The following is a 922,746-nucleotide window of genomic DNA, read 5'->3' as shown; positions in this document are numbered from 1 at the left end:
CGGGGATAAGACAAGGAAGGATCATACGGAGAAGGCGGAGGTTCTTGACATCATTGGCGACGTGGAAGGAAAGACCGCAGTGCTCGTCGATGATTTTACCATCAGCTGCGGAACGTTGATTGATGCGGCACGGGTGCTGAAGAGCCGCGGAGCCGCTCGCATCGTTGCCTGTGTCACCCACTCATTATTGAGGGAAGACGCAGTGCTCCGCTTGGAGGACAGCCCCATTGAAAAACTGCTCGTAACGGATACGGTTGATAACCCCTTCATTTCCACGTCCTCCAAAATCGAAGTGGTATCTGTTGCCGAATATTTCGCCAATGCCGTAAAGATCATTCATGAACGAAAATCGCTAAGCGATATATTCTGAATCCAAGGATATGACAAAATGACGGAGGTAGATTATGAATAAAACTGTAACCATCCCGGATCCGACGGAGCACTACCGAAGAAATGTCGGACCCATTGAGCATACGGAAACCGATGAATGCGAAGTGGATATTGAGAATATTGGCTGGACACTGGGGAATGATTGCCCTTATAAATGCAAACATTGCTACTCCACTTCGGCTCGCATTAAAGGAATGGATTTGACAACGGAGATTGTGGACCGCGTTGTGGATCAAATCAAGCGGCTTGGTGCAAAAACGATTAATTTAGGGGGCAATGAGCCGTTGTTCACTAATGGCATATCTCCCCAAAAAACCTTGTTGCCATATATCATCGAACAGTTGTCAGCCTATAATGTCGATGTCGGGCTTACCACTTCGGGTATTAGCCTGACTTATCTGGAGAAGCACTTCAAATATGCCTTTCATCTGCTGAATGACATTGATATCAGCTTGGATTCTCCCTATGAGCATGAGCACAACGAAAACAGAGGCGGAAAAATCTACAACATGGCACTTGAAGCTCTTGAGGTGTGCAAGAAACACAATAAGCAGGTAACCATTGTGATGTGCGCAATGTCCTGGAATTTTACAGAAGACCGCATCGAAGCGCTTGTGGAATTGGCCCGGCATTATGGTGCCAACTTAAGAATCAATCCGATCAAGCCTGTGGAAGCGAAACATATGGAAGTTGCGTTGACGCCGGACATTTATTATAAAGGCTTCTCCAAATTGATGTCATTGTGCAAAAGCCTGGATTTAACGGAGCCTACATTGGCAGGGATCAGCCACTACGGCAAGTCGAAGCGCTGCCCTTGCGGCCGAAAGTCGTTCCGCATCCATTCCATTACTCCGGACGGGAAGATTCCGATATCCCCGTGCGTATATTTGCATGATTATAAGATCGGAAATCTGGTAGAAGATGATTTGCTGGAACTGGTAGAATCTCCGCAATTCAAGACTTTCCGCCGAAGAAACCGCAACCCCGAGCTGATCGAAGGCTGCCAAAGCTGCGACATCATCGCAAGCTGCGGAGGGGGGTGTGCTGCACGTTCCTATCTGCATCATCTGCATACGACAGGAGAGCACTCGCTTTTTGCCAGAGACCCATTATGTCCTAAGGCAGCGCAGGTTCCGGAATCATGGTTCGAACAGAATCCCGATCTCCCGGAAAATGTCCATTTGGTACATAAGGATTATTTGTGCACTTGGATCGGACAGCCATTATAAACCAGTATTTTATTCGGGTGAAGGGAAGCGTACCGATGCATCCCTTCACCCTGCTGAACAAAGGGGGAGAAGGAATATGGAAACGGGAACACTGCTCAATTACGGGACAGGCAGCATCAGATTGCTGATACCTGAGGAAGCGTTAAGCCGCCAATTAACGGAATACTGCTCATTAATGTATCCGCTTCATGAAGAAACCGGTGCTGCAGCGCATTGGACCTTCAAAATCGTCGGCAGCGAACTGCTCGAGAAGTGCATTCGGAACACGGATAGATCGGCGCTGCTCCAACTGGAGCATGATATGGCGGGATTTAAAGGGCAGAACCGGCAGGAGAGTTGGTTTTTGGAAGCAAAGCGGCAATGGGCGGTATATATCAACCATAAAGAACGGCAGGTACACGCCTGGGTCAGCCAGGATGATCCCTTTAATTTTGCAAGAAAATTAATCAGGCAGATCGTATCCTCCGAGCATCAAAAAGCCGGTGCCGCACTTATTCATGCTTCGGCGGTGGAGTATAACGGCGGGGCCTATGTATTTGCAGGAGACAAAGGTGCCGGAAAAACAACGGTCATGATGAATCTGATTGCGGCGGGAAGCGCTATGTACCTGGGAAATGATGCCGTCCTGCTAACACCCGAGGCAAGGGCCGTACCTGTATTGGCGGGACCGTTCGTCGGCCTGGGTACGCTTGGCGGTATTGATAAATACCGCTGTCTGATCCCCTCCAAATTCGCAGCGGCGCTGGAAGCCAGGGAATCTTCCGATTATGAAGCGTCTGTACAGAAAAAAATAAGTTTTGCTCTTGAGGAAGTGGAAAGGCTGTTGTCAACCACGATTTCTAAAGGTGCAAATATTAAAGCTATCGTCTTTCCGACACTCATTCGGAAGACGGAATCCATCGAGGTGGAGAAGATATCGGCCGACACGGGAGCACAGCTCTTGCAGGAACAACTCATGTACGATCCGAATGATCACCAGAACTGGCTGGAGATCAATCCAAAACCTGATGTTATCGCCTTGAAGCAGCACGTCAAGCGATATACCGATCATACGCCCATGTTCAGAATGAGGTTTGGAAGGGAAAGCAAAGACCTGATTAATGTATTCCAGCGGCTTGTCGCTGAGGCTGATATTTAACAATGGAGAAGGTGTCCCGGTATATGGAAGAGTACGCGGATAAAAGGATAAGAGAAGAATGCGGAATTTTCGGAGTCTATCAACATCCGGATGCATGCGGCTTAACCCGGTTGGGATTACTTTCGCTGCAGCACCGGGGTGAGGAGAGCTGCGGTATCTGTGTGCATAATGAAGGCGAATACATTATGCATAAGGGCGTCGGTTCAGTGGATGAGGTCCTGCCCCGGTTTCAGGCACCCGGAAACCTGGCAATCGGTCATGTCAGGTATTCCACAAGCGGAGGAATTATTGAGCGTAATGCCCAGCCTTTACTCTATCAGGACGACATTCACCGCATCGCTATTTGTACCAACGGACATATTTCCAATGCGGTATCACTGCGGATTGCATTGGAAGCTGACGGTGTTTCGTTCCATACCGCAAACGATGCCGAAGTTATTTTGCGGCTATTAGCGCTTGCCCTATCCAATCATCCATTATCGGTGGTCAAATCGGCCGTTTCAAAGCTTGAAGGAGCCTTCGCTTTACTTGTCATGTACGACGATGTGCTAATCGCCGTGCAGGATCCCTATGGCTACCGGCCGCTTATGCTTGGTGCCAAAGACGGTAGCTATATTCTGGCTTCGGAAACCTGTGCATTGGATACGATTGGAGCACATTTGCTGGAACAGCTAAAGCCCGGGCAGATTCTCCTGTTTGACGGTGGAGAAATGGTCCGGGACGAACTGGAATTCAAACTCCCGCGCAGATTATGTTCACTGGAATTTATTTACTTCAGCAGGCAGGACAGTTATCTTGACGGGGTGCGACTGCATATTTTAAGAATGGAATTGGGAAGAAGGCTGTCTCAAGTGGAGCGGGCAGAGGCGGATCTGGTTGTAGCAATTCCGGAATCCGGCATTCCTGCCGCTATGGGCTATGCGCAGCACGCGGGAATTCCCTATGCAGCTGCCATTTTACACAGCAGATACATGGGGCGGACATTCATTCAGCCAAGCGAAGCTGTAAGGGAAGCAAAAGCCTCTTTGAAATATAGGGTTATTTCGGAAATCGTTCAAAACCGAAGAGTGGTTGTAGTAGATGATTCATTGGTCAGGGGAACTACGTGCTCCCATGTGGTGGAACTGCTAAAAGCAGCGGGGGCCAGTGAAATTCATGTAAGAATCAGCTCGCCGCCGTTTCTAAACGGCTGCTCCTGCGGCATTGATATCAGAAGCCCGGAAGAACTGCCGCTGGCAAGGATGAGCACCGAGGACTTATGTTCATCGCTTGGCGCGGATTCGCTGTCATTTTTAGCTGTACAGCAGTTTGTACAGGTTATTGAAGACGGCAAGCACGGCGAGCCGGGGATTTGTACCCAGTGCTTCCGGGCAGCAAAGCCATTGCCTGAGCGATCCATTTCAAATTCTGTAGCGTTGGAGGCGACATGAAACGAAACATAGGTGTCCCGAAAGATAAGTGGAAGACTATATGCTGGGCGTTTAAGCTAGCCTGGAAAATCGATAATAAGGTGCTGCTGCTATGGATGTGCCTAAGTGCAGCGCTTTCTTTGCTTCCTGCGCTTGCTCTGCATTTCAACCGGGAGATCGTGACTTACATCTCGGGTTTTTTGGCCCACCGAACCGGCAGTTATGACGAAATCATCGCTCCGATTATTGCTTTGGGAATGATCATGACGTTCATTGGATTATCGGCTAGAGTCAATGCTGATCTAATTTATATGATGATGTATGATTCCTATTATGTTGGAATGCAGGAGGTGCTGATGGACAGCCTGCAAAAGGTACAAATTACGGATTTACTGAAGAGCGAAATCAATGATGAATACCGCTTTATCGTTGGGCGTGCAGGCTCACTGACGGATTTTATGAGCAGTGCATGCGCCATTTTGGGCAAGCTGGTTTCCCTGGCTTCCCTTGCCGTTGTCTCCTTTACGCTATCCAAAACCGTATTTGCCTTTACTCTCTTTTACATTACGCTAATGGTAGTATTTAATTTAACCTTCACCCAAAAGATGCGCGCCAATACCCAAAAGAGAAGAAGGGATGAACGCAGGTCGGCATATTTTGAGAAATTGCCCCAGAATACGGGGATAGCCAAGGAAATTAGAATCTATCAAAACATGGAGATGATTATCCGCCAGTGGAACAATGTCTTTAAGAATGTAAGAGGGTACAAGAAACAATTGTTTCTGGATACCGAAATACGTAATTTGGTGGGCGGCCTCGGTTTTTTTTGTTTTCTGATTGCCATTGTCATAACTTCGCTGCAGGGGGTGGCGAAAGGCCGTATAACACCGGGAGAATTTGTTGTCTTATATACGCTCTGCATAAATATATATACAGTACTCTCCGGGTTTGCCCGCAATTTGATCAGTTTTGACGACGGTTTGTTTGGTTTGCAGAAACAATACCGCTTTTTCCATCGCGTTCCATTTACGGAACAACCGCCGCAACTTCCCGAAAGTGCCGGGACCGGGGAGGAGACGCCCGTATTTGAAGTGAAACAGCTATATTTTGGATACAGACCCGATTTGCCTGTGATCAAAGACCTCTCGTTCTCCGTCCGCAAAGGCGAAATTGTTGCGCTTGTCGGCAAAAACGGTAGCGGAAAAACGACATTGTCGAAGCTGCTTCTGGGGATGTATACACCGGTTTCCGGGTCCATCAAGCTTTACGGAAAGCACTTCTCCGAATACTCTGCGGAAGAGATCCGCGGACAGATCGGCGTTTTTTTTCAGGATTTCTATTTGTTCCATACGACGTTCTCGGAAAATGTTGCTTATGGCGATCTGGAGCGTCGGGAAGACCAGGAGGCTATCCAAGAGGCTGTCCGCAAAGGCGGGGCGTGGAAAGTGCTGGCGAAGCTTCCAAACGGATTAAATACAATGCTCGGCAAAGCGGTGGATAAAAAAGGAGTAGAATTGTCCGGAGGAGAGAAACAACGGATTGCCGTGTCAAGAAGTCATATGAGCAACAAAAATGTGCTGATATTTGACGAGCCAGCTGCGGCATTGGACCCGATCGCCGAGATGGAACAATTCATGGATATCCGGCACAAATTGAGCGGACGTACCGCAATTCTGATCAGCCACCGCATTGGCTTTGCGCGGTTGGCGGATAAAATTATTATGATGGCAGATGGGGAAATCGTCGAGACGGGCACACATGAGGTATTAATGTCCCTAAAGGGACAGTACGCCGATTTTTTTGCCCAGCAGGCCCAGTGGTACGAATCTGTTAACTAGGCGGAGGTGTTATAATGCAGCAAGAGATCCAGGAACCGGGAGGCACCTTATTGCGGGCTACCCCGAAAATATTAATCAGAGCCCTTGAGGTCAGCTTCACCACGCAGAGCCGAGCTTCTATGTGCGTCAAATTGGCCGGTTTTTTTGTTGCGCTGTTTCCAGTGATGATTTCGGGCACTCTCAGTTCACTCACTGACCAGGTACAGGAGCTGTACGGCAACGGCAACGATAGGCTTGCCGGCGCAATGCGAACCTTCGGATGGCTCGCTTTGCTTTATATCACCCAGTTGGGTTTCCATGCACTGCAGGGGTATTTTGCCAATCTGGACACCTTGAACATTCAGGCTTACATCAAAGAATCCGTAATGCGCTGCACCTGCCGTGTCCAGTACAAATATATTGAGAACTACAACAATTTCAAGGAGAAGATTGTGTTTGCGGATACATATGCCGGATTTCGTGTGGCCCAAAGCATTCAGAGCATCATTGCATGGATACAACACTTGATTACGTTTGTCAGTATTATGTTTGTGCTCTATAATGTCCATCCGGCAATTGCAATTGTGCTGATAGCTACCTGCCTTCCCTCAACCCTCCTGGCGTACAGGCAAAAGGACGAGGACTATCTGTTCAAAACGAAATTCATGAAGGAAGGGGCATTTGTCATTCATTATTTTCATGATTGCTGTGCCCAACATACACTGAATGAGGTGCGTTATTTTGGATTGTTCGATTATTTAAAGCGGAAGTGGAAAAGGTCGGCCAACCACTACATAGGGATTAAAAATAATATGACTAAGGTTCATGTGCTTCATAATTCCATTGCCGATCTATTGCGCAACGGTGTCTATATCGCCGTTCTTTTGATCGTCGTGCATGAAATTTTTCAGAATCCGCTTGCAGGGCTGGGCACATTCATGCTCGTCCTGACGCTAGCTGGACAATTGCAGGATACGACTGCCCGGTTGCTTGTCGTTGCGGCTCAATTCGTTGGCGATGCCAAATTCATGAGGGATTTCTTTGAGCTTGAGGACCTGGAAGCCGATGCTTTGGACAAGGATGCCGTTCCGCTTGCCCACGCCGACATTTGCTTCCATAACGTCACTTTTACTTATCCCGGGGCTAATGCCCCGGCGATCCGGAATTTGAATCTCTCGATTCGGCAGGGCGAGAAGGTGGCCATCCTGGGCGAGAACGGGTCGGGGAAAACTACCTTTGTCAATTTGCTCTGCGGCTTATACGAGCCGGACAGCGGAGAAATTACCGTAAACGGCGAAAACATCGCGACTCAGCTTGCCAAGGTTAGAAGCAGCATTTCGGCGATTTTTCAAGATTTCGGCAGATATGAAACGACGCTCCGCGAAAATATTGTGGTATCGGATTACCGGAGAGCCCATGACGATGCTGCTCTAAATGAGCTTGCCTTGAAAGCCGGAGCAGAAGGCCTTATACACGCTAAACCAAACGGCTTTGATGAAGTAATCGGTACCTTTAATGATGAAGGCAGCAATCTGTCCGGGGGAGAGTGGCAAAAAATCGCTATCATGCGTGCGGCTTACCGCAACAACGTGAGGGTCATGATTCTGGACGAGCCGACCGCAGCGCTGGATCCTGAGGCCGAAGCGGACCTTTATCGCAATTTCACCCAGCTTACCGGAGACAAAACGACACTCTTGATCTCACACAGGCTGGGGATTGCGGGCATCGTTGACCGGATACTGGTATTTGATCAAGGCGAAATCGTTGAGGATGGCTCACACGCTGCCTTAATCAGGCAAGACGGAAGATACAGCCGGATGTACAAGGAGCAGACTAAGCTATATGTATAGCGGCCGCTTTGGCCTCGGATAAATAAACATTTCCCACCCAAAACGGTTTGCCCCCTGCCCCAACTAACTATAGAAAGAGATAGGTGGGGTGAGTGATGATGGTGCCTGGAGTAGAGATACAGAAGCTGGCGGCGGCATTCCCGCAGGAAAGAGGGCGCTTTTACGAGCTCTTGCTGGAGCACAGCGACCAGTTGTACAGCATTGACTACAGCTTATCGCGGACAGTTGGGGGTTATCCGTCAGCACGATATCTCAGGCGACGAACGGAAGCTACGGCGTACATCCGAAGACCGTTGCCCGTGTCCAGGAGACGGCCGACGCCTTGAGCTATCTCCCCAATCTGGACGCCCAGCAGCCGGTACCCGTAAGAGCAATCAAAATTTAACCGATCGAAGAAATTACGCGATGCACCTGATATTAATGGAGGTTCATGAGATTGTGGGATTAGAAATATTTTTTATGCGAATTTTAAATAACTACAATGAGCGGGAGTGGCAGCTTTATTTGCATTTACTACCCGCAGAGAAGCAGCAGTTGATCGCAAACTATGTCGACCCGGTGGATAGGCAGCGATCGCTGCTTGCCGATCTTCTTGCTAGACATGTGATCGCAGATCGTTTGAATGTACCCATTAGAAAGGTAAAATTTCAGACCACGAAATTCGGAAAACCCGAATTAATGAATGATTCGGGTGTATTTTTTAATATTACTCATTCTGGTTCATGGATAGGGGTAGCTTTAGATCATCAATCCGTCGGTATTGATATTGAGCAAGTTCTTCCGATTGATCTGGATATCGCCGAACGATTCTTCTCGAAATCTGAAGTTGCTGACTTGTTGTCTATGCCCCAATTTCATCAGCTTGATTATTTTTACCAACTATGGACGCTAAAAGAAAGTTATTTAAAAGAAGAGGGCAGCGGATTGTCTAGACCATTAAATACATTTGCTATACGTTTTCTTAAGGACTCTTTCCGTCTTCTTGAAGGTGAAGAATGGTCAAAACGCGTCTTTTTTCAGACCTATGCGTTAGAATCTGGATACAAGTGCTCAGTTTGCGCCCGTCATAACCGTTTTCCAGAAAAGACTTCATTTTTAAGTGAGCCTGCCTTTCTGCAGACTCTTTCCAGAACGGACAATTAGCTGCCGCCTCCAGGTACTTATAACTTACCAGATAAATTATTAAGGTAACATTGGGTTATATCGGATGCTATAGTTTCCTTGCTTTGAATACAAAAGTTACAGGAAGCATCTTTGCTTTTTTCGCAAAATCACTGTTATCGTCCCGCGATTGCATAATTTCATCATCAGATTGCTCAATCATTTGCTCAATGACAAATCCCGCTTTGGAGAGCGCATTCACATAGGTTGATAGTTTGCGGTCCGATAAGGTTAGCGTACCTTCATCAAGAGATACCGAATACCAAGATTCATCGAAATAACATTTTTTAAAAGCAAGCACATTATTTTCTGCAGCAACACATTTGTGAATAGGGTGAGACCAACTGAAAATAAATACGCCGTCTTTATTAAGGTAAGAAGCGACACGGCAAAAAGTACCCTCAAGATCGGTGGACCAGCCTATGGCATAAATCGAATAAACATAGTCAAAATAATCCACTGGCAAGCCGCATTCTTCTTCCATGGGAGAGCAGATCAATTTTGCCGATAGGCCGCAGGCCGCCAAATGTTGCTTTGCCTTTTCGATTTGTTTTTCTGAAATATCCACAGCCCATAGTTCAGATGCTTTGCGTTCCCCTAGATACTGCAAGGAATGACCGGTTCCGCAGCCGATCTCCAGCATCTTTTTTCCTGAAACATCGCCAAAAAGTTGGCATTTTTCTTCTGAGACAAATGCTCCATAGTAAGGAAGGGCGGTTGCTCCTAAGATGTCATTTCCTTTTGTGTCCCAAAAGAGACTGTTTGTTTTATGAATAGAATTCTTATCCATGTCGATCGTGACAGCGCTGCCAACCTCGCCGGCGCCTATAATGTTTGTTCTATGAACAGAGTTATTGTCCATATCGATGCCCTCCCAAATATAAAATAACGCGCTATTAACCCCCAAAAATATACCATTTTTCTATGAACAAATCCACCTAAAACCTTACCTTCTATTCATCGTCCATTTGATCTCGTAGACCTGAGCGTTCCATGCCCGGTGGTATCGAAGAGTTAATACCTGGGATACTCAACATCACCGATGCGGCAATAAAGCATGATTTTGACATTGGCAGTGTGTTAACTTTATTTGAAAACGATATAAGTAAAGCACTCGAATACTATAAGCAGAAGCGGACGAAAAAAGCATTTTTTTCGATGGCGATCGCATTGGGGTTAATTAGCGTGATTGTAGTACCCGTAGTACCAAGTACACCTGGCGTAATAACTGCAAATCATGGGGCGGAACATTAAGACGTTTGAATATCAGATTGAATTTTTGCTGAAATAATGTCAGCATTTAAGTTGAAAAAATCACCCTCTAGGGCCAAATAGAGGGTGATTTTTTTTTATATAAGAAGGTCAGTAAGCTTACATCGATTGGTCTCGTTCAACGAGATTCATCCAGCCTACCAAATCATGGACGGCGATACCGCCGAACGAGGTGTGCGCTTCGCCCAATTGCTCCAACTGGACGAGCTGCTCATTCAGGACTTGGCTGCCTTCTTCGTAAAAAGTGATGGAGTTTCCTTCGCTGGAGGGCTTGGTTTCCACACCGGTATAGATTTTCTTGTTCATGCTTTCGCCTTCGGAAAACTCGGTTTTGGCCGTATTGTAAATGGCCTGGGCGCTATCGCGGTAAGACATCAGGGTCACGGATTCGAAGCGCGAGATCATCCATGAGCTCAAAGTTTGCTCGCTGTCCGGTACTTTATAATTATCGAGCCAGAAGGGAAGAGCCGCCGACAGCGGAAGTTCCGAGTCAGCCGCCTGTCGGGCCAACGCATCGACATTGCCCTGCCACTCAGTCACCAGGGTGTCGTAGTCCGTTTTCCAAATCGGAAGCAAATACGGCTCAATGTCAACATGAATTCCTTTTAGCTTCTCTTCCGGCGCGGCATGCTGCTGGTAATCGTTAATCCATTTCATAAAAGCGTCCAATTTCGGGCGGCTTGCGGCGAGGGCCCAGTCCGGGGCTCCGTTTAGAGCATGAACCTCGATACCCATTTCCGAGGCCTGGCGAATGAAGCTGCGGTAGGAATCAAGATCCACTTTGGTACTGATTTGCAAATATATAATTCCGACACCTTGGGACTTGGCAAAGTTCAACAGCTCGGAGGACGATGATTGGATAAGAGCGGTGTGCCATAACCAAGTCGTTCTGGCTTTGGAGACGGGTTCATCTTCAGCGCTGGCGGACTTGGTGGCCGGATTGCCCAAAAGCGCCAATATCAGAACAAAAACAAGAAGCATTGCGGATTTGCGGGGGTAAGAGATAGTTTTCACGAAGATGTACACTCCTTCAAGATAATAAAAATGTGTGATTGCGGTTAGGATTAGCGGACGACATGATTAGGGATCACATGAAACTTTAGGCTTTACCTCCCGCGTAGTGATGTGCCCAAACTTTAGGTCGAAAATCCCTGTCAACAGGAATGATTTGAGACTTAAGGGTGGGGTATAATCATATTTTCGTCGGACTCGCCTGATTTCTTCATAGGTCTATCGGATTATTTTTTGCCATATTATTAGCAATATTAACAGTGGAATCCAGTTTAAGCTCTATAAATCGGGATATGTACGCCAATAGTCCGGTTTGGTAAAATAATTCAAGAAAGCGGCTTCAAAGCGCAGCGGCTCGGTCGTGTATGGGAATAAGTACCTAAAAAATATGTGGACATCCGTTTTAGAGCAACGGATGTCCACTTTTTTGTGAAGATGAATAGGGGGGAGGGAAGGGGAATTTTGCTCATTTGCCTTTAGGTTTGAATTTGGATTTGGGGATTTTGGAGCCACTCTTTTTTTAACAATGCATATTGATTAGTGTTTTCATATTTTGGTGTCCCATCCTCGCAGGCGTCTTTAGGCGAAGTTTGGCAACAGGGGGTTATACCCCAAGTGCAAACCACCCGTTGGACGGGTGGTCATAATTTCACCTGTCTTAGCAAACCTTTCAATCCTCTTCGCAGGCTTCAAGCCGAAACGGGTTGGCTTATTTGACTTTAATTGAATGATCGTTTATTATTCAACCATGAGATATAAGGACAAAAATAAAAATGAAGCTATTTTTCAAGCAACCATTCAGCTTTTGAACGAAATCGGTTTTTCTGAAATTTCCATGTCTAAAATCGCCAAACGGGCTAAGGTATCACCAGGAACGATCTATGTTTACTTTGAAAATAAGGAGGACATGCTGAGGAAGCTGTTTTTGAATGTCGAGCAAAAGATTAGTTCGAGTATGTTCGAAGGGCTTCATCATTCAATGCCGGTCAAGGAAAGATTTGAACTGATTATGAGCAACTATATTAAATTCATTCTTAACCATAAAGATGAATTCCTCTTTTATGAACAATTTTGCAATTCACCGCTTGTCGAGAATTTATATCTTGAAGATTCCAGTATGATGTTCCAGCCTTTTTATAAATTGATTGAGGAAGGCAAAGAACAGAAGTTGCTTAAAGATTACGATACCATGCTGCTGTTGGTTTTGATTTATGCTCCTGTTACCGAGCTGGCCAAGCAATATTACAGAAGAGAATTTGAATTTAATAATAAAAATGTGAAGGACTTGATTCAATCAAGCTGGGACGCTGTCAAAGCATAAAGAGTCCTTTTTTTTAAACACATAAATGAATGAACGTTCAGTTAATAGCGATTTTAATAAATAATTTGAGAGTTGGTACTTATGTTGTGGTGTTCGTGGATTATTGAAGGAAATCATTCAAAGATATTTTACAGCGGGGATAGCGGCTACGGTCCTCACTTTAAAGAGATTGGCAATCATTATCATTAATCGAGGCGGGACAATACGACAACAATGGCTGGTGGCCGCTGCTGAGAGAAACGTCGTCATCGCGGTACCTCGAATAGGCGAAAGTGTTGAGATAGGTTCTTCTAAAATGCCATCGGCTCCATGGTGGAGAGATATTACTTAAAGGGGGTGATCCATGTAAAAAGCTGCGTATCCAACGATGATCATTTTCTTATAGAAAATGAAGGATTTCCAGTTTTGAAAAAATGAATAACTTTTATTAGGAGGCATATATGAAATACTACTTCTTAGGAAAAAGCGGATTACGCGTCTCGGAGCTTGCTCTTGGCACCATGACTTTCGGTACGGATTGGGGATGGGGGGCAGGCACGGATGAAGCCCAGAACATGCTGGACATTTATCTCGACCGGGGTGGAAACTTTGTCGATACGGCCAGTGGGTACACGAACGGAAGCTCGGAAAAAATGTTGGGTGAAATTCTGGGCGAGCGTCGTAATCGCATCGTGCTTGCCACGAAATATACGATGAATACGCATAAAGGCGACCCGAATGCAGGCGGAAATCATAGAAAAAGCATGATCCGCTCGGTTGAAACTAGTTTGTCGCGAATGAAAACAGATTATATCGACCTGCTGTATCTGCACTCTTGGGACAACACGACGCCGGTAGAGGAAGTGCTGCGGGCTATGGATGATCTTGTACGAGCAGGCAAGGTGCTTTATGTAGGAATATCGGATACGCCGGCCTGGCAGATTTCGCGGATGCAGACGATCGCCGACCTGAGAGGGTGGTCTCCTCTGGTTGCCCTGCAAAATGAACACAGTCTGATTGAGCGAACGTCGGAAAGAGAGCTCACTCCGATGGCTCAGGAGATGGGGCTTGGGGTTGTTGCCTGGTCGCCTCTGGCCAACGGTCTTCTGACCGGAAAATATTCAAGAGAGGAGTTGCAGCAGTGCAGCAAGGAATCCGAAGGTTGGAGCTCGCGGGTAACCATGATGGCTAACCATGGTATGCTGAATGAGCGGGTATTTAATATTGTGGATGAAGTCAAAAAGGTAGCAGATGAAGTGCATGCTCCGGCGGCGCATGTTGCGCTGGCATGGCTGAGAGCCCAATCGTCCGTTACATCCATTTTGCTGGGGGCAAGCAAAGCCGGACAGCTTGAAAGCAATTTGAATATGCTTGATCTGCAGCTTGCGGAAGAACAACTGCAAAGGCTCGACGCGGTAAGCGTGATTGAGCTCGGGTTTCCTCATAAATACTTAAATGATCCCGCAAATCTATGGGGCGTTTTTGGGGGCGTAGCGGTCGGGCGCCGCTAAGATAAAGTCGCGTACTTTATTGTTCAATGAATCCTGACAACAAACAAGGAGCAAAATCGCCGTGGATCTTGCTCCTTGTTCTACAAGGCAGACAGAGGAATGAAGAAATCTCGTACCCTTAGGCTCTTCTCTTATTATTGTTATAATTTTATGATTCCTGCTTATTTATGGAAAACATCCGCGTATTCGGAGATACGTTCGAATCGTCCCTTGGCAAACGGGCATAAGGGTAATATCTTAATACCGTTTTCCCGCGCGTATTCCACCATAGCTTTGACCAGCTTATCGCCAAGCCCTTGTCCTCGGTAAGCATTTTCGACCAAAGTGTGATCAATAATGTAAAGCTCCGGACTTGAGATTACATACGTCATCAGCGCAGCAATGCCGCCGTTATCTCGAATAAGAAATCTGAGTTTGTTTAAAGCAAGATTCATTCTTCGAAAGATGTCGGAAATCTTTCCAAATGGCGAAGTGTTGATTCGTCGTCCAATTTTCTGGTGGTTTCATTCAGTTTTTCATGAATGCTGCCGATGGGAATCTTCAGACCCGGCACCTTGGCTCTCAATGTCCGAATTATAAAGAGGAATCGTTGGTAAGTCAACAGTGCTGATACCGAGTATAAATTACAGTTTATTTTCGTCCCATGATTAATCTGGATCTAGCAGGGCGATTCCGAGAAAGGCATTATTGCGCAGCGCGTGTTCGAAATTTATGAACAGGCCAGGGCTAAGGCGAGCAGCTTGGCCTTTTCGGATCAGGAAGTGCTCTCGCTGCTGGATAAGGCAGTGGTGGATGCGCAAAAAGCGGGTTACGACAAGACAACGAAATGGCAGGAGAATAAGCAGATGCTGGAAGCGTCGAAATAAACGTCACGGCCAAGAAAGTTATAGACCGATTATTTCAGAGTTCACTTAAGTCTCATCAACATTGCATAACTCAATTGATGGAGCTTAGAGAATCGAATGAAACGATTGAATTCCCTGAAATTTGTCCCTATGCATATGCTTATGTTTTTTGGAGAAAATCTCTTTTAAAGGAGGAGCATTTCTACGGCTTTAATTCTTTAAGAACAAGCTTGATTTCTGATGTAGCACCACTTCTAATCAGGGAGCTTCTGGAGTATTTCTCTGATCAGGTCGTCAATTATCAAATGAAAATCCGTAGAAGTATTGATATGGGGGGGCTTTCCTGGATTCTTGAAAAACTGGTCTTACAGTTCTGTGAGAATTTCTTTTGTGCTTGGATGGAGACCGCAGGGAAGAGAAGTAAAGAAATTAGTGTACCTTCTTGGAAGGAAATTGAGAATATGAGGGATCGTTCGTTTCCAGATGTCGCTTTCAAATACAACTTTGATGAGAGCAGCTCATCTAGCAGCATTGAATATTATCATTTGCAAAACAGAGAACCGTTGTTGACTAACAAATGCAATTGCCCGAATAATAATACAAGGGAATTAATCAATTTATATACATATGTACAAAATACGAGTTTTGTGAATAAGTAGTGTTATTAAAATATAGAACCGGCCCAACCCGGCTCTTTGATCTGATTTATCTGCTTTTTACTTATCCATATTATTCACGGCTTTTCGCATCTCTTCATCCGTTAAATGCGTATAAATCATCGTCGTTTGGATTGATGAATGGCCTAATTGATTTCTTAGTCTCGGTACGTCGTTGTTTTCTTGGTGATAGCGTGTCGCAAAAGAATGTCTTAACGCGTGTACCGTTAACGCCGGTTTGCCGAACGCTGCCGCATATTTTTCGATCAGCTTTTCAATGGCTCTTGGCGTCAGTCGGCGGTTTGTGCCTTTGCGGCCGATCGGAGCCGCCAAAAACAAGGAATTTTCCGACTTGTCCGGCGCATATCTTGCTTCCCGGATGCTTAGATAATTTTCCAGGTCCGCTAAAGCTTGTTCGCTAAAATACACGTATTGTTCTTTATTTCCTTTACGGATTACCCGGACCAATCCTTTGTTCATATCCAGATCGCCGTTGTCGATTCCCGCTACTTCCGATAAGCGCAGTCCGGAACCAAGAATCAAGGAAACGATCGCGGTGTCTCGCTCGCGGTTAAACTCATGGAAACGAAAAATCCGCTTGTTGTCTTTGTTTTGCGCGCCAAAATCATACGCCACAAACTGCCGGAACCGTTCGAAATCGTCGTCTCGCAAAATTTTCCCTTCAATCCGGTTGGCCATCGTTTCCTGGCTTTCTTTAACGGCGTTAAATTCTATTTTGGCCATAACATTACGCTGAATATACGGCTGTAAATCGTCGGTTTCCGCTTTGTTTTGCAAATAATCGAACAGCGATTTTAACGCGGACAGCTTGCGGTTGATCGTATATTTGTTGTTTCCCAAACGGTACTCCAGATGGGAAAGAAAATTTTCGATCTCGCGAACCGTCAATTTTTCCAAGCTAGGTAATTCAACGTCTTTGCGGCTTGCGGCTGCGAACTTTTCGGCAATCAGCCAGTCAAAAAAGATGATGAAATCATGACAGTAATTCAGCAGCGTCGTCGGCGACAATTTGCGTTTGCGGCTATCTATGTATTCGGTCACGTACCAAGGCAGTTCATTTAACTTTTCATCGATACGGTTCATATAATGCGCTTTTAACGTTTTATCCATATCGGCTCGGCACCTCCTAAACCAAGCATAATTCATTTATAATTATTCGTCAAATTATTATTTTACGTAATTATATGCGTCAGAGATCTGCCAGGCCATAGTATCTCCTTTAATTCGAAATAAGGATATAAACATTGTCGAAAAACAAACCCGACCAGTTTCCGGATAACAGTCGGGTTCAAATTTGGTTTCCTATTCCTTCCCGCCCATCATAAAATACAAAAACCAGACGGCATGATTTTGTTCATCGGAAACCGTACGTTTAAATAGTTCCTTGATATAAGGATCGTGCGCTTTATCTGCGATTTCCAGGTACTGGTCAACCGTTTTTTGCTCATCCAAAAAAGCGCCGATCACTCCCGACCGGTAATCGGCCGGGCACCGTTCCGTTTGCCGCGGAGTCGCTTGCGTGCCGGTTAACGAAGCATAGAGTTGCAAGAAGCTGTGGTAGTGCCGAATCTCGTCTTGACGGATTTCCATAATTCTCCTCTTTATCTCTTCATTCGGAGCCATGCCGGCCAATTGTTCGTAGCAGATGATCGCACTGTATTCACCGTTTATGGCGCGTACGATGTCAGGGATTAAATTTTGGTCCGCAGAGACGCGAAACGAATCGTAAAAGTCGAAATCATAGTGCAAACTAACCTTCCCCTCTCGTTCTATTCAACCCTAGGCTATGCAGCCTATAGGCGTTTGGTGCAAGGCCCGCATAAAGGGAAAGTCCGCGCTGTTTTTCCGCATCACTTGCTACCGTTCGAACATGAACATGCTCAGCTGAATAAAATTTAGATATATAAAGATGTAGGTGATGCGATATGCGAAATAAGGGCGGTTTGACAAGCTGGGAAGAATTTGAAAAGAACATGCTGGAGCAATTTCCGTTTTTGCCGAAAAACTTCACCCAGGTGAATCCCGCCAAAAATCTCTCCTGGGTAGGCGATTATGTCCAAAAGCAGCTTCAAAAGTCCATGCCGGCCGATTTTAAAATCCCTATCTTCAATGACAATACGGGGAATTATGAACTTCACGAAACACACCGAAGTTTAATTGTCCGGTTGCCTGTTTCGGACCATTTCGAATTAGACCATACAAAGATCTCGGTAAATCGCAACAAGCTGCGGATTGTTTTGCCGTCCGGGGAAAAACAGGAAATCCAGCTCAAAAAACAAGTGAACCCTAAACAAACCCGGGCAAAATACAAGGAAGGTATTTTGGAGATCCAGATGCCTAAGATGCCGGAGTCCCAAAACTTTCACGATGTCTTTGTCGAAAGCGAAAACGAGGAATAGAAGTTTGGGAAAAATAAGCCCCGTTGCACAGCGCAACGGGGCATTTTATCCGGTTCCCAAGTTAACTTCAAAGTTTCAGGCCTCATACCCGTCAAGCAGTGTTCCTCCATACGGTTCCAGCGCCCGGCCGCAAGCCTTGACGAGTTCGCCCGGATCGTCCCGAAGATACAGCGTTTCCAGCCCTTTCTCCAAATCCTCCGCCGTTTCAGGAGCGTACTTTTGCAAATACCGGAATAAGTGTTTCCCTTCCCCAAGCCATTGTTGGTTGGCGCGCAGCAGAAACTCGCTTAATAAAATGAGCAGCTTGCTGGCCACAAACCATTTTTCGCAGCGCGGAATTTGGCCCTGCAAATCCGTGATTTTTTCGGAAATCTGGTATCTGGCGAAATCCAGTTCTGCTTGCGACCAAGGCATCGGGCCATACTGCAGATCGTTTTGTGCTTCTTCGATAAATTCCAGGCCGCTTTCCCGCGAAACCAAAACAACGCCTCCGGCTATCAGTCTCTGCAACGTGGGGTTGGCGGTCTGCACCCCTAAATCGTAGTATTCCCTGTAATTTTCCGGAGTAAGTACCGTACACTCGATGATCCAATCCATGAAAGAGCTTACCCTATGAAAATAACCCGGGTCCTGTTTTTCGAAAACAATGATATCCAGATCCGAAGCTGCGTCATGCTGGTTTATGCTGGCGCTGCCGCCCAATACCGCTAACATGCAATCGGGATAATGCTGAGACACAAACGTCTGGGCCGCCTCCGCCGGCGAATTTCGCATAGAATCCCCCTCCTCCCCGTATCAATAAATTGTATGAGCGAACGAAGCAGCGTAATCCTTTTTAAGAAAGTCTTACATCACAAGAAAGGAAGCGTACCGATGTTTGCGACAAATTGTCAGGCGCATGCGCATGAGTTTTATGGATCGACATCCATCAATTTAGGCCATCGGCATAATGTCCGGTTTTTTACTTATCCTGTTAATGGAGGCCCAAGTGACTGCCACTTTCATCGTTTCCAAGGAATCACTTACACCCAGGATCAACATTTCCATCGATTTAACGGCTACACCGGACCGCCCGTTTATTTACCAGACGGATCACATTTTCATTGGGTTGACGATGTCGTGGATGACGAGCCGTTCGAATTTAGAGGCCAATATTATATCACCGTGACAGGCATCCCGCGGCATCGCCACAGTTTTCAGGGGCGAACCGGTCCCCCGCTGGGTTACGAACCCCCCAGTTGGTGAAAGTAATCGATATATTTATCCGTCGCTTGCAGCAGATCATCCTTTAAACGCCGCTCAACCTGTTCATGCTGTTCATGACCGTTTGCCCCCTCTTGCAATTGGGCCATATAAAAGGCAAGCCGGTCCTCGACTTGCCGGATCATATCGTCCATGATGTTTTGCAGTTGTTCGGCCGTGAGGGTCATATTGCGGTGATTAGCTTTCTCGGCCAGCAAGGAGGCGATGTCCTCTTTTATGTATCGTTGCACTTCGACTTTGATCGTTTGGACGGACGATTTGCTCGGATCGTCAGGGTCCTGGCCAAACGAAACGTCCTCCGTTTGTTTGCCGGCTACCGATAGATCTTCAATCGTTCCTTGATCATTAGGACTGATTCCGATAATGAGGGTGCCGTTGAGATTTTCTACTTTCAACTGCTCAAAATTGTAATCTATCTTTTCAACATGTTGTCTCGGCATGGATTGCAAAGCCTCAAACTGCTTCTTCAGCGCCGAAATATCGTTTTCCAATTGAAACAATTTATCGTACTGCCAGCGCAAGGCATGATTGATTTGATCCAGCCAATGATTGGGGGGATGTCCCGACAAATGCCCCTCCTCCTTTCTTTTTCTTTATCAATGTATGCCAATCCATCGCCCGTCTTGCAATAAATTAGCTACATGGGAGGGATCATCAGACCGGTTCAATTAATCTCTTGGGATAAGATGCCTGATATGCTTGGTGCGATTCTTCGCGTCAAGTATCGCGGTATTGCCGATTTGCAACCCGGAGGAAGTTGATATCCCCAAAATATAGAGATTGTTTACGTGGATGCAGGGGCTTTTGTTCTCTTGCGTAAAAGTGACTTCCTCATTGATTTCTTGGGAGGGAAACGGTTGAAAGAACACGGGCAGCTTCTCCAATTTCCCCTCATCCCCCCAAAAGACGGGAATTTGGCGTTGCAAGGCGAAAACTTGCGAATCCGGAAAGATTCCCCACACATCTCCCACATGTACAAAAGAAGAATAAATTACGAAGGTGACTTTCATCTGATTAACGCAGGATATCCGCATCATGTCTACCGCGCAAAAGGCACAAGCGGCCCGATAATAAGGGATTCCGGCGGAGTGTCAAATATGGAGGAGAGCCGAATAGAACCGGTGTCCCCAATCAAAACGACTGATGAACTGCCCACTGCCACGATCTTCATGTTGTCTACTAAAATTTTATCATTTGTAACATCCAAGCGAATTTTTTCGTTCATCTTTTTCACACCTTCCGCATTGGCATTCAGAATCGGTTATTACCGCCCGGTGGCAAAAGGGACCACCGGTCCCGGCAAGGCACCAGGAGCGGTTGGGGCTGCCTCCGGGGCAGGGCCCGTAAACCCTCCGGTATTGTACAGATTGGATAACGATTTTATGATCCCGGCTGTTCCGATTTGCAAAACTGAAGAATTTGAAATTCCGTTAATCCGAAGGCACTGAATCGTAATAGTCTGCTGAACATGTATCATTAGGCTAAGGTCCCTCCCTTGGTGACCGAACCATCGACGACAGCGGGGTCAATGGTTAGGGTCGTACTCAAGCCGTTGTTCGTAACGGGAAAATCCCCGGTATTAAACGATCCCGAGCCCGCAAATGTTTTCGTAGCCGTCTGCGGGGAGATAACTAGCGTATCGCCAAATTGCACCACTCCACCGGAACTGATGTTAATGATCTTTACGTTGCCAACGATTGCAGGCATTTGTTTTACCCCCTCTTCCTCCGATTCGTCCCGTACCTTATAGTCGGTCTGTTTCCGCTGGGTAAAAAACCATTTCCTCGGTCCCTTCATCATATGGACCAAAGCATCATTTCGTTACGGCTCATCATGCATCATAAATGGCATACAACGAAAAAACCGCCCCACAGTAAATGTGGAACGGTTTTGAGCTTTCATTGGACATGCCGGCCTATTCATTCAGCGCGGACATAATCATCAGCACCAAATCGCTGCGGGTGACTTGCGCGGTTTCTTTCAGTTCCAACCCGCTCAAAGCCTTCCCCGACGCCGCGGAAATTACGGCTGCAGCCTCTTTGACGATCAAGTTTTGTTCAGGCCGGAAAGCGGTGTCGGCGAAACCGTCCGTATACCCCGCTTGCTTAAGCGCGGAAACGGCAGGCAATGCCCACGGCTCGATGCTGTCTTCATCGGAAAATCCGGTTTCGGCTGCCGCGTCGCCCAGATTGAAGGCCCGGCTCACCATCACCGCAAATTCGGCGCGGGTCACGAGCCCATCCGGACGGAATGTGCCGTCGCCGTAACCGTTGATGATGCCCGCGGACTCTGCCCGGGCAATCTCCGACTTGTTGGGATCGTTAGCGATATCCGTAAACCGGGAAGCGAGATTCTCCGCCGCTTCCCCGCCGGCCTCGCCACTGCTTCCTGCTTCGGCCGGAAGCGCCGCTCCTTTCAAATCGGTGATGCGGCCTTCCGCCTTTAGGTTGACCGTACCCGCTTTGTCCAGGTATTCGCGGAACACTTCATAATCGACCAGATTCAGCTCGTAGAAACGGCCGTCGTCCTTGGCCTTCTTCATCGAGTTGTAGAAATCTCCGCCGCCGGCCATATAGGAGTTGGTGGCCACGATATAATAAGCCTTCGGATCGATGTCGGCGTACGTTCCGTCTTCATTTTGAATTTGTACTTTTACGATGCGTTGTCCGGATTGCGTTTTCTCCCCGGTCACATCATCGACGACTTCAGGCTGCTTGGCCGAATCATAGTAGAAGCGCATGCCCGAAACCTGCGGAAACCGCCCTTCACCGTTTTCGACGCCGCTTACGCCGTTCTCCAACGCCGCTATGATTTCATCGCCGGTCATCTTGAGCGCGGTCAGATTGTTGCCGAATGGCATCGTCGTCAGCAATTCGCCGAGCGTTATGTCGCCAGCATCGATCGAGGCGCGAATCCCGCCGCCATTCTGAATCGTCACATATCCTTTGACACCGGGTTCCTTGACGATGCTCATCACTTTCGACCGCATGCCGTCGGCCACCAGGTCGCCCAGGTTCGTCTCCTGCTTGCGTACGCTGTTGCGTTCACCATCAAGGGGAACGTCCGACTCGCCGACAACGGTTTTTTTCAGTTCTTCCAGCGGGGCGGCGTATTCGGCCAGCTTGGCTTCCGCTTCCGCATTGCCCTTAATGGCGTAATTGCCGGCATCATCCTTGGCATTAAGGTCAATCAAGCGGCCGTTCCATTCCTTCAGTACGCCCTTGTCGTCAAACGTCACATCCAGTTGGCCCAAATGCTCGTCATATTCGCCCGTTTGTACGATCAGCGTCGGCTCCGTATCGGCGTGGCGCACTTCGGGAACATCGAGCTGCGTATGGGAGTGGCCGCCGACGATGATGTCGATGCCATCAACCGCTTCCGCCAGTTCCTGATCTACCGTATAACCCAGATGCGATAATACGATAATTTTGTCGATGCCTTCCGCTTCCAGCGCATCCACCTGCTTTTGCGCGCTTTCCACTTCATCATTGAACTTAATGTTGGGCCCCGGCGAAGAGAGCACGGAGGATTCCGGCGTGGTGAGACCGATGATCCCCACCTTCTCGCCGCCGATTTCCTTGATCACGGCCGGATAAATCTTCCCTTCTTCCCCGGGTTTTCCGAGCCCGCTGTTCGCCATGGGGCTTAATGCCGGCTCTGTGCCGAAATTGAGGTTCGCGCTTACGAACGGGAACTTGGCCTGCTTCACAAACTCGGCCAAGGCCGCAGGACCTTTATCAAACTCATGGTTCCCGAACGTCATGGCATCGTATTTCATTGCGTTCATAAAATACAGGTCCGCAAGGCCGCTAAACTGATTAAAATAGAGCGTTCCCGAAAAGACGTCGCCCGCATCCAGCAGCAGGGTATTCCCCGTTCTTGCTGCCTGCACGGCCGTGACGCGGCGGCCGATATTGTCCAGATGGGCATGCGTGTCATTCGTATGTAACACCCTAAGCTGGAATTCCCCCGAACCGTTTGCGTTTTCGGCTGCACTGACTGTTCCCCAGGCCGTACCGGTCGTAAGTCCGGCCGCAATGACAGCGGCCGCAAAAAGCTTGCCGATTGACTTGTACCCCAACTGCATAAAGCCAACTCCTCCTCACCCCATATTAATTGCACTACATATTATAAATATAAGTTTAATAGATTTGTATGTAAACAATTTAAACCAATCATCCGAATACCTGCGGATGACCATAATCAGGAAAGATGTTATACTGAATGTAAGCCCCTTGCGGGCTTATTTTCTTTAAGGAGGACTGCTTGTATGAGAACCATTGACATGGTCACGCTTGGTTGGGAAAAACAAGTTGGGGGTGATATTTACTATGAGCCCTAGTTTTAAAGCCCTCGACGGAACCAGAACGCATTTGGTGAACCAGCTTGTATTTTTTGACGAACAATACCCGTTTTTTGCGGATACTTATCTATACGGAATGCCAAGCCGCGATCGAAAAATGATAGACGACCTCTTGCAAAAATATACCGCCCGATTGATATCCATGCTGGCGGCCGATGATACTGCGCTGCAGGATATGCTCTATCAGGTCGTTCTGATCGGAAGCGGCGTAAAGGTGGAGTTTGAGGAAGACGGTTCAACGGACCTGTTCACTGTGGTCTACCCTACGGAAAGCGACCCCGACAACAACCGGATCTCTTTTATCTCCCCGATCGGCAGGCAACTGCTTTGTGCGGAATGCAATTCTCCCCTTGTCTTGGAGGTTCCGGACGGAACGCAGCGGATTCATGTCCGTGAAATAAAATACGCTTATATAGGCGGATTTCAAGATGAATAACGATCACGATCACGCCTTTTAATCCATTCCCCCGCCTTCGCGCGGGGGATATTTCCAAAAGCGCTCAGCTCAACGCGTTCAGCATAAACTCATAGATGTCCCGGTCGCTTAATACATCGTCATCGGGAGTAACGATTTGTTGAACCTGCAAGCCGTACTTCAACGTGGCAAATAGCTGCGCAACCTTGTTGGCGTCGATGTGCTCGGGAATAACCCCATGCCGCTTGCCGACTTCAATCCAGCTTGCCGAATTGCGGATCGCGGTTTCGTGATAGCGCCGTAGAATGTCGTCCACGGCGGGTTTATCTCTTTGGCTGAGCAAGTATATGAAGATCAGGTTGGAAACACTGTCCGGACTGGCAGCATGCTGCATCCTGCCGGACACCAGGTTCAGCGGTCCCTGGATATCGGCGGGTTTGCCGGCGGCTTGAGCCACCGATTCAAAAAAAAGCTCATTCGTTTTCTCGAATCCGGATTCAAGGATTAAAGCGAACAATTCGTCTTTGCTTTTGACATAATGATAAATCGCTCCTTTGGTGAGCCCGCTCCGGACGGCAATATCCTGCAGCGTGGCGGCCCGGCAGCCTTTTTCCAAAATCATTTCTTCCGCCGTCTCCAGCAGCAGCTTGAGCGTAGGGTTCATCGTTTTATCATGCATGGTCAAATACCTCCAATTCATAAACGGTGTTTATTCCGACGGTTGAAGTCCAGGAGAGGCCTGCTTCTTCACCCGCTTTACGTAACGAACGGTCCACCAAATCGTCACACCCACGATGCCATAACTTGCAAACGGCGACACCGCAAGAAATGACGGAACGGATAAAATATACACCAACCCCACTTTGACAACGGCTTCCAGCACAAGAGCACCCCCCCACACGGCGGTAAGCAGCCGGAAAGTATGCCGGAACCTGGGCAAATTTCTCCACTTTTCTTCCATATTCGCATCCCGCCCCGTAAACCGCTCGGCAAAATAATAAATTAACGGGCGCTTAAGAAGCAAAGAGAGCAAAAATAGGAGCCCCATGATTCCCGTTACATACGATTCCCTCAGCAAAATAAACCTCTCGTCCCCGCCAAGCAGCACGGCAGCAACGCCTAAGATCAGGCCGATGAAAATAAAGGCGGAAAACATATCCGCTTTTCGCGTTTTAATCAGACTGTACAGCGAATCAACCAGCGGAACGACGGAGGCCGCCGATAGCGCCCATAAACTGCCGGTATGTTTAATGAGCAGGGTGTAAATCAGATAGGGCAATACAACATTTACGGCTAATGTGATGATGATTTCTTTTCGCGTATGGTTCATCTTGGTTGGAGTCCTTTCTTTAACATGAGTTTGACGGGAATATTCCATACCTTTGGTAGGTATCTCAAATTTTACATACCTTCGGTAGGTAGGTCAAGTGTTTTGTTATGAGTTGGAATAACATCGCTATGGCCAGGGCAACTTATGTATGATTGAAGCCTATTCCCCAAGTTTGTGATATTTTGCATTCCAGGAGGTCTTTAGTATGAACAGTCAACGCGCTAAAGAAATCGTCGCTTCGCCGACGATGGTAAACGTAACCTGCGATGGGATTCCGATTTATATTCAGCATGTGGACGAAAAAAACGAAACCGCCAGAATCTATCCTTTGGACGAGCCGGAAAATGAGAAGAACGTGGCTCTTTCCCAACTTCACGAGCATTAATAAGCAGGAGGCGATGCGCGATACATCCCTCCTGTTTTTTTTGGTTAACATAACTATATTTATGTATTCTTTATTGGTGGCAGTTCCCACAAACGCATGAATAACGGTCACCGCTTAAAGAAGCTAAAATAGCGGATTTTTATTCAGAACGGAATCATTTCCTTGTGATTCGAAAAAATAGGGACATACATTGCCTCTATTTCTCTCAAATTGACGAATATCGCTGGAATAACGGCTTTTTTTGCCCTTAGCTTTTCCAGAAGTTTCTCAGGCAACAAGATTTTTTGGCAAGGTTTTCTCCACGCAAAACAAAAGAGTTCATCCGATGTATCGGCGAACTCCTTTGTTGATCTTCGGCGGCATCCCGCCCTCCTGGGGCCCTTCGGTCCAATTGTCATCGCGCTGAAAGGCCCTCCCATCCTAAAATTAGACTGGGAGGGGCAGTTTTGATTGGAAAACCTAACTCAGAAAGCTTGAACGCTCTCCTTCTGATCCAGAATAACGGCGTTAACGCCATTCAGGAAAGCCTGGCCGCTTGCTTTGATAATATCGGTGTCCATCGCCCGGCCGACATACGTCTTGCCTTGAAAATCAAGCTGGATATTCACCCGGCCAACCGCTTCCTTCCCCCGCGAAATGCTGTTGATTTTATAATGCGTCAAATGAACGTCCAAACCGGTCAACGTTTTGATCGCCGTGTATAAAGCATCGATCGGACCGTCCCCGACTGCGCTGCCCTTAAGCTCTTCCCCATTTTGCATAAGTACCACGGCCGCGGTTGGGCACAGATCATTTGTCACGACCTGGAACGACCGCAATCCAAACAGCCGGCTCCCGTGCTCCGCTTGTTCCCGTTGATCGTTCAGCAAGTAGTACAGATCGTGATCGTAAACCTCTTTTTTCGCGTCGGCCAGGGCCAGGAATTTTTGGAACACGATCTCAAAGGCGTCGGCATCGGACGTATCGAAGCCCAGCTTCGCGATCGCATGTTTGACTGCGTGTCTGCCGGAACGCGCGGTCAGCACCAATTCCATGCTTTCCGCCCCAACGTCTTGGGGAGACATGATTTCATACACTTGTTTATCCTTGAGCAATCCGTCTTGATGGATGCCGGAGGAATGGGCAAACGCGTTTTCACCCGTGATCGCTTTGTTGGCCTGCACGTCGAGCCCCGTCAAATGCGTCAATAGTCTCGACGTCCGGAGCAGTTCGGTCGTATCGATGTTCGTGCTGCAGCGGTACAGCGATTCCCTGACCTTCAGCGCCATGACCGTTTCCTCCAGAGAGGTATTCCCCGCCCGTTCTCCCAAACCATTGATCGTGCATTCGATTTTTTCCGCGCCGTTTTTGACCGCGCTCAAGGTGTTGGCCGTGGCCAGCCCAAGGTCGTTGTGGCAATGCACGCTCAGTATGACCTTGTCGTTCAAGTTTTTCAAACGGTCGTGGATTTTCCGGATCAGTTCGCCATACTCCTCCGGCTCCGCATATCCCACCGTATCCGGAACGTTGACGATCGTAGCGCCGGCCCGTACGACCGCTTCGATCGTTTTCCACAAATACTCGAAGTCCGCCCGCGAGGCGTCCTCCGTCGAGTACTGCACCTGCGGCAGCAGCGTCTTGGCGTATTTGACCGCGTCGACGCCCATTTGCAGCACCGCCTCCTTGGAGCGGTTGAATTTTTTCTCCACATGCACGTTTGATGCGCCGAGCACGATATGGATCAGCGGGTCCTGCGCGATCCGGACGCTCTCATAAACGGCGTCAATATCGCTTTTCACCGCCCGGGCCAGCGCCGTGATGCCGACGCTGTCGCCCATGCTGCGGGCGATTTCCCGAACCGCCTGAAAATCCCCTTGCGACGAGGCCGGGAACCCGGCCTCGATAATATCTACACGGAGGCGCTTCAGCTGCTGGGCAAACTCCAATTTTTGCTGTACGTTCAACTTGGCCCCAGGGACCTGCTCACCGTCTCTTAAAGTCGTATCGAGCACGATAATTTTGCGGTTCATCTGAAATTCCTCCTTGATCATTCGGTTAATGGGTTATGCAATCTATGTGAAGCGGGGCTGATTAAACCCGGACTTTAATCAACAAAAAAAAAACCGTCTCTCCAATAGAGACGAGGTTTATCCCGCGGTACCACTCTAATTCATTTCACGCTCTGAAATGATCTCTTTCGATGGCCGACACCATCTATCCTTGTAACGGCGGAATCCCGGCTTACCCTACATATCAGGCAGCTGTTCATAGACGAGTTCAAAATGATGAGCGCTGCCGTTTCTCACCAACCAACGGCTCTCTGAAAGGTTCGATCATTTTTACTATTTCTAATCAACACATTTGCTCGTATGGAATTATAGGTAATTATATGCACCCCTGGGGCCATTGTCAACCGCCTTTTCTGGCCCGTTTGCGGAAATTGTGCATGCGCGGAGGGGCAGATGGCTTGTTAGTACATATACTGCATTAGATTTTAATTAACGCCAAGGAGATGGAACCCCTTGAAACGGAAAAAGAAAAAAGTCAAAGTCAAACAATTTATTCCCACTCAAATGAGTCAAAGTCCCCTCTCCCCCACCCTTTTTAATCCTGGGCCGCAATTGCCCGGTATTTTCGGGCCGTCGCAGCCGTCATCGGGCCCTCCCGCTTCGTCCGGCTTCGGCTCCTTATTTAAAGGTTTGGGCGGATTGGACGGCATTTTGGGCACCTTGGGCAAAGTTCAAAAGATGGTCGGGATGTTCCGGCAGTTTTACCCGCTCATTAAATTATTTTTCCCCAAAGCGGCGACGACAAGCGTAAGAAACAGCGGTACACCCCGCCGCCGGGCCGTAAAACAAAGAACAATCAACAAACGGAAGTGACTTCTGACCTGTCAGAAGTCACCCTTTTCTCTAAAAAACCCGTGTACGGAACACCTGCTGCTTTGATGTCCCGCACACGGGCGGTAAATCCTAAATCCCGTCATATGCGCTTTCCTGGTTTAAGTAGATTTAGATCCAGGCAGTCAAAACAATTACCAAAAGGATGAACAAAACGAGGATAACTCCGGTGCTCGTAAAACCGCCGCCTGCGAAACACGACATCAGTGAGGCCCTCCCTTCGTTTCAATCTACTTAAGCATATGACTTTAGCGGTAGGTTGGATTGGTTATAAGTCCCGGAGCCGAAAAATAGGGCTGTTTCACAAAGCGGCGTTTAAGCATTCATCTATGGGTTCCAAGCCTGCTCGGATTGCACCTGAACGTGCATATGCCGTTCGGCCTCATTCCAGGGTACGGAATGTCAGTACCTTGCCCAAATGCTCCGTGTCCACTTTGATTTTCACGTGGTATACCGGTTCAAGCAGTACGTTTTCGGCCTTTTCCAAGGCCTGTCTGATCGCCCGGAAGGACGCTTCCCGGAAGTCTCCCCCGCTGGTATGCTTGTTATGCGAACGGCCGGTAATCAGTGTGATCCGCACGTCCGTGAGCGGCGTACCGGTCAAGAGCCCGTGGTGCTCCCGCTCCAGCACATGCTGGCCGATCAGCTTCTGATAGCCCGCCGCCAGTTCGTCGGGATGTCATGCGTTCACGAACGCGACGCCGCTGTTTGGCCCCGTCGGCTCTAGCCGCAAATGCACCTCGGCCCTCCACACCTTCCACCGCGCTAACGATAATGACGGCGTAGTCCAATACTTGCAAAGCGCGTTCCTTTTCCGCGGAGAAATCGACGTGCCCGGGCGTGTCCAGCAAAAAATAAATGGAATTCCCGTAGGTCATTTCCGCCTGATCGGCAAACACGGTGATGCCGCGCGCCTTTTCGATCTCATGGCCGTCCAAAAAGGCGTTGCGGTGATCCACTCTTCCCCGGCTGCGGATTGCCCGCGTGCGATACAACAACGCTTCGGCAAAAGTCGTTTTGCCTGCGTCGACATGGGCCAGCAGGCCGATCGTTTTGTTCAACGTGCATCCACCTCTGCTTTCGGATCTGTCGCCGTCTATCGATCAGTTTTTAAAGCTGTGGATCGGCGCCGGAATGCGGCCGCCCCGCTCGATGAACGGCGCGCAGCCAAACGAGTTGACCGGCATGATCGGCGCATAGCCAAGCAAACCGCCGAATTCGACGATTTCGCCGACATCCTTGCCGATCACCGGAATGATGCGCACGGCGGTCGTCTTGTTGTTCACCATACCGATCGCCGCCTCGTCGGCGATAATGCCGGAGATCGTCGCTTTGCTCGTACTGCCGGGGATCGCGATCATATCCAGCCCGACGGAGCAGACGCACGTCATCGCCTCCAGTTTCTCCAGCGTCAGCGCGCCGCGCTGCACCGCTTCGATCATGCCGTGGTCTTCGCTGACCGGGATGAACGCCCCGCTGAGTCCGCCGACATAGGAGGAGGCCATTACCCCGCCCTTTTTCACGTTATCGTTCAATATCGCCAGCGCGGCCGTCGTGCCCGGCGCTCCCGCTTCTTCCAAGCCCATCGTCTGAAAAATTTCCGCGATGGAATCGCCGATTTCCGGCGTCGGCGCCAGCGACAGATCGATGATCCCGAAAGGCACGCCCAGCCGCTTGGACGCTTCCTGTGCGATCAATTGCCCGACTCGGGTCACTTTGAAGGCCGTCCGCTTGATCGTTTCGCACAACGTTTCGAAGTCTTTGCCCTTCACTTCCTCCAAAGCCCGCTTGACCACGCCCGGTCCGCTGACGCCGACGTTGATGACGCATTCTTGTTCGCCCACGCCGTGGAAAGCGCCGGCCATAAACGGGTTGTCCTCGACCGCGTTGCAGAACACGACCAGCTTGGCGCAGCCGATCGAGCCCCGGTCCGCCGTTCGTTCGGCGGTGCGCACGATGATGTCGCCCATCAGCTTGACGGCATCCATATTGATGCCGCTGCGCGAGGAGCCGACATTCACCGAGGAGCACACCCGCTCCGTCACGGCCAGCGCTTCCGGAATGCTTTCGATCAACAGGCGGTCGCCGGCCGTGAATCCTTTTTGCACAAGCGCGGAAAAACCGCCGATAAAATTGACGCCCACCTCTTTGGCCGCTTTGTCGAGCGTTTCGGCGACAGGCACATATGTATCGGTTTTGATACCGCCTGCGGCGATCGAGATCGGCGTCACGGAAATCCGTTTATTGACGATCGGGACGCCAAACTGTTTTTCCAGATCCTCGCCGGTTTTGACCAGGTTCTCCGCGAGGCGGGTAATTTTGTCGTAAATTTTCCGGTTGAATACGTCCATGCTTTCATGAGCGCAATCCATCAAACTGATGCCCATCGTAATCGTGCGCACGTCGAGATTCATTTCCCGGATCATCGAGTTCGTTTCCTGCACTTCCACGCGTGAAATCATGTTTTTCTCCCCTTCCCGTTCCTTAGATGCGGTGCATGATATTGAAAATATCCTCATGCTGCAGCTTGATTTCCACGCCGATGGATTTCCCCAACTGCTGCAGGTCTTCGACGAGAAGCTCAAACGATTTCGACGGCGCCGAAATGTCCACGATCATCATCATGTTGAAATACCCTTGAATGATGGTCTGCGATATATCCAGAATGTTGACGTTATGATCCGCCAAATATGTACATACCTTCGCAATAATGCCGACTTTGTCCTTGCCGACAACCGTAATGATTCCTTTCATACGGCGTTCCCTCCTTTAATTTATGAATCCGCCGCTTCTGCGCCGGGTCCAACCGCTTAACCGCTTCGCTTATTATGGCAAAAGATAGCGGAATCTTCAATAAAAAAATCCGCCAAAAAACTCCCCCTGAAGGGCTTTCGCGGATGGTTGCAAACATTTATACTTTGTACCGGTGTAAAGTGAATGAAGACCGGCTAACAGAGCAAGCCTCCTTTTCCATTCCCGGATCAGGAGGCTTGCTTAACATGTTTAATAGGCGGTCCAGCCGGCATCCGCGGTGATGACGGTGCCGTTCACAAAGCTGGAATCGTCGGAAGCGAGGAACAACGCCACTTTGGCGATTTCCTCGGCGCTGCCTAATCGCGGATTAATAGCCAAACCAAGCTGTTGTCTGGAAGCGCCAAACGGATTGATATTGGTCATCGAAGCCCCGATATTCGTTTCTACGCCACCTGGAGCGATCGCATTGCAGCGGATGCCTTTTTGAGCGTACATGAACCCGGTGTTTTTGGTAAATCCAATCACGGCATGTTTGGAAGCGGTGTACGCCGCGCCCGCACGAGCTCCGTATAACCCGCCGGCAGAAGCAACGTTGACGATCACGCCGCTTTCCTTTTCCAAGAAGATCGGCAGCACTTTCCGGGTTGCACGCATTACGCTGGTCGTATTGACGGCAAACACCCGCTCCCACTGCTCATCCGTGATGTCGCCGGCCGGCTCGAAATTATCCATGATCCCCGCATTGTTCACCAAAATATCAACCGTGCCGAAAGCTTTAACGGTCGCATCCACCAACTGCTGAATGTCTTCTTCCACGGCGACGTTTGTTTTCACCGCTTGAGCCGTCCCGCCTGCGGCTGTAATCCGTTCAACCGTGGCGTTCGCGCCCTCCAAATTCAAATCCGAGACCATGACCTTGGCGCCTTCTTTGGCAAACAACAGTGCGATTTCCCTGCCCATTCCCGATGCGGCTCCCGTTACGATGACTGCTTTATTCTCTAATTTCAAAGTGCGTTTCCTCCAATCGTACTATTAAAATTTTAAACGTTTTCAATCATTATTATAATACCCATCCCACAGGCATTTCCATCAGCAAAAAAGAGACTTGCTCCTTCGCGGAGCAAATCTCTTTTTCATTTCTATTATGGAGTTTTAAAAAGTTTGCCATGAAATTGCTCAAGCCTGGCCAGGTACTGCTTGTTCAGCAAAGCAAACAGGACGGCGTCAACAAATTGATTTTTCTCGAAGAAACATTCCTTCAAATAGCCCTCTTCATGAAAACCGATCTTCTCGAGCAGGTATCTGGAACGAATATTGTCCGGGTCGATAAAGGCTTCAATCCGATTTAAGCCCAAATCCTCAAAGCCAAAGCGTAAAATTTCCTGCAGCACCTCGCTCATCACGCCCTGTCGCCAATATTCCGGATCCAGCTCGTAGCCGATTTCCGCCTTATAGTGCTCTTGAGACCAGTTATGGAAGCCGCATGTACCGATGACCCGGTCCCCTTCCGATTTGACCGTAATCGCCCAGCGAAACCCGCGGCGCTCCAAATACCGGATGTTCCAGTTTTGGATCAGCTCTTCGGCCTGCCGGAGACTATCAAACCGATCCAAGTCGTAATATTTCGTAACCTCGTCATTGGAAAAATACTGGAACAAATCCCCGGCATCTTCCGCGGTCAATTTGCGCAAAATAAATCTTTCCGTCTCCAGCTGGGGGAACAGCTTCACGGCAACCGCTCCTTTCCTATAACATTGCATCGTATAATATTATAGGTGAGAAGCCTTGCCAATTGAAAGAGTCAAATCATTTAGCCTGGTCAATCACTAGTTTAATGCCGATGCCGAACGGATCGGTCAGTCTGATTTCCCGCCCTTGCTCGTCCCGTTCATAGGCCGCCTTGGCATTCGCCAACCGGCTTTCCACGGCCCCCAGGGCCGCAAGGTCCGGCAGCACCGCCGTGAAATAACGCAGCCCGACCGCGTCCTCCGGCGACGGGGGAGCTCCGACGCCGGCCCAGGTATTCAGGCCGATATGATGATGGTATCCGCCGGCGGACACAAACAGCGCCGCCCCGCCGTAATGGGCGGTAATTTCAAAGCCGAGAATTTGGCAGTAAAACCGCTCCGCCTCGCGCAAATCGCCGACGTGAAAATGAACATGGCCGATCCGCGTTGCCGGCGGAAGTCCCCTCCACTCGGCTCCTTCCGAAATGGCAAGCAAACCATCCACGTCCACCGGATCGGTCGACATGATATATTCGCCGCTTTCGTCACGCCGCCAGGTGTCGCGCGGCCGATCGGCGTAGATTTCAATACCGTTTTGGTCCGGATCGTTTAAATATAACGCTTCGCTCACCAGGTGATCCCCCTGTCCAACGGGAATTCGGTATTTGATCAGATTGCGCAGCGCCAAGCCAAGCGCGGTCCGATCCGGTACCAGGATCGCGAAATGGTACAGCCCGGAAACCGACCGTTCCGGCATAACCCGATACTGCCCGTTAGCTTCCAGGTACAACAGCGGTGTTTTCCCGTCGGCCGTGAGTTCGGCTACGTTTCCGTTTTGCTTCAGTACGCTCAGGCCGATCACTTCCCGATAAAAGGCCACCGACCGGTCCAGATCGCGAACTTTAAGATAGACGCTGCCGATCCGGGCAGCGGGATGAATGGATACGTGCTCAGACAAAATGTAAATTCCTCCTATACGCAAAGATTGGTGTGGATACGAAATGCTCTATTTCATGCAATATAGTGTAACCGGTTTGGTTACATGATAGTTATGTAATCAGTATAGTTACAGGTGAACCGTGTGTCAACGAATACTTGCCGGTTTCGGCTGCGCATATAAAAAAACGTCTACCGGCGTATTTTCAAAGAAGCCAGGCCGTTTAGCGGTAGTTTTTCTTGCATTGATAACGTTCGTGTCTTGGTGTTCCTGCCTTGATGTTCCTGCCTTCTGCCTGCCTTTGCACGATTATCCCTTTAGTTCAGGGAGGCAGGGATTGGGGCTATAGTAAGGGTTCCCAAAAAGAGGGAAGAAAAAAACAAAAAAGATGAGGAAAAAATGAGGCAGTTCAGGTGAGATTTTCGGGTTGATGAGGGAACGCATCTCCCCCTGGTGAAGTGGTTCCAGGCCCTGGAGTTGTTCCTGCTGGAGGGCGGCATCTCGGCGCTGCGGCTGCGGCCTGATAGAAGTGCTTGAACGTTTCAGTTCGTTGCTGCAAACGGATCCAGGCTGCAGCAAGATCACGGTCTTTTCATTTTTTTCGGTGTCCTGCCCCATCCCTCTCGTCAGGTCTGCTTCACTTCTCCTAAACCTCCTTCTCCCAAAGCTATCTATTGATCTAGAACAGGTCTGCTTCTCAAAAACATTTCTACCGATCCCAAAAGTATCCTTTCCCCAATATATCTCTTTCTCCTGAATTTATCTTCTTCGCTGCTTCCTGATCAAACGGGATAATCGTGCAAAGCGTCTGACAGCGGATGTTGATTCAGTTTGCACTTACACCACCGGCGTTTTTGCGGAAATATCCTCGACGATATCCTGCAACGTCACGGCTTCCAACGTTTTCTCCAGCGCTTTTTGCGCCATGGAGAAGATCGGTTCGATCGCAGACTGAATATTCCGTCCGACCGGGCAATCCGGGTTGGGGTGATCGTGCACCGCAAACAACCCGTCCTCCTCCACGACATGCACCGCGCGGTAAATATCGAGCAGCGTAATGTCGCACAGCTTGCGGGACAGCTTGGTGCCGGCCACGCCGGGGCGAACTTCCACCAGCCCGGCTTTATTCAACATGCTCATAATACGGCGAATAACGACCGGATTCGTATTCACGCTGCCGGAGATATACTCCGATGTACTAACCCCGTCCTTATTGATTTCAAGCAGGGACAAAATGTGAATGGCCACGGAAAATCTGGAGCTGATCGTCAAGCGTGTATCCCCCTTTCCAAGCATCAGTAACAATATTAGTTACAAATTGACCGGGGTGTCAATAATCATAGTCATTGATTGTTCAACAAAGCATGGATAACGGCATAGCTGATCAAACTGCGGTCCCGGTATACGCCGGACACTGCATCCGGATGTTCGCCGAGAATGCCTTTTTGCAGGATCGCCGCCCCAAAGCCCCTCTCGCGGGCGCCGTTAAACGTAAAGGTTACGCAATGTTCCGCGGCAAAACCGCAGACGACGACAAAGTCGGTTTCCTTATCCCGCAGCAGCTGCTCCAAATCGGTTTTCCAAAAGGCGTTGTTCCATTCCTTCGAAATGCGGAGATCCGAATCGGCAAGCCTAATTTCCGGAGTCACCTCAAATCCGGGCGAATGCTCGCCCATTTCCGTATCCTGCACCACCACGACCGGTCTGCCGGTGTCCCGGAACAAGTCGGCCACGGCGTTAATATACTCGCTAGCTACGGACAGCTCGCTTTGCAGCCGCGGACCGCTCAAAAGGCCCTTCTGCATGTCGATGATTAATAAAGCCGGTTTCATTGGCGTGCCTCCTCGTCAAACGCTCATTTTGGGGTCAATCATTCCTTTCATTATACACACTTCCGGGCCCAAGATTAAGCCTTGCCATAACATCCTTCTCGTCTCTGGCGAAAAATAACGGCCAACCTATTGACCCTCACATTAGTGTAAGGGTTTATAATGAATCCGGAAGGCAGGTGAGGTTAGGTTTTATGAAAATTGGAGAATTGTCGAAGGCGACCGGCGTCAGCATCCGTTCCCTTAGATATTACGAGGAGCAAGGGCTAATCACCTCAAAGCGGCTAAACAACGGATATCGCGATTATCACAGCTTGACCGCCGAGCAGGTAAAAACGATTCAGTTTTATTTGAGCCTCGGCCTGACCACGCAGGAAATCGCCGGTTTTCTGCAATGCGTAATGACAAGCAAAGAAGCGTTTTGCCGGGAGATTATGCCGGTGTACCGCAGCAAGCTGAAGGAGATTACCGAGCAAATTGAGCTGCTGCAAACGATCAAGTCAAATCTGGAAGAACGGATTCACTACATTTTAGAAGAAAATCCCGAGATGGAGATGATGGAATATGACGATCAGACGGATCGCCGATGCTAACGAATTCAACCGGGAAAGCGCGGCCGCGGAATTGGTGCTCGCCGACTTTGACGCTCCGTGGTGCCCTCCGTGCAAGGTGCTCTCGCCGATTCTGGAAGAGCTGCACGAGGAATTTCAAGGAGCCGTTCCCCTGCTCCAAGTAAACTGCGACGATCATCCGGAACTGGCATCGCAATACGGAATCATGTCGATGCCTACGGTTATCTTCTTCCGCGGCGGAGAGCCGGTGGAGAAACTGATCGGCTTAAGACCCAAGGACGCGTACCGGGAACTGATCCACAAATACCGTGGGTACGCGGGCCAGGCACAATAAACGACAAACCAACCGCAAAAAGCTGCCGCCCTGCTCCCTCGTTCAAAAAGGGGCAAGGCGGCAGCTTTTTATCCGTAGGCGGCCAGATCAGGGATTTGTTTGGCTTGCTCGATGAACGGACCTTCCAATAAGTTGTTAAACGCCAAATGCGTCGCCCGCAAACTGAGCAGCCGATCCCCCGGCTTCAGGCCGAATTGCTCCCACGTCCCGGGCGGCAGCGTAAAATAGCGGTTACAGTTCAAATGAACCCAACAGAATGTCCGTTCTTTAAACGTAATCGTCTCCCCCTCGGGAACAGCAAGTTGCCGAAGTTGGGGAATGCTGGCGAAGACGGCCGCCAGCGGCGAATTTGCGATCATTTCCTTGCATACCACGCTGAAGCCCCGGACCGTGTTGCGTCCCGTCATTAAAATGATCTGGGAATCCGGATGAATACCATACTCCTGCAGGGCTTGATCCGGCAGGTAAAACGATCCGTCGGCAAGTATTCTGCTCCACGCGTAAAAATACTTCCCGGACTTGGCAGTTACTGCCATACTCTCATCCCCCGAGCTAAATAATGATCGTTTGGTTACGCTAAAATCATCTCGCATGCAGGGCATCTGGAGATATGATATTCATCACGCTTCCGGCAGCTTGTCTACCTTTTGGGCGATGTACAGCCGGTAAGCTTTGATCACGATAATTTTAAGCGTCATATAAAGCGGTATGGCCAGGATCATGCCGAGGATGCCCATGAAATCGCCGGCGATCAACAACAGCACGATCGTGGTTAGCGGATGAATGTTGATCGTTTTCCCGTAAATATACGGAGAAATCATATTGCCTTCGATCTGTTGGGCGGCAACGACGATGATGATGACCCAAAGCACCATTGACGGCGAAACGGTAAACGCGACGATAACGCAAGGGATGGCGCCGAGCAGCGCGCCAAAATAAGGAATAAAGTTAAACAGGGCCATGACGATGGCCAGCAGCAGCGGGTACGGCAAACCGATCAGCCAAAAGCCGATGAAACCCATAACGGCCAGCAGCATGGCGCTGATCATCCGGCCGGCGATGAACCCCTTCAGCATATTGTCGACCTCATGGATCACCTGCTCGCCGTCGATCCGGTAACGGACCGGAAGCATCCGCACCAAAGAAGGCGTTACCCTATCGTCTTGTTTCAGCATGTAATACAGAAAAATCGGCACGGTCCCCACGATGATCACAAAATTGTTCAAAAAGCTAAACACATGCGATACGTATCCGCTGACCGTATTCAACGCGGAATTGAGGTATTCGGTCACCTTGTTCATCACTTCCGGACTGCCTTCGCTTGTAACAAACGAAAAATACCGGCTGCGGCGGATTTCGTTCATTTGCTCCTGCAAGCTGGCCATGAGTTTCGGAACGTTGTTCATGAACTCGAACAGCTGCTTTTGCAGCGGCGGCCAAACGACCATAAAAAAGATCGTAACCACTCCGGCAAAAAGAAGGTAGATCAACAGAATCGACAGCACCCGGTTCCATTTTTTCCGCTCCAGAAATTGCACGATTGGGCGCAGCAAATAGTAAAGGAACCCGGAAATCGTCAAGGGGACGATGAGAATCTGCACCAGGGTGACGAAAGGATTAAAAATGAAACTGACCTTGGACAGCAAATAAATGATCGTCAGCAGCATGATAATCCCCAGCGAAGTGCGATAAAAAGGATGCTGCATCATAGAAGTTGTCCCCTCCTCTCTTGTGGGAAGATCGTGCGTACACGGCCGATCTCATTCCTCCGCCAACGTATCCCAAGCGGCATCGAGAAGCGCATCGAACCATTCGTCATCCTCTTCGATTCTTGTGTCTACAGCCATGAACTGCTCTTCAATGCCGGGTTCGCTCGCATAATGCAGGCTGTAATCCCAATCTCCTCCGTCCTTGCTGTAAAAGGCGATTTCATATCCCGCTTTATGGGAGCTTACTTGAAAGACGGTTTTGCCGATGTAGGATCCGTCCTCCTGTCTCTTCATTTGGGCTTCCACAATCGTTAATTCTTCCATCATTTGTACTCCTTTACCCGGATTCGCATTTTTTGTCTTGTGTAATGCCTGTACAACCTTACTGCAATATCGTACCATGTTTTATGGCAAGATCAATATCGGTATTCGGTACAACAAGAGTAAAGGTGGATTCCATGTCTAAACGCAAAAAAAACATGCTGTCTCCCGCAAAAGTGCTGACCTTCGGATTTGCGCTCACGATCACGATCGGCGCTTTTCTCCTTTCGCTGGGACCGGCTTCGGCCGGAGGCAAAAAACTGGGGCTGACGGACGCCTTTTTTACGGCGACCTCGGCCACCTGTGTAACCGGACTGGCCGTTGTGGATACGGGAACGCAGTTTTCGCTGTTCGGTCAAATCGTGATCCTGCTGCTGGTCCAGATCGGAGGTTTAGGTTTTACGACCATCGGCACGCTGATCTCGCTCGCTTTTAATCGCCGCATTTCCTTGCGCGACCGTCTCGTTCTGCAGGAAACGCTGAACTACAATGCGATCGGAGGACTGCTGCAGTTAATCATTAAAATTTGCGTCTATACCTTCAGCATCGAGTTTGTCGGCGCGCTGCTCCTGGCCGCGAGATTTTTCCGGGACATGCCTTTGGGCCAGGCTCTCTACTTTGGCGTGTTTCACAGTGTGTCGATCTTTAACAACGCCGGGTTTGATCTGTTCGGAAAAATCCACGGCCCGTTCAGCGGGCTGGCGGAATACGCCGGCGATCCGTTTGTCAATATCGTCGTTATGGCGCTCATTGTTCTTGGCGGAATCGGTTTTATCGTCATTTCCGACTTGGTCAGCTACCGCCGTACGCGCCGGCTGACCCTGCATTCCAAGGTCGTGCTGACCATGACTCTGATCCTGACGGTGATCGGGGCGCTGACTATGCTCGCCATCGAATCCTCCAATCCGCATACGCTGCAGCCGATGAGCTGGACCAATCGGACCATGGCCGCCTTTTTTCATTCCGTCAGCGCGAGATCCGGGGGGCTCAGCACCGTCAGCGTGTCGGATATGGAGCAGTCCAGCCAATTTTTGCTTATTCTGCTGATGTTCATCGGCGCGGCGCCGGGTTCTACGGGCGGCGGAATCAAGGTGACGGTATTCGCCATTTTGCTGGGAGCCATTTACGCCATGATTCGCGGCAAGGAAGATATCGTCTTATTCCGCGAGCGTTTGTCCAAAGAATCGATCATCAAAGCGATCACCCAAACCTGGCTGGCCATGTTTCTCGTCGTTTTTGTGGCGATGGCGCTCTCCGCGCTGGAAGACCACGCCTTTTTGCCGCTGCTGTTCGAGGCGACGTCCGCATTTGCGACCGCCGGCTTAAGCCTGGACTTAACCCCCGAGCTCAAAAACATCAGCAAATGGATTCTTTGCGCCGTTATGTTCCTGGGACGGATCGGGCCGCTTACGCTCGCCTATGCATTCACGTCGAAATCGAAAAAAGAGCTGCTGCGTTACCCCGAAGGGAAAATAATTATCGGCTAAAGCGGCCTGGGACCCGGTTTATTACTAAAATCTTGAAGAATGATGTATGATAAAACAATAACCAAATTGTAAAAAACGGAGGCTAATCCATGTCAGATTTTCAAACAAAATTGGAAAAATACGCTGAGCTGGCCGTAAAGGTCGGCGTAAACATTCAACAAGGCCAAACTTTGATCATCAACTGTGCGATTGATTCCGCCGAGCTGGTGCGGCTGATCGTGAAGAAGGCCTATGAAACCGGGGCCCGGTTCGTCAAAGTCAACTGGAGCGACGACACGGTTACCCGCCTGAGATACGATATGGCGGCTGAGGAATCTTTCCTGGACGAACCGAAATGGTATGCGGGCGAGATGCTCGAGTACGTGGAAAACGGCGCTGCCGTCCTGCATGTCATGTCCTCGGACCCCGATTTGCTCAGCGGCGTGTCCACCGAGCGGTTAACCAATCACCAGAAAACTTACGGCAAGGCGATGAGCAAATATCGGGAAATGCAAATGTCCGATAAATTCAGCTGGTCGATCGTTGCCGTCCCTTCCAAGGCTTGGGCAGCCAAAGTGTTCCCGGATCTTCCCGCGGAGCAGCAGATCGACGCGCTTTGGGAAGCTATCTTCCGCACCGTCCGTCTGGACCGTCCGGATCCGATCGCGGCCTGGGAAGAGCATATCGCCAATCTGAAGAAGAAGTCCAATTATTTGAACGCCAAAAAATATAAGAAGCTTCATTACATAGCTCCCGGGACCGATCTGACGATCGAGCTGCCGGATGGCCATCTCTGGGTTGCCGCCGAAAGCATTAACGCCAAAGGGCATACGTTTTTGGCCAACCTGCCCACCGAGGAAGTGTTCACCGCTCCGCTTAAAACCGGCGTCAACGGAACCGTGTCCAGCACCAAGCCGTTAAGCTACCGCGGCACGATCGTGGACCGCTTCTCGCTGACGTTCGAAAACGGCCGGATCGTCGATTACAAGGCGGAAGTCGGCCAGGACGTATTGAAGCAACTGGTCGAACTGGACGAAGGCTCCCATTATCTGGGCGAGGTGGCTTTGGTGCCGCAAAGCTCCCCGATTTCTCAGTCCGGCATTCTGTTTTACAACACGCTGTTCGACGAAAATGCCTCCAATCATTTGGCGATCGGCAACGCGTATGCCTTCAACCTGGAGGGCGGAAAATCGATGTCCAAAGAAGAGCTGGAGCAGCGCGGCCTGAATTCCAGCTTGGCGCACGAAGACTTTATGGTCGGCTCGGCCGAGATGGACATTTTCGGGATTACGGAGGACGGCAAGGAAGAACCGATTTTCGCCAAAGGCAACTGGGCCTTTTGATTGATCACCGCCAATAAGTACAAAGCAGCCGCCACCTGGAATCGGATTCCGGATGACGGCTGCTTTTTTTTTTGCGAAACGCTACCCGTTGCTTTCGGCCGATACGGCGGCGGCCAGCGCGCTGCCCCGGCTTCGCTGAATGAACACGGCGAAGATGCTCAGCAGCGCGAGCAGCATCAGAAAGCCGGCCAGCAGCCAGGATGAGGCGTAAGCACCGCCCAGATCCATCGTTTTCCCCATGATCAACGGCAGAACGGCTCCCCCTACTCCCCCGGATGCGATCAGCAGGCTTGGCGTCGACTCCTCGGCTCCGACCAGCAGCTTGTTGGCAAATACGAGCGCGATCGAAAACAGCCCGGACATAAACAGACCAAACAGCAAAATGAGGATATATGTAACGACCTTCCCCCCGGTCAAAGAAAACAGCGCAATCAGCACAAAGCTGACGATGCAGCTCCAGAGCACATAACGGCTGTAGGAGATTTTTTCCGCAAGTGTGCCGGCGACCAGACGGCCGCAGGTCATCGCGATCCAAAACAGCGTGACGCTGAACGCTGCGGTTGGTTTATCAAGCCCCAGCTTCTCGATCAGCAGCGACGGCAGGAAGTTGACGAAGCTCATTTCGGTGCCGACGTAAAAAAAGAAAAACACGATAAATACGGCGAGCAACACTCCTCTAGCCCCCTGGTACTGCTTCAGCCAACCTCCCTTCTTATCCTGCCGCTTCCCTTTGGCATACAGCGCGCCGCGGAATTCGCCGAAGTTTCCCCTGCCCCAGGCAAACAGCATGATAAACGCCAAACCGGCCACGACCAGGAACGAAAACCGCCACACCTCCGCGCGGATGAAAAATCCCGCGGTCACCGGCATCAGCAGCGCGCCCAGCCCGAAAAACACCTCCAGCCGGCTCATGGCGACCGCGGTGCCTTCCGTCACCGCAACGAGAATGATCGTGCCGATCACAGCCTCGATCATCCCGAATCCAAACCCCGCCACGGCCCCGATGGCGTACATCCATTCCCAAGGCGGCAGCAGCGAATAGCAAACCTCCGCAGTGCAAAGCATCCCCGTGGCAATCAACAGTCCGTAAAGTTTGCCGAATTTGGCCAGCAGCAGCGGCGAAACCAGCACGCCGACCAAAAATCCGGCGAATTGAGCAAAAATAAGGCTGCCTCCCGCGCTGTAATCTTTGCCGTATTGTTCCAGCAGATTCGGCATCAAAGAGCCGACGACGACATGAGCCAGGCCGATCAGCAGGTATGACCAGCATCCCAGCCAGATTAATCTTTTCATGTTCTCTCCCTCCGTGCATTACGATGCTCTCCCCGCCCCTAACCTTACGGAGCAGGTTATATTTTTGACACACCCTATCTATTGTAATCGATTCCCTTAGGCAGCGTCATCCGTATCACGAACAAATGACAAGTTTGTTTTATTTATGGAAAATAGTACCTAATCATTGGTTGATAGAGTAAAATGAATAGAGCATCCGAATGACTAGAGCATCCGATAGAGTAACCATAGAATCGTTTTTAGCGGAGATGAGAGGGAACGCATGCCAAACCGGTTGCAGTGCCTGCTGTCCGCCAATTATTCGGAGTTGGACGAGGACGAGCAAAAACAAGTGTACGAAGCTTTTTATGAATGGGTATACGGCACCATCTATCTTATTGTCAAGGATCATCAGGCCACGGAGGACATCATCCAGGAGGCCTTCCTGAAGGTTATGCTGAAGAAGCCCGTCTTTAAGGCGGAAGCGAGCTTGCGGGCCTGGCTAAGGACAGTATCCCGCAATATGGCGATCACCTATCTGCGCAAGAACAAGAAGTATAGGCAAAATTTGGAGCAGACATCCGCCATCGGCGAGTTGGCTGCCGCCTCCTGGAAAGACGGCTCGGTCGAGGACTCGGTGGAAACGAAGCTGATGGAAGAAGCGATCATTACGTATTTGCGCCGCTTGAAGCCGGAGTACCGCATCATGGTCGAATACCGCTGGCGGCTGGGGTTAAGCTACAGGGAAATCGCCGATAAGCTGGGCGTTTGCGAAAATATCGTCCGGCAGCGGCTGTTCCGCACCCGGGAAGGCATCAAGAAAAAGCTATACAGCGAATGGGAAAGAAGCCGGCCTACGTAAACGAAACCAAAACGAGGCTGCCCCTTTAGGTCAAGTTCAGGACCTAAGGGGCAGCCTTCTGTATGTTATGCGCCGGCCTCTTCCAGCGGCTGAAGCTGCTGCCGGATTAATTTGACGCGTGAAATTCTCTTGTTGTCGGTTTCTTCCACCACATAAACAAATTCGCCGTATTCCACGGTTTGGCCAACCTGCGGCGGCAAAATCTCGATCCGGGAATAAAGCCACCCGCCGATCGTATCGTAATCGTCGGAGTCGAGTTCCAGACCAAACCGGTCATTGATCGATTCGATCAGCATGAGTCCGTCCACGGAATAGACGCCCGGTTCAACCTGCTCGATTCCGGGACGTTCCTCGTCGAACTCATCTTGAATTTCGCCGACGATTTCTTCGACGATATCTTCAAGCGTCACCATGCCGGAGGTTCCCCCGTATTCGTCGATCAAGATGGCGATCTGCGTTCTTCCCCGCTGCATCCGTTTCATCAAATCGCTGATCTGGATGGATTCCGGGACCGCCATGATCGGCCGGATCAGGTCGCGCAAATTCCGGGTATTCGAGCGGATCAAATCTTTAATATGGATAAATCCGATAATATGGTCCTTATCCTGATGACATACGGGATATCGGGTTCTTGTGCCTTCCAAGGCGATTTCCAGGTTTTCCTCCAGCGAATGCTGGGTATAAAGGCAAATCATTTCGGTCCGGGGAATCATAATTTCCCGCGCCGTTGTATCGGCGAATTCAAAAATGTTGTCTACAAGCGACATCTCCGTGCTGTCGATCAAGCCGCTTTCGCTGCTTTCCTTCATCATGACCCGGATTTCTTCCTCCGTATGCACGGAGTCCTGCCCCGAAACCGGCGAAATCTTAAACAGACGCAAGAGGCCGGACGACAGATGGTTCAGAATCCAAATGAACGGATACATGATACGGTAAAACAGCAGCATCGGCCAGGCAAACCATAATGTGATGGTTTCCGCCTTGCGGACGGCGATCGTTTTCGGGGAGAGCTCTCCCAGAACGATGTGCAAGACGGCGATGAGAATAAAAGCAACCGTTAACGAGATGAGATAAACCGGCCTTTCGCCCAGACCCGTCAGTTCAAACAGCGGGCTTAGCAGCCGGGCCACAACCGGCTCGCCCAGCCACCCCAGCCCCAGCGAGCTGAGCGTGATGCCCACCTGGCACGCCGATAAGTAACCGTCCAGATGATCCAAATGCCTTTTTACGATCGCGGCTCTCCTTCGCCCTTCCTCCACCATCGCGTCAATGCGGGAGCTTCGGACCTTGACGATCGCAAATTCGGCGGACACGAAAAATCCGTTCAGCAATACCAGCAGCACCATCAGTCCTACATGCAGAAGACTCGGTAAAGGGTCACTCAATACGTTTCCTATTCCCGCCTATCCAGCGGTGAATAGGTGCACCTCCTTCGCGGTATGGAATTGTACATCATTTTGTATTTTTCATCTATATGGAGCAGCGTCAACTTCCCAATGGATTCATCTCCCTTTCAGCATATTTCGGCATAAACCATGATTACTATTAATTATATTATTATACACTACACAGTCAAACGCTTCGGTATGACACCGCTACCGGCGCGCCGGCCGCAAAAATGAAAAGAACCCCCTTTCGCGAGGGGGCCCTAATCTCATCTTGTAGGCGGCGGGGCGCCGATGGTGCCGGGATATTGATAATACAAAGGTTCATCAAACGTGGCAAAGTCAAGGTTGACCATGAGCAGAATGATCCGCCGGCCGGTGGCCGGTTCGCTGATAATGATATGGTCGCGGCCGGCGGCTTCGAGAACGCCTTTAAATATTTTGGCATTCCATTCCCGGTTGTTTTCGTATGTCATATAAAAGGTGCCGACTTTCCCCAGATTCAGGCGTAAAATATTTTCAATGTAGGATTGCTCAAACGTCGGAATGGCCGAAGGCACTACCGTGCCTCCGGGCGTCATCGGACTGCCGCTCGGCACTTGCGGCGGGACGACTGCCCCGCCTCCCATCGGAGCCGCAAAACCCGCCCCCCCGGTTTGGGCCGGAGCGGTGTTGTAGCCGGCGGGATAGGCAGCCGGCCGGTAAGACTGGGTAAACATGTATCGATTCCTCCTCAATTTACTTGCTTAGGTTTCACTTTCTTAGCCGTGCCTAAGTACGCTTAATAAACGCCCGGGCAATTTTGCGCGCTGGGGGCAAAGAAACAATGCGATTTGAAACGCCCGGTATTTTGCTGATCGTACCAGGTCCCGGGGCAATTGCCGGCGGGCTTGAAGAACCACAGCGCATTGGTCGCCGGCCGTATCCGCTCTCCGCCTATCACCCTCCGGGCTAAACGGATATCCCGATCGCGGGCCCTTTGGTAGAAGTATCCTTTTTGCGTCGCTTCAAAGCCGCCCGGGGATTGAAACACCATTTGCTTCATTAGGCGTATATTCTGAAAATCAAGGCAATTGCCCAGTATCCGGTTAACGCCTACGTTCCCGACCATCAGCATCCCTTGCTCCCCCTCGCCTTCCGCTTCCGCGCGCATAAGGCGCGCCAGCAGCTTGACGTCTTCCGAGTTTGCTTTAATGACCGCCAATCCCGTCCCTCCTTCCTCCCTACTTGACGCTATATTGTATGTGCGAATGCCTATCCGGGTGTCTAATCTCCTAAAAACAGCCTTGTCAATAGTTGAAAGCGAATTCATCATGTGAATACGATTACAATATTGAACATTTTGTGGCTATTTCTATGGACGCGCTTACACGAATAGCATATACTGTTAAGTAAATAAATGTTTTTTATATGGTTTTGGTGATTTCTTTATAAAGCGTTTTGCTTCACAACACCTTTTAGGAGGTTCCCCACATGAGAATCGCGATTATTGGCGGCGGCTTGGCCGGGTTGACGGCGGCGGCATACTTATCGGGCAACGAGGAGACGGCAGGCACGGTGTTTGAACGGAGTCCGCAGCTTGGCGGCCGGGCATTTACTTATGAGAAATCGGGATTTACGCTGAATTACGGAGCGCATGCGGTATACGGAATCGACAGACACACGCTCCATCATATGGAAGAAGAGCTGGACCTTAAATTTCAAAGCAAGCAGGTCGATAAACGCAAAGTAATGTACGCCAAGCACGGGCAGTTGACCGCCGCCCCGCTCGATTTTGTCAACATCGTCAAGACGGAGGTTTTGACGCCGATGGAGAAGGTGCGATTCGTCAGCGAGGTCGCCGCGGTCATCGGCAACATCCACCAACTGAAGCATCATCGTACGTTGGGCGACTATCTGGATCATTCTCACGCCTCCGCCGATGTCAAAGAACTTTGGGCGCATCTGGTCTGCTCCAATTTCTTCATTACGCCGGAGGAAGCCAGGAAAGTGCCCGGCGAAGTCATCGCCGAGTACTATCATAACCTGTTCCTTTCCCAGCGGCCGGTAAGCTATATTCTCGGCAGTTGGGCGACGATCACAGGCCAGTTGGTCGACAAGATCCGCGGCAACGAAAACTGGGAAATCTCCGTGAAGGAGCCGGTCGAGTCGATCGTCATGGAAGACGGAAAGTTTGTGCTGCGCACCAAAACGCGGGAGCGTTTGGAATACGATCAGGTTGTTTTTGCGATGCCGGTACAGCAGGTCGTCAAACTGCTGGAAAACTCGCCATGGTCCGCTTCGCTTGAGCCGTACAAAGATTGCACCCCTACCGAGGTGCTGGTGTATGACGTAGGCTTCTCAAAAGTCGTAGCCCGTCCATTCCATTACATTAGCGACATGGATCACAAAATATTCATCAGCGACGTTTCCGCGACCGACTTCACGGTTGCGCCGGTGCACGGCCAGCTGCTTCAGGGCATCGCCTACTTGAATGACGACTTTGCGGATGAGGAACAAAAGAAACAGTATCTGGAGCAAAAAACCGCGCAGATGGAGGCCTTGTTCGATACGTATTACCCGGATTGGCGGGATTTTGTCGAAGTCAAACGCGTTTCCAAAAAAGCGATGGTTGCCAGCGTCAAAAACATCTGTACAAACAAGCTGCTTCCCAACCGCTTGGCCGGCGTCCCGTTTTACTTCTGCGGCGACGGCTGCACAGGCAAAGGCGAACTCGCCGAACGCGCATTTTCCAGCGCGCGGACGGTAGCCCAGGCGCTTTTGGCGGATAACGTGCGAATCAAAGCTTATACCCATTAATCCGGGATCTAAAAACAAAAACAGAAGCGAACGCGAGTACCTAAATTAAAGGCGCTCCGTTTGCTTCTGTTTTTATTTGACGTATTTCCGTTCAACCTGGCGACTTCCTTTCCTCGTCTGATTTAAAGGCTAAAGCGTACTGCGGTATTTCCGGAACTCCTCCACTTCCGTCCGCTGCGTTTTCCGCACCCGTTCAAAGCTTTGGTAACGGCGGCCTTGAAACGTCAGCTTCCCTTCGTCCCCTTCCGCGCATTGGCCGTATTCCAAGCCACTGACGGCAAATTCCAGCCGATCGCCGCTCTCGACCTCAAACGTAACATAATATTTCGTGTCCGAACGGTTGACCGCTGTCTCGGTATCATGGCGGTGGGAAACTTCTGTCCGCTTCCCGACGATCACCGAATTTACGCTAAGTACGGGCTGCCTGCTGCTGGCGAAAAAGCGCCATGCCCCTCCCGCCGATGAAATTACAACGATCGCCGTGAGCACAACGAGCAGGATCGGCAGCGCGGTTTCCATCATCTCGAACATTTCCACCCATGACTGCATGGTTCGCCCTCCTTCCATAGAGGCAATGGCCTGCTTCTTTTGTCCCTCCCCTTTCTTTCCTAAGTATATGCCGCTTAATTTGAAACTTGTTATTCACCTGCAGCGTAAATTATGACACCCTTGTCCCACAAAATCATAAAAAATCTCCGGCTCTTAAATCGAACCGGAGGTTTAGTCATACTTGCCTGCTGGCGAAAATGAATCAAGCATAATATTCAAACAGCAATTGGCGGGTTTCTTCGACGCCGTCGGCTTCGGGTTCGTTATCCAAAAGCCCCTTTTCCGCCCAGCAAGCCCGGCACACATCTTCGGTCGTGCATAAATGAGCATCTTCGCAGGTGTAGCAAAATTGGAGATAATTGCGGGTTACCGTGTCTTGCGTCGTCGTTTTCATCACTATTCACTCCTGCCATCAAATTTGGAGCACCGCTCCGGTTTGCTGCTGTTTCCCTTACAAGTTAAATATATCACAATGTCGGTTTTCAATATGTGATTATTTTCACAAACTATATAAAATAAAAAGCATGGCCGCGCCGCCATACTTTTTCCTATTGAATATTCGCGTTGCCCCAGGCGCGGACAGACTTACAGCACATGCCAGCTCGTCCCCCCGTCTCTGGTCTGCAGTAGCAGCGAACGTTTCTGATCTTCTTTGGCCACGAGCAGCCAGCCTACTCTGGAGGAAAAGAACTGCAGCTTCACCACTTCCGGATAATCGGCCATAATATCAACCAGTTTCGGGCTTCGCGGCAATGGCGTCCAATGATTTCCTTGATCTGAAGTATAGTAAACGGTCGAGCCCATAATCGTCCAGCCTTCGTTGCGCGTCAAAAAGGTAGGGGTCAATTCCTCATTAAACCCGGTCTGCCAAGATAAATTGAAAGGAACCATCGTCCAGGTGGCTCCGGCATCTTGGGTAAAGTAGCCGTTAAACTTGGTGGCTTCATCGCGAGTGCAGCCGACTGGGACCCAGGCTGAACTGCCGTCCTCGAAAAGAGAGACATTGCCGATGCTAAACCGCTCGCAAGTCTTGAACTTTGACGGGTCAAAAAAGCCTTTCTTTTTCGCCCACGTTTCGCCCCCGTTCCCGGTCGCGTAAAGGGCGGGTTGTCCTGCTTCAATCTCGCTGACGAGGCCTCTAAACCGATCAATGAACGCCATCGATACAGGGGTCCCCTTCCCCAGACCGGCGCTCGCCGGCCGCTCCAGCGTAAAGCTGTTCGGGTCCGGAACTCCCATAATCGGATCAAATGTAGCTCCCCCGTCGTCCGTCGCGTATAGCACTCTTTCAATACTTCCCGTTTCGCTCGTTTTGCTGGCCAATATCCAACCTGCGGACTCGTTCGAAAAATAAATCCCTTCGACCTGGTCCGCTCCCGGAAATGAAGAGACTTTCCAAGTGACGCCGCCGTCATCCGTTCTTAAGACGATCGCGTCATCCAGACCGGAGGCATTAAGCACAATCCAGCCATGCAGCGGATCGATAAAAAAAATGTCTTTGCCGAAACGCGGCGTGCTTGGAAACTGCACCGAAGCGGCCGGGGAAATATTCGTCCAGGTCTGCCCGTTGTCTCGAGTAAGATAAAGTCTCAGCTCGCTTTGAGTACGCCCCCAGGCCAATCCGGTAGTCGTGCTTAGCAACTGAAAATCGGTTAGTCGCGTTTGAATTTGATATTGGTTGTTCTTATCCTCCGAGGGCACGGCGGCTTCCGCTCTTAGACTCTCGGAGGAAGCGGGATTAATGACGGTGAGCGTCTGCCCTTTTTCTTCCGGCGGCTCCGGCTGCGCCTGATTCGCTTCCGGCGGCCGCTCGGACGTACAAGCCGTCAGCAGTAGACAAACGGATAGCGAAACCGCGATAACATTACGCCATAATTTCAAAAAGACAACCTCACTTTCAACCACATGCTGATAGCTATTATATCATAGCGTGATCGAAGCCTTCAGGGGCCGGATTACAGCCGCTTATCTTTGGCAAAATTTACGCTGACATGGTGATTGGGCTTGTAAACGGCAAAGGCGTACCCTTTTTTCTGCAAATATTCGATAACCTCCGGAAGGATTTCCACGGTTTGCGCCTTTTCGTGCATTAAAATCACTTCGGTATCCCGGTGCACCTGGCGCTTGACCTCCTTCAAAATACGCTTGGGGTTGTCCGAAGACCGCCAATCCTGGGAATCGACCGTCCAATCCCACATTTTAAAACCCGCGTCGGCGATATCGCCGCGGAATTGCTCGCCGATCTCCGGTTTGCTGCCGTACGGCGCCCGGATGAGCGTTGGCGAAACTCCGGTGATCTTAGCCATCAGCTTTTGTTCCTGCTTGAATTCATTGATGAAGTTATCCGAATTTCCGCTCTCATAAATTTTTTTCTTGTTGTGGCTCATACTGTGCAGTCCGACATAGTTGCCGGCTTCAACCGCATCCTTCACGGTTTGCTCATGGCCGGATAGCTGATTTCCGATCATAAAGAAGGTGCCGTGAATTTGATATCTGGCTAAAATATCCATGATTTCCTGTGTATGTTTGCTAGGGCCATCGTCGAAAGTCAAATAGATCACCTTCGGCTGCTTAACGGCGGACTGTTTTACAGGCTCAGAGTTCGCAGCTTTTGAGTCGGTTGGAGTGGCGGCAGGCGGAGTTGTTTCAGCCGGTGTCGACGGCTCCGGTTTTGTCGACGGCTGGACGACAGTGCCTTCATTTTTGCCGGCCAGATTAGCGGACACGACAGCCGTTGTGGAGTGTTTGACGATTGAGCTTGCCGTATGCTGCTTCAAATACGAGTATACGGCAAATCCCGACAAGGTTAATGATACGACGGAAAGCGCCACGGCGGTAACTGCAACCCCTTTTGCTTTCCGCTTGGACTTCGCGCGTGCGGTGCGGGTGGAATGCTTCTGTGTGCTTCTGTTGATGTACGACATATGAATAATTCCTCTCTCATTTCATTATTACTAGCATAATACAAAATGAGAAATTCGTCCTTACAGAATCGTTAATCCAAGGTTACAAAGTCATTACAGATTTTATGAATTAATGTCATTAGATAACATAATATTTATTACGTTATCTTTGTTCTAGAAATGCTTAGAAAACAGGTCAACTTCAATAATCCTGCAGAATCCTGCAGATTTTTCTTCAAATTTGAGATATTTCATGTACAATGAGGATGGATACATACGGTTTAGGGCGATGTGTCGCAATTTTTCGATTGTTGGAAGGAAGGTTAAGCAGCCTGGCTTCGGTGCAATCTATCCTAAACGGGAATCTACATTTTAAGGAGATGATTTGATGAAAACTCAACTGCGCTCCAGCCGGGTCGTGATTATCGGTACCGGTGCCGTGGGGGCGACGACAGCGTACACGCTGCTGTTAAGAGAACGGATTTCCGAGCTCGTCCTGATCGATGCGAATAAGGAAAAAGCGCTTGGCGAAGCGCTCGACATGAATCACGGCCTGCCGTTTACCGGCGGGGTCAAGCTATGGGCCGGCGACTACAGCGATTGCGCGGACGCCGATATTATCGTTATTGCCGCCGGAGCTTCCCAGCGTCCCGGCGAAACCCGGATCGACCTGCTTAAGCGCAATGCCGGCATTTTTGACAGCATTATTCAAAACATCGTGAAGTACAACAATCATGGCATTATTCTGGTAGCCACCAACCCGGTCGATATCCTCTCTTACGTAACCTTGAAGAAGAGCGGATTTCCGTCGAACCGTGTCATCGGCTCCGGTACGCTGCTCGACAGCGCCCGTTTCCGCTATTTGATCGGGCAGAACAAAAAGATCAACCCGCGCAGCATTCACGCGCATATCATCGGGGAGCACGGCGATTCCGAGGTGCCGCTGTGGAGCTTGGCGAACGTGGCCGGCATCGGCCTGGAGTTCAACGAACAGGAGCGCGAGGAGATTTTTAACAGCACCAAAAACGCCGCTTATGAAATCATTAACGCCAAAGGAGCCACCTCCTACGCGATCGCGTTGGCTTTGGACCGGATCATCGTGTCGATTTTGCAAAACGAAGGTTCCGTGCTGAACGTCTCCACCCTGCTGACCGATTACAACGGAGTTTCGGACGTTTATCTCGGCGTACCGAGCATCGTGGATCGCACCGGCGTACGCCAAGTGCTCGATTTGCAGCTTGGCGACGCGGAATTGACGCAGTTCCAAGCTTCGGCCAACAAGCTGAAATCGGAAATTGCCAAGCTGGAGCTGTAATTACGGCAACTCCGCACCAACAGTAAAAAACGCCCAGACGCTGAAATGAACAGCGGGCTGGGCTTTTATTTTGCGTAACATTTGTTTATTAAAATAACTTTCCCTCCTTCTGCTGCGTTTTATTAACTGAGACGGTAATCATGAAGGAGATGGTTCTATTGACACAATCCAAGTTTATTCTGAACACAATTCTTACTGCGGCCCTGCTCGCTTCGGGTACAGGGCTGTCTTGGACTTCCGGCGCTTCTTTAGGCGCTGTCCAGGCAGCCCCAACGACAGCCGCTTCCACCAAAAACAATGCGGCGGAAAGCGTCTCCGTCCCGCTGCTTTCGCCGAAATGGCAGGTCCAAGCGGATAAACGATTATTGGCGGTAGCACTGCCGAAGGAACTGCAATAATGGACGGACACTGATTATAAGCAAACAAAAGTCCCGCTAGAGGGCGGCGAGATAAACCGTAAGGTCTAATCGCTGCCCTCTAGCGGGACTCAGTACAGTTAATCTAGTGAATTATATTAATTCATGCCATTAATCTCAAGGTGCTAATACGGCGGTTAATGCGCCGATTCCACCTGGTCGACGTGCTGCACATGTTTGCGGTTTAATGCAATGAACACGACCGCCAGCATGACGAACCCGGCTCCGACGATGAACGGCACGTGCGGGTTGTACCATTCGGCGAGCTTCCCGGCCAAAAACGGAGCAACCGCGCCTCCCAAAAAGCGGAGAAAGCTGTACGCGGCGGACGCGGTGGACCGCTCGACCGGCGCGGCGTTCATGACCGCCGTCGTGATCAGCGTATTGTTGTTGCCGAGCAGCGCTCCGGCAAAAATAACGGCGGCGATGATCACCCAGGGTGAATTCGTCCAGATGCCCATCGCCAGCAGCACTAAAGAGAACAGGAACAGCATCGCGCACATCGATTTGAGGGTGCCGAATTTTTCCTGCAGTTTCGGCGCGGTGCCGACCGAAGTGATGGCCAGCAAAATCCCCCAAGCCAGGAAGACGTAACCCAGCCCGTGCTCATCGAGTCCCATGACGAACGGAGCGTAAGCCATCAGCGTAAAAAAGCCGAAGTTGTAAAAGCAAGCGGTCAGCCCCAATACGACCAGAGAGCGGTGTTTCATCGCCTTAAACGGGGCCAGGATCGAGGTGCGGGAGCGTGTGACCTCCCCTTTGTTCTCCTTGGGCATCAGCAAAATGAGTCCAATGAATGCGATGACCATCAGCGAGGCGACGCCGAGAAACGGGCCTCTCCAGGAAATGGCGCCAAGCCAGCCCCCGAGCAGCGGTCCGACCGAAATGCCCAGGCCAACCGCCGCTTCATACAGGATGACCGCTTTGCCCGTGCCGCTGCTTGACAGCGTAACGATGGCCGATAACGCGGTGGCCACGAACAAAGCGTTACCGAGGCCCCAGCCGCCGCGCAGCCCGATGATCGTCCACACGTCGCCGGCCATGCCCCCAAGCGCCGAAAAGACGGCGATGACGACGATGCCGGCCAGCAGCGTCCATTTGATGCCGATGCGGGACGAAATCGCCCCCGTAATCAGCATCGCCACCGCCATGACGGCGTTATAGCTTGTAAACAGCAGGGTAACCTGGCTGGGCGTAGCGTTCAGGCTGGCCGAAATCGCCGGAAGGATCGGATCGACGAGACCAAGACCCATAAAGGCGATGATCGAGGCAAAAAAAACAGCCCATACGGACTTAGGTTGTTTCAGCAAGCTTGGTTCCCCAAGCTCCAAATGGCTTGATGTACCGCTTAGCGGCGCGGTTTTGGCCGATGATGTAGATGATGACATATAATCTTCCTTTCGTCTTACATTAAAGATTTGAAGGAATGCCGGATGACATCCCCACGGCTGATGATGCCCACGAGCACCCCATTACGCTCGACGGGGAGCTTTTTGATTTGCTTTTTCCCCAATATCGCCGCAATGTTCTCAATTTCTTCATCCCATGAAACTTTAATGACTTTCTTTTTGCCGATTTCCATCACGTTGAGATCCAGCAATCTTCGCGCTCTTTCCTCGTAAGCTTCCTGATCCCCTTTGAAGACGGCCACATAATAGATCGAGTCAACGACGACGTCGCGATGTTTGCCGATGTAGCGCATGATGTCCCCGTCGCTGATATATGAAACGATTTCGTTTCGTTCGTTCACGACGGGCAGCCCGCTGATCCGATACTCGATGAACCTTTCGATCACCGAACGGACCGTATCGCTTTCCTTCACTTTGTAGACCTGCTTGATCATAATTTCATGCGCTTGCATGCCAATCCCCCTAATCCATATAATTGTATTATACAACTACTTGCTGTTTTGTCAAGATTACGGCCGGGCCGCCGCCTTCCTCCCAAGTCTTGCCCCGCCTGGTTTCATTTCAAATTCTCTAGTCGATATGTTACGATAAAATTATATTAAAAAGCTGTGAGGTATTCATGATATGGATCAAAATTCCCTGGAAACCATCGAGTTGGAAATCGCCATCTTATACCGCCGGATGACCTTCGTGACCGCGGCGAAAAAAAACGGCAACCTCGACCGCTCCGCCTATTTGCTGCTGCATCACATCCGCTCCTTCGGCTCCATCGGCGTCAAGGCGTTGGCCGACGAATTTCAGCTGGATATCTCCACCGTTAGCCGGCAGACCGCCGCCCTGGAGCAGAAAGGCTACGTCAAGCGCACGCCCGATCCCGAAGACCGCCGGGCCTATTTTTTGGAAATCACGGAGCTTGGGACCACGGAATATCTTGCTTACAAGCTGGGCCGGTTAAACCGGATCAGCGAACTGCTCAAAGATTGGTCCGACGAAGATACCCGGCACTTCGGGCGGTATTTGGAAAGATTCAATCAAGCCCTGCTCGATCATTCCAAATCGAATGAGAGCTAAAGAGTCCAATCGAACCACAGCAAACGCAAACACTATACATAATTATTGTTATGTTAACTAAATGGGAGGTAGTTATTGATGAACGATACCCATCATCCTGTCGAAATCATCGAACGCGCCTCTACTCCGCGCGGGGAAATCCAGCTGCAGCGGCGCGGCGAATTTTATGAAATCATCAGCAACGGCACGTTTCTGATGGCCACCTATAACGGAGAATCGGAACGCCTGCTGGTGCGCCGCGCCCTGGAGCAAGCGAAGGCTCCCGGCAAAGTGCTGATCGGCGGTTTGGGCGTCGGCTTTTCGCTGCAGGAAGCACTCTCGGACCCGCGGGTACGGGAGGTTACGGTCGTCGAAATCGAGGCGAAGGTAATCGAATGGAACCGCACCGTCCTGGCCCCCGTTTCCGATTATGCCTTACGCCATCCGAAAACCAGGCTGGTGCACGCCGATCTGATCGCCTGGATTCGGGAGACCGACGAAACGTTTGACCTGATTTGCCTCGATATCGATAACGGCCCGGACTGGAAAGTGTTCGACGGCAACTCGTCGCTGTACGATCACCGGGGACTGCAAGCTTTGGGCGCGCGGATCAACCCGGACGGCTGCATTACCTTTTGGAGCGCCACCCCCTCTCCGGAGTTCGCCGGGCGGCTGAACGCTTTTTTCGGGAATGTGGAAATTCGCGAAGTCCCGCAAAGCCACGGCGATCCGGATTATGTGTTTCTGGTGCGGGCTGGAGGTGCCGGCCAGTGAACGTTCAGAAAACGATCGACCGTAAAAAGCTGGACGAAAAAACGCCGTTTATGCCCTGGTTTGTACAGCAGTTTATCGATTATAAGCTGCCCGATCTGTCTCCTTCCACGCTGCTGGAATACGTTCGGGACTATGAGCAGTTTTTCGGCTGGCTGCGGGCCGAAGGGTTGACGAAGGCCGAAACCAACAAGGAAATTTCGCTGACCGATCTGGAGACGCTGCGCATGGAAGATGTGGTCGGCTACCGCTTGCACTTGACGACCCGGACCGATGGGACGAATTCGAAAATCACGGTATCGCGCAAGATGTCGTCCCTTCGCTCCCTGTTCCATTATTTAAGCCAGATTGCCGAGGATGAAAATTTTTACCCGCTGCTGAAACGCAACATTATGGCCAAGGTGGAGATCAAACGCATCCACAAGCCGAAGGATACGGCGGCCAAGCTGAAGGGGAAAATCCTCGAGGAGGACGAGCTGCTCGAATTTATCGGCTACATCGCCGAAGGCTACGGCCACGATATCGAAGGAAATAAGCAGGCGCTTTACGCTTACGAGCAAAATAAAGAACGCGACGCCTGCATCGCCAGCCTGATCCTGAATTCGGGGCTGCGGGTGTCCGAGGTCGTGAACCTGAACGTCGACGACCTGGACTTGAACAACAAGCTCGTCTATGTGTACCGCAAAGGGAACAATGACGAAACGTTCAAAACGCCGGTCTATTTCCGCGAGCAATCCAAAGACGATCTCGCCCATTATTTAACGCTGCGGCAAACGCGCTACCGCACGCCGAAACGGGAAAAAGCGCTATTCGTCGCCGTCCCCAACGGGCAAAAGGAAGGCAAGCGGATGACAAAGCGGGCCATCCAGGCGATGATCATCAAATACGCCAAGCGGTTCGGCAAACCTTACCTGACCGTACACAAGCTCCGCCACTCCTTTGCGACGGACTATTATTTGCAAAACGACATCTATAAAACGAAAGAGCAGCTCGGACACGCCTCGACGGAAACGACGGAGGTTTACGCCCATCTCACCGACAAAACGATGTCCGAAGCAATCGAGCGCCGGGTCAGCGGCGGATCGTAAAAAATCCGTCTGCCGGCCGCCGTACGTCAAAAAGGAATCCCCCGCATTTTATGCCGGGGGATTCCTTTTTGCTTAGACCAGGACATTTTGCTTCAGAAACGACAATATCCCGTCCACATCGTTCCGCTCAAAGCAGTGAAGTCCAGGCCGCTGCGGCTTGTCCGGATCGGGGAGAGCCTCTTCCCTGTACACCGCGGCGCAAACCCCGCCGAGCTCCGTCAGCAGATGCTCGTCCTCGGCGGAGCGGATGAGCACGATTTTCGGATAAGGCTCGCGCTTGAAGCCTTCAACAATAATAAGATCATACGCCTGAAAATGCCCGATCAAGTCCGCCAGCGGCGTTTCCCGCTCCTCCACGATCGCCGTGCGCCATGGCGAGACGATGGCGACGGCGGAAGCGCCGGCCTGGCGGTGGCGGTATGTATCGGTTCCTTCCCGGTCGACCTCGAAGCCGTGGACATCATGCTTGATGACGGCAACGCGAAGATTCAGGGCATGCAACATTGCCACAAGACGAGCGATTAACGTTGTTTTACCGCTGTTTTTATAACCGACGATTTGGATGATCGGCGCCATTTCGTTAACCTCCTTGTCCAAAGCGCTCAAAGAGAAGCGCCCGGAAGCTTCAGCACGGTGACCATTTCCCCGGCTTCTCTCGCTTCGCCGGAAGGAGGAATGACGATCAGCGCATCGCTGTCCTTAATCGTGATCATCACGCCCGATTCGTCAAGCTCGGCCGGATAAGCGTAAAGCTTGCCCTCGCGCGCTTCCAGCCTCCCCCGGACGAAACGGGTAAAGTTGTTGATTTTCTTGTATGGCCGGCCTAGCTCCGCCGTCATTTCCGGCAAAAAAGGCTGCAAAACGCCAAGCATCCGGCCGATCGCCGGGCGCACGAACAGCTCGAAGCCGACAAAGCAGGCGCCGGGATTACCGGATAACGCGAACAGCAGCTTCCCGTCCTTCACGGCGGCAGTCGTCACGCTGCCGGGACGCATCGTCACTTTGTTGAACAGCATTTCCACCTCGCCGCCGGACACAAGATCGGCCATAATGTCGAAATCGCCGACGGAAACGCCCCCGGTGGTGATTACCGCGTCGTAATCGGCAAACGCCGCCCGCACCCGCTGGCGGGCCAGCTCCAGATCGTCGGGAATCGCCTCCAGCATAAACGGCTCCGCACCCGCGTCCTTAATCTGACTGGCCAGCATGTACGCATTGCTGTTGCGAATTCTTCCGTCCTGCAGCGGTTCGCTTATAGCCAGCAGCTCCGAACCGGTGGAAAAAACCGCGATCCGCGGCTTTCTTACGACAGGCACCCGGTCGATCCCAAACGTTGCGAGCACGGAAATTTCTCCGGCCCCCACCTTGCGCCCGGGCTCCAAAATGACCTCTCCCGCGGCAAGCTCCAGCCCGACGGGAGTAATATTCTTGCCCGGCTCGATCTCCCGAATGAGCCGGATATACGTTTTGCCGTCCTGCCGGATCGTCTCGGTCATTTCAAACATGACCACAGCGTCGGCTTCGTCCGGCACCTTCGCCCCGGTCATAATCCGCGCCGCCGTTCCCGGCGCGAGCGGTACGGAAGGCAGAGAGCCGCAGGGGATCTCGTCCACCACCTCCAGCAGAGCCGGGCGGTTCGCGCCGCAGCCCTGCGTATCCCGGCTGAGGATGGCAAAGCCGTCCATCCCCGACCGGCGAAAATGCGGATACGGGTGGGGGGCTGTCACACGTTCGGCCAAAATCCGTCCTTGCGCGTCCGGCAGCGCTACGGTTTCTGCCGGCAGGCGCCGGGCATAAGGCAGAATCCGTCCCTGCGCGTCCGGAACCTGCAGCGCTTTGCGGCGAAATTTGTCTTGCTGCGAATCGGTAGTCATTTTTTAACCTCCTGCAAATAATCATCCAGTAAAGCGGAGGCTTTTTGCGAAACGGCCAAAATTTCCGCCTTGCTTAAATCATCGTAATGGATTCCCATGACCACGGTCACCGTCCGATTCAGCGCCGCGGCGGCGCGGCGGGCGAAATCCTCGCTTAGCGTGTGCTCTTTGTGGCCGGGAACGGCCGAGGTTTGTACGGCGACGCCCCCTTCCGCCGCGTAAGCGGTGGACGCCGCGCCGATATGAACCTCGCCGCCGCCGATCGTGAGCAGCAAATCGCGTCCCATCGGAATCGCCTCCAGCTTGATGTCGTCAAATGTCAACATGCCGCAGCCTCCTTTTCTCTATGTATAACCACATTTTAAAGGATTCCGCGGATTTCGTCCAAATTTCGGATGCCTTCCGAGCGCATAAACTCGGTCAGCCCGGCAACCAGTTGCTCGCCCGCGCGCGGCTGCACGAAATTGTAGGTCCCCACCTGCACAACGGCCGCTCCCGCCATAATAAACTCGATGATATCCCCGGCGCTGCCGATACCGCCCATGCCCATCACCGGAATCGTAATGGCCCGGCACACCTGGTGGACCATCCTTAATGCGATCGGCTTGATCGCCGGCCCCGACAATCCGGCGTACAGGTTGTCGAAGACGCTGCGCCGCCGGTAAATGTCGATTTTCATTGCCGAAAACGTATTGACCAGCGAAACGCCGTCGGCGCCCTCCTCCTGGCACATTACGGCCATCCCGGCGATGTCTTCGGCGTTCGGCGACAGCTTGACGATCAGCGGCAGCTTCGTGGCCGCGCGCACCTCGCGGACGACAGCGCGGGCAATCTCCGTTTTGATCCCGTAGGCCATCCCGCCCTCCTTGACGTTGGGGCACGAGATGTTTAACTCGATCATGTCGACCGCCTGACGTCCCTCCCGCTTGCGCCAGGCGGCGTCCTCATCGATCAAGCGCGCGCCCTCCGCGTATTCCTCGAGCGTGTTCCCGCCCAAATTTACGATACGCGCCAAATCGAGCGTTTCCCAATACGGACATTCATCGCGGAGAAAAGCAGCGACGCCGGGATTTTCCAAACCTACGCTGTTGAGCATTCCGGAAGGCGTTTCGGCCGCGCGCAGGCCGTCGTTTCCCGCTTTTGGACGAAGGGTCAAGCCTTTGCCGCTGATCCCTCCAAGCTTGTTGATATCGTACAGCGCACCGTACTCCCGCCCGAAACCAAACGTACCGGAGGCCATAACGACCGGATTCTTAAAGGAAACCCCGGCGATGGCACAGGACAAATCGATCCCGCTCATGCGAAAACCACCTCCTCCACCGAAAAAACGGGGCCGTCCGTACACGCTTTTTTCCGGCCGTCCCGGCATTTCACGCTGCACACCAAGCAAGCGCCGATGCCGCAGGCCATCCGGTTTTCCAAAGACACGTACACTTTGGCCCGGCTTCCCGCGCTTGCCTGCTTTTGCTGCACGGCTTTCAGCATCGGATGCGGCCCGCAGGCGATGATCGTGTCATAAGCGTCAAAATCGGCGCGGTCGAGTATCGAACCGCCCACATCAACGATAGTCCGGCCCGCGGATGCCTGGCGAAACTCTTCGACCATGTACGCCTCCCGGCTGAAGCCGAGATATACGTCAGCCTGCGGCGCCGTTTTGAGGGCGAAATAAAACGGGGCGATACCGATGCCGCCGCCGATGAATGCCGTTTTTCCCGTTAGCGGGGGAAAGCCGTTGCCGAAAGGCCCTTCCATCCGGAGCGGATCGCCAGGCTTCAGCTGAGAGATCAGTCTGGTTCCTTCCCCGGCAATCCGGCACAAAAATCCGATCCGGTCCTCCGTCAAATCGAAAATGCTGATCGGCCGCGACAGCAATGGATACCGTTCGCTCGCGCGGAGCATATAAAACTGGCCCATTTTCCCGGCAAATCTGCCTTCCGCCGTCAATAAAAACACGTCATCGGCAACCCGCCTGTTGCTTACCACGATAGCCATCAAATCCACCTCTTCCTTACGTCTGCTTCATCAAAGGATGCAATTTTTCGGGAAGAACGTCTGTGATGTTTTTCATAATTGTGTCTTTATAAATCCCGTTAAAGATGGGCATACCAAATCATAACAGTACCCGGACGAAGGAGGAAAAATGTTGACTACCCTGTTCAGAAACTTCCTGATTTCCGTTTTCATTCTCGCGGTAATCGGAGGCAACATGCCCGTCGTATCGGCTTCTTCCGAAACGTCCCGCGCTGCGGCTGCTGCGCTGCAGCCCGGCGACAAGGAAGCAAAAGCTCAAGCCGCCCGGGCGGACGCCAAACCGAAGCCGGCCGATTTAAACGAGCTTCGGCGCAAATATTCCGAAACGTTCAAATTTCGCGGACCTGAGGTCAAGCAAGTGGCGCTGACGTTTGACGACGGGCCGGATCCGAGATTTACACCGCAAATTTTAAACATTTTACAGAAGGAGGGCGTGAAGGCGACCTTTTTTATTGTCGGCAACCGGGCCAAAAAATTCCCTGCCCTGGTAAAACGGATACGCCGGGAAGGCCACCTGATCGGCAATCACTCCTTTGGCCACCCGAATTTCGGAAAACGGTCGCTCAAGCAATTTCAAACGGAAATTTTGCGTACGGAAAAAATCATTCAGCAAACCGCCGGGTACCGGCCCAAGCTGATCCGTCCTCCTTACGGCGAAATCCGGGAGCCGCAAATTCAATGGGCAAAGCAAAACGGCTACACCATCGTCAACTGGAACGTGGATTCGCTGGATTGGAAAGGGCTGAACAAATCCAAGGTCGAAAACAACGTGCTCGGCGCCATAGGGCCCGGTTCGATCGTTCTTTTTCATGCCGGCGGCGGCGTAGGGTCCAACTTAAACGGTACGATCCAGGCTTTGCCGGACATTATCCAAACGCTGCGGGACAAAGGCTACCAGTTTGTCGATTTGGCCGAATTGCTGCATACGGCGAAGTATAGATAAAAAAAAGAAAAGCGCGAGCATCAGACCCTATGGTCTAGCGCTTGCACTTTTTTTACTTGATCTACATATAAGCAAACGAATTTACTTCAACACGTACAGGGTGACTTCCTGAAACCCGAACGATTCGACGGATTTGACACTGCCGGGAATGAAGATGTCGATGCGGTTGCCTTTGATCGCTCCCCCCTGATCGCTGGCCGTGGCCACAAACGCCTGCTTCGGCAAGCCATCATGATTATATCCGGTGACCAGCACCTTCGTTCCCATCGGAATCACGTCCGGGTCGACGGCGATCGTGCCCAGCTTTAACGGGTTGCCGAAATAATCGACCGCGCCCCATTTTCCGTTTTCGTCGGCGGCCGCCGAGTATGCCGATGCTTTCATCTGAATCGTATGGGAATAATTAAACGTTTTGCCCCAGGCTTCGACGACTTTGTCCGATGGCAATACGGTCGGCCCCGACACCGCGTCGGCTTTCATCGTCTTTGCCGCGGGAGCCTGGTTCGATTCCGGCGCCGCTGCTTTCGCTTCGGGAGCCTCCGTTCCCGGAATCGTCAACTTCAGCCCCTCGTATATATTGCCGGGATCAATCCCCTGATTGGCGTTCATCAATTGCTCCATGCCGACTCCGTACTTCTTGGCCAACAGATAGAAGGTATCTCCTTCTTCCGCCGTATGTACCGCATCCGCGTGCACAGGTACCGTCTGTAGAACCGCCGCCAAACTTGCGGCTACCAACGTTGTTTTTGCAATCTTCGAGAATAAGAGATTTTTCATGCTGTTCTTCCTCCTTTTATACGCCTGCGGAGTTAGTTGTCGGATTCGGGAAAAAGGATTATCCCCGGCGCCCAATGCGAGCGCTTCACCCCAAGAAACCACGTTTCATTTAACGTTCGGTTATTCGCTGAATCATCCCCCGCACCTGCCGAAGCAGGTTTTGGCTATCTGAATATATCACAATTTTGTAACCAATTGGACAGGAAATAGTATCCAAACCGCGCAAACCCGCATTCTGCCGCTATATTTATTTATGGAATCATGTAAAAAAAGTAACAACTCATTCATGATGTAACGTACAAGCAAGCTTCTAGCCAAGCTTGAGAACATGGAAGGCTGATGGGGTGATCGGCGGATCAACATCCGCTGTCCGTACGGCTTTGCACGATTATCCCGTTTGATCAGGAAGCAGAGAAGAAGATGGCATTGTTCGGGAGAATCAGAATATGCTTGGGAAAAGCAGACATGTTCGAGATCATCAAATCTGTTCATAGATCATTGCCAGGTTCGGGAAAAGGAGGTTTAGGAGAAGTGAAGTGAAGCAGACCTGACGGGAGAATGGGGCAAGACAACGAAAAAAAAGAAAAGACCGTGATCTTGCTGCAGCCTGGATCCGTTTGCAGCAACGTCTGAAACGTTCAAGCACTTCTATAGGCCGCAGCCGCAAGGGGCTGATGCGGTTGACGCGCGATCAGCCGGCGGTAAGGGGTCGTGGGAATCGCCACACACATGCGCAGTAACTTCTGCCGCATCGTTTCTTCCGCTCCGGGCCGTCCTCCTTGCAGGCGCAGCCGGCGGCGTCCGGTGTATTCGTTCAGGTACGCCTGCAGATGCTTCAGCCCCAAGGCTCCATACGTACTCTTCAGCGATTCCCACGCCTCTCTCACTACTCTCCGCAAGGGAGCATACAGCCGAAAGGCCTGAGGGAACAGCTGTACCGCCGATGTATGGACATCCACATGCCCGCCAATAAACTCGGTTAGATCTTGACGGTTTGCCCTTTTTTCGCTTCCCCGCTTATGCGGCACCAGGCGGATTTTGACCTGCTCCGGCTCGCCCGATTCCGTGACCGTGCAGCCGGCTACGACCGCCGAGGCGTACGGATGCGAAACCTGACACCGGGACGGATTACGCCCATACTGATCGCTGTTCACCTTCACGTCTCCGGAGAGCAGCTCCCGGGCATCGAACTCCCCCACGGCATGACGTATTTTTTGCAGCATCGACCACGCGGTCTTGTAGGTGACCCGGATCACCTTGCTCAGCCGCAGCGCCGAGATGCCGTCCTCAAGCAGGAACAAATCCAGGGCCTTGAACCACTTGAGCAAGGGGAGATGCGTTCCTTCAAAAATCGTGCCGACCAAAGGCGATGTTTGATGCTTGCACTTTCCGCACTCAAATAAGGGGATATGCCGGGAAGTCAGACGGCTGCACCGGGTGTGAGCGCAGCGCGGGCAGTCAAAGCCGTTTGGCCACTTCATCGCGATCAGCGCCTCCATACAGTCCTGCTCGCTGTTATAACGGCTGCTGAATGGTTGAAGTTCCGTTCCCGCATTGGCTTCCATATCCGCTTACCTCCCGAATCAAGAATACACGAACATAGGTTCCATTTATTTCATTATACCAAACGTGCGTTCTCTTATCAAGTTGAAAATCTCACCTGAACCGCCTCATTTTTTCCTCATCTTTTTTGTTTTTTTCTTCTCTCTTTTTTTGGAACCCTTGCTCTAGCCCCACCCCCTGCTCCCTGAAAGAAAGGGATAATCGTGCAAAGGCAGGCAGCAGGCAGGAACATCAAGGTAAGAACACTAAGACACGAACGCTACAGACAGCCACCTCAGTCCGTCATCCTGGAATCAATAGAGCCAAAGTCATCATTTATTTCTTCAAGCACCGATCTCGATTTTTGAGCCAAAAAACTTCTGAAGTGGCCTTCAGCATTGATCTTTCGACTGGTCATGAGCTGGGGTAACGGCATTTCATATATAGACGCCTTGAATAGAGAAAACGAGGTCGAGTTTACGATCATTGAAAAGTCAAACAGATAAGAAAATTAAAAGTGAACTCCTCGAAAGCAGGTTCTGCTAAATTAAAAGGAGTTCACTTGAAATCAGAAGAAAAAGTATGGTGAAGTGAAATAAAAACCTTTGAGGGGACTAGCTTAAAGGCACTACAGCACTTTGCTTAAAAAATCCTTCGTGCGCTGGTGCTGCGGCGCGCCAAACACCTGCTGCGGCGTCCCCTGCTCGAGAATCACGCCCTGATCCATGAACAGGATGCGGTCGCCGACCTCGCGGGCAAAGCCCATTTCATGGGTGACGATGACCATCGTCATCCCCCGCTCCGCCAGGCTCTTCATCACGTCCAGCACCTCGCCGACCATTTCCGGGTCAAGCGCCGAAGTAGGCTCGTCAAACAGCATGACGTGCGGCTCCATCGCCAGCGCGCGGGCGATCGCGATCCGCTGCTTCTGTCCGCCGGACAGCTGGGCTGGATACGCGTCCCGCTTATCCTCCAGACCGACCGTCCGCAGCAGTTCAACGGCGATCTTCTCCGCTGTGCTTTTCTCCATTTTTTTCACGCGAACCGGAGCCAACGTAATGTTGTCGATCACCGTTTTGTGCGGGAACAGGTTGAAATGCTGAAACACCATGCCCATTTTCTCCCGGGTTTTGTTGATGTTGTGGCCCTTCCCGGTAATCGATTCGCCTTCAAACCGGATTTCGCCTTCCGTCGGAACCTCGAGCAGGTTCAGGCAGCGCAGAAACGTACTTTTCCCCGAGCCGCTGGGGCCGATGACGACGACGACTTCGCCTTTGGAAATCTCCAGGTCGATCCCCTTCAAAATGTGCAATTGGCCGAATTTTTTATGCAAACCTTTAACGGTGATCACTGGTCTTCAACTTCCTTTCGAACACGCCCAAAATACGGGACAGCGTAAATGTCAAAATAAAGTACATGATCGCGATGATTAGGTACGGCGTCATGCCGTCGTACGTAATGGTCACGACCGATTGCGCTTGGAAAATCAGCTCGGCCGTCCCGATGATCGACACGATGGACGACTCTTTGATGATCGTGATGAATTCGTTGCCGATCGCGGGAAGCACCGATTTGATCGCTTGGGGGATGATGATATGCCGCATCGCCATTCCCTTGGTCATCCCAAGCGAGCGTGCAGCCTCCCCTTGCCCGCGGTCCACGCCTTGGATGCCGGCGCGGAAAATTTCCGCCAAATAAGCCGAGCTGTTGATCGACAGCGTAATCGCCCCGGACTGGATCGGCGAAAAGTTGATGTCGAACATAAACGCAAACCCATAGTGAATGATCAGCAGCTGCACCATCATCGGCGTGCCGCGCAAGAATTCCACCCAGGCATGGCCGAGAAAACGCACGATCCCCCAAGGAGACATACGCAAGAGCGCGATGATCAGCCCCAGGAAAAAGCCGCAGACCACGCTGATCGCCGCCAGCAGCAGCGTATACTGCACACCGGCGAGAAAATAACTTCGGTATTCCATAAACATCGAAATCAAATTCATAAAGCCTTCATTCCTCCTCGTTTACCTCAAACCCTTACGCAAAAAAACAGAAAATAGCGAAATGGGCTTCGCTATTTTCTGCAGGTTGCAATCCGCCATTATTTCTCAGCCAGTTCACTCGCTTCGGTGACGAACTTATCGATGCTGCCGTCGGCAATCAAGCGGTCCAGCGTGGAATTCACCTGATCCAACAGCTCTTTGTTGCCTTTCTTCACGCCGATCACGTAACCCTCGTCTTCGTTTTCCGGTGTGGCGTCGGTAATGACAATCCCTTTGACGTTCTTGACGAACGACTTCGCTACAGGGCCTTCCAGTATCGCCGCATCGACGCGGTTGGTATTAAGCTGCATGACGATATCGCTGATTTTGGCCAGCGAAGTCAGTTTGGCGTTCGGAATTTTCTTAGCCATTTCTTCCTGGATAGATCCCTGCTGCACGCCGATCTTAGCGCCCTCCAGCGATTCCATGGTGGCGAATTTGTCTTTATCCGCCTCGCGGGTGACTACCGCCTGTTCGGCTTTATAGTAAATTTTCGACATATCGATTTGCTTAGCGCGCTCCGGCGTCGGACTTAAACCCGAGATAACCAAATCTACCCGGCCGCTCGCCAGCTCGTTAAGCAGGGAGTCGAACTTCAAGTCCTTAATCTCCAGCTTCGCGCCCATGTCTTTGGCGATTTCTTTGGCGATCTCCACGTCGAAACCGACGATTTCATCCTCGCCTTGCTCGTTTTTAATATGGAACTCGTACGGCGGGAAATCCGCGCTCATGCCAATCGTTAATGTTTTGTCCGTTTCGTTCGTGTCGGGTTCGGCCGCTTGCGCGCCGTTTTGCGTCGTTTGACCGGCCTTGTCGCCGGCCTGACCCGCGCCGTTATTTTTTTCCTGTCCGCAGGCCGCCAACACGAAAGTCAGCATCAAGACAGCTGTTAGTAATATGCCCCATTTTTTCATTCGTCTCTCTCCTGTCCTTTTCTTCACAAATTAATAACGTGATCATTACTGGGCTAATTATAAATCAGTTTGTATATATATGCAAAGGATTTTCGTGCCATTCATCAGATTTTCACACATATCCGGTTCTCCGCCCTACCAGCGCCTCTCCAATTATAATACTTTGGTCAATTATCGCGCTTTACTCTCGGCCATTTATGGTACGGTACATATTGAACCATGGTTTGATAAATACGGAATATTGGAGACAACAATAAACTTTTCTTTTGGCAAGCGGATTTTCATAATATCTTGATGAATCACGATGGTATTGGGCTGATTTGCCGTTTTCTCCTTGAGGATTTCGACAAATCGGGCATCATATTCTACCGCCAATACCTTTTTGGCTTGTTGATTCAGCACCGTCGTCAAAGCGCCCTTTCCGGCTCCCAGCTCTAAAACCGTGTCTTCACCTCCGACCTCTGCCCGATCCACAATTTCATAAAGCAACTTTTTATTGTGCATTAAATGCTGTCCGGAAAAATTGGGAGGCTCCCCGCGGCTTAACTTTCTCCCACTGTACTTATGCTTTCTTTTGGTCATATGATCTCCACCTTTCGCAATAAAAAAATCACAGGCAATCCGCCTGTGATCAGAGTAAAGGGAAGAAGACCCATCCTTATTCGAATTAGAGGGTTAGCTGAAGAAAGCTGTCGCCAAATAAAAATAAAAAAGAAAGGCAAAGTGAGCTGCCTTCTGCATAATTACATATTTCTATGCGCAAATGAAGATTATTAAAAAAGGACAGACTTATCCCGTTTACTCCGTATACACAAACGGAGCCTTTGAACGTATTAAATTAACGGTTCAAAGTTGGGAAACGAAGTCTTATCGATTGTGTCACTTTTTAATAATCCTCCTTAAAGTTTTTAAAAATACAATGCCGATTATATAAGGCCATTAAATAAAAGTCAAGTATACCGGCCCTTCTCGATCGGCTAACCTGTCACCCCCGGTTCATGCTCCGCGGAAAGTTTGGGAATAATGGGACCATGGAACCAATACTCGATGAGAAAAAGGAGGCGTCGATCCGTGCTGCTCGAAGCGCTTTATCACGTCCCCCGGGACAAGTGGGCCTACGCCTACGACCCGGCAACGATTCATCTTCGCGTCCGCACGAAACGGGATGATGTGGAGCGGGTTTTCGCCCTGACGGGCGACAAATACGACTGGAAAGGCACCTATCAGGAGCTGGCGATGGAAAAAGCGGCGCATGACCGGATGTTCGACTATTGGGAGGTGTCGGTCCGGCCAAGATTCAAGCGACTGTCGTACGCCTTTAAACTGGTAGCCGGAGCCGAAATAGTATACATGCAGGATTCGGGGATTCAAACGGAGGAACCGACCCCACCCGGCGAGTTGTTCGAATTCCCGTATATCCACGAGATCGAGGTGTTTAAAGTCCCGGAATGGGCCAAACAGGCGGTCTTTTATCAAATTATGCCGGAGCGGTTCGCCAACGGGGATCCGTCCAACGATCCGAAACCCGTCGAGGCCTGGGGCGGAAAGCCGACCCGGGAAAATTACTTCGGCGGCGATCTGCAGGGCGTCCTTGACCATCTCGACGATCTGGTCGACCTCGGCATCACGGCTATCTATTTCACGCCTCTGTTTGCCGCGCCCTCCAATCACAAATACGATACGATGGATTACAAAAAGGTCGACCCGCACTTCGGCGATAATGCGCTGCTGAAAAAGGTCGTCGAAAGCTGCCACGAACGGGGCATCCGCGTCGTGCTTGACGCCGTGTTCAACCATTGCGGCGAGCAGTTTCCGCCGTTTCAGGATGTGCTGAAGAACGGGGCCGCTTCTCCATACGCCGACTGGTTCCATGTCAACCAGTTCCCGGCCCGCGTGGAAAACGGAGTTCCTACGTACGATACGTTCGGTTTTTTTCCGAAAATGCCTAAATTCAACACCGCCAACCCCCAGCTGAAGGAATATTTGCTTGGCGTTGCCGAGTACTGGATCAAAGAGATCAAGCTGGACGGCTGGCGGCTCGATGTGGCCAACGAAATCGACCATCATTTTTGGCGCGAATTCCGCCAGATCGTCAAAAAGGCTAACCCGGACGCCTACCTGATCGGCGAGGTTTGGAGCGATTCGCTCAATTGGCTGCTTGGGGATCAATTCGATTCGGTCATGAATTATCCGTTTGCCGACAAGGTGCTGGAATTTTTTAACGGCGGGATGGACGGCTGCGCTTTTTCCGATGAAATGGGCGCCCTGATTATGCGTTATCCCCAGCAAACGAACGAAGTCGTGTTCAACATGCTGTGCAGCCACGACACCCCCCGCCTGCTGACCCGGGTCGGCGGCGACAAGCGCAAGCTGAAGCTTTGCGTCGTGTTTTTGTTTACGTACATCGGGACGCCGTGCGTGTTTTACGGCGATGAGATCGGCCTGACCGGCGAGGGGGACCCGGATTGCCGCAAATGCATGGAATGGGACCGCAGCAAGCAGGACCGGGAGCTGTACGACTTCTACAAATTGATGATCGCGCTCCGCAAAAAACATACCGCGCTGCGGCAGGGACGTTTCCGCTTTCTTCATGCCGAACACGGGGATCCGTGCATCATTTATGAACGCATGGACGAGCTCATGCATTTTACGGTCTGGATGAATAATACGCCCGAACCGCGAACTTTAACCCATCCGATGCAGACAAGCGATTGGCGCGACGGCCTTACCGAAGAGCCGGTCGCGCCCGCGGGCGGGGTCATGAACGTATCGCTCGACCCCTACGGCTTCCGCATTTTGTACCGGCGTTTAAAATGAACCGGAAGAAGCAAACTCAATCATTCGCCTTTATCATCCGGTAAATATCGGCATACCGGGCGGCCGAAGCGCTCCAGCTGTAATCCCCGGCGAACGCGTTCGCCGCGATTTGGCTCCAGCGCTTAGGATCGCGGTAAAAGCCGGCCGCTCTGCGCAGCGTGTACAGCATATCGTGCGCGTTGTAATTGCGGAACGTAAACCCGTTCCCTTCGCCGGTAAATTCGTTATAAGCCCGCACCGTATCGTTTAATCCGCCCGTTTCCCGCACGACGGGCACAGCCCCGTACCTAAGCGCGAGGAGCTGGCTGATGCCGCAGGGCTCGAACCGCGAAGGCATGAGAAACAGATCGCTGCCGGCGTACATGCGGCGCGCCAGCGCGTCGTTGAATTTGATCTGGGCGGACATTTTACCGGGATGTCTGTGAGCGGCTTCCCGGAACCAATCCTCATATCCATGATCGCCTGTGCCCAGAAGGGCGAATTGAACCTCGTCCCCTTCCAGCCATTCGTCCAAAACCCGGATGACGAGATCGAGTCCCTTCGGCTCCACAAGCCGGGTGATCATCGAAACCAGCGGGATATGCGGCGCTACATTTAGCCCGAGCTCCTGTTGAAGCACGGGCTTGTTGGCCTGCTTTTGCGAGAGGTTGTTGCGGTAGCGGGCAAACAGCTCAAGATCGGTTTCGGGATTGTAGACGCTCGTGTCAATCCCGTTCACGATGCCGGTGAGCCGGCTTCCCAGCGACCGCAGCAGACCGTCCATGCCGTAGCCGTAATGCTCCGTTTTAATCTCCTCCGCATAGGTCGGGCTGACCGTCGTCACATGATCGGCGAACACGAGCCCGGCCTTCATAAAGCTGACATTGCCGTAATATTCCACGGCGTCCGCATGCAGGTAAGACTGCGGCAGTCCAAGTAAATCGCCAAGCACTTCGGGCGGAAATATCCCCTGGTACAGCAAATTGTGAACGGTGTAAACGGTCCGGATGCCTTGATGGAACGGGCTGTCTTGATAATGCTCCCTAAGCAGCAGCGGCACCATCGCCGTGTGCCAGTCATGGCAGTGAATGACGTCGGGGACGAATCCGATCAGCGGCAAAATTTCCAGCACCGCCCGGTTCAAAAAGGCGAAGCGCTCGCCGTCGTCCCAATGGCCATAAACGCCTTCCCGGCCAAAGTAATATTCGTTGTCGATAAAATAAACCGGCACGCCTTCCCAATTCAGGGCTTCCACGCCCCCGTACTGGCGGCGCCAGCCTACGGGGACGGTTACCGCTCCGAGATGCTTCATGCGCTCCGTATACTCCCCGGGGATTTCCCGGTATTTCGGAAGCACGATCCGCACATCATGCCCGGCGGCGGTCAAAGCTTTCGGCAGCGCTCCGATGACGTCGGCCAGACCTCCCGTTTTTATAAAAGGGGCCGCTTCCGCGGCGGCAAAGCAGATGTTCAACGTCTTCCCCTCCTTTTCGGTTTGGGCGAAACTTTACGCTTCCACACCGTCATGCTCAGCGGGGGAAGCGAAAGAACCAGGCTATAAGGCTGTTCATGCCAAGATAATCGTTCGCCGGCCGCCACCGGCTTAAGCGGATAACCGGAACCGCCGAAACCGGCGTCATCGCTGTTGAACACGAGCTCGTACCGCCCCGGCAGCGGAACGCCGACGCGGTACACGGGCCGCTCCGCCGGCTGAAAATTGAGCAGCACAAGCAGCTGATCCTCTTTGCGTTTACCTTTGCGCATATAACCTATGACGCTTTGCCCGGCATCATGCGGGTTAATCCATTGATACCCGTCCGGTTCGTGATCGAGCTGCCACAACGCCGGCTCTCGCAAATAAAAGCGGTTAAGGGCGGCGCTGTACCCGCGAATCAGACGGTGGGCTTCGTAATCGAGCAGAAACCAGTCGAGCTCGGCCTGATCCCGCCATTCGATGAATTGGCCGAATTCGCCGCCCATAAATATCAGTTTTTTCCCTGGAAAAGTGAACTGATACCCAAGCAGCAGGCGAAGTCCGGCAAACTTTTGTTCATAGGCGCCCGGCATTTTGTCCAGCAGCGATTTTTTCCCATGCACAACCTCGTCATGCGACAAAGGCAGCGCGTAATTTTCGGAATAGGCGTACCACACCGGGAACGTCAGCAGATGATGGCGCCCGGGACGGTCCGCAAACGGCGTCTCTATGTAATCCAGCGTATCGTTCATCCAGCCCATATTCCATTTATAGTTGAAGCCAAGCCCCCCGTCATGGGCAGGAGCCGTAACCATCGGCCAGGCGCTGGACTCTTCGGCCATCATCAGCGCGTGCGGGAAATAACGGAACACGATCGTATTCAACTGCCGCAAAAATTCGATTGCCTCCAAATTTTCCACCCCCCCGTATTCGTTTCGCGGGGCATCGCTTTTTTCGAAATCAAGCCGCAGCATGCTGGTCACCGCGTCCACCCGCAGCCCGTCGAAATGGTACATCTCCAGCCAATACAAAGCGTTCGAAATCAAAAACGACCGCACCTCCGGTTTGCCGAAATCGAAGCTGAGCGTCCCCCATCCCGGTTTTTCGGCTTTGGCGGGTTCGCCGTATTCAAACAGAGGCGTTCCGTCGAACCGCCGCAGGCCATGCGCGTCCTTGGCAAAATGCCCCGGCACCCAGTCGAGCAAAACGCCGATGCCCGCCTGATGGCAGCGATCCACAAAGTACATCAAGTCCTGCGGTTTCCCGTAACGGCTGGTCGGGGCAAAATAACCGGTCGCCTGATACCCCCAAGATAGATCGTATGGATGCTCGGCGAGCGGCATAATCTCTATATGGGTGTATCCCATTTCCTTGACGTACGGAATCAGGAGGTCCGCCATCTCACGGTAGGTGTAAAACCGGCCCGCCTCCGCTTGCCGCCATGTTCCGAAATGGATCTCGTAAATGCTGATCGGCTTTTGGTACGGGGGCTTCCTGCTTGCCGTCCATGCTGCGTCCCCCCAGTCATATCCGTCCAGGCGGGCGATGACCGAAGCGGTTTGAGGCCGGACTTCCGCGTGAAACGCGTAGGGGTCCGCCTTCAGAAACGTTGTACCGTCCGCTGCTGTAATCGCCAATTTGTAAAATGTTCCATCATCGATTCCCGGAAAAAAACGAGTCCAAATTCCCGAATCGGGTATCTTATATAGTACATCGCGGTCTCCTCTCCATCCGTTCCAATCCGAAACGATGGAGACTTGGCATGCATTGGGAGCCCATACGGTAAAACGAACGCCGGGCCGTCCGTTCTCTTCGGTGAGGTGCGCGCCAAACGTACGGTAGCTTTGGTACAAGGTGCCCTCATGAAACAGATACACATCGGTTTTCGAAACGGCCTGAGCCCAGGACGGTTCGGACATATCATCACCACCATTCAGCATTTTGCGGACGAAACTCAAGCAAACTCCCGATAAAGAAAAATTATGAGTTTTTTCCAAAAATTCATGTAATATTTTCTTTCTATTTCCATAATTTATTTCAACTACATTATATCCTTTAATGTATGTACTACACGGTCAAAAACATACGGGAGGGAAACGAAATGAGGAAAAAGAACTGTATTGCGATGCTGCTCGCGGGAGGGGAAGGGCGAAGATTGTCCCCGTTAACCGCCAAGCAGGCAAAACCGGCCGTGCCGTTTGGCGGGCATTACCGGATTATCGATTTTCCTCTCAGCAATTGCGTCAATTCAGGCATCGATACGATCGGGGTTCTGACTCAATACGAAGCGGCGTCGCTGCACGAGCACATCGGGGAAGGCGAACCCTGGATGCTGCCGCGGCCGGATGGCGGCGGAATATCTCTGCTTCCGTCCTCCAATGCGGGAACCTCGGAATATGCGGGAACGGCGGACGCCATATATAAGAACATCGCGTTCGTCGACGGGTATGCCCCTGAACATGTCCTCATTCTTTCGGGGGACCATATTTACCATATGGACTACCGCCAAATGCTGAATTTTCACTTAAGCCATGGGGCCAAGGCCACCATCTCCGTTATGACGGTTCCTTGGGAAGAAGCGCATCGTTTTGGCATCATGTCCAAGGACGAAAAACAGCGGATCACCGAATTCGCCGAGAAGCCGAAGCAGCCGGCAAGCAACCTGGCCTCGATGGGCATTTATTTGTTTAACTGGGAGTATTTGAAGCGGCATCTTCTGGAGGATGCCGAAGACCCTGCTTCCAGCCATGACTTCGGGAAGGATCTGATTCCCAAAATGCTTGCCGGCTCGGATCCGCTGCATGCCTACGAGTTTCAGGGATACTGGCGGGATGTGGGGACGGTCCACAGCCTATGGGAAGCCCATATGGATTTGCTTGAGGAAAGCTCGGATTGGCAGCTTCATAAGACAAACTGGCCGATGTATACGCGGGAAATGCCGGCGGTCCCGGTTCCTCCCAAAAAACGGGTTAACCCGAACGGTTCATTAATCCACGATGGCTGCGCGCTGGAGGGTCATGCCGAACGTTCGGTCATTTTCGGAGGTACGGAAATCGGGCGAAACACCCGAATTAAGGACAGCGTCATTATGCCCGGCGTAAAAATCGGGCGAAACGCGGTGATCGAGCGGGCGATTATCGGCGAGGGCGCCGTCATCAAGGATGGCGCGGTCGTGAAGGGAACGGCGTCCGAAATCGCGGTGATCGGGCCGCGCGAAACGGTATTGGCAAAACCCGCCGTTCTTCCCCAGCCTTCCAGGCTGCTGCAAGAGGTTTACGAAAATACGGCCCGGCTGCGGGCGGAAGGCCTGCTGTCCTGACGGGCTTTTTATAGGCAATCGCATTAATGGAAAAAAGGGGCCATCCTCACCAAGAACACGAAAAGTGTGCTTGCGGGATGCCCCTTTTCAAGGATTAAGCTTGGTCGTAAATAGCCGGAGCCAACTGATACAAATTAAATTCGCGGCCATCATCCTTCCGCCCCGTACCCTGCAGGCGAAAGCCAAACTCTTGATAAAGCCGATTCAGCTTTACGTTTTGGTTCCAGCAATCGAGACGAAGTCCGGAGCGCCCCAAAACCTTAGACCGCTTGGCGGCAAAGCTTAGGATTTCACCGCCGAGCCCCTGGCCGCGGTAAGGCAAGCGGACCGTAAGCCGGTGCAAATAACTGTATCCGGGGATGTTCAGCGCCCCCCAATAATCGGGATCCGAATCCTGTAGCGTAAACATGGCTGCCGGCTCCCCTTCCCTGGTCAACAGATATATTTCCCGTTCATCATAGTAGGAACGAATCAAGTCCGGAGTAAACTGCCCGGGGTTCCACTGCTTGACGCCGCCGGTTTGCATCCAGTTCGCCGCCTCGACGAGCATTAGCCGTACCGTTTCCAAGTCGCCCGGCTTGGCGAGCGTGACTGAGAAGTCCCCGCCGCGCGTAATTACCGTTCCTACCCTGTCAATCATTTTGTTTCCCCCCCTTTCGGTCAAGCCTGATCATCGTTTTCGGCGGCGAGCGAACGGCCCGCTTCACCGTCTGCGGACGATTCTCCTTCCGGCCCGGCGGAAGCGGTAACGTCCGATGCTTCCGCGTCTTCGGCTACGGGAAGCGTCACCGCCACGGTTGTGCCGACGCCGAGCTCGCTGTGAATCTCCATCACCCCATGATGCAGCTCCACGATCTGCTGGCTGATGGCCAGGCCCAGCCCGGTTCCGCCTCCCTGGTGGTTGACCTGGAAGAAGCGGTCCTTCACTTTGTGCAAATACTCCTCGCTGATGCCGATCCCGGTATCGACCACTTCCACCATCGCCCGGCCGTCCTCTTTTACGCTGATCACCAGGTGAATCCAGCTCTGCTCATGGGAAAATTTAATCGCATTATCGACGATATTCAGGAATACTTGCTTAAGCCGATTGCCGTCCCCGCTAACGATGACGGTCCTGTCGGTACGTTCCTCCAGCTTCAGCTGGATTTGCTTCTGTTCCGCTTTGGCCCATACGTTAAGCATCGTTTCCTGAATCAGCTCTTTTAAATTGACGTGCCCGATGACCAGCTTCATTTCATTTTGCTGCAGCTTGGAGAAATCGAGAATTTCCTCGACCAGCCCGATTAACCGGTTGGTCTCCTTGGCGATGATCCCCATTCCGAGCTTCGTTTCTTCCGGATCGAAGCCCCCGGACGTGAGCGTTTCGCTCCACCCTTTAATGCCGGTCAGCGGCGTTCTGAGCTCGTGTGAGATCGAAGATATGAACTCGTCCTTGATCTGATTGCTGCGCACGATTTCTTCCGCCATATAATTGAGCGTCGCCGCCAGTTCGCCCAGCTCGTATTTGTAGTTGCCCCTGATCCTGGCGTCGAATTTGCCCCGGGCCATCTGCGCGGATACGTCGCGAATATTGTTAATGGGCTTAACGATCGAGTTGGCGAGCCCGATGCTGAACAGCGTCACAATCGCAAGCACGGCGGCAGCTACCCCGATGGATAAAAAGGTCAGGTTCAGCAGCTTGGAATTAACCCGCTCGAGCGATGTGACAAACCGGGCGATATACTGCGTTTGGCCTTGAATCTGCAGCGGGCGCGAGACCGCCATCACCGCTTCGCCGGTGCTCGGCTGCCGGCCGATCCATTTTCCTACGCTGCCGGCCAGCGCTTGCGGGACATCGCCCGTCTGGATCGCTTTGTCCGCCTGGAAGGCGTTGGTGCTCGCTTTGACTTCTCCGTTACGGTCCAAAATCATCAATTCGGTATTGTCCAGCTCAAAAGTGCGCAGCATCTCGGTAAAATAATCGGGATCGCGTTCGGAGTTCAGACGCACGAATTGTTGGAAAAAGTCCGAGGCCCATTTGGAATGGTTGGCCATATGGTTGTAAATCGTATCGTAATAATACGATCGGATGGCTACCGTGAAAATAATTTCGACCATAAACAGCGTCACGAATACAACGATAAAGTAATGCAGAACGATTTGCCGTCCGATCCCTTTCTTGATCATTGTCCCTCGCCTTTCCACTTATAACCGTGCCCCCACACGGTCTGCAGGAAAGCCGGTTCGGACGGATTGCTTTCGATTTTTTGCCGCAGCCTGCGGATATTTACGTCCACGATTTTCGGATCGCCCATGTATTCCTTGCCCCAGACGTGGTCAAGCAGAGAATCCCGGCTCAGCGGCATATTCTCCTTCTCGAGGAAATACTGAATGAGCGAAAATTCCGTAGGCGTCAGTTCGATCAACTGCCCGTTTTTCTTAAACTGCTTGGAAATCAAATCCAGCGTAAACGGCCCCGACGTAAACATGACTTTAGCGCTGCTCTCCCGGTATACGTTAACCCGGCGCAGCAGCGAATGGATCCGCGCGATCAGCTCGGTCGGGCTGAACGGTTTGCTGACGTGATCGTCGGCTCCGACGGACAAGGCGTATACTTTGTCCTGTTCCTGCACTTTGGCGGTCAGGAAAATAATCCCGATCCGTTCGTTGGTCTCGCGGATCCGGCGGCACACCTCAAACCCGTCGATGCCCGGAACCATCACGTCGAGCAGCGCGATGTCGATATCCGGCACGCTCTGCAGCTTGCTCAGCGCTTCGTGGCCTTCCGCCGCCTCCAGCACCTCGAACCCGTTCCGCTTCAAATTGATGACGATAAAGCTGCGGATGGATTCTTCATCCTCCAAAATCAATACCTTGCTCAATGGTAAGACCTCCCTCTCTATCCGAAAACGGCTTAACGCTTGATTTCCGTTTCGCCTTTATTCACCTTCAAATCCGTATGGCTAAGGAAGCCGATCACTCTGTCGGTATCCTGCGCCAGGAACTGCCAATCCGATTTGTTCTTCTCCCACTCGGAAAGCGTAAAGAAACGAATTTCCGCCACAACCTCGTTCGTGTCGGTTTTGACAAACCAAAGATGCTCGTTTTTATCCGATTTGGTATCGATCGTCACATTGCCGCGCCATTCCTTCGGAAAATTGAAATAAAAGCGGCCCGCCATATCCATATACTGCTGCATCACGGATTTCAGACCGTCTTTTTCATCCCATTGGTAATAGGTAAACAGCCAGGGGATTTCATCAAAAGAGATGTATTCCCAGCCCTTCGGCTTCTCGAGCATGCCGACTTCCAGCACGCCGTCGTTATTCACGTCTCCGCTCATAATCGGATAACCCTTCAGCGTCATATCCTGCGACGGAAGCAGATTCACGAACTGGCCGTCCTTCATGACGATGATGGTGGAGAAAGCCGAATGAGTCCCGACGGACGCGTCGAGAATGATCCCTTTGAGTTTTGGGGTAATATTCCCGCTGACCGCGTTGTAATAATCGATGACCGGATCGTTCAGCTCCAGTTGGCTGAGCTGCTGAAAGGATCCGTCCGCATACTGGTAAGCCGTCACCGTGGCGAACTGCTGGCGCTTCAAGCTCACCACCGTGATATCCGGTTGACCGTCCTGATTGAGATCGTCGACCATGAAATAGTCGTACGGCAAAGCCATCATTTTTTCAACGGCTCCCTCGTGGTAGGAATATACGGTTAATCCCTTTTGCAGTCCATCGCCTCCATTGGAGAAGCCGGCGATAATCTCCAGGTTCCCGTCTCCGGTCAAATCCAGCACGTCAAACGTCTCCAATTCCTGGCCTTCACCGTCAAAGCGGGCTTTCAGCGCCCAGGCATCCTTCTCGCGCTCCAGAATCATCCCGTGAATCCGCACGGCTTCATCCGGCGTTTGGTAGAACACCACCGCCTCCTTGACCCCGTCGTTGTTCAGGTCGGGAGTGCGGATCGAGCTGCTGTTGCGCACATCCCGGGGCGAGATGATTTCTCCCCCTTTCAGCTCCGATTTGATGACGCTGATCAGGGACGCCTTATCCGAGGACAGCTGCGGCGTTTGCATCAGCGATTTCGGGTCGCTGATAAAACTGCAGCCGCTTAACACCATTAGTAAAAAAAATCCAGCAATAGCGGTGCACCATCGTTTTGCCAACATCATATCACTCTTTTCATGCCAAATCGATCAGCCTTTTCTCTTCCGGCAGCAGCCTTCTTCCGGAAACGTCGATTTTAAGCTCTCCATCGCATATGCCCCAGATACGGGTGCAGAAGCGTTCCGCCAAGTCCAGCGGCAGCGCCGCCACGACGATTTTGCCCTGCTCCTTGCAAAGGGCCTTCAGCGTGTTCAATACGCGCTCGGCCGACTTCGGATCCAGCCCGACGGCCGGTTCGTCCGCCGCGATAAACCCGGCGCCGTGCACGAGCGCCCGGCATATGGCCACACGCTGGCGTTCGCCGCCGCTCAGCTTGCCGGCTTTCACGTGGGCTTTGTCCAGCAGGCCGAACTTCTCCAGCTCGTCCATCGCGCCCATATAATCGTCCGAACGCACCATACCGGTCAGGCGGCGAAGCAGCGGCGTTTGCCCGGCCTGTCCGATCAGGACGTTTTTAAGCGCCGTTTTTTCGGGAAACAGCGAAGGGTTTTGCTCCAGATAAGCGCATTTGGAGCGGTACTTTTGCGAGCCGCCGCCACCGCCGCTGATCACCTGGTCGCCGTCCCACGTATAATCCCCGCGGTTCCAACGCTCCCGCAGCGCCAAGCAGCGCAGCAAAATGCTTTTGCCGCTGCCGCTGGGCCCGACCACGCCGATCATTTCCCCGCCTTCAAACTGAACGGTAATGTCGCGGAGCACTTTTTTCTTATTTCCATCCACCGATTTGTGCAAGTGGTTCACTCTGATCATGGGTCCGATTCTCCTTTTTTACGATGCCAACCGCTTTTTTTCTCTACCTTTAAGTGTATTGGAAAAGCCGGCGAAAATCCATTACAGCATGTTCATATTTGCCGATTTTTTGACCGGCGCTGCTTTCCGGATTAAAATGGAAGGCAGGGAAAAAGAAAAAATCGCCAATAATCATTGACGATGTCCTGCCGTTTTGCTGATTTGTTCATGAATCCTTAAACATTATAGTAGACAATCCCCCGTCAAACAAGCCATAATGAATTTGTATGCAAAGATTTCTGGGAGGTATCTTGTCATGGCTTATGATGTGAAGGTAGATTACTCTCTGGTCTACGAACTGCTCAGCAGCTTTATGATATATACGACGCGGAAATGGGTGAACAATCTCGATGTCGGAGCGGAATGGATCGAGGAGATTCAGAACCGCTTCAATCCGGAGGTCCGGCAACGGTTCGCGGAAGCCGCCGGCTACCCCTTTTCCGATTACGACGTGTTGTACGTTTGGGTTCTGGAACGCGGAAAGGCGGATGACGTTCTTTCCTTTTTGAACGAAACGGCCGAAGCCGAAGCAAACGCGCTATGGCAGAAAACAAAATCCTATATTCCCGATGTGACTTGTGAGGAAATCGTTAGAATTCGCGACAATTACATCCCTTTGTTAAAAACGTGGCACCAGGTTTATTTCCGCGACGTAGAGCCGCAGCTGCTCCCTCTTCTGGAAGAAGACGCGGCGGAGAAAAACGCGCTCCTGAAAAAAATGGACACCGACGCGCTGATCGAATACGCTTCCGGTGGTCTCGTGCTGGAACCGCAAAGACCGGTCTCCCAAGTGGTTCTAACGCCGTCCACCCATTTCCGGCCGATCAATACATACGTCTTCTACCGCGATGTCCTGTTCATTCAATATCCGCTGGACATCCCGGAAGTCGACGAGGACGAGCCGCCGGTCGTGCTGAAGCGGTTGACCCGGGCGCTCGCCAAGCCGGAGCGGCTGCGGCTTCTCCGCTATGTGGCGGACGAACCGAAATCGATCTACGAAATGCTGCATGACTTAAACGAAAGCAAAGAGGATTTGATGCATGACCTCATGCGGCTTCGGGTGGCTGGGCTGCTGCGCATCCACTTGGTCGACCAGGATATCGAAAAATTCAGCATCCGCCCGGACGGCGCCGCCGAGTTGCAAATTTTCCTGGAGTCTTATATCCGTTTGTAATGCAGGCGCCAACAGAGAAAGTTTTACTTGGATAAAGGAGTGACCTGCTGTGAACACGCGGACCAAGCGGCAACACCTTATTTTTGATCTCGACGATACTTTGATTCATTGCAATAAATATTTCGAGCTGATCCTGGAGCAATTCGCCGAGCTACTCGTCGATTGGTTTAAAGGGAATCCGGTCACCGCCGCGGAAATCCGCGACAAACAGATCGAAATCGATGTGGCCGGCGTGCACCAAATCGGATTTTCCAGCTCCCATTTTCCGGAGTCGCTCGTCGAAACGTACCGCTATTTTTGCCGTATCTACGGCCGCAAGGCGCTGCCGGAAGAAGAACAGCGGCTGATGAAGCTGGGGCTCAGCGTCTACGAGCATCCGGTCGAGCCTTACCCCGGCATGGTCGAAACGCTGAATCTGCTGCGCAGCCAGGGGCATGAGCTTTTGTTGTACACCGGGGGCGAGACCGCCATCCAGCAGCGGAAAATCGAACAAATGAAGCTGGCCGAGTTCTTCGAGGACCGCATATACATCCGCCAGCACAAAAACGCGGAAGCGCTCGAGGAAATTTTACGTTCCCGTTTCTTCGACCGGAACAACACCTGGATGATCGGGAACAGTCTGCGCACCGATGTAATGCCGGCCTTATCCGCCGGAATCAACGCCGTTTACATCAAAATCCCAAATGAATGGCTGTATAACATCGTTGAGCTGCAGCATGAGAGCAATTCGGACATGCATACGGTGTCCTCGCTCGGGGAAGTGCCACGGATTATTTTTGATCACATCCATCAGATGAAACGGCAAAAACGGACCCTATAACAAGGTCCGTTTTGTTGTTCGGAAACGAGTCTCACCCGCCGGGTCCCCGATCACCCACCAAAATAAAGGTAATTTTGGGCCTTATTTGGGCGAATTGTGTTTTTTCGATAAAATAGAGGAACAAAATGTCCTTATTCCCCTTGGGAACCTTATAATCCCATGCTTTTTCCGCCTCCACCCCAAAGTAAAACCAAAAAAGCCCCTTATTTTTCCTATAGTCGCGAATTTTCCTAAATAATCCCCTTTTTTACCGTTATTTCTGGCAGAGCAAGGAATATCACTCTCCTGTGCCTTGTTGTCCCCTCAGGTGTCCGTCACCGCGTCGAAAGCCTGCTCCATTTGCTCAACCCCTGCCGAGACCGCAAACAGGATAAACGGCCCTTTCGTCTTTAGCACATGCTTTTCGAGCAGAAAATATTGTTCCGGACGATAGTTCTTAAATTTGGCGGTTTGCGCAGCAATTCTTTCCTCGATTTTCGCCATGACGCGTTCTGCTTCGCTTTCGTCCTTAAGCCGGACGATCAGCAATTCGTCCGCTTCCACGTTCGATGACGCCGTGTAGAGCACAAAATCCGCGACCTCTTCGCCGGAGATATGATACAGCTTTTGCAGCTTTTTCATATCCCTTTGCTCCATACTCTCCAAGTTAACCGATTGTTCGATTCGCTCGCCCACATCGGCCGCTGTCAGGTTCCCGGTTCCCTTTTCCCTTTCGGCGCACCCCGCCAAAATGCCGGTCATGACGATAAGCGCCAGCAGAGCGGAACCGAACACGAACGTTTTTGTTCTCTGCATATATCTATTCATTTTATCATCTCCGATAAGTTCTTGATGGACGGATCCGCAAAAAACGTATTGATATTATAAAGCACCAGCATGTCATGAATTTCCCGCTTCCGTATTAGCGCAAGCAAATCGCCGTCATAATACCGCAGGTCCACAACATAAATCTCGCTGAAATGCCCCGTCAAAAAAGGAATCAGACTGTTGGCATACGAGTCCTTCACGACCAGCAGCTTTTTTCCCGCCGGATGAGCCGGCGACGTGATTTTTACCAGCGCATGGTTGCCGTTCAAAAAGACTGCATATTTGTCCTTCTTGCTTAAGTTCTCCAACGCATACAGAGAATTCGTAGTCTGCTCTTCGTCGACATATTCAACTGTTTCGTTCTCTTTCTCCTTTGGCAGCCAAAGAGCGATTTGATCCGGCCGTAAATGCCTGAAGCCGCTCTGCGAATACAGCGATCCGTAGAAATCATCCGCGGCCTGCCAGATCTCGAAATCTTCCGCTTCTTGGGGGGGCATCCCCATTTGCCTGCATAACTCCCGGTATGCGTAATAAGCGCCCAAGGTCGTCCAGTGGTGGTCCGTCTTGTAGTAAAGATACTCATGGCGTTTGGCGTACAGCGCCGAATAGACGTCGACAAAGCGCGCGAAGCGGCCGAGCGCATTCCGCATTTTGTCCAAAAAGGCAAGCTCGCTGCCGGCCGGAGCGAATGCCGGAAGCTTGTCCTCGTTCAGTGTTACGGAGGTAGGTGCCAGCATTACGTAGGTTTGCAGGCCCGGCGCCGCGGAAATAAACGTACGGATCGCCTCCGCGTTCGCCTTCACCTCCCCTTCCGCCGGCGGAGAGAACCGCTGAATCAGGTAACCGTCTTTGCCCAGGTAAACCCCGCCATTTTCCTTTTGCCCCATCGCCCGGGCCGTATCGGATTTCGCGCCAACCCAGAAATCCCGGAAAGGAAACTGGTCGGACACGTATTTCTCGTAATTGGCCATAAACTTCCCTGAGGCCAAATGCTGAAGCGAGAGATTGGGCCTTGGCTCGAGCATCCGGTTTTCCGCTGCGGAGAATTCGCGGTCCGGCGTTAGAATCTCCAAGGCCGGCAAGGCGCATATAAATGCCAGCAGCAGAACAGCCATGGCTTGTTTATACCATTTCAGGTTTCGCCGCCTCCCTTCCTGACACTAAAAACGAAAATATAAAAACGGATTATAGGTTTCACTGACCAAATACGCCGTGGATAAAAACAACAGCAGCAGGTGCGTACCCAAAGCCGCGGCGCTGCCCCAATGGCCCCATCTTCTCCGGAAACGCAGCAGCAGCCGGCGGGGAAACGGCGTCGCGCATAACATGAGCAGGATCAGCCAGCCGGAATAGGCGGACAGATCGTAAAGCGCCTGCCGATCGGCAAGGCCATGCGCGCCGAACCCAAACATCGTTCCGAGGAAATGGGCAGCGGCCCCCAGGTTCTCGTATTCGAAAAACGCCCAGCCGATGATAACGGCCGCCAGCGTATAGGCATGCCCGGCAAAACGCGGGAGCCGGTACAGCCCTTTTAGCAAAAACAGCTTTTCGAACGTAACCAGGCAGCCGAAATAAAGACCCCAGACGATAAAATTCCAGCTCGCTCCATGCCACAATCCGGTTAAAAACCACACCGCAAGCAGGTTGCGCAGCTGTTTGGGCAGGCCTTGCCGGTTGCCGCCGAGCGGAATGTAGACATACTCCCGAAACCAGGAGCCCAGGGAAATATGCCATCTGCGCCAAAATTCCGTGATGCTCCGGGATATATACGGATAATTGAAGTTTTTCATAAATTCAAACCCGAACATTTTGCCGAGACCGCGGGCCATATCGGAATATCCGCTGAAATCGAAGTAAATTTGCAGGGCAAACGCCGCAATCCCGAGCCAGGCGGAAAGCACACTCAGCTCCCCCAGCGGAGCCGCTTTGACATTCGTCCACAGCAGGCCGATATTGTTGGCCAGCAGCACTTTTTTGGCGAGACCGCGGATAAACAACTCCGCTCCCGCGCCAAACCGGCCAAGCGTCATGCGGCGAGAAACGAGCTGCCGGGCGATGTCGCCGTATTTGACGATCGGACCGGCCACAAGCTGCGGGAACATCGCCACGTAAGCGCCAAAAGCGATCGGACTGCGCTGCGCAGGCACTTTGCCGCGATAGACGTCGATGACATAAGACATCGTTTGGAACGTATAGAAGGAGATGCCCACCGGCAGCGGAAGATCGGCCGCAGGCAAGCCTAAATGCAACAACCGGTTCAAGTTGTCGATGGCAAATCCGGCGTATTTGAAAAAGCACAACAGCCCTAAATTGCCTGCAATGGAGCCGATAAAGATCGTCCGAGCGAGCGCTTTGCGCTCCCGGTATTTCTCGATCAGCAAGCCATTGGCATAGTCGAACACGGTCGAAAAGATCATGATGAAAATATATAACGGCTCCCCCCAAGCGTAAAACACCAGGCTTGCCGCGAGCAGGACACCGTTTCGAAACCGTTGGGGCGACAAATAGTAGATAAGTATCGTAGCCGGCAAAAAATAAAACAGGAAGATCAGACTGCTAAATACCAACACTTATCCCCCCTGCCTCGCTGGATCGGCGGAGACGGAAGTACATGGCCGCCGTCACTCCACTCGACCCTTCAAAGCGTCGAGCATCAGCGTATAGAACCCCTGCCTAAAGTGAATGCCGTCCGTATCGTACAGTTCCGGATGATCCGCGAGGATCGGGGTCAAATCGACAAACGCGGCTTGCTCCTTGGCGGCCATCTCTTTCAGTTTCTCATTAAAATCGGAGATGTTTTTGTAGCGGGGCTCTTTCTCCCGCGCCTCATCCGTAACGGGAGTTACCGACAACACCGTAATGTCGGCCTGCGGAAGCTTATTTTTGATCGCTTCGATCAAGACGGTGTAATGCTTGACCGCGTATTCCTGCGGGTTATCCGTCGGCCAGAGGATGTCATCCGAACCCAGTTGGATAAAAATATGCTCGGGATTTCTCCGCATCAGTTCGTCGAGATCCTCCATCGCGAATTCCGCTGTTTTTCCCGCACCGGCCAGTACGTTCTCTTCATCCAGCACATCATGATACGACAAGCCTTCCGTGATGGAATCCCCCAGAAATACGCTGCTTTGAAACCGCGAAGCGAGCGTGGCTGGCGCTGCATCCGCGGAAATCTCCCCTTGCGCCTGTCCGGCTGAAGCCGGATTGCCGGAAGCCGGGTTTGGCTCTCCTTCTTGTTGTCCGCACGCCGCAAGCGATATTAAAGCAATCCAGGCCAACAAAATACAGAGCATCTTTCTCATTTTCGTTCACATTCCTCTCAGGTTGTTTTTCTTTCGCACCTTGATAGGATAGTTGAGAGAAATGCAGACCAGGTGCAGATTAAATCAATATAAGTTAAAAAAGCGCAGAACCGAAGCTCTACGCTTGTTTGCGCAAATAAAAGTAAAACAAAACCCCATCCGCCGTATTCACCACGCCAAAGGGCAGACCGTGCAGCTCCAATATTTTTTTGGCGATCGCCAGGCCCAGCCCAGTTCCGCCGGTCGAAGGATTTCGGGAAGGCTCCCCGCGGTAAAAGCGATCCCACACCTTTTCCAACTGCTCCTCCGGGATATGAACACCGCGGTTTTCCACGCTCACCTTTACGGAATTCGCCTCTTCGGCAGCCGTGACGAGGATGGATTCCCCTTCCGGCGTATAACGAATCGCGTTGGTCAGGAAATTGACCAAAACCTGCTCGATGCGGTGCCGGTTGGCCACGACTTCGGCCTGCGCCAATCGAGTCGACAGCCGTAGCCGCTTGTCCGCGAGCTCCGTGGCCAGTTTACCGCAAACCCGCTCGATCGCATGGCCGATTTCAAACGGTTCCTGCTGCATTTTGTACGTGCCCGACTCGTATTTCGCCAGCTCCAGCATATCCGCGATTAATAAGATCATGCCGTTTACTTCTTCTTCCATCGCCGCAAAATAATAGTCCCGCTTATGGCCGGCCACCCCATCCTTGAGTACGGCCAGACAGCTTTGGATGACGCTCAGCGGAGTTTTCAGCTCATGCGACACTCCGGCGATAAACTCCTTCCGCGTGTGCTCCAATTGCTTTTCCTTCTCAATGTCCCGCTCCAGCTGCAGAATATGGGAATTTAACCGCTCGGACAGCTCGTTGATGCTGGCGGACAGTTGTCCCACTTCATCCTCGCCGCTCACCGGCAGCTTCTCGGAGAAATCGAGGCGGGCGATTTTTTGCGTGGTCCGGTTGATGCGCAGCAAAGGCCGGGCAATCCGGGTGGAAAAGTACAGCGAGGCCAGCACCGCGAGCAGCAATGCGGCGATTACAATATAAACGTAATAATTTTGCATCACCGCTGCGGCTTCGCTGACGGGTTGAAGCGACGTCATCGCGAAGATGTAAGAGGACTTGCCTTCCCGATCCCGGATACGCTCCACGAACAACTTATAGTTCACATCGTTTTCCGCAAAATCCATCACCTCCCCGTTTCCGTCAACGGCGAAATCACCGTACAGCAGGTCCGCCTGAAAAGCTTTGACCCGCTCCAGAAACAAACGGTTCGTATAACGGGAGACGCCGGCTCCTTCCGGCAGCGCAAGTTTCGTGATCGTCCCCTGGACCAGCGCCGAAGGATATTTTTCATGATATTGCACCGGGCTCTCAAAGCGCGGGACAACCTCGTATTCCTTATTGGCCAGCAGCGTATTTTCCAGACGGTTTTCCTCTCTTAAGCCGGAAACGCCCCTGGCCATCCGCTGCGGAATCAGGCGCCCCTTCATCATAAGACCCTCGATCGCGATCGGCTGGCCTTCCTGGACCCAGGTACCGCCGAAAGCGTACAGCGGATTGTCGGGGCTAAAATCGTCCACATTCGCCACGGTGTAAAGCGGAATCGTCAGCGTTTGGCCGTCAAGGTCAGGGAAACCTTCAGCCTGTTCCAGCCGGACCTCTATCTCAAAATCGGCGGAGTACTGCAGATGCCCCATTTCGTCCAACGCCGCGATCCAGATGTTATTCTCCCGGTAAAATTTCTGCTCCAGTTTGGCCGCGGCGTTTGGTTTCCCGCCCGTTTTCATGTAGTCCTGCTTGAACGTTTGAACGGCGGCCTTGACGTCCGACACTTTTTGATGCATATAAAATTGTTTGAAAAACACGGTTTGCGCGGCGAAAATCATTGCAACGAGAAATAGGCAAAGCGCCGTCGTCAGCAAAAACAGCTTGAGGACGATCCCTTTTAACATGGCCGATCCTCAAATTTGTACCCGGCGCGTACCACGGTCACGATGCATTGGGCCTTGTCGCCCAATTTCGCCCGCAAATTGCGCATATGGCTGTTGATCGTTCGTTCATCGCCGGGAAAATCGTATCCCCATATTTTCGCCATCAATTGCTCCCGGGTCACGATCGTCCCTTTGTTTTTCATGAGGTACGCTAAAATTTCGAATTCCGTGTACGTTAGACTGCAGTCTGCCCCGTCAATCGTTACTGAGCGGGAAGGCAGGTGCAGCGCGATCCCGGCCCCACCCAAAGTGTCCTTTTCTTGCCCGGGGATATGGCGAGGTTCCAGAAAACGTTTGGCCCGGGCCAGTAAAACAGGCGGGCTGCACGGCTTGACGACGTAATCGTCCGCGCCCAGCTCGAAGCCGAGCAAGGTATCGTCCTCGTCCGAACGGGCCGTCAGCATGATGACCGGAACATCCGACACCTTGCGGACCCGCCGGCATACCGCCCAGCCGTCCAATTCAGGCAGCATGATGTCGAGAATGATCAATTGGACTTCATGCTGTCCGAACAATGCCAGCGCCTCTTTCCCGTCACCCGCCTCCAACACTTTGTATCCTTCATTAAGGAAGTAATCTTTGATAATTTCCCGTAAAAGAAGCTTATCTTCGACAATCAGAATTGTTTTTGACATGGTTCTACCTCTCGTTATGTATTGTGCTTTTGGATTTGCGGTATTCCTTGGGTGTTTTTCTATAATGTTTTTTAAAGGACTGAATGAAATGATTGACATGGTTGAAACCCACTCTACGGGCTATCTCTGAAATCGTACAGTCCGTATCAACCAATAATTCGGTGCTTTTTTTGATGCGATATTTAATTAAATAGTCATAAGGAGTCGTATGCAGTGTTTTCTTGAAACTTCGGTTGCACTCAGAGACACTCAGATGCGCGGCTTCGGCAATTTCCGGTAAAGTGATGCTGTCGGCGTAGTTCTGATGGATATAACTGATCATTAATTGAATTCTTTCTTGCTGTTGTTTGAAATATTTAGGCGATTCCTCGGAAGAAAGCGTAATATTGGATATCATCGTGAACCATAACTGCACGGTTTTCATGGAAACCTTATATTCCCACCCCCAGGATTTTTTTTGTTCAAACATTTTCTTTATATCCCAGAGCATCCCTATCATTTCAAGTTGCCATTTCACATCTGGCTTGATTACTAGAGACAAAAATAAAGAATTGGTAAAAGACAGAACATAATTGTTTTCCATAGTACTGTTCGCAAAAAATCCTAACAGTTTTTCGGGAAAATTGAAACTGACGTATTGACTATAAGGCGTGATGTTTGTGGTGATATGCAAAACTCCCTTGTTAATAAAAATAGCCTGTCCCGCGTCCAGTTCATAATCTATACCATTGACTTGCATGACGATTTTTCCTTCAGTAACCAAAGTGAATTGAAGTTCTTCATGCCAATGCAGTTCGTTAAATCCCCTGCCTTTTGGATAGCAATTTTGCGGATTAACGGTGTACATCTCGTACGGAAATGACGCATCAGGATAATAATTGGTTTCATGCAAAGCATTATTCATTATTCGGTTCAATCCTTTCGGATGAAGATATATCGATAAAAATCAACGATATAATTGCACAAAATGTTTGATCTTGATGATATTATTATATCCCATCAGATCAAATATTTAATTCTGGAGGTACTAGATCCCTATGAAATTAAATACACCGCGTTTACCGGCTCATCCTTATATCCTGCTATTCATCAGCATTTTAGCCGTGGCCATCTCTTCCATCATGATCAAGTCCTCAAATACGCCATCCTCTGTTGCGGGGATGTACAGGTTATATATAACGGTTTTGATGTTGATCCCTTTTGTGCCGTGGCAGACTATAGGGTCCTTGCCGTTAAATAAAAAAGATTGGAGCACCATGTTTTTATCCGGCATTTTTCTTGGATTGCATTTTTTATTTTGGATGGAATCATTGTCGTATACCTCAGTCGCCAGTTCTATGGTCATCCTAACGCTGCAGCCTTTGTTTGTCATGGTTGGATCTTTCTTTCTTTTTAAAGAACGGGTTAATCTGCTGATGATACTTTGCATGATCGCGGCGGTTTTCGGTTCAATTCTTATTGCTTGGGGAGATATAGGGGTTTCAAAGGAGGCGTTAATCGGAGATGGCTTGTCTTTTTTGGGAACGATTGCAATTTCTGCTTATATGCTTGCAGGACAAAAAGTGAGCCATAAAATATCGGCCAATTTATATAGTGTTATCGTATTTTTTCTGGGCGGGAGCGTTATGCTTGTATACAATTTAGTCCATCATTTCTCCCTGACAAATTACCGCTCGTTGGATTGGATCTATTTCTTATTGCTTGCTTTGATCCCAACCATTTTTGGACATTTTGTTTTTAATCTATTGTTAAAATATATTGGAGCGACCACCGTTTCCGTCGGGATTATCGGAGAACCTGTCCTCGCGATCATCCTGGCATATGTATTTTTGGGAGAAATCATCTCTTTTTCGCAATTCATTGGAGGACTGTTCACCATGGTGGGAATGGGCATGTATTTCTGGGTAAAATCCAGATCATACGGACGAAAACCAAAATCCAAAACACCTCGCTAAGGAGGCGTTTCGGATTTCTTCTTGTTGGCGTCTTTTTAATTTATTTGTCCGCAAGGTAGCCTAAACCGTATTTATAAAGAGGGCTGCTGGTTACGGGAAGCATAAATGTAACATCAGGCAAACTGCCGTCCGATTTTCTAGGTGCGGATAATTGGGTCGTATCCAGACTTACAAAATCTTCCTCAGCGATTTCAAGACCGCCATCTATAGTCCAAGAATTATTGGTTACATTTTTCGGCGGATTATTATCATTTTTTATGATGGTACCCATGTAAGCAATGTTATTGTGTAAAACTTCTCTGTAACCAGGAATGTTGTTGATATCGGTTGGACTAACACGCTCCAGCATATTGAAATTAGCTTCACCATTATTATAGGCCGTATTATTAATCCAGTCAGCTGATTTCCCTGGCATATGATTCGCATAGAAGCCATTAGCTCCGTTGTTAACAGCTAGAGAATATTTAACGGTATGAACCGGCAATGGATCCGGAATATCGGTGGTTCTATAAGCATATCCGCCGACTTTAAACCCGTTTTGGTCGCCTACACCATCCTGATTCCCCCTATTATTAAACGACCAGCAATGATCATAAACCACTGGCCCCTGTGAACTGATACTGTCAAAACCATCGTCGCTGTTATTCCATGCACGGGAGTTAATAAAGGAAACTGCCTCTGCATGAGCACCAAAACCATCGGTATTTTTCGCGGATACATCGGTGGGTCCAATGTTGTTATAAGCATCGGAATTAAGAACGGTTCCGGACCCGCGTCCAGTAAAGTAAAAACCAATCGCTTCATTATCATGAGCGGCCACATTCACGATGTCGGCTTGCCCCTTGATTCTAAATGCTTCGGATTGCTCTTGATCGCCTACTTTAACTCCAATCACTTCAAATCCTTTGAATGTGATCCCTGTTGCATCATCATCAACAAAAAAAGCAGCTACGCGCAAATTGGTCGGCACATTTTTGAAATCAAAAACAGGCCTTTCTCCAAGATAAGCCTCATAGGCAACCCCGCTCTTCGTAAAAGCATGTACATAATTATAAGTACTATCAGTTTCCGCAATTTTAAAATCATCATAAACTCCCCCGCGAATATAGACGGTATCCCCGGAGGAAGCAGCTGATTGTGCTTTCATCAAGCTTTTAAACGGCTTACTTTTAGTTCCTGGATTGCTATCACTGCCAGTTGTAGAAACGTAATAACTTGTTGTGCTAGCAGCTGCATAAGCAGAAAATGTCATAAACAGCGCTGTAAGCATACAGCCGGTCATAAGCAAACTAACTACTTTTTTCACAAAATATTCCTCCTCAAATCAATGGATTTTTTGATTGAATAAATTATTCAGTACATTCCCCCTTTCCTTTGAAACTGAACCCCGAAGTTCCATTTTATTTTATCGTTGTTATTTCAAAATCCTTGAATAGGTCATTTTTCCCAAAATACCCCATAACCGCTGTATCCCTAATTATTGCCAGGCATCACTATTCTTTGCTAATGGTCGGTGACCGTCGAATCTCCCGCCAATAACAAAGTCGGCATCAAGGGGACGCGCTTCAGTTCAACGGTCCGAACGCCCGGCCGCCGGATCATAAGCCGTGTTCGCATCGATTCCGATAAACCCTTCCTGCTCCGCTTGCGGAATCAGCGAAAATTTCAATTCCACATTCATGGTTCCTCTACCTCACCCATAAGATTTGGATTCACAAATCGTGTGTTTTTCCGTCATGATAGCTCATCGGGAGCGCTTTCAACTTTCACATCAATATTAACAAAACACAGCAGCCCTTTCTCCGCTTTTAATGCTTAAAAGAGGGGCAACCCCCGCAAATTTTTACTTCATCTCGGAAATGTTTATGTTGAGCAATTGTAGTCATGATGATAGAGAAATGCAGATTAAGTTAAAAAATAAGCCCCTCAGTTCTTTTAAACTGAAGGGCATTATTCGTCGCGTTTTTTCTCTTCATGTACCGGATGAGGCCGCCGTACTATCGGCCTGCTCCAGCGCGAGCTTTCCGGTATTGCGGTCGGCGAGAGCGATCCTCGCCTTTACCTCTCCGCCCGCTTGTTTGAACGTTAACAGCTGGGTCTGGCCTTTGGTCAGGAGCGCGTTTAGCATGGAAGCGGAAATTTTCTTTCCGGTAAACTCTTTCCAAATGACGAAGCCGCAACCTTGCTTGTAATGCGTGCAGCCGTAGCCTTTGCGGCCTTCGATGATCTGGCCGCCGCAGCCTTCGCGCGGGCAAGGGGCGAGCGGCTGCAGCCCCGGGCCAGCCGCTGGCTTGGCTGCGGAGCCTGGCGAAGCCGCCGCGCTGGCCGAGCCGGCCGCTCCTTTGGCGGAACGGCCCGTCGGGCCGGCTTTCGCGGTTTTTCCGCGCCCGCGCCCTGCGGTTTTGCCCTCGTCCTCCGTGCCGAACAAGGCGGCGTCCGCTTTTTGCTGCGTCCGCACCTTTTCGATGATCGACACCGTAAACCGCCGCACATTGTCCATGAACTTGTCCGGAGTCGCTTCCCCGCGGGAAATTTGGTACAGCCGTCTCTCCCATTGGCCGGTCATTTCCGGAGAAGTCAGCAGTTCAACACCGGCGCGGCGGATCAGCTCCACGGCCGTCCGTCCTTTTTGCGTGACGGTGATCTTTTTGCCTTGCATCGTGATGTAGCCGACTTTTTTGAGCCGCTCAATCGTCGCCGCCCGCGTGGCCGGTGTGCCGAGCCCGGCATCCTTCATCGCTTCGCGCAGCTCCTCGTTCTCAAGCTGCTTGCCCGCACTTTCCATCGCTTTTAGCAGCGTCCCCTCGGTATAATGCTTCGGCGGCTGGGTCGCTTTCTCTTTGGCCTGGGCCTCCGTACATTGGACCGGCTGATTCCGGTCGATTTGAAACGGCTCGCTGACCAGTTCCTCGGCTTCTTCCTCTTCGTCTTTTTTCTTGCCGCGTCCGCCCGGTTTAGAGGCCTCATCGCCGGGGAGGCACACTTTCCACCCCAGGGAAAGCAGCTCTTTTACATTCGTTTTGAACGTCTCTCCCTCCACCTCGGTCAACACGGTATGCTGCTTGTACTCGGCCGGCGGATAAAAATGCGCAAGGAACCGGCGGACGACGAGGTCGTATACGTTTTGCTCCTCTTTGCTTAAATTGCCCGGCCGTTTTAGCGTGGGCAATATCGCATGGTGATCTTCCACGCGCGCCGGATTGCACACGGATTTGTTGCCCACATGCACCAGCTTCGGATTGCCGCCTTCGGCCAGCGTTTGATACGGCGTCGATTTAAGCATATGAAAAACTTTGTGCATCCCGTCGATATTTTGTTCCGTCACATAGTTGGAGCTTGTCCGCGGATAAGAAATGACTTTATGCCGCTCGTACAGCCCCTGCGCCAGATCGAGCGTTTTTTTGGCGGAATAGCCGTATTTGGCGTTGGCTTCCCGCTGCAGCAGCGTCAGATCGTACAGCTTATACGGATATTCTTTCGTTTCTTTGACTTCGTATTCGGCGACGCGGCCCGTTTTTCCCCGCACCTTGTCCGCGATCTTCGCCGCTTTCTCCGCGTCGGTGAGGCGGTCTCCTTGCCATGTTCCCGTGTATTTACGGGCTTCCTGCTCAAATTCCGCTTTGATTTCGTAATACGTCAGCGAATCGAAATTTTCGATCTCTTTCTGCCGGTCATAGATGAGCGCCAGCACCGGAGTTTGTACCCGGCCGACGGACAGCAGCTCCCGATGCTTGGTTGTGAACGCTCGCGTAGCGTTCATGCCGATCAGCCAATCGGCCTCACTGCGCGCCCTGGCGGCGAGCGTCAAATTTTCAAACTCCGCGGCCTCATGCAGCTCCGCGAAGCCCTTGGCGATGCTCTCGCTGGTCAAATCGGAGATCCACAGCCGTTTAACCGGCTGGGACAAACGGAGCTGCTGCTGGATCAAAGCGAAAATATACTGCCCCTCGCGCGCGGCGTCGCACGCGTTGATGATTTGGCCGCAGCGTTTGGCCAGCTCGCCGATCGTCTTCAATTGATCTTTCGTTCTCGGGTTCGGCACGATTTTAAACCGTTCCGGCATGATCGGCAAATCGCCGAAATTCCATCGTTTATACTTGTCGTCATAGGCGTCTGGTTCGGCAAGTTCGAGCAGATGGCCGATCGCCCACGTGATGATGTACCGTTCCCCTTCCAGATAGGATCGATTGTTTTTCGCTTTCGGTTCGATGACGGCGGCGATCGTCCGCCCCATATCCGGTTTTTCGGCAATCACGAGCGTTTTCATGCTTGAACGTCCCTCTTTCTCTGTCTTTCCGTCTCTTTTTCTACAGGTGTCCCTACCTTGACTTTTGCCCATTCAACCATAAATCATAAGCGAAGCGTGCGGTGGGATGATTCCCTCCGGCATCGGGAGTTAACGGCATTTTATGACGTTATTTTACTGTTTTGGGAAGTCCGCAGGAAATAGAGGAATTTAATGTCCTTATTTCTTTGGCCGCATCTTTAAAAAGCCTTTATTTCCGATTAGCTTCAAAAATAACGCCATAAAATTCCCTTAAGCCGTTAAAAGGGCGATTTCTCCACTGATAGCGACACTTTTTACCGTTATTTCAGCGTGCACCACACAAGAAACGGGCAGCACCTAAAAAAGAGCCGCGCTTCGCGCAGCTCTTGTAAGCTTTTACTATTATATCACAACTTTTGAGGTTAATAGAACGATGTTTTAAACGAATGCTACACCAATACGGTCGAGCCCATCAGATATTTATCGACCTCGCGGGCGGCCGCCCGGCCTTCGTTGATCGCCCAGACGACCAGGCTTTGTCCGCGGCGCATGTCTCCGGCGGCAAACACCTTATCCACGCTCGTCTTGAATTGGCCGTATTTCGCCTTCACGTTTGTGCGGCGGTCTTTTTCCAGCCCCAGCTCATCTATAATCGTCGATTCCGGACCGTCGAAGCCGATGGCGATCAGCGCCAATTGCGCCGGGAATACCCGTTCCGTCCCCGGAATCGGCTCATAGATTTTGCGGCCGGTTTCGTCAACGGTACGGCGGATTTGCACCGTGTGCAGTTCCTTCAAGTTGCCGCTCTCATCGCCGACAAACCGCGTCGTCATGATCGAGAACTCGCGCGGGTCGCTGCCGAATATCGCCTTGGCTTCCTCCTGCGCATAATCAAGGGTATATACATTCGGAAACTGCGGCCAAGGGTTGTTGATCGGATCGCGTTCCAGCGGCGCTTTGGCGTGCGTGCCGAACTGGGTGATGCTGCGGCAGCCGTGGCGCAGCGCCGTGGCGACGCAGTCGGAACCCGTGTCCCCGCCGCCGATCACGATAACGTCCTTGTCTTTGGCGGACAAGTACTGTCCGTCCTGCAGGCCCGAATCCAGATAGCTCTTGATCGTGCCGTTCAGAAACGGCATCGCGTAATGCACACCGTTCAAATCGCTGCCTTCGATGTTGAATTCGCGCGGTTTCGTAGCGCCGCCGCACAGTACGACCGCGTCGTATTCGTCGACAAGCTGCTTCGCCTTGATGTCTTTGCCGATCTCCGTGTTGGTGACGAATTTCACGCCTTCCGCAGCCAGCAAATCAACGCGGCGCTGCACGACCGCCTTGTCGAGCTTCATCGTCGGAATGCCGTACATCAGCAGACCGCCGATGCGGTCCGAGCGTTCATATACGGTCACTTCATGGCCCGCTTTGTTGAGCTGAGCGGCGCAGGCCAGTCCGGCCGGGCCGGAACCGACGACGGCGACTCTGCGGCCTGTCCGCTTCTCCGGAGGTTCGGGAACGACCCAGCCTTCCTCAAAACCTTTGTCGATAATCGCCTGCTCGATCGTTTTGATCGTGACGGGCTGTCCGATCAGGCCGACGGTGCAGGAGCCTTCACAAGGCGCGGGGCAAATACGGCCCGTAAATTCCGGAAAATTGTTCGTTTTGTGCAAACGCTCCAGCGCTTCCTTCCACAAACCGCGATAAACGAGGTTATTCCATTCCGGGATCAAATTATGCACCGGGCAGCCCGAAGTGCCGCCGGCCATGTCGATGCCCGTATGGCAATATGGCGTACCGCAGTCCATGCAGCGGGCGCCTTGCGTCTGCAGCTCTTCCTCGGACATATGTTTATGGAATTCTTCCCAGTCCCGAACCCGTTCGGACGGGCTGCGATCCCCCGGAAGCTCGCGTTTGAACTCCATGAATCCTGTTGGTGTAGACATCTATACGTTCCCCCATCCGTGTTCTTGTCTAATGATGCTATGACTTAAAAAAGCCCGCTATTCACAGCCTGAAACTGATCAATGCGGACTTTTTAACTCTCCGTGTCAGTGTATCTTGATGTTAGCACCCGGGGGAAACGATATTAATGGATTAATCATATGATAATTTGCATTATTCTTCACATCACTTGCGGCGTTCGTAAGTCAAAAAACGGTAATCATAAGGATTCTTGTCATCACGAATCCCCTGCTGCTCATGCACTAAATCAAAATCCTCCCAATTCAGGGCCGGAAAAAACACATCCCCTTCGATGTCCTGGTCGATACGGGTCACAAGCAGCTTATCGGCGATGGGGAAAAAGAGGCGAAATACGCCTGCGCCGCCGATCACCATAAGCTCTTCGCCTCCCTTTTCGTAACGCAGCGCCTCTTCGAGGGTATGCACGACATCGGCTCCCTCGGCGCGGTAGGACGTATCCTGCGTCAGCACGACGCTATGGCGGCCCGGCAGCGGTTTGCTCCCCATCGATTCCCAAGTTTTCCGGCCCATGATCATCGTTTTGCCCATCGTCTGCGCTTTGAAAAATTTCAGGTCCGCCGGCAATCGCCAGGGCAGCTGATTGTTGCGGCCGATCACTCCATTTTGGGCCATCGCCCAGATCAGTGTTATACTCATACGTATTCTGCCTCCCTGCCTATATGGCCACCGGGGCTTTGATCGCCGGATGATGCTGGTAGCCGACAAATTCGAAATCATCGTAAACATAGTCGAAAATCGAGTCCGGCTTGCGTTTGATCACCAGCTTCGGCAGCGGGAACGGCTCACGCTCCAGTTGAGTTTTGACCTGCTCCAGATGGTTGCTGTAAATGTGCACGTCCCCGCCGGACCAGATGAACTCGCCTACTTCCAAACCGCATTGCTGGGCGATCATATGCGTCAGCAGCGAATAGCTGGCAATGTTGAAAGGCAGTCCGAGGAACGTGTCCACGGAGCGCATCGTCAGCATGCAGGACAGCTTTCCGTTCGCCACGTAAAACTGGAACACAAAATGGCACGGCGGAAGCTTCATCCGGTCGACCTCTGCCACATTCCAGGCACTCACCAAATGGCGCCGCGAATCCGGGTTTTTCTTGATCGCCTCGATCACAGCGGCAATTTGGTCGATCTTCCGCCCGTCCGGCGCTTCCCAGGAACGCCATTGCGAGCCGTACACCGGGCCAAGATCGCCGTTCTCGTCGGCCCACTCGTCCCAAATGCTGACGCCGTTCTCTTTCAAATATGCGATATTCGTGTCGCCCTTCAAAAACCACAGCAGCTCATGGACAACCGATTTCAAATGGATGCGTTTTGTCGTCACCAGCGGAAACCCTTCGCTTAAATCAAAGCGCAGCTGTCTGCCGAAAACGGAGAGAGTCCCTACCCCGGTCCGATCCTCCTTTGGCGTGCCGTTCTTCAATACATCCTCCAACAAGTCCAGATATTTTTTCATCTATAACACACCCCGTAACCATTGATTTGATCTTCCCTATTATAGCAGACTTCGCCGCTCAAGGAAGCAAATTCAGTATACAAGGGTGCGGTAGGTGTTAAAGCTGGATGGCTTCCCCTATCGCTGGCGGCCGCGTTCTCCTTGATCCGACAGTTCCAGCAAAAAGGGCTTCAAATCAATGATCCGCAAATGCTCCGGCCGCTTATCCGTTCCACAAATGATCAGCGGTACCAGCGAGGTCGCTTGATCCAGCCCGCCGTGGGCTCCGCCGACGGGATGCGTCGGCGAGCCGGCTTCCGTCAGCTCATACCCCGGTTTTGCGGTGACGACCAGAAAACGGCCTTCGTGAGAGTTTAGCGCGCCCTGCAGACGCTTTAGCGCATCGGGATATTTTCCATAGTTAAGCCGGGATTTCCCTGAGCCTAAGTCCCTCCGTTTCAGATCGAGGATATCCTCGTCGCCCTCCACTATCCAAGTCTGTCCGTAAGGATCTATCAGCTCCCCGCCCTGCCGGAATTCCAGCGTTTTTGCCGAACCGCCCTGATAAACGACCGTCCGGCCGTTCTCCTCCCAAGCTACCGTATCGATCCGCTTATCCGCTCTTAGGACATCGGCGATCTCCTTTAAATCCGCCTCCGGCCTTAAACTGTATACATAAGCCATCATGTCGTTAACGCCTAAAGCAATCTCCGTTGCCGGCGATACGGTTTCGCCTGCGGACAGCACTTCAAAACGGCTTAGCAGCTTGGGCAGATCTATCGCCGCAGCTTGATCTTTCGGCAGTACCTTATCCATCCCGTTGTCTCCGGCTATGATGATGACACACTTCTGAAGCGCTTGCTCCAAGCTTCCGAAGGCCTCCAGCATTGATCGGAGCTCGCGGTCCGTGTCCCTGATTCCGCTTAAGTCCGCCGGGCCGTGTTTATGCACCTTTCCATCGAGCTCCGGTAAATAAACGTACAAGAAATCAGGCAGTTGCTTCGTCCGGATCAAATATTTGACGGTTTCAACGGCGTAGCGATCGTTAAAGCCCATTAGGTCCGCCGGACCTACGGGTAAAGACAGCTTTCCCGCCAGCGGGTTCGACAATGCCCCAAACGTCATGAAATCCGGGCCATTAACCGTAATTTCCTCGGGGAAGGAGGTTAGCTCCGATACGGGAGCAGGCAGCTTCAGACGGTGCTCCGACAGCCCCCGGTAAATCAGGCCGTTCACCGATCCGGCGGTCATGCCCCGACGCTGTAAGTCTTCATAAATCGTGGGCAATTCGGGATTTAAATCCCGCCCGTTCATATTCATGAGCGCGTCGGTCAGTACCTGCCTCGTCCCCCGCCGCAGCACCTCAAACGGCCCGGAGCCGTAGCCGATCACTTTATCGCCGCCTTGCGGATACCAGGTTAATCCGGGCAAGTGATGCCCGTCGGGGTAGGTTCCGGTTAGCAAGGAGCTATCAATACTTACGGACATCGTTGGAAAAGAACTGACCATATCTCTGAAATACTGCCCGTGTTCAATGAAATAGCGAAAGGTCGGAAGCTCATTTTGCCGGATTCCGCGGTCAATCGCCTGCGCCATCAGGGAATCGACCATAAAAAAAATGATCTTTTTCGGAACGGCTTGCCGCTCTCCGGCGGTTTGGATGCGAAGCAAATCTTGCTCTTGCGGAGCCTCCAGCTTATGGCAGCTTATCGTTAACAAACAAACGCCAATGACGATCAACAAACGCTTCAGGTGTGCGTGCAGCAGCATGTTATGTACACCAGCCTTCCCTGTTTAGGGTTAGTATGTCACCTCGATCCGAATCGATTCCAAATCGGCCTCAATCTGGCTGATATAAGCGCCGTCTCGGCCAACAGCCATGTTTTAAGAACATTCGTTCGCAAGAAAAGGTTGACAATCTCCGTCTGGAAGGTTATAGTAAATACACCAAATCGAATTAGGTTTCGCGAGTGAAGCACCTCGCAAGACAGGCTTTTTCGGCCTTTCTTGGAGGTGCTTTTTTGCGTGCCTGGGGATGATTAAAATGTTAAGGAGCTGACGAAGTATGAAAATGCGGAAACAAATGCGTAGCCTGCTGCTTGTGATCATGATCCTGCCATTTATGTTTTTGGGGAGCGTGCAAGTTCGGGCGGCCGATTCCTGGGAAGCGGCCTGGTCCGGCATCGACGCCGTTTACGACGGACTCACCGCGGTGCAGGCCTTCGTTAAGCAGGAAAGCGCATTGATCACCGAGCTTCGCAAGAAAAATAACACAGAGTTGAAGACGGTGAACGCCAAAGTGAAAGCGATCGACAAGACGCTGATCAGCCGCTTGTCCGCCGAAGCCGAAACGGTCCAGCGCAAACACGCTTCGCTGCTCGAGCAGTATTCCAATCTCGGCAAGCAGATTACCGCTGCGGGCAAAGCCAAAAATACGAAAAGCGCCGATTTGCTTAAATTAAAACGCAACAAACTCAAGCCCTCGGTCACATCGGCCAAAGCGGAAATCAAAGCCAAAAAAGACGCGCTGACAGCCGCCAAAAAAGCGGCCAGCGCCAAAGCCAAAATCGTGAAGGAGGCGCTGGCCCCGGTGCAAACATTTAAGAAACAGATCACCGCGGAAAATAAAACGATGGCCGCGGCAAAAAAATCGGTTACGGCCGCAAACAAGCGTTATAGAGCAAGCGTTAAGCTTGGTGACGCAATCGGGGCCGTAAGCGGCCTGAAGGAGGCGTATGATCAGACGAACAAAATTCACGCCTCTCAACAAAAAGTATACGAATGGGAGAAGAAAATCTCGCAAACGATCAGCTCCGCGGCCGCCAAGCTGCCGAAGTAGGATGACAGGCTGATTCTGGAGAAGAGGCAGCGATGGAATTACACTTCCCCCGTCTGCCTCTATCCATACGTATCTGACGATTCCCCCAATTTTTAAGCGGACTTTATCTTTGGAAACGCAGCCGATTTAAGAAAGCTTGAACCCTCTCCTTTTAACACGGCCCTAGCCTCCACTTTAAAGAAGTCGTCTTCTTCCCGGGCCGATAATCGCTCGGGATACGGCTAGCCCAAGAGATCACTTTGCCCCCGAGATCGCTCCCCTTCAGCGCCATGAGCCACAAGAAGCATAGGTAAGATAAAACTTCGCGCTAACAACTTAACCATCCATCACTTTTCCAGAATTCACCTTCAAATAAATCTAATATTATTATATCGTAATATTGTGATATAATGATACATATAAAAACGCGAGGTGGTGCGCATTGATGGACAACAACTTCAAGGCCTACCAGGAGGCCGCCGACATACTCAAAGCTTTGGCCCACCCTGTTCGCCTATGCATCGTTAAGGGCTTGCTGGACAAAAAAGATTGCAACGTTACCTACATGCAGGAATGTTTAAAACTGCCCCAATCGACCGTTTCCCAGCATTTGCAGAAATTGCGCAGCCTGGGCATCGTCGAAGCCGAGCGCAGCGGATTGGAAGTAAAATACCGGATCGCCAACGATCATGTAAAAAAACTGATCCGCACCTTATTTGAGGAGGAACAATAAATGAGCAAAAAAGTGCTTATCATCGGCGGCGTCGCCGGCGGAGCTTCCGCAGCGGCAAGACTCCGCCGGCTGGATGAAGACGCGCATATCGTCATGTTCGAACGAGATCCGTACATTTCATTTGCGAACTGCGGACTCCCCTATTATATCGGGGATTCAATCAAAGACCGGTCAAAGCTGCTGGTACAAACTCCGGAGGCCATGCACCGACGGTTTAATATCGACGTCCGGACCGAAAGCGAAGTAATCGGCATCGATCCGTCCTGCAAAACCGTTCGTGTCCGCAGCAAGGATCGCGGTGAATACGAGGAAAGTTATGACGCGATGATTTTGTCGCCTGGCGCCAAACCGATTCGTCCGAATTTGCCTGGCATCGAAAGCAGCCGTATTCATACGCTGCGCAACATTCCCGACACCGACCGCATCAAGCGGCGGGTTGCCGACGAACAGGCTGCTTCGGCCATCGTCATCGGCGGTGGTTTTATAGGCGTGGAAATGGCCGAAAACCTGAAGGAAATCGGGCTTGACGTTACCTTGATCGAAGGCGGACCGCAGATTCTCGCGCCTTTTGATCCGGAAATGGCGGGTGTGCTGGCCAAAGAACTGGAAGATCGCGGCGTTACACTGCTGATGTCGCAAAGCGTAACTTCGTTTGAGGAAATGGGACAGCAAATCGTGGTCCGCACCTCAAGCGGTCTGTCGCTCGCCGGCGACATCGTCATTTTAGCTATCGGGGTTGCGCCGGATACGGCCTTCCTGAAAGAGTCCGGAATCGAATTGGGGCCGCGCGGCCATATTATCGTAAATGACAAGCTGGAAACGAACCTGGAAGGCGTCTATGCGGTGGGCGACGCCGTAGAAATTAGTGATTTCGTGAACGGCTCCAAAACCGCGATTCCGCTTGCCGGACCGGCTAACAAGCAAGGCCGGATCGCGGCCGACAACGTATGCGGTCTTGGTACGGTCTATAAAGGAACACAAGGCACATCGATTATCAAAGTGTTTGGCCTTACGGGAGCGTCCACCGGCAACAACGAAAAAACGCTGCAACGCCTGGGAATTCCCTATCATGTCATCTACGTCCATCCGAATTCCCATGCCTCGTATTATCCCGGAGCCGCGCCGATCACGATGAAGCTGCTGTTTCAAGCGGACGGGACTCTGCTTGGGGCCCAAGCAATCGGGTATGACGGCGTCGATAAGCGTATCGACGATATCGCCACCGTCATTCACTTCCACGGCACCGTAACGGATCTAACGGAACTTGAGCTAGCTTATGCCCCGCCCTACTCGTCGGCCAAAGACCCGGTGAACATGGCCGGCTATACGGCGGAAAACGTGCTCAGCGGGCGCACGAACGTTTTCGTGCCGAAAGACTTGGCCGCACGGGACGAGCAATCGACGCTGCTTGTGGACGTGCGTTCCGAAATCGAGCACGCGGGCGGCCACATTCCCGGGTCACTGCTAATCCCTGTCGATGAGCTGCGGGACCGACTCGGGGAACTCGATCCGGCCAAGGAAATCTGGGTGTACTGCCAGGTCGGTCTTCGCGGGTACACCGCATCGCGCATCCTCCAGCAGAAAGGATACCGTGTCCGCAACCTGACCGGCGGTTATAAGCTTTACCGGATGGCAAACTATGAGCCTGAAAAAGCTCAGCTTTCGGGTCGTCTAGACGCGGCGGAGGCGAAAGCGGAAGTTGCCGCGGCTGTGGCTGCGGCCAAAGAGAGCAATCCGCTTCAAACCGCAAATGAACCGGCTGTGGCGAACGAGCCGCTGCGCGCCGACGCGGAGTTGGACGCCTGCGGGCTTTGCTGCCCAGGTCCGCTCATTCAAGTGAAACAAACGATGGACCGGCTGCGAGAAGGCCAAGTTTTGCGCGTAACCGCCTCGGACCCTGGATTCTATGAGGATGTGCAGGCCTGGGCCAACATGTCCAAAAACCGGATGCTCCAGGTCAGCAAAAACGATAACGGCATCATCGAAGCATATATGCGCAAGGGCGGCGCGATGGCCGCCGAGGCGGCAAATGTAGAACAGCCGGCGGCATCGCCGGAGGGCACGACAATGGTCGTATTCAGCGGCGATTTGGACAAGGCGATCGCCTCCTTTATTATCGCCAATGGGGCTGCAGCCAGCGGAAAGAAGGTCACCTTGTTCTTCACTTTCTGGGGTCTTAACATACTCCGCAAGCCGGAAAAAGTACCCGTAAACAAAAGCTTTATCGGCCGCATGTTCGGTGCGATGATGCCGCGGGGCAGCCGGAAATTGGCATTGTCCCGCATGAACATGATGGGCATGGGCGCCAAAATGATTCGCGGTGTGATGCAAAAAGGGAACGTATCCTCACTTGAAGAGCTAATGGACACCGCGATCAGCCAAGGCGTGGAAATCGTCGCCTGCCAAATGTCCATGGACCTGATGGGCATCGCCAAGGAAGAGCTGATCGACGGCGTCAAAATCGGCGGAGTCGGATATTATTTAGGCAAAGCGGACCAATCGGGCATTAATTTGTTTATTTAATCAGGTATCATCGAATCATCGATGTCCTAAAATTTCATTGTCCGAAGGAGTGATTTCCTTGACCGGCCAGATTCGCCAAAATAACGTGGACCGTTTCAACGGCTTCGGAACGCTTTATGTTCAGAGCCGCCCGCAAGCCCCGGAAGAAGTAGCCAAAATTTTAACGATGTATCTGGGCCGAGCGCCTGAGTACGTTGCGGATGTCGGATGCGGAACCGGCCTCTCCACTATGATTTGGCTGAAGCATGCCGAGCGGCTCATCGGCATCGAGCCGAACGACGACATGCGCGGGGTCGCTTTAAGCCGTCTGCGGGAGACGGGTGCTCAGGAAAAGCTGACGTTCGTCCAGGGCCTCTCCGACCAACTCCCGCTCGCATCGGCTTCCGTCGATATCGTCACCTGTTCACAATCATTTCACTGGATGGAGCCTCAACCAACGCTGCGGGAATTCGCTCGCGTGCTGCGCCCTGGCGGCGTGTTCGCCGCCTATGATTGCGATTGGCCGCCGGCCATCGCCCCCGAACTTGAACAGGCGTACGAGCGGCTCATCGATTTTGCCGACCAGCGGGCCAGCGAACTGGCCGAAAGCGGCAAACAAGCGTACAAGTGGCCCAAAGACAAGCATTTACAGGAAATCCGGGAGAGCGGATGGTTTCATTTTTCCCGAGAGATCGTGTTCCACCATTGGGAAAGCTGCGATGCCGGCCGGTATGCGAATCTGGCCTTCAGCCAAGGCGGTCTGCAGACGGCGCTGAAATTAGGAGATGGCGAAGTTGCAGCCGCCGCGGAGCGGTTCCGCAACCAGGCCATTCAAGCATTCGGCGGCGAAACCCGGGAAATCCTGTTTAACTACCGGATGCGGCTTGGCGTTAAGTAATGACTAAAAGGCCGCCGGAGGAATTCGCTTCGGCGGCCTTTTTATGCCTAACCTCGGGTAATAGAGGTGCATAGCGCAAAATAGCGGAGATTTTTTCGTGTTGTTTAGGGACTAGGTTTGGAAAAAGCGACGAGAAGCCGCCCCAAAAAACAAGGTCAAAAAATGCATTTATTCCAGCGAAATCGGTTCATTTAAGAGAAATAGAAGCAATATATGTGGCTATTTTGTAGGCAGGTTGTCCTACCCGATCGGTCGGCTCCGGCAGACGCTGTCAAATTTCATAAAAAAAAGCAAGGCCAAAATTTCGGCCTTGCCCAAATATGCTTAGGAGAACACTTCCTCTTAGGAGGAGTGGAAAATCAATTGCAGTGCACCGCTGGATTAGCGAGCGATGACGTGGATCGGATGGCCTTCCACGAGTTCCGCGGTTTCCATCACGATTTCACCCAGCGTCGGGTGAGCGTGAATCGTCAGCGAGATGTCTTCCAGCGTTGCGCCCATTTCGATCGCGAGGCCCAGCTCGGCAATCAGGTTGGAAGCTTCGATACCGACGATTTGCGCGCCGAGAACGACGTTATTGTCGGCATTTGCGACGATTTTGATGAAGCCGTCAGGCTGGTTCAGCGAAGTTGCGCGGCCGTTGCCCGCAAACGGGAATTTGCCGGCTTTCACATTGATGCCTTTTTCCTTCGCTTCTTTTTCGGTGTAACCAACGCTCGAGCATTCCGGATCGGTGAAAACAACCGCAGGAATCGCCTTGTATTCGACAACGGAAGGCAGTCCGGAAATCGCTTCGGCCGCTACCTTGCCTTCGTAGGAAGCCTTATGAGCAAGCGCAGGACCCGCTACGATATCGCCGATCGCGAAGATTTTCGGGTTGCTGGTGCGCCCTTGATGGTCGACTTTGACCAGACCGCGATCGGTCAATTCCACGCCGGCCAAATCCAGGCCGAGATCTCCGTCCGTGTTAGGACGGCGGCCCACCGTTACCAGCAGGTAATCGGCGGTGATTTCTTTGCTTTCGCCGTTTACGGAGTATTTCACCGTTACGTTCTTATCGGTTTGCTCCGCGCTTTCGGCTTTCGCGTTCGTTACGATTTCGATGCCGGTTTTGGCCATGCTCTTGGCCACGAGGCGGGTCATGTCCTTGTCGAAGCCAGGCAGCACGCTGTCCATGCCTTCGATAATCGTCACTTTCGTGCCGAATTTGGAGAACATTTGACCGAGCTCAGCACCGATATAGCCGCCGCCGATGACGATCAGGCTGCCCGGAATTTCTTGCAGCTCAAGAGCTTCCGTGGAGGACAAAATGCGTCCGCCAAACGGGAACGGCTTCAGTTCAATCGGACGGGAGCCGGTCGCCAGAATGCAGTTTTTGAAACGGTAACGCGGGGATTCGTGTTCGTTGAAGCAGCGGGCTTCGCTGTCATTGATGAACATAACCTCGCCGCTGAACACTTCCACTTTGTTGCCTTTCAAGAGCCCCGTTACGCCTTGGGTCATTTTCTTGACGACGCCGTTTTTGAATTCTTGCGTTTTCTTAAAATCCACTTTGACGTTTTCCGCCGTAATCCCGAAAGCATCGGCATGCTGTGCGGATTCGTATTGATGCGCCGCCGAAATCAGCGCTTTGGACGGAATACAGCCGCGGTTCAAGCAGACACCGCCAAGCTCGGATTTGTCCACGATCAGCACTTTTTGCCCCAGTTGAGCAGCGCGAATCGCTGCCACGTAACCGCCGGGACCTGCTCCGACTACCAGTGTATCGATATCAATAGATGCGTCTCCTACTACCATGATGGTATTACACCTCCATAACAAGCAGCTCAGGGTTGGCGAGCAGCTGTTTAATATAGTTCATCGCGTTTTGAGCCGTAGCGCCGTCGATCAAACGGTGGTCGAAGCTGAGCGACAAGGCCATAACCGGAGCGACAACGATCTCGCCGTCTCTAACGGCCGGTTTTTGGCTGATCCGGCCTGTACCCAGAATGGCGACTTCCGGATAGTTGATAATCGGCGTAAAGAACATGCCGCCAGCGGAACCGATGTTCGAAATCGAAATCGTGCTTCCTTTCATCTCGTTTGCGGACAGCTTGCCTTCGCGGCCGCGCAGCGCCAAATCGGAAATCGCTTCGGCGATCATCCAGATGCTCTTGCGGTCGGCAGCTTTCACCACCGGCACGATCAAGCCGTTGTCGGTGTCGGTAGCGATACCGATGTCGTAGTGTTTCTTGTAAACAATCTCATTGTTTACGTCGTCGATGGACGCGTTGAGCGCCGGATATTTGCGGACCGCCGCCACGAGCGCTTTAACGATGAACGGCAGGTAAGTCACCTTGATGCCTTTCTTCTCGGCAACAGGTTTCATGCGGGTGCGGAAGGCCACCAGTTCCGTAACGTCCACTTCGTCCATGATCGTAACGTGCGGCGCGGTATACGCCGATTTAACCATCGCGTTGGAAATGGCTTTGCGGATGCCTTTGAACGGCACGCGTTCTTCTTCATCGGCCACTGCGATCGGCGTAGGTGCCGGAGCCGCTGGAGCCGCCGCTGCTGCACCGGTTGCCGCAGGCGCTGCCGAAGCTGCCGCAGGTGCACCGCCGTTCTTGAACGCATCAACGTCTTCACGCGTGATTTTGCCGGCTTTGCCCGTGCCTGGCACTTGCGTGATGTCAATGCCCAGCTCGCGGGCGTATTTGCGTACGCTTGGCGTAGCCAATACTTCGCGGTTCGGCGCTGCAGGAGCTGCCGCTGCCGCCGGAGCCGCCGCACTTGCAGCCGGTGCGGCTTCAGCCGGTGCCGGGGCCGCCGCTTCCGGTTCGTCATGCGCCGGTGCGTCCGCTTGCTCCGGAATGTCGCCTTCGGCGTCGATCACGGCGACGACTTGGCCTACGCGGAACACGGCGCCGTCGGTGCCGAACACTTCCTGAACCGTACCGTTAACCGGACACGGCACTTCCACGACCGCTTTGTCGTTTTGCACTTCCATAATGATATCTTCGTCGGTTACTTTGTCGCCCGGTTTGATGTGCATTTTAATAATTTCGCCCTCATGCAAACCTTCCCCAAGCTCAGGGAAACGATATTCAAATTTAGCCACCGTAAATGACCTCCTATTTCGTCGAATTAAAATTCAAGAACTTTGTTGACGCCGTCGATGACGCGAGCCGGAGACGGAAGCCATTGATCCTCGATTTGCGCGAATGGATATACGGTATCCGGCGGCGCAACGCGAAGCACTGGAGCTTCCAGGTGCAAAATCGCTTTTTCATTGATTTGCGCGATCACTTCCGCGGCGATGCCCGCGGATTTTTGCGCTTCCTGTACGACGATGGCGCGGTTCGTTTTCTTGACCGATGCGACGATCGTGTCGATGTCGAGCGGCACCAGCGTGCGCAGGTCGATAACTTCGGCTTTGATGCCTTTGGTTTTCTCCAGCTCTTCCGCCGCTTTGACAGCCGTGTGAACCATCAGCCCGTAAGCGATGATCGTGACGTCGGAGCCTTCGCGAACAATGTTCGCTTTGCCCAGTTCAACCGTGTAGTCCTCTTCAGGCACTTCGGCGCGGAAAGCATGGTACAAGTTCAAATGCTCCATGAAAAATACCGGATCGTTATCGCGGATGGCCGAGATCAGCAGGCCTTTCGCATCATAAGGATTGGACGGAATCACCAGCTTGATACCCGGAGTTTGCGCGATCAATCCTTCCAGGGCGTCAGTGTGCAGCTCCGCTGCTTTGACCCCGCCGCCGAACGGCGTGCGGAATACGACCGGCGCATGGTAACGTCCGCCGGAACGGTAACGCATCCGGGCCGCCTGCACCAAAATTTGGTCGAGCGCTTCAAAAATAAAGCCGACAAACTGAATTTCCGCTACCGGACGGAAACCTTGAATCCCGAGGCCAACCGCCATGCCGCCGATCGCCGACTCGGCCAGCGGCGTATCCATCACGCGCTCTTCCCCGAATTCTTTTTGCAGACCTTCCGTTACGCGGAACACGCCGCCCACATGACCTACGTCTTCGCCGAAAATCAGGACGTTCGGATCACGCTTCAGTTCCACGCGGAGCGCATCGCGAATTGCTTCTTTCATATTCATTTGTGCCATTCTATATATCCTCCTCTTTAGAACGATCTGACTAGATTAGACTCTAACCTTATTGAAAATCGGCTTTTTGCTCTTCCAGATGCTTCGGCGTTTTCTCGAACATGCTGTCGATCAAGCCAGGAATCGTCATTTTTTCCGTTTGTTCCGCTTTTTTGATCTGCTCGTTAACGGTCGCCTTGGCTTCATCTTTTACGCGAGCCGTATCTTCTTCGGACCACAGACCTTTTTTCTCCAAATATTTGGCGAGGCGGGCAATCGGGTCTTTTTCGCTCCATTCCCCTTCTTCTTCTTTCGTCCGGTACTTGGAGGTATCGTCGGAAAGGGAGTGCGGACGGAAACGGTAAGTTACCGCTTCAATCAAAGTTGCGCCTTCCCCGTTGCGCGCGCGTTCAGCCGCTTCGCGAACGGCGGCGATGACGGCGAACACGTCCATGCCGTCGACTTTCACGCCGCGGATCCCGGCCGCAACGGCTTTATGAGCAATGGACAAAGCAGCGGTTTGTTTCGAGAACGGCGTCGTAATCGCGTAACCGTTGTTTTGCACAAAGAAAATGACCGGCAGTTTAAAGGCGCCAGCATAGTTCAATGCTTCGTAGAAGTCCCCTTCGGAAGAACCGCCGTCACCCGTATAAGTAATGGCCACATGTTTTTGCTTCTTCAATTTGTAGCCCATCGCGATGCCCATGGCATGCAAAACTTGCGCGCCGATAATGATTTGAGGCATAAGTACGTTGACGCCTTCCGGAATTTGTCCGCCATGCTGATGGCCGCGGGAATACAGGAAAGCTTGATACAGCGGAAGACCGTGCCATACGAGCTGCGGCATATCGCGGTAGCCCGGGCAGACGAAGTCGTCTTTTTCCAAAGCGAATTCACTGCCGACCATCGTCGCCTCTTGCCCGGATACCGGAGCGTAGAAACCAAGGCGGCCTTGACGGCCCAAGTTAATGGCGCGTTCATCCCAAGTGCGGGTGAATACCATGCGGTACATCAGTTCTTTCAATTGATCGTCGGAGAGCTCCGGCAGCTTATCTTTGTTAACGATTTCACCGTCCGGCGACAGCACGGACAAAGCTTCGACTTCCTCCGTATATACTTCATAAGGAATCTTGCTCATTTTTTTCACCTCGACTGAAAATTTGATTATCTTGTTCCTCTGTTATAGAATTATTATACTCCTGTTTCATTCTCAAAGTCAAAGGAATTAAGGAGAATTGTGTCATATTTTTATTTTTGTTTATATAACAGTTTTTCGAAAATAATATAACACAACCCCATTTAACCCATCATGACAAGGAGCGTGTAACAAAGCATGACGGATTCGCGTTATTTGAAACGAACCATTATTAAGGAGGAAATCGACAGCAAATACTTGGGGGAAAAACGATATCTTCGTATTTACCTGCCTCCCGGGTACAACGAAATCTTGAGTTATCCTGTCGTATACTGTCAGGATGGCGAAGAGTTTTTCAATTTCGGACGTATTGCCACGCACGCCAACCAACTGATCCTCGACGAAGGGATCGATCCGTTTATCATCGTCGGCGTGGAAGTGGATACGAAAGTGCGCACCGAGGAATACGCCCCGTTCGGCAACCGTTTTGACGCTTATACCCGCTGTTTCACGGAAGAAATTATTCCCTTCATTGAACGGAATTATCCGGTTCGGCGCGAACGCGAAGAAAGAGTCCTGGCCGGCGATTCGCTGGGGGCGACCGTCTCCCTCCACTTGGCTATGAAAAATCCGGAACTGTTTTCCAAAATCATCAGCTTGTCCGGAGCCTACTATGGACCGTCCCTCAAACTGCTGGCCCAAGAAACGGACTTGTCCTACCTGTCCTTGTTCATGGTCGTCGGGCTGCAGGAGGATCATTACACGACCGACACGGGCACCTATAATTTCGTCGAACTGAATCGCCAGGCCAAAGCGCTGCTTGAGGAACGGGGAGCCAGGATCGTCTATACCGAAAAAGACGGTAAACATTTATGGGGCTTTTGGCAGCAGGAGCTTCCCGGAGCGCTCGTCCATTTCTTGAAATAGCGCTTTCAAAACAAGCGGACGCCAAAATCGGAACAACAGAGGCCGTCTTAATATAGTAGGAAACTATTTCGGACAGCCTCTGGTTGTTTTTTTATTTAATTGCGGTGAACCGACCCGGAAGCGGCCACATGCTCGCTTTTCGGCAGCTCGGCCGGAGTTTCGGGCCTTTTGAGCGACCGGCGCGGCAGCTTCCATTTGTAGTGGACGGATAACATGCGAAAAAATACGACGATCGCAAACAGCAAAATCAGTTCCATTGTGGATTTAAAAAATCCAAAGCCCACGGCAAGCCCGGCCAGCATCGCCCATACCGCGTAAATCTCATCGCGCAGCACCAGCGGTTTGCGTCCGGCGAGCAAATCGCGGATAATTCCGCCGCCGATCCCCGTCAGTACCGCCGCTACGAGCACCGCGCTCATCGGATGCTTCATTTCCGTGGCATACAGCGCCCCTTGAATGGCAAAGGCGGACAGGCCGATGGCGTCAAAAAACACCTCCGCCCTTTTCCAATGCCGGATCCACGGCAGCGGTAAAATAAAGGCTACCAGCACGGACAACACCGCCAGTAAAATCAAGTCGTGTTGCCCCCACAGCGTTGTAACCGGGATGCCGATGAGCACATTGCGCACGATTCCCCCGCCAAACGCAGTAACCAAGCCAAGCACCATAACGCCCAGGATGTCGTATTCCTCTTCCATCGCCACAAACGCTCCCGACATGGCAAATGCGATCGTTCCGATGATGCTGAAAATGTCAAATATGTGCATTTCTTTTGTACTCTTCTGCCCTCTCTTTCGCCCCTTGTGCCTGCATCATCATTTTAGGCCTCTGTGCCAAAATTGTGTAGTCCTCAAATTTGAATTATACTACATGAACAAGGGATTCAACCAGAAAGGAAGAAAAGAAATGGCTGGAAAGCGCGTGCTCATTTTTGCGGGCGGACGCATCGATCCTGATGTATTACAGGATATCCAAGCGGATGATGTGTTGATCGGCGCCGATCGGGGCGCTCTATTTTTGGTAGAGCATGGAATCCGGCCGCACCTGGCGGTCGGGGATTTCGATTCCGTCAGTCCCGAGGAACTGGACAATATTAAACAGAACTGTATGGAGCTCATCGCCTGCGATCCCGTCGACAAGGACTTGACCGATACCGAGCTGGCCTACAACCTGGCATTAAAGCAACAGCCCGCGGAAATCTTGATGACAGGCGTCATCGGGACCCGGCTCGACCATACGCTCGCCAACGTGCATATGATGGTGCGCGGCCTGCAGCAGCAAATCCGCACCGACATTTGGGACAAGCACAATTACATAACGTTAACCGATTCCGAGTGCCGGATAACGGACCGCGGCTATACTTACGTTTCCCTCCTCCCGCTTACACCCGAAGTGACGGGAATTACGCTTGAAGGATTTTTGTACCCGCTGGACAATGCCAGCTTGCGTATAGGCCAATCGCTAGGCGTCAGCAACCGTTTGACGGGACCTGAAGGAATCGTCCGGGTTTCAAGCGGTCTTTTGCTGATTATGCAAAGCAAAGATTAAATGAAAACAATTTTGTAACCTTTTTGATCGCTTGCATGAAGTCGAAAAAACCCTTGATCCTCAAGGGTTTTTTTCTTTGCAAATTGCAAAATCCTGCTTTTTTTCTTAAAAATCTGTAAACTTTAATGATATTTTAATAAATGCATCCAAACTATGAATATATCAGGTTTTTAGGAGACTCTGCCATATATTAGGAGGTAACATTTCTGTTATACTTCTCTACGAACCGGTTGAAAAACAATAACTTTGGAGGTATACAACATGAACATGCGCAGCATATTCCAAAAAGTTTTGACGGTCGGCATTGTGTCCACCATCGGTTTCAGCACTCTGCTTGCCAGTGGGGCTGAGCCTGTACAAGCCCAGTCGGCAACAGCTAATGCTGTTTCGAAAGGAACTCAAATCGTTAACTTCGGTAAACAATTTATGGGTACGCCTTATAAATTTGGCGCTTCTACTTCGACAACAAGAGTTTTTGATTGCTCGTCATTTATGAAGTACATTTTTAAAAAGTACGGCGTTAACCTGCCCCGGACTTCCGCTGCTCAATCGAAGGAAGGTTATGCGGTTTCCAAATCCAACCTGAAGGCCGGCGACCTGGTGTTCTTCTCCAGCGGCAGCCGCGCAAACGGCCATAACGTGACTCACGTCGCCGTTTACATGGGAGGCGGTAAAATTCTGCATACGTACGGTAAACCGGGCGTGACGATTTCCGACCTGAACTCCGGAAACTGGAAAAGAACTTACCTGAAAGCCCGCCGCGTCCTGTAAAGTTTTGATCGCATCGGTACAATTCACCCTTTATCCCGGCAGCCTCTCTGCCGGGATTTTTGTCTTTTCATTGCAGCATATATCCCGTTCCGCGCACCGTGTGCAGCAATTTTTGCGTTTGCCCGCGGTCGATTTTTTTGCGCAAATGACGGATATACACATCGACTACGTTCGTCCCGGCGGCGAAATCGTAACCCCATACCTGCTGCAAAATCATCTCCCGGCCGCATACCTTGCCTGCCCGTTTTAACAAAAACAGCAGCAAATCAAACTCTTTCGGCGTTAGCTTAATCGCCTCATCCCCACGATACACTCTGCGGCTCTTCAGCTCCATCCGCAAATCCTCGTAGCTCAACTCCGTAAGCGAGCCGTCCCCGATCCGTTTGAACAGCGCGATCAAATGCCCGGCCCGAGCATACAGCTCGGCGATCGGGACGTCGATACTTACGACGTCGTTTGCGCCGGCGGCAAATCCGGTCACGACTTCATCGGTGCTCCATTCGCGCAATAGAAGGATGAGCGGGTAGGCGGCAAACCGGCCAACCTGCTGTAAAATTTCCCCCGCGGATAGATCCGGCAAATCCGTTCCCAGCAGCACCAGGTCCGGAAACTCGTCTTCGAGATAACGGACCGTATCTTTTCCGTTACGATGCTGTGCGACTTCGTACCCTGCCTCTTCCAGCCCAAGTCTTAACCGTTCCCCCGCGGAAGGATCCGCCAAGGCCAACAGCACCTTCCTTTTCATTTTCGCCCCAACCACCTTGCGATGCAAATGCCAATCCTATGTAATAAGATGATCAATCTTCGCAAAAACCATTCCAAAGGCCTTTGGGGGTTGGGGCTTTTGCCGTTCTTCGGACTTTACCCCAAATAGCGGTCATAGATTCCTTTAGCTTCCACCGGATCTTTCGTGCCGTGAATCAGGGCCCGTCCGTCCTCAAACAAAACCAGACGCCGTTCTCCGATCGTGTAAGACAGCAGAAACGGATTCACTTCCACTTTGCCTTCATTTAACCGGCTAAGCGTTGCCGCCATATCAGGCAGGTTCAACCGGCGCTTTTGGGCCGGACGGATCTGAACCGTATCCCTGCCGCAGAGCACTTCCGTTTTTCGGTGGCTCGCCGCGGATAAGTACGGAAAGCCGGGGTGCGCACCGCAGGAAGGACAGTCTTCCCGTTTGGCGGAAGCCACCTTAATGGAAGCTTGTTCGTTGCGCCACAAATCAAAGGTCAACAGCGTTCCGCGCAGCGCTTCCGGATGCCCGGTCAACAGCTTTAACGCCTCCGTTGTCTGATGGGCCACAACCATTTGGACCGCCGAAGGGATGACGCCGACCGTATCACAGGTTTCGCCGCCCATGGGGATGCTCCCCAGCAAACAGTTCAAGCAGGGCGTCACTCCCGGCAAAACCGTAAACGTGATGCCGTAGCTGCCGACGCAGCCTCCGTAAATCCACGGGATCCGGTACTTTTGCGAAATATCGTTGATCACCATCCGGGTATCGAAATTGTCCGTGGCGTCCATAATCAGACGCACCCCGGGAATAAGCGCCTCCAGCTCTTCGGGGCCCACATCCGTCACCAACGCCTCGATCTCAACCGTACTGTTGATCGCCTTTAGCCGCTCGCTCGCCGCGACCGCTTTCGGCACTCTTCCGGCGGCATCCGCTTCCGAAAACAGCTGCTGCCGCTGCAAATTGCTCCATTCGACATAATCGCGGTCCGCGATAACGACATGCCCCACTCCAGACCTGGTGAGCGACTCGGCGATCCCGGTTCCGAGCGCTCCCGCGCCGATGATCAGCACCTTCGCTTTCCCCAGCATATTTTGGCCTTCGGCGCCGATCGGAGCAAAAAGCTTTTGCCGCGAATAGCGGTCGACTTTATCCCCCGGTACCGCGGTATCCTCTAACTTCATGAAGGTATCCTCCCCATAATCCGCCTGGATGTGTATATAGCTAATTTTATCATCTAGACCGCGGATTGTAACTTAGGGAATCCACCCACTTAGGGAGTTACAACCCCCGATCTGAAGCATTTCGCCTGAAAATATCCGCTTGCCGCCGCCGCCCGCTCTCCGGGGAACACCTCGCTAACCTCATAATCGGCACTGTTCGCTTCCGGACAGGTGTCCCGGAAATAATACTTAAGCCCGTTTCTCCTATTCACTCCGCCAAGTACGGCATCGCTTCTCACCAGGCGTCCGCCGCCCAACGCATAATTGTTGTAGTAGCGGTCGCCGATCGGTATGCCTTGCAAAAACACAAGCACCCCAACGTCGTCCAGCGTATTGCTCCATTCCTCCTGTGAAATGACCGGCAGCGTGAACGTATAATGAACGCCCTTCTTTAGGGCAAACTCATTATGTCTATGGATTACCTTTGCCAGATTCTCCTCGATACTGTGCACAATGGCCGTGCGCCGCACCTGGTCAAACCGTTCATCGTCTTGAAGAAGCGGAATCGTAAGCTCCGATTTCAGTTCGGTTTGCAGTCCGTCCTCCCACTCATCCAAACCGGAGTCGTAGGCCGTTATTTGCCGGTCCAGCGTAAAGGAGACATAATTGCCGAAGGCATCCGCGTATGCGTAAGGCTTCTTGAGGCTCCATCGGTGCGTCATCTCGGGACTGCCGTCCGCCGCGGCAGACTCCGCCGCCGCATAAATTGAGTATCCGTCATAATCTATAACGACGATGGCAGGTATGTATACCAGCAAAGCCTGCTGGGCCAGCGGGTCATCCGTCACTCCAAAATGAATGTACAAGCTTTGCAGCAGCACGGAAAGAGCGCGGTCTTTATCGGCGCGCATCCATTTTTGCGAACCGTACCCGCTTTCGTATCGTTGGAGCTCGTTGAGGTTCAGCGCGCTGCCGCCATCTTGGGCGGCCGTTCTCAGCGCCGTCGTATACCGCGTTTCGAGTATGTTCGCTTCGCGGATATTTTCGGCATGCAAGCTGCCGATCCAAAGGAACGGACTGACGATAAGCACAAACACGACCGCCCAATCAGTAATCTTCATTTAATACCATTCCTCCGTAGGACAACACATCTTTGTAACCCGCTGCCGTCCTGGTTCCATATAAAAATTCGGAAAGCACGTCATACGGCGAACGGGACCGGGCCTTTACGGTAACGCTGAAAAAATCTCCCGCCTGCAGCGTGTACTTCGCTTGCTCTTCGCCGGCTGCCGCCCGGTTCTCGCTAAACAGAACGCCTAGGATATCCTCGGTGTAATAGGCGTCGTAAACGACGCTAAACCGGTCTTGAAACGTGTTCGGGTCGGCCGGATCGCCGTATTCGGGGTGATATTTTTTGTGCCGGTGTTCAAGCTCAATATCGTAAAGATTTCCTTTGGCTTCCAGGCTGCGGGTAAATTGCTCGTACATCACCGGTGAGATATACCCTTTCGTACGAACCGCATCGGCAAACTCGGTCAAGGCGTGATAAGCCGACATATAGCGGATATCCGCTTCCCTTTGCGCCGTTTGAACGGCCGGAAACAAGTACAGCAGCAATACGGCGAGCAGCGCGGACGCGATTTTGGACAAAGCGTTGGTCATATTGAACGTCCCCTCATTTTTTCGTGAAAACCAGCTTCAACAACCGGCTGCCGGCATCGTATTCACGCTGGGTTTCGTATTGCCCTTGCAGGTCAATCAAAGCCAGCGCCTCCCTGCGCCTTTGTTCCATAACCTCAGCCGGTTCATCACCGGTCAAAACCGCAAACCGCCGGCCCTCCACCTCGACCGGTACGCCGAGCTCAACCCATAGCTGCAGGCCGAAGAGCAAGCTAAGTCCGGAGTATGCTTCCGCCCGGTCCGGCGCGGCAGCGGCAGCATAGGACGGAACAGCCAACGTCCCGGCAAGCGTACCGTCCGCTAAAGAAAACACATTCCGCTCCTGAACATGGGTTTGCGCCGCCAGCTGCTCCAGCGCCATATCCTGCCGCTCCGCAAAACTTAACGTGATAAAGGCCGCGGCCAGGCTAAACGATACGGAGAGAAGCAGCCAAAGCATGCTTTTCAGTTGAGTCATCATCTGTTTCGTCCGGCCCGGCTCAACGATTTACCGTCGTTTGCGTAAATATAAGGCCGCGTACGACATTGGAGTTATCCTTGACGACCTGAGCCTTAAATTTCCCGCTGGGGTTCACGTATTCATCCAGCTTTTCATTCCATGAATCGCTGATATCCGCACTGCTTTTGCCCGTAACCGTACCGTAATCCCTCGATGAAGACGCACCGATGTTCAAAATGTATCCGTACCATTCCCCAACGCTGTTCTTCCCGGTTTTTACCTGAATCCCGAACTGGTCGCGGTCCTGGAATTTCCGCAGCGCGTTCGTCACCTGCGAACCGCTGATCGTCGTATCGTCGTACACCGTAAAAGAAGCCTGGGACAACTCCGTCTGAATGTCGGAAAAATTGTTCTGCGCGGTTTTCGTCGCCTCCTGGGCGGAAACGAACAAAATGACCACAATCGTAATCAAAGCGATCGTCAAGAAAATACCGGCAGCCACCTTTAGAGCGGATGAAGCGTTATTCATAGGTACAGTCCTCCTTGGTTCATCATAATTTTTGGATTTGTTCAAAATACAAGCCCATTTGCTGAAAGCTCATCCAAATGAGCGGAAATACCAGGTACGCAAACACAAGCGAATACATGGGCGCAAACCCGATCATCCGGCCGAATCCGGCCTTTACATCAATCGACTTCTCGTAATCGAGCCGCCGCTGTTCAAAATGATAGGACATCTCGCTGTCCAAATCGTCAAACGCATCGGCTATCGTGATTTTTTCCGAAGCCAGCAGCAGCTTGTCCGCAAGCCGCCGGAATTCGTCCAGCACCACCTCCCGTTTCAGCTCCTCCAAAGCGGTTTCGGCCCCGTGGCCGTAATCCAGCAAGCATTTTTGCAGCGGTGTCCTGAAAATGACGGCATAGGAAGCCAGCCATTCCAAAATTTCCTCCACCGAAATTCGCTCCAGCTCCCGCAATATGGCGATCATCGTCTGGAATTGATAAACCTCGTGCCTCATGTCCATAAGGCGCATGCTGCGCTGAAACATCAGCGACCAGAGGGGAAAATAATATCCGGCCCCCCCGGCCAGAAGCGCAAGCAGCAGCTCCCACCATTTCAGGTACTCATCGTTCCAGCGCTGAAGCTTGCCCTGAATCCGCTGAGCGGCAGCGGATATGTCTTCGCGGGTTGGGGCCGTACGCCCGCTGCCCATCAGCGACGCAGCCGATTCGGCAACTTCATCAACCTTCGCATCGCCGGCCATGCCAAGCTGTTTCATCACCCGGGCATCCAGTTCGGCTTGAACGCGGGCCTCGGTCGTCTCTTCCTTCGTAAGCGAGCCAAAAAACACCGCTCCGGCCGGAGGCTCCAGCAAAATGTATTGCCGTGACAAATGATGAAGCATTAAAACGGCAACCAGCGTAACCAACAGACCGCTGACAAATAAAGCGACGCGCCTTATTTGAAACAGCTCCACAGGCAGCGTATGGTTCGTATCCTTCAGCAGCCGGGTAAGCCTGTGGTAAGCCTCCGTGGCAGGGCGCGGCACAAACCAGCGGCCCAGCGTTCCAAGTCCGCGCATCTTTAACAAACGAGCTTCCCAGGGAACTTTAGCCTGCCCGGCGCGGTATGCCGTCTCTTCCTCGCTTTTCAACTTTTGCAGCAGCAGGTAAGAAAGCAGGATGATCAGAAACAGGCCGATTTTGATCACCATCCCCGCTTTGCTTAAATAGAACTGGTCCATCAGCGGGAAATGGCTTCTCGCCCATAGCTCCACAGGTTTCGTAAAGAAAACCGGCGTCAGGGCAATCACATGCAGCCCTTTCAACAAATAATCCAGCCGGTTTTTACGGATCAGCTCCAGTTGAATTTCCCCGGTAAGGCTGGTTATCCCCCGCAAATACAGCGAGCCCTGCGCACGTTTGCGATCCCCGTATTCGAGCACCAGCCTGGAGATGCCGGCAAAAGCTTTCAGGAAGCGGCTTGGCGCCGTTTCGTAGTATTTCTCCAGCGCTTCGTCGGGACTAACGTCCGTCAGCGCTTCGCCGATCATATGCGCGTGAATTCCGATCTCCCTTCCGGTGTTTTCCCCCGCCTCCTCGATCGCGTCGGCGACCATGCCGTGCCGGTGGTAAGCATGGCGGACAGCGGCAAAGAAATCGAGCATCTGTTCGAGCAGCCTGGTCTCCTGCCTGTTTACGTACCCGTCGAGCAGCACGCCTTGAATCACCGCCCCGGCGATCAACAGCGACAACACGAAAATCCAGTTCGGATTTAATGCTGCCAAAACTCCAACGACGGCAACATACGCGCCTGCGGAGAAATAAGCGAATTTCATCGTTTCGCGCCGGAGTTCAAACTCGTCGAACCGGTGGACCGGAGCCAGCCGTTTGCGGATTTTCAAAGCATAATGCCTAAGCGGCGCAAGCTTCATCCAAAGCGCATAAGATCTCATCGCAAAGGCGGAAAAGGCCCGGTTCAAGCTGTCCCTCGCTCCCCGGCCAGCCCTTTCGGCTGCGCCCTCCTCAAACCCCAGCGCCTCCTCGCGCGAGCCGATTAAGCGGCCGGCCGCATACAACAGGCCGAAACCGATCAGCGATATTCCCATCACCGCGATAAGCGCCGATTTAAGCTCCAATTTTCTCCCCCCAATACGCCTTGGCAAACCGGCCGAACGAAGCCGCATCCTCCGGCGTCATCTCGCGGATCATCGCTTCCCGGCAGCGCTTTGAGATCGGCTGCACGGCGACGTAACAACCGTCCCGGTATTCAACGATCAACCGCTCGGAATAGCCGCGCCGGTACGGCATGGCCCCGTAAACCAAGCCACCTCCCGTTTCATCGTTCGCGCCCGGCTCGCCCGCTCCCTTTTCGTCCGGACGGCAGCACTCCGTGATCCGCTCGATATAACGCTTCCCGCTCATATCCCGGCGCAGATGCACATCGAAATCGATCGCCGAGGCGACCTGCAATTCCGCCACGCGTTCATCGCGGAACACGCCGGTTTTCAGCAAAGAATTCCGCAGCGATTCCATCAGATCGCGGAACGTTTTGGCGTGATGCGTAAACAAGGTGAACAGGCTGGCCACCTGCGCCATCTGCACCATCCACGCAGCAACCTCGTCCGTGGCCACCTCGCCCAAAATGTTCACGGTGCCGTCGGTTTTTTTCTGCAGATCAAGCCCGGCCTGGCCGCTGACATAATCCGTCTCCCGGAAGCTCAAAATGTTTCTGCCCGTATAGATCCTCCGCAAATTCAGCTCAAAAGACATCTCCTGGACGCGCAGCGTATAGGAGGCGTAAATATGCTTGACAAGCGCCATCAGCAGCGTCGTTTTGCCCGAGCCCTGCGAACCGGTAATCGCGGTAATGCGGCTTCCTTTCATAAGGAATTTCAGCAGCTCTATGGGCAGCGGCGCATTTTCTCCTTGGATAAGCTGCTCCAGCACGGCGTTTTTCACATCGAATTTGCGAACAAAAAACGCCCACGACTCCGCAAACGGCGGTCTGACCACCACGACCCGCGAACCGTCCTTCATCTCGTTGACTTTATAGCCGTTTGCTTCGGACAGCTGGCCGGGCAAATTAAATTTGTAAATGTTCTGGCACACCCGCTTCAGCTCGGCTTCGCTGCCGAATGACAGGAAGGAAAGACGCACGCTTTTGCCTTTGTAAAAAATCCATACGCTGTCCCAGGAACGGGAAACTTCTTCCCCATCCTCGTCGGTTCGGCGCAGCGCGTCCTTCTCCGCCCCCTGTCCGCCCTCTGCCGGGATCGCCGCCATATGCGCAGGGATGCCGCTGACGCCCCCGCTCACGCCGTCAATCCGCTGCCCCAGCAGTTCGTCTACGACGGAAAAGCCTTTGTACGCCTGATAAATGCGCTGCACGACGAGATCGAGCTTTTCCCGGAACGTCAACAAGCGGTATTCACGGTAAAAAATACGGTCCACATCCTCGGCGTTGATCTCATAAACAAACGTCCCTTCTTCCGCTTTGGGAGCTTTGGGCGCATCCAGGCCGTACTCTTCGATCAACCGGGATAACCCATCGGTTCCGAAGTTCAGCTTATAAAGATACAAAACGATGTCGAAGCGGTCCTGAACCGTCAGCTGGTCCCTGTCCCCAAACGGAATAATCCGGTCGATATTGTCTTCCCCGACCCCGTAGCCGTGGGCCAGTAAATCCTTGATAAAGGATTTCACGTACCGTTTGTCCTGCGCATCGCCATATGTACATCCCCGCAGCGCCTTGCGCAGCTCGGCCCGCGCTTTGACCCGGCGGTTCCAGGTCTCTTCGCCCATTCCCCAATCATTGGCGTGCGAACGGCTAAGCTCGTGCAAGCTGCGCTTCACGTATTCGATCAGCGCGGGAAACGAATAGCGGTCGTCGCCCGCCTTGCTTATTCCCGGTCCGCCTGCGGCGGCACGCGCCCTCACCCATAGGAAGAGCAGCGCCAGCAGCGCAATCAGGACGATAAGCAGCAGGTTAACGATTTTGTCGTTCAAACCTAAGCCCCCCTCTCGCGTGTCGTCTGCCCCGCCGCTTGCCCCGCAAGCTCCAGCAGATTCCGGCTCAAATCCCGGCAGCATGACAGCATGGCTTCCCGCGAGCCGCCCCGCTTCGGAAGCAGTCTGTACCGGCGAAAAAACGACAGGACGTCCCGATCGTTCCACGCGTCCGCAAACTCGGTGTCGTAAGGGATACCGTGGACCGGCAGGTCGCTGTGATAACGGCGTTTCAGATTGGCCAGATTCAAGGCGCAGCCCGGATCGTAAGGGGCCAGGACCACGCACAGTTTGCGCCGGCCCGCCAACGGTTGATTCGCGAGCGCGGCAAAAAAATCGTCCAACTGCGACCGCCGCTGCTGCAGTACCGCCACCACAATCTCCTCTTCGCTGCCGGCCGATGCTTCCGGCAGCTCCCGGATTCGCGGGGCGTGCCGCAGCACCAGGTCGTAGCTCTGTTCGGCGGCCATTGCCAATTCCAACAGCCCCTCCCCTTCGTCAAACCCGGACGTACCGCGCAGATCGCCGGCCCGAACCCCCGTCGCCAAATCAAGGCGGCCGCGAATGACGGGCAGCGTGTAATCGGAGTAATTCGCCTTCGTCAGCAGCCCGCTGGCCGACAGGCGAAGCAGAGCATCCGCCCCGTATTCGCTAAGCCGCGTGTCCATTGCGCCGGTGTTTCCCGGTCCGGATTCCGGAGTATGGCGGCTTCCCGCCCGCAATCCCTCCTCTACGCCGCTGCCATGACGCCCGTCATTAAACAGCAGTACGCGCAGCGGATAATGGAGGCCTACGGTGACGGCGCAGGCCGCGGCTACGTTTGCCGCATACCCATGCCCGGGATCCCAAAACATAACCCTGCTCATGCGCGTCTCCTTTCCGCGCGGCGCAGCGCTTTTTTCGCCGCCCCGGCTTCAAAGCCGGCCAGCCCGCTGAGGAGCCGGCGCAGCGCCCGTTTGTAAGATCGGGACAAGCGGCTCATGGCAAGCCGGCGCCCATGTTCATTTTCAAGCTGAACGGCCTGATTGAGCTCATTCCACGGAATGATGATTTCCTCCTCATGCCACTGGATTCCAATATCGTCCATAAAACCGAGAATATAGTCGGTGCTGAGATAGCTGTCCACCGTTCGGGTAAAAACCGGGCGTACACGCATTCCCCGCAGCTCCGGCCGCATATTCACGAGACCGCGCAGCCACCGGGCGGTCGATTCGACCTCATAACGATCAAAGGAAGTGACCAAAACCAGCTCATCGGCGGAAGCGAAAATATCCGGCGAAGCGGCGTGTAAAGCTTCCAAATCAACCAGCTCGTAATCGTAGTCCTTGACGCCCTTTCCATCGTTTCCATCCGCAGCATTATGGAGCAGCCGCATGTCCAGCGGTCCCGCCGCCACGTCAAACCCGCAAAACTCCGTCACCGGCAGGAGTTGCTGAACTTCTCCGATCGAGTAGCGGTATTTGCCGCCTTCCGTGGCATCGGCCAGCAGCACGCTCCGTCCCGCGGCCGTTAAAGCGCTGCTTAAATAAAGCAGCAGATCCCGTTTATCGCTTTTGCCAATAAATACCCAGCGCTTCATTTCTCCTTCCCCCTGACCTCTATTTCATTTGAAAGCTGTCCGCTTCAGCCGGCGTTTCATTCTGCAGCGCCTCCTGTGCATCCACCCGGCTGCTGGCGAATTCGGCGGCCTGACGCGGGGACATCGAGTATAGGTCGCTCTCCAGCCTTTCCCGCGCGGCGGCGTTTAAGGCGTTCTCCGCCTCCCGGACGATGTTCGGATCCTTTTTGATCAGCTGCATTACCGCGCCGTTTGCCGGATAAGTCGGCGTCGACTTGCCCTGCAAATAAGGCTCGACGTAGGTCAGCGCGTAAATGGACGCTTTATGCAGGTAAGCGTCGACGATGGCGCTGGAAAGGGATAAAATCTCCGCTTCGCCCAGCGTCACCGTCACCGTTCCGGTGGCCAGCGCTTCGATCTTTTTCTTGGACAGCAAAATATAGTCCTGGCCGGTCGGAAACTGAATGCGGATATCCACGACATCGCCCTCCTTCAAGGCGGCCGGAAGCAAAACGAAGCTCATTTCCCGCCAGCGCAAATCGTCCGTCGTCGGCGCTTCCTTGTACAGCAGCGTCTCCGTTAATAACGTAAACGGGCGCAGGGTGATCTTGGCGATCTTGCCGGCGATGTCCTCCCTTGACTTCAGGGCGTCGGCCGGGATGCTGTCGGCCGGCAGCTCGACCTCCTTCATATCGTCCGCTTTGATCGGATGCCCCGCCCGAATCTCGCTGACCGGCACCCATCCCCTGACTGTTGCGCGGTTCGCTTCTTTCCGTAATCTTTCGATTTCCGTTTCGTATTTCTGCTTTAACGCCAGCCTCGCCGATTGATTTTGCTTCCCCTGATGTACGGCATATCCCGCGAAAATCAAGCCCATCGCGGCGGCTCCCGCGAGCCCGGCGCAGATCAATTGCTTCGTTTTCCGTCTCAATCTTGACATCTGTTCATCTCCCTACCTACAATTTCTGCTTTGCAAGAAAGCCTCTGCCGCCTCGCTTCGGCCGCGGCAGCAGGCCGCCGCAGAGCGCACGAAGCGCCGCGGTTACGGCTTCGCCGGGCTCAAACGGATCCGGCTCCGGCGGAATGGCGTACACGCTGCGCGTCCGCAGCCTTTTGGCAAGCCGTTTTGCTGCGGATGCGGAGGCCAAAGGGACGCAGAATTTCCAGGTAGACGGCCATTTCCCGGCCAACCCCGCAGCTTCGGCGAACCGCTCTAGCTCTTCCGCCCGCCATTCTGCGGCCGAGCCGACGACGAGGGACAAATCGGCGCGTCTGAACTCCTCCAGCTGTTCCTTTTGCCGGCCGCTCCCCAAATCGCATACGAGATACTCATATCCGCCGGTCAGCAGCTCGAGCCATTCGGTACGCGAAGGCGCTCTGATGTATTGAACCCCGCCGATGCGAAACTGCCGCTCCGCGGAGGAGGCGGACTCGCCGAGCGCGGCCCGGGCAAGCCGCTGAAAAGCCGGCGATTTTGCCTCCATTTCGGCGATCGCGATCCTTTTGGCGCTGCGGGACAGCACATGGGCCAGCGCGATCGCCGTGTGGGTCGTTCCCGCTCCCGGCGACGCGCCGATGACGGCGATGACCGCCGTTCTCCCCCTGGCGGCAGGCTGGCCGCCGGAAACAGACCCCTCCCAAGCGGATAGGGAGGCGGCCGCTTTGTCCGCCGCTTGCGGCCGGAGCACTCCCCGCAGCGCTTCGCCGGCCGCTTCCGCCGAAGCATAACGCGCTTCCGGCCGCTGCTGAAGCAGCCGCTCCAGAACCGGAAGCAGCGCGCCGTGCCCCCGGCTGCGCAAACACTCTTCCGCCTCCTGCGTCCATGCGCTGTATTTGCAGCCTGTTCCCAAATACAGCAGCACCGCGCCAAGCGAATACAAGTCGGCGCGCCCGTCGCTCTGGCGTCCGCCGTATTGCTCCGGGGCCGCAAAACCTACCGTGCCGAGCTGAACCGTGTCTTCGGCTTTATCCGGCGAATACGTGCGGGCGATGCCGAAATCGATGAAGCGGACCTGGCCTTTGCCGTCCACCAGTAAATTGGACGGTTTCACGTCGCGATGGATGACGGGCGGACGATGCGTATGCAAATAATGCAGCCCCTCGGCGATTTGCAGGCCGAACCGGATCAACGTTTCCGTTGGCATACGTCCTTCCCGCGTCTTCACATAACGATCCAAATGCTCCCCCTCGATGTAATCCATCACGATGTACGAATAACCTGTACCGCCTTCCTGGATGAAATCGACGATGCGCGGCAGCCGCGGGTGGTTCAGCGAAATGAGCAGCTCGGCTTCCTGGGCGACCAGCACGCTGTGCCCCGCTGCCGCCTGGCTTTCCTTCACGGCCCAAACCTTCCCCGGCAGCTTCAAATCCGAAGCGAGGTACACCCGGCTCATCCCGCCTTGTCCGGCAACCCGCTCAATCGAATAGCGCCCGGCCAGCAAATCTCCGGGGGCCAACTGCGGCACAAAAGACAAGCTCAACCCCTCCTTTTCAGACGCAAAAAAGGGAAAGCCCCCATCCCACCGCTTCAGCCGTAAGGCCAAAGGCAGCGAAACAGGATACTTTCCCTTCGCGGTCATTGTATAATTTTGGAATTAGTATAGGACAGGTTTGCACCAATTGTAAAGCATTTTTTTTGCACGAAATTAATTTATGGCATTAATATTTAATCATATACAAAGTAATCTCGTCGCGGTTGTGAAACAGCTGCTTCGCCCGCTGCACTTGCAGCCTCGCATCCTGGAACATGCCAATGACCTCTTGAATCAATGCCATCGGTTTTTTGTGCATCAGCTTCACCGTGACGATCGCCGTTCCTCCGGGGACGAGCGCATACAGCAGGCTCGTTACCAGCTTGGCGGCAAGCTTTGGGCTCCAGCTCATATCGCACACCAGCAGGTCGAACTGGTGCTCCTTGAATTTTACGCTGTCGGCGTTGCGCTGCACAAAGGTCAGTTTCGGCGATGACAGCAAGGAAGGATGCAATTTGGCCGTATCGACCGCCGTTACGCTCAGCCCGCGTTCCAGCAGAAAGGAGGTCCATCCCCCCGGGGCCGCTCCGATATCAAGCGCTTCGCGAAACGAGGCAAACGGGATGCCGAACGTCGCTTCCGCTTCCAGCAGCTTGAATTTGGCCCGCGAAATTTGCCCTTCCTCTTTCCGGAAGCGGATGGCCCCGCCGTTCCAGTCGGACAGATTGTCCTCCGGGCGAGCCACGCCCGCATAAACCCGGTCGCGACTGGCAAACACAGAGATCACCCAGTCCGCGTCCCGGACGACGAATTCCGTACCGGCCAATTCCTGCAGTTCATTTTGCAGCGCATCTTTCATTTCCGCGGCCGTCCCGCTCCATAAGGCGTCCTCCGACTTGCGCGTTTGTACGGCAACGCGGGCGCCGGGCAGCCGGAAATCGCCCAGCAGAAACTTGCGCAGGGCCGGCAGCCAGCCGTGCCGATCGGCATCCGCTTGCTCGCCGGGACACCATTCCCAGTCGACCAAAAAAGCGTGGCGAAGAAATACCGGAGGTGCGGCGGCGAGCTGTCCCGTCACTTCCTCCACCGCCTTCTGCAGGGTGGCGGCAAACACTTCGCCGGGAATCAGCATCGTGCTTTTCACGCTGCCGAACGCCCGCCGCAGCTCCTCCTGAGCATACGGCGCGAAGCCGTGATTGGCCGTGCAAATCCATTTGGATTGGGGCGGCACCTTGCAATCCCGGGCGATCTCATCGAGCCGTTCGAACGAAATCGGTCCGTTATGCAGCAGCACATGCTCCGGTTTGTTCGGGTACAAAATTTCGTACATGCTCTTTCTTCCGGAATTGCTGGACGTGTGCAAATAAATTTCCCGCGGAAACAGTCCTTCCCGCACCATGGCCGCGGCCATGTCCGTACCGTTTTTCTCCCCCGGTCCCATATCGTAATCCAGCGATAAAATGTCTACCTCCGTTAATCGCAGCAATTCCAGACATTCGTCGACGGTGCGCGCTAGCGTAAACCCTTGTGGACATCGGCGAAAATCGTCCATATATACATGAATCAACTTAGTTCTTCCTTTCCGCGGTATTTCACTCAAAGTGGAGTTCAAAAAGTCAGGTTTATAGCACCGAGAAGGTTGGATGAAGCTAGGGACTGAGTAGCGCAGCGTAGATAGATCTACGTGAGCAACGGAAGGCCCGGCTGAATTCAAGATTCGATGTCGAATCCGCTTCACGACCTGCTTCGTGATCAAAAGATGACTTTTTGAACAACCTCTCTAGGGTTCCACCCACCGCCTCACTCGCTCCAAATCGTCTCTATAGGTCCCATCTTCTCCGGTTTCACTCTCAAAAATAAGCGGTGCGTTCCGGATGGCGTCGATCTTCAGCAACCAGCGAAAACCGGATTCGCCGATATAACCCTGGCCGACGCGGGCATGACGGTCCTTTCGCGATAATACCGGGTATTTCGAATCATTGAAATGAACGGCGCCCAGGCCGTCCCAAAACCCAAGCCGCTCGGCTTTCTCCGCAAAGTCCTCATCGCCTTCTCCCCGCCACATCCCCGCAGCAAAAGCATGGCAGGTGTCGAGGCAAAAGCCGATCCGCTCCGAATCCCGGCACAAACGGCGAATTTGCACCAGCTCATCGATCGTCATGCCCATATCCCCGTGATCGCCGGCCTGATTTTCAATGAGCAGCTTCGCCGCCCCCTCCCAGCCGTCGAGCACATCATTAATACATTGTATAATATTTTGGTATCCTTGTAAGGGGTTTCCTGACTTAAATGTGCCAAAATGAACAACAATTCCCAAAGAACCGCAGGCTTCCGCAATGGCCAAGTCGTTGCGCAGCGAATCCACGACTCTCCGGTACGCGGCGGTGTCATCCGAACTTACCGCCAAATTGCTCGGATACGGCGTATGCGCCACGGAAACAAGGCCATGCTCGCGGCAAAAGCTTCGGCAGCTCGCCGCATCCCGCGGGTCGAAGCTTTTTACCGTAAGGCTGCGGGGGTTTTTGGGAAAATACTGAAAGGCTCCGCCTCCAAGCCCCAGCGCCGCTTTGGCGGCCCCGAAATATCCCCCGCGAATGCTTAAATGTCCCCCGATTTTCAGCTCAGCGGTCATGTTGGCAGCCCGGACTGTAGAACACTTTTCGTCCGTTCATTTCCGCTTTCACGATGGAATCGCCGCAGCGCGGACAGGGCTCTCCCTCCCGGTCGTACACGCGGCAAATCCCGTTTGCCCCGCCGGTGAGCGTATCGTTCTTGAACAGCGGCAGTTCGATGTATCCGCCCGCTTCGATCGCTTCCAGGAGCACTTCTCTCGTCGCTTTATAGAGATGCGACAAGTCTTCTTCGCTCATGTTTTGCAGCTTGGCCATCGGCAGCAATCCGGCGGCAAATGCAATTTCATCCGCATAGCGGTTGCCGATGCCGGCGACGACGTCCTGGTTGACGAGCGTCGTTTTCAAGCTGCCGCGGCGTTTGCGCAAAATCGAGATGAACCGCGCTTCGTTCATTCTGCGGTCAAGCAGCTCCGGGCCCAAATGCGCCATGAGCTCCTCTGCTTCCTTGGCGCTGTGCAGATGCAGATGCCCAAGGCGCAGGCCGATGAAATAAAGCGCCTGGCCATCGGCAAACGCAATTTCGATTTGCGTGTTCCGGTCCGGCCGGTCCTCTTGCGAGCCCAAATAAAGCAGTCCGCCTAACATCAAATGCAGCAGCAGGCGTTTGCCGTTGTCCAAGTGAAACAGCAAATGCTTGCCCCGCCGCTCTATAAAAATGATTTGTCTGCCGGTGAGCTCCCCGGCAAACGCGGCAGCCTCCATATTAATCGACTTCTCCCGGTGAATCGTGATTTCCGTCATCGGAACATCCAAAATGTGCTGTGACAACTGAATTCGATAATTTTCCATTTCCGGCAGTTCCGGCATGGGTCATCTTCCCTTCGTTCATGTGGTTCATGATTTGGAACGTTTCATGGATTCATAAGTTCGTTCATTGGTTCATTCGTTGCTTCGTCTTCGCCGGACGTCAGCCGATCAGGCCGGCAACCTCATCCAAGTTTCGGCATACCGCATCCGGCCGGAAGCCGGAGGTTTTGATCGCGTCCGGCAACCTTTCTTCGGTCGTCACTCCCGTCAACGTCAAAATCGTCCCGCAGCCCGCGTTTACTCCAGCGGCAATATCGGTCAGCATGTTGTCTCCGATGACGGCCACTTCTTCATTCCGCAAGCCTAAGCGCTTGATGGCAAAATTCATCAGCGGCTCGGCCGGCTTGCCGATAACGACGGGTTTGACCCCCGTAGCCGCTTGAATTGCGGCGGACAGCGTCCCCGCTCCCGGCATCAAACCTCCCGTCGAGGGCAGCAGCAGATCGGGATTCGTCAGCACGTACCTGGCGCCCCCGCCGATCCAGCGGGCCGCTTTGGTCAACGTTTCGTATGTAAAATTGCGGTCGATTCCCTGGACGACCACATCCGGCTGTTCCTCGTCCAGCGGCAGCCCCGCATTCTGAAGCGCGGTCAGCAGCCCCGCTTCTCCGATCGCCGCCACCTTGACGCCGGCCGGCAGCTCGCCAGCGATATATTCCGCCGCCGCCACCGCCGAGGTGCAGACGTCTTCCGCTTTGGCGGGAATTCCCATTGCCCGCAAACGCCCGGCAACCTGCTCCGGAGTCCGGGACGAATTGTTCGTGACGAATAAAAAAGGGATCTTTTTGTCCAGCAACGCCGAAACGAGGCGATCCGCACCGGGAATCATCCGCGTCCCGTGGTATAACGTGCCGTCCAAGTCAATCAGAAACGCCTTCCATCTCTCAGGCAATATTTTCATCCTTCCCATTTGGACCTATCCATTTCATTGTACCTATTTCACCCAGGATCAGGCAAATTTCCGCCTTAGCTTTTTTGGGAATTTGTCAAAAAAACGTCTTGACGCGCTTGTTGGCGTCGAAGCCCCTCGAAGCTAAAGAAAACCGGGCCTTGGCGCAATGCCAAACTTTGCAGGCGGCTGTCATTTCCTGCGCTTTCCCGGAAAATATTTTTCAGCTCTCCCGATCGCATCGGCGCCGAACCGGATACAGCACATGCTCCCTGGCCAGCTCAGATCCGGCAAAAACCGCTTTGGCCTCATCCTCCAGCCGGCCGAGCTGTTCCTCGGATTTGTACCGTGAGCTGAAATGGGTAAGAAATAAATGCTGCGCTCCGGCATCGCGCGCGGTCTGCGCCGCTTGTCTAGCCGTGCTGTGGTGATATGCGTGCGCGGTGTCGGCCAATTCATGCAAAAAGGTGGATTCATGCACCAGCACGTCGGCGTTTTGGGCCAGTTTTTGGGCCTCGCTGCAAGGGCGGGTGTCGCCGAGAATCGTAACGATCCGTCCCGCTTTCGGCTTTCCGAGCACATCAACGGCATGCAGCGTTTCTCCGCTTGGCGTTACCACGCTTTCTCCTTTCTTCAGCTTGCCGTACAGCGGTCCGGGGCGAATGCCGAAGCGTTCCAGCACTGCGGCGTCCAGCTTGCCGGGAAGGTCCTTCTCGACAACGCGGTATCCGTAGCTGGCAATCCGGTGCTCCAGCAAAGCGGCTTCCACGCGAAAGGTATCATCCTCGAACAGCAGCCCTCCATCATGTTCTACGATTTCAAGCTTGTAATCGATTCGCGATTCGCTTAGCCCAAGCGTGGTTTCCACAAATTTTTTCAAACCCTTGGGTCCGAATATGGTCAGCGGCGAATCCCCGCCCTGGTAGGCGCGGCTGGAAATCAGTCCGGGAAGGCCAAAAAGATGGTCGCCGTGCAGGTGCGTGATGAAGATATATTCCAGCTTGCTCAGTTTCAGGGGCGAACGGAGAATCTGGTGCTGCGTCCCTTCGCCGCAATCGAACAGCCACAAGGAACGGCGTTCCTCAAGCAGGCGCAGCGCCAACGAGGTTACGTTGCGTTCCAGCGACGGCACCCCGGCATTGGTCCCCAAAAAATAAAGTTCCATGCACATCGTCCTTCCGGTTGTAATCAAGTCATCAATGAAAAACTGGCAAAATAGACTGCCAAAACCCTCCGTAAATCGGAGGGTTTGCCAGAAGCTTCTTTATTTAAGAGGTTATGAACGCGCATTTTATGCTTTGTCCACATTAAAATACTTGGCCTCTGGATGAGCGAACACCATCGCCGACACGGAGGCCTCCGGCTCCATCATGAAGCCTTCCGTCAACGCGATCCCGATGTCCTCCGGATGCAGCAGATCAAACAGCAGCTGCTGATCTTCAAGATCCGGACAAGCCGGGTAGCCGAACGAAACGCGAATCCCTTGGTAACGTGCCCCGTGGCGCTGCTTCATGGTCATATCCGCCGGATCCGGGAACCCCCAAATGTCCCGCATGATGTGGTGCACGCGCTCGGCCAGCGCTTCCGCCAGCTCCAGCGCAACCGCCTGCAGCACATGGGAGCGGAGATAGTCGCCCCGTTCTTTCCATGTCTCGGACAATTGGCGGACGCCCTGCCCGGCCGTAACGACGAGAAAACCGACGTAGTCCATCTCTCCGCTGTCCACCGATCTCAGGTAATCGGCAAGGCACAGATAAGGCTCCACCCGCTGGCGCGGGAAGCTGAACCGTTTGATCACTTTGCCGTGATCGGCCGGATCATAGATCAATATATCGTTACCCGACGATTGCGCCGGGAAGAAGCGGTACATCGCCTGCGTGCGGATAATACCGTCCGTTACCGCCTCCAGCAAAATTTGGTCCACGGTTTGTTTTAGCTCCACCGCTTTTTCGTTCCCCGCCGCGAGCAGTTGCTCGACGGAGCCGCGCAAACCTAAATGATGTCCCAAAAGCATTTGCCAATTCACATAAGGAGTAATATGGCCGATCGGATAATCGCGCAGCACATGCCGCTCCAAATCCGGCGGGATAAACACCGGCGCGTCGGTGCGGATTTGCGAACGGTGGACGCGGGTCAGCTCAGGCAACGGCTCGGCAACGGCCACCGCCGCCGCGTCGGCCTCTTTCTCCGCTTCCATCTCCAAGCGCAATTGCTCCCGGCTCGCCGGATCCATCAGCTTGTTGGCCAGGTCGAGACCGTCCATCGCATCTTTGGCGTAGACAACCATGCCGTTATACTCCGGCCGGATGCGCGTTTTCGTAAACTTGCGCGTCAGGGCGGCCCCGCCGACCAGAATCGGCACGTCGATGCCCGCGTTGCGCAAATCCTGCGCGGTAAGCACCATCTGCTGCGCCGATTTGACGAGCAGGCCGGACAAGCCGATCGCGTCGGCTTTCTCTTCCCGATATGCTTCAATAATGCGCTCTGGTGGTACTTTTATGCCCAAATTCACGATTTGGTAACCGTTGTTGGACAGAATGATCTCCACCAGGTTTTTGCCGATATCATGAACGTCGCCTTTTACGGTAGCCAGCAGGATTTTCCCCTTAACGCTCGATTCGTTTTTCTCCATAAACGGTTCGAGATAAGCAACCGAAGCCTTCATGACCTCCGCGCTCTGCAGCACCTCCGCGACGATCAGCTCGTTGTTGTTGAACAGCCGCCCGACTTCCTCCATCCCGGCCATCAGCGGACCGTTGATGATCTCCAGCGCGCTGTATCGTTTCAGCGCTTCGTCCAAATCGGGAATCAGTCCTTCTTTCGTGCCCTCCACCACGTAGGAAGCGAGCCGTTCTTCCAGCGTCAGCTGTACCGTCCGTTCCTTTTTCTCCACTTTTTTGTTGCGGAAAGCCGCCACGAACGCGGCCAGCGTCTCGTCATTGGTATGATAAATAAGTTCTTCCGCCAGCCGCCGCTCTTCCTCCGGAATCTTCGCGTACCGCTCCAGCTTTTCCGTGTTGACGATCGCATAATCGAGGCCGGCCTTGGTGCACTCGTACAAAAATACGGAGTTCAGCACCTCGCGGCCCGCTTCCGGCAGACCGAAAGACACGTTGCTGACCCCAAGCACCGTTTGGCAGCTAGGCAGCGCCTCCTTGATCAGCCGGATGCCTTCAATCGTTTCCTTGGCGGAGCCGATGTACTGCTCGTCCCCCGTTCCCACCGGAAACACGAGCGGGTCAAAAATTAAATCCTCGGCGTTTAATCCGTACTTGTTCACGAGCAAATCGTGGGAACGTTTGGCCACTTCCAATTTGTCTTCGCGGGTGATCGCCTGTCCGCGTTCGTCGATCGTCCCTACGACCACGGCCGCCCCGTATTTATGGATCAGCGGGACGACGCGTTCGAATTTCTCTTCCCCATCCTCAAGGTTAATGGAGTTAATAATCGATTTCCCCTGGCAGTATTTCAGCGCCAGGTCGATGACCTTCGGATCGGTCGTATCGATCATCAAAGGCACTTTCACCTTCTTGACGACCAGTTCAAGAAACTTCTTGATGTCCTCCGCTTCGTCGCGGTCCGGATCCTGAACGCACACGTCGATTACCTGGGCGCCGTTCTTCACCTGGGCCCGGGCGATTTCCGAAGCCTCTTCGTATTTGCCTTCCACGATGAGGCGTTTGAATTTTCGCGAACCCAGAACATTCGTTCGCTCTCCGACCAAATAAGGCCGGTTTGCCGATTCGACATAAACCGGCTCGATTCCGGACAACGCCGGAGGGTGGTCTCCGGCCAGCGTCCGCGGCCGGTATCCGCTCAGCTTTCGGGCCAGGGCGGCGATATGTGCCGGGGTTGTGCCGCAGCAGCCGCCCGCGACGTTCAGCCACCCCTCCTCGGCGAACGCGGCCATTTTCTGGGCCAGCGATTCCGGGGATTCGTGGTATTTGCCGTTTTCATCCGGCAGTCCAGCGTTCGGGTGGCAGCTTACCGCGGCTTTCGCAATGCCGGAAAGCGTGCGGATATGATCGCGCATAAATTCCGGGCCGGTGGCGCAGTTCAGTCCAACCGAAATCGGCTTCAAATGCTCGAGCGAAATAAAAAACGCTTCGATATTTTGCCCGGCCAAAGTCGTACCCATCGGCTCGATCGTTCCGGAAATCATCAGCGGCAGCTGTTTCCCCGTTTTTTGCAGCGCCCGCGTTATCCCGATGCTTCCGGCCTTCACGTTCAGCGTATCCTGGGACGTTTCCAGCATCAGCGCATCCACGCCGCCGTCGATCAGGGCGATGGCCTGCTCCTCGTAGCTTTCGGTTAATTCGTCGAAGGTGACCCCGCCGGTGACGGACAGCGTTTTGGTCGTCGGACCAAGCACGCCAACGACATATCTCGGATGGTCCGGCGTACTGTATTTCTTCGCGGCCTCTACGGCTAGCTTTGCCGCCGCCAAATTCAATTCCCTTGCTCTATGGGATATATCGTATTCGGCCAGAACAACAGAGGTTGCCCCAAACGTATTCGTTTCTACCAGGTCGGCTCCGGCCGCCAAATATTGCTCGTGAATGCCTTGAATCACATCCGGACGGGTGAGAACGAGCATCTCGTTGCAGCCATCCAGCTCTTCCCCGCCGAAATCGCTCGGAACAAGGTTCTCCTGCTGGATCATGGTGCCCATGGCGCCATCAAGTATCAATATTCGTTCTTTTATTCGGTCTTCCAGGCTCGGTTTGCTCATGATCATGTCCCTCCCGTAAAACGTTAAGACTTAGTTTAACAGAATAAAGCGTTGAAGAAAAGAGAGGACAGGCGTATGAAATGTTGCAAAAAACAAGCTGCCCTCATCTCAACGGATGCAGGCAGCTTGATCGTTGTTGCGCGCGGGGGCTTTTATGTAATGATCGATCGGCGTTACTGTACCGTAAACTGCTTGGACGGCATCGAATGTTGATCCCGTGCGGTCACATGGGAAATCACTTTATAGGTTCCCGGCTCCGCAAACTTGCGCTCGAGGACATAGGCGCCGTCTCCGGCGCTTTTTACCGTCACTTTGCTGTGCTCGGCGTTTTCGTCATCGGTGTTCCAAAATTCGAACGTAACCTCCTGCGCGTCATCGACGTTTTCCCCGCGATGCCCCACCTTGGCGGTAAACGTCACGGTCCCGCCGCTTTCAACGGTATCCGGCGTTACTTCAAGATCTACCCGGATCGGCTCCAGCGGTCCATTATCCACCGCCGCCGTTTCGCTCCGTCCGCAGCCGCCAAGCACCGTGATCAACAATACCATAACGGCGATCCGCCCGGCTTTTCCCTTCAATGGATTTCCCTCCTTTTCGCTTATTCCGTACATCCGTTTTGAGATTGGACGTTCGTACGGGAAGCTTATGCCAATCGCGCGATAATATCGTGCAGCTCGGACAAGTGCGAAATTTCGTAATCGGGCTTAATTTCGTCGCTAGGCTGTTTTCCGTCGCGATTGATCCATACGGCCGTCATGCCGACGCTGAGCGAGCCTTTGATATCGGTCGTCAGCTTATCGCCGACCATAATCCCTTCGCCGGCTTCGATCCCTAACCGTTCCAGCGCATGGCGGAAAATGGACGGATCGGGTTTGCCTTTGCCGAACTTGCCGGAAATGATGATCTCGTCAAAAAACGGCGCCAGCTCCGGCACGCCGTCGAGCTTCTCCTGCTGCAGGGCCGGGCAGCCGTTGGTCAGCAGCAGCAGCTTAACGGTTCCGTGAAGTTCCTTGAGCACTTGGAACGTTTCTTCGTAAACATGCGGACGGGCGCGGCGCTCTTTGGCAAACCGCTCCGCCAGTTCCTCGCCGAGCTGGTCGTTATCGACACCGACGGCCATTAACCCGCGCCGCCAGGACTCCTTGCGGTATACCGGGGCTAACTGCTCCAGCTGGCGGAACTCCGGCTGCTCTCCGGCCGAAAACGTAGCCCATAGGCCTTCAAACGGATTAATCCCGATCATCTTCGTAAACGGATACGTTTCGTAAGACTCGTACAGTCCGCGTGCTTCCCGCCGCACCGCTTCCTCCAGCTCTTCCGGCTCGATTCCCGGAACCCGCTGCGCCGCGAACTCACAGGCCGCGGCAAAAGCTTCCTTTACGCTGCGGTCATCCCACAGCAGTGTATCGTCCAAATCAAAACAAACCGCTTTAATCGTCATCGTTTCAACCTCGCTCCATGATCTCCCTATGGGGGCAAATGAACAACGCCTTCCTTATTCCTTGACCAGCTTCACGTGATGCGTGTTGGCATACAGTTCCAGCCGCGCGGCCATCGCCTCGGTGTCAAAGCGGTTGCGCGTCCGGTAGAATACCCATTTTGCATCCCGGATTTTCGGCTCAATTACGATTTTGTTCCGGCTTACGATGATTTTGCTGATATTTCCGGCATCCAGAGATTTGTCCCGGTTAAATTTCGAGGTGTAGAGCCAGCTTTTGTTGATGCGCAAATACGGCTTGCGGAGAAATATGGCGAGTGCCAGCACGGCGTAAAGGATGATCGTAATCCAATACATCATCGTATTCACCTCGGCCGAATTCCCGATGATGCCGACGCTGGCGTAGAGCAGAGCCAACAAGAACAGCACGATCGGCAAAATAAAGTTACGCCCTTTGAAGACGTCGCCTTCCCCGTTAGGTCCCAAGACGCTTCTCGCGTTTCTTCCGCCCTGCCTGCTCCCCAAATTCGGGCCCTTTCCTTTTTTCTGCATCCGGAGCTGATTCCGCTCCACTTTCCGGTCAAACGAAGCCATGCATGTTCCTCCCCTATTTATCTACAATCTCGATCGATTCGAGTTGCCGGCGAAAATTTCTGCGGACATTCTCCAGGTATGTTTCGCGAAGCTGGGCTCTTTCCAGCATCTCGTCCTGCGTCAAACCTTCCGTTTTATGCTTGCGGGCCAGTTCGTTAATCCGCTTTACCAAAGCATCGATGTCCATATCTTCCTCCTGGATTCATTTACTATGCGCTCCGATGATTCCGGTTTAGCCGCACTTTGGCGGAACAAGCATCATGCAGGGCATTAATTCTTACTTTGACATGAGAAAAAGAGCTTGTCAAGGCGGCGGAAATCACTCCGGAACGCCAATGGCAAGCCCCTTTAGTTTATAGAAATGGTTTAAAAGTCCGCTTTGACGACAGCCCCTTTAAACACGCACTAACATATATAAGAAAATAACGATTTCCGTATGTTGTACGTATCGTCATTCCAAAGGAATGAACAAAATATCCCCCGCCTTAATCTCGCTAGAGTTCAACCCGTTGACGCGAATCAACTTCTTGATGTAGACGCGCGTGTCCGATCCTTGCGGCTTATGTTCAGCCGCGATTTCCCACAATGTGTCCCCGGGCAGAACAACGACTTGCTCAAGCTCCCGCTCCGTACGGCCGGAATCGGAGGAGGCGGCAAATGCCGTTACCACGCCCGTACAAGTAAGGCTCAGCACCAGAAGAAAAACGGCAACCTTGGCGAGGCTGTGACGAAACACCGAAATATGTAGTCTTCTCTTTGCGGGACGAGTAAAAGAAGGTTGGTCATAGATGCTTCTATAGGTAGTGTATCTTGGCATAAATTCATCACTCCAAACAAGCGTTCTTATTTATGCCATTACTATAACACGAACATTTGTTTGATTCAACACTTTTTTTCGAACAATTGTTCCCTTTTTTTTCTTTAGTGCGAGTTTAAAAAGTCAGTTTTTCAGCACCGAGAAGGTCGGTTGAACCCGGGGACGTTAGGAGCTGAGCGTTCGTTTTGAGCACGTGAGCACCTGAAATGATGTTTCCTTAGGAAAAATGCTTCGGAAGCATATGCTAAAGCCCGGCTGAATTCAAGATTCGACGTCGAAACCGCTCATAATCCGCTTCGTGATCAAAAGATTATTTTTTGATTTCTTTTTAAAACTTACTTTTAGAACTAATGTTTGTGCGAACGGAAGTTCTGTGTTATAATTTTTCCAAACGTTACTAAATGGGGTTGATCCGATATGTCAAAGATATCCAGCCGGCAACAGGCCATTCTGGAATTTATCCGCAATGAAGTTCGCGCCAAGGGATACCCTCCCTCTGTCCGGGAGATTGGGGAAGCTGTAGGACTTGCCTCCAGCTCTACGGTTCACGGCCATTTGGACCGGTTGGAGAAGAAGGGGCTGATCCGCCGCGATCCGACCAAGCCGCGTGCCATCGAGCTGTTGAATCAGGAAGAATCCGAGAGTTTCAATAACTTCGCTCAAACCGTCGCACGCGTTCCCGTCGTGGGCAAAGTCACGGCCGGTGTTCCGATTACCGCCACGGAGAACATCGAAGATTACTTTCCGCTGCCGGATCATTACACAAGAGACGGAGAAATCTTCATGCTCTCCGTAGTTGGGGACAGCATGATCGAAGCCGGCATACATAATGGAGATTACGTGATTGTCCGCCAGCAGCAGACAGCGAACAACGGGGATATCGTGGTTGCGATGACCGAAGACGACGAGGCGACGGTCAAAACCTTTTACAAGGAGAAGGACCATATTCGTCTGCAGCCGGAAAATCCAACCATGGAGCCGCTGCGTCTGAAGCACGTGACCATCCTCGGTAAAGTGGTGGGCTTGTTCCGGGATCTGAACTGATTCATTTTACGGCAATGAAAAAAGGACGAAGCAGAACAATCTGCAGCGTCCTTTTTTCCACTTGAAATTTTCATCGGAAAAGGGATGATGCTCCCCTCCGTCCGCTAGTCCCAATCCAAATCCGGGAAATAAGGCATCGTTCCGTAGCCGGATTTTCCCCGTCTGCCTCGCATTCCCCATCCAAACCCGAATCCCGCCCGTTCGGAAACCCACCACTGTTTCAAACGATACCGGCGCCGCTGATATCTTTTGAGTGCGGTAACCATTTCATTCAACCTCCTTATATCTATAAGGTATCCAATCGCTGAATAAAAAACGGCAAAATTACAGTTTCCAAAATATTCTAGTCCAATAACGGACTCGCCAGGCCGGTTGATGGAAAAAGTATGAACTGCATAAGATTATTTTTTATCTTAACCCGTTGCGCTGAGCCTTCCAGTGTGATGGTACTTGGATCGAAGGAGGATCTCCGGTCCGGCGAACAACATAAGGACAAAAAACGCCGTTATTCCGGTGAAGTCCGTTAATTTGAGAGAAATAGAGACAATTTATGCCGCTATTTTCCCCCGCCCTCGAGAAAATGCCGCATTCCGGACCGTTCACAGGTCAATAAGAACAAAAAATGCCGCTAATGGGGATAAATATGCCTGGGTCCGGATGATAAGTACATAAAGTGCCGCTATTTTGAAGGTCGACGGGGTGCATCGTTCCACCCGACGGTTAGCCGTACCATCCAACAGGTTGGTTATTCTACTCGACAGGTTAGCTGTTTCCCCCGACAGGTTAGCCGTTCATCCGGCACAAAGTCGTTCCAGCAGCAGGCTGTCAAGCGTTGATATTCTAGGCTGAGCCCATTATTGCCCGCAAAAAAACAAAAATCCCCTGAGGCCAACGGCCCCAAGGGATTCCTCAATTAATACAGCGTCATGTACTGATCGCGTTCCCACGGATGTACTTGCGTGCGGAAAATATCCCATTCGATTTCCTTCAACTCGTAGAAATGGGTCAAGGCGTGATCGCCAAGCGCCTCGGAAATGATTTCGCTGCGGAGCAGCTCGCCAAGCGCTTCCTTCAGATCGGCCGGCAGGCTTGGAATGCCTTCTTCGACGCGCTCTTCCTCGGACATCACATAGATATTGCGATCGACCGGTTCCACCAGCGGAAGCTCCTTCTTGATGCCATCCAGGCCCGCTTTGAGCATCACGGCAAGCGCCAGGTAAGGATTGGCCGCCGGGTCAGGGTTCCGCACCTCGACCCGGGTGCTGAGGCCGCGGGAAGCCGGAATCCGGATCATCGGGCTGCGGTTGCTGGAAGACCAGGCCACATAACACGGCGCTTCATAACCCGGAACAAGGCGTTTGTATGAGTTGACCGTCGGGTTCGTGATCGCCGCGAACGCGCGGGCATGCTTCAGAATACCGGCCATGTAATGACGGGCTTCCTTGCTCAGGCCAAGCGGATCGCTTTCCTCATAAAACGCGTTCGTATCCCCTCTAAACAGCGATTGGTGGCAGTGCATCCCCGAGCCGTTGACGCCAAACAGCGGCTTCGGCATAAACGTGGCATGCAGGCCGTGCTGACGCGCGATCGTTTTGACGACCAGTTTGAACGTCTGAATCTGGTCGGCCGCTTTGACCGCATCCGCATATTTGAAGTCGATTTCGTGCTGGCCCGGAGCCACTTCATGGTGAGAAGCTTCGATCTCAAAGCCCATCTCTTCCAGCGTCAGCACGATTTCGCGGCGGCAGTTCTCGCCAAGGTCCGTCGGCGCCAGGTCGAAGTAGCCGCCTTGGTCATTGAGTTCCGTCGTCGGATTGCCTTTGTCATCGGTTTTGAACAGGAAAAATTCCGGTTCCGGACCAACGTTCATCGAGGTGTAGCCCATTTCCTCCGCTTCCTTCAGCACGCGCTTCAAAATGGCCCGCGGATCTCCGGCAAACGGCGTGCCGTCCGGCATATACACGTCGCAAATCAGGCGGGCAACGCGATCTTCAGTCACCCAAGGGAAAACCACCCAGGTATCCAGATCCGGGTAGAGGTACATGTCAGATTCTTCGATACGAACGTAACCTTCGATGGAAGAGCCGTCAAACATCATCTTGTTGTCGAGCGCTTTCTCCAACTGGCTGACCGGAATTTCCACGTTTTTGATCGTACCGAGCAAGTCGGTAAACTGCAGGCGGATAAAACGTACATTTTCCTCTTTGGCAATGCGCAAAATATCTTCTTTGGTGTAACTCATGAATTACCTCTCCCAACATTTAGATTATTTTTTGAAAAAGCGGGACAGCTCGCCTTGGATCAGGGAAACCTGATTCGGCTTGCTCCCGGTGACCAACTGCTGCTTCAGCATGCGGTAAAGCTGAGAATCGGTCATTTCTTTCCGCTTCTCTTCCGTGTCCTTCGTGATCACCGTCGCCTCCTGGGATTCACGCGTCATCGGATTCATCACCTGCTTGATGCCGGCGATATTAACGCCTTTATCAATGAGACCTTTAATCTCCAGCAGCCGCTCGACATCATTAAAAGAGAACATACGCTGGTTTCCCGAAGTGCGCGCAGGCACAATCAACTCGTGCTGTTCATAATATCTGATTTGTCTTGCCGTCAAATCCGTGAGCTTCATTACGATACCGATAGGAAATAAGGCCATATTTCTGCGAATTTCGTCACTCATCGCTCTCAACCTTCCAGTTATATAATCTCTTGACCTTATCATATGTGAGTTATCCTAACATGTCAATAGATATGTTAGGATAACTCACAACAAGTTGCGGTCTTTCATCGTCTGGAGGGCGGTAAGCAACCCGAATTTCACGTGAGAATAAGTTAATCCGCCCTGCATGTATGCGATATAAGGGGCGCGTATCGGCGCGTCGGCGGACAATTCCAGGCTTCCCCCTTGAATGAAGGTGCCGGCGGCCATAATCACGGGATGCTCGTAGCCCGGCATATCCCAAGGCTCCGGCACGACATGACCGTCCACCGCGGCCGCCTTTTGAATGCCTTGCACGAAAGCGATCAATTGCTCCGGACCGCTGAAGGAAATCGCCTGGATCAAATCCGTGCGCCGCTCGTTCCACCCCGGCCGGCTTTCGAAGCCGGCCCGCTCGAATACCGCCGCCGCCAGGACGCTGCCTTTGACCGCTTGTCCCACGATGGTCGGCGCCAGGAACAGCCCCTGGTATATGCCGCGGGTCGTCCCCAGCATCGCCCCGACTTCCCCGCCGATTCCCGGCGCCGTCAGACGATAGGATGCGAGCTTCACGAGGTCTTCGCGCCCGCAGATATATCCCCCGGTTTCCGCCAGGCCGCCGCCGGGATTTTTGATCAAAGAGCCGGCGATCAGATCGGCGCCGACCTCGGTTGGCTCCCGTTCTTCGGTAAATTCGCCGTAGCAGTTGTCGACGAACACGATCGCCTCCGGTTTGAGCGCTTTAACCTCGCGCACCATATCCCCGATTTGTTCGACGGTAAAGGAATCGCGCCAATCGTATCCCCGCGAACGCTGGATGCCGATCACCCTCGTCCTATCGGTAATTTTCCCTCTCACCGCCTTCCAATCGATTGTGCCGTCGGCAGTTAGCTCCGCCTCGTTATAGGCGATTCCGAAGTCCTGCAGCGAGCCGCTGCCGTCTCCCGGCTTACCTATCACTTTATGTAGTGTATCATAAGGACGGCCCGTGATATAGAGCAGTTCGTCCCCGGGACGTAAGACACCGAACAATGCCGTCGCGATCGTATGCGTTCCGGAAGCGAAATGAGGGCGGACGAGCGCCGCTTCCGCGCCGAATACGTCAGCGTACACGAGATCCAGCACCTCGCGTCCGCGGTCATTGTAGGCGTATCCGGTCGATCCGGAAAAATGGTAATCGCTCACCTGGTGCCGCTGAAACGCTTCGATGACTTTCCACGAGTTGTGATCGACGATTTCGTCGATCTCCCGAAACCTCCCTTCCGCCTTACGCTCGGCCGCTTTTAGCCAATTTACGATCTCATCCGAAAATACCGCCATCTTGTTGTTCTCTCTCCCTTATCTCGATTCGTTCGTTTCTTCATGGACGTCAGGCTTTTGAACCGCAAAAGGAGCGAGCTGATCCCCGTATTTCGCAAAATCCGCCTGGTTTACGTTCACATCGTAAATCATGTCCGCCTCATCCATTTGCTGATTCACCACATCGCCGATCCGGTACAAAACGGAGGCGAGATCGCCCCGCTCCGCCGGAATCCGAAACGATTTGGTTCCGCCGGACAACCTGCGCTGCACCGCTTCGCGGATCGCGGCCAGGTCCCGTTCATCGTAAGCGCTGATCTTTAAGAACCCTTCGCCGGAGGGCAGCATCTGCAAGCCATCGGGCCGGCAAAGATCGATTTTGTTGAACAGAACGATCTGAGGTTTCCCCCCCGCCCCCAGCTCGGTTAAAATCCGCCCCACGACCGCCATCTGCTCCTGACGCATCGGCGACGACGCGTCAACGACGTGAAGGATCAAGTCCGCCTCGTTCACTTCCTCCAGCGTCGCGCGGAAAGCGGCCACCAAATCATGCGGCAGGTTTTGAATGAATCCGACCGTATCGGTCAGCACCACCTCTTTGCCGCCGGGCAGCGGCAATAGGCGCGTCGTCGGATCAAGCGTGGCGAACAGCTGGTTCTCCACGTACACATCCGCGTTCGTAAGCTGCCTCAGCAGCGTGGATTTGCCGGCGTTCGTATAGCCTACCAGCGCCACCTGCACGACCCCGGTCTCCTTGCGGCGGGCCCGATGCAGACGGCGGTGCCGCGTCACCTCTTCCAGTTGACGCTTCAGCTCGCCGATGCGGCGCCGGATATGGCGGCGGTCCATCTCCAGCTTGCTTTCCCCCGGTCCCCGCGTGCCGATGCCGCCGCCAAGCCGGGACAGGTTTTTGCCGTGGCCGGACAGCCGCGGCAGCAGATAGGTCAGCTGAGCCAGCTCCACCTGAATGATCCCTTCCCGCGTTTTGGCCCGCTGGGCAAAAATATCAAGGATCAGCTGCGTGCGGTCGATAATTTTGGCGTCCAGCATCTCCTCCAGATTGCGCACTTGCGCCCCGGACAGCTCCTGGTCGAAGATCGCCGTATTCGCTCTCAGGCGGTCCATGAGCTCCCTCAGCTCCAGCACCTTGCCTTTACCGATAAGCCAGCGCGGATCCGGTTTGTCGCGGTTTTGCACCGCCGTCTCCGCTACCTCCACGCCCGCCGTCTCCGCCAGCCGGACCAATTCGTCCAAAGAATAGGACGGATCGATCCCGGTTTGCTTCGTCTCCGGGGTAATCAAGCTAACGAGAACGGCGATATCCTGAATTTTGTCGTTGGTCTCATGTAATGATTTGGCCATAAACCACTGCTCCTTATATCAACCGGTTATCCCTTTTTCTCCAGCTTCAGATCCTCCGTCCTGAGCGTCATCAGCTCCAGTTTGCCCGGGGAGCCGCCGCCGTATTGGTTCAGCAGCCGGACGGCCTGCTGGCGGATCGAACGTTCGATCACGTTGCGGACGTAGCGGGCGTTGCTGAACAGATGTTCGCTTTCGCATTTTTCCTTAAGCAAATGCTGCTTTAGTTTGAGTATCGCCTGGGGCATCAGGATATAATCCCTTTCTTTGGCCATTGCTTCGGCGATCTGTATCAACTGGTCGATCGTATAGTCCGGAAAATCCATCTGGATCGGAAACCGGGACGGCAGCCCCGGATTCGTTGACAGGAAAAAGTCCATTTCATCGGAATAGCCGGCCAGGATGAGAATGAACTGGTTCTTCTGGTCCTCCATCGCTTTGACCAGCGTATCGATCGCTTCCTTGCCGAAGTCTTTCTCCCCGCCCCGCGCCAGGCTGTAGGCTTCGTCGATGAACAAAATGCCGCCCAGCGCTTTTTTGACCAGATCGCGCGTTTTTTGCGCCGTATGGCCGATATATTCGCCGACCAGGTCGGCCCGCTCCACCTCGATCAAATGCCCTTTGCTCAGCACGCCCATCCGTTGAAACATCTTGGCCACGATGCGCGCCACCGTCGTTTTGCCGGTGCCCGGATTGCCCTTGAAAATCATATGATATACCTGCGGTCCCGACAGCAGGCCCGCTTCCGAACGCATGGAAGCGATCTGTAAAAACGCGAAAATTTCGTACATGAACTCCTTAATATGATCCAACCCGATCAGGTGATCCAATTCCTTTTGAATTTCCGCGAACAGCCCTTGCTGCGGCAAAGCTTTGGCGGCCGGGCCCGGTTCGCTTTCGGGAACGCTCTGCGAGACGACCGGCGGCTCGGCGCTGCGTAAAATGACGTTGATTTGCCGGGACGGTCTCTCATCCGAAGAGCCGCTTCTGGCTATAACACGCCCAGACACAGGGACATCACCTCTTTTATAAAGGTAATCAAAAATTCGTCTTTCCATCACGAAAAAACTCAAGTGGTCTATTCGGCGTCGAATTTTGAATTCAGCCGGGATTTCCGTTGCTCACGCAGGCTTACCTACGCTCCGCCGCTCAATCCCTACGCTTCATCCAACCTTCTCGGTGCTAGAAACCCGGATTTTTGATCTTAATTTAAAGGGGCAGGTTGAAAAAGGTAGCCTTTTTCGAAGCACACTTTTAAATGTATTCTCTCTCCCTGTCCGTTATTAGAAGTTTTGTCACCCTCGGCCCAAAGCGAGCGCCAGCTGATCCATTTTCCATTTCGTATAAGCCAAAATCTCCCGTACCGTATTGGGAATCGGTTTAAGCACCGCGGATTTCTTCAACGACAGCTTCGGGTTATGATAGCCAAACGCCTCGGCGATTTCCAGCGCCCGGTTCCCGTGATACGTATGCGTAATAATGAGAGCGGAATCGTACCCGCGCTCCTCCATGATCGCCTGGCTGAATTTCAGGTTTTCGAACGTGCTGGTCGCCTCGTTTTCAAGCAGGATTTTTTCCCGCGGGATGCCGCGGCGTTCCAGATAATTCGCCATGCCCTCTGCTTCGGTGTATTTGGAGTTGGCCGTATCCCTGCCGCCGGTCAGCAAAAACAGCTTAAACTTCCCCTCCTTATAATCCTGAATGCTCTGCTCCAACCGCTCCCGCAGCCCCGGGCTCGGTTCGTCCCCCCACAGAGAAGCTCCCAGCACGATGCCGACATCGGCCGGTTCGGAGCGGCTGGCGCTCACGGCCGAATTTCGCTCGATGCTGCCGATCTGGGCCAGCACATAAAGCACCCAGGCCAGTCCCAGCGCGCACAATACGAGGCCCCAGCGAATCAACTTTCCACGTATCCCCCGTTTTTTCCGTACCGGTTCGCCAAAGGTCAACGTTGTTCTTTTCTTGGCAAAAAGCATGTCTCAACCTCCATCGGGATGCGAATCCGCGTTCATAAACCCGCTGCGGTAATGCTCAAGCGACAACTGAAAAAGCGGAAAGCGCTGCTTGTTAATGGCATGAAGCAGTTCATGGGCCGTCTCTGCTGCCAGATCATAATCTTTTACCGTAATAAGGCCGCTTGTAAGCGCGTCGTCAAGTTCATCCTGATCGAGCAAAAACACTTCTCCGGTCTTTAACACGACGATATCCAAATACAAATCGTCAAACCAGGGCACGCCCTGATCCGTAATCCCCTGCGTTTTGCAAATATCGATATACCATTCCACGATTTCCCCTTGGTCATCGAACATCGCCGTGACGACGTAATGGGCGCCTTTCGGGTAGTACTGCAGCCAGGTAAACCCTTTGTCGGCAATGCGAAACGTGTGTCCTCCATAGGTTTTCCACAGCGGATCGCGAAGATCTTGAATCGTATACAACGTCACATGCCCCGTGAAGACATCGTTTTGTACAAACTTGGATTTGAACTGACGCTGGGTTATGCGGCGCCAGTTCGCGCGGTCTCCGAATTTTCGCTTCATAGATTATAGCCCTTTCACCAACAATGTACTATCACTTTACCATATTTGAAAAAGAGTCACAAAACAGCCGCAACAAACGGGAAAAGACCCCCGGACGCTAAACGCGCCGCTCTGGAGGTCTTTGCCTTGCGGGTGGTTGGCCCGCGGATTCGCGGGCCATATAGATCGATCGGCGCTTTCGGGAATTCGGCAGGTTAGCCTCCCGTCCCCTGAATCGCTTCATTCGCACCAGCCGGTGCGTTCAGCCCGTTCCCGGAATCGGTTTGGCCGTTATTTCCATCGGCGGGTGGCGCGGACGTATCCGCATTTCCTTCGCCTAAGCCGCCGTCAGGAGGAACCACGGTGCCGGGATTCGAGACGCCCCCGTCTCCGTTTCCGGGGTTGCCGTTGCCATTACCATTGCCATTACCATTGCCATTTCCTTGGCCATTCCCTAGGCCATTTCCGTTGCCCTGGCCGTTTCCGTTGCCGTTCCCCTGGCCGTCTCCCGTGCCATCCCCGTTTCCGGGCGGGAAACCTTGATTTCCGCTGCCGTCGTCAATTTGCCCATCCCCCGGCAATCCCTGGTTGCCATCACCGTCTGCGCCCGGATCGGGCAGATCGTCCATCGGATCTTCGCCCGCTTCGATCAACACCTGGGCATTGTTCGATGGATCGCTTTCCGCGTCGTTGACGGGGTCGTAAGCCGTAACACGGTAGATATAACCCGTTCCCGGGGTAATGCTGATGTCTTCCGTTTCCGTAGCGCTGGAGTCCATAATATGGGTGAAATCCGTTTCCGAAGCTTCACGGCGGTAAATCCGGTAAACCGCTCCGGCTTGTTCCACGCCTTTCCAGCTAAGCGCAACCGTACCGGTATCCGCGTTATAGACCGCGCTGAGTTCGGACGGCGCCGCCGTCTTCGGTTCCTCTTGCGCCGGCGGCTTCAGGTTGGCCGGTACCGGGAAATCCTTGACCGGCACGCCGGCCAGCGCCTCTTTCATCACCGCCGCGAACAGCGCTGCCGTCTGGCCGCTGCTTCCGTTCAGCAGATGGTCTTTATCCGCATTGTCATAACCCATCCAGATCGCGGCCGTCCACTCCGGCGTGTAGCCGACGAACCACACGTCGCGGTTTTTGCTGCTTCGCAGGCCCGGAATGCCGTGCTGCGTTGTCCCCGTTTTCCCGGCAACCGGACGGTCGATTTTCGCCCGCCGGCCCGTCCCTTCATTGACGACGTTTTCCATCATTTTCGTCATATAGTAGGCCGTGCGTTCGCTGATTACTCTTTTCGGCTTCGGCGGGTTGTATTTATATTTAACTACCCCGTTATGATCGACAATCTGTTTGATCGAATATGGAGGGTTGTATTCCCCGCCGTTGGCAAACACGCTGAACGCCCCCGCCATTTCCAGCGTGTTCGTCCCGTAGGTCAAACCGCCAAGCGCGATCGCCAGGTTGCGGTCGTTTTTGTCCATCGTGATTCCCATTTCCTGCGCGTATTTCACGCCTGTGCCGGCCCCGACCTCATTCAGCAGCCACACGGCCGGAATGTTCTCCGATTTCGTCAGCGCGGTCGTCAGGTTGATCGTGTTCGAATAGCCGTGCAGATTCGTCGGACAATAATCGCCGAAGCACTGCTTATTGTTCGGGATCTGCGAATCCGGCGTAAATTTGCCCGATTCGAGCGCCGGCGCATAGGACACGATCGGCTTAAACGCCGAACCCGGCTGCCTGCGGCTGTTCAGGCGGCTGTAGCCTTTGCGCTGGTAATCCCGGCCGCCAAGCAGGGCGACGAGGCTGCCGTTCTCATGGTTCATGATGACGATCGAACCCTGAACCTGTTTATCGTCCTTGCTTTTTTCGAAATAATCGTCGTTGGCGAACGCCTTCTCCACCGCTTTTTGCGCCTGGGCGTCCATCGTCGTGTAAATTTTGTAGCCGCCGCGGTTCAGCTCGTCTTCGGTGAGGCCAAACTTCTCCTCGGCTTCCTCGACCACATAGTCTTTAAAGGCGAGGTAGCTTTGGTTGCTGGCCGGCGGTTCGTAGTCGTAAACCACCTTTTTCGCCTCGTCCCGCTCCTCGGCGGTAATGTATCCTTCCTGATACATCAGGTCGAGAACGACGCCGCGGCGCTCTTGCGAAAGCTCCGGATTCCGCAGCGGGTTATATTTGGACGGCCCTTTGGGCATAGCCGCCAAGGTGGCTATTTGCCACAGCTTCAATTTGTTCAAATCCGGCTGGCCGAAATAGCGGATGGAAGCCGCTTTAATTCCGTACACCGTTCCGCCGAAATTAATCCGATTAAGATAAAGCGTTAAAATTTCGTCCTTCGTTTTGTGGCGTTCCAGCGCCATCGCAATCGACATCTCCGTCGCTTTGCGGAAAAACGTTTTGTCCGCGCTCAGGAAAATGTTTTTGGCGAGCTGCTGCGTAATCGTACTTCCGCCTTCCACCAGGGAACGGGCCACGACATCTTTCACCGCCGCTCTGCCGATCGACCAAAGATCGACGCCGTTATGCTCGAAAAACCGCCGGTCTTCCGTGGCGACAAACGCTTTTTTGAGCAGGTCCGGGATTTCGTCTGCGTCAACGGGCTCGCTTTTGTCGATCGAGAGCTCCCCCATCAACGCGCCGTTACGGTCGTATACCTTGGTTGTTTCGTAGACCGTCAGCTTGTCCCCGTTTTCCATGAGGATCTTTTCGCCGCTGACCGTAATGTACATATAACCCGCAATCGCGCAGAAAACCGCGAACGCGATCGTGAAAAACGAAGTCCACAGCAGTTTCTTTACGGTCAGTTTTTTCTTTTTGCGCGCCTTCGGCGCCTTTCCTTTTTTCCCCGATTTATTGCTTCGTTCCAGTCTTGGATTTTGGCTGGACATGGTTTCTCTGACCCCCTTTTACCTCTCCGTTAAAGGTTCGGCCTCCGCCCTCATACCCCGGCGCCAGCGCCGCAGCGAGGCGGTTGAACCCGCTCCCGGTGAATCCGGAGCGCCCAAAAATGCCCGGAACGAAAAGAACAACCTGGGTCAGGTTGCTCTCTCCTTTTCCTATACCTTTAACGTATTGAAATCAAAAAAGTTTCACTATCGCTTTAGCCCTCGTTCTGCGTTTCCTGCATCAGCGACACGTTGCGCTGCGGCTGGAACGTGGAAATCGCGTGCTTGTACACCATTTGCTGGCGCCCGTCGCTGTCGATGACGATCGTGAAGTTGTCAAAGGCTTTGATCGTTCCCCTGATCTGAAATCCGTTCGTCAGAAATACCGTCACCGGTATGCTTTCTTTGCGAAGCTGGTTCAGAAATGTATCCTGGATATTAATGGTCTTGTTCATAGCCGTACCCCCAATAGGAATCAATTAGTGTTTTGAATTATATTCAAGATCAGCGGGAAACTTTCCTGCTATTATAGCATGGGCCGCCGCCAAAATCCCGGAAAAATTTTCGCCGCTCCCCGCATCGATCCAGGCGATCTCCTTCATATGCCTGAACCAGGAGAGCTGCCTCTTGGCGAAACGCCGCGTATCCCTCTTTAGTTTCTCCACGGCTTCCGGCAGCGGAACGCCGTCCACCAGGTGTTCGGCGATTTCCTTGTAACCAAGCCCCTGCATGGACACGAGTTCCCGGGAATAACCCTGACGAAGCAGGCGGCGCACCTCATCCACAAGACCAAGCCGCAGCATTTCGTCAATTCTCCGTTCAATACGGTTATAAAGCATTTGCCGGTCCATTGTCAAACCGATGACGCACAAATCGTACGGGGACTCCTTAATTTGTTTGTCCAATTGCTCCGATAGAGTCGTTCCCGTCAGATGGTGGATTTCCATGGCGCGAATCACCCGCCGCACATCGTTCGGATGCAAACGGGCGGCGGATCTGGGATCGATGGCCGCCAGCTTGGCGTGCAGCGCCTCCGCGCCGTGTTCTTCGGCGTACGCCAGCTCCGCGGCGCGGAACGCCTCGTCGGCCCCGGCTTCCGTAAATTGGAATTCGTAGCAGACGGATTCGATATACAGCCCCGTCCCCCCGACGATAAAAGGCAAATGCCCGCGGCTTTCGATCTCCGGAATCAGCTTGCGGCACCACTCCTGAAATTGGGCGACGGAAAAAGGCTCGTCCGGCTCCAGCACGTCGATCAAATGATGGGGGACGCCCTCCATCTCCGCCGGAGCGATTTTGGCCGTGCCGATGTCCATGCCCCGGTACACCTGCATCGAATCGCCGGAAATCACTTCGCAGGAAAACGCTTTGGCGATTTCGACGCTAAGCTTCGTTTTGCCCACCGCCGTCGGACCGACGAGCACCAGCAGCCGCGGTTTCTTATTGATGGTCAAGCGCGATCACTCCGTAAGCTATTTTGGTATGGGCGCGGGCGCTCGTCTCGAAGCCAAGCCGGGCAAATTCGCCGCTCCCTTTTTGTTCCTTCATGACGACCGTTTTCCGGGCGACCCGGCACGCTTCCCGCACCGCCTCCGCGCTGAGGCTGCCCGCGTTGGCAAAGGTTCTCAGCGGCGAAATCGAGGAAGAATCCTCGAGCGGATGCCGGAACATCGGATCGAAATAAACGATGTCCGCGCTTTTGTCGGGCATGCCGCGCAAAACCTCCAAATGGTTCCCATGCACCGTTTCGATGCGCCGCAAAGCGGCGTCAAACTCCGGCAACCCGGAAACATAGTGCTTCAGCCCCTCCTGCAGCAGCGCCCAGAGCGGAAACGAATCCTCCAGCGCCAGCACCCGGCCCCCGGGGCCGGCGGCAACGGCGAAAACGCTCGCGTCGGAGCCGAGGCCGGCCGTGCCGTCGATGACGAAGTCGCCGGGGGCCGCGCGGGCCGCCTCCAGCATGGCGTCGCTTTCGCCTTTAAGCAGCCGCTTGGCGCGGACGAAACCCATGCTGGGGTGGAACGTCAGCGGCTCTTGCCCGGCCCGGTGCAAACGAACCCCCTGCTCCATAACGACCAGAATGTCGCCGTTTCCGTAACGCTCGGCCAGCTTGGCCAGCGAGGTCCGGCCGCGCGGGACGCGGGTTGCCCCGGTCAATGCCGCCAGGTTTTGAGCCCGCTCAAGCACAGCGGGAGTCTCGCGGTCTCCCGTAGTAATTAACATGATGAAATTCCTCCGTTCGCGCCGCTCACATGACCCGCTTGAACAGCTTTTCCAAATCGTACGCCGTAAACGAAACGATGATCGGTCTCCCGTGCGGGCAAGTGTAAGGCTGTTTGCAGGCCGCCAAGCGGCGGATCAGCGTGTTCGCTTCCTCCGGCGTCAGCTTCTGGTTTGCTTTGATCGAAGCTTTGCAGGACACCATCGTGGAAGAGGCCTCGCGCAGCTTGGCGAGGTCGATGGCCCGCTCGTGCAGCACCCATTCCGCCATTTCCTGGATGATCGCTTCCTCTTCCCCTTGGGGAAACCAATACGGGTGAGAGACGACGCGGAACGTGCCCCCGCCGAAATGCTCCAGGATGACGCCGGCCTGTTCGAACCAGTGCAGCCGCTCCTTCAGCTTGGCGCTGTCCGACGGCGTAAATTCCAGCGTAATCGGGATCAGCAGCTCCTGCGAGGCGTCCGCCGGATGGCCGAATTTTTCGTAATAATATTCGTAATTCACCCGCTCATGCGCGGCGTGCTGGTCGATCAAATACAAGCCCTCTTCGTTCTGGGCGATGAGGTATGTGCCGTGATGCTGTCCGATCAGGGACAGCTCCGGGAAGGCCGGAAGCTCCGGCGCCGCCGCGCCGTACAGCGCTTCCGGCATCTCCTGCAGCCGCTCGGGGCGCAGCGGCTGCTGCGATGCCGAGCCGCCGCTATACGCGGCGGCGGCGCTGTCCCGGCCAAGCCCCCCGCTTTGCGAGGGCTTGGCCGGGGTTTGCGCCAGCGCTGCTTCGGGCTGCGCGGCGCCGTACGCGTCGTCGCCGGCAGGGCCCCGCTCCCGCAGCGTCAGGCCTGCGGCCGCTGCGGGAGCGCCCGGGCCCGCGGTCCGGGCGGCCGAGCCGCCGCCCGGAAGCGGGCCGCCGCCCGGAAGCGGGCCGCCGGCGGCGCCTTCGGCGAACGCGCCGCCATCCGTGCCCGGGGCGCGCTCCGGCGCCGCCCCGGAAAAGCCGCGGTCCGCCATGCCGGACCGCGCGCCTATGTCCGCTCCGCCCCAGGCCTCCGGCCGGAGCGTCCCGTTCCCCGCCGCGCCCGGCTGCCCGGCGGCGGCTTCCCCCGCGCCGCCATCCGGCGCGGGGAAGTGAAACTGCTCCTGGATCACCGCTTTGCTGGATCCTCTGCCAATCTGCTGCCGCACGACCTGCGGAATCAGCACCAGACCGTTCAGCACGCTGCGGATGCTGCTCTCCACAAACCCGTTCAGCTCGGGCTCCTTGCTGAAACGGACCTCCAGCTTCGCCGGATGCACGTTCACGTCCACCAGCGACGGATGCATGTCCAGCATCAATACGACCAGCGGATAGCGGTTGATCGGCAGCAGCGTATGGTAGGCTCTTAGAATCGCCTGATGCAGGCCCTGGTTGCGGATGTAGCGGCCGTTCACGATCGTGGACATCCCGCCGCGGTTCGACCGGGCCAGATCGGGTCGGCCGATGTAGCCCGTGATCCGGTAATCCAAGTCCTCGGCTTCGATCGGCACCATCCCTTTCGATGTGTTTACGCCGTATATGGCGGCGATGACCTGCAGCAGGTCCCCGCCGCCCGGGCTCTGCAGCAGCGTGTTGCCGTTATGCCGCAGCGTAAAAGCGATGTTCGGGTGAGCCAGCGCCTGCCGGTACACACAGTCCGAGATGTGCCCCAGCTCCGTCTGGATCGTTTTCATATATTTCAGCCTTGCCGGAGTATTGTAAAATAATTCCCGCACCGTAATATCCGTGCCTTGCGGCGCGGCGGTCTCTTCGTTTTGCTTCAGCGTTCCGCCTTCGATCACGATCTGCCGGCCGAGCCCGGTGTCGTCGCTGGAGGAGACCAGCTTGACCTTGGCGACGGCGGCGATACTCGGCAGCGCCTCGCCGCGAAACCCAAGGCTGCGGATTTGAAACAGGTCGCGGCCTGATGCGATTTTGCTCGTCGCGTGGCGGTAAAACGCCGTCTCGCAGTCCTCCGGGGCGATGCCGGAGCCATTGTCCGTCACCCGGATGAGCTCAAGACCGCCTTCTTCCACCGTCACTTCAATGCTTGTCGCCCCCGCGTCGACGGCGTTTTCGACCAATTCCTTGACGACCGACGCCGGCCGTTCCACCACCTCGCCGGCGGCAATCTGGTTGGCGATATGCTCGTCCAATACTACGATTTTTGCCACTTGTTTTCCCTCCCGCCTTGCCGTTTCCGTTCATTTCTTGGCTACATGTCTTTAGCCTTCATCTTGAGCTCGTTCACGAGCTGCATCGCCTGCAGCGGCGTCATATTCATCAAATCGGCACTTTTAAGCATGTTAATGATCTGCCGGGCCCCGGGGTCCTCGGCGGCCGGCTTCGCTTTCTTCGGCGGCGTTTCGTCGCCAAAGATGGACAGCTGCACAACTTCTTCCGCACCCACAAGCTCGTCCTTCAAGGATGTCCGCGCTGCCGCCGCCTCTTGCGAGGCCGATGCATACTTGCCGGCGGACGTAGACGGGTCCATGGTCCCGGTGCTATAGGACAGCGTCGTTTCGCGATTCAGCGCGGCGCCGGCGAGCTGCGCATCCGCCGCCAGGCCAGGGCCGTCCGTACCCGCGGCTTCCCCGCTCGATCCTTGCCCAGCCGGAGACACCCCATCTCCCGCATTCGTTTTCGCTCCCGCTCCGCCGCCGGACACCGGCGCCTTTTGCTCCAGGTCCTGAAGCAGCCCGTATGCGCGTCCGATGATTTCCTCCGGCAGCCCGGCCAAACGGGCGCAGTAGATGCCGTAGCTCGTATCCGCGGCCCCCGGGATCAGCTTGCGCAGGAAGTGGACTTTGTCCCCGCTCTCCTGCACGGCCATGCTGTAATTGCGCAAGGACCCGAGGCTGTGCTCCAGATGGGCCAGCTCGTGGAAATGCGTGGACACCAGCGCCTTGCAGCCGATTTTGTTGTGCACGTATTCGATCACCGCTTGGGCGATGGCCATCCCCTCGCTGGTCGACGTTCCCCGGCCCAATTCGTCGATGATGATCAAGCTGCGCGGCGTTGCTTTTTCGGTCATGATCTGAATGTCGGCCATTTCAACCATAAACGTGCTCTGGCCGCCGATCAGATCGTCCGCCGCCCCGATCCGCGTGAAAATGCGGTCGACGAGCGGAATTTCCGCTTTGGCCGCGGGCACGAAGCTGCCGATCTGGGCCAGGATCGATATCAGCGCCACCTGGCGCATATACGTGCTTTTCCCGGCCATGTTCGGCCCGGTGATCAAGAGGATGCTCGCCTCCTCTTTGCGCAGGGCGGTGCCGTTGGCGATGAACGCCGTATCGTTCATGACCGATTCCACCACCGGGTGGCGGCCCTGCTCCACGATCAGGTCATATCCGTCGGTCAGCGCCGGCTTCACGAAGCGGTTCTCCGCCGCGACCACCGCCAGCGAGCGCAGCACGTCGATTTCGGCGATCCGTTCGGCCAACTGCTGCAGCCGGGGAATTTCCGCGGCGATTTTCTCCCGCAGCTCGCTGAACAGCGCATACTCCAAATCGACCATTTTTTCCTCGGCCTCGAGAATCAGCGCTTCTTTCTCCTTCAGCTCGGGGGTGACAAACCGCTCGGCGTTGGCCAGCGTCTGCTTCCGTTCGTAGCGGCCTTCCGGGAGCGCGGACAGGTTCGCCCGCGTAACTTCGATGTAATAGCCGAACACTTTGTTGTAGCCGATCTTCAGCGATTTGATGCCGGTCGCCTGCCGTTCGGCCGCCTCAAGCTCGGCGATCCAGCGCTTGCCGTTTACGCCGGCCTCCCGCAGCTCGTCCAGCCGCGCATGATAACCGGCTTTAATGATCCCGCCTTCCCGCACCGATACCGGCGGATCGTCGGCAATCGCCGCCTCGATCATATCGGCCAGATCCGCGCAATCGTCCATCGTTCCCGCCAGCCGCCGCAGCGTGGACGAATCCGCGCTTCCGCACAGCTCCTTGATCGCCGGCACCTGGCGCAGCGAAGTTTTCAGCGCGACCATATCCCGCCCGTTGGCGCTGCCAAACGCCACCTTGCCGACGAGCCGTTCCAAATCGTAAATATTGTGCAGCGAGCTGCGCAAATCCTCACGCAAAATAAAGCCGCCATGCAGATGCTCGACCGCTTCGAGCCGTTCCTCGATCCGCGCGCGCTGCAGCAAAGGCTTGTCGATCCAGCGGCGCAGCAGGCGCGAGCCCATCGATGTCTCCGTCCGGTCCAGCAGCCACAGCAGGGAGCCTTTTTTGGAACGTTCCCGCACCGTTTCGACCAGTTCGAGATTGCGGCGGGTAAACGGATCGAGAATCATAAACTGCTCGGGCTCGTACGCGTGAATCTTCGTCAACTGCCCCAGCGAACGCTTTTGCGTTTCGCTCAAGTAACCGACCAGCAGGGCGATGTTTTCCCGGCGTTCGGGCTCCAGGCGGATCCATTCGGCCTCGCCGAACTGCGTCCGGCCGGCATCCTCCTTGGGCTTGTTCCACGGAGTATACACGACCGGCTTGCTGAGCGGAGCCGCTTGCTCCTTAATCCAATCAAGCAGCTCGGAATCCCCGATGATTTCCGCCGGATCGTACAGCCCCAGCTCGTCCCGCAGCCACTCCTTGCTTGAAGGCGACGAGGTGGCGTACAGGGCTCCCGTGGACAGGTCGCAGGCGGACAAAGCCATCAGCCCCTGGCGTTCGGTTACGCAAACTATGTAATTGTTGACTTTATCGCCAACCGTTTTCCCTTCCATAATCGTGCCCGGGGTGATCACCCGCACGATCTCGCGCTTGACCACTCCCTTGGCCTGGGCGGGATCTTCGGTCTGCTCGCAAATCGCCACCTTGTATCCTTTTTCGATCAGCCGCTGAATATAGCTGTCCGCCGAATGGTAAGGAACGCCGCACATCGGTATTTTCTCGTCGGCCCCCCCATCCCGGCCGGTCAGCGTGATTTCCAGCTCTTTGGCCGCCAAAATCGCATCGTCAAAAAACATTTCGTAAAAGTCGCCGAGCCGGAAGAACAGAAACGCGTCCTGCGCCTCCGCCTTGACCCGCAAATATTGTTCGATCATCGGCGTGTAGGTAGCCATGATTCCCCTCCAGATTTGCCTCTATTTTCATGTCATTCGTAGAATTCTATTATAGCAGAGAAAGACGGGTAGGGGTTACGAACGAATTTGCAAATTCCATAACGGACGGATATCGGCGCTTTCGTCCCAGGTTCGCCCGGACAGGACCGCTTCCAGGAGAGGAGCGATATAGCTTTCGTAGCGGGGATAAGCGGCGGCGGCGCGGAGATCTTGGATCAGCGGGGGCAAAACGGAACGCAGTTCCTGTTGCCGGCCGGCGTAAAACGCGGTGAAAACGGCCGTTTTCTCCAGCGGCCTGCGATTGAGCTGTCCGGCGTTTTCGGCGATGAGGCGGGCCAGAGCGACGGTCCCTTTGGCCACCAGAGGGGAAATCAAAAAGCTGGGCAGCGTCCGGTACTCGAAGCCGCCGTAATCTTTGCGGCGGACGTCGCCGAGAAACCCGTAGCGCGGACGGCGGCGATGGCTGCGGCCATCCTCCAGCACCGCAAGCGGCAGCGCCAAATAGTTGTCAAAGGTCCGCAGCAGCTCGCTCGTCAGCGGAACGCCGCTGAAGTGGAGATGTCCGCCGAGCGGAAACCCTCTCTGCGGCATGGCTCCGGCCTGCCAGACAAGCTCCCGGTCATCGATCGCCTCGCCCGCCGCGCGAAAAGCGCGCATCAGGTGAACGATGGTTTCGCGCGGATCATGTCCCGGCTGCGGACGCAGCTCGGCGAGCGGAAACATGCGGCGCCCGCGGTAACGCAGCACGTCGCACCCGGCAGCGCCATGGCGGCTGAGGTAGCGCGAGGCCGGGATCACTTTGCCCGTGGCCGGATTCACCAGCAAAAATTCCGGGTCCATCCCGATCAGCGGTTCCTGCGCGGCTTCGCCGGCTTGCTCCAATTCTTCCATCGCTTCGCGGATCGCCCGGGCGAACAGGCCGGCTTGCCGCAGGTCCGGCACCTCCGGCGCCAGGGAGAGGGCTTCCACCGTAAAGCGGCCTTCTTCTCCGGCCGCGATCACGACCTCTCCCATATCCAGCCCCAGCGCGTATAAAGCCCGGACCGCCGTGGACTCCAGCCGTTTCCACAGCACGGAGCCCGGGGCCGGCCCGTTGGCGGGGAATTGCAGCGCATGCCCGCTCCGTCCAAGCGGCCGGGCCTCCAGGGCGCGCAGGTGAAACACGCTTACCGCGTACCGCCGGATAAACCGGCGCGGCGGCAGCTCCATGCCGGAGCCTGAAGATAGCGGCAGCAGCGCATCCGATACGCTGATCCCGGCTGCCCGCAAACGGCGGCTCGCGTCCTCCGGCGGCCGCTGCGGCGTTACAACGCAGGAACGGTTAAGGACGATCTCCTGTACCCCGCCGCCCCAGTAGGCCTCCTCCGGTCCGTAATGAATCCAGGCGCCGCGGCGCTCTGCGCGGCTTTTTCGTTTGCCGCGAAGCCTTTCCGTACGTTCCGTCCCGAAAGGGCGAATCACTCGATAACGGCCGCCGCTTCGCTCCAAAGCCTGCGTCAGACGCGTTTTGGCTTCTTCCGAAGCGACGCGGATTTTAAGCACGGTATATTTTTCCCTGTTCACGGTCCGCATCTCCCGTCTCATTCGGCTTTTCGAAAAAATTTCCACAAAAAGAGGGCGGCCGCCCTCTTCGACGACGCCCCTGCTGCATATGCTACATTGTAGCCCGAACACCTGGCGCTCAACATCCGAATGTATAAGGCTTGAATTACAGTTCGTCGTCGAGGAGATCGGGATCCAGATCTTCGTAGTCTCCCAGCTCGGAGCCGAAATCATAATCCTTGTCTTCAATGCCCCCCGGCACGACAAGGACGTTCAGCTTCGTTTCGGCGATCAGTTCCACCGCGAACTCGCGCTCCACGCGGATCAGAACGCGGCCGTCTCCCGTCACGTTGGCCTCGACGGTGCTCGGTTCCTGCGTGGCTTCCGCGGAAACTTCGACCGTCGAGGCGCGGTGTCTCGCATCGAGGTAGTTCAGCGGCACATTCTCGACGTAAGATACGGTTTCCTTGGCGACCTCGGTCTGTGAATTTTTATCGTAGGAATACCAGATGTTGATATCGTAAGTACCAATAACTTCAATTCCGTCTCCCGCCGCGACCGCCTCGTACTGGTGATTGATGATCCAGGCCCCCAGAATGCTGGACGGTTTGTGCGGTGGAGTCACGGTATGTGTTACGGTAGAGAACTTACGACCTTTGCCGCAGATCGCTTTCGTAATGACCTCTCTACTTTGATATTTCAATGACATGTTAGTACCTCCTCCATACATCATTCACTTAAGTGTATGCAGGACATAGGCGAATGTTGAATATGCAGAGATAAATAAAAAATATTATGGTTGCTTTTATTAGGCAGTATATGTAATTGCCGCTAGTTTTAAGGACGAAAAACGCCCGGAAAATCAGCGGCCCAACAGCGTTTTTTTCCGCCCGGCCGCTTTCAAGGGGAGCGGCGCCTTGCTTTTTTTCGAAACTTCGAGATATAAAGATAGCTCTCGGCACAGCTGCAATATCGCCGAACGGATTTCAAATTCCTCGCGGCTCGACGGCAGCTCCATCGTTTTGAACTGCTGCTCCAGCTCGGCCAGCATCCGCTCGGTAATACCGGTATATTCCTCTTGACTTACGTCAATGCTCAAGCGGTCAAACAGCAGAGCGGCAATCTCTCCTTGCGGCATCCGCTGGTACACTTGCGAGATTAGCTCCAGCATGCCTTCGATCCGGTCCAGCTGCTGTTTGCGCATATAAAAATACACCGTCCAGGCCTCGTTCGGAAAAATCATCTGATTTTCCACGGCGCGCCTGGCGGCGGACAAGCCTTCATCCACAAGTTTAGCCGCTTCCGTCAGCTCTTTGCCGTCCCATAGATGATACGGGTCGCGCAGCGAGGCGGCGATTTGCCGAAAAATGACGGAAAACCGTCCGTCCACCTGCCGCCGGATTTCCATGAGCTTCTCCTCCGGTTTCGGCATGTACAGGAAATTGACCAGCAGCGCCGAGCCGAGGCCGATGATCAACAGCTCCACCTGAGTCAGCATGACGTGCCAGGAAACCTCCTCCCCGCCAAACACCCGGAACACGACGACCGAGCTGGTCACGATGCCTTCTTTAAAGCGGGCTTTGGCAATTAGCGGGAAAGCGATCAAAATATAAATCGCCAGCACCCAAATATGGAATCCCAGCACGTAAAACAGGATAAAGGCCAGGCTCAGTCCCAAGATCGAGGCGAAAAAACGCGCCGAGATCGTCACGAGACTGCGCTTGCGGGTCACATCCACCCCGAGAATGGCCAGCAGGCCCGCGGACAGCGCCCCGTCCACCCCGGTAAATTCCGCGATCAAAATCGCGAGCAGCGTAGCAATAGCCGTTTTAACAATGCGCATGAAGACCACCCTTATGTATGGATTTGCCGCCTATTGTCGATTGTATGAAAATATCCTACTTGATTTCACGCCCGCTTACAATCCCGCCAAAACGAAAAAGGAGCGTTACCGCTCCCGAACCAGTTTCCGCTCGATATAAACGACCAGTTGATACATCGCCGTGGCGACGACCGCGATAATGACCAGGCTGGATAACACCAGCGTAAAGTTAAACACCTGAAACCCGTAGACGATCAAATAGCCGAGCCCGATTTTGGCGACGAGGAATTCGCCGACGATGACGCCGACCCAGGCCATGCCGACATTCACCTTCAACGTCGAGACGATGGTCGGAAACGACGCCGGCAAGATCGCCTTCATAAACACGTCGCGCCGACTTCCTCCGAATGTGCGAATGACCTTGACAAGGTTGGCGTCGACTTCATTGAAGCTGTTGAACACGACCAGCGTTGTCACGATCACGGTGATCGACAGCGTCGTCACGACGATGGCGGTGAAGCCGGCTCCGAACATGACGATAAAAATCGGCCCTAAGGCCACCTTCGGCATGCTGTTGAAGACGACCATGTACGGATCAAGCACTTTGGACAGAAAAGGCGACCACCAGATCAGCACGGCGAGCAGCGTCCCGAGCAGCGTGCCCAGCAAAAACCCGACCGCCGTCTCGCCGACCGTCATCGCCAGATGCGGCCACAGCTCGCCGCTCGCCGCATCTTTGAATATTTGCCTTGCCACCTTGGACGGATAGCTGAAGATCAGCACATCAATCCACTTCATCCGGCCGGCAAGCTCCCACCATCCGATCAACAGCAGCAACAGAAAGATTTGGACCGCCAGCACCATCCGCTTCATCTTCCGCTTTTGCTTCCGGTGCTGGTTCCATTTTTCTCTAAGCCAACGTTCCCGATCCGGCAAACGCGTTACATCCGCCTGCATCAATGGCCCCTCCTCCTTCATCCGATGTCTCGAGATCCCGCCAAATCTCCTGAAACAATTCGTTGAATCCCGCTTCCTCCCGGGCATAAAAAGGCAGGGCCCTGCGGATGTTGTCCGGAACGGTATACATGCTCCGGATTCTGCCGGGCTTTGGGGCCAGCACGATAACCCGGTCGCTGACGGCGATCGCCTCGGACAAATCATGCGTCACGAGCACGCCCGTTTTTTTCCGCTGCTTCAGCGTGCCGGCGACAAGATCCTCCAACTGCAGCTTCGTCTGGTAATCGAGCGCCGAAAACGGCTCGTCGAGCAGCAGCACCTCCGGATCGGTGGCCAGCGTCCGCACCAGCGCCACCCGCTGGCGCATGCCCCCCGACAATTGGCCGGGGTACAGGCCGGCCGTATCGCCAAGCCCCATCTCGGCCAGCAGGTTCCTTACCGTTTGCGTCGTTTCCCGGGTCAAGCGTCCGGTGAGCTCAAGGCCGATCACGGCGTTGCCGAGGATGGTCCGCCACGGGAACAAATAATCCTGCTGCAGCATGTAGCCTACTTTCGAGGTCGGTTTGGTTACCGGCTTGCCGTGCAGCAGCACTTCCCCCCGGGAAGGAGCCAGCAGCCCGGCCATCACGGAAAGCAGCGTGGTCTTTCCGCATCCGCTGGGACCGACCAGGCTGATGAATTCACCGGATTCCACGGTCAAATTCATCCCTTTCAGGGCTAGCACGGCTTCCCGATCCGTCACGTAAACCTGATCCAGATCTTTCAGTTCCAAAACAGGCAACAAAGCGCTCACGCTCCTTTTCCGTGTAAGAGGTTGTTCAAAAAGTCATCTTTTGATCACGAAGCGGGTCAGGAAGTGTTCTCGACGTCGAATCTTGAATTCAGCCGGGCCTTCCGGTGCTCACGTACCCAAAACGTACGCTCCGCTCCTGACGTCCCTAGCTTCATCCAACCTTCTCGGTGCTGAAAAGCCGACTTTTTGAACTCGCACTTTAAGGTTGTTCAAAAAGTCATCTTTTGAAGATATAAGTAGGAGTTGACTACTAAGTGTAACTCGGCATCGAATTAAACACGCATTATAAATGCCGGTTTACCGACCGGAGGTTGCGGCTGCGGATTGTACCGCTTTTTCGGCAAACCGGTTGTCGGCCAGCTTCTTAAGCTCTACCCGCTCGTTTAATTCCCCGGCGCTTTCCATCACATCAAGCAGATTGTTCCAGGCATCCTCGGCCAAGGCCGGCGTTTCGGCGTAAGTTCCCTGCTCCAAATAACGCTTGACGGAGCTGGCCAAAATATCCCGATCCGTGTCCTTGAAGAAAGGCGCGATCGTTTCGGCCGTTTCCTCCGGCGTGTGCTCCTGAACCCAGCGCTGGGCCTTATGAACCGCATTGGTGAATTTCTGCACCACTTCCGGATGATCTTGGATATAGCTTTGTTTGGTCATAAAGACCGTGTAGGGCAATTTGCCGCTTTCCGTACCGAAGGAGGCGACGACGTGGCCTTTTCCTTCCCGCTCGATAATGGAGGCTTGCGGCTCGAACAGCTGGACGAACTGGCCGGTGCCCGAGGCGAATGCGGCGGTGATGTTGGCGAAATCGATGTTTTGAATCAGCTCCAAGTCCTGGTGCGGATCGATTCCGCGCTTGCGCAGGGTGAACTCGCCGGCCATTTGCGGCATGCCGCCTTTCCGCTGGCCGAGAAAAACGCTCCCTTTCAATTTCTCCCAATCGAATTCGCCGACATCCTCTCTGGACACAAGGAAAGTTCCGTCCGTTTGCGTCAGTTGGGCAAAATTGATCACCGGATCGTCCGAACCCTGCTGATAGACGTAAATCGATGTTTCCGCCCCGACCAGCGCCACGTCCACGGCCCCGGACAACAGCGCGGTCATCGTTTTATCCCCGCCCGACGTCGTTTGCAGCTCCACATCGAGGCCCTCTTCCTTGAAGAAGCCTTTTTCAAAGGCAACGTATTGGGGGGCATAAAAAACGGAACGGGTCACTTCCCCGACCTTTACCTTCTGAGTTTGGCCGCCATTGCCGCAGCCTGCAAAAACTGCGCCCAGCAGCACCGCGGCGGCCAGCCATAACACCGTACGGCGCTTTATCATCCACGTTCACACTCCTTCCAACTTGCCGGATACTTAATAGTATGCTATTGCCCAGCAAAAGGTTAAGGAGTGAAGTGCCCTGGGGCTTGATTGGGAAAAACGAATGGATTGCCGGAAACCGGCCGCCATTTCGAATTCCCATTGGAAGTATTCAATAGATTCCGCCGACCATTCTATTGGATAATTCCAATCAGCAAAAAACCCCCAATCCCAAATGGATTGGAGGTTTCGCCACTACGGATTGGAGGCTTGTGCGGCCAGGCAACGGCCGTTTACAGCCCGTAGATGCTTTTGAATTTTTGTTCCAGGTAATCGGCCAAGTAATCCGGATTCAGATCTTCTCCGGTCACCGCCTTGATGATTTCCGCCGGCTTGCGGCTTTTCCCGTATTTGTAGATTTTGTCGGTCAGCCATTCCTTGATCGGCTGGAAGTTGCCGGCCTCCACTAAGGCGTCGAGCTCCGGCATTTCCTTGCGCAGCGTGCCTGCGATTTGGGCGGCGTACATGTTGCCGAGCGCATAGGAAGGGAAGTAGCCGAACAGCCCGCCCGACCAATGCACGTCCTGCAATACGCCAACCCCGTCGTCCGGCGGCGTCAAGCCGAGATAAGTCTGATACTTCTCGTTCCACACTTTAGGCAGTTCGCTGACCGGCAGCCCTTCGTTAAAGAGCATCTTCTCGATCTCATAGCGAATGATGATGTGCAGATTATAGGTCAGTTCATCCGCTTCGATCCGGATCAGCGAATTTTCCGCGCGGTTCACCGCCAGGTAAAACATCTCCGCGGTCACGTCTTTAAGCTGCTCGGGGAAATGCTGCTGCAACTCGCCGAAGTACCGGTTCCAGAACTCCCGGCTGCGGCCGATGACGTTCTCCCAGAACCGCGACTGCGATTCGTGAATGCCCATCGACGTTCCCTGCCCCAGCGGCGTTTCGGCGAGCTCATCGGCTACGTTTTGTTCATACAACGCGTGCCCGCCTTCGTGCAGCGAGCTAAAAATCGCGCTGGCCACGTCATTCTGTTTGTAATTCGTCGTAATCCGCACATCGCCGTGATTGATCGTCGTTTCGAACGGATGCACGGTTTCGTCGACCCGCCCGGCCTCGAAATCGTAGCCGATTTGCTCCAGCAGGAACAAGCTGAACTTCTCCTGCGGCCCTACGTCGTACCGCTGCTTCAGGAACGACGCCTCCGGCTTGTTCGCCGCGTTCGTCACCGCCGCGACAAGCGGCACGAGCCGGTCGCGCAGCTGTCCGAACACTTGATCCAGCTTCTCCACGGTCAAATCGGGTTCATACATATGTAAGAGCGTATCGTAACGGGTCGCTTTCGGTCCCCAATAATCGATGAATTCCTGGGTTTTCTCCACGATTTGCGTCAAATAAGGTTCAAAACCCGGAAAATCGGCGTTTTCCTTGAAATCCTCCCATAGCGTTTCGGCGTGCGCCGTCAGTTCGGTGTACGCTTGGAACTTTTCCGGCGGAATTTTAACGCTGCGCTCATACTCCTCCTGCACGTCAAGCACCATTCTCCGCTGGATATCGTCCAGTTCGTCCATAACCGCAGGCTGGCTTAAATAGGCGAGATACTCTCCCATTTCCGGCGAAGTTTCCATTTTGAACGCCTCCGTCGACAACAGCCCGATCGATTTCGCGCGGGTTTCCGCCCCTTTTCTCGGCGCGCCGGTGCGTAAATCCCAGTTCATCAGCGCGACCGCCTCATGATAGCTCTGAATTTTTTGCAGAAGTCCGCGAAAAAGTCCCCACTTTTCCGCCGTTTCTTGTTTCATCGCCATTCCCACCTTTACTCTAAAATAACTGCTACTCTTGATGATACTTTTAACAAACCGTATAATCAAATTTTAAGGCGGGTTGTATAATTTATTTTTGAGATAATTGACTTCCAGACGAAAAGGAGGCGCTATGGCGCGATGAAAGTAACTCTTAATACGGCGGCGGAAAAGCTTATCCGGACGTCCCTCGCCGATAAGCCGGGCATGCTGCGCATCGTGTATGATACGGAAAACTGCGGCTGCGGCATGAGCGGGGTTCCCGGTCTGCAGCTCGTCTCCAAGCCGGGCGATTACGATATCCCCTTAGAAAACGACGCCTATCCGTTCTGGATCGACCGGATGCAGGCCGTTTTTTTTGAAGAAGAGCTGACCTTAAGCGGCGAAGAAACGACCGGAACCTTCCGGCTTGACGGCAGGTCGCAATTTTACAAATCGAATATTCGCCTGGTAGACCGGCGGTAATCCCAAATTTTATCCTAGGAGGCAAAACCAATGACCCAACTTGATACTATCCTGGAGTTTAACCGTAAATTCGTCGCCGATAAAGAATACGAAAAATACATGACGGACAAATTCCCCGAGAAAAAAATGGCCATTGTCACCTGTATGGATACGCGGCTCGTGGAGCTGCTCCCGAAAGCGATGAACCTGCGCAACGGCGATGTCAAGCTGATCAAAAACGCGGGGGCGCTCATTTCCCATCCCTTCGGCAGCGTTATGCGCAGCTTGCTGGTTGCGATTTACGAGCTGCGCGCGCAAGAAGTATACATCGTGGGCCATACCGGATGCGGCATGGCTGCGCTGAATTCCGATCAAATGATCGGTTCGATGCGCGAACGCGGCATTTCCGAAGACGTGCTGAACACGCTGGAACATTCCGGCATCAAACTCAACGAGTGGCTGCGCGGCGTTGACAATGAGAAGCAAGGGGTCATTCAAACCGTGAACTTGGTCAAAAATCATCCGCTTCTCCCTGCCGGCGTTCCCGTTCACGGGATGCTGATCGACTCCACGACGGGAGAACTGGAAGTCGTCGTCAACGGTTACGAAGAGTAGTAGTATGCATTTAAGGATCGCATCGAAGTGTATGAAGCGGAAAGGGTGTTAACATAAATGAATTATCAGTTTGACGAACGCACGCAACGCAAAGGAACATGTTCCGAAAAATGGGATCTCGGCAAAAAGCTGTTTGGCGATCCCGACGTGCTTCCCCTGTGGGTGGCCGATATGGATTTCAAATGCCCGCCGGCGGTGATCGGCGCGGTCACCGAACGGGCCAAGCTCGGAATCTATGGCTATACGACCAGACCTCAGGAATATCTGGATGCGATTATCGGCTGGTTTGGCAGACGGCACGGATGGCAGCTGAACGCTTCCTGGATCGCCAATACTCCCGGGGTCGTTCCTGCGCTAAGCGTCGCCGTTCAGTCGCTGACGGAACCTGGGGATGCCGTTATTTTGCAGTCCCCGGTTTATAACCCCTTTTACGATGTGATCGTGAAGAACGGGCGCAAGGTGGCCGAAAATCCGCTGGTTTTGCAAGACGGCGCCTACCGGATGGATTACGGCCATCTGGAAAGCTTGATGCAGCAAGGCGCCAAGCTGATGCTGCTCTGCAACCCGCACAATCCCGGCGGGCGAGTCTGGACGAAAGCGGAATTGGAACGGTTGGGAGAGCTTTGCAGCCGGTACGGGGTGAAGGTCGTATCGGATGAAATCCATTGCGATCTCGTGTTCCCCGGCAACCGCCATTATCCGTTCGCCTCGTTGTCCCAGCAGCATGCGGACATGACCATCACCTGCCTGGCGCCGTCCAAGACGTTTAACATTCCCGGACTGGCCAGTTCGTTCACCGTCATTTCCAGCCCGCAGCTGCGGCAGAAATTCACTGACCGGATCGATGCCCTGGCCATCGGTTCGGTGAATTACTTCGGCCCTCCGGCCACGATCGCGGCCTATAATGAAAGCGAAGATTGGCTGGAAGCGGTGCTGGAATACATCGGGGCCAACCGGGATTTTGCGGTCGGTTTTTTGGCCGAGCGTCTGCCGATGCTGATCCCGGTCCGCTCGGAGGGAACCTACCTGCTCTGGATCGACTGCCGCGCTTTGGGACTTGACGGAGCCGCGTTGAAACGGTTGATGTACAAGGACGCCAAAGTTGCCTTTACCGAAGGCTCCATATACGGGCGGAACGGCGAAGGTTTCCTGCGCGTCAACCTCGCCTGCTCGCGCGAGCTGCTGGCCGAAGCGCTGGAACGTTTCGCCGCGGCGGTGGCGGCGGCAACGAAATAAACGTCAACGGAAGAACCTGGCCCAGCTGCCAGGTTCTTTATGCAATCCGCAGGTATTGCCTTGCGAAGGAGGACCGCTTTTATGCCGACGCATCTCCATACGCTTTTTCAACCCAAACAGGCCAACGGAAGAGATCCGGCTTACCGCTACCGCGAGCTGCCCCCTTCCCCGATGCTGGCTCTGTTCGTCTCCTGTTATTGGCAGATCCGTGAGTTTAAACGATATTACGGTTGTTCTCCGATGACGGCGGTGCGGGAATTCGGGGGGGCATGTCCGATTTTTACAATACGCTCCCCCATGCGGCCGACTAAAATAAAGCGGAGCAAACCCATCCATTTGGCACAAGGAGGTTCCATTGATATGAAACCGCGTATTACAGTTATTACGATCGGCGTGGACAACCTGGAGAAATCGGTAAAATTTTACCGCGACGGTCTGGGATTCCAGACCGAAGGCATTGTCGGACAAGAATTTGAGCATGGCGCCGTGGCGTTTTTCGATTTGGAGCCGGGGATCGGCTCGCCCTGTTCAGCCGCAAAAATTTGGCCCATGACGCGCAAATTCCCCAAACTGCGGCCAGTCCTTCCGAATTTACGCTGGGCCACAACGTAAGCAGCAAGGAAGAGGTGGACCGGGTCATGAAGGAAGCCGAACAGGCCGGCGCCACCATCACCCTGGCGGCGCACGACACGTTTTGGGGCGGGTATTCGGGTTATTTCCAAGACCCCGACGGCCATCTGTGGGAAGTTGTCTGGAATCCGGCTTGGGAGAATTAAGGAAACGGGAAGACACCTAATCAACTTTTTCATATCAGCATCGGCTTTGTTCATACCACCGGCGCTAACGGACCGAGATGGCCTTATCCCCGTAAAATTAGCCCAAAGGACTTATTTGGAAGCCCGATAACGACAGGTGAGCTCGTTAGAGCGGGAAATACCCGGGAAATGGACGAATAAGGTCATTCAGGTCCGTTGCTGGGATTACACCAAGCCGGGTTTGGTTAAGGGCAGCGGGGCGAGTTTATCATCTTTCATGGAAAGGAGGATGGCCAGACCGGATCAACTGCAAAAGTGCATTCTATTTTCCCTAAATTACTATTTTAGAGCGATTGAAATGCAAATGTGCATCTCATTTTGGGCTATATGATAAAAAAGTAACTTTTTACCGGAAATGAACTGCACTTTTGCATTTGAACCACCGGTTTAGAGGAGTTTCGACAAAAACCGGCTGCACTTTTGCATTTCATGGGGGGGTTCCCTTTCTTCCTTATATCGCAACGTAGCGGGAGTGGCATATAGTTCCTTTCACGCGAAAGCTTCAACTCGCTCAAGTTCCCGAATAGCGGTCCCAAGCCCCGCATTCCATCGCTGTTAACCTCATGCTCGACCTGGGCGAGTTCCCTAAAATTAGCCAAACTCCCTTTTTACCGTTCCTTCAGCAGTCTCTGCAAATACGCGGCCCCCTTACACCCCGGTCCACACATCCTTGGCGTACCGTCCTTCCGCGTTCAAGCCCTCCAACCACTCCTTCGCTTCTCGCGCTCCGGTTCCCTGAACCTTTTGATAGGACTGGAGCAGGCGCGCTTCCACATCCGGAGCCATGCGGCTGCCGTCCCCGCAAATATACAGATGTCCGCCGCTTGCCAGCAAGGTTATCACTGCTTCGGCATTTTGCTCGATCAGGTCCTGAACATACGTTTTGGGGACGCCCTCCTTCCGGGAAAACGCCGTATACAGCGAAACGATTCCGTCCCGCACATAGCCTTCCAGCTCATCCCGGTAAATAAAGTCGTCCTCGTTCCGGCAGCCGAAAAACAACATGGCGCGTCCAAGCTGTCCCCCCTCCCGCTTCAGCGCCGAGCGCGCCTGAAGGAAACCGCGGAACGGCGCCAGCCCGGTTCCCGGCCCGACCATAACGACCGGCGTCCCGGGATCGTCCGGCAGCCGGAACCCGGATGCCGGCGTACGGACGAACATGACGACGCGGTCCCCCGGGTTGGCTTCCGCCAAATAATTGGACGCTACTCCGCGGTATTCGCCCTGCCCGCTCCAGGCCGGCCCGCGAACGACGCCCACGGTGATGCTGGCCGTTTCCGGAGATATTTTGGGCGAACTGGAGATCGAGTAATATCTCGGCTTAAGCGGGGGCAGCAGTTCCATAAAGCGTTCGAACGGAATTTCGCACGCTGTGTATTTTTCCAGCAAATCGAGCATGGTGATATGGCGTTTGACGATCTGCGCCGTGTAATTTTCCCCTTCCAGCAGCTGCTCGAGTTCGCGTTTATGGGGCGGACATGCCGTGTAAGATACCAGTTCGCGAATTTGCGCCCGGGTCGCCGGCTCCTGAAGCTCCACGCAATGCGCCAGCAGATCGCGCAGGTTCACCGGCCGGTCCAAAGGAAGATGGGCCGCGCTGAAGCCGCTGGCCGTCATGATCACTTGATCCGCCCCGCCTAGACCGAACCGCTTTAAGAGCCGTTCGATTTGATTGCCGCTGTTTTCCGGCAGCACGCCCAGATGATCGCCTTCGCTGTAGCCGAGTCCTTCCGGCAGAGACAGCTCGATATGCCGGGTGCTGCGTTCGCTGCCTTCGGCCTGCAATTCCCGGTTAAGCGCTACCGCGGCGGAAACCGCATCGTAGGACTGCACCAGCGGCGATTCTGTCAATTCGTCTACGAATCGGATGCTTAACGTGCTGCGCTCCCTTTCGGCGTTCGGATTCAAAGCGATCCCGAAAAAGTCCATCGCCTCGCCCCACATCCGCGACTCCCACGTTTCGCGCTGCTGCTCGAAATCGCCGCTGGCGTCGGCTTCGCCGCGTACCGAGAAACGTTTGGCTCCCTTGAGCTCCATTTGCTCGTCGATAAATTTCGGCACCTGCTGGTACGTGCTTGCCCAGTTGCGGTCGCCGCAGCCGAACACCGTATAATTGACGCCGGCCAGGCTCCCCGGCTCCACTTCCTCCAGCCATTCCACAAATTGTTTGGCATTCGCCGGAGGTTTGCCGTTATACGAGGAGGTGACGATAATGACCGCCCCTTCTTTGGGCAGATTCCCGACCCGCTCGTTTAAAGGCTGGGCTTCGCTGCGGACTCCATGCAGGCGCGCCAGGTCGGCCAGCTCCCGGGCGATTCCTTCCGCCGTTCCCATATCCGAGCCGTAGAGAACGAGCAGCGGACGGTCGTTAATCCCGACCAGCGCCGCCGGCCGGGGCGTTTCCGCTTCCAGCTGCTGAAGCGGTCCTTTGCCGGCTTCCTGGACGGGAAGCACATTCCCGGCGAGGTTTTCTTTTTTCGGGCGGGGCGCGACCCGGATCGTAAAGCCTTCGGGCTTTAGCGTCAACGTCTGTTTGACTTTGAGCTGATAATTCGTATGATCGATGAGCTCGAACCGCTGCAGAATCATCCCGAGAACGAGCGCCGCTTCGTGAAGGGCAAACTGCCGGCCGATACAGGCCCGCTGTCCGTTCCCGAACGGTTTATAAGCATCGTGGGGAATTTTTTTCGGATCTTCGAACCGCTCCGGCCGGAATTGTTCGGCGTCCTCCCCCCAAGCCTCCTTGTCCCGATGCAGCTTCGGCAGGATAACCGCGACCGTCTCGCCCTTCTTGACCGCGTATTTGCCGCCGATGACGGTATCCTCCTTGGCGAACAAGCCGAATTGCGGGGCGGTCGGCCACAGCCGCAGCGATTCGTCCAAAATCATGCGGATATAGTTCAGCTTCCGTACCTGCTCGTAGCTGGGAACGAGGTCCGTTAATACCTGATCCACCTCTTCATAGGCTTTTTTCAGCACATCCGGATTTTTCAGCAAAAAATAGATGGTAAACGACAGCAAGCCGCTTGTCGTCTCATGCCCGGCGATGAGGAAGGTGATAATCTGAAAACGGATATTTTCGTCATCCAGCAGTTCCCCGGTTTCCGGATCGGCCGCGCTGAGCATCCGGGCGAGCAAATCGGTGCCCCCCTGCTCCCCGCTCGCCTTGCGTTCGGCGATGATGCGGTCGACCAGGGAAAACATCGATTGAATGTCGCGTTCGTATTGGCGTTTTTTCTTCACCATCAATTTGTTCTGAATCGGCAGCCGGCTCGAATAATGCATCGCTTCGTCGAGCGCGTTCACCATGCTGACGATAAACGGATTTGGCGTTTCCCGGTAGTAGCTGTTGAACCGGTAATCGAATCCGCATAAACCGATCGTATCCAGCGTAAGCCGGGTCATGTCCTCCGGCACATTGATGCTGTCGTCGGGGTTCAGCCGGGCCCATTTTTGCACGAGCTGCAGGGCGATGTCAACCATCCGCGCGTGGTAACCTTTCATCGCCGGCTGGCTAAAGGAAGGTATAAGAATATGATGCGCTTTGGCCCAATTCGGCTCCTTCGTCAGGCTGGTAAATAAACCGTCGCCGGCAAAATCGCGTACTTTCAGCAAATGGCCGATGCTTTTGTCAAAACGCGACTCGTCGCAAACCTCGGCAACAAGCTTATGTCCGGATACGGCGATAAATGAGCGGTTAGCCACCTCGAACCGGTAAATCGGTCCGAACTCATCGGCCAGTTTGGCAAAAGATAGAGTAGGCAAATCTTTATCGATCAAAGGCAGGTTGCCGAGCGCCCCGTAGGTTTTGGGCTGGGGGATCGGTTCTAGTTGCTGATCCATCGGGAACGAACACTCCTTTTTGCTTTGGGATTGCCGCAAACTATTCTTTTTGAACAACCTCTTTTAGGTTGATAAATTTCCCATTTTATTATTCAGCAAGAATTGTCCAATAGCGAATAGCGGTTGAACAAAGAGGCGCATTTCCGTCATTTTCCCCATGCCTTAGCGGCTTCCTCCACAATCGCCCTGACGCCCGGATCGATTTGCGCCAGCGGCACCCTTGAAACGCTGATCCGCAAAAACTTCTCCCTCGCCAGATAGTCCGCCAAATAAAACGCTTTGCCGGGCGACACCAGGATATTTCTGGCCGCCAGCCGCTCCGTCAAACGTTCCAAATTGACCTCCCGGGGCAAGCGCAGCTGCGCGAATATGCCCGAGTTGACGTCCGGAACCTCGGCCTGCCCGGCTTCGGCATGCCGCCGCACCGCTTCCGACAACGTTCGTATCCGTTCGGAATACCGCTCGAATAAGGTCTGCTTGTGGCGTTCGTACATGCCGTTTTTGATGTATACCTCCAGCGCGGCCTGGGACAATAGAGAGGTGTCGCCATAATTTTTATAAGCTCGAAACTGTTCCAAAAGCTCGCCCGGCAGCGCGGCAACGCCCAATCGCAGCCCGGGAAAAACGACCTTGGAAAAGCTTTTCAAATAAATGATGCGCGAGGCGCTGTCGTACGCATGAATCGGGTGATACCCCCGCTCATCTCCCAGGTCGGCCATATAGTCATCCTCAACAACGTACACGTCGTATTTTTCGGCCAATTTGGCGATCGCCTTTCTTTGTTCCGTACTTAACGTCGTCCCCAGCGGGTTGTGATTGCGGGACATGGTGTAGAAAAATTTGATCCCCCCGCTCTTGAACCGCTCCTCCAGTTCGCTTAAATCGACCCCTGCCGCAGTACGTGCGATACCCTGCACGGGGATTTTTTCCGCCGCGAGAAAACGCAGATAAATATCGTAGCTCGGCTGCTCGACCAGGACGGCCGACTTTCCGTGCGGAAAAGGCATTTTTGCCAAAATTTCCAGCGCCTGCTGGACGCCGGAGGTGACCACGATATGCTCCATGTTGGCGAACACCTGATTGCTTGCCAGATGGGAAACCAGCGTCTGCCGCAGCTTCTCCATCCCCAGCGGATCTCCGTAGGTGAAGAGCTGGGCCTTGTAAGTATCGATCGCTTTGTTGAGGCAGTGCTGGAAATCGAGATAGGGAAACAGGCCAATATCCGGCGACGCCGACGTAAAATCGATGGTGGTGCTATCGCCGCTTGTCCGCGCCGCGGCGGAATGCCCGACCACATAAAACCCGCTTTGCGCCACGGAGTAGATCGCATGCCGCTTTTCCAGCTCCGCGTAGGCCTTGATGATCGTGCTGGCGCTGCAATCGTATTCCTGAGCGGCCTTGCGCACCGACGGAAGCTTTTGTCCCGGGCGATATCGGCCTGCGGCTATTTTCCGTTCGATGTCGGACAGGATGGCCATGTACTTTTTCACGTTTCTGCTCCCCTTTTCCCGTTAATACTGCCGGACTAGCCGCAATGCAGCCGATCTGTATCGGTACAGTTTTGAAAAATTGCGATTTTTCTTATCGATGATTCATTATACCATTGCTTACAGGATGACTGTTCGCGAACAGAATCAAGCCTTGAAGCTCATAAAGGAGGTTGTCCGCTTATCGAATTCAAAAAACAAACTCTTGCTTATATGTCCGCCTTCGTCAACGCCGCGATCATCGGCTTCTCTTTTCTGTTTACGAAAATCGCCCTGGAAGACGCGGGTCCTGTCGATACGCTGGCTTTCCGCTTTGCCGTTTCGTTTGCGGCGATGTCGATTCCCGCAGCCCTGGGCCTGATCAAACTTCAATTTCGAGGCAAGCCGCTCTTCCGGGTGATTTTATTGGCTGCGTTCTATCCGTTGGGGTTTTTCCTGTTTCAAACGTTTGGGCTGCAGCACGCCACCTCCGCGGAGGGAGGCATTATGTATGCTTTTACGCCGGTGTTGACGATGGTTTTGGCCTACGTCTTTTTGAAGGAAACGACGTCCTTGGGACAGAAGCTGGGAATCCTTCTTTCCGTATTCGGCGTAGTGTTTATTTTTGTTATGGGCAACGGCCGTATTGATTTCGGGAATGTGGCAGGGCTTCTGCTGTTGTTCTTGTCCGGCCTGGCGTTTGCCGGATACAGCGTGCTGGCAAGGTCGCTGCTGAAGCTTTACAGTCCGTGGGAGATCAGCTATTTGACGCTCGGCATCGGCTGCTTGATTTTTCTGGCCGTTTCGGTGGCCGGGCACGCCTCCGCCGGGACGCTCGGGAACTGGCTGGCGCCGCTTGGGAGCGGCAGGTTTATTTTGTCGGTCATCTATCTCGGCGTGCTGTCTTCGCTCGTCACCGCGTTAAGCTCAAATTACGCCTTGTCCAAGCTGGAAGCCTCGCGGGTGAGCGTCTTTTCCAACTTGTCGACCGTGGTGTCGATTGCCGCCGGGGCGATGGTTCTTGGAGAGAAAGTGACGGTGTATCATGTGATCGGCTCGCTCCTGATCATCGCCGGTGTAACGGGCGCGAATCTCTTGGGAGCCAAAAGCAAGGGGGCAAAACAAGGGCGGAAACAGCAAGACCGAGAACACCAAGGCCGAAAATAACAAGTTCGAAAACAACAAGTCCGAAAATGGCGCGTGTCGCTCGGGTGGCGAAGCAACTTAACCAATCTGCACCCCCCGCTGGATTCTAACGGATACCAGGGCCGTTATTTCAGCGAAAACGGGAGCATTGGGGATGTAACGGATACCAGGGACCTTATTGGACGGTTCGACGCTCATTTCCGCCCATTTTCGGGCAAATAAGAGCGCTTCGGGCAAATAAGGGCTCTATACGGTCCGTTAGCCGGCCTAAGCTTGGGGCTCCGGCCTTGATTATAAAGAAAAATTTACAACTAAGGAGTGGATTTGATGACTTCCGCGGTACAAGCCGACTTTTTTACCGTGATGCGGGAACGCCATGCGGTTAAGCACTTTGATCCTACGCACAAGCTGAGTGAAAGCGAAATTAACTTTCTTTTGGAAATAGCGGGGAGCGCCCCCTCCGCCTGGAACCTTCAGCCCTGGAGATTTCTTGTGATCGCTGAACAGAGGCTTCAGGAGAAACTGCTCCCGGTAGCGTACGGTCAGCGCCAGGTGGTGGAGGCTTCCGCCGTGATCGCTGTCCTGGGGGACCTTGAGGCCCACCGGGACGCTGATATGATTTTGAGCCGCGACGTGGCTGCCGGGTTAATGCCGGAAGAAATCAAGGCAAACCTGATCGCTCAAATCGAAGGGGCTTATTTGAACAACCCGCAAGCTCCCCGGGATGAGGCGATACGAAACGCCTCTCTTGCCGCTATGCAGCTGATGCTTGCCGCCAAAGCGATCGGGTATGACACCTGCCCGATGGGCGGTTACGACGCCGGCGCATTGATCGAGGCGTTTGACATACCGTCACGTTATATTCCCGTGATGCTCGTTGCCGTTGGGAAAGCGGCCCGCCCCGCCCGGCCTTCCACCCGTTTGTCCGCCGAACAGACCGTCGTTTGGAACGGGTTTTGACCAGAAGAAGAAGCTCCTTACAGCCTAGGGGCTTCTTTTTTATGTCCGCCAAATAGAGGCTTGGCCAAATTGCTCGGAGGTTGCTTTTTCTCTAAACAGCCTCGCATAGCGGCAGGTACTGGTTCGGGATTGCTTTTGGCGATTGTCGCCGAAGGCGGCCCCAATCCCCCCTTGTTCTTCCTGTAGCCTATCTGATCTCTTCCTTGAAAATGGAGCTGACCATCCGAATCCCCGGTTTCTTTCTTGATCCACTGTTGAATGGAGTAGTTGCAAAATGTACACTTACATATCCGGAATGCTGCCTTAGCGCTTGATTATGTGTAAAACATGCAATTACTCCGCTATCTTTCGAAGAGGAGGGACAGAAACGAGGAAAGTATTGTATGAAATACAATTAATCGAAAGCTGGGGTAAATGGATGTAAAGTTAGTTGTATGATTTGCAATTCTGTCAGCGCCAAGCCGGTCAAGACACGCTTTTGCCTGCCTTCCGATCCGACCAGGCGAATAAACAGGTTAAGTTGATTCCACTGATTCTGTAAAAGATCCAATCTAAGATACACAGCAGGGCCTCAGCAAACTTTCAGTATGTTTTCATATGGGCTTAAGGTAGGGCAGTCATACTAAGCTTACAACTAGACTTATTCAACTAAGGAGGACATCCCCATGGCAAACAACAAATGGACAAAGTGGTGTGTCGGAGTATCGAGCGCGGCGTTATTCGTCGGACTGATCGGCCTGAACGCAAGCCACAGTGATGCAGCGAACCCATCCTCATCTTCATCCTCGTCTTCGTCTTCATCCACGGCATCCGAATCTGCACAAAACAGCGGCCAGTTCACCTATGATCATCAAGGAACCGAGCGGAGACCGCGGTTTGAAGACTTTAACGGTAATGACGGCAGCGCCTCCCCCGGGACCGGCTACGATGGCGGCGACTCCGGAGCCGGGCCGCAATCCGGTGAATTCGGGGGGATGAGATCCCACGCATCCTAAAGGAGGGAACGGCCATGCACAAATTTCGTGCGATGAACGCTCTCTTTTTCACGGCCGGTCTCCCTGAACTTTTCCGGCGCAGTGCCATGAACTGGTTTATTTATGTGGAAAACAAACTTAGCCGGTTTCGGCCCGACAGCGAGCTTTCGGCATTAAACCGGTGCGGCGGGCGGCCATTTGCGGCTTCTCCTCTGCTATTCGACGTCATATCCGAAGCGGATCTGCATTATCAAAAAACGGAAGGCTTATTTAACCCTTACCTTGGCGCGGCGCTTTGCGAGCTGGGGTATTCCCGTTCCTTTGAAACTTTGACGAAGCCGAGCAAAACCGCAACATCGTCCCACAACGCCGCAGGAATCGGCCCGCATCCGGCCGGTCTGAACCAGGAATTGCAGCGGATTACGCTGGAACCGGGAATCTCCGTCGACCTTGGCGGGTTCGCCAAAGGCTGGAGCGCACACCGGTTCGCTTTGAAGCTGCAGCAGCAGGCGATCTGCCCGGGAGCGATCGGCGCCGGCGGAGACATTGCGCTCTGGGGCACGCCCCGTGAAGGATGGCATATCGGAATCGCCAATCCGTGGCAAGAGGAGCGGGATTTGCTGAAATTGCATCTGCACGGGACGCTGGGGATCGCGACAAGCAGTCCGATGAAGCGGCGATGGACGGATACGGAAGGAAAAATCCTTCATCATATCCTCGACCCGCGGCGCGGTACCTCTGCCGACTCGGATCTGGCGCAAGTCACGGTGGTGGCGCCGAATTTGCCCGAAGCGGAGGTTTGCGCGAAATGCGTACTTATTTTGGGCGCGGAGTATGGAGCACAGTGGCTTCGTGACCATTATCCTTTGAGCGCCATGATCGGCGTCAAGCACGATCGGTCCATCGTCGTGGGCGGGACGCTGGACCAATACAACGCCACAAAAGGAGGTATCCCCTATGAGCGTATTTCTTGACGCTTTTAACGTGTGGTCAACGACGCGCGCCGCAGGCTTAACCAGCTATATTTTAATGTTTTTATCGGTAACGGCCGGATTGATGATGAGCCTCAAACTGGCAAAAGGCCGCACGAAGTCTCTCCTGTTGGCGCTGCATGAATCCAGCGGCTGGTTTGGCTTTTTGTTCGGGCTGATCCATGGCGGGGTACTGCTGTTCGACAAATACGTCGGCTACACGCTCGCCAGCCTGCTGGTGCCGTTTACCGCGACTACACATCCCATCGTTACCGGGCTGGGAACGATCGCTTTTTATATCGCCCTGTTACTAATTCTAACTTCCGATGGAATCAAAAGGATCGGCAAAAAAGCATGGCGGACCATTCATTTTCTGGCTTTTCCCGGTTTTTCCCTTGCCTTGGTGCATAGTCTGTTCATCGGGACGGACTCGCAGTACCTTTGGGCAAAGCTGATTTATCTCAGCACAGCGGCAATCGTCATCGGGCTTACTGCGGCCCGGCTTATTCTGACTTTTCGCAAAAGAGAGGAAAACATCCCCACCATGATTCCGCAGGCAGCCGAGCATCGTTAGGCCGCCGCATGAGTCCGTATTCGCGGCAGCATAACAAAAGCTCCTAGACGGCGCCTGCGCCGGCCAGGAGCTTTTGTTGCGATTATTGGCAGCCCGACATTCTGCTTGGATATATCCAAGCAAGTGCTTAAAATAAGGTTCAATTCCCGCCAATCAATTGGGCTTTTCCCAATGAGATATGGCGTATCCTCCACGAATATCTATTGGATTTTGGCAAGTTGCGCTTGTTCGCGCACCCATTTTTCGCAAATGGCTTCCGTGAGCAGGTAAGAAACGACCGCTTCCGCTCCGCAGTTGCGATTGGGGCCGCCCGCGTTTAATCCGTCGTAACAGCTGCCGTCCCGCTCGTTAACCATGGGAACTCCGAGATCGTTAGCGCCGTAAAACCAATCGCGGCATTTCAGGGCAACCGCTTCGTATTTCGGCATATCGGTCAGTTCATAAGCTTTAGCCGCGGCCAACGCCAGCTTCATCACATCGACCGGCTGTTGGTCCCACAGCGCCCGATAGTCCGGGCGGCACCAGCCACGGCTTCCCACCGGCCGAATCTGACCCGCTTCATTTTGCGACAAACCGATCAGGAAATCGAGGGAGTTTAGGGCGGTTTCAAGCAATTCCGGCCGCTGCAAGATCTCGTACGCCCACAGCATCCCCCAGGGCAGCAGTGCGTTGCTATAGGTGATTTCGGGCTCGTACCACGACCAGCCCGGTGCGGAATGCCGGCGATAAAGACCGGTAAGCCGATTGGCCAGCTCCTTGATTCGGACGGTCAAATCGATGTCGAAGCCGGAGCGCTGCAGCAGGCCGAACGCGGCCAAGGCATAAGCCCATCCCCGCGGGTAGCGCATCCGATCGGCCTGAGCGAGCGCTTTGCGCAGGATCGATTCGGCCGCGAAGGCAAAAGACGGAGACGGGTCTGCTGCCATCGCTTTGGCGCAAACCCAAAGAACGCGCCCCAGGCAATCGTCGGACGGTGTTTCCGGCTCTTGGCTGCGGTCGTAGGCGAAGTTGTTGTGGAAATGCCCGTCTTCTTTTTGCGCCCACAGCAAAAAAGCGGTATACGTTTCCGCAAGCCGATCGAGCCATTTTTGCTCCTCCGGGCCGCAACTGCTCGCCCATTCCAGGCAAACCCATAATGCCCGGGCCTGATCGTCGGTACTGTACCCTTCATTGCGCCGGGGCACCGAACCCAGGGCATGCTCCAAAATCCCCGTCTCGTCGGTCATTTTCGCCAGATGATCAAACCGAACGGATCGCCGCTCCATATCTCCCCACCTCGGTAAACAGCCGGTGATATTCACTTCCGACGTTCGGCCAATGCATCGTCTGCCCCAGCCGCTTCATTTTCCGGACCACGTCCTGCAGCATCACCTCGTTGGTCAGCAGCGCTACGATCCGCTCCCGCCACAACGCTTGGGCATCCGCCGCGATCAGCAGGTCCGGCTCACCCTCGAGCAGATCCTGAGCATAACAGTACGGCGTCGACAGCACCGGACGCCCCAAGCCGACCGCGTAGGCCAGCGTACCGCTGGTGATTTGCTCCAGTCCCGGATACGGCGTTACATAAACGTCGCAGGCGGTGATATGGCGGACCAGGTCGTTTTCCTCCATGTAGCGGTCGATCATGACCACGTTTTCCCCGATGCCGTTGTCCTCGATCATCGTCCTAAGCTCTTCGCGGTATTTCTCCCCTTCCCATTTCTTGACCTCCGGATGCGTCTGGCCCACGATGGCATACAGGACATGGGGCACCTGCTTGACGATTTCCGGCAGAACTTTAAGGATCAGTTCGATCCCTTTCCCCCGGCTTAGCAGCCCGAACGTCATCAGCACCTTCCGGTCAGACCAGTCCAACCGCTCCCGGAACGTTTGCCGCCGCTCCGTATCGGGTTCGGGCGTGCCGTGCGGAATAAAGACGATCTTGTCCTCAGGAATGCCGAACGAACGGTTTAAATAGGAGATCGCCTTACGGTTCATCACGACGATCCGGGCGCTTCGCTCGGCGATTTCCCGCTGGATGCCGGCGTAAGGCTCGCGGGGATGCTCAAACACCGTATGGAACGTGGTCACAAGCGGTTTGTTTAGGGCGCGGATGAACCGCAAAATATACCGGCCGGCCTCTCCGCCGAATATCCCAAACTCGTGCTGCAGCGAAACGACCTCAATATCCGAATTGTTGATTTTGTTCGCCATCTTCTCATAATCGTTTTCGCAGTTGCGCCGCAGCAGCCACAGCAGCGGGTCAGTCGGTCCGTCCGCTTCCCCGTCGTGCAGGACGACCACCGGGTCCTTCGCTTTCCACTCTTTGGCCGCGTTGACGGATTGGCGCAAATGATAGGTGAATGTGGCCAGGCCGCATTTTTTCGGAACGTAAGTGCTGACATAAGCAACCCGCGTCATGCTTGCATCACCCCCAATCGGTTCATAACGGCTTCGTGCAAAATATGTCTTGATCCGAGTTCCAGATTGTATCCGAAGATGCAGTTGTTTAAATATGCACCTTCGTTCACCCGGCAGCCGTCCCACAGGATCGTCTCCGCAAGCCGGACGTTCGGGCCGATCGAGCACTTGCCTCCAAGCACGACATGAGGTCCGATGACGGAACGGGCCCCGATGCTCACGCGGTCCCCGATCAATACCGGAGGAACGAGGAGGACGCCGGTGCCGATTTTGCAGCCTTTGCCGATCCAGATCCCGCTGTCCCGATCGTATCCCGGAATGCGGATCCGGCTTGTTCCTTTTAGGAGATCCCAATGGATTTTGCGGTATCTGTCTTTCGTGCCCATGTCCGCCCAATAGCCCTGGATGGTTGTTCCGAAAACCCCTATGTTCTCGCGGATGAGCTGCGGAAACGTTTCGCGTTCAATGGAGACTTCCCGACCGGACGGTATCGCTTGCAGCACGCTTTTTTCCATGATGTAAATGCCTGCATTGATCCGTCTTGAGGGCGCTTCGTCCAAGCGGGGCTTCTCCACAAAACGCAAGATGCGCCCCGTATCGTCCTGCTCGACGACCCCGTACGCGCTCGGATCTTCCACCTCCGTCAGGCCGATCGTCACAGAAGCCCCGCGGGAACGGTGGAAATCCAGCAGCGGTTTCAGTTCGATATCGTGGACGATATCCGCGTTCATGGCCACAAATTGTTCATCGAGCAACGCTTCGGCGTTTTTGATCGCTCCGGCCGTGCCCAGCAGCGTTTCTTCCACGGCGTACTGGATCGATACGCCCAGCCTGCGGCCGTCGCCGAAATACGTTTCGATTTTTTCGGGATGATGCTTCAGAGCGATAACGAAACGGTGAACGCCTTGTTCCTTCAGATGAAGAATGAGATGTTCCAGCCACGGGCGATTGAGGATCGGCGCCATCGGCTTCGGCATGTTCTCCGTCAAAGGTCTAAGTCTGGTTCCCAAACCACCGGCAAGCAACAGCACATTCATTTTCGAAATCTCCTCCTGTCCCCCAAAAATGGTTCGATAAACAAACTTACGCCAGTTTCGGAACTGACGCTAATGTCTCATTCCGTTCCCTCCTTTTGTTTACAATTATTAGCACTCTGTCTAGTCGAGTGCTGATAATATAGTATTTTATGGAAGGTTGCTTTTTCCCTTCAAGTTACTCCATGCTTAATAGTTCCGGTAAAATCCCTTAATCGGCCTGCCTAATCCCTAATTTTCTTTAGAAATCTCATGATTCCTCCGTTTTTTGAATCATCCAGATATTTGAAATTTTATATATTGTAAATTATTATAAATTTAGTATACATTTCTATTGATAGAATACGTATACTAAAAAAATATATAGTGGAGGTTGGTAACATGAAGACTGGACGAATCAGCAAGATCTTCTTGTCACTCTCGATGGCCTTCGCAACAATTCTGCTCTTTAATGCCGTTTCGGCGAATGCCGAATCCGGCGGCGGCATTGAGCCAAGCGCCTGCTCAACGTTCATCTCCGCCGTTTTCGATGAAGCCGTAGAGGTTGGCGGCGTTGGCCAGGCGAAGTTCTACTGCGGCGCTGTTAGCGACGGCATCCCCATTGATTTTTCCGCTGACGATATTTACGTTGCACCCGTTGATCCCACGGTTGACGTTTATGCCGATCCGGACAATAACACGGTGTACTACAAAGGCCTTTATAAGGGATGGATAGAGATCATAGTTAGCTGGCTGGACAAGCCGCAGGGCCCCCATTCCACGTTTTTATGGCTGGAAGTGAAATAATTTTAAAATAAATATCCGGCCCCGCCGGTTCAGCCGCTAACGCCGGCGGGGGTTCGGGAACGTAATCATGCACACCGTCTCCTGACCAAGCCGGCTGTTGATGTCGATTTCTCCGCCGTGTGCGAGAATGATCTGTCTGGCGATGGCCATTCCGAGCCCTGTGCCGGAACTGTCGGACGATGCGTTTGTCCCCCGGAAATACCGTTCGAACAAACGGGCCAATGTTTCCTGATTCATCCTGGCTCCATTGTCCTCAATGCCGATGCGCACCCGCCCGCCTGTCCCCCGCTCTTCATTGATCGTGATTTTTACGGTGGTACCGGGCGGGTTATGCTTGATGCTGTTGGCAATTACATTTTCCAGTGCGCGCTGCATGTACCCCGGATCCAGATCAAGCGGAATCTGCCCGCAGTTCGTTTCGAACGAAAACGTTTTGTCCGCGGACTCCGGCAAGCTTTGGAGCTGCTTCAAAATATCTCTTGTCATCCTTACGAGATCGTTTGGCTCGAGCCGCAGCGGAAGCGCATCGTTTTTCAACCGGAAGGTCAGGCCGAAATCTTCGATCAGCCGCTCCATATATTCCACGCGCTCCCCCATGATTCGGGAAAAGCCGCGCACCTGATCCGGCTCCCAGTCGTATTCGGAAGATGACAACAGGACGGTATAGCCTTTGATTACGGACAGGGGGGTTTTCAGATCGTGCGAGACGCCCGCCATCCATTCTTCCCGCGTTTTCTCCAACAGCTCCCGCTCTTCCTTGTTGCTGCGAAGGGCGGAGGTTAGCCGGGAAAGCGCCTGTTTGAACCTCTCATGGCTAAAGCCACGAGATTCTCGGGTAGTCCGTTCTGCTGAACAGAATTAGCACGTAATATGCCACCAAGCTATCCCCGCAGTTCCTGCGGTTACTGCCAGCCCGAGGAACCTTTCACCCGTCTGGAAAGAATCCGCTGTTCCCGAATGAGTTTTTGTTCCATCTTCCGCAGGAATTTCACCGTCCTGCTGCTGCTTGGTTTATGGAGGTTTACGAAACGCGACACCCTGTGAATACCGTTCCATATTTAGTGCGAAACCCGAACAAGGACTCCCGAGGGAGTCCTTGTTCGCTAGAATCACTTGCCGTACACCTTCCAGCTTTGGATACCGGTGGATGTCGTTGCTTTGGCGACGATGTTCAGCCGGATTTTATTTGTCGTCACCGGCGTGAACGTGGTCGTGTTGTACCGGTCGGGCTGTACGCCGTAACCCGACGCCCCGCTGACGTTCACCCAGGCCGAGCCGTTCCAGTATTGAATCGTGTAGGAAGCCGGCAAATCGATGCCCTGGTCGTCGTCGAACCAGTACACGTCGACCCGGTTGAGCGTATAATTTTGATTCCAATCGTATTGCACCCACTGCGTCGTGTTCGGGTTGTCCCAATTGCCGTAAACGGGATGGCCCCGGTCGGCCGAACTGGCCGGCGTATACCCGTCATTCAGCCCGGCCAGGCTCTCCCACGGTGAAACATACGAGGTTGAGGCCGTGGCCAGCGGAGCCACATCCACCGGACCCTCGGGATCGCCGCCCTTCTGCAGCTTGATATCGTAGGTCGCGGCCGCGCCGATATTCAAGCTGACGATCGTGGGCGTTCCGTTCGCCGCGGTCACGCTGCCGGCGGCGTTGTTGTTGATCAGCACATTGTAGGAGCCCGGCGCCAAACCGTTAAAGGTGACTTTCGTCGTATGGGCGGTTCCGGGCGTCGCGTTTTTCAGCGAGAAGTTGACGTAATCTTTGGCGGCAGCTACCGTAGCTGTCGTATACGTGTCCCGCTCCAGCGCCATGCCGAGTTTTTCCGTAATCAGGTTCAGCTTTTGGAATACGCCGTCCTTCGGGATGATGACATAATTGTTCCCGTTCTTCGTCACCTCGGCCCCATAGCCGTAAAGTCCGAACAGCGGATCGACCGCCACGTCGGCGCTCAAAATCTTGATCGCGCCCCAAAGGCCCAGATCGGCTTCCCCGGACATGCCGCGCCAGCCGTTGAACAGCGGCCCGCCTCCGACGCCAAGCGCCCCGTGGTTGCCTTTGGTCATTTGGTACGTCCAGGCAACCGCGCCGATATCGGCCGGGTCCGAACTGATCTGCCCGGAATTGATCGCGCTTAAGTTGCCGAGCTTCGAAGCGTAGGTCAAACGCTGTTCGACCTCCGGATTGGCCGAATGGTTGCGCACCCAGTCATCCATCGCATAACCTTGCAACGCGACGGTGTACTGGAAGTTCCACCACGGCTCCCCGGTAATCGTCACCGGTACGGAATAGAAGTACCACAGCGGCATAGCCCCGCGCGTCGCCCGCACCTTCGTGTTGATTTTGCCCATCATCGACAGATTGTTGTTCATTTTGGCCAAGGTGTACACCGACTCTTCCCCGGTGTTGTCGTAGTTGTACTCCGAGCCGTACGGGTAGGTCGTGTTTTTGAAATTGTTGTATTTGGTGTTCATTTTGCTGACGATGTCATTGGCCTGGGAAGTGTAGCCTTCCTCGCGCAGCGCTTTGATGATCTCGGGCGTCGTCATTTCTCCCATCAAGCCGGTGTTCCAGTTGTATGCGACCGGTCCGTCGTAAAGCGCTTTGAAGATGTTGTAAGCACGCAGCAAATACGTCGTGCGCGGGTGAATGTAGTCGATCATGTCCGGGTACATTTTGGCGAGCTTGTACATGCTGAAATACGTGTTGTAGACGTGCGGATAAGCGTAGCCCCGGTACGTCGGCGTCGTGTTCGGTTCCGGCATCAGGAAATCGTGAATCAGGTAATCCTCATGATGGCCGTTCATCAAGTTGGTCCAAATCGCCGTTTCCAAATACTTGTCCACGGCTTCGATTTCCTTGGCAACCGGTTTCTGCACGTTTTTCTCGGCCAGGAACTGCCCGTGCGTCAGCCCCCAATCGTCGCCCCAGCCCCAATAACCGTTAAACACATTGCGGCGGGAGTTGGACTGCATCATCCAGTCGTCGAACACTTTGTCGCGGATGTCGCCGGGCACGTTCCATTGCTGGTTGTTCACCATAAACGTGGCATGGCGCTGCAAAGCGTCGGCGACCGGTTCGATCGCGTAAAACTGCAGCACGGTTTTTTCGCCGTTGCCGTAGTTGACGGTAATATCGTTTTGCCCCAGCCGGCTTAAGGTTAACGAATACAATCGGTGGCCGCCCGGCGCGGTTCCAAGCGGAGTAATCGTCGTTTGCGAAGGATATTGGGCGACGACCGAATTAATCGGCTTCGTGGTCCGGAGGCTGAATTTCGCCGTCTGGTCGGTCGGCACGATCATCCCCGGCACGACGGTGAAGTCAATCATCCCTTCCGCGTACAGCCGGTCCTTCACTGCCTGTTCATTCGCCGCCTTGAAAAATTTGAACGCATACGTCTTGCTGGCACCCGGCGCCAGCACCAGGCTCGTGTTCGGCAGATACCCGCGGTTCGTGCTTTTGATTACGTTGGAATGAACGTAGAACACGGTCAGCCCTTCCGGCCACCCGCCCTCATCGGCCGCCCATTTGCTGCCCGGATGTTCTTCGATGCGCCAGTTGTCCATATACTCGAACCCGGCTCCGGTCGAAGCATCCGGAACCATCAGCAGCGTATTGCCGATGCCGCTGGGCCGCTGCACGGTAATGTAGGAATTATTGTTTGCTACGTTGGAATGGGTGACGACCCGCGACTCGTAGATCTGCTCCCCGCCTCCTGCGGACCAGTATTCATTGAAGGGAAGCGGCAGGCCGAAATCCCCGATTTCGAGCGTCTGATTGCTGGTATTGGTTACCGTGATCGACCAGCGCAAATGGTCGCTTTGAAGAGCGTAGGACTCGTCCACTTTGAAGTTGCGAATCCCTTCCGCATTGCTGGAGTTCTGATACGTTATGTTTACCGTGTTGCCGGATTGGCTTTGCGTCCGCCCGTCCGCCGAACGGTTGGTCCAGGCCTTCGTCCAGGCACCGCTTCCCAGCCGGTAGGTAAACATCAGCTCACCGACCCATTGATGGTCGGATGTGTTCTGCTGCGGAGCGTTGGTGGCGTTCATCACGTAATTGGTCGGGAAGCTGTCCCCGACGATTTGCAGGTTCGTGATTTCTCCATGGTTTCCGGTCGTAACTTGAAACTCACTGTTTGACAACGTATAGGCCGAGGCCGCCTTTGGTATGGCGACTGCCAGCGCGCTGGCGACAAACAAGCCGACAATCAACTTCAAGGGTTTCGTCAGCGTCCGTTCATGTCCCATCATTTCACCGCTCCTTTTCATTTCCATTCAGGAATTAGATTCAGCAGCCCTCTCCTCCGATCCAGGTTTGTTTTTTTTGTATCCTGCTTAGCTAAGGAACATCACCTCCTTTCCGGATAAAGCCATCGCCGCCACCGCCGCTATGTCCGCCTTGGCAACCGGACGGTAACCCGCGTGCCTTGGTCCCGGGCCGAACGGATCTTCACCCCGTACGCTTCCCCGTAAAGCAGCTTGATCCGGTTTAACACGTTGGCCATGCCAACACCGGGCGCTTCCGGATTCAGCGCGGAAGCAAGCGTTTCTTCGTCCATGCCTTGTCCGTTGTCCTCCACCGTAAACACCAGCGCGCCTTCCGCCTCATGACCGGTAATGCGCAGCAGTCCGCCGCTGGTCCGTAAAGCAAAACCGTGAATGATCGCGTTTTCGACGATCGGCTGCAAAAACATTTTCGGAACCTTGCAATCCGGCGGAATAAGGTCAAGCTCGTACCTAGCTTCAAACACCCCGCTATAACGCTGCTCCATGATATGCAGGTAGCTCTTGAGCCACGCGATATCATCGCCGAAAGCGACGAGCTCCCGTTTGTTTTTAACCGTATATTGGAGCATCGTCGATAAGCAGATGAGCATTTTGCTGATCTCCTCTTCATTTCGCTCGAGCGCCATCCAGTTAATAACGTTAAGCGTGTTGTACAAAAAATGGGGATTGAGCTGAAGATTAAGCGCCATGATTTCGGCTTCTTTTTCCCTGAGCCGGGTCTCGTAGTTTTCGTTGATCAGGTCGCTGATTTTTTCGTTCATCAAATTAAATTTATTGATCAGAATGCCGAATTCAAGGTCGTTCTGCTCCGGGATTTTGGTAGAAAACACGCCGCTCCCGGTCAGTTGAATCGCCACCAGCAGCTTCTTGATCGGGATCGTCAGCCAGCCCGAAATCATGTAGGCGACGGCGATGGAAACGGCGATCAGCACGGCCGCGATGTACAAGCTGTACGTATGGACCAAAGGCAGATCGCTCAACAGCCTGTCGTAAGGAACGACCAGAACGCTGATCCAGCCGGTTATTTCCGACGTATCGTAACAGATCAGCATCTTTTTCCCGTTGACTTTGGAAATCGCCGTCCCGGTCTTGAAGGCAATCGCTTTGTCCAGCCAACCCGCCGTTTCAATGTCCGTTAGCCTGGCGGTATCGGGATGAGCCACGATTTCTCCCTGCGGGGAAACGACGAACATGTAGGAGCCGTCGAGCGCCGTCTTGCCCGGCTGGGGCGAACGAAAAAAGCTTTCGTTGAAGTTAATGAGCAGGATCGGATTCTCGGTGCGCGTTCCCCAGCTCTTGACCACGCCGTCCTGGACGATTGAGCTTTTCAGCAATTGGGAGGCGGAGAAAACATAACGGTACCGCGGATCCAAGTCTCCGAGTTCCTCTTGGTCAAACTGCTTGGCAAAATCATACGTGGGAATCCAGATCAGTTTGCCGTCGGCCCGGAGCGTGTCCCGGTAGAGCTTGGATGCGTGCAGTTTGTCCGGTTTGACCGAGACGAAGGTCGGCCTGGAGGTCAGGATGGCCGTTCCGCCAAAGCTGTAATAGCCGGTGACAAGCTGAACGCTTTCGACGCTGGGCTCCGAGGCGTAATACATGTTCAGAATCTCCGATACTTTTCGGTCCATTTGCAGAAGTTCCAGCAGATCCGTCGGGGCCGATCTGTCGAACAGTTGGAATAAATCCGGATCGGCCAGCAGCGACAGCGACTGGTCCTTGATCCGGCTTAGCACCATGTCGGTATATTGGTTGTTTTTCTGTACAACCTCCTGCATGCTGTCGCTGGCGTGCTTCAGAATGATGTCGGAGCTGGTCTTGTAGTAGGCATAACTGATGAGAATTATGGGGAACGTGATGAGGAAAACGTAGTAAACGATTAGTTTGGTCCGCAACTTGAGCCGGGCGAACCGGCGGAGAACGCGTTTCATGGCACGGTTACCCCCGCTTTTGGCGCAGGATGCGGATCGTCTTGCGGTACTCCTCCGGCGTCATCCCGAACTCTTTTTTAAACACTCGGTTGAAATACTTTACGTCCTGGTAACCGACCGCTTCGGCGATTTTGTAGACGCGTAAAGTTTCATGTTCCAACATGGCTTTGGCTTTGGATAAGCGGACTTGGTTCAGGTATACCGTGAAATTGATTTTCAGCTTGTTTTTGAAATATTGGCTAAAATAACCAGCGCTGAGTCCAAACCTCTGCGCTGTGGATTCGAGCGAAATGTCGGACCGGTAGTGTTCGTCGATGTAGGCCAGGCAGCGCTGAACGAGCTGATGGCGGTGATTTTCCTTCCATTCCTTGATCGTGCGGACGGCGCGAACCACCACTTCAAGCACGCCGCCTTCCAATTGGGAATAGACGGCCGTATGCTCGGTCAAAACCTCGATCTCCCGCAAAAAATCGTCATGCAAGCTGCCTTCTCTGAGCAGGTCGTGATCTTCGATCAATTTGACGAGCAGCAGCTTGCATTTATCCCGCAAACGATGCGGCAGCGGGTAAGGAGGGGAGCGCCACTCGCGGAACATGCCGGCCAGCGCGGCTGTCACGGCCTGTTCGTCTCCGCTCCGCAGCGCCTCCTTCAGCGCGGTTTCCGCGGCGGAAGCCAGCGCCGGAATGCGTTCCCGGTCCAGCCTGCTGGCCCCGATCGCAAACACGGCTCGATCTTCCTCATAGAAATGCTCCTGCCTGGCGAACCGGGCTTCGCGGACGCTGATGTGGGCTTCCTCCAGGAGACGATCCCTGCGGCTGCCGATCCCGGCCGATAGATGCCCCGCCCCGAACCGCAGCTCCGGTTCCTCAAAGACCTGCCCGGCCGCCTGCGGATCAACGCCATCGCCGAGCACGCAGATCAGTTCCTCGTCGTCATGTTCATTGACGAAGCAGAAGCAGCCGCCGTACCTGCGAAGCAAGGTTTGTACCCGCGACGCCTCTTCCGGCCCAAAGGAAGAATTCCGTTTTACGCTGACGGCTGTGCCCGCACCGGCAAATGGCAGGATCACCTTAAGCTCCCCCAGCCGATCGCCGTTTAGGGTGCCGTAGATCCACGATTGCAGCAGCTTGCCGCTGTACGCCGGCTCCATGCGGTCAATCCTGGCCGCCAGCTCCTGCTCCCTTAAGCGGTCGCGCCGCTCCCGCTCGCTGATCTGCTCCGCCCGCGCAAACACCTCCTGCAGCTTGGCGGCATCAACCGGCTTCAGCAAATAGCCGAACGCTCCAAACGTAATCGCCTGCTGAGCATATTCGAAAAAATCGTACCCGCTCAGCACAACCACCTTCGTCCGGTTTGCCGGATCAAGCTTTTCCATAAATTCCAGCCCGGTCATTTGCGGCATCCGGATATCCGTAAAGATGAGATCAAACACTCTCCTTTCACACAGACGCAAAGCCTCCTCGCCGCTGCGCGCGGAACTGACGGCGTCGCCCGGCCTCAGCTTGCCCAGCAGTTTGGTGAACCCGATCACATGGCCCGGCTCGTCGTCGACCAACAGAAAATGCAGCATCTTCCTCCCTCCTTATGCCTCATTCCCATAGAATAATTTGGTATGAAAGGGACTGTTTCCTGCATCTTGCTCCAAAAAATCCTGCCAAGCCTTTCAGCCTTTTACACCGCTCATCGCGATTCCCTCCACAAAATATCGCTGACCGACGAGAAATACCGCGAGCGAAGGCAGCACGATAATGGCAGTCGCGGCCATCATCAGATGCCATTGCGCCGAATACGTACCCTGAAACAATGTGAGTCCCAGCATCAGCGTGTAATTTTTTTCCGAGGAAATGAACACCATCGGAGCCAGATAATCGTTCCAGTTGGCCAGAAAAGTCAGCATGCCGACGACGATGAGCGACTGCTTGCCGAGCGGCATAATCACGTTCCAGTAAATCCGGAAATGTCCGGCCCCGTCCATTTTGGCCGCTTCGTCCATTTCCCGCGGGATCGTCAGAAAAAACTGGCGCAGCAGAAAGATGTTGAACACCCCTCCGCCGAACCAGGCCGGCGCAATCAGGGGAACGAGCGTATCGGTCAAATGGAGGGTTTTCCAGCCGAGAAAATGCGGAATCATCACGACGAAAAAAGGCATCATCAACCCTGTAAGAATAAAGCCGAATATTTTGTCTCTGCCTGACCACGTAATCCGCGAAAAACTGTACGCGCACACCGAACTCGAAAGGACGACGCCGGCAATGGAAAGCGCCGTGACGACCGTACTGTTCCAGAAATAGCGGCCAAAAGAATTGCTCGAAAGCGCTTCGGCGAAGTTGTCGAACCTTAGAGAGTCCGGCACGATGTCCGGCGGAATGGCAAACAGGCCGTCCATGCCCACGAACGCCGTTCGCAGCATCCAGTAGAAAGGAAAAACGAACACGAGCCCGCCCGCCGTCAAAATGGCATAAAGGCTCAAGCGGACGGCGATTTTGCGAATTTTCATCTCCCGCTTTCCCGCCCTTCGTAATAAACCAGCGAATTGGAAAATTTGAACAGGACGAACGTGCACAGCAGAACAACGAGGAACAATAAGGTTGCTACAGCGCTGGCCGTGCCGAACTTCGTAAACTGAAACCCTTCCTTGAACAAGTAATAAACGATCAGGTAACTGGCGTTGTCCGGTCCGCCCTGCGTCATGACCGCGGGTTGCACGAAGGTCTGAAACGCATTGATGAACCCGATGACCGTGTTGAAAAAAATGATCGAAGAGCTCATCGGCAGCGTAATGTACCAAATTTTATGCATGGTGTTGCCGCCGTCCACCTCGACTGCCTCGTACAGCTGCGCCGGAATATTCTGCAACCCGGCCAGGAAGATCACCATCGTGTTCCCCGTCAACCACAGGCTGAAGAGGATCAAAGTCGGAATGACGGTGGTGTCCGAGGAGAGCCAGGAAAACTTGGGCAAATGGAATAAACCAAGCGCATAATTGACGATTCCGAAATCCGGCTGCAGCATCCACAGCCAGATGATCGACGACGCGGCCAGCGGGATCACGACCGGCAGGTAAAACAAACCGCGGAAAAACGCCCTTCCTTTGATTTTACCGTTAAGCAGCAGCGCCAGGAGAAAGGAAAACGCGATGCCCAGCGGAACGCTGACGAACACGTAATACAGCGTGCTGACCGCGGCGTCGTAAAAAAGCGGTTCCTTGCCGCTGAACAGCCGCGCGAAATTCTCCAAGCCCACGAACTTCGGGCTCCCGACCATGCTGTACTCGGTAAACCCGAGCAAAAATGTGAATATAAGCGGACCCAGCACAAATATCAGGTAGCCAAGCAGCACTGGAGAAGCAAACAGCAAGCCGTATTTCAGTTCCTTTCTCCTTCGCCTCCGGGCGCCTTGCATGGGATCGAACGCCGCTTGACGGAATGTTTCAGCGACAGACCTCATAAGTCTCTCCTCCTCCCGGCTTCCCGAAAGCGCGCGGGTCCGATACGGACCAAACGTCCCCGACGCGCGCCTCCCCTATGCCGCCGGTTTCTCTATTTGCCGTAACGGCCCTGGATTTCCGGCTGGACCTTGGAAGCGACCTCTTTCATGGCTTCTTCGGCCGATTGTTTGCCGAGCCACACGGGGTCCAGCGCGGAAAACGCCAAGGAGCTGACCTTGCCGAAGTTTTTCACGTAATATACCGGCGATGGCGTGCTGTTATTCAGCAGGTTGGTCAGGAAAGCATCCTTGAAGCCTGACGGGTGCGACGGATTGTTTTCCGCCCACTGGGCGACAAGCTCGGGATCGGTGTACCATTTCTTGAGCGTCGGCATCCACAGGCCGTCCCGATATAGGTTTAACGCGCCGGAAGGGTCGGCGAGGAATTTGGTGAGCAGCCACGTTGCTTCCGGATGTTTCGTCGATTTGAACATGGCGCTGACGCCGCTGATGCCCATGGCAACGCTGCGCTTCATCTTCGGAAGGACGCCGATATCGTAATTGACCTTGGCCGCCCCGAGATCGAGATTGATCCATTGCCCGTGCATACTCATCGCCACCAGCTTGGATTGCAAAGCGACCGCCTGCGACGGGATCGATTTGGCCTGCACCGGGTTGGGCGCGACATGGTGAACGTTGATCAGGTCGGCCAACCGCTGGATCGCTTCCACCGCTTCCGGCTGATCGAGAGCGAACTTCGTCCCGTCCTCCGAAACGAGGTCGCCTTCGTTGTTGACGATGTGCGCCATCACCGGACCGTACCAGCTCTCGAACGAAACGCCAAATTGCTTGATATTGTCCTTATCGAAGCCCGGATCCGCGGCGTTTTTACCGTTTTTGTCGATCGTCAGCTGCTTGGCGGCTTCCACGAACTGGTCCCACGTCCAGGCGTCCTCCGCTTTGGCTGGAGGCATTTCCACGCCGGCCTCCTCGAACAAGTCCTTATTGTAAAACAGCGCGAACGTTTCGCCCGCCGTGCTGATGCCCCAAGTGTAATTCGGATCGTCGCCGTTGAACCAGATATAGTCGAGGAAATCCTCTTTTTTCAGCTCCGTATCCTTGGCGAACATCTCGTTGAAGTTGATGAATTTCCCTTCCTTTTGCCAGGCCTCCCCCAGCTCCCCATGCACATAACCGGCATCCGGCGTTTCGCCCGCCGCAACCATCGCGGTAAGCTTGGTATCGTAATCGCTTTCAGGAATATGCACGGCGTTGACGGTAATCCAGGGATATTTCTCAGTGAACTTTTTCGTCGCCTCCTCCAGGGCTTTCTTCTCCTGCGGGCTTCCCCAGAACGTGTACTTCAGCGTTACGGGTTCCTTGTCTGTACCTCCGTTCGCCGGGCCGGCCGTTTCCGCCGCGGATTCGCTCCCGTTTGACGGATTCGCGGTATTGGGGGAAACGCCTTGATTGCCGTTAATGCTGCTGCTGTTAACGCTATTGCCGCCTCCGCAGCCCGCAAGCGCCACTGCCGCAACAAAGATCAGTACGCCAAGCAACATCGGCAGTTTTCGGATGTTTGCCATTTCTTCTATCCCTTCCTCCCTGCATCTTGTGCAATTCGTTCATCCTGCTCATCCTCTTCATCCTTTTCACCCTGAGTGGATACCTTAGGAGCAACTTGGTTTCATTATAATGTAAACGCTGCCATTGGAAAATTATAGATTTTTCAGATAAGTGGACATTTTTTAGTTATACGCTTCGCCGGAAGCGAAAAAAGAAAAAACGCCAGAGATATGAGCCCTGCGGTCCTTTGAGAATTCTTTACAACTAAACTTAAAAAACGGCGTATGACAAAGTAATCGGGCTAGAATCGGGTGTACATCAACACCAAAAGCACAAGCGGAAATATAAGAGCAAAAAACGGCGTTATTTCTGCGATATCCGTCAGCTTGGGAGAAATAGAGACAATTTATGTCGCTATTTTCCTACGCTGCGAGGAAAGGCTACCCGTTCTGGACCGTTTATAGAAAAATAAGTACAAAAATTGCCGCTAATGAGCTGACATAGACTATAAATCCGGATTATAAGTACGTAAATTGCCGTTATTTTGAAGGCCGAGATTGTTCGTTCCGTTTTTTTAGGTCGGGCAAAGCTTAAAGCTCATTTTTAGAAAAGATCTTAATCGACATAGCTATAGAAATACCTAAAATCATAACAACAAGAGTAATTAAAATCAGGTATTTCATGCCCTCCGGCAGGTTTGAAAAAATGGTGAGATCCATTCCCGAAACTATGTTATAAATCAGAGGTGTTCCAAATGAAGCCGCAAAAAGTATAATCATAAAAGCATATTTGGTTTTTTCCACTCCGAACTTAAATTGAAAAGGAGTATATATACCGTATATGACAACGTTTATTAATAAAGTCATCAAAATCGCAAAAGGAGTGATTGAGGGAATCGATGGCATCATCAAGGAGGTCAAACCATATACAACGCAACAACAAACAAAAACCAGCAGAAAGTGGATATACTTAGCCACAACAATATCGCTGCGCGAAAAAGGAGCGGCACACAGCAAAGCATTAACCTTTGGATATTTCAGCTCTATCATTGCGACATACTGCCCTAATATTAACTCAGCAAAAATGACCGTAAGCATAAAAGAGCCGACACCCAAGATTTCCGGACTGCGACTTGCAATAAACAGAGGTAGCCCGATAACCATTGCCATAATAATGAGAAAGAAATTTTTGGATAATAGAAAATCTTTCTTAACCAGCTGCAGAATCATCCTTTTAGCCCCCTTTCAATATAAGCCAACATAATGTTCTCAATAGTGGGCCGTTCAATCACAATATCAGACATCATTTGTTGAACATCCGGCAAATGCTTTGTGATGCCGGTAAAACTATAATTTGTAGCTTGAAGATTCAGAAACAGAGATCTATTTTTGCTGTTTAACGCATTAATATCGCCCTTTACGACATGATGGCCCTCAAGTAAGGTGTCTTTTTCTTGCTCAAAAATGATTTTCCCTTGATCGATCAAGATGAGCATATCAGCAACCTTATCTAAATCAGAGGTAATATGCGTTGAAAAAAAAACTCCTTTCCCCTCCTGTTTCATGTAATCCTTGATTATTGCTAAAAGTTGACTCCTTATCAAAGGATCAAGGCCGCTTGTTGGCTCATCCATTATAAGCAATTCAGCTTCATGGGAAAGGGCTAGAGCCAAAGCGTATTTCATACGCATACCTTTTGACAGCGTCGCAATCTTTTGCCGGGAATTCAAAGAGAAGCTCTCCATGTATTCCTTAAAGGTTTTATCATTCCATTTGGAATAAGCTGGAGCGATAACGCTTTTCATTTCAGCCATTGTCAAATCATCATAGAAACTGCCTCCATCCAACACAACGCCAATACGATTTTTTAGCTCCCTTTCATGTTTATCCAATTCTTTCCCAAATACTTTTACTGTTCCAGAGCGTCTTTGTACAAGTCCCAGAATGGTTTTAATTGTAGTAGTTTTCCCAGCTCCATTAATACCGATAAACCCGGTGATACACCCCTCCGGCAAAGAGAAACTCACATTTTCTAAAGAAAAATCCCGATATGACTTACAAAGTCCTGAAACCTCCAAAATGTTATTCATCGTCTAAATCTCCTCGTACAATATTTCCATCATTGCGTTTAGTTCTTCTTTGCTAATATTAAGCATTTTTGCCGTCTGTATCATATCCTGCATCTTTTGTTCAACAAGGCGACGCTTGGAATCTCGAAGGATTTCCAAATTTTGAGCAGAAACAAATGTACCAATTCCAACTTGACTTACAATAAAACCTTCTTTTTCCATTTCGTCATATACCCGTCTAATAGTTAGTACGCTAACCTTTAAGTCATTTGCAAAGCTGCGAATGGAGGGAAGCAGGTCACCTTCAACCAACTCGCCCTGAAAAATCGCATCTTTTATTTGGTCTTTAATTTGCTGATATAGCGGAACGTCTGATGTATTAGATATGAGGATTTTCATTTTATCAGCCATCTTTCCTTTAGTGTGTATTACCACAATACACATTAAACACTTAATGCACTATCCTGTCAATATAAGATCACTCATACCGAAAGTGGATATATAAAAGGTTAAGGCCGCAATCCCATTTGATTGCGGCCTCAACAGCAAAAGCACAACTCTTCTATTCCGTTCCCGCTTTCAAGGCTTCGCTCATCGATACGGCATGGACTTTTTTTCTGCAAAGCAGCTTCGACAGCTCATAGGAAAGCATGACAACGACGAATCCAACCCCGATGCAACGGTAAGATTGGGCACCAGGTTGTAAAACTGGAAAACGAAACCGATATCCCCGCGCCTGTAATCGGTCAGCTTGTCGGCATTCAACCGGCTAATCTCGGTCCCGCCGGCGATCACCCTGCCGCCTTGAAGTCAACTATAATGGCGAATACAAATTTTGCTCCAAAAAAAAGATGGTGCAGCCTCACAGCCACACCATTTCCCGTATATGAGCATTTCCTTATATAGTTCAACTATGCCGAGGATTCCTTTAACGATGGTTTGCCCGCTTCAAGCAATACTTGGTTTCGGCCCAAAAACACCGAGAGAATCAGCATCAGCAAACCGGTACCGATCAGCAGCCACTCGATTTGAATGACGTCGGCGATCGGGCCGAAAATCAGCATGCCGACCGGCATCATCGAAGTCGATATCATACCGATCACGCCAAATACGCGGCCCAAGAAGTTCTCATCCACTTTTTCCTGGATCAGCACGTTGGTCGGGGTGTTGAAAATCGGCATCGCCACGCCGAAAACGGCCATAAACAACAAATAGATCCAAAAGAACGGAACGACGCCGAGCAAAAACGTACAGGCGCCCATCAAAAGACTCGCGGCGGCCATCGTGTGAATTTTGTTGCGAAATCCGCCCCACGCGGCGATCAATCCTCCCCCGGCCATCATGCCGACGGAAAAGGCGATTTCAATCGCCGTGAGCCGCCATACCTCATCCCCGAAGGTACGCGTTACCTGGAGCGGCGTCAAAAAGGCGGCAGGGGCCATCATCACCATAAATATGGCAAAATACACAAAAAACGTCTTCAGAAAAGCATGGTTTTTAATGTAATTCAAACCTTGCTTCATATCGCTGAAATACCCTGTCGTTTGTGCGCCGGCGGCTTTTTGGTGAACCGGAATTCGGAAAAACAGCAGCAGCGTTAAAATAGCGATGGCGGCGGTCACAACGTCGATGAAAAAGATCATCTCGATGGACGCTACGGTTAACAGCGCGGCGCTTACGATCGGAGATACGAACATAATCACCGCCTGCAAGCTTCCGTTGGTCCCGTTGACCTTCGTCAGCTTATCGCTCGGCACGATCTGCGGCAAAATCGCGCTCACCGCCGGGGTTTGGACCCCGGTCCCCAACGCGCGCACCGCGGAGATCACAAACAGGAGCCAGGTTGCGTCATAGCCCAGCAAAAACAGCAGCGCGAGTACCAGCGTTACCGTCGCGATCATTCCGTCCGCCAGCATAATCAGCAGCTTCCGGTTGTAACGGTCGGCCCATACGCCGGCAACCGGAGATAAAATAAATGTCGGAATAAAGCCGCAGAGGATATAGAGCGTCATCATCATTCCGGACTTCGTATTCAGCGTAATATACCACATGATGGCATACTGCACCAAAGATGAACCAAATAGTGAGATCGTCTGGCTGCTCAAAAAGAGAATAATGTTTCTTTTCCAATGATTCATTGGCGGATTGTTGCTTGACCTGTCTACGCGGCTCACGGTCATCCCCTCTCTGTGCTTCGATATTTTTTATTTAACCATAAGTATATCATTGGATCTTGATAAATATTTCTTCCCAATTGCTCACCTTTGGCCCAGCAGAATCGCTTTATCGTCCATAAGAAAACACCTGACAAGACTTATATTGAAGGACTGGTTGACACATCCTCAAACCTCTGACTTCAAACCATACCTAAAACGTGAAAGCAGCAGCCAGGGAAACCCCTAACTGCCATATTTCGCTTAGCCCGGCGACAGGGTCACGGATAAATACAGGACAAGGCCCGATAATGCGACAATCACCAAAAAGGCGATTGCCTTCCCAAAGCTTTTCATCACCCTTTTCCCTTCCACTTTTCCTAAAATCTTATGGTTGAAGTATGCTTGCTGCATAGGAAATTTATACCTGCTTTGTCGGCCGTGCCTTTTTGGCACCGGCCTTTTGCGTTGTTCCCGAATAAACTGGAAGATCCAGGATACCCTAATCAGTATGAACATTATGGAGTGAATATCGTTGAAAAACACACGTTTATCCAAACGCCTAGCCCAAAAACTGGCAGGGATCGATCCGACTCCCGAAGTACCGCTATCCGACAAACTCGCCTCCAACGAAACGGCAATCGGACAGACCTTTGAGCATTGCGCCGATCTGGCCATGCGGAAATTTTATCTTTTTCATTCATTACCCTGCTTGGCAGCGTATCTCGAGGTGTTGGTCGATCATACGCTTTGGGACGAAGGGTTGTTAACGCCATTAATGAAGCTGGACCCTCAAGAATCCGAGTCCCCGGAGCAGTTGATCGAACGCTTGAAGCATCAACTGCCGTCGATTGTCCTGATGGAAACGGTGACAGATCTGAAAGATGCCGTCAGACGCATTGTCAATGGCGAGGTCATTTTATTTATCGAGTCTTCCAGACAGGCGTTATCCATTAAAATCAAGGACAAACTGCAGCGCCAACTGGAAGAGCCCAGCACCGAATCGGTAATTCGCGGCCCGCGGATCGGTTTTATCGAGAGAATCGAAGTCAACATGGCGCTGCTTCGCCATATTGTCCGCACGCCGCAGCTGAAGATGGAAAATATCGTCTTGGGAACGACGACGCAAACCGAGATGGCGATCGTCTATATCGACGGTTTGGTAGCTCCAAACGTTGTAGAGGAAGTTCGGCGGCGGCTAGCCAAAATCGATATGAACAGCGTACTGTCCTCCGGGTATATTGAAGAATTGATCAGCGATCACCCCCGGTCTCCGTTTCCGTTAATTCAGTCGACCCAGCGGCCCGATGCCGTCTCGGCCGCCCTGATCGAAGGAAAAGTGGCTTTGCTTGTGAACGGCTCGCCCTTTGCGCTGATCCTGCCCGTGACGTTCTGGTTCGCGTTCCAAACGGTTGAGGATTACTACATCAATTTCATGTTCGGTTCCATGCTGCGTATGCTGAGATATTTGTTTGCCTTCCTGGCACTTGCCCTGCCTTCCATCTTCGTAGCGGTCACAACTTATCATTCCGAAATGATCCCGTCGTCGTTGACGATGACCCTTGCGGCATCGCGGGAAGTTGTTCCGTTTCCGGCACTTATGGAGTCGCTTATGATGGAGGTCACGTTCGAGGCGCTGCGCGAGGGCGGGGTCCGCCTGCCTCGTCCCGTCGGGCAGACCATCAGCATCGTAGGCGCGCTGGTCATCGGACAAGCGGCCGTTCAGGCCGGCATTATATCGGCGCCCCTCGTTATTGTAGTGTCGTTGACGGGGATCGCCTCGTTTCTGATTCCCAATCCGACTTTAAACCAGGCGGTCAGCCTTTTGCGTTTTCCGCTGCTGCTTTGCGCCGGGACGTTTGGGCTTTACGGGGTCGGCGCCGGTCTGATCGCCATTCTGATTCATTTGACCAATTTGCGCTCCTTCGGCGTCCCCTATTTGGCCCCTGTCGCTCCGCTTCATACGGCCGGTTTGCTTGACGTATTCTCTAGAGCCCCTTGGCAGGTGCTCAATAAACGGCAACGTCCCGCCGGGCAGGAATTGGAGCTGAAGAAGAAATGAAGTTTCTCAGAATCGCCTGGACGTGGGCGGTTACAGCATTATGCCTCGGCATCCTTACGGGATGCTGGGACCGCAAGGAGATGGACGAGCTTGCTTTTGTCATGGCTTCCGGTCTCGATCTGGCGGAAAACGGGGAACTGGTTACTTCCTTGCAAATCGCCTTGCCGATTGGACTTCCGACTCCCGTGCAATCCAAAGGAAACAAGTCGTTTGTAGTTCTTTCGGAGGAGGGAAAGGACGGCATTGATACCCTGAACAAGGAGCAGCAGCAATTGTCGCGGACCATCAAGCTGGGGCTCAGGAGAGTCATCGTCATCGGCGAAAGTCTCGGCAGACACGGATTAAACCAGGTGTTGGATACGTTAATGCGCTCCCCGGAGAGCAGGTATAACAGCTATATCGTAACCGCTTATGGAACGACGGCCAAAGAGGTTCTGAGCACCTCTTACCTGCTCGAGGAAATTCCCGCCGTCGGTATAAACAACATTATGAGAAGCGATTTTACCCTGTCTGTCAAAGCCGATGAGTTTTTGGATGCGCTCGCCGCTCATGGAAAGTCTCCGGTAACGGCGGGCATTCAACTAACAAAGGACGCAACCGGAAATCCAACCTTCAAACTAGACAAGATTGCCGCCTACCGCGGTAACAAGCTGGTCGGATTTCTTTCCGGAGACGAGCAGAAAGCGTTTCGGCTGTTTCGGGAAAATACCCATGCGCTGAGCTGGACGGTACAGTTCGAGCCCCCGACTCCCGAATATAAAGGAACCGTGAATATGAACGTCTTGAAGGTGAAGCGGGACATTCACACTCGAGTGGCCGAGGAGAAGCCCGCCGTCATGCTTCACCTCACGGTAACGGGCATCATCAGCGCCAATGATACGGAGCTCGACATGACCAATCCGGAGATCCATGATCGCCTGGAACGGAAATATGAAGACGAACTGAAAAAAACAATGGAAAGCGCCGTCTCGATTTCACAGCAGGAATTCAAATCGGATATATTCGGGTTCGGCAGGAAGGTCCATATCGAACACCCTTATGCCTGGAAGAAATTGAAGGAGCAATGGGATACGTTGTACCCGACGATTCCGGTCGAAGTGAACATCGATGTCCAAATCGAACGGTTCGGAAGAACACAGGCTGCCGGACATCTGATCAAACGAGATTAACAATAGAATTGAGGATGGTTGGCATGAAGGTAACCGGCATGCAGGTTTTCTGGATGATTACTTTGATGGCTATGGGAATGACCTTAATCATGACGTTAACCCCAAGTGTAAACGCGGCCAGGCAGGATATATGGATGTCCATCATCGTTGCCGGCTGCATTGCGTTTGTGGTTACCTTGATAACCACACGAACGACACTGCTATATCCGGACCAGAATTTAATTCAATTGTCCCAGACCATCTTGGGAAAATGGCTGGGCAAAGCGGTTATTCTGATCTATTTCATTCAATGGTATACCATCCTCCCCATCGTTTTGCGGCAATTTAACGACGTCATCCATGTCATGATGCTTCCGCTGACGCCGAGTTGGGCGATTATGTTGATTATGATTGCCCTGATCGTCTATGCGACTTATTCGGGGGGGATTGAATCGATCACCCGCTGCAGCGAGATTCTCGGCCCATCGTCATCATCATGGTGTTTCTTACCTTGCTCGCCAGCATCAACAACGTGAACCTGAATTCCCTGCTTCCCGTGTACGCGGACAGCGGCATCGCGGCGATACTCAAAGGTTCGCTTGCCCCCGCCTCCTATCTTGGACACTCCGTAGAGTATCTTATGCTTGCCTGCTTTTTGACCACCCCGCGCAAAGGGGGGCGGTACGCCTTCGCAGCGGTGATTGTCGCCGTGTTTGTCGTCCTGATCGCCATGACGATAGCTACGACGACAATCGGGGTGACGCTAACTTCCAAAATGTGGTACCCTTTTTTTGAAATGTCCCGGAAAATATCGATATTCGGATTTATCGAAAACCTTGATCCGCTGCCGATTATCGTTTGGTTCGCCAGCGTATTCATCAAACTGGCGGTATATTTGTTCATAACCAGCTACGGGACGGCGCAATTTCTGAATATTGAAAATTGGCGTATCATGATCTGGTTCATCGCGCCGGTCATCCTTCTTTTCGCTTTGATTCCGCAAAACGTAGCCGAAGCGGTTATCCATTATTTGCTCAATTATTGGGTTCCCGTTGCGCTTCCCGTCAACATGGTGGGCCTTCCCCTATTGCTGTTGACCGTGGGGAAGATCAGACAAGGCTTGAGCCGGCCGAAAAAATAACTCCCGTCTAATCAGGGTGCGGGATCGTCTAATCCAAAAAATCCTTGATCTGTTTCATATGATGCTGATCATGGATGCTCCATTTCCCCTCACTGATTGGCGAAAACCAAACTTGATCGTTTAAACTGTCCAATGACCTGACAAAATTTAAAAATTCATCCAGTTCGGAAACCAACAGCTGTTTCATATTATTTCCTCCAACAAAATGATTTAAGAAAATCATATCATAAATAGGCAGCAACTTATGAAAAAGCAGTTGGATAAATTGTAACGTTTTTTCAGGAGAGCGCTTTATTTCTATCGAATCCGCGGCCCGCCCTCCTTATTAACTAACAACATCCAAATAAAAAAACGGGAGGCTGGGTTCAGGATGAGAAGCGAACAAGAAATGATGCAAATGATTTTGGACTACGCAAAAAATGATGACCGGGTCCGTGCGGTTGGGATGAACGGATCACGAACGAATCCGAACGCGCCGAAAGACAGATTTAAGGATTACGATATTGTGTTTTTGGTTACGGACATGAATTCTTTTATCGGGGATAATGATTGGGTGGACTGCTTCGGAAGCCGGATCATCATGCAAACGCCGGAAGACATGAAGCTGCTTCCGCCTGAATTGGATGGGAACTACTCTTATCTTATGCTGTTCTCGGATGGCAACCGGATCGATCTTACCCTTTGTCCTGTCGAGAAAAAAGCAAATTGGAATAACGGGGACAAACTATCCATAGTCCTGCTGGATAAGGATCGCGCTCTACCCCATCTCCCGGAACCAACCGATCAAGATTACTGGGTGAAGCGTCCGTCAGCCGCACTTTACGCAGATTGCTGCAACGAATTTTGGTGGGTTTCCACCTATGTGGCCAAAGGCTTGTGGAGACGAGAAATGACTTACGCAATGGACCACTTGAACATATGTGTGAGACCCATGCTGATCAAAATGCTGGAGTGGAAAGTTGGCCTGGACACCGGTTTCTCTCTTAGCACGGGAAAAAACGGCAAGTATTTGGAAAAATACCTGCCGAAGCAGAGCTGGCTGGCATTGATGTCCACTTATCCGCAGGGAACATACGATGCAGTCTGGCACGCCTTGTTCACCGCATTGGATTTATTTCGCGGCACGGCGAAAGAGGTTGCGGAACAGTTGAATTACGAGTATCCGCTTGATGATGACAGAAACGTCACCGCATACTTGAAGCGGGTGCAACAGATGGAGACGTGACTTAGCATAATGTAGCGCAATAAACAAACGCCAATCTAACCTTGATTCAAAAAAACAACCGCCGTCAGCAGCATAGCCGACAGCGGTTGTTGCATATATCGTCATTTACGCTTTCGGGCGACCACCGCCAACCGGCCGTTGTCGGTCGAGTACTCGCACGTCGACAGTACAATAAGCTTGTCGCTATAGCGGGCTGTCACGCCGGTGTCGTAAAGAGCGAGTTTTTTGATGTTCTGTACATACGAATCGAACTCGGCGGGCGTACTTACGTTGTCAATCTGATAGTACTTAAAAACGTCGTCCGATTTACGATAAACTTTTGACAGAATTACAGCAATAATCTCATACTCTTCCTTTTCGTAAAGCGTATTAAACTGGAACGTTGCATGCTCCTTATAAAAGCTTTCTTTCTTGTACTTCACCAAATCTTTAAACATCCAGCCGCTTTTCATGTGATGTCCATGAATCAGCAGAATGCCCGAACCGTTGATCCGGCTGTGAGCGTCCAAAAATGGGAGGCCGCCTTTGTTTTTCTTTTTATCGAAATCATGATTGAGATAGAACTGCGCATCTTGTGGATTCTGCATGACCGGGTACTCAATTCGGGTGCCGTCGATCTTCAGCCATCCGACGATGTCCGGGTTCCTCTCGTAAAGCTCGCGAAATTCGGGAAGCATGACCGGCTTGCCCGCCTTCATGATCAAAGAGGAGGGGAGTGCCTCCCCTCCGTCTTTGCCCGACTTTTCATCCCAAACTTTTGTCAACTCTACAATTTTCTGCCGTTCTGCGTAATCCTGCAGGAAAGTTCTCGCCATTTCGAAGAGAGAAAATACCAACAGAAGGAAGGAAACGGCGATAAGAATTTTTTTGGTTTTACTCATTTTCTTACCGCCTTTCCGGTTTACTGGATGTGCTTTTTCTTCTTGCTGCCGAGCAGACAAAGTCCGATCGTAATCAAGGACATCAGTGCCAAAGCCATATAGAAGATTGGCGGTACGCTGTTATCCCCGGTTTGCGGAACATCGTCCAGTTCGTTGTTGACGTTGTCGGTTGGAATGTCGACGCTGCCGACTTCGGGTTTGCCGTTGTCGCTCGGAATGTCGACGTTGCCGACTTCGGGTTTGCTGTTGTCGGCCGGAATGTCGACATTTCCGACTTCGGTGTTGCTATTGTCGGTCGGAATGTCGACGTTGCCGTCGTCGGTTGGGATGTTGACGTTGCCGGTTTCGGTGTTGCTGTTGTCAACAGGAGTGTTGACGTTGTCAGCTACATCAACGTCATTGTCGCTTCTACTATCGCCGTTGCCAGGCACAGGATTTTGCGGCTGGGGCTTGCCCGGTTCAGGCTCTGGCTCGGGTCCAGTTCCGCCGCCGCCACCGCCGCCACTACCGCCACCGCCGCCGGAACTAATCGGCTTCATCGGTACGTCGTGATGTATAACGTCAAAATCGACAGAAATCGTATCGCTCCTGTACGTCTCGTATCCGTCCTTCGTTACGATCAGATAGTAATCCGCTTCAGGAAACACCATGAACGCATAGAAGCCATTTGCATCGCTATCCTGCTCCGGGCTCGCGTTGTCGTGCGGCGGAAAATTCGGAAACGGAGGGAGCGTTACTTTCGTATCCGGAGTGCGCCCTTTTTCTACATTCCGTTGCGTATTCGCATAATACAATGTAACTTTGGCTCCCTCAATTTTCTTGCCGGTGATGGCATCTCCTGTCGTTTTATCATAAACCGTACCGTAAGGGTCGACCAATGCCTCGGAGATATTCAGCTCTCCGTCTGCCTTTACGTCCAGCTGTGTCACTTTGATGAGCAGTTCCTCGCCGGTCTCGGCTTGATAGCGAACTTCCATGGTGTACTTCTGCTCGCTTAGCCCTTCCACGGAGAAAGTTCCGTTCGAAGCCATCGGAAACGCCTTGGGCTTGCCGTTTTCCTCAATATACTTGTTGTTCTTGTCCTTTAAATAGATACGCATATTGCTGGTAAACGACTCGTTGAATAACTCAGTTGTTCCATTCAGTTGCTTGAATAAAACGATCCCTACCGCCGTAATGTCGGCCGGAACGGTCTCGTCCTTCACGCTGCCGTCCACATTTGCTTTTTGCGTGAACTCGACTGGAACGTCCTTTCCGCCTACCTGATACATCTTCGTATACGTGATCGTATAGTCGGTATCCGCCTCGGCAGGAACGAAGTATTCACCTTTCTCATCCGTCCGGATCTTCTGCGTTTCGTTGGTCTTCTTGTTAGTCACAATGATTTCCGCATTCGGAATGATTTCTCCTGTGTTGTTGTCACGCAACACACCTTCCAGATAAGGGCGGGTATTGACAAATTTTGCTTCTGCCACTGTTTTCTCCGGAATGGTGCCTGTGCGTTCGAGACTCTCAGGATCCGTCACATAGCCGTCCTTCGAATAATCATCCTGGGTCACCGAATACTTGAGATACGTCGGAAGTCCTTCTATAACAAGTGTCTGGCCATCGGTAAGCTCGAAGGTGTCCCCGCTCGTGATCGTGCCCTTGCTGCCGTCCGACTTCTCATAGGCGTAGGATTCGTTCGCTCCCTCGCCTGTGAAGATGACTGTGTACGTGAACGGCTTCTTCTTGTCGTCGTCCTTGCCATTAACCGTGTTGCTGACGATCAGGCCACCCTTCAAGACTCGCACGTTCGTGAACGGGGCATCTTCATCTTTGCCCTCCATGACTCCGGAATAATCCCGTTCCTCAGGAATGGTCACGTATTCATCGGCTGTGTAGTCCTTCTGGGTAACTGTGTATTTCAGATCCTTAGGCAGGCCCAAAATATCCAGTGTCTCTCCATCCTTGAGCTTGAAGGTATCGCGGGACTTGATCGTACCTGTGCCGCCGCCCGACTTCAAGTAAGAATAGCTTCCATCCTTGCCTGTATCCTCAAAAATGACGGTGTACTCGAACTCTTTCGTCTTGTCGCCGCCGTTGCCCATGACCGTATTGCTGATTGTCAGCTTGTTGACGGTCCGTTCATTGATGAAGTCCGCCTTGCGATCGGCGCCCGCCATGACGCCCTCATCAACCAATGTCTCAGGGGTGGTCGCGTAGCCGTCGTTCTTGTAGCCGTCCTGGGTGATCGTATACTTCAAGTTGTCGGGAAGCTCTTTAATTTTAAAGGTCTCACCATGCTTGAGCTCGAAGGTACCACCAGAAGTGATCGTGCCCGTCTTGACCGTCTTACCGTCTGAATGCTCATAGTTGTAGGTTTGACCCTTACCTGTACCGTCAAAGGTTACCGTGTACTTAAACGGCTTGTCCGCCTCTGCGCCGATCCCCGTGACGGTATTGCTAACGGTCAGATTGTGAACGTATCGCTTGTTCACGAAATCCGCCTTGTGGTCGTCTTTATCCGCAATTGTGCCGGAATATTCTCTCGTCTCCGGCTCAGTCGTGTAACCGTCAATGGTTGTATAATCGGCCTCGGTGACGGTATAGGCCAGACCCGCTGGCAGTGCCGGGAGCGTCACGGATTCCCCGTGCTTAAGGGTAATCTTGTCTCCGCTCTTGATCGTGCCAAACGTATTATCCGGCTTCTTATAGGTATACTCTCCATCTTTGCCTTCACCGGTGAAGGTCACGGTGTATTCAAATTCCTTAGTAGGATCGCTGCCGTTGCCTTCCACCTTATTGCTGATGGTCAGCTTTCCTTGCGCCGGCGTAGGCACGACCAGCGGATTGTCAGAGGTTACTGTCACGCCGTCTACCCAGATGGGCTTTCCTGGCGTATTTCCTACATATACTTGATAAATTCTTGTAGTTGGCAGCCATGTATTGGTATCAATATAGGTTTCCTTCAGCTCATAATACCCCGGATTTGGGAATAGCAGATTGAGCTTGCCATCATCCCCGGTTTTTCCTTTGGCGATTTGAGTTCCATCGTCTTTCTTATATAGCGTAAACTCTACGTTTTTTAGCGGATTGCCATTGGGATCTACCTTTTTCAGGGGCAGCAGGGCATTGGAGCTTGAGCTGCCAGCTACGTCTGAACTGTCCAGCGTGCTTTCGCTTCGGGCACTGACAGATTTCAGATTGTCATCGCCCTCCAGTTTTACCTCGTTGCCCATTTTGTCTCCGGCTTTCGCTTTAGATGGGTCAACCTCTGTTTGGTACACAAATTGGTAAAACTTATTAGGGTTGTTCATTTTGAATTTTAGAACTGTGGTGCCTCCTGCGCCTGGTGCAGCTTCTACCTGAACTTCAGCATTCGGGTCGCTTAAGTCCAGTGCTGCGCCCTCATGTTCTAGAGCACCGCTGGCCGTCAGTTTAGCAGGATAGACTGCCATACTAGGCGTTGTCAGCACAAGCTTTCCGTTTTCTTCATAACGCAGATTCATGCCTGCACCCAGGGTATCCTGAAGGTAAACGTCCTGCTTCATGTTAAATGGAGGCGTATAGTTCACTGTCCATTCGAGCACCCCTGGAACTGGCTTCGTTACCGATTTGCCCAGGGTTTGAATAGGTACAATAACTTTGCGCTGTTCGGTGAGGACCTTCTCCACTCCGCCCCATGTCATATGCAGGTCGGCTTTGTTATACAGAACCTGCTTGTCTGTGCCGTTGGTGGTGTATTCCTTCAAATATTTCTCCAGAGCCACATTGGAAGGTCTTGCCTTCACCAAAATGACATAAGGGCTTTCCAACTTGGAGAAAGTGAAGGTGCCTTCGTTGCCGCTATGGGAGAAACTCACCACATGAGCAGGGTCGTTCGGCCCGATGACTGACACAGCATTGTTGCGAACCCCATAGCCGGTACCGCCGCCATTGTCCGAATAACCCTTATAAAGCACATAGTCCTTTCCATCTTCAAAAGGAACGAATTCCCAGCCCTCTGGTAAGGTATCCACCAGCTTCACATTGGTGATGACCCGACTTCCGCCATCTTTCGCCATCTCGACCGTGTTGTAGCCTGGCATATTGACGCCAAGACGAAAGGTAACCGTCTTGGTTGTCCGGTCATAACCAGCCAAGGTGTATTCGTCGCCGCTTGATGAGCTGTCATAACCGATATAGCGGCTAACGTCGTTCGGGGTATACCATGTGTCAGCCGTCCCGTCCTTCTTAATCGGATAGGATGCCGTAAGCATATCCTTGTTCAGCATACGCACATGAAGATTTATCCAGTTTTCCGCCGCTTTTACGGTTTCGCCGTCAAAGAGCAAAGCACGATTCCAGCGTGTCTTCTCTGTGTTAATATCCTGCCTGAAGAGGATGTCCGGGTTGGTCTCAAGTGCACGGAAGCTGAAGGATGTAGCTTGATCGGTGGTATATCCGGTCACCTTGATCAAATCCGCCACCACTTTACCGTTCACGGTTAAAGGAATAGCCTTCATGGTCAAGCCGGTTGTACCCTTCAAAGTTCCATCATCATACTTCTTCCAAAGCTGCGCAGAATTAACATTTGCTTTGATTTTGGCAATTGTTTCCTTGCTCACCTCGCCGGTTTCATCCTTAGCGTTGTCCAAGACGTTCAAATCTCCACCATGCACCAGCACATCGTATACCGCCGCATTTGGCAGGGCATATTGTGGCGTTAGACTAACAGTCCACGTGATGCCGCCTAGGTTGAAATCCTCCATCGAGATTGAGCCTGTTTTTGTAAAAGTGTGCGCCCCGACGATGATTCTCGCCTCGTCGGTTACCGCGTTGGGTCTGGTACCGGTTTTCACATCATTGTTCTGTATGGCGTTTCCGTTTGCGTCCTGGGTCTCCAAATCCCAGTTGGCGCGTGGTACATTGGTGAAGTCGGACCCGCTTATAATTTTGGACCTAATCACCAGTTGGACGCGTCCATTGATATCCCCGAAGGAGTAAACACCGTTTGCATCCGGTTCAATCGATTTTGATTCAGATGCAAGACCGTCCTCCCATGTCTGATATGTCGCTGACTCCCACTTAAGGCCTGCGGGCAGCACATCTGTGATGGTAAAGTTTTTTAGTCCCTTCTTGCTGTACTTACTATTGACATCGGTGATCCATGTGATGATCTGATTCTCGTGGTCCAGCAAGCCTTCGGACTGAATCCAGTCTGGAGCAAAGGAAATCTCTTGACCTGCACTCACTAAAACAGTGTCATCGCTCTCTTTTAATCTCACTATGCCGTTCATGTCCCGATAGCTGCGACCAAGATTCCCCGGTGGATTCTTGTACTCGTAATAGTAAGCTTCCTTGGGAATCCACGTCTTAAACTCAACCTTTGGAGCTATACCGGTACCCGGCGGGAAGATATAGCTCAGCTTACCATCGGCGTCGATATCCGGCTCTACCGCTATGTCGTTGACCTTGAAGGAACCAGGCACATAGATACCACGGACATTGCCATTGCCAGTATTGTAAGATGCAGGGTCCGTAAAAAACTTCTTCCCGTCGAGCGGCAGCTTTATTGCTGTATCAAACTTATCGAAAGCAGAGACGGTTGACTGCCAGGTAACAGCACCCTCAACAAATTGTGCGGGTTGAATTCCGCGATAGCTCCACTGGTCCCACTTGACCATTCCCGGCGAAGTCAACGTGATACTATATGCCGGCGTAACATCCGGGTTCTTTAGCTCGTACGCTCCCCCGAAAATCGAGATAGGCTTTGTATCGCCGTAGTCCATGCCTTGCAAATCCGAATTAGCAGTTGTTTCAAAACTGAAGGTAACTGCTACTCCAACACCATTGAAAAACCAATCGTCGCCATTAAATACAATCTTGATGCTATCCGGGGTGAAATAGGCGGTGCCAAGTTGTTTCAGACCAACATCAGTTTTTGCCATCAAGGATTTAGTAGCTGTTGGCAAAACTACTTCCTTGAAGTGGGGATCCCTTTTCAGCTCGATCGAGTCGCCCTTCTGAATATACTTGGTAGTGTCATTCTCATCCGGCGTATTTGCATAATCACCCTTCACCGGCACCTTGAGACCTTCCGATTTGAGCGTGAATGGCTGTCTGCCCTGGATGGTGCCGCCTGGGGCAATGTCAGTTCCCTGCGTCACCTTCAGCGGAAAGGTTGAATTAGCTTCCATAAACACCGCCGTTTTGTCCGTCGGGGCTACCGCCATCACTAAGAAATTGTTCGGTACATCGTACACCGCCTCAGGTACTGACGGTTCGTCCGGCGAAGCGTACTCCGCCTCAGATACCGACGACGGTTCGGCCGCTGTCCCGAAACCATCTGACGCGTTCTCCGCATAAGCTGCAGCAGAGAACATCACTGACTGCAAGGCGATCACTATCGCCATGCAGAAAGATAATAAAGATGTTCTTACACGACCTCTTCGTTTCATGTCAAAGCTCTCCTTACGATATTTGCTTGCCCCAGCACCCCTTTCGCGTCGTCGAAACCTATGCCCTTTCAGATGACCGAATAAGGGCCGCGGGTGTGCGGGACGCTGATCAATGCTTAGTCGTCTCCCCTCCTTCGAGCATCTTTGCTATTACACACTGTATATGTGGAAGAATGTGCCAATCCCACACAGTGCGTATTTCCAACATATCACTGCAAACTCGACAAAATCTCGACAAAGAATAGACATAATTCGATGTTATTAAACGGCACGCGGAATGAAATATTCATCCATAGAACACAAAAAGAGCGCCTGTCCGCATGGGACAAGCGCGTTTGCGGGAAAGACCGGTCCATGTGTCATGATGGACCAGCCCTTTGCCTTAATGATCGGCGTTATGATTCACTTCTTTACATGCGGAACCGTTGCGAGTCCTGCTTGAGCTGGCTCCAGGTATAGCGAAGCAGCCATACATCCCAATCCGTGATCTTCGACGAGTTGCCCGCCCACATAATCGTCGGCACCGGGAACCCTCCCGGCGGACGGTCATTTTCTCCATAGAAGTCCGGCATGCCGAAACCGTGGCCGATCTCGTGCTCCGTAATCTGAATCTCGTTGTTGTTGAGCGTGCTCAAAATATAATCGTCCGACATACGCTGGCCCCAGTCGCCTCCGGCGCCGCCGCCAAAATTGGTCGTGCCCCACAAATACATGTCAAACCGTTTGTCCAATCCTCCGGGATATGCATAATTCGGGTCGGTAAAGTGATCGAACCGGGACAACGCGCTGGGAGCAACGGGTAGAGCCGCCGGAATGCGCGGGTCGGTTTTGCTAAGCTCATCCACAATCGTTTGCGTGTAAACGATTTCATTTGGTTGTTTGTTAAGAATTTGCGCGGGATTGGCAACAGCCCAGCCTACCACTTTAACCGGGATATCACCATACGGCCATCCGTCATACCCCTTAAGATGTTTTGTCCAGTTGTTCAACTGGCGTCCCAGCATTCTTTCGATATCCTGACGCTGCTGAAGCGTCAAATTTTTGGCCGACTGCCAACGCACCACATAATTGATCGTTCCCTTGCCGGCAAAGATTTGGTCAAAAATCAAATTTTTGCGGCCTACGGAATTTTCCTTCAACATGCGGTTCTTGTAGACCCATTCAATGGAAGGTCTCAATGACGCAGGCATGTCGGACAATGAGGCTTGGATAGACGCTTCGCTTTGCGTGATCGCCGAACTCTGCGGCGTCTCGGCCAAGGCCGTGGCGGTTCCGGTCAGGGAGACCGTCAACATTGCGGACAGAAGAGCTACCAACCATTTTCGCTGTGTGGACATCATCAAATCATCCTTTCTTTTTCAAAAGTGATAGATTTACCGACTTGAAATAGCTATCCCCCTTCACTTGATATTGATGGTTCTTATTCTATTATTTAACATATAATAGAATATAAAGGTAGGTGCTTTTATACCTTTTTATAAAAATATTTCTAGCTTCGTGTCTTGGTGTCCCTGCCTGCTGCTTGCCTTTGCACGATTATCCCCTTCTTTCAGGGAACAGGGGGTGGGGGCTAGAGCAGGGTTCCAAAAAAAGAGAGAAGAAAAAACAAAAAAGAGGGGAAAAAATGAGGCGGTTCAGGTGAGATTTTTGGCTTGATAAGGGGACGTACGTTTGGTTTAATGAAATAAACGGAACGGATGTTCGTAAAATATTGATTCGGGGAATGTATCTTCTTCTCTGCTAACTGATCAAAGGGGATAATCGTGCAAAGCGTCCGGACAACGGATGTTGATCTGCCGACCAACCCACCGGCCTTCCCTGTCCTCAAGGTTTCAAGCCCTTCAGGCATTGCCACGATCGGTTGGCGACTAGACTGTCAAGTACTGATTATCAGGTTGAGTCATATTTTTATATAAACATTTTCATCAGCTTATTGTATAACGTATGGATGATATAACCGCTCGGGCTGATCGCATATCTTTTTCTCGTATCGAGCCCGGCGATCTTTTCCCTGTCCTCGCGGGTCAGTTCGAAGTCAAAGATTTCGCTGTTCTAAAGTGATTCCGTTAAAGGCTTTGGCCAGCATAATGCCGCCTTTTGCCCCCTCTTTGGTCACCGTAAGCTTGGCATTGCTCAAGTTCCGAATCACTTTGACCGTGGTCGGCACGGGAATGTTCAATTGCTCGGAAATGACCTTGGGATAAAAAGTTTTTCAATTATTTTTCTCGCGCACTTCTTCAGCGATCCGGGCAATGATCTCCTGAATGCTTGACATGCCCAGATCGCCTTCGCCGCGTTTTCTGACGGCCACTGTACCGGAGGTTGCTTCGCTGTCACCGAGCACAAACATATAAGGAACCTTCTCCAGCTGGGCTTCGCGGATTTTGTACCCCAGCTTTTCATTACGTCCGTCGACCTGGGCGCGTATACCGGCACCCGCAAGCGCGTTCTTCACTTGCAGCGCATAACCGAGATAGTGATCCGATACCGGCAACAGCTTCACCTGAACGGGCGCCAGCCATACCGGAAACGCTCCGCTGTAATGCTCGGTTAAAATCCCGATAAAACGGTCAATGGAACCGTAAACCGCACGGTGAATGACGACAGGACGATATTTCCGGTTATCCTCGCCGATGTAGGATAACTCGAACTTTTCGGGCATTTGGAAATCGACTTGAATGGTCCCGCATTGCCAGCTCCGTTTCAGCGCGTCGAGGATGTGAAAATCGATTTTCGGCCCGTAAAAAGCCCCGTCGCCCTCATTAATCCGGTATTCGATAGACCTGCGGTCCAGCACGTTTCGAAGCGCGTCCTCCGCCTGATTCCAAAGCTCTTCGGAACCCAGTGATTTTTCCGGACGGGTGGAAAGCTCGATTTTGTACTCGAAACCGAAAACTTCATAAGCTTTGTCGATCAATTCGATAACGCGTCCGATCTCATCTTCAATCTGATCGGGCCGGACAAAGATGTGGGCATCATCCTGGCAAAAAGTCCGCACGCGCATCATCCCGTTCAAAGCGCCCGAAAACTCATGGCGATGGACCTGTCCGAGCTCGGAAATCCGAATCGGAAGCTCGCGGTAGGAATGCAAGTTGTTTTTGAAAATAAGCATATGGCCCGGACAATTCATCGGTTTCAGCGCAAATTTCGTTTCGTCCACCTCTGTAAAGTACATATTTTCATGGTAATGATCCCAGTGCCCGGATTGCTCCCATAAACGCTGATTCATCATCAGCGGAGTACGGACTTCTTCATAATCCTGCTTGATCTGAAGCTCGCGCGAGAAATTTTCCAGTTCTGTCCGAATGACCATCCCTTTGGGTAAATAAAACGGCATCCCCGGGGCTTCCTCGGAAAACATGAACAAACCCAGCTCTTTACCCAGCTTCCGGTGGTCCCGCTTTTTCGCTTCTTCCAGCAGCCGCAAATGTTCATCAAGCTGCCCTTTTTTCGGGAATGAGGTTCCGTAAATCCGTTGCAGCATCTTATTATTGACGTCCCCGCGCCAGTAAGCTCCGGCCACACTCATCAGTTTGAACGCTTTGATCCGGCCCGTGGAAGGAAGATGCGGTCCCCGGCAAAGATCGGCAAACTCGCCCTGACGATATACAGTGATGACGGCGTCCGCGGGCAAATCGCGAATCAGCTCCAGTTTGAGCGGTTCCCCAAGCGCATCGAACATGTTCATGGCATCCTGGCGGCTCACGACGTGCCTGATGATCGGCAGGTCCTCTTGAATAATCTGCTCCATTTCTTGTTCGATCGCGATCAAGTCTTCGCTGGAGAACGGCTGCTCCGTGTCGATATCATAATAAAATCCATCTTCGATCACCGGGCCGATTCCGAGTTTGACAGCCTCATTCCCATACACGCGCTTAATCGCTTGGGCCATTAAATGGGCAGTGCTGTGACGATACACCTCCAAGCCCTCTTTGCTGCCATACGTAACAATTTCAACTCGGCTGTCCTCGTCAATCGGCCGATGCAAATCGACCAGCTGACCATTGATTTTTCCGGCCACGGCCTCTTTTTTCAAGTTTGCGCTTATCGACTCCGCCACCTGCTCAATTGTCGCGCCGGGATTGTATTCCCGGATCGCGCCATCGGGTAACGTTACTTTAATACCCATGGGGACTCCTCCATTCTTAAACTGAAATTTTATTTTGAACGCAAAAAAAGCACCCGTCCGCAAGGGACGAGCGCGCTCGTGGTTCCACCCTAATTCGATCCGCTAGACGCTGGGCAGCAGCGAATCCTTGATTGGTTTCTGTAACGGGAACTCCCGGCGAAGTTTACTCTCGGGATAGACTAGACTCCTGATTTCCATATCGCAGCTGCAAGGTGGTAAATCCTTAGGTTCAGCGAAGAGGATTTCAGCCTGGTCCTCTCTCTCTGGGCGATTCCCGCTAAAGATTCATGTCCTTAATCATCGCTTTTGGTAGTTCCAATTATAGGTATGGGGGTGAGGCGTGTCAAGTCTTACTTTTAAGCCCCCAACTCATCTAACGCGTCTGCCGCTTTCTTTGGGGACGGTAAAGGAGACAACCGTTCCCTGCCCGGGAGAGCCTTGAATTTGCAGGCCTTTCCCGAACAATTGCTTCAAGCGGCGATCGGTGTTGGCCAGGCCGACGCCCGGTTTTCCAACGGGCTCCTCCCCCTGGTGAAGACTCCTCTGCAGCGCGCCTTGTTCTATGCCTACGCCGTCATCCTCAATGGATATTTCCACACGGTCCCCCAAGTCGAGCATCCGAATCCGGACCGTGCCTCCCTGAGTACGGCTAAGCACGCCGTGCCGGACAGCATTTTCCACCAATGGCTGAACGGAAAGCGGAGGAACTTGCAGCTCAAGACATTCGTCCGCCTCCCACTCCACCTGAACGCGGTCTCCAAACCGCTCTTGCTCAATGTACAGATAAGCTCGCACCAGCTCCAATTCTTTCCGCAGCGGAACCAACCGTTCCAGGTTGGCAAAGTCGAAGCTGGCCCGCAGGTAATCCCCAAATGCAAGCAGCAGGCTTCGCATGCGGTCAATGTCGACTTCGACAAGCGCGGCCAAAGAATTCAGCGTATTAAACAGAAAATGCGGCTGAATTTGCGCCTGCAGCCATGCCGCTTCCAAGCGCGATTGCTCGCGCGCGGCCCGGGCGACATCCGTAAGCGCCTTTACCCGCGCTCTCAGCTCGTGGGAGTCGACAGGCTTAACGAGGTAGTCGTTGGCCCCTGCGCGGAAGCCCGCTTCAATATCCTCCGTCCGATAGCGGGCCGTGAGCAGCAAAATCGGCAGCTCGGAATGGGAAAAAAGAGAACGGACGGTCCGGGCGACCTCGTAGCCGGACATTTCCGGCATCATCACGTCCGCGACGACCAAATCCCACGCTCCCGCATTCAGCAACGATAATGCCTCGGAGCCGCTTGTTGCCGTCACGATTTCGTATTGATCCGGGGCCAGCGCATTCGTCAGAACGCGCAGATTCACCGGATCGTCGTCGACGGCGAGAATGCGAGGCCGGTCTTCGCGCACGGGAGCGGCGACCGTTTCGACGAAGGTAAGAACCCCGGCGTCTTCGACCGGCCTGCTTGCGGCGGCCGCATTCGCCGCCGGTCCGGCCTCACCCGGTTCCGCCATGGGCAAAGTAAACCGGAACACAGAACCGGCGTTCGGCGCCGAACTGACCGTCAGCTCTCCGCCATGAAGCTCCACCAGGCGCTTGGTGATCGTAAGGCCCAGCCCAAATCCCGCCGCGTTCGTCTCCGCCTGCGCCGCGCCTTGTTCGTAAGGCTGGAAGATCCGGCTCACCGTCGCCCCGTCCATACCGATCCCGGTATCCGAAACGCCGATCACCACCCTGCCGCCGGCAGCCTCCGCTTCGACCGCAACTCGCCCCTCGTTCGTAAATTTAACCGCATTATGCAAAAGGTTGAACAAGATTTGCACCAGCCGGTTCTCATCCGCCAGTACCGGCGGCAGCGAATCCGGAATCCGGTTCTCGAGCCTGATCGGCTTTCCATCCGTCATGAACCGGACCATGTCCAGCACGCCGGCGGCCTCCGCTTGCAGCCGGAGAGGGACCCGATTCAGCCGGATGCGATTCTCCCGCAGCCGTGTCAGATCGATTAGGTCACTCAAGAGGAAGGACATGCGCTTGCCCACCGAAACGAGCAGTTTCAAGCGCTCCCGATTGATCTCCTCATCCACTCGTCCGCCGCTGTCAAGCACGGTCTGGGCCATATTCAAAATACCGTGAAGCGGATTCCGCAGCTCATGCGAGGTATGGACCAGGAACTCGTCCTTGAGCTTATCGGCCGCCTGCAACCGTTCCGCCAGTCTGGCCGTCTCGGCGGCATTGCGGAAATACTGCCTAAACCAGTACAATGCAAAAGCGGTAAACAAAGCCAGCATATCGAAAGGATAATAGCCGATATCGAGAAAAAACGAGTAACTCGCGATTCCCCAAACTACATTCCCCGCGATCGCCACCACCCCGAGCAGCATATAGATCGCGTCCGGAGCGCCTCTCCGTACCGCCAGGTAGAGGAAAATCGGGGCGGTTATGAACGAAACCAGCATCAGCGCCGTATGCAGCCCATCGGCATAGGTGTACAGCCTGGCCGGCAGCGCCAAAACGAGCCCCCCAAAGACAACGCATGCGGCCAAGTGCCAGCGGGAATGGCGAAGGATCGGGAACTCCGGCAGCAAGCCTCTTATATATTGCAGCAGCAGCGCGGCCGTGCCTAAATAGGATAGATAGTAAACCTTATGAGCAGATTCGTAATCGAGCCCAAACCAAGCGGACAAAATCCGGTCTTGGTCTACCGAGATGGCGGCCGCCCCGAAAATCGCCAGCAGGGAGAAAATCAGAAGCGGCTTCTGCCGGGCGCCGATGAAATAAAGGACGAAAGCGTATAGGGCATGCATGATCATCAGCAGGCACATGGCCGCTTGCGATCCGGCGGAGAACCAATAAGCACGGTTTATCGCCACGGCCGTTCCGAGCTTGATCGGCTCCGTCAGGCCGCCCATGACGCGGTCGTCGTAATTGGCCGTTTGCAGCACGATATCCAGAACGCCGCGATCGGCGGTGAAGGTGACGGAATAAGGCACATTGCCCGCCGTGTAGGATGAAGCGCTGTCCGCCGGATAGCCGGATCCGCCCAGCAACCGCCCGTTCACATACAATGCCGAGGATGAGGAAAGTCTCGGCACACGAATGGCCAATTTCGCCAAGCTTTCGGTCGGCATAAGAACACGCAGCCGATACGTCCCGTATCCGAAGGTCGACCTGCGCGGCGGAGTAAAATCCCGCTGCCAGCTTCCGGGGACCGTTGCCGTTTTGGCGACGCTTCCTTCCGAATCGAACGCACCGTCCGGACGGGGCGTCACCAGCTGCGACGGATAAAATTCCCATTGCCCGATGAGGGAAAGTATCGGTTTGGAAGAGGGGTCCCAATCGCGCAGATCCAAAACCCCTTCTTCGGCTTCGACGAGTGTCGAAGTCGTCTGTACGTTAATCCAAGCAAGGCGGACCAAGGTCAAGGCGAGTAAAAACAAGCCGACGATGGCCGCGATTTTTCTTCTTTTCATCATAAAGATAAAGATTCGACAAAATCGAAGAAATTCCTCCGTACTTTCTCACGAGTACAATCCGGCGATCTTCAGCACATGGCTGCGGAACTTATATATCCTTTTTAAGGACCTATTGGTCCATAATAGACAAATAATAAAGGCCTTACGTCAGCCTATCCCTAACGGACGCCGGGCATGTTCTCCCGATTCCGCAGCTGGCTTTTCCCCCGCCGGTTTATGGACGCTCCCTGCTGTACATATTCTGATCCCGCAAGCGAATCAGCACCTTGCCAAAGCGGCCGCCCTGCCGGATTTCCACCTTGTCCGCCGGATAAGTCCGTTCCAAATAACCCGCGACAATGTTCCGGGACCGGTCGTCCACAGGCAAATTGAACATTTTCAGCCAGTCCATCACTTCCTGGAGCGCAGCTTCTCTGGAGACCTCCGTCGTTTTCAGTTCCTTGGTTACGAGCGACTCATAAGAATAGCCTTTGAGATAGAGTAAATGAAGCAAATAGGCCATCTCCAAATGTTCGTTTTTCATGGGCTGATCCGTAACCAGCGGCCAAATCTCGTTCACCAGACTGTGTTCTCTGGAACCGGCGGTCATACTGATGTAGCAGAATTTTCGCGCGCAGCTCAGCACCTTCTCCACACTCTCCCAATCCACGATCACCGGACACATGGAGACGAATACGAAATCAAAGGCTTTCTCCCAACCTTTGGCCCCAATATCGATATTTTCGAACGGCTCGGCTACAACATCCACCTTCCCGTCCGTCATTCCCGTAATATTTTCGCACAGCAACTCCCTCAATGGCAGATTAGGCTCCACAGAGGTAACACGGGCCCCTCGCTCCGCAAACGGCACCGTAAATCCGCCCGAGGCTGCTCCAATATCCAGAATGGAGTTGTCTTTGAAGGTTACGCCCTGCCCTTCCAGCCAATTCATAATCCGCCTCGCTCTTTGTCTGCCTTCCTCGCTAAACGCTTGCTCGTTGAATGACTTTGCCTTATCGTCAAACGTGCGGACCGGATCGATTCCGGCGTTTTTCATCTTGTTCACCGCGGTATGCATATCTTCCTTCCACGCTTGCTCCCAAGCGGCTTCATTAAAAAAATCGTTCGTCATGTCCCATATCCCCTTCATCTATTAATGGATTTTAAAGACTTTTCATATCTATAATAAATCCAAAAAAAACAGTCGTTCCTTACAGAACAACCGTTATTTTTTTGGCAAGCTCGGACATTTTTTGGTTTCTTAAATAATCCTCCATCTGCTTTTCGGCCGAGACCATCACCTGCTGAATCAGACATTCCGGTCCATGGTTCAGTTCGCATTCGAACAAGGAGGCCGTGCCTTCAATGGCATGAATTATATCCAGGAACGAAATTTCTTCCCAGTTCCGCTTTAACCTGTACCCTCCGTGAGCACCTGAAGTGGATTCAATCATTCCCGCCTTGACCAGCTTGGTCAGTATTTTGGACAAATACGTCGGCGAAACGTCCTGCCGCTCCGCCAATTGCTGCACGCCGATCAACTTATCCGGAGTGGCTGCGGCAAGAAAAAGCATGGTATGAAGGGCATAGTTCGTCGCTTTGGAAAACTTCATCGCATTGTGTCACCTCAATCAAGGACTTTATTTATCCAAAATAACTTTTATATGGAGTGATGTCAAGGCTAATGATCATGATTGGACATGGACGAGCTCTAAGTTAATACGATGCCTGACGGCTCTCCGGTACTTGCGGCTGAACTGAAGCAAACGGGATGAAGAAGGTAAGAAAAAAACCAACCGCAGCCGCCGCAGTTAGCGCCCAAAACGCTGCATGAATCCCTTCTAGCATATTTACAGGAAAAACGGCCAGGCTGGCATCTGCAGTAAAAGTCATCATGGTGATCAGCAAGGCCCCGCCCATGGACATGCCCAAGAAACGGATCGCCGTCGTCATCGGCGAAGCATACGTACTAATGGAACCGGGAAGACTCGCGACGGCAAAAGCGGTGATCGGTGTCAACATAAAGCCCATCCCGGCCATAAGGAGGGCATAAATAACGACCAATAAACTATAGGACATATGTACCGTTAACGTGAGCGTTAGAAGCAAGGTAACGGCAACTATAAAGAGAAAACCGGCCCGAATCAACAGACGAAGGCCAAAACGGTCGTAAATTTTTCCCGATAGCCATCCGAACAAGCCCATAAGCAAAGCGCCCGGAAAAAGCAGGAGCCCCGACTCTCTCGGCATCAGCCCTCTGACATTCTGGGCATAAATCGGCAGCAGCAGTTCCGCCCCAGCCATGACGATATACAGAATTACGCCGATGATTGAAGGATAAGTAAATCGCGGATACCGAAACACGTTGAAATCAAGCAAAGGCACGGCCAGCTTAAATTGGCGCTTCACAAACAAAAACACCATGAAGAGCCCAACCGCAATAATGGACCATGAGAGACGGGCGCTTACTCCCTGTTCGCCAACGATGCTGAATCCGTACAACAAGCCGCCGAATCCCAAAGTAGAATAAAGGATCGACCTGCAGTCCAACTTCGCTTTTTCGATTTCTCCCACATTTTTCAAACAAAAATAGGCGACAACCAAGTTGGCGATCGTAATAGGCGCAACCCCATAAAACAAAACTCTCCAGGAATGATGTTGAACAACCAAACCGGATATCGTCGGGCCAAGCGCCGGAGCGAGTCCTACAATGAGACTGGCCAGTCCCATCGCAGCACCGATTTTTTCTTTTGGGAACACCAAGATCATCGTATTCATAAACAGCGGTACCAATAGGCCGGTGCCCACTCCCTGAATAGCGCGTCCAGCCAGGATAAAGGAAAAATCAGAGGAAAATCCGGCTAGCAGCGTCCCTGTTGTGAACGCTCCGACGGAGACGAAAAACAGGGTTCTTGTTGTATAACTTCGGATTAAAAAACCAGTCACAGGTATCGTAATACCTGTGACAAGTAAGTAGACGGTAATCAACCATTGCGCTCTATTGGCGCTGATCCCGAGGTCCTGCATCATTTGCGGCAGCGCCGTATTAAGCATCGTTTGCATCAGTTGTGCCATAAAATTCGCGACGATCAGCGAGGCAATGATCAATCCGGTTTTTCTGCCCTTCATAATGCAATCATCACCTTCTGTTTATTATGCAGTGAGCTGTTGTAAGACACCTTTGGGCAAGATGCCCACTTCTTTATTAATGAGCTTCCCGTCTTTGAAGATCAGGGTGGTCGGTATGCTCATGATCTGAAATTGCGAAGAAGTCACCGGATTTTCGTCCACATTCACTTTGACCACTTTAACTGAACCGCTTGCTTCCCTTGCAAACTCCTCCAAAATAGGTGCAAACATCTTGCACGGACCACACCAAGCAGCCCAAAAATTCACAACGGTTACCCCCTCCGTTTGCACCATTTCCTTAAAAGTTGAATCCGTAGCGTGCTTAATAGCCATCATGATCATCCTTTCGAATATATATATTATAGATATTTTATGTCTGTAATATTGCGAAAAAAAATTACTCCTGCTACCCATGCAACATTTTCGCAATCTATTACCGACTTTATATATCTACAATATATCTGATAGATCCTTTTGTCAACACAAAAATAGCTTCTTTATCCACGCCGTCCGCGAGCGGCGGCAAGAAGAGCGCCGGGAGCGCCGGCCTTTTCTTGCGCCGTACGTTTAATTGTGGAGTATGAACGAAGGTTTCCGTGTGCGAAGATAAAGCTATTATTGATTAATCACTTATTTTCCTGTAAAGCGCGAATCGTATCCGTGATTCCTTGCTCGAAGGGCGTTGAACGTATCGGTCCGATCAGACGTTTGTATTTATCCCCGCTCAAGACCACCGGTTCTACGGTCAAATAGAGCATTTCCACCACTTCCTTCATAACCGGCACACTCATTCCGAGCAGAGATAGGCCGATTTTTCCGAGAGGAATCACCGGCTTACTACTTCCGCTGGCCTTCCGGGCGATTCGCACGATGTCTTTGCCCGAGATTAAGCCCGCGCCCGGAATATGCCAATTCTGTCCGTAGGCATCGTCCCGGCCGGCGGCTTCCACGATCATGAACGCCGCGTCCGGCAAGTAAACGAACTCCCGGGGAACACGCATGGTGCCGATGAAAAACGCCATCTTGCCGGCAGCGATCGCTTTGAGCGTTGAGCCCAGATAAGACGCTTCATTCGCCGTGGGGCCGTAATAATCCGGCAAGCGGGCAATCAGCACTTTGGCTCTTTTCCACCGGCCGTCAAACAGCATTTTTTCGAAGGCAAGTCTGGTCTTACCCTTTTTCGTATGCGGCTGCTTCGGATGCTCTTCGGTTGCTCTGGCCATCCGGCTTCTCCCATAAGGATAGATACCATCGATGGCGACGACCTTCAGGCCCAACCGCTCGGCTGCCTCCATGACCGACTCGCCCAAAGGAATCAGCTTGTTTGCCATCTCGTGGTACGGCACGTTCGCAGCGTGGAACAGGACGTCGGCGTCTTCCGCAGCGGAAACGATGTCTTCCGGCCGGAACGCATCGCCAACGGCAATCGTCAAATGCTCCGGCTGTCCCAATTTAGTCTTCAGTTGCTCCAGCTTTTGCCGGGATCGCCCGAAAGCTACGGTCCGAATCCCCCGCTTGACCAATTCCTCCGTGATCGACGCCCCCGTGCCTCCCGTTGCTCCTACCACAATCGCTTTTTTCATCAGGATCACCTCATAATGAATTTTGTTATTGATCAATCACTAACTTTGAAATCAATATATCACTTTGTTATTGATTGGTCAATTACTATTTTGAGCGAAGTTCATCCGGACGATCTGGACGCGCTTTTGAGCCGGGTTGTTCAACGATTTATATTCCTCCGAGGAAAGTCAAACTCAATGGACAAGGGATGCGCAAAAAGCAAATTTAAAAAGGCTTAACCTAATAATTGGCGCTTGCCAGGGAAGGCCGGTGGGTTGGTTGGCAGATCAACATCCGCTGTCCGGGCGCTTTGCACGATTATCCCGTTTGATCCGGAAGCAGAGAGGAAGTTAATTTCAGGAGAAGAAAATAGGTTTGGGAGCAGCAGACATGGTCGAGATCGTTAGTTCGAGATCATTAGTTCGAGATCATTAGTTCCAGATCGTTAGACAGATTTGTGAGAAGGAGGTTTAGGAGAAGTGAAGCAGACCTAACGGGAGGAATGGGGCCAGACACCGAAAAAAATGAAAGGACCGTGATTAGCCCCCCCTCTACCCTCTGAACAAAAGGGATAATCGTGCAAAACAGCATGCAAGGATACCTAGACACAAACGCTATAATTTATTTATCAATTACTGATTATCGGTTTTGAGCCTTAAAAAAATAACCCTAACCTCAGAGCTTCCGCCCCAGGGTCAGGGTGATCGGCAGGCTGTTATTCCTGCGCTTTACTCTGCATGATGCTTTCCGCAATCGCTGCGAGGTCTTCTTTTGTCAGCGAGTTTTTCTTATAAATGGCAATCTCGTATTCCAGTTGGTTTTCCGTATCCTCACATTTTAGCTTGGTGGAGTATAGGGCGTCCGAATTGGTGGAGTATAAGGCTTCGATCCCGCCGATGTTGAGCTTTTCAAATTTTTCGCCTTTCCCCGGCACCCGTGTGACTTCCGTAATTAGCGGATACGTTTTTTGGGAACTGATCCGGATGATGTCCGAATCTTTGGAGAAGATGAGCGCCGCTTCTTCGGCTTCGCTCCATTTCAGCTTTTTGGCGTAATATTTCTTACCTTTGGCCTCTGCTTTAAGTTCCTTTAACATCTTTTGATACGGTTCGCTACGAAAAGAATAATATGGAGGTATGATTTCGCCGGTCTGAAAAGCATAACCTTCCGGGAGCCATTCCGGCTGCTTTAATTCCGGCGCTTTGTATTGGGCCAATAGCTTCGTAAATTCGTCGTAATCCGCACTGGTTATGGCGAGATAGCTGAAAGACAACGAATCGTCAGTCCCATCATACAGCACGAATAAATCGCCCGGTTTTTTATCTTTGGAATGGACGATGTCCATCGCCTCTTTTTTCTGAATCTCCAGCGTGTTCTTCTTGGAAGCCGCCTGTGTCTTCGGCGATTTCTGCGCCGCGGCGGCGGCGTCGGCGGTAAAGCCGCTTGCCGAGCTAAACACCAGCAGGACGCTTGCGGCGGCAATGATCGTTTTTTTCGTAAGGTTCATGGATAAGTCTCCTTTCGGCCAGTCAGGCACTTGATTTTGTTTACTTGTATAACACCTGAACCGCTTGAAAAGGGACACCTGGAAAAGATTATTTCACCATGCTCCCGGCGATGCGGGTAAATTCGGATTTGGACAGGGTGCTGCCCGGATTATCGTATATGGAATAATAAACCTCCGCCTGCTCATCAAGCCATTCCAATTTATGCTTGTAGTAAACTTCATCCGCCGCTGCTTCCGACGCCTCCATATAAACCATCTCCTGCCCGTCTGCCGTCAGTTTCTCGACGGACACGCCCTTGGGATGCAAGGATACTACCGAGGACGGATGTTTTTCCTGTACGTAGGCGGTGATATGGATCGTATCCTCTCCGTTGGAATAGCTGACATTTGCGCTGTCCGCTTTGCTCCAGGACAGCGGTTTGATGAACAATTTGGCGCCGCTGGAAGAGGATTTCGCCATGCGGATAAATTCCGGCTCCAGCTTTTTCAGCTGATCCCAACTGGATTCCCTTTCCGCCATACTAGGAAATATTTCCCCTGCTGTAAACACAAACCCTTTTGGCAAATATTTAGGTTCAGGAGGCAACGGGCCGGCGGTGACTTCAAGCTGCTTCTTCAATGCCGCATAACTGCCATACACTATCGGTTTATATTCGGTTTTGACCTTGTTAAGCTTATCATAAGCATTCAGCGTCTCGTCATGAACGTAGTAAGCCGCCAGTTCCCCAGGTTTGAGCTGTGACTGAACACGCTCTTGGTATGCAGACAGCAGCTTCGTATAGGTCTTGGCATGCGGAGTGTACTTGTCTTCTTTAATTTCCTTCGTTTCAACAATCACTTCACCTTTGGAGTTCAAAATTTGCACATACCGGGACGCCGCATAACCAGTTAAGGAAGTCAGCACAAGAACGAGGCAGGCGATCATCACAATGGCTCCTGTCCGGCGCCAAGCCGTTTTGTTGCCGCTTTTCCGTTCATGAATTTCCCGAACCCGGTCCATCACGCTCAGACGCACATCGAGGGTATCCGGCTCCTCTTTGGCGAGAAGTTCCTTTAGCGTTTCATCTTGAAGTATGGATCTGGCCTTTCGCATAGCCCGCTCCCCCCTTCCGCTCCATCAGCTTCTGCAGCTTCAGCTTCAATCGGCCGTATTTTTTCTTTACCGCTTCCGCGCTTTTCCCTGAGATTTCACCAATCTCGGCAAAAGATTTCTCCTCAAGCACGCGCAATATTAGCAAACTGCGTTCCTCCGCGCTTAAAGAAGTGATGGCGGACGAAAGCGGCTCCCCGAATAACCGGCTGGTGATCGTTTGCTCCGCGCTTTCGGCTACCGTATCCTGCAGGAACCAGCGCTGGAATTTACGCTGGACGCCGCGTTTGCGGAGCAAATTCAAACAATGGTAATGCGCGATCCTGTATAACCAGGATGAGAAGCTGTCGGTCGGCTCATACATGTCTATTTTTTCGAACGCTTTGACCAAAATGTCCTGCACCGCATCCTCCGCCTCTTGCCGGTTTCCCAGCATACGGCTGCAATACCGGTACATTGGAGTCTGGAATGCTTCAACGATATGTACATACTTATTGATTTCGCCCGCTTTGACTTCCATGGCGCATTTTTCCACAAACCCCATTAAGCTGCATTCCTCCTCTCCTACTGTATAACACTTAAGCGGCAGCAAAAGGGACACTTTATAAAAAAAAGAACAAGCCCCCCGGGGAGCTTCTTCCCTTAAGGGCTTGTTCCGTTCCTACGACCTTTACACGGCAATCGCTGCATCACACGCAAAATTCCCGAATAATCTGTGCCTTGATCTCTTCAATAGGAAACTGCTCCGGATAGGTGGAGATCATCAACATAATGCCTTGAAGCACAGAGGAAAAATACAATGACCGTTTTCTCGGCTCTTTGACCCCCAAGTTTTGGAACATCTCACATTGCAAGTTGAACTGTCTAGCGCTTTCCTCGATCAATCGTTTACTGTATTTTACCAATACTGCGTCGGATTCAGGTTGTGTCTGCAAATGAAGATAAAACCGGAATACCTCCGGTTTTTCCTTGACATTATCGAGCGCTCCTTCTGCAATATGTTTAAGCTGCTCGGAAGGTGTCTCCTTAGAAGCCGCAGCATCCATGACCTCAACCAATTCATGGATTCTGGCCTCCACCATGGTCGCAAGCAGTTCTTCTTTCCCTTTGTAATAATTATAAAGCAGACCTTTGGATACGCCCGCATGTTTGGCTACATCGTCAATGGACGTAGCATGATATCCCCGCTTCATGAACAACTCCATAGCGGTTATAAGAATTTTCTCTTTGGAAAACTGACGAATGCGCTCATTTTCCTCCGGTGTGCGCGGCATGACTCTCCCCTCCCAAAAAACGGATGATTTGGCGGCACAGTTCATCAGGATGGGTTAATGTAACCATATGATCCGCACCGGGGATCGTAATCCTGTGAAAATCGGGGATTTCCCCGTAATATTCAGCCACACGAAGGTTATCCGGCAGTTCTTCGTCGCCGATCACAAGCATTGTCCTTCCCCTCATGTCCCCCAACCTTTCAATAGCCGGCGGCTCTGGCCATACCGATTCAAAGCTGCCCCATTCCGTCATCTTCTGCAAATGATGCCGGAACATGTCAAGCATCAATTCCCAATGCGGGCTGGATTTAATGATGCGATATGACGGAGCATCGAATGAAAGCTCAATGACCTTATCAAGGTCCGGAAAGGCCGCATTGATCCGCATCATCCATTCCTGAAATTCCTGAGATAATTGAAAACCCGACAGTGAGGGACCGACAAGAACGAGTTCCGATACCCGGTCGGGATGTTCCAGCGCAAAATCTGCGGCGATCTGACCGCCCATCGAATGACCGACCAACGCTGCTTGCCTGATCTCCAGATGATCGAGCAGAGCCAGCAAGTCTGCAACATAGTTAGCCGGTTCTGCTGGCGATGGAGACTTCCCGGCGCCGCGACCGTCAAAAGCAACTACCTTATAATGCTTTGCCAAAAGAGGCGCGACATAAGTCCAATCCCGCAAATCCGCACCGCCACTGTGAAGGAGCACAACCGGCTTTCCACTCCCGCTGATCTCGTAATATAAATCCACTTGCAATCCCTCCATCTCCAAATGAGACTACCTTACAAAGTGATTTTATTATAGGGTGAACGTTCAGTCAATATAAAATCCAAATTCATTTTTTTCAAATTGCTATTTATGTCAAGCTTAAACCTTCCCCTTCACATTTGAACAATTTCCTAACTTTAGTACAATAGAAAAGTAGGCTGCTTTTTGGAAAGCTGTTAGGGATTGAGGATGCCTATTAAACTTTCATGAATGGGAGAGTGCGGCAAATGTATACAACTATCAAAGGGTTTCTTAACGATTGGGAGCAGGAAGCATCACTTACGCTGCAAGTATTGGACAAACTGACAGATGCTTCGTTGAATCAGGCGGTGTCTGACGCACAGCCGCGTACGCTCGGCGATATCGCCTGGCATGTCACTCAGAGCGTCAGCGTATTTTTTAACCAGATCGGGCTGCAGCAGGAGATTCCCACACCGGTAAGCGGTTCCGCGTCGGCCATCGCAGAGGCCTACCGCCGTGCAAGCGAATCGGCAATTGCGGAAATAAGCGCAAACTGGGCGGATAAGGACGACAAGCTGCAAGAGCCGATTAAGCTGTTTGGCTTCATGGACACCACCGTGGCCGGTGTATTGAAAACGCTCGTTCGCCATCAAATTCACCACCGCGCTCAAATCACGATATTGATGCGTCAGGCGGGACTGGCGGCACCGGGCGTATACGGACCGAATGAGGAAGAAACAGCGGCGATGAAGGCGGCAAGGACCCAGTCTTAACAAGGAATGATAAACCCTCGTTCCTAGAAATGGAGAACGAGGGTTTTAAAGTTGCGGTTCCTTACGCAATCAAGATAAATTCGCATCAACATAATCCGCCTATTCCGCTCCTCAACAGCGGCCAAAATGAATGCGCGGCAACCAAGGTAAAGCTGCTGCCATACATCTTCGCTTGCCGACGCTTCCTGCTCTACTTTTTCGGCAACCTCTCGCTGGACATCTTCAAGTACGACTCGAACCATTTCCTTCTTGCTGCGAAAATGATGACAAACCGCTCCCCGCGTCAAATTCGCTTCATAAACGATCGACTCATAATGCAGTTCTCCATTTATAAAGCATTCTCATCCCCCTTATTCTTATAGCTCTTCAGCATATTGACTGATGAAATCATTGCTCGGAGGAATGACGGTTATGATATCAATCAATATCCCATTAGGATTGGAAGTCATGAAATGCCGTTCCCAAAATCCTCACTCCGGATATCGAGCTCCGGGGGGAAGCTTGGCTTCGCGAATAAAACGTTCATATTCCGCATCAACAAGTTAAGGATCAGCCCTTTCACCTTTGTCCGATACGCTTCGGGAATTGTAGGGTGGCTGGCGTCGAGAATCGCCAACACGAACGGCAAGTTCGTGCCGGGCTTTTAAAGCTGATAAACCAGTCCGCCTTAAAAACCTTCTCAAATCCAAAATGCAATTCCCGAAGCTACATATTTTCGCAGCTTCTTCAAGCGAGGCCGTCATTCTAACGGTTGCCACAACCGCTATTTGTTCCAAAAACGTTGATTTCAAATTCTAACGGTTGCCATGGCGCTTATTTCACTTAAACCCGGCCAATTTTGCTTAGATTCAGGTAAATAACGGCGAACACAACCGTTAGAATTTAGAAAAGGGCTTTTTTCGTAAAATAGCAACTGCTGCAACCGTTAGAGTTCCGCGGGAGATCGTATCGGTACGAAAACTTGAATTTCAGAGGGAAGTCTGGAAAGTATTAGGGCTACAATTGTCTTATGCAAGGGTTAACTCTAAACGAATGCGCTCCCTCATACTACTTCATCGTAAGAACGACTTTACCATAACCGTGTCCGGACTCGATTTCCCGGTGGGCGTTCGCGGCTTCTTCGAGCGGAAACGCTTTACGGATGGGGATGCGAAGCTTCCCCTGAACATATAGGTCGACAAGCTCGGCCAGGCGTTCCTTGGATCGCTGACTGCGGATAACACGCACGCCAAGCCGTTCCCCCGACTCGAATGAAACGATCGTGCCGATGCGGTGCTTGTCGATCCCAATCGCCAAAGAGCTGCGCAGCGCATCTTCGCCGGCCGCGTCCAAGGCGGCATCCACCCCATTGGGGGCAAGAGCGCGGACGTTTTGCACGAGTTCGTTCCCATAAGCGACGGGGATCGCGCCAAGCGAACGGAGATAATCGTGGTTGCGCAAGCTGGCGGTGCCGATGACGTTGGCTCCCCAAGCTTTGGCCAACTGCACCGCGAAGGTGCCTACCCCGCCGGCCGCGGCGTGAATCAATACCGTGTCGCCCGGGCCGACGCCCAGCTCCTTAAGCGCCGTGTGAGCGGTTTGACCCGACGCCGGCAAGCCGCCCGCTTCTTCCCAGGGCATTTCGTTTGGTTTACGCACGATCTGATCGGCAGAAACGACCACGAACTCGGCATAACAGGCCAGCAGCGCCCAACCCAAAACTTCATCTCCGGCGAAAAAATCCGCAACGCCCTCCCCAACCTGATCGACGATGCCGGCAAACTCGTTGCCTAAAATTTGCGGGAAGCTGATCTGAAGTCCCGGCGGCGCCCATCCGCTGCCGCGAACCGAACAATCGAACGGCTGAACGCCGGCGGCTCTTACCCTTACCCGAACTTGACCTTTACCGGCTTTAGGGTTCTCCAGTTCCCTAACCTTCAGCACTTCCGGCGGCCCAAACGAAGCAATCGCCGCAGCTTTCATGCCCTCTCCCCCCCTCTTGCCGAACCGTTCTCAAGACCCGGTTCCATTTGATTAACTGACTGAGCATTTCGCCCGCCATTCCATCGTTCACCTCCCGTCCGGGACCCGGACGTATTGTCAGTGTCCGTATCTATGGCTATTGTAAAAGTTTTATTATATATTGAATAATATATATTTCCTTATCTTTTTATATAGTTGAATGTATGAATATGAGGTGTAGATTATGGAACTTTTGCAGCTGCAGTATTTCCGGACCGTCGCCCGTCTTGAGCATATGACGAAAGCCGCAGAGGAAATCCGCATAGCCCAGCCCGCACTGAGCCAAACGATCGCGCGGCTGGAGGCCGATTTGGGGGTTCCTTTGTTCGACCGTAATGGAAGGCATATTAAGCTAAACGGATATGGGGAGGCCTTTTTGAAAAAGATTGAACCTGCCCTTGCTCTGATCGAAGAGGGACGCGCGGAGGTTGCGGATTTGGCCGGTTTGGAATGCGGCCGCGTCTTTCTGTCGACCACGACGCACAAATGTTTTACCGACGTCATCGGCTCGTTTATCTTCCGGCATCCCAAAGCCAGACTACAGATCACCCAGGCCTCGACCCTGGATAAAATCAAGCAATTGCGAAGCGGGGACATCGATTTTTGCATCACCTTCCCTCCGCTGCAGGAAGAAGGCATTGAAGGGATTTCGTTCCTCACCGAAAACATCAACATCGCCGTGCCTTTGGCGCATCGTTTGGCCAATCGGTCAAGCATCGACTTAAGCGAGCTGGCGGACGATCCGTTTATTTGCATTCATGCGCAAAATCCTTTTCGGCAGATGACCGACGCTTTTTGCGAGCAGGCCGGCTTCGCTCCGAATGTGGTTTGCGAGGTCGATGAATTATCCGGAGTCATTCATTTTTTGCGCACCGGGATTGGCGTCGCCTTCTTGCCGGAAACCCTTTTTGAAGGTCAGGAAATGGGCTTTCGGCTGATCCGTATCGAAACCCCCGACTGCCGGCGCACGTATCAAATCGCCTGGCTGAAGGACCGCTACCTTTCCGTTGCCGCGCGCACGTTCCGGGATTATGTCGTCGATTACTTTCAGGAGCAGCCCAAACAATATAAGATTTAGCGGTTAGCGGCTGCATTCTAAATCAACTCTCGCCAGCCTCATTTTCCCCCTCCTCAGAAAGCAAAAAAGGACAGCCCTCTTTATGGAGAACTGTCCTTTCTCGCATTTGCGCCAAGTGATGCAATAACGTCGTTTAGTAGGTTAACTCTTCCAAATACCCCAGGATAATGGCTCCGATTAGAAGCATAATTATTCCAAAGGCTATGCCCCAACCAGAGGTTCCACCCTTTTGTTGAATTAGATTACGGCGAATTTCCGGATTTGCATGCAATAAAAGGATGTGATCAATCTCTTTTTTGGCTTTGCGGTAATACAATTTATTTCCGAATATTCCGTTTAAGATAAAGATTGTTGTAAACGCATACCTAAGCGAGAAGCCCAATAACAGTTCAAACAATCCCAACACGACGGTGATTCCTATGTATATCGCGCATTCGGCATACATTTTTCGATAACCGAACCATACAGGCGAAAAAAGAAAAGCCGGCCAATTCCATTTAGAATCTTTACGCCATTTTTCAATATATTTATCGCCGTGGGTATACAACCTTAACCATTCAAGTTCAGGCACATCATTAGGGTTTGATTGGTAATTTTTCCAAGTGGGGGCTTGAAGTTGATACATTAGCCCTTGATGCGTTTGTTGTTGATTTATGTGTTGTTGATTTATTTGTTGTTGATTTATTTGTTGTTGATTTGCCTTCTGCCGATAAGCTTGTTGCTCCAAAGGTTTCCCACAGTTTTCACAAAAGCGGGCTGTCGTACTTGTACGCTGTCCGCATGAAGAACAATACCTAGCTTCCAAATAAATTCTCCTTCCTCCGTCATTATGTCTCCCATTTACAAGTTCATATTCCTAACAAACTTTTTTAGAAATAGTCTATATGAACTATAGTCATATTCTACTACAAAATGGGAGAGTGTCACTATGAATCATAGCAGCAGTTGTAATGGAGCCGCCCCACTCGAGCGTACCTGCTGCCTACTGCAGCTTTCTTGGTCCATTGTTGAATGAAATTGTTGTAAAATGTACAATTACTAATCCGGGAATGCTGCCACAGCGCTTGTTTAAGTGTAAAACCTGCAATTACCCCGCTATCTTTTAAGATGAGGCAAAGAAACGAGGAAATAACTGTATGAAATGCAATTAATGATTGGGTAAATGGATATAAAGGTAGTTGTATGATTTGCAATTAATGGTCAGAGTAGGGCCAATTAAAGAACATTTGTGTCCGCCATCCGGCTAGCCAATTAAGCCAATTTGGGCTCTGTGAAAGTTGATTTTTTTCTCGCCTACCATGCGCGGACTCTTAGATCAGATTAATTTCCGGTGTCACGCTTACATGTTTTTTCCGCATTATTTCACATATTTCAACGATACAAGATGATTTATTCCGTTCTTTGGGGCTAGGCTTTTTCGGAATAATAGAGTCGATGATATAATGATTGCTGAACCAACCTAAGGAGCCTGTAAACAAATGGACACAACAAACCAATCATACTACCGAGCCATCCTGGCCGCTTATCCGCTGCCCTCCATCCTACGGATCGAAGAGCGCGACAGCGGCATGAACAACACCACCCGCTACGCCGTCCTTGAGGACGGACAGGTTCAGGTTCTGCGCGTTTATGAGAACCATCGTTCAGGCCTAAAGCTGGCGGCCGAACACGAGCTGCTGCTCCTGCTAGCGCGGCAAGCGCTGCCGTTTCAAATCCCTTGCCCGCTTCATACCAAACAAGGCGGGACCTGGACGACCGCGCCGGACGGAAAGCTGGCGGCCGTGTTCGCGTACTTGCCCGGCGCGAAACCGGCGGCCGGCCGCCACGACTTGTCTTACGCCTACGGGCGTGCCGTCGGCGAGCTCACGTTGGCCATGGAGGAGCTGCAGCCTGCAGCCGACCCCGCTTATCCGCCTTACGATGAGCTGCTCGGCCCGGACACGGTAAAAGCGGCACTAAGCGCCCGCCGCCTCTATAACACGGATCCTGCTCTCTCCGCGCTGGCCGGAGATGCCGGCTTCCTGCTGGACATCCTGGATTCGTTGTCCGGCCAGGCCGACTCGATCCGCCGCTTGGAGCGGCAATGGATTCATGGCGACTTCTCGCACTCCAACGTCCTCGTGGAAGGTGGGGAAATCCGCGCCGTACTTGACTTCGAGTTCGCCACCCGCGATCTCCGGGCGATGGAACTCGCCGTCTGCCTGGCTGAGCAACTCTCCGCTCCCGGCGGCCTCTCGAGAACCGTCGCGAAGGAAATGCTGGCCGGCTACCGCAGCGTGCGCACGCTTGCGGCGGAGGAGTTGGAACGGCTGCCCGAACTGCTCCAGCTCCGCAAGCTGGACGTCTTCCTGCACTTCCTGCACCGCTATCAGGCCGGACTCGATCCGGCTTCGGTCCTTCAGGACCAGACGCGAAAATCCGCGGCCGTATGCCGTTTTATCGGCTGGCATGCCGATTGGATCCGCAGCCTGTGACCGGAAATATGAAAAAAAGAAACCTTCGGACTTCACTTGCGATCCGCAGGTTTCTTTTTTGTTATTCTACTTTTTTTCCCGGATAACCAACAAAACACCAACTAAAATCAAAACTGAACCGGCCCAAAAGGCTCCGCCTATGCTTTCTCCCAACAAAAGCCATCCGAGCATGTTCCGACTAGCGGTTGAAAAAAGAAAAAACAACCCTCCGCTTGAAGCCTTCAGCATTTGTAAGCCGCGATTCCAGAGCACAAACGCACACGCGGTTGAAATAATCCCCAAGTATAACACCCCGCCCCAAATGCTGGCGGCTATTGCCAAATATATAGAACCCAACAAAGTGTTTTTCAATTTTTGCACCCTATAACAATCGACTCGAAGTACCCTGATCGTTTTCCCACTCGGGGTTAAGAATACCACATTCCAATTCGTGGAATATCCTCTCCTCCATCCTCTTGCTTAGCTGCAAATACTTGTCCGAAAGCGGATGATTATATCCGAGGTAATGGCTGATTCGGCCGGTTAGCGAATCATCCTGGTGCTCGGTGCTCCATTCAAACAACTGGGTGTATAGCTGCGGTAATTCCTCTTGAGCTCCATGAACAAACCGAAGCGGGCTTAGTGGACTGCCCAGCTTAAGCTCGAGCAAATCATGCAGTACGAGCAGTTTATGCTCTATAAGTTGCTGATCCTCTCCCCATTCATTTTTCTCATGTTCCAGCGGGGCGGATCTCTTAATATCCGAGATAAGTTCATGGAAGCACAGCTTCACCATCTGCATGGATACGTAAGCCCACCAATGACTCCCGGTCCCGATACCGTAAAGCTCCCACCCCGGGTTCCACAAGATCTGTTTAATGCACTCCCGCTGACTTTCCCCATACGCGGCAATGCCTATGAGGAGTCCGGCATTACAATCCGTTGAAGCCCGATCTCCCCAAGCAAGCAGCCTCGGAACGATGTCAGAACCGCTGAACTTAAAGCAAAGCGCCGGCAAAAATTCAGGGAATAACGGCTGCGAGTATACTTTCTCCAGTTCATTTCTTATCCGTTCCTCATGAAGCTGTCGCGTAGGAAGGTGCATCAGCCCAAGACATGCATCCTTGGATAGATACCAGTTGTCTATCCCGATGCAGTCTACCATATAGTCTGTGTATTTCTCATAGCCCATATAGCCCAACACGTGTAAAATATCGCTAGGCATATCCGGCTTAATTTTATTTTCAGACATATCATTTGTCCCGCTCAAACGCTCCCTTGTTTGCCCGGCTTGGCCGCTAGCGCATCCCAGACGCTCATCAGCTCTGTAATGGCTGCGTCAATAACCTCGTGAGGAACGCCGTCCCGGGCTTGCGTGGAAATTCCTCGTAAAAATGTTTCAAATAAAATAACCACCATGGAGGTATCCGTGAATTTGGGCAACTCCCCGTTGGCCACGGCCCGTTCTATACAATCGTTCAGCCAACCGCGGACCCGCTCCCTTTCCTTGGCCAGCATCTCTCTGATGTGTTTTTGCTCGGGGGAACAGTTTACGGCGGACAAAACCAGCAGACAACCCCGAGGATGGGAATTCTCCGTCTGCATTCGCGCCGATTGCCGCAATCCCAGCTCCATGGCCTCTTTCGCTGATATGCTCGTATCCCTGAAAATTTCCGAAACATGTCCATAAGTCGATATATATCGATCCACCGCTTCGCGGAATAGCGCTTCCTTGGACTCGAACGCCGCGTAAAAACTCGCCGCCGATATATTTCCCATCCCCGCCCGCAACTGAGCCAGTGAAGTGGATTCATAGCCATATTCCCAGAACATAAGCATGGCGGCAGCCACTGCCTCGTCACGATTAAATGCGCGTGGACGTCCCGTTCGTGGCATAAGATGACCCCCCTTATTATTTTTATACTAATCGATCCACAACTCCTTGACAAGGGAGCCTGCCCAAACTTAATATATGGAATGATCAATCCGTAATTTAATTCAGCTTAACGAAGAAACTAAATGCTTCAATACTTCTGACAAGGATGTGTTGATAGATGATCAACTTTAGAAACGAAACCTATCGCTGTACCTCGGAAATTGTACTCAGTTTAATCAGCGGGAAATGGAAAATCGCCATTTTGAACCACTTAGCCAAAGGCCCGGTACGGTATAATGAACTACGGCGGCTGCTCCCTGAAGCGACCCAGCGCATGCTTACGATGCAGCTCAAGATGCTGGAAAGCGATGGGCTCATTATCCGCAAGGTTTATCCGGTTTCACCGCCAAAAGTGGAATATGATTTGTCCGAGCTTGGCAAACAATTGGCTCCCATGCTTTTGATGTTATGCGATTTTGGCACCACCTATATCGAGAGCTTTCCCGATGAAGTATCGTACACCAATCATAAGCACGCTTAAGGAAAATACGCGGTTAAAGGGCACCCCTTAACCGCGTATTCCGTGATCACAAGCTTCCTTCGTGTATTGGCCGCCCAGCCCTTGCTCCGCTTTAGAAGCGCTGCGAGCAAGACTTACAGCACTAAAAATTGCGTTCCAAACCCCTTGCCGGAAACATATGCCGCTTCCAGTTCCTCCCGATCCCCTCTGTCCAATAAAACCACATTTTCGGGATACAGCTTCCCTAACAAAGCCCATAACACCAGTTCATTTCCGCCGGTTGGAATAAAATGAATGCCGTCGGTGTTCGTCACCAGACCGGAATGCGAGAGAATGTCTGCCGCAAGGTGCCGGCTGAGGGAGTTTCGCTTCGCGGCTGCGGTATCGGGATTGTCGCTCCCATGCGGACGATATAAAAACCGCTGTCCCCGAAAAAGCTGGCCGAGATCTACCGCAAACTCGCGGCCTTCCATTTTCAAGCTGAACCGCAGAGTTGTTCGATCGTCTCTCCTATTTGGCAACAACCGGGCGATGGCTGGTTCATCGTAATGCTCCCCGGAATAAGCAAGCCCTTCCTCCTTGTTTACCGGTGTCCCCTTTCCCGCCTCGTTGCGCGGCGCGGCATAATAATCTTCATATTCATAGTCGAAGGAGACCGCGGCCAACTCTTGTGTTTCATCCGCCCCATCTGCCGCTATGGTTTGTACCGGATGCCATTTCAGCAGATAGCGCGCCGCCGTCCCGGCCTGCTCTCCCAAACCCGCCGGCAAGACGGTTCCCAGACGATATTGGAAGCCGTAACCGGCTTTGGTTAACCCTGAACTGACCACACTTTGCGCATACTGGACCATCGATTTGTGCGTCAACTTTTTCCCCAGTAATTGCGTTAAAAAAATCTCCCGGGCCGGCTCCAGAAAACGCAGCCCTTTGAACTCCGCGTACTCCTTGACCTCGAACGGAACCTCCTCCCAATTGGCGAACGGAAGCAAGGCATCCCGCAGCAAAACGAATTGGTGCAGGTATTCATTATAAATCTGCATGACCCTTGGGCCGCCGAAGGGGCCCCAAACCTGAGCAATCGCCTCCGGGATCAAGGCATGACCGTAACAATGGCTTCTAAATTCCAGCTTTCCGAGCGTTTCCGGCCCATACTTGGCGAGCGTCTTTTTCCCGGCATTTATCTCCCGGGCCCAGCTTACCAATTGCTCGCCGATGCGCACCGCTTGAGCCGTAATCTCGGCGCCGGCTTTATCCTCAAGCGCCAATGGCCCCAGCGGCAAAGATGACACGCGTCCGGAAATCGCCAAATTGGCCTGAAGGCTGTCTAGCAGCACCGCGGGATCGCTGTTCACCGGTTCGCCAAGCTGTACCAGCATCGCCTCGAGCATTTTATCGAGCTCCATAACGATCTCTTTCGCCCGATATATTCCCGCGGGCAAATTCCAATCCAAAGCCGCGTTTACGCCCTGTCTGATGGAGTCGCCGGGAAATTTGCCAATGAGCGGCTCAATATCGATAACCTTCCCCCATACGATTCGCTTATCATTCAAAGTAAGTTGATATTCCTGCATACTTTCGCACCTCACCTATATGTTTTTAAACGACCGTCGCACTCGGGTGAATTTTGGATCGACCGTTCTATATGTAGGTTATCAGGTTGCCCTGTGCTTGAATAGTACGCACTTTTTTGTATGATCCGATCATTTTTGTAAGGTAGGATACATTTTGATACTGCTCCCGATAGGTTTGGCAGCTTATCTATCTTCGCAATTCAACTTGTTGTTAATGCAAAATCATTTAAACAACTCCAGATATTCTTTGGCCGCTTTGGACAAGTACCCGCTGCTGCGGTAAAAGACGAATGGCTCGGAGCAAAGCGGACTGTCGGTGATCTGCAAAACTTTGTAGTTGCCCGGCGGGCTTAAGTCCAAAACGGATTTAGGAAGCAATGCCGCCCCGAAACCGCCGGTAACCATACTGAGCAGCATCGCCGAATCATGGCATTCACATAAAATGCGCGGAACCTCCCCCAGATCGGCAAAACACTTCATAATCCGCCCGTACATCCCATCACTGCTGGCAGAGCGCAGCACAATCAACGGCAGATCGGCAATTCGTTGAAACCCAGCCGCTTCCCGCTCACGGTCTGCCAAGCTCCAATGCTTGGGAATCACCAGCACAAAGGGGTCCGGCGGCAAGCGAAACGAGCTCAGGCCCTTTACTGGAACCGGACTGCTGCTAATCGCGATTTCTATCTCCCTGTTCTCTATCAATTCTCCCAGGCGGACCGCGTCCCCTTCCCAGACTTTATACTGCATATCGGGGTATTTTGCGCGCATGCGCCTCATCTTGGACAGCATTAATGACGCACAGTACAGACTTGAACCGACAGAAATGAATCCGTGCGCCTCCTTGCTCATTTCCTGCATTTCCGTGACCAGCTCGGAGAAACTGGCGAGCAATTGCTTGGCGTTTTTATAGAACACTTCCCCTTCAGGAGTCAGGCTCACCTTCCGTTTATGCCGTTCAACCAACAATACGCCGAGCTCGTCCTCCATCCCCTTAAGCTGCTTGCTGAGCGGCGGCTGCGCCATATGCAGCCTTCTTGCCGCTGCCGTAATTTTGCCTTCCTCCGCGATCGCCACAAAGTATTTCAGCTGTCTGATATCCATATAAGGCCGCCTCCAATCCATATATAGCCAAAAAGTATGGACAACATAGCCAACAGATATTTTAACTATACTAACTCCCGCTCTACACTTTGTATGTAAGAAATTTAATAAACAACCAATCCATCTTAAGGAGGGAAACCGCTTTATGGCGTATCAAGATCTCAGGGAATTTCTAAGTGCACTTGAACAGGAAGGGCAGTTGCTGAACATTGAAGAAGAAGTTAAACCCGAACCCGACATTGGAGCGGCCGGACGCGCTGCGGCTAATTTAGGGGGAAGCTCGCCGGCGCTTTTGTTCAAAAACATTTACGGTTATCACAACGCACGCATTGCGATGAACATGATCGGCTCCTGGGAAAATCATGCGCTGATGCTCGGACTGCCGAAAAACACGCCGGTCAAAGAACAGTTTTTTGAATTCGCCCGCAGATTCGCCAAGTTTCCGGTTGCCGTAAGACGCGAGACTAAAGCGCCGTTCCAGGAAAACCAAATCACCGAAGATATCAATCTGTTTGAGCTATTTCCTTTGTTCCGGCTGAACCGGGGAGACGGCGGATTTTACATCGATAAAGCTGTCGTAGTCTCGCGGGACCAATACGATCCTGAACATTTCGGCAAGCAAAATGCCGGCGTTTACCGCCTTCAGGTAAAAAACAAGGATGCCTTGGGCATTCAGCCGGTAGCTCAGCACGACATTGCCGTTCACCTCCGTCAGGCGGAAGAAACAGGGCAAAATCTCAAAGTGGCGATCGCGCTGGGATGCGAACCGGTGATTACCACCGTGGCAGGCTCGCCGATTCTGTACGACCAGTCCGAATACGAAATGGCCGGAGCGATCCAGGAGGCGCCTTATCCGATTGTCCGTCTGGAGCATGGAAACCTGGATGTGCCTTGGGGAGCCGAGATTGTGCTGGAAGGGGAAATCGTCTCCCGCTACCGGGAGTTTGAAGGTCCGTTCGGCGAGTTCACCGGGCATTATTCCGGAGGCCGCGCGATGCCGGTCATTAAAATTTCAAAAGTTTACCACCGTACCAACCCGATTTTTGAACACCTGTATCTCGGCATGCCTTGGACGGAAATTGATTATATGATGGCGATCAACACCTGCGTTCCTTTATACCAGCAACTGAAAGACGCCTATCCCGAGGAAATCGTGGCGGTAAATGCGATGTATACACACGGGCTGCTGGCCGTGATCTCCACCAAAACCCGTTACGGCGGATTTGCCAAAGCCGTGGGCATGCGCGCGCTGACAACACCGCACGGACTGGGTTACTGCAAAGTCATCATCGTCGTCGATGAGGATGTCGATCCGTTTAATCTGCCGCAGGTCATGTGGGCCATCTCCACGAAAATGAACCCGAAATACGACGCCGTTGTCCTACCGAACTTGTCCGTTCTGCCGCTTGATCCGGGTTCCGACCCCGCCGGCATCACCGATAAACTGATTATCGATGCGACCACGCCGAAAGCGCCGGAAACGCGAGGCCATTATTCGCAGCCGCTTGATGCTCCGATCGATACTGACGTATGGGAGAAAAAACTGGCTGAACTGCTCAGACAGAAATAACCGTGCGACTCATTTCCATTCAACAAAGGAGTGTATATCTATGAAAACCTGTCCGCGCTGCAATTCAGAGAAAGCGTTCGTGCTCGCGAGTTCGCCGGTAAAAGGAGCCTGGGAACTCTATCATTGCCCGGTATGCCTGTTTATCTGGCGGTCTACAGAACCGGAGTCGATCACGGACCCGCAAAAATATAACCCGTCTTTTAAAGTCGATCCTACGGATATCCCCAAAGCCGCTCATGTTCCGGTGATTCCGCCGCTGAGAAGAAACTAGGACTAATATTTTAGATTAAATATCCCTATTGAAAAATATGGCAGATCATGAAATCATTTAATATAACCTATTTTTTATGGTTGCCTAAGGAGGGAATGATGATGACAAAAGTAAAATTCCGCTGGAAAACAAGTGTGCCGGCTCTCGCCTTAATGTTAAGTTTAATCGGGTTTGCCCTGCCTGCTTCCGCGGCCTGGGAAGATACGTACAGCGGTTACGCGACCTACACGGGCTCCGGTTATTCAGGCGGCGCCGCTTTGCTTGACCCGATTCCGGCGGATATGGAAATCACGGCTTTAAATCCGGCACAGTATAACTATGGAGGCATCAACGCCGCACTCGCCGGGGCTTACCTTGAAGTAGAGGGACCGCTCGGTAAGACTACGGTTTACGTCACCGACTTGTACCCTGAAGGAGCCAGCGGTGCTTTGGACTTATCTCCTAACGCATTTGCCAAAATCGGAAATAGGATCGACGGGAAAATTAATATCAAGTGGAAAGTGGTTGAAGCGCCGATTACCGGAAACGTCCAGTACCGGATTAAAGAAGGCAGCAGCCAGTGGTGGGCGGCCATTCAGGTCAGAAACCACAAATACCCGGTATTAAAAATGGAAGTGCTGCAAAACGGGACCTGGGTCAATCTCGAAAAGCAACCTTACAATCATTTTCTGGGAACCGGCCTGGGTACGAAAGACCTGACCATACGCATCACCGATATCAAAGGGCAAACTTTGACCGACACGATCCCCGCCCTGCCAGAAAACGGCACCGGTCAAGCTTACATCGTCCCGGGACATGTCCAATTTACGGGTACCTATTAACTGAACTTTCGCAGAGCCAAAATCGGCTTAACCTGGACAATACGGCTAACCCCAAGTCGATACGGTTTTCAGACCAGCGAGAGGTAGAAGGGCAAAGACATTGACGCGGCTAGCTTTCCGCTTCTTGTGTTTCTTGTCCCACCATAGACTCATGCGTCTACTTATGTGCCAATCCACCTGACCTCCTTTATGATTTTTATACTAATCGATCACAACTCCTTGACAAGGGAGCCTGCCTGGGACGCTTTATATTGTTACGGGAGCGGAATATCTAAAACCTATTTGGGATGATGTGGACTTTTCTGGAGACTAATCTCTGATTTTCGCCACACAAAGGCCTTACGGTCGTTTGTGTGGCTTTTTTGCGTCCAACAAAGAAGGAAAATCATGAAATTTTGGCACTATGCATTGATTATCTTTTTAGGCGGTTGCTGTTATGGGATATTGTCCACTTTTGTCAAATTGGCGTATGCGGCAGGTTTCACAGTGTCGGCAGTAACCGGTGGACAGTATTTCTTCGGAGTTATGCTGGCTTGGCTTGTCGTTTTATTTACCAAAAGGAGAAAACTGACGCGTATACAAATATTGAAGCTAATCTTATCCGGAGTTCCGTTCGGGTTAACGGGCTTATTTTATTATCAAGCCTTTCAAACATTAAACGCTTCTCTGGCCATCGTTTTTTTGTTCCAATTTGTTTGGATCGGTGCCCTCCTGGAGTGGGTGTTCCATAAGAAAAAGCCGACAAAGCGTAAGCTTATTTCCATTGGGCTGCTTCTGGTCGGTTCCGTTTTGGCGGCCAATCTCCTGTTTCAGGAACGCCTGGCGTTGTCGTGGCAGGGAAGCATTTGGGGAATGCTTCGTTTTATTGGACTTGGATGTTTTAATGGGGTTGATCCCCTATGGATTAGTTCTGGGAGTATTCGGGGTTGTCCTTCCTCCCCTTTTGTTTTCAATCGGCATGCCGCATGTTGGTTCAGGATTAGGAACCATTTTCTACTTGATGTTCCAGCCTGCTGCTTGCCTTTGCACGATTATTCCTTTCGTTCAGGGAACAGAGGAAGGAGGCTAGAGCAAGGGTTCCAAAAAAAGTGAGAAGAAAAAGAGAGGGGAAAATGAGGCGGTTCAGGTGAGATTTTCGGCTTGATAAGGGAACGGATCTTCAGCCATTTAGCAGCCGTTCCTTGATCTCTTGTCCGGTCTGTTCCCCCCTCCCCTAAACCTGATTTCTTCTCCTAAGCCCGTCGAAATTATCTCGAACCTACTGCTTCTCCACAAATATTTTTCTCCCGAGCTTGTCTTTCTCTCTGCTACCTGAGCAAACGGGATAATCGTGCAAAGTCTCCGGACGCGAGTGTTGATCTACCGCGCCCCCCCCATGCCTCAAGCTTTCAACGCCCTTCCGCGTTTCTTGTCACTCTTAATTCTTTAAATACCTTCAGCTCAGGGACTCAAGCTGATTTTGCTCTGCGAAAGTTGAGTTTATAAATTCAAGCGAGCCCATGGCATAACCTAGGACTCGCTTGACAAAAAAACTGCCGGTAAACCGATAAAACTGCGAAGGACCATCGCAACAAACTTCTCGGACGGTATCGCCAATATGTACAAATTGTAAATAATTAACTTGAGCAATATGTTGCTTAAAGAATAAGAAAACAGCCTAAAATAGTAATGATGATGAAAAAGGTCGCATAATGATAATTATCCGACGAAAGACATGGGTAAAAATGTAGAAAAAAATAAAATTTTGCGGAGTACTTAATCAAATTATAGGCCAAATAGCACGCTTTTGCATAGTGCGTCAGTTAATAAATTCCTTTAAGCAGTCCTGTACATAATCCGGAGCTGCTTTTTTCATTTGCTCTACAGTATGCAAATACCGCTGAGTCGTATTGATATGCGCATGCCCGAGCGTTTCCTGCACTTGCTGAAGCGAAGCTCCTCCCAGCAAAGCCAAGGTTGCGTTGGTATGCCGCAGCCAGTGGGGCGTAAGCTTTTTTGTAATGCCGCAGCTTTCCCCGGCTTTACGAATGATACGTTCAATTTGTCTCGTAGAAATAGGAAACAGCCTGAGCGTATCGGGTGGTTCCGCGCCACCGGCAAGACCCCTTGCATATTCCGCAAATATTTCCCATAAATGCTGGGGCACCTTTATTTCTCTTGTCCTCCCTCCTTTTGTATAGTGAAGCGTAAGCCAAACGCTGGTCTCCATAGGATCAGTATGGAAATTTCCCCAGTACACCGAATTCAGTTCAGACACCCGCAGACCAAGCAATACAAGCGAAAGCCCCATCAAATAATTTCTTTGGCTTTGCTGCTGCAAATGCTTAAGCAACAATCCTACTTCCTTTTTGGTTAAAAAGTTACGGTGGCTGGTCACCTGAATTACCGGCAAACGCACATTCGTTGTAGGATTCTTTTCAAAAAAACCTACATTGCTGTCGCTCCCCCACTTGTACAGCGATTTTAGCGGAGCAATGAAAGCGGCGATACTAGCCGGGGCCAGTGCGCGTTTGGAGGTTACTTTCTCGCGTTGCTGCAGGTATAGCTTGAAGGCCTCAATCTCTCTCCATGTTACCGAATCAAGCTTCTTGAACCCGATGAACTCCCGAAAACAATGGATTGCCCTCAAGTAGCTCCTCCTCGTATTGTCTGCCGTACAGCAGGCACTCACAAACATGTGCACGATTTTATCGTCGCTAAAGTTATTCGAGTTCGTGTGCAGCAAAGTCAACTGATTTGCAGCATTCTTGTTGCTATTGGTAGTCATTATCCATCCTCCCCAAATTTTGTCGGATAATTATCATTATACGACCTGCCATGGACTTTTGTTCACTAGCCCTTGGACCAGCGCAGGAGGAAAGACATTCACAGGTCTGCCGGAGGTTATGTTTTAAAGGAAAGGAGGGCTTTTCACCAAGGCCGAAGCCGGGGTCAAGGCCAACGCCGTAACTTGAATGGCTTCTATTTTTCAAATATGTCACAAGAAAAGGAGAGAACACCATGAACTCCTTGCAAAAATTTATGGACAATCAGGCTATGGTACAGCAAGATTCAACATCACTGATCCAGTTGATCAACTTTATGCGCGCAAAACGTCCTGAAGTCTATCGGCATAGCATACGGGTAGCTATGCTGGCAGAACGTATAGCCACGGAGATGAATCTGAGGGCATGCGAGAAAGAAAACTTGCTGCGTGGCTGCTTTCTTCACGATCTGGGGAAAATCATGCTGCCTTTGGATGTGCTGGAGCAGGCTGCGCCCCTTACCCCGCGCCAATGGAAAATTATCAAACTCCATCCGCAGGTGGGCGCCGACCTTTTACATAACATCTCCGAATTTGAAGAACCGGTCATCGAAGTGATTCTTTATCATCATGAGCGTTGGGATGGGCAAGGTTACCCCTATGGATTGAGAGAACAGGACATTCCATTATTGGCCCGCATCTGCTCTGTAGCCGATGCCTTTGACGCCATGATGAGCGCACGTCCATACCGTCAAAGTTTGCCATTGGCACAGGTCAAGCAGGAGCTATGGCGGAACAGAGCCATCCAGTTTGATCCTGAGATCACCCGCCTGACACTTGAACTGCTTGAGTCGGACACGTCTTATTTCGGATTTATTCAAGAAAGGTAGGGAAATCGCGCATGCATTCAACGGACAAAGAGCAGTACATCGAGTTTTGTGTAGATGGTGAAAACTACGCGATCTCCATCTCCGAGATTCACGAAATTATTAAAATGCAGGAAATTACGGATATCCCCAATACTTATTCATATGTTCAGGGTGTCATCAATTTACGCGGCCGAATTGTACCTGTCATCAGCCTAAGAAGCTTATTTATGCTGGAGCCGGACGAGTACACAAAAAATACGCGTATCGTGGTCGTCAACCACAAACAGGAAGCGGTCGGAATCATTGTGGACAAGGTTAGCAAAGTAACTACCTTCGGGGACATTCAACCTCCACCCGACAAGATTGCCGATGTAAGCGGCAGTTATTTTACAGGTATTGGGTTGGCGTCTGATGAAAGCCTGGTGGGAATTCTAAAGCTGGATGAAGTGCTTATCGGAAACAGCTAGGAGGCGAACCGGTGACGGATCTATCGGAATACCGAGCATTATTTTTAGAAGAGCTGGATGAACAGCTTCAATATATTGAAGAAGAAGTCTTGCGTCTTGAGCATGAGGGGGCTACCGACACGGCCGTTGATCGGCTGTTTCGGGCCGCGCACACTTTGAAAGGCTCCTCGGCAGCCATGGGTTATCACAAAATGAAGGAAGTGACCCATCAACTTGAGCATCTGCTCCATCAAGTGCGAAACGGTGAACGAACGGTCACCAAGCCATTGATCAACCTAATGTTCACGGGACTCGATGTCATGAAAGGGCTCCAAGCGGAAATTGTCCGAACCGATGCCGAAACTTCGGATATTTCGCCTCTTCTGCAGCAACTTCAGCAGTTCAGCATGAATGCTGCCTCGGAATCAGTTATTCCCGACCCCCCCAATGCATTTTCCGGAGGTACAAAGGAGGAACTGCCGGGGGACGCGGGACAGCCTCCTGCGCAGCGAGCCGTTTATCCGGAGACAAAAAGCAAATCGCAAACGATCCGAGTCAATATTGAACGGCTGGATCATCTGATGAATTTGGCGGGTGAACTGGTTATTGATCAGACGCGGATCCAACAGGTGAATACGTTATTTAGACAAAGATTTGGTTCTGATGACCTTGTGGAAGAGCTATTTCAGCTTTCCGATCACTTGAGCCTGCTCATCGGCGAACTGCAGGACGGTGTGATGAAAGCCCGGATGCTTCCGATTGAGCAGTTGTACAACCGTTTTCCGCGCATGATTAGAGATTTGGCCGAATCTTTGGGCAAGCAGGTAGACCTCATTTTGCAGGGTAAAGACACCGAACTGGATCGCACATTAATTGAAGAAATTGGCGATCCTTTGATCCACTTGCTGCGCAATGCCGTTGATCACGGCATTGAAGCGCCGGAGCAACGGCGGCTGAGCGGCAAAAGCGAACGCGGCACGGTCACCTTGTCCGCCGCACATCAGGACAACCATGTCGTGATTTCAATCCGGGACGACGGCGCTGGCATCGATGCGGACAAGCTTCGCGGGTCCGCGGTAAGCAAAGGGCTGCTATCGCAAACTGAAGCCCGGCGCTTAAGCGATGAGGAAGCTTTGCAGCTCATCTTCAAGCCCGGTTTTTCCACGGCTTCCGCGGTCAGCGATGTCTCCGGGCGCGGGGTCGGCATGGACATCGTCCGCAACAATATCGAACGAATGAGCGGCATGATCGATGTTGAGACCGTTAAAGGACAAGGTACCCTGTTCCGTATCCGCCTCCCTCTTACTTTAGCCATTGTTACCGGGCTGCTCGTGAATATCAGCGGGCGGGTATTTATTATTCCCATGAGCAGTGTGGCGGAAATTACCCGGATCGAAGCCAAAGAAATCACAAGATTGCGCGGAGAACCTGTAATTAAGATTCGCCAGCAAGTTATTCCTGTTGTCTGGTTGCACGATCATTTTCAGTATCCGCGTCCCCCGGTTCGGCGTTATTTGCCCATGGTCATTATCGGAAGAGGCGAAAAACGAGCCGCGCTGGCGGTGGACGAGCTGATGGGCAATCAGGAGATCGTCATCAAAAGTCTCGGCAGCTTTATCGGCAAAATCGGCGGCATTTCAGGAGCAACCATTTTAGGCAGCGGAAATGTGGCCCTTATTCTTGACGTGGAAAGCGTTGTTAAGCTATCCGGCCACGCACAGGCAAATTCATCAATTTAGGAGGCATCATAAAATGAAATTTTTCTATAATCTGAAAACGAGCGTAAAGCTGATTTCCGCATTTTTGCTAGTATCTCTGATTCTCGCTTTTGTTGGCTTTTATAGTCTCAATAATTTGAACAAAATGAATGGTTCCGTGAAGTCCATGTACGAATATGGCCTTGTTCCCTTACAATCCGTACAATCGGCGCAGATCAGCTACACCCGCATGCGGGTGCTGATTCGCAACGTCTATATGGCGGATGACAGAGCCGCGCAAGAGAGCAACATAGAACTCCTGGAAACCGAGAAAAAAGAACTGATGAGTCATATGAACGCTTTTCGCAATACGGTCCTGAGCGATAAATCCGCGGCTGCTTTGGAGCCGTTTGACGGACTATGGAATGAATATGCGCCTTTGGTTGATAAAGCTGTGCAACTAGGATTGAATGGACGCAGTGACGAGATGAAAACGCTGATCAACAACGATTTGACCACGGTCGGCAATAAAATCAGAGACTTGTTGAACACTTTGATCGATATCAATATGGCGGAGGCTGACGAGACCAAAGATGCGGGCGAAGCCTTGTACGTTTCCTCCCGGAATGTATCCATTGTTGTTATCGCAGCTTCCGTGGTGATATCTATTTTGCTCGGATACGTGATCTCGCAGATTATATCGAGACCTCTCGCCCGCGTCGCTCACCTCGTCCAAGAAGTAGCAGTCGGAAATCTGCAAAACACACTGGATATATCTACCAAGGACGAGATCGGACAGCTCGCCCAAGGGGTCAATAACATGGTGGCCAGCTTGCGGGAAACCGTCAGCAACATATTAAGCCACTCCCAAAGCCTCGCCGCAGCATCGCAGCAAATTTCGGCCAGCACCGAGGAGATTGCCAGCGGGAATGCAAGCCAGGCGAATGATGCCCAAACCATCAGCGAGCTGTTCAAAGAACTGTCCTCAGCGATTCATGCTGTGGCCCGCAATACCGAACAGGCCTCGGAATTGTCCAGCGAAACGGTGCGCATCGCCGAAGAAGGCAGCGGGGTCGTTCAGTCATCCAGCGAAAGCATGAAAGCGGTAAGCCTGCAGATGACAAGACTGGAAGATGACTCGCAAAAAGTCGGCGAAATTATCGGGGTCATTGAAGATATTGCGGATCAAACCAATCTGCTGGCGCTAAATGCAGCTATTGAGGCCGCGCGGGCCGGAGAACAAGGACGCGGGTTTGCGGTCGTCGCCGACGAAGTACGGAAATTAGCCGAACGGAGCGGCGAAGCCACGAAACAAATTACGGGCATCATTAAAGGAATGCAGGAAAATACACGCGCCAGTGTAAAATCCGTGCAGGAAAGTGCGGAATTGTCCGAACGCACCGGAGAATCTTTTGGGCACATCGTCAGCTACGTCAATGATGCCGGCCAAAAGGTGGCAGAGATCGCTGCCGCCAGCGAGCAGCAGGCTGCGCAAACCGCCACCGTGCTCTCCGCGGTTGAGAATATCTCGGCTACAACGCAGGAAGCGGCCGCAAGCAGTGAAGAAACGGCTGCCACCGCCCAATCGCTGGCCCAACTGGCCGAAGAACTGCAGCGTTCCGTTTCTGTGTTCAAGCTTTGAGATTAAGCCGCATCATTATTAATGGAGAAGCCTTTTCGAGAATCAGCATTCTTCGAAAAGGCTTCTTACTGAACTCAAAATCTGTTCTGGCCTTCATTCAAACAACCGCTTATGCTTATGAAAAAATCGATAAAAAAATTGTACGTTGTCCAGTTCAAACCATTCTGCCGTTTGCAAAAGCTTTGCATCCAAATTATAGATTTTAGCATGCAGCGTACCCAAAACAAATGGAGAGTGTGTGGCAATAATAAACTGACTGTCGAAATAACGTGCAAGCTCATTGATTTGCTCTGCCAGCTTGATTTGGTTGGCCGGAGAAAGCGACGTTTCCGGCTCATCCAATAAATACAATTGGCCGGGAAGCAAATATTGTTCAAAAAACTGCATGGAGGTCTCGCCATTGGAGTATTTTTCTTGAGAGAATTGAATATTTTCAAGCTTCTTTTTAAACGCATATGATTGTTCATATTGTGCCGCTTGAGCCTTACTCATCCCTTTGTTGATCTGCTCATATAATATCCCCTCACGCAGCACGGCGGATTGCTGAATCTTCTTTATTTCATACAAAATATCCTCTGACTTCATGTATCTGCTTCCATTAGGAAGTTGTTTAATTTCATGCTCTCGCTCATCATGCCCAAGCTGATAGCTGCTCAATTCGAGAAAACGCTGAGCATAAATACTATGACCATCGCTTGTCATTCTTTCAGAACCGGTGATTCCTAATTTGTTGGCGATCACATTCAGTAAGGTGGATTTGCCACTGCCGTTACTGCCATACAGCACAGTAATCCGATCAAACCAAAGAACCTCTCCAGCGAGATGTTTGAACACATAATCAGGATATATGTTGGGATTTCGGCTCGTATAAGAAGAAAGCTTGAAGCTTCTTAAATAAATCATCGGCGCACTCCTTCTGCCTGTCTTCTGATTATGATTCAATTTTACCAGAAAAAAGACGTGAATCTATTATTTCCCCCAACCGTAACCTCATAATGCGCAGCGCCATAGATCGCCGAACCTGTCATGTCAGCCAAAAAGCAGAAATCCTGTTATTGGATGAGATGTTTCATAAAAAGCTGTCCTTAGCGTCAGATAATCAACACGAGAGTAAATAAAATGTACGGTCAAGATTATTGAGATGTATAAGTCCGGATTTTCAAGGATCTCATAATAAAAAACGCCAATTAAACAATAAATGCTTAATTGGCGTTACTTTTTAATAGGGACCGATAATATGCCATTGTTTATTGCAATGAAGGTTAACCATCGCGCAAATGCTTATTGTTGTTTCAACCTATTGATCTCAAGTTCATTAAGGGAGGTTTTATGATATGTAAACTCGACATCTCGTTGTACTTCATCTAGTTTTCTGTTAAGCAACTCGAGCATGGACATAACATCCTCAGGACTTTCTGCCGCCAACTTATCAACTTTTTCTTCGATTCGTTCTACCTTGGCATCCACTACTTCAATTTTTTTCTGCAATGGAGCAAGCTTCTGATCTAAAAGTTCACCTATAGCTTTCAATAATTCCTCGTTCACTAATATCAACCTCCCTTTGTAATTATAGCATAAAGGAATATGACAATCCCTTATAAATCTTACTTATTCGATTGCGTTATTGAACGGCCGAGAACTTACGGGACATCGTCCGATACGTTGTCGGCGAGATCCCTTTTTTGGATGTAAATTGCTTGATGAAGTAGGTATCATACTCAAATCCGGTGGCACGTGCGATATCATTCAGGTTCATATCCGTATGCGTTAACAGATCACCCGCTACTTTCAAACGATGCGAAAGCAAGTAGCCGATCGCTGTAGTTCCGCATCTTTCCTGAAACAGCTTATTGAGCGTCACACGGTTCAAATGAGCGCAATTCGTCAAATCTTCCAAAGTAATTTTTCTGGGATAATTCGTGTGTATATATTCCAACACCAAATCAACAGGCGATTGTTCGCTATTGCGATTCAAATCCTCAAGCAACCCCATAATTTGAATAAAGTATTTTTTTATTCTGCACGCCCACCGTTCATCGCTTTGCGCCTGCACTTCCGTACCAAGTACAAAAAACCATTCAAATAAAAGCGGATATGCTTTTTCGGTTATACGAGGCACACCTCTATTAGGATGATCACTTTCAAAAAAGGAAAGACCTGTTTGTATTCTCGGAGCAGACGGAAAGTAACCCTGGGTTTCGGAAAGAGTTACGCTGTTCAGAAACTCGGGATGAAAACTAAAGGATTGTGCGGCAATGTTCTGCTTCTCAAGGACTTTCAGATCATCATCTTCAGCCAGGCAAAGAACGCCGGGAGCGGCGATAGAGATCGGGCGTTCGTTTAATATCCCGCTCATGCTTCCGGACGTAATGAAAATCAGAGTTAGACGTTCAGGATATGGAAGATTGCTAAAATCCTCCACGGCGGCAAATTCAATGTTCACGGTACGGTTTTTGTATCGATCCATTTGCGGCATAGCAGTCACCTATTATCAAATAGTATAGTTAGATGCTTCATTTATGCCAGTGTACCACACAATTTTGCGGGATATAATAACGATGTAACAACTAAGCCCATGCTTGGCGAAGCAAGTTTTGTGCGAAGTTGACTCAGGAAGTAAGGCTCACAAAACATTTAGGAGGGAAATCTTGATGGCTATCGAACGTTTTCATATTCAAGTCTCCGATGAAATCCTGGACGACCTAAAATACAGACTGCAGCACATCCGTTGGCCGGATGAACTTGAAAACCAGGGTTGGGAACGAGGCACGGAATTAAGTTACTTAAAATCGCTAGTTTCGTATTGGAGAGACCATTACGATTGGCGCGCCCAAGAATCCGAGCTGAACCGCTTTTCCCAGTTTCGCTGCAATATCGACGGGATCGACGTGCACTTCGTGCATGAGCGCGGGAAAGGACCTAACCCTTTGCCCCTGATTCTTACCCACGGATGGCCCGACAGTTACCTTCGTTACCGAAAAATTATCCCGCTGCTTACGGATCCGGCCAGCCACGGCGGCAACCCCGAAGACGCTTTTGATGTGATTGTGCCTTCGTTACCCGGATTCGGGTTCTCCAGCCGCCCTAAACATCCCGGCATCAACAATTTTCGTGTCGCCGAAATGTGGGTTAAGCTGATGACAGAAGAATTGGGCTACCCCAAATTTGCCGCCGCTGGCGGGGATATGGGCTCCGGCGTAACAAGATACCTGGCAGCAAACCATCCCGAACTGTTATTCGGCATCCACTTAACCGATATCGGGATTATAAGAGATCTCATGAATTCATCGGATCAGGCCAAGCTTTCGGAAGAAGAACTGCGATACAAGAAAAATGCGGCGGAATGGATTGCTCAGGAGGGAGGCTATATGTCTATTCAATCGACACGCCCGCAAACACTAGCTTATGGACTATCCGACTCGCCCGTAGGTTTGGCAAGTTGGATACTAGAGAAATTCCGGGCATGGAGCGATTGCAACGGCAACCTCAAGCAAAAATTCAGCGAGGATGAGCTCATCACGCATATTATGATTTATTGGGTGACGAACACCATAGGATCGACAGCACATATGTACTATGAAAATGCGCATTCTTTGCCGCCACTCGGCTACATCGGGGTTCCGACAGGCCTTGCCCTGTTCCGGGCAGATGTCTTGCTGCCGCCCAAAGCATGGGCAACGCGCCACCTGAATGTAACTCGCTGGACTTCGCTGCCCCGCGGCGGACATTTTACCGCGATGGAAGAACCGGAGCTTTTCGCCGATGATATTCGCGCATTCTGCAGGCCTTATAGGACGCCGCATCCCGAGGCTCAGGCCTAAAGACTAAAGAAGGAAGTCGAAGCTGTTTCAACACGAAAAGGCTAACCGCTTGGTTAACCTTTTTCGTGTTGAATGGTAATTGGATGCGGACTTGCATCTGGCCAATGAATTTCCTAGCTTATCCTTTATGGCTTACCCTAAAAATATCCTCTATAACATTCATGACTTTGCGAACTTCATGATTTTTCACGATCGGTTCCGCGCCTTCGCGAACGACCTCATAAAAGTTTTGATAAAACGGAACAAAATCCGCTTTGGGCTCCGGGAAGGCGATTCTTTCGGTGGCCTCTTCCGAAGGAGGCGCCATCGTTTTGGTGAGTCCCACACCCGCTTGGATCGGCGCCGGAGCCGGGACATCCTTGCGGCCGGTAGCGGCAATGATCTCGCCGGACAAATCCCAATCGTCAATTTTTGCGGTTCCTTCCAGGCCTTTTACGTACCAACGGGGGAGCTTGGTATAGTTGGTGGTGCCCACCTCAACCAAGGCCTTCACGCCATTTTCAAAGGTAATGCAGCTCATAAAACCATCATCGACTTCATCGCCTAAGATATAGCTCAAATCCGCCTGGACGCTCTTAATCGGACTGTCTACCAGCCATAGCAGTTGATCCAGCAAATGGACCCCCCAATCCAACAGCATGCCGCCCCCATGTTTCCGCAAATGACGCCAGTCTCCCGGAATGCCGTTGGCGCCTTGAACGCGAGATTCGATTTGGAATATATCCCCTATCGTCTTTTTTTGATACAGCTGCCGAATTATGAGAAAATCCGGGTCCCAACGGCGATTCTGGTGAACCATAAAGACGTTTCCGGTCGCTTCGGCAACCGCCAAAATCTCATCGAGTTCACGGGTGTTCATCGCCACCGGCTTTTCGCAAACCACATGCTTTCCCGCCCGCAAAGCTTTGATCGCTATTTCTTTATGAGAATCGTTGGGCGTTGCGATAAGTACGGCTTCGATGTTTCCGTCCTTCAACACTTCTTCCAGGCTTTCATAAATCCGCAGGCCCTTGCCTTGAGAGATTTGCTGTCTTTCTCCGGAAATATCATAGGTCCCCACGGCTTGAACTCGAGTACTTTCCGCAGGGATAAGATTGTGGGCATGGTAGGAACCCATACCGCCATAGCCTATTACGGCAAAATTTATGATTGACATCCTTCTTGCTCCTTTACGCCCACCACATCGCCGAGGGTTGTTCATGAATCATGATCGATTTTAAGTTGGTAATGGCACGGCTCAATCCTTCGTCAATAGACATTATCGGATCTTCATGCTCAATACTTAAGACATAATCATAGCCGTAAACGCGCAATGCGGAAATGATGTCCGACCATACCTTCAAGTCATGGCCGCAGCCTACGGAGCGGAAGGTCCATGCACGGGTCTTTACATTGCCGTAGGGCTGCATATCCGTTAATCCGTACATATTGATGTTGTCCTGATCCAAATAGGTGTCTTTGGCGTGGAAATGGTGGATCGCGCCGGCCTCGCCAAGAATTTTGACGGCCGCCACCGGATCGATCCCCTGCCACCATAAGTGGCTTGGATCCAGGTTGCAGCCGATGGCTTTGCCGGTCGCTTCCCGCAATTTCAACATGGTATAAGGCGTATGGGCCAAGAAGCCGCCATGAAGCTCAATCCCGATCTTCACGCCTGCCGCTTCCGCTTCCGAATTAATTCCCTTCCAGTAAGGGATTAACTTTTGTTCCCATTGATAAGTATAGCTGTCCTCATATTCGGTTGGCCAAGGCAATACAGGCCAGTTCACTTGGGTGTCCGAGGCGTTCCCGCCCGATACGCCGGAGAAACCATTCACAACCGGAACGTTCAGCAAGCTTGCCAATTTGATGGTTTTGCGCAGTAATTCATCCGCTTCCGCTGCCACTTCTTTTATCGGCGAAATCGGGTTGTTATGGCAACTGAGCGCGGAAATTTCCAAGCCCTTGTCCGCCAATTTAGCCAGGTATTCTTTTCTTGCCTCGCTGCTTGCCAGCAATTGATCAATATCCAAATGAGCGTTGCCCGGAGAGCCGCCGGTACCGATTTCAACCGTTTGCAATCCTTTTTTGGCCACTTCCTCAATCATCTCTTCAAAGCTGAGATGGTTAAACAATGGGGTAAATACACCTAGTTTCACTTTCGATCACTCCTTTTATTTTTCACGTGCTTAATAGTGCTGCCTAATAGCGCTTTGGCGGTTGCCTTCCCTCTTATAGATATACCGGCTCGCCGGTCTGCGAAGATTTATAGATCGCTTCTAAAATTTCAGTAACCACCAAGGCTTCCTCCGGTTTCACTACAGGTTCGGTATCATGGAGGATGGCACTTACCCAAGATTTCGCTTCAAGAATTTCCGGTTTCTCGCCCGCGCCATCGTAGAAGTCGACACCGCCCGTTTGTAGTTCAATTTTCTTCTCGTACAGTAAGCTGTGGTCTTCGCCATTGATGGTCAAACCGTTGTTCATATCGGCGCCCGCTTTGGTGCCGCACAGGGTGGTTTTGGCTTCTTTCACATCCAAGCTATTTAAGGCCCAGCTGGATTCCAGGAAGATCGTTGCGCCGTTTTCCATGACAACAAAACCGAAAGCGGAGTCTTCCACGGTGAATTTTTCCGGATCCCACGGTCCCCATGCGTTGGCGGCATTGGGGGTTTGGGATAAGGCATGGTAGGTTTTCCCAACCACGTATTTAGGCTTGTAATTGTTCATCATCCAGAGCGTCAGGTCTAAGGCGTGCGTGCCGATATCGATCAATGGACCTCCGCCTTGGGCTTCTTCATCCAGGAAAACGCCCCAAGTTGGCACCGCACGACGGCGAATCGCATGGGCTTTTCCGAAATAAATGTCTCCCAATCCGCCCTCTTTGCAAATTTCATGCAAATATCTCGAATCGGTGCGGAAGCGGTTTTGATAACCGATCGTTAATTTTTTGCCGGTGCGCTTGGAAGCTTCAATCATGCTTCTGGCTTCTTCGGAGGTTTTCGCCATCGGTTTCTCGCACATCACATGGCAACCCGCTTCCATGGCCGCAATGGATAATTCGGCATGCGAGGAGTTAGGGGTACAAACATGGACAACATCCAAATCGGCACCCGCTAACATTTTTTTGTAATCATCAAAAACCTGCGCATCTTTGGTTCCGAATTTTTCTTTTGCTGCTTCTGCGCGTTCCACGATGATGTCGCAGAATGCCACCATTTCTACTTCTTCTACATTTGAAAGCGCAGGCATATGCTTGCCATTTGCAATCCCGCCGCATCCGATAATTCCTACTTTTAATGTCATAACCATCCTCCTGAAAACGTTTCTATTTGTCGAGTTCATTATAGCCAAATCCGCAACTTCTTTCTTCCCGCTTTTCCCGCAAAAAACTCCCGAATATTGCGCCTTCATCGAGAACTAAAAAAGGGCATTAAACAAGAATTCCTCGTCTAAGCCCATTTTTTTCTTAATGGTTATTCAAATTCTTCCGGTATTGCAGCGGCGATTGTCCAACCGCCTCCTTAAAAACATGATGGAATGTTTTCACGCTGGCAAATCCGGCCTTTTCCGCAACTTCAACCATCGGTATCTTTTCGTTCGCTAAAATAAACTTGGCTTGATTAATACGATATTCCGTCAAGAACTGCATAAACGTTTGTCCGGTATTGGTTTTGAAGAAACGGGTAAAGTAGTAAGGGCTGAAGCCCACGAATTTGGCAACATCCTCCAGCGCAATGACTTCCCGGTATCGATCTTCCACATATTCGAATACTTGATTGAGCAGATCTAAAGTTTCTTTATGTTGAATGGCAGATCGTTTGGTCGGCGCTTTTCTTTCTTTGCGCCGCGGCAAATGCAAATAGAATTCCCCAATCAATTGATACAGATAACCTAGTGTCAAATAATTCATGCCGGCGGGTTTACTCTGTTCGATCCCATAAAGATGAACCAACAGCTCCGTGGCCTTCCGAGCCAGCGTCTTAGGCCAATTGCGGCTATGCCGTTCCCCGGATTCAAACAGACTTAACAAAGAGTCTTCGGAAGTCCGCAAAATTTTCTCGTCAAACAGCTTCAGGTTAAACTGGAAGACATAGCGTTCACTATCCGGGGAAGCCAGGAAATAATGCGCTTCTCCGCTTGGGAAAAAGAAGATTTCCCCTTCCTCCAGTTGAACGATATCTTCATCAATGCCGATGTTGACCTTGCCTTTTCGGGAATAGATGATTTCAATTTCTTTATGCCAATGTGGATAAACGATAGTCATGCCGTCGTTTAGGAACGCTCTGAACGGGATTGAATCCTCGAACTCCGGAAATTCCAGATAATAACTCATAACCAATTGACTCCCTATATGTCGGATAAGCTGCCGCCCCTTTTATCATAACGGGAAAATCGAATAAATGCAGCAGCGGAGTCTTTAACGGATTTTCACCAATTTCAAATTGTGCGAGATTCAAAGATATTATACCGTAATCTCAGGTGATAGCCATGTTGAAAACATTCTTGCTCTCCCTCATTTTATGGTATCGGTTTTAATGATTTTAGCGTGTTCGATCTCCAGAAAATCCATCCAAACTTGTTCATAATAAACAGGCTTCGCATCCATACTAAGAAAAAGATAAGGAGCTGTCAGAAAATGAGTATATTTACGGAAGTTGCCCCAGCAAATCAATTGCCGGAAGGAACCGAAATTCAAACCGTTGCCGACGCAATCATCCGGCAACTGCAATTGTGGGGCGTCAAGCGGATTTACGGGGTCATCGGGGACGCCATTTTTGGCTTGATGGATGCTCTCTCACGCCAGAATGATTTGGAATGGATTAGCGTAAAACATGAGTCTGTGGCCGCCATGATGGCGTCTGCCGAAGCCAAATTAACCGGTCGTATCGGAGTATGTGCCGCGCAAATGGGACCTGGACTGACCAATTTAATAACCGGACTTGGAGATGCCTACTTAGATGGCGTTCCCGTCTTGGCGATATCCGGTCAAGCACCTACCCGCAAGATCGGAACGGCGTACAAGCAGTATATCAATCAACAGGGCCTGGTTCAGGCGATCACCGGGTTCAGCCAGATTGTCATCCATCCCGATGCAGTCGTTGACACATTAACACAGGCCATGTTTACGGCAGTGGAACAGGGAACTCCCGTTCATCTTTCCATACCTTCCGATTTATGGACACTCCCCTGCGGGGTAAAACCGCGCGAACCGATGCAAATCGCAAATCAAATCGCTGGACAGAGTCAGATCCGGCAAGCGGCGAATCTTATGCTGAAAGCGAAACGCCCCGTGATCCTTGCCGGCAACCGGGCAAGGCTTGCCGGTGATGCGATCCGGAAATTGGCTGACCGCTGGGGATGCGCCATTGTCATGAGTTACGGAGCAAAGGGGATGATAGCGGATTCTCACCCGTACCTGCTCGGCGGTTTGGGCGAAGGCGGCAATCCTTTTGTGAGCGAGTTATGCAAACAAGCGGATGTCGTCCTTGCCGTCGGCACCTCCTGGTGGCCGGAACATCATGTCCCTGAACAGGCGCAAGTGATCCATATCGAAGAACGGATGTCCGCGATCGGAGAAGTTATTCCAGCACAATTTGGGATCGTCGGCAATATCGCCGAGATCATTCAAGCACTAACAGAAGGTATGGCAGACTACCGTTCAAACCCCGATTGGCTAGGGCTCATAAACCAATGTAAACAAGCCTGGAATGAACAAAATAACCTGGAACGTGCCATCTCCTCGTCACCGCTCCATCCCGCAGCGATTGTCAGCGTCATTGAACAAAACATTGACAAGGACGCCATTATTGCGCTGGATGAAGGAGATGTCACCTTATGGCTTCTGAGAAACTTCAGGGGAACAGCCCATCAGTTCGTGTTGTCGGAGCGTTGGAGAACCATGGGGTTTGGATTGCCGGGAGCCATGGCAGCGAAATGTTCAAACCCGAACCGGCAAGTCATTTGTATTACGGGGGATGGCGGATTAGGAATGGTACAGGCCGATTTGATTACAGCCGCACGTTACGGGCTGCCCATAACCGTGATCGTTTTCAATAATGGAACCCTGCAAATGGAACAGGACAAAATGATGATGAAACATCTCCGTCCGTTTGCAACGGATATCTCGAACCCGAATTTCGTCCAAATTGCCGAAGCGTCCGGATGGGCAGCCACACGAGTAGAAACAAACGAGGAGCTGCGCCTCGCTCTGGATGAAGCGAAATCAACCGCCAAACCTTTCCTGATTGATGTACCGACAGCAAACATAACGCACCCGGATTTTCAAATCCAAAATGTAGGAGCCATGCGGCCATGACCACGGAAACCGATAAACTTCCAACATCCGTAACCATGCCCAAACCGCCCTATCCGCTCCAGCATCAAGACAAGCAACCCGGTATGGAGTCTCTGATGAACCCGTATTAGACGTTTACCAAGACACATTTCGACTTGCCAGAAGCAGTTATTTGTCTTAATACATTTCCTGCCCCATGGATTTGGCGACTCTTCCCCGAACCTCGTATGCCAATTGTGAAGCCCGAACTGTCGCGTCCCAAACGGCCGGCTCCACAATAGATCGGCAGATGGTCAAAGCTTGTTGGGTCGGCGGAACCATTTGCCTCAAGGTTTGCTCGGCTTGGTCAATGGCAGCCGCGTAACGTGGGCCCGCCGCACGCCGTAGATTTGCAAGAGCTTCCGGAAACGTTTGCCACAATCGGATAATCGAGAGCATACATCCGACGGCCAAAGGAAAATGTGAATACCGGCCACGTCCGGCGGCCAAAAGTTCCGCTGCTCCCAATGCGGAATAAAGATGGTAACTTAATGGCGTGAGATAACGAGAGTGTACAATGTGCAGTTCAGGAAGTCCCCACGCTTCGGGAAGGTATCGAAACTCTGAACTCATGCCACATCCCAACGCAAGAGCTCTACTGACGATCTGGAGATGTTGAAGCACCGAACCCATGGCCTGTCGAAATGAAGGGGAAGCCAAGGGGATTTGTTGAAGTACAGGCTGCAATCTGCTCATCTCCGCATTGGCATCACTCAAATCGAGTTGCGGCATGGTCTCAAAAACGTAGTTATGAATTGAATAATCATTTTGTGAAAATGACATTTGAAAGCTCCTCTCAGGTAAAAGTACATTATTAGGGTATGAGCCTACAAGATTATCCGGCATCGGACATTCGCCCATTTCATGGGCAGTCATCGTCGTTTTTTTCAAATGATCCCGAAACCATTGGAGAATATGATCAAGCCGGACCACCCGGTGCCAAGGTTCTCCTTCGCGGGATAACTCGTGGGTTTCGGTCAAAAATCGAACCATGCGAACTTTACGTTGCAAAAACTTTAAAGCTGTGTAAAACTGTTCCCCTTGTTCGATGGGAACCCGGAAATCACGGTCGCTATGAATAAGCAGCAACGGGGTTTTAACCTTGTCAACAAAGCTGATCGGGGAACGCCTAAGATAACTCTTTGGAAGCTCCCAGGGTGGACCTCCGTATTCCTCAGCACGTAAAAATCCTCCGTCCGAAGTACCGAAGAAACTGTAAAGGTTGCTAATTCCCCGCATGGAAACCGCTGCCTTGAACCGGTTGGTTTGGGTCACAATCCAATTGGTCATGTACCCGCCATAACTTCCGCCTGCCACTCCTAAACGCCCTGGATCTAGGGTTCCCCGCGATAAGGCGGTGTCCACCGCTGCCATCAGATCGGCATAATCATGATTTCCCCAATCCCCCCGGATCGCATCAGCAAGTTCCTGACCGTATCCCATACTTCCTCGAGGATTTACAAAGATAACTGCAAATCCGTTCGATGCAAGCAATTGAAACTCAAAGAAGAAGACATACCCATACATGGCTGAAGGTCCGCCATGAATTTGTAAGATGCCCGGGTGCTTTTCCCCCGTAGAATAAGGCGGATGAAGAATCCAACCTTCTTCTTCCGGGCCGCCTGGCGAGCGGAAGGTAAACCGAGTCGGCCGCGCAAGCTTGACATGATCCAGCCAATTACGGTTCACTCTGGTAATTCGCCGCTGGTTAACGGACTCCTCAGTGATCTCACCCACCCAAATATCGTTAGGAAGCGTAAAGGCGGTCACGGCCATAGCTGCCCTGCGCGTGCCTAAACTGAAACTAAGGTTATAGATGACCAGTTCACCGTGTGTGAGTTGTTTCCCCTGCCCATCGGGAACGGAAAAACGCCAGAGGTGAACCGTCCCATTTGCACTGACATTCATGAAGATCGATTTCCCGTCTGGAGACCAGTGAGGCGTTACGCCCGGCTGCTCAATCCCGAGAAAATCTTTAATCGCATAATCGCCAACCGGATACTTGAACCCTACGGTAAGTTCCCTGGGCTCTCCCCCGTCCAACGGAACAATCCATATCCCCCGGTTGGTATAATATCCCGATTTTCGGTCATGACCTATATAGGCAATGAACCTCCCATCCGGCGACCACGACGGATAAATGGCGGGCCCTGCACTTCGAGTCAGACGGCGTGCCACCCCTCCACCGGATGGAATGACCCAAATATCGTTGACTAAATCCAATTCAGTCCTTGCCGAGATTCGGTTGCCGGCTACCGCTATAAAACGACCGTCAGGGGACCACGCCGGGGAAGAAAAATTATTGTTGCCAAAAGTCAGTTGTTGAAATACGCCTCTTTGGGTACCCTTGACTTGAACAGTGAACAGATGCCAGTTCTTATTTACAAGGAATCCTACGCTATCCAACTTGTACCGAAGCTGGTCTATGACCAATACATTTTGGGAAAATCGTGCTCTGGGATTAAGCGCTTGCTCCTCCTCTCTTTCCTTGTCGCCCGCGCTTAGACGAATGATACAGGCGATTGTTCGGCCATCGGGGCTCCATACCGGCACACCGGCAACGTTTCCTACATGGGAAAACAACCGCGGCTCTTCTCCGTTGTTGCGCATGATCCACAGTTGCCGCGATCCCGAACGGCCGGAAATGAAAGAGATAAATTGTCCATCGGGAGACCAACGTGGGGCATAGTCCAACTCTAATCCTGAAGTCAGGGGGCGGGGTTCATCGTTACCGGAGGTGCTTACGACCCAGATGCGACTCTTATACTTGTTCGTGTGGCGATCCATGATCGATTCAACGTAGGCAATTCTCGAACCGTCCGGCGAGATTTGCGGATCGTTCACGGCCCTCAGATTGAAAAGATCCTCTGAAGTCAATCGTCTTTCATATCTCATATAAATCCTCAATTCGAGACAGTTTTGCCTTCAGCATATGCCTAATTGAGAGTAAGGGTTCGGGAAGAGATATGCTCCGCCTGTTCAAAGACAAGTATACGGACTGGACTGGGTGTCAAGATCAAATGCAGATCATATGCAGCGAGGACGAAAAAGTAAAAAAGTGCAGAACCGAAGTTCTACACTGTCAATAATTTTGTGTAATCCAATTTATAGAGAATCTCCCACGAGGGGGAGATTGGCCCTCACGGCAGATGCTGTGAGGGCACAGTTTGTTAATTAGACGAGCTGCTCCGCTGGAGAAGCGATAGACGTCGTCGACTGCTCCGTCCGTGAATACATCTCGACAAGCGCCGGCGTAAGCCATATGCTGGCGAATCATACAAAAAAACCTCACCGGAATACCGGTGAGGGAAATGGATAAACTTACGCTTTGTAAACCAGATTGATGTGGTCGAGGTTCGTGCTGCTGTTGAAAATAAATTCGAGCTGATAAGCTCCGCGGATATAAACGATTTTCTTCTGCTCGATGCTGCCTGTTTTGAAAACGGTGGAGGAATGAGGCGCCCCCCATTGCTGTACGAGCATCTTCACCGTAATGCCGCCGATATTAGCCTCACGTTCCACATTTGTCCCGAAGTAGCGCATTTCCTGGATTTTGTTCCCCTTATAGGAGATGGCATATCCGGGGTGGCCCATCTCTGCGTGGTAGAAATCGAATGCATTCAAAGCTTTGGCAGGCATTTCAGGCTCGCCGATGGCTTTGATTACGTCCTCGCGAGTGCTTTTTCCTAACGTCAATCCCTCAAGACCGGGAAATTGACCTTGGAGTGCCGGTTTGTAGAATCTTTTCAGTGTCTGTAATGCCTGCTTATAGTAATCCGACGCTGCAGACGATGCGGACGCAGACGCTGCGGCTGCTTTTGCAGGCAAGAGTTCATTCGTAATTCCAGCGGCGCTTAGTGTTAAGGCTCCTACGGCCATAATTGCAACGGTTGCTTTTTTAATTCGTTTCATTCGATTCGTCTCCTTCATTTGCTGTCTTGTAGTAATTGACGCCCCCTCCTTGAATATTGTTACATTAAATTTATGGAAGCGAAGCAGAGATTGCCTGTCAGGCTCAGTTGTTAACGACCGAATGCAAAAAAGAACTGCGCGACAACAGCCGCACAGTTCTCTTCGTTTACCTACCGTTTGTCGCCGGATGGTGCTTAAAGTCCTCCATTCTGCTGGTGTGCTAGCGGACGCAGAATGAACGACTGCTTCCGCCCGTGTCGCTTGTTTATTCGGCTCAAATCGATTGCCGCCACGCCTACTTCCAATAATCTGTTCAAGTTCATCATGCTCGTATAACCATGACTCGAATTCGTTCAAGTCAATTTCTTTATTCAGTGTTCTAGCTCGCAGGGTTCGTTGATCGCCTGTTCCAGCCTTCTGGCTTCTTATTTCCTGGCGATCCCAGGGCCAATGGCCCGTAGCGTGAATAAGGGTGTTAGGTGATGTTGCCGCTTTTTCGAATACTCCCAGTCCACATGTCTCCTCTAAATCACTTTCCCAAACATAATATCCATTTATACATCTTTCCCAGACAAAACAATCTTTTAACGGGTGCTGATTTTCCAATGGAAAATCTTTATGCTCTTCGTTATTCTGAAAAATATTAGTGTAATATTCAATTTCAGGTTCTAGCGCAGCAACTACTTGCGAATCCATGAATTCAGGATCTGCTAACCATATCTTTAAGTAATACGGTTGCTTTAATTGTTCAAGTTTCTTTTGCCAGGCTAAATAGATTTCAATTAATTGATACAAAACTTGTTTTCTGAATTTATAGGTAGGATTCTTCCTTCCAATTTCATTTGGATTAATTTGGTGTAGATTATAAAAAGGTTTAATCCATATTTTCACGTATTCCTTACGATATTTAAGTAACGATTCAATATCTAATTGCTTCTGATATTCTGCCCATGAAGCGAGCTTCCTTACTTTTTTCTTCATGCCTCTTGTCTTCTTATGTATTGAAGTCAGCTTCATGATTTACCTCCTAAATCAAATCGACTTTTCGGCAAAACCGACGAAATTATTATTTAATCAAACCTCCATGCTAGACTAATTCATATGTTACTTGAAAGTAAAAGCTGTTGTTGACCGCAGGCAAAAATATTATCGATGTCCCGCGGCAACGTTTTTTGGCGCTACTTCACGAATACGTTTAAGATCCGAATCCGTAAGCTCAACCTGTAAGGAACCAATATTTTCCTCCAAATATTTCCTTCTTTTCGTTCCAGGAATAGGTACGATATCGTTCCCTTGCATCAATATCCATTTCAGCGCTAATTGAGGAGTGGTGCATCCCTTTTCAGTAGCAATCTCTTGAATCCGATCGACAAATTTAAGGTTTTTCTGTAAGTTTTGTCCTTGAAATCTGGGGAAATTCCGTCTAATATCATCGAACCCCAAATCCTCGTATCGTTGAATAGTACCGGTTAGGAATCCACGCCCAAGCGGACTATAGGCTACAAAGCCGATGCCAAGTTCTCTGCAGGTAGGAAGAACCTCGTCTTCAATGTCTCGGGACCACAAGGAATATTCCGTCTGCACTGCCGATATTGGATGAACCGCATGTGCTCTGCGTATCATGTCTGGTGAGGCTTCCGAAAGGCCGATATAACGAACCTTGCCTTCCTTCACCAGATCAGCCATCGCCCCTACAGACTCCTCAATGGGAGTATAGGGATCAATGCGATGCTGATAATACAGATCGATGTGGTCAACGCCTAGTCTGCGCAAGCTTGCTTCACAAGCAGCCTTAACATATTCCGCTCTTCCGTTAATTCCCCAGTGAGCCCGCCCTTTGTCGCGTACTACCCCGAACTTGGTAGCCAAAATGACCTCATGACGTCGATCTTTGATCGCTTTTCCTACAAGTATTTCATTTTCGCCGACACCGTACATATCCGAGGTATCCAAAAAGCCCACACCAAGTTCCAATGAACGATGAATCGTCCGTATGGATTCTTGTTCATCCCGGTCGCTGCCGTAAAAGTCGGACATGGTCATGCAGCCTAATCCCAGAGCGGATACTTCTAACCCGCTTGCTCCAAGCGCTCTTTTCTCCATAAAAAATCACTCCTCATGTTCAATGTTGAAATCACAATACGGTATATTTTGCAACCTTTCAATCGAACGATCGATCAATTTATTTCAAAAAAATATATCGATCGTTCGATCAATATTTTTCAAAAAAAATGGGCTGCTTATGCTTTAATAGCATTCCAGCTCATTTGAATCATTTTATCGATATTAGCAGAACTGAATTCGTACTCACCATTTATATACTCTTTCCCCATTTGGACAAATGGCAGACAGGAGTAGGTAACCAAAAGATTGGTCTCCGAATCCTTGAATAGTCCTTCTCTGATTCCCCTCTCGAATAGAGCATACATCGGCTTGAACACACCACCGTTTTGATCTTTACAGCTTTTGCGTATAAACGGAGAGTCAAGAAACTGTTCCATTAACAGAAAGTTAGCTTTATTATTCACAATATAATTGGAATAATTACGCAGGATCTTCTCAAAACCATCCTTGACTGACATATCCGCCGTTACACCTTTAAACATCATCTGATGCATTTGTTCCTTGAGGTTAAAATATAGTTTAATCAGCAAGTCTTCTTTACTTTCAAAATAAAAGTAAATGGATGATGAAGAGATGCTTGCCCTCTTCGCAATTTTGGACATGGATATATCGGATAGCCCTATTTCATTGAGAAGTGCAATGGTTGTCTGATAGATAAGGTCCATTTTGTTATCGGATTTATTTTTCATGAACTGATTATAATCGATCGTTCGATCAAAATCAAAATTTTTTCGAACAACATACACATGTCCGAAATAATCAAATTAGTAATAAGTTGACTGCTCATTGGACGATGCCGAAAAAATGCGCGACTTTTCCAATCATCTAACGTTCCTGTACTCCGCTCGATCAAGATCGGAGATCAAACCAGGGTGCTTCGGCTGCCATCCAAGTTGTTCTTGAGTCCACTTGCTGGAAACAGGGTTGTCGGCCGAAACGAAGGTCGATAGCCAGCTAAAATGTTTCACTGCCTTCTTTGCGGATATGGATTGGACGGGCATCTTTAAGTGACGGCCAATGGTGCTAGCGATGTCCCTGAGCGGGATTCCCTCTTCGCCTACGCCATGGTACCGCGCGCCTCCTGGCCCCCTCTCCATGGCGAGCCTAATCAAATGAGCGGCATCAAGTCTGTGCACAGCACCCCAGCGGTTGCTGCCCTCGCCGATATACGACGAGACACCTTTTTTCTGAGCGATAGAGATAATGATGGAGACAAACCCCTGCATAGTATGGTCGTGAACACACGGCGGAAGACGGACAACGGACGCACGAATGCCGTGAGATGTGAACGAGAGTGCGGTATTTTCTGAAGCGGATCGCCCCCATCCGGGAGCAGTAGGGTCCGGCATGTCGCTCTCTTTTCCAATGCGTCCGAGAGCAAGCGACGTTGTCGGAGATATGACTACTAAAGCTCGATCTTCCCCCGTCAGCGAAGACCCTAAAGCCTCAATGGCACGCCTCTCCGTTTCGACCGCAGCAGCTAAAAATCTTGACATAATACCACTTGGACTTCCCCCGAATAATATTCGCAAACGTGCAGAAAAACTTGCATGCGAGAACTTATGATAGAATGCCAGATGAATGGCGGCGTTTGCCCCCTTTGCTCCTTCGCGCAGACTCTCCACGTCTTCAATCGAACCGATATGGGCTTTGGCGCCGGCAGCGATCAAGCCTTTTGCGGATGACTCCGAACGGGCGAGACCGACAACCTCATGGCCCGCGCTGATAAGTTCCTTAACAACGGCAGAACCGATGAATCCTGTCGCTCCTGTTACAAATACGCGCATAAAATATTCCTCCTATTGCAATTTATGTTTTGTCAGTTCACTTGGAAATGCTCCACAAGGTTTCCCCCGGCGCCTTGCGAATCAACTTTGGATTTGACTAGTCCCGGGTGAAATGCAACGGACGTGACTCCTGAACCCTGAAGTCGTTTCGCAAGTTCAAAAGCAAGCAAAGAAAGTTCTGGCGTGAAGAGTCTGGGTTGCCGCATACATATCACTCGTGATGGGCGACTTTCTTTCAGCACATCCAGCAGTTGGTGTGTTAGCAAGAAGCGAATCGACCTCCTTTTATAAATCATTATGAACATCCAAATATGGACTGTCTATGCTTTACAATCCATAATATATGTTATATAGTCTACATTATGATGATTGATATCCTATCAGAAACTTTGATGAAAATGAAGCTCAAGGCGTACTTTTCAGGGGCGTTAGATGCCGGAGGACACTGGGCGGTTGAGTCGCCTTCTTTTGACGGCTTCAAGCTCATTGTTGTCCTTAAAGGAGAGTGCTGGATTTCTATCGAAGGACTTCCGGGCAAGTATCATTTAAAGCAGGGAGACTGCATCCTTCTTACCAGCGGAAAACCTTTTATTATCGCGAAAGATTTATCCATCCAAAGAAAAATTCAGTTCGACGAGCTCAAACGGTCAACTCAGAACGGAGTTATGACTTACAATGGCGGCGGTGATTTTTATTCGAATAGCGCTTATTTTCAATTCGAAGGCCATCTCCCGAAAATCATGTTTGGTAATTTGCCACCAGTAATTCACATACCAGAACACATGGAACAAGCTGCGATTTTGCGTTGGAGTCTCGAACGCTTTAGTAGCGAGGTTCAAGGTGATAAGGTAGGTCGAACCTTGATAATTAACCACCTTGCGCCCATCATGCTTGTACAAATCCTGCGTATTTATCTTGCATCGGCAAAAAATGAAAAAAACTGGCTCGTCGCACTCTCTGATCCAAAGTTGTCGAAAGCCATTGAAGCCATGCACTCAGACTACCAACGCCCCTGGTCGCTCGATGAACTTGCGCGTACCGCTGGCTTGTCTCGATCAGGGTTCGCTCTTAATTTCAAAAAACAAGTAGGCATTGCTCCAATGGAATATTTAACGAACTGGAGAATGCAGTACGCTTGCGAACTTCTCCAATCAGGCGATCATAACGTCGCTACAGTTGCAAGTGCCGTCGGGTATGAGTCTGAGAGCGCGTTTAGTCTTGCATTCAAAAGAATAATTAAATGTCGGCCAGGCTTTTACCAAAAGGCCCATAGAGGCTTGTCGGCGAACGCAGACTCCATAAATTAAGATTTTTCACAGGAATCAGGAAATCCTGCAAGTCGGAGCCAAAAAAAGCCCGCCTTCTCCAAAAGAGAAAACGGGCTGACTCCAGAAGTCCTTACGGTTACGGTGTTAAGTGATATTACGGGCATCTAAGTCTTAATAATCTTTGTATAATGTTTCCTGAAAATAAATTCACTACTTTCATCACTATCTTCTTCCGTTGTTCCCTCCTCTATCTGTAATCCATTATATAATGCGTTTTCAGAAAACCAGTTCACCAGATCGCTTAACTCATAACGTCCCTCATCATCTTGATTCTCATAAAAAGACGTCACTGTTAATGTAAATCCAGGGATTCCAATATCCCCATAAATGATGAATTCGAAATCTTTATTCTTATATACATTCTTTAAGTACTCCTCTACCTTACCTTCCAAAAAGATTAATGATTGCGTAACATCATCTAAACTTATAGTCCCTTTCTTTAACAAACGAGTAAAGCCGTGAATATATCTATAGTTAGTTTGCGCTTCTAAAGGTGTTAGAGCTCTGTCATTTGAGAAAAGAAAATCTGGATGCTCTATAATATGCAGAATTTCTTTATAAGCTTTTTGAGCATGTTTGCTTAAATAAGCAAGCATGTCGATCACGTCCTTTATATCCATTTATGATTTCTCAAAAATATACATATCCTCTTCTTCCCTGACCTTAGTAAACCCGCATTTCGTATAAAAATGGTGATTTCTCACACTCCATTTTGGAGTGTCTAACCACCATTTAGGGTTGTCTAAATAAATGGTTTCTATCTCTTTCATTACTTTCATTCCAATCCCCTGATTCTGATATTTCGGATCTATAAAAATCCTTCCTAAATTAAGAACTCCGTTAGTTCCCAAGAGAATTATTGCCCCTCCAATTATTTCTCCGTCTTTGAGAACTTTATAGTAGTCCCCGTATACCATCATATCCTCTTGCCAGATTGTGGAATCATATCCAGGAGGTCCGCCTATTTCACTATTATTAAATTGCTTAGATTCTTCATCGAAACTTGCCTTCTGAATTTCAGCCAGTTTTTCAGCATCGGCCTTTAATGCCTTTTCAATTATCATCATAGAACTACCTCCCAATATGAGAATTTGTGAACTTAGGTTTTTAGTATCTTGCACAGGTTTCGTCTAACGTTCTTGTATTCATGAAACGCCCCAGCCTTAGATAGCTCCTATCTTCCATCTTCGAATCTTCTTAAGGATATTCCTAGCCCTTTCTTCTGTATGCAATAACTATAGTATCCATCCTTATAAAGACATCTTCCCAAATCATATTTATCCAAATCAATTAGTCCTTTTAGTAACTCATTTTCCTGAGTATCCCATTCAAAGTCATTAAACTTAATTGGAAACTCACCATGTGGATTTTCGGTGTGAAAATATATTGCATCTGCAGAACCAAATCCTGAATCAAGAATGATCCATGTTTGAAATGGTTTATTTTTGTCCTTTGTAAGAATCTCGATCTTATCTAAAAAATGAAGGTACCATTTAATATGACTCCTTCTATTTTTAGCACTATAGTCAGTAATTCCTTTCCAATCTAAATGTATATGGTAAAAGTTATACCAAGAATCATCCTCAAGATAAAGAACTAAATCATCGAGTCTTCTTTGTATAAGCTTGTACCTTCTTCTTAATCCTCTATATTTCTTCAAAGCTTATCCTCACAGTTCTATGTTTTTAATATTGCGTTGGCGTTGATTTCAGAAAACGTTTGTGCATTCACGAACCCTCACAGGCTTAAGCTTTCGGCAGATCCAGTGCAGCGATTGATCCGCCGGGAAACTTAGCCTCGCATGGTTGTCTGTCTGAGTTCACCCCATTGTTTAATATCTTCGGACAGACCAAGGAACAACCAAGCCTGCACGCTGCGTGAATACAGTGTTACCTGAGGTCGCTACTTTATCGAAAAACTCGGCGACCAAGAAGGGCAGCTTGCTGGCCCGACGCGTTTATGCGGTGTTATACGACGGAACTTTGAAATATCCTCATACCTTCTTTGTATTATAAAATCGATAAATTGGTATTTATGTATTCTAAAATAATTTCTACCCTTTCCTCAATTGTCTGTTCTCCTTCAATCTTAATTATTGGGCATTTTAAATCTTCCATCCAATATTCATGAAGCGTTTTACTTCTTACTTCCATTCCAGCCGTATCATATAATGAAGCCCACTCTAAAAATGCTTTTGATTGCTCATACCTTCTCCCACCAGGTAATACTTCTTCACCATATCTATTTATTTCTCTCTCCATAAGCCGCTTTAGTCTAATTTCTTGAGGTACATATAGAAATACGACTAAATCGAAATTATGCTTTAATTTATCTCCCCAACCACAAATCGCCCCAGAAAGAATCCATTTTTTATATTTAGCAAGATCAGCTTCAAGTAACTTTAATCTTTCATTCCGCTCCCTCGGCTTTGTAAATTTCTCTATCCAAAAATAATCATCGCCGTCAAGTGCTATATGAGGAAGACTTGAAGACAATTCTCTTCCAAGCGTTGAAGCTCCTGAACCAGAAGCGCCAAATATATGTATTCGATTACTCAATATTCTTACCTCCGTTGGTTTTCATAGAATGTAAGAAACATTTCTGTATTGTAATCTCCGCATCAGGTGAATCTCTATTTGCGCTCGCCAAAGAATAACCCACTCACTCGCTTAGCGAACTCTTCGATACTGAAGGCGGCCGTATCGATCCGGTTATACCAGTTGGTTACAGTTTCCAGCATCCATAATGGAACCTTTACCCCGCTAATGAGCGGATAAACGTGCTGATACGCCCAGACCAGGTGCTCCCACCTGTTGTCGTTGCCCTCTTTGATATATTCCGAAACATCAAGGACCTTTCCCCTTCCCTCTTGCAAGAGGACGTTCTTAAGATGAATATCCCTTGGGTTCAGCCCTTGACTTCGGACGAACTGACGGGCTTCTTCCACGTCTTGGATGGCTTGCTCGGGAACCGGCACACCGTATAGAAGACAATCGTACAACGTCATACCTTGTTCTAAACTTAAAACCAAATAGTTAGGACCAACACCGTAACATCGAGGGAAATAACACGATCCTTTTAACCGATCATAAATCTTTGCCTCGACATCCTTTTTTTCTAAAGCCTGGGCGGCATACACTTTATACGCGTAATCAGGGGTGGACGGATCATAAAAAACGGCAGCATCCGTACCGATACCGATGCAGCGTAAATTTTCCGGAAACCGAATAACGGAAACTGGCTTATTGTTTTCATGGCCTACCACCTCAGCGAGCCTTAATGCTTCCTCCGCTCGTTTCCAATCCGAATTCATGGCCACCCACTCCTTTAGTTTTGGCCAACGGATCCATAGTTTAGATCTTGACAAGAGGTAACTATCCTCTCTGAAATCCGCCTTCCGAGTGAATGATTTGTCCCGTTACCCACTCAGCTTCTTCACTGGCAAGGAAAGAAACTAAACGCGCTGCATCTTGAGGCAATCCAACTCTTCCCATCGGCGATTTAGTCAAAATATATGCTTTGAGCTCATCATTCATCCACCCTGTATCCGTTGGACCAGGATTCACCGCGTTTACGGTAATCCCTTTAGATGCAACCTCCGCAGACAGTGTTAAAGTAAAGGCATCTATTGCCCCTTTTGTGGAGGCATATGCTATATTTCCTGCCATCGGACCAAGCGATTGTCCCGACGTTAGATTTATTATTCTACCTCCTCCAGAGCAGTCGAAACGACGGGCAAATTCTGCACTTAATAACATCGTTCCCTGTATATTAACCTGATAATGTTTAGTAAGAATCTCAACGGATAAATCTTCATAACTGACATCAACGGAATAGGTCGCATTATTGACTAAAATGGAAGGCTTCCCAAGTCTCTCTTCAACTGTATCCATCAAATTCACAGGTGAATTTGAGTCTGAAAGGTCAATTTCAAGCTTCTCGCAACGTACTCCGTATTTTTGTATCATTTCTTGTAAAATACTGGGTTCATGCGAGTTCATACCCCATGGCATATGACGCAAGCTTTGCGATAAACCACGTCCAAATATTCCTTTTGCTTATCGGGCGTTTTGGCAATATCATCTTGCAATCCCTTAACATAGCTTTTGATGGAGGTAAGCGGCGTCCGAAGATCGTGGGAGATCCCGGCAAGCATTTCATTTCTGTCCCGTTCATATTTCTCGTTCTTCTTCAAATTCGCTTTTAACTGATGTTGCATTTGATTAAAGGAGTCGCAGACCTTCTCCAATTCCTCGGCGCCTTGACAGGAAATATCCTGACTAAGGTCCCCCTCCTGAATGCGCTGCGCACCGTCACAAAGGTGGTTAAGCGGAACCATAATTTTCTCGATCATCTTATTGGCAAAATACAAGCTTACCAGTATGACCATAATGACGATGGCCGAAATGATGAGAATTGACATCATTGCAAATGCGACCGTATGGCCAGCTCCGTCTTCCCGATCGAAGAACCGCGCTACGACCAATGTAACCGGCGTCGTATCGGTCTCTATCCTATTCCACCAAAGATATAAGTCGTCATCCGGAACCCAAAGCGATTGATTGGCCGTATATAGATGGTCCTGGGAAAGGTATTTGGAAATATGCGAATATTCCTTATCGCTCATGTTCGTAAACAGCGTTTGTCCGCCCTGTTTGGCATAAACAAAATAGTTTTTGTCGGCGAATCGATTCATCAACTCGTTCTGAACCTCCGCCTGTTCCGAAATCCCGTTCATGTCGGCTCCATCCATAATGCTCATCATTTCGAGAAAGGTTTCATTCATCGGACTAATCTCTTTAGAATCCGTAGAGAAGAGTGCCTTCACAATGAAGACGAATATGGAGCCGATAATCAGCATGGCGACAAGCGGAATCACAACCATCAACAGATTGTAATTGAATAATCTCTTTTTTATCGTCACTCAATGATCTCCCTTATGTAAAATCGGCCAATAATCGATTATAGAATTGCTTGATAAATCAAGGATAAAATACAAATCTAAATTCCAAAAGTAAAAGATATAAACATTTCATAAACAATAGTCGTTCCTTAAAGGTTTTGACTGCCCACGATGAAGAAAGCGGCGAGGGCTTCGATCGTTCCTTTCACCCTAAGTTGATCGGCTCGTGCGACAAGTACGATTTCGGCATTAAATCAAAGTTATTCTTTTCAAGAACGACACTTTCAAAATCATGAAACGTTAGGCGTAAATCCATCTTTTATCCCTCTCTAAATATCTTCATAATTTTTTGCTGATTTCCGATAATGTTCTTGTATTCACAAAACGACCCAGCCTTAGATACTTATCTTAGGCTGGGCCGTTTGTTGTCTGAGCTTCTTCCATGATTATACATCCGTCAACCAAGGGGCGATAGTCCCGTAGCGTGAATACGGTGTTATATGATAGGGATGCCTTCTCTGAGTTACTTAACCGCTCGTCTTTATGTATACTCGTTCTAATGATAATCCAATCCAAAACATAAAACTTGGTATGAGAGTTCAAAAGCAACATGACTAAATAAAATATTCAATTTCAGATTGGCCTTAGAAATGGTTAATCCTGTTTCTATTTGAACCAGGCGTCCCATTATCTCCTATTTCTCAAAACATGATATAATTTGTAATAAGAACTTATTCATGTTTTCATAATTTCTTTGTTTAATCTTTTCCTAGCCCTATAGATATGGTATCATTTCCGAGTGCGGCGAACACTCGGCTATACAATTGGCTTGGATGGGTTATTCCCTTCTAAGTCTAGGCAGTAAAAACCCACCTCATTTCGCCGATGGGGGTCTTTTTATGATGCACGCTGAAGATAGCATACAATACGTTAAAGATGTCGCTATTGTTCGAGTCATTCGAGACCCTATGAGCCTTACCTATATTCATTCTGAAGTGACCTTAATGATCTCATTATCTTGTGTGGTACCATCGCTGCCTAAGGCTTGAATAGTAATGCGGTCGTGAAAAGTCCGGTTGCCAAAGTTCCATGTCAAAGACCAGCCGTCACTTCCATCTTTATCATAACCAATAAGCTCTCTTTCCTCCCATGTTTCCGTACCTGTCGGAGTAATCCAAAATAGAACGGTATCGATGTTTTTAGCCTTCACATTAATGGTCATCGTATTCACATCTTCGGGGACAATCCACCAACCGGCTTTCTTCGGTAAATCCGTGGATACTTCCAAAATCTCGGCCTTCTCGTCCATGATTTGAGATTCTTCTGACGCGGTTTGATGATTGTTACATGCGGATAACAATAAGGTAAATAAAAGACATATACCAGTGATGTTCATTCTCGTCATAATTTCCCTCCGGCTCGCTACAGATAATAAGTTAGTATTCTCCCACTTGAATACAATCATCACTTTTATCGGAGAAGCTGTATATTCACTAATGAAAATGAAGTCACTAACCATTAACGCCTATTTCAGTTTCACTGTGAAGCAGTGCTCCAGTGAATACCATCCTCTGACTTAAAAAAGACAGTCTGACTAGAGATTTCATCATAGCATTTAATAAGAGTATAATTTTCCTTTCTAGTCCATTCTTCCACCCTATACTGCAATTTAATTTCCGGGGTATAGTAGAAAATGCTTTGGACAATTTTTCTGCCTGTTGCATTACTTTCACCACTAGCAAGGAATAAATCTGATTCTATATGGTACCACCAGATTCTGTCTTCCCAAGGCCACTCGCCTTCTGGAGACAAAATTATCGTTAAATCGGGAATTGGGTATTGTACTTTCAAGGCATTTGTTACCACTACTTTAGAAGTTACTTGGAAACCACAATACAAGATAATAACAAAAACACCAATAATAGCCAGAAACCGAACTTTCTTAATCGCAAAACCAACAACTATCGCAACGAGTGCCGAAGCCCAAACTACAGGGGTCGTTTTACTAATGATACTATACTCTAAATCATCTTTTATAAGCGGATAAAACATTGCATTGCCATTATCTAAAAAATCGAGGACGAGATGTCCGACGACAATAGCTGCAAAAACAGCACCAAACAATCTGATGAATGGCTCACTCCGCCAGAATAACTTCAATACCCATGCAATTAAAAGCGAAATAAAAGGTGCAACAAATAGAGAATGTAGATACAAATCCTTTAACAGCACTTTAGTTACATCCGGTAGCAGAGCAGAAGCAACTCCGATGAAAAAATAAGGCCAAGCTTTTTGATTTTTACTGAAAAGCAGTGCAAGAACCGCTCCCGCAAAGGCGTGGTGCAAAATATCATTCCAGTTTATCATCACAATCTCCCTTAAAGTTATCAATTGTAAAAGCAGTTTTCAAAAGATATTACGATTTAGGTAAATAGCATGGATAGGAATATCAAACGATTTGACACATTTTAAATCAAAACCATGTTACGGTTGAAAGGAATTTGATAAGCCCAATATTGCGGAATAAAGATCAAAAAATGCACTGCCTGAGGGCAGTGCATTCAGATGATTAGCTAGCGCTGTAAACCGGGCCAAGGCCCCCCTCTTTCCAAACTTGGAAGCGAACTTGGTTAATTCACCTATAATGTATCCGAAAGTTCATAGATATCTTTAGAATCATTGGTTTGCAGGATAATCTTTTCATCGTCCAATAAAATGATTGTCGGGGAATGTTGAATATCAAAGATCTTTTTATAATTATACTTTTGCGTCTTGTCATTTACGCTGATAAAAGTCATGTTATTAATGTTCATCGATTTAAGGATTGCTTCGGAATTGATAACATTCAACATTTCAGCTACTAATTCTTGATAATCTGTATTCTCGCCGTCCCAAAATACGTAAATGTTATAAGATCCTTTTGGGGCAACCATATCTTGAATGACATCTGCTTTGCTTGTAGAGCATGCAGCAAGAGAACTGAGCAAAAGAAAAAAGAGAAGTATTAAAGATATAGTCTTTTTCATCGAAAGCACCTCAATTGAGTACTAGCGGTCCCTTTTAGGAATCCTAGTCATACCTTTATTCACTAACGACAGGAGCAGTAAAAGTAGGAATAACGACGTTATCATGTAGAACAACACCTTGACAGGAATATCGCCAAATTAATACATTGGCCCGATAGCAATCTTTGCACTAGTTGATACTTAACTGCGTTTCCCCACTCCAGAAATCGGTGTAATTCCTTCTAAGTAATGTTGATCCAAACTATCCCCAGACTCAGATTTCATGTCAACGGGCTCATGGATAATCTCAACTCGATCCAAGTGCGCCCTTCCACGAAAATACCGGCGAAACGCCTCCAACACTCGAATATGCTCATCCATCTCTGCAATTTGAAAAGATCCCGTACTGCCAGGCTTTCCGCCAGATGGGTTTTCAGCTAACGGGTTTAAAGGACGCGGAACGATGGCTGCGCGGCTTGTGCATAAAAAGGGCAGGAACAGCTCGTTCGGTTCCTCCAATTCAATGCGCACGGTAGTTGCGTTCAGCGCGCGGACAGATTTGATTTGTTTGTAAATAAAGCTGTATAACGTCCTGTGTTGGCGTTTGTATCAAACGTTCCAAGGAATAAACGCTGAGCGTATGCGGCCTCTAAAATATGAAATAAATCAGATATTTATTTCTCTTTATTTTCTTATTTTATCAACTAAAATTAGGAATTGAAACAAAGAGATGGGCAATTTGGAGGTGTTTATTTTGAGTAAAAAACTTGAAGCACTATTGAACAGGTATAAATGCGAGATGGCCGATATCTTTGGTGAAAACTTACTTGGTATTTATCTGACTGGTTCAATCGTTTTAGATGGATTCCATGAGGGCAAAAGTGATGTGGATTGTACTGTGTTATTGACATGCCCGCCAAACAAGGATCAGGTTGATAAAATTAAAAAAACGCACCGTGCTCTCTCGGCGCAATATAAAGGTATGCCCTTGGAAAGTCAATATATCACACTGGATAATATTCAAAAAAGTGAGGTCGACACCAACCCCTTCTACGGCTATCGTGATGGCAAATTGACTCTTGCGAAATTTGGCGCCAATCTCATTACTTGGTTTACGCTAAAAAAGTACGGAAAGACGATTATAGGAGTACCCGCTGCGGAAGTCAACGTCCTCATTACTATTGATGATGTCAAAAACTACGTAAGGGATAATGTGAACTCCTACTGGGTGAGAAAATTACACAGATTGCAAAAGCCCTTTTCCATTTCGCGAATATTTGCTCTATCGGACCAAGCAGTGGAATGGTGCACGTGCGGAATCAGCCGGATGTATTATACGTTACGTGAGAATGATATTGCTTCAAAAGACAAGGCAGCCGAATATGGCCTGGGCGCATCTCCCTCCATCCACTCATAAGATTTTGAAGGAGGCCCTATATATTCGAAACGGTAAAGAAGATCGACAATATCGCTCTCGTTATAATCGCAGGGAAGATATGATCGAATACATGAAATATCTAATAAAAGCCATTAATCAATTATCAACTTAATCAGCGTATTCAACCCCTCTGTTTGCCGTTGCCGAAGCTCTATGTCAAGTCAGGAGCCGATATGTAAGACGATTGAGATCGTAAAGCCGCGAACTCCCCCTATCCCATTTTTTAGTTATTCCAACGAAACAGTAAAAAGAAACCCGCCCAATGGCGGGGGACAGGATAGCCAAACAACGGCAAGTATTTACGGTAGTAATCGATATGATCGTCGGACAGCCGCCAGTCATACTGATTAAGGAACCGAGCAACTTTCTTTCCGTTTTCTTTTACAGGAAGCACTAAAAAAAGTGTTTGAATCAGTTAGTGTTTGGTTTGTTGGTAATAGTACGATCTTGTTGTTGGAGTTCTAAAGACAGCATCCCAGAAATACTACCCAATAAAAATTATTATTCCATCTCGATGAGTAAAAGCGATGGGCAATTCAGTCTCAATCAATTCGATTCTTTCAATAATTTTTATCCTCTTCTCCTCAGGTAAGTTCTCCTTCGCCCACTCTTTTATTTTTGATAATTCTTCTAAAACGAATGGAAAATCTTCTTTAACTAAATCGATCCCAACAGAAAATACTTTAGTCCATTTTAACCCTAATTCTTCAATTGCTGGCTCCCAACATTCTTGAAAAAAAGACTCAGTAGCTACAGGAATGAAAAACTTCTCTTCAAATTCATCTTTTGCCTCTAAAACCATAGCACTAATTGACATTACTTTTTCCCTCCAAACAATGCATCAAAAGTGTAATCAGGAAATTCTTTTCTTAATTGTTCCAAGCTATTCTCTACAGCTTGCCTTAATTCAGGAGTATCTCCATCTAATCTGAAAATGAATTTTCGAATGCCTTTAATTTGATCTAATGAAGGTATGTTTGAAGTCCCGTTTTTGGTAGCTCGTGTAGCTGTAGCTTTCGCAATATTATTAATTCTTTTTCTTGTTTTATCCAATATTTGTTTATCCGTAAATTGCTGAGGTGTTTGAGCAGGTAATCCAGTTTTAGGATTGATGACATTAAGTCCCTTCGCTGCTTTATCCTCATAGAAAATACCATTTTTCAAATCAATCTCGTCTAATTCGCCAATAGGTTTTCCAGTGTTATCAACAATTTCAACTTCTTTTTTGCGGAGCGGACTCCCGACTCGGAATAAGCCGAGCTTGTTCTACTGGTTAACTCCGATACTCTTTTTAGCGTAACTGTGACTTGATCTCCGATCCTTTGCTCCAACCGGCGTACTTCGTCTGCGAGCCCGTTAATGCGGGCCGGATCAACCTTCAGTTCCAAGACGTTCCCCTCCCTTCGCCAACATGCTTGGGAACGCAAAAAGTTGTTCAAGGGCGGAAAGCGGTTTGCGCCGAAACAAGAGGACCTGATCCCGCTCCGGCATCATCCCCAGCATCCAGGTTCCTTTTTCTGTAGGAGCACAGGTAAAGAGCGCTTCGGCCTCCTCTCCAGAAGCCAAGTGGCACCCCGCAATGACCCGGCAATCGGACTATGGCCCAAAGGCTTCCGCTAAGTCTTCCGAGGTCTGACGATCTATTCCAAGCTTTTGCCAAAGAACCGTTGCCGCTCCTTGTTCTCCCGCACTTGCAAGTGCCAGAGCGTAATTGATCTCCGTCGCAGGTAGACGGTAAGACGCCTCTTGCTCACAATCGCTAAGCAAAAACTGTTCTCGAAGCATGGCAATCGCTTCTTCCCGCCCGGTGCATAGCTGGACCTCGCAAGTCTCTTCTCCAGTTAAGCGCGTGAACATCCCCGCCCGGCAATGGATAAACTCCATGGAGACTGTCCCGTTTTTTTCCGCCAAGCAAGCAAACACCTGGTCCGGAAACGACAAAATTTCCGCAATCGCGGCATAATCACGCTTTATGTATAGTTGATCCTCATCTTCTTCCGTCAAAATATGTTTGCTCTTCAGCCGGCCGGACACCATCTCCCATCGTTGACGGGCCTCCTGCAAATCAAGGCCATCCAGCACATTTTCCAAACCGAACAAGGTAGTGGCACCGGAAAGCAAGCATAGGTAAAACCATTCATCTTGCGACAGCACATAGTTTGTCCTATTCATTCCGTACTCCTGGACATTTAGATATTTTATGGGAAAAACACTTCAATACATTCTATCAACCCCCCGCCGGCCTCACAATTCCTTAGTTGGCATAATATCCCACAAATGATCCGTTTCACCTATATAAATGAACAAAAAGTCCGGAGCAGCATGGGGCTGCCCCGGACACATTTATGAGGATAATTTACTAATCTAGGTTAAGAAGCATCATGGCCCCGATGTTTAACCGGGACACAGGCCAAAATCCGATCCACCCGAAAAGCCCGGGGTTCGCGGAAGCAAGGCATGTTGCTCGCCCTAGACGATGTAGGGTTCAAATCAATTCGAAATTAGAAATGGTTAATCCTGTTTCTCCTTGAACCAGGCGTCCCCATTATCTACTATTTCTCCAAACATGATATAATTTTTATAAATGAAATACTAAGAACGGGGTGAATTTTAAATGCAGTGGCAAGAAGTCCGCACGATCTTTCCCGATCAATATGTTCTGCTTGAAGTTCTCGATTCCCACACTGAAGATAACATACAATACGTTAAAGATGTGGCTATTGTTCGAGCCATTCAGGACCCTTCTGAGGCAACCAAAGAGCTCTTAAAATGCAAAGATAACAACATCGTTTACCATACGGGCCAAGAAGAAATCACTATCGAGCTGAGAAAACCTCCATTCTATAGAGGCCGATAAAATGAGGATCGAATATATCGATATCCTGCTGCAAACCTCTATGACGCTTCACTATAAAGGACGCTCTCTGACCGTCGATCATTTAGTCATTGATACCGGAGCAGCCCATTCTCTCGGAAATAAACATTACGCAAAAAGCAGCGTGTTCACTAAACAACTGATTCAAGTATACTGATAAATCCTTTCCCCATAGGGATGCTTCTTCAAACTCATCATAAAATACCTTAATGCCTCTAGCTTTTAATTCTTTTGCAATAATCTCCACGTAGCTTCGATCTTCTCCGGCATAGGATAAGGCAACGTCATATTTATGCTTTTGACTGTTGACTTTATCTGAAGTTTCTTGTTCGCTACGATAATGATTTACATTCATATTCCCTATCGATATTACATTTCCATGAAATTTGCCGCCATTAATTACAACCCCTTTGTTCGTGTTCATATGCCCTCCTATTCTTAGCTATTTTGAAATGCATTTTTCACCTGATTTATGAATTTGTTGGTTTGGCTTCCGACAGCAACTACATTTCCGTAGAACTCACCGCCATTTATTGTAACTCCTTTGTTTATAACCGTTTCTTTACGTTGTACAAACTCCGATATATCAACACCTACGCTCTCCAAGTACTCCACTATGCTATCTGTAAAACAACGTTCAATCTGCTTTTTATACATATCAATATCAGATTTTTGAAAGAAATTTTGCATTTTTTCATCTGCAGCCATTTCCCTAATACTTTCAATAGCGCCATAATCAAATTTTTGATTATCGATAGACTCACTCTCCGGTTCGGCTATTAAATTCGAAACCACCTTCTCCATATCCTTCCACTCACCCCAAAGAACATCATTTGTCAACAAATTGTGATAGGTTAAATCGAAATAAAAAAGCCGAAGCGCAAAATTATTTGCGCTCCGGTTCGAGTAGTTTTATTAAACCTATCCACTTATTTACATTGTGATTTTTTTATCCATTTTCTCTGCATCAATTTATCAATATATGTCCCTTCGCAAAATCCCATTTCAAAAATAAATTAATATCACTTATTGCGTTTAAGATCGTTCCCTTATGCTCTATATTTTCTCTAAGTTCTCTTAATATTATGGGTTTTACTAGTCTCTTATCTAATTGTCCTTTCTTCCTTGAAATATGCGCTAGACCCAAAATAGCATTTGCTCTCACCCTCACGTTATTATGTTGAGCAAGGTTTAGACATATTGTCTTGAGCCACTTTCCAGTTGTGGTGATAAAGTCCTACTGACAAAGGCAAGTAAATAAGCTCTTCAAGTTCATTTCGTTTAAGTTTATCTTTTATTTCTTCATCAGATAAGCTTCAATATGTATGTAAACCCGCTTCATTAATTTGCTCCCTTTTAGGTATTCTTTCGATACATTCATTGGCTTGGCATATAATAGCCATTTCATCACTTTCCCTGGTTTTTTCATTTGCCATAATACGTCTCTTCCTATCCGTCTATAGGAATATTGTACCATAGCAAAAAAGACTTCTGGAATATTCTCCGGAAGCCCCCACATAAAAACCAAGACATAAAAAATGATCGCAGGCTTTTAGACCATGCGATCATTTTGTGAGTTATGCAAAATTCGGTTTTTTTCGAGTGACTTTTCCACTTGTGACCTCAACGAGCTTTAACTGTTCACCATCGATAGACGGACCGGTATAAACCGCTGGAACACGCACCTCAACGGCATATGTTTTTCCAGCACTTTTGTACGTTTTAACAAGACGCTTACTAAGTCTGCCTGTGTTGTAGAATAGGCCGGAATTTCGTTTCACCCAACCTGTATTAGTGGTCAGTTCGCCAAGCCGACGTCCATCTTTGCTATTCTTCATAGCGAATCCCCTCCAACTAATAGTGCGATTGTGCTGAGCAATTCTTCATTCATTTTAACAACGACTTGTAAAACGTCTTTAGTAAGGATTTGATCTCCCCTAATGTGGATAGAAATGACATGATCCTCAGCTAAAGGATAGCACAGCACACTCACTTTTTCAACTTTCTTGACCTGAGCAAAAGACCATTCTGTACCGCTCTGCTGCACCTTCAAGACAATGGGCGGTTCCTCCTCATCCTGATGATAGGCTTGAAAAGGATAAAAAGCGCCGGCATCAATATTACCTGCTACATAAGCCATTCCATCCATTCCTTGTTTGGCATAAAGGGCAACATGGGTAACCATGGTGTTCGGAAGTACCACAAAAGAAAGCCGAACGGCTTCACTTAACGCATGATATCGTTCTTTTAAGGTGGAATCCTTAGTAAGCGGAATGAGCCTCCCATATTCCCAAAGCAATCGAGAAGTGCTATTACGTTGGATCAAAGTTTTAGCTGGATCTTCGTAAAATTGTTCAGCTTCAATGGCACTGGCAATTTTACTGCATGCAACAGACGTTGCAGCCTCGTATTCATCATCATGCCCATATTCATAAGTTAGAAGCGTCATTCCGCTAAGATCAGATAAGAGGTGGTATTGGTCAATTTTTACGCCTTTGAATAGATCCCCGTCGCTGATTTCAATGGCGTCCGGAATAATAAAGAAGACACGTTTTCTACGTAATTTTCCGTAAAAAAGACCGGCCTCAAAGAGAGTATTGTCTCTAGTAATGAAGACGTGCTTTCCGCGGATAAGGGCAACGTCATCCGGTGAAAAAACAAAGACCCCAAAATCGCACTGGTCCAATCTACGTTCCAATGCTTCCATGGTAAATTCATTTGCCGGAAAACTGCCGGCATACCAGGGCAATACCTGTGCAACCCTTTGCAAGTTTGCGTGAATCGACTGACAATATTTAATCGCTTCTCTTGATGAACCTATAAATAATTTGGGTTTAGGCGGCGGCTTCATCGTCACTAGACCTACTCCTTTTTTGGAATAAAAACCCTATTTCTATTATCCTATAACCCATGCAATATTACCACTTACCTATTCATAGTTTCGAAAGAATCCATGTTTACCTACTGGTTTTTTGGGAAACAGTAGAACTCTATTCACTTTAACGGGGTTCGTTTGAGATGGAATCAGAGTCCTCGACCAACCTGATTTTATAAAAGTTTTGAACCGGGCAGTTTTGTTTCTACCATAGGATCAAAAGCACCAAAAAAAGCGAGCCCTAGTAATCTGAGGACTCGCTTTTTTAGCTTAATTCCTTAGCTCTTTACGAATTTAAAAAGAAACCCGACGCCGTAACTCGCTTCCGGCCATAGTGCATGAAAATCCAACGTGTACCAGGTCGTTTCTTCTCCGAAATGGTTGCGGTAATTCCTTTCGGTGATTTCGGAACGCAGCCATCTGTAATCGTAAAGCAGTTCCACGGCCAAGTCTCCACGTTTTAGCAGAAGTCTTCCCGGCTCGGAGTTAACCGGCTTGATTAAGCTGACGAACCGTTCCGTCAAGCTTCCGGGTGCCTCTGCAAATCGGAAGTCATCCTGCAGCGACAGAGTGGGCAATTCACTTTTGCGCCATACCCAGGTTCGTCTGAAGCTGCGTAGTTCCTTGCACTCGTAAGCGCCGGACAGCTCCAAGGCCAGCCGGCATTCGTCCTTATCTGCCTCTTGCTCCAGCACGGCGGCCGTCTTGTTTCGTCCCGGACTCTGCAGGACGCCGTCGATAATCGGAACGGAATGACCCTGCGAGCCGTTGCAGTCGTAAGCATACCGGCCTTCGCCGAAATAGTCCCGTGTGTATTCGCCGCACCCGAGATCGGACAGAAAAAATTCACCGCCTCCTGCCAGCATGAACTGTCCGAGATCGTTGTGATTGTGCGGTTCGGCGTTATGGCCGCCCTTGGCGGCAAAACCAAACGTCCCAGCCCCGGAAGAAAAGCGCGATATAAGCCAGCTGGCGTCTTGCAGATAGAAGTCTCCCGCTTCCCAATCGGCCGGGCTAGCGGCGCGATCCCGCCAGATCAGGTTGCGCAGGGTCGGCGCCCATCGGCTGCAATGATCTGCGCGGTAATCGGCCCGCAGCGCGGCCGGCGGCGGCGCAACCTCCCCCGCGTATCGGCGGGCCAGATAACACGACAATCCAAGCTGGATGCTGGCCTGCGGCAGCGCATCGGAAAAATTGGCAACCGCGGCCCCGCCCAGGAAGCATTTCTGCTGAAATCCGGCAATCCGCCGCACCTTATCCCGGCGGAACCAATCCAGCTTGCCGCGGCTACGCTGGAGCAGCAGATCGGCGTAATAGGCGAAATACCCAAAGCCGTAATTCCAGTAGCCTAGCCCCTCCGGGCAAGCTCCGTCCTCGCCGAATCCCTTAAGGTAAAACGACATGCAGCGTTCGGTTTTCTCCAGAATCCGCGCCAAGCGCGCGCGATCCTCAGCTTCTCCCAGCAGCAACAACGCAGCTGAGCCGATGGAGCCGGCGCAAACGGCCGCCCAGTTATGCTCCGCCTCTTCCCATGCAAAAGGCCCTTTCTCCAAGAAAGGGCCAAACAGCCGTTCATCCACCAGTTCAGCGATGCGAATGCGCAGTAGCCCAGGCAGGCGATCGCCAAGTAGCAGCCGAATCTCCGCCAGCGCAAAACCTGTCTCCGCCGAGAACAAATCGATCGTTTCCGACACCGGACGCTCCGCATCTACGTGGGCGGGCAAGCACCAAGTGAACTCGCTGCAAACTGACCAAAGCGCGTCCAGCAACGCCGTCTTGTAAACTTCCGATTCCGGCTCGAGCAGCGACAACAAAGCAAAGGTGTTGAGCCGCCGTCTTTTCTCAAAATACACCCGTTCGTACTCAAGCCTTGATCCCCGCGCTTCAAACAAGGAAAACAACGAATAGGTCAGCTCCGCCGCCGGAGACGCAAGCAGTCGCTCTCCCTCCGCCTTGATCTCCGCGACATCCGGCGCGACGTCCGGACGGTGGCGCAGCGCCTCCCAGAAAGCCGCTCCGTCCCCGCCGGAATAATAGAATTCCAGCCTGGGAGCGGTCATGTCTTCCGCCAGCTTCAACATCTCCCCGTCATGTTGCATCATCTTCTGCCTCCTTCTTCCGTTGACTATAGCGCCGATGCCGCTCTAACGAAACTCAATCCTCACTTCATTCCCCAAGTGGGTCACAATGACGATTTCCTTATCGCCAATAGTAACGTTTAACGCCCCAGGGAAATTTTCCTCCCATACTCCCGCGAAAGATGGACCACCGTAAACGGCCGCCGCCAGCCAGTGGACTCCCGGCTGCAGCGAAGCCCGCAGCGTCGGAATGACCGTACGCGGAAACAGCACGTTGGTATTGGCGTTTGCCCGGATCAACTCTGCCGTCTGATAGCCAAGCATATTTCGCACGCAGCTCGCCCCAAGCGGACCAGTCTCCGCCGCCCACCCCTGAGCTGTCCGTTCCGCTAGTTGCGGTCCCGTTGCCGCTGCCCACTCCCGAGCTTCCCGTTCCGCCAGTTGCGGGCCCTTCGCCGCCGCCCACCCCTGAGCTGTCCGTTCCGCCAGCTGCGGCCCCATCGCCGCCGCCCGATCCGGAGCGATCCACTCCGCCAGCTCCGCTTCCACGCCAAGCGCAAATCCGCCTTCCGCAGCGTCGAGCGGCCGCCCGGCGTCGATCCGATGAATCCGGATATGCCAGGGAAGGCCGGCCACGACCCAGGTGCGCACCTCGACATCGGGCCAGGGCTTCCAAACGGCATACAGCACGTTATCCCGGATCGATGTTTCTTCATTGCGGCGTCTGACCCGGTACAGATTGTCCCCGCTCTCGCTGAGCGCCAGCATGGAATCGGCCGCGCTTTGGCCAAGTCCCCATTCGGCCCTGGGCACACTAAAGCCAAATTGGGTGGAATAGACAAACTTTTCGTATTTGGCCGAAGTATGGGTGTGTTCATTCGAAGAACGATGACCGCTGTTGAAGGCGGCGACATGGCCTGTCTCGCGATCTCGGCAGAGAACCAAATGAGGCTCGGGTTGTACCGAAATTCCCTCCACATTCGGCATCGCTTCCTCCGGTTCGGTCCAGAACGCGGAGTTGTCCGGAAGCGCGAGTACCAGGAAAGTCTTTAGCGCCCAGTAGGGTGATCCCGGCGCGTTGTAATTTTCCGCCATCACCAGATTAGGATAGGTATAACCCACGGTAAGGAGGCCGGCGGAATCAAAAATCGGCTGCTTGAACCACCAACGGAGATTCCGCAAAATCAGCCCCTTTACGACACCCGGCGTCAACCGATCCGTGTAAATACCCGCAAAGGCAAACGCGCTCCAGAAAGCAGCCTGCGCGAACCGATAGGTTAGACTGCGTCCATACGGCAGCGCGGAGCCGTCCGCAGAGAACCAATGCAGAAACTGGCCCGCGAAAAGAACGCTCCGTTCTTTGAACCTGGCGCATCTTTCCGGGTCTTCCCGTTCCATCACTTTGGCGGACACTAATCCGTAATAGTGCAGCGCAAACGGAACATAGTAATCGCTATGACCTCCTACACCATCGCTGTACCAGCCGCTCCCAAGATAAAATTCATCGATGCGCAGCAGATTCCGCTCCATTTGCACCGCATCATACGGCTCGCCGATTTGGCGAAACCCCAAATTCACCATGACCTGAAAGAAAAGCCAGTTGCAATCATGGCAAGGGTGGTGGTTGATCTGGTTCAGCCAGCGGTATAGATTACGCCGCTCTTGTTCGTTAAGCGGTTCCCAAATCCGCTCAGGGATCAGGCACAAGGCCAAACCGAGTACGGCCATTTCGACAAGACGTTGGTCATAATCGGCAACATCCCCCCAATATTCCTGATGAGTCGGCGTCGTCCCGTTGATAATTCCTTTCAGGCAGACTTCCCAAAAATCCGCAGCTTCAGCTCCGCCCGCCAAATGAGGAACCACCCCCCATAAAACCCTGGAAAAGCTCTCCATATCGGCAATATCCTCCGCATGACCGGCGCCGGCTCCCCTGATCTGCAGGCGCGCTCCTCCTTCACTGTAAAAGTCCCTCAGTGGGTCCGTCAGTTGCCGCAGCGCCTCCCGCAGATCTTCCTTCGTATTCAATGGATTTCTGCTTATCGGATGCATGAACGCCATTTCATCCGCTCCTTCCTTTACTCCCAGTAAAACGGGCCGTACCCTTTCAGCCGAGCCAACCCTTCGACAAAATAAAAATCCCCATAAATCAGTGGAACATCGATATTGGTACCTTGCGGGTAATTGCTGGTTCCATGCAGAAGCAAACCCTCCTCCTCCGGGTCGTCCCAAGCCCCGTACCGCTCATACAAAGACTTAAGCATTTGCTCGCCTCGTGTCCGGTAAAAATCCCCATCTTCCCCGCCCGTCATCTGAGCCAGCAGCAGAAGGCCGCTGGCCGCGCAGGCTCCAGCGGAGCTGTCACGCAAACTCCGCAATTCCTGCGGAGCACGGAAATCCCAGGCAGGCACCTGATCCTCAGGCAATCTGCTTAGAAAAAAAGTCGCCGTTCGCTGGGCGGCCGTTAAGTATTCCGCCTTTCCCGTATGATGATAAGCCAGCGTCAAGCCGTAAATCGCCCAGGCCGAGCCGCGCGACCACGCCGACTCAGGCCCATAGCCTTGGCCGCCCAGAGGTTCCAGCATTTCGCCGGTTTCCGGGTTGAATTGAATGATATGATATACCGATCCGTCGGGCCGGATAAAGTGCTGAAGCACCGTATTCATATGTTCCTCCGCGATCTGCGCGTACCGGGGATCGCCGCTGGTGCGGGAAGCCCAAAACAACAGCGGCATATTCATGCAGCAATCGATGATCGCCACGCCTTCATTACGCTCGCCTTCATGCCACGGGTTCCAGGCCCGGATATAGCGGCCTTTCAGATTAAACCGGCCGGCAAGGTAATTCGCCGCCTTCATCGCGCGTATGCGCGAGGTTTCGTTTCCGGTCAGCTTGTAGTTCGCCACGCTTGTGAGTGTCCACATAAAACCTAGGTCATGGTCAAGGCGTACAAATCCATCCAGGACGGCATCCATTGCCAACTCGCATTCCTCCGCGAGCGCTTTCAATTCCTCACGGCCGCTTGCTCCATACAGTTGCCACAACATGCCCGGCCAGAACCCCGCCGTCCACCACTCCGGAGAGGCCAACTCGTAAACGCCTCCCTTGCTCGCATGCGGGAATCGCGCGCCAATTCGCGCCGTGTTCCGCAACGTTTTGCGCAAAGATTTGTCCCAAGCCTCATCCACCCATATGCACTTTTTCCCCATTCTTGAAGCCTCCATGCTTTTCGCCTAAATCGCTACGGGTTTTCTGCCCCTTTAAGCTCATTCAGCTTGATACGCTGCCTGCTGCTGTTTATAAATGTCGTAGAAATCACTCCAAATTAATACGTTGTCTTTTTCTTTGCTCCACCACTCTTTATACCAGCGCTCAATTTCCGGCCCGCCGCCTTTTTCCCATTCCTTCTGTGCGTCCATGTCAGCCTGTTCGATCGTATAGTTACTGCCGCTAATAATCGCCCGGGTAAAAATATCGTCGATGGCCGTGGTCACATTGGTGAACTTGACCTGCAGTTCCTTAGGCAATTGCGGCATATGTTCGGAATGGGTCAAGCCTTCGCCCACGGGCAAATCCGTCATATAAGTCGCCATCGATTCCCGAAACAAGCGCAGCGCTTCTTTTTGATACGGAATTTCTTCATTAAACTGCGCTTCCGCATAACCGTATTTGCCTTCCTCCAACCGGCTGTACAGCATGGCAAAATCGGCCGCCCAGCTCACTTCGTTTTTGTATTTATCGGGATCGGTGATGACCGGCTTGCCATCCTCCTCCAACTTATAGTGGACGCCTTCGATTCCCAATCTGAAGGTTCGCCCGGTTTCAATCTTAGTCAGAAAATCAATATACTTGATGACCGCCTCGGGATCTTTGGCCCGGGCATTCACCACCGCCGTCATTTGCACCGGATTATTCCAGACCGGATTATACTGGCCTACGGAAGTTTTCGGCAACGGAATGACTTTCAACTTGGCTTCCGGGACATTTTTCATCAAAGTGTCCAGTTCCCGGGAAGCAAAGCTGCTATAATCCGCGGTCATAAACGCATACATGCCCACTTTGCCATTGAGGAAATCTTGTTTTGCCTTGGAGCCGTCCTTATCGGTCAAAAAATCCTTGTCTACAACGCCGGCTTCATATAATTTGCGTTTAAAAGCCGTCGCTTCCTTCATATGATTAGGCCCTACTGCGAGTTCCCCGTTTGCATCGAGATTAACCCAGTTGGCGTTAAACATATACCGGTACAAACCGGAGGAGTCGCCAAACTTCAGTCCGCTCAAACCATAGGTATCGGCCACGCCATTCCCGTCCGGATCCTGCTCCGCAAAAGCTTTGGCCACCGTAATCATTTCCTCCTCCGTTGCCGGCACTTCGAGTCCGAGCTTTTCCAGCCAATCTTCACGAATAAATAAACTGACTAACGGATATACCTCGTTCATGCGCCCAACTTCATACAGCTTGCCATCCGTTTTCGTGCCTGCTTGCTTTAACTGTGGATATTTCTCCATCAACGCCTTGTACTCGACACTCTGCTGTTCGATCAGATCATCCAGCGGAAGCAGCTGTTTCTGGTTAAACAACTGATTGCGAATCGAGGTGCCAAACTCAAAAATCAGGTCCGGCGCGCTTCCCGAAGCGAGCAGCACATTCAATTTGGACTGCGATTCCCAACGCGGGATAGCCACAAACTTTACATTCACCGGGCCATTTTCATTAATCCATTTGGTCCACATATTGTCTTCAATCGTCCCCATCCCGCCCGGGACCGCACCCCGATCGTAAATCGTAGATGAGATGCTGCCGCGTGCCTGGCCGTTCTCATTCGAAGCTGCATTCCCTGTCTTGCCGGCAGGCGAATCGCCGGAACACCCCGCCAGCAAACTGCCTCCCAAACTAACCATCACCGCCGTTTTAAGCCATTTTTTGAATAACTCCGCCATAGTAGAACCCCTCTTTCATTAGAATTGTAGTTCAAAAAGTCGACTTTTCAGCACCGAGAAGGTTGGATGAAGCTAGGGACGAAAGGAGCGGAGCGTACGTTTTGGGTACGTGAGCACCTGAAATGTTTCCGCAGGAAACATGCTTCGGAAGCATATGCTTAGGCCCGGCTGAATTCAAGATTCGACGTCGAGACCACTTCCTGACCTGCTTCGTGATCAAAAGATGACTTTTTGAACAACCTCTAGAATGGCTCAGCCTTTGATAGAACCGAGCATAACACCCTTCACAAAATATTTTTGCAGCAAAGGATAGACTGCCAGGATCGGGATAATCATGACGATCACCGCTGCCGAGCGGATTCCTTCCGGCGTGATATTGGCGACCATGGTCGGATCGGAGAAATCCTGCACCACGGAAGTGGATTTGATCATATTTTGCACAAGCACCGTCATATTGTATTTGGCCGTGTCATTGATATAGATCATCACACTCATAAACGCGTTCCAATATCCAACCCCGTAAAACAGCGACAGCGTAGCCAACATCGGTTTGGAAAGAGGCAGGACAATGCGCAGCAAGATCCCGAGTTCGCCGCAACCATCGATTTTCGCCGCTTCATCCACCTCTGACGGCAGTTGTTCAAAAGCGGAACGCATGAGCAGCATATTGTAAGTGCTTACCAAACCGGGCAACCACAATGCCCCATAGCTGTTTACGAGGCCTAAATTTTGCACAACGAGATAAGTAGGAATAAGCCCCCCGTTAAAAATCATCGTGAACACCATCGCCATCGTAAAAAAACGCCGGCTGTAAAACTGCCTTCTGGATAAAGGATACGCTGCCATAATGGTTACCGCCATGCTCAGTCCGGTGCCGATCAAAGTGATCTGCACGCTGTTCCAAAACGAGCGCACAATGGGCGTGCCGGTAAACAGACTTTTAAAAGAATAGAGACTGAACTCCACAGGCCATAGGATGACCTTACCGCTCGCCACCGCCCCAGCACTGCTCAGCGATAATGCTACAACGTTAAGCAGCGGCAAAATACAACTTAAGGCAATCAGCGTCAACAACAGGTAATTCAAGCAATAGAATAGTTTCTCGCCTTTGCCGGCTCGCATCGGCTCTCCTCCTTACCATAGTCCTTCATTGAATTTGCGGGCGATGAAGTTCGCGCTAAACACCAGAATAAACGCCACCAGCGATTCAAACAGTCCCATGGCGGTGGTCAGGCTGAACTGTGCGCCTTGTAAGCCGATCCGGTAAATATAAGTGCTGATGACGTCCGCAATTTCATTCACGTTGGAGTTTTGCAGCATATAAACCTGATCAAACCCGACTTCCATCACCCTGCCCATCGATAAAATCATCAGCAAGATGATCGTCGAGCGGATGCCGGGCAGCGTAATGTGCCAAATTTGCCGCAGTTTGCTCGCCCCATCCATGCCGGCCGCTTCATACAAGCTGGGATTGATGGTGGTTAAGGCCGCCAAATAGATAATGGCATTGAACCCCATATCCTTCCAGATGCCTGATCCCACAAAAATGGCGACCCAGGAAGCTTTTTCATACATAAAAGGATAGGGCTCGCCGCCGGTAAACGCGGTCACAAGCCGGTTGATCATCCCGTTTTCCAGCGCAAAAATCGTGGTCACCATCATGCCGATAATTACCCAGGACAAAAAATGCGGCATGTAAACAATCGTTTGGATCGTTTTCTTGAAAGACAGGATTCGCACTTCATTGAGCATGATCGCCAAAAGGATCGGAACCGGAAAACCAACCACAATGTTCAGTAAACTAAGCAGCAAAGTGTTGCGTATAATCTCCAATGTCCGCGAATCTTGAAACAGGATTTCGAAATAATGCAGACCTACCCAAGGGCTATTCATAATGCCATCGTAAAAATTGTAGTCCTTAAAGGCGATCACCAGCCCGCCAATGGGAGCGTAGCGAAAAATGAGGTAAAACAAGATGACCGGCAAAAACATCATCAATAACGGAATATTGGTTCTGAATCGCCTCCATCCCGGCCGGTTCTTCCAACGTTTCGGCTCCGGACTCCTTACTCCCGGTCCCGCGACTGCGGCCGCATCCGTACTTTCCATATTCGCGCCCCTTTCCTTCCCTTGCTCTCTTTTACTTGTCTGTACCCACATTGTACTTATTGTCCGTGACCAGAACATTTAAATTTCACCGATGATTTTTTGAAATTCTACACGAAATAACCCAACCTTAGATAGCTCTTATCTTAGGTTGGGCCATTTGTTGTCTGCGCTTCTTCCCTGATTATCAAAAACTCAAATTCAATATCGCAATTCGCCAATGATTTTTTCAATGGTAACTAAGCAAAATCCGTCTAAATGCATATCTGCCATAGGCAGGTCTTTTTCTGTACCAACCCCAACCGCTAACATATTGGCATAATGAGCCGCTTCTATTCCCGATACGGAGTCTTCAAACACAATACATTCTTCGTTTTTCAATCCCAATTCATTGGCTCCTTTGATAAATACTTCCGGATTCGGCTTGGCTGCCGATACTGTTTTTCCATCAACGATAACATCAAAGTAATCTTTCAAATTAGTCAGAGTCAAAATACGTTGAGCATTTTGACTCGCAGAACCCAAGGCTACCCGGTAGCCCTTATTCTTGGCATCAGTCAGAAATGGTTTTACGCCCGGCAATATTTCATCCTCTGTCATTTTGTTAATATAGTCCAAATATATTTGATTCTTTTTTTCGCAGTATTCTTCTTGTTCTGCCTCCGACATCGTTCTGCCGCCCAGCTCTAAAATAATTTGAAAAGAACGTGCTCTACTAACTCCCTTTAACCGTTCATTATCTTGAAGAGTGAATTCAATATTCAACTCATCCGCGATTTGCTTCCAGGCATAATAATGATATTTCGCCGTATCCACAATAACCCCATCCAAATCAAATAACAGACCTTTTATCATAATTACCTCGCATCCCAATATCCACAGTAGGGGTCAATTGGGTTAATTCCTTTAAATGGACTTTTGCCAATAATTTTTTCTACCAATACTTTAGGATTGAATTCATTTGCCGTGTAAGCATTAATATACGTTTTAATCATAGGCACATCTTGTAAATGATAGGGGTTAGCTATGGAAATAAAAACGGTAGGCACTTCATTTACAAACCAAGGAGCGTCCAGCCCCATAGGCGCTTTCCAATTAATGCGTACAGTGGTTTGGTTGCTAGCCGTTTTGATGTTGGCAAAATAGAAAACCACATCGTATTTCTCTCGGATTTCGCTGCTTGCTGCCGTTAGAAATAATTCTTTATGCTCCTGCTCGTCAAATTTCTCTACTTCAAATCCTGCCGCCTTCAGTTCTTCCATGAACATGCCGCTCACAGCAGGCTTACCGCTTGCACTTACCAAATCGCCCAGTACGATGACTAAAGCTCTTTTGTACTTTTGAACATCCAATGGAATAAGGCCTTGTTTGTTTTTGACCAAGGTAATGGATTGGTCGGACAACTCATAAGCCCATTTCTTATGCTCTTCGCATTTAAGAATACGGAGGCCTTCTTTAGGCGGCATTAGCTTATTGGTTTCCTTTTTCGTATGAAGCTTCAAGGATGCTTTAGTAGCCAAGATCCGGGCAACGGCCTCATCCAGTCTTTCCCTGGATATTATCCCGTTCTTAACGCCGCTTATGGCTGCTTCATAATCTTCTTCCAGATTTCGTGTAAATAGAATCATGTCACAACCCGAGGCGATGGCTTTAGGAATCAAATCCACTCTCCGTCCTTGGGCAGCGAATCCTACCATAGAAGTTGCATCCGTAACAATCATTCCATTAAAGTTCAGTTTATCTCTCAATATCCCTTGCAGTAATTCCGGCGATAATGATGCCGGCATGATATCTTCATCCTTAATTTCAGGTGAAATATACCGGGTTAGAGCAGGTTGAAGAATATGTCCGGCCATAACGGTTTTGGCGCCGCCCTCAATCATCCCTTTGTATACCATTCCGAAAGAATCGTTCCATTCTTCAACGGAGAGCGAATTCACTGAAGCAACAAGATGCTGGTCCCTGTCGTCAACTCCATCACCGGGAAAGTGTTTGATGGATACGGCGACACCATTCTCATGACAACCTCTCATATAAGCTTCCGCCATTGCCAGTACTCTGTTTTTGTCTGATCCAAAGGTTCTCACATTTGTAATCGGATTTGAATGATTCATATCAATGTCAATTACAGGGGCGAAAGACCAGTTACAGCCTACTGCGCTTCCCTCCCGCCCGGCAATCACGCCAAGCCGATATGCATTATCTACATTATTGCTTGCAGCTACCTGTATCTGTCTGCCATAGAATGTACCCTCGTTGCCGATACCGTCGCCCCCGGATTCCAAATTGGCGGCTAAAAGCATAGGAATGGCACTTGTATCCTGTATAAATTTATGAATCTCATATATCTTTTCACTTTCACTTGGACGATACATCATTCCACCCGGATTATATTTCCGGATAATCTCCTTAAGGACTCCAAAATCATCCGAATCACCATGCAGACAAAACAGTTGGCCGATTTTTTCTTCTTCGCTCATCTGTTGCATAGTACGTTCAACCCACTCGATATCCTGATCCGACAAGAAAAACGGATTCTCTTTATATTTAATCAATGTGATCTTCTCCCTATTTAATATTTATTAAGCGTAATAATGATGTCGCCTGTGCCAACCAGCGCCTGGTCAGTTACCGCAAATTGCTCATAATCATTATTGTTGGTGACAATGAAAGGAGTAAGCGTTGAATATCCGGCATTTATGATAGAATCAATCTCAAATTCACCTAACAGCTGGCCTTTTTTAATCGCATCGCCTTGTTTGACGTGAACTTTGAAATACTTTCCTTTTAACTTAACCGTATCTTTTCCAACATGGATTAATAATTCAAGGCCACTGTCCGTCGTAATTCCCATGGCATGGCCTGTAGGATATAGACTAGTTAATATACCATCCGCCGGAGCTACAATTTTCCCTTCGGTTGGTTCAATGGCGATTCCATTCCCCATATAACCTTGGGAGAAAGCTTCGTCTTTCACTTCAGAGAGCGGTACAATTCTTCCAGCGATCGGACTTCCTAACACGATCGGACTATCCGATGACGGCGTTTGAGTTGATCCCAGAGGACTGGCCAATTCGGCATTTGTAGGGTTGAGATCAACACCTGCCGTCGCTGTTGACGCTTCGGCTTTATCCTTGAAAAAGATCAGCATTAGAATAAAAGCCAAGACCATGGCAACCGCCATTGCAATCACTACCATCAGAATATCGTGTAATGCATTGCCATTGGGATTGACATAAGTCGGGAAAGCAAAGATGCCCTGTCCGCCCATATTGTAGAACTTTACTCCAAGGAACATCGCTAAACCGCCGCCAACCGCGGAGGTAATGCAGCTGATAATGAAGGGAGTCTTGAGCGGTAAAGTAACACCATAAATAGCCGGTTCCGTGATGCCGAATAGACTCGAGAAAAATGCCGAAAATGAAGTTGTTTTCAACCTCTTATTTTTGGTTCTAATCATAATGGCTAACAGAATAGCTACCTGAGTAAAGGAAGCAGTTGCTGTAGCTGCAAAGATCGTGTCATATTTCATTGTGGCCAAATTATTGATTACAATCGGTATAAGCCCTTGATGGATGCCGAACATTACAAAAACTTGCCAGAATCCGCCGACAAACGCCCCGAAGACAATTGGACTAAGCTGATATAGTGTCGAGACCAGCATGCCGATTAAACCCGAGATCCACGTCGCGACTGGTCCAATCACCATAAAGGTAATCGGGACGGCAATGACCAACGTTAACAGAGGAACACCAAATGATTTGATGACATTCGGAACAACCTTTTTAGAGAATCGCTCTACCTTTGAAGCAAACCAAACCGCCAAAATAACCGGAATAACTGTGGAGGTATAGTTATTTAAAATAACTGGAATCTTTAAGAATGTTAAATACACGTTTGACTCTAAAGCAGTGCCACTAAACAATACATTGATAGCATCACCGCTCATAAGAGAAATAAGCGTAGGGTAAATCATGCTGGTCCCGATCGCAAGGCCTATAAATTCATTAACTTTGAATTTTTTGGCGGCTGTGTAACCTATAAATACCGGGAAGAAGTAAAAGATACAATCTCCAATGGCAGACAATATAATATAGGTTCCATCTGTAGCGGATAAAACGCCGAATGTTGAAAGCAGTACCAATACACCCTTGATCATACCGCAGGCACACAGCAATCCAATGACAGGAACGAAGATTCCGGAGATTGTACCTACAAAAGCATTAAGTAGCCCTTTTTTCCCCTGTTTACCGGTTTCCTCATCATCTGCTTGCTTTTCAAAGCGGCCCTTCTCAACTAATGCCTGATACACTTGTCCCACATGATTTCCAATAATCACTTGATACTGTCCGCCACTACTGATAACGTTTACAATTCCGTCAGTATTTTTCAACATCTCTGTATTGGCTTTACTCTCGTCCTTGAGTTCAAATCTCAGTCTTGTCATGCAATGTTCAACTGAGGCTACATTGTCCTTCCCTCCGACATTTTGAATAATGATTCTTGCTAAGCCATCATACTTGCTAGCCATTTCCACTCCTCCTAAAACGATTACTTCCTGTGCACAAGTTAATGATAACGTATATTTTTTTGATAAGAATTCCTTTATTTGATTCAATTATAGGCAAAAATTGATTTCTCAAGCCAAAAGACAGACTGCTATCATGCAGACTGTCTTTTGGTTTACTTGGCACTATTCATTTTTCTGAATTTGGCAGGGGTCACTTCGAAATTTTTTTTGAAGTCTCTTATAAAGGATTTCGCATCAGGCGCACCAATCTCCAACGCGATATCTGTAATCGTCTTATCCGTATCCATTAAAAATCGCTTGCCTGCATTCAAACGCAATTTCACAATGTAAGTTTTGAAATTTACACCCATGTACTTTTTGAAGCTGCGCGAAAAATATTCAGGATTATAACCAAATAGGTTGGCAACATCATGTAATAGTAGATTATCCATATAGTGTTCATTTAGATAAGTTATTACTTCCTTGTACCTTTTCTCATACTTTTGAGACCTTGCATCTATAACCTCGCTCTTTTCCTTCCTGAAAAATTTCATCAGCAGATAGAGTAATTCATACATAACACTTCTAATTTGCAGATTGTACCATTCATCGTTTCCGTAATAGATCTCTTGCATCCGCAGCATCATTTCCATCAAGTCCTTGTAGGCCGGGTGATTCTTATCAAGTTCAAAATATATATTATCAATATCACGAAAAGTCTCTTTCAAAAATCTATACGAAATTAAAATCGAGCAACCACCCTGTTGCCTGCCTATAAAATCATAAAATTCATGCGGTTCTTCACTATTGATGATAACAATATCGCCAGTCTTCATTTTTAGGGTTGTGCCGTTCTTCCATAACACAAAATTGCCGTTATACATTAGAACAATTTCCAGACTTCTATGCCAGTGCTTCTCTATATGTACATTGGTATACCCTGCATCCCTTATGATATCCTGATGTGGTACTACCTTTACCGGATAGTTCTTTGACATTTTATTTACTTCATAATAACCTCTATCCATCTCAGCCATGACTCTCCTCTGACATTTGTTAGCCAAGTGTCTCCCACGAGACCAATATCCAATTTCCCCCTTCGTACCCTCAATAGTCATACAGCAATTACCGATAATATGTTCATTGGCTTGGCAAATAATAGCCATTTCATATCTTTCCCTAGGTTTTTCATTCTGCCCTAATACGTCTCTTCCTATCCCTCTATAGGAATATTGTACCATAGCAAAAAAGACTTCTGGAATATTCCCCAGAAGACGGTTTGAATAATTATTTTATCAATCCCAATTATTTAATTCTAAAATTCGGAGTCATCAGCTACAACCGGTATTAATGGCGACAAAAACGGGTCATGTTTTTCTTCAACGTTCCCCCTCGCAAGAACATATACTTTAAACTCATTAAAATGTTTTGGGTGCTCATCATTAAAAACATAGAGCATACCATATGAGCCGGGTGCAATAATCCCTATATTCTTCATTATTTCCACTGGACTAAATTTTGATGAAGGCTCATGATTCCATAATCCCGTCATCCAAAGATGATATTGTCCATTTATCGCCTTTATGTCTAACACATCTACATTCGGCTGCAAATCTTCAATATACTTTTTAACTTTTTCAAAAATATTTATTTCTCTTTCATTATTTGCCTCATCACCAGTACTTTCTAAAACGACCGCCCAACCATGGTATTGATACATACTTTCACCTCTCTAGTCCTTCATTAAAATGGCGAGATATCAATAATAATCTCAACGTCATATCTCTTCTCATATTCTCTTAATTGTCTAATAAGATGCGATCAATTCCTTCCACCGTAACTATCGTTGTAGATACTCAAATAGTTCCGATTTTTTTGATAAACCGGAAGAAAACGAAGATAACAAAAAGCAAGTCAATCATGGTGGTATCTGACCATAATTAACCTGCTAGATGTATCGGAATAGCGTTATTAGGGTATAAAATTAAAGCATGATGTGCGTACAACCAATGAAGAATCTTTATACGGGTATTATAAGGTTAGATGCGTTATTGGTTGAGTGGTGGGTTCATTGGGCACTGGGTAGCCCCCTCAGAGAAAAAAATTCAAAAGGCAGGAAAACAAAGGATTCATCTATTCACCCAATAAAAACCACAGCATCTCCTCGTTGAAAAGCAGTAGGAAGCTTAGTTTCAAGAAGTTCAATTCTTGATAGCATTTGTTCTTGCACATCGCCCTGTAAGTTTCTTCGTGCCCAATCTTTAAGTAAACTAAGTTCATGTATCAAACAAACTGCATCTTCTTTTGTGACATCAATTCCATACCTAATACCCACAATCCACTCCGTATTTATTGACTCAATTGCAGGTATCCAGTATGTTTCAAAGAAATTTTGTGTAGCTATTGGAATACTAAAATGTTGTTCAAATTCGTTTTGTGGTTCGAGAATTATTGCTGAAACAGCCACAATCAACTTCCTCCTTTTCCAAACTCAGCAGTAAAAGTATAGTCTGGGAATTCTTCTTTGAGTTTTTCAATAACTTTCTGTACAGCTTCTCTTAACTCTGGTGTATCTGCATTCATTCTAAAATTAAACCTTCTAACATCTTTTATTTCATCAAGTGTAGGTATCTCGACACTCCCGTTCTTTGTCGGTCTAGTATGATCGACCTTTTGAAGATTTAGTATTCTTTCCTTTGTTTTTGCATAAATTTGTTTGTTGGCCCATTTCTCAACGGTTTGGAACGGTTTACCTGTTTTGGGGTTAATAACCGATAAACCTTCAGCGCTTTTATCTTCATGAAAGATTTTATTTACTAAATCTATTTCATCAAACTCTCCTAATGGATTTCCCTGTTTATCAGCAATTTCAACCTCTTTAGAATATGGAACTCTTGGAGGAACATTACCCGTCCCCTCAGCCACCTTACTCGGAGCAGGCGTCTCCAACTTTCCTTGCGTTGCCGGCACCTCATCCACTTCCGAACGCTTCAGCCACTCGGTAAGTCTTTGTCCCGCTGTACTCTTGAGCGCGCCGGAAATGAGCTTAAACGCATAGGTGAAGGTCACGTCCCCGGCGCCGGCCATAGCGGTATCGAGGGCGATATTTTGGGCGCGGCCTGTGAGGTCTTGGTCGCCGTCATTCTTGAAGTCGGTTACCGCGTCAGACGCTTCGGTGGCCGTGCCGAAGATCGCTCCCGCCGTCATGGATCTGACCACCGTCGGCGATAGCTTGGAGAGGGCCGCCGGGGTTTTCACTGCCTTCACATATTTAAAGGGCAAAAAGAACCCGGCTACATTCCCGGCAGCTTCGCCAACTCCTTTGCCGTACGGATCGTCCAGCGGATTTACGTAACCTTCCGGTTCCGGTCCCATAATCCATTCGGCAAGCAGCTCCGGCAATCCTGCCGAGGCCGTGTTGATTGCGTTCACCACGGCATTCGATCCTCCGACCATTAGGTTCGCGAAAAAAGGATTGCCGATGCCGCTTTGTTTTTGCCGCATCTCGTTTTCTTCTTTTTTCTCAAGCTCTTTCAGCTCGTTATAGATCCTGTCTTGTTCTTCCTTGGTCAAATCTGCCCAATAGGTCTGCTTCAGCCGCTCCTGAACTTCCGGATCATCGCGGTTTAGTACGTCGTCCAGCGAATAGTTTCGCGGATCTACCGACGTGATATAGTATTGCGGCTCGCTCTTGGATTCCTCAACTGGTTCCACTTTCGGCATATTAAACAACGCCTGCCAGGTTGCCGGCCCAATAACGCCCTCCAGCCCGTCCTGATCCTTCTCGTAAACCTCCCGGAATCCTTCCAAAGCGCGTACAGTAGCTTCATCAAAATAGCCGTTCGCCTCGACCTCAAAACCCAGTTCTTGCAACCGCAGCTGCGCCATTTTCAACGGCTCGGAATAGGTCTGATCGTGCATTTGCACCGTCAGCAGCCCGCTCAACGTCCCGAACAAGGTCCGCCACACATTTTCATCCACGATTCCTTGCCGATCGCCAGTATTGTCCAGGCCGTATTTTTCTTTGTACCGATTAACTGCTGCCAGCGTGGCCGAGTCAAAATAACCGTTCGCTTCCAGCTCATATCCCAGCTCGTGCAATCTTTCCTGCAGTTTTAGCACTTCATCGCTCTTATGCTCCAGGTCCAGGGTCAGTTCTTTCGTAAGCGGCTCCACCGTGATAGGGAGATAAACCGCCGCCCGGGAGAATAAGGAAAACGCCGAAAACGGAGAAGGAAGGACGGTCGTTTTATTCTCTGAAATCGTTGGGAGCCCGGCAAATTTATTTAAGGTAACTGGAAGTTTTAACTGCTTCGCCTTCAAAGAGGACTCCTGCTCCTGGCGAGTATACTCGTCCGCCGCCCAACGCAGCGTTTTCTCTTTCGTGCGCAATTCGTCGCCGATCTCCCGGGACAGCTGCCTAATCCGCTCCATCCGCCGCTCCACTTCAGATATTGCGGAGCGGACTCCCGACTCGGAATAAGCCGAGCTTGTTCTACTGGTTAACTCCGATACTCTTTTCAGTGTAACTGTGACTTGATCCCCGAACTGTTGCTCCAACCGGCGTACTTCGTCTGCGAGCCCGTTAATGCGGGCCGGATCGACCTTAAGTTCCAAGATGTTCTCCTCCTTTCCCCAACATGCTTGGAAACGCAAAAAGTTGTTCAAGGGCGGAAAGCGGTTGGCGCCGAAACAAGAGGACCTGATCCCGCTCCGGCATCATCCCCATTATCCAGGTTCCTTTTTCTGTTCGCGCACAGGTAAAGAGCGCTTCGGCCTCCTCTCCAGAAGCCAAGTGGTATCTGGCAATGACCCGGAAATGGATAAACTCCATGGAGATTTCCCCGTTTTTTCCCACCAAACAAGCAAACACCTGGTCCGGGAACGTCAAAATTTCCGCAATCGCAGCAAAATCACGCTCTATGTATAGTTGATCCCCATCTTCCTCCATCAAAATATGTTTGCTCTTCAGCTGGCCGGACATAGCTTGTCCTATTCATTCCACACCCCTGACCCATATAGATATTTATGGAAAAAAGGCAGTTCACTACATTTTATCAGCCCGCCACCGTCCTCACAATTCCTTAGTTGGCATAATATCCCACAAATAATCCGTTTCACCTATATAAATGAACAAAAAGTCCGGAGCATCATGGGGCTGCCCCGGACATGTTTATGAGGATAATTTACTAATTTTATTGTGACCAGAACATTTAAATTTCACCGATGACCCCGGGAACTTATACAAAAACAACCGGCAGGTTTGCCGGTTGCTTGTGATATCACTTATTTTCTTCTATGTATTGCTTACGAAACGCCCGCGGCGATTGCCCGGTGATCTGTTTGAACACGACCGCAAAATAACTGGAATTATCGAACCCTACTTGTTCGGCAATTTCGGTCATCCTCAAGCGGGTACCCTTTAGTAATGCTTTCGCCTTTTCAATTCGCAGCTGGCTGACATAATGCGTAAAGCTGATGCCGGTTTCTTTTTTAAACAAATTGCTAAAATAATTGGGCGTCACGTGTACATAGGCGGCAACCGTCTGCAAAGAGCAGGTTTGTTGATAATTCCCCTCGAGATATTGCTTGGCTTTGATCACCACATTGTCCCGCTGCTCGTCCAGCCAGCGAACAAACAGATTTACAAATTCGCAGCATTTTTCTTTGGCCCAGGCCAATAGCTCCGCAGCGGTCTGAATTTCCAGAATGTGCCCGGGGTTCAGGGCCTCACCGGTGGCGGCCGCTTGTACATGTTTGAAATCGGACAGCAAAATACCCGAAAAAACGCTAACCAACGTGTAGACCTTCGTTTTGCAAGGCTGCAGCTCAAGCGCTGAGGCTTCCTCCAAATATTCCGCCAATCGCTGCTCCAATGCGGAAAAATCGCTGGTAACCAGCAGGGCCAGCAGTTCCTCCTTCAGATGACGGGAATCACCGGCAGGCCCGATGTCCGTTACCGCGCCATCATTTTGTCCGTGATTCACCTGTTCGTATAACCCCGCCAGATCGTCAAACTGGCAGATGGTTCCCAGCTCGCTCCAACTCGTCCGGATACCGATAAAACTTTGTAACGCCTGCTGTACATCGCTGCGGTACGCCTCTCCTTGAGGACCCGGTTCCAGCAAAAAAGCAAATGTTTCCTTGCGCAGCGGAAAATAAAGCCCTCGTGTCTGATGCCGCTGCAACAACTCCTCCAAAATATTCGTGGCGGCATAGTGGAGCAAGCCGATATCCTTGGCCGTGTAATTTTTCTCAGGCAAACCATAGGTGTGAACTTGCAACAGGCAAAAGGCAGCTGGCGACCACCTTTGCTCCCACTCCTCCCGCAAGGGCCGATCACAAGGCAAGCCAAATACCGCCGCGCGAAACAATTTCGTCTGCCGCTCTTGCTCTTTGACCCGTACCGCCAGACTCTGCAAACGAAACTGTTCGTACGCCTTGCGCAATACGCGGTAAGCTTCGTCTAGAGAAAACGGTTTCAACAAAAACTCCACCGCCCCATACCGTAAGGCCCGCTGAGCATACTCAAAATCACGATAACCGGTCAAAATAATTACCTTGACGTCCGGATGATTCCGGGATAACCACTCGGTCAAAGCCAGGCCGTCCATCAGCGGCATATTTATATCGGTTATGATCAAATTCGGCTCGTACAATTCCACTGCGTCCATCGCTTCTTCTCCGTCGGAGGCCTCGCCGACCACTTCCCAACCGAGCTGATTGCTGCTGATTAATTGTACCAGCCCTTCACGAAACCAGATTTCATCGTCTACGACCAGTAGCTTCCCCATCATTTGTCCTCACCCTCCTGCAACTGGTAAGGCAGTTTTAGCCGCACCAGCGTTCCCTCGCCGATCACCGACTCCAACTGGACCTCATAGGGAGTACCACACAACAGCTCAATGCGCCGGATGACACTTCCAATCCCGATCGATCTCCGTCCCTCGTTTAAAGAGTCCGGTTGTTGCAACACACGGGCGATGGTTTCCGGCGACATGCCGCTTCCGTTGTCACGAATCTCTAAAATGAGCAAAGCGGGTCCGTCCCCCTCATCGGCCGTTTGCGTAAACCCGTGAATGCGAAGATAACGATCCGTTTTTTTATTCCGGAAGGCGTGAATAAAGGCATTTTCCACAATCGGCTGGATCAGCAGCCGGATGACCTGGCAATGAAGCAGCTCCTCCGCAATCGTAATTTCCGTCGTAAGCGTTTCTGGATAACGGGCTTTTTGAATCTCCAGATAATGGCCGATTTGTTTGATTTCGTCGCGCAAAGTCGTCATCTGCTGGACTGGCTCCAGCGTATACTGCAGCATTTCCGACAAGCCTGTGACCAGCCTAGCAGACTTTTCATCGCCAAGCATATAAAACTTCCAGAAAAACATCCCCAGCGTATTATATAAGAAATGAGGATTCAACTGAGCCTGGATCGCTTTCAACTCGGCTTCTTTTTCACTAATTTGACGTTCATACACTTCATAGATAAGCTTCTCGATATGGGCTGTCATATTGTTAAAGCTGTCCCCGAGATACCCCAATTCATCCTGGGTCCGAATCTGCACACGGGTATCAAACTGGCCTTCCCGCACACGCTTCATGCCGCGCACCAGGTTTCCCAGCGGACGCAGCAACATCCGGCTAATCCCTGTAGTAATGATCGCCAAACAAATTAGACTGGCCAGCGCCGAAACCACCGCCACCTTGAGGATCACTTGGCTTTTACTTTGGATTTGCGCCAAAGACACTTTGCTAACCAGAGTAAAACCAACCTTTTCCGACTTCTGCCTGGTGTACATATAGGAAACCCCATTCTCCTTACGAACCGAATTACCGATGCCTGGCATCGTCGACAAATCCGGGAACTGTCCGTTAGATCCATTTAACGAATACAAAGGCTTCCCCTCTTGATCATACAAAAACACTTCCACTTGGGTCTCGGTTCGCAGATCTTTCAAATGCGCTTCAAACAAGGACGTATTGAACAAAATCAGCATCATGCCATAGGTGTCCAGATCCATGGATCGCATAAGCCGCCCCGCCAACACCCAATTGGAATTTTCCTGTTGCCGGTAGTCCTCCTGGCCAGGCTGGCTCCAAACATATTCCCCGCCCGTCCCCTCCAGCTTACGAATCATTTGCCCGAGATACTCGGGCTTAAGACTATTAAACGAGCCGGCAAAAGAGCCAAGATTAATGACATTTCCTTTCAAATCATAAATCCGAATACCAATCATCTCCGGCGCATCCAGCCGCACCTGATAGATTTGCTCATCCAGCATCTTCTCGATTTTCATCCGTTCATACGCATCCGACCGTTCATTTTGCGCCGAAATCGCCAGACTCACCGCTGGATTCAGGGTGATATAGTCAGTAATTCTGTACATATCATTCACCCTCGAATCCAACCGAGCCAACACCTGCTCCGTCGTCATATAATATTGCCGGCTAACCTCCTCATTAAAAAGCGACAGATGAATCCGGTACGTAATTAGCGCGGTCACGCAGGAAATCAATAGATTCGCCGCCGATAAAGAAATGATTAGTTTGGTGCTGAATTTGAATAGTTTCTTGTTGAACGGACGTCGGTTCTTACTTGACATATAAGTTCCTCCGGTAGAAAAAAACAGGTACGCTTCGCAATACCTCTATCTCGCTCATTTAGATAGCGATTTCAAAATATCAGGATTTCGGCTACTCAAAGTATACCATGAGTCAACGCAAATGGATGCGCCTCTCTATTTATTATAAATCACCGGAGTTTTGAATTCCCAACGTTTCCACAGCTTATCATCCGTCGCCAGTTCAGCCATAAAATAACTTACATTTATTCTGCTTGTTTTACCCGCATTGAATATTGGGCTTCTTACCGGAGATTCACAAACTTCATATGGACTCTCTTCCTCATGATTGACTAAGGTATCCGGCCGTACGGCAATCCATCCGACATTTTCATCGTCGTTACCAATTTGGGTAATCAAATAGTTTGCTGCCTTAACATTATCTCGATGAGGAGGAAGCAAAAGCTTTAGTAAGGATAAGATGATTTTTTCTCCCGGTGAATTTGTCTCTCCCGATAACGTGTTCGTGTAACCTGTTGTACTCATCAGGATGAGTTTCACCCTTTTGTCGGCCCTTTTCGGGACGGTCTCACAAATTCTTTTGATTGCATCAAATACCAAATAACGAGGTTTGCCGAACATCCCTTTGAGCGTAAGATTGTGACCAAGACAGGAGATAATGACATCACAATCACGTAGAAGCTGATTCATTTCAGCGTCATTTAATTCGTTGATATTCCCCTTTACGATTTCCACTAATGGATGTTCTTGTACGTCATTGGGAACAACTGCACTTTTTCGGATGAGAATCCGAATATGGATTTGTCTTTTGATAAATTGCCTAACGACATGTTTGCCGGTAGCGCCGCTTGCTCCAAGCACTAATACTCTCATATTCCATCTCCGTTTTCATTAGATATCATTTTAACTTGATTGAACCCTTTGAATATTAGAAATACAGCGAGAAACATCTCGCAAATAGCTATCGGCGCATTTAGGATAAAGTAGACCGGGCTCGCTAATTTGATGATGTTCAACATCAACAGTAATGTAGCCAGAAGAGTCAAGGTAGACCCGATCATCCCCCATATCGAGAACCACCTTGGGATAAGTCCAATTTTATATAGGCCATAATAGAGGATCAAGCCGCCAATACTCCAGGGCAATATCATCCCTATATGATTCAGAATATCTCTGCCTTGTCTGAGCAATTCAGCGATAACTTCAAAATACGATGAGTCAGCTTGGCCGGCAGCTGCCGAACTCTGACTCAAACCTAATAAAAGAAGCAGAGAGCCTATACCGGCAAAGAGAAAGCCGGAGCCAATGATCCTGAAACCGAAATATCCCACCGCCAGACTTTTATTGTATTTTTTAATGATTGGATATATCAATACGGTTATCGTGACATACACTACAGCCATTGCCACTTGAAAAAAGGTTGCAATCAAAACTTGCCTTTCGATCTCCGACAACTTTACAAGGTAATTGGAACGCTCTAATGCAGGAACAGAGCTAAATATTCCAAAAACAAAACTAAAGATGAGCAGCAGCCCAAGATAGACTGCCGTTTTTCTGTTGGTTTGCATGACTACTCCCCCCTTTTACCTGATGATCAGCCAGAGTGTTTTACGAATAGTATATTGGCTGCAAGGCATGACTGAGTAGATACTAAAGTATGGTTCGAACTAAAAAAGGCCCAAGCCTTGCCTTTAGGCATTGCTTAAGACCGGAGTAAGTTATATCAGTCCGAGCTTCCTGGCACGTGCGATCGCTTCGGTTCGCCGTTTAACCTGCAATTTGTCAAAAATATTGCGATTATACCCCTTCACTGTACTTAAGGCCAGGAAAAGCCGATCACCTATTTCTTGATTAGAGAGGCCTTGGGCGATCAGTTGCAGAACTTCCAGTTCACGCTCGCTTAAGGCATCGATTAAAGGTTCGAAGCGGATGGGGGGACTGTGAACAGCGAAATCATTGAGCTTCTGTTCATTATGCATGTTGGACAGTAAAAACCCGGTATAATCCGGCTGGATCCGACGGGCAGCCGCTTCCGTTAACAAATCAAGCATGGGCTTACCCTCGTCAACAAAAAGGCGAACGAAGCCCTCCTTTTCCGCCAGTGTCAAAGCATCATTTAAGCTTTCAAGCGCCCTTTCCATATTGCCTTGGACCTGAAACGCCAATGCTTGGAGTAAAAGAAGCTTAAGCTGTTCGTTCTTCCATTGCTTCGCTTTCGCTTGGTCATACAAAGTACCCAGTATGGCCAGGGCCGTTCTTCCGTTCCCTTGGATCATATGGATTCTTGACTGCAGAACAGGCCATTCACTAGTTTCCAGATGCTTTACGGCTTCCGGAAAGTTGCCGTGATGAAGAGAAATAAGAAGATCCAAGTGTTGAACTTCGCCCAAAAGGTGAGTAAAGGATCGTTCTTGCACTTCATGACGAGCTTTAGTTAACAAAGCTTCCGATGCTGAAATATCTTGTCTGGCGAGTTTCAATTTTGCCGCAAATAATTCACTATCGGATAGCCTATCCGTATTCTCGATCTGCTTGGCTAACAGGATACTCTGCCCTATATGCTGTTCGGCTGCCTCCAAATCGTTCCATTCATAGAAGATTCGAGCCATGCCTAAATATGCGTCACAAGCGGCCGGATGTGGCGGTTCGCCAGCTAATTCAATCACTTGTTTATAGGTTTGCACAGCCAGGTTCAACTGATTGTCGAGCTCCTGGATCTGGCCTGTACCTAAAGTTGCCATAAGCGTAATAATCAGGTGTCCCATCCGCTTGCTTATCGATAATGCTTCGGTATAAGCTCGTCTGGCGGCTGCGCGATCACCCTGCAGCTGGTAGGCAACGCCTAACGTCCAGGTTGTCGCTGCGCGCACAGGCAGATTATTCGGATGCAGATGATCTAGCGCGAGGAGGGATTGGGCAATAATAGTATCCGTCTCGTTCCGAATGACACCAAGCGTAGCCCGGATCGATGCCATATGCCCGATTAGATCATGATCTGCCTCATCGGGATCGATGTGTTTCATGGCCGCTTCGGCAGCGGATAGTTTTTGTTCGATTCCTTCCACTTGACCGATCATCAATAAGGCGGAGGCATAAATCACCCAGAGCGACGGCCGTTCGTTAAGCGTGGACTCGTCCTGGCGCTTTAACCAATTTAATACAGGCTGAGCGGCGCCGCGAAAATGTAGAGGCATTCCCCTTCCTTCGATTAAAGTTGCGGCCCGATCTACATCTTGAGCCGCCGCAGCGTGCTGAAAAGCTTCGATCTCAAGATCATTCTTTTCAAACCAATGGCTTGCCCTGGTATGTAGAACGGCGATCTCCTCGGCCCCGTCCTTGTTGGCATGATACAAACGCTGTCGCAACAAATCGGCAAAAAGATGATGGTAACGGTACCAATGACGCTCGCTATCCAACGGGATAATGAAGAGGTTGGAACGCTCAAGATACGCCAGGATTTCATCTCCTCCCATCCCATTCGGTAGAACGGCATCACAGAGGGAGCCGCAAAATCGATCAAGAATGGAGGTATGAAGCAAAAAGGTCTGAACCTTTTCGGACTGCTGCATTAGGACTTCCTCCATTAAATAGTCCAACACAAAACGGTGGCTGCCGGTAAAGGACGAGATGAATTGGGCCGTATTCGAACAGCCCTGCATAGAGATAGCGGCTAATTGCAACCCGACAACCCACCCTTCTGTGCGTGCCTCCAGAGAAAATACCTCATCAGATGATAAATTAAGCCCCATGATTTGGTTGAAAAATAACGCCGCTTCTTGCCGGGTGAAACACAGGTCGTTTCCACGCAGTTCGGTCAATTGGTTTCTTGCCCGCAATTTGGCGATCGGCAGCTGCGGCTCTTCGCGCGTCATGATGATCAAATGCATCTGTAAGGGTTGATGATCGATCAGAAAAGATAGGGCATCATGCACGGTTTGAGATTCAATGACGTGATAGTCATCAAGAACGAGAATAAATGGATCTGAACAGGATGATATTGCATTGACTAAAATAGTAAGGATGTATTCGATCGGCAACGGTTGCGGAGATTGTAACGCTTTCGATACACCTTGGTCGTTAACATCAACGATGTTCTTTATTGCAGCGATAAGATGAAGGAGAAATCGCACAGGATCATTGTCACCTTCATCCAGCGATAACCAAGCAGCCCGACGCCTGCAGTCAGCCAGCCACTCGCTGACCAACGTGGTTTTACCATAGCCTGCAGAAGCGGAGATTAGCATTAGTTTTCCTTGCTGCCCCTCAGACAAGCGTTGGAACAAATGTGAGCGTTGAACCACTTTCGTTCGCGCTGGAGGAATATGCAGCTTTGTGGTTAATATAGGTATGTTCATAAAATTTCTACACCACGCTTTTCATTTTTACGCACCATCGAAACAGCTTCTCAGCAGAAGCAGCTTGATGCCATTCGATACCATCTTCGCCTTCGCCTCTCTCACGTCCGGGCAATATCCAATTCAACCCCTTGCTTCTTCAGCGAATACGAAAGCCCACGGTAAGTGAAAGTATCGCTTATGTTAGAAAAGATGCGGATCGGAAAAATATACTGGCCTTACTGCAAGAGGTCGGCCTGGCTTCATATCAAGAACACTATCCCCACCAGCGATCCGGAGGAATGCGTCAACGCTGCTCCATTGCCCGCGCTTTTTATTATGGCGGAAATTTGCTGCTCATGGACGGGCCCTTCCATTCACTGGACTATCATCTGTGCTTTGAACTGGTGCAGAAACTGACCGCCTTGTGGGAACGCAATCGCTGTTCGATCGTGTTTGTCACCCATGACATTGATGAAGCCTTGCTGTTGGGAGACGAAATCGCCATTTTGTCCGGGAAGCCAGGAACTATTGTAACACGGATGGCCATTCATACGCCGCAAAGAAGCCGTTCTTCTTTGAAGCAAGTGGAACTGCAGAAGATCCGATCTGAAATTTTAGAGCATTTGCTTACGGTAAAAGTGAATTAGATGCTCTTAAGTGAGCGTTTCCGCTGTGGACATCCCCTCCCCTTCTACACACGCAATTTTTATCGAGTAACTGATCTACTTCAATAACAGTCCGGCAACCTCCATGTAGGCCGGACTGCTATTGAAGGTATACTGCTTTTTTATCGTTGTTCTTACTCGTCATAAAATTTCCTCCGGTTAGTAAAAAACAAGCGGTTCATGGGAAAAATCATTTAAATGCATCAACGAGGATGATTCGATCATGTCCAAAATTGCAACCATAGATGCACGAACTGGACCCGAAATCAAAGAACAGACCATTTCATACAAGCTTCACAGCTTGCTGGACAAGGCATTCCGCTCCAATATAAGGATCATTTTAATTATGGATGAATTAACCTCCGAGCAAAACGAAACTATCAATAATATCATCAACTCATTCAAGTTGGAAAACAAAAAAACATCGACTCCTTGAGCTTCGTAGTCAAACTGCAGCAAAAAATCGATTTGCTCAACAACATGGAAAAATTCGCTCTTTCGCTGCAAAAGTGACTGGAAGTAGCTGTAATCGTTTTTTCTGTTGGAATACGAAAATTGACTTTGCCGGTAGGAGTCCATGCCTCCCAGAAATGGGTGCGAGCCGTCCGGCAACGTGTCGATTCGGCAAACGTTCCAAAACCACATCATTCAGCTCTTCAGGCGAATACCGAAATTAGTAAACGGAATACCGATTACATACACGCGCAGCCCGTTCTCTCCGTATGACCCGATTCGTAACCCACCGGCGTTCCAGCTGCAGTCTACCTGTTGCACGCATCCTCCTCGTGTTAATGTATGTTTCGTCCATACTTTACCATCAGGTAAAGGGGAACATTATTGCGGCAACTTTGCCGATCTTTGTCCAAACATAGCTTGTATTCACATCATCTTCATCGGATAATGGAAAGAGCAATAGATTCTGTTTGAAATGAATCATTCTAGGTTTACTGAAGGAGTTAAAACGATGGAGAATAGCAACAAAAATATATTTGCACCTGATGATGAAGGGAATAAGAAACAAGGGATTGAACTTGGAAATTATACGCATATCCGTGCGTATCATGCCTGTCGTCCTATCGGCTTGGAAAGCTACTTTGTAGAGGGGATAAAACCCTTTTACGTAGAGGAAATGCGTCAAATTGCTGCTGCCACTTTTAGAATATCAGTAGACACAGTTATGGATTACGACTCTGCACTGCAACCTTCCGATTCCAAGCATGTCTATTTCAGCTTGTTCAAGAAAGAACTTCTAGGCGAAAGCGGACACTATTTATGTTGGGGGAGTGAATACCTTGCCGCAATTGCTGCACAATTAGATAAAGACATATATGGGAAATATCACGATATGCTATCCAATACCGGAATCCCCACTATTTTTGTTTGTGATATCCTAATAGACTTATTGCCCCAATGGCAAATAGACGATATATCTGAACACTATGATCCTCATGACAGTAACTCTGCATGCTGGATTTCAGAAAGATTAAAACCAGAACATATTGTTGCTCATGAACATCCTTCAAAAATTTATAACCCTATCCAAAGAAGCCAGTATATAAATAAACAAACCACATGTAAATGGTGCGTACCTCTGCTAAAGTAGCATCGGGCCAAAGTTGGCCCGATGTCTTGTGACTATACTTTATAGATAACCTCTTTCTCGACTAGTGAATAGACAAAATCTTGAATGTCTCTATAGATTATATTTTGAGGATTAAAGACTAAATTAAGAACATAATGCGCTCCTTTTCGCAACTCCCACTTATTTAGGTTATATATGGAGAACTTCATATCTTTTTCTCGATAGGAGAAGCTTCCAAGGCGATTCTCAGCAAAGCCAAACTCATCTGGATACACAGACATGACCGATGCTAGGTGTTCTTCGCGTGTAATATAAGCATACCCATTTCTTAAGCTGAATCTAAAATCAATCCAATTATCATTAATTAATTGAGCCAGTTGAACAAAAAGATCATATGATTTTTCAAAATTATAAGGCGAGATTGTGAAGCAGATTTTATCCAGTTGATCCTGCCTAATGGAGTCTTTTTCGTCCTGCTTCTTTCCAATTTTATAAACTATTTTTATGCCGTAAACCAGTATACTCTTTTGATTTTCAGAAAACTCATAAGAGTGTTTTACATTATGCTTAGTGAGGTAGACTGTTATATTCTCGAAAAACTCTTCTACGTTATATGTAATTTTCCCGCCATTTCCATCTCCATATTCTGCTAATAACTCATAATAAACACTATCAAAAACATCTCGCAAATCAAGAGTATTGAATGATTCATTTTGACAAGCAATCATACTCGTATAATCGTTATCAGAAAATTTCTCTTCAAAGCGATAGTCGAACTTCTTGTTTATCACAGAAATAAAATTATTTAATCCATCACCAGAAGTAATGTTGAATCCTTGAAGTAAACTTAAAGGTGCTTTTAATAAAGCTATATCAATTCCAATTCCTACAGGGATAACTTCTATGCCTTTTGAGTATGCAAAACCTGCTTCAAAATATATCCAATTAGTAGCGATTGAATTTGGCGTTACAAAAACAAACATTACAGAAGCTTGCTTTAGGCCATCTTCAATTTTGTGAACCCAGTTACTTCCGAATGGTATGCTTTGACCATCACTTGAAAGGAAAATCTCCAGTACGCCGCCAGTAATGGAATCCAGCTTAGTTTTTATGGCTAGTATCAAGTCCCTGTCTTTACTCGAGTGGCTAAAAAAGATCGTTGGTTTGTTCATATTTTCAAGTTCTCCTTAAATCGTATTCTAATCAAGTTTCACTTTAATTATAGCATTTAGGAATAAGACACTCATTACAAATACTCATTATACTTTCTAAGCTGTGGAAATTAAAAAGTAGTTGATGAATAAGAATTTTCGAATGTCGGAAATATTGTACGAGAAAGTTTTATGGTATACCGAACACCAGTAGCTTTCTATAGATTGTCTCCAACCTGATTGTGACAACGGAACCGGATCAAGGAGGTGAAACGTATGGCGAAGTATTCGGATGAAGAGATCAGAGATATACCCAAAATCACGGTTAAAATTGCTGCAGATTATTTGGGCATTTCCCCAAACATGCTGACACTTGGCATGTGTAACGACTTGTTGCCCTTCGGTTTTGCGGTCCGTAACGAAGACCATTACAGAGAAAGTTGGTCCTATGCCATCGTGCCGGAACGCCTCATTCCTTATAACCACAGCGAATTACATATAACGTTTGTGCATCCACGAACCCTCACATGCTTAAGCTTTCAGCCGATCCAGCGAAGTAATCGATCCGACGGGTCGAAGACATAGCCAGTGCAGGGTTGTCCACTGAATCACTTCCCAAGATGCCTTTTGCGGACCGAGAAGCCGCCAGACTCTGATGCGTGAAAATAATGTTATCGGATATTCATACCTTCTCCGAATTGCTTAGAAATTTTAGTTTGAATGGTTGTTATTATTCTTGTACCCATTAAATTCAACAAATGAATTTCTTCACTAAATTCAAACTCTGAAGTATTTATTGGTGTCCCTATATTGTTTCTAGACTTCTGCTCGTCAGTAAACATTTCAAATAAATCCTTACTTACAAGGCCTTGATTATGCACAATACAATTCCTCTTAGTGAATATCCTTCTAGCCATTCTGCTTTCTGAACTAAAATTAAATTCTACCTTATAGTTTTTTTCTAACGCTGTAATTTGCTTCTCCAGAGAGTAATAACCGTAATCTATAATTTCCCGAGTAATTAAATCTTCCTTGATCTCATCAATGCTATTAAATTTAAACACTTCTTGAAGCCTTACATTTTTCTGAGAGTTATTGATATACTCTGGAAAATTTCTTAGATAGTATTCAAGCAACTCAAAAAGAAAAGATTCAAATGCAGAACAAAGATTTATTGTTAGTAAATTGATTAACATTTTTGTCTTTTCGTTGTTTCTAGTTATCATATAAATACATTCATTTACTTCTACTTTAGTGTTTAAGTAACTGTCGTTTCCCTGACCAAAAATAAATTTATCATCTTCACTTCTATACTTCGACTTTAAAGCAGCACCATCACGATTATATTTCTCTATTAGATTGTTTGCTAATTCATTTTCTATAAGTGAAGACATATAAAAAGTTTAAGAATAATAAGCTTATCAAGAAATGAATCTTTAATTTCTACCAGTGTTTTCAATATTAATTCTCCTTCAACTAATGCACATTATCGGAAATTCAAATTGGCGGCAAAGATTGAATTAACTTACACTTTTCCTCATGAGCATTTTCAAAAAGGGCCCTGTACCAGGTATAATCCCACCTAAAATTATGATGTTGCTGAATTACACATTTGAGGAAATCGTTTTTTTTGATGGAACTTGAGGACTATGTACATTCCTTTTACGGAATTGGCTGCAGCCTATACAACTTTTTTTCCAAACAGGTTGATTGGTAACAGATTAGGAGCAATAAACCTTAGTAGAACAAGTTGGATTCTAGAGTCATAGATCCTCACGGGCAAATCAACGGGCTTCCAGTCTCGATATTCTTATTAGATTGAATGTCTTGATTGATCTAACTGGATTTGTACTGGAAATATAACGGTTTCCTCTGAATAAATTAGATAACCGGGAGATATGGATATAATATACATTTTTCCTCTCCCAGTTAAACTCGTAGTTTTATAGTACTTAACTATAATTCTTTTTACTCTCCTCCTGATACACAAGATTCATATTATACTAATTTATAAAGTCTCTAATCTGTATTCGTTCCCAACGATTCAACTTAGGGCTAATGTTCTTCATATATCGTAGTAATAACCCATCATCGACAAGTTCATTTTTTACTACTTCGATACCATCATAATTTAACATTAATGCTATAGTTACAGCCGTTTCTCTTGGTACTCCGATTTCAATCATCCTCTTAGTTTCTGCTCTATACGCCCCCATTTCCATATATGAAAGCAACCCATTTGTTTCATCTTGCATCTGAACAAGAGGCTTTAATAGCTTTGGAACAGAATACATTACTTCTTTATTAATGGTTGATATCATTTTATCAATATCTTCAGAATCCGGTTCCACCATCCAATTTAGAATCTGATTCAAAGGTTCCTCTTTACTCCATTTTTGCGCATTAAGGATAATTGAAAGAATGCGCTTATCGCCTTTTTCTCCATAAAGGCCTAAGTACTTGTCAAAATAATAATTTGCAAAATCACGCAATTTCTTTATGTTTTCTACTATATCTTTCACATACCCTTGGTCGAAAGGAAACTTCGGCATTCTTTTAAAATAACCATGATTGTTATATTGATATATTGAATTAAGTACTGCTGGGTCCCAATACCAATTTCGCGTGCATATATCTTTAGGAATCTCTAGAGTGTCCAAATGTTTTTTTATATCTCTATACTCATTTGTTGAAATGGAGATACCAGTCCTTCTCATTCTAGGCAAGGCTTCTAAGCCATATTTTAAAATCATTTGTCTAACATAAATTAATAAATCTGTGTCTAATGTCGCTGTAGTTGCCTCTACTCCAGTTACTAATTGCTCCAACATCTCAATACGATTATTTTCGAATCTATCTCCATAACCTACTTCAACAGGTTTAGAAGGATACTCATACAAGTTGATATCCGCATCCTCAAAAGTTGCTTCATCCAGGATAATTGCCCTACCAACAAAATCTTTCATTAATCGTCCAGCTCTACCCCTTAGATTAGCAAACTCGTAGCCTGTGAGTTTTGCATTGTCATTTGATTTCTTAGTGAATAGATTGGGGTTTCTTGCAACAATATTTTTAGCTGGTAAATTTACACCTTGCATTAATGTTGTTGTGCAAACTATCGTTTTGAATAAAAGTTGAGAAAATGCCTTCTCAATAACAACCCTTATATGGCTAGGCATTTTGCCATGATGATAGGCTACGCCTTTCTGAACGCATTCCGCCAGAGAGTAATTTTTATGGACACTATTCTCTATATATCTCACTAAATCAAGTAATTTTTCTTCAGATTGGTCCAAATGTTCAGATAATCCCAAAGCTATATTGGGAGCTTGTTGTGCCGTAGGTGAAAAAATAATTGTCCCTGATCCTTCCTCCTCCAATTTAGGAATAAGATCTCCGAGTAAAGTAATCATCTTTTCTGTATATTGTTGTTGCCCAAACAACTTAGGATCAATAACACCTATATTTTCTATTAAGATTCTATTCGGCGTTTCCTTAACTGTTGAGTACTGGTTGATATATAACTTATTTCTATTTTTTGAAAATGAATAAGTTATATTGACAACGGGAGGCAATTCATCACTTAATGACTGCGCCTCATCACCAAACATTGATTTAACAAACGAATCCAAATTTTCTATACGTGGCCCACTGACTATAATTTTCTTAGGAATAACATCGTTTACGAAGCTCATAATTGTATCGTACATAGTATGGGCTCTTTCATCATCCTCATTGGAGACCCTTTCTACATTTTGTACTTCGTCAACGATCAATAAATCTAAGTTTTCAAAAGCATTTTTACTTTGATTTAAAGCAGAGGCAGCCCTCTCTTGTGTTAAAACATATATGTTTTTATTAGAAGAATTAATATGTTTATCTGAGTAAGTCTGATGAATTTGTATATTCTTTACATTGTATTTTTTAAAAGTTTTCCTTAAATCAGATGAAACTTGGTTTATTAAACTTAATGTCGGCACAATATAAACAACTTTATTTGCACCTTGAATCATTAAATCTGCTATTTTGGCTACTAGTACAAAAGATTTCCCTGCTGATGTAGCTGCAGATACTCCAAGTCGATTATATCTATCTATTGCATCCCACATTTGCTTTTGAAAATTGGATAACAAGAGTTCATGTGCTTCCCCTATGCTAACCTCATTCTGAAGAAAGTAGGATGACACATATATTTCATCAATAAGACTTCCTAGTCCACTAAAGGAATCTGACTGTTCATCATAATCTAAATCAATCATTTTTGTTGTAGGCATCAAACCTAATCTTGATAGTATTCTTACTAAAAATGAAGGTAAAGCTTGCCATTCGGGATTTCTATGTTCCCAAATCAATCCACAAATTAGAAGGCATTTTTCCTTAATCTGATTTGTTGTTTGATCTCTCGAATACATTTCTGCAATATTTAGTAATCTAACCGCATCTTCTGTTGTAAGTTCATTCCGCTTTTTTTGCACAAGTCCTAATTTAATAGAAAATGCTTCCAGATCATGCATAAGTAACTTCTGTACAAGTATATCTTCTGCATTTAATCTTATACTCATTTATTTAACTCCTAACTCGCTTTGAAATAATTCGATTAGTTTGTCCAACTCTTGTACAGGGAAAATAATAAAATTCAATCGAGGCAAAATATTAGCAGGTATACTCTTAAACGTTTTCGAATTACTGATATTTTTCGTTTCCATCCTAATATCTTCTATAAATTCATTTAAAATATCGTTTCTATCAAGACCAGTAATCTCTTTTTTTATATCATATGTCACTATGCAAACCAGGTGAACTTCAATATTATCAAGTTTCCCCTCCAAGTATTCTTTGGCTATATTCTCTAGATCCTTTGGAATAAAATCCTCAAACACATACAGACTAAGCTCTTTTCTGTGGTTTTTATAATGTTTCTCAATTGCATCTGAGACTGCATCATTAATTGCCGACTTCAATCCTTTTTTATCTTTGGGGTTATAAGTCTTAGCTTCCCCTACAAACAGTAGATACTTTCCGTCTTGATAAGAAATATGAATAGCATCCGCCCCGTGTCTCTCTGTTTGTACATTTGTGGTTATGGGCATCTTACGTAATAAAGGCGCTGCTTTAAAGTAATGTTGAAGAAGATTAAAAACCAAAAGCTCAGAGAATTGGCCTTGCAAATACGATGTACGAAATTTTGTTTTTGCCCTCTTTACTAGTTTGCTTTGTGCTGCGGAATTATCCCTATCTTTTGAAAACTCACTTACAAGTTTTGATTGTTTATTTTTTGAATAAACAAATTGTGTGACCGTATGAACAAGTTCTTCAATAAACTCTTCTCGCATCTCAATTAAATCTGCATAATTGATACATGTACCGATATGATTTTTATTAGGTGTCAACGAGAAGTCTTCTCTAACCACATACATAGTATTTATAAATGCTTGAGTGTTAGCCAAGAGCTTATCAATATTGACCACTTTGACTGGCATCTCATCCCTCTTTTCATTTAGTTACATTGAATCAAATGAAATAAATTCATGAATACTTATAACTATTTATATATTCCAAAAAAACAGGTGTTATAGACCTATATGCGATATCGATTCGACACTATGTGGGAAAAATCCTCTAATTATTCTTTAATTTATTACTATTGGTGATTACTTCTTTTTATTCCAGTGCAAGAAGAGGTGGGAAGATGAGCTATTAGTTTAATCCAACAGCAACAGCATCAAACTAATTGAATTTGCTATATCTAACGGTTATATTCTTGTAAATGACGGCCGCCGCGTACTTTAGCGAAGAAAAATGGGGGGCTTTACTTTTTCCAGGATAGTAAAAAATACTACCATTTTTCGACCATAAACCTTCCCCTCCTCACTACGCTGTGTAGTGCATACTATTTCTTCGCTAAACTTCACAATGGGATATTAAAAAAGAAAGTCTCACTCATAAATTTGAGTGAGGCTTTCTTTTTTATGGAGCCAAGGGGTTATCGAATTTCTAGACGGCATGCATAAAAAATACGGAAAAGATCACCGCTTATATGTTTAGCTGCCATTAAGGTATATAATTCCCTTCAGAAAACTACAACAAACCATATGTCAGTCAAATACTGTTCCATATATATGCAAAATGAGCAACTTTCGCTTCTAATGATATTAATCTATCTAAACAAATTTTGAATAAAAATCTGAAGATCCAAAGGGCCGGTTTAGGTGGTGCAGGGTTGTCTAAATAGTTTCTGGCAAACTGAGGACTAACGCCCGTCGCGTGATTACAGTGTTAGGTGAAGTCAGTTCTACTTGGCTTAACTAATACATCTATTAAAACATTCCAGTCTACTTTATAGACTTCCTCTAAAAATCCAATATATAATTCACCTGATTGAGTTACATAGTACTCATTTAATTGCTGTTCAATAAAATTCATCTCTATTAAAGCGTTGAAAACAGCATCTCGTTCTTCAATAGTGTTTAATATTTTTTCGTAGTTCTGCCATACTATATCTGGAGTAATTGAACTAGAAAGGCTAATTATCTTAAGAATCAACTTAGTTCTACCAACAAGATAACGATCTGCATATTTGAATTGCCATTTTATTCTTTCATATTCAACTACATTTATTTTCTCTTGGAGATTTTTAATGTACGTAGATAATTCCTCTGCTATTTCTTCCTTTTCATTAATTACAGATTGAGCAATTGCTGCAACTTCATCAAAAGATCTTTGCCATTCAGAATCTCTATGCAACATAAATTTATTTACTGTATCAACTGGTATACTATTAATGTCTTGTTCTTGTTGTGTGTCTATTTTTAACTTGTCTGTCTGTATGCCTTTTATCTTATACAAAAAGACTCTCATTGGCTCCTCGAACAAATAAATAATTGATGAGAGAAAAACTATAAGAAGAACTTGCCATGATAAACCTATCTTAGTTACTTCAATCCAAGGTTGAGCTTTTGGAAGCCATGTCTGTACTAAACCAAGTAATAAAAGAACTACTATGTATAATATAGGAATAAGCCAAGTGATGTGTTTTCGCATGTCTTTTTTTTATTCTCCTTTTATATATACCTGATTTCACCTAACGTCTCTCGTATTCACGAACCCGAGAACTTTAAGCTCCAACAGGGTAGCCGCGACGCTGGTAGGTTCGCAGGATCCAAAGATCAACTCCCTCGAAATACCTCGTGAATACCGAACAGCCCAAAGGCTGCGATGCGTGAATATGATGTTAGGTGAAGTGGCCACTTCCATGAGTTGCTAAAAGCACTATAATAATTGAGAATTTGACAGTATGATTTCTTCTGCAATGAATCTTAATAGCGGTATTTCTTTTATTAAGAATTTATCGTGCTTAAATGGGGTGTATTTCAATTTTTCATTGTCTTTACTATGTACAATGGAATTTCTTGTCGCATATATTCTACTTGCAATCTTCTTAACGACCTCTTTTTCCTGGCTATCTTCAAAATCAACTTTCATCCCTCCTGAGAAAACGACTTCATTGTTTTTATAGAAATCCAATAAAGTATTATCATATTCATGTAACTTACTTTTAAGGGCATCGATATCTATAAATTTGCTTAAGGTAAGTTCAAGGGCTTCTTTTTCATTTATTGAAAACTCCTCTTTCCTACTTTGTATTTTTTTGGTTATTAATTTTATTACCTTCTTTATATCATTCTCACGTTTAATTGAGAAACTTGGATTTGATACTTCATTCTGAACCAAACGAACAAGTTCTTCGTTATAAATTTTCTCAAAAAAATGTTCCATTATATGATAATAGGATATAAATTTCAAATACGGACTTTCAGTAGATACAGCCATCTGATAATGATGAACCAAATCAGACATATACTTCCGTCTTGGCGGATCAATTACATCGTTATTTCTCCTGACTCTTTCTAATCTTTCAGTACTAACAAATTCTTCGAGGAGTTTTGTCTCTATTATTGAAATATCGAAGTTATATGCCATGTGAAATAGATAAGAATTGCTAAGTTGTTCAAACTCAAGCAAATTCCGATTATCCTCGGTACTTATTTTTAAGGTATAAATCATTCTGAAAACCATTCTAAGATAATCAAATAGATCTTCACAGCCTGAGGCTCTTTCTTGAAGAACGGGGTTAAACATCATGGACCTTCTTTTGAATTCCTTTATTAATCCATGCTCAAATAGAACATTCAATAAAAATAAAATGTATTTATCAGAAGCCTTACTTATTTCATAAACAATCTTATTTTGTTTATCTTCAATAGACAGATATTTGTCCATCATTCTAGGAGAAAATCGTTGGTTCTCGATACTTACAAGCGTTTCGAAATAAGTGTTGGAAAATAGTAAGGTATTTTCTTTTTGTTTGTGTTGTTCTAATTCATTTAGTAACATTTTTATATGCTCTTCATTAAATTGTAATTCTATGTGTCTATGTCTAAAAATACAGCTACCGTTTTCTTCAATGAACTCACTATTTACAAATAAAAAACTTAATATTTCCTTGAATTGTGTGACTTCCATAGAATATTCCTCCTAATAATTATATTATTTGACCATTTCGCCCAACATCATATTCACAAAGTTCGTGAACTCACAGAATACAAGTGAACATATGAACTTGTTTTCAATAGAAATAGTCCGTTTGAACTATAATTTTATTCTACTATAATATGTAATAAAATGACGAACAAATATATTTTACTCGAAAATAAAAAACTCCCGCTAAAATAAATAGCGAGAGTATTAGATAATTTTTATTTAATCAAATAACTGCAAGCACATAAAATCGCCTGATTTTATAGCAATCTCCTAAATCTCCCATAAATTTCACTTCCTCAAACCCTTCCCCTCCCCACAAAACACCTCTACCATCATCAAAGCCCCCATCCTAAACCCCTGGACAAAAGCGGTGCTTGTGAGCATGGAACTAGTATCACCGTTCAAGTCCAAGATTTCCTCAAGGGCTCTGAAGTCGTTCTCCGAAAATCTTTGTTTGACTTCCAACATCAAATCAGAAATTTCTCCATTGAGCGAACGATATTCGGGATCTGTGGGGACCGTTCGCGATTCAGGGTTAAGGTTTCCTTTGTAAAGTTCCTCCAAAATACTTTTCATTCCACTCTCCTCCTTTAAGAATTGTGAACAGTACCGTTAAAAACCTAAAAAGCAGCCAACACTTTCCGTATAAATCAATTTTATGCGAAAAATGCATAAAACTCAATATGCAGTTTTCGCATAATTTAAACTTTGCTTGGGTGATGAATGATGTACAAGAGAATACGCGATTTGCGTGAAGACCGGGATTTGACACAACAACAATTGGCAGATTATCTGAACATCTCTCAAGCAACTTATTCCCGATACGAAAGCGGGAACTTGGATGTGCCAAGCTCCGTGTTGATTAAGTTATCCGAATTTTACAACGTAAGCATTGACTACATTCTGGGTCAGACGAATATCTCCAAACGACCCAATGGAAAATAGCCCTCGGCGGCAAAAAGTGTAAGGATCGATGATTACAATAGAGGGATGATCCCCATGTCTCTATTAAAAAGAACCACCCTTTGGCTTTCTATCATAAACATCTTGATATGCCTAAGCGACTACTTAGGGAGCAGCCTGGCCAATATCCTATTGATAAGATTCATTCCGTAATCGACTCTATTAAGAATACTTTTCATTCCACTCTCCTCCTTTAAGAATTGTGAACAGTGTCATTAAAAACCTAAAAAACAGCCAACACTTTCCGTATAAATCAATTTTATGCGAAAAATGCATGAAACTCAATATGCAGTTTTCGCATAATTTAAACTTAGCTTGGGTGATGAACGATGTACAAGAGAATACGCGATTTGCGTGAAGACAGGGATATGACGCAACAACAATTGGCAGATTATCTGAACATCTCTCAAGCAACTTATTCCCGATACGAAAGCGGGAACTTGGATGTGCCAAGCTCTGTGTTGATTAAGTTATCCGAATTTTACAACGTAAGTATTGACTACATTCTTGGTCAGACAAATATCTCTAAGCGTCCCAATGGAAAATAGCCCTGGGGGGCAGAAGTGTTAGGATTGATGATTACAATAGAGCGGTAATCCCCATGTCCCTATTAAAACGACCAACCTTTTGGCTCTCTATCATAAGCATCCTAATATGCTTAAGCGACTACTTAGGAAGCGGCCTAGCCAATATCCTATTGATAAGATTCAATCCACTAATCGATTCCATTAAGTTCACCGAGCCTTTCACAAGTTGGATTGTCGGTGCCGGTAATACAAAATGGATGACGAATAGTGCTTTAATCCCCCTTCGTTTTCCGGCTTATTTAATACACTTTGGAAGCTTCTTATTCGTGGGGCTTGTTGTGGATTATCTGATTCACATATTGAGAAGAAAAGCAGTTGCCGAATAAGCGAAGCGCCTTTGATTATACGAAAAAAGACAAGCCCAAAATGTGTACAATGGGCTTGCCTTCGTATTCCCTCTCCTACTTCTCCACCAACGACCCCTGCAAATTCGCCGCATTAAATCCCGAATCTGCTTCGATCGTGGTATCCCCTGCTGCTTTAGCCTTCTCAAGCGCGGCATTGTAGCGGGCGTTCAAATCGCTCAACACTTTGTCCAGGTCCTGGCCGTCGAAGATGAATTTGTTGAAGACGTCGACTTTTTTGGTGCCTTCGACGCGGCCTTCGGTGGCGACCAGTGGGGTGGCGGGGTAGATGCCGTCCAGCGAGGTCGGCAGAAAGTTTTCGATCCCGGCGATGTCCGGGGCTTTGGCTTTGGCCGCCACGGACGGGATGACGGAAACGCCGTATCCGCCTTCCTGGTAAGCGACCTGCACGTCGTCGCTGTACATCCATTCGATAAATTTCCAGGCTTCTTCTTTATGCTCGGAATTTTTGCTCATGGCCAAGTAGCTGCCGGCGATGACTTGGTCGGCTCCGTTTTGCTGGCCGTCGAGCGTTGGCGGCATGGCTGCGGCCCAGCGGATTTCCGTCGGGAACTGCGTCTTGTACACGCTTGGCTCCACCGAATGATTGAAGTACATGCCGATCTTGCCTTGCGCGAACTGGGCGCGCAGCGGGTCGATATCGAGCGACTCGGAGCCGGGCAGCATGCTGCCGTCCGCTTTGATTTGATGCAAGGCCTGCAGCACTTCTTTATACACGGTAAAATCGAACTGTCCGGTTTGGAAGTTGAAGCCCTCGTTGCCCGTGTTCGTGCTCAGCGACATGATCGGATAAGCGATCCGCTCAAAGCCGCTGGCGCTCTTGAAGTTGCCGGCAAACCCGTAAGCGCCGGTATCCTTGCCCGCTTCCGTGATCTTTTTGGCGTCCTCGACCATTTCCGCAATCGTCGTCGGCGGCCCGGCGATCCCCGCTTTTTCAAAAAGATCAACGTTATAGATCAGTCTCCAGAATTGGCCGATATTCGGCAGCGTGTAGATTTTTCCGCCGACCCTATTTTTCTCTTCGATCAGGACGTTTTTGAAGTTCTCCTTCATTTCCGGCGAGATGTACTCATCAAACGATTCCAGGTAGCCGCGCTTCACCCAGGTCGGCACATTCCCCGTGTCCACCCGCAAAATGTCCGGCGCCTGGTTGCTGGCAAAAGCGATTTCCACCGACTGCACGTAGTTATCCGCCATCACCTTCATTTCAATGTCGACATCCGGATTTTGCTCCTCGTATTCTTTGATTTTTTGCTCGATAAAATCGGTATCGTGACGGTCGATCGTCCAATACGTGAGCTTCGTCTTGCTTCCTTCGGCCCCGGCGTTCGCGTCTGGATCCGCCTTCTCGCCCCCCGATGAACAGGCCGCCAAGGCTCCCGCCATCAGCAAGGCCAGTCCGGATACGAACCACTTTTTGCGTCTCATACAAATTTCCCCCTTTAAGATATGTAATCGCATTCATTTCTCAATAAAAATATAAATCAACGTCCGCCCATCTCGTGAAGGAAGAAACAACTATTCAAGGGAGAGAAAACCACTCTTTTAGAGGTTGTTCAAAAAGTCTTCTTCCCAAGACGAAGCAGTTCAAGGAGTGAATCCGGCGTCGAATCTTGAATTCAGCCGGGCCTTCCGTTGCTCACGTAGATCTATCTACGCTCCGCTACTCAGTCCCTAGCTTCATCCAACCTTCTCGGTCCTGGAAACCCGACTTTTTGAACTTGCACTTTTACTCCGCTGCGCACGCCGCATATTTCATCCGAAACTCCGTTGGCGTCATCCCGGTGTGCTTTTTGAACAATTCGGTAAAATACGGACGATCCTCATAGCCCAGCGATCCGGCGATATCCTGCACCTGCATCCCCTCCAGCACCAGTTCCTTCGCTTTCTCCATCCGGCAATGGGTAATATACTGGGCCAAGGTGACGCCCATTTCTTTTTTGAACAAGTTGGAAAAATAGCTCGGGCTCAAGTGCACCGCTTTGGCGCAGTCCGCCACGGACAGATTTTGCTGCAGATGGTTCTGAATGTAGGCGACGCCCCGCTCGACCAGCAGCCGTGATTCGCTCACCTGCCGCTTCCGCAGTTGGGCGCAGCCCTGCCGGCAAAAATCCCGGATCAAGCCGCACAGTGCTTCAAACGTGGCCGCTTTGTTCATCTCCGCCAGCTTGCTCTCCAGCTCCTGAATCTCCTCGGCCGAACCTTTTTCCGCAAACACCCGGTGCATCGAATGCGCTAGCTCCAGGCATAACGTTTGTAAAAGCGCTGGGTTCGGATGCTTGCTGGCCGCAATCCATTCCTCCCAGATGCTGTGGAGCTGCTCCTCCGCCTTGTCCACATTCGCCGAACGCAAGCAAAACAACAGCTCCTTCTCCTTGTCATAGGAATACTGCGGCCAGGCCGCGCCCCGGGCATCCCCTTCCCCGTACAGATACACGCTGTTGCCGCCGGACAAAAAGGTGTTAGCCAGCGCGGCCAGCGCTTGCGCGTACGCAGCGGACAACTGCGCCGTCTCCTGCACTTCGCCGCCCAAGCCGATCGACACGGTGTAATAGGTATGTTTGCCGACATTTTCGCGGCATTTCTCCGCCAGCTGCCCGGCATCCAGGGAGGCCGCCGGATTGGCGACGATGACGAATTGGTTGATATTTTCGCGGAACACAATGCCCCTGGTATAGGAAGAGACAGTCTCCTCCAAAATATTCTGCACAGCAAACCGGATCAGCTCCACCTCGTTCACCGGCAGATCCGCCGTCCGCTGCGAAAACCCGTCCATCTCCGCCACCATCACCCAGAAGCCGCTTGGCTCCATCGTGATCCCGTAAAAATCCCACTGCCGGCTCTGGCTCTGCTGCCGGGTGCCGTAACGGATGAGCAGACGCATAAACTCCTGGCGCAGATAGGGCAGACTTTCCCTTAACTTCCGCTCCATGCCCTGCATGTACTCGGTTTTGCTCCGCTCCCGCTCCAGCGCTTCCTTCGCTTTCAGCACCACATCCAGCACGCTCACGGGGGTAAAGGGCTTGACGATGAAATCGAACGCGCCCAATTTGACCGCTTCCTGGGCATAGGCAAAGTCGGTATACGCGGTAAAAAAGATCACTTTGACCTCCGGCAGCTCCGGCAAAATCGTCCGCATCATCTCCAGCCCGTCCATCAGCGGCATGCGGATATCCGTCAGCACGATGTCGGGGCGGACCCGGCGCAGGCACTCCAGCCCCTCTTGGCCGTTGGCGGCTGTAGCCGCGACCGTTAGGCCGTGCTCCTCCCAGGGAATCCGTGTGGACAGTCCGCGCACGACCGCCGGAATATCGTCAATAATACAGATTTTCATCGGTTCGTTTCGATTCATCGCTTATCCCGCTTTCCAATGGAATGGTAATGACGGCCATCGTTTCCTCGGGGCGGCTGGCAAAGCGCAGCCCGGCCTCCTTGCCGTAGTACAGATTCAATCGGTTGCAAATATTGGATAACGCATACCCTTTGCCGTCCGTAGGGTGCTGCAGTTTCTCGTTCATATGCTCGGCATCAAATCCAACCCCGTTGTCCGTAACCGTGATAATTAAGCTGCCGCCCCTCGCCTCCACCGCGATCCGGATCATCCCGGAGTCCCGCTTGTCCTGCAAACCGTGCAGGATGGAGTTTTCCACGAGCGGCTGAATGATGATTTTTAAAACGGGTAAGTTTAGCAGTTCGGGCGGCGCATGGATGGCGTATTGGAACAATTCCTCGTAACATTGCTGCTGCAGGTTCAAATATTGGCGGGCATGCTCCAGCTCCCGGCCCAAGGTCGTAATTTCCTGCCCCTGGTTGAGCCCCAACTTGAACAACGCGGATAACGAAAGCACCATCTCCTTCACATCCTCGTATTCGTCCATCTCGCACTTCCAGAAAATCGTATTTAACGTGTTATATAAAAAATGCGGATCGATTTGCGCCTGCAGCGCTTTAATTTCCGCCTTCCGCTTCTCTTTCTCCGTCTCCTTCACTTCGCTGATGAGCTGCCCGATGCGGTCAAGCATCTGATTGAACTTCCGTCCGGCTTCGCCGATTTCATCCTGGAACGGACTTACGAAGCGCGCCTGCAAATCCTCCTGCTCCACCCGTTTCATCGTTTTTTGCAATTTGAGCAGCGGGAAGAGCAGCAGCCTCGACAAGAAGCGGGCCAGCAGCAGCGCCATCAGGATGCAGCAGGCCATGATCGCCAGCACCAGCCACTTGATCTGGAGCACGGGGCCGAGCAGATCCGTTTTGGACAAATAGCTGACCAAAATCCAGTCCGTGGCAAACGCGGAGGAAGCGTAACTGACCAGCATCGTGCCTTCCGAACTTTTATATTCGAAGTTCCCGGCCTTATTTTCCCGTAGTTGATTGATGAATTCCGACGAACGTGTCCATTCCGGCCGTTCCTGGTCTCCGAGCACGCTGGCCCCGGCGGTGTTGATCAGCAAAAAATGCGCCGCACCCGGGTTCAGCCCTTCCCGGACCACCCGGCCCAGCATCTTCTCGTCCACGTTGACGATCAGGAACACATCGGGGACATAACTTTCTGTTAGCGGTTGCAAAACCAAAGTGACGACGCGGTGGTTGCCGGTAAACAGCTCGTCCTCATGGCTTTCGATCCACCGGGTATCGGGATGTTCTTTGATCCGCTGGTAAATGGCGGTGGAGGTAAATGGCACACCTGCTTTGCGGATTTTGCCGCTGGAATAGAAGTCGCCGCCGGGCGTGGTGATCAGGATCGAGTCGATCGAGTTTTCCGTCAGCTCGGCTTGCGTAAAAGGGCCTTGAAGCAGCGAAAAATTCGCGAAATACCGGCTGCGGTTGTCAGCCTGGATATCGCGAATTGTTTGTTTGTAAGTTTCGCTTAGGGTCATCGTGGACGAAGCCACGACGATCTGCTTCAGCTTCTGATCCAGCACGTTCACGGACTGATTGAGCACGCTGTGGTTCAGCTCCACCGAATTGCGCTCCATCGCGCGGGCTGCGATCAAGTAGGAACATAAGCCCGTCACCGCGATACAAAGCACCGTCAGCACGGCAAAAGAGATCCATATCCTTTTTTGCAGCGAAGTCCGGTAGATCCAGGATTTCAATGCCGTCACGCTCCCTCGTAATGTCTGCCCGCCATGATAAAAGTTGAACAACTAATGGTACCGGAATGGGGGCCCGCGCCCTGCAGGAATCTAACGGTTGCAGCAGCCGCTATTTTGCGAAAAAAGACCCTTTCTAGATTTTAACGGTTGTGAGCGTTGTTAATTGCCTTAATCTGAGCATAATAGCTGGGTTTTAGCGAAACAAGCGCCATTGCAACCGTTAGAATTTGAAATCGGCGTTGCTCACGCAAATAGCCGCTGTGGCAACCGTTAGAACGGAAACAGGTACATCTTGTTAACTTTAATGCAACACCAACAGTAGCGCCCACTTGCCTTTCTCCGACCCGGTCTCTAGTTCAACATCCATGGCCGCCGGCCCGCCCGGTCAGCCCTTCACCGAACCCGCCGTCATTTGCATAAACGATTTATTGGCGAACACGTACACCATCAGCATCGGCAGGATGGACAGGCAGGCGCCGGCCAGCATCAGCTGCGGCTGCGCGGCGTCGCCCACGCCGTATTTCAGACTGGCCAGCCCCACCGTCAAGGTTTGCAATTCGGGCTGGGTCATCGTAAACACTAAAGGCAAAATATATTCGTTCCACGCCCCGCGGAAACTCCAAAGTCCGGCCACGCCCAACGCCGGGGCCAGCAAAGGCAGAACGATCCGGTAATACGTGCTGTAAAAATTACAACCGTCAATGTAAGCGGCCTCGTCCAATTCCTTCGGAATGGCGCGCACAAACCCGATCAGCATAAAAAAGACCGTGGCATGGGCGCTGATCAGCAAGATGATCACGCCCCAAAGCGATTTTTGCAGGTGCAGCGCCACCATCAGATCGAATTGCGGCCGCAGCACTACCGCGCCGATGGAAATAAACAGTGTGCAGGATTGCAGCAGCACATAAAATTTTTTCCCGATAAAATCGATTCTCGCCACGGCATAGGCAGCCATGGTCCCGATCAGCAGCGTGCCAACCGTCGTAAAAAAGCTGGTAAACACGCTGTTCCAGGTAAACCGGGCGAAATTGGCGACCTCCCAGGCCTGCGCGTAATTGCTGAATTTCCATTCTTTTGGCAGCAAGGTGGAACCCGTGGTCAGTTCCAGATTCGACTTCAAAGATCCGAAGAAAGCAAGCAGAATCGGAAATAAAGTGAATACGGCGACGATCAAGAGAAATACCCATAATAATGTGCTTGATGTTGCCTTGCGCCATGGGATGGCTTTTTTTCTTGGTGCGGCCTTGGACGCCTCTATCATATTCATCGGCCAGACTCCTCTCTGTCAGTAGATTTCGTTCAGTTTTTTCGATAGACGGAAATATAGCAATGTGATCACCCCGACAATGACCGCCGTAGCAAAACCGACCGCACTGCCGTATCCGAACTGCTGGGCGCTGGTTCCCCCGCTCGATACCGGGAAAAACAATTTATACAGGTAGAGGTACATGACATTGGTCTTGCCGTACGGCCCGCCTTCCGTCAGCACCATGATGCTCTCGTACCCTTTCAGCGAAACGGTGATCGCCAGCATAATGATCATTTGCAGCACCGGTCCAAGCATCGGCACGGTAATGCTCCACATTTTGCGGATCGGTCCCGCCCCGTCCAGCGAAGCGGCTTCATACAGGTCTTCGGGGATATTTTGCAGCCCGGCCAGGAACAGCAGCATATAGTTGCCGATCGCTCCCCAGATCGCGATGATAATCGAGGTCAGCAAGGCGTATTTCGGGCCCAGCCAGTCGATGGGGGCCGAAATGATGCCGGAGGCCAGCAGCATCTGATTGATCGTCCCGTTGTAGGAGTTGAATACGACGTAGAATACGATCGCCATCACGGAAGCACTTACAATGGTGGGCAGAAAATATACCGCCCGCAAGAGCTGCCTGCCCGCGAACGCCCGGTTCAAAATCACCGCCAGCACAAAAGACAAAGGAATCGTCACCAGCAGTTTCCCGCCAGCATACACGAGCGTATTGACGACCGACTGCCAAAACTCCTTATCGCGCATCAACCTCGCGAAGTTATCCAGCCCGATAAACAAAGGTTCACCGTACCCCTGATAATCGTAAAACATGTACTTAAGCGCCCAAAAAATCGGGTACACCCCAAACACCAGCGTCAAAATCAAACTCGGCGCGACGAACGTCCAGGCATGGATTTGGCGTTTTGCGTTGTTCACTGTTTTTCCTCCTGTCATCAAGCGTTGCCTTTCTTAATCCTAAGATAAAAGCCCGCAAACGGAAGCGGTTAGGGAGAAACCCACTTTGTTAAGGGGGGAAAATCACTTTTCAGTCGATTTGTCCCCTGCCTTTCGCTTGATTCTCCATCCCGGCAGCGGCCTATATTCAATTAGAATTAAGACGAGAGATGATCATCATTGAATTAGCACTATCCCCATATCATTCAAAGTTCAACTTTCAGGAGGTTGACGAGGACGATGAAGCCTATCAACGGCGAGGGGGCAGCAGCCTCTTACGGCTTGTACGATGCGGATGAACTGAAGGCCGTGCGGAACCGCATCAGGGAGAATTCCGCACTGCAGCAGGAGTATCTGCGGCAAAAAGAGCTGTCAGAGCGTTATGCCGCCCAGGCCATGACCGCTCCGCTTGAGGAGCAAGCCAATTTTCGTACGTATCCGTTTGTGTTTAAAGTGCCTAAGGGAGTTCGGCATGCGCTTATATCCATTCATATCGCCGGAAAAGGGATCGCCCGCATCAGCGACATGAGACTCACACATTCCCAGCGCGGGCTGCCCGTGGAGCTGGGGAACGCGAACTTTGCGCAGGATTTAGCCCAATGGAATGCAGAGGTGGCGGAAGGTAATGAGCTTCGGCTGCTCCCCCTGCCCTTTGGCGCAGCGGCGTTACAGCCTTCCGGGGTCACGACGGCCAGCGGCGTGGACACTGCGGCAAAAGCACAGTGCGTTTGCATCAAGAATGCCGTTACGGATGCGGACACCGTGCTGTATTACGGCACGCCGATTCCCGTGCAGGCCGGCGAGCACTACAGCATTCAAATTACGCTGAGTTTGGAAGCTCCCTTAACGGTTGGCGTTTATACGGAAGTTCGTTTTCAGGGAGACGAAGGTCCGCTGGAGCGGGAAGGTCCTCTGGGGCACGAAGGTCCTCTGGTGCGCGAAACTTCCCTTTGTTCGCCTCCCTTCAACCGGGCCACGCCAAGCCCTTGGGCTTACTTCCTGGAAGCGGCCGGAGCAGACGCCAACCGGTTTATGGTAGAAGGCGATCTCGCCAGCGCCGAGCGCTGCAAGCAAAAATTGCTGTACATGCTGTGCGATATAATCCTTGGCATGGAGATTTTTAAAGCCACGGGTTGGCATGACGATGATATTTATGGAGCGGTCCATATCGGCAGAGGTTTGGCCGTGCTCGCGGTCATCTATCGTCAAATCGCCCCTTCCGGCGTGTTTGGCCCGGACGAGGAAGCGTTGTTGTTGGCGTTTTTCCGCTACATCGCCAATTTGATGATGGATACGGGGTATTACCGCTACGACCTTGCGGAATTCCCGGACGAAAAAGGCGGGATGAGAAGCAACTGGAACGCGGACCGGGCCACAGGCCTGGGAGTGTATGCCCTGTTGTTCCCGCAGGAGCCGAAGGCGTTGGAATATTTGGAGCACGCCTTGTCGGTGGTGGATTGGCAGCTCGAACACGTCGTGGACGATTGCGGGGCCTGGCCGGAAAATATCCGCTACCATGGCGCGGTGCTCCATCGTTATTTTCTATTTTTCGTCCTGCTGAAGCGGATCAAGGGAGCCGATTATTTTAAGCACGAGAAAATCAAAGGCATGTACCGCTTTTTGATCGGAACGGCCGTACCCGCGGATCGGATTCAAGCCGGGCTGGGCAGCCCCGCCGTCATGCTGACGCCCGCAGTGGGTGATGCCAATGTGCAGGAGCACTGGTTCCGGCTGTTGGGATATGCGGCTGCTTCTTTCGTGGAGAATGACCCCAAGTTGGCCCAAGAAATGATTTGGGCTTGGCGGCGCGGTGGTGCGCCCGTCCGGGATACCGGGGCTTTCCCCTACCCGCTTGCGGCCCTGCTGTTTCCACAGCCGGATTTGCCGGAAGAAGCTCCCGAGTTAGGTTCGATTCATTACCCCGGGATGGGCTATGTGATCTTCCGCAATCCGCAGGGCCCGAATCGATATGAACATTATGCGATTTACGAGGCTTCGCCGCTTACGTACCATGCCCATCACGATGAAGGGCATTTCTCGATCTGGAGCAACCAGGTGGCTTTGACGCTCGATTCGGGAACCGGCGGCTACTACAATGGCGACAGGCATTGGTACGTATCCAGCGCCGCCCACAATGTCGTGCAGTTTGCCGGCCCTGCGGGCGAGTGGGAGGAAGTTCCGCTGCGCAGCCAATGTGAGCAGGTCGTATTCTCCGCGGACCTGGATTATGTCCAAAGCAAGATCCCCGATCCGAACATTCGCGAATATCATCGGCATTTCGCTTTTATCAAGGCCGGATTGGAGGTTTACCTTGTCTGGGACCGCATTGACGGCGAGGCGGGACGCGTATGGAACCTGCACACGCTGAGCACCGATGCGGACATCGGGGAACAGCACATCGACGCGTATTGTCTGGGCGGAATGCGCTTAAGCGCCGTCATCGCCGAACCGAAGCGGCCTGTGATCGTAACGGATCAAGGCGCCGTTGCCGGCAACTACCCTCTACCGGTGCAGCAGCATTTTAAGGTGTACGGCCGTGCAAGCGATGATTATTTGGTGCTGCTGCATCCCCATGAAGAAGGGGAACCGAGCGCTCACATCGAAGCTATTGATTTAGGTAACCTGCCCCTGCAAGTGCGCTGCTACAAAATCACCAAACCCGACGGGGCATGGTTTATCGTTGTAGTGAATGGGTCGAATCGAACGCAAACTTTAAATCTAGCAGCCTTGGGATCATTGAGATTACTGGGCGGGCAGAATCAAGCGAATAGCGGAAACGGCGGCGAACTTAGCGGACAATCGCTACAAATCGAAGCCAACCGCCTTTGCGTCCTGCTGCCGCAATCCGCTTGATACGAAAAGGGAACATTTCACATGTCTGTCCCTTTTCTGCACACATTAGTTCAATTTTTATAAATACGGGAGGAATTAAATCTATGAGCAATATTGGAGTATGGGAAAATGCCGAACCGGGCGTGAAACGCTGCATTTTAAGAGCCGAGGACAGTCTGATGATGATGGAAGTGCATTTCGCCAAAGGGGCCGAAGGTTACGAGCACAGCCATCCCCACCAGCAAATGAGCTATTGCCTACGCGGAAGCTTTATCTTTCGCATCGATGGCCGGGAATACTGCATTGGGGCCGGAGATACGATAAATATCCCCGGAAACGCGAAACATGGCGTTACCGCGTTGGAGGAAGACTCCGCCCTGCTGGACGTCTTTACGCCGATTCGCGAGGATTTGGTGAAGAAATAGAATTTTATTGAACGAACTACGAAAATGCCCCATACAAAGTGACTTGTATGGGGCATTTATATACATCGCCTCGTGAACCAATTGTTACGACATACGTCACACCGGACCACCGTGCAGGACCCGCTCGCGGAAGAGCAAGTCTCTACATCAGTCGCCGGCAGGCAGGAGGATCAGTTTGCCGCGGGCGTGTCCGCTCTGGCTGATGTCGAGTGCTCTACGCCAGTCCTCGAGGGCGAAAGTCTGGGCGACCGGAACGGTGAACTTGCCGTCTGCGGCGTACTGGGCGAACTCGCCGAGAACATCATATCGGAAGGTCTGGTCTGCTCCGGTGCTGGCACGGACGCCGAGTTCGGCCGCTGCGGCGAAGTCGCTGATGGTTAGAACACGGCGGGGATCACCACCGGCAATCCGGATAAGATCGGGTATTATGCCGCTGACCGGTGCAGTGTCCAGGACCAGGTCCACCGGCTGTCCGGCGAGCTCGGTTACCCGCTCAACCATTCCGTCACCGTACGAAGTCACTGCCGCTCCCAGCGAACGGAGCCGGTCGGCGTAAGTGCTACCGGCGGTAGCGATCACGCTGGCGCCGCGCATGAGGGCGATCTGGACGGCAGCGAAGCCCATCATTGTGCCTGCTCCGTGCACCAGCAGGGTGTGGCCCGGCTTAACACCTAGTGCTTTAAGGTGGTTGTATGCAATGGTGACCGCCATCGGAAGCGCCGCAGCTTGCACGAACTCGAGTCCTGCAGGGATGCGGACCCAATGGTCCAGGATCGCCCGATCCGACGCGCCGGCGCTCGGGGCGCCGACAAAGTCGGTGGTGCCCAGGACGGCGTCACCGATAACGACATCGGTGACGTCCTCACCGACCGCCTCCACAATCCCGGACAGTTCCAGCCCGATACCGCGGGGCAGATTACCGGGAAATAGCCCTTTGCATATGGCCCAGTCAACCGGATTCAGCCCGCAAGCTCGCACCGTCACGCGAATGCTTCCCGGGCCTGGGCCAGGGACCGCGACCTGTTCCATGCGCAGGACTTCGGCCGGTTCGCCGTAGTCGTGGAAGCGAATCGTCCGCATAGTAGCAGGGCTGGATGCTTGATAGTTCACATCTTTGCTCGACGTATCTAAATTCTCCAATTCGATAACCTCCATTTTGGTTTGGGAAATAATGTTTTTACATCAATTCAAACGGTGTTTCTAGGGATTGATGCATGAAGGCCGTTCATAAATTCCGTTCAAAGGTAAAGGCCTAACTAACCGTATGTTGGCCTTATGATCGAAATCAGGAAACCTTCTTCACGGTAAATCTTCATCAAATACGGGGGGCCGGTGCGAGCGCATACTTCACTTGTGTCAGCTCCTCGGAAACCGTCCACAACCGCCGCGCGACCGCTTCGTCATGCGAGCGCGCACTCGATTCGACCTTCTTGGGGTAGCCGCGTAATTCGAGACTGCTTGGCCCAAAGTAATCTCCACCTCGGACGTCTGACGCAGTGGCCGCATAAAGGGTCGGCAAGACACCCATTTTCGAGGTCTGCGCGAAAAGCGGATTCAGGCGTCGCATCATGCTGGAATGCCGCAGCGCATTGGTCGCTGTCCAGCCTGGATGCACAGCTACTGCCAGCGTTGATTGGCCTGCCGCAACAAGCCGGCGCTGCAACTCGTAGGTGAACAGTAGATTCGCCAGCTTGCTCTGAGCATAGGCGCGCGCCGGCTTGTAATTCCGCTCCAAGTTCAGGTCGTCAAAGTGAATGATTCCCGACCGATGCGACAAACTGCTTACCGTCACAATGCGTGCCCCCGGTGTCGCTTCGAGCCGATCCAGCAGCAAACCGGTCAGCGCAAAGTGCCCCAGGTGATTGATTCCAAATTGCTGCTCGAAGCCCTGCGCTGTCTTCCCGTAAGGCGGCTTCGCCACGCCGCCGTTGTTGATCAGGAGATCAAGCCGCCGGTAGTCCTGGCGAAAGGCCGCCGCAAAAGCGCGGACGCTCGCCAGATCGCCCAGATCGAGCGCCATTCCTACGACCTTGCCCGACGGCTTAAGTGCTTTAATCTGGTCCGCGGCAAGGTTGGCTTTGGCGATACTGCGGCAGGCCATAATGACCGTCGCCCCTTTGTTGGCTAGCGCCCGTGCCGCTTCCCAACCAATCCCGCTGTTAGATCCGGTTACAATGGCCACTCGTCCGGTCTGATCTGGCATATGGTCTTCTGTCCATGGTGTTGTCATGTGGTTTCGTCCTTCCTCCCGAACTTAGATCTGAGAGCCGCCTCCGTCGACGGGGAACTCGGCTCCGGTTGTGTAAGTCGCGTCGAACGCAAGGAATGCGACTGCTTTGGCCACCTCGAGGGGGTCACCCAATCGCAGCATTGGGATCTGCTGTCTCATCTGTTCCTTGGTCTGTTCTGCAGCTTCCTTCGGCATCGACTTGTCCATAATGCCGGTGTCGATGGGGCCGGGGCTGACCGCGTTGACGCGAATCTTCCGCGGCAACAGCTCGCGGGCCAGACTGCGAGTCATGGAGCGCAGCGCTGCTTTACTGGACGCGTACGCACTGATCATGGGGATACCCACTACGTTCGCGATAGAGGTGGTGAGCACCACGCCACTGCCTGCGTTTAGCAACGGGGTCAGTTTCTGTACGGTGAAATACGGACCTTTGGCGTTGACTGTAAGTAACTCATCGTACACTTCCTCGGTCATCGACTCGAAGGGGACAAAGCGCGTGATGCCGGCGTTTACGAACAGGGCATCGATCGTTCCGAACTCGGCCTTTACCCGGTCGGCCAACTCGTCGATCTCCGTTAACGAAGCGGCGTCGCTTTGCACTGCGACCGCGTTGTTGCCAAGTTGTTCAAGAGCTGAGTCAAGCTTAGCCTGGGAACGGCCGGTGATCAGAACGCGTGCTCCTTCATCCGCCAGCAGCTTTGCTGTCGCGAGGCCGAGCCCGCTGTTGCCTCCCGTGATCACTACTTTCTTGCCTGCGTATTTACTTATTGGATTGTTTTCCATTTTCTTCTTCCTCCCTTGGTTTATCCGGTATATAATCTTGCTAAACTAACGGTCAATTGATGGATAAGAAGCCCGTAGGTAAATTGTACAAACAAGCACCATAATGGGTATTTACTGCTTTCACAGAACCCATTCTTTCTAGTTTTCTTGTATTACTTTTGACGGGCGATTGACCCGACAGTGTAGTAAAATCTGCACTGTCTGTGCTAATCTTAGCTTAGCGGTTTAGGCTGTACAACCAGTAAACAAGCGCATTTGTGGCTTATACAACACATGAACTTATTTGTTGTCTTTTAGCTTTCCTAAAACGCACGCTAACCAATTAACCTGAGGGAGAGGGAGAAGCGTAACATGCCCACTAATACAAACGATCCACGTGTGAAACGGACACGTCAACTGTTGATGCAAGCTTTTATGGAATTGCTTGAACAGAGGAAGAAGAATGTCTCTTCTATTACCGTACAAGATATTACGTCCTACGCGACCGTAAACCGCTCCACGTTCTATGCGCATTTTGAAGACAAATTCGCATTTCTGGAGAGCTGGATGAGAGATAAATTTCAAAAGAAGCTAAAGGATGAACTGCCTAATGCTGCTTTATCCGATATAGGGAGCCTGCGGACGCTTATTTTAATCGTTTTCGATTTTCTTTTCTGTACTCGTCCGTATATGACTTTTGCCGATCGTCAGTATGAAACGCTGTTTGAGATCGTGATGCAAAAGGAACTATATGACCTATTATTTACCTGGTTAAGCGAACAATCGGAACCATCCGTTTCACGAGAGACGGTGGAGACTACCGCCCTGATAGCAAGCTGGGGCATATTTGGATCGGCCGTCGAGTGGAGCAGACATCCGCAAGATAGACCGGCGGAAGACAGGGCGCGAGATGTTTTGGAGGTCGTTGCTGCTGGTTTAGCCCCCGTAATAGGGTAATACATTGATAGCCGGGAATACCCGATCAAAGCCGGAGATACGATCAATATCCCCGGAAACGCGAAACATGGCGTTACCGCACTGGAGGAAAACTCCGCCCTGCTTGACGTCTTTACGCCGATTCGCGAGGATTTGGTGAAGCCATAGGTTTCCATTTAAACGAAAAACGCCCGGGACCGATGATACTTGGCCCGGGCGATACTTCTTAGTTCTTATGCTAGGATAGACGTTCAAACTCTTCATTGGCTCGTTCAACTCCAGATCTGGATAGCCGCCTCGTCCGGTTACAACAGCGTTTACTTACCAATTTCATGCTTGCGTTCATAACTTTTTTTCAAAAGTGTTATTGAGCAATCGAGTCTTTGAAAAAATCCGTAAAATTCACTGGTGATCTGCCAATCAGGTTTTCCAAAGCGGGATTAGTTTGCGAGAAATCTCCCTGGCGGCTTGCCTGAAACATACCCGTAAGCATGTCGACCATCACTTCCGGCAGTCCTCGGGACATCAAGTGTTTCCGATATTCATCATCCGACACGACGATTCGCCGAATCGGCCGATCCAAGACCTTGGAAGCAATCGATGCGATGCTATCCATGTTAATCGCTTCGGAAGCCGTAAGGTTAGGAGTTATACCTTCATATCTCTGCTCTGTCAGGATGACCGCTGTGGCTTCAGCCAGGTTGGAATGAGTGGTCCAGGCAACAGGACCATCTTCCGGAGCAATCAATTGCCCTGTTTTCAAGGCATCACCCATCCACATGATCGCTGATGCGGCATAAAAGCCGTTTCGCAGCGACGTAAAAGCCATTCCTGAAGATTTTAGCATCTCTTCTGTAGCGGCATGAACGTTCATGGGAGAAAAATGTGACGTTGCAGATGAAAACATTTGGCTAGTGTACAGCAGTCGGCTAACACCAGCTTTCTTTGCCGCGTCGATTGCGGTTTGATGGTGACGAACAGCAACTTCTCCCAAGGAGTGGGACGAGACAATGAGAACCTGAGACGCTTCCTCAAAAGTGTGAAGAAGACTTTCGGAATCATCGAAACTTCCTTCCCGAACACGAACTCCGCGTTCTTTTAGATCCTGTGCCTTGTTCACATCACGGACACTTACACCAATATCCCCGGCAGGAACACGCTTGAGAAGTTCCTCTACGACCTTCCGGCCTAATTTTCCATTCGCCCCTGTAACAACAATCATTTCTACACTCATCCTTTCGGTCGCAGATCAGATAAAGAGTTTCTTGTCATACGACTTTGTTTGTGCAATCATAATCGTAAGTAAAGGATAAAAGGATTGAGCCCATGCGAACAACCTGCAAAAAGCTGTTTTTGTTGTGTTCCCAACATTTCTTCCATTTTGTCTGTTATTGAGTTCAAGAGAAGGAGGGGGTAAAATGTCGGTAAATCCCGAGGATCCTCGTGTTAAAAGAACCCGTCAATTATTCGTGCAGGCTTTTAACGATTTGGTTGGGAAAAAGAGAAACATCTATTCCATTTCTGTGCATGATATCACGAATCAAGCAACCGTAAATCGAACAACATTTTATGCGCATTTTCAGGATAAGTATGATTTTCTTGAATATTGGATGACGGAAAAATTCCAAATGACTATAAGGGATAAACTGCCGGAAGAAACAAGGTGCAATGCGGAAAATCTGCGAATCCTTATTCAAACCATATTCGATTTTCTTTTGCGGTTTCAACAAAATAGTACGCCGGGAGACAAGCCGTTTGAAGCGATGTTTGAAAATGCCATGCATCAGGATCTTCATCGGCTCCTGCTAAAACGGGTAAATGAAGTGGACACACAGGGCTTTTCGCAAGAAAAATTGGAAGCTATGGCGCTCGTTATCAGTTGGGGCATATTCGGATCGGCTTTACAGTGGAGCCGGAACCCTCAAGATCGCTCAGTGGAAACGATGTTTGACGAAGTCATTGAGGTTCTATGGGTCAATTTGGCCCCTTTTTGGGAGCAAACAACCAGCTAAAGACACGCCTAATTGATGAAACTACAAAAAATGACCCATACAAAGTGACTTGTATGGGTCATTTATATACATCGCCGCGTGAACCAATTGTTACGACATATACAACTAAAAGATATTCTTTAATACTATAGAGAATGCGACAAGTCCCTACTCTTAAACGGTAAAGGTTCGTTTTGCCTTGCAACTTTTTTATATCAAGTTCATGATGCCTGGGATTCTCAGCGAGTATGTTTAAGTGATTTAAGATCCTTATTCTTGTTGGTTTGTCAAGCTTGCGAAGGTACTTTGCTGATTCTGTACTTAACTCAATTTCGTAATTCATGATCAAGATCCTTGAGGCGAATTGTTTTCCCCTGTTTGAATTCCAGTTCTGCTTGTTCAATTGCCTTTAGGTCATCTTCTGTTAATTCTTCATCATCGTAGGGGATATGGGCATCAAGGGGATTACTTATGAGACGCTTTAAGAAATCAGCTACGAGCGGGATATCTTTATCTGGTAATTGTTGAATTAAATTAGCAAGATCTTTCTTGGATACAGCCATTTCAACAACCCCTTTCACTACGAATGTAACCAATGAAAATCAAGGCTATACATTGATGATAACATATTTTAAAGGGATAAATTAATTTTTTGCTCCTTGCATTCATAATATAGAATCCGATTTTTTGGTAGAAGAAATTTAATTTCGTAATTCATGTTCTATATTCTTTTCTATTTCATACCCCCTTCAGAAACTCTCCAGGATCTTAATGAATAAAGTTCCCTAACTATTATATCAAACCTCTTTAGTTATAATTTACTTCTGCCGAAAATTTATTACTCAACTTTCGCAGAGCAAAAATCAGCTTGAGTCCTTGAGCTAGAAGAGGTGTCTTTCATTGTTTTAGACCATCAGCCCGAGCTAAAACAACTGCCAAGTGAATTAAAGTATTCTTTTCTTGGGGTGCGCGGCAGATCAATACTCGCTGTCCGGAGACTTTGCACGATTATCCCATTTGAACAGATAGCAGAGAAATAGACAAGCTCGGGAGAAGAAAATATTTGGTGGAAAAGCAGATAGGTTCGAGATAATTTAGACATGCAGGCCTGCTCGCTGTTATAACGGCTGGTGAATGGTTGAAGTTCCGTTCCCGCATTGACCTCCATGTGCCGCTCGCCCCCCCCAAATCAAGAATTTACGAACGTGAGTTCTATTCACTTTGTTATATCAAACGTACGTTCCCTTATCAAGCCGAAAATCTCACCTGAACCGCCTCATTTTCCCCCTCTCTTTTTCTTCTCTCTTTTTTTGGAACCCATGCTCAAGCATCCCCCCCCTGATCCCAGCTCCCTGAACAAATGGGATAATCGTGCAAAGGCAAGCAACAGGCAGGAACACCAAGACACGAACCCTTTAGACTGCCCTCTTACCTGGCGTCGATTTGTGACGCTTGTTTGCCTATTTTTTGCTGTGAAAGTTGAGTTATTATTTATTACTTTACAAACTACTGAATGTCCAAAGAGCAATTCTAATGAACATATTCATTGCACCAACAAATTCTTTTGTGGTAATTGTCTGTTTAGGGGGATTATCAAATCAAAGGAATTGGGAGCGGAATGCAAATGGTATACCCACAAAGTGCCTCGGCTATTGAAAGATACGCTGTTCTAGTATCCGGAGCGGGCAAAACTTTGAATCAGAGAAGGATCATTAATAACGTATCTTTGGCTGTTCCCTGCAACAGTACATACTCAATCATTGGTCCAAACGGAGCGGGCAAAACTACGCTGCTTCGCCTGATGAACGGGTTGTTGACCTTGGATGAAGGTACAATCCGTTATGCTAATGATGAGCATCAAATTGCGGTGCTGCTGGAGAACGACTATCTATTCGAAACCAAAACCGGACGAGAGAACATTCGCGATTTGGGCATCTATTTTTCACTTGACCCAGCACAAATTTCTGCGTCGCTGCAACGTTACTCCGCCATACTGCAATTAGACTCAGCGCTCGACAATAAGGTTGCTGCCTACTCAAAGGGTATGAAAAGAAAGCTCTCCCTACTGATTACATTGCTTAGAAATACACCGATTCTGATGCTGGATGAGTTGACCTCCGGCGTTGATCCCGAATCCAGACGGGTGATGCGCAGCGTGTTGAGCCAACTGAAGGAAGAAGGCCGTACGATCATCCTTACCTCGCACGATCTGGCCGAGGTTCAAAAGATCAGCGACTGGATTACGATTTTGAACGGCGGTACCGTCGTGGAAACTATCAATAATCAGGAGTTCAATGGAGACCTGGAGAACAGATTTTTTGCTGTGCTGGAGGGGAACTAATAATGGGCATTCACCCGATCAATAAGCTCAATTTCAGAGATATCCTAAAAAGTCCATCCTACCTGGTCATGCTCAACATCATGTTGATTGTACCGTTAAATTCCATGCTGCAAATTCTGAAAACGAACACCGGCCTGATGGAGTTTATCGTTGTCTATGTTTTTTTGATGTTGAATGTCTCCATCTATTTCTTTTTGAATATGCTGACCATCAGTCTGATTGTGATTTCGGAAAAAAGCTCGGGGCGCTGTGAATATTACCTGGCCAACCAAGTGGATGTTCGCCGGCTTACCGGCATATACAGCCGCTCCACCTATAGTTTAAACATCGGCCCCATCCTTTTGCTTGACATCCTTATGGCAGGTTACGCTATTGCCCGCCACGAGACTGTGCTGCTTCATTTGTTCCAAGATGTGTCTTTTGTTTGGTTTGCGGCAACATACCTTCTCTTTACTTATCTCGCTACCAGTACATTGACCTTAATTTCCATGCTTTCTAAATCTCCGGAGCGGATCCGCACCTATCTTTCGGTCAGTTCGTTTTTGTTTATTTTTGCCGCTACGCTTCCTGCTGCTTTAATTAAGAAACTTGGTTTCATTCCCAATGGCGACACAATTGTATGGTTTACCGGCAGCACCCTGCTTGTTCTGGCGATGATTTGTGCATCCGTACGCATGTATCTGTCTAATAAGCTGAACAATGAAATCGTTATCTTGTCATATAAACAGTAGCTTTCAATTGAAAAAAGGCTCATGACGTTTCAGCAACGCCATGAACCTTTTTAGCATTCAATTATCCATTCCGGGTGTTGCCTACTTCACAAATTCCAGAAGTTTCACAACAAGCGTTACGGCTTCCGCCCGGGTGGCCACTTGCTGGGGAGCGAAGCGGTTGTTGCCGACTCCGTCGACAAGTCCGGCATCAACGGCGGCCGCCACATACGGCGCAGCCCAGGCCGGTATATCCTTCGCATCGCTAAAGGCAAGCTTGGCTTGCGAAGCGGGGCGGATCCCGCCGGCGCGGACAATCATCGCTGTCAGCTCCGCCCGGTTGAGCGGCTTATGCGGACCGAAAGAGCCGTCCTTGTAGCCGCTGATAATGCCTGCTGCCACGGCCTCAGCTACTGCATCCTTCGCCCATGAAGGAATTTTACTTACATCCGTAAATGAAAGCTGCGTGCCGTCCGCGTTCAAATCCAATGCGCGTCCCAGCATGGTGACGAATTCCGCACGTGTAACTTGTTGATTCGGCCGGAAGGTTCCGTCAGCGTAGCCGTTCACGAAGCCGGCCGCCACAGCCTGATCGATGGCCGTTTTGGCCCAATGCTCTTGAATATCCTTAAGCACCGGCAGATTCTCAATGCCCGATCCGGTACCCGGATTGCTTCCGGGCTGCGCTCCTGTATCTGCCCCACTATCCGGATTTGTCCCATTCCCTGAATTCGCATCTTTCTCCGCGCCTGCTCCTGATCCGCTTCCTGAACCAGAACTCGAACCTGGGTTATTCCCTTTTCCTGAACCGGAATTTCCCGAACCCGAATTTCCTGAACCCGAATTGCCCGAACCAGAATTCCCCGAACCAGGGTTCGGTGTAGCGGCCCCCTTCTTCTCAATCCCGAATTGATCAATAATAAACGGCTGCGCTCCATTCAGATTCTGATCAATTTCATACGTAACGGCTGTCAGCTTGCCGCCGTCAATCGTAATGCCGACGAAATTTTGCACCTGGCTGCGTTTCGGACGCCGATTATCTTTCGGATCCGGACCGTATTTGGCCGCATGATTTTCTTCCGCACGTTCGAACAAACTGTAATACGCATCCCCAAGATCCGGGCTCGGGTTTTTATAATAAACCTTCGGACCTGCGGTCGCCGGGATCAAATAGATCGTACCGTCCGGGTTTACCGAGTATTCCAGTTTCTCTCCATTCAGCATTTCCGTAACTTTGACGGGCTCTGTTGCTTTGCCGTCCGCTTTGATCGGTTTGGTACGCGCATAAATATGATCATGACCCTGCAAAACAAAATCGATATCCAGTTCCGCCATGATCGGAGCGATTTTGTTGCGCACGCCATTTGCACCCATAATATCGGAGTCCGTTGCATGGTTCGAAGTGGTGTACGGACCTTTGTGAATATTGACGATTACCCACTGAGCCCCGGCCTTTTTGGCTTGCTGAACATCTTGTTTGAGCCACTCCACTTGCTCTACCGAGAAATTATCATACGTATCCGAATCCTCATTGGAATTCAAAATAACGAAATGCGTTTTGCTGTAATCGTATGAATAATAAGCACCTGTCTCGGTTGCCGATTTTTCCGGAACCTGCAGATTAAAGTGCTCAATAAACGCGTAATTCTCATCCTCGTGATTGCCCGCGGAAGGCGCCAGCGTCGTATGGAGCAAGCTTTCCTGCGAGTGTCCAAGCAGCCAATTCCACTGCTCTTCCTTGACGCCTTTATCGACAATATCGCCATTGTGCACGACAAATTGCGCTTCCGGTACGGCTGCCAACGCTTTGGCCAGCGTCTGGGAGGAGAGCACCGCTTCCTCTTCGTCCTTCGCCTGCGTGTCGGCCAGATCGATAAACGTGAACGCGCCTTTCTCCGGTGCGGTCCGGAAAGTTCCCGTGTCGCTCCAAACGCCCAGCGCCGCATCGCCTACCCGGAAATAATAGGACGTACCCGGCTTGAGCCCTGCTGCTTCCGCTTTATGCACAAATTCTGCCGGCGAGTTCGTAGAAGACGCGGAGCGCCCTTGGAACGAGATCGCCTTCGTAAAATCAGCGGCGGCGGCGGACTTCTCCACAACCTGAAGATCGCTGCCGGTTACCCGCTGGGAAGTATACCAGGTGAAACCCTTGGATGTTGTGGCATCCCCGTGAAACGTAACCGTCACTTTGCTCACTTTTTCCGGAACAGGATTCGGCAGCGTCTCCTTCATAATCCCGAACTGATCCACGATGAACGGTTGGGCGTTGTTTTGATGCTGATCGATTTCATACGTTACGGCCGTCAGCTTGCCGCCATCGATCGTAATGCCGACGAAGTTCTGAACCTGGCCTCTGGCCAAGCTGGTGGTTTCCCCGTACTTGCGGGCATGGTTTTCTTCCGCGCGCTCGAACAGATTGAAATACGCCTCGCCCAGCGCCGGCTTCTGGTTCTTGAAATACACCTTGGCGCCTGCGGTAGCGGGAATCAGGTAGATCGTTCCATCCGGCTTGACCGCATATTCGATACTCTGACCATTCAGCGTCTCGGTAATTTTAGCAACATCTTCAGCGGTTCCGTCTTGTTTGATCGGCTTCGTCCGCGCATAGATGTGGTCATGGCCCTGCAGCACCAGATCAATGCCCAGCTCGTTCATCAGCGGAGCGATTTTGTTCCTTACCCCGTTTGCGCCGATGATGTCGCTGTCGGTGGCGTGATTTGAAGTCGTATACGGACCTTTATGGATATTGACGATGATCCATTCCGCTCCCGCCGCCTTCGCTTGCTCTACATCCTGCTTCATCCAGGCCACTTGCGCTTCGGAGAAGTCGGCGTACTCCGCCGAATTCTCATTGGAGTTGAGCACAAGGAAATGCGCATTGCTGTAATCGTATGAGTAATAGGCGCCGGTAATCGTCGCTGCGTTGTCCGGCTGTTTTACATTGAAATGCTCGTAAAAGGCATAATTATCGTCCTCATGGTTGCCTGCGGCCGGGACAATCGTTGTATTCAAAAGACTAGGCTGCGAATGGCCCAGCAGCCAGTTCCATTCCTGCTCCGCTGTGCCGTGCTCCACCACATCCCCGTTATGAACGACAAATTTGGCGTCAGGGATGGTGGCAAGCGCCTTGGACAAGGTGGCTGCGGACAGCATGGCCTCGCTTTCGTCTTTCGCCTGCGTGTCCGTCAAATCAATGAATGTAAAAGCTCCCTCCGCCGGCGCGGTCCGGAAGCTGCCCGTTTCGCTCCAGAGGTTCAAGCTGGCATCGCCGACTCTAAAATAGTAGGAGGTATCCGCCGCTAAACCTGTCGCCTCCGCTTTATGAACATGCTCTCCCGGAGAATTCGAAGAGACGGAAGTACGTCCGCTAAATGTTTGGGCCTGACTGAAATCCGGCGCTCCCCCGCGATTTTCCACAACCTGCACATCGCTCCGGGAGGAACCGAGCGGCGTATACCATGTAAATCCTTTCGCACTGGTAGCATCACCGTAGAAAGTTACGGTCACCTTGCTGATTTCAAGCGCCGGAGCTTGAACCAACGCTTTCAGCTCCATATCGAAATAAAGGTCCGAACTGCTGTCGCTTTGTTGATGAACCTCGACCGCAATTTCGTTGTCCCCGTCCTTCAAGTAGGACTTCAGCGGCGCGGTCAGATCCACATCTTCATACAACACGGGAAGATCTTGGCTTGAGGTCGCTTTGGTGGAATAAGTGATCTCGCCTTCCGGCATCCCGAAGCGGACCGCCTCATGCCCGTTCACATAAACAACGGCCCCGTCGTCTATGGCGAATGTGCCGAGCAGCTGTCCGTACCCGTCGATCTCATCCTTATTGACTTGCAGATGCGTACGGAAATACGTGGTGCGATGCTTGAGACTTTTATCCGGACCATAGTTAACCTCTGTATTGAGCGGTCCAAAGGTAGAGGTTTCAATACCGCTGCCGTTATCCTTGTATCCAAAAGGAGCAAACCCGGAATCCCAAGAGGAATCATCGTACGTGGCTCTCCAAACGGACATTAAATCTTGACCCTGATCAAAATATTTCCACTCGCTGTTTCGCTGCAGCAGAATTATCGGCTCGTCTGGCTCGCCTTGCGCAGCCGCTTTGGCCACGGGCGAGGCTCCTAATCCTGCCCATAAACCAAACATCAGCGCTGTACATAACAACATGGATAATAGCTTTTTAGACACGTAGTTGATCATCTCCCTCTATTTTTGTTGGATATGTACTCACACTCCAAACAGGTTTAACATAACAAAAGGAGATTAATCGCTTGTCATCCCGGCGTAAAACCTATGTAAAAATGATTGCACCGCTTATAGATTGTAAGAATTTTTTCTTTTTTTGCGCATAACGCCTCCTTGGCCAACAGGGAAATTGTTCCTCCCCTATTAAAGCCGCCTATGTTATATTTAAGAGAATAGTCCTATGATTTTGAAACCAAATACATAAAAGGAGACGTTATGAAAAAAATAGTTTACTTAACGCTTACGGGGTTCCTCGCTGCATTTATCGGTCTTTTCACTTTCACAGCCCCAACTTTCGCCGCCGCACCCGCTTCTTACACGCTTTATGTGGACGGCAAACTTTCATCGGCCAAATTCCCGACGGTTGTAGAAAAAAATGTCACCCTCGTTCCGTTGAAACCGGTGCTTACCGATCTAGGTTATACCACGACCGTCGATAGCAAGACGAAAGCCATTACGGCCGCGAATGCAGACGGCTCGTCTATCACCGTGAAGACGGGAAGCAAAAAAGCCAAAATCAACGGGTCTGATGCCACCCTGCCCGCCGTGGTCAAGACGATGAACGGAACTACGTATCTTCCTTTATCGGCTATCAAGCAGTTAACCGGAAAACCGATCGGACTGGACGCCTCAAAGGCCATAGCTTGGATCGGGGACAAACCGGCGAAAACCGTCGCGATTCCGCCATGGGGAGCAACCCCGAAACAAATGAAGACGATCTTCAGCCATAAGCAGCTGATCGAGGAAGGACAAGAGGGCGATATTTATGCCCTATGGTACCAGGAAGCGCCCGATTACACGGATGAAATATACGTGTTTTATAAAAATAAACTGGCCAAATGGATATATGACCTGCCAGTTCCCAACTATGACGAGGCCGGGTTAATCAGTTATTACGATGGCATGCTCGAAAGCTTAGTTGACAAATACGGGGAACCGGAAACCAATATCGCTGCTGCCGATAAGAACAATCAGCCAATACCTCTGGCTGACGGAGGTTACTTCATGAGCGAGTGGATCATCGGAGGCACAAAAATCACTCTTTTCTTGAAACCGGCAGACGCCGGATACGTCATGAACATACAATATGTGGATACATCCGTAGAATCAAAAGTAAAAGACGCCTTGGATGCAATTTAATCAAAAATATTAAAAAACACTGCTGACATCCATTTGTCAGCAGCGTTTTTTTATTTATGGCTATGTTAATTTATTTATTACCGAGTTGTTCCGCCAAACCGATTAGAAGTCCTTCATTTCCACGAATGTAGCAGAGCCGATACGAGTTCTCGTACTGAACCACTTCGCCAACGAGCTGAGCACCATACTTAGTGAGTCTGGATACCATTTCGTCAATGTCTTCAACGGTGAACATGACGCGTAGATAACCGAGGGCATTTACAGGAGCAGTTCGGTGATCCGATATAGTAGGTGGGGTGAGAAATCGCGAAAGTTCAAGTCGGCTGTGGCCATCTGGGGTAACCATCATAGCAATCTCTACACACTGTGAACCCAGCCCGGTTACGCGACCAGCCCATTCACCTTCGACAGTAGCTCGCCCTTCGAGCTTCAAGCCAATCTCCTCGAAGAAAGAGATTGCGTCATCAAGGGATTCTACAACGATGCCAACATTGTCCATTCTTAGTAATTTGTTTTTTGCCATAGTTTTTCTCCTTGATGTGTACAAATTTATTATCTGATCATCTTCATATTTATTCTATCAAAGATTACCAATTTTTTCCAAACGATTAACTGCTCAATGCGACGGATGCACCGCTCCGTGCGACACGATGACGCGGCGGATGAACAGCGCCAGCGCCAGCCCGATCAGCGTCACGATCATCGCGAATTGGAACACGCCGTGCGAGCCCAGCGTCATCGCTTTCGCCACCTCGGTGACTTCGGTCGGGGCCGCGGACGCGCCGAGATACCGCTCCATACCGTGCGTCAGGATGCTGATCGCAACCGCAGTGCCGACCGCGCCCGCCACCTGCTGCAGCGTGTTCATCACCGCGGTGCCGTGCGGGTACAGCTCCGGCGGCAGCTGGTTCAGGCCGTTCGTCTGCGCTGGCATGAATACCATCGAGATGCCGATCATCAGGCAAATATGCAGCGCGACAATGAAAAACACCGAAGTCACCGGAGTGACGCCGGAGAAAAACCAGAGCGCGGCCGCCACGACGGCCAGCCCGGGCAGGACAAGCCATTTCGGACCGTACTTGTCGAAGAGCTTGCCCATGCGCGGCGACAGGAAGCCGTTCAGCGCGCTGCCCGGCAGCAGCATCAGGCCGGCGCTAAACGGCGAAAGCTTCATGCCCTGCTGCAAATACATCGGCAAAACAATCATGCTGGACAAGATGATCATCATACAGGTGAGCACCAGCAGCAGCCCGACGATAAACATCGGGTACTTAAACACGCGTAAATTCATCATCGGCTCGCGCATGAACAGCTGGCGAAGTACGAACAGCGCGAGCGCAACGAGACCGATGGCGATTGAGGCGATAACGATCGGGCTAGTCCAGCCCGCGTCCCCTTCCCCCGCCTTGCTGAAGCCAAACACGACGCCGCCAAAACCAAACGTAGACAGGATGACGGATAGCAGGTCGATGCGCGGTTTCGTCACTTCGGTGACGTTTTCCAAGAATTTCAAACCGACGAGCAAGCCGAGCACCAGAAACGGCAGCGACAGCCAGAAAATAAAGTGCCACGTCAAATACTCGATCAAAAGCCCCGCCACGGTCGGCCCGGTCGCCGGCGCAAACATGATGACGAGGCCGACGAAGCCCATCGCCGCGCCGCGTTTTTCCGGCGGATAAACGACCAGAATCGTATTGAACATGAGCGGAATCAAGAGCCCCATGCCGATCGCCTGCAGGACGCGCGCGACCATCAGCATCTCGAAATTAAACGCGAGCGCCGCGATCAAGGTGCCGATGATCGAGCTCGTCACCGAGCCGACGAACAGCTGCCGCGTCGTGAACCATTGCAGCAGCAAACCGGACAGCGGCATGAGAATACCTAAAGTCAGCAGAAAGCCCGTCGTCAACCACTGCGCCGTCGCCGCCGAAATTTGGAACACTTCCATCAGATTGCTGATGGCGATGTTGAGCGCCGTCTCGCTGAACATGCCGATAAAACCGCAGATAAGCAGGGACGCCATGATGGCGCGGGTATTATACTGCTTCATAAATCCTCTCCTCTTCACTATCCGTAGATGTTATGTTTTTATGCACGAGGAGTTTTTGTGCCCCCGCTATCTGCTTATTATACATGAAATGCGCAGGTGACATTTCTTATGGATTGCTGAATTTGAACAGTCTTTCGCTAACGGTTGTCATCACCGCTATTTAGCCGAAAAGACGGGGTTTCATGTTTTAACGGTTGTAGACGCGCTTATTGAGGTGAAAAAGAGCTCATATCCGCAGAAAAAGGCAAAATAAGCTCTGCCACAACCGTTAAATTTAGTTTCCCCTGCATTTTGCCGGAATAACAGCGATGACAACCGTTAGAATGATGGGCACTCAGCGCTTTGCGGTCATCAATGCAGAACTAGACCGTTTCCTTCCGTATCGGCACGATCTTCCAGTAAGTGCCGCATCTCCACAGCCATTCCAGCGGACCGAACCGGAACCGCCGCATCCATAGATGGCTGAAGATAATCTGCACAACCACAATGACGAGACTAACCAGCGTAGATACGACATAGGTGGTCTCGGCCGTTTTAAGAAAGAGGAACTGAATGCCAACCAGAAATACGGTCTGTCCGATGTAATTGGTCAGCGCCATCCGCCCGTAAGCTTGGAGCGGCCAAAGCAGCCGTGCGCCCGCACGTGAACGGTGCAGAAGCAGGAGCGAACTTAAATAAAAAACGGATACGATCGGCCCCGTTGCCACGCCGATATGCGCCAATAGGAGTGCAGCCTGCAATATCGGCGGGGTTTCGCCCCCCTCTACCGAGTATAGAAACGACGGCATCGGCTCAGCAGGAGCAACCCGCCACATAACGCCAATGCCAATCACCGTTCCGCTCAGCGATACGGCCCAGATCGTGCGCAAGGAAGACAGCCCTTTATGGACGGCTTGGATCAAACCATATTGGCCGGCCGCCAGCCCGAGTACGATGAGAAAGGGGATCGTCAGGAGCTTCAACCCCGCTCCCGCAGTGAGCAGCAGGCCGATGACACCGATAGCCAGATTGACCCGGCGCGGAGCCCAATACAGAGGCAGCGCTAGCAAGCCGACGACGGCATAGTTGAACAGGGCTTCCCCGGATTGAAAGAACTGGTGAATCACTCCGATTACAAGCAGAATGATCAGCCGGCGGACGTACAGCCTTAGTCTGGGCTTACCGTTCCCGTTCTTTGCCGCGGACCGGGATAAGAACATATAGAATCCAAGTCCGAACAAAAACGTGAAGATGGTATAAAATCTGGCCTCGACAAAGAAGTAAAGCCCCTTCTGAATCCATAACTCGGCGGCGTTCTCCGGCGTACGGATGAGCCACAGCGACAATACATTGACTAAAGGGAGTCCCAATAGGGCAAACCCCCGAAACAGATCCAAAAACGGAATTCGTTCATGGCTTGCTGCTGGTTGATTCATTTTCATTTTTCCTTTCATAGATACGAATCTTAAACCATCGTTTTATTGACCGCTTTGATATAGCGGGCTCTGACGATCAGGAAATACACGATCTGGACGGCGAGAAAAGCCGCCGAGGCGGTTAGCACAGGGACATAAACAGGGCTCTGCGAATTCATCATCTCCATGACCGGCCCAAGCACCACCAGCGACTGAAGCGCCGCCACCGCGATCGGGATAAAAAACAAAACGCCAATCTGAATGGTCGCCGAGACGTTCATTTCCCGGCTGCTGAGCCCGATTTTGGACAGGGAGCGATACATCGCCGCGTCGGCGGTCAGCTCCGTGTGTAATTTGAAATAAAGAAAGCTCGCCGAAGAGACCGAGAAAATCATGGCGACAAAAACGCCGATAAAACTAAAAAGAGAGAAGGTTTGTTTATTGGTGTAATAATCTTCCGACCGCGATTGCAGAAAACCTTCATGATGTCCGCTTCGGCTCCACTCGGTCAGCTCAAGGCCCAGTTTCGTTTCCGGGTCCTCCTTGCTTGGAAGCTTGCCGGAATCGGGAACCATAAAGACGGTGTTATTTTGCACGTAACCTCCCCCGGCCCGATGTTCCTGCTCCAACCGCTCGAATACCCCGTCCTGGACGACCAGCAGCTTCCCCGTATAGGATAGGAAGGCGGCCGGATCCGTCCGGGAAACAATATGTAACGGGTGCACCGATTCCGCAATCCGTATATCCATCGTATTCCCTTGCGGAGGATAATCACGCTTAGTTTCCGGCGTTTGCACCAGCACCGCTTCGCTTTCGCCGAGCTGTTCCACCGGGGCGATATTCATGACCGATGCCAGGCGGTTAAACTGCGTTTGCGAGATCAGCATGGTCTCCTCTTCCCCCGCCGTGTAGCTGTTGTTTGCGATCAAATCCGCCTTCGCGGCGCGATATTCCATGCCTGCCGTTCGGAGGGCTTTTTCGATGTAGGCAAGATCTTCCTCGGCCTTCGTTTTATCCCCGTCGCTGTAAGCCGTGTATCTAAAATTGAACGGATTTCCCATAAAAGAATCCCTGATCGCCTGCTGGGAAGCCAGAACAAACCCGGTGCTCATGCAGGCCAATGCGACAACGACGGAAACCAGAAACAGCATGCGCGCGTTATCCTTCAATTTATAGCTCATTTCCGAGATCCACAGCAGATTCGTGCCCTTCCAGGCCGTCGCCCGGCTGCGCTGCAGTCTTCGGATGATCCAGACGGACAGCTGGGAGTAGAAAAAGTACGTTCCGGCGATGCCGCTTACGGCCGCGATCAAAAGTCCGGTCTCATCAAGCTTCTTCCCATGAAGAGCCCAATACCCGATCATGAGCAGGGCGATGCCGAACAGGGAAATAAACACGTTCGCTTTCGGTTCTTTTTTCGGCTTGCTGCTGCCCGTGAGCAAATCCAGAACTTGGCGTTTCCGAATAAACATCAGCATGAACAGAGAGATAAACAGAAATAACAGCACAAACGCGCCGGCGGTTAGCAGGATCGCTTTTACGGGCCAGTAAAAAGGCAGCTCCTCCATATCGATCACCCTGGTGCTGACGAGCAGAAACACTTTGGACAACATTAGTCCCGCCGCGATCCCCGTTACGATGGCCACAGCGCCGATCAGCATATTTTCCAGGAAAATCAGCAGGTTAATCTGCCGGGACTCCGCGCCCAGGATCGTCAGGATGCCGAACTCGCGGTTCCGCGACTTCAGAAACGCGCTGATGGAATACAGCACGAAAAAGAAGGCGAACACATAAACGATGACGGTAGCGATCGTCATGCCGGTCCGGGTCATGTTGCCCATGGAGGAGCCGGCGATGTTCGGGTGATTAATAAAGACGGCATAGGTGAAAAAAATCATGACCATAAACGCGCTGCTCAGCAAATAGGCAACATAAGCGCGGGCATTGCGGCGGACGTTGTTAAACGCGAATTGAGGAAAGTTCACGATTATCCCCTCCCCAGAACGACAGCATATCGATGATTCTTTGGAAAAAAGCCTGACGGTTCTCGCCGCAGTGAATTTCCGCCGCCAACTTGCCGTCTTTGATGAAGACGATCCGGTTGCAGTAGCTCGCGGCCACCGGATCATGCGTCACCAGCATCAGCGTCGTCCCGTCCTGCTCGTTAATCTCAGCCAGCGACTCCATCACCGCCCGCGAAGATTGGGAATCCAGCGCCCCGGTCGGCTCGTCCGCCAGCAGCAGCACCGGAGACCCGATAATGGCCCGGGCGATCGCCGTCCGCTGCCGCTGTCCTCCGGAGATTTCGTAAACGCGTTTGTTCAGAATCCCGCCGATGCCAAGCTTCGCAGCCGTCTGCGCCAGCCGCGCCTCCGCTTCTTTCAACGGACGTCTGTCCAGCGTCAGCGGCAGGACGATATTTTCCGCCACGGTGAGCGTATCGAGCAGATTGAAATCCTGAAACACGAAGCCAAGCTGTTTGCGCCGAAAGTGCGCCAACTCTCGTTTTTTCATATTGTACGGGTTGATTCCCCCGATTCTGACTTCGCCCGAGCTCGGCCGGTCGATGGTCGATACCATGTTCAGCAGCGTGGTTTTCCCGCTGCCCGACGGGCCCATGATGCCGACAAACTCCCCCCTGCGGATCGTCAGATGAATATCGGTCAGGGCATGCGTCGCCACTTTACCGCTGTAAACTTTGTTTAATGCTTTGACTTCAAGAATATCCAAACTTAAAGCAGCTCCTTTCTGTGCCGTGTGCAAATTATATCCTAACTTTACGCCAATTCCGCATTAGGCTGCCATCGGTTTAGGTGAACCGGACCTTACATTTGCCATAAGGTTGTGTTCGCCTTTTTGTTCGGTTCGCCGTCCAGCATAACGGAAGAAGACACACCCCCATTAGGATGTGCCTTCATTGGCGTGCGCTTTGCGCAGGGTCAAGCTAATCGTGGTGCCTTCGCCGGGCGCGGATTCCAGCTCCACCTCATGGCCCAGCTTGCCGGCGATTTCCCGCACGAGATACAGCCCCATGCCGGTCGATTCGCGGTACTGCCTGCCCCGCTCTCCCGTAAAATACGGATGGAACACCCGGCCTATATCCTCCGGGGCAATCCCAATCCCTTCGTCGCGTATGCGGAGCTTGATGTACTCACCGGCGTCTTCCGCGGTCAGATGCACCGCTTTGCCGGGACCGCCCGAATAATTCACCGCATTGGTTAAAATCTGGCCCAGCATGAAGCGAAACCACTTGGCATCTGTATACACGCGCACCTCGCTGCCGATCTCGAATTTGGGCGTGATGCCCTTGCGGATGAACAGCGTGCGGTTCTCGGCGACGGCTTCGCCGGCCGCCGCGCGCAGTCCGATGGCTTGGACGGCGAAATCCTGCTCAAAATGCTCCAGCCGTGCGGTATAGAGAACCATGTCCAGTCCTTTGCGGATCCGTTCCAGCTCCTCGCGGATGCTTTCGGCCGGCTCGTTCTCCACTTCGGAGAGCGTCAGCTGAATCACCGAGAGCGGCGTTTTCATCTGATGGACCCAGCGGTTCATAAAGGTGAGGTGCTGCTCGGTCCGGCTTTGCTGCCGGTGCAGCTGTTCACGGTACAACCGCTCGTAATGGGCGGTCCGCTCATGGAAGGCTTCCGGCAGCGGAGCCTCCCCCAGCGGCGGATTGAGAAACTCCCCGGACGGCTCCTCCGCGGAAAGCTCCTTGTACATCGCCCGGTGCGTAACATACCGGAACCCCAGGTAGACGGCCAACACCGATCCGCTAAGCAGAACGCCGTACAGGACGACCAGCACCGGCCGCCCTTCGCCCGTCAGCCAGTAAACGAACGGGACAAGCAGCATTTGCACGCTAAAAAACAGGATAAGCGGGAGCTGATCTTTCCAAAACAGCCTCATGCCGGAGGCTCCTTGTCCGCCGCGATCCGGTAGCCGGCGCCCCGGACCGTTTCGATGAGGTCTCCCGCTCCCAGTTCCCTAAGTTTCCGGCGCACCCTCGTAATATAGACGTTCAGCGTATTGTCGTCGATAAAATGCTGGTCCTCCCACATCATATCCAGCAGCCGCTCCCGGCTGACGACCCGGCCGCCTTTTTCCATCAGCATGGCCAGCAGGTCGGCTTCTTTTTGCGTAAAATCGGCCGTACTCCCTTGGTAAGTCGCGATATAGCGCTCCGGGTACAGTACGATCCCCGCGTATTCGAGCGTCCGTTCCTGCCCCCGGCCGGAGGCGTAAGCCCCCACGGCGCGGCGAAGCTGGCTGCGGATTTTGGCCATCACAATCTCCATGTCGAACGGTTTCGTTATGTAATCGTCCGCCCCGTTTTCCAGCGCCATGACCTGATCCATCTGACCGTCGCGCGCGGAGATGAAGATGATCGGGCAAAGCGACTTCGCCCGGATTTGCCGGCACCAATAGAAGCCGTCGAATTTCGGCAGATTCACATCCAGCAGTACCAAATCGGGCTGCGTTTCCAGGAACGTGTCCAGCACCCGGCTGAAATCCTCCACAACCCGCGCGTCAAAATCATATTTCATCATGGACGAGCGCAGCTTGTCCGCGATTTTCATATCGTCCTCCACAATGAGGATCGTATACACTTTTAATCCCTCTCCTTTCCCGCCGAGCAACTCTGTCTTATTCACTATACCGAACTTTTTTGCTGGCTTCTATATAAAATAAAGCCAAAAATGCCGACATGTTATAGGTGGAAAAATAGAATGCTGGAGTGAGACTACCATGAAACAGTTGCTGGGAGCAGGAGCCGCATTGCTGATCGCCGGCATGCTGCTGGGGGCGTGCGGCAGCCGTGGGGATATGTCCGGGAACAAACCCCATGTGGACAAAGTTGCCGCGAAGGAGACTGCAACCAATGCCGCCTCTTCCGATACTAAAGGGGCTGCCGATACTAAAGAACCAAGCGTTGCTCAAGAAAAATGCGAGTCTTTTTATCCGCATGGCGGCGGGGCGTCCGCTGCCGATATCGTGTTAGATGACGAGGGGCCGACGGTCATATTGGCGGCCGATGACGGGATGCGAACGGAATATGGACTATCCGGCGCGGCGATGAACGCCAACGTGGAAGCGTTCAAGAAGCTTAAGGCCTGCGGAGTGGACTTGAATACGCCGGACGCTCAAGGAGAGACGGCCTTGCTGCTGGCTGTCGGAAGCAAAGCGTATGCATCTGATAGTCAGGAAGCGGCCAAGTACGACGAGGTTGTGGATTACTTGCTGGAGCAGAAGGTGAACGTAAATGCCAAATCGAAAGCCGGCCAAACCGCCTATACGGTCGCTTATGTGAATCAAGATCAGCAAACCGTAGAAAAGCTGGAGCCCTATGCAACCAGTGAAGAACGCGCCACGGCAAAATTGTATACGGAACTTGGCAACCTGACCTTGAAAGAGGTGAAGCGGTTGGTAGAGCAGGATCACGCCGATGTGAACGCGGGATTCGGCCAGCATGAATTTCCGTCCTTCTTCGCCGCCGTGGAGCTTGGCCGGACGGATATCGCGGCCTATCTGATCGGGCACGGAGCCGATTTGTCCCTGCGGCCGGGCGATGAAGGCGGGATATCGATCCTCCATTATGCGGTGTCATTTGGAAACCTGCCGCTAACCAAACTGCTGCTGGAAGGAAATTACGGCTTTGATGTCAATGAGACGGGGGATACGGGAATTCCCTTGTTAGCGCGGGCTGTAATCCGGTCGGATTATGAGATGGTCAGCTATCTGATCGAGCAAGGGGCCGAAGTCAACGTGACGTATTCGGACTTTGGAGAAGAACTTACGATTCTGCAAAATGTCGACGAAGATGATCCAAACGGCCTCAAAATCAAGCAACTGCTGATCGAACATGGCGCCGAGTAAATAAATGACAGCCGCTCCGCAAATCTAAACCAGACTTGCGAAGCGGCTGTCTCGTATTTATCAAGACTGCAAAAATGACGGGTAACGCGCTCCCGCCGCGGCCCCTTTCGGCGAAATGCGTTCGATTTCCGCCAGTTCCTCCGCGCTGAGCGTTACCTCCAGGGCGCCGAGATTTTCCCGGACCCGATCCAGCCGCTTCGTGCCGGGAATCGGCACGATCTGCTCTCCCTGCGCAAGCAGCCAGGCAAGCGCCAGTTGAGATGCTGTGCAGCCTTTGCGGGCGGCAAACTTTTCGATGAGAGCCACGACCTCCAGGTTTTTATTGAAGTTTTCGCCCTGAAATCTCGGGTAATAACGGCGGTAATCATCTTCGGGCAAATCGTCGAAGGAGCGGATTTGTCCGGTCAGGAACCCACGGCCAAGTGGGCTGTACGGCACAAAACCGATGCCGAGTTCACGCAGTACGGGCAGTACCTCATCCTCCACTTCGCGGCTCCACAGCGAATATTCCGTCTCCACCGCGGTAAGCGGGTGCACCGCATGCGCGCGGCGAATTTGCTCGGCGGTCGCTTCCGATAGGCCGATATAGCGTATTTTGCCAGCCTGGACCAGCTCCGCCATAGCGCCCACCGTCTCTTCGATCGGCGTATTCGGATCGATGCGGTGCTGGTAATAGAGGTCGATATAATCGACGCCAAGTCCCAGCAGGCTCGCGTCTACCGATTTTTTTACATAAGCGGGGTGTCCGTGTGCTTTCAGATCCGGCGATACAATGCCAAATTTGGTCGCAATTACGGCCTTGTCCCGGCGTCCTTTCAAGGCGCGGCCGACCAGCCGCTCATTGCCGCTGAACTTTCCCTTCATAAATTCCTCGCCGTAAATATCCGCCGTATCGAACAGCGTAACGCCAAGATCCAGCGCGCCGTGTATGGTACGAACCGACTCTTCGTTGTCCGGCATCATCATCGTGCCCAGGCCAAGGGCCGACACTTCAAGCCCAAGGCTTCCGAGTTTCCTTTGTGTTATCATATTTCCCAGCTTAATCCCCTCTTTTCCGCAGCTTTAAAAATGGATCGTTAAAACATGATCTTATTCTAAAACGCGGTTCAAAGCGCAGCCACAGTACGCTTTTACTGGTAATGGCATTAACAGGCTGACACCGGGGTATAAATGCAAAGGTGCAGATCGGGATGATCCGTCGTAAACGCAAGCGAATTGATATCGTAAGCAAGAACTTGATTTTCGTCAGATCCACGATAAAAAACCCGGGTCACCCTCTTCACTTCCACACGATGCAGCTGCCAAAGGTCCGCAAATTCAGCGGATTCCCTGGAGAGCTCGGCCACGAACTGCGCAAACCACGGGTCATGCGCATATTTGTCATAGGAAGTGCGGAAAATGGCAACTGAATGCGCCGCCATCTCTTCCCAGTTGATCAGGCCTTTTCGCAGCTCCGGATCGGTGAACAGCAGGGTCATCATATTCCGCTGTCCCAGCGGCTGCGCCGAAAAGTCCGCTATACATTCATCGACCGCCCGGTTCCAGACCAGCAGCTCGGCCCGGTCATTGCTTATAAAACAAGGAAAAGCCATCGCATCTACAATTTCTCTCCACTGCGGCTTCACTTCCGTCGTAATCTTCGTCACCGCTTCGGGCTCATTGGCATTCCACAGCTCGAGCAAATGCATATGCTCATCCCGGCTCAGCTTAAGCGCTTTGCCGATGCTTTCGATCACATCCCGGGACACGGCAACTTCCCGTCCCTGTTCCAGCCACGCGTAATAAGTTGCGCTAACGCCCGCCAAAATCGCGACCTCTTCACGCCGCAAGCCCGGCGTCCGGCGCTGGCCGTGCGATCTTGGCAATCCCGCCTGCTCCGGCTGCAGCCGGGCCCGGCGTGATTTCAAATAATCGCCCAGCGTTTTGGCGCGGGTATTGTTCAAGTCCGTGCTTACGATATTCTCATTAATGCCGTTTTGGTCGGGCATGGGAAACACCTCTTTCTCTTGACTTGGTTCGTAAACCAAATTGTATCATGGCTTTGTGCACCGACAACAGCGTTAAGGAGAAGGATGCATCGATGAAAGCGCTATAAAAAATCCCATTTTCAAAAAATTCTCCTATATCTTTAAGCGGTCTGCCCCTAAATAATGAAGGAAAGCGCTGCAGAACGCTAAATTTGGATGTGCAAAGGAGAATGCAGATTATGCCGCAATCGTTTCAATCCATCAGCGAAGCTTTGGCGCAGCCCAAAAGCCGTTACTTTGGCGTCGTCTACGAGAACGGGCAGTTTGCCGCAAACGACGAACTGAGTTTCTTTGGGCGCAAGCTGCCCGACCCTGAACTGACTTTCGACATTTCCAATAACAAAACCCTCATTAACGTGAACATGAACGGTTCGATCAAATACGTTACCGTTTATAACGGCCAATATGCCAGCGATAATATTCCGGGTGTATGGATGTGCAAAGACTTCCGCAAAACGGGACCGTACGCTTTTGCGTTGAAGCTGGGTGAACAGCGGGTTGACCTGGGCCGGGACGATCTTCCTTACGCCACCTCGCTGCTTGATAATTTGTTCCCCGTTACCGAATACCGTCTTGGGGGCGTTAAGGCAACGCTGCTCGTCTACGCCCCCGTTTCCGCCGACGGTACGGCGCGGCTGCGGGGAGCGGTTTACGGCCTGCATGTGGAAAACCGCTCCGGGCAGGATGTGGATGGTGAAGTGACACTGCCGCGACCGGATACTGAAGAGGAGCGGTTATTCTCCGGGCCGGACTTCTGCATTTATCCCGTGGAATTGGATACTTGGAACGCAGCGAACGGTACAGTTCCCTTTCATCTTGCTCCAGGGCAAAGCCTCTGGGTACCGACAGTGATTTGCCCTCCCGGGGAAGAGACGCTCCGGCTTGTCGAGGAAAAAGGTACGCTCTATTGGCTTAACGAGACCTGGGCGTATTTCCGCGGCATGCTCGGGCGGCTGAACATGAGCGACGACCCGTTCGCGGCGGAATTCCATGAACGGGCGTTGCTGCAATGTTTTGGCTCGATCGCCATGGATCGCCAAGGTGCTGTTGCCGGAGCGAACTGGGGCACTTATCCGACGACGGAGTTCACCTGGAACAAGGATATGTACTATTCCTTCCTCCCCTTTCAAACGGCCGAACCGGAGCTGTTCAAGCAAGGCATGCTGTGGTTTCTGGAACACGGAGTCCGGCCGCCCGGCAACCGCTATCCCGGCGGTATATCCCATTCGCTTAGCAACTCTTTGTCTTCCGTAGTCATGGCCGGTCTATACTACCGGAGTACTGGAGACAAACGCTTTTTCCTGGACCATCCGGATATCGATTTAAGCATTCGCAGACTGTTGGAGGAGACGCTTCGGACCCGCAAGCAAGACGGTCCATGGCTGTTTCCCTCGGTCTGGCTGTCGGACGCCTATTCGCTCGGCGACTACCACACGGGCTCCAACGTCGTGGCCTGGGCCGCTTTCCGCTATTACGCCCGCATCGTCGGCGAGGTGTTCGGGGATACGGAAACCGCCGAACGTTACCGGACCATCGCCGCGCGGATCAAGGACGATTTGCAGCGGCTCAATACGGTGGAGGGCCCTTTCGGCCTCCAGTATACGGAAGGAACCAGCGCAGGAAGCGACGCCTTAAAAGACGATGCGAGCAGGTATGCGGGCGATTACGCGGATTTTGGCATGCAGTTCATCGGCCATTTGACGCAAGACGGCTCCATCGACTTGTTCCATCATGATGGAGAGGAATCGGATACGATTCTCATGCCGCTGTACGGATATGCCGCCTATGACGATCCGGCGTACCGGCATTATATGCAATTTTCGCTAAGCCCCCATAATCCGACCTATAATCCGGAATCCAGGGGCATTCAGTGGGGCGATCACGCCGCCTGCACGTTTCCCGGTTACATGAGCGGCCTGGGCATGATTTCCGACTTCGCCTCCATGTCCGGAACGGACGGCTATTTTACGCAAATCCGCAAGCTGACCGACGCAGACGGCTCGCTCTGGTGGTGGCCTTATCTTAACGGCGCGCGGTACGGAGATGTGGTCCGGCACCACAACTGCGGCAAATGCGGCTGGGCGTCGGGGGTATTTTCCGGCCTGTTCGTCTCGCAGATTCTGGGAATAGCCTATGATGCTCCCGCGCACCGCTTGTCTTTTCGCCCACTGCGCGCCGCCGGTTCCTTCGCCTGGGAAGGTGTCAGGCTCGGCAGCGGCGCGTTTAACCTCTCCTACCGCCAGGAGGGGAATGTTGCGGAAGCGATCGCGGCCAACTTCAGCGCCCAGGCGGTGACCATGCTAGTGGAGCTCCCCTGTGAACAAGCCGCGAGCGCCCAGGGGTTTGTAAACGGCAAGCCCGCTAGGGACCGCGTGGAAAACGGTTATCACAACGGCTGCGAGACCGTCATTTTTCAAGACACGCTGCAGCCCGGGGAACACAAGTCGTTTATCATAACGGCCTACGTTCCTTACGATACATTGGATAACCAAAGCTTGACTTAAACAGAAAACTGCGCCGGACGATCAGTTAAGCGGAACCGCTTAAGTGTGTCCACTTTCTAACGGTTGCCATCGCCGCTATTTCGGCAAAATAAAGGGGATTCGAAATGTAACGGTTGTCCTAGAGCTTATTTTGCCTTTTTACGGGGTTTTGCCCTTTTTTCATCGGAATAAGCACGCTCACAACCGTTAGAAATGGAATCCCCGATTTTTCGGCCAAATAAGCGCGACTACAACCGTTAGCGCAGACGCCGGCCGGAATAGATGAAAGTTAATCATCGAGCCCCCGCTCAAACAAGCACCGGCTTCTAAGTTGAACTCGAAGTATAATCTCACTCTGACACACCCGCGGCGGCGGCCGCATATCGTTAAAAGCAGCGGCAAGTCCGGGAATTTCCCGGCTTGCCGCTGCTTTTAACCTTTTAACTTAGAACGTCCGGTAGAACAACCTGGCGCTTTCCTTCTCCGGAATCGGCAAACGCTGCGCTACGGGCAGCATCTGCGGAAAAGCCTTGTGCGGCTCACGCTGATACCAGTAAGCGACCGACGAATAGTCGTTCGATTGGGAATTTCCGTGCCCGTGCTCGATGCTGAAGCGCAGCGACTTGCGGAAGATGACGGGATCGACGATATGAAAGCGGTATTGCGTCATTTTCCCGGAATAATCGTTAAACGAAATCGTGTTGCTCTCTTTCCAGGCATCGCCGTTTTCCCGGATTGGCGCGTACAGCGACAGGCCGTGATATGGAGCATAGTATTTTCCGGCGGGATAACCCCAGGCGGCGCAGAAATAATCCTCCGTCCCCGTCCCGTGCAGGCGGGGCGGCCACGGTTCGCCGTCGATGAAGAACATATCGTCCCCCTCCCCCGGCCAACTAAAGCCCGGCATCGGATTGAGGTGGTCGATGCTCAGGTTGCAGCCCACATAGTGGCCTTCGCCCACCGCATCCAGCAGCACGTAATTGTCGTCCCCGGTCAGATTTTTCAGCTCATAAACTTTCTGGTCGGCATAATTGGCCTTGTCCTGCTGATCGTGTTCCGCTTTCAGCGCGGCCAAGTCCACCAAGCCCTGCGTCGGATTCTCCCTGCGCCACGAGGCGTGGAAGTAGAAGCAGTCGTCCGGCACCTCTTTTTCCACGTAGTCTACGTAAAAGTACAAGATCATTTCGTCCTCGCACTCATTGACGATTTCGATCCGCGCCCCTTTGCGGAACGGCATTTCAAAAAAGCAGTTCATCGCGGCTTTGTCTTCAATCACGCCTTGAGTCGTAATCATATTGAGCGGCGCGGAAACATAGTGGCTGGCCACGCCGTGCCCGACCCCGAAAAAGTCACCGACCGGCGAGTCCACGCTTGGTTCCTGCTCGTCATCCCAAAACATGCGGATCAATACTTTGCGGAACGCGTATTTGTTTTTGGCCGCGATGGTCATCCAAATGTGCTGAATGATGCCCGAGCCGGCGATTTCCGCAATCGCCGCCGTTTGCCCGGCCCCAATCACAATGAAGTCCCTGTTGCCGCCCGTTTGATCCCAGCTCGATAATCTCCGGGATGTCCCTTCCTTGCGCAAGTATAACTGGTTCATTCCGCTTCCTCCCACTCATTTAAAATCAATTCAAGCCTTAATCCCCGTTAACGTAATCCCTTCGATGAAATAACGCTGCCCGATGAAAAATACGATTATCGCCGGCAGCAGCACCACGGTGGCCGCCGCCATCATCAAATGCCACTCCGCCGAATACATGCCTTTAAACTGCTGCAGACCGAGAGCCAGCGTATATTTGGTTTCGTCGTTCAAATAAACGAGCGGACCGAGAAAATCGTTCCACGCCGCCAAAAACGAAAACAAACCGACGACGATCAGCGCGGGTTTGGTCAGCGGCAGGATGATCGAGCGGAATATCCGCAAATGGCCGGCGCCGTCCACGTATGCCGCTTCGTCCAGATCCCGCGGGATGCTGAGATAGAACTGGCGCAGCAGGAATATGTTGAACGCGCCGCCGCCAAACCAAGCCGGAGCGATCAGCGGGATAAAGGAATTGGTTAAACCCACTTTGCTCCAGCCGATAAACGTCGGGATCAAGGTGACCGCGTACGGCAGCATCATGCTGGACAGCAGCAGGCTGAACACCAGGTTCCTGCCTTTCCAGGTCATCCGCGCGAAGCTGTAGGCGCTGATCGAGCTGGTTACGATGACGCCCAGCACCGAAAAGACGACGATGATGGCGGTGTTCACGAAATACCGGCCAAAAGGCAGGATGGTCAGCGCCTCACCGTAATTGGAAAATTGCACGGGGTTGGGAATCCACACCGGCGGCAGCTCGAAAATTTGCCCCATATTCATCAGCGAACTGCGGACGAGCCACACCAGCGGCAGCAGGCTAAAGATCCCCCCGGCCGCCAGCACCAGGTAGATCAGTCCTTTTTCAAACCAAGCCTTGGCTCTCATCGCGCGCCATCCCCCTCGTAATAAACCCATTTGTTCGAAGTCCTGAACACGACGTAGGTCAAAATCATAATGATGGCGAACAGCACCCAGGCGATTGCGCTGGCGCTCCCCATCCGCGAGAACTGAAACGCTTCCCGGTACAAATAAAACACATAGAACAAGCTGGCGTTATTGGGCCCGCCGTTGGTCATGACATAAGCCTGCGAGAACACTTGAAAGCCGTTGATGATGCCCATGATCAGGTTGAAAAAAATCGTCGGCGTCATCAGCGGAATCGTAATATGGCGCAGCTTATCGAGCCGCGTTCCGCCGTCCATCTCGATCGCTTCGTACAGCGATCTGGGAATATCCTGCAGACCCGCGAGAAAAATAATCATCGTCCCGCCCGTCGTCCACAGGTTCATTAAAGCCAGGGAAGGCATGACCGTTTTCTCGCCGAAAATCCATTGGCTTCCCGGCAGGCCCAGCGAGCGCAGCAGCTCGTTGGCGAGGCCAAGATCGGGATTAAGCAGCCACAGCCAAATAAACGAGATCGCGATGATCGGCACGATCGACGGCAAATAAAAGATCGTGCGGAAGACCGCTTTCCCTTTCACGTTCTGATTCAGAAGTATCGCCAGCAAGAAGGAGTAGATAATACCGGTTGGTACGCTAAGGATCACGAAATAAAAAGTAACGGCCAGCGACTTGTAAAAATATTGGTCTTCTCCGCTGAACATTCGTCTATAATTGTCAAGCCCCGTAAAGGTCGGCGAATTCGATCCGGTGTAGTCGGTAAAGCTCATGTACAGGCTGTAAATCATCGGACCCAGCGTGAAGATCAGCAGGCCCAGAATCGCCGGCATGGCAAACAGCCAGCCGTAAAGGTCTTTTCGATTTGTATGGCGCTTGTTCCGCAACCGATTCCCGCTCCGGGAAGAGATGGTTTCCACAAGCAAGTCCCCCTCCGTCGAAACGCCCTGGCGAAGGCCGCCGCCGCTGGCAACGTGCTTTGCGGCGACGGCGCTTCGGGGCAGCGCTTCGTTATTTCAAGTAGGTGCCCTGTACCAGCGGCTTCACTTTCGTCTCCACTTCTTTCATCGCCGCTGCGGCCGTTTTCTCGCCAAGCCACACTTGATCTAGCGCGGCGGATACCGCGGCGTCGATTTCCACGAAGTTTTTGACGTTGTTTTCCGGCGACGGCTCGGCATGTTCATAGGTGGAGCGCATCACGGCATCCTGGAAACCGGCCGGTCTTCCGGGCAGCTCCTCATTAGCCCACTCATCGATCAGCTGCGGATCCTCGTACCATTTATTGAGCTGCGGCATCCACAAACCTTGGTGCAAGTCGAGTACGTTTTGCGGATCGGTGAGGAATTTGGAGAACTCCCACGCCTCCTTAGGGTGCTGCGAACTTTTGAAGATGATCAGGGAACCGCCGAGGAAAAACGTTTTGTAGTCCTTGATGACCGGAAGAACGCCGACGCCCCAGTTGATGTTGGTTTTGCTCAAATCGAGGTGGTTCCAGCTGCCGTCGATGACCATCGCCACTTTTTTGGACTGCAGCGCGGTCGCCGGAGCGGGAATGCTGCTGGCCTGCACCGGCGATGGTGAGACGTGGTGCACGTTAATCAGATCGGCTATTCTCTGCAGCGCTTCGGTCGCCTCCGGTTTGGACAACCCGAATTCCTTGCCGTCCGCCGTCAGATAATCCCCGCCGTTGGAGAGAACCATCGGCATATAAGACGACCAGCCGAGGCTGAGTTTAACGCCGTATTGCTTGATGTTCTTCGGATCGAAGCCCGGATCGTCCGGATGTTTGCCGTTCCGGTCGAGCGTCAGCTTTTTGGCCGCGTCCACGAACTCGTCCCAGGTCCACGCTTCCTCCGCCTTGGTAGGCGGCAGTTCCACTCCCGCTTCCTTGAACATATCCGCGTTGTACATCAGGGAAGGGACGACGGACGCCTGATACGGCCCGGCGCTTTTATCCTTGTCCCAGTTCCACCAGGCATACTCCAGGTAATCCTCTTTTTTGATGCTCGGATCATCTTTCATTAAATCAAAGAAGTTGTAAATCAGACCCTCCTCGCCCATTTTCAGCTTCCAGGCGGCCGAATAGCTGATATCCGGCGCTTCGTTGCCGGCGACCATGGCGTTAAGCTTTTGCAGAAAATCCGTGCCCGGAATGTGGATCGGGTTGATGGTGATGTTCGGATGTTTCTGCTCAAAGGCTTTGATCGCCGATTCCACCGCTTTCTTTTCCTCCGGACTGCCCCAGAACGTGAACTTCAGCGTTACTTTTTCTCCGTTTTTCCCGCCGTCCGCCTTGGTGTTCTCGCCGCCTTGTTCTCCCTTGTTCGCTTGCGAACCGCTTCCCCCCGTGCCGCAAGCGGTTACAAATAACGCCAGAATGATTAGGAAAACAAACATCACATTTAATTTGCCGGATTTTGTTTTCATGTGCTGATCCCCCCGCTTAGAAATGTAAGCGCTGCAGTCGCTTGTTTTTATTGTAGAGTCGCCGCTCCCGGAAGCCTATGGGACGTTTTTTCGTTTCCTGGACGATTTTTCGATCAATCCGTTTTCCTTATGCTCTTCGGTACGGGATGACCAGCTTTACCCGCGTCCCCAGCTCGGGAACGGACTCGATGCCGATGCCGTAACGGCTGCCGTAGAGCAGCTTGACCCGCTTATCGACGTTTTTGATCCCGATGTTGGCGGAGTCTTCGGCCAGCACCTCCTCGAGACGTTCCGGCATAATCCCGCGGCCGTTGTCCTCCACGCAGAACTCGATATCGTCCCCCTGTCGGCGCCCGTAGATCGTAATCAGTCCGCCGCTCTCCATATCCCCGAACCCGTGGATGATCGCATTTTCCACCAGCGGTTGCAGAAACAGCTTCGGCACGCTGGCTTCCATCAGCTCCGGCGCGATGTCGAAGTCGACCCGGAAACGGTGTTCATAACGGTTGGACATGATGACGATATAATCCTTCAGCCAGCCGATATCCGCGGAAAGCGGCATCGAATCCTTGCGGTTGTCTGTCGTATAATGCAGCATCCGCGACAAGCTGACCAGCATTTTGCTGACCTGCTCTTTCTCCCCGTAAACGGCCATCCAGTTAATGATGTTCAGCGTATTGTACAAAAAGTGGGGGTTAAGCTGGACATTCAGCGCCATGATTTCCGTTTCGCGCTCCCTCAGTTTGACGACATAATTTTCTTCGATCAGTTGCTTCACCTTCTCGTTCATGCTGTTGAATTTCATCAGCACATGCCCCAGCTCGTCTTTCTCTTCCACCTTGATTTTGGCGTTGAAATCGCCGCCCCCGACCCGCTTGATCGCAAGCAGCAGCTTGCTGACCGGCGAGGAAATCCGCATGGAAATCAAATAGGCGAACAACAGCGAAAGCAGGAGCAGCGAAGCGCCCAACGTGATGATAAAAAAAGTGATCGTTTGTCCGATATCCTTCGTCAGCGCGCCGGGAGGAATCAGCACGACCGAGGTCCAGCCCGTAATCCCGGACACCGCGTAACAGGCGATCATCCGTTTTCCGTCCACCGTAACGTAGGAAGCTCCGCTGCCGCGGCTCCGCACTTCGGCCAGCCAGGGAATAGACAGCTTGTGTCCGACGAGCTCCGTTTTCGCATGGGAAATGATCGTGCCATCTGCGCTGGCCACCACAAATACCGCACCATCGATCGGAACGCTATCCCGGAAAATATCGGCATAGACGCCGTCCCGGAAATTCATCACGAGAATCGGCTTCTCCGTTCCTTCCCCAGCCCGCACGATCGCGTCATTACGAACGCAGGAAGGATTCATTTGCCGGACGGCAGAAAATAAATAGCGGTATTCGATGTCAGCGCCGGCCAAATCCGGCAATTGGTGCATCCGGCTATAGTCATAGGTCGGCACCCAGGCCAGACGCCCCTTTTGCTCGGCCGCCCGCCTGTACAGCTCGGACTCGTAAAAATGATCCGGCGGATACGTATTGCGCGCTTTGCTTCCATAAACAAAAGCCCGGGTCACAAGCTCCACCGAATACAGATCCCGGGATTGAGAAAAATAGCGACTCAAAATTTGCGTGACCCGTTTATTCGTCTGCAGCAGTTCGCTTTCGGCCGGGGCGGGGCCGTTAAAAATTTGAAACAAGTCGCATTCCACCATCAGGGAGAGGCTGTCGTCCTCGATGATTTTCAGCCGTTCGTCGATGATTTGATTGTTTTTTTGCACGATTTCCGTCACGTTATCCCGGGCCAGCTTAAGCATGATATTTTTGCTTGCATAAAAGGCTCCCGTTCCCAAGGTGGCCAGAGGCAGCGTGATCAATACAATATAGGATAAAATCAGCTTGTTTTTCAGTCTCATGGCGTCACCTACAGCAGGTCCTTCTTGCGGAATTCCTCCGGTGAAAGGCCGGTTTCCCGCTTGAAGATCCGGGTAAAATAACCTGCGTCCCTGAAGCCCACGCTTAGGGCAATCTCGGAAATTTTCCGGGTCCCGTCCTTCAGCATTTCCTTGGCTTTCTCCATTCGGAGCCGCAGCAAATATTCGGTAAACGTCAGGGACGTATGTGATTTAAAGAAGCTGCTGAAATAAGCGGGGCTGAAAAAAAACTGCCTGGCCACCGTTTCGAGCGCGAGATCCTCCATGTAATGCTCCGCAAGATAAGCCCGGCACAGCTCGATAATCCGCTCGTTTTTATGGTTTTTCCGGTCCGCGATCCCGTCGATGATCCGGCCCAGATATTCGCCCGCTTTCGCTTTGAGTTCATCCAGCGTGGAGCAGGACGGAATCCGAAATTCCATCTCGGACACGATATTGCCCGCTTCCTCCCTCCGCAATGCCGCCTCATTGGCCTTAACCAGGTTGACCAGCACATACAAAATGCTGCGCTTGAACTGAGCGGGAGCAGGATAGCCTCCTTCCAGAAGCCGCTGTACCAACAAGTCCAACGCCTCCCGCGCCTTGTCCCGATTCCCGCCCGCCACCGCGTCCGCGATGCCGAAATCGTCGGGAACCCATGGCAAAGACGGCTTTTGCGTATTGTAAGCGATTTCATTACTGACGACAAGTTTCCCGTTCCCGCAATAAAACGTAAAGTCCAGCGCATTCAAAGCTTGTGCGAAGGAACGGGGCGCTTCGCGGCGCAGATCATTTACCCCGTCGCCTACGCCGATGGATAGGGTAAGGCCGAATTCCATGCGAACCTGCTCGATAAATTGAGATAGCCGCTCAACGTCCTTTTTCATCAGCCATTCCAGGGAATGCGAAGGCGCAATGACGGAGACAAGCATAGGCTCGTCTCCCTCTAAGTAAAAGGAAATGGCCGGGCCGAGCGGCTCGGTGACCTGGCGCATCCAGCTCTTGAAGCTGGTTTTGACTTCGGCGAATTCCTCGCCTAGATACATCTGTTCGACCTCGGAATTGGAAAACTTGGAGATCCATACAAATCCGACCTGTCCCTGCGGGACCAACCGTTCAATTTCCCGCAGCTCGTCTTCATTCGCCGCCGCCCGCACCCAACGGCTAAGCAGATGCTGCTCGTACACAGGAATGGCCGAGCTCAACTGCTCCTTCATGCTCGCTCTATCTTGAAGGCGCATCCGCTCTTGCTCGATGGCGGTGTCCAGCTTGTCCAGCATCTCTGCCATATCTTTGACTTCCAGCGGTTTAAGCAGATAATCGAACGCGCCGAGCTTCAGGGCCTGTCTGGCATAATCGAAGTGTCCGTACACGCTCAGGATAACGATTTTCATCGGCTCGCTCCGCGCTTTTAAATGCTCGATCATCGTCAGACCGTCCATATTGGGCATGCGAATATCCGTAAAAATCATATCAATCCGGTTATCCAAAGCAACGCGCAAGGCCTCCTCCCCATCCTTGGCCATAAAGATACGGTAGTCCGGCCGCAGCGTCTTGATCATGTCGGCAATCCCGCGGCGATGCCGCGGCTCGTCGTCCGCTACCAGCACATGGAACATCGTATTCCTCCCCTTCCATAGTCAAGATAGAACCAACTGCTACGGCGAAAAAATCTAACGGTTGTGAGCGCCGCTATTTGGGCTAAAATGGGCAGCCTCGATGCCAAGCGCCAGCGCCCCGCACAATCCGGCATTGTCGCCCAGGGCCGGCGGTACGATATAGTTGTCAAGACCTTCAAAGATCGTCGGTGATGCGACATATCCGTTTAAGATTTGGGTAACCTCCTTGCGGATGAGCGGGAACAACTGCTTCTGATGCATGACCCCGCCGCCAAGAATCACTTTTTTCGGCGATAGCAGCAGAATAACCCCCGAAATGGCCTGCGCCAGATAATAAGCTTCCATCTCCCAAGCCTGATGATCCGCAGGCAGTTCGCTTCCTTTCACTCCCCAGCGTTTCTCCAGCGCGGGTCCGCTGGCCATGCCTTCCAGGCAATCGCTATGATAAGGACACAAACCACCGAAGCTATCCTCCGGGTGCCGCCGGATCAAAACATGTCCCCCTTCCGGATGGACCAGTCCGTGGATCAGCCTGCCTTCCGTGTACACCCCGACGCCGACGCCGGTCCCTACCGTATAATAAACGCAGCTATCCAATCCCTTAGCCGCTCCCCACATCACCTCACCGAAAACCGCGGCGTTCACGTCGGTATCGAAACCGATCGGTACCGGGTAATTGTCTTTCATGTACCCGACGATGTCGAAGCCTGACCATCCCGGTTTCGGCGTCGTGGTCACCCGTCCGAAAGTGGGACTGGAACGATCCAGGTCAATCGGACCGAAAGACCCGATTCCGATCGCCTCAACACCTTTGCCGCGAAAATACGAAACCGCTTGCTCCAGCGTTTTTTCCGGCGCCTCCGTCGGAAAATTGATCCGGTCCAGAATTTCCCCCTTTTCATTCCCGACCCCGCAGATGAATTTCGTGCCTCCCGCTTCAATAGCGCCAATTCGCATACTTAAACTCCTCCTCTTAAAACCGCAAGTGCTTTCACATTTATTTTACTATTTTGACAAACGTTTTACCATACTGATTTTTATATCGTAATAGAAATTAAAATAAATACTATTCATTTGGCAAATGTAAACGTTGACAACTATAAAACTTATGTTATTATGAGTTTGTAAAACGTTTTACCAAATGGAGATGACACGATGAAAAAAGTATTTTACAAACCGCAAGACGGATGGGTCGGCGATGTGATCCCGTTCTATGACCATGGAGAGTACAAACTCTACTATCTCCATGACCAAAGAGCCGGCGGCGATTATGGGAACCATACAACGTGGAACCTGATCACCACCAAAAACGGCCTGGATTTCAAAGATTACGGCGTGGCTCTGCCGAACGGCGGCGAAGCCGAGCCGGACCGCAACGCCTATACCGGTTCCGTAATCAAGGATCAAAACGGCATGTATCACCTTTTCTACACCGGGCATAATCCCAACCCTGAGTTTTGTGTGGACGGCAAGCCCTTGCAAGTTGTATTAAAGGCCACTGGCTCCGACGGCATCCACTGGACAAAAGACGAAAATTTCAAGCTTTATGGAGACGGCGTGATTTACGAGAAATTCGATTGGCGCGATCCGTTCGTGTTTTTCAACGAAGAACGGCAAGAGTACTGGATGCTGGTCACCTCGAGGCTGGTGAATTCCTCCGAAAAAAAAGGCGGGTGTATTGCCCTGCTCACTTCCGGCGATCTCGTGCACTGGCAATACCGGGAGCCGTTTTACAATCCGGACAAGTACATTACCATGGAATGTCCCGATTATTTTCAAATGGGAGACTGGCATTATCTGGTCTACTCGACATTCAGCGAAAAGTTCGTAACGCATTACAAAAAAAGCAAAACCATCGAAGGCGTATATACCTCCCCGATCCCGGACACCTTTGACGGCAGAGGATTTTACGCGGCGAAGACGGCCTCGGACGGCCGGCAAAGATACGCTTTCGGCTGGGTGCCTTCCAAGCGGGGGGCCAGCGATTACGGCGATTGGGAATGGGCCGGAACCCTGGTTGTGCACGAGGTTTATCAAAGCGATAACGGCGATTTGCTGGTGAGGATGCCGCAAGCGGTCTATGAGCATTTTAATAGTGAGACGAATCTCATCCCTGAAGCGGAGAAAAACTGCCGCCACGCCGAAAGCCAAAGCGGCTTCGAACTGGAATCTCCCGACGGGCTGGCTTACCGCGTTTTCAATGAACTGCCCTCCCAAGTCCTGATCGAAGCCGAGTTTACGGACTGGAAAGAAGCGAAAGACTTCGGCATCGCACTGCGCACCGACAAGTTGCTTGACACAGGTTATTTCATTAAATTCGATCCGTTCCATAACCGGATCGCCTTCGATATGTGGCCGAGAACCGAGCCCGGGTTCTTTCAATGGCAAATTGCCGGCGACAAGCCGCAAATGATCGAGCTGGAGCGTCCTTTCCGCTTCGCGGAGCACAACCGGATCAGCATCAAGCTGATTTTGGAGGACGATATTTTGTGCCTTTACGTCAACGACATGGTTGCGATGACCACACGGATTTATAACTTCAAAACCGGGCATCTCGGTTTTTTCGCGAATGAAGGCGCGGTTAAAGTTCAAAACGTTAGGCTCAAGACCAACATCAATGCTTGACAAAATAAATGATGACGGAGATAAGGGGGTGTTGTCTCTCCAAACCACTTTGCACGATTATCCCTCTGGTTCAGGAAGCCAAGTCACCCGATCAAACGGGATAATCGTGCAAAGCCCCCGGATAACGAGTCTCGCTTCAGGCCACGGTCTGTTGCCGGCTTGACTGTCAAGTACTGATGATTAAGGTTGAACCAAATTAAAAATGGAGGGGTATTGAAATGGCAAGTAACAGAAACAGGTTAAAGGTCTTCTCTCTTATCGTCATCTCCGCATTGCTTGCAACCGCTCTCGCCGGCTGCGGCGGCTCGGCGGGCAAAAACGCCGGGAGCGGCGCGCAGAATCAAGGAAATTCATCCGAGACGGCCTCAGGCAAAACGATCACCTGGCTGACGGCCCGGCCGGAAAACGGGGCGATCATTCAAACCGTTCGGGAGTTGGCGGACCGCTATGCGGAAGACCATCCCGGCTTCAAACTGGATATTCAGGTGACAGCGGACAGACCATCCTACTTGACCAAGCTAAGAACGCTCATCGCTTCCGGTGAAGTTCCGGAGTTTATCGATACGGACGCCGATCCGTACGCCCAGGAACTGGCGGATGCCGGCATGCTGGTCGACATGAAGCAGTTCCTGGAAGAGCAAGGCTTGTACGATCAGTTCTACGAACCGGCGCTGAAATACCAGGAGCTGCCCGACGGACGTCTGTACCTTCTGCCCTTGGAATACCATCTGGAAATGACTTGGTACAACAAGAAAATTTTCGCCGAAAATAACCTGGCCGTGCCAAAAACAATCGACGATATGCTCGCGGTCAGCAAGGCGCTTAAAGACAAAGGCATTACCCCGATCGCCGTGGACGGGGTTGATGTCTGGCCTGTACTGCGTTATGCGGCGATGATTCCGTTCCGCGCCACCGGAAACGAATTTGCCCGTAACTTGAGCCAAGGCAAAGCCAAAATGAGCGACGAAACCGGCATGCAGGCGGCGAATTTCGTCGCCAATATCGGCCAATACTTCCAGCAAGGGTTCGCCACCACGGATTACACGACCGCCAAAAATATGTTCCTCAGCGGAGAAGCGGCGATGTACCGGATGGGCACCTGGGAAATTCCGTCCTTCGTGGACGAAAATCTGCCGGATAACATGAAGGGAAATGTCGACTATTTCTATCTGCCGACCATCGCGGGCGCCAAAACGCCGGATAACGAGTTTTTCGGAAACAGCGGCATCGGCCTGGCCGCCACGGCCAGCAAGTTCGACGGAACCGCCAAGGATTTCCTAAGTTACGTCCTGAAAAATTACAGCGACGTTTACGTGGGTAAACAGCAGATGTCCCCGCTGAAATTTACGATTGAAGACGAGTCCAAGTTCTCCGAACTGTTCCTGCGCATCAAAAAGGATATGGACAACTACGGTGCGGAATTTGCCAAACCTTGGGATACGCTGCTGGACGCCAACACGAACTCCGTCATGAGCGATTTGATCATGAAATTGGCCATGGGAGCCATGACGCCGGAGGAGTTCGCCAAACAAGTCGACGACACCATCGCTCAAAACGCAAGCAACTAGACGCCTGCGTGCAGACAAACTGTTCCCGCCCGGTCCGCCCAAGGTCCGGGTGGGAACCTTTCATCCTAAGTTTATCAATCTAAACTAACGGGGAGATTCTACATGAATGTACTCAAGGACAAAAAGGCATGGCTCATATTTATCACGCCCGCCCTGCTGTTTTATTTGGGAACCGTCTTTGTCCCGATCATTCAGTCGCTGAACTACGGGTTTCAAGATTGGAACGGAATCAAGGACGCCAAATATATTGGGCTGGGCAATTATATCAAGATGTTCCATGACCCTTACTTCTGGAATTCCGTGCAAAACAACCTGTTGTACGTCGTCATCGTCGTGCTGATGCAGGTGTTCATCGGGCTGTTTTTCGCGCTGCTGCTCTCTTACGTCAAAAAAGGAGCCGGCATTTTCAGAACGTTGTATTATTTGCCGGCCGTTGTGGTCACCGTCGCCATCGCGCAGATGTTTCGCAACTTCTATTCCCTGCAGCCGCTGGGCCTGCTCAACATGTTCCTGGGATGGATCGGCCTCGGCCATCTGCAGAACGCTTGGTTATCCGATCCGCACACCGCGCTGATCGCCGTATCCATTCCCGAAGGCTGGCGCTTTACCGGGATGTACATGGTCATCTTTTACGCGGCGCTGATCGCGATTCCGAAAGAAGTCGAGGAAGCCGCCACCATCGATGGCGTGAACGGCTGGCAGTTGATCCGTTATATCAAATTACCGAGCATCAAGCATGTGCTGAGCCTGGCCCTCATCATGTGCACCACCGGGGCGCTGCGGGGGTTCGATATTCCTTATATCATCGGTGTCCCGGGTTCGACAACCGAGCTGGTCACAACTTATATGTACAAAAAAGCGTTCTCCACCATCCAATACGGTTACGGCAGCGCGATCGCCGTATTTATCGTCATCGAAAGCTTGCTTGCCGTGCTGATCATCCGGGCCATATTTAATTCCAGGAAAGGAGAAGCGTAACCCATGAAATCCAAAAAAACGGCTTTGTCCTTCCTGCTGTATTTTATTGTGATCGCAATCCTGATCGTGCAAATCTATCCGGTGGTCTGGCTGATGTTGTCCAGCTTCAAATCGAGCATCGAATTGACGACAAAGCCGTTTTCGCTGCCGACAGTATGGTCGTTTGCCAACTATGCCGACGTATTTCGGGAAAGCGACCTGCTGCTGTATATCAAAAACACCGCCATCGTCACCTTCAGCTGTCTGGTGTTGATTATCTTCCTGAGCGCAACGGCGGGCTTTGCCCTCGTTAAAATGAATTTCAAGCTGAATTCGAAGCTGCTGTTGTTCTTTACGATCGGGATCATGATTCCGATTCAGGTCACCTTGATCCCATTGTTTATTATGTACAAAGACTTTGGGCTGCTGAACTCGTATCTGGCGCTGATCCTGCCGCAAGTCGGGTTTGCCCTGCCGCTGTCGATTTTGATTTTCACCAGTTTTTACAGCTACGTGCCGAATGAATTGATCGAAGCCGCCGTCATCGACGGATGCAACATTTATCAAGTGTTTTATAAAATCATTTCACCGCTGACCATCAACACGACGGTTACGGTCGCCTCGATCAATTTCATTTTCATTTGGAATGATTTTATTTTTTCCAACACCTTTACGAACGACAAGCAATACAAAACGATCGCCGTCGGGCTTCAGGAATTCATCGGGGCGTTTGGCGCGACGGATTGGGGCCAGACGTTTGCGGCCATCAGCATCAGCATCATCCCGATCATCATCACATACTTGTTCTTGAACAAATACGTGATGGCCGGCGTGTCCGATGGCGCGGTTAAAGGATAAGAGGATAGTAGGATAAGGAGAGATCAAACCATGCAATCGATGAATCAACTTTTTGGCAGAATGAACGGAAAAAGCAGAGCGATCACGGCGGAAAACCCGCGCGGCCTGAAAGGCGAAGGCGGGCAAGCCGCCGGTCCCTTGGGCGTCGCCCGGAAAGGCAAAGCTTTCATCTCGTTAGCGCAAGGCGAAACCGCCACGCTCGTCGATGTTGAAGGCCCCGGCATCATCCAGCACATCTGGATGACCGTAACCGACCAGACCGCAGCCGGCTGGTTCGTGTTGCGCGACCTGGTGCTGCGAATGTATTGGGACGGTGAAGAATCCCCGTCCGTGGAAGTTCCGCTGGGCGATTTTTTCTGCAATGGCTTCGGGGCCAGAGCGGTCGTCAACTCCATGCCGATCGTGGTCAACCCGGTCGGCGGCATGAACAGTTACTTTGCGATGCCGTTCAGAAAATCCGCCAAAGTAACGGTAACGAATGAGCATCCCCAAGCGATCGAGGCGTTTTTCTACCAGTTTGATTATATGCTGGTCGATGAGCTTGCGGAGGATACGGAATATTTTCACGCCCAGTTTCGCCGGGAAAATCCAACCAAGCTCAAGCAGGATTATACAATTGTAGATGGAATTAAAGGAAGAGGGAAATATGTCGGCACCTATATGGCCTGGACCTCCCTGTCCCGATATTGGTACGGCGAAGGGGAAGTGAAATTTTACCTTGACGGCGACCGGGATTGGCCGACGATCTGCGGCACGGGGACCGAGGATTACTTCGGCGGCGCCTGGGGTTTCGTGAAGTACGACAACGGCAACCCGGTTGAGGAGCAGACGTACTCCACCCCATTCATGGGTTTCCCGTATTTTGCCGTAAAAGATACGACAAGAGCGCATATTTACGATGGAGCGGCTTGTCCGATGCGCGGCTTCTATCGTTGGCATATACTTGACCCTATTTTGTTTGAAGAGGATTTGCGGGTCACCGTTCAACAGATCGGGCATGACGGAAAAGCATTATTCGAACGAAGCGATGACGTAAGTTCCGTATGTTACTGGTACCAGACCGAGCCGCATCAAGCGTTTCCCGCCCTGCCCGGCGTATTGGAAAGACGTCCGCGCTAATCAGGGCGAAATCTTCGCAATTCATATAGAAGCAGAGGTTTAAAAATGGCAAAAAAAAGGGTTACTTTAGTTCAAGTCGCAAAAGACGCGGGCGTATCGCCCGCAACGGTCTCCCATTTTCTCAACGGCAACTTTCAGAAGATGGGTGCGGAGACAAAGGAAAAAATCAGTCTCTCGATCAATAAGTTAGGTTATCAAGTGAACCCGGTGGCCAAAAGCCTCATTACCGGCAGAATGCATACCATTGGGCTTGTTTTATCCGATAGCACCTATGACGGAGACGGTTACTTTGAGGACTTATACTTCCTCCATTTTGCCAAAGTCATCAAGCAGCAGTTAAAGGCCTTGGGATATAAAATTATTCTGCTCGACTTTGAAGAAATTTTCATGAATATCCAGATGGTCGACGGAATCATCGTCAAAGCAACCCTGGACACGGAGAAATTCATGCCCAAATTAATGGACCTCAACGTGCCGGTCATTACGGTAGGACGCCACAACTTATCCTACGGAGCGCATGTGCTGCGCGTCAACGACTATCAGAGCGGTCAAACCGGGGTAAACCATTTGTTATCCCGCGGCTATGACAAGCTGGTCATTTTGACTTATCCGCACGGCCATGTTCCCGGTTTCGACGACCGGCTGAACGGAGCCAGCGAAACCTTGCAGCAAAACGGCAAACTGCCGACCGTGATCACCGGTGATATGACGGAATCTTTCGGATACGAGACCGTGATGAACCTGGCCAAAAGCAACCAGCTGCCGCAAGCGTTGTTTTGTTTAAACGACATCTCCGCCATCGGGGCGTTAAAGGCCTGCAAAGATTTGGGCCTTTCCGTTCCGGAGGAGCTTGCCGTGCTGGGCGTCGACGATATGCCTACCGTCTCCGAGCTGCTGAGCCTATCGACGATCCGGCACCCCATCAACGAATTGGCCGAGGCCGCTTCCAAGCTGATGATCGAGTCCATTGAATCCGACGGCCAGCGCCTCGAGCCTGTGGAAGAAGTGTTCCCGACGGAATTGATGGTTCGGCGCACCAGTTGATATCGGAGCGTTTCTTAAGAGCAGTGCGGGAATAAATCAAGCAGAGGACAAAACATCCTCTGCTCGATTTTTTTCTGCCCGCCAGCGTTGCATTAATTTTTGCTTAAGCTTTTCCTTAAAAGCTGCCCGGATATCTAACGGTTGCAGCAGCGGCTGTTTGAGAAAAACGAAGTTTATCCACGATCTACCTGATATTCGAAATATATTCCCTGGCCGTTATGCCGTATACGCGTTTAAAATGCTTGTTCAAATGCGATAAATCCACAAACCCGCATGCGGCAACCGCGGCGTAGATATCCTTGTTTTTTTCGATCATCCGCTTGGCGTGCTCCAATTTGCTGTTCAAAAAGAACCGGTACGGAGAAATGCCCGTGTTCGCTTTAAACGCCCGGATAAACTGGAATTTGGTCATTCCCAGCTCCCCGCATAACTCATCGAGTTTCAGCACATGGTCCAGATTGGCGTAGATCATTTCCTTGGCCCGGGTTATGAGGCTGTCCCCTTTACCAAACATCGTACTCATTTCAATTTCGGAAAAATGATCCGCAAGCGCTGCAAGCAGCTCATAACATAGCGCTTCGTCCTGATTGCCGAAAATCGCCCGGACCAGGTGCAATATGCTTTGCTTCAGCCTGCGATTATATACGATCGGGGAAGAAAACTTGACGATCTCCTTCACCCCGGCCAGCTCCATAAATAATTTCGGATGGATGTATACCATGACATAATCGATGCCCGTCCTATCCTGGGACCTTCCATCATGCACCTGCTCCGGATGAAAAAGCATCACTCCGTCCCGATAGGACGACTGGAAACTTCCGTCCAAATTGTACTGCTGGACGCCGCGCAAAGTGACGCCCATCGCGTATTCTTCATGGCTGTGCTTCACATATTCGAACTCGGACATACTTGCGGACAGCGCGGTGATCCCCGCCGCTTGCTTATATACGAATGTGTCCATCCCCAAATCACCCCGTTTTATCTCCATATCCCCAATATCTCTATGGCGGAATAAACCAATAATACCGCTAAAGCAATGTTGGCAACCTTTTGATATTTTTGCAAAAAACGATGCAGCATTCTGCCAAACAACGCCCATGTGACAAAGGCCAAGAAAGCAATCACCGTGATGGCCAGCACAAAGGCAAATATACTCAGCGAAGACTGGTAATAGGGCATAACATAGCCGGGGATCACTGTCATCGTAAATAACCATATTTTAGGATTTGCAAATTGCATGACATATCCGGATCTGAACGTAGCTGCTTGTGTGACTGTATCTTCCGACAGATTCATTTTGTACACTTGATAAGCAAGATAAAGCATATACATGCACCCTATAATCTGCATCGCCAGCAAAATCTTCGGCACGATGGTCGCAATTAACCCGTTTAAAGCGGCGGAGGCGGACAGCAGCATGAAAAAGGCGACAGTCGCCCCCCACATGTATCGAAAAGACTCTTTAAGCCTATTATGATGGGCTATCGATAAGATAGCAATATTCGTCGGCCCCGGCGTAAATGTGGCAATCACGCAATACGTCAGAAAAGAAATCAAGCTCATCAAGATACCTCCATGCATTTAATACATGCATGTTACACTCTCCGCTTCATGCCGGTATAGTACGATATTGCAGGGTTAGTAACGCCTCCGCCATTTTATCTCCCCCGCCCGCTATGTCGTTCGCAAACAGGCCCTCGCCAAATTTTCGTCTGGCGGATCAAGCAACTATTCTATCGGAACGCGGTTTATGCAATAGTTAACGTTGACTCCTTTGTTGCAACCTCATGGCTAGTTCAAAAAAAGGAACAGGAGGTTTTCGTATTGAGTAAGCGGTTACGCCCTTTTTGGAATCTTGCTCTCGGATTTCTTGTCGGCCTCTCCCTGGTTTGGGCCGCGTGTCCGCCCCTTTCCACCGCGTCGGCCGCAGCCCCCAGGCAAGCGGAAAAACTTGGCCGGGGACTGGTGGCGGTGAAAGTCGGCGGCGGGGTGTTTGTAAGCTGGCGGCTGCTTGGAACCGAGGAGCTGTCGGTTTCGTTTAATCTGTACCGGAACGGAACCAAGGTGAATTCCAGCCCGATTACGAACAGCACGAACTATCTGGACACGGCAGGCACGACTTCCTCCTCGTATACGGTCCGGGCCATCGTCAACGGAACGGAGCAATCGGCCTCCCCTGCGGCCCGCGTGTGGGCGAACAATTATCTCGACGTGCCGATCCAGATTCCGCCCGGCGGCACGACCCCGGACGGCGTCAGCTACACGTACAGCGCCAATGACGCCAGCGTCGGGGACCTGGACGGGGACGGGGAATACGAAATCGTGCTGAAATGGGACCCGTCCAACTCCAAAGACAACTCGCAAAGCGGATACACGGGCAACGTCTACCTCGATGCGTACAAGCTAAACGGCACGCGCCTATGGCGGATCGACCTGGGCAAAAACATCCGCGCCGGCGCTCACTACACGCAGTTTCTCGTATATGATTTCAACGGGGACGGCAAAGCCGAAGTCGTCTGCAAAACCGCGGACGGCACCGTTGACGGGACAGGCGTGACGATCGGGAACGCCGGTGCGGATTACCGCAACTCGAGCGGATACATTTTGTCGGGACCCGAATATCTGACCGTATTTAACGGACAGACGGGCAAAGCTTTAAGCACCATCGACTATGTTCCGCCAAGAGGCAACGTATCCAGCTGGGGCGACAGCTACGGCAACCGCGTCGACCGTTTTCTCGCTAGCGTGGCCTATCTGGACGGCGTCCATCCGAGCATCATTATGGCACGCGGTTATTACACGCGCACGGTCGTGGTCGCCTATAACTGGAACGGCAGCACCTTAACCCGGAAGTGGACGTTTGACAGCAACAGCTCCACCAACCCGGGAACGGCCGGCCAGGGCAACCACAGCTTAAGCGTGGCCGACGTGGACGGCGACGGCAAGGATGAAATCGTTTACGGCGCCTTGACCATCGACGATAACGGGGCCAAGCTGTACAACACGGGGCTGGGGCATGGAGACGCGCTGCATGTGGGGGATTTGAATCCGAACCGCTCCGGCCTGGAGGTTTTTAAGGTAATGGAAAATACCAGCGCCCCCTACGGTGCCGCCGTGTGGGACGCCGCGACCGGGCAAGTTCTGTGGGGCGTTTATACCGGCAAGGATACCGGGCGGGGCATGGCCGCCGACATCGATCCGAATTATCCGGGAGAAGAAGTATGGGCCAGCGGCGGAGTTGGCTTGTACTCGATTACCGGCAGCAAAATCAGCAGCTCCACGCCTTCGATTAATTTCGGCATCTGGTGGGACGGCGATCTGTCCCGGGAACTGCTCGACGGAGTTAAAATCGACAAATGGAACTACTCCAATAACTCCATGTATAATCTGCTAACCGGATCCGGCGTTGCTTCCAACAACGGCACCAAGGCCACGCCAACCCTGCAGGCCGATCTGTTTGGCGACTGGCGCGAGGAAGTGATCTGGCGCAAATCCGACAACACCGCGCTGCGGATTTATACCACCACGGACATCACCAACTACAAAATTTACACCCTGATGCACGATCCGGTGTACCGGCTCAGCATCGCCTGGCAGAATGTCGCCTATAACCAGCCGCCGCACCCCGGATTTTTCCTCGGCAACGGCATGGGCCCGGTCACGAAACCGAATATTTATGTTGTACCATAAATAAGCTGAAAAGCCGGGGCGCCACGCGCTCTGGCTTACTTTAAGTTGATTTCCTTATGAAGGGGACAAAGAAACTGCCGCCGGCTCCCTTTCCGGTATAACCCGAACCGGAGCCATATCCGTTATGATTTTCTTCCCATTTTCCTTCCGAAAATCGAGAATAGACAACAAAACAAATTGATCTGGAAACAGCTCGCGTACTTCTTGCCATTGCATTGCAAATCCTCCTTGTTCTAGGATTTACTAAATAGAAATACGATTGCTCTTATTTTATCATCCTAGGGCTGAAAAGGATAAAATGAAACTCAGTTAAAACTGTCTTGCATTAACGTTTAGGTCGTATTTGTCCCCGGTTCTATTATAGATATAGGCTTTCCAATCTCCGCTTAAGCCGCCTGCGGCGAGCTCTTGTTAACTTACCGTTTGTTGTTTACCCGGCCCTAATTCATAATCGGACAGCAACTCGACTCCATTGCGGCTGATTTCCAAATAAACGGATGAAGTGGAGTTGTTTTTCACCCAAACCTCCATGTTTTTACCGTTTTCCGCTACGGTTGTAAACGTGCCGGTATACCCGCTGCCGCCCGATATATGAACACCATTGATCAGAATTACATCCGACGGGTCATTTGCAACCTGATCATCTCATCCGCTTCCGTAATAGCAGATGCTGACGCCACGAAAGTAAGAAACAACATAGCTGCTGTGAGAAATAATGCAGGGACTTTTACCTTTTTCATGCTCTCAATCTCCTAAAATTCCGAATAAATATATGTAATAAACAGCCTGCTCCTCATTAAACAAAATTTCCCTGAAATAAAACATGGCTCAATCCAGAAAATCGGCGGTATGCGGTTGGGTGGAGAAGGCCGCGTAACACTCACCTTTTGGTAAGTACCTGTACTAAAAGTGCATACTTACATATTTGCAGCCGGCGCATTATACTCAGGAAATAAATCAATTTTAAGGAGGCCAAAACCTTGAAAACTCTTGTTGTCGTCACCCACCCCAACATAGAATCATCCGTCATCAATAAGCGATGGGCGGAAGAACTTCGCAAATATCCGGAGAAATATACCGTGCACGAATTGTATAAGGTTTACCCTAACGGAAACATCGATCCGAAAAAAGAACAACAACTCATCGAATCGCATAGTAACCTTGTGCTGCAGTTCCCCATTTATTGGTTTAATTGCCCGCCTCTCCTTAAACAATGGCTTGACGATGTTTTTGCCTATGGATGGGCTTACGGTTCAAAAGGAGGCGACAAATTAAAGAATCGCAAAATTGCCTTGGCTGTGTCCGCCGGAATCAGAAAAGAAGATTACAGTAAAGACGGGAGATATCGTTACACCCTTGAACATTTGCTAGCTCCTTTTGAAACGACCTTCCTATACTGCGATGCGGACTATCGTTCGTTTTTTGCGTTTTATGGCCAAGAAAATGAACCCGGCGGAAATGAGCCCGGTGCAGAACCTGCGGCACTGGTAGACGAGTTGGAAAATAGCGCGCGCGACTACCTGCATTTTATCGACAGCCTATGAGCAAAGACCGCCGGGGAAGTTCGTACCGGCGGTCTTTGGCTGTGTAAATTTTTACCCCCATTGCGGATTCAGCGAAAAAGCGAAAAATAAGGACAAAAAATGGACCTCTGTCAAGAAAGTGGACACCCTCTAAGTGAAAAATACTAGGCAGTCTTTTTAAAACGTGCAGCAAATTGAACCGGTGACAAATAACCGATCGAACTATGGATTCGTTTGCGGTTGTAGAAGAATTCAATATACCGAAAGATGGACTCGTATGCTTGCTGCTTGGTCTTGAATCTTGTACGGTAGATGAGTTCTTTCTTCAAGATGCTGTGAAAAGATTCGATACATGCGTTGTCGTAACAGTTCCCTTTACGACTCATGCTGGCCTTCATGAAGAAAGCCTCTAGTTTATCCCGGTAGTCTTTGGATGCATACTGTGAGCCGCGGTCGGAGTGGTGAATCAACCCCCTGCCCGGCTTCTTTGCTTCGTACGCAGCTTCCAGTGCGTCTAGGACCAGATCTGTCGTCATCCGATCATGAAGACGCCAACCTACAATCTCGCGGGTACACAGGTCCATTACGCTGGCAAGGTACAGCCGGCCCTCTCGGCACGGAATATAGGTAATGTCCGCTACCCACACCTTGTTTGGCTTAGCCGTGGCAAATTTCTGCTCTAAGATGTTCGGAGCAATAGGTAAGTCATGGTTGGAGTCGGTTGTCTGCACTTTGTACTTCCGGGAGACGCAAGAACGCAGTCCTAACTCTTTCATGTAGATGCTGACCGTACGCTCTGAGATCTGAATGCCTTCCTCCCATAACTTACGGGTTATTTTCGGACTGCCGTAACACTCATCATTGTCCTGAAAATGGTAGGCAATCCGTTCCAACACCTTTGCCTTCCTCAACTCCCGCTCACTGGGCGCCGCCTTTCTCCACTTATAAAATCCGCTCCGGGACACTTGCATTACTTTGCACATCTTCTCCACTCGAAACTTGGAGCGATGGTCTTCGATGAATTGGAACCTCAGTTCCGTTCTTTGCTGAAGATGTGCAGAGCCTTTTTTAAGATCGCCAGCTCTTCCTGCAAGTCCTCTTTTTCCCGTTCCGACGCCTGCAAACGTTCTTCCAGCTGACGGAGTTTCTCTGTATTCACAATGGGTTCATTTTCAAATGAACGATACTTCGTCATCCAATTCTTCAACGTTCCCACGGGAATGTTCATTTCCTCGGCGATCTCCGGCAAGGTCTTCGTCTGCTCTTGAACATATTTTACTGCTTGCTTTTTAAATTCCTCATTGTATCGTTGACGCTCTCCCACGACGGACACCTCTTTCTTCGTTAAGTCCTATTTTCCACATCACTTAACGTCGTGTCCACTTTTTATTCTAGCTCTAAAAATGTCTCTATTTCGGCGATACTTCCCATATGGAGTGCAATAGAGGTAATTTATGTCCTTATTTCCCCCTGTCGCCAGAAAATGTCCGCGTTCTGGGACCATGTATAGGAAAATAAAGACCAAAAATGCCGCTAATGGGGGTGAACAGGCCTAGCTTAGGAAAATAAGTACATATTGTGCCGCTATTTTGAAGCCCGATGCTCGATTGCCGGTAACGCTTCAGCAGCCGGCAAGCCCTTCAAGCTGTTGTTCTCCCCCCACTCGCACATCAGATTTAACAGCGGGAGGAGAGAACGGCCGCGTTCCGTTAAAGAATATTCAACTTTTGGCGGCACTTGGGGAAATTCCTCGCGCTGGATCAGGCCGTCGGCCTCCATCTCTTTTAACATAACGCTCAGCGTTTTAAAGGAAATCGTCCCAATACCGCGCTTCAGTTCATTATGCCGCATCACCTTGTTTTCGGCCAGCCAGTACAAGATGATCATTTTATATTTACCGCCGATTACGGACAACGTGTATCCAATGCCGGTGTCTTTTAGCGCCACGCCGGATGGAACACAGGTTTCGCGCATCAATTACACTCTCCTTCAGGTAAAACTTCCGCCCTAGCTTCGCCTTTGATGTTAAGGCGGTGGATGTTTGTTCGTACGGCACGCGCCCCTAGCCTCGCCCGAGTGCCGGGAGCACGCGGGAGTGCACGGAGCACGCGGGAGCGCGGGGGGCACCCGGGAGTGCACGGAAACACCCGTGAGCGCGGGAGTACACGTGAGTGCGCCGGAGCGCCCCGCGCAAACGCCCGCTCACCGCCCCGTGCAACCGCCGCTCACCGTATTGCGCGCGCCAGCTCCGCGAAGATGACGCCAAGCGCGTAGGCGCCGGCATCCGGGTACCCGAGGCTGCGCTCCCCAACGGCGCCGGCCCGCCCCATGCGGGCGACGATCGTCTCCGTGCGCTTCGCCCCCTCCGCGGCCGCTTCCGCCGCCTTGGCCGCCGCGCTCTTCAGATCGTCGCCGGCCGCCGCGCTCCGCGCCCACGAGTCCGCGAACGGAACCAGCGCGTCGATCAGCGTCTTGTCGCCGACGACCGCACCGCGGCCGAAGGAGCGCTCGCCCGTGGCCTGGATGCCCTCCACGGCCGCCTGCATCATCGCCGCGAACTCCGCGGCCGAGAGCGCCGTGCGGTCGCCGGCGTATCTGCCGGCCGCGCGGAACGCCGAGCCCCAGATCGGGCCGGATGCGCCGCCGCAATGCTCCATAATGACCAGCGAGCAGGCCTCCAGGAAGGCGCCGATCGTGCCCGCGTGATGCTCGATAATCTCCGGCCACTCCCGCTTCAATTGCTTGAAGCCTTTGGCCACGCTCATGCCGAAATCGCCGTCGCCGGCATGCGCATCAAGCTCGCAGAACGCGACTTCATTTTCAATAATAATCTCGCTCATTTTATCCGTCAGATAAATGATATTGCGCAGCGTAAACGCGTCGTTCCCCACCTCTGCATCCGCCGGATCGGTCTCGCAGCGGAAAGACGGCTCGCGCTGTTCCGCCCCGTCCGTCTCCGCTTCGAGCGGCAGCGGTGCGAACGGACCGCGCACCTGCAGCGCCGGCGTATCGCATTCCGCTTCCAGATACCGCTTCAACTCCTCGTCCAGCCTCATAAGCGTGACCGAAGCGCCGGCCATATCGATGCTGGTCATATAGTTGCCCGCAAACAATTTAAAAATCGACTGGCCCCGGCCGCGGATCTCGCGCACGACCGCGTTCGCCAGCACATAAAGCTCCTGCAGCGGCGAAGCGCCAAATCCGTTCACGAGCACCGCCAGCTCCTCCTTGCCGGAACCGCCATCCAGGTTCATGTCGCGGTACAAGTCGTCAACCATCTTGCGCGCCAATTCGTCCGCCGAAGCGATTTTCTCGCGGCGAATGCCCGGCTCCCCGTGAATGCCGACGCCGTATTCGATCTCATCCTCCCCGAGCTCAAAAGTCGGCGTGCCCTTGGCCGGCACCGTACATGAGGTCAAGGCGAAGCCGATGGTGCGCGTGCGTTCGATCGCCTTTTGCGCGGCCGCCTTCACTTCGGCCAGCTCCAGGCCCGCTTCAGCGGCGGCGCCGGCGATTTTGTGCACGAGCACCGTCCCGGCCACGCCGCGGCGGCCGACCGTATACAGGCTGTCCTCCACCGCGATATCGTCGTCCACCTTCACATAATCGACCTGGATGCCGTCTTCAGCCGCGAGATGAGCCGCATTTTTGAAATTCATCATATCGCCGCTGTAATTTTTGATGATCAGCAGCACGCCCTTGCTCCCCGCGGAAGCTTTGATCGCCTGATAAACCTGAATCTGCGACGGGGAAGCAAACACATCGCCGCAAACCGCCACATCGAGCATCCCCCGCCCGACGAATCCGGCATGGGCCGGTTCATGGCCGCTGCCCCCGCCGCTGATCAAAGTGACTTTGTCCTGGTTCCGTTGTTTTTGCTTCACGATTTTGTACTTGCTGTCGAATTCCAGTTCGGGATGGGCAAGCGCGAGACCCCGCCCCATTTCCCGAACCAGCGTTTCCGGCTTGTTAATGATCTTCTTCACGTTTCAATCACCCTTTATGCTTGATTTTCTACCGCTACTAAAATGATCAATGAACGAATGAAATAATGGAAAAAGCTGTGGGCCTCGCTTCATTATACAATATAAGTTGACCTCTCAAAAGTTATCCTCAAACGACGCCTCCGCCACGGTAAACACGGCCCCGTCAAATTTGTAACGCAGCCGGATCGACACCGGGAATTCGGCCGGCGACACCTGGATCGGCACCGACGCGTACAGGGTGTTTCCTTCCACAGAATAGCGGACGATGTTGCCGAGTGCGGGCTGATCCAGCCAAAATCCGGCGTCCTCTTCCTGGTATTCGAACGTGCGCGTTTCGCCGGCCAGCGTAAACCGGTACGTTCGCTTCCCCTCTTCCGCCGTCATGTCCGCAGTTAGCTCGGTTTCGGCCACTAACACCGGATCCGCCGCGGATACATCCGTTAAATTGCGTCTGAGCAGCTTCAGCTCCGATTCGTGAACCCCGGTGCCGTATCCGGTCGTCATGATCACGGCCAGCACCTGTTCTCCGTCCCCTGCCGGCAGCATCGCCGCCTGCGGATAATAGGATTCATTGCTGACATTACTCCAATCGTCGAACGTTTTTTCCGCAGCCCCATACCGGACATGAATCGGCCGGATCATCCCCTTATCCCTGTGCAAAATTCCCGTTATCTTCAGACTGAGCTCCGCATCCTCCTTCAACACAACGTTTTTCCCCTCGCCGGGACCTGTTGCGGCGCCTTCACCGTCCCGCGTCCCGGTTTCATCCGTACTTACTTGCTCGATGCGCGAGATTTTTTGCGTATCGGCGCGGACGTAAACGTCAATCGTTTCTTGATAAACCGTGGGAATCGAATCCCGCAGCCCCAAACGGAGCGAGTACACGGTTTGCGCATCCGCGGCACTGATCGAATCGATGTACACTTCATACACCCAAGGACTGGACACGTCATAGCGTTCCAGCGCCTGTTTGACCTCCGGATTTTCCCAAATGTCCGGCGTCGGGCCGCCCCAAACGCCAAGCTGCCGCTGCAAAAGCGCTTTGGCCAGCGTCACGAGCGTGCGGTCGCTGCCCTGCTTGACCGCGTTTTCCGCGGAATTCCACCAGTCGAAATCCCCGCCTGCCCCAGGCTCAAAACCGGAGCGGAACGTCCCTCCTCCCTGAGTAACTGGACCCGGGCCATTGTCGGACGGGACGGCCGTAGGCTCCGCCCTGTTGCCGAACCAGATGCCGCCGCCCAGCACCAGGAGCAGCGCCGGAACGATCACCACGACCGCTTGAATCCAAGCTTTCCGGGAGCGTTTCTGTAACGCCGATGGCAGCCGCCGCTCGACCCGCTCCATCATGTCGGGCCCAAAACGCCGCTGTTTAAAAGGCGCTCTGGCCAACCTTTGATCCCATTCCGGCTTCCATTCATGCATGATCGTTCACTCCTTTCCATGCGGCGGCAAGCTTCTTTTTGGCCCGGTGAATCCTCGACTTTACCGTACCCGGCGAAAGGCCCGTAATTGCGGATATTTCATCCATGGACAACTGGTGGTGCACGCTTAGCACCAGCGGGTCGCGAAACTTGCCGGGCAGCTTCAAAACTTGCCGCCACAATTCGTCCGCCGCTTCCCGCTCCAAATATTGCGATTCGGCGGATGGCGAAGACGGAGCCGACGCTGTCCCGCCCAGCCCTTCGTCCGGCGAACGTTCGCCAAGCAGCACCGCTTTGCGCAAAAATGCCCGTCTTTGATAGGATAAAGCGGTATTGCGCGCGATTTTCAGCAACCAAGTTTTGACGGAAGCCTCCCCGCGAAAAGAGGCATAATGTTGATAAGCTTTAATAAATACATCCTGCGCGACATCGTCCGCCGTATGCGTATTCCTGGTGATGACGTAAGCGTAGTTCCAAACGTCTTCCCCGTACGATTCCATCAGCATCCGAAGGCCCGATACGCTCATCTCCGCAAGATGCTCTAGCTGCATCTCCCTCAAGCTGTTCTCCTCCCCTTTACCCATACAGACTCCTCTAGGGCGGTGGAAGTTCCCGAACTGGCACAAAAATTACGCTTTCCGCTTATACTCGGCCAATTGTTCCGGCAAAATCAAATTCCGTTCCAGGATCAGCAGCAATTGCTCCACCATTTCCTCCGGAGTGTAAGGCATTGACTGGACCATCCACCATTCCATCAGACCGGCAACCGCCACCGCCAGAAACTGGACGAGAATCTCCGGTTTGATCCCCGAGCCGATACCGCAGTTTTTGATGATCTCTTCAATTCCCCGCTCCATCATCGCCTGCATCCGGTTGCGGAATACGGGAACCCCTTTGCTCGTCATGAGCGTGGAATAGATGGAGGCGTTGTGCTGCAAAAATTGAAACGTTCGCAGCAATAAAGCTTTTGCCGACACCTCATTTAGCTCTCCGTCGGGCAGACAGGTTTCATACAATAGCTGCAAATACGTTTCGATGCATTGATCAAGCAGGGCATATTTATCCGTAAAATGGAGATAGACCGTCCCCCGGTTTACGTCGGCCCTGTCTGCGATTTCCTGAATCGTGATCTTTTCAAAGCTTTTTTCCCCCATCAGCATGACAAAAGCTTCCATAATGGCCTGCCTCGTTTTTGCGATTCGTCTGTCCATCACTCTCTTTGCTCCTCTTATTAGACATTTCCGATAGCATTTGTTGAATACTCAACAGAATCAAAAATATTACCGATTGCTGCGGTATTTCTACGGATGTTAAGGTAATTGTAATCAACAAATGTTATTTTTTCAACAAATGTTCATTCATTTTGAAGGTGAGGAGAGAAATATGAGAGTACTGGTTTACGGAGCCGGCGTTTTAGGAAGTTATTTGGCCCATGTTCTTGTGCGCGGGGGCAATCAGGTCACCGTACTGGCGAGAGGGAAACGGGCGGAGGAATTAGAGCGGGATGGCCTCATCATTCGCCATTACTTTCAGCGGAAAACGACGGTGGATCAGGTGCGCGTCATTCGGACGCTGGAAGCGGCCGATATTTACGACCTCATTTTTGTCGTCATGAAATATTCGGATTTTCCGGCGGTCCTGCCGATTTTGGCCGATAACCGGAGCAGCAACATCATCATCGTTGGCAATAACACGGACGCCCGAGACATGCAAAATTACCTGAAAGAGCATAGCAATACGTCCAAAAGTATCGCCTTCGGATTCCAAATTAGCGCCGGAACCAGAGAAAACGGCAAAACCGTCTGTATCCGCGGCGGCGGCGGGCAGATGGTGCTTGGCGGCTTGGACGGTCCGATCCCCTTTAAGGCCGACCTTGACCTGGCGTTTGCGAATGTGAAATACAAACTAATCTATCACGATAACATCGACGCTTGGCTGAAAAACCATATCGTCCCCATTCTGGCGCTCACTTACGCCGTAACCATCCATGAGCGCCGGATGAAGAAGATCGCCGGGGACGGCAAGCTGCTGCGGCAGATCGTCGCGGCCATGGACGAAGGCTTTCGCGTGCTGGAAGCCCAGGGTTATCCCCTGGTGCCGGCCGGGCAAGCTTCATTTATTCGTAAACACCCCACGCTGTTGCGCCTGCTTTTAAAAATTTATCACCTGCTGCCGGCCAGCCGGCTGGTCGATGGTTCGGCCTACGAAATTGCCGCTTTAAGCAGCGTATTCCGCGTGTGGAAGAACAGGTCCAACGTCTCTACTCCCAACTGGGATATCCTCGAAGAGCAATTTCTCGCGAAAGGTCCTTTTTAAATTTAGCTATTTTCCATTGATAATCGCCATAAAGTTAGCTAAAATAAATTCATAAATTAGCTAATCCGAGGTGAGCCTGATGCGCGTTTCTTCCACCGATATGCAGAACAATTTCGGGAAGTATTTAAAGTTTGCGGAGGCGGGTGAGGAAATCATCGTGACGAAGAACGGCAAGGATGTGGCCAAATTGACGGCGTTTGCCGGGGAGGATGACGACCCCTTCCTTAAGGAGGAAGCGGCCAGATACGAAAGCGGCGATTGGGTGACCTACGAAGAGTTCCTTGAGCTGACCGAGACGTCGGAACAGCTCTTTGAGCTCATCGACGGCATCGTGTACAATCTTGCCTCTCCTTCGTACAAGCACCAACACGCGGTAAATGAACTGCATGGTACGTTTTATCTTTGGTTTAAAGGAAAACCTTGTACACCGCTGACATCCCCTTTTGACATTACGCTGAAAAAGTCAAAAACGAATATTTGTGTCGTACAGCCGGATTTGGTCGTCATTTGCGGCAAAGATCAAATCAACGAACGCGGCAAATATATGGGCACGCCGGAACTGGCCGTCGAGGTGCTGTCTCCTTCCACGCGAAGCAAAGATTTGATCCGGAAGCTCGACTTATACCGGAAATGCGGCGTGAAGGAATACTGGATCGTCGATCCGATGAAGGAGCAAGTGACGGTGTTCACTCTGACTGACGGCGAAATCGCGGATGTAGCCTATTACTCGAAATCCGGCGACCCGTACGCGCTCTCGCAGCTTTACGAGGGCTTGCGCGTATCGATGCAGGATCTGTTCGCGTAATCCCCGGCTCATGTCAACAAAAAAAGCAGGCGCCCCTAGGCCCCTGCTTTTTTGTCCAAATAGGTTTCCGTCGTTTTCATGCCCTCTTTGCGTTTTTTGGCATATTCCGCCGTTGCGGTGAACAGTACATCGGAGGATGAATTAAGCGCCGTTTCGAAAGAGTCCTGCAATACGCCGATAATGAAGCCTACACCAACGACCTGCATCGCAATATCGTTCGAAATACCAAACAAGCTGCAGGCCAAAGGTACGAGAAGCAGCGATCCGCCGGCCACGCCGGAGGCGCCTGCGGCAGCTATTGCCGACAGTACGCTGAGGATCAGCGCCGTGCCAAAATCCACTTGAATGCCCAACGTGTGAACAGCCGCAAGCGTTAAAACGGAGATCGTCACCGCCGCCCCCGCCATATTAATCGTCGCTCCCAAGGGAATGGATACCGAATACGTGTCTTTATCCAGCCCTAATTTTTCGCATAAACGCATATTGACCGGAATGTTGGCCGCGGAACTTCTCGTGAAGAATGCCGTTATCCCGCTTTCCTTCAAGCAGCTGAACACAAGCGGGTACGGATTTCTGCGGATGTTCAGATACACGATCAGCGGATTCACCACAAGCGCCATAAACAACATGCATCCAATCAGTACGAGAAGCAGCTTCCCGTAATCAAGCAAGGACGAAATACCGTTTGCGGTGATAGTGTCAAACACAAGTCCCATGATCCCGAACGGCGCCAATTGAATGACCCATCTGACGATTTGCGATACGGCGTCCGAAAATTGGGTGAGCAGGTTTTTCGTTTGATCGCCGGCGCCTTTTAGCGCTACGCCAAGCAGGACCGCCCATGCCAAAATGCCGATATAGTTAGCGTTGATCAGGGCTTTTACCGGGTTGTCCACCACCTGGAACAGCAAATCCTTCAGCACTTCGACAATGCTGCCGGGTGGAGTCAGGTCCCCGCTGCCCGCAGCAAGCGACAAGCTTACCGGAAAAATGAAACTTACCACAACCGCAATCAATCCTGCCAAAAAAGTGCTTATTCCATAAAGGACGAGGATCGATTTCATGTTCGTTTGGCTGCCCTTCTTATGGTTCGCAATAGCGGCCATGACCAAGAGCAAAACCAATACGGGAGCTACCGCCTTTAAGGCGGATACGAATAAGGTGCCGAAAATAGCAATCCCCGTTGCCTTGGGAACGGACAGGGCCAATACAATCCCAACGATAATTCCCAGAAAAATTCGTTTTACGAGACTCATTTGATTCCATTTGAGCACTATTGTTTTCATTTTCTCCTCCGGATACCAATCTGACAAAATATAGCCGAGCACTACCGCGACGCTGTAGCGAGACATAGCGTTAGTTTATCACGTAAATTGGCGGTTGTGCGCGGGAAAAATTATCTATTTTGTTAATTTTACAAAATTTTCAATTCATGGCACCTACTGCGAAACCATTTGCCCTGACGTCATTCGTATGGGCATCCTATAAAGTGAAAGAAGGAGTAACCCGCCCGGGGAAACAATGAAAAGGCTGGCCCGTTTGAAAAACCCGAGCGGAACATAAAGGAAAAAAATGTCGCTATTTCGGCGACATCACCCATTTTGAGAGAAATAGAGGAAATTTATGTCGCTATTTTTTTAAAACGCAGGAGGGTGACCACTTTTTGCACCATTAGTTGGAATAAGGCCATAAAAATCCGTTATTGGTGATGAACTTGCTCGCTTACGGAAAATAAGACCATAAAATTCCGCTATTTTTATGAGGGGGTTCCTTAGCCAGCCCGATTACTTACCGCCTAAGGCCCCCTCTACCATGTAATTCGCCAAGTCGATATCGATATCCAATCCAAGAACCAGCTTGGCCAGTTGAAACCCGATATACGGACCCATCGTTAGTCCCGATGCTCCCAAGCCATTGGCCACGTAAATGCCTGACCAGCCGGGCAAAGCGCCGATCACGGGGAGAAAGCCCGGAGTGAACGGGCGAAAACCGACCCTCGCCTCCATAAAGCCGCCTTCCGCGAGCCCGGGAGCATGCTCCAGCCCTTTATTTAAAACCTCCTGCAGACCGCCCGCCGTAACGCGCGTGTCGAAGCCTTGCGGATCGTTCTCATGGGTGGCGCCGATCACAATCCGCTGGCCGTCGAAGGCCAATATATACTGATCGCCGGGCGGCATAACGACGGGCCAAGGCCCCGTGTCCGCATCCGGCAATGCCAAATGAACGATCTGCGCTTTCTGACAGGTCGCTTTAAAATCTACGCCTAGCGGCTTCAACAGCGGATTGGCCCATGCTCCTGCACAAACTAGAACCGCGTCGGATTCGATCGTTTGATCCTCAACTTGGACCCCGGTGGCGGTTGAACCGGCGAATCGGATCGCGGCGTCTCCGTTCAGCTGCGTGGCGCCAAATCCGATCGCGGCGCGCAGCAGCGCATCCCGCAGAGCGCGTCCGTCGACGCGGGCAGCCCCGCTAATATGCAGAGCGGCATAGTCGTCCGCCAGCGAAGGAAACAACCGCTTCACTTCACCGGGATTCAGCCGCGTGATCTCGCCGATTTCCGGGGCATCCTGCCGGCGTTTGACAGCCAGCTTTTCCAGTTGGACAAGCTTTTCAATCTCCTTATGTAAACGAAGCGCCCCCACCCGGGCATAACCGGTTTCGGTCTCCCCGCCCTGTTCCAGCTCTGCGATCAAAGAGGGGTAAAACCGCGCGCCCTCCTTGGCCAGCCGATACCAGGCTTGGTTGCGCCGCTGCGATATCCACGGGCAAATGATTCCGGCAGCGGCAGCGGTCGCTTGTCCCGGGTCTTTCCGGTCGACAATGATCACTTCCGCTCCCCTTTTAGCCAATTGATAGGCCGTTGAAGCGCCTAAAATTCCCGCGCCGATGACAATAAACTTTTGCATGGTTCAGCATCCTTTTTTGTCTTAATTCATGTTGTATTTTTCCTTACGCTGGCTGACCGCAAACAAGACAAACGATAAAATCTGCAAAAGTAACATAGGAATCGCCAGCCAGAGGAAAAAAAGCGATACGATCGGCGCCAAAAGCATCACAACGGCTTCCACGCTCCGAACGTAATTAAACGGAACCAGTCTTGAATGGCCTTCCATCAATAAAGAAATGATGGCGGCCACCAGCATCATACTAAATAGAAGTGAAACATAGGCGGCAGTCGCGGCCATTCGGCTTAACGCGGTGTCCTGCACCAGGAACGCAGCCAAGTAAAAAAATGCAACCACGCCCACGGCAAACATGAAAATAATCGGTTTCAGCGGGATGAACAGTTTGGAGACCGTCTCGACTACATCCGTAGGCATCGTTAATGGAGACAGTTTTTCCTTGACTCTGTCAAGACGATCGATCTCCTTTTGGACAATGGATAGCAGAGTGGTAAGGACAAAAGCATCTTCCTCCGTATAATAATCCCTTAGAACTTGGCGGGCCTCCCCTGTAAAACACGAGCTCGCTTCCCCTAACTTTATGTACAAATGCTGCTTGGCCTGCGAATCTTCCGGTTTGTTGATCGCCTGGGCGATCGCGGCTTCAACCCCGGCGTACAAGTCCATCCGCCTTTGAATCAGCGACAACTTAGCCCGATTGCTCTCTTCCATCATCCCCTTAAATTCTTTATAAAGCCACACAAGGGCCATAAATGCAACAACCATAGCCAATGCCCAAACGGGAGTATGCTGTAAATAATCTATTAATTTGTCCAACACGAACCAAACACCTCATAATCAGAGTTCTTCTGTCACATTAGCCATTATACTATAATCTGGAAACCTGTCGAACTGAACTTTTTTGGTCGCGGAAAAAATAAAATAGGGCAACTCAGAACTGAGTCGCCTTGGAACTATCATTTCGGCTATCTATTTATTTCAGCTTCTTTACCGTGACGGCGACCTTCTCAAGCTGCGCCTGGCTCAAGGCATGATCCGGCGAGCTCAGCGTGACGAAACGGATGAAGGCAAGAAGGTAACCTTGGCAGGCGGGGCTTCGGCATCATTACATCAAGCACCATCACATCCGGACGGAACGTATCGACGCGGTCCAGCGCCTCCTGTCCGTCCGCCGCCGTTTCCACCGTATATCCCTCTCTCCTGAGCGCATAAGCAACGGCGTCGGAAATGCTCGCTTCATCGTCAACGACTAACACCTCGGTCATGGGAATACTCCTTTATTCTCTTTAGACTTCCTTCTCCCCGCTTGTCTCATACAACTCCGGGGCGTAGAACCATTTTGAATTGCTCTTACATATGTATGTCCAAGCCGCTGGCTACGATGGAGAACTCGTTTAAACCTGTTTCCGGGGACTCCAACAGTAAACAGAGTTCGAATAGGCCGGTTTCCAGCAGATAAACTTCTTCGTACAGACACAAACTTCGAACCGGGTCAGCATCGCAACGGAGCGAATTCACCTCCAAAAAAGTGAGGCGCGTCTCCTTTTCCTTAAAGCATTCCTGGATTACGATCTCGACGCGGCGATCCGCAGATGAAGTCATCCTTATCAGCTTCGCATCATGAAATCTGATTTTTTCTTTCAAACCTCTAACCGGCATAGGCAGACTTGGCTTTATCGCCTCATAGTTGACTCTATAGTCCTTGCAGCGCCTTTCCCATTCTTCATCCCAGCTTCGTTTCCACTCATCGATCAAAGCGGCCAAATCCGGCGCGGGCAACCTCGTCTTCATGATGCTCCCATCTTCAACCGCAGCTTGCAACGGACCGGACAAATATTTGAGCATATATGGCTTGATCAGTAAGAACATTTGATAGGCCTCTTCCTCGAAATCCCTGCCGTTCTCCAAATACCAAGCCTTATCTTCTTCCAAATCCTGTTCCGTTTCCGGATAAAAGAAATAACCGCGCACCTGCATCTGCTCATACATTTCTTTGGTAAAGTATTTCAATGATAATCCTCCTTGCCAACTCCCTTTTCCCTAAAGGCAGGGGATTCTTGGGAGCAGCCAGCTAGCGCCAATTTGTATCCAAGTTACTCCATCTTATTATCACTGCTTTATATCCCTTCTTTATATTAACATTCTAAGAATGTTAATCCGAATTTTCCATCTAATTTCCTATCTTAGAGCAACATCTACTGGCAAAGGAAGGTTCCTATTAAGATCGTTCGGTGACAATAACCACGCCTTATAACACACCGTTCATTCCACCAAATATCCGGCCAAGAACATTAGAATATATCATGATAAAAGATAATATCAGGGCTATTGGAAGAATGACCAAAATGTTCATTTTCTTTTTCGGAATAGTAAACAACAAAACAACGATCATAATTAAATATATTCCCATAAGCAATGGTATTAAATAATAATGCTGGTGAATAGGCAAGTAAGCGTTGCGCAATTCAAACCCTTCCGACAGCAATATTGTGATTGGAAGCGCGGAAATAATATTAGCGAACAATCCGTTTCCACGCGCATACCACATCAAATAAGCACAAACAGGAGAGACCACCGCGCAAATCCCCCAAAAAACAATGGCTTTTTGCGGAAAAAAATGCAGCACCAGCGTTGTGTAAACATAATAAACCGTAAGCATCGCCCCAAAAAAGGCGAACACTCTTACAGCGGCTAATTTGGGCGAATCGCTGAAAACCGATAAAAGTGCTGCAACAAATACCCATATACCAAGACGTCCACCGAGATCGTCAAAGATCGGGTTGATATTCGGACTATCCACAAGTTTTGCTGCTAAGCCCAAAATAACCCCGATAATAATTGCGTATATTATTGATAAAATTTTTTGTTTTCTATTTGATTTGTTCGCAGCTCTAATCTGATTTAATTGGTTATAAATTTCTATAATACTCTCCGCCTTTCAAGCCCTGACAAGATCAAAATCTACCGTTCTTTATAATCCGGCAGGCGTCCATGATCATGCCATTAACCGTACATTTTATTTTCCGGAAATACCGGAAAATCCCCCCCCCCCAACTTTTCGCCCAAAGCACAAAGCTTCCTTGACCGCGTCCAAATATAAGAGCGTGTTTAGCAATTAAGCCCAGTCATCTCAAGTGGACCGGGCTGTGATATCATTTTTCGATAAATCATTTTAAGTTTATATTTACTTAGCAGTTTCCTGATACCAAAAAAGCGCATAGACGTTCAGAACAAGTTCAACATCCGGTGACGTATAAGAGGAACAACGGTAAAACAAACAGTGCGCACCAATAGAAAATCGGTACGCATTGTACAGAGTTATTCAACCCAGCGAATCACGTCATCTGCTTCTCTTCTTGTCTTAGGACGCGGAGCTTTGACACGGTATCCGAACGCAGCCATCACGCTGATTCCGTAGTGATCGTTTTCCAGCAGCCCTGCTTCGCGTAAAATGGCGTTCACGCTGTCTATATCGAAGCCTTCGATCGGACAAGAGTCAATGCCGATGAGAGCGGCGCTGGTCATCATGTTGCCGAGAGCAATATAGGTTTGCTTTGAAGCCCAATCAAACAGCGCGCGTTCCGACTCCATCAGCTTGAAATCCTCTTCCTGGAACGACCGGTAACGGCCCATCATGTTTTTGACATTATCCGCCGGAATTTGTTTGACCCCGGTCATTTGCCGCCAGAAGTAATCGGAATCGTATCTTACATCCTTGCGGGCTAAAATCAACACAAAATGGCTGGCGGTAAGCAGTTGGCCCTGTGCCCCCCAGCTCACGGCACGCAGCTTCTCGCGCAAATCCGGATTCTGGACAACGACAAACTTCCAGGGCTCGAGTCCAACCGAGCTTGGAGAGAGCCGGGCCGTTTCCAGAATGAAATTAAAATCTTCAGCGGAAATTTTCTTTGTCGGATCAAACTCTTTGGTGGCATGTCTAAATTCGAAGGCTGCCAATATATCTTCTTTTTTTACGCTATGGTTCACAGAATCCAACTCCTTTAATATAAATTGGCAATAGTTTATTTATCCTCCAATTACTGGTCGTTTGACAACAAAAATATATCACCTTCACATTTGGTAGTCAATTGATTCGTGCGGGCTTTTTCAGGATAAATATGACTTTCTTAAATATTGGATGACGGAAAAGTTCCAAATGGCTATACGGGATAGACTTGAACTTGCTGAACCCTTCGCGTGGAAGGACTATATGCCGCTCCCGCCACGTTACGTATAAGGAAGAGAGGGAAAGCCCACGAAATGCAAAAGTGCAGGCGGTTTTTGTCGAACCCCCTCAATATGGGCAGTTCAAATGCAAAAGTGCAGTTCATTTCCGGTCAAAAGTTACTTTTTTATCGTATAGCCCTAAATGAGATGTACTTTTGCACTTCAACCGCTCTAAAATGGTAATTTAGGGAAAATAGAATACACTTTTGCAGTTGACTCCATCAAGCCGTCCTTCTTCCCATTGTCTTCCCATAAAAAACGAACATCTGCCAAAGCTCGTACGGCGTTCAGCACAACTCCCGGAGCTGATTCATAAAGCCGCCGGCTGCACCGAAAGTTGAGTTATAAATCCTTGCGGACAAAACGGCGCAGCCCCATCCAAAAGAGCACGGCTGTATAAAGCACCGCGTATATTAAAAAGGCTGTCGAAGGAACTTCGCCGATACCGAACGGTCCAGTATCACCCACCGGGATAAGTCCGCTGATTTCCTCGAAGCTGAACAGCACCGCCTGCATTTTCCGCAGCAGCGCGTCGGCCGGCATAATCAGCTGCAGAACTCCGGCCACATTATTCAAGGTTTGCAATGGTTCAGGCTTCAGGTCGATGGATCCGGCGATTTTACCGATCATGCCGCCAAGCCAGCCTGCCCCGTAGAGCATCGTCATCACCACACCGTTTGCAACGGAGGACAGGTAGCCGGAACCGAACATGGACACGGTTACGAGCAAAGGAACAACCGAGGCAAAAAGCAGGAAAGCCTGAACCAGTACAACCGGGTCACGTGGAATTGCGGCATGGATATCGGTAATCCACAAAATCAAGCTATATAAAATCAAGGCATAAAGCACGCCCAGAGAAACGTAACCGAGCCAGCGGCCCGTATACCATTTCCACCTCGGAATCGGCCGCGGCAGCATCGCCTGCATCACCCCCTGCTCGGCCTCGCCGGCAATCGCGGAAAATGAACTGAAAATAGCCAAAAAAGCGAGCACAAAGCCGGCGAAGAAAAAACCGAGCAACAGAATGAACATCCCGGTCGTAAATTGCTGGATTAGTTCTTCGTTATTATTGGCGCTTATGGTTCCCCTGTCCCCGATGGCTCCAGCAATAAACCAAAATCCGATCAGAAACACGGCTGTCATCAAAAATGTCAGCAGCAGGACACGTTTGCGCAGCAGCTCCTTCCAGGTCATCGTCCAAATTATTCTCATTCCTGTTCCCCCCTGTGATTGAGCCCGGCAACAGCTTCCATGAACCACTCCTCCAGCCGTTCACGGACTCTGGCGACTTCATACAGCGTCATTCCTTGACCGATCAGCAGCGTATTAATCCAGCCCGCCTGCTCCTCGTTCTCCAGCTCCGCTTCAAGCCACACGGTATCACCCGCACTTCCTGCGCCGGTCAGGCCGGCTTCGCCTTTTTCATCGGCAGCTGCCCGAAAGCTGAAGCCTGTCGTTTCATGAAGCCAAGACAGCAAAAAAGGCGAAAATCCGCCGACTTTAAAACGCCAGCAGACTCGCTTCTGAAGTACTTCGGCCACCCGTCCATGACGGAGCACCTGCCCGTTATTCAAGAGCGCCATGCGGTCGCACAGCACTTCCACATCCTCCAGCAGATGGGAGTTCAGGAAAATCGTTTTCCCCTGCTGCTTCAGTTCTTCAAGGATCGCGCGGACATGCATTCTGCCGACGGGATCCATGGCCGACGACGGCTCGTCCAGGAAAACTACCGCCGGATCGTTCACGAGAGCGCAAGCCAGTCCAAGCCGCTGCTGCATGCCTTTGGAATAATGCTTAACCCGGTCCTTCCCCCGTTTGCCCACACCCACCCTGTGCAGTAGCTCAGGGATTCTCCGGTTCGCCTCCTGCTTGTCCAAGCCGCATAGCCGCGCGTGCAGCCGGACGACCTCTTCGCCGGTCAGCCATTCCTGATACCGGTACAGCTCGGGCAAATATCCGATTTGCCGCTTCGCCTCAATTGTACCGATGGGGGCGCCCATGATGCTCGCCTCGCCGGCCGTCGGATGGATCAGTCCGACCAGCATTTTTACGAACGTGCTTTTCCCGGCACCGTTAGGACCGAGGAAGCCGAAGGCTTCCCCTTTTCCTACAGTGATGGTGACATTCCGGCAGCCGCGTCCGTTGCTGTATTCCTTGGTCAACCCGTTAGCGTCGATGGCCGCCTCGGTCATGCCTCCACCAGCTCCTTCAATTTGTTCATGAAATCAGTTTCCGTTGCGTAGGCAGAGCCACCGTCAAAATGGAACAACTGTCCGTCTTTAATCCAGACGGCCGTACGGTCTGTCATGCTGCTGTACTCGCGTTCTTCAACAAGCACCTTGGTGCCGCCAATCGTGAGTTCATCGGTTTTGGCGCTTTTATCAACGATATACGGCATTGGAATCGATCCGGAAAGGATGCTGCTCTGCTGCAGCTGGTTTTTCAGACCGGCTGGCAAAATCGGAAGCTGCAGAACCGCCTCTAGAGCTTCTTCCACATCAACGGACGGGTCCACCGTAATTTCCGGCGCCTGCATCTGTGCCAGGGACGCCCAGTGCTCCTGATCCGTATTCAAATCGTAAGTTACACTTTCATGAAGGGTTAAGGTGATCGCTTTTCCGTCAATCGATTCCGGCAGCAGCTTCGTTGCACCCACTCGCTGCATGGCCCGATTCACTTCTTCAACATTCATCTTCATTGTGATTTCGTTTGAAGGGCTGATGTAGACTTTCTCTTCGCCGCCTGTCAGATCAGAGGGCAAAAGCTGATACCCCAGCCGGGAAGCCGCCTGCTCACGGGTAAATTCCCCTTGAACGGTTCCTCCCTTGGTTATAAACTGCCCGAATGTATTGTCCTTGCTGAGCGTTTCGCCCGGAACGAGCTGATTAAACAGGCTTTCAAGCGTATCGCCGTCAACCGTTGCGATCTCCTGCACGCGGAATTGGTTCAAAATCGCCGCGAGCGCGTTATTGCCCATAGGGGTGGCAAGAACGGCGCTGAAGATAACGGCTGCCGCTGCGGCCGCTATCCACTTGCGGTTGCGGCTTGCCCGGCGGCGGGAGGCTGTTGCCGGAGCCGGAGCTTCAGTAGTCGGCTGAGACGCCTCATTGGAAGCTGCGGCTGAAACCGCCGGCCCCGGAAGAGCATCGGCTAACTGCAGACCGTTCTGCTTGCTCTGCGTGGCCCATGTCTCCCATTTATCGTTTACCGGCTCCGTTGCCAGTTTCGTTTGCAGCCGTTCCCAGGCTTCGCGCGTTCTTTTATCCTCTCCAGAATTATGCGGATGGGTCGTCATATTTTTTCAATCCTTTCCGATGGTTAGTCCTGCCGGGCCATGGCCTTGGTGGCAGTCTGCTGCAGCTTGCGTGTCGCTCGTTGCAGCAGACTGCCGATCAGCGGCGGCCTGACATTAAGCTCCTGCGCGATCTCCGCGTAGCTGTAGCCCGAATAGCGGAGAAGCAGCGCCTGGCGGTCCCGCTCGGGAAGGCTGTCCAGCCAGGCCCTTACTTCATCCTGATCCATTTGGCGCATAAGCGCCTCTTCTCCGGATTCCGGAGCAGCCTCCCCCTCGTACATCATTTCCTGCTTGTTTTGCAGCTTTCTCTCTCTTGCTTTTTTCTCCAGGTAATCGTATCCGATTCTTGTCAGTACGCGGTGCAGCCATGCCCCCAAGGCTTCCGGGTTGTCCGGCGGGTTCCTGTACAGTCTGAGGAATACCTCCTGCGCCAAATCGTCGGCGGCGGCTTCATCACGCACGAGGGCGGTCAATTTTCGGTGTACGGTTGGATAATGCGCAAAAAATATGTTACGGAATGCCGAGGATTCCGGAATACTCATTTTGTGTTTGCCTCCTTTCAGCTGCAGCTATTAGAAAGACGAACCCTTTTTTAATTTTGTAGCAGGATCGGAAGAATTTTTTCGGATTAATCATTTTTTAGATTATATAGCAGAGCTTTGTCCACTTGTACCGGTAAAATTGCCTACCCAAATACATTACGGCCGCTGTCTCAAAAGTAGCTAATTTCATAGAAAAAGGGCAATCCCCGAGCCATTTTCTATGGCTCTTATGAGACTACCCTGTTACCAATAAGGTTTTCAATTATTGCTTACTGACTTTTCTTTACTTCGTTATTCTTCTCTATATAGGTCCAAGTATAATATGCAGCTCTAAATAAGAGAGGAACGAGTAATGCCAGGGGCCTGAATTGTTGAGGTAAATAAATTATAAGGAGTATTCCAGCTATTTACTATTTCCTTTATTTTACCGTACTTCTCATTTCAGGGAGCGTAATTTTCAATTTTTTGACGCCGGTGAGATAGGAGTAAGCTTCTATACAGATTTGAATTTGCTTAATCTGCATTATACAATTGATGAGGGTTTATCCTAAATCTCTGTTAGGGTTTACTTTGAAACCGAACCGGCCAGCCTGCGTAACAAACTGGTAAAGGTTCTTTAAGGAGGATGAACGGTATGATTATGACCACAACATCAACGATTGAAGGTTATCCTGTAAGACAGTATCTAGGTATCGTAACCGGCGAAGTAATTATGGGCGCCAACGTGTTCAGAGATTTTCTCGCCTCGATTACGGACGTTGTCGGAGGTCGCTCGGGCGCTTACGAAGGCAAGCTGCAGGAAGCGAGAGAGACCGCACTCGAAGAAATGAGACAACAGGCTTCGCGTTTGGGAGCAACGGGCATTATTGGGATAGACATCGATTATGAAGTTGTCCGCGAAGGAATGCTTATGGTTTCCGTTAGCGGAACAGCAGTGCTTGTGTAACGATGGGGTTTGAGCAGCCGGTCATGGTAAATGGCCGGCTTGTTTCCGTTCTAAATATTTCGCAAGATGTTCCTGATCCTGATTTCTCTCCCTTAATAGCTTGAAAAATGGTTGCTCATCCAGCGGCTCAAGCTTAACATAAGGACAAAAAATGCCGCTATTTCGGCCATACCCCCGTTTTGAGCAAAATAGTGGCAAATGATGTCGTTATTTACTCGAATCACAATAAATTCCGGCGTTCTGAACTATTTATGGGAAAATAAGGACAAAAAATGCCGCTAATGGTGATCAACATGCCAGGCTCCGGACAATAAGATCATAAAATGCCGCTATTTTTATAGCAGGGAGATCAGCCAGCGGATTGCCTCGAAAAAAACGAAAAGCAAACCGCACCATACGACCTGCAGTTTGCTTTTAAGCAGTTTATATTAGCGTTATTTCATCGCCGCAACGATCTCTTCACTCGTCCGCACCTTGCCGAGCCGCGGGAAAATGTACTTGCACACATATTCGTGCTCCTCCCGCGTCGATGCCGTCATGGCATCTTCGGCGAAAATCTGCTGGTAGCCGTGCTGGAACGCCTCTCTGGCCGTGGTGTCCACGCCGATCGAGGTGGAGATCCCGCACAGCACGATCGTTTCGATGCCCCGGCGGCGCAGCTGCAGATCCAGGTCCGTACCGTAAAACGCGCCCCACTGCCGTTTGGTCACAAGGTGCGCGTTTTTCACGCCGGCCAGTTCGGGTACGATCCGGTCCCAGCCTTCGGGATATTGCACGGAGTTCAAACCCATATCCGTCTGCGGCTTCAACGCATCTTTGCCGTCCGCGAACGACACCCTGACCAGCACGACGAAACCGCCCTTCTCCGCAATCGCCTGCGCCAGCTTGCCGGCGTTTTGAATCACCTGCCCGCTCGTATAAGGAGCGCTCTGACGCCCGGCATGGGCAATGCCCTCCTGCAGATCGATTACCACCAGCGCCGTTTTCTCAACATGAATTTCCGTCACTTTTGCATCTGCCATACTAATTTCCACACTCCTGTCTTTTGCTTATTTCGGGACACCCGTTATTTCGGGCCGGTTCATGGTCCGGTACACTTTAAAATATACCCAAACCGCGTTGATCAACAACAAAGCGCTCGTTGCGATGAATACGTATTCGGCGCCCAGCCAGGCCGCGATCTGGCCGCCCAACACCGAGCCGGCGAACACGCCCAGGTATCCGGCCGCCATGCTGAACCCGAACACCCGGCCCGTTAGGGCATCCGGTGTGATTTTTTTGATCAGCGTATTAACCGACGGGCTCAGCCCCGCCGCCGCGATCCCCAGCAAAAACCGCAGCCCCGTCAGCTGCCAGGGGTTCGTGACGAAAGCTTGCGGGATGAACAGGATGCCGGCCGCAATCAGCGCCGCCAGGATCACTTTGTGCGCCCCCACCCGGTCGGATAGCTTGCCGAGACGCGGCGCCGTCAAAACATTGGCCAGACCCGAAGCCGAAAAAGCGATCCCGGCCATCAGCGCCACATGGCTGGATGTTTGGGAAATCTGCTCAATGTACACCGTGATGATCGGCTCGACCGAATACAAAGCCACGCTTAAGATGAAAAAGGTGACGAACAAGGTCAGGGTCAAGCTTTTTTCGGGAATCCCGCTCCAAATTTCTTTCATTCCCGGAACCTTGCTCTCCGTCCGGACAAAATCCTCCTTGACAAACAACAACGTCGTCAAAAAGGCGATCAACATCAGCGCGCCGATGAGAAAAAAGTCGTTTTGCATCCCGAAGTTTTCACCGATAAATCCGCCGATCGTCGGCCCTAACAGCGAACCCGCGATATTGGCCGTAGACAGCGTTCCCAAGGCAAACCCGGCGTGCTCCTTATCCGTCTGGGTGGCGATCAGCGTCGTACAGGCGGTGCTGTAACCCGTGATCACCCCCTGCAGCAGGCGAAGTCCGATCAGCACGTACACATTTGGCGCAAATCCCATACAGCCGATCACGATCGCCATGCCCAGGCTGGCCCGCAGCAGCATCGGCTTGCGTCCGTATTTGTCGGCGGCCAGCCCCCAGATTGGCGAAAAAATCGCCGACACGATAAACGTAATCCCAAAAGCAAGCCCGGAGAATCGCGCGATTTCCCCGGCATCTCCGACGCCAAGCTGCTTGATGTACAGCGGCAAAACCGGCGCGAGCTGGCTCAAGCCAATCCCCGTCACGAACATGCCGAACCAGCACACAAGCAAATTTCTTTTCCAAATCGGCATAATGCAAAGCCTTCTTTCCGCTCGATAACCTGATGACCCGCACACGTGATCCCGTATACGTGAAATGAACAATATTGCAGGATTATTCTACCCAAAGAATTCGCCTTTTTCCATGCACAATCTTATAATCCATGGACGATTTTGCCATGATATTCCGAAGGGCTGATCCCCTCCATCCGCTTAAAAATCCGGCTGAAGTAGAATTCATCCGCAAACCCGAGCTCGCGGGCGACTTCCTTCACTTTTTTGTCCTCCTCGGCAAGCAGCTCCTTGGCTTTATCCACTTTGATTTTGTTGAAATACTCGATCACCGAATATCCCGTCGTGCTCTTGAACGCCCGCGAAAGGTAATATGTGGACAGATGAACCAGTTCGGCCAATTCCCCCAAAGTCACCCGCTGTCCGATATGCAGATGCATGTATTCGATCACTTTTTCAATTTTCAAGCTGACCGCGTGATTTTCGTTTTGCTTCTGCCGATGTTGGGAAATTTCGAACAGCAGCTGGAGAAGATAGGCTTTCGAGATCAGCTCATACCCCGGCCGCTTCGAATCCCAGCTATCCACCAGCTTTTTGAAGGTATCCGCGATTTGATAGCCGTTTTTGAGCATCTGCGCATCCTGCAGCGGCAGCGAATGGACTTCGTTCCCGACCGACCAGGCGCCGTCATCATAGCGGATGTTCGCATAGCTGAAATGCACGGTCAGGCAGCTTATCGGATCACGGGCGTCAACCTCGATCGTATGTAAAACATCGGGACGGATGTAGCACAGCGTGCCTTCCTGCAGCGTGTGACTTCTGTTGTCCACGATAAAACGGCCTTTTCCTCCGGTCACCAGAAGCAGTTCGTGGTGCTGGAGCGTCCGGGTGATCAGGCTCCGCAGTTTCCGCGGATCGTTTGGGGACCGGCTGTTGCAGTAATGGATATAGGGAAAGACGTTTTTCAGATTCATGGCTCCTCCTTGAATTGCCGCTTCGTAATAAAACTCCCGCTCCATGAGCGGTGCACGGAGGCGGGAGTGTCTTTCATGGTATTTGAACGTCTCCATATGTTGACGACGTGACGGTCCAGCCAGGGCGGTCCTCCAGCACGCTCAGATTCGGCAGAGGCGTCTTAGGCGCCGGCGAACCGAAGAGGGCCAGCTTTAACTCGGAGATCGACCACCAGCTGCCCCCCGGCGCCGTCAGGACGATTTTCACGTATCTGGCCTTCTGTTCTTTAAGCGAGACCGCCAGACTTTGCGAATTGCCCGTGCCGCTGGCGGCCGCCTCGTTCCAATTCTCGCCGTCGGCCGATACATATACTTCGTACCCGTGTGCATAGTCGCCCCAGTTCGTGCCGGAGTTCATAAACAGTGTATCAAAGACCTGCTCGGCGCCCAAATCGATTTGCAGCCAGTCGCCGGCCGCTTGGGCTTGTCCCGAAGACCACCGGGTCGACAGATCGCCGTCGATCATGCGGCCGGACGGTTCGGAACTGGAGGAGGCCGTAATCACCCAGTCTGTGCGGTCCAGGTATTGGACGCCCTTCGCGGGGTCCGGACCTTCTACAACCGTGTCCTCCAGCGGATTGACGGCGACGAGCGCTTTGGGGTATACCGTGGCGGAGCCCAATGCACCGTCTTCATTGAAAAAACGAACGGTTTTGGGCGTGTCCCCCGGATTCCAGATCTGCGCGGTGTAGACGCCGTCTTTTTCATAGACCGTTGCCGCCGGATCGTCCGCCCAAATGTCCATCGTTCTTGTGCCCGTCGTTACCATGCTGTGAATAAACCAGTAGGCGTTAAACGCTTCGTTTTGCTGCATATTGCTGGTATCCCACTTGGCCAGCGCCCCTTCCGGATCGCTAATCGATTGGAACGGCCAGATGATATGCTCCCAGGTGCGTTCCGGCGTGCCGCCGAGGTCCGCGATCAGACCGGCGTACAAATCCGCCGTTTTCTGCGGGTCGCGGCCGTAATAGGTCATCCATTCCGCCGGGGGAAGCCAGTGAATGCCGTAAATATGCTCCGGATCCCCGGAAAAATACGTCCCGTACAAATAAGCGCTGCCGTAGACATGCCCTACCGTCGCATGCTTATAGCCATCCGCCCAATTGTCGCGGTCATAGTTGAACCAGTACTGCTCGGCGGCTTTTTCCTCGGTCGTAAAGCCCCAGATCCCCGCATCGCGGTAAGCGTCGTTGCCGGTTACCAAGCCCCACATGTATTCGCCGACCCAGCTGAACAGCGCTTCCCCGGCCGCTTCCTGGTTGTTGCCGCTGCGGTTGTCGGCGTAGCCGCCGGCCCAGGAGTGACCTTCATAAGGATCGAAGTTGCAAAACCAAGGGAATAACTTGTCCGTTCTCGACGGGTTGGCGTAATCGCGGATCAAAAGCTCCGCCATGTCCCCGTAATCCCGCAAAAATTCCTCGTCATACGCGGCGAGAACAGCGGAGGCAAAAATATAATACCCGTACGTAAAATGATGGTCGGTTAATCCGGTATTCACGCCGAATCCGCTGCCGTACGGGAACACGGTCCCCCACGTGTCGTCATAGTGGAAATAGGTCGAATGCGCCTTCTCGTCCGGTGAATACGTGTACCAGTCGGTCAAAATCGTCCGCAGCAAGGCCAGATAATGATCTTTGCGTTCAGTATCGCCGAGCTGGTCGCTGATCAAGACCGCCAGGGCGAGCGGGTGCAGTTTTTTCCCCTGCCAATAAGGTTCATCGACCATCGCTCCGTTCGCCACATCCGCGTCCAGCTGATCGAGATAGGCGGTTAATTGCGCGCGGGAATACGACGGGTCATTAGGCTCCACAAACTGCGGAATGATGCCGTAAAACCGGTCCTGCGTCGTAAACGTATTGCCTGCGCTGACTTTCAGCAGACCGCGGATCGAAGGATACGTCAGATCGGTCAGCGGCGTGGCAGCGATCTTCCATTGATGCGGCAGCAGCGCCATCAGCGTCTCCGCAGAAAAGCCCGGCCGTTTCAGCTCGGTGATCGATTCGAAGCGAGTGGTTACGAGCAATTTTGCCTCATCATATTCGTATTCAACCCGCGTATCCGTGACGAAGGCGTACGCATGCCGGTAATAATCGCTCAGTTTCTCCGCAGACGGCAGCGCCGCCAAAGACAGATAGCTTTCGCCTTGTCCCAGCTTGATTTTGATCGTGTTTCCAAGCTTCATAAAGACCGTTCCCTCAGGAGCAAACACCCCGTAGTTGCGCACAAAGGTTTGCGGCACAGGCGCTCTGTCCTTATTGGTCACTTCGATGCCGATATGGTCGGCCGTCAGTATATCCCCGTCATTCAGCAGGATCGGCCGATTGTTGTCATCGTACAACCGGGTGATGACCGGCGATTGGAGGATCACGGCATCCGGGTTCTCGTAGGTGTTGTACAGGAACGGCGACCCCTTCACAAACGTCGTGGTCATCTTGGCCGTCTCGTCATCGCTCATCACGACGCTCGCGGAAAAATCCCCGTAGCCGGAAATTTTCGTGACCACGGCGGCCGGATTGATGTTGGCCAGAGACAGAATCAAATCCGGATCGCCGTCGGCGTCGATCGAGCCGCCGTCCGCCGAAGCATAACCGGCCCCAGGGTTCAAAATGTTCAGGCCCTGCTTGGTGTAGCGGTTTTTCAGCGGGAGCGTGATCAGGCTGTTGCCGCCGCCCAGGTTTTCGACCAGGATCGATTGCCACCAGTCGTTGGATGGAATCGGGGCCTTGACGTCCGCGGTGCGGTATTTCGGATTTTTCGGCGCCAGCATCGTCACATCGTTGATTTCGTAGCTGCCCGCTCCAACCTCCACCGAAGAGACCGCCGGGATGTCCGGAATGTCGTAGGTCGATTTCGGATCGCCTTCGCGGTAAGCGTACACGCCGAACTCGTACAGCGAGTATCCGTTCGTGGAGCCGCGTCCGAGCCCGGCCATTTTGACGTAACGGGCCTTCGCGTAGACCGGAATCGTCTCCGTTCCTCCCGAGCCGGTCAGCTGCCGGTACACGGTGGTCCAGCTTTGGGCGTCATCCGACACCTGGATGTCGTAAGCTCTGCCGTAGGCGGCTTCCCACTTGAACGACACGCTGCCGATTTCGCTGGATTGGCCCAGGTCCACATAAATCCATTCGTTATCGGCGTAGACGGACGACCAGCGGGTATCGCCGTTGCCGTCGGTGGCATTCTTGGCCAAGTAGTTCCGTTCTTCCATCTTGGCTTTGTCTTCGGGCGATCTGCTAGGCTCGTCGATCTCCAGCGAAGACGCCGTTACCGGCTTGCCTAGCGCCAGGTTGACGGCCTCCGGTTTAGGCGGCGGGTTGACGCCGCCGGTGCCGAATACGCTGAATTCCCAAATCGATACGCCGTAAGCCTTTTGGGCGCGGTCCGTGCTGTAGACGCGGACATATCGGCCCTGCTCGGCCAGTTTATCCACTTCGGTCAGCCCGCCTTCGCCTTTGGTCGTGGCATAGACCGGCTTCCAGTGAATTTCGTCATCCGATACCTGAAGTTCAAACGACGTGGCATATGCGTTTTCCCATTTTACGGAAATCTTCGAGATGGATGCACGCTTGCCCAAATCGACGTAAATCCATTGCGGGTCCTTTTGCCATACGCTCTCCCAACGGGTATTTTCGTTGCCGTCGACCGCCATATCCGGCGTATTGCCGCCCAGCGACGATGAACTATAGACCGGTCTGTTTAGAGAAAGCAAATCATCTTGCTCTTGCGCATAAGCAGCCGGCATGGAAAACATCGGAACGCTGCTGATCAGCAACATGACGGTCAACGCAAAATGTACCCAACTCCTGCGAGCCTTCCGCTTGCTCAGGAAAAATATCCTCATGTCCTCTCTCCTTCAATAATTGATCTATGGTGCAGATGCTGATGAAACCAATCAGATCTCCGCTACTCGTCCGTCTTTTGCGGCCTCCCCTCACATCTCCAAAATATTTGGTTGAACCCCATATTATGGAATTTGAATAAATATACAATTTTTTTATCGTCGCATGGTATAACGATATTAATAGAAATATGTAAAAGTTATTATAAAATAGGTAAAAAGAACTATAAAACCGCCGGGAAAATTCGCTCCAGCGGTCCTTTGGTTTATTTCCAAAAATAGTTTGTGGTTCAATTTTTGAAATTCCTTTCTCCTGCGCAAAATAGCACACCTTTTGGGCTTTAGTGCAACGGCTATGTCCCGTTTTTCCGGTCTGAATTTACTCCATACCTGTGAGCTTCTCGCTAACGCGCCAAAGCTTTTTCCAAGCCGTCTTGTCATAGGATTTTCGGGAAGATTTAACTATCCGGTTATGTTCGTCAAAATACCGCCCGGTTGTTCGATCCAGTGAAGGGCTTACCGCAACAAAAGCGTAGGTGTTTGCCATGTTCTCGGGATCCAGGGAGAAACGCCGCTTGATTTGATAGGCCCATCTCATCCACGCCGGCACATGCTGATGCCTGCCCTTATCAATTTTCACGCTTGGCACCCGAATGCAATTTACGCTTACTCCGCTGTCCTTTAGCCGCTCCGCGAGCTCGTAGGTGAACATCACTTGAGCCAATTTGGACTGATAATAGGCGCGAGTGATGGAAAAAGATTTTTCTCCATTCAAATTTTCGAAATCGATCGTCATATCGGGAAAGGCAAGCAACCCCTTCGAAGCAATAGTAATTATCCTGCTGGGCGCGCTTTTTTTCAATAAATCCAGCAGCAAGTGAGTCAGCAGGAACGGACCTAGATGGTTCGTGGAAAATATCTTCTCCACCCCATCCTCGGTCAATTGCGGCTTCTTCAAAGATTGGTCGAAGTTCGCGGCATTATGAATCAGCACATCCAATCTTTCATACCGCCTTGTTACCGTTTCCGCCAGTTGCCGAATGCTTTTCTGAGAAGACAAATCGGCTTGAATCAACTCTACGAAGGAGCTCCCGGATTCACGTTTGATTTCCTCAACGGCGTCAGCCCCTTTAATCGGATCGCGGCAAACGACGATGACCCTGGAACCAAGACTAGCTAACCGCTTTGCCGCGCGTTTGCCGATTCCCGCATTTGCCCCCGTGATGAGAGACACTTTTCCATTCATGTCCGGTAATCCTGCATCCATTGGATTCAATGCTTTCACCCATCCCTTAAATAAAATGAAACAATATCCTAAATTCGTTTCATAATTCACAACCTAATTTTATATAAATTTTGAAACGAAATCAATAATTTGTTATAATATTTCCTGAGGTGAGCTTGTGTGAACGGCTTTGAACGAAGAGCGAACTTTAAGAAACAACACATCATTCAGGTAACCCGGGAACAATTTAAATCCCAGCCCCCTTCAAAAATTTCCGTTCGGGACATAGCCAAAAAAGCCAAAGTATCTGTCGTCACTTTATATAACTATTTTCAAAGCAAAGAGGGGTTAGTTCAGGAAGGCGTTCGTACCATTTTATCGGAACAACTGGAGCAGATGGAACGAGTGATGAGATCCTCAGACCCCTTTCCTCAAAAACTGCAACAACTTATCATGGCTAAAAACGCCTTGATTACGCATTTCAGCCCTGAGTTCCTTCAGGAAATGCGAAAGGACAAGGGGCTAGCCGACCTGGTGAATAACGAGTTTCTGGAAAGAACTCGAAAACTTGTTGAAGACTTTATAGAGGAAGGTAAAAGAATCGGTGAACTTTCGGAGGATATGCCAAGCCGCTTTATATACAAGCTGCTGGAACTTTTTCGCAAAGATATCTCATCGGAAAACAGCATCCTTTTAGATCATGACGAATTATCCAGCCACAAATGGATATTGCACGCGCTTTTGTATGGGATAACCCGCAGGGTATAGGGGCGTTTGGGCATTTATTTTCGCTCGGAGTACCCATCTTTTATTTCAAACCGGCCGAGGCCGGAAAAACGCCGGAAAAACTGAACCTGCCCACCCCGGCCACCGTGACCTCCACGGGATAAAACCGCGCTTGCGTGCGGTTGGAAAAAAACCATTCCCGCTCATTCCGGACGACGATCAAAAGTCCCTGTTCATCCCCGACCGGAGTGAATTCTTCGGAAGCCTCCCGCCAGTTGGGCAGTCCGGCCGCATTCAGCTTACTTACCAGTGACAGGGTTTCCTCGGCCACGATACCGATCTCGCTAACGCTCATCACGTCACGAGCCGTAAACGCATGATCAATCGCGCTCGCCAAATTATGCCTGGCGATGAACTCCACAATGTTGCCGGCCGGGTCCTCAAAATAAACGGAATGGGCGTTCCAAGAGGTGAAGAACACCTCATTGTCGCCCTCTTCCTCAATTAAAGCCACTTTGGAAGCCGCCCACGATTTCACTTCGGTAAATTTATTCTCCGGCACATTCATAGCGAAATGGTAAAACGGCTGCTCTCCCGCAACAGCCGCTTTGAACGTCAACAAAGTCGCCCCGGCCCGGATCGTAAAGCTGTCTTCCTCCTGTTCCGCAAGCTCGAAACCGAACCGGTCGCCATAAAACGCTTGCGTCTTCCGGAGTTTTGACGGACTGACTTCAAAGACTACGCGCTCGAAAATCATGCTCCCATCTCCTTTCCCCGGTGCAACTTCAACCTATGCTTGGCCCGCCAGGCTTTATAAGCTTTCCAGAAACTCTCTGATTTGCCCCGGGGTTTTGGCGAATTTGCTGTGCAGATGGGCGAGCTTTTCCCCGTTTTTGTAGACGAGCAGGCTCGGGATGCCCCGAACTTGATTCGCTTCGGCAATCGGTTGGAACTCTTCCGCGTCCATGGCATAAAACTCTTTGTCCGGATGCTCCGCGATAATATCGCCGATAAAGCGGTCCAGGTTTTTGCAATCCGGGCACCATGTCGTATCGAATTTAATAACGGTAAATTGGTCTCTTTGAGTCAGTTGTTCAAATTGTTCGGCGGATTGTACTCTCTCCATGCGGATCCTCTCCTTTTAAGGCGAATAATGATTAAAATTTTATATATGTGTTGTCTCTATTATATACGATTCGGCCGGAATCACCTAGTTTTTGAGAGCCGGGTAACCGCGGACCGTGTTACAATGAGTCAAAAAGGAATGGAGATGCTCATCCGATGATCATCACGATTTTATTGTTTGTGGCCGCGGGTTTGGCGGAAATCGGCGGAGGGTATTTGGTCTGGTTATGGCTGCGTGAATCTAGGCCTCTATGGTACGGTATTGTCGGCGGGCTTATTTTGGTGGCGTACGGCATCATTCCTACGCTGCAGAACTTTCCCTCCTTCGGGCGGGTGTATGCGGCTTATGGAGGCGTGTTTATCGCATTGGCCGTGCTTTGGGGCTGGTGGGTAGACAAAAAAACGCCCGATCTCTACGATTGGGTCGGAGCCGTGATCTGCCTCGTCGGCGTGTCGGTGATGTTGTGGGCGCCGCGCCATTGATGGCATGGTTCCGTGATGCGTAATGCCATGATGCTATAAATAGCGTGATACCGTAATGCCTGATAGCAAATCCCCCGCGCTGGCCGCGTTATGCATGAAAAACGGTTTTTGCCGCACCCTAAATTTTAGAATACATACCTGCATCGGCATAAGGAAGGTACCTATGAATTTGTCATCTATCGCTTCGGCCATAGCGCCGATAAATTGCAAAGGGGAGTCTGGGAAGGCAAGCCGTTGATCTCGCCGGAGTTGGTCTCGCAGTCCGTCAAGCCGGCGATCGGCGTCGAGGCCCCCCGCCGCGGCTGTTATGCCTGGCATTGGTGGACGGATACCTGGCTGCCGGCCGCAGGCCCGAGGGAGGACAACATCACTTCCGCTTCAGATCCAGCGCGGGATGGCGGCCGCTTCACCGCTTCCTCCTCCCCCGCTTTCGATTATTTTTATGCTCGCGGCTACGGCGGAAATTTTATTTACGTCATCCCGAGTCTGGAAACGGTCGTGGTGCTGACCGACGACAAGCGCAAAAGAGACCGGCCGCCCGCCGACGTATTCCGGCAGTTGATTGCACCGTATTTGTTATAACTCAACTTTCGCACCAGGTAATTGGCAAATCAGCGTTGATGTAACCGGGCGAAGCGACTATCCGGATCCTGAGTTGATATGGGGGCTTACTGAGCTTACCGAAGTTGAGTTATAAATCCTCAATGGGTTCAACGAAATAAAGAAATGCGCGGGTGCGTAAAGAAGCGCGAAAAATCTAACGGTTGTGAGCGACGCTATTCGGCTAAAAACGAGGGGTTACAAGATGTAACGGTTGCCAGAGAGCCTATTTCCCTTTTTTTCGCAGGTAAAGGGGCTGTTTCGCCTAAATAAGCGCGCCTACAACCTTTAGAAAAGAAACCTTCGTTTTTTCGGCCGATTAAGCGCTATGACAACCGTTAGCAAGCGCGATTTCTCAAGCATGCTTCAGCTCTCCAACGCTTCCTGCGTGATCCGCTTGATATCGATCGGCGACATGCCCCCCTCGTTCACCATGTCGGTTAAAATTTCGCTTAAGAAATAATCGACGCATTTCAGCTTGATATTTTTGATTTTCATCAAAGCTTCGCGGTACATTTTGACGAACTCTTTTTCCGTATTCCCTCTTTGCATTTCGGCAAACGCCTCGTAGACTTGATCCAGCTTGTCGGCGACCTCCAGAATCAGTCCCTCGACCGAATCGTCCTTGCCTTCGCGCAATTGGTTGCGGAAAATATCCTTAAATTCCTCGGGGATATGTTCTTCAATAAAATGGTGGACCATGCCCTCCTCGACTTGCAGGATCAGATTGCGCAGCTCCTCCGAGGAATGTTTGACCGGCGTTTTAATATCGCCGATAAAAATCTCTCCGTAATCGTGGCTGCTCGTGATCTCGTAAAGCTTCTTCCAATCGATTTGCGCGCCATGGCGTTCTTCGATATCAGCCAGCGTTTTGGCGTACTGCACGACTTTCCAGGAGTGCTCGGCCACGCTGTGTTCCTCGAACTTGAATTTTCCCGGACAGCGATAAATTCGCTCCAATTCGTTCAGCGACCGAAAGTAAGTATGAATGCCCATTTTATCAGCCATCCTTCTCTTTAGATATATAACTCTTAGTATAGACAGAGAATGTTAACGAATAATCAAATCCGGCATGCTTCCCAAAAAAAGAGCTACGCTCCGGAGACAATAATATCCCCGGAACATAGCCCCGATATGAATGCATGACGTCGATCATGGCCGCTGCCATTTCAAATATGGATAGCCGCCCGCGTCGATCGCCCAGGTCGATGTGAAATTCCAGCCTGAGGACGCAAACGTGGATTGCTGCTGCATTTCCGCCGTTGTTTTCGGCATGCCTTTGCCGGTGTCGGTTTGCCCGGTGGCGTCCGAGTCGTAATAAGAGCCGGTTACCGTGCCGCCGTCGGCTGCGCCGATAAGACCGCCAAGCTGAACGGCGTTGCTATAGAAACTTCCGGCAGCATAGGAATTGAGGACTGCTCCTCTGTTTATGCCAAGGAGACCGCCTGCAGTAGAACTTGCTCCCGTTATGTTGGCAAGCGAATAAGAATCGGTGATCGTACCGGAATTAGTACTGACCAGCCCGCCTAAATTGGCGCCGTTGATGAACAGTTCCCCGCTGGAATACGATTCCGTAATGGAGGAAGCGGCGCCGGTTGCGCCAACAAGTCCACCCAAATAGTAAGTTGCGTTAAGATTCACGGCGGTGGCCGAAGACCTGTTAAGAGTCCCTGCTGCCATGTTCCCTATGAGACCACCGGCGAACCACAAATTTTCGGATGTTCCATCAATGGTTACATTTTCCGCATGAACTCCGCTTACAGTTCCGGTGTTCATATAACCGACCAACCCGCCAACGTACATATAACCTAAAACGTTCACGTCGCTCAGATTCAGATTCGTGATGGTTGCCCCGTCGATATAACCAAACAATCCTATCGAAGCACCACCAGGACGAAGAGAGGTTAAGCGGCGAATCGTAAATCCTTGGCCGTCCAGGGTCCCCGTGAAGCCGGCGTTACTGATACCGATCGGCGTCCATCCCAAGCCGCCGCTGTAGCCGCTAAGATCGATATCGCCGCCCAAAACGAAATGACCGTCCAAATGATATCTGACACTATCCAGTTGGGCCGCCGTGGTAATGACATACGGTGTATCTGCCGTTCCATCGCCCGCGGAAAAAGCTCGGACCGTAATGGGGGAACTTGCGGCCGAAGGCAGCGAACCCGCCGTGAATTGCAGCGTCACCGTAGAGTCGCCGCCCACCAATCCAAGATCGGTAAAAGAGGCCCTACCGTCTCTCGTTTGAACGGATGTCGTCCCCGTCAACGCGGCAGTCTCTCCGCTTACGCTAACTCCGACGCTCAAGCTGTCTTTGGCCGGATTGCCGTAGGCATCCATCACTTCAACAATGGGCTGAACCGCGAAGGTCTCCCCGCTGGCCACGGAACCGCTTGGCTGCGTGGCGATTTGAAGCTGCGCCGCGGCCGCTGGGGCAATCGTTATCGCGAATTCATCCGTCGGGACAACAACGCCTTCTACGGCAAACGCCAACCGCTGTAAATCTGCCTTATTCAAGGCAAAGGTGAAGGTCGCTTCGCCGTCCGTAAACAGAATGTCCGCTTCTCCCGAAGAACCTGTTAAGATCGTACCGGCCAGCGTGCCGTAACTGCCGTCCGGCGCTTGTTCGACCCCGCTGATCGTGATTTTTTTCGTGCCGGAGAAGCCGGTATCCAAGCTGCCGTCGGATTTTTCGACCCGCAGGGTGACGTTGATTTCCGTGCCGGCAACCGAATCGCCAGGTGTGGCGCTCAGCGCCGCCCGGTATGCCGGCGCGGCTGCCGGCGGAACCGAAACCTTGACCGGAATCCGAACCGACAAACCCTGGTAAAGCGCAAAAATCGAGGACTCTCCTTCGCCAAATGATGTGAAGACCCCGTTTTCAAAGGTTATGATCGTTGGGTCCCAGCTATATAGGGCCGCTTCGGTTACATCGGCCTCCGAGCCGTCACTTAGGAGCGCCTTCAGCGTCAAACGGGCCTGCTCGCCTAAGCCGTCAAATTCCAGTTTCTCGGGACTGTACACGAGCTTGGTCACCGTCGGCACGGGAGTTCGCGGAGCCGTGACCTTGACCGGAATCCGGACCGTTAGCCCTCCGTATTTTGCGCCGATCCAGGTTTCGCCTTCGCCTTGCGAATTTGCCTTCCCTTGAGCGACGGTCGCTACCGCTTCATCCTCGCTATACCAGTCAGCCGTTTCGGTTGCCTTGACCTCCGTGCCGTTGCTCAGCACCGCCGTCAACGCAACGCTGATCTCATGGCCTACACCGTCAAATTCCAGTTTCTCGGGACTATACACGAGTTTGGTCACCGTCGGTTCAGGATCGGGCGGATCGGGCGGGTTCGTCGGTGTCGTTGAACCGCCTCCGCTATGCGACCGTCTGCCGCTTCCCCCCTGCACTTCGTAGCCCAAAATCTTCTGCAGAACCTGACCCGGCCCCTCGAAAGTAACCGGGCTGCTCAATACCGCAACGATGATTTTTGTGCCTTGCGCCAAATAAACCACGTTGTTTATGGCTCCGCTCAGAACTTCAAGCCGGCCGATTTGTCCGGACAACAGCTCCAAGCGAATTCCGGATGCGGCTACCCGGACGGTTTCAGCTTCGCCGCGGAGCTGCACCAGCGATGACTTTGCCGCTTGCGACGCGACATTAATAAGCACAAAACCTTGCCCGCCGCCGCTCATTTCGTGTTCTTCGAGAATCGCTCCCGAAAACAGATCCGTCGTGTCTATGGTCGTATCGCCGGAGGCCACGATCCGGACTTTGCCGTCCTCTTTGTTTACGACCAGTTGATTTGCTGCCGTATCCCACAGATTCACGCTGTTGATTCCGCCGCCGATAACACGAAGTTGTCCCTCGACGGTGACGCCCCGCAAATGGATCACCCCCGAGCCAATGTCCTCCGCTATCGTCAGGTTGCCCTTAACGACGGTATTTTGCAGCGTAACCCCATCGGCCCGGATTGCCGCGTCGCCGGAAATTTCCGCCGTTCCCTCAGAAGGGCCATACACGCCGGGCCGATCCATGTCGCCGGATAAGCTTTCGCTTTTTTCGGCCTTTTGGATCGCCGCGAATATGCGGTCGAGCGTTACGGCCGCCTCAGCGCGGGTGAGCGCCGTTGCTCCGCGGAACGTGCCGTCGGGATAGCCGTTCATCCACCCGGCACCCACGACGGCGCCGACGGCATCTTTGCTCCATGCCGGAAGCGAGTCCGTAAACGAAGCCGCCTCATCCGCCGGCTCCAGCTGGCCCAGCCGGCCGAGCATCACGGCCGCTTCGGCTCTCGTCACCGCCGCATTCGGCCGGAGAGTTCCATCAGCGGAGCCGGTGATGTAACCTTGCCGGACCGCGGCGGCGGCAGCGGCGGCGTACCATGCCGCCGGCTTCACGTCGGCAAAAGCCAGCGTTCCCGCTTCGGCGGCCAACCCGAACCGCCCGTTCACCATCGCCATCCACTCCGCCCGCGTGACCGGCTGATCGGGTCTGATCTTCCCGTCCGCATAGCCGGAGATGAGCCCCTGCTCAAGCCAGCGGGACAAGACTTCTTCGGCCCAATGGCCCTGAAGATCCGCCGGAAGAGCCGAAGCGGCAAGCGCGCGCCAGGGAACGGACAGCGGACTTGCGGGGATCATCAGCAGCACGGCAAGCAGGAACAGCGCTGCTCTATGTTTTATACCAATATTCATCACTTCTCTCCTTTTAGATAACTAGTATCTATTAATAATAACTATCAATAAAGAGTATAAAAAAGGGAGGCGCCAATGGGAACTATTTCTTTAAAAATTGAAACATTTTTGAATCATTCGATCAACTACGCCGCTGCCCGGTTTTGGAGCAGTCGGCTGACTTTTTCCACAGCTTTACCATGGAGACTTTCGGCAGTACGGTCTTCACAAAGGCGAACAAGCCTATGCTTGGCGTAAGCTGGCGGAGCGTTACTATTTTTTAACCGGTGTTTTCCTGCTGCTGCAAGCACTTTTTGGATCTGTGTTGTATAGTATTAGTATTGGCCTATTTTTGATTGCTACAAGGAGTTCGCTAGAGTATCGGTGGATATTCAAGCAAACAAAGGAGGTTATCCATGAAAAAAAGAAACATGATACGCATCGCCATTGCGGCGTTTTGGCTTAGCGGAACGTTGGGGATTCTTGCCAAGTACAGGGGGGATGTGCGGGATATTTTATGGATCAACTTGACCGGCTTCTGCGCCGTGCTCCTCTTTTTGAGTTTCCTCTTTACATATATTTTGCGCAGAATGAGGCCGAAGAAAGAAGGCTTTCATAAGATCGAATATTTATTCCCGGCGTTTATCGCCCTGATGTCGCTCTATCCGTTGCTCATGCTGGGCAGCCTCACCGCGGACTTTATTCAAGGTCCCGTGATCAAGGAAGCGGTCATCGCGGACAAATGGGACCCGCGGCGGGGCAGCGATCAAGCGAAAACGACGGACGGTGAAACATTCGATTTCGCCAGTAAAGAGTTAAAACTGGAAATCGGGCGCAAATACCGGCTGAAAGTGCTGGACCGGGCAGGAATCATCATCAGCGCGGAAGAATTGCCGAAATGAAGATGGCCAAACAGACAGCTTTACATCTTCCCCCTACCCCTAACCGTGGTCTCCGGATCATAAGCACATAAAGTGCCGCTATTTTGAAGACAGGCGGTTGGCCGTATTCATTGAAGTGTCGCGCAACCCGGACAATGGATACCGCTCATTCAGCCCGGCGCAGATCCGCCGGATTCTTATCATCGGGATGCTGCGCACAGCGGTGTGGTCGCTGGACTTCATCAAGGAAGTGATCCGGGAGCTCGATCACAACAATCTGGAACAGGCGCGGCGGATGGCCAGAGATTCGCTGCAGTACCTGAATGGGGTTAACTGCATGCGCATGCGCGGCATCCGCTATTTGGACCGGCTGATCGAGCTGCAGGAAGACGAGGAACAAAAAGGAACTTAGGGGCGATCCGCAGAGTCATCAGACCGAAAAAGCCGATCGCCCCGCGGCCGGCGCTTATGGCATCACCGCGTTCAGGGCCAATACCCCCAGCAATCCGCAAACCGCCAGTATGGTCGTATAAACGGATCTTGATTTGATCGCATCCAGCAGCGACAGGTTAAAGTATTCCTTGTACATCCAGAAGCCCGGATCGTTGACATGGGAAAAAATCACGCTGCCCGAGGTCGTAGCCAGCACCATCAGCTCCGGACTGGCCCCGCTCATGCCCAGCAGCGGCAGCACGATGCCGGAAGCCGTCATCACGGTAACCGTGGCCGACCCCAGGGCCAGCCGCAGCACGGCGGCGATAATCCAGGCGAGAATCAGCGGCGAAATGTCAAGGCCGGTCATTATATTTTTGATATAATCGGCAACTCCGCTGTCCACTAGCACCTGCTTGAAGGCGCCCCCGCCGCCGATGACGAACATAATGGTGGCGATCGATTTTAGCGAGGCGCCGACGCTGCCCATGATCTCCTTCATTTTGCGGCCGCGGGCAATCCCGAACGTATAGATGGCGATCAGTACCGAAATCAACAGCGCAATCCCCGATTCCCCAAAGAATGCAATGATTTTAAAGGCGCCGGAATCCTGCGGCATCACCATTTCGGCAACGGCCAGCACCGCCATGAGCACAATCGGCACGAGCGCGGTGAACAGGCTGACGCCAAAGCTCGGCATTTCCTCCTCCTTAAACTCCTTAGTGTTGTACAGTCCCTCCGGAATCGCGGGATTCATGGCGCGGATCAATTTCGTTTTCGAGAATAATATCCCCGCAATGATCGCCGAAGGAATGGCGATGACCAGCCCAAGCAGCAGCGTCTTGCCCATACTGGCGCCAAACACGCTGGCCACGGCCGCCGGTCCCGGATGGGGCGGCAAAAAGCTGTGCGTTGTGGACAAAGCCACCGCCATCGGCAGGCCGATATACAACAGATTCACCTTCATCCGCGAAACAATCGTAAAGACAATCGGAATCAGCAGGATGAAGCCGATTTCAAAAAACAGGGTAACGCCAAGCACAAAAGCGGTAATCAGAATCGCCCACTGCAATCTTTTTTCGCCGAATTTGGCGGTCAGCGTCATGGCGATCCGCTGCGCGGCGCCGCAATCGGCCATCAGTTTGCCGAGCATTGCGCCGAAGCCGATGATCAGCGCCAAATGGCCAAGCTGCCCGCCGATCCCCTCTTCCACCGAATTCACCACATCCGAAAACGTCAGGCCGTTCAGCAACCCGACCACAATCGCGACAAGCACCAGCGAAATGAAGCCCTCGAGCTTAAAACCCACCATCAACACAAGCAATAGCGCCACCCCTAGCGCAACGATTAACAACGGCATCGTCTATTCCTCCAATCGTCCATTCTGTGGTTAAGTGAGTTAATCCGGGTTAAGCATGTAAGCACTTTCCGCTTTCCAAACACAAACATATCTCCTCCCTATGACATAATCGAAACTTTCCAGTAAGCGCTTTCAATCAAATGCCTGAGCAATGCGCAGATTTTAGCTTCCCCTGGTTGTAACTCTTCTTGGAAAATTGCCCTGATGCGCATACCTCTTGTCAAAATATCTTGATCATTGCTGCTCCAAGGTCATCCCGCTCTCCGGTATAGTTAAAATATAGCAGCATGTTCCTTGGTTCACATTGTTTGCCCATCCAAAATCGGCGGCGCATTTCAGCAGGAAAATTGTGCTGCGGAACAAGGGTTTGCGGGGCCGTTCAGGCCGGAAACAGCCGAGAGCGGACCTGAGGCTCCTTCATTACTCCTGCAGCCGTTCGAAAGTAAGCAGCAGCTTCATTTTGACGAGATCGTTGAATTTGCGGTAATCCAGCTGCAGCAGCTGGGATATTTTATCCAGCCGGTAAAACAAGGTGTTTCTATGCACGTGCAGTAAGCCCGCGGTTTGCTTCACATTCAGGTCGCAATCCAGGAATGTGCGCAGCGTCAGCTTGTACTCCTCATTGAGCGTTTGGGGGAACAACCCGTATTTTTGCAAAAATTCCGTCCTTGCTTCCGGCGGCACCATCTCAAGGTACGGAACGATTCCCCAATCGTCGATCAAGCTGGCGCTCTGCGGCTGCCGTCCGAATTTTCGGCTCAGGCGTATGCAGCGGCGGGCTTCGGCGTAAGATTGCTTGTACCCCGCAAGACCTCTGCGCGGGCGTCCGACACCGATACAGTAGCGGTAGCCCCGCCTGCGCAGGCAAGCTTCAATTTTGCCGACCAGGGGCTGGAGGAAATCGCTTACGGGAATGGCGATAAAAAAAGCGCCGTCCTCCACATAGGCGTACAGCGCCTGCATACTGACCATCGCCTTGAGATCGTTCAAAAACTGCTCCTTACGCTCACCTGTTTTCTGCAGCATCTCCCCGCTGATCGTCTCGTCCGGCCATTTCATCTCTTCGATCTCCACGACCATCACACTGCGTTCGGCGTTGACGTCGATCTGCAGCGTACGGGCCGTCATCCGCAGCTTCTTTTCGGAAAATTCATACGGGCTGATCAGCTCCATAATAAAGCTCTCAAGCACCATCTTACGGAAGTGCAGCTGCTTGTTCATATGAATTTGCTGCAGGAGCGCCTCCACGTTCATCTTGATGATCTTGCCGAATCGGTACACCTCGTCAGGATTGCCGGTGATCCCGACAACGCCGACAATATTCTCCTGAAATTCAATCGGCAGGTTGACTCCGGGCTTGGAGCCCGGCAGACTCTGGCATTCCGCTTCGCCGATCAGCACCTGCTTCCTCGAGCCGAGCACCTGCAGCGCGCCTTCATGCAAACTGCCGATCCGCTCCGTTTCCCCGCTGGCGACGATAACCCCCTGGTCGTCCATAATGTTGATATTAAACTCCATGACAGACATCAATTGGACCACAATAGGCAAGGCCAGCTCGGTCGTTATTTTCATCCGAATCCCCTCCAGGCGTAAAAATAGCACAGGCCAACTATTGTTGTTACAATAGCTGGCCCGGCTCCCTGCATGATTCATCATCACAGGCAGGTTCCATACCTAAGTGTTTGATTTGTTATTGAGTTTGGCTTGACCGAATAGCCCCAAGCCCTTCCAGAATCGCCCTGAGCTTGCCTTGATTCTCCACCGAGCAAGAAGTATTGGGCAAAATCGGCTTGCCTGCCTGGAGTCCGATCAAATTGACCGCATCCTTCGTCGCCACCGGGAAGCTTCCGAGGTTCCAGGCCATCCGCAGCGGAGCCAGCTTGTACTGAGCCTCCAGGGCCCCCTGGATGTCGCCCGCCATGAACTTGTCGTAAATTTCCACGACCAGCCGCGGCACCACATTGGCGGTTGACGCCACGCAGCCGGCGCCCCCGTAGACAAGCGTGCTTAAAATCATGATGTCCCTGCCCGCCAGCACCTTAAATCCCTTGGCTCTGGTGCGGCGGATGTATTCGGCGGTCAGCGTCTGATCGCCGCTGCTGTCCTTGACTCCGACGATATTCGGAACTTCGGCCAGCCGCTCCAGCAGGGCGGAGGTAATGTAGTTGCCGACTTTGTCCGGGTTGTTGTACAGCAGTACAGGCAAGGAGGTTGATTCCGCAATTTTCTTAAAATGGTCAAACAGTTCATCCTGTGTCGGCGAAATAAACATCGGGGGCAGGATCGAGATCGCCTGAGCGCCGAGCTCTTCGTATTTGCGGGCCTGCTTTATGCCTTCCCGCGTGGAGATCGCCGCGATTCCCGCATAGACGGGAACGCGCCCCGCGCTTTGCTGGACTGTAACCGCAACTACCCGCTGTTGATCCTCCGGGTCCAACCCGAAAAATTCGCCGTTGCTGCCCAGCGCCAAAATACCGTGTACGCCGCCTTCGATCACATGATCGACAATGCGGCGCAGCCCCTGTTCATCGAGCCGTTCTTCGTCGTCGACCGGCGTGACGATCGGGGGAATCACTCCGCGGATAAAACTCGTATCCATGTCATCGCTCACCTCACTAATCATCGTTTGACTTCGGTATGGGCCAGCTTCTCATAATGGCGAATCAGCGCCCCGTGATCGGCGGTCCCGAGGCCGTCGGCTTTGAGCGCGTGCATCATTTCCAGCACCGAGGCCGTCAGCGGCAGCGGCACCCCGATTTCATGGGAAGTTTCCAGCGCGTTCGTTAAATCCTTGATATGCAGGTCAATGCGGAAGCCCGGGTCAAACTTGCGGTCCATCACCAGCGGCGCTTTCGCCTCCAGCACCGTGCTTCCCGCCAGGCCGCCGCGGATCGCCTGAAATACCAGCTCGGGTTCCACGCCGGCTTTGCTTGCCAGCACAAACGCTTCGGACATGGCCGCAATATTGAGAGCAACGATCACCTGGTTGGCCAGTTTAGTGATATTGCCGGAGCCGGCGTTGCCCGTATGGACGACCGAGCCGGCCATCGCCTTGAGCAAGTCATAGTTTTGCTCGAACACTTTTTTGTCGCCGCCGACCATGACGGACAAGGTGCCGTCGATCGCCTTTGGCTGGCCGCCGCTGACCGGGGCGTCCAGGAAAGGAATGCCCCGCTCCGCCAGTGCCGCCGCCACTTCGCGGCTGACCAGCGGCGCGATAGAACTCATGTCGATGACCACGGCTCCGGCTTTGATCCCTTCGATGACGCCGTTTTCGCCAAGCACGACCTCTTTGACCTGCGGCGAATTCGGCAGCATGGTGATGACGGCATCCGCCTGCCCGGCCACTTCTTTGGGCGAAGCGGCAGCCTTCGCTCCGGCCGCTTGCAGCTCCTTCACCGCCTCTCGGTTGCGGTCCATCACCACCAGGCTGTAGCCCGCCTTGATCAGGTTGAGGCTCATCGGCTTGCCCATGATTCCCAGTCCGATAAATCCGATTGTCTTCATCTTTGTTTCTCCTCCCGTTTTATAGTCAGCCTTCCTAGCCAAGCTTCATAGTCAGCCTTCTTAATAGCCGTCCTTCTTATAGTCAGCCTTCCTATCAGCCAACTTTCCTATCAGTCAGCTCTTTTTACAATCATCGCACAAGACAAGGACGCTTGTTGTCGAATTTCCAGTCCGGTACAAGGTACTGCATCGCCGCGGAATCGTCCCGCGCGTTCAAGCCCATGCTGTTGTACAAGTTGTGGGCCTGCTCGATCCGCTCCATATCGATCTCCACGCCAAGCCCCGGCTTCTCCGGCAGCTCGATCATGCCGCCGGCGATTTGGAACGGTTCCTTGGTAAGACGTTCGGCGCCCTCCTGCCAAATCCAATGCGTGTCGATCGCCGTAATTTCACCCGGAGCCGCCGCGGCCACATGCGTGAACATCGCCAGTGAAATATCGAAATGATTATTGGAATGCGAGCCCCAGGTGAGCCCCCATTCGCGGCACATTTGCGCCACCCGCACCGAGCCCTGCATCGTCCAGAAATGCGGATCGGCCAGCGGGATGTCCACCGACTGCAGCGAGATCGTGTGCGCCATCTGCCGCCAATCCGTGGCGATCATGTTCGTGGCCGTCGGCAGGCCGGTTTGTCTGCGGAATTCGGCCATAATCTCGCGGCCGGAATATTCCCCTTCCGCGCCGCACGGGTCCTCGGCGTAGGCAAGCACATCGTGCAGGTCGCGGCACAGGCGCACGGCGTCCTTCAGCAGCCAGCCGCCGTTCGGATCAAGCGTAATGCGCGCATCCGGGAACCGCTCCGCCAGCGCGGTGACAGCCTCGATTTCCTCCTCGCCGCGCAGCACGCCGCCTTTGAGCTTAAAGTCTGCAAAGCCGTATTTGGCGTAAGCGGCTTCGGCCAGCGCCACAATCGCTTGCGGCGTCATCGCTTCTTCATGGCGCAGACGGTACCAGGCCACCTCGCTGTCCGGCTCGGAGGCGTAGGGCAGATCCGTTTTGGTGCGGTCTCCCACATAAAACAGATACCCGAGCACATTCACCCGCTTGCGCTGCTGGCCTTCGCCGAGCAACGAGGCGACCGGAACGCCCAGGTACTGGCCAAGCAGATCGAGCAGGGCGGCTTCCACGGCGGTAACGGCGTGAATGGCGACGCGCAGGTCAAAGGTTTGCTGCCCGCGCCCGGCGGCGTCCCGGTCCGCAAACGCCGTCCGCATCCGGGCCAGGATCTGGTTATAGGTGCCGATGGACTGCCCGATCACCAACGCGCGCGCATCCTCCAGCGTCCGGCGGATGTTCTCCCCGCCCGGCACCTCGCCGGCCCCGGTATGGCCGGAGCTGTCTTCCAGGATGACGATGTTGCGGGTAAAATAGGGGCCGTGCGCGCCGCTTAAATTCAGCAGCATGCTGTCCCGGCCGGCGACCGGAACCACCCGCATTCCAGTAATGACGGGCGTGCCATGCAGTACCGGATTTTCTTGTTTGGCTGTTTGATTCAACATCTCGATTCTCCTTTCAAGTGATTAGAGCTCCCCCGAAGCGCGCGCTGCCTCTCCCCGGATTCCGGAGCCGTAATGCTGCGGAATGAGCATAGCGCGCAAAACGGAGGAAACGGCGTGGCGGATATTGGCCGGCGCCTGGGCGATGGCCTGGGCAAGCGTCATCGGAGCCTGGGTGGCTCCTACCACCACGTCAATGCCACTGTCGTACATGCCGCGGACTTCCGCGTCAATTCCGCCCGAGACGCAAATCACCGGCTTGTTGTGCAGCTTGGCCAGTTTGGCCACGCCGGCGGGCGTTTTGCCGAACGCCGTCTGGGCATCGGTATGCCCTTCGCCCGTCAGGACGAGATCGGCATCGCGGACCTCCTCCGCAAATCGCGCGGCTTCCATCACAATGTCGATTCCCCGGGCCATGCCCGCGTCCAGGAAGGCGATCAGTCCCGCGCCGAGACCGCCCGCCGCCCCGGCTCCGGCGACGCCGGCGATATCGACGCCAAGCTGCTCGCGAATGATCCCGGCCAGATGCCGCAGGCCGGCGTCCAGCCTGGCGACCATCTCCGGCGTGGCGCCTTTTTGCGGGCCAAAGACGCACGCGGCTCCCTGCTCCCCGCAAAGCGGATTGGTCACATCGCTGGCGATCGTAATTTCGCAGCCGGCAACGCCGGGATGAAGCCCCGCCGTATCGATCGAGGCGATCCGCTGCAGTTCGCCGCCGCCGAAGCCGATTTCCGCGCCCGCCGCGTCCAGAAAGCGCACGCCCAGCGCCTGGGCCATGCCGACGCCGCCGTCATTGGTGGCGCTGCCCCCGATGCCGACGATCAGCTGCCGGCAGCCTGCGTCCAGCGCGGCCTTGATAAGCTGTCCGGTGCCGTAGGTCGTGGCCGTCAGCGGATTTCTCCGCTCCGCCGGAACCAGCGTCAGCCCCGATGCGGACGCCATTTCAATGACGGCGGCACGCCCCTCGTCGAAGATGCCGTACTCGGCGATCACAGGCTCGCCCTGCGGGCCGACCACCTCCAGTTTTCGGCATTCGCCGCCGACGGCGCTGAGGATCGCTTCCACCGTACCTTCGCCGCCATCGGCAATCGGAATTTTACGGATCACCGCTTCGGGCAGCACTTCCAGTACGCCCTGTTCCATACAGTCCGCTACCGCCTTGGAGCTGAGACTGCCTTTATACGAGTCGGGCGCAATCAAAATTTTCATTCCATCACTCCTACCGTCTCTCTTTGCCTGCAACCAAAATCCCCACAGCGAAAATAAAAGCCTAAGCTGATGACGCTTTCATTTTTGCCGTAAAAACACGGGACAGACGCTATGTAGCTTCGGATTGGCAGCATGGCTCGGTCCGCGCTTGCCTTACTTTGCCGGGAATCCCGGCGCTGCCCGGACCGCCTTGCTTTATCCGCATGACTTCACTATACACTCTTGTACTGTTTTTCACATTGGTCCGCACTCACAAAGTTTTTTCGCTTTTTCCCGGTAAAATTGGGCTTTGGCACAATGCCTCGCCGGCAAAAAATAGGCCGCCTATCCCGGATAGTCGGCCCTGTTCAGGTGAATAAAGACGGCTGTTCATGTAACGGGCGCAGGATTGAACAGGCTTATCGCGTTATGCAGCCCCCAGTGCTCGGCCCAAGTTTGCTTGCGCCCGCTGGCCACGTCCAAAATGAATCTGAAAATCTCCCAGCCGACGTCTTCGATCGTGGCCTCGCCGCCGGCGATCCGCCCCGCATTGATATCGATTAGGTCAGGCCATTGCTCGGCCAATGAGTCGCGGCTCGCCACTTTAATGACAGGCGCCATCGCCAACCCGTAAGGAGTACCCCGGCCGGTCGTAAACACTTGCACATTGATGCCGGAAGCTAGTTGAAGCGTCCCGCACACAAAATCGCTGGCCGGCGTCGCGGCAAAAATCAGCCCTTTTTGCGCCGCCTTTTCACCGGGGGCCAGAACCGCCGTGATCGGGCTGCTGCCGGATTTGACGATCGAACCCAGCGATTTTTCCACAATGTTCGCCAGGCCTCCTTTTTTGTTTCCGGGCGTCGGATTGGCGCTCCGGTCGGCCTGACCGCGCTGCAAGTAGGCGTCGTACCATTCCATCTCACGGATCAGCGCCCGACCGACCTCCTCGTTTACAGCCCGCGGCGTAAGCAGATGAACGGCGTCGCGAACCTCGGTGACTTCGGAGAACAGCACCGTCGCCCCGGCGCGCACCAGCAGATCGGCGGCATAACCGACGGCCGGATTCGCCGTGATGCCCGAGAAGGCGTCGCTTCCGCCGCATTGCAGGCCGACCGTCAAACCGGAAGCGGGACAAGTGACGCGCTTGCGGCGGTTTAATCTTTCCAGCCGTGCTTCCGCCATCTCCATAATCGCTCGAACCATAGGAATAAAGCCTTGATAATCCTGGAGCGAAACTATTTTGGAAGCGTTGTCTTTATCCGTTATGAGACGATCCGGCTGCAGCTTCTCACAGCCTAAGCCGACAACCATCAGCTCGCCGCCGAAATTCGGATGAGCCGCGATGTTCCGAAGGGTGCGGATCGGGATTTCCGCATCAGGGGCCTGGATCGCCACGCCGCAGCCATACGTATGATGGATCGCCACCACATCGTCTACCTGCGGATATTGGGGAAGCAGCTCTTCCTTAATCCGCTTTACCGCATAATCGAGCACCCCCGACACGCACTGTACGCTCGTCGTGATCCCGAGGATATTTTTGGTGCCGACGCTGCCGTCCGGATTGAGGTATCCCTCGAACGTAAAGCCTTCAAGCGGCGGCTGGGGCGGCGGCACTTTGGTGGCGAGCGGCAGCTCGCGGAGCAACGGCGGCGTCGGAAGTTCGATGAACGACTCGCTCACCCAACTGCCTCGCGGGATAGGGCGCACCGCGTAGCCGATAATTTCACCGTAACGAACGACGGCTTCTCCCTGGGCCACATCCGCCAAGGCAACCTTATGCCCCTGCGGGACACGCTCCGTTAACCTAAGGCCGCAAGGAAATACGGTGCCTTCGGGCAAACCTCCCGCATTCACAATGATCGCCACATTATCTTTTTCATGAACCTTAATGTACAAAGGAGCATCACTATGTAAATCATTCATCTGAACAGCCTCCTTACTCTTCCGCATGACTTCACTATACTCCCTTGTACTCTTTTTCACATTGGTGCCCAACCCAAAGTTTTGCGGTTTTGACCAACAAAAATTTGGACTTCCGCACAATAATTCGTAATCTGCAATTTGCAATCCGCGCCCGCTTAGCGTTCATCCTCCCGCGTTCTGCGTCCCGGCTGCATAGTTTATCGGTTTTCATGGGAAGAAGGACGGCCCAATGGGAGCAATTCGCATGCACATTTGCATTTCTTGGGATTGTCCTCTCTTCACCCGCATCTGAATTTTATATCTCAAAAAAAACCGCCAGAGCGGTTTCGTCCGTCCGGCGGTTTTCATTAAATAATATCCAGCGGGACCTTCCGGTCCGGCGGCGGAAAAGCTTCATCGAGCGCGGCGATTTCCTCCTGCCTGCGCCGGGGACTGTCGCCGATGCGCCATGTGCCCTGGCCGAGGGCGGCCATTTCCGTACCGTCGCCCAGCCTAACGTGTCCGATGGCTGTCTCCCGGATCAAGCCGGTTTGGTCCCGGCGGCTAATATTTTCGCCTGCGTTCATTTCCGTAACCTCCATTCGCGGGTTGGACCCATTCTATAACTTGCAATAAACTTACCACACGAACTCGTCTCCTGCATTGTGCGGCGGCCCAAAAATGGTCAAGTGCTCTTGCATCCCATATGGAAATAAGGCAGCATCCTCATTCTAACCCATTCAGCTTTTCAACGCGGTGGACTTGGACTGAAAAAATAAGAGCAAAAATTGGCGTTAATTCGGCAATGCCCGTTCATTTGAGAGAAATAGAGGTAATTTATCCCGTTATTTTTCCCTACCGCAAGAAAATGACTTGTTCCGGACCATTCATAGGAAAATAAGTACATAAAATGCCGCTAATGAGCTGAACATGCTAGGTCCCCAAATAATAAGTACATAAAGTGCCGCTATTTTGTAGGCCGAGCGGTTGGTCGTTCCAATAGCCGGCTGTAGAGCGCCGATCTCCAGGTTGAGCCTGCGGTTGGCGGTAGTATTTATTGCGATAAGAACGTCTATCCTTATCGGCCGCTTCTTTCGGCGTCAAGACATTTTAACAAGGACAAGCGCAGGAAAATGTCAGCTAACCTCTTCCTCCTCCCGGACCAGCGGAACAAACCTACCGTTCACCTGCTCGGCCAGCGAATGCGGATCCAGTTCCATCTGCAGCCCGATTTTGCCGGCGCTGACCAGCATGGTATCCAGGCTTTCGGCCGAGCTGTCCAGGAAGGTGGGATACAGCTTCTTCATCCCTACCGGCGAACAGCCTCCGCGCACGTAACCGGTCCGCTGCTGCAGGTCCTTTAGCGGCAGCATCTCCACCTTTTTGACCCCGGCGGCTTTGGCCGCCTTTTTTAAATCGAGCTCTGCGGCGACCGGGATGATGAACACAAAAATCGCCGTCCCTTGATGGGCGACCAGCGTTTTATAGACCTTCTCCGGCGGCTTGCCGATTTTGTCCGCGACTGCGGTCCCGTGAATCTGTCCATCTTCCGGGTCGTACGCGTAAACTTTGTATGGCGTTTTGGATTTATTGAGCAATCGCAAGCCGTTCGTTTTGACGTCTGCCATACTTTTGCCACTCCTTTTTCTCGTTTTCTGTCTTAACTATATATCCTACCACCCTTAGACGCCGATAAACAGGTAACGATCCAAAATATGCTAACTGCCATTTTTGTGTTTCGATAGCTTGTTTGCTAGTGGGATTTTCCCATCCAGGGTATACTCTAATAGCCATTTTTCCTTTTGTAGTGGCTGTTTTAAGGATATTTTGTTTTACAAGAACTTCTTTTGGAAAAACGAATTGTCCAAAATTATTATTACTAGTAAAAGTATTGATAACCGATAAATCAGTAGCCTTTTCATATGAAAAGGCTTGGTTTTTATGATCTCCATCTTTTTCCCAAAAAGCAACAAACTGCCCTATCTTGTTAGGTGTTATTTTTGCGACTCTAAATCTGACCGATTTTGAATTTAGTTGAAACATACTTCTACGATCAGACAGAAGTGGTGTTTCATTGTTATAGACCATCAGCCCGACCTAAATCAACTGCCAGATCAACACTTACTGTCCGGGCGCTTTGCACGATTATCCCGTTTGATCAGGTAGCAGAGAAACAGGCAAGCTCGGGAGAAGAAAATATTTGGTGTAGAAGCAGATAGGTTTGAGATAATTTAGACGGGCTTAGGAGAAGGGACCAGGTTTAGGGGAGGTGAAACAGACCGGGCAAGAGATCAAGACAGAAGATCAAGGACAAGACGCGAAGGAAACGAAAAGACCGTGATTTTGCTGTAGCCTAAACCCTCCCGTCTGCAGCAACGCCGACACAGTTCATACTAACCCGTACCCATTAAGTTGATCCGCATCAAACTCCCCTCATCTTTTCAAGCGCCACGATCAGGCCGCAGCCGTAAGGGGCTGGTTTGGTTGGCGTGCGATCAGCCGGCGGTAAGGGATCGCCGGTATCGCCACACAAATCTGCAGCAACTTCTGCCGCATCGTTTCTTCCGCTCCAGGCAGTCCTCTGGACAGGCGCAGCCGGCGGCGCCCGGTGTATTCGTTCAGGTACGCCTGCAGATGCTTCAGTCCCAAGGCTCCATACGTACTTTTCAGCGATTCCCACGCCTCTCTCACCACTTTCCGCAAGGGCGTATACAGCCGAAAGGCCTGAGGGAACGACTGCACCACCGATGTATGGACATCCACATGCCCGCCAATAAACGCGGTTAGATCGTGACGGTTTGCCCTTTCTTCGCTTCCCCGCTTATATGGCACCAGGCGGATTTTGACGTGCTCCGGCTCGCCCGACTCCGTGACCGTGCAGCCGGCTACGACCGCCGAGGCGTACGGATGCGAAAGCTGACATCGGGACGGGTTACGCCCATACTGATCGCTGTTCACCTTCACGTCTCCAGAGAGCAGCTCCCGGGCATGGAACTCCCCCACGGCATGGCGTATTCGGTGCAACATTGACCAGGCGGTCTTGTAGGCGACCCGGATCACCTGGCGCAGCCGCAGCGCCGAGATGCCGCCCTCAAGCAGGAATAAATCCAGGGCCTTGAACCACTTGAGCAGGGGGAGATGCGTTCCTTCAAAAATCGTGCCGACCAAAGGCGATGTTTGATGCTTGCACTTTCCGCACTCGAATAAGGGGATGTGCCGGGAAGTCAGGCGACTGCACCGGGTGTGAGCGCAGCGCAGGCAGACAAAGCCGCTTGGCCACTTCATCGCGATCAGCGCCTCCATGCAGTCCTGCTCGCTGTTAAAACGGCTGCTGAATGGCTGAAGTTCCGTTCCCGTATTGACCTCCATGTTTACTCGCCCCCGAATCAAGAATATACGAACATAAGTTCCATTTATTTCATTATACCAAACGTGCGTTCCCTTATCAAGCCGAAAATCTCACCTGAACCGCCTCATTTTTTCCTCATCTTTTTTGTGTTTTTTCTTCTCTTTTTTTGGAACCCTTGACTTGCTCTAGCCCCACTCTCTGCTCCCCGCTCCTGAATGATGGGGATAATCGTGCTAAGGCAGGCAACAGGCAGGGACACCACGACACGAACCCTTTAGACAGTCCCTTTAAACAGCCCCTTTAAGCAGCCCCTTTAAACAGCCCCTCACCTGGCGTCGACTTGTGACACTGCTCGAAACGGCTACGGTGCAAAAGGTAGATGCGCTGGCCTTGGTGGATCGTGACGCCTCTATATCGTTGACGCTTCCTCAACTGCCCGTCTTTGATTCAGCGTCAACTCCAGCAATGGGTTGCTGCTTTACCCAGCTACATCAAGGCTTGTCTGCCGATTTTTTGCTGCGAAAGTTGAGTTATTTAGTAGTCACACCTTCAAAACGTTTTTAACAGGGCCTAATAGAAAAACACACCCCCAATAAGGTGTGTTTTCTATATCGTTTAATTTGCCAGAATTAAAGCGCATCCTTCCCGAAGGAACCTTCAAACAGGGACTCCTTCAACGGACGGCGGTCGTTCGGCTGTTCGCGCTCTTGCAGGTTGTCCGGAAGCACTTCTTTTTCGCCTTGATAGCCGATGGCGATCACGGCTTGAATCGCATAATCGTCAGGCACATTCAGCACTTCGCGGGCTTTCTCTTGATCAAAACCGCCCATCGCATGGGTGATCAAACCTTTGTTATGGGCTTCTAAAGCAAGATACCCCCAAGCGGCGCCCGCATCAAAAGCATGCCACCCGTTGGCTCCGCGCTCGGTCGCCGTTTGGGACAGGATGACGGCCAGGACAGGGGCTTTTGTGCACCATACGAGGTTTCCAGGCAAAATAAAAGAATGGAATTTCTCGCGGTCCTCCGGCGTGCGGGCGATAACAAACCGCCATGGCTGCACGTTCGATGCCGAGGGAGCCCAACGCGCCGCCTCAAACAGGCTAAACAGGACATCCTCGGGGATTTCTTTTTCCAAAAAAGACCGCGGCGACCAACGATTGATAAATTGAGAGGATACTTCAAAACCAGGTTTGCGCAGATCTGCGGCGTTAGCCATTTTGAACACTCCTTAAGTTTAAACTAGTTTGTTTTTTAACCGTCCGATGCCTTCAATCGTCACTTCCAGCTCATCTCCGGACTTCAGCCAGGTCTGGCGGTCCGGCGGATCGCCGAGGATGACGCCTTCGGGCGTTCCGGTAAAAATACAATCGCCCGGCATTAACGTGATGTACCGGGATATGTAGCTGATTAACTCAGCGCAGCCGAATATCATATTTTCCGTATTGCCGGACTGCCTTAACTCTCCGTTCACTCTGCATTCGATGGATAAATGCGCCGGGTCCAATTCATCGCCGGTGACAAGATACGGTCCGACGGGCGCGAAGGAATCCAGCGTTTTGCCCAGCAGCCATTGGCTCGTTTTCATTTGCAGGTCGCGGGCGGAAATATCGTTTCCGGCGGTGTACCCGTAAACATAGGATAACGCATCCGCTTTGGAGACATTGCGCACCTCTTTACCTATAATGATGACAAGCTCGGCTTCATAGTCCACTTGCTGCGCCGTTGCCGGCAGGACGATGTCCTGCTTGTGACCGGCCAAGGCGTTGTTGAATTTACTGAACAGCACGGGCGAATCCGGAACCGCCATGTTGGACTCTTTGACATGGGACAGATAGTTCAGGCCCACGCACAATATTTTCTCCGGATTCAGCACGACGGGCGCAAACTCAATTTCATCCTCGTCGACGCTAAAATCGCTTTGTTTGTCCTTCCCGTTCACCGCTCTCAGAACTGCGGCTAATTGCTCTGTCCCTTCGCTTCCGGAACGGATAAGCAAATCCAGCGAATCGGGGAATGGCAAGCCTTCTTTAGCGGCAAAACCGCTTAAATTATAGACGGCATCTTCCGTTTTCCAGCCGATGCATAACCCGCCGCCGTTCCTGAAATGCAGCAATTTCATGTAACGTCCTCCGTATTTGTGCAGACGCGATTCAGGCCTCTCCGGCCTTGCTGCACGTTGTAGACAAGGCTATACTGATACATTAATATTAATCCAGACAGAAATATTTTTCCAGTATTCAAGGAAGAACGGAGATTAACTCATGGCTGATACATTAAAATCAATTTATAATGAAGCGTTTTTGCGGGAATTTGGCGAAAAAGTTCACGCGGCGTACGCTCCGTTCGATCCGGAGAAATTCGTGGCCAATACGATGGATGAGACGTGGGATGCTCTGGAACTGAAAGCCAGAATGCGGAGGATTTCGCTGACCCTGGGCAACCAGCTGCCGGCCCGTTTTGAGGAAGCCGTGTCCGTGCTGTTTGCCATCGACGAATCGTGCGTCGGCTTCCCCTACCTGTTTTTCCCGGATTTCGTGGAGGTATACGGCAGCGCGGAAGAGGATTGGCCTTTGGCCATGCGGGCGCTGGAGCGGTTCACGCCGAAATCGTCGGCCGAATTTGCCGTCCGCTCATTCCTGCTGCGCAATCCAGAGCGGATGATGGGGCAGATGGCGGCGTGGTCTCAGCATGAGGATGAGCATGTGCGCCGCCTCGCCAGCGAAGGCTGCCGGCCCCGCCTGCCCTGGGGCCAAGCGCTGCCGATGTTCAAGCGCGATCCCGATCCTCCCGATCCTGGAGACGCTTAAGGCGGACCCCAGCCTGTACGTGCGCAAAAGCGTGGCCAACAACCTGAACGACATCGCCAAGGACCACCCGGAGCTCGTGCTCGAACTTGCCCGGCGCTGGAAAGGCGCGGCGCACCCCTACACCGACTGGATCGTGCGCCATGGCTGCCGCACGCTGATCCGCAAAGGCGGCCCCGCAGCGCTGGAGCTGTTTGGTTACGCCGCGCCGTCGGCCGCCAAGCCGGTGGTCTCGTCGGCGTCGCTCACGGTGGAACCGGCCGCGCTCCGCATCGGCGACAGCTGCGAGCTCCGCTACGAGTTGACCGTGCGCGAAGGCGAGCCGGTGAAGGTACGCGTCGAATACGGCATCGACTTCGTCAAAGCCGGGGGCAAAACATCACGCAAGCTGTTCCTGCTGGCGGACAAAACCGTCCCCGGCGGCGGCGCCGTCAGCGGAGCCCGGCGCCACAGCTGGGCGGATCTTACGACCCGCCGCCACTATCCCGGCGCGCACCGGATCGCCCTGCTCGTCAACGGTGCCGAAGTCACTTATGCGGTGCTGCAACTGGAGGCCGCAGCAGCGAACGGTTAGCTGATCGGCTGCGTTCAGTCGGCTTCTTTCGCTTCAGGCGCGGCCGAAGCCCCGATCAGCGCGCCTCCAACCCTGTCCAGATGGGTGCTCATAATGTCGGCCGCCCCGCGCCGGTCCTGGTCCCGAATCGTCAGGAGCATTTGATAATGCTCCTGGAACAGGCGGTGCGCCGACTCTTTTTCGCTGAACAACCACAAGCTCCTGCTGTCCCGGATCGCTCGCATCATCATCACCGAAATGCTCTCCATCATTTGCTGCAGCAGCGGATTTTGCGTTGCTTTGGCGATCGCGAAATGGAAATTGGCGTCATGCACCCGGCTGATTTCCTCATTGCCGATCGCTTCTTCCATTTGGCTCACAATCCGGGCAAGCTCGCTTAGGTCCGCTTCACGCCGGTGCTCGGCAGCCAGCTCAATGCACCCGATTTCGAGGATTTTCCGTACCTGCAGCAACTGGATCAGTTCCTGACGATTCGCGGTTTGCCGGGCTTCCATCGTCTCGAGCGCCTGGGCTCTGACATAAGTCCCCCCGCCTTGCCTCGTTTCGATCAGCCCACGGGCTTTCAGATGGCTGATCGCTTCGCGGACGGTGGAGCGGCCGACGTGATAACGCTTTGCCAAGTTTTCGATCGTGTCCAGCTTTTCGCCGGGCTTCACAAGCCCATTTTCAATAATCCGCTGTAGTTCTTCAATCATAATATTGTAATTTTTTCGACCTAAATCCATATTTATTTCCCTCTCCAAAACTGACTTGTTCTCCGAAATGCTTGCTAAATAACAGTCTATACAATTATCGTAAATTATGGTAGATTTATTTTAATTTTTAAATTCATCTGATGACATGATTAATTTAAAGATGCCATAAATCGTGGCAAGAAATGCCGGAAGAGCGTTGAAAGCGTAAGGACAGGGAGGGCCGATGGGTTGGTCGGCGGATCAACATCCGCTGTCCAGACGCTTTGCACGATTATCCCGTTTGATCATGAAGCAGAGAAGAAGATAAATTCAGGAGAAGGAGATATATTTGGGGGAAGCAGACATGTTCGAGATTTTTAGACGGATTTATGAGTAAGGGGCAGATTTAGAAGAAGTGAAGCTGTCCTGACGGGAGGGACGGGGCAAGACACCGGGAAAAATGAAAAGATCGTGATCTTGCCGCTTGCCTGAATCCGTTTGCAGCACGTTCAAGCATTTCTATCAAGCTGCAGCCGCAAGGGGCTGGTTCGGTTGGCGCGCGATCAGTCGGCGGTAAGAGATCACCGGAATCGCCACACATGCGCAGCAACTTCTGCCGCATCGTTTCTTCCGCTCCGGGCAGGTACCCGGTATACTCGTTTAGGTACGCCCGCAGATGCTTCAGTCCCAAGGCTACATACGTACTCTTCAGCGATTCCCACGCCTCTCTCACCACTTTTTCCTTATCTCTTTTTTCTTTATCCCGTACATTAGCCCCCCTCCCCCTCCTGAACGAAAGGGATAAGCGTGCAAGGGAGCATGCAGAGACACCAAGACACGAACGCTATAGACAGCCACCTCAACCACTCACATCAGCCCTGCCCTATATCGCCGGACTGGGCCACATGATACTTGGCGCTGGGGTCATCTGGCTGCTTGTTTTGCTCGGAAAACGAATACAACGGGGTTAAGTGCTACCATAAAGCCAAGCCTAACGGACCACAGCGCCATTATTTCGCCGGAATCTGCATTTTTTGAAATGTAACGGACACCACAGACCTTATTCGCCATTAGGTGCACGTATCCGGCCATTTTCGGGCAAATAACTGTTCTCCTGTCCGTTAGAAATAAAAATGGTGTCTTTTCAGGCAAATAAGGTCGTTCAGGTCCGTTAGCCTTCGGCTTCAGCTTTATCCCGGCAATTCAAACCGAATCTCTACAGGATCGGCGGCAGCTGGAGCTTGCGGTATCCCTCCAGTTATCCCCAGCTCCAGCACCGCCGCAATCCGCTCCAGCGGTTTTACGCCAAAGCCCCGGCGCCGCTCCGGGTCGTAGATCCACTCGGGCCTGGTTCGGCGTACGCCCCAATTTTTCGCTTTGGCCAGCAGTTGAAAGTTCTGCACCAGACAGCACGCCGCGGCAAAATCCTCTTCCCGTTTGTGCGGGTCCGGCTCTTCTTTCACCACGACGAGCAGGCGGGCCGGCATTGTGCGCGGAACAACCGTTTGTGCATGGGCCTCATTCATACCGCCGGTCGCAAAAATAAACCGCCAAGGCTCTCTTAACCGGTCATTCGGCGCCCAAACGGCATCGTTCAGCAATTCCAGAACGTTTTGTTCGGAAATCGGGGGTTGCAGCCCCCTCTCATGAGGCGCGCCGCCAAGGAGGGCGGTCCACTTCTGCTCCGCCGGCGTTCTTTTCCGGGCCCTTGGAGCCTTATCGAAATAACCCATATGTAAAATGCCTGCGAATCTTTCCCCTTCCCGCAACCCTATTTCCTTAAAAAACAGTTCGCTTTGAAATAGCGGGTCCGTATCCCATAACATGCCCAAACCGCGCTCCCAGCCCAGCAATTGAAAGTTTTGCATGACGCCGCAGGCGGCCGCGAAATTTTCGTCGCTTTCCCGCTCATTGGCTCCGGATTCCGCCATTACGATCAGGTGCCCCGGGATATCCGCCACCCTCCTGCTCAGAATATCCAGCATTTTGGAAGGAATCAGCTTGCCGAACCTGCTCTCTTTCGCCTTGGCCAGCATGGTCTCCGCCAAATGCCGGCGCGACTCCGGCGTTCCGATGTAAATGCAGCGCCACCGCGGAGTGCCATGTGTTTCATACAAACCCGCTGCCTGGTTTAATAGGGACTCCACAAGTTCCCGGGATACCGGAGAGACATTGAAATTCCGGATCGTTCTGCGCTCCCGGATCGTTTTTGAAGAAATCATAGTCATACCCCTTTCTTTTTTTGTTTACTAATTAACAAAATAATCAAAATAAACTTAATAAACTGTCTAAAAACCTGGATTAATCCTAGATATAGTCAGGTAAAAAAATATTATTTCCCCATAAACTAAAATATCACAATTTTCTTGGTTCGGCAAAATAGAGAGCGGATGGCCTGCCGGACAGCCGGCGGTTATCCTTCCCTTTGCTTCGGAAGACGCGCATAATCCCGGCGATCCCCGCTAACACTACTAACGGTTTTTTTATCAAAATGAATGGTGAATAAAAACGATGAAAAATAAAACATTGTTCATCCGGGCGGCAATTTTAACGTGGCTGCTTGGATTTACGGGAGCTTGCCATGCCGGGCCCGCCGGGGCCGATCCCGCGCTTCCCATCATCAAGGAGGAGGGGATCTATTCGCTCGAGATATATCCCCGGGAGCATCGGTTAATCGTCAAAATCCAAGGCCACAAATATAAAACTTACCCCGTTGCTGTGGGCAATCCGTCTACCCCGACGCCTGTCGGCGAATACCTGGTGACGTATAAAGGCAAGAATTGGGGTCCGGCATTCGGCCCGAGGTGGCTCGGGCTTAACGTTCCTTGGGGATACTATGGAATCCATGGCACGAACCGCCCCGACTCCATCGGCCGCCACCTCAGCCACGGCTGTATCCGGATGCGCAATAGAGACGTGATCGAGCTTTACGATCTAGTCCCGGTCGGGACCAAGGTTACCATATACGGCCATCTTCTCGGAGATGTCTCGGAAAATCCGCGGGATTTGGCGGAAGGCGACGTAGGGGGAGACGTGCAGTTGATTCAATCCCGCTTGAAAAGCGCCGGCTATTTCCAAGGGGTATGCAACGGCCGGTTCCGCGCCGACACAACGGCGGCCTTGAAACGGTTCCAGCGGGATCATCGCTTGATACAAAACGGCGTTGTTTCCAGGAAGGTTTACGAAGCTTTGGGGCTGTGGGAATAAGGGGGACAACCGTGAAAAAAGGCCCCCGCTGGCATACCAGGGCGGCCTTTGCAATTATGTTTTGTTAAATAAAGACCTGCTCCAGCTCGATCTTCCGTTCTTTCGATAAATCGCGGAAACGCTCCTCATCGATCCGGACCAGCGGCTTGAAAATATCCGCCGGATTGTTCCATACGATCGTGACCGTTTCCCCGTTGCTCAGCCGGGCTTTCTTGCCGATGAAATTAGGAAGCAGATGGCGGGTCAACGCCTGCACCGCTTTTTCGTTCAGCTTGCCGAAACCAAGCTCGTAAGTTTTGCGCAGCACGGTCAGAAGATCTTGCCGCGAATGGCTTCCGTTGGGCTCCGTCATCCCGACGAACACGTCGGCCACGGCGACGATTTCCGCGTACGGATGAATTTCCGCTTTGCCAAGGCCTTGCGGATAACCCGAGCCGTCTTCCCGCTCATGATGCTGAAGCGCCACCAAAGCCGTCTTCTCTTCGCCCGTCGAATTCAGGATAATTTCATAGCCGTAGGACGTGTGGCGCTGCAATTCCTCCAGCTCTTCACCCTCCAGTTCGTGCTCGCGGTTGCGGAGCGACTGCCTGATCCGGCTTTTGCCGATATCGTGCAAATACCCCGCTTTGCTGATCTCGTGGCATTCTTCGGCGGAATAACCGAGCCAGGTTGCTATGTAATAGGATAATAGCCCCACCTGCAAAGAGTGGTTATAGATATTGACATCGTCTTCGGCAAAAGCGATAAGCAGCGAAACGACATCTTTATTGCGGTCAAGCACCTCGAGCATCGGCTCCAAGTGCTGATCGACAAGCGATTGGTTGAACTTGCCCGTCGTCAGCGCCTCCAGAAATATCGATTGGAAGCCTTTCAGCGTAAAATCGAAATTGTCCCTGATCCGCTCGGACTCGGACGCTTCGTTGTCTCGCAGCTCGATATCGACATAGTCGATGCTTTGGCGGATCAGAAGCGCGATTTCCTCGGTGCGAATGCTCGTTCCTTTGGGAAGAACATGCAGTCCGGCCCGGTTAAACACATCCGTTCTGAGCCGGTCTCCTTCCAGAAGCTCCATAACGTGGATTCTCAATTTTTCCCCTCCTTTCCCCGCTCATGAAACGCCGAGTATTTAAACTCAATTAACTTTAATATCGTTCGTGAATAACGTTTCATAAATAGTGCTTTAGGAGGGATTTATAAGACGATACCGCTACGGCCGTTCCTTTTTCCAGGGGGGATCCCCGTAGCGGTGAAACGCCCGGTTGACGACATAAACTCCCCAGGGAATCGCGGCCGAGAGAGCTGCGCAGACCCATACATGGACAGACGGCAAACGGTCCAGCACAAAATGTTGCATGTTCATTTCCCCTTCTCTATTTCGTCTCGATCGTCGAACCGAAAATCCGCACTTTGACCCGTGCTTCCAGCTCGATATCGGCCTGTGAAAAGTAATTTTCCCCCCGGTCCCAATCGTTTTGGATCTTTTTCCACGCCGCGGGATACTCCTGCTTTAAATAGGTCCCAAGACCGATGACATCAGACTTATATTCGAGCTGAACTTTTTCCAGCGTTCCCTTCATCATGGCGGTCAACCGCTCAGCCGCTTTCCCTTCGATCCCGGCAAGCTGGGCCGGGTTCATTAAATCAAGCCGTTCCTGCGTCTCCCCGACATTCCCTTCCATATTGACCTGAATTCTGAAGCGAATATGCTCCGGGTTGGAGACGTCCGCATAAATTCGGCGCCGGGAGCCCTTGATTTCATAAGCCACGTAATCATTGTCAAGCTTAAACTCCAGCACCCCGTCCTGCGCGGTTCCTCTCAACACGTTCAGCCCGGACGTTTCGTCGTCATTTAAATAGCCTTGGAGGCTTAAGGTTTCCCCGTTAAACACGGCGGCGCCGGAAACCGACACCTTGTCCCCGTTTTTTTGCATGCGCGGCAGCGCAAAGCTTTGTTTGGCGATGATGAACGCCTGCATTTCTCCAATGCTGGTCGGCGGATAGATTCTCGAGCTTTTCGTAGGGTTTTGCGCCACCGATTCGAAATACGCGATCGGGAGCCTTTCGTTTTTCGGCTTAATGTTCATCATAGCGCGAGCGTCGCCTTCGGCCACCATAATTTTGGTAGCCCTTCTCATTTCATGGTCGCGCAGAAACAGATCGAGCGCTTTGGAAAATTCCGCCTCCCTGGCCATCCTGTCGGAAATAATGATCATGCGGATGTGCTGCAGGTAAGGGCTGCGGCTTGTCCGGTACGACATGTCCCGGGCCGCTCTGAACATCGTATTGCCCGAGGATGACAGGTTAAAGTAGGCTTCGTTCCCGCTTTTTCCGCCGTCTTTCTCCCCGCCCCCATTCCCCTGAAGACCGCCGGGAATAACGAATTGAAACGTCAGGATGTACTTGTCGGCGTCGTCCTCGCCGGCAACGTCGATCCCCGCCCCGACGACGAACCCCCGCTCCTCGATCTCTACCCTGTCCCAACATCCGGTTGCAAAGAGAGCCAAGCAGAGCAAAAGACCCGTTAACGAGCCCCATCTACGCACTTTTCTTCCTCCTCCGCAGCAGGGAAAGCAGCAGCAGCAGCGTCGGCACAACCATGCCGAATCCGATCCCCGCATAGCTGATCCACTCGCCGAAAATCCTGATTTCCAGCAAATTTTGCGGCTGCATCCCGGCCAGGTAAATGACCGGGGTTAGCCACAATATCAGCGTAAAACGATTCGCTTTTTTGAAAACGGACTCCAGCGCCAGCAGCGAAACGTCAAACGCCATAGCCGCCGTACTGAACAAAGTCATCACCCACACCGAAAAGAAAATCGATTCGAAGCGCTCGAAAAAACCGCCGGGAACTTGGACCTCCTTGGCCAATTCCGCGGTAGGGTAAAGCACGCTGCCCGTCACGTCCACGCCAAACACGCCGATCGTGAACACGAAGACGAGCAGATACAGGAAAAAAGGCAGCAGCAGGCCAAGCGACGCGGCTTTGGCGATTTTTAGCGGACGATTGATAAACGCGTTGTAAAACAACAGGATGTCGAAGCCCATAAACGAAAACACCGACTCTTTGGAAGCGTAAAGGACATCGCGCCAATCCGCGGCAAAAAAAGGCTTAAGATTCCGGAATTCGAAGAAGCCGATATTCATCAGAATGAGCGCCGTGAGAAGCAGCACGACGATCGGCAAAAAGATCAGGTTGAGCCGGAGCAAGGCCGCGCTCGGCCCGGCCACGCCATAAACGAGCACGAGCAGGAATACGAGACTGATGACCTCGATCGGAGTCCGGTCAAACAAATAAATGCGCGAGATGGTGGCGACTCCGCGGGTCTCATAGCCGGTAAACAACAGCATGTAGAGCGCAAACAGCAAAGTGACGAAAACGGCGGCAGGCCTGCCCAGGAGCACGGCGGCGATGCTATAAACGTTTTGTTTCGGAAAACGCGAAATCAGCTTGCTCAAAATCCAGGTGAACGTTAGCGCGCAGGCGCCGCCGATCACGATCGAGATCCACCCGTCGACGGACTTCGTAATTTCCACGATCGACCGCGGCAGCATCAACACGCCGAAGCCGATGACCATATTGGCAACCGAAGCAAAGACTTCGAGGGTTCCCACTTCGCGATCCCCGTATTCGAAATGCTTCATTTGCCGGTCCCTTCTTTGCTTATCCGCTCCTCGTCCAAGGTTTGCATAAATTGGGGCCGTTTCGACAACATCATCAGCGGCGAACGGACGATGAGATCCTGCCAATCCTGCGTAAAGCTTGGCGCGATCGGGGTCAGGTAAGGAATGCCGAAGCTTTGCAGCCGGGACAAATGGATGCTGAGCATAATCAGCGATAAGACGATCCCGTAGAGTCCGAACAGCGCCGCGGCGATCATGGTGACGAACCGCAGCATCCGAAAGGCGATCCCTGCGCTGTAAGACGGAATGGCGAAGGAAGAAACCGCCGTGACCGCGACCACGATGACCATAATCGGGCTGACAATACCCGCCTGAACAGCTGCGTCTCCGATAACCAAGCCGCCGACAATGCCGATCGTTTGCCCGATCGGTTTGGGCAGGCGAACCCCGGCTTCACGCAGCAGCTCCAGCGTCAATTCCATAAGAAAAGCCTCGACGACGGCCGGAAACGGAACGCCTTCCCGGGCGGCGGCGATCGAGAAAGCCAGCTTGGACGGAATCATGCCCTGATGGAACGACACCAGCGCAATGTATAAGGACGGTAAAATTAACGAAATCCCGACGGCCACATACCGCAAAGTGCGGATCAGCGTGCCGATCTGCCAACGTTCATAGTAGTCCTCCGGCGATTGAATCAAGGAAACGAAAGTAGTCGGCAAAATCAGGGCAAACGGCGTACCGTCGAGCAAAATGATCACTTTTCCCTGCAAAATGGCGGCGGCGACCTTGTCGGGCCTCTCCGTATGCAGGATTTGCGGGAAAGGCGACAGGAAGCTGTCCTCGATCCATTGTTCGATCGTACCGCTTTCCGGAACATCGTCAATCCGGATCGTGGAGACCCTTCGCTTCGCTTCTTGCAGAATTTCCGGATGAACGATTCCGTCGATATAAACAAGCATCATTTCCTTTTGCGCGCGCTCGCCGATCCGGTACGAATCAAAGCGCAGATGCGGATCGCGAATGTTTTTGCGGATCAAAATGATATTGGTTTCAAGGCTTTCGTTAAACCCTTCGCGCGGGCCGCGCACCAGCGCTTCCGTCTGGGGCTCTTCGACGCTCCTCCCGGTCCATTTCCTGCTGCCGATGAGCAGCGCCTGGTCCGAGCCGTCAATGAGGAGCGCGGTGTCCCCGGATAATACCGCAGCCATTATTTCGTGCAGAGAAGCGGTTTTCGTATATTTAAGAACCGATAAAAATTCATTTTCCAAGAGCCCGAACAATCGATCGGCGGAGGTCTCCTTCTTCCGCCTGGCGGCCGTAATGGCCCGCTGCAGCCCTGGCACAATCTGTTCGTTGATCATCGCCGCATCCGACAGTCCCGCGATGCACAGAATCGCGCACTGCTTCCCTTCATCCCCCATGGCGAAAAATCGGCTGACCAAATCGCCCGGGGAGTTTAGCCTCTTGGTAATATGATCGACCGTCTCCGCAGCTTTGCGGGAAAGAGAAGACCAGGCATCGCCTTCCGGAGGGGATTCATTTTTCTTGTACGGACTTAATTTCTTGATGGGCTTTCTGAACATAAATCTAGGCATGCCGGCTATCATCCTCACATCTCTAGTTGACTGAAAATATGTTTGTTACCCTTTATTGCCATGTTGCTCCGAAATTAATCCCTCAAAAAGCGCCGCGGGACTCGCATGGTCAGAATATTTTTCCTTTCTCAAGCAAATCTTAATAGGCAAAATCCGGCTTTAGGAAGGAGGAAACATCCATGCCGTTTTGGAGAAAATTCCTGCGCACAATTCACGCCGGGAACGGAAAAGCCGCCGGAAATCCGGCAAGAGATCAAGGCGGGCCGGCAACGAACGGGATGGCTTTAACCGGCAGTCTGGCGATCCGGCTCGCCTGGCTTAAGGAAGAGCTGAAAAACAGCTCGGATATTATCTACCGTGAGTTCGTGATCAGTACCGGCCAACGCTGCGCGCTCATCTACGTCCGCGGCATGATTGCCCAGGAAACGGCCCAGCACTACATTGTCAGAAGCCTGCAGCGGGAATCCGCGCAATTGCAGGACAGGAACATCTATCAATTCCTGTTCGAGGACGAAGGCCTCACCGTTTCCCAAACCAGTGTTATCCGTGATCTGAACCAAGGCATAAATGCCGTCCTGGACGCCGGGGCTCTGCTTTTGATCGATGGAGATGCGCGGATGCTGACCTTTTCCATCTCCTCATACCCCACCCGTTCCATTGAGGAAACGCCCAATGAATCGGTCATCCGCGGGCCGCGGGAAGCATTTATCGAGGATCTGGAGAAAAATCTGACCTTGCTGCGCAGACGGATCAAACACAAAAATTTCAAAACGCAGGCTGTCACTACGGGGCGGTACACGCAAACCGATATCGTGCTTGCTTACGTTGAGGGCTTATGCAAACCCGAACTGATCAAAGAAGTGCAGCGGCGCCTGTCGTATCTCAAAATGGACGGTGTGCTCAGTTCTTCCTATGTGGAGGAATGTATAGAAGACAACCCCTACTCTCCCTTCCCGCAATTGCAATACACGGAGAGGCCCGATGTCGTCAGCGCCGCGTTGCTCGAAGGCAGGATCGCGATTCTCGTCAACGGGTCGCCCATGGTGCTGATGGCCCCGGTCACGTTCCCGATGCTGCTGCAATCGGCCGAAGACTATTACCAACGGTATGTGGCGGCGACCTGGATTCGCTGGATCCGTTATTTTTTCGTACTGGTATCTTTGCTGCTTCCGTCGCTGTATATTGCCATTACGACGTTCCACCCGGAGATGATCCCGGCCCAGCTGCTGATTGCCGTCGCCTCCTCCCGGGAGATCGTCCCCTTCCCGGCGCTGCTCGAAGCATTTGCGATGGAACTGGCCTTTGAAGCGTTGCGCGAAGCTTCGATCCGAATCCCGAAATCGATCGGGCAAGCCGTATCCATTATCGGGGCGCTGATCATCGGCACCGCCGCCGTACAAGCAGGCATCGCCTCCGCGGCCATGGTCATTATCGTCTCTCTTACCGGGATCGCTTCTTTTATCATTCCGCACTTTGACCTGGGGCTCTCTTTCCGGCTGCTTAGGTTCCCCATCATGATCCTGGCCTCGTTGTTCGGGCTTTACGGCATCGCTTGCGGGATGATCCTGATCTACATTCATTTGGTGAACCTGCGATCCTTCGGCATTCCGTACATGTCGTCCATCGCACCGCTGGTTACCGAAGATCTGGCCGATACGCTCCTCAGAGTGCCCTGGTGGAAAATGTACAAACGGCCCGTTCAAATCGCGGATCTAGAAATTCGGCAAAAAAACAATTCCCGCGGCTGGGAGACGGAAAAAAGTGAACTGGAGTGAACAAAAATGCGCAGAGCGATATATACCGCCGCGCTGGCGGTCCTGCTTTTGACAGGCGTTGGCGGTTGCTGGTCTTCACAAGAGCTGAACAATCGCGCGTTTGCGAATGCCGTTCTCATCGATTTGACCGAAGACGGAGAGATCGAGCTGTCCATCGGGTTTCCGCTGCCCAACCGCATGATCCCGGCGCAAGCCGGCGGATCGGGACAACCCACAGGCAGTCCGTACACTTTTGTCACCAAACGGGCAAACAATATCAGCCAGGCGTTGCGGTTGATTCAGGTCGATCTTTCGCGAAATATTTCCTTCGGCCAAACGCGCTCCATCATCGTCGGCAGGAGACTTGCGGAACAAGGACTCGACAGGGTCGTGGAGTTCGTTTTCCGCCAGCCCTCCTTTCGCCTGAGCGCCAATCTGTTCGTAACGCCCAATAAAGTAACGGAGATCACGCGAATTCAGTTGGTGTTTGAAAGAGTCATCGGCGATATTTTGCGAAAATACATCAACAACCATTTCACCTTAGATACCACGGTCAAGGACTATAAGCTCGCGTTGTACCAGGGCGGAGACATTCTTATTCCTTTGCTGACTTTTGGGCAGCAGCCCGAGGTCGCCGTGGAGGATCCTAAAAAAGACCGCTGGATGGGTACGGGAGGCGCAGCGATTTTCAGCGGCGGAAAAATGACGAAAACGGTGCTTTCCGTTAAAGATTTAAGAGGCGCACTCTGGATCAGCTCACAGCTCAGCACGACCACCATCACCATCGCTTCCCCAAGCGACGGCAAAGAAATCAGCTGTTTCATCGAAGGGATCAAAACAAGCATCAAGCCTAACGTCAAAAACGGGAACGTCTCTTTTCAAATTACCAGCAGCGCGAGAGCTTTCGTGCAGACCTCTATGTCGGAAATCGACTTGAAGGATCCGGCCGTCGTTCAACAATTGGAAGTCATTTTGCAAAAAGATGTGGAAGAACGGTTGAATAAGGTGCTCGAAAAAACGCGTAAAGCCCGTTCCGATGCGTTTCTAATGAGCCAATATCTCGATTGGAGATACCCGAAAATATGGCGAAGCATGCGGCCGCAGTGGAAAAACTATTACGCGGAAGAACTGCCTATCGAGGTTAAAGTCAAAATCATGCTGAACCGCACCGGCGGTGTGTACCGTTCGGTGGTTCAAGAAACCCATATATAGTGAGGAAACGCGATGATCTGGATCGGAACGATATATGTGATTATTATGCTGTTCGATTGGTTTGGGCAGCGCAAAAAGCAGGTAAAGCTTAAAACCCGCCTGCTTGTGCTGCTCATATCGCTTTGTTTTTTCGCTTGCGCAGAAGTGTTGTTTCTGTTGAAAGAACGTTGGAATGTGCCGATGTTTATTCAATATGTCAGTGAGTCCATCCAACATTGGATGTTTGGATAATCGCTACAGGGGGCTAATCTCATGCTAAAAAACGTAACCTCTTCTCAAGTTTATTCACTTTATAATTTACAAATTTTCACCACCGTCATCGCTTTTTTCATCGGGATTATGATCGCGGGCAGCAAGTACTCCACTCCCGTTGCCACTTTGATTGGAGGCCTTCTGGCGCTGGTGCTGGTATACCCTGCCTATAAGGTCGGGGCTTCGCGTCCCGGCGAATTCCTCGTGCAATATGGCGGCGAGCTTGTCGGCCGGCCTTTGCATTACTGCTTCATCCTTTACATCGTGCTGGTCCATATCCTTCTCGCTGCGCTCAGTCTGAGGGAACTAGCCGACTATTTGCTTTCCGAGTATTTGATCGACACTCCCGGTTGGGCCGTTGTGGGCATCTTTGGCATTTGCGTCGCTTATGCCGTGCGCTGCGGATTATATACGATTTTCCTTGCAGCCGAAGGAATATTCCTCGTCACCGCGCTGGCCTTCCTGTCCATCCCGCTGATCGGGTTTCAGGAAATGGAGGTGGACATGTTCATCGCACTGGCGACCCATTTAACATTAAAGGATTTGTGGGACGGCATCTATGAGACCGTGTCCATTTTTGGTGAGCTGGCCTTCCTGTTTTTGCTGTTTCCTTATTTGCGAAAACCAAAAAAAGTTTACCGGACCTATTTTTTCGTCACCTGTACGTCGCTTGCGATCATTATTACGCATGTTATCCCCGTCCTGCTTACCTTTGGCCCGAGTCTGGGGGCCAATCTGATATACCCCGATATGGAGTTGGTGCGCTTCATCCGGGTCGGGTCGTTCATTGACACGATGGACCCGATTCTGATTATTCTTTGGCTGACGAGCATTTTCGTTAAAATCTCGTTTATTGTCTTTACGGCGGTAACCTGCCTGTCACAGTTGACCCGCGTGAATGACCATAAGCCCTTTACACTGCCTATGGTCGCCTTTATTTTGGTGTTCTCCATATGCATCGTAAGAACCCCGCCCGAGTTAACTCGTTTTCTGTCCGATGACTGGCCCGCGCTGATGATCTTTGCCGAATTTCTGATTCCGTTGATCTATTGGGTGGCGGGCATCGCGCGCGGCTCGTTCAAGAAAGCAAAAGCCGAAGGGCCTTAACCCGGCTTCTATTTTCTCGACAACCATGCCCGCTCCTGGTTCCAGTTCAAGCTGACCGGAATTTCAAAAAAGTCGGACAAAAGGGGCTCGGTCAACACGTCCCGGCTGTTCCCTTGCTTAAACACTTCGCCCCGCCGCAACAGCAAGGTTTTGCTGAAGATCGGCAAAATTTCCTCCGTATGATGCGTCACATACAGCATATGCGGCGCCTGCGGTTCGGCGGCCAATTGCGCGATGCTCTCCAGCAGTCCCTCCTTGGAAATAAAGTCGAGTCCATTCGTCGCTTCATCCAAAATCAGCAGCTTGGGCGAAGCCATCAGCGCCCGGGCGATGAGCAGCTTTTGCTGCTCGCCTTGGGAGCAGGTCTGGTAGGCGCGGCCCTGCAGATGGCGGCAGCGGAGCTGTTCCATCAATGCCGCGGCGCGGTCGTAATCCTCGGCTCCGGGCTTGTCGTACAGACCGATTGAGGCGTATTTGCCGCTGACGACCAGGTCCTCGGCTTTTTGTCCGCCGTGCAACTTCTCCTGCAGCGAAGAGCTCACCCATCCGATCGATTTGCGCAGCTCTCTGAGATCGACTTCGCCAAACCGGTGTCCCAAAACGCTGATTGTTCCCGACGACGGCCACAGGTAACCGCTGATCATATTAAGCAGCGTCGTTTTCCCGGAACCGTTTAAGCCCAGCAGAGCCCAATGCTCGCCCGCGCGGATCGTCCAATCCACCCCGTTCAAAATCGTCTTCCCTTCCCGCTGCCAGGTCACTTGCTTCATTTCGATAATCGAGTTCATACATGAGTTCCTCCCGAGTAGGTTTACAGTACTCTCAAGCTACTCCCGCACGCAAGGTTTGTCAAGCTACGCGCCGGCGGACGGCTGCAGAATAGGGATTTGCCGGCGCATGAAAATTCGGCATTAGTTCGTGCCTATTTTGCTGAAATCAGCTAGAATACTAGCGAAGGGAAGTGAGATACCATTTGACTCATACATTTACTTGGGACGATGTTGCGGCGCTGCAAAAAAACGTCGAGCAGCGGGACGGCATTTCTTTAAAGCTGAACTGGGACACCCTGCTTGCCGGCAAAGAAGACGACGGTGTGCACTTGGCCGATTTCAGGGACGGGAAGCTTGTGGCTTTTCTCGGAAAATATTCGTTTGGCGGCAGCCTGGAGATTTGCGGCATGGTACATCCGGATTACCGCCGGCAGGGGATTTTTACCGGTTTGCTGGAGCGGGCCCTGGATGCACCGACACGGCGAGCCCACGCGAAAATTTTGCTCAATGCCCCGGGCGATTCGCAAACCGGCAAGCGGTTCCTGGACAGTGTGCGCTGCAGCTTTGCGTTCAGCGAGTATCAAATGAAGCTGGAAGCCCCCGGATTTGCCGGGGAACACGCCGCTCGTACCAATGACGACGGCGTCGTCTCGATCTCGCTTATGTCGGCCGGAGAAGCCGAAAAAGCCGATGATGTCTTGATCTCGCTTGCCCCGGCCGGAGAAGCCGATGATGTCTCGATCTCGCTCGCACCGGCCGGAGAAGCCGATAAAGCGGTATTACAGCAGCTCGATAGCGAAGGGTTCAAGATGGAGCCGGAAGAGGCACGGCGCTTTTATAAGGAAATGTCCCCCGCGGAATTGGCCCAAAACGAGCTGATTTTGCTGGGCGGAGAACCGGCCGGGAAAATCCGGGTTTCCCGCCATGAAGGGGAAGCGTGGATTTACGGTTTCGTCGTCGACGCGAGGCTGCGCGGCCAAGGCATCGGCAGCGCAGCCCTGCGCCACGTCATCAAGCGGGAACGGGCTGCCGGTTACGATGTTTGGCTTGAGGTCGCCCTGGATAACCCAAACGCCAAAAAGCTCTACGAAAACGTCGGCTTCCGCGTTCAGCGGTCCCAGGATTATTACGAATACGAGCGATCGTAAATCGCTGAAGTCTGAAAAGCCGCCAAAGCAATTAGCTCTGGCGGTTTTTTGATGAGGTACTATGCCTGTCTGTCGCGGTCTGCCACTGTCTATCGCGGTCTGCCACTGTCTGTCGCGGTCTGCCACTGTCTGTTGCTGTCTGTTGCTGTCTGTTACTGTCTGCCACTGTCCGCCGCGGTCTGCCGGAAATAACGGTAAATTGTGGCGCTAATTTTGAGTTTTTGCCCCGTGCCCGCAAAATAGCGGAACTTTTAGTACCTATTTCTGCCAACCGTCAGGGGAATACGCCTCTTTGCTCGCATTTTCCAAACATAGCGGTAAAAAAGTCCTCTAATATACCAAACTTCTCTTTTTAGAGAAAATAAAGCCATTATTTACCGCTATTTCCGCGGCTTCCGCAAACGCAAATGCGGCCCCCTGGCAGGACCGCGCTTCATTTTTTGGCTCAGCCGCGCGAGACCGCCGAAGCCGAAGCCGAGGCGTTGATCTCCCCGAACTGCGCCCGGTGCAGCCGGCTGTAATGGCCGCCGGCGGCGATCAGCTCGTCATGGCGTCCCTGCTCCGAAATGCCCTCCTCCGTCACGACGACGATGCGGTCGGCATTTTTGATCGTCGCCAGCCGGTGCGCGATAACAAGCGTCGTACGGCCCGCCGACAGTTCGGCCAGCGACTGCTGGATCGCCAGCTCGGTTTCGGTGTCGAGCGCCGACGTCGCTTCGTCGAGGATCAGGATCGGCGGATTTTTCAGGAACATCCGGGCGATCGCGAGCCGCTGCTTTTGTCCGCCGGACAGCTTCACCCCTCGCTCGCCGATCACGGTGTCCATACCCTCCGGCTGGCCTAGAATAAAACCCTCCAATTGGGCGCGCCGGGCCGCTTCCCAAATTTCCTCCTCGCTAGCCGTGAGCTTGCCGTAGGCGATATTTTCCCGTATCGTGCCGGAGAACAGGTACACTTCCTGCTGCACGATCCCGATGTTGCGGCGCAGCGAGGCGAGGCTCAGGCCGCGGATATCCTTGCCGTCAACGGCAATCCTGCCTCCGTCCACTTCGTAGAAGCGCGGCAGCAGGCTGCAGAGCGTCGTTTTGCCCGCGCCCGACGGCCCGACGAAGGCGACCGTTTCCCCGGCCCGGATGGACAGACTGATGCCGTCCAGCACCTTATCCTTGCCTTCATAGGCGAAGGAGACGCGGTCGAATTCGATGTCGCCCTTCAGCTTTCCGGCATCCGCCGCATCCGGGGCATCCGCCACGTCGGGCGCGGTGTCCATAATCTCCACGTACCGTTTGAACCCGGCAATCCCTTTCGGATAACTTTCGATGATCGCGTTGATTTTTTCGATCGGCCGGATAAACACGTTGGCGAGCAGCAGAAATCCGACGAATTCGCCGTAGGACAGCTCGCCGCGGATGACGAACCAGGTGCCGCAGACCATTACGAACAAAGAAACGAGCCGCATCAGCATATAGTTGACCGACAAGCTGCCGGCCATGATCTTGTAAGCCCGCAGTTTGGTCGCGCGATAAGCCTGGTTGTTTTCGTTGAACAGCACCTTTTCGTGCTCTTCGTTGGCAAACGCCTGGACCACGCGGATGCCCCCGATATTCTCCTCCACCCGGGAGTTGAAGTCGGCCAAGGCCGAAAACAACCCGCGGTACGTTTTGGTCATTTTCCCGTTAAAATAAAGCGCGGCCCAGACGAGCACCGGCACAACCAGAAACGTAAGCACCGCCAGCTTCCAATTGATCGCCAGCATGAGCAGGAACGAGCCGACCAGCGTCATCCCGGCGATAAACAGGTCCTCCGGCCCGTGGTGGGCGACTTCCCCGATATTGTCCAAGTCGTTGGAAATGCGCGACATAAGGTGCCCGGTTTTATGGTTGTCGAAAAAGCGGAAGGATAGCTTTTGCAGGTGGTCGAACATTTTTTTGCGCATATTCGTTTCGATGTTGACCCCGAGCATATGCCCCCAATACGTCACGATATAGTTCAGCACCGTGTTGAGCACGTAAATCCCGAGCAGCGCTGCGGAAGCCCATACGATCAGGGACCAGTCCTTTCCCGGAAGCAGCTTGTCGACGAACTGGTTCACGGCGATCGGAAACCCCAGCTCCAGCAGCCCCGCCACAACCGCGCAGGTGAAATCCAGCAGGAACAGCTTTTTATATGGCTTGTAATACGAAAAAAAACGTCGCAGCATCTTTCTCTCTCTCCCCTATCAATACTGAATGAATTCAAGACATTCGGCACGGTTCGCCTAATCCGGGGGCACTTGGAAAAAAGAGTATCATAAATAGTCTATAAAATGAAGAAGTTTTCATGGACGCTGGCATGCGGACAGAAAAATAAGGTACAATAACTACCGAATCAACACGTAATAAGGACATGTTTCCCAGGAGGGAAAGCCGCTTAACGGCGGCGGAAGGAAGGATCGTAACCATGTACGTAGCAAATGACTGGAAAGATTATGAAGTGATGGATACCGGAAACGGGGAAAAACTGGAGCGCTGGGGCGACGTAATTTTGCGCCGGCCCGATCCGCAAATCATCTGGCCGATCGAGAGCGAGGACAAACGGTGGCGTGACGTGCACGGCCATTATCACCGCAGTTCCTCCGGCGGCGGCCAGTGGGAAATGAAGAAGCAGATTCCCGACCGCTGGACCGTTTCCTACGACCGGCTGAAATTTTATATTCGCCCCACCAACTTTAAGCATACCGGGCTGTTCCCGGAACAAGCGGCCAACTGGCGCTGGATGATGGACAAGATCGCCGCGGCGGGCCGGCCGATTTCGGTGCTCAATCTGTTTGCTTACACCGGGGGCGCTTCGGTCGCGGCCGCTTCCGCCGGCGCTTCGGTCGTGCACGTCGACGCGGCCAAAGGCATGGTCCAATGGGCCAAAGAGAACCTGACGCTCTCCGGCCTTGGCGACCGGTCGGTCCGCTTCATTACGGACGACGTGTTCAAGTTCGTGCAGCGGGAGCAGCGGCGCGGCAACCGCTATGACGCGATCATCATGGACCCGCCGTCCTACGGGCGGGGCCCGGGCGGCGAGATGTGGAAGCTGGAGCAAAGCCTGTATCCGTTTGTGGAATCGTGCCTGTCGATTTTATCGGATAAGCCGCTGTTTTTCCTGATCAACTCTTATACGACCGGGATATCGCCAACCGTGCTGCACAACATCTTATCGATGACCGTGAAGCGCCGGTTCGGCGGGCGGATTTCCGCCGGGGAGCTGGGCCTGCCGATCACCGCATCCGGGCTGCATCTGCCCTGCGGCATTCTCGGGCGCTGGGAGGAATAAACGATGATGGATGCCGGAGCAAAACGGACGACGGGACAGCCGGAGATGGCCATCCTGTTCGAGGACAACCATCTGCTCGGGATCGAAAAGCCGGTGAACGTGCCGACCCAGGAGGATGCCAGCGGCGATCCGGATCTGCTGAACCTGCTGAAGGAGGATCTCAAGCGGCGCTACCGGAAGCCCGGCAACGTCTACCTGGGGCTGGTGCACCGGCTGGACCGCCCCGTCGGCGGCGCGATGATCTTCGCCAAGACGTCGAAAGCGGCCTCGCGGCTGGCCGAAGCGGTGCGCAGCCGCCGTTTCAGCAAAACGTACGTGGCCGTCGTGCACGGCACTCCACCGCAGCGCCAGGGGCGTCTGACCGACACGCTGCTGAAGGACGAGCGCACCAATACGGTGGCCGTCGTTCCGGCCGGGACGCCGGGCGGCAAAGAGGCGCGGCTCGATTATAAAGTGCTCGGCGTGTCGGCCGAGGAGCGCCTCAGCCTGGTGCAGGTGGAGCTGCACACCGGCAGGCCGCATCAGATCCGCGTGCAGTTAAGCCGGATCGGCTGCCCGCTGTACGGCGACCAGAAATACGGCGCGGCCTTGAACAAACCCGGCCAGCAAATCGCCTTGTGGTCGCTGTATGTAGGGTTTTTGCATCCGGTCGGCAAGCAGCCCGTCGACCTGGTCTCGCTGCCGCCCCGCCAGTATCCCTGGCAGCTGTGGGAGGAGCGCGTATACACCAATCTGGCGGCAATGCTTCAGGCGGGAGATAACGGTTTTTGAGGTTTGGACGGCAACAACAAGACGGCGGGATGTTTGGATTACCGGAAATCCAAACATCCCGCCTCTATTTGGTTTGCTCCTTGGTTTGGCTCCTTAATTCGCGCCTCGGTTCGCGCCTGATTTGCCGCTGTTATGCCGTTATTTCGTTCCGGAAATTTTCCCCAATAAATAAACAAGCAGCTGCTGATTGTGAGTCGAAATGCGGTCAAGCACGCCGCTCAAATAATCGTTCCTAACGGATACGCCGCGCTCTACCTCTTGCTGTCCTTTTTCCGTGATCGATATCCAGACGTTGCGCCGGTCATGTTCATCGCGGTCGCGCCGGATCAATTCGCCCCGTTCCATCCGGTCCAGCAGCATCGTTACCGCCGCCGGTGTCGTCGATAAGTGCGGGATCAAATCGGATGGCTTCAGATTGCCCTGCTGCGTGAGCAGCTCCAGCACGTTTAATTGCGACATCGTCAGCGTCGGAGCCAGTTCCTCCTCCATATGGTCCTGATAATCCTTCACGATGAGATCCAGCAATTTGGCAAATTCTGCGGTATGCAATCCTATCCCTCCCTGCTTCACATCATAAAATAAATTCGCCCTTAAAAGTGGAAATTCCTGCTTGTCCGCTCCGCCGATTCAGATGAACGCCAAAAACGGCCATCCACGGCCGGCGGCTGGCCGGGCGGATGACCGTTTTGATTCGGTTTCTCTCAGAATCATTTCACACTCTTGCCTAACTCTCGCATTTCTTTAATTCAACTTATATGGCTTAAACCGAGATCAGTGCTTGACAAAATAAATTATGATAGCGTTCGTGTCTTGGTATCCCTGCATGCTGCTTTGCATAATTATCCCTTTTGTTCAGAGGGCAGAGGGTGGGGGATAATCACGGTCCTTTCATTTTTCTTCTCCTGAATTTATCTTCCTCTCTGCTTCCGGATCAAATGGGATAATCGTGCAAAGCGTCCGGACAGCGGATGTTGATCTGCCGATATTTCTTGCCACGATCGGTTTTCGGCCTCCCTGTCAAGCGCTGATTATTAGGTTGAGCCACTTATATAGATTCGTTTTATTTAACAGCATGTCTCCAGCCGTAAGGATCACGGAGCAACCCCCGCTGAATTCCGGTGAGCTCGTTGTACAATTTCTCGGAAAGCGCTCCCGTTTTGCCCCCGGAAATTTCTATTTCACGGTCTTCCCATTTCATCCAGCCGATCGGAGAAATGACCGCCGCCGTCCCTGTCCCAAACGCTTCTTCCAGCTCGCCCCGGCGGCCGGCTTCAAACAGCTCGTCGATGCCGATGCGCCGCTCCTCCACCGGAATCCCCCATTCGCGCAGCAAATGCAGCACCGAATCCCGGGTAATGCCCGCCAGGATGCTTCCGCTCAGTTCCGGTGTAACCACCTTTCCGTTCACTTTAAAAAACACGTTCATGCTGCCGACTTCTTCGATGTATTTTTTCTCCACCCCATCCAGCCAGAGCACCTGCGAAAATCCGAATTGCTTGGCATCCTCCTGGGCTTTGAGCCCGGATGCGTAATTCCCCGACGTCTTGGCCTCGCCGGTGCCTCCGCGCACAGCCCGCACGTATTGATCCTCTACATAAATCCGCACCGGATGGATTCCTTCCGAATAATAGGCCCCGACCGGCGTTAAAATCACGATAAACTGATATTCCCGGGCTGCCCGGACCCCGAGGCCCGCTTCCGTCGCGATCATAAAGGGACGAATGTACAGCGAATTCCCTTCGCCTTCGGGAACCCAGGCCTCATCCAGCTCAATCAGCTTGCAAATCGCCTCCAGGACCGGGCCGGCCTCGAGTCCGGGCATACCCATGCGGACGCACGATGCATTCATCCGCCGCAAATTCATCTCGGGCCGGAACAAAACAACGTTCCCTTCCGGTGTACGGTACGCCTTCATGCCTTCGAACACTTCCTGACCATAATGAAACACCATGGCCGACGGGTCCAGCGATAGCGGTCCGTAAGGCACGATTCGCAGGTCGTGCCAGCCCTTTTCTTCCGAATAATCCATCAGCAGCATATGATCGGTAAAATACCGGCCAAAACCAAGCTGATCCGCAGGCGGCAGCGGTTTTTTGTTTGAACTAAGCGTAATTTTCAACTGATCCATGTTCCGCATCCTCTTTTCTTCTCCAGTTGTATTGCATTTACTATAACGATATCCCTTTCATTGATCAATGACATAATATCGATTATAATCATAGAAATTATCTATTATTACGATGGAAAATCGGAGGTTGCATTGTGGAGCATCGTTTGCTGGAATACTTTATCGCCTTGGGGGAAGAACTGCATTTTACCAAAGCCGCGGACCGGCTCGGCATTAGCCAGCCTACGCTCAGCCACCAAATCCGGCTCCTCGAACAGGAGTTGGGCACGCCTTTGTTTCAACGCTCCGGCAAAAAAAATTACTTGACCCAAGCGGGACAAGTACTAATGGAGCATGCCCGCCGCGTCATTTACGAGCTGGAGCAGGCCAAGCTGGAAATCGGCCAGCTCAGCGGCATGAAGCGCGGCCGCTTGAGGATCGGCTGCTCCGGCAACCATCTGCTCGAGAGCAAGCTGATCTCGTTCCATCGGCAGTACCCTGACATCGAGCTGTCCGTGGTCGAGCTGGCCACCGAAGAAACGCACGCTGGTCTGCTCGGCAACCAACTCGATCTTGGCGTCGTGTTTCTGCCGCTCGAGGACGAGCAACTCGTCAGCCGGCCGCTGTTCGACGAAGAGCTTGTGCTCGTCGTGTCCCACCGGCATGAACTCGCCGAGCTGCCCGAAGTGCCGCTCGAGTGGCTGAGCCGCGTTCCGCTCATTCTGTTCCCGCCCAAATTTTTCGTACGCCAGCTGTTTGATGCGGCCTGCGCCGCCGACGGCATCTCCTTGAAACCGGTGATGGAGCTGTCAACCATGGATTCCCAGGTGCGGATGGCCCGCAGCAATGTCGGCGGAACGATTCTTCCCGCTTCTTACGCCTGGACGCTGGACGGTACCCTAATGGGGAGATTGGGCGATGGCTCCGGCGATGGGTTTGGCGATAGGTTTGGCGATATCGCCATCATTCCGCTTGCCGAGCCGGCTCCGCGCAAACAAGTCGGTTTGGTCTACCGCAAAAATATGTTTATGGACGCCACCCTGGAAGCATTTATCCGGCATCTGAGCGGGTAGGCCGAAACGCTTCACAGCTTCGGGCCGATTCGCCCTACTGCCAAACCCTAACGGACACCGGCGCCGTTATTTCGGTAAAGTCGAGAGTTCTTAGGATTAACGGACACTAAAGATCTTATTTGGTATCTTAGTTCCACTTTTCGCACTGGCGTTGCATGAAACTTTTGCTCAAGGTTTCTTTACAAGCGTTGGCTTTCGAATCGATACTGTCCGCCCGCTGGAAATCTAACGGTTGCAGCAGCGGTTATTTGCCGAAAAAAGACCTTTTCTAAATTCTAAACATTCCTGTGTAGGTTAAGATTTCGTCTTTGAAAAAAACAGGAGCGCCTCGTATGATAGGGGTGTCGACGGGTCAAAAGCCCTTAAAACCTATCAGGAGGCGCTTACTATGAAGTCTACTCGAATTCAAACCACAAATCAACGGATTGAACGAATTACCATGCAGCATGCGATCATCGGGATTGACATCGCCAAGGATGTTCATGCCGCCCAAGTGACCGATTTTCGGGGGCGTGTCCTGACACCACGCCATCTGTCGTTCGCAAACACGCGGGAAGGCTTTGAGAAGCTTCTGCGCTGGACGTGTGACGTACAGGACAAACACCATCTATCCTCACTCATCGTCGGCATGGAGCCCACAGGCCACTATTGGTTCAATCTCGCGAATTGGTTACGGGAGCAAGGGATCACGGTGGTACTGGTGAACCCGGTAACAGTGCATCGTAATAAGGAAAATCGCGACAATTGCCCGTCCAAGAACGATCCCAAGGATGCATTGAACATTGCCGACGTAGTTAGCCGAGGCTTCTACACGGACTATACGCCAGAGGCGGCTGTTTTCAAACGACTCAAGGCGGTTATGAGTGATCGAGAATTTTGGGTCAAGCAGCAGGTGAGCCTGGGAAATCGCATTATCCGCTGGATCGATCTGAAGTTTCCGGAATTCCGTTCGGTCTTCCCGGATTGGACAGTTTTGCGTTCTCTGGCGTCGCTCCGCGCCTTTCCGTTGCCGTCCGACTTGCAGGGTCTTCGTACGGATGACGTGATCGAAGCTTGGCGTGAGCAAGGGATGAAACGTGCGGGCGGAGTAAGTGGCAAAGCGAAGGCCGCCCGGCTTCTTCTGGTGGCTGCACATAGTATCGGCGATATACAGGCACTTGAAGAAGCGCGGCGTGACCTGCAGCGTTTGCTGGATGCGTATGAATATGCCGTCAAGTCGCTTGAGGAGATCGAGCAGGAAGTCAAGAAGTTACTAGGCTGTATTCCGCTAGCTGGGCAGTTGCGAAGTATTAAAGGCCTTGGAACCATAACGATCGCGGCCCTTCTGGCTTGTGCCGGAGATTTGCGTAACTATGCCCATGGGCGTCAACTGCTGCGCCGGGCCGGTCTGAATCTAGCGGAACGTACTTCGGGCAAGTTCAAAGGACAGATCAAGCTCTCCAAGCGCGGGGACAGCATGCTTCGCAAGTATCTCTACCTGGGCGTGCTGGGCTTGGTTGGCCAACATCCGGACTTTAAGCGATGGCATGAGTACAACCTGAAGAAAGGAATGAAGAAGATGGCTTCAATCACCAAGTTAATCGGCAAACTCGCTCGAATCCTCATTGGCATGGTTCAGAAGGGGGAACCGTATCGCTCCGAGATAGCGGTCCACCGAGTCGCCTAGCCTAAATCTATTGACGTAACCGAGCCTGGCTGATAATCCGTCGTCATACGAAGATTGACTCGTTCGCAGGATTCGAACAAAGAAAGCAACACAGAACCGAGTTTCGCAACCGTAAGGGCAAATGACCCATCTTTTAAACGCAATCGGTCTCCACGCCTTGGACAGGTACAACGAAGGAATGTAAGGGCGAAGACCCGTAGAGACATGGGAGGGTGAACCTCCAGGGGCCGAGTGGAGGGTGCAGGAAACCATTTTTTGGAGAAGTGCAAAGATGCACGACTTCTGTTCCTGCACACCCTTTTGCAAGAAACCACGGCTTTTTGTCCGGAGCTCCCCCATCTCTTCGCTTTTCAAGGTAGCGAAATCCTGCGAATAAGTGAGTATTCGTGAGAAAACTTCTTAAATACGAGGGACGGTTGTGAGCGACGCTATTTGCCTGAATCCAAGCAAAGATTACCGGTTTTCAGCGAAATAAGTTCCATGGCAACCGTTACAATTTGAAATCAACAGTATTGGAACTAATAGCGCTTGTGGCAACCGTTAGAATATTGGTGTGCCCAGAAAATGTATTTTGTCAGATTTAAATGCAACGCTAGTGGACTTTTCGGCCTTTTTAGACAAATAAGAACGCACCTGTGCTTTTAGAATTTGAAACGCTGTCTTTTCAGGCCAATAAGGGCGTTCATGCCCGGTAGCCGCCTCCCGGTGTCTGGGCCTGGGTTGGGCAGTGTTGGTTGGAGAAATCCAATAGATTGCCGGAAACCGCTCGCAATCAGGCGGCCTCTATTGGAAATATCCAATAGATTTCACTCAAATCACCCGTTTTGCACCTTCCGAGCATCATCTATTGGAAATATCCAACCAGCTACTATATTTGCCACTAAGTCCTCGATTCTATTGGATAATTCCAATCAAGCATCCGACTTATGGAGTTTGTCCGTTGTCCGTTGTCCGTTGTCCGTTGTCCGTTGTCCGTTGTCCCTTGGCACTTGTCCCTTCCACTAATCACTAATCCCAGTTAGCCGCATCCGCCCCCAACGCAAAAAGCTTCACGCACGTTGTACAGAGAGTACATCCGCGCGCGAAGCTTTTTTTGCCGTTCCTCCAACTGGTTTGCACCTTATTCCTTAATGAAGAAATCGACGATCTCATCGTTTTTGTCGATCGGCGCCAGCGCTTTGCCAATCGATTTCCGGTCAGCGAGCGGCGCGTCTTCCGAACTGAAGTTATGCATTTGGCCTTCCTTCGTCACCGCCGTAAGCGTCGCCGGCTCTTTGCAGTGAATGCCGCCGACCAGCCGGCTGCCGTTCGGCTTGACCCGCTTGCCTTCCTTGAACTCGAACGTCTGCACTCCCTTGCCGCCCCGGCTCTGGAGCGGGTAATCGAGCAGCAGGCTGCGTTTGCCGTAGCCGAGGTCGGAAACGACCAGAATTTCGCCTTCCTCGCCTTCCACCCAAAGGGCGGCGACGACCTCGTCGTCGTCCTTCAGGTTGATGCCGCGCACTCCCGCAGCGACGCGGCCCATCGCATTAACTTCGCTTTCGGCGAACCGGATCGCCATCCCCTGCTTCGTCAGCAGCACAATTTCCTGCCGTCCCCGGCTTACCGTCACGCTCAGCACCTCATCGCCGTCGCCCAGCTTGCAGGCCGCCACCGCGCCGGTGCGTTTCGTTTCGTAATCCTTCAGCTCGGTGCGCTTCACCTGCCCGCGCTTCGTCACGAACACGAGGGTGAGTTCCGGATCTTCTTCAAAGCCGCGCAGCGGTACGACGCTGACGATCCGGTCTTCCTTGGCCAGCGGAATGACGTTGACCAGCGCCGTCCCATTGTCCTTCCATTTGAACTCCGGAATTTGATGGACCGGCAGCAGGAAATACTGTCCCCGCTGCGTGAAGATCAGCAAATTTTGCAGCGTATCGACCTCAAACAGATGTTTGATGTAGTCGCCTTCCTTCACCCCGGAGCCGTCCCGCTCGCCGCCGGAGCGCGTAAAAGAAAGCATGCTGGTCCGCTTGATATAACCTTCGTTCGAGAGCGTGACGAGCACGTCCTCCTGCGCCACCAGCACCTCCAGGTTGACCTTCAGTTCCTCCACTTCGTCCTGGATCACCGAGCGCCGGTCGATTCCGTATTTCTCGCGGATTTCCAGCAGCTCTTTTCTGATCAGCGCGACCAGTTTCTTGTCGCTCTCCAGAATGCCGCGCAGCACCGTGATTTTCTTCTGGATCTCATCCAGCTCTTTCTGCAGCGATGTGATTTCCAGATTGGTCAAACGGTACAGCTGCAAGGTCAAAATCGCGTCCGCCTGGCGCTCCGTAAAGCCGAACATCCATTGCAAATTGTTTTGCGCGTCCTGGCGGTTTTTGGAGGCTTTGATCGCTTCGATCACCTCGTCCAAAATGTTCAGCGCTTTGACGAGGCCTTCGAGTACATGAGCGCGGTCTTCCAGCTTCTCCAGCTCGTATTGCGTGCGGTAGGTTACGACCTCGCGCTGGTGGGCGATATAGGCTTCCAGCATCGCCTTGAGGCCAAGCTGGCGCGGCGCCCGGTTGACGATCGCCACCATATTGAAATTGTACGTCACCTGCAGATCGGTTTTCTTCAGCAAATAGGCAAGAATCCCCTGCGCATCCGCGTCCTTCTTCAGCTCCACGACGATGCGCAGCCCGTTCCGGCCGCTTTCGTCGCGGACCTCGGCGATCCCGTCCACCTTTTTCTCCAGCCGGATGTTCTCCATCGCCGACACCAGCCGGGATTTCACGACCTGGTAAGGAATTTCCGTGATGACGATCTGCTGCTTGCCGCCGCGAAGCGTTTCGATCTCCGTCTTCGAGCGCAGATAAATCCGGCCTTTTCCGGTCTCGTAAGCCTCGCGGATGCCCTCTTCGCCCATGATGATTCCGCCGGTCGGGAAATCCGGGCCTTTGATGAACAGACGGATTTCCTCAAGCGTCAGCCCCGGCTTTTCCATCAGTGCAATGCAGGCATCGATCACCTCGCGCAGATTGTGCGTCGGGATTTCCGTCGCAAACCCGGCCGAAATGCCGCTGACCCCGTTGACCAGCAGGTTCGGGAACCGCGACGGCAGCACTACCGGCTCCTTCGCCGTGTTGTCGAAGTTGTCCTTGAACGGTACCGTGCGTTTTTCGATATCGCGCAGCATTTCCATGGCGATCGGCGACAATCTCGCCTCGGTGTAACGCATCGCCGCCGCCGGATCATCGTCCTGGGAGCCCCAGTTGCCGTGGCCGTCGATCAGGACATGGCCCATCTTCCACGGCTGCGCCATTCGCACCATGCCCTCGTAAATCGAAGAATCCCCGTGCGGATGGTAATTCCCCATCACGTCCCCGACCGTTTTGGCCGATTTGCGGTACGACTTATCCGGCGTATTGCCGGCATCGTACATCGCGTACAATATTCGCCGCTGTACCGGCTTCAGCCCATCGCGCACATCGGGGATCGCGCGGTCCTGAATAATATATTTGGAATACCGGCCGAAGCGGTCGCCCACAACCTCTTCCAGAAACGCCGGCAAAAAATTTTCCAGCATGCTCACATCAATTCACCTTCTATTCCTCAAACTCCGTGAAATCCACGTTTTCCACGATCCAGCGCTTGCGCGGATCGACCTTGTCCCCCATCAGCGTGGACACGCGTCGCTCCGCTTTGGCGGCGTCTTCGATCTGCACCTGCAGCATGGTCCGGGTTTCCGGATTCATCGTCGTTTCCCACAGCTGCTCGGGGTTCATTTCCCCCAATCCTTTGTAGCGCTGCAGCTCGAAATTTTTGCCGAACTCCTTCAAATAATTTTGCAGCTGTTCGTCGCTCCAGGCGTACCGCACCGTCTCCAGCTTGCCGGAACGGCGGGTGATTTTGTACAGCGGCGGCTGGGCGATATACACCCGGCCGGCATCGATCAGCGGCTTCATGTACCGGTAAAAGAACGTCAGCAGCAGCACCTGGATATGCGCTCCGTCCGTATCGGCGTCGGTCATGATGATGATCTTGGAATAATTGCTGTCTTCCACGGCAAATTCCGTCCCGATCCCCGCGCCGATCGCGTTAATGATCGCCCGGTACTCGTCGTTTTTCAGGATATCGGCCAGCTTCGCTTTCTCCGGATTCATCGGCTTGCCCTTCAGCGGCAAAATCGCCTGAATCTTGGAATCACGACCCTGCTTCGCCGATCCGCCGGCGGAATCCCCTTCGACGATAAACAGCTCGGTGCGCGTAAAATCCTTCGATTGCGCCGGCGTCAGCTTGCCGCCGAGGTTCGAGCTCTCGCTCTTCTTCTTGCCCGAGCGCATTTCGTCGCGCGCCTTCCGCGCCGCTTCCCTCGCCTTCGAGGCCTGGACCGCTTTTTTGATCAGCGTCTGGGCGACCTGCGGATTCTCCTCCAGGAACAGCGCCATTTTCTCGCTGACCACCGCATCGACCGCGCTGCGCGCCGAAGCGCTGCCGAGTTGGTCTTTCGTCTGACCGACGAACTCGACCTCGGACATCTTTACGCTGATGACGGCCATCATGCCTTCGCGCAAATCGTTGCCCTCGAGGTTTTTCTCCTTCTCCTTGAGCAGGCCGTTTTTCCGCGCATACTCGTTCATCACCCGGGTATAGGCCGTTTTGAAGCCCGTTTCGTGCGTCCCCCCGCCACGTGTCGGAATCGAGTTAACGAAAGAGGCCAACGTTTCGGTGTAGCCCGAATTATATTGGAGGGCGACCTCCACCTCGATGTCGTCCCGCTCGGCGTAGAAATGCACGACGTCGTGCAGCACGTCTTTGCCGTCGTTCAGAAACTCAACGAACTGGCTCGCTCCGCCTTCATAAAAAAACTCGTCGAAACGGTCGGACCGCTCATCTTTTAAAGTTACCTTCAGGCCCGAGTTCAGAAAAGCGATCTCCTGCAAACGTTCCGCGAGCGTATCGTAACTCAGGCCGATCCCGCCGGTGAACACGCGAATATCCGGCTTGAATGTCACCTTCGTCCCGGTTTTGTTCGTATTGCCGATAACCTCAAGTCCGGTAACCGGTTCGCCGACATGTTCAATTCCTTTATCGTCGACCCAATATTCAAACCGCATCCGGTGGATTTTGCCCTCCCGGTAAATATGAACTTCCAGCCACTCGGACAACGCGTTGGTCACCGATGCACCAACCCCGTGCAAACCGCCGGACTTCTTGTAGCCCGCCCCGCCGAATTTGCCGCCGGCATGCAGTATCGTATAAACGACCTGCGGCGTAGGAATGCCGGTTTTGTGCATCCCGGTCGGAATACCGCGCCCGTTGTCGACAACGGTCACCGAGCCATCCTTATGCAGGGTAATGTCGATTTTGGAGCAAAACTTGGCCAGATGCTCGTCGACGGCATTATCCACTATCTCCCATACCAGATGATGAAGACCCGACGAGCTCGTACTGCCAATGTACATACCTGGCCGTTTGCGTACCGCGACAAGCCCTTCGAGCACCTGAATGTCGTCCGCTTCGTATCCCGAAGACGGCTTGCCGGAATTCGGTCCGGCGACGTCCTCGAACAAATCGATTTGTTCCGCCATTCATGCTCCCCCTTTAACTTCTTTATGTAATCTTCTTTTAAGATCAACTTCATGATATTCTTCGTGAACAAAAGATGACTTTCTAAACTGCCTCTTAATGCATGAAATGCAAACAGATGTTTTGTGGTCCTTGTCCATTTTAATTCAACATATCCTGTTTCGTAAAGACAAGGAATGAAACTAGGAGCGCCGCGCCCCCCCAAACGGCAAGTACAATCAGTGAAAATCCGAGCGTCATCCCTTCGATTGGCGCCGGCGTCCCCGACAAATAATTCGTTAAGCCAAGGTTGACCATAAACAGATATTTGGCGCTCGTCCAGGCGGAAGCCATGTTGGATAAAATGTTCCCGGCGATCAGCGCCGCCATCATAATGACGATGCTCGCCGAAGTGCTGCGGACCAGCACCGACACCATAAACGCCAGACAAGCAACCACGACGCTGACGAACCAGATTAATCCAGTCTGCATGAGGATATATTGCCACTGCGGCACCGCGTGTACTCCCGAGATGTCCACCTCCGCGCCGTGCAGCTGAAACCCGGTAAATACGGGCATGGTAAGCCCGGCGTATCCGAAAAACAAGCCGGAGATCAGATAGCAGATGACGCAGGTCGCCACGATGATCAGCGACACGAACATCAGCAGGGCAATCAGTTTGCCGAGCAGGATTTTCCAGCGGCGGATCGGCCGGGTGAGCAGCATTTTAATCGTCCCGCTCGTTCGCTCCGAGGACACGATATCCGACCCGACGCCCATAATCAGCAGCGGAATGAACAAGGTCGCTGCATTGTCCAGAAATTCCCGGGTAAACGTCACCCCGCCGGGCTGTTGCGGATTTACGTCATGCTCCAAATAATATTTCATCTGCTGAATATAGATTTGCCGGTATTTTTTCCACTCCTCCGGCACCCGGTCGCTGCCCAGCGAGTTTTGGTTGTCCGTAATCGCCTGCTGCACTTCCCGGCGCCAGTCGCTGCCGTATTTCTCCCGCTTCTCCACGGACTCGCGCAGCTGCGCGTAAGCAAACATCGGCACCAGGACGAGCAGAACGAGCAAAATAACATAAAACCGCTTTTTACGGATCATCTTGATCGTTTCATTTTTCACCAAAGGAAGAATGTTATTCAAAGCTCTCACCTTCCGTCATTTGCAAAAACAGCTGCTCCAGCGTCGGATTGATCTTTTGTACGGCGCGGACCCGCACTCCTTCCCGCACCAATAAAGGCACAAGCTCAGCTGACTTCTCCGGTTGCATCCGGGTGACCAGGGCCGACTTCCCGATCCCCGCGATAATGGCGTCGTCGAGCACGTTCTCGGCCTCCTCGAAAATGTCCACCCCGGCTGCGTGCAGCAGCTTTGCCCCCCGCTCGCGCGGTTCAAGCTCCCAGACGACATAGTTGGTGCTTTCCTGGATCAATTCTTCGACTTTGCCGACCGTCAGCACGCGGCCCCGGCTAATGATCGCCACCCGGTCGCACAACAGCTGAATTTCGCTCAGCAAATGGCTGGACACAAACACGGCCAAGCCTTCCGCCGCCAACCGCCGGATAAAATCGCGCATCTCTTTGATCCCTTTGGGATCCAGCCCGTTGGTCGGTTCATCCAAGATAAGCAGCTTCGGCCTCCCCAGCAAAGCCTGGGCGATCCCCAGCCGCTGCCGCATCCCCAGCGAATAGGTCTTCACCTTATCATTGATCCGCCCGTCCAGACCGACGATGCGAACTACCTCGTCGATCCGCCCTGCGTCTACACCCGGCATCATCCGGGCAAATTGCTCCAGGTTTTCCCGGCCTGTCAAATAGGAATAAACCTCCGGATTCTCCACAATGGAGCCGACATACCGCAGCGCGAGCTCGGGATCCCGCTGCACGTCGTATCCGCAGATGGAAACTTTGCCTGCGGTCGGACGAATCAGGTCGACCAGCATGCGGATCGTCGTCGTTTTCCCAGCGCCGTTCGGACCGAGAAAGCCAAAAATCTCCCCCTCTTTAATGTCGAACGTTACCTCATGAACAATCCATTTGCGGCGGATTTTTTTCTTAAGCCCCCGTACCGACAGGACCACTTGCCGCTCATCCAACGCCGCTTCCCGATGCTGTACCATCGCAGTAGCCCCCTTCGTTGATGTTCCGTTTATTTTTGCCCGATGCTCTGCACGATCCGTGCGGCGATCGCCTCATAGCCGTCTCCGTTGGGATGAAAATGGTCGCTCGACAAATACCGGGCCGAGTTGTGCGTAAACAAATCATAGGTTGGAACCACCAAAGTTCCATTATAGGGAGCCAACGCTTTTCGCGCCATCTCATTCCAGCGCATGACCGCGTCGTCTCCAAGCTCGCGTATCTCCTTCAGGTCGGAAAACGGGTTGTACAGGCTGACATAAACCAACGCGGCCTGCGGGTTGATTTCATGCAGCTTCCCTACCGCCTCCCGGAAGAAATCCGATGCTTTCGAGATCGAGGCATCCAGTTCCGACGGCGTGGGCAGTTGTTCCCCCGAGGTCAGCTGCTCCGCCCCATTAAACAGATCATTGCCCCCTATGGAGAGCAGGATGATCCCCGACTGGCCCAGCGCGTACCTAACGCCCTGATCGTCCAGCGACGCAAGCAGTTCCTCCGTCGTCATTCCATTGATCCCGAGATTGTTGATGAGCATGGAGGATGTCCCTTGCTGCTTCAGCAATTCCACCGTTCTGCGGGCAAATCCTTTCCCGGTGTCGTCGCCGGTGCCCTTCGCCAGCGAATCCCCGATGGCCGTTACATCCCAGCTTCCGGCTGCGGCGGGCTGCTCCGTTTTTGACGGCGCAGCGCTTTCGGGAACGTTCCAAAACGCCGGCTTTACGATATTCAATACGGCAAAAAGGAAACCAAACAGCAGCAGCAACGTGGAGATGGCGGAGAAAAGTCCGGCGACCCGCCAAATCCGAGAACTCGATCCCATCGTTATCCTTCCTCCCGCTTTCGTCATATTCCGTTATTAACCTATCCAACTTATGTAAATAAGATAAAACTTCTTGTTGGAAGATGCAAATCACCGCGGATCAACATTTATTTTATTTATTTCGAAAAGTATTTTGAGCCTCCAACATGGCTAGAGCCGCTGTGCCTTTCCGTTCAACATCACAGGAAAAGCATCGCTATGGGTCCCCATTCGACGATAAAAAAACTGCCGAGATTATACTCGGCAGTCTGGGCAGTGCCTCGCGCACTGCCTGAATTTTTGCCTGCTTTAGCCCCTAACTGCCCCGAATGACCTTCACGTCGGCCGGAATCACTTTGGTTCCTTCATACAGCATAAACCGCCCGTTTTGCCATTCGATGCGCAGCAGCTTCCCGTCGTCGGACTGGTACTGCCAGACATGCTGCTCGCCGCCCTGCATAAAAGGCGTTCTGCCGACGACCGCAACGTATCCGCCGTACTCCTCCTCGAGATGATACAGGGTGCCGTCCAGCTCCATTTGCCCCGGGACCTCCGACGGATCGTCGAGGCGACCGTCAATCGGCTGATAGAGCTGATATTGCAGCGTCTCACGCTCCTCGATGAGCAGGTAGCCGATCCGGCTGCCGTCCTGCAGCGTCAAAACGACGGCGTTGCGGCTGCGGTTGTTTACCCGCCCGGTCACTTCATAAGATACGAGCGAAACCTCGCAAATATCTCCCGGAGCCAGCGACAGCATGCTTTTCTCCGCCAGCGGCGGCTCCGGCTTGGCGAACAGATTGCCGATTCTCTTCCAAACGCTCATCTTCGGTCAAGCCTCACTTCTTGGTTCGTCGTCGTTATTTCTTGTCCTCGTATTGCTTCATCAAAGCGGCCAATTCCGCTTCTACCTCGCTGTCTTTGTTCAGGCTGGCGAATTCCTCGTCCAGGGACTTGCCTTTCGAGGCCAGCTCGTTGCTGGCTTCCGCCTGCGCTTCCATCTGTAGCATTTTTTCTTCCATCCGCTTCAGGCCGCTGGCCGCGGTGTCCGAATTGAAACCGCCGATCGCCTTGTTGATTTCGTTCTGGGCTTTGGCCGCGTTATAACGCGCCACCAGCGTCTCGCGTTTATTTTTCATTTCCGTCAACTGTTTGCGCATTTCGTCCAGCTTGGCGCGGAGATTGTCGGCCGCCGCTTTGTTTTGCTCATAGCTGGCTTTGTATTCCGCCGCCTTCGCTTCGGCCGCTTTCTTCTCTTCCAGGGCGCGGCGGGCCAAATCGACGTTTTGCGCCTGGGCCGCCGTGTGAGCTTGCTGGGTACGTTTTTCGACGAGCGCCTGCTGCTCTTCATACAAGCCTTTGAATTTCTTTTCGATGGCGATTTGCGCAGCTACCGCTTTTTCCGCATCCTCCAGGTCCTCCTGCATGTCACGGATATATTGGTCCGTCAATTTGACCGGATCTTCCGCCTTGTCGATCAGAGCGTTAATATTGGACATCGTCAAGTCGCGCAATCTTTTAAAAATCGACATGGTTAAATTTCCTCCCCAAATGGTTTTGCTTGCTTGATTAATGTTTACGTAGGGCGAAGGAGGAAGGTTTCGCGTTTATTAAAAATTTTTAGCACAGGGATGAAAAAGCCGCCAGAGCGACAGCTCCGACGGTCTTGTTTCGCCAAAACTTCATGCTTGCTTCAGCGCTGCCGCGAGCTCCGTGAAAATAACGCCCAGTGCGTGAGCGCCCGCGTCCGGATAACCGAGGCTGCGTTCGCCTACCGTGCCCGCTCGGCCCATGCGAGCGACGATATCCGCCGTTTGCCGCGCACCGCGCACCGCCGCCTCCGCCGCCTTGGCTGCCGCCGTCACGACATCGTCGCCTTGAGCGGCGCTCTGCGTCCAGGCATCCGCGCACGGCGCGAGCGCATCGATCAGCGTCTTGTCCCCTACAACGGCGCCGCGTCCAAAAGAGCGTTCCCCCGTCGCCTGAACTCCGCGCACCGCCGCCTGCATCAGCTCGGCCATATCGGCCGTGCTCAGCCGGTCTTTGGCGCCGGCCGCTTTGCCGGCCGCCCGGAAGGCCGAGCCCCAAATCGGACCGGAGGCGCCGCCGCAATGCTCCATGATCACCAGGGAGCACGCTTCAAGGAAAGCGCCGATCCGCTCCCCGTGGCCGGCGACGAGCTCTCGCCACTCGCGCTTCAACTGCTTGAAGCCCTTGGCCACGCTCATCCCGAAATCGCCGTCTCCGGCATGGGCGTCGAGCTCGCAGAACGGCACTTCATTTTCAATGATGATTTCGCTCATCTTGTCGACCAGGAAGATCATATTCCGCGCGTCGATCCCGTTGCCGCGAATCAAGGCGGCTTCCGCCGGGGTTTCCGCGATGTAAGAGACCTCCTCCTCCCCGCCGCGCTTCTCCTCAAAGATATCCGCATAATCGACGTCTCCGGCGGGGCCGCTCATTGGAAAGGCCGGCGCGTCGCTCTCCGCGAACAACAAGCGCTTTAATTCAGCGTCCAGCTTCATGATCGAGACGGACGCCCCGGCCATATCGATGCTGGTCATATAATTGCCGACAAAGGTCCGGCAAATGTTCAGGCCAGGCCGCTTGACCAGCTCCCGCGTCACCGCATGATTGAGAATGTACAGCTCCTGCAAAGGCGTGGCCCCGAAGCCGTTGATCAGCAGCGCGATCTCCTGCTCCTGCCCGCCGTCGATGTGCAGATCCTTCAGCAGCGCGTCGACCATCCGCTCAGCCAGCACATCCGCAGATGCGATGCGCTCGCGCTGGATGCCCGGCTCTCCGTGAATGCCGACGCCGAATTCCATCTCGTCCGCGGCGATGTCGAACGTCGGCGTCCCCTTGGCCGGCACGGTGCAGGAGGTCAGGGCGAAGCCGATGCTGCGCACGCTGGAGGCTGCCTTTTCGGCGGCAGCCTTGACTTCCCGCAAACTCCGACCCTCCTCTGCTGCCGCGCCGGCGATCTTGTGGACCAGCACCGTCCCGGCCACGCCGCGTCGGCCTACCGTGTAAAGACTGTCCTGTACGGCGATGTCGTCCTCGACCCGGACGTATTCCACTTCAATGCCATCCTCGCTCGCTAGAAAGGCGGCATTTTTGAAGTTCATCATATCCCCGCTGTAGTTCTTGATGATCAGCAAAGTTCCCCGCTCGCCGGCCGTCGCCTTGATCGCCTGATAGACCTGGATTTGGGAAGGCGAGGCGAAAACATCGCCGAACACGGCCGCATCCAGCATTCCCCGGCCCACGAATCCGGCGTGGGCGGGCTCATGCCCGCTCCCCCCGCCGCTGATCAGGCTGACTTTGCGCTTGTTGATCCGCTTCTTCTTGATGATCTTATATTTCTTGACGAATTCAAGTTCGGGCTGCGCCAGCGCGATACCGCCGCACATTTCCGCCACGACCGTCTCGGCCTGGTTGATGATTTTCTTCATCGATGCGCCTCCTTCGCGGCTTTATACTGCTTGCCGATGCGGTCCGCCGTAGCGATCGCCGCAGCCACCTGCTCCACCGTGACCGGGAACGGCATCGAATGGATCGATTCCTCCGGAATGCAGGCCTTCTCGGCGACCTGCCGCAGCTCGTCGTCACTGATCGAAGCGACGCCGATATCCTCCAAACATACCGGCAAGCCCACGGAGAGACAGAAGTCGAGCACTTGCCGCATCTCTTCATCGGAAACGTTTTCAAGCACCAATTGGGCCAGCGTCCCGAACGCTACTTTTTCCCCGTGGTAGTAGTGATGTGTTCCCTCCAAAATCGTCAGCCCGTCGTGGATCGCATGGGCGCCGGCCAAGCCGCCGCTTTCGAAGCCCAGACCGGACAGCAGGATGTTCGTCTCCACAATATTCTCCAGCGCTTGCGTCACCTGATTGGCGTCGCAGGCCGCTTTGGCTTTGGCGCCGTCCTTCAGCAGCATTTCGTAGCACAGCGTCGCCAGCGTCAGCGCCGCGTTCGTCCCCACGGCCGGCGGACAAACGCCTTCCCGGGTTCCCATCGGCAAACTGGCATTGACTCGCGAATAAGAGTTGGACGTGGCCCGAGCTTCAAAATAAGTGGACAAAGCGTCGCCCATTCCGGAGACGAGAAAACGAGTCGGCGCCTTGGCGATCACGGTCGTATCCACCAGGACGACGCTCGGGCTTTGCTTGAAATAAGCATAATCGTCGAACGCTCCCTCCGGCGTGTACAGCACGGCGGAATGGCTGGTGGGCGCGTCCGTCGCCGCAATCGTCGGGCAGATGATCAGCGCTTCGCCCTGCGCCACGCATTTCGCGGCATCGATCGCCTTCCCGCCGCCGAGTCCGACCGTGCAAGTGCACCCCTTCTCCTCGGCGATCTGCTGCAGCCGGGCCACTTCCTGGCGCGAACATTCGCCCATAAAACCGCTTTCAACAAACGCAATTCCGAACTGCTTCGCCGTAGCGTCCAGTTTATCTTTCACGCGGGCCACATCGTCGCGATGGGCAATCAACAGCGCGGACGTTCCGAAAGAGCGGACAAAATAGCCGAGATGAAGCAATTCGTCCTCGCCTTGCACATACTTGGTAGGGCTGATAAACGCTTTTCTCATCTTCTTTTCCTCCTTGGTTGGATCAAAATTGGATTGATGACTTCGATTATAGACGAGAAACCACAGCTTGATAGGGGAGTAACATGACAGGAAATTATAATTCCCAATCGTAAAATTTTGCACTTTCCCGGATAAATGGTATTCTAATGACATAAGTTCACCGGGAGGTGCGAAATCATGATTCAGGAGCATCTGCGCATTCATAAAATCCTTGACATGCAAAAATGGAAGCGGCTTCAAGAGTCGCTGGCGACCGTCACAAACCTGGCCATTCTGACCGTCGATTACAAGGGCAACCCCGTCACGAGCCACAGCGGCTGCCGGCCCTTCTGCCAGCAGGTGCGCAAAGACCCGAATCTCCTGCGGTTCTGTCTGAAATGCGACTCCCGCGGGGGACTTGAGTCCGTACGCTCCAACTCGCCTTACGTTTATCTGTGCCACTTCAACATCATCGACATCGCCATCCCGATCTCGGTGGATGACAAATATATCGGCGCGGTGATGGCCGGTCAGGTGAGATTGTCCGATCCGGAAAACGCCCGCGAGCTCGAGCAGATTCTGAGTCTGCAGGATTCCGAGCTGTACCGGATCAAACGCGCCGAACTCGGACATTTATACGACGAGCTTCCGGTCATGAGCTACGAGGAGGTCGTCAAAGTTTCCAATATGCTGTTCCTGCTGTGCAACTATATTGTGGAAGAGGCGCTGAACAAGAACCTGCTGATCGAAATGTTCGAAAAAGCGTCCGGGCAAGGCGAAACTCTCAACATCTCCACCATTCTGCCCGGCTACTCGATCAAAAATATCGAATCAATCAAAAAAGAGATGACCAACGCCATCGCCGACGCCTATTTGAAAAATGCGGATTCCGAATCCTATGTTTGTGCGAACAAGGCGCTCAAGCCCGCTTTCGCCTACATCTACCGCAACAAAAGCGAGCAGGTCACGCTTAAGCAAATGGCGGAGCTATGCCACCTCAGTCCAAGTTATTTCAGCAGATTGTTCACCAAAGAGACAGGCGAGAATTTCACGACTTATCTGGCCAGATTGAAGATCAGTTGGGCCAAGCAACTGCTGGAGGTCACCGATATGCCCGTAGCCCAGATCAGCGATGAGCTGGGCTTTAATGAACCGGGGTATTTTATCAAAACGTTCAAGAAGTTCGAGGACATCACGCCGGCCCTATACCGAAAATATTACAAACCTCCGGTATAGAGCGGCGACGGGGTATAGCGATCATTTGCCGATAAATTCCTGCACCCAATACCCGTTGTAGTATCCGACGCCGATCAGCTTATAATTCGGGTTCAGTATGTTCGCTTTATGTCCCGGACTGTTCATCCAATCCCTTACGGCTTCCTTTGCCGATCGCTGGCCTTTGGCGATATTTTCTCCGGCATAAAGGAACGTGATATTGGACGCGTCCATCATGTCGAAGGGCGAGCCGTATTTCGGGGAAATATGATCGAAGTAATTGTTTTTGTACATATCGATCGCTTTGGTTTTGGCCATTTTGGTCAAATTGGTATGTATGATGAGCGGTTTCAGCCCCGCCGCGATTCGTTCTTTATTGACAAGCGCCACGACCTGGGACGCGTTTTCCGTTTGTATGCGGGCATAAGCCGCTGCCAATGATTGGTTGTTGGACGCAGCCGCATGAGCCGAGTTGCCGCCTCCGTGAACTGGCCCCAGCAGCGTGGTCAGGAGGGAGATAAACAGCCCTGCCGTTACGATTTTTTTGCTCCGTTTGCCCATGACGTAAAACTCCTTCTCAGCCGGATGGGTGCCCGGCTTTTTTCTCTGTTCTTGTCACATTTTAACATATAGCCGGTCCTGATGCGCGTCCAAAACATGGAAAAGTTGCTTTTTTAACGCCTATCCAATTAAACGATTGGTTGGGTAAATAGATATAAAGTTAGTTGTATGATTTACACTTTTGCCCGCCATCCGCTGAAGAGGTGTCTGGCTCAACCTTATAACCCTTGCTTGCCAGCCAAATCGCAAACCGATCGTGGGCAAGAAACGCGGAAGGACGCCGGAAAGCTTGAGGATAGGGAAGTGGGGGGAGGGGCGGCAGATCAACAGATCAACACTTGTTGTCCAGAGACTTTGCACGATTATCCCGTTTGATCAGGTAGCAGAGAGAAAGACAAGTTTGGGAGAAAAAATATTTGGTGGAGAAGCAGATAGGTTCGAGATAATTTAGACGGGCTTAGGAGAAGAAATCAGGTTTAGGGGAGGTGAAACAGACCGGACAAGAGATCAAGACAGGAGATCAAGGATAAGACGCGAAGGAAACGAAAAGACCATGATTTTGCTGTAGCCTGAACCCTTCAATCTGCAGCAACGCCCGCACTGTTCATGCTAATCCCTACCCATTAAGTTGATCTGCATCAAGTAACCCCCACCGTTCTAGCGTCACGAATCAGGCCGCAGCCGCAAGGGGCTGATTCGGTCGGCGCCCGATCAGCCGGCGGTAAGGGATCGCCGGAATCGCCACACACATGCGCAGCAACTTCTGCCGCATCGTTTCTTCCGCTCCGGGCAGTCCTTCGGATAGACGCAGCCGGCGGCGTCCGGTGTATTCGTTTAGGTACGCCTGCAGATGCTTTAGTCCCAAGGCTCCATACGTACCCTTCAGCGATTCCCACGCCTCTCTCACCACTTTCCGCAAGGGCGCATACAGCCGAAAGGCTTGAGGGAACGACTGCACCTTCGATGTACGGACATCCACATGCCCGCCAATAAACGCGGTTAGATCGTGACGGTTTGCCCTTTTTTCGCCTCCCCGCTTATGCGGTACCAGGCGGATTTTGACCTGCTCCGGCTCGCCCGACTCCGTGACCGTGCAGCCGGCTACGACCGCCGAGGCATACGGATGCGAAAGCTGACACCGGGACGGATCACGCCCATACTGATCGCTGTTCACCTTCACGTCTCCAGAGAGCAGCTCCCGGGCATCGAACTCCCCCACGGCATGGCGTATTCGGTGCAACATTGACCAGGCGGTCTTGTAGGCGACCCGGATCACCTGGCGCAGCCGCAGCGCCGAGATGCCGCCCTCAAGCAGGAATAAATCCAGGGCCTTGAACCACTTGAGCAGGGGGAGATGCGTTCCTTCAAAAATCGTGCCGACCAAAGGCGACGTTTGATGCTTGCACTTTCCGCACTCGAATAAGGGGATATGCCGGGAGGTCAGACGGCTGCACCGGGTGTGAGCGCAGCGCGGGCAGACAAAGCCGCTTGGCCACTTCATCGCGATCAGCGCCTCCATGCAGTCCTGCTCGCTGTTAAAACGGCTGCTGAAAAGCTGAAGTTCCGTTCCCGCATTGACCTCCATGTTTACTCGCCCCCGAATCAAGAATTTACGTACATATGTTCTATTAATTTCATTATACCAAACGTACGTTCTCTTATCAAGCCGAAAATCTCACCTGAACCGCCTCATTTTTTCCTCATCTTTTTTGTGTTTTTTCTTCTCTTTTTTTGGAACCCTTGACTTGCTCTAGCCCCACCCCCTGCTCCCCGCTCCTGAATGATGGGGATAATCGTGCAAAGGCAGGCAACAGGCAGGGACACCACGACACGAACCCTTTAGACAGTCCCTTTAAACAGCCCCTTTAAGCAGCCCCTTTAAACAGCCCCTCACCTGGCGTCGACTTGTGACACTGCTCGAAACGGCTACGGTGCAAAAGGTAGATCCGCTGATCCCACCGGATCGTGTCGCCTCTAATCGTTGACGCTTCCTCCGGCAATGGATTGCTGCTTTACCCGGCTACCTCAAGGCTTGTCTGCCGATTTTTTCCCTGCGAAAGTTAAGTTATAAGTCTATAATCTAAAAAAAACGCCGGTACCAAAAACCGGCGGTTCAAACATTTAAGCGACATCCTCAGACGTACGCCTATTCCACTTCTCTACTATTGTACACGTTCATCTCCGAATCAGTTATACAAGATGGCAAGCGGCCTGCCGGCCGGAAGACACGTCCCTTAACGCGGGGGGCTCCTTGCGGCAGATATCGGTCGCTAGCGGGCAGCGCGTATGGAACGCGCAGCCGCTCGGCGGATGCTCCGGATTGGGAACATCGCCGGTAAGAACGATTCTTTCCGGACGCTGTTCCGGGTTCGGCACGGGCACGGCGGACATCAGCGCCTTGGTATACGGGTGCAGCGGGGCCGCAAACAGCTCCGCCGTCGGCGCCAGCTCGACCACTTTGCCCAAATACATCACCGCGACACGGTCGCTGATAAACTTCACCACGGACAGGTCGTGGGATATAAACAGATAGGTCAAGCCAAACCGGTCCTGCAAGTCCTGCATCAGATTCAGCACCTGCGCCTGAATCGACACGTCCAGCGCGGATACCGGCTCGTCGCAGACGATAAACTTCGGGTTCAGCGCCAGGGCCCGGGCGATGCCGATCCGCTGCCGCTGGCCGCCGGAAAACTCGTGCGGGTAACGGTCAGCGTGATAAGGCGACAGCCCGACGACCCCCATCAGTTCGGCCACCCGGTCCTTCAGCTCGCTGGCGCTGCCGGGACTGTGCGTGCGGAGCGGCTCCTCCAGCGTTTGCCGCACGGTCCAGCGCGGATCCAGCGAAGCGTAAGAATCCTGGAACACCATCTGCATCTGCGTGCGCATCTGCCGCAACTGCTCCGGGTTCAGCGCCCGCACGTCGGTGCCGTCAAACCGGATTTCGCCGTCCGTCGGTTCGATCAGCCGCAAAATCGCCCGCCCCGTCGTCGATTTTCCGCAGCCGGACTCGCCGACAACGGCGAGCGTTTCCCCCCGCTGCACCGACATCGTGACGCCATCGACCGCCTTCACCGAGCCGACCTGTTTGGACAGCAGTCCTTTGCGGATCGGGTAATGCTTTTTCAGGTTGCGTACTTCAAGCAGCGTACTCATAGACTGGCCTCCTGTTCAAGCAGACAACGGCACAGATGTCCGGGGGCGATCTCTTTAAGTTCCGGCTCCGCCTGTTCGCAGCGTTCGACCCGCATCGGGCAACGGGGCGCGAAACGGCAGCCCGAAGGCATTTCGAGCGGGTTCGGAACCTGTCCCGGAATCGACTTCAGCCGGTCGGCGTCCCCCGCCAGCTGCGGCAGCGAAGCCAGCAGGCCGCGGGTATAAGGATGCCTCGGCTCCCGGAACAGCGTCTTGACGTCCGTCTCTTCCACGACCTGGCCGGCATACATAATGACGACGCGATCGCACATTTCCGCCACGACCCCAAGGTCGTGGGTGATCATCATGATCGATGTTCCTTCTTTGCTCTGCAAATCGCGCATCAAATCGAGGATCTGCGCCTGAATCGTCACGTCGAGGGCGGTGGTCGGCTCGTCCGCGATCAGCAGGCTCGGGTTGCACACCATCGCCATGGCGATCATCACCCGCTGACGCATGCCGCCGGACAACTGGTGCGGATATTGGTCGAATATTTTTTCGGGACGGGGAATCCCGACTTTGGCCAGCATCTCCACCACACGCCTACGCGCTTCCTGTTTGCCGATTTTCAAATGATAGCGCGCGGCTTCGGATACTTGCTTGCCGACTTTGAATACCGGATTCAGGGACGTCATCGGCTCCTGGAAAATCATCGCGATGCGATTGCCGCGAATTTGGCGCATTTCCCTGCGCGAAGCGGTCAGCAGGTTTTTGCCCTCGAAGCGGATTTCCCCCGCCGCGACGCGGCCGACCCGCTTCGGTAGGAGCTGCATGATCGACAGCGAGGTGATGCTCTTCCCGCATCCCGATTCGCCGACGATCCCAAGCGTTTCCCCTTTGCTCACCGTGAAGCTGACGCCGTCCACCGCCTTGATGACGCCTCCCGGCGTCGTAAACTCCGTGCGGAGGCCGGAGATCTCCAGCAAATTGGTCATCCTGGTCCCCTCCTTTGCCAAAAAACTTCAATGATAACTCTTCAAGCTCGCCGTCCTGCTATTTCCCGTTATTTCCTGCTATTCCTCATCGACTCCCAAATATTTCAGGGCCGTGAGCGCGTACACTTTCGCACATTGAATGATTTGCCAAACCGGGGCCTTCTCGTTGAAATTGTGGATCGTGGACAGCTCCGCCGGACCGTACTGCAGCACCGGGATTTGATGGGTACGGAAATGGCGGGCGTCGCTGGAAGCCCATTGCAATACGCCGTATGCCTCCTTGCCGCTAACCTCGGAAATGCTGTCCACCAGATGGCGGACAACCGGCTCCTCCGGCGGCGTCCAGTTGGCGTTACCCTGAAAACCAAACGGTTTAATTTCCGTTTCGATCCCTGCGCCGAGGAGCAGCGAATGAGCCCGTTCCATCACCTCGCGGTAATCCACGCCGAACGGCACGCGGGAGTCGACCTGCACGGTGCAGCGGTCGGCTACGACATTGACCTTGGTGCCGCCTTGAATCGTTCCGATATTGACCGTAACATGATCAAAAACTTGATAAGCCAGGCCCTGACCTTCCCGCTCTTTCGCGTACTCCTTGGAAATCTCGATGATTTCCTTCACTTCGTCCGGTATTTTAGGCTCGATATCCCACAGCCGCTGCAGCGCCTCGATGCCTTTGGCCGCTTTGACGATCGCGCTCTCGCCGACGATCGGCGACAGGCTGCCGTGGCCCGGCGTCCCTTCCACGGTGAACTCGAACCAGCAGCTTCCTTTCTGTCCGATCGTCGGATTCAGCGGCCCCGAAGGCTCGGCGATCACCGCCGCGGAGCCTGTGATCAAGCCGCGTTCCAAAACCCACGGCACGCCGAGATGGCCGCCCGTTTCTTCGTCCGGAACAATGAGCAGCGACAGATCGCCTTGCAGCGGCACGCCCAGCTTGGCCAGCAGCGCGGTGGCAAAAATAAGGCCGGCCAGTCCGCCTTTCATGTCCGAAGCGCCGCGCCCCAGCATGTAGCCGTCGCGAATTTCCCCGCTGAACGGATCGAAGTCCCAACGATCCAGATCTCCTGCGGGCACCACATCGGTATGCCCGCAAAAGATCAATTTTTTCCGGCCGTTGCTCGAAGCCGGTTTGTATTCCGACACCAGGTTCAGCATCTGTTCCGTCGCCGCGTGAATGTCCGTCGATATTCCCGCCCGGTGCAAGTAGTCAATGATAAAAGCGCTGATTTCACGCGAGTCGCCGGGCGGATTTTCCGTCGGAAACTGGATCAGTTTCGAGCAAAGCTCAAGCAGCTCGTCCTGCCGCGCGTCGATTTCCTCCAGTACTTTCGTTTTCCAGTCTGTCACAAGGCGCCACTCCTTTTTCTCCGTATAAATCAGTTCTTCGACAACGGATAGAAGCGAATGACTTCATCCGGGTAATACACATAGCCGCTCACTTTGCTGTTCATGCCCACGATGCGGTTGTATTCGTACAGATAGAGCCACGGCGATTCGGTCGTAATGATTTCCTGCGCTTTAGCGTACAGTTCGTTGCGTTTGTCCAGGTCCGGCTCTAGGTTGGCCTGCTCCCACAACTTGTCCACTTCGGCATTGCTGTAGTTATGGTAGTTGGACGATCCTTTGCTGTACATCAGAAAGCCGAGGTGATAGGAAGGATCGTTGACGAAAGACGTCCATTTCGAAATGTAGGCGGTCAGGTTTTTCTGTTTTTGCATTTCCAGAAATTGCGCGCGCGCCACTTTATTGATGTTCATCGTTACGCCGATTTTGGCCAGTTCCGCTTGAATGAGCACCGCGTCGTCTTCCCAGTCTTGGAAGCCCGAGCCCAGCGTCAGGTCAAATGTGAATCCGTCCGGATAACCGGCCTCCGCCAAGAGTTGCTTCGCTTTTTCCAGATTGTGCTCGTAAACGTAACCTTTGTCGGTGAATCCCGGCGTATTGCTGGCCACGGAGCTTTTCATGATTTTCGCCTGGCCGTGCATAACATCATTGATCAGCTGATCGTAAGGCACCGCGTAGGCCATCGCCTGGCGCACCTTCACATTATCGAAAGGCTTGACTTTGTTGTTCAGCGCCAGGTACAAAATCCGGTTGCTGGCATTCGACTTAACGGCTAACGCGCTGTTGGCTTCCAGGCTGGCCACATCTTTCGGCGGAATTTCAATGGCCATGTCGATGTCCCCTTTATCGAGCAGCATCACGCGGTTCGAAGCTTCTTTGGTGAATTTGAGCGTGACCTTGTCCAGTTTGGGAGCGCCTTGCCAGTAATCTTTGTTGGCCGTCAGCACCGCTTCGCTGGCCGGATCCCATTTCTCCAGCAGGAACGGACCGGAACCGGCCGTGTTCGTGTTCAGAAAGTCGGCGGGTTTGCCTTCCATGGCCACGTCGTCAACGATGGAGAAATTGTACAAAGCGATGATTTGCAAAAACATATGATTTGGTTTGTTAAGCACCATTTGTACGGTGGAATCGTCAAGCGCGGTTACCGATTTGATGTCCGCCATTCCGTACAGGAAGCTGCCGGAGTTGGAATTTTTCACGCGGTCAAACGTATAAACGACCGATTTTGCGGTGAGCGGATTGCCGCTGTGGAATTTGACGCCCTCCTGCAGTTTAAACGTATAGGTCAATTGATCGTCGGACACTTCCCATTCCTTGGCCAGCATCGGCTTAATATTGTCGGTGTCGGCTACATCCGCCCCGTCGACGTTTTTCACCCCGTAGGTGACAAGCTGGTCGTAAGCGGCGATAACGAACGTGTCGGACGTAAGGTCGCTGGCTTCCGCCGGATCGAGGGTCGTGCCCCCTTCGGAAAAAGCGACGGTCAACGTCCCGGAGCCGCCAGCCGCCTGGCCGGACGTTTCATTTTGCCCTTTGGAATTTCCTTCGGCTGCCGGAGGATTGGCTTTCGGAGCGCATCCGGCCAACACTACGCACAGCGATACCAGCGCCAGAAAATATTTCATGCCTGTCTTCATCACTCGATCTCCCCTTTTGTTTTATTTTTATATGGTCAAGAAAATAAACCCCTATTTACCGGACCGCAAGCGCGGGTCCAAAATATCGCGGAATCCGTCGCCCAGCAGGTTGAAACCGAGAATCGCCGTGGCGATGGCCAAACCGGGGAAAGTGACAAGCCACCATTCGCCCGAAATGATATATTCCCGGCCCTCCGAAATCATGGCCCCCCATTCGGCGATCGGCGGTTTCACCCCGAGGCCGAGGAAGCTTAAGCTGGCCGCGGTCAAGATCGCAAACCCCATGCCCAACGTCGCCTGAACCAAAAGCGGAGCAAGGGCGTTCGGGAGAATATGCTTAAACAAAATGACGCGATCCTTGACCCCGATCGACCGGCTGGCTTCCACGAACTCTTTTTCACGCAGGGAAACGGTTTGTCCGTACATCAGCCTGGCGAATTCGGGAATCCCGACGATTCCGACCGCGATCATGGCGCTGGATAAACCGGCCCCCATGGAAGCGGCGATCGCCATGGACAAAACGAGCGATGGAAAAGAAAGCAGCACGTCCATCACGCGCATAATGATCGTTTCGGTTTTTCCCCTGTAATAAGCGGCGATGCCGCCCAAAGGAACACCGATCACAAAGGAGATTCCCACCGCGATCAAGCCCGTCCAAATGCTGATTCGCGCCCCGTAAAGAACACGGCTGAAAATATCTCTCCCGAAGTTGTCCGTACCCAGCCAGTGGGCGGCGTTCGGCGGCTGCAATTTGGCGGCGGTATCCGGCACGTAAGGATCGTACGGAGCGACCCACGGCGCAATGATCGCGGCGATCGTCCACAAGAGGATAAACGTCAAACCGATGGTCGCCAGCCGGTTGCGCAGCAGCAGCCGCAGGAACGTGGCTTTGCGTGCTTTGGCCGGCTGAACCGGAGATTCCGCCGTCATCGTCGACCCGGCAGACATGGCATTTCCCCCTTTCTCTAATCTAGTGAGCTTCGTTGGCCTATTCGAAGCGAATACGCGGATCCAGGAGGCCATACAGCAAGTCCACCAGCAAATTAATCAAGCAGTACAACACGGCGCTGACCAGCGTAAAAGCTTGAATCGGCGCGTAATCCGCCGCTAGAATGGAATCGGTGATATAACCGCCCACCCCTGGCCAGGAAAAGATCGTTTCCGTAATGACCGCGCCGCCCAGCAAATAACCGAACTGCAGTCCAAGCACCGTAAGCGTCGGAATCAGCGCGTTGATTAGCGCGTGCTTTCCGATCACGACCGCTTCGCCGAGGCCCTTGGCCCGCGCCGTACGGACGAAATCCTGGCCGATGGTCTCAAGCATGCTGGAGCGCGTCATCCGGGCCACGATCGCCATCGTGCCGGTGCTGAGGCAGATGGCCGGCAAAATCAGATGAACAATGCTGCTCTTTAAAGCAACAAAGTCCGCGGACAGCAAACTGTCCAAAACGTACAACCCGGTAATGTCCGTCGGCGGATTCAGATCGCCGCTGATTCTCCCCATCGGCGCCGGCGCCCAGCCGAGCTTGGAGTAGAACACGTAAATCAAAATCAGTCCGAGCCAAAAAATCGGCATGCACGCGCCCACCAGCGAAAATACGCGCGATATGTGGTCGATGATCGATTCTTTGCGGGTTGCGGCAACGATGCCTACCGGGATGGCCACGATCACGGCGATCAAGATACTCGCCAGCGTAAGCTCCACCGTGGCCGGGAATCGCGAAGCAAAATCGCTCGCCACCGTATGCCCGGTGTGGTACGCAAAGCCCAAATCCCCGCGCAGCAATTGCCCCAGGTAGTCGAAAAATTGGGCAAACAGAGGCTTGTTCAACCCCATGTCGTGCCTGATTTTCTCGATGACCTCCGGAGGCGCCTGTTCGCCGGCCACCATCACCGCCGGATCGCCCGGCAGCACGCGGGACAGGATAAACGTAATCAGCACGATGCCGATCAGCGCCGGGATCATCTGTCCGAGTCTCCGGATCGTATAAGTGAACAACCTCTCACCCCCTCTCTCTCACCTTCAGTTCAGTCCATGTCAGGTTAGGTGTCCTGCGAAAAAGGTTTTACTGAATTGTGCTCATTCTACATAGTTTCCGAGCGGCTCACTACGTCCCCTCCAACTAAAAAAAGCCCGCCCCGTTTGTATCCTTAGGACGAATATGTCTTTAAAAGTTAGAATATATAACACTGCAAATGGAAGTTATAGGTCGGCAGGTGCGTTATCATGCAAATAAAAATAGATTAAACACAAATGGCAGACGAGCTGTTCCCGCGCATCGCTTAGATCAAATCCGGTGATGTCCTTGATCCTCTCCATCCGGTATTTCACGGAATTGCGGTGAATGTACAGCCGGCTTGCGGTTTCGATCAAGCTTCCGCGCGTCTCCAAATAGCAAAGGAAGGTGCGCATTAAATCTCCGTTATGCTCTTCGTCATAGCGGCGCAAAGCGCCCAGTTTCCGCTCAAACAGCTGGCTGAAATCGGTCTTTTGCATCGCCTCTCCCAGCAAATGATAGATCTCCACCTCTTCGTAGCGGATGACCGGCGTTTCCCGGGGCATGCGGCGGGCGACGGCCATCGCTTTGCGCGCTTCGGTATAGCTGTCGTAAATCTCCCACAAATATTTTTTGCTTCCAACCCCAACCAGGCTGCCCGTTGCCCCCAACGCTTTATCGCCAACCCATTCGAGCAAAGTATCCGCCCATGGCTTCGGCAGGTTGCGCAAATCCTCGGCTCTTTTTACGTCCATGCTGGGCAGGAACAGGACGGCGCGGTTCGAGCGAAACTCGACATGCGGGCTGACCCGCCGCAGTCTGGCTTCCTCCCCAAGCCGTTTCAGCAGCGCTTCCTCAGCGGGAGCTTGATCCCCTTCGATCACGGCCACTTCCCACAGATGTTCCACATGCATGCCGAGCTTGCGACCCCGCTGCTCCACTTCATGCCGGGAAGGAACGGGCGGGGTAAGCAATTCATCGATGAAATTTCCGCGCAGCCGGTGCTCCGTATCCGCGACGATTTTCCCGCGCATGATTTCCAGCGCCAGCACAATCCGGGCTTGTTCAATACAGACCTTTTCCATTTCATCCAGCCTGTCCTTCGCTACAAGCAGCTTGGCCACCTGGCGGCGGTCCACCGTGATCCCCCATTGCAAAGGCGAATCCGCCTCTCCCCAGTACAGATCCGCCGGCGAAGACACAATCGTTTTCCCTTCCGTGTCCACCACCTTGACGGGAGCGCGCAGCAAGCCGGACACGCTGTCGCTGACGGCCTGAATCCCGCTGTTCTCCAGCACCATGGCGGTGAGCGTGCGGTATACTTCTTCGGAACGGCGAAGCAAAGCGGCCTGACGGTCCAAAATCAGCTCCATGATCGGCCGGGTGATGTCCGTATACGGAATTTCCGCCGGTATTTCAATGATCGGCAGTTCGATTTCGTTGCTGACATCCAAGGTCTGCTGCGGAATCCCCTGCAAAAAACGGGTCGGCTTGATCGCCAGCGCCGCTCCGCCGGAAGCGTGCAAAATCCGGACAAGCTCGGTCAACTGCAGCGGTTCGTTACGGATCGCGTACGCCGTAGTCAAAATAAGCACGCCCTCCTTAACCCATCCCTTAAGTTCGGGCACCTCCATAATATCGATGAACTGGATGACGCGATCCAAGCCTTTGTGCCCGCTAAGCACTTTGGCCTGCCGCAAGATCGGAAGATTAAGCACTTCCTTGACGGTGGTTCCTGTATTTTTTTCCACATCTTCGCCCCCCTTGTGCCGGCACAGAAAATAATATTTCATGCTAGTTTACCAGAAGACGGCTTTTAAAAAAATCAAAATGGCAAAAAATGTCGAAAAAATAAGCGTCCAACTTGTACCATCAGCACAATCGAACGCTTGTTATGATTTATAAGACGCATTATTTACTTTCAGAAGGCCCGCAGGGTTATAGGATCGATCATATGGAGGATGTTCATGTCTTGGTGTCCCCTGCATGCTGCTTTGCACGATTATTCCTTTCGTTCAGGGGAAAGGGTTCTTTCTCATAAATCTGTATAATGATGGATAAAATGTATGTTTCCACCAATATATCTTCTTCTCCCGAATTGATCTTCTTCACCTGAATTAATCTTCTTCACCTGAATTGATCTTCTTCTCTGCTTCCTGATCAAATGGGATAATCGTGCAAAAGCGCCTGGATAGGGGATGTTGATCTTCCGGCCAACCCATCAGCCTTCGCTGTTCACTAGTGTTGAAAACTACTAAAACCGTTGTTGTACCGCTCGGCCATAACGGCCGCGGCCCCCAGCGAATCAATCGGATCAAACGCAGTCAGCCCAAGCTGCGCCTTTAGTTCCGCAGCAAAGCCGATCGTCGCAAATCCGGTGCAAGCCAGCACAATGCCGGCCGCTCCCCGCCGCGCCAATCTTTGCGCCGCTTCGAAAGCCGCTTCCCGCCCCCGGTCTGTCCGCAAATCCAGGGTGGTCGTAACCCCCTCGGGGCGGTCCATTCCAACGTAAGCCTCTCCGAGAATGGAACGGATGAGCGGCGGAGTCTCCTGCAAAATGGTCAACACGCCGACGCGGGTGCTTTGGGTAAGGCTTAGGTGGGCCGCACAAGAGCCCGCCCCCAGCACCGGAACCGATAGCGCTTGCCGGCATTCTTCCAGGGCCGGATCGGCCGCGCAGCTGATGCCGATGGCCGTGCATCCTTCATCCGCCAGCCGCTTGGCCAAGGCGACAATCTTAGGCACGGCCAGCCGCTCGGTCCGCTCGTCATAAACCCCGCTTGGCTGGTCCGGAATGCAGGCGCTCCTGACGTCAAGTCCGAATTTTTGACGGATCAGTTCCCCATGCAATTCCGCGTCCCGGCGGTCCTGCAAAGTGATGACTCGAATAATTCCCAGCATATGAACCCAGCCTCCCCTTCGCACAGCTTGACTTCATTTAGACAAGTTTTCCTTGCGACATGATCAACCGGCCGTCCAAATACACGTCCGGCTCCTTCACAACGATATCGATATGCACCCCGGCCGCGATTTGGCCGCCAAACGTGTTGTTGCTGCCGAAAGCGACGTGAATCGTGCCGAATACTTTTTCGTCCTCCAGCACAACGCCGGTAATGCGCGCTTTGTCGTTGGTGCCGATGCCAAACTCGCCAAGCCAGCGTCCGTCGCCATCGCCCAGCATTTCCAGCAGTTCCTTGGCTCCGTCGCCTTCGGCTTGGACAAGTCTTCCCTGCTCCACCGTCAACAAAAGCGGGGCGGCAAGAACGCCGTAACCGGCCACGGAACCGTCCGCCAGCAGCTGCCCCGACGCACTCCCCTCTACCGGAGCGATATAAGCCTCGCCGGAAGGGAGATTGCCCGACTGCCCCGGTTCCACAAACATGCCCGTACTCGGTACCCCGTCCCGGTTCTCAATGGAAAATTCCAACGCCCGGCCCGCTTTCTCAACCCGCACATGACGCGCCTGGGTCAGCCTGGCGGTTAATTGCTCGGTCAGTTCCTTGACCTGCAAATAGTCGGCCGTCACCGCTCCGTTTAGAAACATATCTTCCGTAATCCCCGGCATCGTGGCTACCCTGGCCCCCGCGGCCGCTGCTCTTTTCCGCGCGTTCGTATGCGTCAGCGAGTGCTCCGTGACGCATACGACGGCCTGGGCGGCCTCCATGGCCGCGGCCACCGCCGCCGGAGGCTCTTCCCCTGACCGGGAGCGCTCTTCCATGACCATCAGCACGGATTCCGCGCCGAGTTCACGGCCGGCTTTTTGCAGCAGCTCGCCCAACGTTTGTTTGGGTCCGTCCGCCACCACCAAAAAGTTTTCCCCGGCCTTAAGCGCCATGCATTCAGCCAGCAGCTTTTTGCTGGACATCACAATTCTCTCGTTCATGGTCGTCACCTTTCATTGGCGCGCTTTGCGAAGGCAAAGCCGCCTTACTTCGTTCAGGCGATCACTTCGGATACCAGTTTGCTCATCAGCGAGCTGGACAAAATCGTCGGCAGCCCGGACAGCGCGGTGACCCAGTTTCGGTGCCCCTCGGTATAACCCATGCAATCCAGCAGCAAAACATCCGCCCGCCCCTTCAGCTCTTTGGCCGCAGCGGCAAAATCCTGCCAGTTTCCGGTATAAGGCGATGCCGCAGCGAAAACGGGTTTGATGCCGTATTCCGCGAATTTCGCCTGAAGGGCAGCGGCTTGCCCGGGAAGCGGACAGATCACGCCAAGCCGGCGGTTCCCCGCCAGCGCCGCCACGGCAGGAGTCAGAACGCGGTCCGGCTCGATCAAATGGGCCGATCCTGCCTGCAGCCCCGGAAACACGCCCGTGCACAAAAGCAGAATATGGCGGATCCCCTGCGCTTCCAATTCGGCGATTTTGCGCTGCAGCAGGGGCATGATTTTGTCGCGGGCCACGACTACCGCCTGGCCGTCGGCCAGCCGTGAGGTCAGCATGTAACTGCTGCCTATTGGAGACAACTCGGCTTCGATTGCCTCAAGTCCCCAGCCGTCAAGCACTCCTGCCTGCACCAGTTCGGCCCGTCCTTCAAGCTGCTTCAGCAAGAACGGGGCCACATCGGTGCGCGGGGCCTGGCCGATCGTAATCATGCCTAATTTAGGAACGAATTCCAGGCCCGTCCGGATCATTGCCGGACCGCCGTCTCTTTCCCCATCGTTTGCAGCACTTTCATCGAACCGTAGAGTTTGGTGATGTGGGCAAACTCTTCGGCACTATAGAAACGGCAGGTCCCGCCTCCCACTTCCTTGGCCGTTTCCACCGCAAAGCGTACCGCTTGGGCGATATCCACTTCATGGCTGGCCCCCGTCCCGCAGCCGGGAACAGCCGATTGCGCCGTAATCGCAACGCCGACCACCGGGGCATCCGTCGCCACGGCAGGCTGCAGAATCGAGTTGATATGATACAGATCGTTCCCGTAAGGCGTAATGTCCTGCATCGTTACCGGAAAAGTGACCGGCAGCTGCCCTGTCGTCATTTCCATGATGCGCAGCAAATCCTCGCTGATGCGGAGAATATACCCTTCCTTCACCGTCGGGGAGATGGCGATTCCTTTGTGATTGATCACACGGTTCCCTTTCGTGGTGTCGATCGATAAAATAGCGTCCATCTCCGGCACGATTTCATGGCGGTTCATGGTGAGAATGTCGATCGGCGAATCCATGAAATCAACCGGTTCATGCGGCAAGGTTGGGGCATCGGGGCAAATATGCGTCGTCACGATCACATCCCCGGGCAGGGTATCGCCCTTCAATTGCATGTCCGCCAGCTTCAAAGCCGAAGCGATTGCCGCCACCGCGCCGTCCGCGTCGGAAACAATCCCGATTCGGCTTGGTCTTGCGCCAATTCCCCCAAGCCGGCCTACAATGCCCAACGTCGGCGCGCTGCCGCCGCTGTTTTTGCCGTTAGCGCCCGGGATCATCACTTTAATGAAATCCGTGCTCCCTTTTTCCCCTGTTACGGTTTGAACCGTTACGGAAACGCCGGGAAACGGGGCGAACAACCGTTTTACCGCTTCACCGTTTACATGAGCGCTGTCCAGCGCGTCGATGACCGTCAATGTCTGTTTCAATGCCATTATTAGTTACCTCCCAATGCTCCTGATGTCGATCAGTTTCATTAATGGTAACCCAGGCAAAAGAACGGCCACAATGTTCTCCTCTACCAAAAGGCCCGGCGGTTTATTGTCCCGGGAGAATAAAAAACAGGCAAAATCAAGCGTTTTCTCTCCCGTTATGTTAGAAAAGCTTACTTTATCATATTTGCCGAAATGATCGCATGAATTTGTCCCAAAACTAAACTATATTTATCGGGATGTCAAGGGGAGCTTTCTTTGGGTGAATAGATTATGGTATAATCTGTTAAGCAAAGTTTGGCACTGGCTAAGCGAATAATATTTAAGCGATAATAAGGAAGCACCTTTTATCCTGAAGGCGGTTTTTGTTGTAAGCCGGAAAATACAGGATTAGGGGTGTTTTTTGTTATGTATGGAAAATTGTACAGCGCTTGTTTGTACGGGATCGACGGTATGATGATTGAAGTGGAGGTGGATTTGTCCAGCGGAATCCCCCAAACCAACATCGTTGGTCTGCCGGATTCCGCGGTCCGCGAGGCGGTGGAACGGGTTCGGGCGGCGGTCAAAAATTGCGGCTATAGTTTTCCGCTGCAGCGGGTGACGATCAATTTGGCGCCTGCCGACCTGCGCAAGGAGGGGGCCGCCTTCGATCTGGCGATCGCGCTTGCGCTACTTACGGCCAGCGGGCAGATCGCCCTGCCGCCGCAGGAAAAGCTGCTGATTATCGGCGAGCTTTCACTCGACGGTACGCTGCGCCCCGTTCCCGGTGTGCTGTCAATGGTTGACCAAGCGCGCCGGAAAGGGTTTGGCTCCGTTCTGCTGCCCAGGGAAAATGCCGCCGAGGCACTCCTTCTGGAAGGAATCCGGGTATATGGACTCCGCCATTTAAACGAGCTTTTTCCCGAAGAGAGAGCAGCAGAAGCAGGGGCCAAGGACGCTAAAAGGGCACCCCTGCGATTGACGTCGCTGGGTCACCTGGAAATAGAACCGCAGCCGGCAACCGCCCGCACACCTTATGAAGCGCCGGAAAACTACAGCGACGTACTCGGCCAACGCCACATTAAACGTGCGCTTTCGATCGCCGCCGCCGGCTTTCACAATATCGTTCTGATCGGCCCGCCCGGGACCGGCAAAACGATGCTCATCCGCAGGCTGCCTTCCATTCTGCCGCCGCTTTCCCCGGAGGAAGCGCTCGAAGTCACCAAAATCTACAGCGCCGCCGGCAAATTAAGCGATACGGAGCAGGGGTTAATCACCCGGCGCCCGTTTCGCTCGCCGCATCATACGATCTCGGCGGGCGGCCTCATCGGCGGCGGCGCCATCCCCAAGCCGGGCGAGGTGAGTCTGGCTCACCACGGGGTTTTATTTCTCGACGAATTGCCGGAGTTCTCCCGCAACGTGCTGGAGGTGCTGCGCCAACCGCTGGAGGAACGGCAAGTAACCATCAGCCGCTCTCGCGCGTCGTTTACGTTTCCGGCCCGGTTTTTGCTGGCAGGTTCGTTAAATCCGTGCCCCTGCGGCTTTTTCGGGGCCGAACCGCCTTTGCCCCGCTGCACGTGCAGCCCACGGCGCGTCGCCCAATACCGCGAGCGAATCTCCGGCCCGCTGCTGGACCGGATCGACATGCATATCGAAGTACCGCCGCCTAGCGGCTGGCAGGAAGACAAGCAGCCGCTCAGCTCGGAGGAAATGCGCGGGCAGGTGCTCAAGGCGGAGCAGATTCAGGCGAAACGTTATAAAAATTGCGGAATCTCCCGCAATAGCGAATTGTCCGGCAGCCTGCTGCGGCGGTTCGCACCGCTTGCTCCGGAAGCCGGAAAGCTGCTGCAGTCTTCCTTTGAGTCGCTGGGCCTCAGCATGCGGGCTTACGACCGTATTATCAAGCTGGCGCGCACGATCGCCGACCTCGAAGGCCAGCAAGCCATCCAGGCGGAGCATATCGCGGAAGCGATCCAATACCGCCAGCTGGATCGGAGGCTGTTGGATGTGAGAGGGTGATGGCACAGCTTCCACCGCCTCTCATTCATCACCCGCTTTTCATTGGAAAAATTCAATAGAGGAAAAATCCAATGGATCGCCGGGAATCGCACGCAATTGGGAGCCCTGATTACAAATATTCAATCGATTTCACTCAAATCGCACAAACGTTGCAATAAATCTGACAAGATACATTTTCTATCCGCACAAATATTCTAACGGTTGTCACAAGCGCTATTCGTTCCAAAAATGATGATTTCAATTTCTAACGGTTGCCCTGGCGCTTATTTCACTTAAAACCAGCTATTTTTGCTTAGATTCAGGCAAATAACGGCGCTCACAACCGTTAGAATTTGGAAAGGGGATTTTTTCGCAAAATAGCGGCTGCTGCAACCGTTAGCGTTCCGGCGGACGATAGTTTCGATTCGATAACTTGAACTTTTGCAGGAAATTCGGAGTTTCAGAGCTACAAGTTGTCTTGTTCAAAAGCTAATGTAACGCTAGTGCTCAAATCGCCCGTATTCAGCCCTACTGACTCGAATCTATTGGAAATATAGGTGCTCCGCTACCACCAACATCCCTATATCTTCACAAGGTAACTTTTTGAACAGCCTCTTAAAAAGCGTTTTTGATATGTTCTACTGTCTGCTTGTCTTCAGGGCCATACGTGACGGCGACGACGTCGAAGCGGACGTCGGCCAAAGTTTGGCCGGTTTGGTGAAGGTATACGGCGGCCGTGTCGCGGACCTGCTTGATTTTGCGTGGGGTGATCGATTCGGCCGGCGTGCCGAAAGCCGCAGCCCGATGGCTGCGGCTGCGCACCTCCACGATTACGATCGTGTGCCCGTCTTTGGCGATCAGGTCAAGCTCGCCGGACCGGCAGCGCCAGTTTCGTTTCAGGATGGTGTAGCCAAGAGTATTCAAATAATCGCCTGCGGCTTGTTCCGCCTCGCGGCCCCGCGCTTTCCGCTCATCCCCGCGCATAGGTTTTAACTCACGGTTATTCAAGGAACATCCTTCTTTCCGCCATTTTGTCGGACCGGTATATAAAGGTAAGAATTTCCGCCACCAGATCGTATAATTCCGCAGGAATCTGCTGGTCCAGATCGAGCTTGGAAAGCACCTCGACCAGCGCCGCATCCTCCTGCACGGGAATGCCGTGCTCCTTCGCCGTCTCCAAAATGCGCTCGGCCAGCAGGCCGCTTCCTTTGGCGGCGACGACCGGAGCCTCGCCCTGCCCGGGATCGTACTTAAGGGCAACCGCTTTTTTAAACGCAAGGTTTGGCTGCTTCGGCTGTTCGCTCATACGCGGTAATCCACCCCTTTATACGGGCTCGGGGCATAAGTCAGCGGCAGGCTGAAGTCCGCTGCGCCGCCTTCCTCGCTCTCCTTTGGGATCAACGGCTCCGACTTCAAGGACAGCAGACGGTAACCGGCGCTGGACAACGCTTCGCTGATCTCCTCCTGCCGGGATTCAAGGAACGCGCCGGTCGCTTCCTGCTCGCTGAATATTTTCAGCAGCACCTTTTTGTCGGCGACCTGCACGTCGACCATAATCTGGCCGAGCGTCTTCATCTGCAGGTCAAACCACAGGCGGCAGTTGGCGGGATCCAGCTCGCCTTTGCGCCCGCGGCGCGATTCGATATGCACCGAGGCAGTTTGCTTGCCGTCCGGTCCGAAAAAAGGCAGGAACATGGTCACCTGCGCAAACGGCGCGGTGCGGTCGGTATTGAGCAGCAGCTGCTGGCCGGTCAGCTGCTGCACCAGCTGCCGCGCCGCCTCTTGGAGCGGCGCGGGCAGATCGTCGGCCGCCGCTATCTGCAGCAGCAGGCCTTTGAGCGTGTCCTGCACGGCCCCGCCGGCGGCATTAGGGGCGGCTGATGCGCTGGAGACGCCGAAGGCGGAGCTGCGCATGGCAGCCGCCTCCCCGGCGCTCGCTGGGGCCGGGGTCGAGGCCGGCGCAGCGCCGCCTGCCGCGCGGGCGTCCGCCTGCGCGGCGCGGCTTTCCACAGGCGGCGCGGCGCTGCCTGTGTCCCCGCCCGGCGCGGCCGCAGGCGCGCTGCCGGGCGCCTGGCCGCCGGGGAGCTCCGCGCCCCCGGCGTGCCTCGCCGAAGCGCCCGCCGCAGGCGGCGCTTCTTGCGCTTGCGCCGACGCCGCCGCTGCGCTAGGCGCGGCCGCGCGCACCTGCTGCTCGTGCTCCGCACCGAGCAGCTTCAGCACGCGCCCCACCCACGGCTCCGCCGCGGGGGTGGGGCGCGTGCCCGCCGGCGAAGGGCCAGCGGCCCCTTCGCCCTGCGCCTGCGGCGCTGCCGCCGCGCCTCCGGCGGCGGCGCCGCTCCCTCCCAGCGTTCCCGCGCTGGGAGCAGCCCCGCCGGCGCCCGTCCCACGCCCGGGCGCCGCCTCGGCCATGCCCTCCTGCAGCATGGCCGCATCCAGCTCCGCCAGCACCGCCTGCAACTTCGCCACCAAAGCGCCGCCGGACAGGCTGGCCGCAGCGCTGCCGCCCGGAGTTCCCGGCTGCGGCGTTTGCCCCTCTGCAGCTTCGGCAAGCGCTCCCCGCAGCGCCATCTGCACGAGTCCTGCCGCTTGATTCGGCCGGGCGGAAGCTCCCGCCGCCCCGGAACCACCTGCCGCAGCGCTCATCGCGGCCGCTCCCGAACCGGAGGATGCCGTATCCGTCAATGCGGCAGCATTTGACCCAGCTTGAGCCTGCTGCCCCAGCGCCGCCGCTCCTCCGGCGCTTCCGCCGCTTGTCCCTGATCCGGGCGTGGCCGTCCCGTCCAAGTTCCCAGCCGTCTGGCTAAGAAAGTTTGCAATCTGCTCGTCCAGCGCAGACAATAACGCGTGCAGCGGCGGCCCAAATACCGCCTGATGCAGTCCCGCCACCGTCTCCCCGGTCAGCGGCAGCCCCCGGCTAAAAGCAATGCCGGCCGCCTGAATCCACTCCGACAGCGGTACGCCGCCCGGCTTTTGCCCGGACAACTGCAAGATCTGCGATACGTTCTCCTTCGTCAACGGCAAACCGCTTTTTTGCATCAACTGCAGCAGCTCGCGGTTCGTTGCCGTATCTTCCAGTCCTAAAGATTGCAACGCTTTGGCCAGGGAAGCCGCCGACAGCTCGGAGCCCGGAAGGGAACTCATCGGCCTCAGCACCGCCAGCCCGTCTTTGGATTCCGGCTGAACCTGCAGCAAAGTCGTTTCCCCCGGGCGCATCGGTGTTTCCAACGCGGCGTGCAGCTTCACGCCCTGCACCTGAATGACGGCTTCCTGACCGTTTTCGGATACGGACAAAACCGTTCCGCGGACCACCTGCCCTGTTTTCAGTTCCAGAGTTTTGGGTTCCCCCGCCTGGGCATTTCCCATCATACTGCGCAGCAACGGCCCGATATTCATGAAACTCCCCCCTTGCCTCAAAACATATTGGAAAACCCGCCATCGCTTCGGCGGGTTGGTTAAAGTGCAAGTACAAAAAGTCAAGTTTCCAGCTTTTTGAACTACCTCTTAAAACAACGTTTGCTCCTCGGCAAACAAATTGCCCAGAAAACTTTTCCGATGCATCGGCGTCGGCCCAAGGGCCAGGAGTTGCTCTCGATGCAGTTTGGTAGCGTACCCTTTATGTACCGCGATGCCGTATTCGGGATAACGCGCATCCCACTCGCCCTGGCAAAGCCGATCGCGCGTTACCTTGGCGATAATGGAGGCCGCCGCGATCGACTGGCTTGTCGCATCTCCTTTAATGACCGCCAGCTGCGGAATGTCGACATCGACCTTTTCGGCATCCACCAGTAAAAATTCCGGAGCTACGGAAAGTTGCTCCACCGCAAGCTTCATCGCCAGCCGGCTGGCCTGCTTGATATTGATCCGGTCAATCGTCGCCACATCGGCATATCCGATCCCGACCGCAACCGCTTTTTCCAAAATAAGGTCGTATAACTTTTCCCGCTTTTTCGGACTTAACTTTTTCGAATCATCCACGTCCTCAAGCAGCAAACCCTGCGGCAAAATCACCGCCGCGGCCACCACGTCGCCGAACAGGCAACCCCGGCCAACCTCGTCGACTCCCGCTATGTAACGGTACGAGGACCAATACTCTCTTTCATAGGATAGCAGATCGTCCATAGTGCCTCCTTCGCGATTAAACCCTGTTCTAAGCTTAAGGGGTCACGGACGTTTTATCAAGCGTTTGGTCCTCGCCCTACGGATGATAAATCTTTTATCGGTTAAAACGGTTAAAAAATATAGAGTTCTGTAAATTTTTTAGAGCTTGTTCAATCGCTTTTAGGTTCCCTCCTTTGTACCGGCAGATGAGGCCAAGAGATGTTCTCTGCTTTCATTGGCAAGTTTGCGCACGTGGTTCAAGTCGACATTGAGAAGCTTCCCGTACCGTTTCACCGGACGGCCGGCCACAAAAACGGAGTCCACGTTGCCCGGGTTGGCAAATTGTACGACAGCGCCTACCGGATCGGATACGGGAAACATATTCAAATCTGTCGTCCGAATCAAAATAAGGTCGGCTTCTTTCCCCGGAGCCAAGGTACCGATTTTATGGTCCAATCGCAAAGCTCTGGCTCCTGCCGAGGTAGCAAAATGCAACACTTGCCCGGCCTGCAAATTCAATTCGCCGGGCATGTTTTTCGAGGCCAAAATATCCTGGTTTACTCTTGCCCGCTCCGCCTGCAGCGCGAATTTCATTTGCGTGAACATGTCCCCTCCGGTTGAGGTCACGACATCCACGCCAAGCGCGGGGGTACCGCCATTCTCAAGGAAGTATCCGGTGGCGGGATAGCCGTGCCCCATCATCATTTCCACTTCCGGCGTAACAGATAGCGACGCCCCCGCATCCGCCAGCAGCTTGTATTCATCGAAGCCCATCGTGTTGGCGTGCACCATATTCAAATCCGGACCGAGCAAGCCGGCTTTATAAAGCTTCTCAACAGAGCGGTCGTCCGCTCCCCAACTGCCGAAACCAACATGCATGGAGCATAGCGCATCCAGTTCACGGGCAAGCCCGATTTCTCGGAGCGTTGCCTCCCAACTGCTGAACTCAGGTCCTCTAATCGCCAGCCCCATCGTCAACAATTGATCATCGGAAGCAAAGTGTTCCCTTTTGACACGGTACACATCGTCCGGAAAGGTCTTTTGGCTGTCACGGCTCCAATATTCGGTTTCACCGGAGACACCATAGGCGAATACGGCGCGCACGCCGGAATCCCGCAAACCGCGAATCAGTTCGTCAGCATGATCGGGTGAATAGATCATCGTCCAGTCCAAAACGGTCGTCACCCCGGCGTTAAGCGCTTCCAATGCTCCCAGCAAGTTGGCGGCATAACTGTCCACGGGCCGCATTCTGCTGCCAATTCCGCCATAATAAATGTTTTGCAGATAAACCGGCAGTGACCAATCCGCGCCGATAGTCCGCAATAAAGACTCCCAGACATGACGATGGGTGTCCACGAATCCCGGCATGACAATCATGTCCGTGGCATCAATGACCTCACTATCCGATACGTCAAGGTCAGCTTGAATCGTTACGATCAAAGAATCCTCGATCAGGATGTCGGCTTTCCGAAGGGTTCCTAAAGAGCTGTCCATCGTCAACACGCAACCGTTCTTGATTAAGCGACGCGTACTCATACTTTCCATCTCCTTTGGTTTTGTTTGATTTACAAGAAAAAGCTGACGGAATCTTAATTTAGGAAATGATTCATATAATAGCTTAAATATGCCAGCGTATAGGTAAATTATAGATTATTTAGAATAATGAGTAAATCACGCAATTCGCATCTCCACTAAAATAGCGCAAGCCCCGAACCAAATGTCCGGGACTTGCGCTTATTACGTTTCTTCCGCCGAAATATGTCCTGCTTATACGTTCGGGTCCTCTAGCGAATATCGGCCCATTTTTCCGGCCCGCAGCTCGCGAAGCAGAATTTTAGAAGCTTTTTCAAGGTCAACCCGGCCGCCGCTTTGCAAACAGCCGCGTTTCCGGCCAACCGCTTCCATGATGGCGACGATTTCATCCGGGTCTTCAAAGTCGCGGGGAGGCTGGTCAAGCTCGAATCTTTCTTTAAACGGCTCCCAGTAATATCTGGCCAAATATTTTACGGCAAAAAAAGCGATATCCTCGGCATTCAAAATCTCTTCCCGGATCGCCCCCGTTACGGCAAGGCGGTAACCGACGTTTTGATCTTCGAATTTGGGCCACAAAATCCCCGGCGTGTCCAACAGCTCCATTTCGGTGCCGACTTTGATCCACTGCTGCCCTTTGGTGACGCCAGGGCGGTCTCCGGTCGCCGCAATGCTCTTCCCGGCCAACCGGTTAATGAGCGTCGACTTGCCGACATTGGGAATGCCGACGATCAGGGCCCGCACTGCGCGCGGATTGATGCCTTTGGCGAGTTGTTTTTCGATTTTGTCCTTGAGCAGCTCTTTGGCCAGCTGCGGGATCTCCTTGATCCCTCGGCCGCTGGAAGCGTCCGCCTCGACGGCGGTGTGCCCTTCCTGCTTAAAAAACGCGATCCACTGCCTGGTCACCGCGGGATCGGCCAAATCCGCTTTATTTAAAACGATCAGCCGCGGTTTTCCCTGCAGGATCTCGTCGATCATCGGGTTCCGGCTCGATAAGGGAAGCCGGGCGTCAAGCAATTCGATCACCACGTCGATCAGCTTCAGCTTCTCCTGGATTTGCCGGCGGGCCCTGGTCATATGCCCGGGAAACCATTGTATTGTCATGTTCTTTCACCTCTAGCTTCCGAGAATGGCCCTCTAGCCGCGGATTTTAATGCTTAATGAAATGGAGCTCCTGTAGCGGCCAGAACACCAGATCAGCCCTTCCTACGATGTCGCCAAACGGCACATAGCCGATGCTCCGGCTGTCCGTGCTGTTGGAGCGGTTATCCCCAAGCACGAAAACATATCCTTCAGGCACGGTTCCATCGGAAACCCGCTCATTCGGGAAATCCGCTTCCGTATTATAAAGCTCATTGTTGTTATGCTTTGCATTCACGGCTGCTTTGATGTAAGTCTCATCCACAACCTGCCCGTTGACCGTGACGGTATCACCTTCGACCTTTACGGTATCGCCCGGAACGCCGATCACCCGCTTGATGAAGTCGCGCCCTTCGGACGGGACGTGGAACACGATGACTTCCCCATGCTTCGGTTGACGGATATCGTAAATGATTTTGTTTACGATAATTCTTTCGCCCGTATGAAAATTCGGCTGCATCGAGGGACCATCTACAATAAACGGCGCAAAGAAAAGCCAACGAATCAAAAGAACGAGCACGACCGCGATGACGATCGCTTTAAGCCACTCCATGGCCTCGCTCGATTGTTTTTTGCCCGAAGCAGGGGCGGGTGCCGTTTCCGCTGGGCTTGATTCGTGATCATTCAACTGCCCCGGCACTTCCCGATCGTCCGGATGGTTTGGTTGCTCATGCTTTTCCATGGACCGCGACCTCACTTTGTTTTGGAATATGTAAACGGAAATTCCTCCGTTAAAAACAGCAAAAGGGCTTGAATGGATACAAGCCCCCTGTTCGTTAAAAAATTAACGACGCACTTCTTTAATTCTCGCTGCTTTACCGCGCAATGCACGAAGATAGTACAACTTCGCACGACGCACTTTACCACGGCGAGCCACTTCGATTTTATCGATTTTCGGGGAATGAAGCGGGAAAGTTCTTTCCACGCCTACACCGTTGGAAATTTTACGAACCGTAAAAGTTTCGCTGATTCCGCCGCCGCGACGCTTGATAACAACACCTTCGAACAATTGGACACGTTCACGAGATCCCTCGATAACCTTAACGAACACTTTCAAAGTGTCACCAGGACGAAAGCTCGGAATATCTTTGCGAAGTTGTTCTTGCGTAATCGCTTGTACGATATTCATCTATGACTCCCTCCTTCCACTCAGGTGTTCATGCCTCTTCCGGAGAACCCCATGTTCTCCTTCATCATCCGCAGCGGACCACCGAATTCACAACAAGGAGAATTTTATCATAATTCCATAGGCATAGCAAGGAAAATCTAATTTTTTAAAGGGGTTAACTTGTACCTCGTCATTCTAATCATATCCCTTTTTCATAAAAAAATGCCCGTCTCACCGGATGGGCCGGCATTCTTCAATGTTTGTTCCGGTGCATTTATGTGCAAACACCATGCATTATTTAAGTAACTGTAATATTGCTTGAGGTAATGTGTTAGCTTGTGCTAACATCGCTTGCCCTGCTTGTGCAAGAATCTGATTTTTCGTCAATAGACTCAAGTAATACATTCATTCTTTGTAATAAGGATTGAATTTCCCCCATAGCTCCATCAGCCGTCTGAACTAATGAGATACCATCTTGAACATTTCTTGAAGCCTGATTCAACCCCTGGATTTGAAACCTCATCTTCTCAGATATAGCTAATCCTGCTGCATCATCTGCAGCCCTATTTATCCTTAGACCTGATGACAATTTTTCTGAATTTTTGGATACTGCCGCATTTTTCTGTTTTAAGTTATTTATAACGTTAAGCGCAATAATTATGAGATACAATCATTTTCTTCCTCCGTTAATATCACTACAGGAAAATATCCCCATTCATATTAACAACTTTCCCTATGCAAATATTCTAGTCGTAAAATGCGATTGAGTGAAAAAACCGCCAAAGTTGGCGGTTGGAAAATTATTTACTTTTAGTATTGTCCCTAATACTGATTAACAATTTGATCACTTCAGAAAACCCCATAAATAAAAGCCCGCTTATTGATGTAGAAATAATTATTCCACTGCCATATAACCATCTTAATGGATGAGGATCAGGAAAATAAGCACCTGAATCCGGGTCTTTCAATAAGGCGATTACAATTACTCCCGCTAGTAAACCTAATCCTATAAAAGCAATCCCAACATAATGTAATGCTGAGCCTATTGAACTGGAGTTTGAGTTATCATTAGATTTATTTTTTTCATCTTGTTCTTCAATGATTTCATCAAGCAATGAATTCATGATTATTTTCCTCTCTTATTTTGGGCTTTTAGGAAAGAGACGGAGAAGATAAGAACTGTGACAGCAAAAATACCATTGGCCAGACTCAGCAGAAAATTATGTACTTGATAATTGCCAACATTAAGTTCAATGATTCCTAAACTAAAAAAGGAATTATAGAAGATGCCAAATAAAAAAATGAGAGATCCAACCATCAGAATTTTTGTTGCAGTATTCAATTTCACCCAAACATTCCCCCAAACCTATATTTTTCCACCTTATAATCATTATCGGCAAAATAGGTCTACAGAATTAGTCTATATTTCCATAAGAAAAAATAGACTGCCCCCGACAAAGGTATGCAGCCTATTTTTACAAAATGGTATCCCTGCATGCTATGCTGCTTTGCACGATTATCCCTCTTGTTCAGGGGGAGAGGTTGGGGGCTAATCACGGTCCTTTCATTTTTCCCGGTGTCTTGCCCCATTCCTCCCTTCAGGTCTGCTTCACTTCTCTAAATCTCCTACTCACAAACCTGTCTAACCATCTCGAACTAATGATCTCGAACATGTCTGCTGCTCCAAACCTATTTTCTTCTCCTGAATTTATCTTCCTCTCTGCTTCCGGATCAAACGGGATAATCGTGCAAAGCGTCCGGACAGCCGATATTGATCTGCCGATATTTCTTGCCATGATCGGTTACCGGACCTCCCTGTCAAGCGCTGATTATTAGATTGATGAAACTCATTAAGAGATTTAATACTAGGTTTTAACTACAAAAAAGACCACACCCTATAACAGATGTTAATCTGGTATAAGGTGTGGTCTTTTTTTTGCAAAACCGTTTCTGCTATCGACCGCATTCTTTTTTGTTCATCAGAAAGCAGTGAAAACCCTGATATTATCAGTTTAAATCGGAGTAGCGGGATTCGAACCCACGGCCTCACCCACCCCAAGGGTGCGCGCTACCTGACTGCGCCATACCCCGATGATACTAAGCATTGTATCAACGTTTCCGTACCGTTGGCCCAACGCTTATGAATAGCGACATAGGTTATTATACGCTATAGACACGCACCCTTGCAAGAGTTAGACGCGCATAACTGCGAAAATTTTCCCAATAAAATAACGTTTAAACGTGCGTTGATCGCCGATCCTTCATTTCACTCCAAATTGCAAACAAATCGTAACCCATTTTTTTTAAGACCATATAGAATAGATATGTTGGACAATTAGACAGGATAGGAGTTTTATCAAAGAATGAGAAAAAGAATCTCGCAGTACGCAATATTCTCGCTGGCCATTCTGGTGCTGATTTACGCGGTGGCGGTGACCCATCCGAGCAACGTATTATCGCGAAAGGCTTGCACCTCATGGGGCATGGTCAAAAATACAATGTTTACCTTGACCCACAAAAAGCATGAAGTATACCCTAAGCTGCCCGAAGGTTTTTCCGTCAAACCCGGCACCGCCGAGCAAGTTGCCGTACTCATGTATCATTACATCACGCCGAAGAAATACAATAAGTATCCGGGCAACGAATCCGTCATCAATTTGGAGGCTTTTGAACAAGATATGGCTTATCTACATGACCACGGGTACTATACGGCTTCGCTAAGCGAACTGGAACAATACGTCAGGGGGCAGATCTCCCTCCCGGCCAAAACCGTTGTCATTACGTTTGATGACGGATATCAAAACAACTATATATACGCCTACCCGATCCTCAAAAAATACGGATATAAGGCAGCCATTTTTGTCATCGGCAGTAAGTTGAAAGAACAGACTCAAGCCTTTGATCCCGCCAAAAAAACGTATTTATCAAAGGAAGAGATGGAGTCTGCGCGCGATGTGTTCGAGTTTCACAGCCATACTTACGATCTGCATCGCAAAGGCTTTGAGAAATGCGGGGTAATGAAAGCTGCGGGACAAGACCCCTCGTTAGTGGAAAAAGATATTGCCTTGATGAAAGAAAAGGTGGTCGACTCTCCTTACTTCGCCTACCCATATGGAGAGAAGAGCCGGCAGATGATTTACTATCTCCAGGAAAACGGTTATCGAATGGCCTTCACCGTCTACCAGGGCTTCGTAAAACCCGGGGATCGGCTAATGACCTTGAAGAGATTGACGGTCACATCGGACACGGACATAGATAAATTGCTCAATCCTTAATTTCCGGAGGATGAGCTTTCATTTGCTCCAGCCATTTCAAATCCTGAGGCGATAATTCCAGCTTCTCTAGCAGGTCCGGGCGGCGCAAAAGGGTACGCCGAAGCGCTTCTTTTCGCCGCCATTCCTCCACATTGGCATGATGTCCGCTGAGCAGAATATCGGGCACCTTCCAGCCGCGAAACTCCGCAGGTCTCGTGTAATGGGGATACTCCAGCATTCCGGTGCTGAAGGAGTCGGTGACCGCACTCATTTCATTCCCCAGCACGCCCGGGAGAAGCCGGGTCACGCTGTCGATCACGACCATCGCCGGCAGCTCGCCGCCGGTCAGTACATAATCGCCGATCGATATTTCGTCGGTTACGAGATGTTCGCGAATCCGTTCATCGTATCCTTCGTAGTGGCCGCAAATAAAGATCAGATGTTCCTCGGCGGCAAGCTCCTCGGCCTTCTTCTGCGTAAAAGCCTCGCCCTGCGGACACATCAAAATAACCCGCGGTGAGCGGGTTTTCGCCCCGGCATCACCATACTTCCCTTCCAACACAGCTTCCACCGCCGCGAAGATCGGTTCCGGCTTCAGCACCATCCCGCCTCCGCCGCCGTACGGCGTATCGTCTACGGTCCCATGCTTATTGCCCGAATATTCCCGGAAATTGATCGCATTTAGCGCAACGATTCCTTTTTCCTGCGCTTTGCCGAGAATGCTGCTGCCGAACACGCCTGCAAACATTTCCGGAAAAAGCGTCAGCACATCCACGCGCATCCTACAACAGCCCTTCCATCAGATGAACTTTGACCAGTTTGTCCTGCACGTTTACGTCCAGCACGACGTCGTCGATAACGGGCAGCAGCAACTGTTTGCCGGAAGGCAGCTTGGCGACCCACACATCGTTCGCTCCCGGACGCAAAATCTCCTCGATCACGCCGAGGTCCTCGCCTTCGTCGCTGACGACGCGGCAGCCGATGATTTCATGGAAATAATACTCGTTTTCCGGCAATTCCACCGATTCCGCTTTCGTTACCTTTAAATCCCGGCCTTTAAATTTTTCAACTTCATTAATATCGGAAAATTCATTGAATTTTACAATATACATCTGTTTGTACGGTCTTGACGATTGCACCGTGACCGCCAACTGTTCTCCGCTCTCCGGGTGAATGATCAGAAGACGGTTTTTCGGCGCAAACCGGACATCCGGAAAATCCGTTTGCAGCAGCACCTTCAGCTCACCGCGGATCCCGTGCGTATTTACGATTTTACCAACCGTCAACAAAGAATTCGACATAACAACCTCCCAGTATTATAAACGGCTGAGGCTGCAACCCAGGGAAACCATCCAGCCGCTTTAAAAGCCTTATTTCAAGTATAATAGCCATAGAGTATCCTTAACACCGTGTCCTTTACGCTTCAGCATGTACGAAAAAGGGCTAGGACAAACATCCTAACCCGCTTTCGTACATCTATAAGAGGTTGTTTAAGACATGATGTCCACGGAAACCCGCTTATCCATCTTGACCGCTGCCGATGTTACGACCGTGCGGAGCGCTTTGGCGATTCTCCCCTGCTTGCCGATCACTTTCCCCACATCGTCGGGATGCACGGACAGCTCATAGACAATCAGGTGATCCTTCTCCACAACCTCCACACGAACATCGTCCGGATGGTCAACAAGAGCCTTCGCGATAACGCTGACTAATTGTTCCACTTACGACCCTCCGAATCAGCAATTATTTCTGCTGTCTGAGCTCATGAAACTTCTTCATTACGCCTGCTTTGCTCAGCAGATTGCGAACGGTATCGGATGCTTGTGCGCCGTTTTGGAGCCATTTGAGCGCCTTCTCTTCGTCGATGTTAACTACAGCCGGCTGTGCAACCGGGTTGTAGTAACCGATCTCCTCGATAAAACGGCCGTCACGCGGGGAACGGGAATTCGATACCACGACGCGGTAAAAAGGAGCTTTATGAGCACCAATACGTTTCAAACGAATACGAACTGCCACGAAATTCACCTCCTTCAAAAAATCAATGATAGAGGTAGTTCAAAAAGTCATCTTTTGATCACGAAGTAGATCCAGAAGTTTATTCGACATCGAATCTTGAATTCAGCCGGGACTTCCGGTGCTCACGTACCCAAAACGTACGCTCCGCTCCTCAGTCCCTAGCTTCATCCAACCTTCTCGGTGCTGAAAACCTGACTTTTTGAACTCCACTTAAGCGCGATCCGCCGTATTAACGGAACGGGAAGCGCATGCCTTTGCCGGCTTTGCTCAGCTGCTTCATCATTTTATTGCCTTTGCCTTTCGGTCCCATCATGTCGGAGAACTGCTTCATCATCCGGCGCATCTCGTCAAACTGCTTGATCAGGCGGTTGACGTCGGCCAGCGTCGTCCCGCTTCCGGCGGCGATCCGCTTGCGGCGGCTATGATTGATCATTTCCGGATTTTGCTTCTCCGCTTTGGTCATCGAATGAACGATGGCTTCCACCCGGCCCATTTGCTTCTCGTCGACCTTGATGTCCTTCATCTGCTTCATCTTGCCCATGCCCGGAATCATGTCCATAAGCTGATCCAGCGGACCCAGCTTCTTCACCTGATCCATCTGCTCGAGGAAATCGTCGAACGTAAATTCCGCGTTGCGCATTTTCCGTTCCATTTCCTTCGCTTTTTCGGCGTCGATGTTGGCCTGGGCTTTCTCGATCAGCGACAGCATGTCGCCCATGCCCAAAATCCGCGAAGCCATCCGCTCAGGATGAAACGGTTCAAGAGCATCGATCTTCTCGCCAAGCGCGGCGAACTTGATCGGGCAGCCGGTGACCGCTTTAACCGACAGCGCGGCCCCGCCCCGGGTATCGCCGTCCAGCTTCGTCAACACGACCCCCGTCAAAGTAAGCTGCTGGTTAAAGCTTTCGGCGACGTTGACGGCGTCCTGACCGGTCATCGCATCGACGACCAGGAGCACTTCGTCCGGCTTCGTCACCTCATGGATTTGCCGCAGCTCTTCCATCAGCTCCTCATCGATATGCAGCCGGCCCGCGGTGTCGATCAGCAAATAATCGTTGCCGTTGTCCTTTGCATGCTGCAGCGCCTGACGGGCGATCTCCACCGGGCTGTTGCCTTCCGGCAGCGTAAACACCGGCACCTTGATCTGTTCGCCCAGCACCTGCAGCTGCTTGATCGCCGCCGGACGATATATGTCTCCGGCCACCAGGAGCGGCCGGTGGTTTTCTTTCAGCAGCAGCTTCGCCAGCTTGGCCGATGTCGTCGTCTTCCCGGCCCCCTGCAAGCCCGCCATCATGATAACGGTCGGAGGACGGTTGCTCTTGGCTAGCCTTGCCTGACTGCCGCCCATCAGCTCGGTCAGTTCCTTGTTGACGATGTCGATGATGACCATGCCCGGCGTGAAGCTCTCCATCACTTCCTTGCCGACGGCCTTCTCCTTGACTTTGGCGATGAATTCCTTGACGACTTTAAAGTTGACGTCGGCCTCCAGCAGGGCCAGCCGGACCTCGCGCATCGCTTCGTTGACGTCGTCTTCCGAAACCTTGCCCTTGCCCCGCAGCTTGCTGAACACGCTCTGCAGCCGGCTCGTCAATCCTTCGAATGCCATGTTGCCGTCACCTCCATTCGCTAAAATTTGTTTCCTAACGCCATATTACAATTGCTCCGCCCGGCGAAGCAAATTTTTCGCTTCTTCTTTATCGGGCGCCGACATCGCGCTGCCTTCCACCAGCTTCTCCAGGCGGGACAATACGCCGCTGCGCGCCTCGTGCTTCTTAAGCAGCCCAAGCTTCTCTTCATACGTTTCCAGCATGCCTTCGGCCCGTTTAATGTGCTCGAACACCGCTTGGCGGCTAATTTCAAACTCCGCGGCGATTTCGCCGAGCGAAAAGTCGTCCAGAAAATAATATCGTAAAAAAGTCTGCTGCTTTTCCGTCAGCAGCGCTTCGTAAAAATCAAACAAAAGGTTGATCCGGTTCGTCTTCTCAAGTCTATTCTCTTGACTCATTTGGGCACTCCCCCTCCGTCAAGGAAAAACACTTTACAGCGCATCAACTTTTCCTATGATACCTCAGTGCCGGATAAGATGTCAAGCATTTTCCCTTAACATGTTGAAAAGCCCGGTACACCGCCGCTTACGCAGTAATAAACATCCCGAAAACAACAATAAAGCCGCCTTGCGAACGGGGCGCAAAGCGGCTGTCAAAGATGTAAACTCAGTGATGGGGAAGCAAATACAGCAGGATCGCAAAAAAATGAGTAACGCTCCCGCCCAGCACGAACAGATGCCAGATCGCATGGTGGTACGGAAATCCCCGCCAGACGTAAAACACGGTGCCCAGCGTGTACAAAACGCCGCCCGTAACGAGCAAAACGATGCCCTGGGACGCGACAGCCGCCGTTAACGGCCCCCACGCAATCACGATCAGCCAACCCATAATGAGGTAAAATACCGTCGACAAAAACAGGAATCTTTTTACGAAAAAAGCTTTAAACACGACGCCGAGCAGGGCAATCCCCCACACCGTCCCGAACAGGCTCCACCCGAGCGGGCCGCGCAGCACCACCAGCAAAAAAGGTGTATACGTCCCGGCAATGAAGATGTAAATGGAGGAGTGGTCCAAAAACTCGAACAAATCCTTCGCTTTGCCTTCTTTAAAGCTGTGCACCAGCGTCGAGCACAGGTAGAGCAGCAGCATGCTGGCCCCGTAGATCGTAAAGCTCACAACATGCCAAGCCGTGCCCTTGATGCTGGAAAACACGATCAGCAGCACCAGGGCGGCCACGCTCAACAGCGCTCCGATCCCGTGCGTCACGGCGTTGGCGATTTCCTCCCTGCGGTCAAAAGTATGCGTACTCGCCATCCCTGCCACCTCCTTATTTTTGCCTTGCTAAAAAATCTGGGCTATTACCATTCTACGTTATCGGCCTTCATACGGTGCATGAGCTTCGCCCATCTCCGAATCAGGCTTCCGCCGAAGCCTCTTCGTCATTGATCAGCCCGGCGAACAGTCCGTGTACGAACTGCTCGGAATCGAACTTCTGCAGGTCGCCGATCTTCTCGCCGAGGCCGACGAATTTCACCGGCAGGCTCAGCTCCTGGCGAATCGCGACGACGATCCCGCCCTTGGCCGTGCCGTCCAGCTTGGTGAGCACAAGCCCGGTGACGCCGCTTTTTTCCCCGAACAGCTTGGCCTGGTTCAGGGCGTTTTGGCCGGTCGTCGCATCCAACACCATCAGCACCTCATGCGGCGCGCCGGGAATTTCCCGCTGGATGACGCGGTAAATTTTGTTCAACTCCTCCATCAGGTTGGACTTGTTCTGCAGCCGGCCCGCCGTATCGCAGAGCAGAATGTCCGCTCCCCGCTGCTTGGCCGCCTGCACCGCGTCAAACATGACCGCCGCCGGATCTGATCCGGCCTGCTGCTTGATCACATCGACGCCAACCCGCTGGCCCCACACCTCAAGCTGTTCGATCGCCCCGGCCCGGAACGTATCGCCCGCCGCCAGAATTACTTTTTTGCCCTGCTGCTTGTAGTAATGCGCCAGCTTGCCGATCGTCGTCGTTTTGCCGACGCCGTTGACGCCGACGAACAAAATAACGCTGATCCCGTCTTGGCTCAGATGTATTTCGTTGTCCTCATCGCCGCGCAATAGCTCGGTCAGCTTTTCGGACAGCAGCGGCTGCAGTTCGGCCGGGTCTTCGATCCGGCGCTGCTTGACTTCTTTGCGCAGATCGTCGATCAGCTTCAGCACCGTATTCACGCCCACGTCGGCGCCGATCAGGATTTCCTCCAGCTCCTCGAAAAATTCTTCATCTATTTTTTTGCGGCGGGTAACCAGCTCCGCGACCTTCTCGACAAAGCCCTTGCGGCTTTTTTCCAGACCGTCCCTGAACTGTTTCGTTACCGATTCCGTTTTTGCCGCGATGCTTTCCCGCAGTTTCTTAAAGAAACTCATACAAGCTATATCCTCCTTTGGTCTGTCCGGGTATGTATATGTAGCGATCCTATCACAACTTAAAGGAAAAAAAGGGCGTTATTTAAATCCATTCGGACGTCGCCCGCAACATAGCGCAATAATATGGCGCTATCCCTGGAAAACCTACGCAAAATCCGCTTTATTCACGCTTGTCTCCAAAATAGCGCCATGGATTACCGTTAATTTTGAAAAGACGCTCGGTTGCCCTGAAATAAGGCCATAAAATGCCGTTAGTTCACTTCGGGCGGCCCTCTTCATTATCGCACAATGCTTGCCGCCAGGCAATTTTGCGCCAGTTGCTTCAGGGGCTTCGCATCCCCGGATCAAGCGATTTCCATCGTATCCTCGTCGTCCAGCTTGACCGAAACGAGCTTGGAAACGCCGCCTTCCTCCATGGTCACGCCGTACAGCACGTCGGCCTCCTCCATCGTACCTTTGCGGTGCGTCACGACGATAAACTGCGTCTGCTCGGAAAACTCCCGCAAATATTGGGCAAACCGCGACACGTTCGCTTCGTCCAGCGCCGCCTCGACTTCGTCGAGCACGCAAAACGGCACCGGCTTCACCTGCAGAATGGCAAACAGCAGTGCCATCGCCGTCAATGCGCGCTCTCCCCCGGAGAGCAGCTGCAGGTTCTGCAGCTTTTTGCCCGGCGGCTGGGCGACCACATCGATCCCCGTCTCCAGCAGGTTGTCCGGATCGAGCAGCACCAAATCGGCGCGGCCGCCGCCAAACAGCTTGGAGAAGACGATGACGAACTCGCGCCGGATGGCGTCAAACGTCGTCTTGAACCGTTTGGACATTTCCTCGTCCATTTCGCGGATAACCTGATACAGCGTCGTTTTCGCTTCTACCAGATCGTCCTTTTGCTCGGTCAGGAACTGATACCGCTCGTTGACGCGGTTGTATTCCTCGATCGCGCCGAGGTTCACCTCGCCGAGCAGCGTGATCTGCCGCTTCAGTTCCTTCACCTCGGCCTGGGTCTGCGGCACGTCCTCCGGCACCGCGTAGCGCTGCTTGGCCAATTCGTAGCTCAGCTCATAGTCTTCCGACAGCTTGCGCAAAATGTTGTCCAGCTCCACGTCGAGCCGGTTGGCCTGGATTTCCGTCTGCCGCAGCTGCTCTTCCACGGCCTTCAGACCGATCCGCTGCTCTTTCGTCTCGCTTTCGCCTTCCTCCAGCTTCTTCATGAACACGGTCCGCGACGCGCGCTCCATTTCCAACTGCTCGCCGGCGCGCTCCTTCTTCAGCTTGAAATCGTTGAGCTCTTCACGCTGCCGCACGCTCTGCTCTTCGTTCTGCTGCAAATCCGCTTCGATCGACTGCAGGATCGTGCGGTTCTGCTCCAGTTCGCGCTGCTGGATTTTGTATTCTTCCTCGGCGCGCCGCAGCTGTTCGCGAAGCGAGGAGCATTCCTGATCCAGCTTGCCTTCGCGGACCTTGAGTCCGGTCAGCAAGTCCTGCAGCTCTTCCTTCGCCGATTCGCTCGCTTTGCGGGCAAATTCGGCCGCGCGGATCGACTGCTGCACGGACTGCTCCTCTTTTTCCAGCTCCGCGAGGCGTTCCTCGGCCGCTTTTTTCGTCGCCTCCAGCTCCTCCAGCTCTTTCTGGTAATGGCCTTTTTCCTGGCCGTAGAGCTCGAACTGCTCCGATACATGCCGCCATTCGTGCTGAGCCTGCTTCAAATCGCCGGCGACGGCTTGTTCCTCCGCCCGCTTGGCGTCGCCCGCCTCGCGCAGCCGGTTCAGGTCGCTCTCCGACTTGGCGACCTGGCTGCGGACATCGGCCAGGCCTTTGCGCAGCTTATCCAGCATTTCCTCGCTTTCGCGGATGTCGGCGGCCAATTGGTCCAACTGGCGCTTGCGGCCCAGCAGGTTGCTGTTCTTGCGGTGCTGGCTGCCCCCGGTCATCGAACCGCCGGCGTTGACGACATCGCCTTCGAGCGTAACGATCCGGAAGCGGTATTGGCAGCGGGCCGCCATTTTGTTCGCTTTTTCCAAATCGGTGGCAAACACGACGTTGCCCAGCAAGCTGCCGACGATATCGGCGTAACGCGGTTCATAGCCGACCAGTTCGGCGCCGATGCCGACGAAGCCTTCGGCGTCCTCCATGAGCCGCTTGTCCGCCGGAGAAATTTGCCGCGGGCGGATGACGTCGAGCGGCAGAAACGTAGCCCGCCCAAGCTGCCGCTGCTTCAGAAAGGCGATCGCCTGCCGGGACACGGCTTCGTTCTCCATGACGATGTGCTGCATTGCCCCGCCGAGCGCCGTTTCCACCGCGATTTCCAGCTTTTCGGGAACGCGGATCAGCTCGGCCACGGCCCCGTGCACCCCGGGCAGCACCGATTTCTTGGCGGCTTTCAGCACTTCCTTGACGCCGAGCATAAAGCCGTCGTAATCCTCTTCCATTTCCTTCATCGTATCGCGGCGCGACACCAGACCTTCGCGTTTCTGCTCCCATTTGCGAATGCCGCCCTGGCTTTCCTCCACGAGCTTCTGCAGCGATTGGTGGCGTTCGCTTTCCTGGATATATTTGCCGCGCAAATCGGAAATCTCTTTCCCCAGCTTCTCCAGCGCCGCTTCCAGCTCGCTTTTGCGCGCTTTCAGGCGCTGCTGCTCCTCGGTCCACTTGACGCCTTCCTCTTCGGCCCGATCCATCCGCCGCTTTACGCTTTCCTTCTGCTGCTCGGCATAATGGATTTCGTTGCGCGCCTGCGCCATCTGATTCATGATCTCCAGCAGCTGGCCCTTCAGGCCTTCCTCCTGGGCCTGGCTGATGCCCCCGGTTACCCCGATCAGCTTCGCCTCTTCATCCGCCAGCTCGCGGCGCAGCTCCTGAAGCTGCTGCTCGGCGGCGGCGAATTTGGCCGTAAGCTGCTCCAGCTCCTGCGAACGCTGAGCGTAACGCTCCTCGCTGACCGCTAAAGACTGCCGCAGCTGCTCCCGGTTCTGGGCCAGGTTTTTGGCCCGTTCCTTGAGCACCTCGCCGTAGCCTTCGCTTTTTTCGTAGCTTTCGCTGTACTCCAGCAGTTGCGCCTGCAGCTGTTCGATCCGGTCTTCGACCTGCCGCAGCGCCAAGCGGTCGCTTTCCAGTTTGGCGTCATGGGCGGATACGACCGTGGACAAAGCGAGCTGTTCTTCCTGCAGCTTGGTGAGTTTAGCGTTGGCCTCGCTCCAGGACTCATGAATTTGCTCGATCTGATGGACGTACAGCGAAATCTCTTTATTTTTCAGCTGCTCGCGCAGTTCCTTGTATTTCAGCGCTTTTTCCGATTGCTCCTTCAACGGCCCGACTTGATCCTCCAGCTCGCTGATCAGATCGTGAATCCGCAGCAGGTTTTGCTCCGTATCATCCAGCTTGCGGCGGGCGTCGCGCTTGCGGCTTTTGTACTTCACGATTCCCGAAGCCTCTTCAAAGATCCCGCGGCGATCCTCCGAACGCGTGCTCAAAATCTCCTCGATCCGGCCTTGTCCGATGATCGAATACGCCTCTTTGCCGATCCCGGTATCCATAAACAGCTCGGTAATATCCTTCAGGCGGCAAGCCTGCTTGTTGATGTAATATTCGCTTTCCCCGCTGCGGTGGACCCGCCGGGTTACCGTCACTTCGCTGAAATCGAGCGGCAGCGCCTGGTCGCCGTTGTCCAGCGTCAGCGAAACCTCCCCGTAGTTCACCGCCTTGCGCGCATCGCTGCCGGCAAAAATGATATCCTCCATCTTGCCGCCGCGAAGCGATTTGGCGCTTTGTTCCCCGAGCACCCAGCGGATACCGTCGGAAATATTGCTTTTACCGCTGCCGTTTGGTCCTACTACAGCGGTAATGCCGCGGACGAATTCCATTTCCGTCTTGTCCGCGAATGATTTGAAACCCGCTAGCTCGATCCGTTTCAAAAACATACGTTCACGATCACCTCTAACGACTATTGTAACATACAGTAAGGCGCGGAGCACAGGGCAAACGAGCGGGCGCCGAGACAAGCGAGAGTCCGCCTTGATCGCCCGCCTAGCCTCTTGAATTCTCCGGCACGTTTTGCTAGTCTGGTAGACATACTAATATTCGGTAAAAGGAGCTCTGATGATGAGGCACTACATGCAATCGATCCGCAACTACTCCAAAAACCAAAGCCGAGCTGGGCGCACCGCCGCAATTCTGTCCCTAGCCGTAACCATTACGTTTTCGGCCGGCGCCGTTCTCTATCCGGCGGCCACGGCAAACGCCGCAGCCGTATCGCAAATCGCCTTTGAAGGAAAGGCCGTAACCAGTGTCGAGCCGTTGATGTACAAAGGCGCAACCTTTGTCTCGTTAAGGGAAACCGCCGAACAGCTTGGCGCTACCGTGCGCTGGAACCCTGCCGAACGCGTTACCGAACTGAAGCTCAATGGCGATACGATTCAGCATCGGCCGGGAACGGCCGTTTTTCAGGTGAACTCTTATTCCGTTCAAGCCGCTTTGCCGTCTTTTCAAAAGAACGGAAAGACGATGGTGCCGCTAAGAACGCTGGCCGAAGTTCTGAAAGCCGACCTTTCAACTCTTTCGCTTTCCGGGGGGACCTCCGTCAATCTGACGCGTGACACGGCAACGCTCATTTCCGCAAAAACCAAACAAGCGGACCAATATTTGATCGATCAACAATATTCGGGCATCGCCCTGATCGCCAAAAACGGGCAAATCCTGCTCCGTAAAGGCTACGGCTACAGCGATGAAAACCGGCTTGTCCACGCCGACCAAAAATCGCGCATCGCCTCCTTGACCAAGTCGTTTACCGCCGCCGCGGTTATGAAGCTGGCCGAAAAGGGCAAACTCAAGCTGGACGATACGCTGGAATCCTACATACCCGGATTTCCGTCCGGCGACCGGATCACCATTCATATGCTGCTCTCCCATACCTCCGGGATAACTTCCAACATTCCCCGAGAACAAGGCATGACGCTGCAGCAGACGGTCGACGCGATCAAAAGCAAACCCTTGCTGGCGGAACCCGGGGCCGAATTCAAATACAGCAACGGTGGTTATGTGCTGCTTGCTTCCATCATTGAGCAGGTATCCGGGATGAAGTATGGGGATTATCTGAATCAGCAGTTTTTTCAGCCGCTCAATATGGACGATACCGGAGAAGCGGATGCATCGACTCAGGTCATTAAAGGCTATATCCGTCAAGGGAAGGATTGGACGCTCGCGGGCGATTACGTCTCCCCCTCGGGGACGGGCAGTTTGTATTCCACCGTGGACGACCTGTTGAAATGGGATTTGGCCTTAAATACGAATAAAGTGCTGCAAAAAGCTTCGCTGGAAAAGATGTTCACCCCCTATTCCGAAAAAAACTACGGATACGGCTGGATGATTAAGCAGCAGGGAGACCGTACGATCGTCTTTCATAATGGCAGCGGCACGGGCTACGCCACAGGGTTGTCCCGGGAAGCCGGCGGAGGCGTTACGATCATCCTGCTCGGCAACCACGCCGGGATCGATATGCTGGAGCTGATGGATAACTTGCGCGGGCTGGTTAAATAGGAACCGAAAAAAAGATCGAAGATCAGAGCTCTGATAAAAGAGCCTGTCTTCGATCTTTTCGCATATCGATTTATTGCGAACTTCCGCCGAGACGAACTTCCCCGGTCTCCCGGTGCCAATCCAGCGGGATTCCCAGCTTCTCGCAGATTAGCTCAAGCGGGTACAGTGTGGAGTTGGCCAGGAACGGCAGCTTAACCTCCTCCTTCGCCGCCTTCCCGTTTATCAGCAGCACCGGCCGGCTGCTCTGTTGAAATGCCACGGTCTGCCCGTTATAAGCGAAAGATGCCACTGAATAGGACCGATTGTAGTTTTTCGGATCGGGTTTGGACGGCACGGTTTTGGTTTTGACGCCCAGCGCTTCAAATACACTACTATAAGGTACGTACAGTTTGCCGTCAACGATAGCCGCCGTCGCGTAAAATTGCACATCCTGCCCGTTGACCTTAAATGAAATAGGAGGCAGCACTTGAGCAATTCCGCCGTCTTTGATCTGCTGCGAGCCGCTGTCCGTTCCCATGCCGGAGTAGTAGCCGTCGCCCCATGCCAGCAGTTTTCCGTTTTTGCCGATCGCATACCCGGTTTGATCGTAAGTGCCCCCGATCGCCTTGATCCCGGTGAGTCCCTTTACCTGAAACGGTTTGGCCGACTGACCCGTGTTGTAATTCCACTGCCAAACAGTCCCGTCATCCTTCAACATATACAGGCGATTATATCCCGTCTTAATCTCCTTGATCTCCTTGACCGGCCAGTAAAATTTCCCTTCAAGCCAGCCGGTATTGGCCTGCCGGAAATCTAACGGTTGCAGCCGCCGCTATTTTACGAAAAATGAACTTGCTAAATTCTTACGGCTATCGAGCGGCGTTATTTGCTTTAATCCAGGTTAAAATAGCCGGTTTGTCCGGCTTGATCTTTGCAAATTGATTTTTCGTCACAAAAAATTAACTTATTGGTTCAATTTAACCCATTGACCAACCTTCAAAATATGGCTATATTTACTATATAACGGAAGCGAATCCGTTGATTAGCTTCGCGTCTTCCATTGAATCAGCGCGGGGTTTAAGGGGTGGTTTATTTGAATCATACAACCTCGATTCTTACGCAAATCAAAAATTTTATGGGGCAAAACGGTTTAACCTTACACCGGTTAAGCCAAAAAGCCGAAATCAACACCGGCTCGTTAAGCTCGATTTTAAACGGGAAACGCTTGTTGAGCGCGCCGCATCTAGATTCGATCACCGCCGCGTTGGCTTTACCCAAAGGTTATTTTTACGAACAGTATATTGAGGAATTTCTCGCCCAAACCGCACCCGATTGGCGGAGGGTCCGCCCTTTTTTGGACCGGTGCGCGGAATTGGACAAGCTGGAATGCATTCGGCAGGTCACGGGTATTTTACTTGACAACCTCATGTATTTGCCCCTGTTGTTCGAAGCCGCGGAGGATTTTTTCCATCGCGGGCGGAAGGAGGCCGCCGCCATCCTGTACGAAAACGTGGCGATGAGCGAAAAAATGCAGCACTCGGAGCGGCTTGCGATGTGCCATTATCGGCTTTTCCTAATTGCTTTAAGCGATGATCAAGATAGTAATTTAAGGGCAGCAGCACAGTTTGAAGATCATGTAAGCCGGCTGGATGTTGCCGATCAATTGGACGCTCTCAAACAACTTGCTCATATTTATTATTCATTGCACCAATGGAAAAAGGTAGATGAAATCGCTCAGGAAATGCATAGAATCGCTTCCATTCAGTACAAGCATCATTGTCAGTCGGCACGTAAAGAACCCGAGCAGAAGCGGTCGAAGAGACCCTTGTATTTTTACATTATGTATTCACATTTGTTGCGCTCGGCGGTTTGCGAAGAATGTAATGACTATGAACAGGCCCTAAAATTTGTTGCTTACTATGCGGATGGCAGCTGGATACAGGAAAAAGATGAGACAGCTAAGCAAACAGCAGAGCAATTTCAGGAGTGGGCAACGGCCAATTCCTATTTGTACCGTGTAATGAGCGGAGATATCGAAGTATTACCTGATTATGTAGAGTGTATTTTAACTAGGAGAGGCGAAATAACCCAGGCTTTATACAAAATTTTGCAGGCAGCAAACCGATACTGCTGGAATGTGGACAACGTTCTTGAGCGTCTCTCTGCTCATATTCCTTATCAAGCTCATCGAAGCCGATTTGGTGATTATAATAAACAAATAACAACAGACCAGTACGCCAGATTTCTATTTGAATTAGCAAATTACTACTTACAACGTCAACGGCGCGAAGGCATTGAACTATTACTGCAAAGCTTGGACTTTTCAGCCAGTATTAACTGTGAAAGCAACGTAGTTCGCTGTGTGGATTTATTTGAACAAAATCGCCATAATGCTGGAGAAGAGGAAAGACAAAAATACAAATTTCTGATTAGAAAGGTGGTGGAGAAGCTCAATGAAAAAGATTATGACAATGTGCTCAGCAGCGTTTAGTTTCATTTTCCTCATTGCTTTATCTGCTGATTACACTCAAGCATTGATCAAAACAATGATACATGGAGTAGGCGGCGGTTGAGATCATAATTTAACTTTCGCAGAGCCAATATCGGCTTAACCTCCATGCTTGACCGGCCTGGTTCTGACCTTTAATCGCAAATCGTACAACTCACTTTGCTTCCATTTGCTCAATCATTCGTTTAATCGCATTTCATACAATTATTTCCTCTTCTCTTTGTCTCTTTTTCAAAAAGTAGCGGAGCAACTGCAGGTTTTACACTTTATCAAATGCTGTGGCAGTATTTCCGGATCAGTAAGTTGTACATCTTGCAACTATTCCTTCTACAATGGACCCCTACATTTCTAAAATAGAGGAATAAAGCTCCTCTACACAAAAAAGGCTGCTCCCAGGTTCCAAAACCTGCGGAGCAGCCTTTTTATTTCGCGACTTAATCTCGGGAATCGGACGCCTTCAACACATTCAGCGCTACAGCCGCGGCCTGCTGCTCGGCTTCCTTTTTGGACCGGCCGGTTCCCCGGCCGAGCGCGCGGCCTTCCATCCAAACTTCGGAGACGAATTCGCGCTCATGGGCGGGCCCCCGCTCTTCGATGATCCGGTATTCCAGCGTGCCCATATTATGATGCTGCGTCAGCTCCTGCAGCTCTGTTTTGTAATCGCTCGTCTGCAGTTTCCCGTCAAAGGTCAGCTGGGAAAATACATGGCGATGAAGGAACGCAGTAACGGCTTCCAGGCCCCGATCCAGGTATAACGCGCCGATAAAAGACTCAAACACGTCGGCCAGCAGCGCCGGGCGCGTCCGTCCCCCCGTCAGTTCCTCCCCTTTCCCTAACAATACGTAATGGCCGAATTCCAGACTTTCGGCGAATCTCACCAGCGACGGCTCGCATACGATCGCGGCGCGCAGCTTTGTCAGTTCGCCTTCGGGACGGTCCGGAAATAACCGGTATAAATGCTCCGAAACGGTCAATTCAAGCACGGCATCGCCAAGAAACTCCAGGCGCTCGTTATCCTCATACTGACTGAAGCGGTGCTCGTTAACGTAAGATGCATGGGTGAAGGCCTGTTTCAAAAGCTGCCTGTTTTGGAACGACAGCCCAAGTTTTTGCTGTAACTGCTTCAGATCTCCATTCACCGGACTTAACCCCTTATGCTTCGAGTTTCTTCATAATGATCGTGGCGTTGTGTCCGCCGAAACCGAAGGAATTGGACATGGCCACCCGCACATCGGCCTTTCTCGCTACGTTGGGAACGTAATCCAGATCGCATTCCGGGTCCGGATGCTCCAGATTGATCGTCGGCGGGATTACGCCGTGCTTCAGCGTCAGTCCGCAAATCACGCCTTCGACGCCGCCCGCTGCGCCCAGCAAATGCCCGGTCATCGACTTCGTCGAGCTGACGGCCACCTTGTAGGCGTGATCGCCCAGCGCGTTTTTGATCGCGATCGTTTCCGAGCGGTCGCCGACCGGCGTCGAAGTGCCATGGGCGTTGATATAATCGATCTGCTCAGGCGCGATGCCGGCATCGCGGATCGCCATCTTCATGCAGCGCTCCGGCCCGTTCGGGTCCGGTTCGGTCATATGGTGAGCGTCCGCGCTAAGCCCGTAGCCGATGATCTCGCCGTAAATTTTCGCGCCGCGCTTCTTCGCGTGCTCCAGTTCTTCCAAAATAAAAATCCCCGCGCCTTCGCCCATAACGAACCCGTCGCGCTCAAGGTCAAACGGCCGGCTCGCTTTCTCCGGCTCGTCATTGCGCGTCGACATCGCCCGCATGGAGCAGAATCCCGCCAGACCGGTCGGGCGGATCGTCGCCTCCGCGCCGCCGCAAATCATCACATCGGCGTCACCCCGCTGGATGAGCTTGTACGAATCGCCGATGGAATGAGTTCCGGTAGCGCACGCCGTCACCGTCGTCGTGTTGGGCCCTTTGGCGCCGAACAAAATCGAGACGTGACCGGAAGCCATATTCGCAATCATCATGGGAATAAAAAAGGGACTCACGCGCTTCGGGCCTTTTTCCAGCAAAATGTTATGCTGATCCTCCCAGGTACCGAGACCGCCGATCCCTGAACCGATCATCACGCCCACACGCTCGGGGTCGGCCTGCTCGCCAATGTTCAAGCCGCTGTCCTGCAAAGCGCTTTTGGCTGCCGCCGTGGCAAACTGAACAAAGCGGTCCATTTTCCGCGCTTCCTTGCGGTCCATGTAATCTTCGGGATTAAAGTCTTTCACCGATGCGGCAATGCGCGTCGGATATTCACTAACATCAAACGAGTCGATAGCGGAAACGCCGGACTTCCCCTGCACCAGGTTGTTCCAAAACGTATCCAGATCTTGTCCGAGCGCGGTTATGGCGCCCATCCCCGTTATCACTACTCTATGCCTCAAACACACTCACCTCGTATGGACTACATGTGTACCATGCAAATGTTTTTTAAAAAAAGAAAACGACCTCATGTCAAAATGAGGAGAAGTCCCGCCTACTTATAAGGAGGTACGGGACTTTGGAATGACATTAGGTATGAGATTGTATGTAGTTTACAACTTCACCTACGGTCGTAATCTTCTCAGCATCTTCGTCTGAAATTTCCAGATCGAATTCATCTTCCAACTCCATGACCAATTCAACTACGTCGAGCGAATCAGCACCAAGGTCATCTTTGAAAGACGCTTCCAGCGTCACTTCGGCTTCGTCAGCGCCGAGGCGATCCACTACAATGCGTTTTACGCGTTCCAATACATCGGACATCCGGTTCACCTCCTCTTTGGTATTATACGAGAATTGCCGCTAAAATGCCATAGAAGCGAGGGATGCAATTACATATACATCCCGCCGTCGACATGGAGCGTTTGTCCGGTCATGTAGGACGCGCCGTCCGAAGCGAGAAATACGGCGACATTCGCGATTTCCTCCGGCTGGCCCAAACGCGCCAGCGGAATGCCGGCCAGCGTGCTTTGACGCAGTTCATCAGACAACTTGTCGGTCATGTCGGTTTCGATAAACCCGGGCGCGATGCAGTTCACCGTAATACCGCGCGAGGCCAGCTCGCGGGCCGACGATTTCGTCAGACCGATAACCCCGGCTTTGGCCGCTACGTAATTGGCCTGCCCCGCATTGCCGAGCACGCCGACGACCGAGGAAATGTTGATGATGCGCCCGGAGCGCTGTTTCATCATCGGCCGGGTCACGGCTTTAATGCCGTTGAATACGCCTTTGAGATTCGTCTCGATGACCTGATCGAACTCTTCTTCCTTCATGCGCATAATTAAATTATCTCTAGTAATGCCCGCGTTATTCACCAGAATGTCGATCCGGCCCCAGGCGTCCAGCATGCCTTTGACCATATCCTCAAACTGCTGGCTGCTTCCGACATGGGCTTTGACGGCGTACGCTTTGACGCCAAGCGCCTCGATTTCGGCGACAACGCCCGCCGCTGCCTGTTCGTTCCCGGCATAATTGACGGCCACATCGGCCCCGGCTGCGGCAAACGCCAGCGCGATGCTGCGCCCGATGCCGCGCGACGCTCCGGTAACGAGGGCGGTTTTGCCCTGAAGCGGTCTACTCATCATGTTCATCTCCTTTCAGCAAATTTTAGAGGTTGTTCAAACAATCATCTTTTGAAAACCTGACTTTTTGAACTCGTACTTTATGAAATTTCCATTTTGTCTATGTCGCCATTCTTGAAGCACGGCCCGCTGCTCTCCATCCGGCCGGCTTGCCGCCGAAACGCCGGATCCTTCAGCCAGCCGTATCGCTCCTTTGCGGCGATCCGCACCTTAGCATCAGATGCGGGTCTGAACGCTATCCCAGCGCGGCCGCGGTTTGCTCCAGGCTCTGAAGGCCGCTCACGTTGAACAGACGCACCGATTTGTCGATTTTTTTGATAAGTCCGGTAAGCACGCTTCCCGGCCCGATCTCCACGAAGGTGTCTACGCCCTGCGCAATCAGCCAGGCAACGCTGTCCTCCCAAAGCACGGGAGAATACACTTGCTCAACAAGCAGCTTGGAAATATCGCCCGCGCTTTGAACCGGGCTTGCGGTCACATTCGCAACGACCGGAACGGAAGCATCCTTAAACGTTACGCCCGCAAGCTTGTCCGAGAGACGCTCCGCCGCCGCTCTCATCAGCGAGGAATGAAACGGTCCGCTGACTTCAAGCGGGATCGCCCGTTTGGCCCCGATCTCCTTGACGCGTTCGGCGACCTGCGCAACGCCTTCCTTGCTGCCGGAGACGACGATCTGCCCCGGGCAGTTGACGTTGGCGAGCTCGACCAGCGCTCCGCCGGCGGTAATATCCGCGCAGAGCTGGGCCAGCGCTTCGCGTTCGCCGCCAAGCACCGCGGCCATCGCCCCCTGCCCGCCGGGCACGGCCTGCTCCATATACTCGCCGCGAGCGCGCACGATCGAGACGGCGTCTTCAAAAGCAAGCGCCCCGGCCGCCGTTAAGGCGCTGTACTCGCCCAGGCTGTGTCCGGCGACATAATCCGGCGCAAAGCCTTTGGCCGCAAACGCCTGGTGCAGCGCCACACTGGTCGCAAGCAGCGCCGGCTGCGTGTTGGCCGTCTGCTTCAATTCGCTTTCCGGCCCTTCAAAAACAAGCCGGGTCAGCGGAAAACCCAATTTTTCATCCGCGATATCAAATAAGTTCCGGGACGAAGGCAGCGCGTCATATATATCCTTACCCATTCCGACGCTTTGGGAACCCTGTCCGGGAAAAACAAATGCCAATTTGCCCATCTTGTAGCACTCCCCATTTAAAAAATACCCTTTGTCAAACCCGGCGGCTTACCACACCAGCACGGAAGCCCCCCAGGTCAAGCCGCCGCCGAAACCGACGAGCAGCAGCGTGTCGCCTTCCTTCATCCGGCCTTCCTCCGCCGCTTCAACGAGCGCGAGCGGAATCGAAGCCGCCGACGTGTTGGCGTATTTGTCTACATTAATGACGCATTTCTCCTCCGACAAATTCAGCCGCTGCATCGCCGATTGAATAATGCGGATATTAGCCTGGTGCGGCACGAACAAATCGATGTCCTCTTTGCTCTTGCCCGCTTTGCGCAAGACTTCCTCGGTCGCGTTCTCCATTACCCGTACCGCGAATTTGAACACTTCGCGGCCGTTCATATAAAGGTAATGCTTACGCTCCGCAACCGTCGTCTCCGAAGCCGGAAGCCGGGAGCCGCCCGCAGGCAGGTTAAGCTGCACGCCGCCGGCGCCTTCCGCGCCCAGGTCGAAAGAGAGGAAGCCGCGTCCTTCCGGCACCTCGCCGAGCACGACCGCGCCCGCGCCGTCGCCGAACAGCACGCATGTATTGCGGTCCGTATAGTCGGTGATGCGGGATAAGGTGTCGGCGCCGATCACCAAAGCGTTTTTGTACATTCCCGTCTGAATAAAACCGTTGGCCGCGGCCATGCTGTAAACGAACCCCGAACAGGCGGCGGACAGGTCGAACGCGGCCGCTTTTTTGGCCCCGAGCTTATCCTGTAAAATGCAGGCCGTGGACGGAAACGCCATATCCGGCGTAATCGTGGCCACGATAATCAGATCCAGATCCTCCGCCGCCAAGCCCGCGGACTTTAACGCCTGCACTGCGGCCTCATACGCCAGGTCGGACGTCGCTTGCTCCGGAGCGGCGATATGGCGCTCCCGGATGCCCGTCCGCGACACGATCCACTCGTCATTGGTATCCACCATTTTTTCCAAATCGGCATTCGTCAACACTTTTTCGGGAACGTATTTCCCGGTCCCGATAATCCCTACCGAACTTAACTTCATTAGCTTCAATCACTCACTTCCCGCTGATTTCCCGTGCTATGCTCTCCGTCAGTTTGTTTTGCAGCGCTAAACGCGCCTGGCGCACGGCGTTTTTGATCGCTCCTCCGTCCGAAGAGCCATGCCCTTTGACGACAAGTCCGCCAAGCCCCAACAGCGGGGCTCCCCCGTGCTCCTTGTAGTCGAGCGTTTGCTTCAGCCCGCGCAGCGACGGCATCAGCACCGCCGCGGCCAGCTTGTTTTTCCATGATTTCGTAAATTCCCGCTTCAGGATCGAAAACAGCGTGCCCGCCGTGCCTTCCAGCGATTTAAGCAAAATGTTGCCGGCAAACCCGTCGCACACCAGCACATCGCAAGCGCCGGTCAAAATATCGCGGGCTTCCACATTGCCGACAAAGTTGACCGGCAGCTCCTCCAGCAGCGGATAAGCCGCTTTAGTCAACTCATTGCCCTTCATCGCTTCCGTGCCGACGTTCAAAAGCCCGACGCGCGGCTTCGCGATCCCGTGCACCTTCTCGCGGTAAACGCTCCCCATCAGCGCGTACTGAGCCAAATGCTCCGGCTTCGCGTCCATGTTAGCGCCAAGATCGAGCGCCAGCACGCCGCGCTCGTCGACGGTCGGGATCATCGGCGCCAGCGCCGGCCGCTCGATCCCTTCCATACGGCCGACGACGAGCAGCCCGGTGGTCATGAGCGCGCCGGTGTTGCCGGCCGAAATCATCGCATCGGCTTCGCCCTCGCGGACGAGACGGCCGGCGACGACCATCGAAGCGTCCTTTTTGCGCCGGACGGCTTTGACCGGCTCATCCTCCGCTTCGATAATTTCCTCCGCGGGATGAATGCGCAGATTGGCCGGAGCGCCCTCCAGCATCGGCTTTAGCACCTGTTCTTTGCCGACCAGCACGATCTCCGTGTCGCTCCATTCCCTGGCCGCGGCCAGCGCCCCCTCGACGGTGCTTTGCGGCGCATGATCCCCGCCCATGGCATCAATGGCGATTCTCATGATGATTTTCCTCCTTCATGTCTGTCCTCTCCCGTAGAACGGTAAATGACGAAGTTTCCTTGAAACACCATCTCTTCGCCGACATATGTAAAAACCTCTACCCTGGCTTTCCCCTTTTGCCCCGAAGAGCGCACATACGCTTTGGCGATGCACTTCTCCCCCAAATGCACCGAACGGATAAAGCGGATATCCGCGGAAAACGTCAGCGCGATTTCGTCATTGATGACGGCGACGGCCAAGGAATTGGCCTGGGCGAATACATGATGGCCGCGGGCGATGCCGGTCCGGGAAAACACATGCTCCTCGCGAATTTCAAAGATCGAGATCCCGCTTTTGTCCAGCTGCAGGTCCACGATTTCCCCGATGACTTCATGGAGCGGCAGCGACCTGACCTGGTCGTAAGAACGCTCCGCCATCAGCTTCATCCGCTCCCGCAGCTCCGGGATCCCGAGCTCCATCCGGTCGAGCCGGATCGTCTGAATGCTGACTTTCAGCCGCCGGGTGAGCTCCTGGTCCGTGATGAACGGATTTTCTTCGATAATTTGGACGAGCTGCTGCTGTCTCGCCTTTTTGGGCAAACGTTCGATGGGTGTTCCCCTCCCTGATGATCATAGAGACAGTTCGTCACTGAACTGAACCGGCTAAGCCCTCTATACTTCCAAATTTCCAAAACATGTCGTCCAAAGTCTGCAAAACTGCAGTTCTTTGCGGCTGTCCAAGCGAATTAACGCAAATTCCCGCAAAACTGCAGGAGCTGCAGGCCTTCCCTCGCCGTTCATCATTCACGCCGAAAAAAACTGCACTTTTGCAGGAATCTATTTTTAGCATTAGAACCTGGTACTAAATTTTAGTATAAAACATCCCGGGGCAAAAAGAAAGTGGCATTGCCGGAAACGTTGCGGGCCGGGGATTTTCGGGCAACCTCCGCGGAGCGGCCGGGAAGCGGCTGCCCGGGAAGCGGCTGCCCGGAAATTCTTCCCCCATTCACGCGGAACCTCCCGGCAAAAAAAATAGCACCTCACCGAAATGAAGTACTACTTGGAATTCATGATACAGCTTATTGACCGATAATTTCTCTCGATTTGTATGTTCCGCAAACTTTGCATACGTGGTGAGCAAGCTTCAATTCTCCGCATTGTTCACATTTCACCATGCCCGGCACAGCCAATTTAAAGTGCGTGCGGCGTTTGTCGCGGCGCGTTTTGGACGTTCTCCGTTGAGGTACTGCCATGGTTCCCACCTCCTTATTCAAGTCAACCCATTTCACGGTGTGCTTTATTCGTGTTTTACTGCTTGTTTTTGAAAAAATCACCGAGCGCTGCGAGGCGCGGATCGATCACTTCGGTGTTGCAGCCGCATTCCCGTTCGTTCAGATCGGCTCCGCAGTTGGGGCAAAGCCCTTTGCAGGATTCCTTGCAGACAGCGGCAAACGGCAGATTCAGCAATAACGTTTCCTCCACATATGGCGTCAAGTCCAATTTGTCCTCGGCGACATATTGCAGATCGTCGTCTTCGTCCTGCGCTTGCATGTCCATCTCGGGATCGTCACTTTGTTTGAAGCTCTCTGCAAATTCCGCTGCGACCGTGCGTTTCAAAGGCTTCAGACATCTGGAGCAAGTCATGTCGAGTTCGGCCGTCAGCTTGCCCTTGACATCGACCACTCCGCCGCCGGAGGCTTCCGCCCGCAGATCAACCTGAAGCGGACTGATCCCGGTAATGTCCCTGCGGCCTTTAATAATCCGGCTGACATCCAAGGTCTGATGGATCTCCACCGGAGCTTCCGACGATGACACCTGGCGAAAATGAATAAACATCAGCATCACTCCAAGCAAACAAAATTTATTATACCGATTTCAAGCAAGTTTTGTCAACAATATAGCTTAATTCGTGGTATATTTTGTAGGAAAAGCGGCACAACACATAAATCGGCGCTTAAGCGCAGAACAAGTGCAAAAGCGTAAAAAGCACGAAAAAAACCAACGGTTGTGAGCGACGCTATTTGGGTAAAAAATGAGCGAGTACAAAATGTAACGGTTACCGCCGAGCTTAATTCCCGTTTTCCAGCAGAATTGGGGCGGTTTCGCCTAAATAAGCGCGAGTACAACCGTTAAAAAAAGAAACCACCGCTTTTCGCTCGAATAAGCGCGGGTGACAACCGTTAACGTAGAGAATGCCAATGCCCCGGATAGCCAGATCAGCCAGATCATTCGTGATTAACCCGTTAGTCATGGCTGATTTCCAGGTTGAGCCAAATAAGCCTCTAAAAAAAGGAGTCGATCCGCACGTGAATGTCGTCGGAATCATTGTTGAATATAATCCGCTCCACAACGGGCATGTTTACCACTTCGCCGAGGCGCAGCGCTTGACGGCGGCGGACGCGGTCATCGCCGTCATGAGCGGCGATTTTTTGCAGCGCGGCGAGCCGGCGATCGTGGACAAATGGGCGCGGGCGGAGATGGCGCTGCGCCTCGGCGCCGATCTCGTGCTCGAGCTGCCGATCGCATACGCGGCGCAGCCGGCGGAGTGGTTCGCCTACGGCGCGGTGGCGCTGCTTGAGGCGACGGGCGTCGCGACGCATCTGTGCTTCGGCAGCGAGGCCGGCGCGCTTGAGGCGCTGCAGCCGCTGGCCGAGCGGCTCGCCGCCGGCGGCGGCGCGCTGAAGGCGGCGGTCGCGGAGGAGCTCGCCACCGGGGCGAGCTTCCCCGCCGCCTACGCCGCCGCGGCCGCGCGCCTGCTCGCCGGAGGCGCTGCCGCCGGCGCCGACGCCGCCGCAGCGCGCGCGCTGCTGGAGCAGCCCAACAACAGCTTGGGGCTGCACTACCTGATCGCGCTGCGGCGGCTCCACAGCGGCATCGCGCCGGTCACCGTCCGGCGCCGGGCCGCGGGGTACAACGATGCCGCGCCGACGGACGCGCGCATCGCCAGCGCCACCGCCGTGCGCCGGCTGATCGCCGGCGGCGGCCTGGACGCGGCTGCGCCGTATCTCCCGCCCTTCACGGCGGACATCCTCGCCCGCGAATTCGCGGCGGGACGCGGCCCCGTGACGTGGGAGAACCTGGCCGCGCCGCTGTTTCACCAGCTGCTGCTCGCTTCGCCCGAGCAGCTCCGCGCCTGCCACGAAATGACCGAAGGCTTGGAGTACCGCATCAAAAAAGCGCTGCCGCTGCTGGAAAAGCCGACCGTATCCGAGCTGCTGGCCAAGCTCAAGACGAAACGATACACCTACACGAAGCTGCAGCGCACCTTGCTGCACGCGCTGCTGCAGCATCCGCGGGATCTGCTGACACCCGAGGCGCTGGCGGAAGGTCCCGGCTACCTGCGCGTGCTGGCGTTTAGCAACCGGGGGCAGGAAATGCTGAAGCGGATGAAACAGCGGGCCAAACTGCCGATTGTTACCCGGGCCGCCGAGCTTGATCATCCCCAGTTGTCGCTCGATATCCGGGCCGCCGCCGCTTATGCCAACGGCATGCCCGTCCGCCAGGCCGAGCAGCTGTTCCGGGAATACCGTCAGCCGCCGATTCGGGTTTAGCCTTTGGGCTTAAGCGCCTGCAAATAATTCAGCGCGTCGTCGAGCTTTTTGACCGGCACGAGCTCCATTTTCGAACCGATTTTCTCCGCTTTTGCTTTGGCGTCTTTATAATTCGCTTCCGGAACGAAAAATATTTCGGCCTTCTCCCGCTCCGCAGCGACGATCTTGAACTGGACGCCGCCGATCGGCCCGACGGTGCCGTCCTCCGAGATCGTGCCGGTTCCGGCGATGCGGTGTCCTTTCGTTAAATCCCCGGGCGTCAGCTGGTTGTAAATTTCCAGCGTAAACATCAGTCCCGCCGAAGGACCGCCGATCTCCGTATCGGCAAAGGTGACTTCTTTCGCCTTGTCCGCCGCCTCCACTTTCAGCACTTCCCCGACGCTCACGCCCAGCCCCGCTTTACGTATGCCTTCCGCATCGACGATCTGAACCAGCTCCACCTGCTCCTCGACCGTTTTTCCATCCCGCGAAAGCTGCACGGGAACGATGTCCCCCGGCTTTTTCCCATGAAGCGAAGGGCCCAGATCCTCAAACCGTTTCACCTGCTGGCCGTTCACCGTGCGGATAATGTCCCCGGACCGGAAGTTGCCTTTCGGTTCGCTTTCTTTGGACAGTCCGATAATAAAAACATACTGGGACACCACGTCGTATTTCACCCCGGCTTTGCGGTAGGCCGCCATCACCGCGCTGGACTGCGAACTGCTCATATAATAGCGCTGCTCCGTCTCATATTCCGCATCGTTGCGATCCGGCTCCTTGCGGACCACTTCGGCATCCTTGTTGAACGGGGATGTGGCGAGCATCCACAAATTGGCGTAGCTGACGGATACCGTCGTTAGCATAAAAGCGCCTTTCTCCTCCTTATCCCCCGACTTGATGCTGACTATCGGTTTAACCTCCTCGGCGGTCCCCGGCTGATTGATCATGTACGGCGTGTTCATAAAAACGACCACATATACGATCACGGCCATCGTCAGGACGTATAGCCCCGCTTTTATCGCTATGGATCTTGATTGACGCATGATTCGCTCTCCCTTCATGACGCGGCGGCAGACAGTTGATGGCCGGACGGGCGAAGCGCCCGGCCGCAAACGGCTAGTCTGCATTTCACGGCTGCTGCATAGCATGTACTATATGATCTACTTATGAAGAAGGTGAATCCGAATGAACTTAAAAAGCTTCGCCGGCAGCCGAGCTTCCACCGCTTTCACGGGGCTGCTGGCCGTTCTGCTTGTCGTGTGCGTCGTATATGCTCCGGGCGAAGCGTTTAAAGCCTCCGGACAAGGACTTTCTATCTGGTGGCACATCGTTTTTCCCGCTTTGCTCCCGTTCGTGATGTTATCGCAAATGCTCCTCGCCGGCGGATTCGCCCATGGCATCGGCACGCTGCTTGAACCTTTTACGCGCAGGCTGCTCGGTCTTCCCGGCTCCTTCGGCTGGGTGCTGCCGCTTGGCATGACCGCCGGCTTTCCGGCAGCCGCCGATACGGCGGCAACTTTATTCAAGCAGGGCAAAATCTCCGCAAGCGAAGCGGAACGAATCGCCGGTGCGGCCCATTTTTGCAGCCCGATGCTGCTGGTGATCGTCATCGGCGCCGGTTTTTTCGGCCGCCCCGAATTCGGCTTGCTTCTGCTCGCCGTGCACTGGGCCGCCGGACTGGCCGCCGGGGTCACGCTGTATGTTCTTTGGCGGGATCGTCCCCCGGCCCGGAACGCCGCGGAACCGTCCGCTTCGCACAGCGGCAGCCGGCGCCGCTCGTCCCGGCTTCGCCAGGCGCTCCGCAATATGGAGCGTGCCCGCCAGGAGGACGGCCGCAGCCTCGGCAAGCTGCTGGGCGATACCGTGACTTCCGGCGTGCAAACGCTGATGATCACCGGCGGCTACATGCTTATTTTTTCGATCCTGATTCATGTCATACTCCTGGCTTTGCCGGGAACTTTTTTTTCCGTCACCGTCAAAAGTCTGCTGGAGGTTCACCTCGGCTCGTACGCCATGTCCCGGCTGTCTTCCCCGGCGCTGCCGCCGGCGGTATTCACCGCCCTGCTGGGCGCCGCCCTCGGTTGGAGCGGTTTATGCGCCTACCTTCAGGTCCGGGCGATTCTCGGGCCGGCTGGAATTCGCGAACGTTTTTTCCTGCTGAACCGCCTGCTGCATGGAGCTTATGCGTACGCCATTACGCTGCTGCTGTGGAAGCCGCTTAACGGCTGGCTGCCCGGCGCCTTTCCCGCCTTTGCCTTTGCCCAGGAAGGACAAACCGGCACAGGACACGACACCCCGGCGGCCTGGCTGCCGACCTGGCAGCAAGCGTTCGGGGTGATGGGATGGCAGCTATGGATGCTGGCGCTGTTAACGCTCGGATTCGCTACCATTGCGCTCGTATGGAGCCGCCGGAGCGAACGTTAATTTTTGCCCGTCCGGCCGGCGAATTTATGTTGAAGCGCCAGTTCTACTTGCGGCGGCACAAGGTCGCTGACGTCCCCGTGAAAGCTGGCGATCTCCTTGACAATGCTGGAGCTTAAATAAGAATATTTAGGGTTCGTCATCATAAAAATCGTCTCCACGTCGCTGTTCAGCTTGTGATTGGTTGACGCGAGCTGGAGTTCGTATTCGAAATCGGTGACGGAGCGGATGCCGCGCACGATGACGTGAGCCTGCTTGAGGCTCATATAGTTGACGAGCAGGTCGCGGAAACTGTCGATCTCCACGTTCGGCAAATGTCCGGTGGCCTCGGTCAACAGTTGTTTTCGTTCTTCTACCGTAAACAGCGGGTTTTTGCTTAAATTGTTCAGCACCGCCACAATCAGCTTGTCGAATTGGCGCGAAGCCCGTTGAATGATGTCCATATGCCCTTTGGTTACCGGATCGAAGCTGCCCGGATAGACGGCGATTCGCGGATGATTATTTCCTGGTTCTTTCATGCCTTTTGTTCCTCTCCAATCTTAGCGGTTAGACCGCGCTGGTTTCTCGTTCGTAATCATAAACGGATACGGCCGTTTCCCCGTATTCCGCCTTGCGGCGCTGCGTAAAGTTTCCAAACCGTTCCGGATACGCATAGGAGGATTCGTACTCCAGAACGATCGTAGCCCCTTCCTTCAGCAGCTTAAGCTCGTCCATTTGCTCCATCAGCTTATCTCCGTGCTTTAGCCGGTAAGGCGGGTCCAGAAATACCAGATCAAAGGCGGCTTCGCGTTTGGCCAAAGCTTTCAGCGCTCTTTCCGCATCGTTTTTGTACACCTCGGCCCGCTCCGTCAGCCCGGTTGCCTGCAAATTGGCGCGGACGGTTTCAATGCTTTTGTACTCTTTGTCGATAAATACGGCCTTGTCCATGCCGCGGCTCAGCGCTTCGATGCCGAGGCCCCCTGTGCCGGCAAACAGATCCAACGCCGCTCCTCCTTCAAAGTAAGGACCGATGATGCTGAACACCGCTTCCTTCACTTTATCCGTCGTGGGCCGCGTCCCCATACCGGGAACCGCCTTAAGCGCCCGGCCCCGGGCGCTGCCCGAAATGACTCTCATGAATATTCACACCCTTATGTATGCCTGAAAATTCCTGTCGATATCGTACCACAATCCGCCGCGGATTGAAAAATCAATAGATCATAATTTTTTTCTTCGTGAGAGGTATATAATCGTCCTTCCCGGACACAATTGTAGTATCGACATCACCAAATGTCGTAGACAACCGCGGAGAAGACTTACGTTTCCCCATAAGCTCTTCGTCCGGTTTCTCCTCTCCCATGATGGGGCCCTCGCAAGAGGGTCCCGATTTTTTATTATAACAGGGGATTTTCTCTTTGTTTTATAAGGCATTAATCCAATAATACAGAAATTATAACATTGTATAACACAAGCGAAATTTGGGTGTTGGGGACCGTTTGGGGACCAAATCTTCAATAAACAAACTCAATTATCCGTGTGAGCATCACAGGTCATCTAGTTCACCACCTTTCCTCGCTGCGAAGACCACCCACGAAATATCGTTGACAGTAAACAGAAGAAGACTCAAACTTGCCCTTGAATCGTTATTCTCATGGAGGTTTGAAAATGGCAATAGAAAACATCCGATTCCTCTCTTCTACTGTCATATCGTAATTATTATGTTCTTTCGACTATCTGCGGCCAACTGTACCGAATAAATCACTCTTCGCGGTCACGGTGGACCCGTTACACTAGCACCGCCTTTGGCTCCTACCAGTTTGGCACAGTGTCTCCGATGTCGGTTGTATAGCCGCACTACAGTAAGTGTGGACCGAGCTTTCACGCGTTGCCACGGCGTACATAGGGGCGTTGATTTAGAGAAGAACATGGGTTACATCGAAAACATCTTCGACGACCGGCGGCTCAAACATCCAGTACATCCGGCAAATTAATTCTACGACCTCCTCCTTTCCACACTCGGACAGGTCCAAGTCGCCCCGACCTCCTGCAACTCAGCGAGCAGCCGACCAACGTTTCGTCATCCCATCTCCCGGAGACTTTATTCAGCGCCAGGTTAAGCAGCCGCTCCTGCTCGTCATCCAGGTTGACAACCGAAACCTCCATCTCCGCGTGGCCAAGCTCGTGAACCAGGATCTTATACCGCTGATGCTCGCCGACCATGTTGCCGGAGCATTCGTTCCATACGATCGGTTCGACGTAGCCGAAGCTTTCAATGCTGCGTCGCAACTTCGCGTATTCCGGATCACCCGGCCGAAGGTCTACGCGCGGGTTATAGGCTGCTGCGTTGATCTGATCAATAGCAATAATTTTTATATTCATTTAAACCACCTTTTGAACAAAAAATAGACCACCTAAAAAGATATAAAAAACAAAAAAGCCTCCACCCGAAGGCAGAGGCTAGAAATTCTCTTTTCATTTAAAGACCTAAACGCCGATACTGTTCCACGATCACTTACCGCATAACCTGCTCGACTTCGCGGCCCCTTTCATCAACTTGAAAATACTTGTAGAGTTCTTTAACGGTTTCCCTATCCAGCATAGGTAGTAACTTATTCCACCAAAGCAGAACTTTAAAATCATTCAAAAAAATCAGGTTCAGGTAACCATCCTTTCTTTAAACATTCTTCCTCAACAGTCCGAAGTAATAACTCTTCAGGTAATGATCCCCGATATCCAAAGATTTTTGAATACCTTCCTTAAAAGCAAAAAGTCGATGACTACAAGGGCTTCCCTGTACATCGACTTTTAAAAAGAAAGCAGTTATTTACAGGCTGCTGCTACGAACGAGCCTTTGTCGTTCGTTCAGCCTTCATTTTGGCAATCGCTTCGCTGATGATCCTGTCACGCTCCGGGTCGTCACCAGGAACGGAAGGAACCACATAATGTCCATTGGTTAATCGGCGAGCTGCTTCATCAATGCTCTCCTCCGGATGCTTCATTCCTTCCATGGTCATCACCTCTTTTTTAAGTATAGCATAATAAGCTTTTTTGCGTTAGCCTCGTTAATTATCATACGACCGCCGCCTATGTGTGTAGCAAGCATATTCCGAGCATAGTAGGCAATCAGATGTGTACTTTATCGAAGCGATTATGTGGTGCACTTTCGATCAAGTGAATATACACATGATCTTCCCTGCGTTCCAGAGCAATTGCCCCTTGCATCACATCATTACCCTGGATCACCAGTTTATACAGTTCTACATTTCGAAATCCAAAATAGATATTCCAGTCGAAAGCATCCTCCCCTTTAGCCATATCGCCTTGTAAATCATATGGATGAAGAGGTAGGAAGTTGACCGGATACAACTCTCCACTCTTAATATGAACCAGCAGATGAATCCCTCCATAAACCAAAAAATAGGTCAAGATTTATATTAATTTTAATATCTTAACACCCCTTCTTTCACTAATAACAAAAGCCGACCTATGCAAAATTAATGCAAAAATCGGCTTTTACAATCACTATTTATTTTCCAGCACAGATACAAGTTCGTATAATGTAAAGCTTTACCAGAGCCCCTCAGCACTTTTCGTCCCTTGCCACCGGCAAGTGTGGAGGTTTGAGAATAGAATTATTTATAGGAATATTATAGCACTATATTTCGCCTTGATACAAGCATACGTTCGTATGTGTCCCTATAAAGTCAATTTTAGCGATAGTATCATAATACCTGCTAGCAAAATAAAAGGAGCAAGCGGAATAGTTCCCTTTCTGCCCATTTTACTTAATGACACATAAGCAGTTGTATATAGGCACGGTCCAAGTAATGTCAAGATCAAGAATATTATTGAAAGCTCCCATCCCAAGGCTGCGCCTACCACTGCCATCAACTTAATGTCACCGCCGCCAAATGCTCCTGGTACAATGACAGCAAAAATATACAGTACCCCAGATCCGGCCAGGATACCGAGCAAATAGTAAACATATGGCTGGTCGGCATAGAATAGCCTCAAAAGTAGGTAATAGGTCAACCCGCCCAGCGCCAAATTATCCGGAATGATACGCCATTTTAAATCTGTATAGGTGGCTATTCCTAGTAGTGCGAGCAAAGGCCCCCACAACATAAAATTCCCCATACACTCCCCCCCATCTACTTTCTATACAAAGCAAAAAAGCCTGTAACACTCAATTAATGAGCATTACAGGCTTTAAAATATGCTAATTTTTTAGTTTAATGCGTCACGTACACCATCAATCCTATCCTCAATGGTATCAATCTTCTCGTCTGTCTTGCGCGTCCAATCGCGTATATCCCTCCGGAACGTCTTAAAGTCGTCCCGAACATCACGCAGCTGATTCTTAATCCCTGTGCTATCTCCGGTAAGAAGCTTATTCGTGACCTCCTGCTCCTCACGGAAATCCTTCAACTCACGGTTTATGCCGTCAACCTTGTTATCTATAACATTAAGATCTTAGTCGTCTCTGCCTGTTATCTTATATTTACCCGAATAATTTGAACGGAGAAGCACTCCAACAGGCTGAATATGCCTATTGGAGTGCTTTTTTTATTTTAGACAAGACGACAAAGGGAATCTTCATCTCCGGAATAAAGCAACGGGGCCTTTTCTAGAAGAAAATGCGGCATCTGCCGATATAATGCGTTGAAGGATCTGGGCGAGCCAAGGTCGTTTTTATGACGGGGCTGGTCCGGACCTGAGCCGGTATTATGTGAAAAGAGCAATTGTTAGCAGTACTAAAGGTAGCCCACGGAAAGCGGAGTAACTTGGCCCTCGCACTTAGGACAACGCTTTTCTAATTACACAAAAGTCGGATTTTGTACATATTTATTTAAAACAATAAAACGCCTTGTCCTATATAGATTTTCCAGCACCGATGCCACCGTTCAAAGCTCAGGATGTTTCTAGCTTGTACGACATCCTTCTTCGTCATGGTATTATTTCGAAACATTAAATCTCTCGTACTTTTTGCGTGAAGAACTATAGAATCTGTTAGTTGATAGTAGTTTTCTTCAACAAGAATGTGCTCATGAACTGGTTGATTGACATCGACGCTGCGGTTTTCGGGCACGATATACAGCTCGGGATGCTCTCTGCCCCCGCATTCGATAAATAGGTTTCTACGAATGATAACATCATTCACCCTCCCGGATTCAAACCAGCTACTCGCGTCATTCGAAATCAGGATCCCGCTCATAACGGTACGTTTGAACTGATTATCTTCAATTAGGACTTTTCCGGAACTGGTCGCAAGGATGCCGCGGGTTGGAATCCTGGAAAAATGATTGTTACGTATCTCGACATCCGGATTCCATTTGACTCGACGGTATGCGCTTTAAATCGTGCACTTCAGGGATTTATCCGTATCTTTCTTCTCCACAATGTCTCCATATTTGCGTCAAAATCCTACAATGGGGTCGCATTTGTGTCATTAGACATATATGATGCGTCAATTCTGACGCAGCTAGCTGCCCCAATCCCGGCAACGACTCATAGCTTCTCTTCCAACAAATATGTGCGTCCATTCTTCTCGGTGACGAATTTGACCTTGGAGGCTCCATTCTCGTTGATAAAGCTTCATCCGAAGTGTATAAATATTTCGTCTCCTTATCGACAAGAATGGTCAGTTCTCCGTCCTCGCTCTCGGTACTGTGAATCACTGCTGGCGTAATAGCCTGCTTGCTTCATTACAGCTTGCGGTACCCTGGTCTTTACGGGCTTAGCAAATGATTTGTCCGGCTTGAAGCTCTTGATTTCGTCCTTTTCCTTGAGTGCTTGCAGCAACACTTCGCTTGCCAACAGTTGATTTGTTCCATTATTACCGCCGGAAGTTAACACAGCAGCTGCCATATTTTTCTCAGGAAGCACGGCGAGAGAAGCAGCATACACAGATAAGTTCCCGCCCTTGGCCAAGTCTTTTATTCCATAATATTGAAAGGGTATAGTTTCACACTGTCCTACCCCAGACCGTAACTGCTACTATTATCAGCCGCATCTTCTGGCCAAATGCCTTTCTTGTATTCCTCCTGTTCTATCGCCCGAACCGACTTGTCTGAAAGAATATTGTTTGTCTGTCCCATAAATATTTGCGAGAATCGTACCATATCTTCTGCCGTGGAATGAATCCCCCCGCTAGCAACCACATTACAAAATAAGTTTTAGTGCGGAGACTGAATGTCTCGGCAGGACTATCCCTCATCAAGGTTATGTGGCTTTAGGCCAGCCCCTCAATTAACGTCTATGAGCTTTTAAACCTTCAATAAATATGCGTTGTAATCCATCAAGAACTCGTTGGCTCGTAAAGCCTTCATCTTGGAGATGGTAATCGATATTGTGAAGCACGGCCAGCAGGGCTTCAATGGTATATGGAATGTCCACCCCGGATACGTCTCCCTGTTCAACGGCCTCATTTAGCAGATTTCTGCTTATATTGCGCATCCATTGACATAACGGAGATTGTAACGGACGATGCCCGGTTGAGGCCCGACCGACCTCACAGAGCCAAGGAACTTTTGCCTCTAAAAAAGAAACATATCTTACTATTACATGGTAAAGCCGGTCCAAGGCAGCGGTTTCTGGGGATTGATCAAGAAATGCTTGAACTTCATCAAACAAGGGTTGGTACTCTTCACACGCGATCTCCAGACAGATGTCGCCCTTATCCGAGTAGCGGCGGTATAGGCTTGCTTGACCTACTCCAGCAGTCTTCGCAATCTGATGCATATTGACCTTGTCAACACCGTTTTTGATGAAAAGTTCTCTAGCTGACGCCAAAATTCGTCTTCGGTTTAACTCCTCTCTGGGAATTTTCGGAGAGGCAGATTGCGATTCTGAATTCACTATAAACATCTCCCTTTATCTTTAATTAACTGTTATTTAATGTGAAAAACGGACAACATGTCCGTTTTTCGTGTATGGGACATGTTGTCCGTCAATTCATATTATCATACATTTCGTGAAAATTAAAAATACATTCATTTGGGTACCGACAAACTTTTTTTATTTCTTGGTATAGTACTTTTTGTGAATTGGAGGCAAATGCGGTTCAATGCCCGTTAGGTCCAGTTCCATCAAACTTGCGATCGTAGGAATAAACTGCTCGTACGCTTTTTTGTTGTCGCTCGTCGTTTCTGTTCCGGTTTCGGTCGATGCTTTCCTGTTAACTTCAGAGTTAAGTTGCTTCTGTTCCATAGGATACCCTCCATCAAATTTAGTCAGGCTTACAAATCCGGATGTCTCTTGTGCCAGTCGGTATTCATCTCATAAGTATTGCCGATACCTAGTACTGTCGCTTCTTCGAAGGGGCGGCCAATCAATTGCATATTAATCGGCAGACCGGAAGGTGAGAACCCGCAAGGCATGCTCAGGCTAGGCAGGCCGGTCAAATTGGTCGGAACCGTAAATGAGTTCAATCTGAATACACTAGCATTATCATCTGCACGCGGCGCAGTGATCGGTGTTGCCGGCGTCAACAAGATGTCGATTCCGGACAATGCATTCAAAAAATCATTGACAATTAGTTGCCGGGCCCGCTGAGACTGAAGGTAAATGGAAGCCGGAATATCTCTACTGCTTTCAAGAAACATTCGGACGTCCGGTCCATACTGTTCCAATTCTGTCTCAAGCCACTTCTCGTGGTACGAGTACATTTCCGTCATCATAATGGCCATCGTCGCACTTCTAACATGTTTGATCAGGGGCAGGCTAACTTCGATGATTTCTGCTCCCAGTTCTCGGAATTTATTGATAGCGGCCTTCATCGCAGCTTCCACTTCCGGCATCAAATCCTCGTAATAGTAGCTTGTCGGCAATCCGATACGCACACCCCTGAGACCATTCGGATACATCTTGATACCTGGCGCAGGCAGATCGACCGTCGATTCATCCTTTGGATCGAAGCCAGACATCACATCCAAGCACAGGGACGCATCCATGACACAGCGGGTCAACGGACCCGAGTGGTCCAATGACCAGGCCATTGGAATGATACCATACCGACTGACCCGACCGTACGTCGGCTTCATCCCTACGACACCGCACAAAGCAGCGGGTATGCGGATCGAACCTCCGGTATCCGAGCCTGTGCCCAGATAAGCAAGTCCAGCCGCTAAAGCAGAAGCCGAGCCGCCGCTTGAACCTCCCGTTACAAGATCAGTGTTCCACGGATTGAGGCAAGGACCGAAGTGCGGGCTAGTTGTTGTCAATCCCGCAGCGAACTCGTGAGTCTGTACTTTGCCTAGCAGAACTGTTCCAGCCTCATGTAGCTTAGTTGCAACCGTCGAATCGTAATCGGGGACGAAGCTGTTTAATATTTTTGAACCGGCAGTTGTTCGGATCCCTTTCGTGTAATATAGATCCTTATGAACGATGGGAATCCCGTGAAGGAGCCCTTTATACCGACCATGCATAATATCGCGTTCCGCTTGCTTCGCTTGTTCAACCGCCAGCTCGGACGTTTGGGTAACGAAAACGTTCAGTTTCGGATTCAAACGTTCGATGCGATGAAGCGCATGTTCTGTAATCTCTACCGGGGATATTTCCCTTGTTCGGATCCCTTCGGCCAGCTCATGAATAGCAGCAAAGGACAGTTGGGAATTTAATTTACTCATCTCGTCATCCTCCCTATCTTTTGGACAAGTCGTCCGTCTACCAAACTAATTACCATAGCTTCCGCTAGGATTTGTTTTTCTTGCAAATAAGTATGTTAGGATTGCCAATAGGGCAATGGTAAAATAAACAACAGAAAAAGGCATCTTTAGATCAATCAGTCGTCCGACCAGCGCAGGACCGAACGCTCCGCCTAGCAGATAAGCCAGTGTGAAAATACCCATCCCCACACCCAGCTCAGCGGAACGGAGTGTCGTCGAAACTAAATTGCTGCTAGAGGTGAGGACACCGTTGAATCCAATCATAAGGATAATAATCAATAAAGCATCGATCCATGGCGGCAAATGTATGGATACACCCAGCAGTATAAATCCGCCGATGACGAGACTTTGCGATATGACAAGCACGCGGGAGCTTCCGAAACGATCCGTCCAGCCTCCGATCCGGGATCCGAGCAAGGCTGCGCAGGCGGCACCGGGAAGCATCAGCAGACCGATTTTGCTAGTCGGTAAATGAAAGGCGTTCTTCATCATGACAGGAAGAGTAAAGGTTAACCCCGTGTTACATACAAAGGTAAGAAATCCAATCCCTAGAATTCGTCGGTAAGGAACATTTTTCATGAAAGATGCATCGATAAATGGATGTTCTTTTTTCTGAATATGAATACCGAACCATAGAAGAACTGCTGCTCCTGCAATGAGCATAAACCAATAGTTCGTAACCCCTAGCAATACCAACGCCAGTCCGGCGGAGAACAAAACAGCTCCGAGATAATCGAATGAACCTCGGTCGTGTTTCTTGCTTGGAACATACTTGAATACCAAAGGGATAACAAATAGGCTTAGACTGGACACGATGAACAAAGCACGCCAGCCAAAGTATTGCTCTACGAAACCGCCGAACACAGGCCCGAAGCCGGAAGCAAAGGCAATTGTGGCGGACAACGTCCCCAGTACCCGTCCCTTGACGGCAGGCTTAAAATATAGGGTTACTGCCGCATAAGACAGGGGCGAGATGGATGAGGCCCCTGCTGCTTGCATTAATCTCCCAATAATGACTTGCAAGTATGAAGCTGCAAAGAAGCCGATCATAGAGCCGAAAGCAAAAAGGATTAAACCAATGACATACAGCTGACGGAAGGAAAAGGACTCCGTTAACTTGCCGTAAGTACCGGCGCCAATGGCCATCAAAATGCTATATCCGACCATGACCCAGCTTACTTGCGAGGAGGTCAGAGCAAAGTCAGCGGAAATCGACGGTATAGCCAAGTTAAACATGGTCATATTGATGTTTCCGAAAATAATGAGTAAGCAAAGTGTCCCCATTAATTTCCGCTCATTACCGGATAAAGCCATTGATTGAGTAGCCATAGCCTATTCCTCCATTACAGGAAGTCAGGAAAGGTGCGGCATGTTTGCGCTTGATCTCTATCGTGTCCCAAGAAAACATAGGACGGCCGAACATCCTCAATCAACTCCTGCATGCGAGTAATCGATTTGGCAGCCATCTCTTGATCGAATGTCAAGAACGGTACGCTACTCTCGAAGTTCTCCCGAGTATAAGCAACATCAATCGTCAGAAGCACTGGACCCGACTTTTCTGTTGTGACGAGGACTGATTGATGCCCAGGGGAATGACCCGGAGTGAAGAAAATTTGAACCCCCGGAATCAATTCATGGTCACCCTCAATGATTTGATATTGTAAATCGGGTAGCCTGCACTCTAATGGAGAGTAATCCTCGTTGCCTATGGCCGCATCATACTCTGCCCTTTGAATAAGGATAGGTGTATTGCGGAAATGTCCATTTCCCCCAGAATGATCCAAGTGTAAATGGGAGCTAATGACCATCTGAATATCGTCAGGTCGATAACCGACACGCTTTAACACATTCACGATCGAGTCGCCGTCCGACATGTTGGGGACGACGCGCCCTTCACGTCTAGTCCCCTTGTAGTAATCGGGATTATTGATAAAAGAGTCGGGCATTCCCGTATCGATGAGTATCGGACCGCTGGTCGTTTCCAACAGAAAAGACCACACAGGCATTCCGACTAACTTCCCGGGGACAAGGGTTCGATTAACAGCCGATTGATCTAGGAAACATTCACCTACAGGTAAAAAATACAGCTTCTTGACATACATCCAGTTTCACCCTTCATATTATAAATTCGGACAACTTGTCCGGTATGGATTTATTGTAACGGACAAGTTGTCCGATGTCAATCATCATCAGAAAATAAGGGGTATCATAACAGTATTAATTACCTAAAACTTATCTTCACTTGTTATACGAGGTCTACCGCCCCTACCAGCTCAAACATGGTTTTTTGGAGGTCCTGGGAGAACTGTTTTTGTTACGAGGTCCAAAGCCTCTAAAGCCCTTTCGTTCTCCCGGCTCCCCCCATCGTAAAACAGCAAAAAAAGGGCCTGCTAACGAGTAAAATGTACCCTATAAGATGGACACTTTAAAAAGTCATCTTATAGGGTCTTTTTTGTGTACAATGAATAAAAAACGAGCGGTGGTCAAAGCGGATGTCTAAAAAGTTATTTACAACTCAAGAGCAAGCTCAGTTAAGAACAAATCCCTATGTGAAAAATGTCAGTGCTAAAGCCATTACATATACGGATGCTTTTAAAGAACGATTTATTCAAGAGTATAATCAAGGTAAGTTTCCAAGTGAGATTTTTCAGGAGGCAGGCTTTGCCATTGACGTTTTGGGTGCAACCCGGATTCGAAAGGCTTCCAATCGATGGCGTGCGGCTTTTCAGGAACAAGGACCCTCGATCAACAGTGGCTGTGAGAAAAGTCCCTTTGGGGTACTGTGAAATGGCTACGCCCAGCGCGATCTCCATGGATAATGCGGTACGATCGGGCATAAGAATCGCAGTATAGAGACGCGTTTTGCGTTCAATGAGTGTGGCTACGCATCCTTTACTTTTTCCGCGACCCGAAACCACGGTATCCAGTTCCCAGTGCCCAAACGTTTCACGAGAACGGACCTCTTTCGGACGATCTGAAATGGATCTCCCAATGGCAAATGTACCGCGAGTTTCTGTGGGTTTCTGACGCTTACCTTTGTGCTGAAGGACGTGTAGAAGGCCTCGAACCAAGCGTCCGTGGTAGATCCAGCGATAGATGGTTTTAAAGGAGACCACAGGCAGGCCATCGACGCGGAACCGTTCAGTGATTTGTTCTGGAGACCAAGTGGCCTTTAGCTTTTCCTCCAGCGGAGCAGCCAAGGTGCCGGACCATTTACCGATGGGTGCAGAAGCCTTACGGCGTTCCTGATAAGCATTCTGGGCTTGTTCTGCTGATAGGGTTGCGATGAAACCGTGCGCCCTAACTCACGGCAAATGGTCGAAGGATGCCTACCCAGCTCTTTTGCGATCGCTCGTGAACTTTGGCCTTGCTGGTGGAGGATTTCTAGCTTGCTTCGTTCGATTATGCTAAGATGGGTGTAGTTCATGGTGGATTCTCCTTGTGTGAATGGTTGTTGTGGTGACTTCATTCTACACGAATCCGGCCATGGGCCCTTTTTTATTTATTTCCAGTAGGTGTCGCACTTCATATTACAATCCGTCTGTTACTATTTTTTGTCTCGCGACATGAAATCCAGTATAAAAACTATTTAGATCCTTACCTAATCGGGAATGACACAATGTTCTTGTCCTTTTCAGCAATGGTATAATGTTCTTGTCCTTAGCAAGGGACAAGAGCTTAGTTCCTTAAAACAAAAAAGCCGCTATATTAGCGACTTTGAAAGGAACAATGTTCTTGTCCCGCGATATTTGCAAACCGGAGATGCAGTAAGCTTAAATACTGACACTGATGCCGACATCGATCATACAGTTATCATCACGAAAAACACGGGTAATAGTAGTGCCAACAAGTATATAACACAGCATTCTTGGGATCATAAGGAAGATAGAACACTCGCCGATATGTTCAGCCAAGGCTATGGCGTATATGGCTATGAAATAGACAAAGCCACGAATTAAATAAAAACCAGCCTCCAAGAGACAGTAGAAGTTGAACCTATTAAGCCAATAAACTCTAAGCAGGAAAATAAGGGTAAAGGTTCACGACGCCTGCTTGCCCTCGATGCTGCAAGAGGTCTTGCTGTCATCGGGATGTTTTTACAGCATTTTGCCTTAAACGAAAGAAACACATTTGTAGCAGGTAACACAACTCTCCTATTCGTTCTTTGTGGAGGGATTTCTTACTCCATTATGGCTCAGCGTATGAAAGATCCACTTGAGCCTGATGGTCAGCAATTCGTAGGCGAGCTTATTCTTGTTTCTTCCAACAGCCGAATCGGGCGGTCTTCAGCACTCTTACAGTAGCGCCAAAAAATCGCCTCACCTATGATCAGGTTCACCACGATTGATCTTAGAGTATCCTGCCTGTTAGTTAAGTGAATCGAAGAGCGAGATATCGATTAGATATACGCCTAATCGATAATAGGAACATGTTCTTGTCCTCAGCAGCTATTTTCAGTCCGATATCTCACCTTTATAATACCTAGCAACCGTGTTTAACTTCTCATCTTGTCAGTTGTCACATAACATTGTGAACATTTTCATGCATTAGTACTTAATGAAGCTTTAAGTGCATGGATTAATGTTTAGATGTACATCTAATTGGTAATCGGACTATGTTCTTGTCCCCCGACAATTCTTGATGTTACTTCGTATTTAGTTGACATCCTTAATTCTGCAGAAATTCGGGGGCTTAACGTTATTGCAACGTCCTCATTTATTGTAACCGCCGCTACACGTCTGTATCTTCTGAGATGGATATCGATTCTAGCCGATACCTCTTCAATATCAAAGGGCTTTGTAATGTAGTCATCCGCTCCCATGCGTAATATGGAGGCTTTTGTATGCTGTTCTCCTTTAGCAGATATCATGATGACGGGGAACTGACGGTCCGGTCCCAACTGCTGCAGGATTTCATCGCCTTTAAGACCTGGAAGCATCAGATCGAGCAAAACCATACTCCACGCCTGCTCGCCCGCTAAATACAACAAAGCTTCCGTGCCAGAATAGGCCGGTTGCGGGAGATATCCACTCTTGGTAATGATTTCGCATAACAATTGATTGATTTCATTGTCATCTTCAACGACCAATATTTTTATTATTCCATCCACTTCATTCACTCCTCTGCATCTAGATCCTTCAATAGAGATCTAGGGAATTGGATTTCCCCTCACTTATGATACGGTTCAGCTTAATGGGGCTATCGGCGAAAAATACTTTAAGGGGTTCCCTTCCGCTGTTCTTTATAAATGATCATCAGCGGTTCGTACGGGTGTACCTCCAATTCCGTTCCGTCAAAAAGTAGGCGGAGTAGCAACCGCTATTAGCAGCGTTTCGCCTTCCCAGATATTCTTATAACTATGGGGGATTCTGGCATCATAATAGATACTGTCCCCTTCTTCGAGCGTGTAACGCTCATTGCCCAGCATAAACTCCAAACGCCCGGAATGGACAAATAGAAATTCCTCTCCATCGCTATGGCCGACGCCAATGTCGCCGTAAGCCGCTCCTTCTTCCAACACTCCCCATATCGGTCCCATTCGGTTGCTGCTTCCTTGACTGAGTGCGTACCAGGTAATACGGGAACCTTCGGAATGCACCAAAGGTTTGCGCTCGTTTTTCCTAACGACAATGCTTCGTTTCTCCTCGCCAAACAAATCGGTAAAATTCACGTTTAATGCATTCGCTATGCGCTTCAGAACACTGATGGACGGATTCGCCTTATCGCGTTCAATTTCACTAAGAAAAGATAAGGATACAGAGGCTGCTTGAGCTACCTTCTTGAGCGTTAATTTATGTTTTTTTCGCGTGCTTCGAATGGCTTCGCCGATCGAATTCATATGCAAGCCTCCTAATTTTTTGATGGAATTTCGCTGTCGACGAAATTTATAACTTTATAATAGGCGTAAATATGAGCAATATCAAGCCCTTTCACTAGTGCGAAATTACGGTGTAAAAACGTTGATTTGTCGCCATTATTGGACTAACATTTAATCAAGGTTGGCGAACGAATCTTACCCGGGTATCTGAGCATCGTTCATTTCAACAGAATCATTTTCATTTACAGCGAAATTCTCATGGATAATAAGAAACGAATCACATTGATGCAACGGCTTCCTTGTTATTCGCTTCAAAGAGATATGCCCGAAGGACGAAAGGAGTTAAAAGAATGACCGCTAAAATTCCCAAGGTCTATCGAGTCGATGATGTTACCGTGACGCGTGTCACGGAGATGATGCTTGACGGTATTCCGCCAGAAGTATATTTTCCGGGATCGTGGAACCCCCTGTTCCTGGAGGAGAATCGGAACTCTCTTCCAGCTGGCCTGATCGATGGCAATTCTCAGCTTATCGTCAGCATTGGAACGTGGGTGGTGAAAACCCCGAAGCATACGATCCTTATCGATACGGCTACAGGAAACGATAAAAACTTGCCTTTAAATCCCGATCTCGCCAATCTCCAGCTCCCCTATCTCGAGCGGCTGAAGGAGGCTGGGGTTACACCGGAGGAAGTGGACTACGTTCTGCTGACGCATCTGCATGTGGACCATGTTGGCTGGAATACAAAGCTTGTGGATGGAAAATGGGTACCGACCTTCCCCAATGCCAAATACGTATTTCCCCTCGCAGAGCAGCAATATTACTCCAGCGAGGCCAGCCACAACGAGGCAAACGAAGCAAACTTTAACGTTTACGAAGAAAGCGTATTGCCTGTTGTTGAAGCTGGCTTAACGCAGACCATTGGCCCTGAGGGCGGGGAATTCCTTGATCTATTCACATTCATTCCGACACCCGGCCACAGCATCGGCCAAATGTCTATCCGTCTTAAATCCGGCGAAGAAGAAGCCTTATTCGGCGCCGATGTGATGCATCATCCGTTTCAGGTCTATAATCCGGAATGGAATTCAATGTACTGCGAATTTTCCGATCAAGCGCGTGTTTCACGGCTCCGGGTGCTGGAGCTCATCGCGGATCGCCCGGTCATTTATTTCAGTACGCATTTCCCCGGAAGTGCGGCGGGGTACGTGACTCGCAGCGGGGGCAAGTATGAGTGGAACTTTATTTAATACAGCCTGATAACAAAATCCAATACGGAAGGCGCTGAGCTTATGACAACCCATGATTTTCTTAAAAATAACCCTATTGTGACCGAAGACCTGCATATCCCGAGCGATACGCCGGGAATCGAGCTTTATGTACGAAATAAACGTCCCGCTTCCATGAATACCTTCTCTAACGAAAAAACAATCGTAATGGTTCATGGCGCTACTTATTCAATTGGCAGTCTGTACGATGTGGAGCTGGACGGCTTCACTTTTCTGGACTACCTTGCCAGCCATGGCTATGACGTATACGCCGTGGACGTTCGCGGCTACGGCGGCTCGACAAGACCGCCTGAGATGGAACGGCCTGCCGACCTTAATCCGCCGCTTGTCCGCACGGAGACAGGTGTCCGGGATTTTGGTACAGCCGTGGACTACGTTCTGAAACGCCGGAATTTGACGAAGGTCAACATACTGGGAATGTCTTGGGGGGGAACCGTTGCGGGAGCTTATACCAGCCAAAACAACGAGAAAGTAAACAAGCTTACGCTTGTTGCACCGCAATGGCTAAGCTCCAAACCGGTTCCGATCGATACCGGAGGCCCGCTCGGTTCGTATCGCCTTGTTGCTGCCGGCAACACGAAGGAACGCTGGCTTAGCGCGGCGCCAGAGCATAAACGCGGTGATCTGATTCCGGACGGCTGGTTTGAACAATGGGTCGAAGCCACTCTTGCTTCGGATCCGGGGAGCTTAACCGATCATCCCGAGCATATCCGGGCGACCAACGGCCCTATCCTGGATATCCGCGAATACTGGACGGTTGGCAAAGCTTTCTATGATCCTAAGGATATCACGGTTCCCGTCCTTCTTGTCCATGCCGAGTGGGATATCGATGTCCCTCTTGAATTGGCGCAGAATTTCTTCACTTCCCTGACAGGAGCCGCCTACCGCCGCTGGGTGGAAATCGGTGAAGGGACGCACATGGTATTGCTGGAGAAAAACAGACTTCAGGCTTTTCAAGCCATTCGCGGTTTCTTGGATGAAGCATACGCGCCAGCGAAGTAAAGCTGCCGCTGCACAGGCGGACTCTAAGATTATATTGCTTGCCTAATGAGAGGCCCGGGCTGTCGCCTCGGGCCTTTTTCTTCACCCATTTATCAAAGAGACGGAGAGGAATTAAATACGATGAGCCATATCGCTATTACAACAACACAAGCACCCGCAGCTATCGGCCCTTATTCGCAGGCCATCGCTTTAGGAAATGCCGTCTATACGTCGGGCATGCTTCCGATTGATGCCGAAGGAAATCTGAAAGAAGGCATCGTTGACCAAACCCATCAAATAGTAAAGAACCTGCAAGCCGTCTTAGCTGAAGCTGGATTATCTTTAGCAGACGTTGTAAAAACATCCGTTTTCATGACGGATTTAGAGCATTTTCAGCAGATGAATGAAGTGTACAGCCAATATTTCAGCGATCATCACCCTGCCAGAACAACCGTAGAAGTGTCTAAACTTCCAAGAGACGCCAAGATTGAAATAGAGCTTATCGCAGTCAAACGCAATTAAATCCGCTCCATTATCCTTTATTTCTGTGAAAGAAGGCGCATCTGCTTGCGAACTTATTTGCTTCTCTTGTTTTGCGCAGCCCTTTACGGGAGCAACTTCGTCTTAGGCTCGCTGCTGCTGGAAGCATTCCCCGCCTTGCATCTGTCGGCATACCGGCTTCTGGTTTCATCGGCGTTCCTGCTTATTTATTTGGTTGCAACTCGTGGCTTGGCGAAGATTACGTTCCGCGACTTCGTTTATTTGGTCCCCTTCGTTCTAATCGGGATGCTGCTTCACCAAGTTTCTTTCTTTACAGGTCTCCGGACAACGGACGCAACCACAGCTTCGCTCATCTTATCGTTAGCTCCAATTTTTACGGCGCTATTTGCCCGCTTATTTTTGAAAGAGCCGTTATCGAAACGCATGGTTGCAGGCTCGGTTGTCGCCCTCACCGGTGTCTTCTTCGTGGTTGGAACTGGCGGAAGGATGAGCACAGCCATTACCGAAGGCGTCTGGATCATGTTTATCTGTATGTTGGCATTGTCGGGATCTATGATCCTCATGAAAAAGCTGACGGAACGTATGGATGCGTTTGTCGCAACGGTGTATACCACCGTACTCGGCTGCATCTCGGTATACCCGGTGGCGGTCTGGAGCGAGCCTAACGTACAATTACAGCCTCACTTTTGGTGGTGGGTTCTCTTGGTCGGCTCGGCGCTGCTTATTCAGGGCTTATGCGCCGTAATCTGGAATGCGCAGATTCGCAAGGTAGGGGCGGCTAAAGCCTCCCTGTTTCTGAATTTACAACCGTTTGTCGCCATGATTTTAGGTTATATCACGCTCGGCACCCCGATTTCCTTAACGCAAGTGGCAGGATCTGTTCTCATTATTTCCGGCGTAGTTCTAGCCACTATGCAGGGACAGAGAACAAGGAAAACAGAAGGCGCTACACTGAAAATATCCTCTGCCAAGAGGTAAAAAGCCTGCGCTGTAATCGAGGCTCACAAGAAAAAGATGGAGGTCTTACGACAAGCCAAAGGGAGCGCTTTATATCATGGCTCCCTTTGGCTTTAGGTTTAGGGCCATCCTTTTGCGGGATGGCCCTTTCTTTGATTCGCTTGATCACGCCTTTTAGGTTCTTACTTAGATTCGATGCGACCTAATGGATTGGCACCCTCCTCCACATCTTTCCGGGCTGCCAACCAGCTTGAATCGTCGAGATTGAGCGCATTGCGAAGGTAAGACCACGTGAGCTGCTGGAGCAAAGCATCTCGTTCGGGGTTCTCGTCCGTCGTCTCCGCGACGTTGTACCCGGAGATTCCGCCAAGTATATGTTCTGCACCGAAGAGGGTGAGCAGGCTTTTACTGCCCGGGCTCAGGAAGTAGGGGTCTGTGAACCAGTCCGGCCCTTTCCACCAAATAACGGAGGGGGATTTTATCTCCGATAAACTTGCCCTTATTTATGATACGGTTCAGCTTAACGGGACTATCGGCGAAAAACTCTTCTTGGTAAGACCAGTCTCCATGAAGAGTTTTATTGTTAAATGATGTCTATATGATTTACTATTGGTGTTCTTCAAGTGCATCGAGACTCTAAGTCAAGAACCGGATCCCGCTATCAGTGCCTTTTTGGTTTTGACATACGTTCCATGATCAAAGCCACCCTGCGCCTGCTGAAAAGTCGGATCATTAGAGCCATAAAGTAATTGCTACGGCCATCGATGATATAGCTGCGCCCCTGGTCAATTCCGCGGAATCCGGCCTGTACAACCTTTTCCGGGGTCGAGAGCTTCTGACCTGCTCCCATCTCCTCGCTGCCGACCGCATCGAAAAATCCCGTCTCTGTTGCACCCGGGCACAGTGCGAGCACGCGAACACCACGCCCTCGCGTCTCCGCCCATAGCGCCTCAGAGAAGGACAATACAAATGCTTTGGTACCCCCATAAACTGCAGAATATGCACAAGGCATGAACGCAGCCATCGAAGCCACGTTAACGATGACTCCATCCTTTCTCCTCAGCATATCGGGCAGCAGCCGATGCGTAAGATCGACTAACGCAGCCGTATTCAACAGAATCTCTTCCTGCTCGCGCTCCGGGTCTATTTCCTCGAAACGGCCATAAGTGCCAACGCCTGCGTTGTTGATGAGAATATCGACCGACAAGCCCAGTTCGGATATTTGTTCGGCCAGTTGACGCGGGGCATTCGCTTTGGACAAATCGCAAGTGAGCGCATAAGCCTGTACGCCGTACTGGCGGTTGATTTCCCTTGCCATTGCATCCAGTTTGTCCTTGGAGCGCGCTGCCAGAACGACATGACAGCCTCGTGCCGCCAGTTCTTTGGCATACGCTTTCCCGATTCCTGATGAAGCACCGGTAACTACAGCCAGCTTGTTTATATATACATACTTATTCAAGATACAAAGCCTCCTATCGATAGCACTGCACTGATGTAAATTATCTTAATCGTACTATCGGTAGGAGGGGTTAGCCACAGCATATCTATACTATTAACGGGAGTAACAGCATCGGTACTCGTTATGGTTCTCTTTTGTGGCAACGAAACCTTAACAGAGATTATAATGATCGTATACGAAGTGCTTTGAGTCCATTTGGTTAATTGCGATACGTATTCTTCCATAAGTAATTAGAGGTGAGCTGCTTGATAACCAATCGTTTCTCATCCGCATTGGGTGAGTTCATAAAATCGCGCAGAGAACGCTTGCAGCCTTCAGAGGCAGGGATCCAGCTGCTACCCGGACGAAGACGCACTCCGGGACTTCGAAGAGAAGAAGTCTCTTATCTTGCCAATATAAGCGTGACTTACTATGCCTGGCTGGAGAAATATTAAATAACTGTCTGTACTGTATTATCCTAGAGGATATCTATGCAATCGTTAAAAACGTGGATTTCGTTGATTAAACAACAATGTTTCGCATCTCGGGTCCTACCGGCGTAATCTCCACCCTCAATTGTCTTTGGCCCCTCCACGAAGAATGGATCACCCGCGTCTTCGCCATCGAAGATGCGGACCAAGTTATCCTAGATAATCCGGTAGAGAACATCGTAAACATAGGTGGGGATGTACTTATTGCGCGTGCAGGAGATTCGATCGTAGGTTGCGTTGCACTTGTGCCGAGCGGAGCTGGGGTGTTCGAGCTCTCGAAGATGAGCGTGAAACCCGAGTCGAGAGGACACGGATACGGACGGAAGATAGTCCAGGCCGCTATTAACCGTGCACGAGATCTTGGCGCAGAATCTCTCTTTTTGGGCAGTAGCACCAAGCTGCCAAACGCCGTTCATCTTTATGAATCGGTGGGGTTCAAACATGTTCCAATCGAGCAAATCGGGCCAATGCCATATGTAAGAGCAGATGTGTTTATGGAGTTGAAACTAACAAGCAGTTAATGAACTAAAGAAAATATTAGTTTAATCATGTAGCGGAAAACCAAGACATATTTCACATCTTAGTTTTCCGCTTTTTGTTGCCGCAAAATTTCAAAATTGACCGGAACGGGCAATTATTTATTTCAGTTCCTGCGCCGACTTTTGAACTTCGGAAAGCGGGGCGCCGGAATTATTGCCGCCGACAATAACGATGGCGTCATCGTATCGTCCGAACAGCTTTCCCAGATCCTCGTCGTCTTTACTATTGAGAAATACAACGTAAGCCTCCTGCTTGTCGCTGCCCGGGTAAACTTGAGATATGGATATGGAGCCTTGGCCCTCTCCAATCGGATACGTATAGGTTTTTCCAGGGATCAAATTTGTCTTAGCTCCTTTGGGCGTTGAATAGACGGCGGCCGCTTCCTTCGGCAAAGTAAAAGTCAGCTTGCCGTTGGTTACTTTCATATTATCTGTAAACAGCGTTTTAGCTAATTTTGTAGAACCTTCATCCCATGCAAAATCATCATTATATTTGTTGTTCCCTTCCGGTACAGGGTCCGGATCGGTCACTTCTTTCCCGGTACTGACGCTAACAAGCTTCTTGCTTTGATCCCAATCGACTTTTGCCCCGAGCGCTTCGCTAACAAACCGAAGCGGCACGTAAGTGCGCTCATGCTGCAGCCGGGCGGGAACATCCAATGTTACGACGGTTTCTCCGACTACAACTTGCGTGCTGTTAATATTCATGCTCATCTTTTTGTCCCCTAAAGAGGTAATGACCGTCTGATTCATGATAGATCCGGACACGGTTTTCTTAAACCCTACCTCCGCTCCAAGCGCCTCGCTGACAAACCGTAAAGGGATCATCACCCGGTTATCTTCATAGTATGGCTGGGCATCCGGAAAAGAGACCGTCTTCCCGTCAACCTGAACGGTTACATTGACCTTAGCGGCGGAAGCTAAAGATACGGCGAAACCAAACCCCATCGTAATAGACATCAAGAGTAAAATCATTCTTTTTCTTAAAATCATATAGTCATCTCCAATTCATATTCCCTCAATTATAATCCAATCGCTATTTTCCTACAATTCATATAAACTCCCATTTCAGTTAGCCGCGCTTTATCCGGCAAAACAAACAAACCGCTCAAGGTACGAGCGGCTTTCAATTATGTATTGACTTCAACCAAACAGCCCTTTGGAAGTGGTGAACCTTATCTAACAACTATAAGGCCCACCACAGTAAGGTACTCCTAGTAGTGATGCTTTTTGTGCTTTTCGCATTTAACTACTGCCGTTTGCCCGGGTTTGAGAATCACAACAATAACCTTTTTATGATGACGTCTCATAGGGTGCTCCTCCCTTCGAACAAGAGCTAATTTATTTTATGTAAATCGCCGAATATTGAATTTGGACTAATAAATCAATGAAAATGTCCTATTCAAAGCCGATCGTGCGCAAAATGGCAGCCTAGTCTATTTTTACACCCTTCTCGTGATCGGTCCATAAAAAAAATCGTACTTAAAGGCGGGACCCTTTAAGTACGATAAGGCAAGGCTGTTATTCAAGAATCCGGTCGGGATTGGCCGCTTTTTCTATTTTGGTCGAAGTACGGCCTTCGCTTCCGAGATAATGTTTTTCGACGGGTTTTAAATGCTCGTCAAGGGAATAAACAAGCGGTGTTCCGGTTGGAATATTGACATCGACGATCGCTTCGTTGCTGATATTCTCCAAATATTTGATGAGCGCTCGCAAGCTGTTGCCGTGGGCCGCAATGATGACTTTTTTACCGGATTTAATTTGGGGTACGATTTCCTTTTCCCAGTAGTCCTCGACCCGAATGCCCGTCTCCTTCAAACTTTCGGTTAACGGGAGGAATCGCTCTGGAACGTCGCGGTATTTGGGGTCATTGCGCGGATTTCGCTCATCTTCGGCGGTGAGAGCCGGAGGGAGAACATCATAGCTGCGCCGCCATTTCATCACCTGTTCCTCGCCATATTGGCGGGCGGTCGTCTCTTTGCTTAAGCCCTGAAGGGCGCCGTAATGCCGCTCGTTGAGGTGCCAAGTTTTGTGGATCGGAATCCAGAGCAGGTTCATTTCATCGAGGATATAGTCCAATGTTTTTATGGCACGTTTCAAATAAGAGGTAAACCCAATGTCAAATTCGAATTTCTCCCGTTTCAGCAGCTGCCCTGCTTCCTTCGCTTCCATAACGCCTTTTTCAGATAGATCGACATCGGTCCAGCCGGTAAACAAATTGGATTTATTCCATTCGCTTTCACCGTGTCTAACAAGCACTAGTTGATGCATGTACTTTCCCCTCCTTTTTCCTTTCTCTGCTTCAAACATACTCTCCTTTCCGCACAGTTGCAAATTTTTGCGGACTGCGTCCATTCGGCCTCGGTATGCATATCGCTGCACGACCAGGGCAACCTAACTTTGGTTCAATCACCAACCTATATCTTTTAGAGGAGGATTCTCATTTTATGTACAGTAATGTAAGTCAACAGCTTCGCGAAATCGAGCAAACGATGCGCCAATTGGAGCAGCAAACGCGCCAAGCTACGATGATGTATCAGCAAATGCTGCAGCAGGAGCAGCATAATGCGATGCAGCTTGAAGAGCTGGCGCAGCGCGAGCGCAGAGCGTCGCAATCGATCCAAAACGCGCTTCAGGGCCATCAAACGGCGGTGCAGTCCTATCAGCGCGTAGCCCAAATCTGCAGCCAGTTGGAAAACAGCATTCACTCGATGAACGCTGGCGCAAACTTCGGCCAAGCCGGAATCGGGCAAAGCTCGTACGGCGTTCAGCATATCGGAGCATCCGGCTACAATCCGGGAAGCGTAGGAAGCTTCGGCGCTTCCGGCATCAGCCATTCGATTTCCGGTTCTTCAGGCTTCAGCAGCGGCATTTCCTCTGCTTCCGGGATCGGCAGCGGCATTGGCAGCATGTCTGGGGCGTCCGGCATCGGCAGCGGAATCTCCTCTGCTTCCGGCAGCGGCATTGGCAGCGCTGCGTCCGGAGCATCCGGCTCCGGCTCCGCCTCGACGGCTTCCGGCGGCCATATGCGCGGATTTCAGTAATTTCAAAAAGAACAAGCCGTCCGGTGCGGACGGCTTGTTCTTTTTCGCGCTCTCCCGCCCTATGTTATAATGGGAATTAATTCATTTGTTGGAGGACGCTTATGAGCAAGTTTATTCTGTTTTTTGCCTTAACCTGGTTGACCGGAAGTCCGATTGTCGCCATCGTGATTTTGCTCCTCATTTTCTATTTCCTGGACCGGCGGTTTATCGGCATTTTCCCCAGCGTAACAAAGCCATTCAAACGTTTACGCAGCATCTCCCGTTTGCGGCAGCAGCTTGCGCTAAGCCCTTTTGACGTTTCTTCCAAACGCGAGCTTGCCCGTCTGCTGCTGGAACGAAAACGATATCGCGAAGCCTTCGGGCTGCTTGAGGATGTCAAGTCGTCCTCGGAAACCTCAGCCGAGTTTTGGAGCGATCTGGGTACGGCTTCATTGGGGCTGGGGCAACTTGAGGAAGGCGAAGAACAAATGCTTCGCGCGCTTTCTCTAAATGATCGCGTCAAATACGGACAGCCCTATCTTCAGCTCGCCTCCGCCTTTCGCGACAAGGACCCGCAAAAAGCGCTGGAGTACGCGGCCAAATTCGGGGAAATCCAGTCCTCCTCCAGCGAAGCCTACTATTTGCTCGCCAGCCTTTATCAGTCGCTCGGACGCAAGGAGGAAGCAAGACGGGCGCTCAATGAATCCATCGCCGTTTACCGCAGCTTGCCGAAATACAAAAAACGGCAGGAACGCAAGTGGGCGCTGCGCAGCCTAATTAAACGAAGCACTCTGAACTAAACGGCCGGATTAGAAAAACCGCCGGAGGAATCTGCTCCGGCGGTTTTTTGATATTCGAAATAGCGGTCATTTGTGGCGTTATTTTTGAGCTTTTCCCCCTCCTACGCAAAATAGCGGCACTTCCTGCGCCAAAACAGATGCATTTTTCCATTTCAATCGTCCCAAAGCAGGTGAATTCCTTCAAATGGAATGCACTTTTGCAGTTGATCCACACAGACCGTAAATAACTGCTCTCCGAGAATTAATCCTCATTCTCCTCGTCCACATTGTACACGCAGCGGAAACGCTCTTCGCCGTAAGGGCCGCCGCCAAGTCCGGTAATTTGAAAGCCGATGCTGCGGAAAAACTGGGCCCCCTCTTCGTCCGTGACCGAGGCGATGCTTTCCGGATTGGCATGAGACAAAGCCAGCAGCACCAATCCCCGGCCATACCCCTGCATCCGGTTCTCGGGCCGCACGACGAGATGAATGATTTCCAGCACGCGCGAGTCATTGACCCGAAAACCGATCAGCCCAACGACTTCGCCTTCGTCCTCATAACCGTACAATTGGCCGGCGCCGGAGCGGTACAGCGCTAGCGCCTCCTCCAGCGCATCGGGCTCCAAAACGACGGCGTATTCCAGCAGCTCGCGGATTTGCGGCTCGTCCACCCGCGAATTTATTGGTTTGAACATGCGGCCTCCTTGATTTCCGTATGCCCGTCATCGTAGCCGACGACAACCGTATCGGCAATTCCGACGAATAAACCGTGATCCACGACGCCGGTTATCGCTTTTAATTCCTCGGCCAGCACGGCCGGGTTTGCGATTTTGCCGAACGCGGCGTCTACGATATAGTTTCCGTTGTCGGTGACATACCGCTCCGCTCCCCGCATCCGCGTCTCAAACGGAACGCTGTAGCGTCTTTCGAGTTGCTTCAGCGTCCATTCATAGCAAAACGGCACAATTTCAATCGGCAGCTTGAATTGCCCCAGATGCGGCACGATTTTCCCGCTGTCGGCAATCACGATAAACCGTTCGCTATTCATGGCGACCAGCTTTTCGCGCAGCAGCGCGCCGCCGCCGCCTTTGATCAGCGAGAGCCCCGGGTCAACCTCGTCCGCCCCGTCGATGGCGATGTCCAGACGATCGACTTCGCCGGCCTGAAGCAGCGGAATATTATATTTTACGGCGAGCTCCTCCGAAGCGTTGGAAGTGGCGATAGCGCGGATGCGCAGTCCCTCGGCGACCATTTGGCCGATTTTCTCAATCGCGTAGTAGGCCGTGGAGCCGGTTCCAAGCCCTACCTTCATCCCGTCCTTAACCCACTCCGCCGCGCGGTACCCCGCCGCCTGTTTTGCATTCATATGATTCCCCTCCAAAAAATAATGGCCCTAACGCCTATGTAATACCTGTCCATTCATTCATGACACTCGCTTTTAATCATACCAAAAAAGCCCGCACAATAGAACAGCGGAGGCGATTTCCGCTCCGCTGTCCAGGCGCGAACCATATGGAGTTTAACCTTGATGCAGCGGCCGCGGCGCTTTCGTGGACCGGGAGACTCCGCCGCGCCCCGAATGGGGTTTAACCATCAGCAGAAGCAGCAGCATCCCCGCCAAAGCCACCCCCGCGATGGCAAAAAACATCGTCATATGCCCCCGCTTCATCAGCAGCGACATCACCGGCGGCCCGGCCGACACCCCGATAAAACGCATGCTGCTGTAGAGGGAAGTGATTGTGCCGCGCATTTCTTTGTCTATGCCTTCGGTAATCAGCGCGTCCTGGCTGGGGAGCACCATGCCGATCCCCGTGCCGCAAACGATCAGACAAGCGATGACGAAATAAATGTTATTGAAAAATCCGATGCCGAAGAGGGCCCCTGTAGCGAGCACCAGCCCCGCCACTCCCAGCCACTTCATGAGGATTTTGTTTTTCCCGATCTTTTTCCCGGTCAAATACGAGGCGAGGCATAAAGCGGCCAGCGGAACGGCCAGCACCAGACCTTTGATTACGCCGTTCAACCCGTGCTTGACTTCCAACTGCTCCGACAAGTAAAAAAGGACGCCGAACAGCAAAAACATGCAGATACCGCCGATGGCGAAAATGGCAAACAGCCACCGCCCCTTCAGCTTGAGTACTTCCTTGACCGCGCGCAAAAACTCGGGCAGCGGCTTCGCGTTGTCCCTTTCCTTCGGTTCCTTGACCAAAAACAGGACGAGCAGCAGCGAAATCAGGCAAAGCACCGGTATCGCCAGCAGCGGCACGTACCACATCCAAGCGCCCAAAAGCGCGCCAAGAATCGGGCTGAGTACCTTGCCGAACGTATTTGACGTTTCGATGACGCCGAGGTTATGGCTAACCTCCTCCTCGTCTTCGAACAGGTCGCCGACGAGCGGCAGCACGATCGGAAAGGCCCCCGCGGCTCCGATTCCCTGCAAAAAACGCCCGGCCAAAATCAGCCAATACACGGCGATGCCATCGGCAAACCAATCGGCAACGCCCGACACGGCGCCGCCGATCCCGGCAAGGATCAGGCTGGGAATGATGATCGCTTTGCGGCCGAATTTATCCGACAGATAACCGGCCACGGGGATCAACAAAATCGCGACAACCGCATACACCGTAATCAGCATGCTGACCTGAAACGAAGTGACGCGGAGCGCACGGGCAATTTCCGGTAAAATCGGGATCAGCATGGAATTTCCCAGCGTCATGATGAGCGGTATCGAAGCCAACGCAATCAAATCGCCTTTTTTGCTAACCATAAGGTCATCCGCCGTCCTTCCGTATAACGTATATAACCGACCCGGTTAGTGTATTAATTTACGGCGAAATTATACCTGCTAAAGGGTTACTCCGTTTTTGAAAATGGCAATCTCCCGAAATCCGTTTTTCTCGTTATTAACCAACCTGCCGCTGGCGATATCGATAATGAAGCCGAGAAATTCGTCCAGCACCCGATCCGGATCCCCTTCCTCAACCAGAACGCCGGCATTGTAATCGATCCAATGCGGTTTTTCGCGATACAATGCCGAATTGGTCGATACTTTTACCGTCGGCACAAATGTGCCGAACGGGGTGCCGCGGCCGGTCGTGAACAGAACCAGCTGGCATCCCGCAGCCGCCAGCGCCGAAGCCGCAACCAAGTCGTTGCCGGGCGCGCTTAGTAAATTGAGGCCTTTCGTTTTCAGGCGTTCGCCGTACCGAAGAACGTCATTGACCGGAGAAATTCCCGACTTCTGCGTACAGCCCAGCGATTTATCCTCCAGCGTCGTAATGCCTCCCGCTTTGTTGCCCGGCGAAGGATTTTCGTAAACCGGCTGCTTGTAATCGAGAAAATATTGCTTGAAGTCATTAATCAGTTCCACGATTTTGCCGAATACCTCTTCATCCTTGGCGCGTTCCATCAAAATCGTTTCGGCCCCGAACATTTCCGGCACCTCCGTCAGCACCGTCGTCCCGCCCTGGGCCGCCATATAATCCGAAAGGCGCCCCAGCAGCGGATTGGCCGTAATCCCCGACAGCCCATCGGAACCCCCGCATTTCAGCCCGATGTTAAGCGCGGACAGCGGAACGGTCTCCCGGCGGTCTTCGCGCGCGGCCTCATAAATCTCTTTAAGCAGCCGTACTCCTTCGCCAACCTCGTCGGACACTTCTTGCGAGACAAGAAATTTTACCCGGGAAGCGTCGTAATCGCCCAAAGCCTCTTTAAATTCGCTCATCGTGTTGTTTTCGCAGCCTAATCCCAGGACCAGCACGCCCCCGGCATTCGGATGTTTTACGGCGTCGGCCAGCATCGTCCGGGTATGGACATGGTCGTCGCCAAGTTGAGAGCAGCCGTAATTGTGCTTCAGAACAAGCGCGTTCTCAAACGGCAGGGTCGAGCCGACTTCCTGGATAAAAGCGGACAATATCAGGTCGGCCACCCCGTTCACGCACCCCACGGTCGGCACGATCCACAGCTCATTGCGGATGCCTACGCTGCCGTCCTTTCGTTTGTACCCCTCAAAGCTTCGATTCTCGAAGGAATACGGATTGGGCGCGATTTTTGGAGTGTATCTGTAATCCTCCACGCCCGTCAAGTTCGTTTTCGTATTATGCGTATGCACGTGGCTGCCGGGGGCGATGTCCCGTGTGGCATGGCCGATCGGATAGCCGTATTTGATCACATTTTCGCCGTTAAAAATCGGGGTGAGCGCAACCTTATGCCCCCGTCCGATCGCTTCCGTCAATTCGATGTCGCGCCCGTCGACGCTGAGCGTTTCGCCGGGGGTGTAATCCCGAAGCGCAACGGCCACATTGTCTCGTTCGTGAATCCGGATATACTCTTTCATTCGCAGCCCCTCCCGGTCATTGCTCGGCACCGGCGGATGCCCCAAGCAAATCTTCCAGCGCCCGTACCATACCTGCCGATTCGATATGATATAAATCTTCCGCCAATTGGCCGGCCAGCCCGTTCACCTCGTTCAAATCCATGCCCCAGCGTTCCTTCGAGGCAAGAACCTCGGCCACAAGACGCCGGACGGCTTCACGGGAACCGTCGCAAACCCGCCACAATGCGGCAAATTGATCCAGCACATCCCGGTCGTCCGCAAGCTCGATCGGCTCCCCGCCGCGTTTTCCTTTGTAGAACGCCAGCAGCGCGGCGAACGCAAACGTAAGCTTCCTTGGCAATTTCCCCTGCTCTTTGGAATAGGTTAGCAATGTCGGCAGGTCCCGGGTTTTGAATTTGGACACGGAATTCAGCGCAATGCTCATTAAGTAATGGCGGACAAAAGGATTGCGGAACCGTTCAAGCACCGCCGCCGCGAACGACTGCAGTTCCTCCTTCGGCAGCTCCAGGGTGGGAATGATTTCGTCATAAATCAGCGACTCTACGAATTTTCCGACGACCGGGTGATCGACGCTTTCGCCCACCGTGTCTAGCCCGTAAAGGTAAGCCACCGGGGTTAAGGCGGTATGCGCCCCGTTCAGTATTCTCACTTTGCGGGTCCGGTACGGAGTCATATCGTCCACCACCAGCACTTGCAGTCCCGCAAGCTCCGCCGGAAATTCCTCCTTGATCCATTGCGGCCCCTCGATCACCCACAGATGGAACTGCTCCCCCACAACGACAAACCGGTCCTCATACCCCAGCTCTTCCGTAATTTCCCCGATCCGTTCCTTCGGATACCCCGGCACAATCCGGTCGACCAGGCTGCAGCAAAACGTGTTGGCTTCATGCAGCCAGTTTACAAAATCGGCGCCCAGGTTCCAAAGTTCGGCATACTTCAGCACGATCGCTTTCAGCTCATCGCCGTTGCGGTCGATAAGTTCGCAAGGAATGATAATGAAGCCTTTGGACCGGTCGCCGCCAAAGTATTGGTAACGGCGGTGCAACAACGCGGTCAATTTGCCGGGATAGCTGGATTGCGGCTGATCCTCCAGCCGGTCCGCCGGGGCAAAAGCGATCCCCGCCTCCGTCGTATTGGAGATAATAAAGCGCAGATCGGGATTTTCCGCCAGTTTGGCATAAGCCTCGTATTCGCTGTAGGGATTGATGCCCCGGGCCACCGACTCGATCAATGAATGCTCCCGGACAGGGCGTCCCTCCTTCATCCCTTCCAGATAAACGGTATAAAGTCCGTCCTGCTCGTTCAGCGCCTCGGCCAGCCCGGCCGGCAGAGGTTGGACGATTACTACGTTTCCGTTAAAACCGGTTTTCTTGTTCATGATATCGATCTGCCAATCGACAAAAGCCCGCAAAAAGTTGCCTTCCCCAAACTGCAGCACTTTCGCCGGACGAACAGCGCGCCCCGGCGCCATAGCTTGCGTTAATCGATTCATCTTAAAACTCCTCCATCGCATCAGACTATAAGATCATTCGAATATATATTGATTCATAATTGAACACGTTAACATATTAACAAACTATTAAAGTAAATCAATCGAATCATCAATATGTTCACAAATTATGCACACGTTAAAATAAACCGGCGATTGGACGACCGGTTACAGCTAAGCAACCGGTCCAACCTAAAGTTAAATCGCCTCCAGCCCAGCCGGCTTAGCGGTGGAATTCCGCCGCATCAGCTCCGTCTTCAGGAACAGCCTCTCTCCCGCGGCCGACGGATCGTCGATCAGCCGAAGCAGCTTACGCGCGCCCTCGGCGCTGATCTCTTCGATCGGCCGTTTAATGGTGGTCAGCGACGGCGTGGTGAACTGCGCAAACTCAATATCGTCAAAGCCGATCACCGAGATGTCCTCCGGCACTCTTTTTCCCCGCTCAAACGCGGCTTTCATCGCCCCGATCGCCATATCGTCATTGGCGCAGAACACGGCGGTGGGAGGCTGCTCGAGCTTAAGCAAATCCAGCATGGCCTGGAACCCGCTTTCCATATCGTAACGCCCATGCACAAAATAATCGCCGACGATCGGAATGCCGCTGTCGATCAGCGCATTCAGCAGTCCTTCCCTTCTTTGCTGCGTCGACTTGAATCCCTCGACTCCTTCGATCATGGCGATGCGCGTATGGCCTGCGGCGATCAGATGTTTTCCCGCCGCGTACGCCCCTTCCTTGTCATCCGACAAAATATTGATAATCCGCGAATCCGCCACTTGGCGGTTCAGGACCACGAGCGGAATCTCCTGCTGCAGCACATGGTAAATAAACGCGTTGTCCGACTCGCTTTGACTCATCACGATAATGCCGTCAAACCGTTTGCGGTGGATCGAGGCATAATCCGCGTAATCTTCGATGCCGCGCGTAAACAAATTGTATTCGACATCGATCACCTGATTGACGCCGCTCATCGCGTCGGCAAAAAAGCTCGAGGAGGTCCCTCTTTTTAAACTGGTAAAAAACAGGCCGATCGTGTACGACCTCTGCATCACCAGGCTTTTGGCGTTGACGTTTGGCGTATAGTTCATTTGCGCCGCGAGTTCCATTATTTTACGTTTCGTTTCTTCCTTGATGAACGGGCTGTTGTTCAAAGCCCGGGATACCGTTGTATGGGATACGTTCGCCAGCTTGGCGAGATCTTTAATCGTTACTGTCATACGAATGAGCCCTCTCTTATCAAGCATCCTGTACTTGCCGTATTTTCTTTTAACAATAGCATAATCCGGGCAAGCAGATAAACGCCTCATAAGACTTGGGGAACACATTCACACATTTTTCTTATTTGCCGGCCGCTTGCAGCTCCTGTACGATCTGCTCGTGTTTTTTGTCCGTCAGTTTATACATGTAACCGATGACCAGCGCCGCCAGCGTTAAAGCCACCGCCGGATAGAGCAGCAGCAGTCCCTTGATGCCGACTAAAGTGCCCGCCTTCTGGGCCACATTGGGGACATACCCCACCAGCCAGAGACCGATCCCGGAAAGGAATCCGGACAGCGACTGCGCCAGCTTCCGCGAGAAGTTAAACAGCGAGTAGGTCGTTCCCTCTTTGCGTTCGCCGGACACCCATTCCCCGTAATCGATAATGTCGGAGACGAAGGCCCAGGTTACGCCGTTCGGAATGCTGATGCCGATAAAAGCTATGCTTGCGAGCACCGTAAAAACCACCACATTGGACGGCATAAAGAAGTTCAGCAGATCGGCGGCAACGCTGACGGCCATCCCGATCAAAGCCGTTTTCTTCTTGCCGAATTTAGCGACCAGCTTAGGCAGGAAAAGCACGCCGATAAAAGAAGAACCGATGATGATGAAGTTCATATAAGCCATGAGTTCCACATTGCCCAGGTTATATTCCGCGAAATACACCAGCATCGCCGATTTCAAGTTGTAGGCGGAAATCGTAAAAATCGTCATCAGCACCAAAACCAGCAGCGGTTTATTGGAGATGAAGGTGCGGACGATCGTCATGAAGGTCAGTTTTTCCTGCGGAGCCGCCTGCTTTACGATCCGCTCCTTGGTTCCGCGGTAGCAAAAGAAGAAGGCAATGACTCCGATGACGGACATCAGTCCCATCACGACCGGATACCCGATTTTTTCGTTCGGGAAGCGGACGATCAGCGGCATGACGACAACGCTCGTCACAAACAACGCGCCCAGCGAGCCGGCCTGCCGGAAGGAAGACAGCGACGCCCGTTCTTTGGTGTCCTGCGTAATGGCCGCCCCCAAAGAACCGTAAGGAATATTTACGAAAGAATAGCCGATGCCCCAGATCATATAAGAGGCGTAAGCGTAAATCAAATTGCCGCCGGAAGAAAGTCCCGGGCTAATAAACGTCAGAACCGTCAGCACGGCGAGCACGAAGCTACCGTACAGCAAAAACGGTCTGAATTTGCCCCGGGGGCCGATTTTTTTGCGGTAATCGATGGAAGAGCCGACGATCGGATCGACAAAAGCGGCAAATAATTTGCTCACCAGAAAGATGCCCGCCGCCGCTTGCGAGGAAATCCCCGCGACGTCGGTAAAGTATTTCAACAAATACAATTGTCCAAGGTCAAACATGAATCCGTTTCCAAAGTCGCCCAAACCGTAGGAAATCTTCTCTTTTAATCCAATACCCCGATTAGGGCTCCCCGTGTTGTTCAGGGTTTCTGCTTGTTCAGCAACAGCCACTCCCATATGCTATCCTTCTTTCTATTTGTGTGAAAATAAATGTGAAAATATTCACTTGTAAATTTGCAGCGGGCGGTATTTTCCGGTTAAAGCGGCTTATTCGCAGCCTTTTGCCCTCTTTTGCGGTATTCACATTAGGGCAAAAGATAGCGGCAAAAGGCTTCGAACCGCCACCCTTAACCCGGGAACGTCGCCATGGCCGGAAAAGCAAAATAGCGTTTGGCGTTTTCATAGCAAATATTTTGCACCATTTTGCCGAGCAGCTTCATATCATCCGGCGCTTCTCCCTGCTCCACCCAGTTTCCGAGCACCGCGCACAGCAATCTGCGGAAGTACTCATGCCGAGTATACGACAGAAAACTGCGCGAGTCTGTAAGCATTCCGACAAAGGCGGACAATACGCCCAAATTCGCCAGCGTCTTCATCTGCTCGGTCATTCCGTCGATATGATCGTTGAACCACCATGCTGTTCCAAACTGCATTTTACCGGGAACGCCGGATTCCTGGAAGCTCCCCATCACACTGGCGAGAACCGGGTAATCGTTCGGATTCAGCGAATAAAGAATCGTCTTGGGAAGCGCGCCTTCGCGCTCGAGTCCGTCGAGCAACGCCGCGAGCGGCTTGGCAATCGCCCCGTCATTGATGGAATCGTATCCCGTATCCGGTCCCAGACGGTTAAACATCCTCGTATTATTGTTGCGCAGGGCGTGAATGTGCAGCTGCATCGCCCAGCCGAGCTCCGCATAAAGCTTGCTCATATAGCGGAGGGTGTGCGATTTGTACATCGCTTCCTCTTCGGCCGTAACCTCTTCCCCGCGGAGCGCCTTGGCAAATATAGCGGCGGCTTCTCCGCGCGTCGCATCCTTATACGCAAGCACATCGATCGCGTGGTCGGATACCCGGCCCCCGGCCGAATGAAAGAAGCGGATACGCGCTTCCAGCGCTTTAAGCAACTGGTCGTAATCGGCGATGGTTTCTCCGCTTACGCCGGACAGCTTTTCGATCCACGGGAGGAACGTCGCGCGTTTGATCTCCAGCGCTTTATCCGGACGGAAACTTGGCAGTACAGCGGTTTCAAAACCGGCAAGCTCGCGGATCTTGAAATGGTATTCCAGCGAATCCGCCGGATCGTCCGTGGTGCAGACGACAGCCACCTTCGATTTCGTAATGAAGTCCCGAGCGCCGAACCCTTCGCCTTGCAGTTGACGGTTTACTTTCTCCCAAATCAGCGGAGCCGTCTCTTCACTCAGCAGCTCGTATACCCCGAAAAAGCGCTGCAGCTCCAGATGCGTCCAATGATACAAAGGGTTGCCGATCAAGGTCGGCACGGTGCGGGCCCAGGCCAAAAACTTATCGTAATCGCTGGCCGCGCCGGTGATACACGCTTCGTCCACGCCGTTTGCGCGCATTACCCTCCATTTGTAATGGTCGCCATAAAGCCAGGCCTCGGTAATGTTGGCAAACTGTTTGTTCTCATAAATTTCCTGGGGACTCAAGTGGCAATGGTAATCGATAATCGGCATGTCCTTGGCCCAATCGTGGTATAACCGTACGGCTGTTTCGGTGGAGAGAAGAAAGTTCTCGTCCATAAATTTCTTTACCACATCCGTATCCTCCCATTAAATATTGTTAACGTGAACAATTTGATTCAAAAAAAACAACTGCGCGCAGGTGAGGTGAGAAAAAAATCACATAATTGCCGGCAATATGGTCATCTCAACCCTTAAATGTTCACGTTACCATTATATTGTATCCGTTTTGTTTCCGCGCGCAAGATTTTATTTGCAATCTATTGTTACAGAACTATGAATTCGCGTACAAAAAACGGACAACCAAGAGCTAAAAAAGCTGAACTACTGATCGAACAGGCAGCCGGGTGAAATGTTCTTACGATCGCTGTTGTTCACGGATTTCTTTCATCCACTAAATTCGGAAGTTGTAGAAATCCGTTCACAAAGGCGACCACTGCCGTTTCTTCAGAATCATTTCACCCTCTTGCCTTTCCCCGTCCATTCAGTATCTTCCACTTAAATAGATGGATTGTCCGTTTGTTTCGCATGATCGCTATCTTGCTTTCGTAAACCGCTTTATCCCGTTTCAGACAGGCTGCCGCTCGCTCACGTAGAGGGCGGCGTCCTGACCGGTAACAAACGGGCTGGGCTCGCCAAGCGAGTAGATATATAGAAGGTGCATCGCCCGCGTACAGGCCGTATAGAACAGCTTCCGCTCGCTCTCCCGGGAATACTGGCCCGCCGACGCGTCATAGATCAGTACGGCGTCGAATTCGACCCCTTTGGCCAAATAGGCAGGGATTACCTGCACCCCTTTTTCAAAACCGAGCGTCGTCTTCTTGACCAGCTTCGGCGGCGCGGGCAACAGCGGCTCCAGCGCCCGCTGGACCTCCGCGCTCTGCTCGGCCGTTTTGCAAATGACCGCCACCGATTCGTATCCTTCTTCCGCCAGGCGTTTCAATTCCTCCGCTATAGCCCGGAGCAGCCCTTCCCGGGTGCCCAGAACCGTTACGCGCGGACGCTCCCCGCTCCGGTTAAATGGAACGATGTGCTCTCCGCCCGGAACCATGCCCCGCGTGAATTCGACGATCTCCTTGGTGGAACGGTAGCTGCGCGTCAGCGAAATGACCTCGGTTTCCTCCGGCCCGTACAGGTCCACCAAAAGACCGGATTCCTGCAGCACGGAGCCGTGCGCGTAGATCGCCTGGTTGAAATCGCCCAAAGCCGTGATCTTGGCCCGCGGGAACAGCCGCTTCAGGAAAAACAGCTGAAATGCCGAATAATCCTGGGCCTCGTCAATGATGACATGGCGGATGGACGTATTGGATCTGAAGCCCAGGAGCAGCTCCTTCAGATACAATAGCGGCGTGATGTCCTCGTAAAACAGCTCCCCTTCGGCGATTTTCCGCAGCGTCTGGGAACAAATCTCATCCCAGCGCTCCGGCAAAGCTCCCGGATGCACTTCGCGGAACAAGGAAACGTCGCTGAACAACTGCGTGTACAGCCGGGTCACATCGACGAAGCGCAGCGATTTCACCCATTTCCGCAGCGGCTTGAGCCGGTCGCTCACGACCATTTTGGCCAAGATCGTTTTTTCGTCCTCGTAGTCGCTGAAGGAATCTCCCTTCCTCTGATTTTTGCGGCGCATCCGCTGGTAAGCGCGTTGATAGTCCTCGGTGTCGAGAAGTTGAATCTGCTCCTCGACCCAAGGCTGATCCAGCTCCTCTTTGCCGAATGCGGCCAGCTCTTTAAGCAGCCACTCCTTCAGCAACTCGCAGCGGTTGGCGAGCCGGATCGCCGGATCGTAACCGTAAAATCGCGCGGCGATCGCCTCCGCGCCGATGACCTCGCGCCCTTGAAACCGCAGCGGTTTGAACTTCATCGCTTTTCTCTCCAGGAGCTCTTTGTACCGGGCAATCGCCTCCAGATATTGAACGGACGATTTGAAGCGGATGGCGTCGATCCGCGCTTGATAAGCCTCGTCTTCCCTCGCGGACAAGACATATTCGATCTGGACGAACGGATCCTCAAGCTGGAAATCCCGGCCCAGCCGGTGCTCGAGGTATTCCTGGAACGTCGTTTGCTGCATGTTCTCTTCCCCAAGCTCGGGCAGTACCGTCGATACATAGCTGTTAAACATCGGATTCGGAGAAAACAAAATCATCTGATCCGCCTGCAGCACGTCCCGGTGCTTATACAGCAAATAAGCGACGCGCTGCAAGGCCGCCGACGTTTTGCCGCTGCCCGCGGCTCCCTGCACGATCAGCATCCGGCTGCGATCGTTGCGGATGATGCGGTTCTGCTCCCGCTGGATCGTGGCCACGATGCTTTTCATCTGCGCGTCGGAGCTCCGCCCGAGCACCTGCTGCAGCAGCTCGTCCCCGATCGTCACGCCCGTGTCGAACATAAGCCTCAGTTCGCGTCCGCGGATGACGAACTGCCGTTTAAGCTTCATCTCGCCCGATATCGTCCCCGACGGGGTTTCATAAGAAGCCGGCCCGGGCACGCTGTCATAATACAGGTTGGAGATCGGCGCCCGCCAATCGTAAACGAGAAATGTCTCGTCTCCGTCTTCCAGCAGGGAGGCAATGCCCAAATAGATCGCCTCGGCCGCGGCTTCTCCTGCTTCGGCGAAATCGATGCGGCCGAAATAAGGCGACTCTTTCAGCCGCTTCATTTTTCCGAGCATGGCGGAAGCGTGCAGGTGGCTTTTTTCCCGCTCCGCGAGTACCTGGGATTGCTGCCGCAAGCTCGTGGACGTTTCCCCCACATCATCGGCCTCGCTGAAATTGACGGTCACTTCATCCCAAAAATCTTTCCGCATGGCAACGACATCCCCGCGAACCGAACCGACCTCCCGCTCCAGTTTGCGGATTCTGGCGTCGATTTGATCGGCGACATATTCTATGCGGCGCTGCTCTTCAAGCCAAGCCTGGTCTTTATTGTCCAATTCAATCGCTCCCTTGGTTTCGTTCAGACTATTGACAATCAAATAAATACATGATATAATCTAAAAGGATGAACATTTTTATATATTTCTATTTGCAGTCCATTTTTTATTGTATCAACTTTGCCCTTAATTTTCAATCTATGTATTATTTTTTTCCGTCATGAAAGTCCTGCCGCTTTGGCAGGACTTTTTCTGCGTTATGCGCCGAAATCTTACTCCCCCGCAGCCGCGCCGGCATGGTCCGCCAGCCTGTTCAGCCTCTCCAGCTGATGGCCGTATTCGTACATTTCCGCCGATACGATCGACAACCGCAATACCCCGGTCCGCTCCGCCGCGTACCTGTCCAGCATCCGCCGCAAAAACGCGTCGTTTTCCTGTTCGAACTGCATGGCCTCCCCGTAATTGGGCTTCAGTTTGTCATCGAATTTCAGCATGATATGCTCGTGGAACTTGGTTAGCTTCTCCAAGTGCTCATCGAATTCCCGGTTCAGCTCCGGAGAACGGACCGCCTGAAAATAATGCTGGTCCACCGCGTTCAGCACCTCGAAGCCCTTGCGCAGGGCGCTGAGCATCTGTTTGTAAACGACGAGCTGGCGATTGTCGCTGAACTTCGGCTTGCGCAGCTTCTTTTTCTCCTCTTCCATCAGCTTGTACTTGTCCGCCAGCGAACCGATCGTATCCTCCAGCGTTCTTTTTTCGCTGCGGAACACCGTCTCCTTCATCTCATCGGAAATCGCCGTCCGCAGCAGCAGCGACAGCTGGTCGAACGTCTCCCGGACCTGCCGCTCGAACTGTACCTTCGGTTTGGGCGGGAGAACAAGAATATTAATGATAAACGCGGACAGGATGCCGATCATACTCAGAGCAAAACGGTTTAGCGCAAACTCCCACTGCCCTGAAGCTTCCATCACCGATACGACCGTGACCAGCGTCAAGCCTATCGTATCCCCCATTTTGAGCTTCAAGCAGATCATGATGACCAGAACACAGATTAATCCGACGGCGATCGGTTCATTGGAAAACAGCATTCCGCCCAGCATCGCCAAAACGGCGCCCAGCGTATTCGTCTGCAGTTGGTCGATCAAATAGCGCCAGGAACGGTAAATCGTCGGCTGCATCGCAAAAATCGCCGCAACCGCCGCGATGACGGGGGAAGACAGATTCAGCAGCACGCCGGCATATAAAGCCAGCGTTACGGCAATGCCCGTTTTGAGCATTCTTGGACCAAATGTCACGGATAATTCCTCCCATGATCAACAACATTTCGTATATTTTAACCCTTCTCAGCCTGAAAACCTGACTTATTCAACTCGCGCTTTAAGCGGAATTTTATGAAATATTAAGCTTCCATTAAGATACTTGGCGCGATTTTGGTCAAAACTGATGGAGGCGAGGACCAAATTATTCTAAACGAAGAGGTGAAGAAAGTCTATGGTTAAGCAGAAACGAAAACCTTTTGCGATGAAAAGCGCCCTTGCCATCCTGTTAGGCTGCAGCCTCGCGGCGGCGGCCATCCCCGCTTACGCGGAAGAGGCGACAGCCCTTGCGGGCCAAACGCAGGAGACCCCGCAAACCCCAAGCCCCAAGCCAAACGAATCGCGGTTTCACCATCACCGCGGCCACTTCCGCGGCGGCCATATCGTCAAGGAAACGGCCGAAATGCTGGGCATGGAACCCATGGCATTGGTGGAGCAGCTGAGACAAGGCAAAACGCTCCTGCAGGTCGTTCAAGCGCAAAAGGGCTGGAGCGAAGAAGAGTATCTGAAAAAGCTGACCGAGACCGCCAACCTGAACATTGACCAAGCGGTCGCCGAGGGCAAGCTTGACCGGGATAAAGCAAACCGCATCAAAGCGCAACTTCCGGAAAAGCTGAAAAAAGCGATCAACCGTTCCTGGAAGGACCGGATGCCCGGGCATCCCGCGGCAGACTATCAGAACAACCAGGTGAAGTGGAAAAATTAAGCCTGAATAGGCGATAGAAAACCGCTGGACACAACATCCAGCGGTTTTTCAAATGCTTCGCGCGGATTACTTTTCCTTGACCGGTTTCGGCAAGCTTCGCTTAGACGGCGTTTTTCCGACCGGCACCTCCATAATATCGAGCAGGAACATGAAAATCGGCACCCCGACAATCAACCCCCATACGCCCAGGAAGTGCTCGGAAACGAGCAAAATCATAAACGTGTAAAAAATCGGCAGATGCGTTTTGTTGGACATAAATTTCGGATTGAGGAAATACGTTTCCACCGCATGCACCACGGCCACCATCACGAGCACGTAGATGATTTTGACCACCCCGCCGATTTTAAAGGCGATCGCGCACAGCGGAACCAGCGATACGATCACGCCCATAACCGGGACCAGACCGAGCAGGAAGATCATAATCGCCAGGGCGAACAAATTCGGGAATCCGAAAATCCACAAAAATATCGTCGACAGGATGCTGTTGACGAGGGCGATCAAAAATTGCACCTCGATCACTTTCCCGAAGGACTGCACGAATTTTTTGCCGAAATACTCCAGTTCCTTAAATAGGCCGCCTACACGGCTCTCCCGGAATTTCACCGTAAAGTTCGTCACTTTTTCTTTTTCCAGCAGGAAGAATAAACTGAGGATGATCGCGACAAACAAATTCAGGCTCCATTTGCCGATGTCCGACAACGTGCTGAGCAGGAAATCGACCCCGTTATGGATGTACGCGGACAAATCGAAATCCTTCAAGTACTCCACTACGTAATTCAGGATGGTATTATCCGGAAATTCGGGCGGGTTCGCATAAAAGGACATGACCTGGTTGACCAGATCTGTCAGTTCCACAGTAAACACCGGCAAATAGTAGTAAAGCGCGACGCCCAAAAGCGAGATCATGACAAGATAAATGAACACCAGGGTCACGGCCCGATTGATGCGGATGACCTTCGCCACATTGCGGCTGATAAAATTGTGCAGCCGATTGATCAAATAAGTGAGGATAAAAGTGATCAAAAGCATATTAAGCATGCTGCGGGCAAAATACAGCACGAGGACGACAAACAGCAGAGCCAGCGCTCTGCGGAATCCCGCCATTTGAAAAAGCTCCCTAAAAAACGTCATTATCGGCTACCTGCTCCTTCGTCGGTCGGATAAAAAACTAAAAAAACCTCTGACGTTAATCTTAAGCGAGGCTTAGCCACTTTGCAAATACAAAAGCCTAAAAATTAGGTAAATTCATTGTAAAATTTTCATTGACCGCATTGGCCGCCTGATTTCATGCTTTATCGTACCGCAGATTCAAAGTTTTGATGCGTTGCCTCGCCCTATTGCAACTCTAAAGGGTTCGGCATATAATTTCGTAAAACGCAAAAGCGACGATGAAGGAGAAGAGTAAGGGGAAACGCCCTGTCAGGGACGGCGGTGCCATAGACTGAAAGCACCCCGCAGGAGACGCCCCGCCGAAGTTCGCTCCCGAGTCGACCCCTGAACTTTCAGACGCTCCGGCCAGTAGGGGGATCCGGCCGCACGCCGTTATCCGTGCCCGAAGCCGAGCAACCAAAGTTGTCTAACGAGGGTGGTACCGCGGAATCGCTTGTATTCCGTCCCTTGATGGACGGCTTTTTTTTGTTTATTTGGCACTTATTTTTGAACAATCTAAAAAAGGAGAGAGCAAAGTGAGCGAAGCCTTAAACAAACTGCGCCAAAAGCTGGACGCCATCAACGATGAGCTGCTGCGCCTGCTGAACGAACGCGCCGCCGTCGTCCGCGAAATCGGCGAAATCAAGGAAAAACAGGGAGTCCCCAAATTTGACCCCGTCCGCGAAAGAGCGATGCTGGAGGAACTGACGCGCCGCAATCCCGGCCCGTTCAAAGATGCGGCGGTCAAGCATATTTTCAAGGAAATTTTCAAAGCCTCGCTGAACCTCCAGGAGGAAGACCATACCAGACAACTGATCGTCAGCCGGAAAAAACAGCCGGAGGATACGGTCCTCGACGTCAAGGGCAATATCATCGGCGGAAGCGCGCAGGTGATGGTCGCCGGGCCGTGCTCGGTCGAATCTTACGAGCAGCTGCGCACCGTCGCGGCCGCCTTGAAAGCGGCCGGCGTCAAAATCATGCGCGGCGGAGCTTATAAGCCGCGTACCTCCCCGTACGACTTCCAGGGGCTCGGCGTCGACGGGCTCAAAATGCTGAAGGAAGTCGCCGATGAATTCGGGCTGGCCACGATCAGCGAAATCGTTCACCCCGCCCATATCGAGCTGGCCGAGCGTTATATCGACGTGATCCAGATCGGCGCGAGAAACATGCAAAATTTCGAGCTGCTCAAAGCCGCCGGCGAAGCGCGCATCCCGGTGCTGCTCAAGCGCGGGATATCGGCGACGCTGGAGGAGTTCGTACATGCCGCGGAATATATCGCGGTCAGCGGCAACACCCGCGTGATGCTGATCGAACGCGGCATCAGAACGTACGAGAAGTGGACGCGCAACACGCTCGATATTTCCGCGGTTCCGCTGCTCAAGCAGGAAACGCACCTGCCGGTTCTGGTCGACGTCAGCCATTCCACCGGGCGGAAGGACATCCTGCTGCCCTGCGCCAAAGCGGCGCTGGCCGCCGGAGCGGACGGCATCATGGTCGAGGTGCACCCCGATCCGCAAACCGCCTTGTCCGATGCCGCGCAGCAGCTCGATATTCCGCAGTTCGAGCAGCTTTGGGCCGGAATCCGCGAATCCGGACTGTTTAAGGAATGATCAGGCAGATAAGAAAAACGCCTGCCGGCGTCCTTTTATGACTCTGACTTCTAAGTTGGAGCGATTGGCGGGATAGGGATGGGGATGGGTTTTCACCCTATACCCATTCCCTCTTTCGTTCTACTACGAGTACCAAAATTATGATTTTGACTCTATTGATTCAGTATGCTGGACTGAGGCGGCTGAAGTAAGTGCAAAGATGGGGGGCTATAGCGTTCGTGTCTTGGAGTCCCTGCATGCTGCTTTGCACGATTATTCCTTTTGTTCAGGGAGGGCAGTATCCCCCCATTCGAGTGCGGAAGGTGCAAGCATCAAACAGGGGCTTTTAGTCGGCACGATATTTGAAGGAATCCGACTCCTCTGTTGAAGTGGTTCGAGCCCCTGGAAGTGTTCCTGCTGCATGCCCATATGATTATTAGGTCGAGGTCCCAGTATAACAAAACCGGCCCTGCTCGCTAGTGACGAGCAGGGCCGGACCTGCGTTCGGGAGGTTCTATACGCTGGCCGCCTACAGGTTAAAAAACACCGGCTTGACGCATACCGGCTTGGATACTTCGGCGGTGTGGCCGGTGAACTTCAGCCGGCCGGTTTCTCCATCCACCGTGAACAAAGCCAGGTTGTTGGAATCGCGGTTGGCCGCGACCAAATATTTCCCGTCCGGCGTCAGCGCAAAATGGCGCGGGTGTCCGCCTTCGCTGGATACGTGCTCCACGTAAGTCAATTTGCCGCTCGCCGGGTCGATGGCGAACTGGACGATGCTGTCATGGCCGCGATTCGAGCCGTACAGGTAGCGGCCGTCCTTGGAAATGGCGACCTCCGCCGTCGTGTTCTCCGCGGTAAACCCGGCAGGCAGGGTCGGCACCGTATCCAGCAGTTCCAGCCGGCCCGATTCCGGATTATACGAAAAAGCGGAGAGCGAAGAATTCACCTCATTGATGGAATACAGGAAACGGCCGTTCGGATGGAAAGCCATGTGGCGCGGCCCCGCTCCCGGCGGCGTCTGCGCTTCACTCTTGCGGACCAGCCGCCCGCCTTGGGCGTCCAGTTCGTACACCACGATGAGATCCAGTCCCAAATCCGCAACCAGCGCAAACCGGTTGTCCGGGCTGAAGATAACCGAATGCGGATGCGGCCGGTCCTGTCTCGCCGGATCGGCTCCTTTCCCTTCGTGCTGCCGTTCATCGGCCAGCTTGCTGACAAGACCGTCCGCCCCGACATTGACGAGGCCGACGTTCCCTCCGTGATACCCCGATACCGCCACAAAACGGTTGCTCCGGTCCAGTTGAATATGCGAAGAAGACGGACGAATCGTCAAGGTGCGGTTCAGTTCGCTTAGCTCCCCTTTCGCGGAATCAATGGCAAAAGCGACCGCTTCGCCGATGCGTTCGCCTTCCGAAACGGTTTCCGAAATGGCGTACAGCCGGCCATTCGCTTCATCGACGCTGACGAACGTCGGGTTCTTAAGTTCGGATACCGCGCTTAACCGGTTCATTTTACCGCTGGACATGTCCAGTTCGTATACATAAACTCCCGGATCCGCCGCCTCGGCGTAGGACCCTACAAATAACAGCAAACGTTGTGTCTGTGACAATTCGCATACCTCCTGGTAAATTGAAATCTAAAGTTGTCGTTCCCTATATTGTTCCCCACTTTGCCATAAAAGTCCAGTCCTCCCCATGAGATTCCCGGCAGCAAAAGCCCAAAATTTTTATTATTTCGCCCTTTTCCCTACCCAAATTTTGAAAAACATGATATACTGTAAGCGCTTCCGTAGCATCATCTAAAGGGGGATTTGGAATGATGAATGTCGGACTGGAAGAAAGAAACGTCTATGAGGATCTCGATCCCCAGGACACGTATTTCTTCAAGATTGGAGTTCACGGACTGGTTTGCTTTCATGGCAGGAATTACAGCATCAAACAGAGACTATCCGCCGAACAGACCTCGAAGCTGATCTCGGACCCTAACTTTTACCGCATTAGCACCAACTGTTACGTCAATTTGTCCAAAGTCTCGGACATCCAGGACAATGTCGTCTATTTTCGCGATGAACGGCACGGCATCAAAACGATCCATGTGCCCAAACGCAATCTGGGGCAAATGAAGCGGCTGATTCCGTCCACCCGACGTAACGTAACCGCTGGGGTCAACTAAACCGGCATATCTTCGGAGCCGAATGGCCAGAGAAAAAGCAGCCTCGCTTAAGCGCCTCTACAGACGCCGGCGGGCTGCTTTTTCTTGGTTCATGCTTGCCTTCTACTTCACGTAAAAACGGGCGGTTTCTTCCCAAATTTCCCCGGCGTTCAGGCTGAACAAGCCGATTTCCTCGCTCGGCAGCTTGACATTGGGGGCGTTGACCAGATTAATTTGCGGCTCGGGACAGAAAAACCCTTCCTTCGCCCCGTTGTTCCAGATCATCCACTGCTTGTAGGACGTCCCGACATCGTACACCAGAGTGACGCCAAGCTTCGTATCGCTCAGTTCCATGCGGTTTCGGCCGTTTTGCGGCGCGGCGGTGTAATGATTGTCCAGCGACGCGAAAAACGGATACACGCCCTCCCCTTGCATTTGCTTTTCCTCGCCGGTAAGCGGCTGGAACGAACCGGTCGGAAGCATCCGTTCGCTAAGCTGCCAACGCTCGCCGATCGTGAGCTTGACGCGGTAATCCTTAGCGTTGCTTCCCGGGGCAAACGGAGCGTTCACCGCCGTATGGAAAGCGAGCAGGCAAGGCATCTCCTTATCCCCGTCATTGCGCACGAACAACTGCTGCGACAAGCCGTATTCGCTGAGCGTATACTTCAGCCTTACCGTAAATTTAAACGGCAAATACCGGTACACATCATGCTGCTCGTCGACGGTCACTTTGACCGTAACATAGCTTTCCAAAGGCGTCTGCCCAAAGTCCTCCACCTGCCAAGGCGTCGTATGTAAAAAACCGTGCAGATGGTTGCCGGTCGAAGCTTCGTTTACCGGAAAACGGTACACTTCGCCTTTCCAGGGGAACAGGCCGTCCTCGTACCGGTTCGGCGGAAACAGCACGGGGATCCCATGCACGCCGGGATTGCTTTTGAAGCTTTCCATTTCGTCCTCCGCCGGTTCGCGCAGAAAACGGTAACCGCTTTCGACATCGCGGAACGCAATCAGATTGCCGCCGATTTCCGGCAGCATGACCGCTTCATACCGTCCGGATCTGAGCCATACCGCTTTTTCTCCCTGATAAGTTCCTTCATAAGCTGTTCTTTCTGCCATCGTTGCAACTCTCCCTTCCATGATTGGCCTTAACACATTCAACTAGTAATATACCTAAAGCGCGTGCAAAAGTCACCTTAACCCCGCACATCAAAACGAATCGCCTATGAAGCGTCGCGCAAAATACGGCGGCCCAGCGATACGACCAGCAGGATCATCCCCGTACCGACGGCAAGCTGCATGCCGAACACCTGAATCCATTTCGGCCAGTGCGCGATCCATTCCAGCACCTGACCGCCCAGCAGCGTTTGAAAAATGGTGGAGGGCACGCCTTCCCAGGTGGCGATAGTCAGATTGCGGCGCTGCTTGGAAGTTTTGCGGCGCGTATACGGTTTGCTTTTCGCGTAACTCAGCAAGATGTCGGATACTCCTGGCTCCACTCGAATAGTTATCTATTGATTTATGCATACTTCAACTGACATGGTCGAAAAAAAAGATGAATGGAGTGAGAGCACTAATGCGCATCTCGGTTTGGAAAACAATTTTGTGTTCTTTGCTCGCTTCCGTGCTGCTGACTACCGCCGTCTCCTGCGGCAACAAGGCCGGTCCCGAAGCCAATTCCGTTCCCCCGGCCGCCTCCACCCCGGTCAGAACGGAAGCGTTTACGGATGTCCGCGGCGCCCAATGGATTCCGCTTTCCCAAGTAGCCGACACGTTGGGTCTTCGCGCTTTGGAAACGGACAGCTCCGCCCGGATCGGCTATACCGATGTCATGTTTGAGGTTCAGCCAAGCCAACGGCACGCCGTTTCTTTCGGCAAGCCGGTATCGCTGCCGCAAGCGCCCATCCGCCAGAACGGCCAGCTGTATATGACGGCCGCATCGGTCTCCACCCTGCTGCAAGGCAAAACCGCGGTTGACCCGCTGTCGGGGCGGCTTAACATCGGACCGATTAACGCCGACGGCGGCGTTGCCGAAAAGAACCCGCAGATCGGCGAATCGAACCGCTACGGCATCCTTGGGGTCGCCGAACACCGGGACGAGATGGTTGCCTATGCGAAAAGTTTTTTAGGCGTTCCCTATGAATTCGGAGCAGCGCCTTACGAGCAATCGAAAGCGTTCGACTGCTCGTCCTTCACCCGCCATGTGTTCAAAAAATTCGGGCAAGACTTGCCGCGGCTGGCCAAAGATCAGGCGAAAGAAGGCATCCCCGTCACCCGGGACAACCTTCAGGCCGGAGATCTGATCTTTTTCACCGTGCCGGGCCGGTTTGAAACCGACAACATTCCCGGCCACGTCGGCATCTACATCGGCAACGGCCAATTCATCCATACCTGGGGAGATCCCGGCGTGGAGATCAGCCCGCTGGATACCGGACATTGGAGCAGCGTCATCCTCTCGATGCGCCGCATGCGCTGAAAGATTCATCAGCGCCCGAATTCGCAAGCCGAGCGCCGCTCTAGGCCGCCCGGCTTTTTCGCTTTTTCAGCTTATTTCCCTTCATTACAAATACAAAGTATAATAAATGTAAGCGTTACTTTCCATATAATAATATGACAGGATTTCAGAGCAAAATCAGAGGAGATAGGGCGATGGAGAAAGACATTTTAAAACAGGCATATGAGCAATTGGGCCTGCCCGAAAACGCGCCCCGCGAGGATGTCGATAAAGCGTTCGACATTCTGCTGCGGAAATCCCGCTCCCGTCAGCAGGATGACCGGTTCGAGCAGGAATACGAAGCCAAAGTCAAAGCCTACAAAATGATTATCGAAGCGGAAGAGCGAAGCAAAGTTGAGGAAATGAGCCGCCAAAGATACGTGAAATGGGGGAAATTTGCCGGCACCGCGGAGAAGATCGACGATTTTTTCCGGCTTTACAAAACGCACTGCATCATCGCTCTGGTGGCCGTGATCGCAATCGTTTTTGGCCTTAACGCCTACCTGGATCACCGCGAGGAGCAAAAAAGACTGGCCGCTCTTCCACCTGTCGACTTGTCCATCATCATGGTCGGCAATTTCCTGACCGATGAAGCGAACGGCGGGACGGACGCGCTGGAGCAGGCGATGACCGCCCAGATTCCGGACTTCAAACGCTTGGAGCTGGAGATGCTGTACTTGCCAGGGCAAAGCGAATCGGGCATGAGCGGCGCGGACATGGCCTACCAGCAGAAAGCGCTGGCCGTGATCGCCACCTCGTCGCCGGATATTTATATTACGGACAAAGCTTCGTTCGATTGGCTGTCCGGAGGCGGCGCCTTCCTCAGCCTTGACAAGGAAGCGGCCGAACTGAAGCCGCTGCTGACCGATGACCGGATCCTCAAAGCCAAATCCGAGGAGGACGGACAAGAGCATGTCTACGGCATCGACGTCACAGGCAGTGCCCTCGCCGACCAGCTGCCGTTGGCGAAACAACAAATGATCATCTCGCTGCGGGCGGACACGCCAAACGCCGATAAAGCGCTCAAGATGATCCGCGAATATCTCGAACACCTCCCTTAGGCGGCGGACTATATCCCCGCTGCCTTTATCCGTACAATCATTCGTTCAACTTATTATGGCCAACGCCGCTTTTTCACCATTGATTATCTTCCGGATATCCATTACAATAACCTCATAAACGCGCGTTTACGAAAGTGGGGACCTATATGCGCAGCGAAGACATAGCCAAATTGGCCGGGGTGTCCCGCAGCACGGTATCACGGGTGATCAACAATTACCCGAATGTTCCCGAAGCGACGCGGGCCAAGGTGCGCCGGGTCATCGAGCAGCACCAGTATGAGCCGAACAGCTTTGCCAGAGCGCTGGCCGGCAAACGTACGGATACGATCGGCCTGTTTGCGATCAGCATGTCGGAACAGGAAAATGCCAGCCGGATTTATCAAAACAGCTACTTCGCCCCCATCGTCGACATGGTCGTCGATACGGCGAACGCCCGCGGGTTTTACGTTCTGATACATACCGTATACTCGCGCGGCGAGTTTCAAAAGGTCAAGCAGGCATTTCAGCAAAAGCGGATCGACGGCGGCATTTTGGTCGGCACGCAAAAAGACATCGAGCTGGTGCGGGAAATGGTCGATCAGAAAGCACCGCTCGTGCTGCTCGATTACGACATTTCGGAAATCATGGCGGAGCGGCTGAACAAAAACCATCTCGCCGTCATCAACTCGATGGACTACGAAGGCACGGCCGAAGCGATCGAATACTTGATCGGCCTGGGGCATCGCGAAATCGGCATCATCAAAGGGAGCATGAACACCTACTCCGGGCGCGAGCGCTATCTGGCTTACGAAAGCACCTTGCAAAAACACGGTCTGCCGCTTTGGGATGACTTTGTTCTGGAGGGAGAATTTCTGAAGGAAAGCGCCTATCGCGAAGCGAAAAGACTTGCGCTGCAAGAGAAACTGCCGACGGCCCTGTTCTGCTCCAACGACGACATGGCTATCGCCGCGCTGGAAGCGTTTACCGAGCACGGGATCGCCGTGCCCGACCAACTGTCGATCATCGGCTTCGACGATGCTCTGTTGGCTTCGCGGATTACGCCCAAACTGACCTCCGTCCGGCTGCCGGTCGATGAAATGGCCAAAGCCGCGGTGCTGAAGGTGATCGAGCTGTGCGAAGCCGACGAGGCGACGTTCAGCACGGTCAGCTTCCCGACCAAGCTTGTGGTCCGGGACACTTGCAAGCCGCCCGTCCGCTGATCCGGCTGCGGCGGACTGCTTCTCCTGCATCTTTCGGGAAGCAGCCTGTCCGCAGGCGGCTTGCCGAATAAAATAAACGCGCGTTCACAAATGATAGGAGAGTGTTGTTTCCATGAAATTCGGAGCTTTTGACGACAAGCGTAAAGAATATGTGATTAACACGCCGCAAACCCCTTATCCCTGGATTAATTACCTCGGCAACGAGCAATTTTTCGGACTCATATCCAATACGGCCGGCGGCTATTCGTTTTACCGTGACGCCCGCCTGCGCCGCTTGACGCGTTACCGCTACAACAACATCCCGCTGGATACCGGCGGCCGCTACTATTACGTCCGCGACCATGACAACGGCGACTTTTGGACGCCGGGCTGGATGCCGGTGAAACGCGAGCTGGACTTTTACGAATGCCGCCACGGCCTTGGCTACACTTCGATCACTGGTGAACGCGGCGGCGTTTCCGTCACCCAGCTGGCGTTCGTGCCGCTCGGCTACAACGGCGAAGTGCATCGTCTGACGGTGAAAAACACCGGCTCCCAGGCGAAAAAGGTATCCCTGTTCTCTTTTGCCGAGTTCTGCTTGTGGAACGCCCAGGACGACATGACGAACTTCCAGCGCAACCTGAGCACCGGCGAAGTGGAAATTTTGGATTCGGTCATTTACCACAAGACGGAATACCGTGAACGCCGCAACCACTATGCTTTCTACTCCGTCAACCGGGACATCGACGGTTTCGATACCGATCGCGAAGCGTTCGTCGGCCTGTACAACGGTCTGCATGAACCGCAGGTTGTCGTGGCCGGCAAAGCTTCCAACTCCGTGGCCAGCGGCTGGTCGCCGATCGGCTCCCATGAAGTGGTGCTGCAGCTCGCCCCCGGCGAGGAGCAGAGCCTTGTGTTCATCCTTGGCTACGTGGAAGTTTCCGAGGAAGAGAAATGGGAAGCGCCCGGAATCATCAACAAAAAGCCGGCGCTTGAAATGATTGAACGGTTTGCCACCGATGCCGATGTGGACCGGGCGATGGCGGAGCTGGCGGCTTATTGGGAAGGACTGCTTTCCAAATACCAAATCCAAAGCGGCGACGATAAGCTGAACCGGATGGTCAACATCTGGAACCCGTATCAGTGCATGGTTACGTTCAACATGTCGCGTTCGGCATCCTATTTTGAGTCGGGCATCGGCCGCGGAATGGGCTTCCGCGATTCGAACCAGGATTTGCTCGGGTTCGTGCATCAAATTCCGGAGCGGGCCCGCGAGCGGATTCTCGACATCGCCGCCACCCAATTCGAAGACGGCAGCGCCTATCACCAATATCAGCCGCTCACCAAAAAAGGCAACAACGAGATCGGCAGCGGTTTTAACGACGACCCGCTCTGGCTCATTCTCGGCACGGCCGCTTACATTAAAGAAACCGGCGATCTGAGCATCCTTGACGAGCAGGTTCCGTTCGACAGCAACCCTGACAACACCGCTACGCTGTTCGAGCATTTGAAGCGTTCCTTCTACCATGTCGTCGAAAATCTCGGGCCCCATGGCCTGCCGCTGATCGGACGCGCGGACTGGAACGACTGCCTGAACCTGAACTGCTTCTCCAAGGAGCCGGGCGAATCGTTCCAAACGACAGCCAATATCGAAGGCCGGGTAGCCGAATCGGTGTTCATCGCCGGATTGTTCGTGTTCGTTGGTCCGGATTTCGCCGAGTTGTGCCGGATACGCGGGCTTGAATCCGAAGCGGCCGAGGCGAACGCGCACGTGGAAAAAATGCGGAAGACCACGCTCGAACATGGCTTCGACGGCGATTGGTTCCTGCGCGCCTACGACCACTATGGTGAAAAGGTCGGCAGCAAAGAAAACGCGGAGGGACAAATCTTCATCGAACCGCAAGGCATGTGCGTCATGGCCGGCATCGGCGTCGAAGAAGGTTTAGCCGGCAAGGCGCTGGCCTCGGTGGCCGAACGCCTGGACACGAAATACGGGATCGTGCTGCAGCAGCCGCCGTATTCCAAGTATTATTTGAATCTGGGCGAAATTTCCAGCTATCCGCCGGGTTACAAAGAAAACGCCGGGATTTTCTGCCACAACAACCCGTGGATCATGATCGCCGAAACGGTGCTCGGACACGGCAACCGCGCGTTTGAGGTATACGCGAAGATCGCTCCGGCTTACCTGGAGGACATCAGCGAAATCCACCGCATGGAGCCTTATGTATATTCGCAAATGATCGCCGGCAAAGACGCCGTCCGGCACGGCGAAGCGAAAAACTCCTGGCTGACCGGCACGGCCGCCTGGAATTACGTTGCGATCACGCAGGCGATCCTCGGCATTCAGGCCGATTTTAACGGCCTCAAGGTAGATCCTTGCATTCCGTCCGCTTGGGACGGTTATGAAATCACCCGCGTCTTCCGCGGCGACACGTACGTGATCCGGATCAGCAATCCGAATCACGTGGAAAAAGGCGTGGCCAGCATCACCGTGGACGGCCAGCCGATCCAGGGCAACGTCATCGCCCCGGCCGGCGACGGCGGCGTGCACCAAGTTGAAGTGGTACTGGGCTAATGAAAAAGCAGGGAAAGGGTGATTATTACCCCTTCCCTGCTTTTTTTATCAGCTAGTATGCTGGCCCGCACGAGACGAGCCCAAATATTCCTTTATGCCATCCACAATGGCTTGAGCCGCTTTATATTGCATTTCATCGGAAAACATCGCTTCCTCATCCGCCGGGTTGCTAAGAAATCCGACCTCCAAAAGAACCGCCGCCATCTTGGTCTCTCTGATGACTTGAAAATTACCGTTTTTCACTCCGCGGTCCTTAAAACCCACGGCTTCCACTAACCGCTTATGAATGGTATTGGCTAATTCTTTGCTGCTGCTTCGCTCATAATAATAGGTTTCCGTCCCGGTCGTTTGCGGTGAGGAGAGAACACTATTGCCGTGAATCGAAACAAAAATATCGGCATTCAATTCATTGGCCAACTTCACGCGCTCTGAACGGGTGGGATAAACATCACTTTCACGAGTCATCACGAGATTAATGTCCGGCTCATTTAAAAGAAGCTCCTGAACTTTCAAAGCTAAAGCCAAAGTAAATTCCTTTTCGTGCCGATTGCTGAAGCTGGTTGTCCCCGGATCGCTGCCGCCATGCCCCGCGTCAATCACTACCGTTTTAAGTCCTGGTTTAACAACAGGATCAACTAGATCAATGGGATCAACAGGATTAGCTGGATTAACGGGGCCGGAATCGGAAAGATCAGAGTTATTCTCCGAAAGGCCTAAATTAACAACAAGGTTACCTTCATTAAATTCATAATTAAACGGAATTTCTTGATTTTCCATTAACTCAACAACGATCCGGACTTGCTTCGGCTCCTGACTAAATAGCGAATATCTGATGTCGGCAATCTGTGAAGATCCGCTTACATCCAATTTCCCGTTTAGGCCGGCATTTAATGACTGGAACGTATCCGAAAATGCCGTGTTCGGCAAATCGATTACAATTCTTTCCGGGTCCTGCAGCGTAAATATGCTTGGAGTAACTTGACCGTCCATTGATGCAACAAGCTGATGATCGCTAAAATGGATTTCGTTGATATGTATCAAGGAGTCATCGGTATTTGCTTCGGACAGCACCGCCTTTTCTCCATTGCTCGTCAGGTAAACCGTCTTATCGGTATTATTCCAACTTACCTTAAGCCCCATTTGTTCACTAACGAAACGAATAGGAACCAGAACCGTATTGTTCCGCATCAAAGGTGCGGTGTTTAATAATACGGGCTCATTGGAGACTTCCGCTTCTTGTTGCCCCACATTTAAAGATATCGCATTCGAATTATTTTGGATTTTAACATTCTGAGTCTTTTGGTCCCACTTGACCTTAAATTTAAGATTTTCAGCAACAACTCTTATGGGAATCATCACATTATTATCTATATTGGCAACTTCGACATTCTCCGGAAGAGCGATTTCCTGACCATCCAGGACAATCTTGGATTGCGCGGCTTTCGCATTGATTTCATGCGGCGATAGAACGATCAGAAAAATCAAACTCAAAAAAAATAATAAAATGGATTTTTTCATTTTACACCTCTAGTAATGGCTTAAAACGTCGTTATTCCGACGATCCCCCGGCGATACCCGTTTGCTTTCGCTGCTGATATATTTCTACACTTATATACATATTTCCTTCTAAGGCTTCATTTTTTCTCATATTCCGCTTTATCGGCCAGACGAAAAAAGCCGGCGCCACGATCGGCGCCGACTTTTTTTCGTCCCGTATCTCAAGCCTTGGCGGGCTTCATGCCAGGCTCTTTTTTGTTTTGGCCGTCTTTGCCAACCTGGACTTTCCGGATGAAGAAAGACAGGACAAAGGCCACCAGCGTGATTCCCGTAGCGACCACAAAGGCGAAGTCGATGCCGTTGATCGTCGCTTCTTTGGTAATGAGCGCAACCTGCTGGGCGTTCGCCGGGTCCTGCGGGTTGATGCCCGCGGACATGATCATTTCCGCCGCCCGATCCTTTGTCCGGCTGGACATAATCGTGACGAGCAAGGCGGTGCCAAGCGCGCCGGAAATCGTCCGCAGCGTATTGGCCATGGCCGTGCCATGCGCGTTCAAGCTTGCGGGCAGCTGGTTCAAGCCGGCGGTCTGAATCGGCATCATCAGCATGGACATCCCGAACATGCGAAGCGTATACATCAGGATCAGATGAGCATAAGTCGTACTGTCGGTCAAATTGCTGAATTCCCATGTCGTGACGGCGGTAATCGCCAGACCGACGACCGCCAGCCAACGGGCCCCGATTTTATCGAAGATCATCCCCGTAATCGGCGACATAATCCCCATCAGAATCGCGCCCGGCATCAGCAGCAGGCCGGATTCCAGCGGCGAAAAGCCGCGGATGTTTTGCAGGTAGATCGGCAGCAGGATCATGGCCGCGTACATCGCCATCGTAACAACCACGTTGATCACCGTAGTCAGGGAAAACATATCGTATTTAAACACCCGGAACTCCAGCATCGGTTTTTCCGATTTCAGCTGGCGCCACAGGAACAACGCCAACGCAATCACGCCGACGAACAGACCGATGATGACCTCGGGTTCGCCCCAGCTTGTGCTGCCCGCTTCGCTGAAGCCGTACAGCACGCCGCCAAAGCCCAACGTCGACAAAATGACCGACAACATATCCAGCTTCGGCCGGGCCACCTCGGTCACGTTCCGCAGAAAAATAATCCCAAGAAGTATGGAAAGGATGGCAAACGGTAAAATGATCCAGAACAACACATGCCAGGACTGATGCTGGATAACCCACCCCGAAAGCGTAGGTCCGACCGCCGGAGCGAAAACCATCGCGATCCCCATCATCCCCATCGCCTGGCCGCGTTTTTCAATCGGAAATATCGTCAGGAACACCACGGTCATCAGCGGCATCAGCACCCCGGCGCCGGCCGCTTGGAACAAACGTCCGATCAGCACCATCGGAAAGCTTGTGCCAATCCCGCAAATCACCGTTCCGACAGCGAAGATCGCCATGGCGGAAATAAACAGCATCCGCGTCGTAAAACGTTCCATAAAATAAGCGCTAAGCGGAATAAGCACCCCGTTCACCAGCATGAAGCCGGTGGTCAGCCATTGAATCGTCGTAGTCCCTACATTCAGGTCTCTCATCATTTGCGGAAGCGCCACATTCATCAAGGTTTGGTTCAAAATCGCCACAAACGCCCCGATAATCAGCGCCATGACGATCGGCCATCTTTTAAAAGCGGCGCCCTCTACAGCAGCGGTATTATTCATTGGTTTCTTCTCTCACTTTCTCTAATGAAGCTATAATTTTTCGATGAGTCTGCAGTAAATGCTCAAAATCCTCTTCCGAGTTCTCCAGTACGGCCGCAATCGCTTTGGAATATTGAAGATCGGTAAGCCGGTAGACCTCCTTCCCCTGCTCCGTAACCTCCAGCGATACGGAACGGCGGTCGCTCTCCAGACGCTTTCTTTCCACCAGCCCGGCTTTGACAAGCCGATCGATAACGCCGCTCGCCGTACTGTTCCCCAAACGCATTAAATCCGCGAGCTCGGTGATCCCGATTTGCGGATTGTCTTGGATCGTTTTAAGGGCCTTGAACTGAATGCCGGTAATCCCGTATTTGTCCGCTTGTTTGGACAACAGCTGATAGAAAGCTTTTTTGACTTCCCGAAAAGATTCCACGATTTCGTGCATACGTTGTTTTTGATCCAAACCGGTTCCATCCTTAAAAATTTAATTATACTTTTTAATATTTAGCATACGAAATATTTTCTGAATATATGTAACAACGTTTCGGGATATTTGTCAATACGATCAACCTGATTTTATCCGCCGGAATTTTTTCAACCTGAAGGTAGCATTTCTCGGAATATTTCGTCCTATACCCTTTTTAGTTCGGATGTTATAATCATGGTAAAAATAACCTACTTTCGAAGGAGGCAATGAATCCAATGTCATGGTTCAACAGACTTCCCCTTAGCGGAAAAATTAACGCCGCCTGCTATCTCGTGGCCGCTCTGTTTGCCGTTCCCGCCCTGATCGTATTCGTGATTCTCGGCCACATCTGGGTCGGATTAATTCTCATCATTTTTTTGGCAGCGCTTACTTACCCGCTCTCCCGCTATCTCGAGCGAGAGCTCACGGATTCATTTTCCGACATCTCCAGCGCGTCCGCGCAGATCGCCAAGGGAGATTTCACCGCCCGGGTGAATGAAAGCGGCGGCATGAACGAGCTCAGCCGCTCGTTTAACGGTATGGTGGACAAGCTGCGCAAAATTTTACAGGAAACCTCGGACATTACCCGCAAAGTGATGGACTCCAGCCGCAGCATTTCGGAACGTAACCAGGGGCTTATTGAGGTGATGACCCAGGTGACGCAATCGTCCAATGAATTGGCGCTTGGCGCAAGTGCCATCAGCGAGGACGTTGGCGGGATGACGGAAGCGATCGGCGAAATTGAAGAGAAAGTCGGCAATTACACCGATTCGACCCGGCAGATGAACCAGCGTTCTGCGGAAACGCTGCAGCTTGTGGAACGGGGCCGGGAATCCGTGTCCAGACAAGCGGAGGGGATGCGCAAAAATATCGAGGCGACGGAAAAAGTCGCCGAATCGATCGAAGCGCTGGCGCAAAATGCCCAAGGCATCACGAAAATTACCCGGGCGATTTCGGAGATCGCCGAGCAAACCAACCTGCTTTCGCTGAATGCCTCCATCGAAGCGGCGCGGGCCGGCGAGCACGGGGCCGGATTTGCGGTCGTCGCCCTTGAAGTGCGCAAGCTGGCCGAGGAATCGAGCGCCTCCACCAAAGAGGTGTTTAACCTTGTCCGCAGCATTGAGCAGGATGTGAAGCAAGCCGGTCAAAACATCAAAATCAACGAGGAAGTCGTGCGCCAGCAAAGCGCCATCCTTCTCGAAGCGGAGCAAATTTTTCAGAAAATCGTCCAAAGCGTCCAGTACATTTCCGAAGAAATTTCCGCCTTTGCCCGGGAAAGCGAAGCGATGCTGGAAAGCGCGCACAACATTTCTTCGGCCATTCAGAACATCTCCGCCATCACGCAGCAGTCGGCTGCCGGAACCGAGCAGGTTTCCGCATCGATGAACGAGCAGATCACCTCCATCCGCGCGATGGCCGATGAGATTGAAGCGATGAAAAACGCCGTATTCCAACTGCAGAAAACGATACATATTTTCAAATTTTAAGTCCGGAAAATCAAAAGACCTTGTTTCCTCTTGCGAAACAAGGTCTTTTCGTTAAGATATATAAAGTAATGGTTTCGGAAATAAAAAGGTTAATCGTTTTCGATCAAAAGGGGGGCCGTATGGTGCAAACCAATCTGGAACAATTTTATCAGGAGCACCGGCTTTCGCTCACCGCATTATCTTACAGGTTAACGGGCTCCTGGTCCGAAGCCGAGGATATCGTTCAGGAGTTGTTTCTTGATTTCCACCGGAACGGAGATGCGGACGGAATCCGGCAGCTGAAGTCGTATTTTATGAAGGCGGTCGCCAACCGCAGCCTAAACGTGCTTAAATCCCCGCGTTATTCCCGCGAGCAATACATCGGATCTTGGCTGCCCGAGCCGGTTTTTGACGCGTCGGGAGAGAAGCTTCTGGATTTACTGCTGAAGGAAGAACATTTATCGTATGCCTTTATGGTCATGCTCGAACGTCTGACCGCCGACGAACGGGCCGTGTTTGTGCTGCGGGAATCTTTTGCGCTGGAATACCCGGAAATCGCCGATATTCTCGGCAAAAGTGAAGCGGCGTGCCGGAAACTGCTGAGCCGTGCAAGGCAAAAAGTCAAAGCGGACCTTCCCGCTCCGCCTCTGAATAACGCTGTAGTGTCCAGATGGGTCAGCGTATTCTCTAAAGCGGCGCAGACCGGCGAATTCGGGCCGCTGCTGGAGCTGATCCGGGAAGATGCCGTCCTCGTGTCCGATGGCGGCGGCAAAGCAAGAGCCGCTTTGCGTCCGATCGTGTCCAAAGCGCGCATCGCCGCATTTTGGGAGGGCATCACCCGCAAAGGATCTCTACGGGGTGAACTGGTGCCGGTCCGGATGAACGGCGAAATCGGGTTGATTCTGTACGATGGCGGCACGCCCGTCAAAGTCCTTCTGTTCGAAGGGGATTCCCAGGGTCGCATTGCCCGTTTTTATCTGTTAGTGAACCCGGATAAACTTAAAAACGCGCCGGCTTTGTAAATTTAAAACTTTTTTCTCCGTTCGGTCACAAAAACATCCCCTCCCTTGTCTTACTTGTGATAACTAGTTATCCACTATCATTTGGAGGTTGATGTATATGAAAGTAAGAATTGACCATTACGCAGCCAACCCGGATATTTACCGGGCGATGAGCCAATTGGAGAAACAGGTGACCGCAAGCGGGCTGGACCGCGTCATTTACGAGCTGGTGAAAATCCGGGCATCGCAAATCAACGGCTGCGCTTTTTGTCTCGATATGCATACGAAGGAGCTGCGCAAGCTTGGAGAAAGCGAACAGCGCATCAATTTAATCAGCGTGTGGCGGGAATCCCCCTGTTATACGGATCAGGAAAAAGCGGCGCTGGAATTGACGGAAGCGGTCACGCTCATCGCCGAGCGCGGCGTACCGCAGGACGTTTATGAACGGGTTCGCACCCACTACAGCGAAAAAGAAACGATGGATCTGATTTTTGCGATCAACGTCATCAATTGCTGGAACCGCATCGCCATTTCTACGGGGATGTTCCCGGGCTGCCGCGATTAATTAAAAAGCCCTGTGATCTGCGCATATGCGGAAAACAGGGCTTTTCGTTTCCGCTTCAATCGCCTCACCAGATTAAAAAAATCAAAAGTAGTTGCCGTAGATGATGGGCATTTCCCCATCTGATTCCCGGTAATATTTTGCGGAACCGTGAGGTACGATAGAGTCCAGCTTTAAAACCAATATTTATAGGGTTCGTGTCTTGGTGTCCCTGTATGCTGCTTGCCTTTGCACGATTATCCCCTTCGTTCAGGAGCAGGGAGCAGGGGGTGGGGTTAGAAAGGATTCAAAAAAAGAGAGAAGAAAAAAACAAAGAAGATGAGGAAAAAATGAGGCGGTTCAGGTGAGATTTTCGGCTTGATAAGGGAACGTGCGTTTGGTATAATGAAATAAATGGAACCTATGTTCGTATATTCTTTATTCGGGGGCGAGCAGATATGGAAGTCAATACGGGAACGGAACTCCAATCATTCAGCAGCCGTTTTAACAGCGAGCAGGATTGCATGGAGGCGCTGATCGCGATGAAGTGGCCAAGCGGCTTCGTCTGCCCGCGCTGCGCTCACACCCGGTGCAGCCGTCTGACTTCCCGGCATATCCCCTTGTTCGAGTGCGGAAAGTGCAAGCATCAAACATCGCCTTTGGTCGGCACGATTTTTGAAGGAACGCATCTCCCCTTGCTCAAGTGGTTCAAGGCCCTGGATTTATTCCTGCTTGAGGGCGGCATCTCGGCGCTGCGGCTGCGCCAGGTGATCCGGGTCGCCTACAAGACCGCCTGGTCCATGTTGCACAACATACGCCATGCCGTGGGGGAGTTCGATGCCCGGGAGCTGCTCTCCGGAGACGTGAAGGTAAACAGCGATCAGTATGGACGTAATCCGTCCCGGTGTCAGCTTTCGCATCCGTACGCCACGGCGGTCGTAGCCGGCTGCACGGTCACGGAGTCGGGCGAGCCGGAGCAGGTCAAAATCCGCCTGGTGCCGCATAAGCGGGGAGGCGAAAAAAGGGCGAACCGTCACGAACTCGATGCGTTCATCAACGGGCACGTGGATGTCCGTACATTGGCGGTACAGTTGTTCCCTCAGGCCTTTCGGCTGTATACGCCCTTGCGGAAAGTGGTGAGAGAGGCGTGGGAATCGCTGAAGAGTACGTATGGAGCCTTGGGGGTGAAGCATCTGCAGGCGTACTTGAACGAGTACACCGGACGCCGCCGGCTGCGCCTGCAAGGAGGACTGCCTGGAGCGGAAGAAACGATGCGGCAGAAGTTACTGCAGATGTGTGTGGCGATTCCGGCGATTCCTTACCGCCGGCTAATCGCGCGCCAACCGTACCAGCCCCTTGCGGCTGCGGCCTGATCGTGGCACTTGAACGGTAGGGGTTATTTGATGCGGATCAACTTGATTGGTGTGGGTCAGCATGATCGGCAGGGGCATTGCTGCTGACGGAAGAGTTCAAGCTACAGCAATGTCACGGTCTTTTCGTTCCCCCGCATCCGGTCCTTCATCTCCCGTCCGATCTGCCTTACTTCTCCGAAACCTGCTTTCTTCTCCTATGCCCATCTAATTTATCTCGATCCTATCTGCTTCTTCACAAAATATGTTCTTCTCCCAAGCTTGTCTATTTCTCTGCTACCTGATCAAACGGGATAATCATGCAAAAGCGTCCGGACAGCGAGTGTTGATCTTCGAAAGCAAATTTCGCATCCCGGTATGCCTCGGAATAAGCCGATCTACATACTCCTGTCACCATCAAGAACGTTTTCCATTCTCGCTAAAAAAAGCTGAAGGAAGCCATTTCGCCTCCTTCAGGTTTTTATTTAGTGCACGGCTTTCAACCGCACCATCATACTGCTGAAATCGCGGCTCACCGACGCGACGGACAACCCTGCCGACATCAAGCGGTCGCCGCCGTACACTTTGCCGTTGCCGACTACGGCGTAGTCCTTGGCAGGGTCAAGCCCTTCCAGCTTGACGCTGCGCAGCGGGCCGTTCGGTTCGGCGAGCACGCGGAAATAGAACAGCAGCGCTTCGTTTTTGTCCGGGCTGACGAACATCCACGCCGTTTCGCCGCCTTCAAACGGACTTTTCAGGCGGTACAGCTCCCCTTGCTGCACGAGACCGCGTATTTCCTTATATATGGCGATTTGTGCCTTGGCAATTTCCTTCTCTTCGTCCGTAAACTTGGTCAGGTCGAGTTCATAACCGAAATTGCCGGACATCGCCACGTCTCCCCGGAACTTAAGCGAGGTCGTGCGTTCCACCTGGTGGTTCGGCACCGCGGAAACATGGGCCCCCATCGTCGATACGGGGTAAACGATGCTCGTGCCGTATTGGATTTTCAGGCGCTCCACGGCGTCCGTATCGTCGCTCGTCCAGGTTTGCGGCATGTAATAGAGCATGCCAGGATCAAAACGGCCGCCACCGCCGGAGCAGCTTTCGAACAAAATGTGCGGGAACTCGCTCGTTAGCCGCTCCAGCAGCTCATACAGCCCCAGGATGTAACGGTGGGCGATTTCCCCTTGCCGCTCCGCCGGGCTGGCCGCCGAACCGACCTCCGTCATGTTCCGGTTCATGTCCCATTTGACGTAGGAAACCGGCACACTGGAGAAAATATCGCTCAACCGCTCGTACAAATACTGCCGCACATCTTCCCGCGACATATCGAGCACGAGCTGATCGCGGGCTTCGGTCCGCCGCCGTCCCGGCACGTGCAGGCACCAATCCGGATGGGCCCGATACAACTCGCTGTCCGGCGACACCATCTCCGGCTCGACCCACAGACCGAACTGCAGCCCGGTTTCCTTCACGCGGCGGGCCAAATCGCCAAGCCCTTGCGGCAGCTTGCGGCGGTCTTCATACCAGTCGCCAAGCGAGCTGTTGTCGCTGTCCCGGTGCCCGAACCAGCCGTCGTCCAGCACGAACAGCTCGATCCCAAGCTCGCTGCCCGCCTTGGCGATCGCTTCGATTTTATCCGCGTTGAAATCGAAATAGGTCGCTTCCCAGTTGTTGACGAGAATCGGACGCTCCTGATCGCGGAACTGCCCGCGGCAAAGTCTTGTCCGGTACAAGCGGTGGAACGTGCGCGACATGCCGCCCAGCCCTTCGGACGAATAGACCAGCACGGCCTCCGGCGTCTGGAACGTTTCGCCCGGCGCCAGCTTCCAGTTGAAATCAAACGGATTGATCCCCAGCGACACACGGGTCGTCCCGAACTGCTCCACCTCGGCCTCGGCAGTAAAATTGCCGCTGTAGATCAGGCTAAAGCCGTATACTTCGCCCTGCCGTTCGTCGGCTTCCGGCCGCAGCAGCGCGAGAAACGGATTTTGCTGGTGCGAGCTGGCCCCTCTCCGGCTGCTGATGCCGATGAGACCCGGCGCAAGCCGTCTGCGCTGCACGTGGCGTTCTCTCGCCCACGCGCCGGACAAATACAAGGCGTCGTAAGACGCGTCCGCAAAATCCACCGAGGCGCTCAGCGCGCGTTCGATTTGCATCGCTTCGCCGCTGTCATTGCGGAACCGGGCCGATCTGGCGATCGCGTCAAAATCTTCAAAGACGGTATAGCATAAATACACGGTCAGCCCGGACACCGCGTCGAACAGCTCAAGCTCCAGCGTTTCGGCTTCGCTCTCGCGCTCGACATAGACGGACGGCAGCCCCTCCAGCGCCGGTTTGCCCGGAATGATCCGGTACGACTTGTAAGCGAGCTCGGTCGCCCGGGCGCCGTTCGCCAGCCGGACTTGGTACGCCGGGCTGCGGAAATCGCCGGTGCCGTATTGCGGATATTCCTGCGGCAGCGTATCGAGCGAGATCGTTTTGTCTTCCGGAAGCGGATTCGGGCTGAAGGAAGCCCGTTCCTTAAACGTCAACAGTTCATCGAGATTGCCGTTCTGGCGCAGCTTGGCGCCGAAATACGCATGGGCGGCATACCCCCGGACCAGTTGAATCATGTAGCTTGTATTGCGGGATTGCAGATGGAAAAGGCCTTTAGCTTCATCGAAAAAAATAGGCATTCCGCGGTCCTCCTGGAAATGTGCTAATCTGACTTTTCTTGTATGCTCTTTTTCCATTCTACTATCTTATCCGGGAGGAGTAACGATAATAAAGTGATCTTCTATATGGATTTTTGTGAGTTTTATCGGAGATTGAATTGTGTTTGGCGCCACGGTTTATTAACGCCGGGGTTGGATTGAACGAGGTCTTCCGGGAGCACCCGCTCGCCGAAAACGCAATAGCGGTTTTTGCCAAGCCGTTTGGCATGATACATCGCGGCGTCGGCTTCCTGCATCATGCGCGTCCTTTCGGCCCGGTGCCCCTGGCAAATGCTGATGCCGATGCTTCCCGTAATGGATATATCCCTTCCTGCAATATAATAAGGCCTGGAGATTTGACCCAGGAGCAATCCGGCCATAATCTTCACCTGGTTCGGATCGCAATTTTTCATGATAAACAGGAACTCGTCCCCTCCGATCCGAAACGCGAGTTGGTTCTTATTCGTCAACTGTTCCAGATACCGGCTTACTTCCCATAGCAGCTGGTCGCCCGCTTGATGTCCGTATGTATCATTGATTTCCTTGAAACAATCCAGATCGAGATTCAGAACGGCGAGGTTTTCCTTACCTTTGTATTTGGTCCAAAAATGATCCAGCCCGTTCCGGTTCAGCAAACCCGTCACCGGATCGCGGTAGGCCAGCACCCGGAGCGCGGCAATCTCCGAATACAAAGACCGCAAATAGAGCACGGTGCCGGCCAGCAATACACAGCCTACCCCGTATATAATATAAGAACCCGTAATACTCATCCCTTTTCACCAACCATATCACGATTTAATGGCACATTAACCTGCTTCATCTTGGCTTGAACGATAAGACGATGGGTTGGATTTTTCAGAGGATCGCATGTGATCAAAGTCAGGATTTTATCCTTCCCGTTCGGCTTGAGGACGGAGACTTCCGTCGGTTCGACTATCGAGATTTTATAAACCTCATAGGTGTAGCGTTCAGATTCGGTAGTTATGACGATCTTATCTCCTATCTCGACTTCGTTCAAGCGGTTGAACAAACGGCCTTTTGTACGCGCCCGGTGGGCGGCAATCGCCGCGTTCCCCTCCGCGCCGAGCGGCGCCGTTTCGGTCATATGCGCGGCCGCGTGCTTCATGTTAGCCTTCGTGGCCCCTTCCAAGACGGGCAGCTTTACATCGATCGCGGCGATTTCGATCATAGCGATCGACGTTTTCCCGTCCACCGTCATAAGCTGCGGGGCGGCGGCCGGTTCGGAATCGGCGGCGGAGGACCCTTCCTCCAGCAAATGTGAGAGCCGCTCGAAACCGGCGGCCAGCTCGCGGCTCATCGCCGCGGCTTCCCGCTGTTTCCGCGCCTGTTCCGCCTCCGCCAGCAGCCTTTGCTGCTCGCGGTCCGCCTGCCATTCCATCAGCATCGGCGCCACGATCACGGCAATGCCGAGCAAAATCAATAAATAAGACAGCTTTCGCATAGGATCGGCTCCTTATCGTTAACCCGGTATTCCAATTCACCTTAATACAATTACTTCCAATTTGCACAACGTATTATATTATATCAGCAGCATCTCAACAATTTCTGAACATAAAAAGCAAAGGAGACGATCCCCAAAAATCGTCCTCAGATTCTTGGAGATGCCCCCTCGGCGTTTATGCTATTTGCGCTGCAAGTATTTCTTTCTCAGCAGCAATCCCAACAAGATCAGGGCTGCCCCCGCCGCTTGGAACGGCAACGGGCTGCCTTCCCCGGTTTTCGGCAGGACGCTGACTCCCGGGAATTCCTCGCCCGCTGGACGATCGCCGCGGGTTCCACCCAGCGGATTCCCTTCGTCGTCAAGCTCCAGGTCCGTCGGTTTCTCCGAATTCTTCGGCTTGTCCACGGTTGGCTTGCCGCCCTTCGCTTTGCCGCCATCCGTTCCGCCAGCCGGAATCGTACCGTCCGGAACCCCGGCATTATCGTCGGCGTCCGGGTTTGAGTTGTCCACCGGCGGATTGATCTCCGTACCCGGAATGGTTGGTACACCCGGGTCGGCCGGATCGTTTGGAGTGCTCGGGGTGCCCGGAGTGCTTGGTTTGCTTGGATTGCTTGGTTTGCTTGGATCACTCGGATCGCTCGGATCGCTCGGACTTCCTGGATTGCTCGGATTCGTTGTCCGCTTACGGTTCTCTACCGTAATGGCAAGCGTGTTATCCGTTTGTTCAAGGCTAGCGTCGATCGTGATCAGCCGCTCAGCCTGGCCTTCAATCAGATAACCTGCCGGTGCTGCGGTTTCTTTCAGGATGTAATTGCCGTACGGAAGATCGGAGAATACCGCTTTTCCGTATACATCCGTCGTCATCGCAATCGGAGCTTTGGACCGGGCTTCGTCCTGAAGCTCGAAGGTGGCGCCGGCCAGCACTTTTGCGTGGTCGGCTTTATCGACCTTGGTGATGACCAGCTTGCCTTTCGGCTCTACCGGGTCCACCGGCGGAGTGGTCCGCTTCTCGTTTTCAACCGTGAGCTTTGTGACACCGCCGGTCGATTTGGCTTTTTCGTCAAGCTTAACGGTCAGCGGCGTACCGTTGAGAAGATATCCGGCAGGCGCTCCCGTTTCCACCAGGCTGTAAACTTGGTCGTACCGCAGCTTGGAAAAGGTCAGTTTGCCTTCCTCATCGGTGGTCTTCTCTCCGAGCAGCTTACCATCGCTGTCCAACAGTTCAAAGGTAGCGCCAGCCAGTTTTTGGGTTGGATCAGCCTTATCGACCTTCGTCAGTTCCAAAGAACCGCGGAGGCCCGAACCGGTGCCCGAACCGTCGGTAAAGCGCACCTGAATCTTGTTCGAAGACTCCTGGGAAACGTTTTTGATACCTTCGCCCGCAAAGCTTGCCGTATTCGTTACTTCTTCCCGGTCGGCAGAGACCGCGATTTCCGACGAATACTGCAGAACGTAGGCGTTTTCTATGAACTCTGCGGCAAACTTAAGCTCAAACGATTGGCTGTCGTTTTCCGGGTCCGTCTTGATCGTCAGGAAGTAATCCTGGTCCTTCGTCAGCTTCCCCCCGACCGGAGTCACGCTCTTGTCCGAGTTCACGACCGCTTCGTATAGTTCGAAGGAGTCGGGAAGCAAAACCTGGTTAGGGCTCGGCGTATCGATGATGGTTGCGTTCTCGACGTAGGATTGGCTTCCGTTGATCACGATTTTCCAATCGATTTTGCCGCCGTTTTGCGTGCCGCTTTTGTTGACATATTCGCCGCCGCGCGGGATCGGCAAGTCGGCGTGCCAGCTCCAGAGTTTACCGTCGCCTCCGGTCATAACCGCCGTATTCGGCACTTTATCGACGACCAGCACGTTCTCCAGCTTGGTTTTGAACGTGATTACGTAAGGCGAGTTGATATCTCCCAGTTCGATGCGGAGCGTATTATCCGCCGCCTCGGTAATTTGGGCGGGATCCGTTACCTCGGTTCCCCGAACTACCGAACCATCAGCCCCTATGGTCGCTTTATAAACTTTCACTTCATCTTTCAGCAGTTTTTGGTCCGCTTCTAATTTGTCGGTCAACACCGCGTTTTTGACGGAGTTGCCGTTATAGTTGGCTACGATCTCCCAGGTGAGTACCTTGGTCTTCGGATCATAGCTTTTTCCTGCTTTACGGCCGTTTTCCTGTGTTTCGGTATTCGGCTTAAACGGAGCCTGGAGTGGGTACGCAACTGCAGGTGTATTTTCCGTCCAATCCAATGTTGCCTCGTTCAGATACGGATATTTGTCCGGAGTAAACTTCGTACTGTAGGTAATGGTGTACTTATCCGTAATTTCTTCGTTAAACGTTAAAGTAAACCCTTTGGTTGGGTCTTCAACCTCTAAATCGTATGTGGAACTGGTTACTGTTTTCCCCGGTGAGGTTACTTTAACGCTGCTCGGAATAAATTCCAAACCGCCGCTCGTAAACGTATCCTTGATCACCAGGTTCGTCATCGGCTGCTTATCCTCGTTGACGACGATGTTCCAGGTGATTATCTTGGCGCTGTAATCGACACCGCCAAATGATTTTACCCCAATCCCGCTCTTGAAGGTGAACGAATCGGAACCCTTTCTCTCCTTGCCGTCGACCGTTGCATAGATGTCATTAGTAACCGGAGTATCCTTATAAATGCGGTCTATCGCTTTGGTTTGATATTCAATGTCATAGGCGGTAGTAACCTCTGATTCAAATTGCAAATCGAACCCGTTTTTGCCGTTGTCATCGGTCACCGGAAATACTTGGTACGTGATGCTGTCAGCCGGTTCGTTCGTTCCTGGCTTAAGCACTTTGACCGAATCCTCCACCAGCTCCATGCTGTTGTTGAAACGGTCATGAATCAGCCTTTCGCCGGCTGGGGTTATCGTCTTTTCACCATAATTGTATTGCACTCTCCAGGTCACCGTCTGAGTCTCTTTATCGTAGGAGGTGTCCTTTTTGGTGAAAAGCGGCGTGCGGGTAATCGTAATCGTCTCATCATCCGCCTTCGAAACGCCATTGTCTCCGGTCAACTTCGCGCTGTTCGTAAATTCGGTCTCTTCCTCACCCGTTACCAATGTCGTGTATTGAATGCGGTAAGCCGAATTGATGCTTGGCTGATTAAATTTGACCTGGAATCCCGAACCGTCCGGTTCAACGGCCGTTCCGTAGGTTGCGGAGCCAGGTTCGACCAAATTCCCCAAGTCAGGCCCTCTGTCGACATTCGGAAGCAGCTCGTAAACCTTGATCGAGCTTTCATCCAGCTTCAGTCCCGGCGGAATCTGGTCGGATACTTTCGCATTGTCGATCTTCTCGAGCGAGGTATTGACGTCGATCGTCCAGGTGATGGATTTGTCCTTGTCGGCAATCCCGGTCTTTTTCAGGAGCGATCCGTCCTTCGGCGCGAGCTTGATCACAGCATTTTGCTCTCCCCCCTGAATCGGGAAAGAAATCGGCACATCCGCTCTGCCCTTGATCTCTTCGCTAAGCACCGTATTAACCTTAAAGGTGCCCCAGACTCTCGAATTGTCGACGTTTTCGTTGAACACGATCTTCACATCGCCGTTCGTACCAACCGTGAAATCGGCGATTGAACTGCCGTCGTCGATCGTCAACTTGCCGTTTACCTCGTTGAAAATTTTAAATTCCTTAGGGATTTTGAATTCAAATGTGCTGCCGTTTGTGTAGCCATGTCCATCCGGCAGCTCCCATTCGTATTCGATGCTGACGGCGTCTCCCAACTTGGAACGCTGCTGATTGGCGGGATTGTAAACCGCGTCGATTACCGTCCCCTTCGCATCCTTAACGAGGACTCCCTTAATGATGCTGTCTACATTTTCAGCCGCAGCCGCAATCGCAGCTGCAGGGGCAGCCAGTCCGTATGTAGCATCGGTCGCACTGAACGCAGCCTCTCCGCCGGAAGCTTCATCCGGATTTGCGCTGACCTGCGCCGCTCCCATACCAAAGACGCCTTGAAAGAACAACGCGCCGGCCATGAGTAAAGCCATCCATTTTTTCTTCATGCTTTTAGAGCGCTCCCTCCTTACTTCATATGTGTTCATCTATAATACCTTGATTTTTTTCCAGTTCCCTCCTCGTCCGTTTTATGTAATTGGGCGACGCTTTCATCTTAATTCGTTGTTCTGAACAAATTCTCAACAAATTATAAAAAAATTCAACAAAAATTATGATTATTTTAATAGCTCTCACAGTTCTAATGCGAAAGTTGTCTGATCCCCTGCTTCAAAGCCCAACGTATAAAACGCAAAGAAATTTTTTTTCTTCACGGCCTCCACCAGCCAGTGGCAAAAATCGCTAACTTCGTCGGTTTCCCGGCTTCGGCCGTCCCGATAGACTACCAGGGGGTAAACGAACCTCAGCTTGACCTCGCCGCGCCACTCAAAGCGAAAAAAATTTCTGCCCTTCCGGCGTTGCAGCGAAAAATGATAGTCCCGCTCCCGCTCTTGCAACAGATAAAACTGACCATTGCAAAAAAATACAGGGCCATGCCGCGTAGCTACGATCCCTACCCGGTTCCCCCGGTAATCCATATAGAAACCCCTGCTCCGTTTCCTTTTATCCTGCTTCGTCAATTCGATCTCCGTCAGCGAGGGCAGTTCCACCCCCCGCGAATCGTCCCTGAAATGGCCGACTACATTCATCTCCAAAAAACTCCCTTAATTGCGAACGTTGCGAAAAGGCTGCAGAAAATTCGACTGAAATGGTTCATTCGGAGTATACGCGCGAGGTCTATACAAATTCTGAACAAAAAAACCGGCCAACGGCCGGTCAAGATTGCTTGTTCTATGATAAAAAAACGCCGGAAGCGGGCGGCGTTAACGTGCCTGTCCCGCTTTCTCCGTAAATTGTCCATACCATTCCGTTATGTAGTGGCTGGGCTCCACGTTCAGTTCCTCCTTCAGTACGGCTGCGAGTTCGCGGTACTGACGGTGCACCATGGCAAAGTTCTGCTGCAGTGCGTATATTTTCATGAGGGCAAAATAAGGCGCCTCTTCCTGGGGATGAAGGGTGCGGATGTTGTGATAGTAAGCTCCCGCCTTCTCCCAAAGCTCTTGCCCGAGGTACCAATCGGCGATCGCCAGCGAAGTGTGAAGCCAAATGGCTTTGAGCCGCTGGCGCTCGCTTTCCGTCCACCAGTAATCGTATTCCTGCAGATAATCTCCGGTGTAGATTTTCATCGTCTCCAAATATGCGTCCAGCGAATCGCCGGACACGGCCGGCAGCGCAGCCAGCTTGGCCTCCCAATCGTCGATATCCAAGCGGACCTGATGGGTATTCAGGATGTAACCCTCCATCGTATTCACAATTTGAAAATGATCTCCGTAAGGCTTAAGCGTTTTCCGAATATGGTACACGGACGTATATAATTGCGAGTTGACCTTGTCCGTCTCGTATTCCGGCCATAAGACATCGATCAAAGTAGACTTTCGGACCAACCTTCCCCGGTGCTGCAAGAGATAAAGAAACAACTCCTGCGCCTTTGTTGTGCGCCACTGCAGAAGGGTCGGCTGTCCATGTCGCGCCTCCACCGTTACCTGCTTGAACAAGCATATTTTGATATCCTGTTCGGAACCGGAGACTTGCTCCTGTCCCGCTTTCAGCCGCTCCTGAATCCGATCCACGGTTTTGGCCAGGCGCTCGGCTCTGATCGGCTTGAGCACATAATCCAGAGCGTTTAACTCAAAGGCTTTTATGGCATATTCATCATACGCCGTGACAAAAACGATATGTATCTCCGGTCTTGCTTCCAAAATCCGTTCCGCCAGTTCAATACCGTTGATTTCCGGCAGGCTGATGTCCAAAAACAGCACATCCACACGCTCTTGGAGAATTTCGCCCATCCCCTTGACGGGATCGGTAAATTTCCCGACAACCTCCACGTCGGCAAGCTTCAACAATAACCGTTCCATATAATTCAAGGCCAATTGTTCATCATCCACAAGTATTACTCTCATAAGAGCCAGACTCCCCCGCTTGGTTACTCTTCCCCTTAATAAGAAGATTAGCATATCCCGCCCAAACAAAGAAGCCTTGAACAGTCGTTCAAGGCTCTTTTTTTTCCTATTCGTCTTATTATTGAATTGGCTTAGTATAACTTGTCCGCCTTATATTTCGAAGCATCTTTGATCATCGTAAAAGCGGTCGTCGTTCCCTTCCAGCCGGCATCGGCCGTCGTGTCGATAACCACCCAGCGTCCGTTCATATAAACTTCATTCCAGGCGTGATACGTTTTCACATAATCGGAAGCCCCCATCGCCAGCTTGGCCGGAACCCCAACGCTGCGCAGCATCCCCGCAAACAGGGAGGAAAAGCCGTAGCAGGTGTCCTTCTTGGCAGTCAAGGTACGCTCGATATTCGGCAGGTAATTCGATGTAGCGGTAAACGCCAGGCTGTCGTCGTATTTGATGGTGCTGATGATGTAATTATAAATGGCCTTCACTTTATCTTCATCGGTAGCCGCATCTTTCGTCAGCTCCGCCGCCTTCTTTGCCGCCAGACCGTCTATATTCCAATTCACATTTTGCGTCGAACTTAGATAGACCGGCGTCTCATCCTGCAAATCAAGCTTCACCGTATCCTTCTGGACAAGGCGGTACGTAGTCCCTTTAATCTGTTCCAACAGGCTGATCGTGTAATCCCCGTTGCCCATTTGCAGCGGGAACGTCTCTTCTTGGGCACCGTAGGTCAGATTATAGGTATACTTGTTGTTCCCTTTCTCGATCACCAGCTTGGTCTTGACATTCAGCTTCACGTCGTAATGAATGGTGACCGCTCCCCGAGATAGGTTGTCCTTATTGAGCCAGCCCTCAAGTTCGGCCGCCCGCGCCCCTGTTCCGCCGAAACCGGCAAATAAAAGTACGAGGGTCAACGTTGCAAACATCAATTTACGCATAAAAAATAAAACCTCCTTCGGTAACTGGCTGCCAGTAAAAAATTTACAGGCCCTGTAGCTTTGCGTCCCTGCCTTTCGACAGGTTTGCCATTATCGTGTAAAGTTTTATGTCTTTCTTTATCTCTATCGGAAGCGCAGGCGTCATTTGTTAGCCCTACAAGACGAAAAAATCTAAAATTTTTAATATTTTTTTGCGACTTTAGTCTCAGTTGAGAGACGAACTTTGCAGTCGGAGCCGTTCATTTCGCAAAAAGTAAAAATAATAAAAAAGTACCATAATCATCTCCAAAGCTGCGAGAATGAGATAGATATTACTGTACACGCCGGAATTCGCAAACAGGTTTAGCGGGTTCCAATGCACGCTGCCGCCTTGATCCACAGCCTTGCTGTAGACGCCGGCCGCCACCGCGCCGGAAAGAAAGTTCGACATCGACAACAGCCCCATGCCAACCCCGGTTTGTTCCTTGGCCAGCGTCCGCGAAATCGTGCCTGTCAAGGCAATTTGCATAAACATCTGTCCGACGTTGCCAAGGATCAATAATATTGCAATGATGGGGACCGCCGCTCCCGCGAAGATCGAGATCAGGGTAAAGCAAACCAGCAGCAGCATGGACGCGGTGCAAAACACAAACGGGTTGCCCTTGGCATCCGCCAGCTTGCCTCCGGCTCTGCCCAGAACAGCCGACACCGCCGCCCCCGGAACCATAGCGAAGCCAATCCAGCCCGAGGCAAGTCCGTTGACATCCGCCAACAGCTGCGGCGTCAAGAACGGGAGCGCGTAACCGATCCCCATCGCCAGTATGGATATGAGCAGCCCCAGAGTATAACTTCTGTTGCGGAAAAGCTGCGGATCCACGAACGGATGAGCCGCAGTCCGGTTGCGGATAAAAAACAACAAGAACAGGAGCAGGCTGCCCAGATAGAAGGTAACTCGGCCATAAGTAACGCCCAGCAGCAGCAACGCAACCGCACCGCCAAGCAGACCGGCCCCCAGCCAATCGACTTTGCCGTATTTGGGCGCCTGCTCGCTTAAATAACGGCGGTAGAACGGCAAGGCGACAAGCATCAGCATCGGCATGCAAAACAGCCAACGCCAATCGACCAGACTGACGATTAGCGCCGAGACGACCGGTCCGATCGCCCCCCCGACAGCCAGTCCGGTTGCCGTGATGCCGAGCGCGTATCCGCGGCGTTCGGGCGGAAAGTGGCGGACGGGAATGATCATCGCCGCCGCCGGAATGACCGCCGCTCCCGCCGCCTGCAAAACCCGCCCGGCCAGCACCATCCAAAACGCCTGGGCGGCAAGTCCGGCGAGCGAGCCCAGACAAAACACGGCCAAGCCAAACGTGATTAAATTTTTGAACCTGAATACATCGGCCAATTTCCCGTAGATGACCGATCCGATCGCATAGATCAGCATATAAATGGTGGATACCCAGCTAACCTGTGCCACGGATAATTGGAACTCGTTTTTAATTTCCGGCAGCACGATATTAAACATCGTGGCGCTCATCGACGAGAGCACCATCGTAAACGCCAAAATACGGATCAGCTTTTCGGCTGAATTACCCTCTGCCTGCTTTCTCATAACAAATCATGCCCCCTGAAAAACCTTTGTTATGAGATATTTTATATTTGCATATTGATAATTAAAAATATATATTTAATTATAAAATCATATACTGAAGTATATTGATAGAAAGGAATGAACGGTATGGAATTGCTGCAGCTGCAATATTTTCAGACGGTCGCCCGCTTGGAGCATATGACAAAAGCCGCGCAGGAGCTTCATATCGCCCAGCCCGCGCTAAGCAAAACGATCGCCCGCCTGGAACAGGATTTGGGCGTGCCGCTGTTTGACCGGCAGAGCCGGCAAATCCGGCTCAACCACTTCGGCAGAGCGTTTTTGAAAAAGGTGGATCTCGCGCTGAACGTGCTTGAGGAAGGCCGGAAGGAAGTCGCCGATCTGGCGGGAACCGAACGGGGAAGCATTCATCTGGCGACGAACAACCTGGGCCGGATTACTTCCGCTATAAGCGCCTACCGGACTGAGCATCCGGAAGTGAATTTCCGCATTTTGCAAACGCCGCCCGCTTCCATGGAGGAGTTGGTAAATTTGCTGGAAAACGGCGAGGTGGATCTGTGTTTCACCGCCGCTTCCATCGATCATCCAGATATCCGCGAGCAGCCGGTGCTGGACGCCGAGGTGTTTTTGGCGGTGCCGCCCGGCCATCCCTTGGAACGGCGCAGCAGCATCCGTCTGGAGGAGGTGGCGGGCGAGCCTTTCATCGAGTATAAAGCCGGCCATCCGTTCCGGAAAATAAACGCGTCATTTTGCCGCGAAGCGGGCATTTCGCCGAACATCGTCTGCGAGGTGGACGAACCGTCCGCTTTGGGCAGCCTGGTGCAGGCCGGACTTGGCGTAGCTTTTATGCCCGCATGCCGCAGAGACGAGACGCCGCCTTATAAAATGCTGCGCCTCGAAAGCCCCGTATGCCGGCGCGTCTTCAAGATCGCCTGGCTGGAGCGGCGGTATCTCCCCAAAGCGGCCCGCAGCTTCGGCCGGTTTTTGGCCGAATATTACGCGGAGCTTCAGGCGCCGTAAGCTGCACCGCCATCCTCCGGCGTCCGGCAGGCCGCCGGTCAGGTAAAATACTCCAGCTTCGCCTTCGGAAAAAAATCTTTCATATAACCGAACAGATGCGTTTTCAAATCCTTCTCTTCCTCTTTCGGATAGATATATTTGCCGATGCCGTATTTGCCCCATTTGTATCTGCGTTTTTCTTCATCCAGTTCCAGCTTGGTCATCGGGTAATTTTTCTCGATCACCCGTTTGGCCGGTTTCGTGAAGCGGTGCTGAATGAATTCGAACGTAAGGTCCTCTTTCGCCTCGGCCGGCAGTTCGGCATCCAGCCGTTCGAACATATGGCGGTACCCGTCCTCCCATCCTTCGTGAATGTAAATGGGCGCGACGATAAAGCCAAGCGGATATCCGGCCCGGGCTACCTTCCCCGCGGCTTCGATTCTTTGCTCCAAAGGCGAGGTGCCCGGTTCGAAGTTTTTAATGATGTAATCGGCGTTGACGCTGAACCGGAACCGTGTTTTTCCGTTATGCCTCGCATCCAGCAAATGATCGACATGATGAAACTTCGTGACGAACCGCAGCTTGCCGTACTCGGACTGTCCAAAGTGCTCGATCGCCCGCCTTAGCGTATGGGTCAGATGGTCGATGCCGACGATATCCGAAGTGCAGGAAGCTTCAAAACGGGTGTATTCCGGGGCGCGCTTGGCCATATACCGGTCGGCGGCGTCCAAAATCTCCTCCACGTTGACATAAGTGCGGATATACGGCTTGCTCCCCATCGTCGTTTGCAAGTAACAGTAATGGCAATGCCCCATGCATCCGGTGGCAAAAGGGATGGCGTACTCCGCCGAAGGTTTGGATGTGTCGAATTTCAGCGTTTTGCGAATGCCGACGACCAGCGTGGACTTGGCCACCCGGTATTTTTGCAGATCGCTTTCGCCCGGCAGGTTTCTGACCTGGTTGTGGGAAGTCGTGTACCGGATGTCGAGATCCATGTCCTTGAATTTGTCATACAGCGTTTGACCGAGCGGATAATCCAGCGCGTCCGGCTCAAAGTAAACGAGCTTGGGAACAAACGGCTTCATTCCAGGCTCCCCTCGGCGGCGTCCTCGAAGTAGTAGCTGTAGGCCTGCTCCGCCTCATCCGCCGATGCGTATACGGCCATTTCACTGGTCAACGGGTAATAGGTTTCGTACAAAAAAACGGCGAGCTCCCCCGGCCGCTCTGGGTTGTTGACCACCGCGGCCTCCTGGATGTTGGCGACGTCCTGGGTATGCGGGTTGCGGTAAAACACGTAAACGATATCTCCCGGCGCAAAGGTTCGGGCTTCGTCTAACATCTTCATCGAATCCCCTTCTTTTTATGGAATGGTGAAGCTGTCCCTCTGCTTAAAAATATTTCCTTGGCCGGGAGCAATTATTTTTCCACGTTGTGGAAAAACAGGCAACCCAGGAAAACCTTATTTCCCCTCCGATTTCGAGGCGGCGCTTTTCCATAATATCCTGTGCTGTGTCCGGCTTAGTTTCTCGTAGAACAGCGTGGAGTTTTTGCGAAATACTTGAATGACGACGTGAATGAAAAACGCCATATCCATCAGCAGAACCAGCATGGCCAATAACGCCCTTGCTCCCTCCGGCAACGATCCGGGAGGAAAAGCAACCAAGCGGTTCATGCCGAAGATCCCCCAATAAAGCAGACCGTAGCGGACGATGATCGACATGGCTCCCGGCCGCGCTTCATCACCTTGCTTATTTCTGCCCCGGGTCAATTGGGCTGCGTAACCCGCATCGGCATCCCGCTTTTCCGCCGGTTCCCCTTCCTCGATCCTGATGCGAACCAGCCATTTGCCGAAGGTGCAGCCGCCGGTTAGGTATGGAAGCAGCATAAAGTAAAGACCTGTCGCGATGAAATAAGCCCCCGGAATCCGCAGCACGTGGCAGAAGGCCAACAGCACCGCGCAAATGACAACATCAAACATCCAGGCCAAACCGCGGCGGGTGTAGCTCACCCTTTTGGCGGACAAATCCACACCCCGGTCCAGATGCTCGATCCTGGGCAAAAAGCGCGACAGCCATTCGGCGGCGAGAAAGCCGATCATTCCGCCAAGCGTGTTCGTCATCAGGTCGTCGATATCGAACACCCGGTAGGCGTTGTCAAAAATGCCGAATATGCCCGTCAGCTGCGTCACTTCAAAAAACAGGGACAGCAAAAAGGACAGCAGCAGGCAGCGAATCGGCCCAAACCGGAAGTAGTAACGCATGATCATCCCGAACGGCACCGTCAACAGGACGTTGAAGGCCACCTGCAAAAAAGCCCGCTCCTTCAGCAGCCGCCAATACGTTGAAGGCTCTCCTTTAACGACGCTGGTCTCCTTCAGGATATCCTGGATGAAATGAAACGGAACGAGCTGGACAGCCGATTGGGCGAGCGGCGGATTGTGCCGCGTGGCAGGAAAGGGCAGCATGATCAGAAACGCGGCGTTCATCAAGTACAGCAGGAACAGGTACAGGACGAACGCCCGCACTTTGTTGATATACCCGTGCCGGCGGTACTGGACGACGAGAAAAGGCAACGTGAACAGCAGCGCGGCGAAAGGAAAAGCCATAAAAGCATAGGAAATAGGGAACAAATACGTTTCAAATTTCAAAGTTTAAACCCCTTCTGCTCATAAAATCTTAACTATCTTACCATAGGACGTTCGAAGCCGCTTTTTAGTTAGCCAAAAAGTCCGTCAATTTATGCAAAAAGCTTTCCCGCGCTCCAACTAGTGGAACGGGGAAAGCTTTTGCCGTTTTGGTGGATTGCAGCGAATAATGACTTACTCCGGTTTGTCCGGCGTTTTCGGCGGAACGTCCATGCCGGTCGGCTCCTGGGAGGCCGGTCCTTGTGACGGCGGCACCTGCAAGGACGGCGCTTGCGGGGCGGGGTCCTGCGACGGCGGCAACTGTGAACCGGCTGACTGCTCGGCCGGTGTCTGCGCGGGCGCTGTCTGCGTTGCCGGTTCCTGCGGCGCCCGCACTTGTGAGGCTGACGCCTGCGGAGCGGGGTCCTGCGACGGTGGCACCTGTGAGCCGGCTGACTGCTCGGCCGGTGTCTGCGCGGGCGCTGTCTGCGTTGCCGGTTCCTGCGGCGCCCGCACTTGTGAGGCTGACGCCTGCGGAGCGGGGTCCTGCGACGGTGGCACCTGTGAGCCGGCTGACTGCTCGGCCGGTGTCTGCGCGGGCGCTGTCTGCGTTGCCGGTTCCTGCGGCGCCCGCACTTGTGAGGCTGACGCCTGCGGAGCGGGGTCCTGCGACGGTGGCACCTGTGAGCCGGCTGACTGCTCGGCCGGTGTCTGCGTTGCTGGTTCCTGCGGAACCTGCGCCTCTTTGGGACGAGCCTGCGCAGCCATCCCGTTCGTTTGCATCCCGTTCGCTTGCTTCCAGGCTTCCCGCTGCTCGGCTCTGTTCTGCGCCTGACGGCGGCGCAGAAGCCAAAGCGGCACCACGATAACCGCCGCGATGGCGATCACCGGCAGCGCCCCCGCCAAAAAGACGATCAGCCACTGCAGGATCAGCGACAGCACTTCGATGCTTCCCGTCAGCGCCTGCTTGGCTCGCTCCAAGAGCGGGGGCTCATCGCCCTCTGCCATGGCGGATCCCGCCTGCTCCGGTTGATACAAACGGATTTCGACCGTGGAATAGGCGACGTTGCTGTCGATGTACCGCATCCGGCCTTTGATCTGCTCGATTTCCGTCTGAATCCGCTCCAGCTCATTCACGAACTTAACCAGTTGGCTCGTTTGGGTTGCTTCCTCCACAAATTTAAGGTAACGGGCCTCCATCGCTTCCTTGACTTTAAGACGTGATTCCAGGTCCACGTACTCCTCGGAAACGTCCTGTCCCTGAATGGTGCGCTGCATTGATTTGGGCTTGAGCTGTTCCAATTTGTCCAGGAACGGGGAAAACCCGGCGGCCGGCACCTTTAGGATAAAATTCCCGCCAAGTTCATGCTGGGACTGATTTTCGGAGAACTCGACGATATAGCCGCCCGTTAATGCCACGAGATTGCGGATTTCGGATTGCGCTTTAGCGTAATCCTCCACTTCCATCACGACATTGGCCCGGTATATCAGCTTCTTGTTGAAGCCGGTGTCCGCTGTTGCCCCTTGAAATCCCGGGGAGGTTTGCCCCGCCCCCGCAGCGGCATTGGCGGTGCGTCCGCCTTCCCCCGCTCCCGCCGAAGATTCGGCCCCTCCGCCGGAGGACTCGGCTTCTTCAGTCCCATCGGCCGCATCGGACTTCTCCGCAACCGATTTGTCCGTGCTCCTGGCTTCACCCAGCTCCATTCCGCCATCGGCGGCCTCATTGGAAGCTTGATCGCCTACGGCCATGTCAGCCGCCGGCAAAGCGCTTTCCATGGATTGGGAAGCGCTGCCCGAATTATCGCTTGCGTTCCCGCATCCGCCCAGCAGCCATAACCCTAAAATGACCGCTCCTAATACCGCAACCTTTTTACACCATTTCCCCAATGAAATGCCCCCCTTGTCATAAACAGGCTTGAGCGCTCCGCATTTTCTTATCTGCTCTGTACTGTTTTATCGCGGAACGTCTCTTACCTGTCTTGACGCATCCAAAGTCTGGAAGGTTGCCGTCTTCGAAAAATAAAAATAGTCGAACCTTCCAGCATGGAGGCACTTGGACCAAAGGCCCCCTTAACTTGGCTGCGACTCCGCTGAACATTTAAAGCAAGCATCCGCCGTTAAGTCCCCGGTGCCCTTTTGTATAGCGCTCCGGGAAAACCTGCGTAACCAGGTTATCTGAGAAACTCAACTACCCCATAGCGCAAAACATAAGAACAAAAAATGGCCTTATTCCGGCGATAACCCCCATTCAAGGAGAAATAAAGGCAATTTATGTCGCTATTTTTCCCGATCATCAGGAAATTCTCGCATTCTGGACCACTTATAGGAAAATAAGGACATAAAATGTCGCTAGTGGGGATGAACATACCTAGGTCCGGATAATAAGTACATAAAGTGCCGCTATTCTGATGGCCGGCGGTTGGTCGTCCAAGTAGCCTACGGTCATCGATCTTGTAGCCTGCTAGTTCGCTTCCTGCGCCGGACGGTTCATCGATCTTGTAGCCTGCTAGTTCGCTTCCTGCGCCGGACGGTTCATCGATCTTGTAGCCGCTAGTTCGCTTCCTGCGCCGGAAGGTTTATCGATCTTGTAGCCGCTAGTTCGCTCCCTGCGCCGGACGGTTCATCGTTCATGTAGCCTGCTAGTTTGCTTCCTGCAGCCGGACGGTTCATCGTTCCTGTAGCCTGCGGTTCGTTGTTCCTCCAACTGTTCGTCGTCCAGCATCCGACGGTTCGTCGTTCCGGCAGCCGGCTGCCGAGCACAGATGTCTAGGTTGTGTCCGGAGAACCTACGATCAATCACATATGTATGAAAAAACCAACGGAGACCCTGCTGTACAGTCAGGGTCTCCGCATCTATGGTTAAGGGGGATGGCTTTATACTACAAGGCTAAACTTAAAGCAAGATGAAAATCAGTTAAAAGTTTAATGAAATGGCTCATGACTCATGGCTCGCGGTTCATAATTCATAATTCATAATTCATAATTCATGATTCATGTTTCATGATATTTCTTCAACACTATGACCGCGTTATGTCCGCCGAACCCGAACGAGTTGGACAAGCCGATGTCGAGCGCGGCCTTTCGCGCAGCGTTCGGCACGTAATCCAGATCGCATTCGGGATCGGGATTCGTCAGGTTGATCGTCGGCGGGATCACCCCTTCGTTCAGCGTCTGCATCAAAGCGATCGCTTCCGCGCCGCCCGCCGCGCCAAACATATGGCCGATCATCGATTTGTTCGCCGTGATCGGAATTTGCCAGGCGCGCTCGCCGAACGCTTTTTTGATCCCCAGGGTCTCCCCGCGGTCGCCCACCCCCGTGCTAGTGGCATGGGCGCTGATCACGTCAACCTGCTCCGGGGACACCCCGGCGGACCGCAGCGCCCGCTTCATCGCCTGAGCGGCGCCTTCCCCTTCCGGGTGGGAAGCGACCACGTGATAGGCGTCCGAGCTGGCCCCGTATCCGATCACCTCGCCATGAATCCGCGCGCCTCTGCGCAGCGCGTGTCCCAGCGATTCCAGGATGACGATGCCGGCGCCTTCGCCCATCACGAAGCCGTCGCGGGCCGCGTCAAACGGGCGGCTGGCCTGCTCCGGCTCGCCGCTCCGCTTCGACAGCGCCGTGGCGTTCCCGAAGCTGGCCAGAGCCAAAGGATGAATCGCCGCCTCCGTCCCGCCGGCGATCATCACATCCGCCTCGCCGCTCTTAATCAGCCGGAACGCTTCCCCGATCGCCGTATTGCCGATCGAACAGGCCGTCACCGGCGACAGTGTGGGCCCAAGCGCGCCGTAGCGGATGCTGATTTGCGCCGCGGCCATATTTGTAATCATCATCGGGACAAGGCTCGGGCTTACCCGGCCCGGGCCGCGGCCATCCAGGACCCTCAAGTTTTCGGCCAGCGTCTCGATCCCGCCGATGCCCGAGCCGACGTAAACGCCAAACCGTTCCCGGTCAAGTCGTTCCGGCTGCAGCCTCGCATCCTGCATCGCCTGTTCGGCGGCAAACATCGCGTATTGGCAAAAGCGGTCCATTTTCCGCGCTTCCTTCCGGCCAAGCAGCCCCTCCGCATCGAAATCCCGCACTTGACCGGCGATTTGGGTGCCGAATCCCGACGCATCAAAACGATCGATCCGGGAAATTCCCGATCTCCCTTCCTTAAGTCCGTTCCAAAACGTATCCACATCGTTGCCGAGCGGAGACAAAATACCCATACCGGTAATGACAACCCGTTCCATCCAAAATCCTCCTTCGAAAAACATCTGTTGTCCCCTATTTTATCCGCTTCTTATCCTATTACAAGTTTTTAATTATCCTAGTATAATAGGTAATACAATAAGTGACCATCAAAGGAGTGTCCCCATGAGTACGGAACCAAGGCTTAAAGCGCTCTCCGAATTTTTAAAAACCCGGCGGGCCAAGCTGCATCCGCAGGCGGTCGGACTGCCGCCGGGCGGGCGCCGCCGGACGCCGGGACTGCGGCGCGAAGAAGTCGCCCAACTGGCCGGGGTCAGCACAACCTGGTACACCTGGCTGGAACAGGGCCGTGACATCAAGGTGTCCGCTTCGGTCCTTGACGCCATCGCCGGGGCGCTCAAGCTGAATGCCGATGAACGCAAATATTTGTTTGATCTGGCGATGGACAGCGGCTTGCACCCTTCCTTCACTCAGGAGCCAAACACCGCCATCAGCCCTTCGCTGCACAAAATCCTGCAGGAGCTGAAGTTTTGTCCAACGATCATTTCCGATCGCCATTGCCATATCGTCGGCTGGAACGCCGCCGCGTCCCATGTATTCGTCGACTTCGAGCATATTAAAGGCGAAGAGCGGAATCTGATCTACCTCGTATTCGCCAAAAAAGAGCTGCGCAGCCTGGCGGTCAACTGGCCGCATTTCGTGAAAGGTTTTTTGGCGATTTTCCGCGCGTATTACGGCCAATACGTGGCCGATCCGTGGTATGCCGGGTTTATCGAGAAAATGACGCAGAGCTACCCCGATTTTCACGATTTGTGGGAGCAAAGCGAAGTCAAGGCCGCTCCCGAAGTCCTGATCGAATTCCGCCACGCCAAAGCCGGAAAAATGCTGTTTAACCTGACCTCATTACAGGTGCAGGGAGAGGCCGATTTGCGCTGCAGCATCTATACACCGATCGAAGGCACGGCCACGGAGGCGAAATTGAAGAGACTGCTCGAGGGAGCAGGCCAGAAACATTGAAATGTTCGGAAACAATCGGGCCGAGCCGCATCCAAAAGAAAACGGCTCGGCCCAACGTTTATCTCTGGCCGGCAAACATTTTGTCGCGGTATTCGAAAGGCGAAATTCCTTCCAGCTCTTTGAAGACGCGGGAAAACTGCTTCGTATTTTCGAAGCCGACCGCCGCGCCGATTTCCGACAATTTCAGGCTCCCGGCGCCGATCAACTGCTTCGCTTTGCGGATGCGCACCTTTTTTAAGTACAGCACGAAGCTTTCCCCGGTATAAGTTTTAAAAGCCTCGCTGAAATACGAGTAATTCAGCGAAACATGGTTGCTGACCATCGCCATGTTCAGCGGCCGGTGATAATTCTCTTCGATGTAGGCGATGGCCTCCTTCATATCCCCGTGCTCGCTGTGGGCGGAGCGGATTTCCCGGATGTAATCGTCCAAACTTAGCAGCAGTTGCTCCAGCGCGCGAAAATAGTCGTGGAAATGGCGGAAATTGTTCATCGTCCCCACCTGACGGTACAGCTTCAATACCTCCACCGAAGCTTCGCCGTACAACCGGAACACTTCGTCCAACACCTGTTCGTTCATGCGCCGGCCAACCGTTTCCAGATAGGAAACATCGACATCCGGCAGTTCGCCGACGCGGAAGATCGTGCGGAGCAGCGCCCCGATCTCCTTTTCCCGCTTCGTGCCGAGGATGTTGCCCAGCTTGCGGAGTTCCTCCTCCGGTGCGGGGAAAACGCGTTTTTCGTCCGGCAGCTCACTGTAGCAAATCAGGCTCGTGCCCGGATAGATAAACGTGTGTTCCAATGATCTTTTGGCCTCCGTATAACAGCGGGGGATATCCTCCAAAAGTCGGCCTTCCCGGCTAACGCCCATCAGCAGGCCTTCCAGCTCCTTCTCCGCGGCAAGCCGCGACAGTTCGGCAAATTTGGCTTGCGGCCCCCCGATCAGCACAACCCGCCCTTCGCGGTCGAACACCGCGGCGTTCAGGCAGCCGTTCACGGTTAGCAGCATGTGTTCCGCCAGCGCTTTCAGCTCTTCCTTGTTCATGCACCGCCCATCATCGTACTTGTACATCAGCACCGCCGCCGAAAACGGTACGGCGTAACGGTCAAACCCGATCTCCTGTCCCAGCTTCCCGGTTTCCTCCCCGGCTATTTCCCTGATCTGCAGCAGCTCCTGCAAACTTCTCGACTGCAGTTCGGCGCGGTACATCTCCGACATCGCCAGTTGCTCCTCCATGCGGGAAAGCTGGTTCAAATGCTCTTCGCATTTGCGCAAAGCCGCAAACAGCTCGTCCCGGCGGATCGGCTTAAGCAAGTAGTCCTTCACCTGGTATTGGATCGCCGCTTTGGCGTATTCGAAATCCTCATAACCGCTCAGAATGATGACCAGCGGTTGAGGGTGTCCCAAAGCGCGGGGTTCCTCGGCCAATTTGCCGATTAAAGCGATCCCGTCCATCCCCGGCATCCGGATGTCCGTGATGACAATATCGGCTCCTTCGGAGCGGTATTGTTCCAGCGCTTCCCCGCCCTGGCCGGCGGTGATCAGCCGGTACCGGCCCGGATACTCGCGCTCAATCATCGTCTTTAACCCCAAGCGGATATTTTTCTCATCATCCACGATCAAGAGTGTTCGCATGTCCGCCCATCCCTCCTGTCAATAACATCCGCGGAATCGTCATCACAACCCGGGTATAGCGCCCCGGTTCGCTGTATACTTTCAGACCATAAGCCGCGCCAAAAAACAGCCTCACCCGTTCCTGGACGTTCAGCAGGCCGATGCCGCGGGAGCGGACGCCCGTTTCAAAGGTGCCCGTTAACCTCTCTCTCAGCCCGGCCGCGGCCAATTCCGCATTCAATCTGGCCAGCATGGCGGCCTCGATGCCGCAGCCGTTGTCCGTAACCGTAATTTGCATCCGGTCTTCCTCGCAGACAGCGCCGATATGAAGTTCCCGCCTTCCCGGGGACTCCCCCGTCCAGGCGTGTTTCACCGCGTTTTCCACGATCGGCTGCAGCGACATTTTCAGCACCTCCAGCTCCAGATCGCCGTCGCTAATCTCCGTGATCAGCGCGACCGGCTCGTCAAAGCGGATGTTCATGACCTCCAAATAATTTTCGATATGGCGGATTTCATCGCGCAGCTTGACGTATTCGCCCGACCATTTGAAGTTATAGCGCATCATGCCGCCCAAGGAGGTCAGCGCGTCGGAAATCGTGCGCTGGCCCTCGATCTCAGCCATCATCTTGATATTTTCCAGCGTATTGTACAAAAAGTGCGAATCGATCTGACTATGCAATGTCCTTAGTTCGGCTTCCTTGGTCATCGCCTGCTTGCGGACCCCTTGGGCGATCAGTCCGTTTATCGTCTGGATCAACTTGCTGAAATGATGCGCCAGCTCCCCGACTTCCCCTCCCCCTTTAATGCGCGGGACGTCGATATGGAAATCGCCTTTGCGCATTTTTTTCATCGCTTCGGTCAAACGCCGCAAATTTTTCAGGATAATCGAATTCAGCAAAAAGGTAATGGTCGACAAAAGCACGATCAACAGGATATTGGCGGCCATGATTTGCTGCTTGGAGCGCAGGATGTTATCGAGCACGCCTTCCAGGGACACCACGTACAGCAGGCGCGCGTCAATCCGCTCGATCGGGGCGGAGATGAGCAAAAACTCAGCCCCCTCCAGTTCGAACCGGGTTTGCAAGGCGGCGTCCGCGGGCTGTTCCCGGAGCAGTTCCCGCACCTTTTGCCGCATAATGCCGCTGCCGCCGAGCAGAGATTGCCCGCGATCCATATACATCGCGCCATGAGCATCTAGCAAAGCCATCTGGGATTCATCGTCCGCAATGCCCGTATACACCCGGGGCGCAAAATCCTTCAGCAGCATTTCTATGCCGATGATCCCGATATGCGCTCCGCCCGAATTGATCTCTTGAAACAGCGAGATTTTCGGCTGGTTTTCCGCGGGTTCGGCCGTATACCTTTTCATGATGTCGCGGTCGGTCTGCTGCAGCACCCACAGCTGTCCGCCATCCCGTTCATTGACCTCAGGGTACCACGGCTCGGCGGAGATCCGGCTCTCCCGGAACACGGTCGGCCAGATTTCATGGATCAGCGGGTTGTTCGTGAATATCCGCCAGTGAACGATTTGCGGCGTGCCCAGTTGAATCAGACCGAAATCGGCGAACTTCCCCATATTCCAATCGATCAGCTCGCTGGTCTCCGGCTCCCGGTCCAGAGTCAAATAATCCATCAAATCCTGATGGGATATGGAGATTTGGGCCGCCAGCTCCATCGCCTCGATCTGCTTTTGGATTTGAATGCTTTCCAGCTCGATCGTGAATTGGCTTTTCTTGAGCGCATCGGCGATATAGTTTTGATGAATCTGGTTAAACAGATAGTTCGATACAATAATGCTCGGAATAAAAAAAATAACGATATAAGCCGTCACAAGCCGGCTTTGCATCGATCTGCGTCCAAGCCAATATAAAAAATGATCCGCGGTTGACTGAATCCATCGTTTCATCGCTGCGATTTCTCCCGGGAATGCGGACAAAGGGGAACCTCGCCGGCTGTACGTCGCTAGCCAAGGAACCCCGGGTTTGTCCTGCTTCATTTAATCTATATAAGTTGAACTAATGATTGTACGGTAAAAGGCAGCCGGGTGAAATGTTCTTACGATCGCTGTTGTTTCTTCAGAATCATTTCACCTAGGTTCAATATTCTAAAATGTGTATTTTTTGGAATATTGAACCCTCTTGCCTAACTCCCGCCTTTATTTAGTTAAACTTATATAGTTATTTGATGAACTCGGCGAGCTTCGCCATGTTCTCCTCGTATTTCTTCTGTTTGTACTCCCACACTTTGGCATATCCGAGCTCATCGCGTTTCTTCAAGTAATCGTTCCAGATCTGATCGAACTCGGCATCCGATTTGGCCAACAGCAGCTTAGGCGCCACTTTGCCCCATTCCTGCAAAATTTTCGTATTCATTACGCCTTCCTCGGAGTTGCCTTGCGGATCGATTTGGTCGAATTGCGAGAAGCTATGCGACTTGCCGCGGGTCCAATCTTCCGTCTGTTTGAACGGCTCGACGGCCGGAGGCGCCCAAGCCAGGGTCGTGTTCGTATCCATCAGCATCCAGAAGGTGTGGGATGCGCCGTACTTCTTGTCGAACGCCCCGCGGTCGCTGTTGAGCAGCTCCGCAACTTCAGGAAGGAACTGGTCTTTGCCGTCAATCGTGTCCCAGGTGACGCCTTGCTTGCCCAGGTACGTGTCGCGTTGTCCTTCCTCGGAGATCATATAGCTCAGAAAGCGGATCGCCCGCGCTTTGTCCTTGACGTTCTTGGAGATCAGCGTCACCGTCCAGCCGGAGATGGACGGTCCGGCCAGCGTCGGCTGGTCCAGCCCGGCGTTCGCCGGTCCGTCAACCGCGATATAGACGGAGTTCGGATCGTTCGCGTAGAGCACGTTTTGCTGGTTGGCCATATCGCTGCGCTGATACAGCATCGCGAAGTAGCGGCCTTGCGCAATCTTCTCTTCCATCTGCGGACGTTTATCCACGAAGATATCTTTGGCCAGCAGCCCCTTCTCATTGGCCTGGCGCAGCGTTTTCAGCCACTTGACGTATTCCGGATCGGTGGTGCGGTCGTACAGCTTGCCGTCCTTCTCCCACGGAATCGCCAGGAAGTTCTGGATGTAGGCCTCGAGCGAGTAATTGCCTTTCTCGTGGAAATCGTGCATGCCAAACGGAATCAACGGCTGCCCGTTCACGTCGGGGAACATTTTCTTCGCGTCTTCAAGCGCTTTCAAAAACCCTTCGGGCGTGCGCATATCCGGCTTGCCGAGCGCTTCGTACATATCCTTGCGCACGAGGAACGTCTGGGTGGACGTGAAGTTGTCGCCGAATTTCTCGTAATCCTTCGGCGAAGAAGACGCGTTCGGATAGCCGTAGACATTGCCGTCCTCCTGGGTATACCACGACACCTTGGCCGGGTCGGTCACTTTATAGAAATATGGATCGTATTGGTCCGCCAGTTCGTTCAGCGGCAGCACCAAACCGCCTTCGATCATTTTTTTGACCGCGTCCTCGCTCCAGGCGATCGTGATGAAATCCGGAAGCGAACCCGAGGCGATCATCGCGTTCATCTTCTCGGTCTCGTTGCCGGCAGGCACGATTAAGTTGAGGTTCACGCCGGTTTTCTCCGTTACGTATTGGGAAGTAATGTCCTCGCCCCATTTGTTCGGAAACCAGGCAAAGTTGATGTACCAGTCGAACGTAATCGGGGAGGTATCCACCTTCCAGCCCGGATCGTCCCGGGTCAGCTTCACTTCCTCCGCCGCCGGCTGCTCCTCCCCTCCTTTCACGGATGCCTTGCTGCCGCCGCCGGACGAACATGCCGCCGTAAAGACCATGACCAGCGCGAACATTAACAGCAGCAGGCTTTTTGGCTTATGCATCTTGCTCATGTGTTTTCCCCTTTTCTCGTTTAGAAATATGATTATATAGAACCCTTGCCTGGATAGGCAAGAGAAACTATCTTGCTCAGGCAAAGCGTTTTATCCCTTGATCGAGCCGATCATCATGCCTTTGACGAAATAACGCTGCAAAAACGGGTAGACGAACACGATCGGCAGCGTCGTGACGACCATCGTCGCCAGCTTGATCGACTGCGAGGTCACCGTCTTGGAAATGCCTCCCGGCACTTGGGCCGCCATCTGGTTGGAGCTGGACTGGGCCACGACCCGGTACAAGTAAGTTTGGATCGGCTGCAGGTCCATATTGTTAAGGTAAATGACCCCGGTAAAATAGTCGTTCCATTGATACACGCCGTGGAATAACGCGATCGTCGCCACCACCGGCATGGATACCGGGAGCACCACGCGGAGGAAGATCGCCCAGTCGTTGGCGCCGTCGATTTTCGCGGCTTCTTCAAGCCCGTCGGGGATTTCGCGGAAAAAGGTCATAAAGATGATCAGATCGAAAAAGCTGAACAACGCGGGGATGATGTAGATCAGGAAATTGTCCAGCAGGTGCAAATCCCTCATCAGCAGGTACGTCGGGATCAACCCGCCGCCGAAAAACATCGTGACCGTGCCGAGCAGGATATAAAATTTCCCGCCGATCAAATCTTTGCGGGAGAAAGCGTACGCCACCATCGCCGTGAACAGCACATGCAGCAGCGTCCCGATGAGCGTCTTGGCCACGGTGATGCCCATCGCCAGCATGATGCCGGAGCTTTGGAACACGGCGCCGTAGTTCTCGAAGCTGAACGCGCGGGGCCACCAATAGATCCCGCCGCGCATCCCGTCCATCCCCTCGTTGAGGGAATTGACGAGCACGTACCAGACCGGATAAAGCGTCACGAAGCAGATCAGCAGCATTCCGATATTGTTGCACAGGTCGAAGAAGGCTTCTCCCTTGGTTCTTCTTTTTAGGTTCAGCATGTTCTCAGGGCTCCTTCATGAATGGGTTAGGTCTCACCGGCTAAAACAGGGACGTGTCGTTCAGCTTCTTCGTCACCCGGTTGGCCAGCAGCAGCAGGATGAGCGCGATCACCGATTTGAACAGCCCCACCGCCGTCGAATAGGAATAACGCCCGGACAACATCCCGGTTTGGTAAACGTAGATGTCGATGACGTTGCTGGCGCTTTCGTTCAGCGCGTTGCGCAGCACCAGGATTTGATCGAAGTTGGAGTTCAGCACGCCGCCCACCGCAAGAATGAACAAAATCGAAATCGTCGCCTTGATGGAAGGCAGAGTGATATACCACATTTTCTGAAATCTCCCGGCCCCGTCGATCGTGGCCGCCTCGTACATTTCCGGCGATATGCTCGTGATCGCGGCCAGATAAATGATGGCGGACCAGCCCAGCTCCTTCCAGACATCCGAAGCGACGACGATGCCCCAGAAATAATTCGGCTCGGCCAGATACGAAATCGGCTCTTGAATCAAGTGCAAAGCCAGCAAAAGATCGTTGATAATCCCGACGTCCGACAGCCAGGTGGTCAATATCCCGCCGAGGACGACCCAGGACAGAAAGTGCGGCAGATACGAGATCGTTTGTACCGCCTTTTTGAACCGGACCGAACGCATCTCGTTCAGAAACAACGCGAAGATGATCGGCAGCGGAAATCCGACGATCAGCTTGATCAGGCTGATGCCCAGCGTATTTTTCATCACATTGACGAAATTGTCGTCCTGAAAAAATTCCTTAAAATGATCAAACCCCACCCACGGCGCCTCGGCGATCGACCTCACGATGTTGTACTCCTTAAAAGCGATGATAATGCCGTACATCGGCACGTAGTTGAAGACGATCATCCAGGCGACGCCCAGCAGCGCCATAATTTGAATATGCCTTTGCGCGTACATGCGCCCCCACCGTTTGCCCCATACCGATGGCTGCTTGTTTCTTTCCGGAGCGGCCGCCGGTTCCGTCATCTGCCCTATTTCCATTCCTCTGACCTCCAAGCTGTTCATAAGCTAATTATGTAAGCACTTCCAACTTCCTGTATCCATTGTAAACGGGGGGCAGGGGCAAGGGTAAGGTTTCAGATTTCGTATTGGGGTCTCATTTTTCGGCTAAAAAAAGAATGACGATCCGGAGTTACCGTTTCGTCATTCTCTGGTTTCCTATTGTTCTTCCGCCAGCACGCTCATGATGATTATGTCGCTGTATCTTCCGTTTTTGAACTCTTTTTGCCTTAGCCGTCCTTCTTCCTTAAAGCCACAGCTGAGATAACAACGGTAAGCCCGTTCGTTAAAATCAAGAACCTCCAGCTCCAGCCGGTTCAGGTTCAGCCGTTCGAACACGAACCGTTTCATCAGTTCGATCGCTTCCCGGCCATACCCTTGTCCCAGCAGTTCCTTGCGTCCGATAACGATGCCGAGTACGGCCGAACGGTTTTGCCAGTCGATTTTGTGCAGATCGATTTGACCGATGTACTCCAGCGTATCTTTTTCGGCAATGACAAAGCCTTTGCTCCCGGTTTTCCCTTCCATCGTCATTTTCAGAAAAGATTCGCTCTCGTGAAGCGTATGCGGAAATGTAAAAATACCGCTCAGCGTGCCGGTGATTTCCTCATCGTTCACCCATTGCCGGATATAAGGCAGATCCTCCATCCGGTACTCCCTCAACGTGATCCGGTTTCCGTGAATATGCGGCATACTCCAAACCTTCTTTCTTCCCGAACATTAAGTAAACTGGGCATAGATCATAATTCCAATATAAGGGACCACCCAGAGCAGGGGGAGCATATTCCACCATACCGAGCGCTTCCATTTGCCTTTGGCGAAAAAATACCAGCTTAATATAAGGGCAAGCAGCAGCCCGCCGGGATAAGCCTCAAGGTAATATAAAAAGCTCCTCATCCCCCTGTCGCCAGCCGAGCCGGGCGAATCGGACAGAAACGCGGAAATGCCCAGCACGACGAGCCAAACGGCCATAAACAACACATATACGATCTGCGACAAGATGAGAAAAAGCATCGTTTTCCGTTTGGCCATCCCTCGCCACCCTTTCCAAGGTTCTTATCCGCAAACCTAATCGAACCAAACCTCGTTCGGCTGATGCCGCAAAGCAAACAGGCGCCCGATCTGCTCCAAGGTGTTTCTTTCCGTTGACAACGGCGGCAGTTCGTCCTCCCCGAAAAAGCCGACCTGCAGCGTCTCCATCCCGGCTTCCGCCCGGCCTCCGACCTGCTCGCATAAAATAAACATCTTATATACATGCCAAGGCTCCGGGGGATGCTGATGGAATTTTTTGTCCAACACGGCCAGCAAGCGGACCGGCACGACATCCAGCCCCGACTCTTCCTTCACCTCTTTGACGGCGACCTCTTTCGGCGACAGTCCGATGTCGGCCCAGCCGCCGGGCAGAGCCCACGCCCCGTCGATCCGCTCCTTAACGAGCAGGATCCGATCGTCCTGGAACACCACGCCGCGGACGTCCACCTTTGGGGTCGCATACCCGGTTTCAGCGGCAAACAGCGACCGGATCTTCTCCGTCTCCACCTCGGTGTAGCGGTTCATGATGTCCACGCTGAGGTCTCGCAGCATTTCAAAGCGCTCAAGGTCGTACATATCTTTGGAATAAGCCAAGCCCGCCTGGCTAATCGCCTGGATCTGCTTCGCCCACTCCAGCCAAAGCGGCTGCGGTACATGCTCCGACATTGCCAATCGCTTCCTTTCTGGCCGGCCCGCGCCGGCGAATCAAATTTTCTTCACGTATTTGGCCAGCGTCATGCGGTAGCTGAATTCCACTTTTTCGCTCTCTTCGGTAAATGCAAACCCGTTTGATTTATAAAATAAAGTGCCGATTCCGTTTTCCCGTTCGCACCAAGCAAATATCTCCTTTAGGGACGCATTAAGACGGATCAATTCGCCAAGCAACGCCTTGCCGATTCCTTTCCTTTGATGTTCTTTCAAAATATACAATCGGGTCAACTCGCTTTCCCCGTTCACGGGATCGCTCAATTGTCCGAATCCGACAATTTCCCCAGCCAGCTCAGCGACCAAAAACTTTCGGGCCGGGTCCGCTTCATCCCGGGTAATGCTGTGCTCCAGGCTGCTTTTCGAATAGGCGTGATTCAGGAATGTGGCGATAAAATGCTCCGGATAAATCGTTTCATAAGTGCTGTTCCAGGTTTCGACCGCAACCTCGCGAATTCCGTCGATATCATTTAGCCGTGCCGGACGGATCTGCAATGCCTCCATCTGCTTCAATCCTTTCTCTGTAAATAACTTGACCCAGCCGACAGATAAGCCTATCTCCAGCCGGGTCGTTGCTCCTTACGCCTTAACCTGTGTTTACAAAACTATGATACACTGCCGCCTACGGTAAACGCTACCCCAAACCAGGTGAAATCAATGAAACATTCTCACTATGTAATCAACGAAACCCTGCCTGATTTTTTCCCCTTCAAAAATGCGTTCAAGCACCCTGTCCTCTTTGTATAAGATTTCCATACCAGCGAACAAACTGTCGGGTTCCTGCGGATCGTAATAGGAATGAATCACCGGCAAGTCATCGTCAAATTGCTCATATTCATGATTTCCCAGATGAGGACCTTGACCGCAGCGGAAATCATTCGTGGTGAGAAAGTTAACGAACATAAGGCCCCCGGGCATCAGCACCCGCTTCATTTCCTGCAAAGCTTGTTCGACATCCTTTTTACGCATATGAAATATCGTGTTATAGGAATAAACAAACCCCATCGAATCATCGGCAAATTCCAACCGTCTCATATCCCCCTGGCGGATGTTCAACTCCAGCCCTCTTTGTTTGGCGTATTCGCCGGCAATTTCGCATTGCTTCGGGTCAACATCTATACCGTAAGTCGTGTAACCATAGGAGCGGAACAAACTTAAGGGCGGCATATCGCCCCCTGCCCCGCAATCCAGTATTCGCCTTGGCATCTCCGTCTCCTGACAGTACATTAAAAACCGGTATAAGGGAATTTGTTTGAAGATATCCTGCATTTTTCAAAAGGCCTCCTTATGGACTTTTTCTATTTCACTATCCTTCTCCCTAACTCATGCCCAAGCAGAATGCATGGGGCAAGAATGATCCCGACGGGAACGCTTAACAAGATCTCCCCCCAGGTAACCCATTTTTCGGCGAGCAGCCGAGTGAAGAGATAAATGGTATAGGGAAGCACGACCAATACCGCGGTTACGACGCCCGGGGTATATCTTTTCAAATAAAGGGACTGCCCGAGATGCGTAAACACATGCAAAAAAAATAAGGTGTTAAACGCCAAAAACATGAAAAAGCGGCCTTTCTCCGCAGCTATGTACGTAAAAGGAATAAAGATGATGAATTCCATGAGGACCGCCACGGCAAATTGGCTGCTGGTCAACCGCGACATTTTTTCGAACGTTGGCCTAACGCCGGCCGGCAGCAAAGGCGCAACCTGGCGCGCGTTTCTTTTCATCCACGGCTCCACCCAAATAATTTCTTCCAAATCATGAATGACAAAAGCGACGATAAACAACCATACCAACGTTTGAAGACTCATCGCATCCATATGTAGACTCCTTTCTGGCACAAAAAAAGCCGCAAAGCATAGCACGACACCTACTATATCATTTGCAGCTAGATTGTTCTATGAGATTGTTGGATGCAAAGGAAACCGGCGATTAGCCGGCCGCCACTTGGTTAATTCGGTTTGTCCGGACGTTTGTCGGCGGACTGATCCGGGGTAGCGACTTCTTCGGAGGCTTCCATTTGCGCCAGCGGGACACGAAGCCGGCCCGTTTGACCCGCGGCGTTGCCAGTGTATTTCCTTCTCAAGCCCAGCGCTCGCCGTCCCGCAAGTCTCGTTTTCAGATAATACATTCCCGAGAGTAAAGCAACCAGCACGAGGCCGATGACGAGGCCGGTGCCCTGTCCCGGAATAAACGGCATGCTGACGATAATCGCGATCATGGCGATCAGCCCCGCCCAGGAAGTATAAGGATATCCGGGGAGCTGGCAGACGGCCTCCGGGGAACAAGGGGTGTGCCGGCGCCACTTGTAGTGGGAAGCAAGGATTACGAAATAGGAAAACAGGAGCGAAAATCCCCCCAGGCTGAGCAGAAACAGATATACCTGCTGCGGCAGCAGGTAGCCGAGGCCTAAACCGGCCAGCATAGCCGCACCCGAAAAAAGAATCCCCCGGTAAGGAACATCCGTTTTGTCTTTTAACCAATTGGGAGCGTGCCCCTCCGCCGCCAGGGAACGAATCATCCGGCCAAGCCCGAACATCGCGGCCAGCATGGTGGACAAAATCGCGGTGATCATGACGATGTTCATCAGCGTGCTGGCCCAGCCCATTCCCCAGCGGGTTAACGCAAGCACTAGCGGGCTTTCGTCAGCGGTGATCCCTCCGGTCGGAAACAGCGGCAAAATCACCGCGATCGACGCGACGTAAAGCCCGATCAGGCTGATTAATGTCAGGTTAATGGCGCGCGGGATCGTTTTTCGCGGTTCGCGAACCTCCGAGGCGGCCAGCCCGATCACTTCAAAGCCGGCGTAGGTGAGAACGACCGTGAGCATACTGCCGGCAATGCCCGCGATTCCGCCGGGAAGCCACGGTTCGGCTCGCAGTTCACCGGCCCCCACGGCGGGTATGCCGGGCATCAAGCCCGCAATGATCGCCAGGCCGATCGCGATAAAACCGGCAATGGCGATCAGCTTGATCGCCGCCAGCCCGCTTTCCAGGTTGCTTAAATATTTAGCGCCCAACAAATTGAGCAAGGTAACGGCAACAACGATCACTGTCCCGGTAAACCCCGGGGAAAGATTAGGAAACCACACCCGCAGAAACGTCGATGCCGCGATCGATTCGCTGGACATCGCAAAAATCAACCCGATCCAGTACACCCAGCCGGTGACGAACCCGGCCCCCGCCCCAAAACTTCTTTCGGCATAGGTCCGGAACGAGCCGGAGACCGGATCGGCTACCGTCATTTCCGATAAAGCGTACAAAATAATATAAACCAATGCTCCGCCGATGATATAAGCAATGAGAATCGAGGGCCCCGCCGCTTTGATTCCTACCCCGGAACCGAGGAAAAAAGAACCTCCGACCACCGTGCCAAGCGCCATCATCGTTAAATGAAAGGTCGATATACCGGCCTTAACTTCACCCGTCTTTGCCATGATAACTCCCTCCAGTATCTGACTTAAGATCACTGGAAGTATTTGCGAATTGCAGCAAAAGTATGTTTGCGGCCGGCCCCGGGATGTTACGCGCCTCTTTTGGCCGTCTCGGCGTCCTTTTCTCCCTCGCTCCGCCACCGCTTTGCGTACGTCTGGATTAAATCCAAAAACTCCGCGAGCGCCGGAGATCTCCACTTTTTTTGATGATAAGCAAGCTGTGTGGCCACGCGCTGCGATTCGTCGTCCCAGTTCAGCTTGACCAGCTTTCCCTCACGCAGCTCGCTGCGGACGGCAATCAGCGGCAGGAACGATAAACCCAGGCCGGAAATGACGCACTGCTTGATCGCTTCAATGCTCCAAAACTCGAGGTTCGGGTCGGGAAAAACGCCGTGGCTGTTCAAATAATGCTCAAACAACGTCCGGTAAGAGCAGCCGCTTTCGGTATGCAAAATCGTTTGATCTTTCAGGTCCGCAGGCTGGACCTCCTTCTTCGTTTGCAGCGGATGATCGGCTGGCGCCACCAGGGCCATCGGCTCCTGGACGAGCGTCTCGATATGCAGGTCCCGGTCCTCCACCTCCGGCTGCAGCAGAAAAGCGACATCGAGTTCCCCCGTGCGCACCCGCTCCCTTAATTCCAAGCATTGTCCCGGCTGCAAAACGATCTGCACCTCCGGATACCGGAGGCGGAAATCGCGAATTATCTCCGGCAAGCGAAAAGCGGCCAGCGATTCAGGGGCCCCGATTTTCAGGGAACCGGTCACCTCCGCCTCCGCATGCAGGGCATCCTTGGCCATGGAGTGGATTTTGGCGATCTCCTGCGCATACGGCAGCAGCCGGCGCCCGGCATCGGTCAGAATAATTTTTTTGCCGATCCGGTCGAACAAAGGCAGGCCCAGCTCGGACTCCAGTGCCTGGATTTGCGCCGTAATGCTGGATTGCGCATAGTCCAGCTTTTGCGCTGCGCGGGTGAAGCTGCCGGCTTCCACCACGGTCAAAAACGTAAATAAATGGCGGGATTCCATCGCCCAAATCTCCTTCCATCGAAAAATCGAATAGATTATATTCAATAATTCTGTTTTTCCTATGGATCGATTATCTGATACGCTTATAAAAAACGCAAGGAAAGCAGGATGACATCAATGCACGAAAACGCAAACTCACCTAAACTCAAGCAGGGCATCGGCCTGCCGCAGGCCATCGCCCTTTATATCGGCTCCGTGCTGGGCTCGGGCGTGCTGATCGTTCCCGGACTGGCGGCCGAACTGGCCGGTCCGGCCTCGCTGCTGGCCTGGGGATTCATGGTCTTGCTGATTTTGCCGATGGCTTTGTCCATGGGCTTGCTGTCCGCCAAATATCCGAATGCCGGAGGCGTTTCCCACTTCGTTACGCTCGCTTACGGAAAGCGGGCCGGGACGCTGGTCGGCTGGTTTTTTCTGATGTCGGTGCCGATCGGCGCGCCCGTGGCCGCCTTAACCGGAGCCGGCTATCTGACCGCCGCGCTGGGCTGGGGCGAAGGGGCCAAAATCGCCGTAGCCGCGGTCATGCTGGCCGCTGCGCTGTTCACCAACTGGATCGGCATGCAGCTTGCCGGCAAAATCCAAATCGCCGTCGTGATCGCGATCGCGGCCGTGCTGGTTTTTTCCTTTGCGGCGGCAATGCCGCGGATGGAGAGCGCCCACTTTACTCCGTTTCTGCCGCACGGCTGGCTTAGCGTCGGTCAAGCGGCTTCCATGCTGTTCTGGTGTTTTATCGGCTGGGAGGCCGTGTCGCATATGTCCGAAGAGTTTAAGGATCCGCAAAAAGCGGCGATCAAAGGTGTGACCGCCGCCGCGATCATCGTAGGCATTTTGTATTTCCTATCCGCGTTGGCCACGGTCGGCACGCAAAGCTATTTAAAGGGCGGTTCGGATTCTTCGATGGTGTGGATCATCAGCCAGCCGCTTGGCGCTTGGGGCGGAATCGTCGCCGGGGTGACCGGGTTGTTCATTTGCATGGCCGGCATGATCGCTTACACCGGCGCGGCCGCCCGCGTCGCTTATGCGATGGCGCGGGAAGGAAACGCGCCCAAATGGTGGCGCGGCCTTTCGCCCCGGTTTCATACGCCGGTTGGGGCGCTGTTCTTCCTCGCCTTCTGCTTTGCGGTGGTGATCCTGCTTTATGGCAGCGGCGTGCTTTCATTAGCCACGTTGATCCAGTTCCCGAACGCCACGTTCATTTTGACGTATATGGGCGGGTGCGCGGCCGGCATCAAGCTTCTCAAAGGCAGCCGTGCCGGTGTTATCATCAGTTGGATTTCCTTTATCGCCACAGCCGTTGTCTTTCCTTTCACCGGTTGGGCAATGCTGTATCCGCTGCTGATCGCGCTGCTGTTCCTGGCCATCGGGCTGCGTATCGGCCGGCGTAAAGAAACTACATTGGAGCACTAGAAATTGAAAAGAGGCCTTCCGGCGATGGCGATCATCCCATCCCGGCAGGCCTCTTTTTCTCGTCAGGCTTGCTTAAATCTGTCCTTCATCAAAATAAGTAACCTCCACGCCTTTGGCGACAATGGAACTGATTCCTTCCGGATAATAAGGCATCAGTTCATCCGCCTGCTTCACGTCGACCCAGGCGATGTCCAATATTTCCTCCGGCCGGGTAATTTCCTGTCTGCCGCCCTTAATTTCAGCGCGAAAGGTCAGCAGTACGACGTGCTCCATTTTTTCCGTATGCACGAATTCATTGACGGCGACAACGCCAAACACGTCAACATCCAACCCGGTTTCTTCCTTCGCTTCCCGGATCGCCGCCAGCTGAAGCGTTTCGCCCGTTTCCACCGCGCCTCCCGGCAGGGTCCAGGCTTCATTTTCGTTTTTCACCATCAGAACTTGCGTCTTCGCCTCGTTTGTGATCAACAGGTACACGACATCCGTTCGTTTCATAACAGGCCAACTTTCCTCGAATTTATGGCTCAACCTGGAAATCGGTGCTTGACCGCCGGCTACTGGAAGGGCAAACCTTAGGCTACTGGAACGAAAACCATTGGCTACCTGAACGACCAACCGTCGGCCATCAAAATAGCGGCATTTTATGGTCTTATGATTCCGGAGCCAGGCATATTCATCCCATTAGCGACATTTTTTGTCCTTATTTTCCTAAGAATGGTCCAGAACGCGGGCATTTTCTTGCGATTGGGGAAAATAGCGACATAAAATTCCTCTATTTCTCTAGGAATGGGGGAATCATCGGAATAACTCCCTTTTTTGTTTCCCGGCCTTCCAAATGCTCAGGCAGCACCTCGTGCTTACATTCCGGGCAGACATCGTTAATCAGTACCACCCGCGCTCCACACCACGGACATTGAATCATGTTAGCCTCCTTCCGGGGAATGAGCTAAAACATCTTGCCCATATAATACTCGTCGACGTATTTTCCGTCCATCCATATGGAATTTTTTTTCGTCCCTTCGATTTCAAACCCCATCTTTTTGTACAGCGCGATGGCAGTCTCATTCGGCACCATGACCGTAAGTTCGAACTTCGTGATGCCGGAACCGGAATGAATTCGCCAAGCCTCGGCAGCTTGAAAAAGAGCCGTTCCGACACCTTTTCCCGTGTAGTCCTTCAAAATGCCGATTACGATGTGACCGAGATGCTTTATCTTGTTGGCACCTCCACCGTTCACTGCCAGATAGCCGACCAACTCACCGTTATCTTCAGCCACGATGATCGTGGAATTGGACGATTCGGTGATTGAACGAATCCGTTCTTGATGCGCCTCAGCGGACGTTTTGCGTTCTCCCGGTTCCAACAGCATAAATTTCGTTTCCTGATCCAGCTTCAAACATAAGTTCAAATGCCGCTCGGCGTCCTCTTCCCTAATTTCCCGATAGGTAATCAATTTGTATGGGCCTCCATTTGTGTTTGACTCAAAATTTTAGACATGATCAAATTTTGGCTTTCAAACGCAGCAACCGTTTTCCCCGCTTCGATTCCGAAATGGTATATTTTCAAGTGTCCGCTTACCTCACCGGGAAATGATAAATATGCTGCAGGCCTTTGGGGCCCATCTTGGTTAAGCCGCGATCTTCAAAGCCCGCCCCGGCATAGAGCTTCTGTGCGGCGTAATTTTGATGGTTGACGGCCAGCACGATCTCATCCGCTTCCGGAAAATGCTCCCGCACAAACGAAGGCAGCCGCAGCATTGCCGCTTTGGCGTAGCCTTTTCCCTGGTGCTTGAAATCGACCGATAGCGCGCGCAGCAGCAGGGCCCGCGGATTCCCGACCAGGGGGACGAACTCCGAATTCCGATGCAGCACGAAAAATCCGGCCAGCGTTGTCCCGCCCACCAAAATAACTACCGGACAGCGGTCAGGGTCGTTTACGGACATGTCCAGCGCCTCAGAGGGCAAGGCGGTAAATTCGGCCTGATTTTCGGGAAGCTCAAAGCGTTCTAGCGCCTCAAGGTATTTTTCATCGTATAAACTAAGACTGATTGCTTGATTTGGCTGGTTCATATTCAACTCCGTCTGGCTCCACTTTGATTTGAACGGACGTAACACGTTCCCAATAATTATACTCTATTTGAGGGAGTTTGGACTCAACGTAAACGTCTGCGCCAGCATTTCGTGAACCCCGGGCAAACCCTCGATTTCCACGCTTTCGGAGGTTTCCGTATAAACGATCGCATGCTGCTTGTAGAAACTCCGCCAGAACGCTACGGCTGCGGCATTGTTCTTAAGCTGCTCTACCCTTACCCGTCCCGAGAACCGCCCCATGACTTCCGCCACCGCCGTTTGCGCGATCTGCCGGCCCCGGTATTTTTTCAGCAAAAACAACTCCTGTATGGTGTAATCGATCTCGTCAGGAACAAACGGTGGCGCACAGACGAGGGCAAAACCAGCCACTTTGCCGGAACATTGTATAAAGTAGGGGAACAATTCTTTGCGCTCCAAATACAAATCATTGTTCGACGTATCGAATCTTCCGTCTTCCGCCGGGTCCTCGCCCGTAAATGCGGATAAATCGTATAAATACAGGTTATACAGGTTCAGAAAAAGTTTTCTATGCTCGGGCAGAATTTCCGATATGCGGACATCCATAGGGCGGCCCTCCTCCCATCCTCGATTTTAACGGCGATTACCTTCCCCGCTTTTCGTACAGGTAAATATCCAAGGCCTCGATTCCCCGGCGGGCGAGCTTGATAAACAAGACAAGGGCATAAATCCCTAAACAAGCAACTACAATATACACCAGCAGCATCAATACAGGTAAAATCTCGAACATACCAAAGCTTGGTCCTACGACATTCATCCTTGGATCACCCTCCATCTAAAGGTTTACTGAATAACTATATTCTCGGTATCTTTCTAAATACCTTTCATGCGTGCTCCCCCCGAAATCGCACGAAATGCAAAAGTGCAGTTGAATTTGACCAATATCCCCCGCCCAGGTTGATGAAGTGCAAAAATGCAGTTCATTTTCTATAAATCTACTAATTTCTACCATTTATCTTCCAAACAGCTGCACTTTTGCATCTCATGGGTTCAAATAAGCGAATATTTCGAAAATAAGCTGCACTTTTGCATTTGACCCTACCAAGAGGAGCTACTCTCTATAAAAAAAACGGCCTGCCCCAGGAAAACGGACAGACCAGCCATTAGGAATTCATTATTTGCGTTGCCCCAACTGCTTTACGCCCCCGCAACAAGCTCGGGAATTTGCTCCAGGCGCTGTATCTCATAGGTCGGCCGGACACCGGAAGCATTCGGCTGCTGCCGCGGATTAAACCAGCAGGTATCGATCCCGTAATCCGCTCCGCCCCGGATATCCGAGCTTAACGAATCGCCGACCATTAACACCCGGGTTTTGTCCGTAAGCCGCAGTTTGTCGAACGCATAATCAAAAATGCCCCGCTGCGGCTTATGAAAGCCCGTTTCCTCGGAGACGATAATCGCTTCAAAGCAGCCGGCCAGCTCCGAGCCTTGAATCCGGCTCATTTGTACCTCTTTGATGCCGTTCGTGATGATCGCCAATCGAAGGCCCGAATCGATCAAATCCCGGCAGACCTGAGCGGCCCCTTCCACCAAAAAAGAAGCTTTCCCCAAGAACTGCGTATACAGTCCGCTAAACGGGCCGACTCCGCAGCCAACGGTAAGGTCCAGTTCGCGGAACAGACGTTCAAACCGCTCCGTTCTAAGCTTGTCCTGGCCGATTTTCCCCTGTTCGTATTCGGTCCAAAGTTGCTTATTAATCGTCTTATACGCTTGAGCCACTTCGTCCGTGCAGGTAATCCCTTCATGCATTAACGCCTCGCTTAACGCAAATGCTTCCGCCTTCGAGAAATCGAGCAGCGTTTCATCCGCGTCAAACAAGATGTGCGTATACTTCAAAAGCTAGTCCTCCTCTTTACCGGAACGTACAATTCGACCTTTGCCTTACCCTCGGGATCGTCCGCGGGATTGTTCATGCTGAACTCCAGACAATGCCTGTCGTCCGGGTCGTATTCGCTATTCGGCAGCCACCCGCCAAAAATACTTTGATACAAAATCGCAAATTTATCCAGCGTATCGTAAAAATAAAACATCGCATAAAGTCCCCCCGGCAGCGTCCTGAACTGCACTTCGGGCGGAGCGTCTTCCCGGTTCAGCGAGTCCGGCACGGTTACGCAGGCATCGTAACGGCAGGCGAATTCTTCCGTGGCGGCCGGATCGTCCAGTGAAATCCCGATAAAAGCTTGCTCCGGCGGAAACAGCCCGTTTTGTCCCGCCCACTCGCCCAGCTTCGCCCAAGCCTTATACGTCTCCAGATAACTGCCGACATGCCTCACATAAGCCACTTCAAAAGCGGGCAATTCCTTCATCATTACGTTCATTTGCCAAACCCTCCTCAAAAAATTATGATTCCTATTTGAATCATACAGGGAGGCAGCGGGTTCAGCTTCCTGGTTATTGCGGGAAGATAATGAAAAATTGCGGTCCTTTTGCCGCTCCCGGCGAACTTCACTTGGCGTTTTGGCAAAATGCCTCTTGAACGCGGCGTTGAAATTCGAGGCCGATTCAAACCCGCACAACGCGGAAATTTCCAGCACCGTTTTATCGGTTTCCAGCAAGTAAGCCAACGCTTGGTTTAACCGCAGACGGTTCATATATGCCATGGGCGTCGCCCCCGTCACCGCCGCAAACACCCGCGAAAAGTGATATTTGGAGAAATGGGATACCTCGGCCAATTGCTCCAGGCTCAGCTTTTCACCTAAATTTTGCAACATATACGCCTTTACGCTTTCGATCCGGTCCAGGTAATCGCTCATGCGCTCGCTCCGTTCCAATGGGCCGGACGGACAAATTTCGGCGGCAGCTTGGTGCTTCCGTCGCCTTTTGCCGCATTCAGCTGCATTTGGGTCAAAAAAAGGCAACTCGACAGGTCCGCACCGCGCAGATCGGCATCGCGCAAATCCGCTCCGATCAAATCGGCCATGCGAAGGTTGGCATCCCTGAGATCGGCGGCGATCAGGTAGGCCCCTCTCAGGTTCGCTCCCCGCAAATCCGCCCCTTTGAGCTTGGCGCCGATCAGGTCCGCGCCGCGCCCGTAGGTTTTGCGGCGGCGGCCCGCCGTATCCTTAAGCCCGCGAAGCGCGGCGCTCCGTACCTGCTCGCTGATCTCCAGCAGCAGCGCATTCACCTTCACGCGCTGTTCCCCCGCATCCGCTTGTTGGAGTTCGGCCGGACTCAAACGGGTGAGCCGTTCCGTATCGTCATAAGCCATGCGAAGCCGCTCATGAAGCGAACCGGCCGGCTCCAGCGCCAACGCTTCGTCCAAATACCAAAGCAGCTCGTGAAGCTGCCACATCACCGGGAACAGTTCATACATCAGCGCCGCGGACTCCGGGGCTTCCCGCCAACTGATTCCGCCGAAGGTTACCTGCGATATTTTCTGCCCCGCCCCAAAGCAGTCGTAAACCGTGCAGCCCCGATACCCCCGCTGCCGCAGGCTGTCATGGACGCCGCAGCGGAAGTCGTCCCGCAAATTGGAGCAGGGCTGCCCCGCCGCTTTATCGGCCGCAAAATCGACCGACGCCGCATAAGGCAGCGCCACACAACACAGGCCAAAGCAATGCTCGCAGTCGGCTTGCAGATCAGCTCTGGTCCTGCCTTGCGGCTGCTCTTTATGAAGTTGCTCTCCGGACATTTTCCAATCTCCCCCCACTGGTTTCAGGTTTATCTTAAATAACAGCCGCTGTTTATATCAAACGTCGCTCCGGTATAATGCCTTGCTTTTTCGGACAACAAAAAGATCACGGTATGGGCCACGTCCTCCGCCGTCAACGGCTGGTTTATCAATTGATGGCTGACATACTCCCGCTTCCGCCATTCCGGAATACGCTCCATCATCGCCGTGTCCACCATGGTAGGCGCGACCGCGTTGACGCGGACATAAGGCGCAAAATTCATGGCGCAGCTTTTGGTAAGCCCCATAATGGCCGCTTTCGAAAGTCCATAAACGGCGTCTGAGCTTCCTTCCAGGCCGGAGACGGAGGACATGTTGACGATAACCCCCTGCTTACGCTGCTCAAACATCCGTTTTCCGAAAAATTGCGAAAAATACACGGCGCCTTTAATATTCACATCCAGTACGCTGTCGATTTCCTCTTGCTTATAATCCAGGATGTTTTTTCCAAGGTAAATTCCCGCATTATTCACTAACCCGTCGGCGTCGCCATGCTCTCTATCCAAAGCCGCAAACAGCGCGGCCGCTTCGTCATAATGGCGTACATTCACCTTATACGTAAACAAGTTCGGGGAATCGGCAGTCTGCGCCAACTCGTGCAGCCGCTCCTTATTTAAATCGCACGCGATGACGGAGGCTCCTTCCCGTAAGCATTGCAAGGCAATTTCCTTGCCGATGCCGGAGGCAGCACCGGTGACGATAATTTTCTGTGTCGATAACATGGTCGTTCTCCTTTGTTCAGCTTTTCCGGGCCTGCAGTTTCACGCTTTGGCGTCGATTTTTTCCCGCAAAGAGGCCTCGTTCAGACCGTTTCGGGTAAAAGCAAACTTTCGGCCGGTCGCGGCCTGAACGCGGTCCAGCACCTGGCCCAGGTGATACCCCGTATGTTCGGCCAAATGATACAACTGGTGAACCTGCTCTTGATCGAGAGCCTGTTCGCGGCTTAAGTATTTCATCATCAGCAGCTTCCAATCATCCAGCTGGGCTTCGAACAAAGCAAGCAGCTCTTCGGCTGTCTGTCCATTAGCCGGAAAGTAGTTCTCGAAACCGGGCTGTAATTGCCGCTCTAAATTTTGCAGCCTTAGGCAGCTTCTGGCGATATGCTCGCACACATGCAAAACAATCCCTCCCAGCGTATTTCCCGCCGGGTAAGGTTCGCGCCATAGAATTTCCCGTTCCACCCCTTCCAGGGCGATTTTTAACTTTGGCCAGTACATGTCGCACATTCGGTGGTACGTAATTTTCAAAAAAAGTTCCTCAAACTCTCCATGCTCCACGCCGTTCATCTCCCGCGGATTTTTTTTAGGGCCATCCGAAAAATTCCCGATCCAGCATGCCCATGACAAACAACTACAAAGTTAAAAAGTAATGATAAAATTCCGTATCCTTGATATATCCGCTTGTTTCGTAAAGCCGCTGGGCCCGCTCATTGGCGATGGCCGTGGACAGCTCCAGTCCTTTGGCGTTCGTCTGCAGCGCATAAGTTCTAGCCGCTTCCAGCATCAGCTTCCCCGCCCCCTGTTTGCGGTACTCCTCCCGCACGTAAAGATCGTTGAGAACCCATAAACGCTTCATCGATATCGAAGAAAAGGACGGATACAGCTGCGTGAACCCGACCGGCGTTTGATCAGCCTCATCGAGAGCCAGAAATACAACGGATTCATTCCGGGACAGCCGTTCCGACAAAAACCGTGTGGCCCCCTCCATATCGGAAGCTTGCTCATAAAAGATACGATACTCGTTAAACAATGCAGCCAATGCCTCCAAGTCCTCCGGACCGGCTTGTTTGATTGAAATAGGGGTGTTCATAAGATATTCTCCTTATTAATGTATAATACAGCTTTATGGTCTTTGCTTTGATCTGTCCTTATGTCCACGGCTCATCATCCATTCGCAGATTTTATATACTCCCAAGCCCAGCCCAAAACCTAACGTATTTAAGATAAAATCGTCTACGTCAAAGCTTCCTCTTTTTAATAGAAGCTGGAGCGACTCCAACACAAAAACGCCGATTATAAAAACGGCCCATGACCTTCTCTGGTTGCCCCGAAAAACGAGCGGCAGCAGGATGCCAAACGGAACGAAGACGCCGATATTTCCAATCAAATTGACCAGCCAGATTCCGGACATAAAATCATACGAGTGAAGATAAAGGCGGATCGTGGAGAAAGGCTTGAGATTATACATGTACGTATTATGGGATGCTCTGCCGAATCCAAAAAGCATCCAGTAGATTAATAGCAGCGAATAACCGATGAGCATAATGATTGCCTTGCCGCGCACGGATCTCATCAATGCCACGATCATCCCCCCTCAGAATTCCTTTGCAAGCTCCTTCATCTTCGCAAACAGCAGTTCGTAATATTGGGGCGTATTGGGCGTGAAGTCGCCAAGGGACCATGATTTCGTCAAGCTGCTCGACGCTCCGTTCGCTTCGTCTATGAGGAGACCGTCCGAGGAAAGAAACTTAGTTTCCCCGCTGAGCAATCGCCGGAAATCGCTAAGCCGCACCCAAAACAGCCCGGAAATCTCCTCCGCTTGGATGCGGTAGTCTTTCAGATCGCGGCCATACTCGTAAATAAACACATGATTAAATTCCCGGTCGATTAACTGAGGCGATACGATGTGCTCCTGGGCCACCATGCCGCAATAGGTCAATTCGTCAATCGCCACCGCGATCCCAAGCTCCTCTTCCAGTTCGCGCACACCGTCCCGCACGTCCTCCCCTGCTTGCAAATGTCCGGCGCAGGAAATATCCAGCAGTGAAGGAAACACGTCTTTGTTTTTGTGGCGCAACTGAAACAGCAGATAAGCTCCTTCCGTGGTCCGCTTCCAGATCCAGCAATGAAACGTCTGGTGCCACAATCCCTTGGCATGGACAACGCTGCGGGCTTCCTTGCCTATCTTGATCCGATCCGGCGTAAAAACGTCAAAATATTCGGTTTCGTTCATGTGGTTTCTCCTTTTGTTCCATTATAACCGAAACTTTTCCCGAATGGCCTTTGCGGTTTCTTCCGGACTTAGGAATGTATTGTTGATTTTCATAAAGTTTTCTGTCTGGATCTCGCCCTCGTAAGAGTTCAGCCTGTATTTTTCCATGGTTTTCAACAAATCTTGCTCGGAACGTTCAATGTTTCTTTTCGTAGGTTTATGCTGCAACCGGTGCGGATCCTTGTTTCGTTCCAGCCTTGCGGCCAAATCCGCTTCAAGCTCGACCCAATACACCTCGGCGCCTCTGGATTCGAACAAACCGCTGATTTGCCGAACGTAATCCCAATCCTCCTGCAGATTAAACGCCCACACATAGGTAAAAATCAACCCCGGAAGCTCGCTTTTCGACACTTCTGCAAATATTTCCCGGCGGAACAAGCTGACCAGTCTTTTTCCGGCCGGCGTACCGTAGTCAAAGAAATTAGAGACCAAATCTATGGTCATATGATTATGGAACAATTTCAGTCCCGTGATTTTCGCCAGCTCCTGTCCGACGGTCATCTTGCCCACCGCCTGCGGCCCGAACAAAACGATGAATTTCATAGCTTTCCCTCCTACCTCATTCCCATGATTATACATCCATTTTCTGAATTCTATAAATCGATTTTGGAAAATATGAAAAAATTAGTTGTAAAATGTAATTTCATACCTTATAATGGAAATAACTTCATTGATAGCGCTACCATTTGGCATCTAAGATTGCCGGGCACGAAATTAGCAAGTCAAACTACTAAAAGGAGTGAAAAAAAATGTTGAAGCTTGGTAAACCTCTCTACCTGTTTCTGCTGTTCACTCTCATCTTGTCTTTCTTCCCCGCCGCAGCTCCCAGCGCTTCCGCCGCAACCGATTGGAAACTCGTTTGGAGCGACGAATTTAACGGCTCCTCGCTGAATACGGCCAACTGGACCGCCGAAATCGGTACCGGCAGCGGAGGCTGGGGAAATAATGAGCTGCAGTATTACACCAACCGGCCGCAGAACCTGCAGGTGACGGGCGGCAATCTGGTCATCACGGCACAGAAAGAATCCTATGGCGGCATGAATTACACTTCGGCCCGGATCAAAACCCAAGGGCTGCAAAACTTTACTTACGGCAAAGTGGAAGCCAGAATCAAACTTCCCTCTGGACAAGGGCTGTGGCCGGCATTTTGGATGCTGGGTTCCAACATTTCCACGGTCGTCTGGCCTTATTGCGGGGAAATCGATATTATGGAACGGGTTAACCACAATCCGTTCGTAAACGGCACCGTACATTGGGATGCGGGCGGGCATGCGGATTATGGACGGACATCCGGGAACCTGGACTTTTCCCAATATCATACGTACAGCATCGAGTGGGACTCCAAATACATTCGCTGGTTCGTGGACGGCAATCAATTCAATGAATTTTATATCGAAAATGGGACCGGGAACACCGAGGAATTCCAAAAGCCGTTTTTCATTCTGCTGAATCTTGCGGTCGGCGGCAATTGGCCCGGAAGTCCGGACGGCTCGACGCCATTCCCGTCGCAAATGCTGGTCGACTATGTGCGGGTATATCAAGCCTCGAACAGTTCATCCAACATTGAAAGCGGCGCCGTTTATACTTTGACCTCTAAAGCCAGCGGCAAAGTGCTGGACGTGACGGACGTCTCCATGGCGGACGGGGCCAAAATGCAGCAGTGGACCAATTACACCGCAACCAACCAGCGCTTCAAGGTGGAGCATATGGGCAACGGTTATTATAAGCTGACGGCGATGCACAGCGGCAAGGTGCTGGATGTGCCGAGCTCAAGCACGGCCAGCGGCGTGCAGCTGCAGCAGTGGAACGATAACGGAACCGATGCCCAGCGGTGGAAAATTGTCGATGTAGGCGGAGGCTACTATAAGCTGGTCTCCAAAGTCAGCGGCCTGGTCATGGACGTGTCCAGCGCCTCTACGGCGGACGGCGCGGCGGTTCAGCAATACACCGACAACGGAACGGATGCGCAGAAATGGTTGTTTACGAAAGTGAACTAAAACTAAGCGGCATATGATCGAACGACAAACGGGAAACCCGGGAGCGTTGAGCGGCGGGTTTCCCGTTGCTGCTTCATAACAGCTAACAGCTCCATCACCAACACTTCCCCCCCGCCTTCCATTTTATCGTGCGATCCAGCTTGTTCTGACGTAGCCGATTTTCATGCCGGCCCGCTCCATGTTTCTGTGGCTTTGCGATAAAAAAGCGCACTGGCCGACGGCCAGCTTGCAGCCCTGGCGGGATGCCTCCGCAATCCGCCGATGCAACAGCCTTTGCTGCAAGCCACGATTCCGGAATTGCGGCAAAGTGGCCGCAAAAGTGAACGATGCTATGCCGCCCTTGATATACATTACGCCGGCGGCGGCAGGCTCCTCCTTCACATAGGCCAAATAAAAATTCCAGCCGGGCCTGCCATAAAGCACCTTGTTATTTTCGGCGACATACGGAATGCCATCGTCCGACAACCCCGTTCCCCGGCAATGAATCATGGCATAAGTCATAAACTCGTCTTCCTGAAGTTCTTTAACGGTGATTCCATCCATCTCGTCAATATGGGGGGTTTGGAGCTCTGAGAGGTATAAAGAGGTGTGAAATCCCGATTGAAAAAATCTGCGTTCGGCCAAACGGGCAAGTATATTCTGATCCACAAGCGACGGGACGAGTTCAAATTGGGGGGTTCGTCCTCTCGATTGGTAAAACTCGAGGATCGGGTCGATGAATTCCGCGTCCGCAGCGGTTAATCCTTTTACGGTATTAAAAGAAGGCCAGGGCATGGTCCGGCTGTAAATGCACAAGGCGTTGCCGAACCGGCGGAGTTCAACTCCTTCCGGATTGCCCGGCCTGTGTTGAATGGCCAACATGCGATCATACATATAGTCGTTTTCAGATGAAACGATTTGTTGGATTAAAGCTTCTGACGGCAAATTGGGCATGTCCCACCTCGCAAAAAATATATTGGCGATAGAAATATCATTTTTCCCTTTTATGGCAGCACAGCGTCCAGATAACGGGAGGTCATCCCATCTCGCAAAATTTCCATATATAATTCGTCGTAAGCTTTTCCGTTAACGAGATAGCTCTGGCTTCTTCTGCCAAAGAGGCGGAACCCGGCTTTTTCGTAACACTTGATGGCCGGCTCGTTAAACTCGAAAACCCGAAGCATGATGTTGTTTAAGTTTAGTATTTTAAAACCGTATTCGCACAGCAGCTTGATGGCTTCCGCCCCGTAGCCCATACCTCTCTGCCGATCTTCGCCGATAAAAATTCCGAGCTCCGCGACTCTGCGAACCTGATCGATGGCAAACAAGGAGCAATTCCCGATCAGTTCGTCATTATTTTTCAACACGACCGCAAAATTTTGCCCTTCCCGGGCCATATTTTCGAGCACGCTTTGTTCCCGCGGCAAACTGAACACTTCAGCGGGAGAACCTATTTTCAAAGACAAAGATAAGTTATTGATCCACTTCGTGTATGTTTCGATATCCTCCGGATTCACCGGGGACAAATACAGCCTGTCCGCTTCCATTTTTTTGAAATACTTCATCTTCCGTCGCTCCTTATTTAAGTCATTCTGCAGGGATACGGTTGTACCTTCGGCTTCAATCATAAGGCACGTAATGCTTTAGATCGGTTTTGGTAATCCCCTTCTCTTGCCCTTCTTTGGTCAGTCTGTAGTTGAACTGCAGCACCTCATTGTGCGCAAAATAAACATATTCGACGTAAGGCTCATCCTTAAAGGTCACTACCGCGTAAAAAGCCGGCATTTTGATCCCCCATACGCCTTTAACCGACTTGATATCCGACTTTGCATAATGTTGTTCTTCGAGGAGATAATGGGTTACTCTTTGGGCATAGATGATTTTGTTGGCCTGAACATACACAAAAGGCGTTGCGACCAACATAATCAAAAGGACGGCCAACCCCGTTTTAAACTTTTTTCTGATAGGAATCATTCCTTTGTTTTTAGAACCTTCTATCGAAATACTTCTTAAAAAACGCTCTGATGTATCCTTCAAATTCGGAGTTAGGTTTATAGTAGACGCCTTGGATGAGGTTTGGAATAAACCGGAACCGTTTCATAATACACAAACCGCTCCTCAAAGACGGATGAAGACCTAATTTTCTGGCTTAAAACTTTTTGACAAAATCATCTTCATCCTAACCCGTTCAGCTTTCCAGCGCGATGATATTGCGCCGAGAAAAACTGCAACCGCCAGGCTTGCAACCGCCAGGCTGTCTGAAAAACTCCAGCGAGAAAAACATAAAGGCAAAAAATGCCGTTATTCCAGCGATATCCGTCCATTTGGGAGAGATAGAGACAATTTATGTTGCTATTTTCTCGAACCGCAAGGAAATACCCGCGCTTCGGACCATTCATAGGAAAATAAGTACAAAATATGCCGCTAATGGGAACCAGCATGATCATTTCCCGATAATAGGTACATAAAGTGCCGCTAATTTGAGGTCCTGCCGACCGGTTGATCCTACCGACGTTTGCTCTTGACGTTGGTCCTACCGACGGTTGGTCCTACCGACGTTTGCTCTTGACGTTGGTCCTACCGACGGTTGGTCCTACCGATGGTTGCTCCTACCGACGGTTGGTCCTGCCACAGTTGGTCTGTCCTGCCGACGGTTGCTCCTACCGACGGTTGGTCCTGCCAACGGTTTCTCCTGCCGAAGGTTGATTCTGCCACGGTTGCTCCCGCCGACAGTTGGTTGGCCGTTTCCGGTAGCCGGCTGTCAAACGCCGATTTCTGGGCGGGGCCGGGTTTCCTGTCTATTCCCTCCGCAAAATGAACTCCCCGGTCACCGCGTCGATAAAAGCGAGGCGGCGCTTTTCCCCCCGGCGGTTCGCCGCCGCAGGATCGGATTGATACACGAGCCGGTATTCCGGCGCCTCCTGATCACGATCCAGAAACCACTTTAGACGAAGTTTCAGCTGCCCGGCATATAACTCGAAGGCCTGTTCGGGCGTAATCGCCGGATGGAATCGCCTTGAAGCGAGAGCCTCGATCATCTCATAAGAAGTCCCCATATACATGCAAACGGTCCCGGTCGAAGTGCACACGCTGATCGTTACCCGTTCGAGATGAAGGGCGATGCCGCCGATATAAACCGGCAGGTAAAAAAATTCCCTGGACCGCTCCTCTTCCCTCTCGTCCTCGGCATCCATTTGCAGTTGGAGATACTTCGTATAATCCGGGAAAACCATCCGCAAAAACCGTTCCGCCACTTCCCAGCACTCGGCTCGGCTGAACACGGGACTTCCTTCCTCGCCACAGCCCGTATGGTGATAACCAACCAGCCGTCCCGTCGATTTTTCCACCTGCACCATAATCGAAGTTTTGCGGAATAAGCGCAGCTTGTCCCCCCATTTTCGCTCCATATAACCTTCCGCCGACAGGGGATCCCGTTCAACCTCCTCTTCCTCTTGCGTCTTAAGTTGATAGATCCGTGTGATTCTTTCCTCATCGTCCGAACATTTTTCCAGGACATACCGGTTCATATCGATACCCAGCCGCTGCTCCCAGGACTCTTCCGAAAGAGGCGCCTCTTTCGTTATGTCCTCACTCGAAGATAGCGGACGGCTCGGCGGCAAAACATAATGATCAGGTCCGAACAGGTCGCGGCCGGTGGCCGCGTCGATCAGGATGTGGTCCGGCTCCGGCTCATAAACAAGGCGGTATTCGGATTCGCTGCCTTTCATTTCATAGATGGAAGGATGCAGGTTTAAAATAATGGGTTTCATCCGCAGACGTTGCTTGTGGTCCTCTAAAACTTGCGCTTCAGGCGCGATCGCCTCCGGCCGGCCCGGTATAGGAATCGTCTTGTCCAACCGTCCTTCCAGCCGATAACGGGTGACGTTGAAGCGGTGATCCACCGTCAGCTCGCACCCCGTTTCCGGGAGCGGCAAGCCCAAAGCTTCCTGGCGATAGGCGAACGTATACGGAATTCGTCTTTTCATCGTTTCGCAGAAGGTCAGTTTGCCAGGCTCGGGATGATATTCGGCTACAAAGGCATCCGCAGCCTTTTTCGCCAGCTTAAGCTTATCTTCATCCGCCAAAAGGCTTGCGGTTTCCGCCCCGTTATCCCCCTCCGGCCCGTTTATGCTTAACCGGGTAAGAACTCCCGTGGCGATATCCAGGGAGACTTCAATTTGCTGCTCCTCATCGCCGGGATCCTCCCAAATAAAACACCGTTCCCGCTCTTCCTCCTGAGGGATGCTGTCCTCCATCTCCAGCCGGTAATGCGGGGGGATTGTGACAATGGTTTGCGCGATTTGGCGAAATTGATTGAAATCAATGCCCATGAGTGTGGCTTCCTCCCTTACTTCAAGCGTTTCAGTTCATCGTCGGTAAAGTTTTTGACGGCCTTGTCTTGCGAAAATTTTGTCTTATTATATTGATTGGAGCGGTTTCTTGGGATGGACAAGCTGTCCCAGTCCGATTTCTTCAGAATCTTGGCGGCATATATGATCTGCCCGACATGGTAAGGGTAGTGCGCCAGCTGCCTGTTGATCGCCTCCATAACGGTGTGGCCTTCATTGCGGATATAAACAATTTTCGTCAATTGATCCGGCCGGACGGAACGAATGGCGCTGAGCAAGCAATCCCAGCCTTCGTTCCATTTTTGCAGCAGTTCCTCTTGGCTACGGATATCATTTTCAAACTCGGCATCGCGGTTGCGCCAAGGTTTCTCCCCGTCGGACGTAAGAAAATCGGTCCAGCGCGAAAGCATGTTTCCCCACAGGTGCTTTACGATCGTGGCAATGCTGTTGGAATCCTCGTTAAAAGCGGCGAACCATTGGTCCGGTTCCAATTGAGCCATCGCCTTTTCTCCCAGCGTTTTATAGTAAAGAAATTGCTTCTCTACGCTTTCCAGATAGATTTGATTCACGTCCATGGGATGTTCCTCCTTCTTTTCCTTCCAGAATTTGCATATATCTTAACATAGATACCTGCTCCTGGGAAATACGATTCCGAAACGGATCAAACGGTTCTCGGCATCTGCTTTCGCCGGTATCCAGATCTACAGCTTTATGGCTTTTAACGCTTGTATCAATTCGGTGATGGAATGGGTTAGCATGCCATTCGGATCTTGCTGCAAATCGCCAAAGTTTCCGTATTCCGTGTCAATCCATTCAACCGCCCCCGTTTGATTGTTGAAAACGAGCAAAATTTCGCCGATATTCGCATAAATGGAACCGATCCAGATCCGCTGCCCAAAGTCATTTCCGCCGGTCCATGCGGTGTAGTTATACATGAGCTGTTCACTCATTGTCTGGCTTGGGTCCAATCCTTGAAGCGCGATATGGAGCTTAAATTCTTTATTGAATTCAAACCAGTTTTCCCATTGATCCGTGGGCGGTACCTGGGACTCATCGATAACCCCTTCCAGCTCCACAAAATAAAAACTCCCGTAATATTCTTGCAGTTCCGGATGAAGCGTAAACCCCAGCTCCCGCTCGGCCGCCGAAAAATCAACTTGTTCCGTATTTACTTGATAGGCGCCTGGATAATGTTGTTGCAGAAAGTGTTGAAGTGTCTCTTTGAGCATCATATATAGCTCCTTTATTCGCCGGATAATCCCAGTATAGCATGCTTTATAGGCATGCTCTGCCATAAAACGAATCGCTGCTCAATTCACGTTGGAAATATCCAATAGAATTTGGAGCCTACCTCCAAATAGCAGGGTTGATTGGATTTTTCCAATAGATTTACCCCAACATTGAAAAAAAGAGCCTGACCGAGCAAATCTATTGGATATTTCCAATCAGACAGCCGATTCAGCAGTTTCTAAGGCTAATCTATTGGATTTTTCCAATCAGCCAAACCGCATCCCCGCATACCGGCATCCCCGCATCCCCCACCAACACCCAAGACAAGCCCGCTTTAAAGGACGATATACGGATATTTTCCTTTGCAAATATTGCCGCTACAATGAGAAAAAATCGGCGGGTGCTCATCCGCGTGAAAGTGAGGGAGATGAAGATGTTAGCTCATCGTTTGAAGCGGAAAGGCGGCGCTTCCTGTTGGTTGTTTAGGCTCTGCATCGCGCTACTGGCCGCGGCATTGCTTCCCCTATGGCCCCTGGCTTCGCTTCCCGCCGCATCGGCCGAGTCCTCCTTGACCATCGACACGCCTGCGGACGGCGAGGATGTGGACGTCGGGACGATCACCGTATCCGGCCGTTATAGCGAAGCTTACGACATCAAACTGATCGTAGGCGGCACCGAGCAGCTCGATACCCGGATGGAAGGGGAAAGTGGCGCGGAATCGGGCATATGGTCTGCCGAACTGGACACAAGCCGGTATGACGGAGAGATCACTTTGGTCGCCAAAGGAACGAACAGCACTACCCGTTATGGCGTGACCAGCGCCCCTGCCGTCATCACCGTAAACAATCCGGAAGCGGTGAAGCCGGTCGTGACCATCATCAGCCCGCGCGACGGGGAGAAGGTCAAAGGTTCCGGCACGACGGTTCAAGTCTCCGTTGCCTCCCCAAACCCGTTGACGAAAGTGGAGGTGAGAATTAACGGGGGAGCGTGGAAACGGGCGGGGAAATCCGGAAAAGTATACAAGTACAACTGGAACACAAAAGGACTCGGCAACAAAACCTCCAGCATTGAGGCCAGGGCCGTCGATTCGCGGGGGAACATCGGCCGCAGCTTAACCGTCTATGCTTCCACCGGCAGCGGAACCCACGAGGATATTACGCTTGCAAAACAGGATCGGGCCATGTGGATTTGGGAAAAAGCGGCCTACAACCTGTTCCTCAACCCGGGTTCGCGGACCGCGCTAAAAGCGTTTGCCGACGACACCTCCACCTTCGATTCGGATCCGATCACCACTTTTTATGTCGGCGTGTTCCCCTATGGCGGGGTAGACATCCTGGAGGAATATCCGGAAAAAGTCCGCGATTTCGTGCGGTGGGCGCACGACAACGGGTACCAGGTTCATGCCTGTATCGCCGGCGGTACGACTCCCCCATATTTGGGAGCGCTTACACCATATCACGAGCATGCGATCCGCGAGATGGAAAAAGTGATCAACTACAACATCTCCTCCGCGCCGGACGAACGCTTTGACGGCGTCAACGTGGACATTGAACCTTATATCCTGCCCGAATTCGGAGCCGAAAAGCCCTCCGTTCAGCGGCAATACCTGGATCTCCTGCAAAAAATGATCGGCCGCCGGGACGCCGCCGGCATCGACTTGCCTTTCGGGCCGGCCATCCCGCGCTGGTTCGACAGCAGCGCCAGCTCCAGCGATATTACGTGGAACGGCGAAACGAAATGGCTGTCCGAGCATGTCCAGGACATCAGCGACTATATTTCGATCATGGATTACCGCGATACCGCGGACGGCAGCGCCGGCATCATCGCCCAGGCGCAAGGCGAACTGGCCTACGCCAACGCGATCGGCAAGCCGAACTCCGTCGTGGTCGGCGTGGAAACGCTCGATATCGCAAACAGCGGCGATCCTGAAACGATCACCTTCCGCGAAGAGGGACGGACTTACATGGAAGCGGAGCTCGACAAAGTGTACGATGCGTTCAACGGCAATCCCGCGTTTGCGGGGATCGCCATGCACCACTACGATTCCATCCGCTGGCTGCCTTCCGTCTGGGGACCGGACGGCCGTTTGTGGCGCGTCAAGCCGGAGGATACCTCGCCCCCGTCCGCTGTAAGCGGCCAGCCGATAGCGTCGGCCTTCGATTATCAAAGCATCAGCCTAAGCTTCGGCCGGGCCACGGACGACTCCGACATTGAGCATTATTTGATATACCGCAGCACGGAGCCGGATTTTACCGCGAATGAAAGCAGTCTCGCCGGAAGCTCGCGGAATTTGACCTACAAGGATTCGGGCCTGCTGCCGGATACGACCTATTACTACAAAGTTGCGGCCATGGATATCAGCGGAAATGTCGGTCCCGCCACCTCCGCAACCTCAAGCGCGACGGCATCCACGTATTTGCGACCGATGATCATCGGCGATATGGATGTGGTCTTTAACGGGACGCGCGCCGAGGTGTCGCTGCACATCGTCGACCTGGAAACCGGCGCTGGCGTGACCGCCGCCGTATACGGCCGGTTTACGCAAAGCGGAGGCCGATACATCGAAATGCGGGCCGACGCGGACGGTTTGGCCACCGGAAGCTCCGAGGCGTTGACCTTCCCTTCCGGCGAAGCCGGTTTCTGGCCGCAGCGGATCGTGGCCCCCGGCTATTATTGGGCGTCCGCCTACGATGAGCGGCGAAACGCGACCGCCTCGTGGTCCAAGGCGGCCTTCAGTACAACGCCTGATCCGCAATAACCTGCCGGAGCGCTTCGATTTCCACGCGGGTCATTTCATATCCGGCGATATCATGGGCGGCTTCCTCCGGAATGACGCCGGACAACGCCAGGCACCACAGCATCCGCAAAATGTATTTGTCCATCGGCTGGATAAACGTACGTTCGGCATAGGCGTCAACCCGCGAGGATAGCGCCAGAAAGGTTTCGAAATTACCCTCTGCGAACGCCCGCATCAGATCGCGCTGGATGCCCGGGAACGCGGCGCCCAATCCGACCAGGGCGCTGCGGGCCCCGCGCATCAGCGAGTAACCGAACATCCGGTCCTCCCCGGTGATGAGCAGCTTCTCCGGGAACTCGGACGAAATCAGGGTGGACACATCCTGCAGCGTCATGACGCTGTCGAGCGTGGCCACTTTGATGCCGAGCGTCCGGGGCAGCGCGAGCAGTTCCCGCAGCACTTCTGCGGAATACGACACGCCCCCGGCCTCATCATACAAATAAAAAAGCACCAAAGGGCAGCCGAACCGGGACAGCTTGCAATGATAGCTCACGATCGCCTCATCCCGTTCCCCGGGGGGCAGCCCCTTGAAAATCGCCGGCGGGAACACGAGCAGGGCGTCGGCCCCCCAATGAATCGCATCGGCGGCCATGCCCAGGCTGTCCCGTTCCCACTGGCGGATTTTCATGCTCCCCAGCAGCCGGTTGTCGGGAATCGCCCCCACCCCGGCGATCAGCAGTTTTTGTTCGCCCAGCGCGGATTTCCAAACCTCCAGCACCTGCTTGCGCTCATGCCGATCCAAATGCAGCCCTCTGCCCGTATGCGCCCAAACGGCGGCGCCGGCGATCGGCTGTTCCGAAAGATACTGCGCGTAGGCTTCCTGCGCTTTCGCGTGGATTTGTCCCGTATAATAGCGGGGCACGGGCACGGCGGGGATCAACCCCCAAGTACATGCGTTTTTCACGGCATCCGTGTTATTCATTCGTACAACCTTCCTTTTCTTTTTCTACTCCAGAAAAAAAGCGCGTCCCCGGTCCCGATACCAATTCGTCACCTCAAGGAATGAAGCTGTCCCGCCGCGGCCGGCGATTTCGCCCGTTTCGCGCAAATGAAGCATCCAAGCAACCAATCCTACATCGGGATGGAAAAATAATTCATGCAGCGCGCGCTGCGTTTTGGAGCCCCGCTTCATGCTGTAAGCGTCGCCCGGCAATTGAAACAACGTATGCATCTGCAGGCTCGCAACGCCGCGCAGCGCATATTCCAGCGCCATTTTGCCGGAGTGCACGTCGCCCGTTCCCGACAGGACGGGCACGGGGAACGGCAGCTCGCCTTGCAGCTCCAGCCGGCGCAGCCCGGACAAAATCCGCAGATTGCGCGCGCTGAGGTCCGGTCCGCCATAGGCCGCCCCGGCTTTGCCGCCGCCGGCAGCCGGCCGGCCGGAGTCGTACAGCCGGTTCGCGTAAACGATATAATCCGCCCCGGCAGCCCCTTCTTCCACCAGTGTCCTTACCGTCCGCAATTGGAACTCGTCATCGAACAGCGTGTTCATCAGCTTGATGCCCAGCCGGATATCCCCGTCCGGCAGCGCCGACCGGATCGCTGTCGGCACCTCCCTGAGCCAGCGTATAATCGCCGGGCGCTGGGCGGCCCGGTCCGAACCGGCCAGGGTCGGGCTGAAATCTTTCTCCAGCTGAAGCGGACCGGCTTCGCCGGCCTCCTTCCAGACTTGCGCCAAGCGCCGCGTTGTATAACGGTATTCGTCCAGCCGAAAATCCTCGCCAATGGCAGGCAGATGGTATTTACAGGACGGCACGACCACGGTTCCCCGTTCCCGCCCGAGCTGCAGCGCTTCCCGAACGAAACTCAAATACTCGTCAAAACTGCCGTGCCAGCCCCGGCCCTGCCAGGTTACGTTCCAGCCCGGCTCTCCCGTTTCTTTGCCGACGATCCGGCCCACTTCCATCCGCGTTTCCTTGACGGCCCATTCCTTCATCGAGCGTTCGCCCTGCTCGTCCTCCGCGATGACCGTTTTGAGCACAACGAAGCCGAGTCCCGCTTCCGCATCGGCTTGGACCTGGTAGGCGCTGAGCGACAATTGGCCCGAGGCTTTGCCGAAAGGATTTTTGATCGGGCGCGGTCCATAATGTGAAGATACATCCAGTCCGTATTGCTCGAGCAAATAGCGTTCGAGCCGCTCCGGCAGCCCCGTTTCGCTGAACCGTTCGTAATCGCGGCGTATCCGCACCGCGTCCTCCCGTGAAATCCGCGGCGGACCGGCCGGCAAAATAAGGCGGTTAATCATCCTCATCCCCTCTGTTATTAGGTTCTTGAAGATGTGTATTCAGAAATGGCCGGCCGTATCCTTGTTCCGGCAAATTTTTAACATTTGCAACCAATTCGGCGGTTTACTCCGAACGGAGATTTTCCAGGTTGAGCGTATAAATTTGCCTTGGTCGGCCGCGCCCCACCGGCTGTTCCTCGCCTACGATCGAGGCGATGCCGTACTTTTCGAGCGCGGCCATAATCCGCCGCGCGCTGCGCAGCGTAATGCCGAAGCCCTCCGCCAGCTGCGCGGCGGTCAGGGTCGAAGTGCCCAGCCGGCGGCAGAGCGAAATCAGCTTGTTGATCGTGCCGACGCTAAGCCCCGCTTTTTTCGCCAGGGAGATCAGCTCCGGGTCTTCGCTGCGCGCCGAATATTTTAAAGTCAGCTCCGATCCCAGCGGCCCGTAAACGAGACCGTCCTGCATCATCAAAAAGCAGTTGCCCCCGCCCCCCGCCTTCGCTTTCTGCAGCGCTTCCCGCGCTTTTCCTTCCGCTTCGTTGGCCGTCCGGCCGAGCCCGATGCCGATGCTGGCGTTCCACTGCAGCCGTTCCATCACCTCCAGCAGCAGCGGGGCCTCCTGAAATTTCCGGGTCACCTGCTCGATGATGCCGTGCGTCGTAATAAAAGAGGCTTCTCCCGAATCGTTCCATTTGATCAGCGACTGCGTCGCCTCACCGAAATCGACCAAAATTTGCTGGAGCACGATTTTTTTGCGCTGGATATCGTATTCGGAGACCGCCTCCTTAAGCACCTGCTCATAATGGTCGATGCTTAAAATGCCGATGGCGATTTGCGTGCGGCTAAGCCGCAGGCTTTTCCCTTCGAGCAGCGCCCGGCTGAGGTAGTCGCGGATCGACGAGCGGGTGGGGATGACGCGGAAAGCGGGAACGCCCAACTCGGACAGCTGCTGGTAAACCGAGGTCACACAGGTGACGGTGGCGGTCACGCAGCCTTTTTTCCATAAATCGTAATGAAAAGCGACCAGGTCGTCATGACGGATTCCGGAAGCGTAGGATTTCACGTGGATTTGCCGGCGCGTTAGGCCCAGCTCGTCGAGCTGTTCGGCCAGCTCTTGCGTTTGAAGCACATCGACGCTGATGCGGACCTCCTCGTCAAAGGCCGCCGGCCGACGCCGGAAAAAATCAAACAGCACCTTGTACAGCGCGGTTCCGGAATAATGCACATGCACCATCGGCAGCCCGGGATCGCTATCGAGCGCCAACTGGTAAGGGATCGGACCGGTAAACAGCAAAATATCCGCCCGTTCCCGCACGCCGGCGACGACGTTCAGCGTATCCTGCTCATGCGGATAAGGCGCGGGAAACATGGACAACTCAGGAAAAACTTCGCCCGCCTGAAGCACCGTTTCCACCAGATCGTGCGGGCCAATCACCGCCACCTTCATGTTCATGACGGCCGTCACCTCCGCTTTGGCTGCTTGTATGGACCTTTTCGGTTCAGACAGTCGTGCGGGACAAGTAGTCCCTAACTTCGGCGTACGACTGCCGCGTTAGCTCCAGAACATCCTCCCCGAAATATTCAAAAGAAGTAAACCCGCCGTAACCTTGAGCCCGCAGTTCCTTCAAAATGGAGCGGTGGTCCGCATCGCCCTGCAGCACGGGAACCGGCTTGCTTAACGCCCAGTTGTCGCGGTTCCAGCGGTAGTCCTTAAAGTGTACATGCGTGATGGAGCCGTAAAACCGCTTCAACACCGGCAGCGGATCAAGCCGGTCGACAAACAGATTAAAGCCGTCGTAAATCAGCTCAAGCTCCCCGGGTGGCCTGAGGTGCTTGGGGTGCTTGAGTTGGTTGAGTTGGTTGGGTTGCTTGGGTTGCTTGGGTTGCTTGGGTTGTCTTATTTGCCTGGGTTGCCCCTCTTGCCCAAGCAGCGCCGCAAGGGAGTCCGCCGTATCAGCGAACGTACCGTTGTGGATTTCCACCGCCAGCTTAACTCCCTGCCCGCGGCAAGCGTTTAGCGCTTTATCCAAGCCGATAAAGGCCCGGCTCCACTGCTCGCCGCTCGCCTCCCGCGAAGCCAGGTGCCCCGCGAACGTACGGATTCGCGGGCAACCGATCGCCGCGGCCCACTCCGCCGCTTGGCTGATGCGGGTTACTTCCCGTTCGGATTCGCTGTCGCTCCGGGAAAAATACGTGTACTCGCTGATCGCCGGAACGGCTAACCGATGCCTGGCAAGGAGCCGGCGGAGATCGGCGGATGTGCCGCCTCGGTGCGCGAAGTCTTCGAGATGGCCGATCCACAGCTCGGTGCCTTGCAGCCCCAGCTGCTCGCACGCGGCGAGCACCTCCTCCAGCGTCAGCGATTTCAGCCCCGTCGAGCAGAGGCTGAACTTCATGTTGCTGCCGCCGGGCTCAAGGGAAATTTGGGGGGACGGGACATCCAGCATACTCAACGTGATTGGTACGTCCGGTGTATCTAACGTGTCCGATGCGCCCGGCGTATCTTGCGTGTTCGGTGCACACGCTATATCCAACGTGTTCGGTGCACACCGCGCCTCCTGCGTGTCCGGTGCACACGCTGCATCCTGCGTGTCCGATGCCCCCAGTGTATCCGGCGGCGCATCGATTAAATAGCGCTGGTGATCTTCATGCGGCTTACGGGCTTCCCACAATTTGTTCCACCCCCGTTTCATGCGAACGGTACACCGCTTCGAGCGCAGCGATAACGGACCGGGCGTAAGCGCCGGAGCAGTCCGGCTCCGCATCGCGCTCGATGGCCTGCAGCAAATCCTGAAGCTGGAGGCAAAACGGGTCTGCGGAATCGCCGCGATTGCTGCCCGCAACCGGCTCATACTGTCCGTTCCGGCTGATCCACAGCCCTCTGGCGGAAATTAACTTCGCCATTCCGCCGGTGAAGATTAGCTCGGTTTCGTCTTTGGCCACGCCTTCGTACCCGGACTGGACGATGACCGCCCCCAGGCCGCTTGCCGTCTCCGCAAAAACCACGCCGCTTCCTTCCACATCACCGAACCTGCCTTCATAACTGAGGTTGGCTTTTACCTTGCGGATGCGGCTGCCGCTAAGCCACTGAATTTTGTCGATCGAATGGGCGCCAATATTCATCATGATTCCGCCTCCGGCCTTAGCCTTCTCGAAAAACCAGCAGGGCCGGCCGCCGCCAAAATAAGGCAGGTGCCGCGTATCGTGGATCGCCACCAACTTTCCTAGCCGCCCGCTGCGGATAAGGGCTTTGGCCCGCAAGTTAGACGGCAAGTAATGCTGGGTGTGGCCGACCATCAACTTAACCCCGGCCGCGCTTGCGGCGGCCAAGATCGCGTTGCACTGGGCCACGCTCAAGGCCATCGGCTTCTCCAGCAACAGATGGCAGCCGTGCGCAGCGCAGAAAACGGCGCATTCTTCATGCAGATAATGCGGCAGCGCAATGATCACGATATCCGGCCGCTGTTCGCGGATCATCTCCCGGTAGCCGGCGTAGAAGGCGAGGCCGTATTTTTCCGCAGCCGCACGGCCTTTCGCCTCATCGATGTCCGCCACGGCCACGGCAGTTAGCCGCTCCGGACCCAACTGCACGATCGCATCCAAATGATTTTCCGATATGATGCCCGCCCCGATCAGGGCCACCCGGTAGGCCATCCTGTTCCCTCCCCGGCCAAAATATATATGGTTACGTTGCGGTTCCCGACTCGGTCCATGGTATAGTTCATGCAGAGTTCATTGTATAGTTCACGCAGAGTTCATTCTATAGTTCACGCACAGTTCATGTGGTATGGTTCATGCTACATTTCACAGTACCGCTCCGGTGCGGCTCATTTCTCAACTCGACCCGTCTTTGAAGCTTTGCGGCCTATTCTAACGGACTCCAGCGCCGCTATTTCGCCGAAACCACGAGTTTTCCGGATGTAACGAACACCAGAGGACACCGGAGGACACTAGAGACCTTATTTGCCACTAGCGTTGCATTAACTTTTGCTAAAGATTTCCCAAAAAAAGCTCCCCGGAAATCTAACGGTTGTAGCGGTTGCTATTTTACGAGAAAAGGCTTTTTCCAAATTCTAACGGTTGTAAGCGTCGTTAATTGCCTGTATAAGCTAAAATAGCCGGATTTAAGCGAAATAAGCGCCATGGCAACCGTTACAATTTGAAATCAACGTTTTTGGAGCAAATAGCGCTTGTGGCAACCGTTAGAATATTGGTATGGGCTAGAAAATATATCTTGTCAGATTTAATGCAACGCTAATGCTTATTTGACATTTAAACGCACTTTTCCCACCCATTTTGGGCAAATAAGAGCACTCCGGTCCGTTGCTAGAAGTTGAAACGCCGTTTTTTCGGGCTAATAAGGTCGTTTGAGTCCATTAGCCACCCGTACTGTAGTTCAACGAATGAGCCCCAAAAAAATAGCGGCAATTTATGGCCCTATTTTCCAAATCGCAGCATGTTTACGCCCTTAGCGACATTTTATGTCCTTATATTCCAACGAACGGTGCAAAAGTGGTCATTTCCTTGCAATTCAAAGCAAATAGCGGCAAAAATTGCCTCTATTACTCTCAAAATGGGGAACATCGCCAAAATAGCGACATTTTTTTCCGTTATATTTGGCTTGAATCGCGCTCACGTTACTTAATACCGGCGAAGCTGCTGTCCTGGCAGAATTACTGCCCCGGCGCCACTCCGCCGGCCCTACTTATTCTCTGCGGAGTTGCTCCCCTGGACTACTTCCTCTGCCCTGCTTATCCCAGCGGAGCAGCTGCCCTGGCGGAATTCTCCCGGCCTATTTGATCCCGGCAGAATTGCTGCCCCGGCACAACTCCACCGGCCTACTTAATCCCCGCGGAGTTGCTGCCCTGCACAAAATATTTCTCCGCGAACAAAAACACGAGCAGGATCGGGATCAGGCTCATCAGCGCGGCGGCGACCATGTACTGCTCGTTTCCCGACCATTGGCCGGCCATGGACAAAATGCCGATCGGCAGGGTGAAGTTTTCTTTGGAGGTGAGGAAGATCGCCGGGGACAAAATTTCGTTCCACTTCGTCATAAACGTGAACACCGCCAGCGTCGCAAAGGTCGGTTTGCACATCGGCATAAAGATGCGCAGGTAAATCTGGAACGGGTTGCAGCCGTCGAGCCGGGCGGACTCCTCGTAATCGCGCGGGATGCCGAGGAAAGCCTGGCGCATCAGGAAGATCCCGAACGGCTGGGCCAGCCATTCGATAATCCACAGCGGGGTCAGCGTATCCAGCATATGCAGCGATTTGAAGATGACAAACTGCGGAATAATGAGCACGACCGGCGGAATCATCATTGTCCCGAGTACGACGAGGAACAGCGTGTTTTTCAAAGGAAATTTCAGTCTGGCAAAAGCGAACGCCACCATAGAGCAGGAAATCAGCGCGCCAACGACCGACAATACCGTGATGATGACGCTGTTTAGCGTATACTGTCCGAACGGTCCCATTTTCCATACTTCGGCATAGTTGCTCCACTGCACGGGCGAAGGAATCCATTCCGGGGGCACCTTTGTATATTGGGCATAACTTTTCAAGGAATTAAACAGCGTGGTCAAAAAAGGCGTGAGCATCACCAGCGAGCTTAATATCATCACCGCATATCCCACGGCGCCCCGCCAACGGTTCCATTTCATGCGCCGGCCCCCCCTTCTTTCCCGCTTCGGCGTCTTTTCTCATTCGTAATGCACCCACTTTTTCTGCAGCGACATTTGTACGACCGTCAGCAAAAACAGGATCACGAACAGCACCCAGGCGATCGCCGAGGCGTAGCCCATGCGCAGGAACGAGAAACCTTCCTGATACAGGTAGATCATCAGCACCAGGCTGGCCTTGTTCGGACCGCCCGCGGACGAAGCGTCCAGCGCTCCGCCGGTCATGACGTAAATTTGCTCGAACGCCTGAAACGTCGAAATCGTGCTCATGATCAGCACCAGAAACGTCGTGCCCGAGATCAGCGGCACCGTGATCCGGCGGAACTTTTGCAGCGTGCCCGCGCCGTCGATTTCCGCGGCTTCATATACATCGGAAGGGACGTTCTGCAGGCCTGCCAGGTAAATGACCATAATGTAGCCGATCCCCTTCCACACCGCGATCAGCACGAGCAGCGGAATGACGAGATGCTCATCCTGCAGCCATTTTTGCGGCGTCAGGCCGATGGTTTGCAGCAGTGCGTTGGCAAAGCCGAACCGCGGATTGAACACTGCGTCGGACACGTACATGATGACCGTCCAGGAGGAGATCACCGGCAAAAAATGCGCCAGCCGAAAAAACTTCAACCCTTTGAGCTTCTGGTTCAGCGCCACGGCCAAAATCAATGCCAGCACCGTCTGCAGCGGCACGAACAAAACCGTAAAATAAACGGTGTTCCCCAGCGCTTTCCAAAACACCGGCTCACTTAGCAGCTTCCGGTAATTGTCCAGCCCCGTCCACTGCGGCGGGTTCAAAATATCGTACTTGGAAAAGCTGAAATAGAGAGACGCCAGCAGCGAGCCCAGCACAAACACGATAAAATGCACGAGATAAGGGGTCACCATCAGGAGTCCCCATTGGCCATCGTTGTTAAGCCGTTTTTGGCGGACGCGGGCGGACTTCTGCCCGCCTTCGGTCCGCACGGTTTCCGTTTTTTTCAACATGCTTATCACGCGCTTTCCGTCTAGTTCTTATAAAATTCGTCCAGCACCTGCTGCACGTCCTTATCCGCCTGGCTCAGCGCCTCGTCGACGCCGATCTCGCCTTCAAACGCCCGGTTGACGCTGTCGCCGAACTTTCCGACCCATTCGCTCCAGACCGCGTTGACGTCCAGCGTCCCGGCGAATTCGAAGCTGTCCAGGAACGCCTGCTTGTTGTCGGGTTTGCCGCTTAAAAAGCGCTCGGAGTTGGCCGCCGATTTTTTCACCGGAACCGCTTCGCCGAGCGACGCCCATTCGTTTTGCACCTCGTCTTCCGTCGCCCAATATTTCACCCATTCCCAGGCCGCGTCCCCTTTGGCGCCTTCCGCTTTCTTGTTGATCACCCACGAGTTGGCGATGACCGGAGCAAAGCGTTTGCCATCCGGCCCCTTCGGCAGCAGGGTCACATCGTAGTTCAACCCCGCGTTGTTGGCGTCGATCGTACGGGCGTAAATGCCGATCCGCATCGCCGCCGCTTTGCTCGGGAACGGAGCCATGTTGCTCTGGAAGCTTTTTAAATCCGAAGGCGCCGTGAACCATTCGCGCTGCATGCCGTCGACGATCCATTCCATCGCCCGCTTGTTTTCCGGCGTATTGATAATGGACTTCGTTAACGTTTCGTCGAGCACGCCGCCCCCGTACGATTTCAGCACGGTCATCCAGCCTTCGGTAATGCTGAAAAACGTCAGGCCGTACTGGCTGATTTTGTTTTTGTCGAAAGCGGCATCGGTCGCATAAGCTCCGGCGGAATCCTTCGTTAGCTTTTCGGCGGCCGCCTTGAGATCATCCCAGGTCCAATCCCCGGTCGGGTAGGCGACGCCGGCCTCATCGAACATGTCTTTGTTATAGTACAGCACCGCGATCTGGATGCCTTGCGGGACGCCCCAGTATTTGCCGTTTACGTCTTTGTTGAAGTCGAGGCCGTAATAGTCGTCCTTGCCCAGGTCCCGATCGATCAGGTCGGTCAGATCCTTGAGCACACCGCGCTCCGCGTATTTCGGCACGAACACGCCGTCGGACAGCCAGACATCGGGGGCGCTTTCGGCGGCGATCTGGGTATCGAGCTTTTGGAAAAATTGATTGTACGGCGAAGATTCCGTTTTGATCTTAATGTTCGGATGCTTTTCCTGGAATTTGCCGATCAGCTCCTGCATTTTGGCGTCCGTCTGCGCGGAAGAATAATACCCGAGCCGAAGCTCCACCGTTTCCGCAGCCCCGCCTGCCCCCTTCTGCCCCTGGTTTTGCTGCCCGGCCTGCCCGCCCGGTCCGCCGCTATTTCCCGTGGCCGCCCCGCTTCCGCCGCCGCCCGAACAGGCTGATATGAACAGTGCGAATATCAATGAAAAAGTTAATAAAAGGCCCGCCCGTTTACCCATCAGCCGTTTGATGATCAGCCGTTCCATGTGCATCCCCCCAGGTCGAATTTCCACCCCTTGTTATTTTTTCTATAGTATCCTTGGCGAGTGTGGTTTCCTTATTTTCAAAGTACTTGCGCTCTTACTAAAGGTGAACGTCCTTAAAACGACCTAAAAAATTTCATCGCAAAAAGGAGTAGGAGGAGCGTCCTATCAGAACCGCAGAAATACGCTAGCATACCGGCCCGTCAAACCTTCACGATGTAGGTCCGGGACGCATCGCCGGGCGTGGCGGTTTTCCGCACCAGCAGCACGTCGCCGCTCAGATGGACACCGGCAAACCGGTAGCCGCGCGGCCCCTGATGGGAGAACAAAACCGCATCTTCCCCACCGTCTTCGCCTTCGCGCGCCACCGACAAAGCCGTAGCCAGATGCGGTGCAACTTTGTTGCCGTAGCTGTCCAGCACTTCCAGCTCCCGCACCGAGGGCGCGGCTTCTTCAGCGGTCCTGGCCGGATACAGCACCGTCACGAATTTGGTGAAGCCGCTCCCCTTTTGCCGGAATACGAGCCTGCTCGAGAAGGTTTTCTCGTTGTAATTCCGGGAAATCCAGCACGGCTCCGTCTCCATCTTCACTTGCCCCAGCGGGATCAAGCGCAGCAAAGGTCCGCTTCCGTTCGGGGAGCAGGCTTTGGCAAGGCCGTCCTCCTCAAAGCTCACCTCCAGCCCCTCGGCAAAATGAAACGGGAGCCTATAGTCATGCACCGTCTCGCCATGCGCCCGGCAAGTATCGACCACGATCCAGTAATCCGGTTTGACGAACAAAATTTGCCGCAGCACCTGCACCGGATGCGGCAAACGCCAGTACCCGTCATGACCGGCCTGCGCATAATCGTATTCCGGCGTGAGCCGCCACCAGGCATCAAGCGGGCGGGCCGGGTCCCGCCATTTCCAGGAGTCCACGTAGGTTGAAACGGTCCTGCCGTCGACGGATAACGTATTGTGCTGAAGCGACTCCTTGAAATATTGGCGGTACGCATTTTCCATGTACGTGCAGCGCCCGGGATCGGTCAGGAACTCCCGGCCGTAGGCGAACAAATTGATATGCAGCAGGTCGTCGTGTCCGTGCGCCCGGATCACGTCCATATGCCCGGCGTCGAACGTCAAATAGCGGGCCGAGCGGCGCCAATCGCTGCGCATAAAGACATAGCCGCTTTGCTCCAGCCCTATTGAGGCAAATTCCGGCTCCCGGGCCGGAAGCCGCTCGTAACCGGCGAAGCCTTTGGGGCCGAAAAACCAAATTCCTTCATAATCGAGAGTTTCGTACCCTTGCGACTTCAAATCGCCGCGCCCAAACAAAACCGCGCCTCGCGCCAGCACATCGCGGATGTCCGTCGCGTCGCTGTCGCTTAAGGCCGGCTGACGCCCGTTCGGCTGCACGAGCGCCAGCGAAGCGGTGTACATCCGGTTCAAGGTGTCCTTCAGGACGGGCGGCAGCGGCACACCGTTCAACTCCCCGAGCCACACCGACTCGAACAGACAGTGCAGCACCTCGTGGTGGTACATGCTGCACTGCTCGTTATGCAGCCCGTCTTCGAACACCTGCAGCGGGCACATCTCTTCAAACCGCCGGATCGCCGCCCTCAGCCGCTCGTCCGCACCTTCAACCTCGGGGAACAGCAACGCCAGCTGAAACAAACCGTTTGTCTCCAAAAACCCCCAATTGCTCTGTCTATCATGCGGCGTATAGGCGAGACTCAGGTACATGCCGTGCCGGCGGACCGCTTCCTTGAACAACGCCTCCTCCTCTTTTCCCCAAAGCCTGGAGACGCGGACGCAATAGTACCCCTTCAACCAGTGCGTGATCCGGATGCCGCTGTCCAGCTTGCGCCAGGTGTCTTTTACGTTATAGGCCCGGTCGGCGCTGGCCCGCACTTCTTCCTCGGTCAGCGGGTTTTGCGTCATCCAATCCTTCAGCAAGCGAATATAGCCTTCCGCAAACCGCTCTTCCCCGGTGAGCCAATAGGCTTGCCCCAGCTCGCCCATATATCTCGCCCGGTTCAGCATCACCAGCCACTCCAGGTCGCCACGGTGACGGTAATTCCAGTCGATCCGCCCCGGAAACACGACCTCCTCCTCGCAGCGCTCCATATCCCAGCGATGGGTGAAAATAAACGTGTTCCGGCAGGCCAGTTCGGCACGGTGAATCACCTCCCGCACTTCCTCCGGCCAATGCTTGCGGCAAGCGTCCGCAATAAACCCGCGATCCTCCTCCTTCCAGTAAAAACGCCTCGCCTCCAGAGATTTCTTTCCCGCCGCGGTATCGTTTGGCAACACCGGCTTCATCCGCCTCCTTTTTCGTAGTTAGGCTTTTTGTCCGAAAACGGTAGCCTACGCTTCATTCAGCCATTCGGCCAAATGCCGCAGGACAAACTCATCGTCGTTAAGATCAGGATATGCGCGATAGACGCGTTCAATCTCTTCAATTTGTCCCGGCGACAATTGTTCGTCCGGATTGAGGCACCAGTTGCCCGCCAGCAGCCCTTGCCGCCGCAGCACTTCGTGAATGCCGGGAATGCAGCCCTGGAACCCGTTCGCCGCGTCAAAAAAAGCCGCATTCGCGTCGGTGATCCCGACTCCCCGGCTCAGCCATTCGGCGGAAGGGGCTTCCCCCCGCTCGCGCAGCGCGATGATTTCCTCCAATAGCTCCACCGCCTTCGACGTCCACACCGCCCAGTGCCCTAGAAGGCCACCGGCGATTTTTTTCTCCGTCCATTGTCCGTCCGTGCTCCGAAACCGGTACGCCGTCAGCAGATCGGCCACAATGTTGTCGTCGTTACCCGTGTATAGCGCAATGTCGTCTCCGCGGCTCGACTCGCACACCGCGCGGACGACATCCAGCGTCTGGTACCGGTTGAACGGCGCGATCTTGATCGCCTTCACTCCGGGAAGCTCCGCCAGCTCCCGCCAAAACGCATAGCTGAGCCGCTTGCCGCCGACCGCCGGCTGCAAATAAAAACCAAACACCGGAATGACCGACGATACCTTTTCGCAGCGGCGGATCAGCTCCGCTTCGCTCAAGTCTATGAGCCCGCCGTTACTGACCAGACCCAAGTCGTAGCCCAGCCCGGCGGCCGTTTCTGCTTCGCGCACCGCTTGCCCGGTGGGCCCGCAGATCCCCGCCACTTTAATGAACGGGCGGTCTAGCCGCGCCCGCTCCACTTCCTCGGCGGCAAGCCGCAGCACCGGCTCATACAGATCGATCCCGGGTTCCCGGATTTCGAACTGCGTCGTATGGACGCCTACGGCGATGCCGCCGCTCCCGGACGCCATATAATACCGCGTTAACGCCCGTTGTCTCCGTTCATCAAGCCGGCGGCCGGCATCGAGCGCCAGCGGATGGGCCGGAATCACGGTCCCGCGATGCAGCAGCTGGTGAATTTCGGGTTTTAAATTTTCCTCCATCAAAACGCACCTGCCCGTTCCTGAAAATGCGTTGGCTTGCTGAGCGTCTCTCCTCCGGCTTCCACCCATCCCGCCGTCCATTCGATCATCTGCCGGAGCGATACCCGCGGATAACCCAATTGGGCATGGGCGGCCGAGGCGTTGCTAAGCAGCGCGGTCGGCTGCTCTTCGCCGGTGAAAACCGGCTTCACGCCAAAAGCATCGCCAAACCGCTCGGCCAGCCAGCGCACCGATACCGTTTCCGGGCCGGTTACGTTCAGCGTGACCGGAGGCGATACGCAAAGCAGCAGCGAACGGATGGCCATTTCGTTGGCATCCCCCTGCCAGATCACGTTGACCATTCCCATGTTCAGGTCGATGGGCCTGCCTTCCTTGACCGCCTTGGCAACCTCGAGCAGCACGCCGTACCGCATATCGATTGCATAATTTAAACGGAAGTTTAATAGCGGAGTCCCGTTTTTCCGGGAAAAATATTCGAATACCCGCTCCCGCCCCAGACAGGACTGCGCATACTCGCCGACTGGCGACGGCGCGGTATCCTCCGATGCCCCGCCAAGCTTAATGTCGGTCAGCGGATAAATGTTCCCGGACGAAAAAGCCACGATCCGCGAGGTTTTGTACTTTTCGGCCACCCGCCCCGGCAAATACGCATTCATCGCCCAGGTGAAATATTCGCGGCCGGTCGTCCCGAATTTATTGCCGGCCATGTAAATGACGTTTTGCGCTTCCGGCAAACCGGCCAGCGCTTGCTCATCAAGCAGATCGGCCGCCAGCGTAGCGATCCCGGCCGCTTCCAGTTCGCCCCTCAGGCCCCCCGACGAGAACCGGGACACCCCCGTGATTTTGGCCGTTTTACCGGCCGCCGCCAGCCCCCGCCGGAGCAGCTTCGCCAGGCTCGGTCCCATTTTGCCGCCGACGCCCAGGATCAGGAAATCGCCGTCCAGTTTGGCCAGGTCCCGAACAAGCCGGTCGGACGGCTCGCTTAAACACTGCTCCAGCTCATTTACCGTTTTCACAGCTCCCACCTCTTCCGCGCAACTGTTTTTTTCAAATCCTGCTGCGTTACCTTTATGTTAGAAGCGGCGGGAATACGAGACAACGACCATATATCGTCCTAAATTGCCTGTGCTGTGTAAGGCCTTGCGAACTTCTCTCTATGCGTACGGTGCGTAGTCCGGGGCCATGCTTAGATGACTGTCGGCCGCCTGGCGGCTCCATATTTCGAGGCGGACTTCCCAAGTACTAAACCAGTGCGAAAACCTAACGGACCGGAAAGAGCTTATTCGCTCATTTCCCGGGTATTTCTCGCTGTAGCGGACCCGGAAAACCTTATATGGCTCCGGATAAGTCTATGGGGGAGAATTCATAGGGTATAAGCACTAGTGTTGCGTCAAATCTGATCTGACAAGATACATTTTCTAGCCACACCAATATTCTAACGGTTGCCACAAGCGCTATTTGTTCCAAAAACGTTGACTTCAAATTCTAACGGTTGCCATGGCGCTTATTTCACTGAAATCCGGCTATTTTGGCTTAGAATCAGGCAAATAACAACGCTCACAACCGTCCCTCGTATTTAAGAAGTTTTCTCACGAATACTCACTTATTCGCAGGATTTCGCTACCTTGAAAAGCGAAGAGATGGGGGAGCTCCGGACAAAAAGCCGTGGTTTCTTGCAAAAGGGTGTGCAGGAACAGAAGTCGTGCATCTTTGCACTTCTCCAAAAAATGGTTTCCTGCACCCTCCACTCGGCCCCTGGAGGTTCACCCTCCCATGTCTCTACGGGTCTTCGCCCTTACATTCCTTCGTTGTACCTGTCCAAGGCGTGGAGACCGATTGCGTTTAAAAGATGGGTCATTTGCCCTTACGGTTGCGAAACTCGGTTCTGTGTTGCTTTCTTTGTTCGAATCCTGCGAACGAGTCAATCTTCGTATGACGACGGATTATCAGCCAGGCTCGGTTACGTCAATAGATTTAGGCTAGGCGACTCGGTGGACCGCTATCTCGGAGCGATACGGTTCCCCCTTCTGAACCATGCCAATGAGGATTCGAGCGAGTTTGCCGATTAACTTGGTGATTGAAGCCATCTTCTTCATTCCTTTCTTCAGGTTGTACTCATGCCATCGCTTAAAGTCCGGATGTTGGCCAACCAAGCCCAGCACGCCCAGGTAGAGATACTTGCGAAGCATGCTGTCCCCGCGCTTGGAGAGCTTGATCTGTCCTTTGAACTTGCCCGAAGTACGTTCCGCTAGATTCAGACCGGCCCGGCGCAGCAGTTGACGCCCATGGGCATAGTTACGCAAATCTCCGGCACAAGCCAGAAGGGCCGCGATCGTTATGGTTCCAAGGCCTTTAATACTTCGCAACTGCCCAGCTAGCGGAATACAGCCTAGTAACTTCTTGACTTCCTGCTCGATCTCCTCAAGCGACTTGACGGCATATTCATACGCATCCAGCAAACGCTGCAGGTCACGCCGCGCTTCTTCAAGTGCCTGTATATCGCCGATACTATGTGCAGCCACCAGAAGAAGCCGGGCGGCCTTCGCTTTGCCACTTACTCCGCCCGCACGTTTCATCCCTTGCTCACGCCAAGCTTCGATCACGTCATCCGTACGAAGACCCTGCAAGTCGGACGGCAACGGAAAGGCGCGGAGCGACGCCAGAGAACGCAAAACTGTCCAATCCGGGAAGACCGAACGGAATTCCGGAAACTTCAGATCGATCCAGCGGATAATGCGATTTCCCAGGCTCACCTGCTGCTTGACCCAAAATTCTCGATCACTCATAACCGCCTTGAGTCGTTTGAAAACAGCCGCCTCTGGCGTATAGTCCGTGTAGAAGCCTCGGCTAACTACGTCGGCAATGTTCAATGCATCCTTGGGATCGTTCTTGGACGGGCAATTGTCGCGATTTTCCTTATTACGATGCACTGTTACCGGGTTCACCAGTACCACCGTGATCCCTTGCTCCCGTAACCAATTCGCGAGATTGAACCAATAGTGGCCTGTGGGCTCCATGCCGACGATGAGTGAGGATAGATGGTGTTTGTCCTGTACGTCACACGTCCAGCGCAGAAGCTTCTCAAAGCCTTCCCGCGTGTTTGCGAACGACAGATGGCGTGGTGTCAGGACACGCCCCCGAAAATCGGTCACTTGGGCGGCATGAACATCCTTGGCGATGTCAATCCCGATGATCGCATGCTGCATGGTAATTCGTTCAATCCGTTGATTTGTGGTTTGAATTCGAGTAGACTTCATAGTAAGCGCCTCCTGATAGGTTTTAAGGGCTTTTGACCCGTCGACACCCCTATCATACGAGGCGCTCCTGTTTTTTTCAAAGACGAAATCTTAACCTACACAGGAATGTTTAGAATTTTGAAAAGGTCCTTTTCCGGAAAATAGCCGCTGCTACAACCGTTAGATTTCCTGCAAACCTATTTTTAATTCGCACACCTAAGCCTTTGCGGGAAAACTGAAATGTATCAAGGCAACAAGTTGTCTTGTGCGAGAGCTTGAGTTTATGCAACGCCAGTGGGGAATAAAATCATCTGGGTCCGTTAAAACTTTTGCCCCCCTGTTTTGGGAACAAATAACGTCCCCCATGTCCGCTAGGCTTCGCCTCAAACCAATGTTTCGTTTCTCCCGCCCAATAAAAAACGCCCGGCCAAGAGAGCTGCGTCTCTGCTGGCCAAGGCGTCTAGTTATATAGCGTTTCCGTCTCCTTTATTCCAGATCGACTTCCATTTCTTTTACAAACACTCCCGTTCCCGATATAAAAACATCCATACTGCCGCCATTGCGCACCGCTCTCACCCAAACTCTGCCGTCCCTGTCTATTTCCTGGCCTTGTTCAACCGCAAATTCCAGCGAAGGCAGCCGCTCGTTGATATACTTCAGGTAATATGCCCCCATCACGCCGGAAGCTGTGCCGGTGACCGGATCCTCCACCGTACCGGAAAAAGGTGAAGAAAAATGCCGCGCATGCATCATGGCCTCCCCGTCGTACGTTTGAAAACAAATCGGATGTACGGATGACCGCGGATTTTCGGCCAAAATCTGAGGAAAATCCTCGTTACGGGGCTGCATGGTTTTAAACTTGCTTAACTTCTTGATAGGAATCAACAACGTCCATGTTCCCGTGCTGCCGTACACGATCGGTTTGGAAAGATCGAGCTCTTCCTTAGTCAAGCCGATCGATTCGGCCAATTTCCGTACATCCCCTTCAAACGGAATAAAGCGGGGAGCGTCTTGCTGCATTGTAATCAAAATCTGTTCACCCTTATTTTCAAAAAAAACGGGCAGCACGCCAACATTGGTTTCGATATGGAAGTTGTTTTTGTCCTCCAGCAACCCCCGGGTTCTAAGGCAATATAACGCGCCGACCGTCGCATGACCGCATAAGTTCATTTCGTGTCCGGGCGTAAAATACTTTAGCCTTAAATCCGCTTTGTCCGACTTCAGGACAAATACGGTTTCATTAAATCCGACTTTCCCCGCAATGCGGAGCATGTCGTCTTCGTTCAAACCTTGGCAGTCCAGCACCACCCCCGCCGGATTTCCTTGATTGACAACGGATGAAAAGGCGTCATAATGCAGAACTTTTACTTTCTTCACGTTTTCTCCTCCAAACATTCCGGTTTACGCATCAGGTTCTCCCGGTTGCCATCCGGTTTCTTGCGACCAGAGATGGGCCCGGTGCAATATCTCCCATACGATGGGGCCCTTGCCTTCCACATACTTGGCACGGTCATGCGCGAACAATTTCATCAGCCGATGCTTCTCATCGGCGTATTTCCGGCCATCCTCCGGATGCTCCCTTAAATAATCTCTAAAAAGCAACGTCATTTGTTCCGCAAAACTCCCGGCGCGCCTTACATGAATATGCGTTCTTCTGCTCCCGGGCACTTCGCGAAAATAGCGTTTGGACTTGTCCGGGTTATCGTTTCTCCATTGAAATCCCAATGATTCGATTTTATCGCGATAGCTGAGTTCATCCTCCAAAACGGCAACGGATATTTGGATATCGATAATCGGCTTGGCGTCCATTCCTGCAATCGACGTCGAGCCAACATGATCGATGCGTAACGCCGTTTCTTGAAGCGCACTTCTCAACCTGGCGCCAAGCTGCCAAAATAAATCTTTCCATGCCGGATCATACTTGGCTATTTTCCATTGGTCCTCCATGTTTAACAGCTCCTTTTTTTACAACTCCGTTGATCTACCTTGTGCCGCCCTTCTCATATACAATTCCAAATTCCACTCAAACCCATATTGCTAAAGGGGCGGAAGTCCCCTCACATCCGGTTCCAGCATATTTCGTCAACGATTCCACCCCAAATTTGACCATCAGATGCGATCAGGCTTCTATTGCTCAGAATAATTCCAGGTTTTATAGTAATCTTAGTCTATGGTATCACGAAAAAAATATTTCTCTAAGGCTATGAAAGCATAAGAGAGCAAATTGGTCTGCATAACGAAAGAAAGCGGCAAGCCCTAGCTCAAGAAATGTCTTGAATGCAAGGTTTGCCGCCTTTTCGTTACACTATTGTTACAGCATGTTTGCTGATAGGCTTGTTCTAATCATTTGCTATATCATGAATATATACAACCTCTTCGTTCGCCATCATATTTACCAATTCTGGAGAAGCCCAATATTGGCCGTTATATTCAACAACATCACCCGATGCTAGATATTTCAGCAAGGTGGCTGCATCCCCTGTACTATAGGGTACCCATCCTTTAAGATCTAAAGAGTCATTAGATTTTTTAGAAGAAGAATTTTTTTGGGCTGTAGCTCTTTCTTTAGCTTCCGCTTCGGCCTTTGCCTTTGCTTCTGCTTTTATCTTGGCATCCAGATATACGTCAGCAACTTGTACATACGACAATAAATCTGTTTTTGCTTTATGTTGTTTAATCTTTTTTACACTTGCTTTTGCCTCGTTAATTTCGGTTTGTTTGATGGATTTTTTGACAGCCGTTTTTTCTGATGATGTAAATAATGAATCCACCTTCTTGGTTGCTGCCGAGATTTGTTTGAATTGACTTTCAGCCTCATTTATTTTAATCGTTAATTCATCTACAAAGGCCGGCTTATCCGACTTCAATGCCTCCAGCTGGCTTTTGCTGGACTTTATGTCAGGTGACTCCACGATGGCTCCATTCTCGTCGAACAGATTATCTATGCTCTGCTTTAAAGCATACATCTTATCTACATCGCTTATGTCCGAAGAGGCTTTGGCTAATAGTGCGGAAGCTTCGGGAGATAGCTCTTTATTATCATAGGCTGCAAATAATTTATGTACTCTTTGGATCATATCTTTGTCAATCGGATCAGCCAAATTCTTTTTTTGTTCGTCTTGATAAAGGGTGTTTACCTGTTCTTGAATACTAGAAATATCTGCTAGGATAGCCATCTCTTTTTTCACTTTATCATCGTTAATTTTCCAAACCATAAAACCGGCCACACACACTACTATTAACGCAAATGCAATAGCAATGATTGGTGCTTTCTTCATGTTCCATTCTCCTTATAATGATGTAACTAGCGCGAGGCGTCACTACAAGCCTGGCAGTCCTATCTCAATGACTTAAGACTCTCGGACTTCCAAGGATTTATAGGTAAAAAGTAATAAATTAACATTACCAAATATTTTCTAGAGCTGCAAGAGACGATTTCAAAGTTTCATCAGTAAAATACGATAAACGAAAACGACCCATCCTTAGATACTCATATCCCAGGTTGGGTCGGTTGCGGCCTTAAGGCTTCTGCCATGATTATACCTTGAACAACCATGGGGCGACAGCCTCGCTTATTTTTTTAGTTTTTAGCCGACATCACTTGCCATTTCCGAATATAGTCCGGGTTTTAGCCTGGCATTACTTTATCTCGACAAGCAAATTTTTGCGCGCTACGCCGCTGTCTACGGCAGCTTTGGCCACCGCCAGCCGGATTCGTTCCACCACACGGGAATCAAACGCATCCGGGATGATATAGTTTTCGCTTAGCTCAGACGGATCGATCACGGAGGAGATCGCTTCCGCCGCCGCCAGCTTCATCGCATCGTTGATGTCCGTCGCCTCGCAATCAAGCGCCCCGCGGAAAATCCCCGGGAAGCAAAGCACGTTGTTGATCTGGTTCGGATAGTCGGAGCGGCCGGTCGCCATCACCTTGACATAAGGCGCGGCAAGCAATGGATCGATTTCCGGCGTCGGGTTGGCCATGGCGAACACGATCGGGTCTTTGGCCATGTTCCGCAGATCGCCGACTTTCAGCACGTTTGGAGCCGAGACCCCGATAAACACATCCGCTCCCTTGATCACTTCCGACAATGGTCCCTGTTCATTGTGCGGATTCGTATATTCGGCAAATTCGCTCCAGTGCTGGTTCTCGTACGCCGCGCTGCGGTTGATGGCCCCTTCGCGGTCGACGCCGATCAAATTGACCGCGCCCGCCTGCAGCAGCATTTTGGAGATGGAGATGCCCGCAGCGCCAACGCCGTTGACGACGATTTTGACCTCGCGGATATTTTTCCCGCATACCTTCAGCGCGTTCAGCAACCCCGCAAGCACCACGATGGCCGTACCGTGCTGATCGTCATGGAATACGGGGATGTCCAGCTCCGCTCTCAGCCGCTCCTCGATGACAAAGCAGCGGGGCGAAGCGATATCCTCCAGATTGATCCCGCCGAAGGTCGGAGCCAAAGCTTTGACGATCGCAATAATCTCCTCCGTATCCTTCGTATCCAGGCAGATCGGAACGGCGTCCACCCCGGCAAACTGCTTGAACAGCGCGGCCTTGCCCTCCATGACCGGCATCGCCGCCTTCGGTCCGATATCCCCCAAGCCGAGCACGGCCGTTCCGTCCGAAATGACGGCGACGGTGTTCTTTTTGGTCGTAAGCTGGTAGGCCTTTTCCTGGTCCTCGGCGATGGCCTGGCAAACCTTGGCGACCCCCGGCGTGTATACCTTGGAAAGATCCTCCTTGCTCAGAATCGGATGCTTAAGCGTCGTTTCCAGCTTTCCGCCTTCATGCAGCTGCATAATTTCCATCAGCCGCTCCACGATATCGCCGCCGCCGAGCTTTTGTGCCGCGGTTTCGATAAACTCTCTGTCCTCCTGATATTGCACCGAGATCTTCACTTCGGCCTCCGCCATCCCCTGTTCGTTCGGGTCCTGAAGCTCGACTTGAAGCACGGTTCCTTGATACGTCTCCACAATGTTCACCAGGTTTGCCATATAGTCGCTGCCGCTTTTGTACTGCACGCGCAGCGAAAACAAATAAGAATGATCCAGCGTTTGATTCATCGCGGGTCGCCTCCATATCGAATGTTGTATTTTTTATGACAATGTTCCTATCCAATCAATAAATCCTTAAGTTCAGCCTCCCCAGACGGAGATCAGCAGCGTGGCCGCGACAACGGTCAGCGCCCCGTCGATCCGGGTGGAGATTTGCGCAAAAGGCATCAGTTCCATCCGGCCCGATGCGGAAAGAATCGCCACATCGCCCGTTCCTCCGAGCCCGCCGCGGCAGCCTGTCACGATGGCGGCTTCTATAGGGTACATCCGGATCCATTTTCCGACTATATAGCCTGTCACAATCATCGCGGCAATTACCGATGCGCAGACGAGTACGTAAGGTATGGAAATGAGCGCGGCCACATCCTCCAGCGGGATGTACAAGATCCCGAGACCGACCATCAGCGGCCAGGTCAAGGTGCCGGACACAAATTTGTAAAGGTGGTACGCGCCTTGTTCGATTTTGTACGGAAGCAGCTTGAAAATTTTCAGCAGCGCTGCGCCGAAGATCATCAGGATCGGGCCGGGTATGCCGACGTAGGGCGACAGCAAACTTCCGGAGATGAACAGGCTGCAGGCAAAGAGCAGGCCGCCGCCCATCAGCGGGAAATCGATTTTTTCCGCATCGTAATGGCTTCCGCCAAGCTGCTTGCCGCCCTTCTCCCGGACAAGAACGCCGTTCCCGGTAATCGACGGGTTTTTGTCGGCCATTTTCTTCAAAATGCCGGCCCCGATAATCGCGAAGACGTTGCCGATAACCGCGGCCGGAATCATCTGCGCCACATATTGGCCCGATTCACCGCCGAGAATTTGCGAGAAGGCGATCGATAAAGGCAGGATGCCTTCGCCTACGCCGCCGCCAATGATCGGAACGACAATGTAGAACAGCGTATGGTGGGCGGTATAGCCGAACAGCATGCCCACGACCAGCCCGACCGCGACGGCGGCCGCCGTACCCGCGATCATCGGAATGAAAATCCGGATAAACCCGCTGATCAGCGTCTGGCGGTTCATCCCGGTGATGCTTCCCGCCACCAGGCAGGCGATGTACAAATAAAGAAAGTTGGACGTTTTCATCAGCGTGTGCACGGCGTCAACGACCGGAGGATTCAGCACATTCCAAAACACGAGGAAAGACGGAATCATCAGGGACAAAATCGCCGGACCGCCGATGTTCTTGAGCAGCGGGAGCTTAAACCCGAGATGGCTCAGCAGCACGCCCATAATCATGATGACGGCCAAGCCGCCGATCATGTCGTTCGGCAGCTGGCCGACGGCGGCGGCAGCGACAATAACGAGAGCCAGCACGATGTAAACCGGCAAAGGAATCACACCGATCTTTACGCTGAGCGCTTTGGACAGCAAACCTTCCGCCTTGTCGGCGGGCTGTGACTTCGGTTCACGCGAAATGGCCTGCGTCTGTACAGTTTTTTCCATAGGGGAAATAGGCCTCCTTTGATTAAATTCAGCCTCATCATAGCTTTTTTGTAAGCGCTTTTGTTTTTATGTAGATATTGATCGAATTTTTAAAGTTTTTAAAGTAAGCGCTGTCACAAAATAGACAACCCTCCTTGCTCGCGCAAGGAGGGCTTGCTTTATTGCAAATATTTCGTGATTTGGATCTTTCCGTGCGGCGTTATTTTGTACCTCTGCACCGGCCTGCCAACGGTCCCGTAGATCAGCTCCATTTCGAGGATGCCCCTGGCCTCCAGCTCGGTTAAATATTTGCCGGCGGAAACCCGGGAAATCCCCGTCGCTGCGGAGATGTCCACGCTTGTGAAGCCTTCGGCGGAAGCCGCCTCGATCGCGTTCCATACGGCTTGGAGCGTCTGGCGGGTGAAGCCTTTGGGCAGCGGCTGGCTTTGGCCTTCGTCCGCGGCGGCATGCGTTATCGAGTCAAGCTCCGACTGGACGATGCTATCGGCTTGCTTGAAAAGCGCGGCCCGCTTGCGGTAGGCGTCCATGGCCAGGCGAAAGCGGTTGAACTCAAACGGTTTGATCAAATAATCAACCGCCCCATTGTTCAGCGCCTGCCGGATGCTGTTCTTGTCTCTGGCGGCCGAGATGACGATTACGTCCGTAGGCAGCGCTTTGCGGCGGATTTCGCTCAGCAGCTCCAGCCCGCTGCTTCCCTTCATGTAAATGTCGAGCAGCAGCAGGTCGTAATGCGCGGAATCCAGCAGGCCGAGCGCCTGCTCGGCGGATTCGGCCCAACCCTCGGCCCGGAAGTCCTCAATCTGCTCCAAATAAAATTTGTTCATTTCGGCAACCATCGGGTCGTCTTCAACAATGAGTACATTAATCATGAGTCATGAGTCCCCCATGCTTTTGCTTCGTACGGTATGCGTACGATAAATTTCGTTCCCGAACCTTGCGCACTTTGACACCAAAGGCGCCCGCCCAGTTTGTTGACGCCGCGCATCACCAGGTACAAGCCGATGCCTCTGCCCTTGCCTTTGGTCGAAAAGCCCTGCTCGTAGATCCGTTTGATCATCTCTCCCGGGATGCCCGCACCGTTGTCGCTCACCGTCACGGTCAACTGTGAATTTTCATGGGAGAAGCCGACGGAAATATCTTTGCTTTCTTCGCCCGGCTCGGCCTCCAGCGCATTTTCCAGCAGATTGCCCACAATAGTGACCAGCTCATGGGCCGTTTCCGCATCGGCGCATTCCGGCAGCACGTCCTCTTCGAGGATATGCATCTTCACGCCGGCTTCCCGGGCCCGGCTCAGCTTGCCCAAAAGAAAGCCGGCCATCACCGGGTCCTTCACCTGCTTCACAAGCATCCCGGCCTCCGACTGAAAATGCCGGATGGTTCCGCTCAGGTATTCCTCCAGGCGATCGTAGCGCCGCATATGGTTCAAACCGGCCATCACATGCAGCTTGTTCATAAATTCATGGGTCTGGGCCCGCAGAGCTTCGACATACAGCGAAACGCCCGACAATCGCTCCATCAGGACGTCGATTTCGGTCTTGTCCCGAAACGTGGCGATGGCACCCTGGGTTCGTCCGTTCACTTTGACGGGCACGACATTGGCCAGCAGCGTCATCCCGTCCTGCTCCATCTCCATGTCGTTCAGCGGCTCCCCGGTCTCCAGCACCTTGTCCATGCGCAGCAGCGGGCAAAGCTCCTGCGCGTTGCCTCCGGCTTCGGTTATGCCGATAAGTCTGCTCGCTTCGGCGTTGATCAACGTGATGACCCCCAACGCATCCACGGCGATAATGCCTTCCTTGGCGGATTGCAGCATCGCGCTGCGCTCCTCCAGCAGCTTGGCGATTTCGTCCGGTTCCATGCCGAACATCATCCGCTTGAGCCGGCGGGCCAGCAGAACCGCCCCGGACACGCCGAGCACGCCGCCGGCGGCCATCCCCAAATAAATAATCCAGCGGTTCTGCCGCACGGCCGAATTAACATCGTTCAGCGCCAGCCCAACCGCAACCGCGCCAACCGGCTTGCCGCCAACGATCACCGGAGAAAACGCTCTCACGGATTTCCCCAAGGTTCCCTTGGCGATGGATACGGATTCCCTCCCGCTTAGCGCTGCGGCTTCATCGCCGCCGATAAAATGCTGCCCGATCTTCGCCGGATCGGGATGGGACAGCCGGATGCCTTGCTCGTCCATAACGACGATGAACTGCACCCCGTTCAGCGTACGGATTTCTTCGGTAAACTCCTGCACAAGCCCGGCGTCCGCCTGGCCGTTCAATGCGCTCTGAACGGTTGGATCCCTGGAAACCGTGCGGGCGATCGTAATCGCTTTATGCTCCAAATCTTGCCGGGTCAGCCCGGAGCTTTTCATATTAAACAGCAAATATACGGCCAGCAGGACCAATGCCAGCACGGAACAGACCATTAAGGTGATCGTCGTTTGCAAACGCAGCGTTCGGCCGAAGAATTTCATATTTCGCCATCCTTCGAAGTTTTCTTTGATTATACTCCGTTATTTCGCCAAAAGTCAGTGAAGGTTATGTGAATCCGGCTATCCGGCGTAAGGCGCCATCATTCCGCGGCGATCGTCCGGTCACGCCCTTCGCGTTTGGCACGGTACAAAGCCGTGTCCGCGGCCTGCAGCACCTCGTCGCGGCTTACGCCATGCTCCGGGGATAACGAGATGCCGATGGAGACGGTAATCTTCCCGGCAAAGGGGGTTGGGGCCGCGCTTATCGTTTGTCGAATTCGTTCGGCGATCCCGTACACCTCGTCCATATTCCGTTCACGAAGGAGGATGACAAACTCCTCCCCGCCATAACGGGAACATACCGCTTCCGGAGGACTGGACTTCGCGATCACGTTGGCGACCGTTTTTAAAACTTCATCGCCGGTTTGATGGCCGTACGTATCGTTTACCGCCTTGAAGTGGTCGATATCCAGCAGCAATACGGCATACCGATCCCCCTTTTTATCCCATAAATCCAGGCTGCGTTCCATTTCTCTGCGGTTGAACAGCCCGGTTAACGGATCGGTGATCGCTTCCTGCTGCAACGAAGAAGTTTGTTTCGCCAGCGTTTCGGCGGCCGCTTTCATCATCCGGTTCAATTGATCGGCTTCCCGGTTCCAATGGGGTTTGAATTCCTGCAAAGACACATCTTGACCGGCGGCAATGACTTTCGTAATTTTATACAACCGGGCAAAAGGCGCGGCGATTTTAGCGGCAATAAATCCGGCAAGGATCAACATGACCGCGACCGGAACGAGCATGCCCCGGATCAGGTGCAGCAGGTTGTCGTTGACATCGGCCATAATCGATCGCTCGGAAGTCTGCATGACAATGACCCAGCCGTTGGTGCCGACTCTCGCGTAACCCGCCAAATAATCATCGCCGCGCGTATTTCTCAAATGCAGTTCACCGCTATGGCCTGCCCGAAATTGCCGCACAATCGTGTCAGGCACCTTTTCCCCCACCCGGCTCTGATCCGGATGGTAAAGCAGCTTGCCCGCGGAATCAACGATATAGGAATAGGAGTCCGTTTCATTGCCCGCATTGGAGCCAAAAATACTATGCAGGATATTATCCTTCTCCAGGTAAATCGTCCCCCCGATCATCCCGCGATAACCGCCCAGTTCATCAAAAACCGGCTCGCTTATAAAAACGATCAATCGTCCCGTAGGACTCACATACGGCTCGGAGATGTAGGATTTTCTGCCGTTTAAAGCTTCCAAAGCCCATTTCGTCGTTACCCGTGCATTGTTCATATTGCTGCCGTAAGGGGAAACAACTCGAAATTGCCCGGTTTCAGCGGTCCAAAATACGGAATTGAAATACGGGCTGCTTTGCCGGACAAGATCGAAAATGTGCTGTAACTCCTCTTTATTGGATATATCCATGGTGCGGATTTGCGAAAGATTGGCTACGGAATGAAGGGTTTTTCGCATCGAAAAAAACAGCGCCTCGGTAGTAACCGCCATCTTTTGCGCCGATGATAAATTGTGCGACATCGTGTTTTGGAAGAGAGAATGTTTTTCGTTATTATATTGGGTGTATGTCATGATGGACATGGTGATCAGAATGGAGAAACAAACCATGGCGGACAAGACTACGGAAAGACTGATTTTTATCGGTTGTTTAGGGATATGCATGAAGCCGGATTCCTACTCCTTGTTGATAATTTAACCTGCTGCCAAACTGTTATCATAGTACTTCAGAAACGCGCCCGAGTCCATACATCATGAAGCAATGCGGCAAAACCTCTTGGTGCATTTTTTCCTTTCATTCTCAATAAACAACGTGTAAAATATCCCATTAAAAGAAGCGAGGTGGAATTATGGAAGAGGATGAGAAGAAGGAGATTTTGAGTTACTATAACGAAGGCGCCGAGATGGGCAGATTGCAAAGGGGAATCGGCAAGCTTGAATGGGAGCGGACCCGGGAACTGATCTCCAGATTTTTGCCTGCGCAAAAAAGCGTGATATATGATATCGGCGGCGGGATCGGCGTGTATTCGTCCTGGTTGTCCGGCTTGGGTCATGAGGTTCATTTATTTGACCTTGCCCCGCAAGAAATCGAATATGCTCAAAAAAACCATCCTTAACGGATGCCGGCCTTATGAATATTGAGATTTACAGCGTGGAGGGCCCCGCCTGGATCGTGCCCGCATTTGAAGAAAAATGGGACGATCCCGCAGCCAAAGCCAGATTGCTGGAAATCGTCCGCAAGGTCGAGCAGCAGGAGTCGATGCACGGCATGAATCCTCATTTGTTGGGAGTGGCTTTTTGTTGAACTGTTTATTCCATACTTAATTTGATCGTATCCACCAAACTTTTTGCTTCCTCCAGGGAATATTCCCCGCCTATGCTGAAGTCTCCCGCTGTCAGTACTTGCTGTATGGTCGGGGAGGTAATTAATTCTTCATCGCAGTAGATGGACAATTCTTCACCTAGCAGATTTTGCGTGATCTCTTCCAGCTTTTTGGGGTCTTTAAACCGCCCGCTTATAAAATATTCCTTGCCTGTGGGGCCGATAGATAACGAAACCGAACTTAGATCGGCCCCGGTCGCCAGCACGTTCCGATCTTTATCTTCAAAAGTAACTGTCGGTTTGTCTTGTGGTTGTTGCCCAAAAACATCCAAAACTTGACAGCCGCTTAAAAATATCAGCATAAAAAGTAAAATAACCTTGAATTTCATTAACTGGATCTCCTTTTTTTCAGTTTCCGGGCTGTAATCGGTCACCCTTCGATTCGTGAGTTCCGCGTGCAGCGTGAGGATTGAAATCCTTCTCGGAGTATCTTTAAGGCGAAATATAAGAGCAAAAAATGGCGTTATTCCGCGACATCCGTCCATTTGTGAGAAATAGAGGAAATTTATGTCGCTATTTTCTCAAATCGTATCGAAATGCCCGCGATCCGGACCATTCATAAGAAAATAAGTACAAAAAATGGCGTTAATGAGGATGAACATGCCCATATCCGGATAATAAGGACATAAAGTTCCGCTATTTTTGGAGGCTGGGTTTAGACTACCATTGATCGTTCCAGTAGCCGGCTGTTAAGCACCGCTTTCTATCGTAATCCCTCATCTTGTAGTTAATTACATAGAGAGCCCAATTCTTGTGCCAATTCATCATTTAACATCTTGGTATTAATCAGCTGACGTATTAAGGAAGCATTCACTGTGCTCCTGTTTTCTTTCAGGTAATTTAGCAGCAGATTTGCTTTTGTTTTTCGGTTCATCAAATAATACGCCACGTACCAGATTTCAGGGCTCGAGAGAGGAATGCCGTCCCACGTCCCCAAATGACTCACCGGCAGCCGCAGCACTCCATGATCCGTATGTAAGGCAAAATAACCTATGAATTCAATATTGAGCGAATCTATTTTGATCCGATACTGGCTGGCAAATGGAGGGTCTCCGCTTTTTTGTTCCGCCCAGTCATAGTCTTGGATGGCCTCGATAAGGGTTTCTTTTGCGCAATCCACGGTAAGATCCCAATCATTTACGGCATCAACCAATTTCAAATCGTACAATACCGCGCTGCCGCCCAATGAATATGTAATATTGCATTTTTCTAACCTTTCGATAATCGGAAACAGCTCATGGGGTCTCATCAAGTGTCCTCCCTATTAATTCATCTTACCCACGCTCCAGCGAGGTTCCAATTCAACAGCCAGTGCAGGCCCCTCTATCCCGCCCATGTTAAAGACTCCCGCGGCGGCTTCGCTTCTCTGCCGAATCATTTGCATTAAATACGTTTGATATGCATTTTGGGATATAACGACCCGGTCAAGACGATGAACATCGACTGTTCTTATATTTCCCTCAAACTCTCCATTACGAACGCTGATGCTTTCATACGTCCCAGGTTGCCCGGTTTTTTGGAAGATCTCATCATGGGAAATATCCATGAACTCGCGGTATAACTCCGCAGTCTCCCAAAATCCGAAAATGTGGGCTTCCAATACATCACCTTTGCGCTCCCATCCGCCGATTTGAGCGATGAACCCCGGCACTTGCGAAAGCGAGCTCCAGCGGGACTGGGCTTGTGAAAAAGCTTCTTTTTTTGTATTTGCTACCGTGCAGGTAACCCATTTTATTACCATAAAACACCTCAAGTTAAAGAGATCCAATAACGTTGTATCTCAACTCCGCCGACGACCGCCTCGAAAGCCAAAATGCCGTTGTTTTTTTGAATCGCTTTTGCCGATCCGATATTATCCTTGGCGCAAGTTACCAAAGCGCGCGATATTCCCAGCGATTTGGCATGGATTAATGCCTGCCTCAGAATCTCCGTGGCGTAGCCCTTTTTTCTGGCCGAGGGTCTTATTCCGTATCCGATGTGCCCGCCGATGTTAAGCAGGGAATCGTTCAGTCCGTGTCTGATATTTGCCGCGCCAACCACCCTTTGATGATCCTCAACAAGCCAAAACGTTGAACTGTTTACCGTCTTTCCATCTTCTACCGGGCCGTCCCTTAAAATGATTAATCGCTCCAGAAATGAATCAAAATCTTCGTACTCGAATCTCAGCACAAAAGGAACCAGCTTCTCTCCGGTTTCCTTCCATTCCTCGATCATTTCGATGTATTGGCTTTGATATGCTTTGGCCGGTTCAATTAACGCGAGATTGTTCATCATAAACCGTCCTTTCTTGTTCAAGGCTTCTTCCATGATTATACATCATAAGACCGATGAGAAAATAAACAAAAAAAGCCAGGAGGCTAAAATCCTCCTGACCCAATCCTATCATCCATCCCCCAATCCGCTAGTACAGCCGTTCCTCGCCTGTTTTCGGATTTTTAAAAGCGGAGCGGTAATCGTGGGCGCTGAAATCTTCGGCAAATTCCGTATCGCTGTCCCCGGATTCCCGGATTTTGTTGATTTCCTCCGTTTGGTCTTCTGCTTTGGCTTGCTGGTTGGGCTTATGATCCATTCGAAAAAACACCTCCTAGCTTGCGATCTCTTCGCACTTTAGGATGCACTTTCCATTCCCGTTTATGCATAAAGGGGGGATTCGTCAGATCACCATGGCTCTATCGAATAATTCCCCATCGCGTCCGGCCTGCTCCGCAGGATGATGAACGGTTCGGATAAACCGCATCGTACCGGTTTTGACCCGCAGCACCATGGAATACGTTTCCGCCCGCTGGTGTGCCAGACGCCTTACCCCGCCCAAAAAATCTCCGTTTGTTACGCCGGTAGCGGCAAAAATGACATCATCTTCACCCACCAAATCTTTCATCAATAACACCTGGTAAGGGTCGGCAAGTCCCATCGCGATGCAGCGCTCGTATTGAACCTGGCCGTCCGGCATTAACCGGCCCTGGAATTCGCCGCCCAAAGCTTTCAGCGCAGCAGCGGCCAACACGCCTTCCGGCGCGCCGCCCGAGCCGAGATAAAGATCGATGCCCGTTTCCGGAAAAGCGGGAGCCATCGCCCCGGCGACATCGCCATCGGGCAAAAGATTAATCCGCACGCCGCACTCGCGCAGCGTGTCAATCAACGTTTGATGTCTCTCGCGGTCAAGCACCATTACGCTTAAATCGGATATTTTCTTCCCCAGCGTTTCGGCGGCTTTAGCTAACGTAACTTCCACAGGATCAAGCAAACTAAGCTTCCCTGCCAATTTAGGCCCTACTGCCAATTTTTCCATATACATGTCGGGCGCGTGCAGCAAATTGCCTTTCGGGGCGATCGCGATGACCGACAAAGCGTTGCTGAGGCCGTTTGCCACCAGCGAAGTGCCTTCCAGCGGATCCACCGCTACGTCAACCTCCACGCCATGCCAGTTCCCCACCTTCTCTCCGATGTACAGCATCGGAGCCTCATCCATTTCGCCTTCGCCAATGACGACGGTTCCCTTAATGGATAAGGAGTCGAGCGTGCTTCTCATCGCCGAGGTTGCCGCATCGTCAGCGCTGATCTTATCTCCTCTGCCAATCCATGGCGCCGATTGCAGCGCGGCCATTTCCGTAACGCGAACGACCGCCAACTCTAATTCACGGTTCAAACTAGTTTCCACCTTTCTTTATCCATCAAGGTTTAGGTAATTTTTTGTAGTTCCACTATAATACGAATCAGGTCATTTAAGAAATTAATATATTTTACTGTGGATATAGATGAGGTTTATGGACACAAAGATCCGGGCTAATTGCCGCAGTTAAAAAGTCGACAAAAAAAGGCCGCAGCTGAATCGTTATACAATTACTCGCGAATTGTCAAAAGGCCGAAAAATATTGCCCTTGACTTTTCATAAAGGCCGTACGGGGGCTTGACAGCCGTGTGCTATATTTAAAGTGAGATTCCGCGGAAGAAGTCTATTTTTAAGAAAGGAGAGGGATCAGAGATGCTTGAAAATCGCCGGGACAAGGAGTTCGCTCAGGATCAACAATTATACTTCCTGTGGAAAGATCGGCGGGAATGCACGGTCATCACCAAAAATGGCGTCCCCCTCAAGGGAACGGTTGAATTATTCGATAAATATGTCATCTTGTTTCGCTCGCTCTCCGGTAAACAGAGCATGATTTACAAACACGCATTATCCACGATCATTGCCGAACCTACAAATAAAACTACCAGTTAACTCTCTAACGAAACACAGGAGGCGTTTAATGTTTCAGTACAGCAATCAAACTTATGAAGGAGTAAACTTTGGCACACAAGATTTAAAATACGGCGAACTCAGCGGCTGCACATTTCACCGCTGCTCATTTTCTAACGGATCACTGGACGAGATTGTGTCGGGCAACTGCCGTTTCGTGGAGTGCGATTTTCGCGGGGCGTCTTTAAACGGTTCGATTCATAAAGAATCCGCTTTTGTAAATTGCAACTTTCACGGCGCCGATCTGTTTGTTGCCAAATTCGACACTTGCAAAATGACCGGTTCGGATTTTTCCGGCTGCCATATGGATGGGATTACGATTCTGCAAGGTGATTGGTCCTATACAAATTTACGGCATGCCCGTCTGGTAAAACAGGACTTGCGCGGGGTTAAATTTTACGAAGCGGACTTGTCCGGAGCCAACCTGGAGAAAACCGATTTAAGAGATTGCGATCTGACGATGGCTGTGCTTGCCAAAGCAAAACTGCAGGGTGCCGATATCCGGGGAGCCAAAATGGAAGGCGTGGATTTCAAGACCTTTGATGTTACCGGGTTAAAAATGGACAGGGAGCAGTCCGTTTTGTTTTCGCATTGCTACGGAGCCAAGATAGGTTAAACTGGGGCAGCTAAAATTCCCCCGGGCGGCAAGGCCGCTGGGGGTACAAGATTTTCATAGCCCTCTATGCCGAATGACTTCGGAAAATGCTTGAAAAGCTTTCGTGGTATATACGTTTTTATTCCGGATAAACGATGCGCTCGATTTTCTATACGCTTCGGGAATGGGGCAAGTATGCAAAGAGGCATATTCGCCTTTTTTAACATAGGAAGGAAGTATGGTATAAGCAAGTCCGGAACGTACGCAACTGAGAAGCGTTTCAAGGGAACTGATTTCGATGACGTTCGTCAGTTCGAGGCCAGATGCCGCCAACCATTTTTCCAGGACGGAGCGGAAAGGGCATCCCGAAGGAGACACCGCCCATCTCATCTTGTCTAGAGGCGGCTCTTGTCCAAGGGCTTGCCCGCCAAGCATTATGAGTTCAAGCTCAAGCTCGTATTCCTGTTCAAAATGAGAAACGTCGTAATCCCCGATAATAAAAGCGCCGTCCAGCTTGTGATTCTTTAATAACCGCATAAGTTCGTCCGGCACTCCCGTTTTGATGGATACCGTAACGTCGGGATACTGGGTTTGAAATTCCGACAGAACGGAAATGAAGTTGCCGCAAGTTACCGTTTCCGCAACTCCGATCGTCAATGATCCACTCGGAAAATCAGTGTCCTGGACCACTCTGACGGCCTCATCGGACAGATTTACAATCGTTTTCGCATACTCCAAAAAAGCCTGTCCTTTTTCCGTCAGCATCACTCCCCTTGCCAACCGATGAAATAATGCGGTGCCCAGTTCGGCTTCCAGTTTTCGTATTCTGGCGGTCAGATTCGACTGTACATACCCTAGCACTGCCGCGGCTCTGGTTATACTGGCTTCCTCCGCCGTGCAGATAAAAAGCTTTAAATCCGATAACTCCACGCTGCCCCCTCCATCCCATCACCATTTTTGATGTTTATATCATTTCTCTTCATTTTACATGATTACTTGATCTTCTTATACTAAATTCGAAATAATATAAGGGAGGTTTCCCAGGATCATGTCAAAAACAAAAAAGCTGCTAGTCTTAATCGGCAGCCCTCGAAGGGAAGGCAACAGCGCCGCTTTGGCCCAAGCGGTACAGCGCGGTGCGGAAGCGGCTGGAGCTCAGGTACATGTCAGATTTATCGACGACTACGTCTCGGGTTTTCTCCGCGACTGCAGAAGCTGCCGGTTGCCGGATGGGGAATGTTCGAATCGGGATCGTTATCGTGAGTTATTGTTCGATGAATATCTTCCTGCGGAGGGGATTGTGTTTTGCACTCCAGTTTACTGGTACGGGGTATCGGCGCAAACGAAAGCGTTTTTGGACCGCATGTTTTGTTATTACTCAGCTTCCTATCCGGCATCCCAGGATGTGATTGCGCGGATGTCCCGCAAGCGTATCGGGCTTGCGCTGGCTTCGGAAGAGACCTATCCCGGGGCCTCGCTGGGAATCGTTCACCAAATTCAGGAATTCTCACGGTACACGCATTCCGCCTTTGTCGGGGTGGTTCGCGGCATTGGAAACAGCAGTGGCGAGGTGGTACGGGACCCGGAATCTCCCCTATCGGCCGCCGAAAAGTTAGGGCGCGATCTGTTCGTCCGAACGTATTCGGATTACAGACTGGATACCGTCAGGGGAAGTAAGATTTGGGAGTGAGCCGGCGGCAGGAACGGCTTCCCGCTCCCGCCGGAGGGGCCATAGCTCAGCTCTGCTGATACACCGTGGCCGTCAGCATATCCTCAGGACATATGAACATATAGAAAATACCCTCCCCTAAATTGAAATCCGCCCAGTCCACCTGACCGATAAATCTCATCCGCTTGTCGCAGCAAGGGCAATCCGGGTACTCGGCGTCCTGAACCCAGCTCGGGTGTCCGCCGATTTGGGAATCCTTCTGGGCCAGCGTCCAAAGCGAAGCATGGTACGGGGAGCGCGGCTCGGAGGAAAGGACCGGTTTCAACCCGGGCACCACGACGCTGTCCTCGGGATCAAAAAACGGTAGATAGTCTGGTTCCTCATTAAAACGGCTCCAGACCGGCGCACCCTGGCCATCTAACTCCATGTAAATGATCCCGAAGCAGCCGCAGCGTTCGCAGGTTTCGACTTGCAAGCGTTCCTGCGGCAAGCCGAGATACGAGAGGGCCGGATGGGAGGCGTCCGCATCCATCAGCGTCGTCAGCTTCCCGCCGCACCACGGGCAGCCGGTTTCGCTTGTTGTCAGAAAACGGGCAGCGGATGCGGCCGCAGCAGGTTCCTTCGGCGCATCCGTTAATTTAATCGCATAGTTCAAGCTATGGACCAGATCGCGCCGTTCCCCGTCCGCGGTTAGCTCCCAACCTGCATAAAGGGCGTATATTTCTGGCGCGACGTACAGACGTTCCGTCCATTGCGGCGGGTTCAGCCGCCATTCGTAGAATCGGCCGACGACTATGGGGTCGCCAATCCAGGCCAAGCCCAGCAAAATCTGATTCCGGTTTCCGTCATCCCCTTCCACCTGTTCAAGCAGCAGATCCCGGAGTTCAGGCAGCGCATCCTTGAATACCATCGCGGGATCGTAAACCCCGAGTTCCAACAGTATAGGCAGACAGCCGGCAATATTTTCATTCCGGTAACACACCAGGGACGACAAAATATCCATACCCGTGTCCTGATCGTCTGCGCCCAGCAGTTCAACGGCGTACTCCAACATGCGATTCGCCTCTTCGCCTGTTAAGGATACGTAAAGTTCCTCCTTGCTCAACGGATACGGCACATATTGAATCAGCGGGTCATACCGCCTCGGCGCATGCATCAGTTTGAGAATGTCCACGCGGTCCGTGAGCCCCTCGTATAAATTCACCGTTCTGCGGTGCTGCTCAATATAGGCTTGCTCTTTCTGCCGTGCCTGCCACTGATGGCAGGGCATGCAAAATCCGCCCGTTTTGGCGGCCGTGGCCGGCAAGATCGTCGCCCTGCAGCCTTCCGTTTTGCACGGAATTCGTTCCGTCATGATCGTTTCACCTCTACAGCGATGCCGGGTAACGGGTATCGGCTTTGACCAGCTTCGTGTTATCGATCCCGAAATGGCGGGCGAATTTAGCGCCGGCCCTGTCCCGGGCATCGAAAGAAGTTTCCTCCTCCGTCTGCATCAACAAGGCCGGCTGATTATTTTTGTCCAAAATCCCGCTAATATAGGCAGGTCTGTCAACTTTTAAATCCGCTTCAAAGATCGGGAGCGGCTGGTCGTTATCGAAGCTGCCGTGTACCTCCATGAGTCTGACCGGCCTGGCGGAAAGCAGGTCCGGACTATTCAAGTGAACCGTATCAAGCTCCCCCTCCTTCACCTGTGCCAGATACAATGCCGAGTCCGGCGTTTCTCCCGTAATAATCAGCCTTCCAAGCCATGAATACACACCCGAGCTTAAATATCCGTGAACCTGCAACGTACCTTGAGCAAGCTCATCATGAGAGATTTTTTTCATCCTGTTTTCTCTCCCCTATCCAATCGTTGTTACCACATTACCTTCCTGATCTTTGATATGCGTTTTTACGACTTGAATAACCATTCCTTTTAAGGAAGAAAGCTTAACCGTCGCTGCCTCCGGCTGCATTTGCCCGGCGAGTTCGGCGACGGACGCCTCGTCCAGCCGCAGCACAACCTCATCTTCCCCGGCTTCGAATCCGGCCTGATCCCCCGGTTTCAGGACGACCTGGATCCCCTGGCCCACCAGAGTAAGATCCTTGCCCTTAAGGATCCGGCCCCGGATCAGCTTCCCGACAACCCCGGCCTGTTTCGCTCCAAGCGTAAGTGCAGCCGGCGTTTTGCCGAACAAGCGGTTTTTCCCCGGTTCCCAAGCGAGCTGATCGACAAACAAAAAGCCGGTGCTCGAGCCGTCCCGCTCCATTCCGTTTTGCACTGCTTCGGCAATCGCCGGAACCTCCAGCACGGAATCGCGCGATAAATCCGTGACGAGACCGGGCAGATGCCCCTCGCACGCCTTCAGCATCCCCCGCGTATTCCACGCCTGCATCGCCTCCAGCTCATCGCCCGTGATGCCGATCATTTGCAGAAACTCGACCTTTCCGTTCGGCGTATCGATCTCCGGGAGCTCCGGGTCCCAAGTAAAAGCCAGCGCGGTCAGCTTCGTATCGTCGCCGGCACAGATCGGACCGTTGGCATCCAAATAATCGCCCGCGCGGAACACATTTCCGCTTCTGAACACGTACCGCCCCATATTTTGCAGCAGATTCAGCGCCCAGGCCGGCGGTTCCTCCTCATCCTCCCCGCGCGTCAAGCGGAAGGTCAGCTCGAAACCGTACCCGCTGTATTCGGCATCTTCCGACTCCTTCCCGTACAGCTCGGAGAAACCGAAAGTGACAAAATGCCAATGCGGAACCGGCTTTTCCGCCTTATAGGCGCTGATCCCGTCCAGCGGGTCCGGACCTCCCAGCACATATTTAATCAGCGTGCCGTAATGCTGCGGCTCCTGATCCCCGTAAATCTGCTGCATTTGCGCTTCTATAGCGTCCCAGCCGGTCGTAACCACTTCTTCTTCGCTCATTTTTTTCCTCCAAAAATAAAGTTGATTCCCACTATTAATATGTATAAAAATCAAAGGATGGGGTCCCCTATATTCCATAGACGGATCATATAAAGGAAGGGATTTCCATAGCCTGCTGATGTATTAGTATAAGGCTATGCGCTATGTATGATCAATTAACGAGGTCGCCGGGAAGGAGAAAGGATTCCTTGGACCTATCGCATATAAGTCCGTGATCCCCATTTAAAATTCGCGGTAAATAGTTCCAATGACGCAATTTTGTGAAAAACCTGTTTTAGGATTACATGATAAACCCTCCTCACTATTTCGGCCTATGCTTCTTTCTATCCCTCGGTTGCTATTGTTCGCCCCTTCAGCCCGCTTGACCGCCCGAGGCCAATCCGTTCGGCTCAACCGGCTTGCTCAGCCAGTGCTCATCGGTTTGCACATGGTTTTGGCGCACGAACTTGGCGGCGGAACGTTTGAAGTCCTCGTAGGCGAATGCCGAAGTCAGACGCACGACATATCCTTCCTGCTCGCCGCCGCAGCGCGACCGCTTCGTGTAGCACGCTTTGGCCGCCTCCTCGCTCCAGGGTCCGCGGTACAGGACAGGAACATGAGGAATGCCCAGCTTGGCCGCCCAAGCTTCGGTTTCATCCCAGGACAGGCAAATATTGCGCTCGTTCCACACCGAAAAGAGCATGAAGTAACCGGGCAAGGATGAATACGCCAGCGAATGTTTGGCGTACACGTTTTCCCCGCACAGCCGGTAACCGTCCGGGATCAGATAACGGATTCCCCCATGCAGCGTTTTGACGTAATGCCGGGAGGGATGGTCTTTGCTGTCCAGCGATCGGGCGTGCAGAAAATCCGCATACATCGTCGTATTTTCCCCGTCCATTTTCTCGGTGATAACCACTTCCCGGCCGGCAAAATGCGCGGTGCTCCGCAATATTTTATCGTCGTCCGTATAGCTTCTCGACCAGGGCAGATGCAGCGTTTTCGGATATTTCATTCTCAAGGAAATCCCCCCTTTCTCTTTTATTTGCCGTACGTGTCCGCTTCCGCGAAGAAATACAGCTCCGCCAGCAGATGCCCGCCCAGCAAATGATAAATCCTGGACGCTCCGGCATCCCCGCCGTGCAAAATTTCCATATGGAAGCTGACCATGTTTACGACGCGCAGAATAAAATCATCGTCATATCCCAGCTCCTTCAGCACATGGCAGGCGATCCCCGCCGATACATGCTCGTGGCCGTAATACGAATAATAGCCCCGGGCCGGCTTCCACACCTTGCAGAACGGTTTGCCCGCATCATGGAACAGCGCCGCAAGCTGCATCTGCAGCAGGTGTTCCCCTTCGTAAAAGACGTTGATATATTCCAGCACGGCGTAAGTGTGTTCGGACAGCGTTTTGGAATGGTACGGGTTCTCCTGGTCATACCCCAGCATGGCCGCGAAATAAGGAGAAGCGCGCAGATACCCGAACAGCTCATCATGATGCGGCTTGCTCGCCAGCAGCCGCTCCAGTCCGGCCCTGTCCAGCTTTACGTCGGCTGGCGTGTGGACGAGATGCAAACGTTCGAAGCCTTCGCCCAGGACGGGAAATTCAAAGTTTTTGGCATACTTCTCCAGCACCTTGTCTTCGATCTTGCGTTTTCTCGCCCGAATCCTTTCCCTGGCGATCTCGTAAGGAGTGGCGCAGATATGGCATTCTACGGGGACATCCTTGAATTTCTGCAGAAATTGCACCCGCCGGTCCCGGCCGACATTGGTCGCGTCGAACACGACATTTCTTCCCGCCGCCAACGCCTGTTCGATCTCCGCATGGGCCTGCTGAAACACCAGGTACGTGTTTTTTTGCCTGGCTTCGCTGCCGAACAATCTCTCCCGGATGGAATCCGTCGCCACCAGTACGGCGCGGTGCCGCTTGCAGCACTCCTTGGCGTAATGGCTTTTGCCGCTGCCCGGAATCCCGGCCAGCATGTATACGGTACTCATCGTCATCACCTCCTTTCACCAAGTAATATGATGTATATCGGCAAAAAGTTGCGGAATATGTGCAAAATACGCCTATTTTCCCATAACAAAAAGGCGGATAAATGCTATAAACGCATGAATCCGCCGATAGGAATCCCGCCGTTAGGGAGCGAAACCGTTTTGTGCCCGGAATGCCCTACTGCACTAGCGACAGCCAGGCCCGCTGATTTCTCCAGTCGACCTGCACGTGGGTTTCGAATAAAGCCGACAACCGCTCGCCGTTAATCACCTCCGGGGTTCTTCCCGCGGCAAATACGCTGCCCTTGCGAAGCAGCAAGGTGTGCGTAAATTCAGGCAGTATTTCCTCCACATGATGCGTCACATACAGAAGCGTGGGCGCATCCTCCTGGTTCGCCAGTTTGGCGATCGCTTGCAGCAGCGATTCCCTGGACAAAATGTCCAGTCCGTTGCAGGCTTCGTCCAAAATCAGCAGCTCCGGCGAAGCCATCAGCGCTCTGGCGATCAGGAGCTTTTGTTTTTCGCCTTGCGAACAGGTTTGGTACCCGCGGTTGACGAGGTGTCCGCAGCCGAGCGTTTCCATCAGATGCACGGCTTTTTGAATATGCTCTTCCGCCGGCTTATCGAATAACCCGATCGATGCGTGCAGCCCGCTGATCACCAGATACTGCGCTTTTTCGCCCGGGTGAATCCGTTCCTGGAACGACGAGCTTACCCAGCCGATCCGTTTGCGCAGCTCCCGCAAATCGACCGTCCCGTAGCGATGGCCCAGCACGGAAATCTCTCCCTGCGTCGGCCAAAGATAGCCGGTGATCATATTCAGCAGCGTCGTTTTTCCCGAACCGTTCAATCCCAGGATCGCCCAATGCTCCCCTTTGCGGACCGTCCAGTTGATGTCTTTTAAAATGATTTTTTGCTCGCGTCTCCAAAGAACGTCATTGATCTCAATCCGAGTAGTCATAACCAGTTCCTCCTATGCATTTGGGGTAATCGCGGCTTCGATCGCTGCCGGCTTCAACCGTAACGCGGCATCCGTCGGAAGAAACGCGGCGAGCAGACCGATCAGCGGCAGGTAGGCGCAAATTTGAATGACGAACGTAATGCTCGTATGGTCGGCCAAAGCGCCGAGCACAACCGATCCCAAGCCGCCGAGGCCAAAAGCGAGGCCGAAAAACAGCCCCGAAACGGTGCCCACTTTCCCCGGCAGCAGTTCCTGCGCGTAAACGATAATCACGGAAAAGCCCGAAAGTAAAATAAATCCGATAAAAAAGCATAACACCGCGGACCAGAACGGATTGGCGAAAGGAAGCAGCATCGAAAAAGGCGCCGTGCCCAAAATCGAGAACCAGATCATGTTGCGCCGGCCGAACCGGTCCGCCAGCGGCCCTCCGGCAAAGGTCCCCAGCGCTCCGGCGACCAGCAGCACAAACAGCATAACTTGCGCTTGCCCCGTGGTTAGTCCGTGTTTTTCAATGAGGTAAAACGCATAAAAACCGGTCATGCTGGCCATGTATACGAATTTTGAAAACAGCAGCATAATCAGAATTCCGATGGCATAAGCCACTTTCGCTGCGGGCAGCCGGTTTTCCTTTGGAAGCGTCTCTTTTTTCTTTACGGCTTGCCCCTGAATATACCCCCGATACCAACGAGCAACGTAAATTTGCACGATAATCGCGGCCAGCGCGGCCAACGTAAACCATATGATGCCAAACTGCCCGAGCGGGACGAAAATCAAGGCCGTAAACACCGGAGCCAAAGCCTGCCCGACGTTCCCCCCGGTTTGAAAGATGGATTGGGCCAGCCCTTTGCGGGGTCCGGCCGCCAGATGAGCGACCCGGGAAGCTTCCGGATGAAGCACCGAAGAACCGACTCCAATGAGAACAACCGACAAAATGACCTGCCAAAAATCGGAGGCGAAAGCCAAAACAACCATGCCGAGCAAAGAAAACACGACGCCGGCGGGCAGCAAAAAAGGTTTCGGTTTCGCATCCGTGTATAACCCGATCAGCGGTTGAAACATGGAAGCCGTGATGTTCAAAGTAAAGGCGATCCAACCGATTTGCGTATAACTTAACTGCAGCGATTGTTGCAGAACCGGGAATATCGCGGGAATAACGGATTGAATCGAGTCGTTCAGCAGATGAACCAGGCTGACCGAAAATAATATGGAGTATACGGTGGTGGCTTGCCATGTTAAAGATTTCATTGTTCTCCTCCGATCAAAAACATCTCATCATCAGATGTTTGAATGCAAAAAAAATAGTTTACAGCTCGGCAATCGTGCCTTCCAGATTAAGGAGCGTCCACTTTACGGCAAGCTCCGGGTCCTGCTGCTTGATCGCCTCGTACAGCTGCTCGTGATAATAAGAATGCGGATCATGCGAACCGTATTCCTTGTTTAATTTGCGCAGGGCGTCGGACAGCACCTCGGAAAAGGTGCGGAACAAATCGATAATCACGCCGTTTTTGCTGGCGATCGCCACGGCCATGTGAAACTCGATATCGGATTTGGCGTAGAGCTCCCGGTCGTTTTGCTGCAGCGCCAAGCCGCGCTCGTCCAAATGTTTGCGCATGTTGCGCAGATCCTCTTCGTCGCGGCGGAGAGCGGCCAATCGGGAAATCTCCAGCTCCAGCATCTTCCTTGCCTCGTACACCTCCATAAGCTCCGCGCGATGCAGGCGCTGCACAAGGGGCTCCTGGATAACCGGACTGGCCTTGAGATAAGTCCCGAACCCTTGTTTCTTCTCCAGCAGTCCGGCGTGCACCAGGACGCGGATCGCTTCCCGGATCGTGGACCGCCCTACCCCGAACATCTCCATCAGCTCCGGCTCCGTCGGAATTTTATCTCCGGGCCGGATATCCCCCGTTGAAATTTTAAGCTGCAATTGATTGACGACATCATCCACTAGCTTGTGATGGCTAATTGTCTTAAACGACAATTTATCATTCATCTGATCATCTCCTGTTTATGAAGTTTATCACATGGCTAAACATCGCACAACAAAAAATTCCAGACTTATGGACGATGCAATCCTTTGGCCGCTTCCGCCCGGAATTGTCCCGGCGTTTGTCCCGTCCATTTTTTAAAGGCGCTGTGAAACGCGCTTGGTTCCGAATAGTGAAGCAGATAGGCGATCTCGCTGATGGAATATTCGCTTTGGCGCAAATGGGCCTTGGCCATGCTGAAAATAAGTTCTTAATCAAGATGATATCACACATATCGCATCCCATCGTTAGGAGGTACCAACCTTTGATTTAAGCCGCATGTCATTTGAGCCAAATTTAAAATACGGATACCGGAAAAGAATGGAGCTGGAAGAGGATCTGGTCAAAGCGCAGGAGTTGATTCGCTGGGCGGATCATCTCGTCTTCGTTTACCCGATCTGGTGGGGAACGATGCCGGCCGTGCTTAAGGGATTTTTCGATCGCGTGTTTTTGCCCGGCTTCGCTTATAAATACCGCGACAATTCCCCGCTTTGGGATAAGCTGCTGAAGGGGAAAACCGCGCATTTGCTCGTCACTATGGACACCCCGCCCTGGTACAACCGGTGGATATACAGGCGGGCCGGGCATCAAGTGATGAAGCGCAATATTTTAGGCTTCTGCGGCATCAAAACGGTGCGCATTACGGAATTCAGCCCGGTGTCATCCTCGACGGAAGCCATGCGCGCCAAGTGGCTCGAGAAATCAAGGAAGCTTGGAGCATCGCTTGCTTGAACTCATAACAGGGGCCGTTGATCCAAGCTTAGCCTCATGGAACAGAAATGAGTATAATGGTGAAGAAGCCTATTATATTACATGATTACATGGTGAGCTGTTCGATAGAGGAGTTATATTATGATAAAAACGATTTCTGATATCGCCCGCATGGCGGGCGTGGCCAAAAGCACGGTTTCCCGTTATTTGAACGGCGGACCGGTCAGCGAGAAGACGCGGCGGAAAATTGAGCATATCATCAAAGAGCAAAATTATGTCCCCAACACCTTTGCCCAAAGCCTGAAAGCAAAGAAAACCAATTTTATCGGCACCGTGGTTCCGCGCCTCGATTCCTTCGCTACTTCGCAAACCTTGATCGGGATCGATGAAGCACTGCGGAGCAATCATTACCAAATGCTGATTTCGAATACGAGTCAGGACATGGACCGGGAAATTGAAGCGATCTATGATTTTGCCCGGCAAAAAATCTCGGGTATTATCCTGTTGGCCGCTCAAGTTACGGAAGCCCATTTAACGGCGATCAAGCAGATCGACATCCCCGTAATTCTGGTAGGACAGAAAAATGATCAAATTCACAGCCTGATTCACGACGACAAACAGGCCGGACGGTTGATGGGGCGGCATGTCTTAAGCAAGGGCCACCGGAAGATCGTCTATTTGGGAGTTACCGAAAAAGATGAGGCTGTCGGCATACGCAGAAAGGAAGGCATTAAAGAAGCTTTGGCCGCCTGTCCGGACTGTGAGGCAAGCTACCTGGAGACGAGCTTTAAAATGTCCGACGCCGTGGTCACGGCCTCCCGGCTGCTCGAAGAGACGCGGCCTTCCATCATCGTGTGCGCCACCGACAATATCGCGCTTGGCGTAATTAAAGCGGCCCATTTAAAGGGGATTCGGATTCCCGAAGAATTGTCGGTTACCGGCTTTGGCGGATACGATATCACGGAAATCATCCACCCTGCCCTGACGACGGTGAAATACCACTATTATGAGGCGGGAAAAAAAGCGGCCGACAACATCATCCAGCTTGTGAACGAGAAACCGGTGGACAAGCTGACCTTGATGGACGTTGAGCTCATCGGGCGGGAGAGCGTTGACAATTTATCATCCAATCCGTTATTATAGTCACACAGGAACCGGTTCCATCCCGAAAAGGGTGGACCGGATAAATTTTGGCATCAACTGGAACCGGTTCCGATATATTTTTTCATTGAGGTGGAACCGGTTCGGGCGCGGTTGATCCCAAGTCAGAATGGAGTACAGCAATGAAGATGACGAGAGAAGAAAAATACCGGCTGATTGCTCAGGCGAAACCCGGCGAATTGGCGGAACTCCGGCATAAAGTCAATCGCTGCGTCTGGCGGCAAAGCTACCACATCCAACCCCCGACAGGGTTGCTCAACGATCCGAACGGCTTTTCATACTATCAAGGCGAATATCACCTGTTCTATCAATGGTTCCCTCTCGGGACCGATCATGGCATGAAATATTGGTACCATACCAAGTCCGCCGATCTGGCCGCCTGGGACAGCGCGGGAATCGGCATTGAACCCGGGGGCCCTTACGATTCGCACGGCGCCTATTCGGGCAGCGCCATTGAAAAGGACGGCCGGTTGTATTTGTTGTATACGGGAAATACGCGGGATGAAGCGTGGAACAGGCATCCTTACCAATGTTTGGCCTGGATGAATGAAAGCGGTTTAATCTCCAAGCTCGGGCAGCCGGTGATCTCCTCGGTTCCTCCGGGGTATACGGACCATTTCAGGGATCCGAAGGTTTGGAAATCGGGGGACGGTTACTACTGCGTTTTCGGCGCCCAAAGAGAAGGCCGTACGGGAGCCGCGGTCCTGTACCAGTCCAGGGATCTGCTCCATTGGGAGTTTAAAGGAGAGATCAAAACCCGGCTGCCTCGTTTCGGATACATGTGGGAATGCCCGGACTATTTTGAATTGGATGATTCGGGAGTTTTGCTGTTTTGCCCCCAAGGCCTGGAAGCCGCTGGGGACAGATTCAACAACATCTACCAGACGGGTTATGTGATCGGAAAACCGCTGGATCCGTTAACCTTGGAATTCGATCACGGACCGTTTGAGGAGTTGGACCGGGGGTTTGATTTTTACGCGGCGCAGACGATGCAAGCTCCCGATGGGCGGCGCCTCCTGGTCGGCTGGATGGGGCTGCCGGACGTGGATTACCCGACGGACGAAAGCGGCTGGTCGGGCTGTTTGACGCTTCCCCGCCAACTCACGCTGCGGGACGGGAAGCTGATTCAACAGCCGGTTCCGGAGCTCGCCAAGCTGAGAAAAGCGATGCGCAGCGCCGAAGTTGCCCTAAACAACGAGACAAAACGCCTCGACGGTTTCGAAGGCATCTCCTACGAACTGATCTGTGAAGTTGCAATTGGCGATGCCGAAGCGGTTGGACTCGAGTTTCGCGCCGGCGGCCGGGAGAAGACGGTTCTGAAATACGACGGAGCCGCGAACCAAATCATCCTCGACCGCTCCTTATCGGGCAAGGCCCTGGACGAGATCAACGGAAATATCCGCCGCTGCCGCTGCCGCATGGCCGCGGGCAAGCTCAAATTTCATCTTTTCGTGGACGCGTCCTCGGTTGAAATTTTTGTCAATGATGGTGAGGAAGTGTTTACAAGCCGCATCTTCCCGGATCCCGGAAGTACGGAAATACGCTTGTTTTCTTACGGTGGAAGCGCGGAATTCCGTGTCCTCAAATGGGATATATAATTTTTGGAAAAGGGGACGAAAGCAATGTCGGAAAATCAGCAAATTGCTAAAGAAGTGATCCAGGCGGTCGGCGGCAAGGAAAACATCGCCTCTATCGCCCATTGCGCGACACGTTTGCGGATCATGGTGCTGGATAAGGACAAAATCAAGCAACAGCAAGTCGAAAATATCGATAAAGTCAAAGGCGCGTTCTTCAACTCCGGGCAATATCAAATTATTTTCGGGACAGGAACGGTCAATCGAATCTTTGAAGAAGTCGAAAAGCTTGGCATTGAGAGCACCTCGAAAGAGAATCTGAAGGCCCAGGGAAAAAAACAGGGCAATCTATTCCAGCGCGCGATCCGCACCTTCGGCGACGTATTTGTTCCGATCATTCCCGTACTGGTGGCAACCGGGCTGTTCATGGGCCTGCGCGGTTTGCTGACCCAGGAGTTGATCCTTGCCTGGTTCGGGGCGGCTCCTGAGGATATATCGCCTAACTTCCTGTTATTTACGCAAGTACTTACGGACACGGCCTTTGCCTTCCTCCCGGCCCTTGTGGCCTGGTCCGCGTTCAGAGTTTTCGGCGGAAGCCCGGTGCTGGGGATCGTGCTTGGCCTCATGCTGGTCAATCCGGCGCTTCCCAATGCCTACAGCGTGGCGGACGGTTCCGCCCACCCGCTGGTCATGTTCGGCTTTATTCCGATTGTAGGTTATCAGGGTTCCGTATTGCCGGCGTTTTTTGTCGGCTTGCTTGGAGCAAAGCTGGAGAAGTTTTTGCGCAGACGCATTCCGGAAGCGTTGGATTTGATTTTAACGCCGTTTATTACCTTGTTGATCATGATTTCGCTGGGATTGTTCGTGATCGGTCCGGTGTTCCATTCCCTAGAGGAGTGGGTGCTTCATGGAACGGTGAGCGTGCTTAACCTGCCGTTTGGCATCGCCGGTCTCGTGATAGGCTTCCTGCACCAAATTATTGTCGTTTCGGGCGTTCATCATATTTTCAATTTCCTGGAAATTCAGCTTCTCGAACAGAGCGGCAGCAATCCTTTTAACGCCATTATTACCACGGCGATGGCCGCCCAAGGAGCGGCGTGTCTGGCCGTAGGCTTGAAGACGAAAAACATGAAGCTCAAGGCGCTCGCCCTGCCATCCTCGCTGTCGGCTTTCCTGGGGATTACCGAACCCGCCATTTTCGGCGTTAATTTAAGATACATGAAGCCGTTTATTATGGGGCTGATCGGCGGAGCGGTCGGCGGTTTCCTGGCCTCGTTCTTCCATTTGGCCGGATCGGGCATGTCGATTACGGTCATCCCGGGCACGCTTCTGTACCTGAACAGTCAGCTTCCGATGTACATTTTGTCCAACGCAGCGGCAATGGCCGTCGCCTTCGCATTAACGTGGCTCTTTGGTTACAAAAACGAAGCGGTCAAAAAAGAAGGCGGGTCCGCAGCTTCTCAAGCCGCGGCGGAAGCGCCGGCCGCCAAGCCGGCCCCAGCTATTGATAAGCTGGAGATCCCCTCCCCCATCACGGGCAAGGCCGTATCCATTACGCAGGTCCCGGACCCGGCATTTGCGGAAAAGCATATGGGGGAAGGCATCGCCATCGAGCCGACGGAGGGTAAAGCGTTCGCACCTTTTGACGGAACCGTGGCCCATGTGATGGATAAAAGCAAGCATGCGGTTATTCTTGAACATGAGAGCGGCGTGCAACTGTTGATCCATATCGGCATCAATACGGTAGGATTAAAAGGAAACGGGTTTACGGCCCATGTGAACACGGGGGACAAAGTGACCAAAGGGCAGCTTCTCATCGAGTTTGACATGGATGTAATCAGAGAAGCGGGACTTCCCGTGGTTACCCCCGTGCTCATCCCTTCCGGGCTGGATTCCGTCGAACAAGTCCTTCCTTACGGGGAAGGAAACGTTACGGCGGTTCAGGATCATGTAATTACGGTAAATTTGAAAAAATAAATGTTATTCGTATTTCGGGGCGGCAAGCGGTTATAACTGCTTATCGCCCCTTGTTATTTTCAATCACGCCCGCAAGCAGCGCCAGCACCAGCCCTTGGCCCCAGCCTTGGGCCCATTTCTTGTCCACGCCGAGATAGCCTTCAATGTCCTTCATGACCGCGGTGCCGCCCGAAACGCCCTGCACCCGCCCGTTGGCGGCGATATTGGCCAAAATCCCGTCCAGCGCTCGCTGCACATATTTGCCATGCAGCGGATTGCCTTGCATCACCATCGCCGCCGCGATGCCCGCCGTCGCCGATACCTCGCCGTACGATTCCGGGTGATCGAGCACGGTGCCCCAAAGGCCATCCTCACGCTGCAGCTTTTTGATGGCGGCGAGCTGATCGCGCAAGGAGCTTCCGATATGCATAAAAGGCGGATACAAATAAGCTTCCGGCAGCACCTTTCCCACCCGGGACATCGTATAAGCGGCCCAAGCGTTGGCGCGCCCCCAGAAAATGCCGGACATGTGATCTTGGCTGATGTTGTTGTAGCCGTGGTACCAAAGTCCGGTGTCCTCGTCCTGCAGATAGTTGATATGCCAATAAAACTGGTGCAGCGCATCATCGATAAGCGCCTTCTCCCCCAGCTTCACGCCGACGCGCAGCATAAAATACGCCGCCATAAACAAGGTGTCCGCCCAGCACTGTTCGGGGAAATCGTTATTCGCCGACACCGTATGCTGCAGCACCCGATCCCCGAAGCGCAGCGCCTTATTCTGCAGGTAGTCCACCTTGCTCATAATCAGGTCGAGATATTTCCGGTCCTCCGTTTGCTCATACAGCGTTAGCAGCATGTGGCCCATCGCGCATGTGTTTACCGTCCACACCGGAAGTCCGGCCTCGATGTACTCGTCGCACCACTCGGCCATCCGCTCCAGATAGGCCTGCTCCCCGGTGGCTTCGAACGCCCGGCTGATCCCGTAATAAGCGACGCCGCACGGCCAGTCCCAAGTCAAATCCATGCCGAAGGTGTAATCCGCCACGCGCCCGATGATTTGCTTCAGCTCGGACGGGTCTGCATTCAATTTCATCGTTACCATCCCCCATAGCCGGAGCCCTGCAGGACCTTGCAAGGCTCCGAAATAAGTTTTAATGAATCGTACGTACAAATCTGAAAACGGTTGCAGTCAAATGCTGATGAATCGGCTTTTATTTAAATTTCCCCGCATCGATCGCCGCCTGCTTTTCGTCCAAAATTTCCTGATACCCGGCATCAAGATACGTTTTCTTGGCCGCCTCGTAGGTGGCGTCGAACTCGGCTTCTGGCGCGATGGCAATCTTCACGTACAGCTCCTGGAAAAGCGAGTTGAGATCGGCCTTGTATTCGTTCACCTTCTCCAGTACGACGCTATAGAGAGCGTCCGGCGTGCGGAATTCCGCATACTTGTCGTAATAGGCCAATGATTGTTCGGCCAAAGCTTCGTAACCCGGAGGCGACATGCTGCGGAGGTAGGCCTCGCGCATCTTTTCGGGATCGTCGTATTTCACGGTTTCGATGACAAGGCACCAGTAGTCTTTGTTGTTGTTTTGGGAAAGGGCCGATTCGCCTTTAAAATCCGCGTTTTTCACGGCAATGCCGTCGGCATCAAGCGTATAATTCTGGCCTTCGACGCCGTTCTGCAGGAAAAACAGATTTTCCGGCTGGCTCATCCATTCCAGGTACATCCAAACCGCGGCTCGTTCCATATCGGTGGATTCATAGTTGATCCCCATAATCATGCCGAATGGCCAGTAGGCGCGTCCCTGCGGCTTGCGTCCCTCCGGCGTTATGGCCTGAGTATCCAGGACGGCGAATTCCGCATCCGGGTTGTTCTTCAGCGTGGCGGAGATGACGTCGGTATTGCTTGAGAGGTAGAAAAAGTATGTCCCGGTCTTGCCCGCGACGAACTCGGCCTTGATTTTATTGTCGTCATCGCGCAGATAAAACTCCTTGTCAATCAAACCGTTGTTGTATTGATAGTTCAGGTTGCGCAAATAGCGCTCGGTATCGGCGGTGGTCAGATCGGCAACGCCGAGATCGGAGTAAAGCGCGCGGTATTTCTCGTCGACCGGCCAATCGCGGAAGGGGTAATTAAAGGTATAGTTGTTCTTCTTAAGGCTTTCGCCGCCGGCGCCGAGGCCCGCTTCCTTCCACTTCGCGAGCATTTCGTTAAATTTCTCAAGCGAAGTCAGGTCCTCCAATTTCATGCCGACCTTCTCCACCCAATCCTTCCGGATCAGCGCCGTAAAGCTGTCCAAGCTCGGACGCTCGCCGAAGAAAAACACGTTTTCGCCGTCTACGGCGCCATATTGTTTAATGGTGTCGCCCATGTTCTTCCAATACGTAGGGGCGTAATGGGCAATTTCATCCCAGTTCAGCTCCTGCATGACGCCCTCGCCATAGTAAGCCAGCGCCTGCGGCATATCGTAGTGGAAAATGATCTCCGGCGCTTTATGGGAGGCCAGCAGCTGCTCATAGTCCGTAACCTCGTTGCTGCGGGTGATCGGCACGTACTTAAGGGTGACGTTATACTTGTCGCCGAACTCTTTTTGTATCCAGCGCGTGTAGTAATTGTCGGTCACGTTCCAACCCTCGAACGCCCGTTCATAAACGGGAATTTCCAAAGTTACGTTTTCGGGAAAACCGGACGAGTAATCCGGATAATCGCCCTCGGCGCTGTTGTTCGCGGTTGGAGGTTGCTCGGAGGAATTGCCGTTCGGATTCGCGCTTTTGTTGCCGCCGTTCATGCAGCCTGTCAGCAACCCCAAGGTGATAAATAAAGCCAAACACAAAGAAATGATTTTCTTCTTGCCCATAGCTTACTTCCCCCCATGAAATATGTTTGAACCTTCAATTGCCAAACGCTGTTATTCCTTGACGGCCCCAAGCATTACCCCCTGGACAAAATATTTCTGGATAAAAGGATAAATGCAAAGGATCGGCAGGGTCGCGAATACGACGCACGACGCCTTCAGCACCTCGGGATTGCTCAGCGATACTTGCGTGGCCTCCAGCTGAAAGCTTTCGCTCGCCTGGATGACCAGGTAATACAATTTAAGCTGGAGCGGCCGTAAATCGACCCGTTGCTTAATGTAGAACAGCGCGTCTTGATAGGCGTTCCACCGCCCAACGGCGTAAAAGAGCGACAGCGTTGCAATGATCGGCTTGGAAAGCGGCAGAACGATGCTCCATAATATCCGGAAGTGCCCCGCGCCATCGATTCTCGCCGATTCTTCAAGGCTGGTTGGAATGCTGTTGGCGATCGCCGTCTTCATAATCAGCAGATTAAACGCACTGAACGCTTGCGGCAGAATCAGCGCCCACCAGGTATCAAGCATGCCGAGATTGCTGATCAGCATGTATTCGGGAATGATGCCGCCGCCAAAGTACAGGGTAAACATAAAGAGGAAAGTCAGCGCCGTGCGTCCCTTCAGCTGCTTTCGGGAGAGCGGGTAGGCCGCGCAGATCGTAATAATCATGCCGAGGACGGTGAACAGGACGGTTACAACCACCGAAACATACAAGGATCGCAAAATGCTGGCGTCGGCGAAAATTTTCCCGTACGCTTCCAGGGTAAACCCTTGCGGCCAGAGAAACACCTTGTTCGCTATTACAAAGGCATCGTCGCTTAAAGATTTCGCCGCGACGTGAATGAACGGCAGCAGGCAGACCAGCGAGGCCATGATCAATGCGAAACGGATCAGCACATCCCAAATGTCAAACCGCCGTTTGCGATGCGCCGCCAGCGTGTTTGTGGCTGCTTTCATATTTCGCCTCCTTTCTATAGAGCGTCTACAGCAGACCGTCTTCGCCGAGTTTTTTGGCGATACGGTCGGCTAGCAGCACGAGCGCAAGCCCGATGACGGACTGGAACAACCCGAGCGCGGTCGCGCGGCTGAAGTTGCCGCTTTCGATCCCCCACCTGTACACCAACACCGGGATGGTCGTTGTGAACTCCGTAGTGGCTTTGTTCTGCAAGGCAAAAATCCGCTCGAACGAGCCCTCCATCACCCTGCCCAGGTTCATGATCAAGAGTGTAACGATGGTCGCGCGGATCGAGGGCAGGGTGACGTTCCAGACTTTCCGCCAGCGCCCCGCGCCATCCACGGTCGCCGCCTCGTACAGCTCCGGGTTGATACCGCTCATGGCGGCCAGGTAAATGATCGTTCCCCAACCCATGCTTTGCCAGACGCCGATCGCCAAATAACTGATCAGCCAGTTGGTGTCCTCCTGCAGAAACGGGATCCGCGTGCCGCCCATCATCTCGATGACATTATTGACCACGCCGTTGCTTTCGCTCAGCAATTGATAAGCGATCGCGCCGATAATAATCCAGGACAAGAAATGCGGCAGATACAGCAGCGTCTGATTAATCCGCTTGAACTTGACGCTTTTGATCTCATTCAGCAGCAGCGCGAGCACGATGGGCATCGTGAAGCTGAACAGCAGGTCGAGCGTGTTGAGCAGCAGCGTATTGCGGACGGCGCGGCCAAAATCATGTTTGGCGAAGATTTCGGCAAACACCTCAAAGCCCACCCATTCGCTGCCCCAGAACCCCCTGGCGATTTTGTAATCCTTAAAGGCCAACACCAGCCCGGACATCGGCGCGTATTTGAACACCAGCACAAACGCCATGGGAATCAGCAGCAGCAAATAGAGCTGGCTGTCCCGCCGGAGATAAAAAGCGAATCCCCGGCTGACCGCTTTTCGGTCCGCTAAAGCGGGTTCATTATTTGAAGCGCTTTCAACTTTCACAGGTTCACCTCCCCTTACGGTATGGTCTTCCTCAAGCCATTGTCGTTCAAACCGGCAGGCGGCCCAAGCCGCCGTCGGCAATGGCGAGTTTGTGTCTCATCATACCCTTCCAACTTCGGATCGGTAAATCATGAGTTTTGATTTTTCTTATCATTTTTGATTGTTGCCCCATCATTTCTTTGTCCGTTCCGAAAAATAATCAATTTTTAATCATATGAGCAAAAATGGCGCGGTTTTCAGGGCGATGTCCGGCATTTGGACGCCTTGTAGCTGCTTGGGGGCATCCCCTCGTATTTGCGAAAAAAACGGTTGAAGCTTTGAACATTATAGTAGCCGACCTCCGCGGCAATCTGCTTCATGTTCAGCTTCGTCTCCAGCAGCAGCCGCTTCGCTTTTTCGATCCGCAGCAGGTTGATGTAGTCGATTAGACTTTTCCCCGTTAGCTCGTATACGATCTTGCGCATATAGGAATAACTGATGCCGATGTCCTTGGCCATCTCTTCAAACACGATTTCCTCGCAAAAATGCGCTTCCAGGTAGCGGATGATTCGCTCCCCATACCCCGTTTCGCCCGGGTTCCGCGCAAGGTACTGAATAATATCGCCGAAGAACTCGCGCAGATATTCCTCAAGCTCGTCAAGCGTGTCTATAGAGGCGATCGTAGAGTAAATGTTTCCCCTCCCCGCAAAAATACGCGCGGTGCTGATTTGATTTTCCCTGAGATGTTTGATGGTGACGCCGATCAATTGATTATAGATAAACATGATATTGTCGTAGGAGATATACTGAGCGGATTGAATTTCGTTTCGGATGAGCGCAAGCTCGTTCATGATGCTGTCGAGATCGCCGGTATCCAAATAGTTGAGAATACGCCTTTCGTTGTTCGCGGGGTAAATATAATTAATGCCGTGTTCGGCATCCTGCCTCCAAAACGTGATTCCGCCGCCGCCTTCGATCATGCGGTGCTTGATCACCTCCATCGCTTCCACCACGCAATCTTGAAGCATGGAGCTCGTTTCCGCCCGGCCGCTGACGCCAATCGTTACGGAATGGCCGAGCAGTTCCGCCGCTTTGCCGCCAATCGCAGCAAGCGCTTCCTTGATTCCGTCTAAGCCGCGTTTATGTTCCTCCTGCCCGTAATTGATTACGATGGCGAAGCAGCCCTCCCCTTGGTAGGCGCAGCGCGCATGAACCCCCGCCGGAAACAAGCCGTCGCATTTCGAGATGAGGAGGTACCGATGGTAGCTGCGGGTCTCCGGGTTGGTTTTGTTCACGTACCGCCTGTAACGGTCTATGGAGACGACGGCAACCAGAAAATATGGCTCCGGGAACATTTCCGCGGCCGGTTTCGCCACCTCCCCCCGCAATAATTGGTGGATCGCCAGGCTGCGGGTATCCTGTTCCCGCTCCTGCAGCAGCTTGTAGAGCTCCTCCTCTTCCTCCTGCATCCGCCGGAACGCCGCGTCAAGGAAAGCAAGTTCATTTTTGCCCGCCACCCCCAGGTTGCCGCGGGCGCGCACGGCCCGCACCAGCTCGCGCAGCGGTTTGGACAGCCATGTCGCCAGAAAAACGGCTAATATTGATCCGATGAAAATAAGGACGGCGGTCAGCAAAAGAATACTGCGCTGCAAAGCGCGGGTTTTGGCCATCAGTTCGTCCAGCGAATAAATGCTGACATTCCACCACCCGAACAGGTTGGAGCGAGACCATGTGTACAGCAGCCGCTCGTTCCCAAGCTCATGGAACGCATATCCCTCCTTCGCCCCGCTTTCCAAAACCTCTTGCATAAACGGCTGCTTCGCGCCGTCGCTGAGCAGCAAGGTTTTATCATTGTGCGAGATAATGGTGCCGTCCGATTTCATGAGCAGGTAGCCATGTCCGCCCGGCTCCGCCGAACGCAAATACTCCCCGATTTGCTTTTCCCGCAAATTGACGACGATCGTGCCGCGCGTCGTGGTGGAAAGACGGTTTAACGGCAGCACATACGAAACGACGGTTTCCCCTGAAGCCATCCGGCGGGGATACCAGACGCCGCTGATCCCCCGGCGTCCGGCAAGAGCTTCGTCCATCCATCCGATCGGCTCGTACCGGTCCAGCGTCGTAATGCCCTTGTCGGTTGAAAGCACATAATCCGCACCGTTAAGATAAAAATAGGACGAGTATACGCCGTTCACCCGATGGTTCAAATTCACCAGTTCCTTAAGCACCGACAACGCACCGCTCACATTGTTGTAATTTTCATTAAGCTCGGCGAAGGTCTCAAAGCTGCGAATACGGTCGAAGATGTTGGTGGCGGCCAGGCGCACCGTGTCTTGGGCCAGGTTGTTCAGCGCATTTTCGTTCAGCTTGCGGTTGGCGTTCAATCCCGCTAATAAAGATTCCGCGATGGCGTCTTCCGAATTGCCCATAATCTGCGCCCCGCTGTACCAGGTCAGGATTGTCACGGGAACTGCCATGACGCAAAACAGGATCAGCCCCAGTTGAAGCATCATCGGAATTCGTTTCATTTTTCCCCTCTTCCCATCATGGATTTGCCGTTGAAGCGTTACGTTCAACTCGTGAATAGATATAAAAGCGCTTACAAAAACGTGCTCATCGGGTTCTTCCTTATGCTGAAAGCCTTGGTCCCTATGTGAGCTTCACCGCACACTGGTAAATTATACAACAAAAGGTGCCGGATTTTCATCCAACACCTTTTTGCTAATGCGTGTAAAGGGTTACAAAAGAAACGGTTAATCATTCGCTATTCGTTAGCGGCAATGGTTGTCTAGTGCACTGCCTCCAACGGCCAAGTTTCTTTTAGCCCCAGCGTCCGGGCTGCGGAAGCATGAAGCTCGCGAATAAGCTCCGGGTTATTCGATAGTGACACACCATAAGAAGGAATCATGGCTTTAATCTTCGGCTCCCATACATGGATATGTTCCGGGAAGCATTTTTGGATGACCTCGAGCATGACGGAAACGGCGGTGGAAGCGCCCGGGGATGCCCCAAGCAACGCGGCAATGGAACCGTCGGCGGCGCTGATCACTTCCGTGCCGAATTGCAGCGTGCCTCTGCCTCCGGCAGCCGTATCTTTAATAATTTGCACGCGCTGGCCGGCCACCAGCAGATCCCAATCCTCGCTTTTCGCGTTCGGAACGAATTCCCGCAAAGCTTCCATGCGTTTTTCTTTAGACAACATTACCTGCTTGATCAGGTATGTGGTCAAGGAAGCGTTTTTGGCGCCCGCCGCCAGCATCGTGACGAGATTATGCGGTTTGACGGAAGTGATCAAATCCAACATGGAACCGAATTTCAAAAACCTTGGCGAGAAGCCGGCAAACGGTCCAAACAGCAGCGATTCTTTGTTGTCGATAAATCGGGTGTCAAGATGCGGCACGGACATCGGAGGAGCGCCGACCGGAGCTTGGCCGTACACCTTGGCATGATGCTGCGCGACAATTTCCGGGTTCTGGCATACCATAAACAATCCGCTTACCGGGAATCCGCCAATCCCTTTTCCTTCGGGAATACCGGACTTCTGCAGCAGATGGAGGCTTCCTCCCCCGCTGCCGATGAAGACGAATTTCGCCGTATGGCGGGAGACGGCACCGCTCTCGACATTCCGTACCTTCAATTCCCACGAGCCGTCAGCGGTACGTTTAATATCTTCCACATGGCGGTTAAACTGGATATCGGCGTCTTTACGTTTTAAGTGATCAAACAATATGCGCGTTAATGCGCCGAAATTAACATCCGTTCCGGCTTCGCTTCTTGTGGCTGCAATAGGCTGATTGAATGCCCGGTTTTTCATCATCAGCGGAATCCATTCTTTTAGCTGGTCCGGATCGTCGGAAAACTCCATCCCTTGGAACAGCGGGTGGTTTGAAAGCGCTTCATAACGTTTCCTCAAAAAGGTGACATCTTTTTCCCCTTGCACAAAACTCATATGAGGCACCGGCACGATAAAATCTTTAGGATTGCGAATCAGCTTGCTGTGTACGAGATAAGACCAAAACTGTTTGGAAACCTGAAACTCTTCATTCACTTTGATCGCTTTGCTAATATCAATAGACCCGTCCGGCTTCTCGACGGTATAATTCAACTCGCACAAGGAGGAATGCCCCGTCCCCGCGTTGTTCCATTCGTTGGAGCTTTCCTCCCCCGCTATGGCGCGCCGCTCGAAAACCGTAATTTCCCAGTTGGGCGCTATTTCTTTCAGCAGTGACCCCAAGGTCGCACTCATGATTCCGGCACCGATCAAGATAACGTCTGTTTTCGTTTGTCCGTTGCTCATTTTATCAGTCCTTATAACCTAAGATTTGCAGAAGGAAGCAGGCGCTCCTGCTTAGCCGCTGCAGCAAAGCCAGGAAGTGATATAGACACATAATTATTTTTGCAGTTAATTATATCATAGTGCATCCCCGCAAAAATGGACAAAAAATATTATTTATCCGGATCATAAACGATAGTTATAGGGTGTTTTTGTGGTCACTAGAGGACTGGGACGTGAATACAGTGTTAGGCGAAGGGCGTCTTGTCATTCCCTCAAAAAGCCTTTATTTCCCAATTCCATGGCCTTCCAATAAATCGTTTTAAACTCCCGATTATTTAATTTATAATTATTTCCGGCTAACTTCCCGTTGTACGCTTGCAAGAGATCATATAATCCTAAATGAAACCACTCCCATAGCATTGATTTGAAGTTATACGCTATCATAAGTTCCTGCAGAGATTTTCTAATACGGATTACTTCATCTCTATTAACCCCGCAATCCTCAAGTATTTTAAATACGCTTCCCCGATCTTCTTCGCTAAATTCTGTGTCTAAGAATTCTTCCAGTATTAAACTCCAAATATCGACTCTTTTTACTATTGGAATATTATTGTTCTGAGCAAATATTTTTAGTTTTTCCTTATAAGGAGCTCTGATAAATAAAATTTCCCCATCTAAAGTCCGAATCTCAGGCGGAAATTGATTCAATAAAACCTCTTTAATTTTATCTTTATGTATAATTCCATTTGGGTAAATAGATGCAGCAGAAAATGGATAATCGATAAATTCAACAATGTCTTTATGGAATTTTGTCATTTTTTCTCCTATTATTTTCTTCTTCTATTTCCAAATGTTATGGTTGACAACAAACATAAATCAACTTATTAGACCTTTAATTGATTTATAAAATTCTTCTACACTTACCTTCTCAGGCAATCCCGAAACCTGTCCATCACCAACTTCAATTACGATCCACTCGCCTGCTTCAGTCTTAGCGATATCGATTGTAAAAAAGTTGCTTCTAATTTGCTTTGCTACTTCCAAGAATTCATCAATATTCACTTTATCCTCAGCATCATACATAACTTCATCCCAATACTCAAACCGATGGACTAACCTATTATTTAAGAAAAACAAACGATATTCTGTAGATAAAGGCATTCCGCTTTTGGGGTGTGACGTTATTTTTTCCAAGTGCACAAACTCCCTCAACACAATCCCGCCATTCAGTTCATCGCCTTGCTTTTCAATAAAATTATTAATTACTCGCACAGCTTGGGTTTTATTGGCTGCTGATGGAATAAAACATGCCTCTTCCCATTCATGCTTTCTGGATTTCACATAATCCTTTACCAGAAGGGAACTTTCACCGAATTGATCCAAAACGTCATCCAATTCTTTCGTATTCATCGTCTCAATATCCAGCCAAATGCTGCGAGGAGTTATATGTTTAATATGCTCATATGAATTAGGAAAGTAGTGGCATCGAAGATACTCTTCGGTGGAATTTATGAGTTTTATGTTTTTAGCCAAAAGACCTTTATATAAAAGCTCATAATACTGCGGCTTAATCATCCAACCACGATAAATTGCCATTTCCATTTCTTCCGCAGACGGAACCCTTCTTAAGGCCTTACTTACATTGTTTAATAGCAATTCTTCTAGAGAAATTAAACTGACCTGGAAACCTAACGATTTGGCACTTATATATTCAGCTTCATAAAATGCATCCACAGTTTTATCATTCAGTGGTTCACAACAAAAAATGATGATCACGGTTTCACATCCTCTTTGAATCACATAAAAAGACTCGCTAAATAATCTTTGGATATTTCGCTAATAACATAAATGATGCCCTCGACTTGTTTAAATTTCAATTTCCATTCTTTTTCTCAAAAAATCTTAATCGCGAAACTGATAAAATAGGCAGCAGGTATTAGTAAAAATTGTGCCAGTAAGGTTCCGAAAAACCTTGAAATCATTAGCAACAAATAGATCTTTCCTAATTTCTCTTTGTAGATCGCATTATTGCAAGCCTTATCTGTAATTAATCCTACCTGTGGATCTATAAAAATCGTCAACAATATCGTTGCAATACCGTTAATTAGCCCAGATGATTGTGAGGCGGATGTGCCCAATTCTGGGACCAAATACGCTGCGTAAAGCGAAGATAAAACACCAACCGTATAAATAGCCGTTACCAAGACATTCAAAAGAATAAATCTCTTTGGAATCCCAAGATACCGGAACCCTGAAAGGCGAAACGACGGCTTTTGAATATAATGCCTTGTGTTTATCAATTGACCTATTGTCACACTTGAAATCAACTTTGGCAAGGACCCTGCGATTTCAAACTTAGATATCACCCGCCCCCATAAGTTAACAAGTGTAGGGAATAGGAGGATACCTAATATTGTGCCAAAAGATGAGGCAACTATGATAATCCTTAGATACTCTAAAACATCAAAATTCAAGTCAACCCTGCCATAGTCTATAAACTTTGCCGTCATGGGTGCTTGTATTAGATTAGCTGTCCGGGAGATCAGGACAGTAATCCCCAATAATGAAAGTGCCACAGCAAGTTTATTTATTTTAACCCCAGCTAAACGTAACGCGTAAGATGAAGTTTCAACCATATGTATGATCATAGTTAGTACAAAAACAGCAATTAAGTTATGTACCATGATACTTCTCCTTCTTAGAGGACATCATTGCATTCCCAAGGGTATTTGCCTTACTGTTTTACATATCAACGTATTCTTCAACTCTTGCTTCAAGAATTTCGATTAAATCCTCATCCATAAACTGATAGTCATCGGGGATATTTAAACAAATCACCTGTTTACTACTTATCTCTGATCTGAATTTGTCTTGCAGCCTTCTGACATGCTTCTTCTCCATTACAAAAATAAGATCCGCCCAACCTATATGACCTTCATTCACTCTGACTCTTGCATTTTCTTCTGTTCCTGCCGATCTCACTTCATGCCCCTTACGTCCGTTAAAAATCTTCTCTGCCGTCAAACTTCTCCACTTATTTCTGCTACATATAAAAAGTAGTTGTATTGGGTACACCACCCTGGTTTGATAGAATTTTTATCAGAAGTTCATTTTCAATTCAATTTCATTTATATCTAGATATGTTTCCACCATATTCCTGCACACTCTGGAACCGTCGACCATTGATTCTTCGCAATCTTCTTTGCTATATCGTCTCCAAAGAAACGTTCTGGAGTTCACGATCCCCCCAGCTTTAGAGCTTATCTTGACTGGGCTATTTTTTGACTAAGCCTCTTCCGTGCCTTCTTTGATTAACCATTGATCTGCTTTTTGAAATTTATGTAAAAACGTTTCATTGATAACCCAAGCAAATACATAAAACTTGGTATGAAATTAATTAGTAACATAACTACGTAATAGTGTTCAGCTTCAGTTCTTAACCCAATAATACTAACATTGTTATAATACATATATAAAAACCAGATTATGTCGGGCATACAAATATATCCACTACAGTCCTTGACATAAAAAAATAACACAATAACCATACCAGAATATAAAAGAATTACATCTCCAACCAACTGCACAAAAATATAGCTAAAAAAGAAATAACATTATTGTAAACTAAGTTTTCTGAATTATTCATATGCATCCTTTCGTATAACGCTCCCGCATTCACGAGCCCTAACGGCTTACGGCACAATGCGCTCGGGTACAATGGACTTAGCCGGTACAGGTTTGTCCGCCTGACTCAGCTTCCCAGCGAAAATCTCCAGGCGGACCAAGGGACGACGTTAGTCGTCCCCCCGCGTGGTTTCAGTGTTTGATGATGTTCATACCATCCCCGATTACTTTACACATATTTATATTTTGCGATCACTTCTCCCCACGGAGCCAATCCATCTTCTGTGAATCCTGCCTTTGAATACAATCTTCTTGCTCTCTCATTCTCAGGTTTATATCCCAAAATCAGTACATCCGTTCTATCTTGGCGGTTTCTTATCTCTTCAATTATCTTACAAACGGCTATGAATCCATATCCTTTACCTTGAAAACGCCGATCGATCATAAAACGGTACATCCAATAATTGTTATCATCCGGATCAATTCCATATAGCGTATACCCAATCATTGTCTCGTGCTTATATATAGCCATACTCGAAAACCCGTGCAGAAATTGTGCTTCAGCAATTGAATACACATTGGGTGCTATAAATTGTTGTTGCTCTTTTTCCGGTTTTAATGCTGTACATTCTTCCCAATTATCTTTGTTAATTCTTTGTAATCTAATCATCGGAACCCTCCAATTTGTAGAGAGACCCGATCCAGGCTCTCTACCTAATATAATGCCTTCACCGACAAGTCAATTAAAATACACTGGTTATTTCTCATACCACATCACACCTTTCAAAAGTTTTAGCCCACTATAATGGTATCGCAAAAACAACCCAGCCTTATATTGCCCCTATCTTAGGCTGGGTCGAAACAACTAAGCACTTCAACTTCAACTATTTTAGAATGATTTCATCAAAACTTACGATCCGCTCTGTCAGTTTGGGATACACCGCATTCCAAATCATTGAAGAAATAAATAAAGTTATAAATATATTCGGATATCTTCCCTTCAAGTAACGGGCCGTTTGAATCATGCTGAGCAATAGAAGAGGAAATGTTATGAATGAAGTTATATGCCAACCCGACTGTCCTTCCATAGTCCAGCTTCCAATTCCAATTATGTTCAAGATACTGTCCAACAATGAATATCCATATAAGTGATTGCAGCCTAATATCAGCACAATAAAACATACAGACATCCACAAACAACCAATAACTACATGGTTTTCTTGTTTGGACAATAAAACTCCCCCAATCAAAATTACTGATAAAGCAATATAATCATATCATAAATTGGAATTCATGTTACTTTTTGCTTCACTATTCCTTCTTTGCTCTATAAATTCTTCTTTAATTTCGTCTTTCGGATCCCAAATTGACCAAGCCGCTTCTAATAAATTCCCTTCATTATCTCTAAAATAAAAATATTTTGCTTCCCCAGCCCCTAGCGTATGTAAATCTTCAACCATTAATCCTTTGTCTTTTAGCAACTTATGGGTATGTTCAATATCTGGGCAATTAATCGCCATAATAGGATATGGTTTCCCATTCCTCATGATCTCCAACGATTTCTTGTCATTGGTTTCTATAAGTAATAATGCAATTGAGTTTTTATCCGGGTGATGTAATACTGCAACAAATGAGCCTCGATCTTGAAACTTATTCATGAGTTTAAATTCTAGGTTCTCGGTGTACCATGCGATTGATTCATCAATTTGGGTTGTTGGAACATATACGTAGCCAATACGTGAAAATGCAAATTTTGGGTTCATTGGAAACACTCCTTGTTTTTTTATGGTACGTCCCTGCCTTCTTCGGGTTTCACTCCAGAAGTTCTTCACTTAAATAACTATTGTTTTGGGCAATTTTTTTAACTCGTTTCATTGTGCCTGGACCCTTAGGTAGATCGGCAACTCGATTTAATAAAATCCAACGTAAACAAGCAATTGCCTCAAAAATCCGCAAGTCATCCGCCGGATCATCTGTTAACCCTAAAAATTCTGAATGATATATTTCTCCATACCTTTCGCCAGCATAAATCTTCATTAAGAATACTGACCATGCGATATCGTATCTAGGATCACCAAGTTGTCCATTGGTCCAATCGATTATTGTATAGCGCTCCTGTTCCTCTACGATATTCCCTAAGTTATAGTCGCCATGTATTAAACTGTTTTGGCTAAGTTCTGTCATATTAATAACGTTCATCAATATACGGTTTAAATCTTCGTGCATTTCTATCGAAGGAAAAAAGTATTGAATAAAATCATACCTTGGAATTAATAACGAGTCGCTGCCATCCAAACGAAATTTATGCACCTCGGCTAACATTCGTGCTAGATTCCTTAGATTGTTTTTGTTTATTTTGGAGACTGGCATGCCATCATAACTGGTCAGCAGTACTTGATTGTTATCTGCGTCAATGCCCCAACCATAAGGCTTCGAGACACTTATACCTCTGTTGTATAGTTCCGATAGGAGTTTGTGTTGGTTCTTAATATTAGGTTTAGAACTTTTATTCCATATTTTAAGAACATAAGATCCATTACCTGATTCCACTTTTACAACATCCGCTTCGAGCCCTGGTGATAAAGGAATCACTTTGTGTGCTTGTGCTTTTAGGTTTAAAGTATCTTGTTCCAGTTCAACCCAATTAATGTTGAGAATATTTATTGTAGGTTCCAGCCTTTCATGGAATTTCTATTCCCCATACTTCCTAATCACGTACTACACAAAATAGATATTCATTCATAACCTCATTGATAAATTCAGCTTTCAAAGCGGTCACTGTATGCTTCGGAGAAGTTTCCATTGCATTGTTCCTTTCTAAAATATTCCGGATTACACTCCTTCATTAAGAGGGATTTGCAAGAATTCAAAACAGCTATCCATTCCCTCCGTTATAGAACACCAACAAATATAGTTATTGTCAACCTTCCCCAAAAGGGCATTCACAAAAACGCCCCAGCCTTTAGATGCTCTTATCTAAGGCTGGGGCGTTTGCCGTCTGAGCTTCTTCCATGATTATACATCTTTCAACCCGGGGGGCGATAGTCTTTTATCGTTCCTGGCCGATGCTGGCTGTGTGCTAATTGGCTGTGTACTAATATAGCTTCGGCAGCTTATCCAAAGTGATGGCGTAATCGCTGTGATATGCGCTGCGAAGTTCCTCTTTGGTGGTGAACTTTTCCGTTTTGCCAAAATCGTTGGACCAGGTCATAAACCACAGCCATGGGATTCGCGATTCGGACAAACTCCGGACGCTTGGAATCGGCCCGATCTCTCCGAGAGCGGCAAGTTTCGGAGTCGGCGTAATGCGAACCAATTCCTCGTACTCCTTGCTCAAGTCCGTATGCTGGTGAGCCGGAGGATACAAATCCCTGGAAATGATATCAACCACTTCATCCCCGACATAACCTTCGGACAGCGGCGAATTCCATACCCAGATCAGATTCGTCAAATCGTGATGATTCGTATATCTCTCGTACATAATCCGGTACAACTGCTTGGCTGCTTCCGGGCCTTTGCTCCCCCACCAGAACCAGGTTCCTTCCGATTCATGGAAAGGACGCCACAAAATCGGAATCCGTTTGTCGCGGAATTCCCGCAAAATTTCGGCCATGTAGTCCATATCGGACAGCAAGGCCTTGTATTCCGCGGTACCTTCCACAATCGCCTTCGTCGCGTCAAAGTCCGTATGTTCCGCGTAAAAGCTTTTATCCCGGCCGCTGAGCGGAGAAAACCAATGCCATGTGAAAGTGATCAGGCCCTTCTCCTTTTCCGCCCATTCCCAGGCCTTTTGCAGCGTATCCTTGTTCTCGGCGACTTCTAACAGGCATTCCTCGCCGCTGTCTTGATAATTGATGTTGGGAGAGTAGCCCAACAGTTCGAAACCGCAGAGCGCCGGCAATTTCCCCGTTGCTTCACGAATGTAATGCAGCTCCTCCTGCGCGATCGTCTGCGTGTGCTGTCCCGTAATAATGCCTTTTCCTCTAATTTCGCCGAAATAGTTCAGTACCGACCTTACTTCATCGGACGCTTTAGGGTTGCATGGCGCCGTATTGATCGTTTGCATCGTATCGTATCCTGCCTTTCCGTTCACCGGATTTCATTCAAGCGGCTAATTGCCGCTCCAAAGTTTGACACGGTCCTTGACGTATTGGCCAAAAGCTTCCTCCATCTCTTTAACGCCCGCTTTTTCCAACTCCGCCATATAATCGTCCCAGATTTTATCGAACTGTTCCGGCTTGGCCATAATGGCTTCCGGAATCCGTTTCCATGTAATATCTTTCATTTTGGCCATGAGGATCGCGGCCTTGCTGTCGCTTGGCAGAGCGATATTGTAAACCGCGCCCGCCTTTCTTTCCGGGAACTCTTCCTCTTTCGGGAACAGGTCTCTCCAGTGTTCGACGTTATAAGCCGCCAAAGCTTCTTTTTCAGGCTCACTGTAGGAAGCGGCCAGAGATTCGCCGTTGCTCTTCGTAAAGTAGTTTCCGGTGGAATCCTTGATTCCGTCGCCGTAATGGACCGTGAGGTTCCAATACAGCCCAAGACCCGACTCCTTCATGTAGGCATTGCCTTCACTGTCCATTTTGTCCTGGATTTCCTTGGGCACGATTCTTTTCCCGTCCTGAACAATGTAGTCCTCGCCTTCGATCCCCCAGTTGATAAGGATCTGTCCTTCTTCGGAGGCAAGGTAATCCAGGAATTTGATTGCCGCTACGGGATCCTTGCACTTGCTGGATATCGCTATGCCGTAACCGCCGTCAAAGCCGGCCGGCCAGAAGCTGGTGTCTTTGTACTTCTCGGACATCGTAACCGGATAATGACCGTAGGTCTGATCGAATTTGCCGGCCGATTTCAGCGCCTGCTGCGCCTCGCCATAGTCCCATGCCGGATCGATCAGGCCGAGCACCCGTCCGGAAGCGACTTTGGCTTTAAACTGGTCCGTCTTTTGCACAAAGCTTTCCGTATCCAGCAGACCGATATCGTTCATATGGTTCAGCCAGCGGAAATATTCCCGTTCCTCCGGACGGCGGAAGTGGTATGTCACATCATATGTTTCCTGGTTGACGTAATATTCGCCGTCGTCCGGCGCGCCTGTTGTAAAGAAGCCCATATTCGTCACCTGATACATATGCCAATCATCCGCATTAAGCGTTAACCCGATATTTTTGTTGCCGTTCTCATCGGTCGGATGTTTGGCCAAATATTCCTTGATGACTTTCTCGTAATCCTCTACCGTGCGAATTTCAGGATAACCCGCTTCCTTCACGACGCGATGCTGCAATTGGAATCCGTATTCGGCTTTGAATTTCCGCTCGTCGACCGAGGACCATGTCGGAATCGCGTAAATCGCTTGGTCTTCCAGACTGTATTTGGCGCGAACGATCTTGTCGCCCAACATTTTTTTGATGTTCGGAGCATGCTTCTCGATCAAATCCGTCAGGTCGAGAACCGCGCCCACGTCTACCAGCTTGCCGAGATCCGCCTTGGCCGCGATCAGATCGGGAACCTCCCCGGTTGCGGCCATGATCGATACCTTCTGCACGGGGTCCCCTACGGCAAATTCGGCATCCAAAACAACTCCCGTTTTCTCCGTAATGACCTTTCCAATTCGGTCTTGCATGTCATTCCAGTTGGCACTCGGATCCTCGGAAAAATAGGTCAGCTTAATGGGACCCGAGCCGCTGCCGCCCGAATTCTTCCCCTGATCCGCATCTCCTCCATCCGCAGAATTGTTGCCGGCGCAGCCCACGAGCTGGCTAAGCAAGAGAAGCATCGCCAGCACCGAAGCTGACGTTCCTTTGATATGGTTCTTCATGATGATACAGCACTCCCCTTTTTAATAATAGGATTGAACCCTCAGGCGGCTTGCTTTTCCGCTAATCGCCGGCGCGTCAGCTCTTCACGGCCCCAAGCGTCATCCCCTTGACGAAATATTTCTGCAGGAACGGATAGACGACAAGAATCGGGACCGTGGCGATGATGGTAATGGCCATCTTGACGGAATCCGGCGACACCTGTGCCATCAGCTGGGACATATTTTCACCGCGGACGTTGTTGGCGTTCGTCGTGGTGCTCTGCAGCACTTTCATCAGTTCATACTGCAGCGTAGTCAATGATTCATTAGAGCCATTATAAAGGTAGGTATCGAACCAGGAATTCCATTGTCCGACGGCGAGGAACAGCGCGACCGTGGCGAGCGCAGGCTTGCAGAGCGGAATAATGACGCGCCAATAAATCGTAAAATCGTTGGCCCCGTCAAGCTTGGCCGATTCTTGAAGCGCATAAGGAATTCCGTCGATAAACGAACGGATGACGAAGATATTGAAGGCGCTTACGAGCCCCGGCAAAATATATACCGCGAACGTGCCTATCAAATCCAGGTTCTTTATCAAAATAAAGCCGGGAATCAACCCGCCGGATACATACATCGTAATGGCCAGAAACGTCGAGATGAACCGCCTGCCTTGAAAATCCGTCCGCGCCAACGTATAAGCGACCATCGAACCGCTGACCAGACCCGCCAGTGTACCGGCAAGCGTTCGAAGCACCGAAATTTTAAACCCCGTGATCAAGCCGCCGTAGCTGAAGATCAGCTTGTAATTTTCCAGCGTGAATTCTCTGGGGTATATCGAAATGCCGCCCCGAACAGTATCTACGGAATCATTGAACGAAATGGCGAGCACATTCAGGAACGGGTATAGAGTTACAACCGTAATGATCCCGATGAGCAGGTACACGACGATGTCGAATATCCAGTCCTGGAGAGACCTGGATGCCAGCTTCGCTCTTCGGGCCTTGACGGCGGATGTGGCCGATTCGGCTGCGTCCATATCTAAAACTCCTCCTCTACATGATGCTTTCGTTAGCGAATTTCTTAAACATTCCATTCGCGACAAACAGCAGAACTACACTGATGACCGAATTAAAAATATTAATTGCCGTGCCAAAGGAATATCTCCCCATGGACAAGCCGTAATTCAACGCGTATAAATCAAGCACCTCGGAATAGTCGGCGACCATATGGTTGCCAAGCAAGAACTGCTTCTCGAATCCTATGCCGACGAGATGACCGATCGACATGATCAAAAGCACAATGATCGTCGGCCGGATGCCCGGGAGCGTGATATGCCATATTTGTCTTAGGCGGCTGGCGCCGTCAACCCTGGCTGCCTCGTACAGCTCAGGTCCGATGCCCGAAATGGCCGCCAGATAAATAATGGCGTTCCAGCCTGTCTCCTTCCAGACGTCGGCCCCTGTCACGATCCCCCAAAACAGGCGGCCATCCGCCATAAACTGAATCGGTTGGTCGATGAGGTTCAGGCTCATGAGCACAGAGTTAACAGCGCCTCCGTCCGTCGACAGCATTTTGCTGACGATCCCCGCCGCGACGACCCATGATACGAAGTGCGGCAAATAAGAAACCGTCTGTACAAACCGCTTCATGACCTGAATGCGCACCTCGTTCAGCAGCAGGGCGAACAGCACCGGAAATACAAAACCGGCCACAAGCCCCATAACGCTCATTGCCAACGTATTTCTCAGCACCAAGTAAAAATGCCCGTCTTGAAACAGCGTTTGGAAATGCTCCAGTCCGACCCATTTCTGCACAAAAAAGCTTTTGCCCGGTTTATAGTTTTGAAACGCCATCGTCCAGCCCCAGAGCAGCAAATACTGGAACACGAAAACCCAGATTACAAACGGAATCGACATCATATAAAGGTATTTCTGGTTTTTGAACACTTTCCATCTTTGCGGCTTGCTTTTCAGTCCGCTGCCGGTTTGGCTTTTTAGTGTTATCGCTTTCATCTATTGATTTCCCCCCTCTCTGCTATCATCCTAATGCAAATGCCGGTTTTGAAACATATCGCGGATTTCGCACAATTTCATTCTAAAATCTACAATGTTTTCAGAAACAATCATGATTTATCATTTTTTCTGATACGAGGAGGGCGATTGCCCCGCTATCTTTTTAAATTTGTTATGAAAATAATTCACATTGGAGTATCCTACCTTCTCAGCCACCTCATATACCTTCATCCCCTGCGCCAGCAGTTCCTTCGCTTTTTCGATCCGAACTCTGTCGAGATAAGCGTTGAAGTATTCCCCCGTGTAGTTTTTAAAAAGCTGGCCCAGGTAAGATCTGCTGTAATTAAACAATCCCGCCAGCATTTCCAGCCTCAGATTTTCGTGGTGATGGCGGTCTATGAAATCGAGCATGCGCTTCATTTCGTTGTCCCGGCTGGTATAATCCGCGCAGCGGGCCAATCTTTCCATAACTGCGGCCACATAGCCGACAAGATCCCGGATATAGCGCTGACCGTAAATGCCCGCCAGGAATTGGGCCGGTTCCCCTGGATAACCGGATTCCGGCCAGAGGCGAGGGGGGATCTTTCGAATCGTTTCATTGGCTAAATAAAAGAACCGCTCGCGAATCTCCGTTTCTCCCTTCCCTGTAATCGCCATTTGCGCGGCAACGCCGTCCAGAAAGGAATGGATCGCTTCCGCATGTCCGACGTCAACCAAATAATAGAGACGAAAGGCCGCCTCCTCTCCGTCCGGCAAGGATGCATCGGCAGCGACGGAGGCCGCCGTCCGGTAGCTTTCCGGAGTCCCCGCTGTCAGCAGTTTCCCCTTGTCAAAGAAAAAGCTGCGCTCCAGCAGGGAACGCGCGGTACGGAACGAATTCGTGATCTCCGGCAGCGCCCGGACCGTTTCGCCCGCCGCCGCAGCCATCCGGGCGCGGAATTCTCCGGACAACAGCTGCAGGTCTCTGTACAGCTCGGCCCGGCCGAGGTCTCCTGCCGGAGGTTTGCCCAGAAGCAGAACGGTATAAGGAGCAAAATAGAGAACAACGCCTTGGCCATCCGAGGCATATGATGCCGCCAACCGTTCCCGGAAGCTGCGAATTCGCTCATCCTCCTCCGGATGCAGACCCGGAAAAGCGATCAATACAACTTGATACGTCATCCAATTGATTCCAAGCGATTCAGCCAATTCATCCAAGGAAACGCTTCCCCAATCATGCGAGCTTGACAGCAGGGAATACACCGCCCATTCCCGGGAATGGACCTCCTGCTGCCCCCTCTTCTCCTGCAGTTTTGCGGAAAGCTGACCGTGAATCTTTTGAAGCAGAGCAGCCAACTCTTCTTTGTTCACCGGCTTGAGCAGATATGCTTCAACACCGTATTGGAGCGCCCGGCGGGCGTACTCGAAGTCGGCGTAACCGCTGAGCACGATTGCATGAACGTCCCAGCCTCGACGGCGGATTTCTTGAAGCAGCTGCAGCCCGTCCATGCCGGGCATACGGATATCGACCAGCAGTACATCGGGGGTCTGCTCCCCAAGAACACGGAGTGCCTCGTTTCCGCCCGCCGCCGTTCCCATAATTTCGAATCCCAGCTCCCGCCACGGGATCAAGGTTTGCAGCCCCAGGCGCAGTTTCGGTTCATCATCAACAATCATCACTGAGAACATTCGGTTCCTTCCCCCTAGGTATGCAAAATGTAATTCGGGTACCTTCTCCCTCCTTGCTTTCAATCGAAAGTCCCGAACCTTTGCCGTAGGTAAGCTGCAGGCGATCATGCACGTTGCGGAGCCCGATCCGCCGTCCGGCTTCCTCCGGTTCCATCAGCTGCCTTTGCAAGGACTGCATCTTCAAAGGAGAGATTCCGGCCCCGTGATCGCGAATCTCTACGAACACTTCGCCCTCTCCGCCAAATTCCGTTCGGATGGTGATCAGCGTCGGGCCCTCCTCCTTCCGCTCCAACCCGTGAAGAATCGAGTTTTCAACGAGCGGTTGGATGATCAGAGGCGGCAGTTCGATCTCTTCGGTGCCCGGCGCAATCTCCAGTTTATATTGAAGCCGGTCCTCATACCGGAACTTTTGCAGCTCCAGGTAGCAAAGCACCATATTGAGCTCCTCGGAAAGCCGGATTTTGCCGCTGCCGACCTCCAGACTATGGCGGATCAAGCTGCTAAGCTGCCAGACCGCTTGCGCCAGATCCTCCTCCCCCCGAAGATGCGCTTCCATCCGGATCGATTCGAGGGTATTGAAGAGGAAGTGGGGGTTGATCTGGCTTGCAAGCATTTTAAACTTGATCTCGTTTTGCTTTTGTTCCAGCAACCGCTTCTGCCGGTTGCTCTCTTCCACTTCGCGCATCAACTGGCTTACCCGATGGACAAGAGCGTTGAATTGCCTGGAGAGCTGTCCGATCTCATCCTTTCCGTCCAGATCAAGATAGGTATTCCAGGATCCGGCACCAACTCTGGACATATGCTTGCTTAACCGCAGCAGCCGGCTCGTTATGAGAGACGCCGAGGCATGGACCAGCAGCACCGCCACGACCAGGCAACCTCCTATAACCAAAGTGGCCAGCCGGATCACCCCGTTCGCCTCCCGAACGATATCCGACACCGTAAACACAGAAATGACCCGCAGCCCATTCCAGCTGCTCTCCGGGATCAGACTGGCGATAACGACTTTGGACGGCTTTCCGTCCATGACGACATCGAAGCTGCCGTCTCTTTGCGTCAGCATGCTGTCTCCGGCGTTCACTTCGCTGAGATTTTTGCCGTATAAATTCGGCCGGTTGGCCGCCACGATATTATTCCGGTCGTCCACAATCATGGTCGAAAACGATTCTTGAGACAGGATGGAATTGAGCATTTCGGTATTGACGTTGATGACCAGTACGCTTTCCTTGCGGGGCTCCTCCAGACTGATTTTTCGCACCAGACTTAAATAATACTTCTGGTCCCGCTCATCCTGGATATATACCCAGCCGGCAAGTCCCTTTTTACTAAGCGCCATCCGGTACCATTCGGCTTGCTCCGTCCGGGCGTCCGGCTGCATGAATTCCCAGTTATTCAGCATCGTCGGGTTGGGCGTGTAAAGCCGAATGGCTTTGACCTCTTTGTACAGCCGCATATAATCCCGAATGTCGGAGTATTGGCGGTATGTCTGAATTACCTCAATGTAGCTGCCATAGCTGCGGCTGGCCACGGATTTCATACGGCTGTCGTTGGAAAGGCGATAGGAGATGTCAAGCGGCACCTTGATAACCTCCTCCGTTCGCTTCCGCACGCGGTCTACATTATTCGCGGCCTGTTCGAAGGCATCCATCACCATAATTTCGCGCAACTTGCCCGTTAAATATATCCCGCTGGCCAGGAGCGGGAGCACCGCAACCGTAATAAAGGCGAGCGACAGCTTCTTCCTTAGCTTCATGTCGTTCAGTATTCTGACGAAGTTCATCTTCCGGCCTCCCCCAGTCTTCAGAAGTTCCCTAAAAAAAGCCCATACCAACGACACCCGAAAAAGGGACCGGTATTAAATACCATTTTAATTTGTTATGTAATTTGTTATATTCACACTAGAATAATGTACTCCCAACCGTCTATATTAGTCAACGGAATGCCGCACTTCCAAAATTTTCGGATAAATATATTCGTTTTTTGTTAGCTATCTTGTTATTGTTAGCTTGCTAACTTTCCTTCAAATTAAAAGTTTTGCAAAATAAAAAAAGAGAGAACATGTTCTCTCTCGCGTCGCGTCATATCAGTCTTCCATTTACCTCCCGGAAAAATAATGACAACCAAACAGCAGTTGGCTCGAGCTTTTACTTCCGCGGAAAGTTCACCTGAAACCTCGCCGCTTCGATCCACTCGCCCCTCGTAAAATCCCGGCCCCTCACACTTACATGGTCCTTGTAAACTTCCACATAGTAGCCTTGGCTGCCGTCCTTATGTTCATCCTCATCGGTCCACAGGTAAGCGACGGAAGCCGCGTTAAACATAGCCGGCAGCTCACCTTGCCCGGTAAAATAATTGTTGGGCGCTTCCAGCTCCCAATGGGTATGCCCCGTGAACAGAATCGTCTGCGGATGACGCGCCAAGACGGCCCGCAGCTCGGCATCCTGGACGACGCCGTACCACTTTTGCTCCTCGTAAGAGCCGGCGACCGTGTTCTTCAGCGGCTGATGCAAAAACAAGAACACCGGCCGGTCCGCCGCGGCATTTTCCCCCAGCTTGGCGTCGAGCCAGGCCAACTGCTGCTCGGACAGTGAGCAGAAGATCTCCAAGCCTGCCTCGGTCCCCAGAAATATAAAATGATAACCATCAATCCAATGATCATGATAGGTCGATTCCGTCCCCGTTTCGTACAGAAAACGGCTCAAACGCTCATCCCAATTTCCCAAGCCCACATCGTGATTGCCCATGGTCATGTACAGGGGTGGTAAAGAGCCCTCATGCTGGCGCCAAATTCGTTTCCATTCCTCGTATTCTTCCGGAAATCCATGGTCGGTCACATCACCGACGTGCATCACCCCGGCGCTCCCGGCGCCGTGAGTTGCAATGTCCTGCAGCGCCTTCTCCAGGTTCACGTTATAGGTATGCCGCGCATCCGCCCGAACATGCGTGTCGGTAATCACCTGAAAAGCGAGCAGAATATTGTCGTCCCGCCGCTCGCCGCTCCCGTTCGCCATAGCTGTATTTGCCATGTCCATCATCCTCCCTTGCCGCTCATATTTAAACCGATGACCCCAATCATTTCTTTTCCACCTTCCGTTTACTGGCCTTTCCGAATGGCAAGCTCATCATAAGAGGCAATTATGGCGTCCGCCAGCGGAAACCCGTTTTTGCCCGCCGCACCCTCCGCATCCAAACCGATAGCCGCAGCCGCACCGGCTGAGCGGGCCATCTGCATATCCCCGTTCGTATCGCCGATCACGGCCGTGCGCGCAACATCCACCGCGATTTGCTGGCAGGCGGACTCCACCATATCGGGAAACGGTTTTCCCCGGTTGACCTGATCGGCTCCCAAGCATATCGAAAAAAACCGGCGAATCCCCAGCCACTCCAAATGCTCCTCCGCTGCGGCCGTATCATCGGATGTGACGATCCCAAGTTTGATTCCGCAGCGCTCGCATTGCTCAAGAATGGGAAGCACGCCGGGAATTAGCCGGGCCGTCCGGGATTGCTCCAGACCGGCATCCGCCGCAAGGCGGCATGTCTCCGCCAGCATCCAGGCCTCCGCCCAGGATAAACCAAGCCTGTAGCCCTCCCAGGCTAACAGTGTCAGCAGATCATCAACCGTTCCCATCGATAAAGGACTATTCCGGTCATAACCGGCAAATTCCCCTGCTTCGTTATAACGCATGCCCCACATCTCCAGGAGATTGGGAGGAAGGACCGGCAGCCGGCGCCCCTTAAGCTCTGCGGAGAAACGGGCGAGCAGCAGCTCGCCCCATTTTCCCCAGGTATAAACAAAATCAAGCAATGTGCCATCCTTGTCAAACAATATCGCCTGGATGTCAAACTCCCGGCCGTGTACGGTCAATTGAGCCAAGGGAACCTCCTTATTTGCCCATCCGGTCAAGTTCGCGCTGCGCCGTCTCCTTCGCTTCCTTAAGCGCCTCGGCGGCAGGAACGTTGCTGATTTGCACCTTATCCGCGGCAATTTTAAGCGCATCGGTAATTTTGCCGCCCGTAGGATCCTGGAATGGCTTCGAGCCGTGTGTTGCCTGCTTGAGCGGCACGGTGGCCTGCGGATTTTTTTCGCTGAAAGCGACGAATTCCGGATTATCCAGGGCCGATTGGCGAACCGCAATATAACCGGTGTTCATCGACCAGAAAGCGGTATTTTCCGCGCTCATAAAAAATTTGAACCATTTCATCGCCGCCTGCTGCTGCTCCGGGCTGGCCGCTGCCGGAATACCGGCCATAATCGCCTCGGCGACCGGCTTGCCTTCGCCTGCGCCTTCCCAGCCCGGCTGCTCCATCGCCGCCACGATGTTAAAGTCCAGGTCACCCTGGTCGCCGCTGGAGCCAGTGTATCCGGCCGCTTGTCCCTTCATGACATCATCGATCGTTTTGTACCAGTACTCCCAGCCTTGGCCGCCGGAGTGGATGCGCATAATTTGATCCTCATGGATCCATTTGCGGAACAACTCCCACGTTTCCACCCATTCCGGGGAATCGATCAGCACCGTTTTGCCGTCATCGCTCAAAATTTTGCCGCCTTTGCTATATACCGCGTCGATCATATTGCCAGCGCCCCACATCGGTTCCCAGCCGTAAAATACGGTTTTGCCGCCTTCTTTCACGGTCATTTTCGCAGCCCCATCAGCCAGCGCTTCCCAGGTCGTCAAATCTTCCGCTTTGATTCCCTGCTTCTCCAGCGCATCCTTCCGGTAATACATCACCTGCGTCGTTCCGTACATCGGCAGGAAAAACTGCTGGCCGTCCACCTTCCCCTGTTCGAGGAACGTCTGCACCACATCTTCCTGATTAAAATCCGGCATTCCGGCGATCAGCTCATCAAGCGGCGCGTAGTACCCTTTGCGCGCCCAGTCCACATTGGAGGACAGCACCGCAGCGGGCACGGTCTTCGATGCGATGGCCGCCTGCAGCTTTTTTTCCGTTTCGCTATAATCCGCCTGCACGACCGGCTTAACGATAACCTCCTGCTGGGAGCTGTTGAATTTATCGATTAAAACCTGCATGTTTTCGCCCAGCTTCCCGCCGAGTCCATACCAGAACTCGATCGTTACCGGCTTCGCGGAGGTCTGCGTTCCCGTCTTCTCCCCATTTCCGCCGGAAGCGGCCTGAGCCGGGTCAGCCGAGTTGCCTGCCGCGCCGGAGCCTTCCCCGCATGCGCTGATCAGCAGGAATGTGCATGTCATCAAAATTCCGAAAAATGATTTCTTTAAATTTGGCATTTCATACCCTCCACGTTTGGTTTTCATTTCATTAACCCTTACTTGCACCTGCGGACAAATTGACGCTTTGCATGATCGTTTTCTGGGTCAGCGCAAACAACGCGAGCAAAGGAGCGATCGTGAAGGCGCTGGCGGCCATAATCAGCGGCCATTTCAGCCCGTAAGCACCCCCCTCCACAAAAAAGCTGCGCAGCCCGGCCGAAACCAGCCGCAAATCGTCGCTTTTGGTGATCAGCATCGGCCAGAAATAATTGTTATACTGATCGATGAAGGTAATGAGCCCTAGTACCGCAAAGGAAGAGCGGGTCAGCGGCAGGAGGATCGTCCACAAAATCCGGAAATGAGAAGCTCCGTCGATTTGCCCGGCCTCCACCAGTTCATGCGAGACCTGAAGAAAGGCTTGTCTGATCAGGAAAATCGAAAACACGCTCACACAGTTGGAGAAAATCAGCCCGGCGTAGGAATCCAGCATCCCCAGCTTGCCCAGCAAAATATAGCCGGGCAGGTAAACCGCCGTACTCGGCACCATATATCCGACCAGCACCACTGCGGTAAAAAATCCTTTCAGGCGGAATTTCATATGCGTCAAGGCGTAAGCCATCATCCCGGAATTAATGATCTGCAGCACGACAATGGAAATCGCGACAAAAATGCTGTTGACCATATACCGTTCAAACAGAGCCGCAACCCATGCTCGGCAAACTGCCCCCATTTGGGACTTTGCGGCCATAATGTCGGCGGGAACTGCCATATCTCGTCATTGCTTTTCAGCGCGCTGGTCACCATCCAGTAAAACGGAAACGCCATCAGCAGCGATGCCGCCGCAACCAGTAAGTAGCGAAGCGCACTCCCCAGCTGTTTTAAACCTTGCATAAATTAGCTCGTTCTCCTTCCCAGGGGCAATTAAGTGTAATGAACCGTGCGCCGTCCAACCCAGAACGAGAGCAGCGACAGGGTCACACATGAGATGACCAGCGTAATGGCCACCGACGAAGCCTCTCCGATTTGAAACGACTCAAAAGCGGATTGATAATAGAGGTAAAGCAGCGTTCTGGTGGATCCTGCCGGTCCGCCCTGGGTAAGCACATTAATTTGGTCATAAGCCTGCAGCGACTGGATGACCTGAACGACGACCAGAAAAAAGGTCGTGGGCGAAATCAGCGGCAGCGTAACGCGCACAAATTTGTTCCAGCGGTTTGCTCCATCCAGCTCGGCGGCTTCCAGCAAATCGGAAGGCACATTCCTGAGCGCGACGAGGTAAAATATCATCCCCCAGCCGGCCGATTTCCAGATGGTGACGAGGAGAATGCCAACGAGCGCCCAGTTCGGGTCCTCCAGCCAGCGGATTCCCTCGAGGCCAATCGCCTTCAGCAGACTGTTCGCCAGCCCGACCTCGGGTTCGTAGATCCAGGACCAGACGATCGACACGGCCACTGTCGGAGTCACCCACGGCGAGAACATCAGCATCCGGTAAAAAGCGCCGCCTTTCATGTTCCGGTTCAGCAGCAGCGCCAGGCCAAGTCCGAGCACGACCACGGGAAGTACGCTGCCCGCACAAAACAGCACGGTAACGCGGAGTGACTGATAAAATGCCGGATTGGCGAACAAATCGCGGTAGTTTTGCAGTCCGGCGAAGAGCTTGTCCGGGCTCATGAAATCCCATTCCATAAAACTGAGATAGATGATAAACCCAAGCGGATAAAACCAAAACAACGCCAGCGGAACCATGGCGGGCAGCGTGAACAGCAGCGCCCGGAAGTCTTCCGCTAATTGAGAACGTTTCATGAATCCTCCTTTTTCCACTGTTCAATTTTTTTTGAATTCTTGCTATAATTGGTTGTAAAATAGTGTTATTCATATTCTGTTCAATAAATATTGTACGTTCAATATTTGAGTAAAGGGTTATCTCTGCGTGAAGCGATGATTAATTTTATGTAAAATTTCGAGGCAGGTGTCATGGTGAAAAAGCCAACTTCGGGGAAAATGAGGGACCCGCTAAACTTTCGGGAAGAGCTGCGGGCCAAAGTAATCGATGCGATCGCCCAAACGATGGACTTGTACGGGGTTAATTACTCTTACGGTCAGCTTTACGGGATCATGTTTTTTGAAGACCGGCCGATGACGCTGGAGGAAATGCAGCAGAGCATGAATATGAGCAAAAGCAATATGAGTTATGCGGTCCGTTCCTTGATCGAATCCAAAATGGTGGCGAAGCTGGACGAAAAAGAGGCACGAAAGGATCTTTATGCTGCGGAAACGGATTTTTTCAAGGCGTTCCAGGCGTTTTTCGCCACCAAGCTGCAGCGGGAAATTGACGTCATGGTTGAGGCGCTGGAAGCGGTAATCCCGTCCCTGTCCGAAACGATTCTCGATATTTCCACTTCCGAGGAGGAGCGCAAGCTTTGCCTGCAGGATTTGCATAAACTTAAGCATGCCGTGAGCTATTACGAATGGCTGCAGCAGTTTGTAAACCGTTTGCAAAGCGGACAATACTTTGAAAGCCATGCCCCCTCCTCGCAGGAAGGATAGAAATGGCTTCCCATTGCCAAGCTAAACAAATTCACGAAACAACCCAGCCCCTTACAAATCTTATCTTGGGCTGGGTTGCTATATGATGTCATCATAGTTAAGAAATTGTTGATTTCCCCTCTTAAATGTGATACATCTGACAAACCAGGGGCTGTGGCCCTGATGCGTGAAGCTAGAAGCTCTCTTCTCCTGCTCACGGTTTTTTTCTCCTTGGTTTAAAATATTTTCGATAATTACCACGTAACGTTACGTTACACCTTTTTACAACCAAGTAGCAAATGACCCGTTGCATAAATACTCATTGCCTGCTTCGAACTACTCCCACATTCGATAAAACGGCAAAAATCTTTTAAACCTTATCTTTAATAGCTATTCTTGCATGGTCTGAATATCTCTCTATGTTAAATCCTGATGTTGATTTTTACGATAAGAAAACCGCCTCGTTGAAGAGGCGGCTTATTGCAGCTATCGTACCCGTTAGCGCAATGATAAGGTAACGAACTTCACCTCCGGAAAGCGGCTATCCGGTCCTTTCATTAAGATACCGCCCTGATTTTTCAAATACATATCGAAGAAATCCAGCATATAGGCATTGATAACGGAGTTCGCTCTTTCGGGCGCAATCTTTCCTGTAATGCCCAGCATGTTGAAAACCGGAGAAATGAACTGTACGTCGGCAAAATTCAAATGCTCCGTATTTTCGATATAGAGGACTTCTCCTCCTTCATCGACCGTTTCGCGCATCCGTTCAAGCTCCAACTTTTTATCTTCCGTTACTTGATCCTCCCACTCTCTTGTTGAGCCCATACGGTTAAGCTCTGCATCCGTGTATACCCGGTTATCCATCACCATTTTTAATCTTTCGAAATAGCTTTCCGAGTTGATGAACAAAAACGGCTTTCGCAGACCCTCTCTGTCACGCAGCCGATAAAGCCCTCCATCAAGGTCTATTCCAACCGTGATTCGCGGATCGTAAGAAGCGTCATAGGCCGTCGCTCCGCCGATGGAATGGCCGAACACCCCGACATGACGAAGATCAATCTTCCCTTTTAGATGGCTTGGAATCTGCCCCGATTGGATGAGCTCGAATTGGTCCAGCGCAAACGCCACGTCGCCGGTTAGAACTTCTCCCAACTTGTCGCGATTTTCTCTACTCGTCCGGTAATCTTGGCCCGGCGAGAATAAGTCGTTGGTTGTGCTGGTCGTGATTCGCCCGTCCGGAAACTCAGTTGCGAATGTATTGTAGGTGTGGTCGATCACGGCCACGATATATCCATGACTCGCGAGATTTTCGGCATGCGACGTGTGGAGGAACCTGGAAGAGCCGTTGCCGGGATTCGCCAGGATCAGCGGGTATGAAGTCTGCGCCGAAGAGACTTCGGCCCCCGAATAAGCATGACTGGATACGTACTTCAGGTGTTGAAAAGTAGACGCGGGAAGGCCATAGTCCGCGGCCATATAACGTAAAATCTGGGGATCGGGAACAAAGGGAGCGTACTTGCCGGTGCCGGCTTGAGCCGGATACCATACCTGAACCATCAATTCTCTCTTGCCATCTTGGGCTTCGTCGAAAATTTCTGCCCTATTCGTATCCACGAAATGTAAAGTTTGCGTTCCTACTTTTAATTCGCCAGTCGGTTCAGGTAGTTTAAATACAGGAAAAGCATACATGAGACCCGCTGTTACGACCAGCATTATTGCTATAGCGGTATAAGCTGAACCCAATATGAATCGTGGGATTTTTGGGGGACCGTTTCTTTTAAAATAGCTAAAACCTGAAATGGCTAAAAATATGATCGTGATGCAATATGGGAAAAATAGCTGAACCCTGTATCCTTCCACCGTCCAATGAATGACCAGTAAAAGTGTGGCGAACCCGCTTGCAACGGATACTGGAATTCTACGCCGTCCTTTTTTTAATGGAACTGTTATTGCAAGCAAGCCGATGCTTGACAATAAGAGCAACAGTTCAAACAACCTCATCTCCATTCTCCTTTTAAAAAATTTCCATTTTCGTTCGTCCCAATCTTTATCTTGCCAGGTTAGCCTAAGCACCCCTACTCCTTTCGCAGCTTTATTATAAAGACGGTTTCGGAATCCAAAATGTATCAGTTACATGATACTCTTATCTAAACTCTCTTAAGTTCATAATAAAACCTCCCTATAGAAGCTATTAAATCTAGTTTGCTTCTATGGAGAGGTTTTAATCTGGCTGCGGCTATTTTGAGCTATCGTCTCCCAAATAGTTCAATCAGAATTGTCTAAAAGAGTGCAGAAACGTAATTGATTACCATCTGGATCTACGACTTTCATCATACGAAGCCCTTCAAGATCCTCATTTGGAGGCTCAATAGTATGGATATCCTTATTGCTCTTTAATTCGTTGTACCAGCTATCAACATTTGGAACAAAAAAATGAACTAATCCACCAACTTGGCAGTCCCCGGTATGTTCAGTCAAATAAATGGTCATTTCATCCTTGGTGATCTGAGCAAAAACGGGATAATGTGGTTCAAATCGATGTTCCCAGTCGATTTGAAAACCCATTCCCTCCACGTAGAAAGCCTTACTTTTTGCATAGTCAGTTATACGAAGTGCAGGAATCACTGTTTGCATATTGACCCTCCTCATATCAGGTATTGTAATTTTATTCAATTATCTAGTTGTATTATCCTGCCCGTTAGTTTACTTTGTACTATCAAAAATATATTCGTGTTCTCTTGACTCGAGGCTTCAAACAAACCATTCTGGAAACGCCCCAGCCTTAGATAGCTCCTATCTTTGGCTGGGGCGTTTGTTATTTCTCATATTTAAGCAAAATATTTGCGGATAAAATAAGTGGGTGTGCAGCTCCATGCATGGCAATAGCTGTTGATGAGATTGCTTCCTTATGGGGATAGCACCTGGTGATCTCCAAAATCGAGGATAAAGCTTTCGCCTCTATCAAACGGTTGATGCAAAACACGCTCATAGGGACCTAAAGATTCCTTCCCCCAACCTTGGAACGCTGCTTCATCCGGGTACACCGCAATAAGTTCTTGCGGTTAAACGCTAGTTTCCAACAGCTCTGGAATCAGATTTTGCGCCTTCTCAACCCATTCCTGACGTATTCCCACTTTCTATTCAACTCCTGTACCTTAATAGGAATAGCTTACAAATCAGCCCTTCACCGATCCAGAGACCATACCGGAGACAATTTGTTTGTTAAATATTACAAACAGCAGCAGCATCGGGATCGTAATAATCAAAATGTCCGCAAACAACAGATTCCATTGGGACACGAACTGTCTCGTAAAGTTGTACAACGTCAACTGAACGGTTGCGTTGTCCGATCCGGGAAAGAAGTACAAAGGATTCGTAAAATCGTTAAAGATAAACACGGACTGTGTAATGATGATCGTGGCGGATACCGGCTTAAGCAGCGGCAGGATCACGTTTTCACCAGATTGTCGCCTTCGGAACCGCCGGGACGTGTCTCGTGTTCGACCGTAATGTAAGGATATTTTGCTTGAAACGCTGCGATCACCGATTTGGCAGCGCTTACTTGTTCTTGCGTATTATCCGTCCGCTAAATCTATCTTATTGTATAATAAAGATAACATAGCCGGATGGCCATAGCATCGTAAATCAAAACGACCTCTCATCCAAACTAAGCGATGAAAGAATAAAAAAAGCATTCATTCTCACCAATTTCTTAACAGGAGAAAGATTAGAATGAGTTCAAGTTTTAAGCTTTACGCATCCGTTTATCTCATTCGGATCAAGAATATTTCATGGCGCGATATCGTTTTAACGCTGCTTCTCCTTCTTTTGCTGCTCCGCGGGACATATCAATTCACTACGGCGTTAGCCGAAAAGGGCTTCTCATCCACATTTATAACGGGCTGCTGGGGGCTAATAGGGATGACCGTTGGAATTGGTCTGTTTGCCGGGAACCTGATGATGGCGGAAATGCGCTTCTTATGGTCGCTTGGACGAGGGACTCGTTTTTTAACCTCTTATATGATCTGGAAAAAGTCCCCCTTTGTTCTTGTGCTTGTTTGGATGCTGCTGGGTCAATTGCTTTGGTCACCGTCATATAGTTTCGGACAAGCATTCCTAATGCTGTTGCTCGGACTCTCCTTTGCAGAACTCGGTGTTTATTGCTTTGTGGCGCTTTCGGGAATGGCGAGAGAGCGAACAGCCGGATCGCTATCGTTAGCCCTGCTGTTATTGACAGTACTGGCGCTTAATATTTCATTGATGATGCTGCCCATTATACCTGCGGTTCGGCTGATCGTTGCAATCGCCGTTACCTTGCTGCAATACATCGCCGCTTTTCAAGCGTCACGCTTCTCCTGGCCGCGAATGATAAGCGCAGCCCCGCCGGCTGAATCCGGCGCCAAACGGCATATCCTGTCCCGCTATCCGTTACTTCGTAAAGAGGTTTATTTTCTAACCCGCTTCAAAGATATGTTTCCTTTTCTTATTGCCGTTTGTTTATTACAGCTCTTTACCTACTATTCAGCAGTCGATACCCCGATAGTTGTCCCGGTAGGCGCGGCCTTGATGGTCTGGCTGGTCAGCGACGTTTGGGTTATAAGAAGCTTCGCAGCCGAAGGCAGAGGAATAGCACTATACACCGTTACCTTGGGTGCCTGGCATAGAGGGTTATGGGCAAAATGGCTTTTTTATGGGACAGTAGGCATAAGTATGTTCATCGTTCATACCTTAATCTGGGGATTTCGCTTAGACTGGACTTGGACGGCATGGTCGTTTTTCGAGTTATTAGCGCAGTGCCTGCTGCTTACTTCCACATTTGTTTCATTCAGTTTACTGGCTGGATATCATCTTACAACTCAAGGGCGTATTTCGCTGCCCGCTCAGCTTTTAATTACAATCTGCATGTTTTTGCTCATCTATTTACACCAAGCGCATCAAATACTATTCATAATCGTCTCCATAACCATACAATTTGGATTTTATCGACTTTTACGTCAGGTACCTGAAAGTCTTCCCGGCAAGTTTTCAATGTAAGGAGAGATCAAATAAGATGCAGACAAACTTAGCGCTGTCCTTGCAACTGCAGCAAGTCAGCTATGCTTACGAAGATAAACGCATCCTGCATGGCATCGATTGGACCCTACAGGGGGGAGAAATTACGGTACTGCTCGGTCCCAACGGCGCAGGTAAGACGACGCTGTTGCATTTGCTGGCAGGGATGAAGCCGGCCCAGCAAGGCAGCATTTTGCTGGGCCGGCAAGCGGTTCATTGGCAGGATCAACAATATAAAAAACGCATCGGCTATATGATGGAGTTTCCGTTTCAGTATCCATTTTTGACCGTAATCGAAATGATGCGGCTTATCGGCCAGCTGCGCCGCGTCTCCCCTGATCAACTGGAGGAGCGGATAGGGCACTGGCTCAAGCATTTTACATTGGAACCGTACAGCCACTACGCGATTGGCGCTTTGTCCCAAGGAACGGCAAGGCGGGTCGCACTGGCATCCGCATTGCTGCACGAACCGGATATCCTTCTTTTGGATGAGCCGACCAACGGACTTGACCCGGATCAAGTCATAATCGTGCGCGATACATTGCAGCAATACTGTGCCCGAGGTGCTCTCATCCTGTTATCCACTCATATTATCGGGCTAGCGGAAAAACTGGCGAATCAAGCCGCCATATTGCGAAATGGCCGTATTGTATATGCCGGCAAAGCCACGGGGGATTTGGAGAGTCTCTACGTGGCAAATAAAACCTCACAATAGGCCCAACAGATCATTCGACAAATTCCACTTTTATGTTAATCTGGTTGTTGGTAAATAAACCCTGCAGATTTAAAAAGAATGGAGTAGAGAACCGAGTGAGAAAAATAGCGATTTTAGTGTTGGCGGTTTGTTTGACGTTGGTGAATGTAGCACCTTCCCCGGCTCATGCGAATAATGAGCAAACCAAAGCGCTATGGGTTTGGGATTTTTATGAAGCGGCTTCCGATTCCAACAAGATTACACAGCTGCTGCAGTTTTTAAAGGAAAACGACATCAACTTATTGTTTATCGGGACAAGAAAGACGCTGGAGGATCAGCCCGCAACTTATGAGGAATTGATCCAAAGAGCGCATGAGGACGGAATACGCGTGTTCGCGCTTGTCGGCAGAGCCAACTGGGCGCTGGAAACCCATCATCGCGAAGCGCTGCAGGAACTGCGCCAAGTGATTTCCTATAACGCGTCCTATCCGGCCAGTAAATTTGACGGAATTCAGTATGATATTGAACCGCACACCTTGCCCGAATATTTAACTAAAAGAGGCTCCGTTTGCTATCAATACATCCAGGTTCTGAAGAAAATCGCGAATGAAATTGCCTCAAGCCAGGAGAATTTGGAGTTCAACGCAGCGATTCCGTGGTGGTATGCAACGGGGCAAAATCCGGTCATCGTGCAAACCGGCGGAGAGAAAAAGCCGCTAAGTTATTTTGTGTTGGACATCGTGGACACCGTATCCATCATGGCCTATCGCGACACGGCCGAGAAACAGATCCGCGCCACCCTGGCGGAAACCGATTATGCGGCCAAATTAGGCAAAAAGATTTATATCGGCGCGGAGACCAATTCTCCGAACGGCGGCACTATCACGAATGAAATTACGTACTACAACAAAGGCCTGAATTATATGAATCAGCAATTAAATACCGTGACGGATTTTTATGCGGACCATGACGGGTTTGGCGGAGTCGCCATCCACGACTACCCTGCACTTATCCAAATGATGGAAAAGAATTGACAGACGGTTCGCCGAAAAATGAACTGCCTGCAGCCGGCAATATCGCCGCTGCAGGCGGTTTAACAGCTGGTTTATACAATTACTTTATGTTTGGTTTCATGACTATCTTGTTTCTCCTTATATTTCACCAGGTTTTCATACCCCACTGTGTTGTTTCCCCATGTTTTTTCATATTCCCAACCGGTTAATTGTTCAAAAACTTTGCGTGCTTCCGTCGTAGCCTCTTGTTTAGAGCCGCCGTTTTTCAAGCGTTTAATTTCATCCAGCAAAACGACATGATTCTCTTTAGTTAATTTGTAACGATAGGAGATGATTAGGCCTCCCGCCAAAAAGAAGAGCGTACCGAACAGCAAGATGGAAATAATCATCGTTACCGCTGAATCCGGCTGTGATGTTTGTCCGGATACAAACCCCGCTTCCTGCAAGGCCACGCCTACCAAAAAGACGGCTAACGCCTGTGTCCCTTTTCGAATCAAGCTCATGACACCGGCGAACACCCCTTCACGTCTTTGCCCGGTTAAAGCTTCATCCACATCCGGAATAAAGGCATAATTGTTCCAGGGAATGTAGTTCAAACCGCCGCGTCCCAACCCGCAAATGCCGATCATAAGGAACAATAAAGCGGTGCTGTTTAGCGTTCCGGTGAACTTTAAGACGATAAATCCGATAATCCCTGCGATAAAGAGGGAAATTGCCGTTCTATACGCCGGGGCAGGATTCAATTTAATCGTTAAAGTAAGCGCAATCCATACGCCGAACAACTGCATGACATACATAAAGGTCAATAGGTTGGATGCGGCTACGGCGCTTTGCATAAGGGCAAAAACAACAAAATAAGTAAACACCGCGTTGAATACATCCTGGCTTAAATATCCGCCCAAATACATCCCCAGATGGTGGCGGAATGTTTTTACCCGCAAAGTCGAGAATAAATCCGCATAGATCTTATGAACATTTTGTAAAAAGGTTCTTTTATCAATGACTTCCTCTTGCGGGATTTCATCGAAAGGACGTTCCCATGTATTTCTGTACAGCAGCAACAATACCACTACAAATATGACCGTGAAAATAATACCCGAGTACAGGTAGGTAAGAGGATCATCCTTACCCAAGGCTTCCACAAGCCGGCCGGGAATAAATGCGGCGAATACGGCCGAAGCCTGAGCGACAAACATTCTGGCGCCCGTAAACTTCGAACGTATTCTATAGTCGCTGCTCATTTCGGCGGCAAGCGTATCATAAGGAATCAAAATCATGGAATACACAATTTCAAACAAGATATAGGTTAATAAGTAATACCAGTAACCGAAGCCGGAAACCCAAATCGCTGTATAGACAAGGACAAGCGGAATGGCTGCCAGTATAAAGAACTTGCGTCTTCCAAAGCGGCGGCCCAGTTTGGTTTTATGAAAATTATCCGTAATGTATCCCATAGTCGGCGCCGCAATCGCATCTACAATCCGGGCAATCGCAAAAATAGAACCGGCTTCCACGGCAGTGAGGCCGCAAAAAGTCGTTAAGAAGAAAAGCAACCATGCCGCTGTCAGGGCAAAGGCGCCCGCCCCTAAGAAATCGCCTAACCCATAGGACATATAATTAATAAATTTGGGTTGTCTAACCACTTTACTTCCCTCCATTTTAACCGCTTTCACTTTGGCGTTAGATGTAAGTATGAAGATATTCCGACAGGCACAGCACGGCAAGCGATTGTCCATAAGGCATGGCGGTCGTTCTGATTCCCTTGTAAAATTCCAGGGTGTCGCCCATACCTGTTCCTACGGATACTTTTTGCAGCGCCCCTTCTTGATTAATTTCACCCATAATTCCGCGAATAGCCTTGTGGGCGGCTTCTTTATATTCCTGGCTGACATACCGCTTATGAACGGATTTTAGAATGCCATAGGCAAATCCGGCTGTCGCCGAGGCTTCCAAATAAGTGGTCGGATCATTGATTAAGGTATGCCATAAACCGCTTTCATCCTGGTAATCGGCAAGAGCTTCAATTTGTCTGTTCAATGTATCAATCAGGAATTCACGGAGAAAATCTCCCTTTTCCAATTCCAAGATCTCAATCATCTCGGGAATCGCAATGGTGATCCAGCAATTTCCTCTGGCCCAAAGCGCTTCGGCGTAATTGTGGTTTCCTTCAAAGGTCCAGCCGTGGTACCATAAACCGGTCTTTCTGTCCGTTAAATATTTGATATGAATGAGAAACTGCTTTTTGGCCTCTTCCAGGTATTCAGGTTTGTTCAGCAATTTCCCGATTTTCGCCAGCGGCAGCACGGTCATCATCAACGTGTCGTCCCAAAGCTGATTTTTGTTTTCCGGTCCATAAGTCATATGCTGCAGTCCGCCCTCTTTTGTGCGAGGCATATCATGCATGACCCATTCGGCCCAATCCTCCAAGTAGGGCAGGTAAGTCCGGTTTCCGGTATCTTCATACAAAAAAGCCAGCGTTAACAGCGGCGCCATCGTATTGACGTTTTTCGGCGGCGCCCCTTCCCGGATTCTGGCATGGAACCATTCATTTATGATTTCCAGCGCTCTTTGGTCATTGGTTAATCTCCAGTATTTATAAATTCCGTATAACCCTACACCTTGCGGCCAGTTCCACACATGCCAGCTTTTGTCATCCACAATCAACCCATCAAAGTTAAGCAAAAATTCACCGCTTTGGTCCTTGATTTCCGTAAGATTATTCATTAATAAATGAATGGAATCAATGACCTCTTGCTTGGCGATCGCCCTTTCCTGCAACACCGTAATCCCTCCAAATCATGATCTCTATCCGCAACATTGTGACCGCTTTCACTCACACCATCATTGTAGAGAAAATGCTTTCATGGAACCATAAAAAAAACAGAGGTTTACGTTTAAAAAACCTACTTGTTTGCAGGACGATTACTTATTCTTGTCTAAAATCATTTCCGCTTGCTTTCTAAAGGAGCGTGCTCCCTGTTCCGGGGTAATTTTCTTAAATAAAATCCGCTCGGACAGATCGTCAAGCGCTTTCATGATCTCCGCATTGCCCAGCGGGTCGATCGGATCGGTAGTGCGTACATGTTGGGATGCCTTTTCAACGTAATCAAAGATTTTGGTGTCAACTTCGGACAATTCCGGTTTGATTTCTTTCATCACCTTTGCAGAGACCGGAACGCCCCGGTCGCCTTTGATCAACATGTTGGCATCCGTATTATTTACAAAGAAATCGATAAACTTGGCCGCTTGTTCTTTTTGCGTTGAACTCTTGGGGATCGAGAAGAACATGCTCGGTCTTAAAAATAAAGCCGCCTTGTCCGCATGCTCGGGAGGCAGATGGATGGATAACGGCGCTGCGGCCGATTCGGCAAATCCTGAATATTGGTTGGACCAATTCCAACTCATGGCTGCATTTCCTTTTACGATAAGATCATCGTTAATTCCTGTGATATGCGCTTGAACGTCCGGAGTCGGGAACGCTTTGGCGTCAACTAACCGCAGCTGCCGTTCAAAATAATCGGCAAATAACCCATCGTCCGTGTAGCCAAGGCCTGTCCCGTCTTCATTGTAAAGCCGCGAGCCTTGTGTTCTTAAATAGTACGGAAAAAATACATCGGCAGGGTACATTCCATTTGTACCATACACGCCGGCGGCATCATGGACAGCGATCGCGATTTGCTCAAAGTCATCCCAAGTCCAGTTTTCATCGTCCATTTTGGCGCCCGCTGCCTGCATCAGATCATCATTTGTAATCACCGAAAGAACGTTCGACCCAAGCGGGAAGCCATAAAGTTTCCCGGCCAGCCTTCCTCCGGAGATCGCGTTTTCATCAATGGAGCTAACATCAATCGTGCCGCCTTCTATGTATGGGGTTAAATCCTCCAGTTGGCCGGTTGCGCCGTATTGAAACAAATAAGCTCTATCCATTTGAATCACATCCGGCAACCCGCTGGCGGCCGCCCGCGGAGCAAGCTTCTTCCAATAATCGTCCCAGCTGGCGTATTCCGCCACAATTTCTACATTGGGATGTTCCTGCTCATACATTTGAATCACTTTCATCGTGTAATCATGTCTGGATTGCACGCCCCACCAGGCCACGCGCAGGGTCGCTTTTTCATTTTCATTACCGCCGTTGTTTCCCTGATGGCCTGCATCGCAGGCAGCCATGGAAAGGAGCAATATAAACAACATGAATATCAAACCGGACTTTCTCAAGCTCTAGCCCTCCCTTTTGCGATATTCAGACGGCGTACAGCCGGTATATTTTTTGAAAACCTGGCTAAAGTATTGGGGATTGTCGCCAAAACCGACGATTTCCGCCAAGGTTCCGACCTTAACGTCATCCATTTTGGCAATATGCTCCACGGCTTTTTCAATTCTTAGTTTAGTCAGATAAGTTGAGAATCTCTGGCCGGTTTCCTGTTTAAACAGTTTTCCGAGGTAATCCGGATTCATATATAAAATCTCATTGGCCACCATTTTAAGCGATAAAGCGGGATTGCCCAGGTTCTCCGCTAGAACTTCTATTACTCTGATGATCACGGAAGAATGCTTTGACTTGAAAGCCAGGACATCTTTTCGCGTGATAATGCTTCCTTCTCCCAAATAAAAACGGTGTTCTAAACATTCCATAGCCTCACGGTACAGCTTCCCGGCGTTGTGGATATGATCCCCTTCGCTTATGGCGACGGTGGTATCCTTTTTGAAGTATTGGCAGGCAAGTTCTTTAATCCGTTCGATTTTTTGCCGCAATTTTTCCGCGTCATGATCATCCTCGATCAGAAACACGGCATTTTCGCCCATATTCATACTTAACAGGACGGAATCAAGGATCTCGGCGCCGATATTTTTGATGGCAAATAAATGCTCATAAGAATACGAACCTTCCGGCTTAAAAAGCACGAGTCTTACCCGCTGATGATGGATCTCTACGTCGAAGAGCTGCTGATAGAAGGATAAATCGTTGTTTGAATAGTTCCGGCCGGCCAAAAATTCAGTTAACAGATGCGCTTTAATCAAGGGCTGAGCTTTTGCGTATTTTTCCTGAAGCTGGCTGACAAGGGTATCCTGAGCCTTTTCTTGTTCCAAGTCATGAATGATCTCCTGAAGCGCGGCTGTAATTTTATCCTCGTTGCACGGCTTCAACAAATAATTTTTAACCCCATAACGCATGGCCGTTCTGGCATATTCAAATTCACTGTATCCGGACAATAGGATAAATTTCATGGCGGGAAATTCCTGATGCGCCTTTGAAACCAGACTAAGTCCGTCCATGCCGGGCATTCGGATATCGCTGATCACAATATCCGGTTCAAGCCGGGCCATCTTTTCATACGCATCGATCCCGTTTTCCGCCGTTGCCACAAGTTCCGTGTCCAATGCTTCCCAATCGACGATACTGGAAATCCCTTGGACAATAATCTGTTCGTCATCCGCCAACAACACTTTATAAGACATCCTATCACCCCGTTTGAACAGGCAGTATCACCGTAATCGCGGTCCCTTTTCCCGAAAGATTTTCAATGCTTAACCCATATGGTTCCCCAGCGTAAAGCTTGATCCTGTCATCGATATTGTTCAATCCTATTCCGGTGCCTTTAGGAACGATTTGGCCTTCTTTTACTTTTTGAAGTATAAAGGGATCTATGCCTGGCCCATTATCTTCGATCCGGATCAATAGCCTGTCCGCTTCCTGATCAACTTGCAACTTGATAACCGACAAACCGACGGAAGGCTCAACGGCATGCTTAAACGCATTTTCCAGCAGCGGCTGCAATATTAATTTGGGAATCTTGTATTTTTTAACGTAAAAGGGAACATCCATGTGAAATTCAAACCGCTGGCCAAACCGGTACTTTTGAATGGTTAAGTAACTGTTGACCATATCGATTTCATCCTCCAATGTAACGAAATCCCGGTTGAAATTTGTGGAGTATCTCATAAGATGGCCCAATGCTTCCACCATGCTTGAAATTTGCCGCTGTTGATTGGTTTTCGCCAGCCAATTAATGGACTCCAATGTATTGTATAAAAAATGCGGGTTAATCTGAGCCTGAAGCGCTTTAAATTCAGTTTCCTTGACCAGCAGCTGCTTAGCGAAGTTCTCCTGAATCAACTCGTCGATTCTGTGGATCATGGTTATAAAATTCCGGTAAAGAATCCCTACCTCGCCTTGATCAACCATCGCGGGCTCCAATAAATCCACGGCGTGAAAGTTCCCCCTTTGAACCTCCCGCATGGTAAAGGCCAATTCTTGAATGGGGTCCGTAATTTTTCTTAAAAAATTAAACCCAAGGGAAATAAGAAAAACGAACATAAACATAAAAACCAGCACCAAAGTATACTTCGCGGCAGTGATTTTGGAAAACATCATGTGAAACGGAATGAGGCTCCAGTAGGTCCAGTCCTTAAAGCCGGTCGTAATATGATTGACAAAAGTTCTTTCCCCATGAATGCGTTCAATGCTGTAGCCCTGATCATTTGGGGCCAAGAAATGATAATCTTTAACCGCATCCATTCCTTTTTCCGAATAGAAAACTCCATTTCCATTCGTCATCACAATATTTCCCGCAATTTCTCCACGAGGTTTTGGTAAACCGCTTACAATCTTGTTTAAATTAACGCGGACAAGCAGTTTGCCGATGTTCTCAAAATCCAGGTTCCCGTAAGACCGGATCAGGCGGACAGAAATAATATCCCCATTATATCCGGCCAACTCCATCCAATAGTTTTTGCCTTCATACGGGTCCGCCTGGCTCAGCGCAAGCTCCTTATCCTTCTTCTTTAAAGCGCTTGCGCCATCCCCGGCTGAAAATTCCCTTCCTGTCGAATCGTATAAATAAATCGCATCGATGCAAGTTTCCTGATCCGCGTATTTTTTCAATTCGTCGCCGATTTTCTGTTCAAGGCGATAGAAATCATAGCCTGTTACATTTTTTTGCAGATCCAACAACATTTTTTGAATAGACGGATCAACCGCGATGTTGTAACTGACTTCTTCCACGCTTTCAAGCTCCTCTTCGATGCGGTTGGACGACATCATCAACACTTGCGAGGATTTGGCGTAGATTTGCTCATCATAAAGGGAAAAGGCATATTGAAGGCCTCCCAATACAAGGACCAGCGTCGTCAACATAATCAAGGTAATCGTTAATAAGAGCTTTACGTTCAGCTTCGCATTTTTATAAAAACTCACAATGCGCGACCATATCTTTTTCATGGGATATAATAGCTCCCTTGGCTAATCCAATTCTATTTGTTATAGTACGTAAAATTCTAAAGCTGTTATATGATACAATTCACTCACCTCGCCGGCAGCGGCCTCCCTTCCTATTCCGCGAGATGGCAGGCCGCAAAGTGGCCTTCGGAAACTTTTTTCCGTACCGGTTTAACGGTCCTGCACGTTTCCGCCGCAAAAGGACACCGCGGATGGAACGCACACCCGCTTGGCGGATTGAGCGGGGACGGGTTCCGCCTCATTCCGCCGAAGCGCAAACTTCCGCTTATGTTATGAACCGTCTCTTTTTCGTCCATACTACACTTACATCTGCCAAGCCTACTTTTTGCTGTCTTTTAACAAAGAAACAGTTCGCCGCTTCACCTCTTCCCGAGTCGAAAAAAACAAGTCGGATGTACAAGCACAAAAGGGAGGTTTTATCATCATGTTTGCTCATCCCCCCGGCGATTCCCCAAGCTTGATCAAGAATCCGCCCCCGCATGCCGAGGTCCCGGTCGAATTCGACCGGAGCTGGTTTGGCGAGCTTGCGGCCCGGCAGGAAAAAGGCGGTCCCTGGGACGATTGGAAGCTGTTCAATCTTGCCCTTGAGGCGGAAACCGCTTCTTTGGTCACGAGCTTTGAGGAAATGCAGTGCCTGAAGCATCTGCAGCAGGTAACGCCGCTGCCCCACCAGACCGAAACCGCCCGCAAGGTGCTGTTTGAAATGCGCGGGCGCGCCATCCTGGCCGACGAGGTCGGCCTGGGCAAGACGATCGAAGCCGGTTTGATTTTAAAAGAATACATCGTCCGCGGGCTGGTCCGCAAAGCGCTGATCCTGGTGCCCGCTTCCCTTGTGCTGCAGTGGGTGCGCGAGCTCAATCAGAAATTCGGCATCCCTGCCGTCGCCCAGAAAAAGGAACACTCCTGGCATAACGACATCGTCGTCGCCTCGATGGACACGGCCAAACGCGATCCCCATAAATCGATCCTGCTGAGCAATGAATACGACATGCTGATCGTCGACGAAGCGCACAAGCTGAAAAACAAAAAAACGACGAACTATCAATTTATGCTGCAGCTGCGCAAAAAATATTGCCTCCTGCTGACGGCGACGCCGGTGCAAAACGACCTGGACGAGCTGTTCAACCTGATCACGCTGCTCAAGCCCGGCCAGCTCGGGGGGCAAAGCGAATTTGCGGCCAATTTCGTCGTGGACAAACGCCTGCCGAAAAACGAGGAGCAGCTAAAGGGAGAGCTCTCCAAAGTGATGATCCGCAACCGCCGCGCCGACGGGGAGCTGGAATTCACGAAGCGGATCGTCCGGAACATCGACGTCGAACTGTCGCCGGAAGAAAAAAATCTGTACGACGGAGTCACTTCCTTCGTCAAAGACCAATATCAGGCGGCCGGCGGCGATTTGAACAGCATGCTCTCGCTCGTAACGCTCCAGCGCGAAGTATGCAGCAGCCGCGACGCCGTTTTCGTCACGCTCATCAACCTGTCGAAGAAGCTTGCTCCCGATTCGCCCCTGCGGGATAAAATCTGGGACATCGTCGACCTGATCCGGCAGATCAAGGCCAACAGCAAAGCCGAAAAAACGATGGAACTGATTCGCGAAATGAACGATAAGGTCATCGTTTTTACCGAATACCGCGCCACTCAGGAATACTTATTGAACTATTTCCGCGACCGGGACATGACGGCCGTTCCCTACCGCGGCGGAATGAACCGCGGCAAAAAGGACTGGATGATGGACCTGTTCCGCGACCGCGCCCAGGTGATGATTGCCACCGAAGCCGGCGGCGAAGGCATCAACCTGCAGTTTTGCCATCACATGATCAACTTCGATTTGCCCTGGAATCCGATGCGGGTGGAGCAGCGGATCGGCCGTGTGCACCGGCTGGGGCAGCAAAATGATGTCAAAATCTACAACCTGTCCACCAAAGGGACGATTGAAGAGTATATCGTGAACCTGCTGCACGAAAAAATCAACATGTTCGAAATGGTCATCGGAGACCTTGACGTGATATTGGAGCGGTTTGAGAAGGAGCATTCCCTGGAAAAAAGCATTTACAAAATCATGCTCGAATCCAAAAGCGACGAGGAAATCGCCAGCCGCGTCGATTCGCTCGGCCGCTCGTTCCATTCGATCAAATCGGAGCTGGACGTGCAAACCGGCGATAACGAAGGCGGCGATCTGAAACAGCTGTTGGGAGGTTGACCCGTATGACGATGACGAGCGAGCAAATCCGCAGGCTTGTGATGACGTATCTTGAAGCAACCGAGTGCCAATTTCTCGAAAAATCCCCCTATCATGTCACCGTGAAGCTGTCGCCCCGGGCCGACCGCGATTTGACGAACCGCCCTTATTATTGGGGGTTCATCGAACGCACCGGGGCCGAGCCGGAGACGATGTCGTTTTCGTTCATCTTCGACCCCGAGCGGCACCGGGAGGCCGAAGCCGGGCAGGTGGCCGGGCCGAAGCCGAGCAGCAGGGGCGCTGCCGCCGGGCCGAATGCCGGCAAGGGCGCCGCGGCCGGATTTAGCGGCAACGGTCCGGCTCCCGCAGGCACTGCGCCCGGGCTTGGCGGCGGCGGTCCGGCACCTGCAGGCACTGCCCCCGGGCTTGGCGGCGGCGGTCCGGCACCTGCAGGCACTGCGCCCGGGCTTGGCGGCGGCGGTCCGGCACCTGCAGGCGCTGCGCCCGGGCTTGGCGGCGCCGGCGCTCAGGCAAACGCGCCAGGCCCCGGCGGCGCTGCCGGGGCCGGACCGCTGCCGGGCCAGTCGCCGGAGGATACCCTCCTAGGCCGCTATTACGGCCCCGTGCGCCCGTTGCCGATCCTGGGACCGGGCCGCATTCAGCGCGAGGAGCTGACGTTCGGCAGCTCCCGGCTAAGGCAGATCTTCGAGGCGGCCAAACGGGGCGGCCGCTACGTCTATCTGTTCGAGGAGCCGGGGACGCGCCAGCGCCTGGCCCTGCTTCCGGCCGCTTACGAACCGTGGCTTGGCGTCTGCTTCAAAGTCGAGTTCTGCTGCGACATGAAGCGGGAAGAGCTCCATTTCTTCGGCGTCTCTCTGCTTAGCGGAAAAATCGACGAAGCCTTTGACACAAGACTATCCGGCGCCACGCTCGTTCCGCGCCTTCCGGAGAACGTCCATATCGAGCCGACGAAGCTGACCTTGGACGCGGGCCGGGCCGCTCTCGAAGATCGGTTGTCCGAACTTCTCGGCGCCTGCGACAAAGATTGGTCGATCCAGGCCAGGGAACGCCTGCGGGACGAGTTGGAGATTATCGAAGCTTATTACAAGGATCTGCTCAAAGACCCGGATGAGGAGCGGAAGCAGGCGGCCCTGAACCAATACGAAGCGAGGCGGGAAGAAATCCGCTGGCAATACGAGCCGAGAATTGTCGTATCCGCCTTGGGCTGCGGCATCTTTCACCTGCGTTCGCCGCGGTGACCAGAAATAGACCGATCTCGCTAAAAGACCGCAAAAATAGAAGCTGGACAAAGGCTCAAAGCGCGACAGGTTGCAACAACCTTTTTGCCCCGGCTTCGGTACAATGGACAAGCAATCGCAAAAGCTGACCACTCCCATCCCATATATAGGAGGGCGAACGATGTTTGGAACCATCCCCCGAAACATCACGATTACGCTGAAAATTTTATGCAGCATTGGACTGGCTTGCACCGGCGGACTCGCACAGCCGGGAGAAGCCGCCGGCTATGCCGCCGCTTTAGCCCCGGGCGCAGCTTCCGAACCGGCCGCCGGCCTTCAAACGGCCGTCAATGCTCCCGAGCAGCTCCGTATTTTTGCCGAGGACGCGATACGGAAGCTGGCGCAAACCGAACCGTTCAGCGCCTGGCTTGGGGCAAAACCCGTAATCGAACCGCTTGGCCCGGGAACGCACAGCTGGCTGGTCACCGTTCTCCCCGGCGGATCCGGCGGAGATTCGCGTTTGAACGGTTACCTGATCATTTCGGCCACGTCCGATGGCCAATACAAACTAGTCGAATACGGGCTCGGCGCGCATAATGTGTTTGCCCCTTCCTTGCTGAAGGCCGCCCTAAAAAATAGCGAGCTTGCCGCGGAGATGACGCCGGAGCAGCTCAGCCAAATCCGCGTTACGCCGCTGTATGCCGGCCCCGCCCTGGCCGAATGGATGGTCCGCCTGCCGGATGACGAATCGCCGCGGTTCATCCACGCCGCGGACGGGGAATGGCTGCCCGAAACGGCGGACACCTGGGACAAGCAAGCCGCCCTTTACCAAGCCCCCCGGCTCGCGGCGGGCAGCGGCCAGGCGGAACTGGCTCCCGGCGAAATCCATTACACCGCAAGCCGGTTTAATCCTTACGACAATTTGCTGTGGATGACGCAAGGTCCGCTCCCGGTCAAGCAGGAAACGTTCATCCGCAAGCTTCAATCCAGCAAGCAGCTGATCTTCGCCGCATCGGGCCCGGAACGCACTTATTCGATTCCTATGCCGATATATGGGTACCAGACGTGGCAGGATGGCGCATCCTCCGGGACCGATGCCGCAGCCGGCGGCACCTCCCTGAACGGCCCCGTATATGTACTAACCGGCGATGGCCCGTCGATCCGGCTTATCGCTTTGGATGCTCTGCTGAAGTCGCAGCCGGGCAAGTTCGTCGCCTATCCCGGTTAAATGAACAAAACCGCCGAAGAAATTTCCTCGGCGGTTCTTTGATATCGAAACGGAAGTAAGCTTGCCAAATTCTCCCTTCCCGCGAAAAATAGCGGAACTTTTTGTACTTATTATCCGGAGCCAAGTATGTTCAGCTACACTAACAGCATTTTTAGTCCCTATTTTTGTATGAATGGCCCGGAACAAGGGCATTTCCTTACAATTCGAAAAAATAGCGACATATTTTTCCTCTATATCGCTCAAATGGACGGATGTCACCGGAACAACGTCCTTTTTTGCCCTTATGTTTGTCTCGGAAGCTCCTCAGGCGAAACGCTGGTTTCTCCCCTCCGCAAATCCGCATAACCGTTTACGCCTTTCTGCGTTTTCTCTGGTAAACAGGCGGTTCAGCCAGCTTGATATAGAAATCGGTAATGTTGCCGTAAGCGTCGGATTCAATGTGGCAGCAGCCGGTCAGCATCGTTTTCAGCATCTCGCGGCCGCGCTGCACCCGCGATTTGGCCGCCGAATACGAAATGCCCAGATGGCTGCTAAGCTGCTTCTGCGACATGCCCTGCAGCTCGGACAGCTCCAGCGCTTCCCGGTAAATGTCCGGCAGGCGGGGAATCGTCGATGCGAAGCAGGCGATCACGTCCGCGGCATGGTCAGGCATCGCAAGCTCTTCCGCGTTTGCCGCAAGTTCGGGTATCTCAAGCGTGGGCCGCCGCTTCCGGTAATGGTCGGTGATCGTATTCCGGACGATTTGATAGATCCACGGTTTTATTTTTTGCTCATCCCGAAGCGCGTCCCGATGGGCATAAATTTTCATAAACGCGTCCTGTACGATATCTTCCGTTTCGGAGTCGTTATTCGTCGCCCGTCTGACATACCTCTGCACGGCTTCGTGATAGTTTTCCCATAAAGTTTCCGTTTGCATGGGCCGCCATTCCCTCCTAAATTTGTTTGGTGTTATTTGCGTCCTTTTGGTTCGGGCTCCGTCTCTCTAAGTATAAACCATCATCAGGAGGCTGAGAAGAAAATGAAATACAACTTGTTAGGCAATACTGGAGTACTCGTCTCGGAGATCGGATTCGGGGCCATGACGTTCGGGGAAAGCAGCGAAAATTGGAACGTCTTCGGCGCGCTTGGGGACAAGGAAGCTCAGAAGCTGGTCGATCTGGCGCTGGATCAGGGCGTGAATTTTTTCGATACCGCCAACATATATGCAAAGGGGCGCTCTGAAGAAATGCTGGGGAAAGCGTTGAAATCGAAAAGGCAGCAGGCGATTATCGCCACCAAAGTGAGAGGGCGCACGGGACCCGGACCGAACGAAATCGGCTTGTCGCGGCTGAATATCATCCGGGAGGTAGAGGATAGCCTGCGGAGATTAAACACCGATTATATTGACCTGTATCAAATTCATAATCCCGATCAGCTGACCGATTGGGAAGAAACGCTGCGGGCGCTCGACGATCTTGTCCGTTCGGGAAAAGTGCGCTACATCGGCAGCTCCAACTTGACGGCGTGGCAAATCATGAAATCGCGGGCCATCTCGCAGCTTCACGGGCTGCATGCGTTCAAGAGCAGCCAATCCTATTACTCTCTGGCGGGCCGCGAGCTCGAACGGGAGATCATTCCGGCCCTGCGGGACCAGAACATGGGTCTGATCGTTTGGAGTCCGCTCGCCGGCGGTTTTTTGTCGGGAAAATACTCCCGGGAAAACTCGGGCGGAACAAGCGATCGCTTTACCAAGTTCGCGTTCCCTCCCGTGGACGTAGAGAAAGCGTATGCCATTCTCGATGTTTTGCGTGACATCGCCAAAGCGCGCGAATCGACGGTGGCCCGGATCGCGTTGGCCTGGCTCTTGAACCAGCCGGCGGTAACGACGGTTATCGTCGGGGCCAAACGCCCCGATCAGCTATTGGATAATCTCCAGGCCAGCGGCATCAAGCTGACCTCAGGCGAGCTGTCGCGTCTGGACGTAGCGAGCCGTCTGCCCGAAGAATATCCGTTTTGGTCTTTCATGGAGGAAGACGATTCGATCATCCGCAAAGCCCCGCAATAAGCCGGCCGGCATAACTAAAGGGTGCGCGAACATCGCGCACCCTTATCCGTTGTTCTACCCCTCGCCGGAAGAGGAATGCTCCTTTTCCTTTTTCCGTTTTACCGGAAGCTGCTCTGCCCATAAAGATACTGAAAAAGGAATCATCCCGAACCAGCGGCGTGTCCACGGTTCCTTCGGCCTGGAACGTTCCCGCCGGACTTCCCTGGGGGTCTCCACGAAATCGACGACTTTTTCGGTAATGTACTTTACCAGTTCATCGCCTTTGGCCATGCTAAGCTCTCCTTTTTATGATATGCTCGCCTTTGCTTATCTCTAGTTTGCTCCGGGAAGCCGTTCCCTAAACCCGCCATCGGCGGCGGTACATGCATGATTTGGGCATGGGAAGTTCAATCTATAAAAGAAATAAAACCTGAAAAGGGGAGTACCATGAAAATACGGATACGGTATCCGCTGGCGGGCTTGCTTATCGTCTCCCTTGCCCTCGGTTTGTGCGGAAGTCCCGTTGGTGCGGATGACAAGGATCTGCGGCACGTTTTTCCGGAGCCGGTCATCCTGATCGATGCGGGACACGGCGGCATTGACGGCGGTACCTCTTACGAAGATATTATGGAAAAAGACATCAACCTCGAGATCGGCCGCCGGCTTTACGTCGTGCTGCGAAGCCACGGATACCGGGCGGTTCTGAACCGGACGGGCGATTACGCCCTCAGCGACGATAACCGCTGGTCGCGCAGCCGTTCCCGCCATATGAGGGATCTGGCCCAGCGCAAGGAGCTCAGCGAGCAGCTCCCCGCTTCCATCGTCGTCAGCCTGCACGTGAACTGGGGCCGGAACAAATCGAAACGGGGACCGCTTGTCCTGCACCAGAACGAAGGGCGCAGCGCGCTGCTGGCCGCCTCCATTCAGAATGCCTTGGAACGGTTTTACAATCTGAACAGAGCTTCTATCCCTGAGATCGGCAAACCGTTTTACCTGCTAAAGCATGTCGAATCGCCTGCCGTTATCGTTGAAATGGGCTTTTTGAGCAATGCGGAAGACCGCGCCCAGCTGATTAGCCGGAGCGGCCAGCAAAAGATCGCCGAAGCGATTTACACCGGCATCGCCGAATATTTTACGGTGATGTAGGCTCCCTATTGGGTGAAATTTCCACTACATAACTCCTGCTCCGCAACCGATATATCTTTTCGTTAGCAGCTATAGAAAAAGAGAAGCATAGGGGAGTTGAAAAGTAGTGAGAGGAACACCATCAGGAATGGCCGGAAAGATCAAATCTGTATCATTGCGCGTGAAAATACCCTTTTTCGTCTGTTTATTGGTGATCGCGTCTTTGCTGGCCGCTTCCATTCTGACTTACCGGGAGGCGTCCAGCGTGGCGCTGCGCAAGAGCAAAGATGAAATCAACGTGATGGCCGACCGGCTGGGAGGCGGATTGTCGACGGCCGTCCAACTGCAGCAGCAAGCCACCTTCCTCATCTCGGAGCACAATACGTTCCGCAGCCTGCTGAAACTAAGAGAATCCGGCGAACTCACGGATAAACAATTTTTCTCGTCAGCCAATCCTTATCTGGACCAAGCGAACGCAATTCTGAAAAGCAGTTTGGAAGGAACCGGGGACATCGATTCCTATTTGCTTACGGATGCCAAAGGGACGATTGTGGCCGGAACAAACGTGAAAAATATCGGGCAATCGCGATCGGACCGCGACTACTTTAGCCAAGCGCTCAAAGGTCAGCCTTACATCAGCGACGCCATCGTATCAAAAAGCACCGGCAAGCTGCTGCTCGCTTTTGCCCAGCCGATCAAGGATATGGACGGCAAAGTGCTGGGCGTTTTCGTAACGACGATCGACAGCCAGTTCTTTTTCAGCACGTTAGGCGAAGTTTCCATCAACCGGGAAGGCAGCATCGAAATCGTCAGCCGCGGCGGCACGGTATTATATAATTCCATGGACCCTTCAAGAATCGGTACGGTCATTGAGGAACTCGCAGGTTCCGTAAAAAACACGGGGAGTCAGGAAATCGAAAAAACCAGTCTCGAAATGAACAACGAATACCTGCGGATCAACCGGATTCCGGGCCCGGACTTAACCGTTACGGTCGTCGATTCTTTGGACGACATTAAGCAGCCGATTAAGGTGCTGCTGCGCAATACCGCTATTTTAACCTTTGTGATTATTCTCGTGGCTGTCGGCTTCGGCTTGTTGCTTTCCCGTTACATCGTGAAGCCGCTGACGCAATTAACCCATCTGTTCCGGCAAATGGCTTCCGGCGATCTTACCGTTAACGCGGACGAGGACCGCTATGAAGGCGAGCTTAAAATATTGGCGGGCAGCTTCAACCAAATGGTCGGCCGCAACAAGGACTTGATCCGGAATATGAACAGAACGATCGAGGTGCTCGGGACAAGTACGAAGGAGCTGGAAGCTTCCTCGAAGCAAACGGCCGTATCCGTCAGCGAAACGTCGGCCACTTCGCAGGAAATCGCCAAGGCGATGGATTCCCAGGCCCGGGAGACGGAACATATCGTGGACAAATTTTTCGGTTTCGGGGAAAGTTTCGAGTCCATGAGCTCGAAAGCTCAATCCGCCAAAGAGCGTTCGGAGGAAATCGTCGGCGTGTTCCATACGAGCAATGAAGTGGTGGACGAATTGATCCGCATTAACGAGCAAAACGAAGAACAAGTGAACAAGATTTCCGAGATGACGTTCAAGCTGCAAAAAAGCTCGGAGCAAATCAACAGCATCACGGGCGCGATTGCCGAAATTGCCGCACAGACCAACCTGCTCGCGCTGAACGCGTCCATCGAAGCGGCGAGAGCCGGCGAGCACGGCCGCGGCTTTGCCGTCGTGGCGGCGGAAATCCGCAAGCTGGCCGAGCAAAGCTCGCGGCAGTCCGCTCATATTCAAGGCATCATCCAGGAGAACCTCGCGTTTGTGGAGGATAATTATCAAAGCGTGGCCCAGATTCAAAAGATCGCAGCCATGCAAGACCAGTTTGTCGGCCAGACGCGGCAAGCTTTTAACGTTATCTTTGATAAAACCGCCGACATTGCCGACCAGATCAAAAAGATGGCGGAAGAAGTCGGCCGCCTGGAAAGAGACAAGGACGAAGTGCTCGGCTCCGTCCAAAGCCTCTCGGCATCGGGCGAAGAGGTCTCCGCTTCCGTCGAGGAGGTTTCGGCCACGATGACGGAGCAATCGGCAACCGTTCAACAGCTCGCCGGTATGGTGCAAACCATTGACGGGCTGGCGAAGGAACTGACCAAGGCGGCGGCGCAATTCAAAGTGGAGTAGCGGATAGGGCCGCAGCTATTACGGCTGCGGCCAGGCCAGCGGCAGCCAGGCCGGCGGCGGCCAGGCCGGCGGCGGCCAGGCCGGCGGCAGCCAGGCCAGCGGCGGCCAGTTCACCGGCGGCCAGTCGGCGGCGGCCAGGCCAGCGGCGGCCAGTTCACCGGCGGCCAGTCGGCGGCGGCCAGGCCGGCGGCGGCGGTCATGGCCGCGCATGGTCGCGGCGAATACGGCTGGGGCCGAAAGGGGACGGCGGTTACAGTTGCGGCGAATAGGCGCTCCGGTTACGGTCGTCGCTATGAAATACGGCTCCGGACAATCCGGTTACGGTCGCTGTGAAATACGGCTCCGGCGAATTGATCGCAGAGAATTTGATCGCAGCCAATCCAAACCATGCCGCAGCCCGCGAAACGCCGCGCGGAAAGGCCCTTCGGAACTCTACCGCCCCCCGGTAGAAGGCACAAAAGTATTGACCTGCGATATGCCACCATGAATACCTACGGTTTATCCCGCACCCCTGCATAATGCACCGCAGAATGCCCTGCGGTATCCCCCCACCCCACCTAGTATTGCACCGCAGAATACCTGCGGTATGCCACACAAAATACCCTGCGGAAGTGCACCGTACCCTGCGAAATGCAAAAGTGCATGCGATAATCGTCGAAATCCCTCGAAACAGGTGGTTCAAATGCAAAAATGCAGTTCATATCCAGCCAAAATTGTCTTTTTTATCGAATGGCCCCAAATCAAATGCACTTTTGCATTTCAAACGCTCTAGAGAGGAAATCTGGGGAAAATGAAATGCACTTTTGCAGTTGGTTCGTTCAAATGTTCACGATGTTCCACCTACCCGAAGCGACACGCCAAATACAGCCAGCTCTTTCAGGAACGGCTCCACAGCAAGATCTACCACGTTTAGATGATACCCCTTCTTCCTCACAACCTGCAGCACGTCGGACAAGACCTCCGGTTGGAACGTTTCATTAATGCTGTCGATGTCAATAAGAACGGAAGCATTCTGTTTCAACTGCACAGAGGGAATCTCCAGCACGTTGGCGGGCCGGCAGCCCGAGCCCGGTGGATCTTGCGTATTTTGCGCCATCATTAAAGCGGCTCGAAGGGCATTTCGCAGCGCAAATGTGTGATTAAGGCCGACACCGCCGTACCAAGCCCCGCCCGTTCCCGCCCAAAACACCGGAAACCCGGACACGGCTTCTCCCAAACCGATCACCGGTTCGCCCCGCATGATGTTTAAAACTTGCAAGTAGTAGCGGCAGTGCTTATCTTCCACGTTCCCCAGCCGAACACAGGCGGCGGACGGCACTAGCTCTTGCGACTGCTTGTGCACCTGCTCCCGCGTCCCCTCATGCTCCCGTTCGTCCGCCTGTTCGCGGGTCTGTCCGCAGATCCGCATGCGCAACGTTTCGCACAAATATGCTTCCACCCCCCGGCGGAGCGCCTCCTCCGCCGTCTCTCCCGCGCCGATGCCGACAACCCCGCCTGTTTCGTCCAAAAGCGCCTCGGCCAGCCGCGATACATATGCTTCGATTCCAGCCAGTCCCGCTTCCCGGCGCGCTTCTTCATGCGTCAGTCCGGCGCAAACGAGGTCCGGCAGCAAACTTGCGGGACCTTCCGACAACGGATCGGCCGCCTGCACACGGCATTGAGCGAGCGGCAGCTGGCTTAAACCGCCCTCCTCCCAAGCGTGGAAAATCCCGATTTGCCCCGAGGTCAAGCGGCCGAAGTAAGAGAACCAGCCAGCCGGGAGGCTGCCTTCAAAGGTTGGTTCGATTCCGCACTTAGTAATTTGCTTAAACGGTTGGTCGGAAGTCTGGTCAGACGGGTGGTCGGAGGTTTGCTTGATCCGCTGCTCAGAGGTATGCTTGATCCACCGCTCAGGGCTTTGCTTGATCCACTGCTCAGGGCTTTGCTTGATCCGCTGCTCAGGGCTTTGCTTGATCCACCGCTCAGGGCTTTGCTTGATCCACTGCTCAGGGCTTTGCTTGATCCACTGCTCAGGGCTTTGCTTGATCCACCGCTCAGGGCTTTGCTTGATCCACCGCTCAGGGCTTTGCTTGATCCACCGCTCAGGGCTTTGCTTGATCCACTGCTCAGGGCTTTGCTTGATCCGCTGCTCAGGGCTTTGCTTGATCCGCCGCTCAGAGGTTTGCTCAAACCAATGATCGGAAATTTGTTCGAGCCGCCGCCAGGAAATTTGCAGATTTTCGGTGGGAATCCCCTTCCGTCCATGCGCGAACGGATGGGGGAAAAAAGCATGCCAGCCGCCTTCCAGCGTCTCCAAATCAAGCAGGTAGACCAAATTTCCCTCCCCCTCCTCACCCTCTCCCGCAATATATCTCAGCAGCCGGGAGACAAGCGCGTTGGCAAGCAGCTCGCCCGCCGCCACAGAAACCGGCTGCCGCTGCAGGCCTCGGCAAAGCGCAGGCTCATGCAGCCTGCGCCAGGCCGACTCCCAGCCGCCTTCCAGGCCGGGCTGTACGAACGGGCCCGCCACCCCCGTCCGATGCAGGCAGACGGCGGGCAGCAGCGCCTTATTCTCTTCCCGGCAAGCCTGCTCAAGCAGCAGCAGTTCCCCGGGATCCCCCTCCTGTGACGCATAAAGAATCTTTTGATGCGGCCGCACGAATTTCCGCCAACCGGCAGCATCTTTCTGCCCCAAGACAGCTTCCCGCAACCTCGCCTCGGGAGCCGCTTGGCGGGCCCCGCGCAGCCATTCGGCCAGAGGCTTCCGATCGGCGGAGGCCGAACCGATCATGCACAAGTGGAAATCGGTGAACCCGGACCGGGTCAAAGCGGACAGAAGCGAAAAGAAAACCGGTCCGGAGCCAACGGCCAGGATGTCATCCGGCCGAACTGTTTGAAGCCGATGTGGACTCAAGTGGTCATTCCTCCTTAGTTTACACAAAAGGATGCGGATGCGGGTTAAGCTGCTCCAGCGTTAACGGTTCCGCCGCGTATCCGAGCTCCGCCGGAATCCTCAGCACTCTTTCCAGCCCGTTCAGCCGGATGAGCTGATGTCCAAACGTTATCGGCAGCATACCCGGGATCAACACTTTGACGCAGTGTAAACGATGGCGTGAAATTTCCGGAGACGTCTGGTCGATCACGATCACTTCGAGATTCAACCGTTCGAAGATTTGCAGGATGTCCTTCAGATCTTCCGTCAGATCGGAATGTCCGGCCTTCCGCCTAAATTGTTCCGCAAACGTCCGCATCGGCCGCTGGCCGCCCAGCAAAAAATCAAACCTTTCCTCCGCTTGCGGCAAACCGTTCAGCAAGGCATGATCCTCCATCTGCAGGACCAAATCGGGGTCATGGAACATGTCCGGCAACTCGTCCAGCCGCTCCGCAAACCGTTCGTTTAACGCAGCCGCCAGTCCGCCCAGCTCGTGAACGGCGCTTTTCGCCGCCCGTGCCGGGTCAAGGTGAGAACCCGCCGCACAGATCAGATTCATGTTCCCGGGCTCCCTGCTTTTCGCCAGCGCCAAAATGGCCGGTATCCGGTTTTCCATCGTCATGTCAAACAAATAAACCTCATACTCGGCAACTGTTTTAAACCTTTCGATCATCAACCTTAGTTCCCGATCTTCCGCGGAATCGGGGTCCAGCCGCGGGACGGGCAATTGTCCATACCAGGTGATGAGAAACGCATCGCGCTCGGCCACCTCCAAAATCCCGTAGAATATAGCCTCCTCCAGGCTCCCCCCCAAAGCGCACCCGTTTGAACCTTCCTGAACAAAGCTCTCCCCGTAATTCCAGCTGTAATAGGCCAAGCACTCCGGAACCAATATAGGACGCCGCCGCAAAAAAGAATACCCCCAAACCCAATCCATGGCGCGGTCCGGGTCAAACGGTTCGAACGGAAAATCCGGCGCCGCATACCGTTCCGGCTGATATAACCCCACTGTGGCGGGATCGAGCGCTTCTTCGGCAATCCGGTTATAGCTTTCGCGCACCATCGTGCGTTTGCTCCGCTGAACGAAACCGCAGCGCCGCTCCAATCCTTCCAAAATGGCGGTCAGCCCGCTTTCCGCAAAACGATGGCTATGGCCCCCCGAAACCTCGTCTCCCGTCATCACCGAAGGCATATTCACATATGCCCCGGCAAACGGGGAAACCAGGTCAATCGACGCTTTGTTAAACACGCCCGTACGGGGATCCAAATAGTCATGAATAAGCCCATCTTTCAGGTCGTCGATTCGGCGGGAGCGGTAACTGTCCGCGCTCGCTTTGGGCCTTGGCGCAAGTTCGATCCGTGCCGCCAAGGCGGAATCGGCGGGAAGTTCTCCGCATACTTCGCATAACGGATCCGGCAGAACATAATGGAGCGAGCACTCCAGCGTCTCCAGATTTACGATATACAGATGATCCTGCGAGCGGGCTTTTTTTCCGCTAAGAACAAGACGGCTCTCATTCACGGCGATATGAGCCGCATGAGCAAGCCCCGAGTACGAAGGAGGCGCTTTGGCGGAAGTTTCCTCCGGTTCGAGCAGCGAAAACAGCGAGGCCATGACATCGCTGCCATCACGTCCGGCAATCTCCCGCCGCCGGTCCGCGCACCGGCAACACCCTCCTGTCTCCGGATGAATCAAAGGCCCAATCACCGCCTCACTCCCGGAAACAAGGCAGCGCAGCCAAGGGACGCCTTGTTGCCGCAGCGCTTCTTCCGCGTTGAGATCCGCCGCCGGATTTTCGCCGCCGCAAATCCATACGATAAGCCCCGTCTCCTCCGGCAAACCGCCAATCCATTCATTAGGTTCATTAGGTTCACTAGGTTCATTACGCTCATTACATTCATTACGTTCATTACATTCATTACATTCATTACGCTCATTACATTCACTACGTCCGTTTTTCCATACGGCCTCATATTGCGCGGACAGCTCTTTATAAACCAACTCGGCCAGCAAGCCCTCACCGATCACCGCAACCGTCCGGCGATGCGGCCCGGAACCTTCGGCAGCGTCTTGCGGATTGCCGCCCTCCAAGCTTGTCATTGTAAATCCTCCCATTAAGTTCGCCTGTTTTATCCCTAATTTATGTTGCGGGCGTATGTATCGTTACGCAGAAAAATTAGTCGATGATTAGAATCGTTACATTCGTCCAATCCAAATCGGTTTAAGCTCAATATATTGGTGTTGTAGCAAAGCAAAGGAGGTGGCGAACAATGAGCGCATTTAGCTGTGCAGGTTTCGGTGGTTTCACGAGCACTGGCGTAATTCTCGTGCTTTTCATCCTGTTGGTTATCGTTTCTAGATCTCTGTTCATCTAACCAATCAGCTGCCGGCTTGAAATCGCCTATGCATGCATTTCAAGCCGCCATGACGTTCACACCGTTCGCACGAACAACCGCAGCGTCAGCAACCGATAGACGCCGCTCCAAGCGTGGTCAACTCCTAGCTTCCGGACGGGGCGGCGGCTTTTAGAGAATCAATGGCACAAAAATAAAAACCGCCAAAACCTTGATTTCACAAGGCTTTTGGCGGTTTTTGGTTTTCCGGCCTCAACGCTTTAGGCTGTTGCCATTGGTCGCGATGACCTCTTTGTACCAATAAAATGATTTTTTGCGATAGCGTTCAAGCGTGCCGGAGCCGTCGTCATGGCGGTCGACATAAATAAAGCCGTAACGCTTCTTGAGCTGGGCCGTCGAAGCGCTGACCAGATCGATACAGCCCCAGGTCGTATAACCCATCACTTCCACGCCATCCGCAATGGCTTCCGCCACCTGTACGAGGTGATCGTTCAAATACTGAATGCGGTAATCGTCTTCCACCGTTTTCTCCCCGGCTTCGTTCACGATCAGCTCATCGACCGCTCCCAGCCCGTTTTCCACGATAAACAGCGGTTTTTGATAACGGTCGTAGAAGGCGTTCAGGACGATGCGCAGCCCTTGCGGATCAATTTGCCAGCCCCATTCGCTCGATTTCAGATACGGATTGGGAATCCCGCCGAGGATGTTTCCTTCGCCGGCAGCGAGTTTCTCCGGATCGGCCGTCTGGCACACGCTCATATAGTAGCTGAACGAAATAAAGTCAACGGTATGCCGCAGAATTTCTTCGTCGCCGGGCTCGAATTTGATTTCGATTCCGTTCTCTCTGAAGAAACGTTTCATATATCCCGGATATACGCCGCGCGCATGCACATCGCCAAAGAAATAGTTCCGGTGTTCAAATTCCATCACTTTAACCACGTCATCCGGATTAGGCGTAAGCGGGTAGGTCGGCATGCTCAGAATCATGCAGCCGATCTTGGCCTCCGGATCGATCTCGCGGCATAGTTTGACCGCGGAAGCGCTGGCCACAAGCTCGTGGTGCACGGCTTGATAAAGATCCTGTTTGCTGAGCTTGTCCTTCGGTGTGTAGATACCCCCGCTCATAAACGGCGCCTCGAGAATCGAGTTGATTTCATTAAACGTCAGCCAGTATTTCACCTTTCCCTTGTACCGCTTAAACACCGTAGTGACATAACGCTTATAGAAATCGACCAGCTTCCGGTTGACCCAGCCGTCGTATTCCTTCGACAAATGCAGAGGCGTTTCATAATGGGACAAAGTGACCAGCGGCTCAATCCCGTATTTCAGGCATTCATCAAACAGATCGTCGTAAAACTGCAGCCCTTTTTCATTCGGTTCCGTCTCGTCGCCTTTAGGGAATATCCGCGACCAAGCGATCGAGGTACGGAACACTTTAAAGCCCATCTCCGCAAACAGCTTGATGTCTTCCTTGTAACGGTGGTAAAAATCGATGCCCACCAGCTTCATATTGTCGGGCGTCGGCGCTTCCGTTACCGGGCCAAACAGCCCTTGGGGCGTTACGTCCTGCACGGATAAACCTTTCCCGTCTTCGTTATAGGCGCCCTCCAATTGGTTGGCCGCGACGGCGCCTCCCCATAAGAACCCCTCCGGAAACCGGATTTCACTCCCGGTTTTGCTGCTGCTGTTACTCATTTGCACCACACTCCAATCATTCCATAATTTTATGTTACACTTATTGCGAGACATCCTTTATTTTTAGCCTAAATGTTGGAACGGGTTACATGTCAACTTTAACTTTTTCGGAAAGGGATATTTGCATGTCAAAGTTTGAACAGATCATGAGATTATCCGGCTATTCCCGGGCAACAGTGTCACGGGTGATCAATAATTCGCCGAATGTGAACCCGGACACGCGGGAGAAAATATTACAAATCATGAACCAGCTCGACTACGCCCCCAACCGCAACGCCGTGGCGCTGTCGAAAGGCCGGACCCAGCAAATCGGGATCGTCATCGAGTACCTGCACGAAACTACCATTTCCTTTTTGAACCATTTTATACAAGCTGCTGTGGGTTATGGATTCCAGACCATTATCTATACTTCTCAAGGGGATAAGGCGAAAGAGCTGCAGGCGTTTGAAGATTTGCGGAGCAAACGGGTGGACGGCCTGTTGATCATGACCTGCGTTAATGACCCGGGGAAACTGTCCGCCTACTGCCGTTATGGGCCGATCATTTCCTGGCAGCGGATGCGGGCAGGCCAGATCCCTTCCGTGGCGATGGATCAAGGCGATGGTTACCGGCTGGGGCTGGAGCACTTGCTGGCTAAAGGTTTTACGCGCATCGCCAACGCTTTCGGAAGGCCGAACAGCTTGAATACCAAAAGCCGCAGGCTGGCGTTTGAAGCCGTCATGAAGCAGCGCGGCCTGCCGGTAAGGCGCGATTGGTACCGTTACGAGGTCTACGGCATGCTTGACGGCGAACAAGCCTGGCGCTCGCTCGCCGCCATGAAGGAAGCGCCCGAAGCCGTCCTCTGCGCCAATGATTACGCGGCCGCAGGCATATTAAACGAGGCCCGCCGCCAACATCTGGCGATCCCCGGGGAGCTGGCCATTATAGGCTTTGACGATACCGATTTGTCCGCCTCCCTGGGCATAACCACCATTCACAATCCGATCAAGGAGCAGGCACAAAATGCCTTTTATTGGATATGGAACATCATTGGCGACGAACCCTTGGAGCCGTCATCCTTAAGCTATCGGCTGGTTGAACGCCAAACGAGTTAAAGCGGGTTAATCTACGGTTGAGTTGTACCGGGAGAGAGACTGGCGGATAACTTACCCGCGCTCTCCCCGCACCCCGTTTTGAGCCGCACAGGACCCCCGCTCAATCACTTCCGTGTTGACCAGAATTTGTACATTTTGATCTTTCCGGCCGCCTACCTTGCGCAATAACATGTCCATCGCCGTCTTCGCCATGATGTCTTTCTTGACATGGATCGTCGTTAACTCGGGGCTGATCACCTTGGCCTCGCGGATATTGTCAAACCCCATGACCGCCACCTGCTCGGGCACCTTAATGTTCAGTTCCTGGAAAGTTTTGATCGCGCTGATGGCCATGTAATCATTTTCGCAAAATATAACCGAAGGCAAATGCTTCATGTTCTCCACCGCTGTTTTAAAAGAGTCCTGCGACAGCAGCGACATCGGGTTCATCGCAAAGGTCAGATTCTCATCGATATCCATATTCCCCTCTTGCAACGCGGCCATAAATCCTTCCTTGCGTTTGATAAAATTGAAAATCCGCACCTCGGACTCGATGTAGCCAATGCTTCGGTACCCCAAAGCGATGAGATGTTTCCCCGCTTGATAACCTCCAAGGTAGTTGTTAATGGCAACAAAACTCGCGTCGATATGCTCGAAGCAAGTGTCCAGGATGACCAGATTCGGATGGATCGATAAAACGCTTTCGATCATCTGCGCCGGCAAATTCGTGCCGAGCAGCAAAATCCCCGCCGAGGGCTGCTCATGTTCGAGCTGCTGAATCTCTTCTTTCAAGCTTTGGATCGGGATGGAAGAAATAATCAGCGTGTGGCCCTGTTCTCCGGCATAGGACGTTAAATGATGAATGAGTTCGCTGAAAAACGGCTGGGATTCGTAATGCTCGGTGACGATATCCACATTTTTGCAGGCGATAAATCGCATCACGGAGCTGTTTTTGGCCGAGACTTTATGGGTTTTAAACGTCCGCGGGGTATACCCGTTGGCCCTGGAAATTTCCAGGATATGCTGGCGCGTCGCTTCGCTGACGCCGGCTTTGTTGTTGAGAGCCAGGGAAACGGCCGCTTTGGAAACCCCCGCGAGTCTGGCGATATCATCTATTTTCATCAATACCACTCCCAATTTAAAAGACTGTGTAAATTATAACACTATTATACACAAAAGTTTACGATATAAACTTAACTAAACTTAATTTTTGTTTATAAAAAAATTATTTGACTAAATCTCCCGCCGATGCTAATATTCAAGGTGAAAGCGGATTATTTTAGTTAATTAGTCATCTTATCGTTTATAGTTTATATAAAATTAAATAAACTATTGTGTTTTTTTCAGAGTCAAGAAAGGGCTGGTGATCTAAGGTGAACGTATCCATCGCTAAAAACCGGAGAACCTTTACGCTAAACGAAAAGCCTTTTTTCTATTTGGCGGACACGGTATGGAGCATCTTCACCAACGCCTCTTTGGAAGAGTGGGCAGAATATTTGGATTTTCGGAAAACGCAGGGCTTCAACGTCCTTCAAATCAACGTTCTGCGTCAATGGGACGCCAGCGAGTCGGATATCCGGATCGATCCGTTTTTGTTGAACGAAGACGGTTCGTACGATTACCGCAGCTTAAACGAGGCGTATTTCGACCGGGCCGAACAAATGCTGGGCATGGCCGCGGAGCGCGGGTTCATTCCGGCTTTGGTGCTTCTGTGGTGCAATTATGTGCCGGACACCTGGGCGGAGATGTTCCAGAAAGGCAATAAAATGCCGCTGGACTGCGTCGAGCCATACGTCAGATATGCCGTAGAGCGCTTCTCCAAATTCAACCCGATCTACTTGATCAGCGGGGATACCGACTTTCCGAGCGAGCGGGCCAACGCGTATTACAGGAAAGCGCTTGAAGTGGTCCAAGCCGTCAGTCCGGACAGTTTAAAAACGTTCCATATTCAAGGCAGGTTGAGAGATCTCCCGGAGGAGTTCGAAAATCATGACGGGCTTGATTTTTATATGTATCAATCCGGGCATAACTCGCAATTTCAATATATGGGCCATGAGATCGCCGGGCATTTTTACACGCGTCCGCGTACGCGCCCTGTCATTAACGGCGAGCCCTGCTATGAACAAATCAGCTACAGCCGCAACGTGTACGGCAGGTACTCCACGTTCGACGCCAGAAAAGCCGCATGGCAAAGCTTGCTGGCTGGCGGAGGCGCAGGAATCACCTATGGCGCGCACGGGATCTGGAGCTGGCATAAAAAAGGCAAAAAGTTCGGCATCGTTGAAGGGGAAGGCTTTGACGCTCCTTACGACTGGAGGGATGCGCTGCGGTTCGAAGGCGCCTGGGATTACGGCTTTATCAAATATCTGTTCGAAAGCTATAACCTGGCAGGTCTCCCTCCGGCCGACATCGTGCTGAACGAAACTCCGGAAATACGCGCCGCCGCGAATGATGAAACCATCGTATTGTATATTCCGGTAAACACCAAGGTCCGCTTGAACGCCGACGTCAGCGGCTACTCTTTTACAACGATCGATCTGGAAAACAAAAGATTTGCCGTTACGGAGGTTGTAGTTAGCGGCGGGAAGTCCATCATTCCGATGCACTGTTTTGAAAAAGACGTGGTTGTCATCGGCCAACGAAAATGAAATCGCTTGCCCCTTTTTAGCTTTAAGGAAAGCGCATACAGTTTGAGTAAGCATCATTACCTCAAGGAGTGAGTAAAGTGAATTACGAAAAAACAGCAAAAGAAGTCCTCAAATCGGTGGGCGGAGCGGAAAACGTAAGCAGCGTCATTCACTGCATGACCCGTTTGCGCTTCAAACTCAAGGACAGCTCCCTCCCGGACAAGGAACAGGTCAAACGGATCGACGGGGTCATCACCGCCCTTGAAAGCGGCGGACAATTCCAGGTCGTTATCGGCAACGATGTGCCGAAAGTCTACACCGAGTTGACGAAATTGCCGGGGATATCGGCGGAAGCCGGCCCCGTCGAAGAAGAAAAGAAAGGAAATTTATTCAGCCGTTTTGTCGATATTATCTCGGGCGTGTTCATGCCGGTGGTCGGCGTGCTGGCGGCGGTTGGTATTCTTAAAGGTCTGCTCTCCCTGTTCGTGACCTTCCATTGGTTGACCGCGGACATGGGCACCTACAAAATTTTGTACGCGACAGCCGATGCTTTGTTTTATTTCTTCCCGATCTTTCTCGGCTTCTCCGCGGGCAAGAAATTCGGCGGGAACCCTTACTTGTCGGCAGTGATCGGGGCGGCTCTCGTATACCCGAGCATGGTTTCGGCATTTAACGAAGGCACGGCATTAACCTTCTTGAATATCCCGGTGGTTCTGCTCAATTACACTTCATCGGTCATTCCGATTATTATCGGGGCTTATTTGGCGGCAGTTGTCGAAAAGTTTATCAACAAGTATATGCCTTCATCGATGAAAATGTTTTTTGTACCGCTGTTGACTTTAATCATCGTCACGCCGGTTGTCTTCCTTGCCGTCGGACCCGTGTCTACGTTCGTCAGCGACCAATTGGCCGCCGGCAGCTTGTGGGTTTATGGGTTGAGCCCGCTCATCGCCGGCCTCCTGCTGGCCGGATTCTGGCAAACCATCATCATCTTCGGGCTGCACTGGGCGTTTATTCCGATTCTGATCAATAATATCATGAACAAAGGATTCGACCCGATCAACGGCATGCTGTTTTGCACCATCTTCGCCCAGACGGGGGCCACATTCGCTATTGCTTTGAAAACGAAAGACAAACGTCTGAAACCAATCGCCACCTCGGCAACGATTGCCGGGTTTATGGGGATTACGGAACCGGCCATTTACGGCGTCACTCTGCCGGCGAAAAAGCCTTTTATCCTGGCTTCCGTCGCCGGGGGGCTCGGCGGCGCCGTCGCGGGCATGTTTGGAACTAACAACTACTACAGCATTGCGGGAGGCGGTGTCTTTGGCATCCCGATGTTTATCGGTCCGGAAGGCGTGGACAAGGGGTTCATCGGACTCCTCATTTCAGTGGTCGTGGCTTTTGTCGGCGGTTTTATCTTAACTTATCTGTTCGGATACAAAAACGCCGCTCCGGCTCAAGCCGATAGCGGGCACCGTGCGGCGGACGCCTCTGCCCAAAAGGAGCAAGGAACGAGTGAAATGACTGTTTTCAGCCCATTGGATGGCGAGTGGATTCCGTTAAGTGAAGTGCAGGATGAAGCTTTCTCCAGCGGAGCGATGGGTAAAGGCGCGGCGATCATTCCTACGGCAGGCGCTGCTTACGCCCCTTTCTCCGGAACCGTGCACACGGTGTTCAAAACGAAACACGCCATCGGCATGATTTCGGGAGAAGGCGCCGAAATCCTGATCCACATCGGCATTAACACCGTCAAATTAAAAGGTGAGCACTTCACTGCTTTCGTCAAAGAAGGAGATACCGTCAAAAAGGGCGACAAGCTGGTCGAGTTCGATCTCGAAGCGATCCAAAGCGCCGGATACGATGTGACGACATCCGTTCTCGTCTCCAACACTGCCGATTATGCGGAAATCAGCGTCAAGGAATACGGGCATGTACGCCCGGGCGATCCGCTCATTTTCATTAAATAATCAAGCTTTGGGGAAGCAAGCCGCTTGCTTCCCCTTTTATTTCTGCCCGCATTTGCGGAGCCGCGGGACACCTTCAATAGCGTAAATGAGCGCAAAAAAAATCTAACGGTTGTAAGCGACGCTAATTAGATAAAAATGAGCGAACACAAAATGTAGCGGTTGCCAGCGAGCTTATTTTCCGTTTTTTCGGCGGTACTGGTACGATTTCGCCTAAATAAGCGCGATGGCATCCGTTAGAGCGAAAAAACGTTCCAATAAGTTTGATCCTTCGAGATTAATCCGTTAGTCAAGCACCGATTTTTTGGTAAAGCCGGTAAAGGCAACTACTTTCGCAATACGACCACATCCCCGCACGATCGAGAACGCACAACCCAACCCAGCATAACCTGACCCAGTGTAAACTAAACTTAACTATATATAATAATTTAATTTATTTAAGCTGATTTCAACTAAAACATCCATTGACTCCGCTTTCTTTCGGTGTTAACATGACGATATAGAGATAAACCATCTCTAAATATATAATATTAGTTTAGTTTATTTTAGTATCTTTATCCCCTAGTTTATTTCACGTCGAGAGGAGATGCAGATTATGAAAAAACTGAAATTGGGCTACGCCCCTACCCGGCGCTTCGTGTTCAGCGCCGAAGATGCCTTTAAGTATAAGGTGGAAATCCGCAAACAGATCGAAAGCTTCGGCATGGACATCGATATCGTCGATCTTGAGGGACTTAATGAGGAAGGGCTGCTCTATGACGACCATATCAACGCGGAGCAGATCATCAAACGCTTCAAGGACGAAGAGGTGGATGCGGTCTTTTTCCCGCACTGCAACTTCGGCACCGAGGATACCGTCGCCCGCGTCGGCAAGGCATTAGGCAAACCCGTCCTGCTGTGGGGTCCGCGCGACGAAGCGCCGCTGGCCGACGGCATGCGCCTGCGCGACACGCAATGCGGGATTTTCGCCACGGGGAAAGTGCTTCGCCGCTTCAACATCCCGTTTACGTATGTCACCAACAGCTGGGTGACGGACCCCGTGTTCGAACGCGGCTTTACCAACTTTATCGCCGCCGCCAATGTGGTGCGCCAGTTTAAGAGCCTGCGCATTTTGCAAATCGGTCCTCGCCCCTCCTCTTTCTGGACGATGATCTGCAATGAGGGAGAATTGCTGGAAAAATTCGGGATTGAAATCCATCCGATCACCCTGGTCGATATTCAGCTTCGCAGCAAAAAAATCGCCGCCGGAAACAGCGCGGAACTGCTGGAAACGATCGATTACATCAAAGAGAAGCTGGATTACAGCGAAGTAACCGAAGATGATGTTCGGCGGATCGCCGCCCTTAAAGTCGCCATGAAATCGTTCGCCCGGGAAACCGGCAGCAGCGCGATCGCCATTCAATGCTGGTCTTCGCTGCAGGACGCCATGGGGATTATGCCTTGCCTGGCCAACGCCATCTTGACCGACGAACAGATTCCGGTGACCTGCGAAACGGATATTCACGGAGCGATCACTTCGGTTATGGTGCAGGCGGCGGCGATGAACACGGCCCCCACCTTCTTTGCCGACATCACGGTACGCCATCCCGAGAACGAAAACGGCGAGTTGCTGTTCCACTGCGGCAACTTCCCGGTATCGCTGTCCGTGGAGGACAAACCGAAACTGAGAAAGCACTTTTTGTTCGACGACCATTCGCCGGGAACGCACGAAGGCGAAATTCGCGGCGGCGGAATGACGATCGCGCGCTTCGACGGGGATCACGGCGAGTATTCCATTTTCCTCGGCAAAGCTCGCGGCATCTCCGGTCCTTACACCCGCGGCTCCTATGTATGGGTTGAAGTCAACGACTGGCCGCTGTGGGAAGAGAAGCTGGTCAAAGGACCGTACGTGCATCATTCCGTCGGCATTCATGCGAACGTCATCCCGGCCATTTATGAAGCATGCAATTACATTCCGGGTTTGACGGCCGATCCCGTAGACCCTACGGAACAAGAAATTCAGCGTTGGCTCCGCGGGTCCGACCTGGCGCAAAAGAAGTCTGCCGGCATTCCCAATTGAGATGATGTACGACAGCACCGGACAATCCATTTCAAGGAGGACATGAAGCAACCATGAATATTCAAGAACTGAAAATTAAAGCCGCGCAAATCCGGATGGACCTTCTGACCATTATTCACCGGGCCAAAACCGGCCACACCGGCGGGTCGCTCAGCAACACCGACATTTTGACGGCCCTTTATTATGAAATTATGAACATCGATCCGGCAAACCCGAAATGGGATGAACGCGACCGTTTTATCGCCAGCAAAGGCCATTCCGTCGAATCGCTCTGGTGCATTTTGGCCGATCTCGGCTTTTTCCCGAAAGAGGAGCTTCTAACTTACAGCCAATTCGGCACGCGCCTGATCGGCCATCCCAACAATAAGGTGCCGGGCATCGAAATGAACACCGGCGCTTTGGGCCACGGCCTGCCGATTTCGGTCGGCATGGCGCTCGCCGCCAAACGGGACGGACGCTCCTATCGCGTCTTCTGTCTGATGGGCGACGGCGAACAGGCCGAAGGGTCGAACTGGGAAGCAGCTATGGCCGGGGCCCATTACAAGCTGGATAACCTCGTCGGGATCATCGACCGCAACCGGCTGCAGATCAGCGGCCCCACCGAGGACGTCATGGGGCTTGAGCCTTTGGAAGAAAAATGGGCCGCCTTTGGCTGGCACGTCGTTTCCATCGACGGCAACGATATGGACGAACTCGTTCGCACGCTGCGTTCCATTCCCGAAGCCACGGGCAAGCCAACCCTCGTCATGGCCAATACGGTCAAGGGCAAAGGCGTTTCCTTTGCGGAAAATGTGCCGGCATGGCACCACCATGTGCCCAACGACGAACAGCTTCGCTTGGCTCACGCCGAACTGCAGGCCTACATCGAAGAATTAACGCAGAAAGGAACGGTGCATGAATGATGAACACAATTCCGAATCGTCAAGTAATTTGCGAGACGCTGCTGGAACTGGCCAAAGAAGACCGCGATATTATGGTGCTGGCGAGCGATTCCCGCGGCTCGGCGGCAATGGCCCCTTTTGCCGGCACCTACCCCGAGCAGTTCGTCGAGGTCGGCATCGCCGAGCAAAATATCGTCGGCATGGCGGCCGGCCTGGCCCACAGCGGCAAAAAGCCGTTCGTCACTTCGCCGGCCTGCTTCCTCAGCATGAGAAGCATTGAACAAATCAAGGTCGACGTCGCCTACTCCCGCACCAATGTCAAGCTGATCGGGATCAGCGGCGGCATCAGCTACGGCGCGCTGGGCATGTCCCACCACTCCGTGCAGGACATCGCCGTAGCCCGGGCCATTCCGGGCCTGGCCATCGTGCTTCCCGCCGACCGTCACGAAACGAAAAAACTGACCGAAGCGTTGGTGAAATACGATGGCGGCGTGTACGTCCGCATCGGCCGCAACCCGGTCGAGGATGTATATGAGTCCGGCGACTATCCGTTTGAAATCGGTAAGGCCGTAACCATGAAAGACGGCAAGGACGTCACGATCATCGCCGCCGGAGAAACGGTACGCATCGCCTTGGACGCCGCCGCAGCGCTGGCTGCGGAAGGTGTCTCCTGCCGCGTGCTCAATATGCACACCATTAAACCGCTGGATGAAGCAGCGATTATCGCGGCGGCCAAAGAAACGGGAGCCATCATCACGGTGGAAGAGCACAGCATTTACGGCGGACTTGGCGCGGCCGTCGCGGAAGTTGTCGTTCAGAACCATCCCGTTCCGATGAAGGTGCTCGGCATCCCGGACGAACCGGCCATTGCCGGCAAGACGGCCGAAGTGTTCCGGCATTACGGCATCACCGGGGACAACATTAAGCAGGTTGCGCTTGATTTGATTAGCAAAAGATAAGGTGAGGCCGATGGAAGCAAAGCAAAAATATATTTTGGCGGTGGACCAAAGCACCTCGGGCACCAAAGCTTTGTTGGTCGACCGTCAGGGGAAAGTGACCGCCCGCTCCTCTTTGGAGCACAAACAAATCTATCCCCGCCCCGGGTGGGTGGAACATGATCCGCTCGAAATCTACGACAACGTAAAAAGCTGTATTCGCGAGGTTCTGCGGCAGGCCGATGTCTCCGCCGCGGAACTCGCGGCTTTAACCGTTACGAATCAGCGCGAAACCGCCGTGATGTGGGATAAGGCCACCGGGCGTCCGGTATACAACGCCATCGTCTGGCAGTGCCAAAGAACGGCCGAAACTTGCGAGCGGCTGAAGGACGAAGGCCATGAAGAGCGGGTTCGCTCCAAAACCGGACTCCTGCTGGATCCTTATTTCTCCGCGGCCAAATTTAAATGGATGCTCGACCATGCGGAGGAAGCCCCCCGCTTATTGCAGGAAGGCAGGCTGCTTGCGGGCACTATGGACAGCTGGCTGGTATGGAAGCTGACCGGCGGCAAGGTGCACGCTACCGATTACACCAACGCCAGCCGCACCTCCCTGTTTAACATTCACTCTTTGCAATGGGATGAGGAAATGGCCGATCTTTTCGGGGTCCCCATCTCCCTGCTTCCCGAGGTGAAAGCCTCGGATGATATCGTCGGTTACACCGGCGATGACAGCCTCTTATCCCCCCCCGTTCCCATCGCCGGCATCATCGGCGACTCCCAAGGCGCGTTGTTCGGCCATCTGTGCTTCGAGCCGGGAACGGCAAAAGCGACGTACGGCACGGGAACCTCGGTCCTGATGAACGTGGGGGATGAACCTGTTGACGGCGGCGCAGGGCTCGTAACGGCCATAGCCTGGGGGGCCGGCGGAAAGGTTACGTATGCTCTGGAAGCGGTCATTCGTTCGTCCGGAGACAGTATAAAATGGACTCGGGACAATCTGGGTTTGTTTTCGACCTTTGAGGAATTGCAACAATCGATTGACGGGCTTTCCTCCAATGAAGGCGTTTACTTGATCCCCGCTTTCGTCGGGATGGGCGTCCCCTATTGGGACCCTAACGCACGGGCGGCCATTGTCGGCATGAACCGGGGAACGGGCAAAGCCCATATCCTTCGCGCCGCGCTGGAAAGCATCGCTTACCAGGTGCGCGACGCCGTGGAATTTATGGAACAGCGATCCGCGATGCCGCTGCGCGGGCTGCGTACGGACGGCGGCGCATCGTCCAACCCTTGGCTGATGCAATTTCAAGCCGACATTCTCGGGCAGGCAGTGACGCGTTCCACTTGTCCCGAACTTTCGGCCATGGGTTCCGTTTATCTCGGCGGCATGGCGACCGGTTTTTGGAGCGGTTTGGATCAAATAAGCGCCGACGCGGATCTTTACGAGACATTTCAGCCCGTCATGAGCGAGCAACTTCGGGAAAGCAATTATTCCGGCTGGAAAAATGCCGTTCGCTCCGTTATAAGACAGTAACGCCCAAGTCCATCCGCTTGTATTACGCAAACAAGACCGTTGACATGGATCCCCGGATCATTGTCAGCGGTCTTTAGATTTATTAAAGCTGGCCGGGAATGAACCAGCCAGGCCTACGGATAATAAGTACAAAAAGTGCCGCTATTCAAAAGTCCGGGGGAGCGGTTGACCCAGCAGCCGACTGTTAAGCGCCGATTTGTAGATTGAGCCGTTTTTCAGATGTAACAAGAAACCCTAACGCACTCGTTAGGGTCAACTTTTGATATGGAGATGGAATATCCGCTGGAGCTTAATACAGTGTTTGCTCGGCCTCGGGGGTAAAGAGGACCAATTCGTCGAACCGGCCGTCGCGAATCTTGCTTGCCCAAGCGGGATCGGCCAACAAAGCCCGGCCTACGGCCACCAGATCGAATTCTCCACGTTCCAGCCTTGCGATCAACGCGCCGATGGCTTCAGCTCCCGCATCCTTTCCGTCCGGCTTTGCAAAGCCGCCGTCCAGGCCAACCGATCCGACCGTAATCGTCGGTTTCCCCGTCAGCTTTTTGACCCATCCGGCCAAATTCAGCTCGGAGCCCGCAAACTCGGGTTCCCAGAAACGGCGTGTAGACAGATGAAACATATCAATCCCCGCCTCGGCCAAGGGCGCCAATATTTGTTCCAGCATTTCCGGCGTTTCAGCCAACCTCGCCGTGTAATCGCTCATCTTCCATTGCGAGAAGCGCAGCCCGATCGGAAAATCCGGGCCGACAGCGCGGCGGCTGGCTTCAATGACTTCCACCGCAAAGCGGGTGCGCCCGGCGATGTCGCCGCCGTAACGGTCGGTGCGCGGGTTGGTTTTTTCCCAGAAAAATTGATCGATCAAAAATCCGTGCCCGCCGTGGAGCTCGATACCGTCGAAGCCGATCCGCTTGGCTGCGGCTGCCGCCCGCGCGAATGCCTGAACGATATCGGCGAGCTCCGCTTCCGAGTAATCCCCGACATGGCCCCGCTCTCCTATATGGGAAAGCTGCGGGATGATCCGTCCGCCCGCCTCGTGCACCGCGGCCGCTGCGTTAGCCCAGCCGGCTAATGCGGCTTCGCCGAAAAACCGCGGTATGTTCTCCATATGGGACGTGTCCGGATGATCGATCAGCGTACCTCCGGTTACGATCAGTCCGACGCCGTTTTCCGCCCGGCGGCGGTAGTAAGCGGCCATATCCGGACCGGGTACGCCGCCCGGTGCAAATTGCCGGGCCATCGGCGCCATTACGATACGGTTAGGCAGCGTCAAATTCCCGATGGTGAACGGTTGGAACAAAGCTTGGGTGGATTGGGTGGATTGAGAATAAGTCATAAAAAAGCCTCCAAATCATTTTTTATTATTGTTTCTTCATAGTCCGATTTTCTTGACTCCACGGTCAAGAAAATTACAAAAAAATATACTTTTCCGCACCAGCGCTAAGCATCACCACCTTTACCTCGCTTTTAGACCGCCACATACTTGACCATGTAGTCAAGAAAAAAACAAAAAAATACAGACAGCTCCCGATCTTGCAACTCCGGATCACGAGCTTGAACGGATCGGGCCCGCTAACTGCCTATGTCGCAGAGTGAAAGTCCGGCAATTTCAACCATTCACTCCACGACCCAGCAGCCTGAGGCCTTCTTGGCCTGGCCCCTCCAGTCCATCAAGCATTTTCCGCTGCCAGCAGGGCAAAAGTCGAACGCAGCACCGCATCGATCCGCTCCCGGGAAGCGCCCGACTTCTCCATGACCTTCGCGCCGTTAAGCATGTTATTCAATAAAGCGGCAAGTTCCTTGCTGGTCTGGCGCGTCGTAATCATCTGCCGCTCCTGGCCGCTGCGGATGACCCTCTCAAAGATGCGTTCGACTTGACCGGACATCAACTCAGCCTCGCGGTTGACCTCCTGATCGTCGGCTCCAAATTCCAGCACGGTATTGACCATAAAACATCCCCGGCGCATGGCCTCTTCATGCGGATAAAGCGCAGCTTCGCAGATGGACTCCAGTTTTCGCAATGGAGGCAGCTCCTCGGAGGCCAACTCTTCCAGGATGGCTACGCTCCGTTCGCGATACAGCGCCAGCGCTTTTAAAAACAAGTCGCGTTTGTCCTTGAATACGCAATATAAACTTTGCTTCTTCACTTGCGTCGTACGCGTCAAATCTTCATAGGAAGTCGACTTGAAGCCTTTCACCCAGAAAACTTCCATAGACTGGCACAGCGCACGATCGACATCAAATTCCCTTGGTCTGCTCATGGATGCATCATATCAATTCTTGAACGCTAAGTCAACAACTATTGGCGGGGACCAATCGCGTATCATTTAGAGTCCTTATAGAATGGCACCGAATCGTAATGATTCGGTGCCATTTTTTTATTGAATGTAGAATACTTCTCTTTCCAACAATACCTCAGGTTTTTGGCCGATCGGATCACTGTGGAAATAATTGCGAATGACGCCATCTTTGACATAGTTGGCAATGGACACCATAATCATCCCTTGATCAAGTGCCAGATAGGCTTTAGCAAGTTCTCCTGTTTCTACATTCACAGAATCATAGAACCCGTATTTGCCGTACATATTCAACTTTTTGAAAGTTTTGATGTTTTCCCGCACAGCATCGGGCGCATACTCCAGAGCAAGAAATGCAGCATGCGCAGTTACGGTCGCTCCGTCTTTATAGCCTGATGTACCCAGCGGTGTTGCCGCAAACTCACTGTATCCGGTCGGCGTTGCAGAGGGAGAGAACCCCCACGCAGGATAGCCTTTTTCCTTGGCATAGGCGATTTGCAGCTCTACATGACGTTTATTGTTTAATCCCAATGCTTTTGTGCCAAACTCTTTTTCTTTCAATACGATTCCGGGCATAAGTCCTTCAAACATGCTTCCTCCCCAACTTGGCACAAACTTTACGCCATTGTATTCATAGTGCCCCTCGAAAACGGTCACTCCATCATACTGCGCGTTTTGTCCTTGCGGAATCTGAGCTTGCCAATCCCATTCTTTCGGCAATGTACGATACATTTTCCACCAATGATCCTTAGGTACGTCGCCTTTTCCGATGGCAATATAGCTGGCCACGCGCGGTTCCGTGTAAAACATTCCGTAATGATGATCGGTCAGTTTGCCTTGAGCGACATCATAGCCGCCGCGGAATTGGCCGACTTCCGGATCATATAACGGTGCATAATTCATGTTCTCAACCAGCTTGCTTGTTTGCCCGCGCAGTTCTTCATACGCTTGCCCGACGACAATTAAACCTGCGGAAAGCCAGCCGTTATCCACCTGAGAGATAAATTGCCCCCAATCTTTCTTAATGGAACCGTCATCCGTGTTATACCAGTTGTAGAACAAGCCGTTCCATTTTTCCAGCTTTTCGAGCGTATTTAAAGTGGTTTGAATGCGCTTAACCGCTTCTTTTTTTGAAATAATGCCCAATTCATGCGCTGAAACCGTACTCATCATATACATGCCGATATTTGTCGGCGAGGTATGCTTTACTTCTTTGATTCCGTCTTCCGTAACGCGCACCTCATCATAAGTCATTCCCGTTTTCGGATCCGTATGGTCCTGAAAATACTTATAAGTCTTGATTGCAATCGCTTTCAGTTCTGCGCGAAAAGCAGTTTGATTTCCGCCAATACTGGCTGAGGCCAGCGGAGTTACCATCAGATTTGCTAAAAGGCCAACGATCAACATGAAACTAATGAGTCTTCCTTTTTTCATTCATGTGATCCTCTCGAATTTTATTTTATCGAAACGTTTCACCAATATATTATCATAAAGATCTAAATTACACGGACAAATCTTCAATTTCTACATAAAAAAACGCCAAGCGGTCATATGAGAACAGGACTCCTTGGAAACCGCTTGGCGTATATAGGCGTTGACGCGCCGGCTTATGCTTTTCCCACCGAATCGCCGTTGACCAGCGTCACGTATATTCGTTCGTGCTCGACCGGTTCGCCGGCCAGCACCTTCAGCAACTGCTCGGAGGCCAGCGCCCCCCACTTGCGTTTGGAGTAATCGATCGTCGCCAGCCGCGGCACCGTGTATTCGGACAATTCGATGTTATCGAAGCCGATCACGTGAATATCCCTGCCGATCACATAGTCGGTATGCTTCACCGCATCGTAGAGCCCGATCGCCATCTCATCGTTCAAGCAAAAGACGGCCACGGGAGAAGTGTATTCCCGAAGGATCCGCTTGGCCGCCCGTTCCCCGTCGGCTTTGTTGAAATTCCCTTCGATTTCAACCAGCTCCACTCCGTCGAAACGGTCCGCCGTCTGCTTCACCGCCTTCAGCCGCTGCTTCGAATCGTACGAACCCTTCGGGCCCGTCACGACGTAGAGCTTGCGGTGCCCCTGCTCGATCAGGTGCTCGACGGCCAAAGCGGCGCCCGCCTTGTTGTCCAGCAGCACTTGATTGATGTTGGGGTGGTCCAGCTCGCGGTCGAGCACCACGATTTTATGCCCGAGATCGGCGTATTTAAGCAGCTCCTCGCTGGAAAATGTCTCGTCCAAAATGATCGCCCCGTCGACCATGCGCTCCGGAAGCAGACGATGGGACTGCTTGCCGCTGCACACGACCATGTCGTATTCCTTCCGGCTCAGCACCTCTTTGACGCCGTGCAGCAGGTCGCCATAAAACGCGCCGCTGAAGTCGGTTAAATATACGCCGATAATTTTGGACTCCCGGGTTTTTAAGGATCGCGCGGCAGCATTGGGCACATAATTCAATTGTTCGGCGACGGCGAGGATTTTCGCGCTCGTCTCGTTCGTGACTTTCGGGCTGCCGTTTAAGGCGAGGGATACCGTGGAGATGGAAAATCCGGCCTGTTTGGCAATGTCCTTAATGCTAACCACAAAATTTCTCCCCTCAATTACATAAAGATTTCAACGACGTTATGATCCTTGGTCCCCGCCGACGCAAAATCCTGCCGGCGGAGGCGAACCCCGCCGCTGCGGTAATATCCGGGGTTCTCCCGGACAGGAACGTCCCGGCCGTTGATCCGCACCCGGCGTCCCTGGCCGTCCATGCGGTAAACGAAGCATGTCGGGACGCCCATCAGGGCGAAGTCGAACCGCAGCCCGTCGAGATGCGGCGGGAGCACGGGATCGATGACGAGATCTTCCCCATGGCGGCGGAGGCCTAAACAGTTGGAAATCAGCTGATTCATGTAGATCCCCGGGCCGCTGGAGTAAATCCGCCAGCCGCCTTTCACCGGCACGGCGCCGCGCCGCAGCTCGTCAAACCGCTCGTCCGCTTCGTAACGGGTGGCGAATTTGCCGTCCGAGCTGCTGAAGTACGTATTGCTTTGCCGCAGTTCGGCGTTCGGCACGGCCTCCTGCAGGCCGACCGGATTGATCATGTGCAATCCTTTCCAGGCTTCCTCGGCTTTCCCCAACTTGGCCATCGCTTCGATGAAGCGGATATGGGCGTGCACGTACTGCAGCCCGATCTCCCGTCCGAAGTTGGCAGCCTGTTCCGCTCGTTTGAAATGCGTGCTGACGCCGCCCCGGTAGTTCGCCGGCCGGTCCATCAGGCGCACCCCGTCCGGATAATACAGCTTTTCCTTGATCAGAGCGTAGTGCGCTTCCGCCTGCTCGGCGGTCAACAACTCGGCGATCATACTGCGCGTCATCGGCAGCAGGCGGTAGCGGATGCCCGTTTTCGTATCCGCCGGATGCAGCATCAACTCGGCTTGCCCCGGCTCTTCCATGTACACGAACCCCGGAATCACTTCGCTGTCCAGCATGTATTTGTTAAAATCGCGTTTGATGCCCGCCGCCAGGTCCGCGAGCTCGTCGGCCCAGGCCTGCTCCTCAGCCGGCAGCGCCTCCGCCAGCCCGCGGAACGTTTGGTACGTCAGCGCCACCGTCCAGCTGCTGATCATGTACCGTTTGAGCTGGGCGTTGGCCGGTTGAAGCGTATCGTCCCAGTCGCCGTCCCCGTAGGACGACAAAAACGTGTCGTGCAGGAAGCGGCTGCGGATGTAGCCGATCTCCTTCTTCGCATGTTCGCGGATCGCCGCTGTTTCCGCAGAAGGCTCGAAGCCTTCCTTTAACGTATACGGAACTTCCTCATTGAGAATCCCGTAATCCCCGGTGGCCGCCAAATAATCGCCCAGCACTTTCAGCGGCCATACGATGATGTCGCCGTGGCTTTCCTCCTGCTGGATCCGGAAATAACGGTCGAACATGAACCATTGCGGCCAATTGCCATCCTCCTCGTATTGGTGCGCATACACCGTTTTGAGGATGTCCTTGACCACCTCGTATTTTTGCGTGGCCAAAAAATATTCCGCCGGTCCCTGGCAAACGTCGCGCGTTCCCCAGGCCGCCCCGCCGTACTGCTCCAGCCCGTGGGGTACGGAGAAGTGCACCAGCATGTTATGCGTGTACCACCAGGCGAGCGCGTTCAGCTTTTGCAGTTCCTCCGCGGCTTCGCCTTCCGCCGTCAAACGGAACCCGTTCATGACCCGGCCCAGAAAATCGCGGTAACGCGCGATCTCTTCCCGCTCCCCGCGGCCGGACAGCGGCGGTTCGCCGCCGTTCAGCAGCCCTTGCACGGTCAGCGTCCATTCCGCGCTTGGCTCCGTTTCCAGCACCACCAGCGAGGAACTGCCCGGCGCCGCGCCGGGAGCCAGCTTGCTTTCATCAAATACTTGGAAGTCCGTGCCCGCAACGTGCATCCGGTAGGCCAAATCCGGATAAACCGCAGCGGAAATGGCCGCGCGGTCGGCCCGGAACGTCAGCGTTCCTTCCCCTTGCTCCATCCGGTACGGCAGCAAGAATTCATGATCGTTCATGACGATCTGGTTCGTCACCAAATACCGGTAGGCCCGTCCCTTGGCGGAAGCGACGCGCAGCGTCAATTCCGGGGCTTCCGCCGCCGTATGGTTCGTCACGATGATCGTGTCGTCCGGCGTTTTGTACGTCCAGCGCGCATAGTTGAAGCCCATCTCGAACATCGAAGGCATCGTCAGCAGCCGGTAAACCCCGTCCATTTCCACGTAGATCCGCTGCCCCGACGCCTTGGAAACGTTCAGCGCGTTCCGGACGTTCGAAACCAGTTTGTGGAACGATGTATTGCCGACCGCGATTTGTGAATTAAAAACGCCGTACATATAGGAGGTCGTCGTGATGACGTCCGCGTTCATCCGGTCATTGCCGCCGGACATCAGGATGATGCCGTGCGGGCGCTCCACCCGAAGCTCTTTTTCCTTCAGTACGACATGCTCATGCGTATCCGTGAAAAAAGACAGCAGCGCCCCGTTCTCGCGCTCCTCGTGATGCCGGTTCGGGAACAATGTTTCGAGTTCGGCTTCATCCATCGGCTCGGTACCGAGCGGCTCGCCGATCTCCGCAGCCCGCGATGCCGGCACCGCCGCAGCGGCGGCATCCGCCGCCGAAACCGCGGCCGCTGTGGATTCAACATAACGCCAAGCATCCTCGATCAGCTCTTCGTGCTCCAGCGCCTCGATCGCCGCGGGATGGTCTTCCTGAATCAATCCGTAAAACACGAACCGCGCCTCTCCGGACAAGATTTGCCGCTTCGACTGCAGGGCCGTGTACGCAAACTCGTATTGATAGATATCGCCCGCCAGGTCCGGCCGGGCCAGCGCTTCAGGCCGGTCGGTTTCCTTGTACGATAGCCCGAAAAACTGAAAGCCGTCGGTCGAAAACCCGATGGCCCCCGTCAGCGAACCTTGCTGCAAATACGGGAATTTCCCCCGTTGCGGCTGGTTTTGCCGGGAACAGACAACCGTTCCCCGGCGCGCGTGCCGGAAGACGGCGTGGTCGATGTATTGCGATAAGTACGCTTCATTGCTGCGCACGGCCCCTTGTTCGGCGATGCCGACATCCTGGCCGTATACGACATCGATCTCGCACGGGGTTTGCCCCGCCAGCCGGACGTCCCAAAACCAAACGCCCCGCGGGTCCAGCGTCAAAACGACCCGGTAGCGGATGCCCGCAGCCTCGCCGTCCCAAACGGCCGCCTCCGCGCCGCTTTTCACCCGGCCGTTCGAGCGGACGCCGAGCAGGGGAAGCGCTTGAATGCCTTCCGGCCGGTGCAGCCGCAAATAAAGGTTGTTCAGCGAGCCTTCCACCGGACCGGACAACAGCTGGTTGATCATCGTTTCCCGGTATTTCATTTCGTACATATCGCCGCTATTCCATAAGGTAAAGGCCAAATCCCCCGCTTGAAGGACCGTTTTCGCCTCCATTTCCGCCATAATCCCCACTCCCTCATTCATTTATTTCTATAGTCTATAAGCAAGCTATAAGCGCAGACTGAACCGCAGGCCCGCCGCGTCTCTGCTGTTGGGCCCGACGTAAACGAGAAAATCCCCCGCGTCGCTTGCAAAAGTCAAGTCGGCATGATGGTAACGCAGCTGCGGCTCCGTCAGCGCAAACGCCACTTCCCGGGTCTCCCCCGGCTGCAGCACGATTTTGCGGAAATCCTTCAGCTCTTTGACCGGACGCACCACATCCCCCGCCAAATCGCGAACGTACAGCTGCACCGTTTCTTCGGCAGCCACGGCTCCGGTATTGGTCACCTTCACCTTGATCGTCAGCGGCCGGTCAGGGGTCATTTCGGGCGACGACAACTCGGGTTCGCCGTAAGCGAACGCGGTATAGCTCAGACCGTATCCGAACGGATACAACGGTTCGTTGGGCATGTCCAGATACTGCGACACGTAACGCACCTGCGCATCCGGCGCATCCTTGGGGCGGCCGGTATTGAAACTGTTATAGTAAACCGGGATCTGTCCCGCCGCATAGGGAAAAGACATCGTCAGCCGGCCCGCAGGCTGCACGTCGCCAAATAGCAGGTCGGCGATCGCGTGGCCGCCTTCGCTGCCGGGGAACCAGGCCTCGAGCACGGCATCGGCGCGGTCCGCCACGCCGTGCAGGTCAAGCGGCCGGCCGTTGAACAGCACGGCCGCCATCGGCTTGCCGAGCTCGGCGAGACGTTCGATCAGCGCCAGCTGCGCCTGCGGCAGCCGGATATCTCCCCGGCAGCCCGCTTCGCCGCTCATCTCGGAGCTTTCGCCCAGCGCCAGCACGATGACGTCGGCGCCTTCCGCCGCCCGAAGCGCCGCGGCGAGCTGCCGGGGGCTGGCCTCCTCGATGCCGCAGCCTTCGGCGACGGCGATTCGGCCCGTGCCGATCTTAGCGGCGATGCCGTCGTGCAAACGGACCGCGGCCTCGGTCGACCCATGCCACGACCACGGCCCAAGAATGTCTCCGCTTTGGGCGAACGGACCGATCAGCGCGATGGATTGATCGCGCCGCAGCGGGAGCACCCCTTCGTTTTTTAGCAAAACGCAGGATTTCGCCGCCAGCTCGCGCGAAACGGCCCGATGCTCGCCGCAAAACACGATTTCCGCTTCCCGCGCCGGGTCGGCTCCGCGATACGGATTGTCGAACAATCCCAGCTTTTGCTTGAGCTGCAAAATCCGCAGCACGGCTTCGTCGATCAGCTTTTCCTCGATGACGCCGTTTTCCGCCAGCTCCGCCAAATGCTTCATATAGCAGGTCGTCATCATTTCGATGTCGATGCCCGCTTCGATGGAGCGCAGGGCGGCTTCCTTCTCGTCGGCGGCGGCGCCGTGCGGAATCAGTTCCTTGACGGCGCCCCAATCCGAAATGATCACCCCGCCGAACCCCCATTCCTCGCGCAGCAGCCGGCGCAGCAGCCGTTTGTTGCCGGTCGAAGGGATGCCGTCCACCGTATTGAACGAGGCCATGACCATTTCGCAGCCCTCATCCAGCGCGGCTTTGTAAGCCGGCAAATAGTATTCGCGCAGCTGCCGTTCCGACAGGTCGACCGTATTGTAGTCCCTGCCTCCTTCCGCCGCGCCGTAGGCGGCGAAATGCTTGACGCAAGCGGCGACGCGGCTCGTGTCGTTTTGCAAGTCCTTGCCTTGAAAGCCCCGCACAAACGCCCGCGCAAATTCTCCATTTAAGAACGGGTCCTCCCCCGTCGCTTCCATAACCCGCCCCCAGCGCGGATCGCGCACCAGATCGGCCATCGGGGCGAACGTGACGTGAACGCCCGAAACCGCCGCTTCCCGGGCGGCGATTTCGGCGCTTCGTTCCGCCAGCTTCAAGTCCCAGGAACAACCGATGGCCAGCGGAACGGGAAAAATCGTTTTGTAACCGTGGATGATATCGGCCATGATCAGCAGCGGAATGCCCAAACGGTTTTTACGCAGATGCGCCTGTTGAACGTTGATGGCTTCCTGCGCCCCCGACAATCCGAGCACCGATCCCGTATTCCGCACGGTTTCCTCGGAGACGCCCAGCCCCTCCATCGGGCCGGTGATTTCTCCTTCCGTCTTGGCCCCTTCGAAAAACGGCACCGCCAATTGCAGCAGCTGGCCGATTTTTTCCGCAAGCGTCATTTGCTCCACATAAGTCTCGATTGGTTGCTGCTTCATTTCATCCCCACCCTTTTCATACTTAACGATATCACAAGTAATCGAAACGTTTCAATTTACGGAATAAGTGGATTATATATCGAATCCTCGAATACGTCAATTTCAATTGAATGCGATTTCATAAATTGTCGAAACGTTCTAATATAATCAATTTAACATTTTAAGAAAATTTATATTGCCGAAAAAAATCTATTGAATACGATTACATTCTGTTTTATAATGAATCGAAACGTTTCACTAGCTTCTCGTTTACGGATAAAACAATCTATCTTCATTGAAATCGAAACGTTCCAAGAGAACCGTGCCGCTTGCATTGGCACACCATTAGTTTACGACAAGGGGACGACTTTCACTCGAAGGCAAGGAGGTGCTTATCCCGTCAGCTAGTTTACAAGCTTTTTTGTATAAATTCACTTCTGGAATCCTCATATTACTTACAGCAATTATTGAAGAAAGGACGATCCTTATGTGGAAAAAAACAGCAACGACTATTTTGGCAAGCTCGCTGGTTCTCGCCGGCATTCTTACCGGTTGCGGGTCAAACAACAACACGGCTTCCGGCGGCACCAAGCAGGTAGAAATCAGCGTGTGGGCGATGGGCGATGAAGCCAAAGCGCTGCCGCAAATTGCCGGCGATTTCATGAAGGAAAACCCGGACATTAAGGTCAACGTTCAGGCCCTGCCATGGTCCAATGCGCACGACAAGCTGCTGACGGCCGTCGCTTCGAAGAAAGGGCCGGACGTCATCCAGATGGGAACGACCTGGATTCCGGAGTTTGCGGGCGCCGGAGCCTTGCTTGATTTGACTTCCCTGGTGGATCAATATCCCGAGTTCAAAGAGGATCAATTTTTTACGGGTGCCGTGAACACGACAAAGTACGACGGGAAAATCGTAGGGATTCCGTGGTATACCGAAACCCGCGTGCTGTTCTACCGCACCGACCTGCTTAAAGAAGCGGGGTACGATCAAGCCCCGAGAACCTGGGAAGAGCTGCGCGCCGCCGCCAAAAAGCTGGCTGAACGCGGCCAAGGCAAATACGGCATCAGCATCGACATGAAAGAGCAATCGCTGGCGTTTATGTTCGCCCGCCAAAACGGCTCCAAGCTGCTGGACGACCAAAACAAACCGCTGTTCAACCAGCCCGAGTTCGTGGAGGCCGTTGAATATCTGGACGGATTCTTCAAGGACGGTTCGGCTCCTGTCGACGCGGGGCTGGACGCGGTGCAGGGACTTAGAGGCGATGGCATCGTTCCGATGTTCATTAGCGGTCCTTGGAATATCAACTTGATCCAAACGCAAGCCCCGGAACTCGAAGGAAAATGGGCGGTCGCCCCGCTGCCGGCCAAAAAGAACAACATCTCGGCGTTGGGCGGCTCCGACTTGTCGATATTCCAATATACCAAACATCCGGATGAGGCATTGAAGTTCATTCAATATATGAGCAAACCGGAAACGCAGGTCAAGTGGATGCAGTTGACCAAATCGCTTCCGACTAACGTAAAAGCGTGGGAAGACCCGTCGTTGAAAGACGATCCGAGCTACCAGGCCCTTAAGCAACAGCTTGAGCATTCCGAACCGATGCCGCTATTGACAAGCTGGGAACAAATTGCCCAAACGTATTTGAAGAGCTTTGAACGCATCGTCCGCGGAGGTGCCGACGTCCAAAGCGAAATGGACGTTTTCAACGCCGAAGCGGAGAAAATCCTGAACAAATAACAGCAGCCGCGATACCGCCGAAACCCGCCGGGCAGCCTAGGCTGCCCGGCAAACCGCGGTTTGGCCTAGGTTTAAGAAGCGCATAAATAAAGGAAGTGATTCTCAATGAAAGGCTTATCGCAAAAAAACGCCCCTTATGTATTCGTTGCGCCGACTTTGATTCTGCTGGCATTATTTTCGCTGCTGCCGATCACCATCGCGCTCGTCATCAGCTTTACCGACATGGATATGGCCGGACTGGCCGACTATTCGAACATCAGCTTCATCGGCTTCGACAATTACAAGGAAGTTCTGCAAGATCCTTCTTTTCAAAAATCGATTTTCAACACCTTGTTCTACGTTATCATCGGCGTTCCGCTCGTGATCGTCATTTCCCTCATGATCGCTCTGTTGATCAACGCCGGAAGAGCCCGCATTTTCAAAGCGTTCCGGGTTATTTTCTATATGCCGTCGGTCACCAACGTCGTGGCGGTCGCCGTCGTCTGGAGCTATCTGTACAACCCGTCGCTGGGGCTGCTCAACTATATTTTGACTTCGCTTGGCCTGGGGCCTGTCCCTTGGCTGCAGGATCCGGTCATGGCGAAAATTTCGCTGATCATCCTGGCCGTTTGGCGGGCAATCGGCCTCAACATGCTCATCTTCATCGCCGCGCTCAAAGGCATCTCGAAGACGTATTACGAAGCGGCGCAAATCGACGGAGCCAGCGCGTGGCGGCAAACCTGGTCGATCACCATCCCCCTGCTGCGCTTTGCCATCTTCTTCGTGTCGATGACGACGATGATCGGCTGGCTGCAATTCTTCGAAGAGCCGTTCGTCATGACCAACGGCGGTCCGCTCGACGGTACGCTGTCCGTGGCCCTGTTTATTTACAATAACGGTTTTCAATTCAGTAAATTCGGATATGCCGCGGCAGGATCCTTTATTTTGTTTTTTGCGATAATCCTGATTACGCTCGTGCAATACAAATTCCAAAACAAGGAAGCGGATGTCTGATGCCATCCCGGGAGGTGTATACGCATGAAAACCAAAACCTCTGGCGATAAAACGCTGCAATGGCTGTTTGGTATCCTGCTGGGCGTGCTTGGCCTGCTGATGCTGCTGCCGTTCGTTTGGATGATCTTGTCCTCGTTCAAGACGGAAAGCGAAGTGGCGCAAATTCCGCCAACGTTGTGGCCGCAGCAGTTTACCCTGAACAACTTCCGCGAGCTGTTTGAAAATATGCAGTTCGGCATTTATTTGCGCAATACGTTGATCATCGTCGTCTTTTCCTTTCTCGGATTGTTCCTGAACGCGCTAGCCGGCTTTGCTTTTGCCAAATACCAGTTTAAAGGCCGGGACGGCTTGTTCTACCTCGTGCTGGCCACCATGATGATTCCCGGTCAGGTCACGATGATTCCGGTCTATCTGATCCTGAACATGATGAGTCTGACCAATACGCTGGTGGGGATCGCGCTTCCGAGCATGGTTGGCGCCTTTGCCATCTTCCTGTTCCGCCAGTTTATGTCGACGATTCCCGACGAACTGCTGGAAGCGACCCGTTTGGACGGCGCCGGAGAGTTCCGTATCTTCCTGCAAATCGCCTTGCCGATCTCCAAATCCATCCTGGCTGTGCAGGGAATCTTGGCCTTTATCGCCGGCTGGAACAGCTTCCTCTGGCCGATCATCATCGCCAACGACGAGAAGCTGTATACGCTGTCGGTCGGCTTGCAGCTGCTAAAAGGCCAGTACGCGGGAAATTTCGCGCTGCAGATGGCGGGTTCGGCATTTATGGTCGTACCGATTATCATCATCTTCATCGTTTTCCAGAAGCACATCATCGAAAACTATTCGATCTCAGGGATGAAATAACCCCGTCCTGGCATGAGAAAAACCGCTGGAGAAATCCTCCGGCGGTTTTTTGACGGTATCACGGCCCTTTCATTTTTCCCGGTGTCTTGCCCCATTCCTCCCATCAAGTCTACTTCACTCCTTCTAAACCTCCTTTCTCACAAACCTGTCTAACGATCTCGAATATGTCTGCTTCTCCCATACCTATTTTCTTCTCTTGAATTTATCTTCCTTTTTGCTTCCGGATCAAACGGGATAATCGTGCAAAGCGTCCGGACAGCGGATGTTGATCTGCCGATATTTCTTGCCACGATCGGTTACCGGCCCTCCCTGTCAAGCGCTGATTATTACTTTTTTATTCGTTTTTTTGAAGCCCGCCGCATCCTTGCGGTAAGCTTCCATGATCCCGTCAACCGATATCACTAAAGGGCGGACTTCAATCTTGGTGTTATCAAAAGTCATACCACAAACCATCATTACTGTCATTGGAATGCAACCTTTAGGCCTAGTCCGATATAGATTGCTCCGACGAATTTGCCACTTAGGCGGTTTAAGCGGTTTATCCATGTCCTCCGTCTAACCAGTTTCCCGAGCGCAGAAATACCTAGTACAATCGAGGTTGTATACAATGCACTTAAGATCACAAAGACGACACCAAGGATCAAAAACTGCGTGGCGGCATGGCCTCGTTCGAGATGAACAAATTGAGGCAAAAACGCCAGAAAAAATAGAGCCGTCTTTGGATTAAGAACTTCTGCAACTGTTGCCGTAACGAATGACTTTAAAGCTCCCGCCGATTTAACCTTTGGAAGTCGTGGTTCTGATGGCTTACTCATCACTTCGCGAACTCCTAAATATAGTAAGAATACCGCTCCTGCATATTTAACAAAATTGAAGGCGAGAGCCGAGGTCATTAGTATAGTAGAAAGCCCAACAGTAGCAAATAAGGTGTGAAGAAAATCCCCGGTTGCGATGCCAAGCCCTGCCATAATGCCTCCTTTGCGCCCGTTTTGAACTGTACGAGTAACGGTAAGAAGAACGGCTGGTCCTGGAATTAAAAATAGAAAAATGACAACGATAACATACGCCAATAAAGTTGAAAAATCCGGCATCCGGCTTCCCCCTTCAAAAGTACTCAAGGTGATATATTGTTGTTACGGTTTTGAAGCCATTGTTCAAATTCAGCGGGTGTGCTCACTTTATGATCTAATACAGCCGTATAGATATCAAAGCTTTTCACCTGTTTCCCATACTCGGCTCTCGATGCCCAAACGGTTTTGATCCGCAGGATAGAGAGAACCGCCTCTTCATTAAGACGACCGGGCAACGTACGAATATGCCGCAGATCAGGTTGTTTCTCAGGATCATCAACGAACCAAATATCCAGCGACCATTTGCTCCCGCTTTTAGATAAGTAATCCAACCCAATAAAATACCCATCCGGGTAGGCAGGATCGGTGTTCCAGCTACCGGTATCGTTCATAAATTTCATCTGCCTAATCTTAGGGTTCAATATCAATTGCGAAGCAATTCGGGAGATTACAGCAATGTCCAACTTGGAACAAACGACCGTCATATCAAGGTCTCTCCAAGTCATTAAACCAAGTGCCGCACTTCCAACTTTAACAGGCATGCCGGCTGCTTTTAGCGATTGGATAAGGTTCAGCTCTTCCACCACTACAGCGGCCTCAGCTTGCAACTGAAATTGGCGAGCGAGCAGATCTTCAAGTTCTTGCATTTGTTCGCTCCTCTCCTGACGCGCTCATGCGGATTCGCCATTGTTCCTATAGGTTTTGCTATAGTGGTCACCGCAAAGCCAAATATTACTTTCAACATAAATAAAAGACTAGTGATCAAAATATAAAGCGGGATTTACGCCATAACGGTAAATTGGATGTCATTTCGGGGTACATCCAATACAATATAGCAGTCAACAGTCGGCCAAACAGTAGAATCGTATATTCGTAATCACGTCCCAATACTATTCAGGACGATTGCCCGTTTCACTTCCAATCGCGAAAGGAGTATAAATATTTTCATAATTCACATGCAAAGTCATCCCTTTTTGTGGATGATCCAGATTGTGGCAGTGATCCAAGCGTCGTGTATCAGGAAATGTCTTTCCGTTAATGACCCACTGTTGTCCAGCCTCCCCATTATATACGCCAAAGTAGGTTTGATCCAAAATCAGCGTGAATGTTCAAGCTATTGCCCGGTTTTCCCGCACCCGGTTGTCACGGAGGTTATTCATTCAGCACGGCCTTCAAGCTGGCAGCCGTTTTCGGCTGCTCTTTTTTCATCGATTGTCGCATGAAGAATTCAGCTACCTTCGGTACATTCCCGACTTGAATCGTGAAATGAACTCGGCAAGAGTGATCGGATAGCGGCTCGACAAGGTAGCTTTCGCGAAAGTGTTGTTTTTCTCCGGGGATTGTCTCCAATGTCAGTAATTGATCCTGAATTAGCTCGGTCACAAACATGGTTTTCTCGGATTTGAAGCCCGAATATTTTCCGCTTTCGAAATATTGGCTTCCGATCTGAACCGGACCTTCAGGGGTGACTCGATTTTCCATAATCCCTTTCATCCAGGCAGTCCGCCCTTTTAGATTCGTGAGGCGTGAAAAAACCACAGCTGCAGGGTAGTCATAGACCTCGTTATATTTAAATGTAAGCATAGGGGATGTTCCTTTTCATTTTGAAGTTATTCATTTCTTAATCCATTTTGCGACAAAGAATGGTTGATAGCGCGTCAGTTAGCATTTGTTCCATTCCAGCGTTACTATCCTCTGCGGTCGTTTTTCTCCATCCGATGTACCCGTCTGGTCGAACGATGACAGCTCCCGAGGCGGTAATGCCGTATGCGTCAAGAAAATCGTTGCCCGGATCGCTGAAGTCGTTGTTTTGCCAGCCTATCCAGTACATATCCATTGGAAGATGGAGCGCCTTTAGAACCTGTTGTGCGGCCTTTAGCCAGCCTTGTCCTTCTGGTCCAACGAGTAACACAAATCGAGAACCAAACAGATCGATTGAGGAAAACGGCTGACCGTTGCGTTCGAAAACGACGTGCGCCGCGCGGGTTCCTGGCTGACCCGTCCACGACTCTGGCGGCTGTGCAAGGGGGAGGTTCTGCCCGTCTCCTTCCGGTATGAACGCGCCGTCTTGATAGCGATAACCCATATTGACATGTAGGGTGTTTACCGTAATTCCATCTGCTCCTTCATGTTCGCGCTGCTGGGAGAGCATGACGACCTGTTCCACGGTGTAATCCGCTATAGGCCGGCGCTCCATGTCGTAAGTGGCAAGTAGGCCCTCGCCGGCTTCACCGCGCAACACGGCAGCCAGCTTCCAAGCGAGGTTATGCACCTCGGCAATGCCGGCATTGCCTCCCAAGCCGCCGCTGGGAGGTTGAACCCGTGCGGCATCCCCAACGATAAATATACGGTCTTGTTGGAAGCGATCAGCTACGCGAGCAGCCATTTCCCAGGTTAATACCTTCTTGAATTTCACTGGAATGTCAGGGATTCCAATTGCTGCCCTTACCAATGCAATACATCGCTCTTCCGGGTAATCGTCAATCGTTTCCTCTTCCGGATCATAGATCACATCCAACCGGTATACATGAGGCCGCCTGAGTGTGCCGGGATACAGGACAAGACTGCCGCTTGCGTCTTCATTGGCGAAGAAACACATATGTGCATTTTGGTTCTTGAAGAGATCATGGATGTCCGCGTCGAAAATGACGCTGATCAGATGAAAAAGTGTCCCCTCTCCATGCTGCCCGATTCCTAAAGCTGCACGGATCCCACTCTTGCTTCCGTCGGCTCCAACCATATACTCGGATCGAATCTGGCGTGTTTCACCGTTGATGCGATCCCGAATGGTGGCCGAGACGCCGTGCTCATCCGCTTCGAACCCGATCATTTCCGTGTTGTATCGAAGATCGGCACCTGCTTGTTCAGCCTTCATCCGAAGCACCGGCTCAAGCAAATCTTGCGCGATGCCGTTGCCTTCAACAGGACTGACATCCGTAAAATACGCGCTCATATCTTCCATCAGATTCTCGAAAACTTCCCCGGCCAGACTCTCGACAAACATGATGCCGAATTCCCGTGGGAAAGGGGGTTCTTCACGGCGTATCTCCTCTTCAACTCCGGCAGAGCGGAAGATTTCCATCGTGCGGGCAGTCAAGCTTGAGACGCGCGGATGAATGGCCGTGCCCGGATGGCGCTCGACGACTATTGACTTTACCCCTTGTTTAGCCAGAAACAGAGAAAGGGATAGACCCACAAGACTTCCCCCCACAATGAGCACAGGTACCGTTTCGTTAATCATTGTGGAATTTATCGGATTCATTATGATCATGTCCTTTCGTTATTCAGTTTCTTTTTCATCTAAACGGTCATCGATTGACTCGTTTCTCTTGCGCAGTTCCTCCATGCTCCATGTCAGCCTTCGGGCTTCAATATCGGCAATGACGGATTGAATCCATCCGATTTCAGCTTCAAGCACGGCGTGTTGATACTCGCTTTCCAACAAAAACAGCCGCGGCAGTCTCAGCGTAGCACCTTTTTGAAACTGATCCTTGAGCCGAGCAAGTGTGTTTTCTAGCGCTTTGACCCGTTGTTTGAACAGGAGAGCCACATCTTCGGGCGTGAGCAGCGCCAGAAAAGATACGGCAGCGGGGAATTCCAAAAACTCCTGTGCCGGTGTAGAAATCATTTCACGAATCCAAGTATAGGCAGCTTCGTGGCCCAGATCCGTGATTTCATAAACAACCAAGTCCGGTCTCCCTTCATTCTTTTTCTTTCCTTGAATGGCAATGGCCTTGTCTCGATGCAACCGTTCAATCGTTTGGTAAATACTTGCTCGATGGCGAACATTAATGACCTCGTCCTTCTCCCTTTCTTTAATTAACTGTTGCATACGATAAGGATGCATAGGCTCCTCAATAAGGAAACAAAGGATGGCTAAAGCGACAGGCGATTTTTTGATATTGATCTCCATAGTATTAATATTACTAGTAATAATATGACTCGTCAACAAAATATATCTCTTCGATTCATTTGCATAAAAAAAGGCAGCTCAGAAGTTGCCCAATTTAAAGGTGGTGACGTTCCAATGTGCTGCCGGTTAAAAAATGATATTTATCATTTCAAATAAGTGATATGCATAACTACCGGCACCGTCGGCTTATCGATATGCTTTTAATACAATAAATCAAGGAGGCACAAGTAATAATGAGAAAAGGGTCAGTGGTGAGGATGATCCGGAAGCCAGCGAATCGCCCGTGATCTTCATGATACGTTGGGTTATACCCTGTCTCTCATTTCGTTGAAAGGTGAATTGGTGGAGCGGCTGATTCGGGAAAAAACCGCCAATAGTGCCATTCTTGATATTGAGATGCCACTGTTAAGCGGGCTGGAGGCCAAAAACGTTCGGACTGCCTCTGCTATCAGTTCACTCGCGTTGAATTTGATGATTTTTCTATCGGGAGCGACCATGCCGATTGAATGGATGCCAAACGTGTTACGTATGATCGCTCACCTCACTCTGCTTTACTACGTTAATGATTTAACAAGGCAAACATGGAATTTTACACCGATTTGGGAGAATGGGGTGGATGTCGCGGTCCTCATTGGTGTCGCCATCGTGTCGATCATTTGTCCTCACGGTTTTTCCGCTGGGGCGGGAAATAAGATGATCATGTTGGAGAAATCTTTAACAATTTCCTTTATTTTTTCCAACATTATTCCACACCTAAAAATAACACTGGCTGTGCCCACAATTGCTGCAGGTTTTGCAGCCCTCGATGTTGATCAGCGAGGCGGAGCCGCAGGACGGGCATAGGTCCCGCGAGGTGGCAACCGCGCCGGCATGGGAATGGGAGGCGGAGCCGCTTTCCGCATGTGCATGCTCGGCATGCTCCTCATGATGCACGATCGTGGCCGCTACCGGAGCGGGATCTTGGTCAGCGTAAGGCACTCTATTTGGCTTTAGAGCCCCCAGTTTGCTGCGGATCCATGCCGTCAGGAAGAGAATAAAGCCGAACACTACCAGCGAGAAATCGAACCAAACATGACTCGTCGCCAAATAATTAGCAAAATCAGCAGCGCCGGAAAGGCCCCAGAAGCTCACGACCAAAGCCAAAAATCCAAGCGGAAAGGCAAGCGCCCGATAATCCTTGAGTCCAATCCATTCGGCCATTCCCGTCACCGCCGCATAGAAATACGCGGCCAATTCGATAAACGTCCCCGGCAGCCATACAGCCAGCAGCAAGGCGTCAATGTGCTGAAAAAACTCACCGAGTCCAATATAACGAACGACTTCGATAAACGGATAGTTTAATGTACCGGCATACTCGCCAAAAAGAAACACGGACACAAGTCCGGACGCCGCAAGTGTAATCATTTCCCCAAACCAGGCCGTCAAAACGAAAAACGCTGCTTTCCGCTGATTCGACAATAACGGGAAATACAATCCCAACAAAAGATAACCGGAGAACCAGGTAAACGGAACGATGGCTCCCTTGAGCGAAGGGACCGGTCCGTTCCCCATGATCGGCAGAGCGTTCGATACGTTCCATTCAGGGATGGTGAGAATACTCAGCAGCGCGAACACTACGATCGTAACCGGCAGAAACAGCTGGGCTAACCGCCCCAGCACCTCCACGCCCCCCCTGACCGTATACGCCACAAGAAACATTATTCCGCCGGCGGTGACCAGGGAGGGGGTATTCTCCAAAAATACGGAGGAAATAAAATCGCTGTAAATCCGTAAAATAACGCTGGTCAGGTAAGCGGTGTAAAACACGATGATAAACCCCGCCGCTTTGCCCGGCAGCTTTCCTAACACCCGCTTGCTGTACGCGATGCTTGTCTCTCCCGGAAACATGCGGCCGAGCTGCAGCATGGCCAGTACGAAGGCGATACCGGCCAGGTGCGACCACACAGGCGACAGCCATAAATCCCGCCCCGCCGCTTCCCCCGCGATTTTGGGGATCAGGAGCAGCCCGTCGTAGCCCATCAGGGAATATAGTATGAGCGCAAATTGACCCGAAGAAATCTTCCCTTTTTCCACCATCCGCAAGCCCCCCCGTCAACATAACAGCCGATATGTGATTTGCATATTTTCCCTATTATGTTATTTTCGCCAAAAAAGCCCGATTTCATTTCATTAAAAAAGGCGCTCCCCGACACTTCGGGAACGCCTTCTTGAACTAAATGCCTTTAAAATGTATTTGTTCATCCGCACTTTAAGGAGGCTTTCGAAAAAATCCGAACTGGGGCCCTACTCTTGATGACGTAGACCCGCATTACGAATGGCTTGGCTTCAAATCCCTGAACCCTTGACGGTTGGATGACCCACTTGCGCACTTTCCTGAAAATCTCTCCGATAGAACAACCCGATCAAGACAGCAATTGTCGTCATAGCCGCAGCCAGCAGATACACTTGTACCATTCCAAAACGGTCCGCATACCAACCCAGAAACAATAAAGATAAACCAAAGCCAAGGTTCGTAAGCACGTCAATCCCTGCCATTACTTTGGGGAGTTGAGCCGCCGGAGCGCTTGTTTGCAGCAAGGTACGGCGAATAATTCCGGCCATTTGCACCGGTAATCCGGAGACGGCAAATAGAACAAGCGCAGCGGCCGGAATCGTATTGAGAGCAAACACTACCGTAATCAGCACATACACGAACAATGCTCCCAGCATGTATAAATAACTGTTTTTTTGCAACCGTTTGACCAAAGCAACAACAACCAGCCCGCCCAGAATCATCCCGGAGAAAAAGGAGGCATTCATAAATCCCCACCAGCTTGCATCCTTATGCAGCACCTGAGTTACATACGCTAAAATAAATACACCAAGCCAGGAGGTCCCCCCAATGGTGTCTATACTGTCCACGATCATCAGAGAACGAATGCGGCGGTTATGCCAAATAATCCGCCATCCTGCCCCAAGTTCTTTCCAATGCGAGCCCTTTGATTCGGCTGCTGCCGGCGGCTGAGTCGCGGGCATTGGAGATTCGGAGCCGGATTCCTGGTAATCCAGCGGATCACGAATGAATGTAGTGACCGCTGCAGCCAGCAAATAACAACAGGATGCGATCAAAAGCGTATTCAGTGAACCGAGCCAGGCTACAGCAATCCCGCTGAGCGCCCATCCTGCACATTTAACTACCTGATCACTGACGGCTACCAAGCTGTTCGCGCGCATGAGTCCCTCACCGCTGGCCAAGCGGGGGACAAGCGCATTTCGCGCCGGGTTGGTCCAGCCGTCCAGAAAGGACATGCCAAACACCATCACAAAAATGAAAAGAAACGACCCTTGCCCGGGATTGGTCCACAAGTAAAGAAACAGCAGAGTAAAAATGATAAACTGCCCTAGTTGGGAGAACAGCAAAATCCGCGTGAGCCTGAATCGGCTGAGAACTATAGGTGCAACCAGCCCGCTAACCACTTGGGCTGACAAACGGAACAGCGGAATCAAAGTGGTCTGCATTAAAGAATTGCTAGAGCTGAACACCAATACCGTTATACTCAACATGTAGATAATATCTGCAACATTGGAGATCGTCTGAGACCCCCACAGATAATAAAAAGACCGCTTGATCAAAAAAATTACCCCTTTCTTTTGCTTAGCCTTGCTGATTTTCAATTCCTTTATATGTAAATTCTATAAAATCCTTAAATTTCCTTCTTTTATTCATAAAGGAAATTTATTGACCGCTATAAGATTACGTCAGCCCTATGTACATAAGCAATAAACTAAGTCCTCCGCCAAACAAAAAGGCTCGTCATTGCCTTAAAAACTACAAACAGAAAAACCACCGGAATCCAGTTGGAAACTTGGAATCCGGTGGTTTTTAGCTGAAATGAAATTTATCGTAGCGGCTTGTCATCTAAATATCGTGAATTTCAACCCGTCCCGGGAGGAGAACGTAAGCGCCATGATCGACGAGGTGTGGAGCAAGCTGCCCGAAGACAGCACCGCGCTTATGCCGCTTGATAAGTACGCGTTCAGCGAACGGTATGGCTGGATTCAGGGCAAGTTCAGCGTTTCGCGGCAGTTGATGCTGACGAATCCGTGCGGGGAGCCGCGGCCGGCGATCGTCCCAGTCCAGTTCGCCAATTAAATGGAAATTAAGTCTTTTACACTGAAATTAACATGAAGATCATAATTTTCACCGATATTCGGATATTTTATTTTAGCTATTCTTTGCTCGGTGTCAAAATACCAGCCTTCTTCGCTTAATTCCCATTGTTTTTTATCCAGTAATATGGGCAGCTTAATATCTTTTAAGCATATTTGGACCGGGGCTACATCTCTGCATAATAAATCGATATTAATTTCTTTAGGTCGTTTGTTATAGTTACCTTCTTTTTCAAAAGTAATTTTAACTCCATCCGTTTTTTTCACGGATACTAAGGTTTTTAAGTATTCGCCATTTTTGTAATTATTAGTAGTACCATCATCTTCATATAATACAAAGCTGGATTCCTCCGATGGTTCTATTAACAATTTAAGTTTATCAATCGAATCGTGATGAATATTCATTAAGCCTTCACTGATCGGGATAATGGCTCCACTTCTAATGAACATAGGAATTGAATTTAATGCAACTTCTACTTCAATAGTTTGCCCTCCTTCATAGACCTGTTTGGTATTCCAATCAAACCAGGCGGCTCCTTCCGGAAGGTACACCTTTCTTGTTTTTGCCCCCCTTTCAAGGACGTTGGCTACTAATATAAAACTTCCGAACATAAAATCAAAGCTTTCTTCAGACACTTTTTTATCATTTTCAAATTCATAAACTAAAGGTCTCATGACCGGATCACCTTCAGTTGATGCTTCAAATAGCAGGGAGTACAAATAGGGTACTAATGTATATCTAAGCTTTATAGCTTCCCTAATATATTTTGTATAAGATGGATACATCCATGGTTCTGTAACGGTATTATCATTGTTGCAGGAGTGTATGGAGAATCTTGGCTGAAAAATTCCGTTCTGAACCCATCTTACAAATAGCTCCGGCTCAGGTGCCGGACCATAAAAGCCTCCTATATCGCAGCCTTGATTGGCAACTCCTGACAGTCCCATTCCAAGTATTACGGGAATATTGAATTTTAAGCTCTTCCAGCTTGTACTGTTATCTCCGGCCCAGGTTTGGGCATAACGCTGAATTCCCGCAAATCCGGCTCTATTGATGATATATGGTCTTGTATTTGGATCTGCTTCCGCTATGGTTTCTTTTGCCGTAAAAGCCATTAGATTAGGCATGATTGGCCGTAATGCACTCACTTTTTGCTTCATACCTTCAAAATGACAAACAGCTTCGGAATTGTTTATTTCATATTCATTGTTATCATTCCATATCGATGTGATTCCAAGCGAAACTAAAGCTTGTTTTAGGTGCTTTTTCCATAATGCTCTTCCTTTAGGATTGGTAAAGTCCACAAAGGAAGCCGGGCCTCCCCAATATCTATCAATTTGTGACTTTTCTGCTTTATCATCCTTTATGTAGGCCCCCGCTGCGGCAAATTCCTTGTATAAAGGGTGAGAAGTCAGCATACCGGGTTTTACGTTGGGCGCTAGACAAGCCCCTTTTTCCTTTACTTGACTTACAAATTGTGCAGGATTTGCGAACCGATCAAAATTCCAGTTAAAAACGTATCTTTTATTATTTTCTCCTGTCGTATATCCTGATGACATAAAGAAACCGTCACAAGGAATTCCTTCTGCCTTGCATTTATCAAGAAACTGCAGAATAGCTTGATCCGAGTTTCTATCCAATTCCGTATAATACATGGTTGACCCCATATATCCCAAGGAATACTTTGGAGGCAGTGCAGTTTTTCCCGTTAAATCCGTGTAGTTTCTTATAACATCCTTTATTTTCGGGCCATAAATAAAGAATACGTCCAGCTCTCCGCCGTCGGCGCAAAAGTAACTATACTTATTCCAATAACCGCTTCTCTCACATCCCATATCAAAAACGGAATCAAAGGAATTATGATAAAATATTCCGCTGGCTATGCTATTTTTTTTGTTAAATTTGATATAGAAAGGTATATGCTTATACAGCGGATCTGTATGCTCTGAATCATATCCTACAGTATCTACATTGTGCATTCTTAATCTTTTTTTCTTCTTGTTTAGGTAGCCTGTTTTTTCTCCAAACCCATAGAAACAATCTTCGTCATCCATACAGGAATAATGATAGAGTCTTCCGTGAGCATCTTTTACATAGGATTTTTCTTTCAAGTCGGAATGCAACACATTGCCTTCCTTATCTGTGATCTCTATAGCAAAAGGCTCTTTGTATATATTTACTTTTAATTTTTTGGTAGATAGCCGAAGATAAGTGCCTAAATCCTCGTATTTGCTTCCAACTGCCCGTACTCTCTTTCTTTCTTCCCTTAGCAAGCCATCCATTTTGTCTTCCCACGCAGTCATAATCAGGGAATAGGATGCTTCCTCCGCAAATTCTTCATCAAAAGTACAACGAATTCTTACAATTTCATCATTTAGTAAGACAATTCTATATTTAGCGGCATCGGTATCAATATCTAAATAGTTATCGTAATTTTTTATACTTATCATTTTATTGCTTATTTTCATTGGTTTTCCCTCCTAAAAGTCAATCAAACTATTGGATCGCTTTAGCTTCTTTTCTTGCGCTTAATTCAGCTAAAATATGCTTATATTTATCATCTGTTAAATTATACAAGAATACAAAAGTCAAAATGGCAATTCCTGCTCCAATAGCCGGGTACAGAAGCATTAATGATTTTATTCCGGCTAATGTTTCGGCTGATTGCTGAACATTAGGAATGTATCCAATCAGACTCAAAACCACTCCTGGAATAAATCCGGCTAAAGCTTGTGCAAGCTTTCTGCAGAAGCTAAAAGTAGAATAAATAATTCCTTCGGTTCTTTCTCCAGTTTTCCACTCGCCGTATTCGACGGCATCGGATATAAATGCCCAGGTCATACCGTTCATGAAAGCCGTTCCAAACCAGGCTATAGAAGAAAATGTTATAAATACAGCTTTATTTCCGGGAAGCATGTAATTTATTAGATCGCCGGCCACCCATATGCCCAACCCTACTAAAAAAGTAGCTTTCTTTCCGATTTTTTTAACGACAAGCGGCATTACAGCAACGCCTATCAATGAACAGCCGATACTTACGAAATTTAAAGTTCCTGTTAAGTTTGCATTACCGAGGACATATTGAGCATAATATACCATCATACCTACCTTCAGATTGTAAAAAGATATGGTTAATAAGCTCATCAGATTCAAGATCATTAGCGGTTTATTTGAGAAAAGCACTTTAAACATTTTGCTTATAGGTTCTTTTTTCTTCTCCGGAGCGTCAACTCTTACATGTTCTACCGTATATTTATAGCAAATTAAATGAAAAACCGTACCAATCAAGGCCATTAATCCCATGACTACCGGATAACCTACTTTGGAATCGGAAAAATTCAGTATTAGAGGTATTACGGCTACCCCTGTGATCAGTACGGCCAAATTGGAACCGGCCTGTCTGAAGGAAGCCAACTTGGTTCTTTCTACTGAATCTTGAGTCATCGCTGCTGCTAATGAACCATAGGGTATATTTACAAAAGAATAGGCTAATCCAAACAGCATGTAGGTAATATAAGCAAAAGCTATTCTCCCGGCCATCGATAGATTCGGAACTAAAAAGCATAGTACCGTAGTGATTGCAAGAGGCAGTGTGCCGTATAAAATAAACGGCCTAAATTTTCCTCTTTTCCCTATTTTCTTTCTGGAGTCTACAATCGTTCCGACAGTTACATCTGCAAAAGCGTCAAATATTTTTGATATTAAGAAGACAGTTCCTCCAACCACCGCCGGAATATTAAGCACATCCGTAAAGAACTTCAGCAGATATGATTGCCCTAAATCAAACATAAACCCATTTCCCAAATCCCCAAATCCATAAGCAACCTTTTCCTTCAAAGGCAATTTTTGTTTTGGATTACTTTCCATTCATAGCCCTCCTGAAAAATATATTTTATATATTCTGATGAAATAGGCTGCATTTCATCCAAATATCTGGAAATACCTTTATTAAAGCGCTTACTTGTTAGCGCTTACTTTATAGCTTGAATTTTTCAAGCACCTTCCGCGCCATAGCAGGCTTTTGGGTTAATTCCTGTTCCACAATTGCAATTAATTTCACAAACATGTTTTTAATTATAGATAAATGACGATAAAAGAATATGTTTTAATTGCTTCAAAACTTGTAAAAATTGCTGTAGTAAAATATCATACAGCTCATCTTCACATGTAATTATTATTCTATTCACCTGTTACAACGTTTTTCAGTAGAACTCTTCAGTAATCTTAGTTACAATTTATACAAGTCATTGTGCTGAAAAGGGGATCACGAATGAAAAGAAATTTGCATAAGTTTTTTACCCGCAAATATATGATTTCCAGTGATTATGAGGTTTTTCACTTTTTAAACTCCGATATTCCTTTGTTATATTTACATCATCATGATTTTTATGAGATTTATTTATTTATTTCCGGAGACATTACTTATTTGATCGAAGGCAAATCCTACGATATAAAACCGGGTGACATTATATTGATTAATACAAAGGAGCTCCACCAAGCAGTTATTAATAGTATGAAAATCCCCTATGAACGGATTGTACTTTGGATAAACAAATCCTTTCTCCAAGAATTATCGTCCCAAGAAACGGATCTTACTTTATGCTTTGAAAGCGTTAAAAAAAGAAATGTAATAAGAGCGGACATTGAATTTCAGCAAAATGTGAAGACACAGCTCAATAAGCTGTTAAGCCTTGAGAACCACCAAGGGTTAGGCAAAGATTTGCTATATAAGGCCTATATTGCGGAGCTTGTCGTAAACTTAAGCAATCTTGTTTTGAACGATACATCAAACCTAGATATTTCTGTAAAAAAGAGTATTCTCATCGATGGGATAATTGAGTATATTAATGATCATTTAGAAGAAGACATCTCCATTGATGAACTTTCCAAACAGTTTTATCTCAGTAAATTCCATCTATCCAGGGAATTTAAAAAGCATACAGGCACCACTATTCACAGGTATATGGTGCAGAAGAAATTAATTAAAGCAAAAGAGTTAATTCTTAAAGACTATCCAATAAATAGTGTTTACAAACAGTCAGGCTTTGGCGATTATTCAAATTTTTTTAGAGCTTTTAAGAATGAATATGGTGTTACTCCAAAGCAGTTTTATGAACTGATGGTTGCGTCAAATTTGAATAAAAATTAACGATATAAGCGGTGATTACATTCTCTACAGCCTTGACTCCATTGAGGCCGTTAAGCTGGCTGCGATCAAGGGACACGGTGCTGCATTTCTGCCGTATTTGTCCATAAAAAAAAGAGCTGTACAACATACAGCTCAAGCCTCGATCCGGATCTCCCATACAATCGATTTCAATCAGTACTTCGGCACTCTCTCCTCATTCGGCTCTGCTACTTCCCTCCATCTTACACAGTATTCAACTCAAGTTTATTGGGCTATCATTTCTTTACAGATTGATCAAGCAGCGTTTGCGCTTCGGACTTTACGGTTGCTACCGCATCATCAAGGGATTTTTGCCCTTTTTTCACAAGCTCTAGTTCTCGGCTTAAGACCGCCGCAAAATCGTTGAAGAATGGATCAGGCAGCTTGTACCAATCGTCACTACGCCTTGGAAATTTTGATTTTAACGGATAGAACGGCTCTAAACTGATTCCTTCATAGTCCTTCATAAAACCTGATCGACTTAATAATAGTTGCTGACCTAACAACAATTCATTAGATTCGGAGCTGGCACGAGCATACTCTTCACCGCACACATACTTAATAAATTCCCATGCGGCATCTTGATGGACTGATGCTGTATTAATGGCGAATATATCACCTGGAGTTACATAAGTGGATGTAGGATCAAGAGGATCGACGGGCCCAGCGGCAATCCCAAGTTCAAAGGGGACATCATCGTTCACATCATTCTTGAAATGATCCATAAGTGCTAGCGACGTTACCGATCCAATATGCATAGCAGAACGCCCCATGAGAAATGGTTGGCTGTCATAAAACTCCTCTTTCGTTCCACGGGTGAATAATTCATCCATAGAATTAAAAATAGCTCCCGATTGGTCTGCCTCAATAGCAGTCTGAATCACTTTCTTCCACGCATCTGTATCTATGGTCACCTGCATCTTATCTGTGTTCACGATCGACAATCCTTCAGCCCGGCTCATCTTATCAATCAGTGTAACTAGATCCATAGGGGCTTCATACACATCTCCACCGCTATATCCGTAAACTCGTGTCTGTTTATCCCCTTCAGTAGGAAAACGGCGGGCAAGCTCAATGATGTCGTACCAACTCATTCCATCAGATGGTAACTCTATGCCATTTTTCTTGAACAGGTCTTTGTTATAAAATATCGCCTTGCTTGAGAATGACGGAGTAAGCCCATACAATTCACCACCGCCTATTTCTCTAAGTTGATCAACTAAACCAGGAACGAACCCATCCAGATGATAGTTATCTCTAGCACTAAGCGAATCAAGTTCAGTCAGTACTCCATCGTTAATTTGCTTTTTAAACTGATGAGCATCCAGAATCAAAATATCCGGCTGTTCTTCACGGATAAACTCTGCATACACCTCTTCCTTCGTCTTGTCCCCCATATCCTTGTAAATGTCCGCATCACTGATGACTTCAAATTGGATATGATCATTAAGCGTCGTGAACGAATCTCCATATTGCTTGTAGAATAATTCCGAATCCTGATGATAGATGACCTTAAGCATAGTCGTCTGTTGATTGACTTTTTTTTCAATCAGACCCTTAGATTCACTTGTGCAACCTACTACTAACAGGCAACTAACAACAAACATCGTAACTACTTGCAACCATGATCTGTTCATTACCGTCTCCTATCTCTGCTCAACATGCAGCATAGTCATTTAAAAGGCACTGTCTTGAAATCATCCCAATGGATGGTCATGTCTTCCGTTGCCATGCCCTTGTCCGGCTCTGAACTCCCATTTTCTCCATTAACTGTCCTGACAAGGACTGCTTCATCAAGGGCAGCTTGCGCATCTCGTTGAATCGTCTGTAGTGCGTCATCAAGGGATTTTTGAGACTTCTCTACTTGGGTCAATTCACGATACGAAATCTCCTCATATCTTTCTTTGAATTCATCCGTAATAATACTACTATTAGGATCATCATAATAATTACTTAGCGGCAAAGAGGTTAAGTGATAGAATCCATCCAAGTTAATTCCATAATAATCGCTTGTTTGACCCATGCGTGAAGGTATACCATGATCAGGTCTTCTCGCCAATTTGCTGGCAACCTTATCACCCTGCATAAACTTCAACAATTCCCATGCGGCATCTACATTGGAGGAATTGGCACGAATCGCATATACATAGTCATTATTCATATTCAGATCTCTGGTTATTTCTCGGTTGGACGGGTCTGCTGGACCAACCACCATACCCACCCTAAATGGCTTAACCCCTGATTTATCACTTTTTATATAGTCAAGTACACTATAGGCCCAGCTAGGTTCATCAGTGATCAACATCGCTTGCCGCCCCTTAGCAAAAAGTTGCTGTCCATCGAAATCTTCATCCGCGTTAAATCCTCCCTTGTGAAGGGCATTCGTTGATAATGCCGCTTGAGCTAGTTCGTACGCTTGCTTCCAGCCTTCTGTATCCATTGTAACTTGCATTGTATCAAGGTTAACTGCCTTTAATCCCATAGATAAACCGATCCACGTACCTAGTTCATCCAGAGGGTTTTCTTTGTTTAACCCAAAACTAGTGAATCCCCCGTATATCCTAGACTGCTCATCTCCATCGGTAGGAAATCGTGCTGCTAAGTCGATCAGCTCTTGCCAAGTCATCCCGTCGCGTGGCGGCTCAATTCCATATTTCTCAAACAGGTCAATATTGTAAAAAATGGCTTTTCGCTGGAATGTAGGTGCAAAACCATACAACTTCCCGCCGCCTTGCTCCCTGAGAAAGCTGGTGATGGAAGGATAAATCGTGTCGATATTGTAGTGATCCCGCACCGCCAGCGGTTCAAGATCCAACAAGAACCCTGCTGCTGATAATCGGTTATAATCATCAATACTTAAGTAAAGAACATCGAGTTGTTCTTGTTCGATAGACTGCTCAAGAGCCTGCACATAGTTCGAAGCGGTCTTCTCAAGTTCCACACTTTTGGGTCTAACAAGCTGAATCTTAATCGAACCGTTCTCGGCATGGAACATATCACCGTATTGATGATTAAAGTATCTGTTTTCTTTGTCGTAAGTCATCACCTTCAACTTAACAGTGTTTGCCGCCGGCGAGCTTGTACAACCTGCCAACCCAATCATTAGTAAACCTATAAGCAGCATCGATGTTAACTTGAACTTGCGCAAACGGAATCCCCCTTTTTGAAAAACTGATTCATCTTTCCCATAAGTCCTGGCGGCTGTTCATACCATCATTTTCTGTAAAGCTTTCACATAACGCGATCTCGCCATGATAAAGTAGACGGTCTGGGCGGCCAGAAAAGCCAGTGCCACTGTAAAAGTAGCCGTATAGACATAGACATGTGAGATCCTCATATATCCCAGTACAGACTTCAAAACCACAAGCGTTTGTATCGCGGATATCGGAATCGGAATAAAAAAGATAAAAGCAATTTGCTTCGTAGCCGCCGCGCTCATTTCTCCGCTGCTCAATCCGATCTTGGACAGGGCATGGTACGTTCGGCTGTCGGCAGATAGCTCCGTATAAAGCTTGAAGTACAAAAAGCTTGCCGTCGAAATCGAGAAGATCAGGGCGATAAAAATTCCGATAAAGCTGAACACGGAGGTCGTATCTTTCGTGCTCCGGTATTTGTCGGAACGAACCGTCAAAATATTATTCAGACAGTCTGCGACGCAGCCGTTCATTTGCTGCTGATTCCATGCGTACAGCTCTCTGCCGATCTTGGATTGCTCATCTTGCAGCGAGGGAAGCTGTGTCCAGGATGGTACATGATAGAGATACTCTGGTCTGCTAGATAAATCAGCTGTTAATTGGGTAAAAAAGGCATCTTCAACAATGAGCATAACCCCTGCATTACTAACGCCTCCCAACTGGGGTATGCTGATTTCCTGCACAATCGTAATGCTGGACTCGGTTCCCTCAAACTTTAAGGGCTGCCTGGGCAAACGTTTAACGTCCGGATAAACCGCCACAGCCGTTTGCCAAGGCAGATTCTCCAACGGCTCTACCTCCAGCAAAGCCGCCAGTTCATTAAACTGGCTTGCCCGAACAAACTCTACATCGCTGCCAGTTGTTGGGTCGTGGGCATAATTCTGCAGCATAGCGCCAATCGAATCTATCCGATACCGCTCAAAAGCGATGCCCGCTTCCTGCATGGACTGCTCAATAGTGGCCAGCTCCGCATTGATATGCTCTGGCTGATATACGTCATACCTGAAAGCAAATTTATTGTTCAAAAACTGCTGCTTGTTGTCTTGATCAACGGCCAGTACGAAGCCTGCGCTTATGCAAGCGATCGAAGTAACAACCGTCACCAGAAACAGCATTTTGGCATTGTCCTTCAGCTTATAACTGATCTCGGAAATCCACAACAAATTAGTGCCGCGCCATACACGCCTTCGATTTCGTTTGAGCAAACGAATGAGGAGAACTGACAGCTGGGAGTAAAAGAGATAGGTGCCGGAAATACCGGAAAAAGCGGCGATCATCAGAACTTTCGGAGATAGAGTGTCCTTGTCGAGGGCCACAAAACTAATAGTCAGTAAAATCGCGCCCAATATGGAAAGCCAAATTGAAACTTTCGGCTCCCGCTTCGGCCTGCTGCTGCCCTTCAAAAGCTCCAGCACCCGATTTTTGCGAATAAACAGCAGCGTAAAAAGCGATATCGCCACAAATAAAGCAACAAAGCAGCTCGCCGTCAGTGCAATTGCCTTTAATGGCCAATAAAAGTCCAGCTCGTTCATATCGATCATTTTTGTACTGACCAGTAAAAACAGCTTGGCCAACAGCAGCCCGCCGGCGATTCCGGTGACTATGGAAACTGTGCCGATGATCATATTTTCCAGAAAAATCAGGCTATTAATTTGTCCCGGCTGTGCGCCCAGCATCATTAAAATCCCAAACTCTTTATTGCGGGACTTCAAAAAAGCGCTGATCGAGTAAAGCACAAAAAAGATCGCAAAAACAAACACCACGTACGCGGCAACCTGCATGCAGATTAACGTCATTTTGCCCATCGGCGCACGCTGAATTTCAGGATGATAGATGAAAACGGCATATGTAAAAAAAATCATCACCATAAATGCGCTGCTTAATAAATATCCCGTGTAAGCACGGCCGTTGCGTCTGACATTATTAAACGCGAACTGAGGAAAATTCATTTATATTCCCTCCCCAGAAAGACAAAAAATTGATAATTTTCTGAAAACTTGCAAAATGATCATGCTTTTCATCCCTTTCAAGAGATACCCGATCATTGGTTCTTTCTCTATTAATGTACCTTATCGGCGGCTTGGGAACTATCGATTTACCTTAATCACAGCTTACATCATGGTTAAGATTATGTTCGCCTTTGCGTTCGGCAGTCTGTTCAAATTTTGGACATAAGTCCAGCTCCTTTTTCCGACTTGAAAGTAAATCCAAGCGGATTCCTTTGCGTTATTATGTACTCTACCTAGAGCCCTATCATAGGATCTTTAGATATTAGGAATCTATTATCTATAACACTCGCACCAGAATTTAATCTGCCTACACATTACTCTACGCCCGCCAACATTTATGTTTATCTTGAATACAGCTCGCAGCTTGCTTCAGCCCAAGTGATAATCCATACCTTGCAAATTCCGAATATGCAAAAAGCCCTTGAATCTCCACGAAAGGAAATTCAAGGGCTTATTCATTGTTGAGTTAATGCGGTCGAGAGGACTCGAACCTCCACGGGGGGTTAGCCCACACGGACCTGAACCGTGCGCGTCTGCCAATTCCGCCACGACCGCGTATTTCGTTGATGCATTGTTTTGCAGCAACGAAATTTATAATATCACGAATATTTGGGGGAGTCAAGGCAGGAAAACAACTTTTTTACCGTTACTTAACCCCGGCCGATTGCCTCTCGTTGAGAAAGTCGGCCATCGTTTGGAAGAACTTCAGCACCGCCAGCAGTTCGGCTTCGGCAAACGAGTCAAAGGTGTCCAAAAACCTGCGTTCCATCATCTTGTGCATCGCTTCATGCGCTTCGAAAATCCGCCTGCCTTTTGGCGTCAGACTGAAGTACACTTCCTTCTTATTGTCGTTCAACTGGCCGCGCTTCACATACCCTTCCTCAAGCAGCTTGGCACTGATTTTAGTAATGCTCGCTTTCGATAAATTCAGCTTGTCGGCAATGGTAGTGTTGTTGATCGGCTCGTGGTTGCCGATGCAGTCGAGCACATGAACGGTCGTCAAATTGTTCGGAAACGAGTCAAGCCCCATTTCCCGCGCCTGATCGGCGAATTCGTCCAACTCCCTATCGAACGACTGCTCCATCATATGCGAAAAATGGAGAAACTGCCCGTAAACCAGTTGCTTTAACTTCTCGGACGAGTTCACCTTCTCCCCCCCTTTCTTCCTGTTGAATTTCCGGTTTTGTTTACTCGATAACAATTTAAATAAGGATAATACTGAGGTTCATCAGGAATTATCTTTATTATTCTATTTTAGCAGGCGTTCGTTTTCTTGCAAATCAGGCAAACCAAAAGCCGTCGGCAATCCGTCGATACTTGCCGCGTTCTTTTCATGCCAGTACTTATCAAGCTGTTCTTTTCTGAACTTCAGCGATACTTCCTTGAGCTTCTTCCGGTCGCCCTCATACTTCATAAACGGAACCCCAAAGCCGCACGAGTCCTGCACCATATGAACGTCGACGATAATCATTTGTCTTGCTCCCGGAAGCGGATCAAACAGCGGATACAGCTCCTCCCACCGGTTTGACCCGGGCAGCGCGACCGTCCCCGTTCCATAAAGCCGCACAATGGAGGGCGGCCCCTCGAACGCGCAGAACATCAGGGTCACTCTGCCGTTCTCCAATATATGCGCGCTCGTCTCGTTGCCCGAGCCGGACATATCCAGGTAGGCCACCTGATTGTCCGACAGAATGCGAAAGGAGCTATAGCCCTTGGGCGATAGATTTACATGCCCTTCTTCCGACAACGGCGCCGAACCGACAAAGAAAAGATGCTGACGCTGAATGAACTCTTTATGCTTCGGCAAAAGAACATCGTGTTTAATCCCCATTTCCTCTCCACCTTTTTCATGATATTGGGATACCATACAGATTTTCTGAAAATATTGTTAACCTTGAAACAAAATTATCATAATTACCTTTGGAAATCAATAGTAAAATGGATGTTTGACGGGTTGCTGGCGATCGTCCAAGAACCGTGCGAAAGAGCCGCATTCCTCTTTGTAGGATGCGGCCAATGTTTAAAAGGGAGACAGACCTGCAAAACCAGGCCGCCTGGGCAACTCCAGCGAAAAAATAAGGACATAAAGTGTCTTTATTTCGGCGATCCCCGCCCATTTGAGAGAAATAGAGACCTTTTATGTCGTTATTTTCCATGATTACTAGGAAATGGCCGATATCTCCGCCATTCATCGGATAATAAGTACATAAACGGCCGTTAATGGAGTGAACTAGCCAGGGTTCCGGATAATAAGTACATAAAGTGCCGCTATATTTGAAGGCCGGCGGGTTAGTGAAAAATTCAGCGGCCGGCCCGGCCGCCGCCCAGAGCGCACTATCACTTCACCGAGCCGATCATCCCGGCCACGAAATGCTTTTGCATCACGAAAAATACGAGCGCCGTCGGCACCGTCGATATGACGATGGCCAGCATGATGAGTCCGTAATCCGGCGCGTAGCTGGAGCCCAGCGTCGAAATCAGCAGCGGCACCGTCTGCTTCTGCGGCGTTTGCAGCACGATCAGCGGCCACATGTAGTTGTTCCAGCTGCTCATAAACGTGATGATCGCCGCCGCCGCGTACGTCGTTTTCATCGTCGGCACATACACGCGGAAGAACAGCCCCAGTTCGGACAAACCGTCGATCCGTCCGGCTTCCAGCAGCTCTTTCGGGAACATTTTCGTGCTCTGGCGGAAAAAGAAAATCAGAAACGCCGTCGTCATCGTCGGCAGCACCACCGCGGCCAGCGTATCGATGCCGATCAGCGGGATCAGGTTGGTGATTTTCCCGAACATCCGGTACAACGGCACCATCATTGCCGCAAACGGGATCATCATCGACAGCAGCAAAACGTTAAACACGATATCCTTCGCCTTGCTGCGGTAGATTTCGAAGCCGTAGCCGGCCAGCGAGGCGATGAGCAGCGCCAGCAGCGTCGTCGATACGGAGACGATCAAGGAATTTTTCATAGCGCCGAGGATATCGGCGGAATCCAGCAAATTACCCAGATTGGTCAGGAAATAAGTTCCCGGCAGCAGCCGCCCCCGGGTAACATCGACGGACGGATTCGTCGAACTGACGATGATCCACAAAAATGGAAAGATAGACACAAACGCCGCCACGGCTAGAAACAGGTACATCGACATTCTTTTGACTTTAAGCATTGCGGTCACCTGCCACTTTAAATTGAAGGATCGACAGCACGATGATCATGATCACAATCGAATACGAAACGGTAGCCGCGTACCCGAAATCCGCCGAATATTTGAACGACAGATTGTAAATGAACTGCGAGATCGAGGTCGTGGCATTGCCCGGTCCGCCCTTCGTAATGTTCATCACTTCATCGAACAGCTGCAGCGTGCCGATCGTCGAAGTGATCGAGGTGAACAAAATGATCGGCTTCAGCATCGGGACCGTAATGCGGAAAAACTGCTTAACCGCCGAGGCCCCGTCGATTTTTGCCGCCTCATAGATCGATGGATCGATATTTTGCATGCCGGACAAGTAAAAAATCATATTATACCCGGTCCAGCGCCACGTAATGGCGATAATGATCGTCACCTTCGCCCAAAACGGATCGGTGATCCAATGAATCGGTTCGCCCGCGACATGCAGGCCCATCAGCAGCGAATTAACCAGTCCGCCGTCCGCAAACAAATATTTGAAAATAACCGAATACGCCACCAGCGAGGTGATGCAGGGCAGGAAAATCGCCGTCCGGAAAAAGCCCTTCCACTTCAAATGGCGGTCGTTCAGCAGTACGGAAATAAATAAAGCCAGCAGCACCATAAGCGGCACCTGCACGATCAGGTAAATGAACGTGTTTTTGACCGCGGTGATGAACATTGAGTCAGTAAACAGGCGCTTGTAGTTGCCAAGCCCGTTGAAGCTTAAGTTTGAGCCGGTGCCGGTCTGAAACGACAGGATCAGGGCCTGAATCATCGGGTAAAAATAAAAAACCGCGATCATCAACACAGCCAGGATCACAAACAGCCAGCCGACGGCGGAAGCTTTCAGGCGCATGGCGGAGGCGGAGGCGGAAGCGGGGTCGGATGCTCTCATCATCGGGTTTCATCTCCTTTATCTCTGATACAATCCATAAAGCCGGGCGGATAACAATAAAACCTTGAACCGGGAACAGCCCAAGGTTTTACCGTTATGACCGCGGGAGGTTACTGCAATTGCGCTTCGGCCTGGGCCTGGGCGTCGCGAATGACGTTGTCCACGTCTTTGCCGTTCAGGTAATTTTGGATTTCAATAACCAGAATATCCTCGATCGCATAGGTGTGCAGACCGTAATTGACCTTCGGCACCTCTTCCGTCCATTTGGCGAAGTCGGCGTAAATCTTCTGCCCGCCGAAATACTCGTCGGCTTTATCGTAAGCGTCGCCGCTGGAGGCAGCTTTCAGCGAACCGATGACCCCGACTTTTTCCAGCATTTCCGAATACATCTCCGCATCGGAGCCAAACGTCTCGGCCAGGAAATTCGCCGCGGTGTCCTGACCGTCCATGTTCATGACGTACCAGGAGCTGCCGCCAAGGCTTGACGCGCCTACCGCACCCGCGCTTCCGGCCAGCCGCGGCGTAGGCACGACCGCCCATTTGCCCGCTTGCGACGCCTCCGCCTTAACCGAAGGCGTAATCCAGTTGCCCGTCGGCACCGAAGCAACGTCGCCGTTGTTGAAGGCCGCCAAAAACTGGCTCCAGTCCGCGTTCATTTTGACGATATTGGCGTCAAACATCGCTTTGTACGTTTCCAGCGCTTCCTTGATGACCGGATTGTCCGCAAGGTTTGGCGTTTTGCCGTCCTCTTTCAAATACCAGGTGCCGGCCGACTGCGCCATCACCCGGATGATACCGAGATCGTTCGGGTCCTGGGTCAGCATGTCTTTGCCGGTCGCTTCCTTGACCTTTTTGCCGATTTCGATGTACTGGTTCCAGTCGATGTTCGTCAAATCATCCACCGTATAACCGGCCTGCTCCAGATAGTCCGTCCGGACGTACAGCCCGGTTGCGCCGGAATCGAACGGCACCCCGTATTGCTTGCCGTTATAGCTGGTCGGCCCGATTTTGTATTCCGCGAAATCCTCCGCTTTGATCGCGCCCGACATATCGCGGAACGCGTCGGGGTAAGCCTGCAGGAAGTTTTGCGCCCGATAGTCCTCGATCAGCACGATGTTTGGCAGCCCTTTTGTCGTACCCGAATTCAGTCCGGTGTTAAGTTTTTGCACGATATCGGCCTGCGCATATTCCACGATGTTTACTTTCACGTCCGGATGTTTCGCTTCATATCTCTCTTTGGCGATTCTAAGCGCGGCGATGTTGAAGTTGGGGTCCCAGGCCCAGACGGTGATTTCCTGGCTGCCGCCGGAACCGCCGCCGCCATTCCCCGCTCCCGAGTCCGCCGTCCCTTCCGGACCGCCGGACCCTCCCGCTCCGCCCGGACCCGCCGCGCAAGCGGATAAGGTCAACATCAGCAGCATACCGGCAAGCATCAGAATCAAGCTTTTCTTCATCTTAGTTCATCCCCCTGCTTGTTTGTTTGGAAAGCGCTTCCTAATTCCGTTTTTATGATAGCATCGCGGCAATGGGGGCGGTTAGAAATATCTTTGTGCGGATTGGTGATTTTATTGTCCATTGCGGGAAAGCGCATTCACGGGTCTGGTCATATTTTTGGATTTTGGTAATTTATTTGGCTGCTTCATTGCTTTCGTCAGCATCGGCCAGCAGCGGCAGAACGATGCGGATTTTCGTCCCCTCCCCTTTAGCGCTGGAAATATGCACCCCGTAAGGCTCCCCATACAGCAGCTTGATCCGGTTGTCGACGTTTTGGATACCGATGCCGGTAAACAGCTGGCGGCTGCTTTTCGGATTCGGCAGCGCATCCGCGCCATCGGTCAGCTCCATGCCGTCGCCGTTATCGACCACCTCGCAGACCAGCGAGCCGTCGTTTTTCGAGATGAGGATGTAAATGGTCCCTTCGTTTTTTTCGTTGAAGGCGTGAAAAAAGGCGTTTTCGATAAACGGCTGGATGATCAGCTTCGGCACCTCGTAAAGCAGACAGTCCGGGGAGACGAAATAATTCACTTTGATCCGGTCGCCGTACCGCACATGATTGATGAACACGTAATTTTTCATGTTCTCCAGCTCCTGCCCGATCGTGATCGTTTCGCTGACGTTGCTGATCGTGTTTTGCAGCAGCGAAATCAGCGCGTTGATCGTTTCCGCGGCCGCGCTTTTGCTCCCTTTTTGCACCAGCATTTTGATCGACGCCAGCGTGTTGTACAGGAAATGCGGATTAATCTGCCGCTGCAGCGCGGCCAGCTCCGCGTTCCGCCGCTCCTTTTGCGTCTCCAGCAGCCGGCGGATGTAATCGTTCAGCTCATCCAGCATGTAATTAAACGCCTTGCCAAGCTCTCTAACCTCAAAACCTCCGCTTACCGTTATGTAGTTGCTGAAATCTTTTTTCGCGATCGTGGACATTTGGCGCACAAGGCGCGTCAGCGAACCGGTCAGCCTGCGCGACATGACGAATACGGCCAGCATCGCAAACAAGATGATGACCATGCAGGTAAACGCCACGGACTTCACATTGATGATCTGCCTTGCGGTATGCTGGCGATCGATCAGGTTGACGAGGTAAAAGTTGTACGAGGGCAAGTTATTGGACAAAATAATCCGTTCCTTGCCCAGCACGGTGCCGCTGCGGTAATCAAGCCGCTTCTGGGCGATCGCTTCGGCATCGTCCAGAAGCTCCGGGGCCGCGGTCCCGATCAGTTCCGGCCGGTTGGCGGACACGATCATGCCGCTCCTATCGAGCACCAGCACATCGTTGCCGACGCTGGTGAAATTCTCGTAAAACTGCTTAAATTCCCGCTCGCGGATCGCGATGTACAGGGTACCGTAATGAAGTCCGCTGGTCCGGTCCACCAGCGCTTTGCTCGCGATGATAAAATGCTCCGGCCCGCCTTCGCCTTGCCGGGTATCGTATTGGTACAGAATGCGTCCGGGATTGGCCGCCGTCCTTGCGGTCAGCGGATCCGCCGCCAGCTCCTCCCCCGTCACCGGCCAGTAGGACCGGTCGGTCGAATAGCTGCGCCCGTTGATGCCCGTGATCGTCACGGCCACATCAAAGGCGCCCAGATTGGAAGCAAGCCGGTCCATTTGCTCCGACATGCGGTAGAACACCTTGGACATTGAAACCGAATCCAGCTCCCCGCCGGTCAAATAGGTTTTTACCGTACCGCTCTGGGCGGCAAAAGTAACGGCATTTACGATCGAATCGTTAAACGAATCGAGGCTGGTGTTGATTTGCTTCAGCACCTTGCCGTTGGTGATGCTGAACGTTTCCGCAAACAGCCGCTCCGACATGCGGATCGTAATGAGCGACGTCAGCAAGCAGACGGCGACGATGCTGACCGTCATAACCAGGAACAGTTTGGTAAACAGCCGCACGCGGCGCAGTTTTTCAAGCGCTTTTTGCATAAAATCAGTCCCTCTTGCCGTCAGTATGTCTGCGGTATTGGCTGGGCGACATCCCCGTCTGCTTCTTGAACACCTTGGTAAAATAGCTGTGGTCCGAATAGCCGGCCCGCGCGCTGATCTCCGAAATCGTCAGCTCGCTGGCGCGCAGCAGCTCGGCCGCCTTGCTGATGCGGATTTTGTTCAGATATTCGCTGAACCCTTCGGCATTATGGGCCGAAAAATAGCTGGAAAGGTACGACGGATTAAAATGAAAATGCCGGCTGAGCGAGCTTAGGGTGAGCGGCTCGCCGTAATGCTCGTCGATATATTGCAAAAGTTGCTTCATATTGCCAGCGGCAGCCGGCTGGGAATTGGCGGCCGCCAGCTTTTCTGCCTCCTCCAGAAACGCGTTCAGCAGCCCAACCGCTTCGCTTGCGTCCTTCGCCTCGTCGATCGCTTTAAAATAAGCGTATTTCATATCGTCCAGTTCCTTCAGGCGCTCATTCGTTTCGGTGATGACGACGGTCATGTTGAAAATGGCGTTGCCGAGAAACGCTTTGAACTCGAACGGCGGAGTCCGGTAATTGCCCGCGGCCCCGGCGGCATATTCGCGCAAGCGGCCAAACGCCTCGCCATAACGTTCCTTTCTTAGGTCGGCCAGCAGCCGCTTCATCTCAAAAACCTCCGGCTCCCGGGCGGGCGGCAGTTCATCCTGCAACATCAGGACCCGCTCCGGAAAATAAAACCGGAAGTGGAGCAGCTGCAGCCATTCCTCGCGGTAAACCGCCTCAAGCCGGTTCAGGTCCGCAAAGCCGGAGCTTACCGCCCAGACCATTTCGGGCATGGCCTCCGCTTTGCCGGCGGCAAGCTCTTTGACGGCGTGAACGGCCTGGCGAACGTGCTCCCGCGGCAGGTTGACCAGCATCAGCAGCCGCTTGCCGTCCACAGGGATCGTCCTTGGCCGTACCGCAAAAGGCGCCTCCTTCAGACGCGCCTCCAGGCCGGCGGCAAGCCCGGCGATATAGCTGTTCGGCTCCCCGGCGACCCGGCTGAGGTCCGCCCCGAGCAGCATAAACATGTCGTACGGAAAAAACTCCCGGAGACGTTCGCCATCCTCGGGCTGAAAGCCGGCCAACAGCCGCTCAAGCATTTGATCCAGCGGCAAACCGCCATCCCCCGTCAGCTCTTTATAATGCAGTCCCGGAATTTTCCTCGCCGTATTTTGCAGCACCTGCAGCAGTTCCTCCGTCTCCAGCTTGGGCTTCAGGATATAATCGGCAACCCCGCTTTGAAACGTGGAGCGAACATAATTGAATTCCCCGTAACTGCTGAGCACGACAACTTCGATTTGAGGATAATGCGCCTTCAAGACTCGGGTAAATTCCTCGCCGTCCATGACCGGCATCACGATGTCCGTAATGACGATATGGGGCGACAACCGTCCGATCATCTCCAGCGCTTCCTTGCCGTTCGAGGCTTCGCCGACGATTTGAAAGCCGTATTGCTCCCAGTTCAAATGGTGTTTAATCCCCTGCCGCACCAAAATTTCATCATCAACGATCAAGATTTTGCACAGCTCGCGCATCCCCAGTCCCCCTTTTGCTGAAAGTTATACTTAGTTTGACAGCGTTTTCATTATTGCGAATGCAGATATGCGCATCTCCAATTTATATATGCTAACATAAGATCAAAAATTGGCAAGCAGCCGTAAACCTTCGCATTAAAAGGCCGCAGCCTTTGGCGCCGACAGGGGCGCGGCCCACTGAAGCGCTACTCCCAGCGCTCCAGCATCCGGCACAACCCGACAAACCGCTTCAGACCTTCCCGCGATTGCTGCTCGTTCAGATAAGAATAACTGAGCCTGATCCAGGATGAGAACGATCTTAACGGGTCGCAGATAGAGCCGGGCACGAAGGTGATGGACTGCTTCACGCTTTCGACGAGCAGCCTATCGATCGAGACCGTCTCGGGCAGCTTGACCCATAAATTAAAGCCCCCCTCCGGGCTGGACCACTCCCAGCCTGCCGCGGCAAGCTGCTCCTCCATGATGTCCCGCCGGATCGCCAGCGCGATCCGCAGCTTTTCCAGATGCTGCTGCATCCGCTGCGAAAAGAAATAATGCAGAAAAATCTTCTGATTCAGGAGCGGCGTTCCACTGTTGGACAAAGATCTGGCTTTTAAGATATGTTTCATCACGGGCGGGCGGCAGGCCGTAGCGGCGATGCTGAGCCCCGGGGCCACGTATTTGCTGAAGCTGCGGATATAGATCGTCCACCCCTCCGTATCATAGGCGAACAGCGGCAGCGGAGGTTTTTTGCCGAAATAGATATCCCGGTAGGGATCGTCCTCGATCAGCAGGCATTGATATTGCTGGGCAAGCTCGACCAGTCTTTTGCGCTGCTCGGCCGGAATCGTGTAGCCCGTAGGATTATGAAAGGTAGGGTTGAGATAAAAGAGGCGCGGCTTATAGGACTGCATCAGTCTTTCCACCTCATCCAGCCGATAGCCGGATTCGCTTATTTCGATTGGAACGATGTTGGCCCCCCGCCCTCTGAAGACATCGATCGCCGGGCTGTAAGTGGGCCTTTCCATTAAAACGGCGTCCCGCGGTTTGACCAAAACTCTGGCCAGCAAATCGATGGCCTCCTGCGAACCGGAGGTTATCAGCAGTTCATCGGCCGACAGATGGAAGTGATATTGATCGGCTAAATAACCGCATAAAGCTTCCCGCAGCTCCATATCTCCCTGTATGCTTCCATAGGTGCCCAGAACTTTGGGGTACAAATCGAACACCTTTTTCACGTATTCCGAGAAATAGTGGTTCGGCAGCAGGTTGGGATCAAGCAGCGCTTTGGAATATTGATAGTCGGCCTGGACCTGATGGATTTCCGAAAGGCTGCCGCCCTGAACGCTGGCCAAGACGATCGGGTCGTCCCGCGTTTCGGCGGGCAGACTGCTGCCGGGCGACACATAGTAGCCTGATTTATCCTTCACATATACGGCTTGGCTTGCTTTCAGCAGTTGGTAAGCTTTAAACACCGTAAGCCGGTGGACCTGAAGCTCCGCCGCCAGCTTCCGCACGGAAGGCAGCTTCTCGTCGGCCCGCCACTCCCCGCGCCGGATTCTTTCCTGCACATAATCGTAAACCTGTTCGTACAGCTTATCCGCTTGAACTGCGGAGAACGCGGAGAACGCGGAGGAATTATCGTTTTCCACTCCAGTCCCGCCCCCTTCCTTCCATTTCAACTTCAATCTGTTCTATTATATTCGATCTGTTCTATAAAGTCTCCTGTATGATGGAGACAACGACAGGAGGAATGAATATGGTTTTACTGAATTACATCGTGATGTGTCTCATTTTCGGGACGACCTTTTTGGCCATTAAAGTGGGGGTTGATGCCGGGGCGCCGCCTTTTTTCTCGGCGGGGATTCGCTTTTTTCTGGCGGGCTGCGTCCTGTTTGTATGGATGGCGTGGAAAAAGAAAGCGCAGTTGTCGCTGCTGTTCCGCAAGGAGATGTTTCTAACCGGAGCCGGGCTCACCTTCGGCGTGTTTGCCCCGTTGTATTGGGCGGAGCAGTATTTGAGCTCAGGCATTGCCGCGGTATTGTCGGCGACGGGGCCGCTGATGATTCTGCTGCTGGAGACCCGCATCTCCGGACGCAAGCTGGCCCGCAGCTCCTGGGCAGGCTGCCTTACCGGGTTCGCCGGAGTGATCCTGCTGCTGCTGCCCGATCTGACGGTTGCGCTAAGCCCGCTCTGGCTGCTCGCCTGCGCCGCCGTTTTGTTCGGCGAGACTTTTTACGCGGCCGGGACCGTCTATTCCCGCCGCGTCATCCGGCGGTTTGAGGATACTTCGCCGATCGCCTTGAACGCGGCGCAGATGATGCATGGCGGGGCGCTGCTGCTGGTTTTGTCGCTGTTTACGGAAAACATCAACATCGGGTCCATGCTGGCGCCAAATGCGCTGCTGCCGCTGCTGTACTTGATCGTGGCCGGCTCCATGATGGGCCATACGATATACTACTGGCTTGTCGCCAAAACGAATCCCGTGTTCCCGGCGACCTGGCTTTATATCTCGCCGTTGATCGCCCTTACCCTGGGCGTGCTGCTCTACCATGAGCCGCTTTCTTTCGTGTCCGTGATCGGCGGGCTTACGATTATCGGCGGAATCGCGCTCGTCAACCTGGACAACCTGAAGCAGTTGGCGGGGAAAAAAGCAGCGCTGGCCGGTAAAGCAAGCGAAGCGGGGTAGGCGCGGTAGGTGAGACCGGCTAGGTAGGTGAGACCGGCTAGGTAAGCGCGGCCCGCACGGTGGGCGAGGCTGGCGCGGCGGGCTGGCCAGCACGATAGACGAGGCCGGCACGGTAGGCGAGACCGGCAAGGTTGGCGCGGCGGGCGAGGCCGGCACGAACCGGAGGGCTCGCCGCGTTCATGGGCCGGGGGTTTCCCTTGAGCTGGCGCCTTTGCCCCAGGGCAGGATATCCGGCGAAATGCAAAAGTGCATGCGACTTTTGTCGAAACTCCTCAATGTGGGCAGCTCAAATGCAAATGTGCAGTTCATTTCCTCTCAAAAGATACTTTTTGATCAATTCGACGATTTTCAAATGCATTTTTGCATTTCATCCGCTCATAAAGGGAATTTTGTCTGAAATCAAATGCACTTTTGCATTTGATCAGTTGCTCCTGCGGTTGATTCAGCTAACTTAGAAAAGCGTTCCCTTTGGCGAGGCTCTTTGTCGTGTACACCCATACGCTGGTTGCGCAGGAGTGTTGGGATTTCCTCTTCGGTTCTACTACGAGAATCCTTCCCCTTCTTGCATGAGCAGGGGCACCGAGAACTTCGGCACTTTCGAATCTGTGGAAGCTGCCCTAACGGACTCCAGCGACCTTATCCGCCCATTCCCCGGGTATTTCCCGGCCTAACGGCCCCACATGTCTCTAATCTAGCTGAAAACCAGGTCATCCGGACCGATTCGAGTGAAATAAGGTCATATGGGTCCGTTAAATTTTGCAAACCTCCGTTTTTCCGAAAATAACGGCTCTATGGAGCCCCTTAGCCTCCAGCTCCCTCCTCTCCTCTCTTCTCCTCGCTTCTCCTCGAGTTCTCCTCGCTTCTCTACCCGCCTCATCGGCCTCTGCCTGACCGGAAATTTGATAACGTTAAAAAAACCGCCATTCACATACAATGGCGGTTCCTTGATTCTAGGGGAGCTTCTTCATTCTAGGATTCAGAAAAACTGCGGGTATTGCTTGGCCATGCTGTTCACCTGCTCCAACAGGCTGCCCGAATGCTCCTTCACGGCTTGGCGCAGGGCTTCCGCATCGCGGCGGCGAATGGCCGCGACCATGTTCTCATGCTGACGGATATGGGATGGCAGAGCGCCCTCCATCTTGCCGTACAACAGACAAATGCGATTGTAATGGGAAGCTACCGTTTCAATCGTATTCCAGGCAAGCGATTCTCCGGCCGTCTCAAAAATAAGCTGGTGAAAACGATTGTCCTTATGGTAAAACTCGATAAAATACTTTTTGTCCGTGTATTTCTTCTGCTTGTTGATCAATTCCTGCATCGTGTCCGCCACCAGCTCACTGCACTTGCGGATAAATTCATCCACCACGGCGGATTCCAGCGATGTGCGAATAAACCATTCCTCGCGTACCCGCTGCAAATCGATTTTGGAAACCACCGTTTTGCGCTGGGGATAGATTTCCACAAGTCCCGACTGCTGCAGGCGCACGACGGCTTCCCGCACCGGCGTCCTGCTGACGCCGTAACGTTCGGACAACTTCTGAACGCTAACGTCCATGCCCGGCTCCAACGTCATATTCATAATATCTTCTTTGATTTTATTGTAAGTTACGTCATTTAATGAACTGCTGTTATTTATTATCTTCAACGGTTTCCCTACACCTTCCCGAACCCACTCCTAAAACGTCACGATATATGGTTTCCGCGCCGGAAGAATCGTAACTGAAGTACAAAAGAAAATCCAGAATAAACGGGGAGTAATTTAGTCCGTTCAGCTCCCGGGTAAACGCCATGGCGCCGATTTCGCTCAAAGCGCGGATCGTAGAGCGGTGTTTAAGCCCAAGCAAATTCCACAATACGACTTTTTCGGTCCGCGTATAAATTTCCGGCTCAAACCGCTCTTCCACAACATGAAAAATTTCATGCCCCAGGATAGTATTCATTATATCATCTTGCCGAAATAGATCAACCAAGCCCGGAGCTTCCCCGGACACCAGCCGCGCCGCCTTGTGCACGGGTTCCACCATTATTGTTACTTTGTCAGGCGGGGTATAGCAGGCAAACAGAATCCGTTTTCCCGTCACGGAAGCATCCTGGAACTCGATCCGGAGCTTCAACCTTTCGGCAAGCAAACGTACATCCGCACATCCATACTCCCCGCTGATCCGCCTGGCATATTGTTTGCCGCAAGAAACCGCCCCCGCAATCAGCTCCGCTTTTTGCTGCGGCCGTATACGCTGGTTTAAAAGATCCCTCGAAAAAGCATACCGTCCCCACGTTTCATCATTCACCCTGAGCAGCGCCCAGAGCATATCTCCCAATTTGCTTGGCTCCCCCATGCTCCCTCCGTTCCCCTTCCGTTTTCCACCGTTTTCAACTCTGCTTGATATTGGCGGCGACCACGATGATCTCGGTCTCGGGTTCAAAGGTGGACACTTCAATATCCATCAACAGTTCCAACTGTGCGAAATCGGATGCGGTAAAATCCATAACGCGCGCGCCGATGCACAGATAAAAGTCCGGTCTGGCAATGAGCTCCGTTTTATAAACGGCCATCGCTTCCCACAGTTGTTCCACGGCCTTGAGATATGCTCCGGCGGTTGTCTTGATCGCCATGGCCCGGCCGCGCTGAATTTTAATGAAGCCTTTGCTGTCCAGGATACGGACGGCCCCGGCGTCTCCCGCTTTTTCAACCTTTTCGCCAAAAATATAAAAGTATCTGGTTTTCTCCAGCAACTCTGTCCGCTCAGCGGAAATCCGCATGTCGCCTGCGGCGATTTCCTTCAGTTCCGCTTCGCTGCATTCCTTTAGCAGCTCGTTGGTTTTGACCTCCGTGGAACCGGTGGCAATCGCGGTGACCTTGGAGGTTTGCGGATCGATATCGATATGGATTTCCACGCTTTCCGGCGTTGCCCCGCTTTGGATGGCTTTATTCATCGCTTCCATTTTAATCGCGCTGATGTCCTCCTTGGAAGGCGACGGGATGATCCGCTCCACCACGTCCCTGACCATGGCCAGGGCGACGCCGATCGAGGAAATGACCTCGGCATTTTCGGGGATGCTGTACTTTAGTCCCATCTTTTCCGCAAAATACACGATCAGCGAAGCCGCTCCGCCCCCGACCCCCACCAAAGAGATCTGATCCTTCTCCAGCTTGTATTTGTCCGCCAGCGCCAAAATAACCGGTTCGATTTTGGCGTACGCCTTCTCCATAATCTGCCCCGCGATATCTTCCACCGTCGTCCCGCAATAATCAGCCAGCGCCTGCATCGCCTTTCTTGCCGCTTCCGCATTGCCGTAGGAAAAATGCTCTTCCTTCACCAGTCCCAGCACATTGGCCGCGCAGGAATTCGTGATCGTCACCCGTTCGCCGTTCTCCAGCCGGATCGCCACATAATCCGCCGGATCGCCCGGTTTTGGCGAGAAAAATTCCACCTTGGCCCCCTTGATTTTGGCCGGGTCGGTAAACACCGCATAATCGAGGCCGGCAATATGCGCGGATCTCGGTCCGACATCGATGACTCCGGTTTTGGCCGCGCGGACCATCGAACCCCCGGCCACGCCAAGCACCCGCACATCCAGCGAATTGACATAGGTGGGGTGACCGCCGACGATCGAGTAATCGATCGCCGGCCGCCCGTTTTTGATAACCCCGATATTGGTTGTCGTGCCGCCGACCTCAAAATACACGCCGTTGGAGGCGCGCAAATACATCAAAGAGCCCATCACCGAAGCGGCCGGACCGGAAAGCATCGTAAGAATCGGGCGTTTCTTCATTTCTCCGATTTCCATCACGCCGCCGTCGCCGCGCATAATCATTAGAGGCACGTAGACGCCGGCTTCCCTTACGGACCGCTCCGTTGAATTTGCCGTGTCCAGCATTTTGGGTAAAATACTGGCGTTGATCGCCGCCGTTCTTGTTCTGCGGGTCAGTCCGTACAACTTCGTAATATCCGACGCCATCGTGGTGGGGAGGCCTTTTTTCTCCGCTTCTTCATACACGAGCTGCTCGGGTCTGCCGTTGTCGACGCCAAAGGCCATGGACGGAACAATCACCTGCGCCCCCATCCTTTCCAGCTCTTCGATGACCTGCAGCACGGTTTCCTGCGTCATTTTTTTGACATTGATAAAGCTGTTGAAAATTTGAATCGCTTTGTTGTTTCCCAAATCGATGTTCGCTAGTTTCGTCTGTCTTTTGGCCAAAAAACCTTCGAATCCGCCTTTGCCCATCCCGACAATGCCGACCTGGGCGATATCGCCTTCGATCAGCGCGTTGGTTGCTTGCGTCGTACTGTGCGCCACAAAAACGACATCCTCCGGTCGGATGTTATTTTCCTGCAAGCAGTTTTGAAAACATTTTACTACCCCGGCGGCCACGCCCCTGGCATCGTCATGCGTCGTTTTGACCGACGATTTGCCGATAATCTCGTGGGTTTCGTTGTCAATGGCCACGGCTTTGGTATGCGTCCCTCCTACATCAATCCCCATGCGAATTACTCTGCCCATGTTTATCCTCCAACCTTATACGAGATTACCGTACATGACAAAAACGACGGCGCATAGAATAATCCCAATAATCCAGCCTGAAGGGATGGACATCTTCATGAAATCCCTGGCCGGTACCTTCGTATAGCCGAATCCCCAGGCGACCCAGGATTGGGTAACGTCAAGGTGCTGCGGTGCAACCGTGGTGACGGCGAATAATGGATACAAAAATTGCACCGGCCAGGCGGCCGTCGATACAACCACGGCCAGAATGGCCGCCCCGGACCCGACCAGATTCATCGGCCCGCGGAAGAAGCCAAGCGGCGTTAAAACCGCAAACACGATGCATAGCAAAAGCGCCGTCTGCGGCATCACTCCGCCAAATAGAATTTTAAAATAAGGGGAAGCATATGTAGCCGCGTTGTTGAACATGGCGAGCGTCAGCAAAAAGCCGATCATGGGCGCCACATCGATCGCGCCGTCGGCAAACTGCTTTGAAAGCATGCGGCAAATGCCGGCAAATCCGCCCTTTAGCTTGCCGCAGGTCCACAAAGCGAACAGGCCGGCAACAATAAATCCGAAAATAATCGGAATTTTGAACGCAACCACGCCGATCACCGGAAGAATGATCGAAATCCAGGAAATGGCGGGCGCATCTCCGGAATTTTGTTCTTCGGGCGTCGTTGCCGCCCAGGCGCGGGATATTTTCTTCTTGTTCATGGAAAGATTGGCTACAATGAGCACAACGACCAGCGAGACGGCCATCGCAATCATGCCGAAGGTGAAGTAGGCGTTATAATCATAGCTGGCGTAGCTTTCGTTGGCGGTGGCGAAGATCGCCTGATACTGTTTGAAGTTGACGATATTCCCGAAAATCCCGGCCATAATGGAGCCCATGAAGGAAAATAAGGCGATCGGCGAAGGAATGCCGAGCGACAGCATGATCGGCAATACGATGACGGCAATGGAAATTACCGGCCCGATCCCGGTCATGGAGGTAAAAATTACGGCCGTAACAATACATAGGAGCGACATCGTCACTCGCGGTTTGTCTCCGCCCAGTTCCACTACTTTGCGGATTAACGTCGCGGCGATCCCGGTGTCGATCAAAATTCTGCCGAAAAAAGCCCCGAAAAAAATGTTTACAAGGATAGCTTTACCGTAGTTTTCGGGTCCTGTCTGAAACACATTCGTCAGCACGGAAACCCAAGATTGCCCTTCCATCGTACCAGTGGGGGAAATCGCGTTACCGATTAAGGCGAGTGCCGTCCATAATACCGACATGATAAAAAAGCCCACCATGAGGTTATAGCCCTTCACGCAGTACCATACGAGTCCGAAAAACGACAGGACCATCATGAAACCGATTACAAAATTGGCTGCATCCACAAAATGCCCTCCTTAAAGTTTTGTGAGCATTGCTTCCTCAATACGGCATCGTAGAAACTCGCTTCGGAAGCACTACTGAATTAGGAATAAAACAACGCTAACTAACATACTAACATGCTATTTGCTATAACTGACATGTTAGTTTTGTGTCAAATGGTACCATGGCCGTTGTATAACGTCAATATACATTTTCACATAACTTTGAAATCGCTTAAATTCGCCTTGCCATGCAAAAAAGCCCGCAAATTACCGTGAAGGCAAATTTACGAGCTGAGTTGCGTGCTGAGTTGCGTGCTGAGTATTAGTGGATGCATGATGGTACGAAGCGCTACGGGTTCGTGGGCCGGCGGTTTTACCATTGCCGTTTACGACAGGACCGGAGGGGGCAGAGCATTCCCCGAATTTCCACAAACTGCAAAAGGACATGCGATATTTGTCAAATTCTCCCGAAACGGCCCATCGAAATGCAAAAGTGCAGTTCATTTCCGCCCAAAAGATACTTTTTTATCAAATAGTTCCAAAACAGATGCATTCTTGCATTTCATTCACTCAAAAAAGGGGATTTGCGTGAAATCAGATGTACTTTTGCAGTTGATTCGGCAGTTGGTCCCTTCACGAGGCGCCGGACCCCGCAAAAAAACGGATTAACTCAAGGTTATTCGATGGTCTTCGTCGAGTTTCGTCGGGCCCTCGTCGGGTCTTCACGGTTTTTTTGCGGTCTTCTCCCGGGTTCCGCTCTTCCGGCAACAAACACGGTTCAATCGGCCGCTTGCTTACCTATCAAGCCTTTCCTGCCGCCAAAAATCCGTCCCCGAAAATACATGTTCCGGGCGATACTCGTATTCTTTCGCCGTGTCTTCCGCATATCCCGCCCACGGAACACGCAACGAGCGCAGCCGGGCGGCATCCTTGCTTCTTGTCCCCAATTCCATATACCGGACCGTCGCCTCGTTGGCGGGATTGTTCCAGTTGTCCCAGCCCTTAGGATGAATATGTTCATCCATCAGGCAATCAACAAACACGGTTTGCGCATACTCCCGCCAAGGGCGCCCCAAGTATACCGAAGCTTTAGGAACGCCCGGTTCCGCCGTCAGAAAACAATCGCGGAAGACGTAGCCGTGCTGCTGCCCCTGCGGCGTCGACGCTGCCGTTATATAGCCGACGCCGCAGCCTTCATGAACGAGGCTGCGGATTTCGCAAGCCTCGAACACCGCCGCCGCTCCGCCGAAGATGAAATCGACCGTCCCTTCGATATAGCAGTTTTGATAGTGCTGGCGGTAATGCTCATGATGCTCCTTAAGCGGAATCCCGCCGAACGCGGCCCTTTCCCGCGGCGCCGGGGGCAACGGGCCCGTGAACAGCGTATCCTGATGCCCTTTGAACGTACAGTTTCGGAACACTGCCTGGTCGCAATGCGCATACACCGCCACCGCCTGCCCTATCCGCTCGCCCTGCCCGGCCGTGTTCGAGATCGTCAGATTCTCCACAACGAGATGGCTGCCGCCCAAAAACAATGTCGGCGTGGCAAACGTCCCGATTTCCTCGCCGTGTTCATCCCGCTCCTTGGCATACCGGTTCATCGCGATTTCGACGTACCCGATGCCGACGATGCGAAGATGGGAGCGGTAAATCACCACCTGTTCTTCATATCGTCCCGCCAAAATGTACAGGGTTTCCGGCTGCATGGCGGCATCCCGCTCCAGCGCATCCACCGCTTCCCCGATCGTCCGGTAATCGCAAAACGATTCTTTTCCTACCAGCATGGTTTGCCAACCCCCCCGGTCAAATTATTCCGTCCGCTCACAAAGGCGACCGCAAGTTATACTTCCGATGCAGCTTTCTTTCAGAAAGCTTTCAGTTTCTGCGGAATCATTTTACTCCCTTGCCTGCATCACATTCTTTAGTGCATCCTATATAGATTCAAAGGACGAGAGCGTCACCTGCTCCACCAGTTTTTCCGGCTTGGCGGTATTTTTCGACCGGCAATCCGTAATTTCCACGTCATCCCCGTTTTCAATGTAAAAGGCCGGGCCTTCATGGTTTTCAATCGTTACCCGGCTGAACCGCACGTCCCGCACATTCCCCAAATAGAACCCGCGCCGCGCCATATCGCTGATGCCGGCCATCATCGCCGGGCGTCCGGGAATGGCGTCCTCCGCCATGGAAATGTCGATGTTATCGAACGTGATTTCGGAGATATACCGCTCCGCAAGACCGTACAGAAACCCGGCGGAAGCGTGAACCTGGCGCGCCGTGATCCCGGAAAAATGAATGCGCCGGAAGTTCGGCGTTTCCTCCGTCACAGGATACGGATTTTTATCCCAAACATATTTATCCTTGCCGCGCGGTCCGCAGAAATAATACAGATTCATAATGAACGGGCAGATCACGTCTTCCATCACGATATTGCTGATCCGGATATCTTCGACGACGCCGCCGCGGCCGCGCCGGGATTTCAGGCGGATGCCGCGGTCCGTTTGCTTGAAGACGCAATTTGCTATCGTCACATTGCGGATATTCCCGCTCATCTCGCTGCCCAGCACGACCCCGCCATGCCCGTGCACCATCGTGCAGTTCACGATGGTAATATTTTCGCACGGAATCCGCTCTTTCGTATCCTCGGTTCCCGCCTTGATGGCGATACAGTCGTCCCCTACATCGATATTGCAGTTGCCGATGCGGACATTCGTGCACGACTCCGGGTTGATGCCGTCCGTATTCGGCGAGTCCGCGGGGTTCAGAATCGACACATTGTCGATCGTCACATCGCGGCAGCAAATCGGGTTGACCGTCCAACTCGGCGAGTTGACCAAAGTTACATCCTTGATGCTTACCCTCCGGCAGCGGTCAAAGCTGATCAGCTTCGGACGCGGAAACTTAAGCTCCTCCGGGCGGTTTCTGTGCTTATCCCACCACGGCTCCCCGTTTCCGTTCAGACAGCCGCTTCCGGTCACGGACACGTTTTCGAGATCCTCTCCGTAAATGCAGGAGGCGTGGACCTCTCTTTTTACCCCTTCCCATCTGGACTCCACGGCCGGATAATCGTTTGGGTCCGTACTGAAGGACAACACCGCGCCGGGACTAAGCCGCAGCTCGATATTGCTTCTCATGAAGATGGCTCCGGTCAGGAACGTGCCGGCCGGAACCACCACCGTGCCTCCCCCCGCTTCGCTCGCGGCCGCGATGGCGGCTTCGATCGCCCGGGTTGCCAAAACCCCGCTGTCTCTGACGGCCCCATAATCGGCGATATTATACATACACATTCTCCGATCTGTTCAATAATGATTCCATTTCGACGCAAGCCATCACAAACGCGCCGACGCCATGCAAATCATTGTTCACTTTCGGGCGCGTTACGTAATTGTCGTAATCACCGGCCGAAGTGCCGATACAGATGCCCGGCAGCACCAGCCGGCCCGCATCATCCCACTCCACCGCACGGGTCAGCCCTTCATACCCTTTCTTGGCGGCGCTCAAGGCCTCTTCATCGGCGATTCCCCGCTGCACCGCTTTGGCGATCGTGTAGACAAAGAGGCAGGAGCCCGACGTTTCCAGCCAGTTTTCGGGCCGCTCCCCCTTGTCGACGACCTGGTACCATAACCCGCTCTCCCGGTCCTGATACCGGATCAGGGCATTTACGAACCCTTGTAAAGCGTTAACGAGTTCATCCCTCCCGGGCTCATCGTCAGGCAGCAGCTCAAGAAATTGCGCCAGGGCCAGGCCGTACCATCCGAGCGACCTGCTCCAAAATTCCGGAGAACATCCGGTTTGCGGGTCCGCCCATGGCATCCGCCGGCTCTCATCCCAGGCATGATACAACAGCCCGGTCCGCTCGTCCTTCATATGTTTGCGCATCAGTCTCTCCTGATGCAGCACCTCTGCCCTGAGCCCCGTATCCCCGAACGCATTCGCGTATTTCAGCGAGAACACCCCCGCCATATAAAGCCCGTCAAGCCACATTTGATAAGGATATTTATCCTTATGCCAATAACCGCCTTCGGACGTTCTGTTCAAAGTCAGCAGCAGGTTTCGCAGCTTATCCGCCGCGATCCGGTATTTCGCCGCTCCGGTCCGTTCATACAACCTGAACAGCAGCAGCCCCGCCTGCACGGCGTCCAGCTCATCCCTGGCAAAATAAAAATTGCCCCGCTCATCCACCAGATCATCCACATACTCCTGAATATACGAGATGTAGCGCTCATCCTGAACGGCTTCCCAAAGCAGCTCCATCCCGCACAGGAAAACGCCTTGATGGTAATGCCAGCGGTGCGCGGGCGGCAGGCTGCCGGCGGCGTAAGCGTCCATCAGCGAATCGCAGGCCTTCCTCGCCCACTCGATCGGTGTGTCCGGACAACGAACTGTCATTTCCAAGCTCCTTTCACTTCAAAATCATACTTTCCCGATTTTCCGCAAAAGTTCAGGTTTTCAAGCCGTTACTATCGCTCGCCGTAAATTTAACGGTTGCAGCAGCGGCTATTTTACGAAAAAAGGCCTTTGCTAAATTCTAACGGTTGCGAGCGTCGTTAATTTCCTTAGTTCAGGCAAACACAACCGGTTTTCAGTGAAATAAGCGCCATGGCAACCGTTACAATTTGAAATCAACGTTTTTGGAACAAATAGCGGTTGTGGCAACCGTTAGAATCGTTTTGCGGGTTAAAAAACGCACCATGTCACGCTGTACACGGAATAACGCGGCCTCTTAGCCTTTGATCGAGCCGAGCATGGCCCCTTTGGCGAAATGCTTCTGCAAAAACGGATACACAAGCAGAATCGGCACCGTGGCGACCACGATGACCGCCATCTTGATCGTCTGATCCGGCGGCGGCACCGTACCGTCCAGGGTGGAACTGTGATCCAGCCCGCTCGCCAGCACGACGATTTGCCGGAGCAGCACCTGAATCGGCCATTTCACGCTGTCGTTCAGGTACAAAATTGCCGACATGTACGTATTCCAGTACGTCACCGCATAAAACAGGGAAATCGTCGCGATTGCGGGCATCGAAAGCGGCAGTACGATTTTGAACAGGATGCCGAAGTCGCTGCAGCCGTCGATCCGCGCGGATTCCTCCAGGCCTTCCGGAATGTTCTGAAAGAAGTTTTTAAGAATGATCATATTAAAAGCGCTGATCGCCGACGGTACGACGAGCGAGGCATACGTATCGATCATCCCGAGCTCCTTGACGACCAGAAACGTAGGGATCAAGCCGCCGTTAAACAACATCGTAAAGACGACGAGGAAATTGAGCGTTTTACGGCCGTCGAGATCTTTGCGGGCCAGCGCGTAAGCCATCAGCGCCGTCAGCAGCATGCTGAACAGCGTACCGATCAAAGTAACGCCAACCGAAACGCCCATCGCCCTGAAAATTGTATTCGTCGAAAAAATAAATTTGTAAGCTTCCAAACTCCACACCTTCGGGATCAGCACAAATTTATTGGCTGCCAGCTCCGCGTTGGTCGTAAACGAACCGGCCACGACATGGATGAAGGGAAGCACCGTAATGAGCGCAACGATGGCCAGCAGCGTAAAATTAATGGCAGCGTATATTCTGCCGCTTATGGATCTGTCTTCTACCATATGAACTCCTCCACATCTATATTGAAACGATGGTTCAGGAAGCCATAAACCTAACTTCTTGAACACGTTCTAGTAGACGCCTTCCTCCCCGATTTTTTTGGCTACTTTGTTAACCAGCACGACCATGATCAGGCCGATCACGGATTTAAAGAACCCGATCGCCGTACTGTAACTATACTGCCCCTGCCGCAAACCGGCGGTGTATACGTAAGTGTCGATGATTTCCGCAACCTGCCGGTTCATCGAGTTCAATAGCAGGTAGACGTGCTCAAACCCGAGGTCAAGCACATGGCCGATTTTCAGAATAAACAGCGTGATGATGACGCCCCGGATCGCCGGAAGCGTAATATGCCATACCTGCCGCATTCTGCCGGCTCCATCGATCCGCGCCGCTTCATACAGTCCCGGATCGATGGCCGCAATGGCCGCCAGGTAGATAATCGTACCCCAACCCGCTTCCCTCCAAATGACCTGGAGGATATACATCGGCCTGAACCAGCCGGGATTCAGCAAAAAATTGATTTTTTCAAATCCGAAATAAACCAGCAGTTCGTTGATAATGCCGCCGTCCATCGTCACCATGACATAAGTAATCGAAACGATGATGACCCAGGACATGAAGTGCGGCAAATAGACGAGCGTCTGAAACAGCCGTTTGAAAAAATTGCCCCGCAGCTCGTTCAGCATTAACGCCAAGATAATCGGCACCGGAAAATAAATGAACAGGTTGAGGGCAAACAAAACGATCGTGTTCATCAAAATGTTCGCGAAGTCCGGTTCGGTAAACAATCGTTTGAAATGCTCCATACCAACCCATTCGCTGCCCATAATTCCGTTATAAGGCTTGTAATTCTGGAAAGAAATGATCAGCCCGTACATCGGCAAATATTTGAAAATGATAAAATAAAGCACTCCCGGCAGCAGCATGACATACAGCCATTTGTTTCTCCACAGCCGCTTTCTGAGCTCGCCGGTCTTGCGGCGGCTGCCAGGCTGGACCTTGGGAGTGGCAGTGGACGGAGCGGTCGCTTCCTGCATGCGTCTCTTCCTCTCTGCTTCTTAATTCATGAACAGGCTATATAGGATGAACTTTTGAAATGGATGTTTCATCCTATATATTGAAGCATCAGCCTCATAGCCTGTTCGGCCTACGTTTTATTTGGATGCGTTATACTCCTCGATGATTTTCGATCCGCCGCGGCTCTTCCATTGTTCCACCGCTTTTTCAAAACCGGCCTTGTCGATTTGACCATAGATATATTGATACGTGGCGTCCGTAATGATTTGCTGAAGCTCTACTCCCTTATTCGTATAGGTTTGCGAGTCGAGAGCCGCCGTCGGGTCAGGCACGCCTACCTTCACATTTTCCTTGATCAATTCCTCGGCATGAATCCGCCCCGGCAGCGTATTGTAGCTTTCGTACATGCCGTTCGTTTCAAACTCGCCGATGACGCTGTCCTTGAACGGCTTCACTTCACGTTCGATCAATTCCTTGTTTTCCGCGGCTTGCGCTTTTCCTTCCACTACCGTATAATGCGTGCCTTCGATGCCCCAATACATCAAATTGGCCACTTCAGGCGTCATCATCTTGTCAAAGAACGCCAGAATCTTCTTAAGCTCTTCCTCATTTTTTACTGCCGATTTCGGGAACAAGACAATATTGTTATAACCCGGAATCATCCATTGGGCGAATTTTCCGTCCGGTCCGGCAACCATACTGTGCGTGTCCAGCACGGCATCCGGAACGTTTTTGATCAAATCCTTGTGGATCGAATCGATATCCTGCATGGACCCGCCGATATAAAGTCCGGCCTTGCCGCTGGTGAACATATTGACGGCATCGGTTTTGCTCGTGGCCGCAAAGTCCTGGTTGATGTAACCGTTGTCACGAAGCTTTTTGAAAAAGTCCATCGTATCGATATACTGCGGGAACATAAACTCCGGCTGGAGCTGGCCGTCCTTTTCGCCCCAGTTGTTCGGCGTGCCGAACCAGGAGGATACCGTTTTAAAGGCTCCGTAAACCAATTCGTTCCGGTCGACAATCCCCGTCGTATCCTTTTGGCCGTTGCCGTCCGGGTCTTGTTCGGTGAACGCCTTCGCCATTTCGAACAATTCATCCACATTGGCCGGCGCGTTAAGCCCCAATTTGTCCGCCCAGTCCTTGCGGTAAATGATGCCTTGGCGGGCAAGCGGTCTGCCGATGTAAAGCGAATACAGCTTGCCGTCCACTTTCGTGTTGTTCAGAATTTCCGGCTTCAATTTGTTCAGATTCGGGAATTCGCTCATATAAGGGCCGATTTCCCAAAACTGCCCGTCCTTGATCGCCTCTTTCATTTGAATAAACGTAGTCTGGTTTTTGAGGTAGGTCACCTGCGGTAAAGAGCCTGTTGCAAATGCGGTATTCAGCTTTTCCTCGTAAGTGTCGGCCGGGAAAAACTGATACGTCAGCTTCGTGTTCGTCAGTTTCTCCAGTTCGGTTTTGATCGTGTCCGGGGGAGTCTCGGACGTATTCAATGGAAGCATGATCGTGATTTCCGTCGGTTTGTCCGACCCTGCGGATTGGTTCTCTCCGTTCGCCGCGGTGGACGAACCGGGTTCTGTCGCGGCTGCGCCGCCTCCATTGTTACCGCTTCCACAACCGGCCAGCATGACGCTTAGCGATAAAAGTGCGGTCAACAAGAGGGTGAAAGACTTTTTCTTCATACCGTTTTGACCTCCAAATGAATTGTATTGGTTACAACTTCACAGTACATTCCGCCGGAGCATTCCGGAAACAATCATTTCCTCATAACGGCCGCCGCGACGGGCATATCTGAAATAATGATTATCGTGGTGATGAATGATGGGAATATATTTTTAAATCAAATTATGAAAAAAATTACAGTATAATGTACAATATAAGCAATCACTTTAGTATAGCCCCGGAGCTATAAAGTACTATAGATGTGAATCTTTCGCTAATAAAAAGGAGGTAATATATGCGAGTTGAAATGTTACGAAAAACGTTTAACGGCATGGATGCGGCCGAATTCAAACCGTTTAGCGGCGCGATAGTCAAATTATTGGCTGCCCCTCTTCCGATCCGGGAATTTTCCGGTATCCTCCACGAGATGAGCGATGCCCGGAAACGGCGATTACTATCATCGCTAAATATTAAAGGAAAGAGTTCCACGAACAAACCTTACCCTATTGAAGGACTCATCCATATCATTCGCGCGAAATCGGGGAAGCGCCACGAAAAGTTAAAAATACTGCAGCACATCCTATTGTCCGTAAGCGACCTTTATGAGGATGATACGGCTTCCGATGAATCGTTTTTGGCATTGGAACAAGAAAAAAGGGAGCAATACGGGCCGTGGCATTACTATTGGGCTTTGCGTTTTTTTCCCGAAGAATCGGCGGCTATCGCCAAAAGGATCGCGGAGCTGGAGCAAGAATTGCCATCCGCCCTGGCCCTTGCTCCTGCCCCGGCCCCTTCCCGGGACAAGAAAGAGCTGGCCAAAGAAGAGAAGCAAAGAATCGACCATGAACGCGGTCTCCGCATTCAAGCCGAACGGACCATCGCCAAACTGAAGCAGGAACTGCGGACACTGGAAGAAAATCTGCAGCGTGTGCTGGCCCAAAATAACGCCCTTCAAGCGGCAAAAGCGGAACTGGAACAAGAGCTTGCCGGCCTTCGGCAGCGTCACGAGTTCGAACGGAAGAGAAACTCCCAATTGGAGCATGATGTAAAGAAGCAGCGGCAAGAAACAAGAAAATGGCAACAGGCGGCCCGCGAGAGCGAAAAAAACGCCGCTCTGGCGCTGCAGAACGTCCGGAAAGAACAAGACGCGTTGCAAAGGCGGCTCAGTTTGGCGGAAAGTCCCGCGGCCTGTGGGGATCGGCTGGTTCGGCATTTTCATGAGGAAGCCTTCCTGCTTATGGAAACACTAAAGCGCCGCGGCACGCTGACCGGGCCGGAACAAATACGCATCCGCAAAAAGATTTCCTTGAAGCTTGATCTCATCAATCGGCTTGAAGAACAGTTTCACGTTCACCCGGAGGAACCCGATTACAAGGCGGAAGCGGCCAGCAGCTTGAAGCCGCCCGCCCCGGCGCAGGATATTGTCCAGGACCGGACGACGGTCTCAAACAAGAAGACCGGGATCTTTTATCGCAAAGAACACGGCGGTTATATCCAGTTGGAAGACGGTGATTCCTTTACGGTTACGGAATCCGTGGTTAACGCCGTCGGGTTGGAGCATGAGGCCGAGGTTGAGTGCGAACCGCAAAAGAGGCCGGACGGCTCCGTCTTTCAGCATATCACCGTGCTGTTTCAAGGGGACGACACGCATGCGCCCATCGAGCAATATTGGGGATATGTGGAACTGGGTGAACACCATGCCTACTACTGCGTAGATATCCAAAACCCGCAAAACCGTTTTCCCGTACATGAAAAAGATTTGGAGGTCCAGCGCCCCTTTGACGGCGATCCTTGCCTGTTTAATGTGGCCGCGGACGGAACCTGCGCCAGACTTTCAAAAGTGTTCCGGAACCGGGACGAGATGAACCGCGAACGCGGACAAGCCATAACCGGAAAGCGGAATACGGAGAAAAAGAAAAAAAGCGCCGCGGAAAGTGAACCGTTCCTGCAGGGGTGCAAAATCGCCGTCATTGGAGGACAAGCCAAATGGTTTGAATCCGTGGTCAAACAAACCGGGGCGGAATTCGTCCATGAAAACGGAGAACATCCGGAGCGAATCTTTGCGGAACTGCGCAAATCCCACGCCCTGTTTAAATTGATTACAGCGACCTCACACGAAGCAACCTGGGCCGGTGTGGAAATCGCCAAAGCCAACGGCATCCCTCATTTTTTGCTGGAAGGCTCCAAAGCCAATCTCAGAAGACAGCTTTGGGAAAACAGAGAGCTCATACGCAGCAGACTTCAGGCCCGTGGCTAGATTGGATATGGAAAATGCATGCACGGCATCCGTGAAACGAAGCAACAAGGACCTTAAGTTCCGCCGGCAAGCGGAAGCTAAGGTCCTTGCTAAATCAAAACCAAGGTTTGTGTCTTGGTACCCCTGCCTGCTGCTTTTCACGATTATCCCTCTTGTTCAGGGGGAGAGGTTGGGGGCTAATCACGGTCCTTTCATTTTTCCCGGTGTCTTGCCCCATTCCTCCCGTGAGGTCTGCTTCACTTCTCCAAACCTCTTTCTCACAAACTGTCTAACGATCTCGAGCATGTCTGCTGCTCCCAAACCTATTTTCTTCTCCTGATTTATCTTCCTTTTTGCTTCCGGATCAAACGGGATAATCGTGCAAAGCGTCCGGAGCAGTGGATATTGACCTGCCAACCATCCCGATCAGTCGAGTTAGCATATCCTCGATTCGATCCAGTCTCTCTTCGCACATTGTGTACCTCCCAAAGCAAAATCATGTTTCATGTCATTCTATAGCCTTGTTTTGAACAATCTTATATCGCTCTTTTGTTCTGCAAGTGAAGCCTCGAATTCCCGGATAATCGTTTCGCCGCCGCTAAGTTGCCAGCGTTCGATTTCCTGCTTGAAGCCTTCGGCATCGATGTGGCCAAGGATGTAATTGTATGTGGCATCCGCGATGATCGCGGAAAGCTCGGCGTTTTTCTCATCAAAGGTCGGTGAATTGAGCTGAACCGTCGGGTCAAGGGCCAGAAACGATTCATTGTCCTTACTGAGCTGATCCGCAATATAGGTCAGCTGTTCTTTTTTGGCGACCTCCATAATATTTTTGTTGCTGATGTCGGCAATGAGCAGCGAATACAGTGGGTTCACCTCGTACACCCGAAGCTGCGAAGTCTCTTCCGGAAGGACCACTTTCCCGTTTTCCGTATAATAATGTCTCCCCTCAAATCCGTACATCATTATATTGGCGACATCCTTGTCCATGGTCCGGTCAAAAAAGCCAAGCACCTCCCGCAGCTCTTCCTCCGTAGGGATCGCCTTTTTGGAAAACAAATAAAGCCCGTTGTAGTTCGGAATCGACCAGACCTTGTATCCGTACGGGCCTTTGATCCGGTTGACCAGCGTAAATTCGGCGTCCGGATTGATCGCCCGCGCTTCAATGGACAGCCGCTGAACGTCGGTCATGCTCCCGATAAATACGCCCGCCTCGCCGCGAATGAACTTGTCGCGTTGAATCTCTTTGCTCGTAAGCGGAAAATCCTGATTGATCAGCTTCTCGTCGTACAGCTTTTTCATAAAATTCATCGTATCCATGTACTCGTCCGTCATAAATTCCGGGATGACATGGCCATCCTCAATTTTCCAATTGTTCGGCGTCCCGAAATAAGAGCTTAACGTCTTGAAAATGCCGTACACAAGATCATTGCGGTCCACGACGCCCAGCGTGTCCTGTTTCCCGTTCCCGTCCGGATCGTTATATGTAAATTGCTTCATCACCTCATACAGGTCTTCGAGCGTCTGCGGCGCTTTTAAACCGAGATGGTCAAGCCAGTCCTTGCGCAGAATAACCCCTTGTCGCGAGGAGGGGCGCTCGGTATATAGTCCGTATATTTTTCCGTCCACCGCAGTCTGATCCAAAATCTTCCGGTCAAGCTTGCCGAGGTTCGGAAACTCCTTCAAAAACGGCCCGATTTCCCAGAAAACGTCCGAACGAATCGCATTTTTGACCAGATTGTAATCGGAAAATTTCACGAAGCTGACTTTGGCCAAGGAATTGGTCGTCAGCCCGGTCATCATCTTGTCGGTATAGACGCCCTCCGGCACCCAGCGAAGGTCAAGATGCACCCCCGTCAGCCGCTCGATTTCCGCCACGACATCTTTAGAGGGCGGCTGAGGAAAATGAAGCGGTACCAAAATCGAAATAAAAGTACGATCTTCGCCGGCCGCCGCGCGTTTCGCGTCCCGGTTCATGCAGCCGCCAAGCAGAGAAACGGCGATCAGACAAATGGCAAACGCGCAAAACATGCTTTTTAATCCGCGTTTTTTTCTGAACATTTGATTATTCCTCCCTAAAAATTCGAAGAATGAAACAAAATGATTATTGCCTAACGAGATGATTATTGTAATTATCTGTAAAACACTTTACACTTGATATAGCCGCAATTCATCACATAAGGTCAGGTGCTGATATTGGTGAAACCGTTAAGCTTTTTGAGCAAATTAATGATTTTTACGATCGTCGTTAGCACGCTTCCCGTGTTGTTCATCGGTACCTTTTCCTATTTGACTTCGACCCGGGAAATCCAAAAAAATGTCAACCAAAGCAAAATTGAACTGATTTCGCAAATTAACTCAAATGTAGAACGTAAATTGACGACTGTCAATCAAACTTTAAATCAGGTGGTCAACTCGACCGTGCTTAAAAGGGCTCTTAACAACCCGCTAAGTGAAAGCGATTTCAAATTATACAACGACTTGCGCAATGAAATCCGCAACATGCAATCCTTCGATACGAAGCTGGAAGACGTCGTTTTGATCAACATGCAGCAGAACTGGATGGTGAAAAATTCGGGCCTTTACCGGCTGGACGAATATAAGGATCACGAACGGCTCGAACGGCTGATGGATACGCCCGACAATACCTCGTGGATTTTAACCCCGTCCGCGTGGTTTTACAGCGAGGAAAACACCAATTCCGCACCATGCAATTACAGCATCAGCCTGATCAAGAAGCTGCCGGTCTCCAAGCTGCATAAATACGGGCTGGCCCTGGCGAATATTCCCGCTTGCAGCCTGCAGGACGTCATTGCGACGGACGTAAATTCGCAAGGCAGCATCATTGTCGTCGACGAACACGATCGGATTCTGATCCATCCCGATCCGTCGTTCATCGGCAGGCCGCTCGAAGAGACCGGATTTGCGGATGTGTCCCTGATTGCGGACGAGGCTAAGCCCTCCGGGCAATTTCAAACGTTGATCGGCAAAAAAGATTTTTCCGTCACCTATTTGCGCTCCCAATTGAACGGCTGGGTGTACCTGTCGGTGACTTCGATCGGAAGCCTGACCAAGGAAGCGGGCAAAATCGGGCTGTATACCTTTTACGTCTGCTTGCTTATGCTCATCCTGTCCATCTTGCTGGCTTGGTTCGGTTCACGCCGGATGTATTCGCCGATTGAACGCCTCCTCAACCAGATGGGCCGGCGAAAAACCGATGTCCGCCGGAGGCGGGCCAACGAATTTGAAATGATCGGCGAAGAGCTCCACCAATTGTTCCAGTCGAAATCCCGGCTCGAAACGGAGATCAGCCAGCACATTAGACAGGTTCGCACCTTTTCCTTGATCCAGGCCTTCCAGGGAAAATACAAAAAGCGCGAACTTCTGGAGAAACTCGAACAGCACGGCTACAAAGATCAAATCGAGGAATGGCAAACGATGGCGGTCATCGCGCTGGCGCTCGATTTTGCGGACGATTCGGCTTATGAGAAAAAAGATCTCAATCTGCTGCTGTTCGCCGCGCAGAATATGATCGAGGAGCTGGCGGATCCCAACAACAGGTTTGCCCCGGTCATTATGGACCAGACCATCGTGACTTTGATCGGAAGCGCGGACGGAAATGCCGAAACCTTTCATCAAACCGTTTATGCTTTAACCGAAAAACTGCAGCACGAAATCGGCCAATATCTGAAACTGCAGGTCAGCATCGGTATGAGCTTGCCTTTCCAATCCATTCACAAAATATCCATCGCCTACCGGGAAGGGATCGAAGCGCTGAAATACCGGATAAAACTGGGCACCGGAGTGATTGTCCAATACGAGAACATCAACTCCGGCAAGCATGTATTGAACTTGAACTACCCGACCCATAAAGAAAACGACCTGATGGACGCGATCAAGCTGGCCGAACCGGGCAGAGCGAAGGAACTTACCGGCCTGCTTTTTAAGTCCTTGTTCGCCCAGGAGCTCTCGCCGCAAGAGTATCAAATTCCGCTGACCCGCCTGCTGAACAATTTGCTGATCATGATGCAGGAATCGGGGATTTCACTGCAGCAGATCCATCACGCCAACAGCTCGTTGTTTGAGGAGATGCTCGACCTGCACACCAAAGCCGAAATCGAGGACTGGTTCTGGACCACGGTCATCCTGCCGATGATCAAAATTTTCAACAGCAGGCAAAACGCGCAGTATCACAATATATCGGAGAAAATCATCGATTTGATCCAGCATCATTACGACACCGACCTGACCCTGGAGGAATGCGCCTCGCGCCTGCACTACAATGCGAACTATATCAGCAGCATTTTCCGTAAGGAAACGCAGTACTCTTTCAGTGAATATCTCACGATGTACCGGTTCCAAATGGCCAAGAAATGGTTGAGGGAAACGGATATGCCGGTCAAGGATATCGCGGCGAAGCTCCGGTACAACAACTCACAGAACTTTATCCGTTCTTTCCGTAAGGTGGAGGGCATGACGCCGGGGCAATACCGCGACGCCGCCGCTTCGCACGGGCCCGGCAAGATCCGTGAATCGATTTAGGACGATTGCGGCGGACCCTGCATCGCTGGCTCCCATCCGGGCCTGCGAACAAGAAAAGCGCAGCGGGCTGCCCCTTCTGCGCTTTCAGCTTAGTCAGTTTTCAAAGTTAGGCGTTTTTCACTTGAATCGGCTCTACCTTTTTCATCAGGAACAGATAGTTCACAATCGCAATTACGATTAGCAGCGCGGAGAAAATCAGCGCCGGTACGAACGAGCCTGTGCTGGCTACGATGAAACCGGTAATGATCGGACCAACGACACCGCCCATGTTGGAGACAGAGTTTTGCATCCCCGCTACAACGGAGGTCATGTTTTTCGGTGCCACGTCGCCCGGAAGCGCCCATACCTGGGATGCAGCTACCGTTGTGCCGGATTTGGCAATACATAGCAGCACCACGGCGAGAACGGCAGACTCGGCAAAAGCAGCAAAACCGATACAGGCGGCCATTAGGAGACCAATAACCAGAAAGAGCTTGCGTGTTGCGGTCAAGGATAGCTTTCCGCTCGCGTAAATCCGGTCGGATAACCAGCCTGCGGCCACCTCTACAACCATCGCACACAGCAGCGGCAGTGAGGCTACGAACCCCATTTCGATTAGATTCATGCCCCGTTCCTTGACCAGATACGTAGGAAGCCATGTAATGAAGAAATAGGAGTTGTAGTTGATCATGAAGAACCCGATACACATGGCCCAAATATTTCTGTGCTTCAGCAAATGGTACCATTTCATCGGCTGCTTGCTGTCAGCGCCCTCTTTTTTGGTCTGGCCCTCGCGGATGTGCTGTAGCTCCGCTTCATTAACTCCCTTATGCTCCTCCGGGGTTTCCTTGAAATAAAGGAGCCAGATGATGCCCCATATGACGCCGAGCACCCCGATAATGACAAAGGTCATTTTCCAGCCGTACATGGCGATCAGCCAGACGATCAGCGGCATGGCAATGGCCCCGCCAAACTTGGAACCGCTGTCAAAAATACCGGAAACGGTCGCTCTTTCCTTGTCCGGGAACCATTTGGACGCGATTCCCGCATTGCTCGGATAAGCCGCCGCTTCCCCGACGCCCAAGGCGACCCGGAAGCCGAGCAGTGACTTGAAGCCGGTGGCAAGTCCGGTCACCGCCGTCGCCAGCGACCACCAGATGACGGCGAAGCCAAGCGTCTTCTTTTGGCCGAAACGGTCGGCAAACCAGCCGGCCGGAATTTGCAGCAGCGCATAGGACCAGAAGAAGCCGGACAGGATAATGCCCATTTGCGCTTCGCTTAACGAGAATTCATCCGTCAAAAATGGAGCGGCAGCCGAAAGCACCGTGCGGTCAATATAGTTAATGGCAATCGCCGCCCACATCAGAAAGGCGATAACCCAGCGGACTTTGGACTTTTTGCGGACAGGTTTTGCTTCTGTGGCGGTTGTCGGTTCATTAGCTTGCATGTTGTCTAACCTCCCTGTTCAAATAATTACAGCCCGTTCACCACGTGCTGCGGTGCCTTCCCATGGACAATGACGTCTACAATATTGCGGACACAGGTCATGCCAAGCGTGTTCACCGCGCCATCCGTATACCCTGCGATATGCGGTGCGGCGATAAAGTTTGGCAGCGCGAACAGCGGGTGCCCGGTCAGCGGTTCCTCCTCGAATACGTCCAGCGCGGCGCCTGCGATCCTTTTCTCCTTCAAAGCCTGATACAGCCCCTCCTCATTGACGATGCCGCCTCTGGATGCGTTTACCAGGAAGGCGCTTTCTTTCATCATAGAGAATTGGTCCGCTCCAATTAAATTTCGTGTCTGTTCGATCAGCGGCATATGCAGCGTAATGAAGTCGCTTTCTCTTAGCAGCTCGTCCAGCCCGACCAGACGCACCTTCCACTGCTCCGCAAATTTATGGTCAGGGTACGGATCATAAGCAAGCAGGCTCATATCGAATCCGCCCGCCCTGCGCGCCACCTCTTTCCCGATGCTGCCCAGTCCGATGATGCCCAGCGTCTTGCCGTAAACGTCCGTACCGAAAATTTTCGGCCACTCGCCTGCCTTGGTGCCCTGGTCAGCCGCCGGAATCTGCCTGGCAAGCGCCAGCATCAGCCCGAAAGCAAAATCCGCAACTGCATGTTTATTCGCGTTCGGAACGTTGGTCACCCAAACCTGGCGTTCCTTGGCCGCTTCCAGATCGATGTTATCGACGCCTACGCCGTGTTTACACACAATTTTCAGGCTGGGAATCCGCTCAAGCACATGTCCGTTAATCGTATTAAAAGCAACGATAGCCGCGGCTGCACCCTGAGCCTTCCTGATAAAATCCTCCTCCCCGATATCAGCAGGCAGATGAACCAGTTCAAGGCCATGCTGCTCCAGGTAGCGGAACGGTTCATCCGAATATTTGCCGAACGACGGCGATGTGGAAACTACTTTCATCCTGATTTGCCTCCTTTATCTTAGTCTATACACGCTTTGGCGCCAGTTCGGCAGCGGAACGGATGGCGGCCAGCAGGCTTGCTTCATCCGCCTGGTTCTGCCCGGCAATATCGAACGCTGTCCCATGGTCCACCGAGGTGCGGATCACACCGCCTTTCAGGCCCACCGTAATGTTAACGCCTTCCTCCAAGCCCAGCACCTTGATCGGAATATGACCCTGGTCATGGTAGCAGGCCACCACAATATCGAAATCGCCGCGTACGGCCCGGAAAAATACCGTATCTCCCGGCAGCGGGCCTTCCACATGAATGCCTTCCGCCCGCGCTTTTTCGACGCCCGGTACAAGCTGCTTTTCCTCTTCGCCGTTGCCGAACAACCCCTTCTCGCCCGCATGCGGGTTAATGCCGCAGACGGCGATGCGCGGGTTTGCGTATCCGGCGCGCTTGAGCGTTTCATCAGCCAACGCGATCACCTTATAAGTCCGTTCCGGTGTGATGGACTGAATGGCTTCAAGCAGCCCCTGATGTGTCGTTAGATGAATCACCTTCAGCTTGGGCGAGGACAGCATCATGGAATAGTCTTCCGTCCCGGTCAAATCCGCCAAAATCTCCGTATGCCCAGGATAGCGGTGGCCGCCCATATGCAGGGCTTCTTTGTTCAGCGGAGCTGTACAGATCGCCTGGATTTCCCCGGCTTTGGCCAGCTCGACCGACCGCTTCAGGAACTGGAACGCTGCATCTCCCGCAGCCGCCGACAGCTGGCCGAAGGGCAGATCCTCCGGCAGCAGATTCTGATCCAGACAATCGATCGTTCCCGGTTCGAACCGGCATTCCTGAATGGAATGCACGGAGCCCAGCACCAGATCGGAGCCCGTCACGCTCAAGGCCCTGTTCATGATCTTGGCGTCCCCAAGCACAACCGGCCGGCACTGCTCATACACTTCCCGATGTCCTAACGCCTTCACGATAATCTCCGGTCCGACGCCCGCCGCGTCGCCCATCGTAATCCCGATAATTGGTTTCATAATACCCCTCCTTGCAGTTTCAGCACCGCTTTCTCCATTACAGCTTCCGAGCCGAAGTTGCCCGCCTTGGTCACTGCGAAAATATCTTGTTCTCCGGAAAGTTTACCGAGCGGTATGCCGTTCTCCACCTCCGCCAGCAGCCGGAATTCATGCAGGTTCAACCTTTGGAATACCTGATGCGCTGTGTCTCCTCCGGTCAGGAACAGATGCTGCAGGCCGTGTCTAGTCACCAGTTCGGCGGCGCATTGCCCCAGCGCCTGCGATATCCGGTTGCTGATCTCCACTGCGTTATAGCCGAACCGCTGCCCGGCCCTTCTTGTTTCCTCCACTTTATCCGACGAAAATAACACCACATGCCTGTTTTTCCCCAAGGCATCATCCGCCAGCCGCCGCAGCCTCTCCAGTTCGGCCTCCATAGCCGCTTCGCCGCTGATCACCCGAACTGCGTCCATTTCGATGCCCGTCACCCCGGTCACCTGCAGCACCCGCTCCAGCTGTCTGCGGCCGGCCGGGCTTACGCTGCCGACCACCAGCAGGACAGGCTTTTCCGATCTCGGCAGGGCCTCCTCGGTATGCACGCGGGACAAGCCGTAGGCCTGGGGCAGATGCCGGATCAGCCCGGATGAGCCGGCCCAAATGACCGAATAGGATAGCGGCGCGATATGCTGCACGATCGCCTCCATGTGGGCTTCCGTTGCGGAATCCGCGACGATATAAGCAATCCGCTGTTCCTTGAACGCAGCCATCCGGGCCGCGATATGCTCCGTTCCCTGCTCCAGATCGGCTCTGGACAGATGTCCCACCTTCCGCTGCGCCTGATCGCCGATCAGCTTGACCAGGCGCGATTCCTGCACCGGCGTCTTGGGATCATGAGCAGCTTCCGTTTCATGCAGCTTCATGCCGTTCACATAATGAATCCCGTCGATCACCTGCCGTCCATTCCCGATATAAGCGGGAGCAATGATGACAAAATCCGGCGCAAACACGTCATATACCGCGTTGATCTCCTGCCCCACGTTCCCGCGCATGGTGGAATCCATTTTTTTGTACAGCACGTCAAAGGGCTCATTGCGGATTTGCCGGCATGCTTCCTGAACCGTCCGGTAGGCTTCTTCCCTGGACAGGGACCTGCTGTCCGTATTCAGGATCACCGCTTCGTTCGGAAGCGGATTTGGCTCCCGCCGCCCCAGGACGACCGACACCCGCAGGCCGTAATGGACGAGCTGTCCCCCGCAATCACTGGCGCCTGTCAGGTCGTCGGCAATGACTGCTATCCTCATGCCGCCACCCTCAGGAGCTTTGCGGAAGCAGCTTGCGGTAGATCACTTTCATGTCTTCCACGCTGACCGGCTTCGGATTGTTGTTCAGCAGCCGGGTAACCTTCGCGGCGGAGAGGGACAACTCCTCGACATCTTCCTCGGATACGCCGTACTGCTGCAGATTTTGCGGGATGTTCAGCTCCTGCGTCCATTCGGCAATGCGCCGGATGACGGCCTCCGCGGCTTGCTGTTCGGACAGCCCGTGCACATCCAGGCCCATCGCCGCCCCGGCGAGCGCCAGGCGGGGAGCCGCCGCGTCCATGTTGAATTCCATCACATGCGGCAGCAGCATGGAATTCGCCACCCCGTGGGCAATCTTGAATTTGCCGCCAAGCGGATAGGCCAGAGCATGCACCGCAGCCGTTCCGGCGCTGGTCAGCGCCATGCCGCCGTACATCGAGCCAAGCAGCATGTTCTCTCTTGCCTCGATGGACGAACCGTGATGATATGCCTCAAGAATGTTAGAGGCGATAAGGCGGATCGACTCCAGTGCAAACATATCGCTGAGCGGATTCGCCTTGTTGGAAATCAAGGATTCAAGCGAATGAGTAAAGGCGTCCATCCCGGTGGCGGCGGTTACCGCCTGCGGCAGACCAAGCGTCACCATCGGATCAAGGATGACAAGCTGCGGCAGCAGATAGGGGCTGACCACCCCGATCTTCAACTCTTCCTCCGGAATCGTCACAATCGCATTGGGTGTCACCTCGGCGCCGGTTCCCGAGGTCGTAGGGATGAGCACCGTTGGAATGCCTGCCCGTTTGATCAGGTTCGTGCCCAGGAAGCCGCGGATCGAGCCGCCGTTGGCCGGCAGCACGGACAATATTTTGGCCGCGTCCAGCACGCTGCCGCCGCCAATGCCGATAATGACATCACAACTCGCACCCGCTGCGCCCAATGTTTTTTGATATACCTCTTCAATATTTTCCAGCGTTGGCTCCGGCAAAACATCCAGCGTCACCTGTGCCTGAATTCCCTTCTCCGTGAGCTGATTTAGCAGACCGTCCAGAATACCGGAGCTTTGGATAAACGGCTGCGTCACAACCAAAGCGCTGCGGATACCGGCAGCCACGGAGTCCAAATGCTCGCCTAAAGTGTGAAGGCAATCTCTGCCGGCGATGATTTTGGCTGCTGTCTGAAACTGATACAATACCTGCATCGTTAACTCTCCTTCCCATGATCTGTCTCTAATGTTTATCTCAGCTTGTAGCTGCTGACCATCTCCTGTACAATCACAAGGGCCTCGCCGGACAGCTCGCTGACCGGCAGCTTCGGCGGACCGACAGGAATGCCGGACAATTCCACCGCTTTCTTCAGTACGGACGGCAAGGTGCCGTATTTGAACGTATCGCGCAGCGGATTCAGCAGGTCCTGGGCCTTCTGCGCTGCTTCGAGATCCCCCTTGAGCCAGTTCTGGTAAATGGACACGACGACCTCAGGCAGCATGTTGGCCGTAGCCGCCACCGCTCCGCTGCCTCCGGCGTTTAACGTCTGCAGAATCAGAGAATCGGTGCCTGCCAGCACGGAAAAATCTTCGTCTTGCGTGGCCTGAATATACTGCTGAATGTTCTCAAACTTGCCGCTGCTGTCTTTAATGGCGACAATGTTGGGGATTTTGGCCAGCCGCGCCACCGTATCCGCTTCCAAATGAACGCCTGTGCGTGAAGGAATGTTGTACAGGAGTACCGGCAGCGCAGTGGATTCGGCGATTTTGGCAAAATGGACGTACAACTCCTCCTGTGAAGGAGCGATAAAAAACGGGGTAATGACCGACAAGGCATCTGCGCCAAGCTCTTCCATTTTCTTCGATAGTCCAATGACGTCCGCAGTTGCGTTCCCTCCGCTGCCCATGATGACGGGAACCGTGCCGTTCACCTCATCCACGACGATTTGAGCCAGCTTCAGTTTCTCCTGTTCATCCAACAGATGAAACTCCCCGTTCGTTCCGAGGGCAAACACACCGTTAACACCTGCATCGATCATCCGCCGCGTGAGCTGGCGGGCAACCTGTTCATTCACTTGCTGCTCTTTTGTCAAAGGAGTCAGCATGGCGGGAATAATGCCTTTGAATTCCATGGTTAAGCCTCCTATATTCGAGTGTTCCTGTTTCAGAATTGAACTATTTTCTTGTACAAGCGCTTTCAAATGTGATTATAGTCCTGCCTGTTCAATTTAACAACACATTTTGAAAAAATGTTCAAATTAAAAACAACATGTTTCATTATGAAACATGTTGTCATGTTTAGCTAGTTACTTTATTTTCCTCCACAGCGTGGTCCGGCTGATGCCCAGGCGTTCGGCGGTTTTCACCTGATTCATGCCTTCCTCCAGCAACACCTGCTGGATAATCCGCTGCTCAATTTCCTCCAGCGTTCCGCTGAGATCAAAGTCCGGTTTCCCGAATTCGGTCCGCATCCGTCTGGTGGACAACACCTCGCTGATTTCCCCCTGCTCAATGTACAAGCCTTTGGCAAGCAGCACGGCTTCTTCGATCACCTGCCGCAGCTGATGAATATTGCCGCGCCATTCAAACCGTTCGAGCTCCTCTCTCGCTTCATCTCTGAGCCCGACCACCTGCTTGCCGTACTTGGCGTTATATTCGTTGATGTACAGCAGAGAGAGGCCTTCAATATCCTCCTTGCGTTCCCTCAGCGAAGGCAGCGGCAGCGTGACTTCCGCCAGCCTGTAATACAGCTCCGCGCTGAATCCGCCGCTCTCGGTCCGCTCCAGAATATCCTCCCTGGAGGACACAATCCATTGAAAAGCAGGCGTTTGCTTGTCCAGATAGTCCGCCAATCTCTTCTGCTCAGCTTCACCAAGGCCGTCAATGTCGCGCAAAAATACAGTGCCGCGCGCAAGACTGCCGAACAGTTCCTCATTCCGCTCCTCATTCAGCAGCATGTCCCACAGATCCTGTGAAGCCAGCCCGCATTCGATTTTCAGAAACGGCCGCAGCCCTCTTTCGCCGCCAAAATGAATAAACTGAGCCAGCAGCTCCTTGCCTGTCCCTTTTTCCCCGGAAATCCAGACAGAAAGCTCCTGATCGCGATAGCTCTGCGCTTTGTCCAGCGCATGCCTCATCCTGCTGTTATGGCTGACGATGTTGCCGGCCACCTGGGCCGCGCGAAAGCCGGCCTCAGCCGGTACAAGGGAAGCCCCCCGCAGCCTGAGCTCATCCCGGCTTTTGCCGCCCGCGATCCGCAATACGGCCAATGGCCCGTCCGGACCCGGCAGCGGGTAACCGCTGACCCGCCAGATTTGCTCCGCCTGCTCCAGCATGGTATGGAACGTACCCTCCGTTAGGATCTCGCGGACGATGCGCCCTATTTTTTCTGAATCCATAAAAGGGGCAATCTGCTGGTTGAAATACGGATTGCCGATCACCTGCCGCTGCTCGCGGTCATAAACAGCCACCCCCGCCTGCTCCGCCTGAAGCACCTGGTAGGCCATGCCGTATTCCCGTTTGCACGCTTCAAACAGCGCATGCCACTTCCGCGCCTGCTGGAAGGAACGCAGCACGCTCTCTTTGCCCGAGGTCAGCAGAAAACCGATCAAACCCAGCTTTTCCGCTTCCTTAACGGTAATGACGTCCCCGACGATAATCTGATACCCCTGCTCCCGCAGCTCCTGCAGCACCTGGCCAACCCCGGATTCATCCTGAACCGTGTAGGAGGAGATTTTCATATCCAGCACCTCGCACACCGCCGCCGCGCCGGCGACCACCTGGGCGAAGCCAACGATCGCCACCTTGCCGGGATATCCTTTGGCCAGCGTCAGCACCCTCAGCATATCGTAGCCGGACACTTCAATCTCAACGACAGGAATGGCGACCCTGGACTGGATCAGCTTGGCCGTGCCGCCGCGGCTGATAATGATATCCGTCCCGTTACGCGCCGCTTCCTCGGCATATTTCAACCCCTGCTGCAAATCCCCGGTTTCCACCCTCAGCTCCATATCCTGGCCTTCCGCCAAGCTGAGAATCATTTCCTTCAATCCTTCATACGGCGCAATCGCCAGTACCTTCACGTCCATCATCCTCTGTTTCAGAGATAAACATTTCTTAGTTACACTATAATCAAGATGAACGTACTGTTTCAATAACTTACAGTCCAAATGGTACTGCTCCGACTCCATCGGCACGAGGGCCAGCTCTCCATAGGAGCCCGCCAGCCTAAGTTCGGGACTTTTCCCCTAAAGCTGACGTCCATGCTGGGCGTACAACTAAGAAAAACGCCTGACGGCGTTCTTCTATAACTCTGACTTCTACGTTAGAGCGATTGGAGGGATGGGTATGGGGTTCCACCCGCTGTTAAAGTCGTGTTCTTATTCAATGGATTATAAGGTCAGAACACGACTTTAAAGGCGGGCCGTAAACTTTCCACCCAAACCCATTCCCTCTTCGGTTCTACTAAGAGAACCCTTCCCCTTCTTTCACAAGCCGAAGCACCGAGTACTTCGGCTCTTTCTAATCTGTAGACGCTACTCTAACGGACTCCAGCGACCTTATCCGCCCATTTCCCGGGTATTCCCAGCCTAACGGACACAGGCGACCCTATTGCGCTCTAAACCCGTTCATCCAGGACGATTTGAGGTAAATAAGGACATCTGTGTCTGTTACATTTTGCAAACCTCCGTTTTTCCGCAAATAACGGCTCTGGTGTCCCTTAGCCCCCGGATTTCTCTTCTCCCCCCCTCTCTACCTGCGCATCCTCCTCTACTCCGCCGGAAATTTTATAAATTCTTGTTTCAGGCCAAATTGATCTCTTTAATTTGGGCAAGCGGAATTTTCGGCTTGCGGTCCTCTGTCAGCAGTCCGTTGATTTCCTGCTGTACATCGGCAAGTTGGGTGTAACAGTAGCCGCAAATATAATCCACGCTTTTGATCGCCCGGGTCAGGCCTTCGAACCGCTCGAGGAATTCCCCTTCCGTTAATACCTGGCGGCCATACCCCCAGCCTTTGTCCGACCTAAAGGCGATCCCGCCAAATTCGCTGATGATGATCGGCTGCCCGCGGTACCTGTAGCCTTCGGCCAAAGCGTATTTCCAGTGATTGCAGGTTGTTTCCCTGTTGACGATAGCATCTTTGTTGTCTTTATACCGCCGCAAAAACCCGTCGCCCGTTTCCACGTAATCATGCAGCGTCAAAATATCGGAAACGGTATGCTCCCAGCCGTCGTTGGTAATAACCGGACGGTAGGGATCGAGCGCTTTGGTGAGATGGTAGATGCCCTCGGTAAATTTCTGCTGCCTTACGTCACGGAGGATGGACGGAATGCCCCACGATTCGTTGAACGGCACCCAGGTAATGATGCTGGGATGATTGTACTGTTGGTCGACGATTTCCAGCCATTCCTTCGTAAACGCCTCAATCGCACGGTCGTGAAATTCGAAGGTCGCGGCCATTTCCGACCAGACCAGCAGCCCTTTGACGTCGCACCAATACAGAAAACGGGCATCCTCGATTTTCATATGCTTGCGTACGCCGTTGTAGCCCATTTCCAACATCCGGTCGATATCGGCAATGATCGCTTCCTCGCTGGGCGGCGTTAAATGGCTGTCCGGCCAATACCCCTGATCCAAAATCAACCTTTGATAGATCGGCGCATTGTTGAGCAGCACCTGGCCGTTCTCAATCGATATCTTTCTCATCCCAAAGTAAGAAAAGACCCGGTCAACCACCTGATCTTCCGCATACAGCACAAATTCCACGTCATATAAATTCGGATGCTGCGGCGACCAGAGGCATTTCTTCCACAGCCCGTTTGCCTCGTGCACCAAATCAACTTCCACCGACAAGTTCGGGCGATCCGCCGCCAGCGCGACCCGCTTCACTGGCTTGCCCTTCAGCGTCACGATCGCCTCCAGCCGCAAATCACCGGTTTTTTCCACGCCGCGTATCCGGTAATCGAAACGGACCGTGGAGCGGTCGATGTCCGGTGTAATTTTGACCGCGTCCAGCCGCTGCGCCTCCACGAATTCCAGCCAAACCGTCTGCCAAATTCCCGTTGTCTGGACATAAAAGCACTCGAAGCTGTCCTTGGTCCAACGCTGCTTCCCCCTCGGCTGTGTGCAATCGTCGCTATCCTCTACTTTTACCGTAATTTGATTGTCTGCCCCGAAAACCAGATCAGGGGTGATATCGAAGCCAAACGCCGCGTAACCGCCATGATGGCTGCCGGCCATCCTGCCGTTGATCCATACTTTGGCGATATAATCCACCGCCTGAAAGTGCAGGATCACCCGCTTGCCTTCGGCCTCCTTCGGGATATGAACCGATTTGCCGTACCAGACCTGCGGGTGGAATTCCTCGATGCCGATCCCGCTGGCCTGCGTTTCGTACGTAAAGGGAACGGTAATCGTATGCGTTCCCGCAAACTTTTCCGGCCAGTTCTCCTGCTCGCCGACATTGTCGTCGTCGAAACGGAAGTCCCATGCGCCGTTCAAACTGAGCCAATGTTCCCGGACGAACTGCGGCCTGGGATAATCCTTCTCATAAGCTCTGGTTGTCACTGTTCTCCTCCTGTTCAATTGCACGGAATAATGCGGCCCTGTTCCATATGAAGATACGCCAGAAATCTAACGGTTGTATCCGTCGCTATTTAGCGAAAAATGACCCTTTCTAAATTTTAACGGTTGTGAGCGCTGCTAACTGCTCTAATCTGAGCCAAAACGGCCGCGTTTTAGCTAAATAAGCGCCACGGCAACCGTTAGAGTTTGAAAACGGCGTTGTTGGAGCAAATAGCGGCTGTGGCATCCATTAGAATGGAAATGAATTCTACTAGGCCCGTTCGGTTTTAATCTCCAGCGCGTACACTGACGCCGGGCGCAGCGGGTAGCCTTGCCGCCAGGCAGCAAGCGGCACCGTTCGCGATTGGCAGGCGATGCGGTCCGGCTCGAATACGGAATTGATCGCTTCAAAGGAATCGCCCGTAATTTCGTGCAGCAGCAGTGTGTCCCCGGACGGCTCTAGCTCAAGCAGATTCAGCTCGGCGCGGACTTCCTCGAGGCTGCGGTTGACGATAAAGACGGTGACGACGCTCCCATCTTCGTTCACGCACGCCGCCACGTCCAGATCCGGCAGCGTACCGAGATCAAACGGAGCCGGCTTGTTCGCGCGCACGGCGAAGGTGCCGCAGGCCACATCGGCGGGAAGCAGCCGCCGGATGTCCCGGTTCGCGTACAGCTTCAACACTTCGTAGGTCGGCGTGCCGTACACCGTGAGCGGCTGGCCGCTCCAGCCCGGCGTTTTGCCGCAATATTGGTCGGCGTAATAATCGCCCACGCGGATGCAGCCGCCGAGCCAGCCGTTTACGAGATCGGAGAAGCTGCCGATGTGCACCAGATCGCTTGCGCGCAGCATTTCATTGAGATTCGCGGCGTTCGCCACCGCCGCTCCCAGCGTATGCTCATCCGGCAGCCCTTTCCGCACCGTGTTCGGATAATACATCGTGTTGTATTCGGTGATCGCCACCTTCACATGGCGATGCTTCTCATTCAAGCTGATCTGCTCCAGCGTTCGCCGGAGATCTTCCCGGGTCCACTCGGGAAAAGAAGCGATCGCTTTGTAGCGCTCTTCGGCCGGCGTATCCCGGTCCATCCCGAAACGACCGTATCCGTGGTACAAATGCAAGGTCAAATAACCGATATGTTCGCCCGCGATATCAAGCACCGCCCGGTTCCATTCCTGATCGGTATGCCCGCAGGCCAAAATCACAAGCGACGGGTCCGCCGCCTTCATCGCCTCGGCAAACGTTACGCAGCGCTCCGCAAAGCGGTCCGCGGAGCAGGTGCCGACCTGCCACCCGCCCCACACTTCATTGCCGATCTCCCAATACCGGACGTTGTACGGCTCGGGATGACCGTTCGCCGCCCGCTTCGCCCCCATCGGAGTATCGGTGCCGCCGTTGCAGTATTCCACCCACCGCGCGGCTTCCTCGGGCGTCCCCGACCCGTCGTTGACGCAGATCAGCGGCTCCACCCCAAGCTCCCGGCAAAAGCGGATAAATTCGTCCGTGCCGAAATACTTGCACGTCCACCCGCCCCATGCTTCGTTGTACATTACGGGCCGCTCCAATACGGGGCCGATGCCATGCTCGAAATGATAAGCGCTGATGTAATTGCCGGCCAGCCTCATCATGCCGGCATTCAGCGCCCGCGTCATCTCCATCACCTCGCGCTTCACCCCGCCGATATGGTCCGCCGGCAGCAGGGATACGTGATCGAGCCACAGCATGCCGGTGGACACATGATCGTTCCACCTCGGGTGGTCAGCCGGCACGCACACCCGGATTTCGGCGTTGGCGCAAGCGCGGGAAACGGACAGCTTCGCCTCGTACTCCCGCCAGTTGTGGCTGCCCAGATCGATCTTAACATGCCCAAGCAGCTCTCCCGTGCGCCGGTCCGCCGCCTCGACGATCACGTAACTCAGCTCGACCGACGCCCGCGCCACCAGTCTCACCGTATATTCGCTCGGCCCGTGCAAAGCGGCCGCCTGAGCGATCCCGGCATCCGCCTCGTCGTCGCTCAAGACGCGAATGCGCACGGCGCGGCCCGAGTGCTTCGGCGCCGGCGCCTCCAGCGCGTACCGGGTATTCCGCCCGTTCGTATAAGCGCTCCAAGCCCCGGAAACCGCACCTCTGCCCTCGGCGCCGCTTTCAAAATCCATGTCTTTGAGCGGATAGGCCAGCATCGCCTCCATATGGTCGCGGATATCCTCCACAAAATGCCCGAACAGGTACGGGTTCACCGTAGGCCCGCTGGCCCGGCCGCCGTCAATCGTAATCTTCGCGTTTGCCTTCAACCTGATCCCTCCCAGCTTTTTTAAGTATTAGAAAGTATGAGCTTCGGAGCCGCTTAACCTTTAATCGAGCCGATCATCACGCCTTTGACGAAATGCCGCTGCACAAACGGATACATGATGAGCACCGGCAAGCTGGAGACGATAATGACCGCGTATTTGATGCTCTCCGCCAGCAAAACCTTGTCCTCCATCCCCACGAGTCCGTCCACCGCGTCCGATTGGCTGATCAGCAAAATTTCGCGCAGCACCAGCTGCAGCGGATACAATTCTTCGCTGCGGATATATATGAGCGCGTTAAAGAACGAATTCCAGTGGCCAACCGCGTAAAACAGCACCATGACCGCCAGGATCGGCTTCGACAACGGCAAAATGATGCTGGCGAGCAGCCGCCAGTTGGAGCAGCCGTCCATATGGGCCGCCTCCTGGAGCTCCCAGGGAATGCTGGACTGGAAATACGTCCGCATGACGATCAGATTGTACGTCGAAACCGCCCCCGGCACGATCAAGGCCCACATCGTATCGACCATCCCCAGGTCTTTGACCAGCATGTAAGTCGGAATCAGCCCGCCGCTGAAAAACATCGTCAGCGTCACGATCAGCATCAGCCCTTTGCGCAAGGGCAGGTCCGGCCGCGATAGCGGGTACGCCGCCAGCAGCGTCATGACGATATTGACGGCCGTGCCGACCGCCGTGTAAAGAATCGAATTGGCATAACCTCTCCAGATTTTGTCGTTATCCAAAATATTGGCGTAAGCGTCAACCGTAACGCCCTTCGGCAGCAGCCACACTTCCCCGCCCAGCACCTTGGCCGGATCGCTGAACGAAGCGCTAACCACAAACAGCAGCGGATACAACACGATGACGATAATGACCGCCGCAATCAGATACACAAGCCAATCAAACCACCGTTCGTCGGCCGGGCCGGCCTGCGCCTTGGGCGCCGCGGCTCGTTTTGACATCTGCCCCGCCTCCTTTACCATAAACTCGTCTCCGACGTTTTGCGCGCAAAACGGTTCACCAGAAGCAGCAGCGTCAGATTGATCACCGAATTGAACAGCCCGATCGCCGCCGTGTAGCTGTATTCCCCTTGCAGAATCCCGGTCTTGTACACGAACGTGGAGATCACGTCGCTCGCTTCGAGATTCAGATTGTTTTGCATCAGCAGTATTTTCTCAAACCCGATGTTCATAAACTGCCCTACGTCGAGAATCAGCAAAATGACGATGACCGGCACAATCCCCGGCAACGAAACGTGCCGGATGCGCCGCAGCCGGGAAGCCCCGTCCATTTTGGCCGCTTCGTACAGCTGCGGATTGATCCCGCTGAGCGCCGCAATATAGATGATCGATTGCCAGCCCATGTTCTGCCAGATGTTTGAGCCGATAAAAACGGTCTTGAACCAGCCGGCGGATTCCATAAACCGGACCGGTTCGCCGCCGAACGCCTGGATCAGCTGATTGACCGGACCGGCGGGCGACAGCAGCACCGTCAGGATGCCCACGATGACGACCACCGAAATAAAGTGCGGAATATAGGTGATGTTTTGCAGCAGTTTGCTGTACGTTTTGCTGCGGATCTCGCCGATCAGCAAGGCCAGCAGAATCGGAATCGGAAAGGCGACAACCAAGGAAAACAGATTGATCGACAGCGTATTCCACAGCAGCCGCCCGAAATAATACGAATCGAAAAAGCGCGTAAAGTGATCGAAGCCAACCCATTCGCTGCCGGCGATTCCTTTCGCCGGATTGAAATTTTTGAAGGCGATCTGCAGCCCGTAGAGCGGCCCATAGTGGAACAGCAAATACCAGGCTAGCGGCAAAAGCAGCATGAGGTACAGGTCGTACCTTTTGGCGATCTCCCGGGCCAGCCGGGGGCCCCGTTTCGAATGGTTCCGGGGCACCGCGGCGGCTGTTGGGGCCTCCGTGTTTTTCATGGGAATCCACTCCTTATCCGCACAAGTTCCTCATCAATGCTGCATCTTGTCGTAAGCTTCCTGATACAGCTTCTCCAGCTCGTCCAGCTTCATCTTCTTCAGCGTGGACTGGAATTCATCCCATTTGTCGAAGCTCAGCGCCCCGGCGATAAACTTGGTGCTTTGCTCTTCGTAATATTTGTCGATGTCGGTCCGCAGGATATTGACCTCCTGCGCCGTCTGCTCGTCAAACATCGGAGCCGCGTAACGAACCTGCGGCATATAAGGATCAAGCTGCTGCTGCGCCTCCTGCACCTGCGGAGGATTGATGTAGGAAGCGACCTTTTCGCTGATCAGGTGCGGTGCTCCGCCTCCGGCGTAGGGGGTGATTTTCGGCTGGGTCTCCGAAGTCGAGTATTCCGGCTTATAGTAGGGAATGCCGTCCTTCAATTCATAATGCTCGCCTTCCCGGCCGAACCGCAGCAGCGTGGCCCCTTCGTCGCCGTAAAAATAATCGATCCAGCGCATCGTCGCTTCCGGATATTTATTGACCGAGGTGATCGCGAAAGCCCCGAAATCCCGCGGCACCGGTAATGCCTGGGCCTGCAGCCGGTCCCCGTGCGGCCCCGCGGGAGGCGCCATCCCTACATATTGATCGGCAATCGGCAGGAAGTTGTTGTTCGTTTGATCGAAGAAGACCCCCGTTTTGCCCGAGCCCTGTTTGGCCAAATACTGCGCTTCCGTATGCGAGAACACTTCCGGGTCGAGCAGCTTCTCTTGATAAAGCTTGTTCAGGTACATCAGCATCTCTTTGTTGCGGTCGCTGCCCATCCAAATTTTCACCTTGCCGTCGACGATGTTAATGTTGTAGCCAAGCTGCTGGTCCAGGCCAAACGACCCGCTCATCATCGTGACGATATGCAGGCCGACGCGGGCGGTCAGCGGAATTTCGTCCTTTTGCCCGTTGCCGTTCGGATCCTGGTCACGGAAGGCCGTCAGCACGTCGTACAGCTCGTCCGTCGTCTCCGGTACCTTCAGGTTCAGCTTCTCTAACCACGCTTTGTTGATCCATTTCTTGTCCGTACGCGCCGCGGCCAGCGTCACGATGCCCGGTACCGCGTAAATATGCCCTTCCGGCGTCGTGATCGCGGCGCGGATTTCCGGGTACTGCTCCATCAGCTTCGTTAAATTGGGGGCGTATTCGGCAAGCAAATCTTCCAGCGGGATCAACTGGCCGCCCGCTCCGTAGCGGACCGCTTCGAGCGGCGTCAGCCCGGACCGGTACAAAGCGTCGGGAAGCTCGTTGGACGCGAACAGCAGGTTTTTCTTCTCCTGAAAACCGTCCGTCGGCGCTTCGATGAATTTTACCTGCACATGGCTCATTTTCTCGTAGTCCTGAAACACCGGCATATCTTTAAACGGCCCGTTAACCGGGGCAATCCGGGTGAACATCGTCAACTGAATCGGTTCCTGCACGATCGGAAAACCGTCCTTGCTCACCTCATTTGACGCCGCCGCCTGCGGGGCGGGCTCGTTGCTTTTGCCGGCGCCGGAGCTGCACCCGCCCAGCACCAAACCGGCGATGATCATCATGCTTAACGCCGATCTTTTCCAGTGTTTGCGCATTGTTTACGACCTCCTTTTCTTATCGCCGAACCCATGATGTAAGCGTTTCCTGTGATGTGCGTTCATTATAGTCCAGCCTTTGAAGACCGCATATTATAAAAATATGACTATTTACTCCACTATTTTTACGGGCCGGTTCATATAATCTTGCGGCGTCATCCCGGTCAGTTCCTTAAATACTTTGAAAAAATAATTGTACGTCGTAAAACCCACCTGGCTGCTGATTTGCTTGACCGAACAGCGGCCGCTTTCCAGCAGCTTGCGGCTTGCGTCGATGCGCACACGGTTGACATACTCGGAGAACGTCGCCCCCGTTTCTTCTTTAAAGATCCGGCTCAAATACGAAGGGTTCAGCCCGATCGCCCCGGCCGCCAGCTCCAGGGTAACATAGCCCTGGTACCGTTCCAGAATCAGCATGATCGCCTGCGACACATGCCGCGAATACGGGCCGGCCGCACGCTGACGCTTCAGCCGTTCCAGCAGGGCTTCGTAATAAGACGAGATCCACTGCTCCAGCTCGTCCACGGTGCCGATCTTCCCCAAAGCTGCGCGCGAAGGCCACCCGCCCGCTGCAGCTTCGTGCGTGGCGGCTTCGTCTGCGGCGGCTTCGTCTGCTTCGTCCGCCGGCAGCCATTTCTTCCGCGCCTTGTTCCCGATCGAAAGCAGCTCGCTGACGATCATTTGCACCGGCTGGGCATGGACCGGCTGCCGGCGCACGCTGGCGAACACGGACGCGATTAACCGCAGTGCGCCTTCCTTGTCCAGATTTTCTATGGAAAGCAATAGCTGCTTCTGCTCCTCGATGGTCAAGGCGACGCGTTCGCTGCCGGTCCCCGTTTTCGCTCCGGCCGGGGATGCGTCGAGAGCCAGTTCGGCCGAGCGGTAGCTGGCTTCGAGCTGCGCCAAGCTGCCGCCGAAATGGCCGACGGCATAGATGCACTTCAGATTCAGGAACAGCTCGAGCGAGTGGCGCAGCTTGCTCATTAGCCTGGCGGCCTCGCTTGCGGCCGCTTGTTCGCTGCGCTCCCGGAACGCCAGAACGACAGCCAAGCGCCCGTTCCCGACATAAGCCGCCATGGCTCCCGGGAGATCGCCCAAACTTTGCTGCATGACGTCAACGGCCTGCTGCATCAGCCGGTTCGTCTCCACGTCGCTGTGCGATTCCGTCAGCAGCCGGAAGGAGACGATTTGCACCGCCGCCGTCGTATAGCACACCGCGCCCGCAAGCAGGCCGCTTTGCCGGGCATAGGCTTCCAGCTCCCGGGCTGCGCCCGGTTTTCCCCGCACGCAGCCAGCGATATGCTCGCGAATCAGCCGCGGACCGGCGCTTGCCGCCATCTCCAGATCCCCGCCCCGGCTCTCGGCCGGCCGCTCCCGCAGCTCCAAATCCTCGACCGCCTTGCGCAACGCGGCCATCAGCGTCCCGCCGTCAAGCCGGTGCTTGAGCAAATAATCGGCCGCTCCGTTTTTCAGGCATTCGCGCACATAATCGTAATCGTCGTAGCTGCTGAGCATGATCGTTTTGACGGAAGGAAACCGCTCTCCGATCGCGCGCTGGAGCTCCACCCCGTTCATGCCCGGCATGTTCACGTCGATGATGGCGACATGAGGCCGGGTTCGTTCGATCAGCCGCAGCGCCGTTTCCGCGTCGTAAACTTCTCCGCACAGCTCGAAGCCGTTACCTATCCAACCCGGCAGCGATCCTACATGTTGATGGACCAATGGCTCGTCATCGATTAAAAGCACTTGGAACATGGATCATCCCACCTCTTCCGCTCTAGTTTCCGAACTCCATATCCGGGGAAACCGGATCTCCACCTTCGTGTACAGCCCCTCTTCGCTGTACAGTTTGACGCCGTAAGGCTCGCCGTACATCATTACGATCCGTTCATGCACGTTGCGAACGCCCATGCCGCTAAATCGCGACGGGTTTCCCCCCTTTTTTCCGAGCAAAGCAGCGATTTGTTCCCGGGTCATGCCTCTACCGTTGTCCATAACTTCGATTTTCAGATCGCCTTCCTCCCCGTAGACGCGAATCAGCACGAAGCCCCCGGAAGCCGCTGCGCCGAGGCCATGCATCAGCGCGTTCTCCACGATCGGCTGCAGCATCAGCTTAAGAACCCGGCATTCCAGCAAAGCGTCATCCTCGATCTGCATATGAACCGGGATCGGGTTCATAAACCTGTATTTCACGATCGATACGTAGCAGGAAACATAATCCAGCTCCTCCCGTACGGTGAGAAATTCGTTTGAGTTGCCGAGCACGCCCCGCATCAGCTCGACCAACGCTTCGGACACCTCCTCAATATTGGGCGCCCCGTTCAGCTTGGCCAAATATTTGATCGTGTTCAGCGCATTGTACAGAAAATGCGGGCGGATCTGCGCCTGCAGCGCGGTCAGCTCCGCCTCCCGCTTCGCCTGCTCGCTGACGCGAATTCCTTCCATCAGCCGTTTCAACTCGTCCACCATGCTGATAAAAACCCGGTACAATTCGCCGATTTCGTCTTTCGTGCCGATCTCCGTTTTCGGAAAATCCAGATTTCCGTCCTTGACCCGCGTCATCATCGTTTTCAAGCGGCGAAGGTGGAGGGTGGTCCGGGAGGACATCTGCAGCGTCCCGATCAGAACGGCGATAAACACGACGACCGACACCTCGACCATCAGATTGCGGACCCGGACGGACTCGCTCAGCAGCGAATCGAGCGGGATCAGCGCCCGCGTGGTCCAGCCCGTAAAGTCGGAGCGGCGGGTGACGACGATATAGGATTTGCCGTCGATGATTTGTTCCGCCGCCAGCTCGGACGGGCCCGCCGAAGCCGGACGGGCGTAAATCGTCTTTTCCATTTGCGGAGATAGGGATAACGGCGCCGAGTCCGAGCGGTAGACGAGCTCATTTTGCTCATCGAGCACATACAGGATGCTGTCCGCGGTCGGTTTCACGCCGTACGTGTTGCGGATAAAATCATAATTCAAATCGACCATCACCACGCCGATCGTTTCCCGGTTATAACGGAGGACACGGCCGACGGAGATGGCGTCCGTTGGGCCGCCCTGCTTAAAATAGGCATGGCGTTCCCCGTTTTGCAGCATATAATCCATCGTCTTCGTTTCCAGGAACGTCCGGTCGATCCAGGGACCGCCCGCGAAGAACACCTTCCCGTTCAGGCCGATCACGGCGATCCGCGAGATATACGGCTTATAGTCGATCAGCCCCGACAAAAACTCGGTGATCCGCTTCTGCTCCTGAAACCATTCGTAGCTGATTTCCTCGCTTGGGCTAAGTACCGTGTCGATGACCGTGTTTTTGTTGGTCGCGGCCACCGTGTTCAAACGGTCGATTTCCTTTAACATCACGTTGAGGGATTCATCGGCCTGGCGGATGCTGTCCGACACTGAGGTGATGGCGTTAGCCTTGATCGTCTCGCGCATGTTCACGTACACGATGCCGGTTACGGAGACGATGGAAAACAGCGAAAGCAACCCGAAGGCGATAAATATTTTTGCCTGGATGCTTAACTTCGGCGAGGATATCCACTTGCGCAGCGTTGTCAGCGTCATATCGGGCACTCCTTTTCGTTCGGGCGAAGATGAAGGGTGTAAGCGCTTGCCAAAATGCCCCCCCGCGGCTACCCGTTTTTTGCCGCACGCATCGCGAGCGGGGGAATCTTGTAATAGCCTTTGAAGGCTCTGGTGAAGGTGTACAGGTTCGGGTACCCCAGCGACAAAGCGATTTCCGTTACGCTTGCGTTCGTTTCCGCGAGCAGCCGCTTGGCCTTCTCCATGCGGATATTTTGCAGGTATTTCTGCGGAGGCAGCCCGATCTGGGCCGTAAACACATTGGAAAAATAGGAGCGGTGCACGCCCGCAAACGCGGCCACCTGCTGCACGGTAATCCCTTCCGTGGCGTGCAGATCCATAAACTCCATGCACTCGCGAATCCAGGCGGAAGGCTCGGCGGCACTCGCGGGCGCGGTGTCCGGGATAAGCTCGGCGAGCAACCGGCAAATCCGTCCCTGCAGTTGCAGCGATACGGCCGGGTTCCACCGTTCCACCCCGGCCAGCGCCGCGATCGTGCGGTCCAGCGTTTCGCGGGCGCGGGAAGAAATCAGCCGCCGGCCGAACGGCCTTTCCGGTGTAATCCCGGCGAGCCCGAGCAGCGGCCCCACCCTGCTGCCGTCCAGCGCCAGCCAGTTCATCTGCGGCGGCGGCTCCTCAGGCAGCGCGTAATAATGGTAAGTCCGCCCGGGAAACAGGCAAAACAAATCATCCTTTTGCAGCTCCACCCGTTTGTCGGCGTATTCGAGGCACACCTTCCCCTCCAGCACAAAATGCAGGCTGTAGCATTCGATCCGCTTGGGCCCCACACGGTAATGGGGCTTAGCAATGCTGCGGCCGGCCCGCACCGGCCATAGCTGCGCTTCTTTATCCAGATACCCCGGCGTATAGTAAATAAACTCGGCAAACTCGTGGTCGAATTCCCGCATTTTCGCATTTCCCCTCCAGCGAAAAAATAAAGGCAAAATAAGTACTTAAAATGCTGCTATTTTGAAAGGTCGGCGATTCATCTTTCCAATTTAAGCAGACAACAAAATGACAACTTCAATCTAACAGAACGCTATTTCTAAAACGCTTCATTTTCAATAATATCATAAAGGGAGGGGATCAATTTTGTCCAGCAAACCTAACATTTTACTAATTACGAGCGATCAGCAGCATTGGAACACGATCGGCGCGTTTCAGCCCGAAATCTCCACGCCGAATTTGGATCGCCTGGCGCAGCAGGGCACGACGTTCAGCCGGGCCTATTGTCCGAATCCGACCTGTACGCCAAGCCGCTCATCGATCATCACCGGCATGTATCCGAGCCAGCATGGCGCCTGGACCTTAGGGACAAAGCTGCTCGAAGACCGCCATACCGTCGGGGAAGATTTCAGCCGGGCCGGTTATAAAACCTCGCTGATCGGCAAAGCGCATTTCCAGCCATTGAAATCGACGCCGGAATATGAATCGCAGGAAGCTTATCCGATCTTGCAGGACCTGGATTATTGGCGAAATTTCCACGGTCCGTTTTACGGTTTCAATCACGTCGAGCTGGCGCGAAACCATACGAATGAAGCCCATGTGGGGCAGCATTACGCCATCTGGCTCGAAGAGCAGGGCTGTGCCGATTGGCGGGATTATTTTCTGCCGCCGACCGGGACGATGGATCCCGCGCAGACGTATAAGTGGCCGATTCCGGAAAAATACCATTACAACACGTGGATTGCCGAGCGGACGAATGCCCGTCTGGAGGAGCACAAAACATCAGGAAAGCCTTTTTTCCTGTGGGCCAGCTTTTTTGACCCGCATCCCGAATACTTGGCGCCGGAGCCCTGGGATACGATGTATGATTCGGAGCAGTTAACGATACCGGCGCTTACGCCGGGAGAACATGACCGGAATCCGCCGCATTTCCGCCTGACGCAGGAGGAAGAACCGGACTTCTCCCATCTGATGGAGACGGGTTTCGGCATCCATGGCTACCGGTCCCATCATTATTACGAATACGGGGCCAAGAAACGGCTGACCGACTACGACAAAAAGAAGCTGGTCGCCGTATACTACGGCATGATCAGTTTGATGGACAAATATATCGGAAAAATTCTCGATAAGCTGAATGAACTGGGGCTGGCGGACGACACCCTCGTCGTGTTTACGACGGATCACGGCCACTTTTTCGGCCAGCACGGCCTTCAGGCCAAGGGAGGATTTCATTACGAGGATCTGATCAAACTTCCATTTATCGTCAGGTACCCGGGCCGCGTTCCCGCCGGGAAGCGCTCGGACGCGATTCAATCGTTGGTTGACCTAGCGCCGACCTTCCTGTCCTTTTGCGGACTGCCGATCCCGCCGACCATGACCGGCGTCGACCAAAAGAACGTATGGCTTGGCGTAAGTGAACAGGCGCGGGATCACGCGATCTGCGAATTCCGGCACGAACCGACGACGATTCATCAAAAAACGTATGTCGACGCCCGTTACAAAATCACCGTGTACTACAATCAGTCCTACGGAGAGATTTTCGATCTGGAGAAGGACCCCGGGGAACTGCGCAATTTGTGGGACGAACCGGGCTATGAACAGCTGAAATCGGAGCTTCTGCTCAAATTCGTTTGGGCCGAGTTGGGCAAGGAGCCGCTGCCAATGCCGAGGATTCATCACGCGTAGGCATCCCCGGAGACCGACCCGAGAGAACCTGGTCGAAAGCATGGCAAGACTTAGAGTTTCGGCCGGGGTTTATGTTTTTACTCAACTTTCGACCAGCCCCATCGTGAGCATAAGAAATCCCTTGTAAAACGTGCCGGTGGGGTCAGTCCATCTAACTTCTGCACCGTGGCCGTTTCGAGCAGTGTCACAAATCGACGCCAAGTGAGGGGGCTGTTTAAAGGGGCTGTTTAAAGGGGCTGTTTAAAGGGGCTGTTTAAAGGGGCTGTTTAAAGGGGCTGCTTAAAGGGACTGTCTAAAGGCTTCGTGTCGTGGTGTCCCTGCCTGCTGCCTGCCTTTGCACGATTATCCCCATCGTTCAGGAGCGGGGAGCAGGGGGGGCTAGAGCAAGTCAAGGGTTCCAAAAAAGAAGTAAAACACAAAAATGATGAGGAAAAAATGAGGCGGTTCAAGTGAGATTTTCGGCTTGATAAAGGAACGTATGTTTGGTATAATGAAATAAATGGAACCTATGTTCGTATATTCTTGATTCGGGGGCGAGCGGATATGGAAATCAATACGGGAACGGAACTTCAACCATTCAGCAGCCGTTTTAACAGCGAGCAGGACTGCATGGAGGCGCTGATCGCGATGAAGTGGCCAAGCGGCTTTGTCTGCCCGCGCTGCGCTCACACCCGGTGCAGCCGCCTGACTTCCCGGCATATCCCCTTATTCGAGTGCGGAAAGTGCAAGCATCAAACATCGCCTTTGGTCGGCACGATATTTGAAGGAACGCATCTGCCCTTGCTCAAGTGGTTCGAGGCCCTGGATTTGTTCCTGCTGGAGGGCGGCATCTCGGCGCTGCGGCTGAGCAAGGTGATCCGGGTCACCTACAAGACCGCGTGGTCGATGCTGCAAAAAATACGTCATGCCGTGGGGGAGTTCGATGCCCGGGAGCTGCTCTCCGGAGACGTGAAGGTGAACAGCGATCAGTATGGGCGTAATCCGTCCCGGTGTCAGGTTTCGCATCCGTATGCCTCGGCGGTCGTAGCGGGCTGCACGGTCACGGCGTCGGGCGAGCCGGAGCACGTCAAAATCCGCCTGGTGCCGCATAAGCGGGGAGGCGAAAAAAGGGCAAACCGTCAAGATCTAGCCGAGTTTATTGGCGGGCATGTGGATGTTCATACATCGACGGTGCAGTCCTTCCCTCAGGCCTTTCGGCTGTATACGCCCTTGCGGAAAGTGGTGAGAGAGGCGTGGGAATCGCTGAAGAGTACGTATGGAGCCTTGGGACTGAAGCATCTGCAGGCGTACCTGAACGAATACACCGTACGCCGCCGGCTGCGGCTGCAAGGAGGACGGCCCGGAGCGGAAGAAACGATGCGGCAGAAGCTGCTGCAGATGTGTGTGGCGATTCCCGCGATCCCTTACCGCAAGCTGATCGCGCGCCAACCGAACCAACCCCTTGCGGCTGCGGCCTGATCGGGACGCTGGAACGGTGGTGGGGGGAGTTTGACGCAGATCAACTTAATGAGTCCTTGATCTCCTGTCTTGATTTACTGTCTTGATTTTCTGTCTTGATCTCTTGTCGGTCTGTTTTACCTCCCCTAAACCTGATTCCTTCTCCTAAGCCCGTCTAAATTACCTCGAACCTATCTGCTTTCCACCAAATTTTTCCTCCTCCTGTGCTTGTTTGTTTCACTGCTACCTGATTAAACGGGATAATCGTGCAAAGTCTCCGGACAGCAAGTGTTGATCTACATATCCCCGAGGAAACAATGGTTTCAAAAGAGGCTTTCTCCGATCCGTTTAGCGTCATATAATACTCCATTTCGGTGGCCACCTGCTTCTCCGTAAGTCGGCTTTTTCGGTAAGGGGCAACGAGGAGTCCTCCCGCCTCCAATTAGATGGTCTTGATATATTAGATAGTCTTGATATATAAATGGAAACGCTCATGGTTCAACTCGGCCAACGGTGCAAATTCAAGCTGCTGATCCTTGTAGATAAAACGATTGGAGCCGGCCACCCGCTCAAACTTTTCAGCAAGATTCTCCCCGCTTATCGGCAGTTCAAAGTATTCTTTCCGGTCCGAGACGGCGGCCAAAATATAGGGGCCAAAGGCCAAAGAGGCAATGTCCGCTTGATCCGGGGTATATTCCAAACGCAGCCGCGGTTCAAACTTGACGATTACTTGATCCCCCTTACTCCATTTTTGCGAGAGCACCAGATAACCGCCCTCTTCCGCCGCTTTCACTTCCGCCCGGTTCACAAAGACCCTAACCTCTCCGTCATGCCAGTAAGGCTTGCGGACTTTCAAATTCGCTCGCGCCAAACCTTCAATGTGAAGTTTGATTTCACCGTCAAATACCTCGGGCACGGATTGTACGACCTGCAACCCCTTCTCCTCATCATTTAATGCTGACGACACGAACAGATTGACGTATAAGGAATCGGCATCCTCAAAATAAATCGCCTCGGCGTATTTGAAGTGGTTTTCCAATCCCGTCCCGTGGCAGCAGGAGTTCTCCTCGTCAAACCCTTTTTGTCCGCCGGGGCTGGTCGGCATAAAGTAGGTGCTGGCGCCCAGACACTCATGGTCTGTCGAAGCAAGGATATGGCTCAGCATCGTTCGCTCGTAATAATCCATGTACTTTGCATCCTTCTCAACCCCGAATAGCTGCTTGGTCAGTTTCAGCATATTGTAAGAAGCGCAGGTTTCCGCCGTATGTTCGGTCAGATGAGCGCCGATTTTGTACGGCTGCTTAAACATTTCCCCTTCACCGGTTCCGCCGATGGAGTAAATATGCGCATTCACCACCGATTCCCAGAAAAACTTGGCGATATCAGAGTATTTTTGTTCTCCCGTAGCTTCGAAAATTTTGAAAGCCCCAACGACTTGCGGGATATGCTGGTTGGCATGCAGCGCGCCCAAAGCGTCCACCTGTTGCTGCATCGGAAAAAACAAGCGGTCATTGTCAAACAGCTTGGCGGCGGCAATGTGCTTCTCTTTATGGGTGTATGTAAACAATTCGGCCAGCGATTCGTTGATGCCGCCAAACTCGCCGGCGATATACATGCCCCACATTTTTTTCAATTGTTCATGCGGCAGAACGCTCAACCGGTTGTAGATCCAGTCTCCCACTTTGTCGGCCATGGTTAGCGCCGGTTCAATGCCTGCGAGATGATAACTGTCCAGCAAACCGGCCAAAATTTTATGCAGGGTATAATAAGGAGCCCAGATTTCCGGGTACCGCGTATATTTTTCCAGCAAATCAAACTGCTCCTCGGAATAAGCGCTGAGAAATCCGTAATGGTAGCGATCGTCCGCCTCAAAGGCCAACTGCACTTTATTCAACTCTTCGATCATGTAAGCCAGTTTTTGATGAATCCGTTCATGGCCGGTCGCCGCATAGCATAACGCCAAGGCGGAAAGATAATGCCCGGTGGTGTGCCCTTTCAGCAAGCTGTCATCCGCGTCCCACCCGATCATGGGCGGAGCGTTTAACGTATCCAGGCCGGCGGCTTTGCGGAAATTGTAAAGCATCTGGTCGTCATTGACCGTGAGCAGAAATTGCAGTCTCCGATCCTGCGCGGTTTTGGGCAAGGAAGGGCCTTGAAGACGCACCTTCTTGACTGGAATGGGGTACAGTTGAGGTTTTTTATGGCTCAATTTTGCAATGCTGCTCTCTATGAGAATAACCGCTTCCACCTCATAAATCGTATCCGTCAGGCGACCGCCGGCTTTGTACTCCCCGTTTTCCGAAAACACGCGCTGTTCCCCCCCGTGCCATGTGACGGAATGAGCAAGAACATCCCCGCTTACGGTTTGAATAGACACGGCGGAAGGCAAGTAAAATTCCTGGTTCGCCTCCTGCTTGATCACGATCGGAAAGATCTTATCGACCTGGATTTTATTTTTCTCCTCCAAAATCGTCACTTCATAAACTTTTTGCAGACTCGCCTCTCCAAACTTAAAGGTGGCGGTAAGCGGAACGACCCTATCCCCCTTCCCGTACTCGGGCTGGCGCACTTTCCCGGAACCGTTAATCCAGCGGTCGTCTTTCGACACCCAAGTAATTTGGGAGCCGTTTTTCCCTTCGGTCGGCAAATGAATATCGAACTCCACCGTCTTCAAATTGCCCAGGTGCAAGGCCTCCATATCCTCGTGAACGATTTCCAGATCACTCCGTTTACTTGACATCGGCTTTCCCCCTAAACTAGACTTTTAATCGCTTTCACACTTCTCATGTTACAAGAAAACCGTTTTGAAGTAAGTAGTTGAAAAAAAGAATAGGTGGATTATATTTACTATATATCCGAGTTCGAAATTGAAGGAGTTGGCATCATGTACCTTGTTGATGATGAGTATTCGGAACAGGCTGCCTTTTTGTCCGCGGGCACCTTTATTACCAATCAACCGTGGATTCACCAAGAAAGGGTCATCGACAGTTATGAAATCATCTGCCCCATCGACTCGACCCTGCACATCGAGAGCAACCGGGTTCCCTACGCCATTGAATCGGGCGAAATTTTGCTCATCCCCCCGCACACGTTTCACCGCGGACTTAAAGTTTGCGAAGGCCGCCTGAAATTTCACTGGCTGCATTTCTCGGGGAACCATTTAAGCCCTAGAACCGAAGCGGAAGTCATCCGGAAAATCAACGAAAAAGACCCGGACGAGATGATCATTTTGCCCATATACACCAACAAAATCGACTCCCGGCGCTTTCATGTCATGTTCAACCAACTGCTCGATTTATATCAGGAAAAGAAACCGCGGAGCTACCTCAACGCCTATTTATCCTGCCTTTTATATGAATTGACCGCGGAAATCAAAAGTTACCTGATCCAAAAAGCATCCAACGGCAACCGGCTGCAGCCGATTCAGGATTGGATCCGCATCCATGCCTTTGAAGACATCACGCTTGAACAAATCGCCGATCATTTCAAATACAACAAGAACTATTTGTCCAGGATTTACAAGGAAAACACAGGAATCGGAATTTCGGAACAGATCATCAAATTCAGGCTGAAACATGCGAAGGAACTGCTGACCGAAACCGACATGAGCATCGTTGAAATCGCCTCCGAAGTCGGGTACGAGGATGCGAAATATTTCATGCGCCTGTTTAAAAAATATGTGAACGTCACCCCCACAGAGTACCGCAAAACTTTTTATTGCAAGCACTATAACAAGAAATGATTTGCTGTCATAAAGTCCACTTAAAATAAGGTTTTCGCTACCGAATTTATGAGGGATCGATGCTATGATAGACGATGGGCATTAGACCATATCCTTCTCGATATTTTTGGAGAACACAAAGATGAATAAAGCCGTCACCACCAGCAGCGCGGTCATGATCGGGAATAAATTCACTTGCTGATCCGCCGTTTGATAAAAGTTGAACAAAACTAAAGCGATGCCATTCCCAATCGTGCCCGCTTGTCCCCAAGCGGTCTGCATCTGAGTATGGTAGGCGTCCGGCGACAATTTAACCACAAGCGATAAACCGATCGGCCCGACCAAATTGTCCGAAAAGGTCAGGAACAGGTAGTAGAATACCATCCACAGCAAGCTGTATGGCGCCTGGTCCTTAAACAGAACTATCGGGATAGTTAATAAGCCGTAGCCAAGCGCTGTCAAAAGGATGCCCAAGCCGTATTTATACGTCGTCCGAATATGGGTTGCGCGCGTCTTGGTCCAAAGCCATACAAAAACCGGGGCCAGCACCAATCCTAACACGGTGTAAATGGTCCCAACCGATCCGGGAGCAACTTCAATGCCGAAAATGCGGCGGTCGATTTTCTGGTCGATGAAAATAGCCACCATCGAGGTCAACATAACCCCGCAGAGCGCCATCACGATTTGCGCCGCGAACAATTTAAGGAATGGTTTCATTCTTCTGCGGTCTACAGCCGTTAAGTCTTTTTTACTCAACAAATTGGTCAGGAAGACGATCGGAATGATAAAGGTTGCTGAAGTAATAATATTCAGCACGCCCTGGAAGGAGATCACTTTAGCCAGCACCAAAGCTACAATAATGCCGAGTACCGCAATCAGAACGAGCACAAACCGGACAAACAGCTTACCGAACATCCCTGGCTCCAGCGGCTTGATCGGCTTTTCTCCCAAGGGACCGAAAAACTTGTGTTGGGTGAAAAAGATCACGGCGCCATAGAGAAATGCGGCCACGGCGGCGATAAGAAAGCCGATGTGATAGTTTTTCATTAATGGGAAGCGACATCAAAAACAAGGCGAGGATGGCAAAGATTCTTCCTTGGGCAAGGGAAAAAGCCGGGATAGCGAGCAGCCCGAAAGCCGTCCCTTTGACGATGTTCCCGATGATCAAGGCTTTGCGCATGCCCAGCACCCGGTCGGCCAGCCAGCTTCCCAAAATAATGAAGATGGAATTACACGCGCCCATCGCCGTAACCATGGACGCGGCCTGGCCTTGGGTAAATCCCAAGCCCTGCGTATATGGAGAATAGAGGTAATAAATTAAAATCGCATACAGCGCTCCCCAGGCGAAGGAATTAAAAAAGTTCCCCGCCGCCAGAGCCCCCACTCCCCTTGGATGCCCCAAAAATTTTTTGTCGTCAAGCACTTCCTCCAGCCTCGTTTTGCCGGAATCAGGCCCCTGCCGCAACGTGTCGCTCATCGTAGTTCCTTCTTTCGTCAGTATTATGTTACCGCTTTCACATAAAATATAGCAGATTACCTCTTTCAAAACGGTAGCGTAAAGTTGGGATAGGTGGACATTTGTTACCTGTGTGGGGAAGAGGGGATTCTGGAGCTTTCTTGGTTCATTATTGAATGGAGTAGTTGTAGAATGTACAGTACTTATCCGGAAATGCTGCCGCAGCGCTTGGATAAGTGCAAAAGCTGCAATTACTCCGCCATCTTTCGAAGAATGAGGCTATTAACGAGGAAATAAATGTACGAAATGCAATTAAACGAATGATTGGGTAAATGATTATAAAGTTAGTTACATGATTTGCAATTAATGGTCAGAGCCAACTGGTTAAGCATGCTTTTGCTCGCTATCCGATCAAGCGAAATAAAACGGCGCTGTTCGCGGAAGGTCAGGTGCTTCCGCAAAAACAGCGCCATTTTTCATTTTATTCCGTTATTCCGCCCGTCCCTGGGCTCTTGCCCCTCCGTTCAGCCGTTCCAGCAACTCGGACAGCATCGCGTCCGTAAACTTGCCCTGGCTGAAAGCAACCGTACCGCGCAGCGGCATGTATTTCATCAGCGCCAGCATCATATCATCCGGCTCGTCTTCGCTTGCTGCAAGCAGCCCGGTGGCCGCCATCAGCTCTTTGGCGATGTCCCGGGTGGCGGCCTGCTCCATCAGGTCACCGATCAGCGAATTGGCCGTATATACGACAGGCACAGCGGTTGTAGAAACCACTTCGACCGCCCCTTCAAGTACGATGTCCCGGGACGACTTGCCGATGAGAATCCGGTATTCTCCGGACTCGGCATGCCAATCCTTCAACGCAGTATTGTAGTAGGCAAACGCGCTTTTATCCAGCTCGAAAACGATCGTTTTCGTTTCCCCCGGCTGCAACTCGACTTTGCGGAAGCCCTTCAGCTCTTTGTCCGGCCGAATGACGCTGCTTTCCACGTCCCGGACGTAAAGCTGAACGATTTCTTTGCCCGCCCGGTCCCCCGTATTGGTGACTTGCAGGCTAACCGTGACTTTTTCATCGTCCCGTATCCGGCTTTTATCCAGCTTCAAATCGCCGTATTCGAACGTGGTATAGCTGAGGCCGTGGCCGAACGGAAACAGCGGCTCCACCCGCTTAGTGTCGTAGTAGCGGTAACCGACAAAAATGCCCTCCCGGTATTCCACGCGATCGCCCTCGCCGGGGAAAAACAGGTAGGATGGATTGTCCTCCAGCCGCACCGGGAATGTTTCCGCCAGCTTGCCGCTCGGGTTTGCATCGCCGAACAGGATGTCGGCCACGGCGCCGCCCGCCGCTTGGCCGCCCAAATAGCCTTCCAGGACGGCCTTGGCCTTGCCGATCCACGGCATTTCCACCGGCGAGCCGTTGCTCAGCACCACGACCAGATTCGGCTGCGCTTCGGCTACCGCCTCCAGCACGGCGATCTGGTTGGCCGGCAGCCGCAGATGCGTCCGGTCGTAGCCTTCCGATTCGTAGCGGTCCGGCAGGCCGATAAACAGCACCGCCGCGTCGGCGTTCGCCGCCTTGTCGGCCGCATCGCGCAGCAGCTCGGCGTCACACTCGTCCCGGTCCAGCTCGAAGCCTTGGGCATACACGATTTTAGCGCTGCCGCCCGCCGCTTTGTTCAATTCGTCCAAGGCCAAATCCAGGCGCGTCGGGTTGACGTGCGAGCTTCCGCCCCCCTGGTAACGGGGCTTTTCGGCGAATTCGCCGATCACGGCGATCGCTCCCGTTTTGCTGAGCGGCAGAATGTCCCCCTCATTTTTCAGCAGCACCATGCTCTCCTGAGCCGCGATCCGGGCCAGCCGGTGGTGCTCCTCCGCATCGAAGCCCGCCTGCTCTTTGCGGTTTTCGGCCGCTTTGAATATAAAGGAAAGAATCCGTTCCACCGCCTGGTCCAACACGGCTTCGGACAAGCTGCCGTTTTGGACGGCCGCGACGATTTTGGCGTCTCCCGCGCCGCCGCTGGACGGCATCTCCAACTCAAGCCCGGCGGCCAGCCCGCGGACCCGTTCGTTGACCGCTCCCCAATCGGACACGACGAAACCTTCAAAGCCCCATTTTTCGCGTAAAATTTCCGTTAACAAATCATGATTTTCCGAGGCGTATTCCCCGTTCACCCGGTTGTAGGAACACATGACACTCCACGGCTGGGACTGCACAACCGCCCCCTCGAAGCTGCGCAAATAAATTTCGTGCAAAGTCCGCTCGTCCACCACCGCGTCCGTAGACATTCTGCGATGCTCCTGGTTGTTGACGGCAAAATGCTTCAGCGAGGTGCCCACGCCCTGGCTTTGCACCCCCTGAATATGGTGGGCGGCCATTTCGGAAGACAGATAAGGGTCCTCGGAAAAATACTCGAAATTCCGCCCGCACAGCGGCGAACGTTTGATATTGGCCCCCGGTCCCAGCAGCATGGCCACGCCTTCCGCCTGGCATTCCTTGCCCAGCGCTTCGCCGACGCTGCGGATCAAGTCGCGGTTCCACGACGCGGCCAGTCCGGCAGCGGACGGGAAGCAAGTGGCCGGCACGCTGTCATTGAGGCCAAGGTGATCGGCGGAAGCGCTTTGCTTACGTAAGCCGTGCGGGCCGTCCGTCATCATGACGGAGGGAATCTGGAGCCGCTCCACGCCTTTCGTATGCCAAAAATCGAGGCCGGAGCACAGGCCCGCTTTTTCTTCCAAAGTCAGTTTGGCGACGATGTCCTTGATCTTCGCTTTCATAGGTGATACGCACTCTCCCTCATGATTTGGTATCGCTTTCAATATCCGATTGTTTTTATTTTAAAGGACTTTTGCTCGCTCATTATGGTATAATTTTTGCAATTATAGTATTTATTTAACCTGTGAGCCTATGCTTCCGAAGCGAGTTTTATTCGAGGTTTATCAGGAAGTAACGCTCATAAAACTTTTAGGAGGAGGATTATGACTGGACGGCCGGATCTTGGCGGGCGGTTGGAGCGCATCTGCCACCTGCTTCATGAAGCAACTTTGCTGCCCGTTATCCGTACGGATAACGATGGCCTGATCCAAAGCTGCCGCCCGGATGCGCTTCCGGTAAATCCAAGATACGGCGGCCTGCAGGAGCAGATCACCGAATGGATCGGCGAACGCTCTCCCATTGCCGTTCCGATGCTGCATTCCACCCCTTTCCTGGAAAACTTCCTCCTCGTCTCCACGGGAGAAGAAGGTAAGCTTGCCGGCGGATGGATTATGATCGGTCCGGCGGTTTCGGCGGCTTGGCCGGAGGACCTGCTGGCCGGACTGTTGCGGGATCTCATGGTCCCGCAGCGGCAGCGCCCCGTATGGCTTGCATATTACCGGAACCTGCCCATAATCGACAAGAGCCGGCTGCTGCACGCAGGGCTGCTCGTCCACGAATGGCTCACCGGCCAATCCCTGGACCTGACCGATTTGATCGATGCGTCCGAACCCGCGGCGGAAGGCGCCGCCCTGAAGCCGGCCGCCCTGGCTTCTCTCCGCCTTTCCGGCAGCCGGGAGGAGGGCGTTTACCACCATTCGCCGGACACCGAAAAGCTGTTTCTGAAGCACATCCAACACGGGAACAAAAAAGAGCTGTTTCGGGCCTTCTCCGCCCTCGCGGACCAAGGGGTGGGCATTTTGTCCCGGCGCAGCCCCCTGCGGCACCAAAAAAACATCGCCATTACCGTCATCACGCTGGCGACGCGGGCGGCGATGGAAGGCGGCATGTTTCCGGAGGAAGCTTACACCTTAAGCGATATGCACATTCAACATATCGAGGAGCTTGGGGAGGTCAATAAAGTGGAAAGCGCGCTGCAGGCGGCCTTGGGCGACTTCGCCGACGGCGTAAAACGCGGCCTGGATCAGCGCGTATCCCGGCCGATCGCGGTTTGCCAGCGCTACATTTTCGATCATCTGTACGAGGAGCTTGCCCTGCCGGTGTTGGCGAAGGCTTCCGGCGTCAGCGCCGTCCACCTCTCCCGGCTGTTCCGGCGGGAAACGGGCATCAGCCTGACCGAATACATCCAGCGGCAGCGGGTGGAGGAAGCCAAACAACTGTTGTCCTTGTCCGCCTACTCCCTTTCCGACATCTCCGCCCGGCTGCAGTTTCACGACCAGAGCTATTTTACCAAAGTGTTCAAAAAATACGCCGGCGTAACGCCCAAACAATACCGGCATGGGCGGCTCGGAACCGCCGTCCCCTGAGAGGCTTACTTCCGACTATACAAAACCAAATCGCTGACGGCCTGCCAACTGCCATGTCTTCGAAATGCTCCAGTACTTGCAAATAGCGGTCACTTATGGGGGCATGACAGCCGGCTAGTTGGAATGGCCGGTAGCGTCTCCCTTCAAATAGCGGCACTTTATGTACTTATTATCCGAAGCCAGGCACGTTCATCCTCATTAGCGGCATTTTTTGTACCAAAGGGCCTTTTTGGGCAAAATAGCGGCTGGTACAACCGTTAGATTTCCAAGATAAACTTAAAGGCCAGGGGTGGGCCCCTCCGCCCGGCCTCACCCGCATGGCGTATCACTATCTATGCCTATCCAACTATTAATTTGCACCGGCATCGTACAGCGGAATTTTGCCCCGTGACGCTACCTTAAAATAATACACCGGCGCCCCATATGTCCTTAACCTTACCGCCCCGCGTCCTTAAGCAATATCCGCTTGAACCCCGCAAACGATTCCGCCTCGCATAGCCGGATCATCAGGGGTGAGTCATGGACGATTTCCTGGATCAGCAGCAGCAAATCCCGCGCCTCGCTGCTTTTGGCCTGGGCGATCACGAACACGACCTTTACCGGGACGCCCGCCCAGTCGATCTGTTTCTTCAGGATGCCCACGCCGACCTTAGTGACCGCCGAGCACAGCTCGATCGGATGCACGAGCGCGATCAAATTGCCGAAAGCGGTGCTGCCCAGATTTTCGCGGATCAGGCACAGTTCCTCGAAATCGGGCGGGGTAATGCCGGTTTCGGCAATGCGGCTGCACATTTTATGGATCGCCTCCTGCTTCGTCCCGGCGGATAGCGCCCCATAAAACAAATCCTCGGAAAAATACCGCCCGATCAGCCGCTCTTTTTCCTTCCGTTTCTGGTAAACCGTAAGCTTCGCTTTATCTTCATCGGTAAAAAAGGGACTGATAATCTCCACCGGAATGCCGCCGATCTCGACCGGCACGGTGGAAAAGACGATATCAGGCGCAAATTTCAGCACTTCCTCTTTGTTGAACAGCGAAAACGTCTTGACGTAATGGGCGTTCGGAAACGTATGCTCGATTTTAAACTTAAGCAGCTCCGCCGTTCCCTGGCCGGTCGTGCAGACGATGGCGATCCGGTCAAAGTGGATTTTGCCCCTTTGCACGTCACGCTCAAGCGCCAAACCGATATGCATCGTCAGGTAAGCGATATCGTCGTCGATCAGCTTCTTCTGATAAATCCGCTGAATTTCTTCCGCCAGCAGTACGGCCAGGTTAAAAGCAAACGGAAACTGCTGCTTGATCTCCCGCAGAATCGGATTTTTCAAATGCACGTCGTTGTGCAGGCGGCCGATCAAAGGCTCCAAATGGAACACCAGACCGCTGCGCAGCCGGCTGTCATCCCATAGCGACACATCGTAAACCTGCTCGATCTTTTGCAGAAACGCGTCGATGATCATCTCGATTTTTACCCGGGTGTCCTTTACCGCGTCCTGTTTGATCGAACTGATCTGGCCGATCAGATACGAGTACAGGTACATTTTCTCGGAGGCCGGAAGCGTTAGCTTCAGTTCCCGCTCCAAACCGCCGAGAATGGCGTCCGTCAGGTGAAAATCGGGGTTGTCCTCATACCCGCCGTTCCGCTCCAGCAGAATGACATGGCCGATGGCGCAGCGTCTGAGCATGATTTTGATATGATAGATCAAATTTTCCAGCACGATATCCGAACACCGGATGCTGCGGGCTTGAAATTCACCGATTACGATCGGTTCGACGGCTTGAAATTCACCCGGCCGCAGATACTGTTGCTCGCGCAGGAGCGAAGCGATCGCCAGCCTTTTGCCCAACTCCTCCCCGGCGATTTTCATGCCGTGGTGCGGCTTGGCCTTTAGCTCAAGACCAAACGGCTTCATCTGCTCCTTCATGTTGCCGAGCACGCCGTTCAGCTTGCTTTTGCTGATATAGAATCGCTCGCCGATGTTCTCCATCGTCACATATCCCGGCAGATCGATCATCAAGCGGAACACCTGAACCGCCAGCGCCTGCTCCGAGGCCCCCGCCTCCTCGGCGGCCCGCTGGATCGCCGGTCTGTCCCCGCCTTCCAGCACATATCCGCTGCCGCGCAAGAGCGCGATTTCCGCGCCGAACTCTCCCAATAAAGCGTTGATTTTTCTGACCATGCTGCGCAGCGTTTTGTCGCTGATGTTTAAGCTGAGCATTAGTTGTTTGACCGGCAGCGGCTGTTCGTTATCCAGAAACAGCTTTAAGAGGTTCGTTTCTTTTTCGGTTAAGTTCACCTGGATCATCCTTACGTGTCTATCATTTAAGTCCGCTGGTCATACCGGTGCGGAACGACATCCCCCGTTTCGAAAAAATGCCGGAGCATCCGTTCCTTAAACTTGGAAATCAGCGGCGCGTATGCCGGATCGTCGATCAAATTGTTTCGCTCATAAGGATCCTGCCGCATATCGTAAAACTCGTCCTGCTCGTAATGCCGGTAGACGTATTTATATCTATGGTCCCGAATCATCATCGCCTTGGTATGCTGGGGCAGCTTCTCCTGCTCTACCGTCCTGGCCCAATATTCATTGCTCGGCGCGTGCCCGGCGTCCATGCAATGGTTCTCCCCTTCAAGGCGACCGCCTTCGGCAAACACGACGTCCCGCAGCTCGTCCTCCCCTTCCAACACACGGCGCAGCGACTTGCCGAAATGGGTATAGTCCGGCTTAATCTCAAGCAAATCCAGCAAGGTAGCCTGGATGTCGATCAGTTCGGTCAGCGCGGGGGTCACGCGCGGCTTAACCGCCATGGTTGCCGGCGGTTTGATGATGAGCGGAACCCGGGTCAGCATATCCTCAAACGTATTTTGGTTTTTCTCGGCGATTTCATAATCGCCCGTATAGTCGCCGTGATCGCTGAAGAAGACGACGAGCGTGTCGTCATAAACGCCTTTCGCTTTAAGCGTATCCAGCAGCCGGCCGACATAAGCGTCCAGCTCCGTGCCCATCGCATAGTATACCCGTTTCATTTCCTTCAGACGTTCGTCGGACCATTCGTACAGCTTCTGGTTGCCGCGGATGCCCCGCAAAATCGCCGGTTTCTTGGCCCATTCCGCTTCGGTGAGGCGAACGGGGGCCGGAACTTTCTCTCCGTCGATGCGGTCGTACCACTCCTGCGTCACACCGTATGGAGGATGCGGCAGCGACAACGCCAGGTAAAGGCAAAACGGCTCCTCCTGTCCATAGCCCTCCACAAATTCAATCGCATGTTCAATTTGCTCCCGGTCGATCCGCTTGTCGTCGCTCGCGGTAACCCCGCGGAAGTGGGAATAATCGTATTCCATGGGGCCGGACCCCGGCTCGGCCGGCGCTGCTTGCTGCTTCGTTTTCCGTTCTCTCATTTGCTGAAAAAAAGCTCTGTAACGGTCGTCCCTGGTCGAACAGTAGTCGAAGGCGTCCGCATCGGCCCGCAGGAAATCGTTCCTTCCGCCCCAGTACACATGATAACCGTCTTGTTTCAGCGTCCGCAAAATATTGGCCTCTTCCGGTCCCATTAAATGATGCATCGTACGAAAGCCCCGCGTATGCGGATACCACCCGGACAGAAACGAGCAGCGGCTCGGCACGCAGACCGGAAGCTGGCAATACGCGTTGGAGAAGCCGACTCCTTCCTTGGCGAGTTCATCCAGGTTGGGCGTAACGGCCGCTTCGCAGCCGGTGTAGCCAATAGCATCGGCTCTCCACTGGTCGGCAACGACCATGACAATATTCGGTTTCTTCGGCATAGGTAAACCAAGCGGTGAAGCTGCCCCCTCCGGCATACTCCACCACTTGATCTTTTCCCCTCCTTTACTAAATTGGAAATGCGAGTTCAGAAAGCCGGTTTTTCACTAGACGCCTAAGCCCCCGCCAGCTCGATCGCCCGCTTAAGCACTTTATCCCCCTTGGACAGCGCGTAGTCGCGGCTGTCGATCACCTCGCACGGCTTGCCTTTGGCCGCGCACGTTTTTTCCACCGCGCGCAGCTTATGGCGAATCTGCGGGCCAAGCAGCACAACGTCGAAGTCGTCGATTAAAGCTTCCAACTGATCCACCGGATGCGCTTCTACCTTCCAGTCCGCCCGTTCGGGGCCAAAGGCGTCGCGAATGCTTTTCTCCAAAATGCTGGTGGAAATTCCTCCTGCGCAAACCAATAAAATGTTCATTTACAGCACCTCCGTTAATTTTTCAACCAAATCGCGAATCGTCAGGGTCGTCATCAAGTGGTCTTGAGCATGAACCACCAATACGGACATCTCAACCTTTCGCCCGTTGGTCTCGCCGGTCATCAGCGAGGTTTGGCTGCGGTGCGCCCGGCGCAGCAAGGTATTTGCCTCCTCGAACAGTTTCCGTATTTTCTCTTCATCTTTCGGCTTGACGTAGTCCATCGCTTCCAAGAGAAGTCCCCGGGCCGTGCCGCTCGATGAGATCATTTCCATGCAAATTTGTTCCAGATTAAGTTCATGATTTGTCTCCATTCCCATTCATCCTTTATTCAGATTTGAGAGGTGAACTATACTTTAAGTCGCTACTTTGTTGCTAGCTGTGGCTTGGCGTTCCTTCCCCGGCCGCGGCCAGACGCTCCTCTTCCTGTTCCTCGGCCACCATTTTGCTCTCGAGGCGTTTGTAAAACGGATAATAGATGATCACATCCACCACAATGATGAAGAGCGCCACCAGACCGGCCTTCACCGAAGCCGACGCGGCCATGGCGATCAGGATCACCGGCGTTTGCGCCGGCACGTTCAGGATCGGTGCGTTAAGCATATCGAACCAGTGAAAAGCCGCATAGGTAATCACCGTATTGACCGCAGGCACCAGCAGGAACGGAATCAACAGTCTGGTATTTAGCGGGATCGGCGTACCGAACATCGTCGGTTCGCTGATGTTGAATATGGCCGGCAGAATGCCGATCTTCCCGACCTGGCGAAGCCCTTTGGACTTACTGCGGGTGTTCAGCAGGGCCAAAGCAAACACCCCGGCGCCGCCGATGGCGATAAAGCCGAAATGAACAGGCGTCGTAAACACCTTGTCGTACGGCAGGCCCGCCGAATAATTGTTCAGGTTGGAAACGATATTTTGGATTTCGATCGGCAATATGATCGGCATGACAATGCTTCCGCCGTGAATGCCCAGAAACCAGAACAAATTGATCAGCACCATGAAAAACCCGACCATGTAGACGTTGTCAAAGTTATGCACCAGCGGCCCGAACAAGTTGGTGATCAGCTGCGACAAATGAGCGCCCGTCAAGCCGAGCAAAAGCTTGTCCAACCCGACGAAGACAATGACCGCCGCAATGCCGGGAAGAATGGCGTTAAACGATGTTTGCACGTAATTCGGGACAGAATCGGGAAAGCGGAACCCGATCTTTTTCGTTTGGAAGAAACGGATCAGCTCGACGGTAATGATCGTGATCACAATTCCCGAGAAAATCCCGGACGAGCCAAACGCCGACATCGCCACTTGGAGCGTGGGGGCATCGTTAACCATGATCGTTTGCGGCTGGCCGACGAGCATGAAATATATCATCGCGCTGTTGATGACGGCTCCGGTTTCATTTAATTTGTAGTGCCGCGCCAGGTTAAAAGTAAACGCCAACGTGAAAGCGATGCCAATGATGCCCGTGGAAATATCGTTGATGCCGCGAAGCCAGGCGTTTTGTTCCCCCCACGCCGCCCAGCCCTGGAGCAGGGACGGAATGAACCCGGATGATTCCAGAACGACCTGCGGGATGGGAGGCTTGCCGATGATCACGGCGATCGCTCCGACAATCGTAAGTGTGAGCGTTGATAAAATGGCCGTCATGATCGAACGCAAATAGCGGTTGTTTGAAGCCCAATCGGCAACCGGCGCCATGACCCCCTCAATACGTTCCAACATTCTGTCGAACATTGCAGACCCTCCTCAAAGTTTTGTGAGCGTTACTTCCTGAATGAGCTTCGAGCAAAACTCGCAGCGGAAGCATCGGCTTATGTTGTTATAGTTCAATTATATTGAACATGATAGCGCATTCAATTTGCATTTTTTCCGAATGAAACGGAAAAAACGCAGCGGAAGCCGCCCTTGCGGGCAGTTGGCTGATTAGCAAAATGACATATATATATTGCAAAATGTCCGATATATGTTCTATACTGTGACTAAGCAAATTTGAAAGGAGACATCACGATGAAATGGTTCGACAAAAAAGGAACGGTGCGCGATGAGCGCATTGAGCAGTTGAAAAACCGGATCTATAAGGAAATTTACGTGCTGATCGCGATCATTTGCAGCGTCTCCGTCCTTTGGAAGACCTTTGCCTACCGCGTTGAACAATCCACGCTGCTCGAAGTTATTATCCTGCTGGCGGGCGGCGCGTATTACGTCATCCGCAGCATCGCGCTCGGCATTTATTCGGATGAGGTCGAGGTTTATGAACAAAGTGGCAAACGCTCCTACGGCAAGCTCACCTTATATACGGGGCTCGCCATCGGGCTTGCGCTGGCGCTGCTGATCGGCATCCGCAGCGCCGTCCTGTACGGCGATGAGAACACTTACCTAAAGTACTTTGTGATGGTATTTTTGTTTTCAATCGGCCTGTATATTCCGCTGTTTGCCGGAGGCTTGACGCTGATGCACTTTATGGCCAACAAGCTGAGCCGCAAAGCATCGCAAAATGACCAGGAGTAATCCGGCGGCCAGGGGAAGGGAGACAGGTGATTTTGCATGAAAAATATCAGGTTGAAAATGGCCCGGGTCGAAAAAGATCTGTCCCAGGAAGAACTGGCCAAGATCGTAGGCGTGTCGCGGCAAACGATCGGTTTGATCGAACTAGGCAAATACAATCCCACCCTCAGCTTGTGCATCGCCATCTGCAAGGCGCTATCCCGCACGCTTGACGAGCTGTTTTGGGAGGAGGATTGACCTGAATATCCCGTACGCCCGGCATATGCCTAAATTTAAAAGGTAGGGAGATCATTTCATGAAACAACAGACATTCAAACGCACGCTTGCGCTAGGTTTGATTACGGCGATTTTTCTGGGGGCGGTACACATCCCGAAAACGAAGGCCGCATCCGGCGGGAGTAATCAGCGTATTCAAGGAACAGTCGTCTCTTCCGGTCCCGCCCGCACGGCCGAAGACAAAATCAAGGACTGGGAAGCGTGGGCAAACGACCATGCCTACAAACTGGAGACGATTCAGCCCGTGGACGCAGGCGCCGACCGGAGCAAGGCTTTTCAAGATCTGAGCATGCTGAAGCCGCTGCTGCTGGACAAACGGATCGTATTTCTCGGGGAGAGCTCCCACGGGGTGGCGGAATTTAGTCTGGCCAAAACGAGGCTGATCCAATTTCTTCACGAAGAAATGGGATATCATGTCCTCGCTTTTGAAAGCGGACTGGCAAACACCTCGCTGGCCTACGCCAAGTCGGCATCCCAAAGCGCGGAGCAGACGATGAAGCAGGCGATTTTTGGCGTCTGGTGGTCCAAGGAGACGTTGCCGTTGTTTGAATACATTAAAGCTGCGCAACAAAGCGACCAGCCTCTCGCCTTAACGGGATTCGACATGCAGCTGCAGTATCCGCTGCTGGACGGCGGCTGGCTGCAGGACCAGACCTTGGCAGAACGCCTGGCAAACACGGAGCAGAGGCTGTCCGACTATGCGAACGGCACCGATCTGAAAGGATACCAAGAGGACAAAAGCGCTATCATCCAGGTTTATAACGACATCTTAAAAGATGTAGAATCCGCAAAAACGCAGGCCGCCCTGAAAGAGCGCTATCCGGACAACGCTAAACTTCCGGTGCTGCTGGAGCGCGGCCTGAACGAACGCATCCGCTTCGCCAATGAATACGCCGAGATTTCGATTCGCGCCAACCTCGGCATGCAGACAGGAGACTACGCCCCGTTTTTCGAATCGATGGAATGGCGGGACAAGACGATGCTTGATAATCTGATGTGGCTGGTCACCGAGGTATATCCAACGGAGAAATTTATCGTCTGGGGGCATAACGACCATATCCGCAAAGCGCACAGCGAAGTCATGGGCACGCCGTACCCGGTGAAACTGATGGGCGAACTGCTCCCGGACGAGATGAAAAAATACAGCTATACCATTGGTCTGTATCCAGCCAGCGGCAAAACGGCGGACAACACCAAAACCGTACACGACGTGCTTCCGCTGGAGCCCGGTTCGGTCGAGTCGATCCTGTCCGCGGCCAAGACGCCGTATACGTTCGTCGATTTGCGCTACCAAAGCAGAGAGCGCGGGAACTCCTGGATGTTCGAACCGCGGTTTGCTTACAGCTGGGGCATCATCCCGGAAAGCCTGGTCCCCCGCGATCAATACGACGGCCTTTTGCTGATCGATGGTGTGAACCCGCCGCAATACTTAACCTCGAAATCGAGCGCGGCCAATTAAGGTTCAACCTGGAAACCGGTTCTTGACAGCCGGCTGTCTGGAACGGCCGGCCGTCGGCCTTCAAAATAGCGGCATTTTATGTACTTATTATCCGGAGCCTGCCCTGTTCATCTCCATTAGCGGCACTTTATGTACTTATTTCTCTATGAATGGTCCAGAACGCCGGCATTTCCTTGCGGCGAGGGAAAATAGCGACATAAATTTCCTCTATTTCCCTCCAATTGACGGATCTCGCCGGAATAACGACGTTTTTTGCCCTTATGTTTTTTGTGAAGTTTCTATGATTGTTGGGTCAAGCGCCGCTTTAGGTTTTGAATCCCAATTAACGCTAAAAAACAACAGGGGCTTCCTAATCAGCAAATTAGGAGGCCCTGATTTAAAACAGCACGATTCCCGCGACCGCGGACAGCAAAATGACCGCAAAGGGATGAACTTTGTATTTGGCCACCAGGGCCAGGCTTCCGGCAATGATCAGCAGCGTTCCGGCCATGGACCAGCTCAGCAAAGGTTCGCTCCGCCCGCTGAGTCCGAAATGGATGGCGGCGTAAATAATCAGACCCGTCACGATCGGGCGCAGGCCGTAAAACGAGGACTTGACCCAGTCGTTGCTGTGCAGTCTTAGGAAAAAGGCCGTAAGCAGGATGACGATAATAAGCGACGGCAAAATGATCCCGACCGTGGCCACGATCGCTCCCCAAATCCCAGCCTGCGAATATCCGATCAGCGTGGCCGCATTCGTAGCGATGGAACCCGGGGCCATCCCCGCCAAGGCGACGATCTCCTGAAACTCCCCGGCATCCACCCATCCCATGGCCGCCACCTCCCGCTGAATCAGCGTCATGACCGCGTAGCCGCCGCCAAAGGAAATAAGCCCTACTTTGATAAAGACCAAAAACAGCTGCCAAAGCATAGATGATCACCCTTTAGATGTAGTATTCCGGGAAGTGAAGCTCCTGTGTATCCTCGGTCCGCGCCTTTTCCGTCCGCACGGTCATCCCGCATTTCCGCTTAATCAACACGACGATGGTCCCGGCGATCGGCCCCCCCAAAATAAGATAAAACGAATGAATGCCGGTAAATAAGAGGAGCGCGACCGCGATTCCCGCGATCACCAGTGTGGCCGCATCCAGGACGGAGGATTTCCACATCTTGAAAGCGGCTACGATGATCAGGGAAACGACCGCGGCGTGAATGCCTTTTAATGCGGCTGCCACTTTGGCGTTATCTTTGAAAAAATAGCTTAATAGGCTCAGGAGAAACACGATGATAAACGTAGGCAGCGTAATCGCGGTCACGGCCGTCACGGCGCCGGCGATTCCGCCCAGCCGATAGCCGATGAAAGCCGCGGAATTGACGGCCACGCCGCCGGGGGCTGATCCCGAAATGGACACCATGTCCCCCATTTCCTCCTGGTTCATCCACCCTTTTCTATACACGATTTCCTCTTCGATCGTCGCGATCATCGCGTAGCCGCCGCCAAACGTGGAAGGTCCTATTTTAAAAAACACACAAAAGATTTGCCATAAAGTGTTCATACGCTGGATTAGCTTGCGGTTCATCCGAACTCACTCTTTTCTGTCTCGTCATGCTTTTTTACTAGAAGCTATAAGCATTATAACACATTAATTTCATTTTGGATTAAAGTTATGATAAATTTATAAAAAATTCGCAAAATTCAGGCGCTTATCAACTCCTAAGTTGTGTGTTTTGCCCAACATAATTTCAAATAGAATTTATGTTGATTATTCTGATGAAATTAACTGGAAATAACGCGAAGTTGCCGCTATACTTGTAATATCCCGACTAATTAACTTGGAAATGGAGAAACGTACGTTATGATTACTCATTCCAATCCTTCGATAAAAAAACAGGTTTACGACCGGATTTCCTACCTCGGGACCGTCTCCAAAGCCGATTTGTTGAATCACTTTTCGCTCACCAGCAGCAGCATGACGCGCTTGCTTGAAGAGATGACCAACCAGGGGCTGATCATCGTCTCCGGACTTGGCCACTCTACCGGGGGAAGAAAGCCGATTTTGTTTCAAACCAATCCGACGTACCGCTATCTGTTCGGCTTAGAAATTTCCCGCCTTTATTCCACGCTGGGACTATACGATATGCATATCAACACCTTGTCCCTGACCCGTTGGAAAATGGACGAACACATGACGCCCGAGCTGTTTGTCGATCACGTTGTGAATAGCGCGCGGGAGTTCCTGGCCAAGCACGGCATCTCGCCCGGCGATATCTTGGGCATGGGGATTGGGGCGGTTGGTCCGCTGGACCAAAGAAAAGGAATCATTCTTGAGCCGGAATTTTTCCCCGCCTCCTCCTGGAACAACGTGCCGATTTGCGAAATGCTGACGGAGCGGCTGGGGTTCCCGGCCAAACTCGATAACGGCGCAAACACCGCGTTGATCGGGGAGCATTGGGCGCTGCGGTCCGAAAACATCCAGCATGCCCTTTACGTGCACTCCGGTGTAAACATTCGGTCGGCCGCGATGTCCGGCGGCCAGATTCTGCGCGGGGCCGTGGATACCGAAGGGGCGATCGGCCAGATGATCATTCAGGCGAATGGGCCAAGGCTGCGGGAAAAAGGCAATTACGGGGCATTGGAAGCCTTTGTGTCGGTGCCGGCCCTTGAAGAACGGGTGCGCACCCAGCTAAAAATCGGGCGCGGCAGCCTGCTCTCCGGTATTTCGCCGGACCAGGTCAACTTTGCCACGCTGGTAGACGCCCTGGCCCAAGACGATCCGCTGGTAAAAGAGCAATTTACGGAAACGGCCGCTTATTTGGGCATTGGGCTCGCCAACCTGATCAATGCGCTGCATCCTGAATACGTCATTTTGGGCGGCCCGCTTGTCGGCGCACATCCGCTCGTATTCGACACCGCGCTGGAGATCGCCAAGAAAAACACCTACCATTATCCCGAGTACAGCCCGGTCTTCACGCAGGGACAGCTTCTCGAAGAAGCCGTGGCCACCGGAGCGGCCGTCATGATGCTGCAGGAGTGGGAAGGAAACTAGCTCGCGAAAACTATCATCCTAACATACGCTGAAACAAATCATTGACAGGCGTATATAACCAAATGATGAAATAAAGCGGGCTGGGAACCTGCACCTTGAATACAGTGCAAAGTGTTGCCGAAATGCCGGCGATCCAGAGCAGGATGAAGACGGCAAGCTGGCCGAATCGGCGGGAGCGGGCCAAGGAAGGCAGATCAATCGCTATACAGCATGCGGCAACCAGCAGCACCGCCAGAAAGTCCTTCATTTGGCCCTCACCCCTTTATGTCATCCTGAAATGATTTATCGATGGTGCCAATCCGGTTGATATGTACGGAAGCTTGATAATGAACGGGCAGCGTTTTCAGGTAAGTTTCCCGCTGATCCTTCAGCTTCTCCCACACCTTCGGATGGGATTGGTAAATCAGTTGGCCAAACCCCAAAATATCGGAATTGTATTTCTCAATAATATGATCGGCCGCATTTTCCATGAGGTAAATGATCCGTTGTTCCGACTTTTTCTCCAATTCTCTGATCACCCGGTCGTCATCCAGCCGATCCGTGCTCTGTGTGCTCTCAACATTGACTGTAGCCCGGACGGTAATATAAATATGCGGCTCCCCGCCGATGATTTTGACCTTGCGTTTGGTTGAAGATCGGAGCACCTCCATCACGATGGGTTGCCCGTCCTCCCCCATGACCGGACCGGCACTCCCGCTGACTTCACCCATGATATAGTTATAACCTATCGTTTCCATTTCGTTGAGCCATCCGAGCAGCTTGTCCTTTCTAAACACGCCGAGGCCGCGAAGCAGCAAGCTTGCTTTGGGCCTCGTGCTTTTCAGGTTTTTCGCATCCCCGTCCACAGAACGGTCGCCAACAATCTCGATGCCCGACAGCGCGACGTTTCTCCCCTCGGCTACCAAACGGTCAACCAGTTTGTCAATGGTAACGGGCGTGGTTCTGGCGGTTGCCTTGGACGATTTCTGCAAGGAATAAAACAGCCGGTTGGCCGGCAATTTGTCCAGCGGCGTCAAAAACTGCAGCACTTCGGAAGCCTGGGCATCCCGCGCTACCATGATATAGAAATCCGACCGTGGCTCGCGGCTTCTTAGAATGACATCCAGCACCTTGCCGATGCCGTCCCGGGCCAACTCCTCGCCAAGCACCAATACGCGGATATGCCCCAAGTAACTTGACCGGGAGCTCGCTAAAGTGAATTCATGCAAGGCTTCGTAAATGGTCTTGACTTTAAAATCGTAAACGGTGACCGGCGTTCCGCCTCCCTTTGCGGTGGTGGATGTGGCGATCTCCGAAGGAATAACCACCTGCATCGTTACTTTAAATTGGTCTCCTTCCTTATCCAATCCGTACCCCAGGACAAAAGCCAGCTCATTGAGTTCTTTCCTTTCCCAACAACCGCTCAGCAAAGCAGGCAGCAAAATGATCAGCAGGAACCCGCACAGGGTTGATTTCAGCGTTCGCATCATGGCTTACGGTTCCTCCCCTCCGGTTTGTCCTTGCCGCTTCAGGTCGACTGGCCCAGTTTGCTTGGGTCTCGTTGTTAACTTCGGCCAAGGAAAGCGGAACACGGAATCCTTCAAATCGCTTTGAATATAAGGTCCAAGCGGACTCATATAAGGCATGCCGAAAGACCGCAGCCCGGCCAAATGCAGCACGATCATAAAAATGCCGAACAAAATGCCGTACAATCCCATAAACGCCCCCAGCGCCATCAGGACAAAACGGATGATCCGGGCGGCGATGGACATCCCCGTCTCCGGAATCACAAAACTGGAAATCGCCGTAACGGACACGATGATAACCATGGCGGATGAGATAAAACCCGCCTCCACGGCCGCTTGTCCGATAACCAGGGTCCCGACAATGGAAATGGCCTGGCCGATATTCTTCGGTATTCTTACGCCAGCCTCGCGTAAAACTTCATAAACGATCTCCATGAGCATCGCTTCGACAAAAGCCGGAAAAGGCACCGTCTCCCTTTGCGCGGCCAAGCTGATCACGAGGGTGGTGGGAATCATCTCCTGGTGATACGTTGTAATGGCCACATAAAGCGCCGGAGCCAACATCGTGACAAAAAACGCCAAATACCGGATGAATCTCAGCAAAGTGGCGATATCCGCCCGCTGGTAATAATCTTCGGCGGATTGAAAGAAATTCAAAAAGAAAGCGGGAACAAGCAGAACAAACGGTGTCCCGTCCACCAGAATGGCCACTTTTCCATCCAAAATCCCCGCCGCGATCGTATCGGGACGATCGGAATTATAGATCGTGGGAAACGGGGTAACGGCCGTGTCCTGAATGAATTCTTCGATATAGCCGCTTTCCAAAATACTGTCCGTGTCGATCTTATGCAGACGCCGTTTAACTTCATTAACGATTTCCGCGTTGACAACGTTGTCCAGATACATAATGGCCACATCGGTTTGGGTTACCTTGCCGATTTGAAACGTCTCGAGCCATAAATGCCGATCTTTGATTTTCCGCCGGATCAGCGCCGTGTTGGTGCGCAATCTCTCGGTAAACCCCTCCATCGGACCGCGTATAACCGCCTGTGAGCTCGGTTCGCCGACATTGCGGTCCTCCCAGCCGGGAAGCGCGATCCGCAGCGCGTTGTTTGCTCCTTCCAGCAGCAGGATGATGCATCCCGACAAAAGATCATGCAGCAGCTTGTCGTAATCGGCGATTTCCTTTATATCTCCAGCCATCAGAACGTAATCCTTGAGAAGCCCTAGCTTTTGTTCGGCATTCCGCTTTTTCAGGTCATCATGTTCGGAGAATCCCCGCTCAGTCAGCGAGTAAAGGATGGAATTGTGCAGGATGCCGGTATCTACCAAACCATCGATATAAAACAAGGCCAGCTCCGTGTTTGCGCCCAAAATCAGCTTCTTTTTCACCAAATCCGTGCTCCCGCCAAGCGCTTGTTGCAGCAGGATTTCGTTCTCCTGCAGACTGGACAGCAATTGACCTTTAAGGCTTGTTGATTTATCCACTCTCGTTCACCCGGGTTCTTTTTGCTTATTTTGGTCCAATCAGCCATTATTATTCCGAAAAAATCCAGGACAGGAGCATACTGTCTATTCATTCCCGGCATACTAGCACAGACTGCCGCTGAAATGAGGTACCCGGCCGGAAAAACTCTACAGTTCGAAGGAGGTATGGGACATGAGCTTGGAAAAAGGGCGCTTATCTTCGAGACAGCTGGCTGTGCTTGCCCTTTTTGTGTTTGTGGGCGACATGGCGCTGATTTATCCCTTAACCATGACGACCGACTCGCATCAGAACGCCTGGATCGCCGGTTTAATCAGCTTGCCGCTGGGACTCGCCGGCATAGCGATTCCGATCAGGGTACATTATTTTTACCCCCAGCTGAACCTTATCGAAAAAATTAACAAAATATTAGGAAAATGGGCCGGAACCGCAGTCAACCTGTTTTATTTGTTTTTCTTTCTGATGGCAACATCGATCTACCTTCGTGAAATCGAGGATTTCATGTGTACGCAAATTTTTGAAGCGACGCCTGGCGCCGTTTTTCGTGTCATGACCCTGATTCTGGTGGTATACGGCCTCCGCCTTGGTCTCGAGACGCTGGGCAGGGCTGCCGAAATATTTTTGCCCCTGTTCGTGCTGTTTATGGCTTCATTGATGATTCTGCTGCTCCCGCAGGTCCAACTGGAAAACCTGTTCCCGATCATGAATACGCCTTTGCCCAAATTGCTGCACTCCGTGTTGTTTGGCATCAGTTATCCGTTTGGCGAAATGATGGTATTTCAGATGGTGCATCCGTACGTCAAGCTGAGCAGGACTACCAACAGAGATATCTTTCTCTCCATGATTATCGGAGCGGCTATCCTGAATCTGATTTTATTTCTGTCCATTACCGTTCTGGGAGCATATCTATCCGAGCATCAATTTTACGCCGCCTATATTTTGGCCCAAAAAATCAACATCGGCAACTTCCTGCAAAGAATCGAAGCGCTTATGGCCATCGTGTGGATCATCACCACTTATTTCAAAACGGCGCTGTATTTCTACGCCTTTACGCTCGGTACCGCCCAGCTGTTTAACCTGAAAAATTTCCGTTCTTTAATTTTCCCGGTTGGTTTCCTCTTGTTTGGACTTTCGCAGCTGGTATCGGAAGATATTATTTTCTACATGAAAAGAATCCCAGCCACTTGGGTGGACTGGGATTTCACCATCGGCTTTGTGCTCCCTTTGCTGCTGATGATTGTTTACTATGTCAGAAAATCCAGGACCCGATTTCAGCATCAGCAGCAAAGATAATTTCATATTGGAACAAAGAACAGAGTTATTCCGCTGTATAAATATATTGAAAGCGCTTTACTCGGAAACTTTTTATTGTTTTGACATTATTAAAAGTGGATGATATCTTTGAAATAGTCATAGAATTAAACATAGACAGGGGGGATTGCTTTGTCGGGAAACTGCATGACAGCCCGCCATTCCAACATCGGTGTAATGTGGAAAACCGTGTCGGAGGACTGCAATCTGGCTTGCGATTATTGTTATTACAGCACCTGCGGCGGTAAGCCGGGGCCAAAAATCAACCGGATCGATTCCGCCATTTTGGATAAATTCATTAAGGATTACATGGAGCATAGCCAAGGCGCCGTGGGTTTTGCCTGGCAGGGCGGAGAACCGCTGCTGGCCGGGCTGGAGTTTTTTGAGGAAGTGGTTTACCGGCAAGCCCTGCATGCCCCGCCGCATACGATCATCAGCAACTCGCTGCAGACGAACGCCACGCTGATCAATGACCGCTGGGCTTCCTTTTTTAAAACCTATAATTTTCTGATCGGCGTGAGCCTTGACGGCCCCAAGGAGATTCATGACGCCCGCCGGGTGACTTCCAACGGCAAAGGCAGCTTCGACCGGGTTATGGCCGGCATCGAGCATTTGCGAAAGCACCAGGTCGATTTTAATATATTGACGGTGATCCATAAAGGAAACGTAGGCAAAGCCAAGGAACTGATGGCGTTTTACCGGGAGCACGGCTTCGACTACGTCCAGTTCATCCCTTGCATGGATTTCCGTTCCCAGCAAGTGGACCAGCCCGGTGTCTACGAAATTACGCCGGAGGAATACGGCGATTTCCTCTGCGAAGTGTTCGACGAGTGGTACAATGACAGCGACCCGCAGGTTTCCGTACGCTTCTTTGATAACATGCTAAGCGTTTACATTAACCGCGAAGCGGAGCTGTGCGTCCATCGGGCGGCGTGTCCGACAAGCCTTGTGCTTGAGCAAAACGGCGATGCTTTCCCCTGCGACTTCTTCATCAACGAGCAGTGGACCGTCGGCAATGTCGCCAGCGCTTCCATCGCCGACATGCTGGCCCATCCCAACTACAAGCGCTTCCACCGGATGAAGCCGGCTTTGCCGGACAAATGCCGGTCTTGCGAATGGCAGCGTTTGTGCTACGGCGGCTGCCCGCGGAACCGCAAATGGAATGCGGAAGGAACCGAATCCGCTCCGGATTATTTCTGCCAAAGCTATAAGCGGATTTATGCTCATGCCCATGAACGGATGCAGGAGCTGGGCGACAAGCTGCGCAAGGAGCTCTACAGCCACAATTTACAGCGCTACTTCGCCGGCAAAGCTCCGGGCCGCAACGAGCCTTGCCCGTGCGGCAGCGGCAAGAAGCATAAGGCGTGCTGCGCCCCCGTCTAACCTTTGAAATAAAAGAAACAGGAGCCGATCCCGCGGCTCCTGTTTCTTCTTTTGCCCCGGCTTCTGTTTTGTTTTCACGGAAACCTACTGTTAAAATGGATAATATACCATCCTAATAGAAATGAGGCTTTTTGTGATGTCGTCCAGTGTCATTGACATACTGCAGCTTGAATATCAACGATTTTCAGCCAAGGAAAAAGAGATTGCCGATTACGTGATACGCAATCGTCAATCCATTAACAATATCAATATTAAGGATTTGGCCTCGTATACAAATACTTCAACGTCAACAATTACCCGTTTTTGCAAGAAAGTGGGCTGCGACACTTTTGTCGATTTCAAAATTTTGCTGAACCGTGAAGCCCAAAAGCCTCGTAATGATACGGATATTTTTGTCAAAACGCAAAATCTGTACAATGACATCGTAAATGCGACAGCCGAAATGCTGGATACCGGAAGAATTGAAGAAGTGGTTGAGCTGATTAAGAAATCCCGCAGAATCTATGTTTACGGTTTGGGCAGTTCCGGCCTCTCCGCCCTGGAATTTAAATACAGACTAAGCCGGATGAATCTCGTGGCCGATGCTGTAACGGATTCACATATGATGACGATGAGCGCCTCCCTTCTCGGGAAAAATGATGTTGTGATTGGATTGTCCAACTCAGGACGTACGACAGAGGTAAGTCATGCCTTGGGTCAGGCTAAAAAAAGAGGCGCCAAAGTCATCGGAATCACCAACTTTGACCATACCCCCCTCTCCGAAGTTTCGGATATTTGTCTATTCACGCCGGATATTGGACGATCGGGAGACGTGAATTTCATCAACAGCCAGCTTGCCATCATTTATATTTTGGACGTGATGTCTCTTCTCTTGCTTCAAGACGAAAATTTACTGAAAGCACGGCAGCAAACACTGCAGGCGTTGTATTCAGCGGAATAAGAACGAGCGAGCATTGGCAGAAATCCAGCCGCCGATACTCGCTCTTTTACAAAAATATTATTTTGTCCGGTGCTCTAATTTTGCAATCTCCGATACAAAGCGTTCCGTAATCTGCTGCGGACGGGTGATGGCTCCGCCAACGACAACACAATATACTCCTGCTTTCAGGCAGCTTGCCGCCATTTCCGGCGTCAAGATGTTTCCTTCCGCCACAACCGGAGTCTTCACATGGGACACGATATCTTTTAATATGGCAAAATCATGATCGTACAGTTTACTTTCGGCTGTCTCCTCTGTATAACCGACTAAAGTCGTAGATATCAAATCAAAACCAAGTTGTTCCGCATTCACCGCTTCAGCTGTTGCCGAGATATCTGCCATCAACAGCAGCCGAGGATATTTACGGCGGATCTCGCCGACAAACTCCTTCAATGTCCTGCCGTCCGGTCTTGGCCGGAGCGTTGCATCCAAGGCTACGATCTCCGCCTGAGTTTCGGCTAATTCGTCTATTTCACGCATCGTCGGTGTGATGAACACCGGATTGGTTCCATAGTTTCTTTTTACAATTCCGATGACGGGCAGATCCACCTGCTCTTTAATTTCTTGGATATCTATTGCCGTGTTGGCCCGAATCCCAATGGCCCCGCCTTCTTTGGCCGCTACCGCCATTCTGCCCATAATATACGGACTGTGAAGGGGTTCATGCTCCAATGCTTGACACGATACAACGAGACCGCCTTTTAATCCTAGTTTTTCCAAAGCATTCATTACCATTACTCCGTTTCCAAATATTCTTCAATTTCATTCTTGATTACCGTGACCTGAGGTCCGTAAATCACCTGAACTCCGTTCCCGACAAATACAACGCCTTTAGCTCCTGTAGCTGCAAATGCGTCCTTTTGCACCTTATCCTTATCGATGACCGTAACCCGCAGCCGCGTAGCGCAGCAATCCAGGTCCGTAATATTTTCCGTACCGCCAAGCGCCTTCAATATGGCAGCCGATCTGGATTCTCCTGGCGCCGTTGAAGTACCGCCGTTACCTGGAGCTGCTGCCTCCGGATCAGCCCCTGCTTCATCTTCACGCCCTAACGTTTTCAAATTCAGTTTAACGATCAAAATCCGGAACGTGAAATAATACAGGAGGAACCATATTACACCGATGATCGGCACCAGGATCCAGTTGGTTTTCCCATTGCCCTGCAGAATTCCGAACAGGATAAAGTCAATCAATCCGCCGGAGAACGTCTGGCCGATGGTAATTTCGAAAATGTGCGCCAGCATAAAAGCAAACCCGTCAAATGCGGCATGAATCACGTACAGGATTGGGGCTACAAACAAGAAAGAGAATTCCAAAGGCTCTGTAATCCCTGTTAAAAATGAAGTGAGCGCGGCAGACAGCATCAATCCGCCAACCACTTTTTTACGTTCAGGTTTAGCCGTATGGTAAATGGCCAGTGCTGCACCCAATAAACCGAACATCATCGTGATAAAACGGCCTGACATGAATCTGGATGTCCCGATAAAGTATTTCCCGGTAGCGGGATCGCCCAATTGCGCAAAAAAGATATTCTGCGTTCCTTCGTATACTTTGCCCGCTACTTCCATGGTTCCTCCCAAACCGGTTTGCCAGAATGGAAGGTAGAAAATATGATGCAGCCCCAGAGGCCCAAGCATGCGCAAGAAAAATCCGTAAAACAGCGTCCCGATATAACCGGTTTTGTCGACCAGACTGCCGAGGCCAGCTATACCGGTTTGGATTGTCGGCCAGATCAAAAATAAGGCAATCCCGATGAAGATGGCCGCAAACGACGAAACGATCGGAATAAACCGGGAACCGCCGAAAAAGCCAAGAAACTGGGGAAGCTCGATTTTATTGTACCGGTTATGCAGCCACGCCGTGACCAAGCCGACAACAATTCCTCCCAGAACCCCTGTCTGTAAGGTTTGAATTCCCAGCACCATACCCTGGCCCGCTCCTGCCAGGTTGTCCGCGGCAAGCTTTCCGGTATTGATCAACATCGCATGGATCGAGGCATTCATAACCAGGTAAGACAGACCCGCTGCCAAACCCGCTGTTCCTTTATCCGCTCTTGCCATCCCCACGGAAACGCCGATGGCGAAGATCAAGGCGAGATTATCGAACACAATGCTTCCGGCACTGCTCATCACGGTAAAAATCTGCTGCAGCCAGGTGATTTGCAGAAGCGGATACGAGCTAATCGTATTTGGATTAGATAATGCGCCGCCGATGCCTAGCAAAAGACCTGCGGCTGGCAGTACCGCAATGGGAAGCATGAAGGATTTGCCGAATTTTTGCGCCTTCTCAAAGTATCGTTTCATGAGGGACCACCCTTCTAAATTTATTTTCACTTTCATAATAGATATGAAAACTATTTTCGTCAAGAAAAATATAAATCGCTTTCATGGCGTGTAATATATTACCTTACTTGAACCCTGTAATCCCGAAAAAGAAAAAAGCTCTTAAATCGCCGCGAGGAGCGAATTTAAGAGCTAAGGAACGGAATTCCGTGAAGACATTGACTCTATAAAACCGGGCTCTCTATCCTAACTCTACTGAAATTCCCGGGGATGCCGCTTTTTCAGTTCAGGTACGGCGTCGGCGCGGCCCGTTTGTTCCAAATGCTTGACATAATACGGAAGGTGGCCTTTCGCATGATAAGGGCCGCCTTCTTGAATGACGGTCCATAACGGATCGACGTCATAGGTCATCGATGCCATCATATTGTCATGCCAATCGTTTAGCCGATAAACGGCCTGCATGCAGACTTCCGGGTGCTCAACTGCCACGTCCTGCTGCTCGAACGGATCCGACTTCAGGTTATACAGCATTTCTTTCGGGAACAAATGATAACCGTCGTGATAGGTCCTCATGTACAGCCAATCCCCGAAACGCACGCTGCGTTGGCAGACATGAACGCATTGGGACAAAACCAGATAATCCCTTCCACAATCCGTTCCCGCGGTTAAAGCGGGCGCATAACTTCGGCCGTCCCAGGTCGCGGAGGGCTCCTTGTCAAGAAGTTCGGCGATCGTCGGCAAGAAATCCAGGTGATAGTGCAGCCCTTCGTCGACATTCGGCCGGGTAACGCCCGGCCAGCGAATGATCATCGGGATTCGGCATGTGCCTTGATCCGCCGTGGCATGTTCGCCGTAAATGCCGAGTTGTCCCTGGTTTTCGCCGTGATCCGCGGAGATGATGATGACCAGTTCCTCCATCACGCCCTTACGGTCAAGCGCGTCCATAAGCTGCCCGATGTGTGAATCGACGTAGCGGATTCCGCAGTCATAGCCGTCGATCATTTGCCGCAAGCCTTCCATGTCAAGAAATTCGCCGGGTTGGCGCGGCCATTTGGGGTTCGTCCGATTGTCGAACATGTTGATTTCCCGCGGGCTATGCGGCCCGACTTTCTTCAGATGCCGTTCCAGCATCTCCTCTGTCATCCACTCGGGCAGCGGTTCGCCGGCAAACGGGTTCCCGAATTCCTCCGGCGCCCGGTAAGGCGTATGAGGGTCCCAATAATTGACGTACAAAAACCAATTGTCGTCCTGCGAATTGCGATCGATCCAATCCAGCACGCTTGGCGTCACTTCCTCCGCCGATTCCATGCCGCTTTGGCCCGAATTGTGGATCTCCGAGAAACCCGCATAGAAGGTCCATTGCGAATGTCTTTCTCCGAAAGGGCTGAACAGCACGGTCTTCATGCCCGCCGACCGCAGGAATCCCGGGAGACTTTCGGTCGTCAGCAAATCGCGGAATTGACGGGGCTCCCCTTCCCTCCGAAAGTCCGCCGCCGTTCCCCCATGGCCCACGAGTCCCGAATGGATGCCGAAACGGCCGGACATAAACGCGGCGCGCGAAGGCGCGCACGGAGCGTCGGACGTGTAGTAATTGGTGAACCGGACGCCTTGTTTCGCGATGCGGTCGATATTCGGGGACGTATTTCTGTGGTACCCGTAGCACCCCAAATGGTCGGGCGACGTCGAATCGAGATCCAAAAACAAGATGCGCATCTTTTAACTCGCTCCTTCATCAATAGATTTATATACCTAGCCTTTCATACTGCTCGGGCGGGGCTTCGTTCGCTTCCATGTTCCGCTTCAACAATTGAATCATCGTTTGTTCCAAATTCTTGTCCTGAATCGGGTGCTGCTGCCGGGGGTCCTGCTGCAAATCGAACAGCAGGGTGCCGAACGCATGGGCCCGATTGTAGAGGCCGACACCTTGGACTTTCAGTGTTGGGACGCCCTTTGTGAACGTAAACGGCGGATGGAGTGCCGAGTCGCGAAGTTCCTCCACGGTGAAACGGCTGCGCATGTGCGTGGGCATCAACGTATAGTTGTATAACGGCATGTTCGTCTCGGTCACCGGCGCGCGCATATAGACATAACGCCCATCCGTCACGTTCACATGCCCGCCGTGCATGCCGAAGATCGCGGAATCGCGGACAGGCTGATCGCTTGCGATCGTGGCTTCGAGGTCTTTCCCTTGCATGTCCTTGGGCACGTGGACCCCGAAGTAGCGGAGCAGCGTCGGCGCCAAATCGATCGTCTGCACGAGACTTTGCCTGCGCTCGCCCTGCTTCCCGCTGCGGGGATCCCAGATGAACATCGGCATATGCGCGATCTCATCGTAATAGGGCATCACCGATTTAGCCCACCAATCGTGCTCGCCGAGCAGAAACCCGTGATCGGTATTCACGATCAGCAAGGTGTCCTGCCACATGTCGAACTCATCCATAACATCCAGCACTTTCCCCAAGTAGTGGTCGCACATGCTGAGCAGCGCCGCATATTCGTACCTAAGATGCTCCACCTCCTCCTTCGTCTCGGTGACCGGCCCGTACGGCGGCCAATCGAAATGCTTGCCCGTGTAGTCGTGGGGATAAAGGTCGCGATATTTTTGCGGAGCGTAAAACGGCTCGTGCGGATCAAACGTTTCGATCTGCAGGAACCAGCGATCCTCGTTCCGGTTCGTCCGCATGAATTCCAACCCGTTCTCCATCGTGCGCGCTTGCGGAAAATCCTGCTCTTCGCGAATGTATTTGCGGTTGATCCAGTCGTGGCGGACGAGCCGGCCCATCGCCTTCATCCCGATCGTTTCCGGATGCTCCGGATCGGCGACCTCGCCTTTCCAGGGATCGCCTTCCTGGCCGCGAATCAGTTCGCACGAATTATATCGGGTATGATAGGTTGCGCCGCCGTCCTCCCAGTAATGCTGGTGATCGGTGACGAGATGGGTGTATACGCCGTTTTCGCTCAATAGTTCGGGCATCGAGTCGTCAAAAGGCTCGATTGGCCCCCAGCTGCGATGCAGGAAGTTGTGGCGGCCCGTATGGAGTTCCCGCCGCGCGGGCATGCAAGGCATGCTCCCCACGTAGGCATGATCGAAAACGACGGTTTTCTCGGCCAACCTTTGGAAATTCGGCGCGTGAACCCAATCGCATCCGTAAGGGGGCAGCATGTGCCGATTTAACGTATCGAACATCAACATGATCGCTTTCATCACATTTTCCTCGCTTTCTTACGTAATTTAACCTTTGACGCCGGACGAGACGATACTGCCGACGAATTGTTTCTGGAACAACAGGAAAGCGGCGAGCATTGGCAACGACACCAAAACGGTGGCGGCCATCAGCAAATTGTATTGAATCGTGAACTCACCTTTAAACAGCGATAACGCCAATTGGATGGTCCGCATTGATTCCGTGTTCGTGAAGATCAGCGGCTGGAAGAATTCATTCCAGACGGAAACGATTTTCAGAATGCCGAGTGTTGCCATCAATGGACCGCTTAACGGCAGGAAAATTCTCAGATAAGTTCCGAAATAACCCAACCCGTCCATATAACCTGCTTCATCCAAGTCTTTCGGAAACCCCGAGAAAAATTGTCTGGCCATAAAGATGCCGATCGACCCGGACAAGGCGGGAATGATTAAGGCATAATACGTGTTCAGCCAGCCCGTTCCGCCCTGGCCCCAAATATCGTTATGACCGAACAGCGGAATGCTTTTCATAATGATGAACTGCGGAACTACAATCGACTGCGCGGGCACCATCATCCCGGCCAGCAAGCACACGAAGATGATCGTGCTGCCCCGAAAGCGGATTCTGGCAAACGTATACCCCGCTAGCGTGTTGAATAAAAGGCTGCCTGCCGTCACGACCAAGGTGACGATCAGGGAATTTTTGAAATAAAGCCCCCATTTCCCGCTCTCCATCGCTTGCTGATAATTCTCGAAATGCCAATCGCGGGGCAGGAGTGAAAACGCTCCTGAAATGAGTTCGTCGTTCCCCTTCAGCGAAGTAAAAATCATAACCACGACGGGAAATAAATTGAGCAGCGTAATCACGATCAAAAATACGTAGACTAGAACCTTTGCCATGCTGAGCTTCTTCAACGGTCTCTCTCCCTTCTTCCGTTCAGCTATCCAGCGTTTTCGTTCCGACTCTGTAGTTGATCAAAGTAATGACCAGCGTAATAACGAGCAAGAAAATGGAGAGCGCCGAGGCATATCCCATTTCATACTGCGCGAACGAGGTATCCACAATGCTGTTGACGATCGTATTCGTCGTATTCAGCGGCCCGCCTTTGGTCATCACATAAACGTAATCGAAGACTTGGAACGAGCGGATCGTCGCGGTCACGAAAATGAAAAACGTCATCGGATTCAAAAGCGGCACGGTAATCCGGAAAAATATCCGCAGTTTCGAAGCCCCGTCGATGCCGGCCGCCTCGTACAATTCCTGCGAGATCGATTGCAGACCGGCCAAGTATACGATCAACGCGTATCCGGTCCCGACCCAGATGCCGAGAATACTGATCGACATCAAGGCATACTGCGCATCTCCCAGCCAATTGATCGGATTCAGATGAAGCCCCTTTAGCACCGCATTAAACGGACCGCTCTGAAAGTCATACAAGTAGAGCCATGTCATGGATACCGCGACCCCGGAGATGACGCTCGGCAAATACAACCCCGCACGAAAAAAAGACAGCCCTTTAATTTTCGAATTCAACAGCACGGCCAGAACCAAACCAAGTGCCATCTGCGGCAGAACCGACACGATCCAGAACACAAACGTATTTTTGACGGCGCCCATAAACAATTGATCTTCCAGCATCCGGGCGTAATTGGACAACCCCACCCAATGGCCGGGGGACAGGATGCTATAGTTGGTGAAACTTAAATAGACGACGCATAAAAGGGGAACAAAAATAAAAATGAAGTAGATGAGCACGTTGGGCAATATTAACAGATAGGGCGTTAGTTTTCTTCTCCAGGTCGCGTTCATGCGTTTTCCCCTTTCCATCAAAGGCCCCCTGAGCATGACAGCAGCGCATAGGGGCCCCGGAATTCGCTTTTTACTTTTTGGCGCTTTCTTGCCGGGCCGCTTCCGCGGCATCTTTCATCGCTTGCTCCGGCGACTTTTTGCCGAAGAAGGCTTCTTCCAAGCCGATCCGCAGGTACTTGACGATCGTATTCCAGTTGGCCGAAGGCAAATAGCTGCTGGCGTCGTTCATGGATTCAAAAATGACTTCATTGGCCGGATCCAGTTTCACGAACTCGTCTTGGAGCGATTTCAGCGGCGGGATGTAGCCGGAGGCTTTGGCGAACGGCAGCATTTCTTCCGGCGAGAACATGAATTTCAGGAATTCCCAAGCTTCTTGCGGGTGTTCGGTTTTCTTGGCCATGGTCATGAATGTTCCCAGCATCAGCGAGGTTTGTTCACCGTTTGGCCCTTTCGGCGGCAGGGAATACCCGAGATTCTCCGCGCCAATCGACTTGCTTAATTGCGTCAGCGAATAGGAGCTGGCAAAAGACATGGCCGCCAAATTGTTTTGGAACAAGGTTCCCGTTACGTTCACATCCGTTTGGAACACGATATCTTTATCTTTCACGAGATCCATGACCTGCTCCAGAACCTTAATCGACTCCGGCGAATCAAATGTCGGGTTGCCTTTTTCGTCATACAAGTTCAAGCCGTTAAGCAGCAGCAGGCTTAAAAACGATTGCTCCGAGTTCGCGTTGTTGACGGTGCTCGTCGTGATATCGAGGCCGGAGCGTACGGCTTTTCCGTTCTCTTTCTTGGCCAGCTTCTTGGCGAATTCGAACAATTCGGCATAGGTCTTTGGCGGTTGTTCGGGATCAAGTCCTGCTTCCCGGAAGTAATCCTTTCTCCAAACAAACGGACGGATCTCGGGAATCAGCAGCCCGTACAGGCCCCCGTTCCACTCCCCGGCTTTCAGGATGTCCGGAAAGAAATCGTCTTTGCCGGACCAATTGTCATTTTCGATCAAGGTGTTCAAATCCATGTAATTGCCCTGATCGACCGTCGAGATCAATTGGCCGAATCCGAGCCCGTGGACGTCCGGTTGAATGCCGCCGGCGTAAGCCACCGATAATTTTTGGAAGTAATCGGAGAAAGGGATGGTGGTGATTTCCACCTTAATGTTCTCATGCGTTTTCTCGAAGTCGGCACCGATTTGCTTATATACCGCGTCGAGTTCCGGCGTGTTGATCGGTACCCATACCTTCAGCGTCACCTGCTCCCCCGCGGCGTTTCCCCCTTTACTTCCGCTTGAATCCGCCGATCCCGAGGCATTTCCGCCGCCGGACGAACACGCGGAAACCAATAGAACGAGCGCGGCCATGAATAATGATAGAAAAGCTTTTCCCCTTTTTTGCAACATCGGATCTTCCCCCCGATTTTTAAATTTGATCCGCCGGCTTAAAGCGGCTGATCTTGGCTTTGAATATAGTCTGCCTAAATCAAAAAAAATAGCGTGCATTTTTGATCCGATGATCATCATTTGCACGCCAGCCCAAATGGTCTTTCTTTCCGCGGATGAACCTTTTTTGTACGATGAATGATTTTTGCTAGTAGAGGTTGTCTCACTAGTAGACCTTGCCCGCATCCAGGCGTTTTGCCGTCTCGCGGGTTTTGCTTTCCCGGTATTGGCCCGGCGTCACGCCGACGTTTTTTTTGAAGATGCGAATGAAACTTTGGGTGTTTATATACCCGACTTTCTCTCCGATCCGCTGCACCGTCTCCGCCGAATCCGTCAACATTTGCTTGGCCCGTTCGATCCGTAAATCAATCAAGTAGTCCATGAAATTTTTGCCGGTGCTTTTTTTGAACAGCCGGCTTAAATACGCGATGCTCAGCTGCAATTCGGCAGCGATGCCGCCAAGCGAAATCTCCCGGTCGTAATTGGCGTTCACGTATTCAAGCACATGCGACATTAAGCCGGTGTGATCGGAACGCTCCGCTTCCATGGTTTCCAGCCAATAGGACAGTTTGTTCTTGAACCAGGCCACGGCTTCCTCAATGCTTTCGATGCGCTGCATGGCCAAATGCATCTCCGCGAATACCTTTTCGACCTGCAGCTTCGAGCCCATCTCCATCAACGCATAGGCGGCCGACATCACGAAATCGATCAACAACTGTTGCACAAACATCATCGGATAACCGTCCAAGGACTCCAAAAACAACTTCGTCCGCTCCAGCTCTTCATCGATTTGCCGGATATCGTTGCTTTTGACGGCTTGAAGCAAGGCGTCTTTCCTCCCTCGCGAGACTTCGAGCATATCCGCAAAAAACGGCGTTTCAGCTTCTTGATCCCAGCACATCAGTACGTGACAGCCGCCGCCATATCTTTTGCTTTCCATGAAGTTGCCGACCCGATTCCAGCTATCCGGAATATGCCGGACATCTTGAACAGGGTGGCCAATCACGGCGGTAATGGTAATTTTCAAGTAACTATTGATTTGGACGACGATTGAATTGATTGCGCTTTCAAGTTGGGCTTTGAAAACTTCTTCCTCCATAGGAATGAGGGCGTTGGCGATCATGACGATATCCCGGCTTTCGGTATTCCACATCAAAACTTTGAAGGACTGACCGCCCATCTCTTCGGCCATTTTATAAGCAAAAAAGCGCAGCAAGCTTTGATCCGCCTTGTTATAGGTCTGCAGAAAGTCGTAATATTTATCGATGCGAAACAAAATGACCGAAAACAGGGAAGTGGAAAACGTGAATCCGAGTTGCCCCATCTGTTCTTGTATATCCGGCCATTCCCCCCGATCGTGATGAAGCAGCCGATAACAAAGGGCTTTTTTCAAGATCGGGATATTTTTCCGATACATCCATTCGATATTTTCCCGGTGCTCTTTCAAAGCGGCCACGCTGTTAATCAGCACGTTAAGGGAGAAACTTCTGCCGTTCTTGACGCCCATAACGTTCGAGCTCCCAACGACTTCTTGAATCGTGCGTATTTTTCCGAAGACACTGCGAATCAGGGTGAACGTATAGAAAATTAACATGATAAACAGAAGGAAAAACGCGAGCCAAAGGGCGGAACCGAAATAGATCCCATTACCATTCGTCACGCTTCCTTCGGGTACCGCATAAACAAAACTCCATCCTGACAACCGGGCAGGCAAAACATCATAAAAGTAATTTTTACCGTCCAATGTAATGGAGTCGGAAGCACCTTGGTCGAACCGGGGAACGTTGGCCATGGCCTCCTGATCGAGTTGCCCCGTACTTAACGAAAATAATAAATGCGAGGGCGACTCCAGCCACATCTTTTCCTGCTGGCCGCTTTGAAACGGGTTTTGGAACAACGACTGACTGTTTAAATTGATTTTGATAAAACCGATCGGCTCCGCCGCAATATTGGGAATGCTGCGCAGGATATGCACCGCCGGAGGAGACGAGGAGATAGCGGTGGCAGTGTCATCTATTCTCCAATTAGCGCCCTTTATGATGTCCGCTCTGCTCGCCGACCATTCCTCATCGCTCATCAACGGGATATTGACGATTTGGCCATGGTTGTAACGAAACGCCTGATCGCGCGTGTAGATATCGATGGAGACCATGCAGCAAAAGTCGGCGCCGCTATTGATGATGTCGGTGAGGCTGATGTCCCCGCCTTGTTCCGTACCCTTCAATATACTCATCAATTTCTTGTTATTGGATAGATCGACGGACTTCTTGTCCACATCTTGAAATAAATTATTATAGTAATTCTTGAATAGTGTTTCCGATTTTTTGCTTAAATCCTCAAGTCTGGCCTTTTGCTGAAGGTGATTGTAAGCGCTGTTAAAAATGACAAAACCTAAAGCGGCCAGCACAACCAACAGGCCCAGCGCGGCGGACAAACGATAGAACAAAGACCGGTATTTATCGTTAAAAAGAAGCTCCATCAAACTTTTCATGATCCCGTGCCCCCCGTTGTCGATGGATAATGTGACAAATCTGTGTCGTTACTTTATTCATCATACCACATAAAAAAGCTCCTGAATCGTCCTAATGACAATTCAAGAGCTTATTTATTGCTTCAAGTGATCATACCGATACCAGATCAATCTCCTGAAAACGACTGACCTTTTTATTCCAACGCTCCTCGACATACTTAATGTGTACCGGATGATTATTGTAGGCATCATAAACCTGCTGATTTGCAAACAGCATTGAAAATCCATAGTCATATTCATTCTTGCCACTCACCTGACGAAAAACCTCAAATTGTTCAACTCCGGGGATCGCGGATAATTCTTCTTTACTTTCTTGCAAGAAGGATTCTGTCTCTGCATTTTCCTTACCGGAATGCAATTTGAATATTACCATATGTTTTATTGAACTCATTGATTAAACGCCTCCTTGTTGTTGATATAATCATTATTGCGTTGTGACACAGAAATGTTATCGAAATGCGCATGCTTGTTTAAGGTTCTAACCCCGATTTTACCGTGCGTGAACGGATTCAAGCTGGTGTCGGTGTAGTCGATCTTTGGACTTGCCATATCTCCCGCAAACACTTTAATGTTCGTGCCGCTAACGACAACTTTTATATGATGCCAGGTATTCGTGGAATACGACTGCGCGGAGCCGGCGAGGAACTTCCAGTTATAATTCATTTTGCCCAGGTTTACTCCGCTTGTCGTTAAATAGACGTAGTATCCTTGAAGGGCGTCCAGGTTGTTCTGGCCTCTTTCGGTGCCATGCGAAGGATTGGATACTCGAACGAGCAGCCCCGCGTCGCCCCCGGAATCGATCATCTTGAGATCGGCCTCCACCGTATAATCCGCCCATCCCGCGTCTCCGAGCACGGCTTTGGCCGGCCCCGATCCGCCCGAACTGTACTCCCCGTTCTCCACCGTCCATGTGCCTTCGAAGCGGGTCCACCCGTTATCATTGCCATCATCGAAATGATCGCTTGTCGCCGGGACGGTAGCATGTTTATGGAACGTCATCCGCGAAAAATCCGCTTCCCCGGTGACAAACTCCACTTTCAGCTCCCGCTCTCCGGCGTTAAGATACACCCTTTTCTTCGCGACGATCCGCCAGTTCTCCCAGTCTCCCGTATTCGGTACATCGATCAGGCCTGTTAAGTCCGTGGCGCCGTCCCACACGCGGATTTGCACGCCGTTCATCGTCGTGGCCATGCGAAAGTCGATATCATAATATCCGCTCGCCGCCACATTCACTTTATATTTGTACCATTCTCCGGTTTGATTCCAGCCTAAATTGAACAGCCCTTCGCTGTTCAGGCGGATGTCGCCGGCATCGGACCGGTAAGCGCCGCCTATGTTATTGCCCGTCGTGTCGTGATAGGCGATTCCCTCGCCGCCTTTCATGTAATGCACCGCTTCGATTGTGCCCGGAACCGGTTTATAAGCGTCCCAGGCGCTGCTACCGTTGACGTCGTTGCTAAAGGCGACAAAGCCGAAATCCGCATGGGTATCTTCCGTCATCACGCCGATTTTGCCCGCTCCCAAATTGGCGGTTCGCGTCCCTTTATGCATGCCGTCCACATAATACTTAAACGTGGATCCGGACTTTTCGACACGAATGCTGTGCCATTTCGAATAATCGAAGCCAGCCGGCAGAGAGAACGTCTGCCAAACTTGATCCACACCGCCGATGCGGAAAAACGTCTCCAGCCGGTTATTTTTCGAGCTGAGCAGCGCGACGCCGTAATTGTTCTCATCCGTATAGGAAAATACAGCGCCGAATTTCGGATTGGCGGAGGTGGTTCCCCGGTTCATTTCCTTCATGTTGAATTCGGCCGTATAATCCGCCGCGCTGGCCGCCGCCGTCACTTGTTTGTACCAAGTTGTATTGCCGAGTGCATTTTGCCACATTAACTGCTGATTATAAATGCCCCAATTGCCGCCGCCCACATTGGTCCAATTGCTCCCGATCGCGGAGCGGTCAAAATAGTCGTAGAAATCCGGCATTTCCGGATCGCGCTGCGGCGGCGTCGTGGGGCCAAGCACCATCATCCTGTCGTTGTTCCAAACGATCCGGTCCATGTTCAAATGGCGCAGCGGTCCGACAATGCCCGGCCCCTCCAAATTATGATAAAGCATATAATGCGTATCCAAATCCGGGCCGACGGTCACCGTATTATGGCCGAGCCCCACCGTCGGTCCCTCCGTGCTGATTAAAGCGGGATTGAGGCCATCCGCAGCATCTGCGGCATACCCGGATCTTGGCCCCGACGTACTCACCGCATAATCCACCCGGTACCCTTTGCTGAACACATGGTTTCCGGTATAAGTCATATAGTATTTTCCGTTGCGTTTAAAGACCGTTGCTCCCTCCGTCCAGCCCCCCATCCCGACTCCCGTTGACGCGCTTGCCCCGATTGTGGTCGGGCTGCTCATCGGCGCGGCATCGATGCGGCCTGGAGCGGCATGGTAAAAACTGAACGAACCGTCATCATCAATAAAGACATGACCGTCGATCGATTTCCCGAGATTGCCGGTGACAACTTGAAAAGGTCCGGTAGGACTAGTGCTGCTCAGCACATAATGGCCGTTCCCGGCGGGCGAGGTGTACATATAAAACGTTCCATTCCAGTAAATGACCTCAGGCGCGTATGCCCCGTGCGTAATCGGGTCCGTCGCGGCCAGTCCGCGATAGTTCCAGTTCACCAGGTCCCGGGAGCTCCAAACTTTTACCCCGTCGTCCGTATCTCTCGTACTCACATACAAGTAGTAATAGCCGTTAAATTTCAGAACATAGGGATCCCCCAGCCCATACTGCCCCCATTCATCCGGCAAGGTTCGCGGATTTTGATAGGCTGATGCCGTGAACGGAACCGCCGCAAGAGACAGGATGACGATCAGCGTGAACAGCCATCGATACGTTCTCACCACATGATAACCTCCTCATCTTCGCAAATGAATGCCTGACATTGCAGAGTGGCTTTGTGTGTAAACGCTTAATTATATGAAGCAGGGGGAACCCTTAATCCTCATAAGCAGAAGCACCGGGGACTTCGGCTCTTTCTAAACTTTGGACGCTACTCTAAGGGACTCCAGCGACCTTATTTGCCTATTTCCCGGGTATTTCCCAGCCTAACGGACCCACGTGTCGCTATTTCGCTCTAAACCAGTTCACCCGGGCCGATTTGAGCTAAATAAGGTCATTTGTGTCCGTTACATTTTGCAAACCTCCGTTTTTCCGCAAATAACGGCTCTGGTGTCCCTTAGCCTCCAGACTCCTCTTCTCCTCCAGGATTCCTCTTCTCCTCCCGCCGATACCTGCGCATCACGACTGCGGTGCAGCACATTTAAGTCGTGTTCACGCTCTCATTGGATATAATCCAATAGGTTAGGGGAAATCGAATGCGACTTGAAGCTCCCATTGGAAAAATCCAATAGAATTCGCTCAATTCGCCCGTTTTGAACCCTGCGGAGCTCGATCTATTGGAAAATATCCAATCTAACCACTACATTTCCCATCCAATTTCCAATTCTATTGGATAAATCCAATGACAATGCCGATAATGGCCAACCAAGGGAGGCAAAACGCAAAGCCGCAGCTCACACTTTTCACGACGAACCGCGCTCAACCAGCACGGCCTTGTAAGTTCGCAACATCGGCGCAAACGCTTCTCCCCGCAGCCGCCGGTTCAAGCACCCGGTAACATCCCGGACCATTTCGGCAATCCGGTTCTGAACGGTCGTTAACTCCGGCGTGGTCACCAGACAGATCGGATGATCGTCAAAGCCGATGATGGCCGTTTCTGCCGGTACAATGATGCCGCAAGTTTTCGCCGCGCGCAGGAAACCGGCCGCCGCCTCGTCGCTTCCGGCCACGATTCCATCCGGCTTTTTCGCATAAGCAAACAACTCAAGCCCGAGTGCAAAGCCGTCCTGAACTTGATGGATGCCGCCGAATCTCTGCGCCTCCGTACACGGAAGTCCAAAATGACGATGGGCGGCCTTAAACCCTTCCCACCTTTTGTCCTGCAACGGCGTCCGGTGATCCATACAGAAAATCAGGTGACGCCGCCCTTTGGCCAGCAAATGGGTGGCGGCTTGATAAATGGCGTCTGCTTCATCCAAGGCAAACACATCCAGCCATTCCCCAGGAAATGTTTCGTTGCAAACCAGGGCAACGCGGGTTCCCACCTGTTCTTTGACCTCCCGCTCCGAAAAAAGAGAATGCGTAATAACGACCGCGTCCATTTCCCGGCGGGCCAATTTGCCGTACACTTCCCGTTCCAGTTCGCGTGAAAAATACGTCTGATGAACAACCACCTTCAAGCCATGTTCACTGAAAGATTTGCCCAGCATACTCACGAGTTCGCTGAAATAGGGGCGGTTCAAATCGGGGACAATCACGCCGATCATATGATTCGACTGAAGTCGAAGCTGGACACCTCGCGCATTTCTGACGTATTCAAGCTCCCGCACGGCCCGAAGCACTTTATCCCTGCTTTCTTTCGAAACGTGAGGATGATCGTTCAGGACGCGGGATACGGTCGATTTGGAGACCCCGCTATGGCGGGAAATATCGTGAATGGTTGGAATAAAAACCACTCCTTTTTATGCTATTGACCTGGGAACGTTCCCGGCATGTATCCTAAGTCTAACCCAATTACTTACCGGGAGGAAGCATATAGAACCATGCGTACATTTCAAACCTCACAGGAAACGTTTCATCTTATTTTGTTCGACTTCGACGAAACCTATTTTCCTCATGAACGAACACCGGAGCAGCTTCGGATGCTGCAAGAGCTAGAGGAATATCTGCAGTTGCTTGCCTGGCGTCACCAGGTCAAAATCGGCTTTGTAACCGGAAGCAGCCTCTCGCATATCGAACACAAAATGTCCTTGGCCGGTCTGTCATACCTTCCCCATTTCATCGGCAGCAACCTGGGCACGGAGCTTTGGCAGGCGGAGCCTGACGGGCAGTTCCGGCATAGCCCTGCGTGGGAGAAGATCATCCGGCTGTCAGGCTTTTCCCGCCGCGGCGTGGAAGACCTGATCAGTGAACTGAAGTCGGTATACGGCATCCGGCTGCATGAACAAACCCGGTTTGGCCAAGCCAGGTACAAAATGAACTATTATTACTATTCCGAGTCGCAAGCGAAAACGGCATACGACTTGAATATCATTAGACAATTGGCCTTTAACCTGGGCGTCGGGCTCAACATCAACGCGTGCAATCCGAAAGCGGGCGACCCCGAAGGGGCTTACGACGTTGATTTTATCCCGAAAGGAACGGGGAAAAAGGCGGTTGCGGACTTTCTGATATCTTCTACAAAAGTTCCCTTCGACAGAACGATCGCTTTCGGCGACAGCGGGAACGATCTTGAGATGTTAAAAGCGGTAAAGCACGGGTACCTGCTGCAAAACGCAACCCGGGAAGCGAAGTCGCTTTATTCCCGGGTTGCTCCGTATCCGTATGCGCAGGGAATCCTGCAGGTATTAAGCGAGCTTTTTTCGCATGAAGCAAATAATAACTCGTAGCCGAACTCACAACAGCATTTGCCCCAGCAGGAACAGATTCAGGCCAACGACCAGGGCGGAGATCAGCCATCCCAGGATGGTGGTGAAACGCCGGTTGACCAGACCGCCCATAATGTCCCGGTTGCTGGTAAACATAATAAGCGGAATCAGGGCAAAAGCGATGCCGAACGAGAGAACGACCTGGCTCAACACAAGCGCATTGGTAGGATTAATCCCCGAAATAATGATCGCCAGCGGCGGTACGATGGTAATGGCCCGGCGGAGATACAGATTGATCCGCTTGTTGATGAATCCCTGCATCACCACGTCCCCGGCCATCGTGCCCACCGAAGAGCTGGACAGGCCGGCGATCAGCAGGCCAAGCCCGAAGGAAATGGCGGTAACCGGTCCGGACAAGCGCGCGAACTCGCGAAAAGCCACGTCCAGGTCCTCGACAACCAGTCCATTTTTGAAAAACAGCCCCGCGGAGACGATAACCATTGCCATATTAACCGCTCCGGCGATAATCATGGCCAGCACGATATCGATGAATTCCAGCTTGAAAATCTTCTTTTTCTCCGCTTCGTTGCGGCCGACGATCCGGTTTTGCGTCAGCGAAGAATGCAGATAAATCGCATGGGGCATCACGGTAGCGCCCAGGATGCCCGCGGCCAGGAGCACGCTGTCCACGCCCTCAAAACGCGGAGTGACGATGCCCGCGGCAACCGCGCCGAGATCCGGTTTGGCGGCGACCACCTGGAAGGCGAACGCCAATACGACGATCAACACCATGCCGGCGATCCCGGCTTCCAGCGTACGGTAGCCCCGGCGCTGCAGCTCCAGTATCGCGAACGAACCGATCGCGGTAATAATGGCGGCCGGCAGCATCGGGATGCCGAACAGCAGGTAAAGCCCCAGCGCCGCCCCGATAAACTCGGCCAAATCGGTGGCGATGATGACGAGTTCGCTTTGAATCCACAAAAAGATCGAAACGCCTTTGGGGAACCGGTCATGCGCGACCTCGGGCAAATTTTTGCCGGTGGCGATGCCCAGCTTGGCGGACAACGTCTGGATCAGCACCGCCATCAGGTTGGAAGCGGCGATTACCCATAACAGAAGATATCCGTATTTGGAACCCGCGGTAATATTGGTCGCAAAATTCCCCGGATCAAGATAGGCCACCGCGGCGATAAACGCCGGGCCCAGAAAGGGCAGCAGACGCTTCAGCCCCTTAACCTTCCCGTCCAGTGCGGCATGCGCGGATGCATTTGTTTTTTTCGCTCTATGGTCCATTTTAGCCGGTTGTTGCTGTACAACACCTTGCTCTATCATGTCAATCCCTCCTTAAATGCACATGGGATTTGCCTCTATACATTAAAGTTTCCTCGGTGCAACTTTCTGATTAGAGTATAGTCCTCTTTTTGAAAAATGTAAATACACATTCATGAAATAAAAAAAGCCGGCGGACCGTTTCCTAGTCCACACCGGCTTTTTTATAGCCAAATGACATATTAATCGCAGGGCGTTATTTTAATGTTCAAAATCCGCCTGCCGCCCCGCGGTACCGGCGGTCCGCCCCGAAACGGGCCTTAGCGCCAAGAAAAAGCAGATAATCAGGACGATCGCGGCGGAGACGTACGGATAATTGATATTAATATCGAACAGGTAACCGGCGACCAGCGGACCCGCGATATTGCCGAGGCTGGTATAAGCCGAGTTAAGACCGGCGACATATCCCTGTTGATCCTCGGCCATTTTGGATAATTGCGTGCCGACCGCCGGCCGCACAATATCGATGGACAAAAACACCAGGAACGTCACCAGGAAAATCAGCCAATATTTGTGAACAAACAGGGTCAGCAAGATGCACAACCCGCACGTTATCAAGCTGACGGCGATCACCCGCTTCTCCCCGAACCGGTTGAGAATCGCACTGAACACGGTCGCTTGCACGACGGCGCCGGAGATGGAACCGAACGTGATGATCAGGGCGATATCCCGCGGCGTGAAGCCGAATTTATGATCAACGAACAGGCCGAACACCGTTTCGTAATTGGATACGCCAAACGACAGCACGAAAACGATAATCAGGCTGATAAAATAGGGCTGCCGATACGAACGAAGCAGTTGCACGAGCAGACTCTCCCGCTTCGGCTGCGGCAAATTTTCCGCCGTTTCCCGCCGCTGCGTGGCGATGTTAAGCGATTCGGGCAGCAAAATGGTCGTTACCACGGCGGCGATGAGTCCAGCAACGGCAGCGGCGTAAAAAGGCATGCGGATCCCGAACTCGGCGATAAAGCCGCCGATCCCCGGGCCGATAATAAAGCCCGTCGTAATGGCCGCGTTGATCAGTCCCAACCCTTTGGCTCTTTCTTCGCCCGTAGTGACATCCGCCGCGTAGGCCATAACGGCCGGCATAATGAGCGCCGCCCCGATGCCTCCCAGCATTCGCGCCGCGAACAGCAGCACCGGGGAGCTGACGGCCCCGAAGAGCCATTCCGACACGGCAAAAACAAGCATCCCGGCGATGATGATTTTTTTGCGGCCAAGCGAGTCGGACAACCGGCCGGCAAACGGCGAAAACACCAGCTGGGTCAGCGAAAACGCGGCGACCAGCATCCCGACGATACTGCCGCTGATATGAAGCTCGTTCATGTAAGTCGGCATGATCGGAACGACGAGCCCGATTCCCGTAAAAACCAGGAAGATGTTGATCATCAGCAGCAGAATCGCCCCGTTATTTCGAATCAACAAAGACATAAAGGTTTCCTCCAATGATGAATGATAATGCAGGTTTATCTTTTCTATATACTGAACGTTCGGTCTGTATTCCGACAAAAAACTTAAGTTTATCTCGGGGTAATGCCGCGAAGAAACACGGTCACCGCATCATGATACAACCGTTGCACATCCGCGAATTTAACGACCCGGGTCATCTCGCTTAATCCTGCCAAAAGACTTTCCAGAACGACGGCAAGGGTTTCCGCGTCGCCAGGCGCAAATTCCCCGGCAGCGATGCCCTGCTGCAGCAATTGCTTATTGAAAGCAAAATGGCTTGCGAAAATCTCCGCCATTTTGGTTTTTACATCTTCAGCCAAATCTTCGCTGTTCATAAATTCATCGATCGCTTTCGAAATCGGATGGTTCAACTCGTCTAGCGCCAGTTGGTCGGCCATCCCGTACAGTTTATCCGTCGCCGTAGGATATAAATGCTCCTTCTCTCCCCAGCGCTGCTCCCATTCCTCGTCCCATTCCTTTATTATATGCAGGAACAGGCCTTCCTTACTCTTAAAATGGTAATAGATATTCCCTTTGCTGCTGCCGGAGGCCTCCACGATATCCTCAATGGAAGTCGCCTTATACCCTTTATTAAAAATGAGCGTTTTGGCCGCGTCGGCAATCCGCTTTTTGGTTTCAAGGGTCTGCTGCAGCTTTTTGTTCATCGGGAACACCCCCTTCTATACTGAACGTTCGTTCTATATCTTAGCAAAAGCAGGGCTGAAATTCAAGCATCGCTGGGTACCTCTTTAGGCTTCACTTTTGCCGCTCTGCTTGCCGTTCGCCTTCCCTCATCTCTGCCGGAATAACGGAAAGGGCCGGGATTCCCCAGCCCCTTCCCATTATTAAACCGCTAGCCCAGCTCAATTTCGATGCGCTGAACCTGGCCGCTGCGGACCGCTTCAGCCAGCGGACCGGCAATGACCGGACCGTCGGCCACAGTCCGGGTCCCGCCCTGTTCTAGCACGGTCAGCCGGCGGATTTCCGCGCGATCGGCTCCGTATGTGTTCTTCTTCTGCGGATTGACATACGTTACATCGGTCGTGCCGAGGAACCGGAACGAGAGCTCGCCCCGCTCATCGAACAGCCAGCCCGGCAGCTGCGGATTAAACGCCAGGACAAGTTCGTTTCCGTTCATGCGGAAGACGCGTTCTCCGGCCATCATCGCCGTCCACATGCTGAGGAATTCGGCGGTAGAGCCGCTGAGCCGGGCGACATAGCCGCGGCCGTGGGTCTGCGGGTCCGGGTTGACGCTCGTCGCGATAAACGACGAATTTTCCAGCGTGCTGCGCCCGTAAACGGCCGGATCGAGAAACGGAATCAACGACGTGCGCAGCTCGGCGAAAAACTGCTCCGTCAGGCCGCTTTTGAGCAGCGCCAGCAGGTATTTGTAGCTCATGTGCAAAAATACCGACTCCCGCTCCAGCCAGCCCGGCGTAAAGGCGCGAATCCGCCCGATCTCATGGGATTCGCCGTCAAGGCTGACCGAGGTTTTGTACATGCCCAGCCGTTCGTCGAACAAATCGCTTGCACGGATTTTTTCATAGGCCTGCTTGGCTTCGTTTACGTCCTCCACCGTTTTCAGCCAGCGGGCCGGGCCCTCCAGAAAATGCGGCAAAGCCCGGACCGCGAACTTGTTCACGCGCGCCTTCGGCAGGCCGTAGCCGCTGATGACCGGCTCGCCCTGCCCGTTCAGCACCGGCTCGTACTCCGCGGCTTCAAAAGCAAAATACGTCGGCGTCAGCCCGCCGCCAAGCCGGATGGCCTCGCGGATGCCGCGCTCGATTTTCTCGAGCATCGACCGCAGCGTCCCGCCGAGGCTGCCCAGCCGCACCGTGCGCTCGCTCCCCGCGATGCCAAAGCGGACCGCCTCCCGGTACTGCTCGCGGGCCGCGGCGACCCGGTCCCAGTAATCGAACTGGGCCAGCGTCCCGTTCAGATGCTCCGCCAGCAGCCGCGCCACCTCATCAAGCAGGTCCGCGATCTCCTCAGGCACGGCGATTTCGCGATCCGCCGCCCCCTCCTCCGCGCACGCCGCTTCGATAAACCGCAACAGCCGTTTCAGCTCGAAAGTTTCGCTCATCCCCGAGCCGAACAGGCCCGGCAGGCCGTTCATCGCGTCGTTCCAGCCCGGCTTGTTGGCTTCCATCTCCACGCCCATCCCGAACGGATCAAGCGTGGCGAACTTAATCAGCCCAAGCGACAACAGCTTCACGAACAAGTTGGTGCGGTAGATTTCACCGGTTCCATGGCCGGTTCTCAGCCAGTTCGTGTCTTTTAAGGTCAGCCCGAACTTTTCCAGCTTCTCCTCGTCATGCACCAGCGCGCCGTACTGGCGAACGCCGCCCGCGGCGATGACGTATTTCTCGCTTCGCGGCAGCACGCGGGCCGGGCTGTCGAAGAAGGCGTACTCTTGCTCCTCAAACAGCAGCCATTCCTTGCGATCCGGAAAAATATCCAGGTAACTGTCGATCAAATCCATATTGTACGTCCAGTGATCCGACCAGTATCCTTCCCCAAAGGAAGCTTCGATGTGCTGATCGGCCAAGGTTAAAATTCCGCTAAGGAACTCGGTTTCAGTCACGTTCAAAGCAATGCCGCGCCCGTTCACAAAAGAAATCAGCTTGCCCGGCGTAAATTTGCCCAGGCACAGCTCGGCCAGCTCTTCCCTTCCGCCGCTTGAGGCCGTATTCAGATAAGCGGTGAGCGCGTCCTTGTTAGCGGCCGGAACCCGGAAGCTGGTGCCTTCCACGCCGAGCGGGTTGTAGCCGTCCGCTTGAATCAGGCTGAAAAACATGCGGATATTAAACGTCCCGACGCGCGGATTGAAATAGATGTCGCTGCGGCGGTTCTGATTGGCGTCGCGGAAGTTGCCGTTTCCTTGGGAATAAAATTCCGGGGCGATCGAGAAAAAGTTGTAGTCCCGCTCCAGATCCCCGTGTTTTCGGGAATACAAATGAATCACGAAGCCTTCCCGCCCGTTTTCGAAAATAAACGGATACCCGCCGCGCAGGAAATTGTCCAGATAGCTTTGCCGGCAATAAGCGTCGAATAACGGCAAGGCCGTTTTGGTGGCGATATCCGCAGTCAGGTTTTCCGTCAGCTCGCCGGCTTCGCCATATTTTTGCGCGAAGTAGGCCGGGCTGGCGATCCCGGGAGCCTTGTCGTTCAGCCGCTCGACGCTGTCGATATGCCCGATCAGCGTATAAACGCAGCGGCTTTCCCCCGGAGCAAGCTCGGCGGACAGGGCCGAAAACCCGCACGGCACCTTGTTCGTGCAGTACTGCGGCTGCGCGGTCAGCTCCGCGAGCGGCTCCGCCGCAAAACGGTCGGGATAGGCGAGCGACGTGTTGCCGCCAAAGATGAGCTCGAAGTCGGCAATCGCCGGCAGCATCCCGCCGTCATCGCCAAAGGACAAATAGAAATGGCCGCTTTGCACCTCGCTGACCTCCGCCTCGTCATGCGTGCTGGAGCGGAGGCGGTAATAAGGGATGCCCCGGTCCAGGTTGCCGACCTCCATCCAGCTGCGCAGCAGATTGCCGATCTCCTTGTAGCCCGCGTTCTCCACGCCGTACGGCAGCACCTCCGGCATCCCGTCCAGCAGCTCCAGCTTCAGCGGCGAGCCGGAAATATTGGTAATTTCCACCTTGCGCGCCAGCGCGGCATAATCGTCATTCGGAATGTGAAAATAAGTCACTTTGAATTTAAGCCCCCGCGTTTCATGCGTTTCCTCGATCACAAGCTCGTTGGGCAGGATTCGCATGCTCCGTTTGGCCGCCGTATCGGGGAAAGCGCTTTGAAACGGCTCATAAACTCCCTGTTTTCCCTCGATTTTGACAAAGGTCCGGAAGCCCTTCATCGCCACCGACTGGTAGGTAACGCTTGCCGGGGAAAATTCCATGATCGGACTGTTTTTGTCCCGGATGCCGAAGCTGCACACCGCCTGGCCGCGATTGACGTAAAACGTCCACATCGGAATCCCCTTCAGACCGGCCAGGCCGGGCAGAAAGCTGGAAAACGGCTTGGCCTGATCAAATTGTTCGATCACAAACGCATTTTGCTCAAAAGAATATTTAGTCATATGGCATATCCCTCCGACTTTGACAGTTCGTCCTTAATCCTGTTTCAAATCTCATCTCAATCCTTGCAGCATAAGGATCGAAACCGGTTTCGATTTTTTCGAAAAAAAATGGGGCCGGCTTTATTGCGTACGGCAGGAATCGCGAACGACCAGCTCCACCGGAACACAAGCGCTTTGGATACCGGCCCCGCCTTCTATGGTATAGATTAACATGTCGGCGGCCCTGCTGCCAAGCAAATATGTGTTTTGCCTTACCGTGGTCAAGGCGGGTGTTAAGTATTTCGCCATTTGGATGTCGTCGAAGCCGACGATAGAAATATGCTCCGGTACGCTAAGGCCATGCCCCTTGATCGCGATCATGGCGCCTACGGCCAAATTGTCGCCGGCAGCAAACACCGCGGTTGGCAGTTCCTCGGCCTGAAGCAGCTGCTCCATCGCTTTTTTGCCGCTTTCGACCGTAAAATCGTAGCTCCCCTGCACGACATGCCCGGGATGAACCGGCAGCCCCAGCCGTTCCATCGCCTGCAGATAACCCGCGAGCCGCTGCTTTCCGGCAAACGTCGGCCCGCCGCCGATATGCGCGATCTTCCGGTGCCCCAGCGAATGCAAATATTCCACCGCCATCCGGGCTCCCTCCGCGTTATCGGAGCAGATCGTGCTTTTTCGTGCGCTTTCCTGATCCAGCAGAAGGCACGGCAAGCTCGAATCCAACAGCTCCTGGTAATAGGGGTCGGCCGCGTCCGGCAAAATCACGACAACCCCGTCGATACCGCGAATTTTGCAGTGCTCCAGGTATCCGCTTTTTTTGCCGCCGATGTCCTTGGAAATAAACATCAAATCGTAGCCCTTTGATGCCGCCACTTGCTTAAAGCTCTCGATCACCCCGCCAAAATACGGATGCAGCACGCCCGCGCCGGAAGGCTCGATAAACAGCATGCCGATCGTCCAGGAGCGTTTGGTCGTCAGGGAGCGCGCATGCGCATTGGGCACATAGCCAAGCTGCTCGGCCGTATCCAGAATTTTACGGCGCGTCTTCTCGCTGACATCGGAATACCCGTTGAACACCTTCGATACCGTCGTAGGCGACAACCCGGTTTTCCGGGCAATATCATATATCGTGATCACGGCTTCGCCCCTCCTTGCCGGAATGCTTACAAGACTCATGGAAATTGTAGCCGCCCTGTCCCCGGAAAGTCAACCGTAGGATATACGTTCGCTACCCGTTACGAAGATCCGAAGATAATAAACGGTAAACGTTAATTTTATGGGCAAAACCAAAATGCCGCTTGACAAAACAAACCTGCTAAAACCAGGCTGCTTGAGAAGATAGCGAAAAAATAGGCTCAACCTAATAATCAGCGCTTGACAGAGAAGGCCGGTAACCGATCGGGCAAGAAATACCGGCAGATCAACATCCGCTGTCCGGACGCTTTGCACGATTATCCCGTTTGATCCGGAAGCAGAGAGGAAGATAATTTCAGGAGAAGAAAAGAGGTTTGGAAGGAGCAGACATGCTCGAGATCACATGTTCGAGATCACATGTCTGACATCGTTAAACAGGCTTGTGAGAAGGAGGTTGGAGAAGTGAAGCGGACCTGACGGGAAGAACGGAGCAAGACACCGGGAAAAATGAAAGGAACGTGATTAGCCCCACCTCTACCCCCTGAACAAGAGGGATAATTGTGCAAAGCAGCATGCAGGGATACCAGGATACGTTTTGCGCCAAAAAATAAGTACAAAAATTGTTGTTATTCCGGAAGATTCCATCCATTTGAGAAAAATAAAGGATTTTTATGCCGCTATTTCCCCCCGTCGCAAGGAAATGTCAACGTTCAGGGCCACTCCTAGGAGTATAAGTACATAAAATGCCGCTATTTTAACGGCGATGGTTGACAGCCTCAAAAAGCAGGCCGGCAAGCGGGACATTCTCCCGTGCCGGCCTGTTGCAGTAAAAAGTGGAGTGGTTGCTGTCCGTACTTCAAACTCATACTAGATGCTTCATACTGATTATCCCTTGCCTTTTACCTCTTGCCGCTTAAGGCTCAAGCCCCCATTGCAGGGCTCCGCCGACGTATCCGGTAATTTTGAGCGTCTCGGCATAAGACGTGGCAGAGGGGTTAAAGGAATAGTCGTCGCTCTGGCTGTAGTTGGTCCAATCGTCTTTGGAAATGCGAATCTGCAGGTCGATGCTTTGCCCCGGCGCCAGCGTGCCGGCCGCCTCTTTGAAGCCGATTTCCGCATAATGATCGGCTCCGGAAACCGCCTCAGGCAGTTTAACGAAGCGGCTGGTCACGTTCGCGCTGCCGACCTGGGTCCAATCGCAGAAGAAATTTTGCCGCTTTTCCCCGTTGACCGTATAGTAATAACGCAAAGTCACATCCTTGAGCGCAAGCGCCTCCGTCCCGGTGTTGGTCAGCTTGATACGCGGATTCAGCGTATTGGCCGTGGTTTGCAGCGTCCCGTTGTAAGCCTCGATCCGGACACTGCCCGTTGGCGCCGTTGCGGTATCTACAATCGCGATGCTGAGCAGCGCATCGGCCCCGGCGCTGAAGCGGAAGGTCAGGCGCGTCGTACCGATCGGCTGCTCGGCCAAAAATCCGCGCAGAATCGTCACTTGCGAGCCGGATATGGTGTAATCCTCGCCTTCCGTAAGCGGAGTTGAACCATTATAGATGCCGGTAAGCGTATTGCCGTTTAACGTCAACTTTACAGCGATGTCCGCCTGTTTATCCGGGTTTCGGTCATAGGTGGCCGCAGTCGGCGAAATCACCGCGTCTTGCCCTGGTTCCTCCGGTTCCTGTGGCGTCACCGTCGTATCGCCATAGACGATGCCGTAACCGTTGGTTCCGACATAGACGCGTCCGAAAATGCGCGGATCGCCGGTAATGGCCGAATTGGTGGTGCCGTACTGATGCTGGTCGTCGTTAATGCGCACCCAGTTCACGCCGCCGTCATCGGACCGGAAAAAGCCGCGCTCGCCGCCGATTTTCCCGCTCGTGTACAGCGCCATGACGTTACGTCCCGGGGCGGCCTTGCCAAACCCGATAACGCTCGCTTCCTCCACGCTCGTCAACTTTGTGAAAGTAGCGCCGGCATCGCTGGAATGCCAGAGACCCGAGTTGCCGTCGAATGCTCTGCCGCCGGCCACCCAAATGTCCCCTTCCCGTCCAGGCATCGCTTTCAGATCGAGATCGCCGGATGCCGGAAGTCCTGTGGCACTTGTTTTCGTAAAACTGGCTCCGCCGTCACGGCTGACGTATAAGCTTCCGCCGGACAATGCGTAAAACAGATTGGAATTGACGCGGTCGGAGGCGACAAGCGCTCCGGCAGGCACACCGCTGCTGGCGGTCCAGGAATTGCCGCCCTTCGAATAGTGTACGCCGACATCGGAGGTGCTCCAGACGAGGCTCTCGCCGCGAGCGGCCAAGGCAATCGTGCCTCCGCCGGAAGTGCCGGACGGCTCGCCGCCGGTGTACCAGTTCCCGCCGCCGTCGCGGGAAAAGCCGATCGCTTTATCGTTCGGTTTCTCCGCCCGGTTTACCGTGGCGACGCGGACGATGAAGCCCGGGTCAAGTTCGGCGTAATCCATATCCACGGTCCCGGCCGGATTCGTAAACATTTTTGCCGGAGCTTGGGTGAGGTCGTCATGCCGGAAGCCGGTCACGTCGAGCATTCCGCTGAGCAGATGAGCGCCCGATGGCGGGCTGATCAGGTCGGTGACCGAGGTTTCTTCGATTCCCACGGCCTTCACTTCCAAATCGATTTTCCCGCCTTTATCCCATTCCGTTAAATTGTCGGTCCCGTAAATGGTCGCCCCGGTTCCGTACATCATGCGGTCGGAATTAAACGGATCGATCTCCAGATCGCCGATCATCCAGCCGAGTTTCGGTGAAACTTCCTCCGGAGCCGGAATGGCCTCAAAATCGAGCCACGGAGCGGCGGAAATATCGTGGGTATAACGGAAGGTACGGCTCGGATAACCGTTCCAGTCCCAAATGCGGGTCCAGTTTGCTCCGCCGTCGGTGCTGCGGAAAATAATCGCGTCCGGCCACCAGGAATTGAGCGTGGCCACCATGACGGTACCCGGGTTCTGCGCGTCGACGGCGAGACCGCCGTATCCGTAATAGTTATCGTCGCTGCTGCTCGGCACCGGGCTAATATTGGCCCATTCGCCGGTGGACGTATTCAGCTTCCACACCTCGCCCTTGGTACCGTCGTACGGTCCTGCGCCGTTACTATAGGTAATATACAAGAAGCCATCGGACGATAGGACGCCATGATGCGGCAAATACCCGCTCGGCTGCCCCGGAACCGCCTCCCAGGTCTCCCCTCCGTCCATGGATCGGTATACGCTTTCATTCTTATCCGCCACCCCGACGTAAATCGTCTGCGTCGCTTGTCCGCGCGAACCTGTCGCAGGATCAAAAGTGATCCAGGCCAATCCAGTGATATCGCTTTGATATTCGTAGTCGGGATTTTCCACATAAGTGCCGGGATTCGGGAACTGGCTTACTTTGCTCCAGGTCTCCCCGTAGTCGGTGCTCTTCCACAAACCGTTTCCGCTGCGGGCACCAAAATAAAGAACGTTGTTCTGGTTCGGATCAATGACCAACCGCTCTCCCAACGACCGGCCCGGCATATTGCCGCCGACCTTGAACGGCAGCTCCGTTTCCTCCCACGTTTCGCCGCGGTCGGTGGAGCGCAGGATGCGCCCGTTATGGGGATCCCAGCTGTTCGTATACGTCCCGACCGCCAAATAGAGCCGGTCCGGGTCGACCGGGTCCGTGGCGAGTGCGTCGACGCCGCTCTTGCTCCAATCATCCATGCCAACCCAGTTAAGGAGCTGCTTCCAAGTCCCGGTGCCTTGATCCCAGCGATAAGCGCCTCCGATGTCTGTACGGGCATAGATTAGGTTGGGTTCGCTGGTATTGAATATGATGCCAGGTATAAAGCCGCCTCCGCCTCCGGTCACAACGTTTTTCCACACGTAAGCTTCGCTGGCTGCAGGCTTCCCAACTGCAGGCTCATCAGCTGCCGCCTGTGCCGGGGACGCAAATCCCGAATAAGAGGTTCCGGCGATCATAAACGCAACCGCCAGCACGGACAGTTTTTTAAAGCGATGTTTACTCTTTCCCATCAAATATCCCTCCCAAGTATGTTATTTTGCTATCACCTGTAGTCTCGGTAATTCCGGCAGACGGCAAGTAAGCAATCATTGTTTCTTCCGCATCCCTCCTTTGGCGAACACCGTCGGGTTTTGTCATACCCGATCCGATAGAGTCTAGTATTGTTTAAATCTTCCAATCATAGATTACCTTATTATGTAATATAATTCAATGTTATATATTACTTTGAAATCATTTCTATTTTTAAGGATTTCCTGGTGTTGCTCTGTTTCCCCAAATCATCATCCTCAACTCGTCGCTACTTCACCTCTCATTCATTGGAAATATCCAATAGATTGGCAGTATCGACCACCATTCTGAACTCTCATTGGAAATATCCAATAGAATTCACGCAAATTTCCTGTTTATGTCCTGCCAAACCTCATCTATTGGAAATATCCAATCTACCGCGGTATCTGCCACTATATTTTCTAATTCTATTGGATATCTCCAATAGAATGTTATGCAATCTAAAAAAGCTTGCTCTGCACCATAACACTCGGCGCAAAGAGCAAGCCAATTAAGACGATTATTTTACTTTTACGGTCATTTCCAGATCCTTGATATAGTTCTTAATGGTTTCGCCGTTGCTGTCCTCTTTATATGTGCCGCTTGTGGAGCCCGGGGAAACGGGCTCGAGTTCGTACTCGTAAGCTTTGATCGTGATCGACTTGGCGTTTTTACTCAAGGCACCGGCCACAAAATCGTAATACATATCGCCATTTTTGTTGTTCTCGTCGGTCCCATGACCGGAAATAAACTCCAGTTTGTTCCCTTGATCGTCCACAAACTCATAATTGATAGGAGAAGATTTACCCTTTTCCAGCCCTTTTACGATCAGTTGAATTCGGGAAGAGGTAGAGGTTAGATTAAGTTTGCTTACCGTGACGCTCAGTTTTCCGGATTTTTTGGTCAAATTGGGTTTCAAAGCCTGTCCCTTGGTTTTTTGCAACGTCATATCCAATGTATACGGTTTGTCCACACCCTCCAAAGTCACTTTGGCGGTAAGCTTCAATTTGTCCGGAAAAGCTTTGAGATTGCCGCCAAGCCAGGATGGATCGAGCATTGTAATTTTCATTGTGTCCGGTGTAGCACCTGGCCCCCGTTTGATGTCTGGTCTTTGGGACATAGACTTTCCACCACCATACTCGTAATCGGGTTTACCGTCTATAAAGAGCTCGATGTCTTTAATTGCGCCTTTCTCATAAATATAATCCTGGGTCTTTTCATCATATTTTCCATTTATTTTGCCGGTAAGTCCTTTGCCGCTCCGCTTTAGGGTAATGCCGACATAGTTGCCATCATAGATCGCTTGGGAAACCTCCAACGTGATGCCCTGCTGGGTTACGCTTGGAGTTTTCGCCTTGGCCGCACTCAGCGTCCCGCCGCTTTTCGCCGCTGAAGCCGCTGAAGCCGTCGGCCCGGCCGCTTCCGCGGCTCCCCAGGCCGTACCGAGCAACAGCGCGCCGGCCAGCGCCGCGGAAGACATCACTTTGTATGTATTTTTCACTCAAACCCCTCCATGAAATTAAATTTTCGAAGAGAATTCCCTCTTCATTGAGCTCTCTATTGGATTAGATGGATAAGTACACCAAAACGTTATATTTTGAGCGAAAAAATTTAAAAGCCTGCAGCGATTTGCTGCAGGCCCGCCCGCTAACCGGATTTTGCTTTTACTTGATCGCAACGGTCATTTCCAGCTCTTTGATATAGTTCTTAATCATTTTGCCGTTGCTGTCCGTTTTAAATATGCCGGGAGAATTGGGATCGCTTGGATCATCGGGTACAAAATCGGGCTCAAATGCTTTGATTGTGATCGACTTGGCGCCTTTCCCCGGAGCACTGAACACAAAGTCATTATACGTATCGCCATTTTTGTTATTCTCGTCACTTCCATGACCGGAAATCATATCCATCTCGTTCCCTTGATCATCCACAGCTTCATACATGATATGCGAAGACTTGTTTTTGTCCAACCCTTTCTCAATCAACTGAGCTCGGATTGAGGTCGAGGTCACATTAAGTTTGCTTAGGGTAACGCTATAATCCCCACGTTTTTTCGTCAGATTTGGTTTCAATGCCTGGCCCTTGGTTTTTTGCAACGTCATATCCAATGTATACGGTTTGTCCACACCCTCTAAAGTCACTTTGGCGGTAAGCTTGAATTTATCCGGAAAAGCTTTGAGATTGCCGCCCAGCCAGGATGGATCGACCACTGTAATTTTCTTCGCGTCCGGTGTAGCGCCCGGCCCCTGTACAATGAATGGTCTTTGAGCCATAGACTTTCCACCACCATACTCGTAGATGGATTTACCGTCGATAAAAAGCTTGATGTCTTTAATTGCTCCTTTCTCATAAATATAATCCTCGGTCTTTTCATCATATTTTCCAGTTATGCTGCCGGTAAGCCCTTTGCCGCTCCGCTTTAGGGTAATGCCGACATAGTTGCCGTCATAGATTGCTTGGGAAACCTCCAGCGTGATGCCCTGCTGGGTTACGCTTGGAGTTTTCGCCTTGGCCGCACTCAGCGTCCCCCCGCTTTTCGCCGCTGAAGTCGCTGCCGCCGTCGGCCCGGCCGCTTCCGCGGCTCCCCAGGCCGTACCGAGCAACAGCGCGCCGGCCAGCGCCGCCGAAGACATCACCTTATATGTTTTTTTCATTCGAAAAACCCCTCCATGAAAATTTGATTTTCGAGAAATCCCTCTTCATTGAGCTCTCTATTGGATTTGATGGATAAGTACACCAAAAAGTTATATTTTGAGCGTAAAAAATGTAAAAGCCCGCAGCAATTTGCTGCAGGCCCGCCTATTACAGGATTGGCTTTTACTTAATATTAACCGTCATTTCCAGCTCTTTGATATAGTTCTTAATCGTTTCGCCGTTGCTGTCCGTTTTATAGATGCCGGGAGATGACGGATCGTCCGGATTATCGGGTACGAAATCGGGCTCGAAAGCTCTGATCGTGATCGACTTAGCTTCTTTCGCCGGAGGACTGAACACATAGTCAGTATACATATCGCCATTTTTGTTTTTCTCGTCGGTTCCTAAACCGGACTTTTGGTCCAGCAGGTTACCTTGATCATCTACAACTTCATACAAGATGTGCGAATGCTCGCCTTTTTTCAACCCTTTCTCGATCAACTGAATTCGGGTGGAGGTCGATGTCGCATTAAGTTTGCTTAAGGTGACGCTGTAATCCCCACGTTTTTTCGTTAGATTCGGCTTCAAGGCTTGCAAATTTTCCGCATTTTTTTGCAGCGAAAAATCAAAAGTATACGGCTGATCCACGCCTTTCAGGGTGATCTTCGCGGTTAACTTGAACTTGTCCGGGAAAGCCGGGGAAGTCATGCCATCGCTGCCGATCCAGGAAGGATCGACCATTTTAACTTCCAACGTGTCCGGTGTGGAAGGCGGTCCCCAGCCGAGACTTGGTCTTTCGCCTAGGCCTCCCCCGCCGAACTCGTAAATGGATTTGCCGTCGATAAACATTTCAATTTTTTCAATCGCGCCTTTTGGCCGCTCGTATTTCTGGGTCGCTTCATTAAACTTTCCATCGGTGATGCCGCCGGTATAACCTTTACCGCTCCGCTGCAGCGTAAGGCTGACATAGTTGCCGTCATACAGCGCTTTGCTGACGGTTAGCGTAATACCGTTCTGGGTAACGCTGTCGGCTTTGGCCGCGGAAGCTTGCGCAACGGCGCTGTTGGCCGTCTGAACTTTGGCCCCCGCTGAACCGGCCGCTTCCACGGCTCCCCAAGCCGTTCCACCGACCAGCATCCCCATTAAAGCTGCGGTAGTCATTACTTTATATATATTTTTCATCTCGTGCACCCTCCATATTTCCTTGTTTAATTCTGAAAATCATATAACTTTTCCAAACCCGCCCGGTTTACCGGAACGGTAATCTCCAGTTCCTTCACATAATGCTTAACCGTCTTTCCGTTGCTGTCGACTTTATATGCTCCCGATTCCCCCGGCTTGGTTGACGGGTCGGCATATTCAGGCTGAAACGGTTTAAGCGTAATCGTATCCGGAACCTCCTGCAGCCGGTCAAACAGCATTTCATACCGCGCGTGCATCTGTCCGTTATCGTAGTAGATCCCCACGCCACCTACCAATCCCAGATTCCTGCCTTGATCGTCACACAGATCGAACAGTAAATTATTTCTAAGTGGTCTACTTGCTTTATCTTCTACATTGATGTCGAAAACCACCTTCGTCGTAATCGGCGTATATTGGATTTGCTGAAGCGTAAGCGTAATCCCGTTCCACTCTCTCGTTTCTCCAAAGGTTTCAACGAGACGATCCGTGTTTTTGCGAACGGGCAGTTCGAAAACGAACGGCTCCTCAACGCCTTCCAGCCAAAATTTGGCCGTCAGCACAAAACGATCGGGAAGAATCTGTGACGAATCGCCCGTTTCCGAAATGACCGACAACTCGTACAGCGCCGCATTGGGATCGGCTGTCGGAGACCCTTTTGAAGAAAATTTATAACTTTTAGAATTATAAGTTGGTTGGCCATCGATCAGCATCTCCCAATGGTCTACAGCCCCTCTTTGGAGAATTACATCCCCCTCCCGGCCTTTACCCACGAACTCGCGGTCCAGAATTCCTCCGGTAAGCCCTTCTCCTTCGCGCTTGACGGCCAAAGTTAGGCGAATACCATCATAAACAACCTGGGGGATCCGAAGGGTAATTCCATCATGGGTAACGCTTGCGTCCGTTTTCTCGGCCAGTCCGCGCTCTTCTGCCGTCTGCAGCCCCAGATCGCCGGCCAATTTAAAGATGCCGCCAAGGATAGGGACATTTTTGAGCGACTCGGCCAGCGCCGGCGACACCATGGCACTGCCCAGCCCGATCGTCAAAACGGCGATTGCGGCGGCCGCTCCCATTTTAAAAGTCATGGAGAATCGGGATTTTCGGCCGCTTCGGGTCTGCATCGGAAGATCGGCCAAGGAAGCGTAAACCTCATCCTGGCGGCGGCGAATGATATCGGGAACCTCCCTGACCTCAGTCAACCGTTCTTTGCCGATGTCGCGAAGCGCTTTTTCAAGATCACGCGTTTCCATAAGCCAGCTCCTCCTTTCCCATTCGCTTAACCTTGTCGGCCAATATTCCTCTGGCCCTATGCAGGCGCGCCCGGACAGCTCCCTCCGAAATTTCCAGCACGCTCGCGACCTCTTTGATCGGCAAATCCTGATAATAAAAAAGATGGATAACGATCCTTAAAGTTTCGTCCAGGTTTTCCACCGCCTCGCGGAGATCCTGCTTGCGGTCCTCTTCATACTCCCCGGTATACCGCGCCGCTCCCGCCGGTTCCGGCAGCTCCGCCATTACGACGGTTCTGCTTCGCATGCGCAGCAATTGATTACATTCATTGATTAAAATCCGAATTACCCAGGTTTTAAAATATTTCGGCTGCCGCAATGTCGACAATGATTTATAAGCTTTAAGCGTCGTTTCCTGAAATGCGTCCGCACAGTCTTCGTCACGTCTTACAATGGACTTCGCCAAGCCGTACAGTTCGGGTTCCAGCCTCCGGAAGAGCCGGATAAACGCCTCACGATCCCCCCGCTGCGCGCGCTTGACTTCCAGTACCATATCTTGTTGCACGAATTTCAACTCCTTTTGAGGGCCCTCTGCAAGATTAGATGGGCCAGCCTCTGAAAATGTTATATCTACTTCAAAAAAAGTTCAACGTTCGTTTAGACCCTAGCCCCAATTAGAGTGATTACAATCACCCGGCCGCGGCCGATCCGGCGGTATTCTTCTGTATATCCGTTAAATTCTCCCAAAGGAGGTTATTTTGAAATGAACCAAACAGCTTCGAATCCGGACCTTTCGCAGCCGTCCATGTTTTGTTTTCAATGCCAGGAGTCGGCCGGCGGGACCGGCTGCACGATCAAGGGCGTCTGCGGCAAGCCGCATGACGTGGCCAACTTGCAGGATTTGCTCATCTACGTGCTGAAAGGCATTTCCTTTTTCTCCGTGGGGACCGAGCTCCCCGAAGCTTTAGACCGGCGTACCTCGGTCTTTATTATGGATTCGCTGTTCGCCACGATTACGAACGCCAACTTTGACCGCGACGTGTTCGTCGCCAAAATCCGCGAAGCGTTCGCTCTGCGCGCCGAAGTAAGACGCCGCTGGGAGGAACAGCGCCCGGATGATGCGGCGGCGGCGCTTCCCGATGCGGCGGTTTGGCAGGCGGACGACGAAGCCTCGTTTGACGCCAAAGCCAAGAGTGTCGGCGTGCTCGCCACCGCCGATCCGGACATCCGCTCCTTGCGCGAGCTGCTCACCTACGGCCTCAAAGGGATGGCCGCCTATACGTATCACGCCCTTCAGTTGGACCATTCGAACCCGCAAATCGACTTGTTTATGCGCCGGGCGCTGGCCGCCACTTTGGACGATTCCTTAACGGCGGACGACCTCGTCGGTTTGGTGATGGAGGCGGGCAAATATGGCGTGGAGGCCATGTCCCTGCTTGATGAGGCCAATACCGGCACCTACGGCCACCCCGAAGTGACCAAAGTCAATATCGGCGTGCGGAACCGGCCGGGGATTCTGATCAGCGGCCACGATTTGAAAGACCTGGAGGAACTGCTGCGCCAAACCGAAGGCACCGGCGTGGATGTGTATACCCACAGCGAAATGCTGCCGGCTCATTACTATCCGGCCTTTAAGAAATACGATCATTTCGTCGGCAACTACGGCAATGCCTGGTGGCTGCAAACGACAGAATTCGCCGCGTTCAACGGCCCGATTCTGATGACCACCAACTGTATCGTACCGCCGAAGGCAAGCTACAAGGACCGCATGTATACGACTGGCAACACCGGATTTCCCGGCGTACGGCATATCCCGGAAGGTCCGGACGGCCGGCCGAAAGATTTTTCGGAAATCATCGCGCACGCCAAACGCTGCGAACCTCCGACCGAACTGGAGAGCGGCGAAATCGTCGGCGGTTTTGCCCACCATACCGTGACCGGCATCGCCGATCAAGTGGTGGAAGCCGTCAAAACCGGCGCGATCAAAAGATTTTTCGTGATGGCCGGCTGCGACGGGCGGATGAAATCGCGTACTTATTACACGGACTTTGCCCGGGAACTTCCCCGCGATACGGTCATCTTGACTGCCGGCTGCGCCAAATATAAATACAACAAGCTCGACTTGGGCGAAATCGGCGGGATTCCCCGCGTACTGGACGCCGGGCAATGCAACGACTCCTATTCGCTGGCCGTCATCGCCCTGAAATTAAAGGAAATTTTCGGCCTGGAAGATATCAACGACCTGCCGATTTCCTACAATATCGCCTGGTATGAGCAGAAGGCGGTTATCGTGCTGCTGGCCCTGCTGTACCTCGGGGTCAAAAACATTCACCTGGGGCCGACGCTGCCCGCGTTCCTGTCACCGAACGTCGCCAAAGTATTAATCGAAAAATTCGGCATCGGCGGCATCACGACCGTGGAAGAGGACATGAAGATGTTCCTTGGAGCGTAAGGTATTACGAGAAAGACCTGACCGGCGGTCAGGTCTTTTGTTTATACGACTTGGGGTGCAACTTGGGGTGCCAATTCCCGCGAAATGCAAAAGTGCAGGCGATTTTCGTCGAAATCCCTCGAAACAGGCTCGGCAAATGCAAATGTGCAGTTCATTTCCGCTCTAAAGATACTTTTTCATCAAATTGCCCCAAATCAGATGTGCTTTTGCATTTCAACCGCTCGAAAATGGCATCTGCCAGGAAAATCAAATGCACTTTTGCATTTGATCCCGCGTGGCCGTCGGTTCAGAGCGCATAACCCTGATAGAACGCGAACCCGGGAGCTTATGCCTCCCGCCGCCCGCGTTTTGGGGCTGAACTTTTTGATGGCGCATCCGCACTTAACCTCGTCCCTACTCTGACCGTTTAACGGTTCCAAAGCTTGA

789 protein-coding genes, 2 tRNA genes, 19 pseudogenes, 2 riboswitches and 1 other annotated feature (1 of these 813 only partly in view) are annotated in these 922,746 nt (G+C 52.0%); of the genes and pseudogenes, 202 read left to right on the top strand and 608 right to left on the bottom strand.

Features of this window, described 5'->3' with window-relative positions:
• The 8 genes from NYE69_RS19370 to NYE69_RS19340 all read left to right on the top strand — a co-directional run.
• Window positions 1-370: the 3' portion of a ribose-phosphate diphosphokinase gene (locus tag NYE69_RS19370; RefSeq protein WP_340927467.1), read on the top strand. 587 nt of this gene lie to the left of the window's left edge; the window shows 370 of its 957 coding nt (coding positions 588-957); its start codon lies beyond the left edge, outside the window; the stop codon is at window positions 368-370.
• 34 nt (window positions 371-404) lie between these two features.
• Window positions 405-1,619: a radical SAM/SPASM domain-containing protein gene (locus NYE69_RS19365; RefSeq protein ID WP_340927466.1), complete on the top strand. Its 1,215-nt coding sequence runs from the start codon at window positions 405-407 to the stop codon at window positions 1,617-1,619.
• A complete protein-coding gene (locus NYE69_RS19360) occupies window positions 1,564-2,757 on the top strand; it encodes a hypothetical protein (RefSeq protein ID WP_340927465.1) in 1,194 nt (397 codons plus the stop codon). The genes NYE69_RS19365 and NYE69_RS19360 overlap by 56 nt, the downstream gene beginning before the upstream one ends.
• A 23-nt stretch (window positions 2,758-2,780) precedes the next feature.
• Complete coding sequence (gene purF / locus NYE69_RS19355; protein ID WP_340927463.1) at window positions 2,781-4,187, top strand: amidophosphoribosyltransferase; 1,407 nt, start codon at window positions 2,781-2,783, stop codon at window positions 4,185-4,187.
• Window positions 4,184-6,004, top strand: a complete 1,821-nt coding sequence (locus NYE69_RS19350) for an ABC transporter ATP-binding protein (RefSeq protein ID WP_340927461.1) — start codon at window positions 4,184-4,186, stop codon at window positions 6,002-6,004. Before purF ends, NYE69_RS19350 begins: the two co-directional genes overlap by 4 nt.
• A 14-nt stretch (window positions 6,005-6,018) precedes the next feature.
• On the top strand, window positions 6,019-7,833 hold the full coding sequence (locus tag NYE69_RS19345) for an ABC transporter ATP-binding protein (RefSeq protein ID WP_340927460.1): 1,815 nt from the start codon (window positions 6,019-6,021) through the stop codon (window positions 7,831-7,833).
• 214 nt (window positions 7,834-8,047) lie between these two features.
• Window positions 8,048-8,218, top strand: a complete 171-nt coding sequence (locus NYE69_RS33780) for a LacI family DNA-binding transcriptional regulator (RefSeq protein ID WP_445744841.1) — start codon at window positions 8,048-8,050, stop codon at window positions 8,216-8,218.
• Window positions 8,219-8,271: 53 nt separating this feature from the next.
• A complete protein-coding gene (locus NYE69_RS19340) occupies window positions 8,272-8,976 on the top strand; it encodes a 4'-phosphopantetheinyl transferase family protein (protein ID WP_340927458.1) in 705 nt (234 codons plus the stop codon).
• Window positions 8,977-9,043: 67 nt separating this feature from the next.
• Here NYE69_RS19340 and NYE69_RS19335 read toward each other — a convergent pair whose 3' ends face one another.
• Window positions 9,044-9,856, bottom strand: coding sequence for a class I SAM-dependent methyltransferase (locus tag NYE69_RS19335; RefSeq protein WP_340927456.1), 813 nt, complete (start codon window positions 9,854-9,856; stop codon window positions 9,044-9,046).
• A 131-nt stretch (window positions 9,857-9,987) separates the two neighbouring features.
• On the opposite strand from NYE69_RS19335, the gene NYE69_RS19330 reads away from it, so the two are divergent.
• A complete protein-coding gene (locus NYE69_RS19330) occupies window positions 9,988-10,248 on the top strand; it encodes a hypothetical protein (protein ID WP_340927454.1) in 261 nt (86 codons plus the stop codon).
• Between the two features lie 117 nt (window positions 10,249-10,365).
• On the opposite strand, the gene NYE69_RS19325 is transcribed toward NYE69_RS19330, so the two are convergent.
• On the bottom strand, window positions 10,366-11,280 hold the full coding sequence (locus tag NYE69_RS19325; protein WP_340927453.1) for a hypothetical protein: 915 nt from the start codon (window positions 11,278-11,280) through the stop codon (window positions 10,366-10,368).
• 724 nt (window positions 11,281-12,004) lie between these two features.
• Between NYE69_RS19325 and NYE69_RS19320 the strand changes: the two genes are divergently transcribed.
• From NYE69_RS19320 to NYE69_RS19315, 3 genes and pseudogenes are all read left to right on the top strand, one after another.
• Complete coding sequence (locus NYE69_RS19320) at window positions 12,005-12,598, top strand: TetR/AcrR family transcriptional regulator (RefSeq protein WP_340927452.1); 594 nt, start codon at window positions 12,005-12,007, stop codon at window positions 12,596-12,598.
• An 84-nt stretch (window positions 12,599-12,682) separates the two neighbouring features.
• Window positions 12,683-12,781 (top strand): annotated as a pseudogene (locus tag NYE69_RS33775) (MBL fold metallo-hydrolase); the annotation flags it as partial.
• Window positions 12,782-13,038: 257 nt separating this feature from the next.
• A complete protein-coding gene (locus NYE69_RS19315; protein ID WP_340927451.1) occupies window positions 13,039-14,088 on the top strand; it encodes an aldo/keto reductase in 1,050 nt (349 codons plus the stop codon).
• Window positions 14,089-14,249: 161 nt separating this feature from the next.
• Here the strand turns inward: NYE69_RS19315 and NYE69_RS19310 are convergent, their stop codons facing one another.
• Complete coding sequence (locus tag NYE69_RS19310; RefSeq protein ID WP_340927450.1) at window positions 14,250-14,522, bottom strand: GNAT family N-acetyltransferase; 273 nt, start codon at window positions 14,520-14,522, stop codon at window positions 14,250-14,252.
• Between the two features lie 306 nt (window positions 14,523-14,828).
• Here NYE69_RS19310 and NYE69_RS19305 point away from each other — a divergent pair, with 306 nt between their 5' ends.
• Window positions 14,829-14,954 (top strand): hypothetical protein, encoded by a 126-nt coding sequence (locus NYE69_RS19305; RefSeq protein WP_340927449.1) that lies wholly within the window; start codon window positions 14,829-14,831, stop codon window positions 14,952-14,954.
• A gap of 77 nt (window positions 14,955-15,031) precedes the next feature.
• Window positions 15,032-15,592, top strand: a complete 561-nt coding sequence (locus tag NYE69_RS19300; protein WP_155620098.1) for a hypothetical protein — start codon at window positions 15,032-15,034, stop codon at window positions 15,590-15,592.
• Window positions 15,593-15,649: 57 nt separating this feature from the next.
• Here NYE69_RS19300 and xerS (NYE69_RS19295) read toward each other — a convergent pair whose 3' ends face one another.
• Window positions 15,650-16,720, bottom strand: a complete 1,071-nt coding sequence (gene xerS, locus NYE69_RS19295) for a tyrosine recombinase XerS (protein WP_340927448.1) — start codon at window positions 16,718-16,720, stop codon at window positions 15,650-15,652.
• Between the two features lie 192 nt (window positions 16,721-16,912).
• Window positions 16,913-17,359, bottom strand: coding sequence for a ferritin-like domain-containing protein (locus NYE69_RS19290; protein ID WP_340927446.1), 447 nt, complete (start codon window positions 17,357-17,359; stop codon window positions 16,913-16,915).
• A gap of 176 nt (window positions 17,360-17,535) precedes the next feature.
• Between NYE69_RS19290 and NYE69_RS19285 the strand changes: the two genes are divergently transcribed.
• Window positions 17,536-18,009, top strand: coding sequence for an Hsp20/alpha crystallin family protein (locus NYE69_RS19285; protein ID WP_340927444.1), 474 nt, complete (start codon window positions 17,536-17,538; stop codon window positions 18,007-18,009).
• Window positions 18,010-18,084: 75 nt separating this feature from the next.
• On the opposite strand, the gene NYE69_RS19280 is transcribed toward NYE69_RS19285, so the two are convergent.
• Window positions 18,085-18,783, bottom strand: coding sequence for a nucleotidyltransferase domain-containing protein (locus NYE69_RS19280; RefSeq protein WP_340927443.1), 699 nt, complete (start codon window positions 18,781-18,783; stop codon window positions 18,085-18,087).
• Here NYE69_RS19280 and NYE69_RS19275 point away from each other — a divergent pair.
• Entirely contained in the window at window positions 18,736-19,254 is a 519-nt protein-coding gene (locus tag NYE69_RS19275; protein WP_340927442.1) for a YmaF family protein, read from the top strand. The genes NYE69_RS19280 and NYE69_RS19275 overlap by 48 nt on opposite strands.
• On the opposite strand, the gene gerPC is transcribed toward NYE69_RS19275, so the two are convergent.
• The 6 genes from gerPC to NYE69_RS19250 form a co-directional block, all read right to left on the bottom strand.
• Window positions 19,233-19,841, bottom strand: coding sequence for a spore germination protein GerPC (gerPC, locus tag NYE69_RS19270; RefSeq protein WP_051985444.1), 609 nt, complete (start codon window positions 19,839-19,841; stop codon window positions 19,233-19,235). The genes NYE69_RS19275 and gerPC overlap by 22 nt on opposite strands.
• Before the next feature lie 99 nt (window positions 19,842-19,940).
• On the bottom strand, window positions 19,941-20,282 hold the full coding sequence (locus NYE69_RS33770) for a spore germination protein GerPE (protein ID WP_445744840.1): 342 nt from the start codon (window positions 20,280-20,282) through the stop codon (window positions 19,941-19,943).
• A gap of 29 nt (window positions 20,283-20,311) precedes the next feature.
• The gene (locus NYE69_RS19265; RefSeq protein WP_373281400.1) at window positions 20,312-20,485 is read right to left on the bottom strand and encodes a spore gernimation protein GerPD; all 174 of its coding nucleotides are present in this window, start codon (window positions 20,483-20,485) and stop codon (window positions 20,312-20,314) included.
• 51 nt (window positions 20,486-20,536) lie between these two features.
• Window positions 20,537-20,749, bottom strand: a complete 213-nt coding sequence (locus NYE69_RS19260) for a spore germination protein GerPB (protein WP_340927440.1) — start codon at window positions 20,747-20,749, stop codon at window positions 20,537-20,539.
• A complete protein-coding gene (locus tag NYE69_RS19255; RefSeq protein WP_124332123.1) occupies window positions 20,749-20,979 on the bottom strand; it encodes a spore germination protein in 231 nt (76 codons plus the stop codon). Before NYE69_RS19255 ends, NYE69_RS19260 begins: the two co-directional genes overlap by 1 nt.
• Window positions 20,980-21,187: 208 nt before the next feature.
• Window positions 21,188-23,359 (bottom strand): 5'-nucleotidase C-terminal domain-containing protein, encoded by a 2,172-nt coding sequence (locus NYE69_RS19250; protein WP_340927439.1) that lies wholly within the window; start codon window positions 23,357-23,359, stop codon window positions 21,188-21,190.
• 244 nt (window positions 23,360-23,603) lie between these two features.
• Between NYE69_RS19250 and NYE69_RS19245 the strand changes: the two genes are divergently transcribed.
• Complete coding sequence (locus tag NYE69_RS19245) at window positions 23,604-24,071, top strand: GreA/GreB family elongation factor (protein WP_340927437.1); 468 nt, start codon at window positions 23,604-23,606, stop codon at window positions 24,069-24,071.
• Window positions 24,072-24,135: 64 nt separating this feature from the next.
• On the opposite strand, the gene NYE69_RS19240 is transcribed toward NYE69_RS19245, so the two are convergent.
• Window positions 24,136-24,729, bottom strand: a complete 594-nt coding sequence (locus NYE69_RS19240; RefSeq protein ID WP_340927435.1) for a TetR/AcrR family transcriptional regulator — start codon at window positions 24,727-24,729, stop codon at window positions 24,136-24,138.
• 30 nt (window positions 24,730-24,759) lie between these two features.
• Window positions 24,760-25,380: a VC0807 family protein gene (locus NYE69_RS19235; protein WP_340927434.1), complete on the bottom strand. Its 621-nt coding sequence runs from the start codon at window positions 25,378-25,380 to the stop codon at window positions 24,760-24,762.
• 205 nt (window positions 25,381-25,585) lie between these two features.
• Here NYE69_RS19235 and NYE69_RS19230 point away from each other — a divergent pair, with 205 nt between their 5' ends.
• On the top strand, window positions 25,586-25,765 hold the full coding sequence (locus NYE69_RS19230; protein WP_340927433.1) for a small acid-soluble spore protein H: 180 nt from the start codon (window positions 25,586-25,588) through the stop codon (window positions 25,763-25,765).
• Between the two features lie 464 nt (window positions 25,766-26,229).
• Here the strand turns inward: NYE69_RS19230 and NYE69_RS19225 are convergent, their stop codons facing one another.
• Window positions 26,230-27,774 carry a 2-isopropylmalate synthase gene (locus NYE69_RS19225; RefSeq protein ID WP_340927431.1) on the bottom strand — a complete coding sequence of 515 codons (1,545 nt, stop codon included), beginning with the start codon at window positions 27,772-27,774 and terminating at the stop codon, window positions 26,230-26,232.
• 103 nt (window positions 27,775-27,877) lie between these two features.
• Window positions 27,878-28,109, bottom strand: a binding site (T-box leader).
• A gap of 157 nt (window positions 28,110-28,266) precedes the next feature.
• Here NYE69_RS19225 and NYE69_RS19220 point away from each other — a divergent pair.
• Window positions 28,267-28,626: a hypothetical protein gene (locus tag NYE69_RS19220; RefSeq protein ID WP_340927429.1), complete on the top strand. Its 360-nt coding sequence runs from the start codon at window positions 28,267-28,269 to the stop codon at window positions 28,624-28,626.
• Between the two features lie 129 nt (window positions 28,627-28,755).
• Here the strand turns inward: NYE69_RS19220 and NYE69_RS19215 are convergent, their stop codons facing one another.
• From NYE69_RS19215 to NYE69_RS19170, 11 genes are all read right to left on the bottom strand, one after another.
• Window positions 28,756-28,848, bottom strand: coding sequence for a sporulation protein YjcZ (locus NYE69_RS19215; protein WP_082207775.1), 93 nt, complete (start codon window positions 28,846-28,848; stop codon window positions 28,756-28,758).
• A 178-nt stretch (window positions 28,849-29,026) separates the two neighbouring features.
• Complete coding sequence (locus tag NYE69_RS33765) at window positions 29,027-29,248, bottom strand: hypothetical protein (protein ID WP_445744780.1); 222 nt, start codon at window positions 29,246-29,248, stop codon at window positions 29,027-29,029.
• Window positions 29,190-29,705: a GTP-binding protein gene (locus NYE69_RS19210; RefSeq protein WP_445744779.1), complete on the bottom strand. Its 516-nt coding sequence runs from the start codon at window positions 29,703-29,705 to the stop codon at window positions 29,190-29,192. The genes NYE69_RS33765 and NYE69_RS19210 overlap by 59 nt, the downstream gene beginning before the upstream one ends.
• A 42-nt stretch (window positions 29,706-29,747) precedes the next feature.
• Window positions 29,748-31,103, bottom strand: a complete 1,356-nt coding sequence (locus tag NYE69_RS19205; RefSeq protein ID WP_340930443.1) for a PFL family protein — start codon at window positions 31,101-31,103, stop codon at window positions 29,748-29,750.
• A gap of 25 nt (window positions 31,104-31,128) precedes the next feature.
• Window positions 31,129-31,398 carry an ACT domain-containing protein gene (locus tag NYE69_RS19200; RefSeq protein WP_340927428.1) on the bottom strand — a complete coding sequence of 90 codons (270 nt, stop codon included), beginning with the start codon at window positions 31,396-31,398 and terminating at the stop codon, window positions 31,129-31,131.
• A 249-nt stretch (window positions 31,399-31,647) separates the two neighbouring features.
• The gene (locus NYE69_RS19195) at window positions 31,648-32,406 is read right to left on the bottom strand and encodes an SDR family oxidoreductase (protein WP_340927427.1); all 759 of its coding nucleotides are present in this window, start codon (window positions 32,404-32,406) and stop codon (window positions 31,648-31,650) included.
• 134 nt (window positions 32,407-32,540) lie between these two features.
• Window positions 32,541-33,128: a GNAT family N-acetyltransferase gene (locus tag NYE69_RS19190; protein ID WP_172531694.1), complete on the bottom strand. Its 588-nt coding sequence runs from the start codon at window positions 33,126-33,128 to the stop codon at window positions 32,541-32,543.
• Window positions 33,129-33,204: 76 nt separating this feature from the next.
• The gene (locus NYE69_RS19185; RefSeq protein WP_340927426.1) at window positions 33,205-34,083 is read right to left on the bottom strand and encodes a VOC family protein; all 879 of its coding nucleotides are present in this window, start codon (window positions 34,081-34,083) and stop codon (window positions 33,205-33,207) included.
• 288 nt (window positions 34,084-34,371) lie between these two features.
• A complete protein-coding gene (locus NYE69_RS19180) occupies window positions 34,372-34,680 on the bottom strand; it encodes a hypothetical protein (RefSeq protein WP_340927425.1) in 309 nt (102 codons plus the stop codon).
• Window positions 34,681-34,899: 219 nt separating this feature from the next.
• Entirely contained in the window at window positions 34,900-35,334 is a 435-nt protein-coding gene (locus NYE69_RS19175) for an Rrf2 family transcriptional regulator (RefSeq protein WP_036623003.1), read from the bottom strand.
• 71 nt (window positions 35,335-35,405) lie between these two features.
• Complete coding sequence (locus NYE69_RS19170) at window positions 35,406-35,894, bottom strand: cysteine hydrolase family protein (protein ID WP_340927424.1); 489 nt, start codon at window positions 35,892-35,894, stop codon at window positions 35,406-35,408.
• 191 nt (window positions 35,895-36,085) lie between these two features.
• Between NYE69_RS19170 and NYE69_RS19165 the strand changes: the two genes are divergently transcribed.
• Window positions 36,086-36,484 carry a MerR family transcriptional regulator gene (locus NYE69_RS19165; RefSeq protein WP_326043635.1) on the top strand — a complete coding sequence of 133 codons (399 nt, stop codon included), beginning with the start codon at window positions 36,086-36,088 and terminating at the stop codon, window positions 36,482-36,484.
• Window positions 36,456-36,797: a thioredoxin gene (gene trxA / locus NYE69_RS19160; RefSeq protein ID WP_340927422.1), complete on the top strand. Its 342-nt coding sequence runs from the start codon at window positions 36,456-36,458 to the stop codon at window positions 36,795-36,797. Before NYE69_RS19165 ends, trxA (NYE69_RS19160) begins: the two co-directional genes overlap by 29 nt.
• A 68-nt stretch (window positions 36,798-36,865) precedes the next feature.
• On the opposite strand, the gene NYE69_RS19155 is transcribed toward trxA (NYE69_RS19160), so the two are convergent.
• The 3 genes from NYE69_RS19155 to NYE69_RS19145 all read right to left on the bottom strand — a co-directional run bounded on the left by NYE69_RS19155 (window position 36,866) and on the right by NYE69_RS19145 (window position 38,830).
• Entirely contained in the window at window positions 36,866-37,333 is a 468-nt protein-coding gene (locus NYE69_RS19155) for a hypothetical protein (protein ID WP_340927421.1), read from the bottom strand.
• A gap of 84 nt (window positions 37,334-37,417) precedes the next feature.
• A complete protein-coding gene (locus NYE69_RS19150; protein ID WP_340927418.1) occupies window positions 37,418-38,506 on the bottom strand; it encodes an AI-2E family transporter in 1,089 nt (362 codons plus the stop codon).
• A 51-nt stretch (window positions 38,507-38,557) separates the two neighbouring features.
• Window positions 38,558-38,830: a hypothetical protein gene (locus NYE69_RS19145; RefSeq protein WP_036623012.1), complete on the bottom strand. Its 273-nt coding sequence runs from the start codon at window positions 38,828-38,830 to the stop codon at window positions 38,558-38,560.
• 134 nt (window positions 38,831-38,964) lie between these two features.
• On the opposite strand from NYE69_RS19145, the gene NYE69_RS19140 reads away from it, so the two are divergent.
• Both NYE69_RS19140 and NYE69_RS19135 read left to right on the top strand, forming a co-directional pair.
• Complete coding sequence (locus tag NYE69_RS19140) at window positions 38,965-40,314, top strand: TrkH family potassium uptake protein (RefSeq protein ID WP_340927417.1); 1,350 nt, start codon at window positions 38,965-38,967, stop codon at window positions 40,312-40,314.
• Between the two features lie 89 nt (window positions 40,315-40,403).
• The gene (locus NYE69_RS19135) at window positions 40,404-41,636 is read left to right on the top strand and encodes an aminopeptidase (RefSeq protein ID WP_340927415.1); all 1,233 of its coding nucleotides are present in this window, start codon (window positions 40,404-40,406) and stop codon (window positions 41,634-41,636) included.
• A gap of 81 nt (window positions 41,637-41,717) precedes the next feature.
• On the opposite strand, the gene NYE69_RS19130 is transcribed toward NYE69_RS19135, so the two are convergent.
• A complete protein-coding gene (locus NYE69_RS19130; RefSeq protein ID WP_340927414.1) occupies window positions 41,718-42,929 on the bottom strand; it encodes an MFS transporter in 1,212 nt (403 codons plus the stop codon).
• 262 nt (window positions 42,930-43,191) lie between these two features.
• Between NYE69_RS19130 and NYE69_RS19125 the strand changes: the two genes are divergently transcribed.
• The gene (locus tag NYE69_RS19125; RefSeq protein WP_316561133.1) at window positions 43,192-43,770 is read left to right on the top strand and encodes an RNA polymerase sigma factor; all 579 of its coding nucleotides are present in this window, start codon (window positions 43,192-43,194) and stop codon (window positions 43,768-43,770) included.
• 65 nt (window positions 43,771-43,835) lie between these two features.
• Here NYE69_RS19125 and NYE69_RS19120 read toward each other — a convergent pair whose 3' ends face one another.
• The 3 genes from NYE69_RS19120 to NYE69_RS19110 form a co-directional block, all read right to left on the bottom strand.
• Window positions 43,836-45,155, bottom strand: a complete 1,320-nt coding sequence (locus NYE69_RS19120; RefSeq protein WP_155620119.1) for a hemolysin family protein — start codon at window positions 45,153-45,155, stop codon at window positions 43,836-43,838.
• A 269-nt stretch (window positions 45,156-45,424) separates the two neighbouring features.
• Window positions 45,425-45,874, bottom strand: coding sequence for a spore coat protein GerQ (gene gerQ, locus NYE69_RS19115; protein WP_036623022.1), 450 nt, complete (start codon window positions 45,872-45,874; stop codon window positions 45,425-45,427).
• Between the two features lie 62 nt (window positions 45,875-45,936).
• Window positions 45,937-46,359, bottom strand: coding sequence for a cell wall hydrolase (locus NYE69_RS19110; RefSeq protein ID WP_124332130.1), 423 nt, complete (start codon window positions 46,357-46,359; stop codon window positions 45,937-45,939).
• A 269-nt stretch (window positions 46,360-46,628) separates the two neighbouring features.
• On the opposite strand from NYE69_RS19110, the gene NYE69_RS19105 reads away from it, so the two are divergent.
• Window positions 46,629-47,954 (top strand): phytoene desaturase family protein, encoded by a 1,326-nt coding sequence (locus tag NYE69_RS19105; RefSeq protein ID WP_124332131.1) that lies wholly within the window; start codon window positions 46,629-46,631, stop codon window positions 47,952-47,954.
• Between the two features lie 129 nt (window positions 47,955-48,083).
• On the opposite strand, the gene NYE69_RS19100 is transcribed toward NYE69_RS19105, so the two are convergent.
• From NYE69_RS19100 to NYE69_RS19085, 4 genes are all read right to left on the bottom strand, one after another.
• Window positions 48,084-48,503, bottom strand: a complete 420-nt coding sequence (locus NYE69_RS19100; protein WP_340927413.1) for a DUF2500 domain-containing protein — start codon at window positions 48,501-48,503, stop codon at window positions 48,084-48,086.
• 202 nt (window positions 48,504-48,705) lie between these two features.
• Window positions 48,706-48,897: a hypothetical protein gene (locus NYE69_RS19095; RefSeq protein WP_036623029.1), complete on the bottom strand. Its 192-nt coding sequence runs from the start codon at window positions 48,895-48,897 to the stop codon at window positions 48,706-48,708.
• Window positions 48,898-49,088: 191 nt separating this feature from the next.
• Window positions 49,089-50,384 carry a hypothetical protein gene (locus NYE69_RS19090; RefSeq protein WP_213510379.1) on the bottom strand — a complete coding sequence of 432 codons (1,296 nt, stop codon included), beginning with the start codon at window positions 50,382-50,384 and terminating at the stop codon, window positions 49,089-49,091.
• Window positions 50,385-50,458: 74 nt separating this feature from the next.
• Window positions 50,459-51,427, bottom strand: a complete 969-nt coding sequence (locus NYE69_RS19085; RefSeq protein ID WP_124332134.1) for a polysaccharide deacetylase family protein — start codon at window positions 51,425-51,427, stop codon at window positions 50,459-50,461.
• A 367-nt stretch (window positions 51,428-51,794) separates the two neighbouring features.
• Between NYE69_RS19085 and NYE69_RS19080 the strand changes: the two genes are divergently transcribed.
• On the top strand, window positions 51,795-52,721 hold the full coding sequence (locus tag NYE69_RS19080) for an L-lactate dehydrogenase (protein WP_155620126.1): 927 nt from the start codon (window positions 51,795-51,797) through the stop codon (window positions 52,719-52,721).
• Between the two features lie 158 nt (window positions 52,722-52,879).
• Window positions 52,880-53,119 carry a hypothetical protein gene (locus tag NYE69_RS19075; RefSeq protein ID WP_213510378.1) on the top strand — a complete coding sequence of 80 codons (240 nt, stop codon included), beginning with the start codon at window positions 52,880-52,882 and terminating at the stop codon, window positions 53,117-53,119.
• A gap of 155 nt (window positions 53,120-53,274) precedes the next feature.
• Here the strand turns inward: NYE69_RS19075 and NYE69_RS19070 are convergent, their stop codons facing one another.
• The gene (locus NYE69_RS19070; RefSeq protein ID WP_316561129.1) at window positions 53,275-54,525 is read right to left on the bottom strand and encodes an MFS transporter; all 1,251 of its coding nucleotides are present in this window, start codon (window positions 54,523-54,525) and stop codon (window positions 53,275-53,277) included.
• Between the two features lie 17 nt (window positions 54,526-54,542).
• Window positions 54,543-54,998 (bottom strand): CBS domain-containing protein, encoded by a 456-nt coding sequence (locus NYE69_RS19065; protein ID WP_155620128.1) that lies wholly within the window; start codon window positions 54,996-54,998, stop codon window positions 54,543-54,545.
• A 172-nt stretch (window positions 54,999-55,170) separates the two neighbouring features.
• On the opposite strand from NYE69_RS19065, the gene NYE69_RS19060 reads away from it, so the two are divergent.
• From NYE69_RS19060 to xerS (NYE69_RS19050), 3 genes are all read left to right on the top strand, one after another.
• Entirely contained in the window at window positions 55,171-55,617 is a 447-nt protein-coding gene (locus NYE69_RS19060; protein ID WP_155620129.1) for a MarR family winged helix-turn-helix transcriptional regulator, read from the top strand.
• Between the two features lie 78 nt (window positions 55,618-55,695).
• On the top strand, window positions 55,696-56,370 hold the full coding sequence (locus NYE69_RS19055) for a spermine/spermidine synthase domain-containing protein (protein ID WP_340927412.1): 675 nt from the start codon (window positions 55,696-55,698) through the stop codon (window positions 56,368-56,370).
• On the top strand, window positions 56,367-57,455 hold the full coding sequence (xerS, locus tag NYE69_RS19050; protein ID WP_340927411.1) for a tyrosine recombinase XerS: 1,089 nt from the start codon (window positions 56,367-56,369) through the stop codon (window positions 57,453-57,455). Before NYE69_RS19055 ends, xerS (NYE69_RS19050) begins: the two co-directional genes overlap by 4 nt.
• A 72-nt stretch (window positions 57,456-57,527) precedes the next feature.
• On the opposite strand, the gene mobB is transcribed toward xerS (NYE69_RS19050), so the two are convergent.
• Genes mobB through NYE69_RS19025 form a run of 5 tightly spaced genes read right to left on the bottom strand, consistent with a single transcriptional unit; the run spans window position 57,528 to window position 61,321 of the window.
• Window positions 57,528-58,031 (bottom strand): molybdopterin-guanine dinucleotide biosynthesis protein B, encoded by a 504-nt coding sequence (gene mobB / locus NYE69_RS19045; RefSeq protein ID WP_340927410.1) that lies wholly within the window; start codon window positions 58,029-58,031, stop codon window positions 57,528-57,530.
• Window positions 58,032-58,057: 26 nt separating this feature from the next.
• On the bottom strand, window positions 58,058-59,329 hold the full coding sequence (locus NYE69_RS19040; RefSeq protein WP_213510372.1) for a molybdopterin molybdotransferase MoeA: 1,272 nt from the start codon (window positions 59,327-59,329) through the stop codon (window positions 58,058-58,060).
• Complete coding sequence (lpdD, locus tag NYE69_RS19035; protein WP_306436791.1) at window positions 59,326-59,655, bottom strand: prenylated flavin chaperone LpdD; 330 nt, start codon at window positions 59,653-59,655, stop codon at window positions 59,326-59,328. The genes NYE69_RS19040 and lpdD overlap by 4 nt, the downstream gene beginning before the upstream one ends.
• A 35-nt stretch (window positions 59,656-59,690) precedes the next feature.
• Window positions 59,691-60,629, bottom strand: coding sequence for a dihydroorotate dehydrogenase (locus NYE69_RS19030; RefSeq protein ID WP_213510371.1), 939 nt, complete (start codon window positions 60,627-60,629; stop codon window positions 59,691-59,693).
• The gene (locus NYE69_RS19025; RefSeq protein ID WP_340927408.1) at window positions 60,626-61,321 is read right to left on the bottom strand and encodes a dihydroorotate dehydrogenase electron transfer subunit; all 696 of its coding nucleotides are present in this window, start codon (window positions 61,319-61,321) and stop codon (window positions 60,626-60,628) included. Before NYE69_RS19025 ends, NYE69_RS19030 begins: the two co-directional genes overlap by 4 nt.
• Before the next feature lie 151 nt (window positions 61,322-61,472).
• Here NYE69_RS19025 and NYE69_RS19020 point away from each other — a divergent pair, with 151 nt between their 5' ends.
• The gene (locus tag NYE69_RS19020) at window positions 61,473-62,303 is read left to right on the top strand and encodes a polysaccharide deacetylase family protein (RefSeq protein WP_340927407.1); all 831 of its coding nucleotides are present in this window, start codon (window positions 61,473-61,475) and stop codon (window positions 62,301-62,303) included.
• A gap of 81 nt (window positions 62,304-62,384) precedes the next feature.
• On the opposite strand, the gene NYE69_RS19015 is transcribed toward NYE69_RS19020, so the two are convergent.
• From NYE69_RS19015 to NYE69_RS33760, 7 genes and pseudogenes are all read right to left on the bottom strand, one after another.
• Complete coding sequence (locus tag NYE69_RS19015; RefSeq protein WP_340927406.1) at window positions 62,385-63,080, bottom strand: 3D domain-containing protein; 696 nt, start codon at window positions 63,078-63,080, stop codon at window positions 62,385-62,387.
• A 5-nt stretch (window positions 63,081-63,085) separates the two neighbouring features.
• Window positions 63,086-63,256: riboswitch (cyclic di-AMP (ydaO/yuaA leader) on the bottom strand.
• 462 nt (window positions 63,257-63,718) lie between these two features.
• Complete coding sequence (locus tag NYE69_RS19010) at window positions 63,719-64,645, bottom strand: IS1595 family transposase (RefSeq protein ID WP_340927405.1); 927 nt, start codon at window positions 64,643-64,645, stop codon at window positions 63,719-63,721.
• Window positions 64,646-65,250: 605 nt separating this feature from the next.
• On the bottom strand, window positions 65,251-65,973 hold the full coding sequence (locus NYE69_RS19005) for an amino acid ABC transporter ATP-binding protein (RefSeq protein WP_340927404.1): 723 nt from the start codon (window positions 65,971-65,973) through the stop codon (window positions 65,251-65,253).
• Window positions 65,960-66,622, bottom strand: a complete 663-nt coding sequence (locus NYE69_RS19000) for an amino acid ABC transporter permease (protein ID WP_036623054.1) — start codon at window positions 66,620-66,622, stop codon at window positions 65,960-65,962. Before NYE69_RS19000 ends, NYE69_RS19005 begins: the two co-directional genes overlap by 14 nt.
• Before the next feature lie 98 nt (window positions 66,623-66,720).
• Window positions 66,721-67,575 carry a transporter substrate-binding domain-containing protein gene (locus NYE69_RS18995; protein ID WP_340927403.1) on the bottom strand — a complete coding sequence of 285 codons (855 nt, stop codon included), beginning with the start codon at window positions 67,573-67,575 and terminating at the stop codon, window positions 66,721-66,723.
• Between the two features lie 231 nt (window positions 67,576-67,806).
• Window positions 67,807-68,157, bottom strand: a pseudogene (locus NYE69_RS18990) (rRNA adenine N-6-methyltransferase family protein); the annotation flags it as partial.
• Window positions 68,158-68,413: 256 nt separating this feature from the next.
• Entirely contained in the window at window positions 68,414-68,458 is a 45-nt protein-coding gene (locus NYE69_RS33760; RefSeq protein WP_115311283.1) for an erythromycin resistance leader peptide, read from the bottom strand.
• Between the two features lie 188 nt (window positions 68,459-68,646).
• On the opposite strand from NYE69_RS33760, the gene NYE69_RS18985 reads away from it, so the two are divergent.
• Window positions 68,647-70,392 (top strand): alpha-glycosidase, encoded by a 1,746-nt coding sequence (locus NYE69_RS18985; protein ID WP_316561702.1) that lies wholly within the window; start codon window positions 68,647-68,649, stop codon window positions 70,390-70,392.
• Between the two features lie 16 nt (window positions 70,393-70,408).
• On the opposite strand, the gene glgA is transcribed toward NYE69_RS18985, so the two are convergent.
• A complete protein-coding gene (gene glgA / locus NYE69_RS18980; protein ID WP_340927402.1) occupies window positions 70,409-71,845 on the bottom strand; it encodes a glycogen synthase GlgA in 1,437 nt (478 codons plus the stop codon).
• A complete protein-coding gene (glgB, locus tag NYE69_RS18975) occupies window positions 71,842-73,764 on the bottom strand; it encodes a 1,4-alpha-glucan branching protein GlgB (protein ID WP_340927401.1) in 1,923 nt (640 codons plus the stop codon). Before glgB ends, glgA begins: the two co-directional genes overlap by 4 nt.
• Window positions 73,765-73,946: 182 nt before the next feature.
• Here glgB and NYE69_RS18970 point away from each other — a divergent pair, with 182 nt between their 5' ends.
• Complete coding sequence (locus NYE69_RS18970; RefSeq protein WP_155620139.1) at window positions 73,947-75,164, top strand: glucose-1-phosphate adenylyltransferase; 1,218 nt, start codon at window positions 73,947-73,949, stop codon at window positions 75,162-75,164.
• A 94-nt stretch (window positions 75,165-75,258) separates the two neighbouring features.
• Here the strand turns inward: NYE69_RS18970 and NYE69_RS18965 are convergent, their stop codons facing one another.
• From NYE69_RS18965 to NYE69_RS18945, 5 genes are read right to left on the bottom strand one after another with little or no spacing between them, the layout of a single operon-like run.
• Complete coding sequence (locus NYE69_RS18965) at window positions 75,259-75,804, bottom strand: GNAT family N-acetyltransferase (protein ID WP_340927400.1); 546 nt, start codon at window positions 75,802-75,804, stop codon at window positions 75,259-75,261.
• Window positions 75,805-75,824: 20 nt separating this feature from the next.
• A complete protein-coding gene (locus NYE69_RS18960; protein WP_340927399.1) occupies window positions 75,825-77,330 on the bottom strand; it encodes a sensor histidine kinase in 1,506 nt (501 codons plus the stop codon).
• Window positions 77,327-78,025, bottom strand: coding sequence for a response regulator transcription factor (locus NYE69_RS18955; RefSeq protein ID WP_036623064.1), 699 nt, complete (start codon window positions 78,023-78,025; stop codon window positions 77,327-77,329). The genes NYE69_RS18960 and NYE69_RS18955 overlap by 4 nt, the downstream gene beginning before the upstream one ends.
• A gap of 32 nt (window positions 78,026-78,057) precedes the next feature.
• Entirely contained in the window at window positions 78,058-79,314 is a 1,257-nt protein-coding gene (locus NYE69_RS18950) for a hypothetical protein (RefSeq protein ID WP_316561714.1), read from the bottom strand.
• Between the two features lie 16 nt (window positions 79,315-79,330).
• A complete protein-coding gene (locus NYE69_RS18945) occupies window positions 79,331-80,065 on the bottom strand; it encodes a phosphonate ABC transporter ATP-binding protein (RefSeq protein WP_316561713.1) in 735 nt (244 codons plus the stop codon).
• A gap of 295 nt (window positions 80,066-80,360) precedes the next feature.
• Between NYE69_RS18945 and NYE69_RS18940 the strand changes: the two genes are divergently transcribed.
• On the top strand, window positions 80,361-81,278 hold the full coding sequence (locus NYE69_RS18940) for an ArsR family transcriptional regulator (RefSeq protein ID WP_328273216.1): 918 nt from the start codon (window positions 80,361-80,363) through the stop codon (window positions 81,276-81,278).
• Window positions 81,279-81,327: 49 nt separating this feature from the next.
• Window positions 81,328-82,098, top strand: a complete 771-nt coding sequence (locus NYE69_RS18935) for an HAD family hydrolase (protein WP_340927397.1) — start codon at window positions 81,328-81,330, stop codon at window positions 82,096-82,098.
• Between the two features lie 303 nt (window positions 82,099-82,401).
• Here the strand turns inward: NYE69_RS18935 and NYE69_RS18930 are convergent, their stop codons facing one another.
• The 7 genes from NYE69_RS18930 to NYE69_RS18900 form a co-directional block, all read right to left on the bottom strand.
• The gene (locus tag NYE69_RS18930; protein ID WP_316561745.1) at window positions 82,402-82,905 is read right to left on the bottom strand and encodes a DUF4358 domain-containing protein; all 504 of its coding nucleotides are present in this window, start codon (window positions 82,903-82,905) and stop codon (window positions 82,402-82,404) included.
• Window positions 82,902-84,020, bottom strand: a complete 1,119-nt coding sequence (locus tag NYE69_RS18925) for a DHHW family protein (RefSeq protein WP_316561744.1) — start codon at window positions 84,018-84,020, stop codon at window positions 82,902-82,904. Before NYE69_RS18925 ends, NYE69_RS18930 begins: the two co-directional genes overlap by 4 nt.
• Before the next feature lie 45 nt (window positions 84,021-84,065).
• Complete coding sequence (locus tag NYE69_RS18920; protein ID WP_316561743.1) at window positions 84,066-85,472, bottom strand: MBOAT family O-acyltransferase; 1,407 nt, start codon at window positions 85,470-85,472, stop codon at window positions 84,066-84,068.
• Window positions 85,473-85,526: 54 nt separating this feature from the next.
• A complete protein-coding gene (locus tag NYE69_RS18915) occupies window positions 85,527-86,207 on the bottom strand; it encodes a GDSL-type esterase/lipase family protein (RefSeq protein WP_316561742.1) in 681 nt (226 codons plus the stop codon).
• Between the two features lie 118 nt (window positions 86,208-86,325).
• Window positions 86,326-88,155, bottom strand: a complete 1,830-nt coding sequence (locus NYE69_RS18910; RefSeq protein WP_326045623.1) for a sensor histidine kinase — start codon at window positions 88,153-88,155, stop codon at window positions 86,326-86,328.
• Entirely contained in the window at window positions 88,149-88,829 is a 681-nt protein-coding gene (locus NYE69_RS18905) for a response regulator transcription factor (RefSeq protein WP_316561471.1), read from the bottom strand. Before NYE69_RS18905 ends, NYE69_RS18910 begins: the two co-directional genes overlap by 7 nt.
• 4 nt (window positions 88,830-88,833) lie before the next feature.
• Window positions 88,834-89,733 (bottom strand): AraC family transcriptional regulator, encoded by a 900-nt coding sequence (locus tag NYE69_RS18900; RefSeq protein WP_340927395.1) that lies wholly within the window; start codon window positions 89,731-89,733, stop codon window positions 88,834-88,836.
• Window positions 89,734-89,866: 133 nt separating this feature from the next.
• On the opposite strand from NYE69_RS18900, the gene NYE69_RS18895 reads away from it, so the two are divergent.
• Entirely contained in the window at window positions 89,867-90,784 is a 918-nt protein-coding gene (locus NYE69_RS18895) for a DMT family transporter (RefSeq protein WP_326045618.1), read from the top strand.
• Window positions 90,785-90,824: 40 nt separating this feature from the next.
• Here NYE69_RS18895 and NYE69_RS18890 read toward each other — a convergent pair whose 3' ends face one another.
• From NYE69_RS18890 to NYE69_RS18865, 6 genes are all read right to left on the bottom strand, one after another.
• Window positions 90,825-92,090, bottom strand: a complete 1,266-nt coding sequence (locus tag NYE69_RS18890; RefSeq protein WP_326045617.1) for a right-handed parallel beta-helix repeat-containing protein — start codon at window positions 92,088-92,090, stop codon at window positions 90,825-90,827.
• 666 nt (window positions 92,091-92,756) lie between these two features.
• Window positions 92,757-95,051: a type IA DNA topoisomerase gene (locus NYE69_RS18885; RefSeq protein WP_340927393.1), complete on the bottom strand. Its 2,295-nt coding sequence runs from the start codon at window positions 95,049-95,051 to the stop codon at window positions 92,757-92,759.
• A 449-nt stretch (window positions 95,052-95,500) separates the two neighbouring features.
• A complete protein-coding gene (locus NYE69_RS18880) occupies window positions 95,501-96,988 on the bottom strand; it encodes a glutamate synthase subunit beta (protein WP_340927392.1) in 1,488 nt (495 codons plus the stop codon).
• 184 nt (window positions 96,989-97,172) lie between these two features.
• Window positions 97,173-97,664 carry a dihydrofolate reductase gene (locus NYE69_RS18875; protein WP_326044559.1) on the bottom strand — a complete coding sequence of 164 codons (492 nt, stop codon included), beginning with the start codon at window positions 97,662-97,664 and terminating at the stop codon, window positions 97,173-97,175.
• Window positions 97,665-97,683: 19 nt separating this feature from the next.
• Window positions 97,684-98,478: a thymidylate synthase gene (thyA, locus tag NYE69_RS18870; RefSeq protein WP_340927390.1), complete on the bottom strand. Its 795-nt coding sequence runs from the start codon at window positions 98,476-98,478 to the stop codon at window positions 97,684-97,686.
• A gap of 117 nt (window positions 98,479-98,595) precedes the next feature.
• Window positions 98,596-100,227 carry an alkaline phosphatase family protein gene (locus NYE69_RS18865; protein ID WP_340927389.1) on the bottom strand — a complete coding sequence of 544 codons (1,632 nt, stop codon included), beginning with the start codon at window positions 100,225-100,227 and terminating at the stop codon, window positions 98,596-98,598.
• Window positions 100,228-100,522: 295 nt separating this feature from the next.
• Between NYE69_RS18865 and NYE69_RS18860 the strand changes: the two genes are divergently transcribed.
• The 4 genes from NYE69_RS18860 (at window position 100,523) to NYE69_RS18845 (ending at window position 105,408) form a co-directional block, all read left to right on the top strand.
• Complete coding sequence (locus NYE69_RS18860) at window positions 100,523-101,296, top strand: hypothetical protein (RefSeq protein WP_340927388.1); 774 nt, start codon at window positions 100,523-100,525, stop codon at window positions 101,294-101,296.
• A 424-nt stretch (window positions 101,297-101,720) separates the two neighbouring features.
• Window positions 101,721-102,008: an ArsR/SmtB family transcription factor gene (locus NYE69_RS18855; RefSeq protein ID WP_128633703.1), complete on the top strand. Its 288-nt coding sequence runs from the start codon at window positions 101,721-101,723 to the stop codon at window positions 102,006-102,008.
• Window positions 102,009-104,531 carry an FAD-dependent oxidoreductase gene (locus NYE69_RS18850; RefSeq protein WP_340927387.1) on the top strand — a complete coding sequence of 841 codons (2,523 nt, stop codon included), beginning with the start codon at window positions 102,009-102,011 and terminating at the stop codon, window positions 104,529-104,531.
• 58 nt (window positions 104,532-104,589) lie between these two features.
• Window positions 104,590-105,408: a class I SAM-dependent methyltransferase gene (locus tag NYE69_RS18845; protein ID WP_340927386.1), complete on the top strand. Its 819-nt coding sequence runs from the start codon at window positions 104,590-104,592 to the stop codon at window positions 105,406-105,408.
• A gap of 381 nt (window positions 105,409-105,789) precedes the next feature.
• Here the strand turns inward: NYE69_RS18845 and lpdA are convergent, their stop codons facing one another.
• Genes lpdA through pdhA form a run of 4 tightly spaced genes read right to left on the bottom strand, consistent with a single transcriptional unit; the run spans window position 105,790 to window position 110,632 of the window.
• The gene (gene lpdA / locus NYE69_RS18840; protein ID WP_340927385.1) at window positions 105,790-107,205 is read right to left on the bottom strand and encodes a dihydrolipoyl dehydrogenase; all 1,416 of its coding nucleotides are present in this window, start codon (window positions 107,203-107,205) and stop codon (window positions 105,790-105,792) included.
• Between the two features lie 7 nt (window positions 107,206-107,212).
• On the bottom strand, window positions 107,213-108,508 hold the full coding sequence (locus NYE69_RS18835) for a dihydrolipoamide acetyltransferase family protein (RefSeq protein ID WP_340927384.1): 1,296 nt from the start codon (window positions 108,506-108,508) through the stop codon (window positions 107,213-107,215).
• 26 nt (window positions 108,509-108,534) lie between these two features.
• A complete protein-coding gene (locus NYE69_RS18830; RefSeq protein ID WP_036623099.1) occupies window positions 108,535-109,515 on the bottom strand; it encodes an alpha-ketoacid dehydrogenase subunit beta in 981 nt (326 codons plus the stop codon).
• 49 nt (window positions 109,516-109,564) lie between these two features.
• Window positions 109,565-110,632 carry a pyruvate dehydrogenase (acetyl-transferring) E1 component subunit alpha gene (pdhA, locus tag NYE69_RS18825; protein ID WP_036623100.1) on the bottom strand — a complete coding sequence of 356 codons (1,068 nt, stop codon included), beginning with the start codon at window positions 110,630-110,632 and terminating at the stop codon, window positions 109,565-109,567.
• Window positions 110,633-110,827: 195 nt separating this feature from the next.
• On the opposite strand from pdhA, the gene NYE69_RS18820 reads away from it, so the two are divergent.
• Window positions 110,828-111,556, top strand: a complete 729-nt coding sequence (locus NYE69_RS18820) for an alpha/beta hydrolase (protein ID WP_036623101.1) — start codon at window positions 110,828-110,830, stop codon at window positions 111,554-111,556.
• A gap of 95 nt (window positions 111,557-111,651) precedes the next feature.
• Here NYE69_RS18820 and NYE69_RS18815 read toward each other — a convergent pair whose 3' ends face one another.
• Window positions 111,652-112,323: a trimeric intracellular cation channel family protein gene (locus tag NYE69_RS18815; RefSeq protein WP_036623102.1), complete on the bottom strand. Its 672-nt coding sequence runs from the start codon at window positions 112,321-112,323 to the stop codon at window positions 111,652-111,654.
• 139 nt (window positions 112,324-112,462) lie between these two features.
• Between NYE69_RS18815 and NYE69_RS18810 the strand changes: the two genes are divergently transcribed.
• Window positions 112,463-113,104: a thiamine diphosphokinase gene (locus tag NYE69_RS18810; protein WP_340927382.1), complete on the top strand. Its 642-nt coding sequence runs from the start codon at window positions 112,463-112,465 to the stop codon at window positions 113,102-113,104.
• Between the two features lie 261 nt (window positions 113,105-113,365).
• Window positions 113,366-113,875, top strand: a complete 510-nt coding sequence (locus NYE69_RS18805; RefSeq protein WP_270619417.1) for a C40 family peptidase — start codon at window positions 113,366-113,368, stop codon at window positions 113,873-113,875.
• Window positions 113,876-113,942: 67 nt separating this feature from the next.
• Here the strand turns inward: NYE69_RS18805 and NYE69_RS18800 are convergent, their stop codons facing one another.
• The 24 genes and pseudogenes from NYE69_RS18800 to NYE69_RS18690 all read right to left on the bottom strand — a co-directional run bounded on the left by NYE69_RS18800 (window position 113,943) and on the right by NYE69_RS18690 (window position 138,260).
• Window positions 113,943-114,620: a response regulator transcription factor gene (locus NYE69_RS18800; RefSeq protein WP_340927381.1), complete on the bottom strand. Its 678-nt coding sequence runs from the start codon at window positions 114,618-114,620 to the stop codon at window positions 113,943-113,945.
• A 116-nt stretch (window positions 114,621-114,736) separates the two neighbouring features.
• A complete protein-coding gene (locus tag NYE69_RS18795; RefSeq protein WP_340927379.1) occupies window positions 114,737-115,792 on the bottom strand; it encodes a ThiF family adenylyltransferase in 1,056 nt (351 codons plus the stop codon).
• Window positions 115,793-115,881: 89 nt separating this feature from the next.
• Window positions 115,882-116,892 carry a hypothetical protein gene (locus tag NYE69_RS18790; RefSeq protein ID WP_340927378.1) on the bottom strand — a complete coding sequence of 337 codons (1,011 nt, stop codon included), beginning with the start codon at window positions 116,890-116,892 and terminating at the stop codon, window positions 115,882-115,884.
• Window positions 116,879-117,433, bottom strand: coding sequence for a hypothetical protein (locus tag NYE69_RS18785; RefSeq protein WP_340927377.1), 555 nt, complete (start codon window positions 117,431-117,433; stop codon window positions 116,879-116,881). The genes NYE69_RS18790 and NYE69_RS18785 overlap by 14 nt, the downstream gene beginning before the upstream one ends.
• Window positions 117,434-117,446: 13 nt before the next feature.
• Window positions 117,447-117,908 carry a hypothetical protein gene (locus NYE69_RS18780; protein ID WP_340927376.1) on the bottom strand — a complete coding sequence of 154 codons (462 nt, stop codon included), beginning with the start codon at window positions 117,906-117,908 and terminating at the stop codon, window positions 117,447-117,449.
• A 22-nt stretch (window positions 117,909-117,930) separates the two neighbouring features.
• The gene (locus NYE69_RS18775) at window positions 117,931-118,419 is read right to left on the bottom strand and encodes a hypothetical protein (RefSeq protein WP_036623113.1); all 489 of its coding nucleotides are present in this window, start codon (window positions 118,417-118,419) and stop codon (window positions 117,931-117,933) included.
• A gap of 22 nt (window positions 118,420-118,441) precedes the next feature.
• Complete coding sequence (locus tag NYE69_RS18770; protein ID WP_340927375.1) at window positions 118,442-120,529, bottom strand: hypothetical protein; 2,088 nt, start codon at window positions 120,527-120,529, stop codon at window positions 118,442-118,444.
• A complete protein-coding gene (locus tag NYE69_RS18765) occupies window positions 120,519-122,399 on the bottom strand; it encodes an ATPase, T2SS/T4P/T4SS family (protein WP_340927374.1) in 1,881 nt (626 codons plus the stop codon). The genes NYE69_RS18770 and NYE69_RS18765 overlap by 11 nt, the downstream gene beginning before the upstream one ends.
• Before the next feature lie 2 nt (window positions 122,400-122,401).
• Window positions 122,402-123,265, bottom strand: coding sequence for a hypothetical protein (locus NYE69_RS18760; protein ID WP_340927373.1), 864 nt, complete (start codon window positions 123,263-123,265; stop codon window positions 122,402-122,404).
• The gene (locus NYE69_RS18755) at window positions 123,262-123,978 is read right to left on the bottom strand and encodes a MinD/ParA family ATP-binding protein (RefSeq protein ID WP_326044573.1); all 717 of its coding nucleotides are present in this window, start codon (window positions 123,976-123,978) and stop codon (window positions 123,262-123,264) included. Before NYE69_RS18755 ends, NYE69_RS18760 begins: the two co-directional genes overlap by 4 nt.
• Before the next feature lie 19 nt (window positions 123,979-123,997).
• Window positions 123,998-124,897 carry an SAF domain-containing protein gene (locus tag NYE69_RS18750; protein ID WP_036623118.1) on the bottom strand — a complete coding sequence of 300 codons (900 nt, stop codon included), beginning with the start codon at window positions 124,895-124,897 and terminating at the stop codon, window positions 123,998-124,000.
• 16 nt (window positions 124,898-124,913) lie between these two features.
• The gene (locus NYE69_RS18745; protein ID WP_340930440.1) at window positions 124,914-126,425 is read right to left on the bottom strand and encodes a serine/threonine-protein kinase; all 1,512 of its coding nucleotides are present in this window, start codon (window positions 126,423-126,425) and stop codon (window positions 124,914-124,916) included.
• A 193-nt stretch (window positions 126,426-126,618) separates the two neighbouring features.
• Complete coding sequence (locus NYE69_RS18740) at window positions 126,619-127,680, bottom strand: SAM-dependent methyltransferase (protein ID WP_445744839.1); 1,062 nt, start codon at window positions 127,678-127,680, stop codon at window positions 126,619-126,621.
• A 75-nt stretch (window positions 127,681-127,755) separates the two neighbouring features.
• Window positions 127,756-127,983 (bottom strand): annotated as a pseudogene (locus NYE69_RS33755) (cyclic-phosphate processing receiver domain-containing protein); the annotation flags it as partial.
• Between the two features lie 228 nt (window positions 127,984-128,211).
• A complete protein-coding gene (locus NYE69_RS18735; protein ID WP_340927371.1) occupies window positions 128,212-129,063 on the bottom strand; it encodes a deoxyribonuclease IV in 852 nt (283 codons plus the stop codon).
• Window positions 129,053-129,871: an Fpg/Nei family DNA glycosylase gene (locus tag NYE69_RS18730; protein ID WP_328273159.1), complete on the bottom strand. Its 819-nt coding sequence runs from the start codon at window positions 129,869-129,871 to the stop codon at window positions 129,053-129,055. The genes NYE69_RS18735 and NYE69_RS18730 overlap by 11 nt, the downstream gene beginning before the upstream one ends.
• Window positions 129,872-129,971: 100 nt before the next feature.
• Window positions 129,972-130,763 carry a TIGR01457 family HAD-type hydrolase gene (locus tag NYE69_RS18725; protein WP_340927370.1) on the bottom strand — a complete coding sequence of 264 codons (792 nt, stop codon included), beginning with the start codon at window positions 130,761-130,763 and terminating at the stop codon, window positions 129,972-129,974.
• 220 nt (window positions 130,764-130,983) lie between these two features.
• Window positions 130,984-131,925 (bottom strand): ribonuclease Z, encoded by a 942-nt coding sequence (gene rnz, locus NYE69_RS18720; RefSeq protein ID WP_340927368.1) that lies wholly within the window; start codon window positions 131,923-131,925, stop codon window positions 130,984-130,986.
• A 126-nt stretch (window positions 131,926-132,051) separates the two neighbouring features.
• Window positions 132,052-135,492 (bottom strand): methionine synthase, encoded by a 3,441-nt coding sequence (gene metH / locus NYE69_RS18715; protein WP_340927367.1) that lies wholly within the window; start codon window positions 135,490-135,492, stop codon window positions 132,052-132,054.
• Between the two features lie 173 nt (window positions 135,493-135,665).
• Window positions 135,666-136,070, bottom strand: a complete 405-nt coding sequence (locus NYE69_RS18710; RefSeq protein WP_227872761.1) for a FixH family protein — start codon at window positions 136,068-136,070, stop codon at window positions 135,666-135,668.
• A gap of 65 nt (window positions 136,071-136,135) precedes the next feature.
• Window positions 136,136-136,933 carry an HAD family hydrolase gene (locus tag NYE69_RS18705; protein ID WP_326044578.1) on the bottom strand — a complete coding sequence of 266 codons (798 nt, stop codon included), beginning with the start codon at window positions 136,931-136,933 and terminating at the stop codon, window positions 136,136-136,138.
• Between the two features lie 54 nt (window positions 136,934-136,987).
• Entirely contained in the window at window positions 136,988-137,524 is a 537-nt protein-coding gene (locus tag NYE69_RS18700) for a hypothetical protein (protein ID WP_328273151.1), read from the bottom strand.
• 13 nt (window positions 137,525-137,537) lie between these two features.
• Window positions 137,538-137,711, bottom strand: a complete 174-nt coding sequence (locus NYE69_RS18695; protein WP_082207779.1) for a DUF896 domain-containing protein — start codon at window positions 137,709-137,711, stop codon at window positions 137,538-137,540.
• A gap of 264 nt (window positions 137,712-137,975) precedes the next feature.
• The gene (locus NYE69_RS18690; RefSeq protein ID WP_326044579.1) at window positions 137,976-138,260 is read right to left on the bottom strand and encodes a LysM peptidoglycan-binding domain-containing protein; all 285 of its coding nucleotides are present in this window, start codon (window positions 138,258-138,260) and stop codon (window positions 137,976-137,978) included.
• A gap of 498 nt (window positions 138,261-138,758) precedes the next feature.
• On the opposite strand from NYE69_RS18690, the gene lexA reads away from it, so the two are divergent.
• Complete coding sequence (gene lexA / locus NYE69_RS18685; RefSeq protein WP_036623131.1) at window positions 138,759-139,385, top strand: transcriptional repressor LexA; 627 nt, start codon at window positions 138,759-138,761, stop codon at window positions 139,383-139,385.
• 104 nt (window positions 139,386-139,489) lie between these two features.
• Here lexA and NYE69_RS18680 read toward each other — a convergent pair whose 3' ends face one another.
• The 21 genes from NYE69_RS18680 to NYE69_RS18580 form a co-directional block, all read right to left on the bottom strand.
• A complete protein-coding gene (locus NYE69_RS18680) occupies window positions 139,490-139,651 on the bottom strand; it encodes a hypothetical protein (protein WP_164815291.1) in 162 nt (53 codons plus the stop codon).
• 647 nt (window positions 139,652-140,298) lie between these two features.
• Window positions 140,299-141,627: a type I glutamate--ammonia ligase gene (gene glnA / locus NYE69_RS18675; RefSeq protein WP_036623132.1), complete on the bottom strand. Its 1,329-nt coding sequence runs from the start codon at window positions 141,625-141,627 to the stop codon at window positions 140,299-140,301.
• Between the two features lie 24 nt (window positions 141,628-141,651).
• Entirely contained in the window at window positions 141,652-142,062 is a 411-nt protein-coding gene (locus NYE69_RS18670) for a MerR family transcriptional regulator (RefSeq protein ID WP_326044580.1), read from the bottom strand.
• 84 nt (window positions 142,063-142,146) lie between these two features.
• Window positions 142,147-143,400, bottom strand: a complete 1,254-nt coding sequence (locus NYE69_RS18665) for a methionine gamma-lyase family protein (RefSeq protein ID WP_340927366.1) — start codon at window positions 143,398-143,400, stop codon at window positions 142,147-142,149.
• An 18-nt stretch (window positions 143,401-143,418) separates the two neighbouring features.
• Complete coding sequence (gene hflX, locus NYE69_RS18660) at window positions 143,419-144,741, bottom strand: GTPase HflX (RefSeq protein WP_270619422.1); 1,323 nt, start codon at window positions 144,739-144,741, stop codon at window positions 143,419-143,421.
• Between the two features lie 26 nt (window positions 144,742-144,767).
• Window positions 144,768-145,748, bottom strand: a complete 981-nt coding sequence (spoVK, locus tag NYE69_RS18655; RefSeq protein WP_124332161.1) for a stage V sporulation protein K — start codon at window positions 145,746-145,748, stop codon at window positions 144,768-144,770.
• A gap of 285 nt (window positions 145,749-146,033) precedes the next feature.
• A complete protein-coding gene (locus NYE69_RS18650; protein ID WP_340927365.1) occupies window positions 146,034-146,714 on the bottom strand; it encodes a YdcF family protein in 681 nt (226 codons plus the stop codon).
• A gap of 3 nt (window positions 146,715-146,717) precedes the next feature.
• Window positions 146,718-147,278, bottom strand: a complete 561-nt coding sequence (locus NYE69_RS18645; RefSeq protein ID WP_036623139.1) for a DUF402 domain-containing protein — start codon at window positions 147,276-147,278, stop codon at window positions 146,718-146,720.
• A gap of 194 nt (window positions 147,279-147,472) precedes the next feature.
• Window positions 147,473-150,142, bottom strand: a complete 2,670-nt coding sequence (locus NYE69_RS18640; protein WP_340927363.1) for a penicillin-binding protein 1A — start codon at window positions 150,140-150,142, stop codon at window positions 147,473-147,475.
• Between the two features lie 212 nt (window positions 150,143-150,354).
• On the bottom strand, window positions 150,355-150,594 hold the full coding sequence (hfq, locus tag NYE69_RS18635; protein WP_036623142.1) for an RNA chaperone Hfq: 240 nt from the start codon (window positions 150,592-150,594) through the stop codon (window positions 150,355-150,357).
• Window positions 150,595-150,618: 24 nt separating this feature from the next.
• Window positions 150,619-151,593, bottom strand: a complete 975-nt coding sequence (gene miaA, locus NYE69_RS18630; RefSeq protein WP_155620161.1) for a tRNA (adenosine(37)-N6)-dimethylallyltransferase MiaA — start codon at window positions 151,591-151,593, stop codon at window positions 150,619-150,621.
• Window positions 151,580-152,362, bottom strand: a complete 783-nt coding sequence (locus tag NYE69_RS18625; RefSeq protein ID WP_340927361.1) for a class I SAM-dependent methyltransferase — start codon at window positions 152,360-152,362, stop codon at window positions 151,580-151,582. Before NYE69_RS18625 ends, miaA begins: the two co-directional genes overlap by 14 nt.
• 25 nt (window positions 152,363-152,387) lie before the next feature.
• Window positions 152,388-154,547 carry a DNA mismatch repair endonuclease MutL gene (gene mutL / locus NYE69_RS18620; RefSeq protein WP_340927360.1) on the bottom strand — a complete coding sequence of 720 codons (2,160 nt, stop codon included), beginning with the start codon at window positions 154,545-154,547 and terminating at the stop codon, window positions 152,388-152,390.
• Between the two features lie 41 nt (window positions 154,548-154,588).
• Window positions 154,589-157,435 (bottom strand): DNA mismatch repair protein MutS, encoded by a 2,847-nt coding sequence (gene mutS / locus NYE69_RS18615; RefSeq protein WP_340927359.1) that lies wholly within the window; start codon window positions 157,433-157,435, stop codon window positions 154,589-154,591.
• Between the two features lie 75 nt (window positions 157,436-157,510).
• On the bottom strand, window positions 157,511-158,998 hold the full coding sequence (locus tag NYE69_RS18610) for a putative amidoligase domain-containing protein (RefSeq protein WP_411831201.1): 1,488 nt from the start codon (window positions 158,996-158,998) through the stop codon (window positions 157,511-157,513).
• A 145-nt stretch (window positions 158,999-159,143) separates the two neighbouring features.
• A complete protein-coding gene (cotE, locus tag NYE69_RS18605) occupies window positions 159,144-159,686 on the bottom strand; it encodes an outer spore coat protein CotE (RefSeq protein WP_036623149.1) in 543 nt (180 codons plus the stop codon).
• Window positions 159,687-159,839: 153 nt separating this feature from the next.
• The gene (locus NYE69_RS18600) at window positions 159,840-160,820 is read right to left on the bottom strand and encodes an aromatic acid exporter family protein (RefSeq protein ID WP_326045362.1); all 981 of its coding nucleotides are present in this window, start codon (window positions 160,818-160,820) and stop codon (window positions 159,840-159,842) included.
• Window positions 160,821-160,925: 105 nt separating this feature from the next.
• On the bottom strand, window positions 160,926-161,672 hold the full coding sequence (locus tag NYE69_RS18595) for an ABC transporter permease (RefSeq protein WP_411831204.1): 747 nt from the start codon (window positions 161,670-161,672) through the stop codon (window positions 160,926-160,928).
• A 37-nt stretch (window positions 161,673-161,709) separates the two neighbouring features.
• Entirely contained in the window at window positions 161,710-162,540 is an 831-nt protein-coding gene (locus NYE69_RS18590; RefSeq protein WP_213510341.1) for an ABC transporter ATP-binding protein, read from the bottom strand.
• Between the two features lie 306 nt (window positions 162,541-162,846).
• On the bottom strand, window positions 162,847-163,866 hold the full coding sequence (locus tag NYE69_RS18585) for an ABC transporter substrate-binding protein (RefSeq protein WP_326045360.1): 1,020 nt from the start codon (window positions 163,864-163,866) through the stop codon (window positions 162,847-162,849).
• A gap of 272 nt (window positions 163,867-164,138) precedes the next feature.
• Window positions 164,139-165,656, bottom strand: a complete 1,518-nt coding sequence (locus tag NYE69_RS18580; protein WP_326045359.1) for a carboxypeptidase M32 — start codon at window positions 165,654-165,656, stop codon at window positions 164,139-164,141.
• A 141-nt stretch (window positions 165,657-165,797) separates the two neighbouring features.
• Here NYE69_RS18580 and NYE69_RS18575 point away from each other — a divergent pair, with 141 nt between their 5' ends.
• The 4 genes and pseudogenes from NYE69_RS18575 (at window position 165,798) to NYE69_RS18560 (ending at window position 168,727) form a co-directional block, all read left to right on the top strand.
• Window positions 165,798-166,121, top strand: coding sequence for an iron-sulfur cluster biosynthesis family protein (locus NYE69_RS18575; RefSeq protein ID WP_213510338.1), 324 nt, complete (start codon window positions 165,798-165,800; stop codon window positions 166,119-166,121).
• 30 nt (window positions 166,122-166,151) lie between these two features.
• Entirely contained in the window at window positions 166,152-166,715 is a 564-nt protein-coding gene (locus NYE69_RS18570) for a beta-class carbonic anhydrase (RefSeq protein WP_036623160.1), read from the top strand.
• A 57-nt stretch (window positions 166,716-166,772) separates the two neighbouring features.
• A complete protein-coding gene (locus NYE69_RS18565; protein WP_340927357.1) occupies window positions 166,773-167,951 on the top strand; it encodes a MalY/PatB family protein in 1,179 nt (392 codons plus the stop codon).
• Between the two features lie 360 nt (window positions 167,952-168,311).
• Window positions 168,312-168,727: pseudogene (locus NYE69_RS18560) on the top strand (VOC family protein).
• Window positions 168,728-169,414: 687 nt separating this feature from the next.
• Here the strand turns inward: NYE69_RS18560 and NYE69_RS18555 are convergent.
• Together NYE69_RS18555 and NYE69_RS18550 are read right to left on the bottom strand one after the other, a co-directional pair.
• Complete coding sequence (locus tag NYE69_RS18555) at window positions 169,415-172,609, bottom strand: bifunctional cytochrome P450/NADPH--P450 reductase (protein WP_340927356.1); 3,195 nt, start codon at window positions 172,607-172,609, stop codon at window positions 169,415-169,417.
• Window positions 172,610-172,755: 146 nt separating this feature from the next.
• Window positions 172,756-174,099: an aminotransferase-like domain-containing protein gene (locus NYE69_RS18550; RefSeq protein WP_240751743.1), complete on the bottom strand. Its 1,344-nt coding sequence runs from the start codon at window positions 174,097-174,099 to the stop codon at window positions 172,756-172,758.
• Window positions 174,100-174,309: 210 nt separating this feature from the next.
• Between NYE69_RS18550 and NYE69_RS18545 the strand changes: the two genes are divergently transcribed.
• The 5 genes from NYE69_RS18545 (at window position 174,310) to NYE69_RS18525 (ending at window position 178,700) form a co-directional block, all read left to right on the top strand.
• Entirely contained in the window at window positions 174,310-175,242 is a 933-nt protein-coding gene (locus NYE69_RS18545) for a DMT family transporter (protein WP_270619427.1), read from the top strand.
• A 306-nt stretch (window positions 175,243-175,548) separates the two neighbouring features.
• Window positions 175,549-176,181: a nitroreductase family protein gene (locus NYE69_RS18540; protein WP_326045356.1), complete on the top strand. Its 633-nt coding sequence runs from the start codon at window positions 175,549-175,551 to the stop codon at window positions 176,179-176,181.
• Window positions 176,182-176,846: 665 nt separating this feature from the next.
• Window positions 176,847-177,176, top strand: coding sequence for a hypothetical protein (locus NYE69_RS18535; RefSeq protein ID WP_326045355.1), 330 nt, complete (start codon window positions 176,847-176,849; stop codon window positions 177,174-177,176).
• Window positions 177,177-177,190: 14 nt separating this feature from the next.
• Entirely contained in the window at window positions 177,191-178,129 is a 939-nt protein-coding gene (locus NYE69_RS18530; RefSeq protein WP_340927355.1) for an FAD:protein FMN transferase, read from the top strand.
• A complete protein-coding gene (locus NYE69_RS18525; RefSeq protein WP_340927354.1) occupies window positions 178,113-178,700 on the top strand; it encodes a ferric reductase-like transmembrane domain-containing protein in 588 nt (195 codons plus the stop codon). Before NYE69_RS18530 ends, NYE69_RS18525 begins: the two co-directional genes overlap by 17 nt.
• Before the next feature lie 200 nt (window positions 178,701-178,900).
• Here the strand turns inward: NYE69_RS18525 and NYE69_RS18520 are convergent, their stop codons facing one another.
• The 3 genes from NYE69_RS18520 to NYE69_RS18510 are packed head-to-tail and all read right to left on the bottom strand — an operon-like array spanning window position 178,901 to window position 182,137.
• On the bottom strand, window positions 178,901-179,965 hold the full coding sequence (locus tag NYE69_RS18520; protein ID WP_340927353.1) for a glycosyl transferase: 1,065 nt from the start codon (window positions 179,963-179,965) through the stop codon (window positions 178,901-178,903).
• Window positions 179,940-181,100, bottom strand: a complete 1,161-nt coding sequence (locus NYE69_RS18515) for a glycosyltransferase family 4 protein (RefSeq protein WP_213510329.1) — start codon at window positions 181,098-181,100, stop codon at window positions 179,940-179,942. The genes NYE69_RS18520 and NYE69_RS18515 overlap by 26 nt, the downstream gene beginning before the upstream one ends.
• The gene (locus NYE69_RS18510) at window positions 181,097-182,137 is read right to left on the bottom strand and encodes an NDP-sugar synthase (RefSeq protein ID WP_340927351.1); all 1,041 of its coding nucleotides are present in this window, start codon (window positions 182,135-182,137) and stop codon (window positions 181,097-181,099) included. Before NYE69_RS18510 ends, NYE69_RS18515 begins: the two co-directional genes overlap by 4 nt.
• Before the next feature lie 378 nt (window positions 182,138-182,515).
• On the opposite strand from NYE69_RS18510, the gene NYE69_RS18505 reads away from it, so the two are divergent.
• Window positions 182,516-182,920, top strand: a complete 405-nt coding sequence (locus NYE69_RS18505; RefSeq protein WP_213511340.1) for a hypothetical protein — start codon at window positions 182,516-182,518, stop codon at window positions 182,918-182,920.
• Between the two features lie 36 nt (window positions 182,921-182,956).
• Here NYE69_RS18505 and NYE69_RS18500 read toward each other — a convergent pair whose 3' ends face one another.
• From NYE69_RS18500 to NYE69_RS18445, 12 genes and pseudogenes are all read right to left on the bottom strand, one after another.
• Window positions 182,957-183,661: a sensor histidine kinase gene (locus NYE69_RS18500; protein ID WP_340927350.1), complete on the bottom strand. Its 705-nt coding sequence runs from the start codon at window positions 183,659-183,661 to the stop codon at window positions 182,957-182,959.
• A 368-nt stretch (window positions 183,662-184,029) separates the two neighbouring features.
• Complete coding sequence (locus NYE69_RS33750) at window positions 184,030-184,455, bottom strand: galactose-binding domain-containing protein (RefSeq protein ID WP_412761658.1); 426 nt, start codon at window positions 184,453-184,455, stop codon at window positions 184,030-184,032.
• A pseudogene (locus NYE69_RS18495) lies at window positions 184,453-187,173 on the bottom strand (DUF5695 domain-containing protein); the annotation flags it as partial. The pseudogene NYE69_RS18495 and the gene NYE69_RS33750, both read right to left, overlap by 3 nt.
• A 140-nt stretch (window positions 187,174-187,313) precedes the next feature.
• Entirely contained in the window at window positions 187,314-189,143 is a 1,830-nt protein-coding gene (locus tag NYE69_RS18490; RefSeq protein WP_340927349.1) for a sensor histidine kinase, read from the bottom strand.
• A 7-nt stretch (window positions 189,144-189,150) separates the two neighbouring features.
• On the bottom strand, window positions 189,151-190,713 hold the full coding sequence (locus tag NYE69_RS18485) for a response regulator (RefSeq protein ID WP_340927348.1): 1,563 nt from the start codon (window positions 190,711-190,713) through the stop codon (window positions 189,151-189,153).
• A 93-nt stretch (window positions 190,714-190,806) separates the two neighbouring features.
• Entirely contained in the window at window positions 190,807-191,640 is an 834-nt protein-coding gene (locus tag NYE69_RS18480) for a carbohydrate ABC transporter permease (protein ID WP_270619432.1), read from the bottom strand.
• Complete coding sequence (locus NYE69_RS18475; protein ID WP_326045347.1) at window positions 191,637-192,590, bottom strand: carbohydrate ABC transporter permease; 954 nt, start codon at window positions 192,588-192,590, stop codon at window positions 191,637-191,639. Before NYE69_RS18475 ends, NYE69_RS18480 begins: the two co-directional genes overlap by 4 nt.
• 92 nt (window positions 192,591-192,682) lie before the next feature.
• Window positions 192,683-194,155 carry an ABC transporter substrate-binding protein gene (locus NYE69_RS18470; protein WP_270619434.1) on the bottom strand — a complete coding sequence of 491 codons (1,473 nt, stop codon included), beginning with the start codon at window positions 194,153-194,155 and terminating at the stop codon, window positions 192,683-192,685.
• 570 nt (window positions 194,156-194,725) lie between these two features.
• Window positions 194,726-195,364, bottom strand: coding sequence for an ABC-2 transporter permease (locus tag NYE69_RS18465; RefSeq protein ID WP_326045345.1), 639 nt, complete (start codon window positions 195,362-195,364; stop codon window positions 194,726-194,728).
• Window positions 195,361-196,224 (bottom strand): ABC transporter ATP-binding protein, encoded by an 864-nt coding sequence (locus tag NYE69_RS18460; RefSeq protein WP_340927347.1) that lies wholly within the window; start codon window positions 196,222-196,224, stop codon window positions 195,361-195,363. The genes NYE69_RS18465 and NYE69_RS18460 overlap by 4 nt, the downstream gene beginning before the upstream one ends.
• Before the next feature lie 3 nt (window positions 196,225-196,227).
• Complete coding sequence (locus NYE69_RS18455) at window positions 196,228-196,602, bottom strand: GntR family transcriptional regulator (protein ID WP_326045367.1); 375 nt, start codon at window positions 196,600-196,602, stop codon at window positions 196,228-196,230.
• 512 nt (window positions 196,603-197,114) lie between these two features.
• Window positions 197,115-198,341 (bottom strand): MFS transporter, encoded by a 1,227-nt coding sequence (locus tag NYE69_RS18445; protein WP_340927346.1) that lies wholly within the window; start codon window positions 198,339-198,341, stop codon window positions 197,115-197,117.
• Window positions 198,342-198,891: 550 nt separating this feature from the next.
• Here NYE69_RS18445 and NYE69_RS18440 point away from each other — a divergent pair.
• Genes NYE69_RS18440 through NYE69_RS18425 form a run of 4 tightly spaced genes read left to right on the top strand, consistent with a single transcriptional unit; the run spans window position 198,892 to window position 202,707 of the window.
• Window positions 198,892-200,418 (top strand): spore germination protein, encoded by a 1,527-nt coding sequence (locus NYE69_RS18440; protein WP_340927345.1) that lies wholly within the window; start codon window positions 198,892-198,894, stop codon window positions 200,416-200,418.
• Window positions 200,415-201,587 carry a Ger(x)C family spore germination protein gene (locus NYE69_RS18435; protein ID WP_340927344.1) on the top strand — a complete coding sequence of 391 codons (1,173 nt, stop codon included), beginning with the start codon at window positions 200,415-200,417 and terminating at the stop codon, window positions 201,585-201,587. The genes NYE69_RS18440 and NYE69_RS18435 overlap by 4 nt, the downstream gene beginning before the upstream one ends.
• A gap of 23 nt (window positions 201,588-201,610) precedes the next feature.
• Window positions 201,611-202,102 (top strand): GerAB/ArcD/ProY family transporter, encoded by a 492-nt coding sequence (locus NYE69_RS18430; RefSeq protein ID WP_340927343.1) that lies wholly within the window; start codon window positions 201,611-201,613, stop codon window positions 202,100-202,102.
• Window positions 202,078-202,707 carry a GerAB/ArcD/ProY family transporter gene (locus NYE69_RS18425; RefSeq protein ID WP_340927342.1) on the top strand — a complete coding sequence of 210 codons (630 nt, stop codon included), beginning with the start codon at window positions 202,078-202,080 and terminating at the stop codon, window positions 202,705-202,707. Before NYE69_RS18430 ends, NYE69_RS18425 begins: the two co-directional genes overlap by 25 nt.
• A 28-nt stretch (window positions 202,708-202,735) precedes the next feature.
• On the opposite strand, the gene NYE69_RS18420 is transcribed toward NYE69_RS18425, so the two are convergent.
• On the bottom strand, window positions 202,736-202,894 hold the full coding sequence (locus NYE69_RS18420; RefSeq protein WP_326045339.1) for a hypothetical protein: 159 nt from the start codon (window positions 202,892-202,894) through the stop codon (window positions 202,736-202,738).
• Between the two features lie 183 nt (window positions 202,895-203,077).
• On the opposite strand from NYE69_RS18420, the gene NYE69_RS18415 reads away from it, so the two are divergent.
• Complete coding sequence (locus NYE69_RS18415) at window positions 203,078-203,932, top strand: aminoglycoside 6-adenylyltransferase (RefSeq protein ID WP_326045338.1); 855 nt, start codon at window positions 203,078-203,080, stop codon at window positions 203,930-203,932.
• A 101-nt stretch (window positions 203,933-204,033) separates the two neighbouring features.
• Here the strand turns inward: NYE69_RS18415 and NYE69_RS18410 are convergent, their stop codons facing one another.
• The 16 genes from NYE69_RS18410 to NYE69_RS18335 form a co-directional block, all read right to left on the bottom strand.
• Window positions 204,034-204,813, bottom strand: coding sequence for a class B sortase (locus NYE69_RS18410; RefSeq protein ID WP_326045337.1), 780 nt, complete (start codon window positions 204,811-204,813; stop codon window positions 204,034-204,036).
• 20 nt (window positions 204,814-204,833) lie between these two features.
• Window positions 204,834-211,235 (bottom strand): DUF7601 domain-containing protein, encoded by a 6,402-nt coding sequence (locus tag NYE69_RS18405; protein WP_340927340.1) that lies wholly within the window; start codon window positions 211,233-211,235, stop codon window positions 204,834-204,836.
• A gap of 410 nt (window positions 211,236-211,645) precedes the next feature.
• Window positions 211,646-212,572 carry a dockerin gene (locus tag NYE69_RS18400; protein WP_326045335.1) on the bottom strand — a complete coding sequence of 309 codons (927 nt, stop codon included), beginning with the start codon at window positions 212,570-212,572 and terminating at the stop codon, window positions 211,646-211,648.
• A gap of 698 nt (window positions 212,573-213,270) precedes the next feature.
• Window positions 213,271-213,426 (bottom strand): Rrf2 family transcriptional regulator, encoded by a 156-nt coding sequence (locus NYE69_RS18395; RefSeq protein WP_326045366.1) that lies wholly within the window; start codon window positions 213,424-213,426, stop codon window positions 213,271-213,273.
• 21 nt (window positions 213,427-213,447) lie between these two features.
• Window positions 213,448-215,364, bottom strand: a complete 1,917-nt coding sequence (gene thrS / locus NYE69_RS18390) for a threonine--tRNA ligase (RefSeq protein ID WP_326045334.1) — start codon at window positions 215,362-215,364, stop codon at window positions 213,448-213,450.
• Between the two features lie 369 nt (window positions 215,365-215,733).
• Window positions 215,734-218,820, bottom strand: a complete 3,087-nt coding sequence (locus NYE69_RS18385; RefSeq protein ID WP_340927338.1) for a hybrid sensor histidine kinase/response regulator — start codon at window positions 218,818-218,820, stop codon at window positions 215,734-215,736.
• 214 nt (window positions 218,821-219,034) lie between these two features.
• Window positions 219,035-219,931 carry a class I SAM-dependent methyltransferase gene (locus NYE69_RS18380; RefSeq protein ID WP_326045332.1) on the bottom strand — a complete coding sequence of 299 codons (897 nt, stop codon included), beginning with the start codon at window positions 219,929-219,931 and terminating at the stop codon, window positions 219,035-219,037.
• Between the two features lie 79 nt (window positions 219,932-220,010).
• The gene (locus tag NYE69_RS18375; protein WP_155620619.1) at window positions 220,011-220,412 is read right to left on the bottom strand and encodes an Rrf2 family transcriptional regulator; all 402 of its coding nucleotides are present in this window, start codon (window positions 220,410-220,412) and stop codon (window positions 220,011-220,013) included.
• A 103-nt stretch (window positions 220,413-220,515) separates the two neighbouring features.
• Window positions 220,516-221,928 carry a DHA2 family efflux MFS transporter permease subunit gene (locus NYE69_RS18370; protein WP_340927334.1) on the bottom strand — a complete coding sequence of 471 codons (1,413 nt, stop codon included), beginning with the start codon at window positions 221,926-221,928 and terminating at the stop codon, window positions 220,516-220,518.
• A gap of 24 nt (window positions 221,929-221,952) precedes the next feature.
• Window positions 221,953-222,261, bottom strand: coding sequence for a thioredoxin (gene trxA, locus NYE69_RS18365; RefSeq protein ID WP_326045330.1), 309 nt, complete (start codon window positions 222,259-222,261; stop codon window positions 221,953-221,955).
• A gap of 293 nt (window positions 222,262-222,554) precedes the next feature.
• On the bottom strand, window positions 222,555-223,511 hold the full coding sequence (locus NYE69_RS18360) for an SDR family NAD(P)-dependent oxidoreductase (protein ID WP_340927332.1): 957 nt from the start codon (window positions 223,509-223,511) through the stop codon (window positions 222,555-222,557).
• 695 nt (window positions 223,512-224,206) lie between these two features.
• Window positions 224,207-224,998, bottom strand: coding sequence for a hypothetical protein (locus tag NYE69_RS18355; protein WP_340927331.1), 792 nt, complete (start codon window positions 224,996-224,998; stop codon window positions 224,207-224,209).
• A gap of 88 nt (window positions 224,999-225,086) precedes the next feature.
• Complete coding sequence (locus NYE69_RS18350) at window positions 225,087-226,091, bottom strand: DUF4367 domain-containing protein (RefSeq protein WP_326045328.1); 1,005 nt, start codon at window positions 226,089-226,091, stop codon at window positions 225,087-225,089.
• On the bottom strand, window positions 226,060-226,632 hold the full coding sequence (locus NYE69_RS18345) for an RNA polymerase sigma factor (RefSeq protein ID WP_340927329.1): 573 nt from the start codon (window positions 226,630-226,632) through the stop codon (window positions 226,060-226,062). The genes NYE69_RS18350 and NYE69_RS18345 overlap by 32 nt, the downstream gene beginning before the upstream one ends.
• A gap of 145 nt (window positions 226,633-226,777) precedes the next feature.
• Window positions 226,778-227,362 (bottom strand): TetR/AcrR family transcriptional regulator, encoded by a 585-nt coding sequence (locus NYE69_RS18340; protein WP_326045326.1) that lies wholly within the window; start codon window positions 227,360-227,362, stop codon window positions 226,778-226,780.
• Window positions 227,337-228,116 (bottom strand): alpha/beta fold hydrolase, encoded by a 780-nt coding sequence (locus NYE69_RS18335; protein WP_326045325.1) that lies wholly within the window; start codon window positions 228,114-228,116, stop codon window positions 227,337-227,339. Before NYE69_RS18335 ends, NYE69_RS18340 begins: the two co-directional genes overlap by 26 nt.
• 245 nt (window positions 228,117-228,361) lie before the next feature.
• Between NYE69_RS18335 and NYE69_RS18330 the strand changes: the two genes are divergently transcribed.
• Window positions 228,362-228,868 carry a DinB family protein gene (locus NYE69_RS18330; protein ID WP_326045324.1) on the top strand — a complete coding sequence of 169 codons (507 nt, stop codon included), beginning with the start codon at window positions 228,362-228,364 and terminating at the stop codon, window positions 228,866-228,868.
• A 1,047-nt stretch (window positions 228,869-229,915) separates the two neighbouring features.
• On the opposite strand, the gene NYE69_RS18325 is transcribed toward NYE69_RS18330, so the two are convergent.
• Window positions 229,916-230,830, bottom strand: coding sequence for an NADP-dependent oxidoreductase (locus tag NYE69_RS18325; RefSeq protein WP_340927327.1), 915 nt, complete (start codon window positions 230,828-230,830; stop codon window positions 229,916-229,918).
• A 223-nt stretch (window positions 230,831-231,053) separates the two neighbouring features.
• Here NYE69_RS18325 and NYE69_RS18320 point away from each other — a divergent pair, with 223 nt between their 5' ends.
• On the top strand, window positions 231,054-231,947 hold the full coding sequence (locus tag NYE69_RS18320) for a LysR family transcriptional regulator (protein ID WP_340927325.1): 894 nt from the start codon (window positions 231,054-231,056) through the stop codon (window positions 231,945-231,947).
• Between the two features lie 133 nt (window positions 231,948-232,080).
• On the opposite strand, the gene NYE69_RS18315 is transcribed toward NYE69_RS18320, so the two are convergent.
• The gene (locus NYE69_RS18315; RefSeq protein ID WP_340927324.1) at window positions 232,081-232,752 is read right to left on the bottom strand and encodes a DUF2628 domain-containing protein; all 672 of its coding nucleotides are present in this window, start codon (window positions 232,750-232,752) and stop codon (window positions 232,081-232,083) included.
• Window positions 232,753-233,425: 673 nt separating this feature from the next.
• Here NYE69_RS18315 and NYE69_RS18310 point away from each other — a divergent pair.
• A complete protein-coding gene (locus NYE69_RS18310; RefSeq protein WP_340927323.1) occupies window positions 233,426-234,421 on the top strand; it encodes a phosphotransferase in 996 nt (331 codons plus the stop codon).
• A 66-nt stretch (window positions 234,422-234,487) separates the two neighbouring features.
• Here NYE69_RS18310 and NYE69_RS18305 read toward each other — a convergent pair.
• The 3 genes and pseudogenes from NYE69_RS18305 to NYE69_RS18295 all read right to left on the bottom strand — a co-directional run.
• Window positions 234,488-234,724 (bottom strand): annotated as a pseudogene (locus NYE69_RS18305) (EamA family transporter); the annotation flags it as partial.
• Window positions 234,725-234,782: 58 nt separating this feature from the next.
• Window positions 234,783-235,652: a hypothetical protein gene (locus NYE69_RS18300; RefSeq protein WP_340927322.1), complete on the bottom strand. Its 870-nt coding sequence runs from the start codon at window positions 235,650-235,652 to the stop codon at window positions 234,783-234,785.
• 14 nt (window positions 235,653-235,666) lie between these two features.
• Complete coding sequence (locus tag NYE69_RS18295) at window positions 235,667-236,296, bottom strand: TetR/AcrR family transcriptional regulator (RefSeq protein ID WP_328272946.1); 630 nt, start codon at window positions 236,294-236,296, stop codon at window positions 235,667-235,669.
• A 158-nt stretch (window positions 236,297-236,454) separates the two neighbouring features.
• Here NYE69_RS18295 and NYE69_RS18290 point away from each other — a divergent pair, with 158 nt between their 5' ends.
• A complete protein-coding gene (locus NYE69_RS18290) occupies window positions 236,455-236,817 on the top strand; it encodes a winged helix-turn-helix transcriptional regulator (protein WP_326043920.1) in 363 nt (120 codons plus the stop codon).
• Window positions 236,818-236,930: 113 nt separating this feature from the next.
• On the opposite strand, the gene NYE69_RS18285 is transcribed toward NYE69_RS18290, so the two are convergent.
• Both NYE69_RS18285 and NYE69_RS18280 read right to left on the bottom strand, forming a co-directional pair.
• A complete protein-coding gene (locus NYE69_RS18285) occupies window positions 236,931-238,367 on the bottom strand; it encodes a hypothetical protein (RefSeq protein WP_326043921.1) in 1,437 nt (478 codons plus the stop codon).
• Window positions 238,368-238,589: 222 nt separating this feature from the next.
• On the bottom strand, window positions 238,590-239,468 hold the full coding sequence (locus NYE69_RS18280) for a LysR family transcriptional regulator (RefSeq protein WP_326043922.1): 879 nt from the start codon (window positions 239,466-239,468) through the stop codon (window positions 238,590-238,592).
• Between the two features lie 145 nt (window positions 239,469-239,613).
• On the opposite strand from NYE69_RS18280, the gene NYE69_RS18275 reads away from it, so the two are divergent.
• From NYE69_RS18275 to NYE69_RS18260, 4 genes and pseudogenes are all read left to right on the top strand, one after another.
• A complete protein-coding gene (locus NYE69_RS18275; protein ID WP_326043923.1) occupies window positions 239,614-241,038 on the top strand; it encodes a non-oxidative hydroxyarylic acid decarboxylases subunit C in 1,425 nt (474 codons plus the stop codon).
• Window positions 241,039-241,078: 40 nt separating this feature from the next.
• On the top strand, window positions 241,079-241,309 hold the full coding sequence (locus NYE69_RS18270; protein ID WP_326043924.1) for a non-oxidative hydroxyarylic acid decarboxylases subunit D: 231 nt from the start codon (window positions 241,079-241,081) through the stop codon (window positions 241,307-241,309).
• 98 nt (window positions 241,310-241,407) lie between these two features.
• Window positions 241,408-242,130, top strand: a complete 723-nt coding sequence (locus NYE69_RS18265; protein WP_411831143.1) for an expansin EXLX1 family cellulose-binding protein — start codon at window positions 241,408-241,410, stop codon at window positions 242,128-242,130.
• A 387-nt stretch (window positions 242,131-242,517) separates the two neighbouring features.
• Window positions 242,518-243,148 (top strand): annotated as a pseudogene (locus NYE69_RS18260) (EamA family transporter); the annotation flags it as partial.
• Between the two features lie 780 nt (window positions 243,149-243,928).
• Here the strand turns inward: NYE69_RS18260 and NYE69_RS18255 are convergent.
• On the bottom strand, window positions 243,929-244,897 hold the full coding sequence (locus tag NYE69_RS18255; RefSeq protein ID WP_213510749.1) for a tyrosine-type recombinase/integrase: 969 nt from the start codon (window positions 244,895-244,897) through the stop codon (window positions 243,929-243,931).
• A gap of 233 nt (window positions 244,898-245,130) precedes the next feature.
• Between NYE69_RS18255 and NYE69_RS18250 the strand changes: the two genes are divergently transcribed.
• The 4 genes from NYE69_RS18250 to NYE69_RS18235 are packed head-to-tail and all read left to right on the top strand — an operon-like array spanning window position 245,131 to window position 249,527.
• Window positions 245,131-245,763 (top strand): HD-GYP domain-containing protein, encoded by a 633-nt coding sequence (locus NYE69_RS18250; protein WP_340927320.1) that lies wholly within the window; start codon window positions 245,131-245,133, stop codon window positions 245,761-245,763.
• A gap of 11 nt (window positions 245,764-245,774) precedes the next feature.
• Entirely contained in the window at window positions 245,775-246,209 is a 435-nt protein-coding gene (locus NYE69_RS18245; protein WP_213510747.1) for a chemotaxis protein CheW, read from the top strand.
• Between the two features lie 11 nt (window positions 246,210-246,220).
• Window positions 246,221-247,927 (top strand): chemotaxis protein CheA, encoded by a 1,707-nt coding sequence (locus tag NYE69_RS18240; RefSeq protein ID WP_340927319.1) that lies wholly within the window; start codon window positions 246,221-246,223, stop codon window positions 247,925-247,927.
• 13 nt (window positions 247,928-247,940) lie between these two features.
• Window positions 247,941-249,527, top strand: a complete 1,587-nt coding sequence (locus NYE69_RS18235) for a methyl-accepting chemotaxis protein (protein ID WP_340927317.1) — start codon at window positions 247,941-247,943, stop codon at window positions 249,525-249,527.
• A gap of 93 nt (window positions 249,528-249,620) precedes the next feature.
• On the opposite strand, the gene NYE69_RS18230 is transcribed toward NYE69_RS18235, so the two are convergent.
• From NYE69_RS18230 to NYE69_RS18220, 3 genes are all read right to left on the bottom strand, one after another.
• Window positions 249,621-250,430 carry an AAA family ATPase gene (locus NYE69_RS18230; protein WP_340927316.1) on the bottom strand — a complete coding sequence of 270 codons (810 nt, stop codon included), beginning with the start codon at window positions 250,428-250,430 and terminating at the stop codon, window positions 249,621-249,623.
• Between the two features lie 378 nt (window positions 250,431-250,808).
• Window positions 250,809-251,072: a hypothetical protein gene (locus NYE69_RS18225; RefSeq protein WP_326043932.1), complete on the bottom strand. Its 264-nt coding sequence runs from the start codon at window positions 251,070-251,072 to the stop codon at window positions 250,809-250,811.
• 76 nt (window positions 251,073-251,148) lie between these two features.
• Complete coding sequence (locus tag NYE69_RS18220) at window positions 251,149-252,003, bottom strand: helix-turn-helix domain-containing protein (protein WP_340927315.1); 855 nt, start codon at window positions 252,001-252,003, stop codon at window positions 251,149-251,151.
• A gap of 175 nt (window positions 252,004-252,178) precedes the next feature.
• Between NYE69_RS18220 and NYE69_RS18215 the strand changes: the two genes are divergently transcribed.
• Window positions 252,179-253,348 carry an epoxide hydrolase family protein gene (locus NYE69_RS18215; RefSeq protein WP_340927313.1) on the top strand — a complete coding sequence of 390 codons (1,170 nt, stop codon included), beginning with the start codon at window positions 252,179-252,181 and terminating at the stop codon, window positions 253,346-253,348.
• A gap of 118 nt (window positions 253,349-253,466) precedes the next feature.
• On the opposite strand, the gene NYE69_RS18210 is transcribed toward NYE69_RS18215, so the two are convergent.
• From NYE69_RS18210 to NYE69_RS18195, 4 genes are all read right to left on the bottom strand, one after another.
• On the bottom strand, window positions 253,467-254,504 hold the full coding sequence (locus tag NYE69_RS18210) for a Gfo/Idh/MocA family protein (protein WP_340927312.1): 1,038 nt from the start codon (window positions 254,502-254,504) through the stop codon (window positions 253,467-253,469).
• 13 nt (window positions 254,505-254,517) lie between these two features.
• Window positions 254,518-255,486 carry a sugar phosphate isomerase/epimerase family protein gene (locus NYE69_RS18205; protein ID WP_036623283.1) on the bottom strand — a complete coding sequence of 323 codons (969 nt, stop codon included), beginning with the start codon at window positions 255,484-255,486 and terminating at the stop codon, window positions 254,518-254,520.
• Window positions 255,487-255,559: 73 nt separating this feature from the next.
• Window positions 255,560-256,633, bottom strand: a complete 1,074-nt coding sequence (locus NYE69_RS18200) for a Gfo/Idh/MocA family protein (RefSeq protein WP_328270213.1) — start codon at window positions 256,631-256,633, stop codon at window positions 255,560-255,562.
• 163 nt (window positions 256,634-256,796) lie between these two features.
• The gene (locus tag NYE69_RS18195) at window positions 256,797-257,663 is read right to left on the bottom strand and encodes an AraC family transcriptional regulator (RefSeq protein WP_328270211.1); all 867 of its coding nucleotides are present in this window, start codon (window positions 257,661-257,663) and stop codon (window positions 256,797-256,799) included.
• Between the two features lie 303 nt (window positions 257,664-257,966).
• On the opposite strand from NYE69_RS18195, the gene NYE69_RS18190 reads away from it, so the two are divergent.
• On the top strand, window positions 257,967-259,646 hold the full coding sequence (locus tag NYE69_RS18190) for a thiamine pyrophosphate-binding protein (RefSeq protein WP_326043939.1): 1,680 nt from the start codon (window positions 257,967-257,969) through the stop codon (window positions 259,644-259,646).
• A 156-nt stretch (window positions 259,647-259,802) separates the two neighbouring features.
• Here NYE69_RS18190 and NYE69_RS18185 read toward each other — a convergent pair whose 3' ends face one another.
• The 5 genes from NYE69_RS18185 to NYE69_RS18165 form a co-directional block, all read right to left on the bottom strand.
• Window positions 259,803-262,559 (bottom strand): S9 family peptidase, encoded by a 2,757-nt coding sequence (locus NYE69_RS18185; RefSeq protein WP_340927311.1) that lies wholly within the window; start codon window positions 262,557-262,559, stop codon window positions 259,803-259,805.
• A gap of 426 nt (window positions 262,560-262,985) precedes the next feature.
• Window positions 262,986-264,593, bottom strand: coding sequence for a YjgB family protein (locus NYE69_RS18180; RefSeq protein ID WP_340927310.1), 1,608 nt, complete (start codon window positions 264,591-264,593; stop codon window positions 262,986-262,988).
• A gap of 129 nt (window positions 264,594-264,722) precedes the next feature.
• Window positions 264,723-265,679, bottom strand: coding sequence for an aldo/keto reductase (locus NYE69_RS18175; protein WP_340927309.1), 957 nt, complete (start codon window positions 265,677-265,679; stop codon window positions 264,723-264,725).
• 137 nt (window positions 265,680-265,816) lie between these two features.
• Window positions 265,817-266,389, bottom strand: coding sequence for a TetR family transcriptional regulator (locus tag NYE69_RS18170; RefSeq protein ID WP_340927308.1), 573 nt, complete (start codon window positions 266,387-266,389; stop codon window positions 265,817-265,819).
• 132 nt (window positions 266,390-266,521) lie between these two features.
• Window positions 266,522-267,487 (bottom strand): SDR family oxidoreductase, encoded by a 966-nt coding sequence (locus tag NYE69_RS18165; protein WP_340927307.1) that lies wholly within the window; start codon window positions 267,485-267,487, stop codon window positions 266,522-266,524.
• Between the two features lie 362 nt (window positions 267,488-267,849).
• Here NYE69_RS18165 and NYE69_RS18160 point away from each other — a divergent pair, with 362 nt between their 5' ends.
• On the top strand, window positions 267,850-268,794 hold the full coding sequence (locus tag NYE69_RS18160) for an AraC family transcriptional regulator (protein ID WP_340927305.1): 945 nt from the start codon (window positions 267,850-267,852) through the stop codon (window positions 268,792-268,794).
• 125 nt (window positions 268,795-268,919) lie between these two features.
• Here NYE69_RS18160 and NYE69_RS18155 read toward each other — a convergent pair whose 3' ends face one another.
• The 11 genes from NYE69_RS18155 to NYE69_RS18105 form a co-directional block, all read right to left on the bottom strand.
• Window positions 268,920-269,411: a hypothetical protein gene (locus NYE69_RS18155; RefSeq protein ID WP_340927304.1), complete on the bottom strand. Its 492-nt coding sequence runs from the start codon at window positions 269,409-269,411 to the stop codon at window positions 268,920-268,922.
• A 24-nt stretch (window positions 269,412-269,435) separates the two neighbouring features.
• Window positions 269,436-269,882 (bottom strand): GNAT family N-acetyltransferase, encoded by a 447-nt coding sequence (locus NYE69_RS18150; RefSeq protein WP_340927303.1) that lies wholly within the window; start codon window positions 269,880-269,882, stop codon window positions 269,436-269,438.
• Window positions 269,883-269,989: 107 nt separating this feature from the next.
• On the bottom strand, window positions 269,990-270,475 hold the full coding sequence (locus tag NYE69_RS18145; RefSeq protein ID WP_340927302.1) for a hypothetical protein: 486 nt from the start codon (window positions 270,473-270,475) through the stop codon (window positions 269,990-269,992).
• 349 nt (window positions 270,476-270,824) lie between these two features.
• Window positions 270,825-271,373 carry an AAA family ATPase gene (locus tag NYE69_RS18140; protein WP_340927301.1) on the bottom strand — a complete coding sequence of 183 codons (549 nt, stop codon included), beginning with the start codon at window positions 271,371-271,373 and terminating at the stop codon, window positions 270,825-270,827.
• Window positions 271,374-271,447: 74 nt separating this feature from the next.
• Complete coding sequence (locus NYE69_RS18135; RefSeq protein ID WP_340927300.1) at window positions 271,448-272,128, bottom strand: serine/threonine protein kinase; 681 nt, start codon at window positions 272,126-272,128, stop codon at window positions 271,448-271,450.
• Window positions 272,129-272,189: 61 nt separating this feature from the next.
• Window positions 272,190-272,816, bottom strand: a complete 627-nt coding sequence (locus NYE69_RS18130; RefSeq protein WP_340927299.1) for an SDR family oxidoreductase — start codon at window positions 272,814-272,816, stop codon at window positions 272,190-272,192.
• A complete protein-coding gene (locus NYE69_RS18125; RefSeq protein WP_340927298.1) occupies window positions 272,813-273,739 on the bottom strand; it encodes a histidine kinase dimerization/phospho-acceptor domain-containing protein in 927 nt (308 codons plus the stop codon). The genes NYE69_RS18130 and NYE69_RS18125 overlap by 4 nt, the downstream gene beginning before the upstream one ends.
• Before the next feature lie 964 nt (window positions 273,740-274,703).
• A complete protein-coding gene (locus NYE69_RS18120; RefSeq protein ID WP_340927297.1) occupies window positions 274,704-275,123 on the bottom strand; it encodes a hypothetical protein in 420 nt (139 codons plus the stop codon).
• Window positions 275,124-275,254: 131 nt separating this feature from the next.
• On the bottom strand, window positions 275,255-276,085 hold the full coding sequence (locus tag NYE69_RS18115; protein ID WP_340927295.1) for a metal-dependent hydrolase: 831 nt from the start codon (window positions 276,083-276,085) through the stop codon (window positions 275,255-275,257).
• Between the two features lie 272 nt (window positions 276,086-276,357).
• Window positions 276,358-276,744 (bottom strand): hypothetical protein, encoded by a 387-nt coding sequence (locus NYE69_RS18110; protein ID WP_340927294.1) that lies wholly within the window; start codon window positions 276,742-276,744, stop codon window positions 276,358-276,360.
• A 180-nt stretch (window positions 276,745-276,924) separates the two neighbouring features.
• On the bottom strand, window positions 276,925-277,254 hold the full coding sequence (locus NYE69_RS18105) for a hypothetical protein (protein ID WP_340927293.1): 330 nt from the start codon (window positions 277,252-277,254) through the stop codon (window positions 276,925-276,927).
• Window positions 277,255-277,477: 223 nt separating this feature from the next.
• Here NYE69_RS18105 and NYE69_RS18100 point away from each other — a divergent pair, with 223 nt between their 5' ends.
• Window positions 277,478-278,140 (top strand): nucleotidyltransferase domain-containing protein, encoded by a 663-nt coding sequence (locus tag NYE69_RS18100; RefSeq protein ID WP_340927292.1) that lies wholly within the window; start codon window positions 277,478-277,480, stop codon window positions 278,138-278,140.
• 505 nt (window positions 278,141-278,645) lie between these two features.
• Here NYE69_RS18100 and NYE69_RS18095 read toward each other — a convergent pair.
• From NYE69_RS18095 to NYE69_RS18085, 3 genes are all read right to left on the bottom strand, one after another.
• The gene (locus tag NYE69_RS18095) at window positions 278,646-278,978 is read right to left on the bottom strand and encodes a hypothetical protein (protein WP_340927291.1); all 333 of its coding nucleotides are present in this window, start codon (window positions 278,976-278,978) and stop codon (window positions 278,646-278,648) included.
• The gene (locus NYE69_RS18090) at window positions 278,978-279,325 is read right to left on the bottom strand and encodes a hypothetical protein (protein WP_340927290.1); all 348 of its coding nucleotides are present in this window, start codon (window positions 279,323-279,325) and stop codon (window positions 278,978-278,980) included. Before NYE69_RS18090 ends, NYE69_RS18095 begins: the two co-directional genes overlap by 1 nt.
• A gap of 432 nt (window positions 279,326-279,757) precedes the next feature.
• Window positions 279,758-280,333 (bottom strand): hypothetical protein, encoded by a 576-nt coding sequence (locus NYE69_RS18085; protein ID WP_340927289.1) that lies wholly within the window; start codon window positions 280,331-280,333, stop codon window positions 279,758-279,760.
• 442 nt (window positions 280,334-280,775) lie between these two features.
• Between NYE69_RS18085 and NYE69_RS18080 the strand changes: the two genes are divergently transcribed.
• Window positions 280,776-281,018 carry a hypothetical protein gene (locus NYE69_RS18080; protein ID WP_326043969.1) on the top strand — a complete coding sequence of 81 codons (243 nt, stop codon included), beginning with the start codon at window positions 280,776-280,778 and terminating at the stop codon, window positions 281,016-281,018.
• A gap of 82 nt (window positions 281,019-281,100) precedes the next feature.
• Here NYE69_RS18080 and NYE69_RS18075 read toward each other — a convergent pair whose 3' ends face one another.
• The 23 genes from NYE69_RS18075 to NYE69_RS17965 all read right to left on the bottom strand — a co-directional run bounded on the left by NYE69_RS18075 (window position 281,101) and on the right by NYE69_RS17965 (window position 310,481).
• Entirely contained in the window at window positions 281,101-281,460 is a 360-nt protein-coding gene (locus NYE69_RS18075) for a TIR domain-containing protein (protein WP_340927288.1), read from the bottom strand.
• Window positions 281,461-281,474: 14 nt separating this feature from the next.
• Entirely contained in the window at window positions 281,475-281,840 is a 366-nt protein-coding gene (locus NYE69_RS18070; protein ID WP_340927287.1) for a hypothetical protein, read from the bottom strand.
• A 773-nt stretch (window positions 281,841-282,613) separates the two neighbouring features.
• Window positions 282,614-282,874 carry a hypothetical protein gene (locus tag NYE69_RS18065; protein WP_340927286.1) on the bottom strand — a complete coding sequence of 87 codons (261 nt, stop codon included), beginning with the start codon at window positions 282,872-282,874 and terminating at the stop codon, window positions 282,614-282,616.
• Complete coding sequence (locus NYE69_RS18060; protein ID WP_340930437.1) at window positions 282,871-283,887, bottom strand: TIR domain-containing protein; 1,017 nt, start codon at window positions 283,885-283,887, stop codon at window positions 282,871-282,873. Before NYE69_RS18060 ends, NYE69_RS18065 begins: the two co-directional genes overlap by 4 nt.
• 302 nt (window positions 283,888-284,189) lie before the next feature.
• Window positions 284,190-286,013 carry a heparinase II/III family protein gene (locus tag NYE69_RS18055; RefSeq protein ID WP_340927285.1) on the bottom strand — a complete coding sequence of 608 codons (1,824 nt, stop codon included), beginning with the start codon at window positions 286,011-286,013 and terminating at the stop codon, window positions 284,190-284,192.
• Window positions 286,014-286,055: 42 nt separating this feature from the next.
• Entirely contained in the window at window positions 286,056-288,050 is a 1,995-nt protein-coding gene (locus tag NYE69_RS18050) for a DUF2264 domain-containing protein (RefSeq protein ID WP_340927284.1), read from the bottom strand.
• A 17-nt stretch (window positions 288,051-288,067) separates the two neighbouring features.
• Window positions 288,068-289,198, bottom strand: coding sequence for a glycoside hydrolase family 88 protein (locus tag NYE69_RS18045; RefSeq protein ID WP_340927283.1), 1,131 nt, complete (start codon window positions 289,196-289,198; stop codon window positions 288,068-288,070).
• Window positions 289,199-289,255: 57 nt separating this feature from the next.
• Window positions 289,256-290,929: an extracellular solute-binding protein gene (locus NYE69_RS18040; RefSeq protein ID WP_340927282.1), complete on the bottom strand. Its 1,674-nt coding sequence runs from the start codon at window positions 290,927-290,929 to the stop codon at window positions 289,256-289,258.
• Window positions 290,930-291,181: 252 nt separating this feature from the next.
• Window positions 291,182-292,051 carry a carbohydrate ABC transporter permease gene (locus tag NYE69_RS18035; RefSeq protein WP_340927280.1) on the bottom strand — a complete coding sequence of 290 codons (870 nt, stop codon included), beginning with the start codon at window positions 292,049-292,051 and terminating at the stop codon, window positions 291,182-291,184.
• A gap of 12 nt (window positions 292,052-292,063) precedes the next feature.
• The gene (locus NYE69_RS18030) at window positions 292,064-292,924 is read right to left on the bottom strand and encodes an ABC transporter permease (protein WP_340930435.1); all 861 of its coding nucleotides are present in this window, start codon (window positions 292,922-292,924) and stop codon (window positions 292,064-292,066) included.
• A gap of 312 nt (window positions 292,925-293,236) precedes the next feature.
• Complete coding sequence (gene pgmB, locus NYE69_RS18025; RefSeq protein WP_340927277.1) at window positions 293,237-293,890, bottom strand: beta-phosphoglucomutase; 654 nt, start codon at window positions 293,888-293,890, stop codon at window positions 293,237-293,239.
• A 2-nt stretch (window positions 293,891-293,892) separates the two neighbouring features.
• A complete protein-coding gene (locus tag NYE69_RS18020; RefSeq protein WP_340927276.1) occupies window positions 293,893-295,590 on the bottom strand; it encodes a glycoside hydrolase family 3 protein in 1,698 nt (565 codons plus the stop codon).
• 17 nt (window positions 295,591-295,607) lie between these two features.
• Window positions 295,608-297,566 carry a beta-glucoside-specific PTS transporter subunit IIABC gene (locus NYE69_RS18015; protein WP_340927275.1) on the bottom strand — a complete coding sequence of 653 codons (1,959 nt, stop codon included), beginning with the start codon at window positions 297,564-297,566 and terminating at the stop codon, window positions 295,608-295,610.
• 152 nt (window positions 297,567-297,718) lie between these two features.
• Window positions 297,719-298,786, bottom strand: coding sequence for an AraC family transcriptional regulator (locus tag NYE69_RS18010; protein ID WP_340927274.1), 1,068 nt, complete (start codon window positions 298,784-298,786; stop codon window positions 297,719-297,721).
• A gap of 74 nt (window positions 298,787-298,860) precedes the next feature.
• Window positions 298,861-299,265 (bottom strand): Imm7 family immunity protein, encoded by a 405-nt coding sequence (locus tag NYE69_RS18005; protein ID WP_340927273.1) that lies wholly within the window; start codon window positions 299,263-299,265, stop codon window positions 298,861-298,863.
• Between the two features lie 417 nt (window positions 299,266-299,682).
• Entirely contained in the window at window positions 299,683-300,012 is a 330-nt protein-coding gene (locus NYE69_RS18000) for a hypothetical protein (RefSeq protein WP_326043965.1), read from the bottom strand.
• 2 nt (window positions 300,013-300,014) lie between these two features.
• Entirely contained in the window at window positions 300,015-301,937 is a 1,923-nt protein-coding gene (locus NYE69_RS17995; RefSeq protein WP_340927272.1) for a peptidoglycan-binding domain-containing protein, read from the bottom strand.
• A 214-nt stretch (window positions 301,938-302,151) separates the two neighbouring features.
• Window positions 302,152-302,529, bottom strand: a complete 378-nt coding sequence (locus NYE69_RS17990) for a hypothetical protein (RefSeq protein ID WP_340927271.1) — start codon at window positions 302,527-302,529, stop codon at window positions 302,152-302,154.
• Window positions 302,530-302,827: 298 nt separating this feature from the next.
• A complete protein-coding gene (locus tag NYE69_RS17985) occupies window positions 302,828-304,342 on the bottom strand; it encodes a response regulator transcription factor (protein ID WP_340927270.1) in 1,515 nt (504 codons plus the stop codon).
• Window positions 304,339-306,147, bottom strand: a complete 1,809-nt coding sequence (locus tag NYE69_RS17980) for a cache domain-containing sensor histidine kinase (RefSeq protein WP_340927269.1) — start codon at window positions 306,145-306,147, stop codon at window positions 304,339-304,341. Before NYE69_RS17980 ends, NYE69_RS17985 begins: the two co-directional genes overlap by 4 nt.
• 135 nt (window positions 306,148-306,282) lie before the next feature.
• Window positions 306,283-306,999, bottom strand: coding sequence for an NAD(P)-dependent oxidoreductase (locus NYE69_RS17975; protein WP_340927268.1), 717 nt, complete (start codon window positions 306,997-306,999; stop codon window positions 306,283-306,285).
• The gene (locus NYE69_RS17970) at window positions 306,996-307,694 is read right to left on the bottom strand and encodes a DUF4386 domain-containing protein (RefSeq protein WP_340927267.1); all 699 of its coding nucleotides are present in this window, start codon (window positions 307,692-307,694) and stop codon (window positions 306,996-306,998) included. The genes NYE69_RS17975 and NYE69_RS17970 overlap by 4 nt, the downstream gene beginning before the upstream one ends.
• 150 nt (window positions 307,695-307,844) lie before the next feature.
• Window positions 307,845-310,481, bottom strand: a complete 2,637-nt coding sequence (locus tag NYE69_RS17965) for a LuxR C-terminal-related transcriptional regulator (RefSeq protein WP_340927266.1) — start codon at window positions 310,479-310,481, stop codon at window positions 307,845-307,847.
• 131 nt (window positions 310,482-310,612) lie between these two features.
• On the opposite strand from NYE69_RS17965, the gene NYE69_RS17960 reads away from it, so the two are divergent.
• The 3 genes from NYE69_RS17960 to NYE69_RS17950 all read left to right on the top strand — a co-directional run bounded on the left by NYE69_RS17960 (window position 310,613) and on the right by NYE69_RS17950 (window position 312,731).
• The gene (locus tag NYE69_RS17960) at window positions 310,613-311,110 is read left to right on the top strand and encodes an ATP-binding cassette domain-containing protein (RefSeq protein ID WP_340927265.1); all 498 of its coding nucleotides are present in this window, start codon (window positions 310,613-310,615) and stop codon (window positions 311,108-311,110) included.
• A gap of 241 nt (window positions 311,111-311,351) precedes the next feature.
• Window positions 311,352-311,564, top strand: a complete 213-nt coding sequence (locus tag NYE69_RS17955; RefSeq protein WP_340927264.1) for a hypothetical protein — start codon at window positions 311,352-311,354, stop codon at window positions 311,562-311,564.
• Window positions 311,565-312,092: 528 nt separating this feature from the next.
• On the top strand, window positions 312,093-312,731 hold the full coding sequence (locus NYE69_RS17950) for a hypothetical protein (protein ID WP_340927263.1): 639 nt from the start codon (window positions 312,093-312,095) through the stop codon (window positions 312,729-312,731).
• A 32-nt stretch (window positions 312,732-312,763) separates the two neighbouring features.
• On the opposite strand, the gene NYE69_RS17945 is transcribed toward NYE69_RS17950, so the two are convergent.
• A complete protein-coding gene (locus NYE69_RS17945; RefSeq protein ID WP_340927262.1) occupies window positions 312,764-313,882 on the bottom strand; it encodes a toll/interleukin-1 receptor domain-containing protein in 1,119 nt (372 codons plus the stop codon).
• Window positions 313,883-314,137: 255 nt separating this feature from the next.
• Here NYE69_RS17945 and NYE69_RS17940 point away from each other — a divergent pair, with 255 nt between their 5' ends.
• On the top strand, window positions 314,138-314,446 hold the full coding sequence (locus tag NYE69_RS17940; RefSeq protein WP_340927261.1) for a hypothetical protein: 309 nt from the start codon (window positions 314,138-314,140) through the stop codon (window positions 314,444-314,446).
• An 86-nt stretch (window positions 314,447-314,532) separates the two neighbouring features.
• On the opposite strand, the gene NYE69_RS17935 is transcribed toward NYE69_RS17940, so the two are convergent.
• The 6 genes from NYE69_RS17935 to NYE69_RS17910 all read right to left on the bottom strand — a co-directional run bounded on the left by NYE69_RS17935 (window position 314,533) and on the right by NYE69_RS17910 (window position 322,978).
• Window positions 314,533-315,255, bottom strand: a complete 723-nt coding sequence (locus NYE69_RS17935) for a hypothetical protein (RefSeq protein WP_340927260.1) — start codon at window positions 315,253-315,255, stop codon at window positions 314,533-314,535.
• 609 nt (window positions 315,256-315,864) lie between these two features.
• Complete coding sequence (locus tag NYE69_RS17930) at window positions 315,865-318,423, bottom strand: DEAD/DEAH box helicase (protein ID WP_326043987.1); 2,559 nt, start codon at window positions 318,421-318,423, stop codon at window positions 315,865-315,867.
• Entirely contained in the window at window positions 318,424-319,341 is a 918-nt protein-coding gene (locus tag NYE69_RS17925) for a HamA C-terminal domain-containing protein (protein ID WP_326043988.1), read from the bottom strand. It abuts the gene before it with no gap.
• A 796-nt stretch (window positions 319,342-320,137) separates the two neighbouring features.
• On the bottom strand, window positions 320,138-320,902 hold the full coding sequence (locus tag NYE69_RS17920; RefSeq protein WP_326043989.1) for a hypothetical protein: 765 nt from the start codon (window positions 320,900-320,902) through the stop codon (window positions 320,138-320,140).
• Between the two features lie 228 nt (window positions 320,903-321,130).
• Entirely contained in the window at window positions 321,131-322,384 is a 1,254-nt protein-coding gene (locus tag NYE69_RS17915) for a hypothetical protein (RefSeq protein WP_326043990.1), read from the bottom strand.
• A gap of 306 nt (window positions 322,385-322,690) precedes the next feature.
• Window positions 322,691-322,978 carry a DUF6809 family protein gene (locus NYE69_RS17910; protein WP_326043991.1) on the bottom strand — a complete coding sequence of 96 codons (288 nt, stop codon included), beginning with the start codon at window positions 322,976-322,978 and terminating at the stop codon, window positions 322,691-322,693.
• Between the two features lie 150 nt (window positions 322,979-323,128).
• Here NYE69_RS17910 and NYE69_RS17905 point away from each other — a divergent pair, with 150 nt between their 5' ends.
• Complete coding sequence (locus tag NYE69_RS17905) at window positions 323,129-323,347, top strand: helix-turn-helix domain-containing protein (protein WP_082207799.1); 219 nt, start codon at window positions 323,129-323,131, stop codon at window positions 323,345-323,347.
• A 347-nt stretch (window positions 323,348-323,694) separates the two neighbouring features.
• Window positions 323,695-323,913: a helix-turn-helix domain-containing protein gene (locus NYE69_RS17900; RefSeq protein ID WP_326043992.1), complete on the top strand. Its 219-nt coding sequence runs from the start codon at window positions 323,695-323,697 to the stop codon at window positions 323,911-323,913.
• A 440-nt stretch (window positions 323,914-324,353) separates the two neighbouring features.
• On the opposite strand, the gene NYE69_RS17895 is transcribed toward NYE69_RS17900, so the two are convergent.
• The 5 genes from NYE69_RS17895 to NYE69_RS17875 form a co-directional block, all read right to left on the bottom strand.
• Window positions 324,354-325,745, bottom strand: a complete 1,392-nt coding sequence (locus tag NYE69_RS17895) for an ABC transporter substrate-binding protein (RefSeq protein WP_326043993.1) — start codon at window positions 325,743-325,745, stop codon at window positions 324,354-324,356.
• A 301-nt stretch (window positions 325,746-326,046) separates the two neighbouring features.
• The gene (locus NYE69_RS17890) at window positions 326,047-327,669 is read right to left on the bottom strand and encodes a response regulator transcription factor (RefSeq protein ID WP_326043994.1); all 1,623 of its coding nucleotides are present in this window, start codon (window positions 327,667-327,669) and stop codon (window positions 326,047-326,049) included.
• Window positions 327,632-329,413, bottom strand: coding sequence for a sensor histidine kinase (locus NYE69_RS17885; RefSeq protein WP_326043995.1), 1,782 nt, complete (start codon window positions 329,411-329,413; stop codon window positions 327,632-327,634). Before NYE69_RS17885 ends, NYE69_RS17890 begins: the two co-directional genes overlap by 38 nt.
• Window positions 329,414-329,798: 385 nt before the next feature.
• Window positions 329,799-330,674, bottom strand: a complete 876-nt coding sequence (locus NYE69_RS17880; protein WP_340930433.1) for a carbohydrate ABC transporter permease — start codon at window positions 330,672-330,674, stop codon at window positions 329,799-329,801.
• 24 nt (window positions 330,675-330,698) lie between these two features.
• Window positions 330,699-331,613, bottom strand: a complete 915-nt coding sequence (locus tag NYE69_RS17875) for a carbohydrate ABC transporter permease (RefSeq protein WP_340927259.1) — start codon at window positions 331,611-331,613, stop codon at window positions 330,699-330,701.
• A 240-nt stretch (window positions 331,614-331,853) separates the two neighbouring features.
• On the opposite strand from NYE69_RS17875, the gene NYE69_RS17870 reads away from it, so the two are divergent.
• Both NYE69_RS17870 and NYE69_RS17865 read left to right on the top strand, forming a co-directional pair.
• Complete coding sequence (locus NYE69_RS17870) at window positions 331,854-334,466, top strand: heparinase II/III domain-containing protein (protein ID WP_340927258.1); 2,613 nt, start codon at window positions 331,854-331,856, stop codon at window positions 334,464-334,466.
• An 83-nt stretch (window positions 334,467-334,549) separates the two neighbouring features.
• A complete protein-coding gene (locus NYE69_RS17865) occupies window positions 334,550-334,870 on the top strand; it encodes a cupin domain-containing protein (protein ID WP_036623409.1) in 321 nt (106 codons plus the stop codon).
• A 147-nt stretch (window positions 334,871-335,017) separates the two neighbouring features.
• Here the strand turns inward: NYE69_RS17865 and NYE69_RS17860 are convergent, their stop codons facing one another.
• From NYE69_RS17860 to NYE69_RS17850, 3 genes are all read right to left on the bottom strand, one after another.
• Complete coding sequence (locus NYE69_RS17860) at window positions 335,018-336,010, bottom strand: NADP-dependent oxidoreductase (RefSeq protein WP_340927256.1); 993 nt, start codon at window positions 336,008-336,010, stop codon at window positions 335,018-335,020.
• A 175-nt stretch (window positions 336,011-336,185) separates the two neighbouring features.
• Window positions 336,186-337,100 carry an oxidoreductase gene (locus NYE69_RS17855; protein WP_340927255.1) on the bottom strand — a complete coding sequence of 305 codons (915 nt, stop codon included), beginning with the start codon at window positions 337,098-337,100 and terminating at the stop codon, window positions 336,186-336,188.
• 24 nt (window positions 337,101-337,124) lie between these two features.
• Window positions 337,125-337,883 (bottom strand): SDR family oxidoreductase, encoded by a 759-nt coding sequence (locus NYE69_RS17850; protein ID WP_340927254.1) that lies wholly within the window; start codon window positions 337,881-337,883, stop codon window positions 337,125-337,127.
• Window positions 337,884-338,234: 351 nt separating this feature from the next.
• Here NYE69_RS17850 and NYE69_RS17845 point away from each other — a divergent pair, with 351 nt between their 5' ends.
• Entirely contained in the window at window positions 338,235-338,819 is a 585-nt protein-coding gene (locus tag NYE69_RS17845) for a TetR/AcrR family transcriptional regulator (protein WP_155621008.1), read from the top strand.
• Between the two features lie 343 nt (window positions 338,820-339,162).
• Here NYE69_RS17845 and NYE69_RS17835 read toward each other — a convergent pair whose 3' ends face one another.
• On the bottom strand, window positions 339,163-340,020 hold the full coding sequence (locus NYE69_RS17835) for an SDR family oxidoreductase (RefSeq protein WP_340927253.1): 858 nt from the start codon (window positions 340,018-340,020) through the stop codon (window positions 339,163-339,165).
• Window positions 340,021-340,216: 196 nt separating this feature from the next.
• Here NYE69_RS17835 and NYE69_RS17830 point away from each other — a divergent pair, with 196 nt between their 5' ends.
• Window positions 340,217-340,810, top strand: a complete 594-nt coding sequence (locus NYE69_RS17830; RefSeq protein WP_340927252.1) for a TetR/AcrR family transcriptional regulator — start codon at window positions 340,217-340,219, stop codon at window positions 340,808-340,810.
• A 58-nt stretch (window positions 340,811-340,868) separates the two neighbouring features.
• On the opposite strand, the gene NYE69_RS33745 is transcribed toward NYE69_RS17830, so the two are convergent.
• The 3 genes from NYE69_RS33745 to NYE69_RS17820 form a co-directional block, all read right to left on the bottom strand.
• Entirely contained in the window at window positions 340,869-341,132 is a 264-nt protein-coding gene (locus tag NYE69_RS33745; RefSeq protein ID WP_445744778.1) for a type II toxin-antitoxin system RelE family toxin, read from the bottom strand.
• On the bottom strand, window positions 341,116-341,352 hold the full coding sequence (locus NYE69_RS17825) for a hypothetical protein (RefSeq protein ID WP_328272377.1): 237 nt from the start codon (window positions 341,350-341,352) through the stop codon (window positions 341,116-341,118). The genes NYE69_RS33745 and NYE69_RS17825 overlap by 17 nt, the downstream gene beginning before the upstream one ends.
• 350 nt (window positions 341,353-341,702) lie before the next feature.
• Complete coding sequence (locus NYE69_RS17820; RefSeq protein ID WP_340927250.1) at window positions 341,703-341,957, bottom strand: hypothetical protein; 255 nt, start codon at window positions 341,955-341,957, stop codon at window positions 341,703-341,705.
• A 456-nt stretch (window positions 341,958-342,413) separates the two neighbouring features.
• Between NYE69_RS17820 and NYE69_RS17815 the strand changes: the two genes are divergently transcribed.
• Window positions 342,414-343,130 carry an ABC transporter ATP-binding protein gene (locus tag NYE69_RS17815; RefSeq protein WP_340927249.1) on the top strand — a complete coding sequence of 239 codons (717 nt, stop codon included), beginning with the start codon at window positions 342,414-342,416 and terminating at the stop codon, window positions 343,128-343,130.
• A 2-nt stretch (window positions 343,131-343,132) separates the two neighbouring features.
• Window positions 343,133-343,861: a hypothetical protein gene (locus NYE69_RS17810; RefSeq protein WP_340927248.1), complete on the top strand. Its 729-nt coding sequence runs from the start codon at window positions 343,133-343,135 to the stop codon at window positions 343,859-343,861.
• A gap of 81 nt (window positions 343,862-343,942) precedes the next feature.
• Here NYE69_RS17810 and NYE69_RS17805 read toward each other — a convergent pair whose 3' ends face one another.
• Window positions 343,943-348,034 carry an S-layer homology domain-containing protein gene (locus NYE69_RS17805; protein WP_340927247.1) on the bottom strand — a complete coding sequence of 1,364 codons (4,092 nt, stop codon included), beginning with the start codon at window positions 348,032-348,034 and terminating at the stop codon, window positions 343,943-343,945.
• 273 nt (window positions 348,035-348,307) lie between these two features.
• Here NYE69_RS17805 and NYE69_RS17800 point away from each other — a divergent pair, with 273 nt between their 5' ends.
• The gene (locus NYE69_RS17800; RefSeq protein ID WP_340927246.1) at window positions 348,308-349,231 is read left to right on the top strand and encodes a copper amine oxidase N-terminal domain-containing protein; all 924 of its coding nucleotides are present in this window, start codon (window positions 348,308-348,310) and stop codon (window positions 349,229-349,231) included.
• Between the two features lie 70 nt (window positions 349,232-349,301).
• Here the strand turns inward: NYE69_RS17800 and NYE69_RS17795 are convergent, their stop codons facing one another.
• The 7 genes from NYE69_RS17795 to NYE69_RS17765 form a co-directional block, all read right to left on the bottom strand.
• The gene (locus tag NYE69_RS17795; RefSeq protein ID WP_340927245.1) at window positions 349,302-349,754 is read right to left on the bottom strand and encodes a VOC family protein; all 453 of its coding nucleotides are present in this window, start codon (window positions 349,752-349,754) and stop codon (window positions 349,302-349,304) included.
• A gap of 93 nt (window positions 349,755-349,847) precedes the next feature.
• Window positions 349,848-351,281: a DHA2 family efflux MFS transporter permease subunit gene (locus NYE69_RS17790; RefSeq protein WP_340927243.1), complete on the bottom strand. Its 1,434-nt coding sequence runs from the start codon at window positions 351,279-351,281 to the stop codon at window positions 349,848-349,850.
• Between the two features lie 362 nt (window positions 351,282-351,643).
• The gene (locus NYE69_RS17785) at window positions 351,644-352,696 is read right to left on the bottom strand and encodes a DUF418 domain-containing protein (RefSeq protein ID WP_340927242.1); all 1,053 of its coding nucleotides are present in this window, start codon (window positions 352,694-352,696) and stop codon (window positions 351,644-351,646) included.
• 29 nt (window positions 352,697-352,725) lie between these two features.
• Window positions 352,726-354,660: an ABC transporter permease gene (locus NYE69_RS17780; RefSeq protein ID WP_340927241.1), complete on the bottom strand. Its 1,935-nt coding sequence runs from the start codon at window positions 354,658-354,660 to the stop codon at window positions 352,726-352,728.
• Complete coding sequence (locus tag NYE69_RS17775; protein ID WP_240751706.1) at window positions 354,635-355,405, bottom strand: ABC transporter ATP-binding protein; 771 nt, start codon at window positions 355,403-355,405, stop codon at window positions 354,635-354,637. The genes NYE69_RS17780 and NYE69_RS17775 overlap by 26 nt, the downstream gene beginning before the upstream one ends.
• Before the next feature lie 171 nt (window positions 355,406-355,576).
• Window positions 355,577-356,581, bottom strand: coding sequence for a sensor histidine kinase (locus tag NYE69_RS17770; RefSeq protein ID WP_240751705.1), 1,005 nt, complete (start codon window positions 356,579-356,581; stop codon window positions 355,577-355,579).
• Window positions 356,578-357,282 (bottom strand): response regulator transcription factor, encoded by a 705-nt coding sequence (locus tag NYE69_RS17765; RefSeq protein ID WP_340930431.1) that lies wholly within the window; start codon window positions 357,280-357,282, stop codon window positions 356,578-356,580. Before NYE69_RS17765 ends, NYE69_RS17770 begins: the two co-directional genes overlap by 4 nt.
• A gap of 139 nt (window positions 357,283-357,421) precedes the next feature.
• Between NYE69_RS17765 and NYE69_RS17760 the strand changes: the two genes are divergently transcribed.
• On the top strand, window positions 357,422-358,549 hold the full coding sequence (locus NYE69_RS17760; RefSeq protein WP_240751704.1) for an ankyrin repeat domain-containing protein: 1,128 nt from the start codon (window positions 357,422-357,424) through the stop codon (window positions 358,547-358,549).
• Window positions 358,550-358,609: 60 nt separating this feature from the next.
• Here the strand turns inward: NYE69_RS17760 and NYE69_RS17755 are convergent, their stop codons facing one another.
• Together NYE69_RS17755 and NYE69_RS17750 are read right to left on the bottom strand one after the other, a co-directional pair.
• Window positions 358,610-359,575: an aldo/keto reductase gene (locus tag NYE69_RS17755; RefSeq protein WP_340930430.1), complete on the bottom strand. Its 966-nt coding sequence runs from the start codon at window positions 359,573-359,575 to the stop codon at window positions 358,610-358,612.
• Window positions 359,576-359,694: 119 nt separating this feature from the next.
• Entirely contained in the window at window positions 359,695-360,537 is an 843-nt protein-coding gene (locus tag NYE69_RS17750; protein ID WP_340927240.1) for a helix-turn-helix transcriptional regulator, read from the bottom strand.
• A 218-nt stretch (window positions 360,538-360,755) separates the two neighbouring features.
• On the opposite strand from NYE69_RS17750, the gene NYE69_RS17745 reads away from it, so the two are divergent.
• Entirely contained in the window at window positions 360,756-363,080 is a 2,325-nt protein-coding gene (locus NYE69_RS17745) for a hypothetical protein (protein ID WP_340927239.1), read from the top strand.
• A gap of 424 nt (window positions 363,081-363,504) precedes the next feature.
• On the opposite strand, the gene NYE69_RS17740 is transcribed toward NYE69_RS17745, so the two are convergent.
• The 7 genes from NYE69_RS17740 to NYE69_RS17710 all read right to left on the bottom strand — a co-directional run bounded on the left by NYE69_RS17740 (window position 363,505) and on the right by NYE69_RS17710 (window position 372,447).
• Complete coding sequence (locus NYE69_RS17740) at window positions 363,505-364,662, bottom strand: glycoside hydrolase family 172 protein (RefSeq protein WP_340927238.1); 1,158 nt, start codon at window positions 364,660-364,662, stop codon at window positions 363,505-363,507.
• A 30-nt stretch (window positions 364,663-364,692) separates the two neighbouring features.
• The gene (locus tag NYE69_RS17735) at window positions 364,693-365,526 is read right to left on the bottom strand and encodes a carbohydrate ABC transporter permease (RefSeq protein ID WP_340927236.1); all 834 of its coding nucleotides are present in this window, start codon (window positions 365,524-365,526) and stop codon (window positions 364,693-364,695) included.
• Window positions 365,523-366,458, bottom strand: coding sequence for a carbohydrate ABC transporter permease (locus NYE69_RS17730; protein ID WP_340927235.1), 936 nt, complete (start codon window positions 366,456-366,458; stop codon window positions 365,523-365,525). The genes NYE69_RS17735 and NYE69_RS17730 overlap by 4 nt, the downstream gene beginning before the upstream one ends.
• 91 nt (window positions 366,459-366,549) lie before the next feature.
• Window positions 366,550-367,965, bottom strand: a complete 1,416-nt coding sequence (locus tag NYE69_RS17725; RefSeq protein ID WP_240751696.1) for an ABC transporter substrate-binding protein — start codon at window positions 367,963-367,965, stop codon at window positions 366,550-366,552.
• 127 nt (window positions 367,966-368,092) lie between these two features.
• The gene (locus tag NYE69_RS17720) at window positions 368,093-369,874 is read right to left on the bottom strand and encodes a cache domain-containing sensor histidine kinase (RefSeq protein ID WP_328270721.1); all 1,782 of its coding nucleotides are present in this window, start codon (window positions 369,872-369,874) and stop codon (window positions 368,093-368,095) included.
• An 8-nt stretch (window positions 369,875-369,882) separates the two neighbouring features.
• Window positions 369,883-371,490, bottom strand: a complete 1,608-nt coding sequence (locus NYE69_RS17715) for a response regulator transcription factor (RefSeq protein ID WP_340927233.1) — start codon at window positions 371,488-371,490, stop codon at window positions 369,883-369,885.
• Between the two features lie 54 nt (window positions 371,491-371,544).
• Window positions 371,545-372,447: an ROK family protein gene (locus NYE69_RS17710; protein WP_213510515.1), complete on the bottom strand. Its 903-nt coding sequence runs from the start codon at window positions 372,445-372,447 to the stop codon at window positions 371,545-371,547.
• A gap of 198 nt (window positions 372,448-372,645) precedes the next feature.
• Here NYE69_RS17710 and NYE69_RS17705 point away from each other — a divergent pair, with 198 nt between their 5' ends.
• The 6 genes from NYE69_RS17705 to NYE69_RS17680 all read left to right on the top strand — a co-directional run bounded on the left by NYE69_RS17705 (window position 372,646) and on the right by NYE69_RS17680 (window position 379,661).
• Window positions 372,646-374,115 carry a glycoside hydrolase family 32 protein gene (locus tag NYE69_RS17705; RefSeq protein ID WP_213510516.1) on the top strand — a complete coding sequence of 490 codons (1,470 nt, stop codon included), beginning with the start codon at window positions 372,646-372,648 and terminating at the stop codon, window positions 374,113-374,115.
• Between the two features lie 218 nt (window positions 374,116-374,333).
• Complete coding sequence (locus NYE69_RS17700) at window positions 374,334-375,683, top strand: ABC transporter substrate-binding protein (protein WP_213510517.1); 1,350 nt, start codon at window positions 374,334-374,336, stop codon at window positions 375,681-375,683.
• Window positions 375,684-375,785: 102 nt separating this feature from the next.
• Complete coding sequence (locus NYE69_RS17695) at window positions 375,786-376,661, top strand: carbohydrate ABC transporter permease (protein WP_340927232.1); 876 nt, start codon at window positions 375,786-375,788, stop codon at window positions 376,659-376,661.
• A gap of 3 nt (window positions 376,662-376,664) precedes the next feature.
• Complete coding sequence (locus NYE69_RS17690) at window positions 376,665-377,498, top strand: carbohydrate ABC transporter permease (RefSeq protein WP_328270714.1); 834 nt, start codon at window positions 376,665-376,667, stop codon at window positions 377,496-377,498.
• A 30-nt stretch (window positions 377,499-377,528) separates the two neighbouring features.
• Window positions 377,529-378,617 (top strand): glycoside hydrolase family 172 protein, encoded by a 1,089-nt coding sequence (locus NYE69_RS17685; protein WP_328270712.1) that lies wholly within the window; start codon window positions 377,529-377,531, stop codon window positions 378,615-378,617.
• 45 nt (window positions 378,618-378,662) lie between these two features.
• Complete coding sequence (locus tag NYE69_RS17680; RefSeq protein ID WP_328270711.1) at window positions 378,663-379,661, top strand: LacI family DNA-binding transcriptional regulator; 999 nt, start codon at window positions 378,663-378,665, stop codon at window positions 379,659-379,661.
• Between the two features lie 184 nt (window positions 379,662-379,845).
• On the opposite strand, the gene NYE69_RS17675 is transcribed toward NYE69_RS17680, so the two are convergent.
• Both NYE69_RS17675 and NYE69_RS17670 read right to left on the bottom strand, forming a co-directional pair.
• Window positions 379,846-380,622 (bottom strand): AraC family transcriptional regulator, encoded by a 777-nt coding sequence (locus tag NYE69_RS17675; RefSeq protein ID WP_328270710.1) that lies wholly within the window; start codon window positions 380,620-380,622, stop codon window positions 379,846-379,848.
• A 17-nt stretch (window positions 380,623-380,639) separates the two neighbouring features.
• Window positions 380,640-381,224: a LysE family translocator gene (locus NYE69_RS17670; protein WP_328270709.1), complete on the bottom strand. Its 585-nt coding sequence runs from the start codon at window positions 381,222-381,224 to the stop codon at window positions 380,640-380,642.
• A 321-nt stretch (window positions 381,225-381,545) separates the two neighbouring features.
• Between NYE69_RS17670 and NYE69_RS17665 the strand changes: the two genes are divergently transcribed.
• Window positions 381,546-383,351, top strand: coding sequence for a rhamnogalacturonan lyase (locus tag NYE69_RS17665; RefSeq protein WP_328270725.1), 1,806 nt, complete (start codon window positions 381,546-381,548; stop codon window positions 383,349-383,351).
• Between the two features lie 54 nt (window positions 383,352-383,405).
• Here NYE69_RS17665 and NYE69_RS17660 read toward each other — a convergent pair whose 3' ends face one another.
• Both NYE69_RS17660 and NYE69_RS17655 read right to left on the bottom strand, forming a co-directional pair.
• Window positions 383,406-383,567 (bottom strand): hypothetical protein, encoded by a 162-nt coding sequence (locus NYE69_RS17660; protein WP_328270708.1) that lies wholly within the window; start codon window positions 383,565-383,567, stop codon window positions 383,406-383,408.
• Window positions 383,568-383,962: 395 nt separating this feature from the next.
• Entirely contained in the window at window positions 383,963-384,091 is a 129-nt protein-coding gene (locus NYE69_RS17655; RefSeq protein ID WP_328270707.1) for a hypothetical protein, read from the bottom strand.
• 240 nt (window positions 384,092-384,331) lie between these two features.
• On the opposite strand from NYE69_RS17655, the gene NYE69_RS17650 reads away from it, so the two are divergent.
• Complete coding sequence (locus NYE69_RS17650) at window positions 384,332-384,895, top strand: NAD(P)H-dependent oxidoreductase (RefSeq protein ID WP_328270705.1); 564 nt, start codon at window positions 384,332-384,334, stop codon at window positions 384,893-384,895.
• Between the two features lie 143 nt (window positions 384,896-385,038).
• Here the strand turns inward: NYE69_RS17650 and NYE69_RS17645 are convergent, their stop codons facing one another.
• The 7 genes from NYE69_RS17645 to NYE69_RS17615 all read right to left on the bottom strand — a co-directional run bounded on the left by NYE69_RS17645 (window position 385,039) and on the right by NYE69_RS17615 (window position 391,492).
• Window positions 385,039-385,893, bottom strand: a complete 855-nt coding sequence (locus tag NYE69_RS17645) for an IS3 family transposase (protein ID WP_328272441.1) — start codon at window positions 385,891-385,893, stop codon at window positions 385,039-385,041.
• 11 nt (window positions 385,894-385,904) lie between these two features.
• Window positions 385,905-386,198: a transposase gene (locus NYE69_RS17640; protein ID WP_328272439.1), complete on the bottom strand. Its 294-nt coding sequence runs from the start codon at window positions 386,196-386,198 to the stop codon at window positions 385,905-385,907.
• Between the two features lie 260 nt (window positions 386,199-386,458).
• The gene (locus tag NYE69_RS17635) at window positions 386,459-386,848 is read right to left on the bottom strand and encodes a winged helix-turn-helix transcriptional regulator (protein ID WP_328270704.1); all 390 of its coding nucleotides are present in this window, start codon (window positions 386,846-386,848) and stop codon (window positions 386,459-386,461) included.
• A gap of 251 nt (window positions 386,849-387,099) precedes the next feature.
• Window positions 387,100-388,860, bottom strand: a complete 1,761-nt coding sequence (gene dhaK / locus NYE69_RS17630) for a dihydroxyacetone kinase subunit DhaK (protein ID WP_340927231.1) — start codon at window positions 388,858-388,860, stop codon at window positions 387,100-387,102.
• Between the two features lie 114 nt (window positions 388,861-388,974).
• Window positions 388,975-390,282, bottom strand: coding sequence for a hypothetical protein (locus NYE69_RS17625; RefSeq protein WP_340927230.1), 1,308 nt, complete (start codon window positions 390,280-390,282; stop codon window positions 388,975-388,977).
• Window positions 390,275-390,832 carry an RNA polymerase sigma factor gene (locus NYE69_RS17620; RefSeq protein ID WP_036628284.1) on the bottom strand — a complete coding sequence of 186 codons (558 nt, stop codon included), beginning with the start codon at window positions 390,830-390,832 and terminating at the stop codon, window positions 390,275-390,277. The genes NYE69_RS17625 and NYE69_RS17620 overlap by 8 nt, the downstream gene beginning before the upstream one ends.
• A gap of 78 nt (window positions 390,833-390,910) precedes the next feature.
• Complete coding sequence (locus NYE69_RS17615; RefSeq protein ID WP_340927229.1) at window positions 390,911-391,492, bottom strand: TetR/AcrR family transcriptional regulator; 582 nt, start codon at window positions 391,490-391,492, stop codon at window positions 390,911-390,913.
• 172 nt (window positions 391,493-391,664) lie between these two features.
• Here NYE69_RS17615 and NYE69_RS17610 point away from each other — a divergent pair, with 172 nt between their 5' ends.
• Both NYE69_RS17610 and NYE69_RS17605 read left to right on the top strand, forming a co-directional pair.
• Window positions 391,665-392,597 carry a ketopantoate reductase family protein gene (locus NYE69_RS17610; RefSeq protein ID WP_340927228.1) on the top strand — a complete coding sequence of 311 codons (933 nt, stop codon included), beginning with the start codon at window positions 391,665-391,667 and terminating at the stop codon, window positions 392,595-392,597.
• A gap of 79 nt (window positions 392,598-392,676) precedes the next feature.
• Window positions 392,677-393,402, top strand: coding sequence for a type II toxin-antitoxin system prevent-host-death family antitoxin (locus NYE69_RS17605; protein WP_328272746.1), 726 nt, complete (start codon window positions 392,677-392,679; stop codon window positions 393,400-393,402).
• Window positions 393,403-393,437: 35 nt separating this feature from the next.
• On the opposite strand, the gene sstT is transcribed toward NYE69_RS17605, so the two are convergent.
• The 11 genes and pseudogenes from sstT to NYE69_RS17550 form a co-directional block, all read right to left on the bottom strand.
• Entirely contained in the window at window positions 393,438-394,688 is a 1,251-nt protein-coding gene (gene sstT / locus NYE69_RS17600; RefSeq protein ID WP_340927227.1) for a serine/threonine transporter SstT, read from the bottom strand.
• A gap of 498 nt (window positions 394,689-395,186) precedes the next feature.
• Window positions 395,187-396,311: an NAD(P)/FAD-dependent oxidoreductase gene (locus tag NYE69_RS17595; RefSeq protein ID WP_340927226.1), complete on the bottom strand. Its 1,125-nt coding sequence runs from the start codon at window positions 396,309-396,311 to the stop codon at window positions 395,187-395,189.
• Window positions 396,312-396,332: 21 nt separating this feature from the next.
• Entirely contained in the window at window positions 396,333-397,124 is a 792-nt protein-coding gene (locus NYE69_RS17590; protein WP_340927225.1) for a hypothetical protein, read from the bottom strand.
• A 278-nt stretch (window positions 397,125-397,402) separates the two neighbouring features.
• Window positions 397,403-397,573 (bottom strand): annotated as a pseudogene (locus NYE69_RS17585) (response regulator); the annotation flags it as partial.
• Between the two features lie 85 nt (window positions 397,574-397,658).
• Window positions 397,659-398,318, bottom strand: a complete 660-nt coding sequence (locus NYE69_RS17580; protein WP_328272006.1) for a DUF4085 family protein — start codon at window positions 398,316-398,318, stop codon at window positions 397,659-397,661.
• Window positions 398,319-398,556: 238 nt separating this feature from the next.
• Window positions 398,557-399,129: a DUF6518 family protein gene (locus NYE69_RS17575; RefSeq protein ID WP_340927224.1), complete on the bottom strand. Its 573-nt coding sequence runs from the start codon at window positions 399,127-399,129 to the stop codon at window positions 398,557-398,559.
• Window positions 399,130-399,626: 497 nt separating this feature from the next.
• The gene (locus NYE69_RS17570) at window positions 399,627-400,295 is read right to left on the bottom strand and encodes an NAD(P)H-dependent oxidoreductase (RefSeq protein ID WP_328272008.1); all 669 of its coding nucleotides are present in this window, start codon (window positions 400,293-400,295) and stop codon (window positions 399,627-399,629) included.
• A gap of 582 nt (window positions 400,296-400,877) precedes the next feature.
• Complete coding sequence (locus NYE69_RS17565; RefSeq protein ID WP_328272009.1) at window positions 400,878-401,747, bottom strand: ABC transporter permease subunit; 870 nt, start codon at window positions 401,745-401,747, stop codon at window positions 400,878-400,880.
• The gene (locus NYE69_RS17560) at window positions 401,744-402,727 is read right to left on the bottom strand and encodes an ABC transporter ATP-binding protein (protein WP_328272010.1); all 984 of its coding nucleotides are present in this window, start codon (window positions 402,725-402,727) and stop codon (window positions 401,744-401,746) included. Before NYE69_RS17560 ends, NYE69_RS17565 begins: the two co-directional genes overlap by 4 nt.
• Complete coding sequence (locus tag NYE69_RS17555) at window positions 402,724-403,830, bottom strand: hypothetical protein (RefSeq protein WP_328272011.1); 1,107 nt, start codon at window positions 403,828-403,830, stop codon at window positions 402,724-402,726. The genes NYE69_RS17560 and NYE69_RS17555 overlap by 4 nt, the downstream gene beginning before the upstream one ends.
• Before the next feature lie 23 nt (window positions 403,831-403,853).
• Window positions 403,854-404,372, bottom strand: a complete 519-nt coding sequence (locus tag NYE69_RS17550) for a sigma-70 family RNA polymerase sigma factor (RefSeq protein WP_328272012.1) — start codon at window positions 404,370-404,372, stop codon at window positions 403,854-403,856.
• Between the two features lie 634 nt (window positions 404,373-405,006).
• On the opposite strand from NYE69_RS17550, the gene NYE69_RS17545 reads away from it, so the two are divergent.
• Entirely contained in the window at window positions 405,007-405,318 is a 312-nt protein-coding gene (locus tag NYE69_RS17545) for a YbjQ family protein (protein WP_036623643.1), read from the top strand.
• 434 nt (window positions 405,319-405,752) lie between these two features.
• On the opposite strand, the gene NYE69_RS17540 is transcribed toward NYE69_RS17545, so the two are convergent.
• From NYE69_RS17540 to NYE69_RS17520, 5 genes are all read right to left on the bottom strand, one after another.
• The gene (locus tag NYE69_RS17540; RefSeq protein WP_328272013.1) at window positions 405,753-406,340 is read right to left on the bottom strand and encodes a hydrolase; all 588 of its coding nucleotides are present in this window, start codon (window positions 406,338-406,340) and stop codon (window positions 405,753-405,755) included.
• A gap of 27 nt (window positions 406,341-406,367) precedes the next feature.
• Window positions 406,368-407,579, bottom strand: coding sequence for a multidrug efflux MFS transporter (locus NYE69_RS17535; RefSeq protein ID WP_328272014.1), 1,212 nt, complete (start codon window positions 407,577-407,579; stop codon window positions 406,368-406,370).
• Window positions 407,580-407,701: 122 nt separating this feature from the next.
• Complete coding sequence (locus tag NYE69_RS17530) at window positions 407,702-408,532, bottom strand: AraC family transcriptional regulator (RefSeq protein WP_328272015.1); 831 nt, start codon at window positions 408,530-408,532, stop codon at window positions 407,702-407,704.
• A gap of 73 nt (window positions 408,533-408,605) precedes the next feature.
• Complete coding sequence (locus tag NYE69_RS17525; protein ID WP_340927223.1) at window positions 408,606-412,412, bottom strand: discoidin domain-containing protein; 3,807 nt, start codon at window positions 412,410-412,412, stop codon at window positions 408,606-408,608.
• A gap of 376 nt (window positions 412,413-412,788) precedes the next feature.
• Window positions 412,789-413,655: an SDR family oxidoreductase gene (locus NYE69_RS17520; RefSeq protein WP_340927222.1), complete on the bottom strand. Its 867-nt coding sequence runs from the start codon at window positions 413,653-413,655 to the stop codon at window positions 412,789-412,791.
• A gap of 159 nt (window positions 413,656-413,814) precedes the next feature.
• Here NYE69_RS17520 and NYE69_RS17515 point away from each other — a divergent pair, with 159 nt between their 5' ends.
• Window positions 413,815-414,402: a TetR/AcrR family transcriptional regulator gene (locus NYE69_RS17515; RefSeq protein WP_340927221.1), complete on the top strand. Its 588-nt coding sequence runs from the start codon at window positions 413,815-413,817 to the stop codon at window positions 414,400-414,402.
• Window positions 414,403-414,442: 40 nt separating this feature from the next.
• Here NYE69_RS17515 and NYE69_RS17510 read toward each other — a convergent pair whose 3' ends face one another.
• Window positions 414,443-415,117: a VOC family protein gene (locus NYE69_RS17510; protein ID WP_340927220.1), complete on the bottom strand. Its 675-nt coding sequence runs from the start codon at window positions 415,115-415,117 to the stop codon at window positions 414,443-414,445.
• Window positions 415,118-415,171: 54 nt separating this feature from the next.
• The gene (locus tag NYE69_RS17505; protein WP_340927218.1) at window positions 415,172-415,486 is read right to left on the bottom strand and encodes a thioredoxin family protein; all 315 of its coding nucleotides are present in this window, start codon (window positions 415,484-415,486) and stop codon (window positions 415,172-415,174) included.
• Window positions 415,487-415,641: 155 nt separating this feature from the next.
• On the opposite strand from NYE69_RS17505, the gene NYE69_RS17500 reads away from it, so the two are divergent.
• Together NYE69_RS17500 and NYE69_RS17495 are read left to right on the top strand one after the other, a co-directional pair.
• Window positions 415,642-415,968, top strand: a complete 327-nt coding sequence (locus NYE69_RS17500) for a YnfA family protein (protein ID WP_036623656.1) — start codon at window positions 415,642-415,644, stop codon at window positions 415,966-415,968.
• 234 nt (window positions 415,969-416,202) lie between these two features.
• Complete coding sequence (locus NYE69_RS17495) at window positions 416,203-416,550, top strand: hypothetical protein (protein ID WP_340927217.1); 348 nt, start codon at window positions 416,203-416,205, stop codon at window positions 416,548-416,550.
• A 384-nt stretch (window positions 416,551-416,934) separates the two neighbouring features.
• On the opposite strand, the gene NYE69_RS17490 is transcribed toward NYE69_RS17495, so the two are convergent.
• Both NYE69_RS17490 and NYE69_RS17485 read right to left on the bottom strand, forming a co-directional pair.
• Window positions 416,935-417,564 carry a YfbR-like 5'-deoxynucleotidase gene (locus tag NYE69_RS17490; protein ID WP_036623657.1) on the bottom strand — a complete coding sequence of 210 codons (630 nt, stop codon included), beginning with the start codon at window positions 417,562-417,564 and terminating at the stop codon, window positions 416,935-416,937.
• A gap of 156 nt (window positions 417,565-417,720) precedes the next feature.
• Window positions 417,721-421,254, bottom strand: a complete 3,534-nt coding sequence (locus NYE69_RS17485) for an S-layer homology domain-containing protein (RefSeq protein ID WP_340927216.1) — start codon at window positions 421,252-421,254, stop codon at window positions 417,721-417,723.
• A 395-nt stretch (window positions 421,255-421,649) separates the two neighbouring features.
• On the opposite strand from NYE69_RS17485, the gene NYE69_RS17480 reads away from it, so the two are divergent.
• Both NYE69_RS17480 and NYE69_RS17475 read left to right on the top strand, forming a co-directional pair.
• On the top strand, window positions 421,650-422,135 hold the full coding sequence (locus NYE69_RS17480; RefSeq protein WP_340927215.1) for a hypothetical protein: 486 nt from the start codon (window positions 421,650-421,652) through the stop codon (window positions 422,133-422,135).
• 97 nt (window positions 422,136-422,232) lie between these two features.
• A complete protein-coding gene (locus NYE69_RS17475) occupies window positions 422,233-422,526 on the top strand; it encodes a hypothetical protein (protein ID WP_340927213.1) in 294 nt (97 codons plus the stop codon).
• Between the two features lie 54 nt (window positions 422,527-422,580).
• Here NYE69_RS17475 and NYE69_RS17470 read toward each other — a convergent pair whose 3' ends face one another.
• The 13 genes and pseudogenes from NYE69_RS17470 to NYE69_RS17410 form a co-directional block, all read right to left on the bottom strand.
• Complete coding sequence (locus tag NYE69_RS17470) at window positions 422,581-423,906, bottom strand: gluconate:H+ symporter (RefSeq protein WP_340927212.1); 1,326 nt, start codon at window positions 423,904-423,906, stop codon at window positions 422,581-422,583.
• Between the two features lie 420 nt (window positions 423,907-424,326).
• The gene (locus NYE69_RS17465; RefSeq protein WP_340927211.1) at window positions 424,327-425,478 is read right to left on the bottom strand and encodes a CdaR family transcriptional regulator; all 1,152 of its coding nucleotides are present in this window, start codon (window positions 425,476-425,478) and stop codon (window positions 424,327-424,329) included.
• 118 nt (window positions 425,479-425,596) lie between these two features.
• Complete coding sequence (gene dapA / locus NYE69_RS17460; RefSeq protein ID WP_340927210.1) at window positions 425,597-426,505, bottom strand: 4-hydroxy-tetrahydrodipicolinate synthase; 909 nt, start codon at window positions 426,503-426,505, stop codon at window positions 425,597-425,599.
• 20 nt (window positions 426,506-426,525) lie between these two features.
• On the bottom strand, window positions 426,526-427,455 hold the full coding sequence (gene garR / locus NYE69_RS17455; protein ID WP_340927209.1) for a 2-hydroxy-3-oxopropionate reductase: 930 nt from the start codon (window positions 427,453-427,455) through the stop codon (window positions 426,526-426,528).
• Window positions 427,456-427,543: 88 nt separating this feature from the next.
• The gene (gene gudD / locus NYE69_RS17450) at window positions 427,544-428,911 is read right to left on the bottom strand and encodes a glucarate dehydratase (RefSeq protein WP_340927208.1); all 1,368 of its coding nucleotides are present in this window, start codon (window positions 428,909-428,911) and stop codon (window positions 427,544-427,546) included.
• Window positions 428,912-428,932: 21 nt separating this feature from the next.
• Window positions 428,933-430,117 (bottom strand): glycerate kinase, encoded by a 1,185-nt coding sequence (locus NYE69_RS17445; protein ID WP_340927207.1) that lies wholly within the window; start codon window positions 430,115-430,117, stop codon window positions 428,933-428,935.
• 369 nt (window positions 430,118-430,486) lie between these two features.
• The gene (gene garD, locus NYE69_RS17440; RefSeq protein ID WP_340927206.1) at window positions 430,487-432,019 is read right to left on the bottom strand and encodes a galactarate dehydratase; all 1,533 of its coding nucleotides are present in this window, start codon (window positions 432,017-432,019) and stop codon (window positions 430,487-430,489) included.
• Between the two features lie 347 nt (window positions 432,020-432,366).
• Window positions 432,367-432,585 carry a hypothetical protein gene (locus NYE69_RS17435; RefSeq protein ID WP_340927205.1) on the bottom strand — a complete coding sequence of 73 codons (219 nt, stop codon included), beginning with the start codon at window positions 432,583-432,585 and terminating at the stop codon, window positions 432,367-432,369.
• A 549-nt stretch (window positions 432,586-433,134) separates the two neighbouring features.
• Window positions 433,135-433,626: a Cys-tRNA(Pro) deacylase gene (gene ybaK, locus NYE69_RS17430; protein ID WP_340927204.1), complete on the bottom strand. Its 492-nt coding sequence runs from the start codon at window positions 433,624-433,626 to the stop codon at window positions 433,135-433,137.
• A gap of 82 nt (window positions 433,627-433,708) precedes the next feature.
• Window positions 433,709-434,086: pseudogene (locus tag NYE69_RS17425) on the bottom strand (MepB family protein); the annotation flags it as partial.
• A 366-nt stretch (window positions 434,087-434,452) separates the two neighbouring features.
• Window positions 434,453-435,367, bottom strand: a complete 915-nt coding sequence (locus NYE69_RS17420; protein ID WP_340927203.1) for an IS1595 family transposase — start codon at window positions 435,365-435,367, stop codon at window positions 434,453-434,455.
• A 609-nt stretch (window positions 435,368-435,976) separates the two neighbouring features.
• On the bottom strand, window positions 435,977-436,564 hold the full coding sequence (locus NYE69_RS17415) for a nitroreductase family protein (protein ID WP_328273358.1): 588 nt from the start codon (window positions 436,562-436,564) through the stop codon (window positions 435,977-435,979).
• A gap of 18 nt (window positions 436,565-436,582) precedes the next feature.
• Entirely contained in the window at window positions 436,583-437,467 is an 885-nt protein-coding gene (locus NYE69_RS17410) for a fumarylacetoacetate hydrolase family protein (RefSeq protein ID WP_340927202.1), read from the bottom strand.
• 142 nt (window positions 437,468-437,609) lie between these two features.
• Here NYE69_RS17410 and NYE69_RS17405 point away from each other — a divergent pair.
• Window positions 437,610-438,726: pseudogene (locus NYE69_RS17405) on the top strand (hypothetical protein).
• A gap of 14 nt (window positions 438,727-438,740) precedes the next feature.
• Here NYE69_RS17405 and NYE69_RS17400 read toward each other — a convergent pair.
• Window positions 438,741-439,451 (bottom strand): FadR/GntR family transcriptional regulator, encoded by a 711-nt coding sequence (locus tag NYE69_RS17400; RefSeq protein WP_328271795.1) that lies wholly within the window; start codon window positions 439,449-439,451, stop codon window positions 438,741-438,743.
• 1,139 nt (window positions 439,452-440,590) lie between these two features.
• Window positions 440,591-441,622 carry a nitroreductase family protein gene (locus NYE69_RS17395; protein ID WP_340927201.1) on the bottom strand — a complete coding sequence of 344 codons (1,032 nt, stop codon included), beginning with the start codon at window positions 441,620-441,622 and terminating at the stop codon, window positions 440,591-440,593.
• 289 nt (window positions 441,623-441,911) lie between these two features.
• Between NYE69_RS17395 and NYE69_RS17390 the strand changes: the two genes are divergently transcribed.
• The gene (locus NYE69_RS17390; protein WP_328271792.1) at window positions 441,912-442,607 is read left to right on the top strand and encodes a L,D-transpeptidase family protein; all 696 of its coding nucleotides are present in this window, start codon (window positions 441,912-441,914) and stop codon (window positions 442,605-442,607) included.
• A 64-nt stretch (window positions 442,608-442,671) separates the two neighbouring features.
• Here the strand turns inward: NYE69_RS17390 and NYE69_RS17385 are convergent, their stop codons facing one another.
• From NYE69_RS17385 to NYE69_RS17365, 5 genes are all read right to left on the bottom strand, one after another.
• Complete coding sequence (locus NYE69_RS17385) at window positions 442,672-443,694, bottom strand: HD-GYP domain-containing protein (RefSeq protein ID WP_340927200.1); 1,023 nt, start codon at window positions 443,692-443,694, stop codon at window positions 442,672-442,674.
• Window positions 443,695-443,814: 120 nt separating this feature from the next.
• Window positions 443,815-443,961, bottom strand: a complete 147-nt coding sequence (locus NYE69_RS17380) for a hypothetical protein (protein WP_328271790.1) — start codon at window positions 443,959-443,961, stop codon at window positions 443,815-443,817.
• Between the two features lie 16 nt (window positions 443,962-443,977).
• Window positions 443,978-445,150 (bottom strand): Ger(x)C family spore germination protein, encoded by a 1,173-nt coding sequence (locus NYE69_RS17375; RefSeq protein ID WP_340927199.1) that lies wholly within the window; start codon window positions 445,148-445,150, stop codon window positions 443,978-443,980.
• On the bottom strand, window positions 445,143-446,249 hold the full coding sequence (locus NYE69_RS17370) for a GerAB/ArcD/ProY family transporter (protein WP_340927198.1): 1,107 nt from the start codon (window positions 446,247-446,249) through the stop codon (window positions 445,143-445,145). The genes NYE69_RS17375 and NYE69_RS17370 overlap by 8 nt, the downstream gene beginning before the upstream one ends.
• Complete coding sequence (locus NYE69_RS17365; protein ID WP_340927197.1) at window positions 446,246-447,823, bottom strand: spore germination protein; 1,578 nt, start codon at window positions 447,821-447,823, stop codon at window positions 446,246-446,248. The genes NYE69_RS17370 and NYE69_RS17365 overlap by 4 nt, the downstream gene beginning before the upstream one ends.
• Window positions 447,824-448,002: 179 nt before the next feature.
• Here NYE69_RS17365 and NYE69_RS17360 point away from each other — a divergent pair, with 179 nt between their 5' ends.
• The 4 genes from NYE69_RS17360 to NYE69_RS17345 are packed head-to-tail and all read left to right on the top strand — an operon-like array spanning window position 448,003 to window position 452,148.
• A complete protein-coding gene (locus NYE69_RS17360) occupies window positions 448,003-449,598 on the top strand; it encodes a spore germination protein (RefSeq protein ID WP_340927196.1) in 1,596 nt (531 codons plus the stop codon).
• Between the two features lie 6 nt (window positions 449,599-449,604).
• Window positions 449,605-450,789, top strand: coding sequence for a Ger(x)C family spore germination protein (locus NYE69_RS17355; RefSeq protein ID WP_340927195.1), 1,185 nt, complete (start codon window positions 449,605-449,607; stop codon window positions 450,787-450,789).
• A 12-nt stretch (window positions 450,790-450,801) separates the two neighbouring features.
• The gene (locus NYE69_RS17350; protein WP_340927194.1) at window positions 450,802-451,020 is read left to right on the top strand and encodes a hypothetical protein; all 219 of its coding nucleotides are present in this window, start codon (window positions 450,802-450,804) and stop codon (window positions 451,018-451,020) included.
• A gap of 21 nt (window positions 451,021-451,041) precedes the next feature.
• Window positions 451,042-452,148, top strand: coding sequence for a GerAB/ArcD/ProY family transporter (locus NYE69_RS17345; RefSeq protein WP_340927193.1), 1,107 nt, complete (start codon window positions 451,042-451,044; stop codon window positions 452,146-452,148).
• Window positions 452,149-452,156: 8 nt separating this feature from the next.
• On the opposite strand, the gene NYE69_RS17340 is transcribed toward NYE69_RS17345, so the two are convergent.
• Window positions 452,157-452,936: an ABC transporter ATP-binding protein gene (locus NYE69_RS17340; RefSeq protein WP_340927191.1), complete on the bottom strand. Its 780-nt coding sequence runs from the start codon at window positions 452,934-452,936 to the stop codon at window positions 452,157-452,159.
• A 185-nt stretch (window positions 452,937-453,121) separates the two neighbouring features.
• On the opposite strand from NYE69_RS17340, the gene NYE69_RS17335 reads away from it, so the two are divergent.
• Window positions 453,122-454,066, top strand: coding sequence for a GNAT family N-acetyltransferase (locus NYE69_RS17335; RefSeq protein ID WP_340927190.1), 945 nt, complete (start codon window positions 453,122-453,124; stop codon window positions 454,064-454,066).
• 445 nt (window positions 454,067-454,511) lie between these two features.
• Here NYE69_RS17335 and NYE69_RS17330 read toward each other — a convergent pair whose 3' ends face one another.
• Window positions 454,512-456,266: an ABC transporter ATP-binding protein gene (locus NYE69_RS17330; RefSeq protein ID WP_340927188.1), complete on the bottom strand. Its 1,755-nt coding sequence runs from the start codon at window positions 456,264-456,266 to the stop codon at window positions 454,512-454,514.
• Window positions 456,267-456,505: 239 nt separating this feature from the next.
• Between NYE69_RS17330 and NYE69_RS17325 the strand changes: the two genes are divergently transcribed.
• Entirely contained in the window at window positions 456,506-457,369 is an 864-nt protein-coding gene (locus tag NYE69_RS17325; RefSeq protein ID WP_340927187.1) for a class I SAM-dependent methyltransferase, read from the top strand.
• Between the two features lie 6 nt (window positions 457,370-457,375).
• Complete coding sequence (locus NYE69_RS17320; protein WP_340930429.1) at window positions 457,376-458,140, top strand: RluA family pseudouridine synthase; 765 nt, start codon at window positions 457,376-457,378, stop codon at window positions 458,138-458,140.
• A gap of 138 nt (window positions 458,141-458,278) precedes the next feature.
• Here the strand turns inward: NYE69_RS17320 and NYE69_RS17315 are convergent, their stop codons facing one another.
• Both NYE69_RS17315 and NYE69_RS17310 read right to left on the bottom strand, forming a co-directional pair.
• Window positions 458,279-458,689: a MarR family winged helix-turn-helix transcriptional regulator gene (locus NYE69_RS17315; RefSeq protein ID WP_036628303.1), complete on the bottom strand. Its 411-nt coding sequence runs from the start codon at window positions 458,687-458,689 to the stop codon at window positions 458,279-458,281.
• Between the two features lie 511 nt (window positions 458,690-459,200).
• The gene (locus NYE69_RS17310) at window positions 459,201-460,268 is read right to left on the bottom strand and encodes a branched-chain amino acid aminotransferase (RefSeq protein WP_328270687.1); all 1,068 of its coding nucleotides are present in this window, start codon (window positions 460,266-460,268) and stop codon (window positions 459,201-459,203) included.
• Between the two features lie 134 nt (window positions 460,269-460,402).
• On the opposite strand from NYE69_RS17310, the gene NYE69_RS17305 reads away from it, so the two are divergent.
• A complete protein-coding gene (locus NYE69_RS17305; protein WP_328270686.1) occupies window positions 460,403-461,320 on the top strand; it encodes a LysR family transcriptional regulator in 918 nt (305 codons plus the stop codon).
• A 388-nt stretch (window positions 461,321-461,708) separates the two neighbouring features.
• Window positions 461,709-462,986, top strand: coding sequence for an IS110 family transposase (locus NYE69_RS17300; RefSeq protein WP_326045729.1), 1,278 nt, complete (start codon window positions 461,709-461,711; stop codon window positions 462,984-462,986).
• Between the two features lie 1,120 nt (window positions 462,987-464,106).
• On the opposite strand, the gene gyrA is transcribed toward NYE69_RS17300, so the two are convergent.
• The 9 genes from gyrA to NYE69_RS17255 all read right to left on the bottom strand — a co-directional run bounded on the left by gyrA (window position 464,107) and on the right by NYE69_RS17255 (window position 476,055).
• A complete protein-coding gene (gene gyrA / locus NYE69_RS17295; RefSeq protein ID WP_340927186.1) occupies window positions 464,107-466,545 on the bottom strand; it encodes a DNA gyrase subunit A in 2,439 nt (812 codons plus the stop codon).
• Window positions 466,546-466,558: 13 nt separating this feature from the next.
• A complete protein-coding gene (gene parE, locus NYE69_RS17290; protein ID WP_328271655.1) occupies window positions 466,559-468,544 on the bottom strand; it encodes a DNA topoisomerase IV subunit B in 1,986 nt (661 codons plus the stop codon).
• A gap of 139 nt (window positions 468,545-468,683) precedes the next feature.
• A complete protein-coding gene (locus tag NYE69_RS17285; RefSeq protein ID WP_340927185.1) occupies window positions 468,684-469,673 on the bottom strand; it encodes an ABC transporter permease in 990 nt (329 codons plus the stop codon).
• On the bottom strand, window positions 469,666-470,649 hold the full coding sequence (locus NYE69_RS17280; protein ID WP_340927184.1) for an ABC transporter ATP-binding protein: 984 nt from the start codon (window positions 470,647-470,649) through the stop codon (window positions 469,666-469,668). The genes NYE69_RS17285 and NYE69_RS17280 overlap by 8 nt, the downstream gene beginning before the upstream one ends.
• Before the next feature lie 29 nt (window positions 470,650-470,678).
• Window positions 470,679-471,485 (bottom strand): GDSL-type esterase/lipase family protein, encoded by an 807-nt coding sequence (locus NYE69_RS17275; protein WP_340927183.1) that lies wholly within the window; start codon window positions 471,483-471,485, stop codon window positions 470,679-470,681.
• A 295-nt stretch (window positions 471,486-471,780) separates the two neighbouring features.
• Window positions 471,781-472,287, bottom strand: coding sequence for a DUF4178 domain-containing protein (locus NYE69_RS17270; protein ID WP_328271651.1), 507 nt, complete (start codon window positions 472,285-472,287; stop codon window positions 471,781-471,783).
• 34 nt (window positions 472,288-472,321) lie between these two features.
• Window positions 472,322-472,993 carry a PspA/IM30 family protein gene (locus tag NYE69_RS17265; protein WP_036623723.1) on the bottom strand — a complete coding sequence of 224 codons (672 nt, stop codon included), beginning with the start codon at window positions 472,991-472,993 and terminating at the stop codon, window positions 472,322-472,324.
• A 150-nt stretch (window positions 472,994-473,143) separates the two neighbouring features.
• Complete coding sequence (dhaK, locus tag NYE69_RS17260; protein ID WP_340927182.1) at window positions 473,144-474,916, bottom strand: dihydroxyacetone kinase subunit DhaK; 1,773 nt, start codon at window positions 474,914-474,916, stop codon at window positions 473,144-473,146.
• Window positions 474,913-476,055, bottom strand: coding sequence for a glycerol dehydrogenase (locus tag NYE69_RS17255; protein ID WP_340927180.1), 1,143 nt, complete (start codon window positions 476,053-476,055; stop codon window positions 474,913-474,915). Before NYE69_RS17255 ends, dhaK (NYE69_RS17260) begins: the two co-directional genes overlap by 4 nt.
• A gap of 177 nt (window positions 476,056-476,232) precedes the next feature.
• Between NYE69_RS17255 and NYE69_RS17250 the strand changes: the two genes are divergently transcribed.
• Window positions 476,233-477,270 carry a PocR ligand-binding domain-containing protein gene (locus NYE69_RS17250; RefSeq protein ID WP_340927179.1) on the top strand — a complete coding sequence of 346 codons (1,038 nt, stop codon included), beginning with the start codon at window positions 476,233-476,235 and terminating at the stop codon, window positions 477,268-477,270.
• Window positions 477,271-477,291: 21 nt separating this feature from the next.
• On the opposite strand, the gene NYE69_RS17245 is transcribed toward NYE69_RS17250, so the two are convergent.
• From NYE69_RS17245 to NYE69_RS17185, 13 genes are all read right to left on the bottom strand, one after another.
• Window positions 477,292-477,810 (bottom strand): CAP domain-containing protein, encoded by a 519-nt coding sequence (locus NYE69_RS17245; protein WP_036623727.1) that lies wholly within the window; start codon window positions 477,808-477,810, stop codon window positions 477,292-477,294.
• Between the two features lie 670 nt (window positions 477,811-478,480).
• Complete coding sequence (locus tag NYE69_RS17240; protein ID WP_340927177.1) at window positions 478,481-479,395, bottom strand: IS1595 family transposase; 915 nt, start codon at window positions 479,393-479,395, stop codon at window positions 478,481-478,483.
• A 605-nt stretch (window positions 479,396-480,000) separates the two neighbouring features.
• Window positions 480,001-480,963 carry an ABC transporter ATP-binding protein gene (locus NYE69_RS17235; RefSeq protein ID WP_340927175.1) on the bottom strand — a complete coding sequence of 321 codons (963 nt, stop codon included), beginning with the start codon at window positions 480,961-480,963 and terminating at the stop codon, window positions 480,001-480,003.
• A complete protein-coding gene (locus tag NYE69_RS17230) occupies window positions 480,960-481,937 on the bottom strand; it encodes an ABC transporter ATP-binding protein (RefSeq protein ID WP_340927174.1) in 978 nt (325 codons plus the stop codon). The genes NYE69_RS17235 and NYE69_RS17230 overlap by 4 nt, the downstream gene beginning before the upstream one ends.
• A gap of 78 nt (window positions 481,938-482,015) precedes the next feature.
• Window positions 482,016-483,287, bottom strand: a complete 1,272-nt coding sequence (locus NYE69_RS17225) for a M20 family metallopeptidase (protein ID WP_340927173.1) — start codon at window positions 483,285-483,287, stop codon at window positions 482,016-482,018.
• Between the two features lie 29 nt (window positions 483,288-483,316).
• Complete coding sequence (locus NYE69_RS17220; RefSeq protein ID WP_328273556.1) at window positions 483,317-484,921, bottom strand: ABC transporter substrate-binding protein; 1,605 nt, start codon at window positions 484,919-484,921, stop codon at window positions 483,317-483,319.
• Between the two features lie 51 nt (window positions 484,922-484,972).
• Entirely contained in the window at window positions 484,973-485,869 is an 897-nt protein-coding gene (locus NYE69_RS17215; protein WP_090723749.1) for an ABC transporter permease, read from the bottom strand.
• A 40-nt stretch (window positions 485,870-485,909) separates the two neighbouring features.
• On the bottom strand, window positions 485,910-486,920 hold the full coding sequence (locus tag NYE69_RS17210) for an ABC transporter permease (protein ID WP_340927172.1): 1,011 nt from the start codon (window positions 486,918-486,920) through the stop codon (window positions 485,910-485,912).
• Window positions 486,921-487,124: 204 nt separating this feature from the next.
• Window positions 487,125-488,669: a PucR family transcriptional regulator gene (locus NYE69_RS17205; RefSeq protein ID WP_270620283.1), complete on the bottom strand. Its 1,545-nt coding sequence runs from the start codon at window positions 488,667-488,669 to the stop codon at window positions 487,125-487,127.
• Between the two features lie 487 nt (window positions 488,670-489,156).
• Window positions 489,157-489,819: an aspartate/glutamate racemase family protein gene (locus NYE69_RS17200; RefSeq protein ID WP_340927170.1), complete on the bottom strand. Its 663-nt coding sequence runs from the start codon at window positions 489,817-489,819 to the stop codon at window positions 489,157-489,159.
• A 37-nt stretch (window positions 489,820-489,856) separates the two neighbouring features.
• Window positions 489,857-490,801 carry an aminopeptidase gene (locus NYE69_RS17195; protein WP_340927169.1) on the bottom strand — a complete coding sequence of 315 codons (945 nt, stop codon included), beginning with the start codon at window positions 490,799-490,801 and terminating at the stop codon, window positions 489,857-489,859.
• A gap of 53 nt (window positions 490,802-490,854) precedes the next feature.
• Window positions 490,855-491,553: an AroM family protein gene (locus NYE69_RS17190; RefSeq protein WP_340927168.1), complete on the bottom strand. Its 699-nt coding sequence runs from the start codon at window positions 491,551-491,553 to the stop codon at window positions 490,855-490,857.
• Window positions 491,550-492,500, bottom strand: coding sequence for a DUF1177 domain-containing protein (locus NYE69_RS17185; RefSeq protein ID WP_340927167.1), 951 nt, complete (start codon window positions 492,498-492,500; stop codon window positions 491,550-491,552). Before NYE69_RS17185 ends, NYE69_RS17190 begins: the two co-directional genes overlap by 4 nt.
• 405 nt (window positions 492,501-492,905) lie before the next feature.
• Here NYE69_RS17185 and NYE69_RS17180 point away from each other — a divergent pair, with 405 nt between their 5' ends.
• Window positions 492,906-494,495 carry a YifB family Mg chelatase-like AAA ATPase gene (locus NYE69_RS17180; RefSeq protein WP_340927166.1) on the top strand — a complete coding sequence of 530 codons (1,590 nt, stop codon included), beginning with the start codon at window positions 492,906-492,908 and terminating at the stop codon, window positions 494,493-494,495.
• Between the two features lie 594 nt (window positions 494,496-495,089).
• On the opposite strand, the gene NYE69_RS17175 is transcribed toward NYE69_RS17180, so the two are convergent.
• The 13 genes from NYE69_RS17175 to NYE69_RS17120 form a co-directional block, all read right to left on the bottom strand.
• Complete coding sequence (locus NYE69_RS17175; protein WP_340930428.1) at window positions 495,090-495,458, bottom strand: YraN family protein; 369 nt, start codon at window positions 495,456-495,458, stop codon at window positions 495,090-495,092.
• A gap of 16 nt (window positions 495,459-495,474) precedes the next feature.
• Window positions 495,475-495,780, bottom strand: a complete 306-nt coding sequence (locus NYE69_RS17170) for an EscU/YscU/HrcU family type III secretion system export apparatus switch protein (protein ID WP_036622211.1) — start codon at window positions 495,778-495,780, stop codon at window positions 495,475-495,477.
• Complete coding sequence (locus NYE69_RS17165) at window positions 495,777-497,867, bottom strand: flagellar hook-length control protein FliK (RefSeq protein ID WP_340927165.1); 2,091 nt, start codon at window positions 497,865-497,867, stop codon at window positions 495,777-495,779. The genes NYE69_RS17170 and NYE69_RS17165 overlap by 4 nt, the downstream gene beginning before the upstream one ends.
• A gap of 108 nt (window positions 497,868-497,975) precedes the next feature.
• On the bottom strand, window positions 497,976-498,593 hold the full coding sequence (locus NYE69_RS17160) for a ribonuclease HII (RefSeq protein WP_328272109.1): 618 nt from the start codon (window positions 498,591-498,593) through the stop codon (window positions 497,976-497,978).
• Window positions 498,594-498,752: 159 nt separating this feature from the next.
• Complete coding sequence (locus NYE69_RS17155) at window positions 498,753-500,108, bottom strand: amidohydrolase family protein (RefSeq protein ID WP_340927164.1); 1,356 nt, start codon at window positions 500,106-500,108, stop codon at window positions 498,753-498,755.
• Window positions 500,109-500,339: 231 nt separating this feature from the next.
• Window positions 500,340-501,206, bottom strand: coding sequence for a ribosome biogenesis GTPase YlqF (ylqF, locus tag NYE69_RS17150; RefSeq protein WP_340927163.1), 867 nt, complete (start codon window positions 501,204-501,206; stop codon window positions 500,340-500,342).
• Between the two features lie 46 nt (window positions 501,207-501,252).
• Complete coding sequence (gene lepB / locus NYE69_RS17145) at window positions 501,253-501,795, bottom strand: signal peptidase I (protein WP_340930426.1); 543 nt, start codon at window positions 501,793-501,795, stop codon at window positions 501,253-501,255.
• 231 nt (window positions 501,796-502,026) lie between these two features.
• Complete coding sequence (gene rplS, locus NYE69_RS17140; RefSeq protein WP_036622198.1) at window positions 502,027-502,371, bottom strand: 50S ribosomal protein L19; 345 nt, start codon at window positions 502,369-502,371, stop codon at window positions 502,027-502,029.
• A 273-nt stretch (window positions 502,372-502,644) separates the two neighbouring features.
• Window positions 502,645-502,698 (bottom strand): hypothetical protein, encoded by a 54-nt coding sequence (locus NYE69_RS33740; protein ID WP_445744838.1) that lies wholly within the window; start codon window positions 502,696-502,698, stop codon window positions 502,645-502,647.
• Entirely contained in the window at window positions 502,682-503,020 is a 339-nt protein-coding gene (locus NYE69_RS17135) for a flagellin N-terminal helical domain-containing protein (RefSeq protein ID WP_445744777.1), read from the bottom strand. Before NYE69_RS17135 ends, NYE69_RS33740 begins: the two co-directional genes overlap by 17 nt.
• A gap of 130 nt (window positions 503,021-503,150) precedes the next feature.
• Window positions 503,151-503,474: a hypothetical protein gene (locus NYE69_RS17130; RefSeq protein WP_328272113.1), complete on the bottom strand. Its 324-nt coding sequence runs from the start codon at window positions 503,472-503,474 to the stop codon at window positions 503,151-503,153.
• A 474-nt stretch (window positions 503,475-503,948) separates the two neighbouring features.
• Entirely contained in the window at window positions 503,949-504,146 is a 198-nt protein-coding gene (locus tag NYE69_RS17125) for a hypothetical protein (protein WP_340927162.1), read from the bottom strand.
• 221 nt (window positions 504,147-504,367) lie between these two features.
• Window positions 504,368-504,441: transfer RNA gene (locus NYE69_RS17120), tRNA-Pro, on the bottom strand.
• 272 nt (window positions 504,442-504,713) lie between these two features.
• Between NYE69_RS17120 and NYE69_RS17115 the strand changes: the two genes are divergently transcribed.
• On the top strand, window positions 504,714-505,625 hold the full coding sequence (locus NYE69_RS17115) for a polysaccharide deacetylase family protein (protein WP_340927160.1): 912 nt from the start codon (window positions 504,714-504,716) through the stop codon (window positions 505,623-505,625).
• Here the strand turns inward: NYE69_RS17115 and trmD are convergent.
• The 9 genes from trmD to smc form a co-directional block, all read right to left on the bottom strand.
• A complete protein-coding gene (gene trmD, locus NYE69_RS17110; protein WP_340927158.1) occupies window positions 505,615-506,385 on the bottom strand; it encodes a tRNA (guanosine(37)-N1)-methyltransferase TrmD in 771 nt (256 codons plus the stop codon). The genes NYE69_RS17115 and trmD overlap by 11 nt on opposite strands.
• A 1-nt stretch (window position 506,386) precedes the next feature.
• The gene (gene rimM, locus NYE69_RS17105; protein WP_036622186.1) at window positions 506,387-506,905 is read right to left on the bottom strand and encodes a ribosome maturation factor RimM; all 519 of its coding nucleotides are present in this window, start codon (window positions 506,903-506,905) and stop codon (window positions 506,387-506,389) included.
• Window positions 506,906-507,094: 189 nt separating this feature from the next.
• On the bottom strand, window positions 507,095-507,325 hold the full coding sequence (locus tag NYE69_RS17100; RefSeq protein ID WP_328272114.1) for a KH domain-containing protein: 231 nt from the start codon (window positions 507,323-507,325) through the stop codon (window positions 507,095-507,097).
• 22 nt (window positions 507,326-507,347) lie between these two features.
• Window positions 507,348-507,620 carry a 30S ribosomal protein S16 gene (rpsP, locus tag NYE69_RS17095; RefSeq protein ID WP_036622182.1) on the bottom strand — a complete coding sequence of 91 codons (273 nt, stop codon included), beginning with the start codon at window positions 507,618-507,620 and terminating at the stop codon, window positions 507,348-507,350.
• Window positions 507,621-507,849: 229 nt separating this feature from the next.
• The gene (gene ffh, locus NYE69_RS17090; protein WP_328272115.1) at window positions 507,850-509,226 is read right to left on the bottom strand and encodes a signal recognition particle protein; all 1,377 of its coding nucleotides are present in this window, start codon (window positions 509,224-509,226) and stop codon (window positions 507,850-507,852) included.
• A gap of 45 nt (window positions 509,227-509,271) precedes the next feature.
• The gene (locus NYE69_RS17085; RefSeq protein ID WP_328272116.1) at window positions 509,272-509,625 is read right to left on the bottom strand and encodes a putative DNA-binding protein; all 354 of its coding nucleotides are present in this window, start codon (window positions 509,623-509,625) and stop codon (window positions 509,272-509,274) included.
• Between the two features lie 208 nt (window positions 509,626-509,833).
• Entirely contained in the window at window positions 509,834-510,481 is a 648-nt protein-coding gene (gene trhA, locus NYE69_RS17080; protein ID WP_036622178.1) for a PAQR family membrane homeostasis protein TrhA, read from the bottom strand.
• A 100-nt stretch (window positions 510,482-510,581) separates the two neighbouring features.
• A complete protein-coding gene (gene ftsY, locus NYE69_RS17075; protein ID WP_328272117.1) occupies window positions 510,582-511,577 on the bottom strand; it encodes a signal recognition particle-docking protein FtsY in 996 nt (331 codons plus the stop codon).
• Between the two features lie 344 nt (window positions 511,578-511,921).
• Window positions 511,922-515,494, bottom strand: coding sequence for a chromosome segregation protein SMC (gene smc, locus NYE69_RS17070; RefSeq protein ID WP_340927157.1), 3,573 nt, complete (start codon window positions 515,492-515,494; stop codon window positions 511,922-511,924).
• A 181-nt stretch (window positions 515,495-515,675) separates the two neighbouring features.
• Between smc and NYE69_RS17065 the strand changes: the two genes are divergently transcribed.
• Window positions 515,676-517,109 carry a serine hydrolase gene (locus NYE69_RS17065; RefSeq protein ID WP_328272119.1) on the top strand — a complete coding sequence of 478 codons (1,434 nt, stop codon included), beginning with the start codon at window positions 515,676-515,678 and terminating at the stop codon, window positions 517,107-517,109.
• A gap of 70 nt (window positions 517,110-517,179) precedes the next feature.
• On the opposite strand, the gene NYE69_RS17060 is transcribed toward NYE69_RS17065, so the two are convergent.
• Window positions 517,180-517,806: a stalk domain-containing protein gene (locus NYE69_RS17060; protein ID WP_328272120.1), complete on the bottom strand. Its 627-nt coding sequence runs from the start codon at window positions 517,804-517,806 to the stop codon at window positions 517,180-517,182.
• A 375-nt stretch (window positions 517,807-518,181) separates the two neighbouring features.
• On the opposite strand from NYE69_RS17060, the gene NYE69_RS17055 reads away from it, so the two are divergent.
• Window positions 518,182-519,579 (top strand): helix-turn-helix transcriptional regulator, encoded by a 1,398-nt coding sequence (locus tag NYE69_RS17055; protein ID WP_340927156.1) that lies wholly within the window; start codon window positions 518,182-518,184, stop codon window positions 519,577-519,579.
• A gap of 452 nt (window positions 519,580-520,031) precedes the next feature.
• Here the strand turns inward: NYE69_RS17055 and rnc are convergent, their stop codons facing one another.
• The 11 genes and pseudogenes from rnc to NYE69_RS17000 all read right to left on the bottom strand — a co-directional run bounded on the left by rnc (window position 520,032) and on the right by NYE69_RS17000 (window position 528,187).
• Window positions 520,032-520,736 (bottom strand): ribonuclease III, encoded by a 705-nt coding sequence (rnc, locus tag NYE69_RS17050; protein WP_340927155.1) that lies wholly within the window; start codon window positions 520,734-520,736, stop codon window positions 520,032-520,034.
• 13 nt (window positions 520,737-520,749) lie between these two features.
• Entirely contained in the window at window positions 520,750-521,988 is a 1,239-nt protein-coding gene (gene fabF, locus NYE69_RS17045; protein ID WP_124332706.1) for a beta-ketoacyl-ACP synthase II, read from the bottom strand.
• Window positions 521,989-522,115: 127 nt separating this feature from the next.
• Window positions 522,116-522,349 carry an acyl carrier protein gene (gene acpP / locus NYE69_RS17040; protein ID WP_019638123.1) on the bottom strand — a complete coding sequence of 78 codons (234 nt, stop codon included), beginning with the start codon at window positions 522,347-522,349 and terminating at the stop codon, window positions 522,116-522,118.
• A 68-nt stretch (window positions 522,350-522,417) separates the two neighbouring features.
• Entirely contained in the window at window positions 522,418-523,167 is a 750-nt protein-coding gene (fabG, locus tag NYE69_RS17035) for a 3-oxoacyl-[acyl-carrier-protein] reductase (RefSeq protein ID WP_340927148.1), read from the bottom strand.
• A 235-nt stretch (window positions 523,168-523,402) separates the two neighbouring features.
• Window positions 523,403-524,338, bottom strand: coding sequence for an ACP S-malonyltransferase (gene fabD, locus NYE69_RS17030; RefSeq protein WP_340927147.1), 936 nt, complete (start codon window positions 524,336-524,338; stop codon window positions 523,403-523,405).
• Window positions 524,339-524,386: 48 nt separating this feature from the next.
• The gene (locus NYE69_RS17025) at window positions 524,387-525,373 is read right to left on the bottom strand and encodes a beta-ketoacyl-ACP synthase III (RefSeq protein WP_340930424.1); all 987 of its coding nucleotides are present in this window, start codon (window positions 525,371-525,373) and stop codon (window positions 524,387-524,389) included.
• 13 nt (window positions 525,374-525,386) lie between these two features.
• Window positions 525,387-526,373 (bottom strand): phosphate acyltransferase PlsX, encoded by a 987-nt coding sequence (plsX, locus tag NYE69_RS17020; protein WP_340927146.1) that lies wholly within the window; start codon window positions 526,371-526,373, stop codon window positions 525,387-525,389.
• A pseudogene (gene fapR / locus NYE69_RS17015) lies at window positions 526,357-526,951 on the bottom strand (transcription factor FapR). The gene plsX and the pseudogene fapR overlap by 17 nt, the downstream one beginning before the upstream one ends.
• Before the next feature lie 269 nt (window positions 526,952-527,220).
• Entirely contained in the window at window positions 527,221-527,361 is a 141-nt protein-coding gene (locus NYE69_RS17010; protein WP_328273393.1) for a hypothetical protein, read from the bottom strand.
• Window positions 527,362-527,430: 69 nt separating this feature from the next.
• Window positions 527,431-527,604, bottom strand: a complete 174-nt coding sequence (gene rpmF / locus NYE69_RS17005) for a 50S ribosomal protein L32 (protein ID WP_009222962.1) — start codon at window positions 527,602-527,604, stop codon at window positions 527,431-527,433.
• A 55-nt stretch (window positions 527,605-527,659) separates the two neighbouring features.
• Complete coding sequence (locus NYE69_RS17000) at window positions 527,660-528,187, bottom strand: YceD family protein (protein ID WP_328273394.1); 528 nt, start codon at window positions 528,185-528,187, stop codon at window positions 527,660-527,662.
• Between the two features lie 470 nt (window positions 528,188-528,657).
• Here NYE69_RS17000 and NYE69_RS16995 point away from each other — a divergent pair, with 470 nt between their 5' ends.
• Window positions 528,658-529,902 (top strand): nucleotidyltransferase, encoded by a 1,245-nt coding sequence (locus NYE69_RS16995; protein ID WP_340927142.1) that lies wholly within the window; start codon window positions 528,658-528,660, stop codon window positions 529,900-529,902.
• On the opposite strand, the gene NYE69_RS16990 is transcribed toward NYE69_RS16995, so the two are convergent.
• Window positions 529,899-530,924: a SepM family pheromone-processing serine protease gene (locus NYE69_RS16990; RefSeq protein WP_340927141.1), complete on the bottom strand. Its 1,026-nt coding sequence runs from the start codon at window positions 530,922-530,924 to the stop codon at window positions 529,899-529,901. The two genes, NYE69_RS16995 and NYE69_RS16990, sit on opposite strands and share 4 nt — an antisense overlap.
• Window positions 530,925-531,066: 142 nt before the next feature.
• On the opposite strand from NYE69_RS16990, the gene NYE69_RS16985 reads away from it, so the two are divergent.
• Window positions 531,067-532,305, top strand: a complete 1,239-nt coding sequence (locus NYE69_RS16985; protein WP_340927140.1) for a nucleoside recognition domain-containing protein — start codon at window positions 531,067-531,069, stop codon at window positions 532,303-532,305.
• Here the strand turns inward: NYE69_RS16985 and coaD are convergent.
• The 13 genes and pseudogenes from coaD to aiiA form a co-directional block, all read right to left on the bottom strand.
• Window positions 532,302-532,820 (bottom strand): pantetheine-phosphate adenylyltransferase, encoded by a 519-nt coding sequence (gene coaD, locus NYE69_RS16980; RefSeq protein ID WP_328272501.1) that lies wholly within the window; start codon window positions 532,818-532,820, stop codon window positions 532,302-532,304. The genes NYE69_RS16985 and coaD overlap by 4 nt on opposite strands.
• A gap of 28 nt (window positions 532,821-532,848) precedes the next feature.
• Window positions 532,849-533,418, bottom strand: a complete 570-nt coding sequence (gene rsmD / locus NYE69_RS16975) for a 16S rRNA (guanine(966)-N(2))-methyltransferase RsmD (RefSeq protein WP_036622153.1) — start codon at window positions 533,416-533,418, stop codon at window positions 532,849-532,851.
• A gap of 825 nt (window positions 533,419-534,243) precedes the next feature.
• The gene (locus NYE69_RS16970) at window positions 534,244-534,660 is read right to left on the bottom strand and encodes a transcriptional regulator (protein ID WP_340927139.1); all 417 of its coding nucleotides are present in this window, start codon (window positions 534,658-534,660) and stop codon (window positions 534,244-534,246) included.
• A 458-nt stretch (window positions 534,661-535,118) separates the two neighbouring features.
• A complete protein-coding gene (locus NYE69_RS16965) occupies window positions 535,119-535,289 on the bottom strand; it encodes a hypothetical protein (RefSeq protein WP_340927138.1) in 171 nt (56 codons plus the stop codon).
• Window positions 535,290-535,404: 115 nt separating this feature from the next.
• Window positions 535,405-535,647, bottom strand: coding sequence for a hypothetical protein (locus NYE69_RS16960; protein WP_340927137.1), 243 nt, complete (start codon window positions 535,645-535,647; stop codon window positions 535,405-535,407).
• 330 nt (window positions 535,648-535,977) lie between these two features.
• Window positions 535,978-536,418 (bottom strand): A24 family peptidase, encoded by a 441-nt coding sequence (locus NYE69_RS16955; protein WP_340927136.1) that lies wholly within the window; start codon window positions 536,416-536,418, stop codon window positions 535,978-535,980.
• 712 nt (window positions 536,419-537,130) lie between these two features.
• On the bottom strand, window positions 537,131-537,595 hold the full coding sequence (locus NYE69_RS33735; RefSeq protein ID WP_445744837.1) for a right-handed parallel beta-helix repeat-containing protein: 465 nt from the start codon (window positions 537,593-537,595) through the stop codon (window positions 537,131-537,133).
• 142 nt (window positions 537,596-537,737) lie between these two features.
• Window positions 537,738-538,445: pseudogene (locus tag NYE69_RS16950) on the bottom strand (serine hydrolase); the annotation flags it as partial.
• An 85-nt stretch (window positions 538,446-538,530) separates the two neighbouring features.
• Entirely contained in the window at window positions 538,531-539,148 is a 618-nt protein-coding gene (locus tag NYE69_RS16945; protein ID WP_340927135.1) for a TetR/AcrR family transcriptional regulator, read from the bottom strand.
• A gap of 150 nt (window positions 539,149-539,298) precedes the next feature.
• Window positions 539,299-539,490 carry a hypothetical protein gene (locus NYE69_RS16940; protein WP_340927134.1) on the bottom strand — a complete coding sequence of 64 codons (192 nt, stop codon included), beginning with the start codon at window positions 539,488-539,490 and terminating at the stop codon, window positions 539,299-539,301.
• Window positions 539,491-539,519: 29 nt separating this feature from the next.
• Window positions 539,520-540,908 carry an amidase gene (locus NYE69_RS16935; RefSeq protein WP_340927133.1) on the bottom strand — a complete coding sequence of 463 codons (1,389 nt, stop codon included), beginning with the start codon at window positions 540,906-540,908 and terminating at the stop codon, window positions 539,520-539,522.
• 45 nt (window positions 540,909-540,953) lie between these two features.
• Window positions 540,954-542,276: an MFS transporter gene (locus tag NYE69_RS16930; RefSeq protein WP_340927131.1), complete on the bottom strand. Its 1,323-nt coding sequence runs from the start codon at window positions 542,274-542,276 to the stop codon at window positions 540,954-540,956.
• A 14-nt stretch (window positions 542,277-542,290) separates the two neighbouring features.
• Window positions 542,291-543,049, bottom strand: coding sequence for a quorum-quenching N-acyl homoserine lactonase AiiA (gene aiiA, locus NYE69_RS16925; RefSeq protein WP_340927130.1), 759 nt, complete (start codon window positions 543,047-543,049; stop codon window positions 542,291-542,293).
• 390 nt (window positions 543,050-543,439) lie between these two features.
• Here aiiA and NYE69_RS16920 point away from each other — a divergent pair, with 390 nt between their 5' ends.
• Window positions 543,440-543,733: an HTH domain-containing protein gene (locus NYE69_RS16920; RefSeq protein WP_340927129.1), complete on the top strand. Its 294-nt coding sequence runs from the start codon at window positions 543,440-543,442 to the stop codon at window positions 543,731-543,733.
• Here the strand turns inward: NYE69_RS16920 and NYE69_RS33730 are convergent.
• Window positions 543,677-544,374 (bottom strand): annotated as a pseudogene (locus NYE69_RS33730) (IS30 family transposase); the annotation flags it as partial. The gene NYE69_RS16920 and the pseudogene NYE69_RS33730 sit on opposite strands and share 57 nt — an antisense overlap.
• Window positions 544,375-544,558: 184 nt before the next feature.
• On the opposite strand from NYE69_RS33730, the gene NYE69_RS33725 reads away from it, so the two are divergent.
• Together NYE69_RS33725 and NYE69_RS16905 are read left to right on the top strand one after the other, a co-directional pair.
• Window positions 544,559-544,906: an amidase domain-containing protein gene (locus tag NYE69_RS33725; protein ID WP_445744776.1), complete on the top strand. Its 348-nt coding sequence runs from the start codon at window positions 544,559-544,561 to the stop codon at window positions 544,904-544,906.
• Between the two features lie 39 nt (window positions 544,907-544,945).
• Window positions 544,946-545,158: pseudogene (locus NYE69_RS16905) on the top strand (hypothetical protein); the annotation flags it as partial.
• A gap of 386 nt (window positions 545,159-545,544) precedes the next feature.
• Here NYE69_RS16905 and NYE69_RS16900 read toward each other — a convergent pair.
• Entirely contained in the window at window positions 545,545-546,057 is a 513-nt protein-coding gene (locus tag NYE69_RS16900; RefSeq protein WP_340927127.1) for a response regulator transcription factor, read from the bottom strand.
• Between the two features lie 183 nt (window positions 546,058-546,240).
• Entirely contained in the window at window positions 546,241-546,786 is a 546-nt protein-coding gene (locus tag NYE69_RS16895) for a helix-turn-helix domain-containing protein (RefSeq protein WP_194540250.1), read from the bottom strand.
• Window positions 546,787-547,115: 329 nt separating this feature from the next.
• Between NYE69_RS16895 and NYE69_RS16890 the strand changes: the two genes are divergently transcribed.
• From NYE69_RS16890 to NYE69_RS16875, 4 genes are all read left to right on the top strand, one after another.
• Window positions 547,116-548,012: an MBL fold metallo-hydrolase gene (locus NYE69_RS16890; RefSeq protein ID WP_340927126.1), complete on the top strand. Its 897-nt coding sequence runs from the start codon at window positions 547,116-547,118 to the stop codon at window positions 548,010-548,012.
• A 42-nt stretch (window positions 548,013-548,054) separates the two neighbouring features.
• Entirely contained in the window at window positions 548,055-549,053 is a 999-nt protein-coding gene (locus NYE69_RS16885) for an alpha/beta hydrolase (protein WP_340927123.1), read from the top strand.
• 120 nt (window positions 549,054-549,173) lie between these two features.
• Window positions 549,174-549,554 (top strand): RidA family protein, encoded by a 381-nt coding sequence (locus tag NYE69_RS16880; protein WP_036618341.1) that lies wholly within the window; start codon window positions 549,174-549,176, stop codon window positions 549,552-549,554.
• Between the two features lie 45 nt (window positions 549,555-549,599).
• Window positions 549,600-550,511: a DMT family transporter gene (locus NYE69_RS16875; RefSeq protein ID WP_340927122.1), complete on the top strand. Its 912-nt coding sequence runs from the start codon at window positions 549,600-549,602 to the stop codon at window positions 550,509-550,511.
• A gap of 640 nt (window positions 550,512-551,151) precedes the next feature.
• On the opposite strand, the gene NYE69_RS16870 is transcribed toward NYE69_RS16875, so the two are convergent.
• Window positions 551,152-551,949, bottom strand: coding sequence for an SDR family NAD(P)-dependent oxidoreductase (locus NYE69_RS16870; protein ID WP_340927121.1), 798 nt, complete (start codon window positions 551,947-551,949; stop codon window positions 551,152-551,154).
• Window positions 551,950-552,194: 245 nt separating this feature from the next.
• Here NYE69_RS16870 and NYE69_RS16865 point away from each other — a divergent pair.
• Both NYE69_RS16865 and NYE69_RS16860 read left to right on the top strand, forming a co-directional pair.
• A pseudogene (locus tag NYE69_RS16865) lies at window positions 552,195-552,377 on the top strand (DNA-binding protein); the annotation flags it as partial.
• An 83-nt stretch (window positions 552,378-552,460) separates the two neighbouring features.
• Complete coding sequence (locus NYE69_RS16860; RefSeq protein ID WP_340927120.1) at window positions 552,461-552,940, top strand: GNAT family N-acetyltransferase; 480 nt, start codon at window positions 552,461-552,463, stop codon at window positions 552,938-552,940.
• Between the two features lie 117 nt (window positions 552,941-553,057).
• Here NYE69_RS16860 and NYE69_RS16855 read toward each other — a convergent pair whose 3' ends face one another.
• The gene (locus NYE69_RS16855; RefSeq protein WP_036622147.1) at window positions 553,058-553,951 is read right to left on the bottom strand and encodes a copper amine oxidase N-terminal domain-containing protein; all 894 of its coding nucleotides are present in this window, start codon (window positions 553,949-553,951) and stop codon (window positions 553,058-553,060) included.
• Window positions 553,952-554,479: 528 nt separating this feature from the next.
• Window positions 554,480-555,229, bottom strand: a complete 750-nt coding sequence (gene gpmA, locus NYE69_RS16850) for a 2,3-diphosphoglycerate-dependent phosphoglycerate mutase (RefSeq protein ID WP_155620357.1) — start codon at window positions 555,227-555,229, stop codon at window positions 554,480-554,482.
• Window positions 555,230-555,405: 176 nt separating this feature from the next.
• Here gpmA and NYE69_RS16845 point away from each other — a divergent pair, with 176 nt between their 5' ends.
• A complete protein-coding gene (locus NYE69_RS16845) occupies window positions 555,406-556,002 on the top strand; it encodes a hypothetical protein (protein ID WP_196427517.1) in 597 nt (198 codons plus the stop codon).
• Between the two features lie 101 nt (window positions 556,003-556,103).
• A complete protein-coding gene (locus NYE69_RS16840) occupies window positions 556,104-556,781 on the top strand; it encodes a tetratricopeptide repeat protein (protein WP_340927114.1) in 678 nt (225 codons plus the stop codon).
• A 241-nt stretch (window positions 556,782-557,022) separates the two neighbouring features.
• Here NYE69_RS16840 and NYE69_RS16835 read toward each other — a convergent pair whose 3' ends face one another.
• The 10 genes from NYE69_RS16835 to NYE69_RS16790 all read right to left on the bottom strand — a co-directional run bounded on the left by NYE69_RS16835 (window position 557,023) and on the right by NYE69_RS16790 (window position 571,005).
• Window positions 557,023-557,454, bottom strand: coding sequence for a GNAT family N-acetyltransferase (locus NYE69_RS16835; protein ID WP_036622143.1), 432 nt, complete (start codon window positions 557,452-557,454; stop codon window positions 557,023-557,025).
• Window positions 557,439-558,125 carry a ribose-5-phosphate isomerase RpiA gene (gene rpiA / locus NYE69_RS16830; protein ID WP_036622142.1) on the bottom strand — a complete coding sequence of 229 codons (687 nt, stop codon included), beginning with the start codon at window positions 558,123-558,125 and terminating at the stop codon, window positions 557,439-557,441. The genes NYE69_RS16835 and rpiA overlap by 16 nt, the downstream gene beginning before the upstream one ends.
• A gap of 153 nt (window positions 558,126-558,278) precedes the next feature.
• A complete protein-coding gene (locus tag NYE69_RS16825; RefSeq protein ID WP_124332700.1) occupies window positions 558,279-559,526 on the bottom strand; it encodes an MFS transporter in 1,248 nt (415 codons plus the stop codon).
• Window positions 559,527-559,604: 78 nt separating this feature from the next.
• The gene (locus tag NYE69_RS16820; protein WP_036622138.1) at window positions 559,605-561,095 is read right to left on the bottom strand and encodes a UxaA family hydrolase; all 1,491 of its coding nucleotides are present in this window, start codon (window positions 561,093-561,095) and stop codon (window positions 559,605-559,607) included.
• A 16-nt stretch (window positions 561,096-561,111) separates the two neighbouring features.
• Window positions 561,112-562,587 (bottom strand): tagaturonate reductase, encoded by a 1,476-nt coding sequence (locus NYE69_RS16815; RefSeq protein ID WP_082207742.1) that lies wholly within the window; start codon window positions 562,585-562,587, stop codon window positions 561,112-561,114.
• Between the two features lie 195 nt (window positions 562,588-562,782).
• Window positions 562,783-563,799, bottom strand: a complete 1,017-nt coding sequence (locus NYE69_RS16810) for a LacI family DNA-binding transcriptional regulator (RefSeq protein WP_340927113.1) — start codon at window positions 563,797-563,799, stop codon at window positions 562,783-562,785.
• A gap of 121 nt (window positions 563,800-563,920) precedes the next feature.
• Window positions 563,921-565,315, bottom strand: coding sequence for an MFS transporter (locus tag NYE69_RS16805; RefSeq protein WP_036622136.1), 1,395 nt, complete (start codon window positions 565,313-565,315; stop codon window positions 563,921-563,923).
• Window positions 565,316-565,485: 170 nt separating this feature from the next.
• Window positions 565,486-566,913 carry a glucuronate isomerase gene (uxaC, locus tag NYE69_RS16800; protein WP_340927112.1) on the bottom strand — a complete coding sequence of 476 codons (1,428 nt, stop codon included), beginning with the start codon at window positions 566,911-566,913 and terminating at the stop codon, window positions 565,486-565,488.
• Between the two features lie 493 nt (window positions 566,914-567,406).
• Window positions 567,407-569,770 carry an RNA polymerase recycling motor HelD gene (gene helD / locus NYE69_RS16795; RefSeq protein ID WP_340927110.1) on the bottom strand — a complete coding sequence of 788 codons (2,364 nt, stop codon included), beginning with the start codon at window positions 569,768-569,770 and terminating at the stop codon, window positions 567,407-567,409.
• Window positions 569,771-569,982: 212 nt separating this feature from the next.
• The gene (locus NYE69_RS16790; protein ID WP_340927109.1) at window positions 569,983-571,005 is read right to left on the bottom strand and encodes an FUSC family protein; all 1,023 of its coding nucleotides are present in this window, start codon (window positions 571,003-571,005) and stop codon (window positions 569,983-569,985) included.
• Between the two features lie 196 nt (window positions 571,006-571,201).
• Here NYE69_RS16790 and NYE69_RS16785 point away from each other — a divergent pair, with 196 nt between their 5' ends.
• Window positions 571,202-571,732 (top strand): hypothetical protein, encoded by a 531-nt coding sequence (locus NYE69_RS16785; protein ID WP_340927108.1) that lies wholly within the window; start codon window positions 571,202-571,204, stop codon window positions 571,730-571,732.
• 66 nt (window positions 571,733-571,798) lie between these two features.
• On the opposite strand, the gene NYE69_RS16780 is transcribed toward NYE69_RS16785, so the two are convergent.
• Window positions 571,799-572,863 carry an AI-2E family transporter gene (locus tag NYE69_RS16780; RefSeq protein WP_340927107.1) on the bottom strand — a complete coding sequence of 355 codons (1,065 nt, stop codon included), beginning with the start codon at window positions 572,861-572,863 and terminating at the stop codon, window positions 571,799-571,801.
• 554 nt (window positions 572,864-573,417) lie between these two features.
• Between NYE69_RS16780 and NYE69_RS16775 the strand changes: the two genes are divergently transcribed.
• Entirely contained in the window at window positions 573,418-574,491 is a 1,074-nt protein-coding gene (locus NYE69_RS16775; RefSeq protein ID WP_240751842.1) for a bifunctional 3-deoxy-7-phosphoheptulonate synthase/chorismate mutase, read from the top strand.
• A 508-nt stretch (window positions 574,492-574,999) separates the two neighbouring features.
• On the opposite strand, the gene NYE69_RS16770 is transcribed toward NYE69_RS16775, so the two are convergent.
• The gene (locus NYE69_RS16770; RefSeq protein ID WP_340927106.1) at window positions 575,000-576,082 is read right to left on the bottom strand and encodes a lactonase family protein; all 1,083 of its coding nucleotides are present in this window, start codon (window positions 576,080-576,082) and stop codon (window positions 575,000-575,002) included.
• Window positions 576,083-576,288: 206 nt separating this feature from the next.
• Between NYE69_RS16770 and NYE69_RS16765 the strand changes: the two genes are divergently transcribed.
• Window positions 576,289-576,645, top strand: a complete 357-nt coding sequence (locus tag NYE69_RS16765; protein WP_328272288.1) for a LytTR family transcriptional regulator DNA-binding domain-containing protein — start codon at window positions 576,289-576,291, stop codon at window positions 576,643-576,645.
• 102 nt (window positions 576,646-576,747) lie between these two features.
• On the opposite strand, the gene NYE69_RS16760 is transcribed toward NYE69_RS16765, so the two are convergent.
• Window positions 576,748-577,740: an aldose 1-epimerase gene (locus NYE69_RS16760; protein ID WP_340927105.1), complete on the bottom strand. Its 993-nt coding sequence runs from the start codon at window positions 577,738-577,740 to the stop codon at window positions 576,748-576,750.
• Between the two features lie 104 nt (window positions 577,741-577,844).
• Entirely contained in the window at window positions 577,845-578,096 is a 252-nt protein-coding gene (locus NYE69_RS16755; RefSeq protein ID WP_340927103.1) for a hypothetical protein, read from the bottom strand.
• Window positions 578,097-578,197: 101 nt separating this feature from the next.
• Between NYE69_RS16755 and NYE69_RS16750 the strand changes: the two genes are divergently transcribed.
• The 4 genes from NYE69_RS16750 to NYE69_RS16735 all read left to right on the top strand — a co-directional run bounded on the left by NYE69_RS16750 (window position 578,198) and on the right by NYE69_RS16735 (window position 583,929).
• Window positions 578,198-579,097: a C40 family peptidase gene (locus tag NYE69_RS16750; protein WP_340927102.1), complete on the top strand. Its 900-nt coding sequence runs from the start codon at window positions 578,198-578,200 to the stop codon at window positions 579,095-579,097.
• A 173-nt stretch (window positions 579,098-579,270) separates the two neighbouring features.
• A complete protein-coding gene (locus NYE69_RS16745; protein ID WP_340927101.1) occupies window positions 579,271-580,176 on the top strand; it encodes a molecular chaperone DnaJ in 906 nt (301 codons plus the stop codon).
• Window positions 580,177-580,322: 146 nt separating this feature from the next.
• Window positions 580,323-581,375, top strand: coding sequence for a LacI family DNA-binding transcriptional regulator (locus NYE69_RS16740; protein ID WP_340927100.1), 1,053 nt, complete (start codon window positions 580,323-580,325; stop codon window positions 581,373-581,375).
• 112 nt (window positions 581,376-581,487) lie between these two features.
• A complete protein-coding gene (locus NYE69_RS16735; protein WP_316561596.1) occupies window positions 581,488-583,929 on the top strand; it encodes a GH36-type glycosyl hydrolase domain-containing protein in 2,442 nt (813 codons plus the stop codon).
• A 48-nt stretch (window positions 583,930-583,977) separates the two neighbouring features.
• Here the strand turns inward: NYE69_RS16735 and NYE69_RS16730 are convergent, their stop codons facing one another.
• From NYE69_RS16730 to NYE69_RS16720, 3 genes are all read right to left on the bottom strand, one after another.
• Window positions 583,978-585,447, bottom strand: a complete 1,470-nt coding sequence (locus tag NYE69_RS16730; RefSeq protein ID WP_340927099.1) for an N-acetylmuramoyl-L-alanine amidase family protein — start codon at window positions 585,445-585,447, stop codon at window positions 583,978-583,980.
• Between the two features lie 200 nt (window positions 585,448-585,647).
• A complete protein-coding gene (locus NYE69_RS16725; RefSeq protein ID WP_340927098.1) occupies window positions 585,648-587,159 on the bottom strand; it encodes a DHA2 family efflux MFS transporter permease subunit in 1,512 nt (503 codons plus the stop codon).
• Window positions 587,152-587,601 carry a MarR family winged helix-turn-helix transcriptional regulator gene (locus tag NYE69_RS16720; protein WP_036622114.1) on the bottom strand — a complete coding sequence of 150 codons (450 nt, stop codon included), beginning with the start codon at window positions 587,599-587,601 and terminating at the stop codon, window positions 587,152-587,154. Before NYE69_RS16720 ends, NYE69_RS16725 begins: the two co-directional genes overlap by 8 nt.
• Window positions 587,602-587,840: 239 nt before the next feature.
• Here NYE69_RS16720 and NYE69_RS16715 point away from each other — a divergent pair, with 239 nt between their 5' ends.
• The 4 genes from NYE69_RS16715 to NYE69_RS16700 all read left to right on the top strand — a co-directional run bounded on the left by NYE69_RS16715 (window position 587,841) and on the right by NYE69_RS16700 (window position 591,985).
• Entirely contained in the window at window positions 587,841-589,091 is a 1,251-nt protein-coding gene (locus tag NYE69_RS16715; protein WP_340927097.1) for a methyl-accepting chemotaxis protein, read from the top strand.
• A 119-nt stretch (window positions 589,092-589,210) separates the two neighbouring features.
• Window positions 589,211-590,092: a sigma-70 family RNA polymerase sigma factor gene (locus tag NYE69_RS16710; protein WP_328272293.1), complete on the top strand. Its 882-nt coding sequence runs from the start codon at window positions 589,211-589,213 to the stop codon at window positions 590,090-590,092.
• Between the two features lie 97 nt (window positions 590,093-590,189).
• Window positions 590,190-590,636 carry a carboxymuconolactone decarboxylase family protein gene (locus NYE69_RS16705; RefSeq protein ID WP_340927096.1) on the top strand — a complete coding sequence of 149 codons (447 nt, stop codon included), beginning with the start codon at window positions 590,190-590,192 and terminating at the stop codon, window positions 590,634-590,636.
• A gap of 434 nt (window positions 590,637-591,070) precedes the next feature.
• Window positions 591,071-591,985, top strand: coding sequence for an IS1595 family transposase (locus tag NYE69_RS16700; RefSeq protein ID WP_340927095.1), 915 nt, complete (start codon window positions 591,071-591,073; stop codon window positions 591,983-591,985).
• A gap of 461 nt (window positions 591,986-592,446) precedes the next feature.
• Here NYE69_RS16700 and NYE69_RS16695 read toward each other — a convergent pair whose 3' ends face one another.
• From NYE69_RS16695 to NYE69_RS16660, 8 genes are all read right to left on the bottom strand, one after another.
• Window positions 592,447-594,639, bottom strand: a complete 2,193-nt coding sequence (locus NYE69_RS16695; RefSeq protein ID WP_340927094.1) for an alpha-galactosidase — start codon at window positions 594,637-594,639, stop codon at window positions 592,447-592,449.
• A 122-nt stretch (window positions 594,640-594,761) separates the two neighbouring features.
• Window positions 594,762-595,427, bottom strand: coding sequence for a GGDEF domain-containing protein (locus NYE69_RS16690; RefSeq protein ID WP_340927093.1), 666 nt, complete (start codon window positions 595,425-595,427; stop codon window positions 594,762-594,764).
• Window positions 595,424-596,119 carry a class D sortase gene (locus NYE69_RS16685; protein ID WP_340927092.1) on the bottom strand — a complete coding sequence of 232 codons (696 nt, stop codon included), beginning with the start codon at window positions 596,117-596,119 and terminating at the stop codon, window positions 595,424-595,426. Before NYE69_RS16685 ends, NYE69_RS16690 begins: the two co-directional genes overlap by 4 nt.
• Before the next feature lie 180 nt (window positions 596,120-596,299).
• The gene (locus NYE69_RS16680) at window positions 596,300-600,142 is read right to left on the bottom strand and encodes a collagen binding domain-containing protein (protein ID WP_340927091.1); all 3,843 of its coding nucleotides are present in this window, start codon (window positions 600,140-600,142) and stop codon (window positions 596,300-596,302) included.
• A 183-nt stretch (window positions 600,143-600,325) separates the two neighbouring features.
• The gene (locus NYE69_RS16675; RefSeq protein WP_340927090.1) at window positions 600,326-600,781 is read right to left on the bottom strand and encodes a hypothetical protein; all 456 of its coding nucleotides are present in this window, start codon (window positions 600,779-600,781) and stop codon (window positions 600,326-600,328) included.
• A 174-nt stretch (window positions 600,782-600,955) separates the two neighbouring features.
• Window positions 600,956-602,095, bottom strand: a complete 1,140-nt coding sequence (locus NYE69_RS16670) for a response regulator (protein ID WP_316561558.1) — start codon at window positions 602,093-602,095, stop codon at window positions 600,956-600,958.
• Window positions 602,096-602,226: 131 nt separating this feature from the next.
• Entirely contained in the window at window positions 602,227-603,033 is an 807-nt protein-coding gene (locus tag NYE69_RS16665; RefSeq protein WP_340927089.1) for a transglutaminase-like domain-containing protein, read from the bottom strand.
• Between the two features lie 16 nt (window positions 603,034-603,049).
• A riboswitch (cyclic di-GMP riboswitch) is annotated at window positions 603,050-603,132 on the bottom strand.
• A 106-nt stretch (window positions 603,133-603,238) separates the two neighbouring features.
• Entirely contained in the window at window positions 603,239-604,621 is a 1,383-nt protein-coding gene (locus NYE69_RS16660) for an MFS transporter (RefSeq protein WP_340927088.1), read from the bottom strand.
• Window positions 604,622-604,747: 126 nt separating this feature from the next.
• Here NYE69_RS16660 and NYE69_RS16655 point away from each other — a divergent pair, with 126 nt between their 5' ends.
• Window positions 604,748-605,638 carry a LysR family transcriptional regulator gene (locus tag NYE69_RS16655; RefSeq protein ID WP_340927087.1) on the top strand — a complete coding sequence of 297 codons (891 nt, stop codon included), beginning with the start codon at window positions 604,748-604,750 and terminating at the stop codon, window positions 605,636-605,638.
• Window positions 605,639-605,676: 38 nt separating this feature from the next.
• On the opposite strand, the gene splB is transcribed toward NYE69_RS16655, so the two are convergent.
• The 5 genes from splB to fabF (NYE69_RS16630) form a co-directional block, all read right to left on the bottom strand.
• Window positions 605,677-606,702 (bottom strand): spore photoproduct lyase, encoded by a 1,026-nt coding sequence (gene splB, locus NYE69_RS16650; RefSeq protein ID WP_340927086.1) that lies wholly within the window; start codon window positions 606,700-606,702, stop codon window positions 605,677-605,679.
• The gene (locus NYE69_RS16645) at window positions 606,699-606,962 is read right to left on the bottom strand and encodes a transcriptional regulator SplA domain-containing protein (protein WP_340927085.1); all 264 of its coding nucleotides are present in this window, start codon (window positions 606,960-606,962) and stop codon (window positions 606,699-606,701) included. The genes splB and NYE69_RS16645 overlap by 4 nt, the downstream gene beginning before the upstream one ends.
• 114 nt (window positions 606,963-607,076) lie before the next feature.
• Window positions 607,077-608,222: a VanZ family protein gene (locus NYE69_RS16640; protein ID WP_445744836.1), complete on the bottom strand. Its 1,146-nt coding sequence runs from the start codon at window positions 608,220-608,222 to the stop codon at window positions 607,077-607,079.
• Window positions 608,223-608,435: 213 nt separating this feature from the next.
• A complete protein-coding gene (locus tag NYE69_RS16635; RefSeq protein ID WP_340927083.1) occupies window positions 608,436-610,127 on the bottom strand; it encodes a DUF4349 domain-containing protein in 1,692 nt (563 codons plus the stop codon).
• A gap of 1,104 nt (window positions 610,128-611,231) precedes the next feature.
• Window positions 611,232-612,473 (bottom strand): beta-ketoacyl-ACP synthase II, encoded by a 1,242-nt coding sequence (gene fabF, locus NYE69_RS16630; protein WP_340927081.1) that lies wholly within the window; start codon window positions 612,471-612,473, stop codon window positions 611,232-611,234.
• 124 nt (window positions 612,474-612,597) lie between these two features.
• On the opposite strand from fabF (NYE69_RS16630), the gene NYE69_RS16625 reads away from it, so the two are divergent.
• Window positions 612,598-613,449, top strand: a complete 852-nt coding sequence (locus NYE69_RS16625) for a helix-turn-helix transcriptional regulator (protein WP_340927080.1) — start codon at window positions 612,598-612,600, stop codon at window positions 613,447-613,449.
• A 58-nt stretch (window positions 613,450-613,507) separates the two neighbouring features.
• On the opposite strand, the gene NYE69_RS16620 is transcribed toward NYE69_RS16625, so the two are convergent.
• From NYE69_RS16620 to NYE69_RS16560, 13 genes are all read right to left on the bottom strand, one after another.
• Window positions 613,508-615,082 (bottom strand): response regulator transcription factor, encoded by a 1,575-nt coding sequence (locus tag NYE69_RS16620; RefSeq protein WP_340927079.1) that lies wholly within the window; start codon window positions 615,080-615,082, stop codon window positions 613,508-613,510.
• Window positions 615,057-616,967: a sensor histidine kinase gene (locus NYE69_RS16615; protein ID WP_326043572.1), complete on the bottom strand. Its 1,911-nt coding sequence runs from the start codon at window positions 616,965-616,967 to the stop codon at window positions 615,057-615,059. Before NYE69_RS16615 ends, NYE69_RS16620 begins: the two co-directional genes overlap by 26 nt.
• 271 nt (window positions 616,968-617,238) lie before the next feature.
• Window positions 617,239-618,909: an extracellular solute-binding protein gene (locus NYE69_RS16610; protein WP_340927078.1), complete on the bottom strand. Its 1,671-nt coding sequence runs from the start codon at window positions 618,907-618,909 to the stop codon at window positions 617,239-617,241.
• A gap of 90 nt (window positions 618,910-618,999) precedes the next feature.
• Window positions 619,000-619,887, bottom strand: a complete 888-nt coding sequence (locus NYE69_RS16605; protein WP_328273084.1) for a carbohydrate ABC transporter permease — start codon at window positions 619,885-619,887, stop codon at window positions 619,000-619,002.
• A gap of 40 nt (window positions 619,888-619,927) precedes the next feature.
• The gene (locus NYE69_RS16600; protein WP_412761766.1) at window positions 619,928-620,884 is read right to left on the bottom strand and encodes an ABC transporter permease; all 957 of its coding nucleotides are present in this window, start codon (window positions 620,882-620,884) and stop codon (window positions 619,928-619,930) included.
• Between the two features lie 192 nt (window positions 620,885-621,076).
• Window positions 621,077-621,610 (bottom strand): GNAT family N-acetyltransferase, encoded by a 534-nt coding sequence (locus NYE69_RS16595; protein ID WP_251588775.1) that lies wholly within the window; start codon window positions 621,608-621,610, stop codon window positions 621,077-621,079.
• Window positions 621,611-621,637: 27 nt separating this feature from the next.
• Window positions 621,638-621,949: a hypothetical protein gene (locus tag NYE69_RS16590; protein ID WP_328273086.1), complete on the bottom strand. Its 312-nt coding sequence runs from the start codon at window positions 621,947-621,949 to the stop codon at window positions 621,638-621,640.
• A gap of 36 nt (window positions 621,950-621,985) precedes the next feature.
• Entirely contained in the window at window positions 621,986-622,615 is a 630-nt protein-coding gene (locus NYE69_RS16585) for an NUDIX hydrolase (protein ID WP_328273087.1), read from the bottom strand.
• A 39-nt stretch (window positions 622,616-622,654) separates the two neighbouring features.
• Window positions 622,655-623,158, bottom strand: coding sequence for a GNAT family N-acetyltransferase (locus NYE69_RS16580; protein ID WP_328273088.1), 504 nt, complete (start codon window positions 623,156-623,158; stop codon window positions 622,655-622,657).
• A 150-nt stretch (window positions 623,159-623,308) separates the two neighbouring features.
• On the bottom strand, window positions 623,309-623,923 hold the full coding sequence (locus NYE69_RS16575; protein ID WP_328273089.1) for a class I SAM-dependent methyltransferase: 615 nt from the start codon (window positions 623,921-623,923) through the stop codon (window positions 623,309-623,311).
• A gap of 29 nt (window positions 623,924-623,952) precedes the next feature.
• Window positions 623,953-624,471 (bottom strand): HXXEE domain-containing protein, encoded by a 519-nt coding sequence (locus NYE69_RS16570; protein WP_328273090.1) that lies wholly within the window; start codon window positions 624,469-624,471, stop codon window positions 623,953-623,955.
• 131 nt (window positions 624,472-624,602) lie between these two features.
• A complete protein-coding gene (locus NYE69_RS16565) occupies window positions 624,603-626,087 on the bottom strand; it encodes an amino acid permease (protein ID WP_328273091.1) in 1,485 nt (494 codons plus the stop codon).
• 86 nt (window positions 626,088-626,173) lie between these two features.
• Window positions 626,174-627,109 carry a LysR family transcriptional regulator gene (locus NYE69_RS16560; RefSeq protein WP_328273092.1) on the bottom strand — a complete coding sequence of 312 codons (936 nt, stop codon included), beginning with the start codon at window positions 627,107-627,109 and terminating at the stop codon, window positions 626,174-626,176.
• 108 nt (window positions 627,110-627,217) lie between these two features.
• Between NYE69_RS16560 and NYE69_RS16555 the strand changes: the two genes are divergently transcribed.
• The gene (locus tag NYE69_RS16555) at window positions 627,218-628,513 is read left to right on the top strand and encodes an APC family permease (protein WP_430115191.1); all 1,296 of its coding nucleotides are present in this window, start codon (window positions 627,218-627,220) and stop codon (window positions 628,511-628,513) included.
• Window positions 628,514-628,585: 72 nt separating this feature from the next.
• On the opposite strand, the gene NYE69_RS16550 is transcribed toward NYE69_RS16555, so the two are convergent.
• The 14 genes from NYE69_RS16550 to NYE69_RS16485 form a co-directional block, all read right to left on the bottom strand.
• Window positions 628,586-629,008, bottom strand: a complete 423-nt coding sequence (locus NYE69_RS16550) for an NUDIX hydrolase (RefSeq protein ID WP_328272221.1) — start codon at window positions 629,006-629,008, stop codon at window positions 628,586-628,588.
• 451 nt (window positions 629,009-629,459) lie between these two features.
• Window positions 629,460-629,966 (bottom strand): GNAT family N-acetyltransferase, encoded by a 507-nt coding sequence (locus NYE69_RS16545; protein ID WP_340927076.1) that lies wholly within the window; start codon window positions 629,964-629,966, stop codon window positions 629,460-629,462.
• Window positions 629,967-630,087: 121 nt separating this feature from the next.
• Window positions 630,088-630,582 (bottom strand): GNAT family N-acetyltransferase, encoded by a 495-nt coding sequence (locus tag NYE69_RS16540; RefSeq protein ID WP_340927075.1) that lies wholly within the window; start codon window positions 630,580-630,582, stop codon window positions 630,088-630,090.
• A 63-nt stretch (window positions 630,583-630,645) separates the two neighbouring features.
• On the bottom strand, window positions 630,646-631,167 hold the full coding sequence (locus tag NYE69_RS16535) for a GNAT family N-acetyltransferase (protein ID WP_328272225.1): 522 nt from the start codon (window positions 631,165-631,167) through the stop codon (window positions 630,646-630,648).
• 37 nt (window positions 631,168-631,204) lie between these two features.
• Window positions 631,205-631,378 carry a hypothetical protein gene (locus NYE69_RS16530; RefSeq protein WP_328272226.1) on the bottom strand — a complete coding sequence of 58 codons (174 nt, stop codon included), beginning with the start codon at window positions 631,376-631,378 and terminating at the stop codon, window positions 631,205-631,207.
• Between the two features lie 380 nt (window positions 631,379-631,758).
• On the bottom strand, window positions 631,759-632,457 hold the full coding sequence (locus NYE69_RS16525; protein WP_328272227.1) for a YjjG family noncanonical pyrimidine nucleotidase: 699 nt from the start codon (window positions 632,455-632,457) through the stop codon (window positions 631,759-631,761).
• Window positions 632,454-633,374, bottom strand: coding sequence for an AraC family transcriptional regulator (locus NYE69_RS16520; protein WP_328272228.1), 921 nt, complete (start codon window positions 633,372-633,374; stop codon window positions 632,454-632,456). The genes NYE69_RS16525 and NYE69_RS16520 overlap by 4 nt, the downstream gene beginning before the upstream one ends.
• Window positions 633,371-634,252 carry a pentapeptide repeat-containing protein gene (locus NYE69_RS16515; protein ID WP_340927074.1) on the bottom strand — a complete coding sequence of 294 codons (882 nt, stop codon included), beginning with the start codon at window positions 634,250-634,252 and terminating at the stop codon, window positions 633,371-633,373. The genes NYE69_RS16520 and NYE69_RS16515 overlap by 4 nt, the downstream gene beginning before the upstream one ends.
• A 29-nt stretch (window positions 634,253-634,281) precedes the next feature.
• Window positions 634,282-635,013, bottom strand: coding sequence for an SDR family NAD(P)-dependent oxidoreductase (locus NYE69_RS16510; RefSeq protein ID WP_328271262.1), 732 nt, complete (start codon window positions 635,011-635,013; stop codon window positions 634,282-634,284).
• 39 nt (window positions 635,014-635,052) lie between these two features.
• Window positions 635,053-635,568: a hypothetical protein gene (locus NYE69_RS16505; RefSeq protein ID WP_328271261.1), complete on the bottom strand. Its 516-nt coding sequence runs from the start codon at window positions 635,566-635,568 to the stop codon at window positions 635,053-635,055.
• A gap of 73 nt (window positions 635,569-635,641) precedes the next feature.
• A complete protein-coding gene (locus NYE69_RS16500) occupies window positions 635,642-636,100 on the bottom strand; it encodes a GNAT family N-acetyltransferase (protein ID WP_328271260.1) in 459 nt (152 codons plus the stop codon).
• A 33-nt stretch (window positions 636,101-636,133) separates the two neighbouring features.
• Window positions 636,134-636,583 (bottom strand): VanZ family protein, encoded by a 450-nt coding sequence (locus tag NYE69_RS16495; protein ID WP_328271264.1) that lies wholly within the window; start codon window positions 636,581-636,583, stop codon window positions 636,134-636,136.
• A gap of 21 nt (window positions 636,584-636,604) precedes the next feature.
• A complete protein-coding gene (locus tag NYE69_RS16490; protein WP_328271259.1) occupies window positions 636,605-637,243 on the bottom strand; it encodes an NUDIX hydrolase in 639 nt (212 codons plus the stop codon).
• 21 nt (window positions 637,244-637,264) lie between these two features.
• Window positions 637,265-637,825: an AAA family ATPase gene (locus tag NYE69_RS16485; RefSeq protein WP_328271258.1), complete on the bottom strand. Its 561-nt coding sequence runs from the start codon at window positions 637,823-637,825 to the stop codon at window positions 637,265-637,267.
• A gap of 206 nt (window positions 637,826-638,031) precedes the next feature.
• Between NYE69_RS16485 and NYE69_RS16480 the strand changes: the two genes are divergently transcribed.
• Entirely contained in the window at window positions 638,032-639,279 is a 1,248-nt protein-coding gene (locus tag NYE69_RS16480; RefSeq protein ID WP_328271257.1) for an RICIN domain-containing protein, read from the top strand.
• 123 nt (window positions 639,280-639,402) lie between these two features.
• On the opposite strand, the gene NYE69_RS16475 is transcribed toward NYE69_RS16480, so the two are convergent.
• The 6 genes from NYE69_RS16475 to NYE69_RS16450 form a co-directional block, all read right to left on the bottom strand.
• A complete protein-coding gene (locus tag NYE69_RS16475; RefSeq protein ID WP_328271256.1) occupies window positions 639,403-640,212 on the bottom strand; it encodes a GNAT family N-acetyltransferase in 810 nt (269 codons plus the stop codon).
• 50 nt (window positions 640,213-640,262) lie between these two features.
• A complete protein-coding gene (locus NYE69_RS16470; RefSeq protein WP_036623799.1) occupies window positions 640,263-640,823 on the bottom strand; it encodes a GNAT family N-acetyltransferase in 561 nt (186 codons plus the stop codon).
• 55 nt (window positions 640,824-640,878) lie between these two features.
• Complete coding sequence (locus NYE69_RS16465; protein WP_340927072.1) at window positions 640,879-641,232, bottom strand: DUF3139 domain-containing protein; 354 nt, start codon at window positions 641,230-641,232, stop codon at window positions 640,879-640,881.
• An 824-nt stretch (window positions 641,233-642,056) separates the two neighbouring features.
• Window positions 642,057-643,589, bottom strand: a complete 1,533-nt coding sequence (locus NYE69_RS16460) for a YcdB/YcdC domain-containing protein (protein ID WP_124332901.1) — start codon at window positions 643,587-643,589, stop codon at window positions 642,057-642,059.
• A gap of 17 nt (window positions 643,590-643,606) precedes the next feature.
• A complete protein-coding gene (locus NYE69_RS16455; RefSeq protein WP_124332900.1) occupies window positions 643,607-644,182 on the bottom strand; it encodes a DUF1572 family protein in 576 nt (191 codons plus the stop codon).
• A 126-nt stretch (window positions 644,183-644,308) separates the two neighbouring features.
• Entirely contained in the window at window positions 644,309-644,839 is a 531-nt protein-coding gene (locus tag NYE69_RS16450; protein ID WP_340927068.1) for a hypothetical protein, read from the bottom strand.
• A 431-nt stretch (window positions 644,840-645,270) separates the two neighbouring features.
• Here NYE69_RS16450 and NYE69_RS16445 point away from each other — a divergent pair, with 431 nt between their 5' ends.
• Window positions 645,271-647,595 (top strand): Ig-like domain-containing protein, encoded by a 2,325-nt coding sequence (locus tag NYE69_RS16445; protein WP_328271253.1) that lies wholly within the window; start codon window positions 645,271-645,273, stop codon window positions 647,593-647,595.
• Here the strand turns inward: NYE69_RS16445 and NYE69_RS16440 are convergent.
• The 20 genes from NYE69_RS16440 to NYE69_RS16345 all read right to left on the bottom strand — a co-directional run bounded on the left by NYE69_RS16440 (window position 647,570) and on the right by NYE69_RS16345 (window position 675,246).
• A complete protein-coding gene (locus NYE69_RS16440) occupies window positions 647,570-648,556 on the bottom strand; it encodes a dihydrodipicolinate synthase family protein (protein WP_328271252.1) in 987 nt (328 codons plus the stop codon). The genes NYE69_RS16445 and NYE69_RS16440 overlap by 26 nt on opposite strands.
• Window positions 648,557-648,580: 24 nt before the next feature.
• Window positions 648,581-649,879, bottom strand: a complete 1,299-nt coding sequence (locus NYE69_RS16435; protein WP_340927065.1) for a hypothetical protein — start codon at window positions 649,877-649,879, stop codon at window positions 648,581-648,583.
• A 103-nt stretch (window positions 649,880-649,982) separates the two neighbouring features.
• Window positions 649,983-651,311 (bottom strand): transcriptional regulator, encoded by a 1,329-nt coding sequence (locus NYE69_RS16430; RefSeq protein ID WP_340927063.1) that lies wholly within the window; start codon window positions 651,309-651,311, stop codon window positions 649,983-649,985.
• 46 nt (window positions 651,312-651,357) lie between these two features.
• A complete protein-coding gene (locus NYE69_RS16425) occupies window positions 651,358-652,530 on the bottom strand; it encodes a sugar phosphate isomerase/epimerase family protein (protein WP_340927061.1) in 1,173 nt (390 codons plus the stop codon).
• Complete coding sequence (locus NYE69_RS16420; protein WP_326045040.1) at window positions 652,514-653,512, bottom strand: Gfo/Idh/MocA family protein; 999 nt, start codon at window positions 653,510-653,512, stop codon at window positions 652,514-652,516. The genes NYE69_RS16425 and NYE69_RS16420 overlap by 17 nt, the downstream gene beginning before the upstream one ends.
• Before the next feature lie 1,184 nt (window positions 653,513-654,696).
• Complete coding sequence (locus NYE69_RS16415) at window positions 654,697-655,521, bottom strand: carbohydrate ABC transporter permease (RefSeq protein WP_328272449.1); 825 nt, start codon at window positions 655,519-655,521, stop codon at window positions 654,697-654,699.
• Window positions 655,522-655,560: 39 nt separating this feature from the next.
• Window positions 655,561-656,520, bottom strand: a complete 960-nt coding sequence (locus tag NYE69_RS16410; RefSeq protein WP_326045042.1) for a carbohydrate ABC transporter permease — start codon at window positions 656,518-656,520, stop codon at window positions 655,561-655,563.
• Window positions 656,521-656,540: 20 nt separating this feature from the next.
• A complete protein-coding gene (locus NYE69_RS16405) occupies window positions 656,541-657,932 on the bottom strand; it encodes an ABC transporter substrate-binding protein (RefSeq protein ID WP_430115217.1) in 1,392 nt (463 codons plus the stop codon).
• A gap of 227 nt (window positions 657,933-658,159) precedes the next feature.
• A complete protein-coding gene (locus NYE69_RS16400) occupies window positions 658,160-660,256 on the bottom strand; it encodes an alginate lyase family protein (RefSeq protein WP_340927059.1) in 2,097 nt (698 codons plus the stop codon).
• Between the two features lie 45 nt (window positions 660,257-660,301).
• Window positions 660,302-661,375, bottom strand: a complete 1,074-nt coding sequence (locus NYE69_RS16395) for a dihydrodipicolinate synthase family protein (RefSeq protein ID WP_340927057.1) — start codon at window positions 661,373-661,375, stop codon at window positions 660,302-660,304.
• The gene (locus NYE69_RS16390) at window positions 661,375-662,391 is read right to left on the bottom strand and encodes an NAD-dependent epimerase/dehydratase family protein (RefSeq protein ID WP_326045046.1); all 1,017 of its coding nucleotides are present in this window, start codon (window positions 662,389-662,391) and stop codon (window positions 661,375-661,377) included. Before NYE69_RS16390 ends, NYE69_RS16395 begins: the two co-directional genes overlap by 1 nt.
• A gap of 963 nt (window positions 662,392-663,354) precedes the next feature.
• Entirely contained in the window at window positions 663,355-664,632 is a 1,278-nt protein-coding gene (locus NYE69_RS16385; protein WP_326045729.1) for an IS110 family transposase, read from the bottom strand.
• Between the two features lie 465 nt (window positions 664,633-665,097).
• Window positions 665,098-665,988: a PhzF family phenazine biosynthesis protein gene (locus tag NYE69_RS16380; protein ID WP_340927055.1), complete on the bottom strand. Its 891-nt coding sequence runs from the start codon at window positions 665,986-665,988 to the stop codon at window positions 665,098-665,100.
• Between the two features lie 24 nt (window positions 665,989-666,012).
• Entirely contained in the window at window positions 666,013-666,558 is a 546-nt protein-coding gene (locus NYE69_RS16375) for a GrpB family protein (RefSeq protein ID WP_340927054.1), read from the bottom strand.
• 392 nt (window positions 666,559-666,950) lie between these two features.
• Entirely contained in the window at window positions 666,951-667,889 is a 939-nt protein-coding gene (locus tag NYE69_RS16370) for a toxin Cry1Ac domain D-VI-related protein (RefSeq protein ID WP_340927052.1), read from the bottom strand.
• A gap of 361 nt (window positions 667,890-668,250) precedes the next feature.
• Window positions 668,251-669,423 carry an NAD(P)-dependent malic enzyme gene (locus tag NYE69_RS16365; protein WP_340930422.1) on the bottom strand — a complete coding sequence of 391 codons (1,173 nt, stop codon included), beginning with the start codon at window positions 669,421-669,423 and terminating at the stop codon, window positions 668,251-668,253.
• A 327-nt stretch (window positions 669,424-669,750) separates the two neighbouring features.
• Window positions 669,751-671,106: a 2-hydroxycarboxylate transporter family protein gene (locus NYE69_RS16360; protein WP_445744775.1), complete on the bottom strand. Its 1,356-nt coding sequence runs from the start codon at window positions 671,104-671,106 to the stop codon at window positions 669,751-669,753.
• A 158-nt stretch (window positions 671,107-671,264) separates the two neighbouring features.
• The gene (locus tag NYE69_RS16355) at window positions 671,265-671,975 is read right to left on the bottom strand and encodes a response regulator (protein WP_240751668.1); all 711 of its coding nucleotides are present in this window, start codon (window positions 671,973-671,975) and stop codon (window positions 671,265-671,267) included.
• Entirely contained in the window at window positions 671,972-673,570 is a 1,599-nt protein-coding gene (gene dcuS / locus NYE69_RS16350; protein WP_340927051.1) for a DcuS/MalK family sensor histidine kinase, read from the bottom strand. Before dcuS ends, NYE69_RS16355 begins: the two co-directional genes overlap by 4 nt.
• A 98-nt stretch (window positions 673,571-673,668) precedes the next feature.
• Window positions 673,669-675,246, bottom strand: a complete 1,578-nt coding sequence (locus NYE69_RS16345) for a sensor domain-containing diguanylate cyclase (RefSeq protein ID WP_340927049.1) — start codon at window positions 675,244-675,246, stop codon at window positions 673,669-673,671.
• A gap of 185 nt (window positions 675,247-675,431) precedes the next feature.
• Here NYE69_RS16345 and NYE69_RS16340 point away from each other — a divergent pair, with 185 nt between their 5' ends.
• Together NYE69_RS16340 and NYE69_RS16335 are read left to right on the top strand one after the other, a co-directional pair.
• Window positions 675,432-675,698: a class I SAM-dependent methyltransferase gene (locus tag NYE69_RS16340; protein WP_340927048.1), complete on the top strand. Its 267-nt coding sequence runs from the start codon at window positions 675,432-675,434 to the stop codon at window positions 675,696-675,698.
• A gap of 14 nt (window positions 675,699-675,712) precedes the next feature.
• A complete protein-coding gene (locus tag NYE69_RS16335) occupies window positions 675,713-675,886 on the top strand; it encodes a hypothetical protein (protein WP_340927046.1) in 174 nt (57 codons plus the stop codon).
• A 5-nt stretch (window positions 675,887-675,891) separates the two neighbouring features.
• On the opposite strand, the gene NYE69_RS16330 is transcribed toward NYE69_RS16335, so the two are convergent.
• The 6 genes from NYE69_RS16330 to glpX form a co-directional block, all read right to left on the bottom strand.
• Window positions 675,892-676,293 (bottom strand): SecDF P1 head subdomain-containing protein, encoded by a 402-nt coding sequence (locus tag NYE69_RS16330; protein ID WP_340927044.1) that lies wholly within the window; start codon window positions 676,291-676,293, stop codon window positions 675,892-675,894.
• A gap of 398 nt (window positions 676,294-676,691) precedes the next feature.
• Window positions 676,692-677,213: a hypothetical protein gene (locus tag NYE69_RS16325; protein WP_340927043.1), complete on the bottom strand. Its 522-nt coding sequence runs from the start codon at window positions 677,211-677,213 to the stop codon at window positions 676,692-676,694.
• A gap of 15 nt (window positions 677,214-677,228) precedes the next feature.
• Window positions 677,229-677,705: a YdbC family protein gene (locus tag NYE69_RS16320; protein ID WP_340927041.1), complete on the bottom strand. Its 477-nt coding sequence runs from the start codon at window positions 677,703-677,705 to the stop codon at window positions 677,229-677,231.
• Between the two features lie 8 nt (window positions 677,706-677,713).
• The gene (locus NYE69_RS16315) at window positions 677,714-678,271 is read right to left on the bottom strand and encodes a GNAT family N-acetyltransferase (protein ID WP_340927039.1); all 558 of its coding nucleotides are present in this window, start codon (window positions 678,269-678,271) and stop codon (window positions 677,714-677,716) included.
• Window positions 678,272-678,365: 94 nt separating this feature from the next.
• Entirely contained in the window at window positions 678,366-678,533 is a 168-nt protein-coding gene (locus tag NYE69_RS16310) for a hypothetical protein (RefSeq protein ID WP_328271103.1), read from the bottom strand.
• Between the two features lie 84 nt (window positions 678,534-678,617).
• Window positions 678,618-679,610 carry a class II fructose-bisphosphatase gene (gene glpX, locus NYE69_RS16305; protein ID WP_340927038.1) on the bottom strand — a complete coding sequence of 331 codons (993 nt, stop codon included), beginning with the start codon at window positions 679,608-679,610 and terminating at the stop codon, window positions 678,618-678,620.
• Between the two features lie 336 nt (window positions 679,611-679,946).
• Here glpX and hfq (NYE69_RS16300) point away from each other — a divergent pair, with 336 nt between their 5' ends.
• Both hfq (NYE69_RS16300) and NYE69_RS16295 read left to right on the top strand, forming a co-directional pair.
• Window positions 679,947-680,183 (top strand): RNA chaperone Hfq, encoded by a 237-nt coding sequence (gene hfq, locus NYE69_RS16300; RefSeq protein ID WP_340927037.1) that lies wholly within the window; start codon window positions 679,947-679,949, stop codon window positions 680,181-680,183.
• A gap of 28 nt (window positions 680,184-680,211) precedes the next feature.
• Entirely contained in the window at window positions 680,212-680,817 is a 606-nt protein-coding gene (locus tag NYE69_RS16295; RefSeq protein WP_340927035.1) for a pentapeptide repeat-containing protein, read from the top strand.
• A 54-nt stretch (window positions 680,818-680,871) separates the two neighbouring features.
• On the opposite strand, the gene NYE69_RS16290 is transcribed toward NYE69_RS16295, so the two are convergent.
• On the bottom strand, window positions 680,872-681,726 hold the full coding sequence (locus NYE69_RS16290; RefSeq protein ID WP_340927033.1) for a LysR family transcriptional regulator: 855 nt from the start codon (window positions 681,724-681,726) through the stop codon (window positions 680,872-680,874).
• Window positions 681,727-681,844: 118 nt separating this feature from the next.
• On the opposite strand from NYE69_RS16290, the gene NYE69_RS16285 reads away from it, so the two are divergent.
• The gene (locus tag NYE69_RS16285; protein WP_340927032.1) at window positions 681,845-682,486 is read left to right on the top strand and encodes a flavodoxin family protein; all 642 of its coding nucleotides are present in this window, start codon (window positions 681,845-681,847) and stop codon (window positions 682,484-682,486) included.
• A 46-nt stretch (window positions 682,487-682,532) separates the two neighbouring features.
• Here NYE69_RS16285 and NYE69_RS16280 read toward each other — a convergent pair whose 3' ends face one another.
• From NYE69_RS16280 to NYE69_RS16240, 9 genes and pseudogenes are all read right to left on the bottom strand, one after another.
• Window positions 682,533-683,819 carry a DUF1963 domain-containing protein gene (locus NYE69_RS16280; RefSeq protein ID WP_340927031.1) on the bottom strand — a complete coding sequence of 429 codons (1,287 nt, stop codon included), beginning with the start codon at window positions 683,817-683,819 and terminating at the stop codon, window positions 682,533-682,535.
• 13 nt (window positions 683,820-683,832) lie between these two features.
• On the bottom strand, window positions 683,833-684,291 hold the full coding sequence (locus NYE69_RS16275) for a hypothetical protein (RefSeq protein ID WP_340927029.1): 459 nt from the start codon (window positions 684,289-684,291) through the stop codon (window positions 683,833-683,835).
• A gap of 15 nt (window positions 684,292-684,306) precedes the next feature.
• Entirely contained in the window at window positions 684,307-685,371 is a 1,065-nt protein-coding gene (locus NYE69_RS16270) for a suppressor of fused domain protein (protein WP_340927028.1), read from the bottom strand.
• A gap of 352 nt (window positions 685,372-685,723) precedes the next feature.
• A complete protein-coding gene (locus tag NYE69_RS16265) occupies window positions 685,724-686,365 on the bottom strand; it encodes an RNA ligase family protein (RefSeq protein ID WP_423804281.1) in 642 nt (213 codons plus the stop codon).
• A gap of 26 nt (window positions 686,366-686,391) precedes the next feature.
• Complete coding sequence (locus NYE69_RS16260; RefSeq protein WP_340927027.1) at window positions 686,392-687,351, bottom strand: AAA family ATPase; 960 nt, start codon at window positions 687,349-687,351, stop codon at window positions 686,392-686,394.
• Window positions 687,352-687,526: 175 nt separating this feature from the next.
• A complete protein-coding gene (locus NYE69_RS16255; RefSeq protein ID WP_340927026.1) occupies window positions 687,527-688,309 on the bottom strand; it encodes an ABC transporter ATP-binding protein in 783 nt (260 codons plus the stop codon).
• Between the two features lie 12 nt (window positions 688,310-688,321).
• Window positions 688,322-689,554 (bottom strand): MFS transporter, encoded by a 1,233-nt coding sequence (locus NYE69_RS16250; protein WP_340927025.1) that lies wholly within the window; start codon window positions 689,552-689,554, stop codon window positions 688,322-688,324.
• Between the two features lie 58 nt (window positions 689,555-689,612).
• The gene (locus NYE69_RS16245; RefSeq protein WP_278740015.1) at window positions 689,613-690,299 is read right to left on the bottom strand and encodes a FadR/GntR family transcriptional regulator; all 687 of its coding nucleotides are present in this window, start codon (window positions 690,297-690,299) and stop codon (window positions 689,613-689,615) included.
• Window positions 690,300-690,364: 65 nt separating this feature from the next.
• A pseudogene (locus tag NYE69_RS16240) lies at window positions 690,365-690,529 on the bottom strand (helix-turn-helix domain-containing protein); the annotation flags it as partial.
• Between the two features lie 56 nt (window positions 690,530-690,585).
• On the opposite strand from NYE69_RS16240, the pseudogene NYE69_RS16235 reads away from it, so the two are divergent.
• From NYE69_RS16235 to NYE69_RS16220, 4 genes and pseudogenes are all read left to right on the top strand, one after another.
• Window positions 690,586-691,065, top strand: a pseudogene (locus NYE69_RS16235) (NAD(P)H-dependent oxidoreductase); the annotation flags it as partial.
• 120 nt (window positions 691,066-691,185) lie between these two features.
• A complete protein-coding gene (locus tag NYE69_RS16230) occupies window positions 691,186-692,187 on the top strand; it encodes a LacI family DNA-binding transcriptional regulator (protein ID WP_328271113.1) in 1,002 nt (333 codons plus the stop codon).
• 140 nt (window positions 692,188-692,327) lie between these two features.
• Complete coding sequence (locus NYE69_RS16225) at window positions 692,328-693,803, top strand: glycoside hydrolase family 32 protein (protein WP_340927022.1); 1,476 nt, start codon at window positions 692,328-692,330, stop codon at window positions 693,801-693,803.
• A gap of 24 nt (window positions 693,804-693,827) precedes the next feature.
• Window positions 693,828-695,756: a sucrose-specific PTS transporter subunit IIBC gene (locus NYE69_RS16220; protein ID WP_340927020.1), complete on the top strand. Its 1,929-nt coding sequence runs from the start codon at window positions 693,828-693,830 to the stop codon at window positions 695,754-695,756.
• A 40-nt stretch (window positions 695,757-695,796) separates the two neighbouring features.
• Here the strand turns inward: NYE69_RS16220 and NYE69_RS16215 are convergent, their stop codons facing one another.
• The 24 genes and pseudogenes from NYE69_RS16215 to NYE69_RS16100 form a co-directional block, all read right to left on the bottom strand.
• Complete coding sequence (locus NYE69_RS16215; RefSeq protein ID WP_340927019.1) at window positions 695,797-696,828, bottom strand: glycoside hydrolase family 88/105 protein; 1,032 nt, start codon at window positions 696,826-696,828, stop codon at window positions 695,797-695,799.
• Between the two features lie 118 nt (window positions 696,829-696,946).
• On the bottom strand, window positions 696,947-698,593 hold the full coding sequence (locus NYE69_RS16210) for an ABC transporter substrate-binding protein (protein ID WP_340927018.1): 1,647 nt from the start codon (window positions 698,591-698,593) through the stop codon (window positions 696,947-696,949).
• Between the two features lie 51 nt (window positions 698,594-698,644).
• Entirely contained in the window at window positions 698,645-699,544 is a 900-nt protein-coding gene (locus NYE69_RS16205; protein WP_340927017.1) for a carbohydrate ABC transporter permease, read from the bottom strand.
• Window positions 699,545-699,569: 25 nt separating this feature from the next.
• Window positions 699,570-700,532 carry an ABC transporter permease gene (locus tag NYE69_RS16200; protein WP_340927016.1) on the bottom strand — a complete coding sequence of 321 codons (963 nt, stop codon included), beginning with the start codon at window positions 700,530-700,532 and terminating at the stop codon, window positions 699,570-699,572.
• 236 nt (window positions 700,533-700,768) lie between these two features.
• A complete protein-coding gene (locus NYE69_RS16195; RefSeq protein ID WP_340927015.1) occupies window positions 700,769-703,039 on the bottom strand; it encodes an AraC family transcriptional regulator in 2,271 nt (756 codons plus the stop codon).
• A gap of 260 nt (window positions 703,040-703,299) precedes the next feature.
• Window positions 703,300-704,808, bottom strand: coding sequence for a malate:quinone oxidoreductase (locus NYE69_RS16190; protein WP_340927014.1), 1,509 nt, complete (start codon window positions 704,806-704,808; stop codon window positions 703,300-703,302).
• Window positions 704,809-705,051: 243 nt separating this feature from the next.
• A complete protein-coding gene (locus NYE69_RS16185) occupies window positions 705,052-705,603 on the bottom strand; it encodes a hypothetical protein (RefSeq protein WP_328271122.1) in 552 nt (183 codons plus the stop codon).
• Between the two features lie 60 nt (window positions 705,604-705,663).
• Window positions 705,664-706,563 carry an ATP-grasp domain-containing protein gene (locus NYE69_RS16180; protein ID WP_328271123.1) on the bottom strand — a complete coding sequence of 300 codons (900 nt, stop codon included), beginning with the start codon at window positions 706,561-706,563 and terminating at the stop codon, window positions 705,664-705,666.
• A gap of 116 nt (window positions 706,564-706,679) precedes the next feature.
• Complete coding sequence (locus tag NYE69_RS16175; protein WP_328271124.1) at window positions 706,680-707,471, bottom strand: lipid II flippase Amj family protein; 792 nt, start codon at window positions 707,469-707,471, stop codon at window positions 706,680-706,682.
• 58 nt (window positions 707,472-707,529) lie between these two features.
• Window positions 707,530-707,853: a low molecular weight protein tyrosine phosphatase family protein gene (locus NYE69_RS16170; protein ID WP_340930420.1), complete on the bottom strand. Its 324-nt coding sequence runs from the start codon at window positions 707,851-707,853 to the stop codon at window positions 707,530-707,532.
• A 787-nt stretch (window positions 707,854-708,640) separates the two neighbouring features.
• Window positions 708,641-709,081 carry a GNAT family N-acetyltransferase gene (locus NYE69_RS16165; RefSeq protein ID WP_340927013.1) on the bottom strand — a complete coding sequence of 147 codons (441 nt, stop codon included), beginning with the start codon at window positions 709,079-709,081 and terminating at the stop codon, window positions 708,641-708,643.
• Between the two features lie 607 nt (window positions 709,082-709,688).
• Window positions 709,689-710,174 carry a VOC family protein gene (locus NYE69_RS16160; protein WP_340927012.1) on the bottom strand — a complete coding sequence of 162 codons (486 nt, stop codon included), beginning with the start codon at window positions 710,172-710,174 and terminating at the stop codon, window positions 709,689-709,691.
• Between the two features lie 49 nt (window positions 710,175-710,223).
• Window positions 710,224-711,045: an aminoglycoside phosphotransferase family protein gene (locus NYE69_RS16155; protein WP_340930419.1), complete on the bottom strand. Its 822-nt coding sequence runs from the start codon at window positions 711,043-711,045 to the stop codon at window positions 710,224-710,226.
• Window positions 711,046-711,505: 460 nt separating this feature from the next.
• Window positions 711,506-712,477 carry a glycosyl hydrolase gene (locus NYE69_RS16150; protein WP_328271128.1) on the bottom strand — a complete coding sequence of 324 codons (972 nt, stop codon included), beginning with the start codon at window positions 712,475-712,477 and terminating at the stop codon, window positions 711,506-711,508.
• Window positions 712,478-712,522: 45 nt separating this feature from the next.
• Window positions 712,523-714,226, bottom strand: coding sequence for an ABC transporter substrate-binding protein (locus NYE69_RS16145; RefSeq protein ID WP_340927011.1), 1,704 nt, complete (start codon window positions 714,224-714,226; stop codon window positions 712,523-712,525).
• Between the two features lie 76 nt (window positions 714,227-714,302).
• A complete protein-coding gene (locus tag NYE69_RS16140) occupies window positions 714,303-715,241 on the bottom strand; it encodes a carbohydrate ABC transporter permease (RefSeq protein WP_328271130.1) in 939 nt (312 codons plus the stop codon).
• Between the two features lie 16 nt (window positions 715,242-715,257).
• Window positions 715,258-716,217 carry an ABC transporter permease gene (locus NYE69_RS16135; protein WP_328271131.1) on the bottom strand — a complete coding sequence of 320 codons (960 nt, stop codon included), beginning with the start codon at window positions 716,215-716,217 and terminating at the stop codon, window positions 715,258-715,260.
• A 120-nt stretch (window positions 716,218-716,337) separates the two neighbouring features.
• Entirely contained in the window at window positions 716,338-717,885 is a 1,548-nt protein-coding gene (locus tag NYE69_RS16130) for a response regulator transcription factor (protein WP_340927010.1), read from the bottom strand.
• A complete protein-coding gene (locus tag NYE69_RS16125) occupies window positions 717,863-719,665 on the bottom strand; it encodes a sensor histidine kinase (protein ID WP_328271132.1) in 1,803 nt (600 codons plus the stop codon). The genes NYE69_RS16130 and NYE69_RS16125 overlap by 23 nt, the downstream gene beginning before the upstream one ends.
• Before the next feature lie 364 nt (window positions 719,666-720,029).
• Entirely contained in the window at window positions 720,030-720,911 is an 882-nt protein-coding gene (locus NYE69_RS16120) for a metallophosphoesterase family protein (RefSeq protein WP_328271133.1), read from the bottom strand.
• Window positions 720,912-720,979: 68 nt separating this feature from the next.
• Entirely contained in the window at window positions 720,980-721,759 is a 780-nt protein-coding gene (locus tag NYE69_RS16115; protein ID WP_328271134.1) for an HAD family hydrolase, read from the bottom strand.
• Window positions 721,760-721,769: 10 nt separating this feature from the next.
• Complete coding sequence (locus tag NYE69_RS16110) at window positions 721,770-723,131, bottom strand: ABC transporter substrate-binding protein (protein WP_340927009.1); 1,362 nt, start codon at window positions 723,129-723,131, stop codon at window positions 721,770-721,772.
• Window positions 723,132-723,162: 31 nt separating this feature from the next.
• Window positions 723,163-724,004 (bottom strand): annotated as a pseudogene (locus NYE69_RS16105) (carbohydrate ABC transporter permease).
• 30 nt (window positions 724,005-724,034) lie between these two features.
• Entirely contained in the window at window positions 724,035-724,916 is an 882-nt protein-coding gene (locus NYE69_RS16100; RefSeq protein ID WP_328271137.1) for a carbohydrate ABC transporter permease, read from the bottom strand.
• Between the two features lie 171 nt (window positions 724,917-725,087).
• Between NYE69_RS16100 and NYE69_RS16095 the strand changes: the two genes are divergently transcribed.
• Window positions 725,088-725,660 (top strand): GbsR/MarR family transcriptional regulator, encoded by a 573-nt coding sequence (locus tag NYE69_RS16095; RefSeq protein ID WP_328271138.1) that lies wholly within the window; start codon window positions 725,088-725,090, stop codon window positions 725,658-725,660.
• Window positions 725,661-726,137: 477 nt separating this feature from the next.
• Here the strand turns inward: NYE69_RS16095 and NYE69_RS16090 are convergent, their stop codons facing one another.
• The 4 genes from NYE69_RS16090 to NYE69_RS16080 all read right to left on the bottom strand — a co-directional run bounded on the left by NYE69_RS16090 (window position 726,138) and on the right by NYE69_RS16080 (window position 729,094).
• Complete coding sequence (locus NYE69_RS16090) at window positions 726,138-727,643, bottom strand: alpha/beta hydrolase family protein (protein ID WP_340927007.1); 1,506 nt, start codon at window positions 727,641-727,643, stop codon at window positions 726,138-726,140.
• 264 nt (window positions 727,644-727,907) lie between these two features.
• Window positions 727,908-728,276 (bottom strand): glyoxalase superfamily protein, encoded by a 369-nt coding sequence (locus tag NYE69_RS16085; RefSeq protein WP_328271140.1) that lies wholly within the window; start codon window positions 728,274-728,276, stop codon window positions 727,908-727,910.
• Window positions 728,277-728,548: 272 nt separating this feature from the next.
• Window positions 728,549-728,692, bottom strand: coding sequence for a hypothetical protein (locus tag NYE69_RS33720; RefSeq protein ID WP_412761699.1), 144 nt, complete (start codon window positions 728,690-728,692; stop codon window positions 728,549-728,551).
• Between the two features lie 126 nt (window positions 728,693-728,818).
• On the bottom strand, window positions 728,819-729,094 hold the full coding sequence (locus NYE69_RS16080) for a hypothetical protein (protein WP_328271141.1): 276 nt from the start codon (window positions 729,092-729,094) through the stop codon (window positions 728,819-728,821).
• A 280-nt stretch (window positions 729,095-729,374) separates the two neighbouring features.
• Here NYE69_RS16080 and NYE69_RS16075 point away from each other — a divergent pair, with 280 nt between their 5' ends.
• From NYE69_RS16075 to NYE69_RS16065, 3 genes are all read left to right on the top strand, one after another.
• Window positions 729,375-730,676, top strand: a complete 1,302-nt coding sequence (locus tag NYE69_RS16075; protein ID WP_328271142.1) for a hypothetical protein — start codon at window positions 729,375-729,377, stop codon at window positions 730,674-730,676.
• Between the two features lie 16 nt (window positions 730,677-730,692).
• Window positions 730,693-731,409, top strand: a complete 717-nt coding sequence (locus NYE69_RS16070; RefSeq protein ID WP_328271143.1) for an ABC transporter ATP-binding protein — start codon at window positions 730,693-730,695, stop codon at window positions 731,407-731,409.
• A gap of 95 nt (window positions 731,410-731,504) precedes the next feature.
• Window positions 731,505-732,422 carry a hypothetical protein gene (locus tag NYE69_RS16065; protein ID WP_328271144.1) on the top strand — a complete coding sequence of 306 codons (918 nt, stop codon included), beginning with the start codon at window positions 731,505-731,507 and terminating at the stop codon, window positions 732,420-732,422.
• A 71-nt stretch (window positions 732,423-732,493) separates the two neighbouring features.
• Here NYE69_RS16065 and NYE69_RS16060 read toward each other — a convergent pair whose 3' ends face one another.
• From NYE69_RS16060 to NYE69_RS16035, 6 genes are all read right to left on the bottom strand, one after another.
• Window positions 732,494-734,044 carry an MFS transporter gene (locus NYE69_RS16060; RefSeq protein WP_328271145.1) on the bottom strand — a complete coding sequence of 517 codons (1,551 nt, stop codon included), beginning with the start codon at window positions 734,042-734,044 and terminating at the stop codon, window positions 732,494-732,496.
• Window positions 734,045-734,081: 37 nt separating this feature from the next.
• Window positions 734,082-735,182 carry a beta-galactosidase BglB gene (gene bglB, locus NYE69_RS16055; protein WP_328271146.1) on the bottom strand — a complete coding sequence of 367 codons (1,101 nt, stop codon included), beginning with the start codon at window positions 735,180-735,182 and terminating at the stop codon, window positions 734,082-734,084.
• 141 nt (window positions 735,183-735,323) lie between these two features.
• Window positions 735,324-736,616, bottom strand: a complete 1,293-nt coding sequence (locus NYE69_RS16050) for an ABC transporter substrate-binding protein (RefSeq protein WP_412761698.1) — start codon at window positions 736,614-736,616, stop codon at window positions 735,324-735,326.
• Window positions 736,617-736,619: 3 nt separating this feature from the next.
• Window positions 736,620-737,858, bottom strand: coding sequence for a response regulator (locus NYE69_RS16045; protein WP_340927004.1), 1,239 nt, complete (start codon window positions 737,856-737,858; stop codon window positions 736,620-736,622).
• Between the two features lie 4 nt (window positions 737,859-737,862).
• Complete coding sequence (locus NYE69_RS16040; protein WP_340927003.1) at window positions 737,863-739,620, bottom strand: sensor histidine kinase; 1,758 nt, start codon at window positions 739,618-739,620, stop codon at window positions 737,863-737,865.
• A gap of 110 nt (window positions 739,621-739,730) precedes the next feature.
• Window positions 739,731-739,880, bottom strand: a complete 150-nt coding sequence (locus NYE69_RS16035; protein ID WP_340930417.1) for an oligopeptide/dipeptide ABC transporter ATP-binding protein — start codon at window positions 739,878-739,880, stop codon at window positions 739,731-739,733.
• 182 nt (window positions 739,881-740,062) lie between these two features.
• Between NYE69_RS16035 and NYE69_RS16030 the strand changes: the two genes are divergently transcribed.
• The 3 genes from NYE69_RS16030 to NYE69_RS16020 all read left to right on the top strand — a co-directional run bounded on the left by NYE69_RS16030 (window position 740,063) and on the right by NYE69_RS16020 (window position 744,283).
• Window positions 740,063-741,838 (top strand): DEAD/DEAH box helicase, encoded by a 1,776-nt coding sequence (locus NYE69_RS16030; protein ID WP_340927002.1) that lies wholly within the window; start codon window positions 740,063-740,065, stop codon window positions 741,836-741,838.
• A gap of 5 nt (window positions 741,839-741,843) precedes the next feature.
• Window positions 741,844-743,076: a YqhG family protein gene (locus NYE69_RS16025; RefSeq protein WP_340927000.1), complete on the top strand. Its 1,233-nt coding sequence runs from the start codon at window positions 741,844-741,846 to the stop codon at window positions 743,074-743,076.
• Window positions 743,077-743,236: 160 nt separating this feature from the next.
• Window positions 743,237-744,283, top strand: coding sequence for a hypothetical protein (locus tag NYE69_RS16020; RefSeq protein WP_340926998.1), 1,047 nt, complete (start codon window positions 743,237-743,239; stop codon window positions 744,281-744,283).
• A 349-nt stretch (window positions 744,284-744,632) separates the two neighbouring features.
• On the opposite strand, the gene sigZ is transcribed toward NYE69_RS16020, so the two are convergent.
• Window positions 744,633-745,199, bottom strand: a complete 567-nt coding sequence (sigZ, locus tag NYE69_RS16015; protein ID WP_340926996.1) for an RNA polymerase sigma factor SigZ — start codon at window positions 745,197-745,199, stop codon at window positions 744,633-744,635.
• 102 nt (window positions 745,200-745,301) lie between these two features.
• Between sigZ and NYE69_RS16010 the strand changes: the two genes are divergently transcribed.
• Window positions 745,302-746,327 carry an aldo/keto reductase gene (locus tag NYE69_RS16010; protein WP_340926995.1) on the top strand — a complete coding sequence of 342 codons (1,026 nt, stop codon included), beginning with the start codon at window positions 745,302-745,304 and terminating at the stop codon, window positions 746,325-746,327.
• A gap of 54 nt (window positions 746,328-746,381) precedes the next feature.
• On the opposite strand, the gene NYE69_RS16005 is transcribed toward NYE69_RS16010, so the two are convergent.
• Window positions 746,382-746,597: a YqzE family protein gene (locus tag NYE69_RS16005; RefSeq protein WP_036623880.1), complete on the bottom strand. Its 216-nt coding sequence runs from the start codon at window positions 746,595-746,597 to the stop codon at window positions 746,382-746,384.
• Window positions 746,598-746,753: 156 nt separating this feature from the next.
• Between NYE69_RS16005 and NYE69_RS16000 the strand changes: the two genes are divergently transcribed.
• Both NYE69_RS16000 and NYE69_RS15995 read left to right on the top strand, forming a co-directional pair.
• A complete protein-coding gene (locus NYE69_RS16000; protein ID WP_340926993.1) occupies window positions 746,754-747,452 on the top strand; it encodes an N-acetylmuramoyl-L-alanine amidase family protein in 699 nt (232 codons plus the stop codon).
• A gap of 106 nt (window positions 747,453-747,558) precedes the next feature.
• Window positions 747,559-749,619, top strand: a complete 2,061-nt coding sequence (locus tag NYE69_RS15995) for a methyl-accepting chemotaxis protein (protein WP_340926992.1) — start codon at window positions 747,559-747,561, stop codon at window positions 749,617-749,619.
• A gap of 826 nt (window positions 749,620-750,445) precedes the next feature.
• Here the strand turns inward: NYE69_RS15995 and NYE69_RS15990 are convergent.
• On the bottom strand, window positions 750,446-752,512 hold the full coding sequence (locus NYE69_RS15990) for a hypothetical protein (RefSeq protein ID WP_340926991.1): 2,067 nt from the start codon (window positions 752,510-752,512) through the stop codon (window positions 750,446-750,448).
• Window positions 752,513-752,531: 19 nt separating this feature from the next.
• A complete protein-coding gene (locus NYE69_RS15985) occupies window positions 752,532-754,631 on the bottom strand; it encodes a TOMM precursor leader peptide-binding protein (RefSeq protein WP_340926990.1) in 2,100 nt (699 codons plus the stop codon).
• Between the two features lie 170 nt (window positions 754,632-754,801).
• Between NYE69_RS15985 and NYE69_RS15980 the strand changes: the two genes are divergently transcribed.
• Window positions 754,802-754,906, top strand: a complete 105-nt coding sequence (locus tag NYE69_RS15980; protein ID WP_036623883.1) for a hypothetical protein — start codon at window positions 754,802-754,804, stop codon at window positions 754,904-754,906.
• A gap of 231 nt (window positions 754,907-755,137) precedes the next feature.
• Here NYE69_RS15980 and NYE69_RS15975 read toward each other — a convergent pair whose 3' ends face one another.
• Window positions 755,138-756,580 (bottom strand): glycoside hydrolase family 1 protein, encoded by a 1,443-nt coding sequence (locus tag NYE69_RS15975; RefSeq protein ID WP_328272519.1) that lies wholly within the window; start codon window positions 756,578-756,580, stop codon window positions 755,138-755,140.
• A gap of 125 nt (window positions 756,581-756,705) precedes the next feature.
• Here NYE69_RS15975 and NYE69_RS15970 point away from each other — a divergent pair, with 125 nt between their 5' ends.
• Complete coding sequence (locus tag NYE69_RS15970; RefSeq protein WP_328272517.1) at window positions 756,706-757,674, top strand: LacI family DNA-binding transcriptional regulator; 969 nt, start codon at window positions 756,706-756,708, stop codon at window positions 757,672-757,674.
• Between the two features lie 51 nt (window positions 757,675-757,725).
• Here the strand turns inward: NYE69_RS15970 and NYE69_RS15965 are convergent, their stop codons facing one another.
• Window positions 757,726-758,775, bottom strand: a complete 1,050-nt coding sequence (locus NYE69_RS15965; RefSeq protein ID WP_328272516.1) for a LacI family DNA-binding transcriptional regulator — start codon at window positions 758,773-758,775, stop codon at window positions 757,726-757,728.
• 251 nt (window positions 758,776-759,026) lie between these two features.
• On the opposite strand from NYE69_RS15965, the gene NYE69_RS15960 reads away from it, so the two are divergent.
• The 6 genes from NYE69_RS15960 (at window position 759,027) to glpK (ending at window position 767,653) form a co-directional block, all read left to right on the top strand.
• Window positions 759,027-760,301 carry an apiosidase-like domain-containing protein gene (locus NYE69_RS15960; RefSeq protein ID WP_328272515.1) on the top strand — a complete coding sequence of 425 codons (1,275 nt, stop codon included), beginning with the start codon at window positions 759,027-759,029 and terminating at the stop codon, window positions 760,299-760,301.
• A gap of 77 nt (window positions 760,302-760,378) precedes the next feature.
• On the top strand, window positions 760,379-762,250 hold the full coding sequence (locus tag NYE69_RS15955) for a beta-glucoside-specific PTS transporter subunit IIABC (RefSeq protein WP_328272514.1): 1,872 nt from the start codon (window positions 760,379-760,381) through the stop codon (window positions 762,248-762,250).
• Window positions 762,251-762,842: 592 nt separating this feature from the next.
• The gene (locus NYE69_RS15950; protein ID WP_328272512.1) at window positions 762,843-764,306 is read left to right on the top strand and encodes an L-fucose/L-arabinose isomerase family protein; all 1,464 of its coding nucleotides are present in this window, start codon (window positions 762,843-762,845) and stop codon (window positions 764,304-764,306) included.
• A gap of 53 nt (window positions 764,307-764,359) precedes the next feature.
• Window positions 764,360-765,208 carry a transketolase gene (locus NYE69_RS15945; RefSeq protein WP_036623890.1) on the top strand — a complete coding sequence of 283 codons (849 nt, stop codon included), beginning with the start codon at window positions 764,360-764,362 and terminating at the stop codon, window positions 765,206-765,208.
• Complete coding sequence (locus NYE69_RS15940; RefSeq protein WP_328272522.1) at window positions 765,208-766,146, top strand: transketolase family protein; 939 nt, start codon at window positions 765,208-765,210, stop codon at window positions 766,144-766,146. Before NYE69_RS15945 ends, NYE69_RS15940 begins: the two co-directional genes overlap by 1 nt.
• Window positions 766,147-766,156: 10 nt before the next feature.
• On the top strand, window positions 766,157-767,653 hold the full coding sequence (gene glpK, locus NYE69_RS15935; RefSeq protein WP_328272511.1) for a glycerol kinase GlpK: 1,497 nt from the start codon (window positions 766,157-766,159) through the stop codon (window positions 767,651-767,653).
• Between the two features lie 289 nt (window positions 767,654-767,942).
• Here the strand turns inward: glpK and NYE69_RS15930 are convergent, their stop codons facing one another.
• The 6 genes from NYE69_RS15930 to bglX form a co-directional block, all read right to left on the bottom strand.
• Entirely contained in the window at window positions 767,943-768,986 is a 1,044-nt protein-coding gene (locus NYE69_RS15930; protein WP_340926989.1) for an NADH:flavin oxidoreductase, read from the bottom strand.
• A gap of 334 nt (window positions 768,987-769,320) precedes the next feature.
• A complete protein-coding gene (locus NYE69_RS15925; protein WP_340926987.1) occupies window positions 769,321-769,911 on the bottom strand; it encodes a TetR/AcrR family transcriptional regulator in 591 nt (196 codons plus the stop codon).
• 117 nt (window positions 769,912-770,028) lie between these two features.
• Complete coding sequence (locus NYE69_RS15920; RefSeq protein WP_316560737.1) at window positions 770,029-771,381, bottom strand: glucoamylase family protein; 1,353 nt, start codon at window positions 771,379-771,381, stop codon at window positions 770,029-770,031.
• Window positions 771,382-771,554: 173 nt separating this feature from the next.
• Window positions 771,555-772,520: a LacI family DNA-binding transcriptional regulator gene (locus tag NYE69_RS15915; protein ID WP_036623897.1), complete on the bottom strand. Its 966-nt coding sequence runs from the start codon at window positions 772,518-772,520 to the stop codon at window positions 771,555-771,557.
• 17 nt (window positions 772,521-772,537) lie between these two features.
• Window positions 772,538-775,894, bottom strand: a complete 3,357-nt coding sequence (locus tag NYE69_RS15910; protein WP_340926986.1) for a GH36-type glycosyl hydrolase domain-containing protein — start codon at window positions 775,892-775,894, stop codon at window positions 772,538-772,540.
• Window positions 775,895-775,939: 45 nt separating this feature from the next.
• Complete coding sequence (gene bglX / locus NYE69_RS15905) at window positions 775,940-778,105, bottom strand: beta-glucosidase BglX (RefSeq protein ID WP_340926985.1); 2,166 nt, start codon at window positions 778,103-778,105, stop codon at window positions 775,940-775,942.
• A 466-nt stretch (window positions 778,106-778,571) separates the two neighbouring features.
• Here bglX and NYE69_RS15900 point away from each other — a divergent pair, with 466 nt between their 5' ends.
• The 3 genes from NYE69_RS15900 to NYE69_RS15890 all read left to right on the top strand — a co-directional run bounded on the left by NYE69_RS15900 (window position 778,572) and on the right by NYE69_RS15890 (window position 781,670).
• Window positions 778,572-779,822 carry a sugar ABC transporter substrate-binding protein gene (locus NYE69_RS15900; protein ID WP_036623901.1) on the top strand — a complete coding sequence of 417 codons (1,251 nt, stop codon included), beginning with the start codon at window positions 778,572-778,574 and terminating at the stop codon, window positions 779,820-779,822.
• Between the two features lie 105 nt (window positions 779,823-779,927).
• A complete protein-coding gene (locus NYE69_RS15895; protein ID WP_036623902.1) occupies window positions 779,928-780,815 on the top strand; it encodes a carbohydrate ABC transporter permease in 888 nt (295 codons plus the stop codon).
• A gap of 24 nt (window positions 780,816-780,839) precedes the next feature.
• Window positions 780,840-781,670: a carbohydrate ABC transporter permease gene (locus tag NYE69_RS15890; RefSeq protein ID WP_340926984.1), complete on the top strand. Its 831-nt coding sequence runs from the start codon at window positions 780,840-780,842 to the stop codon at window positions 781,668-781,670.
• A 312-nt stretch (window positions 781,671-781,982) separates the two neighbouring features.
• Here the strand turns inward: NYE69_RS15890 and NYE69_RS15885 are convergent, their stop codons facing one another.
• From NYE69_RS15885 to NYE69_RS15860, 6 genes are all read right to left on the bottom strand, one after another.
• Window positions 781,983-782,135 carry a hypothetical protein gene (locus tag NYE69_RS15885; protein ID WP_328270832.1) on the bottom strand — a complete coding sequence of 51 codons (153 nt, stop codon included), beginning with the start codon at window positions 782,133-782,135 and terminating at the stop codon, window positions 781,983-781,985.
• A complete protein-coding gene (locus NYE69_RS15880; protein WP_328270833.1) occupies window positions 782,132-782,761 on the bottom strand; it encodes a LysE family translocator in 630 nt (209 codons plus the stop codon). The genes NYE69_RS15885 and NYE69_RS15880 overlap by 4 nt, the downstream gene beginning before the upstream one ends.
• Window positions 782,762-782,784: 23 nt before the next feature.
• Entirely contained in the window at window positions 782,785-783,387 is a 603-nt protein-coding gene (locus tag NYE69_RS15875) for a hypothetical protein (protein ID WP_328270834.1), read from the bottom strand.
• A gap of 505 nt (window positions 783,388-783,892) precedes the next feature.
• Window positions 783,893-784,324 (bottom strand): SRPBCC family protein, encoded by a 432-nt coding sequence (locus tag NYE69_RS15870; protein ID WP_328270836.1) that lies wholly within the window; start codon window positions 784,322-784,324, stop codon window positions 783,893-783,895.
• Between the two features lie 37 nt (window positions 784,325-784,361).
• Entirely contained in the window at window positions 784,362-786,002 is a 1,641-nt protein-coding gene (locus tag NYE69_RS15865) for an FAD-dependent monooxygenase (RefSeq protein ID WP_328270837.1), read from the bottom strand.
• 18 nt (window positions 786,003-786,020) lie between these two features.
• The gene (locus NYE69_RS15860; protein ID WP_340926983.1) at window positions 786,021-786,689 is read right to left on the bottom strand and encodes a PadR family transcriptional regulator; all 669 of its coding nucleotides are present in this window, start codon (window positions 786,687-786,689) and stop codon (window positions 786,021-786,023) included.
• A gap of 234 nt (window positions 786,690-786,923) precedes the next feature.
• Here NYE69_RS15860 and NYE69_RS15855 point away from each other — a divergent pair.
• Both NYE69_RS15855 and NYE69_RS15850 read left to right on the top strand, forming a co-directional pair.
• Window positions 786,924-787,010, top strand: a pseudogene (locus tag NYE69_RS15855) (histidine kinase); the annotation flags it as partial.
• A 39-nt stretch (window positions 787,011-787,049) separates the two neighbouring features.
• On the top strand, window positions 787,050-787,496 hold the full coding sequence (locus tag NYE69_RS15850) for an ABC transporter permease (protein WP_340930415.1): 447 nt from the start codon (window positions 787,050-787,052) through the stop codon (window positions 787,494-787,496).
• On the opposite strand, the gene NYE69_RS15845 is transcribed toward NYE69_RS15850, so the two are convergent.
• Together NYE69_RS15845 and NYE69_RS15840 are read right to left on the bottom strand one after the other, a co-directional pair.
• Window positions 787,407-788,729: a GerAB/ArcD/ProY family transporter gene (locus NYE69_RS15845; protein WP_340926982.1), complete on the bottom strand. Its 1,323-nt coding sequence runs from the start codon at window positions 788,727-788,729 to the stop codon at window positions 787,407-787,409. The genes NYE69_RS15850 and NYE69_RS15845 overlap by 90 nt on opposite strands.
• A 249-nt stretch (window positions 788,730-788,978) precedes the next feature.
• Complete coding sequence (locus NYE69_RS15840) at window positions 788,979-790,265, bottom strand: MFS transporter (protein ID WP_328270840.1); 1,287 nt, start codon at window positions 790,263-790,265, stop codon at window positions 788,979-788,981.
• A gap of 259 nt (window positions 790,266-790,524) precedes the next feature.
• Here NYE69_RS15840 and NYE69_RS15835 point away from each other — a divergent pair, with 259 nt between their 5' ends.
• On the top strand, window positions 790,525-790,785 hold the full coding sequence (locus NYE69_RS15835) for a hypothetical protein (protein WP_328270841.1): 261 nt from the start codon (window positions 790,525-790,527) through the stop codon (window positions 790,783-790,785).
• Here the strand turns inward: NYE69_RS15835 and NYE69_RS15830 are convergent.
• Both NYE69_RS15830 and NYE69_RS15825 read right to left on the bottom strand, forming a co-directional pair.
• Window positions 790,782-793,271 (bottom strand): glycoside hydrolase family 31 protein, encoded by a 2,490-nt coding sequence (locus NYE69_RS15830; RefSeq protein WP_340926980.1) that lies wholly within the window; start codon window positions 793,269-793,271, stop codon window positions 790,782-790,784. The two genes, NYE69_RS15835 and NYE69_RS15830, sit on opposite strands and share 4 nt — an antisense overlap.
• 28 nt (window positions 793,272-793,299) lie before the next feature.
• A complete protein-coding gene (locus NYE69_RS15825) occupies window positions 793,300-794,670 on the bottom strand; it encodes a glycoside-pentoside-hexuronide (GPH):cation symporter (protein WP_340926979.1) in 1,371 nt (456 codons plus the stop codon).
• A gap of 403 nt (window positions 794,671-795,073) precedes the next feature.
• Here NYE69_RS15825 and NYE69_RS15820 point away from each other — a divergent pair, with 403 nt between their 5' ends.
• Entirely contained in the window at window positions 795,074-795,952 is an 879-nt protein-coding gene (locus NYE69_RS15820; RefSeq protein ID WP_340926977.1) for an AraC family transcriptional regulator, read from the top strand.
• Between the two features lie 254 nt (window positions 795,953-796,206).
• Here NYE69_RS15820 and NYE69_RS15815 read toward each other — a convergent pair whose 3' ends face one another.
• The 12 genes from NYE69_RS15815 to NYE69_RS15760 form a co-directional block, all read right to left on the bottom strand.
• Window positions 796,207-797,607 (bottom strand): ABC transporter substrate-binding protein, encoded by a 1,401-nt coding sequence (locus NYE69_RS15815; RefSeq protein ID WP_340926975.1) that lies wholly within the window; start codon window positions 797,605-797,607, stop codon window positions 796,207-796,209.
• A 35-nt stretch (window positions 797,608-797,642) separates the two neighbouring features.
• Window positions 797,643-799,118: an ABC transporter substrate-binding protein gene (locus tag NYE69_RS15810; RefSeq protein ID WP_051985524.1), complete on the bottom strand. Its 1,476-nt coding sequence runs from the start codon at window positions 799,116-799,118 to the stop codon at window positions 797,643-797,645.
• A 57-nt stretch (window positions 799,119-799,175) separates the two neighbouring features.
• A complete protein-coding gene (locus tag NYE69_RS15805) occupies window positions 799,176-801,113 on the bottom strand; it encodes an FtsX-like permease family protein (RefSeq protein ID WP_340926974.1) in 1,938 nt (645 codons plus the stop codon).
• A gap of 530 nt (window positions 801,114-801,643) precedes the next feature.
• A tRNA-Leu gene (locus tag NYE69_RS15800) sits at window positions 801,644-801,728 on the bottom strand.
• Window positions 801,729-801,819: 91 nt separating this feature from the next.
• Window positions 801,820-802,320 (bottom strand): MarR family transcriptional regulator, encoded by a 501-nt coding sequence (locus NYE69_RS15795; protein WP_036623908.1) that lies wholly within the window; start codon window positions 802,318-802,320, stop codon window positions 801,820-801,822.
• A gap of 102 nt (window positions 802,321-802,422) precedes the next feature.
• On the bottom strand, window positions 802,423-803,004 hold the full coding sequence (locus NYE69_RS15790; RefSeq protein ID WP_036623909.1) for a pyridoxamine 5'-phosphate oxidase family protein: 582 nt from the start codon (window positions 803,002-803,004) through the stop codon (window positions 802,423-802,425).
• Between the two features lie 506 nt (window positions 803,005-803,510).
• On the bottom strand, window positions 803,511-804,335 hold the full coding sequence (locus NYE69_RS15785; protein WP_036623910.1) for a carbohydrate ABC transporter permease: 825 nt from the start codon (window positions 804,333-804,335) through the stop codon (window positions 803,511-803,513).
• A complete protein-coding gene (locus NYE69_RS15780) occupies window positions 804,328-805,236 on the bottom strand; it encodes a carbohydrate ABC transporter permease (RefSeq protein ID WP_051985884.1) in 909 nt (302 codons plus the stop codon). The genes NYE69_RS15785 and NYE69_RS15780 overlap by 8 nt, the downstream gene beginning before the upstream one ends.
• Window positions 805,237-805,346: 110 nt before the next feature.
• The gene (locus tag NYE69_RS15775) at window positions 805,347-806,690 is read right to left on the bottom strand and encodes an ABC transporter substrate-binding protein (protein WP_124332859.1); all 1,344 of its coding nucleotides are present in this window, start codon (window positions 806,688-806,690) and stop codon (window positions 805,347-805,349) included.
• Window positions 806,691-806,862: 172 nt separating this feature from the next.
• Window positions 806,863-808,659 (bottom strand): cache domain-containing sensor histidine kinase, encoded by a 1,797-nt coding sequence (locus NYE69_RS15770; protein ID WP_340926973.1) that lies wholly within the window; start codon window positions 808,657-808,659, stop codon window positions 806,863-806,865.
• 4 nt (window positions 808,660-808,663) lie between these two features.
• Window positions 808,664-810,223 carry a response regulator transcription factor gene (locus tag NYE69_RS15765; RefSeq protein ID WP_036623913.1) on the bottom strand — a complete coding sequence of 520 codons (1,560 nt, stop codon included), beginning with the start codon at window positions 810,221-810,223 and terminating at the stop codon, window positions 808,664-808,666.
• Window positions 810,224-810,408: 185 nt separating this feature from the next.
• Window positions 810,409-811,854, bottom strand: coding sequence for an aminotransferase-like domain-containing protein (locus NYE69_RS15760; RefSeq protein ID WP_240751597.1), 1,446 nt, complete (start codon window positions 811,852-811,854; stop codon window positions 810,409-810,411).
• 107 nt (window positions 811,855-811,961) lie between these two features.
• Between NYE69_RS15760 and NYE69_RS15755 the strand changes: the two genes are divergently transcribed.
• Complete coding sequence (locus NYE69_RS15755; protein WP_036623914.1) at window positions 811,962-812,891, top strand: DMT family transporter; 930 nt, start codon at window positions 811,962-811,964, stop codon at window positions 812,889-812,891.
• 976 nt (window positions 812,892-813,867) lie between these two features.
• Here the strand turns inward: NYE69_RS15755 and NYE69_RS15750 are convergent.
• The 10 genes from NYE69_RS15750 to NYE69_RS15705 all read right to left on the bottom strand — a co-directional run bounded on the left by NYE69_RS15750 (window position 813,868) and on the right by NYE69_RS15705 (window position 827,040).
• On the bottom strand, window positions 813,868-814,536 hold the full coding sequence (locus tag NYE69_RS15750; RefSeq protein WP_036623916.1) for a GntR family transcriptional regulator: 669 nt from the start codon (window positions 814,534-814,536) through the stop codon (window positions 813,868-813,870).
• A complete protein-coding gene (locus NYE69_RS15745; RefSeq protein WP_340926967.1) occupies window positions 814,520-815,227 on the bottom strand; it encodes a hypothetical protein in 708 nt (235 codons plus the stop codon). The genes NYE69_RS15750 and NYE69_RS15745 overlap by 17 nt, the downstream gene beginning before the upstream one ends.
• Window positions 815,228-815,261: 34 nt before the next feature.
• Window positions 815,262-817,394, bottom strand: a complete 2,133-nt coding sequence (locus NYE69_RS15740; RefSeq protein ID WP_340926965.1) for a hydantoinase/oxoprolinase family protein — start codon at window positions 817,392-817,394, stop codon at window positions 815,262-815,264.
• 15 nt (window positions 817,395-817,409) lie between these two features.
• The gene (locus NYE69_RS15735; protein ID WP_213510780.1) at window positions 817,410-818,762 is read right to left on the bottom strand and encodes a citrate transporter; all 1,353 of its coding nucleotides are present in this window, start codon (window positions 818,760-818,762) and stop codon (window positions 817,410-817,412) included.
• Between the two features lie 773 nt (window positions 818,763-819,535).
• Entirely contained in the window at window positions 819,536-820,525 is a 990-nt protein-coding gene (locus NYE69_RS15730; RefSeq protein ID WP_036623919.1) for a pectinesterase family protein, read from the bottom strand.
• 147 nt (window positions 820,526-820,672) lie between these two features.
• Window positions 820,673-822,025 (bottom strand): glycoside hydrolase family 28 protein, encoded by a 1,353-nt coding sequence (locus NYE69_RS15725; RefSeq protein ID WP_155619893.1) that lies wholly within the window; start codon window positions 822,023-822,025, stop codon window positions 820,673-820,675.
• Entirely contained in the window at window positions 822,012-823,127 is a 1,116-nt protein-coding gene (locus NYE69_RS15720) for a glycoside hydrolase family 88/105 protein (protein WP_155619894.1), read from the bottom strand. The genes NYE69_RS15725 and NYE69_RS15720 overlap by 14 nt, the downstream gene beginning before the upstream one ends.
• A 334-nt stretch (window positions 823,128-823,461) precedes the next feature.
• On the bottom strand, window positions 823,462-824,337 hold the full coding sequence (locus NYE69_RS15715; RefSeq protein WP_036623923.1) for a carbohydrate ABC transporter permease: 876 nt from the start codon (window positions 824,335-824,337) through the stop codon (window positions 823,462-823,464).
• A gap of 69 nt (window positions 824,338-824,406) precedes the next feature.
• Complete coding sequence (locus NYE69_RS15710) at window positions 824,407-825,375, bottom strand: ABC transporter permease (RefSeq protein ID WP_328271197.1); 969 nt, start codon at window positions 825,373-825,375, stop codon at window positions 824,407-824,409.
• A 117-nt stretch (window positions 825,376-825,492) separates the two neighbouring features.
• On the bottom strand, window positions 825,493-827,040 hold the full coding sequence (locus tag NYE69_RS15705; RefSeq protein ID WP_328271196.1) for an extracellular solute-binding protein: 1,548 nt from the start codon (window positions 827,038-827,040) through the stop codon (window positions 825,493-825,495).
• 275 nt (window positions 827,041-827,315) lie between these two features.
• On the opposite strand from NYE69_RS15705, the gene NYE69_RS15700 reads away from it, so the two are divergent.
• Window positions 827,316-829,277: a hypothetical protein gene (locus NYE69_RS15700; protein WP_340926959.1), complete on the top strand. Its 1,962-nt coding sequence runs from the start codon at window positions 827,316-827,318 to the stop codon at window positions 829,275-829,277.
• Window positions 829,278-829,769: 492 nt separating this feature from the next.
• Here the strand turns inward: NYE69_RS15700 and NYE69_RS15695 are convergent, their stop codons facing one another.
• On the bottom strand, window positions 829,770-831,314 hold the full coding sequence (locus NYE69_RS15695) for an extracellular solute-binding protein (protein WP_340926958.1): 1,545 nt from the start codon (window positions 831,312-831,314) through the stop codon (window positions 829,770-829,772).
• A gap of 138 nt (window positions 831,315-831,452) precedes the next feature.
• Between NYE69_RS15695 and NYE69_RS15690 the strand changes: the two genes are divergently transcribed.
• Window positions 831,453-833,795, top strand: a complete 2,343-nt coding sequence (locus NYE69_RS15690; protein ID WP_340926957.1) for an AraC family transcriptional regulator — start codon at window positions 831,453-831,455, stop codon at window positions 833,793-833,795.
• Window positions 833,796-833,901: 106 nt separating this feature from the next.
• Here the strand turns inward: NYE69_RS15690 and NYE69_RS15685 are convergent, their stop codons facing one another.
• From NYE69_RS15685 to NYE69_RS15615, 15 genes are all read right to left on the bottom strand, one after another.
• Window positions 833,902-835,221, bottom strand: a complete 1,320-nt coding sequence (locus tag NYE69_RS15685; RefSeq protein ID WP_328271192.1) for an MFS transporter — start codon at window positions 835,219-835,221, stop codon at window positions 833,902-833,904.
• Between the two features lie 26 nt (window positions 835,222-835,247).
• Complete coding sequence (locus tag NYE69_RS15680) at window positions 835,248-836,198, bottom strand: phosphoglycerate dehydrogenase (protein WP_328271191.1); 951 nt, start codon at window positions 836,196-836,198, stop codon at window positions 835,248-835,250.
• A 25-nt stretch (window positions 836,199-836,223) separates the two neighbouring features.
• Complete coding sequence (gene pdxA / locus NYE69_RS15675; RefSeq protein WP_328271190.1) at window positions 836,224-837,222, bottom strand: 4-hydroxythreonine-4-phosphate dehydrogenase PdxA; 999 nt, start codon at window positions 837,220-837,222, stop codon at window positions 836,224-836,226.
• The gene (locus NYE69_RS15670; protein ID WP_340926953.1) at window positions 837,219-838,502 is read right to left on the bottom strand and encodes a four-carbon acid sugar kinase family protein; all 1,284 of its coding nucleotides are present in this window, start codon (window positions 838,500-838,502) and stop codon (window positions 837,219-837,221) included. The genes pdxA and NYE69_RS15670 overlap by 4 nt, the downstream gene beginning before the upstream one ends.
• Before the next feature lie 10 nt (window positions 838,503-838,512).
• On the bottom strand, window positions 838,513-839,697 hold the full coding sequence (locus NYE69_RS15665; RefSeq protein ID WP_340926951.1) for an iron-containing alcohol dehydrogenase: 1,185 nt from the start codon (window positions 839,695-839,697) through the stop codon (window positions 838,513-838,515).
• A gap of 35 nt (window positions 839,698-839,732) precedes the next feature.
• A complete protein-coding gene (dapA, locus tag NYE69_RS15660) occupies window positions 839,733-840,614 on the bottom strand; it encodes a 4-hydroxy-tetrahydrodipicolinate synthase (RefSeq protein ID WP_340926949.1) in 882 nt (293 codons plus the stop codon).
• Between the two features lie 174 nt (window positions 840,615-840,788).
• Window positions 840,789-842,564, bottom strand: a complete 1,776-nt coding sequence (locus NYE69_RS15655; RefSeq protein ID WP_340926947.1) for a sigma-54-dependent Fis family transcriptional regulator — start codon at window positions 842,562-842,564, stop codon at window positions 840,789-840,791.
• 720 nt (window positions 842,565-843,284) lie between these two features.
• The gene (locus tag NYE69_RS15650; protein ID WP_340926945.1) at window positions 843,285-845,048 is read right to left on the bottom strand and encodes a glycoside hydrolase family 2 protein; all 1,764 of its coding nucleotides are present in this window, start codon (window positions 845,046-845,048) and stop codon (window positions 843,285-843,287) included.
• A 268-nt stretch (window positions 845,049-845,316) separates the two neighbouring features.
• Entirely contained in the window at window positions 845,317-847,338 is a 2,022-nt protein-coding gene (locus tag NYE69_RS15645) for an alpha-L-arabinofuranosidase C-terminal domain-containing protein (protein WP_340926942.1), read from the bottom strand.
• A 53-nt stretch (window positions 847,339-847,391) separates the two neighbouring features.
• Window positions 847,392-848,297: a carbohydrate ABC transporter permease gene (locus NYE69_RS15640; protein ID WP_340926940.1), complete on the bottom strand. Its 906-nt coding sequence runs from the start codon at window positions 848,295-848,297 to the stop codon at window positions 847,392-847,394.
• A gap of 14 nt (window positions 848,298-848,311) precedes the next feature.
• Window positions 848,312-849,271 carry an ABC transporter permease gene (locus NYE69_RS15635; RefSeq protein ID WP_155619898.1) on the bottom strand — a complete coding sequence of 320 codons (960 nt, stop codon included), beginning with the start codon at window positions 849,269-849,271 and terminating at the stop codon, window positions 848,312-848,314.
• A 33-nt stretch (window positions 849,272-849,304) separates the two neighbouring features.
• Window positions 849,305-850,876 carry an extracellular solute-binding protein gene (locus NYE69_RS15630; protein ID WP_340926937.1) on the bottom strand — a complete coding sequence of 524 codons (1,572 nt, stop codon included), beginning with the start codon at window positions 850,874-850,876 and terminating at the stop codon, window positions 849,305-849,307.
• 111 nt (window positions 850,877-850,987) lie between these two features.
• Complete coding sequence (locus tag NYE69_RS15625; RefSeq protein ID WP_340926934.1) at window positions 850,988-852,631, bottom strand: helix-turn-helix domain-containing protein; 1,644 nt, start codon at window positions 852,629-852,631, stop codon at window positions 850,988-850,990.
• Between the two features lie 3 nt (window positions 852,632-852,634).
• Window positions 852,635-854,434: a cache domain-containing sensor histidine kinase gene (locus NYE69_RS15620; RefSeq protein WP_155619901.1), complete on the bottom strand. Its 1,800-nt coding sequence runs from the start codon at window positions 854,432-854,434 to the stop codon at window positions 852,635-852,637.
• 68 nt (window positions 854,435-854,502) lie between these two features.
• Window positions 854,503-855,360 carry a helix-turn-helix domain-containing protein gene (locus tag NYE69_RS15615; protein ID WP_340926930.1) on the bottom strand — a complete coding sequence of 286 codons (858 nt, stop codon included), beginning with the start codon at window positions 855,358-855,360 and terminating at the stop codon, window positions 854,503-854,505.
• A 184-nt stretch (window positions 855,361-855,544) separates the two neighbouring features.
• Between NYE69_RS15615 and NYE69_RS15610 the strand changes: the two genes are divergently transcribed.
• A complete protein-coding gene (locus NYE69_RS15610; RefSeq protein WP_340926928.1) occupies window positions 855,545-857,083 on the top strand; it encodes a sulfatase family protein in 1,539 nt (512 codons plus the stop codon).
• 543 nt (window positions 857,084-857,626) lie between these two features.
• A complete protein-coding gene (locus NYE69_RS15605) occupies window positions 857,627-858,541 on the top strand; it encodes an IS1595 family transposase (RefSeq protein ID WP_340926926.1) in 915 nt (304 codons plus the stop codon).
• 439 nt (window positions 858,542-858,980) lie between these two features.
• Here NYE69_RS15605 and NYE69_RS15600 read toward each other — a convergent pair whose 3' ends face one another.
• On the bottom strand, window positions 858,981-861,260 hold the full coding sequence (locus NYE69_RS15600; protein ID WP_340926924.1) for a beta-L-arabinofuranosidase domain-containing protein: 2,280 nt from the start codon (window positions 861,258-861,260) through the stop codon (window positions 858,981-858,983).
• Window positions 861,261-861,404: 144 nt separating this feature from the next.
• Here NYE69_RS15600 and NYE69_RS15595 point away from each other — a divergent pair, with 144 nt between their 5' ends.
• Complete coding sequence (locus tag NYE69_RS15595) at window positions 861,405-862,262, top strand: helix-turn-helix domain-containing protein (RefSeq protein ID WP_328269766.1); 858 nt, start codon at window positions 861,405-861,407, stop codon at window positions 862,260-862,262.
• Window positions 862,263-862,343: 81 nt separating this feature from the next.
• On the opposite strand, the gene NYE69_RS15590 is transcribed toward NYE69_RS15595, so the two are convergent.
• From NYE69_RS15590 to NYE69_RS15580, 3 genes are all read right to left on the bottom strand, one after another.
• Complete coding sequence (locus NYE69_RS15590) at window positions 862,344-863,228, bottom strand: POT-type proton-dependent oligopeptide transporter (RefSeq protein ID WP_340930413.1); 885 nt, start codon at window positions 863,226-863,228, stop codon at window positions 862,344-862,346.
• Complete coding sequence (locus NYE69_RS15585; protein ID WP_340926921.1) at window positions 863,146-863,664, bottom strand: hypothetical protein; 519 nt, start codon at window positions 863,662-863,664, stop codon at window positions 863,146-863,148. Before NYE69_RS15585 ends, NYE69_RS15590 begins: the two co-directional genes overlap by 83 nt.
• A gap of 522 nt (window positions 863,665-864,186) precedes the next feature.
• Complete coding sequence (locus NYE69_RS15580) at window positions 864,187-866,472, bottom strand: glycoside hydrolase family 3 C-terminal domain-containing protein (RefSeq protein ID WP_340926918.1); 2,286 nt, start codon at window positions 866,470-866,472, stop codon at window positions 864,187-864,189.
• Between the two features lie 201 nt (window positions 866,473-866,673).
• Here NYE69_RS15580 and NYE69_RS15575 point away from each other — a divergent pair, with 201 nt between their 5' ends.
• Window positions 866,674-867,936 carry a helix-turn-helix domain-containing protein gene (locus tag NYE69_RS15575; RefSeq protein WP_340926915.1) on the top strand — a complete coding sequence of 421 codons (1,263 nt, stop codon included), beginning with the start codon at window positions 866,674-866,676 and terminating at the stop codon, window positions 867,934-867,936.
• Between the two features lie 435 nt (window positions 867,937-868,371).
• On the opposite strand, the gene NYE69_RS15570 is transcribed toward NYE69_RS15575, so the two are convergent.
• The 5 genes from NYE69_RS15570 to NYE69_RS15550 all read right to left on the bottom strand — a co-directional run bounded on the left by NYE69_RS15570 (window position 868,372) and on the right by NYE69_RS15550 (window position 873,863).
• Complete coding sequence (locus NYE69_RS15570; protein WP_340926913.1) at window positions 868,372-870,237, bottom strand: BglG family transcription antiterminator; 1,866 nt, start codon at window positions 870,235-870,237, stop codon at window positions 868,372-868,374.
• A gap of 17 nt (window positions 870,238-870,254) precedes the next feature.
• Entirely contained in the window at window positions 870,255-871,751 is a 1,497-nt protein-coding gene (locus NYE69_RS15565) for a sulfatase-like hydrolase/transferase (protein WP_340926911.1), read from the bottom strand.
• 77 nt (window positions 871,752-871,828) lie between these two features.
• The gene (locus tag NYE69_RS15560; protein WP_036623949.1) at window positions 871,829-872,134 is read right to left on the bottom strand and encodes a PTS sugar transporter subunit IIB; all 306 of its coding nucleotides are present in this window, start codon (window positions 872,132-872,134) and stop codon (window positions 871,829-871,831) included.
• Window positions 872,135-872,446: a PTS lactose/cellobiose transporter subunit IIA gene (locus tag NYE69_RS15555; RefSeq protein WP_340926908.1), complete on the bottom strand. Its 312-nt coding sequence runs from the start codon at window positions 872,444-872,446 to the stop codon at window positions 872,135-872,137. It lies immediately after the preceding gene.
• A 61-nt stretch (window positions 872,447-872,507) separates the two neighbouring features.
• The gene (locus NYE69_RS15550; protein WP_340926907.1) at window positions 872,508-873,863 is read right to left on the bottom strand and encodes a PTS sugar transporter subunit IIC; all 1,356 of its coding nucleotides are present in this window, start codon (window positions 873,861-873,863) and stop codon (window positions 872,508-872,510) included.
• A 273-nt stretch (window positions 873,864-874,136) separates the two neighbouring features.
• Between NYE69_RS15550 and NYE69_RS15545 the strand changes: the two genes are divergently transcribed.
• Genes NYE69_RS15545 through NYE69_RS15535 form a run of 3 tightly spaced genes read left to right on the top strand, consistent with a single transcriptional unit; the run spans window position 874,137 to window position 876,369 of the window.
• On the top strand, window positions 874,137-874,637 hold the full coding sequence (locus NYE69_RS15545) for a DUF6773 family protein (RefSeq protein ID WP_340926905.1): 501 nt from the start codon (window positions 874,137-874,139) through the stop codon (window positions 874,635-874,637).
• Window positions 874,638-874,673: 36 nt separating this feature from the next.
• The gene (locus tag NYE69_RS15540; protein WP_340926904.1) at window positions 874,674-874,871 is read left to right on the top strand and encodes a helix-turn-helix transcriptional regulator; all 198 of its coding nucleotides are present in this window, start codon (window positions 874,674-874,676) and stop codon (window positions 874,869-874,871) included.
• A 58-nt stretch (window positions 874,872-874,929) separates the two neighbouring features.
• On the top strand, window positions 874,930-876,369 hold the full coding sequence (locus tag NYE69_RS15535) for an erythromycin esterase family protein (RefSeq protein WP_340926902.1): 1,440 nt from the start codon (window positions 874,930-874,932) through the stop codon (window positions 876,367-876,369).
• 376 nt (window positions 876,370-876,745) lie between these two features.
• On the opposite strand, the gene NYE69_RS15530 is transcribed toward NYE69_RS15535, so the two are convergent.
• Together NYE69_RS15530 and NYE69_RS15525 are read right to left on the bottom strand one after the other, a co-directional pair.
• Window positions 876,746-877,279, bottom strand: a complete 534-nt coding sequence (locus tag NYE69_RS15530) for a chromate transporter (RefSeq protein WP_340926900.1) — start codon at window positions 877,277-877,279, stop codon at window positions 876,746-876,748.
• A gap of 13 nt (window positions 877,280-877,292) precedes the next feature.
• Entirely contained in the window at window positions 877,293-877,928 is a 636-nt protein-coding gene (locus tag NYE69_RS15525; RefSeq protein ID WP_340926898.1) for a chromate transporter, read from the bottom strand.
• Window positions 877,929-878,204: 276 nt separating this feature from the next.
• Between NYE69_RS15525 and NYE69_RS15520 the strand changes: the two genes are divergently transcribed.
• Window positions 878,205-879,395 carry an ROK family protein gene (locus NYE69_RS15520; protein ID WP_340926896.1) on the top strand — a complete coding sequence of 397 codons (1,191 nt, stop codon included), beginning with the start codon at window positions 878,205-878,207 and terminating at the stop codon, window positions 879,393-879,395.
• Window positions 879,396-879,408: 13 nt separating this feature from the next.
• Here NYE69_RS15520 and NYE69_RS15515 read toward each other — a convergent pair whose 3' ends face one another.
• Genes NYE69_RS15515 through NYE69_RS15505 form a run of 3 tightly spaced genes read right to left on the bottom strand, consistent with a single transcriptional unit; the run spans window position 879,409 to window position 882,388 of the window.
• On the bottom strand, window positions 879,409-879,642 hold the full coding sequence (locus NYE69_RS15515) for a hypothetical protein (protein WP_036623957.1): 234 nt from the start codon (window positions 879,640-879,642) through the stop codon (window positions 879,409-879,411).
• Window positions 879,643-879,649: 7 nt separating this feature from the next.
• Window positions 879,650-880,864 carry a Ger(x)C family spore germination protein gene (locus NYE69_RS15510; protein WP_036623958.1) on the bottom strand — a complete coding sequence of 405 codons (1,215 nt, stop codon included), beginning with the start codon at window positions 880,862-880,864 and terminating at the stop codon, window positions 879,650-879,652.
• Window positions 880,865-880,867: 3 nt separating this feature from the next.
• A complete protein-coding gene (locus tag NYE69_RS15505; protein ID WP_340926895.1) occupies window positions 880,868-882,388 on the bottom strand; it encodes a spore germination protein in 1,521 nt (506 codons plus the stop codon).
• Window positions 882,389-882,560: 172 nt separating this feature from the next.
• On the opposite strand from NYE69_RS15505, the gene NYE69_RS15500 reads away from it, so the two are divergent.
• The 3 genes from NYE69_RS15500 to NYE69_RS15490 all read left to right on the top strand — a co-directional run bounded on the left by NYE69_RS15500 (window position 882,561) and on the right by NYE69_RS15490 (window position 886,020).
• Window positions 882,561-883,679, top strand: a complete 1,119-nt coding sequence (locus tag NYE69_RS15500) for a GerAB/ArcD/ProY family transporter (protein ID WP_340926894.1) — start codon at window positions 882,561-882,563, stop codon at window positions 883,677-883,679.
• Between the two features lie 150 nt (window positions 883,680-883,829).
• Window positions 883,830-885,080 carry an anaerobic sulfatase maturase gene (locus NYE69_RS15495; protein ID WP_340926893.1) on the top strand — a complete coding sequence of 417 codons (1,251 nt, stop codon included), beginning with the start codon at window positions 883,830-883,832 and terminating at the stop codon, window positions 885,078-885,080.
• A gap of 136 nt (window positions 885,081-885,216) precedes the next feature.
• Window positions 885,217-886,020, top strand: a complete 804-nt coding sequence (locus tag NYE69_RS15490) for a MurR/RpiR family transcriptional regulator (protein WP_340926892.1) — start codon at window positions 885,217-885,219, stop codon at window positions 886,018-886,020.
• 57 nt (window positions 886,021-886,077) lie between these two features.
• Here the strand turns inward: NYE69_RS15490 and NYE69_RS15485 are convergent, their stop codons facing one another.
• From NYE69_RS15485 to NYE69_RS15435, 11 genes are all read right to left on the bottom strand, one after another.
• Window positions 886,078-886,788 carry an N-acetylmannosamine-6-phosphate 2-epimerase gene (locus NYE69_RS15485; RefSeq protein ID WP_412761739.1) on the bottom strand — a complete coding sequence of 237 codons (711 nt, stop codon included), beginning with the start codon at window positions 886,786-886,788 and terminating at the stop codon, window positions 886,078-886,080.
• Window positions 886,789-886,793: 5 nt separating this feature from the next.
• Entirely contained in the window at window positions 886,794-888,362 is a 1,569-nt protein-coding gene (locus NYE69_RS15480; RefSeq protein WP_328272338.1) for a PTS transporter subunit EIIC, read from the bottom strand.
• Between the two features lie 231 nt (window positions 888,363-888,593).
• Window positions 888,594-890,054 (bottom strand): sulfatase family protein, encoded by a 1,461-nt coding sequence (locus NYE69_RS15475; protein WP_340926890.1) that lies wholly within the window; start codon window positions 890,052-890,054, stop codon window positions 888,594-888,596.
• 28 nt (window positions 890,055-890,082) lie between these two features.
• On the bottom strand, window positions 890,083-891,546 hold the full coding sequence (locus NYE69_RS15470; protein ID WP_340926889.1) for a sulfatase: 1,464 nt from the start codon (window positions 891,544-891,546) through the stop codon (window positions 890,083-890,085).
• Between the two features lie 27 nt (window positions 891,547-891,573).
• Window positions 891,574-892,425, bottom strand: coding sequence for a carbohydrate ABC transporter permease (locus NYE69_RS15465; protein ID WP_340926888.1), 852 nt, complete (start codon window positions 892,423-892,425; stop codon window positions 891,574-891,576).
• Window positions 892,426-892,462: 37 nt separating this feature from the next.
• Window positions 892,463-893,353 carry a carbohydrate ABC transporter permease gene (locus NYE69_RS15460; protein WP_340926887.1) on the bottom strand — a complete coding sequence of 297 codons (891 nt, stop codon included), beginning with the start codon at window positions 893,351-893,353 and terminating at the stop codon, window positions 892,463-892,465.
• 52 nt (window positions 893,354-893,405) lie between these two features.
• A complete protein-coding gene (locus tag NYE69_RS15455; RefSeq protein ID WP_340926886.1) occupies window positions 893,406-894,734 on the bottom strand; it encodes an ABC transporter substrate-binding protein in 1,329 nt (442 codons plus the stop codon).
• A gap of 205 nt (window positions 894,735-894,939) precedes the next feature.
• Window positions 894,940-897,264: a helix-turn-helix transcriptional regulator gene (locus NYE69_RS15450; RefSeq protein ID WP_340926885.1), complete on the bottom strand. Its 2,325-nt coding sequence runs from the start codon at window positions 897,262-897,264 to the stop codon at window positions 894,940-894,942.
• Between the two features lie 130 nt (window positions 897,265-897,394).
• Window positions 897,395-897,694 (bottom strand): Dabb family protein, encoded by a 300-nt coding sequence (locus tag NYE69_RS15445; protein ID WP_340926884.1) that lies wholly within the window; start codon window positions 897,692-897,694, stop codon window positions 897,395-897,397.
• Window positions 897,691-900,210, bottom strand: coding sequence for a family 43 glycosylhydrolase (locus tag NYE69_RS15440; protein ID WP_340926882.1), 2,520 nt, complete (start codon window positions 900,208-900,210; stop codon window positions 897,691-897,693). The genes NYE69_RS15445 and NYE69_RS15440 overlap by 4 nt, the downstream gene beginning before the upstream one ends.
• A gap of 681 nt (window positions 900,211-900,891) precedes the next feature.
• Window positions 900,892-901,884 (bottom strand): LacI family DNA-binding transcriptional regulator, encoded by a 993-nt coding sequence (locus NYE69_RS15435; protein ID WP_340926881.1) that lies wholly within the window; start codon window positions 901,882-901,884, stop codon window positions 900,892-900,894.
• Window positions 901,885-901,971: 87 nt separating this feature from the next.
• On the opposite strand from NYE69_RS15435, the gene NYE69_RS15430 reads away from it, so the two are divergent.
• Window positions 901,972-902,817, top strand: a complete 846-nt coding sequence (locus NYE69_RS15430; protein ID WP_340926880.1) for an HAD-IIB family hydrolase — start codon at window positions 901,972-901,974, stop codon at window positions 902,815-902,817.
• A 6-nt stretch (window positions 902,818-902,823) separates the two neighbouring features.
• On the opposite strand, the gene NYE69_RS15425 is transcribed toward NYE69_RS15430, so the two are convergent.
• The 11 genes from NYE69_RS15425 to NYE69_RS15375 all read right to left on the bottom strand — a co-directional run bounded on the left by NYE69_RS15425 (window position 902,824) and on the right by NYE69_RS15375 (window position 920,433).
• On the bottom strand, window positions 902,824-904,089 hold the full coding sequence (locus NYE69_RS15425) for an Nramp family divalent metal transporter (protein ID WP_340930411.1): 1,266 nt from the start codon (window positions 904,087-904,089) through the stop codon (window positions 902,824-902,826).
• A gap of 237 nt (window positions 904,090-904,326) precedes the next feature.
• Window positions 904,327-905,556: an MFS transporter gene (locus NYE69_RS15420; protein WP_445744774.1), complete on the bottom strand. Its 1,230-nt coding sequence runs from the start codon at window positions 905,554-905,556 to the stop codon at window positions 904,327-904,329.
• Between the two features lie 89 nt (window positions 905,557-905,645).
• Entirely contained in the window at window positions 905,646-906,239 is a 594-nt protein-coding gene (locus tag NYE69_RS15415; RefSeq protein ID WP_340926877.1) for a TetR/AcrR family transcriptional regulator, read from the bottom strand.
• 188 nt (window positions 906,240-906,427) lie between these two features.
• Window positions 906,428-909,655, bottom strand: coding sequence for a cellobiose phosphorylase (locus NYE69_RS15410; RefSeq protein ID WP_340926876.1), 3,228 nt, complete (start codon window positions 909,653-909,655; stop codon window positions 906,428-906,430).
• A gap of 120 nt (window positions 909,656-909,775) precedes the next feature.
• Complete coding sequence (locus NYE69_RS15405) at window positions 909,776-910,780, bottom strand: LacI family DNA-binding transcriptional regulator (protein WP_340926875.1); 1,005 nt, start codon at window positions 910,778-910,780, stop codon at window positions 909,776-909,778.
• Between the two features lie 910 nt (window positions 910,781-911,690).
• Entirely contained in the window at window positions 911,691-914,792 is a 3,102-nt protein-coding gene (locus NYE69_RS15400) for a X2-like carbohydrate binding domain-containing protein (protein WP_340926873.1), read from the bottom strand.
• Window positions 914,793-915,349: 557 nt separating this feature from the next.
• Window positions 915,350-916,330, bottom strand: coding sequence for a DUF5643 domain-containing protein (locus NYE69_RS15395; protein ID WP_340926872.1), 981 nt, complete (start codon window positions 916,328-916,330; stop codon window positions 915,350-915,352).
• Between the two features lie 163 nt (window positions 916,331-916,493).
• Window positions 916,494-917,480 carry a DUF5643 domain-containing protein gene (locus tag NYE69_RS15390; protein WP_340926870.1) on the bottom strand — a complete coding sequence of 329 codons (987 nt, stop codon included), beginning with the start codon at window positions 917,478-917,480 and terminating at the stop codon, window positions 916,494-916,496.
• Window positions 917,481-917,643: 163 nt separating this feature from the next.
• Complete coding sequence (locus tag NYE69_RS15385; RefSeq protein ID WP_340926869.1) at window positions 917,644-918,642, bottom strand: DUF5643 domain-containing protein; 999 nt, start codon at window positions 918,640-918,642, stop codon at window positions 917,644-917,646.
• 26 nt (window positions 918,643-918,668) lie between these two features.
• The gene (locus NYE69_RS15380; RefSeq protein WP_340926868.1) at window positions 918,669-919,889 is read right to left on the bottom strand and encodes a DUF4179 domain-containing protein; all 1,221 of its coding nucleotides are present in this window, start codon (window positions 919,887-919,889) and stop codon (window positions 918,669-918,671) included.
• The gene (locus NYE69_RS15375) at window positions 919,876-920,433 is read right to left on the bottom strand and encodes a sigma-70 family RNA polymerase sigma factor (protein ID WP_340926867.1); all 558 of its coding nucleotides are present in this window, start codon (window positions 920,431-920,433) and stop codon (window positions 919,876-919,878) included. Before NYE69_RS15375 ends, NYE69_RS15380 begins: the two co-directional genes overlap by 14 nt.
• Window positions 920,434-920,631: 198 nt before the next feature.
• On the opposite strand from NYE69_RS15375, the gene hcp reads away from it, so the two are divergent.
• The gene (gene hcp / locus NYE69_RS15370) at window positions 920,632-922,320 is read left to right on the top strand and encodes a hydroxylamine reductase (RefSeq protein WP_340926865.1); all 1,689 of its coding nucleotides are present in this window, start codon (window positions 920,632-920,634) and stop codon (window positions 922,318-922,320) included.
• The last annotated feature ends 426 nt before the right edge of the window (window positions 922,321-922,746 follow it).

The sequence above is a fragment of the Paenibacillus sp. FSL R5-0527 genome, from assembly GCF_038008055.1.
GTDB classification, from domain to species: Bacteria; Bacillota; Bacilli; order Paenibacillales; family Paenibacillaceae; genus Fontibacillus; species Fontibacillus macerans.
Note: the sequence above shows the minus strand (reverse complement) of the source record. Positions and strands in the feature narration are given on the sequence as shown.

Coding starts and splice junctions, on each gene's coding strand:
- NYE69_RS19365 (WP_340927466.1), top strand. CDS start 405: ATGAATAAAACTGTAACCATCCCGGATCCGACGGAGCACTACCGAAGA.
- NYE69_RS19360 (WP_340927465.1), top strand. CDS start 1,564: ATGTCCATTTGGTACATAAGGATTATTTGTGCACTTGGATCGGACAGC.
- purF (WP_340927463.1), top strand. CDS start 2,781: ATGGAAGAGTACGCGGATAAAAGGATAAGAGAAGAATGCGGAATTTTC.
- NYE69_RS19350 (WP_340927461.1), top strand. CDS start 4,184: ATGAAACGAAACATAGGTGTCCCGAAAGATAAGTGGAAGACTATATGC.
- NYE69_RS19345 (WP_340927460.1), top strand. CDS start 6,019: ATGCAGCAAGAGATCCAGGAACCGGGAGGCACCTTATTGCGGGCTACC.
- NYE69_RS19335 (WP_340927456.1), bottom strand. CDS start 9,856: ATGGACAATAACTCTGTTCATAGAACAAACATTATAGGCGCCGGCGAG.
- NYE69_RS19330 (WP_340927454.1), top strand. CDS start 9,988: ATGCCCGGTGGTATCGAAGAGTTAATACCTGGGATACTCAACATCACC.
- NYE69_RS19320 (WP_340927452.1), top strand. CDS start 12,005: ATGATCGTTTATTATTCAACCATGAGATATAAGGACAAAAATAAAAAT.
- NYE69_RS19315 (WP_340927451.1), top strand. CDS start 13,039: ATGAAATACTACTTCTTAGGAAAAAGCGGATTACGCGTCTCGGAGCTT.
- NYE69_RS19310 (WP_340927450.1), bottom strand. CDS start 14,522: ATGAATCTTGCTTTAAACAAACTCAGATTTCTTATTCGAGATAACGGC.
- NYE69_RS19300 (WP_155620098.1), top strand. CDS start 15,032: ATGGAGCTTAGAGAATCGAATGAAACGATTGAATTCCCTGAAATTTGT.
- xerS (WP_340927448.1), bottom strand. CDS start 16,720: ATGGATAAAACGTTAAAAGCGCATTATATGAACCGTATCGATGAAAAG.
- NYE69_RS19285 (WP_340927444.1), top strand. CDS start 17,536: ATGCGAAATAAGGGCGGTTTGACAAGCTGGGAAGAATTTGAAAAGAAC.
- NYE69_RS19275 (WP_340927442.1), top strand. CDS start 18,736: ATGCTGAGACACAAACGTCTGGGCCGCCTCCGCCGGCGAATTTCGCAT.
- NYE69_RS19280 (WP_340927443.1), bottom strand. CDS start 18,783: ATGCGAAATTCGCCGGCGGAGGCGGCCCAGACGTTTGTGTCTCAGCAT.
- NYE69_RS33770 (WP_445744840.1), bottom strand. CDS start 20,282: ATGAAAGTCACCTTCGTAATTTATTCTTCTTTTGTACATGTGGGAGAT.
- NYE69_RS19260 (WP_340927440.1), bottom strand. CDS start 20,749: ATGATACATGTTCAGCAGACTATTACGATTCAGTGCCTTCGGATTAAC.
- NYE69_RS19255 (WP_124332123.1), bottom strand. CDS start 20,979: ATGCCTGCAATCGTTGGCAACGTAAAGATCATTAACATCAGTTCCGGT.
- NYE69_RS19250 (WP_340927439.1), bottom strand. CDS start 23,359: ATGCAGTTGGGGTACAAGTCAATCGGCAAGCTTTTTGCGGCCGCTGTC.
- NYE69_RS19245 (WP_340927437.1), top strand. CDS start 23,604: ATGAGCCCTAGTTTTAAAGCCCTCGACGGAACCAGAACGCATTTGGTG.
- NYE69_RS19240 (WP_340927435.1), bottom strand. CDS start 24,729: ATGCATGATAAAACGATGAACCCTACGCTCAAGCTGCTGCTGGAGACG.
- NYE69_RS19235 (WP_340927434.1), bottom strand. CDS start 25,380: ATGAACCATACGCGAAAAGAAATCATCATCACATTAGCCGTAAATGTT.
- NYE69_RS19230 (WP_340927433.1), top strand. CDS start 25,586: ATGAACAGTCAACGCGCTAAAGAAATCGTCGCTTCGCCGACGATGGTA.
- NYE69_RS19225 (WP_340927431.1), bottom strand. CDS start 27,774: ATGAACCGCAAAATTATCGTGCTCGATACGACTTTAAGAGACGGTGAG.
- NYE69_RS19215 (WP_082207775.1), bottom strand. CDS start 28,848: ATGTCGTGTTTCGCAGGCGGCGGTTTTACGAGCACCGGAGTTATCCTC.
- NYE69_RS19200 (WP_340927428.1), bottom strand. CDS start 31,398: ATGAAAGGAATCATTACGGTTGTCGGCAAGGACAAAGTCGGCATTATT.
- NYE69_RS19180 (WP_340927425.1), bottom strand. CDS start 34,680: ATGGGGCAGGACACCGAAAAAAATGAAAAGACCGTGATCTTGCTGCAG.
- NYE69_RS19170 (WP_340927424.1), bottom strand. CDS start 35,894: ATGAAACCGGCTTTATTAATCATCGACATGCAGAAGGGCCTTTTGAGC.
- NYE69_RS19165 (WP_326043635.1), top strand. CDS start 36,086: ATGAAAATTGGAGAATTGTCGAAGGCGACCGGCGTCAGCATCCGTTCC.
- trxA (WP_340927422.1), top strand. CDS start 36,456: ATGACGATCAGACGGATCGCCGATGCTAACGAATTCAACCGGGAAAGC.
- NYE69_RS19155 (WP_340927421.1), bottom strand. CDS start 37,333: ATGGCAGTAACTGCCAAGTCCGGGAAGTATTTTTACGCGTGGAGCAGA.
- NYE69_RS19150 (WP_340927418.1), bottom strand. CDS start 38,506: ATGATGCAGCATCCTTTTTATCGCACTTCGCTGGGGATTATCATGCTG.
- NYE69_RS19145 (WP_036623012.1), bottom strand. CDS start 38,830: ATGGAAGAATTAACGATTGTGGAAGCCCAAATGAAGAGACAGGAGGAC.
- NYE69_RS19140 (WP_340927417.1), top strand. CDS start 38,965: ATGTCTAAACGCAAAAAAAACATGCTGTCTCCCGCAAAAGTGCTGACC.
- NYE69_RS19135 (WP_340927415.1), top strand. CDS start 40,404: ATGTCAGATTTTCAAACAAAATTGGAAAAATACGCTGAGCTGGCCGTA.
- NYE69_RS19130 (WP_340927414.1), bottom strand. CDS start 42,929: ATGAAAAGATTAATCTGGCTGGGATGCTGGTCATACCTGCTGATCGGC.
- NYE69_RS19125 (WP_316561133.1), top strand. CDS start 43,192: ATGCCAAACCGGTTGCAGTGCCTGCTGTCCGCCAATTATTCGGAGTTG.
- gerQ (WP_036623022.1), bottom strand. CDS start 45,874: ATGTTTACCCAGTCTTACCGGCCGGCTGCCTATCCCGCCGGCTACAAC.
- NYE69_RS19105 (WP_124332131.1), top strand. CDS start 46,629: ATGAGAATCGCGATTATTGGCGGCGGCTTGGCCGGGTTGACGGCGGCG.
- NYE69_RS19100 (WP_340927413.1), bottom strand. CDS start 48,503: ATGCAGTCATGGGTGGAAATGTTCGAGATGATGGAAACCGCGCTGCCG.
- NYE69_RS19095 (WP_036623029.1), bottom strand. CDS start 48,897: ATGAAAACGACGACGCAAGACACGGTAACCCGCAATTATCTCCAATTT.
- NYE69_RS19085 (WP_124332134.1), bottom strand. CDS start 51,427: ATGTCGTACATCAACAGAAGCACACAGAAGCATTCCACCCGCACCGCA.
- NYE69_RS19080 (WP_155620126.1), top strand. CDS start 51,795: ATGAAAACTCAACTGCGCTCCAGCCGGGTCGTGATTATCGGTACCGGT.
- NYE69_RS19070 (WP_316561129.1), bottom strand. CDS start 54,525: ATGTCATCATCTACATCATCGGCCAAAACCGCGCCGCTAAGCGGTACA.
- NYE69_RS19065 (WP_155620128.1), bottom strand. CDS start 54,998: ATGCAAGCGCATGAAATTATGATCAAGCAGGTCTACAAAGTGAAGGAA.
- NYE69_RS19060 (WP_155620129.1), top strand. CDS start 55,171: ATGGATCAAAATTCCCTGGAAACCATCGAGTTGGAAATCGCCATCTTA.
- NYE69_RS19055 (WP_340927412.1), top strand. CDS start 55,696: ATGAACGATACCCATCATCCTGTCGAAATCATCGAACGCGCCTCTACT.
- mobB (WP_340927410.1), bottom strand. CDS start 58,031: ATGGCGCCGATCATCCAAATCGTCGGTTATAAAAACAGCGGTAAAACA.
- NYE69_RS19040 (WP_213510372.1), bottom strand. CDS start 59,329: ATGACTACCGATTCGCAGCAAGACAAATTTCGCCGCAAAGCGCTGCAG.
- lpdD (WP_306436791.1), bottom strand. CDS start 59,655: ATGTTGACATTTGACGACATCAAGCTGGAGGCGATTCCGATGGGACGC.
- NYE69_RS19030 (WP_213510371.1), bottom strand. CDS start 60,629: ATGAGCGGGATCGATTTGTCCTGTGCCATCGCCGGGGTTTCCTTTAAG.
- NYE69_RS19025 (WP_340927408.1), bottom strand. CDS start 61,321: ATGGCTATCGTGGTAAGCAACAGGCGGGTTGCCGATGACGTGTTTTTA.
- NYE69_RS19015 (WP_340927406.1), bottom strand. CDS start 63,080: ATGAAAAATCTCTTATTCTCGAAGATTGCAAAAACAACGTTGGTAGCC.
- NYE69_RS19010 (WP_340927405.1), bottom strand. CDS start 64,645: ATGGAAGCCAATGCGGGAACGGAACTTCAACCATTCAGCAGCCGTTAT.
- NYE69_RS19000 (WP_036623054.1), bottom strand. CDS start 66,622: ATGAATTTGATTTCGATGTTTATGGAATACCGAAGTTATTTTCTCGCC.
- NYE69_RS18995 (WP_340927403.1), bottom strand. CDS start 67,575: ATGAAAAAATGGGGCATATTACTAACAGCTGTCTTGATGCTGACTTTC.
- glgB (WP_340927401.1), bottom strand. CDS start 73,764: ATGTCCGAACCGTCCTGGGCTCAGGCCGTTTCGAAAACCGATGTGTAT.
- NYE69_RS18970 (WP_155620139.1), top strand. CDS start 73,947: ATGAGGAAAAAGAACTGTATTGCGATGCTGCTCGCGGGAGGGGAAGGG.
- NYE69_RS18965 (WP_340927400.1), bottom strand. CDS start 75,804: ATGATTGACAGGGTAGGAACGGTAATTACGCGCGGCGGGGACTTCTCA.
- NYE69_RS18960 (WP_340927399.1), bottom strand. CDS start 77,330: ATGATCAAGAAAGGGATCGGACGGCAAATCGTTCTGCATTACTTTATC.
- NYE69_RS18945 (WP_316561713.1), bottom strand. CDS start 80,065: ATGATCAGAGTGAACCACTTGCACAAATCGGTGGATGGAAATAAGAAA.
- NYE69_RS18940 (WP_328273216.1), top strand. CDS start 80,361: ATGGCTTATGATGTGAAGGTAGATTACTCTCTGGTCTACGAACTGCTC.
- NYE69_RS18930 (WP_316561745.1), bottom strand. CDS start 82,905: ATGAATAGATATATGCAGAGAACAAAAACGTTCGTGTTCGGTTCCGCT.
- NYE69_RS18925 (WP_316561744.1), bottom strand. CDS start 84,020: ATGGCTGTTCTGCTGCTGGCATTTATATGCGCCTTGCCGGCCTTGGAG.
- NYE69_RS18915 (WP_316561742.1), bottom strand. CDS start 86,207: ATGAGAAAGATGCTCTGTATTTTGTTGGCCTGGATTGCTTTAATATCG.
- NYE69_RS18910 (WP_326045623.1), bottom strand. CDS start 88,155: ATGTTAAAAGGGATCGTCCTCAAGCTGTTTTTGCTGACGACGGCGCTT.
- NYE69_RS18905 (WP_316561471.1), bottom strand. CDS start 88,829: ATGTCAAAAACAATTCTGATTGTCGAAGATAAGCTTCTTTTACGGGAA.
- NYE69_RS18900 (WP_340927395.1), bottom strand. CDS start 89,733: ATGAATAATGCTTTGCATGAAACCAATTATTATCCTGATGCGTCATTT.
- NYE69_RS18895 (WP_326045618.1), top strand. CDS start 89,867: ATGAAATTAAATACACCGCGTTTACCGGCTCATCCTTATATCCTGCTA.
- NYE69_RS18885 (WP_340927393.1), bottom strand. CDS start 95,051: ATGAAAACGCTCGTGATTGCCGAAAAACCGGATATGGGGCGGACGATC.
- NYE69_RS18880 (WP_340927392.1), bottom strand. CDS start 96,988: ATGTCTACACCAACAGGATTCATGGAGTTCAAACGCGAGCTTCCGGGG.
- NYE69_RS18875 (WP_326044559.1), bottom strand. CDS start 97,664: ATGAGTATAACACTGATCTGGGCGATGGCCCAAAATGGAGTGATCGGC.
- thyA (WP_340927390.1), bottom strand. CDS start 98,478: ATGAAAAAATATCTGGACTTGTTGGAGGATGTATTGAAGAACGGCACG.
- NYE69_RS18865 (WP_340927389.1), bottom strand. CDS start 100,227: ATGCTGCTGCACGCACACCTGAAGCGTTTGTTGATCGTCATTGGCGTT.
- NYE69_RS18860 (WP_340927388.1), top strand. CDS start 100,523: ATGAAAATGCGGAAACAAATGCGTAGCCTGCTGCTTGTGATCATGATC.
- NYE69_RS18855 (WP_128633703.1), top strand. CDS start 101,721: ATGGACAACAACTTCAAGGCCTACCAGGAGGCCGCCGACATACTCAAA.
- NYE69_RS18850 (WP_340927387.1), top strand. CDS start 102,009: ATGAGCAAAAAAGTGCTTATCATCGGCGGCGTCGCCGGCGGAGCTTCC.
- lpdA (WP_340927385.1), bottom strand. CDS start 107,205: ATGGTAGTAGGAGACGCATCTATTGATATCGATACACTGGTAGTCGGA.
- NYE69_RS18830 (WP_036623099.1), bottom strand. CDS start 109,515: ATGGCACAAATGAATATGAAAGAAGCAATTCGCGATGCGCTCCGCGTG.
- pdhA (WP_036623100.1), bottom strand. CDS start 110,632: ATGAGCAAGATTCCTTATGAAGTATATACGGAGGAAGTCGAAGCTTTG.
- NYE69_RS18820 (WP_036623101.1), top strand. CDS start 110,828: ATGACGGATTCGCGTTATTTGAAACGAACCATTATTAAGGAGGAAATC.
- NYE69_RS18815 (WP_036623102.1), bottom strand. CDS start 112,323: ATGCACATATTTGACATTTTCAGCATCATCGGAACGATCGCATTTGCC.
- NYE69_RS18810 (WP_340927382.1), top strand. CDS start 112,463: ATGGCTGGAAAGCGCGTGCTCATTTTTGCGGGCGGACGCATCGATCCT.
- NYE69_RS18805 (WP_270619417.1), top strand. CDS start 113,366: ATGAACATGCGCAGCATATTCCAAAAAGTTTTGACGGTCGGCATTGTG.
- NYE69_RS18800 (WP_340927381.1), bottom strand. CDS start 114,620: ATGAAAAGGAAGGTGCTGTTGGCCTTGGCGGATCCTTCCGCGGGGGAA.
- NYE69_RS18795 (WP_340927379.1), bottom strand. CDS start 115,792: ATGAAGTTAGAGGATACCGCGGTACCGGGGGATAAAGTCGACCGCTAT.
- NYE69_RS18790 (WP_340927378.1), bottom strand. CDS start 116,892: ATGAAGATTACTGATTGGGCGGTCGTGTTTGTGCTTATCGTCAGTCCG.
- NYE69_RS18785 (WP_340927377.1), bottom strand. CDS start 117,433: ATGACCAACGCTTTGTCCAAAATCGCGTCCGCGCTGCTCGCCGTATTG.
- NYE69_RS18780 (WP_340927376.1), bottom strand. CDS start 117,908: ATGACTCAACTGAAAAGCATGCTTTGGCTGCTTCTCTCCGTATCGTTT.
- NYE69_RS18775 (WP_036623113.1), bottom strand. CDS start 118,419: ATGAATAACGCTTCATCCGCTCTAAAGGTGGCTGCCGGTATTTTCTTG.
- NYE69_RS18760 (WP_340927373.1), bottom strand. CDS start 123,265: ATGAGCAGGGTTATGTTTTGGGATCCCGGGCATGGGTATGCGGCAAAC.
- NYE69_RS18755 (WP_326044573.1), bottom strand. CDS start 123,978: ATGAAGCGCTGGGTATTTATTGGCAAAAGCGATAAACGGGATCTGCTG.
- NYE69_RS18750 (WP_036623118.1), bottom strand. CDS start 124,897: ATGTCAAGATTGAGACGGAAAACGAAGCAATTGATCTGCGCCGGGCTC.
- NYE69_RS18735 (WP_340927371.1), bottom strand. CDS start 129,063: ATGACCGCTGAGCTGAAAATCGGGGGACATTTAAGCATTCGCGGGGGA.
- NYE69_RS18730 (WP_328273159.1), bottom strand. CDS start 129,871: ATGCCGGAACTGCCGGAAATGGAAAATTATCGAATTCAGTTGTCACAG.
- rnz (WP_340927368.1), bottom strand. CDS start 131,925: ATGGAACTTTATTTTTTGGGGACCAATGCCGGGGTGCCGTCGCTGGAA.
- metH (WP_340927367.1), bottom strand. CDS start 135,492: ATGAGCAAACCGAGCCTGGAAGACCGAATAAAAGAACGAATATTGATA.
- NYE69_RS18705 (WP_326044578.1), bottom strand. CDS start 136,933: ATGACGATTAAAGCGGTTTGTTTTGATTTGGACGATACACTGCTGTGG.
- NYE69_RS18700 (WP_328273151.1), bottom strand. CDS start 137,524: ATGGCTTCGTTTGACCGGAAAGTGGAGCGGAATCAGCTCCGGATGCAG.
- NYE69_RS18695 (WP_082207779.1), bottom strand. CDS start 137,711: ATGGACATCGATGCTTTGGTAAAGCGGATTAACGAACTGGCCCGCAAG.
- lexA (WP_036623131.1), top strand. CDS start 138,759: ATGTCAAAGATATCCAGCCGGCAACAGGCCATTCTGGAATTTATCCGC.
- NYE69_RS18680 (WP_164815291.1), bottom strand. CDS start 139,651: ATGGTTACCGCACTCAAAAGATATCAGCGGCGCCGGTATCGTTTGAAA.
- glnA (WP_036623132.1), bottom strand. CDS start 141,627: ATGAGTTACACCAAAGAAGATATTTTGCGCATTGCCAAAGAGGAAAAT.
- NYE69_RS18670 (WP_326044580.1), bottom strand. CDS start 142,062: ATGAGTGACGAAATTCGCAGAAATATGGCCTTATTTCCTATCGGTATC.
- NYE69_RS18665 (WP_340927366.1), bottom strand. CDS start 143,400: ATGGCGGTATTTTCGGATGAGATCGTAAATTGGCTAAAAGCGGCCGAG.
- hflX (WP_270619422.1), bottom strand. CDS start 144,741: ATGGCCAAATCATTACATGAGACCAACGACAAAATTCAGGATATCGCC.
- NYE69_RS18650 (WP_340927365.1), bottom strand. CDS start 146,714: ATGCTTTTTGCCAAGAAAAGAACAACGTTGACCTTTGGCGAACCGGTA.
- NYE69_RS18645 (WP_036623139.1), bottom strand. CDS start 147,278: ATGAAGCGAAAATTCGGAGACCGCGCGAACTGGCGCCGCATAACCCAG.
- NYE69_RS18640 (WP_340927363.1), bottom strand. CDS start 150,142: ATGTCCAGCCAAAATCCAAGACTGGAACGAAGCAATAAATCGGGGAAA.
- hfq (WP_036623142.1), bottom strand. CDS start 150,594: ATGAACAAGACCATTAATATCCAGGATACATTTCTGAACCAGCTTCGC.
- NYE69_RS18625 (WP_340927361.1), bottom strand. CDS start 152,362: ATGTTAATTACTACGGGAGACCGCGAGACTCCCGCTGTGCTTGAGCGG.
- mutS (WP_340927359.1), bottom strand. CDS start 157,435: ATGGCTACCTACACGCCGATGATCGAACAATATTTGCGGGTCAAGGCG.
- cotE (WP_036623149.1), bottom strand. CDS start 159,686: ATGTCATTGAAATATCAAAGTAGAGAGGTCATTACGAAAGCGATCTGC.
- NYE69_RS18600 (WP_326045362.1), bottom strand. CDS start 160,820: ATGCGCATTGTTAAAACGGCTATTGCTACGCTGCTCGCGATTTTGATC.
- NYE69_RS18595 (WP_411831204.1), bottom strand. CDS start 161,672: ATGAAGCGGATGGTGCTGGCGGTCCAAATCTTTCTGTTGCTGCTGTTG.
- NYE69_RS18585 (WP_326045360.1), bottom strand. CDS start 163,866: ATGATAAAGCGCCGTACGGTGTTATGGCTGGCCGCCGCGGTGCTGCTG.
- NYE69_RS18580 (WP_326045359.1), bottom strand. CDS start 165,656: ATGAAACAAGAAACGGCGGAAAAGTGGGGACTTTTTCGCGGACTTCTG.
- NYE69_RS18575 (WP_213510338.1), top strand. CDS start 165,798: ATGAAAGTAACTCTTAATACGGCGGCGGAAAAGCTTATCCGGACGTCC.
- NYE69_RS18570 (WP_036623160.1), top strand. CDS start 166,152: ATGACCCAACTTGATACTATCCTGGAGTTTAACCGTAAATTCGTCGCC.
- NYE69_RS18565 (WP_340927357.1), top strand. CDS start 166,773: ATGAATTATCAGTTTGACGAACGCACGCAACGCAAAGGAACATGTTCC.
- NYE69_RS18555 (WP_340927356.1), bottom strand. CDS start 172,609: ATGGATCAGCAACTAGAACCGATCCCCCAGCCCAAAACCTACGGGGCG.
- NYE69_RS18545 (WP_270619427.1), top strand. CDS start 174,310: ATGTCCGCCTTCGTCAACGCCGCGATCATCGGCTTCTCTTTTCTGTTT.
- NYE69_RS18540 (WP_326045356.1), top strand. CDS start 175,549: ATGACTTCCGCGGTACAAGCCGACTTTTTTACCGTGATGCGGGAACGC.
- NYE69_RS18535 (WP_326045355.1), top strand. CDS start 176,847: ATGGCAAACAACAAATGGACAAAGTGGTGTGTCGGAGTATCGAGCGCG.
- NYE69_RS18530 (WP_340927355.1), top strand. CDS start 177,191: ATGCACAAATTTCGTGCGATGAACGCTCTCTTTTTCACGGCCGGTCTC.
- NYE69_RS18525 (WP_340927354.1), top strand. CDS start 178,113: ATGAGCGTATTTCTTGACGCTTTTAACGTGTGGTCAACGACGCGCGCC.
- NYE69_RS18520 (WP_340927353.1), bottom strand. CDS start 179,965: ATGGAGCGGCGATCCGTTCGGTTTGATCATCTGGCGAAAATGACCGAC.
- NYE69_RS18515 (WP_213510329.1), bottom strand. CDS start 181,100: ATGACGCGGGTTGCTTATGTCAGCACTTACGTTCCGAAAAAATGCGGC.
- NYE69_RS18510 (WP_340927351.1), bottom strand. CDS start 182,137: ATGAATGTGCTGTTGCTTGCCGGTGGTTTGGGAACCAGACTTAGACCT.
- NYE69_RS18505 (WP_213511340.1), top strand. CDS start 182,516: ATGAAGACTGGACGAATCAGCAAGATCTTCTTGTCACTCTCGATGGCC.
- NYE69_RS18490 (WP_340927349.1), bottom strand. CDS start 189,143: ATGAAACGCGTTCTCCGCCGGTTCGCCCGGCTCAAGTTGCGGACCAAA.
- NYE69_RS18485 (WP_340927348.1), bottom strand. CDS start 190,713: ATGCTGCATTTTCTGTTGGTCGACGACGAGCCGGGCCATGTGATCGGG.
- NYE69_RS18480 (WP_270619432.1), bottom strand. CDS start 191,640: ATGAAAATTCGCAAAATCGCCGTCCGCTTGAGCCTTTATGCCATTTTG.
- NYE69_RS18475 (WP_326045347.1), bottom strand. CDS start 192,590: ATGAGGTCTGTCGCTGAAACATTCCGTCAAGCGGCGTTCGATCCCATG.
- NYE69_RS18470 (WP_270619434.1), bottom strand. CDS start 194,155: ATGGCAAACATCCGAAAACTGCCGATGTTGCTTGGCGTACTGATCTTT.
- NYE69_RS18465 (WP_326045345.1), bottom strand. CDS start 195,364: ATGATTCTGCAGCTGGTTAAGAAAGATTTTCTATTATCCAAAAATTTC.
- NYE69_RS18460 (WP_340927347.1), bottom strand. CDS start 196,224: ATGAATAACATTTTGGAGGTTTCAGGACTTTGTAAGTCATATCGGGAT.
- NYE69_RS18455 (WP_326045367.1), bottom strand. CDS start 196,602: ATGAAAATCCTCATATCTAATACATCAGACGTTCCGCTATATCAGCAA.
- NYE69_RS18445 (WP_340927346.1), bottom strand. CDS start 198,341: ATGAATCATTGGAAAAGAAACATTATTCTCTTTTTGAGCAGCCAGACG.
- NYE69_RS18435 (WP_340927344.1), top strand. CDS start 200,415: ATGAAGTTTCTCAGAATCGCCTGGACGTGGGCGGTTACAGCATTATGC.
- NYE69_RS18430 (WP_340927343.1), top strand. CDS start 201,611: ATGAAGGTAACCGGCATGCAGGTTTTCTGGATGATTACTTTGATGGCT.
- NYE69_RS18420 (WP_326045339.1), bottom strand. CDS start 202,894: ATGAAACAGCTGTTGGTTTCCGAACTGGATGAATTTTTAAATTTTGTC.
- NYE69_RS18415 (WP_326045338.1), top strand. CDS start 203,078: ATGAGAAGCGAACAAGAAATGATGCAAATGATTTTGGACTACGCAAAA.
- NYE69_RS18410 (WP_326045337.1), bottom strand. CDS start 204,813: ATGAGTAAAACCAAAAAAATTCTTATCGCCGTTTCCTTCCTTCTGTTG.
- NYE69_RS18405 (WP_340927340.1), bottom strand. CDS start 211,235: ATGAAACGAAGAGGTCGTGTAAGAACATCTTTATTATCTTTCTGCATG.
- NYE69_RS18400 (WP_326045335.1), bottom strand. CDS start 212,572: ATGTCCACACAGCGAAAATGGTTGGTAGCTCTTCTGTCCGCAATGTTG.
- thrS (WP_326045334.1), bottom strand. CDS start 215,364: ATGGGTATTAAAGTAACGTTACCCGATGGCGCGATCCGGGAATACAAT.
- NYE69_RS18385 (WP_340927338.1), bottom strand. CDS start 218,820: ATGATGAAAAGAAGAAAAATCGCGGCCATCGTCGGCTTGTTTTTACTC.
- NYE69_RS18380 (WP_326045332.1), bottom strand. CDS start 219,931: ATGACGAACGATTTTTTTAATGAAGCCGCTTGGGAGCAAGCGTGGAAG.
- NYE69_RS18375 (WP_155620619.1), bottom strand. CDS start 220,412: ATGAAGTTTTCCAAAGCGACGAACTATGCCCTTCATACCATGCTTTTT.
- NYE69_RS18370 (WP_340927334.1), bottom strand. CDS start 221,928: ATGAAGGGCAGAAAAACCGGATTGATCATTGCCTCGCTGATCGTCGCG.
- trxA (WP_326045330.1), bottom strand. CDS start 222,261: ATGGCTATTAAGCACGCTACGGATTCAACTTTTAAGGAAATGGTGCAA.
- NYE69_RS18360 (WP_340927332.1), bottom strand. CDS start 223,511: ATGAAAAAAGCGATTGTGGTAGGAGCAACGGGAGGCACGGGGGCGTCG.
- NYE69_RS18355 (WP_340927331.1), bottom strand. CDS start 224,998: ATGAACCTTACGAAAAAAACGATCATTGCCGCCGCAAGCGTCCTGCTG.
- NYE69_RS18350 (WP_326045328.1), bottom strand. CDS start 226,091: ATGCGAAAGGCCAGATCCATACTTCAAGATGAAACGCTAAAGGAACTT.
- NYE69_RS18345 (WP_340927329.1), bottom strand. CDS start 226,632: ATGGGGTTTGTGGAAAAATGCGCCATGGAAGTCAAAGCGGGCGAAATC.
- NYE69_RS18340 (WP_326045326.1), bottom strand. CDS start 227,362: ATGCCGCGCACACCGGAGGAAAATGAGCGCATTCGTCAGTTTTCCAAA.
- NYE69_RS18330 (WP_326045324.1), top strand. CDS start 228,362: ATGTATACAACTATCAAAGGGTTTCTTAACGATTGGGAGCAGGAAGCA.
- NYE69_RS18325 (WP_340927327.1), bottom strand. CDS start 230,830: ATGAAAGCTGCGGCGATTGCTTCGTTTGGGCCGCCGGAAGTGCTGAAG.
- NYE69_RS18320 (WP_340927325.1), top strand. CDS start 231,054: ATGGAACTTTTGCAGCTGCAGTATTTCCGGACCGTCGCCCGTCTTGAG.
- NYE69_RS18310 (WP_340927323.1), top strand. CDS start 233,426: ATGGACACAACAAACCAATCATACTACCGAGCCATCCTGGCCGCTTAT.
- NYE69_RS18300 (WP_340927322.1), bottom strand. CDS start 235,652: ATGTCTGAAAATAAAATTAAGCCGGATATGCCTAGCGATATTTTACAC.
- NYE69_RS18295 (WP_328272946.1), bottom strand. CDS start 236,296: ATGCCACGAACGGGACGTCCACGCGCATTTAATCGTGACGAGGCAGTG.
- NYE69_RS18290 (WP_326043920.1), top strand. CDS start 236,455: ATGATCAACTTTAGAAACGAAACCTATCGCTGTACCTCGGAAATTGTA.
- NYE69_RS18285 (WP_326043921.1), bottom strand. CDS start 238,367: ATGCAGGAATATCAACTTACTTTGAATGATAAGCGAATCGTATGGGGG.
- NYE69_RS18280 (WP_326043922.1), bottom strand. CDS start 239,468: ATGGATATCAGACAGCTGAAATACTTTGTGGCGATCGCGGAGGAAGGC.
- NYE69_RS18275 (WP_326043923.1), top strand. CDS start 239,614: ATGGCGTATCAAGATCTCAGGGAATTTCTAAGTGCACTTGAACAGGAA.
- NYE69_RS18270 (WP_326043924.1), top strand. CDS start 241,079: ATGAAAACCTGTCCGCGCTGCAATTCAGAGAAAGCGTTCGTGCTCGCG.
- NYE69_RS18265 (WP_411831143.1), top strand. CDS start 241,408: ATGATGACAAAAGTAAAATTCCGCTGGAAAACAAGTGTGCCGGCTCTC.
- NYE69_RS18255 (WP_213510749.1), bottom strand. CDS start 244,897: ATGACTACCAATAGCAACAAGAATGCTGCAAATCAGTTGACTTTGCTG.
- NYE69_RS18250 (WP_340927320.1), top strand. CDS start 245,131: ATGAACTCCTTGCAAAAATTTATGGACAATCAGGCTATGGTACAGCAA.
- NYE69_RS18245 (WP_213510747.1), top strand. CDS start 245,775: ATGCATTCAACGGACAAAGAGCAGTACATCGAGTTTTGTGTAGATGGT.
- NYE69_RS18235 (WP_340927317.1), top strand. CDS start 247,941: ATGAAATTTTTCTATAATCTGAAAACGAGCGTAAAGCTGATTTCCGCA.
- NYE69_RS18230 (WP_340927316.1), bottom strand. CDS start 250,430: ATGATTTATTTAAGAAGCTTCAAGCTTTCTTCTTATACGAGCCGAAAT.
- NYE69_RS18220 (WP_340927315.1), bottom strand. CDS start 252,003: ATGCCGCAAATGGATCGATACAAAAACCGTACCGTGAACATTGAATTT.
- NYE69_RS18215 (WP_340927313.1), top strand. CDS start 252,179: ATGGCTATCGAACGTTTTCATATTCAAGTCTCCGATGAAATCCTGGAC.
- NYE69_RS18210 (WP_340927312.1), bottom strand. CDS start 254,504: ATGTCAATCATAAATTTTGCCGTAATAGGCTATGGCGGTATGGGTTCC.
- NYE69_RS18200 (WP_328270213.1), bottom strand. CDS start 256,633: ATGACATTAAAAGTAGGAATTATCGGATGCGGCGGGATTGCAAATGGC.
- NYE69_RS18195 (WP_328270211.1), bottom strand. CDS start 257,663: ATGAGTTATTATCTGGAATTTCCGGAGTTCGAGGATTCAATCCCGTTC.
- NYE69_RS18190 (WP_326043939.1), top strand. CDS start 257,967: ATGAGTATATTTACGGAAGTTGCCCCAGCAAATCAATTGCCGGAAGGA.
- NYE69_RS18185 (WP_340927311.1), bottom strand. CDS start 262,559: ATGAGATATGAAAGACGATTGACTTCAGAGGATCTTTTCAATCTGAGG.
- NYE69_RS18180 (WP_340927310.1), bottom strand. CDS start 264,593: ATGAAGCTGACTTCAATACATAAGAAGACAAGAGGCATGAAGAAAAAA.
- NYE69_RS18175 (WP_340927309.1), bottom strand. CDS start 265,679: ATGGAGAAAAGAGCGCTTGGAGCAAGCGGGTTAGAAGTATCCGCTCTG.
- NYE69_RS18170 (WP_340927308.1), bottom strand. CDS start 266,389: ATGAAAAATAAATCCGATAACAAAATGGACCTTATCTATCAGACAACC.
- NYE69_RS18165 (WP_340927307.1), bottom strand. CDS start 267,487: ATGCGCGTATTTGTAACAGGAGCGACAGGATTCATCGGTTCTGCCGTT.
- NYE69_RS18160 (WP_340927305.1), top strand. CDS start 267,850: ATGATGATTGATATCCTATCAGAAACTTTGATGAAAATGAAGCTCAAG.
- NYE69_RS18155 (WP_340927304.1), bottom strand. CDS start 269,411: ATGCTTGCTTATTTAAGCAAACATGCTCAAAAAGCTTATAAAGAAATT.
- NYE69_RS18150 (WP_340927303.1), bottom strand. CDS start 269,882: ATGATGATAATTGAAAAGGCATTAAAGGCCGATGCTGAAAAACTGGCT.
- NYE69_RS18135 (WP_340927300.1), bottom strand. CDS start 272,128: ATGAATTCGGATTGGAAACGAGCGGAGGAAGCATTAAGGCTCGCTGAG.
- NYE69_RS18130 (WP_340927299.1), bottom strand. CDS start 272,816: ATGAACTCGCATGAACCCAGTATTTTACAAGAAATGATACAAAAATAC.
- NYE69_RS18120 (WP_340927297.1), bottom strand. CDS start 275,123: ATGACGAGAATGAACATCACTGGTATATGTCTTTTATTTACCTTATTG.
- NYE69_RS18115 (WP_340927295.1), bottom strand. CDS start 276,085: ATGATAAACTGGAATGATATTTTGCACCACGCCTTTGCGGGAGCGGTT.
- NYE69_RS18110 (WP_340927294.1), bottom strand. CDS start 276,744: ATGAAAAAGACTATATCTTTAATACTTCTCTTTTTTCTTTTGCTCAGT.
- NYE69_RS18095 (WP_340927291.1), bottom strand. CDS start 278,978: ATGTCAATTAGTGCTATGGTTTTAGAGGCAAAAGATGAATTTGAAGAG.
- NYE69_RS18085 (WP_340927289.1), bottom strand. CDS start 280,333: ATGAATAGGACAAACTATGTGCTGTCGCAAGATGAATGGTTTTACCTA.
- NYE69_RS18080 (WP_326043969.1), top strand. CDS start 280,776: ATGCAGTGGCAAGAAGTCCGCACGATCTTTCCCGATCAATATGTTCTG.
- NYE69_RS18075 (WP_340927288.1), bottom strand. CDS start 281,460: ATGAACACGAACAAAGGGGTTGTAATTAATGGCGGCAAATTTCATGGA.
- NYE69_RS18070 (WP_340927287.1), bottom strand. CDS start 281,840: ATGGAGAAGGTGGTTTCGAATTTAATAGCCGAACCGGAGAGTGAGTCT.
- NYE69_RS18065 (WP_340927286.1), bottom strand. CDS start 282,874: ATGAAGAATAGCAAAGATGGACGTCGGCTTGGCGAACTGACCACTAAT.
- NYE69_RS18060 (WP_340930437.1), bottom strand. CDS start 283,887: ATGAAGCCGCCGCCTAAACCCAAATTATTTATAGGTTCATCAAGAGAA.
- NYE69_RS18055 (WP_340927285.1), bottom strand. CDS start 286,013: ATGATGCAACATGACGGGGAGATGTTGAAGCTGGCGGAAGACATGACC.
- NYE69_RS18050 (WP_340927284.1), bottom strand. CDS start 288,050: ATGGCGTTCATGCATCCGATAAGCAGAAATCCATTGAATACGAAGGAA.
- NYE69_RS18045 (WP_340927283.1), bottom strand. CDS start 289,198: ATGGGGAAAAAGTGCATATGGGTGGATGAGGCTTGGGACAAATCTTTG.
- NYE69_RS18040 (WP_340927282.1), bottom strand. CDS start 290,929: ATGGCGGAGTTATTCAAAAAATGGCTTAAAACGGCGGTGATGGTTAGT.
- NYE69_RS18035 (WP_340927280.1), bottom strand. CDS start 292,051: ATGCGAGCCGGCAAAGGCGAGAAACTATTCTATTGCTTGAATTACCTG.
- NYE69_RS18030 (WP_340930435.1), bottom strand. CDS start 292,924: ATGATGTTTTTGCCGGTCATCTTGTTTTACCTCATTTTTCGCTACGCT.
- pgmB (WP_340927277.1), bottom strand. CDS start 293,890: ATGATAAAAGGTCTGTTATTTGATTTGGATGGGGTTATTGTGGATACG.
- NYE69_RS18015 (WP_340927275.1), bottom strand. CDS start 297,566: ATGGCTAGCAAGTATGATGGCTTAGCAAGAATCATTATTCAAAATGTC.
- NYE69_RS18010 (WP_340927274.1), bottom strand. CDS start 298,786: ATGGTACAATATTCCTATAGAGGGATAGGAAGAGACGTATTAGGGCAG.
- NYE69_RS18005 (WP_340927273.1), bottom strand. CDS start 299,265: ATGTATCAATACCATGGTTGGGCGGTCGTTTTAGAAAGTACTGGTGAT.
- NYE69_RS17990 (WP_340927271.1), bottom strand. CDS start 302,529: ATGTCCGGCCAGCTGAAGAGCAAACATATTTTGATGGAGGAAGATGGG.
- NYE69_RS17985 (WP_340927270.1), bottom strand. CDS start 304,342: ATGATGGGGAAGCTACTGGTCGTAGACGATGAAATCTGGTTTCGTGAA.
- NYE69_RS17980 (WP_340927269.1), bottom strand. CDS start 306,147: ATGTCAAGTAAGAACCGACGTCCGTTCAACAAGAAACTATTCAAATTC.
- NYE69_RS17975 (WP_340927268.1), bottom strand. CDS start 306,999: ATGAGAGTATTAGTGCTTGGAGCAAGCGGCGCTACCGGCAAACATGTC.
- NYE69_RS17970 (WP_340927267.1), bottom strand. CDS start 307,694: ATGCAAACCAACAGAAAAACGGCAGTCTATCTTGGGCTGCTGCTCATC.
- NYE69_RS17965 (WP_340927266.1), bottom strand. CDS start 310,481: ATGAACATACCTATATTAACCACAAAGCTGCATATTCCTCCAGCGCGA.
- NYE69_RS17955 (WP_340927264.1), top strand. CDS start 311,352: ATGTCCAAAATTGCAACCATAGATGCACGAACTGGACCCGAAATCAAA.
- NYE69_RS17950 (WP_340927263.1), top strand. CDS start 312,093: ATGGAGAATAGCAACAAAAATATATTTGCACCTGATGATGAAGGGAAT.
- NYE69_RS17945 (WP_340927262.1), bottom strand. CDS start 313,882: ATGAACAAACCAACGATCTTTTTTAGCCACTCGAGTAAAGACAGGGAC.
- NYE69_RS17940 (WP_340927261.1), top strand. CDS start 314,138: ATGGCGAAGTATTCGGATGAAGAGATCAGAGATATACCCAAAATCACG.
- NYE69_RS17935 (WP_340927260.1), bottom strand. CDS start 315,255: ATGTCTTCACTTATAGAAAATGAATTAGCAAACAATCTAATAGAGAAA.
- NYE69_RS17930 (WP_326043987.1), bottom strand. CDS start 318,423: ATGAGTATAAGATTAAATGCAGAAGATATACTTGTACAGAAGTTACTT.
- NYE69_RS17925 (WP_326043988.1), bottom strand. CDS start 319,341: ATGCCAGTCAAAGTGGTCAATATTGATAAGCTCTTGGCTAACACTCAA.
- NYE69_RS17920 (WP_326043989.1), bottom strand. CDS start 320,902: ATGCGAAAACACATCACTTGGCTTATTCCTATATTATACATAGTAGTT.
- NYE69_RS17915 (WP_326043990.1), bottom strand. CDS start 322,384: ATGGAAGTCACACAATTCAAGGAAATATTAAGTTTTTTATTTGTAAAT.
- NYE69_RS17910 (WP_326043991.1), bottom strand. CDS start 322,978: ATGAAAAGTATTTTGGAGGAACTTTACAAAGGAAACCTTAACCCTGAA.
- NYE69_RS17905 (WP_082207799.1), top strand. CDS start 323,129: ATGTACAAGAGAATACGCGATTTGCGTGAAGACCGGGATTTGACACAA.
- NYE69_RS17900 (WP_326043992.1), top strand. CDS start 323,695: ATGTACAAGAGAATACGCGATTTGCGTGAAGACAGGGATATGACGCAA.
- NYE69_RS17895 (WP_326043993.1), bottom strand. CDS start 325,745: ATGAGACGCAAAAAGTGGTTCGTATCCGGACTGGCCTTGCTGATGGCG.
- NYE69_RS17890 (WP_326043994.1), bottom strand. CDS start 327,669: ATGAATCGAAACGAACCGATGAAAATCTGTATTATTGACGATATTCCG.
- NYE69_RS17880 (WP_340930433.1), bottom strand. CDS start 330,674: ATGATAGAGGCGTCCAAGGCCGCACCAAGAAAAAAAGCCATCCCATGG.
- NYE69_RS17875 (WP_340927259.1), bottom strand. CDS start 331,613: ATGACAGGAGGAAAAACAGTGAACAACGCAAAACGCCAAATCCATGCC.
- NYE69_RS17870 (WP_340927258.1), top strand. CDS start 331,854: ATGAAGCCTATCAACGGCGAGGGGGCAGCAGCCTCTTACGGCTTGTAC.
- NYE69_RS17865 (WP_036623409.1), top strand. CDS start 334,550: ATGAGCAATATTGGAGTATGGGAAAATGCCGAACCGGGCGTGAAACGC.
- NYE69_RS17855 (WP_340927255.1), bottom strand. CDS start 337,100: ATGACAACACCATGGACAGAAGACCATATGCCAGATCAGACCGGACGA.
- NYE69_RS17850 (WP_340927254.1), bottom strand. CDS start 337,883: ATGGAAAACAATCCAATAAGTAAATACGCAGGCAAGAAAGTAGTGATC.
- NYE69_RS17845 (WP_155621008.1), top strand. CDS start 338,235: ATGCCCACTAATACAAACGATCCACGTGTGAAACGGACACGTCAACTG.
- NYE69_RS17835 (WP_340927253.1), bottom strand. CDS start 340,020: ATGATTGTTGTTACAGGGGCGAATGGAAAATTAGGCCGGAAGGTCGTA.
- NYE69_RS17830 (WP_340927252.1), top strand. CDS start 340,217: ATGTCGGTAAATCCCGAGGATCCTCGTGTTAAAAGAACCCGTCAATTA.
- NYE69_RS33745 (WP_445744778.1), bottom strand. CDS start 341,132: ATGAATTACGAAATTGAGTTAAGTACAGAATCAGCAAAGTACCTTCGC.
- NYE69_RS17825 (WP_328272377.1), bottom strand. CDS start 341,352: ATGGCTGTATCCAAGAAAGATCTTGCTAATTTAATTCAACAATTACCA.
- NYE69_RS17820 (WP_340927250.1), bottom strand. CDS start 341,957: ATGGAGGTCAATGCGGGAACGGAACTTCAACCATTCACCAGCCGTTAT.
- NYE69_RS17815 (WP_340927249.1), top strand. CDS start 342,414: ATGGTATACCCACAAAGTGCCTCGGCTATTGAAAGATACGCTGTTCTA.
- NYE69_RS17810 (WP_340927248.1), top strand. CDS start 343,133: ATGGGCATTCACCCGATCAATAAGCTCAATTTCAGAGATATCCTAAAA.
- NYE69_RS17800 (WP_340927246.1), top strand. CDS start 348,308: ATGAAAAAAATAGTTTACTTAACGCTTACGGGGTTCCTCGCTGCATTT.
- NYE69_RS17795 (WP_340927245.1), bottom strand. CDS start 349,754: ATGGCAAAAAACAAATTACTAAGAATGGACAATGTTGGCATCGTTGTA.
- NYE69_RS17790 (WP_340927243.1), bottom strand. CDS start 351,281: ATGAAGCAGTATAATACCCGCGCCATCATGGCGTCCCTGCTTATCTGC.
- NYE69_RS17785 (WP_340927242.1), bottom strand. CDS start 352,696: ATGAATCAACCAGCAGCAAGCCATGAACGAATTCCGTTTTTGGATCTG.
- NYE69_RS17770 (WP_240751705.1), bottom strand. CDS start 356,581: ATGAGGCTGTTTTGGAAAGATCAGCTCCCGCTTATCCTGTTTTTTAGC.
- NYE69_RS17760 (WP_240751704.1), top strand. CDS start 357,422: ATGAAACAGTTGCTGGGAGCAGGAGCCGCATTGCTGATCGCCGGCATG.
- NYE69_RS17750 (WP_340927240.1), bottom strand. CDS start 360,537: ATGCCCGACCAAAACGGCATTAATGAGAATATCGTAAGCACGGACTTG.
- NYE69_RS17745 (WP_340927239.1), top strand. CDS start 360,756: ATGCCGCAATCGTTTCAATCCATCAGCGAAGCTTTGGCGCAGCCCAAA.
- NYE69_RS17740 (WP_340927238.1), bottom strand. CDS start 364,662: ATGAACCAGTTATACTTGCGCAAGGAAGGGACATCCCGGAGATTATCG.
- NYE69_RS17735 (WP_340927236.1), bottom strand. CDS start 365,526: ATGAGAGCCAAGGCTTGGTTTGAAAAAGGACTGATCTACCTGGTGCTG.
- NYE69_RS17725 (WP_240751696.1), bottom strand. CDS start 367,965: ATGAAAACAAAATCCGGCAAATTAAATGTGATGTTTGTTTTCCTAATC.
- NYE69_RS17720 (WP_328270721.1), bottom strand. CDS start 369,874: ATGAGACTGAAAAACAAGCTGATTTTATCCTATATTGTATTGATCACG.
- NYE69_RS17715 (WP_340927233.1), bottom strand. CDS start 371,490: ATGTTCCATGTGCTGGTAGCGGACGACGAGCCGCGGCATCGCCGCGGG.
- NYE69_RS17710 (WP_213510515.1), bottom strand. CDS start 372,447: ATGCGAATTGGCGCTATTGAAGCGGGAGGCACGAAATTCATCTGCGGG.
- NYE69_RS17705 (WP_213510516.1), top strand. CDS start 372,646: ATGAAAAAAGTATTTTACAAACCGCAAGACGGATGGGTCGGCGATGTG.
- NYE69_RS17700 (WP_213510517.1), top strand. CDS start 374,334: ATGGCAAGTAACAGAAACAGGTTAAAGGTCTTCTCTCTTATCGTCATC.
- NYE69_RS17695 (WP_340927232.1), top strand. CDS start 375,786: ATGAATGTACTCAAGGACAAAAAGGCATGGCTCATATTTATCACGCCC.
- NYE69_RS17690 (WP_328270714.1), top strand. CDS start 376,665: ATGAAATCCAAAAAAACGGCTTTGTCCTTCCTGCTGTATTTTATTGTG.
- NYE69_RS17685 (WP_328270712.1), top strand. CDS start 377,529: ATGCAATCGATGAATCAACTTTTTGGCAGAATGAACGGAAAAAGCAGA.
- NYE69_RS17680 (WP_328270711.1), top strand. CDS start 378,663: ATGGCAAAAAAAAGGGTTACTTTAGTTCAAGTCGCAAAAGACGCGGGC.
- NYE69_RS17675 (WP_328270710.1), bottom strand. CDS start 380,622: ATGGACACATTCGTATATAAGCAAGCGGCGGGGATCACCGCGCTGTCC.
- NYE69_RS17670 (WP_328270709.1), bottom strand. CDS start 381,224: ATGAGCTTGATTTCTTTTCTGACGTATTGCGTGATTGCCACATTTACG.
- NYE69_RS17660 (WP_328270708.1), bottom strand. CDS start 383,567: ATGCAATGGCAAGAAGTACGCGAGCTGTTTCCAGATCAATTTGTTTTG.
- NYE69_RS17655 (WP_328270707.1), bottom strand. CDS start 384,091: ATGAAAAAGGTAAAAGTCCCTGCATTATTTCTCACAGCAGCTATGTTG.
- NYE69_RS17635 (WP_328270704.1), bottom strand. CDS start 386,848: ATGCGCGAAACCTGTGTTCCATCCGGCGTGGCGCTAAAAGACACCGGC.
- NYE69_RS17625 (WP_340927230.1), bottom strand. CDS start 390,282: ATGCATGAATGGAAGCCGGAATGGGATCAAAGGTTGGCCAGAGCGCCT.
- NYE69_RS17620 (WP_036628284.1), bottom strand. CDS start 390,832: ATGCAGCTAGAGCATCTTGCGGAGATGAGCGTATCGGGCCTTCGGATG.
- NYE69_RS17615 (WP_340927229.1), bottom strand. CDS start 391,492: ATGGACAGACGAATCGCAAAAACGAGGCAGGCCATTATGGAAGCTTTT.
- NYE69_RS17610 (WP_340927228.1), top strand. CDS start 391,665: ATGAGAGTACTGGTTTACGGAGCCGGCGTTTTAGGAAGTTATTTGGCC.
- NYE69_RS17605 (WP_328272746.1), top strand. CDS start 392,677: ATGCGCGTTTCTTCCACCGATATGCAGAACAATTTCGGGAAGTATTTA.
- sstT (WP_340927227.1), bottom strand. CDS start 394,688: ATGAAAACAATAGTGCTCAAATGGAATCAAATGAGTCTCGTAAAACGA.
- NYE69_RS17595 (WP_340927226.1), bottom strand. CDS start 396,311: ATGCAAAAGTTTATTGTCATCGGCGCGGGAATTTTAGGCGCTTCAACG.
- NYE69_RS17565 (WP_328272009.1), bottom strand. CDS start 401,747: ATGAGAATAATTTGGACGATGACCTGGAAGGAGCTGCTGCGCAAACGT.
- NYE69_RS17560 (WP_328272010.1), bottom strand. CDS start 402,727: ATGACCGAGGCGGCCATCGACGCTAACGGGTTGACCAAGGAATACAGC.
- NYE69_RS17555 (WP_328272011.1), bottom strand. CDS start 403,830: ATGACGACCCATCCGCATAATTCTGGAGAGGATAAAAGAACGCGCGAA.
- NYE69_RS17550 (WP_328272012.1), bottom strand. CDS start 404,372: ATGAGTATTCCGGAATCCTCGGCATTCCGTAACATATTTTTTGCGCAT.
- NYE69_RS17545 (WP_036623643.1), top strand. CDS start 405,007: ATGATTATGACCACAACATCAACGATTGAAGGTTATCCTGTAAGACAG.
- NYE69_RS17540 (WP_328272013.1), bottom strand. CDS start 406,340: ATGGCAGATGCAAAAGTGACGGAAATTCATGTTGAGAAAACGGCGCTG.
- NYE69_RS17535 (WP_328272014.1), bottom strand. CDS start 407,579: ATGCCGATTTGGAAAAGAAATTTGCTTGTGTGCTGGTTCGGCATGTTC.
- NYE69_RS17530 (WP_328272015.1), bottom strand. CDS start 408,532: ATGAATCTGAAAAACGTCTTTCCCTATATCCATTACTGCAACAGCCGG.
- NYE69_RS17525 (WP_340927223.1), bottom strand. CDS start 412,412: ATGAGGATATTTTTCCTGAGCAAGCGGAAGGCTCGCAGGAGTTGGGTA.
- NYE69_RS17520 (WP_340927222.1), bottom strand. CDS start 413,655: ATGAATGGAAAAGTGTCTCTCATCACGGGGGCAAATGCGGGAATCGGC.
- NYE69_RS17510 (WP_340927220.1), bottom strand. CDS start 415,117: ATGATTTTCGAGCGCGTAGTCTTTGAAGTCAGTCCGTCAAAACTCCGG.
- NYE69_RS17505 (WP_340927218.1), bottom strand. CDS start 415,486: ATGGAGAGAGTACAATCCGCCGAACAATTTGAACAACTGACTCAAAGA.
- NYE69_RS17500 (WP_036623656.1), top strand. CDS start 415,642: ATGATCATCACGATTTTATTGTTTGTGGCCGCGGGTTTGGCGGAAATC.
- NYE69_RS17490 (WP_036623657.1), bottom strand. CDS start 417,564: ATGGGCATTCATACTTACTTTCGGTCGCTGAACGAATTGGAGCGAATT.
- NYE69_RS17485 (WP_340927216.1), bottom strand. CDS start 421,254: ATGAATATTGGTATAAAACATAGAGCAGCGCTGTTCCTGCTTGCCGTG.
- NYE69_RS17480 (WP_340927215.1), top strand. CDS start 421,650: ATGAAAAAAAGAAACATGATACGCATCGCCATTGCGGCGTTTTGGCTT.
- NYE69_RS17470 (WP_340927212.1), bottom strand. CDS start 423,906: ATGCCGTTGTTAATCGTTGCGCTAGGGGTGGCGCTATTGCTTGTGTTG.
- NYE69_RS17465 (WP_340927211.1), bottom strand. CDS start 425,478: ATGAAAATAACGACCGAGCTGGCCTTGCCTATTGTGGTCCAATTGATG.
- dapA (WP_340927210.1), bottom strand. CDS start 426,505: ATGGATACGAGTTTTATCCGCGGAGTGATTCCCCCGATCGTCACGCCG.
- gudD (WP_340927208.1), bottom strand. CDS start 428,911: ATGTTGAATCAAACAGCCAAACAAGAAAATCCGGTACTGCATGGCACG.
- NYE69_RS17445 (WP_340927207.1), bottom strand. CDS start 430,117: ATGAAAATTTTGATTGCGCCCGACTCGTATAAAGGCAGTCTCAGCTCC.
- garD (WP_340927206.1), bottom strand. CDS start 432,019: ATGAATGATTTACATAGTGATGCTCCTTTGTACATTAAGGTTCATGAA.
- NYE69_RS17435 (WP_340927205.1), bottom strand. CDS start 432,585: ATGAACGCAGGCGAAAATATTAGCCGCCGGGACCAAACCGGCTTGATC.
- ybaK (WP_340927204.1), bottom strand. CDS start 433,626: ATGGCAGACGTCAAAACGAACGGCTTGCGATTGCTCAATAAATCCAAA.
- NYE69_RS17420 (WP_340927203.1), bottom strand. CDS start 435,367: ATGGAGGTCAATACGGGAACGGAACTTCAGCCATTCAGCAGCCGTTTT.
- NYE69_RS17415 (WP_328273358.1), bottom strand. CDS start 436,564: ATGGCTAACGCCGCAGATCTGCGCAAACCTGGTTTTGAAGTATCCTCT.
- NYE69_RS17410 (WP_340927202.1), bottom strand. CDS start 437,467: ATGAAATTGCTGCATTTCAGGAACGGCGGCGGGTTATGCATCGGCTGG.
- NYE69_RS17400 (WP_328271795.1), bottom strand. CDS start 439,451: ATGGATTTAGGTCGAAAAAATTACAATATTATGATTGAAGAACTACAG.
- NYE69_RS17395 (WP_340927201.1), bottom strand. CDS start 441,622: ATGATTTCTTCAAAAACGATCCGGGAGCGCAGAACGATCCGGAATTTC.
- NYE69_RS17390 (WP_328271792.1), top strand. CDS start 441,912: ATGAAAAATAAAACATTGTTCATCCGGGCGGCAATTTTAACGTGGCTG.
- NYE69_RS17380 (WP_328271790.1), bottom strand. CDS start 443,961: ATGCAACATTTTGTGCTGGACCGTTTGCCGTCTGTCCATGTATGGGTC.
- NYE69_RS17370 (WP_340927198.1), bottom strand. CDS start 446,249: ATGAAGCATTTCGAATACGGGGATCGCGAAGTGGGAACCCTCGAAGTC.
- NYE69_RS17365 (WP_340927197.1), bottom strand. CDS start 447,823: ATGCCTAGATTTATGTTCAGAAAGCCCATCAAGAAATTAAGTCCGTAC.
- NYE69_RS17360 (WP_340927196.1), top strand. CDS start 448,003: ATGCCGTTTTGGAGAAAATTCCTGCGCACAATTCACGCCGGGAACGGA.
- NYE69_RS17355 (WP_340927195.1), top strand. CDS start 449,605: ATGCGCAGAGCGATATATACCGCCGCGCTGGCGGTCCTGCTTTTGACA.
- NYE69_RS17350 (WP_340927194.1), top strand. CDS start 450,802: ATGATCTGGATCGGAACGATATATGTGATTATTATGCTGTTCGATTGG.
- NYE69_RS17345 (WP_340927193.1), top strand. CDS start 451,042: ATGCTAAAAAACGTAACCTCTTCTCAAGTTTATTCACTTTATAATTTA.
- NYE69_RS17340 (WP_340927191.1), bottom strand. CDS start 452,936: ATGAACTCGATTATCGAAATGAAGCAAGTGACCTGGCAGCGGGAAGGG.
- NYE69_RS17330 (WP_340927188.1), bottom strand. CDS start 456,266: ATGCTGCGACGTTTTTTTTCGTATTACAAGCCATATAAAAAGCTGTTC.
- NYE69_RS17325 (WP_340927187.1), top strand. CDS start 456,506: ATGTACGTAGCAAATGACTGGAAAGATTATGAAGTGATGGATACCGGA.
- NYE69_RS17320 (WP_340930429.1), top strand. CDS start 457,376: ATGGATGCCGGAGCAAAACGGACGACGGGACAGCCGGAGATGGCCATC.
- NYE69_RS17310 (WP_328270687.1), bottom strand. CDS start 460,268: ATGGATCAGTTGAAAATTACGCTTAGTTCAAACAAAAAACCGCTGCCG.
- NYE69_RS17300 (WP_326045729.1), top strand. CDS start 461,709: ATGAAGTCTACTCGAATTCAAACCACAAATCAACGGATTGAACGAATT.
- parE (WP_328271655.1), bottom strand. CDS start 468,544: ATGGCGGAACAAATCGATTTGTTCGAGGACGTCGCCGGACCGAATTCC.
- NYE69_RS17280 (WP_340927184.1), bottom strand. CDS start 470,649: ATGGTACAGCATCGGGAAGCGGCGTTGGATGAGCGGCAAGTGGTCCTG.
- NYE69_RS17275 (WP_340927183.1), bottom strand. CDS start 471,485: ATGGGATCGAGTTCTCGGATTTGGCGGGTCGCCGGACTTTTCTCCGCC.
- NYE69_RS17270 (WP_328271651.1), bottom strand. CDS start 472,287: ATGAGCGTTTGGAAGAGAATCGGCAATCTGTTCGCCAAGCCGGAGCCG.
- NYE69_RS17265 (WP_036623723.1), bottom strand. CDS start 472,993: ATGTCGATTTTTAAAAGATTGCGCGACTTGACGATGTCCAATATTAAC.
- dhaK (WP_340927182.1), bottom strand. CDS start 474,916: ATGAAGAAAATCATCAACCAGGCCGAGACGGTCGTGGCGGAAATGTGC.
- NYE69_RS17255 (WP_340927180.1), bottom strand. CDS start 476,055: ATGAGAAAAGCGTTTATCAGCCCTACCAAGTATGTGCAAGGCGAGGAC.
- NYE69_RS17250 (WP_340927179.1), top strand. CDS start 476,233: ATGATTCAGGAGCATCTGCGCATTCATAAAATCCTTGACATGCAAAAA.
- NYE69_RS17245 (WP_036623727.1), bottom strand. CDS start 477,810: ATGGGCAAACGGAGCAAAAAAATCGTAACGGCAGGGCTGTTTATCTCC.
- NYE69_RS17240 (WP_340927177.1), bottom strand. CDS start 479,395: ATGGAGGTCAATGCGGGAACGGAACTTCAGCTTTTCAGCAGCCGTTTT.
- NYE69_RS17235 (WP_340927175.1), bottom strand. CDS start 480,963: ATGAGTACGCTGCTTGAAGTACGCAACCTGAAAAAGCATTACCCGATC.
- NYE69_RS17230 (WP_340927174.1), bottom strand. CDS start 481,937: ATGACCAATTTGCTGGAGATCTCCGGCCTCCGCACGGAGTTTACGACG.
- NYE69_RS17220 (WP_328273556.1), bottom strand. CDS start 484,921: ATGAAGACAGGCATGAAATATTTTCTGGCGCTGGTATCGCTGTGCGTA.
- NYE69_RS17215 (WP_090723749.1), bottom strand. CDS start 485,869: ATGTCTGCCGGGTCGACGATGACGGCGGAATCTCCGGTTCAGCCGGCC.
- NYE69_RS17200 (WP_340927170.1), bottom strand. CDS start 489,819: ATGCTGGGAATTATTCGAGTCATCACTTTGCAGGACCGCCGGGACGCG.
- NYE69_RS17195 (WP_340927169.1), bottom strand. CDS start 490,801: ATGAACGAGAGAATTGTGATGTCCAGCAAAAAGCTGCTGGCTGAATGC.
- NYE69_RS17190 (WP_340927168.1), bottom strand. CDS start 491,553: ATGATCCGGACGGGCCTGGAATTCGTTCCTAAATTAGGCATGATTACG.
- NYE69_RS17185 (WP_340927167.1), bottom strand. CDS start 492,500: ATGGCATTGAAACAGACATTGACGGTCATCGACGCGCTGGACAGCGCT.
- NYE69_RS17180 (WP_340927166.1), top strand. CDS start 492,906: ATGTATGGAAAATTGTACAGCGCTTGTTTGTACGGGATCGACGGTATG.
- NYE69_RS17175 (WP_340930428.1), bottom strand. CDS start 495,458: ATGCGCGGGGATGAGCGGAAAGCGCGGGGCCGCGAGGCGGAACAAGCC.
- NYE69_RS17170 (WP_036622211.1), bottom strand. CDS start 495,780: ATGAGCGAACAGCCGAAGCAGCCAAACCTTGCGTTTAAAAAAGCGGTT.
- NYE69_RS17165 (WP_340927165.1), bottom strand. CDS start 497,867: ATGAATATCGGGCCGTTGCTGCGCAGTATGATGGGAAATGCCCAGGCG.
- NYE69_RS17160 (WP_328272109.1), bottom strand. CDS start 498,593: ATGGACGATCTGCTATCCTATGAAAGAGAGTATTGGTCCTCGTACCGT.
- NYE69_RS17155 (WP_340927164.1), bottom strand. CDS start 500,108: ATGAGTACGCGTCGCTTAATCAAGAACGGTTGCGTGTTGACGATGGAC.
- ylqF (WP_340927163.1), bottom strand. CDS start 501,206: ATGACAATACAATGGTTTCCCGGGCATATGACCAGGGCCCGCCGGCAA.
- lepB (WP_340930426.1), bottom strand. CDS start 501,795: ATGGAGTGGCTTAAAGCGATCGTCATCGCGGTCGTGCTCGTTCTTTTG.
- rplS (WP_036622198.1), bottom strand. CDS start 502,371: ATGAATATCGTACAAGCGATTACGCAAGAACAACTTCGCAAAGATATT.
- NYE69_RS17130 (WP_328272113.1), bottom strand. CDS start 503,474: ATGAATTCATTGCTTGATGAAATCATTGAAGAACAAGATGAAAAAAAT.
- NYE69_RS17125 (WP_340927162.1), bottom strand. CDS start 504,146: ATGGCAAGAAATATCGGCAGATCAATATCGGCTGTCCGGACGCTTTGC.
- NYE69_RS17115 (WP_340927160.1), top strand. CDS start 504,714: ATGAGAAAAAGAATCTCGCAGTACGCAATATTCTCGCTGGCCATTCTG.
- trmD (WP_340927158.1), bottom strand. CDS start 506,385: ATGCGCGTGGATGTGCTGACGCTTTTTCCGGAAATGTTTGCAGGCGTG.
- rimM (WP_036622186.1), bottom strand. CDS start 506,905: ATGTCGAATTCTTTGTTGACGGTTGGTAAAATCGTAAATACGCACGGG.
- ffh (WP_328272115.1), bottom strand. CDS start 509,226: ATGGCATTCGAAGGATTGACGAGCCGGCTGCAGAGCGTGTTCAGCAAG.
- NYE69_RS17085 (WP_328272116.1), bottom strand. CDS start 509,625: ATGAGTCAAGAGAATAGACTTGAGAAGACGAACCGGATCAACCTTTTG.
- trhA (WP_036622178.1), bottom strand. CDS start 510,481: ATGGCGAGTACGCATACTTTTGACCGCAGGGAGGAAATCGCCAACGCC.
- ftsY (WP_328272117.1), bottom strand. CDS start 511,577: ATGAGTTTCTTTAAGAAACTGCGGGAAAGCATCGCGGCAAAAACGGAA.
- smc (WP_340927157.1), bottom strand. CDS start 515,494: ATGTTTTTGAAACGGATCGAGCTAGCGGGTTTCAAATCATTCGCGGAC.
- NYE69_RS17065 (WP_328272119.1), top strand. CDS start 515,676: ATGAGGCACTACATGCAATCGATCCGCAACTACTCCAAAAACCAAAGC.
- NYE69_RS17060 (WP_328272120.1), bottom strand. CDS start 517,806: ATGTTGAAGGATGACGGGACTGTTTGGCAGTGGAATTACAACACGGGT.
- acpP (WP_019638123.1), bottom strand. CDS start 522,349: ATGTCCGATGTATTGGAACGCGTAAAACGCATTGTAGTGGATCGCCTC.
- fabG (WP_340927148.1), bottom strand. CDS start 523,167: ATGAGTAGACCGCTTCAGGGCAAAACCGCCCTCGTTACCGGAGCGTCG.
- fabD (WP_340927147.1), bottom strand. CDS start 524,338: ATGGGCAAATTGGCATTTGTTTTTCCCGGACAGGGTTCCCAAAGCGTC.
- NYE69_RS17025 (WP_340930424.1), bottom strand. CDS start 525,373: ATGAAGTTAAGTTCGGTAGGGATTATCGGGACCGGGAAATACGTTCCC.
- plsX (WP_340927146.1), bottom strand. CDS start 526,373: ATGAGAATCGCCATTGATGCCATGGGCGGGGATCATGCGCCGCAAAGC.
- rpmF (WP_009222962.1), bottom strand. CDS start 527,604: ATGGCAGTACCTCAACGGAGAACGTCCAAAACGCGCCGCGACAAACGC.
- NYE69_RS17000 (WP_328273394.1), bottom strand. CDS start 528,187: ATGTTTATTCATTTTCGCCAGGTGTCATCGTCGGAAGCTCCGGTGGAG.
- NYE69_RS16990 (WP_340927141.1), bottom strand. CDS start 530,924: ATGCGTCAATCAAGATCCATAGCGATAAAAGCGGGGCTATACGTCCTG.
- NYE69_RS16985 (WP_340927140.1), top strand. CDS start 531,067: ATGAACTTAAAAAGCTTCGCCGGCAGCCGAGCTTCCACCGCTTTCACG.
- coaD (WP_328272501.1), bottom strand. CDS start 532,820: ATGAAAGAACCAGGAAATAATCATCCGCGAATCGCCGTCTATCCGGGC.
- rsmD (WP_036622153.1), bottom strand. CDS start 533,418: ATGAGAGTCATTTCGGGCAGCGCCCGGGGCCGGGCGCTTAAGGCGGTT.
- NYE69_RS16970 (WP_340927139.1), bottom strand. CDS start 534,660: ATGAATATAAAAATTATTGCTATTGATCAGATCAACGCAGCAGCCTAT.
- NYE69_RS16965 (WP_340927138.1), bottom strand. CDS start 535,289: ATGGAAGGAATGAAGCATCCGGAGGAGAGCATTGATGAAGCAGCTCGC.
- NYE69_RS16955 (WP_340927136.1), bottom strand. CDS start 536,418: ATGGGGAATTTTATGTTGTGGGGGCCTTTGCTCGCACTACTAGGAATA.
- NYE69_RS16945 (WP_340927135.1), bottom strand. CDS start 539,148: ATGTTTATAGTGAATTCAGAATCGCAATCTGCCTCTCCGAAAATTCCC.
- NYE69_RS16940 (WP_340927134.1), bottom strand. CDS start 539,490: ATGGAACAGAAGCAACTTAACTCTGAAGTTAACAGGAAAGCATCGACC.
- NYE69_RS16935 (WP_340927133.1), bottom strand. CDS start 540,908: ATGAGTAAATTAAATTCCCAACTGTCCTTTGCTGCTATTCATGAGCTG.
- NYE69_RS16930 (WP_340927131.1), bottom strand. CDS start 542,276: ATGGCTACTCAATCAATGGCTTTATCCGGTAATGAGCGGAAATTAATG.
- aiiA (WP_340927130.1), bottom strand. CDS start 543,049: ATGTATGTCAAGAAGCTGTATTTTTTACCTGTAGGTGAATGTTTCCTA.
- NYE69_RS16920 (WP_340927129.1), top strand. CDS start 543,440: ATGTCTAAAAAGTTATTTACAACTCAAGAGCAAGCTCAGTTAAGAACA.
- NYE69_RS33725 (WP_445744776.1), top strand. CDS start 544,559: ATGACACAATGTTCTTGTCCTTTTCAGCAATGGTATAATGTTCTTGTC.
- NYE69_RS16895 (WP_194540250.1), bottom strand. CDS start 546,786: ATGAATTCGATCGGCGAAGCCATTCGAAGCACGCGAAAAAAACATAAA.
- NYE69_RS16890 (WP_340927126.1), top strand. CDS start 547,116: ATGACCGCTAAAATTCCCAAGGTCTATCGAGTCGATGATGTTACCGTG.
- NYE69_RS16885 (WP_340927123.1), top strand. CDS start 548,055: ATGACAACCCATGATTTTCTTAAAAATAACCCTATTGTGACCGAAGAC.
- NYE69_RS16880 (WP_036618341.1), top strand. CDS start 549,174: ATGAGCCATATCGCTATTACAACAACACAAGCACCCGCAGCTATCGGC.
- NYE69_RS16860 (WP_340927120.1), top strand. CDS start 552,461: ATGTTTCGCATCTCGGGTCCTACCGGCGTAATCTCCACCCTCAATTGT.
- NYE69_RS16855 (WP_036622147.1), bottom strand. CDS start 553,951: ATGATTTTAAGAAAAAGAATGATTTTACTCTTGATGTCTATTACGATG.
- gpmA (WP_155620357.1), bottom strand. CDS start 555,229: ATGCATCAACTAGTGCTTGTTAGACACGGTGAAAGCGAATGGAATAAA.
- NYE69_RS16845 (WP_196427517.1), top strand. CDS start 555,406: ATGTACAGTAATGTAAGTCAACAGCTTCGCGAAATCGAGCAAACGATG.
- NYE69_RS16840 (WP_340927114.1), top strand. CDS start 556,104: ATGAGCAAGTTTATTCTGTTTTTTGCCTTAACCTGGTTGACCGGAAGT.
- NYE69_RS16835 (WP_036622143.1), bottom strand. CDS start 557,454: ATGTTCAAACCAATAAATTCGCGGGTGGACGAGCCGCAAATCCGCGAG.
- rpiA (WP_036622142.1), bottom strand. CDS start 558,125: ATGAATGCAAAACAGGCGGCGGGGTACCGCGCGGCGGAGTGGGTTAAG.
- NYE69_RS16825 (WP_124332700.1), bottom strand. CDS start 559,526: ATGGTTAGCAAAAAAGGCGATTTGATTGCGTTGGCTTCGATACCGCTC.
- NYE69_RS16820 (WP_036622138.1), bottom strand. CDS start 561,095: ATGAAAGAGTATATCCGGATTCACGAACGAGACAATGTGGCCGTTGCG.
- NYE69_RS16815 (WP_082207742.1), bottom strand. CDS start 562,587: ATGAATCGATTAACGCAAGCTATGGCGCCGGGGCGCGCTGTTCGTCCG.
- NYE69_RS16810 (WP_340927113.1), bottom strand. CDS start 563,799: ATGACAGTAACGATTAAAGATCTCGCCAAGCTGGCGAACGTATCCCAT.
- NYE69_RS16805 (WP_036622136.1), bottom strand. CDS start 565,315: ATGGGAGTGGCTGTTGCTGAACAAGCAGAAACCCTGAACAACACGGGG.
- NYE69_RS16785 (WP_340927108.1), top strand. CDS start 571,202: ATGGTTAAGCAGAAACGAAAACCTTTTGCGATGAAAAGCGCCCTTGCC.
- NYE69_RS16780 (WP_340927107.1), bottom strand. CDS start 572,863: ATGACGTTTTTTAGGGAGCTTTTTCAAATGGCGGGATTCCGCAGAGCG.
- NYE69_RS16765 (WP_328272288.1), top strand. CDS start 576,289: ATGATGAATGTCGGACTGGAAGAAAGAAACGTCTATGAGGATCTCGAT.
- NYE69_RS16760 (WP_340927105.1), bottom strand. CDS start 577,740: ATGGCAGAAAGAACAGCTTATGAAGGAACTTATCAGGGAGAAAAAGCG.
- NYE69_RS16750 (WP_340927102.1), top strand. CDS start 578,198: ATGCGCATCTCGGTTTGGAAAACAATTTTGTGTTCTTTGCTCGCTTCC.
- NYE69_RS16745 (WP_340927101.1), top strand. CDS start 579,271: ATGGAGAAAGACATTTTAAAACAGGCATATGAGCAATTGGGCCTGCCC.
- NYE69_RS16740 (WP_340927100.1), top strand. CDS start 580,323: ATGCGCAGCGAAGACATAGCCAAATTGGCCGGGGTGTCCCGCAGCACG.
- NYE69_RS16735 (WP_316561596.1), top strand. CDS start 581,488: ATGAAATTCGGAGCTTTTGACGACAAGCGTAAAGAATATGTGATTAAC.
- NYE69_RS16730 (WP_340927099.1), bottom strand. CDS start 585,447: ATGAAAAAATCCATTTTATTATTTTTTTTGAGTTTGATTTTTCTGATC.
- NYE69_RS16725 (WP_340927098.1), bottom strand. CDS start 587,159: ATGAATAATACCGCTGCTGTAGAGGGCGCCGCTTTTAAAAGATGGCCG.
- NYE69_RS16715 (WP_340927097.1), top strand. CDS start 587,841: ATGTCATGGTTCAACAGACTTCCCCTTAGCGGAAAAATTAACGCCGCC.
- NYE69_RS16710 (WP_328272293.1), top strand. CDS start 589,211: ATGGTGCAAACCAATCTGGAACAATTTTATCAGGAGCACCGGCTTTCG.
- NYE69_RS16705 (WP_340927096.1), top strand. CDS start 590,190: ATGAAAGTAAGAATTGACCATTACGCAGCCAACCCGGATATTTACCGG.
- NYE69_RS16700 (WP_340927095.1), top strand. CDS start 591,071: ATGGAAGTCAATACGGGAACGGAACTCCAATCATTCAGCAGCCGTTTT.
- NYE69_RS16695 (WP_340927094.1), bottom strand. CDS start 594,639: ATGCCTATTTTTTTCGATGAAGCTAAAGGCCTTTTCCATCTGCAATCC.
- NYE69_RS16690 (WP_340927093.1), bottom strand. CDS start 595,427: ATGAGTATTACGGGTTCTTATATTATATACGGGGTAGGCTGTGTATTG.
- NYE69_RS16685 (WP_340927092.1), bottom strand. CDS start 596,119: ATGCGAAAGCTGTCTTATTTATTGATTTTGCTCGGCATTGCCGTGATC.
- NYE69_RS16680 (WP_340927091.1), bottom strand. CDS start 600,142: ATGAAGAAAAAATGGATGGCTTTACTCATGGCCGGCGCGTTGTTCTTT.
- NYE69_RS16675 (WP_340927090.1), bottom strand. CDS start 600,781: ATGAATGTAGTCGGCCATTTCAGGGACGATTCGCGGGGGGTGGAACTG.
- NYE69_RS16670 (WP_316561558.1), bottom strand. CDS start 602,095: ATGAGAGTAATACTTGTGGATGATGAACAATTGGCCTTGAATTATATG.
- NYE69_RS16665 (WP_340927089.1), bottom strand. CDS start 603,033: ATGCGTAAATTGATGTTTGCAACGTTGACCCTCGTACTTTTATTTGCC.
- NYE69_RS16660 (WP_340927088.1), bottom strand. CDS start 604,621: ATGAGAAAGCAGGCAGAGGGTAATTCAGCCGAAAAGCTGATCCGTATT.
- NYE69_RS16655 (WP_340927087.1), top strand. CDS start 604,748: ATGGAATTGCTGCAGCTGCAATATTTTCAGACGGTCGCCCGCTTGGAG.
- splB (WP_340927086.1), bottom strand. CDS start 606,702: ATGAAGCCGTTTGTTCCCAAGCTCGTTTACTTTGAGCCGGACGCGCTG.
- NYE69_RS16645 (WP_340927085.1), bottom strand. CDS start 606,962: ATGAAGATGTTAGACGAAGCCCGAACCTTTGCGCCGGGAGATATCGTT.
- NYE69_RS16640 (WP_445744836.1), bottom strand. CDS start 608,222: ATGGCTTTTCCTTTCGCCGCGCTGCTGTTCACGTTGCCTTTTCTCGTC.
- fabF (WP_340927081.1), bottom strand. CDS start 612,473: ATGGAACGGGTTGTCATTACCGGTATGGGTATTTTGTCTCCGCTCGGC.
- NYE69_RS16625 (WP_340927080.1), top strand. CDS start 612,598: ATGAGTACGGAACCAAGGCTTAAAGCGCTCTCCGAATTTTTAAAAACC.
- NYE69_RS16620 (WP_340927079.1), bottom strand. CDS start 615,082: ATGCGAACACTCTTGATCGTGGATGATGAGAAAAATATCCGCTTGGGG.
- NYE69_RS16615 (WP_326043572.1), bottom strand. CDS start 616,967: ATGAAACGATGGATTCAGTCAACCGCGGATCATTTTTTATATTGGCTT.
- NYE69_RS16610 (WP_340927078.1), bottom strand. CDS start 618,909: ATGAGCAAGATGCATAAGCCAAAAAGCCTGCTGCTGTTAATGTTCGCG.
- NYE69_RS16605 (WP_328273084.1), bottom strand. CDS start 619,887: ATGCTGAACCTAAAAAGAAGAACCAAGGGAGAAGCCTTCTTCGACCTG.
- NYE69_RS16600 (WP_412761766.1), bottom strand. CDS start 620,884: ATGACGGAACCGGCGGCCGCTCCGGAAAGAAACAAGCAGCCATCGGTA.
- NYE69_RS16595 (WP_251588775.1), bottom strand. CDS start 621,610: ATGCCGCATATTCACGGAAACCGGATCACGTTGAGGGAGTACCGGATG.
- NYE69_RS16590 (WP_328273086.1), bottom strand. CDS start 621,949: ATGGCCAAACGGAAAACGATGCTTTTTCTCATCTTGTCGCAGATCGTA.
- NYE69_RS16585 (WP_328273087.1), bottom strand. CDS start 622,615: ATGTCGGAGCATGTACCGCAGCCGCTTTGGCTGGAGTGGGCGAAGCAG.
- NYE69_RS16580 (WP_328273088.1), bottom strand. CDS start 623,158: ATGGAGGCATTGCAGATCCGTCCGGCACGGCTAAATGATATCGACGGA.
- NYE69_RS16575 (WP_328273089.1), bottom strand. CDS start 623,923: ATGCAGGATATCTTCAAACAAATTCCCTTATACCGGTTTTTAATGTAC.
- NYE69_RS16570 (WP_328273090.1), bottom strand. CDS start 624,471: ATGGATGCGATGAGTCTTCAAACGTTGGTATGGTTGTTTATCGTCGCT.
- NYE69_RS16565 (WP_328273091.1), bottom strand. CDS start 626,087: ATGGCAAAGACGGGTGAAGTTAAGGCCGGTATATCGACCTTTCATTTA.
- NYE69_RS16560 (WP_328273092.1), bottom strand. CDS start 627,109: ATGGAATCCCGCCATTTATTTACGTTTTTGACCGTGGTGGAAGCCGGC.
- NYE69_RS16555 (WP_430115191.1), top strand. CDS start 627,218: ATGACATCAATGCACGAAAACGCAAACTCACCTAAACTCAAGCAGGGC.
- NYE69_RS16550 (WP_328272221.1), bottom strand. CDS start 629,008: ATGAAACGAACGGATGTCGTGTACCTGTTGATCACAAACGAGGCGAAG.
- NYE69_RS16540 (WP_340927075.1), bottom strand. CDS start 630,582: ATGAACCAGCCAAATCAAGCAATCAGTCTTAGTTTATACGATGAAAAA.
- NYE69_RS16535 (WP_328272225.1), bottom strand. CDS start 631,167: ATGGATGTCCGCATATCGGAAATTCTGCCCGAGCATAGAAAACTTTTT.
- NYE69_RS16530 (WP_328272226.1), bottom strand. CDS start 631,378: ATGAATGTCGTAGGACCAAGCTTTGGTATGTTCGAGATTTTACCTGTA.
- NYE69_RS16520 (WP_328272228.1), bottom strand. CDS start 633,374: ATGAGCGATTACCTGGACCGGATCGAAAGCGTAAAGGCGTATATGTTG.
- NYE69_RS16515 (WP_340927074.1), bottom strand. CDS start 634,252: ATGTCCGGAGAGCAACTTCATAAAGAGCAGCCGCAAGGCAGGACCAGA.
- NYE69_RS16510 (WP_328271262.1), bottom strand. CDS start 635,013: ATGTTATCGACACAGAAAATTATCGTCACCGGTGCTGCCTCCGGCATC.
- NYE69_RS16500 (WP_328271260.1), bottom strand. CDS start 636,100: ATGAACACCCCTATTTCAATCAAACAAGCCGGTCCGGAGGACTTGGAG.
- NYE69_RS16495 (WP_328271264.1), bottom strand. CDS start 636,583: ATGAGATCCGTGCGCGGCAAGGCAATCATTATGCTCATCGGTTATTCG.
- NYE69_RS16490 (WP_328271259.1), bottom strand. CDS start 637,243: ATGAACGAAACCGAATATTTTGACGTTTTTACGCCGGATCGGATCAAG.
- NYE69_RS16485 (WP_328271258.1), bottom strand. CDS start 637,825: ATGAAATTCATCGTTTTGTTCGGGCCGCAGGCGGTGGGCAAGATGACC.
- NYE69_RS16480 (WP_328271257.1), top strand. CDS start 638,032: ATGTTGAAGCTTGGTAAACCTCTCTACCTGTTTCTGCTGTTCACTCTC.
- NYE69_RS16475 (WP_328271256.1), bottom strand. CDS start 640,212: ATGCCCAATTTGCCGTCAGAAGCTTTAATCCAACAAATCGTTTCATCT.
- NYE69_RS16470 (WP_036623799.1), bottom strand. CDS start 640,823: ATGAAGTATTTCAAAAAAATGGAAGCGGACAGGCTGTATTTGTCCCCG.
- NYE69_RS16465 (WP_340927072.1), bottom strand. CDS start 641,232: ATGATTCCTATCAGAAAAAAGTTTAAAACGGGGTTGGCCGTCCTTTTG.
- NYE69_RS16460 (WP_124332901.1), bottom strand. CDS start 643,589: ATGGGCATTGATTTCAATCAATTTCGCCAAATCGCGCAAACCATTGTC.
- NYE69_RS16455 (WP_124332900.1), bottom strand. CDS start 644,182: ATGGACGTGAATCAAATCTATCTGGAAAGCGTAGAGAAGCAATTTCTT.
- NYE69_RS16450 (WP_340927068.1), bottom strand. CDS start 644,839: ATGATGCTCAAAGAGACACTTCAACACTTTCTGCAACAACATTATCCA.
- NYE69_RS16445 (WP_328271253.1), top strand. CDS start 645,271: ATGTTAGCTCATCGTTTGAAGCGGAAAGGCGGCGCTTCCTGTTGGTTG.
- NYE69_RS16440 (WP_328271252.1), bottom strand. CDS start 648,556: ATGAATAACACGGATGCCGTGAAAAACGCATGTACTTGGGGGTTGATC.
- NYE69_RS16435 (WP_340927065.1), bottom strand. CDS start 649,879: ATGATTAACCGCCTTATTTTGCCGGCCGGTCCGCCGCGGATTTCACGG.
- NYE69_RS16430 (WP_340927063.1), bottom strand. CDS start 651,311: ATGAACATGAAGGTGGCGGTGATTGGCCCGCACGATCTGGTGGAAACG.
- NYE69_RS16420 (WP_326045040.1), bottom strand. CDS start 653,512: ATGGCCTACCGGGTGGCCCTGATCGGGGCGGGCATCATATCGGAAAAT.
- NYE69_RS16415 (WP_328272449.1), bottom strand. CDS start 655,521: ATGAAATGGAACCGTTGGCGGGGCGCCGTGGGATATGCGGTGATGATA.
- NYE69_RS16410 (WP_326045042.1), bottom strand. CDS start 656,520: ATGTTGAAAAAAACGGAAACCGTGCGGACCGAAGGCGGGCAGAAGTCC.
- NYE69_RS16405 (WP_430115217.1), bottom strand. CDS start 657,932: ATGGGTAAACGGGCGGGCCTTTTATTAACTTTTTCATTGATATTCGCA.
- NYE69_RS16400 (WP_340927059.1), bottom strand. CDS start 660,256: ATGAAGCCGGTGTTGCCAAACGATACCGCGGCGGGAAAGAAATCTCTG.
- NYE69_RS16395 (WP_340927057.1), bottom strand. CDS start 661,375: ATGGAGGAAAATTTAAAACCCGAAATTCACCAGCTGCTGCATCGCGGG.
- NYE69_RS16385 (WP_326045729.1), bottom strand. CDS start 664,632: ATGAAGTCTACTCGAATTCAAACCACAAATCAACGGATTGAACGAATT.
- NYE69_RS16375 (WP_340927054.1), bottom strand. CDS start 666,558: ATGGAGGACCAATGGAAAATAGCCAAGTATGATCCGGCATGGAAAGAT.
- NYE69_RS16370 (WP_340927052.1), bottom strand. CDS start 667,889: ATGAAGAAAGCACCAATCATTGCTATTGCATTTGCGTTAATAGTAGTG.
- NYE69_RS16365 (WP_340930422.1), bottom strand. CDS start 669,423: ATGGAAATTATGCAGCTGCATGAAGGCGGAAAGCTGGAAACGACGCTT.
- NYE69_RS16360 (WP_445744775.1), bottom strand. CDS start 671,106: ATGGAAAAAACTGTACAGACGCAGGCCATTTCGCGTGAACCGAAGTCA.
- NYE69_RS16355 (WP_240751668.1), bottom strand. CDS start 671,975: ATGATTAATGTACTCATTGTTGAAGACGACCCGATGGTTGCCGAAATG.
- dcuS (WP_340927051.1), bottom strand. CDS start 673,570: ATGAAATTCTTCGGCCGAACGCTGCGTTTGCAAACGACGATCACCTTA.
- NYE69_RS16345 (WP_340927049.1), bottom strand. CDS start 675,246: ATGCATATCCCTAAACAACCGATAAAAATCAGTCTTTCCGTAGTCTTG.
- NYE69_RS16340 (WP_340927048.1), top strand. CDS start 675,432: ATGGAAGAGGATGAGAAGAAGGAGATTTTGAGTTACTATAACGAAGGC.
- NYE69_RS16335 (WP_340927046.1), top strand. CDS start 675,713: ATGAATATTGAGATTTACAGCGTGGAGGGCCCCGCCTGGATCGTGCCC.
- NYE69_RS16330 (WP_340927044.1), bottom strand. CDS start 676,293: ATGAAATTCAAGGTTATTTTACTTTTTATGCTGATATTTTTAAGCGGC.
- NYE69_RS16325 (WP_340927043.1), bottom strand. CDS start 677,213: ATGAGACCCCATGAGCTGTTTCCGATTATCGAAAGGTTAGAAAAATGC.
- NYE69_RS16320 (WP_340927041.1), bottom strand. CDS start 677,705: ATGGTAATAAAATGGGTTACCTGCACGGTAGCAAATACAAAAAAAGAA.
- NYE69_RS16315 (WP_340927039.1), bottom strand. CDS start 678,271: ATGGAAGAAGCCTTGAACAAGAAAGGACGGTTTATGATGAACAATCTC.
- NYE69_RS16310 (WP_328271103.1), bottom strand. CDS start 678,533: ATGGATCATAAGCCCAACCAGCAAGCCAAAGCAGAAGACCAAACGGAG.
- hfq (WP_340927037.1), top strand. CDS start 679,947: ATGCTTGAAAATCGCCGGGACAAGGAGTTCGCTCAGGATCAACAATTA.
- NYE69_RS16295 (WP_340927035.1), top strand. CDS start 680,212: ATGTTTCAGTACAGCAATCAAACTTATGAAGGAGTAAACTTTGGCACA.
- NYE69_RS16285 (WP_340927032.1), top strand. CDS start 681,845: ATGTCAAAAACAAAAAAGCTGCTAGTCTTAATCGGCAGCCCTCGAAGG.
- NYE69_RS16280 (WP_340927031.1), bottom strand. CDS start 683,819: ATGACGGAACGAATTCCGTGCAAAACGGAAGGCTGCAGGGCGACGATC.
- NYE69_RS16275 (WP_340927029.1), bottom strand. CDS start 684,291: ATGAAAAAAATCTCTCATGATGAGCTTGCTCAAGGTACGTTGCAGGTT.
- NYE69_RS16270 (WP_340927028.1), bottom strand. CDS start 685,371: ATGAGCGAAGAAGAAGTGGTTACGACCGGCTGGGACGCTATAGAAGCG.
- NYE69_RS16265 (WP_423804281.1), bottom strand. CDS start 686,365: ATGAAATATCCGAAAACGCTGCATCTGCCCTGGTCGAGAAGCTATACG.
- NYE69_RS16260 (WP_340927027.1), bottom strand. CDS start 687,351: ATGAGTACCGTATACATGCTGGCCGGGATTCCGGGCAGCGGCAAAAGC.
- NYE69_RS16255 (WP_340927026.1), bottom strand. CDS start 688,309: ATGACTACTCGGATTGAGATCAATGACGTTCTTTGGAGACGCGAGCAA.
- NYE69_RS16250 (WP_340927025.1), bottom strand. CDS start 689,554: ATGAAATCTTTAACATGGCAAGCCACCACCGTATACTCCATATTATTT.
- NYE69_RS16245 (WP_278740015.1), bottom strand. CDS start 690,299: ATGAATGATAAATTGTCGTTTAAGACAATTAGCCATCACAAGCTAGTG.
- NYE69_RS16230 (WP_328271113.1), top strand. CDS start 691,186: ATGATAAAAACGATTTCTGATATCGCCCGCATGGCGGGCGTGGCCAAA.
- NYE69_RS16225 (WP_340927022.1), top strand. CDS start 692,328: ATGAAGATGACGAGAGAAGAAAAATACCGGCTGATTGCTCAGGCGAAA.
- NYE69_RS16220 (WP_340927020.1), top strand. CDS start 693,828: ATGTCGGAAAATCAGCAAATTGCTAAAGAAGTGATCCAGGCGGTCGGC.
- NYE69_RS16215 (WP_340927019.1), bottom strand. CDS start 696,828: ATGAAATTGAATGCAGACCCGTCCGAGCTGAAGCAAATCATCGGGCGC.
- NYE69_RS16210 (WP_340927018.1), bottom strand. CDS start 698,593: ATGGGCAAGAAGAAAATCATTTCTTTGTGTTTGGCTTTATTTATCACC.
- NYE69_RS16205 (WP_340927017.1), bottom strand. CDS start 699,544: ATGAAAGCAGCCACAAACACGCTGGCGGCGCATCGCAAACGGCGGTTT.
- NYE69_RS16195 (WP_340927015.1), bottom strand. CDS start 703,039: ATGAAACGAATTCCGATGATGCTTCAACTGGGGCTGATCCTGTTTTGC.
- NYE69_RS16190 (WP_340927014.1), bottom strand. CDS start 704,808: ATGAGCAACGGACAAACGAAAACAGACGTTATCTTGATCGGTGCCGGA.
- NYE69_RS16185 (WP_328271122.1), bottom strand. CDS start 705,603: ATGACAAAATTCCATAAAGACATTGTTGAATTTATCGATTATCCATTT.
- NYE69_RS16175 (WP_328271124.1), bottom strand. CDS start 707,471: ATGGTACATAACTTAATTGCTGTTTTTGTACTAACTATGATCATACAT.
- NYE69_RS16165 (WP_340927013.1), bottom strand. CDS start 709,081: ATGATTAGATTACAAAGAATTAACAAAGATAATTGGGAAGAATGTACA.
- NYE69_RS16160 (WP_340927012.1), bottom strand. CDS start 710,174: ATGAACCCAAAATTTGCATTTTCACGTATTGGCTACGTATATGTTCCA.
- NYE69_RS16150 (WP_328271128.1), bottom strand. CDS start 712,477: ATGCAAACGATCAATACGGCGCCATGCAACCCTAAAGCGTCCGATGAA.
- NYE69_RS16145 (WP_340927011.1), bottom strand. CDS start 714,226: ATGAAGAACCATATCAAAGGAACGTCAGCTTCGGTGCTGGCGATGCTT.
- NYE69_RS16140 (WP_328271130.1), bottom strand. CDS start 715,241: ATGGACGCAGCCGAATCGGCCACATCCGCCGTCAAGGCCCGAAGAGCG.
- NYE69_RS16135 (WP_328271131.1), bottom strand. CDS start 716,217: ATGAAAGCGATAACACTAAAAAGCCAAACCGGCAGCGGACTGAAAAGC.
- NYE69_RS16130 (WP_340927010.1), bottom strand. CDS start 717,885: ATGTTCTCAGTGATGATTGTTGATGATGAACCGAAACTGCGCCTGGGG.
- NYE69_RS16125 (WP_328271132.1), bottom strand. CDS start 719,665: ATGAACTTCGTCAGAATACTGAACGACATGAAGCTAAGGAAGAAGCTG.
- NYE69_RS16120 (WP_328271133.1), bottom strand. CDS start 720,911: ATGGCAAATACAGCTATGGCGAACGGGAGCGGCGAGCGGCGGGACGAC.
- NYE69_RS16110 (WP_340927009.1), bottom strand. CDS start 723,131: ATGCCAAATTTAAAGAAATCATTTTTCGGAATTTTGATGACATGCACA.
- NYE69_RS16100 (WP_328271137.1), bottom strand. CDS start 724,916: ATGAAACGTTCTCAATTAGCGGAAGACTTCCGGGCGCTGCTGTTCACG.
- NYE69_RS16095 (WP_328271138.1), top strand. CDS start 725,088: ATGGTGAAAAAGCCAACTTCGGGGAAAATGAGGGACCCGCTAAACTTT.
- NYE69_RS16090 (WP_340927007.1), bottom strand. CDS start 727,643: ATGAGGTTGTTTGAACTGTTGCTCTTATTGTCAAGCATCGGCTTGCTT.
- NYE69_RS16085 (WP_328271140.1), bottom strand. CDS start 728,276: ATGCAAACAGTGATTCCTGCACTTCGTATAACTGACTATGCAAAAAGT.
- NYE69_RS16075 (WP_328271142.1), top strand. CDS start 729,375: ATGAGTTCAAGTTTTAAGCTTTACGCATCCGTTTATCTCATTCGGATC.
- NYE69_RS16070 (WP_328271143.1), top strand. CDS start 730,693: ATGCAGACAAACTTAGCGCTGTCCTTGCAACTGCAGCAAGTCAGCTAT.
- NYE69_RS16045 (WP_340927004.1), bottom strand. CDS start 737,858: ATGTCTTATAAAGTGTTGTTGGCGGATGACGAACAGATTATTGTCCAA.
- NYE69_RS16040 (WP_340927003.1), bottom strand. CDS start 739,620: ATGAAAAAGATATGGTCGCGCATTGTGAGTTTTTATAAAAATGCGAAG.
- NYE69_RS16035 (WP_340930417.1), bottom strand. CDS start 739,880: ATGAGGCGGAACCCGTCCCCGCTCAATCCGCCAAGCGGGTGTGCGTTC.
- NYE69_RS16030 (WP_340927002.1), top strand. CDS start 740,063: ATGTTTGCTCATCCCCCCGGCGATTCCCCAAGCTTGATCAAGAATCCG.
- NYE69_RS16025 (WP_340927000.1), top strand. CDS start 741,844: ATGACGATGACGAGCGAGCAAATCCGCAGGCTTGTGATGACGTATCTT.
- NYE69_RS16020 (WP_340926998.1), top strand. CDS start 743,237: ATGTTTGGAACCATCCCCCGAAACATCACGATTACGCTGAAAATTTTA.
- sigZ (WP_340926996.1), bottom strand. CDS start 745,199: ATGCAAACGGAAACTTTATGGGAAAACTATCACGAAGCCGTGCAGAGG.
- NYE69_RS16010 (WP_340926995.1), top strand. CDS start 745,302: ATGAAATACAACTTGTTAGGCAATACTGGAGTACTCGTCTCGGAGATC.
- NYE69_RS16005 (WP_036623880.1), bottom strand. CDS start 746,597: ATGGCCAAAGGCGATGAACTGGTAAAGTACATTACCGAAAAAGTCGTC.
- NYE69_RS16000 (WP_340926993.1), top strand. CDS start 746,754: ATGAAAATACGGATACGGTATCCGCTGGCGGGCTTGCTTATCGTCTCC.
- NYE69_RS15985 (WP_340926990.1), bottom strand. CDS start 754,631: ATGACAAGCTTGGAGGGCGGCAATCCGCAAGACGCTGCCGAAGGTTCC.
- NYE69_RS15980 (WP_036623883.1), top strand. CDS start 754,802: ATGAGCGCATTTAGCTGTGCAGGTTTCGGTGGTTTCACGAGCACTGGC.
- NYE69_RS15975 (WP_328272519.1), bottom strand. CDS start 756,580: ATGAGTAACAGCAGCAGCAAAACCGGGAGTGAAATCCGGTTTCCGGAG.
- NYE69_RS15970 (WP_328272517.1), top strand. CDS start 756,706: ATGTCAAAGTTTGAACAGATCATGAGATTATCCGGCTATTCCCGGGCA.
- NYE69_RS15965 (WP_328272516.1), bottom strand. CDS start 758,775: ATGAAAATAGATGATATCGCCAGACTCGCGGGGGTTTCCAAAGCGGCC.
- NYE69_RS15950 (WP_328272512.1), top strand. CDS start 762,843: ATGAAAAAACTGAAATTGGGCTACGCCCCTACCCGGCGCTTCGTGTTC.
- NYE69_RS15945 (WP_036623890.1), top strand. CDS start 764,360: ATGAATATTCAAGAACTGAAAATTAAAGCCGCGCAAATCCGGATGGAC.
- NYE69_RS15940 (WP_328272522.1), top strand. CDS start 765,208: ATGAACACAATTCCGAATCGTCAAGTAATTTGCGAGACGCTGCTGGAA.
- glpK (WP_328272511.1), top strand. CDS start 766,157: ATGGAAGCAAAGCAAAAATATATTTTGGCGGTGGACCAAAGCACCTCG.
- NYE69_RS15930 (WP_340926989.1), bottom strand. CDS start 768,986: ATGACTTATTCTCAATCCACCCAATCCACCCAAGCTTTGTTCCAACCG.
- NYE69_RS15925 (WP_340926987.1), bottom strand. CDS start 769,911: ATGAGCAGACCAAGGGAATTTGATGTCGATCGTGCGCTGTGCCAGTCT.
- NYE69_RS15920 (WP_316560737.1), bottom strand. CDS start 771,381: ATGAAAAAAGGAAGACTCATTAGTTTCATGTTGATCGTTGGCCTTTTA.
- NYE69_RS15910 (WP_340926986.1), bottom strand. CDS start 775,894: ATGGCGGAAATGGAGGCGAAAACGGTCCTTCAAGCGGGGGATTTGGCC.
- bglX (WP_340926985.1), bottom strand. CDS start 778,105: ATGAAGCAGCAACCAATCGAGACTTATGTGGAGCAAATGACGCTTGCG.
- NYE69_RS15900 (WP_036623901.1), top strand. CDS start 778,572: ATGTGGAAAAAAACAGCAACGACTATTTTGGCAAGCTCGCTGGTTCTC.
- NYE69_RS15895 (WP_036623902.1), top strand. CDS start 779,928: ATGAAAGGCTTATCGCAAAAAAACGCCCCTTATGTATTCGTTGCGCCG.
- NYE69_RS15890 (WP_340926984.1), top strand. CDS start 780,840: ATGAAAACCAAAACCTCTGGCGATAAAACGCTGCAATGGCTGTTTGGT.
- NYE69_RS15885 (WP_328270832.1), bottom strand. CDS start 782,135: ATGACAGTAATGATGGTTTGTGGTATGACTTTTGATAACACCAAGATT.
- NYE69_RS15880 (WP_328270833.1), bottom strand. CDS start 782,761: ATGCCGGATTTTTCAACTTTATTGGCGTATGTTATCGTTGTCATTTTT.
- NYE69_RS15875 (WP_328270834.1), bottom strand. CDS start 783,387: ATGCAAGAACTTGAAGATCTGCTCGCTCGCCAATTTCAGTTGCAAGCT.
- NYE69_RS15870 (WP_328270836.1), bottom strand. CDS start 784,324: ATGCTTACATTTAAATATAACGAGGTCTATGACTACCCTGCAGCTGTG.
- NYE69_RS15865 (WP_328270837.1), bottom strand. CDS start 786,002: ATGAATCCGATAAATTCCACAATGATTAACGAAACGGTACCTGTGCTC.
- NYE69_RS15850 (WP_340930415.1), top strand. CDS start 787,050: ATGCCACTGTTAAGCGGGCTGGAGGCCAAAAACGTTCGGACTGCCTCT.
- NYE69_RS15845 (WP_340926982.1), bottom strand. CDS start 788,729: ATGGTGGAAAAAGGGAAGATTTCTTCGGGTCAATTTGCGCTCATACTA.
- NYE69_RS15835 (WP_328270841.1), top strand. CDS start 790,525: ATGAAATTTATCGTAGCGGCTTGTCATCTAAATATCGTGAATTTCAAC.
- NYE69_RS15830 (WP_340926980.1), bottom strand. CDS start 793,271: ATGAAAATAAGCAATAAAATGATAAGTATAAAAAATTACGATAACTAT.
- NYE69_RS15825 (WP_340926979.1), bottom strand. CDS start 794,670: ATGGAAAGTAATCCAAAACAAAAATTGCCTTTGAAGGAAAAGGTTGCT.
- NYE69_RS15820 (WP_340926977.1), top strand. CDS start 795,074: ATGAAAAGAAATTTGCATAAGTTTTTTACCCGCAAATATATGATTTCC.
- NYE69_RS15815 (WP_340926975.1), bottom strand. CDS start 797,607: ATGAACAGATCATGGTTGCAAGTAGTTACGATGTTTGTTGTTAGTTGC.
- NYE69_RS15805 (WP_340926974.1), bottom strand. CDS start 801,113: ATGAATTTTCCTCAGTTCGCGTTTAATAATGTCAGACGCAACGGCCGT.
- NYE69_RS15790 (WP_036623909.1), bottom strand. CDS start 803,004: ATGGGGATTAAACACGATGTTCTTTTGCCGAAGCATAAAGAGTTCATT.
- NYE69_RS15785 (WP_036623910.1), bottom strand. CDS start 804,335: ATGCTTAAAGTCAAAAGAATGTCGATGTACCTGTTTCTAGCCGTGGCG.
- NYE69_RS15780 (WP_051985884.1), bottom strand. CDS start 805,236: ATGAGAGCATCCGACCCCGCTTCCGCCTCCGCCTCCGCCATGCGCCTG.
- NYE69_RS15775 (WP_124332859.1), bottom strand. CDS start 806,690: ATGAAGAAAAGCTTGATTCTGATGCTTGCCGGTATGCTGCTGATGTTG.
- NYE69_RS15770 (WP_340926973.1), bottom strand. CDS start 808,659: ATGCAAAAAGCGCTTGAAAAACTGCGCCGCGTGCGGCTGTTTACCAAA.
- NYE69_RS15765 (WP_036623913.1), bottom strand. CDS start 810,223: ATGCGCGAGCTGTGCAAAATCTTGATCGTTGATGATGAAATTTTGGTG.
- NYE69_RS15755 (WP_036623914.1), top strand. CDS start 811,962: ATGGTTTTACTGAATTACATCGTGATGTGTCTCATTTTCGGGACGACC.
- NYE69_RS15745 (WP_340926967.1), bottom strand. CDS start 815,227: ATGGGGGAGCCAAGCAAATTGGGAGATATGCTCTGGGCGCTGCTCAGG.
- NYE69_RS15740 (WP_340926965.1), bottom strand. CDS start 817,394: ATGGGCAGAGTAATTCGCATGGGGATTGATGTAGGAGGGACGCATACC.
- NYE69_RS15730 (WP_036623919.1), bottom strand. CDS start 820,525: ATGCTGGTAGGAAAAGAATCGTTTTGCGATTACCGGACGATCGGGGAA.
- NYE69_RS15725 (WP_155619893.1), bottom strand. CDS start 822,025: ATGTGTATGTATAATATCGCCGATTATGGGGCCGTCAGAGACAGCGGG.
- NYE69_RS15720 (WP_155619894.1), bottom strand. CDS start 823,127: ATGACAGTTCGTTGTCCGGACACACCGATCGAGTGGGCGAGGAAGGCC.
- NYE69_RS15715 (WP_036623923.1), bottom strand. CDS start 824,337: ATGGTAGAAGACAGATCCATAAGCGGCAGAATATACGCTGCCATTAAT.
- NYE69_RS15710 (WP_328271197.1), bottom strand. CDS start 825,375: ATGCAGGAAGCGACCGCTCCGTCCACTGCCACTCCCAAGGTCCAGCCT.
- NYE69_RS15705 (WP_328271196.1), bottom strand. CDS start 827,040: ATGAAGAAAAAGTCTTTCACCCTCTTGTTGACCGCACTTTTATCGCTA.
- NYE69_RS15700 (WP_340926959.1), top strand. CDS start 827,316: ATGCGAGTTGAAATGTTACGAAAAACGTTTAACGGCATGGATGCGGCC.
- NYE69_RS15695 (WP_340926958.1), bottom strand. CDS start 831,314: ATGTTCAGAAAAAAACGCGGATTAAAAAGCATGTTTTGCGCGTTTGCC.
- NYE69_RS15685 (WP_328271192.1), bottom strand. CDS start 835,221: ATGCAAGCTAATGAACCGACAACCGCCACAGAAGCAAAACCTGTCCGC.
- NYE69_RS15680 (WP_328271191.1), bottom strand. CDS start 836,198: ATGAAAGTAGTTTCCACATCGCCGTCGTTCGGCAAATATTCGGATGAA.
- pdxA (WP_328271190.1), bottom strand. CDS start 837,222: ATGAAACCAATTATCGGGATTACGATGGGCGACGCGGCGGGCGTCGGA.
- NYE69_RS15670 (WP_340926953.1), bottom strand. CDS start 838,502: ATGAGGATAGCAGTCATTGCCGACGACCTGACAGGCGCCAGTGATTGC.
- NYE69_RS15665 (WP_340926951.1), bottom strand. CDS start 839,697: ATGCAGGTATTGTATCAGTTTCAGACAGCAGCCAAAATCATCGCCGGC.
- dapA (WP_340926949.1), bottom strand. CDS start 840,614: ATGGAATTCAAAGGCATTATTCCCGCCATGCTGACTCCTTTGACAAAA.
- NYE69_RS15640 (WP_340926940.1), bottom strand. CDS start 848,297: ATGTCAAAACGAGCCGCGGCGCCCAAGGCGCAGGCCGGCCCGGCCGAC.
- NYE69_RS15635 (WP_155619898.1), bottom strand. CDS start 849,271: ATGAAAAACACGGAGGCCCCAACAGCCGCCGCGGTGCCCCGGAACCAT.
- NYE69_RS15630 (WP_340926937.1), bottom strand. CDS start 850,876: ATGCGCAAACACTGGAAAAGATCGGCGTTAAGCATGATGATCATCGCC.
- NYE69_RS15625 (WP_340926934.1), bottom strand. CDS start 852,631: ATGTTCCAAGTGCTTTTAATCGATGACGAGCCATTGGTCCATCAACAT.
- NYE69_RS15620 (WP_155619901.1), bottom strand. CDS start 854,434: ATGACGCTGACAACGCTGCGCAAGTGGATATCCTCGCCGAAGTTAAGC.
- NYE69_RS15615 (WP_340926930.1), bottom strand. CDS start 855,360: ATGCGGGAATTCGACCACGAGTTTGCCGAGTTTATTTACTATACGCCG.
- NYE69_RS15605 (WP_340926926.1), top strand. CDS start 857,627: ATGGAAATCAATACGGGAACGGAACTTCAACCATTCAGCAGCCGTTTT.
- NYE69_RS15600 (WP_340926924.1), bottom strand. CDS start 861,260: ATGTCAAGTAAACGGAGTGATCTGGAAATCGTTCACGAGGATATGGAG.
- NYE69_RS15595 (WP_328269766.1), top strand. CDS start 861,405: ATGTACCTTGTTGATGATGAGTATTCGGAACAGGCTGCCTTTTTGTCC.
- NYE69_RS15580 (WP_340926918.1), bottom strand. CDS start 866,472: ATGAAAGCGAAGATCAAGGACATCGTCGCCAAACTGACTTTGGAAGAA.
- NYE69_RS15575 (WP_340926915.1), top strand. CDS start 866,674: ATGACTGGACGGCCGGATCTTGGCGGGCGGTTGGAGCGCATCTGCCAC.
- NYE69_RS15570 (WP_340926913.1), bottom strand. CDS start 870,237: ATGATCCAGGTGAACTTAACCGAAAAAGAAACGAACCTCTTAAAGCTG.
- NYE69_RS15565 (WP_340926911.1), bottom strand. CDS start 871,751: ATGCCGGAGGGGGCAGCTTCACCGCTTGGTTTACCTATGCCGAAGAAA.
- NYE69_RS15560 (WP_036623949.1), bottom strand. CDS start 872,134: ATGAACATTTTATTGGTTTGCGCAGGAGGAATTTCCACCAGCATTTTG.
- NYE69_RS15555 (WP_340926908.1), bottom strand. CDS start 872,446: ATGGAGACAAATCATGAACTTAATCTGGAACAAATTTGCATGGAAATG.
- NYE69_RS15550 (WP_340926907.1), bottom strand. CDS start 873,863: ATGTTCGACAGAATGTTGGAACGTATTGAGGGGGTCATGGCGCCGGTT.
- NYE69_RS15545 (WP_340926905.1), top strand. CDS start 874,137: ATGAAATGGTTCGACAAAAAAGGAACGGTGCGCGATGAGCGCATTGAG.
- NYE69_RS15540 (WP_340926904.1), top strand. CDS start 874,674: ATGAAAAATATCAGGTTGAAAATGGCCCGGGTCGAAAAAGATCTGTCC.
- NYE69_RS15535 (WP_340926902.1), top strand. CDS start 874,930: ATGAAACAACAGACATTCAAACGCACGCTTGCGCTAGGTTTGATTACG.
- NYE69_RS15530 (WP_340926900.1), bottom strand. CDS start 877,279: ATGCTTTGGCAGCTGTTTTTGGTCTTTATCAAAGTAGGGCTTATTTCC.
- NYE69_RS15525 (WP_340926898.1), bottom strand. CDS start 877,928: ATGAACCGCAAGCTAATCCAGCGTATGAACACTTTATGGCAAATCTTT.
- NYE69_RS15520 (WP_340926896.1), top strand. CDS start 878,205: ATGATTACTCATTCCAATCCTTCGATAAAAAAACAGGTTTACGACCGG.
- NYE69_RS15515 (WP_036623957.1), bottom strand. CDS start 879,642: ATGAAGGACTTTCTGGCGGTGCTGCTGGTTGCCGCATGCTGTATAGCG.
- NYE69_RS15510 (WP_036623958.1), bottom strand. CDS start 880,864: ATGATGCGAACGCTGAAATCAACCCTGTGCGGGTTCCTGCTGATCATT.
- NYE69_RS15500 (WP_340926894.1), top strand. CDS start 882,561: ATGAGCTTGGAAAAAGGGCGCTTATCTTCGAGACAGCTGGCTGTGCTT.
- NYE69_RS15490 (WP_340926892.1), top strand. CDS start 885,217: ATGTCGTCCAGTGTCATTGACATACTGCAGCTTGAATATCAACGATTT.
- NYE69_RS15485 (WP_412761739.1), bottom strand. CDS start 886,788: ATGAATGCTTTGGAAAAACTAGGATTAAAAGGCGGTCTCGTTGTATCG.
- NYE69_RS15480 (WP_328272338.1), bottom strand. CDS start 888,362: ATGAAACGATACTTTGAGAAGGCGCAAAAATTCGGCAAATCCTTCATG.
- NYE69_RS15475 (WP_340926890.1), bottom strand. CDS start 890,054: ATGCGCATCTTGTTTTTGGATCTCGATTCGACGTCGCCCGACCATTTG.
- NYE69_RS15470 (WP_340926889.1), bottom strand. CDS start 891,546: ATGAAAGCGATCATGTTGATGTTCGATACGTTAAATCGGCACATGCTG.
- NYE69_RS15465 (WP_340926888.1), bottom strand. CDS start 892,425: ATGGCAAAGGTTCTAGTCTACGTATTTTTGATCGTGATTACGCTGCTC.
- NYE69_RS15460 (WP_340926887.1), bottom strand. CDS start 893,353: ATGGAAAGGGGAAAACGCATGAACGCGACCTGGAGAAGAAAACTAACG.
- NYE69_RS15455 (WP_340926886.1), bottom strand. CDS start 894,734: ATGTTGCAAAAAAGGGGAAAAGCTTTTCTATCATTATTCATGGCCGCG.
- NYE69_RS15450 (WP_340926885.1), bottom strand. CDS start 897,264: ATGAAAAGTTTGATGGAGCTTCTTTTTAACGATAAATACCGGTCTTTG.
- NYE69_RS15445 (WP_340926884.1), bottom strand. CDS start 897,694: ATGAGTTCAATAAAACATATGGTAATATTCAAATTGCATTCCGGTAAG.
- NYE69_RS15430 (WP_340926880.1), top strand. CDS start 901,972: ATGCGTACATTTCAAACCTCACAGGAAACGTTTCATCTTATTTTGTTC.
- NYE69_RS15425 (WP_340930411.1), bottom strand. CDS start 904,089: ATGGACCATAGAGCGAAAAAAACAAATGCATCCGCGCATGCCGCACTG.
- NYE69_RS15420 (WP_445744774.1), bottom strand. CDS start 905,556: ATGTCTTTGTTGATTCGAAATAACGGGGCGATTCTGCTGCTGATGATC.
- NYE69_RS15415 (WP_340926877.1), bottom strand. CDS start 906,239: ATGAACAAAAAGCTGCAGCAGACCCTTGAAACCAAAAAGCGGATTGCC.
- NYE69_RS15410 (WP_340926876.1), bottom strand. CDS start 909,655: ATGACTAAATATTCTTTTGAGCAAAATGCGTTTGTGATCGAACAATTT.
- NYE69_RS15400 (WP_340926873.1), bottom strand. CDS start 914,792: ATGGGAAAGAGTAAACATCGCTTTAAAAAACTGTCCGTGCTGGCGGTT.
- NYE69_RS15390 (WP_340926870.1), bottom strand. CDS start 917,480: ATGAAAAAAACATATAAGGTGATGTCTTCGGCGGCGCTGGCCGGCGCG.
- NYE69_RS15385 (WP_340926869.1), bottom strand. CDS start 918,642: ATGAAAAATATATATAAAGTAATGACTACCGCAGCTTTAATGGGGATG.
- NYE69_RS15380 (WP_340926868.1), bottom strand. CDS start 919,889: ATGGAAACGCGTGATCTTGAAAAAGCGCTTCGCGACATCGGCAAAGAA.
- hcp (WP_340926865.1), top strand. CDS start 920,632: ATGAACCAAACAGCTTCGAATCCGGACCTTTCGCAGCCGTCCATGTTT.